Below are 917393 nucleotides of genomic sequence, written 5' to 3' on the forward strand. Positions count from 1 at the left end.
CGCCGCCTCACCCGGAGAGGACCCGCTCGACGACAACCGCGCTACAGAACGGTCTCCTCAAACGCGCGCTCAGCGAGGGTCTCCCCGCCGTCATCGAGGCCGGACGCCCCACCATCGGTCGTCGGCCCTGGCGAGCGGGACGCCTGCGGTAGCCTCAAGCCCTTTCCTTCCCTTCGCTGGGCGTGACCGGCCCTGTCCTCGGGTCTGAGGAACGGAAAGGGCGACGCGAGCACATGACGGCTGGCCGATGCACTCACAACCTCGAATTCAGCGACGACGTCGTGATCAAGCGCTACACATCATGGGGACGAGGAGAGCCCCACCGGGAGTGGGCAGCACTCACACTGCTCGCCGAACACGCGCCTGACCTCGCACCCATGCCTGTGGAAGCCGCTCTAGACGCTCACCCACCCATGATCGTGATGACCAGGCTCCCCGGCGGTGTCCTGCGCGGCGAGCATGCCACCGACGAGCAGGTCAGCACGCTGGCCACCGCTATGAACCGATTGCACCAGGCAATCCCCACTCGGGTGGTGGAAGGAGTCGCCCCCGCCCTCTGGAGACCCGCCGCGGCTCTGAACAAAACCCGCGTCTGGGCCGACAAGCGACCCGACCTCGGCGCGGACCCCCTTGTGCGGCACGCCCTCCAAGCGGGATCCGCCTGGCTGGCATCCAGCGACCCAGACCAGCTTGTGACGAACCCCCATCCGCCCGTCCTCGGGCTGGCGGATGGCAACCACGCGAACCTGCTGTGGGACGGACACGATCGACGCGTGCGGCTTATCGACTGGGAAGACTCCGGCCGCAGCGATCGCGCCTTCGAACTTGGCGAGGTAACCGAGCACATCTCCCGCATCGACGGCGCCCTGGACGCCGAGCAACTGCTGGCCCACATCGACCTGGCCCCGGGGGAAGCCGAGCGGGTGCGGGACTTTCGCCGCCTGATCGCGTTGGGCTGGTTTCTCCAGCTCGGCCCCGATGGGCCGGCGACACCTCATAACCCGATAGGCACCCTGGAGCGCCAGGCCGAGAGGGTTCTGCGACTTTTCCGCTAAGTCGCGTACGTCTCCACATTGATCGGGACTGCCCCGCCATGGTCCGCTCCAACCAGCCGACCGAGCGAAGCGTTCTTGGAAGGCTAGAGCGACATGGCCTCGACGGCGAGGCGGCGCATCGTCAGCGCCTTGATCCCCTCCGCATCCGCCAGGACGACCGCCGCCGCCAGCACGCGCTCGCGGCTGAGCGGCTCGCGGAATGCCTTCGCTGCCATCGGTCTTCCACCCCCTTGTCGGCGTCTTACATCGTAAGTTACCTTACGAGGTAAGGTACACAGTCGATCTCTCGCGGCCGCCGCGCCGGCACAGCCCTCAAGGAGAGCCACCATGCACGCGCTGATCCGCACCGCCCGCATGACCGGGCTGCTCTACCTCGGCCTCGCCGTCACCGGCGCACTGGGCTTCCTGCTCATCCGGCCGCGGCTCTTCGCGGCCGGCGACCCCGGTGCGACGCTCGCCCACCTGGTTGACCACGAATCGCTCGCCCGCGCCGGGGTCGCCTTAGAGCTGCTCATCGTCGTCACCAAAGCCCTCACAGTGGCGTGGTTCTACCGCCTGTTCCGCACCGCGCACCCGCTTGCGGCCAGCGGTATCGCCGCCTTCGGCCTCGTCAACGCGGTCGTGGTTCTCTCCAGCGCGGCGCTGCTCGCCACAGCGGTCCAGGTCGCGCTCGCCCCGATCGGCGACGCGGCGGCCGTCGTACAGGTCCTGTACCTGGTCAGCGGCAACCTGTGGGGCGTGGGAGCAGTGTTCTTCGGCCTGTGGCTCATCCCCATGGGCTTGTGTGTGCTCCGCTCGGGCTGGATGCCCCGCCCGCTCGGCTGGATTCTCATCGGCGGCGGCATCGGCTACCTGCTCAGCGCGTTCGTCGGATACCTCGTCCCCGACGCACAGGGCATCGTAGACGCTCTCACCGTCCCCGCGACCGTAGGGGAGTTCTGGATGATCGGCTACCTGCTGATCCGCGGCGTCCGCCGTCACGCACTCGACCAAGCCCCGTCAGGTGCGCCCACGGCGGCACCCGCAGCGAGGCGCCGATGATGACGACTGTTGGCCCGACCCAGCCACTGGGCCAGCTGGGCGTTGAAGTCGCACGGGCCGGTAAAGGCCCGGCCAGGCAGAAACGAGGTTTCCAGATAGCCGTTGGCCCGCTCGACCAGTCCCTTGGCCTCCGGATCGGCGGGCTTGAACTAGCGGATGCGCACCCCCAGTGTGCCGCGGAAGGCATGCGCCTCGGCCGTCAGCTACGGCCTGCCACCCCTCCACTGCCCGATCGCGCCCTCGTTGTCCCACACCAGTGTCTTGGGCACCGCCCCCAGAGCGCGGATCATGCCCCACATCCCGACGAACAGATCCCGGCGGATTCGAATGATCATCTCCACGGGGTCAGTTTCACCCGTCGTCGACAGCCGACCGGGCGGAGCGTTCTTGGAAGGCGGTCCGAGCGTAGCGAGGTCCTCCAGGGGGCGGGCGTCAGCCCGCCTGGGAGAACGTCCGGAGCGAAGCGGAGGCCCTTTGGGGGAGAGCACCGATCGGCGCCCACTCGGCAGCGCAGACCCCTAATATCACTTCTGTCCGCATAGACCCCGATAGCGGAGGAAGCAGTGGGCAGCCCCGGGACCGAGAACACGGCAGGACGTGCGCGAAGCGCGGCGGTCAGGTGACGCTGCTCGCGGGCCGCTACCGGCTGCTGTCGCAGCTCGGCCAGGGCGGCATGGGCACCGTCTGGCGGGCGATGGACGAACTGCTGCGGCAGGAAGTGGCCGTCAAGGAGGTCCGGCTGCCTCCGGACCTCGACGAGGCGGCACGTACTGAGCTGGCCGAACGCACGTTACGCGAGGCGCGGGCCGCGGCGCGGCTGCGCTCCCACCCGTCGATCGTCACCGTGCACGACGTCGTCCTCGACGGCGGCCGGCCGTGGATCGTCATGGAGCTGGTCCGCGGACGCTCCCTCGACCAGACCGTACGCACCAACGGCCCGCTGGCCCCGCGCCAGGTGGCCTGGATCGGCCTCCAGATGCTCGGCGCGCTCGGTGCCGCGCACGCGTCGGGCGTACTGCACCGGGACGTCAAACCCGCCAACGTCATGCTCACCGACGACGGGCGGGTGCTGCTGACCGACTTCGGGATCGCGACCGTCGCGGGGGACGCCGCGCTCACTCAGACCGGCCTGCTCACCGGCTCGCCCGGCTACATCGCCCCAGAGCGCCTGCGCGGCGAGACCGATGGCCCGCTCGCCGACCTGTGGTCGCTCGGTGCCACGCTGTTCACGGCGGTGGAGGGCGGGCCGCCGTTCGCCCGCGCCAACCAGGCCGCCGTGATGGCGGCCGTCCTGATGCAGGAGCCCGCCCCGGCCCGTCTGGCCGGCCCGCTCGGCCCCGTACTCGCGGCGATTCTGGAGAAGGATCCGGTACGGCGCTGCGCCCCCGGCCAGGCGGCCGACTGGCTGAACGCCATCGCCCAGGGCACCGTGCAGCCCCCGTCGGAGGTGGGCCCGGCGCCCGTTGGACCCGCGTTCAGGACAGGACCCGCGTTCAATACGGGACCCTCGTCCAGGACGGCCGGCACCGACCCGGCCCTGCACCGCGAGCGGACCCAGGCGGGCGCTGTGCCCAGGCGCAGCCGCCTGCCCCTCATCCTCCTGGGCGCCGGGCTGGCGGTCGTGCTGGCCCTGGCCGCAGGGGTGGTGGTCTTGGTGCGGGTCCTGCCGAACTTCACCGCCACCTTCAGCGAGACGATCGGCGACACCTCCACCCCGGCCCCGACGTCCCGCTCGACGGGGGCCGCCCAGGCGCTGTTCGGGCGCGACTTCGAGGCGTGCGGCCTGCTGACCAACGCCCAGGCGCGCTCGCTGCTCGGCGGCGCGGTGAAGCGCCAGTTCCAGACCGCCAGCGCCTGCATGTGGACCAGGCCCGACAACGGCGCGTTCGTGAGCGTCACGGCGAACCGCCTGCAGGACGCCTCGGTCGCGCGCCTGACCCAGAAGCAGGAGGTCAAGACCATGAAGGAGGAGCCGAAACGCTATCCGGGGACCAAGGTCCGCAAGGGCCCGGACGTGGGCGACGAGGCGTACAGCTTCACCAGGGGCGAATCCGTCGTGGGCACGATCTACCGGACCCAGATCTCCTTCCGCCTGTCGAACGCCTGGGTGATCATCTACCACACGGGTCGGCAGCCGGGCTTCACCACCGCCGACCGTACGGCCAAGCTGGTAGTCAAGGCCCTCGACCGGCATCGCTAGTCCCGAAGAGGACCCCGGCCACGACGGACCGTCATAGTCTCACCCCATGGCGATCAAGAACTCGCACTGCTCCTTCTGTGGCAAGGCGTTCGCACCCGACCAGACGTGGCCGCGGGCCTGCGCCGGCTGTGGCAACACCGTCTACCTCAACCCGCTGCCCGTCGCGGTGCTGTTGCTGCCGGTGGACGACGGTCTGCTGGTGGTCCGGCGTGGTATCGAGCCGCACCGGGGTGAGCTCGCTCTGCCCGGCGGCTTCATCGACGTGGGCGAGAGCTGGCAGCAGGCCGCCGCCAGGGAGCTGTACGAGGAGACGGCCGTCGTCGTCGACGCGGACCGCGTGCGGCTGTTCGACGCTCACAGCGCTCCTGACGGCACCCTGCTGGTGTTCGGCCTGGCGCCGCCGACCGTCTCGGCCGCCTTGCCGCCGATGGTGCCGACGGCCGAGACCATGGAGTGGTCGGTGATGGGCGAGCCGCGGGAGCTGGCCTTCCCGCTGCACACCCGGGTCGTCTCCGCGTACTGGGAACGCCGCTCAGCCCTTCACTGATCCGGCGAAGCTGAAGGAACCGGCCAGGTACTTGTTCACGGCGACGTAGAGGACCACGGCCGGGGTCGTGTAGATGATCGAGAACGCGGCCAGCTCACCATAGGCGACCTGGCCGTACTGGGAGAAGAAGGTGTAGATGGTCACCGCCGCCGGCTGCTTCTCCGGCGTGTCGAGGAGGACGAACGGGGCGAAGAAGTTCCCCCACTGGCCGACGAAGACGAAGATGGCCACGACGGCCACCCCGGGCGCCATCAGCGGCCCGACGATCCTGAGCAGCGACTGCACCCAGCCGGCCCCGTCGACCCAGGCCGACTCCTCCAGGCTCACCGGCACGCCGTCCATGAAATTCTTCATCATCCAGATGGAGAACGGCAGCGAGCTGGCGGCCAGGAACAGCACCATGGCCGGGATCGACCCGTACAGGTTGAACCGGAAGAACATCGAGTAGACCGGCACCATGATCGCCGTGACCGGCAGGCCGGTTGTGAAAAGCAGCGTCAGCATGAAATGCCGCTTGAAACGCAGGGTGTAACGCGACAGGGGGTAGGCGGCGAGCCCGGCGACGATCACGGTGAGGATCGCCGTGCTGCCGGAGATGAGGATCGAGTTGATGATCGGGTGGTAGATGGTCTCCCAGGTCAGCACCGCGCTGAAGTTCTTGAGCGAGAACTGGAAGGTCGGCTGCGCGGCGAGGTTGGCGTCGGGCTGCAGCGAGGCGAGGATCACCCACAGGAACGGCCCGAGGAAGGCCAGCGCGATCACCGCGAGCGAGATGAGTGCCGCGCCACGGGCGGCCAGGCGCGTCATCAGGTGTCCACCTTGATCAGTCGCAGGTACACGAGGGAGAACGCGGCGCCGATGACCAGCATCACCAGGGCCATCGCGCTGCCGTAGCCGATCTCGAAGTAGCGGAACGCCTGCTCGTACATGTAGAGCGGGGTGGTCTGGCTGTCCGTGCCAGGACCGCCGCCGGTGAGGGCGTAGATCAGGCCGAAGCTGGCCAGGGTCTGCAGCGTGATCAGCATGAGGTTCGACAGGATGGAGCGGCGGATCAGCGGCAGGGTGATGTGCACCAGGCGCCGCCAGGTGCTCGCCCCGTCCACCGCCGCCGCCTCCAGCAGTTCTCCCGGTACGTCCGACAGCGCGGCGGAGTAGACCAGCATGGAGAACGCGGTGCCGCGCCACACGTTGGCCAGGATGATCGCGATCATGGGCGCGCTGTAGAGCCAGTCCTGGGAGAAACCGAGGGCGGAGAGCGCTTCGTTGAGCGTGCCCTCCTCGGCCAGGAAGGAGTACCAGCACGCCGCCGCGACCACCTCGGGCACCACCCAGGCCGCGATGACGATGCCGTTGACCACGCTCCTGACCACTCGTCCCCGGCCCCGCTGGAGCAGCGCGATGATCAGGCCGAGGGTGTTCTGCCCGATGACGGCCGAGCCGATCACGAAGACGAAGGTCAACAGGAGGGAGTTGCGGAAGTCCTCGTCGCTGAACATCTTGACGAAGTTGTCCACGCCGACGAACTGCGAGTTCACCGACGCGGCGCCGGTCAGTGTCTCGTTGGTGAAGGCGATGTAGACGCTCCACAGGATGGGCCCGACCATGAAGATCACGAACATGATCAGGGCGGGCCCGAGCGGCAGCAGCCAGCGCAGGGTGCGCCGGGCCCGCCGGCGCGGCTCCCCCTTGTCAGGGGAGCCGGCCAGCCGTGGCGGCGTCACGGACGTGACGGTCATGAGCCGGGGATCACCTTGTCCGGGCCGCCGACGACGCCGGGCAGCGCGTCGGCGTACTCCTTGGCCGCCGCCTCCGGGGTCTTGGAGCCGGTCGTCATCGCCTCCATGACCTTCTGCACCTCGGCCGAGACCTTCGGATAGACCTCGTACGCCGGGCGATAGTGCGTGACCGACGCCAGATCGGACCAGAACTTCACGCTCGGGTTGTCAGCGCTGTACTTCGGGTCGGCGGCCACGTCCTTGCGCGGAGCGAGGTCACCCGTGCCGACGGAGTACACCAGCGTGTTCTCCTTGTTGGTCGCCGTGGCGATGAAGTCCCACGCGTCCTTCTTGTCCTTGGCGTAGGAGCTCATCGCCATGACCCAGCCGCCCGACATGCTGACGGCGCCGGGCGCCTGGCCGTTCTGGGTCGGCATGGCGGTCCAGCCCATCTTCTCGGCCCACTGCGGCCACGGTTTGGTGCTGGTGGGCCGCCAGCTGCCCGACATCCAGGCTCCGTCGAGGTCGATGCCGATCTTGCCGTTGGGGAACCAGTCGAGCCCGATCTTCTCCCCCAGCTTGGGGTTGAACGCGTCGGCCTTCTTCGGGCCGAGGTCCTCGCGGTAGATCGTGTTGATGAAGGCGAGCGAGTCGGTGAACGCCTTGCCGGAGGAGACCCACTTCTTCTGGGTGTCGTCGTAGAGCGTGCCGCCGGGGGTGCCGTAGAGCAGCATCTCGAAGCCCTGCATGGTGGCGGCCTCGCCGTGCGGCTTGGTGGAGTAGATGCTGAAGGGGACGACGCCGGGCACCTTCTGCTTGATCGCGCGGGCCGCGGTCAGCACGTCCGCCCAGGTCTTGGGCTGCCACGGCAGCTGGATGCCGGCCTTGGTCAGGATGTCCTTGTTGTACCAGAGCCCTCGGGTGTCGGTGCTGATCGGAACACCGTAGATCTTGTCGTCGGGGCCCTTGGCGGCCTGTTTGACCGAGTCGGGGTACTGGGTGGCCCAGTCGGGCCAGGTCTTCAGGTAGTCGTCGAGCGGGGCAAGCTTGCCGGCGGCGACGTCGGCGTTGACCTGGAAGGTGTCGTGGAGGTACACGTCCGGAGCCGACTCGGCCGAGCGGTTCAGCAGGGCAAGCTTGGTGTAGTAGACCTCGTTGCCGCCCTGGACCGCGGTCAGCTTGATCGTCACGCCCTTGTGCGCGGCTTCGTACTGCGTCTTGGCCTGTTTGAGCATTTTCTCCAGGTGCGGCCAGGAGGGTTCCACTTTGTAGAGGACCTCGATCTCCTTGGCCCCGTTGGCGCTCTTCTGCGGCGTGTCCGCACCACATGCGCCGGCCGTGGCGGCTAACGCGATTGTCAGGATCGAGGCCACCATCGCTCGTCTCATGGGACTCCTTCTCACCGGCCCACAGAACTGACTTGACGAGACGGTAAATCTTTTTGATTTATTAAGTCAACGATGGAAGCCCAAAAACACGGGGAGCAGTCGTACATGCAGAAAGGGACAAATCTCCCGAAAGTAGGCCATTTCAATCGGGCCGTGGTCCTGGAGGCGATCCAGGTCTCGGACGGCATCAGCCGCGTCCAGATCGCCGGGCGCGCCGGGCTCACCGCCCAGACCGTCTCCGTCATCGTGCGCAGACTCCTGGAGGAAGGGCTCGTCATCGAGGACGGCTCGCTCCCGTCCCGGGGCGGCAAACCGCGCACGATCCTGCGGGTGGACCCGACCGCCGGATACGCCGTCGGCATCCACTTCGACCCCGGCGAGATCTCGTACGTGCTGGCCGACCTGGCGGGGCAACCGGTCGCCAAGCTGCACACGGCCGTACGGCCCGGTCTCGCGCCCGACGCGGTCATCCGCCAGATGGCCCGCACCGCCCGCAGGGTGCTGCGGGAAGCGGGCGTACCCGACCGCAAGGTGCTGGGCATCGGCCTGGCCTGTCCCGGCCCGCTCGACGCCGAGGGCATCATGAACGTCCCGCCGCGCCTGACCGGATGGGACCACGTACCCATCAAACGCCTGCTGGAGCAGCACGCCGGTTTCCCGGTGACCTCGGACAACGACGCCACGGCAGCGGCGATCGGCGAGCGCTGGGCCGGGGTGGCACGGGCCGCGCCGAGCTTCGCCTACCTGTATCTGGGGACCGGCATCGGCGGCGGGCTGTTCCTCGACAACCAGATCTACCGCGGCCGTTCCCTCAACGCCGGGGAGTTCGGCCACATCACGGTGGCGCCGGACGGCCCCGACTGCTATTGCGGCAACCGCGGCTGCGTCGAGGCGGTCTGCTGCCCGAGCGCGATCGAGGCGACCGTACGGGCGCGGCTGGCCGAGGGCGCCGAGAGCACGCTGACCGCCGAAGGGCTCGACCACGCGGCGATCTGCGCGGCGGCCGCGGCCGGCGATCCCCTCGCCGGTACGGTCATCGGCCAGGTCGCGGCCCGGCTCGCGGACGCCGCCGTGAGCATCGTCAACATGCTCGACATCGACCTGCTGGTGCTGGGTGGCCCGGCGATGCACGAGGTCGCGGACGTCTACCGGCAGGTGGTCGCGGCGGCCGTGGCCACCCGGCCCCTGGCCCGCCGCCTCCACACGGTCCAGGTCGAGACCTCCCCCATCGCCGCCGACGCCGCCGCGATCGGCGCCGCGTCGCTGGTCTTCCACGCCACGTACGCCCCCCGGCTCAGTACGCTCCTGAACCGCTGACCTCCAGGCGTCCGTACGGTTGCGTACGGGCGCGAACCACGTGACCGGCGCGGATCTCCACGTCCAGCAGCGCCGCGTCGTCGTCGAGAGGGCAGCTCAGAGCGAAGGCCGTGTCGTCGAACCGGCCCGCCTGCCGCGCCCATTCGAGCCGGACGACCGCATCGGCGGCGAGCGCCGCGGATCGGGGTGGCGGCACGGACGGGCCGTCCAACGGCCGGCCCCACTGCGCGCTCACTCCCTCGACGCGCGCCAGATAGAGCCGTCGCAGCCACACCGGCGTCGCGAGTTCGGCCAGTACGGCGAGCGCCGCCGCCTCGTCCGGCACCAGCACGACGGCCGCCGCGTCCGGCAGCGCCGCGTCGACCGCTTGGTCAGGCACGACTACGTCGACCGCCGCAGCACCAAGGGCGGGGCTTGGCGGCGCGAGGGGGTCTACGCGCAGGACGATCCCCATACGGCCGTCCGCCGCCGGGACCGACAACCGCCCCGAGGCATGCGCCGGGTCGGGCCAGGTGATCGAGCCGAACGACGCGGAATTCATCGCACCGGCCATCTCGCCACCCGAGGGCTGGCCCAGGTCCGGCCCGGTGGCGGAGCCGGACGACGCGGAACCTGCCACACCGGCCAACTCGCCGCCCAGGAAGCGGCCCAAATCCGGCCCGGAGGCGGCGCCGGAGCCGGTGCCAGTGGCGGAGGACGACGACGCGGAGCGTACCGCCGCGACCAGTTCGCCGAGCGTGGCGCAGACCACGGCGCCACCGGTGGGACGGACGACGAGCCAGCCACCGCCGGAAGGCGAGACCCGCACCCCTGGCGACGGCCGTACCCTGGTCACCGCGCGAGCCACCGCCGCACGGGCGCCCGGCCCGGTGACCCAGGGCCGCGCCCAGTCCGCGTCCCCGCGTTCACCGCAAGCACCGCAAGCACCGCACATCAGCCATTCGCTCTTTCCAGAAGGCTTGCCACACGGATCACGGCATGACGTCGCCGGAGTTGGGGCCCAGGGTCTGGCCGACGTACAGGTTGCCGCCGGGGTCGCTGGCGAGCAGGACCGCCGTCGGCGCGATCTCCTCCGGGCGGCCGAACCGGCCCAGAGGCAGCTCCGCCCGCTTGGCGGCCTTCCATTCCTCGGTGATCCCGGCCACCATCGGAGTCTCGATGGGACCGGGTGCGATCGCGTTCACCAGCACATTGTGCTCGGCGACCTCGAGCGCGAGCGACTTGGTGAGCCCGATGACCCCGGCCTTGGCCGCCGCGTAGTGGCTGAGCGAGCGGCCGCCCTTGATGCCGAGCTGGGAGGCGATGTTGATCACCCGTCCCCAGCGCCGCTCGACCATCTGCGGCACGACGTACCGGCAGCACAGGAAGACCCCGGTGAGGTCGACCGCGATCGTCTCCGCCCACGTCTTCGGGTCCATCTCGACCAGCGGCGCCTCGGTGAGGATGCCGGCGGAGTTGACCAGGACGTCGATCGGGCCGAACCGGTCCAGGACGCTGGAGACGGCCCCGGCGACGGAGCCGGGATCGCTGACGTCGACAGCGACGTGCCCGGCCGCCCCGATGTCGGTGGCCGCGCGCTCGGCGTCCAGGTCCGCCAGGACGACCTGGACGCCCTCACGGAGGTACGCCTCGGCGATGGCGCGGCCGATGCCGCTCGCGCCACCGGTGATCAGCGCGGTCCGGTGTTCCAGAGCGGGCATGGGGTCCTCCTCAGGCGGGCATGCGGACCGTGAGCCCGCCGTCCACGACGATGTTCTGGCCGGTGATGTAGCCGGCGTCGGCCGAGGTGAGGAACCGGATGACGGAGGCGACCTCCGCCGGCCGGCCCACCCGGCCCCACGGGATGTCCTGTCCGGCTCGGGCCAGGCCGTCGGGGCCGAGTGAGTTCACCGGGTCGGACGACTGCGGGGTTTCGATGAGGCCGGGGATGACCGAGTTGACGCGGATCTGCCGGGGGGCGAGCTCCACCGCGAGGCTGCGGCACAGGCCGAGCACTCCGGCCTTCGCGGCGGCGTAGTGCGCGTGCTCGCCCCAGCCGTACACGCCGCCCGCGATCGAGGACACCGCGACCAGCGCGCCGGGACCGGAGATCCGGGCGGCCGCCGAGCGCAGGGTGCGCAGGACGCCGGTCAGGTCGACCTGCAGCATGTCGTCCCAGGCCGCGTCGGTGAGCTCCGCGAGCGGGGCCCGGCGCAGCACGCCGGCGTTGGCCACCGCGATGTCCAGGCGGCCCCACTGGTCGAGCGCGCGCTGGGCGAACGCCTCCACCTGCGCGGCATCCCGTACGTCGACCTCATGCACCACGCCGGCACCACCGGCCCGCTCCACCTGACGGAGGGTCTCGGCGGGGTCGTGCGGGTCGCCGGGGAAGGTGCCAATGACCGTACGGACGCCGTGGGCGGCGTACGAGACGGCCAGCGCGCGGCCGATCCCGCTGGCGGCGCCGGTGATGACGGCGACCTGCCCGTCCGTGTCAGAAAGGGTCACAGCGCGGGCACCTTCCGCGCGCCGAACATCACGAATCCCGACAGGAACGTGCCCAGCGCGCCGACCAGCAGCGCGCCCTGGTTCCAGTCCGAGCCCGCGACCAGCATCGCGGTGATGATCGCGCCGGCCGCGATGGCGCCCGGCTGGCTGATCGCGTTGATGAACGAGGTCCCCGTGGCGCGGCAGCGGGTGTCGTAGCACTCGCCCATGAAGAACAGCATCGCCGAGTACGGCCCCACCAGGAAGAACATGCCCAGCGAGTACAGCACGACCACGGCGAAGGTGCCGCTGGCGACCAGCAGCATGAGCGCGAAGATGACGCCGGAGGCCATCCAGCCGAACGCGATCACGTTGCGCCGCCCGAACCGGTCCCCGGCCCAGCCGTGGAAGACATACCCCACATAAGCGACCGCGTTGATCACGATGAACATCAGCAGGGAGTTGGTGAAGCTGACGTTCTTGCCCTGGGTGAGCACCGTCGTGCCGAGCACGCTGAACACCTGGATGCCGAACCAGTTGACGAACCAGGCGAACCCGAGGACCAGCGTGTTACGCAGCGCGGACCCGCGGAAGATCTCCAGGAACGGCGCCGACTTGGCCTCGGACACGCCGTACTCGCGGGCGAGGACGGCCGCCTCTTCCGTACGGCCCTCCTTGCGCATCCGGTCCATCTTCTGCTGCAGCTCGAACTGCGGCGTCTCACGCAGGCCGCGCCGCAGGAGCGCGATCACGATCGCCGGGAACGTCGCCAGCAGGAAGCAGCCCCGCCAGCCGACCAGCGGCAGGAACAGCGCGATGAAGGCCGCGGCCAGCAGCGTGCCGAGCGGCCAGCCGCCCTGGACCAGGCTGTAGATCAGGCCGCGGCGCTTCTTGATCTTCTCGTCCTCGGTGACGGCGTAGATCTCGTTGAGGTACGTCGCGTTGACCGACTGCTCGGCGAGCCCGAGCCCGCCGATGGAGCGCACGCCGACCAGGTAGGCGGCGTTCATCGTGGCGGCCGAGACCGCCGAGGCCAGCGCCGTGCCCGACACGGTGATGATCATGCCCTTACGGCGGCCCAGCCGGTCGACCAGCGGTCCCACTCCGAGGACCACGATCGCCGTCCCCACCGAGATCAGCGTGGAGATCAGTGACGCCTGCGCCGGGGACCACTGGAACTGGCCGGAGATCTCCGGCAGCAGCGTCCCGAACATGATGTAGTCGTAGACCGCGAAGATCCACGCGAACAGCGCGATCACTGTGGCCTTGCGCGTCTGCCGCACCCCGACTCGTGGGAAAGGCCGGGTGCCCGATTCCGGGATGCCCGATGAGGTGGTTGTCATGGAGATGCCCTTTCGGAGAAAGAGAGTGGGGGGTTTCGCGCATGCGTCATCACCGGACCGGCATGGACAGGCGCGCGGCCGCTACCGGGGTGAGCGGGCCTTGAAGTCGTCGGCGATCTCGTCGAAGGTCACCCAGCGCACGCCCTCGTGGCCGCTGATGTACTCGATGAGCCGCTCGTGCATGAGCAGGCTCTGCGGCCTGCCTGAGACGTCGGGGTGGATGGTCATGGTGAAGACCGCATAGTCCGATTCGCGATAGACCCAGTCGAACTGGTCTCGCCACATCTCTTCGAGGTGGCGCGGGCTGACGAAGCCGTGGCTGTTCGGGCTGGCCTTGACGAACATCATCGGCGGCAGGTCGTCGAGGTACCAGTTGGCCGGGATCTCCACCAGGTCGGTCTCCTGGCCGCGCTCCAGCGGCTTCATCCACTCGGCCGCCGGGCGCGAGTAGTCGATCTTCGTCCAGGAGTCGCCGACGCGGACGTAGTACGGCGTGAAGTCGTTGTGCATGAGCGAGTGGTCGTACTTGATGCCCCGCTCCAGCAGGAGCTCGTTGGTGACGGGCGAGAACTCCCACCACGGGGCGACATAGCCGGTCGGCCTGCTGCCGGAGTACTTCTCGACCAGGTCGATGCAGTGGTCGAGGATCGCGCTCTCCTGCTCCCTGCTCATCGCGATCGGGTTCTCGTGCGAGTAGCCGTGCACGCCGATCTCGTGACCGCCGGCCACGACCTGGCGGGTCTGGTCGGGGAAGGTCTCGATGGAGTGGCCGGGGATGAACCAGGTGGTCCGCAGGTCGTACTTCTCGAACAGGCGCAGCAGCCGCGGGACGCCGACCTCGCCGGCGAACAGGCCGCGCGAGATGTCGCACGGCGAGTCCTCCCCGCCGTACGAGCCCAGCCAGCCGGCGACGGCATCGACGTCCACGCCGTACGCGACGAGAATCTCCTTGGGCATGGTCACTTCGTCCTTTCGATCGGAGAGGTATTCCAGGTCCGCGCGCGCAGCTCCTCGCGTACCCGGGCCGGGTCGCGATGGCCGCCGAGCAGCGCGCTCAGCAGGACGCGCGCCTGCGGCGAGCGCAGGGTTCCAGTGGGGATGGCGCCGGCCTCGACGAGATCCGCGCCGCCGCCGTTGCCGTACAGGGCGGCGACGGGTCCGGCGTCGACCCGGGTGGACAGGGCGACGACGACGCCGGCCTCGGTGATCCGGGCCACCTCGTCCCTGATCCGGGGGTTGCCGTTGCCGGCGCCCAGCGCCTGGAGGACGACCCCGGTGGCGCCCGCGTCGACCACCGCGCGCAGCGCGGCGGTGTCGCAGCCCGGGTAGAGGGCCACGATGTCGGTACGGACTCCGTCGAGGTCGAACGTGTCGAGGTCGAGCGGCTTGGCCCGCGCGGGCGTCATCACGATGTTGACCTGGCCGTCGCGTACGCGCCCCAGCGGCCCGCTGTCCGGCGCGGAGAACGCCGACGAGGCGAGCGTGTGCGTCTTGCGGGTGCCGGAGGCGGCGAAGATCTGGCCGTCGAAGCCGATCAGCACCCCCAGCCCGCAGGCCCGGCCGCCCGCCGCCACCGCGATCGCGTCGGCGAGGTTGCGCGGGCCGTCGCCGTCCACCGCGTCGGCCGGCAGTTGCGCCCCCGTGAACACGACCGGGCGCGGGTCGTCATGGAACAGATCGACCAGGTAGGCCGTCTCCTCCATGCCGTCGGTCCCGTGGGTGACGACGACGCCGAGCACGTCGGGGTCGGTGAACGCCTCTCGGGTCCGCAGCGCGACCTCGCGCATGTCCGCGAGCGTGAACAGGTAGCTGCCCGCGCAGAGCACGTCCCGCCCGACGAGTTCCACCCCGGGGTCGGCCGGGAGCCGGCCGAGCAGCTCGCCCGCCCGATCCTGGGCGAGACCCACCCCCTGCCCGTCCCTGCGGGTCGCGATGGTCCCTCCTGTGGACAGGACGATGACCTTGGACACTCGACGGCCTCCTCAGTTACCCAAACGTTTGCGCCAAACGTTTGGTAGCATCTGACCTGCGCCTACGAGATGTCAAGAACTTCACGTTAAAATCAAGAAAACCCCAGCCGGAAGCCGAGGGACATTGGGTGCGAAGAGGGCGCGGCCGGTTACGCTGCAGATGATCGCCGACCAGCTCGGGCTGCACGTCTCCACGGTGTCGCGAGTGCTGCACGCCAAGCCCGGCGAAGGTCTGCGGGCGGCGTCGAGTCCTACCGTGGAACGCGTGCGCAAGCTCGCCGACGAGCTCGGCTACCAGCGCAATCCGCACGCGATGAGCCTGCGCACCCAGCGCAGCAACCTGATCGGCGTGCTGGTCCCCCGGCTGTCCGACGTGGTGCTCGCGACCATCTACGAGGGCATCGAGGAGGCCGCGGCCGAGTCGGGGCTGTCGACGTTCGTCACCAACACGCGCGACCTGTCCGACGTCCAGCGCGCCCGTACGGAGATGGTCCTCGGCCGCCGCGTCGACGGCATGATCTTCGGCGACGCGCACGCGGACACGGGCTTCCTCGACGAGGTCGCCGCCCGCGGCGTCCCGTTCACGCTGGTCAACCGGCGGGCCGGGCGGCACCCGGCGGTCGTCTGCGACGACCGGCTCGGCGGCCGGATGGCCGCGGAGCACCTTCTGGAGCTCGGGCACGAGAAGGTGGCGATCGTCGCCGGTGAGCCGTACGCGAGCACCGGCATCGACCGCACCAGCGGCTTCGTCGAGAGATTCCGCGAAGCCGGGCTCCCGATCCCCGAGCACCGGATCGTGCACTCGCGCTTCGACGCGCGCGGCGGCCACGAGGGGGCCGAACGCCTCCTCGCGACGGGCCCGCTCCCGTCAGCGATCTTCGTGGTCAACGACTTCGGCGCCATCGGCACGATCGGCGCGCTGCGCGACCACGGGCTGCGGGTCGGGGCGGACATCGCGGTCGTGGGCTTCAACGACACCCCGCTGGCCGCCGAGCTGCCGGTGCCGCTCACCTCGGTCCGCTCCCCCATGCACGAGATGGGCCGGCGCGGGCTGCGCCAGCTCGTCCGGGTCCTGGAGGGCGAGCAGGGGGAGACCGAGCTGCTCCGTCCGGAGCTCATCGTCCGGGCGTCGAGCGACCCGGAGCTCTACGCCGCCCTCACCCGGACGGCGGCCCGCGCCTGACCTCAGAGGACCTTGCTGAGGAAGGCGCGGGTGCGCGGGTTCTGCGGGTTGTCGAGCACCTCGGCGGGCGGCCCGGCCTCCACGATGACCCCGCCGTCCATGAACACCACCCGATCGGCCACCTCGCGGGCGAAGCCCACTTCGTGCGTGACGACGATCATGGTGAGGCCGTCGGTGGCCAGGCCCTTCATGGTGGCCAGCACCTCGCCCACCAGCTCGGGGTCCAGCGCGCTGGTCGGCTCGTCGAAGAGCATCAGCTTGGGCTGCATGGCCAGCGCGCGGGCGATGGCGACCCGCTGTTGCTGGCCGCCGGACAGCTGGCGGGGGTAGCTGTCCTTCTTGTCCGCCAGGCCGACCCGCTCCAGCAGGGCCAGCGCCCGCGTACGGGCCTTCGCGCGGGATTCGCCGCGCACCCCGACGGGCGCCTCCATGATGTTCTGCACCACGGTGAAGTGCGGAAACAGGTTGAACTGCTGGAAGACCATGCCGATCTCCCGGCGCTGGCGGGTGATGTCCCGGTCGCCCAGGTGGTGCACCCGCCCGCCGTTGGCGCGGAAGCCGATCAGCTCGCCGTCGACGTGGATGGCGCCGCCGTCGATGGTCTCCAGGTGGTTGACGCACCGCAGGAACGTCGACTTGCCCGACCCAGAAGGACCCAGGATGACGACGACCTCACCCCGCTCGACGGTCAGGTCGATGCCTTTGAGCACCTCCAGGTGGCCGAAGCTCTTGTGTACGGCCCGGGCGTGCACCATGGGCATGCTCATGATGGCGTCTCCTCGCGGGTCGGGGCCGGCGCCGACCGCCGGCGCCGGAACAACAGGAAGCTCCAGAAGCTCTGTGGAGCGTTCCGCGTGGCGCCGCGCGCGTAGTAGCGCTCGATGAAGGACTGGCCGACGTACAGGATCGACGTGATCACCAGATACCAGACGCAGGCCACGATGAGCAGCGGGATCGTCTGGAAGGTGCGGTTGTAGATCGCCTGCACGGTGTACAACAGGTCGGCGAGGGCGATGACGCTGACCAGCGAGGTGGCCTTCAGCATGCTGATGACCTGGCTGCCGGTCGGCGGCACGATGAACCGCATCGCCTGCGGCAGGACGATCCGGCGGAACGTCCGCCCCCGGCTCATGCCCAGCGCCGACGCGGCCTCGGTCTGGCCGGGGTCGACCGACATCAGGCCGCCTCGGATGATCTCCGCCATGTACGCCCCCTCGTTGAGCCCGAGCCCGAGGATGGCGGCCAGCAGCGGCGTGATCAGCTTGTTGGTGTCGGCCGTGAGGAACTCCGGGCCGAACGGGATGCCGAACGAGATCTGCGGCATCAGGGCGGACAGGTTGTACCAGAGCACGAGCTGCACCAGCACCGGCGTACCACGGAAGAACCAGACGTAGAGCCCGGAGACGATCCGCGCGATCGGGTTCTGGGAGAGCCGCCCCATCGCGACGATCACCCCCAGGATCACGCCGACGGCCATGGCGATCACCGTGAGGTAGAGCGTCGTGATGATGCCCGCCCCGATGACCTGCGCGTTGAAGTAGCGCGCGACCACGTCCCACTTGAAGTTGTGGTTGGTGATCAGCAGGTTCACCAGCTGGGCGGCGAGGACCAGCAGGATGATCGAGGCCACCCAGCGCAGCGGGTGCCGCGTCCGCGCCGCCCCCGCGACGTCCACTTCAGGGGGCGAGTGCCGCTCGGTGGCGGTCGTCACTGCTTCGCCGCCAGGTTCACGCCGGCCTGCTTGAGCATGTTTCCGCTGGTCCCCCACTTGGCCATGACCTTCTCGTACGTCCCGTCGTCGATCAGCTTCTGGATGCCGTCCTTGATCACATCCCGCAGCGGCGAGTCCTTGGCCACGACGGCGCCCTGGTAGAGGGTCTCGAACCCGTTGGGCTTGCCGGTGGCCGCCAGCTCAAGCTCTCCGCCCGACTGCTTTACGAAGTAAGTCAGCGGCGCCTGCGAGGAGAAGAAGGCGTCGGCCCGGTTGGAGCGGACCGCGAGGATCGAGGTGGGCTGGTCCTTGTAGGACTGGACCTCGACCTTCTTCTTGCCGTCCTTGACGCAGGTGTCGGACTGCGCCTTGATCACCTTCTCGGCCGACCCACCGGCCATCACGGAGATCCGCAGCCCGCAGGTGTCGGCGATCGACTGGATCTTGTGCGGGTTGCCCTTCGACACGGCGAAGACGACGAACTCCTGCACCCAGTCGACGAAGTCGTTGGAGACCTGGCGGTCGGGGAAGTCGCCCACCGGCCCGAGAGCCAGGTCGTAGCGGCCGGCCGCGATGCCGGTGAGCTGACTGGGCAGCCCGTCCACGGTCACGTGCTCGATCTTGACGCCGAGCAGGCCGCCCAGCTCTTCGGCCAGTTCGGCCGCGGCACCGGTCATTGTCTTGCCGTCGGTGCCGGCGATCTCGTACGGCGGGAACGAGCCGTTGTTCACCGAGACCAGCTTGCCCGCGCTCTTCACCTTGTCGGGCAGGCGGTCGAACAGGGCCTGGTCCTTGGCGTGGCTGGCGGCGGCCGGCGCTGAGGGGGTGTCCCCGACGGCGCCCTGGCTCTCGGTCGGGTTGGCGCCGCATCCGGCCAGCAGCAGGGCGCCGGCCATGACGGCACCGGCGGCTTGGGTCTTACGCATTACACTCCTTGGGCGTTCGAGGTCGAGGGACCGGTCGAGGGGGTGGTGGGGAGGGGATTGACGGTGAAGCGCCGGTTGGCGAGGACGGGCAGGCTCTCGCGGGCCCGGTCGAGCTCCTCGGCCGAGGCTTCGGACCAGAGCAGACCGGGCGTGTCGCCGTTGAGCTGGGCTCGGGTGATGCCGAGCGGGTCGACGAACATGCTGTTGCCGATGTTGCGCCGGCCGCACTCGCCGGACGCGGCCACGTAGTAGGTGTTCTCCAAGGCGCGGGCGGTGACCATGACCTCCCAGTGCCACTCCTTGGCGGGGCCGCGTACCCAGGCCGCGGGCAGCGCGACCACCTGCGCGCCCTGGTCGGCCAGGAGCCGGGCCAGCTCGGGGAACCGGACGTCGTAGCAGGTCATCAGCCCGACCTTCCAGCCCGCGCAGTCGAAGACGACGGGGCTGTCCGAGCTGGCCACCACGTTGTTCGACTCGCGCCGGCCGAAGGCGTCGTACAGGTGCAGCTTGCGGTAGATGGTGATGATCTCGCCGTCGCGGAGCGCGACCAGCGTGTTGATCACCCGGCCGTCCTCGGCGGGCTGGTGCATGCCGACGACCACCGTGGTGGACGTCCCGCGGGTGCGCTCGGCCAGCCCGGTGACGAACGGCCCGTCGAGCGGCTGGGCCGCCTCCCGGATCCGTACCGGATCGTCGATGAACATGGCCATCGCCCCTTCGGGGAGGACCAGCAGGTCCGCGTTCCCGGCGACGGCCTCGTCGAAGAGGTCGCCGCAGGTCTTGAGGTTGGCCGCCCAGTCCTCGGCGGTGGCGAACTGGCCGACCGCCACACGCAGGTTGTTCAGGTTGCTCATCGGGTGAAGACCTCCTGGGGGTCGATGGGGGCGGGGGCGATCCCCTGGGCGTGGAGTTCGGTGCAGAAGGCGGCGGTCATGGCGGCGTTGGCGTCGACGCCGTACGGCATCCAGTCCGCGCCGAAGACCTCCCGGGTCCGGCTCAGGTCGGCGAGCAGCCACGGCGTGGTGTCGGTCAGGAGCCGCCGCCGCGCCAGCCAGTGCCGCTTGGAGCGTTCGAAGAGCTCCTGTACGGCCTGCGGCAGGAAGGGGTGGCGCTCCACGACCTCGCGCTTGAGCGTCACCAGGTGGATGCCGGGGACGAAGCCGTTCTGGCGGTAGTAGTCGAGCTCGGCCGCCGGGTGGTCGGGCAGAAGGTGACGGAACCGGTTCTCCGGGGTGAAGAAGCCCTCGGGCATGAACGGGGTCATGATCGCGTCGAGCGTTCCGGCCTCGAGCTGCTCGGCGAGCGAACCGTCGGTCACGCTGACGTTGTCCGGCAGCTTCGCCGTGCCGACCCGGTCCTTGCCCGGCTCGGGCGCGTCCACGGCGCCGACCGTCCACTGGATCCCGGTCAGGTCCACCCCGGCCGCCCGCAGCAGCGCCCGCGTCCAGGTGTTGCCCGAGTCCGGCCAGCCGGTCAGGCCGATCCGGGCCCCCTTCAGCTCGGCGAACTCGCGCAGCTCACTGTCGCGCCGCACCAGCACGCACCGCTGCCGGAAGCCGCGCATCACGAAGACGGGCAGTCCCACCAGCCGGTCGTCACCTTTGCCCCGGCCGAGAACGTACCTGCTGAAGGAGGTCTCCCCGCCGTCCAGCTCGGGCTCGCTCAGCACGTCCGGCGTGATCGACCGGGAATCGAGATCCAGGTCGAACGCCTCGGACGTCAGAGTCCCGGTCGCCACGGGCACGAGGTGATCCCAGTCCCGGAGGCCGAGCCGAATGCGAGGTTTCGTCACAAAAACTCCCTTTAGCGATGTATTGGGCTGTACCTTATGTTCAGCGAAATCCGCTACACAAGCTGCTCTTTGTTCCTGAACAAAGCTTTGTCAGATGGGAGTTCTCGTGGAGGTCGATCCCGCCTGGCTGGGGCAGCAGGTTCGCGAACCGAGCGCGCGTGGCATCGCCACCTCTCTCATCGACCTGATCCGGCAGGGCGCGCTGCGGCCCGGCGCGCGGCTGCCGACCGTGCGGAGTCTGGCCCGCGCGCTGGGCGTCAGCCCGAGCACGATCGCCGAAGCCTGGGCCGAGCTGCGCAAACACCGGATGATCGGTACGGAGGGCCGCCGGGGAACCGTGGTGCTCGGACCCCCTGGCGTGCCGCACCCGGCGCGCTACGAGCGGATCGGCCACTTCGGCAGCCGGCTGGCGATCGACCTCGCCATCGCGGCGCCGGACCGGGCGCTGCTGCCGCCCCTCGACGCCGCGCTCGCCACGGCCACCTCCGCCGAAGGGTTCAACGGCTATGTTCGCGAGACGATCACCCCGCGCCTGCGGGCCGCGGTGGAGCCCACCTGGCCGTTCGCGGCGCAGAGCTGGCTGGCGCTCGGCGGCGGATACGAGGGGGTCCAGTTGCTCTGCCAGACGACCGCCCTGCCCGGCGACCGCATCGCCATAGAGGAGCCCACCGCGGCCAGGCTGCTCGACATCCTGGAGATGATCGGCGTCGAGGTGGTCCCCGTCGCCTGCGACGAGGACGGGCCCATCCCGGCCGCGCTCGCCGAAAGTCTGCGCTCCAGCCCGGTGGCGTTCGTCTACCAGCCGCGCGGTCACTCGCCGTGCGGTTATGCCGTGCCTGAGAGCCGCTCCGCCGAGCTGGCCCGGCTCCTCGCGCCCGCTAACACCCTCATCGTCGAGGACGACGGGATCGGCGACCTGTCCACCGTGCCGCTGAGCAGTATCGGCACGCAATTGCCCGACCGGACGGTGCTGGTGCGCTCGTACTCCAAGTCACACGGGCCCGACCTCCGGCTCGCGATCATCGGCGGGGCGGCGGAGGCCGTGGAGCGGGTGCGGGTGCTGCGCAGCTACGGAACCGGCTGGACCAGCAGGATCCTCCAGGACGCGCTGGCCCACCTGCTCACCGACCCGGGCACGCAGTCGATCGTGGAGCAGGCCCGGACCGCCTATGCCCGGCGGCGGGCGAGCCTGGCCACACTGCTGTCGGCTCGGGGCGTGCACACCGGCGGGCGGGACAGTCTCGTGTTGTGGGTGCCGGTCCACGACGAGTCGGAGGCTCTGGTCACGCTGGCCGCCCACGGCATCTCGGCGGCGCCGGGCAGCCGGTATCGGATCCGGCCTGGTCGGCCGCATCTGCGGCTGGCCATCGCGGCGCTCACTGAGGAGCCTGCTGAGCTGGGGGAACTCGCCGATGTGATCGCCCTGGCCGCCAAACGACCGGGGGCCGACCGTCACTGAGGCGGTGGAGGCTGTGACGGTCGGTTGTGGCTGAGGTCCCTTGGAGAGATACCCCCTTCGGGGGGAGCGGAAGAACCGGCCCGCCGTGGCTAGGGCCCTTCGGGGGTGGAAGGAGCGGGCCCGTTGTGGCTGGGGTCTCCAGGAGAGATACCCCCTCCGGGGGCGCGGAGGCAGTCGGTCCGTCGTGGCTGAGGAGCCTAGGGAGGGACCCCCTTCGGGGGCTCGGGGTGCTCGGGGGCGGGGAGGGGGTACGGACGAAGGCGCGGCCCGCCGGGGTCAGGTCGCGAAGCCGTCCAGGGCGGCCATGACCTGCTTGCGCATGGTGCCGCTGCCGGTGTGGCCTGAGTCGTCCACCACGACCAACCGGGCGTCGGGCCAGCGTTGGGCCAGGTCCCAGGCGGTCTCCAGGGGTGAGCCCAGGTCGAAGCGGCCATGAAGGAGGACGCCGGGGATGCCCGCCAGCTTGTCCGCCTCGCGCAGCAGGATGCCCTCCTCCAGCCAGGCGCCGTTGGAGAAGTAGTGGGCGCAGATCCGTACGAAGGCCAAAAGGGCCAGGGGCGGCCGGTCGCTGTAGGCGTTCGGTGAGCCGTTGACCTCCATGGAGATCACCGTGTCCTCCCAGGTCACCCAGTCGTGGGCCGCCTTGGCGCGGACGGCGGGGTCGGGGTCGGACATGAGCCGCGCGTAGGCGGCCAGCACATCGCCGTCGCGGTCGGACTCCGGGACGCCCTCGCGGAAGCGCTGCCGCTGCTCGGGGAAGTAGCGGCCGACGCCGTTGTAGAGCCAGTCGATCTCGGAGCGGCGGGTCATGGTGACGCCGCAGATCACCATCTCCGACACCCGTGCAGGGTGCGCCTCGGCATAGGCGAGCATGAGTGTGGACCCCCACGAGCCGCCGTACAGCAGCCAGCGGTCGACGCCGAGGTGCTCCCGCAGCCGTTCCATGTCGGCGATCAGGTGCGGGGTGGTGTTGGTGGACAGGTCGGTGGCCGGATCACTGGCGTGGGGCATGCTCCGGCCGCAGTTGCGCTGGTCGAACAGGATGATGCGGTAACGCTCGGGATCGAACCCGCGCCGCTGGTTCTCCGAGCAGCCCGAACCAGGGCCACCGTGGACGACGAGCGCGGGCTTGCCCGCCGGATTCCCGCAGACCTCCCAGTAGACGAGATGGCCGTCGCCGGTGTCGAGATGCCCATGGTCGTAGGGCTCGATCGGAGGATACATAGATCAACGGTACGGCCTGCGCCCGGTCGTGAGCGCAAGCCGTACCGTCTCCCCGGATCAGTGCGAGAACGCCTGGAATTCGGCGGCTCGGGCCTGGTCGCGCGTCGGGCTGGCCGTGGCGCAGTCCGTCGAGGAGTTGGGATCGTTGTCCTGCTCACCGGCGTAGAGCGGGTTGCCGGTGCACTGGGTGGTGAGCGTACGGAGCATCAGGTGGGTGGCGGTGGTGGCGGGGACGGTGAACGACTTGATGAGCAGGTTCGCGCCACGGGGACGGGGCAGCGTGGTCTTGAACGCGTCCGCCGGGCTGGTGTAGATCTTCCGGAAATTGGCCGGGTTCGCGCAGTCCTTGGCGCAGGCGAGCACCTCGAAGGAGCGCAGGGCGGTGAACCGGTTCTGCGCGCCGGGGTCGGCCGGGTCGTTGATGTTGGGTCTGAGCATCGCGCTGACCTGGACTCTGCGGATCTTGACCGGGCTGTCGCCCGCCAGGTCCACCGTGACCGACTTGCCGGCCGGCGCCCCGGTGAGTGAGGCCCAGTTCGTGGCCTCGGTCTCGTCGATCAGCTTGGCCTGGTTGACGCCGTCGCCCGAGGCCACCGCGCCGGCCGTGGCCGAGGCGAGGTTGCGCGACAGCGGCAGGGGAAGCGGCAGCTTCGCGCCTCCGACCACGGGGAACTTCAGCCGCGTGTGCCCGAACCCGTTGCCCGCCACCACGAAGTCGTACAGGCCGGGCGTCATCTCCACCGTGTCACCGAGCGGCGTCGCGGGGTCGGTGTCAGCGACCGGGACCACCCGTCCCTCGTAGTCGCCCACGTACAGGCGCAGCGCCGCGCCCTTCGCCTCGCCCAGCGGCTTGAGCTGCAGCGAGCCGTTCTTGCCGGCCGGGTTGACGAAGCTCGGCGTGGGGTCGGGGTCGTTCGGGCCGACGCTGGCCGCTGTCGCGCCCAGGCCGTGCTCGGCGAACGCGCGCCACATGATGTCCTGGTCGGCGCCGTCGAAGCGCATCGCGTCGGCCGCGAGCAGCGCGTCCCGGTGATCGACGTAGCTGACCGCGCCCGAGGCCATCAGCAGCAGGGCGTCGAGGGAGAGCTGCGCCCAGCGCCGGTTGCCCGGGCACTTGGCCAGCGGTGTCTTGCCGTCCGCGCAGGCCCGCTGCTGCTTGGCGCTGCCCTTGCCGTACCGCTTGACGAAGGCGTCGCGCACGTCGAACTGCGTGGCCGACCAGATCTCGCCGTCCGCGTGGACCTGCTGGCCGACGAGGTCGTAGGCGATGTCGCTGTAGTTGAGCGGCGACTTGGACATGTCGTAGTTCCGGATGCCCCGTTCGCGGTCGCCGGTGACGTAGCCGCCCGTGACGTACGGGGTCTGGCCGGAGGGGCGGAAGCCGTACTCGAACAGGTACTCCATCGCCATCAGGTCGGAGGTGCTCTCGTTCATCGCACCGGCCTGCGCGCCGCTCCAGCCGGCGTTCGGGCCGCCGATCATGCGGCCGGAGATGGCGTGGGTGTTCTCGTGGCCGATGACCGACATGTCGTAGTCGCCGTCCACGCACGGGGAGTAGAACGAGCCCGCGATCGGCTGCCACAGGTACATGTTCGTGATCGGCGCCACCCCGTCGGGCCCGGTGATCTGGTTGGCGTTGTCGCGGACGGTCAGGTCGCGGGCGCCCGCCTGGGCGTTGCCCTGCTCGGGGTCGTTGCCGAGCCCGCCACGGTCGCCGTTGTCCACCTGCATGTTCCACGCCGTCTCGGTGAAGCCGAGCCGGTATGACCAGTCGTGCATGCGGTTGTGCATGGCGTTCAGGTTGGCGATGGCGGCCTCGAGATCGTTCTCACCGCTCTGGTCGAAGACCGCCGGATTGCACTTCGCCTCGTGCCACTGGTTCCGCCACGGGTAGCGGTAGTTGCGGCTCGGCGTGAGCACGTTGCTGCGGGTGCCGACCGAGAACGGGTCGGGGTTCGCCCGGTTCTCGACGGTCTTCGCCGCGTTGCCGACGCTGGTGGTGGACGACGTGTTCGTGGCGTGGTCGACGTCCCACGCCTTGCCGGTCGGCGGGTCGCCGCCGGTCACGTAGTCGCAGCCGGGGGCCGCCGCGAAGCACCAGGTCTGGCGGGTGTCGGTGGAGGAGTAGTCGTCCGGCGGGTTCGACGGGAACGCCGACCAGGTCGGGTTGTCCGGGTCGAAGTGCTCGACCAGGTTCTCCCGGACGAGGATCGCGCCGGTGACCGCGTCCACGTGCGTGGTGTATCCGGCCGCCTCGCCCTGACCGCCGATCAGGACGACCTGGTACGCGCTGTGCACCCCGTCGGGCGCCGGTACGGCCACCGCGCTGACCTGCTTGGTGACGGCCGTGGCCAGGTCGATGCCGTCGTCCCTGGCCGCGATCTCCATGGCCCGCTGCGCGGTGATCGTGGCGGCCGGGGGCGCCGCCGTGTCGCGCGACAGCGAGGAGGTCACGTGCCTGATCTTGCCGCCGGCCACCCCGATCGCGACGAGGCCGTCCACGCCGGCCGGCAAGCCGCCGAAACGCTGGCGCAGCAGTACGGCGTGACCCGCGCCGATCGGGTTCACCGCGACCTTCTCCAGGGCGTCGACCGACGCGCCGGACAGGCCGAAGAGCCGCTCGTTGTTCTTGAGGTAGGCGCGCGCGGCCTGCTCCGGGTCGGCACCCAGCCCCTCGGCCAGCGGCTCGGCGCTGGTGATGGCGGCGGGGGTGCCCAGAGCGTTCCAGCGGATCTCGGCCGCCGGTCCCGCACTGCGGGCGTTGATCCCGACCGGCGGCGGGACTCTGCCTTGCCGGTTGTCCAGGTCGGGCTTGCCGGGCTCGCCCTCCTGAACGCCTTGGACTTGGGGAGCCGTCGCGCCCGGTTCACTCCGGGCGGCTCCGGTGAGGGGTAGAGAGGACGCCGTGATGGCGAGGACGACGACAGTGCTGCGTAACCAGGGTCTGCTCGACACCTTTTCCTCCTGCACGTCTTTCTCCTGGACGTCTTTCTCCTGAACGTCTTTCTCCTGAACGTCCAGAGGCGCGGGAGCTCGTGTCCCGCGCCTCCGCAAGAGTTAACACTGGTTTTATGCGCTGACAAGATCTTGTAAAGCCCGAAATATCGGCGTATGGGGGTCTGGGCGGGGGTCCGCGTCAGACGTCCCCGAGCCGATATGCCCGGCGGGCCGTACCGCCGAAGACGTCCGCGCGTTCCCCCGCCGACAGCCCCGCGCACAGCTCCTCGGCCGCCGACACGACCCGCTCGTAGTCGGCCGCGAGCAGGCAGACCGGCCAGTCCGACCCGAACATCACCCGCTCCGGCCCGAACGCCGCCAGCACGGTCTCGGCGTAGGGCCGCAGGTCCGCCACCCGCCAGGAGGTCCAGTCGGCCTCGGTGACCATCCCGGACAGCTTGCAGTACACGTTCGGGTGTGCGGCCAGCTCCCGGATCCGGCTCGCCCATGGTTCGAGCTGCCCCGAGGTGATGGGCGGCTTGGACAGGTGGTCGAGCACGAACGTCAGCTCGGGCAGCGCCGCCACCGTCTCGATGGCCGCGGGCAGCTGGTGCGGCAGCGTGAGCATGTCGTAGGCCAGGCCCGCCGATGCCACCGCGGCCAGCCCACGGCGGACGTCGGGGCGGGTGAGCCAGCCGGGGTCTGGCTCGGCCTGCACGCCGTGGCGGATCGCCACCAGCCCGCCGGACCGACCTGCGTGGCCCACCCTGCCTGGCTGACCGCCGGGCCGACCTGACTGGCCTGCCTGGCCTGCCTGGCCAGAGGACAGGCCGGCCAGCGTCTCGGCGACGGCGGGCGCGGTGAGATCGACCCAGCCCACGACCCCCGCCACCAGCTCGGACTCCGCGGCCAAAGCCAGGAACTCCACGGTCTCCGCCAGGTCGGGCAGCACCTGCACCAGCACGGTCCCGCCCACTCCCGCCGCAGTGGCGTGCTCGGCGAGCCGGTCGAGGGTGAACGTGCGGCGGATCGGCGCCAGTTTCTCGGCATCGAGCCAGCCATGGGCCCGGACCCCGAGATCCCAGACGTGGTGGTGCGCGTCTATCCGAGGCGCCTCCATGCCGGTCATCGCGGCTCGGCGGCGAGTACGAGGCGGAACCAGCTCTCGGTCGTGCTGACGTGCATCAGCGCCGCCGCCTGGGCCAGCGGGGCGTCCCGTGCGGCCAGAGCGTCGTAGATCGCCTGGTGCTCGGCCAGCGTACGGTCCGCGCTGCCCGCCACCACGCTCCCCCGCCACACGCGCATCCGGGTCGTCCGGCCCGAGATGCCGTCGAGCAGTGTGCACAACGTCTCGTTGCCGGTCGCGGCCACGACCGCGCGGTGGAAGGCGGCGTCGAAGTGGTTGAGCTTCTCCACGTCGCCACTGACCTCCCGCATGGCTGCCAGCTGCTCTTCGATGACCGCCAGCTGGGCGTCGGACACCCGGGTGGCGGCCAGCGCCGTGGCGACCGGCTCGAACAGCCGCCGGGTCTCGATGACCTCCATCAGCGTGTCGTCGCGCAGCAGCTCGATGGCGATCCCGAGCCCTTCGAGCAGGAGCGCCGGCTCCAGGCTGGTGACGTACGTGCCGTCGCCCCTGCGCACGTCGAGGACGCGCGCGACGACCAGCGCCTTGACGGCCTCGCGCAGCGGGTTGCGCGAGACGCCGAGCTGGGCGGCGAGCTGCGGTTCTGGCGGCAGCCGCGAGCCGGGCGGCAGGTCTCCGGACTGGATGAGCCGCCGGATCCGGGCGATGGCCTCGTCTGTCAGGGACATTTGATCCTTTCGTTCGCCAGCTGGAATCTAACAAACGTCCCATGTTCTGGCCAGCCCTATGCGCCGGACGTGGGGAACTAGACAGCGGACGATGATCGAGCGTACTAATACATCCCACGTCCGCCTTGGCCCATCCGCGTTGACCATCGCGCAACAACCTCCACCTCCGCGGACCACCCTCCGCGCAACAACCTCCACCTCCGCGAAGCAACCTCCGCGAAAACAAGAGGAGTATTGGTGACCCACGGCTACACACGCAGGGGCGTGCTCACGACCGGGCTGGGAGCCGCCGCCGGATCCCTGCTCACGAGCGGCATCGCCGCAGGACCCGCGCGGGCCGAGCCGTCCGCGCGGGACAACCCCCTCACTCTCTGGTACGGCAAGCCCGCCGCCGCCTGGCTGGAGGCGTTACCGGTCGGCTGCGGGCGGCTCGGCGCCATGGTCTTCGGCGGCGTGGCGACCGAACGCCTCCAGCTCAACGAGGACAGCATCTGGGCCGGTGGCCCGCACACCTACGACAGCCCCGAGGCGCTGGCCGCCCTCCCGCAGATCAGGCAGCTGGTCTGGGAGGACAAGTGGCAGGCGGCGCAGAATCTGGCCGACCAGAAGTTCCTCGGCCGGCCCAGCGAGCAGGCCCCGTACCAGGTGCTCGGCGACCTCACGCTGACGTTCCCGGGGTCGGCGGAATTCACCGAATACCGCCGTGAGCTCGACCTGACCCGCGCGGTCACCACGGTCACCTACGTCCGCGACGGCGTCCGCCACACGCGCGAGGTCTTCGCCAGCAACCCCGACCAGCTCATCGTCGTACGCCACACGGCCGACAAACCAGGCGCGGTGACGTTCCAGGCGGCCTTCTCCAGCGTGCAGAGCTCCACGACGGCCGCGGCCGGCCGGGCCACGATCGCGCTCGACGGGGTCAGCGGCGACACCCAGGGCATGAAGGGCGAGGTGCGCTTCCAGGCCCTGGCCAGGGCCGAGGCGAAGGGCGGCACGGTCCGCACCGACGGCGGCACGCTGGTGGTGGAGGGCGCCGACGAGGTCACGCTGCTGATCTCCATGGGTTCGAGCTACCGGAACTTCAAGGACGTCGGCGGCGACCCCGCCCAGGTGGCCGAGCGGCATCTGAAGCGGGCGAGCGGGCGACCGTACGAGGTGCTGGCGCACCGGCACGTACGGGACTATCAGCGGTTGTTCGGGCGGGTGGCGATCGACCTGGGCACCTCGGAGGCCGTCGCGCTGCCGACCGACGAGCGCATCGCCCGCAAGCAGCTCGACACCGACCCGCAGCTGGCGGCGCTGTACTTCCAGTACGGCCGCTACCTGCTGATCTCCAGCTCCCGCTCCCCCGGCTACGCGGCCAATCTGCAGGGCATCTGGAACGACTCGCTCGCCCCCGCGTGGGAGTCGAAGTACACCATCAACATCAACTGCGAGATGAACTACTGGCCTGCCGCACCGGCCAACCTCACCGAGTGCATGGAGCCGCTGTTCGACCTGATCAAGGACCTGGCCGAGTCGGGGGCCAAGACCGCCAGGACGCAGTACGGCGCGGGCGGCTGGGTGGCCCACCACAACACCGACGGCTGGCGCGGCACCGCGCCCGTGGACTTCGCCTTCTACGGCGTGTGGCCGAGCGGCGGCGCGTGGCTCTGCCTGACGATGTGGGAGCACTACCTGTACACGGGCGACGAGCGGCGGCTGCGCGAGCACTTCCCGCTGATCAAGGGCTCGGTCCAGTTCTTCCTGGACACGCTGCAGACCGACCCCAGAACCGGCTATCTGGTGACCAACCCCTCGCACTCCCCCGAGGTCGGCCACCACGAGGACGGCGGCGAGAACGTCAGCATCTGCGCCGGTCCGACCATGGACATGCAGATCCTGCGGGACCTGTTCGGCGCCTTCGAGGAGGCCTCGACGATCCTGCGGCTGGAGGAGGGGATGCGGGAGCGGGTGAAGCAGGCCCGCTCCCGGCTGGTGCCCACCCAGGTGGGTCATCTCGGCCAGATCCAGGAGTGGCAGGAGGACTACCGGGGCGACGCCGCGTTGTCGCGCAGCCGGCACATCTCCCACCTGTGGGGCCTGTTCCCGAGCCACCAGATCGACCCGCGCCTGTCGCCCGAGCTGGCCACGGCCGCCCGCCGGACGCTGGCGCTGCGCGGGGAGGCGGGGGCGGGCTGGTCGCTGGCCTGGAAGATCAACTTCTGGGCAAGGCTGCTGGACGCGCCCGAGGCGTACAAGCGGCTGAGCAACCTGCTGCTGCCCGCCAGGACCGCGCCCAACATGTTCGACCTGCATCCGCCGTTCCAGATCGACGGCAACTTCGGCGGGACCTCGGGGATCACCGAGATGCTGCTGCAGAGCCACGGCGACCAGGTGCACCTGCTGCCGGCGCTGCCCTCGGTCTGGCCGGCCGGGTCGTTCCGCGGGCTGCGGGCCAGAGGCGGGTTCGAGATCGACCTGGAGTGGGGCGGCGGAGCCGTACTGCGCGGGAAGATCTGCTCGGATCTGGGACGGAAGCTCACGCTGCGTACCGCGAAGGAGGTCACGGTGACCGAGCACGGCAGGCCGGTCAAGGCCGAACGGCCGGAGCCGGGAGTGATCGTCTTCGACACCCGGCGCGGCGGGGTCTACGAGGTGGTTACGTCCGCCTGACCAGGCCGGGTGCGGGGCGGGGTGCGGGACGCCTCGCCCCTGGCGTGGGCGGCGAACAGGCGGGCCGCCTCGTCCGGGTCGCCGGAGGCCAGCGCCGCCACCAGGTCGTCGTGGTGGCCCGCCATCGCGCCCCAGTCGCCACCGTAGAGCGGGTTGCCGACCACATGCAGGCTCCACAGGTTGGACTCGATGGTCCGCCACAGCCGCAGCAGGAAGGAGTTGCCGCAGGCGGCACAAACGCGCCGGTGGAAGGCCAGGTCGGCGTCCCGGAAGGCGCCGATGTCGCCGTCGCCCGCCGCCCGCCGCATCGCCTGCACGTCGGCGGTCAGCTGCCGCAGCGTCTCGGGCCGGACGCGGGTGGCGGCCTCGCGGGCGGCGTATTCCTCCAGCAGCACCCGGATGTCGCGGACCTCGCGGGCCTGCTCGTCGGAGATCTCCGCGACGTAGCTGCCCCGGTTGGGATAGGAGATGACCAGGCCCTCGTGCGCCAGCCGCTTGATCGCCTCCCTGGCCGGGGCCTGGCTGGTGCCGACCCGGCGGGCGATCTCCGACTCCACCAGCCGCTGCCCCGCCACCAGCTCACCGGCGACGATCCAGCCGCGCAGCAGCTCGTAGACCCGGTCCGACAGCAGCTCTCTGGGCACGAGCCGGGCCGCGGGCGGCGCGACCTGCTGCTCCTGCCAGATGCGGGCCACCGTGGACTGCGAGAGCCCGAGCTGCCTGGCCATCGTGCGCGTCGAAGGGACGGCCGGCCCGGTGGCCGCGGCGGCGATCACTCGTTCGGCCTCCCGCCGCTCCGCGGTGCGCGGGCGGCCGGGGCGCGGGGCGTCGGCCAGGCCGTCGAGGCCGCGTTCGACGAACCGGTCGCGCCACTTGGCCACGGTCGCGGGGCTCACCGCCAGCCGCGCCGCGATCTCGTTGCGGGGCAGGCCCTCGGCGCAGGCGAGCACGATGCGGCTGCGCAGGCTCAGACTTTCGCCGGCGCCCTCAGCCCACGCCCGCAGGGCGGCCAGCTCCTCCGCGCCCAGCACCAGCCGCTTGCCGTCCTCGCGTCCAGCCATCCGCCCATCCTAACGTATTTATGACTCAGGCAATCTGCTCGCAACCTATTTACGTGGCTCTTGACGAGCATATGTGACCTACGTATTAAATAATCGTTAATCGAGTGACGACCCATTAAAAGGCGTCTCCCCTGGAGGTGCGATGCGCTCCCCACGTCCAACCCACGCCCTGACCGCGCTCGGCGGCCTGCTCCTGCTCGCCGGCTGCGGCGGGGGCGGCTTCGCCGGCGGCTCGCAGGCGCAGCAGAGCGAGGGGGGCCAGGTCACCGTACGGATGCTGGTCAACATCACCCCGAACCTCACCCAGGCGTACTGGGACGGGCTGGTCAAGCCGTTCGAGCAGGCCAATCCCGGCATCGACGTCAAGGTCGAGGCGCCGACCGGCAAGGGCGTGGCCGACACGCTGCCCCAGCAGCTCGCCGCGGGCAACGCCCCCGACGTCGTCGAGACGCTGACGGCCGACGAGACACTCTCCAAGCAGATGCTCGACCTGACCGACCAGCCGTGGGCGAAGGACACGCCGCTGGTCAAGGAGGCGAGCCTGGGCGGCAAGATCTACACGGTCGGCGTCGGGGTGCAGGCGCAGTCGCTGGTCTTCTACAACAAATCCACCTTCGAGAAGGCCGGTATCGACAAGCCACCGACCACGCTCGACGAGCTCGACACGGTCATGGGCAAGCTCAAGGCGGCCGGGACGCTGCCGCTGCAGACCGGCGGCGAGTTCCTGACCGGGCTCCAGCTGCTGGAATTGTCCAGCCCCTCGCGCGCTCAGGCGCACCCCACCTGGCAGCAGGACATCAAGGCGGGCAAGCTCAAGGCGGGCGAGTCGCTGCTGCCGTTCCTGGAGCGCTACCGCACCTGGATCGACAAGGGCTACGTCGACAAGAACGCCCTGGGCATGAAGTACGCCGACGCCGAGACCGCCTTCCTGTCCGGCAAGTCGGCGATGTACGTCATGGGCAGCTGGTTCACCGCCGCCGAGGCCAAGTCCAAGAAGGACTTCGAAGTCGGCGTCTTCCCCGCCCCGGTCGACAAGGGCCTGAGCTACCCGGGCCCGCAGGGCGCCACGATGGCGGCCCCGTACATGATCCTCAAGTCCACCCCGCAGAAGGACGCGGCGCTCAAGCTGGTGAAGTGGCTCGTCACCGACCCGGCGGCGGTCAAGAGCCAGCTCAAGCAGGACGGCAACTTCCGCAACGGCGTGGAGCGCGAGTTCACCCCGTTGGAGAAGCAGGTGCAGCAGATCCTCGACGGCGCCCCGTCCGGGGTTCCGCAGGGTGAGGGCTACGGCGACGCGACCCTGCCCAAGGGCTTCAACGCCGCCTGGAACACCGAGGTCCAGGGCCTGTACGTGGGCAAGTCCCCCAAGGAAGTTGCCGAGGGCGTGGACCGCTGGCTGGCCGGCCGTTCATGACGCTCACCCAAGAAGCACCCGTCGTCACCACCACGGTCGTGCGGCGCAAGCCCGGGAGCCGCGACGGATGGGCCACCGCGATCATGGTCGCCCCCGCCACCGTCCTCTACACCGTGATGCTGATCATCCCGGTCGGCCTGGCCCTCTACCTGAGCCTGACCGACTGGGACGGCTTCAGCGCCAACCCCGCCTTCGTCGGCGCCGCCAACTACGTCAACCTCCTGGACGACCCCGAGCTGCGCCGCGCCGCCCTGGTCACCCTGCTGGTCGCGGCGGCGGGCACGGCCGGGCTCAACCTCCTGGGCCTCGGCTTCGCCCTCCTGGTGAACGGCGTCTCCAGGGCGAACACGTTCTTCCGGATCGTGCTGTTCTACCCGCACGTGCTCAGCGCCCTCGTGGTCGGCTTCCTCTGGTCGGCGATCCTCGGCACCTCCGGCGCGGTCAACAACCTGGTGACCACCTGGGGTGGCGAGGTGCTGCCGTTCCTGTCCGATCCGACGTGGGCCACGATCACCATGATCGCGGTGCTGGTGTGGGCGGGGTTCGGCGTCAACGTGGTGCTGTACCTGGCCGGGCTGCAGGCCGTACCGCACTCGCTGATCGAGGCGGCGCGCATCGACGGCGCGACCCGATGGCAGGTGTTCAGGAACGTGACGCTGCCCGCCCTGGGCCCGTCCGTGACGGTCAACATCGTGCTGTCGCTGGTGACGCTGCTCAAGACGTACGACCTGGTGGTGTCGCTGACGGCGGGCGGCCCGGCCGGTCAGACGCAGACCGTCGCCTACCTCATCCTGTGGAACTCCTTCCACGACGCCCGCCTCGGCTTCGGCTCGGCGCAGTCGGTGCTGCTGATGCTGGTGACGGCGGCGCTGGCGTTCGTGGTGACCCGGCTGCGCAGGCGCGGCGAGCTGGCGGTGCACCAGTGAGAAAGCCCTTCCTCTGGGCGACCGTCGCCTTCATGCTCATCCCCCTGTACGTGCTGACCGTCAACGCCTTCAAGGGCCAGCAGGACATCCTGGCCAACCCGTTCGGCCTGGGCGGCCTCACGCTGGAGCCCCTGGGCAGGGCGCTGACGAACCCGCAGTTCAACGTGGTCAAGGGCTACGCGGTCACGCTGCTGTTCGTGGTGGCGGTCAACCTGCTCTCGGTGGTGCTGGCCGCGCCCGCGGCCTACGTGATCGCGCGCAGCCCGAAGCGCCGCTTCCGGGTGCTGATGCTGTTCTTCCTGGCCGGGACGTTCATCCCGGGGCAGGTGCTGGTCATCCCGGTGGTCTACGTGCTCAAGACGCTCGGGCTGATGGGCACGATCCGCGGGTTCGTGCTGTTCGAGACCGTGCTGACCTTGCCGTTCTCGATCTTCCTGTACGCCGGTTACATCGCCACCGTCCCGGCCGTGCTCGACCAGGCGGCGGCGGTGGACGGGGCCGGGCGGCTGCGGACGTTCTGGCAGATCGTCTTCCCGCTGATGCGGCCCGCGGTCGCCACGATGGTCATCCTCAACACCTTCTCGGTGTGGAACGACTTCGTGAACCCGCAGATCATCCTGGGCCCCGGCAGCGGCCTGTACACGGTGACCACCGGCGTCTACGCGGCGGTCAGCCAGTACTCCACCGACTACACGGTGGTCTTCCCGACACTGCTGCTGGCCATCGCCCCGCTCCTGGTCTTCTTCGTCTTCATGCAACGGCACATCATCAGCGGCCTCACCGCCGGGGCCACGAAAGGTTGACATGCGGGAGATCACCGCGACTGTCCCTCTTGGCGCGCCGCCCGCCTGGGCGGTGCTCGAACGCCGGCTGTTCGACGCCCTCGACGAGGCGTGGCGGGCCTTCGCCGCCCGCTACTGCGGGCCCGACGGACGGCTCATCTACCACGGCGCCACCGAGGACCGGGACGGCGCCGACGACTTCTACGAGGCGTTCTTCAACTGGCCGGCGCTCTACCAGCTCGGCGGCGCCGACGACCTGCTCGACGCGGCCAAGCACCACTGGGAGGGCGTGACCGCGCAGCTCACCGAGCTCGGCTACCTGGTGGACGAGTTCGAGCGCGGTTACGACTGGTTCCACCAGGGCGAGTCGCTGCTGCTGTTCTACGGCATCTGCGCCGCCGACCCCCGGGACGAGCGCTACCGCGAGCGGGCCCGGCGGTTCGCCGAGCTCTACCTGCCCGGCTCGGCCAACTACGACGCCGATCTCGACCTCATCCGCGCCCCGCACAACGGCGCCGGCGGCCCTCGCTACGGCATGCAGCGGGAGTGGGCCTCCTATCACGCGGGCCTGACCAGCATGCGACCGTACGGCCTGCCGCTGCGCGACCTGCCGGGGATCACGACCTGGACGGACCTCGCCGACCCCGGCAACGCCGCCCGCATGGGCGCCGCGATGAGCGAGCGGATCGGCCGTGGCGACGTGGCGGTCAACCTGGCCGCGACCAGCCTGGCCGTCAACGCCTGGCTGTACGACGGCGACGACCGCTACCGCGACTGGGCGCTGCGCTACATCGGCGCCTGGCAGGAGCGGGCCGCCGCCAACGACGGCGTGCTCCCCGACAACGTCGGCCCGTCGGGCAAGGTCGGCGAGCTGCACGGCGGCCGGTGGTACGGCGGCAACTACGGCTGGCAGTGGCCGCACGGCCTCTACAGCGTCGGCGCTGCCGCGGCCGTCGCCGCGGTCAACGCCCACCTGCTGACCGGCGACGACGCCACGCTCGCCATCGGCCGCGACCCCCTGGAGAGCGTGTACGCCCACGCCAGGCAGGCGAGCGTGACCGGGACGGAGATGAGCACCAGCGACCGGTGGCTGGCCGAGCTGGGCGAGGAGGCCGGGCAGCCCACCATGCTGGTGCCCAACCGGCACGACGACGGCGGCTGGTTCGACTTCCAGCCGCCGCAGCTCGGCCTGCCCGTCTGGTTGTGGCAGGCGAGCCGGTCCGCCGCGGACGCCGACCGGCTGGACCGGCTGCGGGCGAGCTCGGGCTACGACTGGACCACGGTGCGCCCGTTCCGCAACAAGGAGGAGGCCGGGCACGAGGCGCCCTGGCTGGAATACCTGCGCGGCGCCAATCCCGGCTTCCCCGAGGCCATGCTGGCCACCGCGCTCGGCCAGGTGCAGCGGCGGATGACGCTCATCGACGCCGACCAGGCGGACCTGGCCACCGTCCACGTGCACCACTGGCAGCGGCTCAACCCGGTGCTCACCGAGGCGCTGCTGCAGCTGGTCACCGGCACGCCGCAGGTCCTCTACAACGGCGGGCTGCTGCCGACGCGGCTGGCCTACTTCGACGCCGACCGCCACCGCCCCGGCCTGCCCGCCGACGTGGCCGCGCTGGTCGACTCGGTACGGCCCGACGGCGTCCGCCTCGAGCTGCTGAACCTCGGGCTGAGCCGGACCCGCCGGGTCGTGGTGCAGGCGGGCGCGTTCGGCGAGCACGACATCGACCGGGCGCTGGTGACCGGGGCCGAGCCCGGTTATCCGGGCGATCCGCGCTCCTACACCGCTCCCGCGATCAGTGAGGCCGAGCGGGAGGTGGCGGTGGGCGGTCCGCGACTGCTGGTGGAGCTACCGCCCGGCCGCCGGATCCGGCTCGACCTGCACACGACGGCGCGCGTCCGTAACCCGTCGCACCAGCACTACTGAGCCCTTCCCCTGGCCCTGCCGAGTCACGGGCCCTACCCCGAGCCGCATCGAGCCCTTCTACCGAGTCCTATCGAGGAGTTTCATGGACGACCCCATCTGGGACCTTCCCGTTCGCGGGCCGCTGCCCGCCGAACCCGATCCCGCCCTCGTGGCCGGGCTGTCCCGGATCAGCTCGGCCACCGCCTGCGCGAAACTGCACGCCCAGGGCATCCGGCGGACGTTCGTCGAGGGACCGCTTCCGCTGTCGCGGGGGCAGAAGATCGCGGGGCGGGTCCGGACCCTGCAGTTCATGCCGCAGCGCGAGGACATCGCTTCGGGCCTCGGCCAGGAGTACGTCGAGCGGCACACCGCGCTGTGGGCGGTCCTGGAGGAGGTGCGGCCCGGCGACGTGCTCGTCGTCCAGGCGTACGGCAGCGCCTACACCGGCTGCTTCGGCGACATGCTGGTCCGCTACTTCAAGCGCAAGGGCGGCGCGGGCATCGTCGTGGACGGCCGCATCAGGGACCTGCCCCGGGTCGCCGAGCTGGACGTGCCGATCTGGTCCACGGGCGCGACCCCGCACTACGCCTCGCAGGCGGAGCTGTTCCCGTGGGCCTATGACGTGCCGGTCGCCGTCGGCGGGGCGCTCGCGCTCCCCGGTGACCTGCTCGTCGCCGACGACGACGGCGCCGTGGTGGTGCCGCTCCGATTGGCCGAGTCGGTGATCGACGCCGCCGCCGAACACGAGCAGTGGGAGCGCTACAGCCGCGCCCGCATCGAGGACGGCGGAGCCCTGTCGGACTACTACCCCCTAACCCCCCAAACCCGCGCCGAGTACGAGCAGTGGCGGGAAGCAAAGGAGAGCTAGTGATCTTCAGATCCTTGGGTGCGGTCGTCTTATTGCTGGGCAGCCTGACCGCTCCGACGACGGCGGCATCGGCGGAGAAGGCCACGTGCGACTACTACGTGTCCCCCACGGGCGGTGACCGGGCCGACGGCAGTGCCCAGCGTCCGTGGAAGTCCATCGAGCAGGCCCGTGACCAGCTGCGCGCCAAGAAGAAGCACCAGAAGTGCGACATCGTGGTCAACGTCAAGACCGGTGACTACGTCGTCGACAAGACGATCACCTTCACCGAGGCCGACTCCGGCGAGAACGGCCACAAGATCACCTACCGCAGCGCCGACGGCCCCGGCAAGGCCAGGCTGCTCGGCGCCAAGCCGCTGACCGGCTGGCAGAAGTACAACGACACCATCTACAAGACCAAGGTCGACCGCAACTTCTACACCCTCTTCGAGGACGGCAAGCGCGCCACCACCGCCCGCTACCCGAACAGGACCAGCGACGACCTGTGGTCGCCGTATCTGTTCTCGGTGACGCCCGAGGCGGAATACCAAGCCGTGCACAACTGGCTCTTCTTCGACGCCAAGGACATTCCGAAGGAGTGGGACGCCGACTTCGACAAGAACGCCCAGATGGTCGTCTGGTCCGGCGGTTCGTGGAGCTGGTTCTCCGACACCGTGCCGCTCGGCGGGGCCGACTTCCGCAAGAACTTCTTCACGCTCAACCACGACGCCCGCTTCACCCTCGTCAACAGCCGCAGCGGCTCGCGCTACTTCCTGCAGAACACCCTGCGCTTCCTGGACCAGCCGGGCGAGTATTACTTCGACTTCGCCAACAGCGAGGTCTACTACTGGCCGAAGGGCTCGATCGACAAGGTCATGGCCCCCACCGTCAAGACGATCATCTCGCTGGCCGGGTCCTCCCCCGACCGGCGCGTCCAGAACCTCGCCTTCGACGGGCTGCAGCTGCAGTACTCCGACTTCGTCGACTGGTATCGCTATGCCTGGAACGCCCCGGGCGACTCGGGCTACGAGCACAAGTACCCGATCTACGACCGGCAGATCGAGATGCCGCGCAACAGGTTCGGCATGATCACCGTGACGAACTCCCGCGACATCGACCTGACCAGGCTGCACCTGTCCGACAGCGGCTTCACAGGCGTCTTCCTGCTCTTCGCCAACGAACGGGTCAAGGTGTCGGACAGCCTGCTGGACAACCTCGGCGGCGACGGCATCAAGGTGGAGGGCGGCTACCCCGGCGAAGGTGATATCTCCGGGCATCACACGATCACGAATAACTACATCTACCACGTCGGCGAGCTGGTCCCCGGCGACGCGGCCGGCATCGAGCTGATGAGCACGGGCAACAACACCGTCAGCAACATCGTCGTCAAGCACAGCGCCCGCTACGGCATCAGCCTCGAGGTCCGCCCCGAGATCAAGAACGAGGACAACTACGCCCGCAACAACAAGTTCTCCTACATCCGCCTGGAGGAGACCGGCCTCGACAGCGGCGACATGGGCGCCTTCTACACCTACGGCGTGCACAACGTCGAACCCCACCCGATCGACAACTACGTCACGCAGATGGTGATCGGCGACGTCATCAACGACCCCGCCGGGCAGATGCCGGACTCCGGCACCCGCGGCGTGCACATGGACGCGGGAGGATGCGGCTTCGCCATCTCCAACGTCGAGGTGGGCAAGGTCAGCGACGACAAGTACCAGGCGTACAAGTGCAACGAGGTCACCAACGCCAACTGGGCGGACGGCTTCGACACCTCGAAGATGGAGTACGACAAGATCGGCGTGACGAGCGCGTTCCCGTACCCGATCCCCAGCTGAGCGCGTTCCCTCAAACCGATCGTGAACCGGACGACGATCGGTGGAGCCGGGCCTCGCGGCGATTGCCGCGGGGCCCGTTCCCATAGCACCGCGATATACGCGGATGGTATGCCCCTCGCTGATCGGCCCCGTCATACCGTGACGGCACCGTTCCTAGGGACTGACCAGGAAGCGGTCATGTACCAGCGGCTGCGGGCGGCGTCCAGGTGGATGCGGTAAGCGACGGCTCGGTTGGCTTCCACCCGGTCGGCCCACTCCTGCCCGCGGTGCGGAAAGCGCACCTTCCCGGCGAGCACGTACCGGCCGTGCTCGGCGTTGGCGTAGGCGGCGAGCGGGGCCGGAAGCTTGAGGGAAACCTCGCCGTTGGGGGTGATGCGGATCGTCTCGTTGCCGTACCGCTTGCCCGACTCGCCATCGGCCTGCCACCGATCGCGCCACTCGGCCTCGGTGAGCTGGGCGGCGGCAAGATGGTGCCGGTTGCGGGCGAGCCGCTTGCCGCCCCGCACCACCCGCACCCTCCCGGCCTCGTAGTCGGCCCGCTCCCGCTCCAGCCGGTGGGTCAGCATGTGCAGGCGGCGGGTTTTGGCATGCCACTCCCGCCTGCTGCGGTAGCCACCCGGCGCCTTCCTCGAACCCTTCGCGCCGATCGGTTGAGCCAGCCGGTGCGCGATCGTCCGGATGGCCGCCTCAAGCGAGCAGATGTGGGCCAGCCCGGAGCGGCGAGCCAGCGCCCACTGATCATGGGAGGCCTTCGTGATGCTGCCCGCCCACCGCGACGACGACAGCGGCGTCAGTTCCCGCTTGCGGGCCGCCCACGCCTGGGGGGAATGCTCCAGCCCAGCACGGCAACGCACTGCCAGATCCCGCGAAGCCAGCACGCCGAGATGCGCACCCACCAGCCGCAGCACCTGCTCATCCTGCGCCGTCAAGCCCTTGAGCCGGTCGCGGATCGCCACCCCGGACGGCCCCAGAGCGACGAACGGCGCAGCGATCGCCCGCAGCGAGTCAGCCATGCGTGCAGCCTCCAACGCCGGGCGGATAAGGTCACCAGCATTCGGGTTGTGCTAGCTAGAACGCATGAGCGGCACTTGGCCACCAGGCGCTTATGATCCATGCACCTACCACGGCTGATATCCGGGCCAACTATTGCTCGGCAGCCTCAACCGCGTATGAGGCCGGCGAACGAACACAACACCACAACCAGGGCATTCGGTACGCTTGCCCATGATGATCCCCTCGCGCTACAGCGTCCTGGTCATGAACGCGCTGTTCGGGTCGGGCTGGTAGTCCGCGAACGGCTCGCAGTAGGCGAACCCGAACTTCTCGTACAGCTTCCTCGCCGGCAGGAAGAACTCGTCGGAGCCGGTCTCAAGGCTGAGCCGGGTGAAGCCCATGCGCGTGGCCTCGGCGATGATGTGCCCCAGCAGCAGGGACGCCACCCCGCTGCGCTGGCGCACCGGCCGGGTGCGCATCGACTTCACCTCGGCGTGGTCCGCGTCCAGCCGCTTGATCGCGCCGCAGCCGACCAGAGCGTCTCCGTCGACGATCGTCCAGAACGTCACCTCGGGCGCGCGGAGCGCGTCGAGGTCGAGGGCGTGCTTGCTCTCCAGCGGCGTGATCGACCGCATCTGCTGGAGATGCTCGTCGAGGAACGCGGCGATCTCCGGACCGGAGAGGTCGTCTACGGTGATCTTCATGGACTCGGTCTCCTTCCCAGGCGAGCTTCGGGCTCGTCGAACAGGTTACCGGGAGGCTGGTCTGACCAGGCCGCAGTCATAGGACAGGACGATCGCCTGGGCGCGGCTGGTCAGACCCAGCTTGGCCATCAGGCGGTTGAGGTGGGTCTTGACGGTGCCCTCGCTCACCGACAGCCGCTCGGCGATCTCCTTGTTGGACAAGGCGTGCCCGACCAGGCCGAGCACCTCGGTCTCGCGGCTGGTCAGGCGATCGAGGGCCGGTGACGGGGTCTCGACGGACGGCGGCGGGTCGACGAACGCCTCGATCAGCCGCTTGGTGGCGACCGGGGCCAGCAGGATGTCACCGGAGACGACCGTGTGGATGGCGGCGATCAGGCGTTCGGGCGGCGTGTCCTTGAGCAGGAAGCCGCTGGCGCCCAGCCGCAGCGCGTTGAAGACGTACTCGTCCAGGTCGAATGTGGTGAGGATGAGCACCTTGGGCGGCGCCCCCTCGGCGGCGGCCAGGATCCGCTCGGTGGCCGTGATGCCGTTGATGCCCGGCATCCGGATGTCCATCAGGATCACCTCGGGCTTGACCGTGGCGGCCAGGCGCACCGCCTCCTCGCCGTCGGCGGCCTCGCCCACCACCTCCAGGCCCGCCGCGCGCAGCAGTGCGGCCAGACCGGCGCGGATGAGCACCTGATCGTCGACCACGAGCACTCTGATCATGAGCTCGCTTCTTGAGGCTGATCGTCGGGCGGGGACAGCGGGAAGATCGCCAGCACCTCGAATCCGCCCAGCGGCAGCGGCCCTGCGTTGATCGTTCCCTGGTAAAGCCTGACACGTTCGGTCATGCCGATCAATCCGTGGCCACGAGAACGGGAGCTCCCGGTGGCCGCGGCGCCGTCGTTGGTCACGCGAAGGGCCAGTGTGGCGGGGCCGTACGTCACCCGGATCTCCACCCGGGCGCGACCGGCGTGCTTCAGCACGTTGGTCAGGGACTCCTGGACGATGCGGTAGGCGCACATGTCCAGGCCGGGCGGCAGCGGCCTGACCTCACCCTCGACGATCACCGTGAGCGGCAGACCGGCCGCGCGGATCCGCTCCGCCAGGGGTTCGAGATTCCGCAGGCCGGGGGCTGTGGAGTAGAGCCCTTCGTCCTCGTCGTCGGCCTCGATCCGCAGGATCGACAGCAGCCGCCGCATCTCGGCCAGCGCCTCGTGGCTGGTGTCGGCGATGACCCCCAGCGTGGCGTGCGCGGTGGCCGGGTCGGACAGGGCGACGTAGCGGCCGAGCCCCGCCTGCACGGAGATCACCGACATGTGATGGGCGACGACATCGTGCAGCTCGCGGGCGATCCGTACCCGTTCGTGGGTGACGGCGCGGCGGGCGGCGGCGTCCTGCTCCCGGTGGAGCTGGTCGGCCAGCACGGCGAGCTGCCGGGTACGTTCGGCCAGCAAGCGCGTGCTCGTGCCCGCGCCCACGGTGTAGGCCGCCACCAGGAGCGACTGCCCTAACGCCGACCACAGCGCGACGCCGGGCTGGCGGACCGACGCCTGCGTCCACTCCGTCACGATCAGCGCCGCCCCGGCCAGGGTGAACGCCCAAGGCCGGTGGGCGGCGAGGGTGTAGAGCGTCACCAGCGGCCCCATGCTGTTGAGCCCGAGGTGGTAGCCCAGCATGTGGTAGACCAGCGCCGCCCCGGTGGAAACCACCAGGACGGCGACCGGCGCCCGCCTGCGCAGTGCCACCGGCGCGTTCACCAGCACGGTCAGGGACAGCGACAGCGGGTCCGGGGGCCGACCCTTGCCCGGGTCGTACATCTCCCACAGCCAGGTCCCGACGACCAGCGCCAGGGCCAGGGCGCCGTCGAGGAGCAGGGGGTTGACCGCGGACACTCGCCGGACGAGCGATGCGGCGCTGATGGGCATCCGCCACGCTAACTCCAGGACCGGCCGTTACGCATCTACCTGGGGTTTACCTCGGCTGCCGCGGAAGTTGCAGCCCAGCTCGCGACGGAAACCCCGGCGGGCACGCCCCGCACGTCGCGTACGCGAGAAGCCCGTCCAGCGGCCGGTGACCGCGGGCGCCATCCCGTAGCAGAATGTCATGGGGGGAAGTTTCCGCAGGTGAGAGCGAGTGAGGCGGCGTGCTGAACAACATTTGGCCCCGCTCATATGCCATGAACGGCTTGCGGATGCTTGGCGTCGCAGGCGCCTATTTCGCTGCTGCGAAGGTGGGGTTGGCGCAGGAGCTGGTCGGCGGGCAGGTCACGCCGCTCTGGCCGCCGACGGGCATCGCGCTGGCCTGTCTGCTTCTCATGGGCGTCCGGGTCTGGCCCGGGATCACTCTCGGTGCGTTCCTGGTCAACTTGACGCTCGGGCCGTCGTTGCCAGCGGTCGTGGCGATCTCCGTGGGCAACACCTTCGCTCCCGTGTGCGCTTACTTCCTGCTGGTCCGCGCGCGTTTCTGCATCGAGCTGGACCGGTTGCGGGACGCGCTGGCGCTGGTGTTCCTCGGCGCCTTGACCGCGATGCTGATCAGCTCGACAGTGGGCAGTGCCGTGCTCCTGCTCGCCGGCGCACTGCGAAGCGGTGACTTCTGGCCGACGTGGTCGGTGTGGTGGACGGGCGACGCGATGGGCGTGCTCGTGGTAACGCCCATTCTGCTCGTGCTGCGCACATCCCGGACTCCGTGGGACGCTCGTCTGTCCCGTTGGGGCGAGGCTGTGGCCTTGGCCGTGGGCACGCTCCTCGTCACGGTGCTGGCGACGGTGAGCACCATCAACCTGCTCTTCCTCGTCTTCCCGTTCCTGATCTGGGCCGCCCTGCGTTTCCAGCTGGCGGGCGCCGCCGCCTGCGCGCTGATCGTGTCGACGGTCGCGATCGTCGCGGCCGCGCAAGGTTCCGGCCCGTTCGCCGAGCACGAGCTCTTCACCAACATGGTCACTCTGCAAGCGTTCAACGGGGCCGCGTCGCTGACCGCCCTGTTGCTGGCGGCGATCATCGCGGAGCGAAATCAAGCCCATGAGCGGCTTGAGCACATTTGCGCACGCCTTACCGAGGTCGCGGACCGGGTCGACCGGCAGCGGACCGCGGCCCAACGGTTGCCGCCTGAACCCGAAGTACGCCACGAAAGCGGCTGATGTCATAACGATCTACCGCACGTAGACATTCGGCTGTGCCGGGGTGGACATGCCGTTGCCGATGAAGTAGCTCGGGTGCGGCGGCTGGTTGTAGGCGGTGTTCTGCCAGGCGATCGCCACCCGATACTGCGGGTCGTGCATGAGGGTCCACAGCCGCCGGGTCGTCACGGTGGGGGTGCTGTAGATCCGCAGCGCCGTCTCCGACGTCGTCGGCCAGACGACCTCCTCGCGCCAGTCGCCGAACAGGTCTGCGGACAGGGACGGGGTCGACTTGGTGCCGTTGTTGGCGTGCACGCCCGAACCGGTGAGCAGGCGGGCGTCGGCGCTGGTGCCGTACTTGTCGATGTGCGTGCCGTCGAGCAGCTCGCGGACCGGGTCGGCGTCCCACCAGATGAGGAAGTTGGTCGAGCCGGGCTTGCGGCCGATGTTCGCGCCGGAGGTGTTGAGCAGACCGGAGACGGCCGACGACCACGATTCGGCGCCCGCGCTGCCCGCGTACACGTCGTCGGACACGCCACGCCCGTTGTCGCACCCGCAGGAGGGGTTCGTCCAGATGACTGCGCCGGTCCGGGCGTCGACCATGGAGGTGGCCGGCTGGTTGGTGTTCTCGTGCGGCTTGAACACCTCCAGGCCGGAGCGGGCCGGGATCAGGTCGCCGACGTGCAGCGCGTCACCGTGGAACAGCCGGGTGTTCCACAGCGGGCTCCCGTTGTCGTCGATCGCCTCCGAGCCGTAGATGATCTCGTCCCTGCCGTCGGCGTCGGCGTCGGCGACCGACAGCTGGTGGTTGCCCTGGCCCTCGTACTGGGAGCCGGACACGTTGGAGTCGAACGTCCATCTCTGGGTCAAGGCTCCGTTACGGAAGTCCCACGCGGCGATCACCGTACGCGTGTAGTAACCCCGTGCCATGATCAGGCTGGGCCGCTGCCCGTCCAGGTAGGCCGTACCGGCCAGGAACCGGTCGACCCGGTTGCCGTAGGAGTCGCCCCAGCTGGACACGGTCCCGCGCGGCGGGTTGTAGTTGACGGTGGACATGGCCGCCCCGGTCTGACCGTTGAACATGGTCAGGAATTCCGGCCCGGACAGAACGTATCCGGATGAGTTCCGGTAGTCCGCGGACGCGGAGCCGATGACCCTGCCGGTGCCGTCCACACTCCCGTCGGCGGTCTTCATCGCGACCTCGGCCCTGCCGTCGCCGTCGTAGTCGTACACCTGGAACTGGGTGTAGTGCGCCCCCGCGCGAATGTTGCGGCCCAGGTCGATGCGCCACAGCCGGGTTCCGTTCAGCCGGTACGCGTCCACGTACACGTTGCCGGTGTAGCCGGACTGGGAGTTGTCCTTGGCGTTGGACGGATCCCACTTGAGCACGAACTCGTAGCGGCCGTCACCGTCCAGATCACCGACGCTCGCGTCGTTCGCGCTGTAGGTGTAGGCGACCCCGTCCGGCGTGGTGCCGCCGGCGGGCCGCTGGATCGGCACGTCCAGATACCCGTTGGCGAACTGCGTCGCCGCCGCGGAGGGCGCCTGCTCCACCCCGCCGACCACGGCGCGCACGGTGTAGGTGGAAGTCGCCGCGGCGCCGGAGTCCAGGTAGTTCGTCGAGCTCGTGATGGGCGACGAGGTCAGCAGGGTCGAGCCGCGGTAGACGTTGAATCCCGTGCTCATGCTCTCGCTGCCGAGCAGCCGCCAGGACACCAGGTTGCCGCTGCCGGAATGGACGCTGATCAGGCCGCGATCCAGGTTCTCCACCTGCCTGGCCGCGGCGGCTGAGGCGGTGCCGACGTTCATGGTCCCGATCAGGGCGAGGATCACGGCGGTCACGAGAGAGAGGGAGCGCCTTCGCGCGGGAAGCATGCCTGCTCCTTTCCGAACCTGATCAGTAGACGTAGGGCCAGCCCGCGCTGTCGTAGGCGATGAGGTTGATGCCCAGCAGCGAGGCGCCGTTGTCGGCGTAGTAGTGGTAGAAGAGGACGTCGGCGTCGCTGTCCGTGATCACCGCCTGATGCCCCGGCCCGTGGACGCTGCCGTGCCCGGCGAGGACCTGCGTGCCGCCGCCGGAGGTCATGGCGGTGCCGTTGCGGTCCACGTACGGGCCGGTGACGCTGGCCGACCGGCCGACCATGATCCGGTACGTGCTGGACGCGCCCCGGCAGCACAGGTCGAACGAGACCCACAGGTAGTAGTACGACCCGTGCCGGAAGATGAACGGCGCCTCCACGGCCGTGCTGGCGCCGGTGCGCTGGGCGATCGAGTAGAGCGCGGTCCCGCTGCGCAGCCCGGTCGAGGAGTTGAGCGGGATCAGCTTGATGCCGGTCCAGAACGAGCCGAAGGACAGCCACCAGTTGCCGGCGGCGTCCGTGACCAGGTTGGGGTCGATCGCGTTGTAGCTGCTGGAGGAGGTGGTGGAGATGACCAGGCCCTGGTTGGCCCACGTACCCGAGGCGCCGGTGGCACTGGTGGCCAGGAAGATCGCCGAGTTGCGGGACCCGAACGTGGAGGCGGCGTAGTACATGTAGTACTTGCCGTTGTGGCGGGAGATGTCCGGCGCCCACAGGCTGGCACTGCCTCCGGTGTACGGCAGCGTCCATGACGCGCCGCCGGGGAAGGCCACACCCGCGTCCCGCCAGGCCGTGCGGTCGGTCGAGGTCTTGAGGGCGATGTTGTCGCCGGTATTGGCCAGGAGGTAGCCGCTCGACGTCTTCACCACCGCCGGGTCGTGCACGCCGATGCTGCCGGTCACGTACCCGGGGTTGGGGTACGCCGCCGCACCGGCCGGGAGCGCGGCGATCACCGCCGTGACCAGCATGGTCACCAGAGAGACGAGAAATCGCGCCATGTGCCACCTCGCTGTTATCGCTAACACTTGAGGGGATCGCCGGTGAGTCTTCTCGGCCGTACGGGGAGCGTCAAGGCGCGGGCTCGGGGCCTTCGGGTCTTGCCGGGTCAGCTCGGGTGTGGCCGGTGAAACGTTCACCACGTGATCGCCGCGAAACGCGTAAAACGACCAGCGCTCCCCCGTACGCCACGGCGTACCAAGCGGGCGGCCACGCGCCTCCGGCAACGGCGGCGGCGAGGCTGAGCGCCGAGATCGCGGCGATCAGCAGGACGGCGGCGGCCCACTCCCGGGCCGCCAGCACCGCCAGGGCGGCCCCGCCCAGGACGCCCGAAGCGGCGAGGAGATCCAGCAGCAGCCACGCGTCCAGCAGGCCGGCCCGGGTCAGCAGGTGGAGCAGTGGGAGCGGCAGCGACGGTGTCCAGATCCAGGTGAGCCCGCAGGCCAGGTTGACGGCCGACGGGAGCACCAGCAGCGACGCCGCCGGCACCGCCCACCGGTGCGGGCGGGCCGTGCCACCGTTCAGGGCCGTACTCCGGGCTTGTCGGTGATTCCGATGGCGAGGCGGACCGAGAGAGACATGACCGTCCCCTTCTTGATCGTGTGAGAAGCGGTCTGCTGATTCCCCTCCGGGGAGGGGACTTGCGCGGCGGACGTGTGGTCGGCGACGGCGACGGCTCGCTCGCCCAGATAGGTGTAGGTGGTCCGGTCGAGCAGGATCTCGTGACCCACCCAGCCGTCTTCGACGCAGCCCACGGCCAGCGCCGGACGTCCTGCGACGTCCACCGCGTCCTCGTTCACCGTCACCCCGGGGATCTTGGCCATCGCCTGGTAGACAGCGGCCTCCTGAGCCGGCGGGACGAGGTTGTCGTTGAGCAGGGAGCCGAGCAGCCGGTAGGCGACGACATCCTCCTTTTGGCTGCCGCCCAGGTTTCTGTACAGCCAGGCCAGGAGCGCGTCCGGATCCGTCGGCAGCGCCGCCACCGTGGCGTAGTCGACAGGTGGCATGCCCCCTCCGGTGGACGAGCGGACCAGCTTTCCGTCTTCGAACATGGCCAGCACCTTGCCGTCGGCCCTTGTCCAGGCCCGATCCACCGTGGTCTTCATCGGCGTCTTCGGGGTCTGCACCTCACCGGGGGCGGCATTGCCTGGTCCCTGAATGCGCGTCTCGATGTAGACCCACTGGTTCGGGCGGGGCGCGGTGAAGGGCCGATCCCGGGCGACGGCGGCCGCCTTGTGGAGCAGTACCTGCGCGTTGGCGGCCGGCAGCGCCAGCCCGGGGACGATCGGGCGCGGTGTGTCTCCCCCGGGGATCCCGACGACGGACGCGACCGCCGTGATCACGACGGCCAGCGCTCCCGCCGCGAGGACGCGCCCGCCCGCGCGAGGCAGGCGGAAGCGGCGCGCACGCCGGGGAACCGCCGCGGTCGCCTCCTGGAGGAGCGCGGCCCTGGCGACGGAACAACTGTCATGGGAGGGCGGGGCGGGCTCCGGCCAGGCCCGGCGCAGCGCGTCCAGATCGGTGTCCGGGTGTTCGTTCATGATCAACTGCCCTTCCTGGTGAGTGCCGGGTCCAGCGCGGCGCGGATCTTCGTCCGGGCCCGGTGGAGCCGGGACCGGACCGTGCCCGCCCGAACGCCGAGCGCCTTGGCCGCCTCTTCGGAGGTCAGGTCGGCCCAGGCGACCAGCAGCAGCACGTCGCGTTCCGCTGCGGGCAGCTTGGCCAGCGCCACCGCCAGCCAGGGGCGGTCCGCCAGCTCACCGGCGATCCGGTCGGCGTGGTCCTCGCTGCTCTCCTCGACACCGGCCCTGGCCAGCGCGCGGTACTGCCGGAGCTCGGCCCGGTGGTGGCGGGAGATCAGGTTCGAGGCGATCCCGTACAACCAGGGCCGGGCGTCCGGCCGGGACAGGTCGTAGGTGTCGCGACGGCGGAACGCGATCAGGAACGTCTCGGCGGCGATGTCGTCGGCCAGGGGCCGGGTGAGCCGCCGCTCGGCATAACCGTGGATCGGCCCGTGATAGCGGTCGAACAGCTCGGCGAAGCACTCCGGCTCCCGTAAGGACCGCTCGATGATCGCGGCGTCCTCCGCCCGCTCCGTCATCGGGGCCATGTCGTAGCTCTTCGAGTCATCGCCTGTCTTCCGTCGCGGGGGGATCGGTCCTCCCTCCTTCACCGATCGCCCCAAAAGTGTTCGCTCCGCATAGCTTGGGGGCCATGAGACTTCTGTCGGTGAACGTCGGCCGCCCCATGCCCGTGGACTACACCGATGCCCCAGGCGGGATGACAGGCATCGACAAGCGCCCGGTGACGGGGCCGGTCCAGGTGTCACCCGTCGGCCCCAAGGGCACGGCGGGCGGCGGCGTGGCGGGGGACGCCGTCTGCGACCGCCGCTTCCACGGCGGCGGTGACAGGGCGGTGTACGCGTTCGCGCGCGAGGACCTGGACGCCTGGGAACAGGCCCTCGGCCGTACGCTCGCCAACGGCGCCTTCGGCGAGAACCTCACCACGTCCGGGCTGGACGTGACCGAGGCGCTGATCGGCGAACGCTGGCAGGTGGGCTCCGACCTGGTGGTCGAGGTGACCGCCGGCCGGATTCCCTGCCGCACCTTCGCGGGGTGGGTCGGAGAGCAGGGCTGGATGAAACGGTTCATCGAGGTCGGCCGCACCGGCGCGCTGCTACGGGTGATCGCGCCGGGAGAGATCCGCGCGGGCGATCCGATCACCGTCGTCCGCCGTCCCGACCACGACATCACCGCGGCCCTGCTGCTCCGCGCCGCCACCACGGAGCGCCACCTGCTCCCGCGCACACTGGCCGCCGCCGAGTGGATGGAGTCCGAACTGCTGCGCGTCGCCCGTACATATACGGAGAAGTACGGGCAACGCAGCTGAACCCCTAAACGGCAGTCAGTTCCTCCAGTTGGTCGGGAGTGGCGCCCAGGCGTTCGGCGGCGGGGAGCAGGGCGGCGATCTCGTCGGCGCGGCCCTCCTGGCGGAGCATGTCGGCGTAGGAGTACACCGAGCTCAGCCAGCCTGCCGCGATGCTCTCCTTGAAGTGCTCCTCCGCGGCTCGGACGGCTCCATTGCCCAGGTAGATGAAGGCGAGCCGTTGGTGGGCGGCGTCCGATCCGTCTTCCACGGCCTGGTCGTAATGCTCCACCGCCGGGCCCACACGATCATGCGCGGCGAGGAATTCCGCGTAATAGTAGTGGGCTCCCTCGTCGCCGGCCTCCACGGCGGCCAGGAAATCGGCCTCCGCCGCCTCCGGGTCGTCATGGTCGGCGAGGAAGTTCGCGCGGGCCACATGGGCGTCGGGCAGGCCCGCGTCGACCGCTCGATCATGCAGAGCGCGGGCCTCGTCGAGGTTGCCCAGCCGCGCTTCGGCGTCGGCGAGTTTCAGCAGGGCCGTGGAACCGGACTGGTCCTCCAGTTCCAGTCCGCGCCGCAGCCACTCGGCAGCGGCCTCAGGGGCGTCGCGGTCCAGCTCCATCTCACCCAGGTTGCTGAACGCCAGGGCGTCCCCCTGCTCGGCGGCCTGGCGGAGCACGTGTTCCGCCTCTTCTAGGCGGGAGTCGTCCTCGGCGAGGAAGGTGCCGTAGTCGTTCAGCGCGCCCCGGTCGCCGCGGTCGATCGCTTTCAGGTACCACTGCTCCGCCCGCTCGCGGTCGCCCACGGCGTCGGCCCAGATGGTCGCGGCCCGCAGCGCTGCCACGGGGTGGCCCTGACCGGCGGCCTGCTCCATGAGCATGGCCGCCTCGGCGGGGCGTTCGGCCGCGACCAGGGTGTCGGAGAGCCACCCGTAGGCGTCCGTCTGGCCCCCGGCCAGCGCCGCGCGGAGGACGCGCTCCGCCGCCGGGTAGTCGCCGAGGTGGAACAGCATCTCGCCCTGATATACCGCCGCTTCGGGCAGACCCCCCTGGGCTGCCTGGCCGTACAGGGCGGCCGCCTCCGCGTACTCCTCCGTCTCGGCCAGCTCGTCGGCACGGGTGATCAAGTCAGTGGCGTTCATCCGAACCTCCTCTCCGCGGTCCTGCCAAGGCTACTTCGGCTTCTTCGGCTTCTTGTTCGGGTTCTTCGGGATCTTCCGACGGCCGCCGTGGGCTGCGGCGTTCTCATGCTTGTTCCTCTTCGATTTCGAGGGTTTGCTCGTGTGCGGGTTCCTGTTCTCCTGGTTGAGCGGCGGCTTGTCCTCCTTGGGCTTCCTCCAGGCTCTCGCGATACCGGGGTTCTCGTCGAGACGGTCGCCCTTGAAGGCGGGCGAACGCGTCGGAACGTTCCGGCCGCCCGCGCCGGCCAGCCTCGGGCCGCCACCACCACCTCCGGGGCGGCGCAGGTTCTGGACAACGCGGCGGAACGTCTCGGTAGCCCTCCTGCTGAGGACCGGAGCCAGCCCTCTGCCGGTGCTTTCGCCACCCTCTCTGAGGATCTTCGCCATCGTCCGCCGGGCGAAGAACATCTCCGCCGAGGCGAGCGAGCCGCCAAAGGGACCGCCGGCCAGCAGGGCCCGCCCAACCTTCACGGCCGTGAAGGCGGCCTGCGTGCCCACGGCCACCTTCACGGCGGTCACCACCGCGGCGGTGCCGTCGAGGGCCACAGGGGCGACCTTCGCCGCGGACGTGACCTGCGCGAGGTGGCCGTCGCTGTTTCCGGCCGCGCTCCAGTGGGCGGCGAGCGCGGTCCCCGACTCGCCCCCGTACACCTGCTGCGTCCGCCGGACCTGCGCGTCAGCCGCGGCCCCCGCCGGGACGGTTCCGGCGAGCACGGTACGCCAGGCGCTCGCGTCTTTCCTGATCTCGTCCTCGTCGACGTTCGGCCACGGTACGCCGAGGATCGCCAGCATCCCGCTCGCCTCGGGAGGAAGCGTCACACTCATGTCGTGCCGTACATGCTGGCGGCGTCGGCCTCGCTCGCGTTCCTGGCCGCGGCACGCAGGCCGTCACCCGTTCCGCCGATCACCTCGGACAGGCCGCTCAGCGCCTCGACCCCGAGCCGGCTGCACTCGGCGTACGCGGAGGCGAACATGCCGATCAGGCCGACGTCGCCCCATGCGGAGGCGCCGTCGCCGCGTTCCTTGAGGCGCTGCACCGCGGCCTCATAGTCCTCACTGTGCCCCTGTAGCCGGGAAGCGTCCTGACCAACCGCTCCCCAAGCGATCTCTAGCCCTGTCATCCGAGCGACACTAGTGGTAAACGATCAGGAAATTTACCGATTTGCTGGCTTTCATTAGCATAGTCATCTACCCACGTCAAGATCTGTCTAGACTTGACGGCTTCATCAGCATCCTCGACCGCCGGAATCCGATATGCCGACGATGCCCGCGCGCGAAGACGCCCTCGAATGCGCTCTTCTCCAACCAGGAGGCAATGTGTACGGAGCACACATGGACCCGGGCTACATCCGGGACAAGGACCTCGACGAGGCCGCCGATCATGGCGAGAAACTACTGACGTGGATGGAGGAGTCCGAGGACGCGATCACCGAGATCGTCGGCCTCGGCGAAGGACTTTCGGGCCGTGTCAAGGCGAAGGTAGGTCCAGACGGCCGGGTCCTGGAAGTCACCTACGACCCCCGCGCCATGAAACAGGACAGCCAGAGCCTCGCCGACGAGACCCTCGTGGCCGTACGGGCGGCGCGACAGCACGCCGAACAGCAGACCAACGACCTCATGCGCGAGGCCCTGCCCGGCTTCGACCCCGAAGAGGCCCAGTCGCAGCTCGAGCAACTACTGAAGGGGCAGTGGCTGTGATCTCTCGCCGCTGAGGTGCGATTACGGGGCGCCGGGGAACGGCCTCCCCGTAACGCCATGGGGACCGTCAAGTCGACCCCATCGGAATCACCCCAGGACGCCCTCGCGGATGCGGGCCGCGTACCAGAGGGCGGAGTCCTTCGGAGTGCGCCGCTGGGTGTCGAAGTCCACGTGTACGAGGCCGAACCGCTGCCCGTACCCGTGGGCCCATTCGAAGTTGTCCAGCAGGGACCAGGCGAAGTAGCCCTTGAGCGGGACGCCGCCGTTCACCGCCTCGGCGCAGGCGTTGATGTGGCGTTCCAGGTAGTCGACGCGGTCCGGATCGTGCACCGCGCCGTCCTCGCTCACCTCGTCGGAGAAGGCCGCGCCGTTCTCGGTGATGTAGAGGTCGATGGCCGGGTAGTCCTTGTGCAGCCGCTGGAGGAGGCGCAGCAGGCCGTTCTCGTCGATCTCCCAGTTCATCGTGGTGTGCTTGCGGCCGCCGTCCACCCAGCGGACGTTCTCCGCGCCGATCCACGGCGTACTGCCGGGGGGTACGGGCTCGCCGGCCGCCACCAGGGCGGGCGAATAGTAGTTGACCCCGAGCATGTCGATCTTCCGGGAGATGAGCGCCAGGTCCCCGTCCAGGACGTGGGAGAAGTCGCTGTGGAGCGCCAGGTCGCGGACGACGTCCTCGGGGTAGGAGCCGCGCAGCACCGGGTCGATGAACAGCCGGTTCTGGATGCCGTCTATCCGGCGGGCGGCGTCCGTGTCCGCCGCCGACGCCGTGGCGGGCGTCACGTATGACATGTTCAACGTGATGCCGATATTTCCGGACAAGATGGGGACGGCTAGGCCGTGGCCCAGCAGCAGGTGGTGCACCGCCTTGACGGCCTCGGACGGCTCCTGACGCCCCGGCGCGTGCTCCCCGTTGGCGTATCCGAGCAGCCCGGAGCACCACGGCTCGTTCAACGTCGTCCAGTTCGCCACCCGATCACGCAACGCCGTATGCACAATGTCGGCATATTCCGCGAACCGATAGGCCGTGTCCCGGTTGGGCCACCCGCCCGCGTCCTCCAAGTACTGCGGCAGATCCCAGTGGTAGAGCGTCGGCCACGGGGTGATGCCGTGCTCCAGCAGCGTGTCCACCAGGCGGCGGTAGAAGTCGAGGCCCTTCTGGTTGACCACCCCGCGCTCCGGCACGATGCGCGGCCACGCGACGGAGAACCGGTACGCCCGCAACCCCAGCTCCGCCATCAGCCGCACGTCGTCGGCGTAACGGTGGTAGTGATCGCAGGCCACGTCACCGTTCTCGGCGCCCCGCACCTTGCCGGGGACGCGGCTGAAGGTGTCCCAGATGGACGTCCCCCGGCCGTCCTCCGCGAACGCGCCCTCGATCTGATAGCTGGACGTCGCCGCGCCCCAGAGAAAACTCATGCCTTGACGGCCCTCTCCATGATGCCGCCGAGGTGATCCGGCGGCGTAATCCGCTAAAGGTCGTGACCACCGGCTCGATCGTCCCGCCCGCAACAGCCGTCGAGCCGGCGATCTGTCGAGCCGTCACCGCCGCCGCAGGCGGCCTCGGCGTCCGGTGCGCGGTCGCGGCTCTCTTGGGAACACACCTGACCAGTGCCGATCGGCGCCTCAACCGCCTGGGAGCGCTCCCAGAAACGGTAGACCATCACCTGTCCCGGAGAGAAGAGGGCCCATGGGATGGATATTTACCACTACCTAATCCCTTGACCGTATCTAAGGTGGTCAGTAATGATCACGCCGACGCCGCGGTACCGCACCGAGAGAGGTCCGGCATGCCTGTTCGAGTGCGGCCGGCGTGTGCGCCGGCCGTGGTGACCCTCCCCCTCCAGCGCCTCCGTCGACAACGCTCTCCCTGGTGCGCCAAACCCCACCGAGCTCTTCGGCGCACCACACCCCACTGAAAGGTGATTTAGTGCGATTTATCGCAGCAAAAGCCGCCGCAGCGTTAACCGCGGTCGTGGCCGCTGTCCTGGCCGTACCACCGCCCGCCTCAGCCGCCGCCCAGCTGATCGGCAACGGCGCCTTCACCAGCTCGACGGCCCCTTGGCAGGCGATCGGCCAGACGACGGTCACGGCCGAGTCCGGCCGAATGCGGGTGAACGTGACGTCCGTCGTCGCCAACCCGTGGGACGCCATGGTTACCAGTCCGACCACGACCGCCCTGAACGCGGGCAAGAGCTACACGCTCTCGTTCGACGCGTACTCCACGACGGCCTTCAAGGCCACCACGACCGTGCAGTACGTGGCGACGCCCAGCTCCAACCAGTCGCTGGCCGCGCCCGTCCAGCTCACGACGGGCAGCAGGCGCTACAGCATCCCGTTCGTGGCCGCGTCCGCCACCAACACCGCCGCCGAGGTGACCTTCCAGCTCGGCGGGTCCGGCGGCACCCCGACGGTCCGCTTCGACAACGTCTCGCTGATGGAGACGCAGACGACCCGGCCGACGGCCCTGTACGTATGGGACCAGTCGCACCCCGCCCAGTACGCCACCGCCCACCAGAACACGAACGACGGGCAGGCCATCGGCTCGAACATCGGCAACAAGCCGATCTTCGAGTGGTTCGGCGGCTGGTTCACCGACCTCACGCTGGCCGTGGACACCTACGTCGGCGCCGCCCAGGCCGCGGACAAGCTGCCGATGCTGGTGGCGTACAACATTCCGTACCGCGACGCGTGCGCGACCCAGTCGAACGGCGGCGCGGCCGACGCGGCCGCGTATCACGCGTGGATCACCGAGTTCGCCAAGGCGATCGGCACCAGGCACGCGATCGTCGTACTGGAGCCCGACGCCGTCGCCGCCGCCAGTTGCGTGACCAAGGTCGGCGGGAATCCGGAAGACCAGTACGAGATGCTGCTGGACGCGACCCAGGTGCTGAGCGCCCAGGCGCCGAACGCCTGGGTGTACCTCGACGCGGGCAACGCCACCTGGATTAAGGCCGTCGATATGGCTCCGCTGCTGGTCAAGTCGGGCATCGCCAACACGCGCGGCTTCTCCGTGAACGTCTCCAACTACATCACCACCGCCAACTCCGAGAGCTATGCCGTCGCGGTCAACGGCTACCTGTCGGGGACCGTCGGCGCCAAGAAGTACGTGATCGACACCAGCCGCAACGGCAACGGCCCTTGGACCGGCCAGGACAACTGGTGCAACCCGCCCGGACGCAAGCTGGGCACCCCGCCCGCCAAGCAGACGAGCGGCGCCGAGTACGTCTTCTGGGTCAAGGTCCCCGGCGACTCAGACGGCAGCTGCAACCTGGGCGAGGGCATCCCGGCCGGCACCTTCAGCCCCGAGCTGGCCATGGCCCTGATCAACGGCACCTCCTAACCCCTCAGTATTTCTGGAGTAGCTCTGGAGGGTGACGTGCCCCGGCCGGCCACGGCGGGCCGGGGTTCACGTGGCGCCGCGTGTGTGGGCCAGATCCGCTTCCATACGTGCGGCGGCCTCGGTGAGCGGGGGCAGGACGTCGCGGATCAGCTCGGCGGGGGTGGCGCGGCTGGCGTGCGTGGCCACGTTGACGGCCGCGACGACCCTGCCGCTCCGGTCGCGAATCGGCACCGCGATGGACCGCACGCCTTCCTCGAGCTCCTGGTCGACGAGGGCGTACCCGTCCACGGCCGCCTGTCGTACGGCTGCCGCCAGGTCGGCGGGCGCGGTGAGCGTGTGGCGGGTCAGCGGGGGCGAGGGCATCCCGGCCAGCCGTTCCCCGGGCAGGTCGGCCAGGAGAACCCGGCCCATCGAGGTGGCGTACGCGGGGAAGCGGGTACCCACGGTGATGTCGACGCTCATGATGGCGACGGTCGGCACACGCGCCACGTAGACGACATCGTCCCCGGACAGCATCGCGACCGAGGCCGACTCGTGGACCCGCGCCACCAGGTCCGCCAGGTGCGGCTGGACGATCTCGCCGAAGGTCCGGCCCGACAGGTGGGCGTACCCCAACTCCAGCACTTTGGGCAGCAGGACGAAACGCGCGCCGTCGGTGGCGACGTACCCGAGGCGGTCGAGAGTCTGGACGGCCCTCCGTACGGTGGCCCGCGGCAGGCCGGTGGCTTTGGCCGCGGCGGCCAGGGTGAGCCCGCCGCGCGCCGAACCGAGCGACACCAGCACGGCCAGGCCCCGGGCCAGCGACTGAAGATACTCCGCGCCCAGCTCCTCCTTCCTGGCCCGCGACGTGTCCACACCCATAGCACTCGGCACGGGCGGAGCACCCGGCACGGGGGCAGCGCCCGGCACGGGAGCAGCGCCCGGCACGGGGGCAGCGCCCGGGACAGGCGCGGCGTGCGGGCCGGTCGGCGCATGGTGCGGGGCGGGCGCGACACTCGGGGCAGGGGCAGCCGGGATCGGCGCGGACTGCGGGCCGGTCGGCGCGTGATGCGGGGCGGGCGCGACACTCGGGGCAGAGGCAGTCGGAGTCGGCGCGGACTGCGGGCCCGTCGGCGCGTGATGCGAGGCGGGCGCGGCAGGCTGCGGAGCGTGGTGCGCCGCGGCCTGCGCGGTAGACGCGGCAGGCTGGAGGGGCGTGGCCGGTGGCGGGAGCGGCGGTTCGGTCAGGGCAGCGGCCATGTCCGCCGCCGTTTTCAGCAGGCTGGGCAGGGCGTGGTCGCGCAGGCCGGCGGCCGTGTGCCTGCTGGTGTGGCTGGCGACGGTCAGCGCGCAGACCGTCGTCCCGTCCGCGTCCCGTATCGGCACCGCGACCGCGACCAGGCCGGGCTCGGTGAGCTGGTCGTCCTCGGCCCACCGCGCGGCGGGGTCGAGCAGGATCAGACCGGCCGCGCAGCGGTCGGCGGGCAGCAGGTCGCCGACGCGGAAGGCCACCGACATAGTGCGCCGCCGGACGAAGCGCCCGACGAAGCGGACCCCGTCCCCGTCCCGTACGGCCAGCGACACCGACTCGTCCAGCTCGTCGGCGAGCCGTTCGGCATACGGATCGAGCGCCCCCAGACCGCCGCACGTCAGGTACGCCTCCCCCAACTCCATCAGGCGCGGCGCGAGCAGCACGTCGCGCTCTTCGGCCCGCGCGTAGCCGAGCCGGACGAGCGTGGCCACGATCCGGTCGACCGTCGACCTGGCCAGGCCCGTGGCCCGCACCAGGTCCGTCGCGCGCATCGGCCGCCTGGGACCGGCGGCCAGCGCGCGCAGCACGGCCAGCCCGCGTTCCAGAGTGCCCGCCGGTTCCATCCGCCCTCCTCCGACCTCAACCAACCTGTCTCCTCCAACCTCACCCCAACCCGCTCTCAAGCCGCCCCCACGACTTTGACAGGGAGCGATGCGGCTCCGCATACTCGACCAGGATAATGAACTGAAGTTCACCTAGCGAACACTACGAAACGGAGTGTCGTGCGGAGAGACAAAGTGGTGGCCACCGCCCATGAGGCGCTGGCCGATGTGCGGGACGGCGCGTCGTTCGCGGTCGGCGGCTTCGGTCTCTGCGGCATTCCGAACGTGCTGATCCAGGCGCTGTACGACTCCGGCGTACGCGGCATCAGCGTCGTGTCGAACAACTGCGGCGTGGACGGCGGCGGCCTGGGCACCCTGCTGGCCGATCGGCGGATCGCCCGCGTGACCGCCTCCTATATCGGCGACAACAAGGAGTTCGCCCGCCAATACCTGGGCGGCGAGCTGGAGGTGGAGCTGACCCCGCAGGGCAGCCTGGCCGAGCGGCTGCGCGCGGGCGGCAGCGGCATCCCCGCCTTCTACACCCCGGCCGGGGTCGGCACGCCGATCGCCGAGGGCGGCCTGCCGCTGCGCCACGCGCCCGACGGGTCGGTCGCGCTCGCCTCGCCTCCCAAGGAGGTCCGCGAGTTCGGGGGCCGGCAGTACGTTCTGGAGCACGCCATCACCACCGACTTCGCGCTGGTCCGGGCGGCGAAGGGCGACCGGCACGGCAACCTGGTCTTCAACAAGGCCGCCAGGAACTTCAACCCGCTGGCCGCGATGGCCGCGCGGATCGCGATCGCCGAGGTCGAGGAGCTGACCGAGCTCGATCCCGACGAGGTCCACCTGCCCGGCGTGTTCGTCGACCGCGTCGTGGCGCTCACCCCGGAACAGGCCGCCGCCAAGTCCGTCGAACGGCGTACCACCTCCACTCCCCCCGAACAGGCCATCACCAGGACCGTCCGCACCCCCTCCGAAGGGACCGCGTCATGAGCTGGACCCGCGACGAGATGGTCGCGCGCGCCGCCGCCGAGCTGCGCGACGGCGACTACGTCAACCTCGGCATCGGGCTGCCCACGCGCATCCCGTCCTTCCTTCCCCCTGACGTGGACGTGATCCTGCACTCCGAGAACGGCATTCTCGGCGTCGGCCCCTACCCGACGCCGGAGGAGATCGACCCGGACCTGATCAATGCGGGCAAGGAGACGGTGACCGTACGGCGGGGGGCGTCGTTCTTCGACTCGTCGTTGTCGTTCGGCATGATTCGCGGCGGCCACATCGACGTCGCGGTGCTGGGCGCCATGCAGGTCTCGGCTCGCGGCGATCTGGCCAACTGGATGGTTCCCGGGAAGCTGGTCAAAGGCATGGGCGGGGCCATGGATCTGGTCCACGGCGCCCGCAAGGTGCTCGTGATCATGGATCACACCGCCAAGGACGGATCCCCCAAGATCGTCCAGGAGTGCTCGCTGCCGCTCACCGGCAGGACGTGCGTGCACCGGATCATCACCGACCTCGGCGTCCTCGACGTCACCGGCAAGGGCCTCACGCTGGTCGAGACCGCGCCCGGCGTGAGCGCCGCGCACCTGCGTGAGCGTACGGATGCGGAGGTCCTCGCGTGAAGGCCGTTTACGTCCTCGACGCCGTACGCACTCCCTTCGGCCGCTACGGCGGGGCGCTGTCCGGCATCCGTCCCGACGACCTGGCCGCGCACGCCATCAAGGCGCTGGTGGAACGCAACGGCGAGACCGTCGCCGACGAGGTGATCCTCGGCAACGCCAACGGCGCCGGCGAGGAGAACCGCAACGTGGCCCGGATGGCCGCGCTGCTGGCCGGGCTGCCGGTGAGCACGCCGGGCGCGACCGTCAACCGGCTGTGCGGCTCCGGCATGGAGGCCGTCATCCAGGCGTACCGGGCGATCGCCCTCGGCGACGCGGCCACCGTGATCGCGGGCGGCGTGGAATCGATGACCCGCGCGCCGTGGGTGCTGCCCAAGCCGGACCGGGCCTTCCCCGCCAAGGGCCAGGAACTCGTCTCCACCACGCTCGGCTGGCGGCTGGTCAACCCCAAGATGCCCGCCGAGCACACGGTCGCCCTCGGTGAAGGCGCCGAGCTGATCGCCGACAAGCACGGCGTCACCCGGGCCGAGCAGGACGCGTTCGCGCTGGCCAGCCACCAGAAGGCGGCGAAGGCGGCCTTCGACCGCGAGATCGTCCCCGTCGGCGGCCTCACCCGCGACGAGGGCATCCGCGAGGACACCTCGTTGGCGGCGCTGGCCCGGCTGAAGCCCGCGTTCCGCGCCGACGGCACCGTCACCGCGGGCAACTCCTCCCCGCTCAACGACGGCGCGGCGGCGCTGCTGCTCACCGACGAAGCCGGGCTGCGTGGTCGCGAGCCGCTGGCCAGGATCACCGCGAGCGCCGTGAGCGCGCTCGAACCCCGCTACTTCGGCCTCGGCCCGGTCGAGGCCGTCAAGAAGGCCCTGGCCAAGGCGGGCAAGGGGTTCGGCGACCTGACGACCGTCGAGCTGAACGAGGCGTTCGCCGCGCAGGCGCTCGGCTGTTTGGCCGAGCTGCCCGAGCTCGACCCGGGGATCGTCAACCCCCGCGGCGGGGCGATCGCCCTGGGCCATCCCCTGGGCGCCTCCGGGGCCCGCATCACCGGGGCGGTCGCCCACCAGCTGGCCGTGGCCGGGTCCGGCACCGGTCTCGCCTCCCTTTGCATCGGGGTCGGCCAGGGGCTGGCCGTCGTCCTCGAAAGGTAGGCGGCTCAGCCGTCCACGCGGAGCACCCGGAGCTGCGCGGCCAGCAGCCGGTAGTAGCCGACCAGGGTGATCACCTCGTACAGGCGGGTCTGCCCGAGCGCGCCGATCGACGCGGCGAACCTGTCGTCGGTCAGATCCCCCGTACGCAGCAGTTCGCGGGCCGCCTCCAGGACCGCCCGTTCGGCCGGATCGTCGAACGGGCAGTCCCCGCCACCCCGCAGGCCGGCCAGTTGCGCCTCGGTCAGGCCCTCCAGCCGGGCCGCGTGGCTGTGCACCTTCCACTCGTAGTCCGAGCGCTCGTGCCCGGCGACCGCGAGGATCGCGATCTCCCGCTGCCGGGAAGTGAGCCCGGTCCGGTAGCGTACGGCGCCGCCCAGTTCCTGAAGGGCGTGCCCGAGGTCCGGGTTGAGCAGCATGGCGTTGAACGGCCCGCGCAGACGCCCTTCCTCGTCGGCCAGTGGAAAGGGCCGTGGGGCGCTCGCCCGCGGGCTGTCGAGCAGGCGATCGTAGAGTCGTCGCTGTTCGGCGGTCAGGTCGCCGGGGCGGAAGGCGGCGAGGCGGGCGGGTGGCGGAGAGCCTGGCAAGGTGTTCCCCCGAACGTGAGGTGGTGGGCGAAGAGGCGGCGTTCGCTCTTCGTGACCGAGGCCATCACCCTGGTCCGCCAGGGCGTGCCGGTGGCCGCGCGATAGGCGTCGGTGTCGAACGGCTCCGTTCCGCTGAGCTCGTGCAGGGCCAGGAAGCGTGGAGCGTTCCCGTCGCGCAGGACATAGCGCCGGGTACGCAGCCAGCCGGGGATCTCGTGCAGCGCGGGGGTGTGCTCCTCGGTGTACCAGGCGTGGAAGTCGGCCTCGGCCTCAGGGCTCACGGTCAGCGACCGGGCCAGCAGGATGGGGCCGCTACCACCGCCGTACTCGTCGAGCGGCTGGTAGACGCGCCGGTCAAGCGTGCGCAGGCGAGCGATGACAGCGCTCTCGCGCGGGCTGCGCTCCTCGCGCAGGCGGTGGTAGCGGTCGGTGTCGAGGACGTCGAGATCGAGGTCGTAGCAGGCGAGCCAGCCGGGCACGGCACCGTCGATCGCCCGGTAACGGTGGCCGCTGTGGACGCCCGGCAGGGCCAGGCGGGCCGGGCCGTGTTCGGTGTCGTACCAGTCGTGGAACTCCGTCTCGTCACCGTCGCGCGGCTGCGACAGGACGAAGAGCAGGCCGGCCAACCCTCACCTCCCGAGGACAATGGAAGCTGAACGCCCACCTTGTGCGACGGGCGAACATATGTGCGCCCGTAGTCTAGATCGCGAGGTTCAAGATATGTCAAGGCAGGATCCCGACGTCATCGACTCCGTCGAGAAGGCGTTCCTCGTCCTCCAGGCGTTCTCGGCCAGGAACCCCTCGCTCACGGTCAGCGAGGCGGCGGAGCTGACCGGGCTCTCCCGCGCCACCGCCCGCCGCATCCTGCTCACCTGCGTGAAGCTGGGTTTCGCCGAGAGCGTGGACCGCCGCTTCCGGCTCACCCCGCGCGTGCTCCGCCTCGGGTACGGCTACCTGTCGTCGTTGCCGATCTGGGAGCGGGCGCAGCCTCACATGCGCGCCCTGGCCGACGAGGTGCGCGAGTCGTGCTCCGCGGCGACCCTGGACGGCGACGAGATCGTGTACGTCGCCCGCGTGCCGGCCAACCGGAGCATGTCGATCGTGTTGAGCGTCGGATCCCGCCTGCCCGCCTACCCGACGTCCATGGGCCGCGTACTGCTCGCCGCCCTGCCGGAAGACGCCCTGCGCCGCTACCTGGACTCGGTGGAACTGACGGCGCTGACGTCGCACACGATCACCGACCCCGCCGAGCTGGAGAGAGAGCTCCACCGTGTCCGCGAGCAGGGGTACGCCCTGGTCGACGGCGAGCGCGAGGAGGGCGTCCGCTCGGCGGCCGCGCCGGTCCACGACGGCACGGGCGCGGTCATCGCCGCCATCAACGTGTCGGCCAACGCGGGCCGGGTCTCGGTCGCCGAACTGCGCGAGCAGTACGTCCCGCGAGTCATGGCCGCCGCACACGCCATTTCCGGAGATGTCGGCTTCGCCGGCCCCTGATGCCCGCGGCGCCTCTTGCCGCGCGAACTCTTGACCGCGATGAACACGTCATACACACTCGCTGTTTAACCGACGCACACTTGTGCGTCAGACGAACGAGGTGTGTGATGTTGAGAACCGCTTTCACCACCAAGCTCTACGTGACGGTGCTGGTGGCGCTGGTGCTCGGCGCCGCACTCGGCCTGGTGGCACCAGAGGCCGGCATCGCCATGCAGCCTCTCGGCGACGGGTTCATCGCGCTCATCCGGATGCTCGTCGCACCCGTGATCTTCTGTACCGTCGTCACCGGCATCGCCTCGGCCGGCGCGCTCACCAGCATGGGCCGCGTGGGCATCAAGGCGCTGGTCTACTTCGAGGTCATCACCACCATCGCCCTGATCATCGGCCTGGTGGTGATGAACGTCCTGCGGCCGGGCGACGGCGTGCACGCCGTGCCCGGCACCATCAAGATCACCGGGGTGGCCGGCCAGTACGTCACCCAGGGCGAGGAGCAGCACTGGTACGACTTCCTCGTCAACATCATCCCCAAGAGCCTGGTCGGGGCGTTCGTCGACGGCAACGTCCTGCAGGTGCTGCTCGTCTCGGTGCTGTTCGCCATTGCCGTCGTCATGCTGGGCACGCGCGGCACCGCGATCACCAAGGGCGTGGAGCGGATCGGCGAGGCCGTGTTCGGCATCGTGCGCCTGGTGATGTACCTGGCCCCGATCGGCGCGTTCGGCGCGATGGCGTACACCACGGGCAAGTTCGGGGCGAGCACCCTGTCCAGCCTCGGCGCCTTCGTCGGCCTGTTCTGGCTGACCGGCCTGTTCTTCTGCCTGGTCGTGCTGGGCGTGGTCGCCCGGCTCTGCGGAATCAACATCCTGCGCCTGTACCGCTACTTCAAGGACGAACTGCTCATCACTCTCGGCACCGCCAACTACGAGGCGGTGATGCCCCAGCTGATCGCCAAGCTGGAGCGGCTGGGCTGCCCCAAGCCCATCGTCGGCCTGGTCGTGCCCTCCGGCTACGCCTTCAACTCCGACGGTGTCTGCCTCTACATGGGCTTCGCCGGGCTGTACATCGCGCAGGCCTTCGACATCAACCTGTCGATCTGGCAGCAGCTCGGGCTGCTGGCGGTCTTCCTCATCACCTCCAAGGGCGGGGCGGGCATCGCCGGCGCCGGGTTCGTGCTGCTGGCGGCGACGCTGTCGACCACGGGGACCATCCCCGTCGCCGGCATCATGCTGATCTTCGGCGTGGACCGGTTCATGTCGATGGCCCGCGGACTGATCAGCCTGTGCGGGCAGATGCTGGCCAGCATCGTGGTCAGCATCTGGGAGCGCGCCTTCGACCGGGAACGCGCCCTGGCCGAGCTGTCCGGCCGACCGGCCACCGAGCCGGTGGCGCTGTGAGGGCCAACAGCGCAGCGGTGTGGACGGCGGACGTGGGCGGGCGGCTCGAAGGCAAGGTCGCGATCGTCACCGGCGCGGGCAGCGTCGGCCCCGGCTGGGGCAACGGGCGGGCCATCGCGGTGCTGTTCGCGCGGGCGGGCGCGGGGGTCCTGGCCGTCGACCGGGACTCGGGCCTCATGGCGGGGACCCTGGACCTGGTCGAGGAGGGTACGGCGGTGCCGTACGAGTGCGACGTCACCAGCGGCGCGTCCGTCCGCGCCATGACCGCCGCCTGCCTGGAGACGTTCGGGCGGATCGACATCCTGGTCAACAACGTCGGCGGGTCCCACCACGGCGGCCCCGTCGAGCTGGACGAGCAGACCTGGCACGCCCAGCTGGACACGAACCTCAAGAGCGCCTACCTGACCTGCAAGCAGGTGATCCCGATCATGCGCGAGCAGGGCGGCGGCGCGATCGTCAACATCGCCTCCACCTCGGGCCTGCGCTACACGGGCGCTCCCCAGGTGGCCTACGCCTCGGCGAAGGCGGGGCTGATCCAGCTCTCGCGCGTCACCGCCGTGCAGCACGCCCCTGACGGGATCCGGGTGAACACCGTCGTCCCCGGACAGTTGCACACGCCCATGGTGGAGGCCCGTCTGGCGGGCCAGCGGGCCGGCGGCGACGTGGCGGAACTGCTACGGCAGCGGCAGAGCCGCATTCCGCTGGGTTTCATGGGGGATGGGCGCGACACCGCTCACGCCGCGCTGTTCCTCGCCTCCGACGAGGCCAGATTCATCACCGGAACCGAACTCGTCGTCGACGGCGGCATGACCGCCCGCTGCGACTGAAGGGGCTCGACCATGGCCACGACCACCCCGCCGCCGCACCCCGACCCCAAACCGCCCGGCCTCAAGTTGCCCCCGGCGAGCTGCGACGCCCACTGCCACATCTTCGGCCCCGGCGCGCTCTTCCCGTACGCGGAGAACCGCACCTTCACCCCGCCGGACGTCTCCAAGGACGATCTGCGGCGGCGGCACGACTTCCTGGGGATCGAGCGGGCCGTCATCGTCCAGTCGTCGTGCCATGGCGGCGACCACGCCGCGTTGCTCGACGCGCTGGCGGACGGCGCCGGACGCTACCGGGGAGTGGCCCTGGTGACGGCCGGGACGCCGGAGGCCGAGATCGCCCGGCTCGACGCCGCGGGGGTGTGCGGCGCGCGCGTGCACTTCCTGCCCCACCTCGGTCCCAGTCCCTCCCCCGAAAGCGTCGACGCGGTGATCCGCCTGATCCGCCCGTACGGCTGGCACCTTGCCGTCCACGTGGCCGGCCGCGGCATCCTCGACCTGGCCGACCGCATCCGCTCCGCGGCGCTCCCCGTGATCATCGATCACATGGCCCGCGTGGACGTTCACGACGAGCGGGCGACGCGGACGCTGCTGCGGCTGCTCGACACCGGGCACGTCTGGGTGAAGCTCAGCGGCGCCGACCGGCTCTCCACGGCGGGGCCGCCGTACGAGGACGTGGCTCCGTTCGCCGGCCGGCTCGCCGCGCACGCTCCGGAACGGGTCCTGTGGGGGACCGACTTCCCGCACCCGAACATCTCCGGCGACATGCCGGACGACGGCCTGCTGGTCGACTTCCTCGGCCGGATAGCCCCTACCGAGGCCCTGCGCCGGCGCATCCTGGTCGACAACCCGGCGGCCGTCTTCGGTTTCTGATTCTTGGGTGGCTGATTCTGAGGTGGCTAGCCGCCGTTGACCGGCTTGCCCAGCGCGCTGCCGGCCAGCCAGTCGTCCCAGGACTTGGCCCACGGTGTCGGGCCGTTGCCGAACCGCAGCTTCCGCGACGTACCGCTGACCTGGATGATGTCACCCCGCTGAGTGAACTCGAAGAACCAGCGGGCATTGGCCGGACTGGCGTTGACGCAACCGTGGCTGACGTTGGAGTTGCCCTGCGCGCCGGTCGACCAGGGGGCGGCGTGGAAGAAGGTGCCGCTGTAGGTCATCCGGACGTTCCACTTGGTAGGGATGCGGTATTCGCCCGGGTGACCGGTGGTCGCGGAGTCCATGATGATGTCCGCGGCCTTCTCCTGGGCGATCATCGTGCCCGAGTAGCTGTCGTCGCCCGGTCTGCCCAGGCTGACCGGGATGGTCTTGACGACCTTGTCCCCGTCGCTCACCTCCGCCTCGTGGGTGCGGGCGTTCACCTTGGTGATGTGCTTGGCGCCGACGGTGAAACTCAGGCTGCGGTCCTTGGTGCCCCACACCCCCTCGCCCGCCTGTACGCCGGCCAGATGCGCGACGACCTTGACCTTCTCCCCGGTCGGCCAGTACTCACGCGGCCGGAACTGGACCTCCCGGTCGCTCACCCAGCTCCACGCGCCCTCGACCGGCTCGGACATCTCGACCACCAGGGCCCGCTCGATCGCGGCCCGTTCCTCCTTGCCGGTCACCGACCGCGACAGCAGGAGCTGGACGGGCATGCCGACGCCGACCTTCTCGCCGTCCAGCGGCGACATGCCGCTCTCCAGCGCGCGCTTCGGCTTCAACGTGGTGAACTTCGCCTGCGTCGTGACCTCCTTGCCGTCCGTGCCGGTCACCTGGGCGCTGACCGTGTACGCCGTCGAGGGGCGCAACGGCCACTTGGGATGCCAGGTCCCGTCGGTGCCCACGGCGCCGCTCACCTCACGGCCCTTGGAATCGGCGACGGCCAGCCGGGTGACCTTGCCGTCGGTGACCTTGACGCTGACCCCGGTGTCCGGCGCGACCTTCTTGGTCCCGTCCGCCGGGGTGATCGCCACCTTCGCCACCGGGCCTTGTGCCGTCTGGGGAGCGGCGCCAGGAGTACGCGCGCCGCCGCTGGAGGTGCATCCGGCTGCCAGGACCGCCGCCAGGGCGAGGGTGCTGGTCAATATCGTTGCGCCGGTCTGGCCGTTCCGCATCCTTGATGCCTCCCGTGCCTGACAAGTAGTCAAATTTCACTCTAATCGGCTTTACCAATGGACCGTAGGGCTTTTGCCCTTAGCAGGGGGGATCATGCACCTCCCCCAAGATCCGGCCGAGTCGCCCTGAAAGCGGGTGATCGCTACTCCCGTAGATCTGTTGACAGCGATTACCAACCAAGCGCATGCTTCATGCTGTGACGGGGGCCACACACCCCCCAGCTCTTCCGTAGCGTCGCACCGGCGCGAGGTGCCACCACGGTTGTTCCTCCGACCACCTGTGCTGCCCGCAGCGCACGCACGTTGAAGGGATCCGATCCACCATGGCCGATTCGACGCCCGCAACGCCCGCCATGCCCGCAGAAGGACCCAGCCGCCGCACCCTGCTGCGCGGCGCCGCCATCGCCGGCGGCGTCCTCATGACCGAAGCGGCTCTGGGCCGCGCACCCGCTTACGCCGCCGACATCGAGTACGACGTGGTGATCGTCGGAGCAGGCGCGGCCGGGATGACCGCCGCGCTCACCGCGGCCAAGCGCGGCCTGCAGTGCGTGGTGGTCGAGAAGGCGCCGACGTTCGGCGGGTCGGCGGCCCGGTCCGGCGCCGGGATCTGGATCCCGAACAACGAGGTGATCCTGGCCGCCGGAGTCCCGGACACCCCGGCCAAGGCCGCCCAGTATCTCTCCCGCGTCGTCGGCGACACCGTGCCCCAAGCCCGGCAGCAGGCCTTCCTGACGAACGGCCCGGCCATGATCTCGTTCGTGATGCGGAACAGCCCGCTGCGGTTCCGGTGGATGGAGGGATATTCCGACTACTATCCGGAGTACCCCGGCGGCATGCCGAACGGCCGCTCCATCGAGCCCGACCAGATCGACGGGCACATCCTCGGCGCCGAGCTCGCCCACCTGAACCCTCCTTACATCCCCACCCCGGCCGGCCTGGTCGTCTTCAGCGCCGACTACAAGTGGCTGAACCTCACCCTGGTCAACCCGAAGGGCCTCGAAGTGAGCGCCGCGTGCCTGGCCCGAGGCACGGCGGCCGCGCTACGCGGCGAGAAGCCGCTCACCATGGGCCAGTCCCTGGCGGCGAGCCTGCGCGCCGGACTGCTCGCGGCGAACGTACCGGTATGGCTGAACACCCCGCTGCTCGACCTGCGCGTCGAAGGCGGCCGCGTCACCGGCGTGGTCGTGACACGGAACGGCGTACAGACGCTGATCAAGGCCCGCCGCGGCGTCATCGTCGGTTCGGGCGGGTTCGAGCACAGCGCGGCGATGCGCGCGGAGTTCCAGCGGCAGCCCATCGGCACCGGCTGGACGGTCGGCGCCAAGGAGAACACCGGCGACGGCATCGAGGCGGGCGAACGCGCCGGGGCCGCGCTGGACCTGATGGACGACGCATGGTGGGGACCGGCGATCCCGCTGCCCGACGAGCCGTACTTCTGCCTGGCCGAACGCACGCTGCCCGGCTGCATCCTGGTCAACGGCAAGGGCGAGCGTTTCGTCAACGAGGCGGCGCCGTACAGCGACGTGGTGCACGTCATGTACGACCGCAACACGGCGGCGTCACCGCACATCCCCGCCTGGCTGATCGTCGACCAGAACTACCGCAACCGCTACCTGTTCAAGGACATCGCGCCGCTGCTGCCGTTCCCCCAGTCCTGGTACGACAGCGGCGCCGCCTTCCAGGCGTGGACCATAGAGCAACTGGCGCAGAAGATCGGCGTCCCGGCGGGGACGCTGCGCGCCACGGTCACCCGGTTCAACGGCTTCGCGGCGACCGGCAAGGACACCGACTTCCATCGTGGCGACAGCGTCTATGACCGCTACTACGCCGACCCCGTCGTCAAGCCCAACCCCTGCCTGGCGCCCCTGTGGCTGGCGCCCTTCTACGCGTTCAAGATCGTCCCAGGCGACCTGGGCACCAAGGGCGGGATGCGTACGGACGCGCGGGCGCGGGTGCTCCGGGCGGACGGCTCGGTCATTCCCGGGCTGTACGCGGCCGGCAACGCCAGCGGCGCCGTCATGGGACACAGCTACGCCGGCGCCGGCTCGACCATCGGACCGGCCATGACCTTCGGCTACGTGGCGGCGAACGACATCTGAGCCGTGGCAGCGACGCCCCAGTCACACGGGGATAGATTCTGATCACCTTCCGTAGATGTCCGGACGTGGCCGCCGTCGCCGGTGAACGATGGGCGGATGGTCGGCAAGCTCGTCAGGTGGCTCCTGGCGGCCATCGTTCCCCCGTCGGTGGCGGTGGCCGCGTGGGGACAGCAGATCTGGGACGACCCGGTGGTCACCGGCATCCTGCTCGCGCTCTACGAGGGCCTGCTCGCGCTCGCGCTCTTCGCCGGGCAGATCGCCGGGCAGGTCGTGGAGCGCTGGCGGCAGCGGATCGTCGACAGCCTCGACCGGGCCGTGGGGCGGCGCGTGTCCCGGTTCGACAAGCGCTACCGGGAGTCCCTGCTGGGCAGCCTCCGCTACATCGATCTCAAGGGCCTGCCGACCATCGGCTACTACACCCCCGAGCTGGACGAGGTCTTCGTCGACGTGAGCCTGGCCTATCGGGCGCCGCGTGACGTACGCCAGGACGTGCTCGCCCAGTTGCCCGCCGAGGTGACCGACCGCCATTCGATCGGCGACTTCCTCGACCGGCGGCGGCCCGTGGTGCTGGCGATCGTCGGCGTTCCGGGCAGCGGGAAGAGCACCCTGCTGCGCCATACCGCCCAGCAGATCTGCCGGGCCGGGCGGGGACGGCGACGTAGCGTGCCGATCCTGCTCTACCTGCGCGACCACGGCGCCGAGATCGTCGCGGCCCCGACGGTCACGCTGCCGCAGCTCGTACGGAACACGGTGGAGCCGGGCGTCAAGGAGCCGACCGGCTGGTTCGAGGAGAAGCTGCGTGACGGCGACTGCGTCGTCATGCTCGACGGCCTGGACGAGATCGCCGGCCAGGACGACCGCAGGAGCGTCGCCGACTGGGTGGAAACCCAGATCAGGCGCTACCCCAAGAACGACTACGCGATCACCTCACGGCCGCGGGGCTACCTGTCGGCCCGGGTCGACGGCGCGACGGTCCTCCAGGTGTGCGGTTTCACCGACGAGCAGGTCAACCGGTTCGTCCGGGGCTGGTACACCGCCGTCGAGAAGCACGGCGAGGCGGGCGAGGACGCGCGGCGGCTGGCCGAGGCCGCGGCCGACGACCTGCTCGACCGGCTCAACCACACCCCTGAGCTGTACGAGCTGACGATCAACCCGCTGCTGCTGACGATGATCGCCAACGTCCATCGTCACCCGGGCGCCCTGCCGGAGAGCCGCGAGCGTCTCTACAGCGAGATCTGCCAGGTGATGCTCTGGCGGCGGCAGAAGGCCAAGAAGCTCCCGCTCGAGCTGAGCGGCGACAAGAAGGAGGTGCTGCTGCGCCGGGTCGCGCACGCGATGATGCAACGCGGCGTCCGCGACCTGCCGAGCACCGCCGTACTCGCCGAGATCCGGCCGGCCCTGCGCCGCATGGCGACGCGACTCACCGCGGAGGAGCTCCTGTGCGACGTCCGCTCGAACGGCCTGCTCATCGAGCGCGAGAGCGACCTCTACTCCTTCGCCCACCACACCTTCCAGGAATATCTGGCCGCCGCGCACATCCGTGACAAGGGCCGGCCCGACGTGCTGGTCGCCGCCGTCGACGACGTGTGGTGGCGGGAGACGACCCTCCTGTACGCCGCCCGCTCCGACGCCGACCCGATCGTGGCGGCCTGCCTGTCCTCGGGCACCGTCACCGCGCTGTCCCTGGCCTTCGACTGCGCCGAGGAGGGCAGCGAACTCGACCCCGCCCTGCGTGGACGGCTCGACCGGCTCCTGGGCTCCGCCTTCGCCCCCGACGCCGATCCCGAGCGCCGCCGGCTCATGGCCGGCGTCCTGGTCGCCCGCCATCTGCGCCACCTGACCAGGACCGGCGCCGGCGGACGCGTCTGCGCCCGCCCGATCACCGCGGGCATCTACTGGCTGTACGTGCTGGACACACGGGCTCCGGAGCCGGACGGCCCGACCAGGGTCGAGCCCATCGCGTACGGGCCGTGCGGCGATCACCCGATCACGGGCGTACGCGCGGGTGACGCGGCGGCCTTCGTCGACTGGGTCAACGGAGTGACCGGCAACGAGCCCGTCTATCGGCTGCCGACCCATGACGAGATCGAGAATCCGGTGGTTCAGCGCTCGCTCAACCCCGGGGCGCCGGCGCTGAGCGTCTGGAGCGAACCCGGCGATCACCGCGCTCCCCGGCTGTGGACGCCTCCCGACGCCGGGCAGCCCTACGAGGTGGCCGCCGCGACGCTGATCCGGCACGTCAACGATGACGTCCGTCGCTCCATGCCCGCCTTCGTCCGCCTGCTCCTGCTGCGCGCCATCGTGGGAGTCCGCGTGCTGCGCCGCGGTCTCGACCTCGTTCCCGTCTTCGACCCGGCGCTCGACCACGTTCTCGACCACGCCTTCGACCTGAGCCGGACCATCAGTCACGTACGAGGGATCGGCGACGCGTTCGGCCTCGCCCACCCGGCCGGGCTCGACCAGATGGAGGCGGACGTTCACGCGCTCAGCCAATGCCTCGACCGCGAACGGGACCGCGCCCGCGCCCGCGTCATGGCCGACGCCCTGGCAGTGTCCTTCACCCGCGCCCGGACCGCGGACCCTGCCGACGGACGGACGTTGGGCCCCAGTAGCAGCCGGACCACGGACTCCAGTGGCGGCCGGACCACGGACCTCAGCGGCGGCGCTGGGATCACCGACCCCAGCGGCAGAGCGATGGCGGATTCCGGTGGTGGATCGACGAAGGACTCCTGCGGCGGGTGGACGGCGGCCGATGCCCTTGACGTCGTGCTCGACCCCGACCTCGTGCTCGATCACGCGCTCGACCTCGATCACGCCTTCGACCGGGCCCTCGACCGGGTCATGGGACGCGCGCTGTCGCACGCTCTGGCGCGGGTCCTGCGCTTGGACACGGCCCCCGCCGACTGGCCGGCCCAGTTCGCCCGGGCGTTCCTCAAACAGACCAGCCTCCCGGCCGGCCCGTACGTCGTGCCGCCGGACACGCTGATGAGCAGGTTGAACACGGCGGACGAGGCGCTCAGGAGCGTCCTCGGGCCGCTCGACGCGGGCACGCCGGCTCCGTGGGCGCACCGGATCGCGGACGGACTGCGCGCGGCGGCCGTGCCGCTGTTCACCCGCCGCGAGCGGCTCACCTCAGGCTCCGCGACGACACTGCGGCTGGCGACCCTGTGCCTGGCCGCCGAGGCCGACACCCGCGGCGCCAACGAACTCGCCGTCGCCTTCCGCGAGCTCGCGGCCGGGATCACCCTTCTCGAACGACGCTCCAGCGGAGAACTGCCACCCACAGAAACCATCATTCTCGCGACCGTGTGACAAATATGTGTCACACATAATAACCAATATTGTCATCATAAATCGCAGAATGTCGCTTTTTCCCAACCGCCCTATTACGCCGACGACCCCAGCACAGGTCGCGAATCCCGCCCAGAAAGACCACGTCGCGCGTGATACTGACACAATGCGCCATTCCCCCGTCACCGCCGGCCATTTTCGCCGGGTGTCGCGCCGCGGCCTCGTCGCGGCCACGATCGGCCACGCGCTGGAATGGTTCGACTGGAACGCGTACGCGATCTTCTCCGTATTCTTCGCCGGCCAGTTCTTCCCCGCGGACGACCCCGCGCTCGCCCAGGTCAAAACCATGATGATCTTCGCGATCGGCTTCCTCTTCCGGCCTCTCGGCGGCATCCTGCTCGGCAGCTACACCGACCGGTTCGGCCGACGCGGCGGCATGACGCTGGCCGTGCTCCTGGTGTCGGGCGGCAGCCTGATCCTGGCGGTGTGCCCCACCTACGCGGAGATCGGGCTGCTGGCACCGGCGTTGTTGCTGGTGGCGAGGATCGTGCAGGGGCTGTCCACGGGCGGGGAGATGGCCGCCGCCGCCACCTATCTCGCCGAGATCGCCCCACCCGACCGCCGGGGGTTCTACTCCAGCTTCGCGTACGTCACCGGCACGCTCGGCCCCCTGACCGCCACCTTGCTGGCGGAACTGCTCTTCACTGTCCTGGGCGAATCCGGCCTGGCCGAATGGGGGTGGCGCGTGCCGTTCGCGATCGGCGCCGTGTTCGGGGTCTACGGCCTCCAACTGCGGCGCACCTTGCACGAGACCAGCCCCTTCCTGGCCGGACGGGACCTCAGAGTGCGCCGTCCCACCTGGGAGGTGCTCCGCAGGCATCCGGTCAGTGGACTCCGCGTCGTCGGATTCACCGTCGGCGCGACGGTCGTCTACTACACCTTCCTCGTCTACCTGCCCAGTTACGTACAGGACAACTTCGGCATGCCGGCGGAGTCGGCGCTGTGGGCGTCGGTGATCGCGCAGTCCGTCATGATCATGGTCCTGCCCCTGTACGGCGCTCTGTCCGACCGGATCGGGCGCAAGCCGTTGCTGTGCGCCTTCGCCGGGGGCTATGTCGTGCTCATCGTGCCGCTGTTCACGCTGCTGAACTCGACGCCCGAGTCGCTGGTGATCGTGATGACCGTCGGGCTGCTGCTGTTCGGCTGCTACGCCTCCGTCGCGCCGACCGCCATGGCGGAGCTGTTCCCCACGCAGGTGCGCTCGGTCGGCCTGGGGATGCCCTATTCGCTGACCGTGGCGGTGTTCGGCGGCACGTCACCGCACCTCGTCGAGCGGCTGACGGACAGCGGCCACGCCAGTTGGTTCCCCTGGTATCTCGCGGGGCTGTGCCTGATCAGCCTAGTGGTCTTCCTGACCGCTCGCGAGACGAAGGGCATCAATCTCGACCAGTGCTGACCGAGGCCGGACAAGGATCGGCGCGACTCTCGGCCGCGTCTCAGCGCGGCCGAGAGCGCGGCAGCGTCGCCAGTGCCGCCGCGTACGCCAGGCCGTACCAGAGCGACGGACACCCTTCCGGCCCGGTCGGGACGGCGGCGAGGCTGACCGCCGCGACCAGGCCGAGCAGTGCGCCGGCGACCGCCGGGCGCCGGGCGGCCACCGCCATGATGGCGGCGCCACCCAGCACCCCCACGGCGGCGAGGAGGTCGAGCAGCAGCCAGGCGTCCAGCAGTCCGGCCCACGTGATCGCGTGGAGCAGGGGCCCCGGCAGGGATCGGGCCCAGATCCAGGTGAGCCCGTCGTCCGCCAGGTTGACGGCCGTGGGGAGCGCCACCAGCACGATCATCACCCAAAGGCGTCTGATCAACGGACCCGCGCCAGGCGGTAGGAGGTGCCGTCGTTCCACAGGAGCCAGTCGCCGGCCGCGTACGCCAGGCCCTTGAACGCGAACGACTGGCCGCTGCGCGGGTCATAGACCACGGACTGCCAGCCGGGCCCCTCATCAAGCTCGCCGAGCCCGGTGTACACGATGAGCCGATTGCCCGCGGTGAGCTGCGCGCCCAGGTGGGCGTACATGGCTTGAGAACGTCCGTTCTCCAAGGTCGCAGTCCCGCCCCAGTTGAACTCCACCGCCTGGCCGACACGCGGGCCCTCGGTGACCTGCCAGTCGGCGCGGTCCGCCGTCCTGAGCACGCCGTCGACGACCCAGGCGAACGTGTCACGGTTGGCCGCGGCCAGCCAGAGCTGCCACCGGTCCGCGCCGGTTCTCCGGACGTTGACCCCCTCGGGCAGCGGGCGCTGGGCGGCCACGTCCCCCGATTCGACGTTCACCTGGCGCAGGCCCTTGGCGTCGAAGGGGTCGGCCACGAACAGATCGGGATAGGAGAACGCGACCGCCTGGCCGACGGCGCCGGGCACTTCGGCCCCCTTGGTGCACCCCTTGGCCGCCCACGGCCGCAGCGAGGGGTCGCTGCCGACGATCGTCCCCCCGCTGACCCAGAACGGAGTGCCGACCAGGTTCACCGGCATGACCGGCGTGGTGCCGCTCTGGTCCTGGCAGTAGAGCGGGGCGACGATATTGGTCCCCGGCCATGCGCGGATACCCGATCCGGTAACCGGTGTCGCGCCCGCGTCCACGTTCAGCGGGCGCAGCGGACCACCTTCCGGCCCTGTCTCCCACAGCTTCTTCGCCTTCTCCGACCTGCCCAGCACGGACCCGTCCTCGCCCAGCGTCTCGGGAAAGAACTCACCGGCGTCCTTGGTCTCCTTCTGCAGAGCGACCGAACCAGGTATGTCGACCAGGTCTTCGAGCCCGTCGACGGAGGTGGCGACCGTCTGGTCCCCTCTCCCGGCCTGCCGCCACGCCACCGGTACGCCGACCACCAGCACGACCGCGCACACCGCCGCGGCGTACGCCAGGGCCCGGCGCCGCCGCCGCCTGACCGCGACGCCCCGGTGGACGCGGTCGGCGAGGTCCGCGGGCGGGACCGTCCGGCCGGGGTCGCCCAGCACGTCGCCGAGTCGCGACTCCACGTCATCCATGATCGACCTCCTGAGTATCGAGAGCGGTACGCAGCCTGGCCAGCGCCCGTGACGCCTGGCTCTTGACGGTGCCGGTGCTGCAGCCCAGCAGGCGGGCGATCTCCTTCTCGCTGCGCTCCTCGACGTAGCGCAGGACGAGGACCGCGCGCATGCGCGGGGGCAGCTCGGCGAGCCGCGCCCTGAGGCTCGCGTCGGCGAGCAGACCTTCCAGTCCGCTGTCCTCCATGGCGGGCTCGGGCGGCTCGGCCACGGCGACCTCCCGCCGGGGGCGCCGCCAGCGGTTGGTCATGATGCGCAGCATCGCCGTGCGGACGTAGCCCTCCGGGTCGTCCTTGCGGACGATCCTTCGCCAGTGCACCCCCGTCCTGGTCAGCGCCTCCTGCACCAGGTCCTCGGCGTCGTGCCGGTCGCGGGTCAGGACCATGGCGTAGCGGTACAGCGCCGCCAGCCGAGCGGCCACGAATGATTCGAACGACCTCTCGCCGTCCTGCGGATCCTCCACCCCTACAAGGACACACAAGGGCGGAGGAAGGTTGCGTCCGCCTCTATTTTTCTTTTTCCACCATAATTCGCGGGCCGCCCATTAAACGGAAAGTACGCGTACCCATGAGCTGCTAAATTCCATGCCATCGATCCCGACCAGAAAAGAGGAGAGAGCAATGAAGGCCATCCGCCGCACCATTACCGCCGCCCTTTCAGCGCTGACCGTGGCAGGCGGTCTGCTGGCCTTCGGGGCGCCCGCCGAGGCCGCGTCGCAGTGCACGTCGACGGGCGTGGGATATTTGTGTGTAAATATCGACCCGCGCGGATACGACGCCTCCTACCAGAAAGTCGGGGGAAACACGGCGCATGTGGACTTCAACCTCGTCTGCGCCAACGGGCGCTGGTTCGGCGACGAGGGCTCGTTCTACATCTCGGCCGGCGAGACCCGCACCTACACCTTCGCCGTGGGGTCGCAGGGCAGCTGCTTCCTGAAGCTGATCGACATGAACACCGGGGCGACCTGGCAGACGCCCAGCATCAGCCGGTGACCCGCCGGGCCGGTTGACGGCGCTCCCGATGGCGGCGCCCTCCGAGGCCGCCGCCATCGGGAGTGCCATGGCCCCGACGCTGGACGGATCGACCAGAACGCAAGCGGGCGGTTACTGAATGGAGGCGGCGAAAAGGCTCCTCTATGACAGATGTCTTGACGCTGGCGAGCAGGCCGACATAGCATCGCCCCGAAATCGCAAAGCGGGACATTAAACATCTTACGCAGCGAGGCCCACCGCATTATCGGAAATAACGGCAGTGGGCGTTACGCCGCGTAAGTAAGCTGGAGGAATACAACTTGTCCTGTTCGGGCGCCCTGACCTGGCTACTTCACGAGAAGCTGTTATGAACCGTCCCACCGTTGCAATTACCGGTGGTGCCGGTTTTCTCGGTTCGCATCTGTGCGAACGGTTCCTGGCCGATGGTTATCAGGTCGTCTGCGTGGACAACTTCCTCACCGGGTCGCCGGCCAACGTCGAGCACCTCATGGCCGAGGAGCGGTTCCGGCTGGTCCGGGCCGACGTGTCGCTGCACCTGGTCGTCCCCGGTGACCTGGACGCCGTCCTGCACTTCGCCTCCCCCGCCTCGCCGACGGACTACCTGCGACTGCCGATCGACACGCTGCGTGTCGGCTCCAACGGCACGTTCAACGCGCTCGAACTGGCCAGGGAGAAGGGCGCGCGGTTCGTGCTCGCCTCGACCTCGGAGACGTACGGCGACCCGCTGGTTCACCCGCAGCCGGAGAGCTACTGGGGCAACGTCAACCCCGTGGGCCCGCGCGGGGTCTACGACGAGGCCAAGCGGTTCGCCGAGGCGATGACCATGGCCTTCCGCCGGGCCCACGGCGTGAACACGGCGATCCTGCGGATCTTCAACACCTTCGGCCCCCGGATGCGGCCCTTCGACGGGCGGGCCATCCCCACCTTCGTCCGCCAGGCGCTGCTCGGCCAGCCGATCACGGTGACCGGCGACGGCACCCAGACCAGGTCCATCTGCTACGTGGACGACCTGATCGAGGGGATCGTCCGGCTGTGCAACTCGGACCTGGACGGCCCGGTCAACATCGGCAACCCGCACGAGCTGTCCGTGCTCGCGCTGGCCGAGTGGATCAGGCAGCTCACCGGCTCGGCATCGGGGATCGAGTTCACGCCACGGCCCCAGGACGACCCGACCGTGCGCCGCCCCGACATCACACTGGCCAGGACCCGGCTGGGCTGGGAGCCGCGGACGCCGATCGAGGAGGGGCTGCGGCACACCATCGCCTGGTTCCAGCGGCATCCGCAATTATGGCGGGCCACTGACACCAGCCCTGTCGACGACCATGCCGGCCTCACCGCCGCGGCGTCCTAGATGGAATTCTCACAAGCACTCGCCGCGCATTTGCGCGCGATAGAAACCCGTGACCTGGCCGGATTCATGGCCACCGTCCACCGGGACGCCACGGTGATTCTGCCCAACGGAAAGCTGCTCACCGGAAAGGACGCGATCGGCGAGTTCCATACCGCCTGGTTCGGCGATCCTGATTGGTCGCTCCAGCCGACGGTCATCCGGACGGAGACCTACGGCGAATCAGCATTGGCGGTGCTGTCCGTCGCTTATGCCGACCTGGATCCCGAAGGCCGGCCGTACGAGAAGTCGTACTTCCTCACGCTGTACTTCGCCGGAATCGACGGACAGTGGCTGCTCGTGCACGACCAGAACACCTTCAGTTGAGCGAGGTGGCCCCCTGAGCAGGCTTCGATCCACGATCAATCTCGCGCCGGTCGCCTATCATCTGGCCCGGATCCGGCGGCGGGAGCGCCTCGACCACGCCGCGCAGTCACACCTCCAGGCCATGCTGTTACGCACCCTGGTCCGCCACGCCTACGACAACGTCCCCCACTACCGGCGACTGCTCGACCCCGCGCTGGTCCGGCGATTACAGAGCGCCCGGGACCTGGCCGACTTCCCCGTGCTGGACCGTACGGACCTGCACGGCAAGGCCGGCGACGAGCTGCTCGCGACCGGCTTCACCCCGGACAACACCCGAGCGGCCACGACCAGCGGCTCCTCCGGCATCCCGATCACGATCCGCAACTCCGAGCGGGATCTGGGCTACCTGCGCGCGACCTACCTCCAGGACATGCTGTCCAACGGGCTGCGCCCCACCGACCGGATCGCCTACTTCCGGGTCAATCCGTTCCTGCGCCATCCTCTGGAGCGGTTCGGCGTCCTGCGTAACTTCCACATCCCGACCGGCCGCTCGCTGGACGAGCAGGTGGCGGCGTTCCTGGCGGCCAGGCCGACCTTCCTGATCGGGTTCCCCAACGTCATCCGCAGCGTCGTCGACGAGCTGCGGCGGCGCGGCGTCCGGCATCGGGGCGTACGGACCGTGCTGTTCGGCGGCGAACGGCTGTCGCCGACGGCGCGGGCGCAGATTCTCCACTATTTCGGCGCGGCCCACCGGGAGGTGTACGCCTCCGTCGAGGTCTTCACCATCGCCCGCACCTGCCCGCGAGGGGCGCTGCACCTGCGCTCGTCCGACCTGGTGGTGGAGGTGGAGCACGAGGACGGGACCGTCTCGGTGGAGGACGGCGAAGGTGACATCCTCATCACCCGCCTGCACAGCGAGGCGATGCCGTTGATCCGCTACCGGCTCGGCGACCGGGTCCGGATCGGCCCGAACGACTGCCCGTGCGGGGTGGCCACGACCCCGATCGTGCGGGAGGTGATCGGCCGCAGCCAGGACCGGATCGCCGGCGCCGACGGCAGGCGCTACTACGGCGACTTCATCACCTTCCCCGTGCAGAGCTTCCCCGAGGTGAGCCGGATGCAGCTGGTCCAGGACCGGCCGGGGTCCCTTGAGGTGCGGGTGGTGCTGGCCCATGACGCCCGCCCCGGCGTGACGGCCGACATCCGGAACGCGGTCCTGCGCGCGGTACCCGACCAGCAGGTCACCGTCCTGCCGGTCGAGGAGATCGCCCCGGAACCCAACGGCAAGATCAAGCTCGTCAAGGTGCTCGATCCCTCCGGGAATCCCGCGCCGCCAGAGAAAGGGGCCGCGGCGGATGTCTGATTCCACCCTGAGGGAGAAGCCACCGGTCACGAAAGCGGCGAACCGCCCCCGGCCCGCCATCACCGCCATGATCCCGTGTTACAACGAGATCGACTGCGTCGAGCGGGCGTACCGGGAGATCCGTTCCGAGCTGGCCGCCTACGACGACGTCGAGCTGCTCTTCGTCGACGACGGGAGCACGGACGGCACCCTTGAGGCGATCAAGGGCTTCGCCGCCGAGGACCCCCGGGTGAAGTACCTCTCCTTCGCCCGCAACTTCGGGCTGGAAGCGGCGTTCTCCGCCGGGTTCAAGTACGCCTCGAAGCCGTGGACCGTGCAGTTCGACGCCGACCTCCAGTCCCCTCCCCAGGAGATGCACCGCCTGGTGGACAAGGCACTCGAGGGCTACGACGTGGTGTTCGCGGTCCGCGAGAACCGGCAGGACGCCTGGTACCGGCGGCTCGGCACCAGCGGCCATCAGACGATCGCCCGCCGCTGGCTGGGCATCGAACTGCCGCCCGGCGCGTCGGTGTTCCGCATCGTCAAGACCAGCGTGGCGCGCAAGGTGGTGGACAGCCGGCTGTCCACGCCGTACTTCATCGCCACCGCGCCGCTGCTCGGCGCCCGCTACACCACGCTGCCCACCTCGCATCGCCCGCGTCTGGACGGCCAGGGCAAGTGGAACCTGCGCAAGCTGGCCGCCCACGCGATCGAGCTCTTCGTCGGATTCTCCTTCCGGCCGCTGGTCTGGCTGAGCGCGCTGGCCACCGTCGTGGTGGTGCTCGGAGCGGCGATCCTGGCGCTGGCGCTGGCGGGCCGGTTCGGCGCGACCGAGCTGGCGGAGGCCAGTCTGGTCACCGGCCTGGTCACGCTCGTCACGCTCGCCGTCGTGGCCCGCTATCTCGTACGGATGATGCGCGTCCAGGCGATCGGCGCGCCCCGCTACCAGATCAGGGAGGCCAACATCCCGATCCGCGCGGACGAGGCCCTGTACGGCTACGAGACCCCCTATGTCGCCACCGAGCTCTGGGAGAACGCCCCATGAGAAACCTCATCGTGCTCGGCGGTGGCGAGGATCAGCTCCCCGCCTACCGCGAGGGCCGCCGGCTCGGCTACCGGGTGATCGGCGTGGACCAGCGCCCGGACGCCCTGGGCGCGGCCGAGGCCGACCAGTTCCTCTGCATGACCAGCCGGGATCCGGAGGGTATCGCCCAGGCGCTGGGCCCGATCGACGTGGCGGCGGTCATCTCGCCGGCCAGCGACGCGGCCCAGGAGGCGGTCGCCGAGCTGAGCCGCCTCTACCGCACCGCCCACCAGCCCGCCCCCGACGCGCTGCGCTGCTCGGTGGACAAGGGGTTCTTCCGCGAGGTGGTCGGCCGTCTGGGCCTGCCGACCTACCGCCACGCCCAGCACGACAGCATCGACGAGCTCACCGAGGCGGCGGACCGCCTGGGCTATCCGCTGATCGTCAAGCCGGCCGACTCCTCGGGCAGCAAGGGCATCACCGTGCTCGACGGTCCCGCCGGGCTGGTGGGCGCCATCGAGCACGCCTGGAAGTACTCCTTCTCCCGGCAGGTGATCGTCGAGGAGCTGGTGGCCGGGCGGCACTGCGCCGTGGAGTCCTTCTTCGCCGACGGCGAGCTCGCCTTCATGGCGGTCACCGACCGCGTCATCACCGGGCCACCGGCGATGATCAGCCTGTCCCACGTCGTCCCCGCCGACCTGGACGACGACGTGCACGCGCGGCTGAGCGCGGCGGTCGCCGCGATCTGCGCGGCCGTCGGCCACCGGCACGGGCCGGTCAACTTCGACTTCGTCCTGACGCCCCGCGGCGACATCTGCTTCATCGAGATGGGCGCCAGGCTGGGTGGCAACGGTATGCCGCTGATGGTCCAGCACGCGTTCGGGCTGAACACCGTCGAGGCGGCCATCCGGCTGGCCCTGGGCGAGCCGCTGCGCATCAGCGTCTCGCGCCGCAGGACGGCCGTGCTGCGCATCCTGGCCGCCGACGTCGACGGGGTGCTCACCGCGATCGAGGGCCTGGACGCGCTCCGGCGGATGCCCGAGGTCGTCGACGTCCAGGTGTTCAAGACGGTGGGCGAGCACGTACGCGCCTACACGCAGGCCGGCCACAAGCTCGGCTACCTGGTCATGGTCGCCGACACGCGTGAGCAGCTGGAAACGGCTCAGGACGAAGCACTGCGCACCCTCCGGTTCGTGATCGAGCCTGATACGAGAGGTTCAGAATGATCCCCCGCAAGCATGTCGGCTTCCTGATCTTCGCGGCGCTGGCCGTCCTGGCGGCGGCGTTCGTCTGGTTCGGGCTGCCGCACGACCGCCAGGTGAAGTCGCTGTGGATCTTCCTGGTGAAGCTGCTGCCCTTCGTTTTCGCCACGGAGGCCATATCCCGGCTCGACGTGGAGTGGGCCAGGCGCCTCAAGCTGCACGTGCTGGTGATCCCGGCGGCGTTCCTGGTGTACTTCCTCTACTTCGTGCCCAAGATCTTCTTCTTCGGTTCCGAGGTGGCCGGCACCAGGGAGGCGTACTACGACCTCTACTACCACGTCCTCACCCTGACCCCGTTGATCATCGTCTCGCTCGCCATGGCGTTCCGGCTGGGCGGCGGCTCGGCGGGGACGGTGCGCAGGCTCGGCTACGGCATGCTGTTGCTGATGCTGTCCGGCCTGGAGGATCTGGCGTTCCTGACGGTCAACAACCACGTCGATCCCGCGTTCATCACCATCCCCGAGGTGTGGGACTGGGCCACGCACATGAGCGTGTTCATCGGCCACGCGCCGACCAAGTACGAGGCGTACGCCTTCATCGCCGTGCACGTGGTGCTGGCGCTGATCATCTTCCTCAGCCCGCAGCGCTGGTGGGAGTCGCTGGGCCGCAGGCTCACGCCGAAGGCGCTCCAGGCCCGCTCGGAGAGCGCGTAGCGATGATCATCCGCGAGGCGGGTTACGTCCCGCTCAGCATCGCGCGGCAGTACGGCGGCGCCGCGGGGCTGCGCCGTCACCAGCTTCGCGGGCTCAACCGGATACTGGAGCTGGCGCGTACCCGGGTGCCCTACTACCGCGACGACCCCCGCTACGCGCGCGGCGGCCCGCTCCGTGACCTGGCCGAGCTGGCCGAGCTGCCGGTGCTGGACAAGCGGGTGCTGCGCGAGCAGCCGCTGGAACGGCTGCTCGCCGACGGCGTCGACCAGGATCGGTGCCTGTCCTTCCAGACCAGCGGCAGCACCGGCCGCCGGGTCCGGATCCTGCACGACCGCGACAGCCACGACTACCACATGGCGGCCTGCGTACGGCGGTTCCTGGCGACGGGCCGCTACCTGCCGACCGACCGGCTCAGCCATATCCGGCCGTTCGCGCCGCCCGCCCGGATGTTCGAGCGGTTCGGGCTGTTCCGGCGGCACGTGATCCTTTCCCACCGGCCGATGCGCGAGATCAAGGCGGAGCTCCTGGCCAACCGGCCCAAGGTGCTGATCGGCTACCCCGTGCACCTGCGGGCCCTGCTGCGCGCGCTCACCCCGGAGGAGCTCGGGCGGCTGAAGCGGACCCTGCGCATCGTCCTGACCGAGTCGGAGCTGCTGCTTCCCGAGCACCGGGCGATGTTCGCCGAGCGGTTCGGCGCTCCCGTCTTCGACGAGTACTCCGCCTTCGAGGTGCTCAACGTCACCTACGACTGCCGGTACGGCCGCGCGCATCTGGGCGAGGACCGCGTCTACTGCGAGATCGTCGACGCGGCGGGCGATCCGGTCCCGGACGGCGAGGCCGGTCAGGTGGTCGTCACCGCCTTCATGGAGCGGGCGATGCCGCTGCTGCGCTACAGCCTGGGCGACATCGGCCTCATCGAGCCGGGCCGCTGCCGTTGCGGCCGCCGGTTCCGCACTCTGCGGCTCACCACGGGGCGCAGCAACGACTACGTCACGCTTCCGTCGGGCGAGCGGCTCTACCCCGACGCCTTTCTGCACCTGGCCGCCACCCATCCGGGCATCAGCGAGTGCTTCGTCCACCAGGACACGGCGGGCCTGGTGCGGGTGCACGTCGTGCCCAGCGCCGACCCGCCGGGCGAGGTGCTGGCGACCGTACGGGACAAGCTCTTCGGCCTGGCCGGTGGCGAGTTCCCGCTGGAGGTGGTGCCCGCCGAGACCGTCGAGATCACCGCCGGCGGCAAGGGCAGATTCGTCACCTCCGACTACGGCGCACCGCCCGCATGAGGCTCGCGGCACCCAGACAGCTGATGGTGCTGCTCGGCGGGCGGGCCGCCTTCCGGGGCACGCTCCTGCTGGCCAACGTCGTGCTGCTGGCGGTCTGGAGCTCAGGAGACTACGCCGGATATGCCCAGGCGATGGGCGGCGCGGCGTTCCTGACGCCGCTCGCGTCGATCGGCATCGAGAAGTGCGCGCTGAAGCTGATCCCGCGCGCGCGGCACACCGTCGGCCTGCTGGTCGGCGTCTTCGTGGCGCTGTCCGGGCTGCTGCTGGTGATCGCGATCGCGGTCCTGGCGGGCGTGCTGCTGTTCGGGCACAACGGGCCGTGGCTCCTGGCCGGGCTGGCCGGTCTGTACGCGATCGGCATCGGCGGCAACCAGGTGCTGGTCGGACTGAGCCGGGCCATCGGCCGGCCGGGCCGGGACGTGGCCAACCATCTCGTCCTGGCCACGGGACTGGCCTGCTGGACCGGGGCGGCGGCGACCGGGCACGCCTCGCCCACGGTGTTCCTGGCCCTGTGCCTGACGAACGTGTCCGTGCTCAACGTGGTGCTGCTGGCCGGGTTGCGGCCGAGCTTCGCCGGGCTGCGGCGCCGGGTCCTCGTACGCGTCGCGGTGGGGACGTCCCTGCTGATGGCGATCCCCGACGTGGTCGCGGGGGTGTCGATGAGCCTGCTGTTCGTGACCCTGTCGGTCAGCGGAGCGCAGGCGGAGAGCACCGGGCTCTACATGGCCTCCGTCGCCTCGGGGACGCTGCTCAACGCGTTCGCCTACCTGCTGCGCGTCCTGCAGCCCGGCGTCTCCCAAGCGCTGCACCAGCGGGACCTGAGCGCGGCCTACGACCGGCTGTCCCGCTGGCTGCGCCTGCTGCTGCTCGCCGGGATCCCCTACATCGCGGCCGTCTCCTGCGTGGCGCCGCTCCTGCTGCGCCCGCTCGGCGGACTGGGGGTCGTCGTCCTGTACGTGGCCTGTGTGCCGATCATCTTCGCCGTGGGCAGCGCCAGCTACCTGATGGAGAACGCCACTCCCCTGGCGCTGCGCGTCACCGCGGCCGGCGCGGTGGTGTCGCTGGCGGCGGTCGTGGTGCTGGCGGCCGTCGTCGTGCCCTGGGCCGGGGCGCTCGGCGCGGTGGGCGTGCTGGCCGCCGGCGCGCTCGTCCACGCCGCGGTCCTCCTGCGCTGGCTCCGGCCACGGCGCACGCTCTCCCCTCAACCTGTACCGAAGGAGTCCCTTACATGACGTATACCTCGCTGGTCACCGGCGGCGCGGGCTTCATCGGCTCGCACGTGGCGGCCGACCTGCTCCGGGCCGGCCATCGCGTGGTGGTGCTCGACGACCTCTCCGGCGGCGATCCGGCCAACGTCCCGGAGGGCGCCCACTTCCACCAGGGCAGCGTCTGCGACCCCGAGGTGGTGGACGCGCTGTTCGCGGAGTGGCGCTTCGACTACGTCTTCCACCTGGCCGCGTACGCCGCCGAGGGACTGAGTCACTTCATCAAGCGCTACAACTACACCAACAACGTGATCGGCAGCGTCAACCTCATCAACGCGGCCGTCAACGCCGGGACCGTCCGGTGCTTCGTCTTCACCTCCTCCATCGCCGTGTACGGCCACGCGGAGCCGCCGATGACCGAGGACCTGACCCCCGCGCCCGTGGACCCGTACGGCATCGCCAAATACGCCGTCGAGCAGGAGCTGAAGGTCACGCACGAGATGTTCGGCCTGCCGTACGTCATCTTCCGCCCGCACAACGTCTACGGCGAGCGGCAGAACATCGGCGACCGCTACCGCAACGTCATCGGCATCTTCATGAACCAGATCCTGCGCGGCGAGGAGTGCACCGTCTTCGGGGACGGCGAGCAGACCAGGGCCTTCAGCCACATCGACGACGTCGCGCTGCCGATCGCCCGGTCCATCGGCAACCCGCGGGCCTACGGGGAGACCTTCAACATCGGCGGCGACCGGCCGTACACGGTCAACGAACTGGCGGAGGCGGTGGCGGCGGCCATGGACGCGCCGCTCCGGGTCCGGCATCTGCCCGCGCGGCACGAGGTGGTGCACGCCTACTCCTCCCACGACAAGGCCCGCGACCTGCTCGGCGTCGGGACGGGGTCGGTGCCGCTGGCCGACGGGCTCGCGCAGATGGCCGCCTGGGCGAAGAAGCACGGTCCGCAGGAGCCGTCGGTGTTCTCGGGGATCGAGGTGGCCCGCAACATGCCGCCGTCGTGGCAGGCGCTCATCGTCCCGTGATGGCTCACTGACGGGACAGGGCCCGGGTGATGCCGGTGACGATGGTCGTGACCAGGATCCAGCCCGCCAGCACCAGACCGTAGGCGACCCACTGAGCGCCGCCGGCCGGCTGGAACGCCTTCTCCTGGCCGAAGTCGATCAACGGGAAAAGCAGGTCCAGGGCGTACACCACGGCGTTGAACACCGGCCCCTTACCCGCCTCGGCGGGCGGCGGGCGGTCGAGCGCGAACACCGTGGCCCCCACAACCAGCAGCGCGACGAACCAGGCGGCGGCGCGCAGCGGCCGGTAGCCGTAGCCGACCGTGACGTCCTGCAGCACGCCCCACGCGCGGGCGGGCCTGGCCAGCGTGGCGCGCCGCCGCCGCTGCTTGGCCAGCAGGACCGTGCGGGCCTCCTCGTCGTGTCCGAGCCGCCGGTACGTGCCGGCCAGTTGCTCGTACGGCTGCGGCACGTAGCCGTCCACGCCCTCCTCCAGCCAGGCCAGCCGCTGTGCGGCGGGCAGCGTGGGATCCAGTGCCTCGTACGTCAGGCCGTCCTGCCTGCGCGGCGACCAGGTGGCGGGGTCGTCCCGCAGGACTCCGATGCGGGCGTGCCGCAGGTCGACGGTGCCTTCGGGGGCCGCCTTCGGGCGTAGATACAGCTCACTGGCTTGCAGTTGCCAGGCCGCCAGCGCCCGGCCGCCGGGGTTGGCGAGGGTGGCGTCGTTGAGGTAGACATGCCGGCGGACCTGGGTGCCGATCAGCGTGAGCTCGCCGTCGGAGGTGAAGCCGCGCCCGCAGAACAGCCCGCCACCGATCGTCGCCGCGGCCGCGTCGAGCGTCTTGCCGCTGGGATTGCTCAGGCGGGCGCCGTTGAAGCTGGCGAACGTACCGATGGTCGCGTCGGCCAGCCGTACCGCGCCTTCGGACCGGAAGCCGTCGACGCAGGCCAGCGCGCCGCCGATGGAGATGCCGTCGGCGTCCAGCGCCACCTTGCCCGGGGCGGAGAGGTCGGCGCCGGCCAGGCGCAGGGATCCGGTGACGCGGGCCTGGGACAGGTCGACCCGGCCGCGTGCCGTCAGCCCGCGCGCCTCGATCGTGCCCTCGACCTGGATCTCCTCTGCCTGGAGCGCGTCGCCGCCGGGGTTGTCCAGGCGGGCGCCGGTCAGGTTGAGCTCGCGGTCGACGCGGGAGTCCGCCAGCCGTACCGTGCCGTTGGCGCAGAAGGTCCCGCCCAGGTACAGGCCCCCTTCGGCGGTGATCCGCGAGCCGCGTAAGGCCATCTCACCCGGGTGGTCGATGGTGGTGCCGGTCAGGGCGAAGGGCCCGGTCACGCGGGCGTTGCGCAGGCTGATCATCCCGGTGACCGTCAGGCACCTGCAGAACACGTTGCCGTCGGCGACAAGGCCGTCCAGCGTCAGGGCGTGCCGGTCGGTCGCGGTCAGCCGGGCGTCGTCCATGATCAACGTACCGCCGACCTTGACGTTGGACAGCCGCACGTGGCCCTCGGCCCGCAACTCGATGGCGGCGATCCCACGGTCGGCCTGGAGCCGGTCGCAGTCGATCGCGAGCCCCGGCGCCCGCACCCGGGCGTGGTCGAGTGTGAGGCTGCCAGCGATGTGGGCGCCGCGCAGCTCCACCCGCCCGGTGAACAGGCAGCTCTCCAGCCTCAGGTGACCGCCGATCTGGGCGTTCGACGCCGACAGGCCGGGCAGCCGGGACCTGGTGAAGCTCAGCTGCTGGCAGCGGGCCCAGTACAGGCGCGGCACCTGCTCGAAGTCGCAGGAGAGGAACCGCGCCGGGTGGCCGATGGTGGCGTGGGCCAGGTCCAGGAGTTCGGTGACGCGTGCGCCCTTGAGGCGCAGGGCCGGTAATCGCGCCGATTCCTCCCACTGAGCGGGGACTCGCGCTGGTTCCTCCTGCGGAGCGGGTGACCGCGCTGATTCCTCCCACCTGGCCAGTGACCGCGCTGATTCTTCCCGCAGGAGAAGCTCGGTGATCACTCCGGCGCGGACCGTACGCTCCGGGCCCCAGCTCGCGCCGGTCGCCGGGTCGTCCTCGTCCGGTTTCCCGGTGCGGAAGTCGACCAGCTCGCCCCGGGGGAACGCCTCCCACACCCGGCGCTCGGCCGCGGACAGCTCCTCGACGCGCATGGCTGAATTCTGCCGCAACGCCGGCCGCCACCGATCATTTGCCACCGACAAGGCGCCGTCCTTTGACGCCGGTCATTTGACGCCGATCGACATCTCCACCTCGGTGCCGGTGCACGCGGACGCTCCAGCGGGTGGGCTCAGGGCCGCCACCTTGCCGATCCAGTCGGGTCCCTTCCGGTAGCCGACCTTCACCGTGAAGCCGGCCTTCTCCACGGCCGCCTTTCCCGCGTCGAGCGGCCAGCCGCGCGCGTCGGGCACGCGGGCGCGGGCCGCGCTCATCACCAGGTCGACCGTGCTCGTGCCCGGTCGTAGGGCGGCGCGCAGGACCTTGCCGGGCGGGCCACCGGTGGAGCAGTCCGGGGTGAGCTTTCCGGGGGTCAGCCCGGCCTGCTGGAGTCTGGACGTCGCGTCCTTCTGCCGCAACCCGGCCACGACCGGCACCGTCGGACTGGGTGTCACGCTGGGGGCGGTTGGGCTGGTCCCGGTCAGGCCAGTCGTGGTCAGGTTGGTTGTGGTCTGGCTGGTCGCGCTCGGACCGGTCGTGGTGAGGCCGGTCGTGGCCGGGCCGGTCGCGGTCAGGCTTGGCGTTGGGGTTGCGCTGGCCGAGGAGTGGGTGGTGACGGCCGCGCCGGTCCGGGTGTCCGCGCTCACCGTCCGCGGGGCCCACGGCCGTACGGCTGCGGCGCCCGCACCGGCACCGACCAGCAGGGCGGCTGCCACAGTGAGCGCCACGCGACGCCGCGGCCGGGCACCACCAGGCGGCCCGGCGGGCGGCTCAGCAGACGGCCCGGCGGGCGGCCCGGCGGACAGGGCGGCGGGCGAGGCTGCGGGCGGGGTCGCGGACAGGGCGGCGGGCGGGGCCAGGTCGGCGGCGGCCTTGAGGTCGCCCGACCTGCCCCCGAGGAGCGTCAGCAGGAGCTCCTGCGCGGTGGGCCGCGTCGCCGGATCCTTGGCGAGGCATCGCTCCACCAGTTCGCGCAACGGCAGCTGGATCGACGACAGATCGGGCGTATCGTTCAGCACGCGGTTGATCACCGCGGGAATCGAGTCCTGCCCGAACGGCGCCTTCCCCATGGCCGCGAACGCGATCGTCACACCCCAGGCGAAAACGTCGGAGGGGGCGCCCGCGGGCAGGCCCGCGAGTTGCTCCGGCGAGATGTACGCGGGCGTGCCCATGATCTGACTGGTCGCCGTGGCCGTGGTGTCCGCCTCACGGGCGATGCCGAAATCGATGACGCGTGGACCGTCGGGACCGATCAGCACGTTTCCCGGCTTGAAGTCGCGGTGCACGATGCCGGCCTGGTGGATGGCGGTCAGGGCGGTGGCGGTCCCGATCGCGAGCCGCTCCAGCGCGCCCCCGATGACGGGCCCGTCCGTCGCCACCCGTTCGGCCAAGGAGGGCCCGTCGATGAACTCACTGATCAAGTACGGCTGACCGCCGAGCATTCCAGCGTCTACCACTTGGGCCGTACAGAATCGGGCCACCTGTTTGGCCAGGGCCACCTCGCGCATGAACATGCGCTGCGCCCGCTCGTCGTCCCACGACCCGGCGTTCAGCAGTTTCGCGGCGACACGCTGCCCGGTATGCCCGTCCGGCCCGTCCGCTTCCGCGAGGTACACCTCGCCCTGGCCGCCTCTGCCGATCCGGCCGATCACCCGATAGAGGCCCAGCCGGCGTGGGTCACCCGTACGCAGGGGTTCGATAGCGCGCATCGCTTCCTCCCGAGAGAAGTCACCCCTTATTCGCGTCAGCCCGACACGCGGATTGCGCGAAGTACTAAAACCCTTATTTCCTACCTGTTGTGTTGACTATAGAAGCGCTCCGATCTACGGTGAGAACCGTGACGCCCATGGTTCTCACCATCCGAGGTCACGTGGACTTCTGCCGCGTGGCCAGCGCACTCTGTCCGTCCTTCCCTTGATCGGCCACATCCCATCTCCTGGAAGGACCACATCCATGTCAAACCTGCACATCGACCCCGTAGCTGGCCGGATCGGCGCCCAGGTCGGCGGTGTACGGCTCGGCGGCGACCTGCCCGCCGACGTCGTCGCCGAGATCCGCCTCGCGCTGCTCGCCCACAAGGTGCTCTTCTTCCGCGGCCAGGACCACCTGGACGAGGAGCGTCAGGTCGCCTTCGCCCGGCTGCTCGGCGACCTGACCACCGCGCACCCCACCGTGCCCGCCCACGACGACAACGCGCACATCCTCGACCTCGACTATCGCAAGGGGCACAAGGTCGACCGCTGGCACACCGACGTCACGTTCGTCGACCGGCCGCCGCTCGCCTCGGTCCTGCGGGCCATCACCGTTCCCCCGGCGGGTGGCGACACGCTGTGGGCCAACACCGTTACCGCCTACGAGTACCTGCCCGCCGAGTTGCGCGACCTGCTCGACCGGCTGCGGGCCGTACACACCAACCAGTACGACTACGCGCGCATCGCGACGTCGGAGGACCCCGCGCGGGCCCGCGAGTACGCCGAGGTCTTCGCCGCCACCGTCTACGAGACCGAGCACCCGGTGGTGCGCGTCCACCCGGAGACGGGCGAGCGGGCCATCCTGCTGGGCGACTTCGCCAAGCGGCTGACCGGGCTGTCGGCGCAGACCTCCGCCTCGGTCATCAAGCTGATCCAGGAGCAGGTCACCCAGGTGGAGAACACCGTCCGCTGGCGATGGGCGCCCGGCGACGTGGCCATCTGGGACAACCGCGCCACCCAGCACCGCGTCGTGCACGACTTCGGCGACCAGCCGCGCCGCCTGCACCGGGTCACGATCGCGGGCGACGTCCCGGTGGACGTGGACGGACGGCCCAGCACGGTGCTGACGGGGGACGCGGCCGCGTACTCACCTGTCGCGGCCTGACCCCGCGAACGGCCCGTCGTCCAGGGAGACGACTACGCGACCTGGCCGAGCGAGACCGCCGATCGACCAATAGGAAACGCACGCCCGGCCAGGCCGAGCGTGCGTTTCCTATTGGTCGCGTACCGGGATCGGCTCAGCCAGCGCGGCCCGGCTGGGAGGCGCGGGAAAGGGGTCGGCGAAGTATTGGGTCTCGTGCGTAACGAGACCATCGGTGATCTCCATGACGCTGAGCGAGTGTGTGGGCACGCCGTCATAGGTGATCACGCACTCGCTCACCCAAACGTCGCCGCCGCCCAGGATCCGGCGGATGGTGAAGTGGCGTTCGGCCGGGTGCCCGCCGCGTTGTGCCTGGATCCTCGACCGGCCGCTGAAGCGCTCGCCCGACTGCGGGTAGTCCAGGATCGCGTCCGCCGCGTAGATCGAATGCTCGGCGTCGACATCGCCGCGTTCGGATGCCTCCCAATGCTCCTGAAGCCGAGCCCGGATCTCGGCCTCGGGATCCCTTGCGCTGTTCACCCGCCTGCACCCCTCATGACCAGTGGAAATGTCGCTCGGCCCGCACGACAGATGCTACTTGAGGGTTCTCCCGCGGCTCGGGACGGCTCAGGTCAGTTCGTCGGCGAGGGCCCGTTCGATGCGCTGCCAGGTCTCGGCGTGGTACGGCGAGTCCTCCTGTGCCAGGAAGGCGTGCGGGGCGCCGGTCAAGACGACCATCTCGTGCCTGATCCCGTCGGCCTGAAGGCGCTCGGCGGATGACGGCCGGATGCACGCCGTCCCCGGCGGGGCGTGCGAGGTATCCGCCCATGGGACCGTCGCTGGTCCGCACGATGATGTCCGTGTGGTTCGCGGGTGTCGCGCCGGAATCCGCCGCCCGGTCACTCACAATGTCCCCCCTGTACCGCTCCGGAATACGCCGTTACTCTCCGCGCCGGCGCCTGCGGGGACGTCGGCCAGTGCGGACAGGATGGCTTCGGCCACGCCTGAGGCGGAGGCGGGGTTCTGGCCGGTCACCAGGCGGCCGTCGCGGATCACCTGGGGCTGGAAGTCGGGGGCGGGCACGTGCTCGGCGCCCAGTTCGCGCAGGCGGGAGGCGAGCAGGAAGGGAACCACCGAGGTCAGCCCGACGGCCTCCTCCTCGGCATCGGTGAAGGCCGCCACCCGGCGCCCCGCCACCAGCGGCGTGCCGTCGGACAGCGTCACGCCGACCAGGGCGGCCGGGCCGTGGCACACGGCGGCGACGACGCCGCCGTTCTCCCAGATGGTACGGGTCAGAGCGGCCAAGGCAGGGTTGTCGGGGAAGTCCCACATCGTGCCGTGCCCACCGGCGAACAGGATCGCGGTGTACCCGGACGGATCAACATCCTCCGGCCGAGGTGTGTCGCCAAGTGATGGCAAGGCGAGGAAGCGCCGCTGGACGGGGTCGTCCAGGTCCACCCCGTCGCGCGGCGGCTCGCCACCGGCGACGCTCACGAGGTCGACCTCGAAGCCGGCCTTGGTGAAGACCTCCCACGGATGGGCCGCCTCCGGGACGTAGAAGCCCGTGTCCCTGCCGGTGTCACCCAGTGCGGCGTGGCTGGTCAGTGCGATCAGAATGCGTTGGGTCATGACCCCATGCTCATCCTCGGAGGCCATAGGCCGCCAATAGTCCTTTGGGGGTGCATCCATCAGCATTCTGATAGGCACGCCGCGTACCGTTCCCGGGCGGCGGAACGGCGTACGCGCACTACCCCAGGTGGACGACGGTGTCCGTAGCCCTGGCTCGTTCCGCCGCCCAGACGACGCGGTGGGTCGCGAGGCTCTCGGTGGCGTCGGAGTGGAGCAGCGCCGGGTCGCCCGTGGCGACCGCGGCGAGGAAGGCGTCCGTGAGCGCCTCGTCCCCGCCCCCGTGCCCGTCCCCCGCCGACGGACCGCCCTCGGCGTGGGGGTCGACGACCTCTTCCAGGCCGGTACGGAAGTCGGTCAGGCGCAGCGTACAGCCGTCGCCGTCGATGTAGCCGTGCGTGCCCAGGAGCCGGGTGCGCCGGTGCTCCATCGGAGTGAACGCGCTCATCGTGAACGAGCAGGTCGCCCCGTCGGGGAACTCCATGTTCACCACCTGGTGATCGACCACGTCGTTGTCGCAGGCGTACACGCAACGGCCGTAGGGCCCGGTGCGCAGCGCCTGGAGCACGCCCTCCTCGGTGCGCGCCTGCGTGACCGCCGACAGCGGCCAGAACTCGCTGTCCGGATCGCCGAGACAGTCGAGATACAGCCGCTTGGCCGAGTACGGGCAGCTCGGCTCCAGCGGGCACTCGACGCAGCGGTCGGCCGCGCCCTCCGGGCGTTCGGAGGCGCGGAAGTGGGTCAGGTTGCCGAACGAGCTGACCTTGGCCGGGATCCGGCCGAACAGGTGGATCAGCCAGTCGATGTCGTGGCACGACTTGGTCAGCAGCATCGGGGCCGAGGTGTCCTGGCGGCGCCAGTGACCGCGGACGAAGGAGTGGGCGTGGTGCCACCAGCCGACCGGTTCGAGATGCTGGACGCTGACGAGCCGCCCGATGCGGCCGCCGTCGAGCAGCCGCTTCAGTGTCCTGGTGTACGGGGTGTAGCGCAGGACGTGGCACACCGCCAGCATGATCTTGTTGCGTTCGGCCGCGTCGGCGATGGCGGTCGCCTCCTGCTCGCTGGGTGCCATCGGCTTCTCCAGGAGAATGTGATAGCCCAGGTCGGCCATGCGTACGGCCGGGTCCATGTGCAGCTGGTCCTGGGTGGCGATGATCGCCGCGTCGGCGACCCGGCCGGCCGCCGCGAGCTGCGTCCAGTCGGAGTAGACCCGGTCCGGGGAGATCCCGAACTCCGCCGCGGCCGTTTCGCGCCGGTACGCGTCCGGCTCGGCCACCGCGGTCACGCGCCCCAGGCCGGCCACCGTCGCGTGACGCGCGTACGACTGCCCGCGCAGCCCGGCGCCCACGAGGGCTAGAGTCACCCCAGACATGGGTTCCTTTCCCGAAATTAGCATGGAGTCCCTCATTATTAGCCGTGAGGGAGGAGACCTCAAGGGGGTGTGGTGACCGAAGATCTGGGCGGAGGGGATCTCTCCCGGCTCCGCCAGCTCAACGCGCTGGCCGTGATCCGGACGCTGCGCGGCGAGCCCGGGCTCACCGTGACCGAGATCTCCCGGCGCACGGGCCTGTCGCGCGCCTCCACCGAGGACGTGGTGCGCGAGCTGCTGGGGCGCGGCTGGGCGGTGGAGACCGAGCCGACCACCGGCACGGTCGGCCGCCCGGCCAGGCGTTATCGCTTCCGCGCGGACGCGGGCCACGTCCTCGGCGTGGACATCGGCGGCCACAAGATCCTGGCGATCGTGGCCGACCTGGACGGCGAGCCGCGGCACAGCCGCCGGGTCGCGGTCACCCCGGAGATGGGACGCAGGGAGCGGCTGGCCGCGGTGGACCGGACCGTCAAGGAGTGCCTGGCCGGGGCGGGACTGACGGCGTCCGACATGTGGGCGACCGGCGTGTCCACCACCGGGCTGGTCGACGGCACCGGGCGGGTCATGCTCTCGGACGCGCTGCCCGAGTGGACCGGCGTCGATCTGGCCGCCCACCTGGGGCGGATCGTGGCCGGGCCGATCATGGTCGAGAACGACTGCAAGCTGGCCGCGCTCGCGGAGTCCTGGCGGGGGGTGGCGCGTTATGCCAAGGACGTGGTGTTCCTGCTGGCCGGGCTCCGTACCGGCACCGGGCTGATCATCGACGGCAAGCTGCACCGGGGGTTCGCGAACGCCGCCGGCGAGATCGGCGCGCTGCCGGTCGCGGGCTGGATCCGCGCGCAGGAGCAGCTCAAGTCATGGCCGGGCGAGCCATCCGAAGCGGCCGGAGCCGCCGGAGAGTCCGGCGCTGCCGGAGCCGCCGGAGCGGCCGGTGATCCCGACTCGATGGCCGCCGAGCTGTTCGCCGCCGCCAGGAACGGCGACCGCCGAGCCGCCGCGGCCGTGCGCCGCTACGTCAAGGACCTGGCCGTCGGCGCCTCGGCCCTGGTGCTCACCCTCGACCCGGAGCTGGTCGTGGTCGGCGGCGGCTTCTCCCGCTCTGCCGACCTGATCGTGGAGCCGCTGCGCCGCGAGCTCGACCGCTGGTGCATCCGTACGCCCGAGGTCAGGGTGTCCGCCTTCGCCGACGAGGGGGTCGCGCTCGGCGCCGTCCGGCTGGCGCTCGACCACGTGGAGCAGGCGCTCAGGGGCGGCGGCCAGCTCGCCTCGCCGGACCGCTTCCCCCGGGCCTGAGTCGTCTCGTAATCGAATCGATGCTTGACTTAATTTCCATGGACTCCATGATTATCCCCAAGTTCGAGACCGTGGCGCCGGACGCGCCTCGCTCGTCAGGGAGGTCCAGGATGCGGAAGTCGGCGCGGCTCGGCGCGGCTGTGTTCGGGGTGGTGCTGGCCGTCTCCGCCTGCTCGGCGGGCGGTGACGAACCAGGCGCCGCGGGTGGCCAGGAGAAGGTCACGTTGTCGTACGCGATGTGGGACAACAACCAGAAACCGGTGATGGAGGAGCTGGCCAAGACGTTCACCGCGACCCACCCCAACATCACCGTGAACGTCCAGCTCACCCCGTGGGAGGGCTACTGGACCAAGCTCAAGGCGGCGGCCACGGGCGGCGCGGCGCCCGACGTCTTCTGGATGAACGGCCCGAACTTCCAGCTCTACGCCTCCAACGGCGTGCTCCGCCCGCTGGAGGAGGAGATCACGAAGGACAAGGTGGACCTGTCGGTCTATCCCAAGCCGCTGACCGACCTCTACACCTTCGACGGCAAGCACTACGGGCTGCCGAAGGACATGGACACGATCGGCGTCTGGTACAACAAGACGCTCTTCGACGCCAAGAAGGTGCCCTACCCGGCCGACGACTGGACGTGGGACGACTTCAAGTCGGCGGCGGCCAAGCTGAGCGACCCGGCCAAGGGCGTCTACGGCACCGCCGCCCAGCTGACGAGTTTCCAGGAATACCAGTACAACACCATCGACCAGGCCGGCGGATACGTGATCTCCCCGGACGGCAAGAAGTCCGGCTACGACAACCCGCAGACGATCGAGGGCCTGCGTTTCTGGACCGACCTGATCAAGAACAAGCAGTCCCCCGACCTGAAGACCATGACCGACACGTTCCCGCTGCAGCTGTTCGAGGCCGGGAAGATCGCCATGTACTGGGGCGGCTCGTGGAACGTCTCGGAGTTCGCCGCCAACGACTACACCAAGGACAAGGTGGACGTCGCGCCGCTGCCCAAGGGCCAGAAGCAGGCCACGATCATCCACGGGGTGGCCAACGTGGTGTCGGCCAAGACCGAGCACCCGGCGCAGGCTTGGGAGTTCGTCAAGTTCCTCGGCTCCAAGCAGGCCGCCGACATCCTCGGCAAGAAGGGGCCGATCCCGGCGTACAACGGCACCCAGAGCGCCTGGGTGGCCGCGCACCCCGAGTTCAAGCTGCAGACCTTCCTCGACGCGGTGGCCTACGCGGCGCCCTTCCCGGTCTCCAAGAACACCGCCGCCTGGAACGAGGCGGAGCTGACGTACCTCACCAAGGCCTGGACCGGCGAGCAGCCGGTCGAGAAGGCCGCCACCGAGTTGGCGGCGGCGATGAACGCCCTGCTCGCCAAGGAATGACATGACGCTCACCACCCGCCGCGGCGCCACGAAGCCGGCGCGGCGCAGGGACCGCGTGGTCGAGGCTCTGTGGGGGTACGCGTTCATCGCCCCGATCGGGCTGGGCCTGGCCGTCTTCTACCTCTGGCCGGTCCTGCAGACCGCCTACTTCTCCTTCACCAAATGGGGCGCCTTCGGCGGCCACACCTGGACAGGAGCGGAGAACTACCTGCGCCTGATCGCCGACCCTGAGATGGGCCGGGCGCTGGTCAACACGCTGACCTACACCGTGCTCGGGCTGCTCGCCATCCCGCTGGCCATCGTCTTCGCCGCGCTGCTCAACACCAAGGGGCTGCGCGGGGTGGGCGTCTACCGGACGATGTTCTTCCTGCCGGTCGTCACCATGCCGGTCGCCATCGCCATGGTGTGGCGATGGCTCTACAACGGCGAGTACGGCCTGGTCAACCTGGTGCTCTCACTGGTCGGCATCGACGGCCCCAACTGGATCGCCGACCCGGACACCGCGCTGTACGCCCTGGTCGTGGTCGGGGTCTGGAGCAGCGTCGGTTACAACCTGATCATCTTCCTGGCCGGGATGCAGGCGATCCCCAAGGAGTACTACGAGGCGGCCGCGATCGACGGCGCGGGCCCGGTCCGGCAGTTCTTCAAGGTCACGCTCCCGCTGCTGTCACCGACGGCGTTCTTCGTCTCGGTGATCTCGGTGATCGGCTCGCTGCAGCTGTTCGACCTGGTGTACGTGATCGGCGGCTCGGGCTCGTCGGCCCGGTCGAATCCGGCCTTCCCGCGTCTGGAGACGGTGGTCCAGCTCTTCTACGAGCGGGCCTTCGTCACCAACGACCGTGGCTACGCGGCGGCGATCGTGATGGCGCTGCTGGTGCTGATCATCGCGCTGACCGCGTTCCAGTTCCGGCTCCAGCGAAGGTGGGTGCACTATGCCTGACACGGGAGCGACTACCCGCCGTATCGGGCTGCACGTGGTGCTGGTCGCCGCGTCGCTGGTGATGGTGACGCCGTTCGTCTGGCAGATCATCACCTCGCTCAAGACGCTCAGCGACGCCACCAAGGTGCCGCCGTCGGTGCTGCCCGGCGGCCACTGGGAGAACTACGGCCAGGTGTTCGGGCTGCTGCCCTTCGGCCACCAGTTCCTCAACACGGTGCTGATGGCCGCCGGGCGGACCGTCGGCCAGGTGCTGCTGTGCTCCATGGCCGCCTACGCCTTCGCCCGGCTCCGCTTCCCCGGCAAGGGGCTGCTGTTCGGGGTCTTCCTGTCGGTGCTGATGGTGCCGCCGCAGCTGTTCATCATCCCGCAGTACCAGATCATGTCGTCGCTGGGCTGGCTCAACAGCCTGCAGGCGCTCATCGTGCCCGGCCTGTTCAGCGCGTTCGGGGTCTTCCTGCTGCGCCAGTTCTTCCTCGGCCTGCCCCGCGAGCTGGAGGAGGCGGCCCGGCTGGACGGCGCGGGACCGCTGCGGATCTACTGGTCGATCATGCTGCCGCTGGCCAGGCCGGGGCTGGTCGCCCTCGGCGTCCTGGTGCTGCTGTGGTCGTGGAACGACCTGTTCTGGCCGCTGGTGGTCAACACCGATCCGGAGCAGATGACGCTGTCGGCCGGGCTGGCCTCGCTTCAGGGGCAGTTCCAGACCAACTATCCGGTGCTGATGGCGGGCTCGCTGCTCGCCTCCCTGCCGGTCATCGCCGTCTTCGTCTTCCTGCAACGCCAGTTCATCCAGGGCATCGCCCACACCGGCATCAAGGGCTGAGCCCGCCGACCACCGTCCCCCCAAGGAGAGGTCCGCCCATGTCCCGCCTGTTAGCCGGCCTGGTGTTCCTGTGCGCGATTCTCGTCGCACCGCCCGCGTACGCCGCCATCACCAGCCCGTCGGCCACCAACGACGCCACCAACGTGACCTACCAGTTCGGCTACACCGGCACGCCCGCCTACCTCCGGACGTACATCGACACCGACCGCAACGCCGCGACCGGGTTCGCCCAGGGCGGCATCGGCGCCGACTACCTGCTGGAGAACGCCACCCTGTACCGCCACAACGGCGGCGGCTGGAGCTGGACGACCGTCAAGACGGTCACCTTCTCCAGCGCCTCGGGCACCGCCCGCTGGACGGTCGCCCGCGCGGACCTCGGCGAGAGCGCCACCCCCAACGACGCCGACCTGATCTTCCAGGCCGAGGCGCCCCTGGAGACCTCCGCCAAGCTCACCCACGTCTACACCGGGGGTGGCGGCGCCACGGTGACCTACACCCAGACGAACGCCGCCTTCCCCAACCCCGAGCGCGGCTTCTACCACCACAACGGCGACTGCGACAAGAACGACTTCTCCCTCGCCACCCTCCAGAGCTACCGCGCCTCGCAGAACATCTCCCTCGTGATGTGCGTGTTCTACCTGGCCGAGTTCAAGACCAGCGCGATCAGCCAGGCCGCGCTCACCCGCTTCCAGAACCAGCTGACCACCGTACGGGCCGCCGGGCTCAAGGCCATCGTCCGCTTCGCCTACACCGAGTCCACCACCGGCGACGACGCCGCCAAGGCCCGGGTCCTGGCCCACCTCGACCAGCTGGCCCCCTACCTGAGGGCCAACAGCGACGTGATCGAGGTCGTCCAGGCCGGGCTCATCGGCGCCTGGGGCGAGTGGTACTACACCCAGAACTTCGGCAACGAGGGCACCGTCACCGCCGCCGACTGGGCCAACCGCAAGGCCGTGACCGACAAGCTGCTCAGCGTCCTGCCGTCCTCGCGGATGATCCAGGTCCGCACACCCAAGATCAAGCGCACGATGTACGGCACCACCGCGCTGACACCCGCCCAGGCGTACAACGGCTCCGCCCAGGCCCGGGTCGGGCACCACAACGACTGCTTCCTGGCCAGCCCCGACGACTACGGCACCTACGAGAACACCGCCGTCGAATACCCCTACCTCCAGGCCGAGACCGCGTACCTGCCGATGGGCGGGGAGACCTGCGGCGCCAACCCGCCGCGTTCGAGCTGCCCCACCGCCATGAGCGAGATGTCGCTGTTCCACTGGTCGTACCTGAACACCGACTACCACCCCGACGTCATCAACGGCTGGAACACCGGCGGCTGCCTGCCCGAGATCACCCGCCGCCTCGGCTACCGCTTCGCCCTGCAGACCGGCACGTACCCGAGCACGGCGACGCGCGGCGGCGCGCTGCCGGTGCGCCTCACGATCAGGAACGACGGCTGGGCCGCGCCCTTCAACCCGCGCGACGTCGCGCTGGTCCTGCGCAACACCGCCACGTCGGCCGTGTACCGCTTCCCGCTCAACGCCAACCCCCGCCTCTGGCTCGCGGGCGCCACGGCGACCATCGACCAGAGCGTGACGCTGCCGGCCAGGATGCCGGCGGGCACGTACGCGCTGCTGCTCGACCTGCCCGACCCGCAGCTGTCGTCGCGTCCGGAGTACTCGATCCGGCTGGCGAACGACAACGTCTGGGAGGCTTCCACCGGGTACAACAGCCTGCTGCGGAGTGTGACCGTCAACTAGATGGCCCATCACGCGACCGTCTCGGAGTTTGTGACGGTCGCGTGGTGGCGGGGGTCCTTCTGGAGAGATACCTCCTCCGGAGGAGCAGGAAAAGAGGGTCCGTCGGGGCTGAGGTCCTTAGGCGGGACACCCCCTCCGGGGGAGCAGAAGAAGACGGTCCGCCGGGGCTGAGGTCTCTGGGATGGGACCTTGCGACTTTGGTCGGTGTCGGAGGCTGCCAAGGATCGATGTGCCGGGGAGCTCGGCGTCTCTAGCGTAAGGATCATGACTCTGACCGAGGCGCCGGGCTCGCGGCGCGTGCACGAGATCGACGCCGTCCGGGGGTTCGCACTGGCGGGCATCCTGGTGGCGAACATCGGGTTCTTCGCCGATCCCGGCTACTCCGTGGGGACGGGCACGATGCCCATCACCGAGGGGCCGGTCGCGTACCTCATCAGCACGCTGGTGCTGACGAAGTTCTACATCCTATTCTCCTTCCTGTTCGGCTACTCCTTCACGCTCCAGACGCGCGACGGGGTCGACGTCAAGGCCAGGATGCTGCGGCGCTGCCTCGGGCTCTTCTTGATCGGGGTGCTGCACGGGTTCCTGCTGTGGGTCGGCGACATCCTCACGCTGTACGCCACGCTCGGGGTGATCCTGCTGGCGATGCGCGGCATCTCGCCCAGAAAGGCCATCATCACCGGTTGCGCCATCATCGGCGTCATGTCGGTTATCTGGCTGCTGCTGGCCGGGCTGACCCTGCTCGACCCGGCGACGGGCGCGGCGACGGTGACCGACGCGGCGGCCGGGGCGCGGGCGGAGGCGCTGGTCACGGGCGGGCCGCTCAGCTTCCTGTCGTTCCAGGTGGAGACGTACCCGGCGCTGGCCGCGATGGTGTGGATCGGGCAGGGGCCGATGGCGATGGCGATGTTCCTGTTCGGGCTGGCGGCGGGCCGGTCGAGGCTGTTCGAGGAGAAGGAGCGCTGGGCCCATCTCGTGCCGCGTGTCCAGTGGGTGGGCTTCGGCGTCGGCCTGCCCGCCGCGGTCTTCTTCACCTGGGCGTCGTCCTCATCCGGGGACGGGCTGGACCTGGTCGCGCTGGCGGTGAACAACGTGGGTTCGGTGCTGCTGACCGCCGCCTACGTGGTCACCCTGCTCCAGGTCCTCAAGCGCTTTCCCGCCGTCATCGGCGTGCTGTCGCCGGCCGGACGGGTGGCGGCCTCCAACTACATCGGGCAGTCGCTGCTCTGCTGCCTGATCTTCACCGGCTACGGCCTGGCCTTGGCGGGCAGGCTGTCGCCGCTCGCCGTGATGGGCGTGGCCGCGGTGATCTACGCGCTCCTGCTCGGGCTGAGCTGGTGGTGGCTGCGAAGCCATCGTTACGGCCCGATCGAGTACGGCCTTCGCCGCCTCACCGCGGGTCGGGGTTGACGCGGATCAGGGCCTGGTCTTCTCTGCAAGGAAAAGGGCGGACCCGAGGGGGCACGGCATGGCCACGGTTCGACGATTCACACTCGCCCTCGTCGTATCCGCCGCGTTGGCCGGGCTGCCCGCCGCGCCCGCCATGGCCCGGGGTCCCGCTCCGGCCGGGCCGGGCGTGGCGTCCCACTTCGGGTCGGCGCGCAAGGACTGCGTCGGTACGGCCGCGGGCCGGGCCTCCAAGGTCTGGTACACGGTCGCGGGCGGCGTTCTGTCCGACGTCTACGAGCCGACCATCGACAACACCAACGTCGAGACGATGCAGTTCGCCGTCACCGACGGCACGACGTTCACCGAGTTGCAGTCCCGCGACACCACCTACAAGGTGAGCACCGACCGCTCCGGCATGACCTGCACGATCACCTCGTCCAGCAAGACCGGCCGCTACCGCCTGACCACCACCTATCTCACCGATCCGGACAGCGACGCCGTCGTGGTCAGGACCCGGCTCCAACCGGCCGGACTGCGCCTGTACGTACGGCTGGACGCGAGCGTCAACGGCAACGGAGGCGGCGGCACGCCGAACGGCGGGGCCGACAGCGGCGTGGTCGACGGCCCGACCGGCGCCCCGGTGATCTCCGACCCGAACACCGAGACCTCCGCGCCCGCCCGCGACTACGCCGTACCCACCCACCTGGCGCTGCGCGCCGAGCGGCGGCTGCCGCAGGCGGGCGTCGGCTACGCGGGCACCCCCAGCGACGGCGCCGCGCAACTGGACGCCGACCACGCGCTGACCCCCAACACCAGCGCCCCGGACGGCAACGTGGTCGCCACCGCCCGGCTGCCCCTGGACGGCTCGGGTGCGGTGACCTTCGCGCTCGGCTTCGGCCGTACGGCGACCGCCGCGTTGCGGACCGCGGGCGAGGCCGCCGCCCGGCCGTTCGAGACCACCCGAGCCCGGTACGAGGCGGGCTGGGCCACCTACGACGCCGGGCTGCGCAAGCCGCCCGCCTCGCTGGCCGACGCCTACCTCTTGTCCGCCAACGTGCTGAAGGCGAGCGAGGACAAGACCTTCCCCGGAGCCGTCGTCGCCTCGCTGGCCAGCCCATGGGGCCAGGCGGTCGGCGCGGGCGAGAAGGTGGGCGGCAAGGCGGTCTATTTCGGGTCGTACCGCGAGGTGTTCGCCCGTGACCTGTACGAGGCGTTCACCGGTTTCCTCACCGACGGCGACCTGGCCACCGCCCGCGCCACGGCACGCTTCCTGCTGGAACGCCAGCAACTGCCCGACGGCCGCCTGCCGCGCAACTCCCTGCTGAACGGCCGGCTCGCCCCCGACTCGGGCGGCGACCAGCTCGACGAGAGCGCGTACCCGATCCTGATGGCCCACCAGGCCGGGATCGGCCCGGAGCTGTGGGAACACGTCCGCCAGGCCGCGGACTTCCTGGTCGCGCACGGGCCCGCGTTCGGCGTCGAGCGGTGGGAGGAGCAGCAGGGCTACTCGCCGTCCACGATCGCGGCCGAGATCGCCGGTCTCGTCGCCGCCGGCGAGATCGCCGCCGGCCGCGACGACCAGGGCCGGGCCAGGCTCTACCGCGCCACCGCCGACCACTTCGCCCGCTCGGTCAAGGGCTGGACGGTCACCACGACCGGCCCGTACGCCCCCCGCTACTTCCTGCGCCTGTCACGCACCGGCGACCCGGACGCCGCCGCCCCGTACAACCTCGGCAACGGCGGCCCGACGGAGGACCAGCGCCGGGTGGTGGACGCGGGGTTCCTGGAGCTGACCCGGCTGGGCATCCTGCCTGCCACCGACCCCGATGTCCTGGCCAGCCTGCCGGTCTTGGACCGGGTGATCGGGCGTACGACGCCGAACGGCCGGGGCTGGTACCGCTACGGCTCCGACACCGCGGGCACCGAGGACGGCTACGGCGACTGCTATGAGCCCGACCCCACCTCCTGCGCCCCGTCCGGGCGCCCCTGGCCCACCGCGAACACCGGCTCGGGCCACCTGTGGCCGGTCCTGTCCGGCGAACGGGCCGAGCAGGCGTTGCAGACCGGCGACCCGCGTACGGCGGCGTCCCTCCTGGCGGCGATGCGGGCCATGTCCTCCGGCACCGGCCTGGTCCCGGAGCAGGCGTGGGAGAACCCGGACCTGGCCGCCGCGCCGTACGGCACCGACCCGGCCACCGCCTCGATCGGCTTCCGCGACGGCGAGCCCGCCGGTTCGGCCTCCCCGCTGACCTGGGCGCAGGCCCAGGAGGTGCGGCTGATCCTCTCGCTCGCGGCGGGCCGCCCAGCCGAGCAGCCCGAGGTCGTACGCCGCCGCTACGCCGCCCACGGCATGCCCGGGACGGCGCCGCTCACCGTCACCGCCCCGGCGGAAGGGAGCACGGCCACCGGCACGTCGGTCACGGTCGAAGGGACCACCGCGCCCGGCGCGCGCGTGGATGTCGCGGCCACGCCCATCGACATCGGCGCCGCCACCAAGGTCGTCTCGGTACGGGCCGGAGCCGACGGCCGCTTCACCGCCCAGGCGCCGGTCTCGTTCGGCGAGGTCGTGCTCACCGTGACCGCCACAACCCCCGACGGCCACACAGTGACCGCCACAAGCGCCGCCACCTCCGACGTCGACCGCACCGGGTACGCCCGGCGGTCGATCGTCGGCGACATCACCGGTGCCACCACCGTGCTCGACGTCACCGACCCCGACGGCGACGACGACGGGCCGGGGACCTACGCCTACCCGACGGCCGCCGACTTCCACGCGGGCGCCTTCGACCTGCGCAGGTTCCAGGTGATCACGGACGCGAGCACCGTCTACCTGCGCGCCGAGATCGCCGACCTCACTCCCACCTTCGGCAGCCAGATCGGCGCCCAGCTGCTCGACGTCTACGTCCAGGACCCGGCGGTGACCACGCGCTCAGCTGATCCGGCGTTCCCGCAGCGCAACTACCGCATCGCCGAGCAGGACGCCTGGTCACAGCGGGTCGAGGCGCAGGGCTTCGCCGCCCCGGTCTGGGTGACGGCCACCGGCGCCGCCCGGACCGGGGCCGCCGTCCGCGGCTCCGGCACCACCCGCACGATCACGATCGCCCTGCCCAAGGCGGACTTCGGCACGCCGGGGCCCGGCTGGCGGTTCGCGGTCGTGCTCGCCGGTCAGGACGGGTTCAGCGCCGACCAGGCCAGGGGTTTCACCGCCACTCCCCAGCCGTACCAGTTCGGCGTGTGCGCCCCCGGCGGGACCGCTCCCCTGTGCTCCGTCGACCCGGGCGGCGTGCCCAAGGCCGTGGACGTGCTCACCCCGGCCGGACAGTCGCAAGCCGACGAGCTGAACCCGCTCCTCGGCCCGGTCACTCTGCGGGCGGTTCCGGTCCCCTGAGGCTGAGGAGAGGCAGGTCGGGGAACAGGTGGCTGACCAGGAGTGTCGCCGTGCGCATCGCGGCGGTGACGATGTCGTCGTTCGTCGCCTCGGTGCCCTGGGCGGCCAGCACGGCGCTGTGCACGCTGAGCAGGGCCAGCCGGACGCTGAGCTGATCCTGCACTGAGGCTGCGGGCCCCAGGATGAGCCGGGTGGCCCGGTCGGTCCGTTCCAGCGGGCTGCTCTGGCCAGTCGGCATGGCCGTCTTCAGCGCGGTGTGGTTGGCGACGGCGAACCGCATGTTCCGCACCCCCTGCCGGCTGCTCATCGTGAGCCACCGGCTCAGGAGCTCGGCGGCCAGCTCCGGGGAGTGCGGCTGCCCGGCCGCCCAGTCGAGCAGCTCGTCCATCGCGCGCATGTGGTCGGTGAAGAGGCTGACGATGACGGCCTCTTTGCTGTCGAAGTGGTAGTAGAGCGCCGCCTTGGTGATGCCCAGTTGCTCGGCGATCTCGCGCATAGAGGTGGCGTCGTAGCCGTGCTCGGTGAACAGGGTCAGCGCGGCCTCCTGGATCTCGGCTCGCGTCTGGCTGCCCTTGCGCCGCGCACCCGGCGCCGACTCCGTCTTGGTCATGGCTCTTCCCTCTTGCTCCAAAACTGTTACACAGCCTATTTGCCTACCGGCCGGTTAGCAAGTACGCTTGCCGACCGACAGGTAAGTTCTATGGAACGACAGGAGTTCACGTAATGGCCAAGGACAGCGCGGACACCGCCTCGGGAGCGGAAGAGCAGGTCGGGTTAGGGTTCACCCACCGTCAGATCCTGGTGACCATGAGCGGTCTGGTCGTCGCCATGCTGCTGGCGATGCTGGACAACATGATCGTCGCCCCGGCGATTCCCACGATCGTGGGCGAGCTGGGCGGCCTCAAGCACCTGGCATGGGTGACCACCGGCTATGTCCTGGCCTCCACCGTGGCCACGCCGATCTGGGGCAAGCTCGGCGACCTTTACGGCCGCCGCGTGATCTTCACCACCGCGGTGGCGATCTTCCTGCTCGGCTCGGTGCTGTGCGGCGCGTCCCAGGATATGGCACAGCTGATCGCCTTCCGCGCCGTCCAAGGGCTGGGCGCGGGCGGGCTGATGGTCGGCGTGCTGTCGATCATCGGCGAGATGATCCCGCCGCGCGACCGCAGCAAGTACCAGGGCGTCATGATGGCCGTCATGCCGGTCGCGATGATCGGCGGCCCGCTCATCGGCGGTTTCATCACCGACAACCTGAGCTGGCGCTGGGCCTTCTACGTCAACCTGCCGCTCGGCCTGGTCACCCTGGTCCTGTGCTGGATCACCCTGGCCAAGCTGCCCAAGGGCACCGGCAAGGCCGTGATCGACTGGTGGGGCACCGGCCTGCTGACGATCTGGATCACCGCCCTGGTGCTCGTCACCAGCTGGGGCGGCACCCAGTACGAGTGGGGCTCGGGGCAGATCCTCGGGCTGATCGCCCTGGCCGTGGTCGCGTTCGTCGCCTTCATCTTCGTCGAGCGGCGCGTGGCCGAGCCGATCATGCCGCTGCGGGTCTTCAAGAGCCTCAACTTCTCGCTGTCCGGCGCGGTCGCCTTCATCTCGGGCTTCGCGATGTTCGGCGCGATGGGCTTCCTGCCGCAGTTCCAGCAGTTCGTCCAGGGCTCCTCGGCCACCAACAGCGGCCTGCTGCTGATGCCGATGATGATCGCCTCGATGGCCGTCAGCCTGGCCGCCGGCCAGCTGATCAGCAAGACCGGGCACTACAAGTCGCTGCCGATCGTCGGCTCCATCCTGGTCACCGCTGGTCTCGCGCTCTTCGCCACCATGGACACCGGCACCTCCACCACGGTGACCGCCCTCTACATGGTGGTGCTCGGCGCCGGCATGGGCGCGCTGATGCAGACCAGCACCCTGATCGCGCAGAACAGCCTCGCGCTGCGTGACATGGGCGCGGGCACCGGCGTGTCGACCTTCCTCCGCAACATGGGCAGCTCGCTCGGTGTCTCGCTGCTCGGCGCCGTCTACACCAGCCACCTGGCCGACACTCTCACCGGCACTCCCGCCGTAGCCGGCCAGGCCGCCTCGATGACCCCGCAGCTGCTGCGCGGCCTGCCCGAAGCGGTCCGGCACCTGTTCCAGCAGGCTGTCACCAACGGCATCACCGCGCTGTTCACCTGGGGCGCGGTCGTGGCCGCCATCGGCATCGTGGCCGCCCTGTTCATCCGCCAGGTCCCGCTGCGCGGGGCCGTCAAGCCGCAGGCGGCCAGCACCGAGGCCGAACCGGTCGCGGTAAGCAGCTGACCCGAAGGTGACCGCCCCCTGGGCGGTCACCTTCGACCGGCCGCCCAGGGGTGCGAGAAAGGCGAAGGCTGACCCGGAAATCTGAAGGATCGTGCCGGCGGCCCCAACGACTCGGACGCACCCGCCTGGCATCCCTTTGCTCCGGCATGCCCTCATTTCCAGTCCCTGGGCCCCCGGCGACGGCATTAAGCCCGCCAACTTCGCCCGCGACCACCGCTACGACTTCCCGCACGCCTTGTCGCTGGTCAGGTGCGTTCGATACGCGGGTGGTCGGTGTGGTCGTGGGTGGCGGCCCAGGAGGCGAGCAGGCGTAGTGCGTCTTCGGAGGGGGAGCCGGGTTCGGCGGCGTACAGCGTCATGGTGAGGTCGGGCTCGGCGCGCAGGTCCATGCTTTCGTAGGCGAGGGTGAGGTCGCCGACGACGTGATGGCGGACGTGCTTGACGCCGGTGCCGTGGATGAGGACGTTGTGGGCTCCCCACCGGCGGCGGAAGTCGTCACTGCGGGTGGACAGCTCCCCGACCAGATCGTGCAGGCCCTTGTCATGCGGGTCCTTGCCGGCTGAGGTACGCAGGTTCGCCACGCACATGTCGGCGGCCAGGTCCCAGTCGGGGTAGAAACAGCGGGCCGAGCTGTCGAGGAAGGTGAACCGGCCGAAATTCGGCGGTCTGGTGGGATCGGCATAGACATCGCAGTACATGGCCCGTCCCAGGTGGTTGGCGGCCAGCAGGTCCATCCGGTTGTTGCCGATGATCGCCGGGGCGGTGGTGATCGTGTCGAGCATCCATTGCAGGCTGGGCCGTGCCGTCGGCTGCTTGGGGCGGCGAGGACGCAGGATCGCGTTGCTGCCGTCGGCCTCGTGCGCGAGGCGGAGCAGATGGACGCGTTCGGCGTCATCCAGCTGCAGGGCGCGGGCGAGCGCGTCGAGGACGCCGGACGAGACTCCGGCCAGGGAGCCGCGTTCGAGCTTGGCGTAGTACTCCACGCTCATCCCGGCCAGGGCGGCGACCTCACTACGCCGTAGTCCGGGGACCCGGCGCCGGCCGGCGGCGGGCATGCCCGCCTGCGCGGGGGTGATCTTGGCGCGCCGCGAGGTGAGGAATTCGCGCACCTGGAGCCGGTTGTCCATGACCCGACGGTACGACAGCCGCCGACAAGTTGGGATGTACTGACAGTGCACCCATCAGGAGTGACTTCCTCACCCGGGTCGGCTCCGACTTTGCTGGCTGCCATGACCGATGCCGCTTGGGCCCGCTGCCTGGCCGTTGCCCTGCTGACCGCCTCGGTGGTCGGATGCTCTGTCCCGGCAGACCCGCCCATCACCGGATTCGGACCACCGTCGGGTTCCGCGTCGGGGATGCCGGTGGTCCTGCGGTTCGGTGACCATGCCGTCGCCGCGACATTGACCGACACGCCGCCGTCGCGGCAGTTCACCGCGATGCTGCCGATGACCGTACGGCTGACGGACGCGTGGGGGCAGGCGAAGGCGGGGCGACTGCCGCGGGCACTCACGGCCGAGGGCGGCACGCCGGTCCATGTTCCGGCCCCGGGCGGCATCTACTTCTGGCCACCGAGCGGGGTGATCGCCATCTACTACGACGACCTCGGCCAGGCGGTGCCCGACCCGGGCCTGATCCGCCTCGGCGCCGTCGAGGCCGGCCTGGACAGGCTCGCCGACGCGGGCGACCGGGTCACGGTCCGGATCGAGTCGGCCGCCACGACCGACTCCTGACCTGGTCGACGCATCCCGTACATGGAGGGAACCGGCGTGACCCCCACGCCCACGAACGTTGACCTGACGGCAACCCCGACCGGTCGCCAGTCGCCAGGAGCGCGCGAACAAACTGTCGGCCGCGCCCTCGCGGTCGTCCTGGGCCTGCTCACCATCTTCGGTCCGATCTCCATGGACCTCTACCTGCCCGTCCTGCCCGCGCTCACCGCCGAGCTCGAATCGGCCACCTCGACCGCGCAGCTGACCATCACCGCTTGTCTGCTCGGGCTGGCCCTCGGACAGCTCGTCGCCGGTCCCCTGTCCGACCGATACGGTTAGCGCCGCCCCCTGCTGGCCGGCGTCGCCGCGTACGTGCTCACCTCGGCGTTGTGCGCGATGAGTCCCACTCATCGCCACCCGGTTCGTCCAGGGCCTGGCCGGCGCCATCGGCATCGTGATCGTGACGTCGGGGTACGTGGCCGTCTCGCCGGACAGCCGAGGTGCCGGGAGCCGCCCTTTCCACTGCAGAGTGACCTTGGCGGCGCCTTCGCCCACCGTGATCAGGTCGGCATGACCCGACCCGCCGTCCGAAGTCAGGCTCGCACGGTCCGACCCGCCGTCCGGGGCCAGGCTCGCACGGTCCGGCCCGCCGTCCGCGGTCGGGGCGGGGCGGCCCGAGCCAGGCATGGGTGCTCCGGAAAGTGTGCGGGTAGCGTGGTTCACCGTCTGGATGAGCGTCATGCCCTCCACGCGGTACGAGGTCGGCACCGCGTTGCCGTTGGCGTCCTTGGCCCAGGGCAGGTCGATCTCGGCGAGGTAGATGTCGTTGTTGTAGATCAGGACGGTGCGGTCGTCCTCCTCGACCTCCAGCTCGCTGCCCTCGGGGGCGGAGATCGGGAATCGGTACTCGGTCGGCGCCGAGGCGTCCTTGATGATGGTCATCGCCCGGGCGATCTGGCCGGTGCGCTGGTGCGCGTAGGCGACGCTGGGCTGCTTGGCGGCGTAGGTGACCAGGCCGGGCAGCGGCTGGCTGCCGTCGCCGGCGGCCTCCGGCATGCCGATGCCGATGTCGGTCTCGCTGACGGTCGCGACCAGGGTGCGGTCGGGGTCCGTCGCGATGGCGAAGGGCCGCTGGACGTCGCCCTCGGGGATCTCGGTGGGCGGCGTGGTCCTGGCCTCCTCGACGATCTCGGGGACGACCTGGGTGAGCGCGGCGAGGGCGGGGTCGGTGTCCGCGAAGGCCGGGGTTCCGGCGGAGTTCACGGAGCTCAGGGCAAGAATCGCCGACATGACGGCGACGACGGCCCGGGTGGGGATGCGGACGAATGTCCTTCCACTATCGGTGGGGGCAACGCACAAACGCCGCAAACGTAAAGATCATTATTGGCCGGTTAGGTGATCTTGGATGGCCGGACGGTAAACGTTTGCTGTCGTCAGCTGTCCCGCCACGGAACGCGATGGAACGCCCTCCTTTTGGAGAACTCACAGGAAGGGACGTCTCAATGATCAGATCCAGCCGCCCGCGCGGCGTCGGCTTCGTCCTGGCATGGGTGCTGGCCGTCCTCGTGGCCGCCGCCGTCGCCGCCGCGCTCACGCTGCTACCGGCGAGCACCGCGTCGGCCTCGGCGCCCGTGCCCGAGCCGACGACCTTCATCTCGACTCCCCCGGGCGGAGGCGACGTCCTGCTCGTCATGGACTACTTCGACGGGAACGACAAGCTCGTCGGCCAATTCTGGCGAGGCTGCGGCCAGCCGTCCGGAGGCTGGGGCGTACGCCAGGGGATCCTGCGCATCTTCACTCCGCCCTGCGGACCATAATCACAACGACGACGGGCCGGGCACCGAAGACGGTGCCCGGCCCTGGTCATGCGTGCCCGTCTCAGCCCATGGCGGCCAGGCCGTGCACCACGGTGCTGGTCAGCGTGCCGATCTCGGCGATGCCGATGGTCACCGTGTCACCGTCGCGCAGGGTGAACGGCAGGTCGGGCACCAGGCTGGTGCCGGTGGAGAGCACCGCCCCGTCGGGGAAGACGTCGGCGCGGAACAGGTAGCCGGCCAGGTCGTCCAGGCGCCGGTGCAGCTCCGAGGTGGACGCCTTGCCGTCCCACACCGTCTCCCCCGCCCTGGCGATGGTCAGCGTGATGTCCAGCGCGTACGGGTCGGCCACCTCCCACACGGGCCGGATCGCCGGGCCGACCGCGCACGCGCCCAGGTAGATCTTGGCCTGCGGCAGGTACAGCGGGTTGACCCCCTCGATCGTGCGCGAGCTCACGTCGTCGACCACCGTGTAGCCCGCGATCTCGCCCGCGGAGTTCAGCACCAGGCCCAGCTCCGGCTCCGGCACGTCGATCTCCGAGTCGGCGCGCACGGCGATCCGGCCGCCGTCCCCCGACACCTTCCAGGCCACCGACTTGAAGAACAGCTCGGGCCGTTCGGCGTCGTAGACGAGCTCGTACACGTCGGCCGCCCGCTCGCTCTCGGTCACCCGCGCCTCGCGCGAGCGCCGGTAGGTGACGCCTGCGGCCCACACCTCCATCAGCCCGTCCACGGGCGCGAGCCTGCGCACGGACGCGGACGGGTGGCGCGGGCCGGCCGCGGCGGCGCACCGCTCGCGTAGCTCCGCGACGGGCAGGCGGAGCAGCTCTCCGACGGTGGTGACCCCGTCCAGCTGCGTCACCTGGTCGCCGTCGTCGACGCCGACCGCGTCCGTGCTGGTCAGCGGGCTGACAAACCGTACGATGTGCATGACACTCCCAGCTTCATCTGATGAAGTCCGAACTTCATCAGATGAAAGTCTATGAAAAAACCGACCGTCCCGATACTGTGCCAAACATCCGAATACGGAGGAAACCGTGGCAACTGATCCTTACCCGGACACGGCTCGGCACGCTCACGTCGTGCACGCCCTGGGTGCCCGGATCGTCGACGGTTCGCTGGTGCCCGGCACGCCCATCCCGATCGAGGAGCAACTGGTCAACGAGCTCGGCGTGGGCCGCTCGGCCGTACGGGAAGGCGTGAAGGTGCTGGCCGGCAAGGGCCTGCTGGAGACCAGGAGAAGCGCCGGGACCCGCGTCCGGCCGCGCGAGTCCTGGAGCCTGCTCGACGCCGACGTGCTGAGCTGGCGGTTCGGCGCCGACGCCCAGGCCGGGGACATCCGGGTGCTGGCCGACCTGCGCGTGGCGCTGGAGCCCGGCGCGGCCCGGGTGGCGGCCGAGCGGGCGGACGCGGCGGCCATCCAGCGCATCGACGAGGCCCTGGCCGCGCTGCACGCCACGGCCGACGACCCCGACCCCTTCATCGACGCCGACCTGGCCTTCCACCGGGCCGTGTTCGGCGCCGCCGACAACGACCTGCTGCTCTACATCTACGACATGATCAGCATCGCCCTGCGCTCGGTACGGCAGGTGCACACCCGATCGGTCGCGCACAACAAGGAAACGCTGCCCAACCACGAGCGCGTAGCCGTGGCGATCCGGCGCCGCCATCACCGCAAGGCCGAGGAGGCCATGCGCGAGGTGGTCGAGGTCGCCCGCGCCGACGCGCTCCACTGCTGAGGGAATCCATGGACGTCCTGCTCGACGTGGACGGCGCGGTGGCCGTCATCACCCTGAACAGACCCGCCAAACTCAACGCCATCACCCCTGAGATGGCCGGCACGCTGCGCGCCTGCCTCGACCGCGTGGACGCCGACCCCGCCATCCGGGTGGCCGTGCTCACCGGCGCCGGGGAGCGCTCCTTCTGTGTGGGCAGCGACATCCGCGAGCTCGACGCGTACGCCACTCCGTGGGAGTTCCGCAACCGCGGCGACTACGGCGACGCGGTCCGCGCCCTGCGCAAGCCCATCGTCGCCGCCGTCAACGGCTACGCGTACGGCGGCGGCCTGGAGCTGGCCATGGCCTGCGACATCCGGCTGGCGGCCACGACCGCCACGTTCGCCGCGCCCGAGATCAAGCTCGGCTGGATCGGCGGCAGCGGCCAGTCCGCCCTGCTCGCCCACTCCGTCGGCCCCGGCAACGCGGCCACCATGCTGCTCACCGGCGACCCGATCGACGCCGCGCGGGCCAAGGACTGGGGGCTGGTCACCGAGGTGCTGCCTCTTGACGAGCTGCTGCCGGCCGTACGAGAGCTGGCCGGGAAGATCGCCGCCCGGCCGCCGATCGCCGCCCAGACGGCAAAAGCCAACCTCAAGGCGGCGTACACCATGCCGCTCGACCAGGCCATCCAGTACGAGCGCGACCTGCAGACCGTCTGCATGGCCACCGCCGACGCGGCCGAGGGCCGGGCCGCGTTCGCCGCCCGCCGCGAGCCGGTCTTCGAGGGGCGCTGATGGGCGTTCTCGACGGTTACCGCGTGGTCGACCTGTCCATCGCCATGGCGGGCCCGCTGGCCGCCATGCGCCTGGGCGACCTGGGCGCGGACGTGATCAAGGTGGAGCCGGTGACCGGCGAGTGGCAGCGCCACGCCCCCGCGGGAGGCGCCACGGGCAACCGGGTCAACGCCTCGTTCCTGTCCCTCAACCGCAACAAGCGCAGCCTGGCGGTGAACCTCAAGTCGGACGAGGGCCGCGACATCGTCCACCGGCTCGCCGCGACGGCGGATGTGTTCCTGCAGAACTACCGGCCCGGCGTCGCCGAGCGCCTCGGCATGGACCACGACACCATCAGCGGGCTCAATCCGCGCGTCGTCTACGTCTCCATGTCCGGGTACGGCGAGAGCGGCCCGTACGTGACCCGGCCGGGCCAGGACCTGCTGCTACAGGCCATGAGCGGCGCCATGCTCAGCACCGGCCGCGACGGCGACCCCCCGGCGCCCGCCGGCACCTACGCGATCGACGCGATCACCGCCTACAGCGCCTTCGAGGGCGCCCTGGCCGCGCTGCTGCACCGCGAGCGCACCGGCGAGGGCCAGCGGGTGAGCGTCAACATGCTCGACGCGGCCATCGCCGTGCAGATGCAGGAGCTGTCGGTCTTCACCGTCGGCGGGGTCCCGCAGCGGCGCGGGCGCGAGCCGCACGGCCACACCTACATCCGCGCGCCGTACGGGGTGTTCGCCACCAAGGACGGCTACCTCGCACTCGGCATGCCCAGGCTCGACGGGCTGGCCGTCGCGCTCGACCTGCCTGAGCTGGCCGATATGGACGGCCACACGCAGCGTGACGAGATCACCTCGACCGTCGCGCGGCGGCTGCCCGAGCGCACGACCGCCGAGTGGCTGGACATCTGCGCCCGCCACGACCTGTGGGCGGGCCCGGTGTACGGCTACGCGGAGCTGGTGGCCGACCCGCAGGTCCGGCACAACGGCTCGTTCGTCACCTACGACCATCGCACCGAGGGCACGGTCACCACGCCCGGCTTCCCGTACGGCCTCAGCGCCGCCCCGCCCCAGGTACGCAGGGGCGCGCCGCTGGTGGGCGAGCACACCGCGGAGATACTCGGCGAGCTGGGCTACCCGGCGGAGCGCGCCGCCGAGCTGGTGGAGAAGGGCGTGCTGGCGTGCGCGGACTGACCTGGGACCACCCCCGCGGCCACGCCCCCCTCGACGAGCTCACCCGTCTCGACCTGGCCGGGCCGAACCCGTACAGGGATGTGCCCGAGCCGATCGAGTGGGACCGTCAGCCGCTCGAAGGCTTCGAGTCCGAGCCGATCGCCAAGCTCAGCGCGTCGTATGACGTGCTGGTGATCGACCACCCCGGACTGGGCGCGGCGCTGGACTCGCTGGTGCCGATGGACGAGCTGTTCGCGCCGCCCGAGCTGGCCGACTTCCGTGCCCGCGCCGTCGGCCGCTCCTATGAGAGCTACCACCTGGACGGGCGCCAGTGGGCGCTGCCGCTCGACGCGGCCGCCCAGGTGGCCGCCGCCTGGCCGGGCACGCACATCCCGGAGACCTGGCCCGAGACGGTGGAGTTCGCGCGGAAGGGCGGGCGGCTGGCACTGTGCCTGGGCGGGCCGCACGCCTTCCTCATGTTCTGCGCGCTGTGCTCGGGCGACTTCCTCGACCGTGAGGCGGGACTGCGGGCGCTGGAGCTCATGGCCGAGCTGCTCGCGCTGGCCGACCCCGAGGTCTCGTTGCGCAACCCGATCGGCGTCCTGGACGCCATGGCGGCGGGCGGGCCCGACCTCTGCCCGCTGGTGTACGGGTACGCCATCTACCCGCTGGCCTTCGCCGACGCCCCCGCCTGGCCCGGCCTGGCGCCGGGGAGCGTGCTCGGCGGCACCGGGCTGGCGGTCTCCAAGAGCCGGGTGCGCGACGCCGGCACCAGGGACGCCGTACGAGCCCACCTGCGCCGGTTGCTGTCGGAGCCGGTGCAGACCGGGCTGTTCCCCGCCACCGGCGGCCAGCCCGCCGCCCGCTCCGCCTGGGACGCCTCGGGCTTCTACCGCGACACCCGCGACACCGTGGAGGCGGCCTGGATCCGGCCGCGCTTCCCCGGCTACATCGGCAAGCAGGAGCGGACCTCCGCCTTGCTCCGCGACGGGCTGACCGCCCGCAGACCGGCCAGAGACCTGCTCGACGACCTGCACAGGGAGTGGACATGACCACGGCGCTGGTAACCGGCGCGGCCGGCGCGCTCGGCCAGGCGATCGTGCGCCGCCTGACGGCCGACGGCCACCAGGTGGCGGCGCTCGATCTCGACGCCGGCTCGCTCGGCGGCGCGCTCAACCTGACGGCCGACCTGCGCGACCCGGCCGCCGTCGAGGACGCCTTCACCCGTACGGCCGCCGCGCTCGGGCCGGTCGGCATCCTGGTCAACAACGCGGCGATCTATCCCAGCAGGCCCTTCCTGGAGGTGCCGCTGGCCGAGTACGACGACGTGCACGCGGTCAACCAGCGCGCCTACTGGCTGGCGGCCCAGCACGCGGCCAGGCAGATGACCTCGCTGGGCGCCGGCGCGATCATCAACATCGCGTCGATCACCATGCACGGCGGCTGGCCCGACCTGGCCGCCTACGTCGCCACCAAGGGCGCCGCCACCGCCCTGACCAGGGCTCTGGCCCGCGAGCTCGGGCCGCGCGAGATCCGCGTCAACTGCGTCTCGCCCGGCGCGTTCCCCACGGCCGCCGAGGAGATCCATCCGGATCCCGAGGCGTACAACCGGTTCGTCCTCGAACGGCAGGCGCTCCAGCGGCGCGGCCGCCCGGAGGAGCTGGCCGCCGTGGTGTCCTTCCTGGCCGGCCCCGACGCGTCCTTCGTCACCGGCCAGACCATCGAAGTCAACGGAGGGTGGGTGATGGCATGACGCCGACCCGCAGGCAACTGGCGGAGCTCACCGGCGACCCGGCCGCCATGGGCGGGGTGCGCCTGGTGACGCTCGGCGACGGCGCCGAACGCGGCATCCGGACGCTGGAGTTCCGCACCGGCTCGGGGCTGGCCTTCGAGGTGCTGGTCGACCGGTGCATGGACATCGGCGCGGCCGAGCACGCCGGGCGGTCCTTCGGCTGGCGCTCCCCCACCGGCTTCCGCCATCCGGGGCTGCACGAGAACAACGACGAGGACGGCCTGTCCTGGCTGCGCTCCTTCTCCGGGCTCATGGTCACCGGCGGCCTCGACCACACGCTGTTCGGCGGCGAGGTCCCCGCCGGCACCTACCGATATCCGCCCCGCCAGTCCGTACGGCACGGCCTGCACGGCCGCGCGGGCAACCTGCCCGCCCGGCTGACCGGCTACGGCGAGCGCTGGGACGGCGACCGCTGCGTCCTGTGGGCCGAGGGAGAGGTACGGCAGGCGGCGGTCTTCGGCGAGAACCTGACCCTGACCCGCCGCATCGAGGCCGACCTGGGCGGGGACGAGATCCGGCTGACCGACACCGTGACCAACGCCGGGTTCGAGCCGACGCCGCACATGTTCCTCTACCACATCAACCTCGGCTGGCCGCTGCTCGACGAGGGCGCCCGGTTCGAGGCGGACATCCGCGAGACCCTCTGGCGGAGCGACAGCGTCGCCGAGCAGGGGGCCGACCACCTGACGCTGCCGGGGCCGGTGCCGGGCTTCGTGGAGCAGGTGTACGAGCACGCGCTGAACCCCGGCGCCGAGGGTCTGCACCGGGTCGCGGTGGTCAACGACCGGCTGGGCATGGCGGTCAGCGTGGAGTTCCGGGCGGCGCAGTTCCCGTGCTTCTTCGAGTGGCTGAACCTGCGCTCCGGCAACTACGCGATCGGCCTGGAGCCGTCCACCCACCACGTGGGCGGCGACGCGGCGGCCCGGGAGGACGGCAGCATGATCTGGCTGGGGGCTCAGGAGTCGCGCACCTACCAGACCACATTCAGGGTCGAAACGGCCTGAGTTCATGAGGAGGACCCGGTCCGCACCTGACTTTCGGTGCGGACCGGGTCCTCTGCTTTTCCGCCGGTAATTCACGAATTATCGGTTAAATCAGACGTACTTGGATGGCCGAATAGCCAGAGCGAGCCATTGATTGGCCGTGGAACGGCCTTTAGCATCGAAGACGCCTCGACCGGACCACCAGCGTGAAGGCGACGAGAATTTCGATGACCGAGAATTCGATGACAGAGCCGCTCACATTCCGCGCCACCACGACCGAGGAATTACCCGCGTCGATCTGGTGCTCTCCGGAAGAGATTTCCCACCCGTGCTCTCAAAGCCGCCGAAATCGGCCCGCTGATCCGACGGGTTTCATTCCATTATTCAGAGAGTGTGAGGAAACATGCCCCCCGAGCAAGCGGAACACCGGCTGAGCCTGGACACCCGGGCCGCGCGCAACCTGGCCACCACGACCAAGACCCGTCCGCAGATGCAGGCCATCACCTCCCGCTGGCTGCTGCGCATGCTTCCGTGGGTGGACGTGGCCGGGGGCACCTATCGGGTCAACCGCCGGCTGACCCACGCGGTGGGACGTGGCCGGGTCAGCGTGGTGCAGAACGGCGCCGACGACGTGTGGATCATCTCGGAGACGCTCACGGAGCTGCCCGCCCTGCGCGGGTTCGGCGACCTCGACGTGCTGAGCGCGCTCGCCTCGACGTTCACGGCGCGGCAGTTCCAGGCCGGGGAGGTCATCGTCGAGGCCGGGACGCCGGTCACCGAGACCTTCGTCATCGCCCACGGCCGGCTCAACCGGCTGTCCACCGGCCAGTACGGCGGCACGGTGGTCCTCGGCGTCATCGCCGACGGTGACCAGTTCGGCGACGAGGTCTTCGCCCAGGACGATGCCCGGTGGCCGTGCTCGATCCAGGCCACCACCGCCGGGACGGTCATGGTGTCGCCGCGCCGGGAGTTCCGGCGGCTGCTCGACCAATCGCCCGCCTTGCGGGAGCACATCCAGCGTTACCTGGAGGGCACCCGCAGACCGGTCAACAAGCGCGGCGAGGCGGCGGTCCACGTGGCCGCCGGGCACGTCGGCGAGCCGGACATCGGCGGCACCTTCGTGGACTACGAGCTCCACCCTCGCGAATACCCCCTGAGCGTCTCGCAGACCGTCCTGCGGGTGCACACCCGCGTGGCCGACCTCTACAACGAGCCGATGAACCAGTTCGACGAGCAGCTCCGCCTGACGATCCACGAGATCCGCGAACGCCAGGAATGGGAGCTGCTCAACAACCGTGAGTTCGGGCTGCTGCACAACGCCGACTACAGCCAGCGGATCAACACCTGGTCCGGCCCCCCGACCCCGGACGACCTGGACGACCTGATCAGCATGCGCCGCAAGACCCGCCTGCTGCTCGCGCATCCCAAGGCGATCGCGGCCTTCTTCCGCGAATGCAACAAGCGCGGCCTGACCGTGGGCAGCGCCAACGTCAACGGCCACGAGATCCCGGCCTGGCGCGGAATCCCGATCTTCCCGTGCGGCAAGATCCCGATCACCGACGGGCACACCAGCTCGATCGTGGCCATGCGCACGGGCGAGGAGGACCAAGGGGTGGTCGGTCTGCACCAGGTCGGCCTCCCCGAGGAGTACGAGCCCGGCCTGAACGTCCGCTTCATGGGGATCAACAGTCAGGCGATCATGTCCTACCTGGTCAGCGCCTATTACTCGACGGCGATCCTGGTGCCCGACGCGATCGGAATCCTGGAGAACGCCAACATCGCCGCCCCCCGCTCCTGACGATCATAGGAAGAGCGCCCCATGCCCGCAGACGACACCGCGGAACCCCCGGCCGCCATCCCACTGCCGACCGGCCCGTCCATCCGCCGACCCGCCGAACCCCGGATCCACGCCATACCCGACAAGTCCACCGAACCGGACGCGCTGGCCCGGATGGTGTGGGGTCCCACCGGCCTGGGCACCTCGGCGCTCCGAGTCCGGTCCGCGGACCGGTGGCCCCCGCACACGTTCTGCGAGCACGACGGGCACGAACCCCCGCAGCCGCGGCTGACCCCGGCGAGCACCGCGCTCACGTGCGACCTCGATCCGCTCGCCTACCGGGAGCGGGAGTGGGGCGATGGGTCCTATCCTCCGCTGTACTGCCCCGAGACCGTACGCGTCGACGAGGACCTGGGCGAGGAGGTCAACCGGCGCCTGGTGGCGTGGGCGGAGCGGATCGGGCTCCACGAGGGCCGGATGAAGGAGTTCAGCGACACGGGCTACGGCCGGCTGGCCATGCTCACGCACCCCGACGCCGACGACCCCGACATGCTGCTGATCGCGGCGCAGACGAACGCCGCCTGGTGGGCGGCCGACGACTACTACGCCGACGAGACCGACCTGGGCGCGACGCCGACCGAGCTGCCACCGCGGCTGGCCCTGGTGACCTCCGCCATGGACCCGCCGCCGCCCGCGGGCGACTACACCCGCCAGCTCGAGGAGGCGATCCTGGCCGACCCTGTCCTGGTCTCGCTGAGGTCGAGCATCAGCCACATCTCCCGCCACGCCTCCTCGTCACAGATCGGGCGCGTCTGCAACATCACTTCCCAGATGTACGTGAGCTGGGCGGCCTACGCGGCTTGGCGCTACCTGGAGACGCCACCACCGGTCTGGCGCTACCTCGCGGCACGTCAGCACGACAGCTTCTACACCTCCATGACCCTGATCGACATCGTGGGTGGCTACAACCTGCCCGCCGACCTGTTCTTCATGCGGCGCTTCCACACCGCGCTCATGCAGGCGGGCACCGCCAGCGTCCTGGTCAACGACCTGTATTCCGTCGAGAGGGAGGCCGCGGACGAACTCCCCGACTCCAACGTGATCCTGCTCATCGCGGCCGAGGAGAAGTGTTCCATCCGCGAGGCGACCGAACGCGCGGTCGCCCTCCACAACGATCTCGTCAAGGGCTTCGAATCCAGCCATCGCGCGCTCCTTTCCCTCCGGTCTCCCGAGCTCCACCGGTTCCTGCGCGGCGCGCAGGCGTGGATGGCCGGATGCCTCGAATGGCACGGCTCCACCAGCCGCTATCAGTCTTGACCGCACCCCCGGCAGTTCATTGATGAAGGGAATCCCTCAGGTGACCGCAACGCAGGACTCCTCCGTTCTCAGCAGCCTCTACCAGCGATCCGTCGCCGACTACTGGAACACCGAGCAGAATCCCGTCAACCTCCGGCTGGGCGAAGTGGACGGCATCTACCACCATCACTACGGCATCGGCGAGGTCGACTGGACGGTCCTGGACGGCCCCGCGGAGACCCGGGACGAACGCGTGATCAAGGAGCTCCACCGGCTCGAATCCGCGCAGGCCGACTTCCTCATGAGCCGGCTCGGCCCGCTCGAACCCCACCACCGGGTCATGGACGCGGGCTCGGGCAGAGGCGGCTCCAGCATCGTCGCCAACCTGCGGTTCGGCTGCCAGGTGGACGGCGTCTCCATTTCCGAGTCGCAGGTCGCCTTCGCCAACGAGCAGGCCAGGAAGCGCGGCGTGGCCGACAAGGTGCGCTTCCACTTCCGCAACATGCTCGACACCGGCTTCGAGTCTGGAACGTTCCAGGCGATCTGGAACAACGAGAGCACCATGTACGTCGAACTCTCGCTGCTGTTCGCCGAACACGCCCGGTTGCTGAGCCGCGGCGGCCGATACGTGTGCATCACCGGCTGTTACAACGACGCCTACGGCCTGCCGTCCCGGGCCATCAGCCAGATCAACGCGCACTACATCTGCGACATCCATCCGCGCAGCACGTACTTCAAGGAAATGGCGGCCAACCGCCTCGTCCCCATCAGCGTCGTGGACCTCACGCCCGCGACGATCCCCTACTGGGAGCTCCGCGCCCAGACCGCCCTGGCCACCGGCATCGAACAACCCTTCCTCGACGCCTACAAGAACGGCAGCTTCCAGTACCTCCTCATCGCCGCCGATCGCGCCTGACAGACGCGCCGTCCCGGCCGCCGGCGACGCGAACGTCGCCGGCGGCACCCCTCTCTGTGGCGGCGCTCAGAGGCGTGTACCGCGCGGTAAAGTGGTGTGATCGTGGTAACCCGTAACGACGTGGCGCGCCTGGCCGGGACCTCGCCCGCCGTGGTCAGCTATGTGATGAACAACGGCCCCAAGCCGGTGTCCGCGGCGACCCGGAGCCGGGTGCTGGCGGCCGTCGAGGAGCTGGGCTACCGTCCCAACGCCGTGGCCAGGTCCCTGCGCGCGCGGCGGACCTGGACGATCGGCGTCATCGCCTCCGACAGCGCGGGCGGCAAGAGCCCGTTCTTCGGCGAGTTCACCAGATCGTGCGAGGACGTGGCCTGGGAGCGCGGCTACTCCGTCCTGCTCGGCAACTCGGCCGAGGACCCCGCACGCGCCGAGGGCTATGTGCGCTCGTTCCTGGAGCGGCAGGTCGACGGCCTGGTGCTGATGCGGGTGCGCCCGTCGCCGCAGCAGGTCAAGGAGATGGAGGGCGGCATCCCGGTCGTGACGATCGACCACGAGGCGCCCCCCTACTTCTCCAGGCTGGCCGTGGACGATGAGGAGGGCGGCCGGCTCGCGGCCGCGCACCTGGCGGGGCACGGCCACACCCGGCTCGCGTTCATCGGAGGGCCGCTGGACATCGCGGCCGTCGAGCTGCGGCTGGCGGGGTGGCGCGGCGGGCTGGCCGAGGCCGGGCTCGACAGCTCACTGGTCGCGCTGGGCCCGCTCAGCATGGAAGGTGGCTATTCGGCCGCCGTCGAGCTGCTGGCCGAGCGGCCGACGGCGGTGTTCGCCACCACTGACCATCAGGCGATCGGCGCCATGCGCGCCGCCGCCGACCTGGGCCTGCGGGTGCCCGGTGACCTGGCGATCATCGGATTCGACGGGGCGCGCGAGTCGGCGTTCACCGTGCCGGGCCTGACGACGATCAGGCAGCCGATCGACGAGATGGCCCGCTTCGCCACGGAGACGCTGATCGCCGGGGTCGAGCAGGGCACCCACCAGCCGGTGACGAAGATCTACCCCGCCGAGCTCGTGGTCCGCGGCTCGTGCGGCTGCCAGGAACGGCAGACGCCTTAGGTGGCGTGACCCGCCGGACCGGCTGGCACCGGCTCTCCTGGACGCCTTAGGTGGTGTGATCCGCCGCCACGGTCCTGGCGACGATCTGCGCGGCGATCTCGTCCGCGCGCGCCGCCACCGTGATCCTCGTACGGCCCGCGCCTTCCGTGAACACGCTCCCCCCATCGGGACCGATCGCCACGTGACCCTCCGGCGTGAAACCGAACAGATCGGGCGCCAGCATGGTCAGCACCGTGATCGGGTCGTGCGGGCTGTTCCACTCCTCGTTCCAGAACCGCCACCACTGCTCGATCTCCGCCTTCAGCGCCTGCCCGAACTCGCCCGCCTCGGCGATCCTGGCCACGTCGCCGGCGTCCAGCCGCACGGTCGTGGTGATCTCCAGCCCGGTCACGGTGATCGGGGCGCCGGAGTCGAACACGATCTTCGCCGCCTCGGGGTCGCACTTGAAGTTGTGCTCCGGCTTCGCGGAGTCGAAGCGCCCGCCCATGATCCACAGGTGCCCGACGTTCGCCGCGAACTCCGGGTCGGCCTGGATGGCGTTCGCGATGTTGGTCAGCGGGCCGATCGCGACGACGTCGATCTGGCCCGGTGCCTGGCGTACCAGCTCGGTGAGGTAGGCGGTGGCGTCCGGCCCGTGGGAGATCCGCTCGGTGTCGAGGTCGGGGAAGAGCTTGCCCTCGTGGCCCGCCCACCAGACCTCGCGGTCGGTGAGCGTCTTCTCCGCGCCGGGCACCACGGTGAGGGTACGGCCGGCCAGCCGTACCAGCCGCTGGGCCAGGCGCGCCCGCAGCGCCGTGTCACCGTAGACGGTGACGCAGCCGAGCAGGTCCACCTCCGGCGACCCGAGCAGGACGGCCAGCGCGAGCGCGTCGTCCACGTCGGAGCCGAGGTCGGTGTCGAGAACGATCTGACGGTCAGCCATGATGGCCTTTCTCTATTTGAGCCCGGTCGTCGCGATGGACTGGGTGAACTGGCGCTGGAAGCGCAGGATGATGACCAGCGGGATCACGGTCAGCACGACCGAGCCGGCGAACAGCTGCCCGTAGTCGATGGTGAACTGCCCGCGCATGTTGGCCAGCGCGATCGGCCCCAGCTGGTGCTCGGCGTCGGTGCCGATGAGCAGCGGCCAGACGTACGCCTGCCACTGGAAGATGAACAGCGTCAGACCCGCACTGACCAGGGCGGGACGCGACAACGGCAGATACAGCCGGGTGAACACCCCGAACCACCCCAGCCCGTCGATCCGCGCCGCCTCCACCAGCTCGGCCGGGATGGCCAGGAAGAACTGACGCAGCAGGAAGATCGCCAGGCCGTGACCGAGTCCGGGCAGGATGAGGCCCGCGTAGGTGTTCTGCAGGTTCCAGTCGCGAAACAGCGTGGCCAGCGGGATCGCGATCGCGTCGAACGGGATGAGGAAGCTCAGCACGACGAGGCCGAAGAGCACGCCCTGACCCCGGAACCTGATGGCCGACAGGCCGAACGCCGCCGCCGCGGAGATGGCCAAGCCGATCAGGACCGTGGCCAGCGCGACGAGCAGCGAGTTGGCGATGGCCCGGCCGAAGCCGCCCGTCAGCAGCGCCAGATAGTTGGCGAGCGTCGGGTCGGCGGGGATCAGCGAGTTGCCGAGGTTGCCCGTGCCGCGCAGCGAACTGCTGAGCGCCCACAGCAGGGGCAGCGCGAAAGCGAGGCCGACGACGCCGGCGAGTGTCTTTCTGAGCATGCTCAGTCCTTGGCGCGCAGCAGGCGGAACTGGACGATGACGACCGCGAGCACGACCAGCACCAGCAGCATGACCTCGGCCTGGGCCAGGTTGAGGTCGCCGACGCTGTAGGCGCGGGTGAAGATGTCGAACATGGTGACGTTCGTGGAGCCCTGCGGGCCGCCGTTGGTCAGCATCTGGACCGGGGCGAAGACCAGGAAGTTGGAGACCGTGTCGGCCACCAGGACGAACGCCAGCGGCCTGCGCAGCAGAGGCAGCGTCACGTGCCAGAACTTGGCCCAGGCGGAGGCGCCGTCGATGCCCGCCGCCTCATAGAGCTCCTGCGGGATGTCCTGCATGCCGGCGATGAGGAACATCATCCAGTAGCCGACCCCGATCCACGACAGCAGCACGATCAGGCACCACAGCGCCTGCTGCGGCGAGGTCAGGAACGGCTGCTGCGGGATGCCCAGCACGTGCAGCACGGCGTTGAGCATCCCGTCAGGCCGGTAGGCCACGCTCCAGATGGCCGCGGACACCGCGGGCGGCACCGCGATCGGCAGGATCACCAGGGAGCGCAGGAAGCGCGCCCCGGCGAACTTCCGCGTGTAGAGGACCGCCAGCGCGAGGGCGACCGCGATCTGCAGCGGGTTCACGATCAGGCTGAACACCAGCGTGACCTTGACGCTCTGCAGGAAAGTCGGGTCGTCGAACAGCGTCGCGTAGTTGCCGAGGCCGACGAACGACGTCTCGCCGGTGACCAGGCTGGTGTGCCGCAGGCTGCTGCCGACGGCGATGGCCGCGGGGATCAGCCGGAGCGCCAGCAGCGCCACCAGCGCGGGCGCCAGGAAGGCCAGCGCGACCTTCATCGAAGCTGCTTCCAGGCGGTGGTGATCTCCTGGGTCGCCTGGTCGAGCCGGGCCTTGGGGTCGGCGCCGTTACGGATGTCGGCGAACGCCTTGGTCATGATGTCCTCGAACTGGATGTAGCCGACCGACCGGGGCCGCGCCACCGCCGTGTTCTGGGCGTCGTACTTCATGATCTCGCCGACGCCCTTCGCCTTGGCGTCGAGCAGGGGTACGTACTTGTCGAACGCCGCCTTGTTGGACGGGATGATCGTGGTGTTCTGCGTGGTCTGGAGGTTGCCTTCGGGGTCGAGCGCGGCGTACTCGATGAACTTCTTGGCCGCCGCCTGCCTCTTGGAGGCCGGGTTGACGCCCCATGACCACGAGCCGGTCGGGGTCACCGGCTTGCCGCCCTGGAAGTAGGGGTACGGCGCCACGCCCCACTTCAGCCCCTTGGCCGCGGCGAAGTTGCCCACGTCCCACGGGCCGCCGGCGAAGAAGGGCACCTTGCCCTCGGTGAACAGCGGCGAGGTCTGGAAGGAGCCGACGCCGCGCGGGGCCAGCTTGTTCGCGAACAGGCCGTGGTACCAGGTCATCGCCTTGAGCCAGCCGTCGGTCGTGATGGCGGGCGTCAGCATCTCGGGGCCGGTGATCCCGGATCCGCCGCCGAGCGACTCGGCGAGGCTCTGCAACTGGTAGAACTGCTCGATCTGCTCAGGGATGACCGCCCACTGGGCGCCGGCCTTCTCCTGCGCCTTCTTGCCGGCCTCGACCGTCTGCTCCCACGTCCACCGCTTGGCCGGGTCGCTCGGCGGCGGCTGGACGCCCGCCTTCTCCAGCAACTCGGTGTTGTAGAAGAGGAACTGGTCGGAGGTCCAGATGGGCAGCGCCCACAGCTTGTCCCTGAAGACGTTGACCTCGTACTGCCCGGGGAGCGCGGCGCTCTTGACCTTGTCCGTCAGGTCGCTCAGGTCGGTGAGGAAGCCGCGGGTGGCGAGCGCGGCGACGCGCGGCTGGTCGACCGTGTAGACGTCGATCGAGTCGTCCTTGGCCGCAAGGCGCTGCTGGAGCACGCTGTTGAGCTGGTCGAAGGGGACCTGGGTGTAGTTGACCTTGGTCCCCGGGTTCTTGGCCTCGAACCCGGCGATGACTGGGGCGAAGGTCTTGGGGTCCTCGGGGCCGACGAACTGGATCGGGCCCGAGGCGTCGGCGGCCTGGCTCGCGCCGCCCGACCCGCCCGGCCCACCCGACCCACCTGAGCCGCAGGCGGCCAGGGCGCCGGCCAGGGCTGTCGTGGCGATAACCACCCTGAAGAACTTCATCCCCTAGCTCCTTCTGGACTGAGGTCTACACGTGTCACCTTCAGGCGGCCAGGATGCCACCAAGCGCGGAGAAGGACAAGGGCCAGGTCAGGCGGCTCGTACGCCGCCCGACTGGACATTTAGGACGCATCACCTAAAGACGTTGACATATCCGCAAACCGGGCCATAGATTTTTTGCGAAACGTTTTCACCGACTCGTCTCGGCCCACTGCTGCGCCGAGCCGCCCCAGGCCGGAGTGGAATGACTTCGTTAGGCTCGGGCCCGGCGCGACGGAGCAGGCATCTGACGGCCTCGCCGCGACTGGGCACGCACACCCTCACCGCCGGGCGCGGGCTGCTCTTCGGCGGCGACTACAACCCCGAGCAATGGCCCGAAGAGGTCTGGACCGAGGACGTCGAGCTGATGCGGGCGGCCGGGGTCAACCTGGTCACCGTCGGCGTGTTCAGCTGGGCGCGGATCGAGCCGCAGCCGGGCGCGCGCGACTTCGGCTGGCTGGACCGGGTGCTCGACCTGCTCGGCTCGGCCGGGATCGCGGTCGACCTGGCCACCCCGACCGCCTCGCCGCCACCATGGCTGGGCCACCGCTGGCCGCGCACCCTGCCCGTGGACGAGTCGGGACACCGGCTCTGGTACGGCTCGCGCAACCAGTTCTGCCCGTCGTCCCCGGTGTACCGGGAGAAGGCGCTGGCCATCGTCACCGACCTCGCCGACCGCTACGCCGGGCACCCGGCGCTGGCGCTGTGGCACGTGGGCAACGAGTACGGCCAGGTCTGCCACTGCGGTGACACGGCGGCGGCGTTCCGTACCTGGCTGCGGGAGCGCTACGGCGACCTGGACGCCCTGAACGAGGCGTGGGGCACCAGCTTCTGGAGCCAGCATTATGGCGAGTGGGCCGAGATCGTCACCCCGCGCCGCGCCCCGTACATGATCAACCCCACGCAGCAGCTGGACTTCTGGCGGTTCTGCTCGGACGCGCTGCTCGCGCACTACCGCGCCGAGCGCGACATCCTGCGCGAGCGCACCCCGGACGTGCCCATCACCACGAACTTCATGGGCCTGTTCAAGCCCGTCGACTACTGGGCGTGGGCGCCAGAAGAGGACATCGTCTCCAACGACTGGTACCCCGACCCCGCCGACCCGCTCTCCCCCGCCCGCTCGGCGCTCACCCACGACCTGACCCGCTCACTCGGCGGCGGGCGGCCGTGGCTGCTGATGGAGCAGGCCACGAACGGGGTGAACTGGCGCCCGCACAACCTCCCCAAACCGGCCGGACAGCTACGACTGGAGTCGTTGCAGGCGCTCGCCCGCGGCGCCGACGGGCTGTGCTACTTCCAGTGGCGGGCCTCCCGGTTCGGGGCCGAGCGCTTCCACGCCGCGATGGTGCCGCACGCGGGGCCGGAGACCCGGCTGCACGCCGAGGTCCGCGCCCACGGCAACGAGCTGCGCGGGCTGGCCTCGGTGGCGGGCACGCCGGTGCCCGCCAAGGTGGCGATGGTGCACGACTGGGCCAGCTGGTGGGCGCTGGAGGAGCGCGGCCGGCCCAGTGACCGGCTCACCCTGCCCGACCAGCTCCTGCGCTTCTACCGGCCGCTGTGGGAGCGCGGCGTGACCGTGGACCTGGTGCCGCCGTCCGCGGACCTCACCGGGTACGCGCTGGTCGTGGTGCCGAACCTCTACCTGATCAGCGATGGGGACGCCGCGGCCCTGACCGAGTACGTACACCGCGGCGGTGTGCTGCTGGTCGGCCCCTTCTCCGGGGTCGCGGATCCGCGGGCGCACGTCCGTACCGGCCGCTTCCCCGCGCCGCTGCGCGAGGTGCTGGGCGCGTCCGGCGAGGAGTGGCTGCCCGCGCCGGAGGACCGGCCGGTGCGCTGCCACTGGACGGACGGCACCGGCTTCACCGCGCGGATCTGGACCGAGCTGATGGCCGCCGAGGGCGCCGAGCCGGTGGCCACGTTCGCCGACGGCGACCTGGCCGGCCGCCCGGCGGTGCTGCGGCACGAGAGCGGCGCGGGCGTCGCCTGGTATGTGGCGACGGTGCCCGAGGCCGACGGGCTCTCCGAGCTGACCGCGCGGGTGCTGGCCGACGCGGACGTGACCGGGGCCCTGCCCGAGCTGCCGCCCGGCGTCGAGGCGGTACGCCGGGGGTCCGTGCTGTTCGTGCTCAACCACGGCGCCGAGACGCGGCGCGTGCCGATCCCCTATCCGGCCGAGGACCTGCTGACCGGGTCCACGGCCGACGGCATGGTGACTCTGACGCCGCGCGGGGTCGTCGCGCTGCGGCCTCTCGACTGATCCCGCCTGAGCTGATCCCGTCAGAGCTGATCCCGTCAGAGCGCCAGACGGGCCGGGAATCCGCCGGTCGCGATCGGACTCCAGCGGTCGATATGGAGGCGGATGAGGGACTTGCCCTGCCGCTCCATGGCGGCCCGATAGTCGTCCCAATCGGGGTGCTCGCCGGAGATGCACCTGTAGTAGTCCACCAGCGCGTCGAGCGCCTCGGGCATGTCCAGCACCTCGGCCCGCCCATCGACCTGGACGTACGGGCCGTCCCAGTCGTCGGACAGCACGCAGATCGACGCCCGCTCGTCACGGCGGGCGTTGCGCGTCTTGGCCCGATCGGGATAGGTGGACACCACGATCCGGCCGCCTTCGTCCACCCCACAGGACACGGGCGAGAGCTGAGGCCGCCCGTCGGCACGGGTGGTCGACAGCAGACCGTGATGCCTGGGACGGAGGAAATCGAGGAGTTCGGGCAGTTCGACACGGTTGGCGGTCGCGATCCTCGGAGCCATTTCTTCCCATACCTTTCCGCGCCCGGCCATCGGCGGCGGCCGGCGCCAAGACTCCGATCCTTTCACCTCCCCGGGTCAGGCGATGGTTCGCGTTCCGCTGTGGCGCTCGGACGGCTCAGATAGGTGCCTACCGCGACGCAGACCGCCGCAAGAGACAGGACCAGCAGTCGCACCGGATGGGTCGGAGCCGCCTCCAGGGTTTCCGGCCCCCACTGGGAGAGATTGGGGAAGGAGTTGTAGTAGTAGCCGACCCCGTACAGTAACCCGACGATCATCGAGAGCCGCGCGGCGGCCAGGATGTACGGTCGTGGCCGCGCCGACAACGCGGCGATCAGCAGCATCACGAGCAGAGCGGGCTGGTAGGCGGCGGCCAGCTGGTTCCTGCCGGTGGTCAGGTGATACACCTCGGCCAGGTCGTACGTCACGAGCAAGGTCGCGGCCAGCCCGAGCGCCATCGGGACCCACGGCAGGCCCTGGCGTACGTGACGGACGAGGTGGAGGACGGCCAGCACGACGAAGCCGCCGGCGAGGGCGACCGTGGCGATCCATGTCACGCTCTCCCCGGGACCACGCGTGATGCCTTCGGGGGCGGCGAGATGGGCGATGATCGCGCCCAGAGCCAGGACGGCCACGAGCCGGTCGAGGAATCTCCACCGGCCGGGGGCGGCGGATGTCGTCTCGAACAGCACGACCGCGAGCACCAGGACGCCTCCGGCCGCCGCCACCCATCCGGCTACGGGCTGCGGTCCCCGTGCCCAGGAGAGGACGGACAGCTCACCGAGGTAGACGGCGGCGAGCCCGAACGTGGCGCCGATGGCCACGTCGCGCTCGAGGCGGCCGGGCGGCAGCAGGCCGACCAGGACGGCGGCGGTCACCAGAAGCGCCAGCCAGATCGAGGCGATCGGTGTGGCGAGCGCGATCAACGGTGTACTGACCAGCAACAGGGCCGCCACCAGCACCGCGGCCCGCACGGGAACCGGCCACCGCGACGGCCCGGCCGCCGGTGAGGCGGGCACGGACGGGGAGACCGTGCTGGTCGCAGGCGTGAGTGTCGGAGGCGTCGGTTTGGGTGTCGGTGACGCGGGTGAAGGCGACGGCGACGCGGGTGTCGCGGGCGCGGGCGTTGGTGATGCGGGCGTGGGTGTCGGTGTCGCGGGCGTCGGTGTCGGCGACGGCGACGGCGACGGCGACGGCGACGCGGGTATCGCGGGCGCGGGCGGGGGTGTCGCGGGCTTCGGTGTCTTGGGTGCTGTCCCGACAGGCTCGGCGGGCCCACCGGCCCGTTTCGCGACCCGGGGAGCCGGAGCCTCCGGGCCCAGGGCCTTGGTGGCGGCCCCCGACACGAGCCGGCTGTCGTCGTCGGCCAGCGCCTCCAGGGCCAGCCGTGCCGCCAGGGCCAACCCTTCGTGCCTGCTGTGGCGCAGCCGTTCCAGCTCCCCGACCGCACCGGCCCTGATCTTGGCGATCGGGTGGTCGATCGCGTGCTGGAGTTCGTCCGGCAGCGACACCGGCCGGCTGACGGGCCGCGCTCTCCTGGCGATGTACATGTCGCCCTGCACGTCGAACGTCCACTTGCCCGGTGTCTGGCTGGGTGTGGTGCGCCGTACGGTGTCGTAGACGTGGTCGTACAGCTCGTCGATGGCGACATAGCCATCCGAGTCCCGGTCGGCCTCGCCGCTCTCCAGCCCTTCCACCAGGGCACTGGTGAAGACGGAGGGCGACAGCTCCTGGGTGTCCGCCAGTTCGGTGCCGTCGAAGGCGTACTCCATGGCGTTGGAGGCAGTGATCACCACGCGACCGCGCCCGCCGAACTGCTCCTCGACGTTGACGCCCAGTCCGGCGCGCGGCAGCGCCCCGCGCGCGAAGGCCCCCGCGTAGCAGCAGTCGAGCAGCAGGACGATGCGGCGCGACCGGCTGCGGCTCATCCGCCGGTTGACGAACTCGGCCGGCACCGCGGTCGCCGCGAGCCGGTTGAGCTTGGTGGTGGGCGTGGCGAAGTACAGTTCGCCGGATTCGTCCTTGACGCCGTGGCCCGAGAAGTGCAGCAGGAGCAGATCGTCGGGATCGCGGTCGGCGAAGAACTCCTCCACCGCCTCGTTGACGTCCTGAGTGGTCTCGTTGAGCATCGTACGGACGTCGAACGCGCCGATCCGGCGGTCTCCCAGCACGCGGGCCAATGCCTGGGCGTCCAGCGACGGGGCGCGCAGCCGTCGCAGCCCGGGATCGGCGTACTCGTCGCTCGCCACGATCAGCGCCATCCGCGTGCCGCTCAGCGGGCGCTCGCCGGCGCGGCCGGCGCGCCGGCGCAGCCACTCGTCGGTGAGCCGCCGCTGCTCGCGGGACGGTACTCCGGTCAGTTCGAGCAGATCGCCGTCGACGCCGAGCTTGACCGAGCGGTTCTGATCGCGCTGCAGCCAGGCGGTCACCGCGTTCACGACCGCCGCGAGCAGGTCCATGCCCGCCAGCGAGATGACCAGGCCGCCCACGGCGAATGACAGGATCGCCCTGGCGCCCGGCGGCGGCTCACCGGTCTCGGGCGCGACGTCCAGTATGTCGAGTTCGAGTAATTCGCCGCGTAACCCGGCCGTCAACCGCTCCAGCTCCTGCGTGTCCGCGCCGCCGTCGACCACGTGCACGGTCAGCCGTGTCACCTCGTCGGCCATCCACTACCCCCCGCCCCGGAGCGTGTCGAGCGCATCATAAGCCTGGGGATCGACCCTCGAACAGCCCGGATATCGTGAGCGTATGGACATGATCGAAGCCCCACGGCTGGTCCTGCTGCCCCTGCGGGTCGAGCACGCGGACGAGATGGCCGTCGTGCTCGCCGATCCCGCCCTGCACACCTTCATCGGCGGTACGCCCTCGACCGCGCAGGAGTTGCGCAGCCGCTACGAGCGGCTGGTCGCCGGGCCGGCCGGCTGGCGCAACTGGGTGATCCAGCTGCGCGAGGACGGCGGTCTGGTGGGCTACGTGCAGGCCACGATCGACCGCCGCACCGCCGAGCTCGCCTGGGTGGTCGGCACCCCCTGGCAGGGCCGCGGCCTGGCCGGGGAGGCCACCAAGGCGCTGGTCGGCTGGATCGCGGGCCAGGAGATCGACACGATCGTCGCGCACATCCACCCCGACCACGCCGCCTCGGCCGCCGTCGCCGCCTCCGTCGGGCTGCGCCCCACCGACCGGTGGCAGGACGGCGAGGTGCGGTGGGAGGCGCCGGTATGAGAGTGGCGGTCCTGTCCGACACCCATGCCCCCCGGCATTGGAAGTCGTGTCCGGACCGGGTGGCCGCGCGGTTGCGGGGGGCCGACGCCATCCTGCACGCGGGCGATGTCTGCACGGGTGCGGTGCTGGCCGAGCTGGCGGCGTACGCGCCGGTTCACGCGGTGAAGGGCAACAACGACGGACCCGACGTGGACGCGCCCGAGACGCTGGAGCTCGAGCTCGCCGGGCTCCGGGTGGCGATGATCCACGACAGCGGTACGGCCAAGGGGCGGTGGGAGCGCATGCGGCGGCGTTTCCCGAACGCCGAGCTGGTGGTGTTCGGGCACTCGCACATCCCGCTCGACCATCACGAGGACGGACTGCGGATCTTCAACCCGGGCTCTCCGACCGACCGCCGCCGCCAGCCGCACGGGACGATCGGGCTGCTCGTGATCGAGGAGGGGCGCCTGGTGTCGACGGAGATCGTGCCCGTCACCTGATGGCGCCGCGCCTCCCCGATCCCGGATCAGTCGCTCAGGGCCTTGTTGATCACTGCGGTGTAGGCGTAGAACGCCTTGGTGCGGTTCGCCGGATTCTCGATCGAGCTACGGGTGAGATCGCCATCGGCGAAGAACCGCTTCCGCTGGGCGCTGCTGATCTCCAGCTGAAGGCCCTTGCCACGGCGGTTCTTGTTGGCGATGTTGTCCGGGCTCGACCCGTCGAGACCGTCCGGGACCTCCCGCGCCACCGTGAACCCGGCGGCGCGCAGCCCGGCGGTGACCCGCTCGACCAGCGCCGTGTCCCGGCCGCCGACGTACGTGCTCGCCTCGGTGCTGTCGGAGTAGCCGTGCCAGGAGACGGTCCGGTCGACCTTGGCCAGCAGCGCGAGCGCCCGCGGCTCGTCGAACCGGCTGGCGGTGATGTGCAGGGTGCCGTTGCCCGTGGGCTTGATGCCCTCGAACGCGTAGAAGGCGGCCTGGCTCGCCTGGGCGCTGTAATCCGCGAGCTGGGACGTGCCGGCCTCGATGCTCCCCCCGTGGATGGCGATGTGCGCCACCGTCGCGCCCTGAGGGAAGCGCTTCACGCGCCGATAGTCGGTGCCCTCGGTCTCATGCGCGGCGAGCTCGGCGTAGTTCGGGTACGTGTCGGCTGCGCGATGCTGGGCGGAAGCAGAAGCAGAAGCAGGCGCCGGAGCAAGCGCAAGGCCGCCCGCGATGACGGCGACCCCGGCGCGCGTCAGAACCGACGGTAGTAAGACAGCCATGTTCATGCCCCCGGGCCTAGGAAACGCTTGACCCGTCCAACGATAGTCCGTCGGCGGGGACGGGCCTGTACGACCGCTTTCGGGCCGCCCAGGACTACGAGCGCACGTTCGCGAAGAACTCCCGGGCCGGCTTCGCCACACTGACATGATCTCCGTGACTTCCGGTAGGCGGAAGCCCGGAACGCCACACTCGTTCTACCGGACTCGTCCGGACAGCAGCTCTGTCCAGGTCACCCGGGCTTCAGCGATCGACCAGCGGGGAGTTTCGTGAATCCGGTGACCGGTTTCTCGCTGGACAGTCCGCCGGATGAACGCCTGTCCCCCGCCCTCACACAGCTCATACACAGTGGCCCGGCACCCGCAGGTCCACTCCCTCGACCGCACCCGCTCAAACGTCTGATGCGGCTTCCGCTAGTCCAGGCGCACATGATCGCGCTGTGCCATCGCCACGCGCGGACTCAAGCACTCGTCGAGTGAGAGCACGGTGTGTCCTCGGCGATCGGCTCAGACGACGGAGGCGTGTCGCGAAGGTCTCTGTACCGGAACGCGACCCGACTGGCGGCGCGGGCCGGATCCATCGCCGGATGCCAGGCATAGATAAAGCGCTTACGCCGATCGTCCCATCCGGTGCGCCACCAGAACCGGTCGCCGTCGCACCACACGACCAAGCCCACCCAGACCGACACCAGCGCCAGGCCGTAGCCATCGTGCACATCAGCGGAGATCTTCCAGCGATCGAGCTCGGATCACAAAGTCTCGGCCGTCTCCAACGGCGAGACGCCATCCGCGCCGAGGGCCGCATTCATGACGATCGTCCGTGGACCATAAGGCTTCGCTCCTTCGAATCCGCCGCTTCCCACGACTCCAAAGCAACAGCTCCAGACGTCTACTCGTCTATAGGAGTTTGCCTGCACTCCTTTATGGCTCCTCTAGAGGAGTTCGTCAAGCGTTATCGGGCGGGAAGTTCGTACGAGAGCAGGTAGGCATCGCTTGACATCACCGTGTCGCACACCTCCACGGCGCGACCATCGGTGGCATATGCCGTACGGACCAGGTGAAACACCGGAACACCCGGAGCCAGCCTGAGCGCCCGCGCCTCGTCGCGAAGCGGCATCCGAGAGCGGATCTCCTCCACGAAGTGATCCAGCTGGTAACCCAACTCCTCCAGCCGAGCATAGATCCCACCCGGCCCGCTGTCCGGCTGCGCGATCTGGGTGTCCCGAGCGATCTCCACAGGAATGTACGAGATGGCCGTCTCGACCGGCTGACCGTTGATCAAGTACCGGCGCGACCGGACAATGACTGGATCTTCCGAGGTGATCCCGAGCTGCTCAGCCACGTCGGCCGAAGGCCGCTCTTGGGTGATCTTGACGGAGTCGACGGTTGGGCTCCCACCTGCCGCCTCGGTCTCCGCGATGAATGCGGCCTTGCCCCGCTCGCGATGACGACGGGCGAACCGGTCAGAGGCCAACCGGCGGACCGGCGGGTGAGAGCGGACGAAGACGCCACGCCCATGTTCAGCGACCGTCAGGCCCTCGCCCTGGAGGACCTGGAGGGCATTGCGGATGGTCATCCGCGCGACATCGTAATGTTGCATGAGCCGAGCCTCCGAGGGCACCTTGTCACCTTCGGCGAGGACGCCCTGCTCGATCGCGTGCCTGATGTGATCGGCGATCTGCCGGAAGACGGCCCGGTCGCTGGTCGGGTCCAGATCCGGCAATGGCAGCTCGGCCACAACCACTCCTCAACTCGTACATACATGTACCGCCTGAGAATAGCGATCAGCGGCCCCGGAGGTAATCCGATGGATCACCACAGCACGCAGCACTCCGTCAGCGTGGCAGGCGTGATCATCGACGACCAAGGCCGCGCACTCCTCACCCAGCGCAGAGACAACGGCCGTTGGGAAGCACCCGGTGGAATCCTGGAGCGCGACGAGGACGTCACCAGCGGTCTGCTCCGGGAGGTCCACGAAGAGACCGGCCTGCAGGTCGAGCCCATCGCCCTGACCGGCGTCTACAAGAACATGACGCGCGGCATCATCGCTCTGGTCTTCCGTTGCAAGGTCATCGGCGGCCGGCTCACCGAGACCGACGAGACCCGCGCCTTCCGCTGGGTCACCGCGGACGGGGTCCAAGAACTCGCATCCGAGGCATTCGCCATCCGCGTCCTCGACGCCATGCACCACGACCAAGCGCCGGCTATTCGCAGTCACGACGGCGTCCGCCTGCTCAGGACGACACAGCCCCACGCGCATCCAACTCGCCGATCGGCTACAGGTACGTAAGGAGGCGGCGGCCCGATCGCGTGCGAGACTGCTGGCATGGCCCATTCGCATGACGCCCACGCGCATGACGCGGACGCGCTCTGTGACGTCGCCCATGGCGAGGCGGCGGCCGGTGCCGAAGGCCGCACCCTCGTCGCCGTGTTCGCCTCACCGGTCGCCGACTACCTGCTGCGTTACGGCGCCGACCTGGGATTCCGCGGGATCCTCTTCGAGCCCGACCCCGGCCGGGCCGCCGCGCCGGAGGGGTTCGAGGTCGTCACCACGCCCCCGGCGGACCTGGACGGCACCGCGGACATCGTGCTCACCGACCACCACCGTCCCGAACTCGCCGCTGTGCTGCACGAGCTGCTCGCGCACAAGTGCCGGTGGATAGGGGTTATGGGCAGCCCGCGCCATCCGGCGCCCTATCTCCAGGCGCTGGCCGAGCTGGGCGCGACGGAGGAGGACATCGCCCGGGTGCACCGGCCGATCGGGCTCAACATCGGCTCGCGCACGCCACCGGAGATCGCCGTCGCGACGCTGGCCGGGCTGCTCGCCGACCGCAACGGACGGCCGGGCGGCTTCGCCTTCTGAAACCACCCGGCCACGGTGCCTGGTTCAGCAGGGGGTCTCGACGAAGTCCTTGTAGATCGTGCGGGAGCCCCATCTGGACTCGGCGCCTTCACAGTCCTCGTACATGGCGCCCACCACCGTGGTCCAGCTGGAGTCCGAGTAGTACGTGGTGACGCAGTGGTAGCCGAGCGCGCAGACCCGGGCGTACGCGGGAGCGCTGGTGAAGGTCGTGAGGGTGGCGAGGGCGAGGAGTACGGCCAGCAGTACGCGGCGAATCATGAAGATCCTTCCCGATCGAGGAAGCGGCACTGCCGTCGATGATCGATCACCGGGGGCCCGAGCTCAAGACGCGTGAGGATCTTGACTTCTACTGTCCTGAGCTCGGGTGGCCGACGGTCATGAAAAAAGGCGGCAGCCTCAGCCGAGGGTGGCGCGCAGGGCGGGCTGGAGGCGGTCGGCGTGGGCCCGGACCATGTCGTCGCACAGCTCCCAGATCCGCTCCACGGGCAGGGCCGCGGCGGTCGCCGGGTCCGTCATGGCGGCGTGGCGGATGTGGCGTGGATCGTCCTCCAGCGCGGCCCGCACGACCAGGTCGTTCATGCTGAGGTAGGTGCGGTTGAGCGCGGCCAGCTGCGGGGGCAGCTCACCGACGCGGGTGGGCTGCACGCCCATCGCGTCGACCAGGCAGGGCACCTCCACGGTCCCCCGGGCGGGGAGGTTGCTGATCAGGCCGTGGTTGGGCACGTTCCCGTAGATGGTCCTGGGTGTGCCCGTGGTGATGCTGTGGATGATCTGCGGGGCGTACTCCATCGTCCCGTCGACCGGCAGCGGCTCTCCGGCGGCCAGGGCGTCGCGGGTCCGCTCGTAGATGGCCACGTTCTCGTCGACGATGTCCAGGTAGGCGCCGATGGGCAGGCGCAGCCGCTCGATCTCGCTGTCGTGACCGAGGTACCAGGGCACGTACTCGGAGGAGTGCTCGCTGGTCTCGGTCGGGTAGTAGCCCAGCCGCCGGTACATGTCGACGCGGACGCGGCGGCGCAGTTGCTCGTCCGCGGCGATCAGGGCGTCGAGCCGGGGGTACAGGTCAACGCCGTCGTGCTCGAACCGCAGCACCCACGCCTGGTGGTTGACGCCCGCGGCCCGGTAGGTCACCTCCTCGAACGGCACGCCCACCAGGTCGGACAGGTCGCGCATCGTCCAGTAGACCGAGTGGCACAGCCCCACCACGCGGGTGAGCCCGGTGGCCTCGGCCAGGTATTGGACGTTCATCGCCATCGGGTTGGTGTAGTTGAGCAGCCATGCCTCGGGGCAGACGGCGGCGATGTCCTCGCCCAGGGCCTTCAGCAGGGGGAACGTGCGCAGCGCGCGGAAGATGCCGCCGACGCCGAGGGTGTCGCCGATGGTCTGGCGCAGGCCGTACCGGGCGGGGATCTCGAAGTCGGTGCGGGTCGCCTCGCCCATGCCGACCTGGACGATGTTGATGACGAAGTCGGCGCCGGTGAGCGCTTCGCGCCGGTCGGCGTGCGCGGTGATCCGCGGGCTCGCGCCGCGCTCGGCGGCGATGTGCCGGGCGGCGGCGGTCGCGGTGCTCAGGCGCTCGGCGTCGATGTCGTGCAGGGCGATGCGGGCCTCCTTCAGCTCGGCGAACGCGAACAGGTCCGCCAGGAGGCCCTGGGTGAAGACGACGCTCCCGGCGCCGATGAATGCGATCTTCGGGGTGTTCATGTGGGCTGCTGTTCCTTGGTGGGGACGTGTGCGACGGCCTCATCCCAGGTGGGCTGGGCCGGGGTGCCGCCTTGGGCACGGGTGGACAGGGCGCCGCAGACGGCGGCGAGGTCCAGGGCGCGGGCGGGGGGCAGTCCGGCCAGGATCGCGGCGATGAAGCCGGCGTCGAAGCTGTCGCCCGCGCCGACCGCGTCCACGGGTGTGACGGTGATGCCGCGGGTGGTGACGAGCGTGTGCCCGTCGTGGCAGAGGGCGCCGTCCGCGCCGTTCTTGACCACGACCAGCGGCCCCCGCGCGGCGAGCGCGGCTGCTGCCCCCTCCAAAGCCCCCTCCAAAGAGTCGTCCTGGGAGCGCGCGAGGTGGCGGGCCTCGTGCGCGTTGGGGAGCAGGATGTCGGTCTCGGCGAGTACGGCGGCCAGCCCGGACGGATCCCACAGCCCGGAAGGGTCGTCGTTGGTGTCGAGCGAGGTCGTGGCGCCGTGGGCCCGCGCGGTGCGCAACAGGCCGGGCAGCGCCTTCGCCAGCCCCGGCATGAGGAAGTAGGAGGCGGCGTGCACATGCCGGGTGGCGGCCAGCAGCGACTCGGGCACGTCGTCGCCATCGGTGGCGGCCAGGGTGCCGGGTGCGGTCAGGATCGCGCGGTCGCCGCCGTCGCGGGTGAGCACGACGGTGACCGGGGTGGACAGCGCCGGATCCACGCGCAGCGCCTCGGTGTCGACCCCGCGGGCGTTCAGGACGTCGCGGACATAGCGGCCGGCGTCGTCGTCGCCGACGCGCCCGGCGAACGCGACGCGCAGGCCCAGGCGCGCGGCGCCGCAGGCCATGATCGCCGCGGAGCCGCCGAGGGTGAGCGCGCCGGCGCCGACCAGTTGCTCGCGCTGCTCGAAGGCGAGCGGGGCGTCCAGGGGGCCGAGGATGACGTCGGGGTTGGCGTCGCCGATGACAAGCAGGTCGAACATGGACTTCCTGTAGCTGGAGATGGGATTTCAGCCCTTGAGGCCGCTGGAGGTGATGGACCGGATGAAGGACTTCTGGGCGCCGACGAAGGCGAGCAGCACCGGCAGGACCGTGATGACGTTCCCGGCCATGACCGCCGCCCACTGCGTGTGGTGCTTGCCCTGGAAGGTGGCCAGGCCCAGTTGCAGGGTGTACTGGGTGTCGTGGTTGATGGCGATCAGCGGCCAGGTCAGATCGTTCCAGGTGGACAGGAACGTCAGGATCGCCACGGTGCTCAGCGCGGGCCGCGACAGCGGCAGCACGATGCGGAACAACACCCGCAGTCGCGAGCAGCCGTCCATCCAGGCGGCCTCCTCCAGCTCCCTGGGCAGCGAGAGGAAGAACTGCCGCAGCAGGAACACCGCGAACGGCGTGACCAGCGACGGCACGATCAGCGCGCCCAGCGTGTCGATGAGCCCGAAGCTCTTCATGACCAGGAACGTCGGGATCATCGTCAGCTGGAACGGGATGGCCATCGTGGCCAGCATCAGCACCAGCAGGACGCGGGAGCCGAAGAACCGCATGCGGGCGAAGGCGTAGCCGCCGAGCGCGCCGAACACCAGGTTGGAGGCGACCGCGACACCGGAGACGATCAGCGAGTTGAGGAACCAGCGCGGGAACAGCGCGTTGTTGAGCACGTACCGGTAACCGCCCAGGTTGATCCCTGACGGCCACAGCGCGGGCGGGAACCGGTTGATCTCCGCGTTGGTCATCACGGAGCTGATCAGCAGCCAGACCAGCGGGATCGCGAAGATCAGCGCGAGCGGCGCGAGCAGCAGGTGCCAGGGGCTGAAGGGCAGCCGCGCGCGGCCCGGGCGGCGCACGCCCGCGTGCGCGGCGCGGCGTTGGGTGGTGGCGGTCGCCGTCATCGGGTGGCTCCTTCGAGGCGCTGGCGCTCGCGGCCGCGGATCACGCGCAACCCGGCGGCGATCACGAACAGGGCCACGGCGAGGACGTATGCGGCGGCGGCTCCGTAACCGGCCGTGAAGTTCTTGAACGCCTGCTCCCAGATGAAGTAGACGATCACCGTGGTGGCGCCGAGCGGGCCGCCCTTGGTCGTCACGTACACCAGGTCGAAGACCTGCAGGGCGTTGATGGTCTGCCAGAGCACCAGGAACACGCTGACCGGCGTGAGCGTGGGCAGGGTGACGTGGCGCAGCAGGTGCCACCGCCCGGCTCCGTCCAGCCGCGCCGCCTCGATCAGCGACTGCGGTACGTCCTGGAGAGCCGCGAGGTAGACCACCACGCAGAACCCGAGGCCGCTCCACAAGCTGACGGCCACCAGGACGGGCAGCGCCTGAGCGGGGTCGGTGAAGAACCCCTGGGGAGAGATACCGAGCCAGTGCAGCACCGAGTTGGCCGCCCCGAACTGCGGGTCCAGGATGAACGAGAACAGCGTCCCCTGGGCCGTGGCCGAGATGACGAACGGCACGACGAACAGCGTGCGGTAGAGGCCGACGAACCTGATCCGCCGGTTCAGGGCGAGGGCGAGCGCCAGTCCCAGCACGATGCTGAGCGGTACGTACAGGGCCGTGTAGATCAGCGTGTTGCGTACGGCCTGGCCGAAGTGCGGGTCCTTGGTCAGCGCGTAGTAGTTGTCCAGCCCCACCCAGCGGCTGGGCGTGACCAGGTCGTCGGCCTGGAAGGACAGCAGGAACGACCAGACCGTGGGCACGATGCTGAGCCCGAGGATGATCAGGACGGCGGGGGTGATGAACGTCCAGGCGGTGGCCGACTCCTGGCGGCGGGCCTGGCGCCGGGCCCGTTGCCGCAGCTCGTGGCCGGAGATGGTGATGGGGGTGGGCAGAGACGACATGCGAGGCTCCTCAACGCGGGATGAGCAGGGCGGCGTTGGCCTCTTCGGCACAGGTGCGCAGCGCTTCGGCGGGGGTGCTCTTGCCGAGCAGCACGGCGACGACGGCCTGCCCGAGCGCCTGGGAGATCTGCGGGTAGGCGGGGTGCGTGGGGCGTACCCGGGCCGTCTCCAGCGTCTTGACGAACACCGGCAGACCCTCGGTCTCCGCCTCCGGCTTGCGCCAGGCGGGCAGTTGCTGGGTGGAGCGGCTCAGCGGCAGGCTGCCGGCCTCCACGTCCCAGCGCACGTCCTGCGCGGGTTGCATCAGCCAGGTCAGGAAGGTACGGCTGGCCTTCACGCGCGCCGCACCGTTGTCGAACATGGTCCAGGTGTCGGGGCCCGAGATCGTGATCGGCCGCCCGCTGAAGGTGGGCAGGGGCACCACCTGATAGTCGATCTTGGCGGTCTGGATGTCGGGCAGCTGCCACGGGCCGGTGATCGACATCCCCATCAGGCCGGACAGGAACACCTGGTACATCTGCTCGCTGCCGGGCTTGGGGTCGATGTAGACGCTCTTGTCCTTGGCGAGCGACTCCACCACCTGCAATGCCTGCACGCCCGCGTCGGCGAACCCGATGCCGCGCCCGTCCTTGCCGATCACGTCGCCGCCCAGGTCCCAGATCAGCGGCCACAGCCGCCAGACCGTGTCCTCGTCGGCCGCGCCCGGCCAGCCCGTGCCGAACCGGCCGCGGCCCGCGTCGGTCAGCCGTTTGGCCGTCTCGATGAACTCCGGCCATTTCCAGCCCGGCTGGGGCAGCGGCACCCCGGCGTCGCGGAACACCTTCTTGTTGCAGACGACGGCCAGCGAGTCGAGCAGTGCGGGAGCCGCGCGGACCTGGCCGTTGACCGTGACAGCGGCCCGCGCCGGCGCCCAGAAGTCCTTCCACGGCGTGGGACCGGACTCGACCATGCTGGTCAGATCCACCACCTGAGGGCTGCGCGCGACGTTGGCCAGGTCCGACCCGAAGATGTAGGCGATGTCAGGGTAGGAGCCGGACGCGAGAGCGGCGGTGATCTTCTGCAGCATCGCGTCGGCCAGCACTCCGCCGCCCATGTCCACCCGGATGTCGGGGTGGGCGCGCTCGAAGTCGGCCACCAGTCGGGCCATGGCCTCTTTGGCGGTGTCGGTCTGACCGTGCCAGAGCTCGATCGTGACCCGCCCGTCGGCGCCGACACCGTTGCCGGCGCCGCTCGCGCACCCGGCCAGCGCCGTTCCCGCCACCGCCGTGAGCGCCAGGGCATACCCGCCGCGCAACACGTCCCGGCGGGAGGGCGGTGGGGCAACGCGCTCCATCTCTACCTCCAAAAACCGTGGGTCAAAAGACCCAAACCGTGGGACCCGAAAACCGTGGGTCAGAAGACCGTTTCAGCAGGTCTTGCGGACGTATCCGCTGGAGCCCTTGGGCGAGACGTCGACGTCGCGCTGGACGATGCTCAGCTTGGTGCCCCAGCCCGAGCACGCCTTCTTCAGGCCCGAAGCGGTGTACTCGATCACGATCACGTTGTTGCCGAACGCCGCCGTGTAGTCCCCGCACTCGTCCCAGGTGCCGCACTCTTCGGCGACCGCGAAGTCGAGCCCGTTCGCGACGCGCGATCCGGCCAGTTCCGAGGTGTTCTTCTGGGCGATGGCCACGCCCTGGGCGTGGGCGTGGGTGCTGAGCAGCCGGATGTACGCCTGGGCGTTCGAGGCCGTCAGCAGCTTCTTCGAGCGGGTGTAGCTGTCGTAGTTGTCGGGCTCGATGGCCTGGTAGCCCTTGGCCTTGCAGCCGTCGATCCAGCCGTTCACCTTCGCGGCGACCCGCTTGCGCTTGGCGTCGGTCCGCAGGTCCAGCAGCGCCTCGCCCCAGTCCTCGTCGATGACCACCTTGCCGTTGGCGTCACGCAGCAGCAGGTCGGAGTCCCAGTCGTCCTCCTCGCCCGGCTGGACCTGGAAGGCGTTGACGTAGCAGATGTTGTACAGCCCCGCGGCGGGCGCGGCGCCCCGGTCTCTGCTGACCACGGCGACCCCGGTCGGCGGCGTGTACGCGCCGCCGATCTGGTAGTCGAACCCGGCATGTACGGGGGGCAGGGTGACCGCGGCCGCCGAGGCGGTCGAGGGGACGGCGACCAACGCGGCCGAAAGGGCCACGGCAGCGCCTAAGCATCTACGGGTGGGGCTCATCGTCGGCATCTCCAGACGATAGGGGGCACGTCCCCGCCTCGGACGCTGACAGCGATCCTGGCGACTTAGTCCGGGCTTGTGGCGGTGGCCACTTACCGGCTAGGCGTACCTCTGGGGCCGGTGCTCGATTCCGGCGTTCCTCGGAGTAAATCGAGCACCAACGCTCCTGTCAAGAGTCCGGAGCTGCTCACTTCTGGCACATTCAGCGCAGCATTGCACAGGGGATACGTCACCGCAGTGCGGAGCAGCCTATCGGTGCGCGGAAGCCGGGGCGGGGCGATCAGCCCGCCCGCACATGCCACTCACATGTCGTCAGATCCGCCCGTTGCGGAGCAGGATGCCGAGGGCGCCGACGGTCACGTGGCCGCGCCAGTCCAGGACGCCCGCCGGTGAGATCTGGGCGTAGTCGACGGTCCAGCCACCGTCGTCCTTCTGCGTCCTGGCCAGGCGGTCGAGGTCGGCCTCGATCGCCTCCGGGGTGAACAGGGCCCGCACCGGACGGTCCGGGAACGGCGCGAAGTCCAGCGGGCGCAGCCTCTCGTGCTCGGTGCCGCCTTCGACTGGCACCTGGCCGCCGGCCGGCAGGTAGGCGCCCAGCCGCTCGAGCAGCCCGGCGGCCTCCGGGTGGGTGTCGTGCACGGCGTCCAGGAAGCGCAGCGCGAAGGCGAGTATGTACGCGGGCGGCTGCCGGTCGAGGGCGGCGATCGTGTCCAGGCAGTAATGGGTGGCCCGCTCCAGCCACGGATGCGCGGCCACCTCGGGCAGATGCACGGCGACGCGGTGCGCGACGGCCGCGGTGACGGAGGTGATCTGCAGCGAGGACTCCTTACTGTCGGCACCCGCCCACCAGGGGGCGTTGCCGGCGTTCGAGGCGCAGGGCAGGGCGAACGGCAGCCCGCCGTCGGGCAGCGAGACCGACTCCAGCCAGTCGCACAGCTCGCTCGCCCGCGGGCAGGCGGCCGGTGCGACGTCCTCGAACACCTCGAAGGCGTGCGCCGCGGCCCCCGGCTGGCTCTCGGGCGCGCGCAGGTCGGGCTCCAGGCCCCAGCCATAGCCGCCGTCCGGATTGCGGTAGCCGTCGAGTGCGGCCAGCGCGGCGGCCGGATCGCGCTCGCCCGTCAGGAGCTGGAAGCGGCGGCGGTCCAGGACCCGTGCGTGGGTGGCCATGAAGTCGGCGGCCACGGAAAGATCGATGTTCATGCGTTCATCATGACCCGGTCACCGTGCCACGGTCTTGCAGGAAACGGCCATGCTCACGCCTGGTCTAGCATGGGACAAAAGGGGCTATAGGTGCCTCTGTGTCTGCATGAGGGTGACCGTTGGGCCAGGAGCTTCTCTTCGACCACGCAGCATTGAGCGGCGCCGGGCGGCACATGAAGGACTCCGCCGCCCTGTTCCGGCGCCATGCCGACAGCCTGCTCCTGTCCGTGGGCGGCAGCGGCGGATCGGCGTTCGGCGGCACCCTTCTGGGCACGGCCGTGGACCAGCTCAACGAGCTGCTCCACCAGGCGTGCGGGCAGACGCATCACAACCTGCACGCCACCGGCACGGGCATCGAGGTGATGGCCGACGACCTGCGCAAGGGCGTGGCCGCCGCGGAGGAGGCCGTCCGGGCGACGGGTTCGTGAGGCGGGCCTCATGCCGGTGACCCTCACGCCCGAGCTGGAGCCGGGGTTCCGGCTGCTCGGCGTGGAATGGCCGAAAGAGGATGAGGACGGCATCCGTACGTGCGCGACGGCGTACCGTACGTGCGCGATCTCCCTGCAGCGCGAGGTGAGCCCCGCGGCGCACGGGGCCGTCGCGCGCGCCGGCACGAACAACGCCGGCGACCACATCGACGCGGTCAACGCCTACTGGGCCGACTACAGCGAGCCCGGCTCCGGGCACCTGGACAGCCTCGCGGCCTCGCTGCACGCCATGGCGGACGCCCATGACCTGCTCGCCCGGCTCATCGAGATACTCAAGCTGCTGCTGAAGCTGCTGGCGATGTACGTGCTCATCGCCCTGACCTGGGCGCTGGCCTCGGCGGTGATCTCCGGCGGGCTCGCCGCGCTGCGGGCGCGGGCCACTGTCGGGATGCTGCGCACCTTCGCCCGGCAGGCCGTGGCCACCCTGCGCCGCAAGCTGGAGCGCTACTTCGGCCGGACGCTGATCCGGGCGCTGGAGACCCGCCTGCGCCGGCTGCTCGGCGCCAAGCCGCCCAAGTTCCCGGCCGTGGCCACGGCCTCGCGGCTCAAGAAGGCGCTGGGGCCCGCCGGAATGCTGGCGGCGTCCGGAGGCGCCCTGTTCCTGGACGAGGAACGGCCGGAGCGCCACCCGCACGACTCACCGATTCCCCCCAAGGGCGCCCCGTTCACCGGGAAATACCGCATCGGCCCGCCCCAGGACCCCGGCATCCACTTCGACGATCCCTGGCCGTACGACCCCGACGCCAAGCCCACGACCGAGGACTACGCGAACTGGTACAAGTGGCGGGGCCTCATGCATGGCGAGGAGGCGATGCCGGGCTGGGACGACGCCGCCGCCACGGTCAAGCACTATCTGGATGGTTCCGGCACCGACTTCGAGGTCGACTACCAGAAGGCGTACGACGAGGACAAGAGCGTCCGCCAGTCGGTCGACGGGGCGGTCCGCCAGGCCCAGGAGCAGGCCGAGCGGCTCTACCGGGAGAGCGGCAGGTCGGAGTTCCAGATGACCGGCCAGCCGCTCAAGGCCGAGACCGAGACGGACAACTGGAACGGCGCCCTGGGCAGCCACTCGATCTGGGGCAGCGGGAACGTCCGGATCGACGGGAACCAGGCGACGATGGAGATCACCGTCCACGCCCACGACCGGTACAACTTCAACAAGTACGACGACAACGGCGCCAAGACCGGGTGGATCAACCAGGAGAACGGCCGTTTCGAGGAGCTCGGCTGGGCCAGGTCGTACACCACGCGCGGGCAGCTGACCCGCACCGTGACGTGGACCATCCCACCCCGCTGACCGCTCACCGCGGTGACCTGGCGACCGCCAGACCGAGGTCGCTTGGATCTTTCCGCCCCATTGACGGACCTATTTATTCTTAGGAAACTTTCCTAAACGATTCTCGCCGAACCCAGGAGATTGGTATGAACGCGAGAAAATGGTCCGCCTCGGCGGCGACGCTCACCCTCACCATCGGGCTGGTGCTCGGCCTGGGACCCAGCGCCTTCGCCGCCCCCACCGGCTGCAGCTACCAGCTCAACACCGCGGAGCGGTGGGCCTCCAGCTACTGCACCTCGGGCACCGGTGAGCACCGGATCCACGTCCTGCAGCGGCACTTCCTGCCGGAGGTCGGGCTCATCCCCATCGAGGGCCCGTGGGCGCCCGCCGGAGCCACCTCCTACACCGGCATCAGCCCGCACACGACGATCAGCGTGTGGATCGACACCCAAGGCTGAGGCCGTGAAGGGGGCGTGCCCCGAAAGGCACGCCCCCGCCGGTCACGGTCCGTACGCCTTGACCTCCAGGAGGCCGACGGAGCTGGTGCCGTTGCCGGTCATCAGCACCCGCAGGCGGGTGGTGTTCGTCGCGGTGAAGTTGACGGTGTTGTACTGGTTCTTGGCCAGCCCGTACGCGCTCGCGCCGGGCACGTCGACGTAGGCGCTGCCGTTCCAGTACTGGAGCTTCCAGGACGCGGGCATGTCGATGCCCTCGTCATCGTCGAAGAAGTACACCTCCGCCTTGTTCAGGTTCTGGGCCGAGGACCAGGTCAGGTCCACCCACTGCTGCCCGGTCTCCGGCCAGCAGCCCCAGCGCGGGTTCACGGTGTCGTTGGAGGAGGGCGGGTCGATCCCGTCGTTGACGGCGGCGACGCTCTCCCAGGAGGAGGTGTTCGACGCCGACGGGGTCGCCGAGGCGGCCAGGTTGCCGCTCGGCGGCTGCTGGGTGCCGCCACGGTTGAACATCTTGATCTCGGTGAGCCCCGTCTTGGCTCCCGAGGCGTTGTTGGCCAGCACCCGTACCCGCTGGGCGCTGATCGCCGGGAACTGCACCACGTTGTAGTTCGCCCGTGGCGCCGACGGGCTCTTGGCCTGGCTGGGCACGCTGACCCAGGCGCTGCCGTTGTAGTACTGGATGTCGTACGAGGCGGGTGCCCGGTAGGTGGCGCTGGCCGGGCGGCTGTCCTTGAAGTAGAGCCGGACCTCGTTGAGCGTGCGGGCGGCTCCGAAGTTCACCTCGTACCAGTCCTGGCTGGCGCCCGTGCCGCCCCAGAACGGCTCGTTGATCGGGAAGCCGTCGACCGCGCCCGCGGCCGTGCTGCCCGACGCGGTGGAGGAGGTCGAGACGCTCGCCCCCTGGGCCAGGTTGGTCAGGTTGGCGGTCAGGTCGACCCCGGCCTTGGCCAGCAGGTCCACCATCCGGGCGCTGCTCTGCGTCACCTGCGCGGGCGCCTGCAGCCCAGGCGAGGACACGTGATAGGTGACCGTGCCGCTCGTGGTGACGTCACCGGTGGCCGGATCCCAGGTGAACGGCACCAGCGAGTTGACCGTGGCGACCCTGCTGCCGTTGATGAAGATCGAGTAGCCCTCGGGTACGCCCGGGTAACGGACCACGCCGTCCGCCGGGTCGTCCCAGACGATGGTCAGGTCGGCGTTGCGGTAGCGCAGGTTGTTGACGGTGAAGTTGGGCCAGCCGATGTTGATCGGCGAGAGCTCCACCTTCGCGTCGTTGCGCGGGCGCAGCCCGGCCACGTCCTCGATCACGGTCCAGTTGCTGCTGCCCAGGATGTTGTGGTGGATCCAGGAACGATAGGTGATCGAGGAGCCGTTCCAGTCGGCCCAGAACTCGTTGGCGTCGGGGTATTGGGTGTTGCCGTTGATGTACTGAGCCCAGGCGTTCCAGTACAGCAGCTTCTTGTACCAGGTCGCGTCGATCCACGAGTTGGAGTAGTTCCGCAGCACCGAGGAGAGCAGGCGGAACTGCACGGTGGAGTTGATCGTGGAGAAGTTGTTGCTGCCGGTGCCCGAGGCCGCCTTGTCGGCCTGGTTGGCGGTGTAGAAGGGGAAGATCGGATACTGCGCCGGATCGTCGAACAGACGCAGCGCCTGCTTGTACGTCGACGTGTTGGGGATGGCGCCGACGGCGAACGGGTAGTAGTTGTTGATCTCCTTCCACGGCACCCACTCGTTGGTGGACTTCAGCCGGTGCTCGAACAGCTGCCGGTTGGGGTTCCACAGCACGTTGACGATGGCGTTCTGGATCTGCGTGGCGAGCGTGCGCATCTCGGTGGCCTTGGCGGTGTTGCCGACCGCCTCGTACGCCTGCGCGGCGGCCAGCGCGCCGCTGTACTGGTAGGCCGACTCGGCGCGGTCCATGTTGCCGGGCTTCCAGTGGAAGGAGACGGCGTCGGCGTCGTTGCCGGTCAGGGCGCCCCAGTCGTACTCGATGAGCTTGTTGTTGTCGTGGTCGTAGTACGACAGCTGGCCCTTGACGTCCCCCTCGGCGTAGCGCGCCAGGTTGGCGGCGATCGCCGGCTGGCCGCCGTGGATCTGGTAGCTCTTCCACGCCGCCTCGGCGATGTACTGGGTGTAGCTGTTGGACCAGTTCTCGGGATCGCCTGGATTGTCGAGGAAGCGGCCGTTCTTGGAGATCTGCCCGACGCTCAGCCAGTCGCCGTAGGAGTAGATCGGGTTGCGTAGATACTTCAGGTCGTCGATGTGCATGGGCTGAGTGAGCGCGATGGCGTTGTTGTAGCCCAGCACGCCTTCGGTCGAGGTGGGGAACTGGAACGTCTGCCCGGGAATGTCGGCGTCGAGGTTGTTGAAGCGCATCAGCCACCAGCGGTAGTAGATGTTCTTCTTGATGGCCGGCTCGGGCACGTCGATGTAGGGCACGTTCTGCGCCCACCACAGGTTGTAGGCCCGTACGTGGGTGGCGAAGGCTGTGGCATTGGTGTAGCCCGCGTAGGCGTCATACTCGGTGCGCGACTCGGGGATCTCGTTGGTGACGAAGCCCATGACCACCTTGGCGGTCACGGTCCCTCCGGCCGGGATCGTCACGGACCTGTTCAGGCCGCCGCTGGAGACGGTGAAGCCGTCACCGGTCAGCCGGGGATAGATCGTGGTGAGGTTGTTGTAGGCGTTGACCTGCCCGGTCAGCTCGCTGCCGCTGCCCGAGGTGGCGTACGGGGAGGTCGCCCGCAGTTGCAGGGTGGTCGAGCTGGAGCCGCCGTTCGTGATCGACAGGTTCGTCACGGCGACGTTGTTGTTGGTGATGAACTTCGTCTGGTTCACCGTGATCGAGCCGCTGGTGTGCACGCTCTTCCAGTAGCTCGGCGCCTGCCAGCGGGAGTTGACCTGCTCGGTGAAGGTGCCCGGGGTGATGGCGACGGTGTAGGCGTTGTTGTTGCTGATGCTCTCCCAGTACGCCACCTGGCCGGCGAAGCCGAGCGTGCCCGGTGTGTGGGTCTTCATGAACAGGGCGCGTCCCCGGGACATGAGCCAGGTTCCGGCCGGGTCGTTGCCGGGGCGGGCCAGCAGCCGGTCCATCCAGAAGTCCGTGCCCGAGCTCTCCGCGTCGTAGATGGCCTGCATCATGTTGCCGGTCGTGTACGAACCGGGCGCGGCCGGGATCGACGGGCCGTTGAAGGTGGGGTATCCGATGGTCTGGGCAGCCTGCGCGGGAGCGCCTAAGACGAGTGATCCCGCGATGAGCAGGAGGGCCGTGATGATTCTTCTCATGCAGAGTGATCCGATCCGATCGAACGCTTGGGGGGAGTGATCGAACCTAGCGCTTGGTTGTGGTAGCGCTAACAATCCTTTCTGTCGAATCGGCGATATAAAAGGTTTTCGGCAACGTAAACCGATATAAGGGCCATGTCAATCGGCGCGACGGCCTGCCTTGGCGAACGTTGCGAAAAGGTTTTCGGCTGATTTCGGCTTTCGGCAGGTCGTCAGGCCAGGCGAGCCAGCTGCTCGGCCGTCACCCGGCCGCGCATCGGGCGTCCCCGCATGAAGTGTTCAAGGTCGGTGATCGCGTACGCGCCGAGCCGCCGCAACTCGCGTCCCTGCGCGCCCGCCACATGCGGGGTGACGAGCACGTTGGGCAGGCCGAAAAGGGGATGGCCCGGAGGCAGCGGCTCGGGTTCGGTCACGTCGAGCACGGCCGAGATACGGCCGGACCCGCACGCCCTGGTGAGCGCCTCGGTGTCGATCAGCGAGCCGCGGGCGGTATTGATCACGACGGCCTGATCCGGCAGGAGGCCGAGACGGCGCTCGTCCAGCAGGTGGCGGGTCTCGGCGAGGGCCGGGGCGTGCACGGTGACCAGGTCACCACGCCGGCACAGCTCGTCCACGTCCACCAGTTCGGCCCCCATTTCGGCCGCCTCCTCCGGCGAGACGTAGGGGTCGGACAGCAGGACGTCGACCTCGAAGTCACGCAGCCGCCGCAGCACGTGCCGGCCCACCCGGGAGGCCCCGATCACACCCACGGTGCAGTCGTACAGCCCGGTGCCCGCCCCCTGCTGCCAGGCCGACCGGTCGGCGCCGGCCGCGTAGTGACCGGCCCGCTCGAAGGCCCGTTTCGCGCCGAGCACCAGCATGGCGATGGTGTACTCGGCGACGGGCACGGCGTTCGCCGCCGCGGCGGACGACACGAGGATCCCCCGCTCGAACACGACAGGATCGACGATCGCCTTGACGGAGCCGGCCGCGTGGACGACGGCCCGCAGGCCAGGCGCCGCCTCCAGCACCTCGGCGTCGATCCGCGGGCAGCCCCACCCGGTCAGCAGGAACTCCGCGTCGGCCAGGGCCCGCGCCGCCGCCTCTCCCTCGAACGAGGTGAACGTCACCGTCGCGTCGACCTCCACCGACTCCCGCAACCGGTCGATGAGGTCGACGGGGAAGACGTCGTGGAAGGCCCAGGGCGCGATGGCGAAGACCGCGACGGGTGGCCGTGACATCAGGCAGGCTCCTCAGGTGGGTGAACGGTTACGCGGGGTGCCACTTCACGTGCGGTGTCGGTGAGGCGGACGCAGGTGGAGGTGGTCTCGGTGAGGCGGACCGTCGCCGTGTCGCCGCCCGGCAGACCGAGGGTGACCTGGTCGCCGTCGACCCGCACCTCCGGGGGCGGCGGCTCGGCCGTGCCGGTGAGCAGGACGAGGCTGACGTACACGGCGGTTCCGCCCGGGTGGGCGTCCGCGAGCACGTACGGGGTGGCCGAGTGCCGCCCGAAGGCGTTCGCGCCCGTCGCGGTCGCCACCCCGGCCGTCGTGTAGCCGTGCAGCCCGCGCACCACGCTGACCAGCCCGTCCGCCCGCCGAGCCGACGCCCAGAGCTCGCCGCCGCGCGCCGTGGGCGGCGCCTGCCCGGCGATGGCGTGGCCACCGTCCCTGACCTGGTGTCCGGCGGGCGCGGTGACCCGGTGGATCCGTACCTCGGCCGCCCCGTCCACCACCGAAGCCGTCACCACGTGGACCGGCCCGGCCGGGAGGTCGTCGCGGTAGGCGGAGGCGGCGAACCGGTCCCCCGCCGTGAGCGGCTCGATGCGGCGCCTACGGGAGACGGCCCCGTCCGGCGCGACGACGACCACCTCCCCGTCGACACCCACCACTGCCCTGTCGACACCCACCACTGCCCTGTCGAAACCGACCACTGCCCTCTCGAAACCGACCACTGCCCTGTCGAAATCGACCGCCTGCCCTTCGGCTCCGGCAACCTTCCCTTCGAGACCGGCTCCCGCCCCTTCGCCGCCGGTCACCTCTCCTTCTTTGCCGACCGCCTCGGCCAGGTTGGGGCCGGTGTGGCTGGTATAGGCGAGCTTGAGGTAGTGCGGATCCGGCACCCCTGACGGGTCCTGGATCCGGTCCCGGTCGCTGCCGTGGTTGACCAGCCGGACCACGCCGTCCTCTCGGGTGGCGTGCAGCAGCCACCCCGGCGGGCGCATCGTCACCGCCTGGTCCGCCAGGTCGATCGGCGCCGGGACCTCGGCGTCCGTCCATACCGGGTGTTCGGCGGGCAGCAGCAGACCGAGGAACGCCTTGCTGGCCCAGTAGGGCGAGCCCGGCCCCGAGTAGCTCTGCGTAACCGGCAGGAACGTGTCGTACCAACCGAGCGTCAGCAGCCCCCGCTCGTCTGGCACGCCCCGCTCGACGAAGTGGCGCAGCACCCCGGAGGCGATCCGCCGGGTCCGGCCGGGCGGGAGCGGCGAGGAGCCGGTCAGCGCGCCCAGCCAGAGCGGCGCGACCGTGGCGAACCGGTAGGTCAGCGACCGCCCTTGGTGCACGGGCCCGCCGTCGGCGGCGAACAGGTGCTGGTACTGGCCCAGGAAGGCCCGCAGCCGCTCGCCGTAACGCTCCAGGCGGGCCGTGTCCCCGGCCATCCTGGCCCACAGCAGCGGGTAGAGGTGCAGGGCCCAGCCCGCGTAGTAGTCGAAGTTCTTGCCCGCGCCGTCGGAGTACCAGCCGTCCCCGACGTACCAGTCCTCGATCCGCTCCAGGCCGCCGGTGATCTCATCGGCCTTGTACGGCCCGCCCACCTCGGCCAGGAACTGCTCGACGACCACCCGGAACAGCACCCAGTTGTTGTCCGGCGTCCGCCTGCCGACGAAACCCGCCAGCCAGGCCACCACCCGCTCCTGCTCGGCCGGGGACAGCCGGTCGTACAGCCAGGGCCGGGTCTCGTGCAGGGCCAGTGCGATCGAGGCCGCCTCGACCAGCGGCTGGGACATGTCGGTCAGCGGCGGCCAGGCATAAGGGTGCGCCGGGTCGGTCCCCGCCACCAGCCCCCGCGCGTACCGCTCAAGGAGAGCGGGCGGCACCGCGCCGCCCGCCCCGGCGATCCGGAAGGCGGCCAGCAGGAACGTGCGGGCGTACCCCTCCAGGCCGTCACTCACCGGCCCCGACCGGCTCTCCCTGCCCGGCATGCGGTACTGCGCGAAGTCGTCGGTGGCGTATGGCACCACGGATTCCAGCAGGTGATCCGCCACGGCCTCCCAGTGCGCCCGGGTCCAGCCGGTGTAGGCGGACAATGCGGTATCGGCAGGTGGGAGGCACAGCGATGACATAAGCGGATAATACGGCTCGCGATCAACGAGCCCGGGGAGGGGTACTGTCGCGAAGGATCACCCGCGTCTCGATCCGCACGGAACCTGAGCCCTCGGACCCCTCGAACTCTGCGCCCGCCCAGCACCACCCCGGCGTGGCGGAGGCCGCATCACGCCGGTCGCCATCACGTCGTTGACAGCGAAGACGACCTCGGTCCCTTCGAGCCCACGTCCGGCCAGCTCACGGGCCGCCTCGTAGCCGCCGACCCGAGTGAACTCCGTCTCCAGCAGGAACCGGCCGTCCAGGGCGATGCCCGACTCCAGCCGCCCTTCGGTGAAGCCGTCTGCCCGGGTGCAGGAGGCGCGGACTCGGGCGCGGGAGACGCGCACCCGGGCGGAGGCGTGGATGACCGCGAACCGCCGGTAACCCGCCCTGGCCGACGCGCGGGCGAAGCGGCGAGCTCGGCAGTGGTCGCGCCGGGCGGGGTCGGTGAGGAGCGGGGTCGGTGAGGAGCGGGGTCAGCTGGGGGCAGAGTGGACGTGCGGGTGGGCGACGTCGTGGGTGTGCAGGTGGCCGCACATGCCCCAACGGGCTTCGGGCGGGGATTCGAGCAGCGTGGCCTCGCCCAGGTGCGTCCCGTCGCCGCGTTCCAGCGCGTCGAGCACCTCGGCGGTGTGGCGGGTCTGCCGGGCGACGGTGTCCTCCCAGGTACGCCGCCAGCCCGCGACCCTGGGACGTACCAGCGCCACCGCGCTGTCATAGAACTCCCGCAACGGTCCCGGATCCCCGTCGGCCAGGCTCTCGGACAGCCGCAGGAACCCCGCCACCGCCAGATCACGGCGACGCCGCACGGCCTCCTCCGCTCCCGCGCCCGAAGGCAGCGTGGCCGCCTCCCGGTAGCGGGCCGCGTCCGCCACGATCTCCGGCGGGAACGTCATCACCGCGTCACCCGCCTCGGGCAGCCCGGCGTTCTGCATCACCACGACCACCTCCAGACCGCCCCGGTTGATCGCCCGGTGGATCGTGCCCGGCGTGAACCACACCGTCGAACCGCCGCTCAGCTCAGTCTCCCGGAAACCGCGCAGGTCGAGGGTCTGCAATGCGCCGCTGCCGCCGATGACGACGTACGCCTCGGTGGAGGCGGTGTGCATATGCGGCGTACCGCCCTCCAGGCCGTCAGAGCACGCGCCCGAGTAGACCGACAACCGGGTGACAGAAGTCCCGCCGGGGAACGTCATGCTCTCACCCCCAGCGCGGCACACCCCTGGTCGGCCAGGTGCCGGACGCCTTCCTCGACGTGGTCTCCGGCGGCCACCACGACCGCGTACCGGAAACTGACCGTCTCTCCGTCCGCGACCCGCACGGCGGTGGCGATCCCTCCGGTTCCGACGATGGCGGTCCGGTGGCTAGGTGGGGGCATGGGCGCCTGGCCTCCTGGGCGGTTCGACGTGGGTCCGCAGTTCGCATCGTGCAAGGTGACGGTGGGTCTGGCCGCATGGGGCATTCGATGTTCCTCTCGCGCCTGGCAACCTGCCGATCGACCCGACCATCGCGGTTCCTCTCGCGTCAGGCAACCGGCCGATCGGCCCGACCATACTGGATACGCTCACACCCGGCTGGTCGCCGTCCGGCCTGCCACGCGCTGTTGCCGCCCCACCGTAGATCCGGTCGCACCGCGCCTCAGGACCGGAGCCGCAGGATGGTCGGTGCCACGGGAGCGCTCGGCGCGCGCCCGGCTGCCGGGCGCCGTCGGCAGCAGCGGCTCGCCCGCCTTGACCGCCGCCCCGTCTGTGTGCGGACGCGGCGGTCCTCTCTCCACACTCTTCGCCGACAAAAGCGCGATTTCTACCTGCCAGCGGTCCAATTGCCCGTGCTATCTGTACACCAGCCGGGCCCTGTAGCCGCCGGGTGCGGCATCCACCACTGCAGTGATGATCGAGTATCCCGCCGCAGCGAGGAGTTGATATTGATGCGCCATGATCTGCAGAGCGATTATCTCTGACGGCGTTACGGCCGAAGTCCATGTGCAGGGGTCGCATTGCTGAGGCAGCGCCGCGACTGATTTCGTGGCTGCCTGAGCAACCACAGGTGCGTTTGTCGCGTTGGCGGCACTTGCCCCGGACAGGGTGGTCACTGCGACAGCGATCGCTATAGCGATGGCCGACTTCACGCTTCTCATGGATTAACCTTTCTCGTCTTGAGCTGAGGATTACTGGTAATGCACGCTTTCCTCGCAGGCCCGCTGCGTTTCGTTGCAGAATTTACTTGCGCGTCCTTGCGGATATCTGTCGCAAACCTGTCGTTGCTTCGGAGGCTTGAGCATTGCCAAGACTCGGATAGCAGCAATTGTGTTAGCGCAGGCCAGCAGGGTTCTTGCTCATTGGCCTCACAACCCTCGCCGCAAGAGTTCGACACGAAGGCCGCGTGGTGAGCCTCGGAAGCCGACAGGTCCGCCGCGCAGAGGGATGCATGGCGAGCCCCTCTTCATGCTCGGGGCAGCCGTGGATGTGCTCGGCGACCTTCGCCCGGAACGCCTCGTCGTGGCCGAGCGACCACGACTCCTCCAACACCGGGCAGCGGTAGTTGCTGGTCAGCGTCGTCGGCGTTGGGCGGCGCGGGGCACGGTGGAGCGCGAGCGGGCGGTTACGGGACCAAGTGGCCCTGACCGCGGTTCTGGAGCTGGACGCCAAGCCGCCCGGCTAGCTCGGCCGTTGCGCCAGGGTGCAGGACCAGCGGCCGTCGTGCCAGCCGCAGGTCTGCTCGTATCCGGAGCGGAACGACCCAAGCCAGGGGATGTCGTCCTCGTAGCGCGTGGGCGGCGGGGTCGGTGCGAAGTTCGCCGCGTCGTCGACGCTGCCGCTCCCGTCGTAGCGTGCGACGGTCGGATAGGGGTAGACCGGCCGGGTCCGTACGACGGTGTCGTCCTGGCGCTTCGTGGCGACGAGCTGGTCGGGTGCGACGCCGTTCTCGACCCAGGCGATGGTGGGGGTGAGCGCGTCGATCGCGTCCGGCCCCTGACCGTCACCGCAGTGGGCGACGCCCGGCAGCATGAACAGGCGGGCGAACCGCTGCGTGGCGTCCGTCCCGCCCATGCGCTCGGTGAGGGCGTGGTAGTAGGCGATCGTCCCGTAGGGCGAGATTGCCTGGTCTGCCCAGCCGTGCCAGAGGAGGAGCTTGCCGCCCGCGGCGCGGAAGGGCGTCAGGTCGGGGTCGCTCGCGTCGTAGATGCCGGCCTGCCGGGAGATTTCGCGGAACGTCGCCGAGTCGTAGCGCAGGTCGCGCAGTGTCGCCGACGGCCGGGCAGACGGGTAGGCGAGGTACTTCAGCGCGCTCGTCGCGTTGCCCTCGGCCACGGCCGGGGCGCCGGTGGCGGTCGGGGTGACCCAGCGGGCCCAGTTGGCTTCCGAGCCCACGGGCTCGCCCCCCGGGTACATCCGCCGGCCCCGCTCGTCGCGTGGCCCGTCGTACAGCTTGCGTACGGCATCGATCTGCGCGTCGGTGAGGCAGTCCGCGCTGTCGGTTCCTGTCGGGCAGCGCAGGCTGCGCGGATCGAACGCGCAGGCGCGCGGGTCGTCGATCTGGCCGTCGGCCAGGCCGTCCCGTGCGTCGCACTCGCGCATGACGGCTGTGTGCAGCGCGGGAAGCTTGGCGGCGGTCATGATGGGCCGGCCCTGCGCGTCGGTGTTGGCCGTGGCGTGCCAGCCCGCGGACCACACGATGAGCGAGGTGAGCAACGACGCCGGGGCGCCGGCGATGATGCCGTCGAAGTCACGCGGGTAGCGCTGCGCCTCGGTCATTCCCTCGTGGCCGCCCTGCGAGCAGCCGTCGAAGTAGGAGTAGCGCGGGCCTTGTCCGTAGTAGAGCGCGATGAGCCGCTTGGCGACGAGCGCGACGACGTGGTCGGACCGGTAGCCGAAGTCGACCCGGAGCTGCGGATCGGCACCGAACGTACCGTCGAAGCCGGAAACGCCGACGTGCCCCCCGTTGCCGGTGGCTATGACGAAGTCGCCGCGGGTCAGCGGCACGCACCCGTCCGTCGCGTCGGCGAAGAAGTCGACGCTCCCGCAGAACGCCCCGCACCCGGTCTGCAGATACCGCTGCCGCCACGTCTCGGTGGGGAGGAGCACGTCGAACTGGATCTGCGGCGCCGCGGTTCCCTTGACCTCGCAGACCGCCCAGCCGCCCGGCGAGGTCGTCGCGGTCGCGGACCCGATGACCGCCGGAGCGCCGGGCGTCCCAGACAGGTCCTGCCCGGCGAGGGCCGCGCAGTCGATCTTCGGCAGCACCACGGCAGGGCCGGAGGACGAACCGCGCGCCTCGGCGGGCACCCCGGCCACGGCCGTACGGGCCGCGGCCTGGCCACCGCCGGCCATCACGAGAACGGCGAGGACGGCGAGCACAACCGATAGCGCCCGGACTCCAGCGGTGCGGCCGACGCGGCTCAGCGTCCGGCCCCGTACACAAGCGAGCGGTTCTTGTGTCATCGCCATACTTGATCATGACTGAATGCGGGGATCGGCGGCAATGGCTTTGGGGGCCCACTCCAGGTCGAGGTCGGTCGACCCGCGTCATCCGCGCGCGGTTGATCATGCCAAAGAGATGACCAAGCCAGTCACAGCCATCGCGGATCAGCGGGTCGGCGTCAGGTCCCACAGGTGGACGGCGCTGTCCGACCTCGAAGTGACGGCGACCGGCGTGCCCGCGACCTCGGTGGCCGACTCGAGGAAGTGGCCGGTGAGCGGCTCGCCGATCTGCTCTCCGCGCGCCAGGTCCCACACGAGGATCGTGGTCCCGCGCCGATCGTTGAGATCGCGGTCACCCCCGGTCAGGGCGATTGCGCGGCCGCCCACGGTCGCGGTGACCACGCGCTCGATGTCGCCGGTGTGCCCGGTCAGCGGCGCCCCGATCGGCTCCTGGGTCGCGAGGTCCCAGGCGCGCAGCCGGGGGCCGTCGGCGGCCAGCACCACGGTGCGGCCCTCCACCTCGGTGATCGCGATGCCGCCGACGGGAGACTCCAGCCCCGGCAAGTCCGCGCCGAGCCGCTCGCCGCTCAGGACGTCCCAGGCCTGAAGGAACGGATCATCCCCGCCGGTCACAGCGACAGGGCGGCCGTCGACCACGGCGGCGGCCATCTCCCCGTTGTAGGCGCCCTGCCGCTTGATCACCTTCACACCGGTGGTCAGCTCCCAGGCCAGCAGCCGGCCCGTTTCGCAGGTGCTGATGGCGAGGAGACCGCGCTCGGACCGGACGGTCGTGAGCGAGCAGACCCCGAGCACGTGACCGATCATGACCGAGCCGATCCGCCGCCCGGTATGCAGGTCCCAGGCCCGCACGATCCCACCGCTGACGTCGTCGCCGTCCTCGTAGCGGAAGTCGAACCGGCCACCGCCGGTAACGACCACGGGCCGCCCGTCGACCTCCGCCACGGTCACGCGCCCGGCGATGAGGGAGGGCTCGGTGACGAGCCTTCTCCGCTCGTCCTCATCATCGTCGTCGTCCCAAAGCCCGTTCTCGATGTACCAGTTGTCATCGGGCCCGGCCGCGTCGAGGTCCAGCGGGCGGCTGACGCATCCGCCGCCTCGGAGATCACACGTCCACAGCACCCCCTCCTCATCGACGCTGACCGTGATGGGGGCGCCGTCCAGCTCGATCACCGGCGTACCGGAGTAGGTGGCACGGCCATGCGAATGGCCCGCATAACCACGCATCATGCGCTCATCGGACATACACCGAATTCTAATGATCTTCACCGACAAGAACCCAGATAACACTGGTTTCGTTCTTCGACACCTCGAGCCGGTTCGCTGGGCCCACGCCAAGATGCGGTGCGGCGTCCTGTTTCGTAAGCGAACACCGCTTCAGAACGGCTCTGGAAAACACGATCCCCGAACGCGACTACAGAGAGTGCTCAGGGCCGGGGGTCGGTGGTCATGACGGTGATGTGCCGGCGAGCGCAGATGATGAGGTGTCCGGCCGGGGTGAGGGCGAGGGCGGTGACGGGTTCGAGGGCCTTCGTGGCGGGGCCGATCTGCCGTAGGGCGGTCAGGTCCCACACGGCGACGGTGTCCTTGGCACCGGTGATGGCGACAGGGTGGCCGTCCACGACGGTGGCCGCCAGCGCCTGGACGCCATGGACGGGCAGTTCGCCGATGAGGTGGCCGGTGGTCACGTCCCACAGTTTGACCGCTTCATCGAGGTCGGCGCTGGTGGTCAGGGCCAAGGGGGTACCGTCGGCGCCGGTGGTGAGGGCGATTTCGCGGATGAGTTTGCCGTGGCGGCCGGTGGGGTGGGGGGCGATGTCGTGGCCCGTGTGCAGGTCGCGGACGCGCAGGCCGCCGTGGAGGGTGCCGCTGACCGCGATAGGCCGGCCGTCGGGGGTGGTGGTGGCGGCAAGGGCACGGACTCTGTGGCGGGCTGCGGGCGGCGAGCCGAGCCGGGTGCCGGTGGTCAGGTCCCAGCCGTGGATCGTCTTGCCGGTGCCGGCGGTGACCGCGATCGGCCGGCCGTCTACGACGACCGTGTCCAGCGCGCAGATCTCATCGGCCGGGTCACCGGCAGGGATGGTGCCGGTCTGCTGTCCGGTGGCCGGGTCCCAGCTTCGCAGGGCCCCGTCGGCTCCGGCGCTGAGCACGGCGAGCTGCTGGTCCACCATGGTGGCCGCGAGGTGATGGATGGGGCCGGCGTGCCCGATCAGCGGGCTGCCCACCGGGTCGCCAGAGTCCAGGTCCCACACCCGGATCGTGGCGTCGGCGCCGGCGGTGATCGCGACCTGTCGGCCGTGCAGCGTCCCGGTGGCCACCGACTCGATGACCCCCGCTCCGGCGACGTCGTCAACGGTGGTCAGGTCCCATACTCGTACGGTCCGGTCGTTGCCGGTGGTGACGGCGACGGGGCGGCCGTTCACCTCGGTTGTCGCCACCGCCCGCACCTTGTCGGTGTGGGCGGTCTGTATGACCCGGTCGAACGTCCGCCGGCCGTTGCCGCATCCCGTCCACCGCGTGCTCCAGCCGGCGGAGTCGACGAACGGGACCTTGATATCGGGTAAGGGCTGGATTGACATGACCCGGCAGTGTAGCCACCGGCACCGACACCACGATCACCTTCCTGGCGAGGCCGGCGGCGGTGTGCGCAGGCCGACCGTCGGCGAGATCACGAAAATCCTTGCCAGCTCGCTCGGGGAGCGGGCGACCAACGCTTGATCGTCCACGAGGACATCGCTGACCGGCGACGTCGCGCAGACACGGCGGTTACCCCGTTGTAACCCCCGGCGGGGCATCCTGAGGAAATCATGAGGGTGCTGATGGTCGAAGATCACGAGGAACTGGCCCAGACGGTGGCCGCGGGGCTCCGCCGCGAGGGCATGGCCGTTGACGTGGTGCTGGACGGCGACGACGCGCTCGAACGGACCTCGGCCAACCACTACGACGTGGTCATCCTCGACCGCGACCTGCCTGGTCTGCACGGCGACGACGTGTGCAGGTCGCTCGTGGGGGCGGGCTACCCGGCGCGGGTGCTGATGCTCACCGCCGCCGGGACGATCGATGACAAAGTGACCGGGCTGGGCGTCGGCGCCGACGACTACCTGCCCAAGCCGTTCGCCTTCGCCGAATTGGTCGCCCGAATCCGGGCGCTGGCCAGACGGTCGAGCCCGGCCCTGCCGCCGGTGCTCGTCCACGGCGACCTGCGGCTCGACCCGGCCACCCGGATCGCCACCCGCGACGGGCACCGGCTGCCGTTGAGTCCCAAGGAGTTCGCCGTACTGGAGCTGCTGCTGGCCGCCAGGGGTGCCGTGGTCTCCGCCGAGCAGCTCCTGGAGCAGGGCTGGGACGAGTTCGCCGACCCGTTCACGCAGACGGTGAAGGTGACGATCAGCCGGTTGCGCCGCAAGCTGGGCGATCCACCGCTGATCGAGACGGTCCCGCAGGCCGGGTACCGATTGTGAGGCGGGCGGTTGCGGGACGGGCGGTTGTGAGGCGGGCGGTTGTGAGGTGGCGTTTATGAGGCGGACGGCCCGGCTGCGTCTGACCCTCCTGTACAGCGGTCTGTTCCTGCTGACCGCGGTGGCGCTGGTCGCCCTCATCTACTTCCTGGTGGTGTACTCGCCCTTCCCGGGCCCGCCCACCGCTCCCACGGCGCCTGGCGGGATCGACCTGCCCGTACCGGAGCCCCAGGTGAAGGGGCAGCAGGCCGAGAGCCTGCGCCGGCTGCTGGTCAACTCACTGATCGCGCTGGCGGTGATGGCATTCGCGTCGGTGCTGCTGGGCCGGCTCACCGCCGATCGCGTACTGCGGCCGCTGCACGACATGACGGCCGCGGTCCGGCACATCACGGCCGAACAGCTCGACCGGCGGCTGGCGGCGTCCGGGCCGGACGACGAGCTCAAGGAGCTGGCCGACACCTTCGACGAGCTGCTGGATCGGCTGGAGGCCGCGTTCACGGCGCAGCGGCGGTTCGTGGCCAACGCCTCCCACGAGCTGCGTACCCCGCTGACGCTGCAGCAGGCCATGGTCGAGATCGCGCTCGCCGACCCGGCGGCCGACGTCGGTTCATTGCGGACCGTGCTGGAACGGCTGCTGGCCAACGGCAAGCACCAGGAACGACTCATCGAGGCCCTGCTCATCCTGGCCCGCAGCCAGCAAGGACTGCACCACCGGCAGCCCCTCGACCTGGCCGCGATCACCGGGCAGGCCCTCGACCAGCGCGGCGACCAGGGCGTCCGCGTCGAGTGCGCACTGCACCCGGCTCCCGCCTCCGGCGACCGCGCCCTGCTCGACCGCCTGGTCGCCAACCTCCTGGACAACGCCGCACGACACAACATCCCAAACGGCTCATCCCCGGACGGCCCGACTCCACGCGGCTGGATCAAGGTGGCGACCGCCATGGAGTCCGGTCGGCCCACCCTGAGGATCTCCAACAGCGGCCAGGTGATCCCGCCCGACCGGGTCCAGACGCTCCTGCGGCCCTTCCAGCGTCTGGAGACCGGCCGGAGAGCCACGGGCGACGGCCTCGGGCTGGGCCTGTCGATCGTCGCCGCCATCGTCGAAGCTCACCACGGCACGCTGGAAGTCCACGCCCTACCGGCCGGCGGGCTGGAGGTGACCGTCACCCTGGCGGGCTCGGTTTCCTAGGGACTCCTCAGCCGCAGGCCATTGTCCGCGAGGTTCCTCAGACCAAGGCATTGTTCCTAGCGGCCCAGGTCATGTCACCAGAGGTTCCTCAGCACCGGGTCACGCGGGGGCGGCCAGCCAGCGGCGTACGTCGGCCATGGCCGTACCGTCACTGTCGGCGTCGATGCCCGCCGCGAGGTCCGCGATCGTGATGCCCGCCAGCGCGCCGGACCAGGCCTCCTGTGCCGAGGCCATCGCGCGGGCGATCGCGCACGGCCGGTCACACCGTTCGGCCGGTACGGCCAGCGGCCCCTGCTGCCGGATCTCCGTGCATCGGTAGGCGGGCGAGTCGCCGTCGATGGCCTGGACCACCTCCAGCACGGTGATCGCCGCGGCCGGCCGGGTGAGGAGGTAGCCGCCGACCTGCCCGGCCGTAGACCGGACGATGCCCGCTCGGGAGAGCGCCTGGAGGTGCTTGGCCAGGTACGCCGGCGGGGTGCCGTGCAGTTCCGCGAGCCGCGCCGCCGGCACCGGATCCTGGCTCTGGCTGAGCGTGACGCAGCTGTGCAGCGCCCACTCCACCCCGTTGGACATCTTCATGCCAGGCAGCCTACCCATTCCGGACAACGAATGTCCGTGATACAACTCGGATGGAAAATGTCCGAGATCAACTTGGAGCCCCCATGACGCGTACCGCTCTAGGCGCGGCCGCCGTCGCGTTGTTCGTCGCCGCGGCGAACCTGCGACCGGCGATCGCCGCCGTGTCCCCTCTGGTGGACCGCATCCGAACCGACCTCGACCTGTCCGCCACGGGAGTGGCGCTGCTGACGACCATCCCGGCGCTGGCCATGGGGGTCTGCGCGCCCCTGGCCGCCGTGGTCGGCCGCAGATTCGGGCTGCGGCTCGGCGTGCTGCTCGGGCTGGCCGTCATCGCCGTGGCGACGGCGGCCCGCGTCTTCGGCGGCTCCGCCTGGCTGCAACTGACCTGCGCGGCGGCCGTCGGCGCCGGGATCGCGATCGCGCAGACGCTGCTGCCCGCCGTGGTCAAGACGCGCTTCGCCGACCGCGCGAGCCTGGTCACCGGCATCTACACCGCCGGCCTCGGTCTGGGCGGCGCGGTGGCGGCCGGGGTGACCGCGCCCCTCGCCGACGCCATCGGCTCCTGGCCGGGCGCGCTGGCCTCCTGGTCGGTGCTCGCGGTGGCGGGCATGGCGATCTGGTCGGCCTCCCGCACCTCCCTGGCCCTCGACAGCACCGACAGCACCCCAGCCTTCGCGGGTACGAACCGGGCCGGCACGGACCGGACAGCAACTCCGGCGGGGACAAACCAGACCAGGGCAGGCCAGTCCAGCCTGAGCCAGACCAGCACGACCCAGACCGGCGCGCGCCAGACGGCGGCTCCAGCGGGCCCTGTCACCAAAGGGCTGCCCTGGCGGAGCGGTTTGGCCTGGCGCATCACCGTGCTGTCCGCCGTCAACTCCGCCCTGTACTACTGCGAACTCGCCTGGGTCGTCCCCCTGCTCCACGAGGACGGGCACCGTGACGCCACCGGCGCGGGCGTGCTGCTGACCGCGATGATCTCCATCCAGGTCGTCGCCATGCTGGCCGTACCGGCGCTGCTGGGTGAAGGGCGGGACAGGCGCGCCGGATTGGTCCTGACGACGGCGTTGACAGCGATCGGGTTCGCGGGGCTGGCGGCGGCTCCGGCGACGGCCACCTGGGTGTGGATCGCCGCCCTGGGCGTGGGTCACGGCGGGCTGTTCACGCTCGTCCTGACGCTGCCCGTAGTGGTGAGCCGCGACGCCGCCGAGGCCGGGCGGATCAGCGCGATGGCGTTCTTCGTCGGGTACGCCTGCGCCGCGCTGGCGCCTGTGCTGGTGGGAGCGCTACGTGACGCCACAGGAGACTTCCACCTGGCGTTCGGCCTGCTCGGCGGGCTGACCGCCGCGATGCTGCTCCCCATCGCGCGGCTGCGTGAACGCGAGCGTACGGGAGCGACCAGCACACGCTGAGGGAACCGGAGAGAAGCGGAGAGAGGCGGCCCCACGGCGAGCCGCCCGCGAGCGGACGGCCCAACAGCGAGCGGCCGGGATTTGTGAGGCGTCACAGATTTGACAGCGCGGATTTACCGCCTGGTCCAATTCACAGAATGACCTTCGCGGCTCATCGTTTGTCTGCACCTCGAACTCCTCACCCCCCACTAACCCCTCGCCGAAGGAGTCTCCATGGTCCGACGGATGTTGACCGTGCTCGCAGCGGCCGCCCTGGTGTTAGGTCTCGCCCCCGCCGCCCAAGCCGCCCAGAGCGACGTGTACGTGGCCCTCGGCGACTCGGCCGCCTCGGGACCGCTCGTGCCCGACCAGGTCATCCCCGACCTCGGCTGCTGGCGCTCCGACCACAACTACGCCCACCTGACGGCGCAGGCCATCGGCGCCCGTACGTTCCGCGACGTCACGTGCTCCGGCGCCGACACCGGCGACATGTACGAGCGGCAGAGCACGGACCTCGGCTCGGTCGCGCCGCAGCTGGACGCGCTCAGCCAGGACACCACCCTCGTCACCGTGCAGATCGGGGCGAACGACGTCGGTCTGACGGGCTTCATCGAGGACTGCCTGAACCTGCTGCCGCCGCCCGTCGGAGACGCCTGCAACGACGACTACATCGTGGACGGCCAGGACAGCTGGCGGGTGAAGACGGACGCGCTGCGCTCGCGTCTGACCACCCTCATGGGCGACATCCGGGCCCGCGCCCCGCAGGCCCGGATCTTCATGGTCGGCTACGCCACCTACGCCCCGCCGAACGGCTGCTACCCGCGCGTCCCGATCATCAAGGCCGACGCCAACTACATCCGCGCCACCCTCCAGTACTTCAACCGGATGCTGGCCGAGCAGGCGTCCGCCGCCGGCGTCGGCTTCATCGACCTGCAGACCCCGAGTGTCGGCCACGACCCGTGCGCGTCGCCGGGTGTGCGGTGGATCGAGCCGTACGTACCGGCCGCGCCCGCCGCGCCCTTCCACCCGAACGCGCTCGGCATGAGCAACTTCGCCACCGTGGTCACGGCAGCTGTCTCAGGCGTCTAGCCAGTCCAACCCGAGCCTGCGTCGGGCGGCCAGCGCCGCACCGATCCGCTGGAGGTGCGCGGGGTCGACGGGGTCCAGCCCGGTCAGGCTGACTGCCCTGCGCAGGCGGTAGTCGACCGTGTTCGGGTGTACGTGCAGGAGTGAGGCCGACCGCCGCCGATCGAGCCCCGTGTCCAGGTACACCTTGAGCGTCCTGAGCAGGTCGGGATTGTCCAGCAGCGGATCGAGCAGCCCGGCCAGCGCCGCCGTCGCCTCGCTGGACCGGGTGAGCTGGTATTCGAGCAGCACGTCGGCCAGCCGGTACGCGCCGGGCGGCCGCTGGAAGAGCCGCACCACCTCCAGCACCTCTTCCGCGAGCTTGGCCGCGGCCGGCACTCCGGCGGGCGGCGCGAGCTCGGCGGCGACCCACACCGGCACCCCAGCGGCCTTGCTCATGTCGGCGCGAGTAGCGGCGGCCATCTCACCGACATGGGCAAGGCGCCCGTCAAGCGGACCGCAGGGCACCAGCACGAGCCCACCCGTGGTGTCGAGCACCGACAGCACCGGCTCCGCGGCGTGCCGGCGCAGCGCGGTGGTGATCCGGTGCAGCTTGCGGCGCCCGGCGATGGACCCGCCCGGTTCGTCGGAGTCCTCGTCGGCGTGCCGGCCCGCCGCGACGGCCAGCACGAGGTAGCGCCGCGCGAGCCGTACTCCCGCCAGAGCCGCGCTGTCGCCCGCGAGCAGCGCGGACACCGTGGCGTGCATGGTGTGCCGCTCGTGGCTGAGCATGCTCTCGCGCTCTTCCAGGTACGCCGTGCACACGGCGCCCGTCACCGCCTGCGTGTAGACGAGGATGAGCCGGTTGGCCGCCAGGACGTCCTCGAAGTCGGCCGGTGTCGCGGCGGCGAACAGGTGCTCCCACACCATCCGCGCCCCGCGGGCGTAGGCGTCGAGCAGGTCGTCCAGCGGCACACCCTCCCGGGCCCGGCGCGCGGACGAGGAGCGCAGCGGCGCCAGCTCCGCCCTGGTCGGCGGGCGGCCGTCGCGGAACATCCGGGAGATCAGCCGCAGGTTGTCCTCGGTGATCCGGGTGATGTCGCCGTCGAGCTCTTCCCTGGGCAGGCGCCGGTAGATCGGGATCTCCTCGGCGAAGCTCCGCACCAGTTGCCTGGCCAGTTTGGTGGTCTGGCGATCAAGCGTCTCATGTACGGGACGGCCGGCCAGGGTGAGGGGGCACGCCACCGTCAAACCATGCCAAAACGGACGCATTTCCGCAATGGACAGGGCTTCACGAGCTCTATTGCAAGCCCCTGACCTTGACTGACTTTGCACTGACGGCCATTAGTCACATACGTTTACAGACTCATGCAAGCGTAAGTAAAGGCGGTCACTCTATGAATTTCAGCGAGTACGTCGTCTCACGCTGGGACACCCTCTCGCTGGCCGCCGGGGAACACGCCCTCGTCGTCGGCGTCGCCATCGGCGTCTCCACGGCAGTCGGCGTCGGCATCGGGCTGCTCGCCCACGACCTTCCGAAAACCCGGGGATTCTCGCTGGCGATCTCCGCCGCGATCCTGACGGTCCCCTCCCTCGCCCTGCTCACCCTGCTCATCCCGATCACCGGACTCGGCTGGGGATCCACGCTGGTCGCGCTGACCGCGTACGCGTTCCTGCCGATCATCAGGAACACGGTGGCCGGACTGCGCGGCGTCGACGACGCCATGGTGGAGGCGGGACGCGGGATGGGCATGAGCCGGACCCGCGTCCTGCTGAAAGTGCGGCTGCCACTGGCCTGGCCGCTGATCCTCACCGGGGTGCGCGTGGCCACGCAGATGCTCATCGGCATCGCGGCCATCGCCGCCTACGTCGACGGCCCCGGCCTCGGCACGCAGATCTTCGAGGGCCTGTCCCGGCTGGGCTCGGTGAACGCGCTCAACGCGACGCTCGCCGGCACGCTCGGCATCGTGGTCATCGCAGTCCTGTTCGACCTGTTCTTTTTCGCCGTACGTCAACTGACGATTCCTAGGGGGCTTCGTGTTCGATCGTGACACCGGAGGCGCAAGCATCGAGCTGCGGGCATTGACCAAGCACTACCCGGGACAGCCCGCGCCGGCGGTGGACCACGTCGACCTCGACATCCCCGCCGGTGAGCTCGTGGTCTTCGTCGGCCCGTCAGGCTGCGGCAAGACGACCACGATGAAGATGATCAACCGCCTGGTCGAGCCCACGTCGGGCGAGATCCGCATCGGCGGTGACGACGTGCTGAGCCTGCAGCCCGACGAGCTCCGCAGGCACATCGGCTATGCCATCCAGCAGGTGGGACTGTTCCCGCATCTGACCATCGGCGAGAACATCGGCCTGGTGCCGAAGCTGCTCGGCTGGACCCCCGCCAAGACCGCCGACCGGGTGGAGGAACTGCTCTCCCTGGTCAACCTGGAGCCGTCGGCCTACCACGACCGCTACCCCCGCGAGCTGTCCGGCGGGCAGCAGCAGCGCGTGGGCGTCGCCAGGGCGCTGGCCGCCGATCCCCCCGTGATGCTGATGGACGAGCCCTTCGGCGCGACCGACCCCATCACCCGCGAGCACCTGCAGAACGAGTTCGTCAAGCTCCAGAAGCAGCTGCGTAAGACGATCATCTTCGTCACGCACGACTTCGAGGAGGCCATCAAGCTCGGCGACCGCATCGCCGTACTCAAGGAGCGATCGCACATCGCCCAGTACGACACCCCCGCGAACATCCTGGCCAACCCGGCGGACGACTACGTCGCCGGCTTCATCGGCCAGGACGCCACGCTCAAGCGCCTCGCGCTGCTGCGCGTGGCGGACGTGGAGTGCCGGCAGCAGCCGGGCAGCGCGGACCTCCCGCAGATCACCGCGGACGCCAGCCTGCGCGAGGCCCTGGACCTCATGCTCGCGCACGGCACCGACCGCTGCGGCTCGCCGTCCGGCATCCTCACCTACGGCGCGCTGTGCGAGGCCGTGGGAACCGAACCCGCCCCCGCCCCTCGGCTGACGTCGGTGGGATCCGGACCGAAGCCGGTGAGCGCCGCGCCCGTGCCGGACACCGCCCGAGAGGAGGCGGTCGGCAGGTGACCACCGCGACACTCGGCGCGGACCGGACCCGCCCACTCGGGCACGTGTCAGGTCTGCGGTATGTCATAACCCCTATCGCCCTCTGCGGCGTACTGATCGCCCTGTACGCCTGGCTCGGCGCGCAGAACCTGGACTCGATCGAGAGCCGCAGCCTCACCCGCGAGGTCCTCTTCGCCAAGGCCGTCGAGCACATCGAGATGACGCTCGTGGCGACCGCGCTCGTGGTGGTCATCGCGATTCCCCTGGGCATCGTCGCCTCGCGGGCCCGCAACCGGCTGATCACCCCCATCATCCTCACCCTTGCCAACCTGGGCCAGGCGATCCCGGCCATCGGGCTGCTCGTGCTGTGCACGTTCCTGCTGGGGGTCGGCTTCCAGACCGCCCTGGTCGGCCTGGTCGCCTACGCGGTGCTGCCCGTACTGCGCAACACGATGGTCGGCGTGCAGCAGGTCGACCCCGCGCTCATTGAGGCCGCGCGCGGCATGGGAATGACCAAGGGACAGGTGCTCCGCCGCGTGGAGCTCAAGCTGGCCGTGCCGGCCATCCTCGCCGGGCTGCGGACCGCGCTCGTGCTGACCGTCGGCGTCGCCACGCTCGGCGCGTTCGTCGCCGCGGGCGGCTTCGGCGAGCTGATCATCAACGGGCTCAAGCTGAACCGCATGCCCGTGACCATCGCGGGCGCCGTGCTGACGGCGAGCATCGCCTTCTTCATCGACTGGCTCGGCGGGCTCGCCGAGAACCTGCTCAAGCCGCGCGGCATCTGACTCCCCCTCTCAGACCGCAATCTCCGTAAGACCAGCTTCAAGAGGTGTTTTTCGTATGCGTGCCCCCAAGACGTTCACCCTGCTCACCGCCGCCGCCCTGACCCTGACCGCCACGAGCGCCTGTGGCTCGGGCGGGGAGGTCGAGGCCGCCAGCGCGGGCAATGAGCTGTCCGGCGCCAAGTTCGTCGTCGGGTCCAAGGACTTCACCGAGAACATCGTGCTCGGCCAGATCGCCGTACAGCTGCTCCAGGCGCACGGGGCCGAGGTCGTGGACAAGACCAACCTCGGCGGCACCGTGCCGAACCGGCAGGCGCTGACGTCCAAGGCGATCGACATGTACTGGGACTACTCGGGCACCGGCTGGATCGAGCACCTGAAGAACGCCACCCCCATCCCGGACTCGGCCAAGCAGTTCAAGGCCACCGCGGAGGAGGACCTGGCGAAGAACAAGATCCGCTGGATCGGGCCGACCCCGCTGAACAACACCTACGCCCTGGCGATCCGCTCCGAGAAGGCCCAGCAGCTGGGCGTCAAGACGGTCTCCGACGTGGCGAAACTCGCCAAGACCAACCCGAACGAGGCGTCGTTGTGCGTCGAGTCGGAGTTCTCGACCCGGGACGACGGGCTGCCGGGGCTGTCCAAGGCGTACGACCTGAACATCCCGAAGAACAAGATCAGCCAGCTGGACACCGGCGTCGTCTACACCGAGACCGACAAGGGCCAGACCTGCAACTTCGGCGAGGTGTACACCACCGACGGGCGCATCTCCGCGCTCGGCCTGACCGTGCTGCAGGACGACAAGCGCTTCTTCCCGATCTACAACGCCGCCGTCAACGTACGGGACGAGACCTACCAGAAGTACCCGGCGCTGGAGAAGGTGCTCAAGCCGGTGATCGCCAAGCTGGACGACACGACCATGCGCAAGCTCAACGCCCAGGTCGACGTCGACGGCGAGGAGCCGAAGAAGGTCTCGGCCGACTGGCTCAAGACCTCCGGCTTCCTCGGCAAGTCAGCCGCGTAGCGAGTCATCGCCACCGGCCGCGCAGCCAGCCGATCGTGGCCCGGCGTGAGCGCTCGCGCCGCTCCCTCAGGTGCGGGGCGTGCGCCGGGCCGGGCTGGGCCGAGGTACGGGTCCAGTAACCGGCGAACGCCACCAGCAGCGCGTCCACCCGCTCCGGCTCGGCCGCCCGGCCCAGCGGGTGCGATCTCCGGCCTACCCGATGGCCGCCCCGAGCACCCCTCAGCCCAGCAACTCCACCGTGCCCGCCTCACCGTCCACCCGGACGCGGTCGCCGTCGCGCAGCCGCATCGTCGCGTTCCCCGTGCCGACCACCGCCGGTATGCCCAGCTCGCGGGCCACGATCGAGGCGTGCGACAGCGGCGCCCCCATGTCCGTCACCACGGCGGCGGCGCGCGGGAACATCGGCGTCCAGCCGATGTTGGTCAGCGTCGTCACCAGGATCTCGCCGGGCTTGAGCCGGTCGCCGTCCTCGGGCGAGGAGATCACCCGGGCGACGCCCTCGACGATGCCAGGCGCGCCCGGGAAGCCGGTGACCGTGTCGCTGACGAGCGCGCTCCCGCCGCGCGCGTCGTAGATGTCGGCGCGCCGGTCGGGGTCGGCGGCCCAGCGCACCGGGTCGAAGTGCCCGACGATCAGCGCCGGGTACGGCGGCAGCGCCGCGTACATCTCGTAGGTCGCCCGCCGGGCCGGGACCCGCTCCAGCGCGGACCCGTCGCCGCGCAGGAGGCCGAGGATCTCCTCCAGGTAGAGGAAGAACAGGTCGTCGCCGTGCCCCGTGAGCTCCCCGGCCCGCAGCACGAAGGCGCGCAGCACCCAGAACGCCCGCATGTTCTCCGACCGGGCGGTCTCGCGGTCGCGGACGACCTTGTTCCACCGGGTGACCCGGTCGCGCATCTTGGCTTCCTGGCGGGGGTAACGCTGGGCGAACCGCGCCCACGCCTCCTCGCGCGCCTTCTTCTGGCGGGCGAGCAGGGCGTCCGTGTCGGCGCTCACGTCACGGAGCCCGGCCAGCTGCGCGTCGATCCACGCCGGATCTTCGCCGGGGCGCGGTATGGAGACCTCGAACTCGTGGGGACCCCGATGCCCGTACAGCCGGGCGAAGGTGTCCCGGTCGATCTCTCCCCTGGCCAGCCTGCCCAGCCCGATGACCGGGCCGAGGCTGGCCAGCTCGCCGTCGGTGTTGGCGCCGGTGAGCATGGCTTCGGCGTCGACGTCGCCCATCATCTTGCGGAGCTTGTCGCGGGTGTAGACGAGCGTGGCACCGCCCTGCCGGCCGGCCGCCTCCAGCGTGCGGCAGCAGGTGATGACGTACGGCTCGATCTCGCGCTCCCACAGGGCGGCCAGCTCGGGGCCGGTCTCCGTGGTGGCGACGCGGGCGCGCAACTCCTCCGCGCGCCGCTGCGCGGTGGCGAGGAAGGCGGACATGCCCTTGAGGTTCGTCCGGACGCGCCGCTGGATGTTGATGACCATCGGCACCATCTTCTTGACGACCTCCCAGCGGGAGACCTTCAGCAGCGGCACGTCGAGGCCGGGCGGCAGCTTGCCGAAGACCTGCTCGACGGCGCTCAGCCGCTTCTGCATGCCGACCGATCTGGCCAGCGAGTACAGGACGCTCAGGTTCATGTAGAAGCGGCCGCCGATGTTGCCGACCACGTCGAATCCGGGCAGCGCCGAGGCGGTCATCGCCTCATGGATGAACATCTCGACGAACGACCAGGTCACGGGCGTCATCACGTCGGGGATGGCCTCGCCGAGGTTGCCGCCGGTCCACAGGGAGTCGCTCTTGAGGCTGTCGTTCCACTCCTCGACCGGCTGCTTGAGGCCGGTGATCGGACGGGCCTGGACGATGAAGAACGAGCCGTCGCGCCTGGCCCATTCGACGTCCATCGGCGTGCCGTACAGCTCCTCGATGCGCGAGCCGATCCCGGCCAGCTCGGCGGCCTGCGCCGGGTTGAGGACGGCCCGGCGCCGCAGCTCCTCGGGCACGGGCTCCTCGTGCGTGCCGGACGGCGTGCGTACGGTCATGACGGTCTTGTCGCCGATCCGCGACTCGGTGACGGCGCCGTGGCGGACCACGACGGTGTCGGGGGTGACCTGGCCGCCGACGACCGCCTCGCCCAGGCCCCAGGAGGCGTTGATGACGATCTCGTCGCGGGCGCCGGTGACCGGGTGCGCGGTGAACATGACGCCTGCCGCGTCGGCGTCCACGAGCTCCTGCACGACGACGGCCAGCGCCACATCGTCGTGCGGCACGCCGTTCTGCTCGCGGTAGGCGATGGCGCGGGCGTTCCAGAGCGACGCCCAGCAGCGCTTGACGGCGTCGAGCAGCGCGTCGCCCCTGATGTTGAGGTAGGTGTCCTGCTGCCCGGCGAACGACATGCCGGGCAGGTCCTCGGCCGTGGCGGACGAGCGGACGGCCACCGGCACGTCGTCGCCCATCGCCTCGTATGCCGTGCGGATCTCCGCGGCGACGGCGGCGGGCAGGTCGTGCCCGGCGAACAGGGCGGCGATCCCGGCGGCGTCGCCGGCGGCGGCCGCGTCGAGAATCCGGTCGCGGAAGTCCGCGACGAAGGCCCGGTATGCCTCGGTGGTGATGTGGAAACCGCCGGGAACGGGCAGTCCTTCCCTGGTCAGCCTGGCCAGGGAAGCGCCCTTTCCGCCCGCTGTCGCGAGGTCCGCGGCGGCATCGTCAAGGGGGAGAAGAACCCTCACGTGACACCCTCCTTAGCGCCCAGGGAGAGCGCGAGCTTCCGCTCGGCGATCTCCTCCATGGTGTCGAGGTAGCCGAGAGTGGCCAGCCTGACGGCCCGCGCGTCGTCGTCGGACAGCGTGGCGCCGGTGCCCATCGCGCGGACGCCGGTGTCGGCGACCAGCTCGACGAGGCGGTCCTCGGGCGTCCGCATCTGCTCGGGCATCATCTTCTGGGTGAACAGGAACCCGTAGATGACCGAGGCGATGGTCGCGAGGTGCTCGGCGGGAGTCAGGTCCGAGCGGAGCACTCCCCGCCCGGCCAGCTCGTGAAGGTACGTCCCGAACGCGGCGCCCAGGTCGAGCGTGGTCTGGCTGTTCTTCTTCTGCCTGCTGAGCTTGCCGAACACCTCTGAGTCGTCCAGGATCAGCGCCCTCATCAGCGGCCGGCGCAAGAGCCCGCCGACCAGCTCCCGGAGCAGCTCGCGCAGGTCCGCGGGCGCGCGCTCGCGGACCTCGCGCATCAGGAGGACCCGCTCCCGGCGGATCAGCGCCGCGAAGAGCATCTCGCGGGTCTTCCAGTGCAGGTAGATCGTGCCCTTGGCGACCTCTGCCTGCCGGGCCACGTCGTCGATGGTCGTCTTGTCGTAGCCCCAGCGCAGGCACAGCTCGGCGGCGGCATCGAGGATCCGGTGCGCCCGCTCCAGCTGGCGCGCGGGGTCCTGCGGGGGCCGTCCCACCCTGGCCATCTCGTCTCACCTCAAATGTTTGACTAGATGAGACTATGCAGTCATTTAATTAACCGCAAGTTCACCCGAGCTTCGCCAGGAGCTGTTCGGCGTCGGCCGCGAAGGTCGAGTCGTCGGTGCCGGCGGCGAGCCGGAGCATCCGCCTGGCCACGGTGAGGTCGCCGTGGGCGTACCGGATCTCCCCCAGGCGGAAGGCGGCCTCGGCGACCAGCTCGGGCTGCTCGGTCAGCCCCAGGGTGAGCTCGTAGTAGCGCACGGCCCCGTCGCGGTCGTTCAGCCAGTAGCAGAGCTCTCCCAGGTGCGCGGCCGCCATGCCCGACTCGGTGTCTCCCGAGTCGATGACCCGCTGGTACCAGCCGAGCGCCTCAGGGAAGTCCCGCTCCCGCTTGGCCAGCGCCCCCAGGTACATCGCCCCGAGCGCGCTGACGTGCCCCGTGCCCGAGTTCACCGCCTGGATGTACCACTTGCGAGCCTCGTCCTCGTCCTCGTCGTGGTAGCTGTGGCCGAGCGCGACCATCGCCCTGGCCGCCAGCTCCTCGTCGCCCGCGCCCAGCACCCGCTCGTACACCCGCCTGCCCTCGGCCACCTCTCCGGTCCCGACCAGGGCCTGGGCCAGCACGCTCAGGGCGGTGGGCTCACCGCTGTCGGCCGCCTCCCGCAGCGTGCGCAGCGACGCCTCGGTGTCGCCCTGACGGCCCTGGAGCATGCCGAGCAGGCTGCCGAACACCGACCGCACCGGGCTGTCGGCGTCCCCCGCCTGCCGTTCGGCCAGGCTGTAGAAGGCGGCGGAGTCGTCCTCGGCGTCGAGGAGCGCCAGCAGCCTGCCGCCCGCGACGAACCGCACATCGGGGTCCTCGTGTTCGTTCAGCCGCTCGTAGACGGCCCGCGCCCGCTCCGTCTCACCGAGCTCGGCGAGCCGCTCGGCCACCCCCAGCTCGGTGAAGGCGTCGGAGCCGACCAGCTCGTAGTAGAGGTGGACGGCCTCGGGGTCGTCGCAGAGCTCCGCCAGCTCCCTGGCCTTGGCGCCGGCGTGCGGCCCCAGATGCGCCAGCACCTGTACGGCCAGCGCGTGCTCGCCCCGCTCGTACGCCTGGTAGGCCAGGGTGTTCAGGTTGTCCAGGGCGGTCTGGGCCAGCGCGGACCCGGTCCCCGCGGCGGCGCCGAACGCCTCGGCCGCCCCGAGCGCGTCACCGTCCTCGTGCAGCCAGCAGCCGAGCTGGATGCCGCCCCTGGCCGCGGCGTCGGCCTCACCCGACTCGACGGCCAGCCGCGCCTGCCCGACGGCCGCCGCCTTGTCACCCAGCGCGTGCAGGGCCTCCGCGAGATCGGCGCGCATGCCGGGGATCTGCTGACCGGTGTCGATCCCCTTGCGGTACATCTCGACCGCGCCCGCCAGGTCACCCGTCGCCTTGCGCGCGTCGCCCCACACCCAATAGCCCATGGCCACCGTCTCGGGATCGCCGGTGCCGACGGCCAGCTCGGCCTCGGCGGGGATGGCCGCGTACTCCTGCCGCTGGAGCAGGTTGACGAGCAGGTGGCACCGGCAGGCGAGATCGCCGGCCGCGGCGCCACGTTCGAGCACGTCACCGGCGCCCGTCAGGTCGCCGCGCTCCTCCAGCAGGGCAGCCAGTTCGACGGCGGTGGCCGGCAGCGCGGCCCGCAGCGCCTCGGCGGCTCCGTCCAGGTCGCCGCGCCGGCGCCGGACGACGGAGACGTTGCGCCACGCCATGAGGGCGATCTCGTCGTCGCCGCTCTCGGTCGCGGGCAGGAAACACAGCTCGGCCTGGCTGTGCTGACCGTCCCCGGCCAGCTCGGCGCCGAGCCCGAGACCGGCGCGCGCAGCCCACTGGGGCCCGCCCACCTCGATGACCAGCTGGTAGAGCGCCCTGGCGAAGTCCTCGTCGCGGCTCGCCCTGGCCATCTCCAGAATCTCGGCGAACGCGTCGTCGGTGGGGAACCCGCTCGCCTCCGTCAGCAGGCGGCGTACCTCGCCTATGTCGCCGCCGTCCAGCGCGAGCAGCAGTCCCGCCATCGGCGCCGACCCGGTCAGCTCGGTCAGCGCTGCCAGCGCGCCCTGCCGGTCGCCCTCGGCGGCCAGTACCCACGGCCGTTCCTGCGGCGACGCCGTACCGAGCCGGACCCGGGCCGTGGCCGCGACCCGCTGGTCGGTGTCCTGGGCCGCAGCGCGCTCGTAGACCGAGCGAGCGCCCTCCGGGTCACCCGCCTCCTCCAGGTGGCGCCCAGCCTCCAGCAGCGTGGCCCCCGCCGCCTCAGGATCGGCCACCACGGCCCGTTCGAACGCCGCCCGCGCCCCCTCGAGGTCGCCGGTCCGCGCGAGGAGCCCGCCCAGCAGGCACTCCGCCTCCGCCGCCGTCTCGTCCGGCGCGGTCCGCACCGCGGTGGCCGCCTCCACGAGCGCCCCGTCCAGGTCGCCGCCGTCACGCAGGAGCCGGGCCAGCCGCGGGGCCGCCGCCACCTCGCCGAACGCCTCCCGCAGCACCTCACGGGCCTGTCCGGGCAGGCCGGTCGCGACCAGGATCTCCCCCAGACGCAGCGCGGCCTCGGCCACATGCGCCTCGTCGGCCCAAGCCACCGTCTCGCCGCCTCCGGCCACGTACGCCTCGTCGGCCCAAGCCACCGTCTCGCCGTTCCCGGCCGCCATCCCTTGGTACGCCTCCGGCCGCCGCGCCTGCGCCGCGCCGTACCCGGCGATCACCTCTTGGTACGTCCGCGCCGCCGCGTCAAGGTCGCCGAGCGCGTGCCAGGCCCGGCCGAGGTCGCGCCGCGCGACGGCGGCGAGGCGCTCGTCAGGACCGGCCACCGCCTGCTGCCAGGCGGTGATCGCACCCTGCGTCTCACCGGCGTCGTGGCGCAGGGCGGCGAGGTAGCAGGCCGCCTCCTGCCGGAAGTCCGGGTGGCCGACGCCGACCAGCAGGGACAGCGACCCGTCGGCCGCGGCCGTCTCGCCCTGCCGCCGCCACGCGTGCGCGGCCTGCAGGGCGAGCATGGACGCCATCCACGACCTGCCGTCATCAGAGATCGCCTCGAACGCGGCGGCCGCCGCACGGAAGTCACGGTCGAGCAGGAACCGGGCGTAGCTCCCCGTCTCCCCCTCTTCCGGGTGCGCCTCCGGAACGCGGCCGAACGCGGCCCGCGCGCCGTCGAGGTCGTCGATCCGCACCCGAGTGAGCCCGAGCAGCCACGCGTGACGCGGCGCCTGGACCGGGTCGCCCTCGGCGACGAGCCGTTCGTGCAGGCGGCACGCGGCCAGCAGGTCACCCTGGCGCTCGAACAGCCCGAGCAGCGCGCCCACCGCCTCCAGACGGAGCCCCCGGTGGCCGGTCTCCATCGCGGCGGTCAGCGCGGCCCGCGCCTCCGCCAGATCACGCTCGCGCGTACTGGCGCCCTCGCCGAAGTCCTCGCGGCCGTCCAGACCGAAACCCTCAGCGGCGCCCTCGCCGGACTCGCTCACGTGGTCACCGAGCAGCTCACCCAGCCCGTACGCCACCCACGCGGCCAGCACCGGATGCCCGTCGGCCCGCGCCCGGCGCAGCAGCGCGACCGCCTCCTCGCTCTGGCCCTGGTTCACCAGGACGTCCTTGAAGATGGTGGCCGTATAGGAGAGCGCGAGCGGGTCACCCGAGTCGGCCGCCGCGTGGAACAGCCGGGCCGCGTCCGACAGGTCGTACCCGATGGAGGCCAGCACCTGCGCGAACACCGCGGTGCCGATGGCGGCCGTCGCGGGGTGTTCCATGGCCTCGCGGTAGCGGACCAGCCCCTCCTCCCTGCCCAGGCGCTGGTGGTCGATGACCGCCCGGAGTACCGGGTGCGGTTCGTCGCCCGATCCACGCAGCAGGTGCAGGAAGAATTCTGCGCTGAAGCCCTGCAGCAGGTCGTCGCCCTCGGCGACGTAGGACAGCAGCTCGTCGGCCTGCTCCCGATCACCTTCGCCCAGCTCCAGCTCGGCCAGCGTCATCATGGCCCGGACCGACTGCGTGGCCGCGCCGGAGTCTATGGCGCCGCGCAGCAGCCGCCGCGCCCCGGCCAGGTCGCCCGCCTGCAGGTGGCGCAGCGCCTCGTCGACGTCCAGGAGCGCCTGTTCCTCCACCGGGTCGGCGAGCGGCTGCTGCCGCGCCGCGTGGTCGAGCAGCAGCGCGGCCTTGAACGCCGCGTCGGGGTCGTCGTGCTCGGCCGCCTCGGCCACGAGCGTCATGACGCTCTCCCGCTCGTCCGGGTGCCGGTCGAGCAGCAGGCCGAGCAGCGTGATGGAGATCGACGACCAGTCCGAATCCCCCGCCTCCAGTACGGCGCGCAGCGCCGCGAGCGCCTCGGTCACCTCTCCGGCCTCGGTGTGCATCTGCGCCAGGCACGCCTGGGCCTCGACGGCGTACTCCCGCTGGCCGCTGGCGACCACCCGGTGGAAGATCGCCTTGGTCGCCGCCACGTCGCCGAGCTGAGCGGTCACCTTGGCCTGCTCGATGAGCGCGGGCAGCCGCTCCTCGGGCCTGGGGTCCTCGGCGGCCTCGGCGTAGGAGGCGGCCGCCTCGGCGTACTCGCCGAGATCGACAAGGACCGCGCCGAGCAGCCGGTGGGCGGTGGCCAGGTGGTCGGGGTGTCCCACGGCGATCGCGTGCTCGCACACCTCACGGGCGGCCGCGAGGTCCCCCTCGTCGGCGTGGATCCGGTAGAGCCGGAACGCCGACAGCGACACCACATCGGGATCGCCGCAGGTCAGCAGCTCACGGTAGTCATCCTCGCTGTCCGCCAGCTCGAACAGGTCACGCGCCGTACCCGGATCTTGGGGGGCGAAGTCGGGCAGCTCCAGCTGGGCGGCCATCGCGGCCACGGCGGGACTGTCGCACCGGCGTGCCCGCTCCAGCGCCTCCTTCGCGCCCTCGACATCGCCCAGCTCGGTCAGGACGAGCACCAGTGCCGTCTCGGCGAGCGCGGCCACCTCGAAGTCGGCGCCGTCGCAGGCGATCATCAGCACCCGGTGCGCGGCGGGCCACTCGCGGGCGGCGACCAGCATCATGCCCATGGCGATGGCGGAGCGCTGCCCGAAGACCGGGTCGCCGGAAAGGATCACCGACCGGTGCGCGGCCTCCGCGCCGTCGAGATCGCCCTGCTCCTCCAGCAGGCAGGCCAGCAGATGGGACGCCTCGGGATCGCCGGTGGCGGCGATCTCCCTGAACAGCACGGCCGCCGCGTCGGGATCCCCCGCTTCCCAGCACTTCATCGCCGCGGCCAGCTGCTCTGACTCCATAGTGCACTCCCCAGTCATTTAATACTGTGAAAAAGCTACACATGTGTCGCTCTGGTCACAGCACGTTCCCCGATCTCGGGACCTTCCGACCATCCCGGTTCGGCGCGCCGTAGCGTAGGGGCCATGGCTAAAGCGTTCTGGATCGACCAGGAGTTCGACAGGGATCGTGACGGGCGCTATGCCGTACACGTGCGCAAGAACCTCGAAGAGTTCGAGTGGGGCGACATCGCGCCGGTCAGGTTCGCCTGCGCGGCCTGGCGGCTGGCCACGCCGCCGTCGCTGAACCCCGGCTACGTGCGCTGGGACCGCCGCATCCTTGAGGCGACCTGCCACCGCAACACGTGGGACGGCACGCTCAACGCGCGGATCCGGCTGGTCTCACCGCTGCCCGAGGAGCTCACCCGCTCACGGGCCTGGTGGCGCGACCGCGGCTGGCTGGGCTGGCAGGAGACGTTCGGCCAGTACGTCGAGCCGACGCAGCAGGACCTGGCCAGGATCCCGTTCCTGCGGGCGACGCTGCTGGTCGAGGTGCCGGTGCCGCTCGACGACCTGCCGCCGGAGCCCGAGGGCCCGCATGACGAGGTCGAGCAGAGCGCGGCGCGGGCCCTGGCGGTGCTGGTACGCGAGCTGAACCAGCTCGTCACCCCCATCCTCGACCAGCTCGGCTGACAGCATGCCCGCCGCATAACTGGGTAGCGGGGGGCGCATGAGGATGGTGCGCGCCGTGCTGTCGATTTCGCCGCTGGCAGGCTGTGTCGTGCTGTCGATTTCGCTGCTCGCGGGCTGTGCCGTGGACGCGACCGCCCCGGCTCGCACGGCCGAGCGCTTCCACGCCGCCCTCGCCGCGCACCAGGAGGACGCCGCCTGCGCGCTGCTCTCCCAGCAGACCGCGAAGCGGCTGCCCGACCGCGGCCAGACGTGCGCCGACGCGTTGCGCGAGCTCAAGCTGGGCGCCGCCGGGCCGGTCACCTCGGCGCAGGTCTGGGGCGACGACGCCCAGGTACGGCTGGCGGGCGACACGCTCTTCCTCCACCGCTACCAGGACGGGTGGCGGGTCACGGCCGCGAGCTGCCGCCCGCAGGGAGACCGCCCCTATGACTGCGAGGTGGAGAGCTGATGCGGGTGATGTTCACGATCACGCTCATCGTCATCGCGACGGGGCTGATCTGGTTCTTCACGACGGGGCTGGCCCGCCTATGAGGCAGAAGATCAAGGAGAACGGGCTGTCGCTGGCGTTCCTGGTGATGTTCCTGCTGACGCTGGCCGGGCAGGCCATCGCGGGGACGGGCCAGTTCAACGACCAGCAGCTGGTCAACGGCGGGGAGCCGGTGTCGGTCTTCACGTACGTGACGTCCTCGGACTTCGCCGTGGACGTGGCCGAGAACTGGCAGTCCGAATACCTGCAGTTCTTCCTGTTCATCACGATGACGGTCTGGCTGGTGCAGAAGGGTTCGCCGGAGTCCAAGGAGCCCAAGGAGGCGGGTCTGGAGTCGGACGAGAAGCAGCTCGTCGGCCGCCACGCCCGGCCCGACTCCCCGGCCTGGGCGAGGGCCGCCGGGTTTCGGCTCCAGCTGTACAGCAACTCGCTCGGGCTGGTGATGGGGATCGTCTTCGTGCTGTCGTGGCTGGCGCAGTCGGTGGCCGGGGTGGCGGCGTACAACTCGCAGCGGCTGCTCGACCTGCGGGATCCGGTCTCGTGGGGCGCGTATTTCACCTCGCCGGAGTTCTGGAACCGGAGCCTGCAGAACTGGCAGTCGGAGCTGCTCGCCGTGCTGTCGATGGTGGCGCTGTCGATCTATTTGCGGCAGCGCGGGTCGCCGGAGTCCAAACCGGTGGGCGCGCCGCACTCCTGGACCGGCGTCGAGGGCTGATTGCTTACCTGGGTCGAGCTCTGATCGGCCGCCGGGCTCTGCGGCTGATCAGTCACCGCGCTCCCTAGCTGATCGGTCGCCGGGCTCCACGGCTCACCGGTGACGACCGCGACGATGCGGGTGCCTGGCGGGAAGGCGCCCTGCCGTACCAGGTCGAAGACGCCGTAGAGCATCTTCCCGACATACACGCCCTCGACCCGATATTTCGCGATGAAGTCGTCGAGAACCGGAGTCGAGCGGGCATAGCCCCCGAAGTGGTAGTCCAGATTGACCGACCAGTTCGGCCACACGCGCCCGTAAGCCTCACGCTGCAGACGCGCCACCTCATCGTCCAGGAACCCGGCCCCCTTGAGCACCGCGAACCCGATCGCCCGCCGGCCCTCCGGCAACCCGGCCGCGATCCCGGCCAGGGTGCCGCCGGTGCCGACCGCGCAGCAGATCACGTCGTAGTCGCCGCCGATCTCGCCGGGCAGCTCGGCGCACCCGCGTACGGCCGCCGCGTTGCTGCCTCCCTCCGGCAGGATCGCCACGTCACCCCACTGCTCGCGCAGCGCGGCCTGCACCTCGGGCGTGTGCTTGCGGCGGTATGTCCCCCGGTCGAGATAGGTGAGCCGCATGCCGCAGGACACCGCGTACGCCAGCGACGGGTTGAGCGGCAACGTCTCCTCACCGCGAATCACCCCGATCGTCGCGAACCCGTCACGACGCCCGGCCGCCGCCAGAGCCCTGATGTGACCGGAGTAGGCGCCGCCGAACGTGAGCACGCGGGGATGGCCCAGGTTGTACTTGAGTTTGCGTGCTTTGTTGTCGTCGCGGACCAGGAAGACCCGGACAGAGGCGAGCGCCGGATCCACCAACTCCTCCATGGCGCTAGTCTACGGTCGGACCAATGTTGAGGAGTGTTGGATTATGCGCGTTGTCGATGCTTTTCGGACCGCCTTCGGTGCCGACCCGCGGACGGTCTGGCACGCGCCCGGCCGCGTCAACCTGATCGGCGAGCACACCGACTACAACGACGGCTTCGTCCTGCCCTTCGCGGTGCCGTGGGGCGTCACGGCGGCCGTCAGCCCGCGCGAGGACGCCACGGTCCGGCTGCTGTCCCTGCAGTCGTCCGGCGACCCGCTGGTGATCTCCAGCCACGAGGAGTCGAAGGGCTGGAGCCGCTACGTGGTCGGCGTCCTGGCGATGCTGGGCGACCGGGTACGCGGCGCCGACATCGCCATCGACGGCGACGTGCCCCAGGGCGCCGGACTCAGTTCGAGCGCGGCGCTGGAGGTGGCCATCGCCTCGGCCCTCAACGACCTGTACGACCTGGGCATGACGCCCATGGAGCTCGCCCTGCTCAGCCAGCGGGCGGAGAACGACTTCGTCGGGATGCCGTGCGGCATCATGGACCAGGCGGCGTCCGCGCTGAGCGCCGAGGGCCACGCGCTGTTCCTCGACTGCCGCTCGCTCGGCTCCCGCAACATCCCGCTCGACCTGGCCGCGCACGGCCTGACCATCCTCATCATCGACACGCAGGTGCACCACGAGCACGCGGGCGGCGAGTACGCCAAGCGCCGCGCGGAGTGCGAGTCGGCGGCCCGCAAGCTGGGGGTCGCGGCGCTGCGCGACGTCACGGACCTGGCCGGGGCGCTCGATCGGCTGCAGGGCGCCGAGCGCAAGCGCACGATGCACATCGTCACGGAGAACCACCGCGTCGAGGCGCTCATCGGCCTGCTCAGAGCCGGGGCGATCACGGAGATCGGCGCACTGCTGAACGCCTCCCACCTGTCGCTGCGCGACCAGTACGAGGTGTCGTCGCCGGAGCTGGACCTGGCCGTGGAGGCGTCGCTGCGCGGCGGCGCCCGGGGCGCCCGCATGACGGGGGGCGGCTTCGGCGGCTCGGCGATCGCGCTCGTATCCGACGAGCGCCTGGAGGCCGTGAAGGAGTCGGTGAGCGCGGCATACGCCGAGCGCGGCTGGCAGCCGCCCCGCTTCCTGCCCGCAACCCCCTCCCCAGGTGCGCGGCGCATTTCCTGACCGGGTGGCTGTGGGCGCGTTTCTTTGTACAGGCCCGCACTTCTCTTAACGGCGACATTCTTTGTTACGGCAGGCCCGGTGGGCCCCACCCGCCAACCGGGGCCGGGGCCTGTCCAGGGGAACGCTCCTCCGGTGGAGACGGCTTGGCACCGTGACGTGCGTCTTCTTGGCCCCGGCCGTGGTCAGTCCCACCCACCGCACATAGCCGGGCCCGTCCAGGGGCACGCTCCCCCGGTTCACCGGCCCGCCGCCGCAACGTGCGCACGGACACCATCTGGGCGGCCGTCGGAAACCCGTCTGAACTTCCCGGCTGACTACAGAGGCGGGAAGTTCGGCGGGCGGCGTTCCAGGAAACTGGCGACGCCCTCGGCGAAGTCCGGGCGGTTGAAGGAGGCGAGCATCTCCTGGGTCGCCGTCTTGGCCGCTTCGTCCAGGGTGATGTTCCAGTCGTTCCAGACCTGACGCTTGATGACGGCCATGGAGGCCGGGGAGCTGTGGGTGGCGAGCTCCAGGGCGTACTCCTGGGCCGTGGCGAGCAGCGCGTCGCGTGGGACCGAGCGGTTGGCCAGGCCGAGCTCGTGGGCCTCCGCGCCGGTGAAGACCCGCCCCGACAGGAGGATGTCCATGGCCCTCTGCTGGCCCATGAGGCGGGGCAGGATCCACGACAAGCCGTATTCGGCGATCAGGCCGCGGCGCGGGAAGGCCGTGGTCCATTTGGCGTCCTCGGCCGTGAAGATCAGGTCGCAGGCCAGCGCGTGGACCACACCCAGACCCGCGCAGGCGCCGTTGACGGCGGCGATGATCGGCTTGGCGATGGTCGTGGGGAAGGTGTTGGGGCGCGGGTCCGGCGTCTCGTCGTAGTCTCCGGTCTGGATGGCGCTGAGCGTCTGGAAGTCGGCGCCCGAGCAGAATCCCTTGCCCGCGCCGGTCACCACGATGGCCCGCACGTTCGGGTCCTTCTCGGCCTCCTGGAGGAGGTCGAAGTAGCACCGGCCCATCGCGTCCGTCCAGGCGTTGAGCCGGTCGGGACGGTTGAAGGTCAGGGTGAGCACGCCTTGATCGGCCGAGGAGAGAACGAGTTCCGACATAGGGCAACAGAATCATATTCTAGTGATGGAAGGCAAGACAACCCTCCGACCAGCGGACGTAGTGAACGAAAGCAAAGGTCAGAGGGGGTTGCTGTACTTGGGGGGAGATGAAACACAAGACAACCCTCCGGCCAGCGAGCAGTGTCAGCCGGCGTGGCGGGCAAAGGCGAGGGTCAGGCGGTGTGGTGGACGAAAGCTGGGGTCAGCGTGGGGTTGTCGTAGTAGCGGTGGAAGACGCGCGTTGCGCCGCCGGAGATGGGCGGCACGATCCACGACCAGTCGGCCGGGCACACGCGCCCCGCCTTCTCCTCCCGTCCCAGGTGCGTCAGGAACCGGTTCGACTCCGTGTGGTGGTCGGTCATCGTCACCCCCGCCTGCTCGAACGAGTGCAACACGGCCACGTTCAGCTGGACCAGCGCGTGGTCCCGCCACAGTGACCGGTCGGAGGCGGTGTTCAGCCCGAGCCGCCCGGCGACCACGGGCAGCTGGTCGTAGCGGTCGGTGTCGGCGAGGTTGCGGGCGCCGATCTCCGCCCCCATGTACCAGCCGTTGAAGGGCGCGCACGGGTAGCAGAGCCCGCCGATCTCCAGGCACATGCCGGAAATGGCCGGCACGGCGTGCCAGCGCAGCCCCAGGTCGGCGAACCACGGATGGTCCGGATGCGTGAGGGGCACCTCCAGCACCGCGTCGCCCGGCAGATTGCACAGCAGCCTCTGCCCGCGCCCCGGCTGGATGACCAGGGGCAGCACATCGAACCTGCCGCCCTTCCCGCCCCGCCAGCCCAGCCGCCTGACCTTCTCGGTGAAGTCGACGTAGCGGGGATCCCCCACGATCGACCCGTCGCGCATGCGATACCCGGCGTACCGGATGAGCTGCTCGTTCAGCACCCGGGGTCCGCGCCGCTCGGGCGTGTCCGGCGGGAACACGGTGATCGTCGGCCGGATCCTGCCCTCGCCCGTCGCGTCGCGCAGATGAGCCACGCACTCGAGGGCCACGCCCTCGGCGCTGCTCACCTGCCTGCGGTCGCGCACCCGTAACGAGCGCCAGTAGAGCCGCCCGATGCAGCGGCTGCTGTTGCGCCAGGCCACCCTGGCGCCGAACTGCAGCTCTTCGAAGGTATGGGCATAAGTCCCATGACGGGCGATCTCCTTGGCGACCTCACGCAGACGCGCGTGCACGTCACCCGCGCCGGGATTCTCGGTGTGGAAGAGCCTGATGAAGCGCTCCGCCTCGCGGATGTCGATCGTTCGCTCGATGAGGGTCTGTACGGCGATGGCATCGAAGGGACGTAGGGACCTGATCCAGGTACGCACGCAGTAACCAGCACTTTTCCATCAACGGAGCGCCCCGCCGATTCCGGGTCGGCGGCACCTCCTGGCAGGCGGCGCCCTCTCCACACCGCCTTCACGACGTGCCCGCAGCTCCTGCCATCCTTCACCGTCCGCAGCCGTTTGTCCCGGCAAATCGAAAATCCCGTGACCTTACGACTACAAAGCGTGAAAGACGCTATCCGCCGGGCCGCCGCACCAGGTCGAGCCGCATCGCCACCACCACCGCCGAGGTCCGGTCGGAGACGCCCAGCTTGCCGTACGCCCGCAGCAGATGCGTCTTGACCGTGGCCTCCCCGATGAACAGCCGCCGCCCGATCTCGCCATTGGTCAGCCCCTCCGCGACCAGTTCCAGCACCTGCCGCTCCCGCGCCGACAGGCGCCACCCTTCGGGTCCGGCCTTGTGCCAGGTCGCCAGGCGGGCGGACACCGACGGCGACATGACGGTCTCACCGCCCGCCACCGCCCGTACGGCGGCCGCCAGGTCGGCTCGTGACACGTCCTTCAGCAGGTATCCGGCGGCGCCGGCCGACATGGCGCGCTCGATGTCGGCGTCGTTGTCGTACGTGGTCAGCACGATCACCCGATAGCCCGCGCCCAGCCGCCGGATCGCGGTCACGCCGTCGCAGCCCGGCATGCGCAGGTCCATGAGGATCACGTCGGGGCGCAGCCGTGGCGCGACCGCGAGAGCCTCCTCACCGGATCCGGCCTCGCCGACCACCTCGATGTCCGGTTCGGCGACGAGCATCCCGCGCAGGCCCTCGCGGACCATCGGGTGGTCGTCGACGATCAGCACGGCGAGCATGGCACCTCCACCGTGACCGTCGTGCCCATCCCAGGGGAGGCCGCCACGGTGACGGTCCCGCCGAGCCGTTCCACCCGGACCCGCATGGTCCGCAGGCCGTACCCGTCACGGGTGGCGGACGGCTCGAAGCCGCCACCGTCGTCGCTCACGGACAACCGCACCGTTCTATCCCCGTCGTCGCTCACGGACAGCCGCGCTGCCGCTACCCCGTCATCGCTCACCGACCACCGCTCTACCGCGCCCCCGGAGTCGCTCACCGGCTGTCGCACCGCCGCACCCCCGGAGTCGGCCACCGACGGCCGCACTGCCGTGTCCCCGTAGTCCAGCTCCAGCCGCGCGGACCGGGCGCGCGCGTGCTTGCGCACGTTGGCGAGCCCCTCCTGCGCGACCCGCACCAGCACCGCCTCGGCCGTGGCGGGCAGCGCGACGGGCTCGCCCCTGACGGTCACCTCCACCGGCACCTCGAACCCCTCCCCCAGCCGGCGCAGCGCCTGCCCCAGTGACGTGCCGTCGAGCGCGGGCGGGGCGAGCGCCGCGATGAGCGCCCTCGTCTCGGCCAGGTTCTCCTTCGCCGTCTGTACGGCCAGCGCCACGTGCCGCTCGGCCCCCCGACCGGCCTCAGCGGCCTGGAGGAGCATGATGATGCTGGTGAACCCCTGGGCCAGGGTGTCGTGGATGTCGCCCGCCAGCCGCTCGCGCTCCGCCAGGACCCCGGCCTCCCTGCTGACCTCCGCCAGCTCCTCCCGGGTGCGGTCGAGCTCGTCGATCAGCTCGGCGCGTTCGCGGTTCTGCTGGTACAGCCGGCTGATGAACGTGCCGAGCAGCGCGCTCGCCGACAGTCCGACGGCCAGGGCGAGGAGGATCAGCAGCGGGTCCGCCCCGGCCGTCGTCAGTCCGTTGATCATCGGCGCGGCGAAGAACGCCGCCGTCAGCACCACGGCGTGCGCCACCCGCAGCGACATGAACGCCATCGGCACCAGCGCGGACAGCGCTATCGCCGCCGCCGACTCCAACAGCCCGGCCCCGGTGACCAGGACGAGCATGCTCGCCGCGTACCACCAGCTCTCCCGCACGGGGATGGCGTCCGCGCGGACGGCCGTGCGGCCGAACAGAGCGTAGGAGAGAGCCAGGAGGAGCATCAGTCCGACGGCGATGGGCGGGCCGCCGTCCGCCACCATCGCGATGACGGTGGTGATGAGCACCACCGCGAAGTACGCGTCCCAGAACGGATAGGAACGCAGCCAGGCGTTCTCCGCCCGCGCCGCCACGGGACTCCCCATGATCTGCAGTTTTACCCTCTTATGGCTAGATGTCCACCGATCGGTGGATACCCCGGCGGCGCCGGATCCGTGATCGTCATGGTCATGAACAAGCACATCTACCGCACGGTCATGCTCGCCCTGTCGCTCGTCTTCGCCGCGCTGATCGCCATTCTGGCCCTCCTCGGCAGCGACGCCATCGGCCTGGTCGCGGGGGTCGGCGGCGTCCTCCTCGGCCTCGGCTGGTCACTCTCCGGTTTGCTGACCGGCAAGAAGAACTCCGCGGTCTAGCCGCAATGCGAAACCCCCTCCCCGGAGACCCGGGAAGGGGGTTCTGTGTTGCTCCCGCGATAGGACTCGAACCTATAACCTGCCGGTTAACAGCCGGCTGCTCTGCCGTTGAGCTACGCGGGATCGAACGTTCGCGCTGATCGGCGGGCCTTGCGGGCCGCTCCCCTGGGCGCAGGAATAGATTAGCGCACTCGAGGAGTGCGTGTCGCATCGTCATTCGGGTAGGCCCGGAGACAGCGGAGGTGCAATATGCGTTATCGGATGACATTCGCCATTGGTCTCGCCGTCGGCTATGTCCTGGGCAGCCGGGCCGGCCGCGAACGCTATGAGCAGATCAAACGGGCCGCCCAACGCGTTGCCGACAGCCCCAGGGTCCAGGAGACCGCGGGCGTGATGGGCGCCCAGCTGTCGAAGGCGGCCGGGGTGGCCAGGGCGAAGGTGGGGGACACGCTCCAGCATCGGATCCCGTTCCTCAACGGCCACGACCACCACGACACCGGCACTGGCTGGCCGGGCGAAGAGGTCGAGCAGGCCGGCCAGAAGAAGACCGACCAAACCGGCATTCCTCACTAACGCGGAACTTGACGCGGGCAACGCCGGCAACGCCGGGCCCCGGGCATGAGCGTAGGACGAACCACCGCCCATGCCCGGGGCCTCGCGTGCCACCCCACTCACAAGCCCGGGGTCTCGCCCCGCTCACAAGCCCGGCGCACACTCATGTCCGCGCGATCCGGCTCCTCAGACCCCCATGCTGCGCCGTACGCCCTCAAGGGCCTGTTCGGCCTGTGCGCGTACGCCCGGGTCGTTCGGATCGAGGCCGTCGTCGAAGACGAGGGTCCACCCCAGCACCTCACCGCCGGGCGGGCGCCTGGCCACCAGCCGCACGCCGCCACGGCCGGGCAGGTCCACGTGCTTGTTCACCACGATGGTGGCGTTTACTCGCTCCCGGACCGTCTCGGGCAGCAGCCGCGGCTCCGGCAGCTCCACGCGGTGCCGCTCGCCGGACATGGTGAGGATGTTCAGACCCTCCTCGTCCCAGGCGGCCCGGTCGATCGTCTCGTACGGCACGCGGATCCCGCCGGGCAGGTGCAGTGCCAGATTGGTGGCCACCACGTGCCCGTCGCCGGTGGCGGCGAAGGTCAGCACCCGCTCCCCCGGCTCGGTGACCAGGGCCTTGCGGACGTCGGCGGGCAGGCGGCGAAGGAAACTCATTCCTTCACGCTATCGGCGAGCAGGTCGAGGGTGAGCGCGGCACTCCAGGAGAAGTCCCGACAGCCCCGGCCGCTGCCGTCGAACGGATCGAAGCACTCGCGGAACCCCGCCTGCCTGACCAGACGGAGCGTGCCGTTGGCGAGCTGCTGGCCGAGCGAGCCGAGCGAGTGCGCTTCGGCCGCGCGGCGCAGCAGCCAGTTGGTGTTCACCCAGGACGGGCCGCGCCAGTAGCGGGTGCGGTCGAACTGGGCGGCGCGGATCTCGCAGCTGGGCACCGGATAGCCCGTGGCGCCCATGAACCTGGCCGATTCGAGCATCTCGACGGCCGCGTGGACGCGGTCGCTGGGCAGCTCGGGGTCGAGCAGCGGGCCGAAGCCGCCGACCGTGCAGACCCGGATCAACCGGTCGGCCCGTAGGTCGCGGGCGTAGAAGCAGCCGTCCCACAGGCGGTCGAGGAGCGCCTGCCTGATGCGCTGGGCCTGTTCGGCGTGGGGCACCGGGTCGGCGCGGGCCAGCGGCGCCAGCTCGGCCATGGCCTGGCAGGAGGCGAGCCAGATCCCGTTGAACATCGGGTCCTCGATGGCGAACGGGTGCTCGTCGCGCAGGTACTCGGCGCGGTAGCCGGCGTTGCGGTAGCGCAGCGCCAGCCAGACGTAGCGGTCGTGGTCGCTGTCGGGGTGGCGCTCGTCGAGTTCGACGGTGCGGTAGCCGTACCTGATCTCGGGCAGCGCGGCGAGCGGCTGGTCCCAGGCCGGGCTGTCGTCCATGCCCGACTCCCAGGGGTGCACGATCGCGGCGAGCCCCGAGCCGCCCAGGTCGCGCGCGGCGGCCAGGTAGGCGTGCTGGGCGGCCAGCGCCGGAAACGCCCGCCTGACGAAGTCGGCGTCGCCGGTGTGCCGGTAGAGCCACCACAGGGCCAGTGCGTGCAGCGGCGGCGAGGTGAGACCCGAGGTGAGCACGCGCGGCGCGGCTTCGTGGTCCTGCGAGCGCCAGACCGAAGGGCCCGGGAAGTACGCCTCGGGGGTGTGGAAGACGATGTGCGGCACCATGCCGGTCGCCCACTGCCCGGCCAGCAAGCTGAGCAGCTCGGCACGAGCCCGGTCAGGCCGGTGCCTGGCCAGGCCGATCACCACGAACGCCGAGTCCCAGCTCCACTGGTGCGGGTAGAGACCTGGGGCGGGAACGGTGGAGGTTCCCGTCCAGTTCGCCTCGAGCACGGACAGTGCCTCGCGCCCGAGCGCGGCGTCGTCAACCGCGGGCCGCGCCTCCATCAACCCACTATGCGCCGCTATGCCGTTGGAAAGCTACGTCCGGGCCCACTTGGAGACGAGCATGATGCCGAAGGCCACGGCTCCGATGATGAGTCCCCACTTGATCAGCGTGAAGACGAAGCCCACGAGGGGGCCGATGAGGATGAACACGGCGATGATCGCCAGGATTGCGAGAAGTATGCGTCCCATGCCTCCGACGTTACGAGATCGTTCAAGCGGATTGCAGGTGAGACAGGGTTGAATCAGGGACAAGTCAGGGTCTCCCCTAGCTCTCGGAACAACCGGCATACTCCCGGAACCAACCGGTCGGTTTTGCCGTTAAGCCGGTAGACAACGGGGCTCGGGGGCCCGTATCACGGGGAGCGTGATGAGTCTGGGACCACCCATGAGCAGGGAGGGCGCGGAGTACGCGCTACGCGCCCGAGCCGACGAGCGCGACCGCATCTCCGGCGACCTGCTCGATCTTGAAGCCCACACCACCTACCAGTTACTCAAGGGCGCCTCCTTGCGCGGCCCGACCCAGACCCGCTGGGCCGCCGCGCAGGGCGCCATCGCCGCGCTGTGGGCGCTTTACGACACCTATCGGGGGGTGTTACGCGCGGCCGAGCAGGTCAAGGGCGCCCGCGGCCGCCTCGGGGCGGAGCAGCTCGCCACCCTGACCGAGCTGCTGTCGGGCCGCTCGGTGGTGCTGAAGGCCGCCGCCAAGCCCGTCGAGGAACGCTCCCTCCTCCCCCAGGCGGACGAGCGGCTCACCCTGGACGAGACGGTCGCCCGGATGGACGCGGCCTTCCAGCAGGCCACGGACGTGCTGACGGAGATCGACACGGTCTGGTCCGCGGCGTTGCCCCGCCTCGACGCCGCCGACGCCGAGCTGCGCGCGGTCGGCGATCTACAGAGGCAGCTCGGCGAGACCCTTGACCTGACCCAGACGGAGACCGATCTGCGGCGGATGCGGACCGCCGTACTCGAAGATCCGCTCGGCTCGGCGCCGCCGGAGCACGAGCTGGAGCGCGTCACCCGCCTCCTGGCGAGCACCCGCGCGGACCTGGAACGCGCGCTGCGGGTCAGTCAGGAGTACGGCAGGCGGCGCGAGGAGCTGGTGGCCGCGCTGGACCGGGTACGCGCGGCCGAGAGCGAGGCCAGGGTGGCCCACGGCAGGGTCGTGGTGAAGATAGCCCTGCCGCCGCAGGCGCAGCCGCGGAGCAAGGTGGACGCGCTGGCCGGCGAGCTGGACGCGCTCGACGCCGCGCCCGGCAGCTGGCTCGACCGGGCCGCGCGGCTGACGGCCCTGGAGCAGGGCGCCCAGCAGGCCGCCCAGCAGGCGCAGGCCACGGCGACGGCGCTGATGGGGCTGCTGGGCAGGCGTGACGAGCTACGCGGGCGACTCGGCGCGTGCCAGGCGATGGCGGTGCGCAGGGGCCTGGCGGAGGACCCGGACGCGACTGAGCTGTACGAGCGGGCGCGGCTGCTGCTGTGGAGCGCTCCCTGCGATCTGACGAAGGCGGCACAAGCCGTCGACCTGTATCAGCGTGCGATCCACGGAGGTGGCCGATGACCCGATGCGCCCAGCCAGGCTGTACGGGCACGATCGAAGATGGCTACTGCGACCTGTGCGGCCACGCGGCGGCGTCCGCCGCGCCCGCCGCGGCCTCGACCCCGGCGACGGCGTCGAGCCCTTCGGACTCCCCTGACACCCGGCCGGTGAGCAGGCAGATGACCGGCCCGCTGAGCAGTGGCCGGTCACGGCCGGGCGTGCTGGGCGAGCTCGCCGACCTGCCGTCGGTGCCCTACCGGGACCCGGCCACCGCGATCATGGCCAATCCCATGGTGCCCGAGGAGAAGCGGTTCTGCGCCAACCCGGCGTGCGGCGAGCCGGTCGGCCGCTCCAGGCAGGGGCGCGCCGGGCTGCCCGACGGATTCTGCCCGCACTGCCGTACCTCGTTCTCCTTCACCCCCAAGCTGGCCAAGGACGACCTGGTGGCCATGCAGTACCGGGTGCTGGGCTGCCTGGCGCACGGCGGCCTCGGCTGGATCTACCTGGCCGCCGACGAGAACCTCGACGGCCGCTGGGTGGTGCTCAAGGGCCTGCTGAACACCGCCGACGCCGAGGCGCTGGCGGCGGCGGAGGCCGAGCGGAAGTTCCTCACCACGGTCGACCACCCGAACATCGTCAAGATCATCAACTTCCAGCGCTCCGGCGGCCTCGGCTACATCGTCATGGAGTACGTCGGCGGCCAGTCGCTGCACGAGCTGCGCCGCCAGGGACCGCTGCCGCTGCGCGAGACGCTCATGTACGGACGGGAGATCCTGCGCGCGTTCGGCTACTTGCACCAGCACGACCTGGTCTACTGCGACCTCAAGCCGGCCAACGTGATCAGGGTCGGCAATCGGCTCAAGCTCATCGACCTGGGCGCGGTCCAGCGCGTCGGCTCGCCGCCGGGCACCTCCTGGGCCACGGTCGGCTACCACGCGCCCGAGCTGGAGACCCGGCCCTCGTCCGTCGCCTCCGACCTCTACACGGTGGCCAGGACGCTGGCGGTGCTGACCATCCCGTCGTTCAGCCCGGCCAAGGGCGGCGTGGAGAACCCGCTGCCGGCGGACTGCGGCAACGAGTCGTTCGCGCGGTTGCTGCGCCGGGCGACCGCTCCCGATCCCGCCGCCAGGTTCCAGAGCGCCGAGGAGATGGAGGAACAGCTCGTCGGCGTGCTGCGCGAGATCAGCGCACTGGCGGAGGGGGTGCCGTACCCGGCGCAGTCCGCGCTGTTCGGGCCCGAGCGACTCGCGGCGGGGGCGGCGCTGGCCGCCGACCGCGGGCGGGTGTTCGCCGGGCTCGACCCGCTGGAGGCGGCGGCCGCGCTGCCGGTGCCGCTGGCCGACCCCGCCGACCCGGCGGCGGGCGCGCTGGCGGGCCTGGTCGGCCGCGACCCCGACGCGCTGGTCAGCCAGGTCGAGGGGATGGCTCGGACTCCCGAGACGCTGCTGACCAAGGCCCGGCTGCTCGCCGAGCAGGGCTCTGACCAGGCGCTCCCCGCCCTGGACGAGGCAGGGCGGACGCTGCCCGGCGACTGGCGGGTGACCTGGTACCGGGCGGTCCACCTGCTGGCCTCAGGGCAGGCCGACCGGGCGGCGCCGATCTTCGACGAGTGCTTCTCGCTGCTGCCCGGCGAGTGCGCGCCCAAGCTGGGGCTGGCGTTCGCGCTGGAGTGTATGAACGGCGACCCGGTTCGCTGGTACGAGAGCGTGTGGCGTACCGACCGCTCCTACGTGAGCGCCGCGTTCGGGCTGGCCAGGGCGGGCCGGATCGCGGTGCTCGACGAGGTGCCGACCACGTCGAGCCATCGCGTGGCCGCGCAGCTCGCGGTCGTGGCCGCGGTGGCCAGAGCGACGGGGGCGGCCGACCCGGGCAAGCCGAACGAGCTGTCGGCCGCGGCCGACCGCCTCGACGACCTCACCGACCTCGACCCGCGCCGCCGCGAACTGCTCACCGCCGAGCTCCTGGAGAGCGCGCTGACCTGGCTCGACGCCGGCAAACCGCCGGGCGGGCTGAAGCTGGCGGGCGCCGAGTTCACCGAACCCGGCCTGCGCAAGCGGCTGGAGGGCATCTTCCGCCGTCTGGCCGTGGCCGCGAGCTCCCGCCAGGAGCGCCAGGCCCTCGTCGACCAGGCCAACGCCGTCCGGCCCCGGACGTGGGTGTGATGGACGACACCGCCGCCCCGAAGGCGGGCGTCCGGTGCCCGGTCTGCGAGACCCCGGTGTTCGCCGGCGACTCCTTCTGCGAGGCATGCGGCCATCCGCTCGGAGCACCTGCCTGTACGTCCTGCGGCGCCCCCGCCGTGGACGCGGAGGGCTACTGCGAGCGGTGCGGCGTACGCCAGCCCACCAGCCGCGATCACTCGGAGCTCGAACTCGACGGCGGCACGGCGGGCGTGACCGACAAGGGCTTGCGCCGCAGCCGCAACGAGGACGCCATGGCGCTGCTGTCCACGGGCACGCGGACCGTGGTCGTCGTCTGCGACGGCGTGGGCAGCTCGCCGCGCGCGGACGAGGCGTCGGCGGCCGCGGTGGAGACGGCCTGCGCCGCCCTGGCCAGGGGTGTCTCCACCGAGGAGGCGTTCGGCCTGGCCGGGCGGGCCGTGGGCAAGCTGGCCACTTCGGTGGACGACGCCCCCGCCTGCACCTACGTCTCGGCGGTGGTCGAAGGCGGCCGGATCACGCTCGCGTGGGCGGGGGACTCCCGCGCGTACTGGCTGTCCACCGGCCCCCGGCCGGCCAGAACCAACCCGTCCGCCGACACCCAACCGGTCGAAACCGACCTTCCCAAGCCGGTCGAAACCGACCTTTCCGCAGACAGCCCGCCAGTCGAGGCGAGCGCCGACACCCGGCCGGTCGGGGTTCTTCCGGCGGCCGCCATCCGGTCCGCCGTGGCCGGTCAGATCGTCGGCACCCAGTTGACCGTGGACGACGCCGCGCCGACGGGTGAGATCACCGCCTGGCTCGGCGCCGACTACGGCGACGTGCGCCCGCACGTCCGCGTACTGGAACCGGAGACCCCGGGCCTGCTGCTCGTGTGCAGCGACGGCCTGTGGCGCTACCTCGACGGCTACACCTTCCCTTCCACCGGCAGCCCTCTGGACATGGCCCGCGCGATGCTGCGACACGCGCTCGACTCCGGCGGGCAAGACAACGTGACCATCGTCCTGATCCCTCTAGGAGACGCACATGGGTGACCAGCCCACTTTCACCCTGCACATCGACCAGAACAAGTACCTCCCGATCGACGGGCGCGAGGTGCACGCCATCCTCACGATCAACTCCACCGGCACCGTGACCACCGAGTCCGCCGTCCCGGCCGAGGCCGCGGAAGTGATCATCATCGACACGTCCGGGTCGATGAGCGGCGGCAAGATCAGGGAGGCCAGGCAGGCCGCCGCGACGGCCGTGCAGACCCTGCGCGACGGCGTGCACTTCGCGGTCATCGCCGGGACCGACCGGGCCCGCGTCGTCTACCCGCGCGGCACCCAGCTGGTCAGGGCCAGTGCGGCCACCCGGTCCGAGGCGCAGCGGGCCATCGGCCAGCTCTCCGCCGGCGGCGGCACCTCGATCGGCCAGTGGCTGCAGCTGGCGGCCCAGATGCTGTCGGCCCACCCGAACGCGATCAGGCACGCCATCCTGATGACCGACGGCCAGAACAACGAGCGCGCCGACGTGTTCGCCGGCGCGCTGGCCCGCTGCGAGGGCGCGTTCGTCTGCGACAGCCTCGGTGTCGGCGACGACTGGGTGCCCGCCGAGCTGCGCAAGGTCGCCGAGGCGCTGCTGGGTACGTTTGACTTCGTCCGGAACCAGGGTGACCTGGCCGACTTCTTCCGTAAACTCACCCAGACCTCGATGAGCAAGACCGTGGCCGAGCTGGTGATGCGGGTGTGGGTGCCGCAGACGGCGACGCTCAAGTTCGTCAAGCAGGTCTCCCCCACGCTGCTCGACCTGACCGGCAAGCGCACCGACGTGAACCCGCTGACCGGCGACTACCCGACCGGCTCGTGGGGCACCGAGGACCGCGAGTACCACCTGTGCGTCGAGGTGCCGCCCGGCCAGATCGGCAGCGAGATCCGCGCGGGCTGGGTGAAACTGCTCCGTCCCGACACCCAGGAGGTCTTCGCCAGCGGGAACGTGCTCGCCCAGTGGACCGACGACCTGGCCCAGTCCACCCGGATCAACGGCAAGGTCGCCCACTACACCGGCCAGGCCGAGCTGCACGAGCTGATCCAGGACGGGCTGAGCGCCCGCGCGGCCGGCGACGTCGACAGGGCGACGGCCCGCCTGGCCAAGGCCAAACAGCTCGCCGTCGACTCGGGACGCGAGGACACGGCCCGGCTGCTCGACAAGGTCGTCGAGGTGGATCCGGCCTCCGGCACCGCCCGGCTGCGCAAGAACGTCGACAAGGCCGACGCGATCGAGCTCGACACCGGCTCGGTGCGTACCAGCAAGCTGCGCAAGAACGGGGAGGGCAGCTGATGGCGACCTGCCCCCAGGGCCACACGTCGGGCGACGACGAATACTGCGACGTCTGCGGCCTCCAGCTGGCCGCCTCACCGCCACCGGTCACGTCGTCCGCCGCGCCGGCCGCGCCCGCCGGTGCCGACGCCGTGGTGGAGAGCTGTCCCGTCTGCCAGACGCCGCGTGCCGGGCAGTTCTGCGAGGTGTGCGGCCACGACTACTCCGGCACCGCGCCCACCATGGCGCCGCCGGTGTCCGGAGCGCGCTGGGAGGCGGTCACCGCCGCCGACCGCGCCTACTACGAGAAGGTGATCGCCGAGGGCGGCCCCGATGCCGACGCCGTCGCCTTCCCGCCGTACTGCCCCGAACGGTCCTTCGCCCTGTCGGGCGAGCAGGTGCGCATCGGCCGCCGCAGCCGGGGCCGCGACCTGCGGCCGGAGATCGACCTGACCGGGCCGCCCGAGGACCCCGGCGTGTCCCATCTGCACGCCGTACTGCTCGCCGGGCACGACGGCTCGTGGACTCTCGTCGACCCGGGCTCCTCCAACGGCACCCAGGTCAACGGCAGGCCGGTCACGGTCAACGTGCCGGTCCGGGTGGGCGCGGGCGACCGCATCCACGTCGGCGCCTGGACCGTCATCACGATCCGCGAAGGCACGCCATGACCGGCGAGGGGGCCGCCACGACTACCTTCACGACCTGCGAGGGGGCATTATGACCATCGTCCAGGCCAGGCCGCCAGGCCAGGTCGGGCTGGCACCGCCGGGGGCTCCGGCGCGCCGGAGTGTGCCAGGGAGGATCCGGGTCATCTCCGGCATCACCGTGGCCTCCCTGGCGCTGCTCTTCGCCGCGCTGGCGGCCGGGAGCGTGAGCGCGCGCGACGGGCTGACGGTGATCGGCCGCGACGCGGGCCCGCAGGTCGTCGCCACCGCCGGCCTGTATCTCGGGCTGAGCGACATGGACGCGCAGGTCGCCGACGCGCTGCTGATGGGCAAGGACTACGCCTCGCAGCGCCAGGCCGCCATCGCCCAGTACGAGCGGCGGCGCTCCGAGGCCAACCAGGCGCTGCTGAAGGCGTTCGAGCTGTCCGGCGACAACCCGGCCGAGCGGCAGACCGTCCAGTCCGTGCTCGACGGCCTCGGCCGCTACGAGCGGCTGGCCGGGCAGGCGCTGCTGCTCGACACCCAGTCCGGTCACTCGGCCGGGCCGCCGCCGCAGAAGGTGGTCGAGGTGTATCGGCAGGCCACCGACCTGATGCGGCTGGTCCTGCTCCCCCAGGCGTACAACCTGACGCTGGAGAGCGGCACGATCGTGCGGAGCACCTATGACGAGAAGAGCGTCATGGTGCCGATCGTACGGTTCGCGGTGATCGTGGCCGGGCTGCTGGCCCTGGCCTGCCTGATCTGGCTGCAGGTCTTCCTGGCGCGGCGCTTCCGCCGGGTGTTCGGGCCGGCGCTGCTGGCCGCGACCGTCGTGACCGTCGTCGCGCTGCTCGCCGGGGTGAACGTGCTCGGCCGGGACATGCAGGAGCTGCGCACCGCCAAGGCCTACGGCTTCGACTCGGTGCTCACGCTGGCCAGGGCCCGCGCGATCAGCAACAGCCTGCACGGCGACCAGAGCCGGTTCCTGCTCGACAAGGGCCGGGCCGACACCTACGAGCACACCTTCCTCGACAAGTCCCAGTCAGTGATCTACCTGGAGGCCGGGAACCTCGACACCTACCAGGCCAAGGTGGCGCAGGGCCCCAAGCAATTCCTCGGCCTGCTGGGCACCGAGCTCGGCGGGGACGACGGCGAGCGGGCGCTCCAGGCGTACACGCGCTTCCAGGACGCCGACGACAAGTTCCGCGCGCTGGCGGCCAGCGGTCAGGCGAGCCAGGCCGTGGCGGCCAGGCTGGGGACGGTGCGCGAGTCCTTCGACGCCTACGACCAGGCGCTGCTGAAGCTCGCCAAGGAGCATGAGGCGGTGTTCAAGCGGGCCACGGACGCCGGCGAGAGCGCGCTCGACAACCTGTGGCGGCTGCTCCCGTTCGCGATCGGCGGCCTCGGCCTGCTGGTCATCGCCGGGGTGTGGCCACGGCTCAAGGAGTACCGATGAAGCGGCTGCTACCGGCGGTGCTGGTCCTGACCGCGCTGCTGGCCGGGGCGTGCGGCATGGGCGGCCAGGAGTCGATCATGGACAAGGACGCGATCGTCATCGGGGTCCGTCCCGACCTGCCGTCGGTCGGCGTACGCAAGTCCGACGGCAGCTTCGAGGGCTTCGACGTTGACGTGGCGCGCTACATCGCCCAGAAGCTCGGCAAGGACTTCACCTTCATCCCGGTGCTGGCATCCGACCGGGAGAAGGTCCTGCTCAACGGCAAGGCCGACCTCGTGCTGGCGACGTACACGATCAGCCAGGACCGTAAGGCGAAGGTCCTGTTCGCCGGGCCGTACCACATCTCCTACCAGGACATCCTGGTACGCCCGGACGAGCCGTCGATCAAGAACGTCCGTGACCTCAAGGGCCGCAAGATCTGCCAGGTGAAGGGCTCGAACGCGACGCAGCGGGTCCTGGAGGAGCGCAAGGTGGCGGCGGAGGTGGTGCCGGTGGACGACTACGCGGCCTGCCTGGCGGCGCTCAAGGACCGCCGGTTGGACGCGATCACCACCAACGACGTCATTCTGGCCGGCCTGGCCGTCCAGGACGGCAGCGGGCTGCGCCTGGTCAACGCCCAGTTCAACGAGCAGCGGACCGGGGTCGGCATGCACAAGGGCGACGTCGCGGGGTGCGAGGCGGTCAACCGGGTGATCACCACCATGTACCAGGACGGGACGGCCTCGAAGCTGCTGCACAAGTGGTTCGGCAAGGCGGGTCTGAACCTGAGCACCATCGCGGTCCCGCAGTTCGAGGGCTGCTCCTGAAGGATGTGGAGAACGACGGCGGGCCCGGGGAGAACCCCGGGCCCGCCGTTCTTCGCCGCGAGTCAATCCAGATAGTCGCGCAGCATCTGCGCCCTGGTCGGGTGGCGGAGCTTGGCCAGCGTCTTCGACTCGATCTGCCGGATGCGCTCCCGGGTGACGCCGAATTCCCTGCCCACCTCCTCCAGCGTGCGCGGATGCCCGTCGGCCAGGCCGAAGCGGAGCTGGATGATGCGCTGCTCACGGTCCGACAGCGTCGCCAGGATGTCGTCGAGCTGGTCCTGCAGCATGATGAAGGCCGCCGCCTCCATGGGCACGACCGCGTCGGCGTCCTCGATGAAGTCACCGAGGTCGGAGTCTTCCTCACCGATCGGCGACTGCAGTGACACCGGCTCCTGGGCGATGCGCTGGATCTCCACCACGCGATCGACCGGGAGGTCCATCTCCTTGGCGATCTCCTCGGGCGCGGGCTCACGGCCGAGGTCCTGGTGGAGCTGCCGCTGCACTCTGACGAGCTTGTTGATCGTCTCCACCATGTGTACCGGAATGCGAATGGTGCGCGCCTGGTCGGCTATCGCACGGGTGATCGCCTGCCGGATCCACCAGGTGGCATAAGTGGAGAACTTGTATCCCTTGGTGTAGTCGAACTTCTCCACTGCGCGGATGAGCCCGAGGTTGCCTTCCTGGATGAGATCGAGGAAGAGCATTCCACGGCCCACATAACGTTTGGCGATCGAGACGACGAGCCTGAGATTCGCCTCGATGAGGCGCTGTTTCGCCCGAGTGCCCTGCCAGACGAGCTCCCTGAACTCGGGAAAGGCCAGACGCGAGACTCCGCTGGCCAGCTTGTCCTCGGCGAACAGACCGGCTTCGATCGATTTGGCGAGCTCCACCTCCTCTTCGGCTGTCAGCAGCGGCACCCGGCCGATCTCCCGCAGGTAGATACGGACAAGATCGCTGGTCGGCGCCCGCTTGCCTACGTCTTCCTCGTCGGCGCGGGTGGTCTCTTCCTCTCCCTGGGGTTCGAGAACCTCCACGCCGTTCTCCGCGAGCATCCGCACGACGCGTTCCAACGCGTCGGACGGCAACTCTGAGCGGTCAAGCGCGGCTGCGACGTCATCGACGGTTACGCTTCCGCGCTCCCTTCCCTTCGCGACGAGGTCCGCCACTTGATCTACGGATGGCGGTCCACTTGGCAGTACCGATGCACCCACGGGACACAGTCTGCAGTATTGGTTCCGTAAAATGGCAGACCCATTTTTGTAACCGAAGGTAAGGCCGTGGCCCTTACCAAATTGAGATCGCTTAAAGGTTTAGCGGCAGTTTGATCAGGAAAGTAAAGTCAATTACGCGGTCGAGTAAGGAGTGTCCGGGGCGGGGTTGTCGCCGGACACCACGCGTAGCCTGCCCGGATGCCTTGTGACACCGCTGTCCTACGCGGCCGGTGAAGGATTTCGCCACGGCCATCTGGATTCAACAAGTTCCCGACATCTTGTGCTCGGCAACTCTCGAACGAGCCGTTACAGGGGCCATTCGCGGCTCATCATCCGCCGGCGGGCGACGCCAAAGCGAGTGCGCACGGGCCCGCCGAAACCCTCAGCTGGTTACCGCGGCTGCCCGCGAGACGTCCTCAAACCCCTCAGCTGCCTGTGAGAGCGTCCCCAAACCCCTCAGCTGCCCGCGGCCCGGTCCCGGAGCACTCTGCGCTGCTGCTCAAGCGCCACCAGCTCGCCGAACAGCCGGTTGTAGTCCTGCTGCTCATCCACCGGGTTGAGCCGCTGGATGCGCGACTTGACCTGGGCGATCGCCCGGTCGACCGCGATGGCCTCGATCGCCGCCAGCATGGCCGCCCCGTAGCGCTCCTCGGTGTGGGAGTCGGCCTGGATCGCCTCGACCGCGAACCGGGTCACCAGCGCCCGCGTCACGTCGTCGTGGCACTGCTCCAGCAGCCGGTCGACCCACTCACGCCCGCCGTGGCCCGCCGACGCGGCGCCGCCCGCCGCGGTGATCACCTGGTGCACCAGCACGTGGTCGGGCGCGGTGAACGCCCGCGGGTCGAGCGCGTCGAAGCGGGGACCGAGCAGCGCGGGCCGCTGGATGGCCAGCTTGAGCAGCTCGCCCTCGACCCGCACGTTGGGATCGACGGGCGCGGCCTTCGGCGCCCGTCGCGGGCGCCCCTGCTGGGCGCCGCCGACCTCGGCGATGCGCTGCATGACGAACCGCTCGTCCATGAAGCCGAGCCACCGGTCGAGGTCGATCGCGTAGCGCTTGCGCAGGCCGACGTCCTTGATCCCGGCCACGATCGGCGCCGCCGCGTCGAGCGCGGCGATCTTGCCCTCGTTGCTGCGCAGGTCGTAGCGGGAGATCGTGCTGCGGATGGCGAACTGGAACAGCGGCTCGCGGCTGGCGATCAGGTCGCGCACGGCCGCGTCGCCCTGCTTGACGCGCAGGTCGCACGGGTCGAGCCCGTCGGGCTGCACGGCGACGTAGGTCTGGGTGACGAACTTCTGCTCGTCGGCGAACGCCCGGAGCGCCGCCTTCTGCCCGGCCGCGTCGCCGTCGAAGGTGAAGATCACCTCGCCGCGGAACTCCGCCTGGTCGAGCAGGAAGCGCCGCAGGATCTTGATGTGCTCCTCGCCGAACGACGTGCCGCAGGTGGCGACCGCCGTCGGCACCCCGGCCAGGTGGCAGGACATGACGTCGGTGTAGCCCTCGACGATGACCGCCTGGGACCGCTTGGAGATCTCCCGCTTGGCCAGGTCGATGCCGTAGAGCACCTGGCTCTTCTTGTAGAGCGGGGAGTCGGGGGTGTTGAGGTATTTCGGGCCGTCGTCGGAGTCGAGCAGCTTGCGGGCTCCGAACCCGATCACGTCGCCCGTCGCGTCGCGGATCGGCCAGATCAGCCGCCCGCGGAAGCGGTCCATCGGCCCGCGCCGCCCCTCCTTGGCCAGCCCGCCCTTGACGATCTCGTCGGCGGTGAACCCGCGCCCCAGGAGGTGCCGCGTCAGCCCCTCCCATTCGTTGGGCGCGTAGCCCACGCCGAACATCTCGGCGTCGGCCCGCTCGAACCCCCGCTCCGACAGGAACCGCCGGCCGGGCGCGGCCTCCGGGCCGAGCAGCTTGTCGGCGTAGAACTCGGCGGCGGCCTTGTGCGCCTCGATCAGCCGGGCCCGCTCGCCGTGGTCGCGCCGCGGCACGTAGCCGCCCTGGTCGTATTGGAGCTGGATCCCGGCACGCTGGGCCAGCCGCTCGACCGCCTCACCGAACGTCAGGTGCTCGATCTTCTCGACGAACGTGATGACGTCGCCGCCCTCGGTGCAGCCGAAGCAGAAATACATGCCGCGCTCGGGCGTGACGTTGAAGGACGGGCTCTTCTCATCATGGAACGGGCACAACCCCTTGAGGTTGCCGCCACCCGCGTTGCGCAACTGGATGTGTTCGCCGATCACATCGGCGATGGGTGATCGCTCACGAACGAGCGCGATATCGACGTCACGGATCCTGCCAGCCACGCCGGTGAGTCTATTCCTGAGCTACGACAACCGTCCCCACCCGGGCTCATGACTGCCCTCCGTGAGGTGACGGTGACCTGGCGGTAAGAGGATGTCACCGTCGCGTCGCGAAAGGCGGAAATCTGTCGGGAGCACTTCCCTGGTCGGCTACAAAGGTAAATGTTTGCGGTGGACACGTCGACACGGGTGGAGATCATGCGAGCGGGGCATCTCGGATGTTGGGCGGCTTTAGCGGGCGCCGCGCTGCTGGCGAGCGCCTGCTCGCCGCAAGCCACCGGAGTGGCGGGGGTCAGCGCACAGTCACCGGCCACGCCTCCGGCGAGCGCCAGCCCGTCCGTCACCGCCACCATCCCCTCACCAACACCGACCGCCGACCCCCAATCGGCCGAGACGCCGCCCAAGGGTGAGGACCCGGTCAAGATCCCGCCGCCGAAGCTGTCGAAGTACACCTACGCCTTCCCCGTCCAGGGCTGCCGGACGACCTACCAGCGCCAGCTGCTCGTGCTCCCGAAGACGGTGATCTGGGCGGGCAAGGGCTGCGCGTTCGTGGCGCCGGTGGACGGCGTGGTCGACGAGGTCAACACCCTGAACAAGTGGTCGCCCACCACCGACGTGGGCGCCTACCGCGAGGGCCGCTTCGTCACGATCATCGGTGACGACGGCGTCCGCTACCTCGGCGGGCATCTCGACGCCGTGGCCGACGGCCTCAAGCCGGGCGTACGGGTGAAGGTCGGACAGATGCTCGGCCGGGTCGGCAACTCGGGCAACGCCCTCAACACCGCCACCAACCTCTACTTCGCGATCTCCTGGAAGACCGGCCCCGCCTACTGGTGGGTGCGCCGGGGCATGGTGAAGCCCTGGGACTACCTCGACGCCTGGCAGTCCGGCAACAAGACGCTGTCGCCGAAGAAGGAGACGCTGAAGATGCGCGGCCGGCTGGGCGAGACGCCGCCGTGCGCCGTTCAGTGCGCGTCGAAGAAGGTCGTGGAGCCCAAGAAGAAGAAAAAGAAGACCCACCCCACGCCGACTCCTACTGTGATCATCGTCAACCCGACGTGAGCTCCTTCGGGTCTACGGTCACTCCGGAGCGGATGAGCTGCTTGATCTCGCTGGCGACGTCCCAGACGTTGACGTTCATGCCGGCGACGACCTTGCCCTCCCGCAGCCAGTAGGCGACGAACTCCAGGTCGGGGACCGAACCCCGGTAGACGACCTCGTCGTAGCCCTGGATGTCGCCGGAGAACTCCATGCCCAGGTCGTACTGGTCGGTATAGAAGTACGGCACGCGGTCATAGGAGACCTCCTGGCCCAGCATGGACCTGGCCGCGGCGGGGCCGCCGTTCAGCGCGTTGGCCCAGTGCTCGACCCGGATGCGCCGGCCGTACAGGGGATGGAACGCCTCGGCGACGTCGCCCGCGGCGAACACGTCGGGATGCGAGGTGCGCAGCGCGGCGTCCGTGAGGATGCCGCCCCCGACCTCCAGTCCGGCGTCCCGGGCCAGCCCGACCTCGGGCTCCGCGCCGATGCCGACGATGACGAGGTCGGCGGTCAGGCGCTCGCCGGAGCTGAGCCGTACGCCGGTCTCGGTGATCTCCGCGGCGCCGGTGCCGGTGCGCAGGTCGACGCCGTTGCGCCGGTGCAGCCCGGCGAAGACCTCGCCGAGTTCGGGCCCGAGCGGCCGATACAGCGGCGTGGGGTCGGGTTCGACGATCGTGACCTCGCACCCGGCCTTGCGGGCGGCCGCGGCGGTCTCCAGCCCGATCCAGCCCGCGCCGACCACGATCACCCGCTCGGCGTCGGCCAGGCGCGCCTTGAGCGCCTCGCTGTCCTCGACCGTGCGCAGATAGAGGGCGGGTCCGGGCAGACGCCGCGGCCTCGCCCCCGTCGCGATCAGCAGCTTGTGGTACGGCTGGCGCGAACCGTCGGAGAGCCGGACCGCGTGCTGGCCGAGCTCCAGGCGCGTGACCCGCAGGCCGGTCCTGAGGTCCACGCCGTTGTCGGCGTACCAACCGGCGCCATGGACGAAGATCTTCTCCCGCTCGCTCTTGCCCAGCAGGTATTCCTTCGACAAGGGCGGTCTCTCGTAGGGGCGTTCGGACTCCGCGCCGATCAGCACGATCTCGTCGTCGGAACCCTCTTCCCGCAGCGTCTGCGCCGCCTTGGCCCCCGCCAGTCCCGCGCCGACGATCACATATGTAGCCATGGCCGCAGTATCCGCCCGCCGGGGGTCATCGGGAAAGACGCTTGTGCCAGGCGATGGCGGACGTGTCGGTGAGAGAGGCGATCTGGTCGATGACCACCCGGACACGGGCGGCGTCACCGGGCGCGGCGAGGTAGGTGGGCCGGAAGGCGGGCTCCAGGGTGGCGGGCGCGCCGAGCGTGATCAGGGAGGCCAGCTCGGTGATGAGGTCGCGCTGCCTGGCCTGGTTGGCGTGGTGGTCGTCGGTGGTCATCACGTAGTGGGCGGTGATGCCCTTGAGGATCGCGCACTCCAGCCGCGTGGCCGGGGGGACGACGAGCTCCGCGCGGTGCCGCGAGGCGTACGCGTCCTTGGTGGCGGTCTGGGCGGAGCGGCAGAAGCGGCCGATGAGACCGCTCGTCAGCGCCTTGAGCCCGGCCAGGTCGGCGAAGGTGGCCTCGAAGCGGCGCGGCCAGAGCGGGGTGGCGATCAGTGCGGCGAAGACGGCTTCGAGCTCGGCGAGGTCGGCACTGGGCGCGTACCAGGTGCGGGCGGTCTCACAGACCGCGCGGCGCTCGGCGGCCGATAGGAGCGCCTCGGGTGTGACGTGGCCGGAGTGCAGCGCGTCCTCGAGGTCGTGGACGGAGTAGGCGACGTCGTCGGCCCAGTCCATTATCTGCGCCTCGAAGCTCACCTGGCCGTCGGGGGCGCCGTCCCTGATCCACTCGAAGACCGGCAGGTCGTCGTCGTAGACCCCGAACTTCGGCGATCTGTCGCAGGTCCACGGATATTTGATGGAGGCGTCGAGCGCGGCCCTGGTGAGGTTGAGCCCGGCGCTGCGGCCGTCCTCGGTGAGGACCTTGGCCTCCAGCCGGGTGAGCAGGCGCAGGCTCTGCGCGTTGCCCTCGAAGCCCCCGCACGAGGTGGACAGCTGGTTGAGCGCCACCTCGCCGTTGTGGCCGAACGGCGGATGGCCCAGATCGTGCGCCAGGCAGGCGGTCTCCACCAGGTCGGGGTCGACGCCGAGCGTCGCGCCCATCTCCCGGCCGACCTGGGCGCATTCGAGCGAGTGGGTGAGCCGGGTGCGCGGGATGTGCTGGCCGCCGCCAAGGGTCTCGCCGGGCCCCACGACCTGCGTCTTCGCGGCCAGTCTGCGCAGCGCGGAGCTGTGCAGAACCCTGGCGCGGTCGCGTTCGAACGCGCTGCGCTCCGGGTTGCCGGGAGGTTCCGGCACCCACCGCTCCTGGTCGTGCTCGTCGTAACGGGCCATAAGAGCTGTGATTTTATCCAGTTTCCGGTCTCCGCTAGTGTCGACCCTCGCGAGAACCCCATTCCCCGGGAGCCCCTCCTCCATGACCACAGCGTTCCGGGCCGTGCTGGCCTTCGCCCTGCTTGCCGGCTTCTACGTGCTGGTCGGCCTCGTGCTGGTCGCGGCTGTCTTCTTCGATGTGCTGCTGCTGGTCGACTACCACGTCAACGGCCTCAAGTACGCGGTCATCCTGACCCTGGCGGGGGCCGCGCTCGTGCGCGCCCTGATCATGGTCAGCCGCCGCGAGGACGGCGAGCAGCCGGGCGTGCTGGTCGCCCGCGAGCACGAACCCGCGCTCTGGCAGGTGGTCGACGACCTGTCCCAGCGCGTCCGTACGGCGCCGCCCGACGAGATCCGCCTGGTGCCCGAGGTCAACGCGGCCGTGGCGGAGGACACCCGCTTCCTCGGCATGAAGGCCACCAGACGGCGCATGTACATCGGGCTGCCGCTGCTGCAGACCCTCACGGTCGACGAGATGCGCGCGGTGCTCGGCCACGAGCTGGGCCACTACAGCGGCGCCCACACCCGCCTGGGCGCGCCGGTCTACCGGGGCCGTGAAGGGCTGATCGCGACCGTCGAGGGGCTCGCCGGCAACCCGTACGTCCAGCGGCTGTTCAAGTACTACGCCAAGCTCTACATGCTCGTCTCCCAGAGCGTGTCGCGCGGGCAGGAGCTGGAGGCCGACCGGTTCGCGGTGGCCATCGGCGGTCGCCAGGCGATGTCGGAGGCGCTGCGCAAGATCCACAGCACGGCGACCGCCTGGAAGATCTACGCCGAGGGCTACCTGTCGATGACCGGGGCGGGCGGCAACCGGCCCGCGGCGGTGTTCGGCGGGTTCCACGCGCTGATGAGCGACCCGGCCAGGCAGGCCGAGGTGGCCAAGCTCGGCGAGGAGCCGCGGGAGACCTCCCTCTACGACTCCCACCCGAGCCTGGCCGACCGGCTGGCCGCCATCGAGCTGCTTCCGGAGCCGGAGCACGTACCCGACCCGCGCTCGGCCCTCACGCTGCTGCGCGACGCGAACGTGGCGGTGCAGGCGGTCGAGCAGTCGATGTGGACGCCGGAGGCGCTCACGGGGCTGCGGGCGGTGTCGTGGGAGGAGCTGGTGTCCCAGGGCATGTACGCGGCCCGCAACGCCGAGGCCCTCAACGACCTGGCGCTGGCCGGGCAGCGGGTGCTGGGCGCCACCCGGCCCTACCTCGACGCGGCCTTCGAGGTGATCGCCAGGGGGCGGCGGCCGGAGCTGGAGGAGAAGCTGCGCGAGCTGGGCTGGAACCCGTCGGAGACGTTGCTGGCCGGGGTGCTCGGCCAGGCGCTGGAGGCGGTGCTGATCCAGCACGGCCAGGCCCGGTGGACGCTGTCGTGGGCGGGGCCGGCGCGGCTGCTGTTCGACGACGGCGAGGAGGTGGCGCTGTCGGAGTACGCGGCCCAGGTCGCGGCCAGCCCGTCCGCCGTTCCCGGGCTCCGGAAGTGGCTGGGCGACCTGGGCATGCGTCACGACTACGTGCCCGCCACGCTGGAGCAGGCGGAAGCGACCGTCTAGCCCGGCCGACCGCGACAGCCCCCGAGGCGCCCTCCACCAGGACGGACCGTCACCATCCCCTCCCCCGGAGGAGGTATCCCACCCAAGGGACCCCCACCACAACGGACCGTCACCATCCCTGAGGCCCCCCACAGGGACACCAGCCACAACGGACCGTCACCACCCTCTCCCCCCGGAGGGGGCATCCACCCCAAGGGACCCCCACCACAACCGACCGTCACCACCCCCTCCCCCGGAGGGGGCATCCACCCAAAGGACCCCCACCACAACCGACCGTCACCACCCCCTCCCCCGGAGGGGGCATCCACCCAAAGGACCCCCACCACAACCGACCGTCACAGGGATCGAGGCGGTCGTGTGACCTCCTTCGGGGGGAGGAAGATCTGACAGTCCGTCGTGGCTGGTGTCTGGGGTCAGCTGCCTACCGGGTGTCGGAGTCGCATTCGGCGAAGGCCGCGCGGCCGGCCTCCAGCCGGGCGACCGGGATCCGGAACGGCGAGCACGAGACGTAGTCGAGCCCGGCCTGGTGACAGAAGTGCACCGAGTCGGGATCGCCCCCATGTTCGCCGCAGATGCCGAGCTTGAGGTCAGGGCGGGCCGCCCGGCCCTCCTCGACGGCGATCGTGACCAGGCGCCCGACGCCGTCGCGGTCGAGGGTCTCGAACGGCGAGACCCCGAACATGCCGAGCTCCAGGTAGCGGGAGAAGAACGCGGCCTCCACGTCGTCCCGCGAGAAGCCCCAGGTCATCTGGGTCAGGTCGTTGGTGCCGAAGGAGAAGAACTGGGCCGCCTCGGCGACCTGGCCCGCGGTGAGCGCCGCCCTGGGCGTCTCGATCATGGTGCCGATCAGGGCCTCGACGCCGAGGTCCGCGAGGATCCCGGCGGCCTCCTCGCGGACGGCCTCCAGCTCCTGTACGGCGGCCACGAGCGGGATCATGATCTCCGGTTTGGCTCCCGGCACCTCCTTGGCCGCCTGGGCGATGGCGCGTACCTGCATGGCGAACAGACCGGGGATGACCAGGCCGAGCCGCACACCGCGCAGCCCGAGCATGGGGTTCTGCTCGTGCAGCCGCTTGACGGCGCCCAGCAGCTTGCGGTCCTTGTCCGTGGCGTCCCCCGTGGCCACCTTGACCGACAGGTCGGTGAGGTCCGGCAGGAACTCGTGCAACGGCGGGTCGATGAGCCGGACCGTGACCGGCTGACCCTCCATAGCCTGAAATATCCCGACGAAGTCGGCTTTCTGGAGGGGCTCCAGCGCGTCCAGCGCCGCCTGGCGCTCCTCGTCGCCCGAGGCCAGCACCAGGTCCTCGACGAGCTGCCTGCGCTCGCCCAGGAACATGTGCTCCGTACGGCACAGCCCGATCCCCTCACCGCCGAAGCGGCGTGCCCTGGCAGCGTCCTCCGGGGTGTCGGCGTTGGCCCGCACGCCCAGCCGGCGTACCTCGTCGGCCCGCCGCATGATCCGGTCCACGGCACGGACCAGGTCGTCGCCGGGCTCCCCGCCCTCGAAGTACTCGACCACGGCGGAGTCCACCACGGGCACCTCGCCCAGGAAGATCTCGCCGGTCGTGCCGTCGATGGAGATGAGGTCGCCCTCGTTCACCACGATGTCGCCCGGCGCGGTGAACCTGCGCTCGCCGATCGACACCTCCAGCTCCTCGGCGCCGCAGACGCAGGTCTTGCCCATGCCGCGGGCGACCACGGCGGCGTGTGAGGTCTTGCCGCCGCGGCTGGTCAGGATGCCGCGCGCGGCGATCATCCCGGACAGGTCGTCGGGGTTGGTCTCGCGGCGCACCAGGATGACGTCCTCGCCCTGGCCGGCCAGCTCGACGGCGCGCGCGGAGGAGAACACGGCCTTGCCGACGGCGGCGCCCGGCGAGGCGTTCATACCCTTGGCGATCTTCTTCTTCTCGGCGCCCGAGTCGAAGCGCGGGAACATCAGCTGGGCCAGCTGGTCACCCGTCACCCGCGTGACGGCCTCGTCGAGCGTGATGAGGCCCTGGTCGACGAGCTGGGTGGCGATGCAGAACGCGGCGGCCGCGGTGCGCTTGCCGACCCTGGTCTGCAGCATCCAGAGCTTGCCGCGCTCGATCGTGAACTCGATGTCGCACAGGTCGCGGTAGTGGTTCTCCAGCGTCTCCATGATCCGCAGGAGCTCGTCGTACGAGCTCTTGTCGAGGCGTTCCAGCTCCTGGAGCGGGATCGTGTTGCGGATGCCGGCGACGACGTCCTCGCCCTGGGCGTTCTGCAGGTAGTCGCCGTAGATGCCCTGCTGGCCGGAGCCGGGGTCGCGGGTGAAGGCGACGCCGGTGCCCGAGTCGTTGCCGACGTTGCCGAAGACCATGGCCACGATGTTGACCGCGGTGCCGAGGTCGGCGGGGATGCGTTCCTGGCGGCGGTAGAGGATGGCGCGCGGGGCGTTCCAGGAGTCGAAGACGGCCATGACGGCCAGGCGCATCTGCTCGCGCGGGTCGGCGGGGAAGTCCTTGCCCGTCTGGTCGCGCACGATGCCCTTGAACGTCTCGACCAGGCCCTGCAGCTCGGCGGCCCCGAGGTCGGTGTCCTGCCGGTGGCCCTTCAGCGATTCGAGCGCGTGCTCGAACAGCTCGCCGTCGATGCCGAGCACGGTCTTGCCGAACATCTGGATGAGCCTGCGGTAGGAGTCCCAGGCGAAGCGGTCGTTGCCGCCGGCCTGCTTGGCCAGGCCGTGCACGGACTCGTCGTTCAGCCCGATGTTGAGGACGGTCTCCATCATGCCGGGCATCGAGAACTTCGCGCCGGAGCGGACGCTGACGAGCAGCGGGTCGTCGGCCTGGCCGAGCGTCTTGCCCATCCGCTTCTCCATGGCGCCGAGGTGCTCGGCCACCTCCCGCTCCAGGCCGTCGGGGACCGCGCCCTCGGCCAGGTAGTGGCGGCATGCCTCGGAGGTGATCGTGAACCCGGGAGGAACGGGCAGTCCGAGATTGGTCATTTCGGCAAGGTTTGCTCCCTTGCCGCCGAGAAGATCCTTGAGATCCTTGTTGCCCTCGGTGAAGTCGTAAACGTACTTGGCCACCACAGCTCCAATCAACGCCTCTGGTTCGGACTCTACCGGCGATAATCATGATGAAACTGCACCCACCGGTTAAGTCAACGTTTCCGCTGGTGAAGGGCATATGACCGGTCTAATCCAATTTATATTCTGTTTGGGGAAAAATTGGTTTATACCAATTGGTATAAACCAATTTTAAAGATCCGGATGATACAATCGGATCACCGTCTAGCAGGAGGCGCCCGATGGCCACTCCTACCAAGCCACAGCGTCGCGCTCGCCTGGTCACCGGATCGGCCAAAGCCGCGCAGGGCTCCGCGAGTTTCCTGGACGAGCGCCTCGGCCTGGCCCGCTGGCTCCGCCCCAATCTCCGCAAGCTCTTCCCGAGCCACTGGTCGTTCCTGCTCGGCGAGTTCGCCCTGTACTCGTTCGTCCTGCTCGTCCTGACGGGCACGTTCCTGGTCTTCTTCTACAAGCCCAACCCCGACGTGGCCTTCACCTCGGTGCGCGAGATCAGCCTGGACATCAGGGGCGGCCTGCTGATGCGCCAGATGCACCATTGGGCGGCGACGATCTTTGTGCTGTCGATCGTGGCCCACCTGTTCCGCGTCTTCTTCACCGCCGCCTTCCGCAAGCCGCGCGAGCTGAGCTGGATGACCGGCGTGGTGCTGTTCGCGCTGGCGCTCTTCGAGTCGTTCCTGGGCGTCTCGCTGCCCGCCGACCAACTCGCGATGACCGGCCTCCGGGAGGCGCAGGGCCTGCTGCTGTCCATCCCGCTCGTCGGCAGCTACCTGTCGGCGTTCATCTTCAACGGCGACTTCCCCGGCCAGGTCATCCCGCGCATCTTCGTGACGCACGTGCTATTGGTGCCGGGCATCCTGCTGGCGCTCATACCGCTGCACGGGATCGTCCTGACCTGGCGGCAGAAGCACACCGAGCACCGCACCCCGACCTCGGACGAGACACGGGTCACGGGCGGCCCGTTCTTCCCGTACTTCGCCGTCAAGAACGGCGCCACCACGCTGTTCACGATGGCCGTCATCGCGCTGCTGGCCACTTTCGTCCGGGTCAACCCGGTGTGGGAGCACGGGGCGTACCGGCCCGGCGGCTGGCCACCATCGGCTCAGCCGTTCTGGTATTTCGGCGTCCTGGAAGGCGCGCTACGCCTGACGCCACCGTGGGAGATCACCGTCGGCGGCTTCGTCCTGCAGGTCGGCCTCTGGATCCCGATGCTGGCCCTGGCCGCCTTCTTCACGGTCCTGCTGTTCTATCCGTTCCTGGAGCGCCGCTTCACGGGGGACCGCCGCGTGCACAACCTGCTGGACCGCCCCTCGCACGCGCCCGTCCGCACGGCGCTCGGGGTGGCAGTGATCACGTTCTTCACGGTGCTGTGGGCCGGGACATGGGTCTCGGAGACCCCACCGGACCCGAAGGCGCCGCTGCCGCTGCTCACGGCGCCGCACGAGACCTACCTCTGGATCGTGTACGGGCTGCGCGTCGCGATCTTCGTCCTGCCCCCGATCGCGTACGCCATCACCCTGGCGGTGTGCCGAAGCCGCGCCCGCCGCTGAGCCTCTTGCCGGGAATTGACCTACTTGGCTGCTGTTGATTCTTTGCCACCTGCCCTGACGACGTTGACCCCGCCCACGGTCTAGGAAAGACCGCGAACGGGGTCAACAATGCGCACGTCACGGCGGCCAGCCCCGTAAACCGCAGGAGCGTGCCCCTGGACGGGGCCCAGCCACGTATGGCGGGTGGGGCTGGCCACTGCCGGCCGTAAAAGAAAACTAGTCGTTCAGGTGCTGGCGGAGGTAGGAGTCGACGGCGTCGAGCGAGATGCGCTGCTGAGCCATCGTGTCGCGCTCGCGGATCGTGACCGCCTGGTCCTCGAGCGTGTCGAAGTCGACCGTGATGCAGAACGGCGTGCCGATCTCGTCCTGGCGCCGGTAGCGGCGGCCGATCGCGCCCGCGTCGTCGAACTCGACGTTCCACCGCCGGCGCAGCTGCGCGGCCAGGTCGCGGGCCTTCGGCGACAGGTCGGCGTTGCGCGACAGCGGCAGCACCGCGGCCTTGACCGGGGCGAGCCGGTGGTCGAGCCGCATCACCGTGCGCTTCTCCATGACCCCCTTGGCGTTGGGCGCCTCGTCCTCGCTGTAAGCGTCCAGCAGGAACGTCAGCGTGGCCCGGTCGACACCCGCCGCCGGCTCGATGACGTAGGGCACGTAACGCTCGCCCGTGTCCTGCTCGAAGAAGCTCAGGTCGACGCCCGACGCCTTGGAGTGGGCGGTCAGGTCGAAGTCGGTGCGGTTGGCGATGCCCTCGAGCTCACCCCACTCGCCGCCCGCGAAGTTGAAGCGGTATTCGACGTCGACCGTGCGCTTGCTGTAGTGGGACAGCTTCTCCTTGGGGTGCTCGAAGAGCCGGAGGTTGTCCTTGTTGATGCCCAGATCGGAGTACCAGCGGAAGCGCTCGTCGATCCAGTATTGGTGCCACTCCTCGTCGCTGCCCGGCTTGACGAAGAACTCCATCTCCATCTGCTCGAACTCGCGGGTGCGGAAGATGAAGTTGCCCGGCGTGATCTCGTTGCGGAAGGACTTGCCGACCTGGCCGATGCCGAACGGGATCTTCTTACGCGCCGACTGCTGCACGTTGAGGTAGTTGATGAAGATGCCCTGCGCGGTCTCCGGGCGCAGATAGGCCAGACCCGACTCGTCCTCGATCGGGCCGAGGTAGGTCTTGAGCAGGCCGCTGAACTGCTTCGGGTCGGTGAAGGCGCCCTTGTTGCCGCAGTTGGGGCAGGTGATGTCGGCCAGGCCGTTTTCCGGCGCCTTGCCGTTCTTCTCCTCGTACGCCTCAAGGAGGTGATCGGCGCGGTAGCGCTTGTGGCACGACTGGCACTCGGTCAGCGGGTCGGTGAAGGTCTCCACGTGACCGCTGGCCTGCCAGACCTCGCGGGCCAGGATGACGCAGGAGTCGAGGCCCACCACGTCGTCGCGCGACTGGACCATCGACAGCCACCACTGCCGCTTGACGTTGTTCTTCAGCTCGACGCCCAGGGGACCGTAGTCCCACGACGCGCGCAGTCCGCCGTAGATCTCGCTCGACGGGTAAACGAGCCCGCGGCGTTTGGCGAGGCTGACGATCGTGTCCATGACGTCTGTGCGTCGTGCCATTTTGGTTGCGTCTCTTTCCGGCTGGAGGTCGGCGAAGGGAATGGGTGAGCTCCCAGCTTAGGGGACGCTCACGAGCCCTCGCGCGCGAGTATTTCTACTCGCCGTCTTGAAGATAGACGTCCTCGAACGCGCTTGGTTCATTGACCATGAGGATCATCAGGGGATACATCGCCATTCGCGCCGCGGACAGGGCCCGGCGGTAGAACCCGGCGCCCTCCCACTCACTGACCAGCGCCCACAGGTTGGGCTCATCGACCGAGCGGGCCAACCGGCCGCGCAGGAATCCGGGCTGGTCGGCCAACGTCTGAAGGATGACATGGGCTTGCTTGACGAAGTCTTGGGACTGGGACTCTGGGACGGTGTAACGGATGACGGCGAGCACGCACACCAGGATGTCAGACGATTACGTACCGCTGGGCGATTCCAGCCCCTGACCTGCCCGCACCCGGTGTCCGATTCGAGCACTCCGACCGCCCACCTGCTGTTCGATGGGGACAGGGCTAGGCTCGGGCCGTGGCCACCAATGACAACCGCCGCGGGAACGCCCGGCGGCCGCTTCCCGCCGGCGAGCAGTTCTTCACACCTGGCGCGACCGGCCTGCGCAAGGCGGTCGAGGAGCGCAGCGCGACCCCGATGACGTTCCTGTTCACGCAGGTGCCCAAGTGGGCGGCGCCGGCCGTGCTGGTGGTGCTGCTGCTGACCGGGTTCGCCGTGGACAGCTGGCTGGGCGGCGTGGCGGTGCTGCCGGTGCTGGGGTTCGTGGGCTGGCTGGCGTACCTGTCCTGGCCGTCGCTGGGGCTCGGCGGGCGGCTGCTGCGGGTCGTGATGCTGGCCTTCCTGCTGGTCCTCGCGGCCGACCGCTTCGGAGTGTTTTAGCCGGAGATTTTGACAATCATTTTCATTTTCCCCATAATCGAGGGCGTGATGTCCCGAACGCCCCTAATCGGTGCTGCCATCCTCGCGACCGCTCTGACGGCCACCGCGTGCTCCAACACCGGCGATGCGGAGACTACGGCGCTCGGCAAGCCCGCCGTGATCGCCGCCTTCTACCCGCTCCAGTGGCTCACCGAGCAGGTCGGCGGCCCCGACGTGAGCGTGTCGGTCCTGACCGCCCCCGGTGTCGAACCGCACGACCTGGAGCTGGGCGCGCACCAGGTGGCCCAGCTCCAGGACGCGACCCTGACCGTCTACATCAAGGGCGTCCAGCCCGCCGTGGACGACGCGGTCGACCAGGACAAGAGCTTCGACGCCGCGACCTCCGTCAAGACGCTGCCCGCCGGCGAGCACGCTGAGGGTCACGACATCGGCTACGACCCGCACCTCTGGCTGGACCCGTCCCGCCTGGCCACCGTCGCCGCCAAGCTCGGCGAGCGGCTGGCCGCCGCCGACCCCGCGCACGCCCAGGGCTACCGGGACCGCGCGGTCAAGACGGCGGGCGCCCTGGGGACCCTCGACCAGGAGTACGCCAAGGCCCTGACCACCTGCGGGACCAAGACGCTGGTCACCGCCCATGAGGCGTTCGGCTATCTGGCCGACCGCTATCACCTCAAGCAGGTCGGCATCACCCTGGACCCGGAGACCGAGCCCTCCCCCGCCCGCATCGCCGAGGTCGCCAAGCTGGCCAAGGACGAGAAGGTGACCACGATCTTCACCGAGGCCCTGGTCAGCCCCAAGGTCTCCGAGGTGCTGGCCAAGGAGGTCGGCGCGCGGACGGCGGTGCTCGACCCGCTGGAGAGCAAGCCGTCGGGCGACTACCTGTCGGGAATGCGCGACAACCTGAAGACCTTGCAGACCGCATTGGGGTGTACGGCATGACCGGCGGCATTGGGATGTACGAGATGAGCGGCACATTGGGGTGTGCGACATGAGCGAGACCGCCTTCGCCATGACCGGCGGCCGGGTGAGCCTGGACCGGCGCGACATCCTGCGCGGCATCGATCTCACGATCTGCCCCGGCGAGGTCGTGGCCCTCATGGGGGCCAACGGCTCGGGCAAGTCCACGCTGGTACGCGCCCTGCTGGGCCTCACTCCGCTCTCGGGCGGCCAGACCCTCCTGTACGGCTCACCGCCCGCGAAATTCCGCGACTGGTGGCGCATCGGCTACGTGCCGCAGCGCCTGGCCGTCGGCGGCGGGGTGCCCGCCACGGTCCGCGAGGTCGTGACCTCCGGCCGCGTGGCCAGGCAGAGCCGGCTGCGCCGTACCAGCGCCGCGGACAAGGCGGCGGCGGCGAGCGCCCTCGAGGCCGTCGGGCTGGCGGACCGGGCGGGCGACCCGGTGCAGTCGCTGTCCGGCGGCCAGCAGCAGCGGGTGCTCATCGCCCGCGCGCTGGCCGGCGAACCCGACACCTACGTCATGGACGAGCCCACCGCGGGTGTCGATGCCGACACTCAGCAGCTGCTCGCCGATACGCTGGCCACGCTGGTGCAGAACGGCAAGACCATCGTGCTCGTCGCCCACGAGCTCGGCCCGCTCGAGCCGCTCATCACCCGCGGCGTGGTGGTCCGTGAGGGCCGGATCGCGCACGACGGCAGACCACCACGGCCCGAGGGCGACTGCGCCCGTCCGGGACACGAACACGTGCACCCGCACGCCACCGAGGCGAGCGCGGGACCGCTTTCCGGATGGCGGGGAGAGCCATGATCGAGTTGTTGGGCACACAGTTCTTCCAGCTGGCGCTGATCGCGGCGCTGCTGGTGGGGCTCTGCGCGCCCGCCGTCGGCACGTTCATCGTCCAGCGCAGGCTCGCGCTGCTCGGTGACGGCATCGGGCACGTGGCACTGACCGGTGTCGCGCTGGGCTTCCTGACGGGCCAGGCGCCCGTGCTCACGGCCGTGGCCGTGGCCGTCATCGGCGCCGTGGCCATCGAACTGGTCAGGGCGCGCGGGCGCACCAGCGGCGACGTGGCGCTGGCGCTGCTGTTCTACGGCGGCATCGCGGGCGGCGTCATGCTCATGGGCATCGCGCCGGGTGGCAGCAACGCCAAGCTGAACTCCTACCTGTTCGGCGCCATCGCCAGCGTCACCACCGAGGACATCTGGGTCATCGGCGCGCTGGCCGTCGCGGTGATCGCGGTGGTCGTGATCTTCGGCAGGGAGCTGTTCGTGCTCTGCCAGGACGAGGAGATGGCCAGGGCCAGCGGCCTGCCGGTGCGCTTCCTCAGCCTGCTGATCGCCGTCACGGCCGCGCTGACCGTCGTCATCGCCATGCGCGTGGTCGGATTGCTGCTGGTCAGCGCGCTGATGGTGATCCCGGTGGCGACCGGTCAGCAGCTCACCAGGGGATTCCGCTCGACGATGACGCTGGCCATGCTGTTCGGTGTCGTCGCGGCGGTGGGCGGGCTGCTCGCCTCGACGCTGTCCGCCAGGGTGCCGCCGGGCGCCGCGATCGTGCTTCTCGCCCTCTGCGGCTTCGTCCTGGCCCTCGGTGTCGGTAAGTTCGTACGGCGAGGCAGACCCCAGGAGTCCACAGTGAGCGAGCGATCCAGCATGCGCGTCGAGGAGGTCGCACGATGATGTCCACGAGACGCGACGCCGTGCACGACACCCTCCGCCAGAGCAAGAGCTTCCGCAGCGCCCAGGACGTCTACGCCGAGATGCGCGCCCACGGCGCCAAGATCGGCCTGACCACGGTCTACCGGGCGTTGCAGGCGCTGGCCGACGGCGGTCAGGTCGACGTGCTGCGCACCGACGACGGCGAGTCCGTCTACCGCGCGTGCGCCAGCGGCGACCACCATCACCACCTGGTGTGCCGCCGCTGCGGCCGGACCGTCGAGGTGGCCGGTCCCGCCGTCGAACGCTGGGCGGAGACGGTCGGCTCCGAGCACGGCTTCACCGAGATCACTCACACGGTCGAGGTGTTCGGCACCTGCTCCGGCTGCTCGGCCTCGGTGCGGGCGGGCTGAGCGCGCCGCGAGCCGTACAGGACGCCCAAGACGATCACCCCGCACCCGGCGAGCTGGAGGGGCGACGGATGCTCGCCGAGCAGCATGGCCGACAGACCGACCGTCGTCATCGGCTGGATGAGCAGGAGCAGCGCGGTGAGCGCGGCGGGCTGCCTGGGCAGCGAGTACGAGATCAGCGTCCAGCCGATCACCTGCGGGCCGAGCGCGAGCACCAGCAGCCAGCCGTGCGCCGGCCAGCTGGGCGTGAAGTCGGCGCCCCCGAACAGCGGGCTCAGCGCGGCCATCGCGACCGTGGCCACGGCGGTGGCGTGCGTCAACGGCCCGAACGTACGCCCCGAACCGCCCTTCAACACCAGCAGGAACGCCGCGTACGAGATCGAGGTGGCCACACCCGTCACGACCCCGAGCACCGGGTTCGCCCCATAGGCGGCGCTGTCGAAGATCCCCGAGATCAGCACCACTCCGGCGAACACCACCGGAGTGGCCCGCATCAGCCGGTTCGACGGCCGCTCGCGAAAGAGCGCCCACGCCGCGAAGGCCACGATGAAGACCTGCAGGTTCCCCAGTACGGTGGCCAGGCCCGCGCCGACATACTTGATAGCTTGGTGCCAGAACAGCAGGTCGAACGCGAACAGCACGCCCGCCAGCCACGCCAGATTGCGGCTCCGGGCAGGCATGGGGCCCAGCCTCCGCCGTTCGAGCCAGGCCAGCACCAGCATCGGCGGCAACGCGTACGCGCATCTGAAGAAGGCCGAGGTCGCCGGTGAGACTCCCGACAACCGGACGAGCGGCCCGGAGGTGGAGATGATCAGCGCACCCGCGATCGCAATCAGCACGATACGACGATGTGCACCCACAGAAACCCCCGATGTCCTTGGAGCGAGATACGCTGCGACCACGCTAAAGCCGGTCGTCGACAGGAGTCAACATGCCGTTTGGCCATGACATGGTGCATTCGCTGGCCACGGTTGTAGAGCTGATCAACACGTCCCCGTCGACCGGCGGAGACGACGGTCTGGCCGAGCTGGCCGACCTGCACGCGTTCGTCGAGTCGCGGCAGGTCAGCGGCATCGGCGCGCTCACGGCCCGCGACCTGGGGCAGGTGCGGCTGGTGCGGGAGGCGTTCCACCGCGTCTTCACCGCCCCGGACCAGCCGACGGCCGTACGACTGCTCAACGCGCTCCTGTCGGGGACCCGCATCACGCCCCGGCTGACGGAGCACGACGGGCATCCGCTGCACATGCACTACTTCGCCCCGGACGCGACGCTGTCGGAGCACCTGGCGGCGGACTGCGGGGTGGCACTGGCGCACCTGGTGGTGGACGAGGAGTGGGAACGGCTGCGAACGTGTTCGGCACCTGACTGCGACCGGGTGTTCGTGGACGAGTCACGCAATCGGTCCCGTGTCTACTGCGACAGCCGTACGTGCGGAAACCGGATGCACGTGGCCGCCTACCGAGCCCGGCGGCGAGCCTGACAAGCTCGGTCATCGCCGCTTGGCGCGCTACGCGCGAGTGGCACTCAGCCGTGCTTCCCAGGGGGCTCCGCCCCCTTCGACCCCCAAAAAGCGCGGTCCTCGCTGACGCTCGGGCTGTGCTTATCGGGGCTCCGCCCCGAACCCCGGGCAGGGGCCTGCCGGCCCCCGCACCCCCGGCCCTGAGCCATTGTCATGGAGCTTGGCTCGCCCCCGAGGACATCCGGCTGAGGGCGATCGACGGTCAACGGCTTCGCTCCTCAGCCCTGACCCATCGCACTACTCGGACCTCTTACCAACCATGCGCAGGTCGGGCAAGCTCGCGCGCTGGTGTAGGCGAACGGAAGAGACAGGCCGATCAACGGCAAGGGATAGGCCGCATCGCCGCAGAGGCCGGTTTCCCCGCCGTCTCGCATTGCATGCTGTAGGGCCTCTCGTTCAAGGCCCGAGAGTCCCATCCAGTAGGCAGGCGGCGGTTCGGCACACCGCTCTGGGCGCGGAGTGAGATCATCCCAGTGCACCGACCAACGCCGCACCCCCTGCGGAAGACACCACTGCGGGCCATCGAGTTCGATCAAGGCGACCACATCAGGGCGGAAATGAGCGACCACCCGGCCCGTGGAACCGATGAGCCGCGACCCGAGCGCCCGTGTAGTCGTCGGGCTGTGCTCCATGCTCGTGATCTCGATTTGGCATCCCGGCTGCCGCCACGAGCCATCCGCCGTCACGCCATCCTCGGCCCAGAGGCGGCATCCGCCTCGTACATGAGAGTGCGCAGTTCGAGGGCGTCCCCGGCGTCCAGGACAAGGGGGCATGGGGACGGCCAGGCAGCGATCGCGTAAAAGCGACGACTGTATGGGCCATAGAACACGGCCCACCCGGGCGCGGAACGGTCCAACTCCCACGCGGCGCGCCTCTCGTCCGGATCCCAGTCCCGGCGTCTTGGGGGAGGCTGCTGATTGCTCCGACCGGCTTCGTCGGTCGGCCCACTCGATCTGGTTGACGCCCTACGTCGTCTCACCCGTCCTCCAAGGTCGCAGCCCTGCTGATCTTGTGTGCGAGGGCCGTGGGTCTCGCATCACAGCGACCGTAGAAACGGGGAAGGGGGCCAGTGTGCACAGCAAGTGCACACGAGCCCCCTTGACAGACTGTCGGCTAAATGCCCATGCGGCCCGCCAGCAAGCGCAACGACTCGGGAGGCTTTCGGTAACTGCGTTGGAGTTGGCGGACGGTCTCTCTGGCAGAGGGGTGGATCCGGGTCATCTGTGGCGCGACACGCTCCGCGTGAAGGACGCGCTTGAGCGACCTTTCGTGATCATTTCCGCACAGGTGGACACGAGACATGTCGAGTTCGTGATGAGCCCGCCGCTCACCACCAATGGAACGCTGTCCCAGATCGAGTTCGCGATCCAGCCTGATCGCCTCATCGGCGTCCCCCAGTTCGACGGCGACCGCGCAGCCATGAATGGCGGCGTTCTGGGGATTCATCTGGAGGCCGTAGGGATCGCGGCGGTCTCGCGGGCTGATCTGAGCCGCAGCGTCCGAAGCCGCGCCGTGATGCTCCCAGGCGTCCGGAGCCTTACCGGCCCTCGCGGCGGCGATGGCGGCGCTGAGGTGGAGGGAGCCGAAGACCTCCATTGAGACCGGGTTGTCCTGATCGATCTTACTCGCCGCATTCTTGATCATCTTGAGAGCCACGTCCCACGCTCCGAGCGTCATGAGCAGCCTCGCCCGACCGAGCGAGACCAGGCAGGGAAGGTGCTCGTCCTCAGCACGCTGCGCGGAGACAGAGGTCCGCTCGACGATGACCTGAGCCAGATCGTTGTAGCCCAGCCGGCGTGCCAGCGATCCGGCCAAGGCCTGGGCGCGGTTGAGCATGCGCCATGTCCGCGCGACATCCGTCTCCATGGCGTGGACGGTCAGCTCCTCCAGAACCGCGGGCAGGCGAGCGCCGAGACGGACATGCGATGCCGCTTTCTGAAGCTTTCGCAGCTCGGCTATCTCAGTGCGCAACTCGTCCAGGGTCCGAGGAGGCGCGTCGAGCTCGGGAGCAATATCCACATATGCCAAAGCCATCCGAATTGCCGGAATGGTCGCGTGTACGGCATCGCTGTTCTTGTCGTTACCTCGGTATGGCTGGCCGTTGATCTCCGCCGGGTCCACGGCGCACGCTCTCGCGACGGCCGCGACCAGGGATGGGCTGGCGGGTTTCGCTCCCGTCTCAACCTTGGCGAGCAGGCTGCGTGACACATTCGCTCGCATGGCCAGGCCCTCTTGGGTGAACCCTCGGAGGTTCCGCGCTTTCGCTATTCGGATGCCCGCATGCTCACTGCGAGGGGTGGTTACTGGTTCGGGATTCCAGTCAAATCCGGCCATATTTCTTCCCCCTTTTCCGGTTGCGCGACTTCTCCACCATAAACCGTTTACCCAGCTCAACAGAGGTGGTTCTTGGGACCATCACCATGGCGCCACTCAACGCCAGCCGCCTGGAGCCACATCGCGATCCATGTTCCAGGAGAGGGCGTGCTGTTCACCGGGGACACTGTGGCGCAGGTGGGCGGACAGGTCATGCCGGACAGACCGGGGGATTCTGCGAGACGGGTTCATCGAACGGTGCGCGACGTTGGTCACTATTCTCTGGCGCTGTGACCGATTCGACACCACCGCCATGGGTTGACGATCTCTTTCCGTTCCCCACTCCGCCCGCGCTCCGCACGCTGATCGACATCGCCTGGCAGAGCGCGTACGAGTTCTACCGGGAGAATGAAAGCTATGACTACACCGTGCTGATGTCCCACTACGACTTCATGTTCGACCTGGCCATGATTCCGCGCCCGCCCGATGGCTGTCACGCCTACCCGGAGTTCACCGAACAGGATCGGCAGCTGTCGCTCCCGCACTTCGCGACTCCGGAGTTCGTGCCCTTCGGCTCCCTCGGCGATGGTGGCGACGTCGGCTGGCTGGTACCCGCGCCGGAACTCGGGCGGCTGGATCATCCGGTCGTCCTGGCCAATGGTCATGACCATGGCGTGACCCTGATCGGCGCGGACACCCGTGCCGGTCTGGAGTTCATGCTGTCGTGGGCCCTACGACGGTGGCGTGAGGACCCGGTCCCGGAGCCCCCGGCGTGGCGCGACCCAGAAGTGTGGCTTGCCCAGAACCAGTGGCGCATCGACGCGCGCGCCAAGGACCGGAGACTTGTTGACCGGCTGGCCGCCGAACTCCGCGTACGCCCGGACCCGGACAGGACTTTTCCCGGTTCGCGGTGGAAAGGCACGACCGTCTGCGCGGACACCGAGTTCGAGATCGTGTTTGATGTACCGGACGGGTGGCGGCACGAGCCGGGCGCGGACGGCATCGGCGTGCTCGCCCCAGCTGACGCGTACGCCGATCGGAAGCCGGTGGTCGCGGACCGCCCATCGCTTGAAGCGGAGCTCATCGCTGCCGCATGCTGGCTCGATGCCGGATACCCAGCGACCGCGTTGCTCGCGCTCAAAGATACTTTCGTCAATGGACCGGGCTGCTACTTCGCTGATCTCAAACCGTTGTGGGCGCACGCCTACCGAGATCTCGGCCGACCCGAATACGCGGGCCGCCTCGAAGGGATGACACCCTGCTACCAGGATTCGTGCTACTGCCCTGTACCCCACTGAAACAGCAGGCGGCACGGATGGATGTGTGATCATGGTCGGCGGTTCAGGCCTTCGTCCCAGCGGTGAATGGCACATGCCCGCCGGATCAGACTTCCACTTCCTGACTCATAAGTATCCGCAAGGGCGCGAAGTGTGTAGTCCAGCCGGCGGCGGACACGGCCCACTTCGGTGAAGCCGCGAAGGAAGGTGTCGAGCAGCGGGTGGCGGTGGGACTCGCGCCAGGCCATCGACCACGCATACAGCGGGCTCGGCTTTCCTGCTCTTCACGCCGGTTGGAGGCGAGCTCGCCGCGCTTGCCGAACCGGATGTAGTAATTGACTCCGTTGTAGTTCTCCACCACGTCCGGCCGGGCTCGGTCTCCCGCCGCAGATCCCGATCCCGTAGCCAGCGTGCCAGGAAGATCGACGTGCCGATGAGGCCATTCAACAGCAGTGCGTTCGGCGAGCTGCAGTGATCAGCACGGTGCGCTTCCCGACTCGGTAGCTGCCGTCAGTGTCGATCTTGACTTGAACGAAATCCCGAGCGGCCGACCGCTGCGCTGGGGTGAGCGGCTCGCCGACCACGCTGTCCAGGTAAGCGAGCACTGGCTCAGCGCTGAGGATGTCAAGATCGCACGGATAGGGTTCGACCACGACATCGGAGAAGTAGCGGGCCACACGCGCGGGCCCGGTTTCCGCGGTGAAGTCGTTCTGACCAGCGACCAGCGCCAGGTCGGGGCGGCCGATCGCCGGCCCGATGGCGTCGAGCTCGGCGAGGTGGTCGATACCGTTGACGGCGATCGCCAGCCGCCCGCTGGGGCGCAGCACCCTGGCGAACTCGCGCAGCGCGGCGTCGGGGTCGTCCAGGTGGTAGAGCATGTGGTTGGCGATCACGGTGTCGAAGCCGGCGTCGCCGAATGGCAGGTCAGCAGCATCACACTGCTGGACAACAGCGCCGGGAATTGTGCGCAGTTGCTCGCACATCGCGGGCGAAAAATCAGTCAATGTCAGGGCGAGTCCCCGCGCGACGTGGTCGACGTGGTTCCACAGCTTGCCAGTGCCTGCGCCAACTTCCAGGACCTCACCAAAAAGCGGAAGTTGCTCGTCAAGCCAGGAGAACCACCCCTGTGGGTTCGTACCGTAGGCGTGCAGCGCGATACGCGCGGAGAGATTATCGGTCGTGGTCGCGTACTGGCTGATGGCATGGGCTGACGGTGTCAATGGCACCGTAAGATCGTAAGCATCGTTGACCCGCTGTGGAATAGATGGGCCCGGTGCTGGCCGGGGTTGCCGTGCTGCTCGGCGATGACGGGCGCTGCCATGCTGGTGGGCGAGGGGGCCCGTTGGGTCAGCGGCCAGCCCGGTTCATTTGCCAACGTCGACGGACAAGAACAGCTCCTAGGGAGAGAGCGACGCCCATACCGAATATGGTCAGTGCGCGGCCCGGGTTCGATCGCTCAACGGGACGAGGAACTGGACGCTTCGATGGAGAGCGCTGCGCTTTGAGCCACTCGTCGTCCACAATCTTCGTGAAGGCGTGATGGCGGCGGGCTTGGCTACCCCATACATATTCGTCTCGGTGTGCTCGCCAGTGCTCTCTGGCGATCTCTCCCTTGAAGGCGCTTCTAACGTTGAAGCGAAGCTCTTCTTCAGTGATCTGGCGCAGGTTGTAGAGGCTCCGCCACATGACCATCCACTGGTTGTAGTAGATGTACAGTCGCAGCTCGAAGTCGTCTTGCGGACCGCTCCATAGCTCCCCATCGGCTTGGAGCAGACTTGGATCATCCATGGCCCAGCGGATGAGTTCCATGTGCAGCATCCTGGTCGTCTGTTCGTTCGCGACGTGGGTGGTGCGAGCCTGCACGAACACAGAGAAGGCAAGGCCCGCTAGAGACAAACAGGTAAGAATGGTGGCTACAGGCCCGTATGCCTGCCCCACGTCGCTGAGCAGGCTCCACTGAGACACAGGGATGAGGCGCGCTAGGCCACCTAGCGCGACCGGCGATAGGACCAGCATCCCTGCGAGCGCGACGCTGAAGATCAGTGACTCTTTTTCATCCTCAGGCCGCCTGGGCGACGCGGTGGTTCTGAAGGACGGCGATGGCCTTGCAGAGGTGGCCGGCCTTGGACGGGCTACAGCGTAGCTTGCGGAGGATTTTCCAGCTCTTCAGCTGGGCATTTGCTCGTTCGCCGGGGCCGCGAAGGTGGGCGTGGGCGCGGTTGGCCTGCTTCTGGGAGGCGGGCTTGTTCTTGCCCTTGTATGGGGTGCGGACCGGGCCCTCTGCTCCTTGATACGCCTTGTCGGCCAGGGTGATGATCCCGGCCTGCTCCAGCGTCCGCAGGATGCCCCAGATCCGGGCGGCGCTCAGATCGTGAGCCTTGCCGGGCAGCGCGCCGGAGGTCCACAGGATGGTTCCGTCCGGTGAGGCGATGACCTGCACGTTCATGCCGTGCACGCGGTGCTTGCCGGAGAAGTAGGGCCGGTCGGCCTTGACCCGGTCGGTGTGGATCAGCGTGCCGTCCAGGACCAGGTAGTGCAGCCCGTCCTGCTTCGCCTTGCGCAACGCCCCCGTGAGCTTGGGCGAGCGGGCCGACAGCAGCGCGATCGTCTCCTCCACATACCGCCACGCGGTCGCCGTTGACACGCCGAACCCCGCTCCGAGCTCGGTGAACGTCTCGCTCTTACGCAGGTAGACCAGCACCAGCAGTGCCTGCTGACCGGGGTTGAGCCGGCGCCAGACCGACCTCATGGACTTACGGTGGCGCCGGATCACCCCGGCGACGTAGTTCAGGGTCTGATGCGACAAATCGACGGCGGCACGGTAGAACAGCACCTGAAGCTCCTGGTTGCGACGGTGTGGGTTGTGGTGATCAACCCGTCTACCAGGAGCTTCTTCATGTCACCGGCCGAACACCGGCATCGCGATCATGCTGTGACCAGGGCGCCCGCCAAGGAGCCTGAAAAAGGTTCAGTATCAAGGACGCCAACAAGGTTCGCTGTGCTAACCGGCTCATTCGATTTCCCCCAGACGCTGTAGCACCCAACACTCGAGCTCGCCCGAATGCTAAGTACCCCGCTCCGGCCGTGACCCGTGAATGGATTTGGAGTGAAGGGCTCCGCCGATTGCCGAAGCGCTGCGCGTCGGGAAGGCCCGCGCCGACGTTGTGCACACGGCGACCGCGTGCGGCGAGGACATGGTGATGGCCGTCCGCCGGGCGGCGGGGCGGCGGCGGGAGCTTCCGCCAGCGTCTGATCGCCTACTCCCTCAGTCGGGCTGATCTGCCCCGCATGGGCGGCACCCTCATGTGGTCCACCCCCAACGGCTCGATCCGCTGGCAGCTCCCCACCAAGAACACCGGGGTCGCCACCCACAAGGCGCTGCTCGACGCCATCAAGGACTACCGGGGCGAATGAGTCAGGCAGCGGCCTGGCGATGCGGGCCGACACGCTTCCTCGCCAGGCCACCACGCTCACCGGCGTGGATGCTGCCGGAATCTACGACGTACCACCTCCCACCTGAGATGGGAGAGGGCATGGCGAAGCGCCCGCGTCTTGGCGAAGAGGAAGTAGAAGACCCTGTCCTTCGCTCGGCTGCGCCAGACGGCGCCAGCGAGGAGCGCCCCACGAGGAGGAGGGCAGCGGGGAGACAGGTAGCTTTCCCGGGTACGAGCGTAGCGATGAGTGATCCATACCCGCCGGATCAGACTTCCATTTCCTGACTCATAAGTTTCGCAAGGGCGCGAAGTGTGTAGTCCAGCCAGCGGCGGGCGCGGCCCACTTCGGTGAAGCCGCGAAGGAAAGTGTCGAGCAGCGGGTGGCGGTGGGACTCGCGCCAGGCCAGCGACCACGCCTAGAGCGGGCTCGGCTCGACGAGCGGGATCGAGGGCAGACCCGCGTGGTCGGGGCAGCGGCGCGTCGGCGGGGATCAGCGTGAAGCGCGAAGTATCGGCGCGGACGTGCTGGACGAGATGATCCAGGCCCAGGTTGGGGCCATCCTGCCGCCGCGTGATCTGGAACCGATCTGGCGAAGCGACGTAGGAAGTCCAGGCGAGTCAGCTCGGCCGGGCACCACCGGGCGTGGTCGCGCAGATCGGCCGGGCGCAGTTCGTCGGCGCCGGCCAGAGCCACCCCGAACTGGTCGAACTCACCGTCGCGGCCTGAGGCGAGTTAACCAGCAGGGTCACTTCACAGACCAAACGAATTGTCACACCGGAGTTGAGGATCCGGCTGCCGGGGCGTTGGGCGGCTACGGCGATCAGATCTGGCCGAGGTCGATCTCCACCGAGAAGGGGGCCGCAACCTTGACCACACCGGTGAACAGGTCGCCCTCCCGGTAGGTCTTCGTCGCAGGATCGAGGACGTAGGTGTACACGAGGGGAACGCCCGTTACGGCCTGCTCGATCCGCCAGTAGAAGCCGATGCCGGCCTTGGCGTATTGGTCGACCTTGACGATCCGGTCGGTGGTCTCCGAACCGGGCGAGACCACCTCCGCGACCAGCAGTATGTGCTCGGGACGAGTGGGCGTGACATCGATCGTGTCCGCGCGATAAACGACGACATCGGGGCGCCGGTTCGTGAGCGGTACGTCCTGGAGACGGACATCGAAGTCCGTGTCGGCGTTCCAGTCGGGACCTGCGGCGCCATCCAGGGCATTCGCCAGAATCCGGGCCAGCCGATTGTGCCGTTTGGAGGCGCTCGGACTCACGACGACCATCCCGTCCACGATCTCGATCCCAGCACACTGCTCCTCGGACCAGGAGTCGTACTCCTCTGCTGTGATCTGCTCATGCATCCACGAAGGAGCCACCATCTTGGCAGTCATCGCGCACCTCCCGGATACTGTGCGACGGGGCCGCTCCCGCCGAAATCAGCCTACTATCTCCCACCGTTCCACGGCCGACTCACCATGGTCCTCGCTGTCGCTCGGGCTGTACTTATCGGGGCTCCGCCCCGAACCCCGGGCGGGGACCTGCCGGCCCCCGCTCCCCGACCCTGAGCCATTTGATAGACCTGCCCGGAATCGCAAGATCATCGGCGAACGTCTGGGGTGATTCCAAGACACTGGACAGCGCCTCGCCCTGTCCGGGTGCGCCACCGTGTCACTGCATCGGCTCGATTCCCGGCGCCAAATCGCCTTAACCGGCCGCAGCAAGGTCAACAATGCCCTTGAGCTGGGCTCTCACGTCGTTGACATGTGCGCGACGTGGCAGGTCGGCGCTCGCTCGTCGGACGGTGCCCGGTGTCCTGAAGAGCACGTGAGATCTCCGGAATCCTTCTGCACACGACGCCCTGGTGCAAGGTCCAGGCAGGAAATGCGAGGCCGAGGAACCAGCGGAACAGTCGTTATCTAAAGAGTGATCGGTTGCGTCCACGGGAGTGGTGTATGAGTTTGGCCTGGTGACAGGCGTGGCGTCGTGAAATGGAGACGGCCATCGCGTGATCCTTCGAGTGCGCAGTTCAAGATCGAAGGAGAACAAGGCGATGGCCGCAGACAACAGTGTGACGCCCGGTGAGTGGCTGGCGAGGCAGATCGAGACCGATGACCCGGACATGTTGCGATCCATGGTCAAGACCATGGCCGAAGCGTTGATGTCGGCCGAGGCCGACACCCTGTGCGGGGCCGGCTACGGGCAGCGCAGCAGCGAGCGGAGCAACTCGCGTAACGGTTACCGGGCGCGCGAGTGGGACACCCGCGCAGGCACCGTGGAGCTGGCGATTCCGAAGCTCAGGTCCGGCTCGTACTTCCCCGACTGGCTGCTGGAGCGCCGCCGCCGGGCCGAGCAGGCGCTCATCAGCGTGGTGGCGACCAGCTACCTGCTGGGGGTCTCGACCCGGCGCGTCGACAAGCTGGTCGAGCAGCTGGGCATCAAGAACATCTCCAAGAGCCAGGTCTCGCAGATGGCCAAGGTGCTGGATGAGCAGGTCGAGGCGTTCCGGACCCGGGCGCTGGACGCCGGCCCGTACACCTTCATCTGGCTGGACGCGTTGACGCAGAAGGTGCGTGAGGGCGGCCGCATCGTCAACGTGCACTGCTTGGTGGCCACCGGCGTGAACGCCGACGGCAGGCGCGAGGTCCTCGGCCTGGAGGTCACCAGCGCCGAGGACGGCGCGGGCTGGCTGGCGTTCCTGCGCAGCCTGGTCGCTCGTGGCCTGTCGGGGGTTCAGCTGGTCGTCTCCGACTGCCACCGCGGTCTCGTCGCCGCGATCGGTGCCACCTTGGCCGGCGCGTCCTGGCAGCGGTGTCGCACGCACTACCTGCGCAACTTGCTCACCGTTGTGGTCAAGTCCGCGCAGCCGTTCGTGGCCACGCTGGTGCGCACCATCTTCGACCAGCCCGACGCCGCCTTGGTGCGCAGCCAGCACGCCTGGGTGGTGCAGACCTTGGAGGCCAAGCATCCGGCCGCGGCCGAGCACCTGGACGCCGCCCGCGAGGACCTGATCGCCTTCGCCGCCTTCCCGCGCGAGATCTGGACGCAGATCTGGTCCAACAACCCGCTATCTGTTAACCGGCCTTCCAGCGGCCTGATCTGGGCTGTTACTGGAATTCGGCCCCGGCGATCTCGCTGGGGGTGGATCCTGCCGGGTGAGGACCGACAGATGGGGCCAGGTGATGACGGTTCATGCGCGACTACTCGACGGAGGGCACCGGCTGACCGGCGCTTGGGACGGTATCGAGGCAGCGAACGCCTTCTTGGCGCACCTGGCCGCGCGGGCGTTCAGTCCGGCCACGATCCGGGCCTATACCTACGACCTGGTGAACTTCGCCCGTTTCCTCATCGAGCAGACGCTTGCCGTTGACGCGGTGACCGCGACGGACGTCTTCGCCTGGGTGGATTGGCAGGGCGTCCGTCGTGACAGTGGCGGCAGGGTGGTGCGGTTGGCGCGACGCAGCGCGGCCCCGTCCACGATCAACCGTCGCGTCGCGGCGGTCCGGGCGTTCTTCGAGTATCAGGTCATGACCGGAGTCCGGGCAGGAAACCCGGTTCCCGCGCCCCGGCGGGGGCAGGGGCTGCGGCCGCAGGCCCGCGGGCTGCTGGGACATCTGGGGCCGGGGCGAGTTCGCGGGGGTGGCCGTCTGGTGCGGCAGCCCCGCCGCCTGCCGGAGTCGCTGCCGAGCGGCGACGTTGAGGCGTTCTTGTCGAGCTTGGGCACTCACCGCGATCGGGCGATGGCGTTGGCGATGCTGCTGGGCGGGCTGCGCTCGGCCGAGGTCCGCGGGCTGAGGCTGGCCGATGTCGACATGGGCGCACGGCGGCTGCGTGTGTTCGGGAAGGGGAACAAGGAACGCGTGGTCCCGGTCGACGCGGCGTTCTTCGCCGAACTGGCTGCCTATCTGCGCCTGGAACGCCCGCCGCGGTTGGGGACGGCCGAGTGTTTCGTGGTGCTGCGGGGCCCGACAGCGGGCGCACCGGTGAGTGAGGCCGGGCTGCGCAGCCTGTTTCGCCGTCATCGGCAACTCTCGGGCGCGCTGCGGGTGCGCCCGCATCGGCTGCGGCACACTTACGGCACCGAGTTGGCCGCGGCCGGCATCGACCTGCTGGCGTTGCGCGAGCTGATGGGCCACGCCAATCCGGAGACCACCGCCGTTTACGTCCACCTGTCGGTCGAGCAGTTGGCAGCCGAGTACGCCGCCGCCCGCTTCCGCCAGATCACAGGTGGTTCGCGATGACCGCCCTCGCTCGCCAAGCCTCAGCCGAGCACAGTCTGCTGAAGGACTACCTGGCCCACGTCGCCGTCCTCGGCCTGGGTCAACGGGCGGTGCGCGATCGCATCCGAATCGCCCGCGCGTTCCTGGCACGTCACCCTGATCTGGATATCTGGATGGCCGGTCCAGCCGCAGAGCGCCACCTCGAGCTCAAACGAACCGGTGCCTGGCCGCTGATCTGCTACGCGATCGGGACCGGCTGCCTGCGGCTGGACCTGGATCTGGCCGGGATCAAGCAAGTGACAGGGTTGGCCGATGCCATCCAGGCTCGCGATCCCGACGGGTTCGCCACAGTCAGGCAGGCCGGGCTGCGGCTCGGTTGGACGGCTGATTGGGTGGAGACGGTGCTCGGCGAGTGCCTGGCCGTGCTGCTGGCCTGGCACGGCGGGACGGTCGCCGACGTGACCAGCGAGTTGGTGGACGCCTTCGACGCCGCGATCGCCTCGGCCATGACCATCCCAGCAAGCTCACGCCGCGCTTACCGCAACCGGATCGCCGGCGTCCGCCAGATCTTGTTCGAGTCCCGCATGATCGACACACCGCCCCGACGACGGCCCTGGGCGCGCACCCTGGAGCAGCGTTTCGCCCAGGTGCCGATGGCCGACCAGGTCCGCCAGGTGCTGCTGCGCTATGTCGACACCCGCGCCGCGGTCCTGCGACCCCGATCGGTGGAGAGCCTGGTCAACGACCTGCTGCCGTTCGCCGAATACCTCACCGACCATCATCCCGACGTGACCTCGCTGCACCAGCTGGAGCGGCCCCACATCGAGGGCTACCTCATCTTCAACCGCACCCGGTCATGGCGCGGCCGGCGCGCCGCGGCCGGGGCAGGCCGAAGCATCTCGGCAGCAGTCGCTCAGGCAGCGGCACTCAGCCTGCGCAACATGCTCGACGACATCGCCGCCTGGGGCTGGGCCGAAGCACCCACGCGCCGCCTGGTCTTCGCCGCCGACATCCCCAAACTCGACCAGCCGCTGCCCCGGGCGCTGCTGCCCGACATCGATGCCGCCCTGATGAATGCCGTCGCCCGCCTGAGCGACGATTTCGCCCGCCTGACCCTGCCCGTCCTTCGCGGTGCTGGGCTGCGCGTCGGCGAGCTACTCGACCTGGAGATCGGCAGCATCATCGACTACGGCCCCACTGGAACGTGGCTGAAAGTCCCGCTCGGCAAACTCGCCACCGAACGCATGGTCCCCCTGGACGCCGACACCCTCGCCGCGCTGGATGAATGGGCCACGCTGCGCGGCGTTCACCGACCGCTGCCGCATCCACGCACCGGAACACCGACCGACTTCCTGTTCACCCAGCACGGCCGCAGGCTCGGCGCGACCCGGCTGCGCAATGGCCTGCTCGCCGCCGCCGAACTGGCCGGACTCCGCGCGCCCGACGGCGGAGTGCTCGTCGTCACCCCACATCAGCTCCGCCACACCTGGGCCACCGGCCTCGCCAACGCCGGGATGAGCCTGCAGGCACTGATGGCTCTGCTCGGGCATGTCACCCCGCAGATGACCATCCGCTACGTGACCTTGGCCTCCCCGACACTGCGCACCGCCTACGACGAGGCGATGGGCAAGATGCGCCGCCAGTTCACCCTGACCCCGGCCGGCAAGCCGATCGTTCCGGACAAGGTGACCTGGCTGAACAGCGAAATGCTCAAGACCCGCGTCGCTCACGGCTACTGCTCCCGACACGAAGCCGCAGGCGCCTGCCCCTACGCCAACATCTGCGAAACCTGCGACAACTTCGTGACCGGCCCCGAGTTCACTGACGCCCTGCGCAGCCAACTCACCGATGTTCAAACACTCCAGGCCGACGCCGACAATCGCGGTTGGGACAGCGAGACGGCCCGCCACGCCCGCGTCGCCGACGCACTCACCGACCACATTTCCCGCCTCGAGGGCTGAACTGCAACTTCCGCAACTGCCTTGCTCTGAGGGCCAGGGCCGGTTAAAAGAGCGACTGAACAAGGAGATCCGCCGCCGCACCGACGTGGTCGGCATCTTCCCCGACCGAGGAGCGATCATCCGCCTGATCGGCGCCGTGCTGGCCGAACAGACCGACGAATGGGTCGAAGCCCGCCGCTACATGGGCCTGGACGCCCTGGCCAAGGCCCGTCTGCGCGTGATCGCAGGCGACACACCAGCCCAGAACCCGCTGCCACAGGTACTTACCGCTTAATCTGCAGAAACAGGATCACGCGAAGATCCACTCATACACCACGTCCGTGGACGTGACCGAGTGATCTTGAGTTGCAGGTCCCGGAATCCGGACGGCCGTGCTCCCGCCCGCCTGGCCATGACCTCCAGCCCGGCCGGTGACGGCCCGGAGCATCATCTGTCAGATCTGCCCTTGGACCCGATTGGGCTCGGGTTAGCGTGACCCTCGTGAATACGATCGTGACGGGCACCTGCTCGCTGGTTCTGGCGTTGCTTGGATGGGGTGAAGTAGAGCACTGGCGTGCGTCCAAACGTCGTCTCGGTTCCGCCGTACCTAGGCATGGGACGAGCGAAGCTATTGTCGTGCTCGGATTCCGCAACCGAGGAAACCGGATCAACGCGGTGAACCGGTGGCGCGTTCGTGCCGGGTTGCGATCACTCGACAGGGCGGAGGGCCGTCTCGTCCTGAGTGGAGGCCCGGCGGGTGGCGGACGACCGGAAGCGGAACTGATGGCCGACTACGCACGCGGGGTATGTGGATACAGTGGCGAGCTGCTTGTCGAAACCGAGAGCCGCTCTACCTGGGAGAATGTCAGGAACGTCATACCGCTGATCGAAGACGCGGACCGCATCAAGCTTGTTTCCCATTCCCTGCACGCCGAGAAGGCGCGTGCATACCTCTGGCGACAGCGTCCCGATCTCGCGACCCGCCTGGTAAAAGCGCGAGATTACCGTTTCGGAGAGTGGCTCCTGATCAAGCCAGCCCTCGCGCTGCTCGGCCTGCGAAACTTGCGCCGGATCGCCAGGTCGTCGGTTGGATAGAGCCCGAACCGGTTGATGTACTCGGTGAAATAAGGCGACATCTGCGCCAGCAGCTCGGCGGTGACCTCCAAATCTTAGGCGATCAGCTCGCGGATCACCTCGGCCCTGGGTGCACCGCGCCGGTGCCGTGCGTGGACCAGTCGACCTTCCACATCAACGCGTGCCCGGTGGGTGTCTCGCCGTCGTACAAGGTGACATAGGGATCGGCTCCGGCGAGCAACGGGGCGCGGGTCACGTAGCCGGTGGCGGCCCGCGCAGCCGCGTCAGTGGTCACGACGGCGGCCGCAGCCTCGTCAGTGGTCACGACAGCGCCCGCGGCGGCCAGCCCTGCCAGGGCGCCTGCCCGCAACGCGCCTCTCCTGTTGGTCGCGGCACTGAGCATGAGGCGATCCTGGGCGTTCCAGCCCCAGGAGGAACAGGCGGTTGCGGGTTCCCGCAACAGGCTCGACCTCAGTTGATGTAGCGAAAGTCAGTGTGGGACTGGTGACATTTGCAGCTGTTGGCCGACGCGCCCTCCGGACATGATGGGTGTCCACAAGCTGATCTATGGAGGAAACGGAGTGCCTGACATGGCCAAGCTCGTTGTCTGCAACATCATGTCTCTTGACGGCTTCTACGCGGCGGCGGACGGCAACCCGCTCGTGCTGCCGATGGACGCCGCGTTCGACGCCTACAACCTGGAGCGGATCCAGGCCGCCGGCTCACTGCTGCTCGGCGCCGACTCGTACCGGATGTTCATGGGGTTCTGGCCCGCCCAAGCGGACAACCCAGAGGCGTCCACGGTGAACCAGCAGTTCGGCGCGATCTACGGGCGGATCGAGGTCAGTGTCGTCTCCGACTCGCTCATGGACGAGGACATCGCGCAGTGGGCGGACCGGACGACCGTGGTCAAGCGCGCCGACGCCGAGGGGTGGGTCAAGGAGCTCAAGCAGCGCACCAGCGGCGACATCGTCACCTTCGGCAGCCGGATCACCTGGAACGCCCTGCTCCGCGCCGGGCTCGTCGACGAGCTGCACCTGATCGTCGGGGCGAAGGCGCTCGGCGAAGGGACGCCGCTCTTCACTCAGCCGGTCGAGGGGCTCACCATCGCGGAGGTCCGCAGCCTCGACGGCTCCGACAACGTCCTGCTGCGCTACGCCGCGACCGGCTGACCGGCGAAGATGTAGGGTCGTCCGAGGGAGATCCTGCCGGGCGGCCGGGCTTCTGATCGTGTGGCCCACCCAACGTGGGCCGATCTACTGCGCGATGATCGCGCCCGCTATAGTTTGCCGATCGCGTCGGATGTCGAGGCCGTACTTGCAGGAGGTGTGCAGCAGATGCGCAGGACCGTTCAGCGGCAAGACCGCAGCTCTGCTATCCCCCACCTTCCTTCAAGCCGGAGACACCGTGTCGATTCGCATCACCCCTCTGATTGACCCCAAGCTCACCTCATCCAGCCGGCGCGTCGCCTGGCTGGCCACCCGATCCACCGGCGTTCCCGTCGGGTCGGCATTTCTTCGTCTGTTCACCGGGGCGGGCCAGGAGCATCTGGCCGCGCTCGATCTTCACGTCCACCCGGCCGAACAGCGCGTCGGCGTTGGTTCTCTCCTCCTGACGGCCGCGCTGGCCACGGCCCGCGACGAAGGCCGACGCTCCGTCATCGCGGAAGCAGAGCCCGGCTCGCCGGGAGAGGTCTTCCTGTCGGCACACGACTTCCGCAAAGTGCTGACCCTGACCTACACGCGACTGCCGCTCGCGCAGACCGACCTCCCCGGCCTTCGGGAGATCGTCAGCAGCCCGCACCTCGGGTATCGGCTGGTCGCGTGGGACGGGATGGTGCCCGACGAACTGGCCGAGACGTTCGCCGCGGCCCGCCGCGCCATGGACGACATGCCGATGGACGACACCGACTACGGCAGCGTGCATTGGGACGTCGACCGCGTACGGGAGGCGGTGCGGACGATCGAGAACCGAGGCGACCTGCTGCACACCGTGACCGCCGTCGCCGAGTCGGACGGCTCCATCGTCGGCTTCACCGAACTGGTCGTTCCGGGGGACGGCAAGGGCGATGCCCAGCACTACGGCACCGGCGTGCTGCCGGAACATCGCGGGCACGGCCTGGCCCGCTGGATGAAGGCCGAGTCCATCCGGCAGGCCCGCGAGCGCTACCCGTACCTCGATGGCCTGCTGACCGATACGGCCGACAGCAACCGCCCGATGCGCGCCATCAATGACGCGCTCGGCTACCTGCCGACCCATCAGAAGGTGACACTCCAGCTCGCCCTGTAGCGGCGGTTGAAGCGGCTGTTTGCCGCTGTTGTGCCGGGCGCGCCGGCTTGCGCCGTCTGATGACGTGAGCCGGCCGCGTCCTGAGTCGCACGCCAAAGGTGCCCGTCTTGCCGTTGTCGTCGACCAGCATCGACGTGAGGTGCACAGCCGCTGACAGCACCCCCGCGACCGTGACGGAACGGACGATCCAGCGAGCGGAAGCGAAGGAGAAGTTTTCCGGAAGCCTTGGCTGCGACGCTTTTCGGCGTACTCGAGGGAAGGCAAGTTTCTCCATGCGGAACAACCACATCCCGGGTTCGCCACGGCCGCGTGTCGGGTGGGATCGGGGCGCCCTGCCGTGATTAGTTCCGGTGGATTTCCCGGATCACCCGCCGCCCCCGACTCAGTACAGCTGCCTCCAGCTTCATCCCACCGCTGAGGCAGCGGGGAGACGGACGGTCTTTCACCTCTATTCGGCCAAACAGCGCCTCGTGGCGCACTGGCCAACGTGGCACCAGCCGCCAAACAGGATCTGACCTGGGGGATCGGCTTCCTGGGATCGGAGCCGACCGCGTCAGGGCGTGATTTGGCCGGTCGTTGAGTACGGCTTCGGGCTCCGCCGATTCTGGGGACAAGATTGAGAACGCGCATGCCCGGCTCTTCCAGGCTGGTCGTTGCCGGCCCGGCCGTGATCGCCATGGCCCTGGGACTGTGGCGGATCGACGGACCCTCCTACTGGGCCGACGAAGGGGTGTCGGTGGCGATCGCCAGCCGTTCGCTGGCCGACCTGCCCACCATCTTGGCCCACATGGACCTGGCGCACGGTCTCTACTACGTGCTGCTCCATTTCGTCGCCGCAGTGGCGGGCACGAGTGAGCTCGCGATGCGTCTTCCCTCGGCGCTCGCCACCGCCGCGGCGACGGCCGTCCTGGCCATGCTCGGCCGCCGCCTGCTCTCCCCGGAGGCCGGCCTGTTCGCCGGGCTGATCTACGCGCTGCTGCCCGTCGTCAGCCGGTACGCCCAGGAGGCCCGGCAGTACGCGCTGGTCACCGCACTGATGGTCGGTGCCACCTATCTCCTTGTGATGACGATCGACGCAGACCGGGATCGACGGTACCGGTGGCGGCCGTGGGCGGCCTACACGATCGTGCTGGCGGCCGCCGGGTGGCTGCACTTATACGCGCTGTTCATCCTGCCCGCCCACGCGGTCATCCTGCTGTGGAGGAGGCCGCGGGCTGCCGGGTGGCGGGACTGGATCGTCTCGGCTGGAGTCGCGGGCGTGCTGGTGGCGCCGCTGGCCTTGGCGGCCCGTACCCAGTTCGGGCTGGTGTCCTGGATTCCCCGGCCGGATCTCGGCACCGTCCGGCACCTGGGATGGCTCGTCTTCGGGGGAAATCCCGTAGCGATCGTCGCAGTCCTCGCGCTCGCCGTCGTGGGACTGTCCCGGCGTCGGCACCGCGACGGCCTGGCGACACAGTGGGCGATCCGCCGCGGCACGGCCGGTCCGCCGACGCTGGATATCGTGCCGGGTTCTCGCCTACCGAGGATGGCGACACTCGACGTCGCCACCCTCGAGGTCGCGCTGACGCCGCGTGAGTCGGCCCGGCTGACCGTCCGGACGGTGGCCCTGCCGTGGCTGCTGGTTCCCGGCGGCCTCATGGTCGCCATCTCCCTGATCGGTCCGCCCATCTTCTACCCGCGTTACGTGCTGCACAGTGTCGCGGCCCTGGCCCTGGCGGCCGGCGCCGGCATCGCGTACGTCGTCGCCTGGGCGGCTTCCCGAATGCCCCACGCCCGCCTGTTGATCCCCGCGGCGGCGCTGGCCGTGCTCATCGTGTTCACCGGACCGGCCCAGGTAGCCATCCGGCAGCCGTTCAGCAGGCCGGACAATCTCCGGGCCCTGGCCTACACACTGCGAGACAACGCCCGGCCCGGTGACGCCGTGCTCTACGTCCCTGCGGGGAACTGGATGTCCACGCTGCCCTACCCAGACTCCATCGCCCGGCTCGACACCCGGAGTCTGAACGCCGACGGATTCTTCGGCGAGTTGTCACCTGGACAACTGCACCGGGCCGCGGGGCGGCTGTCCCGCATCTGGGCGGTGGAGGGCGCGACAAGCTACGGCAATGGCGTACAGATGCGCGACGATCCCCGATTCCGGCGAATCGGCTACTGGTCGTTCCGCACCAGACAACTGTCCTTGTACGAACGCGTGCCGCGCTGAACGAGAACGGTCGACTGATGACATTCCCGCTGGTTTCCGCATAGCGGCGCAACGAGCCCGCGCCGCAGGGCGAGCGCTTCGTCATGGGCGCGATCGGCGCGCTGCAGCCTCGGCCGACGGCAACCGCCCGAATCGCCGCCCCGTGCTCAGCGGTGGTGCACCGATGCGACGGCGTACAGGTGCGGGTCGAATCCGTCTGCCAGCGCGGCGGCCTGGCGCATGTGCACCTGAGCGGCCGGGGTTTCGAGCATGGCCTGGAAGGCGTCCGCGGTCTCCCACTGGGCGTAGTTGACCACCCTGGTGCCGTCGTCGCTGGCGTGGATGTTGGCGGCGACGAATCCGGGCAGGTGCTGCATGACCTCCTCGGTGGCGGTGACCAGCAGGTCGACGAGCTCACGCTGACGGTCGGCCTGGACGGTGAAGACATTGATCAGGGTCGCCACCGGGGCGTCGACGGTGATGGTGGTGGTGGTGGTCGCGGGCATGACTACTCCTCATGTCAGGTTCCTTACAAGGAGGATTATGTGTAAGGTTCCTGTCATGAGTCAAATGGATGTCCGTCAGCACGTCGGCTATCTGGTCAAGCAAGTGAGCCAGGCCTTCCGCGCCGCGTGCGAGGAGCGTCTGCGCGAGTTGGGCGTGTCCATGTCCCAGTACGCGGTGCTGCGGGCACTGGCCGACGCGCCCGGCGCCCCGGCCGCCGAACTGGCCCGGCGCACCTTTGTCACTCGGCAGTCCCTGAGGGACGTGCTCGCCGGGCTCACCCGGGCCGAGCTGGTCTCCGTCGCCACGCAGCCGACCTCAGGTCGAGCCCTGCCGGTCACCCTCACCGATGCGGGTCGATCCCTCCTCGACCAGGCCCACAGCGTCGTGCTCGACGTGGAGGAACGCATGATCACCGACCTTCCGCCAGGCGAGGTGGAACAGCTGGCCTCCCTGCTCACCGCCTGCGCACGAAACCTGGCCTGACACCGACACCGGCACATCGGCCTGCCCGCAAAGTGAGCTGATCAAGCGCCCGATCGCCTGACGGTTGCCACAGCTGGCGTCGCTATTCCTGCCATGCTTTCGTCATGTTGGGGTGTGCTCGGCAGGGGATCATCGGCCCCTGTCGGCGCCACCCCCGCGAGGCGGGCCCGGTAGTTCGGGCAGGTCGTGATGTCCTCGTGTGAGCAGTTCATTCCGGCTTCGAGGAGATCTAGTGCTGAGCGCAGCGCCGCCATCCTGAGCTGCAGCGCGCGGTGGTTGCTGCGCAGCACGTCCTTACGGGCGGCCGGGTCGCCCGCGGCGAGAAACCTCCGGATGTCCGGCAGTGGCAGGCCGGCCTGCTTCGCGATCACGATCGACGCCACCCGGAACAGGTCGTCGCGGGTGTAGCGGCGGCGGTCGCCGGCGACGCGGGCGGGCGAGAGCAAGCCCACCGACTCCCAGTGCCGCAGTACGTGAGTCTGCAGGCCGAAATGGTCGGCCACCTGGCCGATTGTCATCGGATTTGACTTCATGTCGAAATTAAGTCGGACCATGGCAGGCATGTCCAATCTGCTTGCTGTTCTCGACGCCGTCGACGCGCAGCCCATGTCCATCGAGCTGCGCACACGTTCCTACGAGTTGCTCGGCGACCTCACCGGCCGAACCGTGGTCGACGTCGGCTGCGGCGGTGGCCGCGGGGTCGCCGAGCTGGCCGAGCGCGGGGCCCGCGCGGTCGGGGTCGACCTCGACCCCGAGATGATCGCCATGGCCCGGAAGCGCTGGCCGGCCGGCGAGTTCCACGTCGGCGATGCCTGCGAACTGCCGCTGGAGTCCGGGTCGGTTGCCGGCTACCGCGCGGACAAGGTGTTGCACACGCTCCATGACCCGGCGCGAGCCGTGGCCGAGGCCCGCCGGGTGCTCGCGCCGGGCGGCCGGGCCGTGCTGCTCGGTCAGGACTGGGACACCTTCGTCATCGACTCGGACCAGCCGGAGAGCACCCGCCGACTGGTCCAGGCGATGGCGGACTCGGTCCCGTCCCCGCGCGTCGCCCGCCGATATCGCAACCTGCTGCTCGATGCCGGGTTCACCGACCCGGTCGTCGAGGTGCGCACCAGCGTGTTCACCGACGGCACCGCGCTCGCCCTGCTGCACCGGATCACCGACGAGGAGAGCTGGCTTGCCGAGCAGGCCGAGCGCGCCCGCACGAACCGGATCTTCGTCGCGGTGCCGATGTTCCTCGTCGCCGCGCGGGGATGACCGACCGCTATGACAACGATCATGAACCGAGCGACGGAAGGAGCCCGGTGATGCACGGGTTACAAGATCCGACGCATGACACGGACAAGCCGCAGGAGCCCGCGGACCCCCGCCGTTGGAAGGCGCTCGCGGTGATATGCACGGCACAGCTCATGCTGATGCTGGACCTCACCGTGATCAACGTCGCCCTGCCCGACCTCGGCGCCGATCTGGGCCTGAGCCGTGGGGCCTTCACCTGGGTGGTCAGCGTCTACGTGCTGTTCCTCGGCGGGCTGGTGCTGCTCGGCGGCCGGCTCGCCGACGTCTTCGGCGCGCGTTCCATGATGCTGACCGGTCTGGTGGTCTTCATCCTCGCCTCGCTGGCCAGTGGTTTGGCGCAAGACGAGAATCTGCTGATCGGTGGCCGCCTCTGTCAGGGCATCGGGGCCGCGATGCTGTCCCCGGCCGCGCTGCGGGCCCTCACCGGGATCTTCCACGGCACCGAACGCAACAAGGCGCTGGGCGTGTGGTCCTCTCTCGGGGGCATCGGCTTCGCCGTCGGGGTGTTCGTCGGTGGACTCCTTACCAGCGGCCCTGGCTGGCGCTGGGTCTTTTTCATCAACATCCCGATCGGTGTCGTCGCTCTGGCCGCCATCCGGGCCCTGGTGCCGGCGGGCCGGACAGAGGGCGCCAACCGGCGCATCGACGTGCTGGGCGCGGTGACCGTCACCGCCGCCACCGGTTCGTTCATCTACGGCATGATCAACGCCGGTGACCACGGCTGGGCGGATCCTGGCACGCTGGTGCCCATCGCCGCCGCCGTCGTCTTGTACGTGGCGTTCACGGTCGTCGAACGCACAGTGCCGAGTCCCTTGATGCGCCCGGACATGCTGATACGTCGTCCGGTCGCGACCGGCGCTTTTCTCATGCTCATCGCGGCCGGCGTGACCGTCGCCGACCTGTTCATCACTTCGCAGTATCTGCAGCACCTTCGCGGCTACAGCGCGTTGGAGACCGGCCTGTTCTTCCTGCCCACAGCCCTGGCCACCGTGGTCGGTGCCATCGTGGGCGGCCGCCTGGTCGGCACCATCGGCACCCGCCTCGTGGCCGTCGCCGGCCTGGCCCTGGTCGCCATCGGGAACGGACTTCTCATCGGCCTGTCGGCGAACGGCAACGTCTACACCCAAGCCCTTCCCGGCGCCGTACTGTTCGCGCTGGGCGGCGCCCCGGTGTTCGTCGCCGCGACCACCGCCGCCCTCGGCCGAGTCACTCAGCACGAGGCCGGGTTGGTATCGGGCATGGTCTACACCTTCAATCCAACCGGTTCCGCCATCTTTGTCGCGGTGGGCTCCACCGTTGCCGCCCCGGGCCTGACCAGCACACCCTCGATCGAGGGGTTCACCAACGTCTTCACCATGTTCACTGTCGTCGCCGCCGTAGCGGCGGGGGTCTCGCTGGTCCTCGCACCGTCCGGAAAGCCACAGATGACCGGCGTCCCGGGCGTCCGCTGATTCGGCGGGGATCAGGACACGCCCGAGAGCGCCGGGTATCCTCCGACAACGAAGGAGCTCATGTGGCAGAGATGACCAGCACCGCCGTGGGACACATCCCCTTCCCCGCCGAGGTCCGCCTGTCCGGGCTCGGCATCACCCTGCGCGAGTGGCGCGACGGCGACATTCCCGCGATGGCGCACCTGTTCGATGATCCCCAGGTCGACCGATGGACACCGTTGCACTCACCCTTCGACGAGACAGCCGCCCGCGCCTACCTGGGCCAGGCACGTCAACGCCGCGCGGACGACCAGCGCATGCAACTGGCCATCACCACCGACGGCGCCGCTCCGCGAGGCGAGATCCTGTTGTTTCGCACCGGCAGCCCCGGCGAGGCGGAGCTGGCGTACGCGATCGGTGCCGACCACCGCCACCAGCGCCTGGCCTCGCGCGCGGTACGGCTGATGATCAGCTATGCCTATGACGTACTGGCGCTCACCCGGTTGCTGCTGCGCATCGCCGAAGACAACCTCGCCAGTGCCGCCGTGGCCGGCAGCTGCGGCTTCCAGCTCACCGACGCCGCACCCATTAGCCGTCAGGCCGCCCGGGACCCGCTCCTGACCTGGCGGCACGCTCCACCCATCACCCCATGACGCGGGTCGCGGTCGCCATCGTGACCGCGACGGCAACGCCCGCGCCTGCAAGAAGAAACCTCACACCCGCTGGTGGTCGCCTCCACGGCCTCGCCCGTCCTGGCCCGGCACACGCCGAGCGTCTGCGGGCCGGGTTTCCTCGGCCTGTCCCAAGGCTGCCCGACTCTCATCACGACCGCTCCTTCCTACCGGGAGGTGACGTACGCACTTCGAAGTGCGTACTTCCCGTTGGAGAGCTACCTGCCGATAGTGAAGCAGGTAAATCATCCAACACCCGCCATGGGGAGCGAAACCATGAGCATCTCTACTTTCCGTACGGCCGCCGTCCGCACCCCGGCCGGGCCCGACTCGATTGAGATCATCGACGTTCCCGTCGTCGAGCCTGGGCCCGGTGAGGTCCGGGTCATGGTCGCGGCCGCGTCGGTCAATCCCGTGGACCTCGCGGTCGCCCGTGGCCTCTTCCATTCCATGGGGCTGGTCAACCAGCCCGAGCGCACCGGCCTGGGCTGGGACTTCTCCGGGACTGTCGTCGCGACCGGCCCCGGCGTGAACCTGGAGGCCGGTACGCCGGTCGCCGGCCTGGTGGACGGCTTCGACCGCGATTTCGGCACCTACGCCGAACAGCTCGTCGTGCGGGCCTCCGACGTCGCCGTAGTTCCCGACGGGCTGGACTTGATCGCGGCCTCGACGGTACCGCTCAACGGGCTGGCGGCCGCCCAGATCGTCGATCTCCTTGGCGACGCACCCAGCGACGGCGACCAGTTGCTGGTGACCGGGGCGGCCGGCGCGGTCGGCGGGTACGTCGTCTCGCTCGCGCGGGACCGCGGCTGGCAGGTGACCGGTCTGGCCAGAGCCGAGGACGAGGAGTTCATCCGTGGCCTGGGTGCCGGGTTCACCACGCAGGCGGAGCCGGGCTGGGACGCGGTCGCCGACGGTGCGGCGCTGCAGGAGCGGGGCCTGGCCCTGGTCCGCGATGGCGGGATCTTCGTCGGCGTCCAGCCGAGCGCCAAGCCGGCCGCGGAGCGCGGGATCACCGTACGGGTCGTGGTCGCGCATCCCGACGGCGCTCGACTGGGCGACCTGCTCGCCCGCACCGCGTCCGGTGAACTGCCGGCCCGAGTGCACACGGTCATGCCGCTGGACCAGGTCGCCGAGGCCCACCGGGCCATGGCCAAGGGCGGAGTGCGCGGTCGCTACGTGCTCATACCCTGACCAGCTCACCCAGCCGCCGGGCTCCGGGTGCCCAGCAGGCTGGAAAGAGGCAATGCCGCGCGAACACGCCCGGTGTGAGGGCCGCGACGCGGATCTGTGTGAGAGCATGCCCGGCCAATGGGACAGAATCGGTGCCGTGCAGTTCGGGATCCTTGGGTCGCTTGAGGTGCGGACGGCCGCCGGTGAGGCGGTCGCCGTGGGTGGGCCGCGCCCTCGGGCGCTGCTCGCGTTGCTGCTGCTCGACGCCGGGCGGCTGGTCAGCGTGGAGCGGCTCATCGACGGTCAGTACGGCGACGACCCGCCCGCCGGGGCGGCCAACGCCATCCAGGCCCACGTCTCCCGGCTGCGCCGGAATCTGCCGGCCGGGCTGGTGGAGTTCCATGGTGCCGGTTATCGGCTGGCGGTGGAGCCGGAGGACATCGACGCGCATCGGTTCGAGCGGCTGGCCCGGGACGGGCGGGGGCTGCTGGCGGCGGGGCAGCATGAGCCGGCCGCGCGGGTGCTGAAGGAGGCGCTGGCCCTGTGGCGTGGGCCCGCGCTGGCCGATGTGGCCGACGCGCCGTTCGCCGCGCCGCAGGTGGCGCGGCTGGAGGAGGCGCGGCTCGCGGCCAGGGAGGATCTGGCGGAGGCCGAGCTGGCCCTGCCCGGAGGGACCTCGGTCGCCGAGTTGCGCGAGCTGGTGGCGGCCCATCCGCTGCGTGAGCGGCCGCGCGGGCAGCTCATGCGGGCGCTGCACGCCTCAGGGCAGCAGGCCGCCGCGCTGGCGGTCTACGACGAGGTACGGCGGCTGCTGGCCGACGAGTTGGGGGCCGATCCGGCTCCTGAGCTGGCGGCCCTGCACCTCGCGATCCTGCGTGGCGAGGAGCGGCGGGAGCAGGCTCCCCGGCGGCGGGTGCCCGTACCGCTCAACCGGCTCGTCGGCCGGGAGGAGGAGCTGGCCAGGATCGCCGCGCTCGGCGAGGCCCGGCTGATCACCATCGTCGGCCCCGGGGGCATGGGCAAGACGCGACTCGCCGTCGAGGCCGTCAACCAGGCGGGTCCGGGCCGGGAGGTCGGGTTCGTCGATCTGTCCTCGGTCGACGACGGGCTTCAGGTGGCCCCGGCCGTGCTGGGCGCGCTCGGGCTGCGCGAGGCCGGGTTGCAGGTGCCGGCGCTGGACCGTCCCGACCCGGTGGACCGGCTCGTCGCCGCCCTCGCCGACCAGCCGTCGCTGCTCGTGCTCGACAACTGCGAGCACGTGGTGGCCGCCGCCGCCGAGCTGGTCCGGCGGCTGCTGGACGCCTGCCCCGGTGTCGCGATCATGGCGACCAGCCGGGAGCCGCTCGGGCTCACCGGCGAGATGCTGGTCCCCCTCGCGCCGCTCGCCGTGCCGCCGCCGGGCACCGATCCCGCCGACGCCCTCTCCTACCCGGCCGTACGGCTGTTCACCGAGCGGGCCGCCGCCGTCCGGCCCGGGTTCACGGCCCGTCCGGAGGCCATGTCCGAGGTCATGGAGGTCTGCGCCGGGATCTGCGCCACGCTGGACGGCCTGCCGCTGGCCATCGAGCTGGCGGCGGCGCGGCTGCGTACGTTCACCCCGGCGGAGATCGCCGACCGCCTGAACGAGCACGGCCGCTTCAAGCTGCTCTCCCGCGGCGACCGTACGGCGGCGGCCAGGCACCGCACCCTCCACGCGGTGGTCGAGTGGAGCTGGAGCCTGCTCACCCCGGAGGAGCAGGAGGTGGCGAGGCGGTTCTCGGTGTTCGCGGGGGGAGCCTCGCTGGAGGCGGCCGAGTCCGTCTGCGGTGACGGCGACGTGCTGGCCGACCTGGTCGACAAGTCGCTCATCGAGGCCGACGGCGGGCGCTACAGGATGCTGGACACGATCCGCCTGTTCTGCGCCGAGCGGCTGGCCGAGGCGGGAGAGCAGCGGCGGGCCCGCGACGCGCACGCCGCCTGCTTCCTCGGCCTGGCCCGGCGGGCCGACCCGTGGCTGCGGCGGGCCGAACAGCTCGACTGGCTGGCCCGGCTCTCCGCCGAGTACGACAACCTGCGGGCCGCGCTCCGGCACACCGTCGAGGAGGATCCGGAGACGGCGGCGCGGCTGGTCGCGGCCCTGTCGGTGTACTCGTGGCTGAGCGGGCGGCGCGAGCAGATCGCCTCGTCCGCGCTACGGCTGCTCCATCTGATGGGTGGCGAGCCGGTCGCGGGGCTGGAAGAGGAGTACGTCATGTGCGTGCTGCAGGCCGTGCCGGAGGTGTCCCCCGAGCGGTGGGAGCGGGCCGCGGACATCATGACGACGCTGGACGGCGAGCTGCGCCACCCGTTCCTGGCCGTGCTGTGGGGCATGACGGCGGGCCCGGCCGACGCGGTGTCCACCCGGCACCGCGGGCGGCTGCTCGGCACCGACCCGTGGAGCCGGGCCGTGTCCATGCTGGGAGAGGGGCTGATCCACCTGCACGGCGGCCAGGTGGCCGAGGGTGAGCGGCGGCTGGAGGAGACGCTGACCCGCTTCCGCGCCCTCGGCGAGCGCTGGGGGATGGCGCAGAGCCACGAATGGCTGGCGATGATCGCGAGCCGGCGCGGCGACTGGGCGGCCGCCAGGCGGCTCTGGGGCCAGGCGGTGGACCTGAACGGGCAGCTCGGCGCGGCGGACGAACTGGTGGACCTGCTGTGCCGCCGGGCGGCGGGGCTGATGCGGGAAGGCGACCTGGACGGGGCCCGCGCCGATCTCGAACGCGCCGCCGAGCTGGCCCGCCGGACGGGCATGGCGCGCGGGCTGCCGTTGCTGAACATGGCGTGGGGCGACCTGGCGCGATTCTCGGGTCAGTACGACGAGGCGCGGGCCCGCTACACCGCCGTACTGGACGCCGCCGTTCCCGGTTCGTACGCGACGGAGGGCATGAGGCCATTCGCCTGTACCGCGCTCGGCCGGCTGGCCGCGACCGAGGGAGATCTCACCGAGGCCAGGCGCAGGCACGGGGAGGCGCTGGAGCTGGCGCGCACGGTGGTGCCGACGGACGCGGCCGAGATCGCCGAGGGCCAGGCGGGTCTGGCGCTGCTCGACGGAGCGGCCGAGCGGGCGGCGTACCTGCTGGGCGTGGGGGTGGCGCTGCGCGGTACGACCGTCGCGGGTGATCGGGACGGCGCCATGGTCGCCGCGGCGGCGACCGAGCGGCTGGGCGCGGACGGGTTCGCCGCCCACTTCGCCAAGGGCGCCGCGCTGAGCGGCGACGAGGCGCTGTCCGTCCTCGTCGGCGGTTGAGCGGCGACCAAGCGCTGTCAGTCCTCGGCGGTCGACAGGTCGCACTGTCAGCCGGTTGTCCTCAGGGTGTCAGCGCGCCCCGCGAGAGTCGTGGACATGCAGAACACCAACGTCCTCATCTCCGGTGCCAGCGTCGGCGGCCCCGCCCTCGGCTACTGGCTCGCCCGCTACGGTTTCCGCGTCACGATCGTCGAGAAGTCCCCCGGCCTCCGCCCCGGCGGTCAGGCCGTCGACTTCAAGGGCGACGTCCACATGACGGTCCTGCGCCGCATGGGCATCCTGGACGACGTACGCCGCCTGCAGACCGGCGGCACCGACCAGACCCTCGTCGACGCGCGCGGGCGGGCGCGCGCGGTGATACCGGGCGAGTTCACCGGCGGCGAGATGGAGATCCACCGCGGCGACCTGGCCCGTCTGGTCTACGAAAGGAGTGCCGAAGCCGGCTGCGAGTACGTCTTCGGCGACTCGATCACCTCCCTCACCGAGACCCCCGGCGGGGTGCACGCCACCTTCGAGCGCTCCGCGCCGCGCACGTTCGACCTGGTGATCGGGGCCGACGGCATCCACTCGAACGTCCGGCGCCTGGTCTTCGGCCCCGAGTCGGACTACGTCGAGTTCCTCGGCCACTACTACGCCCTGGCCGAGGTGCCCGAGCGGTTCGGCGCGAACGCGCAGATGTACAACGAGCCAGGCAGGATGGTCACCGCCGGCGGTCCCAAGGCGTCGGCCTTCTTCGTCTTCGCCTCCCCGCGCCTCGACTACGACCGCTACGACACCGAGGCGATGAAGCGGGTCGTCCTCGACGCCTACGCCGGGATGGGGTGGCGGACGCCCGAGATCTTGGACGCGGTGCGCCGCACCGGCGACTTCTACCTCGACTCGATCAGCCGGGTGAAGATCGATCGGTACTCCCAGGGGCGGGTGGCGCTGCTGGGCGACGCGGCCTACGCCAACACGCTGGGTGGGTTCGGGTCAGGGCTGGCGCTGGTGGGGGCGTACGTGCTGGCGGGTGAGCTGGCGGTGGCCAACGGCGACCATCGGGTGGCGTTCCGGCGGTATGAGGAGGGCTTCCGCGAGTACGCCAAGGTCTCGGAGAAGGGGAACGCCGGTCCGTGGCTGGCGCCTCCGTCGAAGGGGCGGATCAGGATGCGCAACTGGATGTTCAAGGTGGGCTTCCTGCTCAAGCTCATGATGAAGATGACGGACGACTTCGCCGAGAACATCACCCTGAAGGACTACCCGTCGCTGGTCCGCGACCTGGCCAGGTGAGCGGGCGCCGCGGTGAGAGCACGGCTGAGGGCCCCGTCGGGAGCCACTCAGCCGTGGCGTCCGGTCAGCAGCCGGACTGGTCCGTCGCCGTACCCTTCTCGCAGGCCGACTTCTGGGCCCGGCCGCGCAGCTGCGCCAGCGGGGAGTCCCCGGCGGACCTGAGCTGCGCCTGCCGGCCGTCGGTCCCCAGGAGCTGGGCGGCGCGGTCCTCGTCCGCGAGGGGGGCGACGAGCGCCGCCCCCGGCTTCTCCTCGACGAACACCCCCTGGCCGATCGGGAGCTGCACGGACGCCTGGTACGCCTGCGCCCGCGGCGACGCGGCCCGCCGCTTGACCCGGTCCAGGGCGCTGTCCACGTAGAACAGGCCGCGCCCCGCCGTGCCGATCGACTGGCGCAGGCCGTCGAGCGTCGTGCCGGTGGGCTGCTCGACCCGGAGCCGGATCTGTCCCCCGGTGTACCCGCGGCCGAGCTTGCCGGCGAGGACCTTGTCCACCTTGACCACGACGCTGGCCCAGCGGATCGCGGCCTCCTCGCTCTCGTAGGGCACGACCCGCGGCATCGGCGAGTCGTTGTCCGAGGCGTACGCGATGCCCGGCTCCACGCCGACGACCGTGCCCTCGACCAGCGCGGCGGCCGGGCGGAACGCGCCGGACGGCCGGGCGCCGGGGGTGATGTCGTCCAGGGAGTCGAAGAGGTACTGGCCCGTCGCACCCGCGTCCGTGTGGAGCTGGGACCAGAACGAGCGCTGCGGCTGCTGACCGGCCTGTGGGGCGGCCTGCTGCGCAGCTTCCGGTGCGCAGCCGGTGAGCACGGCGGTGGCGCAGGCGGCGACGGCCGTGACGAGTTTGAGGTTTCGCATCGCCGGTCTCCTAGTAGCGGCCGTTGATGTGGGCGACATCGTGCGCGCTGTATTTGATGATCTTGTGCGAGCCGGTCTTCAGGCACGACGTCGACTCGGTGGAGTGGTCGAGCCCGACCGTGTGCCCGACCTCGTGACACGCCAGGGCCTGCCGCTGGGTCGCGGTCATCCAGTCGATGTCGGCCAGATCGTAGCGGGCCTCGTACTGGTCGCAACGCCACGGCTGGCTGCTGTCGGCCGGGGCGATGGTCTTGACGCACTTCGAGTACGCGAACAGGTTGTAGCCCGTGCTGGAACCGTTCCAGTCAAGGTCCCAGTAGTCGACGTAGTACTGGTCGAACGACTCGACGTCGGTGCTCGGGTCCGGGGTGGTGTCGGCGGCCACGGTCATGTCGGTCTGGGAGTCCAGGTTGAGCAGGGCGGCCTTCACAGCGGTCCTGGTACGGGTCTCCAGGGACGCGTAGTTGTACCAGTGCTTGCCGTTGTCGGCGAAGGGGCAGCAGCCGTTGGCGTTGCCGAAGCCGTTGGCGCTGGCCGGAGGCGCGGCGGTGGTGGTGACCGCGACAGCGAGGATGATCGCTGGCAGGAGCTTTCGGTATGACATGTCATCCGTAAATTGAGGGTAAAGGGCGTCCGGATATCCTGCCGGGTGCCAAAGAAGGGATCAACTCGGGCCGCCGCACAGCATCGGCACTCAGCGGCCGAACTTCCAGCCCGGCGGGAAGATGAGCGCCCGCAGGCCGTGTCCCTCCACCTTGCTCGCCCACTCCTCCGGCGTCGCCATGATCTCGCCGTCGCCGTCCACGGCGCTCTTGACCGGCGTGTAACCGAACCCCGAGCCGAACAGCCGCGCCACCAGCTCGCCACCCCGCGTGGCGGGACCGGGCAGGCCCAGCTTGGCCACGTCGTAGCCGAGGATGTAGCCGGTGTTCCCGGCGACGATCCCGCCGAACTCCCTGGTGTTCTCGCCCGCCGACCTCGTCGGCCGGCCGTGGGCGGCGTCGCTCACCGCGTCCAGCGTGAGCGAGCCGGCGGCGTAGGCGGGGCCGTCGATGGCGGCGTAGTTGAGTGTGGTCAGCACGTACTTCGGCAGGCAGATCTGCAGGATCCGGCCGACGTTGACGCCGAAGACGGCCTTGACCGTCTGGGCCAGCTTCACCAGCCGCGCCATCTGGGCGGCGGCCATCGCCTGCGCCACGCCGTACAACATGGTCGTGAGCGGCTGGAAGCAGACCAGCCACAGGAGCTGCACGATCGCCTTGTCCAGCTCGGCGAGCTGCTTGCGCACCCCCTCCACCAGGTCGGCGTAGGCGTCGCAGCCGGCGGCGAGCACCCGGCAGTCCTTGGCGAACGCGGCGGGGAAGCCCATGATCCGCAGGATGTAGAGCTGGGCGAAGGCGTCCACCGCCTGACCGCCGTTGTTGTTCCACACCGAGGCGGCGGCGCTGTCGGCCATCCCGGCGACGCCGCCGGTGTGGCCGTGCGGAGGAGCCTGCTCCGGGCCGGTCAGGTCGTCGGCCAGCTCGCGGAAGGCGGCGGCGGCCTTGCGCAGCTCCGCCGGGTCGATCTCCGGCGCGGTGACCCCGGCGTAGACGCGCAGGGCGACCATCGTCCCGGCGGAGGCCAGCAGCAGGGTCGTCATCAGGGTGGCGGGTGACAGGACCCTGGCCCCGCTCAAGGCCGTCGGCGACAGCATCGGCCTGATGGGGATCACGGGGTGTCCTCCACCGGCCAGCTGTAGACCGGCACGTCCGCGATCTTGATGTCGTCGGCGATGCCCCAGTCGACGGTGGCCACGTTGCGGCGCATGGTCAGGATGCCGTCGGCGATGTCCCCGTACACGGCCGCGAAGTCCTCGATCATGCCGAGCATCTCGTCGCGCTTCGGCTTGTACCACTCGACGAACGCCTTGTCGGCCGGCTCGTTCACCGGCCAGCCGCCCAGCGCGCCCAGCGCGTCGGCGGCCTTCCTGACGGCCCGCCGCAGCGCCTCGGACGCGTCGTCGAAGGCGGGCGCCGCGTGCTTCCTGAGCTGATCGTGATCGATGTCGAGGGGCGGCCGTGACGGCCCGTCAGGAGAGGCTTCTGCCATCGGTCACCGTTGATCGCGAGGACGGGATCGTCATGCGATCACTTTCACGGTCTGATATGTCCGAAGTGTCTCTCTGTCGTTACGATCACATCTACGCATTTCCGACATCCGGCGTTCACCGGGTGTTCGCCCGGGAACGCCGTGTCAGAACTCGCATCAAGGGGTCTCAACGGCGGCGAACCGGGCCTCGACCCAGGCGAGGATGTCGGGCATGGCGCCGTCGTCGATGCCCATCGTGGTGCCGTACGTGTCGTGTTCGAGCCCGTCGTACACGCGGTAGGTGACGTGCGAGCCTGTGGCGCGGAGGCGGGCGGCGACCTTGGCGTTGACCGGCTCGGGGGTGACGGTGTCGGCACCGCCCTGCAGGAACAGCACCGGTCCGGCGACGCGCTTCCAGCCGAGGCTGTTGTCGCGCAGGTATTGGGTGAAGCGCGGGTCGCTGGAGTAACCAGGCTGGACCAGTGCCGGGCCGGTCAGATCCGCGTAGACCGCGGTGGCCACGCCCAGGCAACCGTTGCGGGCGGCGTCCAGGCGGGACAGGGCGGCGGGGGTCAGGAGACGTCCGATGTCGATCTTCGGATCGCTGTAGGCGGCGCCCTGCGCCAGCAGCGGGGCGAACCCGCCGTACGGGACGGTCGTGGCGACGTGGGCGGCCAGCGCGGGCAGGTCGGCGGCGGGCGAGGTGACGACCACGCCCCGGTAGCCCGGCTCGGGGCGCGTCACCTGGCGTTCGGCGAAGCCGAGTGCGGCGCCGCCGCCCTGAGAGTGGCCCCACAGCACCCAGTCGCCCGACAGGCCCGGAACCGCCTGGCGCGCGGACCGCACCGCCCCGGCGATGTCCTCCGCCTCGGCGGTCTTGTTCACCAGTTCCGGACGGCCGGTCGTACCCAGGCCCGCGTAGTCTGGGGCGACGACCGCGTACCCCTGCTCCAGGAAGCGGACCATCTGGTTGCCGTGGTACAGATCGCGCATCAGCGACGGCGCGCAGTCCGCGGCGATGCCGCTGGCGCCGTGCGCGTCCACGACCACCTTCCAGCCGCCCGCCGGGCGCGGGCGGTCCTGCGGCACCAGGACGACGCCGGAGACCGCCATGTCCCGGCCCCGGGAGGTACGGGAGTGATACAGCACGCGGACGGCCTTGACCGGCTTGTCCTCCACCACGTAGTCGGAGGTGGCCGCCGCGCGGATCAGGGTGCCGCTCGGCGCCCACGGCAGTGGGTCGGGGGCGTCGTAGAAGGAGGTGCGAGGCAGGGCGTTCTGCCGCTGGGCGGTCCAGGCCCAGTCGATCTGGCAGGCCTGGTCGCAGGTATCGGCGTTCGCTTGCGGGCCCGTGGCGGGCGCGGTGGCCAGGACGGCGCCGACCGCGATGACCGCCGAGAGCCGGCGGGCTCTCGCCAAGAAGGCATGACGAATAGACCTCATGGGAGGCTCCTGTTTCAAAAGGGGTGAGTCAGCCGCCCGGCTGACGCGAGGCCGGTGGGCCGATCCGGCCCGGCGTCGCGCTTATCCGACAGGGCGGCCGTCGACCAGCTTTCCGCTGGGTCCGTAGACGAAGTCGGTGGTGGTGTCCATGATGAACTCCATCGGGAAGCCCAGGTCGATCGAGGCGGCCTGCTCCAGCCGCCGCACCGCTTCTTCGGGCAGTTCCAGGTCGATGGCGGCGAGGTTGTCGGTCAGCTGGTCCAGGGTGCGGGCGCCGAGGATCGGGTGGATCCAGGGCCGGTGCGCCCGCGTCCAGGCGATGGCGACCTGCGAGGAGGAGACACCGAGCTCGTCGGCCACGGCGTCCACCGTACGCGCGACGCTCAGGTCACGTTCGGAGATGGTGGCGCGGTCGACCCGGGACGGACCGTCGGCACCGGACCGGGTGAACTTGCCGGACAGTACGCCGCCCGCCAAGGGCGACCACGCGGCCACCGACAGCTCCAGAGCGGCGGCCATGGGCAGCAACTCGCGCTCGATGTCGCGTTTGACCAGGCTGTAGGGCAGCTGGAGGCCGGCGAACGGCGTCCAGCCGCGGAACTCGGCGATGGTGTTCGCGCGGGAGATCAGCCAGGCGGGCGCGTCGGAGATCCCGACATACAGCACCTTCCCGGCCCGTACGAGATCGTCCAGCGCCCGCATGGTCTCCTCGATGGGCGTGCTGGGATCCCAGATGTGCACCCACAGCAGGTCGATGTAGTCAGTGTCCAGCCGGCGCAGGCTGGCCTCGACCGAACGGACCAGGTTCTTGCGGTGGTTGCCACCGGCGTTGGGGTCGGCGCCGTCCATGGTCAGGGTGTACTTCGTGGACAGCACGAAGCGGTCGCGGTCGGTGCCGAGCAGTTCGCCGACGATCTGCTCGCTGCTGCCCTCGGTGTAGCGGTTGGCGGTGTCGATCACGTTCCCGCCCGCTTCGGCATAGGCGGCGAACATCTTGCGGCACTCCTCGATGGAGGCGCCCCATCCCCAGTCCTGCCCGAAGGTCATCGTGCCCAGAAAAGCCTCAGACACCCTCAAACCGGTGTGACCAAGCAGTCGGTATCGCATAACAGAATCTCCTTCATATTCGCGCCGAGTCGGCGTCATGAAGGAACCTATCGACCGTGATCGGCATCCGTATTGCACGTTCTTGCCCCGTCCACTCGCCCTGCCCGGGGTCAGCGCGAGGTCCAGGTCGTACCTCGATAGGTCGACTGATATATGGCCGGGGTCATCCCATAGGCTCGGGCGAACACCCTGGTCAGATGGGGCTGGTCGTGGAACCCCGTCTCGTACGCGACCTCGGCGATCCCCGCGCCGTGCCGGAGCAGCTCCCTGGCGCGATCCAGCCGGAGACGCAGATGCAGCTTGTGCGGCGGCAGGCCGAACCGCGCCGTGCACGCGCGGACGAGCCGATACTTGCTGAGGTCCGCCATCGCGCTGAGCTCGTCCAGCGTCACGTTGCGGGAGAGGTTCGCCCGCAGATACTCACGTACGAGCTCGGGGGCCCGCTGCCTGATGTCCCTCCCGCCCTCGGCATCGTAGGCGTGCCGAGCCAGCGCGGCGACGAACTCCAGCACCCCCGTCTCCTGCCGCAGCGCCGAACCGGCTTGCCCCGGCGGCAGGTAGAGAGAGCTGTGCACGGACCGGAAGCGGTCGGCCAGCCCGCTGTCCCGGATCACCGGATCCCCGTAGCGCACGGCGTCAGGCGCGGCGACCTCGGCGATCAAGGACGGCGACACGCACATGATCTGCCAGTGCGCCGACCCGGGATCGTCCGGCTGCCCGGAATGGGCGTCGTCCGGATGGAGAGCGAGCAGTTGGCCGGGAGCGGCGTGGAATGTCGTGCCACGTCTGCGAACGGTGAAGCCGGAGTCGAGCACGAGAACCACTTTGAGCTCTTCATGGACGTTGCCGCTGTAGGACTGCGCCTGCCCGTCCACGACCACGACGTCCGGCACGTCCTCGGACACCCGTGGAGCTTCTAACTGAGCCACACCTGACACGGTCACAACCATAGCCAACGACGCTTTGCCGGGATTTCTGGATCTCATCGCATACTGGAAGAATCTCCATGACAGGCGACGGACCGGAGGACTGATGGCCGAACGACCCGGCGAGGCACGTGCGGAGGAGCCTGCGGTCAAGCGCAGGAGGCCCCGCGCGGGTAGCGGGGAATCGCTCGGCGACCAGGCTTACGAGCACATACGCGCCGCGATACTCCAGGGAAGATACCGGCCCAACCAGCGGCTTCCGGAAGACGAGGTGGCGGCGCGGCTCAACAGCAGCCGCACTCCCGTACGCGTCGCGCTGATGCGGCTGGTCGATCAGGGGCTGGTCGTCCGGGAGCGGCAGGGCTGGGTGGTGCGCGAGCACACGCCGGACGAGATCCGCGAGATCTACGAGGTGCGGTGCGCCCTGGAGTCGATGGCCACCGGGCTGGCCGCCGTGCGCGCGTCCGAGGAGCAGTTGGACACCATCGCCGCGTTCTACGACGGGCCGATGGCGGACTTCATCCAGCGCCCACGGGCCGAGCTGGGGCGGATGAACCGCGATTTCCACGAGGCCATCGTGCGGGCCTCGGGCAACGGCCGGCTGCTGGACGAATGGCTGCGCAACCGCGACTTCGGCATCACGTACAACATGGCCGTCCTCTTCACCCCGGACGAGGTGGTCACCTGCGTGGCGGGCCATCAGCGCATCGTCGAGGCGCTGACGAACCGCGACCGTGAGGGCGCGGAGCGGCAGGCGCGGATCCACGTCGAGGACGTCCAGGCCGCGGCCAGTCGCCGGCTCGACGCCCTGGGGATGTCCGCCGGGCTTTACCTGTCCTGAAGGCCCGGTCACGGCGAAGCGCGGAGATGGGTGCGCTCTCCGTCGTGCTCCAGGATGGTCAGGATCTCGGCCGGACCGTCGTGGGCGCCGAAGGCGTGAGGGATCATGGTCGAGAACTCCGCCGCCTGACCGGTCTCGACCACGATGGTCCGCTCCCCCAGCAGGAGCACGACGGCTCCCGACAGAACGGTGAACCAGTCCCTGCCGGGGTGGACCTTCAGCTCGGCGGGGTCTCGCGGGGGCGGCTTGGTGAGGCGCATCTTGGCCACGGTCATACCGTTCGGCCCCGGCTCCCGGCTCAACGTCCACATGGTCATCCCCCGCGCCTCGTTGCGCTGGGGCCTGATCACCACATCGTCGTCGGTGACCGACTCCACGAGGTGGTCGAGGGTGGTCTCCAGGGCGCGGGCGATCGCGGTCAGCTGGTCGAGGCTGATGCGCCGGTGGCCCGTCTCGATCCGGCTCAGGGTGGACGGGCTGAGGTAGCAGCGGGCCGCCAGATCGTCGAGCGACCAGCCGCGGGCCGTACGCAGTCCCCTGATCCGCTTGCGGACCAAGCCGTCGAGGTCTCCGTCTTGCTTCATACGCAAGACCTTATGCCAACAGGGCAAGGCGGACATAGTCTCCGAACATGGCAACCCACCACGACCACTCCACGGCCGGATCCGACGACGCCGTGATGACCGAACTCCTGGATCTCGACGCGGAGGTGCTGCACGCGTACCTGTCAGAGGTGACCGCCTGGGTCCACCGGCTCGCCGGCGACCCGGCCCCCAGCCACCTCCTCGACCTCGGCAGCGGGACCGGCACCGGCACGTTCGCCCTGCTGGAGCGCTTCGAGAAGGCCGACGTGACGGCGCTGGACATGTCCGCGCCCTATCTGCACCACCTCCGGAACAAGGCCGACGAACGGGGCGTGGCCCACCGTGTCCGCACCGTTCAGGCGGATCTGGACGCGACCTGGCCCGACCTCGACCCCGTCGACCTGGTGTGGGCGGCCTCGTCCTTGCACCACATGGCGGACCCCGTCCGCACGCTCACCGACGTCCGCACGACGCTCCGCCCCGGCGGGCTGCTGGTGGCGGTCGAATTGGAGTCCTTCCCGCACTTTCTGCCCGACGACCTCGGCATCGGCCGCCCCGGGCTCGAAGCGCGCTGCCACGCCGCGATGGCCGAGGAGCGCAACGCCCGGCTCCCGCACATGGGCGCCGACTGGGGCCCGCTCCTGACCCGGGCCGGGTTCACCGTCGAGACCGAACGGGTCTTCACCGTCGACCTGACGCCCCCTCTGCCCGCCGCCACCGGCCGCTACGCCCAGCTGTGCCTGCGACGCATGCGGACCGGCCTGGAAGGGCGGCTGAGCGCCGACGACCTGGCCGCACTCGACGCTCTTCTCGACGAGGAGGGGCCCGACGGCCTCCTGCGGCGGGGCGACCTCCACGTCCGCACCACGCGGACCGCCTGGGCGGCACGACGCCCCGACCGCCGATAGCCGACCGCGCCGTAGGCCAGTCGGCCCATCCCCCGCGACACGCTCCCGAACAGGCTGGGAGCGTGTCGCGGGGGAATCGGCAACAGATGTGAAACGGTGATGAAACACCCTCTTGAGCGATTGGATCCAAATTTGTACCCTACGTTGCATGCAATCTTCGAAGAGCTCCTCGTCGGTCGGCCCGCGGACTGAGGCGATCATCACGACGGAGCCCGGCGATGCCGCCCGTGGCGCGGTGCTCCTGCCGTCGCTGCCCGGCAAGCCCGAATTGACCCCCGAAACCGCCCAGGTGATCGAGGAGATACCGGGCTACCTGGGCGTACCGTTCGTCAGCCCGATCTTCCAGGCGCTCGCGAACTACCCCGACTACCTCGTCCCGGCCTGGAACCGGTTCAAGCCGGTCATCGGGTCACCCGAGTTCAAGCAGGCCGCGGCGGGGCTGAGCGTGCCGGCCCGGCTGCTGCCCGCGCCGGAGGAGTCGTCGGCGGCCGGTGGCATCCGCCGTTACACGATCACGTTCCACCGGCTGCTGCCCGAGATCCTCCTGCTGGCCTCGTGCTGGTACCGAGGGCTGACCGTGGGCGCCCCCGCGGCCCTCGCGCTCGACGGCACCACCCCCGATCCGGGCCCGCGTGGTATCGCCCCGGAAGCGGTCAACATCGTGCCGGACGGCACTCCGCCCGGCGAGGAACTGGCGCGGGTGTACGAGGAGATCCGCACCGTGCACGGTCATCCCCGGGTGCTGAGCTACTACCGCGCGATCGGCGGCTTCATGCCGCAGGTGTGGCGGCGGCTGGAGCCGATCGCCCGCAGCGCGGAGTACGCCGCGGCGCGCGAGCAGGTGCTGGCCGACGCCGCCGCCGCTGCCGCCCGCCTGCCCGTCCCGGTGATCGACACGGCTCACGCGGACGAGGTGGCGGCTATTCTCGCGGTGTTCCGGGTCCGGCTGATCCCCTCGCTGCTGCTCGACACGGCGGTCGTTCTCGCGCTTCTGGGGGAGAACGCGGCGATCGTCACCGCCTGACGCTCCGGCCGGCTTTCGCGGCATCGGGGGATCGCCGCTCCACACCCTCCATCCCCGGTGACCCCGTGTCAGGGGCCATCTCGATCCCGCTGAGGGGTTGTGTCCATGTACCAGCAGATCTTCGACCCTGTCCTCGGACAGCTCGGGCTGTCCGCCCTCGTCGCCGCGATCCCGTTGCTCATGTTCGTCCTACTCGGCGTCTTCCGGTGGAGGGCGCATTGGGCGGGTCTGGCGGCGCTGGTGGCGGCTGAGCTCGGCCGCGATCGAGTTCGACTGGCCCGAATTGTCCATTCCCGGCTCGACGGGCAAACCGGTCGCCACGCTCTTCTCGTTCAACTTCCTGCCGACCGCCGCACGCTCCTTTTCGTCTCCGGAGTGCTCACCACCCTGATGCTGAAGGTCTCGGCGGGCCGGGCGGCTCGCATCAACGCCGTCACGGTCAAGCAGCTGACCTGGACGATCGTGTGCGTGCTCTGCGTTCTCGCGCTCGCCTACGTGATGAACCTGTCGGGCCAGACCGGCTCACTGGGCCGCGGCCTGGCCGCCCTGGGCGCGGTGTTCGCCTTCTTCTCGCCGGTCATCGGCTGGATCGGCGTGGCGATCACCGAGCCGGACAACTCCTCGAACGCGCTGTTCGGAGCCGTACAGGTCACCGCGGCGCAGCAGACGGGGTTGTCTCCGCAGATGATCTCCCCGCAGAGCGTCTTGAATTCTCTGTAGTTCCCTGAAGGAATCAGGCAACCCGGACGGGCGTGGTCTGCTTTGGGCTGTCCCGGTGCTCGGTGAGTGTGAGTACGGGGGTGGCTTTGGCGTGGTGGAAGCCGGTCCGGTGGTGAGAGTTCCTGACATGCCCTGTCCGGTACGGCTGGTGCCGTCCCGGCTTGGGTGCATGGCCCGCCGGACGCTGTCCACCGCTGGCAGGCGGTGGGACGGGCACCGTGCGCCGGTCGGGCACACGGCTGGAGGTCATTGCTTGGTCGGCCGGGTTGTTGGCTGAGCGGCCGGCCGAGGTGTTGGTCAGGTTGTTGGGGGTGCGGGTGGGGCGTTTCGGGGTGGGCCGGTTCTTGGACCGGTCGCGCGCGGCTGGTCGGGGGTGCAGGTCGGTTCGGGTGCGGCGGGCGCGCCGGGCGGCGCGGGTGGGTTTGCGCGGTCGGCGGGCGCGGGCCACGTTGCCTTCCACGACGGTGACGATGGTGCGGGCGCCGGTGGAGCGGTGGGTGCGGGTGGCGTTTTGGCCGAGCAGGCCGCGCGAGACGATCCGCTCGGCGGCTGCCCGGTCCCGGTCACACGACAGGCCGCAGGCCGGGCAGTATGCCCAAGTCCAGCCCTTCTCGGTGAGCCGGTCGGGGGCCGGGCAGTGGGTGAGCACCGACGTACCCTGGCCGCAGCGGGGGCAGCAACGGGAGGTCCCGCGCGCCGGGACAGTGACCACCGCGACGGCGTGCTTGGCGGCCAGGTGCCGGATCGCTTCGACGATCTGCCCGCGTACCTGCCCCGACAGGCGCGCGTTCGCCCGTCCTCGGCGGCCGCGCGCTTCCAGGGTGGCCAGGTCTTCCAGATAGATGACCGTCGCCCCCGCAAACACCGCCTGGTCGACCGCCCAGCGTGACGCCGACCAGGCCAGCGCCTTGTTCAGGTGCCGGATGCGGGCGCACAGGCGTTCGTGTTCGACTCCGATGCGCTGACAAGCTGCGGCCAGCCGGGCGAAACGGGGGTCGGCGGGCGTGATCTGCGCCAGGAGCCGTTCCTGGTGGCGGTGCTTGGCGGTCAGGTGCTGCCGCTCAGCCCGCAACCGGTGCAGCTTGGCGCTGATGCCGCGCGCGTCGTAGGCTAGCGGGCGCCCGTCGCCGATCACCCTGCCGTCGGAGGTCTCCCGGCCCTCGGCCAACTCCCCTACCGTGCCGGTCAGCAGGGTGTTGAGGCCCCAGTCGAAGCCGCACCCGACCGTATGGCCGGTAGCGGGCGCGACAGTGATCGGGATCTGGAACGGCAGGTCGACGCGTACCCGGCCCTTGCTCACCCGCACAGTGGGGGCGCACAGCTTCGCTTCCGGCGCGACGGTCGGCGGCAACGCGAGCGGCAGCACATGCCACGCCCAGTCCCTGGCGGAGGCGGGAAACTCCACCAGCGGAAGCCGTACCCGCAACAGGGCGCCGCGCTCGCCTGTGCGCTCCAGGGTGAGCAGTTGCCGGTCGGCCGCCGCCAGCACCACCTGCGTCGCCACCTTCGGCGGGTCCTCCAACTCGGTCAGATCAGCCGGGAACACCTCATGCGCGTCGAGGTAGGCGCGGATCTGCCGGGTTCGGTTACGGATCTCCGCCGCGCTCACCCCGCCGGGCAGCACAGCGCGCAGTGCCGCCCATTCGGTGTCCGTCCGGGCACCCGGATCGCGCGGCCAACTCGCCACGATCGCCGACACCATAACGCGCCGGTGCAGTGCTAGTCGCAAGGCGCGGGCGGCCTGCTCCTGCGCACACCGCAGCACCCGATCGCACACATACACCCCCGGCCGCGGGCCCACACCCCAGCCCAGTCGACGGACAGCCATCCAGCCCTTCGACGGCAACACCCGCCCGTCCAACCCCCGCCCGGACACCAACGCATCCAAATCTGCCACACTCCACCGGGCAGCGACGATACGGGCGGTGATATCCCGGGCCAGGCCGGTCAGCCAGGCGACCCGCTGCGCCAGGAGCGGCTGAGCAACGACCTCACCGGTCTTCTCCACCGTGGCGGCATGCGCGGTGCAGGTCGCGGTCGCGGTTAGCGTACTCACGCGCCGCCCCCGCTGCCAGATGGCATCGACGCGAGACGGCATCGATGCGTGTCCCGCACAACCTGCATCCCCGCCACCCCCACCCGCACGATGCGTAACGGCAACACTACCAACAGTTCGCCGCGCGGGATAGAACATGTGAGCGATACCCAGCCGCCGGACACCGTCCACCCTCTCAACCCACCACGAGCCAACACCCCACCCGCGCTCAGACCGCACAGCGCAACGACCACTCGCCCGCCACGGCTGCGACCCTGCGTGCCACCTTCACGGGCACAGCGTGGACAACGAGATCGAGACCAGCCTGGGGACACCCCGCCGACCGCGCCGAAAACCGATCCACAGCGCCTCCGGCCAAGGACACGAACATGACCGCCACATGCTCATCCACACCAACCCAAGCCGGGTACACCTCCAGACGCCTGACCGCCATCAACCTCAACAAAACCACTACGAGGTCACAGCAGAACCTTAGGTTCCCTAGGGAGTGCGAAGGACCGTTCGCACCCTGGCCATCGCGGCCGCCGTGGTCGGCCTGCAGGGCAAGGAGGGGGACATCTTCCGCAAGGTCATCGGCTACAGCCTCGCCCTGCTGGCCCTGATCTCCCTGCTGGTCCTCCTCCAGTCCACTCCCGTACTGGGCTGGATGCTTCCATAGAACACTCTCACTGACACTGGAGACAGAAGATGACCAACCGGTACCGTGCCCTGTTCGATCTCACCGGCAAGCCGGCCCTCGTGATGGGGGCGGCGTCCGGCATCGGGCAGGCCACGGCCCAGATGCTCGCCGGTCTCGGAGCGCACGTCGTCTGCGCCGACCTCGACGGCGCGGGCGCCGCGGACACGGCCAAGACCATCGTCGCCGAGGGCGGCACCGCCCAGGGCCTCACCGCCGACCTGGGCAGTCATGAGCAGGTCGCGGAGGCCGTACGCACGACCGTGGACGCCTATGGCCGGCTGGACATCGCCGTGTCCACGCCCGGCATCAACATCCGCAAGCGGATGGCCGCCTACACCGAGGAGGAGTTCGACCGCATCGTCGGCCTCAACCTCAAGGGCACGTTCTTCTTCCTCCAGGAGGCCAGCGCGGTCATGGCGGAGCAGGGCGGAGGCAGCATCATCGCGTGCTCGTCCATGCGGGCGCTGATGGTCGAGCCCGGTCTCGGGGTGTACGCCTCCACGAAGGCGGCCATCCTGCAGATGGTGCGCGGCCTCGCCACCGAGGTCGGTCCCCGGGGAGTCCGGGTCAACACGATCGCCCCCGGAGTCATCGACACCCCGCTCACCCGGCCGCTGTGGGACGACGTCAAGGCCAGGGACGCCTACAGCGCGCACACCGTCTTCGGCAGGTGGGGCAGCGCCGACGAGGTCGCCTCCGCGGTGGCCTTCCTGGCCAGTGACGCGGCCTCGTACGTCACCGGGACCAACCTCGTCGTCGACGCGGGCTGGACCGTCATCGACGGCCGCTTCGACCCGGGCCGCTGACTTCAGGCCCGGCTGACCAGGCGCGGGACGCCGGCCGGGGCTCGGGATAATCGGTTGCCCCTGCCGGAACACCGTTGAAAGGATCCACGCCATGCCTGCCTTCTCCGCACCTGACGGAACCACCCTGGCCTACCAGGTGTCCGGAGCGGGCACCCCGCTGATCTGCCTGCCGGGCGGCCCGATGCAGGACGCCGACTACCTCGGCGAGCTCGGCGGCCTGTCGGCGCATCGACAGTTGATCATGGTGGACCCTCGGGGCACCGGCCGGTCCGCGACGCCGGAGGACGCCACCTCCTACCGCTGTGACCGGCTGGTCGACGACGTCGAGGCACTGCGCGGGCACCTCGGTCTTGACCGGATCGACCTGCTCGCGCACTGCGCCGGCGCGAACCTCGCGGCCCTGTACACGGCCCGGCATCCGCGACGCGTCGGCAAGCTCGCGCTGATCACGCCGAGCCCCTTCGCCGTCGGCCTCGCGGCCACCGGTGAGGACCGGCTGAAGATCGCGCGGCTGCGCGAGGACGAGCCCTGGTTCGCGGCCGCCTTCGCGGCCCTTGAGGCGATCATGGGCGGCAAGGCCACCGACGACAGCTGGACTGCCATCGACCCCTTCTTCTACGGCCGGTGGGACGCGGCCGCACAGGCCCACCACGCCGCTCAGGAAGGTCATCGAAACGATGAGGCCGCCGCCGCCTTCGGCGCCGAGGGCGTCTACGACCCGGCCGCCACCCGCGCGGCACTGGCCGCGTTCGACGCGCCGGTGCTGCTGCTGGCCGGCGAGGTCGACCTGAACACGCCCCCGAGCCTCGTGGCCGAGTACGCCGGGCTGTTCCCCAAGGCCGAGTTCGTCGTTCAACCGCGAGCGGGCCACTTCCCGTGGGTCGACGGCGCCGACCGGTTCGTGACGACGATCGCGAAGTTCCTGGGCTGACACCTGCGGCCTTGCTCGCCGCCCCTCTGACGATCGGTCAGTCGCCGACAGCCCCTGTCAGCGAAATGCAAGGCCCGTCGGCCACCCTCCTATGGAGCGCTCCAACGAGCGGCGCCGGACTTCGGGAGGTAGTGCCATGGGGGCGGACGCGACCATTCTGCGCGACCTCGTGACCGACGAGCTGGCCCGGTCCGGCGACGGCGACTGGGTGATCGAAGCGGCCGATTTCTGGTGCCGGGTCACTCCCGACGGCTACCCGATGCCCGATCAGGGATGGAAGCTGCACCTCTCCGCCACGATGCTGTCGGCCCCCTTCGTGCTGACCCAGGTCGCCCGGGTGCTCATCGAGGCGGGTTGTGCCTTCAAGTTCCCCGACCGGCTCGGCGACTACTGGGAGCTGCTCGCCCCGCACTGCGCGCGGGCGCAGGCGGGCAAGTTCGTCACCGCCTACCCGGCCGGCGACGCCGAATCCGTACGCCTGGCCGCCCTCCTCGACGAGGCCACCAGGGGGCTGCCAGGCCCGGCGATCCTCTCCGACCGGCCCTACCGCGCGGGCGGCCTCGTCCACTACCGCTATGGCGCCTTCTCCGGGCACCGGACACTGGGGAACGACGGGTTCTACGAGGTACGGCTGCGCGCTCCGGGAGGACAGCTGGTCCGCGACGAACGGGCGGCCTCCTTCACCCCGCCGAGCTTCGCGACCTGCCCCTTCCCCCAAGCAGCGAAAAGGACGGGCTCGGCCGCGGTCATGCTCAACGACCGGTTCGTGGTGCGGGAGGCGATCAGACACGCCAACAGGGGCGGCGTGTACATCGCCGAAGACACGAAGACCGGCCGCGAGGTCGTCATCAAGGAGGGTCGCCCGCATGCCTCCTCCGACCTCAGCGGCCGGGACGCCAAGGACCGGCTGGCTCTCGAACGTTCGGCTCTCGACGACCTCGCCACCACCGGCGGCGTACCGGCCGTCGTGGACTCCTTCGAACAGGGCGGCCACGCCTTCCTCGCCGAGGAGCTGGTGCCGGGCCACACCGCGCACCGATGGGCGGAGGCGCACGCGACGTCTCTCGGCCGGGACGGCTTCGGCTGCCCGGCCGAGCAGGTCGTACCGGTCGTCGCGCGCCTGGTCGACCTGCTGCGAAAGGTGCACGAGCAGGGCTACGTCTTCCGGGACCTCTCCCCCGGCAATGTCATGATCCTGCCCGACGGCCAGATCCGGCTCGTCGACCTGGAGTACGCGGCCAAGCGGGACAGCACCGTCATGATCGGCGGCACCCCCGGCTATCTCGCGCCGGAGCTGGCACCGTACTCCGGAGCCTTCCGGCAGGCGCCCACGGCGGCGGCGGACCTCTACAGCCTCGGCGCGCTGGTGTACTTCCTCGCGGTCGGCGCCGAGCTCGGCCTGGCGGAGGACGAGGAGACCGGCCCGGCTTGGGGCGCCCGCGTCGGCGATCACCTGGCCAGGGTCGCCGCGAGCAACCCCGCGCTGGCGCGGCTCCGGCCCATGGTGGCGGGCCTGCTGGCCGAGCCCGAGCACCGCTGGACGCTCGATGCCTGCGCGCGTTTCCTGGCCAAGCTCCAAGAGCCCCTCGCGCGACGTGTTCTCCCGCCTCGCGTGAGCGCGGACGACCTGGTCGCCGACGGGCTCGCCTGGCTGGCCGAGACCATGGACGACCGCCCCGACAGCCCGTCCCCCTGGCCCAACATCACCTACGGGCTCGAAGCCGACCCCTGCGCGGTGAGCGCCGGCGCGGCCGGCATCCTCCCGGTTCTCCCGCCCGAACAGGCCGGCACCGTCTCGCGCTGGCTCCGCCGCCGCCTCGCCGAGGAGGACGTCTGGCCGTCCGGCCTCTACGCCGGGCGATCCGGCGCCCTCTGGGCGTTGTACGAGGCGGCGCGGGACGCGGAGTCGAGGGACTTCGCGGTGCGGGCCGCGTACCGGCTGCCGACCGACCATCCCAGCCCGGACATGACCCACGGCCTGGCCGGGTGCGCCATGGCCACCCTGCGCCTGGCCATCCGCGCCGACGACGCCGCGCTGCGCGAGCGGGCCGCCCGGATGCTCCAGAACCTGCACGACGCGCGGTCCTCGCTGGACGGGCGCCCGCAATGGCTGACACCGGCCTCCCATGACTCCAGCCTCGCCGGCACCAACCACTTCGGCTTCGCCCATGGCCTGGCGGGAATCGGCACCGCCCTGCTCTACGGGGGCGTCGCCTTCGGCCAGGCGGAGTGGCTGGAGACCGTGCGCGAGGTGGCCCACACGTTCTACGCGTACGCCGATGTCGAACGGGGTGCGGCCTGGTGGCCGTACCGGCGTGACGAGCCCGGGTCCGTACGGCCGCGCCGCCCCCATTGGTGCAGCGGATCGTCGGGCGTCGGCTCGTTCCTCATCCGCTACTGGCACGCCACCGGCGACCCGATCGCGCTGGAACTCGCCGAACAGGCGGCGGTCGCCGTACACCGGACGAGGTGGCAGTCGGGCTCGGTCCTGTGCCACGGCCTGCCGGGCGAAGGCGACTTCCTGCTCGACATGGCCGAATTCACCGGAGACGCGCGGTACCACCGACGGGCGGAGGATCTGGCCACCTGCCTGACCACGCGAGCCGTCAGGCGCGCGGGGCGGCTGCACGTGCCCGACCGCCTGGGCCGGATCCTGCCGACCTACCTGGGCGGGACCTCGGGCGTCCTCGCCTTCCTGCTGCGCCTGCGACACGGACATCAGCGCCTGTGGATGCTCGACGACGTCATCGGGCGCCCAGCCCATGAGCTCACCGTGCTTCGAGCACGGTGATACCGAAGGAACGGAACCAGAGAGAGGGGGAGAACATGTCTTTCGACGTTCAGGACCTGCAGAACCTGCAGGAGCGTGAGCCGAGCACCTCGGAGTCGGCGCTGCTGAGCAACTGCATCAAGCACCCGGGTTGCACCGACACCAACTGATGAAGAGAGCGGCGTGCGGCCTGGCATCGGCCGCACGCCGTTTCCAGATCTCCGAGAGGGCAGGCGTCGTGACGATCCGCAGGATCATCCGGCTGTTCACGCCGTACCGTCGGGCCGTCCTGCTCGTCGTGCTGCTGGTCGCGATCTTCTCCGCGCTGAACGCGGCCGTGCCGCTGCTGACCCAGGTCGTCTTCGACCGCGCCCTGTTCGGGGCGGGCGGCCCGCGGCCGGGCCTGCTGGCCCTGATCGCCGCTCTGGCGGCGGTCGTCGCGGCCGGGGCGGCGGGTGTCGACCTGGCCCAGGCGTGGATCTCGGCCCGCATGGCCCAGCGGGTCATCCATTCCTTGCGTACGCGGCTGTTCGGCCACCTGCAGCGGATGCCGCTGGGCTTCTTCGCCGCCGCCCGGAGCGGCGAGATCCAGTCGAGGCTGGCCAACGACACCGACCAGATCGAGGACGCGATCAAGGACACGCTGCCCAGCCTGCTCGGCAGCCTGCTGGGGTTCCTGTTCGCGCTGGGGGCGATGTTCTCGCTGTCGTGGCGGCTCGCGGCGGTCACCCTCTGCCTGGCGCCGACCATCCTGTGGGTCACCGCGCGTTCGGGACGCGCGCTCAAGATCCTCTCCGCCGCCGGCCAGCGCGCCCGCGCGGAGATCGCCTCCATCGCCGCCGAACGCCTCTCCCTGGGCGGCATCACGCTCGCCAGGGTGCACGGGCGCGACGACCACGAGGCCGAGGTGTTCGCCGCGGAGAGCGAACGGCTGGCCGGGCTGGGCGTCCGCGCCAGCCTGGCCGCTCAGTCGGTGCTGAGCGCGGGGCACATCTTCTTCGTCCTGACTCCGTACATCGTGTTCGTCGCGGCCGGGCTCATGGACGGGATCACGCCCGGCACGCTCATGGCGTTCGTGGTCCTGCAGTCGAGGCTCTACCAGCCGCTCTGGCAGATCCTGCACATCTCGACGGAGTTCCGCACCGCCCAGGCGGCCTTCGAGCGGGTCTTCGAGTACCTGGACCTGCCCCCGGGATCGCCGCCGCCCGTGGGCGGAGCAGGAGCGGGTGAGGTGCGCGTCGCGGACGCCTCGTACGCCTACGCGGGGCCGGAGGGCGAGACCCGGTGGGCGCTGCGCGAGGTGACCCTCGACCTGCCCGCCGCCTCCGCCACCCTGATCGTCGGCCCGAACGGATCGGGCAAGACGACGCTCGGCCACCTGCTCGCCGGTCTGTACGAACCGGCGGAGGGCTCCGTACGGACCGGCGGACGCGTCTGCCTGGCCCCACAGGAGGCGCTGCTCTTCCAGGGCTCCATCGCCGACAACCTCCGCTACGCCGCCCCCGACGCCGGCCTGGACGACCTGGTCGCGGCCTGCGCGACCACCAGGATGCACGAGCGGATCATGGCCCTGCCAGACGGCTACGACTCCGTGGTCGGCGAGCGCGGGGCGCTGTTCTCCGGCGGTGAACGCCAGCGCCTCGCCCTGGCCCGCGCGCTCCTGAGCGACGCGCCCGTCCTGGTCCTGGATGAGGCGACGTCCGCGCTCGACCCGCTGACCGAACGCGAGGTCGTCAAAGCGGTTCTGGAACGCCGAAGGGGGCTGACCACGGTGATGATCACCCATCGGTTCGGGGGTCTGGACGCGTTCGACACGGTCGTCGTCCTGGACGGCGGACGCGTGGCCGAGTCGGGCACGCCCCCGGAACTGCTCGGCGACCGGCACGGCCTGTACGCGCGGATGGTCCGCGCCCAAGCCGTCCAGCGGCGCGCGGAGATCGCCGCTAACATGCGCTGATGCGGGTAAAGCTGCTGTCGTCCCTCAGACGGCTGGCCGCGATGAACCCTTTCATCGTCGACCTGGCTTTCGGCGCGGCGGTCGCCGCCATCACCTTGACGTTCATGTTCTCCGTTGGCGGGGCCGAGGCGGGCTACGCGGAGCGTCCCCTGGATGCCGTCGGTGTGGCGTTGACTCTGGTGGCCAACCTCGTACTGGCCTGGCGGCGGCGCGCGCCCATCACCGTGCTGGCGATCTCCTGCGCCGCGGCGCTCGTCTTCCACCTGGCCGGTTACGACTCCAGGTTCAACGAAGTGGCGCCGCTGCTGGCGCTGTACACCGTGGCCAGCCGGTGGCGTCCGGCCGTGTCGCTCCCCTGCGTGCTTCCCATGGCGGCCGGTTGGTGGCATGCCGCCTTCCTCGCCCCGCCCGACTTCGCCTGGCCGAACATCCTGCAGGTGAGCATCATGGTCGCCGTCGCCTGGACGTTCGGCAACAGCACCCGGATGCTGGTCGAGCGCAACAAGCAGCTGGCCCACCTCACCGGACGGCTGCGCCAGGAGCAGGAGGACAAGGCGCGGCGCGCCGTCACCGAGGAACGGGTGCGCATCGCCCGCGAGCTGCACGACGTGGTCGCCCACCACATGTCGGTCATCGTGCTCCAGGCGGGGCTCGCCCGGTACGTCTTCGGCACCGATCCCGCCACCGCGCGCGGCGCGCTCACCACCATCGCCGACACCGGCAGCGAGGCCATGGGCGAGATGAGACGGCTGCTGTCCGTCCTGCGCATAGAAGCGAACGACGACGCGGACGGTTATGACCCGGCACCTGGCCTGCAACGGCTCGAACAGCTGGTGGAACGGGTGAACTCGGCCGGCCTGCCGGTGAAGATGTCGATCACCGGCGCCGTACGCCCGTTACCTCCGGGAATCGACCTGTGCGCCTACCGGATCGTCCAGGAATCCCTCACCAACGTGCTGAAGCACGCGGGCCCGGCGACGGCGACGGTCTCGCTCCATTACGGCGCCGAGCTGGAGCTGCGCGTCACCGACGACGGCAGCGGCCCGGCCGTCACCCCGGAGGGGGATGGTCACGGCCTGATCGGCATGCGCGAACGCGTCAAGCTCTACGGGGGAACGGTCACGGCCGCCTCGAAGCCGTCAGGCGGATTCGAGGTCTCGGTCACCCTGCCCCTGGCCTCCCCGACTGTGGACGATCATCCTTCGGAATCCAGTTCACAATGACGGCGAACCTGCGATACTGCACTGAAAAGCCTCCCGGGCCCGCCTTAGAGGCGGGCCCGGGTCATTTCTGGCTATTTCACGAGACCTTGTCGGGCCGCTCCGAGACGCGGATGGCGTTGACGATCGTCATGCCCTGCCGCGTGGCGAAGCGGACGTTGAGCTGGCCGTCGGTGACCTTCACCGTGTACTGCCTGCTGACGGCCGTGTACGTGCCCGCCTCCAGCGCCAGGTCCAGCGCCGGGATCGCGAGCTGGCCCTCGACGAGCACGTCGAAGACCCGGCGACCGATCTGCGTCGACTTGACGTCGGCGAAGTCCAGCTCGACGGTGTACGTCCCGGCCGGCACGTTGTCGAAGCGGTATTCCAGCATCCCTTCGCGAGCCGTCTTGAACAGCGCCTGGTCGTCGGTGCCCTTGATGGCCTTGGACGAGGTGGTCGTACGGGTCGAGGTGGCGATATACCCGTAGCCGCCGGTGCTGTACTTCTTGTCGGCCGTCCACGCGTCACCGGCGGTGTCGGTCACGGCCTTGGTGCCGCCGGCCTCCACGGCCACCTGGAGCTTGGGCACCACGACCGTCACCGTGACCTCGATGATCGGCTGCCGCCCGCTGGCCGACTTCACGATCAGCTTGCCCGAGCGGTACGTGCCCGGCTGGACGCCGGTGCTGGACACGCTGACCTTCAGCGTGACCGCCTGCCCCTTGGCCAGATCGCCCGCCGTCGGTGTGACGCCGATCCAGGTCTGCGCCGGGTCGGTGGTGACGGTGTACGCCGTGGGCGAGCCGAGGTTGGTCAGCTCCATCGTGCGGGTCCTGGCGGCGTTGGTGGGCATCACCACGGTCAGCTCACTGACCGAGGCGCTGACCCGGCCGGTGACCAGCGCGGTGTCGATCCTGGTGACCGTCGTCGGCGCGATCGTCACGGTCTTGGTGAAGGTGCCGTAGTTCTCCTTCGACACCACCACTTCATAGTCGCCGGCCAGGACCTGCCCGTAGAAGGCGCCGTCCTCGCCGGTGGTGTAGGTGGCCACGTCGCCCACCTTCACCGTCGCGCCCGCCAGCGGCTTGCCGTCGTTGGCGTCGGTGACGGTGCCGGTCACCAGGCCGTGCCTGCTCGCGACGAACGTCACGCCCTGCCCGTTGGACAGCGCGGCCTCCTCGTTGGCGTACTGGAGCGCGTCGGTGCCCGTCGCGTTCTCGATGCCGATCGTGGCGCTGGTGCCCTTGTCGCGCTCGCTCTCGATGTCCTTGTAGCGGTAGCTCATCGTGCCGTCCTCGCCCAGCAGGGCCGCGAACGAGACACGCTGATCGGTGGCCGAGTAGAACTTCACGTTGCGCCACTCGACCACGAACTGGCGGTGCGGCGCCGTCCCCGTGACGCCGGTGTAGACGCCGCTGTCGGCGTCCACCACCAGGTCGTCCCAGTACGGGTAGACGGCGTTGTTGGGCGTACCGGCGCTGGGCAGCTTGCCGTTGCTGCCGGTGACGACCCTGTCGGTGGCGAAGGTGGCGAACCCGTTGGTGCTGATCCACGCCTTGCTCTGCCCCACCCCGTAGAACGGGACCGGGAACGGCAACGTCACCTGCTGCGCCTCGTCGTCGCCCGAGAGCGCGAGCTTGTCGGTGCCCGCGACGTACGGGGCGGCGGCGCTGCGGCAGGTGTAGCCGAAGTCGTCACCGCGCAACGGCAGCTCGACGTCCTTGGTCACGTCCCCGGCCACCGTGACGGACGCCGTGGCGCCGCTGGCACACCGGGAGGCCGGAGTGATCGTGAGGTCGTAGGTGCCGTTCGGCAGCGTCATCCGGTAACGGCCGGCGGCGTCGGTGACCGCGCTGACGGGCGTGCCGGCCGCCTCGACCTTGGCGCCCGGCTCCGGCGTGCCCGCCGTGGTGACCGTGCCGGTCACCACGCCCGTGGCCTTCTGCGTCATCGTCACGTCGGCGGTGGTGCTCTGGTCGGCCGCGATCGTCGCCGTCGCGCTGCCCTTGTCGTAGCCGAACTTCTCCGTGGCGATCTGGTAGTCGCCCGGCAGCAGGCGCGGGACGGCGTACGTCCCGTCCGTACCGGTGACCACCGTACGGCTCAGCGGCCCGGACAGGGTGACCGTGGCACCCGACACCGGGCTGCCCGCGGCGGTGACCGTACCCTTGAGGTCGCCGAGACCCCCGCGCGGCGCGGCCGACACCGCGGCGAAGGAGTCCAGGCGGCCCTCGCCCCAGACGTTGTTGTCGGCGGCGGTGCCGCCGCAACTGGTGTCGTTGACGTCGATCGCGGTGCTGTCGAGCAGCGGCCGGGTGGCGGCCACGTCACCCTGGAGCCCCGGTGAGGCCGACCAGATCAGCGCCACCGTCGCGGCCAGGTGCGGCGAGGCCATCGATGTGCCCGTGTAGCTGTCGTAGCCGTTGCCGGGCACCGACGAGCGGACGTCCACGGCGGGGGCGGCCAGGTTCGGCTTGATCTCGCCGTTCTCGCCCTCTCCCTTGCTGGAGCGGGCGTACAGGACGTTGTTGACGTCGAAGCCGCCCGCGCTGTAGCTGTTCACGTACTGGCCGGGCGAGCCGCTGGTCCGGCACGCGGGCCCCTCGTTGCCGTTGGCGAAGGCCGGGAAGATGCCGGCGGCGATCCACGCGTCGACGATCTCCTTGTACCAGGGATCGAAGCCCACGCCGCCCCAGGAGTTGTTGACGATGTCGGGGGCCAGGTCGGGGCGCGGGTTGGCGCCGTTCAGGTCGGTGGGGGCGAGCATCCACTGGCCGGCGGCGAGCAGCGAGGCGTCCGTGCAGGTGTTGACCTCACAGCCCTTGGCGGCGATCCACTTGGCGCCGGGCGCCACACCGATGCCGTTGACTCCGACCATGGTGCCCATGACGTGCGTGCCGTGCCCCAGGTTGTCGCAGGGCGCCGCGCTCGGGCAGATGTGCGCCGGGTCGAACCAGTTGTAGTTGTGGTCGACGGAGCCGTCAGGGCTCCTGCCGCGGTAGGCGGCGGCCAGCTCGGGGTGGTCGAACTGGGCGCCGGAGTCGATGGTGCCGACCACGATGCCCTCGCCGCGGTCGCCGAGCTCGTTCCAGACGCGCGGGGCGTTGACGCGGTCGATGTTCCACTCGACGGCGTTGACCTTCGCCTCGGCCTTGCCGGGCGCCGGCTTCGGCAGCGACACGGTCCGTACGGGGTCGATGCGGTCCACTTCCGGCAGGGTGGCGATCTCGGCCGCCAGCTTGGGGCCGGCGGTCACCCTGACGGCGTTGACGATCCAGTACGGGGTGTAGTCGGCCTCATGGGAGTCCAGCAGCTTGCGCAGGGCCGCCTGCGAGCTGCCCGCCTTGGCGGTCTTGGCCTCGAAGACCTGCTCGGCCTTGTCGTCCTTGGTCGTGGCCCGGCGGGCACCGCTGAGGTCGGCGGTGCCCTTCAGGCGTACCCAGAAGGTGGCCTTTCCGTCCGCTGCCAGGTCGGCCTGGACGGATTGATTGATCTTTCCCGGATCGGGCGCGGCTTGGGCCACGCCCTGGGGGAGGATGAGGGTGACAGCGGCGGCGACCGCGATCAAGATCGCACGCCAATGGGGGGTGGACGGCACACGCTCTCCTTCACGCCATGGAGTAGAGCTGATCTTTACGCCTATGGGGAGAAGAGTGAAGAGAACGTGTCAGCTTTGCAAGGGCCCGACCATAACAAGACATGACTTGTCATGAAATATCGTCTGATGGGGCATTTGGTGGGGCTAGACCTGGTTGGGGATCTGGTTGGGGATCGCCCCTCCGTAGCGCCTGTCGCGCTTGGCGAAGGTCTCGCACGCCTCCCAGAGATCGCGGCGGTCGAAGTCCGGCCAGAGCCGGTCGAGGAACACCATCTCGGCGTAGGCCGACTGCCACAGCAGGAAGTTGGAGAACCGCTGCTCCCCCGACGACCGTACGAACAGGTCGACCTCCGGGATCTCCGGCTCGTCCAGATAACGGGCGAACACCTTCTCGTTGACTTTCGACGGCTTGACCCGGCCCGCCGCGATGTCGTCGGCCAGCCGTAGCGCCGCCTCGACGATCTCCGCCTGGCCGCCGTAGTTGACGCAGAACTGCAACGTCAGCTTCCGGTTGTCCTTGGTCAGCTCCTCGGCGGTCTGCAGCTCGGAGATCACGCTCTTCCACAGGCGGCCCGGCTTGCCCGCCCAGCGCACCCGTACGCCCATCGCGTGCAACTCGTCACGGCGCCGCCGGATGACGTCGCGGTTGAAGCCCATGAGGAAGCGGACCTCGTCGGGCGAGCGCTTCCAGTTCTCCGTGGAGAACGCGTACGCGGACAGGTAGGGAATGCCCAGCTCCAGCGCGCCCTCGATGACGTCGAACAGCGACGCCTCGCCGGCCTTGTGCCCTTCGGTGCGCGGCAGCCCGCGGGCCTTGGCCCAGCGGCCGTTACCGTCCATGATGATGGCCACATGCTTGGGCACCAGGTCACGCGGGATCGGCGGCGCGACCGCGCCGGACGGATGCGGGGTCGGGGGTCGGACGTTCACACAGGCTCCCTTTCGACGTGTCGGAGAGAGCGTATTCCGTGTTCGAGGTGCCATTGGAGATATGCGGCGACGAGGCCGCTGCATTCGCCGCGATGCCGTGACTGCGAGGCGTCGGCCGTGGCCCAGTCGCCGCGCAGCAGCGCGGTCATGAGCCCGATCGTCTCCCCCGCGGGCACCACCGATCCGGACGGTTTGCACGCACCGCACACCACGCCACCGGCCACGATGGCGAACGCCCTGATCGCCGGGGCCTGACACCGGGCGCACGCGTCCAGCGCGGGGGCGTAGCCGGCGACCGCCAGGGAGCGCAGGAAGTAGGCGTCGAGCACCAGCCTGGCCTCGTGCTCGCCGTCGGCCAGTGTGCGCAGCCCGCCCACCAGCAGCAGGAACTGCCTTAGCGCCGGCTCTTTCTCGCCCTGCGTGAGCCGGTCGGCGGTCTCCAGCATCGCCGTGCCCGCGGTGTAGCGGGGATAGTCGATCGCCAGCGCCTCGCCGTAGGGCCTGATGGTCTCCGCCTGCGTGACGACGTCGAGGGTGCGGCCGGTGTGCAGCTGCAGGTCGACGTGGGTGAACGGCTCCAGCCTGGCCCCGAAGCGCGAGGTGGTGCGGCGCACGCCCTTGGCCACGGCGCGGACCTTGCCGGTGCGCTTGGCCAGGATGGTGACGATGCGGTCGGCCTCACCGAGCTTCTGCGTGCGCAGAACCACGCCTTCGTCACGATAGAGACTCACTCGCCCATCCTATGGCGCGCCAAGGTCATGCTCGGGTGGAGCGGCTCCGCAAAGGCCGGGTGGAACGGCTTCGCAGAGCGCGGATGGAGCGACTTTGCGCAACCCTCACTAGACTTTGACGTCCGTCCCCGCTCTACCCGTTGTTCAACCCCCCGCAACCGCCTCGAAAGGGAGTCATGACCCGCGTGGTCCTGCTGGGCTCTTCGCCCGGCCCCGACACCGCTCCGACCGGCCTGAGGCTGGCCGCGCTGCCTGGCAATCCCACCGTGGCCGAACGGCTGCGCAGCCAGATCCTCTCCCTGGATCCGCAGCCGGCCACGATCGAGCCCGGCGACGTGGCCTCCGCTCTGCGCGCGCTGGCCGACGTAGCCGAGTCCGCAACGGAGAACCTGTTCCTGATCCCGGACAACTCGATCGTCCACGACGAGCTGATCTACCAGATCACCAAGGCCAAGCGCGGCGCGCTGGCCCTCGTCGCCAAGGAGCCGCGCCCGGACGTGGTCGACCAGGCGCAAGAGGACATCGTCCCGATCGACGAGGCGGAGCCCGAGATCGGGCTCAACAAGCTCGAAGGGCTGCCCGTCCGCGCCCGCGCCGGCAAGTCCCGCATCATCTCCGTCGGCACCGCCAACCACGCCGTGACCAGGCCCAACACGGTGCTGCTCGGCCCCCTGCACGTGAGCGCGCGCAACGCTCCCACGCTGGCGGAGACCTGCCGCGAACTCGCCGACATGGCCGGCTCGTTCGGCGCCGACGACGACCTGGTCCAGCTGATCGTCTTCGGCCTGGTCCGCAAGGGCGTGTCCGTCGGCATCCGCGGCCGCCGCGACCTCTTCTACCGCCGGGTCATCACCCAGGAGGAGGTCAACGAGGCCGGCACCGAGATGTCCGGCATCGACGAGGACCGGGCCAGACTCAACAACGCGGTCAAGGGTGCGGATGGCTTCTTCACCACCTATTTCGTCTCCACCTACTCCCGCTTCATCGCCCGCTGGGCCGCCCGTCGCGGCCTGACGCCCAACCAGGTCACGCTCATCTCGATCACGCTCGGCGTGCTCGCCGCGGCCTGCTTCGCCACCGGCGCCCGGCCGTGGATGGTGGCGGGCGGCGTGCTGATCTACTTCGCCTTCGTCTTCGACTGCGTCGACGGCCAGGTCGCCCGCTACGCCCGTAAGTTCGGCGTGCTCGGCGCGTGGCTCGACGCCACCTTCGACCGCTTCAAGGAATACGTCGTCTTCGCCGGCCTGGCCATCGGCTGGGTCGTATCGGGCAACGGCGATGACATCTGGATTCTCGCGCTGGCGGCACTCGGCCTGCAGTCCACCCGCCACCTGCTCGACTTCTCCTTCGGTGTCTCCAACCGCCGCAAACCGCCCGCCCAGCTGCCCACGCTTCCCCTGGACGCCCCCGACGACCGCGCCCTGCGCAAGGCGCTGGAGCGTCGTAAGGTGGAGCGCAGTCAGGGCATCCGGGGCGTGCTCAAGATGTGGACCCGCGCCGGACGGTTCCGAGCGGTGCACTGGGCGCGTAAGATGATCGTCTTCCCCATCGGCGAGCGGTTCGCGGCCATCGCGATCACCGCCGCCCTCTTCGACGCCCGCATCACCTTCCTCACCCTGGTGATCTGGGGCTCCGTCGCCGCCGCCTACACCCTCACCGGACGCCTCATGAGGTCGCTCGCATGATCACCGCACCACTGGCCGCAGCAACTCCCACGCCGGATCCCGACGAGGAACGCCGCCGCATCCAGACCGCCCGCCTACTCGCCTACCGCGACGACGGCCCTCTCGTACACGCGCTGGCGGGCCGCATCGGCAAGGGCATCCCGCCGGTCCCGGCCACGCTCGTCGCCCTACTGGCGGTCGTGGCCGTGACGGTCACCGGCGTGCTGAAGCCCGGTCCCATCCTGCTCGTGCCCCCGCTGATCGTGCTCCTGCTGGTGCTGCCGACCGCGCCCCGCGACCACCTGGGCCGCCTCGACTGGCTCACCCCGCCGCTGCTGCGCGGCGCCGAGTTCTTCACGATCATCGCGGTGGGGCTGGCGGCCGACGTGCCGAAGTGGCTGCTGTTCGTGCTCGTGTACGTCGTGGGTTATCACACGTACGACACCGTCTACCGGACACGGCAGAGCATCTGGCCGCCCGCGTGGGTCTTCCACGCGGGGCTCGGCTGGGAGCTGCGCCTGCTGATCATCGGTGTCGGCGCGGCGCTGGGCGTACTGACGCCGGTGCTGGCGGTGCTGACGGCGTACCTGTTCGTGCTGTTCGCGGTGGAGAGCGTGACGAGCTGGGTCCGCCTGGACAAGGCGTCCGCCCAGGCAGGCGCCGACGCCGAACAGGACCTGGAGGCGTCTCCGGAGGACGCCATGGAACAGGCCACCGGCGAGGCCGAGAAGGGCTGACTCCCCTCCCTCCCCCCTGCACCACCCCTGCGTGTCATGCAGGGGTGGTGTTTTCTTCTGTGCGAGTCAGCAGACCCCGCTCGCCAAGGGGACCGTCGCGCCGCACCCCGGCGCTCGCACCCTGAACCGCCCCCGGCCGCCGTCGGCCACCAGGCGCTCGACGACGTCCAGCAACCGATCGAGATCACGAGGGCGGCAAAACCATTCACGATAACAGAGCAAGCGCTCCAGAATGGAGTATCTTGTGAATGTCGTCCTGACCGGAGCAAATACCGAAAGTAATGAGGCGATCTTGGTACGCGGGCGGAGCGGTCACGTGAGCATCCTCGCCGGCGGAGCTGAGGGCCCCCTGCGCTCGCAATGGAGCCGATCTCCGGACTCGTGCGGCATCCCACCCCTGTGACGACGTCAAGTCAGGAGTTTTCGATGTTTCGCAGATCTCTGTCGGTCGTTCTTGCGACGGCCTCCGTCATGACCCTGCAAGCACTCGCGTCAGCACCGGCGAACGCGGGCGCGTACGGCTGCACCGGATCGCTGGTGCGCAGCTGGCCCCTGCCGCTGAAAGACGCCATTACCCGAAAGACCTATTACCGGAGTGACGTCAAGCTCTACTACAACGCGAGAACCGGCTGGAACTGCGCCGTCCTCGCCAAGCGTCCCGGCAAAGCGCGGTACGGCGTGCGAACTCCGATGAATATATATATGGAAAACGACCTTATGGGCGATGACAACGTGAAGAACGTGAAGAACAAGAGAGACTACGATGGTGGGGATTTCAAATTCTACGCGGGTCCGGTGAAGGTCTACGGCAGGAACCTCTGCGTGACCATCAAGGCCGAACACGATGACGCCGAGGGCAACGGCAGCGAGCCCACCAAGTACCAAGGTCGTCTCTGGCTCCTCAGGGTGGGTTGCCGCTGATCCGCTCCTACCGCTGAACCACCGATCCGCCCCGCCGGTGACGTCGGCGTCGCGCAGGTTCTGCCTCAGGTGCTCGGGGTGCGCGGCCCCAGCAGGGCGGTGCTCGCCGGGGCCGGAGGATTTCTATGCTTGGGTCCGTGCACGATCACTCTGGCCATCAGCATCCTCTTGACCGATGGGGACGTGCGCTGCGCTACGTCGCGGCACTGGCGCCGATGCTCTTTTACGGCGCGCTCTGGGTCTGGCTCGTCCCGCAGGAGCCGGATCGGCTGCCACGCGCCCTGCTCGACGTGGGCCTGAGCGTGGTGGCGCTGGTCCTCATGAGGTGGCGGCACCGGTGGTCGTGGCAGATCGCCGCGGTGACCGCGCTGCTGACCGTCCTGTCCAGCATGGCGACCGGTCCCGCTTATGTGGCGTACGTGTCCCTGTGCGCACACCGCCGCTGGCGGCAGATCATCCCGATCGCGGCCCTGTTCTGGGCCTGCGCGGCGGGGTACGCGTTCGCGGGCGGCCCCACACAGCAGGCCATGATCAGCCTGGTCACCAGCACCGCGATCCTCGGCGGGCTGACCGTCTTCGGCATCTATCTCCGCTCCCTGCGCGACGCCGACCTGGCCGCCAAGCGGGCCGAGCTGCAGCACATCGAGCAGGCCAAGCTGGCCGAACGCGCGAACATCGCCCACGAGATGCACGACGCGCTGGCCCATCGCATGTCGCTGCTGGCGATGCTCGCCGGCGGGCTGGCCTACCGAACAGACCTCGGCCCGGAGGAGATGCGGCAGACCGCGCAGGCCGTCCAGGAGAGCGCCCACCAGTCACTCAACGAGCTTCGCACCGTGCTCGGCACCCTCCACTCCGAGGGCGATACCGCGGGCCCGCAGCCGACACTGGCCGACCTGCGAGAACTGTTCCATGAGGTACGGGCCGCCGGGCAGAAGGTCGACGTGGCCGACACCATCGAGCAGCGCGACCTGCTGCCCACACAGACCGGCCGCAACGCCTACCGGGTCGTTCAAGAGGCGCTCACCAACGCGCGCAAGCACGCGCCAGGCAGCAGCGTGACGGTCGAGCTGAACGGGCAGCCGGGCGACGCGCTGTGCATCCGCGTGACCAACCCGACGCCGCACGAGGCTTTCGCCGGTCCCGGTAGCAGGCTGGGCCTGGTCGGCCTGGGGGAACGGGTCCGTATGGCGGGCGGCACGATAGCGCACGCCAACCAGAACAGGCACTTCGTCCTCGATGTCCGGCTGCCGTGGAAAGCTTGACTCCTGAAAAGTTGCCGCTCAGGGCCTCTGCGTCCAATGGCGATCGAGTTCGCCATAACACGCGGCCGACGCGCGGTAGTGCGCAGCCCAGATCTGGGCCGCGGACCGCGGCGCGCCGGTCGCGTGCAACGGCGAGATCGATGTCTTCGATCCCGCGAGCCAGAGGGGCGCCGGTCGGCGTATCGGGCTGCCGGGTGTGCCGCCAGGCGGTGGGCCGCAGATGGCGGACCGCTACCAGCGGGGCCGGCGCCATCATGGCGCCAGCCCCTACCTGAGCCCCCTGATCACGCTAGGCCCGGACAGCGGCTCGGTGGTCGGCAGTGCTCAGGGGTAGACGTACGTGTGGACGCGGATGGCTCCTAAGAGGCAGGTGTTCTCGTAGTAGAAGCTGCCGGCGGGCTTGTACATCTCGCCGCTGTCGGCCCAAGGAGCGAGGTTGCACTCTGTGACGAGGCGTACATGGCCGGCGGCGCCGTTGCACCACATCTGTCCGCGACGGCCTCAGTCGGTACCTCCCCAGCAGTTGGGCAGGGCCGCGGCCGAGGAGGCGGAGACGGTGCTGGTCGCAGAGGTCGCGGAAGCCGGTGCGGCGACGAGCGTGAGGCTCGCGCCTGCCAGTGCCAGGGCCGCGATGAGCTTTTTCACGTGGGGATCCCTTTCGTTCGCGGAGAACTTGCGAGATCTTCTTAAGGGCGCGTTTGTCCAGGCCATAGCGTTTTGGACAATCTCTCGCGGTGCCGTTGTCCAAACATCTCGAAACGGATTTTGGACAGAAAGGAAGATGCGACGTGGGACGGCGGATGCGTGCATTGAATCCCACCGCGAACCCAGTTCAGCGGTTTGCCTGTGACCTGCGCGTTCTACGGGCCCTGGCCGGAGAGCCACCTTTCTGGAAGATGGCACGACGATGTGAGAGTGCGTTCCGCGAGTTGATGTCCCTTTCGCCGGTGCGGTTGGGATAGATCGGCCGGTTGAAGGGTCGTCGCTGGGGTTATGGGCGAGGCTGGGTGAACAATCCTGGCTCGGTCTCGACGAGTATGCCGCGGCTGGCCAGGCGTTTGAGCTTGGCGCGGACGTTCTGGATGTTGTTCTGGCTCAGGGGCAGGTCCATGGCCAGGGCCAGGTCGCGGGCGCGCAGGGAGCCGTCGGCCTCGTCGAAGGCGGCGAGAATCTGCTGGTAGGCGGGGTGATCGGGGACAGTCGGCGGCGGCGCGACCGGTTCGGCCGGGGCAGGATCTTCTTCGGCGAGGGAGAGGAGGGTCTTGCGGCTGATTCGCAGGTGTTCGACCTGCTCGCTGAGTTCGGCCAGATGCGCGGTGAGAGTGTCGATCTCCGCCTGGGTCTGCTCGATCTGGCAGGTCAGGGAGTGCTCGCGGGCGTCGATCCGGTCCAGGAGCCAGGTGCCGGGGTCGGACTGGCGCACGTCGGGCGGCTTGGGCGCCGTCATGTCCACCGCTCAGGCGGGGTTGTGCCACGGGTCAGGCGGCGGGACATCACGTCCGTCATCGCCCAATACACCCGGGATTCGGAACTGGCCGGCAGGTGTTCGAAGTCGCGGACCAGACGCCGGTGGAACATCAAGATGCCGTACGTTTGCTCGACGACCCATCTCTTGGGCTGGGGGACGAACCCTTGCCGGCGGGGTTACGTTCGACGATCTGCACGTCGATGCCCAGGCCGGCGCCATGCTCGACGACGGCGTTCTTGAACCCCTGGTCGGCCAGCGCCTTGGTCACGGTGCCCTCGGTGGTGGCGGCGACCCGGTCCAGCAGGGCGATCCCGGCGGTGTTCTCATGCGCCGAGGCGGCCAGCATGACCACGGCGATGACCAGGCCCAGCACGTCTACCGCCAGGCCCCGCTTCCTGCCCGGCACGCGCTTGGCGGCATCCTTGCCGGTGGTGGAGGCGGGGACCCCGGCTGCGACGTGGATGCTCTGGGTGTCCAGCACGACCAGGCTGGGGTCGGCTAATCGTTTCTTCTTCTCGCGCAGATGCCAGCGCAGCAGGTCGTGGATGGTCTTGTCGGTGCCGTCGTCGCGCCACTTGGCGAAGTAGTAGTACGTCGCGCTCTTGGGCGGCAGGTCGTGCGGCAGGTAGTCCCATTGGACGCCGGTCCGTCCCTGGTAGCGGATGGCGTTGACGATCTGGCGTAGCTCGTAGGTGCCCTCGTGGCCGCTGACGGACGGGTGCGCGGCCTTCCACGCGGTGAGTACCGGTTCGATCAATGCCCACTGCGCGTCGGTTAAGTCGCTGGGGTAGGGCTTGCGCTCAGTCACTCGACCATCACAGCACGACCGGACCCGCCAACCGGCGGTAACGCTACAAATCCATACGATCACGCTGGGACATCACGGGCACTCACTCGCGAACCGCACTCTCAGAGGCAGGGCCCGTCGGGAACGATGGCGACTCCGCCCTTCCATCTCAACGACGGCTACGGGGACAGGCTGATCCACGACGTCTACAACGTGGTGCCCGCCGACAACCTGCTAAGGAGCCCGTGGCGGGAAGTGTTCGTCGGTTATCAATCCCTGATCTGCAAGAATATGGCGGTCATCCAGTCCTACGGTTTCGGCTCGCCGAAGTCTCCCTGCGGCGCGGGCGATCGACCGCTGGACACCAGTCTGGCCCAGACTGCCGAGCAGAAATCCGCCGTTCAGACGCTGAAAACCGCCCAGGCGGCGAAAACAGCCGCCGCGAGCGGGTGGGTCTCCGCGAAGTTTCCGACGCGGCAGGTCGTCGTCACACACGGGCGATGCAAGTTCGTGGGCTACTGGTGGATGGGGAGTCTGGTCGTCCCGTCCGGCTATTGGCCGTCCGGCAGCACGATGGACGTCACCGGATATGTCGAGGGACCCAAATGCGCTGTCTCGATCAACCTTCAGGTGGTGCACTACCAGCAGCGAACTCTCACCACGTACACCATGGACCACTATCGCGACGACAGTAAGCCGAGCGGCAACGGGAACGGCGAACGCTGGATGAAATTGGGCTGGCTCCCGGGCGGCAGCTACTCGGGGAAAGTAGGCAACGTCATCCATCTGGTCAATTTTCAGGTGAACGACTTGACGATGGGGTCGTCCCTCGGCTCTGTCGGCCAGATCTGGGGGCCGCCAGCGAACTGGTGCGACAATTGGAAAAAGGGACTGCCTCCCGGTTGCACGGCATAGCGCTCACCTGGGAGTCAGCGCCGGAGGGCTCGGCGGGTACGACCAGTCAAGCGCAGGTTCAGGCCGTAGCCGCTGCGCGGCGGGCAGTCGCAGGGGCGTCATCTCAGCCTGATCAGTCTGGCGACCTTGAGCCCGAGGTGCAGGGCGAGGCGGTCGTCCCCGCTGGACAGGTCGACCGAGGCGATCTCCTCGATCCTGCGTAACCGGTAGTACAGGCTTGCGCGGTGGATGCACAGGCTCGCGGCGGTGCGCTTGACGTCGCCGGCGTTGCCCAGGAACGTCTCCAGCGTGGTGACCAGCGCGTCGTTGCCGCCGTCGTGGTCGAGCAGGCGGCGCAGCCCGGGATGGAGGCTGCGGCCGAGGAGGTCGGCGGGCAGTTCGGCCAGCAGCCCGTAGACGCCGAGGCCGGAGTGCCAGACGACGGGGCCGAGGCTCCGGATGGTTCCGGCGATGTCGGCGGCCCGTTTGGCCTCGGCGTAGGAGAGGTGGACGTCTGTCAGAGCAGGGCGGTGCTCGCCGACGCCGACCCAGCACTCCTGAAGTGTCCTGCCGCTCTCGGCGGTGATCTGCCGGTGGATCGCGGTGGCCAGGTCGTCGGTCTCTGCCCGGGAGGGGACGGGCTGGACGAGGATCAGGATGCCGTGGTCGGGGCGTTCCAGGTGGATGGCGCTGCGCGGGGGGAGGCGGCGGCGCGCGTGGTCGAGGCCGACCGTCAGGGCGAGCCTGCCCTGGTCGCCGAGCGGCCGGCCAGGTTCGTGCGCGACGATCGCCACCAGCGCGCGCACGGGACCGGCGGTGATGAGTTCTTCTTCGATCAGCCGCTGCGCCGCGTCGCCACGCAGCCGGAGGTCGGGCGAGATCAGGTCGCGTACCAGCTCACGCTCCCGTCCCCGGCTCAGCTCGCCGATCAGGAAGTCCCGGTGGAGCGTGTGCGCGGCGCTCTCGGCGGCCTGCCGTACCGCCGTCGCCTCCTGGTCGGTGACGAAGCCGTCCGACAGCAGCAGCCACACAAAGCCCAGCAGGGTCTGCTCGTGCCGGACCGGCATGCCTGCGCGGGCCACGTCGAGTCCGAGTTCGGGCCGGGCGGGCACGATGAACAGGCCGCGTGCCTCCAGCGCGCCGCTTGCGTGGATGTGGGCCACCAGCTCGGGGGAAACGCGCCTGCGCATGATCGACTCGACTCGGGCGGGGTCCACGTCGCCGGTGTGCGCGGTGTAGGCGAGCAGGCGGATGTTCTGGTCGTCGAGTGCCACCGACCTGCCCAGGCGCGCCCCAAGGCTGTCGACGAGTCTCTGGAGCTCCGATGCCATGGCGACCAGGCTATGCCGGGATCATGCTCAGCTCCCGCATGAGGAAGGCCAGCAGTTCGGCGGCGTGGTCGCTCACCTGCGCGCTGTCCAGGGCGGCGTGACCGGCGCCCTTCCAGACCCGCAGCAGGATGGGGTGGCCGGAGGTGCTCGCCGGCGCGAGCTTGGCGGTGAACAGCCGGCCGTGGAAGGGCTGGCAGCCGAGGTCATGCTCGCCGAACGCCTGCAGGATGGCCGGGTACGGGGTGCCGGGCGCGATGTTGTGATGGGGCGAATAGGCGCGGATGATGTCGGCGTCCCCAGGCTCGTCCGGATCTCCGTAGTCCTCCAGGAAGACCGAGCGCACCGCCTGCGGCGCCGGGTGGCCGGGGCCGAGCGGCTGGAGCATGTCGAACAGCGGCACCTCGGCCACCAGCGCCCGCCACAGGTCGGGACGCTGGACGAGGGCGACGCCGGCGAGCAGACCACCGTGGCTGGCTCCGTGGAAGCCCAGCCGCGCGGGCTCGGACAAGCCGGCCGCGATCAGGTCCTCGGCGATGGCGAACAGGTCGTCGAAGGTGTTCTGCTTGCGCGACAGCCGGCCGTCCTCGTACCAGGTCCGGCCGTACTCCGCGCCGCCCCGGAGGACGGCGTGCACGTAGATCCCGCCGGCACGCAGGAACGGCGCGTAGTTGCCGAGGAAGCGCGGCAGCCAGGCCACGTTGAAGCCGCCGTAGCCGTTCACCACCGCGGGGCGGGGCCGGTCGAGGTCCAGGTCCGCACGGTGCACGACGAAGTACGGCACGCGGGTCCCGTCCCGGCTGGTCGCGAACCGGCGCGCGACGGTCATCCCGCCCAGCCCCGGCTGGCGGGGGCCGGTCGGGACCGGCTCGCCGCGGTCGGCGTCGTAACGGTACGGCGTCAGCGGGTCGACGAACGTGTTGTACGAGAACGTCAGCACCTCCGAGCGCTCGAAGCGGCGGCTCACCATGGCCGTCGGCGAGCTACCGAGACCGGGCGTCGCGATGCGCTCGACGGGCTTGCCCTCTCCGGTGACCAGCCGGAAGCCGGCGACGGCGTCGGCCACCTCGCACAGCACGAGGCGGTCACCGATCTGGGTGACGCAGCGCAGCACCGCGTCGGACTCGGGTACGAGCTCGCGCCAGGTCCGTACGTCGGTGGAGGTGGCGACCGGGATCGCGACCAACCGCCCACGCGGCGCATCGCCGGTGACCACGGCGACGTAGGTGTCGTCGTCGTACCAGACACCGTGGCACTCGCCCTCATAGCCGTCGGGCATGAACCTGCGCCACGCGCCGGTGAGCCGGTCGCCGAGATGACCTGCCACCTGCTCGTGCTGCCCGGTGAGGGTGATGACCCAGCGGCCGTCCGGCGAGACCTGCGGAGTCAGCCCGGATGGAGAGGTGGCCAGCTCGTGGCGGCCGATCACGTTCACCGGCGCGCCTATCTCGCCCGCCGGCTGCACCGGCACGAACCAGACCCGATGGTCGCCGGTCTCCGAACGATCGCACACGTAGAACCCGCTGCCGTCCGGCAGCCAGCCCGGGACAGCGCCAGTGAGCAGGTGCCGGTGCGATGCGATCGGCAGATCGCGGCCGGTCACCGCATCGACCGCGCGGAGCTGGCCGATCATCTCGCCACCGTGGTAGACGCCGAACACGACGCGGGTGCCGTCCGGCGTGGGCTCGTACCAGACCAGCTGCGCCGGCTCACCTTCACGCAGGTACTCGCCCGCACGGGGATCGACGAGCAGCCTGCCGGGCTCGTCCGGAACATCCGACACCCACAGACCCAGCGCCGCCTGCCCCGGCGCCACCGGAGCCAGCCGGAACCATCGGCCGCCGAGGCGGCGAGGCGTGCTCGTCCCAAGGCTGTCGGAGGCGTTCTGCGCCGCGGGACCGGTTGCGAGTTGGTCGCGTACCCGGGCGAAGTGCTCCCAGTCGCGCACATACGAACGAGCAGCGGCGTCCTGCCGCTCCTGCCAGGCGAGCGACTCGCCGGTATCCGGCCGCAGCCACTCAAACGGATCGATGGTCATCAGCTCTCCATTCCGGTTGCTCCACCGGCCTGTCCCAGCACAGCACGGCGTACAGCTCGATCTGCAGTTTGTCGGCCTTTACTCGACGTGTCGGCTGGGCGTGACTACAGGCGCGCTCATCGAACTCCTTGCCTGGCGGGACCTCTGCACCGTACCGACGCGGTCACCCCTCTCGACATCGACAATCGTCAAACCAGGCGCACGCTTCCTCCGGCAAACGTCAGAGCTCAGGAGCCGATGCGGATTCGGATGGACTGACTCCCCTATCTGCAGCCTGGCCTGTGTGCTCCACGAATATCCGATGAGTGTGGCTCTATCTGGGGAAGTGGCTGGGCCGAGCGGTTACCATCTGGCTGCCTCGACGGGTGGTCGTCCACCGCGTGAGCAACTGCGGGAGACGGGTCTGCGCTTGGACTACCGCATCGACGTCAGCGTGCGCCAGGAGTAGGCGGTGGATCCGGCCAGAATAGTAATTCCGGACAGCACGCCGCTCACGACGGGCACCCACTTCAGGGCCGTGGCGATGGCCAGGGCAAAACCGGCGACGATGAGGAGCATGCCAGGGATCAGAAGGCCACGTTCTCGCCAGACCGGCACAAGCGCGATGAAGTGCACACCCGCCACGAACGTCAGCCACGCCATGTTGACACCCTGAGGCGCCCAGCAGATTCCGGACAGTCGGCTACATGAGGAGCCGCAGAAAAATTACTAGGCGCTTTGATCTGGTTCGGCTGTGGTTTGGGCGAGGGTTAAGAGATCCGCTAGCGAGACTGATCGGGTGTCGATGGATTTGATGCGCATGTGGTGCTGGCTCAGCAGGGGGCGGATCTCGTCGAGAGCGCGGTAAGGATCATGGTCCGCATCGCCGTCTCCGGTCATCGGGGTTTGCCGGAGGAGACTGCCGTACTGGTCGATCGGGCGATACGTGGGGCGCTCGCGGAGTACCTGCCCGACATCAGTGGGTTGTCCTGCTTGGCGGATGGAGCCGATCAGATTTTCGCTCTCGGGGTGCTCGACCTCGGTGGAGTACTGGAGGTCGTGGTTCCGGCCGAGGAGTACCGAGACGGGCTGCCGAGCGAGTGCCATGCGGCTTACGACGAGTTGCTGGGCCGGGCGGTCCGAGCCCACCGGCTGGACTTCAAGGAGTCGACCTCGGAGTCCCACATGACAGCCGGCGCACGCATGCTCGACAACGCCGATGTGTTGTTCGCCGTCTGGGATGGGCAGCCCGCCCGAGGCTATGGGGGAACCGCTGACGTGGTGGCTGAGGCCCGCCGGCGGGAGGTGTCCGTCCGGGTGATCTGGCCCGAAGGAGCCCGACGAGATTAGGAGCCTCTAGACATGAGATAGCACCAGGTCTTCGGCGTCGTGCCGGTCGCCGGTCTCCGAGAACACCGGCGGGCTGGAGGAGGGCTTCAGGGAGTCGCGACCTCCATGTCCCCGGAGTCGCTGGACAGCGCGATCGAACGCTGGGCCGAGGTGTCACTGGCGGTCCTGATGACCTTGTTCCCGGAGTCTGTTCTGGCGTCGATCCGGTACGGCCTCTGCGGCACGTGGATCACGGTCTTGCCCGAATCGGTGACGGTCGTGACCTTGTCAGGCGGCCCGGTGAAGGTCAGGGTCATGTCCCCCGAATCGGTCTTCGCGGCGACGTACTTGCCTGTCAGGCCGCTGGCCTCGATGGCCCCGGAGTCGCTCGTGGCCTCCAGCGTGCCCGACAGCCCCTTCAGTGTCAGGTCCCCCGAGTCGGAGCGGACCTTGACGCGCAGGCCCTTGGGCACCTCGACCTGGTAGCTGACGTCGCAGGTCACGCCCCAGGCGCCCAGCCCCCAACTGGTCGGGCAGTCGAAGGCCAACTCCAGCGTGTCACCCCGTACCTCGCGGCGGGTCGTCGGCTTGTTCTTGCGCCAGTTGAGGCGCTCGATCACATGAATGCCCTGCCGATCCGACTCGACCACGTCCACGGTGCCGGCGTCGGCTTCGATGTGCAGCGCTGCCACCTTGTCGGTGAGGTCGTACGACTTTGTGTCCGCCTCGGACGTAATACCGGCGCCGCATCCGGTCAACACCGCCGCGAGCCCGAGCAGGCCCGCGATCATCGCCGTTCTCTCGATCTTCATGGTGCTCAATTCTGCGCGATCCGCCCCGTACCCGGCCTCAAGGCGATCCCTGATTTCCCCCTGATGACATCACTGATTGAAACCGGCGATCACCAAGGCCAGCGCCTTGCGAACGGTCTGGTTGTGGTCCACGTCGCCCGCGTCCGTGAGGGTCTGCGTCGCGCCGCGGGAGCGCAGGTGGCTCTGGCAGTACAGGGCGTTGTCGTACGCGACGTCGGAGTCACCCTTGGCGTGGTGGAGGCGTACCGGGACGTCCGGCTTGCAGGCGCAGGTGGGAGTCGAGCGCGGTCATCAGCTGCTTGAGCTTGCCGGTCGGCTTGCCTCCTCCGCGATTGTCACCAGCGTCCAGTGCGCGCGTTCTGGCGCTTCCAGCGCGATGCGTTGGCTGGTCTTGTGTTGAGGAGAGGGCTGCTTTGGGTGGGGATTGAGCGATTAGGGTGGTGAGCCAGGGCACTCTAGCCGGGTAGCGGTTCTCTGCCGGGAGACGCGGATGGCGTTCTGGTCGCGGCTGTTCAAGTGGGGGGCGGGCGATCCGCTGGCCGAGCGGGAGGATGCGCGCCGGCAGGGGATGCGGGATGCCCGGCAGCATCCGCTTGGGGAATTCACCGATCCGGAGTTCCAGCCTTCGTACGTGACCGAGGTGCGTGCTCTTGCGCGGGAGCGGATCACCGAGGTTGATCGGCGGCTGGCGGCCACCAGGACGGCGCTGCTTGAGCGGGCTGTGGGGGCTCGGGAGACGATACTGCGCGAACTCGGGCGGTCCGATCTGCGGCCGGACGGCGGCTACGGTAACGGGTCCGCGCCAAGGTCGGGGTCGGCGTCGGCGTCGGGGGCCGCGTCGGGCCAAGGGTCGGGGTCGGGCTCCGGGTCCATTGCCAGGGCTGGGGCTGGCGTAGAGGGTGCTGGGGCGGCGGGTGATTCCGCTGCTGCTTCTGCCGATGTTTCGGCGCGGGCCTCGGCTGGTGCGGAGGATGCGTTCATTTCCATCGCGGAGGCCAGGCGGCGGCGGGGTGAGGCGCGACGCAGGGTGGTGTTACAGGAGGCCAGTGACACGGTGCATCGGGCCAGGGCGCAGATCGAGCGGCTCACGCAGGAGTGGGAGAGCGCACTGATCGAGCGCAACCACGCCGTGGAGACCGTACACGCCAGGGCCGAGCAGCTCATCGCCGCCTATCGGGGTGGGGTGATGCGGGCCCATCCGCGCAAAGAGGAGATTCCTTCGCTGTGGAAGGGCGAGGTCATCGCGATGGACTCCTCGGGGGGCAGCGCGGCGGCGGTCTCCGGGCGGGAGGAGATCGGGCGAATCATGGAGGAGGTCGAGGCGCGGATCGAGGTGTGGCACGCCGAGGTCGTACCGCGGACGCTGCCTGGCGAGGTGCGGCGTTCCCTGCCCAGAGAGGCAGCTCCCGATGCCGACCTGGATCCGGAGGATTCCGAAGGGGATGTCGGTTCGGACGCCATCTCCGATTCGGACGCCAGTCCCGGCACGAACGCCGACATGGGTTCCGACGCCAGCCCCGATGTAGGCCACCACCCCGCTTCCGACTCGGCCTCCATACTGGGCCGCGTTGAAGAAATGGCGCCTGATCGGAGCGTCAGGTCGGAGGGTGACGAGCCAGGGGCTGGAGGAAGGCGATGACGGGCGCAGGTGGAGGCGACGCCGGGGGGCGGGGGGAGCCCCTGACGCAGGCGGCCAGGCGGCGGGCAGGCGTTGGGGGGCGGTCAGCGGCTCGGGCGGGCACCATACTGCGGACGAGGGCTCCGGTGGCCTGGGCAGGCGTCGGACAGCGGGCTACGGCTTCGGCGGCCTGGGCGGACAATGGGCGGCGGGCTACGATTTCAGCGGCCTGGGCGGACGTCACGCGACGGGTAATGGCTTCGGTGTCCGTGGTGGTGCTGGTGGTGGGCGGGGTCGCGGGGTGTGGGACCGAGGCGAAGGCCGTGTGCGGGGTGGTCGTGGACTCCACGAGTTATGCCGATCCGGCGACCTCCCGCAGTGATGTCACCTCCAAGTTGCCCGCCTTCGCCCAGGGCTGTGACTGGATCGCGTACGCCGCCGTGACCGGGAGCTCCGAAAGCAGTACGTGCCGCCAGGACCCGGTGTCCATCGCCGCGACCAAGGCCGAGAACCCCAACGCGAACCCGGTCGTCGAGGACCGCATCCGGGCCCATCGGATCACCGAGGTGCTCCCCCGGGCGGTGAAACTGTTCGACTGCCCGACCGAAGGCGAGGGGTCGGACGTGCTGGGGGCGCTCCGGTACCTCGTCAAGCAGATGAGCGCCCAGCGGCAGCCGGACAAGGCGCATCAGATCATCGTCTTCAGCGACCTCATCAACAACCGGGGCGAGCTGAACATCAACAAGCTCGACCTGAGCGAGACCGCCAGAAAGCAGAAGGCCAAGCAGTTGCGGGAGTCGCAGTTGATGCCTGATCTGGCTGGTTACGGGGTGGTCGTGCATGGGTTTCTGCGGGAGAAGACGGCGAGCCCCGATCGCTTCCCGCTGCTGGAGGACTTCTGGAAGGAGACGTTCGAGGCGGCGGGAGCGAGCCCGGTCGACCTCCTGTAGCGGGGGGGGCGTTTGAGAGCGCTCTCCGTCTGCGAGGGGTGGTCTTTCTCGCCGCCGTCAAGGCTGTGAGTGCGGTTTGTTGACACGACGTTACGCCTGTGTTTACGTCTCGTTGAGAGAGCGCTCTCTAGCAACGATCTCTCCTCCAGCCTCCGCATCCCCCAGGAGCAAGGAATGGCAGCACAATCACCTGGCCGCAGGCGCTTGGCGGCGATGGCCGTGGCGCTGGCGGTGCTCTCCGCCCTCCTCGTGCATGTGGCCGTGAGCGCGTCCGCGGCCGTGCCCCCAACCCCTTCCGGCTGGTCACTCGTCTGGTCGGACGACTTCAACGGCAACGCGGGCGCGCCGCCCTCCTCGGCCAACTGGATCGTGGACACCGGGCACGCGTACCCCGGCGGACCGGGCAACTGGGGCACCGGCGAGATCCAGAACTACACCGGCTCCTCCTCGAACCTCGGCCTCGACGGCGCCGGGAATCTGCGCATAACGCCCCAGCGCAGTAGCTCCGGCGAATGGACGTCGGCGCGCATCGAGACGACGCGATCCGACTTCAAGCCGGCCGACGGGCGGGTGCTGCGCATCGAGGGCCGCATCCAGATGCCGAACGTGACCGGTCAGGCCGCCCTCGGCTACTGGCCGGCGTTCTGGGCGCTCGGCTCGCCGTACCGGGGCAACTACTGGAACTGGCCGGGCATCGGCGAGTTCGACATCATGGAGAACGTCAACGGCATCAACTCCGTCTGGGGCGTCCTGCACTGCGGCGTGAGCCCCGGCGGGCCGTGCAACGAGACCACCGGCCTGGGCGCCAACCGCGCCTGCCCCGGCTCGACGTGCCAGGAGGCCTTCCACACCTACCGCTTCGAGTGGGACCGCAGCGTCAGTCCCAACCAGTTGCGCTGGTACGTGGACGGCCAGCAGTTCCACAGCGTGAGCCAGTCGCAGATGGACGCCACGAGCTGGGCCAACATGACCGGGCACGCCGGCTACTTCCTGCTGCTCAATGTGGCCATGGGCGGCGCGTTCCCGAACGGGGTGGCCGGCAGCGGGACGCCGGTCGCGGCCACCGTGCCGGGGCGGCCGATGGTCGTCGACTACGTGGCGGTATGGCAGAGCGGCAGCTCCGGACCGACCAACCCGCCCGGCGGCGTGGACGCCCGCTCGACCATCCAGGCCGAGAGCTACCAGGCCCAGTCGGGCACCATCGTCGAGACCACCACGGACACCGGCGGCGGCCAGAACGTCGGCTCCATCGCCAACGGCGACTGGCTCCGCTTCGACGGGGTGAACTTCGGCTCCACGGCCGCCGGGCAGTTCAAGGCCAGGGTGGCGTCGGGGGCGGGGGCCGGTGTGAGCGGGCTCGTGCAGGTACGGCTCGACAGCCCCACTGCCGCGCCGATCGGCGACTTCGCGCTGGCCAACACGGGCGGCTGGCAGAGCTGGCGGACGGTACCGGCGAACATCTCTGGAGTGACCGGTACGCACACGGTCTACCTGACGTTCAGCAGCGGGCAGCCGGCCGACTTCGTCAACGTCAACTGGTTCACGTTCTCCACCACCTGACCGCGTCAGATGATCAGAGCGGTCCCGCCTCTCGGGGAGATGGCGGGACCGCTCTGATCACCTGGCTAGGGTTGGCGTCATGATTCTGCGCCATGTGACGATCGACTGTGCCGAACCGTACGAGCTGGGGACCTTCTGGAGCCAGGTGACCGGGTGGCCGGTGTCCGACGGGGACGAGCCGGGTGACCCCGAGGTGCTCGTCGTGGCGCCCTCGCCCGTGCCGGGCCTGCTGTTCATCCGGGTGCCGGAGGGCAAGACGGTGAAGAACCGGATCCACTTCGACTGGATACCGACCGGCCAACGAACCCGCGATGAGGAGGTGGAGCGCATCATCTCCCTTGGGGCGAAGTTGTACGAGGACCACCGGACCGCTGACGGGCGCGGCTGGGTGACGCTGCGCGATCCTGAGGGCAACGAGTTCTGTGTTGAGCGCAGCGAGGCCGAGCGCGCGAGCTGATCAGACGCTCAGCTTCCCTGGGCGCTGCGGCGTCTGACCACGATGCGTTCGGCCCAGCTCGCCGCCTCCGGGTCGTGCAGGCCCTCCACCACGCCGCCCAGGTACGCCGTGCCGAGGCTGTCGAAGCCGCTGTCGAGCTGCCTCATCCTGCTGGCCTGACGCCGTTCGACGGCCTGGAGATACTGGGCGACGCTCTCCGCGTACCCGGCGTCTCGCTGGTAGTCGGCCTGGGCGGCGGCGCAGGCCGACGCCTCGGCGTCGCGTTTGGCGCGCAGCTCGCGCAGGCGGCGGTCGTTGGGGTTGTGCATCCTGCGCCCGAGGTCCGCGGCGATCAACGCGGTGGCGACGAGCAGGGCGAGCAGCAGGATCATGGTGGGCAGGAGGCCGACGCCGGAGGAGGTGGGCCCGATCTCCTGTCCGTCCACGACCAGCGGCTTGACCAGGGCCTCGCGGCGGAGCACGGCCACGGCGACGATCAGGCCGAGCCAGACGAGCGCGACGCCGATCAGCAGCCAGCGCCCCTTGGCGGGGCTGCCGTTCTCCTGCCAGGCCCGGAACGACCTGCCGTACATGTGCGGTGCGACCAGCATGATCAACGCGGCGCCCGCCGCGAGCAGGGCGGTCATCGCCACGCTGTCGCCCCAGTTCAGGATGACCTGGTAGAGGATGGGCACCTCGACGATCAGCAGGAGCAGCAGGAGCAGCGCGGCGGGCAGCCAGCGGCGGACGACCGGCCAGCGGCTGCCGGACAGCGCGATGGAGCTGGGGCGGCCGTCACCGGGGCGCCTGCTCGGCTGCTCCAGCTCGCGCACCCGGCGCTGGGTGTCGTCGAGGGCCTGCCGGGCCTCCCCGAACGTGCGCTGCGACTCGGTCAGCTTGATCTTCTGCGCCTCGAACTCGGCGCGGGCCTGCTGGATCTCGCGCTCGGTGAGGTTCTCGATCTGGGCCAGTTCGGCCAGGCGCTCGTCCTCCAGCTCGTGGAAGCGCGGCACGCTGCCGGTTTCGAGGGTGAGCGTGTCGATCTGGCCGTCGGTGGCGTGGGCGCGGCCCAGCTCGCGTTCCTCGCGGCGGCGCCGCACCCAGTCGGGCAGGTGGTAGAGGTCTCCGTCGTACGCGACGGCGGGGGCGATACGGGCGACCTGGCGTGGCTCGTCGGATTCGTCCCCGTGCTCGTGCTCGTTCCGGCGAGTGAAGCGCATGCGGCCTCCAACGCGGTCCTGTCATTCGATGCTAATCGCCGGGAATGCGGAACAATGGCGTCGTGAGTGAATTGCCGGTGATCGATATCTCACCGCTCCTGCTCTCCAAGGACACGGGTGCTGTGGCGGAGCGGATCGGCGCAGCCTGCCGGGACAGCGGATTCTTCTACGTCTCCGGCCATGGGGTCTCCCCAGAGCTCGTCGCCCGCCTCGACGCGGCGGCCAGGAGGTTCTTCGAGCTGCCGGTCGAGGTGAAGAACGAGATCTCGATGGAGCGCGGCGGCCGGGCCTGGCGCGGATTCTTCCCGGTCGGCGACGAGCTGACGTCCGGGCGGCCGGATCAGAAGGAAGGCGTCTACTTCGGCGCCGAGGAGCCCTCGAGTGAGGTGCCGTTGCACGGCCCGAATCTGTTCCCGGGCCAGGTGCCGGAGCTGCGCGCGGCCGTACTCGACTACCTCGGCACGATGACCGGCGTCGCCCAGGCCGTGATGTCGGGGATCGCGCTCAGCCTGGAATTGCCCGAGGACTATTTCCGCACCGGCTACACGGCCGATCCGACCATCCTTTTCCGGATATTTCACTATCCGCCCGCGGTGCCGAACAAGGACGAGTGGGGCGTCGGCGAGCACACCGACTATGGGCTGCTCACTCTCCTGCTCCAGGACGGCAACGAGGGGCTCCAGGTCCACACCTCTGGCGGCTGGATCGACGCGCCACCGCTGCCGGGCACGTTCGTCTGCAACATCGGCGACATGCTGGACAAGCTGACCGGGGGCCTCTACCGGTCCACTCCGCACCGGGTGCGCAACCTGAGCGGCAACGAGCGCCTGAGTTATCCGTTCTTCTTCGATCCCGGGTGGGATTGTGAGGTGCCGCCGCTTCCGTACACACCGGGGGGCCGCGCGCGCTGGGACGGGCAGGATCTGCGGGCGTTCAACGGCACATACGGGGACTATCTCCTCGCGAAGGTGTCCAAGGTCTTCCCCCATCTCGCCGACGCGCTTTAGCCCTCGCACGCACGGCCCCCTCGGTGGAGCCGTCTAAGTGGATTCCCGCACCACGAGGCGGGTCGGGACGATGACCGACGTGGTGTGCCTGCCTTCCAGCCTCGACAACAGCAGCCTGGCCAGCGCCATGGCCTGCTCCGCGACCGGCGCCTGGACCGTGGTGAGGGACGGTGTGGTGCAGGCGGCCGCGTCTATGTCGTCGAAGCCCGCGATCGCCAGGTCCTCAGGCACCCGGCGGCCTGCTTCCCGGGCCGCGCGCAGCGCGCCGATCGCCAGGTGGTCGGAAGTGGCGAAGACGGCGTCCAGCCGGGGGTTGTCCGCGAGCAGGCGTCGCGCCGCCGCCGCGCCCGACTCCAGGGTGGGGTCGGCGGTGGCGATCAAGGGGTGCGCGCCCGCCCGTTCGAGCGCGTTCCGGTGGCCCGTCAGGCGGTCCTGGACGGTGACCAGGTCCAGGGGGCCGCAGATGATGCCGAGGTCGCGGCGGCCGGCGGCCAGGAGGTGGTTCGTCGCCGCCGCCGCGCCGCCGATGTTGTCCACGTCCACGTAAGGGACCAGGGAGGCGACCGGCGGCTTGCCGAGCAGGACCAGCGGCAGGCCCGTACGGGCCAGGCTCTCGGTCAGCGGGCCGGTCCGGTCCGGCATGGCGAGGATGACACCGTCCACCAGCCGGGCCTCGACGTGCTGGACGATGCGCCGGTGGCTCTCCGCCGTGTCGGCGAGCATGAGCGTGATCCGCTTGCCCGCCCCTTCCAGGACGCTTGTGACGTACTGGACGACGGCCGCGGTCAGCGCCTCGCCGCCGGGCCTGGGCGCGGACAGGACCAGCGCGATCGACTCCGTGCGGCGCGTGACCAGGCTGCGGGCCGCCGCGTTGGGGACGTAGCCCAGCTCCTGTACGGCGCGCAGCACGCTGGCGCGGGCCTCGGAGCTGACCGACGCCTCGCCGTTCATGACGCGGGACGCGGTGGCCCTGGAGACCGAGGCGCGGGCGGCGACGGTCTCCAGCGTGGGCCGTTTCGGGCGGCTCTCGCCCAGGCCGTTGCGCTTGATGACGTCGCGGTACCAGTGGGCGCTGTCCTTCGGCCGCCGCCGCTGGGTGGCGAAGTCGACGTGGTAGACGCCGAACTTGCGCTGGTAGCCGTCGGCCCATTCCAGGCAGTCGAGCAATGACCAGAGCAGATATCCGCCGACCCGCGCGCCCTCCTCGATCGACGCCCGGAGTGCCCGCAGGTGCTCCTCGATGAAATTGATCCTGTCGACGTCGTGAATGCCGTCGCCCGATATCACGTCGATGAAATCGGCGCCGTTCTCGGTGAGCATCAACTGGGTGTCGGGATATTCCCGGGAAAGGCGGCTGAGGAGCAGCGTGAGTGCGTCCGGGACAATGGGCCAGCCCATCGCGGTCACCGCCGTCGGCACGGTGCAGAAGAGAATTCCCGCGCTTCCCGGATAGGCCGGGTCGGCGGGCTGACTCGGCTGGGCCTGTACGACGGTCGGCGCGTAGTAATTGACGCCGAGCAGGTCGATCGGCTGGGAGATGACGGCCAGGTCGCCGTCCTGGACATGGTCGAGGCCCGCGGTCCGCTCGATGACCGGAAGCAGTTCGGCGGGATAGGCGCCGCGCAGCACGGGCTCCAGGAACTGCCGGTGCATCAGCGTGTCGATCCTGGCCACCGCGTCCGCGTCCTCCTCCGGCAGCTCCATCGACAGGTCGCCGACCTGGCCCGGCGTCATGACGGGGCCGAAGTTGAGCACCAGCCCCACCTTGGACGGGCGCAGCGCCTGGGTCGCGAGCCCGTGCGCCAGCAGCAGGTGGTGCGCGCTTCTGAAGGCGTCGGCCGCCGAGGTGCGGCCCGGCGCGTGAATGCCGGAGCCATAACCCAGAAAGGCCGCCACCCACGGCTCGTTGACCGTGAACCAGGTGTCGACGCGGTCGCCCAGCCGATCGTGCACGACGCGCGCGTAGTCGGCGAAATGCGCGGCCGTGTCGCGGACCGCCCAGCCGCCCTTGTCCTCCAACGCCTGCGGGAGATCCCAGTGGTAGAGCGTCGCGTACGGCTTTATGCCCGCGCCGAGTAATTCGTCGACCAGCTTCTCGTAGAAATCCAGCCCGGCGGCGTTGATCCGCCCCGAGCCGCCGGGGACCACCCGCGGCCAGCTCACCGAGAAACGGTAGGCGGTCACGCCCAGGTCTTTCAGCAGGCCGATGTCCTCGACATATCTGTGGTAATGGTCGCAGGCGGCCTGCGAATCGGAAAAGGTGTCCCATATGGACGGTCCCCGGCCGTCGGCCACATTGGCGCCCTCAATTTGATAGGCGGACGTCGAGACGCCCCAGACGAAATTATTGGGAAAGAAATTCGCGGGAAAGGCTGCGCTGCTCACTTGCCCAGTATCCTCCGGTGAAAGATCGAGCGCCCAGTCTCCCCCGGCGCGCTCGTCGCGCGCCAGCCGGGACAGGCTGTATACAGGGCGCGTGGAACTGGACCGGCTGGATCGTGACATCATCGCGGCGCTCGTCGACGACGCCCGCCAGACCTATGCGGAGATCGGGCAGCGGGTCGCCCTGAGCGCGTCGGCCGTGAAGCGCCGGGTCGACCGGCTGCGCGACGCCGGGGCGATCACCGGGTTCAGCGCCAGGGTGGCGCCGCAGGCGCTCGGCTGGACCACCGAGGCGTACGTCGAGCTGTTCTGCCAGGGCAAGACCAAGCCGTCCGACATCGCGCTGGCCGTGGCCAAGTGCCCGGAGGTCGTCGCGGCGGCCACGATCACCGGGGAGGCCGACGCGCTGGTGCACATCCGGGCCACGGACGTGCGGCACGTCGAGCGGGTGATCGAGCGGCTGGCCGCCGAGGCGTTCGTGGTGCGGACCAAGAGCTCGATCGTGCTGTCGCGGCTCGTCGACCTGCCGCCGGGAGCCATCCCCGAGGTGCCGCCCACCGGAGGTGCCCTGCCGGATTCGGACCCATTCGGGGGTGCCGCACCGGATGAGCGCAATAGAACGCAGGTCGGTGGTTGAGACGCGCAACAGACCCGCGCGTACACGCAATGTCAATCCCTTGGCCTGCGCAAACATAAATTTCTAGGCTGTCTTCGTCCCCTCCGGGGACATTTCCCGACGACCCCGACGGAGACCTGCATGCCCAAGCACTTCCTCATGTGCCGCCCGGAATACTTCACGGTCGAGTACGCGATCAACCCGTGGATGCATCCCGAGGCCGACACCGACCGCGATCTCGCGATCCGGCAGTGGGAGGGCCTCAAATCGGCTTACGAGAGCCTCGGGCACCAGGTCAGCCTCATCGATCCCGTCGAGGGGCTGCCCGACATGGTGTTCGCCGCGAACGGCGCCCTGGTCGTCGGCGGGCGCGTCTACGGCGCCAGGTTCGCCTTCCCGGAGCGGGCCGCCGAGGGTCCGGCCTACCTGCGCTGGTTCGCCGAGAACGGCTTCCCGGTCAAGGAGCCGGTGCACGTCAACGAGGGCGAGGGCGACTTCCTCACGCTCGACGACGTCATCCTGGCCGGCACCGGCTTCCGTACGAACCTGGCGGCGCACCAGGAGGCGCAGGAGTTCACCGGCCGGCCGGTGATCTCGCTGACGCTGGTGGACCCGCGTTTCTACCACCTCGACACGGCGCTGTTCCCGATCGACGGCCGCAACGTCGCCTACTACCCCGCCGCCTTCTCCGAGGGCAGCCGCGCGGTGCTGGCCCGGCTGTTCCCGGACGCGGTGCTCGCGACCGACACCGACGCCGAGGTCCTCGGGCTGAACGCGGTCAGCGACGGCACCCACGTGGTGATCAACGCCGAGGCGGGCGACCTCCAGTTGGAGCTCAAGCGGCGCGGCTACGAGCCGATCCCCGTCGACCTGTCAGAGCTGCGCAAGGCAGGCGGCGGCCCCAAGTGCTGCACGCTGGAGATCCGGGGGGAGAACTGAGATGAGCACCACCCAAGAGCTGATCGAGGTAAGCGAGCGCCGTAGCGCGCACAACTACCACCCGCTGCCCGTGGTCATCCACGAGGCACACGGCGCGTGGGTGACCGACGTCGAGGGCAAGCGCTACCTGGACTGCCTGTCCGGCTACTCCTCACTCAACTTCGGGCACGGCAACCCGAAGATCATCCAGGCGGCTCAGGAGCAGCTGAAGAACCTGACGCTGACCAGCCGAGCGTTCTATCACGACCAGTTCGCCACGTTCTGTGCCGGGCTCGGCGACCTCACCGGCAAGGACATGATCCTGCCGATGAACACCGGCGCCGAAGCCGTCGAGACCGCCGTCAAGGTCGCCCGCAAGTGGGGCTACGAGGTCAAGGGCGTCCGGCCGGAGCAGGCCAACATCATCGTGATGGAGGACAACTTCCACGGCCGCACGACCACGATCGTCAGCTTCTCCACCGACCCCGACGCCCGCGACAATTTCGGGCCCTACACCCCGGGATTCCGGATCGTGAAGTACGGCTCGGTCGAGGCGATCAGGGAGGCGATCGACACCGACACGGTGGCGGTGCTGCTGGAGCCCATCCAGGGCGAGGCCGGAGTGCTGGTGCCGCCGGACGGCTACCTCACGCAGGTGCGGGAGCTGTGCGCCGCCGAGGGGATCCTGATGATCGCCGACGAGATCCAGTCGGGTCTCGGCCGCACCGGCAAGACGTTCGCCTGTGACCACGAGGGCGTCGTGCCCGACATGTACGTCCTGGGCAAGGCCCTCGGCGGCGGCGTCGTACCGGTCTCGGCGATCGCCGCCAACGCGGACATCCTCGGCGTGATCAAGCCGGGCCAGCACGGCTCCACCTTCGGCGGCAACCCGCTGGCCTGCGCGGTCGGCAACGCGGTGATCGAGATCCTCAACACCGGCGAGTTCCAGGCCAGGGCGAGCGAGCTCGGCGAGGTGCTGCACGCGCGGCTGCGCGAGCTGATCGGCCACGGCGTGGTGACGGTACGCGGGCGCGGGCTGTGGGCGGGCGTCGACATCGACCCGTCGCTGGCCGGCGGGCGCGAGCTCTCCAAGGCGCTGATGGCGCGCGGAGTGCTGGCCAAGGACACGCACGGCTCCACGATCCGGCTGGCGCCGCCGATCGTGATCTCGGAGGAGGACCTGGTCTGGGCGGTCGACCAGCTCGCCGACGCCCTGGCCTCCTTCGGTCAGAGCTAGAGACCACATCTGGAAACAGGTACGGCCCGCGCATCTACTCCGGGGCGCGGGCCGTACTGGTTCAGCCGGTCTTCGTAGGGACAGGAGCCGTCGGCTCAACGGTGGCGGTCGGCTCAGCGTTGGCCGAGTCGGTCGGCTCAGCGGTGGGCGGGACGGTTGTCTCGGCAGGAGGCGCAAGGGTGACCGTGGCGGTCACCTCGACAGAGGGCGGGGCGGTCGGCTGTCCGGTGGAATCCGCCGTCGCGCCGGGTTGAGGCGTGCAGGAGGAGTCCTTCCGCGCCTTACCCGCTTGCTCCGGCAGCCGGTCCCCGACACTCACCTTCAGCTGGGCCGTCAGGGCGAGCACGCTGCCCACCGGCGCGCCGGCCGCCTTGGCGTCCACGACCGTGTGCCGTTCCCCCAGCAGCATGTGCGTGTCCCGATCGAAGATCAGCTGCTCCAGGATCCCCTGCGACTCCCTGCCCAGGGCCACCCCCTTGCGCCCGGCGGAGTCCTCGACCCCCTCGGCCACCTGCACCCCCGGGATCTCCTTGGCCGCCTCGAACAGCGCGTCACGCTGCGCTCTGGGCATGTACGTCTCCCTGACCAGGTCGCCCGCCACGACGAACGCCTCCCGGTCGGCTTCCCCCTTGCCGGCCTCCTTGCCGCCGGACTGCGCGGCCTGCCGCTTGTAGAGGAAGGCCCGCATCGCCGCCGGGTCGTTCGGCAGCGTGCTGAGGTAGGCGTAGTCGACCCGGAAGTTCGCGAGCCGGTCCGGGCAGGAGGCGAGTTGCATCCAACTCTCCCCCTTCCACTTCTGTGCCTCCTCGGGCAGCGGCTCGCCCGGCCACGGCTTGGGCGACAGTCCCGCGATGAGCAGCACGCCGTCCGCGCTGGCATCGGCCGACTGCCAGATCTCGCGGTGCGTCCGGTAGAGAAAGCGGGTCATCTTGCCGTTGGCCTGCGAGAACGAGCTGTACATCGTGTCGGACGCGACCACGATGAACTGCCCCGGCCTGGGCTGCAGCTCACCATCCGACACAGCCGCCGACTGGGTGGCGGCCGACGTGGCCACCCCCAGCTTCGGCTGCTGCGCCGACAGAGCCACGGCCACGCCCCCGACAAGAGCGACCGTCACCCCGAACGCGGCCGCGGCCTGCCAGCCCAGCTTCGGCAGACGAAACCCGCGCCCCTCGCGGGCCTCGCGCAGCAACCGTTCACGCGCCTTCGCGCGGGCCTCCTGCGGGTACGGCGAAGCGGCCGGCCTCCCGTCCGCGAACATCCGGATCTCGTCATCCATGCTGGGGCTCCTCTGCGAAGGGGTCGATTCCGCCGAGAGCTCTGCGTACCTTGACGCGGAGCCGGTGCAGCCTGGACCGGACCGTGCCCACCGGCACGCCGAGCGCGAGCGCCGCGTCCTCGTACGTCAGGTCCGCCCACGCCACCAGCAGCAACAGGTCGCGCTCGGCCGCGCTGAGCCTGGTCAGCGCCCGCGCCAGCCTGGGCTGGAGCTGCTCGGCGGTGACCCGGTCCGCGCTGCGGTCGTCGAACGAGCCCGGCCGATCCGCGCTCACCTTCGACATCGCGTGAATGCGCCGTCGCTCCGCCCTGCGATGCTGGGCGACGACCTTGGTGGCGATGCCGTACAGCCAGGGCCTGGCGTCCGGCCACGTACGGTCATAGCGCGCCCGGACCCGGAAGGCGACCAGGAACACCTCGCCCGTCACGTCCTCGGCCGCTTCGGGACCGAGGCGCCTGGCCGCGTACCGGTGGATCTCGTCGGCATGCCGGTCGAACAGCACCGCGAAACGTTCCGGATCAATCACCGACTGCGCGATCAGCGCCGAGTCGTCCAGCGTTTCAGGTTTCTCCTGAACACCCACCACGTGCCGGTCCTCTCTCATGCGGTCACCCTGTTGTTGACCGCACGCGGGACCTCGGTTCCACCTATTTCACGCTATTTCTTTCGCGCTATTTCGATCAGCCGCCGCTGAGCCGCCACGCCAGGAGGCCCTCCGAGGCCCGCTGGGCCGTGAAGCCGGCCGCGTCGAGCTCGGCGTCGAGCCGCTCCCTGCCGGGCCGATGGCTGACGCTCACCACCTCGTCCTCGCTGATCAGCACCCCACGCTGCCTGATCTGGTAGAGGAAGCGCCACCTGACGGTCTCGCCGGCCGCCTCCAGCACCTGTCCCCAGATCTCGTACGCGTGCCTGCCGACCTGGTACGACCCCATGCGCTCGAGCTCGCCCGGAACGGCGGGAGGCGGTTCGCGGTGGTTGAACACCAGCAGCCCACCGGGTTCGAGCTGCCTGGCCAGCACCTCCCAGAGCCGCTCCCGCTCGGCGGCGTCGAAGCCCTGCAGGACCGAGATCATCACGATGGCCTCGACCGGCTCGTCGACCTCCACGTCGAGCGCGCCGCACGGCAGGACGGTCACGCGGGACAGCAGGTCGGCGCGCTCGGCCAGGCGGGAGACCAGGACCGAGCGCATGCCCAGCGACGGTTCGACGGCGTAGATCTCCGCCGGCGTCTCCCACGCGATCAGCTCGGTGATCAGGCCGGTGCCGGCCCCGATCTCCATGATGCTCCGGCCGATGCCGCTGATCAGCGGCGGGAGGAGCCGGCGTATCTCCGGGACGTGTCCGTCCTCGTGCCACAGGTCGTAGAAGGGCACAGCGACGGAGTACTGGTCATGGTACACAAAAGCCAACGATAACCGTTTTCACGGAATCCGTACAGAATCGATGCGCTTGACCGAGTCACCGGATGATTCGTACCAGTCCAGCTCGCCAGGCAGCGTCAGCGTGGCCACGGCGTTCTGGAACCACGGCCCGGCGATGACCTCCCAGCGGAACGGCGGGCGCGGAATGCGGGCCAGCCGCGCCAGCAACCCGCCGACCAGCGTGGCCAGGCCGAACTGGCTGAACACGTTGGCCCAGCGCAGCAGCGGGCTGAGCGGGTTGCGGATCGGCGAGCAGACGACCTGGTAGATCGGCCGGCCGTTGACCTTGGCCAGGTAGGAGTAGTGCACGTCGCCGGACAGGAGCAGCACCGGCTTGCCGACCTCGACCAGCAGCCGGGCCAGGTCCTCGAACGAGCGGCGGAAGGCCGCCCAGTGCTCCAGGTCGATCGCCTGCCGGAACCGCTCCGAGAGTCGCGCGACTAACCGGCCCCACTTGCCGTCGCAGAGCGCCTCGTTCCAGTTCTGGACGAAGTGGACGCCCTCGGGCAGCAGGAACGGGATCGACGAGCCGATGACCAGCCGCTCGGCCGGCTTGGCGACCTCCTCCAGCAGCCAGGCCCACTCGACCGGGTCGAGCATCCGCCGGTCGCCCGGAGTCAGCTGCCTGGCGCACCGGGTGTCGACCATGATCAGGCGGGTGTCGCCGAGTTCGCGGGAGTAGCTCCACCGGTTGCTGCTCGGGTCGGCGTCGGCCCGCTCGGCGAAGGCGTCGAGCGCGTCGCCGCCCTCGCCCTTCAGCAGGCCGGCCAGCAGCGCGTCGTCCGCCCGTTCGGCCGGCGACAGGTTGCCGAGGTGCTGGTAGACCCAGTAGGCGCCGAGCCCGGCGATCACCCGGCGCTTCCACCAGGAGGTCGCGGCCATCTGCTCGCGCCACGTCTGGGAAGTGTTCCAGTCGTCGCGCAGGTCGTGGTCATCGAAGATCATCGCGGTGGGTACGGTGGACAGCGCCCACCGGATCTCCGGCTCGGTCCACGCCTGGCGGTAGAGCTCGGCGTACTCCTCGAAGTCGGCGATCTCCTTCTGCGGCTCGCTGTTCCTGCGCGCGGCGATGAACTCCAGCATCTCGGGCGACGGGTTGTCGGCGTAGACCTGGTCGCCGAGGAGCAGCAGCAGGTCCGGCCACTCTTCGGGGCCGGCGTCCTTCAGGTGCGAGCCGTAGGTGCGCAGCACGTCCTCGCCATGGGTCAGGACGTACGTGCCGTCGTGGGGCACGCTCGTCCGGCAGGAGCCGAACGCCAGCCGGCTCGGCCCCTCCGCCGGGAACAACCTGATCCGACTGGGTGGCCAGCCTTCCAGCGGCCAGACCCGCTCTTCCCCTATCTTGACCACGTACGAGTCGACGTCCTCGGTCAGGCCGAGCAGATCGACGATCGCGTAGTGGTGTCCGTGGACGGTGAACGTGGACGAGGTGAAGGCCCGGCCCGCGGCCTCCACGGTGACCACGCCGGGTTCGCCGACCTCCACCCAGATCGAGGCGCTGGCTGAATCGACGTAACGCAGCATGGGCCCGACGACCAGTGCGGGCATCAGTCCCCCAGATTCGACAGTTCGGCACACTTGCCGGGGCAAGCCTGCCAGAGTGGCGCGTTTGCAGCATCCCGCTCAGCGCATGTAATTGATGACAGCAGATCGCCTTAGATACGGCAATCCGAAAACCGTAGGCGGCGATAAACGCCGCGCTCTAGGATGATCGTGACACGAACGCCCAAACAAGGCAGGCAATGGCGCCTGCCTTACGTATGGGGCGTAGACAACAGGAGGACTCCCTTCCATGACCGTCATGGTGCCGTCAAGGACGCCGGCCCTGATCACACCTGGCCGCCAGGCCCTCGACTCGGCTCTCCACCAGCTGGACCAGGCCGCCGAACACCTCCGGCTCGACGCCGGGCTCCGTACGATGCTCGCCACACCACGCCGCTCGCTGACCGTCTCGGTCCCCGTGCGCCGCGAGGACGGGCACATGGACGTCGTCCAGGGCTTCCGGGTCCAGCACAACGTCTCACGCGGGCCCGCCAAGGGCGGCCTCCGCTTCCACCCGAGCACCGACATCCATGAGGTCACCGCCCTCGCGATGTGGATGACATGGAAGTGCGCGCTGGTCGGCATCCCGTACGGCGGCGCCAAGGGCGGCGTGGCCGTGGACCCGACCGAGCTCACCCAGCGCGAGCTGGAGCGCGTGACCCGCCGCTACGTCAACGAGATCCTGCCGATGATCGGCCCGGAGAAGGACATCCCGGCCCCTGACGTCGGCACCGACGAGCAGACCATGGCCTGGATCATGGACACCTACAGCGTCAACACCGGCTACTCGGTGCCCGGCGTGGTCACCGGCAAGCCGCTGACGCTGGGCGGCTCCCTCGGCCGGACCGGCTCGACCTCGCGCGGCGTCCAGATCGCCGCCATGTGCGCGCTCGGCCGCTCGCCCGAGGGCGTGACGGTGGCCGTACAGGGGTTCGGCAAGGTGGGCGCCCCGGCCGCGCAGTACCTCTCCGACGCCGGCTGCACGGTGGTCGCCGTGTCCGACGCGACGGGCGCGGTGTACGCCCCCGGCGGGCTCGACATCGCCGACCTGCGCGCCTGGGCCGCCGAGTCGGGCGGCGTGTCCGGCTACCGCCACGCGGACGCCCTGGACCACGCCGAGCTGTTCGAGCTGGACGTGGACGTGCTGGTGCCCGCGGCCCTGGAAGGGGCGATCACCGCCGAGAACGCGCCGCGGATCCGCGCCCGCCTGATTGTGGAGGGCGCCAACGGGCCCACGACGCCGGAGGCGGACGAGATCCTGGCCGCCAACGGCACGATCGTGGTGCCCGACATCCTGGCCAACGCGGGCGGGGTGATCGTGTCGTACCTGGAGTGGGTGCAGAACATGCAGGCCTACTCCTGGAGCGGCGGCGAGGTGGAGCTGAAGCTGCGCGAGCTGATGGAGGGCGCCTACGCCGAGGTGCGTTCGCTGGCCACCGCCCGCGACCTCACCCTGCGGCAGGCGGCGCACGTCATCGGCGTCGGCCGGGTGGCGGAGGCACACCAGATGCGCGGCCTCTACCCGTGAGACTTTAGTAGGCCCTGAGGTATCCCTAGGTTCGATGCCCGTGCCTCCACCTGCCCGCCATGGTGGAGGCATGAGGGGATTTCTGGGCGTGATCGCGGTCATTCAGGGGTTGGGCGGATTCGTGGCGCGAGTCTTCTTCGACACCGAATGGGGTCTGCTGCACAGGTTGTTCGACATCCCGACCCCCGCGTACCTCGCGGTCGCGGCAGCCGGGGTCGCCCTGCTCATCTGGAGCGACCAGGACCAAACCCCTCAGAGGGACACCAGCGACGACGGCCCTCCTCCCTCACCCCAGCTATAACGGACCGTTCTCTTTCTCACCCCCGCAGGGGGTATCCCCCATGGGGACACCAGCCACCACAGACCGTCACAGAGATCGAGACCATGGCGGTCACAGACCCTCATAGAGACGGTAGGTGGCCAAGATGTTCAGCCGGTGCAGGTCACGGCAGAGCTGAAGCATCCCGGCCTGGGCCATTTCCCGTGGCACCGCGTAGGCCGTGAGCGCCGCCGACAGCGCCGGGTCCAGCCGCTCCGCCCACGGGTTCGAGCAGGCGCCGAACGTCTCCTCCAGACTCCGCCCGGCCGTCACACTCGCGGCGACCTCGTCGTGGAGCACCTCCAGGTAGCCGACGAGCGCGTCGATGGCGGCGTGCCCGTCACCCATCGGCCCGTGACCCGGCACGATCGTGTCCAGCTCGGGCAGCGCCTCGCGCATCCGGCGCAGTGAGGCCAGGTAGGGCTCGGGTCCGCCCTGCAGCAGCATGTGCGCGGTGCCCGCGTGGCAGAGGAAGTTGCCGGTCCACGCGGTACGGGTGTCGGGGACGTACACGACCGTGTCGCCGGGGCCGTTGCCCGGACCGAAGTGGTGGAGCTGGACCAGCCGCCCGCCCAGGTCGATCTCGGCGTAGGAGTCGAACACCACGTCCGGGGTGCGCCACCGGCTCACCTCGTCGAGCAGCCCGCCGTCGCCGTACATGTTGGCGGACCTGATCTCCTTCTCGTACGCGAGGTCGGACATCTCGTTCTTGTTCCGCCGCGACGAGACGACGACCACCTCGGCCGGGAACGCGGCGTTCCCGAACGTGTGATCGCCGTGATACGTGGTGTTGACCAGGTAGCGCACGGGTTTGGCCGTCAGCTCGGTAGCGAGGTGCTGGATCTGGTGGGAGATCGCGGGCGTGATGCCCGCGTCGACCACCAGCGCGGCGTCGCGGCCGGCGATGAGGCCGTTGTTGTCCTTGGGCGGGATGCCCGCCATCAGCGCGTACGCACCGTCGGCGAAGGCGTGCGGAGCCAGCTCCAGGCCGACCGGTGACAGGTTGGGCCCGCCGTATCCCTCGGGCCGCTCGGCGATCTCGCGTGCCGGAATTCTGGACTTGGACATCTTCTGCTCCTCTCGGCTGCTGCTAAAATAATAGAACACTCGATTATTTTGCAAGTGATTGGATGGCCCTTGTGGAGACGACGACAGGCCGGCGCGGCCCGGGCCGCCCGCCCAAGGCCGAGGCGGGAGACACCAAGGCGGCCCTGCTCGACGCCGCGTTGCGGCTGTTCGCGCGGCACGGCTACGCGGGCACCTCGATCAGGGCGATCGCCCGCGAGGTGGGACTGAGCGAGAGCGTCCTGTACGCGCACTTCCCCGGCAAGCAGGCGATCTACGAGGCGGCGATGTCCCTGGCCGGGCCGCAGGTGGCACTGGTAGCCCTGGGCGGCGAGGGCTCTGTCGACGATCCGGCGGAGTTCGTCCGCGCGTTCGCCGACCGCGTGCTGGCCGCCTGGGACACGCCTCAGGCCAGGCAGAGCATCAGCCTGGTCTCCCGCGACGGGCTGATCCACGACGAGATGCTCGGCCTGGGCATCGAACGGGCGCTGGCGGGCTTGGCGGAGGTGTTCGCGCGCTGGCTGGCCGAGGGGCGGGTGCGCGACGATCTGGGGTCGCCGGACGATCTCGCGTACTCGCTGCTGGGCCCGATAGCGCACGCCCGCGTGCTGTGGCTGCACGACGGGGCCACGCCGGAGCAGCGCGAGCTGGCCCGGCGGCGGATGACGGCGCACGCCGCCCTGTTCGCCCGCGCGATCACGCCCTGATCGGCCCGCCCGCGGCGAAGCCTGTTCAGCCGGAGGTTTTGGATCTACCGTGCGAATTGCCCCCTGCATCAAGGAGCCGTCCATGAGCAGCGTCGAGCAGTTCGGCTACCGCCAGGAGCTTCAGCGTTCCCTGGGCTTCGCGGATCTGATGATCTACGGTTTGATCTTCATGGTGCCGATCGCGCCGTTCGGCATCTTCGGCAACGTCTTCGCCCTGTCCGGTGGGATGGTGGCGCTCGCCTACCTGATCGGGCTGGTCGCCATGGCGTTCAGCGGGCTGTCGTACGCGCAGATGGCCAGGGCCTTCCCGATGGCCGGCTCGGTCTATACCTACGCCGGCCGCGGCATCGCGCCGCCCGTCGGGTTCATGGCCGGGTGGGCGATCCTGCTCGACTACCTGCTGGTCCCGGCGCTGCTCTACCTGGTGGCGAGCACGGCCATGAACTCGTTCGTGCCGGCGGTGCCGGTGTGGCTGTGGCTCGTCGCCTTCGTGCTGCTCAACACCGTGGTGAACTATTTCGGCATCCAGATGACGGCGCGCATCACCCGGATCATGCTGGTGGCCGAGTTGCTCGTGCTGGCGATCTTCCTGGTCGTCGGCGGCGTCGCGCTGGCGCAGGGCAAGGCCACGACGGGCGCGCTGACCCCTCTCTACGACTCCTCGAGCTTCTCCTGGACGCTGGTGTTCGGGGCGGCCTCGGTGGCGGTGCTGTCGTTCCTCGGCTTCGACGGCATCTCGACGCTGGCCGAGGAGAACCGCGAGGACGCGCGGCGGCTGGGCCGGTCCATGGTGGCCGCGCTGGCGCTGGCCGCGGTGCTGTTCGTGGTGCAGACCTGGGTCGCGGCCCTGCTCGTGCCCGACCGGGCCGCCCTCCTGGCCCCGGGGGCCCAGCTGGGCAATGCCTTCTACGACCTGGCCTCGTATGCCGGTGGTGCCTGGCTGGGGGTGTTGTGCGCGGTCGCGACGGCCATCGCCTGGGGTTTCGCCAACTCGCTGGTCGCGCAGGCGGCCACCTCGCGGCTGCTGTTCGCGATGGCGCGGGACCGGCAGTTACCGTCGTTCCTGGCCCGTATCGACCCCAAGCACAAGGTGCCGGTGAACGCCACGTTCGCGGTCGCGGTCGTCTCGCTGCTGCTCGGTGTCGGCATGAGCCTTTACGACAAGGGCATCGACCTGCTCAGCACCATGGTCAACTTCGGCGCGATGACCGCGTTCCTGCTGCTGCACGTGGCCGTCGTGGTGCACTACGTGGTGCGGCGGCGCAGCCGCGACTGGCTGGCGCACCTCGTCGTGCCGGTGGTCGGCTTCGCCGTGCTGGTCCTCGTCGTCATCAACGCAAACGTCGCGGCCCAGCGGCTCGGCTTCATCTGGCTCGGCATCGGGCTGCTCGCCACGATCGCGCTCTATGTCCTGGGCCGCAAGCCCGTCCTGCCCTCGGAGGTCTCGTGAACGTCGTCTCCTATCGTCCCTCTTCGGAGGAGTTCGGTTACACCTTCGGCGGGCGCGCCCCGGTGGGCAAGGTGACGCCGGGCACGATCCTGGAGCTGTTCACCGAGGACTGCTTCGGCGGCCGGGTCCGCACGGTCGACGACCTGCCGTCGCGGGTGTGCGAGTTCCCCTACCTGAACCCCGTCACCGGCCCCTTCCACGTGACGGGCGCCGAGCCCGGCGACACGCTGGCGCTGCACTTCGTCTCGATCACCCCGGCCAGGGATTGGGCGGTCTCCACCACGTTCCCGCACTTCGGCGCGCTGACCGGCACGCACACCACCGCCATGCTGCAGCCGCCGCTGGAGGAGCGGGTCTGGCGCTACGACCTCGACACCGCCAAGGGCGTCGCCGTCTACCACGCCCGCAACAGCGACTACAGCGTGGAACTGCCGCTCGACCCGATGCACGGCACGGTCGGCGTCGCGCCCGCCGCGAACGAGTCGCGGATGACGATCACACCCGACGCGCACGGCGGCAACATGGACACCCCCGAGCTGCGCGCCGGCGTAACCGTCTACCTGGGCGTCAACGTGGCGGGCGGCCTGTTCTCCATCGGCGACGGCCACGGCCGGCAGGGCCACGGCGAGGTGTGCGGCACCGCGGTCGAGGCCGCCATGAACACGGTCGTGGCGGTCGAGCTGATCAAGGGAGTGACGACGCCCTGGCCGCGGCTGGAGGATGATCTGCATCTGATGTCCACCGGATCGGCCCGGCCGCTGGAGGACGCGTACCGCATCAGCCAGCACGACCTGGTCACCTGGACGTCGGCGCTGACCGGACTCGACACGCTCGACGCCTACCAGCTGGTCAGCCAGGGCGGGCAGGCACCGGTGGGAAATGTGTGCGACACCAACTACACGATGGTCGCCAAACTTCCCAAGTCCTACCTCGGCACCCCGGCCGCCTACGATTCGGCGCACTCGCGACTGCGCGCCCTTGGAGCTCAGTACAGGGTTAGGTAAACCTTCATGTCGCAGGTCAGAGCGCTGATGATCATCTGCCTAGAGTGTACGGGTGCTCAGGATGGTGCTCTCTCTGGCCCTGCTCGATCCGACCGGCCTCGCGGAGGTGCCCCAGCGATCGGTGCCTTCGCGCAGGGTGCTGACACCGGACGGCGACCGCCTGGGGTACGCACTGGTCCCCCGCCCCTACACCGGCGTCCAACGGCTCATCGGGGTGCTGCTCGGGCGTGATCCGGCGACCGGTACGAACGTGATGTGCGGGGGCACGGTGATCAGGTCGCGCAGCCGCAGCCTGGTGCTGACGGCCGCGCACTGCCTCTACCACGACGGCCGGCCGCTGCGGCAGGTCGCCTTCCTGCCGGGCTTCGACCGGGGGCATCCGCCGTTCGGCGTCTGGCCGGCCGTGCGGACCTGGGTGCCCGATCAGTGGCGGGGCCGGCCGTACTCCGCCGAGCTGCTGCCGTACGACGTCGGGCTGGTCGGGGTGATGCGGCGCGGCGGCACCCTGGAGGACGCGACCGGGCCCGGGCTGCGCACGCTGGCCACCCGCAGGGGTACATCGCTGCGCGGGCTCGACCTGCTCGGTTACCCGGCGGGACGGCGGTATCCCGGCACCCAGATGTACCACTGCGTGGGGGACGCCAAAGAGGCCACCGCCCAGGGGCCGGGTGTGCTGGTGACCCAGAACTGCCACGCCCCGTCGGGCGGCAGCGGCGGTCCGGCCGTGTACGGGGAGGAGGTGGCGGGTGTCGTGTCGTCCTCCAGCCCGATGAGTGACGCGGGCGGGTTCACCGTGCTGGCCCGGGTCGGCGGCCGGCCGTTCAGCCGCCTGCTGGCCGGCGCCGACACCTGGATGCGCCACAGGCAGAGCTCGTGACGGCGGGGACTGGCTATGAGGCGTTCGCGACGATGTTATGAGGCGTTCGCGACGATGTCCTCGCAGATGGCGTGGCTGATCAGCGCGTCGTCCGCGCTGATCGTGCGGCCGTCGCGGACCGCGGTGAGGAACTCCAGGCAGATGCGCTCGATGCCGCGCTGCCGGGCGACCGGCACCCAGTCGGGCCGCCTGGTGAGCGTCTCGCCGCCCGCGTAGTCGATCACATCACCCAGGTTGACCACCCGGCGCTTGACGCCGTCTCCCATGACCTCGCAGGTCTCCTCCGTGGCCCCGCTGACCCGGTTCATGAGGCCGATGGCGGTGAAGCCGTCGCCGGACAGCTCCAGCACGATGTGCTCGATCAGTCCGTCCTGGACGCGGGTCCTGATCCGGGTCCCGGTGACCTCGCCGGGCGCGAGGAAGCGGAGCGTGTCGACCACATGAATGAAGTCATCAAATATCGCCCGCCGGGGCACGTCGGGGTATGTTTCGCGGTTCTTCGCCAGGACAATGAGGTGCCGAGGGAGGGCGAGAAGCCCGGTGTAGCCGGGGGCGTACCGGCGGTTGAAGCCGACCATCAGCGAGCGCTTCTTCGCCTTCGCCAGCCGTACGAGAGCTTCGCAGTCGGCCAGGTTGTCGGCGATCGGCTTGTCCACGTAGACGTGCGCCCCGGCATCGAGCAGCGGCTCGACGATCTCGCGGTGGGCCCCGGTGGCGGCGTGCACGAACGCGACCTCGACCCCGCTCTTGATCACGTCGTCCACCGAGGTGGACCGGGCGGCGATCCGGTAGGTATCGCCGAGCCGGTCCAGGGTCTTGCTGTTGCGTGTGCAGAGGTGCAGGTCGAGGCCCGGCTGGGCGGCGAGCACGGGCAGGTACGCCTTCTCCGCGATGTCGCCCAGGCCGATCATGGCTGTTTTCACGCCTTGAGCGTAGCCGCGAGCGCCTCGTCGATCGGCGTGGGCGCGACATCGAACGTCCGCTGGAAGGCCGAGGAGTCGAGCACGTACGGCGCGGTGAACTGGTAGCGGACGTGCTTCAGCTCCCTGACCATCGGCGAGAACAGACCCATCGCCTGGACCAGCGGCCACGGCAGCGTGGCCAGCTTGGGCGCGGGCCGTCCCTCGATGGCCGCCATCCGCTCACCGATCTGGCGGAAGCTGAGCGGGTCGCTGGTGGGCACGTGCCACGGTCGTCCCCAGGCCCGCTCATCGGTGCCCGCGACGATCAGCGCGTCGGCGACGTCGGGCAGGTAGGTCCAGCTGTGCGGGATGTCGGCGGGGAACACCAGCTGGATGGTCTTGCCCGCCCTGAACGGCACCAGGAACCGCCCGCCCAGATGCGACTGGTCGGTGGCGCCGGGGCCGAAGTAGTCGGAGCCGCGTACCTCGGTCGCCCGGATCCGGCCCACCTTGTGCGCGGCCAGCGCGTCTTTCCAGATCTTCGCCCGCACCTGAGCCTTCGGGGTGGCCGAGGCGAGCGGCAGATCCTCGGTCATCGGGCCCTTGACCGGGCCGTAGGGATAGAGGTTGCCCAGGATGACCAGCACCGCGCCCGTGGCCTCCGCCGCGCCGAGAAACGACGCGGCCATCGGCGGCCAGTCGGTCAGCCAGCGGTGGTATTGCGGGTTGACGCAGTTGTAGAGGACGTCGGCGCCCTTGGCGACCTCCGTCAGCCGCGCCATGTCGGCGACGTCGGCCGCCACCTTGTGGACCCCGGCGGGGCCGCTGCCCGAGCGGGTCACCACGGTGACCTCGTGCCCCTGGGCCAGGAGCTTGGTGGCCAGATGCGTACCGACCTGGCCGGAACCCACGACGACGTGCTTACCCATGATCAGACCTGCTTCCAGACGATGCGGAGGACCGCGTTGAGGACGAAGACCGCTGCGAAGACGGCAGCCGGCGTGGCCAGGCTCGCGGCGTAGAGCGCCAGGGCGCCGCCACCGAACCAGAGGATCTCCAGGGCGGCCCTGGCCAGGCCGGTCAGCGGGAACGTGGCGTTGGCGCCGCCGCCCGCACCGAACAGGGCCCAGACGGCGATGAACAAGGCGGGCCCGCCGAGCCCGGCGAGCAGCTTGATCGCCCAGTTCGGGCTCACCGTGAAGCCCCAGTAGCCCACCGAGGCCAGGACGCCGAGCTCCAGGAAGAACATCAGAGCCGCGTTGGCCCCTTTGGCGATGGTCAGCATCTCGAACCTCCGCGTGACTGCCGTTCGCTTACGAGAGCAATGCTCTCTCATTGGAGCGACAGTCGTCAAGAGCAGTGCTCTCGTTTTTTCGCAGTGCTCTGATATGGTCGGGACATGACTGCGAGCCGTACCGCGAGAGAACGTGTCCGGGCCGAGCTGACCAAGGAGATCACCGACATCGCCCGCCGCCAGCTGGCCACCGAAGGCGCGGGTGGCCTCTCCCTGCGCGCGGTGGCCCGCGAGATGGGCATGGTCTCGTCGGCCATCTACCGCTATTTCCCCAGCCGCGATGACCTGCTGACCGCGCTGATCATCGACGGCTACAACGCGCTCGGCGCGGCGGTGGAGCGCGCCGACGCGGACAGCCCGCCCGGCGACTTCGCGGGGCGCTGGCTGGCCGTCTGCCATGCCGTACGCGACTGGGCGCTGGCCCATCCGCACGAGTACACGCTGCTGTACGGCTCCCCCGTGCCCGGCTACCAGGCGCCGGAGGAGACGATCGCGGCCAGGCTCCGCGATGTGGCGGTGTTCGGCCGGATCACCGCACAGGCGTACGACGCGGGCGCGCTGACCCCGCCCAGCCTCGCGCCGCCCGCCCCCGCCGCGCTGTCGGCGGACGCGGCGAACCTGCGCCAGATCATGCCCGGGGTCCCCGACGACCTGATCTTCCGTGGCCTCACCGCGTGGACCGGCCTGTACGGCTGGGTCAACTTCGAGGTGTTCGGCCAGTTCGAGAACACGATCGACGACAGGCGTGGGAGCTTCGAGCAGTCGGTGCGTACGTTGGGCGCGGTGCTGGGCCTCAAGCCCGCATGAACGCTCTGTTCGCCTGCCGGGCTCAGGACCGGGTGAAGAGCGGGACCATGACCTCGTCGGCGATCTGCACAAGAAGCTCGTCCGGGATGGGCAGGCCCTGGAAGAGGAAGTGCTGCCGGAGCAGCGCCTGACCGGCGTCGAGCCGGCGCGGGGTCACGTCCTCGGGGGCGACCTCGCCGCGCTCGACCGCCCGGCGGACGATCTCCCGCATCAGCCGTCTGCCGGTGCCCTGCGAGTTCTCCCGGAACGTGGCGGCCCGCGACTCGTCGCCCAGCGCCTCGCTGAGCAGCCCGCGCATCGCCTCACCCGCGGGACCGGCCAGCGCCTCGGCCGTCCGCCGCAACGCCGCCAGTATGTCGCCGCGCAGGCTGCCCGTGTCGGGGACGGACAGCGCGTCGGGCAGTACGTGATAGACGGCGTCCATGACCAGCTCGATGCGGGTGGGCCAGCGCCGGTAGAGCGAGGCCTTACTGGCCTTGGCTCTCTCGGCGACACGCTCCATGGTCAGCCGGGCGTAACCGACCTCGGCGAGTTCGGCGAGGGTCGCCTGATAGATGGCGACGTTGAGCGCCTCGCCGCGCCGTCGCGGCAGCTTGCGGTGGTCGGTGACCATGACAGGCATCCTATGAGGCCGCGGTGATCGCGCCCGTGCCCGCGCCCTCATCTGAGCCCGGGGCGACCGCATCCCCGCCAGAGAGCGCGGTGGCGGTGCCCGCGTGGCCGCCTGAGCCCGCGAGGTCCGCATCCCCGCTTGAGTGGGCGATGACGACGGTGCCCGCGTCCCCGTCGACGGTCACCACCTGTCCGTCGACCAGCGTGGACGTGCCTCCGGCCGTACCCATGACGGCCGGGATGCCGTACTCCCTGGCGACGATCGCGGCGTGCGAGGCGGCGCTCCCGGTGTCGACGACGACGGCCGCCGCACGCTGGAACAGCGGGGTCCACGACGGGTTGGTGTAGGGGCAGACGAGCACGTCCCCGCCCGTCAGGCTGCCGAACTCGGCCGGATCCCGGATGACCTTGACCGGCCCGGTGGCACTGCCGCCGCCCGCGGGCGTCCCGGTCACGATCGCGTCGCCCGCGTCGCGGACGGGGAAGATCGCCCTCGGGTCGATGAGCCGCACGCCCGAGAGCTCCTCCCGCTTGGCCGCCCGCTGCCGCACGGCCGCCCGCAGGCCGTCGAGGCATTCGTCGGAGCCGGCCAGGCCCTTGATCGACTCCAGCTCCTCCAACCGCAGGTGGAAGACGTCCTCGGGCCGCTGGAGCACGGCCGCGTCGCGCAGCCGCGCCCCGATCTCCAACAGCGACCGGCGCAGAATGGGCAGCGGCAGCGTGAAGTAGAAGTGGCTGTCCTCGCGGAACGCGTGACCCGCGCGAGCCGCCTCGACCCAGCGCACGACCCGGGCCCTCCGGCGCCCGGCCCGCAGCAGGGGGTGCCGGAGCAGCCGCTCGAACGCCCCGCCCGCTCCCGCCGCCGCCCTGTCCGTGGCCGCCCCGTCCGTGGTGGTCGTGGTGGTCGCGGCGGTCGCGGCAGTGGGTGGCTTGGCCGCGAGCACCCTGATCGTTCCGAGGACGATTTCCGGGGCCTCGCCCCAGGTCGGCGGGGTGACCAGAATCGGAGTCACAGTCTCCCGATGCCCGTATTCGGCGAGGAAGTCGCGCAGCTTCGCGGCGAAGCCGGCGGGCATCGGATCCGCGTCGAGCGCTCCGGTCGCCCGAGCCTCCTCGGCCAGCTCCTCCAGCGCCTGGTTGGCGTCGGAGGTACGAGTACGCGCGCCGGTCATCAGCTCGCCGAACAGCGCGCCACGCCGCAACAACTTGACCGCCACCAGCAGCCGCAACAGGGCGAGCCCCGTGCCAGGCAGGTAGTCGGTACGCAGGTCAGTCACCGGCCGGACCAGGTCCAGTGCCTGTCTGGGCACCCGAATCAGCTCCGGCCAGGACATCGAGGCCAGGTCACGGGCCGCCAGCTCGCGGTTCGCGGCAAGGAATGCCTGGAAGCGCGGATCCTCCGTCCACCGGGCGGGATCGTAGCGCCTGGCCCGCCGGACGAGCCGGAACGGGATGGTTAGCAGACCGGCTGTCACACGTGGAGAGCGTGGCACCAACCGGTAGACGACACCGTCCTCCTCCTGCAGAAAGTCCTCGAACACCCCCTTGATACCAAAGGCCGCCGCGACCTTGGCCATCATGCCCGCCGGACCGTACGGCAGCCAGGTCGTCATATCAATCGGATAGGGACGTACGGGCAGATACTCCAGCAGAACGCTGCCGACCTTGCGCTGGACCGGGTTGAGCGACCCCACCGGCGCCGGCGGGAGCGCGGTCATGGGACGGGCCTGGACCAGGTTCACCCGGCCGCCCGCGTACGCCCACTCGATGTCCTGCGGGCGGCCGAACCGAGCCGCGACCTCGCTCGCCAGCCGGGCCAGCTCAGCGAGCGCCGCGCGGGGCAGCGCCTCGCCGGTGGCGGGGTCTCCGGTCTCGTGTACGACGCCGCCGCCGGCCGTACCTCGGACGACCACCTCGCGACGGCCCGGCGTGAAGGAGGCGACCCGCCCCGAGGCGTCGAGCACGTAGTGGTCGGGCGTGACGAGTCCCGAGACGACGGCCTCGCCGAGCCCGCTGCTCGCGTCCACGACGGTCTGCGTACGGTCGCCGGTGACCGGGTTCGCGGTGAACAGCACGCCGGCCGCCTCCGACTGGACCATGCGCTGCACGACCACCGCGATGCGCACCTCGGCCGCGTCGACGCCCCGCTTCTCGCGGTAGGCGACGGCCCGCTCGGTCCAGAGCGAGCCCCAGCACCGGCGGACCGCGTCGACCACCGCCTCCGCGCCCACGATGTTGAGGTAGGTGTCCTGCTGCCCGGCGAACGCCGCCCCCGGCAGATCCTCCGCCGTGGCACTGGACCGAACCGCCACGGGCCCGCCGCCGAGCTCGGCATAGGCGCCGGTGATCGCCTCGCGCAGGTCCGGGGGGATATCCACGTTCTCGAAGTACGTACGGGTGTCGTGCCCGTCCGCGACCAGGTCGTAGGCGGCCGTGGTCACGACGAAACCGCCCGGGACGGGGAAGCCGTTCTTGACGAGCTCGCCCAGGTTGGCGCCCTTGCCTCCGGCCAGAGCCAGGTCGCCGCGGCCGAAGGCGTTCAGGGGTGCTACGAGTTTCACTGGCCCTCCTCGGCTTTCACTTGGTTCTCAACAGCTTTCACTTGGTTCTCCTTGGCGTAGGCGGTGGTGCGGAGCGGTCGCGCCGGCAACGCGAACGCCAGGACGAACGCCACGGCGAGCAGCGGCGCCATGGCCGCGAACACCGGCGGCACAGCCGTGGCGAAGGCGTCCCGCACGCTGCCGGGCAGGTCGGCCGTCTCCGTGGCGGTGATGCCGGACCTCCAGGTGATCAGCGCCCCCACCAGCGCGACCCCGGCCGAGGCGCCGATCTGCCGCGTGAACGTCACCGCCGAGGTCGCGGTGCCGAGGTCGGCGTAGTCGACGGCGTTCTGCGTGGCCAGCACCATGACCTGCATGACCAGCCCGACGCCGAGCCCCATCAGCAGCATCACGGCGGCGATCGCCACCGCTCCCCCGCGGTCGCCCACGATCCCGAGCAACGCCAGCCCGGCCGCCGTCATCGCCGTGCCCGCCACCGGGTACGGCTTGTAGCGCCCCGTCCTGGTGATGAGCCTGCCGGAGACGATGGTGGTGGTCAGCACGCCCCCCATGAGGGCGGTCACCAGCAGGCCCGCCTGGGTGGCGGTGGAGCGCAGGGCGATCTGCAGGTAGGCGGGCATGTACGCGATGGTCCCGAACAGGGTGAATCCGATGAGCAGGCTGATCGCCACGGGCACAGCGAAGGCGCGGTCGCGGAAGAGACGCAGCGGGAGGATCGGATCGGCGGCGTGCCGAGCGCTCACCAGCCACGCCGCCCCACCCGCGACGGCCAAGGCGAGGAAGGCCAGGTTCCTGGTCTGTCCCAGCATGACCACACCGACCACGGCGACCGCCAACGTGACCGCACCGGCGAAGTCGATCGGTGCGCGATTCTCGACCGTGAGCTCGGGTTTGGGGAGCCGCAAGGTCGCCGTCAGTACGACAAGGGCGAGCAGCCCGAGCGGCGGGTAGATCGTGAAGATCCACCGCCAGCTGAGCCGGTCGATGAAGAACCCGCCCAGCAGCGGTCCACCGACCGCGGCGACCACGTACGCGGCGCCGATCAGCCCCAGATAGCGGCCGCGCTCACGCGGGCTGACGACCTCTCCGATGATCGCCTGCGCCCCGATCATCAGCCCGCCGCCACCGATGCCCTGCACCGCACGGAACGCGATGAACTGCGGCATCGAGGCGGCCACCGAGCACAGCACGGCACCGGTGACGAAGATGACGATCGCCGCCTGCATCATCGGCTTACGCCCGTACCGGTCGCCGAGCTTGCCGTACAGGGGCATCACGACGGTCGCGGCGACCAGGTAAGCGCTGATCACCGCCGGCATCTGGTTCAGCCCGCCGAGACTCCCCGCCACGGCGGGCAGAGCGGGCGCCATGATCGTCTGATCGAGCGCGCCCAGCAGCATCGCCAGCAGCAGACCCGGCAGCACGAGGCCCATGACAAGCTCCTTAGAGAACAAAACGTTCTCTAAGGAGCATACGATTCACCCCATAGAAACGCAACGTTCACTAACAACCGCGAGCGCGCGCTGCGTTATCGCTTCGCCGTGGACCCTACGACGCTCTGATCCTCCTGCCCCGGCGGGAGGTCGTGAGCGGCGAGCACTTGGGCCGCATGGTGACGGTGGGCGGCGAACAGCTCCAATGCCGCGTCGGCGTCGCCGGCACGCAGAGCGTCCGCGAGCAGGCGGTGTTCGTCCGCGATGTGCTCAAGATAGCCGTCGGAGCTACGGCCGATCCGAGTCAGCAGGAACAGGTGGATCTGTGAGCGGATCGCCTGCCAGGCTTCACTCAGACGCCGGTGGTGGGCGGCGTCGTAGACGGCGTCGTGGAACGCGAGGTCGCAGCGGACCATCGTGTGCGCGTCCGCCGCGCGCCTCATGCCGTCGACCACCTTGTCGATCTTGACAAGGTCCTCCTCTGAAGCATGGCCGACCACCCGCTGCACGGCCAGGTGCTCAAGCGCGCCGCGCAGGCTGTCCAGTTCGGCGATGTCCTGCGGAGACAGGGTGATCACTGTGGCACCGCGATGCCACTGGCTGCGGACCAGACCCTCGCGCTCCAGCAGGAGCAGCGCCTCGCGTACTGGGCCACGGCTCACGTCCAGCGCCTGGGACAGCTCGACCTCGCGCAGCTGGGCCCCCGGGGCGTACACGCCGCCGAAGATGGCCTCCCGTACGCGATCGGCGACCTCGTCGGCCAGCCCTCGACGACGGGCGGGAGCCACTGCACCCCGTTCACCCATGACGTTTAACCTTCCGATGATTGTCTCAATGTTAACAACTTCCCCCATCATGTCGTAATGTCGACATTAGGACATTTCCTCCTTTAGTAGAGAGGCCCACCCGCCATGAGCGTGTTGAACTCCCCGATCCCGCGCTTCCACCTGGCCATGCCGGTCGACGACCTGACAGCCGCCCGCCGCTTCTACGGCGAGGTTCTCGGCCTGCTGCACGGCCGCAGCGCCGAAACCTGGATCGACTGGAACATGTACGGCCACCAATTCGTCACCCACCTGGCGCCGGCCCGGACCCAGCAGATCCACAACCCGGTCGACGGCCACGACGTCCCGGTGCCGCACTTCGGCCTGATCCTCACGATCGACGACTTCCACGCGCTGGCCGACCGGCTCCGTACGGCAGGCGTCCTGTTCGTGATCGAGCCCTATGTGCGCTTCGCCGGGCAGGCCGGCGAGCAGTGGACGATGTTTCTGCTCGACCCGGCCGGCAACGCCCTGGAGTTCAAGGCGTTCGCCGACGACGACCAGGTCTTCGCTACCTGACCGTACGTACTGCCCGCCTGCCTGCCACATCGCCCCCCGACGGGCGTTTCGCCGCTCACTCGGCCGGCAACCCCAGCATGGCCGCCATCGGCGAGCACGTCCTCGGCCAGGTGCTTCTCACCTAGAGGCAGGCGCGTTCGATGTCCTCGGGTCCAGATCGCGCAGCCCGGTGCGGTAGGAAGCCGATGGTCAGGTCCGCATGCGGCGCGGCGGCCAGCCGCCTCAGGGATGCCACGGTGATGTCGCCACCACCCGTCTCCAAACGGGACACCTGCGGCCGGGTGACCATCCCGGACCGCATTGTCGCCGCCGTACCACCAACCGGATGCTTTCGCTCGCGGCATGCGACCTCGTGCCGCACCTTGTCATAGCGGACGGCGTCACAGCGGACGGCGTCACAGCGGGCGGCGCAGCCCGTCCAGCACGAGGGTGATGACATCGTCGGCCTCGGCCCGCCACTCGGGGCGGTCATGGGCCGCGCCGATGCCGTGCAGCGCCATCATCACGGCACCGGCGTCCACGTCGTCGCGAACGGCGCCCTCCTGTACGGCGGCGGCCACCAGGTCGGTGACAGCCTGCTCAAGCGCCCGGCTGCCCTCGGCGAGGGCACCCGAACGATCGGCCATGAGCGTGGCCAGCGTCCGGGCGAGGCCCTGATGGGCGTCCATGTGGTCGACCATGCCGCATAGGAAGGTCGCCAACGCCTCCGCCGCGGGCAGTGTGGCCTGTAGCCGGCGGGCGCGGTCGCACAGCGTGGCGACTTCCCCGTGGTAGACCGCCTCGGCCAGTGCCTCCCGGGTGGGGAAGTGGCGGTACAGCGTGCCCGTGCCCACCCCGGCCAGGCGAGCGAAGTCATCGAAGCGCAGGTCGAAGAAGCCTCCGGCGTCGAAGACCTCCCGGGCCGTGGCGAGCAGGGCCTCGCGCTTGCGCCGGGCGTCGGCACGCAGCGGCTTGTCGGCGGTCATGCGCTGCCCCTTGTTGACAAATGGAGATTATCTCCATATTTTCGAAAGTGGAGATGACCTCCAAATCGATCGTACCCCACGAGGTGCAGCGTGAAGATCCTGATGTTCGGCCGAGGCGTGATCGCCACCGTCTACGGCTGGGTCCTGCAACAGGCGGGACATGACGTCGAGTTCTACGTCCGGCCGGGCCGCGCGGCGACGTACGGGGACGCAGTCGGCCTCGACCTGTTCGACATGCGGCGCCGGGTGTGGGGGCAGCGCGTCGTCGAGAAGTGGCCGGTGCGCTACCGCGAGGCGCTGGAGCCGGACCACGACTTCGACCTGATCGTGCTCAGCGTGCCGCACCACCGCCTCGCGGAGGCGACGGCCTTTCTGTCCCCGCGTGTCGGCGGGGCCACGGTGCTGATCTTCGGCAACCTCTGGACCGAGCCGCTCGCCGCGATCGGCGCACTCCCCCGCGACCAGATCGCCTGGGGCTTTCCCCAGGGCGGTGGCGGTTTCGGCGCGGACGGCGTGCTCCGTGGGGGGCTGCTGCCGTCGGTCATCTTCGGCACCCTCGGCCAGCCCCCGACCGACCGGGAGCGGGCCGTGCGCCAGGCGTTTCGCGAGGCCGGACTCCGGCTCAAGGAGCGGCCTGACTTCCGCGGCTGGCTGTGGGTCCATTTCGTGTCGGATGCCGGCCTGTTCTCGCAGGGCCTGCGACTGGGTTCCCTGTCCAAGCTGGCCGGGGCAACGGGCGACCTGCGCGAGGCACTGCTGACCGGCCGCGAGCTGCTGCCGCTCCTCAAGGCGCGCGGCATTGACCTGCGACGTCACCGGGTCGGTGTGCTGCCGTTCCGGGCGCCCACCTGGCTGATGGCCCCCGTGCTCGCCTGGCTGACTGCTCATGTCACGCCGCTGCGCGTGAATTTCGAGGCGCACTCCGATCCCGACGCCGAGGAGCCGCGTGAGGTCTGCCGGGACACCCTGGCCGAAGCACGACGGTTGGGCATCCCGGTACCGCGACTGGAAGCGGCGGAACCGGATTTCGCCCGTGTGGGGACAGATCGAGCCTGAATTCACCGATGTCGTCGGTCCCGGCCGTCGTGAGACGGTGCAGGTAGACGAACACCGAGTCATGATGCCGGTGGCCCAGCGGCAGTTGCAGCCGCGCAGTGGGTCCCCGATCAGCAGGCGCTTGACCCGCTGGCTCAGCGGAGTCTCGCCCGGCTCCATCCGCAACTGCCGGACCGTCTCCCGCAGCAACAGCCCGAGTATGTGCACCGCGAACGTATCGCGCAGGGTGTTGCGGGTGGACGTCGAAGTCCAGGCCGAACCGCGTGCACCGCTGGTTCGCGCGCCGGAACACCGCCTGCCAGGTGGCGCGGCTGAGCGGCATTCCATTCTCACCCAGCCACCACCACAACAGACCGCCCGGAGCGGCCTCGTCGCCGGCCCACCGCAACCCACGCCGCTGCGCGATGGTGAGCTGCGCGTACGGCCGCGACTGGCTGCCCGCCGCCAGCGTCAGCGAGGAGCGGCCAGCGGAGCGTACGTACACCCACTGCCCGCGGTCGACGGACGGACCCGCGGCGTGCTGGCGCGCGACCAGTTCGTCCCGCTCGATCTCCACGTACTGGTGCAGGGCACACAGCACGCGGCGCGACACGTACACCGTGCGGGCTCGCCGCCGCTTGGTGATCGTCGCCGGCAGACGCAGGTCGCCGGTCAACCCGCGCTGCGCCACCGGCGGCAGTTCGGTCACCAGGAGGCTGGACGCTTCCCGAAGCCGCATCCCCGTACAAACCAACAGATCAGCGAACACGGCGTTGCGCTCACCGTGTCGGCCGCGCCATGCCAGGTCCGGTGCGCCACTGGGCAACTGGCCACGCAGGCCGACGTCCCGCCACAGCAGATGGTCCTCGTAGGACAGGAACCGCACTTCGGTCGAGTCCTCGTCGATCTCGCGCTCGGCGTTGTACTGCACGGTGTCACTGACAACGCCCGAAGTCTTGTACATCAACAAGCCTTGACGTCCCTTCCAACTGCGGCAATCCGGAAGTTACGCCAAAATGGTTGAGTCATCCCCGCACGCTCAGCCAACTCCGCCTGCGACAGACCAAGAGCGACCCGCGGTCGTAGACAAGCCGGCCAAGTCGCTGCTCAGCTTCCGGCGAAGTGGCGATACCGGATCGTCTGCCACTTACTTTGCCCGCTCATTCTGTGGATGGCCCCCGATGAGGGCCGAAGCGGGTGCACTCATCGGGGGCCTGCCCGGCTTGGAGCCACGGGGGGAAGATCCCTGCCGGACGTTCTGCGGCGGCTCCCCCACTCCCCCTCCTCGAGAAGGCGGAGCCGCCTGACCTGGGCTGGCTCCGCGTTCAGCCAGGGCCACACCCGCCAACCGATCCGGAGACCGATTCGGGAGCGGACGGGTCAGGGGAAGATGGGACGGCCCGGATGGCGCACCAGACGGTACGGCCAAGCCCACGGCCGTGCTCTCGGGTTCCCCAGTCTTGGGAGATCTCACGGACGATCAACAACCCACGACCGTCCTCCGCCTCCGGCTCCTGCCGAATGTGCGGGCCGGAGAAGGCGGAACCGGGGTCACGCACCTCCACATAGACCATCTCGTCCGTCGCGGTGACGGTGAGGCCGATGAAGTCGTACGGTTTGGCGGCGGAATGCCGGAGCGCGTTCGTCACGAGCTCGGACGCCACCAACACGGCGTCGTCCACAGAAGGATGATCGTCTCCGAGCCATCTGCGTACTTCGGAGCGGGCGTGCGAGACGGACTCACGAATGCCCACGAGCTGGATCGAGCCGATGACCCTCGGCTCCGCACTCGCTGCTTTCATTGCTTCACCCACCCGAAGAAGTCGGCCTCGATCGGCCTTCCAACCATCCCAAGGCTCGGCTACATTGAGTAGTCGATTGACTTCGATAAGCCATCAACCGTTTCGCTGAAAGTCGTGTTGAAACGGTGGCCATCCCCCTGGAGGTCAGATGCCCAAGGAAAGCGAGCTATGCCCTACTGACTCACCGACCGCACTGTTCGGCTTCGAGCTGCGGCGACACCGCAAGGCCAGAGGCTGGTCCCAGATTCGTCTGTCGAAAGCGGTGTCCTACTCCGTCGGCACGATCAGCATGATCGAGACAGCCAGACGGTCACCCACGGAGGAGTTCGCCCGCCACTGCGACGAGGCACTGGAGGCGGAAGGGGCCCTGATGCGGCTTTGGCCGATGGTCAGTCATGCACAGGCTCCTTCTTGGTTTCGGCCCTGGCTCGAAGTGGAGGCCACGGCGGAGGCGATCCGGACCTGGGAACCGCTGGTCGTGCCCGGCCTGCTGCAGACCGAGGACTACGCCAGGGCCATCCTGAGCGGTGATGTCGGCGTGACGTCCGAACAGGTCGAGGAACATGTGATCGCTCGAATGGAACGCCAAAGCATCCTTAGGCGTCCCAAACCGCCATTGTTGTGGATCGTGATCGACGAGGCAGTTCTGCACCGCCCGATCGGCAGCCCTGCCGTGATGTCGGCGCAGCTCACTCGCCTTCTCGAAGATGGCGAAGCTCCCCGGATCACCATCCAGGTTCTTCCCCTCAAGGCCTACTCCACGACTGGTCTTGCCGGCGGGTTCGCCATCGCGCAGGCACATGGCGTCTTCGACACAGCGTATGTCGAATCCGCTGGCGTCATGAGTCGGGTAACCGAGCGACCAGAGGACGTCCGCGTCCTAACATATAGATATGAGGGGATTCGCTCAGAAGCGCTGCCCCAACGCGAATCCCTAGACCTGATCAAGGAGACGCTGCAGCGATGGACGAGCTGACCCGCGAACTCGACACAGCTACCTGGCGCAAGTCCACCCGATCGGGGCCCGACGGCGGCAATTGCGTTGAGGTTGCCGAACTGTCCGGAGGACGCCGAGGCCTCCGCGACAGCAAAAACCCCAGCGGTCCGGCCCTCATCTTCACCCCTGGCGAATGGAGCGCCTTCATCGGCGGCGTGAAGGACGGCGAGTTCGACTTGTAAATATGTTCGCAGAAAGGGAAGACTCTCCGCTCATGCGGGGAGACTTCCCTTGACCCCTAAGACGGGCAGGCTCCGCAGCGAGGATTTCGGCGCGTCCCATTGAACGCAGCGGTTAGCAGCGATGCTCGCAAGCATTCCACGATGATGAGCCACGCCCCGAACCCACTTTAACTGGTGGTAGCGCCTACAATTCGACTGACGAAGAGTGGTCGTCGACCTCCGTGCCAAGCCCCGCGTCGAGGCCGATCTCATGGACCTGGACCCGTTCGTCGCGTACGCGAAGGGCGCCTGGAGCTTCCCGGCGTATCGCTTGGCCTGCTCAATGCCCTCGTCGTCGTTGATGGGCGTCCGTCTTAACTCCACCACCGCGACAGGCGGGCCCGGCCGGGAGTTTGAGTGTGTAGTCGGCGCGTAGTTGCACTCCCCGCCCCGACCTGCCTCCGGCGGCCATGATCTTCCCGTCCGCGACGGTGCACTCGCCAACCATCCCGCTCTGGCCCCATCTCGGCCGCTTCAGCAAATCCTCAATGAGTTTCATTCTCGCTGGCGGAAAGACCCGCAGGTCACAGGCAGTTCTCACGCGACAAGATCGAGCCTGGCAAAGCATCTCATTGCATAACAAAATTCCGACGCTCCATACCTTTCACTGCGCTTAAACTTGTTTTGTTGATGCGATGTTGATTACCGTGTGACCACGTGAGGGACGCCGCCTCCTGATCTGTTCTGGTGCAGCGAGCCGTACAAGGGGATCATCTTGGCCAACCTCGACCGCGAGGCGATGCGGGCCGTGGCGGAACGGATCCAGCGACTCTCGGACGAGCACTGGTGGGCGCTCGATCCCTCCTGCCGCCTGATGGAGAACGACACGTGGGTGGGTCCCACGGGCGCCCGGTTCGACTCCCAGGTCCACGCCGACCGGCGGGAGTTGCAGGACATGCTCACGCAGGCCGTACACAGCGCAAACCAGAAGCTGGCCTCCCTTCAGGACAAGCCATGACGGAGTTCACCGGGGTGAAGCCGTCTGAATTCGACGCGATGGCGGGCAAGCACACCGAGGCCGCCAGGCGACTGGAGGAGCTGGCGCAGGCCCTGCACAGCGAGCTGCAGAGCGCCGGGCTCCACACTTCTCCGGCGGCCCGGCTGCGGCAGTTGGCCGGACGTGTGACCACGCAGGCCGAGGACCTGCGGCGGCGGCAGAAACTGGTTCACGAGCTGCAGCGGCAGAAGGTCACCTTCGGCATGAGCACGGCCGCCGGGAGCTTCCTCGAGATGCCTGACGGCCTGGAGGCCGCCAAGGGCCTGCTGGACGGAACCCTGGCCGGTCGCGCCGCGCTGAACGCTGCGGAGGGGGACGCCAAGGCGCTGGCCGAGCTGAAGAAATACGCGACGCGGACCGGGGACGCCGAGTTCGTCAAGGCGTTCCTGGGCACACTGGGCGCCCAGGGCGTGACACGGCTGCCTGGCTCGCTCGCCGCGCGACTGCGCGACGCCGGGACCCACGGGGACTCCGATCGCCTGGCCCAGCTCTCCGGCCAGGGCAAGGACGCCCTGCGCATGCTGAGCGCGGCTCTGGCCCGGGGGACAGATCCGAAGAATCCCGCGTACGTGGGCGCCGAATTCCTCAAGGACTTGGTGAGGGAAGGCCGAGCCCAGCAGAAGGCCGGCGACACGAAGTACACGGGCTACCAGGCTCAGGCGCTCATCTGGCGTGCCCACGACGGGAAGCCGCCTTACTCGAAGGAGTTCATGGAGGCCGTCGGGCGTGACGTGATCGTCTATGAGTACGAGCAGCGTAAGGACGAATGGGCAGCGAGTAAGGACCTGCTGGGCCGGATGTTCGCGGGAGCCCAGGTTCCCGTAGTCGACCTGGCGGGCGCGCTCGGCCTTGGCACCATGCTGAGACCGGGAACGCATGCGGGCAATCCAGGCGCGAGGGCCTCATCGTTGGTGGACGATCTTTTCCAAGCAGCGAAGTCCAGCCGGGAGGCGTCCCATGCTCTGCTGGACCAGACCCCGGCCGGGTGGAAGGAATCCGTGCTGCACTATCTGCTGACGACTCGGTGGGGCGCCTCTCGCTATCTGGGTGACTACGCGCCGTTCAATGACCTGCTGGTGACGGCGACGACCGGCCGGGATGAGACTTCCCAGAAGCTGGCTGCCGAGATGATGAAGACCGTCGCCGACGAGGTCCGCCCTGCCTTTGGCAAAGGGGAGAGCGGAAATCTGGAGATAAAGAACAGAGAGACGTTCGATCGTTTCGCTCCCCTGAGCTATCCTCTGGCCCGCGCGATCGCGGCCAACATCGACCAGGTCTCCAAGCTCCTCCTGAACCATGCGGTCTTCCACCAAGTCGCGGCCACGGACATGGCCTACGCGCTGGCGCTGGCCACTTCCCACGACGCCGGGTTTGAGGCGCTGGTTAGAGCACAGACTGAACACATGCGAGCGGCGCTGGACACCGTGCCTCCGGTCGGTCTCAACGCTTCCAACGCTGAGCGGTTCGGTTTCACCAAGGCCGACGTCAAGGCATTCGACTTCGATGGGGATGGGCGAGTCGACAAGGCTGACATCAAGCAGTTCCTGACAGACCGGACCGTGGATGAGGCGCGTTCCTTCTCCCACATCGTGGAGATCCGCCGTCAGGTACTGATCGCCCAGGGGTTGGACGACAAGAAGGCGGACGAGTCGCTGAAGACCATGGTGAGCAACGCGATTGGACTACTCCCCGTGCCGGGAGCCAAGCAGGTGGGCGAACTAGCCGCCGGAGCCTTCGGCAAGTTGATCACTACGGAATATGACAAGCTAACCGGTGCCGCTTATGACGAGATTGCCAAACAGGTCGCCCAGCAGATGTCTGAACATCGGCGGGGCTTGGATGAGACGTACCGGACATTGGCGGACAACCGACTGGCGGTCGAGAGGCTGGCAGAGCAGATGCTCGCCACAACCATGCTGAATAAGGGCCTGCTGGACGACACCAATATGAATGATCGGACATTCGCGACTGGAACCCCGCTGACGATCAAGCCCTTTGCCGAGATGAGTCCGCAGGAATACAGCGACTTCCTTGAATGGGTTCGGAAGAAAGGGGGAGGCAGCGATGTTTTCGATCGCTTCAGCGGTACCTTTCGCAGGACCAGCGAGGTGGACGATTATCTCGGTCTTGAGATCCGGTCCGGAGGCGGAAAATGAGGCATTACTGTCTGCCCGGCGCTCTGGCTGGCCTCGCGTTGCTCACCGTAGCCTGTACCCCGGAAAACAACATCGTCTCCACACCGGCCCCAGCCCCTCAGCCGGTCATGGATTCCGCACCATACGTCTGCAAGCTCATTCCTGAGCAGGCGTTTCGCTTGGTAAGCGGTGCGCCTGGCTCTCTCGTCGAGAAAACTAGTGGCGGCGAGAAGAGCGGTGAGTGCTGGACCCCTGATACAACCCCTCGCCATCTAGAGGTGGGCTGGCTCCAAGTGGGCGGCGGGACTAGCCCGGAGAGCTTGGACTTCGTCATGGACGACAGGCGCCAGGTCTACACGAGGTATGGCGGAGTCGCACTTCCTACCGACCTCGGCGACGGCCTGGCCGCATACCTGCCGAATACATCGTTTGCCGACCAACCGTACCGAGTGAGTGCCAAGTTCCGCTGCGGCGGCAAAGAACGAATGATTGACATCTACCTAGCCCAGGTCGCCAAGGGCAGGGACGCGATCAAGGACATGACCGAGCTCATGCGTATCGCCCAAAACCGCTACGGCCACCTGTACAACTGCACTCCCGGCGCCTAGCAAACCTAACCCTCCCGCTACCAAAACCTAGCCAGCCCGTAGCGTCCCAGAATGTCCCACTCAGGACACATTCACTTGAGCCCAAAATCGGACTCAGATGCATATCTGCCACACCGCGACGAATAAAACCACACCCGAATTCCGATGACCGTGCGTCATCGACAGCAACTTCTTGCGACGATGTACTCACACACAGTGATCTCGGCCGCCAAGGCCGAGATCCTTCCAGCTACCGAAAAGGTAGGGGTACATGAACGAAGAGGCGGAGACTCGCGACGCGAAACTTCGCGCGGCAGCCGTCGAAGCGACAGCGCGTTCCCGTAATGGGGCCTATCGCGGCCCTCGCGCGCGGCGTCAACATGCGAGCCTCCCGACAAACGGCTGCCCATGCCTGGAAGGCATACACGCCGCCATCGCCTCAACGGCGGTCGCCGTTGAGCGGATAAGAGTTGAAATCGCCAGCATCAAGGCGGAAACGTCCCAGGACTTCGCAGCTCTCGGAGACGAGATCGCCGGCCTTCGCCGGCACACCAAGGAGCAGCTCACATCCGCTCAGCGCCAGATGCTAGACAGACTCGACTGCCTGCAGCGCACAATGGCCGACGTGGAACGCACGCTCCATCGGCTGCTGGACAAGGACGGCGCCTAGCGACGAATAGGTCCTGAGTCGTTCGGGAAATGACACAGGGTGTTGAGGATTGATCTGTTGTCACAGACCGATCATCAACACCCTTATCACGGACCGTACGTGACGATCGATCGGGCGAGCGCTGAAACTGGCCGAGGCCCAGTTGCTGACCCTGGCAGTGACCCAGGACCCGCTCGGCCTGCACCCCGAGGCCCGCGCCCCCATTCCAAGGCCCGTCGACCGCACTTCCCGAACGAACGCCTGCACTTGGCCGGCCTGGCTACATCACGTACCTAAGGCTTACCGAAAACCGCTGCTCAAACGCGCGATCTGGGCTCTGGCCCGGCAATACCCACCTGGCAGCACAGGTCCGGCGTCAGCGCGAAGCGCGGAGATGATCCCCCTGGGCGAGGCCGTATTGGTGACGGCGTCCAGGCCGGCACCCCACAGCGCAAGCCGGCCCCCGTCACCCGGCCAAGGTCGCGTGACGGAGCGACTAGCTGGCGAAGCCCGTGATGAGCCCGATGGTCAGGGCGGTGCGTTCGGGGATGTATTCGACGATGGTGTGCTCCCCCCGAGAGTGGGATCCCGCTCCCACGGGACCGAGTCCGTCGAGGACGGGCCGGCCCAGGGCTGAGATGAAGTTGGCGTCGCTGGCCCCGCCCACACCCGCCTCGCGGAGGTCCCAGCCGTGCTCGATCGCCACCTTGTACGTCCTGGCGTAAAGGTCCTGGGAGGCGGGGTTGGGCGTCATGGGCGGCCGGTTCCATTCGCCGGAGAGCGCCACGGAGACCCGAGGGTCGGGGGCGCGCAGCGAGGTGAGTGCGGCGTCCACCCTGGCCATCTCGGCCGGGTCGGACACGCGTACGTCGATGCCGCAGGTTGCCTGGCCTGCGGTGACGTTGGTGCCGGTGCCGCCGCTGACCAGGCCGACGTTGACCGTCGTGCCGAGCGAGGGGGCGCCCAGGGCGGCGATCTGGGTGATCAGGTCGGCCATGGCGTGGATGGCGCTGGCACCGGCGGTGGGGTCGAGGCCGGCGTGGGCCTCGATCCCGGTGACGGACACCTGGAAGATGCCGACGCCCTTGCGGGAGGTTTTGACCGCGCCGTCTATGGCGCCTTCGAAGACCAGGCTGGCCAGCGCCCCGGCGCTGGCCGCCTCGATGCGGGCGCGGGAGGCCGGGCTGCCGATCTCCTCGTCGCCGTTGAACAGCAGGCGGACCGTGGGATGCGGCAGGCCCAGCTCGCGCAGCCCGCGTACGGCCCAGACCGCCTGGACGAGGCCCGTCTTCATGTCGAAGACGCCAGGTGCGCTGATGACGCCGTCGGTGATCTGCCATGGCCAGTCGGCGAGGGTGCCGACCGGCCAGACAGTGTCGTAGTGGCCGACCAGCAGGACGAAGCCGGGGGCGGTGCCCTGGTAGGTCAGTTCCAGCACGTCGCCGTACTGGCCGCCGTCGTGCCGGGTGAACTCGTCCGGCTCCCCGGCGCGGTCCACCGCCCAGCGGAAGATCGCGTCGAGTGCCCCGTCCAGGAGCTGTTTGTCGTTGCTCGGGCTTTCCAGCTCGACGAGCATACGCAGGTCGTCGAGCATGGAGGGGAGCGCCTGGCGGGTCCACGTGGGAGCCGGTGTCACTGAAGGATCCTTTCGCTAAGAGTGAGGAGAGTTAGGAGGGAACGCCGGGGCCCAGCGGGATGCCGAGTGCCCACCACGCCAGGAAGAACAGCGTCCAGACCACGAGCATGATCAGGCACAGCGGCATGGTGAGGGCGATCAGCGTGCCGATGCCGGCGGATTTGCGGTAGCGCTGGATGAAGCCGAGGACCAGCACGAAGTAGGGACTCATCGGGCTGAGGGCGTTGGTGCAGGAGTCGGCGATGCGGTAGACCGCCTGGGTGGCTTCCGGCGAGATCTTCAGCAGCATCAGCATCGGCACGAAGACCGGGCCGACCAACGCCCACTGGGCGGAGCCGCTGGTGATCAGCAGGTTGATGAAGGTGACGATGATCAGGATGCCGACAAAGATCATCGGGCCGTTGATCCCGGCCGACTTCAGCAGGTCGGCGCCGTTGATGGCGACGATGGTGCCGATGCCGGTCCACTTGAAGTAGGCCAGGAACTGGGAGATGGCGAAGAACAGCACGAGGACCGGGGCCATCTCGCGCATGCCGTGGGCCATGAACTCGGGCACGTCGCTGTTGCTCTTGATGGTGCCGACGACGCGGCCGTACACGATTCCGACGATGAAGAAGGCGATGCCGAGCATGATGGAGATCGCGTTCAGCAGCGGGCCGGTGACCAGGCTGCCGCCCTCGCCGCGTAGCGGGGAGTCGGCCGGGATGATGGACAGCGCGATCAGCCCGGCGATCACCAGCAGCGCGATGCCGGACCAGCGCAGCCCGCGCCGCTCCTGGGCGGACAGCTCCAGCGAGCCGAGGTCGCCCACCTCGGCGTCGTCGTCGATCGGCAGGCTCGCGGCCCGCTTGGTCAGGATCGTCTCCGTCACCACGGTGATGACGATGGACAGCACGACCGAGGAGCCGATGGAGAAGAAGTAGTTGGCGAGCGGGGTGACGGTGTAGCTCGGGTCGATGGTGTGCGCGGCGTCGGTGGTGATGCCACCCAAGATGACGTCGAGCGGGGTGACCACCGGGCTGGCGTCGAAGCCGGCCGCGACCGAGACGAACGCGACCACGACGCCGACGATCGGGCTGCGGCCGACCGCGTAGAAGGCCAGCCCGCCCAGCGGGATCAGCACGATGTACGCCGAGTCGGCGGCCACGTGGGAGACCATGCCGGTGAAGGCGAGCGCGAAGGTGACCCACCGGGCCGGCACGCGGGAGACGCCCCGGCGCAGGACGGCCGAGAGCAGGCCCGCCCTGTCGGCCACCGCGACGCCGAGCATGACCACCAGGACCGTGCCCAGCGGGGGGAAGGTGGTGAAGCTCTTGATGGCGTCGCCGAGCATCAGCGTGACGCCTTCGCTCGACAACAGGTTCTTCACCGCGACGGTCGTCTTGTCGGCGGGGTTGACCGCCGACACTCCGGCCGCGGACAGGATCCAGCTCAGCGCCATGAGCACGACGCTCAGGATGATGAAGAGCCAGAACGGATGAGGCAGCTTATTACCGGCGCGTTCGACGCTGTTCAACACGCGCATGGTCACGTTTAAGGCACGTGATTCTTTCTCAGCTGACACGGTCGTCATGGAGACCCGGTCATCCTTTCTTGGTCGTTTCGCCTGAGGCGCAGACCGAACGCGAAAGATGCCCCGTCTCTTTATTGCGAGTCCGCACCTGCGGGCCATACTTTAACGGCGGCAGGATCATCCCGCAATAGCTGATTGTCAAGGATGTCTCACCAGTTGAGAGCAGGCAAAAAAGGCATGCGAAATCGCCCGAACGATGTCGGGTGTCAAATGAATTTCGACAAACTTAAGACGCCTATAACATTCAGCCGACGAGCCAGCGAGTGAGATAGAAAGCGACAATTCCGACTGCTGTCACAAGCAGGAACCTTTTCGACACCAGACCCACGGCGAAGGTGACCGCGCCGCCTATCAGATAAGGGTTCGTCAGGGTCAGCTCGACGCCGTCCCCTGAAGGCACGAGAACGGCCGGGAACACCAGTGCGGCCAGCACGGCCGGCGGCGTGTACCTGAGCAGCGTCTCCGCCAGCGGCGGCATCTCCCTGTCGGCGAAGAGGGCCAACGGGAGGTAGCGCGGCAGGAAACTGCACAACCCCATGCCGAGGATCAGCAGCGCCATACTCATCGGGCGATCTCCTTCGTCCTCGACTTCGCCGCGTACTCGCACGCGGTCCCCACCACCGCTCCCACCACCGCGGCCAGCACGACGCCGAGGTTGTACGGCAGGCCCCGCGCCAGCATCACGGTCACCCCCGCGGCGCAGATGGCCGCGGTCACGCGCCAGTTCGCCAGCCCGATCGCGAGCATGGCGATGAACATGGCGGTGACCGGGAAGTCCAGTCCGAGCCCCCGCACGTCCGGGACGGCCGAGCCGAGGGACATGCCGATCGCCGTGCACAGCATCCAGGTGACGTACAGCAGTGAGGACGCGCCGAGGAAGAACATGTGCTTGTTGTGGGTGAGCTCGCCCTTCCTCAGCCGTTCGATCGCCACGAAGAAGACCTCGTCGATCAGCCCGAACCCGAGCAGCACCCGCCACCGCTGGGGCACTTCCTTGATGTACGGGATCAGGATGGTGGAGTAGAGGAGCATCCGGAGCCCCAGGATGAGCGTGGTGAGGATGATCGCGGCCCAGCCCGTGCCGTTGGCGATGAGGGCGAAGCCGACGAACTGGGCGGTGCCGGAGTTCACGGCCATCGCCAGGCCCAGGGTCGCCCAGCCGGAGAGCCCGCTCGACAGTCCGAGGACGCCTCCGGCGATGCCCATGGGAATGGCGGAGGCGAGGAACGGCACCATGCTCCTCGCTCCGGCGAGGTACTGCTGGCCGGGGGTCAGCGGGGTGACCGCCTGGGGGGTGTTCGTGGTGGTCATCTCAGTGCGTTTCGCTCCGTTGATCTTCCATAGGGGGTACCAGCCCGTGCAGCAGCGTGGCCACCGCGTCCGGGGCCGTCCGGCAGAAGTAGTGGCCGAAGGGCCCGAGCTCCGCGAGCCTCGGCCGATCGGCGAACAGCGACCAGTCCTCGTACCTCCGCCGGTGGTCAGGGGTCAGCGGATCGTCCGAGGCATGGACGACCGTGAGCGGCGCGCGCAGCCTGGCCACGGGCCCCCGCTCGGCCGCCGCCAGCAGATAGCCGTTGGCCGAGCCGGAGTCGTGCCGGAACGTCCTGGTGACGAAGGCCGCCTGCTCGGGTGAGAGCACGTCGAGCCCGGAGTACCCGGTCGCCTCGACGAGCCAGCGCACGATGTCCTCGTCCGTCATCGCGTCCACCTGCTCCATGGACTCGCGAGTGATCCGGGCGTCGTGCAGCAGTTTTCCGGCCACGAAGACGTGGAGCGGCGCGTTTCCGCCCGCCTCCATCAGGCGTGCGGTCTCGACGGCCAGAGCCGAGCCGACGCAGTGGCCCCAGAGCACCACGGGCCGGTCGGCGAGACCGCGGATCTCCTCCGCCACCCGCCGCGCCGCCTCCTCGATGGACAGGAAGGGCTCGTCCGGATGGCCGGGATCATGACCCGGCAGCTCCACGCCATAGACGGCCACGTCGGCGCCCGCCTTGTCGAGGGCGGTGGCCAGCGGCTCGAAGTTGACGGCGTTGCCGGCCGCGTAGGGAAAGCACACGAGGACGGACCGGGCTCGGCCGGGGTCGGACGAGAGCGAGCGAAGCAGACCGAGGTCGGAGTCGGCCGACGGCGAGCGCAGCAGACCGGCCCGCGGCGAGCCGGGTGCGTCCTCGTTCAGACGAGCCTCGGCCACCTCACACAGCGGTCCCAGAGTGGAGTTGCGCATCAGGTCGGTGAGCGACACGAGCCCCTCCAACTCCATGACCACCCGCATGGCCGACAGCGAGCTGCCGCCGAGCTCGAAGAAGTTGCCGTCGAGGGTGATCTGCTCCAGCGGCACGTCGAGCACCCTGGACCACGCCTCCGCGATGCGTTGTCCCACCGCTCCGGTGGGCCGACGGCCCGTCTCCCCCGCGGCACTCCGCTCTTCGGAACGGTGAAACGTCAGGCTTCGGGGTGCCTGGAACAGCTCAAGGCCGCCGGGCATGCGGCGTCCGTACACACCTGTGGTGGGGATCGTGGCCCCGTTGGCGAGCAGCACGATCCGCCCCGGCGTGGCGAAGGGCACCCGCAGGCCGTGTTCGTCGACGACCCGCGCCCGATAATGGTCTGCCAGCTTCGGCAGGACGCTCTCGCTCTGTTCCATCTCGATCAGCGCCGCGCTCTCCTCGCCGGGCAGCAGATCGGCGAGGTGATGGAGAGCGGCCGGATCGTCTGCCATCTGCTCGAACGCGGCGATGTAGTACGCCCCCATCCGCGCCACCTGCCAGGGCTCGAAGAGGTGGGCGTGGTAGTGCAGGCTGAGCCGTACCTCGTCGGTGATGAAGTGCCGGGAGAACTCGGCGCGCAGCACGAACTCCGTCTCCGAGTTGGCCCGCACGTCGAGCAGGGAGAAGCCGTCGAGCGCCTCCAGCTGCCGCAGCAGATAGAAGTGCGTGAAGTTGAAGGCCGTCTCGAACAGCGCCTGTTGTGTTCCCAGGTCGTGCTTCATCCGCGCCATCGGGTATCGCCGCGCGGGGAGCAGTTCGACCTCGGCCTGGTAGACGTCGCGCACGAGGCTCTCCCAGGAGCCCTCGCCCGTGCGCACCCGGAAGGGCACCGTGTTGAGGAACAGGCCGATCGAACGGGTGGCGCCCTCCGCCTCGGGCCGGCCGCTGTGCTCGTACCCGGTCATGACGTCGCGCTCGCCGGTGATCAGGGACAGGACCTTGACGTGCGCGGCCATCGCGACGTTCTTGACCGGCACGGACAGCGCCCCGGCCAGCGCCACGATCCGGTCGGACAGGCCGCGCGGGAACTCCACCTCGTGGAACACGACGGGGAAGACGTCCGGCGCTGCCGATTCCCTCGTGCGGGGCACCTCGGTGAAGGTGCCGCCTTCGAGCACGTCCGCCCAGTAGGAACGGTGGCCCTCGTCGGCGAGGGACCGGCGCTCCAGTGAGACGTAGTCGCGCGCGTACCCGTCCGGCTCCACCTCCGGCAGCGGCCGTCCGTCGAGCAGCCGGTAGTAGGTGTCGAACAGCGTGGTGTGCACCAGGGTGATGCTCCAGCCGTCCAGTGCGGAGTTGTGCTGGCTGAGCGTGTAGCGGAACAGGTCGTCGCCGAGCACGTGCACGTGCAACCGGACGAGGCCGGGCTCGGTCCAGGTGAAGCGATGAGCCTTCTCCCGCTCCGCCCATACGTGGTACCAGGCGTCCTGTTCGTCCTCGTTCATCCCGCGCAGGTCGGTGATGTACAGCGGTGACGGCGCGTCCTCGTGGACGAGTTGCAGGTACTCGCCGTAGCCGGTGAGGTGGTAGCTGGTACGGAAGATCGGGTTCGCGGCGACGACGTGCCGGACCGCCCGCTCGAAGCATCCGGCGTCGAACGGGCTCTGGATCGTGTAGCTGATGATGTCGTGATATTCGACTGTGTTGTGTGACAGTTCGCTCTGAAAGACCAGTCCCGCCTGGAGCTGCGTCATCGGGTAGGCGTCGGCCACCCCGGCCGGGATCTTCGCCCGGTCCTCAGGCGTCAGCAGCTCGAACGGCCGGAGCGGGCGCGTCGCCGGATCCGCGTCCCGCGCGAGAGCGACCAGACCCGCGATGGTCGGATTCTCGAAGAGCTGCTGGAAGGTGAAGTCGAGGCCGCACGCGCGTGCCCTGGCCAGCACGGTGACGAAGTGGATCGAGTTGCCGCCGAGCGCGAAGAAGTTGTCGTGCACACCGACCGATTCGACGCCGAGCACCTCGGCCCAGACGCGGGCCAGGTCCGCCTCCTGCGGCGTGCGCGGGGCGACATGGTCCACCGTGCGGTCCGGTTCGCCGGGGTCGGGCAGCGCGCGGCGGTCCAGCTTGCCACTCGGGCTGAGCGGGAACGCGGCGAGCGTGACGAGGCGGGCGGGGATCATGTACTCCGGTAGCGTGCGCCTCAAGTGCTCCTTTAGGTCATCCTCGGGCAAGGGCTCGGCCGCCACGACGTAACCGCACAGATGATCCTGTCCCCGGGGGATGACGACGGCGTCCCGCACGGCGGGGTGCTGCCGCAGCCGCTCCTCGATCTCACCCGGTTCGATGCGGTATCCCCGCAGCTTGACCTGGTGGTCGATGCGGCCCAGATACTCGATGCCGCCGTCGGCCAGCCTGCGGGCCAGGTCCCCCGTACGGTAGACGCGCTCCTCGCCCGCTTGGGGCGCGGCGACGAAGCGTTCGGCCGTCAGTTCGGGGAGACCCAGGTACCCTCGGGCCAGCTGGACCCCGGCGACGCACAGCTCCCCCGGGACGCCGACGGGCTGGGGTCGCAGGTCCGCGTCGAGCACGTGGACACGCGTGTTGTCGACCGGCCACCCGATCGGCACCATGTTCTCGCCGCCGTGGCAGGCGTAGTGGGTGACGTCGACGGCCGCCTCGGTGGGCCCGTACAGGTTGATCAGCCGGCAACCCGTGAGCATCTCGTGGAAGCGTCGCACGTGGTGCGCCGGCAGCGCCTCACCGCTGGCGAACACCTGCCGCAGGGTGCCCAGCCGCCACTGCTCGCCCGTTCCCGAGCCCGTTCCCGAGCCCGTTCCCGAGCCCGTTCCCGAGACGAAGGCGAGGAAGGCCCCGAGCATGGACGGCACGAAGTGCATCGTGGTGACGCCGTGCCGCTCGACCGCGGCGGTCAGCGCCTCCGGGTCCCGCTCCGCGCCGGGCTCGGGCAGGCACACCGACGCCCCCGCGAATGTCCACCAGAACAGCTCCCACACCGAGACGTCGAACGACGTGGGCGTCTTCTGCATGATGACGTCCGTAGAGCTGATCGGGTACGCCTTCTGCATCCAGCCGATGCGGTTGACGACCGACCGGTGCTCGATCCGCACGCCCTTGGGAGCGCCGGTCGAACCCGAGGTGTAGATGACATACGCGAGGTCGCGGGCGCCGCCCTCGACCGGCGGCGTGCTCACTTCCTGCGCGTAGGCCCCCTCGTCCATGAGGTCGAGGACGGCGACGCCGTCGCCGACCAGCTCCTGGTGGCGGGGCTGGGTGAGGACGAGGCGGGCGGCGCTGTCATGGAGGATGTACGCGATGCGGTCGCGCGGGTTGCCCGGGTCGATCGGCAGGTACGCGCCCCCCGCTTTCAGCACGGCGTAGACGGCGACGAGCATCTCCGGCGAGCGATCCGCCAGCACGGCCACGAGGTCGTCGCGGCCCACGCCGCGGGCGCGCAGCGTGTGCGCCAGGCGATTGGCACGCGCGTTCAGTTCGGCGTACGTGAGCAGGAAGCCGTCGCCCACCACGGCCACGGCGTCAGGCGTCGCGGTGACCTGGCGGCTGAACAGCTCGTCGAGCCGCACCGTGTCCTCGAAGGCGGCGTCCGTGTCGTTCGCCTTGTCGATCAGCGCCAGATCGTCGTCGGATCGCAGGTCGAAGGCGGCCATCGCCGTGTCGGGCGAGGCGGTGGCCTGGTCGAGCAGCATCACGCAGTGCGTGAGAAGCCGCCGGGCGGTGTCGGGGCCGTGCGTGCCGGTCCGGTGCCGCAGTTCCAGAGCCAGCCCGGCCGGCCCGCGTACGAAGGCGAAGGCGAGCGGGAAGCCGGGCCGCCCGGCGGGATCCGCCTCGTCGCGTACCGCGTCCACGAGCACGTCGGCGAACGGGTCGTCCCCCTCCCCCGCCGCGGTCCCGAACTCGTCGGCGAGCAGCTCGATCGGGTAGTCCTGGTGTTCGATCGCGGCCCGCAGCCGGTCCCCGACCTCGCCCAGCAGCCCGCGCAGCGTGGTGTCGCGGGTGACCGGCAGCCGCAGCACCAGTGAGGTGGCCAGCGGCGTGGGTCCGGCGGGCACGGGGGCGGGAGGCGTGGCCAGCACGGACTCCGCGCCGCCGCCGTAACGCTGGAGCAACGCGCCTGTCACGGCGATCAGCACGGAACGCAGAGCGATGTCCTGGCCTCGGGCCAGCTTGCCGAGTCTGGCGGTCAGCTCGGGGCCGAGGTCGAGCGCGGCGACCGCCGCCTCCCCTGGCGAACCACCGTGCGTGTCGGACGGGAGGCCGGACTGTCGGCCGGGCTGGACATCGGCCGGGAAGCCGGTGCGCTCGGGCAGCGCCGCGAGCTGGGCGCGCCAGAACACCCCCTCGCGGCGACGCTTCGCGGCCGCGACCTTGAGCCTGCCCAGGGTCTCGATGGACTGCATGGCCCCTCCAGTTCAGAAGTCGAAGTCGAACGCGAGCGCGGGCGGGCCGGGCCGGGCCGAAGGCGCCCGGCCGAGCTCGCCGAGCGGCGTGTCCGGCTCGGCGAGTGCCGCGTCGAGCAGGGACAGGAACTCGTCCCGGAACGTCTCCACGGTGGGGCGCAGGAAGAGGTTCGTGGCGTACGCCAGCCGGGCCTCGTACCCTTCGGGTGCGTCCTCGACCTGCAGGTCCAGGTCGAAGATCGTGCGCCGGGTGGCCTCCGGCCGCCACCGGGGCCGGCCGCCGAGGAAGTCCACCTGGTCCAGCCCCGTGTCCTGCATCGCGAAGAACGCGTCGAAGAGTGGGTGACGGCTGAAGTCATGCTCGCCCCGCATCGCCACCAGAGCGTCGAACGCGTGATCCTGGTGGTCGCCGGCGGCCACAGAGTGCCGGGCCACGGTTCGCAGATACGCGCGGAACAGCAGCTCAGGGGCCGGGTACGCGCGCAGGCACAGGGTGTTGACGAACATCCCCTGGACCCGGTCCACCCCCGGCAGGTGCCGTCCGGAAAAGGGCGTCCCGACCGTCACGTCGTCGGCCCCGCTCACCTGTCCGAGGAAGACGGTGTACACGGCCAGGATCACCTGGAAGGCCGTCACCCCCTCAGTGCGGGCCAGCTCCCTGACCGCCTGGCTGCGCTCCGCACCGAACGCGAACGACAGGTGGTCCCCCTCCGTCCGGCGGACCGCCGGACGGGGCAGGTCGACGGGCAGATCGAGAGGTTTGACCGGCCGCGCGAACGTCTCGGCCCAGAAGCCACGCTGGGTCTCGGACAGCGCGCCCCGCTCCGGCCCGTTCGCCCACTGCGCGAAGTCCCGGTAACGCAGCTCCACCTCGGGGAGCGGCTCGCCCCTGAGCAGCGCCGCCCACTCGGCCATCAGGAGGGCGAGCGAGCGGCCGTCGGTGAGGAGGTGGTGAATGTCCAGCACCAGCCGGGTCCCATGGTCGTGCCGCGCGAGGGCCGCCCGCCACAGGGGGGCCTGATGGACGTCGAAGGCGCGGATCCACCTCTCGGTCCAGCCGTCGAGATTCGCACCGCGAAACAGGCCGACCTCATCCAGCGTCGTACGAAGCACCTCGTGAACGCGCTGGTACGGCTGCCCGTCGTCGCCCACGGCCACGTCGGTGCGCAGGATCTCGTGCCGCTCGACGAGGGTCGCGAGAGCGGCGCGCACCCGGCCGGCGTCCATCCGGCCGGGGAGGTCGACGACGATCGGCAGGTTGTACTGGGTGCTGGACGGGTCCTTGACCTGCTCGACGTAGACGCCCTTCTGCTGGGGTGACAGCGGGGTCCGCTCGCCGGCCTGGCCCGGACGCGGCCCCACCACGTCGGCGCCGTCCGCGGCACGGACCAGGTCGGCCAGCGCTGACACCGTGCGGACCGCCAGCACGGCCGAGACCGGGCAGGCCACGCCGAACCTCTTCCGCACCCTGGCGGCCAGCCGGGTCGCGGTGAGCGAGCTGCCGCCCAGCCGGTCGAGCGGGTCGTCGACGCCGATCCCGCGCACGCCGAGGACGTCCTCCCACAGCTCGACGAGCTCTCGCTCGAGCTCGTCCCCAGTCCTCCCGCCGCCCGTGGGGATCGGCTCGGGCAGCGCGGCCCGGTCCACCTTCCCGTTGACGTTCAGCGGCAGCGCGGGCAGCACCACGATCTGGGCGGGCACCATGTGAGCGGGCAGCACGCGCTCGATCTCCGTCCGCAGCCGCTCCGGTTCCAGGGACCGCTCACCCGAGACGTACGCGCGCAGGTGGCCGTCGGACGAATCCGGAGCCCGTCGCTCCACCACCACCGCCTCGCGTACTCCGGGGCGGGCCAGTAACGCGGCCTCCACCTCGCCCGGCTCGACGCGCAGACCGCGCACCTTGACCTGGTGATCCGTCCTGCCGAGGAAGTCGATCGACCCGTCGGGCAGCCTGCGCGCCCGGTCGCCCGTCCGGTAGAGGACCTGTCCTGGCCGGAAAGGGTGGGGGACGAAGGCGACCGCGGTCAGGTCGGGGCGCCCGTGGTAGCCGAGCGCCAGCCCGTCGCCGCCGACGTACAGCTCGCCGGCGACGCCCGCTGGAAGCGGTTGCCGGTCCTGGTCGAGCACGTACGCGGTGGTGTTGGGCACCGGGCGGCCGATGGGCACGCGGTCGCCGATCGGCTCGCGGACCTCGTGGCAGGTGGAGATGACCGCGTTCTCGGTCGGCCCGTACGCGTTGACGAGCCGCAGGCCCGGATTGGCCCTCAGCACGGACCTGGCGTGCTTGGCCGAGAGCACGTCACCGCCGACCAGCAGGTCCCGCAGCGGCCCGAACACGGTCGGGTCCTCGCCCGCGAGCTGGCCGAACAGCGCGGAGGTGAAGAGCGCCGTGGTGATACCCCCGTCCGTCAGCGCCCGCCTCAGCTCCGCGCCGTCGAGGAACGTCTCCCGGTCGAGGATGTGCACGGTCCCACCGCAGAGCAGGGCGGCCCAGGTCTCCCAGACGGAAGCGTCGAAACCGGTCGCCCCGATCTGCGCCACCCTGGCCGTGGAGTCGAGCCGTACATAGCCGACGCCCCGCACCAGCCGGACGATTCCGCGATGCGGGACCAGGACACCCTTGGGCCGTCCGGTGGTCCCCGAGGTGTACATCAAGTACGCGACGTCCGACGCGCCGCCCGGCGCGGGGACGTCCGCCTCGGGTTCGGCCGACCAGTCCTGGGCGTCCACCGCGATGGCCTGACCGCGGGCCGGCTCTCGCGCGGAAAGCTCTCGCGTGGTCAGCAGGAGGCCGGCGCCGCTGTCCTCGATCAGCTGGGAGATCCGATCCGCCGGATGGGCGGGGTCCATCGGCACGTAGAACCCGCCGGCCTTCAGCACGGCGAGCGCCGCGACGATCAGGTCGGGGGTACGCGGCAGCAGCAGCGCCACGGGTTCGGTGGGACGCAGCCCATCGCGGCGTAACCTCTGGGCCAGCAGCGTGCTGCGGCGGTGCAGTTCGGCGTAGGTGAGCGTGGTGTTTCCGTGCACCACGGCCGGGTGGCCGGGCACCGCCTCGGCCTGCTCGGCGAAGAGCCGCTCGACACGGCTGTCTCGGGCATAGTCCGTGGCCGTGTCGTCGCGGCCGTCCAGCGGCCGATCACTCATGGGAGGTCACCCCCGCGAGGCCGTTCACCGTCGGGTGCAGGTACAGCTCGCGCATCGGAAAGGCGGGCAGACCGCGGTCACGCATGGCCGCCGCCACCCGCATGGCGTACAGGGAGTTGCCGCCGAGCTCGAAGAAGTTGTCGTCGGGACCGACAGGCACGCCGAGCACCGACTCCCACACCGCGGCGATCGCGCCGGCCAGCTCACCTGACGGAGCCCGGATCGGCGCGGCGGGCGCGACGACCGGCACGGGAAGCGCCCGGACGTCGAGCTTGCCGTTGGCGGTGAGTGGCAGCGTGTCGAGGGGCGTGATGGTGACGGGCAGCATGTGCTCCGGCAACACCTTGGCGGCCCGTTGCCGCATCGCCGCCGGATCGCCGCCGGCCGGCACCACGTACGCGTCGATGCGCGCTCCCGCGGCGTCCCGCTCGCCGTTCAGCACCACGGCGGCCGCCGTGACGGCGGGGTCGTCCAGCAGGACGTTGCGGATCTCGTCCAGCTCGACGCGGAATCCGCGCAGCTTGACCTGGGTATCGAGACGGCCGAGGTGCTCCAGCCGGCCGTCGGGCAGCAGCCTTCCCCGGTCGCCGCTGCGATAGACGCGGCCCATGGTGAAGGGGTCGGGCAGGAAGCGCCGCGCGGTCAGCTCGGGACGGTCCAGGTACTCCAGGGCGACCCCGTCTCCCCCGACGTGGATCTCGCCGGGGACACCGCACGGCACGGGACGGCCGCGCTCGTCGAGGACGTACAGGTGCCAGCCGGGCAGGGCGTGCCCCACGGACCGCGACCCGGTCATCGCCTCACGGCGGGTCACGTTCTGCGCCGTCACGTGCACTGTCGTCTCCGTGATGCCGTACATGTTGACCAGCCGGCACTGATCCTCCGGATACCGGTCGAACCAGGCCCGCAGCGGGCGAGCGTCCAGCGGCTCGCCGCCGAAGATCACCAGCCGGACCTTCAGCCGCTCGTCCCGCCGCCGGTCGGCCTCCATGAGCTGGGCGAACGCCGACGGCGTCTGGTTCAGCACGGTGACGCGCTCGCGCGCCAGCAGCTCGTGGAACTCCTCCGGCGAGCGAGAGACCCAGTACGGCACCACGACCAGCCGGGCACCGGTGAGCAGCGCTCCCCAGATCTCCCAGACGGAGAAGTCGAACGCGCTGGAGTGGAAGAGCGTCCAGGTGTCACCGGGACCGAGCCCGAAATCATCACGGGTGGCCGACAGCAGGGCGATGACGTTGCGATGCGGCACCACGACGCCTTTCGGGCGCCCGGTCGAGCCCGAGGTGTAGATGACGTAGGCGGCCTCACCCGGCCCCCGCCGCCCGGGACCGGCACCGCCTGCCTCGCGCCCGTGGGCCTCCAGCTCCTCGGGCCTGACCACGCTCGCCGGTCCGCCGCCCGGGAAGTCCCCGTCCGCGATGACGACGCGCAAGGCCGCGTCCTGAGCCGTGAACGCCAGCCGGTCGGCCGGGTAGGCCGGATCCATGGGCACGTACACCGCGTCCGCCTTGAGCACGGCCAGCATGGCGACCACGAGATCGGGCGTGCGTCCGAGGCAGACGCCGACGCGCTCCCCCGGACGCACGCCCCGGTCGAGGAGGGCGGCGGCGAAGCGGGCGGCGCGCGCGTCCAGTTCCGCGTAGGTCAGGGAGCGGCCCTCGCAGGTGAGCGCCACCGCGTCGGGACGCTCCGCCACGCGGGAGGCGAACACGTCGTCGATCCGCTCCGGCCGCCAGTCCAGCCGCCGTGCCGGACGGCCGAGGGCCACCACCTGCCGTGTCTCCGCCTCGTCCAGCAGCTCGACGTCGGCGGGGACCAGGTCGGCGGGCGCGTTGGCCAGCTGCTCGTAGGCGCGGGCGACATGGCGGGCGAAGCGCCTGGCCGAGTCGGCGTCCACGTCTTCCAGCCGGTGGTGCACCACCAGCTGAAGGCCGCCGTCCGGGGTGCGGCCGGGCACGATCGTGAGCGGGAACGGGGCCGTCTGGCAGGGAACGTGCGTACCGGACCCGCTCTCCTCCGGCCCGTCGGTGAGCAGACCGGCCACGACCCGGCCGCCGGTCTCGGCGAGGAGTTCGGTGTACTGCCGCCCGTCGCACCGCCCGTCGGCCGAGGCCAGGGCTTGGGCGGTCTCGGCGACCAGCTCCCCCGCGGTGCGCGCGCCCGAAAGGTCCAGCGCCAGCAGGAGCCCGGCGTCGAACGCGCCCAGCGCTCCTTCAGGCCGCTCTGGCACGGGGCCGAGCACGCCGACGACCGGATTCTCCTGGTTCTCGTACCGCCCGAGCACCAGCCCGACCGCCGCCGCCATCGTGGCCGGCACGTCCGCTCCGGCCTCGCTTATCGCCACGGTGACCAGGCCGGTACGGTCACCCGCCGTGTCGTCGCCGCTGGCCCACGCAATACGTCCGGAAAAATCCGCTTCACGCCATCTTTTGAGCGTTTCAGCGTCAGCGGCGGTGTGACCTGCCTGCTCGTACGTGGCCTCCTCATACCGAGCCCGCCCGGTGAGTACGTCGGCCACGGTGCGCAGTGACAGTGCGTCGAGATTGGCGCGATGGGCGACGAGCACGAGGTCGGCGGGCCCGTCCGCGTACCGCAGCAGCACCGCGCGCAGCAAGGCGCCCTCAGCGTCCAGAGGACGGTGCAGTTCGGCCTCGACGCGGCGGCCCGCCACCGCGGAGTCGCGGGCGGCCGGAACCCGCTCGTCCCAGAGCCGGGGCAGTCGGTCAGGCGAGTCCCCCCACCAGGTGCGGACCGCGCGTTCGAAGAGTCCCGCCAGCCAGGTGGCATCAGCGCCATCGGCCAGCCTGAGGCGCCGGGCATGGCAGTGTGCGGAGGGCGAGCGGTCTGGGGGGATGAGATCGGTTCGGGGCACGCGATGATCTCCAGAGCGTGGTCGTGGTGAAACGGGGGGTCAGCGTGCGGTGAAGCCGCCGTCGACGGTGAGTACGCTGCCGGTGACCTGCCGGGATTCGTCGGAGGCCAGCCATACGGCGGCCGAGGCGACGTCGTCCGGCTCGATGAGGGCGTTCATGGGCTGGGCCTGCACGAAGGCCTCCTCGTGCTCGTCCGCCGGCACGTCGAGCGAACGCGCGATCTCCGCCAGCATCCGGCCCTCGACCTGCGAGTCATCGCGGACGGAGCCAGGGCACAGGGCGTTGACCCGGACCTTGCGCGGGGCGTAGTCGAGCGCGACGGCCTTGGTCAAGCCGATGAGACCGTGCTTGGCGGCCACATATCCGGCGAAGTGCCGATATCCCACCAGCCCGGCGGTCGAGGCGATGTTGACGATGCTGCCGGAGCGCTGCTCGACCATCAGTTTGCCGACCGCACGGATGGCGCGCCACGCGCCGGAGAGGTCGACGTCGATCATCAACTGCCACTCGTGCTCGTCGATCTCGTGCGCCACCTTGCCGGAAGGGGCGGCGATGCCGGCGTTGTTGACGAGGACGTCGATGCGGCCGAAGCGCCCGACCGCCATGGACACCGCGGCCTCGACCTCGTGCGTCTCCCGCACGTCGGCTTGCCTGGTCACGACGGAGACGCCGGACTCCCGGCAGAGTTCGGCCGTGTATTCGAGCTGACTGGCCGAGCCGAGCGCGTACGGCACCCCTGGCAGGTCGCGCGCGACGTCGAGCAGCACCAGGTCGGCGCCCTCCCGCGCGAACATCCGGGCGCTGGCCCGGCCCAGCCCGCGGGCCGCGCCGGTGATGACGGCCGTCTTCCCGGACAGGCGCATCGTCACCGCTCTTCCGGCGTCGCAAGCTCGGCGCCGATGACGCGCAGCAGGGGAGCGGGATCATCGGCCAGGTACATGTGGCCCCCGTCGAGCTCGACGGTGTTGAACCCGGCGCTGGTGGCCCGCTCCCACTGGGCGATCATCGCCATGTCCACCAGCTCGTCGTCGAGGCCGTGTACGGCGGTGATCGGTGTGGAGAGCGGCTTGTCGGACTGGGGACGGTAGCTCTCGTGCAGTTCGACGTCGGCGCGCAGCATGGGCAACAGCAGCGCCCGCATCTCCGGGTCCTCCAGAGCCGGATGCGAGTACCCGGCGAAGGAACGGATCCGCGCCAGGAACGCCTCGTCATCCAGGCCGGTGGCGCGGCTCTCCCGCCCGCTCCACGGCCCGGGGGAACCGCTGACGTACAGGCGGGCGAGCCGCAATCCGGTCACGCCGCTGAGCCGGTGCGCCAGCTCGTACGCCAGCACCGCCCCGAGGCTGTGACCGAAGACGGCCACCCGCGAACCGGGGCCGATCCGCTGCAGCACCTGCGAGCACGCCTCGTCCGCGGCGCGGGCGGCATCGGTGTGGGGAGGCTCGACGAAGCGCTCCTCACGGCCGGGCAGTTGCACCGGCAGGATGCTCAGCCCGTCGGCCAGGTAGCGCTGCCATCCCTTGAAGAAGGAGGCGCCGGCCCCGGCGAAGGGCAGGCAGATGAGGTAGGTGGGTTCCATGATCCGTTCTCCCGTCTGTAGACGGTGTCTCGGCTGTGGGGGGGGCGCATCGACTGGCACAGCGTCGATGGTCACGGCGCTGCGAACAGTCGCGAAACGTCACCGAACGTATGCATCCTTGATCGACACCGTCAAGATCCACATCTCCGATCTAACAAACACTTAAGGTTCGGATGTGATGCGCGGGGCCATACTCGTCACCGGGCGACCTTGATCTTCGGATCTCTGGCCGAACATCCGTCCGCATGCCACAATGCGGGGCACCGCAGCGATCATGACCACATGACCCGATGCCGCCTGCCCAACCGGGAGCCGCATGGGAGGGGGACCTGGAGCGCTTCCCTGCGTCTGCGGATTGTGCACAGCGCGACGCATGAAGGGGAGTACATGGACCTAGCCGCTGAGGGCGACGCGCTGTCGCAGCTCATCACGACGATCATGAACGCCATGAGGGCCGCGGGCAACGACAACGACGAGCGTCAGCTGGCGCAGATGTCCGAGGCGTGCAAGGAGCTGGCCGCCAGCCTGGATACCGTCGGCGACAAGAACATCGACCCGGCCGTGCGGAAGGGCCGCAAGCAGTGGACCGGCGACGCGGCCACGCACTACCAGGAGATGGTCGACACCTACTTCGACCCGGCCGAACGGAAGGCGCTGGTCAAGAGCCTCGGCCACGTGTCGGAAGTGCTCCTCATGGCCAAGGAGGCGACCCACGAGACCAAACGGGCGTTCCGGGAGCTGCTGAAATCCATCCTCCAGGCGTTGGCGATCAGCGTGGCCCTGTCCATGTTCACGGGCGTGATGGGCAGGTACGCCGCCTGGGTCGCCAGAGCCAAGATCGCCGCCCAGGGCGCCGGCCTCGCGGCCACCATCCTGGCGCGGCTGATCTGGTTCCTCAAAAAGGTCGCCGTACCCCTGCGCAAGCTGGCCGAGCTGATGAAGCGGAGCAAGGCGCTCAGGAGGGGCCTGACGGTCTTCAAGTCGCAGAACTGGGTGCTGAACGGCACGCAGGGCATGAGTTTCGGCAAGACGGCCCTGACGTCCTTCAAGAGCTACGCCAAGATGTTCGGCCTCCAGTTGGGCGCCGGCCAGTTCATGTTCGTGGGCCTGGGCCGGGAGCTCAAGGGCCAGTCGTTCTTCGCGCCCTTCGGCCTCCAATACGCGCAGATGGTGAATTCCGCGGCGATATCGTCGGCCTTCCCCTGGGGCCGCGTCGGCTGGGACAAGGCGAAAAAGGCGTACGGCGCCAAGGCCCTCTTCGCGGCCGGAGCCATGACCGGAACAGGTTACACGATCATCAACGACCGGCTCGAAGGCAAGACGCTGGGGCAAATGGTCAAGGACATCGGGAAGGTGGCGGTGCTGAACGGCGGCTGGGGCGCCCTGAACGGTGCCGCCCTCAAAAAGATCGGCATCACCGGCGACTTCCAGGTCCAGCTCTTCAACTCCACCGGCGCGATCATTCCCGGCACCGCCCTGCGCAACCTACCCCCACCCATCGGCGTCCCCTTCAAACAGACGGAGCCGCCGGCACACATCGACCATAAGAAGTACCCGGAGCCTGATGCTCCCCCATTGATGGACTACCGGCCGCAGGACCCCGCCACGACCGCCCCCCAGGCATCGTCGCACCAGGTCAGAGGGGAAGACACGCTGGCAGACATCGCCAAGCGGGTCTACGGCAGCGAAAGATTCTGGCCCCAACTTTACGAGGCCAACCGCGACGTCATCGGCCCGGATCCCGGGGTCCTGAAACCGGGCACGCCGCTGAAACTCCCGAAACTGAAGTGACCGACTGGAGAGTGCGATGACCGGAAAAAGCCAGGAAGTCGGATATTCCGCGGACGACCTGAAGAAGGGCGGAAAGGCCACCGACGAATCGATGAGCCTGCTGTCCACTCCCCGAAACGCTTTCGCCGAGGCGGCCAGGCCGACGTCCACCTGCTTCGGTCTGCTCCCCGAGGGATCCAAGGAACTGACCGACGACTATCTGAAGTTCTACACCAACACCATCGACTGGATGGACTCCCTGATGTGGAACCTGAACAACGCGGGCCTGACTCTGAACCAGACCGGAAAGAACTACGACCGGACCAACCCGACCGGATAAGTCCCCAAAGGGAGAACATGAGTTCCGACGATCCCAAAAACATCTACCAGGACGAACTCCACCGAATCTCAGAACAAGCCGAACGGGCACACAGCCGCCTGAAGAAAGCCGGTGGCGGCTTCAACGACGTCTACGGCGTCGGCGAGAGCGCCGACGGCAAGATCAGGGCTCGCACCGACTCCGGCGGCCGCATCACCGAGGTGCGCCTCGACCCACGCGCCATGAGACTGAGCAGCCAGGACCTCGGCGAGGAGATCACCCTCGCGGTGCGGCGCGCACAGGACGACTGCGAGAGGAACCACGAGGAACTGCTGCGCGACGCCGTCGGCCGGACGCCACCGTCCCCTGACGCGGCCATGGAACAGTTCGAGGAGGTCATGCACTCCTTCAACCGCGCCATGAACAATCGAGAGAGCCGAATCGACCAGATCCTGCGGGAAATGGACCAGTAGGTCGACCGCGCCGCACCGTGCTCAGCGGGCGCGGCCGACCGAGAACGTCAGCGCGAGGCGCGGTTGACCGCCGAGATGATCGCCTTGAGCGAGGCCGTCGTGGTGTTGGCGTCGACCCCCACGCCCCACAGCACCCGGCCGTCGACGTCGCACTCCAGGTAGGAGGCGGCCTTCGCGTCGCTGCCCGCGCTCATCGCGTGCTCCACGTAGTCGAGCACCCGCACCCGGATGCCGACCTTGGCGATCGCGTCGATGAAGGCCGAGATCGGGCCGTTGCCGACGCCCTCGATCTCGCGGATCTCGCCGTCGAGCCGTACGTCGGCGCCGATGCGGTCCTTGTCGTCGCCCGCCGACTCGTGGCGGTGGGCCATCAGGCTGAGGCGGCCCCAGCGGTTGGCCGGGTTGGGCAGGTACTCGTCGCGGAAGATGGAGTACATCTCGGCCGAGCCGATCTCGCCGCCCTCGGCGTCGGTGCGCGCCTGGACGACCTTGGAGAACTCGATCTGCAGCCGTCGCGGCAGGTCCAGCTGGTGGTCGGCCTTCATGATGTAGGAGACGCCGCCCTTGCCCGACTGGCTGTTGACCCGGATGACCGCCTCATAGGTGCGGCCGATGTCCTTGGGGTCGATCGGCAGGTAGGGGACGGCCCAGGTGAACTGGTCGACCGGCACCCCGGCCGCGGCCGCGTCGGCCTCCAGGTGGTCGAAGCCCTTCTTGATGGCGTCCTGGTGGGAGCCGGAGAAGGCGGTGTAGACCAGCTCGCCGCCCCACGGGTGGCGCGGGTGCACGGGCAGCTGGTTGCAGTATTCGACGACGCGGCGGATCTCGTCGATGTCGCCGAAGTCGATCTGCGGGTCGATGCCCTGGGAGAACAGGTTCATGCCCAGGGTGACCAGGCAGACGTTGCCGGTGCGCTCGCCGTTGCCGAACAGGCAGCCCTCGATGCGGTCGGCCCCGGCCATGTAGCCCAGCTCGGCGGCGGCCACGGCGCTGCCGCGGTCGTTGTGCGGGTGCAGCGACAGGACGATCGAGTCGCGGTACTTCAGGTGGCGGTGCATCCACTCGATCTGGTCGGCGTAGATGTTGGGCGTGGCCATCTCGACCGTGGCCGGCAGGTTGACGATGACCTTGCGCTCGGGGGTCGGCTGCCACACGTCGTTGACCGCGTCGCAGACCTCGACGGCGTAGTCCAGCTCGGTGCCGGTGAAGGACTCGGGCGAGTATTGGAAACGTACGTCCACGTCGGTCGCGTCGGCGAGCTTCTTGACCAGCTTGGCGCCCTCGACGGCGATGGCGGTGATGCCGTCGCGGTCCTGCCCGAACACCACCCGGCGCTGCAGCGTGGAGGTGGAGTTGTAGAGGTGCACGATGGCCTGCTTGGCGCCCTCGATCGACTCGAAGGTGCGCTCGATCAGCTCGGGCCGGGCCTGGGTCAGCACCTGGATCACCACGTCGCCGGGGATCCGGTCCTCTTCGATGATCTGCCGGATGAAGTCGAAGTCGGTCTGGCTGGCCGCGGGGAAGCCGACCTCGATCTCCTTGTAGCCCATCTTCACCAGCAGCTCGAACATCTGCAGCTTGCGATGAGCGTCCATCGGGTCGATCAATGCCTGGTTGCCGTCACGCAGGTCCACCGCGCACCATCGCGGCGCTTCGGTGATGACCCGATCAGGCCAGGTGCGATCGGTCAGCCGGATCGGCTCGAACGGCTGATAACGCTGGAAAGGCATGGGGCTGGGCTGCTGAGCGGTCATGTCGGGAGCTCCTCGTCGGTCGAAAGAAAAGCGGCCGACGCGCATGGCTCGCTCCGCGGCGAGGGAGCCGGCCTCAGTGGCCCCCGCCGCGGCAGCTAAGAAGGAGGCCACGCAGCATGCCTTGCAGGCTACCAGACGTCTCGCGGCGAACCGTCCTTGATCTCAAATGATGAGATCTCACATGATGAGAACCGACAGGCAGGTGACGCAGCCTTCCAGCTTCTCGAACTCCGAGATGTCCACCAGCGTCACCTCCAGCCCGCGTTCCTGAAGCATCTCGCAGGTCCGCGGCGCGGAGGCGGCCATCAGCACCCGGTCGCCGCCCAGCGGCACCACGTGCGCCCCCGACTCCTCGGCGGGCACCAGCAGTCCCGGCAGGTCCGCGCGGTCGGGGTCGCCGATGAGCGTGCCGTCCGGCAGCGCCGTGACGGCCGACTTCAGGTGCAGGACGCCGGTCAGGTCCACGGGCACCACCTGCCGCTCCGGCAGCAACGCGGTGAGCTGGGTGATCCCCTCGTCGTTGGTCCTGCCCGACCTGCCGACGTACACGGTCCTGCCGACCTGAAGGACGTCGCCGCCGTCGAGCGTGCCGGGCCGCGCGATCCTGACGGACTTGACCCCGAGCTCCCGTACGAGGGCCGCCACGGTGTCCACCTCGGGCCGTCGCTCGATCGCTCCCGGTCTGGTCAGTACGGCCAGCCGGTCGCAGACGACGACCATGTCCTCGACGAAGGGCCCGTCGGGCAGGTCGTCGGCGGCCTCCACGTGACGGACCTGCCACCCGGCCCCCTCCAGCGCGGCGACGTAGCGTTCGTGCTGGTCAAGGGCCCGTCCGGCGTCGACCGGTTCGCGCTCCACATGCGTGACGATGCCCTCGGCGATCCGCGGGCCGGGCTTTCTTACCAGCGCAATACCAGGCATAGGCCGTGTTCTATCACGTAGTAACTACAGTCTTGGACATGCGTGACAACGAGATTCTCAGCAAGATCAGCGATCTGGTCACCGAAGAGCACGAGCTGCGCAGCAGGCTGTCGGCGGGCGAGGTCAGCTCGGACGAGGAGCACGCGCGGGTCAGGGAGCTGGAGACGGCCCTCGACCAGTGCTGGGACCTGCTCAGGCAGCGCAGGGCGAGGAGGGACGCGGGCGAGAACCCGGACGGCGCCAAGGCCCGGCCGGTCGGCGAGGTGGAGAACTACCGGCAATGACGGGAAAACGGGCCTGATCTCACCTCTCCGTTTCCTTGATGTTAAGCGGACGTTAGATCTAGCCCGTCTCCCCTTGTCGGAAGAACCTTCTGCGGAGAGGCTCTGGCCTGCACCTACTCCCCCCAGGCCCCGCACAGGAGGTAATCCAGTGAGCCAACCCCGCGTGCCGTGGAAAGCAGTTATCGGCGGTTCCGTCGGCAATCTGGTCGAGTGGTACGACTGGTTTGTCTACAGCAGTTTCGCCATCTATTTCGCCGCTTCCTTCTTCCCCGAGGGAAACAGCACCGCGCAGTTGCTCAACACCGCGGGCATCTTCGCCGTGGGCTTCTTCATGCGCCCGATCGGCGGCTGGCTGCTCGGCAAGTACGCCGACACGAAGGGCCGCAAGGCGGCGCTGACCATGACGGTCACGCTGATGTCGTTGAGCGCCTTGCTGATCGCCATCGCGCCGACGTACGGGGCTGTCGGCTACTTCGGCGCCGTGGTCCTGCTGATCGCCCGCCTCCTGCAGGGCATCTCCGTGGGCGGTGAGTACGCGGCCAGCGCCACGTACCTGACGGAGGCCACTCCGGCGGGCAAGCGCGGCTTCGCCTCCAGCTTCCAGTATGTGTCGATGACCGCCGGTCAGCTCGTCGGCCTGGGCCTGCAGATCATCCTGCAGAACACGATGACCAAGGAGGCGCTCAACTCCTACGGCTGGCGCATCCCGTTCGTCATCGGCGCGCTCGGCGCGGCGGTCGTGTTCTACCTGCGGCGCAACCTCCTGGAGACCGAGGCCTACGACGAGGAGGAGCAGGACAAGGACGGCGAGAAGAGCGAGCGCGGCACCATCAAGGCCCTGCTGGCCCACAAGAAGGAAGCGCTGCTCGTCATCGCCCTGACCATGGGCGGCACGGTCGCGTACTACACCTACACGACCTACCTCACCAAGTACCTGGTCAACACCGCGAACCTGCCGAAGGAGACCGCGTCGCTGGTCAGCTTCTCGGCGCTGTTCATCTTCATGTTGATCCAGCCGCTCGCCGGCGGGCTGTCCGACCGGATCGGGCGCCGGCCGCTGCTGATCACGTTCGGCATCGGGTCGATGCTCGGCACCGTACCGCTCATGACCGCGCTGTCCAGCGTCTCCGGCTTCGTCGGCGCGTTCATCCTGTCGCTCGTCGGCCTGATCATCATCACCGGCTACACCTCGATCAACGCGGTGGTCAAGGCGGAACTGTTCCCGACCCACATCCGGGCGCTCGGCGTGGCCCTGCCCTACGCCATCGCGAACGCCCTGTTCGGCGGCACCGCGGAGTACGTCGCGCTGTGGTTCAAGTCCTCGGGCATCGAGTCCGGCTTCTACTGGTACGTCTCGGGCTGCGCCGCAGTATCGCTGGTGGTCTACCTGACCATGCGCGAGACGCGCGACGTGGCGCTGTCCCGCTCGGAGCGAGAGGGAGCGGCGGAGTCGGTCTCCGTCCGGGCCTAATCTGGCCTGATGCGAGTTCTCCTGGTCGAAGACGACGATCGACTCGCCTCCGCGCTCACCACGGCCCTCGCGCGCCATGGCCACCAGGTCGCGCGCGCGGGGCTGGCAGTCGACGCCCTCCGCCTGGCGGGGGGCGTCGACTTCGTCCTGCTGGACCTGGGCCTGCCCGACATGGATGGCCTTGAGGTGTTACGCCGCCTGCGCCGGGTGTCGGCAGTGCCGGTCATCGTGGTGACCGCCCGCACGGAGGAGCGCGAGGTGCTCCGCGGCCTGCGGTCCGGGGCCGACGACTACCTGGTCAAGCCGTTCCGTACGGTCGAGTTGATGGCGCGCATGGAGGCCGTGATGCGCAGGGGCACCCGCCCGATGCCGACGCGCGACCACGTGGTGAGCGTCGGCGATGTGCGCATCGACCTGGAGGCCAGGCAGGTCACCGTGTCGGGTGAGCAGGTGACGCTGACCAGGCGCGAGTTCGACGTGCTGGCGCTGCTGGCCCGCGAGCCGGGCGTGGTGCGCAGCCGCGAGGAGATCCTGGACGAGGTCTGGGGCGATCCGCTGCTGTCCGCCTCCCGCTCGCTCGACGTGCACGTGGCCGGGCTGCGGTCCAAGACCGGCCGCCCACACCTGGTCGAGACGCTGCGCGGCACCGGCTACCGCCTGGGTTCCACGGCGTGAACTCCCGGCTGGTGGTCACGTTCACCACGCTGATCGTGTTCCTCATCGCGGCGCTGGCGGTGCCGCTCGGCCTCGCCTACGCCTCGCACCGTACGAACCGGCTGCTGCTCGACCGCCGCGCCGACGCCACCCGTTTCGCGGAACTGGCCGACCAGGCCGCGCGCGACGACGACCGTACGGCGTTGACGGCCGAGGTCGTCCGTTACGCCGACCTGTACGGCGCGGCCATCCGCGTCCGCGACAGGGACGGCATGATCGTGGTCACGGCCGGCCGCTTCGACGGCGACGACCAGGCGGAGACCCGGCTGGCCCTGAGCGGCCGCACGACCGAGGACCTGCCCACGATCAGCCCCTTCGGCCCCGCGAAGGTGCTGCTGGCCGAGCCGGCCGGCCGGGACGCGCAGCTGTCCGGCGTGGTGCTGCTCCAGGCCCGCACCGACCAGTCACGGCTGGACGTCTCGCTCGTCTGGGGCGCGCTGGCGCTGGGCGCGCTGATCGCGCTGGGCTACTCGGTGCTGGCGGCCAGGCAGCTGGCCCGCTGGATCCTGCGCCCGGTGACCGAGCTCGACCGCACCACCCGGGCCATCGCGGAAGGCCACCTCGACGCCCGGGCCAATCCCGGCGGCGGGCCCTCGGAGCTGCAGCGGCTGGAGGAGCGGTTCAACGCGATGGCCGACGCGGTGTCGGGGGCGATGGAGCGGCAGCGGGCGTTCGTGGCCGACGCCTCGCACGAGCTGCGCACCCCGCTGACCGTGCTCGGGCTGCGGCTGGAGAACCTGGAGCCGCACCTGCGCTCCGACGGCACCACCGAGTTCGAGGAGGCCATGGCCGAGCTCGACCGCCTGGCCCTGCTGGTGGAGGACCTGCTGGCGCTGGCCAGGGTGGAGGCGGGCGCGGGCACCGAGGCCAAGGAGATCGAGCTGCGGCCCCGGCTGGCGGTGTGGCGGGAGGTCTACCCCGCCAAGGACCTCACCCTGCGGGTGGACGTGCCGGAGATGTCGCTCGTGCCGGAGGCGGCGGCCAGGGTGGCGGACATCGCGCTCGACAACGCCCAGAAATTCGTGCCCGCGGGCGGCACGGTGACGGTCACCCTCTCCGACGGCGTCCTGCGGGTCGCCGACGACGGGCCGGGGCTGGCCGAGGAGGAGCGGGGTGACGCGCTGGGCCGGTTCTGGCGGTCGGGCGCGCACGCGAACGTGCCGGGCAGCGGGCTGGGACTGGCCATCGCCACCGAGCTGGCCAAGTCGTGCGGGGCGACGTTGAGCCTGCTGCCCGCCGTACCTCATGGGCTGGTCGTGGAGTTGCGGCTGGCCGCTGAGCTCTAACGCTCAGCCGTAGACGGACCTGTAGTAGCGGGCGGCGCCGGGGTGCAGGGGGACGATGCCGGTGCCGATGGCGTAGCGCTTGTCCAGGAGGCCGCCCGGCGCTGAGGGGGCCTGCAGGCGGTCGCGGGCGCTGAAGAGCGTCTCGGTGACGGTGTAGGCGACGTCGTCGGACAGGGCCTGGCGGCAGACCAGGTAGCTGGGCGTGCCGACGGTGGGGACCGGTTTCGCGGCTCCGTACGCGCCCGCGGGGACGGAGGCATGCTCATAGACCGGCCCGTAGATGCGGCGTAGCACCGGCACCAGCGGTTCGAGCGGGACCAGCTCGATGTCGTCGAGCGAGGAGAGCGCGGGGGTCGGCACGCCGCCCGACCAGAAGAACGCGTCGATCGCGCGGTCGTCGAGCGCCCTGATCGACATGTCCAGGCCCAGCCGGACGACGGCGTGATCGCGCACGCCCGCGGCGTCGAGCACCCGCTCGGCGGTCACGGCCGTGCCGGACCCCTCCGCGCCGATGGAGACCTTCCGGCCGGTCAGGTCCTTGGCCGCCGAGATGGCCGAACCCGCGCGCACTACCAGGTGGACGTAGTTCATGTACATCCTGGCCAGCGCGGCGACGGGCTGGTGGCGCACGCGTACGGCGTCGTCGGCGCTGTCCGCGAGCGAGAACCCGAGATCCGCCCGGCCGTCGGTGAGCATGGTGAGATTCTGGACGCTGGCCGCGGTCTCGATCACCTCGACGGTGAACCCGTCGTGCCGTAACTCGGCCGCGAACCGATCGCCGAGCGCCCCGTACGGCCCACCGGCCAACCCGGTCGCCAGCCGCAGCGAGCGTTGCTCCGAGGCGGTGACCGAGCAGCCCGCAGCGTTCAGCGCGGCGAGCGCGAGAAAGACACGGCGGGACATCGGCACAGGGTCACGTTATCGAATCAAGCAGAATGGACAATGTGACCGAACGGGACGCACACCTCCGAATCTCCGCCGACCTGATGATGTTCCTGCCCGCGAGCCGGCGCCGCGAGCGCCACCGGATCGCCATCGGCGGCAGCTCGACCCTGGGCCACCACGTGGAGTCGGCCGGCATCCCGCTGACGGAGGTCGGGCCGATGACCGTCGACGGCCGCGGCGTCGGCCCCTCCTACCAGCCCGCGGCCGGCGACCTCATCGAGGTACGCCCGGTGCCCAGACCTCAGCCCCTGCCCCGCGAGCCCCGCTTCCTGCTGGACGTGCACCTGGGCACGCTCGCGCGACGGCTGCGCCTGCTCGGCCTGGACACGGCCTACCACAACGACATGGACGACCCGGCGCTGGTCGTGCAGGCCAACGAGGAGCGCCGGGTGCTGCTCACCCAGGACCGCGGTCTGCTGCGCCGCCGCGCGCTGTGGCTCGGCGCGTACGTGCGCGGCTCCCGCCCCCACGACCAGCTGCGCGACCTGCTCGAACGCTTCACACCGCCGCTGCGCCCGTGGACGAGGTGCACGGCCTGCAACGGGGAGCTGGCGCCAGTGGAGAAGCGGGAGGTGCTGCCGGTTCTGGAGGCGGGCACCCGGCACGCCTTCGACGCGTACGGGCGGTGCCAGGAGTGCGGGCACGTGTACTGGCACGGCGCTCACAGCGACCACCTGGAGGAGATCGTGGCGACGGCACGGCAGTGGGCGGCTACGGGGTGATGCAGGGTCGATTGGGTCGCTCAGTCGGTGGCTTTGGGGTGTCCGGTGCCCGCGTAGGTGATCCAGGCGGTGGCGCGGCTCGGTCCCCGCGCTTGGGGCTCACTCGCTCACCTGGGGCATGGGGACGGGGCCGAGGGTCGCCTTCCGGTTCTCGGGTGAGGATGGCCAGCAGGGCAGGGTCCGCGTAGATCTCCGCGCTGTGCCGCCACTGGGCCAGTAGGAGCGCGATCGGGGCGAGGTTGTCCAGGGCCACCGCGCCGCGTGCCGTGTCCACCAGCTCGGTGAGGAACGTGTCCACGTCTTCGGCGGGCAGGAAGGTGCTCCACGGCAGAGCCTCGGGCAGGGCTTGGCGCAGGGCCTCGATGTTTTCGGTGCGGACCAGCCCGGCGAGCAGGCGTGAGGTGAAGTCCACAACTGTGGCGTCCCGCTCCATCTGGTCGACCCGCATCAGGGCGAGGTCCCCGGCGTCGCGCCGCCGCAGCCGCAGCGCCCGGACGGCGTCGAGCCTCCGCGTGGTCGCGGCCGGGTGGTGAAGCAGTTCGCTGAAGGGCACGTCCTCGTAGGCCTCGGCCATGACATCCACAGTAGCTCGGATGTTGGCTGGGCAATGGAGGAAACGCAAGGCACGCCCGCAGATTGGTCTGGTCCTCGACGGTGACGGCAATACCCCCGGGCCTCGGCGTACTCCCGCGGACCTCAACAGTGGGCTACCGGCTGACGCAGGGGGTCGAACGGCTCGATCTCGGGCAGATACCGCCGCCAGTCGGCCGCCCTCAGCGTGCCGCCCGCTCGGCGGCAGACCTCAGCCAGCGCCCGGTCACCGTCGAGCGCGAACCGCTTGACCGCCCCTTCCTGGGTGGCGGCGTAGAGCATCCGCCCGTCCCGGCTGAAGGCGATCGACGCGTCCGCCGAATCTCTCTGCCGGTCCAGCCCGTCGTACACAACTCCCAGGTACCCGCGACTGGCAGCGTCCCAGAGTCGGATCCGGTCGTCGGAGCCGTAGGTGGCGATCGTGCTCCCGTCAGGCGACCAGACGGGGTCGCGCCGCAGCGCAACCAGCGGGCTGTGATTAGACGGTGAAGCCAATGTCACAAGAGTCAGAGAAGGTCATGGACGGCCAGCTCCGGTGTAATTAGACGCGCACCATGGATCGGACAAAGAGTGTACGGCCACTTGAGTCCCAGTGTGGCCGGCATCGATTAATTTATTTCCTCCTATGTATATGCCGACGTAGGAGGCATCGGCAAAGAAAACAAGATCCCCTGGCTGCAAGTCGGATCGCGCGACTCTTTTAGTAGAATCATACTGAGCACCCTCCGTACGTGGCAGTGATACGCCGCCAGCAGCCCAGGCCTTAAGCGTCAAACCGGAATTATCGAAACACGAGGGCCCTGTTCCGGGATAGCAGTAGGGTTTGCCTAGCTGATTTGTAGCGTACTGCACGGCCGCGCTTGCGCTATAGGCCATCACCCCGCGAGCTTCAACCGGAGCGATGGAAGCAACTGCCGCCTGCGAAGGAACGGTCAGCGCTGCTAACAATGCACCAACAAAATAGGCGGAACGAACACCGTTGAATCGCATATACGCTCTCCTCTCCCGAAGTGAACAATAAAGCAGCTTTACCCCCACCACACGAAGGCGGCGATTGATGCACCGATTAATTCGGCGGCACCCGACCCCCGCTCCTCGCGATCAGTTTCGAGGGATCGAACGCTACTGTAATTAAAGAATCACACCAATGCGAGAGCGGTCAAGATGCCACTTGTGTGGCAATACCCTAACGGAGAGTGCATATTCACCTAGTGCGCAGGCCGTAGGGTTACGATCGCGATGTGACCGTCTGTTACTTTGACCAATCGGGTGGAAACTGATATGCCTTCAGTTATCCGGCTGGAGAAGATGTTCTCGCGAGGAGCTGATAGCGCGAGCTGCTCTGACTCAGTCCATCTCAAGCGGCCGTTCTTCCTGAATAACAAGGTAGACGAATGGTTCAAGTCCTCCCGGGACCGCCGCTGCTCCCGTGAACGAGGCGTATGGCTTGGAATGGCGAGCTGGTACTGGCACGGCGTGTACGGGCATCTGGAGGAGATTGTGGCGACGGCCCAGCAGCGGGCTACAGGTTGACGCAGGGGTCGAACCTGTCAGATTCCGGCAGGTAGCGCTGCCATTCCCGGTCGGTCAGCGACCGGCCGACGCGGCGGCAGACCTCGGCCGCCACCTTGCCGCCGTCGAGCGCGAACGTCCGTACAACGCCGTCGGGCATGGCACTGTAGAGCGTGCCGCCGTCGGCGCTGAAGGCCAACGACCCCCGGCCCAGCGGGGTCGTCTTCTGGCCGTCGAAAACCAGGCCCAAGGGCAGCCTGCTGGGCACGTCCCAGAGCCTGACCCGGTCGCCGACCTCGTACGTGGCGATGGTACGGCTGTCAGGCGACCAGGTGATCTCGTCGATCTCGCTGTCCGGCACGGCGGGGAACGCGGCGACGGGCGCCTTCAGGTTCGCGTCCCACAAGGTCATCCTGTCCGGCCCGGAGAAGGCGACGAACCTGCCGTCTGGGCTGAAGGCGTGGGTGCCGTCCAACCGGCCGAACCCCTCAGCGATGGGCAGCGGGGCAGCGGTGACGGGGTCTATGGGTGCCGAGCCGCCCAGGAGCAGCCTGCCGTCGGGACGGAAGGCGAGCGTGCGGAATGAGGGCACGGAGGCGCGGGTGACGGTCTCCTTCGCCAGGTCCCACAGCTCGATGGGCCCAGGGGTGCCGTCGGACTTGACGGGGGCGGCGGCCAGCGTGCGACCGTCGGGGCTGAAGGCCAACTCGTCCACGCCCGCGACCTTCAACGTGCCGAGCACGCGGCCCGAGCGCGGGTCGACGATCCGGGTACCGGTCTCGTCGCCGACGGCCAGCCGCCCGCCGTCCCGGCTGAAGGCCAGCGCGGGGTCACGGCCGATGACGCCTACGGCCGGCCCGAGCGGTCGCTTGGTCGCCACATCCCACAGTTGGGCCTCCCCGGGCTTCGTGACCGCAACCGTGCGCCCGCCCGGGCCGAGGAGCGCCTGCCCTTCCGGTGTCCCCTGGGTGATCGGGGCATCGAACAGCATGGACACGTCGAGTGTGTTGACCACTCCGCCGTCCGACAGATAGCGCAGGGCTCGGTCCGCTCCGTCGAAGTGGAGGTCAATGACGTCTGCGGGCAGACTCCGCTGCAGGACAGTGTCCCACCCGTGACGCCGCCAGACCCTGAGCGGCTGCATCCTGGTCCATGCCGCGACGTAGCGATCGCCGAATCCGATGGCGACGCTCGTACCCGCCGCCTCGCTGAAGTCTCCGCCGATCGTTGCTCCGCCTGGGATGGTCCACGCCCGCATGCGGGTCTTGCCCTGCTCGGGGAGGTTCTCGGTGACCGCGAGGGTGCGCCCGTCGTCGCTGAAACTCGCGTTCAGCGTGTACTCCTTGGCCGGGAGCCAAGGCATGGGCAGGCGCCGGCCAGTGCGCAGGTCCCAGAGTTCGGACTTGCCCCGCCCGCCGGTGGACACCAGGCCGTAGTGGCGCCCTGAGTCCACCGCGTCAAGGCTCGCCCCGGATCCGGTCGTAAGTCTCCTGCGCGTGGTCACGTCCCACCAGTGCTCGACAGCGGGGCCCTCGGACACCGACAGCAGACGACCGGTGCGGTCGAAGGCGACCGTGCCCGCGTCCCCTGCGGGCACCCCGAACGTGCCGCCGATCGCCGTGCTCGCATTGACGTCCCACAGCCGCACGCCCTTGTCGTCCTGCGTTGCGAGCATCCGCCCATCGGGGCTGAGCGCGGCCTTGCGCACGGTCGCCCCCACACCGGAGAACTCGCGGAGCAGCCTGTGCGTGCGCACGTCCCAGAGCCGTACCCTGCCCCCTTGGACCGCCGCCAGTGTGCGTCCGGTGTCGTCGAGGCCGTAAACACTGTCCAGGCCCGCGTACGGGTCGGTGAAGACACCGCTCACGGGCCTGGACAGCGACTCGTATAGCGCGCCGCGCGTCTCCGGCAGGCCGGGGCTCAGCCGCCAGCCCGCCACGGTCAGCAGCCGCGCCAGGGGCGGGTCGCTCTCCCGCAGGTCGGCGGCTTCCAACGCGAGCGACTTGGCCAGCGCGTCGTCACGCTGCCTGCCGGACTGCCTGCGCAGGTACTCGGCCGTCCCCAAGCCGCCCAGAGCCGCCACCAGCAGTACGGCCAGCGCCGCCGCGAGCAGCCCGCGCCTCCTTGACTGGCTCCTGGTCTGCTTGGCCGCCGCGTCGAGGAACTCGCGTTCCCTCCTGGCCAGTGTGAGGTCCTTGCGTTCGGCGGCGGCCCACTGGAGCGTCCGGTCGAGGCTGGAGCCGTGCAGCAGGTCGCCGGGTTTCCGGCCGTGACCGTCCCAGAGGCCGGCCGCCTCGACCAGGCGCCGGTGCACCGGCAGCCCCTCGCGGTTGTCGGCCACCCAGGTCCGCAGCCGGGGCCACGCCTGGATCAGGGCGGGCTTGGCCAGCTCGTACGTGGTGCCGGTGCTCGTTACCAGGCCCGCCGCCTCGAAGAAGGCGAGCAGGGCGGACACGGCCTCGGTCTCGGGCAGCTCCTCGCGGGTCACCGGCCTGAGCGAGCCGTCGCCGTCGAGCATGCGCAGCAGCACCTCGGGGACGGCCGCGCGCTCGGCCTCGGACAGCTCGTCGTACAGCTCCTCGGCGATCGCGCCCAGGTCGGGCTCGGCCGGACTCCTGAGCGGGCTGGCCAGCGCCCCGCCACGAGAAAGCGGATCGCCGTCGGCGCCGATCAGGTCCAGCAGGGCCGCGCGCGCCGAGGGCCGCGCGGCCGGGTCCTTCGTGAGCGCGCTCGCCACGAGCCGTCCGAGCGGGTCGGCCAGGTCGGCCGTGTCGGGCCGGAAGTCCATGACCTCGCCGATGACCGCGACCGGCTCGCGTACCTCGATCGCGTCCTCGCCCCGGGCGGCGAACAGCACCACCAGCCCCCACGCCCACAGGTCCGCCGCGGCCGTCGCGCCCCGCCCGGCCAGGACCTCCGGCGCCATGTAGTTGGGCGTGCCCATGACCGGGCCGGTGGTCGTCGGCCCGGCCTCGCGGGCCACGCCGAAGTCGATCACCCGGGGACCGTCGGGCCCGAGGATGATGTTGTCGGGCTTGAGGTCGCGGTGCACGACGCCGGCCTGGTGGATGGCCGTCAGCGCGGTGGCCACCCCGATCGCCAGGCGCCGCAGCGTGTCGCCCTCGTAGGGGCCGTGCTCGGCGATCACCTGCCGCAGGTTGGGGCCGGGCACGAACTCACTGACGATGTACGGCTCGGCCACCTCGATGATTCTGGCCGTGCAGAACGAGGCCACCCGCGCGGCCGCCGCCGCCTCCCTGGCCAGTCTGGCCCGCGACTCGGGATCATCGAACCTGGGCACCTTGACGGCGACGCGCTCCCCCTCCTCGCCGTACGCCTCATAGACGACGCCCTGGCCACCGGCGCCCAGCCGCCCGGCGAGCCAATAGCGGCCCAACCGGTGCGGGTCTGAGGGAGTCAAAGGGATCATCAAGTGTGTAATTGTGGTCGAGTTCGCTCTGCTGAGGAAGGCCGCGTGGAATTTCGCATCATGGGACCGCTGGAAGTGCTCGACGGCGACGACGACCGCACACCGAGCGCGCCCAAGCACCGCGACCTGCTGGCGATGTTCGTGCTCAACGCGCGCCGCCCGCTCACCGTGGGACGGCTGCGCACGCTGCTGTGGCCGCGCGAGGGCGGCGACCGGTCCGACTCCCTGGTCCGGGGCTATGTCGGGCAGCTGCGCCAGCTCATCGGCAAGGACGTGATCACCACGGTGTCCGGCACGTACACGCTGGCCATCGGTGCGGAACAGCTCGACGTCGACCGTTTCAGGTCGCTGGTGGAGCGGGGCTCGTACCAGGAGGCGCTGGCCCTGTGGCGCGGACCGGCGCTCGAGGACCTCGACCCCGACGGGGACCGCTGGGTGGAGACGCGGCGGCTGCGCGAGGAACTGGAGGAGCTGCGGCTGTTCGCCCTGGAACGCCGGGTGCAGCTCGACCTCGACGCCGGCCGCCACCGCGAGCTGCTGTCGGAGCTGCGGCGGCTGGCCGGGCAGCATCCGCTCTGGCAGCGCTTCCGCGGCCAGTACATGCTCGCGCTCTACCGGAGCGGGCGGCGGGCGGAGGCCCTCGACGCGTACGCGGCGTTACGTGAGGCGCTCGACGACGGCCACGCGATCGAGCCCGACTCCGACCTGCAGCTGCTCTATCACCGCATGCTGCACGACGACGTGTCACTGCACGTCTCGGCGGGGCCGCCGGTGCTGCTGCCGCACGACGTGACCGGGTTCACCGGCCGCGCCGACCTCCTCGATCTGGTGGTAGGCGGGCAGGTCGTCGTCCACGGGCAGGCGGGCGCGGGCAAGTCGGCGCTGGCCGTGCACGCCGCCTGGCGGGAACGCGAACGCTTCCCCGACGGGATCCTGTACGCCGACCTGCGCGAGACGACGGCGCCCGCGGCGGTGCTCGAGGACTTCCTGCGCTGGCTGGGCTGCCCGGCCCAGGCCGTCCCCGCCTCACTGGACGGACGAGAGCGACTTTTCCGTACGTACGCGGCCAACCGCCGGCTGCTGGTGCTGCTGGACAACGCGTCGGCCGAGAGCCAGGTGCGGCCGCTGCTGACGTCCTGCCCCACGGTCATCACCAGCCGATCCTCCCTCGGCGGCCTGTCCGGCGCGACCCGCGTGTCCGTGGGCGTGCTCGGCGAGGAGGACGCGCTCGACCTGCTCGTCCGCACCTCCGGCCGGGTGGCCGACGAGGCGCTGGGCAGGCTGGCCAGATTCTGCGGCGGGCTGCCGATCGCGCTGCGCATCGCCGGGTCCCGGCTGGCCGCCCGGCCGGGCTGGACCGTCGACTACCTGGTCGGCCTGCTGGAGGACGAGCACGAGCGGCTCGACGGGCTGCGCTCCGGCGACCAGGCCGTACGCAGCGTGCTCGCCATCGGCTACGACGGCCTGCCCGACCCCGCCAAGGCCACGCTGCGCGGGCTCGGCGCGCTGTCGGCGCCGGACTTCGCGGACTGGGTGGCGGAGCTGTTCGGCGGGCAGGCCGAGGCGCTGGTCGACGCCGGGCTGCTGGAGACGCACGTGGTCGACGTGGCCGGGCAGGTGCGCTACCGGCTGCACGACCTGACCCGCCTGTTCGCCCGCGAGCAGGAAAGTCAGGGCGCGCTCGTACGGCTGATGGACGTGGTCCTGGCCAGGGTACGGTCCTCGCGCTTCTCGCTGGTCTCCGGCGATCCGGGCACGCTCGTGGCGACCAGGGACATCAGGGAGTCGGTCGAGTGGCTCGCCGCCGAGCGGGCCTTCCTGGTCAGCCTGGTCTCCGACCTCCATCAGGCCGGCCTCGACGACGGCTGCCGGCGGCTCGCCCACCTGCTCGGGCCCTACCTCGAACGCCACCGTTTCCTCGACGACTGGCGCCACGTCACGGCGGCGGCGCTGGAGTCGGCGCGGCGCGCGGGCGACGCCATGGGCGAGGCGCTGATCCTGCGTGACCTGGGCGACCTGCACCTGGCCGAACGGGAGTGGGACCTGGCGCACGACCGGCTCAGGCTGGCGCTCGGCATGTTCCTGCGCGAGGGACGCACCCGCGACGTGAACCAGACCAGGCGGCGCCTCGGCCGCGTCCACCTCGAACGCGACCGGCTGCCCGAGGCCGAGCGCGCCCTGCTCGGCTGCCTGAAGGCGGCGGAGAACGATCGCGACGCCGCCGAAGCGCTACGCGTGCTGGGCGTGGTCCTGCACCGCGCGGGCCGCCTCGACGAGGCCGCGGACCGCCTCCGGTCCGCCGCCGCCCACCTCGACGCGCTCGGCGACCGCTACCGGCAGGCCGACACGCTCCTGGATCTTTCCTCGGTACGGCTGGCCCAGCACGCGGTCCCCGACGCCAGGACGGCCGCCGAGACGGCCAGAGGGATCGCCGTACGGCTCGGCGACCAGCTGCTCGACGCGTACGCCCTGCTGGCCCTGGCCCGGGTGAACCAGGCGGAGGGCGCGGCGGAGCGGGCCAGGGAGCTGGCGGGGTCGGCGCTGGCGGTCTTCGAGGCGCTGGAGGACGATCTGGGCCGCTCCCAAGCGCTGCCCATGGTGGGGTGAAACATGGCGGGCTGAGACGGGTGGGCCGACCGGAAACCGGCTCGACATCGCCTGGCAACATCGCGGAAACGGCCGGTTCCTAAGGTCCGGCCATGCGGCTTACCCCACACGAGCAGGAGCGCCTGCTCATCCACGTCGCCGCCGGAGTGGCGCGGCAGCGTCAGGCCAGAGGCCTGCGCCTCAACCACCCAGAGGCCACCGCGATCATCGCGTCGTTCCTGATGGAGGGGGCCAGGGACGGGCGGACCGTGGCCGATCTGATGGACGCCGGACGCTCGGTGCTCGGGCGGGACGACGTCATGGAGGGGGTGCCCGAGATGCTGGACTCTGTCCAGATCGAGGCGACCTTCCCCGACGGCACCAAGCTGGTCACCGTGCATCGGCCGATCCCATGACCACTGATGAAGCCGACCCCGTGGCCACTGACGAAGCCACTGACGCAGCCTCTGACGCGGCCGATCCCGTGACCGTTGACGCGGCCTTTGACGCGGCCGATCTCGTGACCACTGACGAGGCCGATCTCGTGACCGTTGAGGCGGCCTCTGACGCGGCCGGTCTCATGACCACTGACGAGACCGATCACCGCGCGGTCGCCCAGCGCCAGGACGAGCCGCTGATTCCGGGCGAATATCGGCACCCCGCCGACGACATCTCCCTCAATCCGGGACGGCCGAGGGTGACGGTCCGGGTCGTCAACACCGCCGACCGGCCGGTCCAGGTCGGCTCGCACTACCACTTCGCCGCCGCCAACCCCGGGCTGACCTTCGACCGCGCCGCCGCCTGGGGGATGCGGCTCGACGTGCCCGCGGGCACCGCGATCAGGTTCGAGCCGGGTGTCGAGCGCGACGTGACCCTGGTGCCGATCGCCGGGCGCCGCGTGGTGCCCGGCCTGCGACCGGAATGGGCGGGCCCCCTCGATGGCTGACATCTCCCGTGCTCGATACGCCGCCCTGTACGGCCCCACCAAGGGTGACCGCATCAGGCTGGCCGACACCGACCTGTTCGTGGAGGTCACCGAGGACCTGTCCGTGGGCCCGGCGGGGGCCGGGGACGAGGCGGTGTTCGGCGGCGGCAAGGTGATCCGCGAGTCGATGGGCCAGGCCAGGACGACCCGGGCCGAGGGCGCGCCCGACCTGGTCATCACCGGTGCGGTGATCCTCGACCACTGGGGCGTGGTCAAGGCCGACGTCGGCGTCACCGACGGCCGGATCTCCGCCATCGGCAAGGCCGGCAATCCGGACACCATGGACGGGGTCGACATCGTCATCGGCCCGTCCACGGAGATCCTCAGCGGCAACGGCAAGATCCTCACCGCGGGCGCCGTCGACTCCCACGTACACCTCATCTGCCCGCAGATCCTCGAGGAGGCGATCGGCGCGGGCGTCACCACGATCGTCGGCGGCGGCACCGGGCCGGTCGAGGGCACCAAGGCCACCACGGTCACCGGCACCTGGTACCTCTCCAGGATGCTGGAGTCGCTCGACTCCTACCCGCTCAACTTCGCGCTGCTCGGCAAGGGCAACACGGTCAGCGCCGAGGGCCTGGTCGAACAGCTCGAAGCGGGCGCCTCGGGGTTCAAGCTGCACGAGGACTGGGGCTCCACGCCGGCCGCGATCGACGCCTGCCTGACCGTGGCCGACGCGCACGGCGTACAGGTGACGATCCACACCGACACGCTCAACGAGGCCGGGTTCGTCGAATCGACGCTGGCCGCCATCGGCGACCGGATGATCCACGCCTACCACACGGAAGGGGCGGGGGGCGGGCACGCGCCCGACATCATCAGGATGGCGTCGTTCGCCAACGTCCTGCCCTCCTCCACGAACCCCACCAGGCCCCACACCATCAACACCCTCGACGAACACCTCGACATGCTGATGGTCTGCCACCACCTGAACCCGTCGATCCCCGAGGACCTGGCCTTCGCCGAGTCCCGCATCCGGCCCTCCACGATGGCCGCCGAGGACGTCCTGCACGACCTGGGGGCGATCTCGATGATCGGCTCCGACTCGCAGGCGATGGGCCGCGTCGGCGAGACGATCATCCGTACCTGGCAGACGGCGCACGTCATGAAGCGCCGCCGCGGCGCTCTGGGCGGCCCCGCGGACAACCTCCGCGCCCGCCGCTACATCGCGAAATATACGATCTGCCCGGCCATCGCCCACGGCCTCGACGCCGAACTCGGCTCCGTCGAACGCGGCAAGCTCGCCGACCTCGTCCTCTGGGACCCGGCGTTCTTCGGCGTCAAGCCCACGCTGGTGCTCAAGGGCGGCGTGGTGGCCTGGGCCCAGATGGGCGACGCGAACGCCTCCATCCCCACACCTCAGCCGGTGCTGCCCCGCCCGATGTTCGGCGCCGCCCCGGCCACGGCCGCCGCCACCTCATTGCACTTCGTCTCACCCCTCGCCCTCGACGCGGGCCTCGCCGACCGCCTCGCGGTGCGCCGCCGCCTGGTCCCCGTGGCGGACGTACGGGGGCGGGGCAAGGACGCCATGCCGCTCAACGACGCGCTGCCCCGGATCGACGTGGCCCCGGACACGTTCGAGGTACGCGTGGACGGCGACCTGATCGAACCCGCGCCCGCCGAGACACTCCCGATGACCCAGCGCTACTTCCTGTTCTGATGGCCATGAACCCCGCACTCCTGCTCCTCACGGACTCCCGCCTCCCGGCCGGGGGCCACGCCCACTCTGGCGGCACCGAACAGGCGATCGCCACGGGGGCGGTCCACGACCTGACCTCCCTGGCCGCCTTCCTGAGAGGCCGCCTGCACACCTCCGGGCACGTCGCCGCCGCCCTCGCCGCAGCGGCCTGCGCCTTGGGTGAGGAGATCTCGCGTACGGAGGGTTCCGCACGGACTCGGCCGGAGACACCGGGCGAGTCGCCGACCCAGTCAGAGGCGCTGGGCAGGTCGCGGGCCCAGCCGGAAGCGCTCAGCGCGTTGTGGATCCTCCTTGACGCGGAGGCCGACGCCCGAACCGCCTCCCCGGCCCAGCGGGCCGCCTCCAGGACCCAGGGCAGACTCCTCCTGCGGGTGGCCTGCCGCCTGTGGCCGTCGCCCACGCTCGACGACCTGACGGCCGGACCGAATCCTGGTCATTCCGTCGTGCTCGACGACCTGGCGCTGGCCGTACCGAATCCCCACCACCCCATCGCGCTCGGCGCGGCGGCGCACGCGGCGGGAGGGTCGCCCGAGGACGCCGCCCTGGCGGCGGCCTACCACGCGATCACCGGCCCGGCCACGGCGGCGGTCCGCCTGCTCGGCCTGGACCCGGTAGCGGTCCACGGCCTGCTCGCCGACCTGGCCCCGGACCTTGCCGCCACTGCCTCTGACACCACCCCGTCCGCCCTCACCGCCACCACTGCTTCTGACACCACCGCATCCGACCTCACCGCCGCCGCTTCTGATGCCACGCGGTACGGCCGGCTCTGGGCCGAGCTGCCCGCCCGGTCCGCCCCCGCGCTGGACCTGCTGGCCGAGCGGCACGCGGGGGCCAAGGTCAGACTGTTCGTCTCCTAGGAAGGACACGCCATGGGCGCCAATCACGACGACCATCACCACGCGCCCGCCCACCACGGCAGAGCGCTCCGCCTCGGAGTGGGCGGGCCGGTGGGCAGCGGCAAAACGGCCCTGGTCGCCGCCCTGTGCCGCGCGCTCGGCGGCTCCCTGCGGCTGGGTGTGGTGACCAACGACATCTACACGACCGAGGACGCCGACTTCCTGCGCCGGGCCGGGGTACTCGACCAGGAACGCATCCTCGCCGTCGAGACCGGCTGCTGCCCCCACACCGCCATCCGCGACGACATCGCCGCGAACCTCGACGCCGTGGAGACCCTGGAGGACCGGTTCGGCCCGCTGGACCTGGTGATCGTGGAGAGCGGCGGGGACAACCTGACGGCGACGTTCAGCCGTGGGCTGGCCGACCGGCAGATCTTCGTCCTGGACGTGTCGGGTGGCGACAAGGTCCCCCGCAAAGGCGGTCCGGGAGTGACCTCCGCCGACCTGCTGGTGATCAACAAAACGGACCTGGCACCGCTGGTGGACGCCGACCTGGACGTGATGGCCCACGACGCGGCGGCGGTACGCGGCGACAAACCCGTCCTGTTCACCTCGATCCGACGGGACCCCTCGGCGTCGTCCGTGGCGGCCTGGGTCTCCGAACAGGCCTTTTCCTGGCCCCACGAGCCCGTCTCAGCGGCATGAAGGCCGTCGCCCTGTGACTGGCACCGGCTTGCCAGAGACAGCGTCAGAGACCTCCTCAGACGCTCAGGAGAGCACGTCGGCGAACACCCTCGCGGCCGCCGGGCAGCAAGCGACGCAGGCTCCAGCCGACGTCAGGCAGCAGGCCCAGACGAACGTCAGGCGGGCGACGCAGGATCGGGCGGCCGTCGGGCGGCGGGCGATGCGGGCTCGGGCGGCCGTCGCGACCTCCCTGGCCGGTGGCCGGACGGTCATCAGCGGGCTGAGCTCGGCACCGCCCCTGACGTTGCGGCAGACGGGTCCACAGGCCGTGCACCTGGTCTCCACGGCGGCCGGTCCGCTCGGTGGCGACCGGCTCGAACTCGACCTCGACCTCGCACCCGGCACCAGCCTCGAGGTCGGCTCGGTGGCCGCCACGCTGGTGCTGCCCGGAGACGGCGAGTCCGTCATGGTGATCTCCGCGCACGTCGGGGCGGGCGCGACACTCCGCTTCGCGCCGCAGCCGACGGTGCTCGCCGCCGGATGCGCCCACCGCCTCGTGGTACGTCTGACGCTGGCGGCGGGCGCGCGGGTGTTCTGGCGCGAGGAGATCGTCTTCGGCCGGTACGGCGAGGCACCGGGCCGCTGCCACGCACGCTTCGACGCCACGTACGACGGCCGCCCCTTGCTCAGGCAGGAGTACACGGTCGGCGACCCGGCCATCGACGCCTCCCCCGCCGTCTACGGCGACGCCCGTTGTGTCGGCACCACCCTGATCACCCCGCCCCAGATCATCCCGCCCCTGACCGCCGCTCCATCCCTGTCCACCCCGTCCCTGACCACCGCCCCGTCAGAAGCCACCCCAGAGGCCGTGGTCGCGGAAGGGGTGGCTGTGTTGCCGCTGGCCGGACCAGGTGTGCTGGTGTCCGCCCTGGCCGCCGACGCCGTCGCGTTGCGCCGGCGTCTGGAGTGGGGCGAGAGTGTGGCCCTCGGTAACCTGGCCGGGGCAGCGCGCCCCACCTAAGGTGATCGGGTGGCCGACTCTCTCTCACCGAGCCCCGCGAAGCCCAAGGCACGGCGCGGCTACGCGTTCGTCATCGCGGTGGCGGGGGCGCTGCTGGTGTTCTGCGCGTTCCTGCCGTGGACGGGGATCGAGGCCAGGCTCGGTGCCATCGGCGGCGTGTCCAACGACATACGGGGCATCGACGACAGTCTCGGCGTGTACGCGCTCATCGCGGGGGTCGCCACGCTGGCGCTCGGGGTTGCGGGCGTGTTCGGGCGGCCCAGGGTTGCCGCGCTGGCCGTCATTCCGGGGGCGGTGGCGACGATCGTGCTGGTGATGTTCGTGGTCGATCCGCCCGGTGTGGGCAACGGGGTCTCCGTCGATCTCGGGTTCCTGTCGATCGAGCCGGGGATCCGTTACGGCTGGTTCGCCGCACTGGCCTGCGCCCTCACCGCGGTCGCCCTCGCCGTCCTGTCGCTAATCCGCGGCCGTCAGTCGTAAAAGGCCCGTGGGCCGCGAAAAGCTCGTGGATCGCGAAAGGGCCCGTGGCGTCCGTCGCGAAAGGGTCTGTCAGTCGTAGAAGCCCAGGCGGCGCAGCTGCTTGGGGTCGCGCTGCCAGTCCTTGGCCACGCTGATCCGCAGATCGAGATAGACCCGGGTGCCCAGCAGCCCCTCGATCTGGGCGCGTGCCCGCGTCCCGACGTCGCGCAGGCGTTCGCCCTTGTGGCCGATCACGATCGCCTTCTGCGACGGCCGTTCGACGAACATGTGCGCGTAGATGTCGAGCAGATCATCCCGCCCTTCGCGGGGCATCATCTCGTCGACCACCACGGCGATCGAGTGCGGCAGCTCGTCGCGGACCCCTTCCAGCGCCGCCTCCCTGATCAGCTCCCCCACCAGCACCTGCTCGGGCTCGTCGGTGAGCTGCCCGCCCGGGTAGAGCGGCGGCGACTCCGGCAGGTGCTCGATCAGCACCTCGGCCAGCACGTCGAGCTGGTCACCCGACTGCGCCGACACCGGGACGATCGCCGCGAACTCCGCCACCTGCGACAGCGCCAGAAGCTGCTGCGCGATCTGCTCCTTGGAGGCCAGGTCGCACTTGGTGACCACGGCGACGACCGGCGTCTTCTTCACGGCCGAGAGCTTGTCGGCGATGAAGCGGTCGCCCTTGCCGATGGGCTCGTTGGCGGGGACGCAGAAGCCGATCACGTCGACCTCGGTCAGCGTGGACAGCACGAGGCTGTCGAGCCGCTCGCCGAGCAGGGTGCGGGGGCGGTGCAGGCCGGGTGTGTCGACGATGACGATCTGGGCCTCGGGCCGGTGCACGATGCCCCTGATGACGCGCCGGGTCGTCTGCGGCTTGGACGAGGTGATCGCCACTTTCTGGCCGACCAGGGCGTTCATCAGCGTGGACTTGCCGACGTTCGGCCTCCCAACGAAGCAGGCGAATCCGGCGCGATGGCTGTCTGGCGAAGTCACATAGTGCATTGTGGCCTATCAAACGCCCTGTTGACGCCACCAGGCAAACGCCTCGGGCAGCACCAACGGCATCCAGGTGGTCGTGGTCAGGCCGGCGATCTCCGGCTCGGTCGCCCATCTGGCGTCGGTGATCTCCTCGCCGTCGGGGGTGGGCGTGCCCGACTCGATGACGCAGCCGTACACGGCGATGACGTACGCGCACTGGTGCCCGTTGGGGTAGACGGTGCGGAATTCGGGCCCGCCGTACACACCGATCAGGCCGCGCGGCGCGACGTCTATGCGGAGTTCTTCCTGGAGCTCTCTGACCAGGGCGTCCTCGGGGCGTTCGTCGGGGTCGACGCCGCCGCCGGGTGCGGCCCAGAGACCCACGTCGCCGTGACACGCCATGAGTGCCCTGCCCGCGGAGTCGAACACGAAGCCGCAGACCGACGGAAGCATCAGCAGATCGGAACCGACCTTGGCCCGCACCCCGGCCAAATGCGGTGAAATGGCCACGTCAGCCCCTCAGCGTGCCGTCGGGCCGGGCCACCAGCAGCGCCTTGACGCCCAGCTCGGCGGCCACCGCCTCGTCCTCGGCGCTCGGCCCGTCGCCCGCCGTGACCAGCGCCGCCGCCTCCAGCGTCTGCGCGCCGCTGGAGACGGCCGTGGCGACCGCCACCTGCACCGCGGAGAGCGTGAGGGAGGAGAGCGCGACGTTCGTGGCGGAGTAGGTGCGCCCGGTCTCATCGCGTACGGCGGCGCCTTCGGCCGAGCCGTTGCGCGCCCTGGCCGCCCGCGCGAGCGTAATGATCTTGCTGTCTTCTGGATCGAGAGTCACGAACTCTAGGTTAGGCGCTGACCATCCCCACAGGTTAAGCACTGACCATCCCCACGGCGGCGCTGAGCACCTGCCGGGTACGCTCCGGGTCCACCTTGGCGATACCCGTGTGCACGACGGACACCAGCGTGTCACCCGAGCGGGCGAGCATCACGTCCAGCGCGTACGGGTAGCCGTTCAGCCGTCCGCGCAGCTCCGCGCCCACCACCTCGTCGCCCACGTCCTCGACCGGCAGCATCGTCAGCCGCAACCGGGTGCCGCCGCCCGCCCGCACCGCCCGGCACGCCTCCAGCGCCTCGGTCAGCTCCTCGATGCGCCCTTCCGCCTCCGAGCCCGCGTAGCGCGCCAGGCCCACCCCGGCCACCTCGCCCAGCTCGTCCCCCTCGAAGCTGGCCGCCGCCTGCGCCGTCAGCGCCAGTGCGGGCGCCCGCCCCGCGGCCGGATCCAGCGCGGCCCGGCAGTTGTGGTCCGCCGCCGCGAACGGGACCCGCCACGGCTCCTCGGACCGGGCGGAGAAGCCGTCGGGCAGCTGCGGATCCTTGTTCAGCACCTCGCGCAGCCGGGCCATGGCCTGGACGTCGACGTAACTCTTGGCCGGCCCGCCGCCGCATCCGGCGAGCAGCCCACCCATGATGGCCAGGACGATGATCCCGCGTTCCATGATTCCCCCCGGTTCGCAACGTCCCCGGGCGACGAATACGGCAATCCACCAGAGTCACCAACAAAGCCCCAAACGCTCAGAGGCAGGCACGCTGCTATCAGATCTCTTCGAGGACGTGCACCTGGGGGAGATCGCGGTGGCGGTGGTGGGCTTGGGCGATCGCCGCGAGGTTGTCGCGTCCCAGGGCACGGTAGGCCATGGTGAGCAGTTCGTTCGCATGGCGTTCGAGCTCAGGGTCTCCCGCGCTGATCCAGTGCAGGTCACGGCCGAGGGTGAGAGCGTCAGCGGGGTGTCCGGCGGCGCAGCGACGCCGTGCCTCGGCGATGCGGGCTTCGCGGGCGACCAGATCATCGGTCAACTCCTTCTGCAGGGCTGTGCAGAAGTCGTAGTCGTCCCAAGGTCTCTGCCGGCCGCGCTCGATCAGGGTGTCACCGTCAACGAGCGCGCCGCCGCCGTCCAGGGTCTCGATCCGATCCGGGTCTCCGCGCTCGAGCAGTTCTGGGGAGTGTCTGTAGGCGTTGTGGTAGTCCTCGCCCTGCTCATCGCGGTCGCCGGTCTCGACGGTCATCAGGGCCTCGCGCAGCAGCCGTAGCCGATGCCGTCGTGCGACCACGTCAAGGTCCATGGGATCGGCCGGCTCATCATCCTGATCTCCGACGTGGCGCCATCCCCATTCGAGCGTGTCCCGGACGACCTCGAGGGGTGTACGCGACGGGAGGCCCACGCCGCCACCGTCGTTGTTGTAGTAGGAGGCGACGCCGGCGCAGGTGCGGCCGTCGTCGTACCAGAGCCCGAAATGCAGCCCGTCGCTGCCGCCGTGCATGAACGTGAGGAACTCGGGCGGGTCACGGTAGTAGCGGCCGTGTACGCGTACATCGATGCCGGCCCGGGCATTACGAGCGGGATCATCGAACAAGTCCATGATCCCGAAGGGGACCAGCTCCAGGTCCTCGAGGGCCTGCTTTTCGGCCGGGCCTAGGGACAGGAGGAAGCCCCGAAACCGGAAGATCGAGTCGGGCAGCCGGAATCCCCAGTCGCGGGCAAGGCGTTCCTCGATCGCGGCGCGCTCGCGCTCCACCTGGGCCACAGCGGCCGAATGGTCCTGTGGAGGGTTCGTCACCTTCCACACCGCGTAGTCCCGCAGCTCGGCGGCGGAACGCGCGGCGGCCCGCCGACGGTCGGCCCGCTCCCACAACGTCGGTGGCGGATCGGGCTGCCCGAATATCGTGGCCAGCAACCGTCCTTCGGCATCGGGGCGATCGATGGCCGGGTACCGCGACCGGCGCTCTTCGCGGGCGGCCGCAGCAGGCAGCCAGCGGCCGGAGTCGGCCGCCATCCGCCTTCCCGCCTCACTGATCGGCAGGGGAGCGATCTCCTGATCGAACGCGCGCAACGCCACTTCCTTACGCCGCCGCACATCGGCACACAACGCGGCGTAAGCGTCCCACTCCTGGGCCGGATCCTCCTCAGGACGATCGGCACGTTCGAGAAAGAACTCGAACTTCTCCCCATACCCGACGTCGTCGAACTGCGCCGCCACCCGCTCCCGCAACCCCGCGAGGACCTGCCCGTCATCCTCCGCCCCGCTGAACCACAGCTCGGGTATGTCCTCGGGATGCTCCAGTTGGTCCCGGTGGAGATCCACCGTTGTCTCCCGCCCGAAGATCGTCACACGCGCGGTCAACCTGACGCCGTGCACAGAGACGAGCTCCGCGTCGAAGTCGGCGAACGGGCCATCGACAATCCGCACAAACTTCCGCTCCACAATGATCCCCTGTCGCCACGGACGATCTCTGGGGCAGCATGGTAGAGATCACCACGGACATTCGGGGGCTTGCGCTCTCATCGCACCTGCTGAAGGGGAGCAAGCTAAAAGGGGGTTCTCGTCCGGCTTACCGGACGTGAACCCCCCTTACGCCGAGCAACGTCACGATCGGCTAGCAGACCGAGACGTTGTCGTCCCCCCAGGAGCATCCTCCCGCCGCGAACCCCACCCGGCGTTCGGATGCTTCCCCTGTGACACCCACCGCACTGGGGTGCCGGGATCAAGACTGTCGTACGCCGCTTGCAACAGACTTGTAGAACACTTGCCACATCCATCGCAAAGCGGTCAACGCGCTGTCAGTCGTGCTCGGCAGCTGCGGGCACGACATCACCCTCCTGCGGAGCCACCCTGCGCACGACCACGGTGCTGATCCGGTTACGGCGCCCAGCGAGGCTCTCGGCCGTCAACTGGAGCCCGGCCATCTCCGCCTGAGAGCCCGCGATCGGCACCCGGCCCAGCGCGTGGGCGAGCAGCCCGCCGACGGTCTCGACGTCGTCGACCTCGATCTCGGTGTGGAACAGCTCGGCGAGCTCGTCGACCGGCATCCGGGCCGTCACCCGGAGCCCGCCGTCGGGCATGGCCTCGACGCGGGGCGCCTCCCGGTCGTATTCGTCGGCGATCTCGCCCACGATCTCCTCGAGCACGTCCTCGATCGTGACCAGGCCGGCCGTCCCGCCGTATTCGTCGATGACGATGGCCAGGTGGATCTGCCTGGCCTGCATCTCGCGCAGGAGCTGGTCGATCGGCTTGCTCTCGGGGACGTAGGTGGCCGGGCGCATGATCGACTCGACCTTCTCCTCGCCGCCGTCCTCCCCCGAGTCCGACTCGTGCACCCTGCGGGTGACGTCCTTGAGGTAGGCGATGCCGATGACGTCGTCCTCGTTCTCGCCCACGACGGGGATGCGGGAGAAGCCGCTGCGCAGCGCCAGCGACAGCGCCTGGCTGAGCGTCTTGCCCCGCTCGATGAAGACCATGTCGGTGCGCGGCACCATGACCTCGCGCACGAGCGTGTCGCCCAGCTCGAAGACCGAGTGGATCATCTCCCGCTCGTCGGGCTCGATCATCCGTCGTTCCTCGGCCAGGTCGACCAGATCGCGCAGCTCCGCCTCGGAGGTGAACGGGCCGTCGCGGAACCCCTTGCCGGGGGTCAGCGCGTTGCCGAGCAGGATGAGCAGCTTGGGCAGCGGGCCGAAGATCCGGGTCAGGCCGTAGACGATGGGGGCGCTGGCCAGCGCGATCGGCTCGGCGTGCTGGCGGCCGAGAGTGCGGGGCGAGACGCCGACGATCACGTAGCTGACCACGATCATCACGGCGGCCGCGCACACATACGCCCAGCCCTGGTCGTGCATCAGGTCGATGAACAGCAGCGTCGCGATCACCGTGGCGATCAGCTCGCAGCTCAGCCGGAGCAGGAGCAGCAGGTTGAGATAGCGCGGCGGGTCGTTGACGATGGCCCGCAGCCGCTCGGCGCCACGCCGCCCCTCGCGCACGAACTCCTCCGCGCGCACCCTGGAGATGCGCGTCAGTGCCGTTTCCGCACTGGCGATCAGGCCACCGATCACCACGAGGGCGATGGCCAGAGGCAACCAGGCGTTCACCGCGGGCTGCGCACCTCCCGCCACGACTCGAGGAGCCGGGCCTGCAGGCCGAACATCTCCTTGTGCTCCTCAGGCTCGGCGTGGTCGTAGCCGAGCAGGTGGAGGATGCCGTGCGTGCACAGCAGCTCCAGCTCCTCCTGCGCGCTGTGACCGGCCTCCTCGGCCTGCCGGGCGGCCACCGGCGGGCAGAGCACCACGTCGCCGAGCAGCGCCGGGTCGGCGGCGGTGTCGGCGTCGCCGCGCGCCCCGCCTCCCGGTCGCAGCTCGTCCATGGGGAAGGCGAGCACGTCGGTCGGACCCGGCTCGCCCATCCACTTCTCGTGCAGCTCGGCCATCGTGCGCTCGTCGACCACCACGATCGACAGCTCGGCGAGCGGGTTGATGCCCATCTCACCCAGCACGTGCGTGGCCAGCTCGACGAGGCCCTGCTCGCCGACCTCGGCGCCCGACTCGTTGTTGATCTCGATACTCATCGTCTTTTACCCCGATGCTGGATCTGCTTCGGCTCCTGAAGCGCGTCGTAGCGGCCGTAGGCGTCGACGATCTCGCTCACCAGCTTGTGGCGGACCACGTCGGAGCTGGTCAGCCGGGAGAAGTGGATGTCGTTGATGCCGTCGAGGATCTCCTGGACCACCCGCAGGCCGCTGACCGTGCCCGAGGGCAGGTCGACCTGCGTGACGTCACCGGTCACCACGATCTTGGAATTGAAGCCGAGCCTGGTCAGGAACATCTTCATCTGCTCGGCCGAGGAGTTTTGCGCCTCGTCGAGGATGATGAAGGCGTCGTTGAGCGTGTTGTGCGTCAGCAGGAAGTCCTCGGTGACGTACAAGGAGTCTTCGGCTGCCACCTGGATGCACACACACTCCGCGCTCCCCGCAGGCTCGATCTTGTCGACGAAGCGCGCGGGCCGCCCGCCGCCCGCTGCCCGATACTTCTCTGCCTTCCGCTTGAGCCGGAACGGCTCGACCCCCTGAGGAAGCCGCAGGTCGAGGATGTACGAGTCATGACGGTGATGAACTTGCCGCCCTCCCGCGAACCCGGGCCCACGTCCCTCCGCCGGACGAGTGCGCCAGTAAGCCACTCCCCCCAGCGACCGCACAAGGAAGACCACATCGTCCCGCAATCGTGACGACGTTGTGCCGAACTGGATCCGGCAGGTTCGGCCGCGTTGGGTGACAGGACCGCCATCCGAGTCAAGCAGTCCCTGAAGGACTGCGGTCCTAATCTCCGGGGTGTTGCTGAGGTAGAGGTCCGGCACGAATTTCGTCTGTGATCTGCAACCGGCCAATCCCAGTTCACGCATCACAGCGGTGACCGGATTGGCGATCGTGACGACGTCTCCAGGCTGCCTCACCCGATTGAGAACATAGTCGGGCCCGCTCTTCCATCTCACTCGAACCTCAGGCAGGGCAGATGCGAGTGCCTCGGCGAGCTCTGGATCGTTCGTAGCGAAGCTCGGCGTCGTCGTACCAGTGACGCAGCCGTCGCCGAGAATCAGGCCCAGCGCATAAGGATCCATAGGAACCTCACGCGCCGGGAACTGGATCGGTGCGGTCAGCAGCGGCAGCTCGTACTTCCGGTAGTGGGCGCTCCGCAGATCACCGATCATCTCCTTGGTTTCCAGCACGCGGTAGGGCTTACCCCGCCTGGAGTCGTCGCGCGTGCGCACGGACCAGAGGTGGTCTTCGGAGGCGAGCACCGAGGCGCCATCCTGGCTGTGGACCCGGTAGATCCTCTTCTCTCCCTGAGGATAGACGCCAAGCACAGGAGTGGGCTCACCGTTCGACCCGACCACGAGATCGCCGACCTTGAGCTTCCCGATGGGGCGGAACCCATCCGGAGTCAGGACATTGGTGTCGACCGGCTGCGCGCGTCCGCGCATATATGCGAGCGGCGCCACCTCGATCGTGCCCGCCGCCATCAGCTTGGGGATCGACTCGGGGTCCAGCATGTCGTGCAGCGCGTCGTACAGGGGGCGCAGGTAGGGGTCGATCTTCTCGTAGAGCGTGCCCGGCAGGAAGCCGAGCCGCTCCCCCGCCTCGACGGCCGGCCGCGTCAGGATGATGCGGTTGACCCGCTTCTCCTGCAGCGCGCGTACGGCCTTGGCCATCGCGAGATAGGTCTTGCCGGTGCCCGCGGGACCGATGCCGAACACGACCGTGTACTGGTCGATGGCGTCGACGTAGCGCTTCTGGTTGACGGTCTTGGGCCGGATCGTCCGGCCGCGTGAGGACAGGATGTCGAGCGACAGCACCTCGGCCGGGCGGTCGGACGTCATGCGCAGCATGGCGATGCTCCGCTCGACCGCGTCGGCGGTCAGCTCGCCGCCATTGCGCAGCACCTCGACCAGCTCCTCGAACAGGCGCACGACGGCACCGCTCTCGTCGGGGCTGCCGGTGACGGTGATCTCGTTGCCACGCACGTGGATGTCGGCCCTGAACGCACCCTCGATGACGCGCAGCAGCTCGTCACGGGAGCCCAGGAGGCTGACCATTGGGTATTCGTCCGGTATCAGCACCTTGGCTTGAGTGCGCGAGGGAGGTGCCGTTCTTCGGGATTCATGTAGTTCGGACATGGGCAGGCCAGCGGCCTGATGCCTCCCGGTCTGTTCGGATGTACTTCTCCGCCCATCGTAGCCGGGACCAGGCTGATTGCTCGCGCCAATATCACCACGGCGGATCAGCCGGGCGGCCACCGCAGATCGCGCCCGCCGAGCACGTGGGCGTGCACGTGGAAGACCGTCTGCCCGGCGCCCGGCCCGGTGTTGAAGACCACCCGGTAGCCGCGCTCGGCCACGCCCTCCTGCTCGGCCACGGCGTGCGCGGTCTTGAGCACGTCGTCGGCCAGGCCGTCGTCGGCCTGGGCCAGGGCGGCCGCGTCGGCGTGGTGCTCCTTGGGGATGACCAGCACGTGCGTGGGCGCCTGCGGGTTGATGTCGCGGAAGGCCAGCGCCCGGTCGTTCTCGAGGACGATCTCGGCCGGGATCTCCTTGGCCACGATCTTGCAGAAGAGGCAGTCGGTCACAGGCAGCACCCTACCCACAGGGCTCGCCCTCCTCGGTCCTGCCCAGCTTGGCCGCCTCCAGTTCGCCGGCGATGATCCCGATGTCGTCAAGGGTCGGCTCCTCCGCGGCGAAGACGTACTTCGTCACGCAGGCCCTGAACACCTCGCTGAACCGGGTGTAGTGCTCCAGCTTGGGCCGCGTGGCCGTCGGCAGCGACTCCTTGATCGCGGAGGCCAGTCGCTGGAGGTCGTCGCGTGTCGGCGGGGTGCCCGTCTCGCGCGCGTCGGCCTCGGGGCAGACGGCCACGTCCTCGTAGGCGGCCTCGACGACCGGGGCGTAGCCGCCGCAGGCGAACAGCTGCCGCTGGTTGTCCGGCTGGAGGAGGTATTTCACGAACTTGAGGACGCTGTCGTACTTGGTGGATCTGGCGGTGATGGCGAGGTTCGAGCCGCCGAGCGTCGCCGGGCCGGGCAGCTTCGACAGCTTGACCGGCGTCCTGCCGTCGGTGATCAGCTGCAGATCCGCGTACGGCCAGTGCCGAAGGTATCCGGCACCGCCGTCGGCGAAGGCGGCCAGGCTCTCGGCCTCCTTGTCCTTCCAGGAGTCGCCCAGCGTCTGGTCGCTCTGCCACTGCCGCATCCATCGCAGCGCGTCGAGCGCCTTCTGACTGTTGGGCTTCTGGTCGAGCACGATCTCGCCGTCGTCGTCCACCACGGTGGCGCCATAGGCGCGGAGCAGTTCGAGCAACCCCACGGTCCGGCCCTCGAAGTCGCCGAGCTGCGCCAGGTAGCCGCCGCGGCGGTAGGTGGCCCCGGCCTGGCGGGCGGCGGGGAAGAGCTGGTCCCAGCTCGTCGGCTCCGGCAGGTCGGCCCTGCGGTACAGCAGCCCCACGTCCACCGCGAACGGCAGCGCGTACTGCTTGCCGTCCCACTGGCCGCTCTCGCGCGCCTGGCGTACCAGACCCGAGGGGATGTCCTCGGGCCGGATCTCGCTGAGCAGGCCGGCGGCGGCGAACTCTGCCGTCGAGGCCATGTCGATGATCAGCAGGTCGTACGCCTGGCACGGGTCGGCCTGGGCGGCGGCCAGCATCTCGTCGCGCTTGAGATCGGCCACCCTGGAGATCTCGATCATCTGGACGAGCGGGCCCTTCCAGCGGCGGATCAGCTCCCTGCGCGCGCCACCGACGCTCACGTCATCGCCGGTGGCGACCCTGATCACGTCGTCGTCCACGCACTGCTCCGCGGGCGCCGGCCGCCCCTTGACGCCGGCCACGCCGAGCGTGAGCAGCACTCCCGCCGCCGCGCCCACGGCCGCGGCCCGCCACCGCCGCGCCGTCACGGGCTCTCCCGCCACAACTCCGTCAGCTCCTTGTCGACCTCGTCGACCTGGTCCTGGTACGGCGTAACGGCTTCGGCCCGGCTGATGGGCGCGCACTTGACGACCTCACCGGCGGCCTTGACCAACCGCGCGATGTGGTCGGCGTCGCACCGCTGCTCCCCGGTGAGAAGCAGCCGTACCCTGAGCCCCTTCACCTTCCGCAGGGCGGCCACCGTACGGCCGAGGTCGCCCGCCTCGTGACCGCCGTCGGTCAGCATGACCACGACCGGGTTGGGGGTGTCCGCGAGCAGGGGCGCCGCCCGCGCCAGCACGTCCCCGAGCGGGGCGTCGCGCCCGTGTACGGCCAGCGCCCCCAGCCGTCCGGCCACCTGAGCCGAGCCCGTCACCAGGGTCTCGCCGATCCCGCCGGAGTCGGAGAAGGTGGCCAGCCGGACCGTGTCGCGGCCCTCGCGCAGCCGCCTGAGCAAGGTGCTGGCCCCTGAGCTGGCCCGCTGCAGCGCGGTGCCGCCGGTGATCGGATTGCCCATCGAGCCCGACGCGTCGACCAGCAGCAGGAACGACGTCTCCGGATGCGCCTTGCCGAGACGGTCGATCAGCCGGGCCGGTTCGACGGTGGCCGGTTCGGCGCTGTCGGCCTGCCCCGAGTCGAGCTCTTTGCCGAGCGGCATGGGTTCCTTGCGGTCGGACACGCCCGCCGAGTCGCGGTAGCCGTAGGGGGCGAGCTTGTCCTGGGCGAGCCAGTCGTGGAAGTCGATCGCCGCCCGCTCGCGCGCCTCGTTCCACTGGTCGGCCCACTTCAGCCGGACGTAGCGGTAGCTGAGGGTGGGCAGTCCGTCGAGCCGGTGCCAGGACAGGCCGGCCGTCTGCCGCCCCGGAGCGCAGGCGCCCAGGTCCTGGTGGTTGTTGACCGCGTAGACGAGGTGCTCAGGCACGATCATGGCCAGCGATTCCTTGACGGTGTCGAAGCGGTCGCGGGCGTAGCAGAGGAGACTGGCGGCGTCGGAGAGCGGGAGGTTCGGCGGGGTGTAGGCCATCTCGTCGGAGATGTCCTTGGAAGTGTCGGCGCCGTAGAGCCCTGCGCTGGCGATGAGCCCGATCTCCGACAGGTCGGCGCGCGGCCTGGCCAGGGGTGCCCCGACGGTCTCCAGCCAGGCCCGCATCCCGGGCAGGTCCGTTGGCGGGGTCTGCGTGCCCAGCCGTGCCTCCAGCGTGGGCGTGAACGCCACCAGCAGCGCGGAGGTGGCCACCGGGGTCATCCGGTCGAAGGTGACCTGGCCCAGGTTGGCGAACGCCTGGCGGAGATATTCCTCGGTGGCCGCGCTGGAGGGGATCCAGATGTCGGGATGGACCGCGATCAGCGCGCGGTAGGTGCTGCTGTTCCAGGAGGCGGGGTCGTTCCACTCCTTGTTGGCGGCCTGCGACATGGTGGCGAGCGGCGGCTGGGGGGTCACGGAGAACCGCACGCGCGGGCAGCCGCGCAGGTCGGCGCTCTCGTCGGCGTAACGGCGGCCGGCCGCCTGGAGGGCGGCCACGTTCTCGGCGGAGGTGAGCACCCGCAGCTCCAGCGGCTGGTCACAGGGGGTGGAGAGCGCCCAGCCCAGTCCGATCCGTACGAGCGGCCCGCCCTGCAGGACGAGCACCACCGCGAGCACCCCGGCGACGAACCCGAGCGCCCCGGCCGTCAGCGGCCCGGTGCGCCGGCTCACCCACTCGACGGTGGCCCTGACCAGCAGCGCGACGAACACGACCAGCCGCCACACCCCGCCGAAGAACGCCCGCAGCAGGGTGCCGAGCCACGCGACGGCCGTCCCGACGGGGCCGAGCCGGGCGCCGAGCAGGACCACCACCACGAGGACGGTCAGGACCAGGATCACCAGGGAGGCCACGACGAACACCACGCGCCCGGCCGCGCCGCCGCCCAGCAGTGGCGCCGCCACCGCCCCCAGGAAGGCCCACAGCGGCGTCACGATGGCAGCCACGTCCTTCAGCCGCTCGCTGCGAGCGGCCGGGGCGGCTCTGCGGGGTGTCTGGGGGCGCCGCATTCTCCCTCGATCCTAGATCGGCCGGAATCTGCTGTCTCCGTTGCGAATCGGTAATCCGCCGTGCCGTGCGTCCGAAGATCCTCGCGGTTAAGGTTAGTGAGCGAGACTGCCGAAAAATAAGACGATTCAGGGTCGGGCGAAGCCACCTGGCGAGGACACGACTGGCTAATGCCCTCTAAGGAACCGCAAGAGCGTAAACCCTCCGGGAAGGCCGCGCGTCCCAATGATGTGACCACCGAAACCCTCTTGGCCGACAGGTCGCTGGGGGCGGTGCCGGTCGGGTGGGACGCCGACATGGCCGTGACCGCGCTGTACAGTGCGCACTTTCGGTCATTAGTGCGTCTCGCTGTGTTGCTGGTGCGAGACATGGCAACCGCGGAAGAAGTCGTGCAGGACACGTTCGTCGCCATCCATGGCGCTTGGCGTAGACTGCGTGACCCCGACAAAGCACTTGCCTACCTGCGGCAATCCGTCGTCAACCGGTCCCGTTCCGTGCTGCGTCACCGCGCGGTCGTCGAGAAGTACGCGCCCAAGGGCCTGCCCGATGCTCCGAGCGCCGAGAACGGCGCGATCGGCGAGCTCGAACGCACCGCCGTCATCGAAGCGCTAAGGTCCCTGCCAACACGTCAGAGAGAGGCACTCGTCCTTCGCTACTACGGTGATCTGTCCGAGGCTGAGATCGCCCACGCCATGGGCATCAGCAAGGGTGCGGTCAAGAGCCACACAGCTCGTGGCATGGCCGCCTTGCGATCCGTCCTGGAGAAAATGTCATGACCCAGTCCCCCGACGAGTACGGCGACGTCCTGCGCCGTGTGCTCCGCGCGGAGGCGGACACGGTCGTGCCCTCGCCGGAAGGACTGGAGATCATCCGCGCCCGCATCGAGCGGCGCGGGGTGCGCAACCTGTTCTGGTGGCGAGCGGGCGCCGCCGCCGCCAGCGCGCTGCTGGTGGCAGGCACGATCGTGATGGTCGTCCCCGAGCTGCGCCACAAGGTCATGCAGCAGGACACCATCGAGCAGGTCAGGGACACCAGGTCCAAGCCGCCGGCCAACTCCTCGACCAGCCGGCCGGCCTCGCCCAAGCCGAGCCCACCGTCGGACGATCCGCCCGCCGTGGTGCCCGCCCCGATCACCTCCGCGCCGGTGCCCGCCTCGGAGACCGCCAAGTCCACCAGCAAGCCGACACCCAAGGCGACACCGACCCCCAAGTGCCCGACCCCCACGGCTCCTGCCGAGGAGCAGCCGCCGGAGGACTGCCCCACGGACGAGGCGACGCCCACACCGACGCCTACGCCGACCCCCACGCCGTCGGACACGAGCATGCCCGGCGGGCCCTGTCCGCTCGAGGAGTGCCCACCAACCGACATCGACGCGACGCCCGACACCTTCGCCAGCCCGCTCGGCGGCACCCCTCTCGCCACCACACCATGAGCGGCTGAGAGCTCACCAGCGTCCGGTTCGCGCCGGTCAAGCAGCCTCACTCACCAGCGTCCGGTTCTCGCCAGGAGTACGGCCGCCGCCGCCACCCCCGCCGTCGAGGTACGCAGCACCGTAGGGCCGAGCAGCACCGGCACCGCCTTCGCCGCCCTGAACCCGGCCAGCTCCGCGTCCGAGACGCCCCCCTCAGGTCCCACCACGACGACGATGTCGCCCCCGGCGGGCAGCGCCACGCCCGAGAGCGGCTCGGCGGCCTCCTCGTGCAGCACCAGACCGAGCGCCGCCCCGCCCAGCAGCGCCTCGACCCCGGCCGTGGACACCGGCGCGGCCACCTCCGGCAGGTGGAACCTGCGCGCCTGCTTGCCCGCCTCCCGGGCCGTCGAGCGCCATTTGGCCAGCGACTTGGCCGCCCTGTCGCCCTTCCACTGGGTGACGCTGCGAGCCGCCGCCCAGGGCACGATCACGTCGACGCCCGCCTCGGTCATCATCTCGACGGCCAGCTCGCCCCTGTCGCCCTTCGGCAGCCCCTGGACGACGATCAGCCTGGGCTCGGGCGGCGGCACCTCGTAGCGGCCCAGCACGTCGAGCCTGAGCGCGTCCTTCAGCGCCTCACGTACGACGCACTCGGCGACCGTACCGGCGCCGTCCGTCAGGTCGATCCGCTCTCCGGCGCGCAGGCGCCGGACCGAGGCCGCGTGGCGCCCTTCAGGACCGTCGAGGACCAGCTCCGGCCCGGTGCGGTCGGCGAGGCCGTCGGCCAGGAATACCGGCACGGTCACCGGCGATCACCCCAAAGATTTTCACGTTCAGTAGCCATAGGATCACGAAACGATTAAGGTTGGCCGAGATCGCACCTTCCTGAGATCACTCTACGAGGGGTCAAGAGCGGTCAACGACCCCCTCCTGAAGGAGAAGGCTTGAGGTGCCGCCAGGTGCTTTGAAGCCCCGCGTTGACCAGCCCTAGTCATCACCGTTGGAGGTGTGATCCAGATGGCTACCTTTCACACAGGACCGCAGACCCACCAGCGAATGCTTCCTCAGTTCGCTGCTCTGGAATCCGTGGGAGCAGACACGCCCGAGGGTGGGCACGAAACGGCTCACGGACGCGCGGCAGGCCGCGCACCCGGCGTGGAAGCTGGGCGAGGGGAGACCCGCCGCACCGCACCAAGCGGCGGGCGTCACCCCGACCCGGAACAATCCGGGAAGGGCGGAAGGGTCCTTACAGACCACCCACACATTTTCGTGACAGACGCACACGTTTTCGTGCTCGATCGCGACGGGAAACCGTTGCAGCCCTGCCGGCCCGGCCGCGCCCGGCAACTCCTCACAGCGGGCCGGGCGGTGGTGGTCCGGCACACCCCGTTCGCCATCCGCCTGACCGACCGTACGGCGGCCAACTCCACGGTCCACGGGGTTGAGGTCGGCCTCGACCCCGGCTCCCAGCACACCGGCATCGCCGTCTTCACCGAACGCGGCGGCAGCCGTACCGGGAAGTACAGCATCCAACTCGACCACCGGGGCACGGCGATCCGCGACACGCTCACCACCCGCTCGAACCACCGGCGCGGCAGAAGAACGCGCAAGCTGCGCTACCGCGCTCCTCGATACCTCAACCGCACCAAACCCAAGGGCTGGCTCGCGCCATCCCTACGGCACCGCGTGGACACCACCATGTCATGGGTGACCCGGCTGAGACGGTGGGCACCCGTACGCGCCATCCACATCGAGCGTGTCGCCTTCGACACGCACGCCATGTCGGCGGGCAAGTCGCTGGAAGGCGTCGAATACCAGCAGGGGACCCTGGCCGGATACGAAATCCGCCAATACCTGCTGGAGAAATGGGGCCGAACCTGCGCCTACTGCGGCAAGGCGGGTACACCGTTGCAGGTCGAGCACATCCACCCCAAGGCGCGCGGCGGCTCCGACCGGATCGCCAACCTGACGTTGGCGTGCCGGCCGTGCAACCAGGCCAAGAGCACCACGCCCGTCGAAGAGTTCCTGCGCAGCAAGCCGGCACTGCTGGCGCGCATCCTCCAGCAGGCCAAGGCCCCGCTCCGGGACGCCGCCGCGGTCAACGCCACCCGCTGGGCACTGTGGCGAGCACTCACCGCGACCACTCTGCCCGTGGCCACCGGATCGGGTGGACGTACCAAGTGGAACCGCTCCCGCACGAACGCGCCGAAGTCCCACACCCTGGACGCCCTGCACGTCGGCGAACTCGAGCAGGTGACCGGATGGCCAGGCCGCGTCCTGGTGGTCAAGGCCACCGGACGCGGCACCTACAGCCGAACCCGCACCGACCGGTACGGGTTCCCCCGCCTGCGACTTCCCCGCATCAAGCACGTCCACGGCTTCGCCACCGGCGACCTCGTACGCGCCACCCTCGCCACAGGCAAACACACCGGAGTCCACACCGGACGCGTCGCCGTCCGCACCACAGGCTCCTTCAACATCACCACCGCGAGCGCCACCCGCCAAGGCATCAACCACAAACACATCCGTCTACTCCAAAGGGCAGACGGCTATGGCTACACCACGAGCGAGGAGAGCACCATTGAACGGTGAACCTCAGGGCACACTCAGGCCCTCGAGAACCTTCACGCTCCTGATTCCTCCCCAGCGTGAACACCGGAATATCCACGGGAGGTTCTGATGACGTTCATGTCCAGGAACACCCGCCGCGCCCGGCGCTGGCCGTGCGCGCTGAAGACCCGGCTGACCGTCCTGCTCACCGTCCCTGCCACGATCGCCCGCGCGGCGCCGCGCCGGCTCGCCTGGAAAGCTCCGGCCACGACGGGGCCCGCCGCCGAGGAGCCCCACCGGCCCGCCACCGGCCACCCGCGGCGCCCGCCCGATCCCGTGGCCGTACGCGACGTGCTCCGCTCGGCCCTGAGCGCGGCCGGGTCGGGCCGCGCGGTGCTGGGCGAAGTGGACGACGCCCTGCTCAGGGGCACGGCCGTCGCCGAGATCGCGCACCTGGTGACCGAGCTGGTCGACAACGCGCTGACCTGCTCGGCGCCCGACACCGAGGTGGAGATCCGGGCCAGCACCCGCGAGGGCGAGTGCCACATCGCGATCGTCGACCAGGGCGTGGGGATGACCGAGGGAGAGCGCGCCGCCGCGAACGCCCGGCTCCGTGGCGAACGGCGCTTCTTCGCCGCCCCCACCCGCTACCTCGGCCACTACGTGGTGGGCAGGCTGGCCGAGCGGCTCGGTGTGCGCGTGTGGCTGGACGAGTCGCCGCCACACGGCATCACCGCCCGGGTGGCCCTCCCGGGCGAGCTCCTGGTGCCCTCACGGGTCAGCGGCCGTTGAAGGTGTCCCGTTCAGCGGCCGTTGAACACGTCCCGTTCAGCGGCCGTTGAACACGTCCCGTTCAGCGGCCGTTGAACACGTCCCGTTCAGCGGCCGTTGAACGCGTCCCGTTCAGCGGCCGTTGAACGCGTCCCGCAGCCGCGAGAAGAACCCCTGCTGCCCAGGGGCGAACTTCCCGGGCGGCCGCTCCTCGCCACGCAGCTTGGCCAGCTCGCGCAGCAGCCCCTCCTGCGTCTCGTCGAGCCGCAGCGGGGTCTCCACGTTGACGTGGATGAGCAGGTCGCCACGGCCCGTCTCGTTGAGCCGCTGCACGCCCCTGCCGTACATCGTGATGACCTGGCCCGACTGCGTGCCCGGCCGCACGTCGACCTCCTCGGAGCCGTCGAGCGTCTCCACGGCGAGGTTGGTGCCGAGCGCGGCGGCCGTCATCGGGATCTGGACCGTGCAGTGCAGGTCGTCGCCGCGCCGCTCGAAGATCTCGTGCGGGCGCTCGACGATCTCCAGGAAGAGGTCTCCGGGCGGGCCGCCGCCGGGGCCGACCTCGCCCTCGCCGGCGAGCTGGATGTGCGTGCCGTCCTCGACGCCCGCGGGGATGCGGACCTTGATCGTACGGCGGGTGCGCACGCGGCCGTCACCCGAGCACTCCTGGCACGGGTGGCGGATGATCGTCCCGAAGCCGCCGCACTGGGGGCACGGCCTGGAGGTCATGACCTGGCCCAGGAACGACCGGGTGACCTGGGAGATCTCGCCGCGCCCGTTGCACATGTCACAGGTGTCGGGGTGGGTGCCGGACGCGGCGCCCGCGCCCTGGCAGACCTCGCAGAGCACGGCCGTGTCGACGACCAGCTCGCGGGTGGTGCCGAAGGCGGTCTCGCGCAGGTCGAGCTCGACGCGGATGGTCGCGTTGCGCCCTCTCCTGGCCCGCGAACGGGGCCCGCGCGCGCCCCCGGCCGTGCCGAAGAAGGCGTCCATGATGTCGCTGAACGGGAAGCCCGCGCCGAAGCCGGCCGCTCCCTGACCCGCGCCGGCGCCGCCGAAGGGGTCGCCGCCCAGGTCGTACATCTGACGCTTGTTGGCGTCGGACAGCACCTCGTAGGCCTGCGTGATCTCCTTGAACCGCTCCTGGGTCGCGGGGTCCGGATTGACGTCGGGATGGAGTTCGCGGGCAAGCCTGCGGTAGGCCTTCTTGATCTCTTCCTGACTGGCGTCACGGCGCACCCCGAGGGTGGCGTAGTAGTCGCTGTTTGCCACTTATCGACCTCTTATGATGCAGCCAGGATTTGGCTGACGTAGCGTGCCACCGCGCGCACGGCGCCCATTGTCACGGGATAGTCCATCCTCGTGGGGCCTAGCACGCCTAGCCGAGCCAGTTCGTTGTCGCCAGAACCGTACCCGGTTGCGACGATCGACGTGCCACGGAGGAACGGGTTCTCCGAGCCGATGCGCACGGTGAGCGTGGACGGGGTGTCTGTGGAAGTCTCGCCGAGCAGCCGCATGAGCACGACCTGCTCTTCCAGTGCTTCGAGCACGTCGCGCAGCCCGGTCGAGAAGTCGGCCCCGGCGAGGTTGGCCGCACCGGCGAACACGATCTTCTCATCATGGCGCTCGACCAGCGTCTCGAGGAGCACCGACAGGATAGTGGCCACCACGGGACGGTCTTCGACCGGCAGCCGCTCCGGCAGGTCGGCGACCTGATCGGGGACGTTGACCAGGCCGCAGCCGTCGAGGGAGGCGTTGAGCACCGCGCGCAGGTGCGCGATGCGGGTGTCCTCCACCACTTCGGGCAGCTCGACCACCCGCTGCTCGACGCGGCCCGTGTTGGTGATCAGCACGAGCATGATCCGCCGGTCGTGCAGGGGCACGAGCTCGACGTGCCTGACCGTCGAGCGGGTCAGCGTCGGGTATTGCACGACCGCGACCTGCCGGGTGAGCTGCGCGAGCAGCCGCACCGTGCGGGTGACCACGTCGTCGAGGTCGACCGCGCCGGCGAGGAACGTCTCGATCGCCCGGCGCTCCGCCCCGGAGAGCGGCTTGACCTGCGAGAGCCGGTCGACGAACAGGCGATAGCCCTTGTCCGTCGGCACGCGGCCCGCGCTGGTGTGCGGCTGGGTGATGTAACCCTCCTCCTCCAGGGCGGCCATGTCGTTCCTGACCGTCGCTGGGGAGACCTTCAGGTTGTGGCGTTCGGCGAGCGCCCTGGAGCCCACCGGCTCATTGGTGGACACGTAGTCTTCGACAATGGCGCGGAGCACCGCCAGCTTCCGATCGTCGAGCACGCGCTCACCTCCTACCTCTGCCTTTCGGGAAACGACAGGTCTAGCACTCTGTGTTCCCGAGTGCCAAGTGTACGGCTCCCGCCCACAAGGTGCGATAACACCGGAGCTAGCGAGTGGCCGCCCATAGGGCGCACACTGGCCGATATGACCGATGACTCCCAGCCCCCCTCCTACGGTCCACCGCCGGGACAGGGTCCGTACCAGGGGCAACCTCCCCAGTACGGCCCGCCGCCGCCCCAATATGGTCCGCCGCAATACGGCCAGCAGCAGGGTCCGCCGCAATACGGCCAACAGCCGTACCAGACCGGCCCCTACGGGCAGCCGCAGCCGTACCAGCCCGGACCTTACGGCACGCCGCAGCGGTTCGGCCCGCAGGTTGACCCGAAGTTGATCAGACCGCGGTTGCGGTCGATCGCGGTCGCCTGGGGCCTGGCGCTGCTCGCCTGCCTGGCCGGGGTGGGATTGTTCGTGAGCGGCATCCTGAACACGGTGGGCGCGGTGGCCCCGTCCAAGACGTTCGCGGCGGGCCAGACCGTCACCGTGCCGCTGGACCCGGCGGACAAGCCGGTGGTCTATCTCGCCAGTGCGAGCCAGGTCCACTACATGTGCCGGATCGACGGCGGTCCCGGTCAGGCCAAGCTCGCCAAGACGTCGGGCATCGAGCGGGTCACCGTCAACGGCACCCAGTGGCAGCTCGTCCTCGTGGTCAACGCGCCGGTCAAGGGCGACTACCAGTTCACCTGCACGACCCAGGAGCAGGTGAACGCGCGCTTCGGCGTCGGCCGCGACTTCGCCGCCGCCGCGGGCGCCGCGGGCGGGCTGGTGGGCGGTGTGGTGGCGCTGCTGGTGATCCCGGGGCTGGGCGTGCTGGCCGCCGTCATCGTGACGATCATGGTGGTGACCCGGCGCAGCGCTCATCGCAAGCGCCTTGCGGCGGGCGGGTGATTTGCTACGGTCCCCGTGTGTACGAGGGCGATGTTCTAGCGGGAAATTGGCGGCGGCCGGGCAAGGGCAAGATCCCCCAGGTGCCCGCCGAACTCGATCTGGTCGTGGAGGACGCCGAGAGCGGCTTCTGCGGCGCCGTGGTGGCCTGCGACAAGGAGGCCGTCACGCTGGAGGACCGCTTCGGCAAGCGCCGCCTGTTCCCGTTCGCGCCCGCCGCGTTCCTGCTGGACGGCAAGGTCGTGACGCTCGTACGGCCGGCCGCCACGGCTCCCGTCGCGCCCAGGCGGAGCGCGTCCGGCTCGATAGCCGTCGAGGGCCTGCGGGCCCAGGTGGCCAAGGAGAGCCGCATCTACGTGGAAGGCGTCCACGACGCCGCCCTCGTGGAGAAGATCTGGGGCCACGACCTCCGGGTGGAGGGCGTCGTGGTCGAGTACCTGGAGGGCGTGGACGACCTGCCCGCGATCGTGGCCGAGTTCGGCCCGTCGCCGGAGCGTAGGCTGGGTGTGCTGGTCGACCATCTCGTACCGGGCTCCAAGGAGAGCCGGATCGCCGCTCAGGTGACCTCACCCCACGTGCTCGTCGTGGGCCATCCCTACGTGGACATCTGGCAGGCGGTCAAGCCCTCCGTGCTGCGGATCCCGGCCTGGCCCGACGTGCCGCGCGGGGTGCCGTGGAAGGAGGGCGTGATCGCCGCCCTCGGCTGGCGGATGGAGCCGGCCGACGCGTGGCGGCGCATCCTCGGCGCCGTCTCGGCATTCACGGACCTGGAGCCCGAGCTGCTCGGCCGGGTCGAGGAACTGATCGACTTCGTTACGGAGGCACCATGAGCCAGGATCCCCCGCAGCCGCCGCCGGACGATGATGCGACGCGGCGCATCTCACAGTCGGACATCAACCCCGAACCTCCTCGGCAACCGGAGTACGGCGCCCAGCCCGGCTCCGGTCCGACGCCCGGATACGGGGCTCAGCCTGGATCGGGTCCCGCGCCTGGTTACGGAGCTCAGCCAGAGTCCGGTCCCGCGCCCGAGTATGGCGGTCAGCCTGGGTATGGCGGTCAGCCCGGCTCGGGACCCGCGCCTGGGTATGGCGGCCAGCCCGCGTACGGTTCCGCCCCTCAGGGCGGTCCTGGGCCGGGGCCGCAGCCTGGTTACGGTTACGGACAGCCTGGTTCTGGCGGCTACGGACAGTCGCCCGGTTACGGTTACGGGCAGCCGCCCACGCCGCCGCCCGGCTACGAGCAGCCCGGCTACGGCTACGCGGCCCCGCAGCAGCGTCCGCCGCACGTCCCCGGCGTCTATGGTCCGCGGCCGGGCAGCGACGACACCACGATGGCCATGCTGGCCCATCTGCTCGGCCTGCTCGTCTCCTGGATCGGCCCACTGATCATCTACCTGATGAAGCGGGACGAGTCACCCTATGTCCGCGACCAGTCGGCCGAGGCGCTGAACTTCCAGATCACGATGTTCATCGGCTACGTCGTCGCGGGCCTGCTGACGGTCCTCATCATCGGGCTCTTCCTGTTCCCCATCATCTGGATCGTGTCGCTGATCTTCCACATCCAGGCCGCCGTCGCCGCCAACAAGGGCGAGAACTACCGCTACCCGATCGCCATCCGCATGGTCAGCTGAGCCCGTAACCAGGGCAACTGAGCAGATCGCGCACCAAGGCCATCTCCATCCGCATGGTCAGCCGAGCAGATCGCGTACCAGGGCGTCGGCCAGGAGCCGGCCGCGCAGGGTGAGCACCAGCCGCCCCGCCTTGAACGGCTCCGGCTCCAGCAGGCCGTCGCCCAGCGCCACCGCGACGGCCGTACGCGCGCCCGGAGCGACGTCGGCGAGCGGATAGCCGGAGGCCAGCCGGAGCTCCAGCATCAGGCGCTCGGCGTCGCGGTCGTCGTCGGCGAGCACTTCGCGCGCGTGCGCGGGCGAAGTGCCGGCGGCCAGGCGCTGGGCGTAGGCGGCCGGATGCTTGACGTTCCACCAGCGGGTGCCGCCCACGTGGCTGTGCGCGCCGGGGCCGGCGGCCCACCAGTCGCCGCCGGTCCAATAGAGCAAGTTGTGCCGGCACCGTGCATCGTCGTCGGTGGCCCAGTTGGACACCTCGTACCAGCGCAAGCCCGCCTCCGCCAGCAGCGCGTCGGCGATCTGGTAGCGGTCGGCGGCCACGTCATCGTCGGGCATCGGCAACTCGCCGCGCCTGATCCTGGCGGCCAGCCGGGTGCCCTCCTCCACGATCAGCGAGTAGGCGGAGACGTGGTCGGGCTCGGCGGCGATCGCCGCCTCCAGTGACGCCCGCCAGTCGTCGTCGGACTCGCCGGGCGTGCTGTAGATCAGGTCCAGGTTGACATGCTCGAAACCGGCCTTCTTGGCCTCGTGTACGGCCTGCGCCGCCCGGCCGGGCGTGTGCTGCCGGTCGAGCACCTTGAGCACGTGCTCTCTGGCGCTCTGCATGCCGAAGCTGACCCGGTTGAAGCCGCCGTCCAGCAGCCTGCCGAGGTAGGCCGGGTCGACCGACTCGGGATTGGCCTCCGTGGTCACCTCGGCGCCCGCCTTGAGCCCGAACTCCGCGTCGATCGCGGCGAGGATCCTGCCCAGGTCTTCGGCGGGCAGCAGGGTGGGCGTGCCGCCGCCGAAGAACACGGTCTCGACCGGGAGCTCCACGTCACCGAGGACACGTCGTGCCAGCCGTACCTCCTCGATGGCCGTGTCGGCGTAGTCGCGGTGCGAGGCACCGGGGCCCAGCTCGGCGGCGGTGTAGGTGTTGAAGTCGCAGTAGCCGCAGCGCGTCACGCAGAACGGGACGTGCACGTAGAAGCCGAACGGACGCTCGCCGAGGCCGCGCAGCGCGCTCTCAGGCAGGTCGCCGGACGGGGGCGCGGCGTCGCCGTCGGGCAGGGTGGATGGCACGCCTCCAGTCTGCCCGCTGCCATTGACTGCCTGATCCAGCGGCTCTACGATCCGTGAAACTTATAGGAAAGTTTCCTAATTGGGGATCGCCTGGTGAAGACGAAGATCCTGATCGCGCTCTCGCTCCTCCTCGGCCTCTCGGCGATCACGGTGCCCGCCGAGGCCCATACCGGCTTCAAACGCGTCGCCTACTTTATCCAGTGGGGCGTCTACGGCCGCAACTTCCATGTCAAGGACGTCGAGGCCAGCGGCGCCGCCGCCAAGCTGACCCACCTCAACTACGCCTTCGGCTTCGTCAACGCGGAAGGGACCTGCTACTCCGCCGATCCCTGGGCGGACTGGCAGCGCCCCGTACCCGCCGAGCAGAGCGTGGACGGCGTGGCCGACGCGCCCGGACAGGCCCTGAACGGCAACCTCAACCAGCTGCGCAAGCTCAAAACCAAGCACCCGGGGCTGAAGGTGCTGATCTCACTGGGCGGCTGGACCGGCTCCCGCTACTTCTCCGACGCCGTACTCACCCCCGAGTCCCGGGCGAAACTGGCACAGTCGTGCGTCGACCTGTGGCTGCGCGGCGACCTGCCGGGGGTGGCGGCGGGCGCGGGGGCCGGGGTGTTCGACGGCATCGACCTCGACTGGGAGTGGCCCGGTTCGTCCGGCGCCGACGGGAACGTCATCAGGCCCGAGGACAAGCGCAACTTCACCCTCTTCGCGGCGGAGCTGCGGTCGCGGCTGCGAGCCTTCTCCCCGTCGTCGCAGTTGACGGCCTTCCTGCCGGCCGCGACGGCCAAGATCGACGCCGGGTTCGAGGTGCGGCAGGTGTTCAGGCAGCTCGACTTCGCCACCGTCCAGGGGTACGACCTGCGGGGCAACTGGGAGCCCCAGACGGGCCACAACGGCAACCTGCTGACGGACCGCCACGACCCCAACCCGATCCGGTACAGCGTCGACCAGACCGTACGCGACTACCTGTCCCGCGGCGCGCCGGCGAACAAGATCGTGATCGGCGTCCCCGCGTACGGCCAGGGCTGGACCGGGGTGACGGCCGGCGGCGACGGCCTCTACAAGCCCGCCACCGGCCCGGCGCCCGGCAAGTGGGGGGCGGGGACGGAGGACTACAAGGACCTGGTGACCAAGCCCGGCAAACGGTATCGGGACCTGCGCACGGGGACGTTGTGGCTGTACGACGGGAACGAGTTCTGGTCGTACGACGATCCGAAGGTGATGCTGGAGAAGGCGGCCTACATCCGGCTCAAGGGGCTGGGCGGGTCGATGATGTGGTCGATCGACCAGGACGACTCCCGCGCCTCGCTGACGTCGGCGCTGTACTCAGTGCTGCGATGATCATGACGCTGTTCGTGAGGCGCGGACGATCGTGGTGTGCGGGCGTGCGTCCTGCCGCGCCCGCACACCGCCTTCACGTCTGACCCGCACACCGGTCCTCTGACCCCACCACACACCACCCACATCGGACCCGCAACTCCCGCACCTCACGTCCCCGCGCACTAGACCATCACCGCGCCCCGCCCCCCGCAGTCCGCGCGCCGCAGTCCGCTGGGTGCGGGAGTGCGGGAGTGCGGGAGTGCGGGAGTGCGGGAGTGCGGGAGTGCGGCTGCACCCTTGCATCGCGCCGCGAACGCCGTCCATGCTCGCTTCGCGCCCGGATGCCGCGAACGCCGTCCGTGCTCGCGTCGCGCCCGGATGCCGCGAGCCGGCAGACGGTAACCGAGCCCCCATGACCGATCCACTGCCCGCACTCTCCACCCCAGGGTGGAGATCCAGGACTCAACCCCCAGTCCGATCCGCCGCCACACCGCTCCTCCCTACCGTCAGACACATGGATCCCCTGCTGAGCGCGCTGCTCATCCCCGCCGTCGTCATCTTCGTCGTCTACCGGCAGATGATGACCCGCCCCACGGCCAGAAACGGCATTGTCTATGTCTCCGCCGCCCTGGTCGCGCTGGGCCTGCTCACCGGCGGCCTCATCGACGGCGCCCATCTGGCCCTCAGCCTGGCCTTGGCGGCTGTGGAGGCCATCGCCGCCGTGGTCTTCGGCGCCGTCCGCGCCGCGACCGTACGCGTCTGGATGGACAAGGCCGGGGTGACCTGGTCGAAAGCCACCCCCTTGACCCTTCTGGCTTGGCTGGCCTCGGTCGCGAGCCGCGTGGGCCTGTACTTCGCCGGCACCGCCCTCGGCCTGCACGTCTCGACGTCCGGCGTCCTGTTCTTCGTCGGCCTTACCATCGGTGCCCAGGCCCTGCTCGTCGCCCGTCGCGGCCGCGCCCTTTCCGGTACGACCGTGCGGGCGGATAGCTTCGTGGAGTGATGCCGGACCCGTCAAAGATCGCCCCCTTCGCCCTGCGACTGGGGGTGATCGTCGTGTTCGTATGGGCGCAGGTACGGTCCAAGCCGGCGCTCGGCTTGAGCGGCTCCGGCCTGACGATCACCGGATTGACCGCAGCCATAGTGATCCTGCTGGTCGTCGCCCAACTCCCCATCACCCGGAAAGCATCAGAGCTCCCACAACCCCGCAAAGCGCCCCAACTCCAACCAGACCAGCCACCGCCCCCGCCCCGGTTGGCCCGAGCGACATCCCCGACACCACCAAACCAAGCGCCCTCCCCACCGCCACTGGATCGAGCGTCTCCCCGACCCCCGCTAGATCAAGGGATGTCGCGTATGTCCGAACCCATCGATGTGGCACGCAAGGGGGCCACGTTCAGCGCACTGACCAGGGCTGTCATGTCCCGCATATCCCGCATGACGACCGTGTTCCGCCGGTTCGGCAGAGCGATCACCTCCCGAGCGCCTGACGCAGCGAGCCCATCCGAGCTGTCTGCCACAGCGACCACGTCCCAAATGCCTGCCACAGCGGCCACGTCCCGGCTGTCCGCACTGGCGGCCAGGTCCCGGGTGCCTCTCCTGGCGATCGCGCTCGGCGCATCGACCGCCTTCGCGATCGCTCTCGACTTGGTGGCCGACGGCGGGCCGGCGTTCGCCGTGCTGTTCTACAGCCTCGGCATGGCGGCGATCCGGCTGCCGTTGCGCCAGTCGGTGCCGATCGGGGTGCTGGCCATTTGCGCGCTGCTCGTGGAGGGGGCGATCGCCGGTCGGCTGAGTCGCGATCTGAGCCTCATCCTCAGCCTCTGCCTGGTGTTCCTGGTGGCCTACTCGGTCAAGGAACGCCGGGCGGCCAGAGCCGCCGAAGGCCGCGAGGCCGTACTCGCCGAGAGGGCACGGATCGCCAGAGAGATCCACGACATCCTCGCCCACTCGCTGTCGGCGCAGCTCGTACACCTGGAGGGCGCCAAGCTCCTGCTCCGCGCGGACAAGGCCGACGAAGCACTCGACCGCGTCGTCCGAGCGCGCGACCTGGCCAAATCCGGGCTCGAGGAAGCCCGGCGCGCGGTGTCGGCCTTGCGCGAAGACTCGCCCGCCCTTCCGCAGGCACTTCGGACGCTGGCGGAGGAGTTTCAAGCGACCACCGACCGGGCGTGCACGCTGCAGATCTCAGGCACAGAGCACCGCCTGCCTCCGGAGACGGAACTCGCCCTGCTGCGCACAACCCAAGAGGCGCTGACGAACGTACGGCGGCACGCTCCCGGTTCTCCGGCCACGATCAGACTGGTGTACGAGCCCGGCTCATGTGACCTCCGCATCACCAACCCCGCCGCAGCCGAGCGAGGCACACCTGGGGGAGGATATGGCCTCGTGGGCATGCGCGAACGAGCCGAACTTCTCGGCGGCACCCTGTCGGCGGGCGAGACGACCGACGGTTTCCGCGTCCATTTGTGGGTCCCAGCGTGAACCAGCGCACGGGTGAGACGAACGGCGGCTTCCGCCAACCCGCCAGTCTCCTGAGCTTCCGCGTCCACCTCGGGAGTCCCTGCGTGATCTCCCTCGCGTCTGGCAGCCCCGCCGGTCTCGCCCGGTGGGTCGCGGTGGCCGGATCATGAGCGTCACGGTCGTGGTCGTCGATGACCAGTCTGTCGTCCGCGAGGGGCTGGTCCTGCTGCTCGGGCTCCTGCCTGGGATCGAGGTGGTCGGTTCGGCAGGGGACGGCGAGGCTGCACTCCGCCTGGTCGCGGAGCGGCGGCCCGATGTGGCGCTGATGGACCTCCGGATGCCGCGCATGGACGGCGTCGAGGCCACCCGGCGCATCCGCGCCAAGCACCCGGACACGCAGGTCGTGGTGCTCACCACGTATTCGGACGACGAGTCGGTGTTCGCCGCGCTCAGGGCGGGGGCACGCGGCTTCCTCACCAAGAGCGCGGACTCGGACGAGATCGCCAAGGCCATCGCCGCCGTCGTCAGCGGTAACGCCCAGCTAGACCCCTCCGTCCAGCGCCGCCTCCTCGACACCATGACGGCATCCGACGCCGGCCGACCCCGGGGTGAGCAACCGGGGCGGCCCGATCCCGCGCCCCCTGGCGGCGGCCGGGCCTGGGATGAGCAGCCTGCCCCCGACCCGCGCAAACAGTCCAACCCCGACCCACGCGACCAGCCTGACCGCGATCCGCGCGAGCAAACTGACCGGGCCGGTCCGACGGCCCTCGGCGAGGGTGCCGCCTCCACCGGCCGGGGCGTGCTCGGCGACGATCTCTCTGTTGCCCAGACCGCTCCCCGGAAGCAGCAAGAGCCGCTCCTGGGCAGTCCGGATGCGACAACCGAACGGCGTACTCCCGGCAGCGGAGACGCCGCGACAAGCACTGGCGGCGAAGCACTCGCCGGCGCGCGTGACGGTCTGACGCCACGCGAGGTCGAAGTGCTGCGACTCATCGCCGACGGCCTGTCGAACACCGAGATCGCCACCCGGCTCTTCATCAGTGAGGCCACCGTCAAGACCCACATCAACAACCTCTTCGCCAAGGCCCGCCTGAGAGACCGCGCGCAGGCCGTCACATACGCCTACCGCCACGGTCTCGTCCGCCCGAACCCGTGACCTCCACATGGTTGAGCTGGGACTCTTCATCGAAGCCCGCCAGCTGTAAGACCGTCTCCAGGGCGGCCTGGCGGGTCTCCTCGACCGAATCGCCACGTTCGCCGAAACAGTCGGCGGCCACGTCCAGCACGGCCACCACCACGGCCGCGTCTGGGTAAGGCACGTCAACCAGGACAGTCCCGTCACCCGCCTCCTCGGCCGGAACCGCGTGGAGTCTCAGCAACCGCCGCATCTCTTCCGCCACGGCGACCCCCAGCACAGCAGCACGCTCGAATTGCTCAGCGGCAAGCATGTCACCCTCCTATCGCACAGGTGTTCGGACAAGAAGGTAGCGGGCGCCACCGACAGAAACCTCGGCGTGGACGGGGATCCAGGACTGCGCGTCCCGCGCGACCGAACCTTGAGTGTGGGCCATCGGAACGGGATGGACAGACGCCGGAGAGCACGGGTAACGGCCTCGGGCGAGGATCAGAGGAAGATCGTCGGCAGTCACTGGCGGTCGCGGCGGCCCCCCACCCCGTTACCGAACATGAACGCGAACCGACGGATAGCTTAAGGATCTTCGCCACCTGTTCCCCATATTGATCACGCCTCTTACGATCACGCCGCAACGATGATCAAACCTCTCCCCAGAGGCGCGCGAATCGGAGATCGAAGAGTGGCTTTAGACCGCACCCGCGTCCGTCGGACGACCCCGGCAGACCGGGCCATCGCGGCCGTGCTGTCCGTCGCACTGGCCGTAACCGTCGCGGACATCCCCACGGCGTACGCAGACACCCCCTCACCCCAACCCACACAGGCGGCCACCCCGCCCGACCCCTCCACCGCTCCGGCCGGGCCCAGCGCGCCCGACGAGAGCTCGGCCAAGCTCACCGCCCGCCTCACCGGCAGGCGGGTCGAGATCGAATCGGCACGTACCGAGGCCTCATCCACCTATGCCAACCCTGACGGCTCCCTCACCGAGGAGATGTTCGCCGGGCCGGTCAGGGTGCGCGACGGCGCCGGGTGGAAGCCCGTCGATCTCGGGCTCACGGCGGCCGCCGACGGCACGGTGACCCCCAAGTCGCACGGCAGGGCGCTGCGCATCGGCGGGCGCGCGAGCGGCGCCAAGCAGGCCGGGGCCGCCGGGACCGACCTGATCAGCGTGGCCGCCGGGGACTCCCGCGTGACCCTGCGCTGGCCGGGCGCGCTCCCGTCACCGCAGGTGTCGGGCCAGAGTGTCACCTACCCCGGCGTGCTGCCCGGCGCCGACCTGACCGTCACCGCGACCAGGACGGGCGCCGAGCAGTTCCTGCTGCTCAAGCAGCGACCTGCCGCCCCGCTGTCCTATCGGCTCAAGGTGGACGCCCCCGGGCTCACGGTCCGCCAGGCCAAGGACGGCGGCGCCGAACTGGTGGGCAAGGGCGGCAAGGTCGCCGCGACCGTGCCTGCGCCCGTGATGTGGGACGCGCGGGTGGACCGGTCCTCCGGCGAGCACACGCATCGCGCGCCGGTGAAGATGGCGGTGTCGGGCAAGGACCTCGTGTTCACGCCCGACCCCGCCTTCCTGAACGACCCCGCCACCGTCTACCCGGTCACCGTCGACCCGTCGGTCAACGTGGGCGAGGTGTTCGACACGTTCGTGCAGCAGGGCTACAACACCGACAATTCCGCCTCCACCGAACTCAAGCTCGGCAACAACGGCAGCGGGCAGATCGCCAAGTCGTTCATCACCTGGAACACCTCCGGCCTGGCCGGGCGGAAGATCCTTTCCGCCACGCTCAACCTGTGGGAATTCCACTCCTGGTCATGCACGGCCAAGAACTGGGAGGTGTGGAGCGCCGACCAGGCCTCCACCTCCAGCCGCTACCCGGGCCCCACCATGGCGGCCAAGTACGCCACCTCCAGCCAGACCAAGGGCTACGGCTCCGCCTGCGCCGCAGGCTGGGTCAACGCCAACGTCACGTCGCTGGCCCAGTACTGGGCGGACAAGGGCTGGGCCAAGTCCGGCATGGGGCTGCGCGCCTCGGACGAGTCCGACCCGTACGGATGGAAGCGGTTCAACTCCGGCAACGCGACCTCGCACACGCCGTACATCTCGGTGACCTACAACGGCAACCCGAGCACCCCGCTGTCCGTCTGGACCAGCCCGAACAGCGAGGTGAACAGCACCTTCTACACCAACTCGGTGACGCCGCGGCTGTTCGCCCACGTCGGCGACGCTGACGGCGGCAACGTGCGCGCCAAGTTCGAGGTGTACGACGGCAGCACGGCGGTCATCACCGGCCTGTACGGCGCCTACGTGGCCTCCGGCGGATTCTCGGATGCCGCGGTGCCGGCCGGCAAGCTGACCAACGGCCGCACCTACACGCTCAAGGGCTGGGGCAACGACGGCTCGCTGGACTCCCCGCAGCCCCAGTCCCGGCAGTTCACCGTCGACACCGTACGGCCGCCCACGCCCAAGCTGACCAGCGGCTCCCACCCGGACTCCGGATGGCACGGCGACGCCGGTGAGGCGGCCTCGTTCACCGCCACGCCGGCCGACTCCGACGTCGCCAAGATCGCCTACCGGCTCGACGACGGTGACACGGCCACGGCGGCCACGACCGGCGCGGCAGTCACGTTCACGGTGACCCCGCAGGTCGCGGGGCCGCACACGCTGACGACGTACGCGCTTGACCGGGCGGGCAACGCCTCGGAGGCGGTGACGTACCGCTTCAACGTCGGGGCGGGCGCGCTGACCGCACCGGCCGACGGCACGCGTACGGCCCGCCGCGCCGAACTGGCGGCGACCGGGCGCGGCGAGTACGACCGGGTGACCTTCCAGTGGCGGCGCGCGCAGACCGACGCCTGGGCGGACATCCCCGCCGCGCAGGTGCTCGGCGCCGACGGCAAGCCGCTGACGGGCTGGCCGGTCACGGCGAAGGTCGCCGACGGCACCGCGACGGTTTCGGGGCTGACCTGGAACCTGGTCGACCAGCTCGGCGGCGACGGCGCCGTCCAGGTCCGCGCCGTGTTCGCCAATGTCTCGGGCTCGGCGAGCACGCCGGCCGCCGACGTGGTCGCGGACCGGCAGGCATCGGGGGCCGACACGCAGAACGTGGGGCCGGGCAGCGTCAATCTGCTGACCGGCGACTTCCGGATGGAGGAGAGCGAGGCCGAGCTGTTCGGCCTGGCGCTGTCGAGGACGATCTCCTCGCGCGACCCCAAGGCCGGCGCCAAGATCGCCTCCCAAGCGTCTCCGTTCGGCCCCGAATGGTCGGCCGGCGGCGTCTCGGACGTCGCCGACTCCGAGTACGCGGCGCTGCGCGAGACCTCCGCCAGCTCCGTCGAGATCACGCTGGTGGACGGGACGCCCATCCAGTTCACCAAGACCGGCAGCGGCTGGAAGCCGGAGGAGGGCGCTGAGGACCTGGCGCTGACCGGCTCCTACACGCTCAAGGACGCCGACGGCGTGGTCACCACGTTCACCAAGCCCGCGGGCGCGACGTCGTACCTACCGGCCACGACGACCCCGCCCGGCGCGAACAACATCACCCGCTACGTCTACGAGGCCGCGAGCGGCGCCCAGCGGCTCAAGGCGGTCATCGCGCCCACCAGCGCGGTATCCGACCCGGGCGCGGACTGCGCGCTGCCCTCGCCCAAGTCCGGCTGCCGGGTGCTGGAGCTCGTCTACGCCACGCAGACCGGCGGCGGCGACTACGCGGGCCGAGTCAAGCAGGTGCTGTTCCACGACTCCGGCACTCCCGTAGCCGTCGCGCAGTACGCCTACGACAGCGCCGGCCGCCTGGCCCAGTCGTGGGACCCGCGCATCGCACCGGCGCTCAAGACGGCCTACGGCTACGACACCGGCGGCCACCTCACCTCGCTCACTCAGCCGGGACGGCTCCCGTGGACGTTCGTCTACGACGCCGACGGCAGGCTGACCAGCGCGGTCAGGCAGGCGCTCAAGCCGGGCACGGCCGACCAGGCGGAGGGAGAGAACCGCACCTCCATCGTCTACAACGTGCCGCTGGACAAGGCCGCCGGTGGACCGGCCGACCTGCGGCCGCAGCACACCGCGGCCTGGGGGCAGCACGACAACCCCACCGACGCCACCGCCGTCTTCCCCGGCGACCAGATCCCCGACGGCCGCTCCTGGACCAGGGCCACCGTCACCTACCTCGACGCCAACGGGCGGCAGGTCGACCAGCTCACGCCGGGCGGTCACCTGTCGGCCACCGAGCACGACAAGTTCGGCAACGAAGTGCGCGAGCTGTCAGAGGGCAACCGCGAGCTGGCGCTCGGCACCTCGCCGCGCCTGGCCGAGCTCGGCATCTCCGGGCTGCCCACGGCCGAACGGGCCGAGCTGCTGTCCAAGCGTTCGACGTACAACGACGACGGCACCCGTGAGCTGGAGACCCTCGGTCCGCTGCACGTCGTGTCGGTGGGCGGCGAGGACGCCGCGGCCAGGGAGCACACCGTCAGCACCTACGACCAGGGGCGTCCCGGCGACGCGCCCACCAAGGACCTGGTGACCAGGACCGAGGTGAGCGCACGCCTGCTCAGCGGCGAGGACCGGGACACGCGGGCGACCGCCACCGAGTACGACTGGGCGCTCGGCAAGCCGCTCAAGACCGTCAAGGACCCCGGCGGGCTGAACCTGGTGACCGCCACGTCGTACGACGACGAGGGCAACCCCGTCAAGAACGTGCTGCCCAAGGGCAACGACGCGGCCACCACGATCACCACGTACTACACCGCCTCCGGCAGCGCGCCGTGCGGCGGCAAGCCCACGTGGGCGGGACTGGTGTGCCGGACGGCGCCCGCCGGGAAGATCACCGGAGGCGGTGACAACCCCGACGAACTGCCCACCGCCATCACCACCTACGACCGCTACGGAAACCCGCTGACGGTCTCCGAGACCGCCAACGGCGTCACCCGCGTCACCAACACCGCCTACGACCAGGCAGGACGTCAGATCCGCCAGTGGATCACCGGCGGCGTGGGCGAGGCGCTGGGCGCCGTGGCCACGGTGTACGCGCCCGACTCCGGCGAGGTGGCCGAGCAGCAGCGTCTGGACGCCGCGGGCAATGTCACCGAGCGGATCGTCCTGGCCTACGACCGGCTCGGCCGGCGGATCTCCTACGCCGACGCCGACGCCGGGGTGACCAGGACCGAGTACGACCTGCTCGACCGGACCACCAAGGTGACCGACTCCGCTCCGTCCACCGTCACCTACGGCTACGACAACGCGACCGAGCCGCGTGGGCTGGCAGTGACATTGACGGACTCGGTGGCGGGCACGTTCACCGCCCGGTACGACGCCGACGGCGAGTTCGCCTCCGGCGACCTGCCCGGGGGTCTGCACGTGAGCGTGACCGACGACGAGACCGGCACCGATGTCTCGCGCGTCTACACCAAGGACGGGCTGGACCAGCCCGTGCTGAGCGAGCAGGTCACCGAGTCGGTGCACGGCCAGTGGGCCGCGGACGCGCGCGGCGACGCCGGGTACGAGCGGGCCTACGGCTACGACAAGGCCGGCCGCCTGACCTCGGCCATGGAGTCGGCGGGCGGCGTGTGCGCGCTGCGCCGCTACGCCTTCGACGACAACTCCAACCGGACCCGCCTGGCCACCCAGTCTCAGGCGGACACGTGCCCGGAGGCCGACGACGCCAAGGCGACGATCACCTCCTACGCCTACGACTCCGGCGACCGGCTGGTGGGTGACGGCTACCGCTACGACGCGCTCGGCCGTACGACCGCGCTGCCGGGCGGGACGACGTTCGACTACCACGTCAACGACCTGGCCCGCCGGCAGACCGCAGGCGGCCAGACGATGACCTGGGCGCTGGACCCGGCCGACCGGTTCAGGTCCACCGCCGGCGCGGCGGGCACCGTCGTGAACCACTACGGCTCCGACGGCGACTCGCCACGCTGGACCACCGAGTCCGGCGGCCAGGTGCTCAGGAACGTCTCCGGCTTCGACGGCGACCTGGCGGCCATCACCGGCGCGAACGGCGACATCCGCCTGCAGCTGACCACACTGCACGGCGACGTCGGCACCGAGTACACGCTCGGCACCGCGACCGCCACCGTCGTGGACGCCGACGAGTACGGGGTGGCGCGCGGCCCGGCCCGCAGGTATGGCTGGCTGGGCGGCAAGCAGCGCGCCGCCGACACCCTGGACGGCACCATGCTCATGGGCGTCCGGCTCTACAACCCGTCGCTGGGCCGGTTCCTGCAGCTCGACCCGGTGCCGGGCGGCAGCGCCAACGCTTACGAGTACTGCTCGGGCGACCCGGTCAACTGCACCGACCTGGACGGCAAGTGGGGCTGCGGCTGGTGCCGCAAGCTCCGCCGCAAGGCCAGGCACGTCTGGCGCCGGGCCAAGGTCCACTACCGGGCGTTCCGGTACGGCTGGAACACCCGCCGGGGCTTCGGCGGTTTCGTCCATCGGTGGGCGAGCAGCGGCCGGCGCTGGGTCAGCCGGGGGTCCTTCATCGTCGGGGTGGGCTTCGGCACCTATGGCTGTCTCCGCAAGCGCACCTTGAGGGGCTGCGCCAACGCGTACTGGCAGAACAGCGCGATCGGCGGCCTCTCCGGTGCGCTGTACGGCATCGGCCGAGGGAGCTGGCGGTGGCGCCACTGGTGGCGCCGCACACACCGGTGACACACATGAGTGAATGAGGCAAGGCCGCTGAAGATCTACGGAAGTGCCTTTCCAAGCCAGGAAAGGCACTTCCGTTACCGGTGTTCCCCCGGCGGATGGCGCCGGGCCCGGCCACGTTCGGCGGCCGCGACCCGCTCGCCGGTCTCACGCTCGAGGCGTTCGAGGTCGGAGCGGGGATCTTGCGCGTCGCTCGCGGGTCAGCCGTCGGTGACCCAGTCCATGTGTTCGATCCAATGGTCGAACAGCGCCCGATCGCCCTGCAGCTCCAGCGCAGAAGCCGCATTCGGCGAGCGACGCCTGCTGAGCACCAGCAGTAGTTCGGCGGCTGGGCCGCGTACCACGACGTCCGCCTCGGCGTGCGCGCGTTCCAGCACGATCATGTCCGCTTCCCGGCGTGCCACCCACTCCCCGGGTGCGTCGGTCGCGTGGAAATGCAGGGTCTGGCCGCTGCCGCGCATCGCGTCGGCGAAGCCCGGCTTGTTCTCCCAATAGCCGCGGGAGGTCATCGTGTCCAGCCAGTCCTCGGTGGCCGCGACGGCAAGCTCCGGCGCCAGCTCGTACCGCATGCCGAGCGCCGCGGCCGCGTCCGCGCGATGCACGCAAGCCTCGCCGAACAGCCGACGCGACCAGAACGGCACGCCGGCGGCGCCGCCGGACGGATCCCACACCGGCGTGTCATCGGCGACCGACGCGAACGCCCGCTTCGCCTCGGCCGCGCCGTCGCTCAGCCAGGCCCGCCACTGGCCCGGATCGGTCGGACCCGGAACGTAGCCGGCGAACGCCCTGCTCGGCTCGGTCATCCGCTCACCTACGAGCATTGCCACCATGCGCTGTGTCCCGCCGACATGGTTGACAAGATCGGCCAGCGTCCACTTCGGACATGTCGGCACCGAGGCCGCCGCATCCCTGCCGTCCACCCAATCGGCGAACATGCTCGTCTGTTCGACAACAGCCTTCAAATACGCGGACGTGTCCATCAGCACCTCCTGGACGCGGATCATGCGAACCGATTCTCACCTACGGACATGCGCGCGGCCAGGACACTGATCGGCCATCTTCCGGACATTGGCGGCAGTCAAGGCAGTGGCCGTGCGCGGTTCGCCGAAACAGTCGGCGGCCACATCGAGCACGGCCACCACCACGGCCGCATCGGGATACGGCAATCATGTCACCCTCCTGTCGCACAGGTGTTCGGACAAGAAGGTAGCGGGCGCCACCGACAGAATCCCCGGCGTACACGGGGATCCAGGGCTGCGGACCGGCCGGAGCGTGTTGGAAGGCAAGTGGCTACATTCGAACGGTGCCCGAATCGATGGTGATCGTCCGCGACCTCAGGGTTGAGCTCGGCGGCAACGAAGTCCTGAACGGAATGTCTCTGACGGTGGCCTCCGGCGAGATCGTGGCCATAGTGGGGCCGAACGGGGCGGGGAAGTCCACCCTGCTGCGCTGCCTGGCCGGGCTGCAGGCTGTCACCGGTGGTGAAGTGGAGGTGTTCGGGGCGCCGCCCGCCGACGACGCCGCGTTCTGGCGGCGAGTGGTGCTGATGGGTGACGAGCCCGCGTGGTACCCGGGGCTCACCGGGCGCGAGCACCTGGAGCTCGTACGGACTGTGCACGCCCGACCCCGCATGACCGTGGACACCGCGCTCGACCTGTTCGAACTGCGAGAACGCGCCGACGCCCCACCGCTGAACCTGTCCACGGGGCAGCGTCAACGGCTCTCCCTCGCCGCGTCGCTGCTCAGGCCGAGCCGCTTGCTGCTGCTCGACGAACCCGAGCGCGGGCTGGACGCGGGCTTTCGCGAGCGGCTGGCGGGGCTCCTGACCGAGTACGCGGCCGAGGGCGGGACCGTGGTCATGGCCACGCACGATCCTGGACTGGCGAAACGGGCGCGCCAGATCTCACCGACCGCCGCCGGGGTCACGGCATGAGCACTCTCACGGCTACCCGCAACAGGATGGTGCACCAGTGAGCCCGCGACTGAAGCGCGGTACAACGGCGACGCCCACCGCCACCCCTGCGACCGGCGGCCCCGGTGAACCGTCCGCCCGGTCCGTGCGCGCGTTCGTCAAATCCCGTACCCGGGGCCCGTCCACCCTTCTGGACCGCTATGTGGCCATGTTCGGGTTGGCCATAGTGGCCGCGGTCGTCGGAAAGCCCGTCTCCTCCGCCATCGCGGGCATGGCCGGGCAAGCAGAGGCCGCGCACGTAGGCGCCGGGATGGCGCTCATCGTGCTCGCCTTCGCGGGCGTGGTCGCCGCCGCCCGCGCCGGCGGTCCGATGCTGGTGTCCGCCGCCGACGCCGCGTGGCTGCTCCTGTCTCCGCTGGACCGGCGCGGCGTACTGGGCCGTACGGCACGCGTCCTACTGCTCGTCGCGATCGTGGCGGGCATGGCGCTCGGGTTGGGGTTGCTGGCCGTGCTAGGCGCCCCGGACCAGCTGATCTGGCGACTGGCCGGTGCGATGGTGCTGGGCGTGTCGGCGAGCGTGGGCGCGATGGCGATGGCAGTGCTCGCCCAGATGTCGCAGACATGGAACGCCTGGCTGAGCGCGGCACTGGTCGTACTTCTGGCGATGGCCGTCTTGGCGGCGAGCGGGACGGTGCGGAGCGTTCTCGTCGCCGTGGCCGGGGCACCGCTGAGCGCTGTGTCCTCCGTCGCCGTCGGCTCCGCGACGGCCGCCACCCTCCTCGTACGGCGGGCATGGACCACGCTCGACCGGATACCCTCCAGGACCATCCTCGCCACATCCACCCGGGCCGGACACGTGGCCACGGCGGCCGTGGCGGTGGATCCCGGCGCGCTGACCTGGATCGCCGAGGACAACCACTGGCGGGCCAGGAAGCTGCGCTCGAGGGCGTGGCCGTCCCTCCCGGCGCCGTTCGCGCTGGCCTGGCAGGACTGGCGTCGCGCCGGACGCCGCCCCGGACGGCTGGCCGTAGTGTTCGCCGCCACGGCGCTGCCGGCCGTACTCGCGCAGGCGGGAAACGCCGGGGCGGCGGAGGTGAGCGTACTGGCCGGAGCGCTCTGGGTGGCCGCGGCGAACACGTCCGGCACGCGCAGGGACGGCGACAACCCGAGCCTGATGAGGCTGATGGGCATCGGCCCGCGTGCGGCGATGGCCGCACGGGCGCTGCTCCCCGCTCTTCTGTGCGGCGCCTGGACGGCGGCGGCGCTGACGGGTCTGACCATGGTGGGCGGGCTGCCCGCTGGGGCGTGGTGGTGGCTGTTCGGGCCGCTGATCTCACCGGCCGTGGCGGCGGCGGGGCTGCGGATGGCTCGGCGGAGACCGGTCGACCATTCGATGCCGGTCATCGACACCCCCGGAGGTGCGATCCCGACGGGCCCGCTCATTTGGGCATTGACGGGCCCCGACCTTGCGTTGATCGGCTGCCTGCCCTTGATCGCGGCGCTGACGACCCGGCCCGCCGGCCTGGCGGAGTTCCTTGGGGCGCAGGCGGTACTGGGGGTGGTCGTGCTCGCGGGCTATCTGGCACGGGTGCGCCCAGATCAAGAGCTACGCGGAGGCGATCGTCAGCGATCCACAGTTCCGCGATGCCCGCGTTTCCTGGGTTTTCTGGGTCGTATCCACCGAGATGGCGGAGATCGTCAGACGTGATGCCGGCGCGCCGAACCGTCCACCTGGCGGCATCGCCGAGTGGGAGGGAGGGGTTCGTATCTGGGCCCGTACGTGGAGCGAAATCATCGATGATTGCGAGGGTCGGCTCCATTTCTACCGGGACCGGCTGAACCATGACCCGGCCACAGAACACGCCGTGGAATACCTTCGGCGAGTGCATGGGAAGGTCGCGCCCGAAGCGGTCGTGGTGGGCTGCGCCCGACGGGTGACGGCTGAATGTCGGTGAGGTCCGATATGAATCGGCCATGGGCACATGGGATGTGGGACCGTTCGACAACGACTCGGCTGCCGACTGGTGCGGTGATCTGCACGACGCAGCCCCGAAACGGCGTCCGGCTCTGATCCGCAAGGCGCTCAAAGGCGCTGCGGGTCGCGCGAAATATCTGGACAGCGATGAGGCAGTAGAGGCGATCGCGGCAGCGGCCATCGTCGCCTCTCAACGCGGCGGCGCGCCGATCACCTCGCCTTATGCGCCGGATTTCCTGCTGGAAGGCGGCAGGGTGGAGGTCGATGACGAACTCGTGGCGCTGGCCGTGCGGGCGCTGGACCGGGTGATGGGCGCAGACTCGGAGTGGCTGGAACTCTGGGAGGAGAGCGGCTCCGCTCCGGAGGCCGTGGCCGTCATTGAAGGCATTCGCGGTGCTCTGGGGAGCATGTGAGCGACCTCTGAATGCCTTCCGCATGTGACAGTCGCCTGCCGCTCTGCGATGTCGGCGGCATCTTACCTGTGGTCGCGGAGGAAGGCGGAGATGTCGGCTCGGGTCGGGTAGTTCCGCAGGGGCGACGGCTCGCCCTGGAGGAACGCGGTGATGACGGCGGCGGCTCGCTCGTTGTTGTCGTCGAGGCCGTTCCACATACGGTGTCCGACGCCGGGCATGTACTGGGTTCGCTCGATTGCGGGGTCGGCGGCGAGGATGGCGGTCTGCCATTGGCGTATCTGTGAGGAGCATTCGGCGATCATCAGCATCGCGGGGGTGCGGGAGCGTTTCAGCTCTGGGGCGATGGAGGGTGAGTCCCTGATCGTCTGCTGGATGCGGAGGCTCGCGGCGGCGTTGAAGGAGAAGTTCTCCGCGGTGTCCTCGGTAGGAATGCGGCCGGCGTCCCGCGCGCAGTAGGCGGAGGCGGTGTCGCTGCCGAGATCGGCGGCCTTGAAGGCATTGACGCCTTCGGCCTGCGTGATCAGGCCGGTGTCGGGCGGGAGGAGCCCGAGTTGGATGAGGCCGAGCGCGACGGCGTAGCGGGGGACGCCAGTTGCCCGCGCTCCGGTCGGGGCCGGCGCGAGGCCGCGCGCGGACGGTCGTCCCTGTTGCCCGCTGATCAGCGCGGTGGGACCGTCCATGGGGCCGGGCTCGGCGATGATCGCCCGGTGCACGCGGGCGGCGGTGGCCGGGGTGGCCAAGGCCCGGGTGAGCACGATCGCGCCTGCGGAGAATCCGAGGACGTCGACCGGACCCTTGTCCAGGCGATCGATGAAGGCGGCAAGGTCACGTTCGGACCTGGAGATCGTGTACTGATCCATGGACAGCAGGTCGCTCCGCCCGCCGCCGGGGTGCTCGTAGGCGTACACGTCGTAGCCCTGTCCGGCCAGGAGCCGCAGGAATCGGTGGTCGAGCACGGAGATGGAGCGGACGGGCCCGCCGTGGAGATACACGAGCGGTGTGGGGCGGCGAGAGGCGCCGGCGGCGGGGGGATAGTGGTAGACCGCGACCCGGCTTCCCGTGCTCAAGCTCCAGTGTCTCGTCGCGACGAATGGCAGGTCGGGCGGATACTGCCGGGTCGTGGGGACGGTGGGGACGCAGATTGACGCCGTGAGCGCCGCGGCGACGATCACCGGCGTGATAGGCCACAGCCGGCCCCGCCAAGGACGGCCGCGGCCTCGCCACAGGGCGGCGATGATTCCGCCGCCGAGGGCCGTCAGCCAGGCGGCGAGCCCGGAGCGCGCGCCGTCCGTCAGAACGATCAGGGCGAGGAACAGCCCGGCCAGCCCCACGACGGCGAGCAGGGCCAGAATCAGGCGACCGACGAGGCGGAGAGGAACGGGGAGAGCCATAGTTTTTCCAAACGCTGTTTCAGAACAATGTTTGGATACGCTATCAGCTCCGCTAGGCTGGTCGTCGTGGGAAGGCCGAGAACCAACGACGACACCGTGAAGGACCGCCTCATCGAGACGGCGACCGAGATGTTCGCAACCCGCCCAAAGGAGTCGATCACCATCCGCGCCCTGGCCGCCGCCGCCGGGACCGCGACCGCCGCGGTCTACTCGCTGTTCGACGGCAAGGACGGGCTGATCGCGGAAGTACGCGACAGGGCTGTCGCCGGGCTGTCCCAAGAACTGTCGGCGGTACCGGCCTCCGATGACCCCCTTGCCGACCTTCATGCGCTCGCGGTCGCGTACCGGCATTGGGGGCGTGAGCACCGCCACCTCTACACGGTGTTGTTCGGCGGCGTGCAGAGCTTCGACCCGTCCGGCGACGTGGGTGCCGCAGATCCCATCAAGCCACTCATCGAGGCGATAGACCGCGCTCGGTCGGCCTCCGTACTCTCTGGCGACGCGACCTCCATCGCGCTCTCACTCTGGGTGGCCCTGCATGGCCTGGTGACTCTCGAACTGGCCGGGGCCTTCGACACCGCCACGGCCGAGACCACGTTCCGCTCGACGATCCCCGCCGCGCTGCGTGGCTGGGCGGCTTGACTCCGCAGCGTCGGCCTACGCAGCGCTCTCGGCCTTCCCTCGCCTGACGGAGCTACGCGGCCGTGGCCCGGCGGGGACCGGCTCATGGCGCTCGGGCTGGGGTTGCCGGCCGTGGTCGGCGCCACGGATCAGCTGGTCTGGCGGCTGGCCGGCGCGATAGTGCTGGGCGTGTCGGCGAGCGTGAAGGCGCGTGGTTCCACGAACTGCCGACTACCGCTTGAGGGTGACAGCGGACGGGTGAACGTGCTGGTAGCGGCAACAAGCGTGACACCATGTGCGACGCTAAATGCATGCACCTTTCTGGCCGCGAGCGCGCCCCGCAGCACGGTCACGCGTTCGTGCGGCGGCTCTGGTGGTCTCGCCACCCAGGCACGCCCGCGGACCACGCGGACGTAGCCGAGCTGGATGAGGGGCGGCACGTGTGGCGGGTTGCGTGGTGGGGCGAGAGTTGGGGCGTATGGCCCGGCCGGAAGCCGGACGTCACAACAATGCCCGCCTACAGCACTGAGGACATCCCCCAGGCCAAACCTGAGGTTGCGGCCCATTGAGCGTTTGAGGTGGTGCCGCCGCTCGGCCGTACGGTGATCGAGTGCCCGCCGTGGGGAGTGGTGAGCGGCAGCCGGCCCGCCCTCAGGTGATCGGTTCGGGGTGGTCGCACTCGGAGGATCTCGCATCGGCGATCACGTCGCCGTCAGGGAGTACCCGGTTCGAGCAGTGCGGGGCCGCCCAGTCGGCATCACCCGGCGGCGCTCAGCCGCGCACCCATCGGATGGGCCACCACCGCCAGTCGGCATGTACGCCGAGCTGATGACCTACGTTTCGGACAACCCGTGCTCTTCTACACCTGAGCTGCTACAGCCCTTTCATGTCCTACGCCCCCAGGCCAGCTACCCCGAGCGCGTGCCCGACGGCCGCCTCGTTGAACGCCCGGATCGCCGTCGTCTCCGCCGACTTCACCCAAGCCAGGCCGAGGATCGAGGCAGGCAACCCCGTGACGGGGACGAAGCTGATGTCCGGGCGCCTGTGGTGCGCCGCCGTGGGGGTGCAGAACAGCATGCCGCCCCGGTTGAGTGCCACCTGGGTCAGGCCCTCCTGGCTGGTGGCCACCGTACCGGCCAGGGGAATGGGACGGCCGGAAGGGGTTGCGGACGGTGTGACGCGCTCGCGCCACGTGCGCGGAGCCGGGCCGTTCAGGCCGATCAGAGGCAGGTCGGCCAGTTCCTCCGCGCCGATGCTCGCACGGGCGGCCAACGGGTGGCGCGAGGAGACGCCGAGCTGGTACGAGACCCGGTTCAGCCCTTCACCCGTCGCCAGATCGGGCTCGTCCACCGGGAGCAGCGTGAACACGATGTCCACTTGCCCGGCCCGCAACTTGCCGAAGGGGTCGGAGAGCGGGATCTCCACCAGCTCCGCCTCGCACTCCGGGTAGCGGCGCTCGAAGGCGCGCACGCTGCCGGTGACGACGTCCGTGGGCGTGGCCAGGAAACCGACCCTGATCACGCCGGTCACCTCGCGGGCGGCCGCCTTGGCCCGGCTGACCGCGTTCGCCAGGCCGTCGTAGGAGGGGCGCAGGTCGGCCAGGAAACTCTCGCCCAGGGGCGTGAGGCGTACGCGCCTGCTGGTCCGGTGGAAGAGCCGGCCGCCGACCCTGGTCTCCAGCGAGCGCATGAGCTGACTCACCCGGCCAGGTGACAGGTAGAGGCGCTCGGCCGTACGCGCGAAGTGCAGCTCCTCACTGAGCACGACGAAGCATTCCAGCTCCCTGAACTCCATCCCCATCTCCATCTGATCGCTTAGCCCTCCTAAACCAAGCCTTCGACCTTCGCCATTGTTCCCGCTGGTGGCCGGCAGAAAGCTGGTTGGCATGACCATGACTGATGTTTCCGCCGCCACCCGGGCGCGCTGGCTCGCCGTGTTCTCGGTCGCGGTGGGCACCTTCACCATCGTGACCAGCGAGATGTTGCCCGTTGGCCTGCTGACCTCGATCGCCGCCACCCTCGGCGTCTCCGACGGGACGGCCGGGCTGATGATGTCGGCGCCCGGACTGGTCGCCGCCGTCTCCGCGCCCGTGCTGGCGATCACCACCCGACGGCTCGACCGGCGCGCCATGCTGCTGGGGCTGATGGCGCTGCTGGCGGTGGCCAACCTTGCGGGCGCGTTCGCGCCGAACTACCCCGTCATGTTGGCCGCCCGGGTGCTGACCGGGGTGAGCATCGGCGGGTTCTGGGCCTTCGCGGCCGGACTCGGCCCGCGACTGGTGCCCGAAGGGGCCGTCGGGCGGGCCACGTCGATCATCTTGGCCGGGGTGTCGGTGGCGTCGGTGGTGGGGGTGCCCGTGGCGACGTTCATCTCGTCGTTCGCGGGGTGGCGGGCCGCGTTCATCGCCATGGGGGTGCTGGCCCTGGCCCTCCTCATGCTGCTGGCCGCCTGCCTGCCGCCTCTACCCGGCGAACCCCGAGCCCGCGCGTCCGAGTCGTTGCCCCACGAAGCCCCGGCCCGCGCGTCCGAGTCGTTGCCTCACGAAGCCCCGGCCCGCGCGTCGGAGGGACGGCTCGCGTGGCTGTCCGGCCCGCTCAAGGTCGTCCTCGTCCTGACCGTCTTGATCGTGTCCGGCCACTTCGCGGCTTACACCTACGTCCGGCCGTTCCTCGAGCAGGTCTCGCACGCCGGTCCCGCCCTCGTCAGCACCGCCCTCCTCATGTACGGGGCCGCAGGCGTGGCCGGCAACTTCGCGGCAGGCGCATGGGCGGCCAGGAACCCCAAGCCGGTCCTGGTCACGCTGGCCGTGCTCATGGCACTCTCCACAGCGGCGCTGCCCCTGATCGGCCTGCCCCTGATCATGCTCGTGGTGTGGGGCCTGGGCTACGGCGGCGTGGGGGTAACCCTGCAGCTCTGGATCATGCGGTCGGGCGGCGGCGAAATGGGCACGGCGCTCTTCGTCGGCGCCTTCAACGTCTCCATCGCGCTCGGCTCGTTCGCCGGCGGCCAGGTCGTGGACAGCGTGTCGATCTCCGCCGTGATGTGGGTGGGAGCGGCGCTCGCCGTGGTCAGTGCGGCCACCGTCGGCATCTCGGGCATCTCGGGCATCTCGGGCAGGAGTAGGACGATCGCTTCATGAAAGGAGCACGCCTGATCGGGGTTCCGCAGCGGGAGTAGAGCAGTGGGCATCAGATGGCCAACCACCGAATCGGGTAAGGGGTGGGCTGAACAGGACGCCCGGAGCGGAGCGAAGGCTTTTTGCGGCAGAGTCCGACGGGGTAAGATCGGTTAGCAATTGGAATCAATTGGTAGGCGATGAGAGATGGACGTCGCACGTACGCAGGCCGCGCTCCGGCTGATCGCCCGTGGGTTCGAGGAGCTCGCCGCCGCCCTGGGCGAGGAGGAGGCCGGGGAGGACGAGCGGACCGCCCGAGTCATCGAGGAGTGGGGCCGGCGAGGGCTGACGCAGAAGGAGGCGTCGGTGCTGTTCCAGCGGCACGGGTTCGCCCCGCAGACGACCGGCGGGTGGGCCAGGGGCGACTGGATCGAGATCGGCGACGACGGCCTGCGCTATCTCACCGCCAAATCGCACACCTGGCTGGAGGAACGGGCATGACCTTTTCCGTGCGCATCGCCGTACGCGGCTATGAGCTCGACACGCAGGGCCACGTCAACAGCGCCGTCTACCACCAGTACGGCGACCACGCCCGCTGGGAGTGCCTGCGCGCGGCGGGCATCTCGGTCGACGACATGCTGAGCTCGGGCGTCGGCCCAGTGACGCTGGAGAACACCATCCGCTACCTCGGCGAGCTGCGCGGCGGTGACGAGGTGGAGGTGACGTGCGCGTTCGTGTGGGGCGAGGGGAAGACGTTCAGGATCGCGCAGGAGTTCAGGCATGCCGACGGGCGGGTGGCGGCCGAGATGACCAGCGTGGGCGGGCTGCTCGATCTGGAAGCCCGCCGCCTGCTGGACGACCCGGCGGCCCGCTGGCGTTCCCTGGCCGACGCACCGGACGTACTCGGCCTCTGAGACCACCGGCACACCCACCGGACATGCTCGGCCGCCAAGACCACTCATCTCGCGCGTCCCACAAGCAGAGCGCTCCACATGGCATTTGCCGCATGAAAGGACCAGCGATCACTCTCGTGGACGACGGTCTTCCCGGCCCGGAGAGCTGTGCAGCGGATGAACCGCAACCCACCGAGCGCGATCAGTTCGTAAAAGATCTCCGTGCAGTCGCAGGTCCACCGCAGGACCCGACCGGGCGGCTCGCCCTCGCGCGGGACGTGCCATGCCAACTCCTCGTAGTGCGGCTGCACAGCCAATACGTGTGGCGCCGAGCAGTGAGGGGGAAACCGCCAGTGGCCGAACACCCAGCTCACCTCTTCACCTCGGGCTCTCCGCGCGCGACCTCGGTCGTCACGCCTTCCCCGGCACAGGAAGGCACGGCCTGACCCGTGAACGTCTCCGCCCAGACCGCGCGCTGCCCCGCGCCCAACAGGCGCACGCCCCACTTGAGTGAGACCTGCTCGACCAGCCACAGACCCCGCCCGTGACAGTCGTCACCGTCGGACGCGCGTGCTCGTGGAATCGTGTCCGCCCCGTCATCGGTCACCTCAACGCGAACGATCTCGGCATCAACGGCGACGGCCTCCACCATCACCACCCCGCCATGCAGCCCCGAAGCGGTGTGGGTCAGGGCGTTGCCAACCAGCTCGCTCACGATCAACCGCACATCGTCCACGACCCGATACCCTGCGGCCGCCAGCATCGCCCCGACACAGTGACGAGCTACCGCCACCGACTGCGCCACCCCCGGCAACACGACTTCACCAAGAAATCGCTCGTTCACCGCGCCACCTCCCAGACCCGCGTAGCCGCATCCACCTCGTACGCACCCACCCAGCCACCGACCCCGACCATGACCCCACATGAAGATCCACTGCTCGCCCCCCAAAGCGACCCTCACGCCCAGAGGACCCCGCGCCATGCGTAAGGCGATGAACGACTCACCTTTCGGCGGCCACTGCACCGCCAGCGCCACTCCGAGCTGAGACAGATCCCACGCCGATCGCATTAAGTGAACGAACTGTTCCTCTTCGTGATCGAAGTACGGCATGACGAACCCCCTCTCCGTGCCGAACGACCGCAGATCCCACGCCAGCCGCACGTGTTGCACGTACAGCTGCTCCGAGCTGAGGGCGGATCCCGCATTGGTCGCGCCCGTTGAGAACTGGTCGCGCTCTCGGACTTGTGTCGCATTGAGTCCAACCCCCTCAGGGATTGGCGATCCTTGCAGGCTCCGCGCCGATACCATCGTGCCGTTGGCATGTTGGTTCTGGCAAGATGCCAATCGGAAAGATTCCGAGTTGCTTAGGTCCACCCAGTGCGGGAATCTCGACAGGTTCGAGGTGTGCACTCAGAGTGTCGAGGTGAGTACGGTATGACTACTGGGAGCAGCCCCACCGTGAGGCGCCGACGCCTTGCAAGCGAGCTTCGCCGACTTCGTAAAGAGTCCGGCATGACTGCCGATGCGGTCGCTGAGCGACTTGAATACGATCAGTCATGGGTAAGTCGCATCGAGTCGGGGCGACGGGGAATCCGCGTCAACGATCTCCGCGCGCTTCTTGACGTGTACGAGATTCACGGGTCCGCCCGCGAGGAACTCCTCTTGCTGGCACGGCAAGCCCGCCAGCGAGGCTGGTGGCACTCCTACGGCGACGTCATCCCAGAGTGGTTCCAAGTCTTCGTTGGCTTGGAGGCCGAGGCGTCAGAACTGCGGAGCTACGAGCCGGAGTTGGTACCCGGCTTGCTCCAAACCCCCAATTACTACCGCGCCTACCTCAGCATCGCTCCCATGTCGGAAAGCGCAGAGGAGATCGACCGCAAGATCGAGTTCCGTCAAGCCCGGCATGATCGGGTCACGGGAAATGATCCGTTGCGGCTGTGGGTGATCATGAACGAGGCTGTCATCCGTCGCCCGATCGGCAGCCGCGAAACCATGAAAGAGCAGCTTGGCCACTTGATCGAGATGTCGCACAAGGCCAATGTCACGCTCCAGGTCCTTCCCTTCTCCGCTGGACCACACCCCGCAATGGACGGCGGCTTCGTGGTCATAGGATTTCCGGAGGCACCAGATCCCGATGTGATCTACCTGGAGAGCCAGGTTGGCAGCCTTTATCTGGAAGAACCACCCGCCGTAGACCGGTATAACCTGGTCTTTAACCACCTGCGAGCCAAGGCGCTCGACCCAGATCAAACCCGCACCCTACTCGCATCGGTGTTGAAGGAAGTGTGATGATCACTAACCAGGATGGTGCAGAGATGGGGATGAAGGCTGAGCTTTCGCGCGCGTCATGGCGCAAGAGCAGCCACAGCAACAACGGCGGCAACTGCGTGGAAATAGCCATCGTCTCGTCGGATAAAGGGCCGAAGACGGGCAGTCGCTTGTTCGCGGTCCGAGACTCCAAGGACCCGAACGGTCCTGCGCTGATCTTCACCCCAAGCGAGTGGGACGCCTTCGTGTCGGGAGTCAAAGACGGCGAGTTCGACGAAACCGTCTAAAACTGGAAGCACCTCCCAGCAGAGCGCTCCTCACCGGGATACGTCGGCCCGCCGACGTGATGCTCGATCAAACCGCCGGCGGGGGGTTCCACTCTGGAATGATCTGGTCCGTGCCGAGATGAAGCGCCATAGGCGGCTGAGGCTAGCCTGATCGTCCCGCTTGGCTCACCCCGCACGAGGCAGGCGGAAGATCAGGCTAGGCAGCGCGCGATGAGCGCCGCAGGGTGCTGATCACCCTGACCCAACACCGTGCTTGCCGGCAAAGGATGCACCCCTTCCGAGGGGGCATATAACCCGGACAGGCGGCTGTATAGCCCTGATAGGACCAGTGCCGCCCCACCAAGTAAGAAGACCCTGACGTGACCAGCGAGCGCCACAAACCGAACGGACAACGTGCGTTCCTGCGTCGCCTTCTCAACGAGAGCGCGACCCGGCTCGGTGTAGCCCCAACTGGTGACGTGGTGTTCGGCTGGCGCGACCGCACTATCGGATCGGCCGCCACCTCCGGGGGTGGCCGGTTCTGGCTCCGCGCCACCGCTGAACACGAGGACTGGGCGCAGGGCGAACCGTGGACGGGCAACCGCGACGCGGCAGAGATTCGAGGCATACCGAAGCCGGATGTTGTCGCGCGTGTGGAGTGGGATGAACCGCCTGTCGGCATGTACGCCGAACTGATGACCTACGTTTCGGACAGCCCGTGCTCTCCTACACCTGAGCTGCTACAGCCCTTCGCCGCTGCTGATACCTGGTGGCTGGATCTCCGCGCGGCGCTCGACAAGCTTGCCACGCATAGCACCGACCGGGGGGAACACGATCCGGATGCCGTTGTGCGGGAGCTAGAGGACCTGTACGCGCGACGCTTGAACCTGCCAAGTCCTGCTTTGCGCACGGAGCACATGGACCTGCACTGGGCCAACCTGACCAGTCCACGCCTGTGGATCTTGGATTGGGAGTACTGGGGAACCGCTCCTGCCGGGTACGGCGCGGCCCTGCTCTACCATCACACCCTCCTCGCGCCCCAGACAGCTGAGAAGGTGCATGAAGTGTTCGCGGACCTGCTCGATACTCCCAGCGGCCACGTTGCCTTGCTCAGCGCCGCTGCTCACATTCTCGGACGTGCCCATCGCGTGGATGACTACGCTGAGCTGCAACATCCCGTCCGGGTGCACGCTCATCGGCTTCTCGATGAGGCGGAAACACTGTAGAGCTGCTATTGACCCGGTTTGGGGGCTGGGGTGTCGCGGGAGTATGTGAGGTCGGGGACGGCAGGACCAACGGAATGCCGTAGGCACCCTGGAGGGGCGACCGTGAGGGAGTTCGGCCAGCGCTGACATGGGCAAGACCCGATGTTGGCGTTGCGCATGCGGCAGGAGCACGGGCAGGTGTCGGCGAGCATGGTGGCCAGTTCCATGAAGCGCATCACCATGTGCGGCATCTGAAGGTCAAGGTGGACCTCCCTCACATCGTCGATCCGCGCTCGCGATCACGTCGAGGGTGAACTCGCCCACCAGGCGAGGCAGTCTGCGTGAATCGGTCGGGGACGCATCGACGCTGACCGGCGCCGGCAGTCCGAGACGACGTGCCAGCGCCAGACGGATCAACGGATGCCAGCGCGCCTCGAAGGTGTCCAGCGCGTACTGCGCCGCAGCCTCCTTCGAGATCACCTCGCCTGTCACGATCGTGTGGTGTAGCCGGGGAGGAGCCAGCACCCTGGATATCGCCACCCGATGAGCCGGCTGCAGCGGTTTGCGCGGGGGTTTCCCCGACAACGCTTTACCGGCCCACGTGGCAAAGTGGCCGTGCAACTGCTGCAGATTCCACTCGCGCAGCTTGCTCGGCTCCGGGTCGAGGCCCAGTTCGTTCGGAGCTGGCCCCCGCACCGTGACGCCTCTTTCCAGCAGCACCTTCCACACCACCGGATTCACCTCGAATCCTCGCCCCCGTTTGAAAGACGGCCCACTGTGGGACGCAATCGGACGGATTTGCGTGACCGGCTTACCCAGATCGCTCACCGCGACGAAGACGCCATTCACCGTGCCTGGGATGGACGGCCGAGCCCGAACCAGGGCCTGCCAGGCCGCTGGCACGTTGCCCACCTTGTGTAGGAGCGCAAGCCGACGCATATCCCGTTCGCCGAGGTCACCATCCACTGCGGCGACGAAATCGATATCGCTGCGTCCCACCCGCCAGGCGCCCAGTGCGATCGAGCCGACCACGTAGAAACCACAGATCCGCCCCGGCACCACCTGGTCGGCCACGGACAGATAACGGGAAACCGCACGCGCCACATCCCCTGGAAGCATGGGACAAAAGCTTCCACAACCGGCGCCACGCCGTGACCTGATCAACTCAAGCAGCGTCACCCCAGAACTGACTGTTGAATAACCATCGCGATGCCGGGCCTCGACGATGTTGCCGCCAAGGTCAGTCCACTCCAATCAGCCAACCCGGCGAAGCGTTCTTGGGAAGGCAGTCCTCGCGCAGCGAGGTCCCTCAGGGGGCGGGCGTCAGCCCGCCTGGGAGGACGTCCGGAGCGAAGCGAAGGGCCGTTGTGGGCGGGTGGGCAGCAGACGGCCAACCACCGAATCGGGTAAGGGGTGGGCTGAAAGGGACGTCCGGAACGAAGCGAAGGGCCTTTAGAAGCGGTAATGGAGGACCACGTTGCCCCAGCGGGAAACGGCCGCGCTTTGGGCGCCCAGGCGGGTCCACCAGCGAAGGACCGGCGGAAACAGCGCGACCTCGGGCTCCCGGGTGCACAGGATCTCTTTGACCAGCTTCAGCTTGGGGTGCCAGCGTTCGGCGTCGCGGGGGTCGTCGAGGCCGGAGAACTTGGTGATGTCCCTGACGGCTCGGGTGGCGCCCATGGGAACGTGCCGCTGCGCCCAGACGTGGAATCTGCTGTAGCCGTTGAAGGCGATCTCCCCGCTGGGGAAGTGGTCGATGATGCGGCCCACCAAGGAGATCATGTCTTCCATGGAGAGGAACGCGATCACCCCGTCGGCGACGATCACCGCGGGCCGGTCGGTGGGCAGGGTGTCCAGCCACGCGGGGTCGGTCAGGTCGGCGGCGATGCCATGAGGGGTGGCGCGGGCGGGCAGCAGTTGCCGCCTGGCGGCCATGACCTCGGGGAAGTCGATGTCGTGCCAGTCGGCCGTGGGCGGTGGGGAAATGCGCAGCACCCGGCTGTCCAGGCCGGCTCCGAGGTCGAGGCCGACCCCGTCGGGGTGGCGGGCGAAGAACCGTTCGGCCACCTCGTCCAGCTTCTTGGCCCGGTGCGCGATGTTCATCGCGGCGCTCGGGATGAGGCCGAACTTCTTGTAGTCGTAGCCGGCCTCGCGCACGATCTCGTCGGCCATCTCGTCGCCGAGGATGGGGCGGGGCAGGCGGTTGTCGAGGGCCCGGCCGCACAGCGTCAGCCACAGGGTCTCCTGAAGCGGCGTGAGAGCCGGAAGGGTATTTGGGGGCATGGGTCGTCAGTCCTCTTCCCATCGGGTATCGATCGGTGCGTCTTCTGATCGGCTGTCGGCCGGACCGTCTTCCAAGGTGTCCGCCGGACCGTCTTCCAGGGTGTCGGTCGGCGCGGCTGCCCAGCGGGGGTCGGTCAGTGCGTCACCGGTCGCCTTGAGCAGGGAGTCGTCGGCGTACAAGCCGTGCGTGTAGACCTCGAGCGTCGGCAGCGCGAGCCGCCGCAGGGCCTCGGGGCCGAACGTCTCGTAGCCGAGGGCGCGCGCCAGTGACGGCGCCATGGTGAGCGTGGCGAGGCTGGTCAGCACGCTGAGTACGGCCAGCGCCCGCACGTCGGACGACGGGCGCATGGAACCGTCGGCGATCCCCGCCCGCAGGGTCGCCTCCGTCTCCTCCACCATCGTGGTCACGAACGTGGCGCCGGCGGGCGAGTCGTCCTCGATGGCGCGGCCCATGTACCGCACATACAGGTGGTACTCCGCCGGGTCCGCCAGGTATTCGTGCGCCAGGTCGCGCAGGCCGGCTGGGTTGCTGGCGCGTCCCTTGCGGGCCAGCGTCCGCAGGACGTGCTCGTCGCAGACGGCGCGCAGTTTGTCCTTGCTGCCGAAGTGGTGGATGACCAGGCCGGCGCTGACCCCCGCCGTGGCGGCGACGGCCCGCAGGTTGGTCTTCTGGAAGCCGTCGTGGGCGAAGTGGGCGATGGCCGCGTTGCGGATCTTCGCTTGGGTGGTCAGATCAGACTGCGCTGAACACATGTTTAGTACTATAAACACGCGTTCAGTCCTGAGGCAAGCGGACATGAGAAAGCCCCGCACCCAACAAACGGGTGCGGGGCCTCCGAAGGGGCTACTTCTTGGCCTTGTCGGCGCTCGAGTCGGTCGACAGCGCCGCCACGAACGCCTCCTGCGGCACCTCGACCCGCCCGACCATCTTCATCCGCTTCTTGCCTTCCTTCTGCTTCTCCAGCAGCTTGCGCTTACGCGTGATGTCACCGCCGTAGCACTTGGCCAGGACGTCCTTGCGGATGGCGCGGATGTTCTCGCGGGCGATGACGCGGGCGCCGATGGCCGCCTGGATCGGCACCTCGAACTGCTGCCTGGGGATCAGCTCGCGCAGCTTCTTGGCCATGTCGACGCCATAGGCGTAGGCCTTGTCCTTGTGGACGATGGCGCTGAAGGCGTCGACGGCCTCGCCCTGGAGCAGGATGTCGACCTTGACCAGCTCCGACTCCTGCTCCCCGTCGGGCTCGTAGTCGAGCGAGGCGTAGCCCCGGGTGCGCGACTTGAGCTGGTCGAAGAAGTCGAAGATGATCTCGCCGAGCGGCAACGTGTAGCGGATCTCGACCCGGTCTTCCGACAGGTAGTCCATGCCGCGCAGCTGGCCGCGCCGCCCCTGGCAGATCTCCATGATCACGCCGATGAACTCGGCCGGGGCCAGGATGGTCGACTTGGTCACCGGCTCGAAGACCTGCGAGATCTTGCCGCCGGTGGGGAACTCCGAGGGGTTGGTGACGGTCAGCTCGGAGCCGTCCTCCATGACCACCCGGTAGACGACGTTGGGCGCGGTGGAGATCAGCGACAGGCCGAACTCGCGCTCCAGCCGTTCGCGGACGATCTCCATGTGGAGCAGGCCGAGGAAGCCGACGCGGAAGCCGAAGCCGAGCGCGGCCGAGGTCTCCGGCTCGTAGACCAGCGCGGCGTCGTTGAGCTGGAGCTTGTCGAGAGCCTCGCGCAGCTCGGGATATTGGTCGCCGTCGATGGGATAGAGGCCGGAGAACACCATCGGCTTGGGGTGCTCGTAGCCCGCCAGCATCTCGGTGGCGCCCTTGGCAGCCGAGGTGACGGTGTCACCGACGCGTGACTGGCGCACGTCCTTGACGCCGGTGATCAGGTAGCCCACCTCGCCTACGCCCAGGCCCAGGTCCGACACCTTGGGCTCGGGCGAGATGACGCCGATCTCCAGCGTCTCGTGGGTGGCTTGGGTCGACATCATCAGGATGCGCTCGCGCTTGCCCAGGTGGCCGTCGAAGACCCGGACATAGGTGACGACGCCCCGGTAGGTGTCGTAGACCGAGTCGAAGATCAGCGCGCGGGCCGCCTCGTCGGCCTCGCCCACTGGCGCGGGGATGGTCTGCACCACGTGGTCGAGCAGTTCGCGTACGCCCGCACCGGTCTTCCCCGAGACCCTGAGCACGTCGGACGGGTCGCAGCCGATCAGGCCCGCGAGCTCCTCGGCGAACTTCTCCGGCTGCGCGGCCGGCAGGTCGATCTTGTTGAGCACCGGGATGATGTGCAGGTCGGCGTTCATGGCCAGGTAGAGGTTGGCCAGCGTCTGCGCCTCGATGCCCTGGGCGGCGTCGACCAGCAGGACCGCACCCTCGCACGCCTGCAGCGACCGGGACACCTCATAGGTGAAGTCGACGTGGCCCGGCGTGTCGATCATGTTGAGGACGTGGCCGTCCCAGGGCAGCCGCACGGCCTGCGACTTGATCGTGATGCCGCGCTCCCGCTCGATGTCCATCCTGTCGAGGTATTGGGCGCGCATGGACCGGTCGTCGACCACGCCGGTGATCTGCAGCATCCGGTCGGCAAGGGTCGACTTGCCGTGGTCGATATGCGCGATGATGCAGAAGTTGCGGATCAACGCGGGGTCGGTCTGGCCAGGCTGAGTGCGCACCGAAGTCCGTTTCGACAGGGTTGAGGTCAAGCGTCTTTCATGGTGACATGCCCGGGTGATTGCCCGAACCGCCATTCGCCGTGGCCTGCGCCTTGTCGCGCTGGCCCTGGCCGTCGTCGTCGCGCTGCTCGGCCTCCTCGCCGGCGCGCTCCGCGTTCAGTTTACCGGTGACCCGGCGGCCTGGGCGAAGAGCACAGGTAACGACGCTCTCTGGCTCGGCCACGCCTGGGTCGACGGCCGCCGTACGGAGAAGGACGTGGAGCGGCTCGCGGTACGGCTACGAGCTACGGGCATCAAAGACCTGTACGTCCATTCGGGCCCGTTCGAGATGGATGGCCGTCTAGATCCCGCCAAATACCCCAGAGCCCGAAATTTCATCCAATGGGTGCGCCAATATCTGCCCGGCCTCCGCGTCTCCGCCTGGCTCGGCCAGAAGGTCGATGGCGGCCTCGACCTCGACAACGCCAAGTCCCGCGAGAACGTCCTGGCCGGAGTCGCCGCCATCATGAAGACCGGCTTCGACGGCATCCACTACAACTTCGAGCCGATCGGTGACGGCGACCGCGAGTTCCTCGACCTCCTCGGCAGAACCCGCCAGTACACCAAGCTGCTGTCGATCTCGACGCCCCAGATCGAGCCGTACCCCCTGATACGCCTGCCCGCCCGCGCGGTCATCGGCCACGACAAATACTGGTCGAGCGGCTACTTCAGGGAGGCCGCCGAGCGCGTCGACCAGGTGGCCATCATGACGTACGACTCCCTCACGCCCCTGCAGTCCCTCTACGGGGGCTATGTCGTGCGGCAGGCCACGCTCGCCCTCGACCTGGTCCCGGAGACGAAGCTGGTCCTCGTGGGCGCTCCCGCCTACCACGACCACGGCCTCGCCTGGAGCGACGCCGCCGAGAGCGTGGCCATGGCCGCCCAGGGCGCCAAGCTGGCCCTGACGGAGCATGGCAGGCGGGAGCGGTTCGGCCTGGCCCTGTACGTCGATTTCGCCGCAACGGAGGAGGATTGGCGCGAATACACCACCGAGTGGTTCTCCTGAGGCCGTACACTGGTCCGAGACTCCAATTCCCAGGGTGTTGATTTGAGCTGTCCTCTGGGTTATTGGTAACCTGTTCAACTGCGTGTGGCGCGCCCCTCTCACGAGCCCGCGCGCCCCATCCATCACTCAGACTTTACCGAGGCTTCTTCGTGGCGAACATCAAGTCCCAGATCAAGCGCAACAAGCAGAACGAGAAGGCTCGCCTGCGCAACAAGGCGGTCAAGTCGTCGCTGAAGACGGCCGTGCGCAAGTTCCGCGAGGCCGCCGAGCAGGGCGACGTCCAGCAGGCCGCCGAGCTGCAGCGGGCCGCCGCCCGCCAGCTCGACAAGGCCGTCAGCAAGGGCGTCATCCACAAGAACCAGGCTGCCAACCGCAAGTCGGCGATCGCCAAGCAGGTCGCCACCCTGGCAGCAGCCAAGTAAGACCCAGCCGAGCTCGACCGAAGAGCGAGGCGCCAGAGCGCCGCACCACCGTCAAGGGGTGCGGCGTTTTTTGTGTCACGATTTCGATATCACACCGCCGCATCAGGTCTGTCACCGTTGCGAAGATCACCTTGCCCTCCCCCAGCTGAATGCCCAAAGGTTCACTAAACGGGGCAAGGGGGGCACATGCGGGGGCCGTTGGTCGTCAAGCGGGCGTTCAGCGAGCCGTTGCTGTTGCTGGCCGCGTTCGGGTCGATCCTGCTGGCCACCACGACTCTGGTCGCGCTGACCATGTACGCCTCCACCATCGCCGAGGTGGGCGTGCGCCGCACGATGGAGACCGCGCCGCTGGGCCAGGTGGCCGCGACCATCGCCGCGCCCGTCACCGGCGAGACGTTCCCGGCACTCGACCGGGCGATCCGCGCCGAGCTCGCCAGGGCCTACGCGGGCGCGCCCGCCGCCATCACGACCGCCTTCCGGTCCGATTCCTACGTCCGGCCGGGCCAGGAGAGCCGCAAAACCCCCGAACTGCTCAGGTTCGGCAGCTATGACGGCCTCGACGCCCACGCCAAACTGGTCTCCGGCACCTGGCCGAACGCCACCGAACCCAAGACGGTCGAGGCCGCGATCTCCTTGTCGGCGGCCACGGCGATGGGCGTCAAGGCGGGTCAGGAGCTCACCACCGAAGGCCGCCTCGACCACAAGGCGGTCACTGTCCGCATCACCGGCGTCTTCCAGCTCAACGACCCGTTCGGCGACCGCTGGACCGGCGAGCAGCTGCTCACCAGGGGCGTCGAGACGGGCGAGTACACCACCTACGGCCCGCTGATGGTCTCCCGTGAGACGTTCCTGAGCCGCTTCGCCACGAACGTCAACGCCACCTGGACCGCCGTCCCCGACCTGCGCGCTCTGTCACCGGAGCAGCTGCGGCCGTTCGCCGCCCGGGTGACCGAGCTGCGCGACCGACTCCACGCGAACGGCTGCGCGAGCTGCACCGCCACCAGCCGCCTGCCGGAAATGCTCGCCCAGCTCGGCACCGCCGCCCTGGTCGCCCGCTCCACCATGCTGATCCCGGTCCTGCAGTTGCTGCTGCTGGCCGCGTACGCGCTCATGCTCACCGCCCGCCTGCTCGCCGACCACCGCCGCATGGAGGTGGCGCTGCTGCGCTCGCGCGGCGCGGGCACGCTGCGGCTGGCCGCGCTGGCGGGCGGCGAGGCGCTGCTCGTGGCCCTCCCGTGCGCGATCGTCGCGCCCTTCCTCGGCCCGCCGCTGCTGGCCCTGGTCAACGCGCTGCCCTGGATCAGGGCCTCCGGTGTACGGCTGACGCCCTCGCCCGATCTGGGCACGTTCGCGGTCTCGATCGGCGTGGCCCTGGCCTCGGCCGTACTCCTCATGCTCCCGGCTCTCGCCGGCGCCCGGCGTACCTACGTGGAGGAGCAGTCGGCGCGTGGCCGCGGCGGCGGGCGCGGGCTGATCGAGCGCGCGGGGGCGGACCTGGCGCTGCTGGTGGTCGCGGGGCTGGCCATCTGGCAGCTGCGGCGCTACGGCGCGCCCGTCACCGGGACCGCCGCCGGCGACCTCGGCATCGACCCGCTCATCGTCTCGGGACCGGCCCTGGCGCTGCTCACCGGCGGCATGCTGGGCCTGCGCCTGGTGCCCCGCGTCTCGAAGCTGGCCGAGCGGATCACCGCCAGGCGGCCCACGCTCGCCCCGGCGCTCGGCGTCTGGCAGGTCAGCCGGCGGCCGCTCAAGTACGCCGGGCCCGCGCTGCTGCTGACCATGGCCATCGCGATCGGCATCGTGTCCATGGCCACGGCCGCCACCTGGCGTGGTTCCCAGCAGGACCAGGCCCGCCATCAGGCCGGGGCCGACCTGCGGATCTCCGGGCCGCCGGACGGTCCCGAGCTGGGCACGTTCGGGCGCGGCACCGCGTTCGCCGCGCTGCCGGGCGTCACGGCGGTCTCGCCCGCCTTCCGCGGCCCGGTCCAGCTCAGCGGCGAGGGCGCGGTCCTGCTCGGCCTCGACGCCGGCAAGCTCGACCGGCTCTTCCAGTTGCGGCCCGACCTGTCGGCGCGATCGGTCGCGGAGATGGCGCGGGTGCTCGGCTCGGGCCGGCCGCGAGGTGCCCCGCTGGAGCTGCCGGGCCGGCCCACGACGCTCACGTTGCACGCCCGCGCCGACGCCGCGGTGACACTGCGGATCATGGTCTCGGACGCGCTCGGCGTATGGCGCGAGCTGCCCTTGGGCCTGCTCCGTCCGGGCGACAACCGGATCGACCTCGACCTTTCGGAGATCGCCGGGCGGACCGGGAAGATCGCCTACCCGCTGTCGGTCCACGGCCTGGTCGCCAATCCGCCCGAGAGCGGCAGCGCGCAGGTCACGGTGACCGGTCTGAGCGCGGATCGCCCGATCTCGCTCAAGGCGACCGGATCACAACCGGTCGCGGTCGCCTTCGGCGAGTTGTCCGGCCCGCTGCCCGTGGTGCTCACGACCGACCTGGCCGCCTCGCTCAAGCTCTCGGCGGGCCAGGTGGGCCGGGTCAACCTGGACCGGCGGATCGTCGAGGTCAAGGTCGCGGGCCTGGTCGACCGGATGCCGACGACCGCCGCCGACCAGCCCGCCGTACTGGCCGACTGGGCCACCCTGCAGGCGTACGGCCTGGCGGCGGGAGAGATCCCCAGACCGGCCACCGAATGGTGGCTCGCCGCCCACGACGGCGACACCGGGCCCGCGCTCGCGGCGCTGAAGAAGCGGCCGGAGTGGGACGTCACCGCGATCGACCAGCACGAGCTCACCGAGCGGCTGCGGGACGACCCGCTGGCCAGCGGGCTGCAGGGGGCGCTGATCCTGGGTTTCGCGGCGGCGCTGGCGTTCGCCGCGCTCGGCTTCGTGGTGAACGCCACCGTCGCGGCGCGGGAGCGGATGGCCGAGTTCACGATCCTGCGGGCGCTCGGGGTGAGCCACCGGCAGGTGTTCGGGCTGCTGGCGGTCGAGCAGGCGTTCGTCATCGGGTTGTCGCTGGTGGCGGGCACGGCGCTGGCGGTCGTCGTGGGCGTCCTGGTCGTGCCGCACATCGTGCTCACCGGGCAGGCCGCGGCCGTCACGCCGGACGTGCTGCTCGACATCCCGTGGGCGGCGACCGCGGCCATGCTGGCGCTGGTGGCCGCGGTGCTGCTCGGCATCGTCGCCGTACTGGCCCGCAATCTGCGTGGGCAGCGTCAGGAGGACCTGTGAAGATCCTGCGCCTGGCCCAGGCGTATCTGGGCGCGATGGCCATGCTGTCCCTGCTGACGTTGAGCGCCTGTCTGCTCCTGGCGGGGCTGCCGCGGGTGCTGCAGGGCTCGTACGACGAAGCGCTCCACCAGGCCCTCCAGGACGCGCCCGCGCAGCAGGCCGACCTGACCGTGCGGACCAGGTCACGCGGAGGGCCGGACGACCTGCGCGAGCCCGGCCAGTTCGCCTCCAGGGACGCCCGGCTCCGCTCGCTCGTACCGCCGCAGCTGCGGCCGCTCGTCTCGCCCACCGGCCAGATGAGCGCGAAGACGTACGACACGCCGGTCCATCTGTCGGGCGGGCAGACCTACATCAACCTCGGCTGGCTGTCGGACAGTGAGCGGCGGGTCGAGTGGGTCGACGGCCGGGCGCCGGGCAAGCCGACGACCATGCGCTGGAGCGGGACGGAGATCCCGCTGTTCGAGGTGGGCATCGTGGAGGAGGCCCGCACCACGATGCCGCTGAAGATCGGCGACGTGCGGATCCTCGGTGAGAGCGACTACGCCGCCGTCAAGATCGTGGGCGTGTTCAGGGCGAAGGACCCCGGCGCCCGCTACTGGAGCCACGACACCGACGTCCTGCACGTCACGCAGATCCAGCCGCCCGGCAAGCTGGAGCTGGAGCGGCGCACGACCGCGCTGATCTCGTCCGCCGGCCTGGCCGCCCTGAGCGGCGCCGACCGCAACCTGCTCTACAGCTGGATCCTGCCGGTCGATCCCACCGAGGCCGCCTCTCTCGACCTGCCCGAGCTGCGTGCCGCCATCGAGGACTACGGGCACGTGGTCACCCTGCAACCGGCGGGCGCCGACGGTGAGTATCGGCTGGAGACGGAGCTGCCGGGGTTGCTGGACAAGTTCGGGACCGCGCTCGGCACCGCGCAGACCGTGATGTTCCTGGTGCTCGGCGGCCTGCTGGTCGTGGCGCTGGGGGTGCTTGTACTGGCCGTACAACTGCTGGCCGAGCGGATCGATCACCCGCTCGCGCTGGCGCGGGCGCGCGGCGGGTCGCTGCGGCAGGTGGCGGGTGCCGGTACGGCGCTCGTGGTGATCGCGGTGGTGCCCGCGGCGCTGGCCGGGTGGGGGCTGGCCTTCCTGGTGCCGGGGCCGGTGCCGTGGCTCGCCCACGTGGGGCCCGCCCTCGTGCCCCTTACCGCCATCGGCTACGCGGCCGCGCGGCTGGCCGTGACGCACCGCACGCCCCTGCACGAGCGCCGCGACGACGTGGCCGCCGCCCGCCCGTCGGCCCGGCGGATCACCCTGGAGGTGCTGGTCGTCGGTCTGGCGCTGGCCGGGGCGTACCTGCTGCGCACCCGCGGCCTGACGACCGGCGTCCAGGACCCGTTCCTCATGCTCGTACCGGTCGCGCTGACGGTCGCCGCCGCGCTGATCACCATCCGCTGCTATCCCCTCCCCCTCAAGCTGCTCGTACGGCTGACCGCGCGCGGCCGCCTCGCCGTGCCCTTCCTGGGCCTGACCAGGGCGGCCCGGGCCAGATCAGCCAGCGTGCTGCCGGTGCTGATCCTGCTGCCCGCGCTGGCAGTGTCGGTGTTCGGGACGGTGATCTCCGGCGGGCTGTCCACCACGCAGCGCCTGGCGTCCTGGCAGAGCGTCGGCGCGCCGATCAAGCTGACCTCTCCTGTGGAGCTGCCTCCCGACGCCATCGAGCGGGTACGGAAGGTACCCGGCGTACGTCTGCTCGTGCCCGCGCAGACCGCCACCGCGCAGATCGGCTACGGCGGCGAGCGGGCCGAGGTCATCGCCGTCGACGTGGCCCAATGGCGGCGGCTGCTGGACGGCGCGCCGGTCAGCGTGCCCCTCACCGCCTCGGGAGCCTCAGGGATCCCGGTGCTGGTCTCCAGCGAGCTGCGCGGACGCGGCACGTTCGAGATCGCCTGGTATGAGCGGATGAAGGTCACCACGGCCGGCGAGATCGCCTCGCTGCCCGGCTTCTACCCGCGCGGCAAGTTCATCGTGCTGCCCTTCGCGACGAACAAGCGGCCCGGCGTCAACACCCTGCTGATCATGGGTGAGCCGGATCACGCGGCGCTGCTGGCGGCCACCGGACAGCCCAAGGCCGAGCTGATCTCGCAGGAACAGGCCCTCGCCGCGATCGAGGACGACCCGATGACCGGCACCGTCCAGAACATCCTGCTCATCACCACCATCGCGCTCGCGGTCTACGCGTTCATCGCCGTGCTGGTGACGCTGGTGATCGGCGCGGCCGACCGGGCCAGGGCACTGTCGTTCCTGCGCACGCTGGGGCTGTCGGACCGCCAGGCGCGGGGCCTGACCGTGCTGGAGATCCTCCCGCTGATCCTCATCACCTCGCTCGCCGGGCTCGCGCTCGGCCTCGGCCTGCCCGCGGCGCTCGGGCCCGGCATCGACCTGTCCGCCTACGCCGGTGACCTGGCCGTCGGCGACTACTCCGCCGACCCGGTCATGCCGGTCGTCCTGGCGGCCGGGCTGACCGCCGTCGCCGTGCTCGGCACCTACGCGCACACCGCCATCAGCCGCCGCCGCAGCCTCGGCGCCGTACTCCGAGTGGGTGACCTCATATGAGTCCAACGTTGTCCGAGCTGGAAGCCAAGGCCGCCGAGAAGAAGGTCGCGTTCGGCGGGGACGCGCACATCGTGTGCGACAACCTGGTGCGCATCTACAAGACCGAGGGCGTCGAGGTGGTCGCCCTGCAGGGCCTCGACCTGCTCATCCAGGAGGGCGAGCTGGTCGCCGTCGTCGGCGCCTCCGGGTCGGGCAAGTCGACGCTCCTGAACGTGCTGTCCGGCCTGGACGTGCCCACGGCGGGCGTGGCCCGGGTGGCGGGCACGGACCTGCTGTCGATGACCGCGAAGGACCGGCTGCGGTACCGGCGCGACATCGTCGGGTTCGTCTGGCAGCAGACCGCGCGCAACCTGCTCCCGTACCTGACCTCCCGGGAGAACGTCGAGCTGCCGATGAAACTGGCCGGTAAGGCACGGCGGGGACGCGCGGCCGAACTGCTGGACCTGATGGGCGTCGCCTCCTGCGCGGACCGCAAGGTGCCCGAGATGTCCGGCGGCGAGCAGCAGCGGGTCGCCATCGCCGTCGCCCTGGCCAACTCCCCGCAGCTCGTCCTGGCCGACGAGCCCACCGGTGAGCTGGACAGCGAGACCTCGGAGGAGGTGTTCGGGGCGCTGCGCAAGGCCAACGGCGAGCTGGGCGTGACCGTGGTCATCGTGACCCACGACCCGCTGGTGTCGGAGCGCGTCGATCGTACGATCGGCATCCGCGACGGGCGGACCAGCAGCGAGACGCTCCGCCGCGAGGGCGTCGCCGAGGAGTACGCCGTGCTCGACCGCGTGGGGCGGCTGCAACTGCCCCGCGACTTCATGAACGCCCTGGACATGGAACGCCGGGTGCGCCTCGAACTCGAATCCGACCACATCGGCGTGTGGCCGGCCCGGGAGGAGCCCTCCAATGAGCAGTGAGCCCCTGGTTGTCGTCGAGGGGGTGCGCAAGACTTATCGCACCGGGCCGAAGGAGGTCGTGGCGCTGCGGGAGGTCTCGTTCTCGGCCTACCCCGGCGAGCTGATCGCCATCCGCGGCCGGTCGGGGTCCGGCAAGACGACCCTGCTGAACCAGATCGGCGGGCTCGACCGGCCCGACGCCGGGCGCGTCGTCGTGGCGGGGGCCGAGGTGACCTCGATGTCCGAGGACGACCTGCTGGCGCTGCGCCGAGACGTGGTGGGGTTCGTCTTCCAGTCGTTCGGGCTGATCCCGGTGCTGTCGGCGGCCGAGAACGTCGGCGTACCGATGCGGCTGGCCCGCACCCCGGCCGCGGAGCGGGAGACGCGCGTGCGCGTGCTGCTCTCCCTCGTCGGGCTGGAACAGCACGTCAACCAGCGGCCGTACGAGCTGTCCGGCGGCCAGCGGCAGCGGGTGGCGATCGCCAGGTCGCTGGCCAACCGGCCCCGGCTGCTCGTCGCCGACGAGCCCACCGGACAACTCGATTCACAGACCGGGCGGCAGATCATGGAGCTGCTGCGCGCCCTGGTCCGCAGCGAGGGCGTCACCGCGCTCGTCGCCACCCACGATCCGAGCCTCATCACGCTGGCCGACCGGGTGCTGGAGATCAGCGACGGAGTCCTGCGGGAGGCCGCTCCTCTGGAGAGCCGGTCCTTGGAGGCTTGACGGACGTGATCGCGGCCAGGTTCGCCACGGCCACGGCGACCGCTCCCGCCAGCAGCAGCCCGGTCATGCCCACGAAGCCCGCGAGCGGCGCCGCCACGGCCAGCCCGAACGGCCGCGAGGCGAACGAGATGAGCTGATCGAAGGCCCGCACCCGCCCCAGCGCGCCTTCGGGGATCTCCTCGGCGACGACGGTCTCCCACAACGGGCTGAGCAGCCCGAGCCCGAACATCGCCACGAAGTACGCCGCCGCGATCAGCACCACGTTCGCCGTCAGCGCCAGCGCCACCAACGGCAGCAGGTACAGCGCGGCGGCCACCTGGACGACGACCAGCGGCCGGCGAACAGGCAGCCTCGGCACCAGGAACACCCCCGCGACCAGCCCGACCGTCCCGCACTGCACGATGAGCACCCAGCTGGCCTCGCCGCCGAGGTGCTTGACCGCGGTCAGCGGGCCGAGGGTGAGGAACAACCCGGCCATGAAGTGCCATACGCCATGGCCGAGCACCGACTTCAGGAACCACGGCCGTGTCCTGACCTCGCGCCACCCCTCGGCCAGGTCCTTGGCGAAGGTGTTCCGGGCTCTCTCGGATTGCTTGGCCGTACGGACTCCGCCAAGGGTGAGCGCCGAGCAGGCGAACAGCGCGGCGGTGAGCAACGCCGCCCACCCCGGGCCCGCCACCAGCACCACGCCGCCCGACAGGGCGGGCGCGAGCACGCTGGAGGTGCTGGTGGCCACGCCGATGCGGGCGTTCACCCGCAACCGGTCCGGGCCCGGCACCACGGCCGCGACCAGCCTCGGCACGGCCGGCATGCCGAACGCGATCGCCACCCCCGCCACCGCGGACAACACGGCCAGATCGAGCACGCGGCCGACGCCCATCAGCAGCTCGATCCCGATGGCGGCCTGGGAGAGGCCGCGGACCAGGTCGGCCACCAGCGCCACCCGCTCGGGCCGGAACCGGTCGGCCAGCACCCCGCCGACCGGGAGGAGCAGGAGGAGGGGGATCAATTCGCAGGCCAGGACGAGACCAAGGGCCTCGGCCGAGCCTGTGGTGCGGAGGACGGCCAGGGTGAGGGTGGTGGGGATCAAGGCGGTGGCCAAGGCGGAGATGGCTCGCCCGAGCAGAAGTCTCATGGGGTGCGACATTAATTCGCTGGCTAATGTTTCGTCAACTAAATACTTGCTGGCTTAAGATTGACGGGTGGACTCGATGAACGCGGGCTCCGGCTCTAGCTCCAGCTCCGACTCCAGTGACTCTGTCGATCGGCATCTGGCGCGGTGGCGGGGCAGGGCGCCGTACGACGAGCGGGTGGAGGCGGTCGTGACGCGGATGCAGTTCCTCGTCAAGCACCTGCATCAGACGAAGGAGGCGGCGCTGGCGGAGGTGGGGATGCAGGACTTCGAGTTCGAGACGCTGCATCGGCTGGTGGCCAGGGCGGGCTCCGCGACGCCTTCGGAGCTGGCCGCGGAGCTGATGCTGTCGCCGGCCGGGATGACCGGCCGCCTCGACACGCTGGAGAGGTCGGGCCTGGTACGCCGCCTGCGTAGCACGGACGACCGCCGCCGGGTCGACGTGGAGCTGACGGACAGAGGGCACGAGCTGTGGATGGAGGCCATGCGGATCCGGGGGGAGGTGGAGGCCGCGATGGTCTACGTGCTGGATCCGGCGGAGCAGGCGACCCTGGACGGCCTGCTCAAACGCCTCCTGGTGAACGTGGAATCCACCCGCTGACGCTGGTCAGGTGCGGCGGAGCTCGCGGAAGGCGCGGCCGGTCAGGAGCGGCGGAGCTCGCGGAAGAAGCTCGTCAGCTCCTCTTGGAGGAGGGCCGGTTCCTCCAGGGGCAGGAAGTGGCCGCCCCTGCCGGGCTCGCTCCACTGCCGGATGTCCGTGAGGGCCCGCTCGGCCATCGACCGCGGAAAGTCGGCCATCAACGGCTCGTGGCTCAGCGTGACCGCCGCCGGCACGGTGATGGGCGGCCGGGCGGTGTTGTGCTCGAAGTCGAAGTATTGCCTGAACGATGTGCCGATCGAGCCCGTGGCCCAGTAGAGGGTGAGGATCGTCAGCAGGGTGTCGCGGTCGAACCGGGTCTCCACCTCGCCGTGACAGTCGCTCCAGTCGCGGTATTTGTCCACGATCCACGCGGCCAGCCCGACCGGCGAGTCCAGCAGCGCGGCGGCGATGGTGTCGGGCCGTGTGCCCATGATGGAGCTGTAGCCGGCGTCACCCTCGTCATAGACGGCTTCCGCGTCGAGGAACGCCTGCTCCTCCGCCGACAGCGGCGGATCCTCCAGCGACGCCGGGAACGGCGGATGGATCAGGTGAATCCCGATCACCCGCTCCGGATAGAGCGCCCCCAGCCACCCGGTCGCCGCGCCGCCGATGTCACCGCCGAACGCGCCGTAACGCTCGTAGCCCAGCGTCTCGGTCATCAGCGCGTGCAGGATCCGCGCCATCGCCGCCCTGGTCAGCGGCTCAGCGGGCAGCTCCGAATAGAGGAAGCCGGGCATGGACGGGATCACCACGTCGAACGCGTCCGCCGGATCACCCCCGAACCGTCCTGGATCGGCCAGCCGGGCCGCCAGCGGCAGCATCTCCATGAAGCTGCTCGGCCACCCGTGGCTCAGCAGCAACGGCATGGGCGCGGGCCCGTTGCCGGGGATCTTCAGGAAGTGCGTGCGCGTGCCGTCGATGTGCGCGATGCCGTGCGGCAGAACGTTCAGCTCGGCCTCATGCGCCCGGAAGTCGAATCCGTCGGCCCAGTAGCCGACCAGGTCACGAAGATAGCCGGGGTCTGCGCCGCCCTGCCACGCCTGCTCCCCTGGCCGCGTGGGGTCGCCGAACCGCGTGTTACGCAGCCGACTCCGCAGATCGTCCAGCACGTCGTCCGGCACCTCGATACGAAACGGCGACCAGCTCACATACCCTCCAGCAACCGACAGGAGGCGCGCATCGCCCTCCGACGCTTCGCGACCTTACCGGGGCGCCGGCTATCGGACCATTGGTTATCGGAGCGGGTGGCACCCATCAGTCCGTACGGGCAGCTACCGGCCCGTGCGGTTGGCGACGATCACTTGCACCGTGTGTTCGAGCGCGTACGCCGGGTCGGCGCCGCCGCCCTTGACCTGCTCGTCGGCGTCGGCCACCGCCTGGATGGCGCGTGACAGGCCCTCCGGACCCCAGCCGTTCAGCTGCCGCTTGACGCGGTCGATCTTCCACGGCGGCATGCCCAGGTGGCTCGCCAACTGCCCGCCCCTGAGGTTGCGCGGCGCTCCGCCGACCTTGGCCAGGCCCCTCAGCCCGCCCGCCAGCGCGCTCACCAGCAGCACGGGGGCCACCCCGGTGCCGAGTGCCCAGCGGAGCTGCTCCAGCGCCTCGGCCAGCCGCCCCTCGAGCGCCGAGTCGGCCACGTTGAACCCGGTGACCTCCGCCCGCCCCTTGTGATAGCGGGCCACGGCCGCCGCGTTGATCGTCTTGTCTTCCGTGTCGAACACCAGCTGGTTGCAGGCGGCGGCCAGCTCCCGCAGATCGTTGCCCACCGCCTCGAGCAGCGCCTGCGCGGCATCGCCCGAAATGCCGCGCCCCGCCCGCTTGATCTCGCCCTTGACGAAGTCGAGCCGCTCCCCTGCCTTGGTGACCTTGTTGACGGTGACGACTCGCGCCCCCGCCTTCTTGACCCCGTCGACCAGCGCCTTGCCCTTCACCCCGCCCGGGTGGACCAGGATGAGCACGGTGTCGTCGGAGGGCTGCGCCACGTACTTCACGACCTCGGCGATGACGTCCTTGACGAGATCCTGCGCGGACCGGATCACCACCACGGAACGATCACCGAAGAGCGACGGCGAGGTCAGCTGGGTCAGCTCCCCCAGCGCCACCTTCCCGCCGATGAGATCGTGCACCTCCGCACCGCTCTCGGCCGCCCGCGCCGCCGCGACCACCTCGCTGACCGCGCGCTCGGCCAGCAGCTCCTCGTCGCCGACGACCAAGGTCACGAGTGCTGGATCTGTTGCCGCCATGTCGTGCAGCATGCCATGCGGCACCGACAAGCGGGTACTCGATCACGTCGTCCCCAGTCCTCGCAGGTACGCCGCCGCGCGGTGCATGCCGCCGTGTTCGGCCCAGCCGAGCGGGGTCGCGTCGTACTCCGTGTCCTTGATCGCCGGGTCGGCGCCGAGCTCGATCAGTGCCCTGGCCGTCTCGACGTCGTCGTTCCAGGCCGCGGCGTGCAGCGGGGTGGACTCACGCAGGTGGTTCACGCCGAAGCCGAGACCGGCCAGCAGCCGTACCGCCGCGGGTTTGCGCTGCTCGGCGGCCCTGATGATCAGCCCGGGGAATCGTTCGAGCGCCCGCGCCAGCGGTTCCGGGCCGAATCCGGCCACCGCGTCGGCGTCGGCGCGCATGCAGGCGGCGGTGAACGCCTCCATCTCGTCCAGTACCGCCGAGGCGCCTGCCGCGGCGAGCAGCTCGGCGATCTCGGTGTGCCCGTTCAGCAGGGCGAGCTCGTAGGGGGTGTGTCCGCCGTACGCCGGATGCCCGCCCAGGCCGTCCACCTCCGCGCCGTGGGCCAGGAGCAGCCGGGCTCGCCGCGGGCAGCCGCGCAGCGCGGCGGTGGCCAGTTCGTCGCGCAGCATCTGCTGCGGGGACTGCAGTGTGGGACCCATCCGGGCATGCCACGGGCCGCCCGCGCCCCGGCCCAGGCCGAACTCCAGCAGCAGCTGAAGGTGGGCGGTGTCGTCGGAGCGGGCGCCGCCGAGCCCGAGGTTGTAGAGCGTCTGACCGTCATTGGGGTCCGCTCCGGCCTCCAGCAGCAGCCTGGCCAGCGCCAGGCCCTGCGGATGCGGTGGCTGGTGGCCCTCTCCTCCGCCGAACGCGCCGGTGAGCACGGTGAACGGTGTGGGCAGTCCGTCCCACAGGAATCCGGCGTTCGGATCGGCGCCATGGTCGAGGAGAAGCCGGGCGGCGGCCACGTACCGGCCGGGAGCATCGAGCCGCGCGTAGGCCAGGTAGAGCAGCGGCTCCCACCCGAAGGGGCCGCCCTGCTCGCGCGCGAGCCCCGGATTTTCGGCCAGTACGCCGGCCAGCGCGTCGGCCGAGCCGGTGGCCGCCATCGTGAAGACGTTCGCGGTGGACAACCGCGGATGCCGGGCGAGCAGCAGGTCGGCGTCCGCGGTCCGGCCCGGGTAGTCCGTGCCATAGGTGAGGCAGGCGAGCCGCAGGAACTCCTCCGGCAACTCCTCGCTCGGCGCGACCCGGTGCGGCGAGCGGGAGTAGCGCTCGACGGTGCCGAGGTGTTCTTTGAGCCTGGGCCAGCTCGCGAAGCCGTACATCCGGGCGGTGACGAGTTGCGCGTCGGCCAGCTTGAGCGTCTCCGGCGGCCGGGGATGGAACTCGGCGACGAGCCCGAGCGCCTCGGGAACTCCCGCCTTCGCATACTGAAGCAGCGTCTTGGCCTGCTTGCGGAGACGTTCGAGGCTGGGGTTGTCGGGCAGGCGATGGATGGGCACGAGGGCCTCCTTTCCGTCTGGCCTGGCGTCCGCATGATCAGGCCGGGAAAAGAGGTCGGGCCGGGTCGTTCGATGAGCATCAGGTGGGCTTAGCCCTGTCCGCGGACCGGTGGCGCCCTGAGCGCGCACCACCCACCCTACGCCGTCGGTCGTCGGTCACGCCGTCTACCGGCGGCCACATCGCGTCTTTCCGACTCAGGTCAGCTCTAGGACGAGCCCGGCTACGACATTCGGCTGGGCCAGGAAAGGGTGGTGACCCGCGACCACCTCGACCACGCGCGTGGCCCGCTCGGCCTGGACACGCTGCGACGCCGGAGGAGTGCCGTTGTCCTGCGCGCACACGACGTAGGTGGACGGGATCTGTTTCCAGGCGGCGGCCTGGACCGGCGCGGTGATGACGGCGGCGCTCTGCCGTACCAAGCGCGCGTGCGCCCCCTCCACCGCCTCCTGATCGCAGTCTTGCAGGAAAGTCCGCGTGGCGAGCTCGGCACGCACGCCAAAGGTGCCGTCAGGGCCGAAGTCGAGGTACGGCGCGGGTTTCCCGTCGCCGAACGATGCCAGGCTCTCGCCCACCTCAGGGAGGAAACTTGCGATGTACACCAGATGCCGCACCTGGGGCAGCCCCATCGCCGCGGCGCCGGCCACAACACCGCCATAGCTGTGGCTGACCACGATCGTCGGCTCCTTGTCCGCCGCCAGCCATTCGCGCACGGCCGCCACGTCGTCCTCCAGCGTCGGCCCCTTTTCGCTGGGCGTGCGCCCCGTCTCCCCGCAACTCGGCAGCGGCGGAGCGGAACTCCGGACGCCGCGCGCCTCCAGCTCTCCAGCCGCCCGGTGCCACCACCATGCCCCGTCACGTACACACGCCCCGTGGACGAACACCACCCGCACCGTGACCTCCCGGATCTTCCCTCGTGGTTGGGCACGATAATATGCGTAACGCGCATTACGTCAAAGGAGGGTCATGGGACGCAAGCCACAGCCCGGCATCAGAAAGGCGCTCCTCGACGCCTGCACCGACCACGTGCTGGCCCGCGGCTTGCCTGCCAGCCTGACCCCGCTCGCCGAAGCCGCCGGCACCACGGCGCGCATGCTGATCTACCACTTCGGCACTCGCGAACGACTGCTCCGTGAAGTGCTCGACGAGGCCCGCCGACGACAGCTCGGCTTCTTCGGGAAAGCGCTCGCACCCAGGGACGAACCGTACGAGGAAACCCTCGCCCGAGCCTGGCGGGTGCTGACCGGCCCTGAGGGCGCGCCCTACCTGCGCCTGTTCGGCACCGTCCACAACACGCCCGACGGGCAGGCCCTTTGGCCCGACTTCCGCAGAGCTGCCACCACCGACTGGCTCACGGTCCTGGAGGAGGGGCTGCGCTCCCACCACGGCGCGGCGGCACCCGCACTGGCCACCGCCGTGCTCGCTGTTGTCCGCGGGCTCCTCCTGGACACCGACGCCACCGGCGACACCGCCCGCACCGATGCGGCCTTCACCGCCTTCCTCGGCCTGCTGCGCGCCAGGTGAGCCGTGGGGGTCCTTCCAAAGGACAGCGTCGAACTGGAGACGATCGACCGGCAGGCGGACCGCTGACCTGAGTGGCTTCTGTTCCGCCGGAAGCAACGGTCACATCCGGCCGAACCATAATCAATGGTTTCTCCATGATTTTCAAGAAACCCTACAGACGAGGGTCGAACCCGGGCGTAGCTTCAAAGCAAACTCCATCACCCGAGCTGAGGTGGCCCATGACAAGTCACAGCACAATCATGGAAGCGCGAATGTCGCTCGCTATCCGGCTCAAAGATTTACGCACCGCGCACACAGCAGACGGTCGGCGCATGACCGGCGAACGCCTGGCCGAGGCCATGGGGTGGCGCGGACGCAAATCCCGGATCTCCAAAATCGAGAACGGCCAGCAGGTCCCGAGCGACGACGACATTCGCGCCTGGGCCACTGCGTGCGGAGCCGAACACGAAATACCCGACCTGCTCGCCGCCGCCCGCCATATCGACACGCTCTACACCGAATGGCGGCGCCTGGAGCGGAATGGACTGGGCCAGGTCCAGGAAGCGTTCATCCCGCTGTACGAGCGCACGACCCGATTACGCGTGTGGCAGCACTCCACCGTGCCCGGCCTGCTGCAGACCGAGGCGTACGCCCGCGCCCATCTGTCCACGATCATCGCCTTCCGCGGCATAACCGATGACCTGGACCGAGCCGTGGCGGCGCGCATGGCGCAGCAGCAGTCGCTCGGGGGTGTACGGCGCTTCGTGTTCGTACTCGGCGAGCAGACGCTACGCACCCCCATGGTGAACCCCGCCGGGATGAACGCCCAACTCGACCGGCTGGCCACCTACACCCGGGACAATCCCTACGTCAGCCTCGGCATCCTGCCCTACAGCCGCAAACCGCCCGTCATGCCGCCGGAGAACTTCTGGCTGTACGACGCCACCGAGGTCCGGGTCGACGGGGTCGCCGCGCAGTTCCGGATCAAGAAACCGGACGACGTCGCCGTCTACGAAAAGGCGTTCACCGCACTGGCAGAAGTGGCCGTCTACGGGCCGCTCGCGCTGTCTTGTATCGACGCGGCTCGCCCAGATCTTTAAGAAACTTTTCGAAACTTACTTGAGCGGCCACAACGCTGATTCGTACCTTCAAGGCGGACCACTTCGCGGCGGTCGGAAGGCTCCCGTACTTCCAAACCCCGGCCGCCGCAAGCAAGCACCACCTCCGTGAGGAAGTCGCTGTGTCCCCCACCGCCTCACCTGCGGACACCTCCGCACGCCGGCCCGCATTACCTGTGAACATCTCCGCACGTCCGATCGCGGTACCCGCGGACGTCACCGCACACCCACCCGCGTTCCGCACGGACGCCTCCACACGTCCGATCGCACTACCCGTGAACGTCACCGCACACTCATCCGCGGTACCCGCGGGCACGACCACACACCCACCCGCGCTACCCGCGGACAATCTCCGCGCGTCCGCCCATAGCTGGAGCACGGCAATGATCCTCCTGCTGGACCCGCCGGCCCTGACCCACCCGTGCGACCTCATCAACCAGGGCCCGCTCGATCAGCCGGTCGAGCGAGTCGCACGCGACCACGGCACCGACGACCTGGCCGGGGAAGCGCTCCGCCCCGCGACCGAGCGAGCCGGCGCCACCGTACGAACCTTGCGCACCCCCGCTCCCCCGCTCGACGCCGAACCGCTGATCTCAGACGGCGGACGCGGCCAGTGGTACCCGGGCTGCGCCGACGTCTCCGGAAATGGAGGATTACGATGACCCGGCAGCAATGGGAAGACCTCCCGGCGAGCGTGCGCGAAACGGTAGAACTCGAATGCGGCGGCCCGGTCATCAAGGCGGAGCCCGCCGGCGAAAGCACCATGCCCGGCATCTCGGCCCGGTTACAGACCGAGAATCACAGCGTGTTCATCAAGGCCGTCGAGGCATCCGGGCCCGCTGCCAAGGCACACCGTACGGAGTCATGGACCGCGAACGTGCTGCCCGACGAGACTCCCGCACCGCACCTGCTGTGGCGAGGGCAGCAGGATGGGTGGCTGGTGGCCGTGTTCGAGTACATCAACGACAACAGCCGCCACGTCGACCTGACGCCCGGCTCCCCCGACCTGCCCGCCGTCCTGGACACGGTCTCCCTGCTCGGCGCCCTGCTCACACCCTGTCCCAGGGGAGCGGCGCCGGTCATCGACAACATCCTCCCGCTCCTTGCCAAGCACTCCCACCTGCGTGACAAGGGCGTCCCGGCGGACCGTGACCTGTACGACACCGCGATCGAACGCTTCGAACCGCGCGACCTCCGCGGCAACACGCTGCTCCACTACGACCTCGGCTCGAACAACATGCTCATCTCACAGGGCCGTGTGTACGCGATCGACTGGTCGTTCTCCGCACGGGGCGCGGCCTGGATCGACGCGGCCATGCTCGCCCCCCACCTCGTCGAAGCCGGCCACACCCCGGCAGAGGTGGACGAACTGCTGTCCCACATACCGTCGTGGTCGTCCGCGCCGCCGGACGCGGTGATCGGGCTGGCCGCACTGTGGACGCGATTCCGCACCTACAAGGCTCGGTACGGGCCGGAGGAGAGGCGCGAGTTCCGGGCCAGGACGGCGGGCGCGGGAAGGACGTGGCTCGCGTACCGGCAATCACTGTGACGTGCCGGCCCACTGACCAGCCGGGCCACCGACGTAGTGACCCACTGATGTAGTGATCCACTGAGGTGCTGAGCCGTTCACGTGCCAAGCCGCTGAGCTCGTGAGTCACTGACACGCCGAGCCATTCGCCTGCCGAGGCACTGACGTGCTGAGCCCTGTATGCGGTGAGCTGCTGATGCTCCGCGTACCTGCTAAGCCGTTTTACGTGCTGAGCCAATTTCCCGCCTGAGCCCGCGCCGGAGGCGCTCGCCCAGACAAGGGGCGCTCGCCGGGAGGGGGGCGAGCGCCCTTCGCCTGGACGGGCGCCTCTTCACGAGGCCGGGGGCGACGCCGTTCGCCTTGCCCTCGTCCAGGCCAGGTGACGCAGCACTGCGCCCCGTCCCGTCCCGGCGTCCGCAGAACGGCACACTGGAACGGACCGGTGCCGGCTACGGGCCGCGGGCGACCACCGCCAGTTGTCCGTCCTGGTCGATGACCGCCAGGTCGCCCGAGCGGTCGGTGCGGTAGACGCGGGCGCCGAGGCGGTGCAGGAGCGCGATCGTGGACGGAGCGGGATGGCCGTAGTCGTTGTCGGCTCCTACGCTGATCAGCGCCGCGCGAGCGCCTACGGACGCGAAGAAGGCCGGGTCCAGTCGCCGCGAGCCGTGGTGCGGGACCTTGAGTACGTCCGCTCGCGGGGCGAGGCGCCGCAGCAGCGCGTCTTGAGCCTCGGTTTCGATGTCGCCGCTCAGGAGGGCCGAGCCCGCTCGCCAGCGTACGCGCGCCACGACACTGGAGTTGTTGATCAAGCTGCCTTCCCCCTGCCCCTCGGCGTCACCCTGGGCCGGGTCGGGGGCGAGGATGGTCATCTCGGACGGGCCCAGTTGCCAGCGGCTGCCCGAGGGAGGTGTCCATTCGGGGATCCGGTGGCGGGCGAGGATGGTCGCGATGCGGTTGCTCTCCTGCGGGGCGACGCGTCGCGGGCTGACGATGACCGCGCCGACACGCCTGTTCCTGAGCACGCCGGGGAGGCCGTCCACGTGGTCGGCGTGCGGGTGGGTGAGGAGTAGCAGGGGTACGTCGCGTACGTCCAGCCTGCGCAGGCAGCGGTCCATGACGACGGGGTCCGGGCCGGTGTCGACGACGATGCCACGACCGGGACCGGCCGCCAGCACCATGCCGTCGCCCTGGCCGACGTCGCAGACGACCATGAGCCAGTTCGGGGGCGGCCAGGGCTTGGCCATGGGGCGAACCACGAGCGCGACCACGAGAGCCACGGCGGCCATCGTGAGGGCCGCTGTTCTCCAGGTACGGCGTCGGAGCACGGGGATCGTCACGGCCACGGCGACCATCAGAAGCCCGAGTCCCGGAAGACCGCCCGGCCATGGGAGCGTGGCGAGTGGCATGCTCACGGCCCACTGGGCGACCAGGATGATCCAGCCCACGGCGTACCCTGCCGGGATGACCAGCCACTGAGCTGCCTGCGGCCAGAGGGGAGCCACCAACGCGGCGACGAACCCGAGGATGGTCGCCGGAGCCACTGCCGGGCCCGCCAGGAGGTTGGCGGGTATGGCCACCAGGGTCAGCTGGCCGGACATCAGCACGAGAACCGGTGTCACAGCGACCTGCGCCGCCGCGGACACAGCCACCGCCTCCGCCGCCCACCGAGGCAGCCGCGGACGGCGCCGACCTCGTCCTGGCGATGAGCGAATCGGGCTAGAGGGCGGCTCCTGGGACTCGAGGACGACATCGGGTGTGTCGGCATCGGCGCTGTGGGGTGCCGAGTCGCTGAGACGGCTGGCATCGTCAGCCCAGGTGGGAGTGAGGTTCTTGGCAGCGAGGTCGTCGTGGGCGGGGGTTTCTTCCGGGTCGGGGCCTGTGAGGTGGGTTCGCCAGCGGGGAGCCAGGAGGAGGATTCCGGCGGTCGCGAAGACGGACAGGGCGAAGCCGTACGAACGAGCCAGTTCGGGGTCGAACAGGATGAGCAGCAGGATCGACGCGGACAGGGCCGCCACGCCGTCCTTGGTCCGGCCGGTGCCCAGGGCTACGGCGGCGCTCATACCCATGAGCAGGGCTCGCAGGACGCTGGGCGAGGGTCTGGCCACCACGGCGAAGGCGAGCATCGCGATGGCGGCGAGGACGGCTCTCAGGGCGAGCGGGAGGCCGGCCAGGCGGGAGAAGGCCAGGACGGCGCTGGCCACGATCGCGAGGTTCGCGCCGCTTACCGCGTTGAGGTGGCTCAGGCCTGCTTCGTTGAGGTCGGCGGTGAGTTGTGGGTCCATGCGGGAGACGTCGCCCACGACCAAGCCGGGGAGGAGGCCGCGCTGGTCTGCCGGGAGTATGTCTGCGGCCGTTCGTAGACCCGCTCTGAGGGTGCCTGCCGCGGCCTGGGTCCATGACGGGGAGGTGAGGACGCGTGGTGACCCCCGTACGAGGAGGACGGCGCCGATCAGGTCACCGGGGGTTGCCGGTGCCAGGCGAGCGGTTACTTCCAGGCTCTGGCTCGGGAGGAGGCTGCTCCACTCGGGGCCCTGGGCGAAGACGACGACAGGGGTGTTCACGATTGCTCTGCCGGCCGCACCTCGCCGAAGCGGTGGCCCAAGGCCGGCTGGAGTTTGGAGGACGGTCAGGGTGGCGGGGACGACGATGCGGTCCTGGGTGAAGCGTCCGCCTCGGTGGCGTCTGATCTTCGGATCGTCGGTGAGGGTGATCTGGGCGGTGACCTGTGCTCCGCGGGTTGCCAAATCAGCCACCGGGCCTGTGCTCACGGCGTGGACGCGCAGGGCCACTGAGGCTGAGGTCGCGGCGACGCAGGTGAGGGTCGCGATGGCCACGTTGCGCCAGAGCCGCCGGGCGGACCCCTGAACCACTCCCGAGAAAGCGCGAGCGAACACGATCCCAGTGAGCGAGCCCGTTTGGAGAACGCGAGAACGCCTGGGGAGGGTCACGAGCGCGGACACGGCGGCTACGGCGGAGACGATCAGGCTCGTGGTCGGCGAGAAGTTAAGGACGGTCACGAGCACGGCCACGATGGCGGCAGCGGAGACGATCAGGCTTGTGGTCGGCGAGAAGTTCAGGAGGGTGAGGGTGGCGGCCCAGGTGGCGAGGGCGGGCAAGGTCAGGGACCAGGAGTGAGGTGAGGTGCGGAGGCCGTGGGGCATGTCAGACGCGGACCTTTCCCTTGATCTCCTCGAATTTCTTCGCGCCGATGCCACTGACCTCGCGCAACTGGTCGACGCTGGTGAAGCCGCCGTGTGCGGTACGGAAATCGGCGATGCGCGCCGCCAGGACCTCGCCCACGCCGGGGAGTTGTTCGAGTTGGTCGGGGGTGGCCGAATTGAGGTCGAGGGTCGTGGTGGCGGGGTCGGCTGAGGCGAGGCCGGGTGCGAAGCCTGGTGGGGCGCCTACGACGATCTGTTCGCCGTCCACCAGGCGTCTGGCCAGGTTGACCGAGGACATGGCGGTGCTGCGGACAGGGCCTCCTGCGGCTGTCACCGCGTCGGCCACCCTGGCGCCCATGGCGAGGGTGTAGAGGCCCGGCTTGCGGACCTTGCCGGTGATGTGGACGGTCACCTTGGCCGTGGGAGATGGGGTGGCGAGTCCCGGCGGGCTGGGAGGTGGGGCGGGGAGGGGTTCTGGGGTGGGTTGGGAGCGCCACGCGATCACGCCCGCCACCACCGCGGTCAGGACGGCCAGGGCTATCAGGATGCGCAAGCCCGGCCTGCCGGGGTCGAGCGAGGCGGGCGGCTTGGCGGTGACAGCTTGGCGAAAGGCCTCGAACGAGGGCGGGATCGGGGCCGTCATTCGGCCCGGCCTCTGCGTCGGATCGTCAGGGACCGCTTCTCGGCCTGACCTCTGCGTCGGATCGTTAGGAACTGCCGCTCGGCCCGGCCTCTGCGTCGGCTCGTACGGGGTGGAAGCGCGGCCTGATCTCATGGGCGCCCCATGCGAGGCTCGGCCTGCCCTCACAGGTGCCTCGCGCAGGGCCGGGACCGACCCATGGGACAGGGTTGGGCCTGGTCTCTCGGCCCCCTGGCCCAGGGCTGGGACTGGCCGGACGGGCGCCTCGCGCAGGGCACGGTTCGGCCGCGGAGGCGGGTCGTGCGGGCGTTGGAGTGCGCCGCCGGGCAGGCTGGGGTTGGTGAGCGACCGTAGGCGGGACTCGGCGATGGTCCGCTCGGCTGTCGCATCGTGGTTGCGCACGCCGGCGAACGTACGAGACCGGCAGGGACCCGCAGGCGGGTGAACGAGGTTCTGGGGACAACCGAACCACGGTCAGCCGGCCCTGTGGACGAGACAGGGTTTGAGCTTGGCCGTTGTCCAAGGCGGAGACGGTGTCAGGCCCGATCCCGTCCGGCTTGCCATACCTGAAGCTGGTCTCGGCGAGCAGGTTGTCCGGGCAGCAGTGACGAGAGTGAGGCGTGGGTGTCGACACGGGTCCGCGTGCCCGACGCCTCTCACAGGCCGCATCTCCCGGCGGCGAGTGCCGTGATCGCGCACTCGGCCGCGTGCCGTGCCGCGAGCGCGGAAGGGAAGGGTCCGCGACCGTGGGAGGCGCGGCCGGCCGGTCTCCTCGTGATACGCCACTGCCAGGTGGTGTGTGCGGCAGGGGGCGAGGGGTGGTGCGAGACGGACTGCGCTGCAGGAGGCGCGTTCTCCGCTTTCTGGACCAGCACGTCGTGGGCCACTCCGCCGATCACGGTTGAGGCGCGCCTCCCATCGTGGTCGGTGGTCCAGTCCAGGGGTGTCGGGGTCGACTCCGACACCTCCAGGAGGGCGTCGGCGAGGTCGGCCAGCGTCCGATACAGCGTGGCGCGTACCGCGTCGGCGTGAGACCGTCCCCACTGGCATGGGGTCCGTTCGGCGATCTCGTCCACGAGGGTCCGCGCAGCGAGGTCGTCCAGGAGGTCTGACTGCTCCATACGCCCCTGTACCACGATTGCCGCGGCGCCCCACGCGAGGTCGTCGAGGGTCATGGCGGTGCCGCGGACCAGCGCCCACAGGTCGGCGGGCCCCAGGGCGTCGACCGTCTGCTGGATGCACAGGGCGGCCGCGTCTGACAGGGGTGGGACGTCAGCGTTCAAGAGGCCGACGCGCACCTCCGCGGCCGCGCTCACGTCGCCCGGCTGCAGCACGCCCAGCGGCAGCGACGCCACCGCGAGGAGCACCTGCCCGTAGACGCGACGTACCGGATGAGGCGCCGAGGGTGGCGATGGGCGCCCCGACAGTGCGCACATGGCGTCCAGCAGGTCCGTCGGCGACACCCTCAGGCTGGCGCACGCCCTCGAGACACGACCGTCCATCCCGCCCTCCTTCGCCTCTCAGGATTGTGCGGCCGGCTCAGACGACGGTCCGGCCTTGCTCTGTGCCGAGGTCAGTCGTCCAGCACTGCCAGTGCGTCGACCTCGACGAGCAGTCCCGGCGGCAGCCGCATGTAGACGGTGGTGCGGGCGGGGAACGGCTCCCCGACGGCAGCGGCGTACGCCTCGTTCATCTCGGACAGGTGGCCGGGATCGGTGAGGTAGACGCGGAGCATCACGACGTCCTCCAGTCCCGCGCCGCCTGCCTTGAGCACTGCGGTGACGTTGCGCAGGGCCTGTGTGGTCTGCTCCGCGACCGTGGTACCGACGACCTCGCCCGTGTTCGGGTCGAGCGGGAGCTGCCCGGAGACCTGCAGGACGAGGCCCTTGCGGATGCCCTGGGACAGCGGGGCGGGCAGAGCGGGTGCGTTCTCTGTGGTGATGACGGTTCTGGTCATGGTGTGCCTTTGAAGGAGGTGTGCGACGGGGTCAGGTCCAGTGAAGGAGGTGTGCGACGGGGTCAGGTCCAGTGAAGGAGGTGTGCGACGGGGTCAGGTCCAGGCCCGTCGTTCCTGCCCGCGGGGGTCGTCGACCTGGGTCCACTCGACGTCGATGCGCATCGTGGCCCGGCGGTCGGTGCCGTACGGGTCCCAGCCGGGGGCTCCGGTTGTGGCGAAGCGGACCCAGGTGCCGTGCATTCGGGAGGCGAGCTCCCCAGGGGGCTCGTCGGGGCCGAGCAGGGCGGCTGCACCCCGCAGCTGAGGGAGCCGCACGAGATCGAAGACGAACGGGAGCTCCACCGCGTGGGTGGCGCCGAGCTCTCCGTCCAGGGCCCGCGACCGCCAGGCGAACTCGTAAGCGTAGGTGGCGGACTCGGAGTGGGCGGCGTGTGCGCCGGCCAGAGCCCAGCTGCCCGCGCCGAACAGGGCGTCGCCCAAGACGGCGGATCGCAGCTCGCCGAAGGACGCCTCGGGGCGGGACTTCCGGTAGGTCTCGACGAGCCGCGCCGGATTCGGGTGTGAGCGCGCCGCCGTGTCGTCGACGTCGGCGGCGGTCGAGGTGGCGTACTTGTCCACGGGGACCAGATAGAGGTTCCCCTCCTCGGTGTTGGTCCCGATGAGCAGGTCGACGTCGGCGCCGAGTCCGGCGGCGACGGATTCGGCGGGCTGGGTGTCGAGGACCAGGCTGAAGGGGCTGAGGCCGACCAGCGGGTCGTGGTGCGTGTCGGTCCGCAGGTCGATGCCCGCGAGCCGGGAGGCGGCCTCGACCAGGCGCTCGTCAGAGATGTCCGCGAAGGCGTCGACGCGGGGCTCGATGCCGAGATACTCGGCGGCTGCGCTGGTGACGCGGGCGGCCTGTTCGGTCGTGAACGCCCCCAGGCCGCTGCCGCTTTGCACGATCGCGCGGCGAAAGAGGCCCTTGGCCTCGGGGGTGGCGAGGACTCCGCCGACGATGGTCGCCCCCGCAGACTGGCCGAAGAGGGTGACGTTGTGCGCGTCACCGCCGAAAGCGGCGATGTTCTCGCGGACCCAGCGCAGTGCGGCGACAACGTCGAGCAGGCCGCGGTTGGCGGGCGCCCCGGGGATGTCGAGGAAGCCGGCGATGCCGAGCCGGTAGTTGAGGGTGACGAGGACGACGCCGTCGCGGGCGAAGGCGGAGCCGTCGTACAGCGCGGAGCGTGTCGATCCGGCGACGAATCCGCCGCCGTGGACGAACACCATGACGGGCAGGTCGCCGTTCGCGGCTGCGGGTGTGAAGACGTTGACGGTGAGGTAGTCCTCCCCCCGGCTCCAACCGGCGCCGAAGTATGGGGACATGTCCACGCTGCCGAGTTTGCGCTCGGACTGGGGTGCGTTGGGTCCCGGCACGGTGGCGTCCCGTACGCCGTCCCACGGCTCGTGCGGCTGTGGCGGGGCGAATCGGCCGGCGCCGCGGGGAGGGGCGGCGTAGGGGATGTTCAAGAAGGACGCGGTGCCGTCGTCCTGGTGCAGACCGCGGACGGCCCCCTGCACGGTGGTCACGATGTGGTTCACAGTGATGCCTTTCCGAGGGCCTCAGCCCTGCTCGGTGTACGGGGCGAAGGGGGCCCATCCCTTGATGGCGAACTTGGTTCCCTCGCGCACGACTTCCGCGGCGCCGTGGCCACCCAGGTGCGCGGGGATCACCAGCGCGTTGTTGTCGGCCGCCCACCCCAGCACCTTTCGCCGGGTAGCGCGGGCGCCCGCGGGGTCCTCGCAGAAGCAGCTGTTGGTGTCCGGTTCGAGGATCTGCACCGGGTTGTGCAGTATGTCGCCGACGAACACCGCGCGGTCCGGCCCGGAGGCGAGGGTCAGCACGGAGGAGCCGGGAGTGTGGCCGGGAGCCGCGTCCAGGCGCAGGTCGGCGTCGATCTGGTGGCTGTTCTCCCACAGCTGTGTCTGGCCGGCCCGGTGCACCGGGGCCACGCTGTCCTCGAAGACGTTCTGGTTGCCGCGGCCGAGCATCGGCTTGTGGCCGTTCTCCGGGTTCCAGAAGTCGAAGTCGTCCTTCGGCATCAGGTAACGGGCGTTGGGGAAGGTGGGAACCCAGCGCTGACCGTCCAGGTAGGTATTCCAGCCGACGTGATCGATATGGAGATGCGTGTTGATCACGATGTCCACATCCTCGGGCTCGACGCCGGCGCGCGCGAGATTGGCCAGGAAGTCTGTTTCCAGGTGGCTCCAGACCGGCGCGTACGGGCGTTCCTTGTGATTGCCCACGCCGGTGTCGACGAGGATGGTCTTGCCCTCGCTGCGCAGCAGCCAGGTCTGGATCGCGGAATTCACGATATTGGTCGCTGAATCCAAAAAATGCGGGGCCAGCCACGGAGAACCGTCTTCCCAGACTTCCTTCGGACTTTCCGGGAAGAAGGTGTCGGGCGTCATTTCGACGGAACCGTAGTATTCCCAGACCCGGGTGATGGTCACATTGCCGAGCTTGATCTGTTCCATGGGTACTCCTGGAGAATTCGAAGCTTTCCTGGAACCGTACGAGCGCCCCTTGTGCCTGCGGTATCCGTCACGTGACTGCACCTCCGCACGCGGTCCGGCACCGGTCGAGACCGCTTGTAGCCTGGGTGCGACAAGGCACGACGGACCCGATCTAAAAGCCAGAATTCCTGGAGACGCCGTGGACGAGCACGCAGACGACCCCGGTGCGGTCGCGGGACCGGAGCCGGATGTGGAAAAGCCGATCGTCGGCCGGGAAACAGAACTGGCACGCCTCTTTCGTGCGGTGGACTCGGCGACCGCGGAACCGGCACTGGTGCTTCTCGGTGACGTGGGCATGGGAAAGAGCGCGCTGCTGGACCGCGCGGTGCGTCGGGCCGAAGCGAGCGGCTCGCGCGTCCTGCGCGCCGAGGGCAGCGAGTCGGAATCGAGCCTGGCGTTCTCCACCCTGCACCAGCTGCTGCGGCCGGTGTCGGCTGAGGTGGACCAGCTGCCGGAGAGGCAGCGCGCGGCGCTGCACGGCGCCTTCGGCGTGGGGCCGGCCACGGCGGAAGCCGACCTCATGCTGATCGGGGTTGCCGTCCTGGGCTTGCTCTCAACCCAGGCGGACCGAGGGCCTGTGCTCGTGGTCCTGGACGACGCGCAGTGGTTCGACCGTGCGTCCCTGGACGCCCTGTCCTTCGCGGCCCGACGGCTGGCAGGTGAACCGGTCACGATGCTGATCGCGGCCCGCCTCGGCGACCGCCTCCAGGGCTTCGACCGGCACGTGCCGACGCTCACCCTGGGACCGCTCGGCAACGCCGCGGCCGGTCGGTTGCTGGACCTTCAGCCACGGCGACCGACCGGCCGGATGAGGACGCGGATCCTCGAGCAGGCCGACGGCAACCCGCTGGCGCTGACCGAACTCGCGAGGGCGGCCACCACACACGAGGCGTCCGCCGGTCCGCTGCCCCTCACCGATCACCTGGAGCAGATCTTCGCGGCCCGCCTGAACGGACTCCCGGCCCCGACCACGCGGGCTCTGCTGCTCCTGGCCGCCGTGGACACCGTCGACTCCGCGATCGCCATCCCGGCCCTCCCGCCGAACGCCGAGGACGACGCCTGGATGCCCGCCGAACAGGCCGGGCTGATCAGGCGAACCGGCCGGGATCTCCGGTTCAGCCACCCCCTTGTCCGGTCCGCCGTGTATCACGCCGCGCCCGTCGACGTCCGGCGCGAGGCCCACCTCGCGCTCGCCGAGCTGCTGCGGGACGAGCCGGACCGGCGAGCCTGGCACCTCGCCGCCGCGGCCACACCCCCGGACGCGCCCGTATCGGCGGAGCTGGAGCAGACCGCCGACCGGGCCCGCCGCCGCGGCGGCCACGCGGCGGCGGCCAAGGCCCTGCAACGCGCCGCGGACCTCGCGCCGCGACGCGAGGACAGTGCCCGGCTACTGGTCGAAGCCGCCGGGCAGGCCGTGCTCACCGGTGACCTCGCCTGGGTCGAGGAACTGGCCACCGCCGTACGCGCGCGTACCAGCGACGCGTCGCTCCTGGCCAACGCCGCCGCACAGGTCGGACGGCTGGCGACGCTGACCGTGCGCCACACCGTGGTCTTCTCCCGGCTGACCGACGCCGCCGAGGAGCTGGCTCTCGCGCAGCCGGCCACCGCGCTGGACCTTCTGGCAGGCGCCGCCGTGGTCCGCTTCTACTGCGGAGAGGACGTGCAGCGGCAGCGCGTCCAGGCCGTCCTACGGCGCCTTCCCCAGGACTCGTCACAGGCATGGTTGCGCACCTGGGTGCGGGCCGTGTCCGACCCCTTCGGCGACAGAGCCGAACTGCTCTCCCTGCTCCCGCAGGTCGCCGCCGAAGCGCGACGCCGCCCCGACCGGCTCACGGCCTTCGCGATCATGGCCTGGCTGCTGGACGAGACCCCGCAGGCCGTCCGCGCCTTCGACGAGGCCTTCGACCGCTGGGGGTTCCGCGGACCGCTGCCGGACGGTCTGGGCGGCGCGGCCGCCTGGAGCTATGTGGAACAAGGAAGATGGGGGCGAGCCCAGGAAGCCTGCGCCCGCAGCAGTGCGCTCGGTTCGACGGTCGGGCTCGACCACGCGGTGGCATGCGCGGCCGCGGTGGAGGCCACTGTGCTCGCCTACCAGGGGGACGCGACCGCGGCCCGCGCCCGGGCCAAGGACGCGCTCGACCTGATCGACCCGCTGGAGAGCCGCTCGGTAGCCGTCTACGCCCGGCGTGCGCTCGGCGCCGCGGCCCTCGCGGAAGGCGCGCACGAGGCGGCGTACGACCACCTCCGCACGGTCTTCACGGCAGATGGCGCACCTGTGCACTACCACGCCTCCTACCCGGCCCTCGCGGATCTGGCCGCCGCGGCTGTGCGCGGCGGACGCCGCGACGAGGCCGCCACGATCGTCGAGCGTTCCGCACGCACCCTCGCCGGCAACGCCTCCCCCCGGCTGCGCGCGCTGATCAGCCGGGCCCGTGGACTGCTGGCCGACCCCGAGGACGCCGAACCGTACTTCCGGGCGGCCCTGGCCGGCCCGGCCCTTGAGCACTGGCCCTTCGAACACGCCCAGGCCCTGCTGGACCTCGCCGAATGGCTGCGGCGCCGTCGGCGCATCGCTGAGGCGCGAGCGCCGCTCACCGAGGCCCTGGAGACTTTCCGGCGTCTGGGCGCGCGCCCATGGATCGAACGCGCCCGGGCCGAAGGGCGCGCCGCCGGCCTCGACGTCACAGACTCCACCCCCGACGCGCTCGCCGAACTCTCCCCGCAACAGCAGCAGATCATCAGGCTCGCCGCCCGCGGACTGACCAACCGCGAGATCGGCGAGAAGCTTTTCCTCTCCCCGCGCACGGTCAGCTCGCACCTTTATCGCAGCTTCCCCAAGCTGGGCATCACCGCCCGCTCCCAGCTGCGCGACCTCATCGAGGGCACCCTCGCGACCGCCGACCACCAGGGCTGAGGCCACACCGCCTTAGTCGGCCGAGGTGACCGTCAGTCCCAGCATCCCTGGACCCACATGAACCCCGACAACCGCCCCCACCTCCACCACTCGCATCTCCACCACCCCAGGCAGCCGCTTGGCCAGCCGTTCGGCCAGCCCCTGCGCCCGTCCCAGCGCCTCCAGGTGCTGTACGGCGACCCGCACCTCCGCCTTGCCCGCCGCGGCCGCCACCGCCAGGTCCTCCAGCCGGGCGATGGCCCGGGTCGCGGTCCGTACCTTCTCCAGCAGCGAGACCCGCCCATCCACCAGGTGCAGCAACGGCTTGATCAGCAGCGCCGAGCCCACCAGCGAGGCCGCCGTCCCGACTCGGCCGCCTCGCCGCAGGTACTCCAGCGTGTCGGCGTAGAAGTACGTCCGGGTCCGTAAGGCGCACCGCCGGGCCGCCGCCGCCACGTCCGCCGGCGTTCCCCCGTCCGCGGCCGTACGGGCGGCGGCGAGGACGGGGTAGCCGAGGCCCATGGCGATCGAGCGGCTGTCGATGACCTCCACCGGCACCGGGGACTCCTTGGCGGCCAGCAGGGCCGCCGAGGCTGTGCCGGAAAAATCGCCGGAAAGGTGTATTGAGACCACGGCCGAAGCGCCGCCGGCCGCCAGCGATGAGTAGCACGCGGCGAAGCGCGCGGGTGCGGGTCTGGACGTGGTCGCCGACGACAGGTCACCGGTGAAGGAATCCTCGTCGTACGAAAGACCGCCGGAAGTCACCTGTACGGGTACGACGGCGATACCAGGCAACGGAGGCAGGTAAGCAGTTGAATCCGTGACCACGAACACCGATGGCGAGATCAACTACTGGACCGGAGTGCCACCCCGCCAGACCCGGCGCGGCTTGAGGCCGAAGGACCAGGCGAAGGCGCCCTCGTGGTCGGCGTCCCACTGGACGATGTCGGCGAGGCGACCGGGAGCCAGCACGCCGCGGTCGGGCGCGCCCAGCACGGTGGCGCCGCCGAGCGTGGCCGCCCGCAGCGCGTCGTTGACGCTCATCCCGAACGCCGACACCGCCATCGCGATGACCAGGGACATCGAGGTGATGCCGCAGTAGCCGGGGTTGTGGTCGCTGCCGAGCGCGATCTGCACACCGTGCTTGATCATCTGGCGGACCGGCGGCAGGTGGCCGCGCTGGAGCGCCGTCGCGGGGCAGACCACGGCGGGCACGCCGTAGCGGGACATGATCGCGATGTCCTCTTCGGACATGTGGTGCAGCCCGTCGGCGGAGGCGCAGCCGAGCTCGGCGGCCAGTTGGACGGCGCCGCGGCGGCTGTAGAGGCCGGCGTGGATGCGCGGCAGCAGGCCGACGTTGCGGCCCGAGGCGAGCACCCAGCGGGATTCCTCGGTGGTGAAGTGGCCCTCGTCGCAGTAGACGTCGACGCTGTCAGCGCCGGCGGCGGCCGCGTCGGCGCACCAGGCGCCCACGGCCTCGACGTATTCGCGCTGCCGGCCGAAGTATTCGGGCGGGACCACCTGTGCCGCGAGGAAGGTGACGTGCACCCGCGGCATCATCGGCTCCTTCTCCAGCTCGCGCAGGAGCCGCACGTCGGCGAGCTCTCCGTCGCGGGTGAGGTGGTAGCCGGTCTTGGCCTCGACGGTCGTGGTGCCGCTAAGCAGCCAGCCGCGCAGCCGCTCGCGGACGCCGTTGCACAGGGTCCACGGGTCGGTGCCGCGCGTCACGGTGACGGTCGAACCCACGCCGCCGCCCGCCGCGGTGATCGCCGAGGAGGTGGAGCCGCCGGTGCGGATCGCCAGCTCGGCGTAGCGGTTGCCCGCGTAGACGGGGTGGGTGTGCGCGTCGATGAGGCCGGGCGTGACGAGCGCGCCGCCCAGGTTTTCGACGTGGTCCACATCGACGATGTCGTCGACAACGCCGGGCACGCTCTGCGGCAGGTCGGGCGCTCGCCCGACCCACGCGATCCGGTCGTTGTGCACAAGGATGGCCGCGTTGCTGAGGACCTCGTTGCCGGTCCAGAGGCGGCCGATGTTGGTCAGGAGCCGAACGGTCACCGCATCACCGCCCCGCGGGATCCCCCAGCTGAGCACAGTGCACAGCAGCGCACGGCTGCCGCCGCGCCCACTGAGTCGGCTCCGGGTCCGGACGACATGGGGGGTCTCCTGATCTCATCCGCGTATGGCTGTGCGGTGACCGTATCGCCAGACTCATGATCCGGCGATTTCAGTTCAGTTACGTTATTTCACAGCTGGGCTTGCTGTACAGGGTTATTCGGAAAGAAGCCCACTCATCCCAACCGCCACTCAGCCCCATCGATCCCCTGTGGCCCCCGCACGCGACCTGACTCGCAGCAGCGATCATCTGAAACCCGTGCCATTAGTGTCGTAAGACTCGGCTTATCCTAGCAATCCCAGCGTTCAGGGACCACTGCCGCCGTTGGGCAGCTCCGCAGTGATTTCAGGGGTTCTGGCCCCATCCATGATCGCTAAGAGCTGCCCGATACGACCACTAAGAGACGCGTTCGACCGGCTTGCCGGCCCGCTCCAACTCCTGGAACAGGCTCGGGAGCACGCGCGCGTGCAGGACCGTGCCCTCCGCGACGTGGTCCACCGAGAGCACCTCGCCCTCCTTGTGGGCCCGCGAGATCAGGTCGCCCCTGTCGTACGGCACGAGCAGCACGACCTCGTGGTCGAGCCTGGGCAGCTCACGCTCAATGAGCGCCATCAGCTCGGCGATGCCGGCACCGGTGCGCGCCGAGACCACGATGCTGCGGCGCTCGCGCCTGGCGATGCGGTCCAGCACCTCCTGGTCGGCGGCGTCGGCCTTGTTGATCACCACGATCTCGGGAATGTCCAAGGCGCCCTCGATGTCCGCGAAGACCTCGCGTACGGCGGCGAGCTGGCCTTCGGGGTCGGGGTGGGCGCCGTCGACCACATGCAGGATCAGGTCGGCGTCGGCCACCTCCTCCAGCGTGGATCGAAAGGCCTCGACCAGCTGGTGCGGCAGGTGGCGCACGAAGCCGACCGTGTCGGCGATCGTGAACAGCCTGCCGTCGGGCGTGTGCGCCCGGCGTACGGTCGGATCCAGGGTGGCGAACAGGGCGTCCTCCACCAGCACACCGGCGCCGGTGACGCGGTTGAGCAGCGAGGACTTACCGGCGTTGGTGTAACCCGCGATCGCGACGGCCGGGACCTCACGGCGACTGCGCCGGTGGCGCATGGTGTCGCGCGAGGTGGACATGCCGCTGATCTGGCGACGCAGCTTGGCCATGCGCTCGCGGATGCGGCGCCGGTCGAGCTCGATCTTGGTCTCACCGGGGCCACGGCCGCCGATGCCGACGCCGCCCGCGGCGCGTCCGCCGACCTGCCGGGACAGGTTGCCACCCCAGCCACGCAGGCGGGGCAGCAGGTAGCTGAGCTGGGCGAGTTCGACCTGAGCCTTGCCCTCACGGCTCTTGGCGTGCTGCGCGAAGATGTCGAGGATCAGCGCGGTGCGGTCGATGACCTTCACCTTGACCGTCTCCTCCAGCTGGCGGAGCTGGCCAGGGGCCAGCTCGCCGTCGCAGATCACGGTGTCGGCGCCGGTCGACTCGACCACGTCGCGGAGCTCGAGCGCCTTGCCCGATCCGATGTACGTGGCGGGGTCGGGCTTCTGGCGGCGCTGGATGAGGCCCTCGAGGACCTCCGAACCGGCCGTTTCGGCCAGGAGCTTCAGCTCAAGAAGGGAGTTTTCAGCGTCCTCCGCCGTGCCTGAGGTCCAGACGCCGACCAGGACGACCCGCTCGAGCCGCAGCTGCCGGTATTCGACCTCGGAGACATCCTGGAGTTCGGTGGAGAGGCCCGCCACGCGGCGTAGTGCCTGGCGCTCCTCAAGGTCCATCTCGCCGGTCTCGAACTCGTCAAGCGCGGAGTATTCGTGCATTCGTGTCATCTCTAATAGGCAACGTCTGAACACCGGAGTGTCTTCCCCGATGGTGGCATGACATCCCTCATGCCATCACCTGGTTATCCCGGGCGACGTTATCCCGCCAACATGCTGATGTCTCCCGAGCCCGCGGTCAGCGACACCTTGTGCGGAGAAGCCGGGTCCTTGTCGACCGAGACCTGCACGTCGCCCGATCCGACCTGGGTCTTCACATCATAGGCACCGGCCGGAACCCGCAGGGTGGCGTCGCCGGAGCCGCACTCCAGCTCGACGCTGTCGGGCGCGACGGCGAACTTCAGGTCGATGCTGCCGGAGCCGGCCTCGGCGAAGATCTTCTTGGTCCCGAGACCGCTGGCGTCCAAGTCTCCCGAGCCGGCGCTCGCCTCGATCTGCCCGGTCAGCTGCCTCATGGTGATGTCGCCCGAACCCGTGTCGGCGTCGATCTGAAGGCCCTTGGGGACCTCGATCTTGTAGTCGACGCTGCAGCTGTCCCAGCCCTTGGGGCAGTTGTAGAACACGGAGAGCGTGTCGCCGTCGACCTTGTGCTCGGCCTTCGGCTTCTCGTTGCGCCACTGGAGGGTCTCGGTGACCCGGACGGCGGTGCCGTCGTACTCGGTGAGCACGGTGTCGCCGGAGCCGCTCTTGAGCTGCAGCTTGGCGACCTTGTCCGTGACCTGGTACGTGACGGTGTCCTGGTTGGTCGGGCCGGCCAGGTCCTTCAGCCCGCAGCCCGTCAGCAGTAATGCCGAGGCGAGGAGGCCACCCGCGATCACGATCGTCTTCATGAGACAGATCCTCGCGTGCACAGGGGATGCCGTACATCGGGGTTTCCCCCTGACCCTCCCCCAGGGGACCCCCACCTTGAACCGGGGACCAGCCATGAAGTAGCTTCACTTCCATAATCCAGAACCAATTTTCCACATCATGGAAGAAGGGGCATATGGAGATCACCGGCCCGATGCTCGACCGCTTCGACGAGGTCCTCACTCCGGAGGCGCTCGCCTTCGTGGAGAGCCTGCAGCGGGAGTTCGACGCGACCCGCCAGGAGCTGCTGGAAGCCCGGCGCGTACGGCAGGCGGAGCTGTCGGCGGGCGGCCGGCTCGACTTCCTGCCGGAGACCAAGGAGGTCAGGGAGAGCGACTGGAGCGTCGCGCCGCCGGCTCCGGGGCTGGAGGACCGCCGGGTCGAGATCACCGGCCCGGTCGACCGCAAGATGACGATCAACGCGCTCAACTCGGGGGCCAAGGTCTGGCTCGCCGACTTCGAGGACGCCAACTCCCCGCTCTGGGCCAACTGCGTCAGCGGCCACCTCAATCTGCGCGCCGCGCTCGACCGGACGATCGACTTCGAGACCGGCGGCAAGACGTACGCGCTCAAGCCCGACGCCGAGCTGGCCACCATCGTGGTCCGGCCGCGCGGCTGGCACCTGGACGAGAAGCACGCCCTGGTGGACGGGCGGCCGGTGTCGGCCTCGCTGTTCGACTTCGGGCTCTACTTCTTCCACTGCGCCCAGCGGCAGCTGGACAAGGGGCGCGGCCCGTACTTCTACCTGCCGAAGATGGAGTCGCACCTGGAGGCGCGGCTCTGGAACCAGGTGTTCGTCCGCGCCCAGGACCTGCTGGGCATCCCGCAGGGGACGATCAGGGCGACCGTGCTGATCGAGACGTACCCGGCGGCGTTCGAGATGGAGGAGATCCTCTACGAGCTGCGCGACCACTCGGCGGGGCTCAACGCGGGTCGCTGGGACTACCTGTTCAGCGTGATCAAGAAGTTCCGCACCCGGGGCCGGGAGTTCCTGCTGCCCGAGCGCAACGCGGTCACGATGACCGCGCCGTTCATGCGCGCGTACACCGAACTGCTCGTCCGGACCTGCCACAAGCGGGGCGCGCACGCGATCGGGGGGATGGCGGCGTTCATCCCTTCGCGGCGCGACGCCGAGGTCAACGCGACGGCGCTGGAGAAGGTGCGGGCCGACAAGACGCGCGAGTCGGGCGACGGCTTCGACGGCTCCTGGGTCGCGCACCCCGACCTGGTGCCGATCTGCCGCGAGGTGTTCGACGGCGTGCTGGGCTCGCGGCCCAACCAGCTCGACAGGACGCGCGAGGAGGTCTCGGTCTCGGCCGCCGACCTGCTGGCGGTCTCCGAGACGCCGGGTGACATCACCGAGGCCGGGCTGCGCGGCAATGTGGACGTGGCGCTGCGCTACCTGGCCGCCTGGATGGGCGGGCTCGGCGCGGTGGCGATCCACAACCTCATGGAGGACGCGGCCACGGCGGAGATCTCCCGCTCGCAGATCTGGCAGTGGATCCACAACGACATCACGCTCGCCGACACGGGCGTGACGGTGACGAAGGAGCTGGTCGAGCGGATCATCGCGGAGGAGCTGGCGAAGATCGCGGCCGAGCCGGGCTACGACGAGCTGCTGTACGCGCAGGCCACGGCGCTGTTCAAGGAGGTCGCGCTGGACGACGACTTCGCCGAGTTCCTGACGCTTCCCGCGTATGCCCGCATGCCGTAATCACGAAATTTCCGGATATATCCGGTGCGTCAGCGCCGGATATATCCGGAAAGCTAGGGCTATCAACCGGGTATGACCGAGGATGGCGGAGAGAAGGGGGGCGCCATGGTCGACAAGCCGCTCGACGAGCTGACGGCCGCGCTGCGCGCGCTGCTGCCCGCCGACTCGGTGATCACGGATCCGGTACGCCTGCGCACCTACGAGTGCGACGGCCTGACCTACCACCGGGCCACGCCGGGCGTCGTCGTACTGCCCGAGACGGCCGAGCAGATCGCCGCGGTGGTCCGCGCCTGCAACGACTTCGGGGTCCCGTTCGTGGCCCGCGGTTCCGGCACCGGTCTGTCCGGCGGGGCCCTCCCCCGCCAGGACGGGGTGCTGATCGTCACCTCCAAGATGCGCCGCGTCCTGGAGATCGACCTGCCCAACCGCCGGGCCGTCGTCGAACCGGGCGTCACGAACCTGGCGATCACCGAGGCGGTCCGCGACCAGGGCTACTACTACGCCCCCGACCCGTCCAGCCAGCAGGTCTGCTCGATCGGCGGCAACGTGGCGGAGAACTCCGGCGGCGCCCACTGCCTCAAATACGGCTTCACGGTCAACCACATCGAAGCCTGCGAGATCGTCACCCCCGACGGCGACCTGGTGACCCTGGACCGGATGGATCCCGGCTATGACCTGCTGGGCGCGTTCATCGGCTCGGAGGGCACGCTGGGCATCGCCACCAAGATCACGGTACGGCTGAGCCGCGCCCCGGAGGCCGTCACCACGGTGCTGGCCGCGTTCGAGAGCATCGAGCAGGGCGGGCAGGCGGTGTCGGCCATCGTCGGCGCCGGCATCGTGCCGGCGGCGATCGAGATGATGGACGCGCTGGCCATCGAGGCGGCCGAGGCGGCGGTGTCCTGCTCCTATCCCGAGGGCGCGGGCGCGGTGCTGATCGTGGAGCTCGACGGGCCGGAGCGGGAGGTCGTCCGGCAGTTCGCCCGGCTGCGGGAGATCTGCTCGGGGGCGTTCGAACTGCGCACGGCCGACGACCCGGCCGAGCGGGCGGCGATCTGGAAGGGGCGCAAGTCGGCGTTCGCGGCCGTCGGCCGCATCAGCCCCGCCTACATCGTGCAGGACGGCGTGGTGCCCCGCACCTCGCTGCCGGAGGTGCTGGCGGCCATCGACCGGCTGTCGGAGGAGTACGGGATCAGGGTGGCCAACGTCTTCCACGCGGGCGACGGCAACCTGCATCCGCTGGTGCTGTTCGACGACGCGGAGCCGGGGGCGGGCGAACGGGCCGAGACGGTCTCGGGCGCCATCCTCGACCTGTGCATCGAGCACGGTGGGTCGATCACCGGCGAGCACGGGGTGGGCGTGGACAAGGCGAAGTACATGCCGAGGATGTTCTCCGCGGACGATCTCGACACCATGCAGCTCGTCCGCTGCGCCTTCGACCCGAAGGGCCTGTCGAACCCGGGCAAGGTGTTCCCCACGCCGCGGCTGTGCGGGGAGGTGCCGGGGGTGCGCAAGGGCGTCCATCCGCTGGTCGCCTCGGGGCAGGCGGAGCAGTTCTGATGAAGATGGACGGGCTGGAGCGGACCGGCGTGACGGTCAGGGAGGCCGGGCCGGACGACGTCGTGGGTGGCGTGCGGCCGGGTGTGGTGGCGCTGCCCGAGTCGGTCGAGGAGATCTCGGCCGTGCTGCGCGCCTGCGCTGAGGGCGGCTTGACGGTCGTGCCCGTGGGTGGCGGCACCAAGCTGCACTGGGGCCACCCGCCTGAGCGGTGTGACGTCCTGCTCGACCTGTGCTGCCTGAACGAGGTGGTCGAGCACGCCGCGGGCGACCTCGTGGTCAAGACCCAGGCCGGGGTGACCATGGACGCGCTGGCCGACGCGCTCGCCGAGCAGGGGCAGGAGCTGGCGCTGGACGTGCCGTTCGCCGAGGGCGCCACGATCGGCGGCACGCTGGCCGCCGCGACGGCCGGGCCGCGCGCCTTCCGCTACGGTACGGCCCGCGACCTGCTCATCGGCATCACCGTCGTGCTGCCGGACGGGACCGTGGCCAAGTCGGGCGGCCGGGTGGTCAAGAACGTCGCGGGCTACGACCTCGGCAAGCTGTTCACCGGCTCGTACGGCACCCTGGGCGTCATCGCCGAGGCCACCTTCCGGCTGCACCCGCTGCCCGCCGACCACCGCTATGTCGTGACCGAGCTCGCCCAGCGGCACGTTCAGGAGGTGACCGCGATGCTGGCCGCCTCCCAGGCCGAGCCGAGCGCGGTCGAGCTCGACTGGCCCGGCGGGGACGCGCCGATCACGCTGGCCGTGCTGGTCGAGGGCTCGGCCGCCGGGCAACGGGCCGAGGCACTGTGCACGGCCATCGGCGCGGGCGCCGTCACGGACGAGGCACCCGCCTGGTGGGGGCTGATCACCGACGACGAGGTCCTGATCGAGCTGCGGTTCCCGCCCGCGCGGACGAGCGACGTCCTGGCGGAGGTACGCGACACCGGGCTCTCGCTCCGCGGCTCGCCCGTCGCGGGCCGGGTCTGGCTCCAGCCCACGGCCGAGCCGCCTGCGGACTTCGCGGGTGTCGTGTCCGGCCTGCGGGAGCGCTTGACGCCGGTGGGCGGCCGGGTGACCGTGCTGGCCGCGCCGCACGAGGGCGTGGACCGCTGGGGGCCGGTGAGCGCGCTGCCGCTGATGCGGCGGGTCAAGGAGCGGTTCGACCCGGAGCGCCGGATGTCTCCCGGCCGGTTCATCGGCGGCATCTGAGCAAGCGGCGACCAGGAGGCATTCTGAGTGAGCGGTAACCAGGAGGCATCTGGCATGACGTCCGGCGGCATCGACCCCAAGCTGATCAACGACTGCGTGCACTGCGGCTTCTGCCTGCCCACCTGCCCGACGTACACGCTGTGGGGCGAGGAGATGGACTCGCCGCGCGGCCGGATCCACCTGATGAAACAGCACGTCGAGGGCACCCCGGTGACGCCGGAGATGGCCGGGCACTTCGACGCCTGCCTCGGCTGCATGGCGTGCGTCACCGCCTGCCCGTCGGGCGTCCAGTACGACCGGCTGATCGAGCAGACGCGGGCCGAGGTCGAGCGGGTCCACGTGCGCGAACCGCGCGAGCGGGCGGTCAGGGAGATCGTGTTCAGCCTGTTCCCCTACCCGCGCCGGCTGCGGCTGCTGCGCCCCGGGATGGGGCTGGCCGAGCGGATGGCGCCGTTCCTGGGGCGCGTGCATCCCAGCCTCGGGGCGATGGCCGGGCTGGCACCCCGGGTGGAGCGCAGGCAGCGGATACCGCGGCTGGTCCGGGCCAGAGGGCCGCGCCGGGCCGTGGTCGGCATGCTGACCGGGTGCGTGCAGGGCGAGTTCTTCCCCCAGGTCAACGCGGCCACCGCGCGGGTGCTCGCGCTGGAGGGCTGCGACGTGGTCATCCCGCCCGGCCAAGGCTGCTGCGGGGCGCTCAGCGTGCACTCGGGGCGCGAGGAGCAGGCCAGGCGGCTCGCGCGGCGCACGATCAGGACCTTCGCCAAGGCGGGCGTGGACACGGTCGTGGTCAACGCGGCCGGGTGCGGGTCGTCGATGAAGGAGTACCGCCAGCTGCTGGGCGGTGAGCCGGGGTTCCGCGTGCTGGACCTGTCGGAATTCCTCGTCGAGCTGGGACCGGTGGCGGACCGGCATCCCCTGCCCGTCACGGTGGCCTATCACGACGCCTGCCACCTGGCCCACGCACAGGGGATCCGGGCCCAGCCGCGCGAGCTGCTGAAGGCGATCCCGGGGCTGGACCTGCGCGAGGTGCCGGAGTCGGCCATCTGCTGCGGCTCGGCGGGGACGTACAACATCTTCCAGCCCGAGGCCGCCCGCGACCTGGGCGATCGGAAGGCCAAGTCGGTGGCCTCGACGGGCGCGGAGCTGCTGGTGTCGGCGAATCCGGGCTGCACGATGCAGATCGCCGCCGCGATGCGGCGCGGTGGCGCGCGGATCAGGGTGGCGCACACGGCCGAGGTGCTGGACGCCTCGCTGCGCGGGGTTTCTCTTTGACCGGACGGGGGTTGGGCGGGTGAGCGTGCAGTCTGTCGAGCGGGCGCTCGACGTGCTGGAGGCGCTGGCCGAGCACGGTGGCGAGGCGGGGCTGTCGGAGATCGCGGCCAAGACCGGGCTGCCGTACGGGACGATCCACCGGCTGCTGCAGACACTTCTGGCTCGCGGCTACGTACGCCAGGAGTCGGACCGGCGCTACGCGCTGGGCGGCGGGCTGGTGCGGCTGGGCGGCATCGCCGAGAGCATGGTCGGGGTGTGGGCGCGGCCATATCTGTCGAAGCTGGTGTCGTTGTCGGGAGAGACGGCGAACCTGGCGGTGCTGGAGGGCGACTTCATCGTCTACGTGGCGCAGGTGCCGTCGCCGCGCAGGCTGCGCATGTTCGCCGAGGTCGGGCGGCGGGTGCTGCCGCACAGCACGGCCGTGGGCAAGGTGCTGCTGGCCGGGCGGCCGGCGGAGGAGGCGGTCGCGGTGTTCGTACGGACCGGCATGCCGCGCCGCACCCCCAACACGATCACCGACACCGACGGCATGCTCACCGAGCTCGGCCTGGTCAGGGACCGCGGTTACGCCATGGACCTGGGCGAGGAGGAGCTCGGCGTGCACTGCCTGGCCGTGCCCGTGCACGACGGGAACCGGGTGGTGGCCGCCATGTCGGTCTCGGGCCCGGCGGAGCGGATCGACGCCCTCGACCGGGAGGAGCTGGCCGGGGCCATGCGGAAGCTCGCGCTGGACTTCGGCGCCGAGCTCAGCCCCGTGGGCGGCGCAGGCTGAAGAAGCCGCCGCCGCCCGCGTGGTGGATGACCGCGATGCGCCCATAGGGCGAATCGAACGGCGGCACGGGCACCTCCCCGCCGAGCTCGGTGACCTTCGCGGTGGCCGCGTCGAGGTCGGCCACGTCGAAGTAGACCATCCAGTGCGGCGGCACGCCCGCCCAGTGCTCGTCCATCTGGAGCCGGCCGCAGACGGGCTCGCCGCCCGCCTTGTAGACGGTGTAGTCGAGGCCCCCTTCGACGCGCTGCAGGTCGTAGGGGAAGAGCGCGCCGTAGAACGCGTCGGCCGCCGCGCCGTCGGGGGCGTTGACCTCGGCCCAGCTCATCGCGCCCGGCTCGGCCAGCACGCCGGCGCCGATGAACGCGCCCGGCTGGTAGAGCGCGAACCTGGCGCCGGACGGGTCGGTGACCAGGGCGTAGCCCGCGACGGGGCCTTCGAGGATCTTGCCGCCCGCCGCCTCGGCCTTCGCCATCGAGGCGGCGAGGTCGGAGGTGGACAGGTAGACGGTCCAGGCCGCCGGGTCGGCCGCCTCAGGGTCGGGGGTGATCGCCGCCACGGGCTTGCCGTCGACGTGGCACATGCTCCAGCCACCCTGGTCGCGGCAGTCCCAGCCGAGGAGTTCGCCATAGAAGCGCTGGGCGGCGACGGCGTCGCGGGTGAGGAGCTGGGCCCAGCAGGGCGCGCCGTCGGGATAAGCGGTTCGGTCTGCCATGACGGCAGCGTGTCACAGGGCCCCGACAGATTAGTCGGTTGCGCTATGAGCAACACGTCCGGCGACCGCCGCGATCAGCGGGCACAACTGGGTGGGCCAGCGCATCGGCTATTACCGTTGACGGCATGTGTAGAAGCATCAAGACCCTGCGCCCGCCGTACACCGAGGACGTGACGGAAGACGACGTACGGGCGGCGGCGCTCCAGTACGTACGCAAGATCTCCGGCTTCCGCGCGCCGGCCGCGCACAACGCCGAGGCGTTCGACCGGGCGGTCGAGACGATCACGAAGGCGTCGGAGGAGTTGCTCGCGGCGCTGCAGGTGCGCGGAGGGCGTTGACACGATCCCCTGGTGAGAGAAGTCTCCCCTGTAACCGCATCCATCTCGCCAGGGGGCACCCCGTGATCAGTGGGCTGTATCAGGGTACGGACGGAGACTCGCGCCTCGAACTCCGGGTGGACGTGGACGGGGCGCGGCCCACGGGGCGGGTGAGCGGGGACCTGTTCACCACGGCCGGCGCGACCACGTCCTACGCCGGCTCGTTCGTGGTGAACACGGCGGCGGCGACGGCCGAGGGCGCGGGGACGAAGATCACCGGGCGCGGGGCGTTCTCGTTCGACACCCCGGCCAAGGACGTGACGGTCGCGATCAGCGGCACGGTGGGCAGCGCCCAGGTCGCCGGTCAGACCTATCAGCTGACGTTCTCCGGCCGCCACTTCCGGACCGTGCTCCTGGAACAGGACTCGGTGGCGGGCACCGAGCCGTTCGAGAAGTACGACACCGGCACCCTGCCCGGCCCGACCGGCTCGCCGGCGAGGGAGCTCAGCGTGGCGGCCGCCTACGACGAGGCGGGGATCCGCCTGACCGTCAATCCGCCCGGGGTGATCCCGGTCGACGGGTCGGGCGCGGACCTGGCGTGGGACGACGCCGAGCTGCATCACGCCATGACGCAGCAGTTCAGCGCGTTCGGGGACGTACCGGCCTGGCGGGTGTGGCTGCTGGTGGCCAGCAAGCACGTGGGCGGCTACCGGGGCATCATGTTCGACTACGACGACGCGCACCAGCGGCAGGGGTCCGCGGTCTTCTACGACGCGATCAAAGGCCGGACCCCGCAGGCGCAGCGCGCGCAGCTGCGCACGTACGTGCACGAGCTCGGTCACGCCTTCAACCTGCTGCACTCGTGGCAGAAGAACCTGGGCAACCCACCCCAGCCGCTCGGCCCGAACGGCGGCTTCGGCGACCTGTCCTGGATGAACTATGTCCAGAACTACCAGCCCGGCGGCGAGCCGGGTTACTGGGCCGCCTTCCCCTTCCAGTTCACCGACCCAGAGCTCGTCCACCTTCGCCATGGTTTCTACCGGGACGTGGCCATGGGCGCGAACGCCTTCGGCACGGGCGCCGCCGACATCGCGCCCTTCGAGCAGCCGGTCGTGGACCAGTCAGGGCTGCGGCTCGAACTGCGGGCCAAGGAGTCGTTCGGCTTCGGCGAGCCCGTCGTGGTGGAGCTGAAGCTGTCCACGGCCGGGGAGCCGCGCACCACGCACGGCCACCTCCACCCGGACACCGAGTTCACCCAGGTCACCATCACCCAGCCGACCGGCAGGACCGTGCTCTACCGGCCGATGATGCGGCACTGCGTCGACACCTCACCCGACATCCGGCTCGACTCGGGCAACCCGGCCATGTACCGGAGCGCCTACATCGGGCACGGCCGCGACGGGCACTACTTCCAGCAGCCCGGCGAGTACCAGGTGCGCGGCCAGTACATCGCCGCCGACGGATCCCGCATCGTCTCCCCCGCCTGCCTGGTCAAGGTGCGCTACCCGGTCGGCGCGGACGACCACCGGGTGGCCGAGCTGATGCTCGGCGACGAGCAGGGCAAGCTGTTCTCGCTGCTCGGCTCCGACTCACCAACACTGAGCTCGGGCAACCGGGCACTGGACGAGGTGATCGACAGGTACGGCGGCCACCCGCTGGCCGTCTACGCCCGGATGGTCAAGGGCCTCAACGCCGAGCGGGAGTTCAAGGCGATCACCGCCGCCAAGCACGTACGGGTCCGGCCGCCGGACCTCAAGCAGGGCATCGAGCAGCTCACCGCGGTGGCCCGTGACGCCAGCGTCGACAACATCACCCTGAACATGGTGCTGCGCCGCCTGGCCAGGGCCGAAGCCCGGCAGGGCGACCTCGATCGGGCGAACGCGGTGATGGACAAGATGGTCGCGCTGTTCCAGGCCAAGGGGGTCAACCCCATCGTCATGGGACAGATCAGGCGGCAGGCCGAGCTCACGAAGGCGGCCCTCAGCGCGGAAGCATGACCGGCTGGTCGCCCGAGCAGCCGATCCGCACTTCGACGTCGGTGCCTTCGTCCTCGTCGGCGTCGAACTCGACCTTGGCCTCCTGCCGGGGGCCCGGGTCGACATCGTCGACGGAGTAGCCCTGGGCGGGGCTCCACGAGCGCAGTGTCACCCGGCCGCCCGCGCAGGAGGCGATCACGGTGCCGCCGGCCGTACGGATGACCTTGTCGCCACGCGGGCCCGCGGACGCCTTCGGGACGGCGGTCCCGGGCGCCCGCGCAGTAGCGGTCGCGAGGGCGGCGCGGATCTCGCTCTGGCTCAGCACCCGCCCGGACGTGCCGGTGAACACTCCGCCGAGCAGCCCGAGCACCGCCACGGCCGCACCCGTCGCGGCGAGCGCGGTGGCGGCCCAGGCCAGTACGAGTCGCTTCACCACGCCAGCTTCCCCCCTCTCCGGATAAGGCCGGGTTAACGCCACGATAAGGCGACCCCGCGCATCTCCTGGCACCGTCTACCGTTGCCGTATATGGCTGACATCCTGCTCATCGAGGACGACGTGGCGATCCGCACGGCGCTGAGTCGCGGGCTGCGGGAGCTCGGTCACGCGGTCTCCTCCTCCCCCACGGCCCTGGACGGATTGCGGCTGGCCGTCGAGGACCGGCCCGACCTGATCGTGCTCGATCTGGGGCTGCCCGACCTCGACGGCGTGGACCTGCTGCGCATGCTGCGGGCGGTGAGCCGGGTGCCGGTGATCGTCGCCACCGCCCGTGACGGGGACGCCGAGATGGTGCCGGTGCTCGACGCGGGTGCCGACGACTACGTGGTCAAGCCATACAGCTCCGCGCAGCTCGACGCCCGGATCAGGGCCGTGCTGCGCCGCGCGGGCGACTCCGCGCCCGAGCCGCTGGAGGTCGGCGCGCTGCGCGTCGACCCGCGTGCGCGGGTCGCCACGATCGGCGGCGAGGAGCTGGACCTGACGCCGCGCGAGTTCGACGTGCTGCGCTACCTCGCCGCCCGGCCCGGCGAGGTGGTCACCAAGCGGGAACTGCTGACCGAGGTGTGGCAGCTCCCGTACGGCGGGGCGGACAAGACCGTCGACGTGCACCTGTCGTGGCTGCGCAGGAAGCTGGGCGAGACCGCCGCGGAACCGCGTTATCTGCACACGGTGCGAGGTGTCGGGGTCAAGCTGGTCGAACCGTCATGAGGCGCTGGCTGGCGCTACTGGTGGCCGCGACCACCTCGGTCGTGCTGATCGCGCTGCTGGTGCCGATGGCGCTGCTGATCCGCTCCGTGGCCCAGAACGGCGCCATGAACCGCGCCACCGTCGCCGCCGAGTCGGTCGCCGTAGCGGTCGGCACGCCCGACCTGGAGCTCGCGGTGGCGAAGGTCTCCTATCCCGTGACGGTGTTCATGCCCGACGGGCGGACGCTCGGCCGGGCCGCGCCCCGCTCCGACGCGGTACGGCTGGCCACGACCGGCCGCAGCGTCACCGCCGAGGCCCCGGGCGGCAGGGAGGTGCTCGTCGCGGTGCGTTCGCCGGAGGGAACGGTGGTGATCAGGGCGTTCGCGGACGAGGCGGAACTACTGCGCGGGGTTCGCGAGGCGTGGCTGGCGCTGCTGGTGCTCGGCCTGGCGCTGGCGGTACTGGGCATCGTCCTGGCCGACCGGCTGGCGCTCGCCGTGACCAGGCCGATCGACGGGCTGGCCAAGGTCTCGCACCGGCTGGCGGGCGGCGACCTGGCCGCGCGGGCGGAGCCGGGCGGCCCGCCGGAGGTGCGCTCGGTGGCGCTCGCGCTGAACCACCTGGCCGCGCGGATCGACGAGCTGCTGGCGGCCGAGCGGGAGTCGGTGGCAGACCTGTCACACCGGCTGCGCACCCCCCTGACCGGTCTCAGGCTGGACGTGGAATCGATGCGCGACCCTGAGGAGGCGGAACGCGTCGGGGCCCGCGTGGATGCCCTGGAGCGGGCCGTCAGCGCGGTCATCACCGACGCCCGCCGCCGCGCGGCCGACCGGGAGGGGTGCGACGCGGCGGCGGTGGTGCGGGAGCGGGTGCGGTTCTGGTCGGTGCTCGCGGAGGACCAGGGACGGGCCGTCGAGGTGGACCTGCCGCCCGGCCCGCTCCCCGTGGTGGTCCGCGCGGAGGAGCTCGCCGCCTGTGTGGACGCGCTGCTCGGCAATGTGTTCGCGCACACTCCCGAAGGAGCCGCCCTGTCCGTACGGCTGGCCGCCCGCCCTCCCGGAGCCGTGCTGACGGTCGCCGACGAGGGCCCCGGCTTCGACCAGGCGCTCCTCGAGCGGGGCAACAGCGCGGGCGGATCCACCGGGCTCGGCCTGGACATCGCCCGGCGCACGGCCGAGGACGCGGGCGGGCGGCTGTCGGTCTCGGCCCCGTCCGGGGGCGGGGCGGTGGTGGAGGTGACGTTAACCGGGGCTTAGCGCGGTCTTACCGGTGATCGCGATTGCGTAGGGGCATGAACACAATCACCAAGTTCGTCGCAGCAGGTGCCGGAGCCGTCGTCCTCGTCGCGGGTGGCGGCGCCGCCTACGCCGCCGCCACGACCACCGCCGCGGCTCCCAAGGTCACGGCCGAGCGGGCCATCGAGATCGCGCACCAACAGGTTCCCGGCGCGTGGGTCAAGGAGGTCTCCTACGACCGCCGCGGGAACCGGCCGGACGTGTGGGAGGTGGAGGTGGTCAAGGGCGGCGTGGACCACGAACTCGACGTCGACGCGGCCACGGGGAAGGTCCTGAGCCAGAACACCGACCGCATGGACGACGACGACTGACGCATCGGCCGGGCGCGCCACTTCTTCGAGGCGGCGCGCCCGGATCGTCAGCAGGAGTCCAGGATGCCGGTCATCGCGTCCTTCTCACCGGTGGTCAGCCACAGGTCGTACTTCGCCTTCACGTCGATCTGCTTGGCGATGTAGGTGCAGCGGTACGCCTTGCGCGGCGGCAGCCAGGTCGCGGCGTCGGAGTCGCTCTTCTGGCCGTTGAGCGGCCCGTCCACGGCCATCAGGTTCATCGGGTCGTTGGCGAACTCCTTGCGCTTGTCCGCCGTCCACTGCTGCGCGCCCTTCTGCCAGGCGTCCGACAGCGGGATCAGGTGGTCGATCTGCACGGCGGTGCTGGTGTCCTGGCCGCGCTTGAACGTGATGGTCTTGCCGCTGTAGGGGTCGTTCAGCACTCCGGTGAGGACGATGCAGTCGTGCGTGCCCGACTTGAACGTCTCGTCCTTCAGGTCGCGCTTCAGAATGTCGTTACGCGTGTCGCAGCCGTTGTGGTCGACGTCCGCCCAGGCCGGGCCGAACTTCTCCCGCTCGAAGCCGGTACGCGGCGCGCGGCCTTTGACGGCGAGCTTGGCCAGCTTCTTGCGGGCATCCCCGACGTCGGCCGACGAAGCCTTGCCCGTGTCGGCTTTGGGTGTCTGCGCATCCAGCTGCCCGCATCCCGCGAGCAATCCCACTGTGGCCAAACCGGCCAAACCCACCCGAAGCCGCACGCTCCACCCCCAGACTCAAGTTTTCGTAAAGTCTAGGTAGAGCAATTACCCCTAAGCGCCTATTTATCCCTCAAGTGCGTCAAGCAACCGTTCGGCGAGGTAAGCGGCGTAGGACGACCGCACGTAGATCCCCCGGACAAGGCCCTGGCAAGGACACATGTCGCCCGGGGAGGGGCATACCGAATCGCCACCAGCTCTCGGCCGGACCACGGACGGGGCCCAGAGCGCGCACGTCACGGCGCCCAGCGCGCTCCACCGGAGGAGCGTGTCCCTGGACAGGCCCCGGCCCCGTGCGGGGGGTGGGGCCCACCGTGCTCTGCCGTAAAAAAAGAGGATCCCGCCTTAAAGGCGGGACCCTCACGATGGGGAGAAATCCGCCTCGGAAGGCGGGACCCCTCACGATGGGAGAGCCGGGCGGCTACGAGCGCCCGTACGAGTCCTCAAGGCGCTCGATGTCGTCCTCGTCGAAGTGGCCGAAGGCGATCTCGAGGATCCGCGTCGCGGGCCCGGACGAGCTGAGCCGGTGCGTCTGCCCCTGCTGGATCAGCACCCGATCCCCCACAGCGGGCTCGATGCGCTTCCCGTCCACCTCGAACACGCACCCCGGGTCGAGCGCCACCCACAGCTCGGAGCGGTGCTCATGACGCTGCAGGCTCAGCCGCTGCCCCGGCGAGACCTCGATGATCTTCACGGTGGACACCTCGTTGAGGGTGAACCGCTCGAACCCACCCCACGGCCGCTCATCACGAATCACAGCCGCCAGCCTGTCGATGTCCTGCATCGCCCCTCCATGGAAAAGTCACGCCATAAACCCGCGCTCAAACTACCAGGCGTCCCCTGATCAGGCGGTAAGCGGTCCGGCGCCGCAGCCGGACGACGCACAGCCCAGAGACGAACGACCGACCTACTCCCAGGCCGGCGATACACGACCGGCCGACTCGCAGCCCGACGACGCACGGCCGGACGAGTTGGTCAGGTGATGAGGATGCCGCCGTCGACGGGCAGGACGACGCCCGTGATGTACGACGACGCGTCACTCGCCAGGAAGACCGCCGCGGCCACCAGCTCCGCCGCCTCCCCCACCCGGCCCATGACCACCCGCTGCGCGACCATTCGCTCCATGTAGTCGGCCTTGAACTGCACCGTCATCTCCGAGGCGAAGAACCCGGGCTCCAGGCAGTTGACCCGGATCCCCCGCCGCCCCGTCCACTGCTGCGCCAGGTCCCGGGTCAGCCCGATCACCGCCGCCTTCGACGCGCTGTAGGCGGCCTGCGGCAGCCCGGCCGTCGTCTCCGCCAGGATGCTGCCGATGTTGACGATCGACGAGCCGGGCCGCATCACCCGCGCGCACGCCTGCGCCATCCAGTAGGTGCCGTGCAGGTTGATGTCGACCACCTGCCGGAACTCCTCCGGCGTCTCCCGCAGCGCCGGCACGGCGGTGCCGACCCCGGCGTTGTTGATCAGCACGTCGACCGCGCCCATGGTCTCCACGGCCGCGTCGACCAGCGCCTGGCAGTCCTCGACCTTGGCCACGTCGGTCCGCACGGCCAGGCACCGGCGGCCGGTCTCCTCGACCAGCCGCCGTGTCTCGTCCAGCCGATCCTGTCGCCGGGCTCCGATCACGATGTCGGCCCCGGCCTCGGCCAGCCCGCGAGCGAAGGCCACGCCCAGCCCCGACGACGCGCCGGTGACGATGGCGACCTTCCCGTCGAGGCTGAAGCGTTGCAGCATCCTAGAGACCGTAATCCTTGTCGAGGCTCAAGCGTCGCAGAATCGTAGAGACCGTAATCCTTGTCGGGGCCGAAGCGTCCTAGAGACCGTATTCCTTGACGATCCGCTCGTGCCGCTCGACCTCCACGTCGACCTCCTTGGCCAGGTCGAGCCAGGCCAGCGGGTGCGACCAGCGCTCGGTGGCGTCGTCGAGCAGGGCGTCGACCTCGGTCGCCGACACGTCCGGCGGCACCGCGACCCAGCCGAACACGCCGGGCAGCGGCTCGCCGCCGGTCGGGTGGGTGACCATGTAGTTCTCGTCGCTGTAGACCCACATCGGCCAGCCGCGCTCGGCCATGACCTCGGTGAACTCCGCCCAGTCCTCCTCGCTCGGCGCGGCGCCGTCGAAGAAGTAGCTGGTGTAGCCGCCGGGGCGGAGGACGCGGACCGCGGCGAAGGGCGGCACGAAGTTCTGCTGCTCTTCGGGGTCGTCGGGGACCGGCTCCAGCAGCTGCGGGTCGAACACGACCAGGTCGCCGGCGTTGTAGTCCATGCCGCGCGGCTGCGGCAGGGCGAGCCGGGCGGTGGCCGGGCCGGTGCGGATGGACAGGATCTGCCGCTGGCCGCCGTCGGGCGCGGGGAGGATGACCCGGATCAGGCCCATCTCCTCCTCGATCGGCCCCTCGGTCGACTTGACCGGCATGCCGATCTTGGCCGTGCCCTTGCGGACGATGTCCCAGTCCTCGCTCGAGGTGGCCATGACGATCATGCGCCAGGTGTCCTCTTCGGTGATCTCGTCGATCACTTCGAGCAGCGCCTTGGCGCCCTTGGCGTTGTCGTCGAGCTGCTGGGCCGCGGTGGCGACCAGGCGGCGCGCCTCGACGCCGCCCCCGGCGGCCACGGCGTGCTCGGCCGCCTCCAGCGCCTCCGGCCAGCGCTCGCGGGCGCTGTGGAGACGGGCCATCGCGAGGTATTGGGTGTCGTGCGGCAGCAGCGCCGCCATCTGCTCCAGCCGCTCGTCCTGGCGGGCCTCGATGAGCAGCGTGGTCAGCGTGGAGACGTCGTCGGGGTCGGCGGTGGCGATGTCGCCGGAGTCGACCAGCAGCTTCCAGTAGATGTCGGCGCCCGTCGCCGGGTAGCCGAGGAAGCCGAGCGTGGTGGTGTGGCGACGAGTCGTCTCCAGGTCCTCGCCGGAGCGCGGGGCCAGCCAGCCGGTCCACCGCTCAGGGTCGGCGTTGTGGCCGTCGGCGGCGTCGAAGTAGGCGACCCGCTCCTCGACCGGGCAGGGCGCGGGCGGCTCGGTCGTCGCGTCGGCGGCGGCGCGCAGGGCGGCGATCCGCTCGGCCACGCCCGTGCTGTCGCGCAGCTCGGCGGCGGCCGACTGGGCGATGTCGGCCAGCAGCCTCGCCTGCCAGACGCCCTGCCTGCCGATGGCCAGCTCGCCGGCGACCAGCGAGAGCTCGAAGCGGGCGCGGTAGCCGCCCATCATGCCGTAGTAGTCGATCCACTGGCGCAGCACGCGGCCGAGCTGCCAGGTGTTGGTGATCTGCGAGGAGCCGGCCAGCTTGGCGACGGCGTGCGCCCACTCCACCCACGAGCGCGGGTGCTCGCCGACCACGTCGAGGTCGGGCAGCGCGTCGACGGCCTCGGCGATGCGGCCCAGCGTGGCCAGGATCAGCGCGCGGCGTACGCCGTCGTTGCGCTCCTTGGACACCGGGTCGTCGGCCTGGAAGTCGGCCGCGGCCTGAAGCGCGGCCAGCGCGTCCTCACCGCGCCCGGCGGCCAGCAGCGCGCGGGCGCTCTCGGCGCCGAGCTCCCAGCTGGCCTCGCGGTCGGCGGCGCGCAGCCGCTCGACGGCGGTCTCGGCGTAGGTGACGGCCTCGCCGGCCCGGCCCGCGTCGATGAGCGCGGCGACGTATTGCGTCACCAGCCCGGTGTAGGCGGGGTTGGCCGGCTCCAGGTCCTGGATGACCGCGTCGAGCGTCTCCAGGCGCTCGCTCGCGTAGCCCGGACCGTCGGCGTTGGCCCACGCCAGGGCGAGCGCCTCTACCGCGGCCGGGGTGGCCGGGCAGTCACGCACCTCTTCGCGCTGAGCGAACGACAGCAGGTGCTCGGCGTCACCGATCGCGACGGCACCCTGCGCACGGTCGCCCACGCGGCCGAGCAGGTGCCAGTAGCGGGCGTAGAACTCGAGCCACGGCAGCTCCAGGGCCTCCGCCTGCTGGGCGATGGCCGGAGCCATCACGTCTAGCTGGGGGTATCGCCCCTCGTAGGCCTGTGCGGGCAGGTCTCCCAGCGCCATGGCGAGCCCCACGTTGCCCGCCTCAGAAAGCTGCTGCTGGGTTTCACCGACCCAGGCCCAGATGTCCACGTCCATGAGCAGTCAGTCTGCCAGGTCAATCACCGTGCCCAAAACGCAGAAGCTCGATGAGCTCGTCCGATTCGTCATTGTTGAGTACCGAAAATACAGATGCCAGCAGATCATCGGTCGCCTCTTCGACCGCCACCCTTTTCGCGACGACAGCGGGGCTCGGCTTCTGGTACGGCTCCGGCCACGTGAAGAACTTCGCCATCACCTCACCCGTGGAGTGTCCGAAAGGCGTGCCGTCGTGGTCGGCCGCCAGCATCGCCTCCAGCGGGTCGAGGCCCGCCGCGATCACCGCGTTGGCGTGCAGCCCCCCTCGCAGCTCCCGTACGACGTGCATGAGCTGTGTGGCCCGCGCGGGCGCGTCGTCGGGCAGGGGTACGGCCCGCCACCCGGCGAACAGCGGCGCCCCGGCGGCCGGGGCCTGGGCGACGACCGGTTCGAGCAGCTCCGCGAGCCTGGCGCAGCCGTCGAAGCCGCCGAGCCGGCGCCGCCCCCACTCGTGGCAGATGTCGGCGTAGACCTCGACGGCCCGCTCGACGCTCAGCTTGCGCCCGCCGTACCAGCTCTCCTCGACGTGGGCGGCGGGGAAGAAGACCGCGACGGAGGTGACGACGTCGGCCGCGCACTCGCCGAGGACCCCGCAGCGCCCGCGGAAGTAGAACTCACGCGGGCCGAGGCCGTACTCCTCGCAGCGGGCCTTGGCCTCCCTGGAGACCATGAAGCCGCCGCCGTATTGGCCGATGGGGCCCTTGACGCGCGCCGCCGTGGTTCTGGGGTCTGCCATGTCCACCATCCCTCAGTTCGCCAAGTGGACTCAGCATCCCTCAGGAGAACATCATTCTGCAAGCATCAGGTTCCCGCCCGCGACGATCACGGCGGGGCCGGTCAGGTAGCTGGTCTCCTCGGTGAGCGTGACGACGACGGTGCCGCCGGGCACCTCGATCGTCCACTTGCCGGTGGTCTCCCCGCTCAGGCCCGCCGCCGCGACGGCGGTGGCGACCGTGCCGGTGCCGCAGGAGCGGGTCTCGCCCGAGCCGCGCTCGTAGACGCGCATGACCGCGCGGCTGGGGCCGACCGCGTTGAACAGCTCGATGTTGACGCCGCTGGGGAAGACCCCCGGGTCGAAGCCGGGCTGGTGGGTCAGGTCGAGCTGGACGACGGGGTCGCCGATGGGGCAGGCCAGGTGCGGGTTGCCGATGTCGACGTGGACGCCTTCGTACTCCTGACCGGCGACGGTGGTGACGCTGCGGCCGCGGACGACGGGCTTGCCCATGTCGACGGTGACGTCGCCGTTGTCCTCGATGCGGATCTTCCTGACGCCGCCCCTGGTCGCCACGCTGAACTCGCGCTCGCCGACCAGCCCCGTCTCGACGAGGTAGCGGGCGAAGACGCGCGCGCCGTTGCCGCACATCTCGGCCATGCTGCCGTCGGCGTTGCGGTAGTCCATGAACCACTCGGCCGTGGCGGCCTGGTCGGCCACCTCGGGGCTCAGCTTGGTGCGGACCACGCGCAGGACGCCATCGGCGCCGATCCCGGAGCGCCGTTCGCAGATCTTGGCGACCAGCACGGCGGACAAGTCGAGCTCGCCCTCGGGGTCAGGGAGGATGACGAAATCGTTCTCGGTGCCGTGACCCTTAAGGAAGCGCATTTGACCATTTTATGCGGAGCCTTGGCCGGCGATCCGCGCCAGGGACCGATCCAGCAGGTCAGGGGCGTCGTAGGGCAGCCAGTGGACCCGCGGATCGCGGCGGAACCACGACTCCTGGCGGCGGGCGAAGCGCCTGGTCGCCCGGACGGTCTCGGCGAACGCCTGCTCCTCGGTCCACTCGCCATCAAGGAAGCGCGCCACCTGGGCGTAGCCCAGCGCCCGGCTCGCCGTACGCCCCTCGGCCAGGCCCTGCCCGAGCAGCGCTCGCACCTCGTCGACCAAGCCCGCCGCCCACATGCGCCCGACCCGGACCTCGATCCGCTCGTCGAGCTCCGGCCTGGGCACCTCCAGCCCGATCTGCACGCTCGGGTAGAGCGCCTCGAACGACGGCATGGTGGCCGAGAAGGGGCGGCCCGAATGCTCGATCACCTCCAGCGCGCGCACGATGCGGCGGCCGTTGCTCGGCAGGATCGCCGACGCGGCGGCCGGATCGGCCTCCCGCAGCCGCTCGTACAGCGGGGCCGGGCCGCGTTCGGCCAGCTCGGCCTCCAGCCGGGCCCTGATCTCCGGGTCGGTGCCGGGGAAGTCCAAGTCGTCGATGGCCGCGCGCACGTAGAGCCCGCTGCCGCCGACCAGCACCGGTGCGGCGAGTGACTCGATGAGCGGCCTGGCCAGCTTCTGGTATTCGGCCACGCTGGCGGTCTCGGTGACGTCCCAGATGTCGAGCAGATGGTGCGGCACCCCCCGCCGCTCGGCCGGGGACAGCTTCGCCGTGCCTATGTCCATCCCTCGATAGAGCTGCATCGAGTCGGCGTTGATGCACTCGCCCCCGAGCCGGAGCGCGAGATCCACGGCGAGATCGGACTTTCCGGCGGCCGTGGGGCCCACGACGGCGATGACTGGTTGGTGACGCACACCGACAAGTGTGTCAACTGTCCGCGTATGGACAGACCGGCTAGAGATCGAGAAGCGTCGGCTGCAGGTATCCCTCGTGGGTCAGCAGCCAGCGCTTGGTCTCCACGCCCTCACCGCCGCTGAAGCCGCCCAGCCCGTTGCCCGCGACGACGCGGTGGCAGGGCACCACGATCGGGATCGGGTTCGAGCCCATGATCGAGCCGATGCCGCGGGCCGGCACCCGTGAACCGCTCCGCTCGGCCAGCTCGCCGTAGGTGACGGCGGTGCCGTACGGGATGCCGTGCAGGGTTTTGAGCACCTGCCGCCGCGATCCGGCGGTCAGGCGCCAGTCGATCGGGGTCTCGAACGTACGCAGGTCGCCGGCGAAGTAGGCGTTCAGCTCGGCGACGGCGAACGCCGTGCGCTCGGGGTCGTCCACCTCGGTCAGGTCCGCGAGCCGCTCCCCCGGATGCGTCCGGGAGCCCCATCCCGTGGCAGCCAGGCCGACCTCGGTCACCGCCAGCACGAACGGCCCCACAGGCGTCGGCACTTCGGCGAACGCGACCGTACCCATCATGTCCTCCCCCGGGGGAATTGCTCCCGGCATAAACACTAGGCGACTCCGGGATGGCCATGTGGCAAAGGCTCTTCAGGGCCGGGAATCCGTGTTGTTACCGTCCCACCATGTCAGCACCGAACGCCGCCGCACTTGACCGGATCCCCGGCTGGTTCTGGCCCGCCGACCAGCGCCTTTTCGGCTGGTTTCTGTCAGCCGACGCGCCGGGCGACCTCCTGGAACTCGGGACGTACCTCGGCAAGAGCGCGGTCCTGATCGGCGGCCACCTGCGTCCGGGCGAGACGTTCACGGTCTGCGACCTGTTCGAGTCGGAAGCTCCGGACGCCGCGAACGAGGCCGAGACCACCGGCTCCTACTCCACCCTCACCCGGCAACGCTTCGAGCAGAACTACCTGAGCGTCCACGACAGCCTGCCGCAGATCGTGCACGGGCCGACCTCGGTGATCCTGAACCACGTCAAGGCGGACTCCTGCCGGTTCGTCCACGTCGACGCCTCCCACCTCTACGCGCACGTCAAGGAGGACGTCCTGGCGGCGCGTACGGTGCTGCGGAGCGACGGGATCGTCGCCTTCGACGACTACCGCAGCGAGCACACACCGGGCGTCGCGCTGGCGGTCTGGGAGGCGGTCGCCGGGCTCGGACTGTCGCCGATCTGCGTCAGCTCGCAGAAGTTGTACGCCACATGGGGCGATCCCGCCCCCGTCCAGCGGCGCCTGCTCGCATGGCTGGCAGACACCCCCGAGCTCTGGCACACCACGGACATACTCGGCGAACGCGCACTCGTCCGGGTCAACCAGCGCAAGAAGCCCGCCGCACCGGCCGGTGAGCTGGGCGAGCTGGGCAGACTCAGCGCCGAGCTCCGGCGTACGGCGGCGGACCTGAAGAAGACCGCGGCCGAGTCCCGCACCACCGTCCAGGCGCTGAAGACGGCCACCAAGGAGATCAGCCTGGTCGGTCCCGTCGTCCACCGCGCGGTCCGCTGGACCCGCAGACGCCTCACCCGGCGCTGACGGTCTACCATCGCGCTCGTGTCATCCCGTGAACTCGTCATCCTGGGAACCTCCAGCGCGGTTCCCACGCGCCACCGCAACCACAACGGTTACCTACTGCGTTGGGACGGCCAGGGGTTCCTGTTCGACCCGGGTGAGGGCACGCAGCGGCAGATGGTGCACGCGGGCGTCAGCGCCAACGACGTCCACTGGCTGTGCCTGACCCACTTCCACGGCGATCACTGCCTGGGCGTGCCCGGTGTGGTGCAGCGCATCGCGCGTGACAAGGTCCGGCATCCCGTACGAGCGGTCTATCCCGCCTCCGGCGCCGGCTACTGGCAGCGGCTCCGGCACGCCGCCGTCTTCGCCGACACCACGGTCATCGAGGAGCAGCCGGTCAGCGGCGAGCAGGCCACGATCGGCCCGCTGACCGCCCGCCGCCTGTCCCACCCCGTCGAGTCCTACGGCTACCGCCTCCAGGAGGCGACCAGCCGCCGCATGCTGCCCGACAAGCTCGCGTCTTTCGGCATTCGCGGGCCGGAGATCAGCGAGCTCCAGCGCACCGGGTCCGTACGCGGCATCACGCTCGACCAGTGCAGCGTCCCCAAGCCGGGCCAGAGCGCCGCCTTCATCATGGACACCCGCCTGTGCGACGCCGTCTTCGAACTCGCCTCCCGCACCGACCTGCTGGTGATCGAGTCGACGTTCCTGTCCGCCGAGAGCGCCCTGGCCAAGGAGTATGGCCATCTCACCGCGTTCGAGGCCGGTCTCGTGGCCGCCGACGCCGGTGTGCGCCGCCTGGTGCTGACCCACTTCTCCGAACGTTACGGCTTCGCCGACGAGCCCGCCTTCCTCAGCGACGTACGGCGTAGCTACGACGGCGAGGTCATCCTGGCCCGTGACCTGATGAAGATCCCCGTGCCGCGACGACGGCACCCGTAGGTCACGGGACCAGCGGGCGCACCTCTTCGGCCACGAACCGGACGAACCCCTCGATGTCGGGCTCATCGGCCGTCGGCTGAAGCACCACGGTGTCGCCCCCGGCATCCGCCAGCCGTTGTACGGCCTCGGCCACCGTGCCCGCGTCCCCGGCGACTCCGAAGTCCGGTTTGCCGGCGTCGCCCCAGCGCTCGAGCTCGGCCTTGAGCCGTCCGGCTGCGTCCGGCCCGGTCGCCGTGTGCAGATGGACGATCACCTCATGGCGGTCGGTACGCCCGGCCGCCGCCCGCCCCTCGTCAATCAGCCCGCGGGCCCGCCGTACCTCGTCGGGCGGAGTCCCGGCGACGAGAATGGTCCCGTCGGCGGCCTCGCCGGACAGGCGCAGCGAGCGCGGCCCGATCGCCCCGGCGAGCACCGGGGCCGCCGTCTCCGGCGGCCAGTCGAGGCCGACGTCGTCGAGCCGCACGTAACGGCCCTCCACGGTGACCCGCTCACCGCGCAGCAGCGCCCGCAGGGCCGCGAGGTGCTCGCGCAGCAGGGTCACGGGCGAGTCCACCCGCGCGCCCGCCTGCGCCATCCACTCCTGTACACCGTGGCCGACGCCCAGCACGACCCGCCCCGGGAACAGCCGGTGGAGCGTGGCCACCTCCATGGCGGTCAGAGCGACGTTCCGCAGAGGCACCGGGAGCAGTCCGACACCGACACGCAGCCGCTCGGTCCAGGCCAGGGCCGCGGCCGCGCTGGCGATGCCGCTCTGGGAGAAGCAGTCCTCCCAGAGCCACAGCTCATCCAGTCCCGCCTCCTCCGCGGCGCGGGCCACGCCGCGCATCCGTTCGGGAGGTAGCTGAGGCCGGAACACGGCACCGAGAGCAGTCATGAGATCTTTCCTACCCGCCCGCCCCCGGTCCGGACAACAGCCGCTAGACCAGGATCCGGGTGAGCAGGGCGTGCAACTGGTCGCGCTCGGCGGCGTCGAGGGGGGCGAGGAGCTCGTCCTGGATGGCTCGCGCCTCCCGCGTCAGGCGGGTGAGCTCGCGCCGTCCCCCGGCGGTGATGGTAACGGTGGTTCTGCGGCGGTCGGCGGGGTCGCGAGCGCGGTCGACGAAGCCGGGCGCCGAGAGCTCGTCCAGGACCTTGACCACGTCGCTGGGGTCGATGCCGAGCCTGGCCGACAGGTCGCGCTGGGCGTGCGGCCCGAAATCCGCCAGCGCCGCCAGCACGGCCATGTGCCACATGCGCAGCCCATCCGCCGCCAGCCGCGCGGCCAGCCGGCCTCTGGCCGCCTTCCCGGTCTTCGACAGCAGGTACGTGGTGAGTCCGAGCAGGCTCGGCGGCAGCGCTTCCATCCTGAATATTGTAGGGTCAGCCCCAATAATAGGTCTCCACCCACTATTTCAGGAGATTTCCTGATGGACGTGCTACATCCTCGGCTGCTGGTCTCGGCGTTCGCGGAGTGCTTCGCCTTCTATGACGCGGTCCTGCCGGAGCTGCTCGGGGCGAGCCTGGTGAAGGGCGACCCTGACGGTCCCTACGCGCACTGGGATGTGGGCTCTGAGGGGGTGCTGTCGATGCTCGACCGCGACCTCATGCCCGAGGCCGCCGGCGCCCTGCCGGTGAACGCCGCCGCCCAGGATCGCGTCATGCTCGTCAGCCGGGTGGCCGACGTCGACCGGGCGTACGCCGTCTGCCTGGCCCACGGCGGCCGGTCCGTCACGGAGCCCGCGGACCGGCCCGGCTGGGGCGTGCGGGCCGCTCACATCCGTGACCCGGAAGGCAATCTGGTGGAGTTCCAGTCCTACTGAGCGGGTACGCGGTCACTCACTCGTACGGGCTGCGACCCTCGTCGATCGCCTGGATCAGCCCGCGGGCGTAGTCGTACGTCGCCCGGTGCAGACCACCCCCGTAGCTGACCCTGGCCACCCCCAGCTCGGCCAGCCCGGCCAGATCCGGGACGCCCGGCCGGAACAGCACGTTCACCGGGCCGCCGACCTCGTTCACCACGGCGCGGATCTCCTCCGCGTCGCCGAGGACGATCGGGTAGACGCAGTCGGCGCCAGCCTCCAGATAGCGCCGCGCCCGCGTCACCGCCGCCTCCCGAGACCCGTCGCCGTGCAGATAGGTGTCGACCCTGGCGTTGATCACCAGCGCCGGCCCGGCGGCGGCCCGCACACCGGCCAGGAACTCCGCCTGCGCCTCCACGTCGACGAGCACGTCGGTGCGGGGGTCGGAGTCCTCCAGGTTGCAGCCCACCGCACCGGCCGCGACCAGGCGTTCGACCAGCTCGGCCGGCTTCAGGCCGTAGCCGCGCTCGACGTCCGCCGTCACGGGCACGTCCACCACGCGCGTGATGCGGGCCACGGCGGCCATCATCTCGTCGACGGGGGTGCCCTCGCCGTCCTCGTAGCCCAGCGCCTGGGAGACGGCCGCGCTTCCCGTGGCGATCACCGGGAAGCCGGCCTCCTGTACGGCTCGCGCGGACGCCGCGTCCCAGACGTTGGGCAGCACCAGCGGGTTGCCGGGCACGTGGAGAGCGCGCAGCAGAGCCGCCTTGTCAGTGGTCATGCGGGCAGCTTAGGAAGGAAGTGGCTTCCGCCAAAGGGCCAATGACGCGGGGAACCGCCAAGCCACTTGACCCGGGAGCCGGGGACCGCCGAGCCGCTTGGCACGGTCAGCAGCCGCTCTTCGAGCACTGTCCGATGACCTGGCCCGCCGGGCCGTCCGCCGGGCTCTCACCCGCGGATTCCTGCGCCGGCTTGGTCGGCGCTGACGTGGGCTTCTTGCCGTTCTGGGTCGGAGGCGTGGTGCGCGAGTCGGTGCCCGCCGACCCCTTGTCGAGGCCCTTGTCCGCCTTACCCGTGTTGTCGGTGTTACCCGTGTCGGTGGCGCCCGTGTCGGTCAAGGGCTCGTCGGCCACGTCGGACGGGGTGCCGGCGTCGGGGGCGTCCGTCTTGGCGTCGCCCATGGACGCCTCTTCGTCCTGCTGCAGTTCGTCGGCGGTGGCGGCCTGGCTCGACTGGCCCGCCTGACCGGCCGGCGTCGTCGGCCGGTCGGGGCCACCCGCCAGAGCGAAGCCGATGCCGCCCGCCGCGAGCACGGCGACGAGGGCCGACGCGGCGATGACGACGGTCTTGTTGTTGGTGGACCTGGCTTTTCTGGCAGGTCTCGGCATATCGCCCGGCCCGGTGAGGATCTCCTGGCGATCCGGCTCCATCGGATCTTGCATGGTGGTGCGACTCCCTGCGGTCGTATCGGGAAAGCTCGCCGGCTTCCGCGGGTGATGGACCACACTAGCCGCAGGAGTGGAATGCTCGCGCACCAATCACAAAGGAATCACGACTTGTCACCACTTCATGCCATTCGGCCAGGTCGTCGTGACCGCCTGGCAGCCGCGGCAGGTGTGGCCGGGGTGATCGTCATCGCCGCGCTCGGTATTTTCCTGGCGTTCATGGGATCGCAAAGTCCCGAGCGGGAAAAGGCGCCGGAAAATGATCAGGAAAACGGGCTTTCCCATGGACCGAGCATTACGCCGGCGAGTCGTCCACCGCTCCCGACGTCGTGGCCGTCGAGCCCGGCCTCGGCCGACGGCCTGGCCGCTGACAGCGGCCCACCCCCGGAGAACGGCCCGACACCCGAGAACGGCCCGACACCAGAGGAGGGCCTGACGCCCGGCAAAGACCTCGCACCCGAAAAGGACCTCGCGCCCAAGGAGGACCTGGCGCCCAGGCAGATCGAGGCCCGCCCGCGGCCCGTGCCCTCACCGAGCCCGGGAGTGGGCGAAGCGCTCTCGCCGCCCACGCGGAGGGACAGCGCCACACCGAGCGGCCCGGCGGGGAGAACGCGGGCCCCCAGGTCCTTGCCGACCCCGCCGAAGAGCACAGACCCCGAGCCGGCCGCACCGGCGACCGTGACCACCGCACAGCCGACCCTGGCCACCGCGCAGGCCCCCCGCACAAGCTCGTCCACGCAGAGACCGGCGCCTTCCGTACCCCTGGGCGCCGACCCGTGCGCGACCTTCCTCGACTTCCGTCGCGACTACTGCAACCGACTCCTCAACCACCTCGGCCGATGACTCTCTCCCCCGAAGAGGGCATCCCTGGACAGGCACAACGGCCCAGCGTCGTCTGCTCCCCCGAAGGGGGATCCGCCCAAAAGGACCCCCGCCACGACGGACCGGCTTCATCTGCTGCCCCGAAAAGGGCATCCCTCCGCAGGGACCCCCGCCGCGACGGACCGCCCTCATCCGCACCGCCGAAGGCGGGCAACCCCCACAGAGACCCCGCCACAACGGGCCGGTCCGTTACACGACCGTCTCGATCCCTGTGGCGGTCCGTCGTGGCTGGGGTCCTTTTGTGGGATACCCCCTTCGGGGGGCGGTTGAAGGCGGGCCGTGGAGTCCCTGCGCGCGGATGCCGCCATCGGGGGCGCGGATGACGACGGTCCGCTGCAGTGGAAACCCTCCGAGCGGATACCCCCATCGGAGGCGCGAATGACAACGGTCCGTCGCAGCGGGAACCCTCCGAGCGGATGCCGGATCGAGGCGGACGTGTAGCGGACCGCCCGGGGATCCTTGTGGTCACCGCGCCAGAAAAGCTCTAGGAAGCCGAGCACGCCCCAGCCGCGGGCACGGCCGGTGGCCGGCCGATGGTGGGCATGCCGAGCGAGACCCCCTTGGCCGGAGCCGGGGCGCCCTGCCGCGCCTCCCAGGCGTCGCCCGCCCGGGTACGGCGGACGGAGACCGGCCCGTCGGCCACCAGGTGGTGCGGAGCCGCGTACGTGACCTCGACCGTGACCATGTCACCCGGCCGCGGCGTGTGGTCGCCGACCGCGAAGTGCACCAGGCGGTTGTCGGCGGCGCGGCCGGACAGCCGCCGCGTGGCGTCGTCCTTGCGGCCCTCGCCCTCGGCGACCAGGACCTCCAGCGTCCGTCCCACCTGCTTGCGGTTCTCCGCCCAGGAGATCTCCTCCTGCAGGGCGACCAGGCGCTCGTAACGCTCCTGGACGACCTCCTTGGGGATCTGGTCGTCCATGGTGGCCGCGGGCGTGCCGGGCCGGATGGAGTACTGGAAGGTGAAGGCGTTGGCGAAGCGGCTCTCGCGTACGACGTCGAGGGTGGCCTGGAAGTCCTCCTCCGTCTCGCCGGGGAAGCCGACGATGATGTCGGTGGAGATGGCAGCGTCGGGCATGGCCGCGCGGACCCGCTCGATGATGCCGAGGTAGCGCTCGGCCCGGTAGGAGCGGCGCATCGCCTTCAGCAGGCGCGAGGAGCCCGACTGCAGCGGCATGTGGAGCTGGTGCATGACGTTGGGCGTCTCGGCCATGGCGGCGATCACGTCGTCGGTGAAGGCGGCCGGGTGCGGCGAGGTGAAGCGGACCCGCTCCAGCCCGTCGATGCCGCCGCAGGCGCGCAGGAGTTTGCCGAACGCCAGCCGGTCGCCGAACTCGACGCCGTAGGTGTTGACGTTCTGGCCGAGCAGCGTGACCTCGAGAACGCCCTGATCCACCAATGTCTGGACTTCGGCGAGAACGTCGCCGGGACGCCGGTCCTTCTCCTTGCCCCGCAGCGACGGCACGATGCAGAACGTGCAGGTGTTGTTGCACCCGACCGAGATCGCGACCCAGGCGGCGTAGGCGGACTCCCGCTTGGTGGGCAGCGTCGAGGGGAAGACCTCGAGCGACTCCTTGAGCTCGACCTGCGCCTCACCCTGGATGCGGGCCCGCTCCAGCAGCACCGGCAGCGCCCCGATGTTGTGGGTGCCGAACACCACGTCGACCCATGGCGCCTTGCGGACGATCTCGCCCTGGTCCTTCTGGGCCAGGCAGCCGCCCACGGCGATCTGCATCCGGGGGTTGCTCACCTTGGCCGGTCGCAGGTGGCCGAGGTTGCCGTAAAGGCGGTTGTCGGCGTTCTCGCGTACGGCGCACGTGTTGAACACCACGACGTCGGCGGTATCGCCCTCGGCCGCGGCCACGTAGCCGGCGTCCTCCAGCAGGCCGGAAAGGCGTTCGGAGTCGTGCACGTTCATCTGGCACCCGTATGTGCGCACTTCATAGGTGCGGGGGCTCTCCTGGGTCACAGTCATCGCACGTCCAAGGGTAGTCCTTGTCCGGCTTGCGGCGGTCGTAGGATCTAAAACACCAGCTTGATGGCATGATGTGATCGGATCGGTACCGCTCAGTTAGTGACGAGCGTCCTAATGGCCCCTAGGTTTTGCACATGACGGAGAACGGGGACGTCACTCCACTTGTAAAGTTGGAGCACGTCAACAAGCACTTCGGGGCTCTGCACGTCCTGAAGGACATCAACCTGACCGTTTCCCGTGGCGAGGTCCTGGTCGTGATCGGCCCTTCGGGTGGCGGCAAGTCCACCCTGTGCCGGGCCGTCAACCGGCTGGAGACCATCGACGGCGGGCAGATCATCTTCGACGGTCAGCCGCTGCCGGAAGAGGGCAAGGCACTGGCCAAGCTCCGCTCCGAAGTGGGCATGGTCTTCCAGTCGTTCAACCTGTTCGCCCACAAGACGATTCGCGAGAACGTCACGCTGGGGCCGATCAAGGTGCGCAAGAAGGCCCGCGACGCCGCCGAGACGCGCGCCATGGAGCTGCTCGAACGGGTGGGCATCGCCGCGCAGGCGGACAAATACCCGGCGCAGCTCTCCGGCGGCCAGCAGCAGCGCGTCGCCATCGCCAGGGCGCTGGCCATGGACCCGAAGATGATCCTGTTCGACGAGCCTACGTCGGCGCTGGACCCGGAGATGGTCCAGGAGGTGCTCGACGTCATGATCGGGCTGGCTCGCGACGGGATGACGATGATGGTCGTCACGCATGAGATGGGGTTCGCGAGAAGAGCCGCGAACCGGGTGGTGTTCATGGCCGACGGGCAGATCGTCGAGGAGAACACCCCCGACGAGTTCTTCACCAACGCCCAGACAGACCGGGCCAAGGACTTCCTTTCGAAGATCCTCACGCATTGATGATCCCAGTCCGCAGCAGGAAGATTGAGGTAACCACTATGCAGATGCGTCGAACTGGGGCCGTGTTCGCCGTCACGGCCATGGCGGTCGGTCTTGCCGCGTGTGGCGGTGGCGGCAGCTACACCACCGTCGTGGACAAGCTCAAGGGAGCCAAAGAGATCACTATCGGCACCAAATGGGACCAGCCGAGCCTGGGCCTGAAAAAGGGTGGCGGTGACCCTGAGGGCTTCGACGTGGACGTCGCCAAGTACATCGTGAAGGAGCTGGCCGGCGGCCAGGATGTGAAGATCACGTGGAAGGAGTCGCCCTCGTCCAACCGCGAGGCGCTGCTCGCCAACGGCACCGTGGACATCATCTTCGCCACTTACTCCATCACCGACGCGCGCAAGCCGAAGGTCACCTTCGGCGGCCCGTACGTCGTCGTCCACCAGGACACCATGGTCCGTGCCGACGCCGCGGACATCACCAAGGCGACGGACCTCAAGGACAAGCGGATCTGCCAGGCGCAGGGCTCCAACTCCTACAAGCGGATCACCGACCCGCCGCCGGACGGCAAGCTCAACCTGCCCGCCAAGCTCGTCGGTGCCAGCAACTACTCCGAGTGCGTGCAGAAGCTCAGTGGTGGCAACCTGGACGCGGTCACCACCGACAACCTGATCCTGGCCGGCTTCTCCAGCCAGGACCCGGGCAAGTACAAACTGCTGAACGACCCGTTCACGGACGAGAAGTACGGCATCGGCCTGAAGAAGGGCGACAAGACGACCTGCGAGGCCGTCAACAAGGCCGTCGCCAAGATGTGGCAGGACGGCACGGCCACCCAGCTGCTCACGAAGTGGTTCGGCAAGACCGGCCTGGACCTGCCCAAGGAGGCCCCACCGGCCGAGGGTTGCGCCTGATCCTCAAGCCCGCGGCGGCCGGTGACCCGGCCGCCGCCGCCATTCTCTCTGGTGGAGCACGATGGACGAACTGATTCAGTATGCGCCCGACCTGGGCGAAGGATTCCTGAACAACATTAAGCTCTCGCTGATCATCGCGGTGTTCTCACTGATCGTCGGCACGATCCTGGCCGCCATGCGGGTCTCGCCGACCCCGGTCCTGCGGGCCGCGGGCACGGTGTACGTCAACGTGGTGCGCAACACCCCGCTGACGCTGGTGCTGGCCTTCTGCTACCTCGGGCTCAGCGACACCCTCGGGTTGATCTTCTCCACCGAGGTGCCGCTGACGAACTCGTTCTGGCTGGCTGTGCTGGGCATGTCGGCCTACACCGCGGCGTTCGTCTGCGAGGCCCTGCGATCCGGCATCAACACGGTGCCGATGGGACAGGCCGAGGCGGCCCGCGCGATCGGTCTCACCTTCAGCCAGTCGATCACGCTCGTCATCTTCCCGCAGGCCTTCCGGGCGGTCATCGCCCCGCTCGGCAGCGTCCTGATCGCCATGATCAAGAACACGACCGTGGTGGCGGCCGCGGGCTACACCGTGGACGTCGCCGCCAAGATGAGGGAGACGTTCGACACCACCGGCGTCTCGATCCCCATCTTCATCGGCATCGTGCTGTCGTTCCTGGTACTCATCCTGCCGATCGGCTGGTACACCGGCTGGCTGGCCAGGAGATTGGCGGTGGCCCGATGAGCACGTCCGTCCTGTTCGACGCCCCCGGCCCGCGCGGCCGGGTGCGCAACCATCTGATCACCGGGATCTCCGCGCTGGCCCTGCTGGCGATCCTCGGCTGGGTGGTGCTGAAGTTCAACGAGAAGGGCCAGTTCGACGGCAAGCTCTGGGAGCCGTTCACCACCGAGACCGTCTGGGTGGACTTCATCCTGCCCGGACTGGTGGGCACGCTCACGGCCGCCGTGCTGGGCGCGGTCTTCGCGCTGCTGTTCGGCGCGGTCTTCGGCATCGCCAGGCTCTCCGACCACCGGTGGATCAGACTCCCCGCCGCCTGGATCGTGGAGCTCTTCCGGGCGATCCCGCTGCTCCTGCTGATCTTCTTCATCTGGTTCCTGTCGCCCGACCTGTTCGGCGGCGGTGACTACGCGCTCTTCGCGATCGTGCTCGGGCTCACGCTCTACAACGGGTCGGTGCTGGCCGAGGTGGTCAGGGCGGGCATCAACTCGCTCCCGAAGGGCCAGTCCGAGGCGGCGTACGCGATCGGGCTGCGCAAGGGCGGTGTGATGCGGCTGGTCCTGCTGCCGCAGGGCCTCACGGTGATGATGCCGGCGGTGGTCAGCCAGCTCGTGGTCCTGCTCAAGGACACCGCACTGGGCTACTTCATCGTCTATGTCGACCTCCTGAACATGGGCTTCAAGACGCTGCCGTCGGTCTACCCCGGCACGAAGCTGGTGTCGGCGATCGTCATCGGCGTCATCTACATCGTCATGGCCATGGCGCTCAGCGCGTTCGCCACGTGGCTGGAGAAGCGCAGCCGCCGCAGCCGCAAGACCACGGCCGGGCCGCTGGAGCCGCCGGGCGCGATACCGCTACCCCCGGGGCAACCGGATATGGGCGGCGGCGTCCTGACGCAGTAGCCCACGTCATCAAGCAGGTCACCACGGTGAACGGGTGACCGGAGTGGGGTGGTCACCGGACTACGGTGATCGAAGCGGGGTGGTCACCGGAGTGAGGTGATCACCCCGCACTCTTGCCGATCTTCCGGCAGGATGCGTCTATGCCCTTCTGGCGCTCCCCCATCTCGACCACCGACGTCGCCCGGTCCGGCCGGCGGCTCGGCTGGCCGACCGCGCTCGACGGCCAGGTGTGGTGGACGGAGGACCGCCCCGACGAGGGCGGACGCACCACGATCATGCACCGTGCCGCCGATGGCGTCTGCCGCGAGCTGCTGCCCGAGCCGTGGAGCGCCCGCACCCGCGTGCACGAGTACGGCGGGCGGCCCTACGCGGTGACCCCCGAGGGCGACGTGATCTTCGCCTGCCTCGCCGACCAGCGCCTCTACCTGCTCACCAACCAGGCCGGCCGCACCGACCTCGCTGACGGTATCAACCGCACCGACGAGCCCGTCCCGCTCACCCCCGACGGCGACCGCTACGCCGACCTGCTGGTCCGTGACGACCAGATCTGGTGCGTACGCGAGCGGCATACCGACGACGGAAAGACGACCAGGGCCGTCGTCTCGGTCCCGGTCGGCGGCGGTGAGACGCGCGAATGGGCCACCGGCGGCGACTTCTACGCCTCCCCCTCGATCTCCCCCGATGGCCGGCATCTCGCCTACATCACCTGGAACCATCCGCGCATGCCCTGGACCGGCACCGAGCTCCGCGTCACCCGCCTGTCCGACGGCACATCGTGGACCGTGGCCGGCGGCCCGTCCGAGTCCGTGCTCGCGCCCAGCTGGAAGGACGGCGGCCACCTCTACCTGATCTCCGACCGCTCCGGCTGGTGGAACCTCTACCAGAGCGGCCTCCACGACCTCTCGCCTCAGCCGCTCCATCCCCTGGAGGAGGAGTTCGCCTGGCCGCCGTGGACGCTGGGCGGCCAGCCCTACGCCGTGCTCGGCGACGGACGGCTCGCGGTGCTGCACGGGCGCGGTGACCTGCGGCTCGGCATCCTCGACCCCGAGACGGGCCGGCTCGCCGACCTCGATCCGCCGGGCGACGGGTGGGATCCGGCACTGGCCGCCGACGGCACCTACGTGACCGGCATCGCGTACGGCGCCACGCTCCCGAAGTCGCTCATCCGCGTCGACACCGTCACCGGCCAGGCAGAGACCCTCAGGCGCGGCCTCGAGGAGCTGCCCGACCTCGCCTGCCTGCCCACGCCCCGGCCGGTGGAGATGGGGCACCGGGTGCACGGCTTCCTCTATCCGCCGTCCAACCCGGCCGCCGAGGACTCCGAGGACGCTCCCCCGTACGTGCTGTTCGTGCACGGCGGTCCGACGGCGCACGAGGGCACGGCGCTCGACCTGGAGAAGGCATACCTCACCTCACGCGGCATCGGCGTGCTCGACGTCAACTACGGCGGGTCCAGCGGCTATGGCCGGGCCTACCGCGATCGGCTGAAGGGGCAGTGGGGCGTCGTCGACGTCGAGGACACGATCGCGGCCGCCGAATGGCTGGTGGCCGAAGGGCTGGCCGATCCCGGGCGCATCGCGGTGCGCGGCGGCAGCGCGGGCGGCTGGACCGTGATGGCGGCCTGCTGCCGTTCGGAGGTGTTCGCGGGGGGCGTGTCCTACTACGGCGTCAGCGCGCTGGCCCCGCTCCATGCCCACACCCATGATTTCGAGTCGCGTTACGTGGAGTGGCTGGTCGGTCCGGAAGACCCGCGGCTCTACGCCGAGCGCGAGCCGCTGGCGCTGGTCGACGGCGTCTCCTGCCCGATGCTGCTGCTCCAGGGGCTCGACGATCCCGTGGTGCCGCCCGAGCAGTCGGCGGCCTTCGCCGACGCGCTGGCCGAGCGCGGCGTCCCGTGCACCTATCTGGCCTTCGAGGGCGAGTCGCACGGTTTCCGCCGCACCGAGACGCGGGCCACCGCCCTGGCCGCTGAGCTGGCGTTCTACCAGCAGATTTTCAGCTGATTCTCGCTTTCGTCGCCATCAATCACGGTTCTTAGACAGAACCGGTATCACTCGGCGGTCGCTACTCGCCAACGGTTGAATAACCGTCCTCGACACCGCCCTCCCCAAGTGGATTGCTCGAAGGAGCAGCACGTAGGGCGCGCCTCGCGGCCACGAAGCGCGCCCCACTGGCCAGCCACACATCCCCATCTCGGCACGAGGGAGGGCCAGATGGCCAGCTTGCGCCATCTCAGCATCGCCGTGGTGGCCGCGGCAAGTCTGCTCGCCGCCGCCTGCGCCACGGACACCGGTACGAACGGCTCGGCACCGCCGACAGCGGCCCAGGACACCGGCAAGCCCTTGTCAGGTGGCACGATCAGGCTGGTGGGCGGCGGCGACGTCGACCACCTCGATCCCACCAGCGCCTACTACACGGTCACCAACGGCATCATGCGCGGTTACGCGCGCCAGCTGTTCAACCTGAACGGCGTGGCCAAGGAGTCCGACACCACCAAGGGCTTCGCCGTCGTCCCCGACGTCGCCACCGAGCTGCCGACGACCGCCAACGGCGGCCTCAGCGCCGACGGCCTCACGTACACGATCAAGCTGCGGGACGGCGTCCAGTGGGACACCCAGCCGCCGCGGGCGGTGACCGCGGGCGACTTCGTCCGCGGCTTCAAGCGGCTCTGCAACCCGGTGGCCGGAGCGGGCGCGCCCGGCTACTACACCAGCACGATCAAGGGCATGGCCGCCTACTGCGCGGCCTACGGCAAGGCGTTCGAGAAGGCCAAGCCCACGGCGGCGGCGCTGGCCGCCTTCCAGAACTCGCACGACATCGCCGGAGTTCAGGCCAAGGATGACAAGACGATCGTGTTCACGCTGGTCCAGCCGGCGGGCGACTTCCTCAACATCCTGTCGCTGAACTTCTCCTCGGCCGCGCCCCGGGAGTACGACCAGTACGTGCCGGACGACGCCACCTTCCGCCAGCACGTGATCTCCGACGGCCCGTACAAGATCACCCAGTACGTGGCGACCAAGTCGATCAGGCTGGAGCGGAACCCCGCCTGGACGCAGGCGGCCGACCCGATCAGGCACCAGTACGTCAACGCCGTCGACGTCAAGATGGGCGTCACCGAGCCCGACGCGGTGCAGCAGCAGATCGAGGCGGGCAGCGCCGACCTGTCCTGGGACCTGCCGGTGCCGACCGCCCAGATCCCGCGGCTGAAGAGCGGCGACCCCGACTTCAAGATCTTCCCGGGCGCCGTGACGAACCCGTATCTCGTCTTCAACCAGCAGAGCAAGAACGAGAACGGCGCCATGGGCAAGGTCAAGGTCCGCCAGGCCATCGAGTACGCGATCAACAAGGTGGCCATCGCCAAGATCTACGGCGGTGCCGACGTGGCGACCCCCCTGCACACGGCCATCCCACCGGGCAACATCGGCTACCAGGAGTACAACCCGTACCCGACGCCCGGCGACCAGGGTGACCCGGCCAAGTGCAAGCAGCTGCTCTCCGAGGCTGGCTACCCGAACGGGATGACGCTCATCGGCGCGTTCCGCAACGCGGGCAACCACCCGGCCAACTTCCGATCCTACTCGGCCGACCTGCAGAAGTGCGGGATCACCGTCAAGGGCCTGCCTGTACGGCAGGGCGACTACTACGGCGCGTTCCTGCAGAACCCGACCATCGCCAAGGACAGCAAGTGGGACATCTCAGCCCCCGGCTGGGTGCCCGACTGGTACGGCAACAACGGCCGCGCCGTCTCCCAGCCGCTGTTCCAGACCAACTGCACCCCGGGCACGAGCAACTACGGCTGCTACAGCAACCCCAAGGTGGACGCCCTCATCAAGCAGGCACTGGCCGAGCCCGACGCGGCCAAGGCGGCCGGACTCTGGCACCAGGTCGACCAGACGGTGATGGCCGACGCGGTGATCGTGCCGTTCAACAACCAGAACACGCCGATCTACAAGAGCAAGCGGGTGCGCAACGCGCTGTACCTGCCCGCGTTCCAGCTCTACGACATCACCAACCTCTGGCTGGACCCCAACTCGCCATGACGGTGCGGCGCCCCGCGGGACTCCCGCGGGGCGCTGTGAGGGAGGAACATGAGCCTGCTAGAGGTGACGGACCTGAAGGTGACCTTCCCCACCTCCGACGGCCTGGTCCAGGCGGTGCGGGGACTGTCGTTCACCGTCGACCGCGGCCGGACGCTGGCGATCGTCGGCGAGTCCGGGAGCGGCAAGACCGTGAGCACCCAGGCCATCCTCGGCCTCTCCCCCGGGGCCGACATATCCGGCACCGCCCTGTTCGAAGGGGTGGACCTGCTCGAACTGGACCGCGAGCAGCTGCGCCGCATCCGCGGGGCGGAGATCAGCGTCGTCTTCCAGGACCCGCTGACCAGCCTGCACCCGCTCTACAAGGTCGGCCGGCAGATCGAGGAGCTCTTCCACGTCCACCGGCCCGGCACCAGCCGCGCCGAGGCCCGCAAGCGCGCGATCGAGCTGCTCGGCCTGGTCGGCATCCCCCGGCCGGACCGGCGGGTGGACGACTACCCGCACCAGTTCTCCGGCGGCATGCGGCAGCGGGCGATGATCGCCATGTCGCTGGCGCTGAACCCGAAGCTCATCGTCGCGGACGAGCCGACCACCGCGCTCGACGCGACCGTCCAGGCGCAGATCCTCGAGCTCATCGGCCGGGTCCAGGCCGAGTTCGACATCGCGCTCATCCTCATCACCCATGATCTTGGTGTCGTGGCGGGTATCGCCGACGAGGTGCTGGTCATGTACGCGGGCCTGGTGGCCGAGCGGGCCGACCGGCGTACCCTCTACTACCGCCCGCACCACCCCTACACCAAGGGTCTGCTGGAGTCGATCCCGAGCAGCACCGGGACCCGAGGCGACCGGCTGCGGCCCATCCCCGGCTCCCCGCCGTCACTGATCGACCTGCCCTCGGGCTGCGCCTTCCACCCGCGCTGCCCGTACGCCATGCCGGTCTGCGCGGCCGAGCGGCCGCCGCCGGCCAGGGTCACGGGCGGCGGCGGGCACGCCTCGGCCTGCTGGCTGCCCCACGAGGCGGTCGGGCTCGGCCCGGAGGCCGACGCGCTGCGACGGCACGCGAAGGAGGCCTGATGCTCCTCGAAGTCGAGAACGTCGTCAAGCACTTCCCCATCACCAGCGGCCTGCTGGTCAAGCACACGGTCGGGCAGGTGCGAGCGGTCGACGGAGTGAGCTTCGACCTGTCGCCGGGCGAGACGCTCGGGCTGGTCGGCGAGACCGGCTGCGGCAAGTCGACGCTCGCCCGCTGCGTCGCGGGCCTGCATCCGATCACCTCGGGCCGGGTCCGCTTCGACGGCGACGACATCACGAACCTGCCCAGGGCCAGGATGCGGGCCTACCGGCGCGACATCCAGGTCATCTTCCAGGACCCCTACGGCTCGCTGAACCCGCGCCGGCGCGTCGGCTCGATCATCGCCGACCCGCTCGTGGTCCACCGGGTGAGCCGCGGCGCCGAGCTGCGCCGTACCGTGCAGGAGCTGATGGAACGGGTGGGGCTCAACCCCGAGCACTACAACCGGTTCCCCGCGGAGTTCTCCGGCGGGCAGCGGCAGCGGATCGGGGTGGCCAGGGCGCTCGCGCTGCGGCCCCGGCTGATCATCTGCGACGAGCCGGTGTCGGCTCTGGACGTGTCCATCCAGGCGCAGATCCTCAACCTGCTGAAGGATCTGCAGGACGGCTTCGGGCTGACGTACCTGTTCATCGCGCACGACCTGTCGGTGGTGCGGCACATCAGCGACCGGATCGCGGTCATGTACCTGGGCAAGATCGTCGAACTCGCGGGGGCCGACGAACTGCACGAACATCCCCGGCATCCCTACACCAACGCCCTCCTTTCCGCCACGGCGGTGGCCGACCCGGACGAGGCCGAACGGCGGCGGCGCATCATCCTCACGGGCGACGTCCCCTCGCCGATCGACCCGCCGCCGGGCTGCCGCTTCCATCCCCGGTGCCCGAAGGCGCGGGACCGCTGCTCCGCGGAGGAACCGCCGCTGGCGCTCCGGGATCACCTGGTGGCCTGCCACTTCCCCGTCGAGACGGGCGAGGACCTGACCACTTCCGATTCCCGTTCTGGGGGGCGGCCCGCATGACGCTCACCGAGATCAGACCGGACGCGGTCAGCGACCGGACGATCGCCGGCCGCGGCCCGTGGCAGCTGGCCTGGGCCAGGATCAGGACCGACAAGGTCGCGCTGGTCTCCGGCCTGATCGTGGTCCTGCTCTGCCTGCTGGCGCTGGCGGCCCCGCTCATCGCCGCCTGGAACGGCCACGACCCGGACGAGCAGTTCCGCGACATCGGCATCACCGCGCAGGGGCTGCCGATCGCGCCGAACGGCACGTTCTGGTTCGGCACCGACCGGCTCGGCCGCGACCTGTTCATCAGGGTTCTGTACGGGGCGCGCGTCTCGCTGCTGGTCGGCGTGGTCGCCACCGGGCTGGCGGCGCTGGTGGGCGTCGTCGTCGGCCTGCTGGCCGGCTACTACGGCGGCGTCATCGACACCGTGCTGTCCCGGCTCATGGACGTGGTGCTGTCGTTCCCGTACCTGATCTTCGCCATCGCGGTCGTCTCGATCGCCGGGCCGTCGCTGACCGCGACGATCGGGGTGATCGCCTTCTACTCGTGGGCGGCCATCGCGCGGGTCGTACGCGGCCAGACGCTCTCGCTGAAAGAGCGCGAGTACGTCGAGGCCGCCCGGTCCATCGGCTGCGGCGATCTCCGGATCATGTTCGTCGACATCCTGCCGAACCTGCTCGCCCCGGTCATCGTCCTGACCACGCTGCTCGTGCCGGCGGCCATCGTCTTCGAGTCGACGCTGTCGTTCCTCGGACTCGGCATCGTGCCGCCCACCCCCTCCTGGGGCAACCTGCTCAGCGAGGCGCAGGGCTTCTACCGGGTCGCCTACTGGTACCTGGGCTTCCCCGCGGCCACCCTGCTGCTCACCACGCTCGCCTTCAACCTGGTCGGCGACGGCATCAGGGACGCCATCGACCCGCGCATGGAACGCCTGTTCAGCCGCCGTGGCCGTCGCTCTCGCCGTCGTCGTAGGGGGGCCTGATGCTCCGCAGATTCCTGATCCGGCGGGCGCTGCTCGGCGTGCTCGTCCTATGGCTCGTCACGCTGGGCACGTTCCTGCTGTTCTTCGTCGCCCCCAGCGACCCCGCCAGGACGCTGGCCGGCCGCCAGGCCACCCCCGAGCAGGTGGAGCTCATCCGCCACAACCTCGGCCTGGACCGCCCGATCCTCGTCCAGTACCTCGACTACCTGAACCGCCTCATCCACGGCGACCTCGGCCAGTCGTACTTCTCCGGCGAATCCATCGGCAAGCTCCTCTCCCAGGACTTCCCGCCCACGGCCTCGCTCGTGATCGGCGGCGCGATCCTCTGGGTCGTCATCGGCGTGGGCGCCGGAGTCATCAGTGCCACCCGGGCGCGCTCCCTGCTGGACCGGGTCGTGACGTTCCTGGCGCTGGCCGCCGTGTCCATGCCCACCTTCGTGGTCGGCCTGCTGCTGTTGTACTTCCTGTTCTTCCAGCTCTCCATGGCCGGGGCGCCGCTGCTGCCGCCGGACTCGTACGTGCCGCTCACCGACAGTCCCGGCGAATGGGCCCGCCACCTGATCCTGCCCTGGATCACGCTCGCCATGGTCCAGGCGGCCTCCTACGTACGGCTGACGCGTGGGTCGATGCTGGACATCCTCGGCGAGGACTACATCCGCACGGCCCGTGCCAAAGGCGTCCCCGAGGGCCAGGTCATCTACCGGCACGGCTTACGCGCCGCCCTGACGCCGGTGGTGACGCAACTCGGCGTCGACGTGGGCACGCTGATCGGCGGGGTGGTGGTGACGGAGTCGGTCTTCGGCCTCGGCGGCATCGGGCAGGCGGTGGTGCAGGCGTTCGTCAGCGGCGACCTCCCGGTCATCATGGGCGTCGTCGTCCTCGCCACCACGGCCGTCGTCGTGGCCAACCTCCTGGTGGACATCACCTACGGCCTCCTGGACCCCCGCATCCGCCTGGCCTGAATCCGACGCGTAACCGCGTCAGCTGCCGAATTCCTGGTCGACCTTTTGATCGATGGCCTCCAGCTTGGGGGTGTAGACCCGGTAGAACTCCTTGCCGCACTCCAGATCGTCGAGCGCGGCCTTGACCTCCTTGGCCAGGTACGGCTGGGCCTGGGCGGGCGTGAGCGTGGCTCCGAAGCTCCGCTTGACCTCGCCTTTCTTGGGAGGCGACGGCACGTCGGGAACGTCCTCGCGCTGCTTGCGGCCGAGCTCGTCCTCCTGATCGAGGAACGCGAGGCGGCCGCGCTGCGACAGTTGCGACGGCCTGGTGTCGGAGACCGTGTATCCCTTGCCCGTCAGGCACGTGGCCATGCTCGATGCCAGCTTGACCAGCTCGGCGTCGCCGTCGATCTCGCGCTCGACCGCCCTGGTCGAGATGGCGTCGGCCTGCTCCAACAGGTCAAGCCCGGAACTCACCTTCTTGCCGAGGACCTGCTTGGCCGCGACGACGTCGCAGGCGTCCACGGTCTTCCAGTAGCTCTTGTTCTGAGCCGGGGAGAGCTTCGTCCAGATTTCGCCGTTGGGGTCGGCCCCTGAGAGGTCGGGCATGCCGTCGGGCGCGTCTGGGCCCTTCGGGTGGACGTATAACGAGAAGACCCCGAAGCCGTACTTCGCCCGCTGGGCCCTCAACGCCGCATAGTCGCCGGCCTTGCGCTTGCGCTCCTCGTCGGTGTCGGGATCTTCCTGCGGCACGTAGGCGACGTACTTGAAGCCCTTCTGCTTCATGCAGTCCGCCTTGACGGATTCGAACTGGCGCCTCTTCTCCTGCGCCGTCGCGGCCGACTTCGCGGGAGGTGAGGCGCTCTTCCCAGCCGGCTCGGCGTTGCCCCCGCAGCCGCCGAGCACGGCCGTCACAGCCAGGACTAAGGCGGTCTTTCTGATGGTGTTCATGGTCGGTCTCCCCGTGTTCAACCTCACGCGCGCACGCGACAGCCGAGGCATCTGGACGGCTGGTGGTGGCGTCCGGCGCTCTCGTCGGCGCGCGTGATCTGCTTCTTCCGTGGCTCGCGTATGAGCCGCCTACCGTCCGATCTGGCAGGTCGTGCGGATCCGGCGCAGGCGACCCTTTGCGGCCAGCGCCGAGCGCTGCCGCAACAGTCACCCGCCTGGACGTGCTGCGGCCCGTCCCCTGTGCCCCGCGGTCGGAGGCCGTGGACGTGACTGTCACGATCAGCGCCAATGTGGATCTTTCTGGCGCCCGGCAACCATACTCTGTTTAATGAAGTATGGTCAATCGCGGCGGCTTCCACAGCCCCGCTCGCGTCGCCAGAACTCAGGTCCGCCCTCGATGAGGGCCGACAGCCTCAGAAACCCCGTGGACGTCCTCGACCACCGTGACGCGCATCGGCACCCACCGCTCGCCTTGGGGACGGCGAACGGGAAGGCGGGCCGCACAGCACCTACCAGCTACCCGCGCAAGATGATCATGGCCATCCCAGAATCTGAGCCCCGCCGGAGGCGGGGTCATATCTGTACTGGTCTGCATCGGTCTACGGCGAGCCCAGCGGGCCAACGGCACGCAGTGCGGCGATCAGCCCGAGGGGGTTCCCAAAAGAGCCTCTAAAACGCCAGGTCGGGCATACAGGTCGCCCCCACCCCACTCCGCACAGAGAACTGATCGTGACTTTCAGCACGGAAAGCACTGATCGCGCACCTCAGCGCGCGAACTCGGTCGCTCGCGACTCCCGGACGACGGTGATGCGGATCTGCCCCGGATAGGTCAGCTCCTCCTCGACCTGCTTGGCCACATCCCGCGCGATCACCTGCGCCTGGATGTCATCGATCGCGTCCGGCTTCACCATCACCCGGATCTCCCGGCCCGCCTGCATGGCGAACACCTTCTCCACCCCGTCGTACGACTGCGCGATCTCCTCCAGCCGCTCCAGCCGCTTGACGTACGCCTCCAGCGACTCCCGTCGCGCACCCGGACGGCTGCCGCTGATCGCGTCGGCCGCCTGCGTGAGCACGGCCTCGACCGTGCGGACCTCGACCTCGTTGTGGTGCGCCTCGATGGCGTGCACCACGTCCTCCTGCTCGCCGTATCGGCGGGCGATCTCCGCCCCGATCAGCGCGTGGCTGCCCTCGACCTCGTGCGTCAGCGCCTTGCCGATGTCGTGCAGGAGGGCGCAGCGCTTCATCAGCGACTGGTCCATCTTGAGCTCGGCGGCCATGATTCCGGCGATGTGCGCGGACTCGATGAGGTGTTTGAGGACGTTCTGTCCGTAGGAGGTGCGGTATCGGAGCTGGCCGAGGAGCAGCGTCAGCTCGGGGTGCATGTCCGTGATGCCCAGCTCGACCAGCGCGTCCTCACCCGCCCGTGCGCACAGGTCCTGCACCTCCGCACGACTGCGCTCGTGCGCCTCCTCGATGCGCTGGGGGTGAATGCGGCCGTCGAGTACCAGTTTCTCGAGCGTGAGCCGGGCCGTTTCCCGGCGTACCGGGTCAAAACACGACAGCAACACCGCTTCCGGTGTGTCGTCGATGATCAGGTTCACGCCGGTCGTCGACTCGAACGCCCGGATGTTACGCCCCTCACGGCCGATGATCCGGCCCTTCATCTCGTCGCCGGGCAGGTGCAGCACGCTCACCACGGACTCGGCCGTCTGCTCGGCCGCCATCCGCTGCACGGCCAGCGTCACGATCTTGGTAGCGCGCTTCTCGCCCTCCTTGCGCGCATCGCCTTCGATCTCCCTGACGATCAGCGCGGCCTCGCGCTTGGCCTGGTTCTCGATCTCGCGTACCAGCTCGTTCTTGGCCTGCTCCCCGGTGAGCCCGGCGACGCGCTCGAGGATCACCCGCCGCTCGTCCTCGACCTGCAGCAGCTCCGCGCGCCTGTCAGCCAGCTCGACCTCGGTCTCGCCCAGCTTGCGATCGCGTTCGGCCTGCCGCCTGGCCTCCTCGTCGAGCCGCTGCTCGCGCTCGGCCAGCCGCCCTTCCCTGCGTTCGAGGTCCGCCCGGAGCTCCTTGAGCTCGGCCTTGAGTATCCGCCCCTCCTCCTCGACCTCGCGCCGCAACTGCGCCGCGTTCTCGGCGGCGGCCGCCGACCTGCGCAGGATCTCCTCGGCATCGGACTCGGCCTTGCCCCGGATCGCCCCGGCCTCTTCACGAGCCAGCTCAAGCTCCTCGTGTACGGCCTGCAACTGCTCGGGGCTCGGCTTGAGCACCCGCGAACCGCTGCCCGATGTGCGGCGGACGACGATGAGCAACGCGGCGATCATCCCGAACGCCAGCAGGAGCACCGCCACCGACAGCACCACGACAAGCGGCCCCATGTACTCCCCGCCCTCCTCGCGTCGTCAAGACTCGTAACGCGCCCTCAAAACGGGAGGGGTCACATGCGCGGCGCTGATCGCCCAATCGGCATCTTCACCACGACCGATATCCAACCAAGACTGACCGGGCGTCGACTGGGGTAGCCGACACCTCGCCTGCCTCGATCCACCGAGCTCGTTCGTCCGTCAATCACCGGTATGGCAATCCGCACTGCGCGGAGTAACTCCTCGCTGCCGTCGAGGTTATGCGTCGAACAAGTCACGAGCAAGCAAACGAGTCATCAAGCGTGTCTTAAGGGCTTGCATCTCTTCATTGAGGCAGATTTCCCGCTTCTGCCCCGAAATGCCGCTCCACGCGCAACTACGCACGCCTTCCCACCGAGCCCCAGCCCCACCCGGAAACAGGACCACCGCTGGCCCAGGCTCGGCACTCCGTACCGGAAGAGACGCAGCAGCCCCCACCGGCACAGGCCAGGCACCTGTACCGAGACGCCCCAAGCACCCCTGCCCGACAGGACGGAACAACCTGGGGCGGGGTCTGAACGCCGAGCGGGTGGTGTGGGCCACTCGTCTACGGACTGCTCAGCCCTGGAACAGAACCACGCGCCCCTTACCGAAAGAACCGGCCGAGCCGAGCCGCCGAACCAGCCCAGGAGGCGCCCAGCGGAAAGGCCGGAGCGGGCGGAGCGGGCGGAGCGGAGCGGGCGGAGCGGAGCGGACACAGCAGACGGGGCGGCCTGGCAGCAGACGGAACTCGTGGGGGTGTGATCCGGTGCGGGCAGGGCCGCGTGGAGGTCAGGAGAAGTCGTCCTCGATCTCGACGCCCTCCGTCTCCAGTGCCTCGCGGATGACGCGAAAGGCCAGTCCCGGGGCGTACCCCTTTCTGGCCAGCATCCCGGCGAGGCGGCGAGTTCGGACCTGGGGGTCGAGACCACGGGTGGAGGACAGCTTCCGTTCGACGAGGCGGCGCGCCGTTTCGAGCTCCTGGTCGGGCTCAAGGCGGTCCACGGCCTCGTTGACGGTCTCGGAGTCGACGCCGCGGTGGCGAAGCTCCGCGGCCAGAGCGCGTTTGGCGAGCCCACGACCGTGGTGGCGGGAGTCGACCCAGGCTTCGGCGAATGCCTCGTCATTGATCAAGCCCAGCTCGGAGAAGCGATCGAGGACCGCCTCCGCGGCTTCATCCGGTACGTCACGCTTACGGAGCGCCTCGGCCAGTTGGGCTCGCGTCTTGGGAGCCATCGTGAGCAGACGGAGGCAGATGGCCCGAGCCACCGACTCAGGGTCGGCGTGGGGAGCAGCAGCGGCGGCCGACCCCTCATCGGGCCCGTCGGGAAGCCACCCACCACGCCCCCGAGAGCCCGCCGAACGTGCCCCCTTCCCACCCCGCCCACCTGATCGCCGTCCTCTACCGGAACGCCTCTCCCCACGTCGGCCACCCTGGTACGGATCATCTTGGTACGGATCATCCTCGGCCTGGCCACCGGTATAGGAACCGCCCTCGAACTGACCGCTGTCGGTGCCCGCACCGGACGACAGCCCGTCCTGGGAGAACGGCATGGCGCCTCGGGGAGAGGGGTTGTCCGCAGTGGACGATGAAGTGCCTTGGGCAGGCGGAGGCACGTCCTGGCCCCAGGGAGACGCCCTGCCTGCGCTGGGCGGTGAGTGATCCTGGGCAGGCGGCCAGACGGTTTCTTGGGGCGCGGTTGAGAGCCGCTCATCGTTCTGTCCGCCGCCCGACTCGCTGCCCGAATCACCGGACGACTCATCGGTCGACGCTGCGCCCAACTCGGAGTTCGGCTCAGTAGGTGCGTGAGCGGGCTGGGCCGAAGGTGGGTCGGTCGCGGGTGGGTCGGCCGGAGGGCGGGACCGTTGGCGCCATTCGCTGAGCGAGGGCCACCCTGCCGACGGCTCCCCGCCGGACGACTTTCCACTGGATAGTGCAGCGCCAGACATCTTCCCACCGGACAGTTCGCTACCGGTCAGCTTGCCACCTGACGGTTCGCCACCGGGTAGCCCACCTGATGGTTCACCCCCAGACAGCCTCCCACTGGACGACCTCCCACCGAACGACTTCCTACCGGACGGTTCGGTGCCGAGCAGTTCCCCGCCAGACAGCTCACCGCCAGGCAGCCTCCCACCAGACGAGTCGCCGCCGGGCACCCTCCCGTTGGACCGTTTCCTCCGGGATGGTTTCCGGCCTCGGGGTGAGTCGTCCGAGGAGGACCCGGAGGGCCAGGTGTCCTCCGGGGTTGATGACCGCGGAGAGAGGCTGGCGCTGGAGTTGCGGCGGCGGCCCGGAGGCGGGGTGGGGAGGTCTGGCCAGGCGCCCCAGTCATGGGGGTGGGGCGCCTGCGACGGGTCCGTGTCACTCATTCCGACGACCGATCAGAGTCACTCATGCGGCGACCGATCAGACGTCACCGGGCTTCGGCGTGGCGGCGGCCTTGGCGCCGCGGCCCGAGGGAGCGGCGGCTGGGGCGGCCGGGGCCGCGGGTGCCTCGGCGGGGGCGTCCAGGCGGGGGCCGACGCCGAGCTTGTCCTTGATCTTCTTCTCGATCTCGTTGGCCATGTCGGGGTGGTTCTTCAGGAAGTTGCGGGCATTCTCCTTGCCCTGGCCGAGCTGGTCGCCCTCGTAGGTGTACCAGGCGCCGGACTTGCGGACGAAGCCGTGCTCGACGCCCATGTCGATGAGGCCGCCCTCGCGGGAGACGCCCACGCCGTAGAGGATGTCGAAGTCGGCGACCCGGAAGGGCGGGGCCATCTTGTTCTTGACGACCTTGACCCGCGTGCGGTTGCCGACCGCCTCCGTGCCGTCCTTGAGCGTCTCGATGCGGCGGATGTCGAGACGGACCGAGGCGTAGAACTTGAGCGCCTTACCGCCGGTCGTGGTCTCGGGCGAGCCGAACATGACGCCGATCTTCTCGCGGAGCTGGTTGATGAAGATGGCGGTGGTGCCGGTGTTGCTGAGCGCGCCGGCGACCTTGCGCAGGGCCTGGGACATCAGGCGGGCCTGGAGGCCGACGTGGCTGTCGCCCATCTCGCCCTCGATCTCGGCCTTGGGGACCAGGGCGGCCACCGAGTCGATGACGATGATGTCGACGGCGCCCGACCTGATCAGCATGTCGGCGATCTCGAGCGCCTGCTCACCCGTGTCGGGCTGGGAGACGAGCAGGGCGTCGGTGTCGACGCCGAGCTTCTTGGCGTATTCGGGGTCGAGGGCGTGCTCGGCGTCGATGAACGCCGCGATGCCGCCCGCGCGCTGGGCGTTGGCCACCGCGTGCAGGGCGATCGTGGTCTTACCCGAGGACTCCGGGCCGTAGACCTCGACGATCCGGCCACGCGGCAACCCTCCGATGCCCAGCGCGACATCCAGGGAGATCGAACCCGTGGGGATCACCTCGATGGGGGCTCGGGCGTCGTCGCCGAGGCGCATGACGGAGCCCTTGCCGAACTGCCTCTCGATCTGAGCGAGGGCGGTCTCGAGGGCCTTCTCGCGGTCGTTGATAGCCATGGGAACTCCCCCTGGAGGGTTGTGGTCCGATCAGTCGAGTGAAAGCTACGGCCTGCCACCGACAGTTTTGCGGAGTCGTCGCTGGGAGGGCGCGTGGCCCGGCGGACTACATCCTAGCCGAACGGCTGTTCGATCACAGCAGGAACACGCGCTAATACCCCACGCAACGGCTCCTGCCCCCTGTCATCGAAGGCTGACCGTTGCTACTGGAAGTTGATGACCATAAGGTTCATGCGGCCATGGTTTGGCCGAGAGCCTCCAGTCGTCACGAGCGTAGGTGGAGAACTCCCTGACGATCAGACGAGAGGGGATGGCTCCTTGTGGGAGGGGTTCTGTGAGGCGCGTTCATGTGATCACCATTGTCGCGGGAACGATCGTCACTCTTGGGCTGGCAGCCGTCATCATCTTCACGACGGCCAGAGTGCTCACAACGATGACCGGAGCGCCCCGATCTGAGCCACACGCGACATCTTTTGCGCTGCTGCCCGTACTTGAGATGTCCTCCATTCCCTGCGCCGCGGGTACGGTGGGCGCTCTCGACGGCACCTCGTGTTACAAGCTCGGCCAGGGCATGACCGGCATCAGAGCAGAGAAGGCGACAGCCGGCTTGTCCGGGGGGACGACCTGGGTAGTCCAAGTCACGCTCAACAACTCCGACAGTGCCAAGTTCGCCGCGCTGACATCGGCCCTGTACCAGTTGCCCGCCCCACGGAACCAACTCGCCATCGTCATCGACGGCAAAGCGATCACCGCGCCGACCATCACACAGCCGATTTCTGGGCCCGAGCTGGAGATCAGTGGCGCCTTCACCCGGAAGGACGCCACCGACCTGGCAAGACGGCTGGCCGGCGGGCCTAACTGACCGACGCCTTCCGCCGACCTATGTGATCACGCGCTGTCAGCTTCTCGGCTGTAAGCGACCGAGCTTGCAGCTCCTCGCCGTCGATGGCTTCGACGGTCTGGTCCGCGTCAGGCAGCGTGACTCACTGCCCAGCCCGTAACGCCGCGTGTGGCGATGTTGCGGGCTGCGTTGACGTCGGCGTGCTCAGCGAAGCCGCACGACGTACAGCAGAAAGAGGCTTGATCGAGCCGGTTCTTGCGGTCCACATGCCCGCACGAGGAGCACCGCTGGGAGGTGAAAGCCGGGTCGACGTGGATGAGCGCGACCCCAGCTCGGGCCGCCTTGTAGCCGATGAACGCTCCCAGTTGGTGGAAGCTCCAGGAATGCAGCGTGACCCGCTGGGGCTTGCGAAGCCGTACCCGGTCCCGGATGCCCTGCAGGTCTTCCAGGGCGATCCCTTGGCTGGTGCGTTCTGTTGGCGTGGAAGGCGGCCAGAGCGGCGACGACGCGGTACATTCCGCGCGCTCGCATGTCGTCGGTGCCGAGCCACCTGGTGGCCGGGGAGCGCGGACCACGGCATTCAACAGGTCGGCGACCGGCCGGTGTGGGACGAGGTCGTCCAGGCGTACGCCCAGTGGGTCGCCTGGGGCGAGCCGAGCCAGCGGCGGTACGGCATCACCGTCACGCCGGAGGGCCAGCGGATCTGGCTGGACGATCCGGAGCGTGTACTGGGCAGCGCAGGCCCCTGAAGGCCCGCCCTTCCGAGGGCCTCTCTGCTCCGACACCCAGCGGACGATCACGCGGGTGTGGACGCTCTTGTGCGGATCCTCATAGACGCCGCCGCGTAACCTCCAGACCCCGTCAAGTGATGTTCACGCGGGTTGGCCTCCGCGTGTTGTCAGGCGCGGTGAGCTGGGGAGACTCATTGCAGGGGCGAGGGTTGGAGGCGGCTTGACGAGCGGCTACACCGGGGAACGGCGCACCCATCTGGAAGCACTCGCCGAGTTGTTGCCCGGTCACGGGCTGGCGAGTCGCATGATCGGCGGTGAGGAGCCGGTGCTGTGGGCGTGGCATCTCCGCACCGGCAGGCAGACGCTCGTTTTCGCCACCCCCGCCGGTCGTGGGTGGCAGTTCCTGTGGTCACCCGGGGGTCAGGGCACCGCCGACGACCTGCATCTGACGGCCCGCTCGCTGAAAGAGAGCATGGAGGATGACGAGCGGGGAGGCCGGCCGGGGCCGTGAGGTCAACGGAGCTTGGAGGAGACGTTCTCGACCTGGCAGACCGCGCGCCAGACGGTCTTGGCGCTCTCGCCGTCGGCCAGCGCCTGGTCGACCGTCCGCCCTTCGAGCGGGGCGAGCACGTAGTCGCGGGCCCACGAGTCGGCGTACGACTCCCCGAAGTGGGCGCGCATCCGTCTCCAGAACTCGGTCAGCCGCATCACACAAGTATGGAACCGCCGGAAGGGTGGGTAGGACACCCCCATGGCAAAGACCCCCAAGTCCTCCAAGTCCTCCCCGCCCAAGTCCGCCGAGTGCAAAGCCAACCGGAAGAAGCGCCGCCAGCTCCGGTTAACCCAGCGCATAGCCGTACAGCAGGAGAAATCGGAAAGAGCCGAAAGGCACGCTGGCATCAGGCAGGAACCTCGGGCGGGCACGCCGCGTACGCGTAGAGCGTCGCGACGGTAGATCACATCACGCGCGAGCCGTACATCTCACCCAGATGGTCGGCGAGCAGCTCCAGCCGGGCGCCGTCGGGGTCCTTGAAGTAGATGGAGGCGCCGCTCTCGATCTGGTGCGGCACGCCGGCCACCTCGAGCTTGCCGCGCAGCCGCTCCCAGGTGGCGGGGTCGACGGAGATCGCGATGTGGTGCAGCCCGCCGAGCACCTCCCGGTAGGGGCCGAGGTCGAGCCCCGGGAAGTCGAAGAAGGCGAGGAGGTTGCCGTTGCCGATGTCGAAGAAGAAGTGGTTGGAGCCCTTGAAGTCACGGTTTTCGAAAATCTCCGTCAAGGGGAACTCAAGAAGCTCCTGGTAGAACTTGACCGTCCGCTCCACGTCCGACGACAGCAGGGCGAAATGGTGCAGGCCGCGCGCGCTGCTGGATGGCCGGTGCGCTAAGAGGTAGCGCTCCCTGATGTCCTCGCGGCGGCTCTCAATGGCTGCGTAGTCGATGCCCACGCTCGCTCTATGTCCGCAGCACCCCCGCCTCAATCTCGCACCGCCGCCACAATGAGTTTTCTGTCGGTGCGGCGAGGCAGTATGTGCTGGTGAGCTCGCTAGAACATTTCTCCCACACCACCAGGCAGTGGTTCGCCGGAGCGTTCGAGGCGCCCACGAGTGCGCAGGAAGGCGCATGGGAGTCCATCGCGCGCGGCGACAACACCCTCGTGGTGGCGCCCACCGGGTCTGGCAAGACGCTGGCGGCCTTCCTTTGGTCCCTCGACCGCCTGGCCGCCGCCGACCGCTCCACCGCTCCGGCGGATCCGACGCAGGTCGAAGCGGGTCCGAAGCGAGGCGGCGCGGGTCCGAAGCCGGGGCCGAAGCAGGGTGACGCCAGTTCCAAGCAGGTCAAGAAACAGACCAAAGTCCTGTACGTGTCACCGCTCAAGGCGCTGGCCGTCGACGTGGAGCGCAACCTGCGTGCCCCGCTGGCCGGGCTCAAGCAGACCGCGCGCCGGCTCGGCCTGCCGGTGCCGGAGATCTCGGTGGCCATCCGCTCCGGCGACACCCCGGCCGAGGATCGCAGGCGGTTCGCCGCCCACCCGTCCGACATCCTCATCACCACGCCGGAGTCGCTGTTCCTGCTGCTCACCAGCCAGGCGCGCGAGGCGTTGCGGGGCGTCGAGACGGTGATCGTCGACGAGGTGCACGCGGTGGCCGCCACCAAGCGCGGTGCCCACCTGGCGCTCAGCCTCGAGCGGCTCGACGCCCTGCTCCAACGGCCCGCGCAGCGGATCGGGCTGTCAGCGACCGTACGCCCGGTGAGCGAGGTCGCGGCGTTCCTCGGCGGGTCACGTCCCGCGACGGTCGTGCAGCCGCCCTCCGACAAGGTCATCGAGGTCGAGGTGGTCGTCCCGGTCGAGGACATGACGGAGATGGAGGGCAGGCCGGGATCCGCGAACGGCGGGCCGGGGTTCGCCGACAGCGGGCCGGGGTTCGCCGACGGCGAGGAGCCCGAGCCGTCCAGCCGGTCGATCTGGCCGCATGTCGAAAACCACCTGTTCGAGCTGATCGAGGCGCATTCGTCGACGATCGTGTTCGCCAATTCCAGGCGGCTGGCCGAACGCCTCTGCACCAGGCTCAACGAGCTCGCCTACGAACGCGTGCAAGGGCCCGAGGCCGTCGATCTGTCGATCTGGGAGACGCCGTTGCCGGGAGATCCGCCCCGGCCGACGCCCTTGTCGGAAGATCCATCCCGGCCGGCACCGCTGCCAGGAGATCCGCCCAGGCCAACGCCGCTGCCGGGAGATTCGCCCAGGCGTACGCCGCCGCCTGAAGACCCACCTCGGCGGGCGCCCGCCGAGATGATGGCGCAGGCCGGGGCGAGCAAGGGCGTGGTCACCGAGATCGTCCGCGCGCACCACGGCTCCGTGTCGAAGGAGGAGCGGGCGCAGATCGAGGAGGCGCTCAAGTCCGGCCGGCTGCCCGCCGTCGTCGCGACGTCCAGCCTGGAGCTGGGCATCGACATGGGCGCCGTCGACCTGGTCGCGTGCGTGGAGGCGCCGCCGAGCGTGGCGAGCGGGCTCCAGCGCATCGGCCGGGCTGGTCACCAGGTGGGCGCGGTGTCCAAGGGAGTGATCTTCCCGAAATACCGTGGCGACCTGATTCAGACCGCCGTAGTGGCCGAACGCATGATGAGCGGCCAGATCGAGGAGCTGCGCTACCCGCGCAATCCGCTCGACGTGCTGGCCCAGCAGATCGTGGCGATGACCGCGCTGGAGGAGTGGACGGTCGACGAGTTGGAGGCCGTGGTCAAGCGGGCCGCTCCCTACGCGACGCTGCCGCGCACCGCGCTGGAGGCCACGCTCGACATGCTGGCCGGCCGCTATCCGAGCGAGGAGTTCGCCGAGCTGCGGCCGCGGGTCGTCTGGGACCGGGTGACGGGCACGTTGCAGGGCCGTCCGGGCGCGCAACGGCTGGCGGTGACCAACGGCGGCACGATCCCCGACCGCGGGTTGTTCGGCGTCTTCCTGGTGGGCGAGAAGGCCTCCCGGGTGGGGGAGCTCGACGAGGAGATGGTCTACGAGTCGCGGGTGGGCGACGTGTTCGTCCTGGGTGCGACCTCGTGGCGGATCGAGGACATCACGGCCGACCGGGTGCTCGTCTCCCCCGCGCCCGGCCAGCCGGGCAAGTTGCCGTTCTGGCACGGCGACGCGCCGGGAAGACCCGCCGAGCTGGGCAAGGCGATCGGCGAGTTCCTCCGCGAACACGCCGGAAACACCTCGACCGACCGCATGCGGGCGGCCGGGCTCGACGCGTACGCCGCCGGCAACCTACGCGCCTACCTCGACGAACAGCGTGAAGCCACCGGCTACGTCCCCGACGACCGCACCCTCCTGGTCGAACGCTTCCACGACGAGCTCGGCGACTGGCGCGTCGTCATCCACTCCCCCTACGGCGCGCGGATCCACGCTCCGTGGGCCCTGGCGATCAACCGGCGGCTGCGCGAGCGCTACGGCCTCGACGTACAGGCCGTGCACTCCGACGACGGCATTGTGCTGCGGATCCCCGACACGCTGGCCGAGCCGCCCACCGACGTGGCGGCGTTCGACGCCGAGGAGATCGAGCGGATCGTCACCGAGGAGCTGGGCGGCTCGGCGATGTTCGCCTCCCGGTTCAGGGAGTGCGCGGGCCGGGCCCTGTTGCTGCCGCGCCGCACGCCCGGCCGGCGCAGCCCGCTCTGGCAGCAGCGGCAGCGAGCCGCCCACCTGCTGGGGGTGGCCTCTCAATACGCGTCGTTCCCGATCGTGCTGGAGACGATGCGCGAGTGCCTCCAGGACGTGTTCGACGTGCCCGGGCTGGTGACACTGATGCGCGACATCGCCGCACGCCGGGTGCGGGTGGTGGAGGTGGAGACGTCGCAGGCGTCGCCGTTCGCCACGTCGCTGCTGTTCCACTACATAGGCGCGTTCATGTACGAGGGCGACGCGCCGCTGGCCGAGCGCCGGGCCCAGGCGCTGGCGCTGGACATGACCCTGCTGGCCGAGCTGCTCGGCGAGGCCGACCTGCGGGAGTTGCTCGACCCCGACGTCATCTCCGACACCGAACGCGAGCTGGCCAGACTCGACCGGCCGTTGCGCGACGCCGAGGACCTGGCCGACCTGCTGCGCTCACACGGGCCGCTGCTCGTGCCCGACGTGAGCCTGCGCGGCGGCGATCCGGCCTGGCTGACGGAGCTCGAACGAGCCCGCCGGGCGATCAAGGTGCGGATCGCGGGCGAGGAGCAGTGGGCGGCGATCGAGGACGCGGCCCGGCTGCGTGACGCGCTGGGCGCGCCCCTGCCGGTCGGGATCCCGCACGCGTTCCTGGAGCCGGTCGCCGACCCGCTGGCCGACCTCGTGGCCCGCCATGCCCGCACTCGCGGGCCCTTCCATGCCGGCACACCCGCCACCAGGTTCGGTCTCGGCGTGGCCGTGGTGACCGACGCCCTGCGCCGGCTGGCGGCGGCCGGGCGGGTGGTCAACGGCGAGTTCCGGCCGGGTGGCCGGGGCGAGGAGTGGTGCGACGCCGGTGTGCTGCGGATGCTGCGGCGCAGGTCCCTGGCGCGGCTGCGCAAAGAGGTCGAACCGGTCCCGCCCGAGACGCTCGCGCTGTTCATGCCCGCCTGGCACGGCATCACCGGCTCGACACCACGCGGCACCGACCGTAGCGGCGCGGCCGGCGCGGCGCGGGCGATGGACGCGCTGATCCACAGCGTCGAGCAGCTCCAGGGCGCCGCCGTACCCGCGTCGGCGCTGGAGACGCTGGTCCTGCCGTCGCGCGTGCCCGGCTACCACCCGGCACTGCTCGACGAGCTGACCTCGTCGGGCGAGGTGATGTGGGTGGGCCAGGGGTCGCTGCCCGGCGGCGACGGCTGGGTGTCGCTCTACTTCGCCGACACCGCTCCCCTGCTGCTGCCCGACCCCGGCCAGATCACCATGACCCCGGTGCACGAGCATGTGCTCGACGTGCTGGGCGGCGGCGGGGCGCTGTTCTTCCGGGGGATCTCCGACCAGCTCGGCTCGCTCGACGACGCGGCGCTGGTGTCGGCGCTGTGGGATCTGGTGTGGTCAGGGCGCGTGTCCGGCGACACGCTGGCGCCGTTGCGGGCCACGCTCGGGTCGGGCCGGCCCGCGCACCGGCCGGCCACCACTCGCCGGCGGCGGGCCGTGCTGCCGAGCAGGAGCGGGCCGCCCACGGTGGGCGGGCGCTGGTGGCTGCTTCCCTCGCCCGCCGAGGACACCACCCAGCGGGCGCAGGCTCAGGCCGAGGTGCTGCTCGAACGGCATGGGGTGGTGACGCGCGGGGCGGTGACATCGGAGCGGCTGCCGGGCGGGTTCACACCGGTTTACCAGGTGCTACGGGCCTACGAGGAGAGCGGGCGGTGCCGCCGGGGCTACTTCGTCGAGGGGCTCGGGGGCGCGCAGTTCGCGCTGCCGGGGGCGGTGGACCGGATGCGCGCCATGGCCCCGAGCGCCGCGCCGGCATCCGGCGACCACGATTTCGGGCGGGCCGCCGCCGGTGATCGGCGGGCGGTCGTCCTGGCCGCGGCTGATCCGGCCAACCCCTACGGGGCGGCGCTGTCGTGGCCGGCGCATCCCGGCGAGGTGGGGCACAAGCCCGGCAGGAAGGCGGGCGCGCTGGTGGTGCTGGTGGACGGGTTCCTCGTGCTGTACGTGGAGCGGGGCGGCAAGACGCTGCTGTCGTTCGCCGATGACGAGCGGCTGCGGCCGGCCGTGGACGCGCTGGCGCTGGCCGTACGGGATGGGGCGCTCGGGAAGCTGACCGTCGAGCGGGCCGACGGCGCCTCGATCGGCGAGTCACCACTGGCGGCGGCGCTGGAGGAGGCCGGGTTCCACCCGACACCGCGAGGTCTGCGCCTGCGCGCCTGACCAATCGCGAGACCCGCCCGGCCGGAAGGCCCGCACGCCCGACCGGCCGAGAGACCCGCCCGGCCGGAAGGCCCGCACGCCCGACCGGCCGAGAGACCCGCCCGACCGAGAGACCCGCACGCCTGACCAACCGGGAAGCCTGACCGACCGAGAGGGCTGCCCGGCCCGACGATGTGTACGGGTTCACCCTCCCGATTCCCCGACGACACCGGAAACGGCCGTAACTTTGTATACGATTCCCTCAAATGACTGAGCTGACACTGGGCGGCGCCCACCTCCCCCTTCGCGACCAAGTGACCGCGGAGATCCGCCGACTCATCATCTCCGGCGAGCTCCCCCAGGGTGAACGCCTGGTCGAGGACCGGCTGGCCGCAAGGCTGGGCGTGTCGCGCAACCCGGTGCGCGAGTCGATCCGGGTGCTCGCCGCCGAGGGTTTCGTGCAGGTCATCCCCAGGATCGGCGCTACCGTGGCCCGACTGTCGCCGGCTGAGGCCGAGGAGCTCTTCGACGTGCGGATGGCGATCGAGGGACTGGCGGCCCGGCTGGCGGCGCGCAAGCGGACCCCGGAGACGGCCGCGCGGTTGCGGCGGGTGCTCGACTCGGCCAAGGAGGCGGTCGAGGAGGGCCGGCTCGAACGGGTGGCCGACCTCAACACCGCCTTCCACCTGGCCGTGGGTGAGGTGGCGGGCAATTCGTACCTCAATCTGATGATGGCGCCGATGCTGCTGCGGGCTCAGTGGGTGTTCCGGCAGACCGCGGCCGCACGCGGACCGCACTCCTGGTCGGAGCACCTGAGCCTGTGCGAGGCCATCGCGGCGGGCGACGAGGACGAGGCCCAGGCCAGGGCGGTCGCGCACGTCGCCGCGGCCAGGCGGTCGTTCCTGGCCGCCGTACGCCCAACAAAGCCTCAGCACGACGAGAAAACGGTCGGATAACAACACGCGGTGACGAAACACCGTTGAAATCCAGGTTCTTGTATACAGTCTCCTAAAGCTCGTCCCCCCGGAGGCATCATGAGACCCAGGCTGGTCTTGACGCTCGCCGTACTCCCCATAGCCCTGACGGCTTGCGGTGGAGGCGGTTCGAGCGGCACCCCCGTCGCCCCGTCAGTGGCCGACGCCACGTCCGACAGCCGCGCCGTCAAGAGCGGCGGCACCCTGAACATCGCGCTCAACGCCGACCCCGACGCGCTCGACCCGAGCGTGTCCACCACGCTGGTGGGCCGCGAGGTGTTCGCGAGCATGTGCGAGAAGCTCTTCGACATCGACGCGAAGGCCACGCTGGTCCCGCAGCTCGCCACCGCCCTGCCCGAGGTCTCGGGCGACGGCAAGGAGGTGACGATCAAGCTGCGCGAGGGCGTGAAGTTCAACGACGGCACCGCCTTCGACGCGGAGGCGGTCAAGAAGTCGCTCGATCGCCACCGTACGTGGGAGAAGTCGGCCCGCCAGGCCGACCTGGCCGCCGTGTCGAAGGTGAGCGTGGTCGATCCGGCCACCGTCAAGCTCACGCTGGCGCGCGCGTTCACGCCGCTGACGGCGCAGCTCGCCGACCGCGCCGGGATGATCATGTCGCCCAAGGCGCTGGAGGCGGCGGGCGACAACTTCGGCGCGAGCCCGGTGTGCGTCGGGCCGTTCAAGTTCGCCGCCCGCACCTCCGGCAGCCAGATCGTGCTGGACAAGGCGCCCGACTACTATGACGCCGCCAAGGTGAAGCTCGACAAGCTCGTATACAAAATCATCGTCGACCCGAACGTCCGGGCCGCGAACCTGAAGTCCGGCGACGTCCAGGTGGCCGACCAGCTGGCCACGACCACGGTCAAGGGCGTGCAGGCCGACCCGAACCTCACCGTCGTGTCCGGCGGCGGGCTCGGCTATTACGGCCTGACGATCAACACCGGCAACGCCAACGGCTCCACCGAGAAGCCGGGCACGGTCAGCACCCCGCTGGCCAAGAGCCCGCAGCTGCGCGAGGCGTTCGAGCTGGCGCTGGACCGCGACCAGATCAACAAGACCGTCTACAACGGCCTGTACGAGGCCGACTGCTTCCCGCTGCCCGCCGACAGCCCCTACCGCTCGCCCTCGCTCCAGTGCGCCAAGCGCGACCTGGCCAAGGCCAAGCAGCTGGTGCAGGCGTCCGGCGTGCCGACGCCCATCCCGGTCACGCTGACCACGCCCAACGACGCCACCAACCAGCGTCTGGCCCAGGTCATCCAGCAGATGACCAAGGAGGCGGGCTTCAACGTCACGGTGCAGACGGCCGAGTTCGTCAGCACGCTGGAGCAGGGCAAGGCCGGCAAGTTCGACACCGTGCTCAACGGCTGGTCGGGCCGGGTGGACCCGGACGGCAACCTGTCGAACCTGATCACCAGCCGCGGCAGCAACAACTACAGCGGCATGTCCGATCCCGGCATCGACGACCCGATCAAGGAGGCCGCGGCGGCCACGGAGCCGGCCCAGCGCGCCGAGCTGTACGCCAAGGCGCTGCAGCGGGCGGCCGAGGTGCGCGGCGTCGTGTACCTGTATCACAACAAGTACTACCTGGGCATGAACAAGACCGTCGCCGGTGTCCAGTACTTCAAGGATGGCCTGCCCCGCTTCGTCACCGCTGGGTTCGCCGCCTGATGGTCTGGTTCATCCTCCGCAGAGCGGGCTCGGCGGTGATCGTGCTGTTCCTGGCCAGCGTCCTGATCTTCCTCGGGATCAGGGCGCTGCCCGGGGACCCGGCCGTGGTGATGGCCGGCGAGGAGGCCTCGCCGGCGATGGTCGAGGCGATCCGCCACGAGTTCGGCCTGGACAAGCCCCTGCCGGTCCAGTACCTCGACTACGTGGGCCAGACCCTGTCCGGCAACCTCGGCCGCTCCACCCAAGATCAGCTGCCGGTGGCCGACATCCTGGCCGAGCGGCTACCGGTGACGCTGGAGCTGTCGGCTCTGGCCCTGCTGGTGGCGATCGTCGTGGGCCTGGGCGCGGGCATCGTGGCCGCGATGAAGCGGGGCAGGCTGCCCGACTACGTGGCCACCGGCTTCGGCCTGGCGGGGCTGTCCGTGCCGCACTTCTGGCTGGGGCTGCTCGGCATCCTGCTGTTCGCGGTGACGCTGCGCTGGCTGCCCGCCTCCGGGTACGTCCCGTTCACCCAGGACCCCGGCCAGAACCTGCAGCGCATGATCCTGCCCGCCCTGGTGCTCGGCACCGGGTTCGCGGCGATCCTGATGCGGCAGACGCGCTCGGCCATGCTGGGCGCGCTGTCGGCCGACTATGTGCGGACCGCCCGGTCCAAGGGCCTGTCGGAGGCGAAGGTGGTGGGCGCGCACGCGCTGCGCAACAGCCTCACGACCGTGGTGACCGTCCTGGGCCTGCAGCTCGGCGCGCTGATCAGCGGCGCGGTGGTGACGGAGCAGATCTTCGTCATCCCCGGATTCGGCAAGCTGACCGTGGACGCCGTGCTCACCCGCAACTATCCGGTCATCCAGGCCGTGGTGCTGATCACGGTCATCGGGTACGTGCTGGTCAACCTCCTGGTGGACATCGCGTACGCCTTCCTCAACCCGCGCATCCGGCTGTCGGGAGGCGGGCATGGCTGAGGCACTGGCCGTACCGGTGACGACGGGCCGCGCCGATCGCCGCCGCAGGCTGTGGCGGCGCTTCAGGCGGCGCCCGATGCCGATGGCGGGCCTGGTGCTCGTCGCCGGGTTCTTGCTCCTGGCGCTGCTCGGACCCCTGCTCACCGGCGATCCGTCGGCGCAGGACTACACCGCCACGCTCGCGCCGCCGTCGGGTGCGCACCCGCTCGGCACCGACGATCTGGGCCGGGACGCCCTGGCCAGGATCGCGCACGGGGCGCAGGTCTCGCTGCAGGCCGGCGTGCTGTCCACACTGCTGGCCATGGTGGTCGGCATCCCGATCGGGCTGGTGGCCGGGTTCTACCGGCGCTGGCTGGACCCGGTCGTGATGCGGCTGGTCGACGTGACGCTGGCCTTCCCGTTCCTGGTGTTCGCGGTGGGACTGGCGGCGATCATCGGCCCCTCGCTGAAGGGCGTGGTGCTGGCGCTCGGCTTCTCCCAGCTGCCGGCGGTCATCCGGATCACCCGCGGCGAGGTGCTGTCGATCAGGGAGATGGACTATGTGGCCGCGGCCATCGCCGACGGCGCGACCGACCGCCACATCCTGCTCCGCTACGTGCTGCCGAACTGCTCCAGCCCGCTCATCGTGCAGGCCACGGTGGCGATCCCGGCGGCGATCATCGGTGAGTCGACCTTGTCGTTCCTGGGCCTGGGGGTCCAGCCGCCGACGCCGTCGTGGGGCGTGATGCTCACCACCGCCCAGCAGTACCTGGACGTGGCCCCATGGCTGGCGATCTGGCCGGGACTGATGATCGCGCTGGCCACGCTCGGCTTCAACCTGCTGGGCGACGGGCTGCGTGACGTTCTCGACCCGAGGAGCGGCCGATGAGCCTACTCGAGATCACCGACCTGACCGTCGACTTCGACACCGAGGACGGCCTGGTGCAGGCGGTCAGGGGCATCTCGCTCGAACTGGGCGAGGGCGAGATCCTGGCGCTCTGCGGCGAGTCGGGCTGCGGCAAGTCGGTCACCGCGATGTCCGTGCCGAGGCTGCTGCCGCCGGACACGACCAGGCTGTCGGGCTCGGTCAAGCTCGACGGCCGCGAGCTGACCACGCTGCCCGAGTCGCGGATGCGGCAGATCAGGGGCAAGGACGTGTCGGTCGTCTTCCAGGAGCCGATGACCTCGCTCAACCCGTCGTTCACGGTCGGCTACCAGATCACCGAGGTGCTGCGCCGGCACGAGGGGCTGTCCCGGAAGGCCGCGCGGGACCGCGCGGTGGAGCTGCTCGAACTGGTCGGCATCCCGCTGCCCGCCCGCCGGATCAAGGAGTACCCGCACCAGCTCTCTGGCGGCATGCGCCAGCGGGTGATGATCGCGATCGCGGTGGCCTGCTCACCGCGGGTGCTGATCGCCGACGAGCCCACGACCGCGCTGGACGTGACGATCCAGGCGGGCGTGCTCGACGTGTTCCGCGACCTGCGCGACCGGCTCGGCACCGCGGTCATCCTGATCACCCATGACCTGGGCGTGGTGGCCGACATCGCCGACCGGGCCGTGGTCATGTACGCGGGCCGGGCCGTCGAGCAGGCGCCCGTCACCGAGCTGTTCGCGCGACCGCGCCATCCGTACACGCTGGGCCTGATGAACGCGCTGCCGTCGGCCGCTGTGAACGGCCGGCTCGCCGAGATCCCCGGCATGGTGCCCTCGCCGCTGACGGACCCGGACGAGTGCGCCTTCCAGGCGCGCTGCACCCGCGCGCAGGACGACTGCCGAAGCAAAAGACCCCAGCTCGAGCCCCAACGGCCGGACGATCATCTGGCGGCCTGCTTCCACCCGGGAGGGCAGTCGTGATCCTGGAGATCGACAACCTGGTCAAGCACTACGGCCAGGTACGCGCCGTGGACGGCCTGTCGCTGAGCATCGGCCAGGGCGAGGTGCTCGGCCTCGTCGGCGAGTCGGGCAGCGGCAAGTCGACCGTCGGCAAGTGCGTACTGCGGCTGACCGAGCCCACCTCGGGCGGCATCCGGCTCGACGGCCGCGACATCACCCACCTGTCGCGCCGGGCCATGCGCCCGCTGCGCAGGGACGTCCACATGGTCTTCCAGGACCCCTACTCCTCGCTCAACCCGCGTTTCACGATCGAGCAGATCGTCGGCGAACCGCTGCTGCACCACGGGATCGCGAGCCGGCGCGAGGCCGGCGGGCGGGTCGCCGCCATGCTGGAGCAGGTCGGGCTGCGCCCGGAGATGAGGTCGCGCTTCCCGCACGAGCTGTCCGGCGGGCAGCGGCAGCGGGTGGGGCTGGCCCGCGCGCTGATCCTCGAGCCCAAACTGGTGGTGGCCGACGAGCCGGTGTCCGCGCTGGACGTGTCGGTGCAGGCGTCGGTGCTCAACCTGATCACCGACCTGCAGCGGGAGATGGGCTTCTCCTGCCTGTTCATCACCCATGACCTGTCGGTGGTGGAGTTCCTGGCCGACCGGATCGCGGTGATGTACCTGGGCAAGATCGTGGAGTCCGGGCCGACGGCGCAGATCTTCGCCGAACCCCGCCACCCCTACACGCAGGCGCTGCTGTCGGCGGCGCCGGTGGCCGATCCGGTCAGGCAGCGCGAGCGGCGCCGGATCGTGCTGGGCGGCGACGTGCCGAGCCCGGTCGATCCGCCCGCCGGCTGCCGCTTCCACACCCGGTGCCCGCTGGCGTACGACGCCTGCCGTACGAGCGAGCCGGCACTGACGGACCCCCGTACGAGCGGCCATCCGGTCGCCTGTCACCTGGTCACGGCGGACCACGTGCCCGACGCGGCCGCCACCCGATGAAGGGACGCACTTTGTTCACCACCAGGCCCGAGCTGACCGGAGACTTCGGCATGGTGGCCAGCACGCACTGGCTGGCCTCCGCTACCGGCATGAGCGTGCTCGAACGCGGCGGCAACGCCTTCGACGCGGCCGTCGCCGCCGGGTTCGTCCTTCAGGTGGCCGAGCCGCACCTGAACGGGCCCGCCGGCGAGGTGCCCATCCTGCTGTGGAGCCAGGATGAGGAGCGGGTGTCGGTCGTGTGCGGGCAGGGCGTCGCCCCCGCCGCCGCCACGATCGACCGGTTCACCGGCTTGGGGCTCGACGTGGTGCCCGGCACCGGGCTGCTGGCGGCCACCGTGCCCGGGGCGTTCGGCGGCTGGATGCTCATGCTGGAGCGCTGGGGCACCTGGACGCTGGCCGACGTGCTCGAACCCGCCATCCACTACGCCACCCACGGCGTCCCGGTGATCGACCGGATCGCCGCCACGGTCACATCGGTCGAGCGCCTCTTCCTCGAGGACTGGCCGACGTCGGCCGCGACCTGGCTGCCGCAGGGGAAGGTACCGGGAGCCAAGCTGACCAATCCCGTGCTCGCCGCCACCTACCGCAGGCTCGTCTCCGAGGCGCGGGCCGCGTCGAGCAGCCGCGAGGGGCAGATCGCGGCCGCCCGCGACGCCTGGTACCGGGGGTTCGTCGCCGAGGCCATCGCCCGGTTCAGCGCCGAGACCGCCTGGCGCGACAGCTCGGGCGAGGTCCACGGCGGCCTGCTCACCGGCGACGACCTGGCGAGCTGGTCGGCGTCGGTCGAGGAGCCGGTCACCTTCGACTACCACGGGCACACGGTCTGCAAGACGGGCCCGTGGGGGCAGGGGCCGGTCTTCCTGCAGCAGCTCGCCCTGCTGTCGGGGTTCGACCTGGACACGATGGGGCAGCTCAGCGCCGACTACGTGCACACGGTGATCGAGAGCGCCAAGCTCGCCTTCGCCGATCGCGAAGCCTGGTACGGCGACGCCGAGGTGCCGATGGCCGACCTGCTCGACGACGAGTACAGCGCGAAGCGGCGCGCGATCATCGGCGTCGAGGCCAGCATGGAGCTGCGGCCGGGCGCGCCCGGCGGGCGCCCGCCTCGGCTGCCCGTGTTCCCCGGTCCCGGCACGGTCAGCACGGCGCCGGGCATCTCGGGCGTACGGTCCGGTGTGGGCGAGCCCACGGTCGGCTCGGGCGGCTCGGTGGGCGAGCCCACGGTCGGCTCCGACGGCTCCACCCGTGGCGACACCTGTCACGTGGACGTCGTGGACCGGCACGGCAACATGGTCTCCGCCACGCCGAGCGGCGGCTGGCTGCAGAGCTCGCCCACCATCCCCGAGCTGGGCTTCTGCCTCGGCACCCGGGCGCAGATGTTCTGGCTGCAGGAGGGGCTGCCCGCCTCGCTGCGGCCGGGCACGCGCCCGCGCACCACGCTGTCGCCGTCGTTCGCGCTGCGCGAGGGCAAGCCGTGGCTGGCGTTCGGCACACCCGGCGGCGACCAGCAGGACCAGTGGAGCCTGAACTTCTTCCTCTCCCTCGTCCACGGCGGGCTCAACCTGCAGCAGGCCGTCGACGCCCCCATGTTCCACTCCGAGCACTTCCCCAGCTCGTTCTTCCCGCGCGGCTCCCGGCCGGGCGTCATGCACGTGGAGAACCGTCTGGACCCGGCGGTGGTCGCCGAGCTACGCAGGCGTGGCCACCAGGTGGAGGTGCAGGGGCCGTGGTCGCTCGGCCGGCTCAGCGCGGTCGCCCGTGACGGCGGCTTCCTGAAGGCCGCCGCCAACCCGCGCGGCGCCCAGGGCTACGCGGCCGGCCGATGATCGAGCTGTCCGAGCTGGCCTTCCTGGCCGGGGCGGGCCTGCTGGCCGGGGCGGTCAACGCCCTGGCCGGCGGGGGCACCCTGATCTCCTTCCCGGCGCTGCTGGCGCTCGGCTATCCGAGCATCACCGCCTCGGTGACCAACGCGGTGGCGCTCTGGCCCGGCTACCTGGGCGGCGTCCTGGGTTACCGGGCCGAGCTGAGCGGGCAGCGGCGCCGGGCCACGGTGCTCGCGGCCACCACCGTGCTCGGCGCCATCGCGGGCAGCTCGCTGCTGCTGCTCACGCCGGGGCGGCTGTTCGACTCGCTGGTGCCGTGGCTGGTGGCCTTCGCCAGTCTGGCGCTGCTCGCTCAGCCCTGGCTGCGCAGGCGCTTCGAGGGCGACGGGCGGCAGGGCACCAGCGGGCTGGTCCACATCGGGGTGTTCCTCGGCGGCTGCTACGGCGCCTACTTCAACGGCGGCATGGGGGTGCTGCTGCTGGCGGTGCTCGGGCTGTTCCTGCATGACGACCTGCATCGGGTCAACGCCGTGCGGGCGACCCTGTCACTGGTGATCAGCACGGTGTCGGTGGTGGCGTTCTCGCTGTTCGGGCCCGTGCGGTGGGAAGCGGTGGCGGTGGTCGCGCCGGCGAGCCTGGCGGGTGGCTTCCTCGGCACCCGTCTGGCCCGTCTCATGCCACCCGCCGTGTTGCGCGGCGTGGTGGTCGTCTTCGGACTCGGCGTAGCCACAGTTCTGGCCCTGCGCTGACCGGTCAGGCGACCGTGGCCTCGATCAGGTCGTCCACGACCGCCGCCAGGTGCCCGGTGCGGGCGTGCGCCCTGCGCTGCCGCTCCGCTCCGGAACCCCGGCCGAGCAGCCGGTCCAGCCCTTCTTCGACCAACGGCAGGTCACCGGCCTCGGCCGCGGCCTCCCGTACGTGCTCCAGAAGACGGCCCGCCATCACCCGCGCCGGCACCAGCACACCCTCACGCACGTCGAGACTGTCGCCGCCCAGGCCGTCACGGGCGGCACGCCAGTAGGCGGCCCGTATGACCTCCGACGGGATCGGCAGCCCGCGGTCACCGTGCGCCACGGCGGACAGCGCGGTCACGACCAGGCTGCGGATCAGCCCGATGATGGTGAGGCTGTCGCTGACGTCCAGCGGCACGTCGGCGACGCGCACCTCGATGGTCGGCAGCGAGGGTGACGGGCGCGCGTCCCAGTACACCGTCTTGGGGTCCATCAGCGCGCCCGACTGCGACAGCGCGCGCAGCGCCAGCTCGTAGTCGGCGTACGACGGGAAGTACGGCGGAGCACCCGAGACCGGCCAGCGGCCCCAGCTGATCACCCGCCAGGACGCGTAGCCGGTGTCGCGCCCCACGAAGAAGGGCGAGTTCGCGGCCAGCGCGATCAGCGTGGGCAGCCACGGGCGTAGGTGATTACCGACATAGACCGCCTGTTCCTCGTCGGGGACGTCCACGTGCACGTGCAGGGCGCAGATGCTGAGGTCGTCCTGCAGCGCGCGGTAGAGGATCCGGCCCTGCTCGTAACGGACGTCGTCGGTGAGCGGAATCGGCACGATGTCACCCAGTACGGGAATGCCGCTGGCGACCACGGCCAGCCCACACGAGCGGGCCGCCTCGGCCACCTCCTTGCGCGCGGCCCTCAGCCGCGTGTCTAACTCACCGAGGTCGGCCGAAGGGGCGGTACGTGCCTCGACCTGGAAACGGGTGATCTCGTGGACGACGTCTAGGACGTCCGTCGCGGCGGCCAACACATCTGCCGCCCGGGGAGCTACGTGGCGCGACCAGGGATCGACGATGAGGTACTCCTCCTCGATCCCGATAAGAGGAGTCACATCCCTTTTATGCCCCTTTTCCGCTAGGCAAAGCGGTGCGGGCCATAGAGTGCGTACGGCCTTCCCTCGGCGAGCGCCCAATACCGGTCGCCGAAGGACCAGTGCCACCACTCCGTCGGGTAGTTGACCAGGCCGACAGGCTCCAGGGCGTCAGCGAGGATCTTGCGATGGGCGCGGGCGTCGGCCGAGATGTTCGTGGCGTCCATGTAGCAGGCGCCGTCGCTCTCCTCCGGGTTGTCGTCGACCTGGGTGCCCATGTCGTACTCGGTGCCGTCGGGCGCGCACAGCGTCAGGTCGACGGCGGCACCGGCCGTGTGCGGGGCCACGTCGACCGGCGACACATACCGACTTGCCGCGATATGTGCCTCGTCAGGCGACATTTCGGGGAAAGCGGCGCACAGCCCGTCCCGGTACTCCTCGAAGATCCGGCGCTGCGTGTCGATCGGCCGGTAGCCCTCGACGACCAGCAGATGGAAGCCGTCGGGCAGCCGCCGCTCGGCCCGCTCCAGCCGCGCCAGCAGCCCGGACCGCAGGTGCGCGTAGGCACCCGCGCGGTCGGCCATCCGCTCGTCCATACGCAGGCGGCCGCGCACGTCCGCCAGTTCCTCGCCGTTCTCGCGCACCGGGATCGCGGCGACGCGGGGATCAGAGATCAGCACGATGTCGCTCGTGGGCTGCCACATAGGCAGAAATTCTCACACAGTGTCGGAGAAAACCTGATCTCGGGCCTGCGCCAAGGCCGCGACCAGGGCGCCGCGCAGCACCGGATTGCCCGCCACCCCCGTCGTGACGACCTTGGGCCGGGTCGGACAGAACCGGGCGACCGCCTCCTCGACCTTGGCGGCCAGGCGCTCGCCGCCCGCCCGGCCGACGTCGCCGCTGAGCACGATCAGCCCGGGGTCGAGGACGACCGTCACGGCCGCCGCCCCCACCGCCAGGCGCGCCGCCACCTCGTCCAGATACCCGTCGCAGCCGTTGCGCACCTGGTCGGGGACCGTGGTGCCGAGCACGCCGTGCGTGGTGGCCAGCCCGCTCAGCGCGTCGTGCCCGACCAGCCGCTGGAAGGAGCCCGAGGTCGGCTGCGTCACGTCGAGGGGCAGCGGCTCGCCCGGCACGGGCAGCCAGCCGATCTCGCCCGCCGTCCCGGTGATGCCCCGGTGCAGCCGCCCGCCGAGCATGACGCCCAGCCCTTGACCGACACCCGCCCAGATGACCACGAAGTCGTCGTGTCCTACGGCGGCGCCGTAGCGGTGCTCGGCCAGCGCGACCAGGTTCACGTCGTTCTCGATGATCACCGGGACGCCCAGCGTCTGGCGCAGGCTGGCCAGCACGCCGACGTGCCAGGCCGGCAGGTCGCAGGAGAAGCGCACGTCACCGCTGCCCGGATCGACCACGCCCCTGGTGCCGATCACGAAGGCACGCAGCTGTGACAGGCTGACCCGGGCCGAGGCGCAGGCCCGCTGGACAGCGGAGTGCACGGCCTTGACCGGATCCCCGTCCGCCGGGTTGACGGTGACCTCCACCACGATCTGTCCTGTGATGTCCGCCACACCAACGGTGAGGCTGTCGGGCAGTACTTCGAGCCCGGCGACGTACGCGCTGGACGGATTGACCGCGTACAGGGCCGCGTGCGGACCCCTGCCTCCGGCCCGCTCCCCCGCCACCCGGACGAGCCCCCGCTCCTCCAGCCGGGCGAGCAGCTGACCTGCGGTCACCTTGGACAAGCCGGTCCGCTCACCGAGCTCCGCACGGGTCAGCGGCCCGTCCTCCAGGAGGAGTTCGAGTGCCGTGCGGTCGTTCAACCGGCGGAGCAGCCGAGGGATCCCCGGGCTTCGGCTCATCGACGCGCTCCCTCTCGTCACGAATGGCTAACGGGCGTTTTTTTTAAGAAAGTTTCTTGTTAGTTTAGCAGCAGTCGTTCGGACATGCAGATCAGCCTGGTGCGGACCGCAAGCGAGCACCCGGGAAGGGAGAACCCTGTGAGGATCGCGCAGATCACCGCCACTACGGTCACCACGGCCGCTCTGGCCCTGGGCCTGGCCGCTTGTGGTTCCGGCGGGACGCCCGCGGCTTCGCCGAGCGCGGCGGCCTCCGCCCCCGCCGCGTCCGGCCCCAAGTACGCGGGCAAGGAGCTGACCTTCTGGCGCCTGGGCGACAGCAACCCCGCCGCGCAGAAGTACACCGACGAACTGGTCGCCGCCTTCGAGCAGCAGACCGGCGCGAAGGTGAAGGTCGAGTGGATTCCGTGGCCGCAGGTGAACGACAAGTTCACCGCCGCGGCGGCCGGTGGCACCGGTCCCGACGTCACCGAGATCGGCAACGACCAGGTGCCGCTGTGGCAGAGCCAGGAAGCCCTCGAGCCCGTCACCGACATCGTCGGCTCGGGCGACCAGGCGCAGATCCCGAAGAACCTGATGGGCCTGGAGACGATCGACGGCGAGACCTACGCCGTGCCGTGGGGCGGCGGCAGCCGGGCGGTCCTGTACCGGGCCGACTGGTTCAAGGAGCTCAAGATCGAGGTCCCGAAGACCTGGGACGACCTGGTCGCCGCGGCCAAGAAGATCCAGTCCAAGAAGGGCAAGGACGTCGACGGGTTCGCCTTCAACGGCGGCTCCGACGCCAACCACCTGCTGGGCGCCCTCGCCTGGACCGCCGGCGGCGACTACGCCGTCAAGGAGGGCGACAAGTGGGTCGGCAAGCTGACCGACCCCGCCTTCAAGTCCGGCTTCGCCCAGTACACCGGCCTGGTCACCGACGGCCTGTCGAGCAAGTCGCGCCTCACCCAGAACACCACGGACATCCGCACCCGCTTCGCCAACAACAAGGTGGGCATGTACCTCACCGCGTCGTGGGACCTGCCGGGCATCGACGAGGACAGCAAGGGCAAGCTCAAGGGTGACAAGCTGGCCTTCTTCCCGCTCCCGTCCAAGGACGGCGGCGAGGCGCAGTCCTTCCTGGGCGGCAACGACATCGCCGTGTGGGGCGGCGCCAAGGAGAAGGACGCGGCCAAGGAGTTCGTGAAGCTGGCCTCCGGCAAGGAGTGGGGCGTCAAGTACGCCAAGGACGGCGGCCTGCTCCCCGTCTACCCGGACGCCCTGGCCGCGCTGGCCAGCGACCCGGCCCAGGCGCCGTTCGCCGCCGCCTTCGCCAAGGCCAAGGCCTTCCCGGCCAGCCCGCACTGGACCGAGGCCAACGAGACCAAGGCGGTGCTGCAGAACGCGGCCCGCACGGTCATCGAGGGCAAGTCGTCGGCCGACGACGCGCTGGCCAAGGCCAACAAGGAACTCGAAGACATCCTCAACGCCGCCTCATAGCCTTATGACGAACACCTCGACGCTCGCCAGGGGTGGCGGCCAGTCCTCCACCCCGCGGCGGCCCAACTCCCACCGCCCGGCCCGGGCCAGCGGCCTGCCCACCTGGTCGGTGCCGTACGTGCTGCTGATCCCCGGCCTGCTGGTGATCGGGGCGCTGCTGCTCTACCCGCTGTTCCAGGTCGGGATCATCGCCTTCCAGAAGGTGGGCCTGGTCCAGATCAGCGGCAGGAAGCCCGCCACCTGGGTCGGCTGGGACAACTTCACCCGCATCTTCGACAACGAGATCTTCTGGTCCTCGCTGCGCAACACGCTCGTCTTCGCCGTCGTCGCGGTGTCACTGACGCTGATCGTCGGCACGGCGGTGGGCGTCCTGCTCAACAAGCTCGGCCGGAAGATGTCCACGTTCGTGGTGGTCGGCATCATGTTCGCGTGGGCCGTGCCGCCGGTGGCGCAGGGCATCATCTGGAAGTGGCTGTTCGACGCCGAGGCCGGCATCGCCAACTGGGCCCTGAACGCGCTGCCCGACTGGCTGTCGAACCTGCTCTTCGGCCGGGCCGACTGGACCGGCCAGCCGTGGCTGAACGACGCCTGGTCCATCTATATGGTGCTGATCATCTGCGTCGTCTGGGCGAGCTTCCCGTTCGTGGCCGTCTCGGTGCTGGCGGGGCTCAAGGGCATCCCGGCGGAACTGTACGAGGCTGCCCGGGTGGACGGGTCGCCGCCCTGGCGGACGTTCAGGAAGATCACGTTTCCGCTGCTCAAGCCGGTCTTCGCGGTCCTGACCGTACTGTCGATCATCTGGGACTTCAAGGTCTTCGCCCAGCTGTACGTACTCATGGGCTGGACCGCGAACCGTGAGGCGTTCAACCTGTCGATCTACTCCTACACCGAGGCGTTCCGCGCGCCGCCCAAGATGGGGTCAGGCGCGGCGATCGCCCTGGTGCTGACCCTGATCCTGCTGGTCATCACCGCGGTGTACGTGAGGCAGCTCGTCAAGCAGGAGGAGATGTGAGCCCGCTCGCGCGCAAACAACTCGGCAAGATCGCGCTGAACGCGGCTGGGCTGCTGGTCTTCCTGATCGCGATCTTCCCCGTGTACTGGATGGCCTCGACCGCGTTCAAGGCCAACGACCAGATCTTCACCACCGACTTCATCCCGTTCCCCACTCATTTCACCTTCGAGCACGTCGACCGGGTGCTGAGCGAGGGCGTGGCCGGGCACTCGATCTGGCTCTACATGCGCAACAGCGCCATCGTGGCGGGGGGCACCGTGCTCATCGGGGCGGTCTTCTCGCTGCTGGCGGCGACCGCGGTGGCCCGCTTCAGGTTCAAGGGGCGCAACACGTTCCTGATCCTGCTGCTCATCGTGCAGATGATCCCCTCCGAGGCGCTGCTCATCCCGCTGTTCCTGAGCGTCAAGCGGCTCGGCCTGTACGACCAGCTGGCCGGCCTGATCCTCGTCAACGTGGGGCTCACGCTGCCCTTCGGCATCTGGATGCTGCGTACGTTCGTCGCCGCCGTGCCCAAGTCGCTGGAGGAGGCGGCCTGGATCGACGGCGCGGGGCGGATGACCACCTTCTGGAAGGTGCTCTTCCCCCTGGTCGCGCCGGGTCTGGTGGCCACCAGCATCTTCTCGTTCATCACCGCGTGGAACGAGCTGATCTTCGCGCTGGTCCTGATGAGCGGCTCGGAGGGCTACACGATGCCGGTCGCCATGCAGTACTTCTTCGGGCAGAAGGGCACCGACTGGGGCGCCATCATGGCCAGCTCCACGATGATGACCATCCCGGTCGTCGTCTTCTTCCTGCTGGTTCAGCGCCGCATGGTCTCCGGTCTGGTGGCCGGGGCCGTCAAGGGCTGACCGATCCACAGGTCTTCGTGCGGCCTCGCCGTGCCCTGACCGTGCCTGAAACCCCATTGATTGAGGAGCTATGAGTCAGAGTGATCGGGGGCTGCGCCGCCTCGCGGCCGGCACGCTGCTCGTCGCCTTCCAGGGCACCACGGCGCCCGACTGGGTGCTGCGCGAGCTCGAGAACGGCCTGGGTGGTGTCACCCTCTTCGGCTTCAACGTCGCCGCCCCGGACCGGCTGCGGGCGCTGACCGCGTCCCTGCGCGCGGCCGGCGAACCCGTCATCTCCCTGGACGAGGAGGGCGGCGACGTCACCCGCCTGGCCTACCACGTCGGCAGCCCGTACCCGGGCAACGCGGCGCTGGGCGCGGTGGACGACGCCGAGCTCACCCACCGGGTCTACCGGGCCATCGGCGGGGAACTGGCCGCCTGCGGCATCAACCTGGACATGGCGCCCGACGCCGACGTCAACACCGAGGCCGACAACCCGGTGATCGGCACCAGGTCGTTCGGCGACGACCCCGAGCTGGTGGCCAGGCACACGGTGGCCGCCGTCCAGGGCCTGCAGTCGGTGAACGTGGCCGCCTGCGTCAAGCACTTCCCCGGCCACGGCGCCACCCGGGTCGACTCGCACGTCTCCGTGCCCGTCGTCGACGTCACCCTCGACGTGCTGCGCGAGCGCGAGCTGGTGCCGTTCCGGGCGGCGATCGGCGCGGGGACCAAGTCGATCATGACCGCGCACGTGGCGGTGCCCGCGCTGACCGGCTCGACCCCGGCCACGCTGTCGCCCGCCGCGCTGACCGAACTGCTCAGGGGCGAGCTCGGGTACGACGGCGCGGTCATCAGCGACGCGATGGACATGCACGCGATCACCAAGAGCGTCGGCCTGGCCGGTGGCGCCGTGCTGTCGCTGACCGCGGGCGCCGATCTGCTCTGCCTGGGCCCGCTGCCCTCCTACGACGACGTGCGGCACATCGTCGACGAGATCGTCACGGCCGTACGGGAGGGGCGACTGCCCGCGGCCCGGCTGGAGGAGGCCGCGGCCCGGCTGGCGGCGCTGCGCGAGTGGTTCGGCTCGCCCGCTTCGCCCTCGGTCGAGCAGAACGGGGTCGGCCTGCACGCCGCCAGACGCGCGGTGCGGCTCACGGGCGTGACGGAGCCGCTGGTCGAGCCGCTGGTGATCGAGGTGGACACGCCGCCGACGATCGCCGTCGGCGACGTGCCCTGGGGCGTGGGGCCATGGCTGCCCCAGGCCGAGATCATCCGGGTGAAGCCGGCCGACGCGGACGTGCCGGTGCTGCTGGCGAAGGCCACGCACCGGTCGCTGGTCCTGGTGGTCAAGGACGCGCACCGCAACGAGGCCAGCCGCGAGCTGGTCTCCGCCCTGGTGGCGGCCCGGCCCGACGCGACGGTGATCGAGATGGGGCTGCCGGTCTGGCGGCCGGACAGCGCGGCCTACATCGCGACGTACGGCGCGGCCCGCGCGAACGCCCAGGCGGCCGTGGAACTGCTCACCGTCTGAGCCGGGCTGATCGTCACCCTCGGACTGGCCATGGGCCGCGTCGGGCCGGTCGTGGCCCGCGTCGGGCCGGTCACGGCTTGAGGAGTGCCTCGCGGGCCTGGTCCAGGGCCGCGAGGACGGCGCCGCGCAGCACCGGGTTCTTGTCGGTGACCGTGGTGGTGACGACCTGGGGGCGTACGGGGCAGATGCGGGCCACGGCCTCCTCCACCCGGGCGGTGAGCGCGGTGCCACCGGCCTGGCCCACCTCGCCCGCCAGCACGACCAGCCCAGGGTCGAGGATCACGCAGACCGCGGCCACGCCGAGCGCGAGCCGGTGCGCGATCTCGTCGAGAAAGGGCTCGCCCTCGGCTCCGGCCGCCATGGCGACCTTCACGCACTCCCCGGCGCTCTCGGCCGTGAACCCGTAGCCCTCCGCGAGCTCGCCCACGGCCTCGGCGCTGACGAGCGACTGCAGGCCGCCCGCCAGCGAGGGCAGGCGGCCCGGCTCGTTGCGGATGTCCTCGGGCAGGGGTACGCCGGGCACCGGCAGGTAGCCGATCTCGCCCGCGCTGCCCGAACGGCCCCGGTGCAGCTTGCCGCCGAGCATCACCGCGAGACCGAGGCCACGGGCGGACCAGAGCAGCACGAAGTCGTCGAGCCCCTGGGCGGCGCCGTCGGCGCGCTCGGCGATCGCGGCCAGGTTGACGTCGTTCTCGATCGTCACCTCGCGCTTGAGGTCACCGGCGAGCGCCTCGTGGATTCCCTCGTGCCAGCCGGGCAGGTCGAAGGAGAAGCGCACGTCGCCGCTGCGCGGATCGACCACGCCGGGGGTGCCGATGACCACACCGCGCAGCCGGCCGATGCTGATCTTGGCGCTGCGGCAGGCCTTCATGATCGCGCCGTGCACGACCGAGACCGGATCGTCGAGGTCGGCGGGGTCGACGGTGACCTCGGCGATCGTCCGGCCGTGGATGTCGGCGACGGCCGCCGAGATCAGCTCGGGCCCCACCTCGAGCCCGGCAACGTAGGCGCTGGAGGGGATGACGGAGTAGAGCGCCGCGTTGGGGCCGCGCCCGCCGGCCTGCGTGCCGACGACCTCGACCAGCCCGCGCTCCTCCAGCCGGGACAGCGTCTGCGAGGCGGTGACCTTGGACAACCCCGTCCGATCGCCGATCTGCCCCCGCGTCATCGGGCCCGTGGCCAGCAACAACTCCAGTGCGGCCCGGTCGTTGATCTCCCTGAGCAGTCTGGGCACACCAGGGCGTCGCTCCACGCTGAATCCCACCGTCAAATCGAAAAGGTTGTTGGAAGTTTAGCGCCCTGGACCTTGCTTATCACCGCAGGTGAACACGAGGATGTCTCACGATCATCCCCTCTGTCCTGCGCCGCCTCGGCAGCCCACTGATCGCGTTGTCCGTGCAGGCACCGCGCCTGCCGCGTCCGGATCGACCGCCCATTCTGGCGACGTTGCGCATAACCAGTGTTGACCAGGAGGGATAATCGACAACATGCGCCTTTCCGCTCGTGTCGACTACGCCCTCCGTGCTGCCGCCGAACTCGCCGCGGCCGGCGCCGGGCCGACCACCGTGGGCGAGCTCGCCAAAGAGCAGGACATGCCCCCCAAATACCTGGAAAACATCCTGCTGCAGATGCGGCGTGCCGGACTGGTCCGTGGCCAGCGGGGTCCGGAAGGCGGCTACGTCCTGGCCCGGGCCGCCGCGGACATCTCTCTCGCCGACGTCATCAGAGCGGTGGACGGGCCACTGGCCAACGTACGTGGTGAGCGTCCCGAGCACGTGGGCTACCGGGGGCCGGCGGAGTCGCTGCAGCAGGTCTGGATCGCGCTGCGGGCGACCGAACGCGCCATCCTGGAGGAGGTCACATTGGACCAGGTGGCCAGCGGCGCCCTCCCCGACCGCGTCCGCCAACTCGCCGCCGACCCCGCCGCCTGGGACTGACCCCACCCACCGGACTCGCCCGGCACCCTGGGAGCACTCCCCAGAAGGCGAGCAACTCGCCTTCCTATATCGACCCCACCCGCCGGGCCGATTCGCCGCCCTGGGAGTCACTCCACACAACGCGGCCAGCTCGCCGCTCGGGGAGTTACCCCACCTGGCGGCTCAGCCGGGACGCCGCCTTCAGAAGGGGATGCCAGCCGATCCGGCCGGGTTTCTAGACTGGGAGCATGCCCGAAGGAGATGCCGTCTACCGTACGGCCGCGCGCCTGCGTGGCGCGCTCGACGGCCGGGTCCTGACCCGTTCGGACTTCCGCGTCCCCCGGCACGCCACGGCCGACCTCACCGGCCGGACGGTCCTGGAGAACCTCTCACGCGGCAAGCACCTGCTGACCCGCGTCGAGGGCGGCCTGACCGTGCATACGCACCTGCGCATGGACGGCAGCTGGCGAGTGCTGCCCGCGGGCCGTCGCACCGCCCCCGGCGACCAGGTCCGGCTGGTGCTGGCCAACGAGCAGTGGCAGGCCGTGGGCGTGCGGCTGGGGGTGGTGGACCTGCTGAAGACCGCCGACGAGCATCGCGTCGTCGGGCATCTGGGGCCCGATCTGCTCGGCGACGACTGGGATCCGGCAGAGGCCGTGCGCCGTCTGCGCCAGGCGCCGGAACGGACGATCGGGGAGGCGCTGCTCGATCAGCGCAATCTTTCGGGAATCGGCACCATCTATCGCGCCGAGACACTCTTCCTGCGCGGCATCTGGCCGTGGCGGAAGGTCGGCGACATCGAGGACCTGGACGCGCTCGTGACGCTCGCCCAGCGGCTTCTGGCGGCGAACAGGACACACGCCGCCACAGTGACCACGGGCGACCGCAGACCGGCCGGCCAGACGTGGGTTTACGGCAGGGCAGGCCGACCCTGCCGCCGATGCGGCGCGCGCATCAGTCGCGGCGAGATGGGCGCACAGCCACAGGAACGCCTGATCCTGTGGTGTGGTGACTGCCAACCGCGTTAGGCGGCCACCATGTCCTTGACTTCGGGAAACACGGAGTCGGCGATCGACCCGGGCACCGTCTCGGGAAGAGGGATGCGCTCGTGCTCCGGCGCGTCGGCGAGCACAGGGGTGGCCTGGAGCTCCGCCAGCGCGAACTGGTCGGACACCTCACGCAACACCTGCGACAGCGGCACCCCGAGGGCGCCACAGATCGACGCCAGCAGCTCCGATGACGCCTCCTTCTGACCGCGCTCAACCTCGGACAGGTAGCCAAGCGAGACACGCGCCAGCGTGGACACCTCACGAAGAGTGCGTCCCTGCCGCACCCTCAATCGCCTCAGCACGTCGCCGAGCAGCTGACGCAGCAGAATCATCTGTCGCTCCCTCCCCGGCGTGGATGGCTTCACCACCACGCCCCGCGCGGTCGGATCGTGCCGTCCATTCTTCTTCTTCGGCTCGTACATGCTCCTCGCCGTCATCATCGGACGTCTCCGTCCCTGCCCCGCCGCGCTTCCTTCATTGCGCAATGGCTCAGTGCGTGACAGCTCATTACGTGAAGGTTCGTTACGTGACTCGTTAGGCCCGCCTGCCGGGCGCTCGGTGCTTGCAGATGGCTCACGGACCTCACTCACAGCTCCACCGTACCCGTATCAACCGACACCGTGTGAGACCGTGCCTCGGATGTTCGCTGGGGACGTAACACGGTAATCACCCGGTATGTTCCCCATTGTTCCCCTTCAGCACACTTGCCAGTAGATCGATAGCCTCGTCCACCGTCTCTACCCTGATACGTTCGCGAGACCCCTCAAGTCTCAACTGTCTCCGCCAAATCTGATCACCGGGTCCGCTGACGGCCACGTGCACGGTGCCGACGGGCTTTCCGTCCTGTGGCTCCGGCCCCGCCACACCGGTCACCGCCAGGCCGTATGTCGCCTCGCACAGCCGGGCGACCCCCGTCGCCATCGCCGCTGCGACCTCCGGGTGCACGGCCCCTTCCCGGCGCAGCAGCTCGTCCGGCACCTCCAGCAGCCGGTGCTTCAGATCGGTGGCGTAGGAGATGACCCCGCCCCTGAACGACTTGGAGGACCCCGAGACCGAGGTGAACGCCGCCCCGATGAGCCCGCCGGTCAGCGATTCGGCCACGGCGAGCGTGGCGGCCCGGCGTACGAGCAGGGAGAGAACCTCCGCGGCACCAACCATGATCACTCCCCGCGGGCCCGTCTGGCCACCTGCCGTAGCTTGATCGCGCGCACCACGTAGTCGACCCCCGTGGCCACCGTGACGACCACGGCCGCGCCCATCACCACCCAGCGGACCGGGTCGAACTCGCCGGGCAGGATGTAGAGGACGATGGCCGTGATCTGCAGCACGGTCTTGACCTTGCCGCCGTAGCTGGCCGGGATGACCGCGTGCCTGAGCAACACGAACCGCAGGGCGGTGATGCCAAGCTCGCGGCCCAGGACGGTCACCGTCACCCACCACGGCAGCTCGCCGAGGATCGACAGGGACACCAGAGCCGCACCGGTCAGCGCCTTGTCGGCGATCGGGTCGGCGATCTTCCCGAAATCGGTGATCAGCCCGTAGCGCCTGGCCAGCTCGCCGTCCAGATGGTCGGTGAACGAGGCCACGCCGAACACCGCCAGCGCACCCAGGCGCCAGCCCATGCCCGGCAGGAAGAGACAGACGACGAAGAAGGGGACGAGCACCAACCGGAGGACCGTGAGGATGTTGGCGATGTTCCACGGGCTCACCACGCGGCGCTCGTCCTTGGTCATGGACTGGCCTTGATGCGCGCGATCAGGTCAACCCCCTCGGCGTCGACCACCACCGCGCGCACGATCTGACCGCGGACCAGGCCGATGCCCTGGACCGTGACGGACCCGTCGACCTCGGGACCTTGGTGGGCGGCCCGTCCCTCATAGCCACCGTCGCCCAGGTCGTCGTCGATGAGCACGTCGACCTCCGTGCCGATGCGCTCCTCCGCGCGCTGCGCGGTCAGCTCCTCGGCGAGCTCGGTCAGGACACGCACACGCTCGTCGATGACGTCCTGGTCGAGCTTGCCGGCGAAGCCGGCCGCCTCGGTGCCGTCCTCGTCGGAGTAGCCGAACACGCCGATCACGTCGAGCCTGGCCTGCTCCAGGAATCCGACCAGCTCGCCGAACTCCTCCTCGGTCTCACCGGGGAAGCCGACGATGAAGTTGGAGCGCACACCCGCCTCGGGCGCGCCCTCACGGATGGTGTCCAGCAGTCCCAGGAAGCGCTCAGGGTCGCCGAAACGGCGCATCCGGCGCAGGACGGTGCCACTGGCGTGCTGGAAGGACAGGTCGAAGTAGGGAGCGATGCCCTCGGTGCCGGCCAGCACGTCGATGAGCCCCGGCCGCAGCTCGGCCGGTTGCAGGTAGCTGGCCCGCACCCGCTGAATGCCCTCGACCGCCGCCAGCCGCGGCAGCAGCTTCTCCAGCGCCCTCAGGTCGCCCAGGTCCTTGCCGTAGGACGTCGAGTTCTCACTGACGAGGACGAGCTCACGGACGCCCCGGTGGCCCAGCCAGTCGGCCTCGGCCAGGAGCTCCTCGGGGTCGCGGGAGACGTAGGCGCCGCGGAAGGCCGGGATGGCGCAGAACGTGCAGCGCCGGTCGCAGCCGGAGGCCAGCTTGAGCGAGGCCACGGGGCTCTCGTCGAGCCGTTTGCGCAGCACGCGCGGCCCGCTGGCGGGCGCCAGCCCGTCGGGCAGGTCGCCGTGGCCGGGGATGGCGGTCTTGCCCGCGCTGGCACGGTCCACGGGCGAGATGGGTAGTAGGGTGCGGCGGTCTCTTGGCGTGTGCGGCTTGAGCGGCCGACCGGCGAGCACGTCGTCGAGTCGGCCGCCGATCTCGGTGTAGTCGTCGAAGGAGATGACCGCGCTGGCCTCGGGCAGAGCCTCGGCGAGCTCGTTGCCGTAGCGCTCGGCCATGCAGCCCGCGGCGACCACCTTGGCCCCGGAGTCGGCCGCGGCCAGCAGCGTGTCTATGGAGTCCTTCTTCGCCGAGTCGATGAAGCCACACGTGTTGACGACGACGACATCGGGGTCGTCGTCGCCCAGCTGCCAACCGGCAGCCTCAAGTCGCGCGGCCAGCTCCTCGGAGTCGACCTCGTTGCGCGCGCAGCCCAGAGTGATCAGCGATGCGGTTCGGCGGGATGACATGGTGAACACTACGGTATCGGCAGTTGGCCACCACCGGGCGCACGGGCTACCTAGGTTGTGCTTTGGAAGGCTTGAACGAGCGCGTCACCATCTCCCCGTCAGCCCCCGGATGACCTAGATCCTTGCCGTCGACCTGCAGCGACACGGCGCCCGCGTCACCGATCAGAAGACGGACCTCGATGTCGGACCGGTAGGTCTTGCTCTTGCCCGCCTGCAACGTGCCCGAGAACAGCTTGTGTCCCTTGACGTCGCTGACGTTCAGGTAGGACGGGCGCTTGGCCTTGACCTTGACGACGACGCCCTTGGCGGCCGCTTTGGACGCCTTCCCCTTGGCGTGCGACGCCTTGGGAGCGTGCTCGTTGATCGGGATGTTCGGCGGGACGAGGTGGGAGTCGGCGGTGCGCATCTCGTCCGTCGTGCCGCCGCCGAGCACTCTGACCGCCCCGAAGACCATGGTGATGGCCAGGGCCACGCCCAGCGCCATCGTCCAGTTGAGACCGCGGCGCTCGTTGATCCTGATCTTGCGTTCGGCCTGGAAGACGGCGGCGGCCCGGATGGGCGTGGCCGCCCCGCTGTGTTCTTCGTCATAGAGGTGGACGGTCGCCACGGGATCGAGCCCGACGGCCTTGGCTACGGCCCTGACGTGTCCTCTCGCATAGAAATCACCACCGCACTGCGAGAAGTCGTCGCGCTCGATCGCGTAGATGATCGCCTCACGAATGCGGGTGGTCTCGCTCAGTTGCGCGACGGTCAGCCCGGCTGACCGCCGGGCCGCCGCGAGCATGGCCCCTGTGCTCTGTTCCGGCATGGCTAGCGCCTTCCGTCCCACGACGTTCTGTAATGATTCACATTCAATCAGTAGTCGTCGGGCGAACGTGCATTGGGGTCATTCGCCACGCAAGTCAGCTAGCAAACCGGGCAGATCATCGGGCTTCACGATGACTTCGCGAGCCTTCGAACCCTCGCTGGGGCCGACCACGTTGCGGCTCTCCAGCAGGTCCATGAGCCGCCCCGCCTTGGCGAAGCCGACGCGGAGCTTGCGCTGCAGCATCGAGGTCGAGCCGAACTGCGTGGTCACGATCAGCTCGGCCGCCTGGACGAGCAGGTCGAGGTCGTCGCCGATGTCGCCGTCGATCTCCCGCTTGACCGGCGCCGCGGCGACGTCGTCGCGGTATTCGGCCTGCATCTGCGTCTTGCAGTGCGTGACGATCTCGGCGATCTCCTTCTCCGAGACGAACGCGTTCTGGATACGGATGGGCTTGCTGGCACCCATCGGCAGGAACAGCGCGTCACCCTGGCCGACCAGCTTGTCGGCGCCCGGCTGGTCGAGGATGACCCGCGAGTCGGTGAGGCTCGACACGGCGAAGGCCAGCCGCGAGGGCACGTTCGCCTTGATCAGGCCGGTGACCACGTCTACGGAGGGCCGCTGCGTGGCGATCACCAGGTGGATGCCGGCCGCGCGGGCGAGCTGCGTGATGCGCACGATGGAGTCCTCGACGTCACGCGGGGCGACCATCATCAGGTCGGCCAGCTCGTCGACGATCACCAGGAGGTACGGATAGGGCTGGTAGACCCGCTCACTGCCCGGCGGCGGCTGCAGCTTGCCGGCCCGCACGGCCTTGTTGAACTCGTCGACGTGCCGGAACCCGCTGGCGGCCAGGTCGTCGTAGCGACGGTCCATCTCCCCCACCACCCATTCGAGGGCCTCCGCGGCCTTCTTCGGGTTGGTGATGATGGGCGTGATCAGGTGAGGGATGCCCTCGTAGACCGACAGCTCCACTCGTTTGGGGTCGACCAGCACCATGCGTACCTCGTCGGGCGTGGCACGCATCAGGATGGAGGTGATCAGGCCGTTGACACAGACAGACTTACCGGCGCCGGTGGCGCCCGCGATGAGCAGGTGGGGCATCTTGGCGAGGTTCGCCACGATCGTGCGACCCTCGACGTCCTTGCCCAGTCCCACGATCATCGGGTGGTGGTCGCTCTGCGCCACCTGGGACTTCAGCACGTCGCCCAGGGAGACCAGGTCCTTGTCCGCGTTCGGGATCTCCACCCCGATCGCCGACTTCCCCGGAATCGGCGACAAGATCCGGACATCTGCCGATTTAACGGCGTACGCGATGTTCTTGGTGAGCGCCGTGACCTTCTCCACCTTGACCGCGGGGCCCAGCTCGATCTCGTAACGGGTCACGGTCGGGCCGCGGGTGAACCCGATCACCTGCGCGTCGATGACGAACTGCTCAAGAACGCTGGTCAGCGCGTTGACGACGACGGTGTTGGCCTTGGTCTGCGGCTTGGGCGCGCTGCCCGGCTTGAGGAACTGCAGATCAGGCAGACTGTACGGCCCGGCCTGGGGCGAGAGCACCAGCTGCTCGACCTTACGGGGCGCGGGAGTGGGCTCCGGCGGCTCGGTCTTCTTGACCGGCGTGGCGGGCGGCTCCTCCTCGTCCGTCAGCCCCGGCACGATCTCCGGCGAGTGCTCGGCGCGCTTCTCCTGCTCCGAGAGCACCGGCGTGTCGTACGGCTTGACCAGATCGACCTTCTCGCCCGTCTCGCCCTTCTTGGCCCTGGGCCGCTTCTTGACGGGCGCGGCCTGCTCGGCGAGCGCGTGCCGTTCGAACAGCAGGTGCGTGAGCTCGGCCAGCCGCTCCGGGACGCGGTGGACGGGAGTGGCCGTGATGACCAGCACGCCGAAGCCCGACAGGATCAGCAGCAGCGGGATCGTGATCCAGGCGGGCAGGATGCTCATCGGCGGCGCCGACACGATGAACCCGATGATGCCGCCCGCCTGCGACACCCGCTCCATGCCGTCGTTGGCGGTGCCGGCGGGGTAGGGCGTGTCGTTGGCGACGTGGATGACGCCGAGCACGCCGACCAGCAGCGCGCTCCACCCGATCACCATGCGGCCGGTGTCGGCGTTCTGGTCGGGGTGGCGCAGGTAGCGCCAGGCGAGCAGGCCGAGCAGCAGCGGCAGCGCCCACGCCAGCGACCCGAACACGCTGTGCACGGTGACGTTGACCACGCCGGAGACCGTGCTGTCGGCCTGGCGCCAGGTCATCGCGGCCAGCACGATGGCGCCGGCGAGCACGGACAGGCCCACCCCGTCGCGCCGGTGCGCCGGATCGAGGTCGCGCGCGTTCTTGCCGAGTGCCCGGGCGGTGCTGCCGATGCCGTTGGCGAGCAGCATCCAGAGCCCGACGATCAGCTTGCCGATCATCGTGAAGACCCACGTGATCGGGTCATGGTGGGTCATGCCCGGCTTGCGGGCCGACCCGGCCCCCTTCGCCCTCGGCCGCCCGGTCGAGCTGGATGCGCGCTTGGCGGGGGTCGAGCGGGCGGAGGTCGACCGCTTCGCCGGCCCCTTTGATGCGCTTTTCGGCGTACGGGTGGCCATGATGCCAAAGGTACGACGGAGACACCGCGGAACGCACACAGGCTCGCCGAACACACGTGAAGGCGGCGTGCGAAAGCTCTCTTACCCCGGAGCCGTCACATTCGAACCGTGTCGAAGGCGGCCTGCATGCCGGCGACCAGCTCGGCCATGTCCTTGATCGCTTCCCTCAAAGTCTCGTCGCCGGCGCAGGAGCCGGCCAGTTCGCCGAGCCGCGCCTCGATGGCGCCGAGCCGCTCGGACAATCCGCACAGCACCCGCGCGTTCCTCGACCGCGCCACGTCGTTCCGCACGAGGTCGCCCAGCAGGGCCGTCTGCTCGCGCAGCACCGCGTTCTTGCGGAACAACTCGGCGAAGACCGCGACCTTGGACCGCACCACCCACGGATCGAACGGCTTGGCGATGTAGTCGACCGCCCCCACGGCGTAACCCCGGAACGCGGCGCCGGATCCCGGCTCGGTGCCGGTCAAGAAGATGATGGGCACTTCACGCGCCTGGTCGAACCGCTTGATGTGCGTCGCCGTCTCGAAACCGTCCATGCCGTCCGTGCCGGGCATGAGCACGTCGAGCAGCACCACCGCGAAGTCGTGGCGGAGCATCAGCTTCATGGCCTCCTGCCCCGACCTGGCCTTGAACAGCTGCTGCTGAAGCGGGCGTAAGACCGCCTCAAGTGCGACCAGGCTCTCGTCGTTGTGGTCGACCAGCAAGATCTTCACCTGGCGATTCATCACAACCTTCCTTCTCCCCCGAGACCACCTGAGACCCGCCCATACCTCACCTCCAGGGGGTCCAAAAGCACGACCATGGAGGGCCTTCTTTGCAACTGGGGGGTATTGGAGCCGTCCAGTCTGCCACTCTGAGAGTGACCGAACTGCCACATCGAGTGATGTTCTAGGACGCATAGTGGACACGACCCGCGTGTCGAGCACGGCCTTCGACGGCACCCCGCAGGCCCCCGCGGCCGCGCGGCGCTTCGTACGTCAGGTGCTCGGCGAATGGCAACTGAGCCACCTGACCGAAGACGCCGTGCTGCTGACGAGCGAACTCGTCACCAACGCCGTGGTGCACGCGGGCACGGGGCTGGAGCTGACCTGCCGGCTCGACCCGAACGCCGTCCCGACCAGGCTGGAGATCGAGGTCGACGACCATCACCCGACCCTGATCGTGCCGGCCGCCGAGTCGCCGCCGCCCGATGGCATGGCCACGAGCGGGCGCGGTCTGGCGCTGGCGGGCATGCTCGCCGACGCCTGGGGCGTCACGTACACGGGCGCCGCCAAGCGCGTCTGGGTCCGCATGGAGCTCGACAAGGGGTGCGGCCACGAGAGCGCCTCCGGCATCCCCGCCACGAAGGCCGCCTCGATCGCGGCCTCCACGGAGACCCTGCACGTCGCCGTCATCGTGAGCGACCTCGACGGCCGGATCGTCACCTGGAACGCCGAGGCGGAGGCACTGCTCGGCTGGTCCGCCGCCCAGGTCGTCGGCGAGCCGCTGGCGGACCTGGTCGCCTGGCGCAGGCACGGCCCGTGCGCGCTGTCGCTGTCGGACACGCTCGGCCTGGGCCGCTGGCGCGGCGAGTCCAGGATGCGGCACCGCGACGGGGACCTGCTCCCGGTCTACATCTCCCACCTGCGCACCGACGGCCGCGCGCAGGATCGCCGGTCGATCTGGATTGTGGTGTCCAGCGACCACCGCTATGTCCTGGCCTCCCCGCCCGCCCCGCTCAAGCGGGAGCAGGGCGGCCGCATCAAGGACCTGCTCGACCACGACATGCCGCTGGACGAGTTGCTCGACACCGTCGCGCAGATCGTCCAGCTGTCCAGCGCGGCCGACGCCGCCTATGTGCTGGTACGAGCAGAGGGCGGCAACCGGTTCGGCGTCGCGGCGGGCACCGGGGCGACGGCGGGGCTGGTGGGGGTGGTGGCCGCGGGCGTGTTCGGCGTGGAGCGGCAGGCGCCGGTGATGTTCGACGACCTGCTGGCCACCGACGTCGAGCTGGCCCAGCGGCTCCAGGCCAGGTCGCTGGCGTGCGCGCCGCTCGTGGTGGCGGGCGAGGTGACCGGCTACCTCGTGGCGACCGCCGCCGAGCCCGGCCGGTTCGACCAGGCGCTCACCGCGAGCCTGCAGCACATCGCGGACCAGGTGGCGGTGACCGTGCAGCGCGAGCGGCTGGCCGAGCGGGACCGGGCGCACCGGGGCCGGCTGTCGTTCCTCGCGGAGGCCGGCGAGCTGCTGGCGGGCGTGCACGACGAGGAGCTGATCGCGGCTCTGACGGCCCAGCTGGTCGTACCCAAGATCGCCACCTGGGCGGCGGTCTACCTGACCGACCTGGCGGGCATGACCAGGCTCGCGCACGTGTGGCACAGCGAGGAACGCCACAACGCCGACCTGCGCCAGGCCCTGCCCGTCATCCCGCGCTCGGCGCTGGGCGAGGTGACCTGGCCGGTCGGGCCGGAGAGCGTGCTGTCGTTCCCGCTGCTCACCCAGGGCCGCTCGCACGGCGCGCTGGTGATCGGGCGCGTCGAGCCGACCCTTCCGCTGGAGCTGGCCGACCTGCTCGCCGACCTGTGCCGCCTGGTGGCGCTCAACCTGCACACGGCCATGCTCTACTCGCGGCAGGCGACCACGTCACGGGTGCTGCAGCGCAGCCTGCTGCCCATGCGGGTCGCGCCGATGCCGGGGCTGGAGTCGGCGGTCGTCTACGAGCCCGCCGAAGAGGGCGCGCACGTCGGCGGCGATTTCTACGACCTGTTCACCGTCGGCGACCACTGGTGCTTCGCCCTCGGCGACGTCTGCGGCAGCGGTCCGGAGGCCGCCGCGGTGACCGGGCTGGCCCGCCACGCCGTACGGCTGCTGGCCAAGGAGAACTACACCGTGTCCGACATCCTCGACCGGCTCAACCAGACGCTGCTCGACGAGGGCGAGGACGGCCGCTTCCTCAGCCTGCTCTGCGGCGAGCTGACGCCGCTGCCCCAGGGCGGCGCGCTGTGCACGCTCGCCTCGGCGGGCCATCCCCCGCCCCTGCTGCTGCGCGCCAACGGCGAGGTCCAGCCCGTCGCCACCTCGCAGCTGCTGCTGGGCATCGACGGCGACGCGCGGTTCTACACCGAGACGTTCGAGCTGCTGCCCGAGGAGCTGCTGCTGTGCGTCACCGACGGCGTCACCGAGCGGCGCGACGGCAACCGGCTGCTCGATGACGACGACGGGCTGACCGCGATCCTGTCGGGCTGCTCGGGGCTGAGCGCGCACGCCGTGGCCGAGCGGATCCGGCAGGCGGTCGAGTCGTTCGCCACCGAGCCGTCGAACGACGACGTGGCGCTCCTGGTGCTCCGCGCCACGACCGCGCTGCGGGCAGCAGGCGGTCAGGTGGTGAACCGGTAGGAGGTCGTGGAGGTGCGGGTCTCGCCCGGCCTGAGCACCGTCGAGGGGAACTGCGGCTGGTTGGGCGAGTCGGGGAAGTGTTGCGTCTCCAGGCACAGACCCGCGTGCGGTCCGTACGGCGTGGCGACGCCGTCCAGCATGCCGCCCGCGTAGAACTGGACCCCCGGCTCGGTGGTCGTGACCTCCATGGTCAGGCCACCGACCGGCTCGGTCACCCGGATGCCGCCGTCGAGCACGAAGCAGTGGTCGTAGCCGCCGTCGTAGCGCTCGCCCACCGCGTGCGGCGTGGTGAAGTCGAACTCCGTGCCCTTGACCGGCGCCGGCTCGCCCGTGGGGATCTTGTCCTCGTCGACGGGCAGGTAGTGCTCGGCGTCCATCTGGATCACGTGCCCGAGCACGTCACCACTGCCGGCCAGGTTGAAGTAGGAGTGGTTGGTGAGGTTGACGACGGTCGGCGCGTCGGTCTCGGCCGTGTAGTCCAGGCGCAGGGCGTCGTCCTCGAGCGTGTAGGTGACCGAGGCGGTCAGCGTGCCCGGATAGCCCTGGTCGCCGTCGGGGCTGGTCAGCGTGAGCGTCACGGAGGAGTCGGTGGCCTCGGAGACCGTCCACACCTTGCGGTCGAAGCCGCGGTTACCGCCGTGCAGGCTGTTGGGCCCGTTGTTGAGCGGCAGACGGTGTTCGACGTCGTCGAGGGTGAAGCGGCCGCCGGCTATGCGGTTGCCGTATCTGCCGACGACGGCGCCGAAGTAGCGGCTGCGGGTGAGATAGTCCTCCAGCGTGGGCAGTCCGAGCACCACGTTGACGCCGGACACCTCCAGCGACTGCAGAATGGCGCCGTACGTGAGCACGCTCGCGCGCAGCCGTCCCGAGGACAGCTCGACGCGCTCGACCTGTTCACCCGACGGCAGCGTTCCGAACATCATCTGTGTGCCTTTCCCGTGGACTCGCGGACGATCAGGGCCGTCTCCAGCATCGTGGCGGCGGCGGTGGCCGCCGAGTCGACCGACTGGAGCAGCAGGTCTACGGCGATGCGGCCGGCGGCGGCGGTGGGCATCGCGATCGTGGTCAGCTTCGGGCGGCTCAGCCGGCCCGGCACGATGTCGTCCACGCCGATCACGCTGACGTCGCCGGGGACGCTCTTGCCCCGCTCGGCGAGCCCCTCGATGAGGCCGATGGCGACCAGGTCGTTGTAGGCCAGCACGCCCGTCGCGCCCGAGGCGATGACGTCGGTGGCCGCCGCCAGGCCGCCCAGCTCCGTCGGCGGGTTGGGGCCGAGGAAGACGACGTCCACATCGTTCATCGCGGCGGCCGCCTCCTGCATCTCCTTGCTGGTCCACGACCCGCTGGGCCCGGTGACCAGCGCGATGCGCCGGTGCCCGAGCGCGGTGAGGTGCTCGACGGCCTGCCTGGCCCCGCGGCCCACGTCCATGAGCACGGTCGGCATGCCCTTGGCCCGGCGGTTGACCACGACGAACGGCACCTCCTCGCGCAGCCGCTCTATCGTCCGGTTCGTCAGGCGCGGGCTGCACAGCAGCACGCCGTCGACCTGCTTGGTGAGGGTCTGGATCAGATCCTCCTCCACCTGCGGGTCCTCGTCGGTGTCGGCCACGAACACGTGGTAGTCGCGGAGCCTGGCCTGCGCCTGGGCGGCCTTGATCAGCGGCGGGAAGAAGGGGTTGGCGATGTCGGCCACGATGAGGCCGATGTTGTGGGTGCGGCCCGTGGTCAGCGCCCGCGCGGCGCGATTGGGCCGGTAGCCGAGATCCTCGGCGATGGCGAGCACGCGGGTGCGCGTCTCGGGATTGACCAGGTGGGGCGCGGAGAACGCCCGGGACACCGTGGAAACATGCACGCCCGACGCCTCAGCCACGTCACGAATCGTCACCGCCACGCTTGGCCTCCTCCGACCGTACCTAGTACTTTAGTGCAATCGTTTGTATCACTGTCAATCAGCCATCCCCGCCGGATTTTTCACCTAAATCCCCACCATATCTCTTCATATGGCCAGACCGCCTGGGGAGAGAAGGCCATGCCGCTTGACGTTCTCCCGGCCCCGCCTCGATACTTTCTGCAACCGGTTGCCGTATCCCAAGCAGGAGTGGTGAACGACCGATGACACGAACACTGGTGACCGGCAGCGCCGGCCGGCTAGGGCGCAGCGTGGTCGCCTCATTGGCTCAGGCCGGTCATGAGGTGATCGGCATCGACGTCACACCGGGCACTCCCCCCGAGGCCGCGGTCACCCTGCCCGCCGACCTGACGAACCTGGGCGAGGCGTACGACGTCATGGCCCGCTTCCGGCCCGACGCCGTGATCCACCTGGCCGCCATCGCGACCCCGTTCAGCCGTACCGACGGGCTGACCTTCCGTACCAACACCCAGCTCGCCTTCAACGTGTGCGCGGCCGCGAGCAGCACCGGGGTCGGCAAGGTGGTCGTCGCCAGCAGCCCGACCGTCATCGGCTACGGCGCGCCCGGCGGCTGGACGCCCAGCTATCTGCCTATCGACGAGGAGCACCCCGTCGCGCCGTGGAACGCCTACAACCTGTCCAAGGTCGTGGCCGAGCAGACGATGGCGTCGTTCGCGCGCAGCTCGGAGACACGGTTCGCGGCGGTGCGGCCGTGCTTCGTGGTGGCTCCCGAGGAGTGGTCGGGCGCGCCCACCCAGTCGGGCCACACGATCGTCGAACGGCTGGACCGGCCGGACATCGCCGGGGCCTCGCTGTTCAACTACCTGGACGCCAGGGACGCCTCCGACCTGATCTCGGTGCTCCTCGAGCGCCTGCCCGACCTGCCCAACGGCGAGGTGTTCTTCGCGGGGGCGGCCGACGCGCTGGCCCGCGAGCCCCTGGCGGAGCTGCTCCCCGCCGTCATCCCCTCGACCGCCGCCGCGGCCGCGCACCTCACCGGGACCTCTCCCGCCTTCACCTCCGCCAAAGCCGGGCGGATGCTGGGCTGGACGCCCAAGCGCTCGTGGCACACCGAACTGGAGAACGGATGAACCTCAGCGGAGTCCTCTTCTTCCCCGTGACCCCCTTCGACCCCGACCACGGGCTGGCCGAGGAGGTGCTGGCCGAGCACATCAGGCGCGGGCTCCAACACCGCCCTGGCGCGGTGTTCGCGGCCTGCGGCACGGGTGAGTTCGCCGCGCTGTCGGAGGCGGAGCACGCCGTGGCCGTCCGGGTCGCCGTCGAGACCACGGCCGGCCGGGTGCCGGTGTTCGCGGGCGCCGGCGGCCCGCTCGGCGCGGCGCTCGGCCAGGCCCGCGCGGCCCGCGAGGCGGGCGCCGACGGCCTGCTGCTCATGCCCCCTTACCTGGCCAAGGGCCCCAGCGAGGGGTTCACCGCCTACGTACGCGCGGTCGCCGCGATCCTGCCGGTCATCATCTACCAGCGTGACGCGGTGGCGCCCACCCCCGAGCAGGTCGTGGCGCTGGCCAGGATCCCGGGCGTGATCGGACTCAAGGACGGCCTGGGCGACATCGACCTCATCCAGCGCACGGTCCTGGCGGTGCGCAGGGAGATCGGCGAGGAGTTCAGGTTCTTCAACGGGCTGCCGACGGCCGAGCTGACGATGGGCGCCTATCGGGGCATCGGCGTGGAGCTCTACTCCTCCGCCGTCTTCGCCTTCGCGCCGGAGATCGCCACCGCGTTCCTGAACGGCGCCGACCACCTGCTCACCGAGTTCTACGAGCCGCTCGTACGGCTGCGCTCCAAGGTCCCCGGCTACGCCGTCTCCCTGGTCAAGGCCGGCGTACGACTCGGCGGCCTGGACGCGGGCCCGGTGCGCCCGCCCCTGGTCGACGCCTCGCCCGAGCACGTGGCCGAGCTGAAGGCCCTGATCGAACACGGGCGGTCGCTGGCAGGCGTCTCATGATCCGTGACCTGAAAGTGAGCGCTCACACCGCCGAGTTGTCCAGGCCGTGGGGGCCGGACGTGCCCGTCAACCACGTCATGGTCGTGGAGCTCACGCTCGACGACGGCCGCACGGGCACCGGTTTCTCCTGGACGCCGCAGATCGGGGCGCGGGCCGTACAGGCGCTGCTGGAGAACGACATCCGCGAGGCCGTCATCGGCCTGGACCCGCACCCCGAGGTGGTGTGGGACCGGCTCTGGCGGCACCTGCGCGAGGCCGGGCCCGGCGGGATCACCACCGTCGCGCTGGCCGGGGTCGACCTGGCGCTGTGGGATCTGCGCTGCGGCGAGCGCGGCCTGGCCGACGTACTGGGGCGGCGCAGGGACACGGTGCCGGTCTACGGCAGCGGGGTGAACCTGCACTACTCGCTGGAGGAGCTGGTCGCCCAGGCCGAGCGGTGGAAGGCCGCGGGCTATCCCGGGATCAAGATGAAGGTGGGCCGGCCCGACCTCGCCGAGGACGTCGAGCGGGTGGCCGCGGTCCGCGAAGTCGTCGGCCCCGGCACACTGCTGATGATCGACGCCAACCAGCGCTGGGACCTGCACCGGGCCCGCCGCGCCGTCGAGGCGCTGGCCCCGTACGACCTGCACTGGCTGGAGGAGCCGCTGCCCGCCGACGACGTCGCCGCGCACGTGGAGCTGCGGCGGTCCGTGGACGTGCCCATCGCGGTCGGCGAGAACGTCTACACCGTCTACGGCTTCCGCGACCTGCTGACGGCGGGGGCCTGCGACATCGTGCAGCCCAATGTGGTCAGGGTGGGGGGAATCACCCCGTTCTTGCGCATCACGGAGCTGGCCCGGACGTTCGACGTACCGGTCTACCCGCACCTGCTGCCCGACCTGTCGGCCCAGCTCGCGCTGGCTCTGCCGCTGCCGTGCATGGCCGAGGAGGTCGAGGACGCCTCGTTCGCCGCACTGGGGCTGCTGGCCGAGCCGTATCCCGTCCAAGTGAGCGACGCGAAGGTGCGCGTCGGTGAGCACCGGGGGCTCGGCCTCCACTGGAGATGACCATGCGGGTCGTACTCGCCGGAGCACACGGGTTCGGCGCCCACTACCTCAACCGGCTGCGGAAGCTGGCCGGCCAGATCGAGCTGGCGGGCGTCTGCGACGTGCGGCCGGTCTCCCCCGAAGACCTCGACGGGCTCGGCACGCCGGAGTTCTCCACCGACCTGCCCGAGCTGATCAAGCGGACCGGCGCGAAGATCGCCATCCTGGCGACCCCGATCCCGACGCACGCGGACCTGACGCTGGCGGCTCTGGCGGCCGGCGCGCACGTGCTGGTGGAGAAGCCGACGGCGGCCACGCTCGCCGACTTCGAGCGCATGGAGCAGTCCGCCGCCGAGGCCGGTCTCGCCTGCCAGGTGGGCTTCCAGAGCCTCGCGTCCGCGGCCCTGCCGGAGGTGCGCCGGCTGATCGCCGAGGACACGATCGGCCGTGTGACCGGCATCGGGGTGGCGGGGGCGTGGCCGCGGCCCGCCTCCTACTTCACCCGCAGCTCCTGGTCGGGACGGCGCCGGCTCGACGGCGTGGACATCGTGGACGGCGCTCTGACCAACCCGTTCGCGCACGCCGTCGCCACCGCCCTGGCCGTGGCGGGCGCCGAGGAGCGCGGCGCGGTCACGTCGGTCGAGGCGGAGCTGTTCCACGCCAACGCCATCGAGTCGGACGACACCTCGGCCATCCGCGTCCACCTGGCGGACGGGCCGCCGATCGTGGCCGCCGTGACGCTCTGCGCCACCGGGCGGGACGAGCCGTACGTGGTCGTTCATGGTGAACGGGGCACGATCACGTTCACGTACACGGTGGACGAGGTCCGCGTCGGCGATGGCCCCGTACGCCGCTTCCCCCGGGCCGACCTGCTGGAGAACCTCGCCGAGCACGTACGCACCGGAGCCGGGCTGATCGTGCCGATCCACCGGACCGGGGCGTTCATGGAGGTCCTGGAGGCCATCAGGGTCGCGCCCGATCCGCTGCCGATCTCCCGGGACCACCAGGACCCGTCCGGTGATGGGCCGGTGCTGCCCGGCATCGCCCAGGTGGTCGAGTCCTGCGCGGAGCGGCTGGAGCTCTTCTCCGAACTGGGCGTGAGCTGGGCCGTGCCGCTGATGGTGGCCGACCAGGTGGTGGCCGAGTACGTCACGCGGCCCGACCTGCCGATCACCGCGGCCCCGCGGCCCTATCTCCACCCGGTCCGCACGCTGGGCGGCACGGTGGTCACCGAGTTGCAGCCCGCGGACCATCCGCACCACCTCGGCGCCGGCGTGGCCGTCACCGATGTCGGGGGGCGCAACTTCTGGGGCGGCCGGACGTTCGTCAGGGACCAGGGGCCTCAGTGGCTGGACGACCACGGGATCCAGCGGCATGTGTCGTTCACCGGGCGCGATTCCTCGGGTTTCGCCGAGACCCTGCTGTGGCAGCGGCCGGACGAAGAGCCGGTGGTGCGTGAGGAGCGGACCGTCCGGGCCGTCCCGCTGTCGCGGGGCTGGGCGCTGGACTTCGGCTTCACCCTGCGCAACCTCACGGGCGCGCCGCTGACCATCCAAAGCTCAGCCACCAAGGGCCGGGATGGGGCGGGCTATGGCGGCTTCTTCTGGCGGGCGCCGGCGGGGTCGCGGGGGTTGCGGGTGTTCACCACGTCCGAGGAGGGCGAGGAGCAGGTCCACGGCTCCCGGGCGCCCTGGCTGGCGCTGGCGGGCGAGGACTGGACGCTGGTGTTCGTCCGGGCGGGGGACGACCCGTGGTTCGTCAGGGTGGCGCAGTATCCCGGTGTGGGCACCGCGCTGGCCTGGGACACGCCGCTGGTCTTCGAGGACGAGCTGACCAGGGGCGTGTCCGTGGTCGTCGCCGACGGGCGCCTGTCCGCCGCCGAAGCGGCCGGGCTGGCCGCTGAGGTGCCTGTCTAGCCAGGTGAAGGCGGCCGGGCTAGCCGCCGAGGTGGCGCTCCAGCCAGGTGAAGGCGTGCTCCTGCATGGGGACGTCGAAGGCGTGCGGGGCGTCGAAGAAGACCCCCTCGTAACCGCCGTCCGGGTGGCGGCGCGCGATGGCCTCGTGCGCCGCGCACATCCCGGCCGGCGGGAACAGCTGGTCCCGCTCGCCGTACATGACCAGGAGCGGTTCGGGCGCGCGGGCGGCGACCAGCGCCGGCCAGTCGCAGACGCGTGACAGTCCGGGCGGGAAGAACATCCAGGTGTGCCCGGCGACGTAGCCGTCCAGGAGCTCGCGGTAGGTGGAGACCATCGCGGCGACGGCGACCGCGTCGATGCCGGGGTCGAACGCGCCGAGCAGCGCCGCGCGCAGGCCGCCCCCTGACAGTCCCACGCAGCCGATCCGCCCGACATCTGGGCGCGAGCGCAGGTAGGCCGCGGCGGCGAGATCCTCGCCCGCCACCACGCCGGCCAGCGAGGTGCCGAGCAGGGTGCAGTACTTCTCCAGCACATGCTCGTGGTGCCCGGCCGCGACGTCGTAGCGGTCCGCCTCGGACATATCGGGGTCGTTCGCCTGGGCGAGCACGCGCTCGGGCATGTCCGCCGGGTCGATCCGGCGGCTGCCCCAGCCGATCACGTCGGGGACGAGTACGGCGAAGCCCCGCCTGGCCAGCTCGCTCGCGTAGGCCCGGCCGCCGTAGATCTGCTCGCGCAGCCGCAGCACCTCGGGCGTGGCCGGCTCGGGGCCGTCCGCGATCTTCTCCTTGCCCGCCCACTTCATACCCGCGTGGCAGTGCAGCGCGAGTACGCCGGGCAGCGGTCCTTCCGCGTCGCGGGGCTTGAGCAGGTAGGCGTGGGTACGCGGGCCGAACCCCACCGACCAGGAGAGCTCCTCGCCGCTGAGGTCCGGCGTCGTCCAGGAGCGCTCGACCCGCACGTCCTGTACGGCGAGGTCGAGCGTCCCGATGGCCTCGCGGGCGGCCTTCCTGAGCGCGGGGCCCGGCGCGGCCTCGGGGAACAGGCCGTACCGGCGCTCCGCGAGCTCGGCCAGCCCGGAGAACGGTCCGAGGTGGCGAAGCTCACGCATCGATCACCCCAGAGAACGGCCCGAGACGGCGCAGCTCACGCATCGGTCAGGCGCCGACGAGGCGGGTGCCGTCGGCGGCCAGGCGGACGGGCGTACCGGTGCTGGCCGAGCGGGTGGCGGCCACGCCGACCAGCACGCTGCGGATGCCGTCGCGGTAACCCGCCGGGCGCCCGAGCGGGTCGTCGCCCGGGCCGCGAAAGACGTCGTCGAGCAGCAGCCGGTCGCCGCCGCCGTGACCGCCCTCCCCCTGCTCGATGGTGATCTCCTCCGGCTCCTGCCAGTGCCGGTGCAGGATGAGCTTCTCCCCGGCGCCGGCCATGTGCTCCTTGCCCGCGGCGCTCGGGTCGATCGCGGCGTGCTCCGGGGTCCAGGGCCGCTCGAGGACGTCCAGCTCGATCCGGCCCTCCGTGCCGTTGAAGACGACGCGGTAGCCCTCGTACGGGGCGTGCGCGGTGAGCGAGTACGTGAGCATGGCCCGGTTCGCGTAGCGGACCAGGACCGACATGTTGTCGTCGATCGTCACGCCCGGCCCGAAGACGTCCTGGTCGCGGATGTAGCCGTCCTCGTGCTCGGCGTCCAGGTAGAGCCGCTTGAGCCGCTCATCGGTGGAGATGTCCAGGATGAACGGATCGGTGCCGAGGCCGGGCGCGCCCTGGCCACGGGCGGGCCGCGGGCCCCGGGGCAGAGCCTGGCCATAGAAGCGCAGGTCGGTCTGGGCGAAGACGAGCTCAGGAGCCGCCGCCAGCCACCAGTTGACCAGGTCGAAATGGTGGGTGGACTTGTGCACCAGCAGGCTGCCCGAGTTGGCCTTGTCGCGGTGCCAGCGGCGGAAGTAGTCGGCGCCGTGGATGGTGTCCAGCGCCCAGTCGAAGTGGACCGAGGTGACCTGGCCGATCGCGCCTTCGCTGATCAGCTTCTTCACCGCCGAGTTGCGCGGGGAGTAGCGGTAGTTGAAGGTGACCACCAGTTTGCCCGGGTTACGCTCGGCGGCGGCGGCGATGGCCTCACAGCCTTCGGCGTCGATCGTGAGCGGCTTCTCCACGATGACGTCGAGACCCGCGTCGAGCGCGGCGACGACATAGCGGGCGTGGGTCACGTCCATCGTGGTGACCACGACGGCGTCGGCCAGCTCCAGCAGCTTGCCGAACTCGTCGGGGGCGAAGCACGGCACCTGCCGGCCGATGCGCTCGACGTAGTAGTTCATGCGCGTCTGGTTGGTGTCGCAGAGGCCGACGATCGTACCGGTGTCCCGCCAGTCACCCAGCAGGGCGTCGACGTACATCTGGGCGCGATGGCCGAGTCCGACGAAGGCGTACCTGGTGCTCAACTTCTCTCCCCGAGTCGTGGAGTGGAGGCTGGGGGCTGTCATGCCCCCAGCCTGGATCAGACCTCAGCCGGCGATGGCCGCGTTGGCCTCGGTCAGGAACTTCTGCGCGCCGGCGTCCGGTGTCGTCTTGCCGAAGAGGACCTCTTCGCTGTTGCGCTTGAGGATGTCCTCCATCTGCAGCGCGCCCTTCGGCGGGGCGACGATCGGGCTCAGCTCGCCCTTGACGGCGTCGATGAAGGTCAGCGTCTTCTGGTCGACGGCCGGCAGCTTGCCCTTGACGGCCGCGAGCACCTTGGCGTTGGTCGGCAGACCGCGGTCACTCAGCAGGATCGAGGCCGCGTCCGGGTCGTTGACCAGGAAGTCGATGAACTTGCCGGCTTCCGCGGGGTGGTCGGACTTGGCGGAGGCCGTGTAGAACATCGACGGCTGCAGGAACATGCCGCCGGTGGTCGCGCCCGCCGTCTTGGGCATCCGCATCAGGGTCAGTTCCTGGCCCGACGCCTTGGACAGGGCGTTGAGCTGATTGCTCCACCACATGCCCATCGCGCCCAGGTTGGTGGCCAGCAGCGACTGCTCGGGACCCACGGAGATCAGTTCGGCGCTCTTGGCGGCGTCGGCGGAGCCCTTGGTCTGGATGAGCTGCTGGTGGATGCCCCACCACGCCTTGAGCGTGTCGGCTGTCACCCCGATCTTGTTGCCGTCGTAGAACTTCTCGCCGCGCTGCGCCGCGAAGATCTGAAGCCAGGCGGGGTTGTAGTTGTACTCGGCTCCGTTGACCCCGTTGCCGGCCGCGCTGATCTGCTTGGCCAGGTTGATCCAGTCGTCCCAGGTCCAGGACTTGTCGTCGGGCAGCTTCTGCTTGGCCTTGTCCAGCGCCGACTTGTTGACGAGCATCGAGAAGGTGTTGACGCCGCTCGGGATGGCGTACTGCTTGCCGTCGACCTGGCCGCTGGTGAGCACCTGCTGGTCGAGGTCGGCGGTGTTGACCTTGCCCGCCAGGTCGGCCAGGGCGTTGCGGCCGGCGTACTCGCTCAGGCCGCGGATCTCGATGCTGATGACGTCGGGCGAGTCGTTGGCCGCCACCTTGGTGGCCAGCTTCTCGTAGTAGCTCTCCCAGTTGGAGAAGTCGCCTTCGACGTCGATGGTCGGGTTCTTCTCCTCGAACTTCTTGATGACCTGTTCGGTGAGCTTCTGCCGCGCGTCGCTGCCCCAGTAGGAGAAGCGGAGATGGACCTTGTCGCCGCTCGCCTTGTCGCCACTACCGCCGCCACAGCCGGCGGCGGCCGTCATGACGGCCGCCGACAGCAGGGCGACGGTCCACATCATCCTAGGCTTCACAGCTCTACCTCCTGGTGAAGAGTTGCGGGGGGTGTTACTTCAGTCCGGTGGTAGCTACACCACGAATCAGATATTTCTGACCGGCAAGGAAGAAGCCGAAGATCGGCCCCAATGACACGATCGACATCGCGAACATGGGGCCCCACGACGACTCGCCACTGGAGTCTAGGAAGGAGCGGAGCGCAACGGCCACTGTGAGATTGTCCGAGTTTGTCAGGTAAAGGTTCTGACTGAAGAAGTCATTCCATGTCCAGATAAAAGTGAAGATGCCGGTCGTCGCGAGCGCCGGGGTGCAGAGCGGGAGAATCACCTGGAGGAAGACCCTCCAGTAGCCCGCGCCGTCGATGGCCGCGGCCTCGTCCAGCTCCCTCGGCAGGGTCCGGATGAACTGGACCATCAGGAAGATGAAGAACGCGTCCGTGGCCAGGAACTTGGGCACGATCAGCGGCCAGATCGTGTTGATCCAGTCGAGCTTGGAGAACACGATGTACTGCGGCACGACCGTCACGTGGTACGGCAGCATGATCGAGCCGAGCATGACCGCGAACCAGAGCTTCTTCAGCGGGAAGTCCAGCCGGGCGAAGGCGTACGCGGCCAGCGAGCAGGCGACCAGATTCGCCACCACGGTCAAGCCCGTAAGGACGGCGGAGTTCCACAGGTAGTAGCCGAAGGAGTGCTTGAGCGAGGTCCAGCCGTCGCTGTAATTCTCCAGCGTGAAGGTGCTCGGCCACAGGCCGGGCTCGCGGAAGATGAGCTCCTCGGGCTTGAGTGAGCTGGACACCATCCAGAGCAGCGGATAGAGCATGACCAGGCCGAACCCGATCAGCAGGAGGTGCTTGAGCAGCCGACTGCCCCGCGGAAGCGGGCGGAACAGCAGCGGGACGGCCTTACTTGGTGTCGCCATAGAAGACCCAATACTTCGACGCGAGGAAGTTGACGCCGGTCAGTCCGGCGATGATGAGCAGCAGCACCCAGGCCATGGCTGCCGCGTAACCCATGTCGTAGCTCTTGAAGCCCTTCAGGTAGAGGTAGAGCGTGTAGAAGAGCGTGGAGTCGACCGGTCCGCCGGTGCCGCTGCTGACGATGAACGACTGGGTGAAGGACTGGAACGACTTGATCACTTCGAGTACGAGGTTGAAGAAGATAATCGGGGTGAGCAGGGGCAGCGTGATCGAGCGGAACTGCCGCAATTTGCTCGCCCCGTCGACAGCCGCCGCCTCGTAGTAGCTCTGCGGGATCTGCCGCAGTCCGGCCAGGAAGATCACCATGGGCGCGCCGAACGTCCAGACGTGCAGGAGGATCAGGGTCCCCAGCGCGGTGTCGGGGTCGGAGACCCAGCCGGCGCCCTGGATGCCGAAGACGTCCAGCACGGAGTTGACCAGACCGTCACTGCCGAAGAGCTTGCGCCAGAGGATGGCGATCGCCACGCTGCCACCGAGCAGGGACGGCAGGTAGTAGATCGAACGGTAGAACGACAGACCGCGCAGTCCCCGGTCGAGCGCCAGCGCCAGCGCGAGCGCGAAGGCCAGCTGTAGCGGCACCGACACGACCACGTAGATCGTGGTCACCTTCAGCGAGGTGAGGAACCGCGTGTCGACGGTGAAAAGCTTGCTGTAGTTGTCCCACCCGACCCACTTGGCCGCTTCGAGCAGGTTGTAGTCGGTGAACGACAGGTAGAGCGACGCCAGGATCGGGCCTATGGTGATGACGAACAGGCCGATGAACCATGGCGCGAGGAAGACGTAGGCCGTCCGGGCCTCACGCCGTTTGTGAGCGTTAACGGGTGAGATGCGGCGACGCCCACCGGGCGGTTGCGCGCGTGGTGGCACGGTCGCGACCGCGCTGTCCGGGGTTACAGACATTCATGCACCCCTCGTATCAGGGCTTGCCCGGCTCGGCGGGATGGGATAGCGCCTTCCTATAGGTGTGCCAAAAGTTTCGTCAACCCTTTGCAGGCGTTACATAGCTGTTATCGATATATCGTGATCTATGTTCTGCCAGTTCAGTGAATGGTCGAGAGCAAAGGGTCGGATGAATGTTTGGTGGCTGAATACAACCGGTTGCACAGCACTTTATGAGGGCGTCACGCTGGCGAAACGTCCTACCACTTGCCTCCGAGGTCCTTCAGCGTGAAGACGCCGCCCGCGCGGTCATGCAGCGGCTGGCTCAGATCGGGCTCGCCCTGCTCGGCGATCAGCGCGGCGGCCTGGCCCTCCGAATCGTCCTGCGAGACGTACCCGATCGACCGGGCCTCCTCCAGCGACCACCAGCGGCGCGCGTTGTCGGAGACGCCCCAGACGACGTGATAGCCGGGCGCGGTCAGCGCGGCCTCCACCAGGCGGGCGAGGTCGTCAGGGGAGATCCAGGTGGCCAGGCCGCGAGTGTCGCCCGAAGCCTCGTTGCAGGTGCCCAGCCGGATCACGGTCACGTTCATGCCGAACCTGTCGTGATAGAGGCTGCCGAGGGCCTCCATGACGACCTTGCTCACGCCGTAGAAGGTGTCGGGCCGGGGGAAGGCGTAGTCGGGCAACTTCGCGCCATCGGCCGGGCGGGTGTGGAAGCCGGCCGCGTGATGGCTGCCCATCAGCACGAGATGCTCGACGCCCTCCCGCCGCGCGGCCTCGAGCAGGACGTGCACGCCGTCCATGTTGGCCCGCACGATGTCGGCCCACGGATGCTCCCGGCTCTGGCCGCCCAGGTGGATCACCGCGTCGACGCCCTTCATCGCCTCCGCCATGGCCGCCTCGTCGGCGAGGTCGGCCGTCACCATCTCCTCGCCGGGCGCGGTCTCCAGCGGGTGGAGGTCGGATAGGCGCAGCGTACGCCCGTCACGGGCGAGGCGGGGGCGGAGCAGCGTGCCGACCTTGCCGGCGGCGCCGGTCATGAGAATGCGCATATGGCTCATTGTTGTACACAACTCTGGTCCAAATTCACATTCCTGAATATTGACCGTGACCTACGTCACTCGTTACGTTCACACGGACAGGCTCCACGTCTGCGACAGGTGTCCATATATGTGAACGGGAGGCGGTCTGATGTCACGCCAGCTGCTCGGGGCCGCGATTGCGACGGCCCTGGCCGTAACGCTGACAGGCTGCGGCTCCGGGGGATCAAGTTCGGACAACGCGTTGGAGATCTGGATCAGGCAGGCGCCCGATTCCGACTCCGCGAAAACGGCCGTGAAACTGGCCGAAGCGTTCACGAAGGCCAGCGGTATCAAAACGAAAGTCGTCGCGCTCTTCGACGACTTCGAGACGAAGCTTCAACAGCAGGCAGCTCAGAAGAAGCTACCCGACATCGTCATCAACGACACGGCCCAACTCGGCAACATGCACACGCAGGGCTGGCTGATGGAGGTCGACAAGGCCAAGCTGGCCGGCGGCGACAAGGTGTCGGAGCAGGCCTGGAAGGCCGCTCAGGGCTCCGACGGCAAGTACTACGGCACGCCGTTCTCCGCCCAGGCCTTCGCCCTGATCATCCGCAAGGACTGGCGGGAGAAGGTCGGCATGGAGCCGCCCAAGACCTGGGACGACCTGGCCAAGCTGGCCGCGGCCTTCACCGACAAGGACCCGGACGGCAACGGCCAGAAGGACACGGCCGGCTTCGTGATCCCCGCGGGCACCAAGCGCGGCTACGCCTCCTGGTACGCCTCCTCGCTGATCTACGCCAACGGCGGCGACTTCGTGAAGGCCAACGGCGGCGGCAAGTTCAGCCCTCTCGTGAACGACCCCAAGACCGTGGAGGCGGTCCAGTACCTGCAGGACCAGTTCTGCAAGGCCAAGACCGTCAATCCAGGCGCGGTCAGCAACGACACGACCGTCACCCACGAGGTGTTCGAGAAGGGGCAGGGCGGCATCTACCTGGTCGGCCCGTACGTGCTCGCCAGGTTCGTCAAGAGCATCGGGACCGACAAGATCGAGGTCGTACCGGTGCCCAAGGGCCCGTCGGGCGGCCCCGGCACCCTCGGTGAGGGCGAGAACGTCTACCAGATGGCCGGCTCCGACAACGTCGAGGGCCAGAAGAAGTTCGCCGAGTTCGCGGTCTCCCCCGACGGCCAGCGCATCGGCATGAACAAGGACGCCAACGGCGCCATCGTCCGCCTGCCGGTGAACTCCCAGGTCGACATGGCCGCCGAACGCCAGGATCCGCGCTGGAAGGTGTTCCAGGAGGCCTACGCCAACGCGGTCTACGCGCCGCCGGTGCCGAACTGGGCGCCGATCCGCCAGGACTCCGCCGACTCCATCAACACGGTGTGGGCCGACTGCTCAGCCAACGTCAAGACGGCGATGGACACCCTGAGCACCAAACTCACCCAGGAACTGCAGACCCAGAAAGCATCATGACTCCGACGCTCACCCAGGCGCGGAGCCGCACGGAGACCCCCCGCCGCCGTCCAAAGCGGATGCGGCGGCGGGGGACCCTCCTTGCGTGGGCGTTCCTGTCGCCGGCCTTGCTGCTGTTCCTGTTCTTCAAGTTCATCCCCATGTTCGAGGGCCTGCGGATGAGCTTCTTCGAGGTCCGCTACGTCGGTGATCGATGGGTGGGCCTCGACAACTACGCCACGATCATGACCGACGACGCCTTCGTCTCGGCCATCTGGCACAGCATCGTGCTGGCCCTGGGCACGACCGCGGGCTCGCTCCTCCTCGGCCTGATGTTCGCGCTGCTCATCGAGGGTCCGGCACGCTATCTGTGGTTCATCAGGACCGCGGCGTTCCTGCCGGTGGTGACCACGATGGCGGCCGTGGCCGAGGTCTGGCGGATCATGTACCACCCCGCCGACAGCGGCATGATCAACACCATTCTCGGCTGGATCAGCCTGGACCCACAGCCCTTCCTGGCCAGCGAGCACTCCTCGCTGCTGTCGATCATGGGCATGAGCATATGGCGCGGCACGCCGTACGACATGATGATCTTCCTGGCCGGGCTGGTCGGCGTGGACCGCACGCTGTACGAGGCCGCCGCCGTCGACGGCGCCACCACCTGGCACCGGCTGCGGCACATCACGCTGCCCGCGCTGCGCCCGGTGTTCTGGATCCTGTTCACCCTCGCCGCCATCCGCGGCATACGCGTCTTCGTCGAGGTGTACGTGCTGACGAACGGCGGGCCGAACGGATCGACCGAGGTGCTGATGACGTTGATCTACAAGCTCGGATTCCAGAAAGGTGAGCTGGGCATCGCGTCGGCCGGCGGGATCGTGCTGTTCGCGGTGACCCTGCTGCTCACGGTGCTGACCCAGATCATGCGCAGGAGGCAGAACGCATGATGAGATTCGACAGCGCACTCGGCCTGGAGTCCAGGCGGGGTCCCCTGGCCACTGTCGGCAAGATCCTGGTCTACACCTTCATGGTGGTCGTCTTCACCGGGCCGCTCGTCGGACTGCTGGTCAGCGCCTTCAGCAAGACGCTCGACCCGACCAGGTTCTCGCTCTGGCCCGACGACTTCACCCTGGAGAACTTCATCCAGGCCGGCAACAAGAACGTCTACCACTACCTGTTCAACTCGTTCGTGGTGGTCGGGTTCGGGCTGCTGCTCCAGATGCTCGTCAGCGTCTTCGCCGCCTACGCGCTCGCGCGCAAGAAGTTCAGGGGCATGGCGTTCGTGATGCTGATCATGCTGGCGACGATGATGCTGCCCGAGGAGATCATCGCGATCCCGCTCTCGCTGGTGCTCGCCGACATGCCCATCATCCACGCCGATCTCATCGGTACGTACGCGGGCATGATCCTTCCGGTGGGCGCCTGGGGCTTCTCCATCCTGGTCATGACCGAGTTCATGAAAGAAGTGCCGGTCGAACTGGAGGAGGCCGCGCGCATCGACGGCGCGGGCGAACTGCGCATCTTCTTCGGCATCATCCTGCCGCTGTGCCGGCCCGCGCTCGGCGTCATCGGCGTCTTCGGCTTCACCATGATCTGGGATCAGTATCTGCTCCCGCTGATCGTGGCGCCCGAGTCCAGCATGTGGACCCTGCCCATCGCGCTCCGCTCGCTGCGCTCCGACGAGGAGGTCGGCATCGGCGTACTGCTCGCGGCATCACTGCTCGCGCTGCTGCCGTCGATCATCGCGTTCCTGGCCTTCCAACGGCAGTTCATGCGCGGCCTGACCAGCGGCGCCATCAAGGGTTAGGCGTCCATGTATCTGTCCATGTATCTGGATGGAATCCCATATGCTGACACTCTGAAGCCTCTGTCAAGATGGGATGAGTATGGAGCCCCAGCTAGTCAAGTCCGCCGAGCGGACGGTCCGCATCCTCGAGACTCTGGCCGCCTCCCACGAGACCCTGACACTGTCGGAGCTCCAGCAGCACACGGGCTTTCCGCGCAGCTCCCTGCACGCCCTGATGCGCACCCTGGTCGAGCTGAACTGGGTCGAGACCGACTCCGCCAGATCGGCCTTCGGCATCGGGCCGCACGCCCTGCTGACCGGCACCGCGTACCTCGACAAGGACCCCGCCCTGCCCCTGGCCCAGGAGACGCTGGAGGACCTGCGCGCGGAGACCGGCCAGACCGCACATTTCGCCCGCCGCGACGAGGCACACGTCCTCTACCTGGCGACCAGGGAGTCGCGGGAGGCACACCACGTGATCCCGAGGGTGGGCCGGCGGCTCCCCGCCCACGTCACAGCGCTCGGCCAAGTGCTGCTCGCCCAGCTCACCGACGACGAGGTCGCGGCCCTGCTGCCGGACCCGCTGACACCGATCACCGAACACACCTTCACCGACCCGGCCAAGCTGATCGGGGAACTGGACCAGGTACGCACCCGGGGCTGGGCCTACGAACGCGAACAGGGCACACCGGGCGTGGCCTGCGTGGCGGTGGCGGTCGACTACCGGATCCCCGCCACGGACGCGATCAGCTGCTCGATGCCGGCGGGCCTGGCACCGGCCGAGATCGAGAAGGTCACGGACGCGGTGACCAGGCATACGCGGAAGCTGGCTGCCACGCTTCGCCGGGAGGGCATCCGCTGATCGGCTGCGGGTCATCCGCTTCCGCTGATCCGTATCCGGTCCCCCGCTCGTCCACTGCCGCTCCGAGCTCATCCGCTTCAGTTTCGGGCTCACCCGCATCCGCCGCTGAGCCGCAGCCATGCCACCGCTCGTCCGCTGCCACTTTGGGCTCATCCACTTCAGCTTCGCGCTGCCCCGCAGGCGCTGATCCGCATCCCCTTCCCCGCATGTCCGCTTCAGTTGCGGGTCCCCTCGGATCCACTGACCCACATGCACGCCCTCGCACATCCGCTTCCGCTTCCGCTTCCGCTTGGACCCCACCCGGATCCACCGATCCGCATCCCCTCCCCCACGCATCCGCTTCAGTTGCGGGCCCACCCGGATCCACCCACCCCATCCACGCCCCCGCACATCCACATCCGCCTCTGCTTGGACCCCACCCGGATTCACCGATCCGCATCCACCCACCCGCACATCTGCTCCCCCGCGCATCCGCTTCGGGCTCGCCCGCACATCCGCTTCGGGCCCGCACATCCGCTTCGGGCTCGCCCGCACATCCGCTTCGGGTTCCTCGGCTTCCGCTTATCCGCTCATCCGCTAGGAAGGATTGTTGATGCGGCTAGATGGTGTTCTCTTCTTTCCCGTGACCCCTTATGGCGCTGACGGCGACATAGCCGAGCAGACAATGGCCGAGCACGTCGCCAATGGGGTCGCCGCCGGAGCCGGAGGAGTGTTCACCGCGTGCGGCACAGGCGAGTTCAACGCACTCGACGTCGCCGACTACACCAAGGTCGTGGCCACGTCAGTGCAGGCCGTAGGCGGCCGGGTCCCGGTGTTCTCGGGCGCCGGCGGCCCACTGCCCACTGCCAAGGCGTTCGCCCGCGCGGCGGCGGACAACGGGGCCGACGGCCTGCTGCTGATGCCCCCCTACCTGGTAACCGCTCCCCCGGACGGCCTGGTCCGCTACGTGCGTGAAGTGGCTTCAGCCGGCGGGCTGCCCGTCATCATCTATCACCGCGCCACCGCCCGCTTCTCCCCCTCGGCGGTGGCCGAGCTGGCCCAACTGCCCGAAATCATCGGCTTCAAAGACGGACTCGGCGACTTCGACCTGCTCCAGCGCATCATCCTGACCGTACGGCGGTCTACGGACCGGGAGTTCACCTTCTTCAACGGCCTGCCCACCGCCGAACTGACCGTCCCCGCCTACCGAGGGCTGGGCGTGACGCTGTACTCCAGCGCCGTCTTCGCCTTCGCACCGGAGATCGCGCTGGCCTTCCACAAGGCGGTGACCGGGGACGACGAGGTGCTGGTGCAACGACTGCTCACCGACTTCTACCTGCCGCTGGTGGAGCTACGGGACCGGGTGCCAGGGTACGCGGTCTCGCTGGTCAAGGCGGGGGTGCGGTTGCGTGGGTTGGCGGTCGGTGGCGTACGGGCTCCGCTGGTCGACCCCTCTGCGGAGGACCTGCGGGAGCTGGAGCGCATCCTGGCCATCGGCTTGGAGATCGCCGGAGCCTGACCGGCCTTTGCAAGACGCGCCCTTCCACCCCAGGCCAGGGCCTGTCTCCGCTAAACCACCCAGACAGCAAGACGCGCTCACACCACAGCCCGCCCCCGCCGCACCACCAGACAGCAAGACGCGCCCCTCCACCCCCAGACCAGGACCCGCCCCCGCCACACCACCCACACAGCAAAACGCGCTCACACCACAGCCCGTCTGTGCCGCACCACCCAGACAGCAGGTCGCGCCCATACCAGGGCGCGTCCCTGCCACATCCCGTCCCTGACTAACGCCCCAGCACGCCGTCCACCCGTCGCGGGACACCCAGCGGGTTGTCGTCCCTGAGCTCCTCCGGAAGCAACTCACCCGGCCAGTCCTGGTACGCCGTCGGCACCAGCCACCGGTCGATGGCCGTCGCGCCGACCGACGTGTGCGCTGCCGACGTCGAAGCCGGCCAGGGACCGCCGTGATGCATCGCCCAGCACACCGCCACCCCGGTGGGCCACCCGTTCCAGATCAGCCGCCCGGCCTTACGCCCGAGCACCTCGGCGACCTCACCGGCCTCGCTGGGGTCGGTGGCGTGCACAGTGGCCGTCAGCGACCCTTCCAGCCGCTCCAGCACGGCCCGCAGGTCCGAAATTTCGCGATAAGTCACGACGATCGACGCCGGACCGAAGCACTCCTCGTTGATGCCCGGCAACTTCGCCGCGAACGAGTCGAGATCCGTGGTGAACACCGTGGGCGTGACGGCCAAGCTACCCTCTCCCGCCTTGCCCTCGGCCAGCACCGGCAGCTCGCCGAGTCGCCGCAGCCCGCCCAGGTAGCCATCCCTGATCCGCTCGCCCAGCATCGGCCCGCCGCTGGTCCCCTCTACGGCCGCGGTCAGCGCCTTGCGCAGCTCATCGTCTTCGGGCACGAACATCAGCCCGGGATTCGTACAGAACTGCCCGACCCCCATCGTCAACGACGTAGCGAACCCGGTGGCCACCTCCGCCATGGGCGCGGACGGCAGTACGACGACCGGGTTGACGCTGCCCAACTCCCCGAAGAACGGGATCGGCACCTCTCGCTGGTCGATCAGCCCCTGGATAGCCTTGCCGCCCGGGACCGACCCGGTGAACCCGGCCGCGACCACGCGCGGGTGCTGCACCAGGTCGGCGCCCGCCTGCATGCCCTGCACCAGCCCCAGCAGGTCGGGGTACGGCAGGGCCTTGCGGACGATGCGAGCGACCTGCTCAGAGGTGTTGGGGTGGCCCGGATGCGCCTTCACCACGACCGCGCAACCGGCGGCCAGCGCCGATGCGGTGTCGCCACCCGCTACGGAGAACGCGAACGGGAAGTTGCTCGCCGCGAACACCGCGACCACGCCGGCCAGCGGCTGCTTCATCCGGCGCACGTCGGGCCTGGGCGGGGTGGCCGAGGGGTCGGCGTGGTCGACGATGGCGTCGAGGTAGCCACCATCCCTGATCACCTGAGCGAAAAGCCGGAACTGGCCGGCCGTACGAGCAACCTCGCCGCGCAGCCGCACCTCTCCCAGCGCCGTCTCACTGTCGGCGGTCTGCCACAGCTCGTCCACCTTCGCGGTGAGAGCGTCAGCGACGGCCTCCAGCGCCTCGGCCCGCTCGGCGGCGGGAGTCGCCCGCCAGGCCGCACCTGCGGCGGCCGCGGCGGAAACAACCATGTCGACCCCGGCGCGGTCGGTTTCAGGCAGGGCGCTGCCCACGGTCTCGCCGGTCCTGGGGTTGTGTCCGTAGATCATCGAATGGCCCTTCGGAGTCTTGACACTTCTTCATATTGATTCTTACAGTTGCGACAACCTGTCCACAAACCTGGCACTTGTTCACATATATGGACGGCGGTCATATGATCATCAGGCAGATCCACGTCACCCCCGTAGCCTTCAAGGATCCGCCGCTGTTGAACGCCGCCGGCGTACACGAACCCTGGGCGCTGCGGACGATCGTCGAGGTGGTCACCGACGAGGGGCTGAGCGGCCTCGGCGAGACGTACGGTGACCTGGGGCACCTCACCAAGGTACGCGAATGCGCCGAGGCACTGGTCGGCGTGGATGTACATGCCACGAATGAGATGTATGTCAGGATCAGCGCGCTCGTCGGCGACGTAGTGACCGATATGCACGGCTTGACCGGGGCCGCGACCCAGGAGAAGAGCATCGATCGGGTGTTCGCGGCCTTCGAGGTGGCTTGTCTGGACATTCGAGGCAAGGCAGCTGGCGTGCCGGTCTTCGATCTGCTGGGCGGCCGGGTACGCGACGCCGTGCCCTACAGCGCCTATCTCTTCTACAAGTGGGCGGGACATCCGGGCGGCGAGCCCGACAGGTTCGGCGCGGCACTCGACCCGGCGGGGCTGGTCGAGCAGGCGTCGATGCTGATCAAGGAATACGGTTTCGCGTCGATCAAGCTCAAAGGCGGCGTGTTCGCACCTCAAGAAGAGGTCGAGGGGATCATAGCCCTGCGGGAGGCCTTCCCGGGCGTGCCCCTCCGCCTCGACCCGAACGCCGCTTGGACCGTCGAGACCTCGATCCAGGTAGGCCAGGCGCTCGAAGGCAGCCTGCAGTATCTGGAGGACCCCACGCCCGGAATCCCCGGAATGTCGAAGGTCGCCAGCGAAGTCCCGATGCCTCTGGCGACGAACATGTGCGTGGTGACGCCCGAGCACCTTCCGCCCGCCATCGCCACCCAGGCGATCGGAGTGCTGCTGCTCGACCACCATTACTGGGGCGGACTCGTACGTTCCTCGCATATCGCCGCACTGTGTGACACGTTCGGGCTCGAGCTGTCCATGCATTCCAACTCGCACCTTGGGATCAGCCTGGCCGCGATGACCCACCTGGCCGCCGCCACGCCGAACCTCACCCACGCCTGCGACACCCACACGCCATGGCAGAACGGGCAGGACGTAGTCGCGCCGGGCGCATTGCGGTTCGTGGACGGCGCCGTAACCGTGCCCGACGGGCCCGGTCTCGGCATCGAACTGGACCGGGACGCCCTGGCTGTGATGCATGAGCAGTATCTCGCGTGCGGAATCACCGAGCGCGACGACACCACCTATATGCAGCGCTTCGAGCCTGCTTTCTCTGCGAGGAGACCGCGCTGGTGAACGTGGCCTACGCCTACCCCTGGGACATCGTCGGCGACCCGTCGGCCCCTTCGCGCCTCGCGGAGCTGGGGGTCGAGGCCGTCGCGTTGGCGGCCAGCTATCACTCCACCCGCGCGGCAACGCCGTATCACCCCGCCCACCGAGTGCTGGATGTCCCACAATCGGCTTTCTACCTGCCGATTCGGCCCTCCTCCTGGGGGCGCCTGACACCGGCCTCCCCAACCTGGACACCCACGGACGCCTACCTGCAGGCCCGGGACGCCCTGAAGGCCGTCGGACTTCAGGTACACGCATGGACGGTGTTGACGCACAACTCCTTCCTGGGCGGTATGCACCCTGACCTGGTAGTACGTAACGCATTCGGGGACCCCTATCCATATGCGCTGTGTCCGGCTTTCGAGGACGTGATCGAGTACTGCGAGCGTCTGGTCAGCGAGATCCTGACGGTCGGCGAACCGGATGGCCTCATCCTCGAGGCGTGCGGCCCCATGGGCTTCGGGCACCAGAGCGTGCACGAGAAGACGGCCGGCGCCGACTGGACTTCCGTACACAGTGACCTGCTGACGCTCTGCTTCTGTACGGCCTGCGCTCCCCGTTACCCCGAGGGCACAAGGGAACGCGTACGCGCGGCCATCGACGGCCCTCCCGCTAGGGACGTAACCTCGCCCGCGTCGAGCAATAACGACCAGGCATCGCCGGCGCCGACCTCTTCCGCACCGTCTGCTTCCTCATCAGCACCCGCATCGCCGTCTGCCGCCGCGCAAGCAGCCGCGTCACGGACTTCTGGCTCATCAGCAGCCGCATCGCCAACTGCTGCCTCACCAGCGAACGCGTCGCCGGCTTCTGGCTCGCCATCATCTCCCGAGACCGTGGAAGCCGCCCTCGGTCCATTCGCCGACGATGTCCGAAACGTACGCGTAGAACTGTCGGCATCATTGCGCACCCGCCTCATCACCGTGGCCCACGAGACCGCGCCGAACGTACCGATCACCCTGCACGCCAACCCCGACCCTTGGGCTGCCAGCTCGTTCGCCGCCCTCCCCGCCGGCGAGCCCGGAGCGGAGGTGCTGGTGGGCAATTGCTGGGGCGACCCGGCCTCGGACGCCGCCCGCCTGGCCAGACTGGGCGAACTCTGCGGTCCCGGCCAGCGAGTGGGCGCATATGTCCTGGCTCTTCCTCCACGCCCCGCCGACGGCCAGGCACTCGCCGAGCAACTCAGAACGTACGCCAAGGCAGGCGCCACGGACTTCCACCTCTACCACGTCGGCCTCGCCTCCCCCCGCCGTCTGGCCGCCATAGCCGAAGCCCTACGCCTCATCCGCTGACCGCCCACCGCTCAGCTCGTCCTGCCACCACCCTCTTGATCAAGGGAGTGGCCGCCACCCCTGGTCAAGTCGTGTGCCTGCCACCCCCTTGATCAAGCCGAGTGGCCGCCACCCACTTGATCAAGCCACCTCGAATGCGCACCCCCGAACGGCCCTTGCCGTCCGCCCACTGCGCCCATCAACCACCTGGCCGTCTCCTCGGCCTGGTCGATCATCTGTTGCGGATATCCCAGCAGTACCTGGTGATCGGCGAACTCGTCCTCATCGTCCAGAATCAACCGCCCGTCACGCATCCTGATCACGTCGAGGTCGAGGTCGAGCATGGTCACCTCACCATCACGCCACTCGGGAACGGTAGTGACATCCACATACACCTCAGCCCGATGCGGCGGCGCGTTGAAAGACGCTGTCCACCACCCGTCCCGCGGGAACAACATGATGGCCGCGGTCTCCCACACAACCGGCGGCCCCTCCCCTTTACGAGCAACCGTCCCGCCCGGCACCGCGACCCACACTCCGTGCTCATCCTCGCCGAGCACCTTCGCGGAATGGTTCCAGTGCAACGCCCCGCCGTACTTCCGGAAGACAATCCTCACATCGGTCACTCCAGGGACGCTACCGGACCATCACTCAGATCCTGCGCTCCCCAAACCTCCGACCACATCCCCCGACGCATCACGTTCCCTCACTCACCGACCAACATCCCGCTCTTCCCTCGCACCCCGACTACAGCCCCCACCCACCTCACCCGCGTTCCCTAGCCCACCAACCAGCACCCCTCACCTCACTGACCCCACCGGCCACCAGAACCCCGACCGCTCCGCACTCACCGCTCCATCCCTTGGCAACGACGGCCGAATTCTTCATGCGTCGTCGACATCCCCGATCTCACCCGCGTGCTCTCCCACCCACCACCCCCCTGCCCCTCCTTACGGCTCCGACCACAGCCCACCAATTCACCCGCGCTCCCGAACCCGCCAACCAAAAGCCTTCACCGCACCCGCATCCAGCGCTCCATCCGCGGCCTCACCCGGACTCCCTAGCCCACCAACCAACAGCCTTCACCGCACCGCACCCAGCGCTCCATCCGCGACCTCACCCGGACTCCCTAGCCCACCGACCAATACTTCCGGGCCTTCCGCCCTCAGCTCACTCAGCAATAACCCCGCCCCACGCACTCCCTAGCCCACCGACAACATCCAGCGCCAGGCGACCCTTCCGCGCCACCCACTCATCGAGGCCCCCAATAGCCCGATGCCACCTGCACTCCCTAGCCCGTCAACCAACACCCCGGCTCCGTCCGCTCCTAACCCGCCGGCTGATGAACCAACCCTCTGATCAACGAACCGCAGAAACGAGCCCACTCTCGTACGCCACGATGACAAGCTGTGCCCGGTCCCGAGCATCGAGCTTGGCCAGGAGCCGCCCGATGTGGGTCTTGACCGTGGCGAGGCTGAGGTGAAGATGGGCGGCGATCTCGTTGTTGGAGAGACCCCGAGCGATCAGGATGAGAACCTCCCGCTCCCGCTCTGTAACGCCATGCAGCCCCTTGACCTGTAACGACGCAGGTGTGCGGGTGAACTCCTCGATCAGCCTGCGCGTCACCCTCGGAGCCAGCAACGCCTCACCAGCCGCAACAACCCGAATGGCGGCGACCAGATCGGCCGGCGGGGTGTCCTTGAGCAGGAAGCCGCTGGCTCCAGCACGGAGTGCGTCGTAAACGTAGGCGTCGAGGTCGAACATGGTCACGATCAAGACCCTCGCCACATCTCCGATCTGCCTAGTGGCCTCGATGCCATCCATTTCCGGCATGCGCACGTCCATGAGGACCACATCAGGCCGCTCCTCCAGGGCAACGGCCACCGCCTCGGCTCCCGTCGCGGCCTCACCCACAACGGTCAGATCGGGCTCCGAGTCGACCAATACCTTGAAGCTCCCCCTGAGCAGCGCCTGGTCATCGGCGACAAGAACACGGATCACGAAGTGCTCCCATAAGGCAACCGGGCCGACACCCGAAAGCCTCGCCCAGGTAGATGCCCGGCCTCGAACACTCCGTCGTACATCATGACCCGCTCCCGCATTCCGATCAGTCCGTGTCCCGTTCCCTCCACCGGCAGTGTGCGACGGCCAGGACCGTCGTCAATCACCTCGATCCGCACCTCCATCACGTCGGCTACCACCGATATCCGGCACCGGGCCGGTGCCGCATGCTTCACCACGTTGGTGAGCGCCTCCTGAACGATCCGATAGACCGACAACTCCACGCCCTCAGGCAGCCCTGCCCCGAGCCGCGAGCCATCTTCTCCCTCGCTTATGCCAAGGCCGCTCTCGCCTCCGTTCCGGGCCCTCCGGCTGGCTCTGTCCTGGCCCTGTTGGCCTGCTCTGTCCTGGGCCTGTTGGCCTGCCCCCTCTTGGGCCCGTTGAGTGGCCCCGTCCTGACTCCACTGGCCAGCCTCACCCAGGTCCCTCTGGCCGGTACCACCATGGGTCCACTGGCCGGTCCCACCAGGGGCCGTTTGACCAGTCCCAGCCTGGAAGCCCTGACCAGCCCCGCCCTGGAGCCTCGGGCCGATACCGTCCCGGGCCGTTTGACCAACCCCACCCCGGAAGCCCAGACCAGCCCCGCCCTGGAGCCTCGGGCCGATACCGTCCCGGGCCGTTTGACCAACCCCACCCCGGAAGCCCAGACCAGCCCCGCCCTGGAGCCTCGGGCCGATACCGTCCCGGGCCGTTTGACCAACCCCACCCCGGAAGCCCAGACCAGCCTCACCGTGGACCCGCTGGCCGGTGCCGTCCCGGGCATCTGTCCGGCCACCAACCCACTCCTGGTCTCCCCCACCGTCCCTGGTCGCAACGTCGGCACCCTCCATAGCGGCACTGTCCCGGTCTGCACGATCGGTACTAGACCCAGCCGCGCGATTGCCCTTGTCGTCCTTGTGATCAGTTCGCGAATGCGGTGCGACATCATCTCCGCTGTTCCGGCCTCCCCCGGTCGCCAACCGGAGGTCCAGCTCTACCTCCACGCCCGCCAATCTGGCCTGCTCGGCCAGCTGTGGGAGGCCGGTGAGGTCCGGTGCGGGGCCACGGTCGGGCGTCTCGTCTGAGCGGAGGACGCCGAGCAAGTGGCGCATCTCGACGAGCGCGCTCCGGCTGGCGGTCTCGATCACCCGCAACGCATCGTGTGCCTCTTCCGGTCTCGTGGCCATCACATGATTGGCCACGCCCGCCTTGACCGCGATCAATCCCACGCTGTGCGCGACGACATCGTGCAGCTCACGGGCGATGCGCAACCGCTCCTCCGCCACGGCCTGTCCAGCCAGGCGCTCGGCATCGCGCGCCGCATAGTGTCTTCGTTCTCGTACGGCTCGCCCAACCGTCCACGCGCCGCCCAGCGCGGCGATGCCGATGAGCGGCTGGTCGAGATTCGTCAGCCACGCGGGGCCCGCCGGCTGCGGCGCACCGCCGGCGACCACCATTCCGACCAGCGTGACCAGGGTGAGCACACCGATCGCCGAGGTCGGAACCCATGCCCCCCGGGCATCGGCCAGGGCGACGACATAGAGCGCGTAGGCAGGCGAGATATAAGCGGATGAGACCCCCAACACCGCGGCGACCACGATGGAGACTGTCAGCACGAAGCAGAAGACGGGCAATGGCCACACTCTGCGCATCGCCAGCGGCAAACCCAGCCCCAGGATAAGAGCCAGCCTCGCCCATGGCGGCAGCGCCCACCCACTCGTCGCCGCCGTGAGGAACATGAGACAGAAGCCCAACCCTGCCAGCAGGTCCAGCCCGATCAGCTGGCGACGGCTCAAGCGAGCGGTGAAGAGGGAGGGGGATTCGTTCACGCGTTGACCGTAGTGGTTGAGGGTGGGCCTGCACGTCAGACTGGGGTCTGACCTTGAGGTTCGGACCGTGGTCCGATGTGGCGAACGCCCGCCGTACCTCATTCTTTACCGCGTGATCGAACTCAACCGCCTGACCAAACGCTACGGCGACACGCTCGCCGTCGACAATCTGTCCTTCAAGATAGAGCCCGGCCACGTGACCGGTTTCCTGGGCCCAAACGGTGCCGGCAAATCCACCACGATGCGCCTGATCCTCGGCCTCGACTCCGCCACCTCGGGCCAGGCACTCGTCAACGGGCGACGATACACCTCGCTGAGCAGGCCCATGCGTGAGGTGGGCGCGCTGCTGGACGCGAGCGCCGTGCACGGCGGGCGCAGAGCCTACGACCATCTGTTGTGCCTGGCGCGCACCAATGACATCGGTCCGACGCGAGTCGCCGAGGTTCTCGAACAGGTGGGCCTGGCCGGGGTGGCGCGCAAGCGGGTGGGCGGCTTCTCACTCGGCATGAAACAGCGTCTCGGCATCGCGGCCGCCCTGCTCGGCGACCCGGGCACGCTGATGTTCGACGAACCGGTCAATGGACTCGATCCCGACGGGGTGCGCTGGATTCGCGACTTAATGCGCTCCTTTGCCAAGGAGGGCAGGACCATCCTGCTCTCGAGCCACCTGATGAGCGAGATGGCGCTGACGGCCGAGCGCATCATCATCCTCGGCCGAGGCAAGCTGATCATGGAAGCCACCGTGGCGGAGCTCACTGAGCGCTACCCGTCGCTCGAAGACGCCTACCTTGCCCTGACGGCGAGCAGCGTGGAATACGGAGCCGCACGATGAGGACGATCCTGTCTTCCGAATGGTTGAAGCTGCGCTCGGTCACCTCGACGTATCACGCACTCGGAGTCGCTGCGCTCACGGTGGTCCTCGGCATGATCTGGACTTTCTACGTCAGCGGCCTGGCGGATGAACGCGGATCACTGCGAGCGGCGGCCCCTGAACAGGGCTTCCTGCCACTGATCCAAATCAGCCTGGCCGTCCTCGGCGTGCTGGCCATCACTGCGGAGCAGGCCAGCGGCATGATCCGCACAAGCCTCACAGTCGTTCCCAAGAGAGGGACCTTACTGCTGGCCAAGGCCGGAGTGGTCGCCGCTGTCACCTTCGTCGCCGCCAACTCGATCATTATCCTCACGTACGTGACGAGTCGCCTCATAGCGGGCGAGCACCACTTGCAGTTCAACGAATCCTCTCTGGCCAACGACCTGCCAATGCTGCTCGCCTCCGGGCTGTCGGTAACTGTGCTCGCATTGGTGGGCCTCGGCTTGGGTGTAGCCACTCGGTCCACGGCAGCAGCGATCGTTTCGGTCGTGTCGCTACTGTTCGTCCTGCCCGGCATCGCCAATTACCTGCCAGCCCCGTGGAACACCCGCGTGGCCGCCCTCATGTTGCCCAACCTCGTGCCTCAGATCGCCGACCAGCGGCTTTCCAGGCGACTGGGCGAAGGTTTTCTACCTCCCTGGGCCGCGCTCGTGGTGCTCGCCACGTACGCGATCGTCGCACTCGCGGCGGGGTTCTACCTGTTCAGAAGGAGAGACGCGTGAGTGTCCTGGCATCGGAGTGGCTGAAGGTCCGCACCGTTCGCTCCAGCTATCTGATGCTGGGGCTGAGCTTGGGCGGCATTCTGCTGGGCGTAGCGGTCGCCTGGGCGGCGGTCGGGACGTACGACAACGCCACCCCGGCGCAGCAGGCTCATGCCGCCATCGCGGATCTGGAGGAAGTGGTGCTGATGGTGCCACAGCTCTGCATGGGCGTCCTCGGCGTCCTCACGATCACGTCCGAATACACAACAGGACTGATCAGAACGAGCCTCGCCATCGTGCCGAAACGCTGGCCGGTCCTGGCGGGAAAGTCCGTGATAGTCGGTCTGCTCGGTCTGGTCACCGGTCCAATGGTGGTGTTCGGGACATACGTCGCCGCCCGTTGGATGATTGGCGATCGCTTCGGCGGCTCCTACACGACTCCCTTCCTCGACAGACTGCCAACGCTTATTACGTCGAGCCTTACGGTGGCGGTATTCGCACTGCTCGGGCTGGGACTGGGCGCCACCTTACGCTCCACGGCGGGAGCGATCACGATCCTCGTGGGTCTCGTGTACGTGATCCCCATAATCGTGGGCAACCTGCCCGAGCCCTGGAGCGAACGCCTCGGCTCGGTGATGATCGGAGCGCTCCCGCGCGAGATTGCCGGCGACGACCTCACGCACTCGGTGTACGGCTCGCTGCTTTCTCCTGTCGCCGCAGCCATGGTGCTGATCGCCTATGCCGTGCTGCCGTTGCTCGTCGGCACATGGCTAATGCGCCGGAAAGATGCCTAGGCCGCCAACATACGCAGCGCGGATGACATCCCGCAGAGCGGCGTAGTTTCTCACCACTCAGCTCTGTTCGCCCACATAGGAAACGCACAACGAGATCGTTGATCCACCACTGGGCGGGACACCACTTCAGTGAGTGTGCATAGGGTGCGGAGCGTCGACGGGATGATCCGTCTTGATGACGCCGAGGAATGTCGGCAAAGAAACGGGTGTCGCCGGGAACGCCAACAGTCGGCGGAAGTCAGCTGGACCGCCGGGTATCCGGGGCACCGAGAACCGGCGGAAGTCCACGGGACCGCCAAGTGCCGGCGCAGCCGGGCATTCGGGGCACCGGATGCCAGCAGTGGCCGCAGAATCAGCGACAACGAGAGGCACCGATGCGACTCCCAACAGTCGGCGGAAGTCCGCAGGACGCCGAGTGTCCGAGGCACCGAGAACCGGCAGAGCCAGCCGAACCGCCGAGTGTCCGAGGCACCGAGAACCGGCGGAAGTCCACGGGACCGCCAAGTGCCGGCGCAGCCGGGCATTCGGGGCACCGGATGCCAGCAGTGGCCGCAGAATCAGCGACAACGAGAGGCACCGATGCGACTCCCAGAGGTACGGCAGGCGCGCATGCCTGCCGTACCCGTACGGAGGTCAGACCTCGAGGACCACGGGGATGATCATCGGACGGCGGCGGTAAGTGTCGCTCACCCAGCGCCCGACCGTGCGGCGGACCACCCGGCGGATCTCCTGCATGTCGACGACCCCGTCGGCGGCCTTCTCCTCGAGTGCCTTCTCGATCTGCGGAATGAACTCCTCGAACTGCGCCGGGTCGATGCCGGAGCCACGCGCGTGGATCTCCGGCCCACCGGTGAGCTTGCCAGTGCTGGAGTCGACCACGACGACGACGGAGATGAAGCCCTCGTCGCCGAGAATCCTGCGGTCCTTCAGGGAGGTGTCGGTGATCTCGCCGACGGATGAGCCATCGACGTAGACGTACCCGGCGTGGACCGCACCGACGATCTTGGCTCTGCCGTCGACCAGGTCGACCACGACGCCGTCCTCCGCGATCACGATGTGATCGTCGGGCACGCCGGTGAGCGCGGCGAGCTTGGCGTGCGCACGCAGGTGCCGCCATTCGCCGTGGACGGGCATGAAGTTCGACGGGCGGGTCAGGTTCAGTACGTAGAGCAGTTCGCCGGCGGCCGCATGCCCGGAGACGTGCACCTTGGCGTTGCCCTTGTGCACGACTCGGGCACCCCAGCGGGTGAGGCCGTTGATCACCTTGTTGACGGCGGTCTCGTTGCCCGGCACCAGCGAGGACGCCAGCAGAACGGTGTCACCCTCGGCGATGCGAATTGGGTGATCCCGGTTGGCCATCCTCGACAGTGCCGCCATGGGCTCGCCCTGCGAACCCGTGCAGACGAGCACCACGTCTTCCGGCGGCCACTCCTCGATGTCGCGCGAGTCGACGATCAGCCCCGGCGGCACCTTGAGATAACCGAGATCGCGGGCCACGCCCATGTTGCGCAGCATCGAGCGCCCGACCATGGCGACCTTGCGATTGTGCCTGGACGCCGCATCCATGACCTGCTGGATGCGATGCACGTGCGACGCGAAGCTGGCCACGATGACCCGCTGCTCCGAGGTACGGATCACCTCGTCGATGACCGGGCCGATCTCCCGTTCGCTGGTGACGAACCCGGGCACTTCAGCGTTGGTCGAGTCGGACATCAGCAGGTCGACGCCCTCGGTACCAAGACGGGCAAACCCACCGAGGTCGGTGAGGCGGCCGTCGCTCGGCAACTGGTCCATGCGGAAGTCGCCGGTATGCAGCACGATGCCGGCGGGTGTCCTGATGGCCACCGCCAGCGCGTCCGGGATCGAGTGGTTGACCGCCAGGAACTCGCAGTCGAACGGCCCGAACCTGTGCCGTTCGCCCTCGACCACTTCGATCTTGGTCGGCTGGATCCGATGCTCGGTGAGCTTGGCCTCGATGAAGGCCAGGGTCAGCTTGGATCCGATGAGCGGGATGTTGCGCCGCTCGCGAAGCAGATACGGCACGGCACCAATGTGGTCTTCGTGCGCGTGGGTCAGGACCACGGCCTCGACATCGTCGAGCCGGTCCCTGATGTATTCGAAGTCAGGCAGGATCAGGTCGATGCCCGGCTGGTCCGGCTCGGGGAAAAGCACCCCGCAGTCGACGATCAGCAATCGGCCGTCGTATTCGAAGACGGCCATGTTCCTGCCGATTTCACCCAGCCCGCCCAGCGCGACAATGCGCAGGCCGCCCTCCGGCAGCGCCGGCGGGGGGCCAAGCTCCGGATGTGGATGGCTCATAGCCGGCCCCCATGGTCAAATCGTGTTCTCAAAACTCCCGGTTCCTCCCCGTTCCTATGCGTCTGTCAACTTCACCCCGCCGGCTACCAGGCAAGCACGCAGCTCGGCGATCTGCTTCTCTGTCGCGGCCACCAACGGCAGCCGCACTGGCCCGACCGGCACTCCTACCATGCCCAGTGCCGCCTTGGCCATGATCGCGCCGCCGGCGCTCATCATGATCCCTTCGACCACGGGCGCCAGTTGGCGGTGCACCGCAAGTGCTTGAACGACGTCGCCGTTCCTGTACAAGTCGATCATGCGCGCCAGGTCGGCGCCGACCACATGGCCGACAACGCTGACGAACCCGGCCGCGCCAACCGAAAGCCAGGGCAGGTTGAGCAGATCATCGCCCGAATAGAAGGCGAGATCGGTCATCGCCATGATCTGGCTCCCGAGGAACAGATCGCCCTTGGCGTCCTTCACGGCCACGATGCGTTCGTGCTGGGCAAGCCGGATCAGGGTTTCGATCTTGATCGGCACGCCACTGCGCCCGGGGATGTCATAGAGCATCACCGGAAGGCTGGTTGCGTCGGCCACAGCGGCAAAGTGCTGATACAGGCCCTCTTGTGGGGGCTTGCTGTAGTACGGCGTCACGACGAGCAGCCCGTGAGCACCCGCGCGGGCCGCGGCCTTCGCGAGCGAGATGCTGTGGTGGGTGTCGTTGGTGCCCGCCCCGGCCACCACCGTTGCCCGATCACCCACCGTCTCGAGAACAGTGCGCAGAATGCGCTCCTTCTCCTCATCAGAGGTGGTGGGCGACTCGCCGGTCGTCCCGCTGACGATCAGGCCGTCGTTGCGCTGCTCGTCCACCAGATAGGTGGCCAGGCGCCGCACGGCGTCGTAATCGACCGCACCGTCAGGTGTGAACGGCGTGACCATGGCGGTCAACATACGGCCGAAGGGCGCGTCGGTGGTTCCAGTTGGCGAAGCCATAGTGCGAACGCTACCTGGATTCGCAAAAGCGGTGGACGCCGCCACCCCGCTTTGCCTGCCTGGGGCCGCGTATTGTCATGCCGTTTCCCGGCATCTCAGGGCATGTCCGGCCGCACTCGACACGTCCCTGGCGTGCCCTCCCGGCCACCGGACGGCCCTCTGAGCCGAGTCGCGAGTCCGGCACCGGATCACCGACTCGCCGCTCGCAGTGAACACTGGATTCCACACGGAGCCACGTGCCTGCCGTACGACCGCAGCTCGACATGCCGTGCACAGACGCCATGACCTCTGCCGACATGTCGTACATATCCGGCGAACCACCACCGTCGAGGAGCACCGTCGGCGCGAGCGACTTCGCGCCACGCATGGGAAGAGGCCGCCGATATGTGCTCGGGGGTACACACATCGACGACCTCTACCGAAGAATCGGTCGCTCTTACATCGGCGTTACAGGGTTTCTTTGATAATTTTCTGCCGCCGCAAAGTTGGGGCTCCAAGTGACCTCGATGACGGTCGGTTACCTGTCGAATACGGCAACATAGGGCAACGCCTCACACGAACCCCCAGGGATGGACTAGTGGCCACCTCAGATCCGGTCTACCTGCGTGTCGTCGAAGACATTCGGCGGCAGATCACCGACGGCACCCTTCCCCCCGGTGCACCCATTCCCTCACGGGCGCAACTGACCCGCAAGTACCAGGTCGGCGAGACCGCAGCCCGCCACGCCCTGCGCGTGCTGGCGAGCGAAGGACTCATCATCGGCCGCGTGGGATCGGGTCATTACGTCAGAGAACGCCCAGACCTTTCCCCATTGCACCGATGGCGCTTCCTCGATCATCCTGCGCCGTTCGCCGCCGACCTGCAGTCCCAGGGTCGGCGCGTGACCTGGGATTGGCACAGCGAACCCGCCGAAGCTGGACCCGACATCGCCAGACGGCTGCGGCTCGACGAATCGACCACCCTGACGAGGACGCACTACGTCTTCCGCGGCGATGGCCGGCCGCTCCAGCTCGCCACCTCGTACGAGCCTCTGGAGTTCGCCGCCCACACGGAGGAGGAACGGCGCAGCTTGGTCGCCAGGGTGTACGCGCACGGGATAAAGATCACGGAGGTAGTCGAAAGCGTACACACCCGCGTGCCCCGCCCCGCGGAGAGCGACGCCCTCGATCTGCCCGCGGGCATCCACGTCCTGCACGTGGAACGCACCCATTGGGCAGGCGACCGCCCGGTGGAGACCAGCGACATCATTATCCCGGGAGACCGCTTCCGGATCATGTACAGCATGCCTGTTTGACCGAATCTGAGAGCTCCGGGCCGATACCCGCCTCTTCGGCCTGGAGCTCAGCCGGATGACCACCGGGCTTACCTTTCGTGGCGGCACCGGCCGACCCGTCGGCACAGCGTCGACGGCTCACCACCGGAGCCCATGCTCCTGGCGCGCGGCGCGGCTGATCGCGCCCCCAAAGCGGTGGAATTCCGATGACCTTCGCGAGCGGCGAGGGCATCGAGCAGTGATCACCTGGTGCAGCTCGATGATCAGCTCCAGCATCGGCAACCCGATGGCGCCCCACCGGTCGTGCGCCTGTGAGATGTTGGCGATCCCCGGAGTAGGCGATGAACCCTATAAGGCGATCATCGAGATCAACGGAACGTGATCTGGACGACGCCATAGATCTTCCACCCAAGGACGCAATTCCATCACGCGCTGGAACGTCATCCCAGACGGCGTTCCCCCTCCCCCGCTCGGCCGCATACGGCCTGGTCAGCGCCGTTCCTCCTCCCCTGCCCGGCCCTAAACGGCCTGCTCGGCGGCGTTCCACAGAAAACCTGGTTCAGGGCTGGAAGGAGCCAGAACACGGGCCGCGATTTCTCACGAGCGGCCGCGGAACGCGTCGTCCTGGGCGCCCCATGTGTTGCCCCGTGGGCTATGCCACGGGGCCGAGATCTCCTTCGAGGACGGTCTGGATGATCTGGGGCCGGTCCCAGAGGGCCAGGATTTCGTTTGCGATGTCCACGATGGGCAGGGGGTCCTGGATGCCGTGCACCACGATGGCGGCGGCCGACAAGCTGCGTGGTACGGCTCCGGCGTCGAGCAGGACGCGCCACTCTTCCGGGCCGAGCTCCAGGAACTCCAGTCTGGTGAGCTTGGTGATCTCTAGGGGGTCGGCCAGCGTGCCGGGGTAGGCAGTAAGGGTGCGCAGGCGGGGCAGCCCGGTGACGGGGGCAAGGCTGAACGGTGCACCGTGCCACACCCCGATGGACAGGACTTCCAAGCCGGGGTGCGCGGCGGCCTGGATGCTCTCCAAGCTTGCGATGTTGACCCATGCCACGGCTGGTGGCTGCTGCTCGTGCGGACTGCCGGGCTCTACGCCGGGCTGGCCCAGCACCAGGTCGGTGAGGGAACCGGCAACGAGCGCGGCGCCGGCGTTCTCCTCGTGGGAGAGCATGATGACCTGTCCCATGTGTCCGCGGGGGCCGGGTGTCAGATCGACGGCCAGCCGGTCTCCGCCGCCATTGTCGCCGAAGGCGATCCAGCCGGGTGAGCCGACGAGGCCCTGCACCATGGCGTCCGGCGGGGTAACGACCGCCTCCATCGCCGCGAACTCCCAGCGGCAGTGGCGGGACGACGCATCGGCGATGTACAGGCCGTCGAGGTCGAAAAGCTCAAAGCCGACCGCTGCATATTCACGTTCCGCTGCCTCGTAGTCGTTGCCCAAGTCCTCCCACCGTGCCCGTGTCACCCGGTAGAGCACCTTGAGCTCATCGGGCAGCGTGACGCCGAGGCGCGCTTCAGCGTCGGCGATCTCCTCCTCCGTCGCGCCGATGGCGTGCGGCAACCGCTCGCGCAGCGTCCGCTCAAGCAACTCCAGGTCCGCTGAAGGGGCCGGAACTGCCCCGGGCACCGGATCAGGGAGACGGTGCCAGGGCTCGGGAAGGGAGCCGTCGACCAGGATGAGCGCCCCCGGGTGCGGGCTGCCGATGCCGGGTTCCACGGCCGGGCTGGGCCCGAGCAGGCGGAGCGTGGTCTTCCCGGTCGGTTGAATCTCCGCCGTGAACGAGATGTCGTCGACTCCGGCGTCCGCGAGCGCGCTCTGCACCCGCTCCACCGCGTCGAACTTCTCCTGCATGTCCTCCACCTGGGCGGCACGGCCCGGCGGCCGCATCCGTCGCTTCAGGGCCAGACTCGAGCTATGCCGGCCAATACGTCCCGTCACACGGACAGACCGGGCAGCATGCCTCTGCGGGTGGTCGGCCAGCAGGAGCCGCAGCACGGGCTCCCAGGTCACGAAGTCGAGTATGGATGCCACGGGGGGCCTCTGATCAACCATGCGCAGACCGTACGTGGAACCACTGACATCCGAAGTCACCGGGTCCCGCACTGTCAGGGGCCAACAACGCCACTCAGCGTGGCCAACCAAAACGCTCGCAGGCCAGCTGTAGAACGCTCAGTCACAAATCCCCAGACTGATCACGACTCGATACGCGCCCCGATCGAGGCTCCACCACTCACGGACCACCACCCGAACCGGCGAGCGCCTTTGTCCAGCGCCGCCACATGAGCTTCGGCTCGAAACAACATCAAGCTAAGGGGCCTCACCTGGAAGTCTCTCGGGGGTTGGCTTTCGGATGTGATGCACCAGCCCACTGAGGACGGCTTACTAGCATGAGTAGGCATGGAGCTTACGGAGCGATTCGAGTGGCATGGGAGGCAGATCGCCTGGGGACGCGCGGGTGCCGGTCCGGCCGTGGTGTTCTGTCATGGCACGCCGTTCTCGTCGGTGTTGTGGCAGCCGTTCGCGGAGGCCTTGAGCCGCGACTTCACCATCTACTTGTGGGACATGCCCGGATATGGCCAGTCCTCCAAGCACGCCGATCATCCCGTGGATTTCGGCGCGCAGGCCGATGCGTTCGCGGCGCTGCTCGCGCACTGGGGGCTGGACCGGCCACATGTGATCGCCCACGACTTCGGCGGCGCCGTATCTCTGCGCACGCACCTGATCCTGGGCGTCGATTACGCCTCCCTCATGCTCGTCGACGTCGTGGCCATCCCGCCCAGCGGCTCGCCTTTCTTCAAGTTCGTGCAAGATCATCCTGACGTACTGCCGCAGCTACCGGCCTACATCCATACCGCCATCGTCCGCGCCTACATTCAGGGCGCGAGCCACCGCGGCCTGCGCGACGACGACCTCGGCGCCCTGGTGCAACCGTGGACGGGAGAGGAAGGCCAGCCCGCCTTCTACCGGCAGATCGCCCACTATGACGAACGCTTCCTCGAAGAGAACGAGGAACAGTTGGGCCGCATCAGCATCCCCGTACGGATCCTGTGGGGCAACAGCGACGCGTGGATCCCCACCGATATCGCCCGACGACTGCACAGCCTGATCCCCACCGCCGACCTTTCGCTGATCGACGCCGCCGGCCATCTGGTCCACCATGACGCGCCCGTCCCACTCATGGACGAAATCCGCGCATGGCTCACCGTCCGCTGAGGCTCCGCACGCGGGCGCGATCTGGCTTGTGAAAGGGCCGGCGTACGAGGTCGCGATCACCCTTACGGACTGATCGCATCGCATCTGAGAGTCAACTCCGGGCGAGACCGCCAAGTCAGCCCGATTGGAGCTCAAAAGACGTTCCCCGCGACCTTCCAGGCGATCCCTCCTGGCCAGGCCAAGGTTGTCAGTGCTCGTTGATACAACCATTCTGGAGGTTGCGGATGCGAGTCAAAGACCTGCCCATGCGTGAGCGGCCACGCGAGCGGCTGATGGCAAGCGGGGCCACGGCGCTGGCCGACCGGGAGCTGCTGGCCGTGCTCCTCGGTTCCGGTTTTCGAGGGGCGAGCGCGATGGATCTGGCAGCCCAGGTGATCGCGCACTGCGGCGATCTTGACGGGCTGGCCCGATCCGAGCCGCACCGCCTGCTCGCCGTGCCTGGCGTCGGGCCCGCCAAGGCGGCGCGGGTGGCGGCGGCTTTCCATCTCGTACGGCGAGCGCAGACAGATCCTGAGCGAACCAAGATCAGCAGCACTTCCGACCTGGCGACGGTCGTCGCTCCGCTGCTCCGCGGCCACTCCCGGGAGCGGTTGGTCGTGCTGGCCTGCGACGTTCGGGGGGCCGTGCTGCGCCGAGTGGTGTTGACCGAGGGTGGCTCCGACCACACGACGGTGCCGATTCGGGACATCATCACTGCGGTGCTCACGGCTGGTGGGGCGGCATTCGGGATCGCGCACAACCATCCGAGCGGCTCTCTCGATCCGAGCGAAGCGGACCTGCTGGCCACGGCGCGTCTCGCCGAGGCTGCGAAGACGGTCGGGCTGCAATTCCTCGATCACTTGATCGTCACGGAAACGGCATGGCGTCGGGTGCCCTTCTGACCGTCACGGAGAGTGGTCCGGGACCAGGCCACTCTCCGTCCGCCCTGATGGGCACCGCCCCCGAGCCGACCACCAAACCCGTACCACCGGGACCTCAAGCCCGACCCGACCGCCGCCGAGGTGGTGTCCCACCCAGTGGTGGATCACGATCTCGTTGTACGTTTCCCCCATAGGCGAACAGGGCTGGGCGGGTGAAAACTTGCACCGCTCTGCGGGACATCGTCCGGACCCCCGCCGAACCCCAGGCGCGCCCCAGATGGCCGAATCCCAACCGCCCGGCCCTTCCCCCAAGCACCAGATCGTCGGGGCCAGCGCAAACCAGACCGCCGGATGCCGAGCCCGACGCGGGCCCGACATGGCTAAAGGCTTCACTGCCTCCCACTGCCATAAGGATCAGCCGGCCGCGGCTGGGTGGTGTCCCGCTGTGGTGGATCCACGATGTCTGGCCTCTACAAGGGACGAACTGAGCCGAGTGGCCGAGAAACTACACCACTCCTTGGGACGTCATTTCTGGCGGCCGCCCCGCCTGCGCATTCGCTCGACGCGCTCTCCTGCCTCGCCGAGCCTTTATGCGGCGTTCTGAGCACCCCTAAGGGTGCTGATCCACCGCAAGCCCAGCGAAAGGCATGTTTGCGTTGATAGCTCTGAAGGCAAGGCTTCCCTCAGCAGAGCGTGAGACGCTACCTCTGCGAGCAGGTCGACTTGACGTGAGTCGGCCAACCGCTCGCACCAGCGTGGTCCCGTGCCTCCCGGAGGGCATGGGACCACGTCTACCCGCTACTGGGTCCGTCCACAACGCGCGCCAGCGCAGTAACACCGTGGACGGTCGGACTCCCTGCGCGGTCTACCCAGTAGCGGGCGTGTGGGAAAGGCTCAGCATCCCCCGCGCGGGTTCTCGGAGCGTCGGCGAACTGCGATCACCGGCGATCAGGGAACCCGTAGTGCACGAAGACTCTCTGAAATCGCAGCCGCTCGACTGTAGAGGGCGGCTGCCTCGTCGCTGGCCCCGTATCAGACGCGGGATGCGGGGCCAGCGCGACCCAGTCGATGACGCCCCTCCAAGTGGCAGCAACGATCAGACACTGGGCTGCGCCATCGTGTGACGGCCAAAGGAAAATGCCGGAAGCCTTCCCAGAAGGACACGTTCATGATGGCTCTTCCCCAGTCGGACCTAACCGACCCGGGTCAACCCCCTCAGTGCGGACAGCGGGAGCTTCACATGCAAGGTCCCGTGGATACGCGTCGGCCCGGATAGCGAAACCGCGGCGTTCCGCGAGCGGCCGCTCGAACATGTCGCCTTCCGCAACTCCAGCGAAATGGCCCACCAGAAGGTCGTCGCAGGTCCCAGCCGCGGAAAGGGGACCTGCGCGAACGGGTGGGGCCCCGGCAGAACGCGGAGCTCTTGGGATGACGTCTGCCGGGAGAACGGACAGGCTGAGCGCGCCCGGTCACGGATGTCGCACAGCCGAGCGAGAAGACACCCGAGGATGCTCCGACGGCGTCTCGCGATCATCGAGCGTCTCCCCACAGCAACAGAGACCACAGGATGTCCGTTTGAGAGGCGTTCGTTCGGACGCTCTCCTCCACCACCACTCGCCCACCCTTTCTCGTCGTCCTGCGGATGTAACGCTGACCGCCTGCCTGACACAGCTCGTAGAACACCGGCTGGCAATCACAGGTGTGGCCCCGCACACGCATCCGCTCAGCACAGGGCCCCACTGGATCCCAGTCGATGCGTATGCAGTCGTCGTGAGCCGCCTCAACGTGACGCCCAATGCAGCCGCCGTACAACTTTCGCTCTGCGCGAGCCATGCCTGCATCTTATGTCTAGTTGTATCACTCTGACTAGTCAGAACGTTCGAGACCTCTATTTAGACCGATGGATATGGGATGGGTCGTACCTCTTCGCCTATCTTGCGTATGTGCTCGACTACGATGGAGACACCCATCCCTACCTTCAGATCGCCGAGATCCTCCGCCACAGACTCTCCGGTCTCGCCTCGGGGCAACCCATGCCGAGCGAGGCCGACATCCAGGCCGAGTTCGGAGTCGCCAGGACCACCGCCAGACGAGCGATTCATGTGCTCCGCGAAAAGGGCCTCATTTACACCGTCCAAGGCGAGGGAACCTTCGTCGGCGCCCCGAATGAGGCGCCGCGCCAGCAGCGCAAAGTCCCGCTTTATCAGCAGATAGCAACAGACGTAACGGAACAGATAAAGGCAGGCAAGTATCTGCCGCGACGTCCGATCCCTGGCGAAACAGCGCTCCTTCAGCAATACGACTGCGCCCGCGAGACCGTACGGCGGGCCATGGCGCTTCTTCGTGAGCGTGGCTGGATTTACACGGTTGCCCAGCGTGGCAGTTACGTGTCGCCCAAAGAGTCGTGGCCCGAGAACTGAAGTTGCTCGACCGCTGCATAGAGACATCTAGAATGTAGGCATGATCGATCGTGAAGGACCTACTCCGATCTATATGCAGGTCGCCGACATTCTCCACGATCGAATCCGCAAGGGCGAACTGCTGGCCGGACAGGCTCTGCCGAGCGAGGCTGCGATGGAGGCAGAGTTCTACATCGGCAGGACGACGGCACGTAGAGTCGCCCGAGAGTTGCGCCACCGTCAGGTGGCCCACACGGTGTCGGGCGAGGGCACATTCGTGGGCACGACTGGAGGTCTGCGGCAAAGACGAAAGACACCGGTTTTCGAAGATATCGCGGATGACATCGTCAAGCGAATCCGCAGCGGTGAGTTTCGACCCAACCGGGCGATATTCAGCGAAAAGACGTTGATGCGGCGCTACGGGGTCGCCAAGGTCACAGCCCGAAGCGCGGTCGAGTCCCTGCGGAAGCGAGGCTGGGTATTCACCGTTCCTTATCGAGGCACATATGTGGTCGCCCAGGAAGACTGGCCGGAATAGCCGAAAATTCCCAGGCGCCCCCTTCGCCCCGCAAGCACTTCCAAGCAGTTCAATGGTGCTGCTTCGCGGCAAGGGTGACCAGCCCACGAGTACGCGGCGAGGGTGACCGGCCTACGAGCACCCCGAAGAGCGCTCGCCTAGGGCGTAACGAGGCGGAAGGTCAGGCAGACAACCGTCGACGAGTCGGTCACCTCGCGCCCGAGACCGGCCCAGTACCGTGCATGAACCTCACGCCAGTGCTCGACAGAGCGGTACCCCTCCCCCTCCGCCTGCGCGAACTCAAAGCTCACCGCCCCGAACGGCACCTGCTCCACCCCCACCACCTCAAGCAGAGCCGCCCGTGAGCCCTCATCGTCCACGAGCACCAGGCGCTCGCCGACATGTTCCAGTGGCTCATCCTCGGCTTCGTAGTCGAGCTCCAGCAGACCCGCCGTGGCCGTCTTGGCGCCGGACAGGACCAGATCGGTCAGCCAGGTGCGTTGCTCGCCAGGCATACCGAGTTCGACCACGCGGAACCCATCGATGCGTCCCCACATGGCACGGATCGTACGTCTGAAACGGATGGACGTCGCTGCGCGCCACGACGGCGCGCTCGGCGCCGTGCTCAGAAGACCGGGATGCTCAGAAGACCGGGATGATCTCCTCGGGATCGATGAAGTCGACCTGTACGCCCTCCAGGTCGAGTTCGGGGATGGCGGGGAAGGCGATGCCCCAGCGTTCGACGATGGCGCGGATGCGGGCCATGGCGAGCCGCCAGTTCTCCGCCTGCTCCTCATACGACAGCACACCCAGCCCAGCCTCCCGAGCGTGGTCCATCAAGACACGGTGATTGGCCAGGAAGTACGGCGGCAGCTCCCAGAAGCCCTCCGGCGGCTCCCAGAGGATCATGGACAGGAAGACGAAGCCGGCTCGGAGTTGGCGGGTGATGAGGGCGCGGGTCTCGTCGGTCAGGCCGGGCCACTCGTTCTCCAGAATGACCATGCAAATCTGGAGATGTCGGGACTCGTCGCGGCCGATGCGCTGGAACATCTCGCCGAAGACGGGATGCTCGGTGCCCGAGGCCATGCCCCTGAACAGGGTAGAGGCGGCCATCTCGCCCATCATGAAGCTGGTGAAGAGCACGGGCAGCGTGTACTTGCCCACGGCCACGTTGTAGCCGGTCCAGTAGCGGCCGCCGTTGTGATAGAGCCAGCCGATGTTGTTGTGGGCGGCCTTCTCCAGGTCGTCGGACGGGGTCCAGTCGAGGGGGCCGCCGGGCCAGAGCTTGGCGATGGTCCGCTGGCAGCACTCCTCGTGGTTCATCTCGTCGCGGGTGATCGAGAAGAAGCACTTCCGGACCGGATCCTCCTCGTGCTTCTCGAACGCCTGGATGGTGGCGCGGGCGAACACCGCCGGCCCCGAGGCGTCGAAGTTGGCCAGCACGGCGAACCAGTACATGATCCCGAGACGCTGCTCACGGGTGAAGTCGTCCGGGTTCAGCCCGTCCCAGGGCAGGTCGGCCGGGTTCCAGATCGTCCGTTTGGATTTCTCGTAGATCGCCGCGAGCTTGGCCGTCTCGACCCGCCACTCCATCGGGTAGATGTTCGGCTGCGGGATCTCCGGAGCCGGCCAGAAGCCGCCTTCGGGAATGGTGAGGTCTGCCATGTGTGACACCTCCGCCTCCTATCCTGCGGGGCGGCGTCATGTCTTTCAAGTACGCCCTCCTGCCGTGCGGGGTTGTGCCATGGCGGGCAAACAAGCATGGCATTCACACAGGTACGGGCTCATCGGGCGACGGCCACACGAACGTCACCCGCCTTCGACTACGGGGCGAGTCGGGCGACGGCCCCCACACGCCACCGCCCTCAACCACGAGCGCATCCGGCGACAGCCCCCGCACATCACCGCCTTCAAGTGCGTGCGCGTTGAGTGACAGCCACACAGACGAGTACGGCCACCGCGGCCACCACAGTGGCCGGCCCGTACCTCTCCCCCAGCAGGAACCACGCCCAGGTGAGCGTCAACAGCGGCTGCGTGAGCTGCGTCTGCCCCGCCCTGGCGATGCCGCCCCTGGCCAGACCGGCGTACCAAGGGACGAACCCGAGGAACATCGAGATCACCCCCACGTACGCGAACCCGGCCAGAGCCTCGGGGGATGGGTGGACGGGGGTGGTGAGAAAAAGTACAGCCGTCACCGGGACCGTGAGCGGCAAAGAGAGGACGAGAGCGTAGGAGATGACCTGCCAGCCGGGAGTCTCGCGGGAGAGCCGGGCGCCTTCGGTGTAGCCGACGGCCGCCGAGACCAGGGCGCCGAGCAGGAGGACGTCGGGCCAGGCGGCCGTGCCCTGCCCACGGGTGAGGGTGAAGGCGGTGATGGCGATGGCGCCTGCCGCACAGGCCACCCAGAAGAGAGGGCGCGGCCGCTCGCCGGCGCGCACGACCGCGCAGACGGCCGTGGCGGCCGGGAGCAGGCCGATGACCACGGCGGAGTGGGCGGTGGTGGCGCCGAGGTCCAGCGCCAGGCCGCTGAAGACGGGGAACCCGAAGACCACGCCGAGCGAGATCGCCCCGTAGGAGCGCCACTGGTGGCGGGGCGGGAGCAGGGGAAGACGGGCGGCTTTGAGGCAGATGAGCGCTATGACGCCGGCGATCACGGCCCGGCCGATGGCGACCAGCCACGGGTCGAAGCCGCGCATCGCGTAGGCGGTGGCGGGAAAGGAGCCGGAAAAAGCGAGAACGCCGAGGAAGGCGAGGAGAGTACCCCGGCCTCGTGGAGACCCCGGGGAAGCGACCACCGCTACTCTGTCGCCAACGATAGCGCTATTCTTATCCGTCATGGAACAGGATAGCAGTATCGCCCAAATCACCGCGATCCTGCGCCAAGAGCTCAGCCGTCTGCGGCCGGGAGACCGTCTCCCCTCCTCCAGAGAGCTCATGCGCCGCCACAACGTCAGCCCGGTGACGGTCTCGCGGGCCATCGGGCAACTGGCGGCCGAGGGCCGGGTCGTCACCAAGCCGGGCATCGGGGCGTTCATCGCCCAACTGCCCGCAAAACCCAACGAGCCGCCGGACTTCTCCTGGCAGACCGTCGCCCTGGGCGATCGGGTGGTCGATGAAAGCCCGGTGACCGGGCTGCTGACTCCGCCGCCCGAGGGGGTCATCCCGCTCACCGGCGGCTACCTCAACCCCGGCCTCAGGCCCGACAAGCAGCTGGCCGCCGCGGCGGGGCGGGCGGTGCGCAGGCCGGGGGCGTGGGCGATGCCGCCACTGAGCGGGCTGGCGGAGCTGCGCAGGTGGTTCGCGACACAGGCCGGGGGCGACGTGACCGCGGCCGACGCGCTGATCGTCAGTGGCGGCCAGGCCGCGCTCACGCACGCCTTCAGGGCGCTGGCCGCCCCGGGCACGCCGGTCCTGGTCGAGACGCCGACCTATCCGGGCGCGCTGGCCGCGGCAAGGGCGGCGGGGCTGCGGGCGACGGCCGTGCCGATGGACCGGGACGGCGTACGGCCCGATCTGCTGGCCGAGGCGTTCGCTGTCACCGGCGCGCGGGTGTTCCTCTGCCAGCCCACCCTGCAGAACCCGACCGGCGCCACCCTCACCCACGAGCGCCGGGAACAGGTGCTCCAGGTGGCCAGGGCGGCGGGCGCGTTCGTGATCGAGGACGACTACGCGCGTTACCTCAGCGACCGGACGCCGCCGCCCATGGTGTCGATGGACGCGCACGGCACGGTCGTCTACATCTGCTCGCTCACCAAGATCCTGTCACCGAGCGCGCGGGTCGCGGCCGTCATCGCGCGCGGCCCGGCCTCCCACAGGCTGCGGGCCAGCCAGCTGGTGGAGTCGTTCTTCGTGGCGCGTCCGCTGCAGGAGACCGTGCTGGAGTTCGTCGAGTCGCCCGGTTGGCGCCGGCATCTGGCGAACGTACGGAGCGAGATCCTGGTCCGCCGCGACACGCTCGCCGCCGAGCTGGCCGCGCGGCTGCCCACCGCCGAGTTGCATCTGCTGCCGAAGGGCGGCATGCACCTGTGGGTACGGCTGCCACCGGAAACCGACGAGAACGCCCTGGTCGAAGCCGCGAAACGCAACGGCGTGCTGGTGAGCCCCGGCAGGATCCATTACCCGTCGGAGCCGCCGGGACCCCGCCTGCGCGTCACGCACATCGCGGCCGCCCATCTGGCGGAGCTCGCGGAGGGGGTGCGGCGGCTGGCGCAGGCGTTGGCGAACACCTCGTAGCGCTCCACTGGCGCAGGCGCTGGCGACACCTCGTAATGCTCCACTCGCTCAGGCGCTGGCGAACACCTCGTAGTGCTCCACGGTCCGCTCCCTGTCGACCAGGAACGCGTCATCCTCCGGATAGAAGACCGCCACGCCCGGATCGTCGCCGGCGAACGCCCTGATCGCCTCCCACGACTCCCACAGCGAGATCAGGAAGAACTCGGTCATGTCCCCGCTGGCGCGCCTGGTGAAGTAGGCGCCGCGGTTGCCCGGCGTCTCGGTGTAGCCGGGAAATCCGGTGCGCAGGAGGTAGTCCTCGTAGGCCGCGGCATCGGACTCCCGGGTCCAGCCCCGCCAGGTGCGAACGATCATGCGCCCCATGATGGCGCAACCTGCTATTGCCGTACAGTGGTGACATGCTGGCGCCCGCGGAGCTCGTGCGCGACTTCGTGAACACGTACGCTCTCGATTGCGATGCCGACGAGCTGGCCTCACCCGCCGAGCTGGCCATCTGGCTCCGGGAGCGGGGTCTGATCGGCCCGCGCGACCGCGCGACCGACGAGGACCTCGCCGCCGCGCTCACTCTGCGGGAAGTCCTGCGGATGGGGTTAAGACGCGAAACTCCGGAGATGCCCGGACTGCTGGCCTTTCCGCTGCTGGTACGCGTCGGCGCCACGCCGGATCTGATCCCCGTCGAGGACGGCGTCCGAGGCGGTCTGGCCAGGATCGCCGCCGCCGTGACGGATCAGTCGTGGCACCGGCTGAAGGTCTGCGCCGAGAGCATGTGCCAGTGGGCGTTCATCGACTCCTCGAAGAACCGATCACGCTCGTGGTGTTCCATGCGGGTATGCGGCAACCGCACCAAAACGCGCGCCTACCGGGCGAGGAAGCAGGGTTCGCGTCATCTCCAAGGCTCAAACACCGATACGGTGTAACTCGTGCCTTGTGGCATGGACGGCAGGCGAAGGAGCGGGCCGAGATGGCAGACGTAGGCGTCCGGGCGGCCCGGCGCGAGGATGTGCTCCAGGTTGCGAATACTCAGATCCGCGCCTGGCGCTACGGCTATCGGGAGTTCCTCCCCGAGGGGCCGCTCGAGCAGATGACGGGGGCCGCGGCGGAGAAGATGTGGCTGCGGCAGTGGGACGAGGCGATCGTCGCCCCGCCCACACCCATGCACCGGGTGCTGGTGGCGGTGGAGACCATCCTCGACACCGAGGGCTTCCCGGCTCTAGGCGTGGGCGGTAGCGCCGCCCTGGCCACGCCGCGCGGCGGTGAGCGGGTGGTCGGCCTGGCCTCACACGCCCCCGCCGAAGACCCCGACCTCGACCCGACCATCGTCGCCGAGATGCTGACCCTGCTGGTCGATCCCGACTTCGTCCGGCGCGGGCATGGCAGCCGGCTGCTCAACGCCACCGTCGATCACCTGCGGGAGGACGGTTTCCGGCAGATCGTCACCTGGGTGTTCGCCGACAACTACGCGGTGCTGGGCTTCCTGGAGTCGGCCGGCTGGGGCGAGGACATGGCCGAGCGCGTGCTCGACATGGGGCGTCCCATCCGCATGGTCAGGCTCACCACCGACATCAGCTAGAGGATTCGTCGATATGGCAACCCCCGGCCAGTGGATCGCCGGCGCACGTCCCCGCACCCTGCCCAACGCCATCGTGCCCGTCATGGTCGGCACCGGCGTGGCGATCGGCGAGGACGGCTTCGTCTGGTGGCGCGCGATCGTCGCGCTGCTCGTGGCGCTGTCGCTGCAGATCGGCGTCAACTACGCCAACGACTACAGCGACGGCATCCGCGGCACCGATGACCAGCGGGTCGGCCCGATGCGCCTGGTCGGCTCGCGGGTGGCCACGCCGCCGCAGGTGCTCGCGGCCGCGCTCGGCTGCTTCGGCGTCGCCGCGGTGCTCGGGCTGATCCTGGTCCTGGCCACTCGCGCGTGGTGGGTCCTGCTCGTGGGCGCCGCCGCGATCGCCGCCGCCTGGTTCTACACCGGCGGCAAGTCTCCGTACGGCTACCGCGCGCTCGGCGAGGTCGCGGTGTTCACCTTCTTCGGCATCGTGCCCGTGGTCGGCACCGCGTACGTGCAGGCCGAGCACCTGTCCTGGGCCGCTCTGGTGGCCTCGATCCCCGTCGGGCTCCTGTCGTGCTCCATGCTCGTCGTGAACAACCTGCGCGACGTGGCGACCGACGGCGAGTCCGGCAAGCGGACGCTGGCGGTCGTGCTGGGCGCGGCGCGCACTCGTACGCTGTACGCGACGTGCCTGATCGTGCCGTTCGTGATCGCCCTGGCCATGATCCTGGTCGCCCCGCTGGCCGCGGCGGCCGTGCTCGCCGCGCCGCTGGCCATCGCGCCGGTCAAGACGGTCCTGAACGGCGCCGTCGGCCCGGCGCTGATCGGCGTCCTGCAGCAGACCGGCAAGCTGCAGCTGGCGTACGGCCTGCTGCTCACCCTCGGCCTCGCGATCACCCTGTAGGCGGTTACGGCGACGTGCGAGGGCCGGTAAGAGCCCCCGCACGCGCCATCAGCCTCAGCTCGCGGTGAGTCTCAGCCGCCGGTTGTCATGGTCGACCTCGTCGATCCGTACCGAGACGCTCGACCCGACCTGTCGCTGATCCCGCTCGACGAGCAGCCCGTGGATGCCGTCGGCGACCTCTATGAAGGCGCCGAACGGAAAGACACTGACTACGCGCCCGTCGAGCACGTCACCGACGGCGTGCCGCGTGGTGAAGCCTTCCCAAGCACTGGACATGCGATCACCTCCTTCCTCTGCGATCTCCGCTTGGGGAACGCGAGAGGCGGCGGGCCACGGGCCCGCCCGGTGATCAAGGCGTGACCGGGCGCCCCGTCTCGTCATGGCACTTGGCCGACCCGGCAGTCACGGTCGCCACCCTACTCCGCTAGGGGACGGCCGTGAACAGCTCGTAACTGTGACCGTTGGGATCGCGCACGTAGACGCCACGTCCGCCGCCGAGGTGGTTGATCCTGCCGTCCCAGCCGTGGCCCGGGCCGGAGCCGTACGAGATCGACGGGGACTCCTGGAGGCGGCGCAGCACCGCGTCGAAGGTGTCGTCGTCGATCAGGAACGCGTAGTGGCCCGGCTGGACCTGGTGCCGGTCGTCGAAATCGAACGCCAGGTCGTCGTTGACCCTGACGGGCACGAACGGACCGGACGGCTCGGAGAGCGGCAGCCCGAGCAGGTCGGCGAGGAACGTGGCGGCGGCCGTCTTGTCGGCCGCCGGGACGATCAGGTGGTTCAGGACGATGGACATGTCGCTTCCCTCACGAGAGACAATATATGCGATTCGCACACACTATATGTGCATATCGCATCCATCCGGGGGTACAGTGTGGACATGAACGCGCACGGCGTTACCCCCGCTGACGGCGACGGCGGTCCCGCGCTCTTCCGGCTGGTGCGCTTCTGGTCGCGCCGGTGGATCAACAGCGCCTCGGAGGAGCAGACCGGGGAGACTCGCCACGTGCAGCACATCCTGGCCGTGGAGGCCGTCGACACCGGCAACGACGCCACCGAGGAGGCCACTGTCGGCACCGTGGCCCACCAGCTCGGCCTCGACCACTCCGGGGCCAGCCGCATCGTCAAGGACGCCACCAAGGCGGGCTACCTGACCCGTGCCTCCTCCGAATTTGACCGCCGGCGCGCGTCACTGCAGCTCACCGCGCATGGCGAGAATCTCCTGGCGGGCTCGCGCCAGTGGCAGCGCCGCGCCTTCGACGAGCTCACCGTGGGGTGGGACGACTACGACCGCCGCCAGTTCGCCTCGTACCTGAAGCGGCTGGCCGACGAGCTCGGCGTCTAACCTGCCACCATTTGGCCTACGACGGCACTTGTCACGGCTCCTGGCACGACTTAAGCCGCTACGGCTTAAGCTGCCACGACCGTCCGCATGACCACGCGCGGCGCCACCTCGATGCCCAGCTCGCGTTCGTGCTCGACCAGCGCCCGCAGCTCCGGCCCCCACTCCCCCTCGGGCAGCACGGAGAAGCCGTGCCGCGCGTACCAGGGCGCGTTCCACGGCACGTCCCGATAGGTCGTCAGCGTCACCGCGGGCGCGCCGCTCGCGGTCGCGTGGTCGCGCACCGCCGCGACCAGCCGCCCGCCGATCCCCTGCCGCATCCACGACGGGTGTACGGCCAGCTGGTCCAGGTGCAGGTTGCCGTCGACCCAACCGATCAGCGCGAACCCGGCAGGCGGCTCCCCTTCGACCAGCACTGCGGACGGATCCGTGACCTCTTCGATCATGGTCGTGCCCGGCGGGAAGACGATCCCCACCTGCTCGAACAGCCCGTCGGCCGCCAGCTCCACATCGACCAGTCCGGGCAGCTCCCCCGGCTCGACCCATCGCGCCATGCCGACACGGTCTCATGTTCGGCCTGCTCGCGCCCCTGGATATTAATGTGGTGGGCACAGGCTCGGCTGTGCGGTGCCGGGATCCCCTCCTCACGTCGTGCCCATGACCCGGGTCAGGTCGTGGGCATGACGTATGTTCAGAGGTCGAGCAACCGCTCCAGGCCAACGGTCAGGCCGGGCAGCTCGCGCACCCGGCGCACACCGAGCAGCACGCCCGGGGTGAACGACGAGCGGCTCATGGTGTCGTGCCTGATCGTGAGGATCTCCCCGTCGCCGCCCAGCAGCACCTCCTGGTGGGCGATCAGCCCGCTCAGGCGTACGGCGTGGACGTGGACCCCGCCGACGTCGGCGCCGCGCGCTCCGTCGAGCTCGGCGGAGGTGGCGTCGGGCATCGGGCCCATCCCGGCCTTGGCGCGCGCCTCCGCGACCAGCTCGGCCGTGCGGCGGGCGGTGCCGGACGGCGCGTCGGCCTTGTTGGGGTGGTGCAGCTCGACGATCTCGACGGAGTCGAAGTGCTTGGCCGCCATCTGGGCGAAGTGCATCATGAGCACGGCGGCGATGCCGAAGTTGGGGGCGATCAGGCAGTTGGTGCCGGGGAACTTGGCCAGCCACCCGCGCACGGTGTCGAGCCGCTCGGCGCCGAAGCCGGTGGTGCCGACCACCGGATGGATCCCGTGGGCAATCGCCCATTCGAGGTTGCCCATGACGACGTCGGGATGGGTGAAGTCGACGACCACCTCGGCGCCCTGGAGCCCTTCGATGGCGTCGTCCTTGTCGAGCGCCGCCACCAGCTCCAGATCGGGGGCCGCCTCTACCGCCTTGCACACCTCGACGCCCACGCGACCGCGCGCGCCCAGCACACCTACCTTAATCACAGGTCAACCCTATACCTGCCGAGGCGCGTGGGCCCTCCGGGAAGGGAGGCCCCACGCGCCTCAGCAAGGCAGCGGCCCCGCGAAACAGCGAGGCAGTGTCATCAGGCGATGGCGCTGGAGAAGTCCTTGTCGCCGTACGGACCGATCACGGCGAGCGTGAGCGGCCGGTTGAGGACGTCGGCCGCGACCTCGGCGATCTCGTCCGGAGTGACGGCCTCGATCCTGGCCAGCACCTCGTCCACGGACAGCAGCTCGTCGTAGACCAGCTCGTTCTTCCCGATCCGCGACATGCGTGAGCCGGTGTCCTCCAGGCCGAGCACCAGCCCGCCCCGCATCTGCCCCTTGCCGCGCATGATCTCGTCGGCGTCGAGGCCGTCGTCGACCACCCTGACGACCTCGTCACGGCAGATCTTGAGCACGTCGTCGATCTTCGACGGCAGGCAGCCCACGTAGATGCCGAACTGGCCGGTGTCGGCATAGGCCGAGGTGTAGCTGTAGGCGGAGTAGGCCAGCCCGCGCTTCTCCCTGATCTCCTGGAAGAGCCGGGACGACATGCCGCCGCCGAGCGCCGCGTTGAGCACGCCGAGGGCGAAGCGCCGGTCGTCCGTACGGGACATGCCGGTCGTACCGAGCACCAGGTTGGCCTGTTCGGTAGGACGGTCGAGCACCTTGACCCCCGACCGCGTCCGGGCGCCCGGCCCGCTCGTGCGGGGCGGCTCGGCCTCCAGCGGTCCGCCGAGCACGCCCGCCCGCTCGTAGGCGCGCACGACCAGCTCGACGACGTCCTCGTGCCGGATGTTGCCGGCGACGGAGACGACCGTGCGGCGCGGCTCGTAGTGGTGCTGGTAGTAGTCGGCGATCCGGTCGCGGGGGAGCTCGTTGATCGACTCGACCGTGCCGAGGATGGGCCGCCCGATCGGCGAGTCTCCGTAGAGCGCCGCCGCGAACTGCTCGTGCACGACATCGGACGGGTCGTCGTCGTGCATGGCGATCTCTTCGAGGATCACCCCGCGTTCGGACTCGACGTCGTCGGGGGTGATCAGCGAGCTGGTCACCACGTCGGCGAGCACGTCGACCGCGACCGGCAGGTCCTCGTCGAGCACCCGGGCGTAGTAGCAGGTGTATTCCTTGGCGGTGAAGGCGTTGATCTCCCCGCCGATGCCCTCGATGGACGCCGAGATCTCCATGGTGTCGCGCGTGGGCGTGCCCTTGAAGAGCAGGTGTTCGAGGAAGTGGGTGGCTCCCATGTGCCGGGAGTCCTCATCACGCGAGCCGATGCCGACCCACATGCCGACCGCGACACTACGCACGGTCGGCATGGTCTCGGTCACCACGCGCAGCCCACCGGGAAGGACGGTGCGCCTTACCACCCCGGCCCCGTCACGGCCGGGGTGCAGCGTGGTGGTTCTCACGAGTTGCGGTCGTCTCCATCGGCACCGTCGGCGCGGGGCGCCCGCACCCGGGTGCGGGTACGGCGGGGACGGTCGTCGCGCGGCTTGTCGTCCGAGGCGGCCGCGGCCGGAGCCTCGGCACCGGAGCCGTCGGCGGAGTCGCCCTCGGCCTTGGCGGCCTTCTCGGCGGCCTCCTTCTCGATCACCTCGACCGGCACCAGGGACAGCTTGCCCCGGCCGTCGATCTCGGCGATCTCGACCTGGACCTTCTCGCCGACGCTCATGACGTCTTCCACGTTCTCGATGCGCTTGCCGCCGTGCAGCTTGCGGATCTGGGAGACGTGGAGCAGGCCGTCCTTGCCGGGCATCAGCGAGACGAACGCGCCGAAGGCGGCGATCTTCACGACCGTGCCCAGGTAGCGCTCGCCGACCTCCGGCATGTGCGGGTTGGCGATGCCGTTGATCACCGTGCGGGCGGCCTCGGCCGACGGGCCGTCGGTGGCACCGATGTAGATGGTGCCGTCGTCCTCGATGGTGATCTCGGCGCCCGTGTCGTCCTGGATCTGGTTGATCATCTTGCCCTTCGGGCCGATGACTTCGCCGATCTTGTCCACGGGGACCTTGATGGTGATGATGCGCGGTGCGGTCGGGTTCATCTCCGCCGGAGAGTCGATCGCCTCCTGCATCACGTCGAGGATGGCCAGGCGGGCGCCCTTGGCCTGCTTCAGCGCGGCGGCCAGCACGGAGGCGGGGATGCCGTCGAGCTTGGTGTCGAGCTGGAGCGCGGTGATGACGTCCTTGGTGCCGGCGACCTTGAAGTCCATGTCGCCCATGGCGTCCTCGGCGCCGAGGATGTCGGTCAGCGTGACGTACTGGTCACCCTCGCCGATCAGGCCCATCGCGATGCCCGCGACCATCTCGCGCAGCGGCACACCGGCGTCGAGCAGCGCCATCGTGGAGGCGCAGACCGAGCCCATCGAGGTGGAGCCGTTGGAGCTCAGCGCCTCCGAGACCTGGCGGATGGCGTAAGGGAACTCCTCACGCGACGGCAGGACGGGGATCAGCGCCCGCTCGGCCAGCGCGCCGTGACCGATCTCCCGGCGCTTGGGCGAGCCCACGCGGCCGGTCTCACCGGTGGAGTAGGGCGGGAAGTTGTAGTTGTGCATGTAGCGCTTGGTCCGCTCGGGGTTGAGCGTGTCGATGACCTGCTCCATGCGCAGCATGTTGAGGGTCGTGATGCCCAGGATCTGGGTCTCACCACGCTCGAACAGCGCCGAGCCGTGCACCCGCGGCACCACGTGGACCTCGGCGGACAGCGCGCGGATGTCCTTGGTGCCGCGGCCGTCGATGCGCAGGCCCTCCTTGATGACCCGCTCGCGCATGAGCTTCTTCATCACCGAGCGGAAGGCGGCGGAGATCTCCTTCTCGCGGCCCTCGAACTCGGGGAGCAGCTTCTCGACGGCCAGCGCCTTGACCTTGTCGAGCTCGGTCTCGCGCTCCTTCTTGCCGGCGATGGTCAGCGCGGCGGCCAGCTCGGTCTTGACCGCGCTCTCCAGGGCGGCGTAGACGTCCTCCTGGTAGTCGAGGAAGACGGCGTACTCGGCGGTCTCCTTCGCCGCGACCTGCGCGACCCGCGACTGCGCCTCGCACAGCACCTTGATGAACGGCTTGGCGGCCTCAAGGCCCTGCGCGATCGTCTCCTCGTTGGGCGCGACGGCGCCCTCGGCGATCAGCTTCAGCGTGTCCTTGGTGGACTCGGCCTCGACCATCATGATCGCGACATCGCCGTCGGCGAGCACCCGCCCGGCCACGACCATGTCGAACGTGGCGCGCTCGAGCTCGTGGTGAGTCGGGAAGGCGACCCACTGGCCGTCGATCAGCGCGACGCGGACGCCGCCGATCGGGCCGGAGAAGGGCAGCCCGGCGAGCTGGGTGGACAGCGAGGCGGCGTTGATGGCGACCACGTCGTAGAGGTGGTCGGGGTTGAGGGACATGACCGTGGCGACGACCTGGACCTCGTTGCGCAGCCCCTTGACGAACGACGGGCGCAGCGGCCGGTCGATCAGGCGGCAGGTGAGGATGGCGTCCTCGGAGGGACGGCCCTCACGGCGGAAGAACGAGCCGGGGATGCGCCCCGCGGCGTACATGCGCTCCTCGACGTCCACTGTCAGCGGGAAGAAGTCGAGGTTTTCCTTGGGCGACTTCGAGGCGGTGGTCGCGGACAGGACCATCGTGTCGTTGTCGAGATAGGCGACGGCGGAACCCGCCGCCTGGCGCGCCAGACGACCGGTCTCGAACCGGATCGTGCGTGTGCCGAATGAGCCGTTGTCTATGACGGCTTCAGCGGTGTGGACACCCTCCACGGGGGACCTCCTTGGTCAGTCAGTCTCCCGCGCCCTCTTTCTCACCGGCACCCTCGTTAGGTGCAGCGCCGGTCTTCGATCGAAGCGCCCGGTCAGAACTGTCACTGTTACCGGAAGCCACTACCGAGGACCGGCCCGCATGCGTCGCGGGTCGCTTGGTGCTTGTGCGGACGCGGGGGCTCTTAAGTGTGTCTCGGATATTCAGTTGTACGGCGCTCGACGCGCCGGTGGTGCAATGAGAAGGGAGCGACGCGGACGCCGCTCCCTCTCACTCTATCGGCGCAGGCCGAGGCGCTCGATGAGCGCACGGTAACGCGCGATGTCGACCTTCTGCAGGTACTTCAGCAGGCGGCGCCGGCGCCCGACGAGCAGGAGCAGGCCACGACGGCTGTGGTGGTCGTGCTTGTGCGTCTTCAGGTGCTCGGTCAGCTCGCTGATGCGCTTGCTGAGCAGCGCGATCTGCACCTCGGGCGACCCGGTGTCGCCGTCAGCCGTCGCGTATTCAGCGATGATGGTCTTCTTGGCAGCGGTGTCGAGGGACACGGCTCTCCTTTGAGCTACAGGCACGCGCGAATAGATAAGTAATGCGAGCGACCGTGCGTGCCTACAGTCGCCGCGGCGAAGGCCGTCAGAGCAGCGCGCAGCGCCGCCGTCACTGGACCGACATGCAAGGTTACCATCGCGGTCAAGCGCCGCGTCATCAATCCTCAGCCCGAGGTCAGCCGCCGGGCCTGGTCGACGTCGGTGTGGATCTGGGCGATGAGCTCCTCGATCGAGTCGAACCGGGTGTTTCCCCGCAGTCTCGCCGCGAAGTCTACCGCCACGTGCACGCCGTACAGCTCCAGGTCGTCGCGGTCCAGCGCGTACGCCTCGACCGTGCGCGGGACCCCCTCGAAGGTGGGATTGGTGCCGACGGAGATCGCGGCGGGCCAGCGCTCACCCGCGTAGAGGGCGGGCAGGTTGGCGACGGGCACGCACTCCAGCCAGCCCGCGTAAACCCCGTCGGCGGGGATGGCCGTGTGGGGCGGCGTCTCGACGTTGGCGGTGGGGAAGCCGAGCTGGCGGCCGCGCTGGTAGCCGCGCACGACGACGCCCTCCACCCGGTGCGGGCGGCCCAGGCCCGCCGTGGCGCCCTCGACGTCACCGGCCGTCAGGCGGCCGCGGATCTCGGTTGAGGAGACCCCGTCGAGCAGCGGGACCACCTCGACGGCGAAGTCGTACTTCTCGCCGAGCGCGACCAGGGTCTCGGTGGTGCCGGCCGCGCGGTGGCCGAAGGTGAAGTTCGCCCCCACCACGACCACGGCGGCCCGTAGCCGGTCGGCGAGGATCGACTGGGCGAACTCGCCGGGGCTCATCCTGGACAGCTCCAGCGTGAACTCCTCGACGCACACCTCGCCCACGCCGAGCTCGGTCAGCAGCTCCGACCTGCGCCTCGGCGTGGTCAGGCGGGCCGGGTGGGACCCGGGCCGGACGACCTCGGCGGGATGCGGCTCGAAGACGACCGCGACGCCGCGCAGACCGCGCTCCCGGGCGGCGGCCACGGCCCGCTCGACCACCTGTTGGTGCCCGCGGTGGACGCCGTCGAACACGCCGATCGTGACGGCGGACCTTTCCGAACCCTGCACGCCCGGCCCCATTCGCTTGTCGCGGATCAATCCTCCACCAGCCTGCCATGCGCCGCCGCGTCGGCTCCAATCGAGGGGGTACGATCGGCCGCACCATGCCTCGATACGCACTTCTGATCCTGCCTGCCTTCAACCGTGTCTACGGTGAGAGCGCGGTCCGCCTGACCCTCGCCGAGCTGGCCTTCTTCGGCCGGCGGGCCCTGGAGACCGAGGTGTCCGACCTCGGGGAGAGCGTGATCGGCGGCCTGCCGTACGTGACCTTCGAGACGTCCGAGCCGCTCGGCGCCGGCGACGTCGCGCTGCTGTCCAACCTCTCCTCGGTCTACGCGCTCTACGGGATCGAGGGCGGGCTGCTGCGACCGCTCACCGTGTCGCCGCTCGACCGGCTCAGCAGCGATCTGATCACGATCCAGAAATACGCCGGCAAGACGAACGAGCACTTCACCAAGCTGCTGCTGAACGTCACGGTGCTGGCGAGCGACCGACGGCTGGACGAGCGGTTGTCGGTGTTCGACCCGCTGTGCGGGCGTGGCACCACGCTCAACCAGGCCCTCGTGTACGGATATGACGCCTATGGGGCTGATGTCGACAGCAAGGATTTCGAGGCGTACACCGGCTTCCTCAAGACCTGGCTGAAGAACAAGCGTTTCAAGCACACCGCCGAGATCGTGCCCGTACGCCGCGAGCGGGCGCTGGTCGGCCGCCGGCTGAACATCTCCTTCAGCCGGTCGAAGGAGGAGTTCAAGTCCGGCGACACGCAGCGTGTCTCCGTGGTCAACGCCGACACCCTGCGCAGCCGCGAGTTCTTCAAGCCGCGCTCCTTCGACGTCGTGGTGACCGACGCCCCCTATGGCGTGCAGCACGGCAGCAGGGGCGGCGGCGCTGGGCTGTCGCGCAGCCCCCTGGAGCTCATCAGGAAGGCCGCGCCTGTCTGGGCGGAGCTGCTGCGGCCCGGCGGCGCCCTCGGCATCTCGTGGAACACCTATGGCGGCACCCGCGACGACCTGGCCGAGATTCTCGCCAAGGCGGGGCTCGACGTGGTCGATCTGCCCGACTTCGAGCACTGGGTCGACCAGGCGATCGTCCGCGACATCTTGGTGGCCCGCAAGCCATAAGAGGTCGGACCTCTCCCCGCTTCCGACAGCTCACATCACATCCCTTGACGAGTGAGTGTGGTAAGTGCTCCCACGAATCCTGTTAGGAAAGTTTCCTAATCGGGAGGAACGATGCGATTAGTCACCACGGGCGCGCTAGCGATCGGATTACTCGTCCCAGCCCTGCCCGCCGCGGCCGACCCTGTCGAGTCGGGACCTTGGACCTCGTACGAACCGACCTTCACCGTCCAGGAGCGGGGCTGCGGTGACGTCAACGACCTGACCTTCAAGCTGAACTGCTCCACCGACAGCGGCGACCAGCGGGCCGAGCGGCGCTACGCCACCTACTCCAGTGGCACCCGCCAGTTCGAGGGCTACTTCAAGATCACCAGTCTGGAAGGCACCCGCATCAGCCTGAAGCAGACCTTCAAGACGACCGGCCCGTTCTTCATGCTCGCCGTCGAACGCGGCGGCCGGCTCTACTCCGTGCACGGCGGCGACACGATCGCCACCGGCGCCACCATCGGCACGACGGTCCGCGTCAACACCGTTCACGTGGTCGGCAGCACCCATCGGACCTACATCAACGGGTCGCTGAAGCACACCGTGTCGAGTGAGAGCGGCAGCTTCTACGACAAGTTCGGCGCCTACCGGACGGGCAGCGGCAAGGGTCCCGCCACGGTCGAGTGGAGCGGCATCCAGTTCTGGCGCAAGTAGGGACCATGAAAGCAGCGGCGATCGGAGCAGCGCCGATGAGAGCAGCTCTGGTGGCATTGCTCCTGCTGACGGCCGCCTGCTCGGCACCGCGTCAGACGCCGGTCCAGGCGCCGGTCCGTCTGACGGCCACCCTCGTGTCGCCGACCGACATCACGCTGCGCTGGGAGGGCCGCGAGCCGGGCGCCTCCGGGCACATCCTGGAGTTCGCCACCGAGCCACAGGGGCCGTACACGATCCTGGGGTTCCTGCCGCCGGAGCAGAGCACGTACACGCATCCCGATCTGATCCCGCGCACGCCGTTCTACTACCGGTTGCGGCCCTACTACGGCCAGGCCTCCGCGCCGGTGGACGTGGCGCTGGGCGGCGGCCCGTACTCCAAGCCGGAGCCCGGCTGGTCGGAGCCGCGGACGATCCCCGGCGGTCCGAAAGGGGCGCGGCCGGTCAGGAGCGAGGGGGCGGCGCCGTCGGATCTGCGGGCCATCGTGACGCAGGCCGACGGCGTGGCGTTCCGGTGGACCGACCGGACCTCCGACGAGGAGGGCTTCCTGCTGGAGGACCGCCCGTCGGGCCGGCCGGACTTCCGGGTCGTCGCCGCCCTCGATCCGGACGTCAACGCCTTCGGCCTGGTCACGCTGCCCGAGGAGAGCCGCGCGTCCTACCGGGTGCGCGCCTTCCGCTACGGGCAGCCGTCGAACGTCGCTCACCAGACGACTGGCGGTTCTTAGGAAATGACGTCTAGGAAATGACGTTTAGGAAATGAACACGGCCAGGGGCTTGGCGATGCGGCCCTGCTCCTCCACCAGTGCGAGCAGCTCGCCCTCCGGCCCGAACACGCCGATCGGGCCCTTGCCGTGCCCCGCGGCGGGCAACCGCCCGCCGTGGCTGACGACCCTGGCCTCCTCGGCGGTGAGGTCCCAGCGTGGGAACGCCGCCGACACCGCCTCCCCGATGGGCAGGACCACGCATTCCTCGGCCAGCCGGTCGATGGTCCTGGCCCGCGACAGGTCGTACGGGCCGACCCGGGTGCGGCGCAGCGCCGTCAGATGCCCGCCGACGCCGAGCCCGGCCCCCAGGTCACGGGCCAGGGCCCGGATGTAGGTGCCGCTGGAGCAGGTCACCACCGCGTCGATGTCCATCACGTCGTCGTGCGCCCTGATGTCCAGCACGGAGAACTCGCTCACGGTGACCGGCCGCGCGGCCAGCTCGACGTCCTCGCCCGCCCTGGCCAGCTTGTACGCCCGCTGCCCCCCGACCTTGATGGCGCTGACCTGCGGCGGGACCTGCATGATCTCGCCGGTGAGCGCGGCGATGCCCTTCTCCACCTCGGCGGGGCGCACCTCGGCCGCCGGGGCCGTCGAGGTGACCTCGCCCTCGGCGTCGTCGGTGTTGGTCGTCACACCAAGCCGGATCGTGGCCTCGTAGACCTTCTCCGTCAGCGCCAGGTGCCCGAGCAGCCGGGTCGCCTTCTCCACGCCGACCACGAGCACGCCCGTCGCCATGGGGTCGAGAGTGCCCGCGTGGCCCACCCGCCGGGTGCCGGCCAGCCGCCGCATCTTGGCCACCACGTCGTGGGACGTCCACTCGGCCGGCTTGTCCACGATGATCAAGCCACTTTCGGCCATCAAGCCTCTCCGTCTCGACTCGGCAGCAGCGCCCGGAACGCCGCGATGGTGTCCTCGACGCTGAGGTGCGAGGTGAATCCGGCCGCGTTGTGATGACCGCCGCCGCCCAGCACGGCGCAGATCGCGCCGACGTCGACCGCGCCCTTGGACCGGCTCGACGCCTGCCAGGCTCCCTGGTCGTCCTCCTTGAGCACCACCGCCACCTCGGCCTCGTCCGTGCGCCGCACGATGTCGATGAGGCCCTCCAGCTCGGTGTACGGCAGGCCGTAGGCGGCCCGGTCGACCCGGGGCACGTACGTCCAGACCAGGCCGTCCTCCAGCGACACCCGCTCAAGCGCGGCGGCGAGCACCTTGAGGTAGCCGAACGGAGACCGGTCCCACAGCTCGCGGGCGATCTCGTCGGTACGCAGCCCCGTGGCGACCAGCCGGGCGGCCATCTGGTGCACCTCCGGCGTGGTCGAGGCATGCCGGAACGAACCGGTGTCGGTCACCAGCCCGGCGTACAGGCAGGTGGCGATGTCACGGTCCAGGCTGCCGCCGAGACGGTAGATCAGCTGCTCGGCCAGCACGGCCGTCGCGGCCACGTGCGGGTCGATGAGGCTGAGCGTGCCGAACCCGGTGTTGGACAGGTGATGATCGACCACGATGACCTCATGGGCCTTGGCCGTGTTGGGGCCCAGCAGGCCCAGCCGGTCTGGCGTAGAGGAGTCGAAGGTGATCATCAGCTCCGGCTCCGCCGGGAAGTCCGCCGGCGGCACGAGCAGGTCCTGGCCGGGCAGGAAGCGCAGCAGGCGCGGCACGTCGAACTGCCGGTCACCGAAGGAGGCGACGACCCGCTTGCCCTGGGCCCGCAGGACGGAGCCGGTGGCCAGCATCGAGCCGAGCGCGTCGCCGTCGGGTGACACGTGGCAGGCCAGCGCGATCTCGTCGGCCTTGCCGATCAGGTCGAGCGCGCGCCGCCAGGCGGGCTCGGGGATCACCGAGCCGGACGGCGGCAGCGCGCCGTCCGCGCCGGTGAGCGGCAGAGCCTGAACACGGCCCTGCCCCGATGTGCCCTCAGCCGATGCGCCCGGACCCAGGTGGGGCGGGCGATCGGTTCTGTCGCGCACGTCGGGCGTCACGTCGCCGGCTGCCCGTCCTCGTCAGGCTTGCCGATGGGCTCCGGCTCCTCGTCCTCCTCCGGCTTACGGTAGGGGTCCGCGTCGCCGGCGTAAGCCGCGCCCTCGGCCTTGCGCGCCACCTCGGCGTCTCGCGCCCTGGCGGCGTTGATCAGGTCGTCCAGCTGCCGCGCGCTGTCGGGCAGCGGGTCGTGCTTGAACTCCAGCGTCGGAGTGAAGCGGACGCCCGTCTGACGGCCCACCTCGGAGCGGATGATGCCCCTGGCGCTCTCGAGCGCGGCCGCGCTGTCGGCCCGCTCGGCATCGGAGCCGAACACCGTGTAGAAGACCGTGGCCTCACGCAGGTCGGCGGTGATGCGCGTGTCGGTCACGGTGACGAAGCCCAGGCGCGGGTCCTTGATCCGGCGCTCCAGCATCTCGGCGACGATCTGCTGGATGCGGTCGGCGAGCTTGCGCGCTCGTGCTGCATCCACCATGTTCGCTCCCCCTCACGCACGGGCCCGGAGGCCGTGCAGTCGTTCAGTCTTCGTCGTTGTAGAGCCGATGTCTCGCCGACAGCAGCTCGATCTCAGGGCGGAAGGCCACCATGCGCTCGCAGGCGTTCAATATCTCTTGGCAGTTGCCCGCCGAGCCCGAGACTACGGCGATGCCGACCTCCGCCCGGCGGTGCAGGTCGAGGTGACCGGTCTCGGCCACCGCGACACCGGGAAAACGCCTGTGCAGCTCGGCGACCAGCGGTCGCACGACGGAACGCTTCTGCTTCAGCGAATGTACGTCGCCGAGCAGGATGTCCAGGGTCAGAGCACCCACATACATCGTTGGCAACCACCGCTTGTCCTGGTGTGTGAAGGCACCCCGGCCCCGCTGCGGTGGAAAGCGGGCCCGGGCGTGCGAGAGGCGCCCGGCGGATGGTCCGCCGGGCGCCCGGCCGCGTGTTATGCGCGCGGCTTCTCCCGCATCTCGAACGTCTCGATGACGTCATCGATCCGGATGTCGTTGTAGCCGACCCCGATACCGCACTCGAAGCCCTCGCGGACCTCGGTCGCGTCGTCCTTGAAGCGACGCAGCGACGAAACGGTCAGGTTGTCGGCGATGACGACGCCATCGCGGATGATCCGGGCCTTGCTGTTGCGCACGATCGTGCCGGAGCGGACCAGCGAACCGGCGACGTTGCCGATCCTCGGCACCTTGAAGACCTCGCGGACTTCGGCGGTGCCCATCTGGACCTCTTCGAACTCGGGCTTGAGCATGCCCTTGAGCGCCGCTTCGATCTCCTCGATCGCCTGGTAGATGACCGAGTAGTAGCGGATGTCGACGCCCTCGCGCTCGGCCAGGTCGCGCGCCCGGGGCTCAGGCCGGACGTTGAAGCCGATGATGACCGCGTTGTCGTCGGCGACGGCCAGGTTGACGTCGTACTCGGTGATCGCACCGACGGCGCGGTGCAGGACACGGAGCCTGACCTCGTCGCCGACATCGATCTTGAGCAGGGCGTCTTCCAGGGCCTCCACCGAACCGGACACGTCACCCTTGATGATGAGCTTGAGCTCGTCGACGCGACCCTTCTCGAGGTTGCTGAACAGCTCCTCAAGGGTCAGGCGGCGGCTCGACCTCGCCATGTCGGCGCTGCGCTTGCGCGCCGCGCGCTGCTGGGCGATCTGACGCGCCATCCGGTCGTCGGTGACGACGATGAAGTTGTCACCCGCGCCCGGCACCGCCGTCAGACCCATGACCAGGACCGGACGGGACGGCGTGGCCTCTTCGACCAGGTCGCCGTTGTCGTCGAGCATCGCCCGGACGCGGCCGTAGGCCTCGCCACAGACGATGGAGTCGCCGACGCGCAGCGTGCCGCGCTGGACCAGGACGGTCGCGGTCGGGCCACGGCCCTTGTCGAGGTGCGCCTCGATCGCGATGCCCTGAGCGTCCATCGCCGGGTTGGCGCGCAGGTCGAGCTCGGCGTCCGCGGTGAGCAGGATGGCCTCGAGCAGCTGCTCGATGCCGGTCCCGTTCTTGGCGGAGATGTCGACGAACAGCGTCGAGCCACCGAACTCCTCGGCCACCAGGCCGTACTCGGTGAGCTGGGCACGGACCTTGTTGGGGTCGGCGCCCTCCTTGTCGACCTTGTTGACCGCGACCACGATCGGCACGTCGGCCGCCTGGGCGTGGTTGAGCGCCTCGATCGTCTGCGGCTTCACACCGTCGTCGGCCGCGACCACCAGCACCGCGATGTCGGTCGCCTTGGCACCACGGGCACGCATGGCGGTGAACGCCTCGTGACCCGGGGTGTCGATGAAGGTGACCTTGCGCTCTTCGCCCTCGTGCTCGGTGGCGACCTGGTAAGCGCCGATGTGCTGGGTGATGCCACCCGCCTCGCGCGCCACCACGTTGGTCTTGCGGATGGCGTCGAGCAGCTTGGTCTTACCGTGGTCGACGTGACCCATGACGGTCACGACCGGCGGACGCGCGGCCAGGTCGGCCTCGTCGCCCTCGTCCTCGCCGAACTCGATGTCGAAGGCCTCGAGAAGCTCGCGGTCCTCCTCCTCCGGGCTGACGACCTGGATGTTGTAGTCGAGCTCGGAGCCGAGCAGCTGCAGCGTCTCCTCGTTGACCGACTGGGTGGCGGTCACCATCTCGCCGAGGTGCAGCATGATCTGCACCAGCGAGGCGGGATTGGCACCGATCCGGTCGGCGAAGTCGGACAGCGACGCACCGCGCGGAAGGCGGATCGTCGCGCCGTTGCCGCGAGCGACCTGCACGCCGCCGATCGCCGGGGCCGACATGTTGTCGAACTCCTGGCGCCTCTGGCGCTTGGACTTGCGGCCACGCGTGGGACGGCCACCGGGACGCCCGAACGCGCCCGCCGTGCCGCCACCGCGGCCACGGCCGCCGCCACCGGGACGACCGGCGAAACCGCCGCCGCCACCGGGACCACCGGTGCTCGTGCCCGGACGACCGGCGCCACCGCCGCCACCGGGGCGACCGGCGAAACCGCCGCCACCACCGGGACGACCGCCGCCGCCACCGCCGCCAGGACGGCCACCGCCGCCACCGCCGCCGGGACGACCGCCGCCACCACCGGGACGGCCACCGCCGCCGCCACCGCCGGGACCGGCGGGACGACCCTGAGGCATCATCATCGGGTTGGGACGCGGACCGCCGGGACGGGGACCGCCCGCACCGGGACCGGGACGCGGGCCGGCCGCACCGGGCGGACCAGGACGCGGACCGGCCGCACCGGGCCTGCCGTCGCCGCCACGACCCTGCGGGGGACGCGGGGCCGCGCCGTCGCGCGGCGGACCGTCACGACGCTCGCGCTGGCCGGGACCGGTGCCGCCACCGTCGCGGTTGGCACCGGGACGCGGCGGCCGGGACTGGCCCATGCCGCTGGCGTTGGACGAGAACGGGTTGTTGCCCGGACGCGGGCCGCGCGGACCCGGCTTGGGACCGGGACCCGGACGAGGACCGCCACCGGAGGGGGAACGGTCGGACGGGCCACGATCGGACGGACCGCGGTCGGGACGCGGAGCCGCCGGGCCGCCGCCACCGGAGGGCGCGCCGGGACGCGCCGCGGGGCCGGGCTTGGGACCCGGACGGGCGGCGGGACCGGGACGCGGACCCGGCGTGGGGGCGCCCGGAGCGGGCGCGGGACGGGTGCCGCTGTCGAAACGCGCCTGCGGAGCGCCGGAGGTGTCGGCACGCTCGGGCTCAGGCTGCGGCTGGTGCGGCATCGGCACCGGCGGGCGCGGCTGACCGCCGCCCGCGGGACCTGCCGGACCCGGACGCGGGCCAGGCCTGGGACCCGGACCCGGACCCGGACGCGGAGCTGATGTTGGGGTCGGCGCCTCCGCGGCGCCGTTACCGGCCAGGCTGTCCGCCGGCCGGGGAGCAGCCCTTGGCGGCTGCGGCTTGGACGACGAACCGCCGCCCCTCGAGGACCCACCCTTGGATGCGCCCAATGCTTCGGTGAGCCTGCGGACCACCGGCGCCTCGATGGTGGAGGACGCCGAACGGACGAACTCCCCCATCTCCTGGAGCTTGGCCATGACGACCTTGCTCTCTACGCCGAACTCCTTAGCGAGCTCGTATACCCGGACCTTCGCCACTGCACTCCCTTACTCGGCCCGGGAGGCTGGCTGTGCCGTCCGGACCGTCGCTACCTTGACATCTTCATCGCCGCGTGCTCATCAGGCGCTCATAGCAATCTGACTCCGCCCATCAACTCGGCGTCCTACATGACATTTCTTGGTTCCCCTTCTCCAGGTGCACCCGCACGCGCGAGACGTCAAGCGGCCCCGGCACGCGGAACGCGCGCGGAAACGCTCGGCGACGCTCGGCAAGCTCCAGACACTTCTCGGACGGATGCAGTGACGCACCTCGACCAGGAAGCCGTCCTCGCAGGTCAGGGATCACGTGATCCTCGACCCGCACCAAGCGGAGCAGGTCGGACTTAGCCGTACGGACCCTGCAGCCCACACAGGTGCGCTGTGGAGCCGCGTGGCCACCATATTCCAGCTTACCGTGTTGACGCATCTACGGAACCGGCAGCATCCTCGGCCTGGGTGTCAGGCCTGATGTCAATCCGCCATCCGGTGAGCCTCGCGGCAAGCCGGGCGTTCTGTCCCTCTTTGCCGATGGCCAGGGAGAGCTGGTAGTCGGGCACGGTCACCCGCGCGACCCGGCCTTCGAGATCGAGGACCTCAACGTGGGAAACGCGGGCCGGCGACAGGGCATTCCCTACGAACTCGCCGGGGTCCTCGGACCAGTCGATGATGTCGATCTTCTCGCCGTGCAGCTCGGTCATCACGTTGCGCACGCGCGAGCCCATCGGGCCGATGCACGCGCCCTTGGCGTTGACGCCCTGCCTGCGCGACCTGACCGCGATCTTGGTGCGGTGACCGGCCTCGCGGGCCACGGCGGCGATCTCCACCGTGCCGTCGGCGATCTCCGGCACCTCCAGCGCGAACAGCTTCTTGACCAGGCCGGGATGGGTACGCGACAGCGTGACCGAGGGGCCCTTGTGGCCCTTCTTCACCTGCACCACGTAGGCGCGGATGCGCTCGCCGTGCACGTAGTCCTCGCCGGGCACCTGCTCGTTGTGCGGCAGGACGGCCTCGATCTTGCCGAGGTCGACCAGCACCACGCGCGGGTCCTTGCCCTGCTGGATCACACCGGAGACCAGCTCGCCCTCACGGCTGGCGAACTCGCCGAAGTTGATCTCGTCCTCGGCGTCGCGCAGCTGCTGCAGGATGACCTGCTTGGCGGTGGTCGCCGCGATTCTGCTGAAGTTGCCCGGCGTATCGTCGAACTCCCTGACGATCTCGCCCTCGTCGTCGATCTCGGCGGCGAAGATGGTCACGTGCCCGCTCGTCCTGTCGAGCTCCGCGCGCGCCTTGGGCGCGGCACCCTCGGTGCGGAAGTAGGCGATCAGCAACGCGTCTTCGATCGCCTTGACGACCAGGTCGAAGGAGATGTCCTTCTCCCGCTCCAGGCTGCGCAGGACGCTCATGTCGATGTCCACGAGGCTTTCCCCTTAGCCTTCGTCGCCGTCGACGTCTTCGTCGTCGAACCGGCGGAACTCCACCTGCACCCGTCCGCGGGCCAGGTCCTGATAGTCGAATCGGCGCCCGGCGCCGTCGACGTCGAGCTCGACGCCGCTCTCGTCGGCGGAGCGCACGCGGCCCTCCACCACGGAACCATCTCTCATCTCGGCCTTCACCAGCCGCTTGGCCGCGCGCCGCCAGTGACGCGGCTCGGTCAGCGGGCGGTCGACGCCCGGCGAGGAGACCTCCAGCGTGTAGGCCGACTGGCCCATCGCGTCGGCGTCGTCGAGCGCCGCGGAGACGGCCTGGCTGACGTCGGCCACGTCGTCGAGGCTCACGCCGCCGTCGCGGTCGACGATCACACGCAGCAGCCGGCGCTTGCCGGCCTGGGTGACCGTGACGTCCTCCAGATCGAGGCCCTCCGCGCCGACGACGGGCTCAAGGAGCTTCATCAGGTGGTCGCGGGGTGATGCGCTGCCCATATCGACCTCCCTATTGTCATGTCTCAGCCGGGCGGACCTCGCCTCTGGCTCTCAAGTCGCCTGGCCGCTCAGCCAGCTACGACAGTTGACACCCTATCTGTACGAGGGCACGAAGAGAGCGCCACTCGGCACGTGCGAATGGCGAGCGTCGCCTGACACGGGGAGCGAGCGCAAGACCGTACGATGCTATCTGCGTTCCGTTTACAGGAGGTCCCTGCCCGTGCGCCCGCGTTCTCTGTCACGGCGAGCCGTGCTGGCGGGCGGAGCGGCCGCCGCGGCCCTGTCGGGATGCGACGCGTCCGACACCCCCCAGCCGTCGCCCACTCCGTCGGAAGATCCTGAGCGGGTGCTGCTGCGGCAGCTGATCGCCGACAAGGAACACACGATCGCCCTCTACTCCGCGCTGATCGCGGGCGGCGCGACCAAGCTGACCCCGTTCCGCGACCGTCACCAGGCTCACCTCGACGAGCTGCGCAAACGCTTGCCCAGCGGGTCCTCTTCCTCTCCCGCGCCTAAGACGCCCGCTCCCGCGCCCAAGACGTCGGTGTCGCGGCTGCGTGAGGCCGAGCGCCGGTCGGCGGCGTTGCGCGTCCGCCAGCTCGCCGGCGTCTCGCCGCAGCTGGCCCAGCTCATCGCCTCCATCGGCGCCTGCGAGGCCGCCCACGCCCTGGCCCTGCCGAGGTCGACGTGACACCGGCCGATGTGGAGAAGCTGCGCAAGGCGCTGTCGGCCGAGCACGCCGCCGTCTTCGCGTACGGGCTGATCGGCGCGCGCACCACGGGCTCGCTGCGGTCCCGGGTCACGACCGCCTTCGACGCCCATCGAGCCAGACGCGACCAGTTGCGCACCGCCATCACCACCCGGGGCGGCACGCCGACCGAGCCCGAGGGGGGTTACGCCCTGCCGATCGTGCCGTCCACGGCGGCGCAGGCGGTCCAGCTCGCGGTCCACGTGGAGAGTGGCGTCACGGCCGCCTACCTGGAGTTGGTGGCTTCGGACGACGCGTCGCTGCGCCGCTATGCCGCGCTGGCCATGCAGGAGTCGGTGGCGCGCTCCTACTCCTTCCGGCCTGCGATCACCACGGCCTTTCCCGGCATGTCGGGGCCCACCGGCTGAGAGGCGGCTCTCCCGGGTGGTCCGTCCACACGATCGTCTCAGTCCCTGTGACGGCCTGTTGTGGCTGGGGTCCTTGGTGAGAGATACCCCCTTCGGGGGAGCGGAAGAAATCCGTCCGTCGTGGCTGGGGGCCTTGGGAGGAGTACCCCCTCCGGGGCGAGGAAGAAGCCGGTCCATGGTGGCTGAGGTCCTTGGGCGGGGCTCCCCCTCCGAGGGCGAGGAAGAAGCCGGTCCGTCGTGGCAAAGGTCCTTGGGAGGGGGACCCCTCCGGGGAGCGGACCGCCCGTCGTGGCAGAGGTCCCCAAGAGAGGGCCACCCCCTGCGGGGGAGAAAGCGGACGCCCGTCGTGGCAGAGGTCCCCAAGGGTGGGGAACCCCCTCCGGGGAGCGGAGGGAGCCGGTCCGTCGTGGCTGAGGTCCTCAGAGAGGGCCTCCTCCGGGGGCGGAAGTAATCGGCCGCGAGCGGCTCAGCGGTAGAGCACCGTCAGTAGGTCGGTGCCCAGGCGTTCGATCGCCTCGGCGTCGAGTTGGTAGTAGACGACCGAGCCGCGACGGTGCACGTGCACCAGCGCCGCCTCCCTCAGGTGGCGTAGGTGTCTTGAGACCTGGGGGGCGGTCATGCCCAGTTGGTTGGCGAGCTCCGAGGTGGCCACCGGGTTGCGCAGGATGGCGTAGCAGAGCTTGAGGCGGGTCGGGTGCTGGAGGACGGCCAGCCGCTGCCGGGCGGTCTCCAGGGAGACCCCGGCGGAGGTGCCCACGCCGTACTGGATGACCACGGGGTAGCCCGGGTAGTGCTTGACCACGAAGTGCGGGCGGCCGTACAGGCTGGGGACGAGCAGGCAGGGCCGGCCGGCGCCGATGCGGGCGGTGGCGTTGTAGAGCTTGTCCAGGACGATTCGACGCCCGCCCTCGACGGCCGTGGCGGTGGGGAAGTCGGCCAGCGCCATGGGGCCGTGCACCGCGATCGCCCGCTCGCGCACCGCGGCCTCGGCGGCCAGCGCGGTCCGCAGGCCCGGCCAGTCCGCCTCGAAGGCCGCGGCGGCGAAGTCGGCCAGGAAGCCGGTCAGTTCGCGTCTGAAGCCCCAGGGGTCGTTCTGCACTCGGGTGCCCAGCTCCACCCTGCTGGAGGAGATCAGTCTGAGGCGCTGGAGCACGTCACCGCCGACGCCGGCGCTGTTCTTGCCGATGAGCGCCTGGAGGGTCATGGCGGTGAAGTCGCCGATGGGCAGCGCCTCGATCTCGGCCAGCTCGTCTTCGAGCGTCCTGGTCCGGCCGGCGGACAGCGGCAGCAGGTAGCGGGCCCGGAAGGCGCTCCACAGGGGCGCCCACGCCGTCGCCCTGGCCAGCAGGTCCTCGTCGGTCTCCGTGTGGACCCTGGCCACCCAGCGGGCCGCCGCGGGGTGGTGTCCGGGCTCGTCGAGCGCGTGCAGGCAGGCGCAGAGCTCGGCCAGCGGGGAGACGCCCATGGTGATCGAGGCCGGGCCGGAGGAAGACAGGAGGAGCGTGACGGGCACGTTGCACATTACCGCGTTGGCGGCAATCTCCTTGTCCGAAACTAGATATATGTCCAGGCTGTGGCGCCATGGCCAAGGCACCCCTACACGAAATCGGCGGCGGAGTTAAGCACCCTCGGGAGTTCTACTTCAGCGGGTCCACCACCATCTTCGCCTCCCGATACGACCAGCGCTTCTCCTACTGCCTCTACGTGCCGACGGCCCACTCCCCCGAGGGCCCGCCGATTCCGATCGCCGTCATGCAGCACGGGACGGGACGGCGCGGGCCGCAGTACCGCGACAACCTCGCCGAATGGGGTGAGCAGCAGGGCTGCCTGGTCCTGGCGCCGCTGTTCCCCGCGGGCATCGAGGACGCGGACGACCTGCACGGCTTCAAGTTCATCAACTACCGCGGCATCCGCTTCGACCACGTGCTGCTGGCGATGGTCGAGGAGGTCGGCGAGCGCTTCAACGTCGACACCGAGCGGTTCCTCCTGCACGGCTTCTCCGGCGGCGGCCAGTTCGCCCATCGGTTCGCCTACCTGCATCCGGACCGGCTGGCCGGAGTGTCAATTGGTGCACCAGGGCGGATATCGTACATCGACTGGGACAGCCCGTGGTGGATCGGGCTCAAGGGGTTCGAGGAGGAGTTCGGCCAGCCGCCCAGGATCGAGGAGCTCGGGGCGGTGCCGGTACAGATGGTCGTGGGTGCCGAGGACGTCGAGACCTGGGAGATCAACAACCAGGGCGACGCCAACTGGATGGACGGCGCCGACGCCTACGGAACCACCCGTGTCGAACGGCTGGCGGCGCTGCGTGACAACTTCGGCGCGCACGGCATCAACGTCAGGTTCGACGTCGTGCCAGGCGTGGCGCACCAGCCGATGAGCGTGCTGGAGCCGGTCAAGGACTTCTTCACCTCGATTCTCACCCCCCGGGAGACCTCATGAAGATCATTGTTGCCGCCGCCGCCCTGACGGTCCTGGCCACCGGTTGCGCGGTCGGCGAGAGCACCGAGGCGGGCGCCGAATACCCGAGCAAGCCTCTGACGATCATGGCGCCGGGCAGCCCCGGCGGCGGCTGGGACACCCGTGCCCGCGGCATCGCCGGTGCGCTCAGCCAGTGCAAGATCACTACCGCGAAGGCCACAGTCATCAACGTCCCCGGCGCGGGCGGCACGATCGGGCTGGCCCAGTTCGCCAAGAGCAAGGGCGACCCCTACCAGCTCATGGTCATGGACAGCGCGACCATGCTCGGTGGCATCGTCAACAACCACTCACCCGTCGACCTGACCACCCTCACCCCGATCGCCGGGCTGAGCAGGGGCCCGAGCGCGATCGTAGTGCCGAAGAACGCGCCGTACGCCGACCTGAAGTCGCTGCTGGCCGCGATGAAGAAGAACCCGCACGGCATCAAGTGGACCGGCGGCTCGCTCGGCGGCCCCGGGCAGATGACGGTCGCGGGGCTGGCCAAGGGCCAGGGCATCGACGCCAAGCAGGTCAACTACGTGCCCACGGCGGGCGGCGGCGAGTCGATGAACCTGCTGCTCAGCGGGGCCGCCACCGCGGGCATCGACACCGTCGCCGAGCTTCGCGCGCAGCTCCAGGCCGGAGAGCTCAAGGCCCTCGCGGTGGACGGCGACAAGCGGATCGAGGGCATCGACGCCCCGACGCTGAAGGAACTGGGGCTGTCGGACCAGGCCATCTCCACGATGGCCGGCGTGCTCGCCCCGGCGGGGCTGTCGGCCGAGCAGCAGCAGGACGTCGTCAAGATGATCGACAAGATGCGGCAGACGTCGTGCTGGCAGCAGGTCCTCAAGCAGAACAACTGGGTCGACGCCTGGACCCCGGGCGACTCGTTCAAGCAGGTGCTCACCGAGCAGCGCGGGCAGATCACCACAATCCTCGGCGAGTTGGGACTGGGCAAGTGAGCACCCGGCTCGTCTCGGCGGGGTTCCTGGCGGTCGCGCTGGTCGTCCTGGCGCAGGCGTTCATGATCCCTGACGGCGGCGGTTACCAGGCCGTCGGGCCACGGGCCTTCCCGCTCCTGGTCGGCATCGGCATGGCGGTGGTGGCCGTGATCGGGGTGGTGCAGGCGTTCCGCGCTCCGGTGACCCGCGAGGGCGGCGAGGACGAGGGCGTGCACTGGCGTCCCGTGCTGCTCCTCATCGGCGCGCTCGCTCTGTACGCGGTCCTGCTCGCGCCCGTGGGCTACTGGCAGTCGACCACGCTGTTCTTCGTCGCGGTGGCCCGCGTGCTCGGCAGCCGCAAGCTGGTGCGCGACCTGGTCGTGGGCCTGCTGCTGGCGCTGGCCACGTATCTGCTGTTCGACCGGGTGCTGGGCATCACGCTGCCTCCGGGCCTGATCAGATTGGCGATCTGAGATGAGCGTACTGGGCCACCTGCTCGACGGCTTCGCGCACGCGCTCACCCTGCAGAACCTGCTGCTCGGCCTGCTCGGCGTCACCGTCGGCACACTCGTCGGCGTGCTGCCGGGCCTCGGCCCGGCCACGACGATCGCGCTGCTGCTGCCCCTGACGATGGTGTTCGACCCGGTGGGCGCGTTCGTGATGTTCGCCGGGATCTACTACGGCGGCATGTACGGCGGCAGCACCACCGCGATCCTGCTCAACATCCCCGGTGAGACGGCGTCGATCCCCACCACGATCGAGGGCTACCCGATGGCGCGGAAGGGCCGGGCCGGGGCCGCGCTGGCCACGGCGGCCATCGGCTCGTTCGTGGCGGGCACGATCTCCACCGTCGTGATCACGTTCCTGGCGCCCGGGATGTCGGCCATCGCCAAGTCGATCCAGCCCGCCGAGTACTTCTCGATCATGGTGCTCGCCTTCGTCACCGTCACCTCGCTCATGGGCGACTCGATCGTGCGCGGCCTGTCCAGCCTCTTCCTCGGGCTGGCGATCGGCATGGTGGGCATCGACCAGATGACCGGCCAGCCGCGCCTGGCCTTCGGTGTGCCCGACCTGTATGAGGGGCTGCCGGTCGTGGCGCTGGCCGTCGGCCTGTTCGCCGTGGCCGAGGCGGTCGCCACCGCGGCCCAGCGGAACCGGCAGGAGCAGCCGCCGGTGAAGGTGACCGGGCGCATCGGCATGACCCGCGACGACTGGCGCAGGTCCTGGCGGCCTTGGCTGCGGGGCACCGCGTTCGGCCTGCCGATCGGCTCGCTGCCCGCGGGCGGCGCCGAGCTGCCCACCTTCCTCAGCTACAACGTCGAGAAGCGGCTGGCCAAGGACCCCGAGGAGTTCGGCAACGGCGCCATCGAGGGCGTGGCGGGGCCCGAGGCGGCCAACAACGCGGCCTTCTCCGGTGTGCTGGTGCCGCTGCTCACGCTCGGCATCCCCACCTCGGCCACGGCCAGCATGCTGCTGATCGCCTTCCAGATCTACAACGTGCAGCCGGGACCGCAACTCTTCGACCAGCAGCCGGTGCTCGTGTGGACGCTGATCGCCAGCCTCTACATCGGCAACGTGATGCTGCTGGTGCTGAATCTGCCGCTGATCCGGCTGTGGGTGAAGCTGCTGAGCGTGCCGGCGGCGCTGCTGACGGCGGCGATCCTGACGTTCGCGACGCTGGGTGTCTACGCCACCTCGCAGAGTGTGTTCGAGATCCTGGTGGCGTACGGGTTCGGGCTGGTGGGGTTCGTCCTGCGGCGGGCCGGTTATCCGGTGGCGCCGCTGATCCTCGGGGCGGTGCTCGGGCCGCTGATGGAGGTGCAGTTCAGGCGGGCCCTGGCCTTCAGCGAGGGGGATCCGGCGGTGTTCTTCACCCGGCCCGTGTCGCTGGCCATCCTGGTGATCGCCGCCGCCTGCCTGATCGGGCCCGTGGTGCTCCGCCGCCGCGGCAAGATCTCCATACCCGCGGCCATGGACTGACGGCCCCCTGGCAGAGCAGCACGGCTCCCCCCCCTGAACGAAGGGGGAGCCGTGCTTCGCGTTTACGAGCAGGCGGCCAGCACGCGGTCGGCGGCCGTGTCGAGCGGGATCTCCTCCTTGACGCCCGTGGCCCGGTCGCGGAGCTCGACCACACCCTGAGCCAGCCCGCGGCCCACGACCACGATCGTGGGCAGGCCGAGCAGCTCGGCGTCCTTGAACTTGACGCCGGGCGAGACCCCGGAACGGTCGTCGACGAGCACCCGCAGCCCGCGGGACTCCAGCTCGGCGGCCAACTGGAGGGCCACCTCGACCTGGTTGTCCTTGCCCGTGCCCACGATGTGCACGTCGGCGGGCGCGATCTCGCGCGGCCACACCAGCCCGAGCTCGTCGTGGGCCTGCTCGGCGATGACCGCCACAGCGCGCGAGACGCCGATGCCGTAGGAGCCCATCGTGATGCGGATCGGCTTGCCGTCGGGGCCGAGGGCGTCGAGCCCGGCCGCGTCGGCGTATTTGCGGCCGAGCTGGAAGATGTGCCCGATCTCGATGCCGCGGTCGATGGACAGCGGCGAGCCGCAGCGGGGGCACGGGTCTCCGGCGCGCACCTCGGCGGCCTCGATCGTGCCGTCGGGGACGAAGTCACGGCCCGCGACCACGTGGGCGGCGTGCTTGCCGCGCTCGTTGGCTCCGGTCACCCAGGAGGTGCCGGTGACCACGCGGGGGTCGACGAGGTAGCGGATGCCGAGGTCGCGCAGGACCTGCGGGCCGATGTAGCCGCGGATCAGGCCGGGGTGCTTGGCGAAATCCTCGGCCTCGAAGATGGCGGGCTCGCCGGGGGCCAGCGCGGCCTCCAGGCGCTTGAAGTCGACCTCGCGGTCGCCGGGCACGCCGACGATCAGCGTCTCGACCTTGTCGGAGCCGGGCGTGGTGACCTTGACGACGACGTTCTTCAGGGTCTCGGCGGCGGTGATCGACAGGCCGTGGTGCTCGTTGACGTAGGACACCAGCGACTCGATGGTCGGGGTGTCGGGGGTGTCGAGGACGCGCTGGGGCTCCAGCCCGTCGAGGGCGCGGGCCGGGGGCGCGGTCGTGGTGACGGCTTCGGCGTTGGCCGCGTAGCCGCAGGAGCGGCAGGCCACGAAGGTGTCCTCGCCGGTGGGCGTGGGCGCCAGGAACTCCTCCGAGGCCGAGCCGCCCATCGCGCCCGACGTGGCGAACACGATCTTGTAATCGATGCCGAGCCGGTCGAACGTCCGGATGTAGGTCTCGCGGTGCTGCTCGTAGGAGTGCTTGAGTCCTTCGTCGTCGAGGTCGAAGGAGTAGGCGTCCTTCATCAGGAACTCGCGCCCGCGCAGGATGCCCGCGCGGGGCCTGGCCTCATCGCGGTACTTCGTCTGGATCTGGTAGAGCGTGACCGGATAGTCCTTGTACGAGGAGTATTCACCCTTGACCATGTCGGCGAAGAGCTCCTCGTGCGTGGGACCGAGCAGGTAGTCGACGCCCTTGCGGTCCTTGAGCCGGAAGAGCGTGTCACCGTATTCGGTCCAGCGACCGGTGGCCTCGTAGTATTCGCGCGGCAGCAGGGCGGGGAAGAGCACCTCCTGGCCGCCCATCCGGTTCATCTCCTCGCGGACGATCTTGGCGACGTTTTCCAACACCATCTTGCCGAGGGGCAGCCACGAGTAGATGCCGGGCGCCACCCGCCGGACATAACCGGCGCGGACCAGGAGCTTGTGGCTCGGCACTTCCGCGTCTGCCGGGTCGTCCCGCAGGGTGCGAAGAAACAACGACGACATGCGCAGCGACACGGCTACTCCTTGTTCGGCCTGGATATGAGGATTACAGGCTATCGACTCGGAGCGACTCGCCGCGCGGCCTTATCCCGCGATGGGGACCCAACCGCCCAGCGAACCGGCCACCGCGACCGCGAACAGGCCGACCAGGACCGCCGCCAGCAGCAGCGCGCGCACCCGGCCCGCCATGCCGCGGCGTAGGGCCAGCACCAGCACGACGGCCAGGGCGCCGACCACGGGCGCGGGACCGGGCCAGAAGGCGGGGTCGCTGTGGATGAAGCCGGGCGTCGCGCGGTCGATCACGTCGGCGAGCAGCAGGGCGCCGATGAGGCCCGCGGCCAGGTCGCCCCAGACATCCGACCGCCTCGTCACGTAGGCGAGCAGCCCCAGCCCGACCAGCAGGCAGAGCGACCAGTTCAGCCCGGCCGCGGAGCCGCCGACGCCGACGCCGCCGATGTCGGGCGCGCCGCGCAGCATGCTGCCGCCCAGAGTCACGACGATCATGGACAGGGAGGCCAGGAACGTGGTGAGCAACGCCCACCCGAAGCCCGCCGCGCTCGCTCCGACGAGCAGGGCCAGACCCAGATACATGTAAGGGTCATAGACCTGGCCGAGCCATTGGGGACCGCGACCGTCGGCGAGTATGCCCACGAGCCCGACGACCAGCCCGCCGAGGAAGGCCCCCAGCACATGGCGTTCGATGCAGCGCTGTCCACGGTCGTAGGCGGCGAACTCCGCGTAGTCGATCGTGCTCTCTTTTACGTCCATTGCCTGGTCAACCCTCCCTTCGCAGCTTGTCGCAATACCACAACCAGATTATGTGGCCGTCCAGAAAAGGCAAATTTCGGCCAACCAAATGCAACGAAGCAATCGCTTGGTTAAACTGGCTCGGTGACCGTCACAGACGAGCTGCGCTCCGTCGTCCGCGCCTATCTCGCCGACCGCCCCGCCGCGCCCTGGGCGGCGTTCGCGCGCGAGCTGGGCACCGCAGGGCTCGCCGTCCCGGAGGAGTACGGCGGAGCGGGCTGCGGCCCGGCCGAGACCGCGGTCGTGGCGGGAGAGCTGGGCAGGACCCTGTCCCCCTACCCCTTCCTGCAGAGCGCCGTCCTGGCCGTCGAGGCGCTCAAGGCGGGCGGCGACGAGGCGGCGATGGGCCGGCTGCTGCCCGCGCTGGCCGACGGCTCGGCGACGGCGACCGTCGTCCTGCCGGGCGATGGCGACCTGACACTCCGGGACGGCCTGCTCACGGGCGTCGTCCCGTACGCGCTGGAGGGCGACGTGGTGCTCGTCTACGCCGACGGGCTCCTGGTCGAGGCGGTGCCGACGCGGCGCGTGGCGTACCCGACGATGGACGAGAGCCGGCCGCTGGCCGAGCTGTCCTTCGACCACTCCCCGGCGCGGCCGGCGGGCGACGGCGCCGCGTGGAGCCGGGTGCGCGACCTCGGCATCGCGGCGCTGGCGGCCGAGCAGGTGGGCGGGGCCGAGCGCTGCCTGGAGATGGCCACGGAGCACGCCAAGCTGCGCCACCAGTTCGGCAGGCCGATCGGCTCCTTCCAGGCGATCAAGCACAAGCTGGCCGACCTGCTGCTGCTCGTGGAGTCGGCCAGGTCGGCGGCGCTGGCGGCGGCCGGGTCGGAGTCCCTCGCGGCCATCGCCGGGTCCTACTGCACCGAGGCGTATCTCACGGCGGCGGGCGAGAACATCCAGGTCCACGGCGGGATCGGCGTGACCTGGGAGCATCCGGCTCACCGCTACCTCAAGCGGGCCACCTCCGACGCCCAGCTCTTCGGCCCGCCACAATCGCACCGCGAGCGGCTGAGCGCGCGGGTCTTCCAGGGCAAACTAGCCGCCCAGTAGCGTTTCCCAGGGGCGCGGGGCGTTCGTGGCGCGGGTGGTGTCGAGCGCCTCGGCCAGCCGCCAGAAGCCCGGCTTGTCGCGTACGCGCTCGCGGCCCAGCGGATCGATGGCCCGCAGCTCGAAGCGGACGCCCATCACGTCGAGCACCGCCGACCGGCTGTCGCCCGGACCGGCGGGCTCGCCGAGCTCGTCCTCGTACGCGGGAGCGCGCACCTGCTCGGCCAGCAGCGCCGCCACCTCGGAGGCGTACGGGCCGTCGCGCCACTCGATGTGCCAGCTGTGGTCGGCGCCCCGCCACCAGGTCAGATCCCGGCAGGACTCGATGAACTCGGCCTCGGTGGCGAGGGCGGCCATCACCCGGCCGAACGCCTCGTAATCGCGCCCGCTCGTGAGCGAGAAGTCATCGGCCCCCGTATCGGGGAGCGTGCCATCTTTCGGCCGCCTCAGCGCGTGCTTTCGCCTCACGTGCATCACTCTGATCGCGAACGCGCCCTTCCCGCAAGTCTTTGGTGCTGATAGTCTCTACCAAGCGAGCGCTTGGTTTACTACTTTTCGCCGGAGGCGCGATGACGTCCCTACGGATCAGCCTGGGCTACGAGCTGGAGGTGCGCGGGCGCTCCCGAGAGGTCGAGCAACAGGCGTTCCAGAACGTGATCGACCAGGTCGTGCTCGGTGATCGGCTCGGCTTCGACACCGCCTGGTTCGTCGAGCACCACTTCACGCGGGGGTTCTCCCACTCCTCCGCGCCCGATCTCGTGCTGGCCGCGATCTCCCAGCGGACCGAGCGGATCCATCTCGGGCTGGGCGTGGTGCTGCTGCCGTTCCAGTCGCCGATCCGCACCGCGGAACGCGTGGCCACCCTCGATGTGCTGAGCGGCGGCCGGGTGGAGTTCGGCACCGGGCGGGGGGCCTCGCCCCTGGAGTACCAGGCCTTCCAGCGGCCCTTCGAGAAGTCCCGGCAGATCTGGGAGGACTCGCTGGACGCGACGCTGGCCATCTGGCGGGCCGACGGGGAGCCGGTCAGCCGCTCGAACGAGTTCTTCGAGATCCCGGACGTGGCGGTCTACCCGCGTCCCGTGCAACAGCCGCATCCGCCGGTCTGGGTGGCCTCGACGTCGCTGGAGGGCTATCTGGCGGCGGCCGACCACGGCTACAACCTGCTCGGCATGACCATGGTCAAGGGCATCGACGACGTGGCGGACGACATCGCCCAATACCGTGAGCGCCTGGCCGCCGCCGGGTTCGACCCCGACTCCCGCCGGGTCGCGCTGATGATCCCCTGGTTCGTCGCGCCCACCCGCGACCAGGCCAACGAGACGGCCGCCGACGCCGTCCTCTGGTACATCCGCCGCCAGGTCAACCTCGTCACCCCGCCCGACTACTACGACGCCCGGCACGCCACCCACCGCGTCCTCGGCCAGCTCGCCGCCGGGATGCCGCCGGAGGAGGCGATGGCGACGCTGCGGGAGCACCTGATGGTCGTGGTGGACGACGTAGCGGGTTCGCGCAAGGCCCTGGCCAGGATCGCGGAGGCGGGGGCGACGGATCTGATCATCCAGGCGCAGGTGGGCGGGCTGGCGCACGAACGGGTCTGCGAGGCGATGAAGCTGTTCATGACCGAGGTGACCAAGTGACCACCCCGGACACCGGCCCCAGCTCCGGGTCCGTGAGCGGCCGGGACGCGTCGGCGGAGGCCGCCGGCGCCCGGTGGCTGACGCGGGACGATCTCCGTACGGGCGCGCGGTCCGCGACAGGGCTGCTGCAGGTCGCCCCCGACGCCTCCAGCGCCTTCCCGATGGCGCCCGGCGACCGCGCGGCGGCGCAGGAGCTGACCGGGGCGGCGCTGCGGGCGGCCGGAGTGGGCGACCGCGACCGTGTCGTGGTCGCGCTGGCCGAACCGGCGGGCGCGCTCTGGGCCGCCGCCGCGGCGGACGTGGCGTCGGCGGCCGCCTCGGTGGGCCCGCGAGGCCGCATGCGGTTGATCCACACGCTGTCCACCCTGGGAGCCACCACGCTGGTCGCCACCCCTACGGGCGCGATGGACCTGCTGGCCAGGCTGCACCTGGAGTTCCTGCTGGACCCCCTTGACCTGGGGCTGCGGCACATCGTCCTGACCGGGGAGATCGCCTCGAAGCGGACGCTCAGCCACCTGGCGGGCGAGTTCGACGCCCACGTGACCGAGGTGTACGCCGACCCGTTCGGCGGCGGTGCCCTGGCCTGGCGGGCGGCTGAGGGCGACCCGCTCACCCCGCTGACGGACGGCCTGCTGCACCTGGCCTCGCTGACCAAGGACGTGCTGCGGCCGTCGGAGCCGTCAGGGGTGGCCGAGCTGGTGATCACGCCCCACGGCCACTCGGCGCTCGGCGACGCCGTCCTGCGTACGGGCCAGGTGGTACGCACCGACTCGCCCGCGACCGACCCCGGACTGCCCGCTCCCGTCCACACGGTCGGCGAGCACGTGCTGGTGCGGGGCGTGTGGCTGTCGCTGCCGCGCGTCGAGAAGGCCCTGGCCAAGATCGACGGCGTGACCAGGTGGGAGCTGGTCGTCAGCAGGCAGGGCACGCTCGACGCGGCGGTGCTCACCGTCACGTTCGGGAGGGAGAGCCTCGTGCGCAACCCGATGTGGCGCAACCGGATCCAGCAGGCGATCCAGGGGCTCACCCCGATCTCGCTCGGCGTGGAGATCGCGCCGGAGATCGCCGAGACGCCGAGCCCCGGCGTGCTGACCGACCTGCGCGGCCACCACCTGGGCCGCGACCGGGCGCTCATCGTGTAGCCGCCCACCCGCCCGTCCAGGGTCCGTACGGGAGCCGAGGTCTGTACGACAGCCGGGCGCTCGGCCTGTGGAGCAGGAGGCGCGAACCGATGGGACCCATGCCGGACTGGGGAACGCTCCCCCGCATGCTCCGTGACCAGGCGGACCGCCATCCGGACACGGTGGTGATCGTCGACGGCGACACGCGCGTCACCATGGCGGAGCTCCGCGCCGGAGCCGCCCGCGTGGCGCACGAGCTGATCGAGCTCGGCGTCCGGCCGGGCGACCGGGTGGCCCTGTGGGGCGTGAACGACCCGTACTGGGTGAGGCACGCCTTCGGCGTCTGGGACGCCGGGGCGGTGATCGTGCCGCTCTCCTCGCGCGCCAAGGGCCTGGAGGCGGCGGCGATGATCGAGAAGACCGGCGCCGCGGTGCTGGTCACGGGCGAGGGCCCGCCCGGTGTGGTGCTCGCCGATCTCCTGCCGCCGGACGCCGCCCCGCGCCACGTCCTGAACCCCGGGCGAAGTCTCCACATGGAGCGGCCGGGCGTCGAGGAGCGGGCGCTGGCCGTACGGCCCGGCGATCTGTGCGAGATCATGTCCACCTCCGGCACCACCGGCACCCCCAAGGGCGTGATGCTGGACCACGCCCAGGTCCTGCGCGGCTACTGGGACTGGTCCGAGATCGTCACCCTGGACGAGCACGACCGCTACCCGGTGATCGCCCCGTTCAGTCACGGCTTCGGCCTCAACGCCGGGATGATCGCCTGCGTGCTCCGCCGGGCGACCATGATGCCGATCAGGGTCTTCACCCCCGACGCCCTGATGTCCCTGATCTCGGCCGGCCGGGTGAGCATCCTGGCGGGCCCGCCCACGCTGTTCCACCGGCTGCTGGACGAGCTGGACCGCGCCGACTGGGACGTCTCGTCGCTGCGCGTGGCCATCTGCGGGGCCGCCGCCGTGCCCGCCGCGCTGATCACCCGCCTGGTCGAACGGGTGGGGCTGGAGCGGATGATCAACGCGTACGGCCTGATGGAGGGCACGGTCGTCTCCATGACCAGGGCCGGCGACCCGATCGAGGTCATCGCCGCGACGACCGGCCGGGCGGTGCCGGGCATCGAGGTGCGGATCGTCGACGACGACGGCAAGGAGGTGGCAGCCGGGGAGCGCGGGGAGATCCTGCAGCGCGGGTATGGGGTCATGCGCGGCTACTGGGACGAGCCCGGCAAGACCGCCGAGGTGGTCGATCGGGACGGCTGGCTGCACACGGGCGACATCGGCGTCCTCGACCCGGCGGGCAACCTGGCCATCGTGGACCGCAAGAAGGAGCTCTACATCGTCAACGGCTTCAACGTCTCGCCCGCCGAGGTGGAGTCGCTGCTGTTACGTGAGGGCTCGCTGGCGCAGGCGGCCGTGATCGGCGTGCCCGATCCGGTCTCCGGCGAGGCCGGTTGGGCGTACGTGGTGCCCAGAGCGGGGATGACGGTCGATCCGGGCACGCTGCTCACCTGGGCGAAGGACAACATGTCCAACTACAAAGTGCCGAAGCGGGTCATCGTGGTCGAAGCTCTGCCGGCCAACGCCAACGGCAAGATCGACAAGAGGGCCCTCCGTGCCCGCGCGTCCGCCTCCTGACTGCCCCGTACTGACACCATTCGCGAAAGATGGGTTCATTCGTACCGGCGATCGGGGATACATCGATCACAGTGCCGGGTTGCACTGGTGGGACGCATGCCCCGTGTAACAGAATCGCCCACATAGAGGAGGCAGCGTGACGTTGCGCGTGGCGGTCATCGGGTCGGGCCCTGCCGGTATCTACACGGCCGAGGCCCTGGTCAAACAGGCGCAGGAGGACGTCCAGGTCGACGTCGTCGAGCGGTTGCCCACGCCTTATGGGCTCGTCCGATACGGCGTCGCGCCCGACCACACGTCGATCAAGTCGATCGCCAACTACCTGCGCCGGGTGCTCGAACTCCCCGAGGTCCGCTTCCTCGGCGGCGTCAGGCTCGGCGAGCACCTGTCGGTCGAGGACCTGCTGGGCAGCTATGACGCGGTCGTCTACGCCACGGGCGCGATGGTCGACAGGAAGCTCGGCATCCCGGGCGAGGACCTGCCGGGCAGCGTGGCCGCCACCGACTTCGTCAACTGGTACTGCGGCCACCCCGACGTCTCCGCCTCCATGTTCACCCTCGACAGCCCCGAGGTCGCGGTCATCGGCGTCGGGAACGTGGCCGTCGACGTGGTCCGCGTCCTGGCCAAGACCGCCGAGGAGCTCAGCTCCACGGACGTACCGCACGACGTGCTCGAACGGCTCGGGGAAAGCCAGGTCAAGGCGATCCACATGATCGGCCGCCGGGGTCCCGAGCACGCCAAGTTCACGCTGAAGGAGTTGCGGGAGCTCGGCGAGCTGGCGAACGCCGACGTCTGCGTACGCGAGGACGAGGCCGTGGTGCTGGGCGGCGACTTCCCCCGGCAGATCCGCGGCAACATCGACGTCCTGCAGTCGTGGGCGGGCCGCAACCCCGTCGGCCGCCCGCGCCGCCTCGATGTGCGCTTCTGGCTGCGCCCGGTGGAGATCCTCGGCACCGACCGGGTGGAGGGGCTCAAGCTCGAACGCACCCGGCTGTCCGAAGAGGGCCGGGTGGTCGGGACGGGCGAGTTCGAGATGATCCCGGTCGGTATGGTGCTGCGCTCGGTCGGATACCAGAGCGTCCCCCTTCCGGGGGTGCCGTTCGACGAGCGGTCGATGACCGTGCCCAACGAGGCCGGCCGGATCCGCGAGCGCGAGTACGTGGCGGGCTGGCTCAAGCGCGGCCCCACCGGCGTGATCGGCACCAACAAGTCGGACGCGGCGGAGACGGTCCGCACCCTGCTGTCCGACCTGGCCGGCCACGAGCGGCTGAAGTCCGCGCCCATCGACGCGGTGCTGCACGAAAGAGGCGTAAGGCCGGTGACGTACGACGAGTGGCTGGCCATCGAGGCGGCCGAAGGCGCCCTGGCCAAGTCGCTGGGCCGCGGCGAACGGGTCAAGCTCGCCGGCCTGGAGGCCATGCTGCGGGCCTGCCGGCCCTGACGGCATGCGTGTCATCGTGACGGACCAGTCCCTGCCAGGCTTCGCAGAGACCCACCGGATCCAGCGGGCCCGCTACCCGGCCGCCGAGCCCGGTTGGCAACCTGTGCACACCGTCTATGTCCCGGCCGACCGGGTGTCGCCGAGCACGGTCGCGGGGTGGGGCGCGCAGGCGCTCGACCTGGTCAAGGAGCATCTGAGCGGCCCAGCCGAACTGGCCCACGTGTTCGGGCTGCCTGACGCGCCGGCGCGGGACGTACACGAAAGGCTGCTGCGCAAGCTCGCCCGCGAGCCGGTCGAGGACCTGCGGATCGACTTCGAGGACGGCTACGGCGGGCGGCCCGGCGACGAGGACGGCCACGTCGAGCAGGCGGTCGTGGCCGTGGCCGTGATGCACGCGGCCGGAGCGCTGCCGCGCCGGTGGGGGCTGCGGGTCAAGTCGTTCGCCGACGGGGACCCTGGGCGGTCGGTGCGGACGCTCGACGGGTTCGTCACCGGGGTCGTCGAACGGGTGGGCGAGTTGCCGCCGGGGTTCGTGGTCACCTTCCCGAAAGTGCTGATGGAGTCGTATCTGGGCCAGTTCTGCGGCTTCCTGGAGCGGCTCGAACGGGAGCTGGACGTCCGGCTGCGGTTCGAGATCCAGGTCGAGGCGCCGCAGACCGTGCTGTTCCTGCGCGGTGAGCTGGCCGAGTCGTTCGGGGGGCGGCTGGCGGCCGCGCACTTCGGGGTGTTCGACTACACGGCCGCTCTCGGGCTGCCGCCGCACGAGCAGCGGCTCGACCATCCGGCCTGTGACCACGCCCGGCACGTGATGCAGACGGCGTTCGCCGGCACGGGGGTCGAGCTCTCCGACGGCTCGCTGGCCGCCTCTCCCGCCTCCAGGTCGGCTGCGGACGTGCACGCGCTGTGGCGGCGGCACGCCGAGCTCGTCCGGCACTCGCTGGGACACGGCTTCTACCAGGGCTGGGACATGCACCCCTCACACCTGGTGAGCCGGTTCGCCACGGTCTATGCCTTCCACCTGGCGCACTACGACTCCTACCGGGATCGGGTGCGGGCCTGGGAGGAGCGGCGCGCGGCCGGGGGCGGCGTCATGGACGAGCCCGCCACGATCAAGACCCTCGCCGCCGCGCTCCACCGCGCCGACGCGGCGCTCGCCCTCCCGGACTGAAGCCGCCCCAGGCCGAGGCCCCTCGGCGGCCTTGGGGGCGAATCACAGGCCGCTCGGCGGCCCTCGGGTCAGTCGCGGTCGACCAGGCTGCGCCACTGACGGACGCGCCGCTGGTCGACCTGCAGTGACCAGCTCTCCCGTACGGCCGAGCCCACGTGGAACGCCCGGATGCCGTAGTCCAGCAGCGACGGCACATAGGCCGGTTTGAGCCCGCCGCCCGCCAGGATGATCGAGCCGTCGCCCGCGTCGGCCCGGCTCTTGAGTATCGGCAGCCCGTAGCGCACGCCGGCGGGTGAGCCCGCCGTAAGCACCGTGGCCAGGTTGGGCAGCAGCCGCACCGCCCGCCACGACGCCTGTACGTCCGCCGCGTGGTCGACGGCACGGTGGAAGGTCCACGGCAGCGGCGACACGGCGTGGATCAGCGCCTCGGTGGCCGCCAGGTCCACCACGCCCGCCTCGTCGAGGAAGCCGAACACGAACCCCGCGGCGCCGGCCTGGGCCAGCGCCTTGACGTCGAGACGGAGCCGGTCGAGCACCTCGGCGTCGGCGGTGAAGTTCGCGGCGCGGCGCAGCATCACCATCTGGGGCAGCGGGCACTCCGCGGCGATCGCGGCGACCGTCTCCGGAGCGGGGGTGAGCCCGTCGGCGCCCATGTCGGCGACGACCTCCAGACGGTCGGCTCCGCCCTGCTCCGCGGCGACGGCGTCGCGCACGTTCAGCGCGATCACCTCAAGGAGGGATCCGGTCATGCTGGAGAGGTTATATGGTGCTGTGTCCCTTTGTGCCGGAAAGCACCAGGTCACCTGGCCGGGGAACGCGACCGCGGGCCGTGCCCCGCCGGGGAGCGGGGCACGGCCGTACCGGCCGGGGCCGGTCAGGGCGTCAGACGCCGATCAGCTCGGCGACTGTGAGGTCGCGGAAGGCCGTCGTGGCGGCCTCCTCCGCGGGCCGCTCGAAGAGGGCGCCCGAGGAGCGATGCGGCAGATCGACCGTCCGAACGTGCCGGAAGCCACGGCTCCGGTAGTACTCCTGCAGCCGCGGGTTGTTCTTGGCGCAGTCGAGCCGGAGCTTGCTCAGCCCGGAGGCGTGCGCCGCGGAGCCCGCCCAGTCCAGCAGGGCGTCTCCGAGGCCGAAGCCCGCCCAGGGCCGGGCGACGGCGAGCTTGTGCACGTACATGGCGGCGCCCGGGTCGTCGGACCGGCGCCAGAACTCCGGGTCGGCGTGATCGTCGAGAGCGATCGTGGCGACGGGCGGGGCCTCGTCATCCAGTTCGAGATACCGGAGCTCGTCGTCCACGAGGTAGAGCACCCGCTCGGCGATGAGAGGCTCGATCCGCTCGGGCCCGAAGCCGCCGCGCGGCCACTGCCGCACGCCCTGGGAGTACAGCCATTCGGCCGTGTCGGCGAGCAGGGTCAGGACGCCCGGCAGATCGGAGGCGTCGGCGCGGCGGAGAGCGAGCGGGTGGAGCAGGGTGTTGGAAAGCACGGTTCAGCCCTTCATTACATCGGGTGTCCATGCAGCCACAGAACGTAATGATTGGAGCGCGCGCTGGGTCGCATGGGGGGTTTGAGGCGACATCTATCGATAAATCGCGCATGGAGGGAGTGCGCAGGACTCCCTCTGCCCAGCGAGGCGGGAGGCTCGTCTTAGGCGGCCGGTGGGATCACCCCCAACCGAGCTCGCTCAGCGGCGATCGAGCTCGTATCTGATCAAGTGCTTGTCGGCGGGGAGCACCGACACGGCGACACGCACTGGCATGTCGCCGTTGTCGTAACCGACGCGGACGTAGACCACGACCGGTGTGCCGAGCTCCAACTGGAGACGCTCGACCTCTTCCTGGTTGGGCATCCGCGCCCAGATGTCATCCACCACCCGCACCTGCTCGTGACCGAGCTCTTCCAGGACCCGGTTCGCCCCCCGCGGAATGTCGCCCGGCCGGGCGATCTCCGTGTTGGCCACCAGGTCACGTGGATAGTAGGAATCGTTGGTGTTGTACGGCTGCCCGTCGACGAACCGCAGACGCCGTCGGACGACGGCCAGTTCGCCTTCGGCCAGCTCGAGTCGGCTGGCGATCTCCTCGACCGGTGAGACGGTCAAGACCTCTATGTACTGGCTGGGGGCACGACCTTCCTGCGTCACGGCGAAGGCGAACGCCTCTCGCAGCTCGCCGGATGGTTGTGGCTCCAGCTCTCGCTGCGGGTAGATCAGCAGCGGCCGGCGGTCCCGGACGACCGTGCCACGCCGTGGGGTTCGCGTGACCAACCCTTCGTTGACCAGCTCCCCTAGGGCGAGTCTGACGGTGTTGCGGCTCACCCCATGGTCTTCCATGAGCTGCGCCTCGGTCGGCAGCTGCGCCCCGGGGCCGAGTACACCGGAGTAGATGGCTCTCCTCAGCTCCGAGGCCACCAGCTGGTACAGGACCGACCTTGCCACTTTCACCCCTTTTGTTCCAACAATTTAGACGATCTGGTTCTAACAGGCCACAACCCCTTGACCGATGGCCATTGACAGCCGCATCATCCAATCGTTGGTACAAATCCATCGAAAGGCCGGTGAGGGGGTGAGGGCCCGGTGTTACCGGTCCACGCGGGTACGCCATACCTGCCCTGGCAAGACCCTTGTGAAGCAACACGTTTACTGCGTTACGCGTTGCCTCGCCAGGGACTCAGCAACACCTACCAGAGCAACGACAGTGGCATGTCCGTTTTATCCGTGTTGACCGAGGTAACTGTGTGGTGCAAAGACGGTTCCTTCATCTGGAATGAGGAGGATGCCACCGTCTCACATCCCATCGATGACCCCCTCGGTGCGGCCCAACGCATCGCAGACCACTACCGACATCCGGAGTCCTCGCAAGAGGGTCGCTCCCCCATGAACTCCGTGTGCGAACACTCGACCTAGGACTCCATCCCTCGCCGGAGTCCTGGCGTCGCCGCACACGGGGCAGGAAGCGCGTCCTGGCGGGTCCCCCACGCCCGCCAGGGCGCGCGTTCCTCCTTTTTCTCATGATTTACGGCGCTTCGCGCCTTTTCCCACCATTCTTTGCGCCAAGTCGTACCCGCGCCGTAGACCGTCCCCAGTCGAGCCTCGCCCAAGGGACCGGCGTCCGGCGGGCGTGGCCGGCCGCAGGGATGAAGCGGCCGGACCGGGATTGGCCTTCAGGCCCATTGGTACCTATCGTTCCCGACTTGGTGCCGCCGCGAAGGATTTCACGGGGATGCGTGCCACTCTGTCGGCCGCCAATTGATGAGCGTCAGCTCGTCGCCCATGTCCTCGTACACACCTTCGACCGCCTGACCGTACTCGGGCTCTCGATCGCCGTCCCACCCGCCGTGGATCAGGCAGCCGGGCACGGCGGCGAGCCGGACCAGCACCACGACGTACGGCTCGCTCGCTCCGGGCATGAACGGCCGGCGGTTGACGATCCAGCTCTCCACCGTGCCGGCCGGCTCGACGGCCTCCCAGCGCCAGTCCTCCGTACGACAGGCCGAGCAGAAGGCCCTGGGCGGGAAGCGGGCCGTGTGGCAGGTGTCGCAGCGCTGGACCGCGAACTCGTGGCCGGCCAGCCGGGCCCACCAGTCCCTGGAGTCGCGATCGGGCGTCGGCCGCACGCCTTGGGGCGGCCTGCCGTACCGGTCGGGCATGGATCAGCCCCTTCTGAGGTCGGGCATGGGTCAGCCTCTTCTGAGGTCGGGCATGGGTCAGCCTCTTGTGAGCAGGAGAGCCGAGGTGGCGGGGAGGATGTAGCCGGGCTGGGCGGTGGACAGGGCCACCTCGGCGCCCGCGACCTGCCGGTCACCCGCGTCCCCGCGTAGCTGGGAGACGGCCTCCGCTATGTGGTTGACGCCGTGGACGTAGCCCTCCGACAGGAAGCCGCCGTGCGTGTTGACCGGGAGGGCTCCGTCAAGGGCCGTGGCGCCCGAGGCGACGTACGGGCCGCCCTCGCCCTTGGCGCAAAAGCCGTAGTCCTCCAGCTGGACGATCACCGAGTAGGTGAAGCAGTCGTACAGCTGCGCCACGTCGATGTCGGCCGGGCCGAGTCCGGCCTGGGCGTACAGGCGCGGGGCCAGCGCGGCGGCGGCCGTGGTGGTGGGGTCGGCCCGGCCGCCGGACAGGTGCGAGTCGCCACCGCCCCAGGCCGCGCCGGAGATCAGCACCGGCGGGCGGCGCAGGGAGCGGGCGCGCTCGGCGGTCGTGATGACCAGGGCGCACGCGCCGTCGGTCTCCAGGCAGCAGTCGAGCAGGCGGAACGGCTCGGCGATCCACCTGCTGTCCAGGTAGTCGTCGAGGGTGATGGGCGTACGCATGAGGGCGCGGGGGTTCTTGACGGCGTTCGCCCGCTGGGTGACGGCCAGCTGCCCGAAATGCTCCGCCTTTGTGTCATATTTCTGCATGTGGGCGCGGGCGTACATCGCGTACTGCTGGGGCGGCGCGAAATAGCCGTAGGGCGCTTGGTACTGCACCTCGGGACTCACCGGAAGGCCACGGCCGGTGCCGCCCATGCGGAACTCCGACCGGGCGTTGATCGCCCGGTAGCACACGACGGTCTCCGCCACGCCGGCCGCCACGGCCAGCGCCGCCTGCGCCACGACCGCGTGCGAGACGCTGCCGCCGCCGAACTGGTCGAGGTACCAGGTCGGATCGGCCAGGCCGAGCGCGGGCCCCACCAGGGACGGGGCCGCCGAGTCGCCCACGCGATGGGTCGCTATGCCCTCGACGTCGCCGGGGCCGAGGCCGGCGTCGTCGAGGGCGGCCAGGATGGCGCGACAGGCCAAGGTGAGTGTGCTGACCCCCGAGTCCTTGGTGAAGGGCGTGTACCCGACGCCCACCACAGCCGTACGATCCCGGAACTCAAGCAAGCGCTTGGCCATCCTGAAACGCTAGATCGGACCGTCCACATATGTCAACCGGGGGGTATGCCCCGGCATTTCGCTTGACACCTTTTCCGTCGCACGCCTACCGTCCAAGCAAGCGCTTGGTAAGATACGATGCAGACGGCGAGGAGGAGGAGACCATGAGCACACACGCTGCCCGGCTGATCACGCCGGACGGCTGTGGCGGCCCCCCGGTGCCGTACCAGCGCAGGACTCTCAACGGAGCCTCGATGCCGAACGGCCAGTCCCACGCGAGCGGCAACGGCCAGCTCGACAGCCGGAGGTTCAGGTCGGTGCTGGGCAGGTTCGCCACCGGCGTGGTGGCGATCACCGCCCTCGACCCGGCCAGCAACGAGCCATGCGGCCTGGCGGCCAACTCCTTCACCTCGGTGTCGCTGGACCCGCCGCTGGTGGCGTTCTGCGTGGCGCACACGAGCACGAGCTGGCCCAAGGTGCGCGGCGCCAAGGTCATCACCGTGAACGTGCTCGCCGAGCACCAGCAGCACGTCTGCGCCCAGCTCGCGAGCCGGGGCGGCGACAAGTTCGCCGGGCTGCGGTGGACCGGCTCGCCCGGCGGCAACCCGGTGCTCGAAGGAACCCTGGCCTGGATCGACTGCGTGGTCGAGGCCGAGCACATGGCCGGCGACCACGTGATCGTGGTGGCCCGGGTGCTCCAGCTCGACACGCACGCGGACGGCGGCCCGCTGCTGTTCTTCCGCGGCGGTTACGGCGGCTTCGTTGAGCCCACGTGACGGTGAGCCCGAGTGGTGGCGTTTCCGTTGAGCCTGCGTGAGGAGGCGCGCGCCTGGCTGGCCGCGAACCTCACCGGAGACTTCGCGCATGCCCGCGGCCTGGGCGGCCCCGGGCGCGAACACGAAGGTCACGAGGTACGACTGGCCTGGGAGCGCCATCTCGGCAAGGCGGGCTGGACCTGCCTGGGCTGGCCCGTCGAGTACGGCGGACGCGACGCCTCCCTGGCCGACCAGGTCGCCTTCCACGAGGAGTACGCCCTGGCCGACGCCCCCGCCCGCGTGGGCCACATCGGCGAGGGACTCATCGGGCCGACGATCCTGGAGTTCGGCACCGAGGCGCAGAAGGCCCGTTTCCTGCCCCCGATCCAGCGGGGCGACGAGCTGTGGTGCCAGGGCTACTCCGAGCCGGAGGCGGGTTCCGATCTGGCCAACGTCCAGACGAAGGCGCACCTGGCGGGCGACGAATGGGTCATCACCGGGCAGAAGGTGTGGACTTCGCTGGCCCACGTGTCCGACTGGTGCTTCGTGCTCTGCCGTACGGAAGCGGGCTCCCAGCGCCACCGTGGGCTGTCGTACCTGCTCGTGCCCATGGACCAGCCCGGCGTCGAGGTACGGCCGATCGTGCAGATGACCGGGACGTCCGAGTTCAACGAGGTGTTCTTCGACGGGGCCAGGACCGCGGCCGAAAACGTGCTCGGCGCGCCCGGCGACGGGTGGCGCGTCGCGATGGCCACTCTCGGTTACGAGCGCGGAGTCTCCACGCTGGGTCAGCAGATCGGGTTCCGGCGGGAGCTGGCCCGGGTGATCGAGGTCGCCGAGCGAACGGGCGCGGCCGACGACCCGGTGCTGCGTGACCGGCTGGTGCGGTCGTGGCTGGAGCTGGAGATCATGCGGCTGAACGCGCTACGGGCCGATCCGGGGCCGGTGGCGTCGATCGCCAAACTGTACTGGTCGGAGTGGCATCGCCGGCTGGGCGAGCTGGCCCAGGCCGTACAACTCAAGTCCGGACTTGTCGCCCGCGCCGGCGAGCTCAACGACCTCCAGCGGCTGTATCTCTTCAGCCGGGCGGACACGATCTATGCCGGTTCCAGCGAAATCCAGCGGAACATCATCGCCGAGCGCACCCTGGGACTCCCCCGCTGACGGACCTCTCTGATCGGAGCACTATGGCACCGCCGTACCCCAGAGCGCACGGGCTGCTCGACGGCAAGGTCACGCTGGTCACGGCCGCGGCGGGGGCCGGGATCGGCTACGCGACGGCCAAGCGCTGCGCCGAGGAGGGGGCCACGATCGTCGTCTCCGACCGGCACGAGCGCCGCCTGTCCGCCGCCGCCGACTCGCTCACCGAGCTCACCGGTGTCAAACCGCTGGCGGTGCCGTGCGACGTGACGTCGGAGGCCCAGGTGCTGGCGCTGTTCGACGCGGTGGTGGAGGCGCACGGGCGGCTGGACGTGGTGGTCAACAACGCCGGGCTCGGTGGTACGGCGTCACTGGCCGAGATGACCGACGAGCAGTGGCACACCGTCATCGACGTCACCCTGAACGGCACCATGCGCTGCACCAGGGCCGCCCTGAAGCAGATGATCGCCCAGGGCTCCGGGGTGATCGTGAACAACGCCTCCGTGATCGGCTGGCGGGCCCAGCGAGGGCAGTCGCACTACGCGGCGGCCAAGGCCGGGGTGATGGCGCTGACCAGGTGCGTCGCCCTGGAGGCCGCCGAGCACGGCGTCCGGGTCAACGCGGTGGCGCCTTCACTGGCCGTCCACCCGTTCCTGGCGAAGGTGACCAGCGAGGAGCTGCTGGCGGAGCTGGCGGCCGCCGAGGCGTTCGGGCGTTCGGCGGAGCCGTGGGAGGTGGCGAACGTGATCGTCTTCCTGGCCAGCGACTACTCCTCGTACATGACGGGCGAGGTCGTCTCCGTCTCTTCTCAACATCCGTGACTATATCCTGAGAGACAGGATATGGTGGGCGGGTGAATATAACGGAGCCCATGTTCCTGGCGCTCACCGCGCTGGTGGACGAGCCGCGGCACGGCTACGGCATCGTCCAGGAGGTCGATCGGCTGTCCGGGGGGCGGGTGCAGCTCAAGATCGGCTCCCTCTACGGCGTGCTGGACCGGCTGGCCGGGGAGGGGCTGGTGGCGCTCGACCGGGAGGAAGTGGCCCAGGGGCGGCTACGCCGCTACTACCGGCTGACCGACTCGGGGGCGGGGGCCCTGGAGGAGGAGGCGGCCCGGCTGGCGGCCAACGCCCGCGCGGCGACCACCCGCCTCCGGGACCGGACCACCCGCCTGCTCCCTGGAACGGCCACCGCGCTCGCCGGAGGTGCCTGGTGAACGAATTGCTCGAACAGCGCTACCGCACCGTCCTGCGGCTGCTCCCCCGCTCGTACCGAGCCGAGCGGGAGGAGGAGATGGTGGCCGCGTTCATGGAGGTCTCCGGCGATGTGCCGGATGAGGAGAACCCTCGACCGCGCTGGGGCGAGATCGCCAGCGTGCTCGCCCTCTCGATGCGCGTACGGGTCGGCGGAGCGGGCGCGACGCCCCGGCTCGTCGCCTGGGGCGCGGCCGTCAGGCTGGTGGCGACACTGGGGCTCGCCTTCCACGCGGCGGCCGGCACTTTAACCCTCGTCTCCCTCGCCTTCATGGGGCCCGACTCGACGACGCGGCCACTCGATGTACTCGCGGCGGCTCTCTGGGTGACGGCGTTCGTCCTGCTGATGCGCGGTCATGTCCAGCTCGCCAAGCCGGTGGCGCTGGCGGCCGGCGCGGCGGCTCTGGTCGAGCTCGCCATCTGGGAGAACTTGGCCAGCCAGTTCGTTGCTCTGGACACGGTGCCACCGGCACTGAATGTCGTGGTACCGCTGGCGGCCCTGCTCGCCGGCTTCCACCACGACGTCCCGCCGGTGCGGCGAGCGTGGCAACTGACCGTCCTGCCGCTGGCCGTCGGGCTGCTGTTGAGAGCCGTCATCCTTGCCCTGTTGGCGTCCGGCTTGGGGGATGTGCCGCTGGTGTGGCCGTGGGTGGACCTCATGGGTCTGGCCACGGTGGTGCTCGTGGTGGCCGGGATCGTCTGCCTCAGGCGCGACCTGCCCGCGTACGTGCCGCTCGCGCTGGCGATCCTCGGGACGTTGATGCTGCCGTCGCGACTGGCGATGGCGGACAACAGCTACCTGAGCATGGGACTTGGAGAGCTGTGGGTGTCCAGCGTGGGCCAGTGCGTGGCGCTGGTCGTCATGGTGACGGTCCTCGCGGTCGCGGGCTTCCGCGGTCTTCCGTCCGTACGACAGGGGCGCGCTACGGCCTAGCGTCAGGTCTCCTCCCAGTGAGGGGTGTGCGATTCGATGTCCTCCGGCAGGCGGATGCGGCCGTTCAGCAGAATGAGCGGGGCGATCTGAACGCTGGTGCTGAAGCGGAGGTAGCCGACGAAGAACTCGATCCCGGCGACCTCCGCGTTGACCGAGCGCGGGCCGAGCCACTCCAGCAGTGCCCGGACCTGGTAGAACTCGTCGGGGTGGAGTTCTTGGCGTACCGTCAGCGCCCAGCCCTCCGCCTGCTTCCTCTCGACCAGCTCCGCGACGAGTGCCCCACCCACGCGCATGGCGGGGAAGCGCCGCGCGAACACGGGCTCCGGATCGCTGTCCTCCCACTCGCAGTCGGGGTCGTCGGGGTCACCGAGTGGATAGGTCTCCCGGTAGTCGCCGGTGCCGATCGGCAGCCGCTCAGGTCGCGGCCCTTGTCCCACATGCCACCGCAGCTCGGCGAGCTCGTCGTCGCCGAGTTCGGCGCGAAGGTCCATGGTCAGCACGAGTTCGTAGATGTCTCCCACGGGCGCACCCTACCGATCATCGGCCGGCCACCCTGACAGGGAAAGACCAGGGTAGGCGCGCGAGCTGGGACGACTTAAGGTCCGAGACATGGGCACACGCGCTTCCCACCTGCTAGATGTCCTCATGACGGAGTTCGGCGAGTCGATCAAGCGAGACCCCGCGGCATTCAGGCGGAAATTTCGGAAAATGGCGGCCTCCCCTTTTGCGTTCTACCGGGGCAGCGCCTGCCTGTTCTACGCGGACCTCACCGAAGGGTTCGCGGACTCCTCATACCTTGACGAAGCGACCAGCCGGGTGTGGATCCACGGCGACCTGCACGCCGAGAACTTCGGCACCTACATGAACGCCTCGGGCGTGCTGGTCTTCAACGTCAACGACTTCGACGAGGCGTACGTGGGACCGTACGTCTGGGACCTCAAGCGGTTCGCCGCCAGCGTGGCGCTGATCGGGTACGCCAAGGCCCTGTCGGACGAGGCGATCAGCGGGCTCGTGAGCGACTTCGCCGGCGCGTACCTGGCCGAGCTGGGCGGCATCGCGCGCGGCGGGGACGACGCGATCGGGTCGCTCACCCTCGACACCACCACCGGCGTGCTGCACCGGGTGCTCCAGACGGCCAGGCTGAGCACGCGCGTGGCGATGCTGGACGTCGAGACGCTGATCGACGACTACGACCGGCGGTTCGCCATCATGGACGGGCGCGAGCCCGTCGACGCGGCGACCCGCGACTCCGTGACGGCGGCGTTCGAGGACTACCTGACGACGCTGCCCACGCAGTCGAACCCCGTCGAGCACGTGATCAAGGATGTGGCGCTGCGCAAGGGCGTGGGGATCGGGTCGGCGGGGCTGCCGTCGTACAACCTGCTGCTGGAGGGGCGGTCACAGGCGCTGGAGAACGACGTCATCCTGTACATGAAGCAGGCGCAGGTGCCGGCGGTGGCCCGGCACGTCCCCGACGAGAAGGTCGCCCGTTACTTCCACCACCAGGGGCATCGGACCGCGGAGTCGCAGCGGGCGCTGCAGGCGTACGCCGATCCGTGGCTGGGCTACACGACGCTGAACGGCGTGGGGCAGTTGGTGGCGGAGGTCTCGCCCTACTCCGCCGACCTGGATTGGGACGACGTCAACGAGCCGGCGAAGCTGCGGTCGATCATGCGGGATCTGGGGCGGGCGGTGGCGCGCATGCACTCGGTGGCGGACGACGAGTCGAGCCACGACCTGGTGAACTTCTCGACGGAGGAGTCCATCATGGCCGTGGTCAACGGCGACAGGCCCGGATTTATCGGGATGTTGGTGGATTTTGCGCACCGTTATGGGGCACAGGCCCGGGAAGACCACCAACGGTTCGTCGACCTCTTCCGCAACGGCCGCCTTCCGGGGGTGTGACCGCCCCGGCCCGTGCGGGTGTGGCCGCCTCGCCGCGTTCAGGTGTGGGCGCCTCGCCCGTACGGGTGTAGCCACCCCGCCGCGTTCAGGTGTGGGCGCGCCTTGCCCGTGCGGGTGTGGCCACCCCGCCTCGCGGGTGTGGCCGCCGACTCTCCCGGCACGGTCCTGAGCGCGTGGCCCGGTCCTTCGGACGCGGTTCGAGCAGAGACGTGGGCTGAGACGTGGGCTGAGACGTGGGCTGAGACGTGGGCTGAGACACGCAGGGACTCAGGCAGGGACATGGAGGGAGCATCGTGAGGCGTCTGGTGGGGTTGCTGCTGGGGACAGAAGAGGACTGGCCGTCGGCGTTCGAGACGGTGCTGAGGCGGTTGGGGCCGGTCAAGGGGGTCGGCGAGTTCGACGTGGAGCGCATCACGATCGAGCCGTTCGACCTGCGCGACCGCCCCCGGCACGATCTGGTGATCGACCGGCTGGCGTACTGGTACTACCACCCGCGCGAGTGGCTCAAGAAGGTCGCCATGATGGACGACGTCTATCTGCTGAACAGCCCGTTCACCTTCCAGTCGATGGAGAAGCACGCCGCCTACTGCGCCATGATGCGCCTCGGGCTGAAGGTCCCGAAGACCGTGCTCGTGCCGTACAAGAACCCGCCCGACAACACCAAGTACGCCTACACGGCCTCCCGCTACAACCAGCCGTTCGATCTTGACGCGGTCGCGGAGGGGATCGGGTATCCGCTCTTCATGAAGCCGTACGACGGCGGCGCGTGGCGCGGGGTGTCGCTGGTACGGGACCCCGACGAGCTCCATCGGGCCTATGACCAGAGCGGCGAGATGCTCATGCATCTGCAGAAGGCGGTCGAGGGCTACGACGCGTTCGCCCGTTCGCTGTCGATCGGGGCGGAGACGATGGTGATGCGGTTCCGACCCGAGGAGCCGATGCACGCCCGGTACGTCGTGGACCACGAGTTCCTCGCCCCGACCGTGGGCGACGAGGTGGTCACGATCGGGCGGCTGGTGAACGCGTTTTTCCGGTGGGAGTTCAACTCCTGCGAAACCCTGGTCAAGGGTGCGGATGTGCACCCGATCGACTACGCCAACGCCTGCCCGGACGTGGCGCTGACGAGCCTGCACTACTACTTTCCCTGGGCGATCAAGGCGCTGGTCCGGTGGAGCGTGTTCTGCGTGGGCACCGGGCGGCGGCCGCGGCTCGATCTGGACACGCGGGAGTACTTCGCGGTCACCGGATCGTACGAGGAGCGGCTGGCGGCCTATCGGCAGCTGGCCGACACCTACTTCGAGACCGACCGTTACCAGGACTTCTGCGACAGTCGGCTGCGCCACCTCGACGAAATCGTCCTGGACTGGGTGGCCGGGCCGGACTTCGACCGGCTGCTGGTCGACACGGTGACGGCCACGTATCCCGCGCACGAGAAGGACCGCTTCGTGGAACACTTCCGCGGCCTGCTGGGGATGTGGGTGAAGGACTCCGGCTAAGCGCCGCACCTTCGGGGCGGGCTAGCAAGGCCAGCGGGCTGGCTACCGACCAGTCGGTATGGCATGCTTCCGGAACATGACTCTGTTCTCGGTGGAAGGCAAGACCGTCGTCGTCACCGGCGGCTCCCGTGGTATCGGACGCATGATCGCGACCGGGTTCGTCGAGGCCGGGGCGACTGTGTACATCTCCGCGCGCAAGGTCGCCGAGGTGGAGCAGACCGCCAAGGAGCTGGGCTGCGTGGCCGTACCGGCCGATCTGTCCACACCCGAGGGGGTGGGCGCGCTGGTGGAAGCGGTGGACGGGCCGCTGGACGTACTGGTGAACAACGCGGGCGCGGCGTGGGGCGCGCCGCTGGAGGACTATCCGGTGCACGCCTTCGACAAGCTCTGGAACATCAACGTCAAAGGGGTATTTTTCCTGACCCAGCGCTTCCTGCCACAGTTGCGGGCGGCGGCCAGCGCGGAGAATCCGGCGCGGGTGATCAACATCGGGTCCATCGACGGGATCCGGGTGCCGTCCGTGGAGAACTTCGCCTACTCCGCGTCGAAGTCCGGTGTGCACATGCTGACCCGGCACCTGGCCAGGCAGTTGGCGCCTGAGCACATCACCGTGAACGCCATCGCGCCGGGGCCTTTCGACTCGAAGATGATGGCGTTCGCCCTGGATGATCCGGCCATTCGGGAGAGCATCGCGGCGAGTGTGCCGATGGGCCGGATCGGCCACCCCGACGACATGGCCGGGGCGGCGATCTACCTGTCCTCACGTGCCGGGGCCTACCTCACGGGCACGGTCATTCCGGTCGACGGCGGCATCTCCTGCTGATCCCGACCCTGTCGGGCGTGGATCCAGTCGGGCGCGAACCCCATCGGACGCGGATCCAGTCGGGCGTGGATCCTGTCGGGCGTGGATCCTGTCGGACGCGAACCCCGTCGGACGCGGACCCCGTCGGACGTGGATCTCAGAGGAGCTCACGGGGCGCGGTGGCGAGATTCGCCGCCGCGCGGGGCTCGTGGCGCAGGAACAGGTACGGCTCAGTGAGCTCGACCTCGATCACCACCGGGATGCCGTCGGGGAGCCGGACCAGGTCGATCCTGGCGTACAGAAGGGCCTGGGGGATGGCGGCAAGCACCTTCTCAGCGAGTTCGACCTGGTCCGGGGCCGGTGTGCGCGGTTCGGCCCGAAACCTGGTCCGCGCCCGTCATTCCCGGAGACAGCATGGAGTTGCGCCGGACGGCTAGGATCCTTCGGCGCGACAGATCGGGCTTCTACCCCTCCCCGAAAAGGGTCCCTCCCACAGGGTCCTTCGGCGCAATGAACCGGGCTTCCACCCCTCCCAAGAAGGGTCCCTCCCACAGGGTCCTTCGGCGCAATGAACCGGGCTTCCACCCCTCCCAAGAAGGGTCCCTCCCACAGGGTCCTCCCCCGCACGGACTGGGCTTCTACCCCTTCCCGAGAGGAGACCTCCGCCGCGACGGACCGGGCTTCTTTTCCTCCCCCGAAGGGGTATCCCGCCAAAGGGACACCAGCCACGACAGACCGTGACAGGGATTGAGACGGTCGCGTGACGGACCGCCCGGGGAGCCATCGCGGTCATCGCATTAGTTGGAAGTGGTGCTCACACCCACGCCACTACGGTGCGTGGCCGTGGCGGCGTTGCCGTTGATGTTGTTGACGTTGGTGCTGGAACCGGCACCCCTGTTGCTGGCCTGAACGTTGCCGAAGGTGTTGCCCGACTGCGCGGACGCTGAGTTGGTGCTGGAGCTGCTGTTGCTGGTGTCGGTGTCGGCATGGGCCGGAGCGGCCAGCAGGGCCGTGCCGGCGGCGATGGCGACGATGGCCGTGATGCCAAGCTTCTTGATCATGTCGGTGTCCTTCCAGAGGGCTTCTCATGGACTTCGGGCTCCGCCGGACGGCGGCGACCGGGGCGCGAGGAAGGGGGGATCAAGGGGGGGATCAAGGGGGAGGATCAAGGGGCAGATCGGGGTCAGTAGAAGATGTAAGTCACCGTGGTGCTGCCGTTGGTGGCGGTGGCGGCTATGCCGTTGATGTTGTTGACGTTGGTCGACCGACCGGCACCCTCGTTGACCGCTGCGATGTCGGCGAGACTGTTTCCGGACTGCGACGAATAGGTGTTGCCGCTCCAGGCGTCGGTCCAGGTGTCAGCGTGAGCGGGTGTGGCCAGCAGGATGGCGCCGGCGGACGCTGCCACGACGGCACCGGTGACGCACAGCTTCTCGATCACTTCAGCTCCTTCGCCGGTGGGCGTCTCGCATGAGACAGCACCGGCCCAAGAGCACACCGCCATCCCCGTTGACCTTCTTTGACCTTTGAGGATCAAAGCCAAAGCGATCATATAACTAAGCGTAGTGTTCGTGTGACTCTTAGCAATCAGAACATTCTTCTGGACCGCATCGCTGACAGCCGGTGTCAGTGATCGGCTCGTAGCATCCGCGCATGATTTACGAGTTGCGAAACTACACTCTGCATCCCGGCCAGCGGGACACACTGATCGACTTGTTCGAGCGTGAGTTCATCGAAGGGCAGGAGGAGGCCGGGATCGGGGTGGTCGGCCACTTCCGGGACCTGGACGAGCCAAACATGTATCCGTGGATGCGGAAATTTCCGGACATGGAGGCTCGGCGGGCGGCCCTCACGGCCTTCTACGGCGGCCCGATCTGGAAGGCCAACCGGGACGCGGCCAACGCGACGATGATCGACTCCGACAACGTATTGCTGCTGCGCCCAGTGCCCGTGCCCTCTGCCGACGTGCCGCACGGGTCCTCTCCCCGCCACTCCGACCTCTCGCGCGGGACTACTACTTCCACTTCCGGTCTCCTGAGCGGGTCCACTCCCGACCTCCCGGCCGGGTCCACTCCCGACCTCCTGAGCGGATCCACTTCCGCCTTCTCCCCCGAGCCCACTCCCGACCTCCCGAGTGGATCCGCTCCCGTCCTCTCCCCCGAGTCCGGTCCTGGCCCCACTCTCCAGTCCTCTTCCGGCTCCTCTTTCGATCCCTTTTCCAGTACGGTCCGGCCGCCCGTCGGCGCCACCGTTCTGCCCGAGTCGCTGTACGTCGCGATGATCTACCACGTCGACGACGGGTTCGCCGAGTTCTTCGCTCAGGAGGCCGTACCCGTACTCAGAGAAGCCGGGGTGCCGCCGGTGGCGTGCTTCGAGACCGAGGCCGCCGAGAACACCTTTCCCGCCCTGCCCGTACGTACAGGGGAGCAGGTGTTCGTGTGGTTCGCCCGATTCGATCGGCCCTCGGACGAGCGTGAGGTGGCGTTGCCCGGACTGGAGTCCCGGTTGACCTCTCCCCCGCAGCGCCTCCGCCTGGCTCCCGCGGCTCGATCAGCGCTTCGCTGAGGCTCCGGGCCACACGGGTCGGTCCGGGCGTTGGGCCAAGGCGCGGACAATGGTGGGCATGGAGGTAGTGATCGTGTCCGGGCCGCCGGGGGCGGGGAAGTCGACCGTGGCCCGACTGCTGGCCGATGCCGTCACGCCTAGTGTGCATCTGCATACGGATGACTTCTGGGCGTTCATCCGGCGAGGGGCCATCGCGCCGTACCTGGCGGAGTCTCGCCATCAGAACGAGACCGTCATGAGCGTGCTGGCGGACGCGGCGTTCGGGTACGCCGACGGCGGCTATCACGTGGTGGTGGATGGCGTCGTCGGGCCGTGGTTCGTCGGCGCCTTCGCCAAAGTACGGCGCGCTCCGCTGCACTATGTGGTGCTCCGGCCCGATCGGGAGACGACCCTGGTCAGGGCGACGGGGCGAGGGCTTGACGCGCTCACGGATCCCGAGCCGGTGTTGCAGATGTACCAGCAGTTCGTCGACCTGGGTGAGCTGGAGCCGCATGCCTTCGACTCCAGCGGCCTGACCGCCGAGCAGACGGCCGCCGAGATCCGCACCCGGCTGTCCGAGGGCGCCTACCTGCTCAAAACGCCGTAGCCGATTCCAGAGCCCACCTCGGACCATGGACGGGCCTCACGACGGGGATGCCGCTCATGGCGGGCCACACGTCGGAGATGGGCGCGCCCCGTAGGCGGGCCACATGCACGACGAGACGGACCCGTGCCGGAGGCGGGCCTCACGACGGAGGGGGTCCTGCTCCGTAGACGGGCAGTGGGTCGGGGGCGTCTTTGAGGAGTTTCGCGACTGCGTCGCCCACCTCCCCCGGGGACCAGCGGGCGCCGCGGTCCGCGCGTGGACCGTGGGTCCAGCCCGTGGCCAGGGAGATCACTCCGCCCTCCACCTCGAACACCCGGCCCGTCACCGCCTCCGACGCCGCCGAGCCGAGCCAGACGACCAGCGGTGACACGTTCGCCGGGTGCATTGTGTCGAAGCCGGAATCGGGCGCGGCCATGGTCTCGGCGAAGACCTCCTCGGTCATGCGGGTGCGGGCGGCGGGGGCGATGGCGTTCACCGTCACGCCGTACCTGCCCAGTTCGGCGGCGGCCACCTGGGTCAGCGCGACGATCCCGGCCTTGGCGGCGGAGTAGTTGGACTGGCCGACGCTGCCGAGCAGGCCCGCGCCCGACGAGGTGTTGATCACGCGGGCGGCCGCGGGTGCGCCGGACTTGGCTCGTTCTCGCCAGTACGCGGCGGCGTGCCGCATCGTCAGGAAGTGGCCCTTGAGGTGGACTCGGATGACCTCGTCCCAGTCGTCTTCGCCCATGGAGACCAGCATGCGGTCGCGGACGAATCCGGCGTTGTTCACCAGCACGTCGAGCCCGTCGTACGCGGTGACGGCGGTCTTCACCAGCCGAGCCGCGCCGTTCCAGTCGGCCACGTCGTCGCTGCTGGCCACAGCCTGGCCGCCGAGCGCGCGGATCTCCTCGGCCACGGCCAGCGCGGGACCGCCGGAGCTGCCGTCGCCGCCGAGGCCGGTGCCCAGGTCGTTGACCACGACACGGGCGCCCTGCCTGGCGAACTCCAGCGCGTGCTCCCTCCCGATGCCCCGCCCGGCTCCGGTCACGATCACGACGCGGCCGTCACAGATTCCCACACGGACCTCCCAGGAAGATCAGGCAGAGATATCAGGAAATATCGCTTGAAGCCAGGTTTTGCCAGGCGGGAATCTCGCCGCCTCCGTGTACGTGTACCTGCGCACCTGTCACATAACCGGGCGCGGCCAGCCACAGGCAGACCGAGGCCACGTCGGCGGGCGTCGCCATCCGTCCGGCCGGGATGGTGGTCCCCACGTCCTTACCGCCGTAGTGGTCGGCGGAGTCCTCCGTGGCGGCCAGTCCGACGACGACCGTGTTGACGCGTACATCAGGAGCCCACTCGGCGGCCAGGCAGTTCGCCAGGTGATGCAGTCCCGCCTTGGCCGCGCCGTACGCCGAGGTGCCCGGCGAGGGCCGCACGCCGCTGGAGCTGCCGATCATCACGACGGAGCCGCCCGAGGCGGCGAGCAGCGGGTGGGCGCGCTGCGCGACGAGCATCGGGGCGATCAGATTGAGCTCGACGACACGTGTGTGCAGGCGTGGTGAGGTGCCCTCCAGCGGCGCGTACGGCGAGCCGCCCGCGTTGTTGACCACCACGTCCAGCCGGTCGAGTCCGGAGAACAGCCGCTCAAGGTCGTCGGCGTCCCGCACATCGGCCCGCACGAACCGCACCCCGCCGACCGGCGCCGGCGTGCCCACCGGCGCAGGTGGCGGGTCGTGGCGGGCGCAGACGATCACTTCGGCGCCGGCCGCGGCGAAGGCGGTGGCGATGCCCGCGCCGATCCCCCGCGTCCCACCGGTCACCAGGACGACCTTGCCCGTGTAGTCGTAAGTCACCGTCACGGGTGCTACCGTACCAAGCAAGCGTTAGGTGCAACCAGGGAGCGGGATGGGAATCACGCTGCGGGACGGCCCGATCGCCGAGGTCGTCGTCGACGTCCCACCGGTGAACGCGCTGCCGGCGCGAGCCTGGCACGAGCTGGCCGGCGCCGTTACGGCCGCCGGGCAGGACGAACAGACCAGGGTCGTCGTACTACGAGCCGAGGGCCGGGGCTTCAACGCCGGTGTGGACATCAAGGAGATGCAGGCCACCGAGGGCCACACCGCCCTGATAAACGCGAACAGGGGGTGCTTCGCGGCGTTCGCGGCCGTGTACGACTGCCCGGTGCCGGTGATCGTCGCCGTGCACGGCCACTGCGTCGGCGGCGGCGTGGGCCTGGTGGGCAACGCGGACATCGTGCTGGCCAGCGAGGACGCCTACTTCGGCCTGCCCGAGGTGGACAGGGGCGCACTCGGCGCCGCCACCCACCTGTCCCGGCTGGTGCCGCAGCACCTCATGCGCGCCATGGTCTACACGTGCCGGAACGTGACGGCGGCCGAGCTGCACGCGTTCGGCTCGGTGCTGGAGGTGGTGCCGCGTGACAAGCTTCGGGACGCGGCGCTGGAGGTGGCGGGCCAGATCGCGGACAAGGACCCGTACGTGATCCGCCGCGCCAAGGAGTCGCTCAACGGCATCGACCCAGTGGACGTGAAGCGCTCCTACCGCTTCGAGCAGGGCTTCACGTTCGAGCTGAACCTGATGGGCGCGGGCGACAGGCACCGGGACCGCTTCGTGGAGGGCTCGTGAGCAAGGTCATGTCCGTCGAGGAGGTCGCGGCCCAGGTCGAGAGCGGCATGACGGTCGGCATCGGCGGCTGGGGATCGCGCCGCAAGCCGATGGCGCTGGTCGCCGGCCTGCTGCGGTCGAACGTCCGGGATCTCACCCTCATCTCCTACGGCGGCCCGGACGTCGGCATGCTCTGCGCCGCCGGGAAGGTGCGCAGGGTGGTGGCCCCGTTCGTGACGCTGGACTCCATCCCGCTCGAACCGCACTTCAGGCGGGCCAGGCAGGGCGGCACGGTCGAGTTCGCCGAGTATGACGAGGGCATGTTCATGTTCGGGTTGCTGGCGGCGGCGCACCGGCTGCCGTTCCTGCCCACGCGGGCCGGTCTCGGCTCCGACGTCATGCGGGTCAACCCCGATCTGCGCACGGTCCGCTCGCCGTACGAGGACGGGGAGGAGCTGGTCGCGGTGCCCGCGCTGACCATGGACGTCGCGCTGGTGCACCTCAACCGGGCGGACCGGCGCGGCAACGCGCAATACCTGGGACCCGATCCGTACTTCGACGACCTCTACGCCAAGGCGGCGGGCCGGTGCTTCGTGTCGTGCGAGCGGCTCGTGGACACCGCCGACCTGCTGAAGGAGGGGCCGGTGCAGTCGCTGCTGATCAGCCGGTCGATGGTGAGCGGTGTGGTCGAGACACCGGGCGGCGCGGGGTTCACCGCGTGCGAGCCGGATTACGGCCGCGACGAGCAGGAGCAGCGGCGCTACGTGGACACGCCGTGGGAGGAGTTTCGTGAGCAGAGCTGACGTGTCCGTGGGAGGAGCTCCATGAGCAGGGCTGACGTGTGCGTGGTCGCCTGCGCGGAGGCGTTCAGGGGCGACGGGGAGATCCTCGCGGCCGGGATCGGCGGGGCGGTCACCGTGCTGGCGGCCCGGCTGGCCAGGCTGACGTTCGAGCCCGACCTGCTCACGCATGACGGCGTCTGCCTGCTGACGGGCGACGTGCCGGCGCTGGGTGAGCGGCCCGAGGTGGTGGAGGGCTGGCTGCCGTTCCGCGATCACCTGTGGCTGGTGCTGAACGGCCGGCGGCACGTGATGCTCGGCGCGAGCCAGATCGACCGCTTCGGCAACACGAACATCTCCTGCATCGGCGACTGGGCGCGGCCCAAGGCGCAGCTGCTCGGTGTACGCGGCGCGCCGGGCAACACGCGCTGCGGCCCGACGAGCTACTGGATCCCCCGGCACTCCCCCAAGGTGTTCGTGCCGCGCGTGGACGTGGTCAGCGGTCTCGGGACCGACAAGGGAGCCTTCGACCTACGGCGGGTGGTGACGAACCTGGCCGTGCTCGACTTCCGCACGCCGGACGGGTCGATGCGGCTGGCCTCGGTGCATCCGGGGGTGAGTGTCGCGGAGGTGGTCGCGGCGACGGGGTTCGAGTTGACGGTCCCTGAGGACGTACCCGAGACCCGGGAGCCGACCGCCGAGGAGAGCAGGCTGCTGAAGGAGGTGCTCGACCCGCGCGGGTCCCGTGAGCGCGAGGTGGCCGCATGAGGAGAGCGGGCAAAAGCCTGGCGGAAGCGGCGTGAAAACCGCGCTGACCGACCTCGTGGGGTGCCGGTATCCGATCGTGCAGACCGGGATGGGGTACGTCGCGGGCGCCCGGCTCGCCGCGGCCACCTCGGAGGCGGGCGGGCTCGGGATCATCGCGGCCGCCACGATGTCCGTCGGCGAGATGACCGAGGCGATCGGCAGGGTGCGGGAACGGACGGACGCCCCGTTCGGGGTGAACATCCGCTCCGACGCCGACGACGCGGCCGAGCGGGTGGAGGTGATGATCCGCGAGGGCGTGCGCGTGGCGTCGTTCGCGCTGGCGCCGCGGCGGGAGCTGATCGACCGGCTGAAAGGCGCGGGCGTGGTGACGATCCCGTCCGTGGGCGCGCGGCGGCACGCCGAGAAGGTGGCCGCCTGGGGCGTGGACGCGGTGATCGTGCAGGGCGGCGAGGGCGGCGGCCACACCGGGCCGGTCTCGACGACGCTGCTGCTCCCTCAGGTGGTGGACGCGGTGGACATCCCGGTGATCGCGGCGGGCGGCTTCTTCGACGGGCGCGGGCTGGTGGCGGCACTGGCGTACGGGGCGTGCGGCATCGCGATGGGCACCCGGTTCCTGCTGACGAGCGACTCGTCGGTGCCGGACGAGGTGAAGAAGGTCTACCTGGCGGCGGCCGACACGCTGGTCACCACCCGGGTCGACGGTGTGCCGCATCGGGTGCTCAGGACGCCGTTCGTGGAGTCGCTTGAGCGCTCCCGGTTGCTCAGGGCCGTGGTCAACGGCGCCAGGTTCAAGCGGCTGTCGGGGCTGACGTGGGCCCAGATGATCCGCGAGGGGCGCCGGATGCGGCACGGCCGCGAGCTGACCTGGGCGCAGGTGCTGCAGGCGGCCAACACGCCGGTGCTGCTACGGGCCGCGATGGTCGAGGGGCGGGCCGATCTGGGGGTGATGGCCTCCGGGCAGGTGGTCGGGGTGCTCGACGACCTGCCGTCCTGCCGGGAGCTGATCGAGCGGATCATGTCCGAGGCGGAGACCGTGATGGACCGGCTCAAAGCACGGTGATGGACCGGCTCAGAGCACCGTGATGGACCGGCTCAAAGCACCGTGATGCCGCGGGCGGCCAGGATGGCCGCCGCCTGGGCGGGGTTGATCGTCGCCCCCTGGAAGGCCCGCAGTTTGGTGTCGTCGGGCTCGCCCAGGTCGGCGCCACGCAGGTCGGCCTTGGCGAACACGGTCTTGAGCAGCTTGGTGCCGCGCAACCGGCAGTCGCTGAACGTCGCCTCGGTGAAGTCGCAGCCCGACAGGTCGGCGTCGTCGAAGCGGACGCCCTCGATGAGCTCCCCGCGCAGCGAGCAGCCGCCGAGGTTGGCCATGGTCAGGTTGGAGCGGGAGACCTTGAAACCGGTGCCCCGCGCCGCGGTGAGCGACGCGCCGATCATGCGGCATCCGGTGAAGGTCACGTCCGTCACCAGCGCCCCGCCGAACTGGGCGGAGGACAGGTCGACGTCGGTGAACATCACGTCGATGAGCTCGGCGTCGTTGAACCTGATCCGCATCCCGCCCCCGCCCATGAACACCGCACCGTCGAGGTCGGCCCGCCGGAAGTCGGTCTGTTCGAGCACGCACGACTCGAAGCGGGCGCCGGCCAGCGGGGCCCGGTGGAGGTCGGCCTCGGTCAGGTCGCAGTTACGGAAGACGTGGGTCTCGTCCGGCGCGAGCCGGTCGGTGAGCGTGGTCTGGGAGAGGTCCTCGCCGTCGAAGTTCACGGTGTCAAAGGGTACCGGTGATCAGCTCGGCGGCGGCCTGGCCGCAGACCCTGGCCGAGCCGTACGTGGCGATGTGCACGGCGCCCAGGTCGGACCGGGCGGGCAGGCCCATCTCGACCACCACGGCGTCGGGGCGGGCGCTGAGCAGGTGCCGCAGCGCCTCGCTCTGCCAGGGGTGGCGGTGCGCGTCGCGGACCACGACGACGAGGGGGTGCCCGGCCGCGGCGGCGATGAGCCGCTCCAGCACGGCCCCGGTCGCCTCGCCGGCCGCGAGCCGGGTCACGGCGGTGCCGGGCAGCAGCCTGCCCAGGGGCTCGCCGACGCCCCATGGCGTGTTCTTGTCGATGGCCAGGTTCATCTCGGGGGCCAGCTCCACCACGTGCGCCGCGGAGGTGAGCGGCAGGACGGGGTCGCTCGTGCGGCGGGTGATCCGGAGCGCGCGGCGGGCCGCGACCAGGCCGAGGTGGCCGTCCTCGGGGTTCGGGGTGCCCGAGGCGGCGGTCCAGGCGGCCAGCTCGCCGACCCGGCGCGCGGCGTCGGCCAGGCGCTCCTCCGGCAGCAGGCCGTCGCGCACGGCCTGAGCTATGGCGTCACGCACCTCGACGGCGGTCGCCTCGCCTGAGTGCTCGCCGCCGACGCAGATGGCGTCGGCCCCGGCGGCGATGGCGCGGGCGGCGGCGCCTCCGATCCCGTACGGCTCTGAGACGGCGGCCATCTCGATGCCGTCGGTGACGATGAGGCCGTCGAAGCCCAGCTCCTCGCGGAGCAGCCCGGTGAGCACCTTGGGGCTGAGCGTGGCGGGCAGGACGGCGTCGTACGCGGGCACCAGCAGGTGGCCGGTCATGACGGCCTTGACGCCTTCCTGGATCGCGGCGCGGAAGGGGCCAAGGGCGTACTCGATCTCGTCGGTGGCGATCACGGGCACGCCGTGGTGGGAGTCGATCGAGGTGTCACCGTGGCCGGGGAAGTGCTTGGCGCAGGCGGCGACCCCGGCGGCCTGCAGGCCCCGGACGAACGCCCTGGTGTGCCGGGAGACCAGCGCGGCGTCGGCCCCGAAGGAGCGCAGGCCGATGACCGGATTGTCGGGGTTGGAGTTGACGTCGGCCGAGGGGGCGAAGTCGATCGTGATGCCCGCGGCCGCCAGGTCCGCACCGAGGTTCCTGGCCACGGCCTCGGTCAGCGTCACGTCGTCCACGACGCCGAGCGCGTAGCCGCCGGGACGGCTGCTGCCGGTGGCCACCTCCAGCCGGGTCACTTCGCCCGACTCCTCGTCGATGCCGACCATGACGGCGGGGTTCTCCGCGCGCAGGGCGGCGGTCAGTTCGGCCACCTGGGCCGCTCCCGTGATGTTGCGGGTGAACAGCACCACCCCGGCCAGCCCCTCCCCCAGGCGGCGGCGGAGCCAGTCGGGCGGGGTCGTCCCCTCGAACCCGGGCAGGATTACGGCATCGGCAAGGCACAGCAGGTCACCGCTCTTGAGCATGACCCGCAATCTAATAGGAAAGTTTCCTATTTGCTAGTGGCATCGCCGGACGTCATAGGCGTTCGATGATGGTGACGTTCGCCTGGCCGCCTCCTTCGCACATCGTCTGCAGGCCGTACCGGCCGCCGGTCCGCTCCAGCTCGTGCAGCAGCTTCACGGCCAGGACCGCGCCGGTCGCGCCGAGCGGGTGGCCGAGCGCGATCGCGCCGCCGTTCGGGTTGACCCTGGCGGGGTCGGCGCCGCTCTCCTTCAGCCAGGCGAGCACGACCGAGGCGAACGCCTCGTTGATCTCCACGGCGTCGATGTCGCCGATCGTCATCCCGGCCTTCCGCAGCGCGTGCTCCGTGGCCTGGATCGGCGCCGCGAGCATCATGATGGGGTCGCCGCCGCGTACCGACAGGTGGTGCACGCGGGCGCGCGGGCGCAGCCCGTGCTCCTGTACGGCCCGTGGCGAGGCGATGAGCAGGGCGGCGGCGCCGTCGGAGATCTGCGAGGCCAGGGCGGCGGTGAGGCGTCCTCCCTCGACCAGGGACTGGAGCCCGGCCATCTTGGCCGGAGTGGTGTCGCGGCGCGGACCCTCGTCGGAGGCGACGCCCTCATACGGGGTGATCTCATCCGCGAAGCGGCCGGTGTCGATGGCGGTGATGGCCCGGCGGTGCGACTCGTAGGCGAACGCCTCCATGTCCTCTCGGGAGATGTCCCACTTGACGGCGATCTGTTCGGCTCCGGTGAACTGGGAGACCTCCTGCGTGCCGTACCGGGAGAGCCAGCCCTTGGAGCCGCTGAAGGGGGTGTCGTGCCCGAGAGGTCGGCCGGCGAGCATCGCCGAGGAGATGGGGATCATGCTCATGTTCTGCACGCCGCCGGCCACTACGAGGTCGCTGGTGCCCGAGAGCACGGCCTGGGCGGCGAAGTGCAGCGCCTGTTGCGAGGAGCCGCACTGGCGGTCGACCGTGACGCCGGGCACCTCCTCCGGCAGGCCCGCGGCCAGCCAGCAGGTGCGGGCGATGTCGCCGGCCTGCGGTCCGATGGTGTCCACGCAGCCGAACACCACGTCCTCCACGGCCGCCGGATCGGCGCCCGTGCGGGTCATCAGCTCTTGGAGTACGTGCGCGCCGAGGTCGGCGGGGTGGGCGCCGGCGAGGCCGCCGTTCCTGCGCCCGACCGGGGTCCTGACCGCGCCGACGATGTATGCCTCGTTCACTCTCGCATCGTAGCAAGCGCTTGGTCGCACGCGGAATGCCGGGTGAGCTGGGCGGGTTCGGTGAACAAGCGATTGTCTGAGGGCTCATAATGGGAGGCGTGACAACGCGAAAGAACTCCGGGCAGAGCGCGGCCGCCCCGGCGAAGCGCCAGCGCGCGACCTCGTCCGGGCCGGCATCGGAGCGCCGTGACCACCTCGTCAAGCTCGCCGCGGAGCTCTTCGCCCGCAAGGGCTTCCAGGCCACGACCGTACGCGAGATCGCCGACGAGGCGGGCATCCTCTCGGGAAGTCTCTATCACCATTTCGATTCCAAGGAGACCATCGTCGACGAGGTGCTCTCCACCTTCCTCGACGACCTGGTCGCCCGCTACCGTGCGGCGATCGCCTCGGGCTCCGACCCACGCACGACTCTGTCGGAGATGGTGCGCATCGGCTTCGGCACGCTGGAGCCGCACCGGGCCGCGATCACCGTGATGCAGAACGACTGGAACTATCTGCGGCAGTTCGAGCGGTTCAACTACCTGGTCAAGGCCGAGGACGAGGTCGAGCAGATCTGGGTCGCGCAGATCAAGGCGGGCCAGGCGGCCGGGCAGTTCCGCGCCGATGTGGACCCGAAGCTCACCTACCGGATGATCCGCGACACGATCTGGGTGGCGGTGCGCTGGTTCCGTCCTGGCGGGCGGCTCAACACGACGGGTCTGGCCGAGCACTACATCACCGTGCTCTTCGACGGCCTGGCCACGGGTGAGCGGACCAGCCAGCAGGCATGACGCTTGGTACGGCGGTGCGTCAGGCACTGCGGGAGGCGGCGGAGCCCGAGAAGGCCGCCACGATGCGCGCGTACATGAAGTCCGACATGCCCTTCCTCGGCGTCCAGGCGGTGCCGAGGCGGGCCGTGCTGCGGCGGGTCTTCTCGGCCCACCGCATCGGCACGGCGCCGGAGTGGCGCCGGGCGGTGCTCGGCCTGTGGCGCGAGGCCGAATACCGCGAGGAGCGCTATGCGGCGATCGATCTGACCGGCTATCACCATTACCGGGAGTTCCAGACTCTCTACACGGTGCCGATGTATGAGGAGATGATCGTCAGCGGGGCCTGGTGGGACCTGGTCGACGAGCTGGCCACGCACCGGATCGGCGGCCTGCTGACCGCCTTCCCCGACTCGATGCGCCCGCTCATGCTGGACTGGGCGCGCGACGGCGACCTGTGGAAGCGCCGCACCGCGATCCTGAGCCAGAACCGGTTCAAGGCCCGCACCGACACGGCCCTGCTCTACGCCTGCATCGAGCCGAGCCTGTCGGACAACGACTTCTTCGCCCGCAAGGCGATCGGCTGGGCGCTGCGTGAATACGCCAAGACCAACCCGGCCGAGGTCATCCGCTATGTACGCGCCAAGGGCATCTCGGGCCTGAGCCGCCGCGAGGCCCTGCGCAACTTACCGGCTACCTAGTCCACAAGGCATCCTGTACGGCCTGCACCAGGGCCATCAGCTCGGGCGTGACGCGCTCCCTCGCCCAGGCCAGCGCGTACGTGATGCGCAGGTCACCCACGTCGAGCGGGACGAACCTCAGGTCGTCGCGGCGGATCGTCCGGGCCAGCAGCTGCGGGATCGGCAGCACCCCGGCACCCGCCGCGACCAGGTCGAGCGCGGCGGCGAAGTCGTCGTCGGCCACCATGCGCGAGCGCCCCGGCAGCCCGGCCCACGCCCGGCTGCCGGGGGTCAACAGCACCTGCCCGGCCAGGTCACCGGCGACGACCTTGGCCCTCGGCTCCAGGGCGTGCCCCAGCGGCACCGCGAGCTGGTCCACCGAGACGTGGAACCTGGCGGCGGTGACGAACCGCGCGGGGGCGGGGGTGGACAGGATCGCCGCCGACACCTCGCCCCGCTCCAGCGCTTCGGCGGCAGCCCCGCGCCCGGCGACCGTGAGCTCCACACCGATGGCCGGGGTGCGGGCCGCCAACCGGCGGGCGACCCGGGCCGCCAGTGCGCCGACGAGTGGTGGATAAGCAAGGTGAATGGTAGGCCGGGCCAGCCGGGCGGCTTCGGCCGCGAACGCGGCGGCGGCGGCCAGTAGCTCGTCGGCGTGCGGAAGCAGCGCCCTGCCCTCGGCGGTCAGCCGCACCGCGCGGGCGGACCGGTCGAACAGCCTGGTCCCGGCCGCGCGCTCCAGCCTGGTGATGGCCTGGCTCATGGCGGGCTGGGACATCCCCAGGTCCGCGGCGGCGATCGAGAAGCTGAGCCGGGCCGCCACGCGGGCGAAACACTGGACCTCCTTGAGCATAAGCAGCACGAATACAGGATGCATCAGGTGGGACCGGTGTGGTGAATTCTCGGCGTTCGATCAAGTCAACGCAGGGAGCAGTCGATGTCGTCATTTCCCCGGTCCACCGTGCTCGGGTACCCGAGGATCGGCCCGCGAAGGGAGCTGAAGCGGGCCCTGGAGTCCTACTGGGACGGCCGATCGACCCGGGCGGAGCTGGAGGAGGTGGGCGCCGAGATCCGGGAGCGGACCTGGCGGCGGCTCGACGAGCTGGGCCTGGCCGGGCTGCCGTCCAACACCTTCTCCCTCTATGACCAGGTGCTCGACACGGCCGTGCTGCTCGGCGCGGTGCCCCGGCGCTACCTGGAAGCGGAGGACCCCTACTTCGCGATGGCCAGGGGCACCGCCGGGCTGGCGCCGCTGCGGATGACGAAGTGGTTCGACACGAACTACCACTACATCGTGCCGGAGATCGGCGCCGAGACCGTGTTCGAGCTCGACCCGGCCAAGCCGCTCGCCGAGCTGCGGCAGGCTCGGGAGCTGGGCTTCGAGACGCGGCCCGTGGTGGTGGGGCCGGTGACGTTCCTGCTGCTGGCCGGGGCGCTGGAGCGGCTGGATGAGGTGCTCGGCTGCTACGAGGAGCTGCTGGCGATCCTGGCGGCCGAGGGCGTGGAGTGGGTGCAGCTCGACGAGCCCGCGCTGGTGGCCGACCGGACGCCCGAGGAGCTGGCCGCCGTCACGGCCGCCTACGAGCGGCTGGGGGCCGTACCGTCGCGCCCCGGGCTGTTCGTCGCCTCCTACTTCGGCGATCTGGGCGAGGCGCTGCCTGTCCTGGCCGCGACGCCGGTGGAGGCGATCGGGGTGGACCTGGTGCGCGGCGGCCTGGACCGGCTGCCTGCGCTGGCGGGCAAGACCGTGGTGGCGGGCGTGGTGTCCGGGCGGGACGTGTGGCGTACCGCTCCCGGGCGGGCCCTGAGCCTGCTGCGGGCGGTGCGGGAGCACGCGTCGGACGTGGTGGTCAGCACCTCGTGCTCGCTCCTGCACGTGCCCTACGACGTGACAGGGGAGGAAGGGCTCGACCCGGCGCTGCGGGCGCGGCTGGCCTTCGCCGAGCAGAAGGTGGCGGAGGTGGTCGAGCTGGCGCGCACCGACTTCCGGGGCGCCGAGGCGCCGGCCGCGTCGGTGGCGCTGGCGGACCCGGTCGTGTTCGAGGGGCGCGGACCGTACGCGGAGCGCGCCGCGGCCCAGGCCGCGCACCTGCGGCTGCCGGTGCTGCCCAGCACCACGATCGGGTCGTTCCCGCAGACCGGCGAGCTGCGCGCGGCCCGCGCGGCCGTGGCGGCGGGCACGCTGGCCGAGGCCGACTACGAGCGGCGGGTCGAGGCGGAGATCGAGCGGGTCGTCCGGCTGCAGGAGCGACTCGGCCTCGACGTCCTCGTGCACGGCGAGCCGGAGCGCAACGACATGGTCCAGTACTTCGCCGAGCACCTGGACGGCTTCGCGGTGACCGGCAACGGCTGGGTCCAGTCCTACGGCTCCCGGTGCACCAGGCCGCCGATCCTGCACGGCGACGTCGGGCGGGCCGCGCCCATCACCGTACGGTGGGCACGCCACGCGCAGTCGCTGACGGACAAGCCGGTCAAGGGCATGCTCACCGGGCCCGTCACGATCGTCGCCTGGTCGTTCGTCCGCGACGACCTGCCGCTGCGCGACGTGGTGTTCCAGGTGGCCGACGCGGTCCGGGACGAGGTGCGCGACCTGGAGGCGGCGGGTGTGTCGATCATCCAGGTGGACGAGCCCGCGCTGCGCGAGCTGCTGCCCCTCAGGCGGGCCTCCCAGGCCGACTACCTGGAGTGGGCCGTGGCCGCGTACCGGCGGGCCACCTCGGGGGCCAGCGACCGCATCCAGATCCACACGCACCTGTGCTATTCGGACGCCGACCAGATCCTCGCGGCGATCGACGGCCTGGACGCCGACGTCACCACGATCGAGTCGGCCCGCTCCGGGGCCCGGATCCTGGGGGCCGTGGGCTCCTTCGGCCGAGGGCTCGGGCCGGGTGTCTACGACATCCACTCGCCGCGGGTGCCGAGCCAGGCCGAGGTTGAGGAGTTGTTGCGGGAGACGCTGAAGGTGCTGCCCGCCGAGCGGGTCTGGGTGAATCCGGACTGCGGGCTGAAGACGCGTACCTATGAGCAGGTGGAGGCGGCGCTGGCCAACGTCGTCGGCGCGACCAGGCGCCTGCGCGACGAGCTCAGCGGCACGTGATCAGCTGAAGGTCCATTCGAGGTGGGCCAGGGCGGCGTCGGCGTAATGGCGCGGGCCGGTGCTCAGGCCGTAGGCGAGGTCCTCGATGAGCGCGCACCTGGCGTAGAAGACGACTCTGGCCCGGTCGAGCTCGTCGAAGTCGCGGTCGTAGTGCGCCAGGGTCCGCTCGAAGACCTCGGGGCCCAGGTCGCGGTAGATGAGCGCGAAGTCGTGCGCCGGGTCGGTGAGGGCGGCGTCGGTCCAGTCGATGACGCCCGTCAGCGTGCTGGTCACGGCGTCGGCCAGGAGGTGCTCGCTGCCCAGGTCGTTGTGGCAGAAGCGCGGGTCACGCGGCTCGTCGGGCGGTGTGTCGCGTAAGAACCGCTCCACCAGCGGTCGCTGCTTCGCCGGCACGTGCCCCTCGACGTCGCGATAGTCGAGCCCGGCGTCCACCAGCAGGGTGGGCGCCGGGTAGAGGTCGGGCGGCGCCAGCGCGCGCAGGTCATCGACCGGGGCACTGTGCAGGGCGCTCAGCAGGCGGCCGAGCGGGGCGGCCAGCGCAACGGGGTCCGGCACCGGGTGCTGGTTGAGCGGCTCGCCCGGCAGCTTGCGGTAGGCGATCACGCCCTGCTCGTAGTCGGCGAAGACCACCTCGGGCACCGCCACGGTGGCCAGCTCGCGGACCGCGGCCAGCAGCTCGACCTCACGGCGGGTGGCCACCGGATCGGCCGCCTTACCGCCCCGGACGATCAACTCCCCGTTGACCTCGTAGACCTCGTGGTCCAGGCCCTGCCCGGACTCGGTAACAGAGCGCACCTCGACGTCGGGGAGGTGGCGGGCCAGCAACGCGCGGATGTCGCCGATCACACCAGCAGCCTAGGCCCGGCGGGTCGGGTGCGCGAGAGGGTAATTACTTGAGCGCCCCCGCGGTCAGTCCCGACTGGATCTGGCGCTGGAAGACCGTGTAGACGACCAGCATGGGCAGGATGGCCAGCGTCAGGGCGGCGAACAGGGCGGACCAGTCCTGGTCATAGCCCGCGGCCGTCGAGATGTCGGCGATGCCCTGCGTGAGCACCCACTTGTCGCGCTCCTGCAGCAGCACCAGCGGCAGCTGGTACTGGTTCCACTGGCCGAGGATGTTGAAGATCGTGATGCTGACCAGGCCCGGTCTGGCCATGGGCAGCATGATCTGGAAGAACACCCGGGTGTGCGAGGCGCCGTCGACCATGGCCGCCTCCGCCACCGCCGTGGGCAGCGTACGGAAGAAGGCCGACAGGAAGAACACGGTGAACGGCATCGAGTAGGCGATGTAGACCAGCACGAGGCCGGCGTGGGTGTTCAGGCCGATGAACGGGCCGATCAGCGGGACGTTGCCCATGTTCTGCACGACGAAGAACAGCGGCGACAGCGCCAGGTAGACCGGGAAGGCCAGGCCCGACACGAACAGCAGGTAGACGACCCGGTTGCCGCGGAAGGGGTAGCGCGACAGCACGTACGCGGCCATCGAGCCGAGCAACATGGTGCCGAACACGCTGAAGATGACCACGATGACGCTGTTGAGCATGTACTGGCCGATGTGCGCCTGATCCCAGGCCCTGGCGAAGTTGTCCCAGCGCAGGCTGGCCGGCAGGGACCAGGCGTCGCCGAAGATCTCGTCCTCGCTCTTGACCGAGGCCAGGAACGTCCACAGGATCGGCACCACCGTGAGCACGGTCCACAGCAGCAGCGCGACGTGCGACAGGATCGCCAGCGGCCCGAGCCGCCTGCGGCTCTCCTGACGGGCCAGCTGGCGCGAGGTCGCTATGGTCCAGGGCATCAGTACTCGATTCGTTCACGCCGCGTAAAACGCAGCGAAAGGATCGCGAACCCGACGGTGAAGAAGAACATCACGACGCCCAGGGCCGAGGCGTATCCGAAGCGGAAGTATTGGAAGGCATTGCGGTAGACCTCGGCCGCCATGACCGTGGTCGACCAGTCGGGCCCGCCGTGCTGGTCGGTCATCACCCACACGATCGCGAACACGTCGAGTGCCAGGATGCCGAGATAGACCCAGGCCACCTGGACGGTGTCCCAGAGCAGCGGCAGCGTGATGCGGAAGAACAGGCTCAGCCGCCCGGCGCCGTCGATCTGCGCCGCCTCGAACATGTCCTTCGGGATGGAAGCCAGGCCGGCGGAGAAGAGCACCACGTAGAACCCGACCGCCTGCCACACCATGACGCCGAGCACCGACCAGAAGGCGACGCCCGGGTCCGACAGGAAGCCGATCGGCTTGCCGCCCAGCGCCATCAGCGGCGCGTTCAGCATCCCGCTGCCGTCCGGCCGGAACACCTGCTGGAACAGCACCGCCACCACCGCGACGGCCAGCACCTGCGGGAAGAAGAACACCACGCGGTAGAACTTGGAGCCCCTGATACCGCCCACGGCCCGCCCGCCGCCGCCCACGTTGAGGAGGAAGGAGAAGAACAGGGCGATGATGATCGTGACCAGGGGCAGCAGGACGAGCAGCGCGGCGTTGTGCGTGACCGCTTTCCAGAACGTCCCGTCATCGAGGAGCCGGCGGAAGTTCTCCAGCCCGATGAAGGCCGGCGTGGCCGAGACGCCGCGCCAGTCCGTCATCGAGATGTAGAACGCCTGGAGGTACGGGGAGATCACATAGATCAGGTAAAGGGTCACCGGGGCTGCCAGGAACGCGGTGATGAACAGCCCTCGGCGATACCTGTTGAACAACATCAGCGCTTGTACTTCTTGATCGAGGAGTCCTTCTTGATCTCGTCGGCCTTCTTCTGGATGCGCTCCAGATACTTGTCCGGCGTGAGGCCGCCGGTCATCAGCTCACCGGTGGCGGCGACGGCCTCGTCCTTGAGCTGGAGATACCACGTCTGCCAGCGGTAGTAGACGATGTTCGCGCCGGCCTCGGTGTAGGCCTTGGTCGCGCTCGCGGCACCCGGGGACAGCTGGCGGCCCTCACCCGCGCCCTTGACCGTCGAGACGGTCTTGACCATCTCGCTGAACTCGCCGGCCGCCTTCTTCGACAGCATGGCCCGCAGGTACTCCATGCCGCCCTGCGGGTTGGCGCCCTTGGCGGGGACGATGAAGTTCTCGCTCGGCTGGCTGTGCAGCGTGCCGTAGGGCATCTTGTCGGAGCTGGTGAAGTCGGGGACGGGGAACATGCCGTACTCGAAGTCGGCCGGGGTGGTGGTCTTCTGCTCGTTCTCCAGCCATGAGCCGGAGGGCAGCATGGCCACCTTGTACTTGTTCTGGGCGGTCTGGGTCTGCACGTGGTCGAGGCCGGCGGTGCCCTCCAGGAGGTACTTGGCGCCGATCTCGGCCCAGGCCGTGGCGGAGGTCTTCATGGCCTCCGTGGTCCAGGCGCCGTCCTCGAGGTTGTCGATGTTGACGAGGACCTCGGGGCCGCCGATCTTCGCGGCCATGGTGAGCAGCACTTCGTACAGATATTGCGGGAATTTTCCGGCGTAGGTGAAGGGGGCCATCTTGCCGGACTTTTTGATCGTCTCGTTGAGCTTGAGGAACTCGTCCCACGTCTTGGGGGGCGCCCAGCCGTTGTCCTTGAACGCCTTCTGCGAATACCAGATGCCGAAGATGTAGTTGACGTAGCCGAGCACGCTGAACGTGCCGTCCATGGTGCCGATGTCGATGACGGCCGGGTCGATGGTGTCCCTGACCTTGGTGCCCGGGTCGTCCCAGCTCGGCGCGTCGAGCAGCGGTGTGAGGTCCTGGAGCTGGCCGTCCTGGGCGAGCGCGCCGAAGTCCATGGCGTTGGCGCCCGAGTTGTCGATCACGTCGGGCGGGTTGCCGCCGGCGAACCTCGGCTGGAGGACCTTGGTGATCTCCTTGGTGGCGTTGTGCTTGATCTCCACCTTCGGATACTTCGACTTGAACAGCGGCTGGTGGATGTTCTTGGCGTAGTCCTGGCCGAAACCGCCGTCGAAGATCCACACCTCGAGCGGCTTGCTGTCCGAGACCCCGAAGGGGTTGGCCGCGCTGGTCGCGACCGGGGCGGCCGACGACGAGGCTGACGGCTTCGCGGCCGGGGTCGCGCACGCGGCGAGCGCGCCCGCCACGGGGACCAGCGCGGCGCTCCGGAGAAGCTCGCGCCTGGTGAAACGGGGGGTGTTCGGCATATTTCTACTCCTGACTAGTCATGCTCCACGTCGGATCCGCCCTGCGTAGCGGCTCTCCAGGGCCTTGTTGTGCTCGTCGCCGCCGGCCACGTTGACCGACAGGTAGATGGGCGGCGTCTCGCCGAGCGCCACGAGCTCGGCCACCGCCTCGGTGACCACCATCTGCGCGAGCAACGCCGAGGTGACGGTCGAGATCGCGCCGTAACCGCCGCCGCCCGGCAGTTCGAGGATCGCGTCCCCGTACGGCGCGCCGTTGTCCAGCACGACGTCGGCCAGGTCGAGCAGCTTGCGGCCCGACGGGTGGCGCGAGGTCATCTGGCTGCTGTGCTGGACCGAGGTCAGCGCGATCAGGGGATGGCCGCGGTCCTTGACGATCGTGGCCAGCTCGACCACGGCTCCGTTGATGCCCGAGCTGGAGATCAGCACGAACACGTCCTGCGGCGCGACGGGCGCCAGTTCGTAGATCCGGTGGGCGATCTCCGGATCGCGTTCGAGCTCGGGGGTGAGGACACTCGGCGGCCGGCCGCCGTACAGGACGAGGTCGCGTGGGGTGAGCCGGTTGCTGGGGACCAGTCCCCCGGCCCGTCCGGCGATCTCCATCGCGATCGCCTCGGAATGCCCGGATCCGAACGCGTTGACCACGCCGCCCGCCCGCAGCGACGCGACGAGCAGCGCGGCGGCGCGGCGTACCGGCTCCGCCTGTGTCTCCACGACCTGGTGTGCCAGCTCCAGGGCCTTCGTTGCGAACGTCATTCAGCCTCTCTCCACCCGATGGCTCTCCACGGCGCTGATCGTGAGCCCGAACGCCTGGTTGGTGCGCTCGTAAGTGCGCTGGGCCACCGCCACGTAGACGGCGTCGAGCACGAACAGCTGCGAGTGGACGGCCGCCAGCCCGCCGAGCCGGAAGGTGGTCTCCCTGCTGGCGGTGGTGAGCACCAGGTCGGCCAGCTCGGCGAGCGGCGAGCGGGCGAACGAGGTGACCGCGACCGTGGTGGCCTCGTGACTGCCGGCCTCGGCCAGGGCCTCCATGACCTCGCGGGTCCGGCCCCGATGGCTGATGCCGATCGCGACGTCGCCCGGGCCGAGCAGCGCGGCGTCCGACAGCGCGACGTGCGCGTCGCCCGCGCTCCAGCCCGGAATGCCGATGCGGCGCAGCCGGCCCTCGAACATGGTGGCGACGTTCCCGCTGGTGGAGACGCCGACGAGCAGGACCCGCCGCGCGGCGACGATGGCGTCGGCCACCTGGGCGACGATCTCCGAGTCGAGCTGGGCGGCGGTGTCCTGGATGAGCCGGGCGTCGGCCGCGGCCATCACCTCGATCGCCGAGTCGAGCGGGTCGTCGGGCCCGATCTCGTGCCCCACGCCCGCGCCCCAGCCCGCCTGCGCGGCCCGGCCGGTCTCGGTGGCCAGTGCCACGCGCAGCTCGGCGTAACCGGAGAAGCCGAAGGCCCGGCAGAACCTGGTCACGGTCGCGGGCGAGCTGCCCGCGCGCTCGGCCAGCGCGATGATGGTCGACCGGGCCGCCTCGGCCGGATCGCCGAGGATCACCTCGCCGACTCTGCGCAACGCCTCCGGCAAACCGGGTAGTTCTGTTTCCACACGCCCGAGGGCCCCTGAAGTCACGAATATTCCTTCCGGATACCCGGTCTTCCGCCGAAAATTATTCTTGCTTCTCCGCGGAGTCAAGTCCCACAATCGGACCGTGACCATTTCGCTCTCCATTGGGGTCGACGCCGGGGCCACCTCCACCCGTGTCGCCGTGCACGCGCTCGACGGCACCCGCGTCGGGTACGCCAGGGCGGGCGCGGGCAATCCGAGCGCCCACGGCCTGGCGAACGCGGTGGCGGCGATCGAGACCGCGCTCGGCGGAGCCCTGGCCGGGCTGGACGCCTCGTCGGTCGTCACCTCCCTGGCCGGGATCTCGGGGTTCGTCGACGAGATGGAGCCGGCGCTGGCCAAGGTGTGGGCGGGGCACGGCATCGCCTCGGGGCCGCGGCTCATGGGCGACACGGTGATCGCGTACGTCGCGGGGTCGCCCGAACCGGACGGCTCGCTGCTGCTCTCGGGGACGGGAGCGGTGGCGGCCCGCATCACCGGCTACGAGCTCGACGTGATCGCCGACGGGCTGGGCTGGCTGCTGGGCGACGCGGGGTCGGGCTTCTGGATCGGGCGCGCGGGCGCCAAGGCCGTCATCGCCGAGCTGGATCGCGGCGCCTCGGAGGGTGTGCTGGTCGAGCTGGTCGTCGAGCACTTCCTCGGGGCCGAGCGCGGCCCCACGCCGCGCAAGGTGGCCGATCGGATCGTCCGGCTGGCGCAGGCCGACCACATGCGCCTGGCCGCCCTGTCGGCGCTGGTGACCCAAGCCGCCGAAGCGGGCGACCCGCTCGCGCTCGGCATCGCCCACCAGGCCGCCGAGCACCTGGCCGCCACGGTGCGGCGGGTGCACCGGTCGGGGCCGGTGGTGCTGGCCGGGAGCGTGCTGACGAGCGAGGGTCCGGTACGGCAGGCCGTACGCGAGCTGCTGGCCGGTGAGAGCGTGGCCACGGCGCGGGACGCGGCGGGGGCGGCGGCCTGGCTGGCGGCACGCGACCTGCTACCGGAGGCCGACCGGCGGGCGCTGCACGCGGCGTTCACCCTCAGCCCTTGACGGCCCCCGCTGTCATACCCGTGCCGACGCGGCGTTGCAGGAACAGGAACAGCAGCAGGGCGGGAAGCGCGAACAGGCTGGCCGCGGCCATCGTCGCGCCCCAGTCGGTGCCGAACACGTCGCGGAACGACGACAGCCACACCGGCAGCGTCCGCCGGTCCTGATCCTTGATGATCAGCACGTTGACGAACGCGAACTCGTTCCACGCCGTGATGAAGCCGAACAGCGAGGTCGCCATCAGCCCCGGCGCGAGCAGCGGGAACACCACCCGCCGGAATGCCATGAGCCGGCCGCACCCGTCGACCTGCGCCGCCTCCTCCAGCTCCAGCGGGATCGCCTGCAGGAACCCGCGCAACGTCACGATCGTGAACGGCAGCGTGATCATGAAATAGACGCCGGTCAGCATGGTCAGCGAGTCGAGCAGTTCGGTGTCCCTGGCGATGATGAACACCGGCACCAGCAGCGCCTCCCACGGCGCCATCTGGGCGGCGAAGACGGCGAGCACGAAGGCCCCCTTGCCCCGCCAGCGCATCCTGGTCACCGCGAACGCCGCCAGCAGCGCCACGACCAGCGCGAGCAGTACGGCCGCCACGGTCACGACCAGGCTGTTGCGCCAGTAGGTCCAGAAGTTAGGCGCCGAGATGGCCGTGGCGAAGTGTTCGAGTGTGGGGTGCGCCGGCCAGAAGGTGGGGGTGGCCGCCTGAATGTCGCTGGTCGGCTTGAACGCGGTGAGGAACATCCAGTACACCGGGAAGATCGTCATCGCGAGCACGGCCAGCGCCGCCGCGTTGAGCGCGAGCCGTTTCATGAGCGGACCATTCTGCGCAGGTTGCTGACCAGGGCGACGGCGAGGATGACGACGGTGAGCATGGCGACCGCGGAGCCCAGGTCGTACCTGTGCAGGACCCTGGCGATCTTGAACGCGTAGACGGGCAGGGTGGTGGTGGCGCCGTCGGGCCCGCCCTGGCTGAGGACCCAGATCTGCGGGAAGCACTTGGCCACCCAGATCACCTCCAGGGAGGTGACCAGCGCGAAGAGCTGCCGCAGGATGGGCACCGTGACCTTCCAGAAGACCTGCCGGCCGGTGCCGCCGTCGATCCTGGCGGATTCGTACAGCTCGGCCGGGATCGTGGTCAGCCCCGCGTAGAGGGTGAGCGCGGCGAACGGCACCGACTGCCAGACGACCAGGACGACGAGTACGGCGAACGTGGCGGTGCCGTCCGCGAACCAGGCGTAGCCGCGGAACGAGTCGAGACCCAGCGTGACCAGCAGCCAGTTGACCACGCCGAGCTCCGACTGGAAGAGCCACTGGAAGATCGTGGTGGCCGCGATGACCGGGGTGGCCCAGGCCAGGGCGAGCCCGCTCATCACGGCCAGGCGCAAACCGCGGCGCAGCCGGACCAGCATCAGGGCGACGCCGGTCGACAGGACCACGATGAGCACCACGTTGATCGCGGTCCACCCGAGGGTACGCAGCAGCACCTGCCAGAACTCCGCGCCCGTCAGGAGTTCCCGGTAGTTCTCCAGGCCGGCGAACGCGGCCCCGCCCCTGATGAGCTCGCCCATACGGAAGTGCTGGAACGAGATCAGGGCTGCCTTGAGCAGGGGATAGAGCAGGAGAAAGGCCCCACCGGCCACCGTGGGCGCGATGAGCAGGTAGGGCCAGAGCGAACGCGACCTCACTTGCTGTTCAGGGTCGTCGTGATGTTCTCGGAGACCTTCTTCGCCTCGGCCGCCGGGTCGGCACCGGTGAGTACGGCGGTCATGTACTGCTTGATGACCGAGGTGGCCTCGACGGCGGCCCAGTTGGGGGTGTTGGGGGTGGCCCGGCCGTTGGCGGCGGCGGTGGCCATGGCGGCGGTGCCCTCGTCGCCGGCCAGCACTCCGGCGAGCGAGGTGCGGTTGGGCACGAAGCTCATCGCCTTGGCCAGCTCCGTCTGGAACTGTTCGCCCGCCAGCGCCTTGACGACCTCGTACGCCTGGTCCTGGCGCTGCGAGGCGACCGGGATGATCAGGTCGGAGCCGCCGGTGAACACGGTGCCCGGCTTGTCGGCCGTCTTGCCGGGGATGGGGAAGAAGCCCATCTTGTCCTTCATCTTCGGCTCGACCTCAAGGACCCGCGAGGCGATGCCCGGGACGGCGATGATCTGGGCGACCTTGCCCTGGGCGAACACCTCGTGCTGCGGCGGGTTGGCCTCGTCGGCGTCCTTGGGGCCCTTGCCGAGGGCTTGGAGGCGTTTGTAGAAGTCCATGCCGGCCATGGCCTGCGAGCTGTCGAGGGCCCCCTTCCACTTGCCGCCCTCCTGGATCGCCAGGTCGCCGCCCTCGTCCCAGACGAACCCGGCCAGGGCGTACCAGGTTTGGCCGGTGAGGTAGATGCCCTGGTCCTGGCCTTTATTAAGCTTCGTCGTGATATCTAGCCATTCATCCCTGGTTTTTGGGGCTTTGATACCGGCTTTGGCGAATATGTCCTTGTTGTAGACGACGACGCGATTGGCTGCGTACCAGGGGATGCCGTACTGCTTGCCGTCGATGTTGCCCGGCTGGGCCAGGCCCGGCAGCCAGTCCGCACCCTTGAGGTCGGCCACCTTGCCGGTCAGATCCTGTACGCCGCCGCTGGCCGCGTACTGGGCGACCTGGGTGTTGCCGACCTCGATCACGTCGGGGGCGTCGGTGCTGGCCAGCGCGGCGGTCACGCGCTCACCGATGCCGTCCCATGCCTGGATCTGGATGTCGAGGTCAGTCCCTTGGTGCGCGGCCTCGTAGCCGGTCTCGAACTTCTTCAGCAGCTCCTTCGTGACGCTGCCGTCCATGATCCAGAGGGTCAGCTTGGCCGGGCCGTTCGCGGACGGTCCGGCGGTCGGCTCGGCGTCGGAGCCGCACGCGCCCAGCGCGAGAACGGCCGCCAGAGCAAGGATGCGGTACTTCATCGTCGTTCACCTTCTGGGGGGGTATGTGTCGGTACGGCCGACACCGGCCTTACCTCGTCGCGGGGGTGTCAGGAGCTGGGGACCGTGTCCTGGAAGGCGGTTCCGGCGGCGCGGAAGGTGCTGACCCGGCTGAGCACGTCAGCGGGCGAGACGACCTCGTTCTTGCTGTGGTAGACCCAGTCGACCTGCTGCCGGTAGCTCCGCGGGGTGGTGCCGCCCTGCAGATCGATGAACCACTGGTTGAACATGAGCCACATGGGCGTCTCGGGGTAGTAGATGTCGCCGTGGTCGGCGAACAGCCGCCCGTCGACGTAATACTTCATGCGCCCGCCACCGACCTGGATGACCAGGTCGTGCCAGCCGTTGAAGCTCGCCCGCTCCTCGGTGTGGGTGTTCACGGCCTGCCAAGGGTCGGCCTGGTAGGTCTCCCAGCTCGTGGTGTAGAGGATGTCGCCGGGCTCGCCCCAGCCGCCGTTGGGCAGGTACTCGAAGTCCAGCTCGCCGTAATCGGGGTCCATGTCGAACCTGAGCGGGGTGATCGTGAAGAACGTCTGCACCACGTGCTCGCCGTCCGGGCCGCTCGTCGGGGCGTCGCTGAAACGCACCCTGGCCGCGTACGTACCCTCGTGGAACTTGCGGGCGGCGGTGGACAGCTCCGTCTGGACGGTGCCCGAGGCGGTGCCGTTGGTCGAGGAGTCGAGCGTGAGCAGGCCGCCGGGGAACGTGATCGCCGACGGCGACCAGGTGGCACCGGGTACGCCGGGGCCGCCGGAGCTGGCGCGGACCGTCCAGCCACGCTGGGACAGGCGCGGGTCGGCCGAGTCGGTGTAGCTGAAGTCGTCGAACAGCACGCCCTTCGCACCGGGCGGGGGGACGGTCGGCGTCGGGGTGGGCGTCGGGTCGGCGCCTGTCGGCCGGCCCCAGGCGAGCTGGCCGTTGACGTAGACGGTCACCTTGTCCCAGTCGCCGTACGCGGTCTGGGAGCCGTAGGAGTAGTCGTCGCTCTGGGTGAAGTTCTGCCAGTCGGCGCGGTAGAAGCGGAGCTGCATGTCGCCGGTGTTCGCGCCGGCCGCGAGCGTGCCGGAGGTGAAGGCGACCTCCAGGTATTGGTCGGCACCCGACTGGCGGACGAACTGCCCTGTCACCGTCGAACAGCTCACCACTGCCCATGAGCAGGCGAAACGGTAGGTCTCCGCGCCGGTCAGGTAGTAGCGGATCTTGACCTGGTTGAGCGGGATCGACGTGGTGCCGTCGTTGTAGAGCTGGAGCCAGGGCTCGGCTTGGGCGGTGGTGGCGCCCGGAGAGCTGGTCTTGTACTGAAGGTGTACGGCCTGCTGGGCGTTGGCCGGGGCGGTCAGCTCCAGGGCCACCAGGATGAGGGGGAGGGTCAGGCTGAAGAGGATCCTCACGGCATTCCGCGTCATGGCGGGGTTCTCCTTGTTTCGACGGCCCCCGAATTTCTGCATGCCGAACAGTGCTGTCGTGCTCTGAGGTGTGGGTGCTCAGGCGCCTCGGCGGATGCGGCCCGCGTACAGCGCTTCGAGCTTGAGGTTGTGGACGTCCCCCTCGGGGACGTTGGCCGAGAGATAGACCGGTGGGACCTGGCCCGCGTCGAGCAGGTTGCCCACCGTCGCGGTCACGACGAGCTGGGCGAGCAGGGCCGAGGTGATGGTGGAGACGGCCCCGGTGGCGCCTCCGTCGGGCAGGGCGAGTACCGCGTCGCCGTACGGTGCCCGGTTGTCGAGAACCACGTCGGCGAGGTCGCTCAGCTTGCGGCCCGAGGGGTGGCGGGAGGTGGCCGCGCCGCTGTGGGCGCGCGAGGTGATCGCGACCAGGTCGTGACCGCGCTGCTTGACGAGGGTGGCGAGCTCGACGACCACGCCGTTCACGCCGGAGTTGGAGATGATCACGAACAGGTCGTCGTCGTGGACAGGGGCATGGTCGAGGATGGTGTGGGCGACGGCCGGGTCGCGTTCGAGGTCGTAGCGGTCAAGCTGGTCGCGCGGCGCTCCGCCGTACAGGACGATGTCCCTGAGCGCGAGCCGGTTCGTGGGCACCAGGCCGCCCGCCCGCCCGGCGATCTCCATCGCGACCGCCTCGGAGTGGCCCGAGCCGAACGCCTGGATGACGCCGCCCTTACTGATCGCCGCGGTGAACAATGTGGCGGCTCTGGCGATCTCCGGATCTTTCGGAATGTCCTGGACGAGCGTGGCGATGTGGGCGACGTAGTCCTCAGGATTTAACGCCATGTATCCCCTTCTTCTGGGAGTCGGTGTCCGGCCACCGCTCTGACCGTCACGTCGAAGGCTTCCTTGGTACGTTCGTAGGTCCTCTGCGCGACCGAGACGTACACCACGTCCAGCACGAGCAACTGCGAATGGATCGCCGCGAACCCGTCCGACCGGAACGTCGTCTCTCGGCTGGCCGTGGTCAGCACCAGCTCGGCCACCTCGGCGAGCGGTGACCTGGGATGCGAGGTCACGGCCACGGTGATCGCACCGTGGCTGCCCGCCTCGGCGAGCACCTCGATGACCTCGCGCGTCCGGCCGCTGTGGGAGATGCCGATGGCCACGTCGCCTTGCCCGAGCAGCGCCGCGTCGGTCAGCGCGCTGTGCGCGTCGGACCTGCTCCAGGTGGGTACGCGCATCCGCTGCAGCCGGTACTCCATCTCGCTGGCGACGGCCGCGCTGCTCGACACCCCGAACAGCAGCACCCTCCCGGCTCGCGCGACGGCCTGCGCGACCTTGCCCACCACGGCCAGGTCGAGCTGGTCCCCGGTCTCCTGGATCAGCCGGATGTCGTTGCCGGAGACGACACCCAGCACCCGTTCGAGGCTGTCGTCGGGCAGGATCTCCTGCCCGATGTCGGTCTGCCAGGTCTGCCGCGCCACCCGCCCGGTCTCGGTGGCGATGGCGATGGCGACCCGCAGCTCGGCGTATCCGGCGAATCCCAGCGCCCGGCAGAACCTCGTGATCGTGGCGGTGGAGGTGCCGCTCCGCTCGGCCAGATCGACGATCGTCAGCCGCGCGGCCTCGGCAGGGCTGTCGAGGATCGCGTCCGCCACTTTCCGTAGCGCCTCGGGCATGTCGTGCTGCTCGGTCCTGATCCGGGCTAGTAGGTCCACGCGGTGAAAATTATGCTCAGACTCTCCCCTCGTCAAGGAGTTTGGGCAATAATTTTTGACATGGAGCTGGTTCTGGGCATCGATGGGGGCGGCACCTCGACCCGCGCCGCACTCTTCACGCTGGCGGGCACGCGGGTCGGCTATGGGGTCGCGGGCGGTGCCAACGCGGTCGCACTCGGCTTCCCGACGGCTTGCGCCAACTTGGCGGCAGCGGTGCGGCGAGCGCTGGCGTCGGCGGACAGCGGGCCGGCGAGCGGTGGGGTGGCGTCTTCGGCAGGGGTGGCGTTTTCGGCGGGGGCGCCGATCCGGGCGGTGGTCGTCGGTCTGGCGGGTAACGCGTCGATGCGTCAGGCCGTGGTGGAGCGCGTTTTCGGCGTACCGGGGACGGCGATCCCCACGTGTGCGGACGTGATCCGCACGCTTGGAGACGTCGTCACGGCATTCGCCGCGGGTACGGCGTCGCCGTCGGGCACGGTGCTGATCTCCGGCACGGGGGCGATCGCGGCAAAAATTACCGACCACGCTCAGGTGGGCACAGCGGACGGCTACGGGTGGCAACTGGGCGACGAGGGTTCGGCCTTCTGGCTCGGCCGGGCCGCCGCCCGGGCCACCATCCGCGCCCTGAACGCCTCCGCCCGCGACTCACCCGTCACCACTCGCTTCCCGGTCCCGCCCATCCCCGACCCGGACGCGTCAAGTCCCCGAAGAAGGCGGCTGACGGAGCTCGTCGTCCGTCATCTGTTACCCGACGGGCCATTTGACGATCCGGTGGGCGAGCTGGCGGCCGTGGTGCAGGGGCAGTCGCCGCTCGCGCTGGCCGAGTTGGCGCCTCTCGTGAGCGAGACCGCGGCGGGCGGCGATCCGATGGCGCTGGAGATCGTGAACGAGGCCGCCGTCCGGCTGGTCAGGACGGTGATGGAGGTACATGTGACCGGTCTCCCCATCGTGCTCGCGGGTAGCGTCCTCACCGCGGAAGGTCCCGTACAGCAGGCCGTCCTGGCACTTCTTCGGGACGAAAGGGTGAGCATCGCCGGAGACGGTGCGGGAGCGGCGGCCTGGCTGGCCGCTCGCGTGTACCTCGGCCGGCGAGAGGCCGAGCAGCGCCATCCGCGCTTCGTGTCGCGGGACACTCCTTCGCCACGCCGGGACAGCGCTTCGTGACGCCGGGGCAGCGCTTCGTGACGCCGGGGCAGCGCTTCGGGCGATTCAGCCCACCAGTAGCGCCGCGCTTCCGTAGCTGCCGCCGAAGCCCGTCGCCAGCGCCACCTCACGGCCGCCGCGCACCTCCCGGACCGCCTGGGCCACGTTGTTCAGGCCGTGCACATAGCCCTCCGACAGCAGGCCGCCGTGCGGGTTGATCCAGGCGTGGCGGCGCTCCAGCAGGTACGGGCCCAGGTCCTCGGGACGGACCAGGCCGAAGTCCGCCAGTTGCCGTGGGACCAGCCAGGAGTAGGCGTCGTACGGCAGTGCCGCGTCCACGTCCGACGGCCGCATGCCCGATGCCTCCCACAGCATGGGGGCCACGTACTCGGAGAAGACGACGCTCACGTCCGGCGCGCGGTCCATCGCGGAGCAGCCGGGGCCGCCGCCGCGCACGACGGCCTGGACGCGCGGGCCGCCGAGCACGCCGCTCACCAGCAGCGCGCACGCGCCGTCGGTCTCCTGGCAGCAGTCGACGGTACGGAGTGGCGTGCAGACGTACGGCCTGGCCAGGTACTCCTCGTACGACAGCGGCTCCCGGCGCAGGGCGCGGGGGTTGGTCTTGGCGTTGTCCCTGGACTGGGCGACGACCGCGTGGAGGTGTTCGGGGCCGAGGCCGGTGTCGTGCAGGTAGCGGGTCGCGGCCAGGGCGAAGAGCGGGATCGGGCCGGCCATGCCGTAGGTGAACCGCTCCTGGGGACCGGTGGAGACGGTGTTCATGCGCTTGCCGGAGCGCCCGTTAAGCGCCCGATAGATCAGGATATTTCGCGCTAAACCGGCGTGTATGAGCATGGCCGCGTCGCCCAGGATCGAGGCGGCCTGAGTGCCGCCTCCGGCTATGTCGTTGTGCCAGCCCAGCCGGTCGATGCGCAGCGCGCGGGCGACCTGGGTGACCGGGGCCGAGTCGTTCATGTGGTAGCTCAGGACCGCGTCCACCTCCGTGGGCGCGATGCCCGCGTCGGCGCACGCCGTACGGCAGGCCTCGACCGCCAGGTCCAGCTCGGTGCGGCCGGACTCGCGCGTCAGCGCGGTCATGCCGACACCGGCCACGGCCGCCCGGCCGGCGAAGGGCTGCATGCCCACCTCCTGCCTCGCTGAAGGCTGCCCGGCTGACGGCTGCCCGGCTGACGGGCGTCGGGTCACTCGCCGGGGCGGGGCGCGATCCACCCCGGCGGGTGACGCATGTGGTGCTCGCCCGTCACGCTAACGCGGCGGCGCTGTCTGCACAAGCGCTTGCTCGGCATGTCTCCCTGGGCGACCGCGAGGCCCACTCACCGACCGACGGCGGAAACAGTCACCCCACGGCAACCTTCACAGCGGGTAGTCCGTTCTGTAATACGGAGGTGCGACGATAGCCCATCCCCATCACCCCGAGGTGAGCGATGGATCTACGCCACGTACGCCACGCGATCACCATCGCCCGTGCGGGCAGCCTGCGCCGTGCCTCCACCGTTCTCCACATCGCCCAGCCCACCCTTTCCGAGCAACTCAGGGCGCTGGAGAAGGAGGTCGGCGTCGAACTGTTCACCCGCTCGTCCAGCGGGGTGCGGCTCACCGAGGCGGGTGAGGTGTTCCTGGCCCAGGCCACGGTGGCGGTCGACGCCTTCGAACGGGCCGTGGCGGCCGCCCGGGGAAAGGGGCAGACGGTCCGCCTGGGGGTCGCCGACGGACTGGGGGACGTGGTGGCGCGGCTCCTGTCGCAGGTTCAGGAGTCGCGGCTGCGGGTGGCGCCCATGTGCACGGCCGAGCAGATCGTCTCCCTCATGGACGGAACCCTTCAGGCCGGGATCGGCTACGCCCCCGGCTCGCTGCCCCGAGGCGTGGCCCGGATGCTCGTCCAGCGGGCCCAGGTGCTCGCCCTGCTCCCCCGCGATCACCGGCTGGCCTCGGTCGAGCGGCTGCGGCTGGCCGATCTGGCGACGGAGCCGCTCGTCATGCCGGAGTCCGACGCGGTGGCGGGTGCGCGCCGGTTCCTCGAAGGATTCGTCCGGCTCGGCCTCCACCCACGGCTCGGCCCCGGGGCGCCCACCCATGACGCGGCCGTCGCCATGGTCGAGTCGGGCGCCGGCTACACGCTCTGCGTACGCGGCGGCCTGCCGGTGCCGGAACGCCTCACCTTCATCCCCGTCGCCGAGGAGATCCCGCCCCTTGAGGTGGTGTTCCTCTGGAACCGGCAGGCCGACGTGGATGATCTCGTGCACGCCGCCCGGCACCTCGCGCGCTCTGGATAGCGCTATTATCTAGCGATGCGCGTTTCGGAGCTGAGTGTCGAGTCCGGTGTGGCGATCGCGACGATCAAGTACTACCTCCGCGAGGGCCTGCTGCACCAGGGCCGGCAGCTCGCGGCCACCAGAGCCGACTATGACGACTCCCACCTGCGCAGACTCCGCCTGATCAGGGCGTTGCTCGAAGTGGGCCGGCTGCCCGTCGCGGCCATCAAACAGGTCATCGAGGCGGTGGACGACGAGTCGCTCTCGGTGCATCACATGCTCGGCACCGCCCAGTACGCCCTGGGCCCCACCATCGAGCCGGAGCCCGGCGAGGAATGGGACGCGGCGCGCGCCCAGGTCGACCTGCTCATCGGGGAGCTGGGCTGGGACGTCGCCCCCACCGCCCCGACGCGGGACGAGCTGACCCAGACCGTCGTCAGGCTGGGCCAGCTGGGCCTGTCGACCGACCTGACGGTCTATGCCCAGACGGCTCAGCGACTCGTGGCCGAGGTGGAGATGGACACGGTGCCGTTCGACGGGCCGCGCGAGGCCGCCGTCGAGGCGCTGGTGCTGGGCACGGTCCTGTACGGGAGGGCCTTCGACGCCCTGCGCCGCCTGGCCCACGAGTCGGAGTCGGCGCGCCGGGTCGGCGGCGTTCCGAAGAATGTGGATGGAAGTGGTCAGCCGGGGTAGGCGCGGGCGGATGTTCGACGACTTCGTGACCGACCGGATCGACGTGGGCCAGGCCGAGCTGTTCGTGCGCCACGGCGGCAACGGCCCACCCGTCCTGCTGCTGCACGGCCACCCGCGCACCCACGCCACCTGGCACCGGGTGGCCCCGCTGCTCGCCCCCGACCACACCGTGGTCTGTCCCGATCTCAGGGGGTACGGGCGCTCGTCCAAGCCGCCGACGACCACCGATCACGAGCCGTACTCCAAGCGCGCGATGGCCGGGGACATGGTCGCGCTGATGCGTGCGCTCGGCCACGAGCGGTTCGCCGTCGTCGGTCACGACCGCGGGGCGTATGTGGCCCAGCGGCTGGCGTTCGACCATGCCAACGTGGTCACGCGGCTCATCGTGCTCGACAGTGTGCCCATCGGTGCGGCCCTCGCCCGGTGCGACGCGGGCTTCGCCGCCAGGTGGTGGCACTGGTTCTTCCTCGGCCAGACCGCCAAACCGGCCGAACGCGTGATCAACGCCGACCCCGACGCCTGGTACCGCACGGGGCCCGAGCAGATGGGCGCGGAGGCGTACGAGGACTTCCGCCGGGCGATCCACGACCCCGAGACCGTACACGCGATGTGCGAGGACTACCGGGCGGGCCTGGGCGTCGACCGGGCGGCCGACGACGCGGACCGGGCCGCCGGGCGGCGCGTCGCCTGCCCGGTGCTCTTCCTCTGGGCGACAAGGGATGACATGGAGGATCTGTACGGCGACCCGCTGGCGGTCTGGCGCGAGTGGGCGTCCGACGTGCGCGGGCACGCCCTGGACAGCGGCCACCATCTGGCCGAGGACGTCCCGGACGAACTGGCCAAGGCCATCCGCTGCTTCGCGGCCGACGCGACCGACGTGTAAGAGCCTTGGCGTAAAAGCGCTCAGTCGGTCACGGCCACCGGGCGTTTCAGCAGCCACAGGGCGGCCCGTTGCAGCAGCGTGCGGTGGATCTCGTTCTCGTAGGACCTGACGTCGTGTCCCAGCGCGTCGTACACGACCCGCCCCCGCCGCACCGGCCGCGCCCACACCAGGGGCTGCCCACTGGCCGACGACGCGAGCGGCTCCACGTCCGGCAGCACGTCGAGGTCGCTGTAGACCTCGTCCACCAGGTCGAAGTCGCGCAGCCCGTCGACGATCTCGTGGCCGCCGTGCACGCGCACGCCGGTCCAGCCCAGCGGCGGGTGGTGGGACTTGGGCCAGGTCCAGCAGCCGCCCAGCACGCGCGGCCACCCCTGCCAGTCGTCGAAGCAGATGGACGCCGAGTGCATGCACAGCAGGCCGCCACCCCGGTCGAGGTGGTCGAGAAGCGTGGTGCGGGCCTCGGCGGGCAGTTCGAAGCGCCACTCGTCACGCAGGTCGGCGAAGCGGTCGAGGCCCATCTGCCAGCGCAGCGCGTTGACGGTGATGAGCTGGACCTCCGACGGCTCGCTCAGCGCGCCCGCGATGTCCTCGGTGATGTCGGATTCGATCCCCACCCCGGCGAGTACTTCGGCGAGCGCCGCCGACGTGGCCTCGAAGTCATGGAACAGGCCTCCCGAAAGAATCAGATTTCTCGCCACGTCCCAACCTCATCATGCTTGTCGCGGCATTTCTACCCGCGGACTGTCACATCGCCAGAGGCTGTCCCGTCCTGATGACGAGATACACCGATCTTTGGAGTGATCATGAGAGTTCTCGTCGCCGGGGCCACGGGCGTCATCGGCCGCCGCCTCGTCCCGCTGCTCGAAGCCGTGGGTCACGAGGTGATCGAGCTGTCCCGGTCGAAGAACGCCGACGCGCTCGACCGCGACGCGACCCGCCGGTTCGTCCGGCAGGCCGCCCCCGACGCGGTCGTGCACCTGCTGACCGCCATCCCCAGGACGATCGACCCGAGGCGCATCGGCAAGCAGTTCGAGCTGACGAACCGGCTGCGCGTCGAGGGCACCCGCAACCTCCTCGACGCGGCCCCGAACGCTAGGTTCATCGCCCAGGGCCTCGCCTACGCCTACGACCCGGCCCCGGGGCTGGCCGACGAGGACGCGCCGCTGTGGCGGGACCCGCCCAGGTCGTTCGCGCCCGTGGTCCAGGCGCTGCGTGAGCTGGAGCGGCAGACCGCCGACGCCGGTGGGCTGGTGCTCCGGTTCGGCCACCTCACCGGCCCCGGCTCGGCGTACGACGAGGACGGGTCCACCACCGAGGCGGTCAGGGCGGGCAGGATGCCGATCGTCGGCGACGGCGGATCGATGCTGTCGTTCACCAGCGCGCACGACGCGGCCACCGCGATCATCGCCGCGCTCGACCGGAACGTCACCGGCGCGCTCAACGTGGTGGACGACGAACCGGTCAGGATGGGCGACTGGCTGCCCGCCTACGCCGCCTCGCTGGGCGCTCCGGCCCCCAAGCGGGTGCCCGCGTTCCTGGCCCGGCTGGCCGTCGGCCCCTTCGGCGTCGCGTACATGACCAGGCTGCGCGGCGCCGACAACAGCCGCGCCCGGCTCGCGCTCGACTGGCGGCCCCGGCGGCCGTCCTTCTTCGACGTCCCGGCATGATGCCGTCGTGGATTTCGAGGAATACGACTTCGAGGAATACCGCCCGATGCTGCTCGGGCTGGCCTACCGCCTGCTCGGCAGCATGTGGGACGCCGAGGACGTGGTGCAGGAGGCGTGGCTGCGCTGGCAGGCCACGGATCACGCCGAGATCAGGGAGCCCCGCGCGTTCCTGGTGACCGTGGTGTCCAGGCTGGCGCTCGACCAGCTCCGCTCGGCCAGGGTCAGGCGCGAGAGCTATGTCGGCCCCTGGCTGCCCGAGCCGGTCGCGACGGCCGAGGCCGGGCCGCTCGACACGGCCGAGCTGCGCGACACCGTCTCCTACGCCACGCTGCACCTGATGGAGCGCCTGTCGCCGCCCGAGCGGGCCGTGTTCGTGCTGCGGGAGGCGTTCGAGCTGCCGTACGACCAGATCGCGGAGATCGTCGGCTGCTCGCTCTCCAACGCCCGCCAGCTGCACCACCGGGCCTCGGCGCGCCTGGCGCAGGGCCGTGACCGCTTCCAGCCGACCTCGGAGGAGCATGCCGAGCTGCTGCTGAAGTTCGTGTCGGCGGCGTCGGGCGGCGACCTGGGCGCGCTCACCGACCTGCTGCACGAGGACGTCGTGGCCTGGAACGACGGCGGCGGCAAGGTCCGCGCCGCGCTCCGCCCGATCCTGGGCCGCGAGAAGGTGGCGGCGTTCGTCGGCGGGCTGGTGTCGCGCTACGACTTCGGCCGCACCGAGCTGGTCGAGGTCAACGGCCACCCGGCCGTCTTGACCAGCGTCGCGGGCAACGAGCAGCTCGTCGCGATCGAGATCCGCGACGGGCGCATCCACAGCCTGTACGGTCTGCTCAACCCGGACAAGCTCTCACGGGTACGGACCGCCTGACGACCTATAGTCACCCTCATGGATCTGGGCATCAAGGGCAAGGTCGCGTTGGTCACCGGAGGCAGCGCGGGCATCGGTCTCGCCGCGGCCAAGAGCCTGGCGCGAGAGGGCTGTGCCGTCTGCGTCAGCGCGCGCAATCCGGAACGGCTGGCCGACGCGGTGGTCGAGCTGCAGGAGTTCGGCGGCGTGGTGCACGCCGTGCTCGCGGACGTGGAGGACCACGACGCCGCGGTGCGGGTGGTCGCCGAGACGCGTGACGTGCTCGGCCCCGTGGACATCCTGGTGGCCAACGCGGGCGGGCCGCCCCCGGGCCGGTTCGTCGACGCCGGCCTGGGCGACTGGGACGTCGCGGTGCAGCGCAACCTGCTCGGCACGGTACGCCTGATGTACGCCGTGCTGCCGGAGATGCGCGCCCGCGGCTGGGGCCGCATCGTCACGATCACCAGCGGGTCGGTGCGCCAGGCGATCGACGGCCTGGCCCTGTCGAACGCGACCCGCTCCGCCGTGGCCGGGATCGTGCGCACGCTGGCCCGCGAGGTCGGCGGCGACGGGGTCCTGGTCAACAACGTGCTGCCCGGCCCGATCGACACCGAGCGGTTGCGTGAGCTGGCGGGCGGCGACGAGGGCCTGGCCGCGCGGGGCGGCGGGGTGCCGGTGGGGCGCGTCGGGCGTCCCGAGGAGGTGGGGGACGTGGTGGCGTTCCTGGCCAGCGAGCGGACCTCGTTCGTGAACGGGATCTCGATGCTGGTCGACGGCGGGGAGAGCCGCGTCATCGCCTGACCGCGACGCTGGTCGACGGCCGGGGAGACGCGCGTCATCGCCGGATCAGGGTCGCGACGATCGCGGCGGCCCACGCGTCGGCCGGCTGCCGCGGGTCGGCGAAGAAGGCCAGGTGGGCGCGGTGGAAGCAGGCGCCCATCAGCAGCGAGGCGGCGGCCCCGGCGTCCATCGCACTGTCCAGCCTGCCGAGCTCCTGCTCGGCCCGCAGGATCTCGGCGAGCACCTCGATCGGCATGTGCGGGCCGCTGCCGGTCGTGGCGAGCATGCGCCTGAACCCATCCAGCAGCGACGGATCGGCCATCATCCCCGAGCCGATGGCGGCCGCCCGGCCGTAGAAGTCGAGGGCAGCCAGCGCGAACTCGGTGAGGTGGGCCGCCAGGTCGCCCTGCCCGACGCGCTCGCGCAGCGCGGCCAGCGCGGGGGCGAGCGCGGGCAGCCGTTCGAGCAGAACCGCCAGGATCAGCGCCTCCTTGCCCGGAAAGTGCTTGTAGAGCAGCGCCTCGGAGCAGCCCGCCTGCGACGCGATGCGTTTCGTGGTCGCCCCGGCCATGCCGAACTCGTGAATGGCCTGCTCAGCGGCATCGATGATGCGATCGCGGGTGTTCATGGGCGCATCTTAGTAGTGAGCGCTCACTGACTTGGCAGAACATGACATCCTTCCTTAAGGGACATACGTGGGGAAGGTAGGGCCATGGACAAGCCGGTCATCGTGACGGTGGACGACGACCCGGGCGTATCACGGGCGGTCGCGCGCGACCTGAGACGCCGCTACGGCCAGCAGTACAGAATCGTCCGGGCGGAGGCCGCCGACCAGGGCATGGAGGCGGTGAAGGAGATGCGGCTGCGCGGCGACGACGTGGCCGCGATCTTGGCGGACTACCGGATGCCGCAGATGAACGGGGTGCAGTTCCTTGAGGCGGCGATGGACATGTATCCCTATGCCCGCCGGGTGCTGCTGACCGCCTACGCGGACACCGACGCCGCGATCCAGGCGATCAACGTGGTCGACCTCGACCACTATCTGCTCAAGCCGTGGGATCCGCCGGAGGAGAAGTTCTACCCGGTGATCGACGGCCAGCTGGACGCCTGGCACCGTACCGAGCGCATCGAGGTGGCCGAGCTGCGCGTGGTGGGCGACCGGTGGTCGGCGCCGTCGTACAAGGTGCGGGAGTTCCTGGCCCGCAGCCACGTGCCGTACCAGTGGCTGCTGGCCGAGGACCCGGAGGGCGCGGAGCTCGTCGCGGCGGTCGGCGCGGACTGCCGGCTGCCGCTGGTGGTCACCGCCGACGGCGTGTCGATGCAGTCGCCCGACCAGGCGTCGCTCGCCTCGGCCGTGGGCCTGTCGACCACGCCGGCGACCGACTTCTACGACCTGATCGTGATCGGCGGCGGCCCGGCCGGACTGGGCGCGGCGGTCTACGGCGCCTCCGAGGGGCTCAACACCGTTCTCATCGAGGCGCACGCCTCCGGCGGGCAGGCGGGTCAGAGCTCCAGGATCGAGAACTACCTGGGCTTCCCCGACGGCGTCTCCGGCCAGCAGCTGACCGACCGGGCGCGCAGGCAGGCGCTGAAGTTCGGGGCCGAACTGCTGAGCGCGCAGAAGGTCAGCCATCTGGAGCCGCGCGGCCAGGCCAGGGTGGTCGGGTTCAAGGATGGCGGCGAGATCGCCGCGCACGCGGTGATCCTGGCGACCGGCGTCACCTATCGCCGTCTGGAGGCGCCCGGCCTGGACGACTTCGTCGGCCGGGGCGTCTTCTACGGCGCGGCGCTGACCGAGGCGCCCTCCTGCAAGGACAGCGAGGTCTACATCGTCGGCGCGGCCAACTCGGCCGGTCAGGCGGCGGTCTACCTGGCGGGATTTGCGAGCAAGGTTCATTTGTTGGTGAGAGGTGACGGTTTGGAGAAGTCCATGTCGCACTACCTCATCGAGCAGATCAACGCGCTGCCGAACATCGAGGTGCACTTCCAGACGCAGATCACCAGCGCCGCCGGTGACGGGCACCTGGAGCGCCTCACGCTCTCGACCAAGGGCGAGGAGTGGGTGGCCGAGACGCAGTGGCTGTTCGCGTTCATCGGCGCCGAGCCCTTCACCTCCTGGCTCGGCGACACGATCGAACGCGACGACAAGGGGTTCGTGCTGACCGGGCCGGACCTGGTGCAGGGCGGCAAGCGGCCACGCAACTGGACGCTCAGGCGCGAGCCGTACTTCCTGGAGACGAACGTGCCGGGAGTGCTCGCGGCGGGTGACGTGCGGGCCGAGTCGATCAAGCGGGTGGCCTCCGCCGTTGGTGAAGGCGCGATGGCAGTCGCGCTCGTGCATCGTTACCTGGAGAAGCAATGACGATCGACATCGACGAACTCCGCAAACTCTTCCTGTTCGAGCGCCTGACGGACCACCAGCTCACCAAGCTGGCTCTCAGCGGCCAGATGCGCAACTACGCCCAGGACGAGATCATCATCCAGCAGGGCGACCCGGCGGAGTGCTTCGCCGTGCTGGTCGAGGGCGAGATCCAGATGATCCAGGAGACGGTCACGGCCGGGACCGTCGCCATGCCGCGCAGCTCCCAGCCGGGCGTCTACGGCGGGGCCACCAGCGCCTATCTCGGCGCCCGGGCCCCGGAGCGCTATCAGCACAGCCTGCGAGCCACAGCGCCCTCCCGGATGTTCCTGCTGCCGGCCAGGAAGTTCGCGCACATCGTGGCCGAGTGGTTCCCGATGGCGATGCACCTGCTCGACGGCATGATGTCGGGCGGTCGCATGCAGCGGGAGGTCATCGACCGGCGCCAGCGACTGACCGCGCTCGGCACGATCACCGCCGGGCTCACCCACGAGCTGAACAACCCGGCGGCGGCGGCCGTACGGGCGGTCAGCGAGCTGCGCACGCTCATCAGGACCTCCCGTGTGCAGCTGGCCCAGCTCGCCGAGGACGGCATCCCGCCGGAGCGGCTGCGGGCCCTGATAGACATGCAGGAGCAGTGCACCGCCGCCGTCGGCAACCTGCCGCCGCGCTCGCCGATGGAGATCTCCGACGCGGAGGACGACCTGGGCGAGGCGCTGGAGGAGCTCGGCGTGGACGACGCATGGGAGCTGGCCCCGGCGCTGGTCAACGCCGGATTCAGCCGCGCGCACCTGGAGAAGGTGCACAAGAAGGTGGGCCAGGAGCACGCGGGCGCCGCGGTGCACTGGCTGGCCGAGGCGGTCGAGATCTCGCAGATGCTCGGTGAGGTGACCGAGGCGACCGAGCGGATCACCTCGCTGCTCGCCTCGGCCAAGCAGTACTCCCAGATGGACCGCGCGCCGTTCCAGGTCTGCGACGTGCACGACCTGCTCGACAGTACGATCGCCATCTTCCGCGGCAAGATCCCGCCCGGCATCACCGTGGTCACCGACTACGACCGGACGCTGCCCTCCATCCCCGCCTACGCCGGCGAGCTCAACCAGGTGTGGACGAACCTCATCCACAACGCGCTCGACGCGATGGATGGGGAGGGCACGCTGACCATCCGCACCGCGCACGACGAGGACGAGGCGATCATCGAGATCGGTGACACCGGCCCCGGCGTACCGGACGCGATCAAGGACCGGATCTTCGAGCCGTTCTTCACCACGAAGACCGTCGGCCAGGGCACCGGTCTCGGGCTCGACATCTCCTACCGGATCGTGGCCGGCCGGCACGGCGGCGAGCTCAAGGCGCGGTCGACGCCCGGCGACACGTGGTTCGAGGTACGGCTGCCGCTGCGCGAGACCTCTGCTGCGGCGTCTCCGGCCGCGTAAGGAAACCGCACAAGGTGCCACAGGCTTGGCACCAAAGGCGTGGGAACTGTCACATTCAAGTCTCGTGTCAGGGTCATGTCTCCTGGAAAAGGGATTCATGTGCCCATCACACGCTGGACCAGCCAAGTCCTGCCCGCGATGCTCGACGACCTCAGGACGGTCGTCGAGCTGGAGACCCACAGCTACGACAAGGCCATGCTCACCCGAGGGCTGAGCACCGTCCGCGCTCTGGTCGAGGAGCGGCTCGGCGTTCCGGACCGGGCGGTCGCGCACGACGGCGGCCAGTACGGCGACGTCCTGGAGCTGACCTATCGGGGCACCGCCCCCGGCACCGTGCTCATGCTCGCCCACTACGACACCGTCTGGCCGACGGGGACGCTCGCGGATTGGCCGTTCACCATGGCGGACGGAAGGATCACCGGACCGGGCGTGTTCGACATGAAGACCGGGCTCGTGCAGTCGGTCTGGGCGCTCAGGGGCCTGCGCGAGCTCGGTCTGCCGCACCCGAGCCTGACCTACCTGTTCAACGGCGACGAGGAGATCGGCAGCCCGTTCTCCCGGCGGCACATCGAGGCCGCCAGCGCGGACGCGCTGGCCAGCCTGGTCTTCGAGGCGTCGCTGGACGGCCTGCTCAAGACGGCCCGCAAGGGCGTCGGAAAGTTCGAGGTGGCGGTCAAGGGCGTCGAGGCGCACGCCGGGCTCGACCCCGACTCGGGCGCGAGCGCCATCCACGCGCTGGCCGAGCTCGTCACCCGCCTCGCCGGATCCGACGCGCGGGAGCTCGGAACCACCCTGAACGTCGGGCTGATCAGCGGCGGCACCGGGTGCAACGTCGCGGCGGGCCGCGCCACCTGCGGCATCGACGTCCGGGTCGCGCAGGCGCCGGAGGTGGAGCGCATGAACGAGGTGTTCGCCGGCCTGCGCGCCTCCGACCCGCGCGTGACGGTCACGGTCACCGGCGACTGGAACCGGCCGCCCATGACGCCCAACCCGCCGTCGCGCCGGCTGTTCAAGGAGGCGCGGGCGGTCGCGGCCGGGTTCGGCTGGGAGCTGGAGGAGGCGGCGGTCGGCGGGGCCAGCGACGGCAACTTCGTCTCCGCGCTGGGCCGCCCGGTGCTCGACGGCATGGGCGCCGTCGGCGCCGGCGCGCACGCGCGGCACGAGCACGTGCTGATCGAGCACATCCCCGAGCGAACCGCCCTGACGATGGGGCTGCTCACCGCCCTCGCCTAGGAAACGGGGCCCGTGGTACTCTCCCAAGCGAGCGCTTGGTTTACCACTGAGGGGCCGCCGCATGAAGTTCTCGACCTTCCACCTCTTCCACCGGTTCGACGGGCAGAGCTTCAAGGACGTCTACGACTACCACCTGGAGCTCATCGAGCTGGCCGAGGAACTGGGGTTCGACGGGATACGGCTGGCCGAGCATCACTTCCGCGACTACGGCGTCGCGCCGAACCTGTTCACCATGCTCGCCCACGCGGCCGCCCGCACCTCGCGCATCCGCCTGGGCACGGGCATCGTCGTGCTGCCCCTGCACAACCCGATCCACGTGGCCGAGGAGGCCGCGCTGGTGGACGTGCTGTCGGGCGGCCGGCTGGATCTCGGGATCGGGCGCGGCTACCAGAGCTTCGAGTTCGAGGGCTTCGGCATCGACCTGGCCGAGGCCCGTGACCGGTTCAACGAGGCGCTGGAGGTGATCCTGGGCCTGTGGACCCAGGAGACGTTCCAGCACGAGGGCAAGTTCTACAAGACCGGCGCCGAGGTGTCCCTGACGCCGCGCCCCCTCCAGGCGCCGCACCCGCCGATCCACGTGGCCGCCGTCTCCCCCGAGACCGTCACCATGTACGGCGAGCGCGGGCTGCCCATCCTGGCCGACCCGGCGGCGACGTTCCGCAAGGTCGTCAAGGCGGCCGAGACCTGGCAGGAGACGGCCGCCCAGGCGGGGCACGCGAACGGGAGCGAGCTGGTGGTGGCGCGCAGCGTCTACGTGGCACCGACCGTCGAACAGGCCCGCGAGGACCAGGCCAGGTTCGAGGCGTCGTTCGACCGGTCGCGGATCTTCAACGAGCGCAGCGCGCCGATCGACCCGAAGACCGGCAAGGCCGCGCAGGGCTTCGAGTACTACCAGGACCGCTACCTCAAGGGCGGCTCCGTGTCGGCCGACTTCCGCTGGGAGCAACTGGAGGTGATCGGCGATCCGGCGCGGGTCATCGACCAGATCTCGCTGCTGCGGGACGCCGGGTTCGCCAACCTCCTGTGCGACTTCGGCAGCACCCGGCCGATGCCGCTGGAGGAGATGAAGAAGGTCATGCGGTTCTTCGCCGCCGAGGTCATGCCCGCGTTCCACTGACGTTCCCAGGAGCTGCGATGATCCACAGCCTGTCGCTGTCCGACGTACTCGCCGAGCACGCGCGCAGCCGCCCCCAGGTGACGGCGGTGGTGGACGGGGAGGTGCGGCTCACCTACCCCGAGCTGGACGAGCGGGTCGGCCGCCTCGCGGACGCCCTCGCCGGCGCGGGTGTGACGGCCGGCGAACGCGTGCTCTGGCTCGGCCAGAACTCGCACGCGGTGCTGGAGCTGCTGCTGGCGTGCTCGCGGCTGGGGGCGATCTTCTGCCCGGCCAACTGGCGGCAGTCGGCGGACGAGCTGCGCTTCGTGGTCGAAGACCTGACGCCGCGGGTGGTCGTACGGGAGCCGTCCGAAGCCACCATGGCCCTGACCGAGGGCACCGCGGCCTGGGTGGAGGCCGGACCCGGTTACGAGCGGTTCGTCGAGAGCGGCACCGCCAGGGACTTCCCGCCCGTCGAGGACACCGAGCCGGTGCTGGCCCTCTATACCGCCGCCTTCGACGGCCGCCCCAACGCGGCGCTCCTCAGCAGCGCGGCCCTGCTGGCCCACAGCGCGTCCCTGCTCGTGGTGCGCCAGATGGAGCCCGGCTTCACCTTCCTCGACAACGGGCCGCTCTTCCACGTCGGCACGATGATGTTCTGCCTGGCCACCCTCCAGATCGGCGGCACGAACGTCTTCACCCCAGCCTTCGACGCCGAGGAGGTGTGCCGCCTGATCGACGCCGAGCGGGTCACGCAGGCGTTCCTGTTCGGCCCGATGATCGACGCCGTGACGAAGGCGAACACCGACGGCAAGTACGACCTGTCGTCCCTGAGGTTCGTCTCGCACTCCGCGGAGTGGGACGCGATGATCACCGTGGACGACTCCCCCTGGTGCCGGTCCAAGATGGGCGGATACGGGCAGACGGAGGTCGGCGGCATGCTCACCTTCCTGGGCCTGGCGCCGGGCGCCACCGGGTTCGCCGGCCGGCCGTCGCCACTGGTCCAGGTCCGTATCCTGGCCCCCGACGGGGCCGAGCTGCCGGCGGGCGAGGTGGGCGAGATCTGCGCCCGCGGCAAGACCCTCTTTTCCGGATATTTCGCCCGTCCCGACTTAAATGCAGCAAAGTCGGCGTACGGCTGGCACCACACCGGCGACCTCGGCCGTCGCGAGCCCGACGGCACGATCACCTTCATCGGCCCCCGGCTGCGCATGATCAAGTCCGGCGCCGAGAACGTCTATCCGGCCGAGGTCGAACGCGCGCTCAAAGCCCACCCGGCCGTCGCCGACGCCGCCGTGATCGGCGTGCCCGACGCCACCTGGCACCAGGCGGTCAAGGCGGTCGTGGCGCTCAAGGAGGGTGCGGCGGCCACGGCCGACGACCTCATCGAGCACGTCAAGGGCGCGCTCGCCTCCTACAAGAAGCCGCGCGAGGTGGCGTTCGTCGACGCGATCCCCAAGCGCGGCTTCACCCCGGACTACGACGCCCTGGACGCCGCTCACGGCGGCGGCAACTATCCGGGCTCCTGACGTTTCACATACGCAGGCCCTCTTCCAGATGGGCGAGGGCCTTGTCGATCTCGGCGGCCCCGTCCATCTCGGAGTCCTTCGTCCAGTCGAACCAGACCGCGAAAATCACGCCGGTGATCGCCCCCGTGATGTTGCGGATCTCCGGATCGGACAGGTCCCGCCCCGCCCGCCTGGCCAGGATCTCCTGCATGGACCTGAGCGCCCCGGAGACGTTCGCCAGACTCGCCGCCCACAGCTCGGGCACCGTGAACATGAGCTTCTCCCGCTCCACCGATTCCGCGAGCTCCTCGGCCGTCTGAGCCGCCGTCACCTCCCGCAGGGCGACGCGGACCGCCCGTATCGGGCTCAGATCGGCCGGAGCGGCGCTCAGGGCCTCGGCGAAGGGCGGGAGCTGGTCGCTGAACACCAGATCCTCTTTCGCGGCGAAATAGCGGAACACCGTGCTGGGCGCGACCTCCGCCGCCTCGGCGATCTGCTCGACCGTGGTCGCGGAGTAGCCCTGCTCGCGGAACAGCCGCAGCGCCTCCTTCTGGATCAGCGCCCGCGTCTTGGCCTTCTTCCGCTCGCGCAGCCCCTGGGCCGGTCGATCGCTCATGTCGTCAATTGTCGGGCTTGCCGCACGCAGCCGTCCACTCACAAGATCCCATATTCCGCTATACAACTCTCAAATAGGAGTCTACTCTCAAAATATGCGACTTCCTATGGAGAGAACTCCCGGCTGCCCCTTCGACCCACCTCCCGAGCTGGCGAAGCTGCCGCCGATGGCGCGTCTGGACTACCCGGACGGGCACGCGGGCTGGCTCGCGACGGGCTACGAGGCCGCGCGGGCCGTGCTGAGCGACCCCCGATTCAGCAACCGCCAGGAGCTCAAGCACAGTGCGGTACGCATGACCTCGCAGTTCGGCCAGAACCAGCCCGCTCCGCCCGGCATGTTCGTGACGACCGACCCGCCCGTGCACACCCGCTACCGCCGCCTGCTCACCGGCCAGTTCACGGTCCGCAGGATGCGGCTGCTCGAACCGCGGATCGAGCAGATCACCGCCGACCACCTCGACGCCATGGCCGCGGCGGGGCCGCCCGTGGACCTGGTGCGGGCGTACGCGCTGCCGATCCCGTCCCTGGTCATCTGCGAACTGCTCGGCGTGCCGTACGAGGACCACGACTTCTTCCAGGAGCAGACCGCGCGGCTGGTCGCGATCGACGAGGAGGGCGCACCGGAGCTGGCGGCGCTCGTCGGCTACTTGGGCGAGCTGGTACGACGCAAGCGAACCGAGCCGGGCGACGACCTGATCAGCGGCCTGATCGGCGACCTCGACGACGAGGAGCTGGCGAACCTCGCCCTCGTCCTGCTCGTCGCCGGCCACGAGACCACCGCGAACATGCTGGGCCTGGGCGTCTTCGCGCTACTGGAGCACCCGGAGCAGCGGGCCCTGTTCAGCGGCGAGAGCACGAGCGCGGTCGAGGGTGCGGTCGAGGAGCTGATGCGCTGGCTGTCGATCCTGCACGCGGGCGCGCCGAGCCGGGTCGCGCTGGAGGACGTGGAGGTGGCGGGCGAGCTGGTCAGGAAGGGCGAGACGGTCGCGCTGTCGCTGCCGGCGATCAACCGGGACCCGAGCCTGTTCACCGACCCGGACGAGCTGCGGCTCGACCGGGCCGAGGCGCGGCGGCACCTGGCCTTCGGGCACGGCGTGCACCAGTGCCTGGGGCAGCAGCTGGCCAGGATCGAGATGCGGATCGGCTACCGCAGGCTCTTCGAACGCTTCCCCGGCCTGCGGCTGGCCGTGCCCGCCTCCGATGTGCCGCTGAAGGAGCGCTCGGGGGTCTATGGCGTCGAGTCCCTGCCTGTCACATGGTGATGATCGGGCCCGGTGGATCGGGTTGACCGGGCTCAGAGGATCGCCAGCGGGTTGAGCGGGCTCCCGGTCCCGCCCTCGATCCTGAGCGGGGCCGCGACGAAGACGAACTCCGTACGACCGGCCGCGCTCAGCTCCTCCAGCCAGAGCAGCTCGATCAGGTGGATGCCGTGGCGGTGGAGCAGGATGAGGTGGAGATCGTCGTCGAGCGGCTCGTCGGCGAGCTGGTGGGCGTTCAGGCCGCCGATCGCGGCGTTGTCGGCGGCCACCACCGAGACGTCCCGCTCGGCCAGCCACCGCCCCGCCTCGGCCGACAACCCCGGCTGTCCCGACCAGTACTCCTCACGCGAGCGCTCCCACACGGCGGGCCAGCCGGTACGGATCACCGCGACATCACCCGCACGCGGCACGGCGATCTCCGCCAGCAGCTCCGCCGGGATACGGAAGTCGGCGGGCAGGTGGTCGAGCCCGAGGTGGCGGGGCACGTCGAACAGGACTCCCCGCGCGACGACCCCGCCCACCTGCTCGATGCCGCACCGGGTGGCGCCGTAGGAGCGCACCCGCGCGGCGGGGTGGCCGTTGTAGAGCTCCTCGCCCGTCCACATGTGGCAGAGCGCGTCCATGTGCGTGGTCGTGCCGTGGTGGGTGACGATCAGCGCGTCGTCGGCCATCCGCAGCCCCGCGCCCACCGGCCGGGCACCGGCCGCGTAGTCACCGCCGTCGACCGACATGAAGTGCTGCGGCAGCGGACGCCCCTTCAGATGGGGCACGGTGCCGGGCGCGGGCGAGGAGGTGGCGCCCCTGATCGGCATGGACAGGCTGAGAACTTGGCCGGTCCGCGCGGTGGCCAATCCGGCCAGTACCAAGTTGCCAGTGAGCAGATTGAGCGTGCCCCGTTGATCCTCTGGGCCGAAACGTCCCCAATTGTTAGGCTCGGCAGCCAAGTACGTGCTCCCTTCCTGTCGGAGGTCTTGATGCACTGCGATCCCCGGTTCTCCCGCGTGCGCGAGGTGTTCGAACGCCATTTCGCCGACGGCCTCGAACTGGGGGCCGCGTTCGCCGTCTACCTCGACGGCGAACTGGTCGTGGACCTGTGGGACGGCGTGGCCGACCGCCGCACGGAACGGCCGTGGGAGGCGGACACCCCCGTCTTCGCCTACTCGTGCACCAAGGCGATCGCCGCGACCGTGCTGCTCCAGCTGGCCGAGCGGGGGCTGGTGGACGTGAGCGCGCCGGTGGCGGAGGTCTGGCCGGAGTTCGGGGTGCGGGCCAAGCAGCGCGTCACCGTCGAGCACCTGCTCAGTCACCAGGCGGGGCTGCCCGCGCTGGACGAGCGGGTGCCGGTGGCGGAGTTCGAGGACCAGCCCGCCATCGCGGCGCGCCTGGCCGGGCAGCGGCCGATCTGGCGGCCCGGGTCGGCGCACGGGTATCACGCTCTGACGTACGGGTTCCTGGTGGGTGAGGTCGTACGCCGGGTGACGGGCAAGTCGGTGGGTGAGCTGGTGGCGGCGGAGATCGCCGGGCCGCTCGGCCTCGACCTGTGGGTCGGCGCGCCCGACGACGTGATCGCGAGGGCCGCCCGGCTGACGGCGGAGCCCTCGCCCGGCAGCGAGAGCGACCCGCGCCTGCCCGCGCCCGACACCGGGAGCGGCCAGGGCCGCCGCGCCCCCGGTGCCCTGCCTCGCACGCCCATCGGGCCGCCGAAGGATCCGATCGCCGCGATCGCCATGGCCGCCAAGGACCCGAACAGCCTGATGAACCGCACCATGGGCAACCCTCGCATCCAGGACCTTCAGGGCGGGGCCAACAACCCGGTGATGCTGCGTGCCGGGTGGCCCGCCGTGGGCCTCGTCACGACGGCCAGGTCCCTGGCGGCGTTCTACCGCTCGTTGCTCGGCGGCGACCTGCTGCGCCCGGAGACGCTGACGGACGCCATCCGCCCCCGGGCGTCGGGGCCCGACCAGGTCCTGCTGTTGGAGAGCGCGTTCGGGCTCGGCTTCATGCGGCCCGCCATGTCGTTCTTCGTGCCGTCGGTGACCGCGTTCGGGCACACCGGCGTGGGCGGGTCCGTCGGCCTCGGCGACCCCAAGTACGGCGTGGCCGCCGGATATGTCATGAACAAGATGGCCGATGTCTTCTCCGGCAACCAGCGGGCGATCCGCCTCATGGAGGCCGTCTACCGATCCCTGTGATCGCGTCGTCACTGCATCGTCACGCCGCCGCTGACCGACAGCGTCTGGCCGGTGATGTAGGCGGCGCGTTCCGTACACAGGTAGGCGACCAAACCCGCCACGTCGGCGGGCGTGCCGAGGCGGCGCAGCGGTACGGTCCTGACGATCTTGTCGACCAGTCCGGGCTCGGCCGCGGAGACGCGCCGGAGCATCGGGGTGTCGGTGGGTCCGGGGCAGACCACGTTGGCGGTGACGTGCGCTCTGGCCGTCTCTCGGGCGAGCGTCTTGGCCAGGCCGAACAGCCCGGCCTTGGTGGCCGCGTAGGCGCCCTCGCCGCCGGAGCCCGCCCTGGCGCCGTCCGACGAGATGAACACCAGCCGCCCCCACCCCCGCTCGATCATGCCCGGCAGCATCAGCTTGGTCAGCAGCATCGGACCGCGCAGGTTGACCTGCCACATGAGATCCCAGTTCGCCGGGTCGCCGGCGATGAACGGCTCGACGATCGACACCCCGGCGTTGTGCACGAGGATGTCGACCGGCCCGGCCGCGTCACAGAACCGCTCGATGGAGGGGGGCGAGGCGAGGTCGACGGCCATGGCAGTGGCCCCCGGCAGCCCAGCGGCCACTTTCTCGGCTCCCGGTAGGTCCACGTCCGCGACCACCACCCCGGCGCCCAGCGCGGCGAGATCCCCGGCGATCGCCGCGCCGATCGCGCCCGCTCCCCCGGTCACGACGGCCGCGCGCCCGTCGAGCCGCATCCCCTCCATCACGGTTCGCCGCCCGCCTTCCACTCTTCGACCAGCTCGGCCGCGGTGGTGCGGGCGGCCAGCAGGGGGATCGTGTGCTTCAGTACGGCCAGCGCGTACCCGTCCGGTACGCCCGCGACGGCGTCGGTCACCACCGTGACCCGGTAGCCGAGGTTCACCGCCTCCAGGGCCAGGCCTGGGATGCCCAGGTTGAGCGAGAGCCCGACGGCCACCACGTGCGTGACGTCCAGCGAGCGCAGCGTCATGTCGAGCGAGGTCCCGGTGAACGGGGAGAACCCGTGGTGGCGCCGGCTCTCCAGATCTGTGCCGGCCAGCAGCTCAGGCAGCACCTCCACGGCGGGCGTGCCCTCCAGCATGTGGCCGGGGTCCTTGAGCAGGGCGGTGATGAACGGGCTGTTGTGGGTGTGGGAGCCGGCCCGGTCGGCGCGGAATGCCGCGGTGCAGTGGATCACGGGGAGGCCGGCCGTCCTGGCCGCCTGGAGCACGGAGACGGTGTTGCGTACGACGCCACGCTGCTGGCACGCGACCACCAGGTCCGGAAATTTCGTTAGATCGCCGACGACGCCCCGCTGCATCTCCATGACCAGCACGGCCGTACGATCCATGCGAAGCCTCCACTTAGCCGAGCGCTTGCTTGGCTTCGAAGATATCACCCGGGCCTCCGGGCCATAATCCCCTGACATCTGGCGAAATATCTGGAGTCGTGACAACCGGAACCCCGGATGAGACCGTCGAACGAGAGACGGCTGCGCTATGGGGGTTCGCCTTGGTCCCTGGTTACCGAGAAGTACGCCAGCTCGGCGCGGGGCACACGGGCCGCGTGTTCCTCGCCACCTACCAGGCCACCGGAGCCTACGTCGCGATCAAATACCTGAACGCGACCCTGCGCCGGGACACCGAGTTCATGGACCGCTTCCGGGTGGACACCCCCTCACTCGTCGAGCTCGACGACCCGAACGTGGTCCAGCTCTATGAGTACGTGGAGACCCCGACCAGGGCCGCGGTCGTGATGGAGCTGGTCGACGGGGTGTCACTGCGGACGATCCTGGCCGAGCACGGCAGGTCCAGCCCGGAGGCGGCACTGGCGGTGCTGAAGAGCACGCTCCTGGCCCTGGCCGCCGCCCACGACAAGGGCGTGGCCCACCGGGACGTCAAACCGGAGAACGTGCTGGTCCAGGCCGACGGCACGAGCAAGCTGAGCGACTTCGGGGTGGTGGTGCACGCCGAGGAGCCGGGGGTGCCGGCGGGCAGCCCGCCGTACATGTCGCCCGAGCTGTGGACACAGGGGGACGCGGGGCCGTCCGCGGACCTCTACGCGGCGGCGTGCCTGCTGTTCGAGACCGTCAAGGGGCGCCCGCCGTACAAGGCTGAAGACGTCGCGTCGCTGCGGGACAAGCATCTGGTCGAGCCGGTGCCGCTGGAGGTCGCCCCCGACTCGCTGCGCGACCTGCTCCGGCGCGGGCTGGCCAAGGACCCGGCGGTCAGGTACGCCTCGGCCCGGCAGTTCGCGGCGGAGCTGGAGGAGGACGCGGTCGCCGGCTATGGCCCCGACTGGGAGAAACGCGGGCGCCGCCACCTCGGCGAGCTGGCCACGCTGCTCGCGCTCCGCTTCCCTCTGGCCAAGACCGACACGCCGACCACCACCCTGGAGGCGGTCCGCGGGCGGCGGATCACCGTGCCCAAGCTGCCGCCGCACCTGTGGATCGCGGGCGCGACGGCCGTCGCCGTGCTGATCGCGGTGGTGCTCTCGGACGGGCGGCTGGCGCCCGGCCCGGCGGGTACCGTGCTCATGCCGCAGCCGAAGACGTCCGAGCAATTGGATCCCACCCCGGTCGTCGACAAGACCCCGGTCCGCCGGACCTCGGCGACCAGCCGTCCCACGGCCAGGACGTCTACGGCCGTTCCCGTACCGTCGACCGCCGCCCCCACGCCGCCCCCTCCCACCGTGTCCCGCCAGCCCTCCCGGGCGCTGCCCAGTCCGGCCGTGCGGTCGGCGGACATCGTCCAGTGGACCGGCTCGGCGGGCGCGGTGCGCGTGGCGGCCGACGGGCGGGGGCCGGTGCGGCTGCACATCACGTACACGCGGCGCGACGGCGATGGCCAGGCCCGGACAGTCCACCAGGAGACCCGCACGCTAACCGGCAGGACCGCCTACACCGACCCCGTGGCCCGCGACCTGGGCGCCGTCGGGTGCGGCAAGCAGGCGCACTTCGGGCTCCTGTTATCGACCGAGCCGGCGGCGGCCAACGGTCCGCAGGTCAGTGAGGTGACCGTGGACGGGCCGCCCTGCCCGGCGCCCAGCCCCTCGCCTTCGACGTCGGCCACTCCCACCCAGGAGCACGCCACTCCGACGCCGTCTCAACCGCCCTTCGCGCTGCCCTCCGACCCGCCGCACACCTCCGACCCGCCACGCGCCTCTGATGTACCGGCCTTCGCCTCGCCGGACTCCTCCGACACGCCGCCCCTTTCCTCGTCTCGCTCCTCCGACGGACCGGCCTTCGCCGGGCCGAGCGCTGATTCGGTGGCCCCGACTCGGCTTCGCCGACCTCGGAGGAGCCCGTGGCCTCGCTCGCCGAGGAACCCGCCGACTAGGGTTGTCGAGCAACCAAGCGTGCGCTAGCTTGGCTAGCGATGACCTGTGACACCTCCGCCTACTGGGCCGCCTGCAGGCGCGGCGAGCTGGTCGTTCAGCGCTGTACGGCCTGCGATCGGCGGGTCCACCTCCCCGAGGCCGACTGTCCCGGGTGCGGTGGCGACCTCGTCTTCGAGCCGGTCTCCGGCGCGGGCGTGGTGCACACGTACACCGTGGTGCACCGCTCGTTCGCGCCCGGCTACCGGGGCCGCGAGCCGTACGTGCTGGCCTGGGTCGACCTGCCCGAAGGCGCGCGCGTGTTCGGTCAGGTCGTGGAGTGCGCACCGGAGGAGGTCCGCATCGGGATGCCGGTGCGGGTGACGTTCGTGGACGACCTACCGCATTGGAGGCCGGCGTGATCGTTGGCAACGTGCTCATACCCGTGGCCGACCTGGACGAGGCGATCGCCTTCTACGGGCTGCCGGTGAAGTTCCGTGACGGCGACAGGTTCGCCGCGCTGAACGGCGGTGGCGTCACCGTGGCGCTGGCCGGCCCCGCCGAGCATGTCACCGACTCGGCCGCGCCGTCGTTCAAGGTGGACAGCGTACGGCAGGCCGTACCCGATCTGGTGGCGCGCGGCGCCGAAGTGGTGCGCGAGCCCGAGGACGGGCCGCACGAGACGCGGGCCGTGCTGCGCGATCCCTCAGGAAACGTCTTCGTCCTCTACTCACCCCTCTGACGGCACCTACCGCTGATGACGGAGGCACCCCTGATGGCGCGATCACCGTACGGCAACTATGGCCACGCGATCCTGACCGCCGCGGCGATGAGCACCCCCGACCGGGTGGCGCTCACCTACTGCGGCGAGCGGAGCTTCACCTATGACGAGCTGAACAGGACCGTCAACCGGCGTGCGCACGCGCTGCTCGCGGCGGGCGTCACCCCGGGCCGGCGGGTGGCCGCGCTGCTGAACGAGACGCTGCACGTGGCGGAGGTCTACCTGGCGCAGGCCAAGATCGGCGCGGTGACGGCGGCGCTGAATCCGTACTGGCCGGTCGACACGCTGCGCGCGGTGGTGGAGCAGTCGGGGTGCACGGCGTTCGTGTACGACTCGACCGTGGAGGGGGTGGTCGCGGAGATCAGGCCGTCGCTGCCCGCCATCACCACCTGGATCAACGCGTCCGACCTCTCGGACGGTTCGGATGCTTCGGAGGAGGAACCGCCGCTCGGGGGCTTCCACGACGATCCGCTCGCGCTCTACTACACCTCGGGGACGACCGGGCTGCCCAAGCCCGTCGTCCACACGCACGCATCGTCGCTGGCGACCGCGCAGATCTGGCTCGACGTGCCGCGCGGGCCCGACGCGGTGTTCGGCACGGGCGCGATCATCTGGGGCATCGGCTTCCCGGCCATCGTCGGGCCCGCCCTGTACGCCGGGATGCGACTGGTGCTGGAGCAGGACTGGGGCCCGGCGAACTTCCTGCGCGTCGTGCCGCGCGAGCGGGTCACGCACGTGTCGCAGATCCCGTCGTTCTACGCGGCGCTGCTGGGCTCGTCGGAGCACGAGGCGGTGGACCTGTCGTCCATCCGGGTGATCATGCTGGGCGGCGAGCCGCTGACGGCCACCATGCTCGGCCGGATCAAGGACCGGCTGCCCGACGCGGGCGTCTACTCCTACTACGGCCAGACCGAGGCCCCCTACACCTGCATGGGCCGGGTGGACGACGGCTCCACACCGCTTGGCTCGTCCGGCCGGGCGCGCACCGGCAACGCCGTCCGGGTGACCGACCCGTCGGGCCGCCGCGTGGTGGACGAGGTCGGCGAGATCAACCTGTCCGGGCCGCACCGGATGTCCGGCTACGACGGCCTGCCGGACAAGACGGCGGAGGTGCTGCGCGGCGAGTGGTACGTCGGCGGCGACCTCGGCTCCGTCTCCCCCGACGGCGTGCTGCGCGTGCTCGGGCGGCGCGAGGACGCGATTCTCAAGGGCGGCGTCTGGACCCAGCCGGTCGCGGTCGAGGAGGCCGCCGCCGCGCTCGACGGCGTGGCGGAGGCCGGGGCGGTCGGGGTGCCCGCGCACGTCGACGGGCAGGACGCGGCCGAGCAGCGGATCCTGCTGGCCGTGGTGGCGCGTTCCGGGCACTCGCTCGACGCGGCCAAGCTCGCGCGGGCCCTGGACGACATCCTGGCGCCGCACCAGCGGCCGGACCACATCCTGGTGGCCGACGCGCTGCCGCACTTCGAGGACGCCTCCGGCGGGCCCGGCAAGCTCTTACGCAGAGAGATCAGAGAACGGCACGGCCACCTGCTGGAGACCTGAGCCGTGGTCGCCGAACACGAGGCCAAAGAACTGCTGCGCGAGGCCGGGGTACCGGTGCCGCGAGGCGTGGTGGTGCGCGACATGGACTTCGCCCCGGTCGCGGAGTTGCGCGAGCCGCTGGTGCTGAAGGCGTACGGGCCCGAGATCGTGCACAAGTCCGAGGCCGGGGCCGTGGTGCTCGGGCTGAGCCGGGCCGACGTCCCGATCAAGGCCACCAGGATGCTGGCCTCGGGCGTGGCGGCCGAGGGGTTCCTCGTCGAAGAGCAGGCCCCCGGCGGGGTGGAGCTGATCGTCGGGCTGGTCCACGATCCGGGCTTCGGGCCCGTGCTGCTCGCCGGGCTGGGCGGGGTGTGGACCGAGACGCTGCGGGACACGGCGCTGGGCCTCTGCCCGATCTCGGAGGGGGACGCGCGGCGGATGCTGGGCTCGCTGCGCGGGTCTCCGGTGCTGTACGGGCTGCGCGGGCGTCCAGGGGTGGACGTGGACGCGGTGGTGAAGCTGCTCATGACGGTCGGCGGGTCCGGCGGGTTGTGGGAGCGGCTGGAGCTGGGCGAGTTCGAGATCAATCCGGTGATCGCCACCGAGTCGGGCGTTGTGGCGGTGGACGCGCGGTATCTCCCGGCGGCCCACGCCTCGAACGGCGGTCAGGACGGCGCGCTCGGCGAGCCCGCCGACCTTGGGCCGCACTCCGAGCTCACGGATCTCGGCCCGCACTCCGAACCCACGGCCGGACCACGCTCCGAACCCACGGACGTCGGACCACGCTCCGAACCTGCGGACTTCGGGCCGCTCTTCGAGCCCAGGGCGGTGGCCGTGGTCGGGGCCTCCACCACGCGGCCGAACTTCGGGAACATGTTCCTCGAGTTCTACAAGGCCGCCGGCATCCCCCTGGTCGCCGTGCACCCCGAGGCGCCGGAGGTGGGCGGCGTGCCCGCCGTTCCGTCCCTGGCCGTGGCGGACGTCGACTACGCGCTGGTGGCGGTGCCCGCGGAGCGGTGTGCCCAGGTCGTACGCGAGGCGTCCGGCGTGCCGTACGTGCAGGTCATGAGCGGCGGCTTCGGCGAGGCGGGACGGCCGGAACTGGAGCGGGAGCTCGTCGCGGCGGCGCGGGCGGCGGGGACGCGGCTGCTCGGCCCCAACTGCATGGGCGTGTACTGCCCGCGCGGGCGGCAGACGTTCGTCGGCGGAGGGATCGGCCCGGCGGGGACGGTCGCGCTGATCTCGCAGAGCGGCGGGCTGGCCGGAGAGGTGATCAAGGTCGGCGAGCGTCGTGGGCTGGCCTTCAGCCGGGTGACCACCGTGGGGAACGCGGCCGACGTCACCCCGGCCGAACTGCTCCGCTGGCTGTCGGCCGACGCCGAGACGCGGGCCGTCGGGCTCTATCTGGAGGACCCGCGTGACGGGCGGGCGCTGTACGAGGCGCTGGCGGCCGCTCCGGTGCCCGTGGTGCTGCTGGTCGGCGGGCGCAGCGCGCAGGGGCAGCGGGCCGCGGCCTCGCACACCGGCGGGCTGGTGAGCGACGGGCGGATCTGGCAGGCGCTCGCCGACCAGACCGGGGCGACGCTGGTGGCCTCCCAGGACGACCTGATCGGCGTCCTCGCCTTCTTCCAGGCGCACGGCGCCCGGTTGGCTGGTCCGGACGGCGGGGCCGTGGTCTCGGGTGGCCAGACGGACTCCGGGGGCACGCAGGGGATTCCCCAAGGCGCGGCGGGCTACCGGAGCGAGGAGTCGCGTGGCGGGGCGCTGGTGATCGGGCCGAGTGGTGGGGCGAGTGTGCTGGCCGCCGACGCCTTCGACCGGGCCGGGGTGTCGCTCGGACCGCTGCCGGACTCGGTGCTCGGGGAGTTGCGCGGGCTCGGGCTGGGGACCGGCTCCTCGCTGGCCAACCCGCTGGAGGTGCCCGTCGGTCCCCGCGGCGCGCCGGACCTGGTCCGGCGGACCGTCGAGGTGATCGTGCGGCACCGGTCGTACCCGGATGTGGTGGCGCATGTGAACGTACAGAGCTTCTTCACCTATGGGACGCGGGCCGAGCCGCTGTTCGAGTACGCGCGGGCACTGGCGGCCGCACAGGACGCCCTCCCGGAGACCAGGGTCACCCTGGTCACCAGGAACGGCGAGTGCGCGCCTCCCGGTGTCGAGGACGAGGTCAGGGCGATCGTGGCGGCGGCCGGGATCCCCGTCTACCGAACTATGGAGGCGGCCGCGGTGGCCGTCGCGGCGGGAGGTCGCAATGGGACTGCTTGACGGCAAGGTGGCACTGATCACCGGCGGGGCGCGCGGCATGGGCGAGGCGCATGTGCGGCTGTTCCTGGCGGAGGGGGCGCGCGTGGTGTTCGGTGACGTACTGGATGAAGAGGGCAAGGCGCTGGCTGAGGAGACGGGCGCGACCTTCGTCCATCACGACGTCACCGCCCCGGAGGACTGGGACCGCGCGATCGCCACCGTGACCGACCTGCACGACAGGTTAGACATCCTGGTCAACAACGCTGGGATCCTGAAATTTCGGCGTATCAGCGATATGACGGTCGAGGAGTTCGACCGCGTGATCAACGTGAACCTCAGGGGCACCTGGCTCGGCGTCAAGTCCGCCATCGCGCCGATGCGGGCCGCCGGGCGCGGCTCGATCGTGAACATCTCCTCGATCGAGGGCTTCGTCGGCGCCGAGGGGCTGTCGGCGTACGCGGCCTCGAAGTTCGCTATCCGGGGCGTCACCAAATCGGCCGCCCGTGAGCTGGCCCGCTACAAGATCCGCGTCAACTCGGTACATCCCGGGGCGATCAACACCTCGATGGCCATGGACCCCGAGATCATGAGCGAGGTGGACGCGGACGCCTTCCTCCGCAGCATGGTCATCAAGCGCTTCGCCAAGCCGGTGGAGGTGTCGCACGTGGTGGCGTTCCTGGCCTCGGACCGGTCCAGCTACTGCACGGGCAGCGAGTTCACGGTGGACGGCGGCCTGCTGACCGGCGCCGGCTACTGATCTTCGGGGGCCGAAGGTATCGGGGGGCCACCGTTCAGCCAGGCGGTCGGGGTGATGAAGAGGCCTGTCGCCTCGGCCAGCAGCGTGCCGTCCGGCAGCGCCACGCGGGCGTCCGCCCACGCCTTGCGCCCCTCCGTACGCGTGTGCTCCGCCGTCACGACCACCGGTCGGTCGTACGGCACGGGCGCCCGGTAGCGGATGGTCAGCGTGCCCGTCATGCCCGCCAGCCCGGCGACGGCCACCGCCTGCCCCAGCAGATGGTCCAGGGCCATCGCGATGATCCCGCCGTGCACGTTGCCGGGCGGCCCCTCGTGCAGCGGCCGGAACGACACCTCTGCCCGCACTCCGCCACTCGCGACCCGCTCCACGACCAGCGGCACGGCGAACGGGTTCGCGGCGCCGATGGCGGCGTTGCCCAGGTGGCGTACGGTGCCGTCCGGCGCGATGTCGAAGGGCCGCGGTGACACGCGGACGGTCGCTTCGAGCCGTTCGGTCAGGGCGGTCAGCTCGGCGGCCACGGCCACCAGCTCGTCCTCCTCGACGCCAGTGGCCACCACCGCGTCCATCAGGTCTCTGGTCTGCTGCGCCAGGGCGCACAGGGCGGCGGTGCGGGACTCGCCGGCGGCGACGTCGATCGTCATGGCCGCATCTTAGAACAGGTTCTACCAAAGCACGTTGTAGACACCCAAAGGTAGATCTTTTACTATCAACCAGTCTTCTTTGGGACATTTCTGGCAAGCTTTTGACCTGCGGTTTAGGGTCGCATGACCTCTTGGAGCTCCGTTGACCCGTACCTGACCTGCCCTTTCGTCACGGTAGCCTCCTTCAGCACGGAAGACGACAGGCCACCGGTTTTGCCACATATGTCCCCTACCCAGGGCTGTGTGGGTAAACCCGGTCTTGCCCGGAAGGTTCCCTCGCACGTCAATGACGCCTGAGATGAAGAAGTACATCGACCTGCTCGAGAGCCAGCTCGGCTACTCCGAGAAGGCCGACGAGTACACCAAGTTCGGCCACTGGTACGGCAAGAACGTCGAGTTCGACGCCGACTACACCTCCGCCCCTTGGTGTGACATGTACCTGTCGTGGGCCGCTCACAAGCTCGGCTACCAGGACTGGATCGGCCAGTTCGCGTGGACCGTGCAGCACGCCGAGTGGTTCAAGGAGCAGGGCGCCTGGGGCCACAAGCCCAAGCCCGGCGCCTTGGTCTTCTACGACTGGAGCGGCTCGAACGACATCGACGCCATCGACCACGTCGGCGTGGTGACCAGGGTCGAGGGTGACAAGATCTTCACGATCGAGGGCAACATCGACGGCGGCGTCGCCAAGCGCAAGGAACGTGACACCAGCAAGGTCGTCGGCTACGGCTACCCGGAGAAGATCAAGACCCGCCTGGAGAACGAGGCCACCAAGAACCAGGTCGAGGGCGAGTGGGACGCGCAGCACCGGGCGACCGAGCAGACGTCCACCTCCGAGACCTCCACGACCGAGGTGGGCAAGCTCCAACTCCCCGACGGCACCCCGCTCGTCGACATGATCCCCCGCATCGGCCAGGGAGGGGCCCCGCTGGCCGCCCGCCCCAAGCAGGCCACTCCCCAGCAGTCTGCCGCCCCCGCCCCCACGGCCACCCGCAAGTCGTCGCCCGCGGCCACCACGAAGGCCGCCGAGCAGGCACCCAAGAAGGGCAAGCACGCCAAGCCGGCCACCGCCGACACCAACGCGGTCACGAACACCGCCCCCATACCCGTCATCGTCGACGCGTCGTCCAGCGCGCCGGTGCCCACTCTCTCGTCGCCCGCGCTGATCGGCTCCGCGCTGGTGGCCGCCCTCGCGGTCCTCGCCGTCGCCAAGACCCGGCAGTTGCGGGTACGCCCGGTCCGCGCGGCCGCTGTCGCCGCCCCGGCCGCACGCTCCACGGGCCCGGCCACCCGCCACCGCCACCGCCGCAAGGCCCGCACCGACACGGCCCCTGTGCTGGTAGGCGCCGGTACGTCCACCGACGTGCTGGTAGGCGCCAGCACATCCGTGGGCGTCACCACGCCGTCCACGGACGTCACCATCCCGGCGACGACCCACCTGGAACTGGTGGGGTCGACCGCCGTCCCGGCCGAACTGTCGGTGCTGGCAGCGGTCCGCCCGGAGCCGGTCGAGCCGATCGCCGCGTTGCTGTCCATCGCCTCGATCCCCATCCCAGAGGCGACGACGGCATTCGACGCCTTCTCCTCTACTCGGGAGACGACGACAGCGGCATTCGACACCGTCTCCGCTGTTCGGGCGACGACGGCGGCATTCGACGCCTTCGCCCCTGTTAGGGAGACGACGACACCGTTCGACGCTTTCACCCCTTCCGCCCGCCGCGCCGCCACCCCACACCACCTGGGGTCCCGCTCCGGGGCTCGTTCCAGTGCCACCGCACGACGTGTCAGCGCCGCGTCGCAGCACCCCGGCGGGCGGACGCCGTACACGAGGGCGACCGAGCCCTGGCCCGCGCCCGGCGAGACGCACAGCCCTCAGACCAGCGGCTACTACGGCCGGCGTCGCCGCAGCGGGCACCCGATCGAGGAACCGGCCCCCTTCACGTCCGAGGGCCCGCTGCGCGGCCGCCGCCACCGCTCCCCCGCCCCTCACCCCACGGAGGGGTTCACCCAGGACTCCGCGCCGCACGGCCGCCGCCACCGGTCTCCGCTGGCCGCCCCGTCCCATCTCGAGCTGTTCGGCACGGAGCCTTTCGACCCCACCCTCCACGGCCGCCGCCACCGAAGCCACGAGACCGTGGCGCCCACCTCCCTGGCTGTGGGAGGCGACGACGAGCGCGCGGCCAGGCGTACCGGCGACGACCGTCTACAGACGGCCGCACACACGCAAGGCAGCACCCTCGTCGAGGCACCGGCACCCCGCAAGCCGGGCTCCCGCAGGGGCCGCCACCGCGCCTGACGGCCTCCGGAAATGCCCGTCAGGTCCACACTTCCGGGGGATGGGCAGTGAGAAGCTGGGCGACGAACTCGCGTCGGCTACGGACACCCGCCTTGGTGAAGATCGATTTGAGATGGTCCTGCACGGTCAGGGCCGTGGTGCACAGGGCCTGCGCGATGTCCTCGGTAGCCCGGCCCTGGACGACGCGCACGGCGACCTCGCGCTCGCGGGGGGTGAGTCCGTACGAGGCGAACACCACCGGCATGATGTCGGCGGGCGAGGCCGGGGCGATCACCACCGCCGAGGCCCCATCCGCCTTGCCCCCCATGAGCGAGGCGTGCAGCACGAACCAGGTGCCGTCGCGGCCACGCACCCGAAGCGGAGGAGGAGTACGGCCGCCTGCCACCGCTCCCCTGGCCTGCTCGGCCACCATGACGAACGACGTCGGCACGGTGAAGATCGAGGCCGAGTCATCGGTGAACTCACCCAGCAGCCGCTCGGCCCGCTCGTCGGCGCTGACCAGGTGATTGTCCGGCCCGAGCAGCACCACTGCGGGCGGCATCGGCGCCGGCGGTGCGGGCGACCGTAAGAGCTGGCCGCGCTGCAGGGCGACACCCAGGTACCGGGCCGCGCGCTGGGCCAGCGCCAGCTCACCGGGCCGGTACGGACCCCGGTCAGGAGCGCGCATGAACGCCGCGCAGCCCCACATCCCGCCTCCGGCGTCGAACACGGCGCGGAGCTCGTCGCCGAAGCCCGCCGGCGCGATCTGCTCCCTGAAGCGCAGGCTGCGCCGCAGGACCCCGCCGGTGGCGCGGCTGAGGGTGTCGGCGCCACGGCCGCTGAGCCGGATCTCGGGGAACCGCGCGGTGTCGTCGCCCCAGATCTCCAGCTGCACCGCCTGGTGGAAATCGTCCAGCCTCAGGTCCTCGGTGAGCACCGAGTTGACCAGGCCCGTCGCCGGATCGGTCGTGTGCCAGCACACGGCGTCGAATCCGAGCGCGTCCCGCAGCACCGGATCGGCCTGCCGGAACACCTGCGCCGCGGTCAATTCCGCTCCGGCCAGGTCCCGTAGATCGGAGATCACCTGGCGCTCCACTGCCCTGCGCGAGATCACGGCGGCAGCCTAACCGGACGCCCGGAATATCCCAGATTTCTGGGATATTCACTGACTCCTCCGCGCTGTGATCATGAGCTGGTCACCCCCCGCCCGGACCAGGAGGTCTCATGACCCCTCGCAGAGTTCCGCGCCGACAACTCCTCGCGACCGTAGTCGCCACCACCTCCCTCCTCCTCTCCGCCCTCACCACGATCACGGTCGCCGCGACCCCCGCCTTCGCCGACGGCCCCTGCTCCACCAGCGCCGGTGGCGGCCCCGGCGGCAGCGGCCCCGGCGGCATCCCGGACGATCCCGACCAGGATCCGAGCCAGGAACCGCAGCTGACGCCCGAGCAGATGGAGGCGTACGTAGCGGAGAACGAGAGCCGAAACGGACTGTACGGAGACACGCACGTCTACATGGACAGTGCCGTCCCCCCGCACCCCACGGTGGGTGTGGGCTTCAACCTCGACCGCTCCGATGCGGAAGCCCTGCTGACGGCCGTCGGCGCCAACTACGCCGCGGTGCGCGCCGGAACCCAGGACCTGACCCCGCTGCAGATCATCACCCTGTTCAAGGGCGACTACCGGGCCGCCGTCGCGAACGTCGGCCGGGTGATCGACAACTTCAACACGCTGTCGTCGGCCAGGCAGGTCGTACTGATCGACATGATGTACAACCTCGGCCCCACACGCTTCGGGCAGTTCACGGGAGTGATCAATGCCGTGAAGTCCGGCAACTTCCTCGGTGCCTCGATACAGATGCAGAACTCGAAATGGGCGAAGCAGGTCGGCAACCGCGCCAAGAAGGGCATGAGGCTGATGTCTCAGGGCGCGGTGTGCGACCCAAGGGACATGCCACGTTATGTCCCCGTCTCCCCCGGAGGCGGCGGTGGCTGGACCCAATATCCGGGAGGCGTCGAAGCCATGCCGTGGAGCGGCGGGAACGGTGATTCCGATTTCTGGATGAAGCTCAAGAGCATCGCCAGCGAGGTTGTCTGCTACACCATGACCGTCACGGTGACCGGTCCAAACGGAACATATACCGCCTCGACGGTCCGCTGCGACTGACCTAGCGAGCGGCGGCGGACGGCACTCCTGCCGCCGCCGCTCCTCTCGGCTAGGACAGCAGATCGAGGAAGTGGGCGCGGAGTTCTTTCGGGCCCAGATCGGTCAGGGCGAGGACACCCGCGGCTCAGCCGACGGCAGCACCTGCGGCGTCTGGGGACAATGCGGTTAGCGGGTCAACATGCTCACGACGCGCCGCTTTCGGCGGTGTCCTCCATCAGCTCGCTGAGCAGCTCGTGCTGCCCGGACAGCTTCTCCGCCAGCAGCTCGCGGGCCGCGCGCAGCAGGCCGGCCACCCGGCCACCGGCCAGCGCGTAGACCACGGTGGTCCCCTCGCGCTGCGCGGTCACCACGCCTGAGCGTCGCAGGACCGCCAGATGCTGTGACAGCCCGGTCGGCTCCACCTCGATCTCGGCCAGCAGTTGGCGCACCGGCATCGGCCCGTTCTGCAGCAACTCCAGCACCCGGATCCGCACCGGATGGCCCAGCATCCGAAACAGCTCGGCCTTGGCCTCATACAGTGGTACCGACATCACACCCCCGCCTCACCCTGCGAGCCGGGCCCGCCCTACTCGATGGCGATCCCGCATGCCTGGGACAGCCGCCGAATATCCTCCCACTCAGCCTCGTCCACCAGCAACGGGTGCGCATCATCAGCGTCGTGGGCTGCCTCCAGCGCCTGCCAGGACAGGCCGACCCGTTCCCGCACCGCAGCGGCAAACACCGTGCCCACCGGCACCTCACATCCGCCGCGCGACCCGCCCGCGAACACCAGCTCCATGTAATTACGAATCTTCGCAATTACGCTAGTAGGAAAAGGTGGCCAGTTACCCGCATCGTGGGATCGGCACCGGGTGCTTACGCAGCGAGCCACCGTAGGGAGGAGGACCGTGGAGCCACGTTCAGGCAGACGCGCACTCAAGAAGGCGCCGCCGATAGCCGTGGGCGTCGTGCTCAGCGGGGCGCTGGTGTGGCAGGCGTCAAACTCGGCATCCTCACCGACCGGCATCGGGCGGGCCGGATCGGCTTCGATCAGCGATGAGGCGGCCGCGCGGGCGATGTCCCCAGGGAGCGGCACCGTTGCCAGAGCCACAGAGCCACGGTGCGTCCGGCCGCCCGTGACCGACCCGGCTTCCAACCGACCCGCGATCTTGGTCTCCTCCTGGGGATCGGCGGCCATCGACATCAGCCAGTACATCCTGCTGACGATCGAGACCGGCGTTCAAAGCGCGGCCGCCGCCGGCTGCGACGGGTTCGCCACCGACCGCGTCGCCTTTCAGGGAACCCTCGGCCAGCTGGTTTCCAGCTCCTCTTCTTGGGCCACGGGCGCGCATGGTGCACCGCTGGTTTCTCCTGATCTGACCAAATCTCTGCGCTATACCTGGACGACAAATCCGGCCATGCTGGGCAGCACTCAGGACGGCTCGATCATAGATGTGGCATTTGTCTATGCGGGGCAGAGCAGCTGAGACAGTGCCTGGGACGCCGCGCACGAAACGCTCGCCCATCGGCGTCGTGACGACATTGCCTGGCGTCAGTGGAGGCTCTTTTTGATGATCCGTGATCTGACGATGAGCCGCAGGATGTCGAGCTGGGCCATCGCGGCCACGACCGCGATCGTGATCACCCCTGGGGTGCGCCACCAGGGCCGGTAGTCAGTGAAGCCGGTCGTTTCGTCCATCATTGTTCCGACAGGTCGTACTGCCAGGCCAGCCAGAGGATCAGCCAGTAGAGCAACGTCAGTACGCCGGACGGGAAGACCAGTGCCTTGGCCCGGCTCCGCAGAAGCGAGAGGTCGATGGCGGCCAGGGCCGTGCCAAGGACGCCGAACACGAGCGCAATCCGCGAGGTCCATATCCACGCGGCCGCGATCGTCGAGTCGGTGCCATCACCTGGCCCTACTGACAGATCGGCCAGCCAGATGCCGGCGAAGTTGATCGCGGCATACGCTACCGCGCACGCGGGCCCGGTGAGCGCCAGGACCTTGCCACGCCACACGCCATCGTCCGCTGGATTCCGTCTCAGCGCCCTCGACCAGATCAGCAGCGCCAGGGAGCAGCGTGTCGCTGGTGAGGGGAAGGGCGGGGTCGAGCTCTTGGACCTTCCACAAGACGTCGTCGGCGACGGGGTTGCTCTTATGAACGTGCCACAACCAGAACACGTAGGTCAGGCTCAACGGCCCCACGAGCAGAGCAATCAGGTCAGATCGCTGCTGTCGCCGAATCAGCCAGGCGATGGCCCCGATGGCGAGCGCGGCCAGGACGAAGAAGACCGCGATCCCTTGCGTTCTGCCCCACGCGACGGCGTCGAAGTGGGCCATGCCGTAGTCGAGGTAGTCCCGGTTCTGGGACAGGGCCTTTCTGGCGACCGCTTCCACGCTGGCGCAGACGGCGATGTTCAGGGCCGTCACGATGGCTCCGAATGGGAGTATCGACCACATCAGCATCGTGGCCGCCCGCACCCTTCGGTTCATGGCGATCATGTTTGGTTAGACGCCACGCGACATGATCGGTTCCTTACGCCCTGAGACAAGCCCGGCTAACGCGACGTGACGCCATACTCGGCCGCAAACGTGGCCAGGCTGGATACGGCGTCGCGGCTGCGCTTCCACGGGCGGACGATCAACCGGTCCACACCCAGCTTCGCCCAGTCCGCCACCTCCTCCGGCGACCCCAGCGAGTACGCGTGCGCCGTCACCGAGCAACGCCGCTCCCCCCGCAGCGGCGCCAGCCGGGACAGCTGCGGCCTGATCGACTCCAGCGTGTGCGGCATGCTGATCCAGCCGTCACACAGCGTCGCCGCCCGGCGCAGGGCGGCCGGCGACTCACCGCCGCACAGGATCGGCAGCCGATGCTGTACGGGCTTGGGCTCGAACGCCACCTCGGGAAAGGAGTAGAACCGCCCCGAATGCGTGACCACCGGATCGCTCCACAGCCGCCTGGCCACCTCGATCGCCTCGTCCAGCCGGGCCCCGCGCGAGGCGAACGGAATCCCGGCCGCGTCCCACTCCCCCTGATACCAGCCCGCTCCCACCCCGCAGATCGCCCGCCCCGACGACACCACGTCGAGCGTGGCGAAGGCGCGGGCCGACACGAACGGGTGGCGCAGCGCGAAGAGGTGCACGGCCGTGCCGAGCCTGATCCGGGAGGTCAGCGCGGCGAGCCAGCACAGGTACGCCGGCGCGTCGAACAGCGGTGTGGACGGCTTGATGCCCGGCTCCGAGGTACCCGGGTAGAGGGCCAGTGACAGGTCGGTGCTGAAGACGAGGTGCTCGGGCAGCCACACGGACTCGAAGCCCAGCTCGTCGGCGGCCACCGCCACGTCCTTCCAGGCGGCCGGGTGGATGAGCCCGAGCGGGACGCCGTATCTCACGGGTACCGCCTCAGATCGCCGCCGATCACCGACTCTCGCACACGGGCCCGATGTACGGCGGAGCCACCGTACGCCGCTGACAGCGACCAGGCCCGCGCCAGCCAGAACCGCAGGTCCAGCTCCTCGGTGTAGCCGATCGCGCCGTGCACCTGCAGCGCCACCCGGGCCGCCAGCGCGGCCGCCTCACCCGCCGCGGCCTTGGCGGCACTGACATCCCGATCCACGCTCGGTACCACCGGCTCGTCCACTGACAGCGCCGCGCGGTGCACGAGTGGGGCGGCGAAGCCCAGTGCGATGGCCACGTCGGCCAGCTGGTGCTTGACCGCCTGGAACGACCCGATGGCCGCCCCGAACTGGGTCCTGACCTGGGCATGTGCCACCGCGGCCGCCAGCAGTTGCCTGCCCACCCCGATGAGCTGCGCCGCCGTCGCCACGGTGGCCCGCCGCAGGGCGGGGACGTACGAGCGGTCCAGCAGTACGGAGTCGTCGAAGGCAACGTCGAACAGCCTCCGGCACGGGTCGGCACCAGGCCGGGGCTCCAGCCGTACTGACTCCCTGGAGACCAGGTGCAGGCCGTCGGCGCGGGCGACCACGAGCAGGTCGGCCAGGTCGGCGTCGGGGGCGTATGTCTGGCCGGGCAGCAGCACGCTCACGCAGACCGACCCGGAGGCGAGCTTCGCAACGTCGTCCAGCAGGTACGGCGCCGCCACGGCGGTCTCCACGACCGGTCCCGGCAGGCAAGCCCGACCGGTCTCCTCCAGCGCTGGCAGCGCGTCCACCAGCCTGAGCCCGAGCCCGTCGGCGTCCGATGGCAGGAGCAGTCCGAAGAATCCGATTTCGGCCAGCTGCTCCCAGGCCGGGCGGCGTTCGGAGCGCAGCGCGGCGGGCGGGCAATGGGCGCGCAGGACATCCCGTACGGTCGCTCCCAGGGCCAGTTGCTCATCGGTGAAGGCGAAGTTCATGGAGCCGCCGTTCGTGGAACCAGAGTTCGTGGAGCGGAATTCGTGGCCACAGAGTGCGTCGAGCTGGAGTTCATCGAGGCAGCCCCAGGACTCGTTCGGCGATGATGTTGCGCTGGATCTCGTTCGTGCCCGCGTAGATGGGCCCCGCCAGCGCGAACAGGAACCCGTCGAGCCACGGCGTCTCCCCCGCCCGCTCGCCGAGCAGTTCCATGGCCAGGGTGTGCATCCGCAGGTCCAGCTCGGACCAGAAGACCTTGCCCATGCTGGAGGCGGACCCGATCTCGGCGCCCGACATGAGCCTGCGGGCGGTGGCGAAGGTGTGCAGGCGGTACGCCTCGGCATCGGTCCAGCAGCGGACCGCCCGGTCGACGAGCTCAGGTCCCGCGTCACAGGCCAGAAAATCGCGGTCCACGTCGTCACGGGACAGGTCGTCACGGGACGGGCGGTCGCGGGCGAGGTAGTCGCGGGCCAGTTGGACGAGCCGGTCGGCCGTGGCCAGGAAGCGGCCGGGGCTGCGCAGGGCCAGACCGCGTTCGGACGAGGTGGTGGCCATCGCGATCCGCCACCCCTCGCCAGGCGCGCCGAGCACCATCGAGTCAGGCACGAAGACCCCGTCGAAGAACAGCTCGGCGAACCCCGGCAGCCCGTCGAGCTGCGCGATCGGCCGAACCGTCACCTCGCCGAGGTCGAGGTCGAGCGGGAACATGAAGTACGTCAGCCCCCGATACCGACCCTCCTCCGAGGTACGAAAGAGGCCGAACCCATGCGAGGCGTAGGCGGCGCGGGAGCTCCACGTCTTCTGCCCGTACAGCCGCCAACCGCCCTCCACCCGAGTCGCCCGGGACTTCAGCGCGGCCAGGTCACTGCCCGCCTCCGGCTCGGACCACGCCTGTGCCCAGACCTCGTCGGCGCGGGCCATCCCGGGGAGCCAGCGCCGTCGCTGTTCCTCCGTGCCGTACGCCATCAGGGTCGGGGCCAGCAGGAAGATCCCGTTCTGGGTGACTCGGCCGGGGGCGCCCGCGGCCCAGTACTCCTCCTCGAAGATCAGCCACTCGATCAGTGAGGCGTTCCGCCCGCCGTACTCCTCCGGCCAGGAGACGGCGGACAGCCGGGCGGAGGCGAGCAGCGCCTCCCATGCGCGATGCGCCTCGAAACCCTCGGGAGTGTCCATCGACGGCAGCCCATGGGGGACGTGACGGGCCAGCCAGTCGCGAACCTCGGCACGGAAATCCTGTTCGGCCGCGGAGAAGTCGAGATCCACATAGACCAACCTAGCGCACGCTTGGTCGCGTCGCCAGATAGCGGTATTCGGACATACCCTGAAGCGGTGCAAGGACTGCTGCTCCGCCTGTCGACTCTGGACACCGACGCGGAGAGCGCCGTGCGCGTCATCGCCTATTTCGACTCGCTGGTACGCGACCACGTGAGCGTCCCGGTGCTGCTCTCGGCGACCGCCCATCTGACCCAGTGCCCAGTGGGCCTGCTCGACGCGGCCACCGGCAAAGCTACCCGCAGGCACCCCGGCGGTCAGGTCGACCACATCGACCCCGTCGGCCACCCGAGTGCGGTGCCCGACACGGTCCGGGAACCAACCACCGGTCTCGGCGCGGTCAGGGAACTGACTGCGGGGCTCGGCGCGGTCTGGATGGAGCGCGAGGGCACCCCGCACGGGCTGGACGAGATCGTCCTCGAACGGTTCGCCGCAGCGGCGGAGGTCACACTGGAGCGCGCCGTCGCGCTGACCCGGGAGGGCAAGGACCCGGCGCTGGTGGAGCTGGCGCTGTCTGCGGAGACCGGCGAGGCGGAGCGGGCTCGGGCGCTGCGGCTGCTGGGGTTCGATCCCGCGACGCCGCTGCAGGCGCTGGCCATCGCGGTCCCCGCGGACGAGGGGTTCGCCCTGGTGCCCGGCCTGCGAACGATGGGGCACCACGTACGCGCGGCCCGGATCGGCGACACGGAGGCGGTGCTGGTGGCCGCCGCGCTGCCACGCCTGCCCGACTCGGCTCGGGTCGGCATCGGTCCTGAGCTGCCCGGTTCGCGGGTGGCCGAGTCGTGGGCGGGCGCGCGTACCGCGCTGCGCTTCACCGGCCCGGAGGACCGCGTGGTGCGCTGGGCCGAGCTGGGCGCGCTGGCCCTCTACGCCGACGTGCCGGACGCGGCCATCGCCGAGCTGGCCGACGTGCGGTCGATGGAACGGCTCGGTGGCGAGGGCCGCACGGCCGTGCGGGCGCTCTGCGCCGAGGGCTCGGTCCGCCGGGCCGCCACTGTCCTGCACCTGCACCACAGCTCGATGGCCGTACGGATCGCACGGGCGGAGTCGGCCCTGGGCTTCTCCCTCGCCGACTCCGCCGGGCGGCTCCGCGCTCATCTGGCCCTGGCTCTTGTACGGCTGCGCGCCAATGGCGAGACAGGATGATCTTCAAAAGCGTGAACGGGTAACTCTCAGGAGCGGGAACGAGTGACCGAGAACCAGAACGGCCGGCCAGGACACTGGATCCCGCCCGGCAAGCCCACCGACATCCCGCCGGGCGTGCAACCGGAGTCCGAAGGCAAGCTCCTCTGCCTGGAATGCGGCTTGTGGTTCAGGCAGCTCGGCCAGCATGTCGTGGCGAAACACGACATGTCAGCCGATGACTACCGGCGCGACCATGAGCTGCCACGCGGCTTCGGCCTGCACTCCACCCCGGTCAAGGCGGTCCGCAGGCAGACGCAGCGCGCCAAGTGGGACACCGACCCGGAGTTCCGGGCCACGCTGCGCCCCAAACGTTCCCGGGAAGAGCTGGCCGAGCTGTCGAAGGTGGCCGGGCGGGACTCTCTGCGCCGCGCGGGCGTCCGGGCCGCGCGCCGCACCGGCGGAACCGTGGCCAAATACGGCCATCTGGGGACCGCGGCCCGCAAGGCCAAGCTCGCGGCCGAGATCGCCGAGCGGTGCCGGGCGGCGGGGTTCGCCGGCATCGAGGAGCTCTTCACCCGCCACCCGGAGCTGACCAACCAGGAGATCGCCTCGCTGCTCGGCATCACGAAGGGCCGGGTCGACAAGATGCGACGACGGCTGGGATTCGAGGCGCCCGGCCGCTGGGCCAAGGGCTATGTCGTGAAAAATCCGGCGCTGCTCCCGGCGATCCCGGCCGACGAGCTCGCGGCCGTGCCTCACGGCACGCAGCCCACCCGCAACGGTCACCTGCTGTGCCTGGAGTGCGGGCGCTGGTTCAAGACCCTGGTCCAGCACGTGTCGGTGATGCACGGCGTCAAGATGGCCGGCTACCTGGCCCGGCACGGCATCGATCCGCATGAGACACGGGCCCGTGAGCTCGGGTACGCCTCGCTGACCGACCTGCTCACCGCCACCGCCGACTGGAACGGCACCGACCTGGCCGAACTGCTGGGCGTCACGCAGCGCAAGACCCGTGAGCTGCGCCACCGGCACGGCTTCACCCCACCCAGGGGAGCGCGGCCGGTCGGCTTCGTGCCCCGGACGCCGCGCCCCCATCCACCGCTGTCGGCGGCCGAACTGGCGGCGGTGCCGTACGGCCGGCAACCCGAACGCGACGGCCAGCTCGTGTGCCTGGAGTGCGGTACGTGGACCCGCGGCCTGGCCGCACACGCCGTCGCCAAGCACCAGATCGGCGCGGAGGACTACCGCGCCCGCCACGGCCTGCCCTCCGACTTGAAACTCCACCGACGCCCGACCTCGACTCGGACTCCGTAGCCGCCCAGCGCTCAGCCGCGCCGCGAACCGCCCGACCGGAACGCCGCCCACCGATCAGCCATGCTGCGAGCCGCCCTGCCGGAACGCCACGTCTCGGTCAGCCGTCCTGCGAGCCGTCCAGCCGGAACGCCACGTCTCGGTCAGCCGTCCTGCCGGTACGCCCTCTGGAGCGCCGCCAGCCGAGCCGCCCGCGCCCGCCTGCTCAGCTCCGTGTCCGGAATCAGCCCGTCAGACCCGTGGAACGCCCCCGGGTAGAGATGGAATTCCGTCGACACCCCGGCCTGCACCAGCCGCTGCACATAGTCGATGCACTCGTCCCTGAACACCTCCAGCTCACCCACGTCCACGAACGTCGGCGGCAGCCCGGACAGGTCCGTGGCCCTGGCCGGAGCGGCATAGGGAGAGACATCCTCGGTCCCCGCCTTGTCACCGAGCAGGGCCTTCCACCCGAACAGGTTCGCGGCTCGGTTCCAGACCACCGCCTCGGCGAACTCGTGGCTGGACGGCGTGATGTTGCGGTCGTCGAGCATCGGGCAGACCAGCAGCTGAAACGAGATCTCGGGGCCGCCCCGGTCACGGGCCAGCAGCACGGTGGCCCCGGCGAGCCCGCCACCCGCGCTCGCCCCGCCCACGGCCAGCCGGGCCGGGTCGATGCCGAGGTCGCCGGTGTTCTTGGCGGTCCACACCAGTCCGGCGTAGCAGTCCTCGACCGGCGCCGGATGCGGGTGGTCGGGCGCGAGCCGGTAGTCCACGGAGACGATCACGGCGTCGAGCTGCTCGGCGAACCCGATCATCATGAGGTCGTCCATGTTCGGCGTGCCGACGATCATGCCGCCGCCGTGGATCCAGTACAGGCCGGGCCGGCCGGTGTCCGTCCCCGGCTTCCGGTAGATCCGCAGCCGTATGTCGGGCGCGCCTTCGGGCCCAGGCACGTACCGGTCCTCGATGACGACCTCGGTGTCCGGCCTGGGGGCGGCCGCGAGCATGGCGTTGATCTGCGCCCGGTGCCCGCTGAGATCGAGGGCCGGGTCGCTGAGATCCGTCGACGGCATGACCAACTGGTCGAGTGCCGCCCTCAGCTCCGGGTCGAGATTGGGATGAACCGCCATGTCGCTTCCCTCCACGAGAACTCACCGTACGTCTCGATGATGGAAGGGCGACGACAGGGGGACAACCGCCAAGCGGCGGCGTTTCCCCCTCCTCTGCCCGCCAACCGGCCAGCTTCGGCCTTGGCCATCCAGCGCAGAGCGGTGCTTACTCGACATTCCCGAATGACCGCTCCGCTCGGGCGTACAGCTCCAATGCGCTCATCAGGTCCGGCTTGCGGAAATCCGGCCACAGCACGTCGGTGAATACCAGCTCCGCGTACGCGGTCTGCCAGAGAAAGAAGTTGGACAGGCGGAAATGTCCGCCGGTCCTGATGAAGAGATCCACGTCGGGAGTATCCGGCCAGTAGAGGTGCCTGCGGAATGTCTCCTCGTCGAACTCTTCAGGACGTATCTCTCCGGCCATCGCGGCTCTCGCCAGGCCGACCGCGGCATCGACCAATTCCTTGCGGCCGCCATAATTGAGCCCGAACTGCAGCGTGACGTGGCCGTTGGCGGAGGTGGTCTTCTCGATCGCCTCCACCGTCCGGCGCAGGTCAGAGGGAACCTCCAGTCTGCTCCCGGTGAGCCGGAATCGCACACCGAGCTCGTTGAAGTCGTGCAGTGACAACTCAAGCACCCGGCTGAACAGTTCTATGAGCTTGCGGACCTCCGGCTCGGGCCGCCCCCAATTCTCGGACGAGAACACATGGATCGAAAGATAAGGTATGTTCAGCTCGACGCAGGCGGAAAGGACTGACGCGAAGGCTTCCCGGCTGGCATCGTGTCCCGCGGATCTGGGCAGTCCGCGACTCGTCGCCCATCTGCCGTTACCGTCGGCCGATATGGCGATGTGCCGGACGGGCCGAACTACGGGTTCCATCGCTGTACCTTTCTCATCGCTTTTGGGGCGCCGCGGTTTCCGAACGCGACGCTATCACGTGGAAATACTGGACCTCCCCCGCTTGGTACGCACCCAGCATGGCGGAATGAAAGTGCGCCGTTTCCCGCCGACGAATCTCGGTACGGTCGTTCTCGGCGAGGGCTGAATAGGCGAGGCTGAGCTGCCAGTAGGGGAGCTGACTCTCGGACGCGTCGACGACCAATCTGATCCGGTAGCCCGCCTGTTCGATCGCTGACAGACAGGTTCGCAGTTCCCCGATCGCGCTCACCCAGTAGGTGTTGTAATAGCGCGCGATCGAGCTACTACAACTGCTGACGAAGTGGTCCGCGATCGCGAGTACACCGCCGGCCGGTTGCATGGCCGCGAGCGAAGGGAAGAGGGTCGCCGGGTCCCCTATCTGACATACCGCGTCCAGCGCGATGACGAGGTCATACGCCGTGCCGTTCCACCAGGTGTCAGAGTGCGCGTCGCCGACCACAGGGACGACCTTGCCCTGCAGGGCCAGTTTCGCGGTCTGTGCCGCGATGAAGTCCACCTGCTCCGGCACTATGGTGAGCGACGTCACGTCGATTCCGTACTGATCAGCCAGGAGAAAAGACGTCCCGCCGAGCCCGGCTCCGCAGTCGAGCGCGCTGGATATGTTTCCATGCCATCGGCGAGCCCTTCTCAACAGCACGTGAACGTTACGCTCCTGCCCATCGTGCATCGTCGCCCGTAATCGGTCGGCACCTATTTCCGGGCGGATCCAACCCGGGGCGAAGAGGTTCTGCTCGGTTTCCGAGTCATGGCATCCGACATGCGCGTGGACCCGGCCGTTAACTCCGTACTTGCCGAGGTATTCTGCCTGTTTCCACCGATAGTACTCGATGATCTCCTCATGGCTCGGCAATGTTCTCTCCTTGGGTCAAGGATCTGCTCATCGACAGTGGCGCCTTCTTCGCGGCATCCGCCCACCTGCGGTCGAACCAATCGCGAACCAGCCCGACGAAAACCGCATCGGTGAATTTTATCGCGGTGTAGGTGGTGAGTGTGGGGAAAGCAATGACGACCTCTCTTCTCGACAACCCCTGCACGCGCAGGCGATTGTCGCGCAGGCCGGCCACGGAAGCAGACGCGATATTCTTGAACAAGGCGAGGAACTCGGGGACCGCCGGATGATCCAGCGTGACCAGATAGCGGAACGTCACGCCGCGGGACGCCGCCGTCATGATCCGATCGTGCACCTGGCCGGGAAAGTTCTGCAGGCCGACGGTCTGCGCCCATATATCATCGCCGTCGCCGGCGCGTTTGTACTGCTCGAGGAGCGAGTCGATCATGTCTTCCCGGCTCCAGAACACGACCACCGATCGATCGGAGTTCTTGGAGACGGACTTCCGTTCAAGATGGTAAGTCCTGCGCGCATAATGTATTGCGGCCATCGAGGTCAGGAAGCTTATAATACCGAAAATGACAGTCAGGATATTAGCGCCCGTGAAGAGGTCTCGCAAATGATGTCCCTCCTCCTAGGGAAGGATTGGGTTTGGGAGCCAGTATGTGGGCGCATGGCCCGGCGGGCAAGCGATCTACGGGCACAGAGTTGTTTGAGTGCCGGAAGTGAGCGTTGGGCCCTCGAAGAACGCCCGATGACGGCGCCTGGAATCCCATAAAGGCTGTTTTCCTCGTATGTACTAATCAGGGCTATTAAGGTTGGTCGGCCCCGTACGGGGTCACAGCTGCCTCGGGGCACCACCCGTATCCATCAGAATGCTGATATGTCCCTCTCGCTCGACCTGCTCAGGACCTTTCTCACGGTCCACAGGACCGGCTCCATCACGGCCGCCGCACAGACGCTCGGCCTGTCTCAGCCAGCGGTGACCGCGCAGGTCAAGGCGCTGGAGGAGGCGCTGGACCGGCCGCTGTTCGACCGGCTGCCGCGTGGCGTCGCGCCCACGGCCGCCGCCGACGAGCTGGCCCGCCGGGTAGCCGCCTCGCTGGACGCGCTGGACGCGGTCGTGGACAGCGAGCTGCCGTCCGGGGAGGCGGTCCATCTGGGAGGCCCTGCCGAGTTCCTCTCGGAGGTGGTGATCCCGTTGCTCGCGCCATTGGTGCGGGAGGGCCTGCGCCTGCGGACGACGTTCGGACTGTCTGACGGCCTGCTCGCCGATCTGGCGGCCGGACGGCTCGATCTGGTGGTGTCCACGATCCGCCCGCGCGTCCGGGGCGTTCAGGCGGAGCCCGCGTACGACGAGGAGTTCCTGCTGGTGGCCAGTCCAGAACTGGCCGCGGAGGCCGATTACGGGACCAGGCCGCTGATCGCCTACGCGGAGGACCTGCCCATCGTGCGCCGCTACTGGCGGACGGTCTTCGGCAAGCGGCCGTCGATGGCCGCGCAGGTGGTGATCCCCGACCTGCGGGGCGTGCTGAACGCGGTACGGGCCGGGATGGGCGTCTCCGTCCTGCCCGCGTACCTGTGCCGGGCCGACCTGGCGGCGGGCCGGCTGGTCACCCTCGCGGAGCCGGAGCTGGCGCCGATCAACACCGGCTACCTCGCGGTCCGCTCGGGCGGGCTGGCCAGGGCGGCCGTCGCCCGGGTGCACGCGCATCTGTTGGCGGCGCTCAAATCAGCCCCCGCTTACTAGCACAGGGCTTCATAGCCAGCGATAGTTGAAAGGCGTACGGTCAACGTATGGCTGAAAACCCCGAAACGGTGCACTGGCGGGGTGTGCACCACCTCGCCCTGGTCACTGCGGACATGGACGCCACTGTGCGCTTCTGGCACGGCGTGCTCGACGCCCGCCTCGTCACCACGCTGGCGATCCCCGCGTTCAAGCACTACTTCTTCGAGGTGGCGCCGGGTAACACCGTCGCCTTCTTCGAATACACCGGGCAGGAGCTCGACAGCTTCGCCAAGCCCGCCGGCGTCCCCTACGCCAAGGCCGCCCAGTTCGACCACCTGTCGCTGCACCTGCCCGACGAGGACGCCCTGGTCAGGCTGCGCGACCGGCTCAAGGCGCACGCCTGCGAGGTCACCGACGTGATCGACCACGGCTTCCTGCGGTCGATCTACTTCAGCGACCCCAACGGCATCGCGCTGGAAGCCTCCTGGTGGACGATCGACCCCACCGGCCGGCCGGTCGACTACGCGGACGAGCGCCTGTTCGCCGACCCCGACCCGGTGCCGGCCGTACGGGAGCTGCGCGAGAACGGGCGGCTGGACCACACGGTCAGCACCCGGCTGGTGGACGGGATCATCGAGGACCTCCGGCGTGAGGGGATCACCCTGGAGCCCTGACCTTGGCGGAGAGGCCCGGCCGACCGCGACGGCCTTGGGGCTCTCGCCCTGGGCGAGAAGCACGCTCGTGATCAGCGTCTGGTGGCCCGCCCCACACCCTGCTCAGCCAGTCCCAGCCGAGCAGGCCACACATGATGATCACGGCGCCGACGCCGACGGATAGACCGAAGGCGGACAGCATCTGCAGGTCCATTCGAAGCTCCTAAGAGGGGTTGTGAGAGGAGGTCTCCGCCACCGTCCCTCCAGATCCGGACGGAGACCCCGCGACCCCGGCGAGACCATCGCAGTGACGTACGGCGGGCTCGCAGGGGGCTTGAAGACCCGGCCCTTGCCGTCGAGGGGGCAGGGGGGCAAGGGCCGGGCTGTCTATGGGACCCGCTCGGGCAGCAGATTCGATACGTGCACGATCAGAGCCCTGGCAAGCGTGAATTCCAGCGTGTGGAGATCGGTCAGTGGGACGTCCTGGAGAGTCGGCCTGCCGGAGGCGGAGAAGACGATTCCCTTCACGCCCCACGGCTCATAGTCGGGCGAGGTATAAACGTGGGCTTCGCGCTGGAGATGCGGGCACGCGGCCCGCGCCTCCGGGATACACCGCAGGCACGTCGGCGGCTTGCTGAGCCGGCCGGACGCGGCGGGTAGCTCCTCGTGGAACACCCAGGACAGACGCCCGGTGCCGGGATCCATCGCAGAGCCCTCGCACACCTGGCAGAGCCGGTGCAGCATGCACTCCCGCTGCCGGAGCGTGTGCATCTCCTTGTAGTTGACCTTCCCGCGCCGATCGCACTTCTGCCGGGCCCACAGCACGCCCATCACCCAGTCGCTCGCCGCCGGGTCGGCGTATGACAGCCGACGCCCGTTCAGCGCCCAGACGTCGTGGATGACAGCAAGGTTGAGCGAGACGGTTTCGACTTCGTAGGCGACGACGTACGGCACCCGGATGGCGGTCGTGGTCATGCCGCATCGCCGCCGTCCACGTACGCCATGACCAGGTCGCACACGGCGTCGAGGTGCGTCACCAGGAAAGAGCCACGGTCCTGCCCGACAATGTCACAGTCCGGGACGTGCAGGGGGACAGCGCTGGAGGCCATGCCACGGAACGTTAAGGCGCGTTCACGTCCTAGTGTTTCCTCGCGGAAACCGACGTCAGATGAGGTTCATACGCCACGCCAGGCCGCGCAGATCACGCCCTCCATCCCGCTCCAGCAAGTCGAGAACAAGCTCTCTGACCAGCGGATGACTGTGAACCTGCGCCGGGGATAGCCGTTCCGCCTTCCGCAGCTCGCGCACGGCGTCAATGTTGCGGTCGAGCATGGCGTGCGCGCGAGCCTTCTCCATGAGCAGCGCGGCACGGCGGTTGTCGGATGCCAGGGCGCGCGGGTTGACGTTCCCCGCATGAGTCAGCGCCTCGCCGGGGCGACCGGCCTCGACCGCGAGCGTGGTCCGCCATACTCCGACATTGGCCACGCCAAACAGCTCGAACGCGTCAGACGCATCCCCGAGCGGTTCGGCGAGCCGCGCGGCCTCGGCCGCCTGATCGGCCGCGCCATCGTGGTCTCCCTGCACTACGCAGGCAAGGGCGGAGCTGAGCCGGAGCATGCCGTGTACCTGGTGCGCGAATGGGTCGTCGCCGATGTGCGCCTCTACGTCATCGGCGATGCGTGGCGCCATCATCAGCGGTTTGGGCTTGCTAGCCGAGCTGCGGGCGTGCGCCCGACCGTAGGCGGCGGCTCCCCGCCATACCGGATCGCCGAGCAGGTCGGCCGCCTGCTGGCCGCGCTCGCCGCTCAGATACGCCAGGTTCACCTCTCCCAAGTGCCGCAGCATGCACGACGCTTCAGACCCGCACGCGAGGATCAGCAGCTTTAGGGCCTCGCTTCTCGCTGGTTCGGAACCGGTCGCGACGTGAACGTACAGCTCCCCGATCAGGTCGGGCAGGAGCCTCGTCATCGTCGCGTACTCGGCCCGCCGGAAGGCGGCATCCACCTCCTCCAACATGGTGCGCAGGTCCTCGACCGGCCGCGCGGGTACGTCGGGTGGATCGTCTGGCGCCGAGTCCATGAGCAGGCGCTGCAATGGCATTAGGTTGTACCCACGCCGCTCGGGCCGGATTCCGGGCGCCGGGGCCCCCAACAGGTGATCCGCTGACACCTCCAGGGCTTCGGCGAGGGCGGCGATGTCGGAGCGCTTTTCGAGCCGGATCTTGCCGTTCTCGATCTTGCTCAGCCATCCCTTGGAGCGGCCGACGAGACCGGCGATTGCGTCTATCGATGAACCTCGGGCACGGCGGGCGGCACGCACGTTTGCGCCAATTCGCCGCGCTCCATCGTCACTGGAGCGAGACATGGCCTGGCCTCGGGAGAAGTTCCATCAGCACTACCCACCGTACGCTCTGCGTGCGCGCCCTGGGCAGGGAACGTACGTCTCCGGGGCCGGCGACAGTCCTGCATGGTTTAAATGTCAATATTCTCGATGGGGAATCCTTTCAGCCGAGGTAGGCGGCCCGCACCACGGGGTCGTCGCGGACCTGCGCCGGGGTTCCGGTGGCGATGACCCGGCCGAGGTCCAGGACGACGAGCCGGTCACAGGTGTCCATGACGAAGCCCATGTCGTGCTCGACCAGCAACACCGTGGTCTCCAGCGCGGCGACGACCGCGCGCAGCCGTACCGTCTGGTCCGCGTCCAGCCCCGAGGTGGGCTCGTCGAGCAGCAGCAGGCGCGGCCGGTCGGCGATAGCGCGGGCCAGCTCGACCAGCCTGCGCTGGCCGACGGGCAGCGCGGCGGCGTAGGCGTCGCGCAGCGCGGCCAGCCCGCACAGCTCCAGCACCTCGGCCACGCGCGCCCGCCGCTCGCGTTCGAGCCGCCGCCGCGCGGGCAGGCCGGTCAGGTCGGCCATCAGGCCGCCCCCGCCGCCGTGCCAGTCGAGCGCCGCCAGCACGTTGTCGGCCACGGTGAGCCGCCCGAAGACCTGGGTCCGCTGGAAGGTACGGCGAACGCCCGCGCGAGCCCGCCTGACCGGCGGCACCACGGTCATGTCCGCGCCCGCCACCCGAACCCGGCCGCCACTCGGCCGGCGCAGCCCCGACACCACGTCGAACAGCGTCGTCTTGCCCGCCCCGTTCGGCCCGATCACCCCGCAGACCTGCCCCTCGGGCACCTCGAACGACACCGCGTCCAGGGCCGTGACCCCGCCGAACGCGACCGACACGTCCCGCACGGCCAGCATCACATCACCGTCTTCCGCGACAACCGGCATCACGTCACCCCCAGGTACGCGGCGGTCAGGCGGTCGCCGTCCACCTCGGCGCGTGGCCCGGCCCACACGACGTGGCCGAGCCGCATGAAGGCGACCCGATCGGCGATCGCCAGCGCCTCGGTGGCCTTCTCCTCGACCAGCAGCAGCGCGACCCCGCGCTCACGCAGTTCGGCGAACACCTCGAACACCTGCCGTACGATCAGCGGCGCCAGGCCCAGCGACGGCTCGTCGGCGATCAGCACCCTGGGCGGCCGGGCCAGCGCGGGGGCGAGGGTGAGCAACTGCTGCTCGCCGCCGGACAGCGCGCCGGCGAGCACCGTACGACGGGCCGCGAGCTGGGGCATCCGCTCGTAGACGGCGTCGGGCTCGGCCAGCCAGGTACGCAGGTTCTCCTCCACGGTGAGACCGGGGAACACCCCCCGCCCCTCGGGAGCCAGCAGCACGCCCGCCCGGGCCCGGCGGTGGGCCGGCCAGGTGGTGACGTCGACGCCGTCGAGCAGCACCCGTCCGGCGGACACCGGCCGATCGCCGGCCGCGACGGCGCAGGTGGTCGACTTGCCCGCGCCGTTGGCGCCCAGCAGCGCCACCACCTCACCGGACCGCACGTCGAGATCCACACCCCGCAGGACCGTGCAGTCGGCGTACCCCGCCACCACCCCCTCGAGCCGGAACAGCGCCGCCGGGACGGGCGCGGCGGCGGTGGCCCGTCCCGGAGAGGCGGCCACAGGCTGTGCCGGAACAACGGACACGCTCGGGGTGACAGACGCGCTTGAGGTGGCGGCCACCGGTTGTGCCGGGGTGGCGACCGGAGCCCGCGCCTGACGCCGCCGGTGACGGGACTCGGCGAGCTGGGCCAGCACCCCGTCCGGATGCTTGGCCAGGATCATCCCCCCGGCCCCGAACAGAATGGCCCCTACCTGCGCCGACACCCCCCACGTGGCCAGCAGCTCGGGCACCGCCACGGCCACGAGCCCGCCCAGCACGGCCCCGCCGATCCGCCGTACCCCCTGCAGCACCACCACGGCCAGCCAGACGAACCCGGAGAAGGCCGGCAGGTCAGTGGCGGTGATGGACCCCTTGGACACGGCGAACAGCACCCCGCCCAGCCCCGCGATGGCCGAGGCCAGCGCGAAAAGCACGATCTTGGCTCGCGGTCCCGACAGCCCCGAGGTGGTCGCCGCGGCCGGAGCCGAGCGGACCGCCAGGATCGCCCGCCCGGACGCCGATCGTTCGAGGTTGCGCACCAGCAGCCCGACCAGCCCGATCAGCGCGAGCAGCAGCACCACCCGCACCCGTGGATCCGAGGTGTCGGCGAACCCGAAGCCGAGCGCCGGCAGCGCCCAGCCGATCGTCCCGTTGCTGAAGGCGTCCACCTGGAACAGCACCTGGTCGGCCAGCAGGGCCAGCGCCAGCGTGGCCAGCGTGAGGACCCGCCCGCCGAGCCGGAGCGCGGGCAGCGCCACCAGCATGCCCACCGCGCTCGCCGCCAGCACCCCGACCACGATCGCCGCGAACAGCGGCCACCCGGCCGAGAACGCCCACCCGCAGGTCAGCGCCGCCATCGAGGCGAAGGCGGCCTGGGCGAGGTTCACCATGCCGCCGATCCCGGTCACCACCACGAACGAGCAGAAGATCAGCGCCAGCACGAGGCCCTGGGCGGCCAGGCCCACGTAGTACTCGGAACCGGCGAAGGTGAAGCCGAGCAGCGCCACCAGCCCGGCCACCCACGGCAGCCGCCGTCGCCACAGCGGCACGCCCGCCAGGTGGTCGGGCGGCGGCGCGTCCTCGGCCGCGCTCCCGGCCACCCGTTCGCGCGACCGGTTCAGCAGCACCAGCCCGGCGAACAGCAGGATGACCGGCACCGCCGTCCGCAGCCCGGTGATCTCCTGGAGGAAGTCGGTGTATCCGGCGACCAGGTTCTGCACCACGCCGAGGGCCAGCCCGGCAGCGAACGTCCACGGGATGGACCGCAGCCGCCCGAACACCGCGGCCGTCGCCGAGGCGAACAGCAGCACGGTGTAGGCGGTGGCGTCCAGCCCGAGCACCGGCACGGCCAGCACCCCGGCGAGTCCCGCCAGCCCCGACCCGAGCATCCAGGCCAGGGCCGAGGTGGCGTCCACGTCGATGCCGCGCAGCGTGGCCAGTCGCCGCCGGTCGACGGAGGCCCGCATGCGCAGTCCGTACGGCGTGTGCCGCATGAACGCCCACAGCCCGAGCGCGGCCACCGCCGAGAAGCAGAACGTGATGAGCTGGTCACTGTCGAGCCGCGCGCCGAGCACCTCGAAGCCGAGCGCCGGATGCGGCCCGAGGCCGCGCGGCAGCGTCGTGCCGTCGACGCTCGGCAGCCCGAACAGGTCCACGACGAGCAGGCCGAGCGCGGGCAGCGCGATCGTCAGGCCGATCGTGCCGACGATCTGCGCGGTCTCCCCCGCCTGGGCGAGCCCTCTGAACATGGCCAGGTGCAGCAGGTAGCCCAGCGCGGGCGCGAACACCCCGGCGGCCAGCAGCCCGGCCGCCCAGGCGGGCAGCCCGGCGGCCAGGTTGAGCTGGTAGAACAGCAGGGCGGTCAGGAACCCGACGGCGCCGTGGGCGAAGTTGAACACCCCGGTCGCCGCGTACGACAGCGTCAGGCCGGATCCCATGACGGCGAAGATCGCCCCGGTGACCAGGCCGCTGAGCAGGTAGCCAAGGATCATTTGAGCGGCACGTTGTCGAAGCACTTCATGCTCTTGGCCACCTTGAAGGCGCCGCCCTCCAGCTTGACCAGGGCGCCACAGCCGTTCGGCTCGCTGTGGTCCTTGGGGTACCGGACCCGGCCGAAGCCGGCGTTCTCGTAGGTGTACGAGCCGTTCCCGACGGCCAAGAACTTCTCCCTGGTCAGGTCCTTGCCGGTCTTCTTCAGCATGTCGAGGAAGATGTCGGCCGCCCAGTAGCCGATGGCCATGTGCTGGGTTAGCGTGGCGCCGGGCGACACCTTCTCGACGTCGGCCTTGAACGCGGCGATCTCCGGCGCGGTCGACTCGAACGGCTCGAACATCGGCGCGGCCACCACGCCCTCCAGCGCCTGCGCGCTGGCCGGGTCCTTCAGGATGGCCGGGTCGTAGCTGGTGGCGTCGGTGAGCACGCCCTTGTAGCCGGCCCGTTTCAGCGCCGAGTAGAGGCCCACGTTGAACTTGGTGCCGGCGATGATCGACACCAGGACGTCGGGCGCCTTGCCGCCGTTGGACGTCATGATCTTGTTGACGTACGGCAGCCAGTCGGGCGGCGGCGCGGCGGCGGGCAGGCCGGAGTTGAGCCCGACCAGCTTGAACCCCGCCGCCTGGAAGGACTGCGAGATCGTGGTGCCGCCGTACTTGCTGCCGCTGGAGTCGGTGGTCTGCACGTACACGGTCTTGCCGCTCGCGCCGCCGAGCAGGTCGGCCATCTGGCTGCCCCACCAGGTCTGCGAGCCCGCGCCCTTCTTGGGCGCCAGGCAGCCGCTGTAGCCGAACCCGGTCTTCGTGCCGCACCACTGCGGCCCGGTCGCCCACCCGAACCACGGCACGCCCTGCTGCTCCAGGAAGGCGGCCCCGCCGAAGTTGGGCGCGTGCACCGGCACCAGCGCGAACACCTGGTCCTTCTGTACGAGCTTCTTGGCCGCGGCGTCGCCCTTGGCCGCGTCCTGCCCGTCGTCCTCCGCCCCGACGAACTCGATCTTCCGCCCGTTGACGCCGCCTTCGGCGTTGGCCCGCTCGAACCTGGCCTTGGCCCCGATCTCGGCGTCCTTGGTGGAGTAGCCGCTGGCGCTGGTCTTGGTGAGCACCCCGCCGACCTTCACGGTCGTGTCGGTGACGCCCGCCGTGCCACCGCCGGCGCTCTTCTGCTGGGCCGCGCACCCTGCCAGCAGTGCTGCCGCCAGCATCACCGCCGCGGCCCGCCGTTGATGTCGTCGCACCATCGTTCTCACCTTTGTACGGCAAGGCGCGCAGCCGCTTTGGCCTAGCGCTCGCTTGGTTTTTGGTCAGCGTAAATTTGCCCGCGAGGGGTGTCAACGGTGCCGAGCAATCGCTTGCTCACAATCGACCGCCCGGCTAGCGTGAGCTCCATGCTGATGCGCGCGGCCGTACTGACCGATTTCCACCAGCCCATGGAGATCCGCGAGGTGGAGATCGCCGACCCCGGCCCCGGAGAGGTACGCGTACAGATCAAGGCGTCCGGCGTCTGCGGCTCCGACCTCAAGGCCATCGACGGCAAGAGCCCGGTCGTCCACAAGCTCCCGTTCGTCCTCGGCCACGAGAGCGCCGGCGTCGTCGAGAGCGTCGGCACCGGCGTGACGGCCGTCAAGCCGGGCGACCACGTGATCATCTCCATGAGCGGGCCCTGCGGCAAGTGCCGCAACTGCGGCGCCGGCCGCTTCCCCCTGTGCTCCGGCCCGGCCAGGATGACCGCGATCATGGGTGGCGAGCCGCGGATCACCCTCGACGGCCAGGAGGCCCGGCGCTTCATCGGCATCGGCTCGTTCGCCGAGTACGCCGTGGTCCGCGAGGCCACCTGCGTGAAGATCCCCAGGGACGCGCCCTTCGACGCCATGTGCCTGCTGGCCTGCGGCGTCGTCACAGGCGTCGGCGCCGTCATGAACGTCGCCCAGGTCGCGCCCGGCTCCAGCGTCCTCGTGGTGGGCTGCGGCGGCGTCGGGCTCAACGTCATCCAGGGCGCGGTGCTGGCCGGCGCGACCACGATCGTCGCCGCCGACGTGGCCGACCAGAAGCTCAAGCTGGCCGAGCGGTTCGGCGCCACCCACACTCTGGTGCCCGAGGACCTCCCCGCCCAGGTCGGCGAGCTGGTCAGGGGCGGCGTCGACTACGCCTTCGACGTCACCGGCGTCCCCGGCGTGCTGGCGAGCGCGTTCGCGGCGACCGCGCCGGGCGGCACCACGGTCATGGTCGGCAGCCCGCCCGCCGGTCAGCCCGTCGAGATCGACCCGGCTCTGCTGTTCTCCTCGCGCCGCCTGATGGGCACCCAGGGCGGCGACGCCGCCCCGCACCGGGACCTGCCGATGCTGGCCGGTCAGTTCCTGCGCGGCCGGCTCGACCTCAACGGGCTGATCACCGAGCGGGTGGCGTTGGAGCAGATCAACGAGGCCGTCGAGCAGGTACGGCGGGGCGCGGTGGCCAGAACGGTGGTCGTCTTCTAACCTCGCATTCCATAAGGAACAGCGAGGAGTCACGACATGTCATACCCTGACGCGCGATACCTGGCCGACACCGGTGAGGCAAGCGGTGTCCTGCGCTCGGCCGACACGCCGCCGGACCTCCGCATGTACGCCCCCGGCGCCGACCCCCGGGGCACCGACGTCCACTACCTGGGCACCGGCGCGACGACCAACGGCGCCTTCGGCCTGTACCGCTGGGAGATGGGCCCGCGCCCTGGTGGCGCCAGCCCGCATTTCCACCGGACGATCACCGAGTCCTTCTACGTCCTGTCCGGCACCGTCAAGCTCTACAACGGCAAGGAGTGGGTGGAGGGCAACTCCGGGGACTTCCTGCACGTGCCGGAGGGCGGCGTACACGGGTTCCGCAACGAGTCCGGCGTGCCCGCCTCGATGCTGATCCTGTTCACGCCGGGGGCGCCGCGCGAGGCGTACTTCGAGGAACTGGCCGACATCGTCAGCACCGGCAGGCAGCTCACCGACGAGGAGTGGACGGACCTGTACCTGCGCCACGACCAGTACATGGTCCCGTGACTCCGCGTTTCACTCTCTCGGCCACGGTGCTGGAGTCCAGGGACGCCAAGGCCCTGGCGCTCTTCTACCAGCGACTCCTCGGCTGGCAGATCGGCGAGGACGAACCCGGCTGGGTGACCCTTCGCCCCCCGCACGGCGGCGGCGCCGGACTGGCGTTCAACACCGACGAGGCGCACGTGCCACCCGTCTGGCCGGCCGGCCCCGGCGACCAGCAGATGATGATGCACCTCGACATCGAGGTGGACGATCTGGACGAGGCCGGCGCCTACGCGGTGGCGGCCGGCGCGACATTGGCCGACTACCAGCCGCAGGAGGAAGTCCGCGTCTACCTCGACCCCGCCGGCCACCCCTTCTGCCTGTGGATCCGTTAACCAGCGGTGACGAGATCCTTGGCCGGCACCTCGGCGACAGCCTCCTCTTCATGCCCCTCGACCGACAGGTTCGGCAGCAGGCGGTCCAGCCAGCGGGGGCACCACCAGTTCAGGCGACCGAGCAGCACCATGGTGGCCGGGACGAGGAAGCCACGGATGATCGTGGCGTCCACCGCGACGGCCACGGCCAGCCCCACGCCGAACGTCTTGACCATCGGATCCGGATAGGCGATGAACGCGACGAACACCGCCACCATGATGAGCGCCGCCGACGTGATCACCCGTCCCGTCGCACCCAGCCCCTCGGCGACCGCGCGGCTGTTGTCACCATGCTTGAGGTACGCCTGCCGTACAGACGTCAGCAGAAAGACCTCATAGTCCATCGAGAGCCCGAACAGCACCGCGAACAGCATCAACGGCACATAGCTCTCGATCGGCACACTGAAGAAGATCGTCTGAAGGTACGAGGCGTTCGACGGCGCGTCCATGCCGACCAGCCCGCTCCCCAAGCCCAAGGAGAAGACCAGCGCCAGCGCGCCGAAGGCGGCTCCCAAGGAGACCAGGTTCATCAGCGCCGCCTTGATCGCGACCACCGGCGCGCGGAAGGCCAGCAGCAGCAACAGCGCGCTGAACAGCACGACCACCCCGATGACCAGCGGCGTCCGTTCGGCCATGAGGTCGCCCGCGTCCACCATGGCGGCCACCTTGCCGCCCACGTGCAGCCCGACGCCGGGCACGGAGATGGCCCGGACGTCCCGCACCACCTGGGCGGAGCGGGCGTCGCTCGGCGAGTAGTCGGGGATGGCCTGGATCATCACCGAGCGGCCGAAGGTGTTCACCTTGGCCGGGGCCACGTGCGCGATGCCGTCCACCGCGTCGATCTCCCGTGAGATCCGGTCCACGACGGGATCGGTGGCCTGGGCGACCTTGCCGGGCAGCGTGGCGATGACGATCAGCGGGCCGTTGCCGCCGGGGCCGAACCCGGTGGCCATGAGCTCGTACGCGCGCCGCGAGTCCGACCCCTGCGCGCCGTACCCCGCGTCGAGGGGTCCGAGCTTGAGCGCCAGGGCGGGCGCGGCGAGGGCGCCCAGCACGAGCACGCTCGACAGCAGCGCCCGCCACGGCCGTCGCGCCACCCACGAGCCCAGACCGGCCCACCCGGACCCCTCGGCCCGCTTCCTGCCGAGGAACGGGATCCGCAGCGAGTTGACGCGGTGCCCGAGCAGTCCCAGCAGGGCGGGCACCAGCGTGACGGAGGTGAGCACGGCGCTCACCACGGAGACACCGGTGATCCACCCGAGCGTGCTGAGCAGCGGGAAGCCGCCGAACATCAGCGCGCTCAGCGCGATGATCACCGTGCCGCCCGCGAACACGACCGCGCCGCCCGAGCTCGCCACGGTACGCCGGACCGACTCCGCCACGCCCACGCCGGACTCCAGCAGCCGGCGATGCCGCGACAGCAGGAACAGCGCGTAGTCGATGCCCACGCCCAGCCCGATCATCGTGGCCATGATGCCCGCCTGCTTCGGCACGTCCACGACGTACCCGAGCAGGCCGATCACGCCCAGCCCCGCCGTGACGCTGACCAGCGCGGTGAAGATCGGCACCAGCGCCGCCGTCAGCGTCCCGAACGCGAACACCAGCACCAGCAGCGCGCACACCACGCCGATGATCTCGCTGGGCCCGGTCTTGATCTCCTTGTCGGCCGGGGTCGAGGCGTCGGCGGGCACGACCTCCAGCCCGGCGGCCCGAGCCGGGTCCGCGGCCTTCGACAGCGCCTGCGTGGTCTCGGCGAGCTTGGTGTTGTCGTGCCCCTCCATGCGTACGGTGATGAGGCCGATGCGCAGGTTCGGGGCGAGGCCGCCGCGCGGGGACGGCGTGTCGACCTTCGCCACGTGCGGCACCGTGCGGATGCGGTCCGCGGCCTGCTCCATGGCCCGTTTCCTGGGCTGGTCGAGGAGCGTGCCCTTGTCCGCGTAGAGGACGAGCTGCACGGTGCCGCCCGGCGCGAAGCCGGGGCCGAAGCCCGTGAGCATCAGGTCGTGTGCCCGCTGCGCGTCGGTGCCGGGGATCGTCACATCGCTGCTCACCGGACGGCCGAGCGCCAGGCTGCCGCCCATCAGTCCGACCGCCGCGATCACCCATAACGCCAGCACGATCCGCCCGTGCCGCGCGCACCAGCCACCCAGTCGTCCAAGAAAGCGCGTCATCGCCAGATCCCCCAACTCGACGGCCGTCCTGTACGGTCGTACAGAGCCACGTTAAACACGAAATATCCGGAAAGCTGTAGATCACGGGGAAATGAGATGATGAACACACCCGACGACACGCGTTCCCGGATTCTGGCCGCCGCCAGGGAGCTGTTCGCGACCCATGGCTACGCGGCCACCTCGCTGGCCGACATCGCCGCCGCCGTGGGCCTGACCAAGACGGCCGTGGCCTACCACTTCCACCCCAAGGACCGGCTGGCCGCCGAGCTCACCGCGCCCGCCGGCGACGACGTCCTGGTCCTGCTGGACACCGACTTCGCGGGCGACAGGCAGGCGTTCGTCGAGGCGCTGGCGACCTTCGTGGTACGCCACCGCACGGTGATCCGCCTGCTGATGGAGGACATCGTCGGCGCCGACGACGCGCTGCCGGGCTCGCGGGGCGAGGCCATCAGGCCGTTCAGGGACGAGATCTTCGCCAGGCTCGCCGGTCCTGACCCCGACGCCGCTGCCAGGATCCGTGGCTGGGCCGTGATCGGCGCCCTGCAGTGGGGCGTCGTGCAGACGATGGACCTGCCCGAGGAGACGGTACGCGACCTGCTGGTCCGCACCGCCCTGGCCATCTAGCGGCCCGTCACTCGCTTTCTCCCGCGTCCTCGGCGGCCTGTGCCGCCCGCTCCCTGACGGCGATCGCTTCCTCCAGATATGTCGAGTCCGCGGTCAGGTCGTACCGCATCTCCAGCGCGAGACCGAGGTTGGACAGATACCTGACCCGATCAGGGTGATCGGCGGGGCAGATGTGAACGGCCTCCCGCCACAGAGCGATGGTCTTGTCCAGATCTTCAAGCGACTCGGTCCGGATGGCCCGCGTCAGCAACGCGTGCCCGAAGCCGGACAGCGATGCCGCTCGATGGGGAGACTCGGCGGGAAGAATCTGCGACACCTGCTCCCAGACGGCGATCGCCTCCTCCGCGTACGCGGGCTCCTCGGCCTCCCGGGACCACATCTGCAGCGTGTCACCGAGGTAGATCAGGTACGCGACCCGGTCGGGGTCGTCGGCGGGGGCGACCCGCACCGCCTGCCTTCCGGCGGCGACCGCCTCCTCCAGATCCGCCGGCTCTCCCGTGTTCCCGTACCGCATCAACAACGCGACCCTGAGGTTGTTCAGTGCCGAGGCCCGGATGAGGTTGTCGGCGGGCATGGCGGCCTCGATGCGTCGCCACGCGTCCACGGCCTGGTCGGCGAGGAGCGGGTCGTCGGAGGTCGCCATCCGCTGCAGGAGGTCGGTGGCCAGATCCATGGCCTCGTTGAGCACATGGGGAACGAGGTACTCCGGCAGGGGGTTGTCGGCATAGATCTGACAGCGGGCGAACGCCCTGACCGCCATTTCCATCTCGTCGGGACCCTTCCCGTCGAGCGCGAGAAAGCGGAACCAGTGGAAGACGCCCACAGTTGAGAGAACGTCGATGTCGGGCCGTCCGTCATCGTGGGCCGCGAACAGGCGGTGGGCGTGTTCGAGCAGCGCCGGATCAAGGGTGCGGGAGACGTCCTGATCGGCATAGACACGGTCCAGGCACTCGTTCAGCATGGCCAGCGATCCGTTTCCCAAGGGTTCTCTCCTTTGTCCCGTTATCCCGCTGTTTCATGATGCCTCGTTCGACGATCAGCGGCGGGTCACCGGCTAGAGGCCGAGCACCTCGCGTTCGACGTGATCGAGCGCCAGCCGTACCCCGCCCAGAGCGACGGACTCGTCGCCGAACGTCGAGGCGACCACCTCGGGCGCGCTCAGGCAGAGCGCGGCCAGGTGACGGCGGAGCGGCCCGAGCAGCACGTCGCCCGCCCGCGAGTAGCCGCCACCGATCACCAGCAGATCGGGGTCCACGGCGAGCACGAGCGCCGAGGCGCCGATCGCCAGTTTCTCGGCGTAGCGGTCCACCCGGCGCGCCGCGTGCGCGTCGCCCGCCTCCGCCGCCGCGAACACCTCCGCCGCGCCGCCCTCCTTGACCAGCTCGATCGCGGCGGTCGCCCAGCCGGCCTGGCGCAGCGTGCCGATCTCGCCCGCGGCTCCCGACCGGCCACGGTGCAGGCTCCCGCCGATGAGGATGGCCGCGCCCGGCCAGCGCCCGACCAGGATGTAGACGACGTCGGAGGCGTGCTGGGCGCTGCCCCGCCAGTGCTCGGCGAGCGCCGCCAGGTTCGCGTCATTGGCGGCCGGCGCCGGGCAGCCGAACCACCGCCCGGCCACCCCCGCCAGGTCCACGCCCGTCCACCCCGGCAGCGTGATCGACAGCGACACCCGCCCCGAGCGATCGACGACGCCCGGAGTCCCCACCGACACGGCCAGCACGCGCGTCCGTGAGACACCCGCGCCGTCGACGCAGGCCAGCGCGGCGCGACGAGCCGCCGCCAGCCGCTCGGGCGCGGCGGTCCGCTCGGAGACGGCGGCCCGCTCGCAGGCGACGACCTCGCCGTTGAGGTCGGCCACCGAGACCACGATCCGCTCGTGACCCACGTCGACGCCCACCACGTAGCCGGCGTCCGCCCGGAACGCGAACCGGCGGGCGGGCCGTCCCATGACCCCCTCGTCCGGCGGCACCTCCCTGACCCAGCCTCGGTCCTTAAGCTCGTCGAGCACCGTCTCGACGGTCTGCCTGGACAGCCCGGTGATCCGGCCGAGCCGGGTCAGCGTGGACACGCCCTCGCGCCGCAGGGCGCTGAGCGTCGCCTGGGTATTGACCTTGCGCAACAGCGAAGCGTCTCCCGGCCGGAGCTCGGTCAACTTTCGTGACCCTCTCTCATAACTTCCCACTTGACGACCAACTCTGCGGATCCTAGCATCGGCCGGCATACGATAACTAGTTACATAAGTGGAGGCGTAATGGTTACTCTCGCCATCGTCGGCGCGGGTTCTCGGGGCACCACCTACGCCGCTCATGCCGTCGAGTCCGGCGGGGCGCGGGTGGTCGCGGTGGCCGATCCGGTCGAGAGCCGCCGGGCCAGGCATCCCGGCGCGACGCCGTACGCGGACTGGCGCGAGCTGGCGGCGCTCCCCCGGCAGGCCGACGCCGTGATCATCGCGACGCAGGACGCCGATCATGTCGAGCCCGCGGTGCGGTTCGCCGAGCTGGGCTACGACATCCTGCTGGAGAAGCCGATGGCCGTCTCCGAGGAGGACTGCCGGGCGATCGTGGCCGCCGCCGAGCGTTCCGACGCGATCTTCGCGGTCTGCCACGTACTGCGCTACACGCCGTACACCCGCGCGCTGAAGGCGCTGCTCGACGCCGGCCGGATCGGTGAGATCGTCAGCATCCAGCACCTGGAGCCGGTCGGGTGGTGGCACCAGGCGCACTCGTACGTACGCGGCAACTGGCGCAGGTCCGACGAGTCGACGTTCATGCTGCTCGCCAAGTCCTGCCACGACCTCGACTGGCTCGTACACCTCACCGGCAGGCAGGTCACCAAGGTGTCGTCGTTCGGCGGCCTCAAGCACTTCCGGCCGGAGCACCGGCCCGAGGGCGCGGCCGACCGCTGCCTCGACTGCGCCGTCGAGGACACCTGCCCGTACTCCGCCAAGCGCATCTACCTTCCGCTGGCGGGCAAGGAGGCGTGGCCGCTGAACGTGGTCACCGACGACGTCTCCGAGCGCGGCGTCCTCGAAGCGCTCAGGACCGGCCCGTACGGCAGGTGCGTGTACGCCTGCGACAACGACGTGGTCGACCACCAGGTGGTGAACCTGGAGTTCGAGGGCGGCGTCACCGTCGCGTTCACCATGACCGCCTTCACCCCCGCCGCGCACCGCCAGACCCGGATCTTCGGCACCCGCGGCTCGATCGAGGGCGACGGCGACCGCCTGACCGTCACCGACTTCCTCACCGGCGGCACCGACACGGTCGACACCCGCCCCACGGGCGACGCCACCGCCGGCGGTGGGCACGGCGGCGGTGACGAGGCGCTGGTAGAGGCGTTCCTGACGGCGGTACGCACCCGCGACCGCGCCCAGATCCTCTCCTCGCCGAGCGAGAGCCTGCACAGCCATCTCATCGCCTGGGCGGCCGAGCGGTCCCGTCTTCGGGGCGAGATCGCGGAAGTCACACCCGGGGCCGTCAGTCCGGCGGAGGGGTCTCCACGGTGACCGTCGGCGTGGGCTCGGTCGGATCGGGACCGCCCCCGCCCTGGTCCACGACGCCGACGGTCACGACCACGGCGGCCCCCGCCTTGGCGCAGCTCCCGGCCGCGACGCTCTGCGAGAGTGCCACGTCGACTTGAGCGTCGTCCGTGACCACCTGCGTCTTGAAGCTCACGGCGAACCCGGCCCCCCGCAGCGCCGCCCGGGCCGCCGCCTTGGGCTGCCCGACGACGGACGGCACCGTGGCCCCGTTGCGGGCGACGACCAGCAGCACCTTCGTACCACCTGAAACCCGGCTCCCCGCCCCCGGCTCGCTGGACAGCACCTGCCCCTCCGGCCGATCGGAGCAGACGCTCTTCGCCGCGCCCACCACCAGCCCGGCGCTGACCAGCGCCGCCTCGGCCTGCTTGCGCTCCACCCCGGCGACCGCCGGCACCGCCAGCCCCGCCGACACCTGAAGCGAGACCGTACTCCCCCGCGCCACCGTGGCCCCACCGCTGGGACTGCTGCTCAGCACCTCGCCGATCTTCCGCCGCGAGTCGACCTGCGTGACCTCCCCCACCACGAACCCGGCCCGTTTGAGCGCCGCGACCGCCGCCGTCCGCCCCATCCCGGCCACCACCGGCACCCGCACTCCGGCGACGCCGACGGACGGTCCCTGGGTGGAGGGCACATGGCTCGCCCCTGCCTGCTCTCCCCGCTTGGTCGCCGCCCGGGTGGGCGGGGACGTGGTCGCGGGCGGCGCGGTCGTCACGACCGATGGCTGGACGGCCGCCGCCTGCGGACGGGCTTCCTTCTCGTCCCTGAACGTCGGCACCAGCACGCTGACCAGCACGGCGCCACTCACGAGGAGCGCGGCGGTGACCGCGAGCGCCGCCCGGCCCACCGCCTGACGGGTATCCTGCCGCCGCTCACCCGACAGACCTGTGGGACCACCACCGGAAGAGACGGCGCCGCTATCGGGAGAGAGGGCGCCGTCGTAGGGCGGACCGGCGTCCCCGGCATCATTCCGCCGGGTGTCCGGCTCACCAACGCCGTGCGGCCGGACGTCCGGTTCCCCAGCACCGTGCGGCCAGACGTCCGGTTCCCCGGCGCCGTTCAGCTGGGCGTCCGATTGCCCGGTGCCCTGCCGTGGGACCGTCGGCGACCGGGATGGGACGCCCTCCGACGCGACACCTTCCGCCGAGGCGCCCTGCCACCGGTAGCCACCGGCCGCCCCCGTCGCCTCCGGCTCGGCCATCGGGTAGGGCGGCGGCAGCCGGTCCGGCACCCCGCTCGCCACCGACGGGGCGGGCGTCACCCGCAGGATGTGCGACGGCGGCGAGCGCAGCACCTCCGGCGGCGCGGAGCCGGCGTCACCCAGCAGCGCCAGCAGCAACTCCCGGCTGGTCGGCCGGTTCCTGGCGTCCTTGTCCAGGCATGCCACCACCAGCTCCCGCAACGACCCGTCCAGCCGTCCGAGCTCCGGCGGCGCGGTCAGGATGCGGTGCAGCACCGGCGCCACCGAGTCCTGCCCGAACGGCGCCGACGCGTTGGCCGCGAAGCACATTGTGGCCGCCCACGAGAACACGTCCGCCGCTCCCGTGAGCGCCGACGCGGTGATCTGCTCCGGCGCCATGTACGCGGGCGTGCCCACTCCCCGCCCGCTCACCGTGGCCGCCGCGTCCAGCGCCCTGGCCAGCCCGAAGTCGATCACCCGTGGCCCGTCCGGACCGAGCAGCACGTTCTGGGGCTTGAAGTCTCGGTGCACGATGCCCGCCCGGTGGATCGCCGCCAGCGCGGTGACCGTGCCCACGGCGAGCCGTTCGAGCGCCGCGCCACGGCGCGGCCCGGTGAGCGCGACCTCACGCTGCAGCGACGGCCCGTCCACGTACTCGCTCACGATGTACGGCCGGCCGTCGTCGAACCCGGCGTCCATCACCTGGGCCGTGCAGAACCGCGCCACGTGCTTGGCCAGCTCCACCTCCCGCAGGAACGCCAGCTTCTCGTCCCCCACGGGCCCGTGCAGCAGCTTGACCGCGTAGACGTCCTCGGCCCTCGTCCCGAGGTACACCACGCCCTGGCCGCCCTCGCCCAGACGCCCGGACAGCTCGTAGGCGCCGAGCCGCCGCGGATCCCCCGTTCTGAGTGGCTGTGCCGTTGGCACGGGGCTGCCTCCCCTCGCCGCCACCCACCTTCTGCATCCAACTGAAGGCAACGGACGCCGGACAGTCAACGGTGATCGACGCAATGCCGCCTGACCGTGACACAGCCGGTCAAGAATGTCGTGAGAGCGTGCCTGAATAGGTAATGTCCGTGTCACCCTGACGTGTCATCTTGATGACCACCTGGTCGGGCTCCGGCGTCGGGAACACCCGCAGCGTCCCCGGAACACACCCCTCGCCCTTGACCCGGTCGAGCGTGAACACGAGCCGCCCCCTCGTCGGGCTGAGCCGCCCAGAACAACGCAACCCCGCGCCCCACCGCAGAGCCGAGCCGCCGTCCGCCAGCTCCATCGCCACCGGAAAGCCGGACCCCGTGTCCGTCGACCCTGTCCACTGTCCGGCCAGCCCGGGACTCTGCGCCCCCCGTAACCAGAGCACGAACCCGGCCACCCCCATGGCCAGCCCGACACCGGCCACGACCACCTGCCACGCCCGTGCCCGCCGCATCGCCTCGACCCCCTCCAGGAAGCCTCCGACAGTACGGCAGTCTCAGATCAACTGGGCGTACTGGTCGAGCAGCGGCAGGATCTCGTCGGCCGATCCGCTGGGCAGGTTGGCCACCGACTCCTCGATGCCCAGCTCGGCGTAGTAGTCGAGCTTCTCCCTGGTCGGCAACGTCCCGAAGGGGATGACCTTGGCCATCGGCCGGCCGGCCTTGTCGCAGGCTTCGCGCAGGGCGGGCAGTGCGGCCTTGATTCCCTTGCCGCCGATCGGGATCCAGCCGTCGGCCCACTCGGCGACGTGCGCGAACAGCTTCGGACCCGCCGCGCCGCCGATGTAGACGGGCGGGTCGGAGATCGGCTTGGGCCACGACCACGACGGCTCGAACCCGTCGAACTCGGCCACCTCGTCCCGCCACAGCTTCCGCATCGCCAGGACGTTGGCCCGCGCGACCTCGCGCCGCTGGTCGTACGGCACGCCGTGGTTCTCGATCTCCTCCACGTTCCAGCCGAAGCCGACGCCGACCGTCACGCGCCCGCCGGAGAGCTGGTCGAGGGTGGCGATCGCCTTGGCGGTCACGATGGGGTCGCGCTGGGCGGCGAGCAGGATGCCGGTGCCGACGACCAGCCGCTCGGTGACGGCGGCGGCGAACGACAGCGCGACGAGCGGGTCCAGCGTCCGCTTGTACTCGTCGGGCAGTTCGTCCAGCCCCATCGGGTGCGGTGTGCGCCGCGAGACCGGGATATGGGTGTGCTCCGGTACGTAGAGCGAGTGGAATCCGCGCTCCTCGGCAGCCTTGGCCAGATCCACGACCGGCATGCCCAGATCCGTGGTGAACATGGTGACACCAAGCCGCATGCGTCTCTCCTTGACGTCAACCAAGCGATTGCTCGGCTAAGATTTCTAGAGTAGCTTGCCGGTCAGAGAAGCGTCCCGCGGAAAGAGGTCTCCCGGTGAAGTTTTCCATCTTCCTGAATCCCCAGATTCCGGGCTCCGGATACGCGGCCGAGGAGAACGCCAAGGCCAAGCGGCCCATCGGACGTGACACGGAGTCGTACCAGAAGCTGCTGCACGAGGTACGGGAGATAGCCGTCCACGCCGACCAGATCGGCTTCGACGCGCTGATGATGACCGAGCACCACTTCCACTCGGAAGGCATGGAGTTCTCGGTCAACCCGCTGATGTTCCTCACCGACCTCGCGGCCAGGACCGAACGCATCCTGCTCGCCCCGCTCGGCATGGTGCTGCCGGCCTGGGACCCCATCCGGGCGGCGGAGGACGTGGCGCTGCTCGACCAGTTCTGCAAGGGACGGCTCCGGCTGGGCGTGGCCAGGGGCTACCAGAACCGGTGGATGAACGTACTGGGCCAGCGCTGGCACGCGGCGGCCGCCCGCTCCGACGGCTCGGCCTCCGACACGCGGAACTTCGACGTCTTCGGCGAGGTGCTGAAGATCATGAAGATGGCCTGGACCCAGGAGACAATCCGCTACAAGTCCGACGTACTTGACTACGAGGTGCCCTATCCGTTCGACGGCATCGAGGGCTGGCCCGCCTTGGAGTGGACCAAGACGTTCGGCGCGCCCGGTGAGATCTCGGACGACGACAAGGTGCAGGCCGTCTCGGTCTGCCCACGGCCGTACCAGAACCCGTACCCCGAGCTGTGGCAGCCGTTCACGATCTCCGACCGCTCGGTCATCAGGGCCGCGCAGGAGAACATCATGCCGTGGATGTTCACCCCGAACCCCGACGACCACGCCGCCAAGGCCAAGCTCTACCAGGAGGAGTCCGCCCGGCAGGGCCGCGACTACAAGCTGGGCGAGCACACCGGCATCCTCAAGATCGTCGGCATCGCGGACACGACCGAGGAGGCGATCAACACCTTCGGCCGGAGCATCCCCAAGGACTTCGCCGCCTTCTTCGGCCCCTTCGGCTACCTGGAGGTGCTGCGGAAGAAGGAGGACGAGAAACACAAGCCCATCTCCCCCGAGAAGGGCGACGCCAAGCGCATGAACGACGTCGAGATGGCGCTGTTCGGCACCCCCGACGACGTCAAGCGCGGCATCCAGCGGATGCTCGACCGGATGCCCGACCTGGAGTGGTTCGGCCTCTACATGCAGGGACAGCAGGGCGTGCTGCCGCTCGACACGGTCAAGCGGAACCTGGAGATGTTCGCCACCAAGGTCATTCCGGAGTTCCAGTGAGATTCTGGCTGGGAGCCTCGTTCGCGGACACCGACCAGTTCCTGGAGCTGGCCAGGACGGCCGAAAGGTGTGGGTTCGACACGCTCACCCTGTCGGACCACCTCTTCTACGCCGACTTCGCGACACCGTACCCCTATTCCAAGTCCGGCCGGCCGCGCTGGACCGCCGAGACGCACTGGCCGGACGTGTGGGTGACGATCGGCGCGATGTCCGCCGTGACCACCACGCTGCGCTTCGCCCCCAACGTCTACATCGCCCCGGCCCGCGACCTGTTCACCGTGGCCAAGCAGGTGTCCACGGCGGCGGTGCTGTCGCGGGACCGCGTCACGTTCGGGGTGGGCGTCGGGTGGTGCGCGGAGGAGTTCGCCGCCACCGGCCAGGATTTCCACACGCGTGGGCGGCGGCTCAACGAGATGATCCCGGCGCTCCGGGACCTCTGGACCGGCGATACCGTCACCATCGACGGCCTGCCCGAGCTGTCTATCTCACCCACCCCCGCCCAGCCGATCCCGGTCATGGTGGGCGGCGACAGCGAGGCGGCGCTGCGCCGGGCGGCGAAGCTGGGCGACGGCTGGATCGGCAACCGCATCTACACGGAGGAGCAGCTCGACACCGTGCTCGACTCCTTGCGACGGTTGCTGAACGAGAACGGCAGGACCGGGCCGTTCGAGATCATCGCCCCGTTGGCGGTGCTGCCGGACGCCGACACCTACCGGCACTTCGCCGCCAAGGGAGTCACCGGGACGATGGCCGCCCCGTGGTGGCTGGCCACCCCTGAGGAGAAGCAGCGGTACGGCGAGGGCACCCTGGAGCTCAAGATCGCCACCATGGAACGCTTCGCGGAGGAGGTCATCGCGAAGATGTGAAGGGCGTCGCCGGTGTGAGCCGCCTTCGTGAGAGGCGTCGCCTTTCTTGAAGGACGTCGCCTTTGCTGAAGGACGTCGTCGTCATGAGGGGGCGGCCGGGGGCAGGCCCAGCTCGGCCATGGCCAGATCGACCAGGGACCCCGGCACCTCGTCGACCGCCCCGACGCGCACGAGGGCGGCCAGCCCGAGGTAACCGCTGTAGGCCGCCAGCACCCGCCTGCGCGCCTCCTCCTCCGGCTGGCCGAGCTCCCGCAGTACGTCCTGCATGAATTCCAGGCGTCGTCGGCTCACCCGCCGCACCACCTCGCCGACCAGCGGATCGCCCACCTCGCTGATCAGCCGGAACGAGATCGCCGCGTTCTCCGCGTCACCGAAGGCCAGGTCCAGCAGGGTCCGCATGCGCGCCACGGGCTCGTCGAGCGACTCCAGCCGGGCGATGACCCGCTCGGTCCCGGCCTCCCAGTGCGCCAGCGCCGCCTCGACCAGTGCTCGGCGGTTGGCGAAGTGCCAGTAGAAGCTGCCCTTCGAGACGCCGAGCCGTACCGCGACGGGCTCCACCGCCACGGCGCCCAGGCCACCCTCCGCGAGCGCCGCCAGCGCGGCCCTCGCCCAGTCGTCGGGCCCCAACCGCTCGGCCGCCCCACGTTTCCCTCGCTCAGCCACCCCACGCCTCCCTCGCTCGACCGCACCCCGCTCCGACAGCGTGCCATACGGCGGCGTATAGTCTCCTCCATACGCAACCGTATGGAGGCCGTGAGCAGGCCCCGAGCGCGAGGAGCCCCCCATGCCGACCCTGGTAGACGACTTCATCCCCCGCCCGGACGCGGCGGAACGGCACTCGATCGTGATCAACGCCTCCCGTGCTGGCAGGCGATCACGCACCTGGACCCAAAGGACGTCCGCCTGGCCAAGCCGCTGTTCGCCCTCCGGCGGCTGATCGACCGCTCCCCCGGCGACCGACCGAAGCGGAACCTGCCCGATTTCACCCCGCTGGCCGAAGACCCGATGCGGGAGCTCGTCGTCGGGAAGGTCGGGCAGTGGTGGCGTCTGGGCCGTGCCGAGCACACCCCGGCGATCGACGACGTGGCCGCGTTCCGAGCCTTCGACCAGCCCGGATACGCGAAGGCGACGTTCAGCTTCCTGCTGGACGACGCGGGGCCGGGGCGCGTCCGCCTGGTCACCGAGACCAGGGTCCTGGCCACCAGCCCCGACGCCCGCCGCGCCTTCCGCCGCTACTGGATCGTCATCCGCCTCGGCAGCGGCCTGATCCGCCGCATCATGCTCTCCGCCATCCGAGCCCGCACCTGACCCACCACGTCAAGCTCCCCGCCATCCGAGCCCGCGACCGACCCTCACCACGCCGCGCTCCCCGCCAATCGGACCCGCGACCGACCCCACCACGTCATACCGTGCGCCACCCAAGCCTGCGCCTGACCGCCCACGCGAGGACACGCACGCGGCCATGGCCGTCGGCGCCGGTCGGTGAGGTAGCGGGGCGGAAGTGCTCACACAGGACGATAGCCTCGTGTCGTGCTGGAAAAGATCGCGGCGACCCGTTATGTGACGCCGTTGCGCGAGGGCGGATCTCTGCCGGGCGTGGTCGAGGCAGATGATCTCGGCACCTACGTGGTGAAGTTCCGGGGAGCCGGCCAGGGCCGTCGCGTGCTCGTGGCTGAGATCATCTCGGGCGAGCTGGCCAGGCGGCTCGGACTCCGCACGCCCGAGATCAAGCTGATCGACCTCGACCCGCAGATCGCCATCCGGGAGCCCGACGAGGAGGTGCAGGACCTGCTCAAGGCGAGCACCGGCCTCAACCTGGCGATCGACTTCCTGCCCGGCTCCCTCGGGTTCGAGCCGCTGACGTGGACGCCCGACCGGATGTTCGCCTCGCGGGTGGTCTGGTTCGACGGCCTGATCCACAACGTCGACCGCAGCTGGCGCAACCCCAACCTGCTCGTCTGGCACCGCGACATCTGGCTGATCGACCATGGCGCGGCGCTCTGGTTCCACCACAACTGGCGGACGGCCGACCCTCGACGGCCGTTCGATGTGGAAGACCATGTGCTGGCGCCGTTCGCCACTCACCTGGAGATCGCGGGGGCCGAGCTGTCCGCGAAGATCACTCCGGAGCTCCTGGAGACCGTCACCGCGCTGGTGCCCGACGAATGGCTCGACGACGAACCCGGCTTCGACTCGGCGCAGGCCGTCCGCGACGCCTATGTCGACCACCTGCTCCAGCGCGCGCGGGCACCGTACGAGTGGCTGAGACCGCCCCAGACCCCGGTCGGCGAACCCACGGGACCGGCCTCCGTCGGCGAGTTCTGGCGGGGAGGCGACCGATGAGCAGGGACGTCTACGAGTACGCGGTGATCCGCGTGATGCCGCGCGTCGAGCGCGGCGAGCTGATCAACGCGGGTGTGCTGCTCTACTGCCAGCCACGCGACTACCTCTGCGCGCGCGTCGCTCTCGACGCGACCCGGCTGCGCGCCCTGGACCCGGTGGTGGACATCGACGGTGTACGACAGGCGCTCAAAGCCTACGAGCTGGCCTGCGGCGAGGAGTCCGGACCGCTGGCCAAGGAGTCGCTCGGCGGCAGGTTCCGCTGGCTGACGGCACCGCGCAGCACGATCGTGCAGACCGGGCCCGTCCACGCCGGTCTCACCGCCGACCCGGACACCGAGCTGGCCAGACTCTTCGACAAACTGGTCCGGCTCTGACCCCTCCGTCACACGACCGTCCCCATCCGTGTGACGGTCCGTCGTGACTGGGGACTCCTTGGGAGATACCCCCTTCGGGGGAGCGGAGGAAGACCGTCCGCCGTGGCAGAGGCCCCAAGGAGGGACGCCCCCTCGCGAGGAGACGGTCCGTCACGGCAGATGCCCCCGTGGAAGGACACCCCTCCGAGCAGCGGAAGAACGCGTGCCCGGCGAACGCACAGCGACGCCGCGCTAGAACAGCACAGACATGAACGTGTCGACCTCGTGGAAGCCCACCTTCCGGTAGACCGCCCGCGCCGAGTGGTTGAAGTCGTTGACGTACAGCGAGACCACAGGGGCGAAGCAGTCCAGGGCGGCGTCCACGACCGCCGCCATCCCGGCCACCGCGTGCCCCTGGCCGCGCAGCGCGGGGTCGACCCACACCCCCTGGATCTGGCAGGCATGGGGAGTGACCGCGCCGACCTCGGCCTTGAACACCACGCGGCCGTCGTCGATGCGCGCGTAGGACCTGCCGATGCGGATCAGCTCGGCAACCCTGGTTCGGTAGAGGGCGCCGCCGTCGCCGAGGTTGGGTGAGACGCCCACTTCCTCGGTGAACATCGATACGCAGGCCGGCAGCAGGGTCTCGAACTGGTCCGGGCGGACCCGCCGGACCAGCGGGTCGGCGGGCACGGGCGACCTGCGCGAGGTGGCCATGACCGGCTGTGCCCAGCGAATCGTGCGGGCCCGGCCCCAGTACGGCTCCAGGCGTTCCCACAGCAGCGAGACCGCGTCGGCGGGACCCACGATGGACGAGCAGCGGCGGCCCTGCTTGCGGGCGCGGTCGGCGAAGGCGTGCACGGCTTCGGGACCGGCGTTGACCGGCACCATGTTTGCCCCCGCGTAACAGAGCGAGACGAGCCCGCCGCGCGGCCCGAACCCCCACATCTGCCCGCCCAGCCGCGCCGGATTGAGTCCGACGGTCCGCACCCGGGAGGAGACGAAGACGTTGGCGACCGGATCGAAGTCGAGCAAGGCAAGGGCTTCGTCCCGGTCGCTGTCATCGAGCACACGCGACGCCGATGTACGCAGCATCACATGGTCAGACTACGCGAACGACCACCGAATAGCTCATCTGGCGAGGAGCTCGGTGCGCCTTTCGTGACCTAGAGGCCTAAGGGCCGCCATATGGGCCGTTGGCTTGGGCGCCGGCAGTTTGTCGCAGTTGGCGGTGTGCCGCGGGACCGTGCCCTCGACCAGGTACGCGACCAGGTGCCGGTCCACGCACTGGTTCCCCGACAGCGAGGACCCGTGGTTGCCGCCCGCGTCGACGACCATGCGGGCGCTCGGGAACAGCTTGCGCATGTTCAGGGCGCCTTGGTACGGCGTCGCGGCGTCGTCCTTCGACTGGATCATCAGGATCGGGGGCAGCCGCTTGGACGCGTTGATCTTGACCGGAGTGCCGCCCGGCACGGACCAGAACGCGCACGGGGCGTTGTACCAGGCGTTGGACCAGGTGAGGAACGGTGCCTGCCGGTACACCCGGGTCATGTCCGTGCGCCACTTGTCCCAGGACGTGGGCCACTGGGCGTCGCGGCACTGCACGCTCAGGTAGATGGCGTAGCCGTTCTCCTCATCGGCGTCCGGCTTGCCGTACTTGTTGTAGACGTCGACCAGCGCCTTCCCGTCGCCCTGCCGCACGTACCTGGACCAGGCGGCGGCGAGGTCGGGCCAGATCCTGTCGCTGTAGCCGGCCACGGTGAACGTGTCGTCGAGCTCGCTCGGGCCGACCACCCCGGCGGCCGGGCGGTCGTGCAGCCTGGAGCGCATCGCGTACCAGGCGAAGGAGGTCTGGGTGAGCGAGCCGCCGAGCTTGTAGACGGCGTTGTTCTTGGCGGTCCAGGCCAGGAAGGCGCGGTGCCTGCGCTCGAAGGCGCGGTCCTGGGCCAGGTTTGCCTTGTACCAGACGCCGTCCGGGTCGACCGTGCTGTCCAGGACGAGGTGCTTGACCCGGTCGGGGAAGAGCGTGGCGTAGATGGCGCCGATATAGGTGCCGTAGGAGTAGCCGAGGAAGCTGATCTGCGACTCGCCGAGGGCCGCGCGGATGCTGTCCATGTCGCGGGCGGTGTTCTCGGTGGTCAGGTGGGGCAGCAGCCAGGCGTACAGGTCGCCGCAGCGGCTGGCGTATTCGCTGGCCCTGCCGAGTAGCACCTTCTCGTCTTCCTCATCGCGCGGCACCGCGTCGGGCCTGGGCGGGGCGTAGTAGACGGCGGGGTCGACGCAGTGCATGGCGGGCTCGCTGTTGCCCACGCCGCGCGGGTCGAAGCCGATGATGTCGTAACGGTCGGCGGCCTTCTGCGAGAGCGTCGCCGACACGTACTCGGCCAGCGACCGGCCCGAAGCGCCCGGCCCGCCGGGGTTGACCAGCAGCGGGCCCAGGTAGTCGCCGCCGTCACGCGGCACCTTGGCCTTGATCCGGTTGAGCGCCAGCGTGATCGACTGCCCCGCCGGCTCGTTGTAGTCGAGCGGCACCCGCACGGAGGCGCACTCGACACCGCTCACCCGGGGCGCGGACCGATTGACGACCGTCCCGGAATCGGCCGCGTCCGTCTCCGTCTTCGACGATGACGACGCCACCGGGCAGGCCCCCCAGTCCAGTCCCGAACTCACGACTCTCCCGGCGGCCACGGCGCTACTCGCTCCCCCGACCACCGGCACCAGCATCGCCATCCCGACGACCACTCTTACGACCCGCTTCACACGGCCTCCCATTCGATTGGCAGACCGATGGTCTCTGAGTAGCCGAGTCATGACGCTGGGTATGGAAGAACGCTTACCATTCTGTAATCGCCCAATTGCACGCCGTAACGTACTCGCAGACGGCCGGGGTGCCCGATTTGCCCCGCCACTGGCCAAGAGTGCGCACGTCACGGCGGCGCGCCACCTCCACCGGAGGAGCGTGCCCCTGGACAGAGCTCAGCCCGGTCGGCGTCTGGGGCCAACCGGGCTGAGCCGTAAAAAAATATGGGTCTAAATCAGCCGACGACAACCTCCGGCTCGCCGTCGAGCGCGATGCCCATCGAGTCGGCGATGCGCAGGGCCTCGTCGATCAGGGTCTCGACGATCTGCGACTCCGGCACCGTCTTCACGACCTCGCCCTTGACGAAGATCTGCCCCTTGCCGTTGCCCGAGGCCACCCCCAGGTCGGCCTCGCGGGCCTCCCCCGGCCCGTTGACGACGCAGCCCATCACGGCCACCCGCAGCGGCACCTTCAGCCCCTCAAGACCCGCCTGCACCTGCTCCGCCAGCGTGTAGACGTCGACCTGCGCCCGCCCGCACGACGGGCACGAGACGATCTCCAGCCCGCGCTCCCGCAGCCCGAGCGACTCCAGGATCTGCGTGCCGACCTTGACCTCCTCGACCGGCGGGGCCGACAGCGAGACGCGGATGGTGTCGCCGATGCCCTCCGCCAGCAGCGCGCCGAACGCGACCGCCGACTTGATCGTGCCCTGGAAGGCCGGACCGGCCTCGGTCACGCCCAGGTGCAGCGGGTAGTCGCACTGGGCGGCCAGCAGCCGGTACGCGTTGATCATGACGACGGGGTCGTTGTGCTTGACCGAGATCTTGATGTCGCGGAACCCGTGCTCCTCGAACAGCGAGCACTCCCACAGCGCCGACTCGGTCAGCGCCTCGGGGGTCGCCTTGCCGTACTTCTGCAGCAACCGGGGGTCGAGCGAGCCGGCGTTGACGCCGATGCGGATCGGCACGCCATGATCGGCCGCGGCCCGCGCGATCTCGCCCACCTTGTCATCGAATTTCTTGATGTTGCCGGGGTTGACGCGCACCGCCGCGCAGCCCGCCTCGATGGCCGCGAACACGTACTTCGGCTGGAAGTGAATGTCGGCGATGACCGGGATCTGCGACTTGCGGGCGATGACGGGCAGCGCGTCGGCGTCGTCCTGCGACGGCACGGCCACCCGCACGATCTGGCAGCCCGAAGCGGTCAGCTCGGCGATCTGCTGCAAGGTGGCGTTGATGTCGGCGGTCACCGTGGTGGTCATCGACTGCACGGAGACCGGCGCGTCGCCACCGACCGGGACACCGCCGACCATGATCTGGCGGGAGTGCCGGCGTTGGGCGAGCGGCTTGGGACGGACCGTGGGGATGCCGAGTGCTACAGAAGTCATTTCAACCCTTGAGTTTCGGTAACGGTATCCAGTGTAGGTAGCCCGTGGGACTGCCGGGCTGTGAGCTCCGTCCCAGGTCTCATCCGCCCGCCGCGACCCGTACGAGCTCGCTCGCGCGGGTGCGAGCCCAGGCGTCGGCGGCGAGCACCTCCTCGACCGAGTCCGCGGGGGTCACCCGGTGCTCTTCGACGACCTTGGCGACCGTGTCGACGATAGCCGGGAACCGCAGCCCGCCGCCGATGAACGCCTCCAGGCACGCCTCGTTGGCCGCGTTGTAGACGGCGGGCGCGGTGCCGCCCTCGGTGCCGACGTGCCTGGCCAGCGCGACGGCGGGGAAGGCATCGTCGTCGAGCGGCTCGAAGGTCCACTCCTGGGCCCGGGTCCAGTCGATGGGGGCCGCGGCGCCCGCGATCCGCTCGGGGTGGCCGAGCGCGAGCGCGATGGGCAGCCGCATGTCGGGCGGGCTGGCCTGGGCGATGGTGGAGCCGTCGATGTACTCGACCATGGAGTGGATGATCGACTGGGGGTGCACCACGACCTCGATCCGGTCGAAGCCGATGTCGAACAGCAGGTGCGCCTCGATGACCTCCAGCCCCTTGTTGACCAGGGTGGCCGAGTTGATGGTGATCATGGGACCCATGGACCAGGTGGGGTGCGCCAGGGCCATCTCGGGCGTGACGTCGAACAGGTCGGCGCGCTTGCGCCCCCTGAACGGCCCGCCGCTCGCGGTGATGACCAGCCGCTTGACCGCCTCGGGCCGATGACCGTCGGGACCACCGGCCCACAGGCACTGCTGCACGGCCGAGTGCTCGGAGTCGACGGGCAGGATCTGCCCCGGCTTGGCCAGCCGTTTGACCAGCGGCCCGCCGATGATCAGCGACTCCTTGTTGGCCAGGGCGAGTGTCCGGCCCGCCTTCAGCGCGACCAGCGTGGAGGTCAGGCCGAGCGCGCCGGTGATGCCGTTGAGCACCGTGTCGCACGGCCAGGCCGCCGCCTCCGCGACCCCTTCGGGGCCCGCGAGCACCGCCGGGCTCGCGCCGCGCGCCGCGAGCGCCTCCTTCAACGCCGGCACGGCCGCGGCGTCGGCCACGGCCACCACCTCGGCGCCGTGCTCGGCCGCCTGCTCGGCGAGCAGCTCGACCTTCCCGCCACCGGCCGCGAGCCCGGCGACCCTGAACCTGCCCGGATCGGTGCCGATGACATCTAGTGCCTGGGTGCCGACCGAGCCGGTGGAGCCGAGGACGATGACGGAGCGGAGGGTGTCTGCGTGCACCTGTCCATTGTCCCCGCTGCCGGAAGCGAGCAGGCACGCGCCTCTCCCGTCCGCCTCCTGCTCCGGCTCGGCCGTGACCAGCGCCAACAAGAGCGTGGTGCTCACCGCGGGCCACTGCGTCAAGATGGGCGGCGCTTTCCACACCAACTGGGTGTTCGTCCCCGGATACGACAACGGCAGCCGCCCGAACGGCACCTGGGCGGCCACCAAGCTGCTGACCACCCCGCAGTGGAACGCCGGCGAGGACATCGACTTCGACGTCGCCGCCGCTGTGGTGGCGCCGCTGCGGGGCAAAACGCTGACCGACGTCGTGGGCGGCCAGGACGTGGCGTTCAACCAGGCGCGGCGCCAGCAGATGTACGCCTTCGGCTACCCGGCGGCGGCCCCGTACGACGGCTCGAAGCTGACCTACTGCAGCGGCCGCGCGTTCGACGATTTCCTGATGTCCAAGGATCAGGGTCTGACCTGCGACATGACCAGTGGTTCGAGCGGCGGTCCATGGTTCCAGAATTTCAATGATGTTCGGCCCTTATTTCGGGTCAGAGGCCCAAGCCGTCTACCAAGCCGCCCAGAGCACCAACGCCCTCTGAAGCCATTCACCGAAAGTAGTCACAAGAACACATCTTGTGGTGCACACTCGGGGGTCATGAGCCTGAGCACCCCCTTGCTGACAGCCGTACCGCTCGTCACGGGGCTGATGGGCCCCGCACTCATCGGCGCCATGCCCGTCCAGCACCATGACCCCGCCCATCGCGTCGCCAAGCAGGTCGTGCACACGGCCAAGCGGACGGAGGTGGTCGAGCACGTCGCCGCCCGCAGCCCCGCCGAGCAGCGGCGCGTGCTCGACTACTGGACACCGGCCCGGATGGCCGACGCCCTGCCGATCGACATGCTCGGCATCGTGACCAAGCGTGACGGCCTGCTGGGCGGCCTCGCCAAGAAGACCGGGATCGCCGCGGCACCCGGCCTGACCGGTGAGAAGGCCACCAGCGAGAAAGCGACCGGCGAGAAGGTGCTCCGCGAAGGCGAGAAGGCCAAGATCCCCGTCCCCCGCTTCCAGTCGGCCCGACCCCTGACCACCACGTCCGGCTCCCGCTGGCTGACCGGCGGCGCGGTGACCCGCACCACCGGCCGCGTCTTCCTGACCGTCAGCGGCATCGATTTCGTGTGCTCCGCGAGCACGGTCAAGAGCGCGAGCAGGGACCTCGTGGTCACCGCCGGCCACTGCGTCAAGGACGGCACCGGCGAGTGGGCGGCCAACTGGCAGTTCGTGCCCGGCTACCGCGACGGCGGCGGCCACCCCTACGGCCAGTACGCCGCCCGCCGCATGTTCGTCACCGGCCCGTGGGCGCACTCCGCCGACGACAGCTACGACGTGGGCATGGTGGCCCTGACGACCGCCGAGAGCCAGCACGTCACGGACGTGGTCGGCGGCCAGCAGATCACCTTCAACGGCCCGCGCGGCGGCCAGACGTTCGGCTTCGGCTTCCCGGCCGACCCGCCCTACGACGGCGAGCACCTGGTCTACTGCGCGGGCCGCCTGCACGGCGACCCCTACAAGCAGACCCGCGACCAGGGCCTGGGCTGCGACATGACGGCGGGATCCAGCGGCGGCCCGTGGCTGTCCGGCTTCGACCCCGCCACGGGCACCGGCGAGATCACGTCGCTGAGCAGCTTCAAGTACAGCGACGACCAGCGCACCATGTACGGCCCCTACTTCGGCGACGCCGCCAAGGCCCTGTTCGACACGGCCCAGCGGGCATAGTCAGAGCGACAGCCCGGTCAGCACCATGACCTTCTCGTAGGTGTAGTCCGTCATCGCCGAGTGCAGGCCCTCGCGGCCGATGCCGGAGTCCTTCACGCCGCCGTACGGCATCTGGTCGGCCCGGTACGACGGCACGTCGCCGATGATCACACCGCCCACCTCCAGCTCCCGGTTGGCCCGGAAGGCCGCGTCCAGCGACCGCGTGAACACCCCGGCCTGGAGGCCGTACCTGGAGTCGTTGACCATCGCGTACGCCTCGTCGATGTTCGCGGCCGGCTGCAGGACCATGACCGGCCCGAAGACCTCCTCGCGCAGGACCTTGGCGTCGCCGGGCACGTCGGCCAGGACGGTGGGCGCGTACGTGGCGCCCTCGCGGGTGCCGCCCGCGAGCACGCGGGCGCCCCCGTCGACCGCCTCCTGGACCCACTGCTCGACGCGTTCGGCGGCGTGGATCGAGACCAGCGGTCCGACCTGCGTCTTCTCGTCGGCCGGATCACCGGTCACGAGCCCGCCGACGGCCGGGAGCAGGCGTTCGACGAAGGCGTCGTAGACGGGCCGCTCGACGATCACCCGCTGCACGGCGATGCAGCTCTGACCGGCCTGGTAGTTGGAGAACAGGGCGACGCGCTGGGCCGCCCAGTCGAGGTCGGCGTCGCTCAGCACGACGGCCGCGGCGTTGCCGCCGAGTTCGAGCGTCACGTGCTTGCGCGGGATCTGGTCGGCGATCGCGTAGCCGACCGGCGCGGAGCCGGTGAACGACACCACCGGCAGCCTGGGGTCTTCCACCAGGACGGAGGCGCGCTCGTTCTCGACCGGCAGCACGGAGAACATCCCGGCCGGCAGGTCGGTCTCGGCCAGGAGCTCGCCGAGCAGGAGCGAGGTGAGCGGCGTGGCGGGCGCCGGCTTGACGATGACGGGCGCGCCGACGGCGATGGCGGGCGCGACCTTGTGGGCGACCAGGTTCAGCGGGAAGTTGAACGGCGTGATCGCGAGCACCGGCCCGTACGGCAGTCGGGAGACGTACGCCAGGCGCCCGGCGGCGGCGGGTTCGGTGTCGAGCCGCTGCACACCGCCCGACCAGCGGCGGGTCTCCTCGGCGGCGAAGCGGAAGGTGGCGATCGCGCGGGTGACCTCGCCCCGGGCCCAGAAGATCGGCTTGCCGTTCTCGGCGGTGATCAGGTGAGCGATCTCGTCGGCCCGCTCCGCGATGCGGCGCGAGACGTGGGCCAGCGCTTCGGCGCGTACGTGCGCGGGGAGCGCGGCGGCCTGCCCGGCGACCGCGTGGGCGGCCGCGACGGCCTCCTCCACCTGGGCGTCTGTGGGCACAGAATAGCGGCCGACGTCGCGACCGTCGTGGGGATTGGTCACGGTGAGCTGGGAGTCGCCGGTGGCTGGCCGGCCCGCGAGCCAGAAGGTACGCACGTCCATGTTCTCGACGTTATGCCAAGGCGACGATCGGGGACGTACACCACCGTGCACAAGACCCCCACCAGACCTCACCGTTAAGTACAACCTCCCTTGCCTACCCAGGATGTAACAGAAGTAGACCTAATTCGGGATGTTTACCATGCAGGGCGGTTTGAACTTTCTCCCGGCTGGCTAAGTCATCGTGTGCGGGTCCTCAGCGCGGCGGGCCCCCGACGCAGAAAGGCGTGGCCCCATGACCTCCTCGGCGCCTCTCGGGCTCCAAGGCGCCTACTTGCTCGGTGAGCGGGCCACCCATGACGAACTGCGCTCCCGGCTTCTCGACGTCGCGGTCAACCTGCTGCTCAGCGACGGCCCCGAGAGCTTGACCATGCGCAGGATCGCCACGGAGGCCGGTTGCACGACGACGGTCATCTACACGATGTTCGGCAACAGGGAAGGGCTGGCGGAGGCCCTCTACCTGGAGGGATTCGAACGCTTCCGGCGCTTTCTGGACGCGGTCCCGCAGCGGCGGGACGCCCTCGAGAACCTCACCGCGCTCGGCCCCGCCTACCGTCAGGCGTGTCTGGCCGAGCCCGGCTACTACAGCTTGATGTTCGAGCGGGCGATCCCCGGTTTCGAACCCAGCGAGCGGGCCAGGACATTGGCCCGCGCGGCGCTCAACATCCTCGACCGGGTGATCGCCGACTGCATCTCCGCCGGGTACCTCGTCCCGACCCAGCCCCGCAAGATCGCCGACGCGCTGTGGGCCGCCGCCCAGGGCGCGATCAGCCTGGAGCGGGCCGGTCACCTGCGTGACGGCCGCACCTACGAGGCGGTCACGACGGCGACGATCTGCTGCTACCTGGTGGACAGGCAGAAGAAGTAGCCGCCAGCGCGATCCAGAGCTCGGCTCGCACTCCGGGATCGTCCAGGTCCCGGCCCAGCAGTTCGGTGACCCGCTTCATGCGGTAGCGGAGCGTGTGGCGGTGGATGCCGAGCCGCTGGGCCGCCGCGTCCCAGTGGCCGTTGCTGCCGATGTAGGCGCGCAGCGACTCGATCAGGTTGGCCCGCGAGCCGTACTTGGTGAGGGGCGCGAGCAGCGCCGCCGCGAACGCCTGGGCGGCGGCGGGGTCGAGCAGGGTCAGCAGCCCTTGGCCGGCGAGGTCGGCGAACCTGACGAGGCCGTCACGGCCGCTCTCGAACGCCCGCCTGGCCTGGTCGAGCGCGCCGGGCAGCTCACCGTACGCGCTGGGCGCGCTCATCCCGACGGTCCCCTCGGCGAGCGCGGCCACCTTCTCTGCCTCCGCCGCGGCCACGAGCACCACGACCGGCGACCCGAGCGAAGCGGCTTCAGGGACGCGGGCGGCATTGGAGAGGCGGGCAGCTTCACGGACGCGAGTGGCTTCAGGAAGGCGGGCGGCTTCGGCGAGGCGGGCGGTGAAGGCGTGCGGCTCCACCGCGTCGAGCGCGTCGCCCGCCACCGCCAGCACCACCACCGGTTCCTCCGGCAGCCGCCCACCGAGCGGCGCCAGCACCGCGCGCGCCCGCTCCACACCGGCCGGCCCCGCGCGCCCCTCCCCCTTACCTCCGTCCAGCAGGAGCCCCAGTACGGCCGAGCGCACCCGGCGCTCGGCCTCCCGCTGCGCGCCGCCCTGCTCGACGGCCAGCGTGAGCAGCGACCCGGCCGCGTTGATGACCGTCTGCGTGACGGGCGAGAACGCCCGGGACGCCCCGACCACGAAGAACCCGCGCGGCCTCGGCCCCCCGCCCAGCGGCTGCAGGACGACGTGCTCGTCCGGCCCGGACAGCGCCAGGCTCGCGGGCGGCCGCCCGTTGGCCGCGCCACCCCGCCACACACCGTGCTCACCGCGCAGCCGGGCCAGTTCGCGGGCCGCCGCCTCGGCCTTGGCGGCGCGGGTGGCGTGACGTACCTCGCCGTGCTCGTCCAGCAGCGCGGCCCAGCCGCCGACCTCCTTGGCCAGCCGGTCGATGACCGCGTACGGGCCCTCGCTCCGCAGGGCGGCCCGGGTGAGCCGGCCTTGGGCGGCGAAGGCGCGGGTGATCTCGTCGTACTGCTCGGCGGCGAGCAGGTCGCTGACCGCCTTGCCGACCTCGATGAACGGCGTCTCGCGCGGCACCTCCAGCAGAGGCAGTCCGGCCGCGGTGGCCGCCGTCAGCAGGGCGGGCGGCACCGCTTCGTGCGAGAGCCCGACGCCGAGGGCGAGCCCGGCCACGCCACGCGCCACCAGGCGGGCGACATATTGCGTAAAGTCGCCTTCCAGCCGCATGCCTGTGGTCAGGAGAAGCTCGTCGCCCTCCAGGTAGGGTGTCGGATCCTCCAGCTCGCTGACCGCCACCCAGCGCACGACCGAGTCCAAGGTGCCGACCAGCGGCCGCAGCCCGGTCCGTCGCACCACGGTCCGCAGCGAAGGCGCCATACGAGTTGTCCATTCCGGCAAAGACGGGCACTCCAGTGTGACATATCGACGCATCGGACCAGGTGAGCGCCCGGCGTAGCGTCGGGCCTATGAGCATTCCGCAGGAGCGTCGTCTCGTCACCGCGATCCCAGGCCCGAAATCGCAGGAGTTGCTGGCCCGCAAGCAGGCCGCCGTGCCCCCGGGCATCGGCACCGCGCTGCCGGTCTTCGTGACGCGCGCCGGCGGCGGCGTCGTCCAGGACGCCGACAGCAACTCGCTGATCGACTTCGGCTCCGGCATCGCCGTGACCAGCGTCGGCAACGCCGCGCCCAAGGTGGTCGAGCGGGTTCAGGAGCAGGTCTCCGACTTCACCCACACCTGTTTCATGGTCACCCCGTACGAGTCGTACGTGGAGGTCTGCGAGAAGCTCAACGAGCTGACCCCCGGTGACCACGAGAAGCGCACGGTCCTGCTGAACACCGGCGCCGAGGCCGTCGAGAACGCCGTCAAGATCGCCAGGCACGCCACGGGCCGCCCGGCGGTCGTCGTGTTCGACCACGGCTACCACGGCCGCACGTTGCTGACCATGACGCTGACGGCCAAGAACCTGCCTTACAAGCAGGGCTTCGGCCCGTTCGCGCCGGAGGTGTACCGGGTGCCGCTGGCCTACCCGTTCCGCTGGCCGACGGGCCCGGAGAACTGCGCGGAGGAGGCCGCCGCGCAGGCCATCGACATGATCGTCAAGCAGATCGGCGCCGAGAACGTCGCCGCCGTGGTGATCGAGCCGATCGCCGGCGAAGGCGGGTTCATCGAGCCGGCCAAGGGCTTCCTGCCGAGGATCGCCGAGTTCTGCCGGGACAACGGCATCGTGTTCGTCGCCGACGAGGTGCAGACCGGCTTCGCCCGTACCGGGCAGATGTTCGCCTGCGAGGACGAGGGCATCGTGCCCGACCTCATCACCACCGCCAAGGGCATCGCGGGCGGACTCCCGCTCGCCGCCGTCACCGGCCGCGCGGAGATCATGGACAAGGTGCACTCCGGCGGCCTGGGCGGCACGTACGGCGGCAACCCGGTCGCCTGTGCCGCCGCGCTGGGCGTGCTGGAGACCATCGCCGAGGAGGACCTGGTCGCCAAGGCCCGCCGCATCGGCGAGATCATGCTCCCCCGCCTCCACGCGCTGCGTGAGCGCTTCGACGTGATCGGCGACGTGCGCGGCCGTGGCGCGATGATCGCCGTCGAGCTGGTCCAGCCGGGCACGAAGGAGCCGAACCCGGCCGCGCTCGCCGAGGTCGTCCGGCGCTGCCACGCGGAGGGCCTGCTGGTGCTCACCGCGGGCACGTACGGCAACGTGCTGCGCTTCCTGCCGCCGCTGGTCATGCCCGAGCACCTGCTTGAGGAGGGTCTCGGCATCCTGGAGAAAGCTTTCGCTGAGCTGTAGGAAACGCGCGAAACGGGCATCCAGCTTGTGGCTGGATGCCCGTTTTTGTAGGTGTAAGGCGTGTGAGCCGGGTAGAGAATTCACCCGAGCTTGACGCTGCCCTAGACGATCAGGAGCGCGCCCGGGCTTATAACGGATCCGGTATACGAGTGGCCGACCGCTGCTGGGAGCATGATGAACTGGGGTCCGACAGGAACGGCACAGAGAATGTTGACGTTCGACCCTGATGGTTTGAGCCGGGCACAGCTCGAGGGCGAAGCCTGCGTGGTCTGCCACAAGAGATGGCCCAGGCCGCGCGTCCGCGTCGGGCGCTTCCCCGACGACTCTCCCGTGCTGGCCTGCGCCGACTGCGCCGAAGCGCTCATCCCGGCGCCGATGGCCACCGTAGTCGCTTTCCCCGCACGCTAGAGCCTTTCCGCGCGCCGGAGCCTTTCCCCCGCGCCAGAGACGGCGTCAGGCGGCCGCCTCGCGGATCCGCCAGGGCGAGCCGTACTCGGTCAGCAGATCGAGGAACGGCACCGCGTCGAACGCCTCCGGCCCCAGCACGCCCGCGCCCCTCCAGGCACCGCGAGCCAGCAGCTCCAGCGCGACCACGGGGTGGACGGCGGTCTGCCAGACGACGGCCTGCGAGCCGTACTCGCGCATCGACCAGGCGTTGTCGACCACGTGATAGAGGTACACCTCGCGGGGCCCGCCGTCCTTGCCGGTGCCCTTCACCCAGGTGCCCGCGCACGTCTTGCCGTGCATCCGGTCGCCGAGGGTCGCCGGGTCGGGCAGGCTCGCCGCCACCAGGTCACGCGGCGCCACGTCGGCACCGCCGACCCTGATCTTGTCGGCGCTGTCCAGCCCGAGCTTGCGCAGGGTCTTGAGCACGCCGATGAACTCCTCGCCGAGCCCGTACTTGAACGTCACCCGCTTGGCCGGGATCCAGCGGGGCACGAGCAGCACCTCCTCGTGCTCGACGTTCACGCACTCCACGGGACCGATGCCCTCGGGGAAGTCGAACACCTCGGGCTCACTGAACGGCTCGGTCGTGTGCCACCGCCCGTCCTCCCAGACGACGGGCGGGTTGAGACACTCCTCGATCGTCGTCCAGATGGAGAACGTCGGCGCGAAGTCGTAGCCGTCCACGACCAGGTTCGAGCCGTCCCTGACGCCGATCTCGTCGATGCCGTCGAACAGGTGGTCGGCGGCATAGCGGGCGAACACGTCGGCCAGCCCCGGCTCCACGCCCATCCCGACCAGCGCGAGCCGGTCCCGCGCCCGCCACTCCTCGTCGCGCGCGAACTGCTCGTCGCCCAGCTTCACCCCCGGCATCTCGTACGGCCGGCTGGAGTGCGGCCTGGACAGCGACATCGCCATGTCCAGGTAGTCCGCCCCGGCCGCCAGCGCCGCCTCGAACAGCGGCATCGTGAACCGCGGATCGACGGCGTTGAACAGCACGTCGCACCGGTGCTCCCGGAGCGCCGCCTCCACCGCCGCCTGATCGGCGGCGTCGAGGCTGATCGCGCTGAAGCGCGGATCGTCCACGCCGGCGACGGCTCGCGCCGCCCGGCTCTGTTGGGAGTCGGCGACCACGATGTGTTCGAAGAAATCTCGGCGCGCGGCGATGGGCACGACAGCGGAGCCGACGCCGCCGGCGCCGACCAGGAGGATTCTCATGAGCAGAACATACTCACTGACTGGTCATTCAGTCGAATTTTTGGCCAGTCCTCCGGAAAAGCGAGACGCCCCGGAGCGGGGGGGAGGCCCGGGGCGTCTCTGCAGGCACGGCCCAGCGGGGGGACGGGGCGAGCCTGCGGCAAAGGTCATGTGTGGGTAAAGCAGCCCCCGCTCAATTCACCAGTGTGCCCCACTGTTTGGTCCATGTGGCGTAATCAGTGCATTCCCCCTCAGATCCCCGGCAACCCCCTGGCGGCCGAGCGGCGAAGGCGACCCGGTCGAGCCACTTCGGCTTGTCGGCCCCGTACGCCTCGCACATCTGCTTGGCCCGCCCTTTGCACGCCTTGGGGTTGGCCGGCGCCAGACCGACCCAGGCGGCCGCGTCACGCTGGGCCGACGGCGCCGCCATCCAGCTCAGCCAGCGGTAGGCGCAGTCGGTGTTGGGGATGTTCGCGCCGAGCATCCAGGAGTCGAGCCAGCCGGTCATCTTGCGTGTGCCGACCGCCTTGATCGGCTTGCCGGCCTTCTGCAGGAGCAGGCGATAGTACGGCGTGGCCTGGGCGTAGTCGAGCGAGCCCGTGGCGAAGCCCTTGACCAGGTCGAGCGGGTTCTTCCAGTAGGTGCGGCCCTTGTGCTCGCCCAGCAGCGCCATCGCCCGGTCCAGCTGGCTCTTGGTCAGCTCGAAGGGGTCGTCCACGCTGCCGTCGGTGAGCGCCGCGTCGGCGATGGTCAGCGGGCCTTCCTTGAGCGAGACCCGGTCGGACTGGAAGACCTGCTTGAGGTCGGCGCCCTTGACCTTGGTCGAGTCGTAGAGGAACTCGTGGTACCCCCACAGGTAGGGCACACCGTAGACCTTGCCCGACACCTTGGTCATGTCGCGAAAGCGCTTGGTCAGGTCGTCGTAACCGGTGACCTTGGCCGGATCGATGGGCTGCGCCTGCTTGCGCTCGATCATCGAGGCGGCCAGCACCGGGCCCGCCGAGATCACGTCGTAGGCACGCTGGTCGACGTATTTCGCCATGTCGTCGGCGGTCTGCACGGTGTCGAGGCGGGCGATGCGGCAGCCGGTCGTCTTCTCGAAGTCGCCCACCCAGTTGACCCTGGGGCTGGTGCCGCCGTATTCGGCGTAGCCGCGGTAGGTGAGGATCTGCAGCGTGCCGTCGCCCTGCGTCGGAGTCGCCGACGGAGTGGGGGTCGGGGTCTTCTTCGGTGACGGGGCCGCCGCCCCCATGCTGGCGATCAGAGCCGTCATGGCCAGCGCCATGGCAGGTATGCGGCGATCCACGTTCCTCCCTCGTTCGTGTGCTGGAGTTTATCGGGCACACGACGGGGAGGGACGCGTGGCGCGTCCCTCCCCGGTGGAGATCGATCACCCGTTGGTGGGGAAGCCCAGGTTCACGCCGCCGTGCGACGGGTCGAGCCAGCGCGAGGTGACGACCTTGCCGCGGGTGTAGAAGTGGACGCCCTCGGTGCCGTGCACGTGCGTGTCGCCGAACAGCGACGCCTTCCAGCCGCCGAAGCTGTAGAACGCCATCGGCACCGGGATCGGCACGTTGATGCCGATCATGCCGACCTCGACCTCGTTCTGGAAGCGCCGGGCCGCGCCGCCGTCGTTGGTGAAGATCGCGGTGCCGTTGCCGTAGGCGCCGCCGTTGATGAGCTGCAGGCCCTCCTCGTACGAGTCGACGCGGACGATCGTCAGGACCGGGCCGAAGATCTCCTCGGTGTGCACCCGCGAACCGGCCGGCACGTGGTCGAGCACGGTCGGGCCGAGCCAGAAGCCGGGCGTCTCCGACGCCTTGCCGCCGCCTTCGACACGCGTGTCCCGGCCGTCCACGACCAGCTTGGCGCCCTCCTCGACACCCAGGTCGAGGTAGGAGGCGACCTTGTCGCGGTGCGCCTCGGTGACCAGCGGCCCCATCTCGGACCTGGGGTCGGAGCCGGGGCCGATCACCAGCTTGTCGACGCGCTCGACGATCTTCTGGACGAGCTCGTCGCCCACCGGGTCGACGGCCAGCACGACGGAGATCGCCATGCACCGCTCGCCGGCCGAGCCGAAGCCCGCCGACACGGCCGAGTCGGCGACCAGGTCGAGGTCGGCGTCGGGCAGCACGAGCATGTGGTTCTTGGCCCCGCCGAGCGCCTGCACCCGCTTGCCGTGGCTGGTGCCGGTCTCGTAGACGTACTTGGCGATGGGGGTCGAGCCGACGAAGGAGACACCGCGCACGTCGGGGTGCTCAAGCAACCGGTCGACGGCGACCTTGTCGCCCTGGACGACGTTGAAGACGCCGTCGGGCAGCCCGGCCTCCTGCCAGAGCCGCGCCATGAGCAGCGACGCGGAGGGGTCCTTCTCCGACGGCTTGAGCACGAACGCGTTGCCGCAGGCGATCGCGATCGGGTACATCCACATCGGCACCATGGCCGGGAAGTTGAACGGCGTGATGCCGGCCACCACCCCGAGCGGCTGGCGCAGCGAATAGGAGTCGACCCGCGTCGAGACGCCTTCGGAGAAGCCGCCCTTGAGCAGGTGCGGGATCCCGCAGGCGAACTCCACGACCTCCAGGCCGCGAGCGACCTCGCCGAGCGCGTCGGAGTGCACCTTGCCGTGCTCGGCCGAGATGAGCGCGGCCAGGTCGTCGCGGTGGGCGTACATCAGCTCGCGGAAGCGGAACAGCACCTGCGCCCGCTTGGTCAGCGAGGCGTCCCGCCAGGCGGGGAAGGCCGCCACGGCGGCGGCCACGGCCGCGTCGACGTCGGCGGCCGAGGCCAGCGCGACGTGCCCGCTGACCTCGCCGGTCGACGGGTCGAAGATCTCCTGGGTACGGCTGTCGCCGTCCGCCAGAGCTCCGTTGATCCAGTGCTTGACAAACTTCACTGCGTCGCTGCCTCTGCGTTGATGACTTCCAGTGCGTGAACGATGATGCTCAGGCCCTCGGCGGCCTCGTCGACCGTGAGGGTGAGCGGCGGGGCCATGCGGATGGCGGTGCCGTACAGGCCGCCCTTGCCCGCGAGCAGCCCCGACTTCTTGGTCTCCTCCATGAACCGCGCGGCCTGCGCGGGGCTCTCCAGCTCGACGGCGAACATCAGGCCCTTGCCGCGCACGGCCTTGATGATCGGCAGCCGCTCGGCCGCCGCGCGCAGGCCATCGGCGATGATCTTGCCGGTCCTGGCGGCGTTGGCCTGGAGATCGTGGTCGAGCACGTAGTCGAGCGTGGCGTTGGCGGCGGCCATGGAGATCGGGTTGCCGCCGAACGTGGCCAGGCCCACGGCGGGCAGGCTGTCCATCAGGTCGCCCCGGGCCACGACGCCGCCGACCGCGAACCCGTTGCCCAGGCCCTTGGCGAAGGTCATCATGTCGGGCGTCACGCCGTGGTTCTGGATGCCGAAGAACGCGCTGCCGGTGCGTCCCCAGCCCGTCTGCACCTCGTCGGAGATGAACAGGATGCCCTGCTCGTCCAGGACCTCCTTGTAGGCGGCGAACAGCCCGTCGGGGGCCATCGTGAACCCGCCCACACCCTGGATGGGCTCGGCGATCAGCGCGGCCACGTTGTTGGAGACGGCCGTGGCCAGCACGTGGCGCAGGTCGTCGACGCAGGCCGCGATGTAGTCGGCGTCCGACATCCCCTTGAACTGGGTCAGGTGCCGGTCGGCGCCGTGCAGGAAGTGCACGTTCAGCGGGGAGAGCGAGTTGTTCTTCCACGTCCGGTTGGAGGTGACGCTGATCGCGCCGAAGCTGCGGCCGTGGTAGCTCTGCCGCATGGCGAGCACCTGGTCGCTCTTGCGCGCGTAGGTGGCCAGCAGCAGCGCGGTCTCGTTCGCCTCGGTGCCGGAGTTGGTGAAGAAGACCTTGGCATCGGGGATGCCGGAGAGCCTGGCGATCTTCTCCGCCAGCTCGATCTGGCCGCGCAGCAGGTAGACCGTACTGGTGTGGACGACTCCCGTGGCGAGCTGACGCTCGACGGCCTCGCGCACCTCGGGCACGTCGTACCCGATCATGTTGGTGAGGATGCCGGCGAAGAAGTCGAGGTAGCTCTTGCCATCGGCGTCGACGACGCGATTGCCCTTGCCATTGACGATCTCGATCGGCTCGTTGTAGTTGAGTGCCACCCAGTTGGGGATCACTGCCCGGTGGCGGGCGAGAAGCTCCGACATGCTTCGAGTATCCCGGCTCGTCATCGCCACACCCACCTCCAACATGTCCACACGACACCAAATCCCCTTACATGATGTCATGCAAGCTCCGGCGCCAACTTCGACCATATGTCAGGACATAAGGACTTACAACTCCCGAGAACTCATATCCCGCTATCGGGTGAAAGGGGCTGACAGCATCGGCGACAGGAGTACCGGGTGGTTGTGGAAACAGAGTCGGCCGACGGCGGCGCGGCGTTGAGCGGCACAGAGTCGGCCGATGGCGCCGGCGCGGCGTTGACCGGCATGGACGACGCCGAGGTGATCCGGCGCTCCCACAGCGACCCGGGCGTGTTCGCCGCGCTGTTCGACCGGCACGCTCCCGCCTTACATCGCTACGTCACCCGCCGTCTGGGGGATTCGCTGGCCGACGACATCGTCGCGGAGACGTTCCTGGCCGCGTTCAGGCGGCGCGAACACTACGACCCCGGGCGCGCGGACGCCCGCCCCTGGCTGTACGGCATGGCCGCCAACCTCATCGGCCATCATCGCCGCCGGGAGGTCAGGTCCTACCTGGCGCTGGCCAGGACCGGGATCGACGAGGTCGCGGAGGGCTACACGGACCGGGTGGAGGCCCGCGTGTCGGCCTCGGCCGTGCACCGGGAGCTGGCCGAGGCGCTGGCCGCGCTCTCCGCCGACGACCGGGAGGTGCTCCTGCTGGTCGCCTGGGCGCAACTCAGCTACGAGGAGGTCGCCAGGGCGCTGGACATCCCCCTCGGAACCGTCCGCTCCCGGCTCCACCGGGCCAGGAAACGTACCCGCGCCGCGCTGGGCGGCGTCGACCCCACCGCGATCACCGACGAGGAGGCCGACCGTGGATGACCTGAACCTGCTCCAGGGGCTACGCGCGGACGCGCCGGAGCCCGACGCGGCCCGGCTCGCGGCCCTGCGCGACCGTCTCACCGCGGTCACGACCGCCACACTCACGACGGCCGCGACGTCCTCGACCAAGACGGGCACGACCGAGACGGCCACGACCCCCGAGCGGCGCCGGCTGTGGCGCCGGCTGTGGCGGCCTCTCGCCGCGCGCGTGCTGCTCGCCGGGACCCTGGCGGCCGGACTGGCGATCGCGCCGACGTTCATCAGGTCCGCGGACCAGAACCGTCCCGTGCCCCCGGCGCACAGCACGCGGCCGGGCAGCATCCAGCTCCTGGAGCAGGCGGCCCTGGTCGCCGAGCGGCGGCCCTTCCGGAAGCCGCGCCCCGACCAGTGGGTCTACACCAAGACCAAGGACGTCCAACCCGCCGACGGCCGCACCACGATCTACGAGCAATGGATGAGGTTCGACGGCAAGCAGGCCGCCTCGATCGGCGAGGACGGCGAGTTGCACGTCAGCGACCTCCCTCAGCTCGACCCGGGCGACGACGACCTGACGCCGCAGCAGTATTACGACAAGCTGGTGGCCCTGCCGATCGACCCCTACAAGCTGCTGGCCCACGTCGCGGGCGACAAGCACTGGCTCAAGCCGCTCATGGAAGACGGGGTGCCGGTACCACGCGGCACCCCCGTGCCCCGCGACGCTCAGGCATTCAGAGTGCTGACTCTCTATCTGGACCAAGGGGCCGTCATGCCGCCCAAGCTGGAGGCGACCATCTACCGGGCGCTGGCGAAGATCCCCGCCGTCAAGGTGGAGGTGGGGGTCCTCGACGCGGACGGCCGCCCCGGCATCGGCCTGTACTACGAGCCGAAAGGCCAGGAGATCACCACCCGCTACTTCGTGCTCGATTCCCAGACCTACCGCCTGCTCGGCGACCGGATGGTCTGGAACCGTGACCAGTATCTCGGCGACAACCCGGAGCCGGCCTTCCGCAAGGGGAGCGTCGGGCTGACAGCCACCCTGGCCGGCGGAGTCGTGGACCGGCCGGGCCAGATCCCCTAGGGGATCTCCCGTCCACCTGCGGGCGTACGACCGCCTTGATCACTACGCCCGCGGGGGCACCACGATTGCCCACCGGCGGTCGACGACCGGCCACCCCCCGCTCCCCCACCATCGAGTCATCACCACAGAAGACTCAGGGAGAGCGAACATGACCATCACCGTGGACCACCGGCCCGACGTGCACCCCGGCCCGCCGAAGCTCGACCGCGAGCAGTTGCTCCGCGCCGAGCGGGACACGCTCGACACCCCGCGCATGGAGTACAGCCTGCTGGCCAAGATGATGTTCAAGCCCGTCGACCTCATGTACGGCAAGCAGGGCTCGTTCACCAAGTTCGCCATGCTGGAGATCATCGCCCGCGTGCCGTACCAGGCGTGGGAGCGCATGGGCTACTGGGCCGTACACCGTCACGCGGGCCGTTCGGGCCTGGCCAGGCGGGTCTTCGAGCGCATCGTGGAGGCCCGCACCGATCAGGACAACGAGCAGTGGCACCTGCTGATCATGCAGGACCTCGTCCAGCGGCACGGTCTCAAGCAGAACTGGCTGCTGCACAAGGCGGCGCCGTGGCTGATCTCGTTCTTCTACTACCACGTGTCGTGGGTGCTGTTCCTGGTCCGGCCCGACTGGAGTTACCGGCTGAACGCGGAGTTCGAGGACCACGCGGAGCACGAGTACATGACGTTCGTGGCCGAGAACCCCGGCCTGGACTTCGTCCCCGACCCGGGCACCTACGCCGCCGAGTACGGCCGCTACCGCTCGGTGGCCGACCTGCTGCGGCAGGTCGGCCACGACGAGCGGACCCACAAACTGGACAGCCTGGAGGCCATGCGTGAGCCTCGCATCCGCTAGACCGGGGCGGACTCGGTGGTGTCGGCGGTGACGACGGGAGCGGCCGGCCGCAGCACCGCGAGGGCGAGCAGCGCGGCCGCCACGCAGAACCCGGCCCCGACCCAGGAGCCGAAGTGCATCGCGTCGGTGAAGGCGGCGCGGGCGGGCTCCACGATGCCCAGGTGGAAGGCGCCGCCGATCGACTCCCTGGCCGCCTCGGGCGCGTCGGCGGGCATCGCCGAGGTGAACACCCCGGCCAGCACGCTGCCCAGGATGGCGATGCTCATGGCCATGCCGACCTGCTGCACGGTGTCGTTCAGCGCGGAGCCGACACCCGCGTGCTCCATGGGGATGGCCCCCATCAGCGACGCGTAGGCCGCGGGCCCGGCGAGGCCGCCACCGACGCCCATGATCAGCAGCGCGGTGAGCACCGCGACGTAGCCGGTGGTCGTGGCCAGCACCACGAAACCGCCGCACATAACCACCAGTCCCGTGGAGATCAGCACCCGGTTGCTGGCCTTCTTGCCCAGTCCGGCGCCGACCACGTTGAAGACGGTCGCGGCGATGGCGTACGGCAGCAGCGCCAGACCGGCCTGCATGGGCCCATAACCGAGCACGAACTGCAGATACTGCGTGAGCATCAGCATCACGGCGCCGGCCCCGAACGACATCAGCAGGATCGAGAACGACGCCCCGCTGAAGTTGCGGTTCCTGAACAGTTCGAGCGGCAGCATCGGGTGGTCCGACCGCCGTTCCCAGATCACGAACGCGCCGAGCGCGACCACGGCGATGGCGATGCCGACCGGGTTCCACTCGCGCTCGATGATGACGTAGACGGCCGAGGTCAGGCCGATGATCGACAGCACCACGCCCACCGGGTCGATCTTCCGGCCCGCGCTGCGGGTCTCCGGCATCAGCGTCACGGCGGCGACGACCGCGACCAGCGCGATGGGGATGTTCAGCAGGAAGACCGAGCCCCACCAGTAGTGGTCGAGCAGGAAGCCGCCCAGCGTGGGGCCCGCGATCACCCCCACCATGGCGACGGCGCTCCACGCGGCCATGGCCTTGCGCCGCTCCTCCTCGTCGAAGACGGTCATCAGGATGGACAGCGTCGAGGGCATCAGCAGCGACCCGCCGATGCCCATGAGGGCCCGTGAACCGATCACCTGCCACGGCTCGGACGACAGCACCGCCAGCAGGGACGCGCCGCCGAAGAACAGCAGGCCGATGATCAGGAACCGCCGCCGCCCGAACCGGTCGGACAGACTGCCCGCGGTTAACAGCAGACCGGCGTAGGCCAGCACGTAGGCGTCAATGATCCATTGGATGTCGCCGGGGCTCGCGCCCAGATCCTTGATCAGTTTGGGGATGGCCAGGTTGAGGACGGTGTTGTCGACGACCAGGACCAGAAGTGACAGACAGAGGACGCCGAGGATCCACCAACGACGGGGATCTCGCACAGTGTTCGATTCCACTCGCACACCGTACGACAAAACTCGTACAGTGTGCGAGTGGAATTATCCTGGAGGCGTGACCAGCAAGCAGTACAACTCCGTGTGGTTCCGCGAGCAGCGCAAGCCGGCCAGCCCCGGCCGCAACCGCGCCGAAATCGTCGCGGCCGCCATACAGCTGCTCGACGACGAGGGCCTGGCCGGGCTGAGCATGCGCAAGCTCGGGGCGAAGCTCAGCGCGGGGGCGACCAGCCTCTACTGGTACGTGGCCAACAAGGACGAGCTGCTGGAGCTGGTCTATGACGAGATCTGGGGCGAGATGACGGCCCCCGACCCCGAGGAGGTGGGTTGGCGGGACGCCGCCTCGGTCATGGCTCACAGCATGCGCCAGGTGATCCTTCGGCATCGGTGGTCGGCCGACCTTCTCGGCCGCCTGCCGGCGTTGGGGCCCAACGCGCTCATGGTCGCCGACCAGACGCGCAAGACCTTCAAGCTGGCCGGGTTCACCGGGGCGGACATCGACTACGCCAACGCGGCGCTCACCGCCTTCGTGTTCGGCATGACGATCCCCGAGGTCGCCTGGGACACCGCGATGGCGGGCTACGACTACGACGGCGACGAGCTCCGCCAGACCGTCGCCAAGGCCGCGGCCGACTACCCCGACCTCTCGGAGGCGATCTACACCACCAACTACGAGGATCCGCGCGCGATGCGCGAGCTGTGCTTCGACTTCGGTCTCGTGTCGGTGCTCGACGGCCTTGAGAGGCGGCTGGCGACGTAGCAGGATCCCGAACATGAGCGATTTCCGTGCCGCACGTGACCTCCTCCTCGAAGCCGACTATCCGACGGCACGCCGCGAGTTCCGCTGGCCGGAGCTGACGGACTTCAACTGGGCGCTCGACTGGTTCGACGGCGTCCTGGCCGCCGAGACCCCCGACGCGGTCGCGCTGAAGATCGTCGGCAGGGTCACCTACACCTTCGCCGAGCTGTCCGCCCGCTCCAACCAGGTGGCCAACTGGCTGCGCGAGCAGGGCGTACGACGGGGCGACCGGATCCTGCTCATGCTGGGCAACCAGGCCGAGCTGTGGGAGTCGCTGCTGGCGGCCATGAAGCTGGGCGCGGTGATCATCCCGGCCACGACCCTGCTGACCGCCAAGGACATCGTCGAGCGCGTCGAACGCGGCGGCGTCTCGCACGTGATCGCGAACGCCTCCGACGCGGGCAAGTTCGGCGACGGCGGCTACACCAGGATCGCGGTCGGCGACGCCTACGGCTGGCTGCCCTACGCCGAGACCCGCGAGGCGGCCGCGGACTTCTCCCCCGACGGGCCGACCCGGGCCGGCGACACCCTGCTGCTCTACTTCACCTCGGGCACGACCTCACAGCCCAAGCTGGTCGAGCACACGCACGCCTCCTATCCGGCGGGCCACCTGTCGACCATGTTCTGGATCGGGCTCCAGCCCGGCGACGTGCATCTCAACGTGTCCTCGCCCGGCTGGGCCAAGCACGCGTGGAGCAACGTGTTCGCGCCGTGGAACGCGGGCGCCACCGTGCTGATCCACGACTACCAGCGCTTCTCCGCCGTCGCCCTGCTGGAGGTGCTGCGCGACGAGCGGGTCACCACGTTCTGCGCGCCGCCGACCGTGTGGCGGATGCTCATCCAGGAGGACCTGGCGGCGTGGCGGCTGCCACTGCGTACGGCCGTCGCGGCGGGCGAGCCGCTCAACCCGGAGATCATCGACCAGGTCGCCAAGGCGTGGGGGCTGACGATCAGGGACGGCTACGGCCAGACCGAGACCACCGCCCAGGTGGGCAACGTGCCCGGCGAACCGGTCAAGCCGGGGTCGATGGGCCGGCCGCTGCCCGGCTACGACGTCGTGCTGCTCGACCCGATCACCGGCGAGGTGGGGGACGACGGCGAGATCTGCCTGCCGCTGACCGACCGCCCCCTCGGCCTCATGTCCGGATATGTCGGTGGATCTAGTGAGGCGATGCGGGGCGGCTACTACCACACAGGCGACGTCGCGACCCGTGACGGCGACGGCTACATCACCTACGTCGGCAGGACCGACGACGTCTTCAAAGCCTCCGACTACCGCATCTCGCCCTTCGAGCTGGAGAGCGTCCTTCTGGAGCACGAGGCCGTCGCGGAGGCGGCCGTGGTGCCCGCGCCCGATCCGGTGCGGCTGGCCGTACCCAAGGCTTATGTGACTTTGGCGCCCGGATTCGAGGCGGACGAGGCGACGGCCCGCTCCATCTTCCAGCACTCGCGGCGCGAACTGGCGCCGTACAAGCGCGTGCGCAGGCTGGAGTTCGGTGAGCTGCCCAAGACCATCTCCGGCAAGATCCGGCGAGTGGAGTTGCGGGAGCGGGAGGCCGCCCAGGAGTTCAGAGAGGACGAACTGGGCTCGTGACCGGCATTCTGTAAATGGGTACCTATCCGATCTTACAGGCTGATCGGCTAGGCTCGGGCGCGTGCTGCCCACCATCGCCGACGTCCTCGCCCTGGACACCGTCCGCCGCGGTAGCCCGCGCGTGGTCGCGGGCGGCGACCGGCTGGACACCAAGGTGCGGTGGGTGCACGTCGGCGAGATCGCCGACATCGCCCACCTGCTCCGCGGCGGGGAGCTGGTGCTCACCACGGGAGTGGCGCTGCCCGAGGACCCGGAGAAGCTCGCCGACTACATCGGTGAGCTGTCCGCCGTCGGCGCCTCCGGGCTGATCGTCGAGCTGGGCCGCCGGTTCGTCCGCGAGCTGCCCCGCGCGGTGGTCAAGACGGCGGAGGAGCACGGGCTGCCGCTGATCGTGCTGACCCGCGAGACGCCGTTCGTGCAGATCACCGAGTCCGTGCACGAGCGGATCATCGACATCCAGCTGGAGGAGCTGCGCGCCTCCGAGCAACTGCACGAGGTCTTCACCGAACTGTCGGTGGAGGGCGCCTCGCCCGCCGAGGTGCTCGTCCAGGTGGCCCGGCTGTCCAGCCGCCCGGTCCTGCTGGAGAACCTCGCCCACCAGGTGCTGGCCTGCGAGTCCGCGGGCCGCGACGCCGGCGCGCTGCTGGCCGGCTGGGAGAGCAGGTCACGCGCGGTCGCACCGGCCGAGCGGACTGCCTACGACGCCGCCTCCGGCTGGCTGGTCACCACGGTCGGCGCGCGCGGGCAGGACTGGGGCCGGCTGATCCTGCTCTGCGAGAGCCCGCCGTCGCCCCGCGACCTGGTGCTCGCCGAGCGCGCCGCCACCACGCTCGCCCTGGGCCGCCTGCTCGAACGCCACCAGGAGTCCCTCGAACGCCAGGCGCACGGCACGATCATCACCGGCATCCTCACCCACGCCTACGCCGATCCGGACGAGGCCGCCGCCCGCGCCCGCGCCGTGGGCGTACCACTCACCGGGCGCAAACTGGTCAGCGTCGTCATCCGGCCGACCGAGCCCGTCGAGCAGGCGCTCGACGGGCAGGCGCAGCTCGGCGAGCTGGCCGAGGCCACCGCCGCCGCCTGCCGCGACGCCCGGCTGCCCGCCCTCGTGGGCGCGCTCGACCAGGACCGCGTCGGCGTCCTGCTCCCCCTGCCCCCGCGCTCGGGCGCCGAGCCCGCGCTGACGGCACTCGCCGATCGGCTGCGCGTGCTGTGGAAGCCCGGCGCCGCGTTCGTCCTGGCCTCGGGCTCGGTGGTGGAGTCGATCAGGGACGTACGCCGCAGCTTCCTCGAAGCCGAGCAGGTGGCCGACGTGGCCGTCCGGCAGCCCGACGGCCGGGCCTTCTACCGGCTGCCCGACCTGCGCCTGCGCGGACTGCTCCACCTGCTGCGCGACGACGCCAGGCTGCAGACGTTCGCCGAACGGGAGCTCGGACCGCTGCTGGCGCACGACGCGCAGCGGGGCGGAGACCTGGCCCGCATCCTGCGCATCTACCTGGACGCGGGGCGCAACAAGGCGGTGGCCGCCCAGAAGGCCCACCTGTCCAGGCCCGCCTTCTACGACCGGCTGCGCCGGCTCGAACGCATCCTCGACACCGACCTGGACGACGTCGAATCGTGCCTGTCCCTGCACGTGGCGCTGCTGGCGCTGGAGTCGTTCCGCCGGGACAGCAGATAACATTTCGGCTTACCGTCGCGATGTGCCTTTATTCGTAAACCCCCTGGAAGCCGCGGCGCACCGCCTGTCGATCCTGCCTCCCATGCTCGACTACTTCGGCGTCATGGGCCTGCACGCGCTGATCGCGGGGATGCGGCTCGGCCTCTTCGACGCCCTGCGCGGCGGCCCCGCGACTGCCGCCGACCTCGCGCGATCACTCGGCCTGGACCCGCACGCGACGGACGTGCTGCTGCGCGGGCTGACCGGGCTCGGCTACCTGCGCGCCAGACGCGGCCGCTACCGGCTGACCCGCACGGCGCGGGTCTGGCTCACCGCCGACTCCCCCGCCTGCCTGGCCGAGGGCCTGTACTTCTGGGAGCGCACCGCCTGCGTGATCTGGCCCCAGCTCGAACGGACTGTACGTGACGGATCGCCCATCACCTCGCTGTACGCGCTGACGGAGAGCGAGCCCGAACTGTCGCGCTCGTTCCAGGCGTGGACCGCCGCCGTGGCCGGCCGCCAGGCTCCCGCCATCGCGGCCGCCATCCCGGTCCCCGCGGGCGCCACGCGGATGCTGGACGTGGGCGGCGGCCATGCCCTTTACAGCGTAGAGCTGCTGCGACGGCACCCGGGACTGCGGGGCACCGTGATCGACCTGCCCGAGGCCCTCGCCTCGGCGGCGGCCCACCCCCGGCTGACGCTGCGGGCCGGCTCGTTCCTCGACGAGGACCTGGGCGGCGGGTACGACGTGATCCTGCTGTTCAACGTCATGCACAGTCTGGACGACCAGGAGGTGGGCACCCTGCTGGGGCGACTGGCCAAGGCGCTCAACCCCGGCGGCACGATCGCGATCGGCGACCAGTTCGGCGACAGCCTCATGCCGGGCCGGGCCAGCCGCACCCTGCTCCACCTGCTCCACCTCAACTACCTGGTGGCGGGCGGCGGCCGGATACGTGACTTCAAGGAAGTGGCCGGCCTGCTCAGGGAGGCCGGCTTCACCAGACCGCGGCACCGCCGCCCCCTGAGATCCCCGGCCACCGAACTGGCCATCGCCAAAGGCTCGCGCTTCGTACCTGCCCGCTAGAAGCCAGCCGCCCTTCCCCGTTAGAAGCCCATCGCCGCTCGTACCTCCCCGAGGGTGACGATCGCCCGCTCACGTGCGCGCCCGTTACCGTCCGTCAGCACCTGCCTGGCATCGGCCGCCGAGTACTCAAGGCGGCGCTTCCTCATCGGGCGCAGGAACTCGTTGACCGCCTCCGTGACCAGCCGTTTCAGCGCGGCGCCCCCGCCGTTCCCGATCTCCTCGGCGATGGACTCGGGCGAGCGGCCGAGGCAGAGGCCGGCCAGGGTGAGCAGGTTCGCCACCTCCGGCCGGTTCGCCTCGTCGAAGGTGATGAGCCGCTCGGAGTCGGTACGGGCCGCGCGGATCAGGGCCGCCGTCTCGTCCTCGGTGGCGGACAGGGCTATCGCGTTGCCCCGGCTCTTGCTCATCTTGCCGCCGTCGAGGCCCTTGAGCAGCGGCCGCGCACCCATCATCGCCTCCGGCACCGGGAAGACGGGCCCGTAGCGCTCGTTGAAGCGCCGCGCCACCAGCCGTGTCACCTCCACGTGGGGCAACTGGTCCTTGCCGACCGGCACCAGCGTGCCCTTGCAGAACAGGATGTCGGCCGCCTGATGCACCGGATAGGTGAACATCAGGCCGTTGACCGCCTGCTGCGTACTGTGCGCGATCTCGTCCTTGACGGTGGGATTGCGGCTCAGCTCGGCCACGGACACCAGGCTGAGGAAGGGCAGCAGCAGCTGGTTCAGCTCAGGGATCGCGCTGTGCTGGAAGATCGTCACCTTGGCGGGGTCGAGCCCGATGGCCAGGTAGTCGAGGACCAAGCTGGTGATGTTCTGCTGGATCGCGCCGGGAAGATCTCGATCGGTGATCACCTGATAGTCGGCGACCAGCACGTACATCGGGTGGACGTCCTGCAGGGCGACGCGGTTGGCCAGCGTGCCGAAGTAGTGGCCCAGGTGAAGCGGCCCTGTCGGGCGGTCTCCGGTGAGCACGACGTGGTCCATCGTGGGTTCCTTTCTTCAGGTCATGCCGCCCTGAAGAAGAACCCACGCACCGGGCCCGTCCTGAGGACGGCCCGAGCATGCGGAGATCAGCGGCCGTCTGTCGGCCGCCACCACATGCTGATGCGTGTCATGCGCTCCATTGTAGTTGCAGGGGTAGGCGCAAGCCGCACAGAACCCAGAAGCTGTGCGGCTTGCGCCGGCTCGTAGTCACTCGTGAGGATCGCGCGTCACGTCGGGACGGGTCCGGTCGTCGGGATACATCACCCATCCGCGCGGACGGGTGATGAACGCGCCCAGGATGAACCCCAGAACCACGCTCGCGATGATCACAAGGAGGATGCTCAGCCCCATCACGGCTGCCTCTCGGACTGGTACGCCGCTCGGTCGCGGCCTACCGCACGGTAACGCCGCGCCCACCGTGCGCGCAGGAAAATCCCCCGAGGGATGTCAATCTTGTAACCTCTCAGACCGTTTAGCGTGTTTCCCCGCCTCCGCCACCATGATCTCGCCAGGATGGGTCGGTTCCTTTGCCCGCCCTCTGGAGTTTTCATGTCTCGACGCACCCTCGCCGTCGGCTTCTCGCTAGCCACGGTCCTCACGGCGACGGCTGTCCCCAGCGCAGCCGCCGAGCAGGTTTCGGTCTCGTTCCCCTCGGCCAAGTTCCCGCTGGGCGTACCGGCCGTACCGGACAAGACGATGACCAGTGTGGCGCCGGGCATCGACCTTTGGAACGTGAAGGCGGGCAAGGCGACCGACGGCTTCACCGTCACGGTCCTGATGCCGAGCGGCCGCGACTACGGCATGCAGCAGACGGCCGAGGCCAAGGTCGCCGAGGTCGAGGCCACGGGCGAGACGGCCAGCCTGCAGAAGGTCGTCCGGCCGAAGGTCGCCGACGCCGACGCCCAGACCGTCTACATGGTGCGGGTCGGCCTCTGGAAGTTCGAGGAGAAGGACAAGGCCGCCGAGACGGCCAAGAAGCTCAAGGACGCCGGTCTGAAGGTCAGGGTCGACTACGTCGGCGACGACGGCATGAAGACCACCGGCCCCTGGGACGTCAAGGTGGTCATGATCGACGCCAGGAAGTTCCGCGGCTCGTACACCTCCACGCTCGGCACCAGCGTCGCCGCCCGCGAGACCGTCTCCTCGATGGCCAAGGCCGGCAAGGCGCTCGCGGCCGTGAACGGCGGCTTCTTCAACATCCACACCGCCAAGAACCTGCGCGGTGAGCCGGTCGGCATCTCGGTGGTCGGCGGCAGGCTCCTCAGCGAGGCCGTACCTGGCCGCTCGGCCGTCGTACTCAAGGGCCGTACGGCCCGCATCACCGAGCTCAAGTCGACCGTGACCGCGATCGCGCAGGACGGCCAGAAGCTGGTGGTCAACGGCGTCAACCGCGCCGCGGCGGCGGACGAGCTGATCCTCTACACCGCGGAGTACGGCGCCAAGACGCCTGCGGACAACGGCGCCGACGCCGTGCTCGACGCCAACGACAAGGTCGTGGCACTGCGCGCGCCGGGCGCCGAGGTGCCGGCCGGCTCCCGGGTCCTGCACGGCTCCGCCGGAATCGCCGCCGAATGGCTGAACGCGCACGCGGCGGAAGGCGGAACCGTCAAGATCGACACCAAGGTCGTGGACGTACGGGCGGGCAAGGCACTCAAGCTGACCCCCGACCTCAGCGTGATCGGCGGCAACGTCGGCCTGGTCAGGAACGGGCAGGTCAAGATCACTGCCAAGCGCGACGGCCACGACTCCGTGAACATGATCCTCCGCCGCCACCCTCGCACACTGCTTGGCACCACCCGCAACGGCAGCCTGATCCTGGCGACCATCGACGGCCGGCAGCCTGGCGTGTCGGTGGGGGCCAACTTCATCGAGGCGGCCCAGTTCATGCGCTGGCTGGGCGCCAAGCAGGCGGTCAACCTGGATGGTGGCGGCTCCACCGCGATGGTGGTGGGCGACAAGCTGGTCAACCGCCCGTCCGACGGGGTGGAGCGCGGCGTCGGCGACGCCCTACTGGTCCTGCCGAAGTAACCACCCACCCGCCCCCGGAAAGGGATATCCCGCCCAGGGACCCCAACCACCACGGACCGCCCCCTTCCGCTCCCCGGAAGGGGGAAACTCACCCAGGGACCCCAACCACAACGGACCGTCTCTTCCATTCCCCCGGAAGGGGGTACTCCTCCAAGCGACCCCAGCCACCACGAACGGCCACAGGGCTCCAGACGGTCGCGTGACGGACCACCCTAAAAACCAGTGGTCCGCACCAGCCAGGCAATCGCGCCCCGGCCAGGTGAGCGCAGGCTAACCCGCACCCACCCAGATCACCGGCAAAGCCAGGCACCAGCCCTTCAGCGTCCTGCGCCCCATCAACCCGCCGCGCGCTCCACCAGCGGCCGCCGACGCCGAGCGGGGTCCGACAGCGTCGGCGGGGTCCAGGCGCCGTCCGGGTGGTAGACGTTGGTCCCCGGCGGCACAATCTCGTCGATCCGGTCAAGAACCGCGTCGTCGAGCGTGAGCGAGGCCCCCTTCAGCAACGACTCCAACTGCTCCATGGTCCTCGGCCCAGTGATCACCGACGTGACCCCCGGATGCGCCGCACAGAAGGCCACGGCAAGCTCGGGCAGCGAGCACCCGAGGCCGTCCGCGACCTCGGTGAGCTTCTCCACCGCGTCGAACTTGGCCACGTTCCCAGGGATCGAGGGGTCGAACCGGGCCGGCGTGAGCGAGGCACGGCCGGTGGTGAGATCGACGTCCTGCCCCTTCCTGTACTTGCCGCTCAGGAAGCCGGCCGCGAGCGGGCTCCAGGTCAGCACACCCATCCCGAGGCGTTGGCAGACCGGCAGCACCGAGGCTTCGATCCCCCGGGCGAGCAGTGAATAGGGCGGCTGCTCGGTCCTGAACCTCTGGAGTCCCCGGCGCTCGGCGACGTGATACGCCTCGACGATCTCGTCGGCCGGAAAGGTCGAGCAGCCGAAGGCGCGGATCTTCCCCGCGCGCACCAGGTCGGTCAGCGCGGAGAGCGTCTCTTCGATGTCGGTCGTGTGGTCGGGTCGATGCACCTGGTAGAGGTCGATCCAGTCGGTCCGCAGGCGCCGCAGGCTCTCCTCGACCTCCTTGACGATCCAGCGCCGCGAATTGCCGCTCCGGTTGCGGCCCTCCCCCATGGGAAAGTGCACCTTGGTGGCGAGCACGACGTCGTCGCGGCGTCCCTCAAGCGCCTTGCCGACGATCTCCTCGGACTCACCCGCGGAGTACATGTCCGCGGTGTCGATGAAGTTGATCCCCCGATCGAGCGCGGCATGAATGATGCGGACACAGTCATCGTGGTCCTTGTTGCCGACAGCCCCGAACATCATCGCGCCGAGACAGTGGACGCTTACTTCTATGCCGGTGCCGCCGAGAGTGCGGTAACGCATGGTCATGCGCGGCATCCTAGGATCTGGAGTCGACTCTAGATCAAGCCCTAACCTGTACGACATGCCGGATATTTTGACCATTGGGCAGGTCGCGGAACGGACCGGGTTGAGCGTTCACACGCTGCGCTTCTACGAGCGCGAGGGCATCCTGCACAGTCCGGTGCGCCGCGGGGCCAGCGGGCACCGCGTCTACAGCGAGCAGGACATCGAGTGGCTGACCTTGTGCATGGTCCTGCGCGCCTCCGACATGCCGCTGGCGGCGATCCGCCACTACACCGAGCTCGTCAGAGAGGGTGCGGGGAACGAGGGGGAACGGCTCGCCCTGCTGAGACGGCACCGCGAGTATCTGATCACCCAGATGGCGAACCTCAGCGAGTGCATGGACCTGATCAACTACAAGGTCGGGGTGTACGAGGACCTCATCGACGAAGGCGCGCCCGACCACTCGTGCAACCCGGCACCTCTCCCTGCGGACGAAGAGCCAGGGTAGCGTGCGCTCCGGCGGCCCTCCCGGCGGACGAAGAGCCAGGCTAGGACACTATTGGGGAATCTCGGCGCCCGACGGCATGCCGTCCGCGACATAGGCGTCGTAGTGCTCACGCCACGACTCGGCGCTCCCGCTGTGCGGCCCGTCGGCCGGCTGCCCGGCCACGACCTTGTCCAGCTCGGCCAGGCAGACCGCCCATCCTGCCGCGTTGCGCGCCGCCGCGTCCCGCGACTGGATCACGTTGACCAGCGTGAACGTACACCCACCAGCTCCGTCGGGCGCCAACTCCAGCCGCAGCTCGTCACCACCCCAGGTGAAGGCGAAGCGCCGCGGCGGATCCCAGACCAGGATGGTGCCGGTGATGCTGTCCATATGCGGGTCGCCGGAGAACTCGATCTTCCCGCCTTCCCGCGCGTCCATCGTCACGTTCTGCGGGAACCAGTGAGTCAGCTCGCCCGGCTCGGTCACCGCCCGCCACACCCGCTCAATGGGGTGGGGGTACGTGCGCTGGAAGCGTACGGCCGGCCGGCCGTCGATCTCGACGTATGTTCCGCGGTCCATCATGACTCCTTGCCTATGTCTGCGTCTGTGCCCAGCTCATCGAGGTGGCGGCCGAGGGTGTCGAGCCGGTCGTTCCAGAGCCGCCTGTACGGGGCCAGCCACTGATCGAGCTCGGCGATCGGCTCCAGATCGATCGCGTAGATGCGACGCTGCGCGTCCTTGCGCACCCGGACCAGCCCCGCCGCCCGGAGTACCCGGAGATGCTTGGACGCCGTCGGCTGGGTGACACCGAGCTCGTCGACCAGCTCCGTGACCGACCGATCACGCTCACGCAGCAGATCGAGCACCGCTCGCCGATGGGGATCCACGAGAGCCGCCCAGATCACATCGCTCATACCAGCCAACATACCTCATGGCGTATGTACGCATCAAGGCATGTAGCACTAAGGCAGGCCGGGGAGGCTCTCCCTACCCACATCCAGAAACCGAGCAACCAGCGGATTCGCATCGTCCCGCCGCCAGCACATGGCCACCGTGGTGCGCGCGCCGTCCGGCTCGATCCGGCGATAGGCCACCCCCTTGAGCCTGATCCGCCGCACGCTCGCCGGGGCAAGGGACACCCCGAGCCCCGCCTCGACCAGCGCGGAGACCGTCGCCCACTCCACCGCGTACTGACCGATGCGCGGCTCGAACCCCACCGACCGGCACAGACCCACGATCCGATCGTGAACCGTCGGCCCCGCCTCCCGGTTCAGCAGCACGAACGGCTCCTCCGCCAGCGCCGCGACAGGAACCACCCGCCGATCGGCAAGAACATGACCAGTCGGCAGAACCACCACGAACTCCTCCGAGAGCACAACCTCGGCGGCCAGCCCCGGATCGTCAGGCGGCTCCCGCAGGAGCCCGACGTCGATCGAACGCTCAAGGAGCGCGGCCACCTGCGGCGCCGTCGTCATCTCCCTGATCTCCATCTCGACCCCGGGATAGCGATCCCGGTAGGCCCGCAGCATCCCCGGCAGGATCGTCAACGCCAGCGACGCCGCGAACCCGACCCGAATGCGCCCGGCCTCTCCCCCACCGACGCGCCGCGCCGCCTCCAGCCCGTCCGCGATCTCGCCGAGCGCACGCCGAGCCGCAGGCAGCAGTTCGTGCCCCGCCGGCGTCAGAACGACCCCACCGGCCCTTCGCTCGAACAGCGGATGCCCCACCCTCTCCTCCAGCCGCCTGATCTGCTGACTCAAGGGCGGCTGCGCGACACCCAGCCGTACGGCGGCCCGCCCGAAGTGCAGTTCCTCGGCCAGAACGGCGAACGCGTAGAGCTGATGCAGCGCGAGTTGAGGGCGTTCCATACGTGCAGAGATATCACATCATCCAGTGAAGCGTCTTAGACGTATCATGGCAGTTCGCCTACGGTACGGCGTATGACAGAAGCACGACGCGCGATCTTCAGCGGCTCCACCTTCGAGGAACAGATCGGATATGCCCGAGCCGTGGTGGACGGCGACTGGGTCCACGTCTCGGGAACCACCGGGTTCGACTACGCGACCATGACGATCTCCGACGACGTGGTCGAACAGGCCGAACAGTGCCTGCGCAACGTCGGGACCGCGTTGACGGAAGCAGGCTGTACGTTCGCCGACGTCGTCCGGGTCCGCTACCTGCTGCCCGACCGGGAAGACTTCGAGCCGTGCTGGCCGACCCTCCGCCGCTACTTCGGCGAGATCCGCCCGGCGGCGACGATGCTCGTGTGCGGCCTCTCCGACCCCCGCATGCGCTTCGAGATCGAGGTGTACGCACGACTCCGCGGAGCAGTTGCGGTATGAGCACACACGGCTCCGCGGAGCGGTTGCGGCGTGAGCGGGCACGACTCTGCGGCGCGGTACCAGTGCGGACCGCACGGTTCCGCCAGTCCGGTACCAGCGTGAGCGAACACATGGCTCCACCAGGTCGGTTTCAGCGTGAGCTGTGAGCGGTCATGTGGAAATCCTGGTAGACGGCGCATCATGCCTGGTAGACGGCCAGGTGCCTCCCGGCGGGCGGACATAGGAACTCCACGGAGACGGACAGCGATCGGGCACGATGGCCGCGAGTCGGACTGCGGCAAATTGCGTTGACAGCATGCAGTCAACCTCAGCAGTATCTCGACGAACAGTTGTGTGCGATCCACTCAGAAGGACAGGACAAATCATGCGCGGACTCGTGTGCCCAGAAGCCACCGCCGACCTGCACACGAGGAGCCATGAGCCGTTCGAATCCGCCGACGTCCGCAGGACCTGACGCCTTCCCCGAGCACCCGCACCTTGGACCCAGCGTCCTCGCCCGCCGCTTCCTGGTCTGGAACTTCCTGCGGGCAGTGCTACACCACGGCTGGTGGCTCGTCACCAGCCTCTATATGGCCGTCGATGCGGGCCTGTCCCCTGCGCAGCTGCTGCTCATCGCCGCCGCGCAGGGGGTGGCAAGCATCCTCTTCGAGGTCCCGGCCGGGGTTGTGGCCGACACCCTCGGCCGCAAGAAGGCGATCGTCGCGTCGCACGTCCTGATGGCCACCGCCATGGCGGTAACCGGCCTCTTCCCCAGCTTTGTCTCGCTGATGCTGGCCCAAATGCTGTGGGGCATCTCCTGGACCTTCACCAGCGGATCGGACGTTGCCTGGGCGACCGACGAGATTGACCAGCCCGACCGCATACACCTACTGATCGCCGCTCAGACCCGATGGCAGATGATCGGCGCAGGGGCCGGGATCGTCGGGTTCGGCGTCTTCGCGGCCATCGTGGACCGCCCGACAGCGATCGTCTGCGCGGGCGTCCTGATGCTCCTGCTGGGGACGTGGTTCACCGCGGCCTTTCCCGAGAAGAACTTCGTCCGAGTCCGCAAGAACCATCTCAAGGCCGCCCTCGGTATCGCCCGCCGAGGCGCACGCCTGGCGTTCACCGACCGCACCATCCTCATGCTGGTCGTAGTCACCGTCCTGGTGAACGGCGCGGCCGACACGTTCGGCCGGATCTACCCGGTACACCTCGCCGACCTCGGCCTCCCCCCGGGCACCTCCGGCATGGCCTGGTTCACCGCGATCAACCTGGCCGTCTACGCCACTGCGGCCCTCGCCCTCGCCGCCGTCCAGCGCCGACTCGACTCCGATGCCGACGCCCGCACCTCCCTGGCCCTTTCCTGTCTTACCGGGCTGGTCAGCCTCGTCCTCCTCGGCTTGGCGTCAAGCCTCCCCCTCGCGGTCGTCGCCGTGATAACCACGAACGGCATCGCCATGCCCCTAGCACGGACCGTCACCACCATCTGGGTCAACCGTCGCACCACCAGCGACATCCGGGCCACCACCCATTCCTTCCTGGCGCAGGCCGAGTACACCGGCGAGATCCTCTGCGCCGCCGCTCTCGCCGGCCTCGCTGGGACCTCCGGAACCGGCGGCACCATGCTCCTGGCCGCAGCACTCTTCGCGGCCGGCGCAGGGACCGTCGCCCTCAATTGGTCTCGAACGAAAGCCCGAGCGAGGGAGCGCCAACTTGAAGACTGATCTTGGTGGCTGGGTAGCGGAAATTGGCAACTGACGGACTGGGAAACGCCCGAAGTGCCGAAGTCAGCGATCGTGACGGCCTTTCCCGCCCCTGATCACCACGCAAAAGAGCCCCACACGCAAGACGTGAGACCCAGATAACGCGGAAGATGCGCCCCACGCACCAGGCGTGAGACCCCCACCACGCAGAAAAAGGCCCCACAAGGCTTAACGCGCAAGCCCCCTGAAACGCAGGAAGGGCCCACGCACAACGCGCAAGGCCCCACAAGCCACAACGCGCGAGGCCCCACCACCCGCAAACCCCTGAAACGCGAAAAAGGGCCCCACAAGCGTGGAGCCCTTTCCCGTAACCAAAGATTGTCCGGCGGTGACCTACTCTCCCACACCCTCCCGAGTGCAGTACCATCGGCGCTGGGAAGCTTAACTTCCGGGTTCGGAATGTAACCGGGTGTTTCCTTCCCGCCATAACCGCCGTAACCCTATGAAACTGTCAAACACACACGCGTTTGCTGTTTCAGAATCACATAGTGGACGCGAGCAAGATGCTTTGTGGTCAAGTCCTCGGCCTATTAGTACCGGTCAGCTCCACACGTTACCGTGCTTCCACCTCCGGCCTATCAACCCGGTCGTCTACCGGGAGCCTTACCCACTCTCATGGTGGGAGACCTCATCTCAAGGCGAGCTTCCCGCTTAGATGCTTTCAGCGGTTATCCCTTCCGAACGTAGCCAACCAGCCGTGCACCTGGCGGTACAACTGGCACACCAGAGGTTCGTCCGTCCCGGTCCTCTCGTACTAGGGACAGCCCCTTTCAAGTCTCCTGCGCGCGCAGCGGATAGGGACCGAACTGTCTCGCGACGTTCTAAACCCAGCTCGCGTACCGCTTTAATGGGCGAACAGCCCAACCCTTGGGACCTACTCCAGCCCCAGGATGCGACGAGCCGACATCGAGGTGCCAAACCATCCCGTCGATATGGACTCTTGGGGAAGATCAGCCTGTTATCCCCGGGGTACCTTTTAGCCGTTGAGCGACACCGCTTCCACACGCCGATGCCGGATCACTAGTCCCAGCTTTCGCTCCTGCTCGACCCGTCAGTCTCACAGTCAAGCTCCCTTGTGCACTTACACTCAACACCTGATTGCCAACCAGGCTGAGGGAACCTTTGGGCGCCTCCGTTACCCTTTAGGAGGCAACCGCCCCAGTTAAACTACCCACCAGACACTGTCCCCGATCCGGATCACGGACCAGAGTTAGACGTTCAAAACGACCAGAGTGGTATTTCACCAATGACTCCACCCGAACTAGCGTCCGAGCTTCCCAGTCTCCCACCTATCCTACACAAGACGCTCCAAACGCCAATGTCAAGCTGTAGTGAAGGTCCCGGGGTCTTTCCGTCCTGCTGCGCGTAACGAGCATCTTTACTCGTAGTGCAATTTCGCCGGGTCTGCGGTTGAGACAGCGGGGAAGTCGTTACGCCATTCGTGCAGGTCGGAACTTACCCGACAAGGAATTTCGCTACCTTAGGATGGTTATAGTTACCACCGCCGTTTACCGGCGCTTAAGTTCTCACCTTCGCCAACTTACGTCGGCTAAGCAGTCCCCTTAACGTTCCGGCACCGGGCAGGCGTCAGTCCGTATACATCGTCTTACGACTTCGCACGGACCTGTGTTTTTAGTAAACAGTCGCTTCCCCCTGGCCACTGCGACCCCCACCAGCTCACAGAGCTAGCCTGATCACCAGCAGAGGTCCCCCTTCTCCCGAAGTTACGGGGGCAATTTGCCGAGTTCCTTAACCGCAGTTCACCCGATCGCCTTAGTATTCTCTACCTGACCACCTGAGTCGGTTTAGGGTACGGGCCGCCACAACACTCACTAGAGGCTTTTCTCGGCAGCATAGGATCATCCACTTCACCACAATCGGCTCGGCATCACATCTCAGGATTCATGCGAGGCGGATTTGCCTACCTCACTCCCTACATGCTTACCCCAGGACAACCATCGCCTGGGCTGGACTACCTTCCTGCGTCACCCCATCGCTTACCTACTACCCGATCGGATCGAGCGTTCAGCCTCACCCCTAGTCCCGAAGGACATCAGAGGACTTAAGGACTCTTAGCATCACGAGGTTCGATATGGGCGCATTGAAGCGGGTACGGGAATATCAACCCGTTGTCCATCGACTACGCCTGTCGGCCTCGCCTTAGGTCCCGACTTACCCTGGGCGGATTAGCCTGCCCCAGGAACCCTTGGTCATCCGGCGCGAGGGTTTCTCACCCTCGATTCGCTACTCATGCCTGCATTCTCACTCGCACAGCCTCCACAACTGGATCACTCCGCTGCTTCACCGGCTGCACGACGCTCCCCTACCCATCAACACAGACGAATCTGCATCAATGCCACGACTTCGGCGGTGTACTTGAGCCCCGCTACATTGTCGGCGCGGAATCACTTGACCAGTGAGCTATTACGCACTCTTTCAAGGGTGGCTGCTTCTAAGCCAACCTCCTGGTTGTCTCTGCGACTCCACATCCTTTCCCACTTAGCACACGCTTAGGGGCCTTAGTCGGTGATCTGGGCTGTTTCCCTCTCGACTACGAACCTTATCGCCCGCAGTCTCACTGCCACGCTCTCACTTACCGGCATTCGGAGTTTGGCTGACGTCAGTAACCTTGTCGGGCCCATCAGCCATCCAGTGCTCTACCTCCGGCAAGAAACACGCGACGCTGCACCTAAATGCATTTCGGGGAGAACCAGCTATCACGGAGTTTGATTGGCCTTTCACCCCTACACACAGATCATCCCCCAGGTTTTCAACCCTGGTGGGTTCGGTCCTCCACCCAGTCTTACCTGAGCTTCAACCTGCCCATGCGTAGATCACTCCGCTTCGGGTCTACAGCATGCGACTCAAACGCCCTCTTCAGACTCGCTTTCGCTACGGCTCCCCCACACGGGTTAACCTCGCCACACACCATAACTCGCAGGCTCATTCTTCAAAAGGCACGCAGTCACATCACACACCAGCAAGCTGATGTAAGCTCCTACGGCTTGTAGGCACACGGTTTCAGGTACTATTTCACGACCCCTCACCGGGGCACTTTTCACCTTTCCCTCACGGTACTCGTGCACTATCGGTCACCAGGGAGTATTTAGGCTTACCAGGTGGTCCTGGCAGATTCACACAGGATTTCTCGGGCCCCGTGCTACTTGGGATCCCCTCAAACAGTCGACAGATTTTCGCCTACCCGGCTCTCACGGTCTACGGCGCCCCTTCCCAGAGGCTTCGACTAACCCATCGATTTATCACTGTCCAAGAAAGCGGCAGCTCCCTTAAGAGGGTCCCACGACCCCGGACATGCAACGCCTGCCGGCTATCACACACGCCCGGTTTAGCCTCATCCGCTTTCGCTCACCACTACTCACGGAATCACTCTTGTTTTCTCTTCCTACGGGTACTGAGATGTTTCACTTCCCCGCGTTACCACCAACCGCCCTATACATTCAGGCGGAGGCAACACCACATGACTGGTGCTAGGTTTCCCCATTCGGACATCCCCGGATCAACGTCTGGTTGGCGACTCCCCGAGGCTTAACGCAGCCTCCCACGTCCTTCATCGGCTCCTGATGCCAAGGCATCCACCGTGTGCCCTAAAAAACTTGGCCACAAAGATGCTCGCGTCCACTATGCAAATCTCAAACAACAAACAGCAACCAACCCCACCCGCCACCAGACCAACCACCCCGCTCCCCCTGGAGGGAGAAGGATCGATGCGATGTGACAGAAGGCGGCCCTGCATGAGGTATCCACAAACCACGGGACTGCCCACCGCTCAAGGGCGCCGACTTCCGCCGACGTCCCACCCCGCCGACCCGGCGCCAGGAGGTCAGGCCCTTGCGGGCAACCACTGGCGTGGGTGGTGGGATGCGGTCGCAGTCCCAGGTCCGTTTCCTCAGGACCCAACAGTGTGTCCAACCAGTTCAGATCGTCTCAGGACGCGTCTTCCCACTCCGCTGTCTCCAGCGGCGGTACCAACGGCCCGGAAGACCGGAACCGGTTGAGTAGCCAGTGCTCCACTAATGAGCTTGCCGTGTGCGAGACGTTCGCTCGCAGGCACAGCGTAGATCGATGACTTCCGTCATCCGATCGGTGCTCCTTAGAAAGGAGGTGATCCAGCCGCACCTTCCGGTACGGCTACCTTGTTACGACTTCGTCCCAATCGCCAGCCCCACCTTCGACCGCTCCCCCCAGCAAGCTGGTTGGGCCACGGGCTTCGGGTGTTGCCGACTTTCGTGACGTGACGGGCGGTGTGTACAAGGCCCGGGAACGTATTCACCGCAGCGTTGCTGATCTGCGATTACTAGCGACTCCGACTTCATGGGGTCGAGTTGCAGACCCCAATCCGAACTGAGACCGGCTTTTAGGGATTCGCTCCACCTCACGGTTTAGCAGCCCTCTGTACCGGCCATTGTAGCATGTTTGCAGCCCAAGACATAAGGGGCATGATGACTTGACGTCATCCCCACCTTCCTCCGAGTTGACCCCGGCAGTCTCCCATGAGTCCCCACCACCCCCGAAGGAGCGTGCTGGCAACATGGAACAAGGGTTGCGCTCGTTGCGGGACTTAACCCAACATCTCACGACACGAGCTGACGACAGCCATGCACCACCTGTCACCCAGTCCGAAGAGGCGCACATCTCTGCACGTTTCCGGGTGATGTCAAACCTTGGTAAGGTTCTTCGCGTTGCGTCGAATTAAGCAACATGCTCCGCCGCTTGTGCGGGCCCCCGTCAATTCCTTTGAGTTTTAGCCTTGCGGCCGTACTCCCCAGGCGGGGCGCTTAATGCGTTAGCTCCGGCACGGAGATCGTGGAAGATCCCCACACCTAGCGCCCAACGTTTACAGCGTGGACTACCAGGGTATCTAATCCTGTTCGCTCCCCACGCTTTCGCTCCTCAGCGTCAGGTAAGGCCCAGCAAGCCGCCTTCGCCACCGGTGTTCCTCCTGATATCTGCGCATTTCACCGCTACACCAGGAATTCCACTTGCCCCTACCTACCTCTAGCCGGCCCGTATCCACCGCAGACCCGCAGTTAAGCTGCGGGCTTTCACGGCAGACGCGACCAGCCACCTACGAGCTCTTTACGCCCAATAATTCCGGACAACGCTTGCGCCCTACGTATTACCGCGGCTGCTGGCACGTAGTTAGCCGGCGCTTCTTCTGCAGGTACACGTCAACTTCGTCCCTGCTGAAAGAGGTTTACAACCCGAAGGCCGTCATCCCCCACGCGGCGTCGCTGCGTCAGGCTTCCGCCCATTGCGCAATATTCCCCACTGCTGCCTCCCGTAGGAGTCTGGGCCGTGTCTCAGTCCCAGTGTGGCCGGTCGCCCTCTCAGGCCGGCTACCCGTCGTCGCCTTGGTAGGCCACTACCCCACCAACAAGCTGATAGGCCGCGAGCCCATCCCCAACCGAAAAAACTTTCCACCACCATCCGATGCCGGAGGCGGTCGTATCCGGTATTAGACCCAGTTTCCCGGGCTTATCCCAGAGTCAGGGGCAGGTTACTCACGTGTTACTCACCCGTTCGCCGCTCGAGTACCCCGAAGGGCCTTTCCGCTCGACTTGCATGTGTTAAGCACGCCGCCAGCGTTCGTCCTGAGCCAGGATCAAACTCTCCAAACAATGTCTGAAGGGAAAGAAATCCCAACCATATAAAAGGAATCCACCACATCCACACCATAAAGGCGCAGACATGACGGGGTTGTGCATCATGCACTGGCTTTTAACACACTGTTGAGTTCTCAAGAAACGGACGCGTACTCCCCAACCTGCGAGAGGCGCACATTTCGTTTTTCTGTTTTCGTTGTGTCTTTATCTTTTCAGTCGCCCGGCCCGGTGTCAAATTGACCCGACCCGCTCCGACCTGCTGGAATAAAGACCGCCCCGTTTCCGGGACAACCCCTCTAACTTACCAGACCATCCAGAGTGATGCGAACACCATCCGAAAGGATCTGTTTGGGGGTTGTCCCCGAGTGAGGCCGACGATCATCGCCGTCCTCGTGGGACTGGTGAACTCTATGTACGCCTCCCGGAACCGTCAAATCAACGGCCTGCCGGTGTCATCCCCTGCCCAAGGGTAGGAAGCCACTGTGCCCCGAGCCCTCACCATCCTGCTGGGTATCGCCTGCGCGGTGATCGTCCTGTTCGGCATGCGCGAGGTCGCGTCGATCCTGGGCCCGGTGGTGCTCGCCCTCGTGCTGGTCATCGCCGTCGCCCCGGTGCGCGGCCGGCTCGCCCGCGCGGGCGCTCCCGGCTGGGTGCAGGTCGCCGTGCCCTTCCTCATCGTGCTGTTCGTGCTGCTGGGCATGGTCGCGGTGCTGACCGTCTCCGTCACCCAGCTCGCCTCGTTGCTCCCCGCGTACGCCCCGCAGTTTCAGCAGTTGCTCACCGACGCCCAGAACTTCGCCACCACCCACGGCGTCAGCAACGCCCAACTCGACAAGGCGATCCAGGCCCTCGATCCCACCAAGGTGCTCGGGCTGGCGCAGAGCCTGTTGTCGAGTCTGCTGGGGATCCTCTCCAGCCTGTTTCTCATCGTGGTGCTGCTGCTCGCGATGTGCCTGGACACCCCGGCCATCGTCAAGATCATCGCGTCGGGCAAGGCTGCCAAGCCGCACCTGGTGGAGGCGTTCGGCACGTTCGCACACAAGACCAGGCGCTATCTCATCGTCTCCACGATCTTCGGTCTCATCTGCGCGGCGCTGGACGTCTTGGCCCTGTCCATCCTGGGTGTGCCGCTGCCCCTTCTCTGGGGTGTCCTGGCGCTGATCACCAACTACATCCCGAACATCGGCTTCGTCCTGGGACTGATCCCGCCCGCGATGCTGGCGCTCCTCGACGGCGGCATCAAGCAGATGCTCCTCGTCATCGCCGCCTATATCGCCATCAACGTGGTGATCCAATCGTTCATCCAGCCCAAGTTCCTGGGTGACGCGGTGGGGTTGTCGACCACGATGACGTTCCTGTCACTGATCGTCTGGGCGTTCGTCCTGGGGCCGCTGGGCGCGCTCCTGGCGATCCCCCTGAGCCTGCTCACGCGGGCGATCCTCGTCGACAGCGACCCCAGCGCGGGCTGGGCGGCCGCTCTCATCTCCGGAGCTCCGCCAGAGTCACGCCGCTCAGGCGCTTGACCTCGTTGGCCAGGTGCGCCTGATCCGCGTAGCCCGAGACCACCGCCACCTCCACCGGCGCCACCCCCGCACGCGCCAGTTTCAGCGCCCGCTGGAACCGGACGACCCGCTGCAGGACCTTCGGCCCGTATCCGAACGAGGCCAGACTGCGCCGCAGCAACTGCCGCTCGCTGAACCCCAGCGCCCAGGCCACCTCGCCCACGCTCCGCCCCGTCCGGAGCGCCTCGGCTATCGCGGGCGCCGCGGCGTCGGCGGGCGCGGTGGCCCGAAGCCGGGCCACGACCGCGGCCCGCATGCTCGCGAGCCGCCGCCCCCCGGACATCGCCACATCCCGCCCGACGGAGAACTCCTCATCGGAGACGGAGAATCCCAGGTCCGCCACCGGCACCCGCTGGTCGCGCAGGGCGTGCGCCGGAACGCCGAACACGTCCCCGACCCCGCCCGGCTTGAACCGGATCCCGGTGAAGGCGTCCCCCGCGCGCACCCGCACCGGCATCGGCCCGGTGTCCGGGCCAGCCACGAAGGCCCCCGAAGGCCCCCAGATGAGGTCAACGCACCCATCGGGCACCACAAGCCGCGTGCTGTCGGCGTCGCTCACCTGCCGCCACACGCAGGTGACCCGTCCGTCGAAGCCGTCCCCAGGAGGCCGCTCTTCGTACATGCCTCCAAGCTACGCACCCCCACCGACAAGAAGTCACACCCGCCCGTACGCCTGGAGCGTCCGCAGCCGGTGCACGGTGATGTAGCCGCCCCACTCGTGCTCCACCACGGGCGTCCAGATCAGCCAGTTCCCCTGCCATCCGCCCTCCTCCGACTGGGCGGCGGCGAGCACGTCGAGGTGCCGGTCCAGGACGTCCTGCGTGAACAGCGGCAGCCGCAGCGGCGACGGAGCGAAGTCGAGGGGGAAATGCGCGTGGCCGGACGCGTCGGGGTCGAAGGTGACCGTGGCCAGCAGGGCCTCACGCAGCCGGGCGAACTCCGCCTCGGCCCGTGCCCGGTCGGGGACGAGGTCCAGGAACTGGACGACGGCCCGCGCCTCGTACGGGGTCGTGTCCGAGATGCCGGCGATCGCCGACCAGCAGAAGTCGGTGGCGGGTTCGAGCCATGGGTGGGCGACGCCGTGCTTGTGCAGGAGCCCGGCGATCGACGCGGTGGGGACGAGGTTGCCCGGAGGCTCGTCGCCGGTCTCCCACCAGGGCGCCCGCGGCGTGTCGCGAACGCTCGGCAGCACGAACGGCACGCCGCCGTCCTTCGCCGTGATCCCCAAGAGGTAGTCGCAGGCGGCGGCCACCATCGGATCGTCGAAGGCGTCCAGCTCGTCGAGGATCCAGAACGCCACCTCCACCGGCTCCGGCTGGCTGCCCGCCCCGCGCAGGTCCGGTTCGAGCGCGTTGCCGAAGCCGCCGTCGTCGTTCCGGTAGCAGCGCAGCGCGTCTAGCACACGCGTACGGGAGGCACCCCTGAACAGGGCCTCGAACCTGAGCCTGTCGATCAGCCGCCCGTGCAGCAGCAGGTATCTCTCAGCGCGGGAGACCGCCCGCGAATTCAGCTCCATAGCGGTGCAAGCTATCCCGGCCTGGCCAGGTTCTTCTTGTAAGAAACGGACACGTGGAGCGTCCGAGTGATGCCCGCCGGCCTGCGCGCCGCACGGGCATCTCGTCCGCCCGATGGTCACGTCGTGGCCAGGGCCTCCGTGGGCGACATGCGGGCGGCTCGTACGGCCGGATAGAACCCGGCGATCCCGCCGATGACCAGGGTGGCGAGCACACCGCCGAGCATGGCCCAGACCGGCACGACCGCCGGCCAGCCCTGGAAGCTCGCGTACGCGGCGGTGACGCCGATGCCCAGCGCGACGCCGCCGACGCCACCGATGGCGGACAGGAGCAGCGATTCGGCCAGGAACTGCAGCCGGATCTGCCCGCGGGTGGCGCCCAGCGAGCGACGTAGCCCGATCTCGGCGCGCCGTTCGAGCACCGAGATCACCATCGTGTTGGCCACGCCTACCCCGCCGACCAGCAGGGCGACGCCGCCGAGGCCGAGCAGGAGGGCGTTCAGCGTGGCGTCGGTGGCCTGTTTGGCGGCCAGCGCGTCCGACGGTCTGGAGACCTCGACCTCGTTGGGCTTCTCCGGGTTGGTGGTGGGGCCCAGCACATCGCGTACGGCGACGACGGACGCCTCCTCGGCCCTGGCGTAGATCGTGGTCGGGTAGCCGTCGAAGTCCAGCCGTTCCTCGGCGACGGACCAGCCGATCAGCGCCGCGGTGTCGAGTTCGGGGGCGAGCGGCGCGGGACCGAGCACGCCGACGACGGTGAACCACTGTCCGCCCAGCCAGACCCGCTGGTCGGGGCCCGCCCGTACGACGCCGAGCCGGTCGGCCGCCTTGGCGCCGAGCACGGTGGCCGGGTACCGCTGGGTGGCCTGGTTCAGCCAGGTGCCGCTGACGATCTGGGCGCCCACGTCGTGCGGCAGGTCGAGGCGGGCGGCCGTGACCGAGATGCTGCCCGACTGGGCCGCCGGGATGTGGTCGTTGCGGTAGACCTTGGCGGCCGTGGTGCCCGTGGCGGTGACCGATGTGACGGGTGCGATCCGTTCGATCATGCCCTCCGCCTCGGCGGGCAGGTGGGAGCTCTCGCCGAAGAGCGTCTGGCCGGGTGAGACGGTGAGCAGGTTCGTGCCGAGTGCTTCGAGCTGGCGGTTCAGGTCCTCCTGGCTGGAGGCGGAGATGCCGACGACGCCGAGCATGGCCGCGATGCCGATGGCGATGCCGAGCGCCGACAGGAACACCCGCAGCGGTCTGGCGCGCAGGCCCGAGCCGCCGACCCTGACGACGTCGCGCGGCCGCATCCGGGCGGGGGTCAGGATGGTGGCGGTCATACCCCGGCTCCGTCCGTGATGTCCATGAGGTCCACCACGAGCCCGTCGAGCATCTCGACCTGCCTCGGGAGCGAGGCCGCGATGTCGCGGTCGTGGGTGATGACGACCACGGTGGTGCCGCCGGCGTTCAGCTCGCGCAGCAGGTCCATGACGCCCGCGCCGGAGCGCGAGTCCAGATTGCCCGTCGGCTCGTCGGCCAGCAGCAGCCGCGGCCCGCCGACCACGGCGCGGGCGATGGCCACCCGCTGCCGCTCGCCGCCGGACAGCTCGTGCGGGCGGTGGCCGAGCCGGTGCCCGAGCCCGACCCGCTCAAGTGCCTCGCAGGCGCGCAAGCGGCGTTCGCGCAGGGAGGGACCCGCGTACAGGAGGCCGTCTGCGACGTTGTCCAGCGCCGGGACGCCCGCGGCGAGGTGGAACTGCTGGAAGACGAAGCCGATGACGTTCGCCCGCAGCGCCGACAACTGCTTGTCGGTGAGGGTGAGCACGTCGTGCCCGGCGATGCGCACGGTGCCGCTCGACGGGCGGTCCAGGGTGCCGATCATGTTGAGCATGGTCGACTTGCCCGAACCCGACGGGCCGACGATGCCGACGAGTTCGCCGTACTCGATGCCCATGGAGACGCCGCGCAACGCGGCCACCTCCCCGTACGACTTGCTCACGTCAGCCAGCTGGACGATCACTTGGGCACCGCCACGGTCGCGCCCTCCTGGACGCCGCCGACCTCCACCTTGCCGTCGGCGAACATGCCGATGTCGACGGCCGCGTACTGGGTGGTGCCGCCCGACACGACCTGTACGCCGTAGCCGCCCTCCGCGAGGGCCAGCAGCGCCCCGACGGGTACGGCCAGCACGTCCTCGCGCCGGGCCGACACGATCGTGACGTCGACCGGGGCGGAGTCGAACGGCTTCTTCAGGCCCCTCACCGACACCTTGACCTCGATCGTGGTGGTGGCGTCGCCGCCCGTGCCCGTCTCGGTCGCGACCTTGCCCACGCTGGTGACCTTGCCCTTCACGGTGGAGCCGTCCGGCAGCTCGACCGTGGCGCCGAGGCCCTTCTTGACCAGGTGCGCGTCGGCCACGTCGAGGTTGACGAGCACCTGACGGGTGGTGCCCGTCGCGGTGAGCACAGGCCCCGTGCCGCCGGCGCCGAGCGTGGTCTTGAGGCCGGCGACGCGGAGGGGTCCGCGCTCCACGACCACGTCGGTGGGCTGGACCTCGCCGGTGACGTCCAGACCGAGGTCGTCCTGCCAGTCCTCGACGGCCTCGCGGGTGGCCCAGGTGAACTCCTCGTCGACGTCGAAGCCGGTGTAGCCGAGCTTGGCCAGGTTCCGCTCCAGCAACTCGACGTCCTTGCCCTCGACGCCGTCCTTGAGCACGCGATAGAGGGGCATGCCGCCGTAGAGCAGGGGGCGGCGGTCGGCGTCGACGCTGTAGACGGCCTTGCCCCGAGTGATGGTGGCGCCTTCCTCGGGCAGCCAGGTGATCGTGCCCGGCGACTTCGCGGTGACCGTGATGGTGTCGCCGTAGCCGAGCGTGCCGTCGACGGTCTTGGTCTCGGTGAGCGTCGTACGGGTCACCTTCGCGGTGGCCGGGGGCGTACGGTCGGCGACGGCCGTGCCCGAGCCGTTGCCGCCGAAGCCGATGGCGGCGGCCGCGACGGCGGCGGCGAGCAGGGCGGTGCCCCCGGCCCAGGCGGCCACGCGCAGCGGCCGGCCCCGGCGCGGCTGGATGGCCAGGACCTCGGGGGCGGCCTTCTCGGGCTTCTCCGTCGCTTGTGTCATCGCGCCGGGCCCATCTTCGGGAACTTGTCCCGGCATGCCTCATACGCCTTCTTGAACACCGGGTCGTCCGGCTTGAAGTTGCGCGCCATGCCCTTCCCCATGATCTTGCCGCTGGCATCGGGGTCAGGCATGTCGACGCCGTTCTCGCGCATGCACGCGGCGAACTGGCGCAATTGCTCCGTGTCTTCCGGCTTGAGCTCCGCGCGGTTCTTGATCGGAGAGAGGGACCGGCAGGCTTCCATGGCCTTCTGGATCTTGTCCTTGTCGCCCTTGATGGAGGTCATGGCGGCGAGGCCGCCACCGCCGTCGGGGTCGGGGTCGGGCATGTCGACGCCGTTCTCCCGCATGCACGCGGCGAACTTCCTGGCCTGCTCCTGCGGATCGGCACTGGCCGTGGGCGAGGCGGTGGCGGCGGTGGGCGCGGTGGACGAGGCGGCCTTGACGGAGGCGACTCCCGTCGAACTCGGTTCGGTGCCGCATGCGGTGACGCCCAGAGCCAGCATCGCCGTCGCGGTCGCGAGGAGGATTCTCTTCATGCTTCGAACGTGCCGAGCGCCGATCAAAGGAGCCTGGGAGCCGCCTAGGAGCCGGGTAGGAGCACGCGGAAGGTGGCGCCCCGGCCCGGCGCGGAGTCGAGTTCGATCGTGCCGCCGTGGGCGTGCACGATCGCGGCGGCGATGGCCAGGCCCAGCCCAGCGCCGCCGTCGATCCTGGATCTGCCCTGGCTGACGCGGTAGAGGCGGTCGAAGACGTGGGGGATGTGCTGCTCCGGAACGCCGGGCCCGGTGTCGGCCACCTCGAACACCGCCATGCCGCGTGCCGTGCCCACGCTCACCGTCACCGACGCGTCCTCCGGGGTGTGGGTGAGGGCGTTGCCGACGAGGTTGGCGGCGACCTGGCGCAGCCGGGCCTCGTCGCCCACCACCGAGACGGGGGCCAGTGTCCCGCCCAGGCCGCTCAGCCTGACCTGCCTGCCGGGCACCCGGACGCGGGCGTCCCGGATGGTGTCGGCCGCCACCTCCAGCAGATCGACGGGGTGGCGGTCGATGGGGCGTTCCTGGTCGAGCTGGGCCAGAGTAAGCAGGTCGTTGACGAGCATGCCCATCCTGGCGGCCTCCTCCTCGATCCTGCGCATCATCTCCTGATCGTCACCGCCGCCCCGGCGGTAGAGCTCGGCGAAGCCGCGGACCGAGGTGAGCGGGGTGCGCAGCTCGTGCGAGGCGTCGGCCAGGAAGCGGCGCATGCGGGACTCGGAGTCGGTCCTGGCGGCGATCTCGTTCTCGACGCGGTCGAGCATGACGTTCATGGCCGCGCCCAGGCGGCCCGCCTCGGTGTGCGGGTCGAGGGCGGGGACCCGGCTGGCGAAGTCGCCCATGGCGATCTGGCCGGCCGTACGCTCCATCCTGGTCAGCGGGCGCAGGCCGAGGCGTACGACGGCATCGGCGGCCAGGCCGAGCAGGAGCAGGATGAGCGCGCTGACGGCGAAGGCGATGGCGACGAGTGAGGCGCGGGTCGCCTCCAGTTCGCCGAGGGACTGCGCGACCACCGCGGTGCCGCCGTCGCGGGTCGTGCTCACCTTCAGCCGCCAGGACGGCCCCGTGGTGCCGCTCACCGTGTAGGGGTCACCCACGTGGACGTCGTCGAGCACCGGGCCTGAGTCCGAGTCGCCCGGCAGCCCGCTGACCAGCCTGCCGTCGGCGGAATAGAGGTAGATCCTGGCCACGGAGGCGACCCGTTTGGTCAGCACCTTCTCCCAGTCCATGGTCTGACCGCCGGAGATCAGGCCGGCCATCATCGGCAGCTTGCCGACCGCGCCGCCCATCGTGTTGAGCTGGGAGTCCACGCGGCGCAGCAGATTGTCGCCGAGCAGCGCGATGCCGACCACGTTGGCCAGCACGAGCGCGACCGTGGTGAGCCCGAGTATCGCCATGACGAGCCGGGCGCGCAGCGTCCACCTGCCCGGCCTCACCGCGGGGTCCTGAGCGTGTAGCCGACGCCGCGCACGGTGTGGATGAGCTGCGGCTCGAACTTGTCGATCTTCTTGCGCAGGTAGTAGACGTACGACTCGACGATGCTGGAGTCGCCGTCGAAGTCGTAGCGCCAGACGCTGTCGAGGATCTGCGCCTTGCTCACTACCCGGCCGGCGTTCGTCAGCAGGTATTCGAGCAGGTTGAACTCGGTGGGCGACAGATCGACGACCACGCCGCCGCGGCGCACCTCGTGCGCGGCCACGTCGAGCTCCAGGTCGGCGTAGCGCAGCACGTCCTCGCGCCCGGTCTCGGTACGGCTGCGCCGCAGGATGGCCCGGATGCGCAGCACCACCTCCTCCAGGCTGAACGGCTTGGCCACGTAGTCGTCGGCGCCCAGTGTGAGCCCCTTGACGCGGTCCTCGACCGTGTCACGCGCGGTCAGGAACAGCACCGGGACGCTCTCGCCGAGCCGCCTGGCCACCTCGAACCCGTCGATGTCCGCCATCATCACGTCGAGCACCACGATGTCGGGCTCGAACTCCCTGGCGGCCCGCACCGCCTCGGCGCCGGACTCGGCGGTCCTGACCTCGAACGAGACCAGGCGCAACGTCTGCGAGAGCAGGGCACGGATGTTCGGCTCGTCGTCCACGACGAGCACCCTGGCCGGTCGATCCATGGTCAAAGGTCTACCCAAGCCAGTTCAAAGCCAGCTCAAAGTCACTTCATGAAGAAAATCGGCCCGCGCGGCCGGAACGGCAGCGAAGCGCCCTGTGGCACGAGGAAGGCGTGGTCGCGGCGGATGCGAATCACGTCGCACTGACCGTCGGTGATGAGCAGGATCGGCCCGTCCGTCGGGAAGTCGTCGGCCCGTTCCAGCAGGCTGACTCCGGGCTGCAGGATCGTGCCGCCCCGGCCGCGTACCTTGACCCGGTTCGCGATGTCCTCGACCGGCAGGTAGCCGGCGTCGTACGCGATGGCGTCGCAGAACACCACGCGCGCCCGCGGCACGTCGCGGACCGAGGCGTAGGAGGCGATCGCGCCGAGCGCCTTGCCGAGCAGCTTGACGTCCATCGAGCCCGAGGTGTCCAGCACCACGCCGAACGTGGCCTTCCTGACCACCTCCTCCGGCCGCACCCGGCCGGGGCGCGGGATGTGCGGGGTGGCGGCCTGACGGCGGGAGGCGCGGGCGTAGGAGCGCCGGGTCTCCTCCGGCTGGAAGTGCTCGTCGAACCAGCGGGCCAGCTGCGCGTCCCACGGCAGCGGCGGCTGGTCGAGCGCCCGGATCTCCTGCTCCAGCCCGGCCGGTACGAAGCCGCGGCCGTTGCCCTGGTGGAAGGCCAGGCCCGTGCAGAGTGCGCTGCGGTAGTACTCGTCGAGGTCGACGCAGCCGCGGGCCGGGCGTGGTGGCCGGTCGAGGACGTCGCCGAGGCCGCGTCCGCGCAGCGTGGCGAGCTTCCGCATCCGCCGCAGGTCGGTGACGATCGTGTCGTAGACCGCCTCGGCCGACATGCCGGACAGTGTCTGGTCGAACAGCAGCCCTTCGGGCATCTCGCCGACGCCCATCTCGGTGAGCCAGCCGTTGATCACGTAGTCGCAGGCGACGTTCCAGATGTACGGCTCGCGTGGGCCGACCCGTTCGCCATGGCGGAGCGCGGCGTGCAGCATCTCGTGGGCCAGCACGAACCGCCACTCCTCCTCGGAGTGCCGGGCGAGCGGGTTGATGTAGATCTCGCCGGCTTCCGCGCTGACCGCGGCGATGGAGATCCCCCAGCTCCTGGCCAGCTCCACCTCGGCGACTATCTTCATGCCGGCGGCGAGCGCGCCCAGCAGCGGGTAGGAGGAGACGAACCAGCGCAGCGCCGCGTCCCACGGCCCCTCTACGTGCTTGTCGCTCGCGACGCGCGGGGTGCCCGCCTGGTCGAGCGCGGCGGTGGCCGCCTCGGCGACGCCCACCGCGAACATGGACGGGAAGTCGAAGTGCTTGGCCATCTCCGCCGAGCAGATGCGGAAGTCCTCCTCTCCGACCGGTTTGTACGCCTCGGGGATGCCGAGCCTGCGCCAGCGCTCCGACAGTGTGACCTCGTCCTGCTCGGGCAGTTCGGCGGGCAGCGGCGCGGGGCAGCGGCCGATCTTGAGTGTGCGCAGGAACCGGTCGACGGCCAGGCAGCACGCGGCCCGGTAGGCGGGCTCGGGACGGTCGCCTTCGACGTCCTTCGGCGCGCAGGTGCGCGGGTCGGCGTGCCCGAAGCCGAGATGGAGCAGCAGGTGGGCGAAGATCCACGCCCACTCGGCCGCCTCGGCGCGGCGGCGGGGGTGGTGGCGGATGTCCCCGTCCTCCGTCACCACCGCCCAGGTGTCGGCCGACAGCTCCCCCTCCTCCGCCGCGTAGAGCCAGCTGTGGTAGACGGAGAACAGCGGGTGCCGGTCGACGAGCTGCCAGCCCTTGCGCACCTCGGCGCGCCACGGGTCGGTCTTGGCCTTGTTGCGGGGGCTCATGACCGGGCCGCCATCAGCCTGGGCACGTCCCTGCCGACCTCGACGAGGAACCAGGTGGGCAGCGCGGGCGCGCCGTTGGCGTCGGAGGCGATGACGAGCTGGGCGCACTCCAGCGAGATCTCGGCCAGCTCGACCAGCAGCGTCTTGGCGCGGAAGCCCAGGTCACGCCCTCTGGAGGAGGCGCCGCGCTTGTCCACGGGCAGCTCCTTGACCAGCCGGGCCCGGAACGCCTCGGCCAGGAAGTAGAGCAGGTCGCGCTCCTCCGGCCGGCGCGGCCACGGTGCCTCGCCCTTGATCACCGCGTTGAGGTCGTACGCGTGCCGGACGGTCTTGACGTAGGCGCGGAAGGCGGAGGCGTGGTTGGCGGTGAGCGTGCCGAACGCGAGCATGGCGAGCGTCTCGTCGGCGACGTCGTCACCGTAGGAGGTCAGCACGTCGGAGAGCATGTGCCAGGCACGCGGCGAGGAGAACGGCTCCTCGGTCTTGGGCGGCGCGCTCCACAGGTGGTCGGGCCGCTGCCCCAGGTAGTCGACGATCCACGGGTGGATGCCGTTGGCGGCGGCCCACTTGAGCCAGTCGTCGGGCGCGGCCCGCAGGTGTACATGGACCAGCCGGTTGATCAGCGCGGAGGCCATCGGGCGGGCGAGCGCGTTGTCGGTGGCCCGGTTGCCCGCGCCGATCACGACGGACCCGGCGGGCAGCTCGTACGCGCCGATCCTGCGGTCAAGGATCAGCGAGTAGAACGCCTTCTGCACCTCAGGCGCCGAGGCGTTCAGCTCGTCGAGGAACAGGCAGTAGGGCTCGGCGCGGGCGATCGACTCGGGCGGCGCGAACCGGCTGCGGCCATTGATCAGCTCGGGCACCCCGATGAGGTCCTCGGGCGCGAGCTGGGTGCCGAGCAGGGTCACGCAGTCGAGGCCGAGGGAGTCGGCGAACTCGCGGACCAGCGAGCTCTTGCCGATGCCGGGCGCGCCCCACAGGAACACCGGCCGGACGACGGCGACGTGCAGCAGCAGCTCGGGGAGCTGCTGCGGAGTGACCGTCACCGTCGCCTGCACGTCTATCAGAGTGGCGAACGCCGGGTGGGGCGCGCATCCGGTTTTTTATTGAGTTGCCCCGTCAACGACGGCCTCCCTAGCATCGAGCGCATGTATTGCCTCTGCTTCATGCGTCTGCGCAGCGACCGGGCTCGGGCCCGCTAGCTGACGCGGTTACGACCTAGGCGTCCGCCGGCGCGCCCCGGGCCCTTCGAGAGACCCATACATCTCGAAGACCCGAGAGGGCGGCTGTGGCGCAGAACTTCGCGCACGGAAACTATTCACACACCCAGAAGAACGCCAGGAACAGCGGCGGTCGCACGCCCAGAGACCGGGCCAGGCGCGCCTTGTCGCAGAATTTCCTGGTCGACCGGCATGCCGTCGAGCTGGTGGTCAAGGCGGCCGCCCCCGACGGGCTGGTGCTCGAACCCGGCTCGGGCGAGGGCGTACTGACCTGGGCGCTGGCCGAGGCCGGCGCCCAGGTGATCGGCTACGAGATCGACCCGCGGCTGGCTGGCCGGCTCGCCGCGCGCACCCGCGACGATCCCCGGATCGACGTGCTCAGAGCCGACTTCACGACCGCGCGGGCGCCGCGTGAGCCGTTCGCGGTCGTCGGCAACATCCCCTACTCGGTCACCTCGCGGATCGTCGACTGGTGCCTGCGGGCGCCGGGGCTCACGTCGGCGACGCTGCTCACCCAGCGGGAGTACGCCCGCAAGCGCTCGGGCGACTACGGCCGCTGGAGCCTGGTGACGGTGGAGTCGTGGCCGTGGTTCCACTGGCGGCTGGGTGACCGGATCGGCAGGGAGAGCTTCCGGCCGGTCCCGTCGGTCGACTCGGCGATCCTGCGGATCGAGCGGCGGCCCACGCCGCTGGTCGAGGCGCGGCGCGGCTACCAGAAACTGGTGGAGGTGGGGTTCGGCGGGGTCGGCGGCTCGGTGCGCGCCTCGCTGAGACGCCATTACGACGGGGTGGAGGCAGCCCTCGCCGCGGCGGGCATCGCCCGCGACACGGTGGTGGGCCACGTCCACCCCGACCAGTGGATCACGTTGTGGGAGCGGCTATGCCGCTGACGTGACCGTCGCCTTCCCCGCCGGCTCGACGGGCGGGGCGAGCACCTGGGCCGCCGGGGACCGGCGGCCCCAGGGCATCGCCATGAGCAGGATCGGCAGCAGCACGATCGACGCTCTCGACCAGTCGCGGTGCAGCAGCCACCAGGCGTTGTCGCCGAACTGGGTCATGTACAGATAGCCGTACGCCGACCACAACGAGACCCCGATGATCGCCGGCCAGGCGAACTTGGTGGGCCTGGCGATCAGGAACGGCATGAACCACAGGAGGTATTGGGCGCCCAACCGCGGCGTGACGACCATGAAGATCAGCAGGATGGCTAGGGTCATGTCGATCGGGTCGGCCCGTCGCCAGAGCAGCACCGCGAGGACGACGCAGATGTAGATCAGGTAAGTGCCGATCTTGGCCAGGCCGGGGATGAGCGCCCAGTCGCCGCCGGTGAAGTGCGGTGTCCAGCCCCACTCTCCGATGATCGGCCGGATGTCCTGAATGGTCTCGATGACCGCGGGGATCTGCTTGAGCGACGTGCCCGCGAAGATCGGCAGTGTGACCAGGAAGAACACCGGCAGCGCGCCGGTCATGAACAGCGCGGCGATCCTGGCCCGCAGGTTGGGCAGGAGGAGCAGCATGCCGGGGATCAGCCAGATCGGCCAGCTCTTCGCGCACAGGGCCAGGCCCATCAGCAGACCGGCCAGCGCACCGCGCTTCAGATCGGCGCGGTCCATCGGGCCGGGCATGAGGGCGCGGTGGAGCATGCCGCCGCGGCCCACGATCCGGCGCAGCGACAGCCGCCAGCCGTAGGCCGAGACGCCCCGGCGTACCTTGGCGACCACCTGGGTCGTGATGCCGGCCCGCTCGGGCGAGCCGGGGCCGCGGGCCACCACGAAGGCGGCCACGCCGAAGGCCAGCGCCACCGGCTCGACCTGGCCATGGATGCAGGCGACGAGCAGGGCGAGCGGGTTGAGCGCGTACTGCAGGGCGCGCAGCGACGCCTTGGGACCGCCGGCCAGCTTGGCGACCAGCGGGATCAGCACGATGTCGGCGACCACGGTGACCAGGCGTCCGGCGTAGACCCACGGGATGCCCAGCCACAGCAGGATCCCGTAGACGTAGGGGATGGTTGGCAGGAAGTGCCAGCCGCCCTCGCTGGCCAGGACCGGGTCCTGGCCGTTCAGCACCGCCTGGCCCGCTGGCTGGAAGCTCTCCATGAAGTCGACGGGCTGCCAGGAGTCGTGGGCCGCGGTGAACATCAGCACCACGCGTACGGCCACGCCGACCAGCACGGAGACAAGGAGAGGGGGTCGCCAGTCACGCCATTGGGCGATGAGAGCGAACAAGACACCTGCGACGAGGATCGTCCCCGTGAGAACTGCGTAATCCATGGCGGCTTCTAGCCTGCCGTACTCCTCTGAGTACTTCCACCGAGGGTTCCGATTCTTAACTCTGACATGGCGGGTCGTAACGCGATAGAACATGACCCTCTGTGCTGAACTTTTCTCATGGGGGGATCGCAGGTCAACCAGGCTCTGGTGAGGCTGTACTTCGAGGTGAAAGACGGGCTGCGTGACCCGGTCGCGGCGTGGGCGAAACTCACAGGAAATTCGCAGGTCTACCAGCAGGCCAGGGGTGGAAGGCGGGTTCCGCTGGACGACGGGACGGCGGCCGAGCTGACCGCCGCGGCGATCGTGCACACGGCCACCGAGCACGGCGCGGACCGGGTGGCCGCGCTGTCCACCTCGCCGCTCGCCGGGCTGATCGGCGGCCTGGGCGGCGCGGTGCTGACCGAGCAGTCCAGCGTGCCGGATCAGCTGCTCGGCCGGGGGTTCCCCGGCACGTCGCCGGAGGACTGGCCGCGGGCGGCGTATGTGCTGCTGTGGGGCGAGAACAACAGGCTCGTCCGCACGCCCGACATGCCCCTGGTGATCGCCGGGCGCTACAAGGGTCAGAAGGTCGTGGCGATCGGGCCGCATCCGACGCGCCTGTCGGACGAGACCCTGGTCGTCCGGCCGGGCACCGACGGGGCGCTGGCCATGGCCATGGGGCATGTGCTGCTCAAGGAGTTCTTCCTGGAGCGGGCGGCGTTCGCCGGGCACGCGATGGAGCGTACGGACCTGCCGTTCCTGGTGCGGCTGCGCGAACACGGCGGTGCCTTCGTGGCCGGCGGGCTGACCGGGCGGCCCGCCGAAGGGCTGAGCGTGTACGGCGGCGACTCGGTGGAGGTGCTGCTGCCGCGCTTCGACGACGGGCCGGGGCTGCTGCGCCGCGGGGTGCCGGTGGTCAGGGACGGCGACGAGCCGGTGACGACGGTGTTCGACCTGCTGCTGGCGGTGTACGGGGTGGCCCGCGAGGGGTTGCCGGGTTGCTGGCCGGACGGCTATGGGGATCGCGGTGAGCCGTACACGCCCGCCTGGCAGGAGGCGTACACGGGGGTGGCCGCCGCGCGCACGCTGAAGATCGCGCGGGAGCTGGGGGCGACGGCGGAGCGGACCGGCGGGCGGTGCATGATCGTGCCTGGGCGGCTGGAGACGAACCACGCCGACACGGCCTACCGGGCGATGCTGGCGCTGCTCGTACTGACCGGTTGTGGCGGCGGCTGGGCGCAGGCCGGGGCGGGGTCGGCCGTTCCGCTCGTGCCGTATCTGTGCCTGCACGCGTGCGGCGAGGACGGCACGGACGTGGGCGCGCTGAGCTGGCCGCTGGCCGAGGGGCTGTTCGATCGGCGGTCGTCGCGGTCGATGCTGCTCGAAGCGGTGCGTGACGGGTTGCCGATGGCGCCGTCGCCGCGCGTGCTGGCGATCCCGCGTCCGATCTATCCGCTTCCGCCCGAGGTGGAGTTGCTCATCGGGCCCGATGACCGGTGCGACCTCGCGCCGCCCGACGCCTACCTGGTGGCGGACGCGGTGGCCAAGCTGACCGTCGACCACATGGAGCCCGCCGCGCCGGATCCGGCGGCGGTCGCCGCCGGAGGACGGATGCGGTTGCTGGTCGATCACGCGTGGATGCACGAGTACGGGGAGGCCCTGCCGACGTATCGTCCGCCGGGGCAGGGCCTGCCCGTGAAACCGACCCAGTTGGTGCGTTAGCCGGCTGGTGCGTTAGCCGACCTCATCCGGCTGTGAAGACGCTCAACCGGTGAAGCCCTTGAAGATGCCGGTGAACTCGTACGCCGACTGTGAGATCCCGCTGCACGTCGGCGAGACGCTGCCGTTGGGGCAGCCGCCGTTGTCGCGGCCCACCGACCAGAAGCCGACGAAGCCGATGTGGTTGGTGTTGGCCCAGTCGCGCAGCTTGCGGGCGTCGGCCTGAGTGGTGGTCTGGCCCGTGTCGTTCTTGCCGATCATCGGTGTGACGCCGAGCATCCGCTTGAGCTGGGCATCGGTCTTCGACGGCCACACGCCCTTCATCTGGCCGAGCGTCGCCTGGGCGGCCGAGACCATCGCGTCGCCCCAGTTGCCGGTGTAGCCGAAGTCCATGACCATCGGGTTGACGATCACGTTCAGGCCCTTGGCGGCGGCGTCCTGGAGGATCTGCACCGAGAACGGGTCGAGGCCGTAGTCCTGCGCCTGGACGCGCAGCGTGTACCTCACCACGGTGCCGCGTTCGGACTGCAACTGCTTCAGCGCGCTGTTGACCTTGTTCACATCGATCGACGCCTCGACGTCGACGTCCAGCTGGTTCGTGCCGACCGCGTCGAGCACCTTCTTGTAGGCGGCGAGCAGTGTGGCGGTGGTGCCGCAGTTGTGCTCCAGGTACGGGCCCTGGGCGCCGCCGCTGGCGACGACCACCTGGCCGCCCTGGGCCTGAAGCGCCTTGACGTCGTTGATGATCCTGGAATCGGTGAGCGGGATGACCCCGCCCCAGGCCGGGTTGCAGCCCGTGCTGTCGCCGAGCACGAAGGCCAGCGTGTAGTTCTTCACCCCGGTCGCGGCGGCGGCGCCGGCCAGAGACGGGGTGTTCATGGTGATGTCGATGTAGGGCGCGTAGCGGATGTCGCCGGTCGGCGGCGGCGTGGTGTCGTTGGTGGTCTTCCCGCTGACGGACGCCGTGTACGCCGAGCAGTTGCCGGCGGCGTCACACGCCCGGACGCGGAACCCGTAGGTCGTGGTGGCGCTGAGCCCGGTGGCCGTGTAGGAGGTGCCGGTCACCGCCGTGGGAGCCGCGTTGTCCCTGGACACCTCGTAGCGGGCGACGCTGCCGGAGTTGTCGGTGGAGGCGGACCACGTCACGGTCAGGCTGGAGTTGGTGGCGCCGCCGACCGCCGGGCTTCCCGGCACGGTCGGCGCCTGGGTGTCCGGGGCGCCACCCGGGCCGTCGAGCACGACGTCATCGGCGTAGTAGGCGCCCTGGCCGTACCATCCATTGACGTAGACGATCACGCTCGTCACACCCGCGCCGGTGGTGAACGACGTTTTCAGCTGCTGCCATTGACCGCCCGGGGCACCCCAGGTGCTGACGTCGATCCCGGTGCCCGTCGCCCCCAGGAAGATGTAGTTGCCCTGGACCCACGCCGACAGCTGGTAGGTCGTGTTGGGCTGGACCGTCACGGTCTGCTGGCATCGGGCGTAGTCATTGCCCGCCGGGGTGGCTTGTAAGGCCCTCGTACCGCCGTGAACGGGCTGTGACACTGCTTGGGCGGCGGCCGAGGCCTGGCAGGTCCAGCCGGTCAAGGCGGACTCGAAGCCGGGGTTCGTCAGGATGTTGGCGGCTGAGGCGGGTGTGGCTTGGAGGGCTATGAGGCCCAGGGCGATGGCGGCGGTCGCCGCGAGTCCTCGCAGGTTCATGGAGGTCCCCTATGTTCTCGGGTATTCACGTTCTCGTCTTCGTGAAGCTCGGCTCTTCGTGAGAGTGCCGCCGCGCCCTCGTGGGCCACCCGCCGCACCGGCGGCGGGACGCCGGTGCGACGGGTGCGGTGGGCCGGTCCCGGTTCAGGAGCCGGCAGTGGGTCGGTTTCGGTTCAGAAGCCGACGGTGGAGCCGTTCAGAAGCCGGCGGTGATCCTGGTGAAGTCCCAGTTCGACTGGGCGATCCCGCTGCAGTTGGACACGACCCCGCCGCCCGGGCACGGCCGGTCGCGGTTGACGGCCCAGTACGCGAGCCTGGTCAGGCCGTTGTTCCTGGCGTAGTCACGGATCTGCGTCCAGGTGGCCGTGGAGGTGAGCTCCTGCTGGTCCGACAGGCCGTTCATGCCCGAGATGCCCATGTGCGCGTACGCCTGAGCGTCCGACCAGCCGAAGGCCGTCTTGAGGGTGTTCTTCAGCCCTTCGGAGGCGTTGACCGTGCTTTGGTACATGTTCGAGCCGCCGCCGAAGTCGAACGGCATGATCGTGTAGTTGTCGATCGGGACCGCGAGCTCCTTCGACCGGTTGATCAGGCGGGTGCCCCAGTAGGTGGGGCCGGTGGTCGAGGTGCCGAAGGTGACGACGACCTTGACGTTGGGGTTGTTCTGCTTGACGATCTTGAGGCCGTTCAGGATGCGGTCCTGGACCGCCTCGCTCTCGAACTCGTCGGTGTTCTCGATGTCGAAGTCGACGGCCGCGGGACCGACGGCGTTGATGACCGTCTGCACCGCGCCGGCGAACGCCGAGGGCGAGGAGCAGTTCGGGCCGAGCTTGTTGCCCGACCAGCCGCCGAAGGAGACCTGTACGCTGCCGCCGGCCGACTTGATGGCCGAGATCGCCTGCGCGTCGGCGCCGCCGGTGAGCGGACGGCTGCCGTCCCAGGCCGCGTTGCAGCCGCCGCTGGACAGGATGAAGGCCATCGTGAACGACTTGACGCCGGTCGCGCTCATCACCGTGGCGGGCGCGGGCGGGTCGCCCCAGCCCATGTAGAGGTAGGGGGCGCCGGGCAGCTTGCTGCCGCCGCCGGTACAGCCGGTGGTCGTCCCGGTGACCGCGGCGCTGGAGGCCGACTCGCCTACCGAGTTGTACGCCCTGACGGTGAAGGTGTGCGAGGTGCAGGTGCCCAGGGAGCCGATGGTGGCCGAGGTACCGGTGACGGTGGCCTTGACCGTGCTGCCCTCGTACACGCGATAGCCCGTGACCGTGCCCGACGACGCGCCCCACGACAGGGAGAGCGAGCTGTTCGTGGACCCGCTGACGCTCGGCGAGCCCGGCTGGCCGGGGGCGCCGGTGCCGGCCGAGGTGGTGGCGGTGACGGAGTTACTGGCCGCGGAGAGGTTCCCGGCGGCGTCACGGGCGCGGACCGTGTAGGTGTAGCTGGTGGAGGCCGCGAGCCCGCCGTCGGTGTAGGTGGTGCCGGTGGCCGTCGTCACCAGCGTCGAGCCCCGGTAGACGTTGTAGCCGGTGACGCCGACGTTGTCGGTGGAGGCGTTCCAGGCCAGCGAGACGCTGCTGGAGGTCGTGCCGGTCGAGCGGAGGTTGCCCGGCACCGAGGGGGCGGTGGTGTCGCCGCCGCCGCCCGAGACGGTCTTCCACAGGGCGGGCACGGCGTCCGGCGTCCAGTCGGGCTGGGAGGTGTGGGCCTGGATGCACTCGTAGTCGACGCCGTTGTAGGTGACGCGGGTGCCCACGGAGTAGGCCGTCCACGCCGCCCACGCGGGGTAGGCGAAGGCCACGGCCCCGTAGGCGCTGGTCGAGACGGTGGTGAGCCCGGCCCCCATCATGGCCAGGGCGGCGAGTAAGGCGAGGAACATGCGGCGAAATCTCATGGCATTCCCTGGTGGTGCGGCTGTGACGGGTCAGGTCCTTGTGGCGTGCCGTACGGCTCGCGCCGGGGGGTGAGAGCGCGAGCCGTACGGCATGGGCCCGCGTGGTGGGGCGGGCCGCTGGGGGGGTGGCAGCAGGAGGGGTTCGCTTTGCTCGGCCGGTCAGAGTGGGAGGGGAGCCGCCCATGTCGGAGGGTCACTTCGACGGCCCGCGACACTCTGGGTCAGAGTGGAGAAGGGCGGCGGAGACCGGGACATGGCTTCCTGATTCATGATTTCTTTTAGGAAAGTTTCCTAAGAGTTGCCGCGATCGTAGCCTTGACACCCGGGTCTTACAAGACCCAAAGAAATGGTTACGGCGGAGCAGCCGGATTCGCTGCTCCGCCGTGGTGACCGGCCGAAGGACGATCAGTTCTGCTGGGTGATGCGGACGTCGTCGACGCCCGCCTCGACCAGGGACGCGCCCGAGGCGTCGGCGGCGTCGATGAGGATGCGGACCGTCTGGCCCGCGTACGCGTTCAGACCGGCCGTGGCCGTGGCCCAGGCCCCGTTGCGGTTGGCCGCCGCGCCGGCCTGCTGGAAGACGGTCGTCGTGGTGTTGCCGACCACCCTGACCCGGAAGTAGTCGGCGCTGGAGGCGTTCGAGCCGTGCGCCAGGTACCACGACAGCGAGAGGCTGAGCGTGCCGGTGGCGGGCAAGGTGATGGGCGGCGACTGGATCGAGGTGATGCCGCCGTCGACGTCGAAGTCACCCGCGGAGGTGCCCGCGAGGCGGCCCGTCACCAGGTCGTTGGTGCCGCTGACCGTGGTGGCGAGCTGCTTGGCGCCGGAGGAGGTGGTGGCCTCAGGGACGCCGCGCTCCCACGCGCCGAGGGTGGCCGTGTCCGTGGCGCTCGGGTTGACGGTCCAGCCGGTGCCCGTCTCGAAGGTGTCGGAGTAGACGGTCACGGGCGGGGTGCCGGTGCCGCAGTACTGGGACTCCTTGCCGATGATCCGGTAGACGCAGTCGGAGTACTCGAGGAAGCGGAGCACCGCCTCCCTGTTCCGGGTGGTCTGCGGGACGATCTGCTCGTCCGGCGGGTAGAAGCCCGGGCTGGAGCTGACGGGGTACATCTCGAAGGTGAAGCTGAAGATCTTGTACGCGCCCCACAGCCAGTCGTCGATCGTCCCGTCGGTGATGTAGAGGTCGCTGGCCTGCTCCGGGGTGTAGTTGTTGGTGGAGGCCATGTTCCGGCCGAGTGCCGCGAACGCGTCGTGGTCGTCCTGGGTCAGGCCCGGAGCCGTGTCGTTGAAGGTGAAGCCGTAGGGCCACAGGACGAGTTCGGCGTAGGTGTGAAAGTCGATGTTCGACTTGATCTGCTGGACGCCGCCGACGACCCGGCCGCGTACGAAGTTGGCCACGGCCTTCACCTCGGGCGCCGACTCGGCCGACGCGCCGCGGTAGGTCTCGCTGGAGGTGCTGCCGGAGGAGCCGCCGCAACAGCCGAAGTTGTAGGCCCAGTTGCGGTTCAGGTCGGTCCCGACGGCCGACGAGCCGCTGTTCGGCTGGCGGTTCTTGCGCCAGGAGCGGTAGGAGCCGCTGGCGATGTCGTACTCGCCGCCGTCCGGGTTCAGGTCCGGCATGATCCAGATCTCCCGGGAGTTCACCAGGTTCGTGATCCGGGTGTCGGTGCCGTAGTTGTCCACCAGCAGGTGCATCAGGTAGAGCGCCATCTCCACCGTGAGGTGCTCGCGGGCGTGCTGGTGCGCGGTGAAGAGCACCTCCGGCTCCGCCTCGTCGGTCGCGACGTTGTCGCTGATCTTGATGACGCGCAGGGCTCTGCCCTCGTACGACGTGCCGTACGTGGAGACCGTCGCGAGGTTGGGATGAGCGGCGACGAGCGCGTTGATGTCGGCGGTCGCCTCGGCGTAGTTGTGGTAGCCGGAGTCCGCCGGCGGGAAGTCAAAGGTCCCGACGCCGCCGGACGGCGATAACGGGCGCGGCATCTCCGAGACCCGGTAACCGAGGCGCCTGATCGCGTCCACCTCGGCCGTCGTGGCGGTGATCAGGACCGACCCCGTGGCCACCTCGTCGATCGCGGCACCGGTCGCGGCGACGGCGCTGCGTTGCTGGGCGTTCGCCGGCCCCTCCACGCGATACTGCCGGTTCGGCGGCGGCTCGGCGGCGGCCCCGGCTCCGGTCATGCCGGTCAGGCAGACCAGGCCGAGGACGGCGAGCAGGATGACAAAACGGCGTTTCACCTAGTCCTCCTCGGGCGCGTGGGATGTCGTTGACACGCGCCTGAACCGAGGGTGAGGACGTTGCGGTGGTTGGGAAAGGCCCAACTTTCCGGCCCGTCCGGTGGGCCCGTTTCCTGCCGGCTCCAGAGCCTGACAGCTGAGCGACAGGTTAATGCCAGCTCTCTACCAGGGCGTTTCGACACGCTGAACGACATGAGCATCAGTGCTGAGGGCCTGCGACAGGAAGATCCCATGATCAAGACCACGGAGACCATGACCACCCGCGACGGCGTCACCCTCGTCGCCACGCTCTGGCGCCCCGCGGGGCCCGGCCCCTTCCCGGTGCTGCTGGCCCGCACGCCGTACGGCAGGACGGATCCGGGGCCCGGAATGCACCTGGACGTGCCCCGGCTGGTGGCCGCCGGATACGCGGTCGTCGTCCAGGACGTACGCGGGACCGGCGACTCGGACGGCGAGGTCGCCTTCATCACCGGCGAGGCCGCCGACGGCTACGACGCGGTGCGGTGGGCGGCCACGCGGCCCTGGTCGGACGGGAACGTCGGCATGTTCGGCGACTCCTACCTGGGCATCACCCAGCTCATGGCCGCCCAGGAACGCCCGGCGGGCCTGCGGGCCATCGCGCCGCACGTGGCGCCCGCGTCACTGCACGAGGTGGTCTACCAATCAGGCGTGCCCAACCTCAACGTGGTCCTGACCGTCAGCGCGGCCGTTCTCGCGCTCGACGAGCTGGAGCGCCGCATCAGGCGGGGTACGGCGCTCGCCGCCGACAGGGACGCCTATCTGGCGGCGCTGGGCTTCCCCGACCGGTTCCCCGAGACCATGCTGCGGCTGGCCGAGCGCCTGCCGCTCAGCGACCAGCCGCTCCTGACCGACCTCGTGCCCTTCTACGCGGACTGGATGGATCATCCCGACCCGGCGGCGGAGACGTGGCGGAACGGCGCCGTCCGCCACGCCGAGATCGAGGTGCCAGCTCTGGTGGGCACCGGCTGGTACGACTACTTCCGCGACGCCTCCATCGGCCACTACCAGCACCTGCGCGGCGGATCCCGGCTCGTCGTGGGCCCGTGGGCGCACTTCACGCAGGACGGCGACGTCTGCGGGCGGGACTACGGGGCAGGGGCGAGCCAGGACGCGATCGACTGGACCGGCCTGCACCTGGACTGGTTCGGCCAGTGGCTGCGCGGGGAGTCGCCGGCCGACCGGGCCGCGGTGACGTACTTCCTGATGGGCGCCGACGAGTGGCGCACCGCGACCGACTGGCCGCCGCCCGCCGCCCGGCGCGTGGCGTACCACCTGGGCCCGGACGGCACGCTCGGCACCGTCCCGGCGGGCGGCGGGGGCGGCGAGTTCGTCAGCGACCCCGGCGATCCGGTCCCCACGGTGGGCGGGGCGGTGATGACGTTCGACGCCTTCGGGCCGCTCGACCAGCGTCCGCTCGACGACCGCGGCGACGTGCTGCGTCACCAGAGCGCACCACTCGACGCCGCGCTGGAGGTGACCGGGGACGTCGAGCTGATCGTGCTCGTGTCGTCCACCGCGACCAGCGCTGACGTCGCCGTCAAGCTGATCGACGTGCACCCCGGCGGCCGGGCCGAGCTGCTGACCGACGCCATCACGCGGGTGACGGACCTGACGCCCGGCGAGGTGCGCGAGGTCAGGGTCTCGCTGGGCGCGATCTCGAACCTCTTCCGGCCCGGACACCGGATCAGGATCGACGTGGCGGGATCGAACTTCCCCAGGTTCGCCAGGAACCCCCAGAAGGGCACGACCACGATCCACGACCCCTCCTACGTGATGCTGCCGATCATCTCGTAGACCTCCTGCCTGGTCATGGCGGCGCCCTTTTCGTACAGGTCGTCGTAGCGCGCGTCACCGAGCGCGGCCCTGGCCGACGCCGTCCCCGCGACGGTGTCGCCCGACGCGTCGGGCGGCTCGACGGCGGCCGACGCGCCGAACAGGACGGCCGCGCGTTCCGGGTCACCGCCCGACAGCTCGGCCAGCGCGCACCCGGCCAGCACGATCGACAGGTACGGCAGATCCGGCGTGGTCCCCAGCAGGCCGAGCGCCAGGCGGTGCTGTTCGAGCCCGGCCGCGGGGTCGCCACCGGCCGTCAGCGCCCTGCCGTAGCCGGCGTGCACCGCCACCGCGAGCTGCGGAATCGGCGGCGCCTCGGCCAGCAGCGGGAACAGGTCGCGGTAGGTGGCCAGACTCTGCTCGACATCGCCGAGCCGGTAGGCCAGCGCGGCCTCCCCCAAGCCGAGCTGGATGAGGGTGAACGCCGAGATCTCCGCATCCGCACCGGCCCGGTCGTCGGCCCGGTCAGCGGTTCCGCGTCGGGCCTTGGCCAGGTCGGCGGCGGCGCCGTCGAGGTCTCCGCTCTGCGCACGGAGCGTCGCCAGCCGGGTCAGCGTCGAGATCGTCTCCTCCGAGCTCACCCACTCGCTGGTGAGCGACTGGGTCTCGGCGATCAGATCTTCCGTGGGCTCCCCGCGCGCGGCGCGCAGCGCGGCCAGATTCAGCAGCGCCTCGCTCAGCCCCCACCGTTCGCCCAGCTTCCTGAACCCGGCCACCGCCTGCTCCAGCCGCTCTTCGGACGCGTGCGGCCCGGCGAGCATCCTGGCCGAGCTGGCCAGCCAGAGGTCGTCGCTCTCGGCGAGGTGATCGAGCAGCGCGGCGGCCCGCTCGTCCTGCCCGGCCGCGCTCGCCATGACGGCCCGGCTGATCAGCAGCAGCGGGTGGACGGGCCCTTCCCGCTCCGCCGCCGTGATCAGCTCGTTCATCCGCACGGACAGGACCCGCATGGCCGCCCGATCACTGACGATCGACGCGAACTTGCTCACCCCATCCGCGAACAGACAGGCCACGTACGCCCTCACCAGGCCCGGAGGCGGGGTGTCGCCCGCCAGGTCGAGCACCTGCCCCGCCCAGTTCGCGCTCTCGTGCCGGTAGCCGCACATCCACCAGTACCAGTTGAGTGCCGCGCAGAGCCGCAGCGCGATCTCCACGTCGCGCTCGTCGAGCGCCCAGCGCAGCGCCACCGAGCAGTCGTCCCGCTCGGCCGAGAGCCGCTCGATCCACTCGATCTGCGCGCCGGTCCGCAGCTGGGGAACCGCCCGTTCGGCGAGATCGAGCAGGTGCACGGCATGACGCCGCCGGTACGCCGCCATCTCCCCGGTCTCGGCCAGCCGGTCGGCGGCGTACGCGCGGATCGTCTCCAGCATCGAATAGCGGCCCTCCGGCGACACCTGGACCAGCGACTTGTCGGCCAGCGCGCCCAGCACGTGGGCGGTGCCGCCGCACACCGCCTCGACGGATTCGAGCGTGGCGCCGCCCGCGAAGACCGCGAACCCGCGGGCCAGCTCGCGTTCGGGCTCGTCGAGCAGGTCCCAGCTCCACTCCACCACCGCTCTGAGCGTCTGCTGGCGGGGCAGCGCCGTTCGGCTGCCGCCCGTCAGCAGCCGGAAGCGATCGTCGATGCGGTCGGCGAGCTGCCGCGGCGTCATCGTCCGCAGCCGGGCCGCGGCCAGCTCGATGGCCAGCGGCATGCCGTCCAGCCGGCGGCACAGGGCCACCACTGCCGCGACGTTCCCCTCGTCGAGGGCGAACGCGGGCCGGGCCGCGGTGGCGCGGTCGAGCAGCAGGCGTACCGACGGGTATTCGGCCGCTCGGGTCGCGTCCACGCCGGGCGGGGGCGGCTCCAGCGGCGGAATGGGAACCAGCCGCTCCCCCGGCACGCCGAGCGGCTCCCGGCTGGTGGCCAGCACGTGCAGGCCGGGGCAGCCGGCCAGCAGGTCATCGGCCAGGCGCGCGGCGGCGTCGACGAGGTGCTCGCAGTTGTCCAGCACGATCAGCACCCGGCGCTCGCCCAGGGCCTCGACCACCTGCTGGAGCGGCCCGTCCCCGCCAAGCCGCCCGGCCCCTCCCGGTTCCCTGTCCCCTCCCGGTCGCCCGTCCGCCCAGGCGCCCGGTGTGTCCTGCCTTTGGTGCGGATAGTCGGTCATATCCGGCCGGTGATGCGAGTAGCCCGGCCGGTCCTCGCGCAGGCCGAGGGCGTCGAGCACCGCGCCGGGCAGAGCCGTGGGGTCGGTGACAGAGGCCAGCTCGACCATCCACGCCCCGTCGAACCGCGTGCCCATGCGCAGGGCCGCCTCGGCGGCCAGCCTGGTCTTGCCCGCGCCGCCCGGTCCGACGATCGAGACCATCCGGGCGTGACCGAGGACGGTGGTCAGCAGGTCCAGCTCGTCCTCGCGGCCGATGAACGTGGTCAGGGGGACCCGGACGTTGCCCTTGGGCAGACCCTTGGGTGGGTCCTGCCGTACGGGAACCTCGCCCGACACGACCGCCAGGTGGGCGGCGCGCAGCTCGGGCCCCGGGTCGACGCCGAGCTCGTCGGCGAGCGTCCGGCGGGTGCGCTCGAACAGGGCCAGCGCGTCGGCCTGCCGCCCGGCGGCGGCCAGCCCCCGCATCTCCAGCGCGCACAGCCGCTCACGGAGGGGGTGCGCGGCGACCTCCGTGGCCAGATCGGCCACCAGCCCGGCCGCCAGCCGCGCCTCGGCGCGGGCCTCGATCGCGGCCAGCCGGTCCTCCTCCAGCCCGGCGGCCACGTTGGCCAGGTACGGCACGGCGCCGAGACCGGCGAGCGCGGGCCCACGCCAGAGCGCGAGCGCCTCATCGAGCTTCGCGAGCCTGGTCGGATCGAGCTTCGCCAGACTGGTCAGGCGGCGAAAGCGCAGCGCGTCGACCAGGTCGGCGTCGACGGCCAGCGCATAGCCACCCGTCCGGCTCTCCACGATCTCGTACGGCCTGAGCGCCACACGCAGCCGCCTGACCAGCGTCTGCAGCGCGTTGGCGGCGTTGCCCGGCGGCTCCTGCGGCCAGAGCATGTCGATCAGCCGCTCCGAGGTGACGGTCCGCCCGGCTTCGAGGGCGAGGATGGCCAGGAGCGCCCGTAACCGGAACCCACCGACCGCGATCGGCTCCGCGCCGGTCACTTCCAGTGTCCCCAGGATGGATATCCGCACGAAACCCATCCTGCCGCTTTCCCCCGGATGGGCGCTTCGCCGAGGCTCTCTTGGTCAATTTTCGAACACTATGCGTAGTCATTCGATAACGTTCCGCGCATGGTCACCGCCCAACACGAGGCGCTTCACCGGATCTTCCAGGAAGACCCCTCTCTGTTCGCCCGTACCTTCGAGCGCCTCCTCGACATCCCCCTCCCCGCCGACTGTTCGGTCTCCGTCATCGACACCGACCTCACCGAGCTCTCCCCGATCGAGCGCCGGGTCGACACGGTGCTTCAGCTGAAGACCGACCTCGGAGACCACTTGGTCATCATCGAGGCCCAGACCGGCGCCAAACCCAAGAAGTCCAGCAGCTGGGCTTATTACGTGAGCTACCTGCATGCCAAACACCGCTGCCCGGTCATCCTGGTGGTGGTGTGCCTGGACGGGATCACCGCCCGCTGGGCCCGGCGCCCGAAGACGATCGGCCTGCCTGACAGGCCGACCCTGACCCTCCAGCCGATCGTGCTGGGTCCCGACAACGTCCCGGCGATAACCGACGTGGCCGAGGCGTCGGCCGACGTGTGGCTCACCGTCTTTTCCGCACTCACGCACGGGCGTTCGCCAGAGGTCGCTGACATACTTGAAGTCCTGGCCACAGCCCTGGACACGATCGACCCCGGCACCGCCGGCTACTGCGCCGAACTCACCGAAGTGGGCCTCGGCGACACGGACGCCCGACAACTCTGGAGAACACTGATGTCGACCAAGACGTACCGCTACCAGTCCGAATTCGCCCAGCAGCTCCGCGCAGAAGGCCATGCAGAGGGCGAGGCCAAGATGCTGCTACTGATCCTCAACGACCGAGGCATCACCATCTCCGAGGAGGCTCGCGAGCGCATCCGCACCTGCACCGACGTAGCCGTCCTCGAATCATGGGCCCACCAGGCCCTGACCATTACCTCCGCCGACGAGCTCTTCACCTGACAGAACCTCAGACCCGAGGCCGTCGGGGCTGTCGGTTTACACCGGTCGGCTTTCGTGATGGATTCGGGCAATGACCGTACAAGGGACGTGCGACCCCAGGTTCTCCCAGGTCGCGGACGAGTTCGATCGCAACCTCGCACTTCGCGGCGAGGTCGGCGCGTCGGTGTGCGTGGTGCTCGACGGTGAGATGGTCGTCGATCTCTGGGGTGGCCAGGCCGCGCCCGGCGTCCCCTGGCTGCACGACACCATCGGCCATGTCTGGTCATGTACGAAGGGCGCCACGGCGCTCTGCGCGCACATGCTGGCCGCGCGCGGTGAGCTGGATCTCGACGCCCCCGTCGTCCGCTACTGGCCCGAGTACGGCGCCCATGGCAAGCAGGCGACGCTGGTCAGGCATCTGCTCTCGCACCAGGCGGGGGTTCCGGTGTTGCGCGAGCCGCTGGCGCCCGGCGCGTTCTACGACTGGAAGCTGATGGTCGATCGGCTGGCCGGCGAGCGGCCGTTCTGGGAGCCGGGCAGCAGGCACGGCTATCACGCGCTGACGTTCGGGTTCCTGGTCGGCGAGGTCGTCCGCAGGGTGAGCGGGCGCTCGCTCGGCACGTTCTTCCGCGAGGAGGTGGCCGAGCCGCTCGGCCTGGACTTCTGGCTGGGCCTGCCCGAGGAGCAGGAAGGCCGGGTGGCGCCCACGATCCCCGCCGACCCGCCGTCGGACCCGCCCATGTTCTACGTCCAGGCGTTCACCGATCCCGCCTCGATTCCGGGGCTGCTGCTGGCCAACGAGGGCGGCTACATGACGACCCCCGGCGAGTCGGACAGCCGCGAGGCGCACGCGGCCGAATACGGCGCCGTCGGCGCGGTGACGAATGCCAGGGGTCTGGCGGGCATGTACCGGCCGCTGTCCCTCGGGGGTGGCGAGCTCGTGACCGAGGAGCAGCTGGCCGTCATGGGGCTGACCGCCTCGGCCGGGACCGACGCGGTGCTGGCCGTGCCGACCCGGTTCTCGACCGGGTTCATGAAGGCGGTCGACAACAGGTACCTGCCGCCCGCCGACAGCGAGGGCGCGCTGCTGTCGGCGACCGCGTTCGGGCACGCGGGCATGGGCGGCTCGCTCGGCTTCTGCGACCCGGCGGCCCGGCTGGCCTTCGGCTACACGATGAACAAGCAGGGCATCGGACTCGGCGTCAACCCGCGCGGCCAGGCCCTGGCGGACGCCACTTATCGGGCGCTCGGCTACCAGCAAGCGTATGGAGGTATTTGGTACGCGCCGAGGGATTAATCGCGCGATACCCTGGCTTGTCATTACGCATTCCAGGAGCGAGCGGCATGTTCTTCGGTATCACGGATCTCTCGACCTACGTCCTCGGTGCCTTCCTCATCATCCTGCTGCCGGGCCCCAACTCCCTGTACGTCCTGAGCGCGGCCGCCCAGCATGGGGTGCGGCACGGCTACCGGGCCGCGGCGGGCGTCTTCGTCGGTGACACGGTGCTCATGGCCTTCACGGCCGCGGGCGCGGCGTCCCTGCTGCGCTCCAGCCCGGTGCTGTTCAGCATCGTCAAGTACGCGGGCGCCGGCTACCTGGCGTGGATCGGCTTCCAGATGCTGCGGAGTGCGTGGCGCGCCTGGCGCTCCCGGCCCGGCATCGCCGAGACCGCTGACACCGCCCCGGCCGAGACCGCTGACGCGGAAATCCCGGGCAACCGGCTCCGCCCGTTCCGCAAGGCGCTGACGATCAGCCTGCTCAACCCCAAGGCGATCCTCTTCTTTGTCTCCTTCTTCATCCAGTTCGTGGATCCGGGCTACACCGCGCCCGTGCTGTCGTTCCTCATCCTGGGCGCGATCATCCAGGTCTTCAGCCTGCTCTACCTCACCGCGCTCATCCTCGGGGGCACTTTCCTGGCCACCCAGTTCCGCGCCCGAAGAAAACTTAGCGCGGGCTTGACCTCGGGTGTCGGCGCCCTGTTCCTCGGTTTCGGGGCCAAGTTGGCGACCACTTCACTGAGCTGAAACCGCGCGTACGGCGGGGCTCAAGCGAACTTTGGTTGAGTGACGATCGGCGGCGGCGCGCCACCCGCGCCGCACCGAGTCGGACAGCCACAAACTCATGGAACGTGGCAAAAGAGGCAGTGGCATACCGATTCGTCGGGTACGGTAAGCCACCGGCAGACCCGGAGTAACCAATTCGTAATCTCCACCGGTCCGTCCGGGAAGCCTGGTCTCCCGAAGCTCGGGTAGTTCGCTGATCGTCGGCCAATTTGCGGAGCAGTCGTGAATCACCCTCCCGTAACCCTGCCGCGTCTGACCGCTCTTGCGCGACAGGCGGTGCCTCGGCTGCTCGAAGGCGTGGTCGCGCCGCTCGCCGTGTTCTACGCCGCCCTGGCCGTACTGGGGCTCAACGGGGCGCTGGCCGCGGCCGTCTCCTGGGTCTACCTCGGCGTCGCCTGGCGGCTGATCAGGGGCATCCGGGTGCCCGCCACGATGATCCTGGCCGCGATCGCGATCACCGCGCGCGCCGCCGTGGGCTTCTGGACCGGCAGCTGGGTGGTCTACTTCATCCAGCCGGAGCTGGGCACGCTCTGCATCAGCGTGGCCTTCCTGGCCTCGGTGCGGCTCAACCGGCCGCTCGTGCAGAAGCTGACGCTCGACTACATCCACCTGCCGTCGGCGGTGCTCAAGCATGAGCGGGTCCGCAGGTTCTTCGCCAGGATCACACTGCTGTGGGCGTTCGTGCTGATGGCCAACTCGACGGTGAGCATCTGGCTCGCGCTGCACGAGTCGCTCAGCACGTTCATGCTGCTGCGCACGTCAGCAGTGGCCGTGATCAGCGGTCTCGCGATCGCCTTCTCGATCTTCGCCTTCAAGCGCCTCCTGCGCCGGCTGCACGTGGCCCACGCCTGACCGTTCGGCCAGCAGGAACGCCCCGCACATCGCCATCACCAGCCCGGTCAGCGTGCCGAACAGCTCCACCAGGCCCTCCACGCCGGTCATCCTCGCACCGAGCGGCCCGGCGGTGACCGTGAGGATCATCGCGTAGAGCCCCCAGCCGAACATGACGCCCGTGCCGAGCCAGCCCACGACCAGCGGGGGCCAGAACGCCCTGGGGCCGCGGCCTCCGACAAGAAGCAGCAGCGCGATCCCCGCCCCGAGCGCGAGCAGGCCCTTGAAGCCGTCCTGCAGCGCCTGCTCCGGCGCTGGATAACCGGCGGCCCAGTACAGGCGGGTCGCGCCGAGTACGGCCGACACCGGTAGCGCCCCTCTGGCGACGACGGTCTGGAACGACCTGGTCGGGCTCGCGTAGCCGTACCCCAGAGCCGTGGAGAAGACGACGGGCCACCGATCCCTGGCGTACAGGACGAACGCCACCATCAACCCCACGCCCTGCCCGATGAACCCGCCGTAGACCATCATGTACACCCAGGGCGCGATGGGCCCGTCCGTCACGAAGATCGACGGGCCGGAGACCAGAACGCTGACCGGCACCGTGACGATCACCACCGACAGCAGGCCGGTGCCGACCCAGAGGGGTAGCAGCACCAGCCAGGCGGGCAGCCGCATGCCCCGCCGCGTGGTGAACGCCAGCGCCAGCAGCAGCGCGACCGCGTCCATGCCGAACGTCATGACGTTCAGCCCGACCATCGCCGGATCGTTCATGAACGCCGGGTCGGAGACGCCCACCGGATGGCCGGTCAGCCAGAAGATCTTCAGAGTCAGGTACGGGAGCATGGCGGCCATCGCCACGACCGCCGCCGTGATGCGGCCGATTCCGGCCTTCTGGGGAGTCATGTGCCAACAGTGCGCCTCCCCGCTCCGGTCATCCCTCCCACGGCGGAGGGATCCCTCTCACCCGTCAGGGGGAACCGGGGTAGGGGAACTACCCTGACGAAAGTCAGGGTGGTGCTGGATAAACCATCCCCGGTGGTGTTAACCCCACCCAAAAGCCGCCCATCCACACTCCTGTGCTGGTAGCGGCGACCCGCTTTGATCGAAGAGTGTCGCCCGGAGGTCGTATGACCGCCCCTGACGAAAGTCGGGGGTCAAGTGTGCCGATCGACTGATGTGCCGTGACCTGCGGAGTTTCTAGCTTCAAAAGGTGCGGGCCCTGACCCCTGTCGGGGTGGGGCACGCGTTCGACCGGGGTGATCCCCGATGTCCCACGGCACCTCATGCGGACACGCTGTGAGGGCGCCTCAACGATCGGAGTACACGCAATGTCGCACGCCATTCTGGAACTGGTCCAGCAGGTGATGTCGTCACCTTGGCTGTACGTGGCGCTGTTCGCGCTGGCGCTGCTCGACGGGTTCTTCCCGGTCGTGCCGGCGGAGACCGCGGTGATCACCGCGGCCGTCTTCGCCGCCTCGGGGCAGACGAACCTGGCGTTGGTGATCGTGGTGTCCGCGCTGGGCGCCTTCGCGGGCGACCACGTCTCCTACCTGATCGGCAAGAAGTCGGGCGGGCGGCTGCGGCACCGCAAGGCGTTCGTGTGGGCCGGGAACGCACTGGCCGAGCGCGGCGGGATGATCCTCGTGGCCGCTCGCTACATCCCCGGCGGGCGCACCGCGACGACGCTGACCATGGGCGCCGTACGCCATCCGCTGCGTTCCTTCACCTTCTTCGACGCGATCGCGGCCGCCTCGTGGGGCCTGTACTCCGGCCTGATCGGCTTCTTCGGCGGGATGGCCTTCGAGAACGACCCGATCAAGGGACTGCTGCTCGGCCTGGGCATCGCCCTGTCCGTCACCGGCATCGTCGAGGTCATCCGGTGGTCGCGGAAGCGACGCGCCACCCAGGCTTCCCCGGAGCGCCTTCCGGTGGACACGTCTGTTTGACCTCGCCCGGTAACCATCTGTTTGAGAGGAGTGGGCATGACTGTCCTGGCCGCCGTTATCGCCCTGGTCGGTTCCCTGTTCTTCGCGCTCGGCGCCGCGCTTCAGCAGTTCGAAGCGGCCGGTACGACCAAGCCCACCCTGCTCATGCTGTTGCGGAGGCCGCGCTGGCTGCTCGGCGGCCTGTCGATCCTGTCCGGCGGCGGCCTGCACATCGTCGCCCTCGGCCTGGGCCCGCTGACCGTCGTGCAGCCGATGGGGGTGGCGAGCCTGCTGTTCGCGCTGCCGATCGCCGCCGCGCTGCACGGCCGCCGGCCCTCCCGCAAGGAACTGACCGCCGCGGGTGTGGTGGCGGCCGGGCTGATCGGCCTGGTCCTGCTGGTGCCCGCGGCCGAAGGCCCGACGTACCTGAGCCCGAACGGCGTACTGACGTTGCTGGCGGTCGCCGGCATCGCGTCGGTGCTGCTCTGGGCGGGCTCGAAGATCGCCTCACCGGCGGGCCGGGCGGCGCTGCTGGCCACCAGTTCGGGCGTGCTGTACGGCGCCACGGCCACGCTCATGCGGGCGCTGGTCGACGGCTCCTGGAACTGGTGGTACCTGCTGGCGATGCCGGTGCCCGCGCTGCTGGCGCTGATGATGCTCCAGCGGGCCTACGCCGTCGGTCACTTCGGCGTCTCCTTCGCCTCGCTGCAGATCGCCGACCCGCTCACGGCGGTCGCCTTCGGCGCGCTGCTGCTGGGCGAGCCGCTGCCCTCCGGACTGGCCCCGATCGCGGCGGCGGCGCTGACCGCGGCGGGGACCTTCGCACTGGCTCGCACCACTCCGCTGGAGGCGCGCCACTGACCTTCCCACCGGCTCGCACCACCCCGTTGGCGGCGCGCCACCAACCTGCCCCCGAATCTCCTACCCCCCACCACCTACTCCCGCACCGGCCTTCCCCAGCCGGTCGGCGATCACCCTTTCGACTGGAGTCCCTTGTCATGGTCATGCCCCTGCGCACCAACACCGCCCAGCGCACAGAGCTCGCGCCCGCCCCCGCGCGCCCGCGGCGCATCCTGATCTCCACCGACACCTACCCGCCCGACGTCAACGGCACCGCCGTCTTCACCTACCGCCTGGCCAGCGGCCTGGCCGCGCGCGGCAACGAGGTGCACGTCGTCTGTCAGTCGGACCAGGGACCGGCCACGGCCGACGTGGTCGACGGCGTGGTGGTGCACCGGCTGCGCTCGGCGCCCCTCCTGGTCCACCCCACCATGCGGGTCACCGTCCCCACCCGGCTGGACTGGCTGATGAACGCCGTCCAGCCCGACGTCCTGCACTCCCAGGGCCACTTCGTCGTCGGCCGGGCCGCCATCGCCGCCGCCCGTCGCCGCCAGGTGCCCATTGTGGCCACCAACCACTTCATGCCGGACAACCTCTTCCAGTTCGGCCACATCCCCGACCGGCTCCGGCAGAAGGCCGGTCAACTGGCCTGGCGCGACTTCGCCCGGATCTTCGACCGCGCCGACCGCATCACCACGCCGACGCCGCTGGCCGCCAAGCTGCTGGCCGACCAGGGCTTCGCCCGCGAGGTGGAGCCGGTGTCCTGCGGCATCGACCTGGCCCGCTTCTACCCGCACGCCGAGCCCAAGGCGTGGGCCCGCAAGCTGTTCGACCTGCCCGACCGCCCCACCGCCCTGTTCGTCGGCCGTCTGGACGAGGAGAAGCGCCTCGACGAGCTCGTCCGCGCGCTGCCGTACGTGCTCAACGAGACCGACGCGCAGATCGCGCTCGTCGGGCAGGGCAACCAGCGGCCGGAGCTGGAGCGGCTGGCCGAGCGCATCGGGGTCCGCGAGCGGGTGTTCTTCCTCGGCTACGTGCCCGACGAGAACATGCCGCAGGCCTTCGCCGCGGCCGACCTGTTCGCCATGCCGAGCGTCGCCGAGCTGCAGAGCATCGCGACTCTGGAGGCCATGGCCAGCGGGCTCCCCGTGGTCGCGGCGAACGCCATGGCCCTGCCGCACCTGGTGGCGGACAACGGCTACCTGTTCGAGCCGCGGGACGTCATGTCGCTGGCCCGCCACATGACCACCATCCTCACCGACGAGGACCTGCGTGCCCGCCTCGGCAAGGCGAGCCGCGACCTGGCCCTCACGCACGACCACCAGAACTCCCTGGCCCGCTTCGAGAAGATCTATGACGAGGTGACCCGATGACCCAGACGGACCTCCCAGGTCGCGGCGTGGAGCCGGTTTCGGTGACCGTGCCGGTGGTGAGCGCCGTGACCGGCGCGCTGGCCGCCGTTGCCGCGCTCGGCTACGCGCAGTTCGCGCTGCCCGGCCAGCCGCTGCTGAGCGACTACGCGCTGGTCCCCGGCGGGATGGCGCCCGTGCTGATCGGCATGCTCGCGCTGGCCGGGTCCTGCCTGTCCCTCGCGTACGCGCTGGCGACCCGTGAGCCCGCCCGCAGCGCGGCCGCCAGGGTGCTGCTGCTGGCCGCCACGGCCGGGTTGATGCTGAGCGCGGTCTTCCCCACCGACCCCGGCGACGCGGCGATCGGCTCGCTGGCGGGTGAGATCCACCGCTGGTCCTCGGCCGTCATCTTCACCACCCTGCCCGTGGCCGGCTGGACCCTGGCCAGGGGCCGCGCGCCCCTGCCGAAGTGGAACCGGGTCAAGGCGCTCAGCGTGACCTCGGTGGTGGCGCTGGTCGCCTACCTGACCGCGCACCCGGCCGCGTTCACCTCGCCGCTGATCGGCGGCGGCTCCTACTACGGGCTGCTGGAGCGTGGTGTGGTGCTGGCCGACATCGCGCTGGTCGTGTGCATGGCCGTGACCGCCGTGGAACGGCGCTCCTCGGTCCGGCCGGCGGCCCGGCCCGCCCCGACCGAGAACCCCGAACGCCCCGAACGCCTGGCGGCCTGACGCGCCGACGCATCGCCTCGCCCGGCGACCCGCCAGACGACGCTTCCCAGCGGCCCGCCAGTCCGACGCTTCCCGGCGGTCTGACGCGCCGACACTTCGCCCGGCGTCGAAGGGATTCCGGCCTAGCGTGGTCCCATGCTCATCACCCGCCATGCCGAAGCCGTATCGGTGCTGGCCGACACCCGTTACGTACCGCCTCCGGTGCGCCAGGACGCCCCCTACGGGACGCTCGCCTGGCTCCGTTCCCAGGTGTCCCGGTTCAGCACCGGCGAGGTCCACGCCGAGCGACGCCGTCTGGTCACCGAACGACTCGCCACGCTCGACCCGGCCGTGCTGAGACAGGCCGCCACGGCGAAGACGCTGGAGCGGGGCGGCGACTGGCCGGGCGTCCCGACGGCGGTGCTCGGCGCCGCGCTCGGGATCACCGACGAGAAGCGGCTGACGGGAGCGGTGACGGCCGCCGCCACGGGCTACCTGTCGGGCGAGGCCGGGCCCGAGGCCGACGCCGCGGTGGCCGAGCTGGTCGAGCTCCTGTCCGGCGCGGGCGACCCGATCCCCGGGCTCACCATTCTCCTGCAGGCCCACGCCGCCACGACGGCCCTAATCACGAACGCGCTCACCCACGCCGAACCCGGCGACGACACCGACGGCCTGCTGCACGAGACACTCCGCCATGATCCGCCGCTCAAGGCCAGCCGCAGGCTCGACCGCCGGACGGGCGAGGAGGTCACGATCGACCTGGTGGCCGCCAACCGCGACCCGGCCGTCTTCCAGCAGCCCGAGCGGTTCGACGTCTCGCGCGGCGCGACGCCCCACCTGACGTTCGGCTCGGGCGTGCGCCCCTGCCCGGCCTCCGCCCACGCGCTCGCCCTGGCGGCCGGCGTGCTGGAGGCGATCCTGCGACCGAAGGACATCCGATGAGCACCGCCTTCCGCGACCTGCACCGGCCGGGCGACCCGCTGCTGCTGCCCAACGCCTGGGACTACGGGTCCGCCGCCATGCTGGCCGCGCAGGGCTTCCCGGCGATCGGCACCACCAGCCTCGGCGTGGCCGCCGTGCACGGCAAGCCGGACGCCGCGAGCGCCACCAAGGCGGAGACGATCGAACTGGCCGAGCTGCTCAGGGACCTCGGCGTCCTGGTCACCGTCGACATCGAAGGCGGCTTCAGCGACGATCCGGCACAGGTGTCCGACCTGGTCGCGGCGCTCGCGGCCCTGGGCGTCGCGGGCGTCAACCTGGAGGACGGCCGGCCCGACGGCACGCTGCGGCCGATCGGGCTGCACCAGCGGATCATCGAGGCGGCCAAGGGCCACGGCGTGTTCGTCAACGCCCGGACCGACACCCACTGGCTGAAGACGGGCGACACGCGGGAGCGGGTGAGCGCCTACAGGCACGCCGACGGCGTCTTCGTCCCCGGCCTGCGCGAGCTGGGGGAGATCGCCGAGGTGGTGGCGGGCACGCCGCTGCCGGTCAACGTGCTCTTCCTGCCCGACGGGCCCACGCTGGCCCAGCTCGCCTCGGTGGGCGTCGCCAGGGTGAGCACCGGGTCGCTGCTGTACCGGGCCTCGCTGCACGGGGCGTTGACTAGCCTGCTGGCCGTACAGGAGAAGACGGCACCACCGGCGCCGACGTACGCGGAGATCGTCGCGATGCTGCCGGAACCGCGATAGCGGGCGGGCGCGGAGACCGTCGCGATGCTGCCAGGATCGCGCTGGCGGACGGACACGGAGACCGTCGGACCGCGACAGCCGTCACACCCGGAGATCGCCGCGATCTTCGCGGGGCCGCGATAATCGAGGTATGCGCTTCGAAATCCTCGGCCCGGCGCGGGCGCTGGGTGAGGACGGCGAGCCGGTCGCGCTCGGCGGCCCCCGGGTGCGGGGGCTGCTCACGCTGCTGGCGCTCGACGCGGGCCGGGTCATCGGCGCCGAGCGGCTGGCCGCCGCCCTGTACGGCCCGCAGCCGCCCGAGGGCGTGGCCAACGCGCTGCAGGCGCAGGTGTCGAGGCTGCGCCGGGCGCTGGGCAAGGACCGGGTGGAGTTCCACCCGGCGGGCTACCGGCTGACGGCCGACCCGCAGGACGTCGACGCGCACCGGTTCGAGCGGCTGGCCGGCGACGGCAGGCTCGCCCTCGGCGCGGGCGACCCCCGCCGCGCGGCGTCACTGCTGCGCGAAGCCCTGGCGCTGTGGCGAGGTGCGCCGCTCTCCGACGCCCCGCACGCGGAGGCGGCCGCCGCCGGGCTGGAGGAGCTGCGCCTGGCCGCCGTCGAGGACCGCGTCCAGGCCGACCTGGAGCTGGGCGCCCACCGCGAGCTGGTCGCCGAGCTGCGGCGGCTCACGGCCGCCCACCCGCTGCGCGAGCGGATGCGGGCCCAGCTCATGCGCGCCCTGTACGGCAGCGGCAGGCAGGCCGAGGCGTTGACCGCCTACGCCGACGCCCGGCGGATCCTCGACGAGGAGCTGGGCGTCGAGCCGGGAGCGGAGCTGGCCGCGGCGCACTTAGCCGTACTCAGGGCCGACCCTTCGCTGGCGGCCACCGCGGCGGCCGTGAGCAGGCAGGGCCTGCGCGCCCAGCTCACCAGCTTCGTCGGCAGGGCCGAGGAGCTGCGCCAGGTGGGCGCCCAACTGGAGACGGCCAGGCTCGTCACGCTCATCGGATCCGGCGGGGCGGGCAAGACCCGGCTCGCGATGGAGGCCGCCGAGCGGGCCACCGGCGACGTCTGCGTCGTGCAGCTCGCGCCCGTCACCGACCCCGCCGACGTACCGAAGGCGGTGCTCGCGGCGCTCGACATCCGCGACACCCGGCTGTCCGGCCACGACCGGCCCGCCGTCGACCCCGTGGCCCGCCTGCTCGCCGCGCTCGCCGACCGCGCGCTGCTGCTGGTACTCGACAACTGCGAGCACCTCGTCGCGGCCGCGGCCGAGCTGACCGACCTGCTGCTGGCCTCCTGCCCCGCACTGCGGGTGCTGGCGACCAGCCGCGAGGCCCTGGGCATCACCGGCGAGTCCCTGCTGCCCGTGGCGCCCCTGCGGCTGCCGCCGCCCGACGCCGCGAACCCCCTCGACTACCCCGCCGTCCGGCTGTTCGCCGACCGGGCGGCCGCGGTCCGGCAGCCGGTCGATGAGACGAACCTGGCCCAGGTGTCCGGCATCTGCCGGGCGCTCGACGGGCTGCCGCTCGCGATCGAGCTGGCGGCCGCGCGGTTGCGCACGATGTCGGTCGGCGACGTGGCGGCGCGGCTCGACGACCGGTTCCGGTTGCTGGCCCGCGGCAGCCGTACGGCCCTGCCCAGGCACCAGACGCTCCGCGCGGTCGTGGCGTGGAGCTGGGACCTGCTCGACGAGCGGGAGCAGCGGATGGCCAGGCGGCTGACGGTGTTCGTGGGCGGCGCCACGCCCGGGTCCGCGGAGCGGGTGTGCGGGCTGCCGGAGGAGGTGCTGTTCTCGCTGGCGGAGAAGTCGCTGGTCGAGGCCGTGGACGGCCGCTACTGGATGATGGAGACGATCCGGGCCTTCTGCGCCGAGAAGCTCGCGGAGTCGGGCGAGACCGAGGTGGTGCGCGAGGCGCACGCCGACTGCTACCTGGCGCTGGCCGTCGAGGCCGACGGGCACATGCGCAAGGCCGAGCAGCTGGAGTGGCTGGCGCGCCTCGACGAGGAGAGCGACAACCTGGCCGCCGCCGTACGTTGGGCGGCCGAGACCGGCCGGGAGGCGCTGGGCATACGGATCCTCGCCTATTCCGCCTACTACTGGTGGATGCGCGGCCACCGGGGCACCAGTGCGAGCCTGGCCGACGGGCTGATCGCCGATATGGGCAGCACCCCGCCCGAGGGGCTCGAAGAGGAGTACGCCATGTGCGTCCTGGTCGCGGCCTGGGGCAGGCAGCCGGGTGACGAGCTACGTGCCCGGCTGGACAAGCTCCGCAGCCTGCTGCCGGTCGCCTACCTGCCGATGCGGCTGGAGTCCCTGACGATGATGCTGCCGATGTTCGCCGGCCCGCCCGACGACTACGAGGGCCTCCAGAAGCTGGTGGCCCAATACTCCGGCACCATGACACCCTGGTCGCGGGCTCTGACGTACTGCGGCTTCGCGTTCATGCTGCAGATCATCGGCCGTGGTGACGAGGCCAGGGCCGAGTTCGAGCGGGCGCTGACCGCGTTCCGGGCACTCGGCGAGCGCTGGGGCGCCACGCTGGCGCTCAGCGGGCTCAGCGAGCTGGCCTACGAGCAGGGTGACTACGCGGCCTCCCGCGACCTGGCCGACCAGGGCCTGCGGGCGTCCGGGGAGCTGGGCGCCAAGGTGGACATGGCCGAGTGCCTGTGCCTGCGCGGGGACTCCGTGGCCCGGCTGGGTGACCTCGACGGGGCGCGGGCCGACTATCTGCGGGCCGCCGAAATGGCCCGTCGGATCGGCTCCGGCGACACGATGGCCAGGGCGCACGTGGGGCTGGGCGAGCTGGCGATGCTCCGGGGCGACCGCGACGAGGCCCGCGCGCTCATGGAGCAGGCCCTGACCGAATGCCCTGGCGACTGGTACAGCGCGGGAGAGGTCCGCGCCCGCATCCAGGCCGGGCTGAGCGAGCTCGGGGAGATCGTCAGCGAGCGGTAGGCGATCGGTCAGCGCCTCCGATCATGGTGGTCCGCATGCGCACCATCAATGGCAAATGGTCCTGCCTGGCCGTCGCGTGCCTGGCCAGCCTCCTCCTCTCGCTCGACATGACGGTCCTGCACCTGGCCCTGCCCAGACTGGTCGGCGACCTCGGCGCGAACGCCACGCAGCTCCTGTGGATCGGCGACATATACGGCTTCGCGCTCGCGGGGCTGCTCGTCACGATGGGCAACCTCGGCGACCGCGTCGGCCGCAAGCGCCTGTTGCTCATCGGCGCCGCCGCGTTCGGGGCGGCCTCGGCGGTGACCGCCTACGCCCCCAATCCGGAGCTGCTCATCGCGGCCAGGGCGCTGCTTGGCGTGGCCGGAGCGACGATCATGCCGTCGACGCTGTCGATCATCCGCAACGTCTTCACCGATCCCGGGGAGCGGACCGCCGCCGTCGGCCTCTGGAGCGGGATGAGCGCCGCCGGATTCGCCGTGGGGCCGGTCATCGGCGGGCTGCTGCTCGACCACTTCTGGTGGGGCTCGGTCTTCCTGATCAATGTGCCGATCATGGCGCTGGTGCTGGTCGGCGGCGTTCTCGTACTGCCGGAGTCACGCAACCCCGACGCCGGCCGCATCGACCTGCCGAGCGTGGCACTCTCCTTCGTCGGCATCGTGGCGACCGTCTACGCGATCAAGGAGGCGGCTCACCAGGGGTTCGCGCACGCCAGTGTGCCGGTGGCGGCCGTGCTGGGCGTGGCGTGCCTGGGGCTGTTCGGGTGGCGGCAGACCAGGCTGGCGGAGCCGCTGATCGACGTGCGGCTGTTCAGGAACCGGGCCTTCAGCGCGTCGATCGGCACCAACCTGCTGGCGATCTTCACGATGACCGCCATGTCGCTGATGTCCGCCTGGTACTTCCAGCTCGTGCTCGGCTGGACGCCGCTTCAGGCCGGGCTGGCGAGCCTGCCGGGCGGGCTCTGCGGCGCGATCAGCGGCATGCTGGCGGGCCGGGTCATCGGACTCCTGGGCAGGAACGGCGTCGTGGCGCTCGGCCTGGCGCTGGCCGCGGGCGCGTTCCTCTGCTACAGCACGTTCGGGCTCGACACGAGCCTGCTCGTCATACTCGCTCCGCAGTTCCTCAGCGGGATCGGGATCGGGTTCGCCTTCACCGTCAACCACGACAACGTGCTGGCCACCGCGCCCAAGGAGCGGGCCGGGGCGGCGGCCGCGGTGTCGGAGACGGCGTTCGAGCTGGGCGGGGCGCTGGGCATCGCCATCCTGGGCACCCTGCTGAACAGCTCCTACAGCGCCGGCCTGCGCCTGCCCGCCGGAGTGCCGGACGAGGCCGCCAGGGAGTCGATCGCGGGCGCGCTGCACACGGCCCAGGCGCTGCCCGCGCCACAGGCCGGGCAGCTCATTGAGGCGGCCCGGGTCGCCTACGTCGAGGCCGTCCAGGTCACGGCGCTGGCCACCGCCGCGATGCTGGCCGTGGTGGCGGTGCTCGCGCTGGTGGGGCTGCGCGGCGTGCCCAAGGTCATTCCCGAGACGGTGTCCGAGACGGCCAGGGTCTGAATGACCGTCACAGGTGCTCGCTCAGGAAATCCGCTGTCGCGTCGACGGCCAGCGTGACGTACGGCTCCTGGTCGTAGAGGTCGATGTGCTGCTTGGCGTCGACCCAGACGAGCTTCTTGGGCTGGTCGAGCCGCCGGAACGCCTCCTCCGCGCCCTCCGGCGAGCAGAACCGGTCCACCACGCCGTGCACGATCAGCGCCGGTTTGGGCGACAGGAAGTCGGCGCCCATCACGTTGTCCATGGTGATCAGCTCGCGCACACTGGCCCGGGTGACCTCGTTCGCCCAGGTCGCCGACGCGGCACGCGCGCCGCCGTAGTAGGCGTACGGCTCGTCGCCGGGCATGGCCGCCTCGCCCTCCTGCGCCACGGCGGGCAGGTATTCGACCGGCCCACCGAGGTCCTGACGCTCCAGCGCCTCGGTGAAGGAGGCCAGGGCCGCCTGGTAGTCCATGCCCGAGCGCATCGCGTAGGGGTTGTTGTAGGCCCCGGCGATCCCGGCGAAGACCTTCACCCGGGGATCGAAGGCGGCGAACCGCAGCGCGTATCCCCCGCCCAGGCAGATGCCGATCGCGCCGATCCGCGCCGCGTCCACCTCGGGTCGAGACCGCAGGAGAGACACCGCGGCCCGCAGGTCGCCCAGCTTCCCCTGCGGGTCCTCGTGGCGGCGCGGTTCTCCGCCGGACTCGCCCCAGTTGCGGTGGTCGAAGGCCAGGGTCGCGTAGCCCCGCGCGGTCAGCCGCTCCGCGTAGAGCCCGGTGACCTGGTCACGCACTCCGGTGAACGGTCCGGTGAACACCAGACCCGGCCACGGGCCCGTTCCCTCGGGCACCCGCAGGTCCCCGGCCAGCACGATCCCGTCAGCGGTGAACTCAACCCTCATAGGTCTATGATCCCGCCTTCCACGGGTTACGGGCCTTTGGCGAGTTATGAGCCTTTGACCGGGCTACCGGTCTTTGGCGGGTTATGAGTCGAAGCCGAGGCCCATCCGGTCGAGCGCGCGCAACCAGAGGTTGCGCCTGCCCTCGTGCTGATCGGCCTGGGCGATCGACCAGCGGGTGAACTGGATCACCCCGGACCGCACCGGCTCCGGTGGGAACGGGATCGGCTTCTCGCGTACCATCCGCAGCTCTGTCCGCTCGGTGCGCTCGCCCGAGAGCAGGTCGAGCATCACGTTCGCGCCGAAGCGGGTGGCACCGACGCCCATGCCGGTGTAGCCGACGGCGTAGGCCAGCCGACCGGCGTGCGCCTGGCCGTAGAAGGCGCTGAACCGGCTGCAGGTGTCGATCACGCCGCCCCAGCGATGCGTGAAGCGCACGTCTTCGAGCTGCGGGAACGTAGTGGCGAAGTGCCCGGCGAGTTTGACGAACGTCTCGTCGCGCTGGTCGTACTCCGGCTTGACCAGGCCGCCGTTGTAGTAGACGGCGTCGTAGCCGCCCCACAGGACGCGGTTGTCGTCGGTCAGCCGGTAATAGTGGAACTGGTTGGCCCCGTCGCCGACGCCCTGCCGGTTGCGCCAGCCCACCTCGGCGAGCTGCGCCTCGGTCAGCGGCTCGGTCATGAGCGCGTAGTCGTACACCGGCACCACGAAGTGCTTGAGCCGCCGCAGCAGCGGCGGGAACACGCCGGTGCCGAGCGCGACGCGACGGCCGGTGGCGACGCCGTGCGGGGTGCGCACGCTGATCGTGACGCCGTCGTCGACCAGCGAGCGGACCGGGCTGCGCTCATAGACCCGGACGCCGAGCGACACGCAGGCCTCGCGCAGCCCCCAGGCCAGCCGGGCGGGGTCGAGCATGGCGCAGCCGCCGCGGTCCCAGAACCCACCCAGGTAGGTGGGCGAGTTCACCTCGGCCCGCACCTGCTCCTGGTCGAGCGGCACGTAGTCGAGGCCGAGCTCGGAGATGAGATCCTCGGAGAAGAGATCGAGGTGCTCGTTGAGCGCGTCGAGCTGCCATGGCTCGGTGGCGACGTTCAGCTCGCCGGTCCGCTCGAAGGAGCAGTCGATGCCGTAGCGCTCCAGCGTCCGCTCGATCTCGTCGAGGTTGGCCACGCCGAGGCGTTCGAGCCGGTCGATCTCGTCGGGCCAGCGTTCGAGGCCGTTGGGCAGGCCATGGGTGAGGGTCGCCATGCAGAAGCCGCCGTTGCGGCCGGAGGCCGCCCAGCCGATCCTGCGGCCTTCGAGCAGGACGACGTCCTGGTCAGGGTCGCGTTCCTTGGCCAGCAGGGCGGTCCACAGCCCGGTGAAGCCGCCGCCGACCACGACGAGGTCGGCGCCGGTGTCTCCGAGGAGCCGCGGTCGCGGCTCCGGTCTGGCCGGACTGTCCAGCCAGTACGGCTTGCGCTCCGCGTCAGCAAGCGCCTTCAGCGGATCCACACATTCCACTTCCCCACAGATCAGGTTCGAGGATTTTCAGGCACGACGGCGAGCCGAGACCGAGGTGGCGATGGCGATCAGTACCCCGACGCCGAAGATCAGCGTACCCATGACGTTGACCTGCGGCGGGATGCCGGTCTTGACGGACCCGACGATCCACAGCGGGAAGGTGACGGTGGAGCCGTTGACGAAGCTGGTCACCACGTAGTCGTCAATCGACAGCGCGAACGACAGCATCGCCCCCGCCAGCACGCCCGGCAGGATCGACGGCAGCGTCACCTGCCGGAAGGTCCCCCAGCTGGTCGCCCCGAGATCCTTGGCCGCCTCCTCCAGCGCCGGATCCAGCACGATCACCCTGGCCCGTACGGTGACGACGACGAACGACAGCGAGAACAGCACGTGCGAGACGATGATCGTGTTCGCGTCGCGCGGCACGTTGCCCGAGACGAACAGCGACAGCAGCGACGCCCCCATGACCAGCTCGGGCGTCGAGATCGCGGCGAACACCAGGAAGTTCGTCACCCCCTGGCCCCGGAAGCGGTAGCGGCCGATGGCCAGTCCCAGCATGGTGCCGATCACGACCGTGATAAGCGTGCTGACCAGGGCGATCACCAGCGAGTTCTGCAGTGCGACGGTCAGGTCGGAGATGTCGAAGAGCCGGTCGTACCACTTGAGGGTGAAGCCCTGCCAGGTGGTGTTCGACTTGCTCTTCTTGTCGTTGAACCCGAACAGGATCATCACGGCGATCGGCGACGACAGCCAGACGATGATCAGCCAGGTGTAGGCGTGCAGCAGCCGGTCCCCGAGCCCGCGGCCCCTCATCGAGCCGCCGCCTCGAGGACGTTCTCGGTGCCGAGCGCCTTGGCGTAGATGAAGATGCCGACGAGCAGCACGGCCATCAGCGTGAATGACAGTGCCGAGGCCGTCGGGTAGTCGAGGTTCGTCAGATACTGGGTCTGGATGATGTTGCCGATCATCGTGTTGGACGTGCCGCCGAGGATCTGCGCGTTGACCGGGTCCGCCGTGGCGGGCACGAACGTCATCAGCACCCCGGCGAACACCCCCGGCAGCGACAGCGGCAGCACCACCCTGCGGAAGGCCGCCGTGCGCGAGGCGTACAGGTCGTAAGCCGCCTCGATGACCCGCGGATCGACCCGCTCCAGCGCCACGTAGATCGGCAGGATCATGAACGGCAGGAAGTTGTAGGTCAGCCCGCCCACCACCGCGAACGTCGTGGCCAGCACGTGGAAGCCGGCGGGCAGCACGCCCCAGCTCTTCAGCGGGCCGAACAGGACGCCGTCGTCGGCCAGCAGGAAGCCCCACGAGATCGTCCGCAGCACGAACGACACGAAGAACGGCAGCAGCAGCAGGAACAGGTACATCGACTTGCGCGCGCCGCCCTTGAAGGCGATCCAGTACGCCACGGGGTAGCCGATGACCAGCATCGCCACCGTGGCCAGTCCGCCGTACAGGAGGGAGCGCAGGAGCTGCGGGCTGTAGCGGCTGAGCGCGTCGGTGTAGTTGGAGAAGCTGAACGTCATGGCGAAGCCGTCGATCGCGTTGCCCGTCTGCAAGGACACCGACGCCATGGCGGCCATCGGCACGACCAGGAAGATTCCCAGCCACATCCAGCTCGGCAGCGCCAGCAGGTAGGGGGTGAGCCGCCTCATCGGCTACGCCTGCGTGATCGACTGGAAGATCGGGTTGAACACCTGCTCCTGCTTGGTGGTCAACTTGGTGTAGGTGCGCAGCTTGGCGTAGTCGGCCTCCGACGGGAACATCAGCGGGCTGTCGACCATGTCCTCCAGCGACTTCTTCGCTTCGCCCGTCGCCTTCCCGGCCTTCTCCCGCAGCAGATCCTGTACGGCCGGCACCGGCGTGACGTACTGGATGAACTCATCCAGCTCGGCGGCGACGGCCGGCTGGTAGAGGTAGTCCATGAGGATGAGCGCGTCGAGCGGGTTGGCGGCGTTCTTGGGGATGAGCATGTTGTCGGTCCAGATCGTGCCGCCCTCCTCGGGCACGACGAACTTGACCGGCTCACCGGCCAGCTGCCGCTGGAAGACGTCGCCCGACCAGGCCATGCTGATCCAGACGTCGCCCTTGGACACGGCATCGATGTAGCTCTGGTCGTAATATTTCCGGACAATTCCGGCGTCGCGTTGGGCCTTGAGCTTCGCCCCGGCCTTCTGCCAGTCGGCCTCGGTCGACTTCTCCGGGTCCAGGCCCAGGGCGAACATGCCGAAGTTGGCGATCTCCTGCGCGTCGCTCATCATGCCGACCCGACCCTTGTACTTCGGATCGAAGAGCGCCTCGATGCTCTTGGGCTCGTCCTTGACGTACTTGGTGTTGTAGGCGATCCCCGTCACACCCGAGGTGTACGGCATCGTGTAGACGTTGCCGGGGTCGTAGGCGCGATCCTTGTACTTGTCACCGACGTTGGCCAGGAAGTTCGGCATCTGCGAGTGGTCGAGCGCCGTGACGTAGCCCAGGTCGATCATGTGCTGGAGCTGGACGCCGTTGGTCATCACGACGATGTCGAAGCCGAGCGACTGGCCCGCCCTGAGCACGGGGTCGGCCTTGCCGAAGAACTCGGCGTTCTCCTGGATGACCTCCTTGTACTCGTACGAGATGCCGGTGGCCTGCTGGAACTTCTTCAGCGGCGCCTGGTCCTCGGGCATGTACTCGGGCCAGTTGGCGAAGACCACGCGGCCGTGCTTGGTCTGCTTGGCCCAGAACTCCTTGACGGCGTCGGCCTTGGGTGGCGCCGCCTTCTTGCCCTGCACGCCGCAGGCGGCCAGGGCGAGCCCGGCGGCGGACAGACCGGCGATCCTGAAGGCGTCTCGACGGGTACGGGCTTGGGTCATGCCCCTCAGGAGGGCTGGGTTGAGCGAGGGGTCCATGAATCAACTTCCGATCGCATAAGAGTGCTGCGCCCTCCACGACAGCCAGACGGGATCGCCCCGCTCCGCGGTGGTCGTCGAGTCGAGCGCGTTCTGCTGGAACACCGTGATCTCGGCCCCGTCCGCGAGGCTCACGGCGTAACTGTTGTAGGTCCCCAGGTAGACCACCTCGGCCACGGTGCCGGGCACGGCGCTGACGTCGCCGTCGGGCTGCTCCGTCGAGATGGTGATCTTCTCCGGCCGGACGGTCACAGTGACCTGGCCGTTCTGCTCGGGCACCAGCACCCGGCCGCCGCCGACGGTCAGCACGCCGCCGGCCGCCGTGCCCGCCAGCAGGTTGGAGGTGCCGATGAACCCGGCCACGAACGCCGTCGCGGGCCGCTCGTAGATCTCGCGCGGCCCGGCCAGCTGCTCGACCAGGCCGTCGTTCATGACCGCGATCCGGTCGCTCATGGTGAGCGCCTCGCCCTGGTCGTGCGTCACGTACACGAACGTGATGCCGACCTCGCGCTGGATGCGCTTGAGCTCGATCTGCATGGCCTGGCGGAGCTTGAGGTCGAGCGCGCCGAGCGGCTCGTCGAGCAGGAGCGCCCGCGGCTTGTTGACCAGGGCGCGGGCCAGCGCCACCCGCTGCTGCTGGCCGCCGGACATCTCGCGCGGCCGGCGCTTCTCCCGGCCGGTGAGATCGACGATCTCCAGGATCTCGCCGACGCGCTGCCTGATCTCCTGCTGCGGCACCTTGCGCTGCTTGAGCCCGAACGCCACGTTGTCCCACACGCTCATGTGCGGGAACAGCGCGTAGGACTGGAAAACCATGTTCACGTCACGCTTGTTCGGCGGGACATCCGTCACGTCCTTGCCGTGCAGCCTGACCACGCCACGCGAGGGGTCCTCGAACCCCGCGACCATCCGCATCGTCGTGGTCTTGCCGCACCCGGACGGGCCGAGGAGCGAGAAGAACTCCCCCTCGGCGATGCCCAGCGTTATGCCTTTCACGGCCTGGACGACCTCGCCGTGCGAGAGGTACTCCTTGACGACGTCATCCAGCTCGATCGCGTTCAACTCGGCCATGTCCCGGCACAGTCCTCAGTCGCCGATGTAGTGCATGACGTGCTTGACCCGGGTGTAGTCATGCAGACCGAACACCGAGAGATCCTTGCCGTAGCCCGAGTGCTTGAAGCCGCCGTGCGGCATCTCCGACACGAACGGGATGTGGGTGTTCACCCAGACCACGCCGAAGTCGAGCCGGTTGGACATGCGCATGGCGCGGCCGTGGTCGGAGGTCCAGACGGAGCCGCTCAGGCCGTACCTGACGTCGTTGGCCTTGGCCAGCGCGTCGGCCTCGTCGGAGAAGGTCTGGACGGTGATGACCGGGCCGAACACCTCGTTCTGCACCATCTCGTCGTCCTGCTTGAGCCCGTCGACGATCGTGGGGGCGAAGAAGTAGCCCTTCTCGCCGACCCGGTGACCACCGGTGAGCACCTTGGCGTGCGCCGGGACGCGCTCGATGAAGCCCCGCACCCTGGCCAGCTGGTTCTCGTTGTTGAGGGGGCCGTACAGCGCCTCGTCGTTGGACAGATCACCGGTCACGGTGCCGGCGGCGGCCTCGGTGAGCGCGGCGACGAACTCGTCGTGCACGCTCTCGTGGACCAGCACGCGGCACGCGGCCGTACAGTCCTGGCCCGCGTTGTACAGGCCCGCGGTGGCGATGTCGCCGGCGGCCTTGCGCAGGTCCTTGACGTCCTCGAAGACCACGACGGGCGCCTTGCCGCCGAGCTCCAGGTGAACCCGCTTGAGGTCGTCGGCGGCGGTCTTGGCCACCGACATGCCGGCGCCGACGGAGCCGGTGATGGCGACCATGGCCGCGGTCGGATGGCCCACGACGAGCGCGCCGGTCTCCCGGTCACCCGTGACCACGTTGAAGACCCCTGCGGGCAGCACCTCGCCGAGGATCTCGGCCAGCTTGAGCGTGGAGGCCGGGGTGGTGTCGGACGGCTTGAGCACGATCGTGTTGCCGGCGGCCAGCGCCGGGGCGATCTTCCAGACCGCCATCATCATCGGGTAGTTCCACGGCGTGACCTGCCCGATCACACCGATCGGCTCGTGCCTGATCACGCTGGTGTGCTCGGCGAGGAACTCGCCCGACGTGGGGCCCTCAAGCGTACGGGCCGCGCCGGCGAAGAAGCGGAAGTGATCGGAGGCGACCGGGGTCTCGTCCTCGGCCATGCGGGCCCGCGGCTTGCCGGTGTTCAGGCACTCCGCCTCGTTGATCTCGTCGGCGCGGGCGTCGATGGCGTCGGCCACCTTGAGCAGCAGGTTGGCCCGCTCACCCGGGGTGGTCCGGCCCCATGACTCGAACGCGGCGGCCGCGGCGGCGTAGGCGGCGTCGACGTCCTCGCTGCCCGAGATCGGGGCCTGCAGGTAGGCCTCGCCCGTGCAGGGGTCGATGACATCGGAGAATCGGCCGCTCTTGGCGTCCACGAACGCACCGTTGATGAAGTTCTGCAGACGGGTGCTCATGCGCTCTCCTTCGGTCGCCTGACCAAGGTGCTGTATCTATTGATGACCTCGACAAGCTCGGTCATATGACCTCCTGGTGAGGTGGCTGAGATGCCGAGACTCTTACAGAGCACACGCCTCACGACAAGGGATTTCGTGGCGAATATACCAAATTGCTACGAATTCGCTTGACAGAGCCAACAGAACTGACACCATGTCGCACCAGGACGGCAACACCGCGGGAATGCGCCCGCAACGCCGGACCGCTAGGAGGATCCTCGCAATGTCCACGCCGCCCCGCGTACGACGCAACAGTGACGCGCCCTCTGGGCCGTTCGTGCTCGACGATCTCTCCAAGCAGATCATCGAACAGCTGCAGAGCGACGGGCGCATGCCGTACGCGGCGATCGGCAAGGCCGTGGGCCTGTCGGAGGCGGCGGTCCGGCAGCGGGTGCAACGCCTGCAGGAGGCCGGGGTGATGCAGATCGTCGCGGTGACGGACCCCCTGACGCTCGGCTTCCCGCGCCAGGCGATGATCGGGGTCAACTGCGAGGGCGACCTGGAGTCGGTCGCGGACGAACTGGCGGCCATCGACGAGATCGACTATGTCGTGCTGACGGCCGGGTCGTTCGACGTGATCGTCGAGGTGGTGTGCGAGGGTGACGGGCACCTGCTGGAGATCCTCAGCAAGATCCGGGCCATCCCGGCCGTGCGGGCCACCGAGTCGTTCGTGTATTTGAAGTTGCGTAAGCAGACTTATTCGTGGGGGACACGCTGAGCTGACTGGAGGCGGGTATGTACGCCCGCCTCAAGTCATCGTCGTTTACATGTGGGGCAGACGAAGAGCTCCTCCACCGTGGAGACCAGAGCTACCCGATCCAGCCACAGCTCAAGCCGCGCAACGTTACCGCAGGTCGCGATGCGCTCACGGTCACTAGCGGACAACGCAACCCCGCGGGCCTCGAGTACCCTGAGGATCACTTTGACCATGCCCTTGATATCGCTCACGGTGAACCGATAGGGATCGGTCTCAGGCAAAGATTTCCTCCACTGTGGAGGCCAGAATCGCCCGCTTCAGCCACAGCCGGAGGCGTGCGCTGTCACCACAGGTCGTGATGCGCTCACGGTCACCGTCGGACAGCGCCATCCCTCGAGTCTCGAGCACCACGAGCAGGCACTCGATATCCTCCTCGACGCGCCCCTTGGCCACGCCCTTGGCGAGCAGGCTCTGAGCGTATTCTCCCTGGTAGAGGTAGGTCTCTGTGGCCATGAGTCGCTCCATTTCCTTCTGTGCGTTGCCTGTCAGCGCCACGGTGACATATTCAGCGTAGCGTCGGGCCACGTCCGAATCGAGGCTGTCCAAAGCCTCCGTCAGGGCGGCGAGGATGTCCGCGATCAGCGGATGCTTGCTCTGCGTGATCGCGGAGATGGCCGCCAGGCCGATGTTGCCGACGGCTTCGGCCACATCGGTGATGACCGGAGTGTTGTCGGGCCCGATCACCAACGGGGTGAGGGTCAGGCCCGGATGGCCGGTTTCGATGGGAAGCGACGCCCACTCGGCGGTGCTTCGCTTGGGGCAGATGACGACCAGACAGACGGGACAGTTGTCGCGGGCGCGGAGGTTGGCGATGTAGGCGAGCCAGGACAAGCGCTTCGTCTTGTCCTGCTCCAGTTGCACCTCGGCGATGACGCCCAGCTTGGTCTTGGCGTCATCGCCGTACAGCAGTGCCGCGTCCGCCCGGTAGACGGCCGGCACGCATTCTGACAAGTCGCAGGACACCTGGGTGCCCTTGGACTCGTCGGGTATCGGGAGGGCGAACAGCTCGCGCAGCATCCGCGCCGTATGTTCGGGGTCGAGAGTGGTGATCCCGACCAGCCCCTCGTGCAATGGGGTGATCATGGCCGGGATATTACTCTACGTTGTCATGAAAATACTCTCAGTTTCCAAGCTGGATGGTGGCGATCTCCCAAGGGCGCAGTGCAAGGCGGACAGTTCCGGATGAGACAGGCAGCGGGTCGCCTGGGCGGCCGCGGAGGTCGGCGTGGCGAGCCTGGGTGAACGCGCCAGAGATGACCGCGTCCACGGAGCTTTCCGACACAGCCACGACGCGCAGCTCGTGCCAGCCGTCGCGGACCCTGAGCGAGGTCATGACCACGCCATCGCCCGTCACCGACAGGCCGGAAGCCGCCGGAGGCAGGTCGAGTGACGGGTCGCCGGTGCCGGGCACCACGAGGAGGTCGTGCCGGAAGGTCTCGGCCGCCGGTGGCACCGCCGCCCACGACCCGCCGTACGGCATGAGCGCGAGACTGACCGAGCGCAGGCCGCGCGACTGGGCGGCCGGGGTCGGCAGCTGGGGACCGGCGGGCTCGGGGCGCATGACGTGCAGGTTGCGTGAGAGGTAGCCGACCGAGCGCAGCAGGGTGAGGGCGAGCTCCGCGCCGTCGTCCACCAGTTCGTACTCGGTGACATGCTCCAGCAGCGCCGCGACACCACCGGCGGCCACCCACCCGGAGGCCGGGAACGTGGGCAGCGGCTCCTCGCCGCAGCCGCCCTCCGAGGACAGGCCGCGTGTCACGACCGCGAACTGGCCTTCCGCATGCGAGGCCGTCGCCCGCGTGGGCAGCGGTACGTGCAGGCGTACCCGGTGGTCGGAGCAGCGGTTGTCGAACGAGACGTGCAGTCTGACGTACGGCTCTCCGGCCCGCAGTTCGACCCGCGTGTCGACGACGATCTCCTCGGTCGCCTCGGTCCTGGCGGCGGCCGGGATCTCGGGAGTGCCCTCGATGCCCTGGCCGGCGGCGGGCCAGCGGTAGGTGCGGCGGACGTCGAAGGCGGCCACCAGCGGGCCCGAGCAGACGAGCGTCAGCTCGGCCGACACCGGGTCCGACACGATCCGGTCCTCGGCCGGGGGCGCGTAGTTGTAGGTGTCGCCCACGTCGCCGCCGTCGACGATGCGGCCGGCGCCCGTGAGGGTGATCCCGTCGGCGCCGGTCAGCGCCAGCGTCCCGTCTTCCGCCACCTCGACGCGCAGCAGCCCGTTGTCGAGCGCCCGCTCCTCGGCCCGAACCCCGGTGACCGGCGCGCCCATCGCGGCGGAGGCACCGGACGTCGAACCCTCACCACCGGACGCCAAACGCTCATCACCGGACTCCGCCGGAGAGCCGACCGTCGCTTCCTGAGAGCCGCCGGACGCCGCCATGGAGCCATCGAGCCCCGCCACGGAGCCGTCGGGTGCCGGGCCGGTGTCGCGCAGGGTGTCGGGAGACGCTGGTCGGATGCTGGTGTGTCCCAATGGTGGCGTCTCGACGAGTGCGGCGACAGTACGGCGAGCCTCGGCGACGATGCGTACCCGGGTCACCCCGTCGAGCGCCCCGCGCAGCTGCGCCACGTTGAAGGCCGTCGCCGACTCCCGAGCCACCGTGAACGTCAGCGTGCCGTCGTCCACCGACCAGCCGGTGATGTGCTGGCCGTACAGCTCCGTGCCGTGGATGAACGTCAGCGCCGTGGCCGGGTCCATCTCGGCGTCCAGCAGCAGCGTGGGCGCGTACTCCAGGGTCTGCGCGGGCACCCGCGCGCCGGTCGGGTCCACCAGGGGATCCAGGCCCGCCACGTCCACCAGGACGACGCCGCGCCGCGTGGCGGGCGTCGGGTTGACGACGAGCACCCCGTCCGACGGGACGGTGGCGGACAGCCGGGCGGTCACCATGTCGCGTACGGCCTGCCCGAGGTGCTCGGCCTCGGCGATGCGCGCGGCGACCTGCTGGGCCGTGTCGTCGACGCCGCAGCCGGTCACCGAGTCGTGCCCGCTGGCGTCGACCAGCCGCCACCACGCCATATCGAGGAAGCGGCCGGGCCAGTCGCCGCCCCAGAGGGTGGCCAGCGGCTCGGCGTAGCGTTCGACCATCCGCTCGGCCCGGCCCATGGCCTGCTTGACGTGGGCGCGTACGGAGATGACGCCGGGCAGGATGTTCGCGCGGGCGTGGGAGCGCAGCTCGCCGGATACCCGGGGCAGCCCGTCCACATCACCCGAATAAGCGCCGATATATCCGGACAAGGTGTCCATGCGGGCGCCGATGTCCGCCACCATGCCGGGCAACCCGCGCACCGGAGCCGAATGGTCGGTCCCGTACATCGCCAGCAAGGCCCCCTCGGGCCCGTGCCATTCCCGCATCCGCTCGGTGAACTCGGCGGCCCGCTCCGGCAGGCGCGCCGGATCCTCGAAGAGGTGCGCCCCGTTGCCGTAGCCGCCCGCCGGAAGGTACTGGGTCCGCAGCGCCGTGCCGTCGGGCGCGACCCAGGCGAAGGCGTCGGTCACCACGGACGACGGCACACCCCGGTAGACGCAGGCGTGCAGCAGCCCGGCCCGCCGCAGGATCTGCGGCATCTGTGCCGTGTGCCCGAACATGTCGGGCAGGTACCCAACCGCCATGGCCCCGCCGAGTTTGTCGGCCCGGTTCATGCCGAGTTCGAGGTTGCGCACGATGTTCTCGCCCGAGCACAGGAACTCGTCGAGCAGGATCTGCCACGGCCCGACCGCCAGCCGCCCGGACTCGACCAGCGCGGCGACGCGGTCGCGGTTCTCCGGCCGGACCTCCAGGTAGTCGTCCACGCAGGCCAGCTGCCCGTCGAGGGTGAAGTGGTAGTCGGGCTCGCGCTCCATCGTGTCGAGCACCTCGTCGAGCAGCGCCACCAGCCGCAGCCGGAAGCGCTGGAAGGGCTCATACCACTCCCTGTCCCAGTGCGTGTGCGGGACGACGACGATTTCGGCGCTCACGCGGCTTCCCCTCCGATGGGCAGGTCATGTTGTACGGCATAGCGCGCGGCGATGCTCTGGGCCGTGACGATGTCGGCCAGCCCTCCGGCCGCGGCGGTGAGCGGCGGTTCGTCCTCGGTGACGTAGGCGTGGAAGGCGGCCAGCTGCACCTCGAACGCCTCGGTCACGTCGCGCCACTCGGTCCGGCTCTCGCCGCCCGAGCCGTCACCCGAGACCACGGTCAGCGTGGTGGGCGCGTTCATCAGGTAGGGAGAAGGGAAGACCAGCTCCAGCGAGCCCTTGTCGTGGTGGATGACCACGGTCTCCCGGTAGGCCGGGTAGTCCTCCAGGTAGTGCCACCGGATCGAGAACCGCCCGCTGACGGGGAGCGTTCCGGAGATCTCGACGGACCCGGGCCCCGGCCCCCACGTCTCAACAGCCGAAATTTCGGCGGGCGACCCGCTAAATCGCCTCAGGAGCGACAAATCGTGGCAGATCGAGCCGAGTGCTACCCCGTAGAGGGCCCGGACCGAGTCGGGAGCCGACTCCCCCAGCGCCGAGGAGACCAGTGAGTGCTCCGCCGCGCGCAGCGAGGCCAGCAGCGCCGGGTCGACGTCGCGGGCCGGCGTCAGGCTCGCGAAGGCCAGCTGGGACTCGGCGCTCGGATGCAGCACGGTCACCTCGACCGACCGGATCGCGGCCGGGCCGCCCAGCTCGGCCAGCAGCGCCTCGGCCCGGCGTACGGCCGGGTCGTACTGCTTCATGTAGCCGACCATCAGCCGCCCCTCGGGCAGCGCCTCGACCTCGGCCCTGGTCAGCGCGAGCGGCTTCTCACAGAGCACGGCGTAGCCCGCGGCCAGCGCCCGGCGTACCGGCTCGCCGTGGGAGCCGGAGGCGAGGATGAGCACGGCGTCGAACCCGCCCTCATCCAGCATGCTCTCCACGGCCGTGAAGCGCCCGGGCGCCCCCAGCCGGTCGCCGACGACGTCGGCGAGGGTCCGCGACAGGTCACAGACGGCGGTCACCTCGAACAGGTCGCGGCGTCTCGACAGCAGCGGCACGTACACCGCCTGCGTGACGGCGCCGCACCCGACAAGCGCGATCTTCAAAACCCGATCCTCCAGCGTGGGGTCAGCCTGGGGGTCACAGTCCCAGTTCTCTCAGCTTCTCGCGGTTGGCGGCTTGATCGGCGATGTTCCGCTCAACCGATCGGCGGCCCGGCAGGGTGTCCTGCTCGATGATGATCCAGCCCTGATAGTCGATCTCGTCGAGCGCGCGGACGACGCCCGGCAGGTCCAGCTCGCCCTCGCCCAGCGGCGCGAAGCCGCCCCGGCCCATGAGCTCGCGCAGGTCCACGCCGTCGGCGAGGGCCTGGCCGAGTATCGCGGTGTCGCCATCCTTGACGTGCACGTGGCCGACCCGGTCCGACCAGTCGCGCAGGGCGGTCACCGGGTCGCCGCCGGCCAGCAGCAGGTGGCCGGTGTCCAGGCAGAGCTGTACGTCGGTCAGCTCCAGCAGCCGCTCGACGTCCTCGGGCGTCTCGACGTAGGTGCCGAGGTGGTGGTGGAAGGCGGGCTCGAAGCCGCGTTCGCGACAGCGGTCGGCCGCGATCTGGACGCGGGAGGCGTAGCCGGGCCAGTCGCCGGCGGCCAGCCCCGGAGCGTTCCCACCGGGCCTGGCGAACCTCGCCGGAGAGCCCGAGCAGCCGAGCGTGGGCCGGGGCGCCAGGTGTTCGGGGCCGGCCGGCGCGGCGGCGAACACGTCGAGCGTCGCGTCCAGCGCGGCCAGCCCCTTCTCGAACTCCACGGCGTCGCTGTAGCGCAGGTCGGCCCAGCCGCCGGCGAGCAGCAGCCCGTCGAGGCGCGCCACCAGGTCCTCCCCGGTGCCGAGATAGCCGATGGGCCCCAGGTCGATGCCCGCGTAACCGGCGTCAGCGAGCGCGCGGACCATCTGGTCGGCGCTCAGCGGCGGCGGCGCGTCGGCCAGCTCGAACACGCCGAAGCTCACGGGGGCGTTGGCGACTCGTGTCACGCGCATATGGCGATCACCTCGTTCTCGTACGTTTCCAGGCGGTGCCGTCCCGCTCCCGCGGGGACCAGTACCCGCTCACCGCGGATGACCTGGCGATCACCGCCGGGGCGCACCAGGACGAGGCCGTCGGCGTCGAGCGCGAGCAGTTCGTCGCCCAGCCTGAGCAGCAGCGGCTCGCCGGGGCCTGCGGAGATCGCGGTACGGCCGGCGGCGACGGCGTCGAAGATCGTGCTGGTGTCCTCGGCCAGGACCCAGGTGGTCGGCGCGCCCGGCAGGCCGTCGTCGCCGACGCGGTGGAAGTCGCTGGCGCCGATCGCGACCAGGTCGGAGTCCCAGGCATCGGCCCAGGCCAGCGGTGCGCCCCAGCGCCGGTCCCACCAGCCGGAGTGCCAGACCTCGGCGATCCGCACGCGCTCGGTGAGCGGCTGGAGCCAGGCGCAGTCGCCGCCGAGCGGGTGGTTGATCGACATCAGCCCGCCCTCGCGCGCGGCGTGCCGGACCCAGGAGTCGGCGGGCTGCCGGAAGTCCACCCAGCCCACGTCGCCGAACACGTTGGCGTGGCCCCGATCCGTGGTCACCTCCTGACCGGGCAGCAGGGCGATACCTCGATCGTCCCCCAGCCAGGGGTGGTGGCTGACGGTGTTGTGGTCGGTGACGACCAGGAAGTCGAGGCCGCGGCTCTTGGCCAGCTCGGCCAGTTCAGGGATGGTCAGCACGCCGTCGCTGTGGACGGTGTGGGAGTGGAAGTCGCCCGCGAACCAGCGCAGGCCGTCGACGCCGGGCAGGTCACGGCGCGGCGGCCGGTCCCCGTTCGGCGGCTCCTCCATCACCGGCCGTGAGGGCACGGCGGCCTCGGTGCGGATCTCCAGCGCGTAGTCGAGACCCTGCGGCGGCACCCGGTGCAGCCGCAGCCACACCTGCCACGTCCCCGGCTCCAGCGCGCCGGGCAGGTAGCCCGGGGTCGCCCAGTCGGCGGTGATCGTGTACTCGTCGCGCGCGCCGCCCGACCAGCCACGGAAACCCTCCGGCGAGCCGCATCCCAGGTCGAGCACGCCCTGTGACCGGTCGAAGCTCAGCCGTACGGTCAGCGCGGCGGTGCCGGCCGGCACCTCGAAGGGCACCTCGCGCAGGATCCGCTCCAGCCGGTCGTCCAGGCTCCAGTGGCCGCGGATCACGGTCATGCCGACACCAGCTCGCCGTCCCGGTAGACCAGGGCCCGGTCGCGGCGCGGCGTGGCGAAGCCGTCGGCGCCGATCGACGGCTCGCCGCCCTCGGGCACGACCGCCTGCACGAGCACGTCGCCGACCTCCAGCGTCACCAGGTGGGACGCCCCCAGGTTCTCCACGATGACCACCTTTCCACCCAGCGAGCCCTCGGCGGGCTCGGCCGAGTAGGTGTTGTACTCGGGCCGCACGCCGTACACGATCCGCTCGCCTTCGGTCAATAAGCCCGCGGCCGAGACAGGGACCGGCAGTTTGCACCCGGCCACTTCCAGCGTGTCACCGCGGACGCTCCCGTCGAGCAGGTTCATCGGCGTCGAGCCGATGAAGCCGGCCACGAAGGTGTTGGCGGGCCGCTGGAACACCTCGGACGGTGTGCCGATCTGACGGATGTGCCCGGCCTCCATGACGGCCATCCGGTCGGCCATGGCCAGGGCCTCGGCCTGGTCGTGGGTGACGAAGACGGTGGTGACGCCGAGCTCGCGCTGCAGTTTCTTCAGGAACGTACGGGCCTCCAGGCGGAGCCGGGCGTCGAGGTTCGACAGCGGCTCGTCGAACAGGAACGCCTGCGCCTGCGTCGCCATGACGCGGGCCAGCGCGACCCGCTGCTGCTGGCCGCCGGACAGCTGGCCGGGGCGCCGGTCCATGAGCTGCTCCAGGCCCAGCCTGGCGCCGACCTCCTCGGCCTTGCGCTGCCGGGCGGCCTTGCCGACCTTCTTGATGCGCAGCGGGTAGGCGATGTTGTCGGTGACGTCCATGTGCGGGAACAACGCGTAGTCCTGGAAGACCATCGCGATGTCCCGGCCGCCCGGCTGGACGCCGGTGACGTCGCGGTCGCCGATGACGACGGCGCCGCCCGTGGCGGTCTCCAGCCCGGCGATCGTGCGCAGCAGCGTGGTCTTGCCGCAGCCGGACGGGCCGAGCAGGGCGAAGAACTCGCCGTCGGGGATGGCCAGGTCGAGCGAGTCGAGCGCTTTGACTCCCCCGGGGTAGACCTTGGTCAGGGCTCGCAGTTCGATTGCGGCCATCAGCGCTTGATCCCTCCGTGGAAGCGGAAGCCATACTTCTTGCTGACGAACAGGTACATGAGCACCACGGGGACCGAATAGAGCAGGCCGAACGTGGACAGCAGGGTGAGGTTGGCCTGGCCACCCTCGGTGTAGAGCGTGTACATGATGACCGCCGCGGGCTGCTTCTCGACATCGCTGAGCAGCAGGTACGGCATCAGGAAGTTGCCCCACACGTTGGCCACGGCCCACACCGCGATCGTCGCCAGCCCCGGGCGTACCAGGGGGACGACCACGTGGCGGACGATCTGCAGCGGCGAGGCCCCGAAGACGCGCGCCGACTCCTCGTAGGACTTCGGCGTGGCGTCCATGAAATCCTTGAGCATGAAGATCGCCGCAGGCAACAGGCCGCCGGTCAGGATGAGGATCACCCCGAACCGCGAGTCGATCAGGTTCAGCTCGACGGCCAGCTGGAACAGCGGCACCATCGCGGCCGTGCCGGTGATGATCGAGGACAGCAGCAGCAGCGCGTAGAGCAGCGCGTCGCGGCCCGGCAGCCGCACCCGGCTCAGCGCGTACGCGGCCAGCGCCGCCAAGACCACCACGAGCAGGGCCGTGCCGACCGCCAGCACCAGCGAGTTCAGGAGCGACGGCAGCGCGTACGGATGCTCCAGGATCGCCGTGAAGTTGTCCAGCGTGAAGTCCGGCACCCGGACCTCGTAGGTGGGATCCGAGGTGAACGGCGCGGCGGCCAGCCACAGCAAGGGGATGGTGAAGAAGGCCAGCAGCACCGCGATCAGCGTGTAGAAGCCGATCCGGCCCAGCACGAACCGCGTCATTTCTTTCTCCTGAGCAGGCGCAGGTAGAACACCGCCACGACCAGGTTGATCAGCAGGATGACCGTGGAGACGGCCGCGCCGTAGCCCAGCTCGCTGCCCTGCAGCGCGACCTTGTAGACGTGGACCGCCAGCACCTCGGTCTGGCCGTCGGGCCCGCCCGCGGTGAGCATGAACGGCGTGAAGTCGTTGAACGTCCACAGGCTGATCAGCAGGAGGTTCGTCAGGATGTGTCCCCTGATGTGCGGGAACACCACGTCACGTAACTGCTGCCAGCCGGAGGCTCCGGCCAGGCGGGCGCTCTCCAGGTGCGAGGGCGGCACGTTCCCGAGCGCGGCGCCGTACAACATCATCGAGAAGGCGGCGCCGCGCCAGGTGTTGAAGATGACGATCGACAGCATCGGGTGGTCGAGCAGCGGCGCGAATCCCGGGACGTGCAGCAGCGCTTGGAGCGTGCCGCCGTCGCGGTCGAGCAGCGCCACCCACAGGAACGAGACCACCGCGCTGGGCAGGATCCAGGCCAGGATGACCAGGCCCTCGACGGTCCGTTTGAGCGGTCCGGTGCGATCGCGCATCAGCCAGGCGATCGTGAACCCGAGCACGACCTGGCCGATGACGGCCGAGCCGAGCACGAACTGGACGGTCAGCCAGGTCGAGTTCCAGAACGCGGGGTCGGAGACCGCTTTTACGAAGTTGTCCAGGCCGACGAACTGGGGCTCGGCGGCGGCGGTGCCCGTGAGGCGGTAGTTGGTGAGGCCGAGGTAGAGGACCCAGAGCGCGGGGAAGACCAGGAACACCGCGATCAGCGCCAGCGCGGGCGCCACGAACGCACCCGCTCTCAGCCTGCCCAGGCCCGCCGCGTCCGAGCTGTAGCGACGGGCCGGTGCGTCCTCGGGAGCTTCAGGAGGCGATATTGCCTGCGCCACCGACGATTCCTTCGAGTTTCTTCTGGTAGTCGGCGGCGGCCTGGTCGGGTGCGGTGCCCCCGACGACGGCGGCCGTGGCCTCCTGGAGTGCGGCCGACACCTGCGGATAGACGGCGACCGGCGGCCGGTAGGCCGTCAGCGGCAGCACCTTCTCCGAGATGAACGTCAGCAGCGGCTCCCCGGCGAGGATCTCCTTGTTGACGTCGGTGCGCGGGGTGATGCGCACGTTGCCGTTCTTGGTCTCCTCCTTCAGGGCATCCGGCGAGAGCGTGAAGGCCAGCAGGTCGAAGGCCTCCTTCGGATGCTTGCTGTTGGGGTTGACGGTCCTCAGCGCGCCGCCCGACATGCTGACGAAGTCCTGGCCGCGCAGGCCCTTGCCGGGCTCCATGGCGGGGATCAGGGCGTAACCGACGGTCTGGTCGCGGTCTGCCATCTTGGCCACGCCGGTCTGGGGGTTGACGACGCCGCGCCAGAAGTAGTCGCCCTCCATCAGGATGCCGATCTTGCCACCGGCGAACTGCTGGAAGGACTTGTCGCGGCCCTTGGCCTCCTGCTGGAGCTTGGGGTCGCCGAGGCCGCTGCCGCCGTAGATCTTCTGGTAGAGGCCGAGGGCGTCCTTGAGCGGCTGGGACGCGCCGGTCCACTTGCCGTCCTTCTGCACCTCGCCGCCCGCGCCCGCCAGCAGCGGGAGCACGCCCTGCATCGAGGTGGCCTCGCCCATCGCGGTGCCGGCGTTGATCTGGATCGGCACCGGTACGCCCGCCGTCTTCAGCTTGGCGCCCGCGTCGAGGATCTCCTGCCAGCTCTTCGGCTGCCAGTCGGCGGGCAGCCCGGCCTTCTGGAAGAGCGTCTTGTTGAAGTAGAGGACCCGGCCGTCCGTGCCGACGGGCAGGGCGTACTTCTTGCCATTGAAGGTGGCCAGTCCCTGGACCGACTCGGGGATCTGCTGCCAGCCGTCCCAGCTGTCGGCGCTCGCCCCCACCACGTCGGACAGCGGCTTGATGTAGCCCGCCTCGGCGAACTCACCGGCCCAGATGCCGTCGAGGTCGATCACGTCCGCGCCCTTGCCTGACTTCAGGTCGAGGGAGAGCTTGGTCTTGTACTGCTCGTCGTCGACACCGCTGGGGATGAACTTGACCTTGACGTCCTTCCCCTTCGCCTTCTCGGCCGCCTCGAACTTGGGGGCGACCCAGTTGGCGAGGAAGTCGGCCGCCGCCGCGTTCTTGCCGCCCGCGATGGCGTTCTGGGCGATCGTTAACTCGATCGTCCCGCCGCTGTCGCCGCCGGACGACTGGCCGCAGGCGGCGAGCCCCAGCGCGGACACGGCGAGGACCGCGACCGCGCCTACCGATCTTTTCCGCAATCCCATGCAAACCCTCCGACATGTCCTTAAAGCCGGGAACTCGGCCAATATGTCATGACATCCAGATGACGTAAAGGCCTGCCGATATTTCAGGAGTGTGTCCGCATGCTGCATCTTTGTCACGAGGAGGTTTCGGTGGCGGTCCGACCCTAGCCGATCCACTTACTGGGGTTTCGGTCGGGGAAGAACTACCGGCATAGCGGACATCCGAATGTCATGACAATATGCCATAGTAGGCACGAAGGCTCCGTCACTGGAGGTGCGTTGTACGACCTGATCACGATCGGCCGCTCCGGGGTCGACGTCTATCCGCTGCAGACCGGCGTGGGCCTGGCCCACGTCGACACCTTCGGTAAGTTCCTCGGCGGGAGCCCGACAAACGTCGCGGTCGCGGCCGCGCGCCATGGGCTGCGCGCCGCCGTGATCACCGCGGTCGGCGCCGACCCCTTCGGGGAGTACGTACGGCAGGCGATCCGCGGTTTCGGCGTGGACGACTCCTTCGTGGCCACCGTCGAAGGTCCCCCGACGCCCGTCACGTTCTGCGAGATCTTCCCGCCGGACGACTTCCCGCTCTACTTCTACCGGGGCGAGCATCCGCCCGACCTGCAACTGACCGCCGAGTCGCTGGACCTGACCGCGATCCGGGACACGAAGCTGTTCTGGTTCACCGGCACCGGCCTCAGCCAGGAGCCGAGCCGGGCCGCGCACGCCGCCGCCCTGGCCGCGCGCACGTCCGGCTGGACCGTCTTCGACCTGGACCACCGCCCCATGCTGTGGGAGTCGCCCGAGGCTTCCCAGGAGGCGGTGCGCCAGGCGCTTCCGCACGCCAACGTGGCCGTCGGCAACCTCGACGAGGTGGAGAACGCGGTGGGCACCCGCGACCCGGAGGCGGCCGCGCAGGCACTGCTCGACGCCGGGATGCGCGTCGCCATCGTCAAGATGGGCCCCAACGGGGTGCTGGCCCGCAGCAGGGACGAGTACGTGGTGGCGGAGCCGGTCAAGGTCGACGTGGTCAACGGCATCGGCGCGGGCGACGCGTTCGGCGGCGCCGTCTGCCTGGGGCTGCTGAGCGGCTGGCCGCTGGAGCGGACGATCCGCTTCGCCAACGCCGCCGGCGCCTACGTGGCCGCCCGCCTGGCCTGCGCCGACGCGATGCCCACGACTGACGAGGTGCAGGCACTCCTATGAGCGACACGACGCTGCCCCGAACCGCCCGCTACGACCACCTGACCCACATCCGGGCCACCAGGCCGGAGGAGATCGAACGCGCCGCCGCCCGGCGGCAGCGCCGGGGGCTGCCGGGTGAGGGCGAGCGCCTGCTGATCATCGCGGCCGACCATCCGGCGCGCGGGTCGCTCGGCGTCCGCGACCGGCCGCTGGCCATGGCCAGCCGCCCCGACCTGCTCGACCGGCTCCAGACGGCGCTGGCCAGGCCCGGCGTGGCCGGCATCCTGGCCTCCCCCGACGTGCTGGAGGACCTGCTGCTGCTCGGCGCCCTGGAGGAGAAGCTGGCCTTCGGCTCGATGAACCGGGGCGGCCTGCAGGGCTCGGTGTTCGAGCTGGACGACCGCTTCACCGGTTTCGACGCGGCCGCCATCGACGCGATGCGCCTCGACGGCGGCAAGATGCTCTGCCGCATCGACCCGGCCGACCACGCCACGGTCACCACGCTCGAATCATGCGCCCACGCGGTCACCGACCTGGCCCGCCGGCGACTGCTGGCGATGGTCGAGCCGTTCTGGGCGGCGCGTACGGAGGCGGGCGTCCTGCGCAACGACCTGTCGCCCGAGGCGGTCATCCGGTCGATCAGCGTCGCCCAGGCACTCGGCACGACCTCCGCCTACACCTGGCTGAAGATCCCCGCGGTCGCCGAGATGGAGCGCGTCATGGCCGCCACCACGCTGCCCGCGCTGCTGCTCGGCGGCGACCCGCCCGACATCGACGCCGCCTACGCCGACTGGGACCGCGCGCTGCGCCTGCCGGGGGTGCGCGGGCTCGTCATCGGCCGCGCGCTGCTCTACCCTCCGGACGACGACGTGGCCGCGGCGGTGGACGGCGCGGCGGCTCTGGTTCGAGAGGTGCGCTCATGACATACCTTCCGTACGGCAAGGCCGCCGGCGGGTCGTGGCCGGTGGAGATCACGCCTGCCTTGGCCGGTTGGACCTACTCGGGGCTACGCGTGGCCGACCTCGGCGCCACCTCAACCGGCGCCACCTCGACCGCCGTCACCTTCTCGACCGGTGAGGAGGAGATGCTGGTCCTGCCGTTGTCGGGCTCGTGCACGGTGACGTGCGATGGTGAGCGGTTCGAGCTGGCCGGCCGCGCGTCGGTCTTCACCGGCCCCTCCGACTTCGCCTATATCCCGATTTCTACTGATGTGACGGTGGAGGGGACGGGCCGCATCGCGTTCCCCTCCGCTCGGGCGACCCGGCGGCTGGCGCCACGGTACGTCCCGGCCTCGGAGGTGCCGGTCGAGATCCGGGGCGCGGGCCAGGCCAGCCGGCAGGTGAACAACTTCTGCGCCCCCGGCGTCTTCGAGTGCGACAAACTCGTGGCCGTGGAGGTCCTCACGCCGGGCGGCAACTGGTCGTCCTATCCCCCGCACAAGCACGACACCCCCAACGAGGGCGAAGCCGTGCTGGAGGAGATCTACTACTTCGAGGTGGCCGACGGCGGCCTGGGCTACCAGCGCGTCTACTCCTCCGAGCGGGGCCAGATCGACACGCTGGCCGAGGTCTCCTCAGGTGACGTGGTGCTGGTGCCCTATGGCTACCACGGCCCGTCGATGGCCGCGCCCGGCTACGACCTGTACTACCTGAACGTCCTGGCCGGTCCCGCCGAGGAGCGGTCGATGGCGTTCTGCGACGACCCCCGGCACGCCTGGATCCGTTCTTCCTGGGACGCCCAGGCCATCGATGCGAGACTGCCGTTCGGGAGGACTTCATGACCCGTTTGACCGTGGCGCAGGCTGTGGTGCGCTTCCTGGCCCGGCAGTGGAGCGAGCGCGACGGCGTCGAGCACCGGTTGTTCGGCGGCTGCTTCGGCATCTTCGGCCACGGCAACGTGGCCGGGCTCGGCCAGGCGCTGGCCACCTCGACCGAGGACCTGCCCTACCGCCTGAGCCGCAACGAACAGGCCATGGTGCACGCGGCCGCCGCCTACGCGCGGGCCGCCAACCGGCTGTCCACGCTGGCCTGCACCACCTCGATCGGCCCCGGCGCGACCAACATGATCACTGGCGCGGCGGGCGCGACGATCAACCGGCTGCCCGTGCTGCTGCTGCCCGGTGACGTGTTCTCCACCCGGGTCGCCAATCCGGTGCTCCAGGAGCTCGAAGACGCCCGCTCGTACGACATCTCGGTCAACGACTGCTTCAAGCCGGTCTCGCGCTTCTGGGACCGGATCAACCGGCCAGAACAGCTTCCCTCGGCGCTGCTGGCCGCCATGCGGGTGCTCACCGACCCGGCCGAGACGGGCGCGGTGACGCTGGCGCTGCCGCAGGACGTCCAGGCCGAGGCGTACGACTGGCCGGAGGAGCTGTTCGAGCGCCGCCTCTGGCACGTGCCGCGACCGTGCCCCGAGCGGGCGGCCCTGGCGCGGGCGGCCGAGCTGATCAAGTCGGCGAGCCGGCCGCTGATCATCGCCGGCGGCGGGGTGATCTACAGCGAGGCAACGGCCGAGCTGCGGTCCTTCGCCGAGGCGTACGGCATCCCGGTCGCCGAGACGCAGGCGGGCAAGGGCGCGCTGCCGTACGGGCACCCGCTCGCGATGGGCGCGGTCGGCGCGACCGGCACCACCGCGGCCAACGCGCTGGCCCGCGAGGCCGATCTGATCATCGGCGTCGGCACCCGCTACAGCGACTTCACCACGGCCTCCCGCACGCTCTTCTCGGCTGAGGCCCGGTTCGTCAACCTGAACATCACCGGCTTCGACGCGGCCAAGCTGTCGGGGCTCCAGCTCGTGGCCGACGCCCGCGAGGGCCTGACCGAGCTGACCGGGGCCTGCGCGGGCTGGAGCACCACGGAGTCCTACCGCTCGCGCGCCGCCGAGTTGTCGGCGGCCTGGGACGCGGTGGTGGACGAGGCGTACGCGCTGGACGGCCGGCCGATGCCGCAGTCGGCCGTGATCGGCGCGGTCAACGCCGCGGCCGGCGACGACGGCGTGGTGGTCTGCGCGGCCGGCTCCATGCCCGGCGACCTGCACAAACTGTGGCGGCCGAGCGGCCCTGGCAGCTATCACGTGGAGTACGGCTACTCCTGCATGGGCTACGAGATCGCCGGCGGGCTGGGCATCAAGATGGCCGTCCCCGACCGCGAGGTGTTCGTCATGGTGGGCGACGGGTCCTACCTGATGATGGCCCAGGAAATCGTCACGGCCGTCTCCGAGGGCATCAAGCTGATCGTGGTGCTGGTGGACAACTCCGGCTTCGCCTCGATCGGCCGCCTCTCGGAGAGCGTCGGCGCCCAGCGGCTCGGCACCTCCTACGCCTACCGGGGCACCGGCCGCTACGACGGCGACGGCCTGCCCGTGGACCTGGCCGCCAACGCCGCCAGCCTCGGCGCCACCGTGCTGCGGCCCGACACGCTGACCGACTTCCGCAAGGCTCTGGAGGCGGCCCGCGCCGCTGAGGAGACGACCGTGATCTATGTCCGCGCCGACCCCATGATCGACAGTCCGTCGTCGGAGGCGTGGTGGGACGTCCCGGTCGCCGAGCTCTCGACCGCGCCGGAAGGCCCTATGGTGCGCGCTTCGTACGAGTCCGAGAAGAGCGCCCAGAAGCCGCACATCACACCAACCTGACCGATCGGCGGCGCGCGCCGGGGTCTCCCCTGGCGCGCGGGCCGCTCAGAGCAGGAGTTCGAGCTCCAGCTCATGCTTGATCGGGATGCCGTCGGATTCCAGGGGAATGCCCGGTTTGAGGCGGCGTGCGGCGTCCACTCCGTGCCGGTGCAGGGCCACCAGGTCGAACCCGTACCTCTGGTAGAAGCGCAGCGCGTGGGTGTTGTCGTTCGTGGTGACCAGCCGGAGCCTGGCGACGCCGTCCTCGGCCGCCGCGGCGCGCACGGCGTCGAGCAGCGCCTTCCCGACGCCCCTTCCGGGGATGACGGCGTCGATCGTGATGATCTCCACCGTGTCGTCCTCCCTCGCGTACGTCACGACGCCCGCCAGTTCGCCGCCGTCGAAGGCGAGGTAGCCGGGCAGCCCAGCGGCGTCGATCAGCTCGCCGCGCCCGAGCGCGACCACCGTGGCACCGCCCCAGCTGGCGGTCAGGACCCGCGTGACCGCGGCGAGGTCTTCGGGCTCGATCGCTCGCACAGAGATCGCCATGCCCCATTATGTGGTCCTGGACGCGACCGGCCGCTGAGGTCGTGGCTCGCCGGGTCAGGCGCGCTGTTGCAGGCGCGCTGCTTCAAGCACGCTGCTTCAAGCACGCTGCTTCAGGACGTCGGCGATGCCCGCCAGGAACGAGTCGACGTCCGCGATCAGGTAGCCGGGCCGCAGCAGCACGGTCGAGAACTTCGCCTCGCGCACGTCCTTGGCCGTCACCGGGTAGTCGGTGGTACCGCGCAGCGTGGCCACGATCCGGTCCAGGAAGGCGTCGACCTCGTCCTCGTTGTAGCCCGTGCCCATCCGCCCGGGCCGGAAGGCCACCCGCTCCACCCGCGCCGCCTGCGTCTCGAACCACTCCTCGCGCAGCATCTCACCGGTCGGCTCGGTCATGGCCAGCCGTACGGGACTCTTGGCCCGCGTCTCCAGCGCCACCACGAACGCCTCCAGCGCGAAGTCCACCGCGGTCTCCTGGTAACCGCCGCGCCTGGCCCGGAACGTCGCCCTGCGTACGTCGTCGGCCGTGACCTGCTCGATGTCGCGCGGCCCCCTGCCCAGTGTCGCCTCGATGCGCCCGATCAGGGCGTCGACCTCGACCGGGTCATAGCCTGAACGCATACCCATGACGCGTGGAAAGCGGTTCAAGCTCACTCCTTCTGCGGTGTGCTGGGGGCCCGCTCATATTGTGGGGCTCTTTATCCTGACAATGCGAACTGAGATATACCGTTACTGCACCATGCGATTGACCAAGGTCTCTTTCCGTTATCGAAGACGTGATCCTTCTGTCATGAAGGACGTGGACGCGCACCTTGATCCCGGTGACGTGATCGAGGTCACCGGCGTCAACGGTGCGGGCAAGTCCACGCTGCTCCGCCTGCTGGCCGGGCTCACCAAGCCGTCGTCGGGCACCATCACCGACCGCCCTGCGGTGGTCGGCTTCGCCCCCGACCGCTTCCCGCTGGAGCAACCCTTCACGGTCTCCGGCTACCTGCGCCACATGTCCCGGATACGCGGCGGCGCCCGCTGGGAGCCCTGGGCGGAGCGCCTCGGCATGGCTCACCTGCTCGGCCTGCGGCTGGGCGAGTTATCGAAGGGCAGCGCCCACAAGGTCGGGCTGACCCAGGCCCTGATGTGCGGGCCCGGCCTGCTCATCCTGGACGAGCCGTTCGCGGGGCTCGACGCCGACACCCGCGAGGTGCTCCCGTCCATCGTCACGGAACTCTCCGAGGGCGGCGCCATCGTGGTCGCCAGCGACCACCAGGGCGGCCTGCGCCACCTTCCCTCCATCCGGCACTGGACGGTGGTTGACGGCCTGGTCAAGGAGGGTACGGCGGGGCAGCGGGCGACCGTGCGGGTGGATCTGCCGGTGGACGAGGTCCGGTCGTTCGTGGCCAGGATGCGTGACGAGGGCTACCGGGTCCAGGACGTGTCCGTCGCCAATGTTGCGGACGTCGCCGACGTCACCGAGGAGCAGCGATGATCGCCCTGACCGTCTTCCGGGTCGCGGCCTACATCCGGTCCCACCGGATTTTCCAGGCGCTCCTGCTCATGCTCGCGCTGGTCGCGATCCTCTACGGCAGCCGCGCGCCCAAGGGCGCCGAGACCGAGGTCCTCACGGACGCCGCTGTGCTGGTGATCCCGGTCCTGGCATGGGCCAGCAGGAGCCTGCTCGACACCGAGCCGGATCAGCAGCGCGCCATGTCGGCGATCAGCGTGGGGGGCCGGTTGCGCGAGCTGAGCGCGGGCCTGCTGGCGGCCTTCGCGACGTCCCTGGTGCTCATCGCGCTGGCCCTGGGCTGGGGTCTGGCGCTGGGCGTCAGCACGGTCCCGGCGCCTGAGGAGTTCGCCGCGGTCCTGACGTTGTACGGCCTCGCGACGCTCGCCGGGGTCACGCTCGGCGCGCTCACCAGCCGGGCGATCCTGCGCTCCCCCGCGATCTCCATCATGTCGCTGCTGCTGGGCTTCCTGGTCATGCTGATGCTCAGCGCCTCGCCTCTGTACTGGCTCACGGTCCCGGTCATCACCTGGATGAAGTCCGCGAACTCCGCCGAACTGACCGCCCGGCTGCCTGAGCTCGCGACCATCTCGCTGGCGTGGTGCCTGCTCGGCCTGGGTTGTTACGCCTGGCTGCGCCGTACCCGGCCCTGAAAGACGAGGGGAACGTCACGCGCGCCCTCTTTTGCCATTAGGTTAGTGAGTACTCACCCACCTATGAGGAGTCAGGCGTCATGAAGGTGATCTGTGTCGGCGACAGCATCACGCGTGGTCAGGTCAGCGCGAACTACGTGAAAATGCTGGAGTCCAGGCTGCCGGGCACCACTGTGATCAACGCGGGCGTCAACTACGACGTCTCCGCCCATGTGCTGGACCGGCTCTCCGAGGTCGTCGACCAGGATCCCGACGTGGTCACCGTGCTCATCGGCACCAACGACGCCACCGCCACGCTGGGCGAGACGACCGCCCGCAAGCTGCGCGACCGGTGGAAGCTGGCCGAGGACATCAGCGCCGACGGCTACGCGGCGAACCTCTCCGCCATCGCCACCCGGCTCAAGGACGAGACGCGGGCCCGCATCGCGCTGATCTCGCCGCCGGTGCTCGGCGAGGACCTCGACTCAACCGCGCTGCGACGGACGTCGGAGTTCGGGGAGATCGTCCGTAAGGTGGCGGCCGAGCAGTTCGTGCAGTATCTCCCGCTCAACGAGCAGATGGTGGCGCACCTGGAGAAGGCGGACCGCACGCCGCGCGTCCACTACCGGGCGGACAGCCTGCTGGCGCCCACCGCCGCGATGCAGCACTTCTTTCTCGGGCGCGGCTTCGACTCGATCGCCAAGAGCCGCGGCCTGCTGCTGACCACGGACACCGTCCATCTGAACAGCCGCGGCGCCGGGATGATCGCGGACCTGATCGAAGGCGTCGTGCGCTCTTCCTGAGCTTTCCGCCGGAGCCCTCCCAGAGCTCTTCCCTGGGCTTCCGAGCTCTTCCCAGGGGCTATTCGGCGGCGGCGAGCTGGCCGCAGGCGCCGTCGATCTCGCGGCCGCGGGTGTCGCGGACGGTCACCGGCACACCGTGGTATTCGAGCCGCCGCACGAACGCCCGCTCGTCCTCCGGCCGGGAGGCGGTCCACTTGGAGCCGGGCGTCGGGTTGAGCGGGATCAGGTTGACGTGCACCAGCTTGTTGCGCACCAGCTTGCCGAGCAGGTCGGCCCGCCACTCCTGGTCGTTGATGTCCTTGATCAGCGCGTACTCGATCGAGATCCGCCGCTTGGTCTTGGCCGCGTACGCCCAGGCGGCGTCGAGGACCTCCGACACCTTCCAGCGCGTGTTGATCGGCACCAGCGTGTCGCGCAGCTCGTCGTCGGGTGCGTGCAGGGACAGGGCGAGCGTGACCGGAAGGCCCTCGTCGGCGAGCTTGCCGATGGCGGGCACCAGGCCGACCGTGGAGACCGTGACGCCGCGCGCCGAGATGCCGAGGCCGTGCGGGGCGGGCTCCACCATCCGGCGTACGGCCCCGATGACCTGCTTGTAGTTGGCCAGCGGCTCGCCCATGCCCATGAAGACCACGTTGCTCACCCGCCCCGTGCCACCGGGCACCTCGCCCGCGGCCAGCGCGCGGGCGCCGGAGACCACCTGCTCGACGATCTCGGCGGTGGACATGTTGCGGGTCAGCCCGGCCTGGCCGGTGGCGCAGAACGGGCAGTTCATGCCGCAGCCGGCCTGTGACGACACGCACATCGTCACCCGGTCGGGATAGCGCATCAGCACCGACTCGACCAGCGCGCCGTCGAACAGCCGCCACAGCGTCTTGCGGGTGGTGCCGGCGTCGGTGGTCTGCTCCTTGACCGGGGTGAGCAGTGATGGCAGCAGCACCGACAGCTTGTCGCGGGCCGCCGCGGGAAGGTCGGTCATCGCGTGCACGTCGGCGTTCAGGCGCTCGAAGTAGTGCCGGGACAGCTGGTCGGCGCGGAACGCCTTCTCGCCGAGCTCGGCCACCGCGGCGCGGCGGTCGGGCATGGACAGGTCCGCCAGGTGCCGAGCCGGCTTGGCCCTGCGCGGCGCGACGAAGGTGAGCTGGCCTGGCTGCTGGGACACGTTTCTGCCTTTGCTTGGGTGGTTACCGACCAGGGTAGTGAACGCTCGGCTCCCAAGTGACATTCCATGAGGGAGCTCCCGGTGGCGGTAGCCCTCGCATGAGGGTGGGGGCCGATCTAGAGTGCATCTCGTATGGCGATTTTCCGGTCGGCTTCTGGCGAGGGGCAGACCGAGGTCGTCCTCACCGCCGGCAACCCGTACGGCAGCCGGACGCTCGTGGTCGAGCGGGACGAGGACGCCTCGGTAGCTTACCTGTGCTCGCCTGACGGCGCCGTGCACGGCGCCGTGTGGCTGGCCAACCACCGCCCCGCGCCCGAGGTGGTCGATCTGGCCAGGCTCAACTCCGGGTTGCCGCCGCTCATGCCCCGGCCCAACACCACGCACCCGGCCGGGCGCCGGCCGCTCGGGCAGTTGACGACGCTGTGGTTCGAGGAGGGCGACGGGGTCGCGGTCTATGAGGACGAGGACCTGCTGGCGGTCATCCCCGGGTGGGCCGACATGAGCAGGGGCATGCCCGGCTACGCCCGTGACGCCGTGGGTGAGACGCCGTTCGCCTGGGCGCTGTCCGAGGCGCTCGAAGGGCTGCGGCCGCGCATCTCCAACGCCAGGTCCTACTGGCGCTGGCGGCATGGGGAGGGGGCCTGGGCGTCGTTCCAGGAGTTCGTCATGGGGCATCTCGAACGGGGGCTCGGGCCGGCCGGGCGCTACTGGGACGTGAGCGGGGAGCGGCTGCCGGCTGTCGGCATCACCGAGCGGCCGCCGTACGGGCGGCGGGGGTTCACGGTGCTGTCGACGGTCGGTATGAGCTGCCAGCGGATGCCCACCGTCGAGCAGTGGATCGACCGGCCGGGCGCGTACGCCCGGATCGAGCTGGCCGTGGCCACCCGCGAGGATCCGCGCGAGGCGGCGCTGCTGCTCGTGTGGCTGTCGCAGTATCCGTGGCACTCGGTCACGTGGCTAGGGCATGGGCATACTGCCAAGTGGTATCACGAGCCGGCCACGTTCCCGCTGGGCCCGCAGTACGCGGGAGTCATGATGGTCGCCGACCCACCCGCCATGCCGGATTTATCAGGATTCGCCTTCGGTGGTGAGGCCGTCCGCTGGCTCTGGCTCCAGCCGATCACCATCGAGGCGATGGAAGAACACCGCCACTAGCGTCAGGAACCATTAGTGTCAGGAACCATTAGTGTCAGGGAACACGGAGACGCGTCAGAAGAACACCGTCATCAGCAGCCAGACCGGCACCAGCGTGGTCACCAGCGAGTCGAGCCGATCCATGAGACCGCCATGACCCGGCAGGAGCGTGCCCAGGTCCTTGATGCCGAGGTCCCGCTTGATGATCGACTCGATCAGGTCACCGACGGTCGCCAGCACCGCCACGAGCGCGCCGATCAGGGCGCCCTGCCAGAGCCGCCCGTCCATGAGCCAGCTCACCAGCCAGGCGCCCACCGCCACGCACGCGATGATGGACCCGGCCATGCCCTCCCAGGTCTTCTTCGGGCTGATGACGGTCATCTGGTGCTTGCCGAACAGCACGCCCGCGATGTAGCCGCCGATGTCACTGGCCACGGTCACCGCGATGAAGATGACCACCCGATCACGGCCGTCACCGGGCGCCAGCAGCAACGCCGCGAACCCGGCCAGCAGCGGCGGATAGACCAGGATGAACACCGAAGCGGTCGTGTCGCGTACGTAGCCGTCGGTGCCGTCGCTGAACATCCGCCAGATCAGCAGGACGAAGACGACCACCACGAACGCGCCGAGCAGCCAGACGGGCCCGCCCCAGTAGGCACCGGCGAACATCGCGACCATGCCACCGAGCAGGGGCACGGCCGGCACCTTGATGCCGCGGCTCCCGAACGCCTGGATCAGCTCCATGACCCCGACGCCCACGGCGCCCGCCAGCACCAGGAGAAAGAGTTCTTTGACGGTGTAGAGCGTGCCGATGACCAGCGCGCCCAACCCCAAGCCCACCGCTATGGCGGCAGGAAGGTTCCGTCCGGTACGGCTGCCGCCGCTCGGGCTGGTGCCAGCCGTACTTTCGTCCACAGATCTCTTCCCGGGTCTTCCATGAGCCACGGCCCCCGCCACCGGGGCGAGGGCCGTGCGGCGCGCCGCTCAGACCTCGAGCAGCTCGGTTTCCTTGTGCTTGAGCAGCTCGTCGATCTTGGCGACGTGCTTCTGGGTGATGTCGTCGAGCTCCTTCTCCGCGCGGCGGACCTCGTCCTCGCCCGCCTCTCCATCCTTGATCATCTTGTCGAGGATCTCTTTGGCGGAGCGGCGGATGTTGCGCACGGACACCTTGGCGTGCTCGCCCTTGTTCCTGGCGACCTTGATGTACTCCTTGCGCCGGTCCTCCGACAGCTCGGGGAACGACACGCGGATCACCGCCCCGTCATTGCCGGGGTTGACGCCAAGGTCGGAGTCACGGATCGCCTTCTCGATCGCGGCCATCGAACCCTTGTCGTAGGGCTGGATGATCACCATGCGGGCCTCGGGCACGTGGAACGAGGCCAGCTGCTGGATCGGGGTCGGCGTGCCGTAGTACTCGGCATTGATCTTGTTGAACATCGAAGGGGTTACCCGGCCCGTCCGGATGCCCGCGAAGTCCTCCTTCGCGACCGCAACGGCCTTGTCCATCTTGTCCTCGGCTTCGAGGAGGGTTTCGTCGATCACAGCGGCTCCCTGTCTACTAGCTGGCGATATCGGGCGCGCTCCCTCATTTACCTGCGGGACTCACCAGCGTGCCGATTTTCTCACCGCGGACCGCTCGCAGGATGTTGCCCTCGCCCATCAGGTCGAAGACGACGATCGGGAGGTCGTTGTCCTTGCACAGGCTGATCGCGGTGGCGTCCATGACCTGGAGGTCGCGGATCAGCACCTCGCCGTAGTCGAGGTGGTCGAACCTGACCGCGTCGGGATTCTTGCGTGGATCGGAGTCGTAGACCCCGTCCACCTGAGTGCCCTTGAGCAGCGCCTCGGCGCCGATCTCCAGGGCGCGCTGGGACGCCGCGGTGTCGGTGGAGAAGAACGGCGAGCCGAGCCCGGCGCCGAAGATGACCACGCGCCCCTTCTCCAGGTGCCTGATCGCGCGGCGCGGCAGGAACGGCTCGGCGACCTGCTGCATGGTGATGGCGGTCTGCACGCGGGTCTCGACGCCGCGCCGCTCCAGGAAGTCCTGCAGCGCGAGACAGTTGATGACGGTGCCCAGCATCCCCATGTAGTCGGCGCGGGCGCGGTCGATGCCCTGCTCGGACAGCGCCGCGCCGCGGAACATGTTGCCGCCGCCGACCACCACCGACACCTGCACACCCTCGCGTACGGCCTCGGCGATCGAGTCGGCCAGGTGATCGACCACCAGCGGGTCGATGCCCAGCGGGTCGCCACCGGCGAACGCCTCACCTGACAGCTTCAGCATGACCCGCTTCCACCGGAGCGGATTCTGATACGAAGAAGCCGCCGACGTAGCTGGCTCCTGGTTCTCCTGCACGGCGGCGGCCTCCCTCTTAGGCGGTTCGATGGGCTGGAATTTCGTTCAAGCCTAAGCCTGGCCGACCTTGAAGCGAACGAAGGCCAGCACCTCGGCACCGTTCTCCTCGGCGTACTTGCCGACGGTCTTCTTGTTGTCCTTGACGAACGCCTGCTGGAGCAGGGTGAAGTCCTTGTACCAGCCGTTGACGCGACCCTCGACGATCTTGCCGATGGCGGCCTCGGGCTTGCCCTCCTCGCGCGTCATCTCCTCGAAGAGCTTGCGCTCCTTCTCGACGACGTCGGCGGGCACGGCGGCGGCGTTGAGGTATTGAGGAGCCATCGCGGCGGCGTGCTGCGCGATGTCCTTGGCGACCTCGGAGTTCGGCTTGTCGAGCTGGACCAGCACGCCGACGGCCGGCGGCAGCGCCGGGTCGGTGCGGTGCATGTAGGCGCCGATGTAGCCGCCCTCCAGCACCGCGAAGCGGCGGATCTCGATCTTCTCGCCCAGCGCGGCGTTGGCCTCGTCGAGGTGCTCCTTGACGGTCTTGCCGTCAACCGAGGACTCGAGCAGCGTCGCCACATCGGCCGGCTTGGTGGCCAGGATGTGCTCGACGACCTGACCGGCCAGCTCCTGGAAGCGCTCGCCCTTGGCCACGAAGTCGGTCTCGCAGTTGAGCTCCAGCAGCGCGGCGGCGGAGTCGCCGTCCTGCTTGAGCGCGACCAGGCCGTTGGAGGCGGTGCGCGCCTCGCGCTTGCCCACGTCCTTGGCGCCCTTGAGGCGCAGCAGCTCGATGGCGCGGTCGATGTCGCCGTCAGCCTCTTCGAGCGCCTTCTTGCAAGACATCATTCCGGCCGCGGTGATCTCGCGAAGCCGCTTGACGTCGGCCATGTTCACGGAAGCCATTGCTTTTTTCCTTGTGGGATTTCGTCGTGGATCGGGTGGGCGCCGACCTTCCGGCACCCACCCTATGGTTCGAACGGCCGGCGGCTGCCGTACAGGAGCTCAGCGTCTTACCTGGTGAGCAGCCCTGCCTTCGCGGCTTTCCCGGCTCTTCCGGCCTTGCCCGGCGGCGGGGGTCTTGACCCCCGCCGCCGGACTCAGCGTCTGCGATTTCCGCTCGGCCTCGCGTGCGGGTCACTCCACGGAGCCGGGCTCGGTAGGCGACTGCTCGCCACCTCGGTGTTTACCCGAGGTGTGAGCGGTCAGGCCTGCTGCTCGGTCTCGCCCTCGGCGGCGGCCGGAGCGGCCTCAGCCGCGACCTCAGCCTCAGGGGCAGCGGCCTCAGCCTCAGGGGCAGCGGCCTCGGCCTCGGGAGCGGCGGCCTCGGCGGCCGGCTCAGGGGCGGCCTGCTCGGCGGCGCCCTGCTCGATGAGCTCGCGCTCCCACTCGGCCAGCGGCTCGGCGGCAGCGGGCTTCTCGTCACCGCGGGCGGCGCCCGAGCGAGCCATCAGACCGGCCGCGACACCGTCGGCGACGACCCTGGTCAGCAGGCCGACGGCGCGGATGGCGTCGTCGTTGCCGGGGATCGGGTAGTCGACCTCGTCGGGGTCGCAGTTGGTGTCGAGGATCGCGACGACAGGGATGCCAAGCTTCTTGGCCTCGCTGATCGCGATGTGCTCCTTCTTGGTGTCGACGATCCACACCGCGCTGGGCACGCGGCCCATGTCACGGATGCCGCCGAGCGTGCGCTCGAGCTTGTCCTTCTCACGCCGGCGCATGAGGAGCTCCTTCTTGGTGAGCCCCGAGGCGGCGACGTTGTCGAAGTCGAGCTCCTCGAGCTCCTTCAGACGCTGAAGCCTCTTGTGCACGGTGGAGAAGTTGGTGAGCATGCCACCCAGCCAGCGCTGGTTGACGTACGGCATGCCGACGCGAGCCGCCTGCTCGGAGATGGCTTCCTGCGCCTGCTTCTTGGTGCCGATGAACAGGATCGTGCCGCCGTGGGCGACCGTCTCCTTGACGAAGTCGTAGGCACGGTCGATGAACGACAGCGACTTCTGCAGGTCGATGATGTAGATGCCGTTGCGCTCGGTGAAGATGAAGCGCTTCATCTTCGGGTTCCAGCGGCGGGTCTGGTGCCCGAAGTGAACGCCGCTCTCGAGCAGCTGTCGCATGGTGACGACGGGGGCCATGTGATGGTCCTCCAGGTCTGGGCGCCCGTGCGGGCGGGCGCGGTTCTCGGTTGTGCCGCGGCAGCCCAGTGGCTGTCGCCCTGATGCCCCGAACCCGTTCCAGCCGAGCCGTGGCTCGGACCGATGGCGCGGTCCGCGATGGGGCATGCGAAGTCGGCCTGTGATGCCCAGGCCACCCAAAAGTCTACCTCCCACGCCGCCCCGGCCTGACCGTCTCGGGTCAGCCCGCGTCGTGGTCCTCCGTGGGCAGCCCAGGCGCCGCCCTCCGTACATGCGGGAAGAGATTGACCTGGGCCTCGGCGATCCTGGCACCAGGAGGCGCCGCCCGCTCATCGCGATGGCGTGCCAGGTACGGCTCGAACAGCTTCTCGACCTCGACGTTGAGCCGCGCCATCTCCTCGGCGTCGAGCCGCAGCATCAGGCGGCTGAAGCGGGTCGCCTCGCGCCACTCCTCGGGCTCCTGGTCGATGTTCTCCAGCGCCCGCCGGGCCTCCTCGTCCGCTTCCTTGCGAAACGCCTGGATCAGCAGGTGCTTGGCCTCACGCACCTCCGGCTGGTCGCCGGGCTGGACGCCGACCGACAGGGGCGTACTCGTCGGCTTCCAGACCCGCTCCCGCCCGTCGCCGCGCGGGGGCGCGTCCTCCACGAACCCGTACTTGGCCAGCATGCGCAGGTGGTAACTGGCGGCACTCGGAGTGATGCCGGCGACCTCGGCGACCTCGGTGGCGGTGGCGCTGCCGTCGACACCCAGCCGGTTCAGGATCGCCAGCCGGGCCGGGTGCGCCAGGGCCCGCATCGCCTTGGGGTCACTGAGGCTCTCCCGCGTCATGGCACCAAGGTACCCGGAAGTGATGTGAAGCATTGCCTTCATAACCATGAAGGGTTACTTTCATAGTTATGAAGCATTCCCTTCACAAACCGGCGCCGGACCTCACCCCGCTCCTCAAACAGCGGGACTATCGACTGCTCTGGACCGCTCGCACCATCTCCATAACCGGCTCCGAGGTGTCCAAGCTGGCCGTGCCGCTGACCGCGGTCACCCTGCTCGCCGCCTCCCCCATGGAAATGGGCCTGCTCACCGCCGCGGCCTCACTACCCGCCCTGCTCCTCGGCCTCCAGTCGGGCGCGATCGCCGACCGTCTCTCGCGCCACCGGCCCCTCATGATCGCCTGCGAACTCGTCTCCTGCGCCGCCGCGCTGACGGTCCCTGTGGCCTGGCTCCTGGGCGTGCTCAACGCGTTCTGGCTCATCGTCGTCGCCCTGGTCATCGGCTCAGCGGGCGTGCTCTTCAGGGCCGCGAACTTTCCGCACGTGGCCGCGATCGTCTCCCCCGAACAGCGGACAGAGGCCATGGCCGGCTTCCACGCCTCCTACTCAGTGGCTTCCGTCGGCGGCCCCGGCCTGGCCGGGCTCCTCGTACAGCTGCTGACGGCCCCGCTGGCGGTGTTCACGGAGGCGCTGTCGTTCCTGGCATCGGCAGTGCTGCTGCGCTCGATCCGTACCCCGGAGAAGAACGAGCCGGCCCCCTCCCGAGGCATGTGGCGAGACGTGACCGAAGGGCTCCGCGCCGGCATCACCCATCCCGTGCTCCGCGCCCTTCTCGGCGCGGGTATCACGATCAACTTCTTCGCCATGGCCTATACGGCCGTCTACATGCTGTACATGGTGAACACACTCGGCATCCCCAGGGGCCTCATCGGCGCCCTCATCGCCCTCGGCGGCGTCGGCGGGCTCATCGGCGCCTGGATCACCACCCGCGCCGCCAAACGCTACGGCGAGAACCGCGTGCTCCTCGTCTCCGTACTCTTCTTCCCGATCGAAATCCTGGCGGTGGGCCTGCTCAGCGGGCCTCTCTGGTGGAAGCTGGCTCTGCTCACGCTCACCGGCGTCGTCACGGGCGGCATCGTTGTCGCGTTCGCCACCTGCATGGGCGCGATCGTCCTGCGCGAAGCCGCCCCGGAACTCCGTGGCCGGGTCAATGCCACCATGACGTTCGCCGTACAGGGCGTCATGGCTCTGGGCGGCCTCGCGGGTGGCGCGCTGGCCGAATTCGCGGGCCTGCGTCCCGTCATTCTCGTCTCAGGGGTCGGCATCGCGCTCAGTACGATCTGGATCTGGACCTCTCCCTTGCGCTCTGGCCGCCGCCATCGCTTCGCGGACCCCACTGACCCGGCATCGACCCAGCCCTCGCCAGAGCCCTCGAAGCCTTGACCCTTCCAATGGAGCATCCAGCGTTGCCATTCGTGACATACGACGGCTCAGGCGGCCGCACCCCGGCCTCAGCCACCAACCCTTCGAGCACAACCCTTCACCTGGCCAGACACGGCCCCTCGTCTGGCTAGATCAACTCGTCCGCCAGTAGGTCCATGAGCAACCCGTCGTGAAACTCTCCACTCGCCGGATCCCGCTCATAGGCGCGCATAATCCCCACCCGTTTGAACCCCACCCGCTCGTAGGCATTGATGGCCACCGTGTTGTGCGCCGCGGGATCGATGGTCAGCCGGTGATGCCCCCGCTCCTCGATCAACCATCGCGCCAACGTACGAACGGCTTCCTGCCCGAACCCGCGTCCATGCCACCGTGGTCCGAGGAAGATGTCGATCCCCGAGCTGCGATACATCGGATCCTCGACTTCCTCGTACTGGATCGCCCCGATCACCTCGCCGCCGACCGTGATGGCCAGCATGTCGTCGAACTCATCGACCGGCCCCCACCACTTGGCCACCTCCGGCGTCCCCGCGATCTCCCGCAGCCTCGCCTCGTCATCCCGTACGACGTCCCGCAGGATCACCCGGGACCCACGCAGCTCAACCATGCCGCCTCCCCAACCCCGCCCGCGCCACGATGCCAGCGGATATCCACAGGCTTACCGACCCGCGCCCTCCTTTTCCACAGAATTACGTTCGCCCCTCCGACCGGCCCCACCTCTCCCGCAAACTCACCGCATGCCCATCCACCTCACCCCCTGCTGTCCGTCACCTCTCACCTACTCCAGTCCCACCCCTCCATCACCGCATCGCCACCATCCGCTTCGCTGCCACCCCGACACTCCCAACAGCCACTCCAGCCCCGAATCCCCGCGGTCCCTCGGCTCCAAATCCCCGCACTCCTGCAATAGCAGCAGGTCAACCCATCCCCCGCCAACAAAGCCTCTTCGGCGAGGAGCACCCGCATGCCCGGTGACGCTTCTGGCCGCCCTCCTCGCCCTCGCCATTCCCCCGATCCTCTTGGCACTCGCGAGCCCCGCCGCCGCCGACCGCCTCACCTGGCGATGGCCGCTGGACGGACACCCCAGAGTCCTCCGCCAGTTCGCACCCCCACCCGAGCCATGGCTCTCGGGCCACCGGGGCATCGATCTCGGCGCCCCACCCAGCACCCCTGTCGTAGCCGCAGGCCCAGGCATCGTCCGCTTCGCCGGCCCCCTCGCGGGCCGGGGTGTGGTCACCATCGAGCACATGGACGGCCTACGCACGACATACCTGCCGGTCAACGCATCAGTGCGCCGGCACCAGCGCGTCACGCCCGGCACTCGCCTCGGAGTCATCGAACGCCCAACAGGCCACTGCCGACAATCCTGTCTTCACTGGGGCCTCCTGCGCGGCTCCCGCTACCTTGACCCCTTGCTCCTCCTTGGCCGAGCCCACATCCGCCTGCTCCCTTATTGGGACCTGGACGCCCTGGACACCGCCGCCCTCTGGACGCAGCCACAATCCTCAAGCACCGAACGCCTCCACCCGGCACCCGCCGACATGGCTCCCTCCAAAGCGACAACGGCAACCACCCGACCGCTGACATCGCCACCTCAGCCAGGTCGCACCCCTGCACCCGGCCCCACCGTTTCGGGCGAACCCTCCTGGCCTCCCGCCGCCAACCCCGCCTTCCGCTTCGCGGCACGTTCCGCCTCGACACCCGCCATCTCGGTCATCAGCGTGGGCACGCTGTTCAGCGCATTGCTGCTGTTCACCCTGATCCGCCGCCATCGAAGTACGCGCACGAAGCGACCCCGCCCCTCGCAAGGTCAGCACCGCAAACAGCCCCCACGAAGGCGCGGGCGCAGAGCCACGACCACCAAGCCGTGACCTGGAGCGGGCGTCTGCCTGGGGCCTTGGACAGCGCCCCGCTGAGCGGTGGATCCACGATTTCGCTGTATCGGTTCGCCGAACAGCATCTGATACCGGATCACACCCGGGGCGAACGCCCCTCACCCCACAGCGCTGTGCGGCGGGCGCCGAAGGGGCCTCGCGCACCAGGCCCGAGACCCCTCCGCTTACGCGTTATCGCAGGTTGTAAGCGCGGATGACGGTGTAGTCCACGGTGCTGCCATCGGCCCGCTCCGCGTGCGCCCGGAAGGACACCGACCCCTTGGCCGGATGGTTCAGCGGCGCCAGCCACGTGTCCAGCCCGGTCGGCACCAGGTTCGCCTTCCGCCAGGTGGCTCCCTCATCGTAAGAGACCTCGACACCGACTCGCCGCAGCGGTGAGGCGGCCGAGCCGGGCTGCGCCTTCAGGCTCACGGGCACCATCGACGGCTTGCCGGCCGGCGCGCTGTTGACCAGGTCGACCTTGGGCGTGAAGGAGAACGACGCCAGCGGCAGGTAGGTCCACTTGTCATTGCTCACCTCGCTGGACTTGAACGTCCAGGCACCGCTGATCTTGGTGGAGGCGTTGAACCCGGTCGTGCGGTCCACGTCGTACTCCAGCCGGTAGGTGCTTTCGCCCGCCGGCACCGGTCCGCTCGCGTCGTAGAAGTACTTCGGAATCTCGACCAGCTGGACGCCGTCGCGGTAGAACCCGACCCGGCCCTTGTCGAGCAGCGAGTAACCGGTGTGCCCGGAGTCGTCGCCGAACGGCGGGACGTTCAGCACAATGGTGTTGCCGACCCGGGCGACGTACGTGCGCGCGTTGAGCTTCGGACCGGCCGGCCCGCGCTGCCAGTCGACCACGTAGCGCCTGCCCTGCTGCCAGGTGGTGTTGTCATACCAGAACTGCGTCTGGCTCGCGCCGCTCTGCTCCCATCGGTTGTCCCAGACGACATCCTTCGCGCTGTAGTAGATCGTCCGCGTGCTGGGCAGGTCGTACATGATCGGTCCGGACATCGCGGCCCCGCCCTCGGGCGGGAAACCGAAGTTGTGCATGTAGCCCGTCTGCTTGCCCGCGGTCACGCTGTGGTTGCGGTTGACCACGGTCGCCAGCTCGCCGGGCCGCACGGTGTGGCGATAGCCGGTGAGGAAGCGGCCGCGGGTGAACTGCACGAGGTCGTACTCGTACGGCGAGCCGTAGAACGTGCCGTCGGCCGCCGGCTCGGCCCAGAAGCTGCGCACCTCCGACACCAGCGTGCCCTCGTCGGCCTTCACCTCGCCGCCCAGGTCGGCGGTGTACAGCTTGCCGAAGTCGCCGGCGACGATCCGCGCCGCCAGGCCGTACCCGCGCGGCAGGCTTCGGTAGAAGCCGGCGGCGGCCATCCGGGTCCGCGCCGAGGACTTCGGTACGGTCACCGACACCGATGTGCCCTGGCGCGCGTCGAGCGTGACTACCCCGTCATCGGTGTGGCCGACAGCGAGGTTGGGCTGCACCAGCAACGTCGAGCTGCCATCAGGACTGATCACCGTGGCCTGGACGTGGTAACGGCCCGGCCGGAGCTTGGCGGTAACCGTTCCCGAGGCGTTGAAGGGAACCTGGTAGACGTCGAGATCGAGGCCGACCACCGCCAGGTCGTAGTCACTCGCGGGCGAGCCCGCGCGGTCGGTGAGCTTGAAGGTGACGGTGCGTGACTCGTGGCCCTTCGTGATCGCCAGCGGGATCCTCACGGACACGCCCTGCGCGTTCGAGGCGAGCAACGTCCCGGTGAAGGTCCCGGTCGCCGACGGCACCCGGGTGTCGGCGGTCAGCGTGACGTCCGCGGTCCCGCCCGCCGGCACGACCACCTGGCGGGGACTGACCGTGAAAAGCCCGTCCGGACCGGTTCCCGTGGTCGCGAGGTCGAGTGTGACAGGCTCGGCGCCGTCGTTGCGGTAGGTGACCGTCTTCGTCACAGGCACGTCATCCTCGGCCGGCCAGGGTTGCGACCCGAGCGCGAGGCTGGTGACGTTGGGCAGGATGGCCTGCTGGACCGCACGGCCGACATCGACCCGGCCCGCGCCTTGCTGGAAGGCGTTCAGGTCCGGATTCGGCTTGGCCGCCGCGACCAGCGCCGCCTTGAGGTCGGGGCCGGTCCACTTCGGATGCGACTGTGCCAGCAGCGCCGCGGCGGCCGCGACGTGCGGCGTGGCCATCGACGTCCCGTTGAGCTGGGTGTAGCCGGGAGAGTACGCCGGATAGTCCGACCCCTTTGCCAGCGCCGCGACGATGCCGACGCCTGGAGCGGTGATGTCCGGCTTGATCTCGCCGTCGAGGCGGGGGCCGCGGTTGGAGAAAGAGGCAAGATTGTCCTGCTTGTCGACCGCGCCGACCGCGAGCGCGGCGTCCGCGGTGGCCGGCGAGGACACCCCGCCGTCGCGGCCCTCGTTGCCCGCGGCCACGACGAAGAGCGTGCCGGTGCTCGCGGTCAGGCGGTTCACCGCCTCCTCAAGAGGGTCGACGCCCGGGAAGTCGGTTCCGCCCAGGCTCATGTTGACCACCTTCGCCCGCCCGGCGGCCCACTCCATCCCCGCCAGGATCGCCGACTCGGTGCAGGTACGAGTGCTGCACACCTTGCCGTTCAGCAGCTTCGCCCCCGGCGCCGCACCACGGTACTTCCCGTTCGACGCCGCACCGCTGCCGGCGATCGTGGATGCGACATGCGTGCCGTGCCCGACGTTGTCGGCGGTGTCGGCCGCGTCGGTGAAGTTCTTCTCCTCGATGACCTTCCCTGCCAGGTCAGGGTGAGTGCCGTCGATCCCGGTGTCCAGGACGGCGACGGTCACCCCGCTACCGTCGTACCCGGCCGCCCAGGCGATGGGCGCGCCGATCTGCGGCACGCTCTGGTCCAGCGAGACCTCCCGCTTGCCGTCGAGCCAGATCCGCCCGATGCCGGCCGCCGTGCTCCGCTGGGCTTTACCGCCGGTCGTCGTCACCTCGGCCCAGAACTCGCGTGCCTTGGCCTTGCCGACCTTCACCGCGGCCGCGCCGATGCTCGGCAGCGTGCGGGTGACCTTCCCGGCCGACTTGACCCGCGCCGCGGCCTCGGCCTCATACGACACGATGGTGGGCAGTTCGGCGGCGTGCGCGTCGTCGTACCCGGCCTGGGCGAGCCCGGTCACGTCGAAAAGCCGCCGGTCGAGCCGGGCGGTCGACACCAGATTCAGGGCGTCGTTCGGCACGACGAACTGGTGATTGTCGCGTTCGTACGTGTTGAAACCGACCCTCTCCCGGCCAAGGGCCGGAGTGATCGAGATCCGGTTCCCCTCGACATAGACCCGGTCGCCCGTCAGCAGGGTGATCCACGATCCCCGGGGCGCGGCGGACTGCGTGCCGGCGGTCCACCGCGCGGGTGCGGGGTCGGCGCTCGGAGTGGGCTCCGCGCTCGCGACGGAGACCAGGCTGCCGGTCAAGAGGGTGGTGGTGACTAAGAAGACGGGCAGGCGCCAGCGCCAGGACGTCCGAGACATCGAGTTCCTCCCTGATGGTTCAGGGAAGATTCTCAAATCCGGATATTGGAGGAAGGTACTCTCAGTTAGGCATAACATCACGTTATGCAGTTGGAGATCCGCCACCTGCGGGTGATCGCCGCGATCGCCGACACCGGCAGCATCACCCGGGCGTCGGCCGTGCTCGGCCAGACCCAGCCGGCCGTCACCGCGCAGCTGCAACGGATCGAACGCGCACTCGGCGGGACGCTCTTCGCCCGTGACGGCACCGGCGCCACGCCCACGGCCCTGGGCGCGATGGTCCTGTCCCACGCCCACGGCATCATCGCGCTGCACGACGATCTGGTGCGCGACGTCCGCCGCCACGACGTCAGCGCGGACCTGACGACGCTCAGACTCGGCGCCACCGCCGGGCCGATGGCCGCCGGCCTGATGACCGCCGTCCGCCGGCTCCTACCGGAGGCCGAGGTTTCCCTGCACGTGTGCGACTCGGACGAGGAACTGGTCGAGCTGCTGACCGAGTCCCGGCTGGAGATCGGGCTGAGCGTCGACTATCCGGGATACGAACTGCCGATGCCCGAGGAACTGGGCGAGGCGGTGCTGGGCGTCGAGCCCGTCTTCATCGTGCTGTCGAAGGACCACCCGCTGGCGGCCGAACCCGAAGTGCCGCTGGCCGCGCTGGCCGGCGAGCGCTGGCTACCGGGCGTCGGCAAGGACCTCCGGATGCGGGCGATGTTCCATGACGCCTGCCGCCGGGCGGGATTCGCGCCGCGGCGGATCCAGCGCACCAACGCCAGCGTGGTCTTCTCCCTGATCGGCCAGGGGCACGGCGTGTCCCTGTGCCGGGCGATCACGGCCGGGCGCGAGAACGTGGTGGTCAGGCCGCTGGCCGGCGACCCGATGTGGGTACGCGAGCGGCTTCTGTGGCCGTCGAACGGCCCGGTCGCCGAGCACGTGCCCCGCATCAGGGACGCGCTCGTCGTGGCGTACCGGGCGCAGGCGGAGGCGATGCCGGCCTACCGGGCGTGGCAGCGCATCCGCCGACGATCCTGGTCGGAGCGCGATGCGGAGCCCCTTGGCTGGTGAGGGACAAGGCGGTGCAATCACGCACCAAGGCCACTCGCTGGATCCCAGCTCCGGCCCCATCCCCATTAGGCCCGGAACCCAGCCCTCCGCATAGGCCCCCACATCGATGTCCGGTCACGCCCTGGGGTGTGCCTGGCGGTATGCCGTGCGGAGGCGCTCGATCGAGACGTGCGTGTAGATCTGGGTGGTGTGCAGCGACGCGTGTCCGAGAAGCTCCTGGACGCTGCGCAGGTCGGCGCCGCCTTCGAGCAGGTGCGTCGCCGCGGTGTGTCGCAGCCCGTGCGGGCCCATGTCCGGTGCTCCCTCGACCTCACGCAAGCGAGCGTGCACCACCCGTCGCACCGTACCCGCGTCGATCCGCCCGCCTCGTACCCCAAGAAACACCGCCGCCCCCGAGCCGGCGCGGATCCACCGGGGGCGTCCGTGGACGCACCACCTGTCCAGAGCACGGAGCGCGGGCAACCCGAACGGCACCGACCGTTCCTTACGGCCCTTGCCCAGCACCCTGATGACGTGCCGATCCCGATCGACATCGTCGACGTCCAGCGCGCACAGCTCACTCACCCGCACCCCAGTTGCATAAAGCAGCTCCAGGATGGCCTGATCCCGCAATTCCTTGGGCTCTCCGTCCGAGGGCACTGCAAGGGTGGCCTGGGCCTGCTCCAGATCGAGTACGGCAGGCAACGGGCGGGGAGCCTTGGCACTGCCCAACAGTAGGCCGGGGTCGTCCGGCAACCAGCCTCTGCGATGGCAGTAGGCCGTGAAGGTACGTACGCAGGCGGTCCTGCGCGCCAGCGTCGCCCTCGCCTTGCCGTTGGCGTGCTGCTCGGCCAGCCATTCGCGCAACGTACTGATATCGAGGCCGTGGAGCTGACCGTCCAGGTGCTCGAGCAGGGCCGTGACGTCAGAGAGATAGGCACGCACGGTATGCGGGGACAAGTCTCTTTCAAACCGCAGGTACCTGCCGAATTCGGCTGTCACCTCGTCCGCTCCCAGCCACCCGTCGGCCACAAGCACCTCCCCTCTCACAGACGCCGACCGCTGCCGGAGCCACGCGCACCAGGCGATCAACAGCCCACGGCCGGGCTTGTACCCGTATATCGGCCTACCGTCGCCTCGTTTCTTTCACCTTTGCACATTGGTCCACGACGCACATTGGTCCACGGCCGCCAGCCGACCGATGGGGCGGTGTCTGGTTGGTCGCGGATCGATGACGACCCGCGGAGTGGCGCGGTTTCTCGGTCGCTCGGACCGATCCTCCCTGGTAGAAGCCAAGCCATGCGGCGACCTCGTGCATCCACCACTCGGTGGGGCGCCACCGGCGGATCAGCGACCTAGCCAAGCTGAAAGCCGAGATCGCGCGCTCGCACCGATGCGCCCACGTCATCGGCCGTTTCCACCTCTGGCAGGACCTGTCCGCTGCGGTCGGTCGTCGAGGATGACATCCCGCAGAGCGGCGTGGCTTCTGCGTGCTCAGCCCTGTTCGCCCACGTAGGAACACACAACGAGATCGTTGATCCACCACTGGGTGGGACGCCACCCGCCGTCCGCCCTGGCCGGAAGCGGCCCAGATCACGATCACGCGCCTACGCCGGCTTGGCCCACCCTCGGTGATCCCTTGCTCGCGACAGCGCCTCCCCCATGGAGGGATGAGCAACCCATGCTCCGCCGGCGACTGTCAGTGCCATCTGCGCCGGCCGCCCGGCAGCCCCAGCCAGAGACCTTGGATGCGTTGGAGTTCGCCGTTCTTGAGGGAGGGCTGTTGGGGTGCTGCCCCTCGGAGAGGCCCGTTGAGGTACAGCCCCCCGGAGAGGCCCCTTGAGGTACAGTCCCCTCGATGGAGGAAGGCGAGCGCCCTCCCCGCGGTGCTCAGCCGTGGATCGCGGGGCGGGCGCTAATTCGGGGGCTGCGGGCGGGAGCGCGTCCGCCCGCGATGGTGGCAGGGTCAGGAGCTCGCGACGGTCGTAAGGCCGGCAGCCTTCGACGGTGGGAAGAGTCGGGAGCCCGTGACGATGGGGAGGAGCGGGGAGCCCGTGACCGTGCGAAGGAGCGCGAGTTCGGGACGGTGGAAGGGTCAGGAGCAGGTGGCGGTGGTGGGCTGGGCGGCCGGGCCGTTGGCGGTGAAGCCGATGGCAACCGACGCGCCGGGGGCGAGGTTCTTGGCGTAGTCGGGGCCCTTGGCGGTCCACGTGGTGCCCGACTGGGTCACGACCGCGTTCCAGCCGTTGACCAGCGTCACCCCCGACGGGAACGCCCAGGTGGCGGTCCAGTCGCTGATCGTGCCGGTGCCGGTGTTCTTCACCGTCAGCTCGCCCTGGAAGCCGCCCTGCCAGGAGTTCGTCTGCTTGTACGACACTGCGCACTGCCCGGGAGGGTTGGGGGTGGGCGTATCGGAGGGCTGCCCGGTACCACCGGTCGGCGGGATCAGGTACGGCTGGAGGATGGCCTGTTTGGCCTGGTTGACGGTGGTCCAGTCGTCGTTGAGGATGCCCCCGGTGTCACCGGAGTTCGGGTTCCACGACCAGTAGGTGAACGACATCCCGTTCACCCCGGTACCCGTGTACTTCAGGAGCTCCTGCAGCCAGATCTTGTCCACGTTCGCGGCCAGGGTGGTGCCGAACTCACCGATCATGATCGGCGCGATGTTCTGCTTGTACAGGTAGCCCCAGTACTTGTCCCAGATGCCCGGCAGGTTGGCGGGGTAGTCGGGGGCGTCGAACCAAGTCTGGTGGTAGACCGAGGTCGCATAGTCGTGGGGTGAGTAGACCAGGCGGTTGGCCACGTTGAGCCGTACCGGATACTGGCCCGCCTTCGACAGATTCCCGCCCCACCAGCCGCAGTCCTCGTCGTTGCTGGGATCGCCGTCCCACACGTTGGACAGGCCGCCGCTCGGGCAGCTCACGCCCTCCACGAAGATCAGCCAGTTGGGGTTGACCGACAGGACCGCGTTGCCGGCCCGCTCGGCGGCCAGCCGCCAGTCGCGGGCCTGGTCGCCGCAGCCCCAGCAGGAGCCGGTCGCGTTGGGGTTGGTGCCCTCCGCGTGCGGCTCGTTGTGCAGATCGGCGCCGATGACGGTGGGGTTGTTCGCGTAGTGCTGGGCCAGCGCCTTCCAGTCGTTCATCCAGGTGCTCTCCGGCGTGGCGGAGACGTACCAGAGCGCGGACTGGCCCGCCGCGGTCGGGCGGTGGCGGTCGAGGATGATCCGCATGCCCTTGCCGCCCGCGTACGCGATGATCTTGTCCAGGATCTGCAGCGGCGACAGGCCGATCAGGTCGGGGTTGACGTAGTCGTTGATGCCCGTGGCCGTGGCGCCGGACTTGAGCGCGTCGTTGGAGTACGGCACGCGGATCGTGTTGTAGCCCAGCGAGGCCATCTTGTCGATGTGACCCTTCCAGGGAGTGCTCGACCACAGGCCGTGGAAGGTCCGGTTGTCGGTCTCCATGCCGAACCAGTTGAGGCCGGTCAGGCGCACGGTCGCACCCGTGCTGTCAACGATCTTGTTGCCGCTGGTGTGCAGGTAGCCGGTGCCCGTGCCGCCGGCTGCGCCCGCCGGGGCGGCCGTGGCCACCGCGACAGCGACTGCCGCTCCGGCCACCAGCGTGGCCAGCGCGGCCATCAGCGCCTTGGACAAGTGCATGGGGGTGCCTTTCGGAGAGGGAGGACGCGGCGTCATGCTCGGCTGCCGTCTTCACGCTCGTCAACGCACTGTGGGTTCTATGGCTGTGACCAGGCAGAATGCTTGAAAGTTTCACTGGGCCGACCAGCGCTCGGGAGCGGGGGACAATCGGCGTAGGCCCGCGGCCACCCTCCGGCTGATCAGGCCGCCAGGAGCTTGACGATCGCGACGACGCCGATGCAGACGATCACGCCGCGCAGGATCGGCGCGGGCAGCCTGCGGCCCAGGCGGGCGCCGAAGAAGCCGCCGATCATCGAACCCAGCGCCACCAGCAGCACGGCCTGCCAGTCGACGTCCGCGACCAGGATGTACAGGGCGGCGGCGGTGAAGTTGACCAGCAGGGCGAGCACGTTCTTGGCCGCGTTGATGCGCTGCAGTTCCTCGTCCAGCATGATGCCCATCAGGCCGATGAGCAGGATGCCCTGGCCCGCGCCGAAATAGCCACCGTACGCGCCGGCGGCGAGCGTGCCCAGCCACAGCCACGGCCCGCCGTGCGCGCGCCCCGGCCGGGCGGACAGCAGGCGGCTCAGCCTGGGCTGGATGATGACCAGCGCGCAGGACAGCGCGATCAGCACGCTCACGATCACGTTGAAGCTGCCCTCGGGCAGGGTGAGCAGCAGCAGCCCGCCGGCCAGGGAGCCAATAACGGAGGCCGGGGCCAGCCTGAGCAGCCGCTCCCGCTGGCCCTTCAGTTCGGCCCGGTAGCCCATGACACCGGTGAGGCCGCCGGGGACCAGGCCGATGTTGTTGGAGACGTTCGCCGTGATCGGCGGCAGGCCGACGGCCAGCAGCGTGGGGAACGTGATCAGCGACCCTGAGCCGACGACGGTGTTGATCGCCCCGCCCGCGACTCCGGCCGCCAGCACCGCGACCATCTCCAGTGGTGTCATGCTCGGAACTCTAGAGCCTATCTCTCTTGTTAAGACAGATCATTCCGACATGTGGGACAGGAGGGAGATCACGACCTTGCCGGATGCGTGGCCCTCCTCCTGATAGCTGACGGCCGCCGGGATCTCCGCTAACGGATAGGTCCGGTCGATCACCGGATGGATCTCACCGCCTTCGATCAGCTCGGCCAGCGTCATGAGGTTCTGCTTGGTCTTCGTGCAGGGCACCACCTCTGTCACGACCACCCGCTGGGACACGAACAACCCCGCCGCGAGCGTGGCGAACACATGGCCCGCGGGCTGGAACCAGCGGCCGGCCGGGCCACCGATGAGAACGTGGGTCGCCTTGCGGGTCATCACCCGCCGGCAGGCGGAGCCGGATCGGCTGCCCGCGATGTCCAGCAGCAGGTCGTAGCGCCGCCCGCTCCGGGTGAAGTCCTCCTTGGTGTAGTCGACGACCTCGTCAGCGCCGAGCGACCTGACCAGGCCCACGTTCCTGGAGCCGCACACGCCGGTGACGTGCGCGCCGAACACCTTGGCGAGCTGGACGGCGAACGTGCCCACGCCGCCGGAAGCCCCGTTGACGAGGACGCGGTCCCCGGGCTGGACGCGGCCGTCGTCGCGCAGGGCCAGCAGGGCAGTGCCGGCCGCCATCGGCACCGCCGCCGCCTCCTCGAACGACACGTTCCTCGGCTTGAGCGCCAACTCGCTCTCCGGCACGCACACGTACTCGGCGAAACCGCCCTTCTTGGGCATCGCGTACACCTCGTCGCCGGGCCGGAACTCGCTCACGTCCTTGCCGACCGCCGCCACCTCCCCGGCCACGTCGGCGCCCAGGACGCTGAATCGCGGGGCGCGCAGCCCCGGGCCGCCCATCACGCGGGCGATGTACGGCTCGCCGCGGAGGAAGTGCCAGTCGTAGGGCTGGACGGAGGTGGCACGCACCCGGACCAGCACCTCGTCGTCGCCGGGCACGGGCTGGTCGATGTCGGTCAGGACGAGGGGTGAGCCGTACGCGGGAAGGACGAACGCTTTCATGGCTTTCTCCTTGTGGGGACTCGCGACCAGTGTCGCCAGACCCACCACGCGCGCTCTACGGCCGAAAGTACGACCCCTTCCCTGGCCGATCGGCCCGATCAGAGCCTGACGCGCTTGGCCTCGTACGCCCACATGGCGATCTCGACACGATTGCGGACGCCGAGCAGCTTGAGCATGAGGCGGCCGAGCAGTTGAGCATGAGGCGCGCGATGTGGCTCTTGACCGTGCTGAGCGAGATGTGCGGGGCGTCGGCGATCTCGCTGCTGGTCCGCCCGCGGGCCACGGTAGCCAGGATCTCCTTCTCCCTGCCGATCAGCGCCTCGCGGGGCTGCGCCGGTGGCATGGCGCGCCCGGAGTAGGCGAAAGTCTGCAGCAGTCGGGCCGTGATGATGAGGGCGATGAGCGCGTCGCCGTCGGCCGCGGCGCGGACGGCCTGGGCGAGCAGGTCCGGGGCGGCGTCCTTGAGCGGAAGGCCGCGGGCACCCGCCCCGAGGGCGGCGTGGACGTACTCGTCGAGGTCGAAATTGGTGATGAACAACGACGGCGAGCGGATCGGCGCCGCCCGGCCCGGCCAGGCGGCGAGTGGCCTCGATGCCATCGAGGCGGAGCATGCGACGGCTGACCTCGACGCCGTCAAAGCGGGGCATGCGGATGTCGAACAGGCTCACGTCGCGACGCGACTGAACGGCCTGCTCAAGGTGGTGCGTCACTAGGGACTCGAACGCCGGCCCCGCCGCTTTGGGGCCGGTCGCACGAACCGAGCGGAGGGCCGTACAGGCAGACGGCAAACGCCCGATCAGTTCGGACATTTACAGTTCGGATCCGAACAGTTAGAGTCCTTACCATGGACGCACCGAAGAGTACGCGTAGCCGCAGCTTCGAGCTGATGCGCTGGATCGTCTGGGCTCAGCGGAAGGCCGGCGAGGATTGGATCCGGGCCCGCGAGCTCAGCTTCGAGCAGGCTTTCGTACTCGGCTATCTGATCGAGAACCCCGGTGCGATCCAGCGCGACATCGCACAGATGACCCACACGACCGCGTCGAGCGTCTCGGGCCTGTTGCAGGGGCTTGAGCGCGGCGGCCTGGTCGAGCGCCGCACGGAGCGCGGCGACGAGCGCAGTAAACGTGTCTACGCGACGCCGGTCGGCATCGAGCTCATCGCCGGGCTCGACACCGCGATGGCCGCCGCCGATGAGACGATCCTCGCCCCGTTGGACCAGGACGAGCGGGACACCCTGCACGCCCTGCTCGCGAAGATCACCGCGCGACTGCCACAACCGACCCGGTCGTAACCGCTGATGCGCGGCCAGGCCGCGCATCAGCAACGCGCGTATCCACAACCCGCGCCGGCCTCCGCCGTCGCGCGCTCCAACCTGCCCAGAAGCTCGAACTTGCCCAAGAGCTCCAGCCTGCCCAGAAGCTCCAACCTGCACAGGAGCTGGACCTCCCCAGAAGCTCCAACCTGCCCAAGAACTCCAACCTGCACAAAAGCTGGACCTGCCCAGAAGCCCCAACCTGCACAAGAGCTGGACCTCCCCAAAGGAGCCACCATGCACTCTCCCGTCACGATCATCGGCGCCGGTCTCGGCGGCCTCACTCTGGCCCGTGTCCTGCACGTCCACGGCATGCCGGCCACGGTCTACGAGGCGGAGGCCTCACCGACGGCGCGCGCTCAAGGCGGGATGCTCGATATCCACGACTACAACGGGCAACTCGCCCTTGAGGCGGCCGGCCTCATGGACGAGTTCCGTGGCCTTGTCCTGGAGGGCCGCCAGGCGATGCGGGTCCTCGACCGGGACGGGACCGTCCTGTTCGACAAAACCGACGACGGCACGGGTGGACGCCCCGAGGTGCAGCGCGGCGACCTGCGGCAGATCCTGCTCGACTCGCTCCCCGCCGGTACCGTCCGGTGGGGTCACAAGGTCAGCGGTGCACGTGCTCTCGGCGAGGGCCGCCACGAGGTGACCTTCGCCGAAGGCACCATCGTCACGAACCTGCTGGTCGGTGCGGATGGCGCGTGGTCCCGGGTCCGGCCGCTGCTCTCGACCGCCACGCCCGCGTACACCGGCATGTCGTTCGTCGAGACCTACCTGTTCGACGCCGACACCCGGCACCCCGCCACCGCGAAAGCGGTCGGCGGCGGGTCGATGGGCGCACCCGCGCCGGGCAAGGCGATCCTGGCTCACCGCGAGAGAGGCGGCACCCTGCACGCCTACGTGGCGCTCACCGAACCGCAGGACTGGTTCGCCGCCATCGACTTCACCGATGCCGCAGCGGCCGGCGCGCGGATCGCGCGGGAGTTCGACGACTGGGCGCCGGAGCTCACCGCGCTGATCACCGACAGCGACACCGCGCCGGTCCTGCGCCCCTTCTACGCCCTGCCGATCGGGCACCGGTGGGATCGGCTGCCGGGAGTGACTCTGCTCGGCGACGCCGCGCACCTCTCGGCCCCAAACGGCGAAGGCGCCAACCTGGCCATGTACGACGGAGCCGAACTCGGCCAAGCCATCGCCGCGCACGCCGACGACATCGAGGCCGCCCTCACCGAGTACGAGCAGGCCATGTTCCTCCGCAGCGCCGAAGTCGCCGCCGAGGGGGCGGAGATCTACGAGATACTCGCCGGCGACAACACAGCCCACAGCCTGATCAACGTACTCGTCGAAGACGAGCAGACCCCCATGAATCGCTAGGTCATGTAGGCGGTGCAGCCCTGTCAGCGGAGCCCCTTGGCGGCCAGCAACCGCAACAGCTCCAGCAAGCGCGGCCAAACCAGCGCCGAGGACGCCGCTGGGCCACGCGGCCGCCGAGCGGCGGCGCGTGTCCGCTTCCGGTGAGCCGCCGTTGACGATCCCAGGCCGGACAGCGACTCCCCGTAGCAAGACCCGGCAACCCACACTCAACGCCGCGTCCACTTCCGGCGAACCACCGTCCACAATCCCAGGCCGGACAGCAACTCCCCCGTAGCAAGACCCGGTGACCCGCGCCCGACCCGATCCGCATCTGGCTCAGCAGACCCGCCCGCCACACCATGCCACGCCGCGCCTCGGGCTCACGGGCGAACCGCTTGGCCGACCAGACCTGGTCGTCCTCCCCGGTCACCAGCAGCACCGGCCCGTTGATCCGCTCCACCGGAATCGCCGCCGCCGCAACAGCATCGGATCGGAGGCTGCGTTCGTGGATCGGGCGAAGCGGCGCGAGCCATCGTGAGTGGCGTGGTCATCCGGGACATAAGACAACGGGTGGCCGCCCAGGGGCCAGGTCGGCAGGCGTTTCGCCCCTTCGCCCCTTCGCCCCTTCGCCCCTTCGCCCCTTCGCCCCTTCGCCCCTTCGCCCCTTCGCCGAGGAGTATCGCTTGCGGTCACAGGCGGCTCGTTGGCACATGTGTGTGGGCTGCCCGCGGGAAGTTCACGGATCGTCGGGTGAAGGTGGGAGATCGTCGTCATCGGTTAGGTCTGAGGGGTACTGCCTAGGAGGTGCTGTTTCGTCGGCTTTCACGTACGCCCTTGATGGCGTTTTGCGGGTGCGCCAGCCCTTGGCCACTCGTTCTATGTAGCCTGCGGCGGCCAGGCCTCCCAGTGCGCTCAGGGCCGTGTCCAGAGAGACTCCGGCCGCTACCGCGATGGAGGCGGGGCCTGCGGCGCCGCGTGTGGGGATGGCGTCGAGGACCCGGCTGGTTGTCTCGCTCAGCGTGTCTCGTGGGACGACCGGGCCGCGGGTTTGGGGGGCTAGGTCGTCGCCTATCGAACCGACCAGTTCGATCACTTCCTCTGGCGAAGTGACGCAGACGGCCTTGCGCTCGCGAAGGAGGCGGTGGCAGCCGGCCGACATGGTGGAGGTGATCGGGCCTGGCACGGCCGCCAAGTGGCGTTGCAGTGACAAAGCGTGACTGGCTGTGTTGAGTGCGCCGCTGCGGAGTGCCGCCTCCACTACGACGGTGCCTCGTGACAGGGCGGCGATCAAACGGTTTCTGATGAGGAAGCGCGCACGGGTGGGGTGTACGCCGGGAGGGCACTCGCTGACCACAACGCCCTGGTCGCGGACGGCGGCGAACAGCTCGTGATGTCCGGTCGGGTAGCTGACGTCGACGCCGCAGGCCAGGACGACGACCGTCGGGGAGTCGGCGGCCAGGCTGCCACGATGGGCCGCGCCGTCGATCCCGAACGCACCGCCCGAGACCACGGTCCAGCCGGAGTCACTGAATCCCACGGCGAACTGAGCCGCGACGTGCACACCGTACGCCGTGGCAGCCCGTGCGCCGACGACGGCGATCGATCGCAGACAGGAGAAGCGCAGGTCGGCCGAGCCATGGAGCCACAGGCCGAGAGGGCGGCGCGGTCCGAGTTGGTCCAGCTGAGTAGGCCATTCCGGACTGCCGGGGATGATGAATCTGGCGCCGCTTCGTTCGCCGTTGGCGAGGTCGGCCGCGGGGTCGGCGGACTCCAGGCGGGCGCGCCAGGCGCGAAGTCGCTGGGTGAGCTCTGTTATGCGACGCTCTGTGAAGGCCGTGCCGAGTTGCTGGGCGGGGCCTGTGATGTGCTGCTGAGTGGAGTTGGGGATCCGTTGCTGAGGGATGGTCGTCGTTCCGGATTGCCCCCCGGAGTCTGTGGTCTGCCTCTGGGTGGGATTGTCTCCATGTTGTCGGCTTGGGTCATTTAGCTGACGTTGGGTGAGGTCGGCTGCGACGTGCTGCCACATTGGGTCCGGTATGTGTGGCTGAGTCGGGTCCGGCATGTGCTGCCGGGTGAGATCCGCCAACTGGTGCTGGGGGGCGTCCGAGATGTGCTGCCCGTTGAGGTCCGCCAGTCGGCGTTGGCTGGGGTCCGGGATGTCGTGGCCTTGGGTTTCCTGGGTGATGAAATCGGGTGGGAGGGTCTCCGTGCGTACAGCGTCGATTGCTGCCTCGGCGCCGCAGCAGGCGACGAGGCGACCCATCGTCGGGTCTCCAGCGTCGGCTACGCGCATGAGGGCGGCCCTCGCCTCCACTTCTACTCTCGTCATCGACGCTCCTGAGGGGTGGGAATGCGGGCTTCGGGTGCGCCGGGCCTCGGTGGTGGCTGCGCGGCGGGTTGAGGGGTCACGTGTTCACTCCCAGCCACAAGGCGAGGGCTGTGGACGTTTCCGTGTCTTCGGGGCGGGGTTTGCCTGCCAGGTCCGTAAGGGTCCACGCGACTCGTAGGACGCGATCTAGGCCGCGCGCGCTGAGGGTGCCCGAGTCGAGGGCGGTCGTCATGCACTTCATGGCGGCATCTGAAGGGCGGTAGTCGGCGTGGAGAGCCGCGGACGGGATTTCGGCGTTCGTGCGCCAGGCGGTGCCGGCCAGGCGTTTGGCGGCTCGTTGGCGGGCTGCCAGCACACGCTCGGCCACAATCTTGCTCGATTCGACGAACTGGCGGTCGGCCATGAGCTCGCGTCTGGACGTACGGGCGACAGTGACCTTCATGTCTACGCGGTCGAGAAGCGGGCCGGACAGTCTGGCCAGGTAGCGGCGTCTCATCGTGGGTGAGCACTGGCAGCTTTCCCCCTGATCCTGGGGCTGGGCGCAAGGGCAGGGGTTGGCGGCGAGAACGAGCATGAAGCGGGCCGGGAAGGTGACGGAGCCCGCTGATCTGCACACCGTCACGCGACCGGCCTCCAGGGGCTGGCGGAGGGAGTCGAGGATATGGCGGGGGAATTCGGGGGCTTCATCCATGAACAAGACTCCCCGGTGGGCGAGGGAGACCGCGCCGGGGCGTATGACGGTGCTGCCGCCGCCGATGATGGCCGCCGCCGTGGCGGTGTGGTGAGGGCTGACGAACGGCGGTCTGCTCAGCATGGGACTGCTGGCCGGGAGTACGCCTGCCACCGAGTGGATGGCCGTCACCTCAAGGGCGTGGTCCAGCTCCAGGTCAGGAAGAAGTGTGGGCAGGCGTTCGGCGAGCAGGGTCTTGCCTGTGCCGGGCGGGCCGAGCATCCAGAGGTTGTGGCCTCCCGCCGCGCATATCTCAAGTGCTCGGCGCGCGACCGGCTGACCGGCCACGTCGGACAGGTCGACGGCGGGCTGGATGGTCGGCTGAGGCGGCTCTGAAACGTCTTGGATGTGCCACTCGGGCAGGTCGTCTCCCCGTCGTAGCCACTCCACCAGTTGGCGCAGGTCGGTGAACGGCGCCACCTTGACGTCGGGCACCAGCGCCGCTTCCGCCGAGTTGGCCGCGGGGACGACCACAGTGACGTCTCCGTGCTCGGCCGCGCCCAGCACCGACGGGAGAACGCCACGCACGGGTCTCAGTCGTCCGTCGAGGCCGAGTTCGCCGAGGAAGAACGGCTCCGCGACCCGGTCGGCGGGGACCACCCCGGCGGCGCCCAGTATGGCGACGGCTATGGCGAGATCGAACTGGCTGCCACGCTTGGGAAGGCTTGCCGGGAACAGGCTCACTGTGATGCGGGCGTCTGGCCAGGGGAAATGGCTGTTGACCATCGCCGATCTGACCCGTTCTCTGGCCTCGCTGAGTGCCATGTCCGGCAGGCCGATGAGGTGGATCCCCGCCAAGCCGTTGCCCACGTCGGCTTCCACTTCCACGCTGCGGCCTTTGACGCCGACCAGGGCCACGCTGCGGGTCCTCGCGACTGCCATCTCAGATCGCCCCCCGTACGTGCTGGAGGGAGTAGTCGCCGGCGAAGCGCTCCAGGGCGATCACGTCGATTCTGACCGTGTCGAAGGCGCGGGGCTGGGTCATGAGCCACTTGGCGGCGAGCATGCGGAGCTTGGCCAGTTTGGCCGGTCGTACTGACTCCAGGGCTGTGCCGTGTGATCGGCTGGATCTGGTCTTGACCTCTACCACGACCAGATTGGGGCCGTCCTCGGCGATGACGTCGATCTCGCCGTGGCGGCAACGCCAGTTGCGTTCGATGATGGTCATTCCCTCGGCTTCCAGGTAGTTGACGGCGAGCTGCTCGCCGTGTTTGCCGAGGTCGTTCCTCGCGGCCATGTTGCACCTCCGGGCCCTGACTTTCGCGGATCGGGGATGGGCGGTTGGGGCCGAGCGAGGTTCTGTGGACAGAGCGGGGTGTGGGTCGGGGGGTTGTGGATAAGTCGGGGACGGGGTTGGGCATCTGGCACCGCGCCAGGCGCCGGGTGAGGTGTGCTGCCGCTCCGGGTGGCCTCGCTGGGTGGCTGCTCCGGATGGCCTCGCCGGGTGATCCACCCGCCCTGAGTGAGCCGACCCAGGTGATCCATCCGCCCAGAGTGAATCAGTCCAGGTAGCTCACTGTCCTGAGTGGCCAGTGGCAGGTGCAGGTGACTGGCCTGTGTCGGTGCGGGTGACTCGCTGCGGCTGCGGATCGGCCGTGACGGGTGACTGCGGGGAGTGCAGGTGGCTTATGGCGGTGCCGGTGACCGGCCTGTGTCGGTGCGAGTGACTCGCTGCGGCTACGGATCGGCCGTGACGGGTGACTACGGGGAGTGCGGGTGGCTTATGGCGGTGCGGGTGGCAGCGCCAGCGCGGAGAACGCGGGCGGCTTGTGGGGGTGCTGGTGGGTCTCAGTGCGAGCTCGGATGACTGTGCGCGTGCGGGTAACTGCGGGGAGTGCGAGTGGTCTGTCGCGGAGCGGGTGACCTGTGGCGGTGCGGGTGGTGTGATGGGTGAGCTGCGCTAGTTAGCGTGGGAGGCCGCCGAAATGCGCGAGCAACCGTCCGGGTACGTGAATCGGGCGTTCGATTACGCTTGTCCGCCGTTCCAGTCCGGCGTTACCGTGCCGCAGTGGATCTCTTCTCACGCTCTTGGACGGCGTTGCGTACGGCGGTCGCCGACATCCCGGATGAGGACTTCGAGCGGCCGTCCGGTTGCGTCGGGTGGCTCGTTCGAGACCTGGTGTGCCACCTGGTCATCGACGCCCAAGACGTACTGATCACGCTGGTCACGCCCGTAGAAACCGAGGCGACCGTGGACGCGGTCACCTACTGGAACCTTGTCGAGCCCCCGACCGGCGAGGACCCGCTCGACGCGCTGATCCCCCGGCTGGCCGCCGCGTATGGCGAGCCGCGGTTGCTCAAGTTCCATCTCGACGACGTCGGTTCCGCCGCTGGTCGTGCTGCTGAACTCGCCGATCCCGCGGTGCGCGTCAGTACTCGCGACGAGGTGCTGACCGTCGGCGACTATCTGTCCGCGTACGTGCTCGAATGGACCTTGCACCACCTCGATCTGATCGCGCATCTGCCGTCGGCCGCCGAGCCGCCCACCGAGACCCTCGCAGCGGCACGCGCGTCGCTGGAGAAGATCGGCAAGGCCTCGTTTCCCGCCTCGCTCTCTGACAAGGACGCGCTGTTGATCGGCACCGGACGTCGTACGCCGACCGACGCGGAGAAGGCCGCGCTGGGTGATTTCGCCGCAAAGCTCCCGCTTATCCTCGGGTGAGCGGTTCACCGTGAGCTGCGGCCCGCAAGGCCTACAGCTTGTGGGTTCTACGGTCCGCAGGGGTTACGGTCCGCAGGGGCGCCACGGCCCGCAAGGGTCTACGGCCTGTGAGGTTCTACGGCCTGTGAGGTTCTACGGGCCCTAGAGAGGGCTATGGGGGTGGCCGGGTAGGCGGCTGTGCTCAAGCCCATGAAGGGCTGGCCCCGTAGCGGGTGGCCATATGGGGATCCCGCGAGTGCCTATGAGGACGGGACTCGGGCGGGTGGCCAAGTGGTCGCGGTGCCCAATGGTTGGCTGCGGGTAGGCCCGGCGCGGCTATGGATCGGCCCGGTCGATGAGCCACGACGGCCACCGGTTGGCCACGGGCGGACGTGCGAGGAACCGGGGTGACTGACCGACCCCCGGGGGAGTGAGTGGCTCCCAGTTGGGCGAGTGGCCGAGCAGGTGGGTGGTCATGCTGGCCCGTGGGCGGCCCTTCAGGGCCGAGCCGGACGGTGACCCTTCGAGACGGGCCTGGACAGTGACCCTTCAGGGCAGGCCTGGACGGGCCTCAAAGCTGGCAGGGCCCCGGCCACGGGGTCACGGCCACGGGCGTTCCAGCCACGGGCGTTCCGGCCCCGCAAGGCACTGTCCTCACGCCGGACAGCCGCCCACAGCAACCCGCTCCAACAAGCCGAGCCGCCCCGAACGAACACCCTCAAAAAGCGCCTACCCCGAGAACCCCTCCTTCGGCATCTCCAGGTCGGCCTTGGCCAGTTCTTCGACGTTGACGTCCTTGAACGTGACCACCCGTACATTCTTCACAAACCGCGCCGGCCGGTACATATCCCAAACCCAAGCATCCTGCATCTTCACATCGAAGAACACGTCCCCGTTCTCCGCGGTCCGGACGTCGAGGTCTACCGAGTTGGTCAGGTAGAAGCGCCGTTCCGTCTCCACGACATACGTAAACAGCCCGACGACATCGCGGTATTCGCGGTAAAGCTGCAGCTCCATCTCGGTTTCGTACTTTTCGAGATCCTCTGCGCTCATCGCGGTCCTCCTGTCGTACCGGTCTTCCGGTTCGCCTGGTCAGGCAACCCCGGCCCCCATTTCATTTTCCCCCATCTCCCTGGCCACCGTGACGAAGGAGTAACGGTGGTGGGAGCACGGCCCGTTCGTCTCCAGCGCCAGCCGATGTCCTGGAGTGACGTACCCCTTGTGCTCGGCGAAGCCGTAGCACGGGAACTCGGCGTCCAGTTCGATCATCATGCGGTCCCTGGTGACCTTGGCCACGATCGAGGCCGCCGCCACGCAGGCGGCCACCCGGTCCCCCTTCCACACCGCCAGCGAAGGCGCCGGCAGGCCCGGGACGGGGAAGCCGTCCGTCAGGATGTACCCCGGGTCACAGGTCAACCGCGCGACGGCCCGGCGCATTCCGGCCACGTTGCTCTTGTGCAGCCCCCGCGCGTCGACCTCCGCCGGGGGAATGACGACGATCCCGACGTGCGCCGAGTCCATGATCTGGTCATAGAGCCGTTCTCGTACGGCCGGCACCAGCAGTTTCGAGTCGTTGAGACCCTCGATCGGCCTGCGCAGGATGGTCGCGGCGACCACCAGCGGACCGGCGCAGGCCCCCCGGCCCGCTTCGTCGACCCCGGCGATCGGGGTCAAGCCACGGCGGGCCAATGCCCGCTCATAGGCATAGAGTCCGGAATCACGCCGGACAACGCTGGGCCGAGGGCGGAACGCAACTGTCATGACAAGAGGCAGCGTACGCCCCAATCGCCGCAAACCGCGACCGGGAGCCGCCGCTATTTGACCTTGGCGAAGGTGTCAGGGTGCATGAAGATGCTGCCTCGCGACAGCGGCCAGTAGCGCATGACGGCCTTGCCGATCACCGCGTCCTCCGAGATGAACCCGCCCCCGGGCTCCTTGACGTGGCTGCGCGAGTCGGCGGAGGCGCTGCGGTGGTCGCCCATCAGCCACAATTTGCCCGCCGGCACGGTGTACTTGAATGGTTCGCCCGGATCCGATGGGAAGTCGCCCGGATAGAGGTAGGACTCCTCGTCCAGCGGCGTGCCGTTGACCGTCACCCGCTTCTTGGCGTCGCAGCAGGCCACCTTGTCGCCGCCGATGCCGATGACCCGCTTGATGGTGTCCTCGCCGTTCCAGCCCTTGAACACGATGATGTCGCCGCGTTCGGGCTTGCCCGAGAGCTTGTTGACGAACACCCGATCGTTGATCAGCAGGGTGTTCTCCATCGACTCCGACGGGATGTAGAAGGATCCGACGACGTACGCCTGCAACAGCAGCGCGATGCCGACGCCGAGGGCCAGCAGCAGGATCGTCTCGCGGAAGCCGCCCTTTTTCTTCTTCTCCCCCGCCGCCGCCCTCTTGGTGAAGGACATCAGGGCCTCCTGCTTCGCCTGCGCCGACGGATCAGCACCAAGGGTAGTGCTCCCGCGAACCCGGCGACCAGCGGGACGGAGCCGCCCACGGAGTCGCCCAGCGCCTGCAACGCCGGCTGCGCGAACGTGTCGGGGATGGGCAGCGTGGTCGCCCTGTTGAACGGCCATACGATGACGAACGCCCGCCCGACCACCTGGCCCACGGGAATCGAGCCGCCGCCCGGGTCACCCTGGTGCGAGCGGGAGTCGAGCGACACCGAGCGGTGGTCGCCCATCACCCACAGCCGCCCCTGAGGCACATTGATGTCGAAGAACTTGTCGGAGGGCACATTGCCCGGATAGAGATAGCCACCCTCGTCGATCGCCACGCCGTTGACCGTGATGCGCCCCTTGGGGTCGCAGCACTTGACGTGGTCGCCGCCGACGCCGATGACCCGCTTGATGTAGTCCTTCTCGCCGGGCACCACGCCGAACGCGGTGCCGACCCAGCGGAAGAACGCCGCGACCGGGTTGGACGGCTCCTCCATCTCGAACTCACCGTCCCAGGAGTCGACGCCCGAGAACACCACCACGTCACCGCGCTCGATGTCACGCGTGTGGTAGACCATCTTGTTCACCAGGACCCGGTCGTTCTTCAGGAGAGTGTTCTCCATCGACTCCGACGGGATGTAGAAGGCCTGGATCACGAACGTCTTGATGATCAAAGCCAACACCAGCGCCACGACGACCAGGACGGGAAGTTCTTTCCAGAACGATCCCTTTTTGTCCTTCTTGCCGCCCTTTGCTGGCTTCTCTGTTTCTTCGGCGACCACGTCCACCTCGTCCTTGACAGGGCGGCGCGACGCGCCGTGCTCCTGGCTCTCGCTAGTCATCGCTGACGAGCCTAGATGATGCGTCGGCTCGACAAGTCTCGACCGACGTTACACCCGCGCCCGAGTCGCTCCACATAAAGGAAATGCCCCTGCAAAGCCGAATGGCCCGCGCAAGACGCGGGCCATTCGGAAAGGTCTGTGTCACTTGGCGGGCACGGCCTCGCGCTTCTCGCGGATCCGGGCGGCCTTGCCGCGCAGATCACGCATGTAGTAAAGCTTTGCGCGACGCACGTCACCGCGGGTCACGAGCACGATCTTCTCGATGATCGGGCTGTGCACGGGGAAGGTCCGCTCGACGCCGACGCTGTAGCTGACCTTGCGGACCGTGAAGGTCTCGCGGGCGCCGCTGCCCTGCCTGCGCAGCACGAAGCCCTTGAAGACCTGGACGCGGGAGCGGTTTCCTTCGACGACGCGGACGTGAACCTCGAGCGTGTCACCGGGGCGGAAATCCGGCACGTCTCCGCGCAGGGTCGCCTTCTCGAGCTCCTGGATCTTCGTGTGCATGAGAGCTGTCCTCAAGTCCTCGCGAGCACGCGGAGGTCCACCCGGCCTGAGCTCGCGGCGGACGCGCCTGCTGATTCGATGAACCCGGGACTGTCCCCCGGGCATGGCAGACCAACCACATGATGGTCGGTAGCGCTTCAGTTTGCCATATCTTCCGGCTGGAAGCGAAACGAGAGCTCCTCCAGCAGCCGCCGGTCGTGCTTGTCGAGCGTCTCGGGGTCGAGCGCCGCCGCCAGCTCGGGCCGGTTGGCGACGGTACGGCGCAGCGCCTCGTCACGCCGCCACCGCGCGACCTTGCCGTGATGCCCGGACAGGAGTACGGGCGGCACCTCGTGCCCCCGCCAGACCGGCGGCTTGGTGAAGACGGGGCCTTCGACGAGGTTGCGCATGGCCCCCGGCGCGAAGGAGTCGTCGACGGCCGAGTGGGCGTTGCCGAGCACGCCGGGCAGCAGCCTGCCGATGGCCTCCACCATCACCAGCGTCGCGACCTCGCCGCCGGCCAGCACGTAGTCGCCGATGCTGATCTCGTCGACGCGCAGGCGCGTGCCGTACTCGGCCATGACGCGCGAGTCGATGCCCTCGTAGCGCCCGCACGCGAACAGCAGCCAGGGCTCGTCCGCGAGCTCCTGGGCGAGCTCCTGGGTGAACGGCCGCCCGCTCGGTGTGGGCACGATCAGACGCGGCAAGCCGCCCCCAGCGACGCCACCCGGCGAACCGCCCCCAGCGCCAACGACAGACGGGCCGTCATCGGCGGTCACGGCCGATGAGCCACTCTCAGCGGCCGGCGAGCCGCCGGCGATCACCGCGTCGATGGCCTCGCCCCACACCTCGGGCTTCATGACCATGCCGGGTCCGCCGCCGTAGGGCGTGTCGTCCACGGTCTTGTGCACGTCGTGCGCCCAGTCGCGGAGCTGGTGCACCCGGACGTCGAGGGTGCCGCGCTCGCGGGCCTTGCCGATGAGGGAGACGTCGAGCGGCGCGAAGTATTCGGGGAAGATCGAGACGATGTCGAGCCGCATCACAGCAGCCCTTCGGGCGGGTCGACGACGAGCCGGCCGCCTTCGATATCGACCTCGGGCACCAGCGCCCTGACGAACGGGATGAGCGCGTCGTCCTGACCGCTCCGCCGTACGACCAGGAGGTCCTGACCGTGATGGAGCACGTCGGTGACCTCGCCGACGGCCTCCCCGGCGACGGTCACGACCGTGAGCCCGATGAGCTGGTGATCGTGGAACTCGTCGGGGTCGTCGGAGGGCAGCACCTCGTCGGAGTCGATGACCAGCATCGTGCCGCGTAGTTCTTCGGCGGTGTCGCGTTGGGTCACCCCGGCGAAAGTGATCAGCAGCGCGCCCTTGTGCCAGCGGCGGCTCTCGATGACCAGCGGCCCCCTGTCGGCGGGGTCGGTGGCGACGGCCGCGCCGACGGCGAAGCGGAGCTCGGGATCGTCGGTGCGTACCTCCACGGTCACGTCACCGCGTACTCCGTGCGGGCGGCCTATCCGGCCGACGACCAACTGCACCCTGAACCCACCTTTTCTAAAGCAAGCGCCCCCATCGGCAAGAAACCGATGAGGGCGCAGGAACCTGACGCTAACGGACGGCTTCGTCCAGGTCGAGCAGATCGACCCGGACGTACTTCCCGTCGGCCAGGGCATTCACGACAGTGCGCAGCGCCTTGGCGGTGCGCCCACCGCGACCGATGACCTTGCCCAGGTCCTCGGGGTGCACCCGGACCTCCAGGACGCGCCCGCTGCGAATGCGGCGTGCGCGGACCCGGACATCGTCGGGATGTTCGACGATGCCCTTAACGAGGTGCTCGAGAGCCTCCTCGAGCACGTCAGGCCTCGCCCTCGGTCTTGGTCTCGGCGGCAGCGGCCTCGACGGGGGCGGCCTCGGCCGTCTCGTCCTTCTTGCGGGCCTTCTTCGGCGTGGTGGCGGACGTGCCGGTGTCGCCACCGGACAGCGTCTCCTTGGCCGCGGCCTCGTAGAGGGCGTGACGGTCGGGCGCCGCCTCGGCGACCTTCATCGGCGCAGGGGCGGCCTCGCCCTTGAACTTCTGCCAGTCACCGGTCAGCTTGAGCAGCTTGAGCACCGGCTCGGTCGGCTGCGCGCCGACACCGAGCCAGTAGGCCGCGCGCTCGGCGTTGACCTCGATGCGCGAAGGGTCTTCCTTCGGGTGGTACAGGCCGATCTCTTCGATCGCCCGGCCGTCACGCTTGGTGCGGCTGTCGGCGACGACGATGCGGTACTGAGGGCTACGGATCATGCCGAGCCGCTTGAGCTTGATCTTGACTGCCACTGGTGTGGTCTCTCCTGCATTCGAGCGTGGGTGAGCGGCATCACATCGAGTGGGGCACGATGGGAGTCCGCTCCAGGGACAGGCATGACCGGCGGGAGATGAGAGGGCACCCACCTGGCCACGGTGTTCCAACATGTCATTGTGCCAGACGCACAGGACTGCGCACGACCCGCGGGCGCGGGTCGCCGCACTCTTAAACCCGGAATATCCAGAAAAGTTGCTACTTCTGGCCCGGGAGATTGAACTTGCTGGGGTCGAAGCCCGGCGGCAGCTCCATGCCCGGAGGCAGCTTCCCGCCCAGGTTGCCCAGCAGACCACCCTTGGCCGGCTGCTGCGGCTCGGCGGGAGCCGAGTCGCCCTTGCCCAGAGCGGCCTTGCGCGGGTCGCCGCTCACGCGCCGCCCCTTCTTGGCCTTCTTCTGAGCCTTGGCCGCCTTGCCCCGGCCACCCGGCATGCCGGGGATGCCCATGCCGCCCGCCATCTTCTTCATCATCTTCTGGGCGTCGAAGAACCGCGTCACCAGGTTGTTGACGGCACTCACCGTCACACCCGAACCGGCGGCGATGCGGGCGCGGCGGGAGCCGTTGATGATCTTCGGGTCCTGGCGCTCGCCCGGCGTCATCGAGCGGATGATGGCCGCGATGCGGTCGAGATCGCGGTCGTCGATGGAGTTGAGCTGGTCGCGCATCTGCCCCATGCCGGGCATCATGCCGAGCAGGTTCTTGATCGGGCCCATCTTCTGGACCATCATCATCTGCTCGAGGAAGTCTTCGAGCGTGAAGCTCTCGCCCGAGGTGAGCTTGCCCGCCATCTTGGCGGCCTGCTCCTCGTCGAAGGTCTTCTGGGCCTGCTCGATCAGGGTGAGGATGTCACCCATGTCGAGGATGCGGGAGGCCATCCGGTCGGGGTGGAAGGCGTCGAAGTCCTCGAGCTTCTCACCGGTCGACGCGAACATGATCGGCCGACCGGTGATGTGCCTGACCGACAGCGCGGCACCACCGCGGGCGTCGCCGTCGAGCTTGGTGAGCACCACCCCGTCGAAGCCGACGCCCTCCATGAACGCCTGGGCCGTGGTCACGGCGTCCTGGCCGATCATGGCGTCGACCACGAACAGGACCTCGTCGGGAGAGACCGCGTCGCGGATGTCGGCGGCCTGCCGCATCATCTCCTGGTCGATGCCCAGGCGGCCGGCGGTGTCGATGATGACGATGTCGTGCTGCGCGCGCTTGGCCTCGTCGATCGACGCGCGGGCGACCCGGATCGGGTCGCCGACGCCGCTGCCGGGCTCGGGCGCGTAGACGGCCACCTGCGCGCGCTCGCCCACGACCTGGAGCTGCTGCACGGCGTTGGGGCGCTGGAGGTCCGCGGCGACGAGCATGGGCGCGTGCCCCTGCTCGCGCAGCCACCTGGCGAGCTTGCCCGCCAGCGTGGTCTTACCGGCGCCCTGCAGGCCCGCGAGCATGATGACGGTCGGCGGGGTCTTGGCGTAGCGGAGCCGGCGCGTCTCGCCGCCGAGGATCTCGATCAGCTCGTCGTTGACGATCTTGACGACCTGCTGCGCCGGGTTGAGCGCCTGGGAGACCTCGATGCCGCGGGCGCGCTCCTTGACCTGGGCGACGAACGCCTTGACCACCGGCAGCGCGACATCGGCCTCGAGCAGCGCGATGCGGATCTCGCGGGTGGTGGCGTCGATGTCGGCCTCAGACAGCCGACCCTTGGAGCGGAGGGAGGAGAAGACCGATGTCAGCCGGTCGGAAAGCGTCTCGAACACGTGGTAGGCCAGTCCTCGAAGCGAATGTTGGTCTAATGGTTCAGCCTATCCGCTCCGGCAGCCCTTCCAGCCTGGCTCGGCCATCCGGTCTGTCAGCATGCCCCAGACGGCGACATCCCGGACGGCAACCTGCCAGGTAGCAGGCGAGGTCAGCTACCGCTCCAGCCCGGCACCGCCATCCGGACCGTCAGCGCGTGTTCGACCAGGTTGATGAGCGCGCTCTTGACCGAGTCCTTCGACCGGGCGTCCAGCCGCACCAACGGGATGTGCGGCGCCAGTGTGAGAGCGTCGCGCACCTCCGCGTCACTGTGCGGGTATGACCCATCCCACCCGTTCACGCCTACGACGAACGGCAGTTGCGCCTCTTCGAAGTAGTCGATCGCGGGGAAGCTGTCGGCCAGCCGCCGCGTGTCCACCAGCACCACCGCGCCGATCGCACCACGCACCAAGTCATCCCACATGAACCAGAACCGGTGCTGTCCGGGCGTACCGAACAGATAGAGGATCAGGTCACGGTCGAGCGAGACCCGGCCGAAGTCCATGGCCACGGTCGTGGTGGACTTCAGCGGCGTCATACCGAGGTCGTCGATGCCCGCCGAAGCGTCGGTCATGACGGCCTCGGTCGTCAGCGGCATGATCTCCGACACCGCGCCGACGAACGTCGTCTTGCCCACCCCGAACCCTCCGGCCACCACGATCTTCGTCGAGGTGAGGCCGGGGCTAGAGCCTGCGAAGTCCACTGAGCACCCTTTCGAGCAGGTTTACGTCTGGCCGTCCGGACTCCAGCGCTGGCTGGTGTACGCGTACCAGACCTTCGGCCGCCATGTCGGCGATCAGCACGCGCACCACGCCGAGCGGGATCCGCAACAGGGCCGATACCTCGGCCACCGACCGGACCTGCCGGCAGAGCTGGCTGATCGCCTGATACTCCGGCGTGATGTGGGAGAACTCCCGGTGCTCGGCCGTCGCGGACGAGACCAGGGCCTCCATCGCCAGCTTGACCCGCGGCGCGGTCCGTCCTCCCGTCACGGCGTAAGGACGGACCGGCGACGCGGGATCTGAGCTCAGCTGCGGCTGGGGTTGCGGATGGGGATCCCAGCCACCGCTGTTCCACCTTGGGTCCGTCACCTACATCACCTGGTCTGGCTGGCGCGCAGCTCGGCGCGCACCGCCGGAGTAAGTACCTGACCGGCACGATCGACCATAAGCGTCATTTGGTACGCGACCAGGCCCATGTCGCAGTCGGGCGCCGCCAGCACGGCCAGGCAGGAGCCGTCGCTGATCGACATGATCAGCATCAGCCCGCGTTGCATCTCGACGATGGTCTGGTTGACCGCGCCACCCTCGAAGACCCTGGCCGCTCCCTGCGTCAGGCTCACCAGGCCGGACGCGATCGCGGCCAGTTGATCAGCCCGGTCCACGGGGAAGCCCGACGATGCCGCCAGCGGCAGACCGTCAGACGAGACAACGACCGCGTGGGCGACACCTGGAACGGTACTGACGAAGTCGGTTATCAACCAGTCGACTCCGCGTGCCGCGTGGCTCAGGTCGTTCATACGCCCTCCTCCCTGCTATCAACGGGCCTCGAGCCGGCGGGGTACGCCCTGCCCTCGCTGATGTCGTCACGTGCCGCGCGGAAGCCCTGCTGGAAGCTGGACAGGCGACTGCGGACACGATCGGGCGAGACAGAGGGCATCGGGGCGACGCCCTTCGGCGCCGAGGCAGTGTCGGCGGAACCCGGTACGAGGTTGGCCTTGGGCACCCGTTTGGGCAGCCCGGCGGCCGTCGCGCCGTCACGTACCGGCTCGGCCGCGGCCGCCGCCGCGTTCCAACCGGCGTCCGCCTTGGAGGAACCCCAGTTCGCGCTGCTTTCACCACCGTGCTCGAACCAGGCCGACTCCACCGAGGCGAAGATCGGCAGGTACTCGTCACCCGACGAGGACGGGTTGACGACGGGGATGGGGCCGGTGGCCGCCGACTCCGTCTCCGGGAAGTCGTACCTCGGCCTCGGCGGCAGGCTCTGCTCCACCGGCCGGTTGCCGAAGCTCCAGTCCGCCGGCGGCTGGAACGGCGGCTGGTCGCTGGTGGGCCGCTTGGGCAGGCCGTTGTCGCCGCCCCAGTTGCCACCACCCTGGCCTCGCGACGGCACCCATACGTCGGCGGTGTCGTAACCGCCGCTGCTGGCGCGCGGGTCGGAGGGCCAGCCGTTGACGTCGGACGGCCACTGGGGCATGGACGGCCAGGCGCCCGCGCCCGCACCGGCGGGCTCCGGGTTGGACGGGTAGGACGGGTGTCCCGGGCCCATCTGGTAAGTGCCGCCCTGCCACTGCGGAGGCGCGGGGGGCGCGGCCGTGGGAGCGGGAGCCGCGTAGGTCTCCTCGCGCACGGGCATGCCGCCCTGCGTCCCGGCGTAGGCCGGGGACTGGCTGCCGAGCAGGCTCTCGGGCACCAGGACCATGGCGGTCAGACCGCCGGAGCCGTGCGGGCGCAGTTGCACGCGGATGCCGTGGCGGTGCGCCAGCCTGGCGACCACGAACAGGCCCATGCGGCGCGACACCGAGACGTCCACGATGGGCGCGTCGGTGAGGCGGTCGTTGGCCTGGGCGAGTTCGTCCTGGGTCATGCCGATACCGGAGTCGGTGATCGACAGCATCACGCCGCCGCCGTCGATCCGGCTGCCGGAGACCGTGACGCGGGTCTCGCGGGGCGAGAACGACAGCGCGTTCTCCACCAGCTCGGCGAGCAGGTGGATGACGTCGTTGACGGCCTGACCCGCGACGGAGACGCCGTCGGGCACCTGGAGGACGACCCGCTCGTAGTTCTCGACCTCCGACAGGGAGGCGCGGGCCACGTCGACCAGCTTGACCGGCTGGCTCCAGCGGCGCGGCGGGTCCTGGCCGGCGAGGACCAGCAGGTTCTCGCTGTTACGGCGCATACGGGTGGCCAGGTGGTCGAGCTTGAACAGGTTCGCCAACCGGCTCTCGTCCTGCTCGCCCTGCTCCAGCCCGTCGATGAGGGTGATCTGCCGCTCGACCAGCGTCTGGCTTCTGCGGGACAGGTTGACGAACATCGCGTTGACGTTGCTTCGGAGCCGGGACTCCTCACCGGCCAGCCGGACGGCTTCGCGGTGTACCTCGTCGAAGGCCCGCGCGACTTCACCGATCTCGTCCTGTGACATGACGCCGATCGGCTCGACCTCTACGGGGCCGCTCGCCTCGGACTCGCGCAGCTGCTGGACCGTCTCCGGCAGGCGGCGGCTGGCGATGAACAGCGCCTCCCTGCGCAGCCGGCGCAGCGGGCCGCTGAGCGAACGCGCCATGAACGAGGTGATCACCAGCACCAGGATCAACAGGATGGCGATCGCGATCGCGATGATCATCGCGCCCTGCTGCTCCTGACCCTGCAGGGTGCGGCTGCGCAGCAGGATCGAGTCGGAGACCTGCTGTTCGACCTTGCGCATGCCGTCGATGGTCTTGCCGATGGCCTTGAGCCATTCCTCGCCGTCGCGCGTGAGGCCGACCTCCGGGTCGACCAGCTGCGCCCCCGAGTCCTGCAGGAACAGGGCGCGGGCCTGGATCAGCTCGGCCTTGTCGACGGCCGAGCCACTGACGACGTCGTCGTACGCCTGGCGGATGTTCAGCGGCACCTGGGCCCTGAACGTCGCCAGCTCACTGTTGCGCTGGGCGCGCGCGGCGATGAAGGCGTCGAGCTCGTCCTTGCTGAATCGCCTGGCGGCCAGCGCGGACACCAGGAGCGCGCGCTGCCTGGAGACGAACTGCTTGGCCCTGGACAGAGCGGCGAAGCCGGAGACGCTGTCGGCGAGCTCCTTGTCAGCGGCACCCAGGTCGATGTTGTCGTTGAGCCCGATGAAGTCGGAGATGCTCCGGTCGTACAGCTCGATGACGGAGCCGACGTTCAGTTGCGAGTCCACCGCGGTCTTGCGTGACTGGTCGAGCTCGTCCAGACGGTTCTTGATACGAACGGCCTGCGCGCGCTGAGGGCTGTCGGAAGCCGCGAGCGCTTCGACCCCGCTGCGTACGGCGTCGCGAAGCTTGTTGACCGTGGTGTATTGGGCGTCGACATCCGCCTTGCCGCTGCTTCTGCGGCCGAGGGCGACAAAGCTGGCGGTGAGGTCGCGCTCGAGCTCGACCTCGTGAGCGAGCGCGGTCAGCTGGCTCGCCAGGACGGCGACCTCGTTGACCCTCTCGTACTCGGTGGCGCTGCTGATCGAGGTGGCTACGCGGAAGCCGCCGAGGACCAGGGCCGCCAAGGTGGGAATGACAACCAGGACGAGCAGCTTCGAGCGCACGCGCCAGTTGCGCAGCGCGAGGCCGCCCGTCTTCTTCGCACGCCCGGCCCGTGCTTTGGGCTTTGACTTGGCGTGAAGTGCCGCAGGAGCGGGCGCTTCAGCAGTTAAGCCGGGATCCCCACCTGCTGGGGGGAATGCGTTCCTCACTGGCCTCCGCAACCTCTCCTCTGATGGTCTGGTGCAAGAGGATCACGTCATGCATTGTGTTTGCCGTGTGACGCCGACGCACCCATGGGGCGAGAGCTTATTTGAGCACAACAACAGGAGATCGGCCAATACCGCAAAGGTCGCAGTCAACCCATCTCTTCGCAGAACATGCCAAACCCGGACATATGCCACATCCTCCTGGTGGATGCCGGGCTGCCACCTCCCTGATTCGGACAATCATCCCAAACGTACATTGTGATCATCATTTCCGTATATATATTGGTAATTTCCAGAATCGGGGGACCATGCGCAAGAGTTAGCTGCGCTAGGGTGCGACCGTCGTCGATCACCCCCCGTTCGAAGGAGACGCGACATGAGGTTCGGTGCACTAGGGCGCACCGCCCTGATTGGACTTGTGGCCACCCTTGTCATTACGGGGTGTTCCAGCTCAGATAGCAAGACCGGAGGCGCCTCGAATGCCAACGGTCTTGAGAAGGCAGACCTCCTGATCGGCGAGTACCCCGGGGCGGACGCCGCCCCGCTGTTCATCGCGATCGAGCGTGGCTTCTTCAAGGAGCAGGGCCTCAATGTCAAGACGGAGGCCATCCAGGCTCCGCAGGCCGTACTGCCCAAGCTCGCCAACGGCAGCATGGACGTGGTGCTGGGCAGCTACGCCACCATCCTGTCCATCCAGTCCCAGGGGCTGGAGAAGTTCAAGTACATCGCGGACTCCTACCAGGGCGCCGCAGGGGCCTTCGGCGTGATGGTGTCGAAGAACTCGCCCATCAAGAGCGTCGCTGACCTCAAGGGCAAGAAGATCGGCGTCAACGCGCTGGTCGGCCTGGGCGTTCTCACCATGAACCCCCACCTCAAGATCGCCGGACTCGACCCCGCCAAGGACGTCAAGTACGTCCAGATCCCGAGCACCGACTGGCTCAAGTCGCTGAAGACCGGCGCCGTGGACGCCGTCTGGATGACCGACCCGTACGTCAGCCAGGCCAAGAACCAAGACGGCGCCACGATGCTGCTCGACACGATGTCCGGCCCCACGGACAGCCTGCCGATCACGGGCTGGGCGGCCACGGAGAAGTGGATCGGCAAGAACCCCAAGACGATGGCCGCTTTCCAGCGGGCGATGGCGAAGGCGCAGAACGTCGCCGCCACCGACCGCAGCGCCGTCACGAAGATCCTGCCGACCTTCACCCAGATCCCGGCCGCGACCGCTGCCACGATCAACCTGGGCAACTACCCGACCTCACTGAACGCCCAGCGCATTCAGCGGGTGGCTGACCTGATGGCGGAGTACGGCTTCATCAAGAACAAGATCGACGTCACCTCGATGATCGTTACGTCGCAGGGATGACCGCTGCCACAACACTGACGCGAGGCGGGCGTTCCGCGCTCGCCCGCGCCAGGGTCGGAAAGCTCATCCGCCACGCCATCGGCGTGGCGGTTTTTCTGCTTGTCTGGGAGCTCGCCAGCAGGACAGGCCTGGTCGAATGGCTGCCCCCGGCCTCTACCTGCCTTGCCAGAGTGATCGGCCTGGCGTTCGATCCCGAGTATCTCGCCGATCTGAGCTCCACGATGCTCGCCGCCGTCATCGGCCTGCCGCTGGCCATCCTGCTGGCCGTCCCTGTCGGGCTGCTGCTTGGGACCGTTCCCATCGTGGAGGAGATGACCCGCGCGATCGTCGAGTTCCTGCGCCCGATCCCCTCGGTGGCGCTGATCCCGCTGGCGCTGTTCCTGTTCCAGCCCGACATCAACGCCAAGGTCGCGCTCATCGTCTACGCCGCGTCCTGGCCGATCCTGATCAACACGCTCTACGGCGTGCGTGACGTCGACCCGCTGGCCGCGGAGACGCTGCGCTCGTTCAGCTTCGGCTCCGCGGCCGTCGTCTGGCGGGTGTCGCTGCCGAGCGCCGCGCCGTTCATCTTCACCGGCATCCGGCTGGCCGCCTCGATCACGCTCATCCTGGCCATCAGCGTGGAGTACGTCGTCGGCGGCGCCGGCGGGATCGGCGCCTTCCTCATCCAGGCGAGCACCGCCCTGGACGATTCGGCGATGGTCGACGTGATCGCCGTGCTGGTGTGGTCGGGCGCCATCGGATTGATCGTCAACACCCTGCTGCTGCGTGCCGAGCGGCGGCTGTTCAAGTGGCGGAACGTATGATCAAAACCCTGGTCAAACGGCTCTGGCTGGTGCCGGTGGCCCTCGTCGCGTGGGAGCTGATCACCAGGGCGGTGGACAACCCCTTCATGCCCCGCCCCACGGTCATCGTGGCGCGCATGTACGAGATGTGGTTCTCCGGGCCCCTCCTCCTCACCGACGAGGCGGTGGACAACTTCGTCCCCAGCATCATCAGGCTGGTCGGCTCGTGGAGTGTGGCCGTGGCCCTCGGGATAGCACTGGGTGTCGCGATCGGCAGGACCGCCTGGCTGTCCGACTACATCGACCCGCTGGTGGAGTTCGCCCGGGCCGTGCCGCCACCTGTGATGTTCCCCGTGTTCCTGGTGCTCTTCACCATGGGCACACAGGTCCAGGTGGCGACGATCGTCTTCGGCATCATCTGGCCGATCCTGCTGAATTCAATCGATGGCGCGCGTAACGTGGATCGTCTCCAGATTGAGACCGCTACCGTCTTCGGCGTCCCGGCGAGCCTGCGCCTGGTCCGGATCATCCTGCCCGCCGCCTCACCGAAGATCTTCGCTGGTCTGCGGCTGAGCGTCTCGCTGGCGCTGATCCTCATGATCGTCTCCGAGCTCAAAGGCTCCACCGACGGCATCGGCTATCTGCTGGCCAGCGCGAGCGACCGCTCCGACATGCCGGCCCTCTGGGGAGGAGTGGTCGTGCTCGGAGTGCTCGGTTACGTACTCAACACCCTGTTCCTCATGGTCGAGCGCCGGATGCTCACGTGGCACCGTGGCGCTCGCCGTACCGCGTAGGAGGCGGATGTGACTGACCTGTTGCTGAAGAACGTGCGTATTGTTACGCACGACCGAGACGAACCGGTCGTCGCGGACATCGCCGTGACCGACGGGCGCATCGAGCAGGTGGCAGCCGGCCTGTCCGCCGAGGGCGTCGAGGAGGTGCTCGACGGCGACGGGAAGCTGGCCTTCCCGGGCGTCGTGGACGCCCACCAGCACTGGGGCATCTACAACCCGCTGCCCGAGGACACCGCCTCGGAGAGCATGGCCAGCGCCCAGGGCGGCGTCACCACGGCGCTCACCTACATGCGGACCGGCCAGTACTACCTCAACCGGGGCGGTTCCTACGCGGAGTTCTTCCCCGAGGTGCTCAGGCAGGCGGAGGGACAGGCGTACATCGACTACGGCTTCCACCTCGCGCCCATGTCCAGCACGCACATCGGCGAGCTGCCCGACCTGGTGGAGAAGTCCGGGGTCTCGTCGTTCAAGATCTTCATGTTCTACGGTGGGCACGGGCTGCACGGGCGCTCGGCCGACCAGAGCAAGTTCCTGATGCTGCCCGAGGGCGAGCGCTACGACTACGGGCACTTCGAGTTCGTCATGCGTGGCGTGCAGGAGGCCCGCGAACGCTTCCCGCACCTGGCCGACGAGATCTCGCTGTCACTACATTGTGAGACCGCCGAGATCATGACCGCCTACACCAAGCTGGTGGAGGAGGCCGGCGACCTCAGCGGGCTGGCCGCCTACAGCGCCTCCCGGCCGCCGCACTCCGAGGGGCTGGCGGTCTTCATCGCCTCCTACCTCGCCCACGAGACCGGCCTGGCCAACATCAACCTGCTCCACCTGTCCTCGCGCAAGGCGCTCGACGCGGCCGTGCGGATGGCCAAGACCTTCCCGCACATCGACTTCCGCCGTGAGGTCACGATCGGGCATCTTCTCGCCGACATCGAGACCGCCAACGGGATCGGCGCGAAGGTGAACCCGCCCATCAGGCCGCGCGAGGACGTCGAGGCGCTGTGGGAGTACGTGCTCGACGGCACCGTCGACTGGGTGGTCAGCGACCACGCCTGCTGCCGCGAGGAGCTCAAGTTCGGCGCTCCGGCCGACGACGTGTTCCTGGCCAAGGCCGGGTTCGGCGGCGCCGAATACCTGCTGCCCGGCCTGATCACCGAGGGCCGCCGCCGCGGCCTGTCCTACGGGCGCATCGCCGCCCTCACCTCCTGGAACCCCGCCCGCAGGTACGGCCTGCGGAGCAAGGGCACCATCGCGCCCGGCTTCGACGCCGACTTCTGCCTGGTCGACACCGGCAGCACGTGGACCGTCCGGGCCGCCGAGTCGGAGTCGACGCAGGAGTACACCCCCTTCGAGGGCTTCGAGCTGAGCGCGAAGGTCACCGACACGTTCGTCAGGGGCAACCACGTCCTCGACGCGGGCAAGATCGTGGGTCGTCCGGTGGGCCAGTACATCTCCCGGCCGCTGGGCTGAAAGGAAACCCCTTGCTTGAGATAGACAACCTCACGCATGTCTATGGCGACGGCCCGACGCGGCACCACGCCATCGACGGCCTGAACCTGAGCGTCGCCGAGGGCGAGCTGCTGTGCATCGTCGGGCCCTCCGGATGCGGCAAGTCGACGCTCCTGCGCTCCATCGCGGGCCTGATCAAGCCCACGGGCGGCGCCATCAAGGTCCAGGGCGAGCTGGTCCGACAGACGCCGGAGAACCTGGCCGTCGTCTTCCAGGACTACAGCCGGTCGCTGTTCCCATGGATGTCGGTGGCGGACAACGTCGCGCTGCCGCTGCGCCGCAAGGACATGACCAAGCAGCAGCGCCGCGAAGCGGCCCACGAGGCGCTGGAGTCGGTGGGGCTGGCGGAGGCCGGTCGCAAGTACCCGTTCCAGCTGTCGGGCGGCATGCAGCAGCGGGTGTCGATCGCCCGCGCGCTGGCCTACCGGCCGGCGCTGATGCTCATGGACGAGCCGTTCGGCTCGGTCGACGCGCAGACGCGTGAGGACCTCGAAGACCTCGTCCTGAAGGTACGCGGGCACCACCAGATGACGATCGTGCTCATCACGCACGACATCGACGAGAGCGTGTACGTGGGCGACCGGGTCGTCGTGCTGTCCAAGGCGCCCGCGCACGTCGTGGGCGACCTGAAGGTGGAGCTGCCCAGTCCCCGCGACCAGATCAGCTCTCGCGAGCACCCGGACTTCGTCCACCTGCGCGCCGAGGTGGGGCGTCTGGTGCGCGGCGTGGCCTCCGTCTGAGCGTGTCTCATACGCGTCCGCCTGAGCGCGTCTCCGTACGCGCTCAGTACGCCTCTGTCTAACCCGTCCCCATAACTGGAACACAGGCCGAACCACCAGTGCCGCCGGGCGTCCAGCCCGGCGGCACTGGTGCAGAGGAAGTCAGGCCGGAGTGTGGGAGTGGCGGGTCAGGGCGTGTTCGACCAGCGTGATCAGCGTGCCCTTCACCGAGTCCCTGACTCGGGCGTCCAGGCGGACGATCGGGATGTGCGGGTTGAGTGACAACGCCTCCCGGATCTCCTCCTGCTGGTGCTGGAAGTTGCCGTCCCAGCCGTTGATGCCGATGACGAAGGGGAGTTTGGCCTCTTCGAAGTAGTCGATGGCCGGGAAGCTGTCGGCCAGCCGCCGCGTGTCCACCAGCACCACCGCGCCGATCGCACCACGCACCAGGTCATCCCACATGAACCAGAACCGGTGCTGTCCGGGCGTACCGAACAGATAGAGGATCAGGTCACGGTCGAGCGAGACCCGGCCGAAGTCCATCGCCACGGTCGTGGTCGTCTTGTTGGGCGTGAGGGAGACGTCGTCGACATGCGCCGACGCGTCCGTCATCACCGCCTCCGTGGTGAGCGGCAGAATCTCCGAGACCGCACCCACGAACGTCGTCTTGCCCACGCCGAAGCCGCCGGCCACGACGATCTTCGTCGAGGTTAGGCCGGGGCTAGAGCCTGCGAAGTCCACTGAGCACCCTTTCGAGCAAGTTGAGGTCCGGCTTTCCCGCGTCCAGCGCAGGCTGGTGCACGCGGATCAGGCCCTCCGACGCCATGTCGGCGATCAGCACCCGGACCACCCCAAGAGGCTGCCGTAAAAGGGCGGAGATCTCGGCAACCGACCTGACGTTCCGGGTTAGCTGAATGATCGCCTGATACTCCGGACTTAATAGTGAAATGTCTTTATATTCCGAGGTCACGGAGGACACGAGGGCCTCCATGGCGAACTTCATCCGTGGGGCCGTGCGGCCCCCTGTCACGGCATATGGCCGGACAAGGGAGCTCGGCTTCTGCGGACGCGGAGCCGACGGATGCGGCGGAGTGCTATCACCAGCCCAACCCTGACCTGACATCATGTTCTTCTCCTGTCACCGTCCCACTAACGCGGGCGGGACGCCTGCAGCTCGGCGCGCACGGCCGGGGTGAGCACCTGGCCCGCCCGTTCCACGAGCAGCGTCATCTGGTACGCGACCAGGCCCATGTCACAATCGGGCGCGGCGAGCACAGCGAGGCAGGAGCCATCGCTGATGGACATGATCATCAGAAGTCCGCGCTGCATCTCGATGACGGTCTGGGTGACCATACCGCCCTCGAACACACGAGCCGCGCCCTGCGTCAGGCTGATCACACCCGAGGCGACCGCGGCCAGCTGGTCGGCCCGGTCCTTGGGAAAACCCTCGGAGAAAGCCAGCGGCAAGCCGTCGGACGACACCACCACGGTGTGCGCGACTCCAGGCACGTTGTTGACGAAATCGGTGATCAGCCAGCTGATGCCACGCGCTCCCTGGCTCAGTTCTCTCATTGCTCCTCCTCATTGTCTTCTCCGCGGGTGAACGCGCGGCCTTGCCGTACCCCCTGCTGGAAGCTGGACAGCCGGCTCCGCAATCGATCGGGAGAGATCTGTGGCGCCGGTGACGTCGCCTGCGGCTCGGCCAGGCTGGCCGTACCGGGGACCAGGTTGGCCTTCGGCACGCGCCGCGGCAGGCCAGAGGCCGTCGTGCCGCCCATGGCCGGCTCGGTGGCGGCCTGCGCGGCCTGCCAGCCGGTGTCGGCGGGCGAGGACCACGTCGAGCCCGCGCCGGACTGGCCCGGCACGCGTTGCGGCAGCGAGGGCTTGTCCGACGTCCCGGCGGAGGCGGCGGACGCGGCGACCGGCGGGGGCGGGGCGGGCGCGGCCGCGGGAGGCACGGGGAGCTGAGCGTAAGGCTGGGCGTAGGGCTGCCCGGCGGGCTGCTGCGGGAGCTGGCCGATCGGCGGGACGGCCGGTATGCCCCCGATCTGCGTCTCCTCCTGTGCGGAGATCTCGGAGTACGGCTCCGGCTCCGGCTTGATCGGCTCGGGCTCCTGCTCCGGCCTGCGGAACCAGTCGGAGCCGACCGAGGAGAAGATCGGCAGGAAGTCGTCGCTCTGCTCCAGCGGCGAGCTGTCGCGCACCGCCGGGAGTGGGCCGGTCAGGTCCTTGGAGGAGTACTCGCCGGGACCGAACGGGTTGAACGCGCCGCGGCCGTTGTGCGTGAACGGCTCGACGGGCGGGATGGGCGAGTCGGCGAACGACGGCCAGCGCTGCTCCTCGAACCCGTACGCCGGCCGCGGCTCGGCGTCGAAGGACGGCTTGGGCATCGCGACGAACGGTGACCTGGGCGGCAGCTCCTCGGCCGAGCCGAAGGACGGCCAGCGCGTCTCCTCCGAGGAGGAGGGCGGGGGCGGCTCCGTGGCGAAGGACGGCCAGCGCTGCTCGTCCTGCGCCGGAGGCGGCGGCTCGGTGGCGAAGGAGGGCCAGCGCTGCTCGTCCTGCCGCGGCACCTCCTCGGCGAAGGACGGCCAGCGCTGCTCGCCCGGGGCGGCGGCCGCGGGCGGCTCCTCGGCGAACGACGGCCAGCGCTGCTCGTCGGGCTGCTGCCTCGGCGGCTGCTCCTCGCCGAACGGCGGCCAGTTGCCGCCACCGCCCGGCACGGGCAGCGTGCCCGGCCACTGCGTGTCGACCGGCGCGTCGTCACGGATGTCGGGGGTGTCGATCGTGCCCTGCGGCGCGGCGTAGACGCCCGAGCCGTTCGTCGAGGACGGCTCCAGCTGGCTCGGGTCGAAGGTGGTGAAGGCTTCGTACTGGCCGCGCTGCTGGGGCACCCCGCCGACGGCGGCGCCACCGCCGAGGAGCATGTCGGGCAGCATGACGAGCGCGGCCAGGCCGCCCGCGTCCCGCATCCCGAGCTGGACCCTGATGCCGTGGCGCAGCGCCAGGCGGCCGACCACGAACAGGCCCATGCGGCGGGAGACGGCCACGTCCACGACCGGCGGGTTGGCCAGCCGCCAGTTGGCCTCGGCCAGCTCGTCGGCCGACATGCCGATGCCCAGATCGGTGATCGTCACCTGGACGCCACCCTCGATGGGCGAGCTGGTGACCTGGACCTTGCTCTCGCGCGGGGAGAAGGAGATGGCGTTCTCGATCAGCTCGGCGAGCAGGTGAACGGCGTCGGTGACGGCCGGGCCGGCGACCTCGATGCCGGACGGGATCTGGATCTGGACCCGTTCGTAGTTCTCGACCTCGGACAGCGAGGCGCGGGCGATGTCGACCAGCGGCACCGGCTCGCTCCACTTGCGGGCGGCCTCCTGGCCGGCGAGGACCAGGAGGTTCTCGCTGTTGCGGCGCATGCGGGTGGCGAGGTGGTCCAGCCGGAACAGGTTCGCCAGCCGGTTCTCGTCCTCTTCACCCTGCTCCAGGCCCTCGATGAGCTGCAGTTGCCGCTCGACGAGTGTCTGGCTGCGCCGGGAGAGGTTGACGAACATCGAGTTGACGTTGGCGCGCAGCTTGGCCTCGTCGCCGGCCAGCCTGATCGCCTCGCGGTGGACCTCGTCGAAGGCCCGGGCCACTTCCCCGATCTCGTCGCGGGTGTTGACGCCGACGGAGGGCACATCGGGCACCTCGGCGCTGTCCCCGGACTCGCGCAGCAGGCGGACGGTCTCGGGCAGCCGGGTGGTGGCCACCTGGAGCGCCTCGGCGCGCAGCCGGCGCAGCGGGCGGACCAGCGAACCGGCCACCCGGGTGGTGATCACCAGGACGAGCAGCAGCAGGACCAGGATGGTCGCGCCGGAGATGATGGCGTTGCGCTGCTCGGTGTCGCTCAGGTCCCGGGTGGTGGCCACGATCCTGGTGGTCAGGCCGTCCTCGACCTTGCGCATGGCGTTGGCGGACAGCGAGGTGCTCTCGTACCAGAGCTGGAGGTCACGGCGAGTCGTGATGTCCAGGTCCCTGATGGTCTTGAACTCGCGCAGCTGGGCCAGGGCCCGCTGGCGCATCGCGTCCGCGCGGTCGATCTGCGGGCCGCGCACGCCCTTCTTGTACGCCTGGAGGTCCGCAGGGGTGGCTTCCTGCTCGAAGGCGGTCAGCTGCAGCTGCTGACTGTTCCAGGAGCCGAGGAAGTCGGACAGGTCGTCATAGTCCAGCCGCCGCTCGATCAGCGCCACGACGAGGATGCCCTGCTGGCGCAGCACCTGTTCCCTGGTCTGGTCGAGGGCGGTCAGCGCGGCCACGTCGCCCTGGAGGGCGTCGTCGCTGATGCCGTCGCCCAGGTCGTTCTGGAGGCGCTCGAGGACCTCGATCAGGGAGGAATAGGTGCGGATGGCGGCTCGGGGCGGCACGCTCGCCTCACCCGCGATCGACCTGCGCAGGCCGTCGAGTCCGGTCAGCCACCGGCGGATCTCCACGACCTCCTGCTGGACGCGGGTGGTGTGGGTGGCGTCGATGGACGCGGTGGCGGCGAGCACGCGCTGCTTGGCCGCGTCGGACGCCTCGCGCTGGGTCTTGAGCTGGCTCAGGCGGATGGGACGCCGGCGGTCGGCCATGTACCACGCGGTGAGCGTGCGTTCCTTGGCGAGCTCGTGCGACAGCGCGGAGGCGCGCTGGACCAGCTCGGCGACCTGGGTCAGCCGGCGGTACTCGGCGCTGGTGCCGATGGCGTTCGCGAGCTGGACGCCGGCGAGAAGCACACCCACGACCGTGGGGATGAGGATCAGCGCCACCAGCCTGGAGCGCACGCGCCAGTTCGCCAGCCGGAACCGTCCGCCTGTGTACTCCCCCGACCTGGTGTGCCTGGGGTTATCCGTCCTCACTGACTCTCGCAACCTCTCGCCGTTACGTGCTCGAAAATCTGACACGCTTGGGGCGCATGGGATTTCTGCGGGCTGGGTAATTGGAACACAACCCGTACCAGACGGCCAACCGTACATATCCCATCAAATACGACCAAACGTGCCCACAAGGTCGCATTTCGCCGCGCGCGTTTTCAGGCGGGCCGAAAGGAGTCTCGCTCCACCGGCGCCGCGTGCTTGACCATCAGGTGACGGGTCACCGAATACTCCTGCACCGCCTCCTGGCTCATGTCCTTGCCGAAACCACTGCCCTTGACCCCGCCGTGCGGGGCCTCGCTGGCTATCGGCAGGTGGTCGTTGATCCAGGTCACACCCACATCGAGGCGGTGCGAGACCCGCATCGCCCTGGCAACGTCTCGTGACCACACGGACGAGGCCAGACCGTAACGCGTGTCGTTGGCCAGCGTGACCGCCTCGTCCTCGGTGTCGAACGGCAGGACCACGAGGACGGGACCGAATAGCTCTCCCTGGACGATATCGCTGTTCTGTGACACTTCGTTAACAAGTGTCGGAAGGTAGTAGAAGCCGGGTCCGTCTACCGGGACGCCACCATGCACGACGCGCCCGCCGGAGCCGGAGACGAAGCCGTGCACCCGGTCGCGGTGGGCCGCCGAGATCAGCGGGCCGACGTCGGTGGCGGGGTCCCACGGGTCGCCCACGGTGATGCCGGCGAGCGTCTGCCTGATGGCCTCCACCGCGTCGTCGTACACCGGCCGGGCCACGTACACGCGGGTGGCGGCGGTGCAGTCCTGGCCGGTGTTGTACGTGGCGCCCATGGCCACGCCGCGAGCCGTCTCCTCCAGGTCGGCGTCCTCGAAGACCAGCGCGGGCGCCTTGCCGCCGAGCTCCAGGTGCACCCGCTTGAGCGTCTTGGCGGCACCGCTCATGACAGCTCGGCCGGTCTCCGTCGAGCCGGTGACGCTGACCATGTCCACGCCCGGATCGGTGACCAGCGCCTCCCCGACCTCGGCGTCGCCGGTGACCACTCGCACCAGGCCGGCCGGCGCGCCCGCCTGGACGAACAGCTCGGCCAGGCGCAGCGTGGTGCGGGGCGTCTGCGGGGCGGGCTTGATGACCACCGCGTTGCCCGCGGCGACGGCCGGGCCGAGCTTCCACACGGCCATCACGAACGGGAAGTTCCACGGCGCGATCGAGCCCACCACGCCGACCGGGCGGCGCAGCATGACCGAGGTGTAGCCGCGGCTGAACACCCCGGCGCCCGACCCTTCGAGCGAGCGCGCGGCCCCGGCGAAGAAGCGCAGGTTGTCGGCCGCGAACGGCAGCTCGCCGTCCCTGAAGACGGCCGCGGGCTTGCCCGTCTCCTCGACTTCCAGCCGGGTCAGCTCCTCGGCGTCGGCCTCGACCAGGTCGGCCAGCCGCAGCAGCACCCGGGCCCGCTCGGCCGGGGTGGCCTGCGACCACTCCTCGAAGGCGGCGCGCGCCGTCCCCACGGCCCGCGTCACGTCCTCGACGGGGGTGTCGGGGATCTTGTCGAAGACGAGCCCCGTCGCGGGGTTGATCAGCTCACGCATCGGACGGCTGCCCCAGCTCCTCGATGAGGTCCGCGGCCTTGCGCAGCCCGTCGAGGCCGCGGATCCGCTCACCCTCGGCGGCCAGCCGGGCGCGCAGCTGCTCGTCGCCGAGCAGGCGGTCGAGTGCGCCCGTCAGCTCCTCGTCGGTGAAGGCGTAGGTCGACAGCCGCACGCCGTAGCCGAGCTCGTCCACGCGCTGGGCGTTGTCGTACTGGTCCCAGAACAGCGGCAGCAGGATCATCGGCTTGCCGAAGTGCAGCGCCTCGGTGGTGGTGTTGTTGCCGCCATGCGTGATGACCAGGTCGCAGAGCGGGATGATCTTCGTCTGCGGCAGGAACTCGGCGCCCCACATGTTGTCGGCCAGCTTGATCTCCTCGTGCAGCGGGCCCTTGGAGACGATGAACTGGTGCGGGGTGGTGGCCAGCACGTCGATCACCCGCTGCATCAGCTCCACGTCGGAGGAGCCGAGCGAGCCGAGCGAGAAGTAGACCAGCGCCCCGCCGGTGCGCTGGAAGGACAGCTGGAAGTCCTCATCGGTCTCGCGCACCGAGGAGTCGAGGCGGTGCCAGGTGGGGCCGAGCGGGCGGGCGTCGGTGTAGTCGAGGATCTCCGGGAACACGTAGAGGTTCAGGTCGCCCTCGTGGATGAAGTCGAGGTCGGGCAGCGGCTCGGTGCCCTGCTCGACGCACCACTCGTTGAAGGCGTTCCAGATCTCCCGGTGCGTACGGTCGTACTCGGCGCGGAAGGCGTCCCACTCCGCGCGGTGGTCGGCGGGCAGACCCGAGAACACCGGCGCGACGTCGTCGCCGCGCACCTCCAGCGGGTTGCAGGACACGATGCGGACGAACTTCTTGCCGGTGGTGAGCAGCGCGGGGAAGGTGATGACGTTGTCCTCGACGATGACGTCCGGCTGGACCCGCTCGATGATCGCCTTGAGCTGCGGCTCGCAGTACTTGGCGCCGTCGATGAGGGAGTCCCAGATGGGCTTGGTCACCGTTTCGAGCTGCTCCAGCGTGCTCTTGCGGTATTCAGGGGCGGTCTCGCGGATGAAGTCCTTCCAGAACTGCCCCGCGTCCTGCTCCTCGTCCCCCTCGGCCGGCGGCGCCAGGTCGACGAGATCCTCCTCGAAGCCGAGCGCTTCGAGCTTGCCCTTCCACGAGGCCTCGGCGGCGAAGACGACGCGGTGACCACGGCGACGGAGAATGTCGCCGATGCCGATGCTGTTGTTCGTGGGCCCGTAGGCGCTTTCCGGCATGAACAGGATGGTGAGGGACATCACGCGCTCCGAGGTGGGCTATCAATTTGAAGGGGAATTCAAATACTCATCTAGCGGGCCGGTCAACTTCAAGGCACTATGGTCACGGCTTCCTGAACGGCAGACGAACAAGGCGGTGAGTGTGACCCAGCGAAAGAGCCGCAGCGACCGGCGCATCGACCTGATCGAGGCGGCCCGGCGGGCCATCATCCGTCACGGCATCGACCGCGTACAGCTCTCGCACGTGGCCGAGGAGGCGGGGCTCACCTCGGGCGCCGTGCTGTATCACTATCCCGACCTCAGCGAGCTGCTGGTCGAGGCGCAGCACGCCGGGATGGAGCGATTCTACGAGCAGCGGATGAAGCAGCTCGCGGCGCTCACCGACCCGGCGGAGAAGCTGGTCATGACGATCAGGTCGGGGCTGCCGACCGGTCCGCTCGACCCCGACGTCCGGCTGCTCAACGAGCTGGGCGGGGCCGCGGGACGCAGCCGGGTCTACGGGGTGCTGCTCACGTCGCTCTATGACCGGCAGGTGTCGATGTACCAGTCGATCCTGGACACGGGGGCCGCGCTGGGCGTCTTCACGCTGAGCTCCGACTCGCTGACGATCTCGCGCAACCTGGTGGCCCTGGAGGACGCCTACGGCTACCGGATCACCGCCCGGCACCCGGTGATAGGCCCGCAGGAGGCGGCCGAGCTGATCCTGTCCTACGCGCGCACGGCGACGGGCCACGGCCTCGCGCACTGAGCGCCCCCCGCTCATGGAGCCGCTCCCCGGTCCGCCGGGATGATGACGGCGTCGTCGTGCCGCCAGTGCAGTTTGACCTTGGCGCCCTGCTCCACGGCGCTGACGCCCTGCACGGCCACGAGGACCGGCTTGACGCGGCCGGGCAGGTCGACCGAGACGTGGGAGACACCGCCGTAGAAGCTGACGTCGAGCACGGTCCCCTTGAGGCCGTGCGCGGCCGTCTCGTCGCGCAGCTCGATCTTCTCGGGGCGGACGCCCAGGAGCGCCTTGGTGCCCGTTTCCAGCTCCTCCAGCGGGGTGCCGGGCAGCAGGCCGAAGTCGTCGGTCCGCAGGGCCTCGGCGTCGCCGGCCGTACCCTCGAACAGGTTGTTGGCGCCGACGAAGTCGGCCACGAAGGGGGTGCGGGGCCGCTCGTAGAGCTCGACGGGCTGGTCCACCTGGCGCACGCCGCCGCGCTCGAAGACCGCGATGCGGTCGGCGAGCGACATGGCCTCCTCCTGGTCGTGGGTGACGACCACGAAGGTGATGCCGACCTCGTGCTGCAGCCGCTTGAGCTCCAGCTGCATGTCGGCGCGGACCTTCTTGTCCAGCGCGGACAGCGGCTCGTCGAGCAGGAGCAGGCGCGGGCGCTTGACGATGGAGCGGGCGAGCGCGACGCGCTGGCGCTGGCCACCCGACAGCTGGGCGGGCTTGCGGCCGCCGAGGTCCGACAGGCCGACGGTCTCCAGCACCTCGCCGACGCGCTGCTTGATCTCCTGGCGCGGCAGCTTCTCGCGCTCCAGGCCGTAGGCCACGTTCTTGGCCACGGTCATGTGCGGGAACAGCGCGTACGACTGGAACATCAGGCTGATCGGCCGCCGGTTCGGCTGCTTGCCGAGCAGGTCCTCCCCGTCCAGCGTCACCGTGCCGCTGTCGGGCGTCTCGAACCCGGCCAGGATGCGCAGCAGCGTGGTCTTGCCGCAGCCGGAGGGGCCCAGCAGCGCGAAGAACTCACCCTGGCGGATCTCCAGGGAGACCCCGTCGAGCGCGGTGACATCACCGAACCGTCGCGTGATCCCGTCAATCTTCAGCACGTGAAACTTCCCCGATCTTGGTCATCCTCTGGCCCACGATCACCGCCGTGAAGCTCACCAGGAGCAGGATGGCCGCCAGCGCGTTGATCTTCGGGGTGACCCCGAAACGGATCATCGAATAGATGACGATCGGCAGCGTCTGCTCGTTGTTGCCGATCGTGAAGAAGGCGATCACGAACTCGTCCAGCGACAGCGTGAAGGCCAGCAGCGCGCCCGCGATGATGCCGGGCGTGAGCTGCGGCAGCGTCACCTTCATGAACGTGACGACCGGCCCCGCCCCGAGGTCGCGCGAGGCCTCCTCCAGCGAGGTGTCGGCGTTCGACAGCCTGGTGCGCACCACCGCGGCGACGAACGCCATCGAGAAGACGCCGTGCGCGAGGATCACCGAGTAGAGCCCCAGCGTGAGCTGGATCATCCCGTAGAAGACCAGCAGCCCGATGGCCAGCACCAGGTCGGGCAGCACGGCGGGCATCAGGGCGAGCGCGTCGAGCGTCTTCGACCGGGTGTACCTGGCCAGGCCGACGGCCAGCAGCGTGCCGAGCACGGTCGCGACGACGGTCGAGCCCGCGGCCACGATGAGCGTGTTGACCACGCCGTCCCTGATGCGCTCGTCCTGGGCCAGCTCGCCGTACCACTTGAGGCTGAAGCCCTCGTAGGTGTAGGCCGACCTGCCGGAGTTGAACGACATCACGACGAGCACGATGATCGGCGCGTACAGGAAGACGTACGTCGCCCAGAACGGGACATGCAGCCACTTCGACCTACGCACGACGGGCCACCCATGACTGCGCGATCAGCAGCACCACCAGGACCGCCACGAGGGCCAGCGTCAGCGCGGAGCCGAAGGGCCAGTCGCGCGCCTGCAGGAACTCGGTGCGGATCAGGTTGCCCACCATGACCGACTTGCCCCCGCCGAGCATCTCGGGGATGACGAAGTTGCCGAAGCTGGGCACGAACACGAACAGGCACCCGGTCAGCACGCCCGGCACCGTCAGCGGCAGCGTCACCTTGCGGAAGGTGCTGAACGCCGACGCGCCCAGGTTCGCCGACGCCTCGCGCAACTGCGGGTCGAGCCGCTCGATCGCCGCGTAGAGCGGCAGCACCATCAACGGCAGGTAGGAGTAGAGCAGCCCGAGGACGATGGCGCCCTGGTTGTAGAGCAGCTCGTACGGCCCCAGGCCGAGCGCCTTCAACCCCGAGTTCAGCAGGCCGGGACCGTTGAGCAGGATGATCCAGGCGTAGACGCGGATGATGAAGTTCGTCCAGAACGGCAGCACGACGGCGACCAGCGCGACCGTCTTCCACTTGCGCGGCAGCTGCGCGATCAAGTACGCCGTGGGATAGCCGAGCAGCAGCGCGAGCAGCGTCGTGAGCCCCGCGATCTTCAGGGATGCGCCCACCACGCTGAGGTAGAGCGGGTCGATCAGGCGGGTGAAGTTCTCGCCGGTGACCTCGTAGACGACACCGCCGAACCGGCCGCGCTGGAAGAGCGTGTAGCTCAGCACCAGCACCAGCGGCACCAGCAGGAGCACCACCAGGTACGTCAGCCCGGGTGACAGGAAAACGAACGCGCCCAGCCGGCGTCCTCTGGAAGGGGACACCGGCCGGGATTCAGCTTCTGACTTCATCTTGGTGCTACGACTGCGCCTTGATCTCGGTCGCCAGGCGCGTGTACTTGACGCCCGCCTGGCCCAGGTCGATGAGCGACTCACCGTTGAGCAGCTCGGCCGGCTTGATGTCCAGCAGCGAGCCCTTGGCGATCTGCACCTTGTCCATGGCGGCCTTGTTGGGCACCTTGTAGTTGATGTTGACGGCGGCCCAGCTGTGGATCTCGGGGTCGAGGATGTAGTTGATCAGGGCGTGCGCCGCCTCCTTGTTCTTGGAGGACTTCATGATCACCATGGTGTCCACCCAGAGGTCGCTGCCCTCCTTCGGCACCACGAACTTGATGTTCTGCTTCTCGCTCGTGGTCGGGCACCAGCCGTCCCACGCCTCGACCATGACCGCCTCGCCGGAGGTGAGCTTGTCGCCGAAGGTCGTGTCGTCGTAGCCGAGCAGGTGCGGCTTGGCCGCGACGAGGAGCTCCTTGGCCTTGGCGATCTCGGCGTCCTTGTCGGTGTTGACCGAGTAGCCGAGCGCCTTGAGGGCGGGCAGGGCCAGCCAGCGCTCGGTGGTCATCATGGTGACCTTCTTCTCGGCCCAGGACGGGGGCTGAAGGATGTCCTTCCAGCTCGTCGGCGGCGTCTTCACCAGGTCGCTGCGGTAGCAGATGCCGGTCGTGCCCCAGGTGTAGGGCACCGAGTACTTGTTGCCCTTGTCGTAGGACAGCTGCGTCGCCTCGGGGTAGAGGTTCGACAGGTTCGGGATCAGCTCGGGGTGGATCGGCTCCAGCAGGCCCTGCTCGTTGAGCGCCTGGGCGTACTGGCCGGACACGAACGCCACGTCGATGCCGCTGTCGCCACCGGCGGTCAGCTTGGTCATGGCGGTCTCGTTGGTGTCGTGGATCGCGATCTTCAGCGGGAACTTGAGCTTGTCCTTGACCTTCTGCGGCAGCTCCTTGGGCGTGTATCCGTCCCACACGGTCACGTTGACCGACTGCTTCGACAGGTCGGCGTTCGGGTTGAGCTGGTCGGCGGTCGCCGCCGGCGCCGCGCCTGCGTTGGTCGACTCACCGCCGCACGCCGCGGCGGCGAGCGCGAGGCCGGCCACCGCTACGGCGGCCGGAAGACGACGGGTGAACCGGGTACGGAACACGGCCGCTTACTCCTTCAGGGTTCCGGTGGATGAGGGGTCGCGCGACCAACCGGGCACGGCAGACCAGACGAGGAGTGTTGCAGCAGAAATCAACATGAGCAAGACTTTTGCGGACACTGTTACCTGGATGTTTGGTATTCCTGTTGAACATGAATTCAATTTGGAGGCGGTTGCTCTCTCTCGGTGAGAAGCCCCTCACATCACGGGATCGCGGCGTCTCGGCCGCGCTCGTGACGGCGCTGAGGGGTGGGGGTGACGTGCCGCCGCCGTTCGCGGTCCGCCGCTTCTCCGCGCTGCCCAGCCTCTCGTACGAGGCTGGGGATCTCGACACTGGGGTGCCGGTCGAACGGGATTTCGGCGCACATGTCGACCAGACGAACTACTCCGTGATCGTGGCCGATCGGGTGGTCGTCAAGTGGCTGACGCCGTCGGCGGCGCTGCCGCATCCCGCTCCCGATCTGCTCGCCCACCTGGCCGGGTTCCGGGACACGGCTCCGCCGTACGCCGCCCTGACCCGGGTGGACGAGACGGGCGAGAGGCTGCTCGCGCTGGTCACGGGCTACCTGCCGGAGGCCAGGGACGGTTGGGAGTGGTGCGCTGACGAGGCCGCCGCCGGCCGCACCGCCTTCGCGGAAGCCCTCGGCCGCCTGGCCGCCGACCTCCACCTGGCGCTCTCCACTTTCCCACCCCCTTCCATCGTCGCCACTCCCCCAGCCGTTACACCCATTTCCGGTCTGGCGGAAAGGGCCGAGCAGGCGCTGGCCGAGGCTCTCGCCCTGACGGACGGCGAGGACGGCGCGTGGCTGGCCGGCCGGGCCGGTGCCCTCAGAGCCGAGCTGGCCCCGCTGACCAGGCCGATCAGCACGCCGCTGATCCGCATCCACGGCGATCTGCACGTCGGCCAGATCCTGCGGTGGCGCGACGGTTACGCCGTGATCGACTTCGATGGCAACCCCACCGTCATGGAGGCCGCGCCGTACCAGCCGGCGGCCAGGGACCTCGCCCAGCTCGCCACGAGTCTGGAGCACGTCGCCCAGGTGGCGATCAAGCGCCGCGGCACCCCGCCGCGTCAGGCGCTCGACTGGGCCGGCGAGGCCCGCGAGCTCCTGCTGACCGCCTACCGGAACCGCCTGGCCGAGTGCGGGCGGCCGGATCTCCTGGACGAGTCGCTGCTGCGCCCGTTCGAGATCGAGCAGGAGTGCCGGGAGCTGGTCTACGCCGCCCGCCACCTGCCCCGCTGGCGCTACGCCCCGATGGGCGTGCTGCGCGCCCGCTACCCCGAGGACACCCCGTGAACCCCAAGCTGTGCCAGGCGGATACCTCCGAGGAGACCCCCATGAACCCCAAGCCATGCCAGGCAGATACCTCCAAGGAGACCCCGTGAATTCCGAGCTCTACCTGGCCGACCTGGAGGCCAAGCCCGCGGCCCTGGCCACCCTCGCGGACACGCTGGCGGCGGGCGACCCGTTCGAGGGCCTGCCGGACGGTGTCCGGCGGGTGCTGTTCCTCGGCATGGGCAGCTCCCGCTACGCCGCCGGAGTGGCCGCGCTCCGCCTGCGCGCGGCGGGCATCGACGCCTACGCCGACTACGCCTCGGCCGCCGCGTCGTACCCGGCGGGACCGGAGACGCTCGTGGTGCCCATCTCGGCGACGGGCACCAGCCGCGAGACGCTCGACGCGGTTGCCCGCTACGCGGGCGGCCCGTCGTTCCTGGCGGCGCTCACCAACCATCCTGACTCGGCCCTCGCCGAGGCGGCCGACCTGGTCGTGCCCATGCACGCGGGCGAGGAGCGGGGTGGGGTGTCCTGCCGCACGTTCCAGCACACACTCGCCCTCCTGCTCGCGCTGGAGGCCCATCTCACGGGCGACGGGCGCGACCTGGCCGGCCTCGTACGACGCGGCGCGGAGGCGTCCGCCGACCTCCTCGACCGCAGGGAGGAGTGGCTGCCCCTGACGCTGGAGCTGCTGGACGGCCCGGACGGCGTCTACACCATCGCGCCCGTGGAGCGCCTGTCGTCGGCGGAGCAGTCGGCGCTGATGTTCCGCGAGGGTCCTCGCCGGCCGGCCGACGCCTGCGAGACGGGCGACTGGGCCCACGTGGACGTCTACCTCACCAAGACCCTCGACTACCGTGCCCTGCTCTTCCGCGGCTCCGGCTACGAGGACCAGGCCATGGACTGGGTGCGGCAGCGCGGCTCGACGGTCGTCACGGTGGGCGGGGACCTCATCGGCGGCGATCTGCTCGGTGGGGATCTCAAGGACGCCACGGCCGCCGTCCGCTACGCGCACGACGGCGACGCCGACGTGGCGCTGCTCACGGAGACGCTGGTGGCGGAGCTGGTGGCCGCCCACTGGTGGTCGGCCGTGTCCTGAGAGGCCCTGTCAGCGGGCGCCGGACGCGGCGCTGGCGTTCAGCGCGTGCTCGACCAGCGCGATGAGCGTGTTCTTGACCGGCTCGCGCGCCCGCGCGTCGGTGCGCACGATCGGGATGTGCGGGGAGAGCGTGAGCGCCTCCCGGACCTCGCTCTCCACGTGCGGGAACCGCCCGTCCCACCCGTTGAGCCCGACGATGAAGGGCAACCCGGCGTTCTCGAAGTAGTCGATCGCGGGGAAGCTGTCGGCCAGCCGCCGGGAGTCCACCAGGACCACGGCCCCGATCGCCCCCCGCACGAGGTCGTCCCACATGAACCAGAACCGGTGCTGTCCTGGCGTACCGAACAGATAGAGGATCAGGTCACGGTCGAGCGACACCCGCCCGAAGTCCATGGCCACCGTGGTGGTCGTCTTGCCCGGCGTGTGCGCGAGGTCGTCGATGCCCGCCGAGGCGTCCGTCATCACCGCCTCCGTCGTCAGCGGCATGATCTCCGACACCGCGCCGACGAAGGTGGTCTTGCCCACACCGAACCCACCCGCGACGACGATCTTCGTCGAGGTGAGCCCGCTAGAGCCTGCGAAGTCCACTTAGTACCCTTTCGAGCAGGCCCGTGTCAGGGATGCCCGCCTCGAGCTGCGGCTGGTAGACGCGTACCAGCCCTTCCGACTCCATGTCGGCGATCAGCACCCGCGCCACACCGAGCGGGATCCGCAGCATAGCCGACACCTCGGCCACCGAGCGGACCTGTCGGCACAGCTCGCTGATCGCCCGGTACTCCCGGGTGTAGGCCATACCGAGCCGCATCGAGGTCGACGAGGAGACCAGCGCCTCCATCGCCAGGCCACCGCGTGGGGCGGTCCGGCCGCCCGTGACGGCGTACATCCGGACCAACGAGCTGCGCTCGGGCTCCGGTCCGCGGTCGTCCCACGCTGCCAACAGTCCGCTCCTATCACCGAAGTTCCCATCACCAGGTTCGCGCGGCCGAGAGTTCCGCGCGGACGGCGGGCGTGAGCACTTGCCCCGCGCGCTCGACCAGGATCGTCATCTGGTAGGCCACCAGGCCCATGTCGCAGTCGGGTGCGGCCAGCACCGCCAGGGACGAACCGTCACTGATGGACATGGCCAGGAGCAGCCCGCGGTCCATCTCGATGAGGGTCTGGGTGACTCCGCCGCCTTCGAAGACGCGCGCGGCGCCCTGGGTGAGGCTGACCAGCCCCGCCGCGATGGCCGCGAGCTGGTCGGCGCGGTCCTGGGGGAATCCCCGGGAGATGGCCACGGGCAGCCCGTCGGCGGAGACCACCACGGTGTGGGCGACGCCGGGCACCTGCTCCACGAAGCCGCTGACCAGCCAGTTCAGGTCTCTGGCCGCCTGGCTCAGGTTCTTCATGACTCCTCCTCCAATTCTTCGCGGCCCTTGCGCACGCCCTGCTGGTAGCTGGCGAGCCTGCTGCGCAACCGGTCGGGCGAGACCGGCGGCGCCTGCGCGGGCGTCGGCGGGGGCGCGGCGGAGCCGGGCACGAGGTTGGCCTTCGGCGTCCGCTTGGGCAGTCCGGATGTGGTCGTCCCGCTCTGCGCGGGTTCGCCGATCGCTCCCGCCGCCTGCCATCCGGTGTCGGCCGGCGAGGTCCAGGCGGGGTCGCGTTGGTCCGGTGTCGGCGTCGGCTTGGTGAACCAGCTCGACTCGAAGGTGTCGTGGAACTGGTTGTCAGCCTGTGCCGGTGGGGAGGCCAGGTCGGGCATCGGCACCTCCACCGAATGCGTGTGCTGCGAGCTGAACCACGACGCCGAATCGACCGGCTGGTCGAACGCCGGGTCGTACGACGGGTGGCCGATGCCGGGCATCGCCGGTGTGGCCTGCACGGGGACGAACGGCGGCGGCTCCGGCGGCGCCACCGGCCCGGGGAGCGCGGTGAGCAGCATCTCGGGGATCAGCACCATGGCGGTCAGGCCGCCGGTGTCCTGGGGCCGCAACTGCACCCTGATGCTGTGCCGCAGCGCGAGCCGGCCGACCACGAACAGGCCCATTCGCCGGGAGACCGAGACGTCGACCACCGGCGGGTTGGCCAGCCGCCAGTTGGCCTGGGCCAGCTCCTCCGGCCCCATGCCGATGCCGTGGTCGGTGACCGAGACCATCAGCCCGCCGCCGTCGATGTGGCTGCTGGAGATGATGACCTTGGTGTCGCGCGGGGAGAACGAGACCGCGTTCTCGACCAGCTCGGCGAGCAGATGCACGACGTCGCTGACCGCCTGCCCGGCGATGGCGGCCGCCGACTGCACCTGGACGCTGACCCGGTCGTAGCTCTCGACCTCGCCGAGCGAGGCGCGTACGACGTCCATCAGCTCGACGGCCTCGCTCCACTTGCGCGCCGCCTCCTGGCCGGCCAGGACCAGCAGGTTCTCGCTGTTGCGGCGCATGCGGGTGGCCAGGTGGTCGAGCAGGAACAGGTCGCCGAGCCGGGTGTCGTCGCGCTCGCCGCGCTCCAGCCGCTCGATCAGCGTGAGCTGCCGTTCGACCAGGGTCTGGCTGCGCCGCGACAGGTTGACGAACATCGCGTTGACGTTCGAGCGCAGCCGCGCCTCGTCGCCGGCCAGCCGGACGGCCTCGCGGTGCACCTCGTCGAAGGCCCGCGCGACCTCGCCCACCTCGTCCTTGGAGAAGATGCCGATCGGCGGCACCTCGGCGTTGATCGCGCCGTCGCGCGACTCGCGCAGATGCTGGACGAACTCCGGCAGCCGCCGGCCGGCGATCTCCAGCGCCTCGCCGCGCAGCCTGCGCAGCGGGCGGACCAGCGATCTGGCAACTCCGGTGGTGATCAGCAGGACGGCGATCAGCAGCGCGAGCACGGCGCCCGCGATGACGAGGGCGCGCTGGCGCTCGTCCGCGCCCAGCGCCTCGCTGCGGGTCAGGATGCCGGCCGACTGGCGCTGCTCGACCTTGCGGAAGGAGTCGACGACGACGTTGCCCGCGTCGTACCACTCCTTGGCGTCGTCGCCGCGGCCGGCCTGGTCGAGTCCGCGCAGCGGCAGCCCGGCCGTGGCCCGGATCAGCACCAGCTCGCGCAGGAACAGCATCCGGTCGGCGGGCCTGCCGTTGACGGTCTCGTCGAAGAAGCGGCGCTCCTCGGCGGTGGCCTCGTCGCCGAAGCTCTTGCGCTCGTTGCGCTCGCGCGACAGCTCGCCGAGGAAGCGCTTGAGCTGTTCCTGGTCGAGACTCCCCTCGACCAGGCCGGTGGTGACCAGCGCCTGCTGGAGCGAGACGCTCTCCTTGGCCTGGGCCAGCGAGTCGAGCATGCGGGTCTGCCGGAACAGCTCGTCGTCCTGGCTGCCCTTGATCAGCTCGTTGTGCACCGACAGCAGCTCGTTGATCACCGTGGTGTAGAGCTCGACGCAGGCACCGGGCAGCAGCTCGGCTTCGAGCGCCTGCTCGCGCAGGCCGGCCAGGTCGTTCAGGCGGCTCAGCATGTTCTCGATCTGGTCGGCGGTACGGCCGGTGACGTCGCCCACCAACTGCTCGGCGCTGGCCCGTACCTCCTTGGTGGACTCGTCCACCTGGTCCATCTGGTTGCGCACGGCGGCCAGCCCCGTCACGGGCCGGCCCCTGGCGATGAACCACGAGGTCCTGGCGCGCTCGCCGGCGACCAGGTGGGTGAGCGCGCCGACCTGCTGGGACAGCTGCGCCAGCCGGTTGGTACGGGTGTAGTCACCGGCGGCGCCTATCGAGGCGAACACCTGGAAGCCGCCGAGCAGGACGGCGGCGGCGGTCGGGATGACGATGAGGGCGACCAGCCGCGCCCGGACACGCCAGTTGCGCAGACGCCAGTTCGCCTCGTCCGCCTGCCGTTCACCCAACTGAGTACTCACCGAACGCAAC

The 917393-nt window shown here is 69.7% G+C and carries 816 protein-coding genes, 1 tRNA gene, 3 rRNA genes and 11 pseudogenes (1 of these 831 running past the window's edge); 396 read left to right on the forward strand and 435 right to left on the reverse strand.

The window, feature by feature from the left end; translation table 11 throughout:
• Both ACQP2T_RS43790 and ACQP2T_RS43795 read left to right on the forward strand, forming a co-directional pair.
• A protein-coding gene (locus ACQP2T_RS43790) for a transposase (RefSeq protein ID WP_433510750.1) crosses the window boundary here: on the forward strand, positions 1–186 show its 3' portion. Its footprint begins 177 nt before the window's first position; only the last 186 of its 363 coding nucleotides appear in the window; its start codon lies off the left edge, out of view; it ends in the stop codon at positions 184–186.
• Between the two features lie 47 nt (positions 187–233).
• Positions 234–1055 (forward strand): aminoglycoside phosphotransferase family protein, encoded by an 822-nt coding sequence (locus ACQP2T_RS43795; protein ID WP_433519910.1) that lies wholly within the window; start codon positions 234–236, stop codon positions 1053–1055.
• An 83-nt stretch (positions 1056–1138) separates the two neighbouring features.
• Here ACQP2T_RS43795 and ACQP2T_RS43800 read toward each other — a convergent pair whose 3' ends face one another.
• Entirely contained in the window at positions 1139–1270 is a 132-nt protein-coding gene (locus ACQP2T_RS43800; RefSeq protein ID WP_433510751.1) for a hypothetical protein, read from the reverse strand.
• A gap of 112 nt (positions 1271–1382) precedes the next feature.
• On the opposite strand from ACQP2T_RS43800, the gene ACQP2T_RS43805 reads away from it, so the two are divergent.
• Positions 1383–2096 (forward strand): DUF4386 domain-containing protein, encoded by a 714-nt coding sequence (locus tag ACQP2T_RS43805; protein ID WP_433510752.1) that lies wholly within the window; start codon positions 1383–1385, stop codon positions 2094–2096.
• Between the two features lie 203 nt (positions 2097–2299).
• Here the strand turns inward: ACQP2T_RS43805 and ACQP2T_RS43810 are convergent, their stop codons facing one another.
• The gene (locus ACQP2T_RS43810) at positions 2300–2431 is read right to left on the reverse strand and encodes a hypothetical protein (RefSeq protein ID WP_433510753.1); all 132 of its coding nucleotides are present in this window, start codon (positions 2429–2431) and stop codon (positions 2300–2302) included.
• 284 nt (positions 2432–2715) lie between these two features.
• Here ACQP2T_RS43810 and ACQP2T_RS43815 point away from each other — a divergent pair, with 284 nt between their 5' ends.
• Together ACQP2T_RS43815 and ACQP2T_RS43820 are read left to right on the forward strand one after the other, a co-directional pair.
• The gene (locus ACQP2T_RS43815) at positions 2716–4296 is read left to right on the forward strand and encodes a serine/threonine-protein kinase (RefSeq protein WP_433510754.1); all 1581 of its coding nucleotides are present in this window, start codon (positions 2716–2718) and stop codon (positions 4294–4296) included.
• 46 nt (positions 4297–4342) lie between these two features.
• Positions 4343–4843: an NUDIX domain-containing protein gene (locus tag ACQP2T_RS43820; RefSeq protein WP_433510755.1), complete on the forward strand. Its 501-nt coding sequence runs from the start codon at positions 4343–4345 to the stop codon at positions 4841–4843.
• Here ACQP2T_RS43820 and ACQP2T_RS43825 read toward each other — a convergent pair.
• The 3 genes from ACQP2T_RS43825 to ACQP2T_RS43835 are packed head-to-tail and all read right to left on the reverse strand — an operon-like array spanning position 4829 to position 7946.
• Entirely contained in the window at positions 4829–5650 is an 822-nt protein-coding gene (locus ACQP2T_RS43825) for a carbohydrate ABC transporter permease (protein WP_363991203.1), read from the reverse strand. The two genes, ACQP2T_RS43820 and ACQP2T_RS43825, sit on opposite strands and share 15 nt — an antisense overlap.
• Positions 5650–6579, reverse strand: a complete 930-nt coding sequence (locus ACQP2T_RS43830; RefSeq protein ID WP_433510756.1) for a carbohydrate ABC transporter permease — start codon at positions 6577–6579, stop codon at positions 5650–5652. Before ACQP2T_RS43830 ends, ACQP2T_RS43825 begins: the two co-directional genes overlap by 1 nt.
• On the reverse strand, positions 6576–7946 hold the full coding sequence (locus tag ACQP2T_RS43835; protein ID WP_433510757.1) for an extracellular solute-binding protein: 1371 nt from the start codon (positions 7944–7946) through the stop codon (positions 6576–6578). The genes ACQP2T_RS43830 and ACQP2T_RS43835 overlap by 4 nt, the downstream gene beginning before the upstream one ends.
• A 153-nt stretch (positions 7947–8099) precedes the next feature.
• Here ACQP2T_RS43835 and ACQP2T_RS43840 point away from each other — a divergent pair, with 153 nt between their 5' ends.
• Positions 8100–9263, forward strand: a complete 1164-nt coding sequence (locus ACQP2T_RS43840) for an ROK family transcriptional regulator (RefSeq protein ID WP_433510758.1) — start codon at positions 8100–8102, stop codon at positions 9261–9263.
• Here the strand turns inward: ACQP2T_RS43840 and ACQP2T_RS43845 are convergent.
• The 6 genes from ACQP2T_RS43845 to ACQP2T_RS43870 form a co-directional block, all read right to left on the reverse strand.
• Positions 9241–10098 carry a hypothetical protein gene (locus ACQP2T_RS43845; protein WP_433510759.1) on the reverse strand — a complete coding sequence of 286 codons (858 nt, stop codon included), beginning with the start codon at positions 10096–10098 and terminating at the stop codon, positions 9241–9243. The genes ACQP2T_RS43840 and ACQP2T_RS43845 overlap by 23 nt on opposite strands.
• 136 nt (positions 10099–10234) lie before the next feature.
• Complete coding sequence (locus tag ACQP2T_RS43850) at positions 10235–10963, reverse strand: SDR family NAD(P)-dependent oxidoreductase (RefSeq protein WP_433510760.1); 729 nt, start codon at positions 10961–10963, stop codon at positions 10235–10237.
• Positions 10964–10973: 10 nt separating this feature from the next.
• Positions 10974–11750 carry an SDR family NAD(P)-dependent oxidoreductase gene (locus tag ACQP2T_RS43855; protein ID WP_433510761.1) on the reverse strand — a complete coding sequence of 259 codons (777 nt, stop codon included), beginning with the start codon at positions 11748–11750 and terminating at the stop codon, positions 10974–10976.
• Positions 11747–13072 (reverse strand): MFS transporter, encoded by a 1326-nt coding sequence (locus tag ACQP2T_RS43860; protein WP_433510762.1) that lies wholly within the window; start codon positions 13070–13072, stop codon positions 11747–11749. Before ACQP2T_RS43860 ends, ACQP2T_RS43855 begins: the two co-directional genes overlap by 4 nt.
• 81 nt (positions 13073–13153) lie before the next feature.
• Positions 13154–14029, reverse strand: coding sequence for a polysaccharide deacetylase family protein (locus tag ACQP2T_RS43865; protein WP_433510763.1), 876 nt, complete (start codon positions 14027–14029; stop codon positions 13154–13156).
• 2 nt (positions 14030–14031) lie between these two features.
• Positions 14032–15042: an asparaginase gene (locus tag ACQP2T_RS43870; protein ID WP_433510764.1), complete on the reverse strand. Its 1011-nt coding sequence runs from the start codon at positions 15040–15042 to the stop codon at positions 14032–14034.
• Between the two features lie 160 nt (positions 15043–15202).
• On the opposite strand from ACQP2T_RS43870, the gene ACQP2T_RS43875 reads away from it, so the two are divergent.
• A complete protein-coding gene (locus ACQP2T_RS43875; RefSeq protein ID WP_433510765.1) occupies positions 15203–16225 on the forward strand; it encodes a LacI family DNA-binding transcriptional regulator in 1023 nt (340 codons plus the stop codon).
• 2 nt (positions 16226–16227) lie between these two features.
• Here ACQP2T_RS43875 and ACQP2T_RS43880 read toward each other — a convergent pair whose 3' ends face one another.
• Genes ACQP2T_RS43880 through ACQP2T_RS43900 form a run of 5 tightly spaced genes read right to left on the reverse strand, consistent with a single transcriptional unit; the run spans position 16228 to position 20654 of the window.
• The gene (locus ACQP2T_RS43880) at positions 16228–16992 is read right to left on the reverse strand and encodes an amino acid ABC transporter ATP-binding protein (RefSeq protein WP_433510766.1); all 765 of its coding nucleotides are present in this window, start codon (positions 16990–16992) and stop codon (positions 16228–16230) included.
• Positions 16989–17936, reverse strand: a complete 948-nt coding sequence (locus tag ACQP2T_RS43885; RefSeq protein ID WP_433510767.1) for an amino acid ABC transporter permease — start codon at positions 17934–17936, stop codon at positions 16989–16991. Before ACQP2T_RS43885 ends, ACQP2T_RS43880 begins: the two co-directional genes overlap by 4 nt.
• Positions 17933–18862 carry an ABC transporter substrate-binding protein gene (locus tag ACQP2T_RS43890; protein WP_433510768.1) on the reverse strand — a complete coding sequence of 310 codons (930 nt, stop codon included), beginning with the start codon at positions 18860–18862 and terminating at the stop codon, positions 17933–17935. Before ACQP2T_RS43890 ends, ACQP2T_RS43885 begins: the two co-directional genes overlap by 4 nt.
• On the reverse strand, positions 18862–19716 hold the full coding sequence (locus tag ACQP2T_RS43895) for a nitrilase-related carbon-nitrogen hydrolase (protein ID WP_433510769.1): 855 nt from the start codon (positions 19714–19716) through the stop codon (positions 18862–18864). Before ACQP2T_RS43895 ends, ACQP2T_RS43890 begins: the two co-directional genes overlap by 1 nt.
• Complete coding sequence (locus ACQP2T_RS43900; RefSeq protein ID WP_433510770.1) at positions 19713–20654, reverse strand: hypothetical protein; 942 nt, start codon at positions 20652–20654, stop codon at positions 19713–19715. Before ACQP2T_RS43900 ends, ACQP2T_RS43895 begins: the two co-directional genes overlap by 4 nt.
• A 94-nt stretch (positions 20655–20748) precedes the next feature.
• Here ACQP2T_RS43900 and ACQP2T_RS43905 point away from each other — a divergent pair, with 94 nt between their 5' ends.
• Positions 20749–22113 (forward strand): PLP-dependent aminotransferase family protein, encoded by a 1365-nt coding sequence (locus tag ACQP2T_RS43905; protein ID WP_433510771.1) that lies wholly within the window; start codon positions 20749–20751, stop codon positions 22111–22113.
• Positions 22114–22389: 276 nt separating this feature from the next.
• Here ACQP2T_RS43905 and pip read toward each other — a convergent pair whose 3' ends face one another.
• The 4 genes from pip to ACQP2T_RS43925 all read right to left on the reverse strand — a co-directional run bounded on the left by pip (position 22390) and on the right by ACQP2T_RS43925 (position 28089).
• On the reverse strand, positions 22390–23337 hold the full coding sequence (pip, locus tag ACQP2T_RS43910; RefSeq protein ID WP_433510772.1) for a prolyl aminopeptidase: 948 nt from the start codon (positions 23335–23337) through the stop codon (positions 22390–22392).
• A gap of 57 nt (positions 23338–23394) precedes the next feature.
• On the reverse strand, positions 23395–26292 hold the full coding sequence (locus ACQP2T_RS43915) for a M36 family metallopeptidase (RefSeq protein WP_433510773.1): 2898 nt from the start codon (positions 26290–26292) through the stop codon (positions 23395–23397).
• Positions 26293–26473: 181 nt separating this feature from the next.
• On the reverse strand, positions 26474–27394 hold the full coding sequence (locus ACQP2T_RS43920) for an amidohydrolase family protein (RefSeq protein WP_433510774.1): 921 nt from the start codon (positions 27392–27394) through the stop codon (positions 26474–26476).
• Positions 27395–27399: 5 nt separating this feature from the next.
• Complete coding sequence (locus ACQP2T_RS43925) at positions 27400–28089, reverse strand: FadR/GntR family transcriptional regulator (RefSeq protein WP_433510775.1); 690 nt, start codon at positions 28087–28089, stop codon at positions 27400–27402.
• Between the two features lie 237 nt (positions 28090–28326).
• Here ACQP2T_RS43925 and ACQP2T_RS43930 point away from each other — a divergent pair, with 237 nt between their 5' ends.
• Positions 28327–30744, forward strand: a complete 2418-nt coding sequence (locus ACQP2T_RS43930) for a glycoside hydrolase family 95 protein (protein WP_433510776.1) — start codon at positions 28327–28329, stop codon at positions 30742–30744.
• On the opposite strand, the gene ACQP2T_RS43935 is transcribed toward ACQP2T_RS43930, so the two are convergent.
• Positions 30720–31805: an FCD domain-containing protein gene (locus tag ACQP2T_RS43935; protein WP_433510777.1), complete on the reverse strand. Its 1086-nt coding sequence runs from the start codon at positions 31803–31805 to the stop codon at positions 30720–30722. The two genes, ACQP2T_RS43930 and ACQP2T_RS43935, sit on opposite strands and share 25 nt — an antisense overlap.
• A gap of 142 nt (positions 31806–31947) precedes the next feature.
• Between ACQP2T_RS43935 and ACQP2T_RS43940 the strand changes: the two genes are divergently transcribed.
• From ACQP2T_RS43940 to ACQP2T_RS43965, 6 genes are all read left to right on the forward strand, one after another.
• On the forward strand, positions 31948–33219 hold the full coding sequence (locus ACQP2T_RS43940; RefSeq protein WP_433510778.1) for an ABC transporter substrate-binding protein: 1272 nt from the start codon (positions 31948–31950) through the stop codon (positions 33217–33219).
• On the forward strand, positions 33216–34145 hold the full coding sequence (locus ACQP2T_RS43945; protein ID WP_433510779.1) for a carbohydrate ABC transporter permease: 930 nt from the start codon (positions 33216–33218) through the stop codon (positions 34143–34145). The genes ACQP2T_RS43940 and ACQP2T_RS43945 overlap by 4 nt, the downstream gene beginning before the upstream one ends.
• Positions 34142–34948, forward strand: coding sequence for a carbohydrate ABC transporter permease (locus tag ACQP2T_RS43950; RefSeq protein ID WP_363991141.1), 807 nt, complete (start codon positions 34142–34144; stop codon positions 34946–34948). The genes ACQP2T_RS43945 and ACQP2T_RS43950 overlap by 4 nt, the downstream gene beginning before the upstream one ends.
• Before the next feature lies 1 nt (position 34949).
• Positions 34950–36854 (forward strand): hypothetical protein, encoded by a 1905-nt coding sequence (locus ACQP2T_RS43955; RefSeq protein WP_433510780.1) that lies wholly within the window; start codon positions 34950–34952, stop codon positions 36852–36854.
• Positions 36855–36936: 82 nt separating this feature from the next.
• Positions 36937–37701, forward strand: a complete 765-nt coding sequence (locus ACQP2T_RS43960; RefSeq protein ID WP_433510781.1) for a hypothetical protein — start codon at positions 36937–36939, stop codon at positions 37699–37701.
• A complete protein-coding gene (locus ACQP2T_RS43965; RefSeq protein WP_433510782.1) occupies positions 37701–39518 on the forward strand; it encodes a right-handed parallel beta-helix repeat-containing protein in 1818 nt (605 codons plus the stop codon). The genes ACQP2T_RS43960 and ACQP2T_RS43965 overlap by 1 nt, the downstream gene beginning before the upstream one ends.
• A gap of 131 nt (positions 39519–39649) precedes the next feature.
• Here the strand turns inward: ACQP2T_RS43965 and ACQP2T_RS43970 are convergent, their stop codons facing one another.
• The 4 genes from ACQP2T_RS43970 to ACQP2T_RS43985 form a co-directional block, all read right to left on the reverse strand.
• Complete coding sequence (locus tag ACQP2T_RS43970) at positions 39650–40531, reverse strand: hypothetical protein (RefSeq protein ID WP_433510783.1); 882 nt, start codon at positions 40529–40531, stop codon at positions 39650–39652.
• A gap of 228 nt (positions 40532–40759) precedes the next feature.
• A complete protein-coding gene (locus ACQP2T_RS43975; RefSeq protein ID WP_433510784.1) occupies positions 40760–41215 on the reverse strand; it encodes a GNAT family N-acetyltransferase in 456 nt (151 codons plus the stop codon).
• 45 nt (positions 41216–41260) lie between these two features.
• Complete coding sequence (locus ACQP2T_RS43980; protein WP_433510785.1) at positions 41261–41923, reverse strand: response regulator; 663 nt, start codon at positions 41921–41923, stop codon at positions 41261–41263.
• Positions 41920–43125 (reverse strand): sensor histidine kinase, encoded by a 1206-nt coding sequence (locus ACQP2T_RS43985; RefSeq protein ID WP_433510786.1) that lies wholly within the window; start codon positions 43123–43125, stop codon positions 41920–41922. The genes ACQP2T_RS43980 and ACQP2T_RS43985 overlap by 4 nt, the downstream gene beginning before the upstream one ends.
• 251 nt (positions 43126–43376) lie before the next feature.
• On the opposite strand from ACQP2T_RS43985, the gene ACQP2T_RS43990 reads away from it, so the two are divergent.
• On the forward strand, positions 43377–44339 hold the full coding sequence (locus tag ACQP2T_RS43990) for an MASE1 domain-containing protein (RefSeq protein WP_433510787.1): 963 nt from the start codon (positions 43377–43379) through the stop codon (positions 44337–44339).
• A gap of 12 nt (positions 44340–44351) precedes the next feature.
• Here ACQP2T_RS43990 and ACQP2T_RS43995 read toward each other — a convergent pair whose 3' ends face one another.
• From ACQP2T_RS43995 to ACQP2T_RS44015, 5 genes are all read right to left on the reverse strand, one after another.
• Complete coding sequence (locus tag ACQP2T_RS43995; protein WP_433510788.1) at positions 44352–46193, reverse strand: rhamnogalacturonan lyase; 1842 nt, start codon at positions 46191–46193, stop codon at positions 44352–44354.
• 22 nt (positions 46194–46215) lie between these two features.
• Positions 46216–47175, reverse strand: coding sequence for an arabinan endo-1,5-alpha-L-arabinosidase (locus tag ACQP2T_RS44000; RefSeq protein ID WP_433510789.1), 960 nt, complete (start codon positions 47173–47175; stop codon positions 46216–46218).
• Positions 47176–47245: 70 nt separating this feature from the next.
• Positions 47246–47662, reverse strand: coding sequence for a hypothetical protein (locus ACQP2T_RS44005; protein ID WP_433510790.1), 417 nt, complete (start codon positions 47660–47662; stop codon positions 47246–47248).
• Between the two features lie 32 nt (positions 47663–47694).
• Positions 47695–48714 (reverse strand): CU044_5270 family protein, encoded by a 1020-nt coding sequence (locus tag ACQP2T_RS44010; protein WP_433510791.1) that lies wholly within the window; start codon positions 48712–48714, stop codon positions 47695–47697.
• Between the two features lie 2 nt (positions 48715–48716).
• On the reverse strand, positions 48717–49283 hold the full coding sequence (locus ACQP2T_RS44015; RefSeq protein ID WP_433510792.1) for an RNA polymerase sigma factor: 567 nt from the start codon (positions 49281–49283) through the stop codon (positions 48717–48719).
• Positions 49284–49387: 104 nt separating this feature from the next.
• Between ACQP2T_RS44015 and ACQP2T_RS44020 the strand changes: the two genes are divergently transcribed.
• Positions 49388–50062 (forward strand): MOSC domain-containing protein, encoded by a 675-nt coding sequence (locus ACQP2T_RS44020; protein ID WP_433510793.1) that lies wholly within the window; start codon positions 49388–49390, stop codon positions 50060–50062.
• Positions 50063–50066: 4 nt separating this feature from the next.
• Here ACQP2T_RS44020 and ACQP2T_RS44025 read toward each other — a convergent pair whose 3' ends face one another.
• Genes ACQP2T_RS44025 through ACQP2T_RS44035 form a run of 3 tightly spaced genes read right to left on the reverse strand, consistent with a single transcriptional unit; the run spans position 50067 to position 52339 of the window.
• Positions 50067–51179 carry a tetratricopeptide repeat protein gene (locus ACQP2T_RS44025; protein WP_433510794.1) on the reverse strand — a complete coding sequence of 371 codons (1113 nt, stop codon included), beginning with the start codon at positions 51177–51179 and terminating at the stop codon, positions 50067–50069.
• 30 nt (positions 51180–51209) lie between these two features.
• Complete coding sequence (locus ACQP2T_RS44030) at positions 51210–52043, reverse strand: hypothetical protein (RefSeq protein WP_433510795.1); 834 nt, start codon at positions 52041–52043, stop codon at positions 51210–51212.
• Complete coding sequence (locus ACQP2T_RS44035; protein ID WP_433510796.1) at positions 52040–52339, reverse strand: hypothetical protein; 300 nt, start codon at positions 52337–52339, stop codon at positions 52040–52042. Before ACQP2T_RS44035 ends, ACQP2T_RS44030 begins: the two co-directional genes overlap by 4 nt.
• A 211-nt stretch (positions 52340–52550) precedes the next feature.
• Between ACQP2T_RS44035 and ACQP2T_RS44040 the strand changes: the two genes are divergently transcribed.
• Positions 52551–52916: a YbaB/EbfC family nucleoid-associated protein gene (locus ACQP2T_RS44040; RefSeq protein ID WP_433510797.1), complete on the forward strand. Its 366-nt coding sequence runs from the start codon at positions 52551–52553 to the stop codon at positions 52914–52916.
• Positions 52917–53003: 87 nt separating this feature from the next.
• Here the strand turns inward: ACQP2T_RS44040 and ACQP2T_RS44045 are convergent, their stop codons facing one another.
• Positions 53004–54332 (reverse strand): GH1 family beta-glucosidase, encoded by a 1329-nt coding sequence (locus tag ACQP2T_RS44045; RefSeq protein WP_433510798.1) that lies wholly within the window; start codon positions 54330–54332, stop codon positions 53004–53006.
• A 511-nt stretch (positions 54333–54843) separates the two neighbouring features.
• On the opposite strand from ACQP2T_RS44045, the gene ACQP2T_RS44050 reads away from it, so the two are divergent.
• Positions 54844–56256 (forward strand): glycoside hydrolase family 6 protein, encoded by a 1413-nt coding sequence (locus ACQP2T_RS44050; protein WP_433510799.1) that lies wholly within the window; start codon positions 54844–54846, stop codon positions 56254–56256.
• A gap of 66 nt (positions 56257–56322) precedes the next feature.
• Here ACQP2T_RS44050 and ACQP2T_RS44055 read toward each other — a convergent pair whose 3' ends face one another.
• Positions 56323–58110 carry an IclR family transcriptional regulator domain-containing protein gene (locus ACQP2T_RS44055; protein WP_433510800.1) on the reverse strand — a complete coding sequence of 596 codons (1788 nt, stop codon included), beginning with the start codon at positions 58108–58110 and terminating at the stop codon, positions 56323–56325.
• Positions 58111–58269: 159 nt separating this feature from the next.
• On the opposite strand from ACQP2T_RS44055, the gene ACQP2T_RS44060 reads away from it, so the two are divergent.
• From ACQP2T_RS44060 to ACQP2T_RS44070, 3 genes are read left to right on the forward strand one after another with little or no spacing between them, the layout of a single operon-like run.
• Positions 58270–59079, forward strand: a complete 810-nt coding sequence (locus ACQP2T_RS44060) for a CoA transferase subunit A (RefSeq protein WP_433510801.1) — start codon at positions 58270–58272, stop codon at positions 59077–59079.
• Entirely contained in the window at positions 59076–59705 is a 630-nt protein-coding gene (locus ACQP2T_RS44065) for a CoA transferase subunit B (RefSeq protein WP_433510802.1), read from the forward strand. The genes ACQP2T_RS44060 and ACQP2T_RS44065 overlap by 4 nt, the downstream gene beginning before the upstream one ends.
• The gene (locus tag ACQP2T_RS44070; RefSeq protein ID WP_433510803.1) at positions 59702–60847 is read left to right on the forward strand and encodes a thiolase family protein; all 1146 of its coding nucleotides are present in this window, start codon (positions 59702–59704) and stop codon (positions 60845–60847) included. The genes ACQP2T_RS44065 and ACQP2T_RS44070 overlap by 4 nt, the downstream gene beginning before the upstream one ends.
• A gap of 5 nt (positions 60848–60852) precedes the next feature.
• Here the strand turns inward: ACQP2T_RS44070 and ACQP2T_RS44075 are convergent, their stop codons facing one another.
• Together ACQP2T_RS44075 and ACQP2T_RS44080 are read right to left on the reverse strand one after the other, a co-directional pair.
• Positions 60853–61431 (reverse strand): carboxymuconolactone decarboxylase family protein, encoded by a 579-nt coding sequence (locus tag ACQP2T_RS44075; protein ID WP_433510804.1) that lies wholly within the window; start codon positions 61429–61431, stop codon positions 60853–60855.
• Entirely contained in the window at positions 61377–62057 is a 681-nt protein-coding gene (locus tag ACQP2T_RS44080) for a hypothetical protein (protein WP_433510805.1), read from the reverse strand. Before ACQP2T_RS44080 ends, ACQP2T_RS44075 begins: the two co-directional genes overlap by 55 nt.
• Positions 62058–62151: 94 nt before the next feature.
• On the opposite strand from ACQP2T_RS44080, the gene ACQP2T_RS44085 reads away from it, so the two are divergent.
• From ACQP2T_RS44085 to ACQP2T_RS44100, 4 genes are all read left to right on the forward strand, one after another.
• Complete coding sequence (locus ACQP2T_RS44085) at positions 62152–62925, forward strand: IclR family transcriptional regulator domain-containing protein (RefSeq protein WP_433510806.1); 774 nt, start codon at positions 62152–62154, stop codon at positions 62923–62925.
• A gap of 107 nt (positions 62926–63032) precedes the next feature.
• On the forward strand, positions 63033–64316 hold the full coding sequence (gene dctA / locus ACQP2T_RS44090; RefSeq protein WP_433510807.1) for a C4-dicarboxylate transporter DctA: 1284 nt from the start codon (positions 63033–63035) through the stop codon (positions 64314–64316).
• Positions 64313–65143, forward strand: a complete 831-nt coding sequence (locus tag ACQP2T_RS44095) for an SDR family NAD(P)-dependent oxidoreductase (protein ID WP_433510808.1) — start codon at positions 64313–64315, stop codon at positions 65141–65143. The genes dctA and ACQP2T_RS44095 overlap by 4 nt, the downstream gene beginning before the upstream one ends.
• 12 nt (positions 65144–65155) lie before the next feature.
• Positions 65156–66013 (forward strand): amidohydrolase family protein, encoded by an 858-nt coding sequence (locus ACQP2T_RS44100; RefSeq protein WP_433510809.1) that lies wholly within the window; start codon positions 65156–65158, stop codon positions 66011–66013.
• Positions 66014–66039: 26 nt separating this feature from the next.
• Here the strand turns inward: ACQP2T_RS44100 and ACQP2T_RS44105 are convergent, their stop codons facing one another.
• Positions 66040–67236: an Ig-like domain-containing protein gene (locus ACQP2T_RS44105; RefSeq protein WP_433510810.1), complete on the reverse strand. Its 1197-nt coding sequence runs from the start codon at positions 67234–67236 to the stop codon at positions 66040–66042.
• Between the two features lie 323 nt (positions 67237–67559).
• On the opposite strand from ACQP2T_RS44105, the gene kstD reads away from it, so the two are divergent.
• From kstD to ACQP2T_RS44120, 3 genes are all read left to right on the forward strand, one after another.
• Positions 67560–69335, forward strand: coding sequence for a 3-oxosteroid 1-dehydrogenase (gene kstD / locus ACQP2T_RS44110; RefSeq protein WP_433510811.1), 1776 nt, complete (start codon positions 67560–67562; stop codon positions 69333–69335).
• Positions 69336–69431: 96 nt separating this feature from the next.
• Positions 69432–72647: an NACHT domain-containing protein gene (locus tag ACQP2T_RS44115; RefSeq protein ID WP_433510812.1), complete on the forward strand. Its 3216-nt coding sequence runs from the start codon at positions 69432–69434 to the stop codon at positions 72645–72647.
• A 145-nt stretch (positions 72648–72792) separates the two neighbouring features.
• The gene (locus ACQP2T_RS44120) at positions 72793–74082 is read left to right on the forward strand and encodes an MFS transporter (protein WP_433510813.1); all 1290 of its coding nucleotides are present in this window, start codon (positions 72793–72795) and stop codon (positions 74080–74082) included.
• Positions 74083–74122: 40 nt separating this feature from the next.
• Here ACQP2T_RS44120 and ACQP2T_RS44125 read toward each other — a convergent pair whose 3' ends face one another.
• The 3 genes from ACQP2T_RS44125 to ACQP2T_RS44135 are packed head-to-tail and all read right to left on the reverse strand — an operon-like array spanning position 74123 to position 76168.
• The gene (locus ACQP2T_RS44125; protein ID WP_433510814.1) at positions 74123–74491 is read right to left on the reverse strand and encodes a hypothetical protein; all 369 of its coding nucleotides are present in this window, start codon (positions 74489–74491) and stop codon (positions 74123–74125) included.
• A complete protein-coding gene (locus tag ACQP2T_RS44130; RefSeq protein WP_433510815.1) occupies positions 74488–75666 on the reverse strand; it encodes a hypothetical protein in 1179 nt (392 codons plus the stop codon). Before ACQP2T_RS44130 ends, ACQP2T_RS44125 begins: the two co-directional genes overlap by 4 nt.
• On the reverse strand, positions 75659–76168 hold the full coding sequence (locus ACQP2T_RS44135; protein ID WP_357947930.1) for a SigE family RNA polymerase sigma factor: 510 nt from the start codon (positions 76166–76168) through the stop codon (positions 75659–75661). The genes ACQP2T_RS44130 and ACQP2T_RS44135 overlap by 8 nt, the downstream gene beginning before the upstream one ends.
• Positions 76169–76325: 157 nt before the next feature.
• On the opposite strand from ACQP2T_RS44135, the gene ACQP2T_RS44140 reads away from it, so the two are divergent.
• The 10 genes from ACQP2T_RS44140 to ACQP2T_RS44185 all read left to right on the forward strand — a co-directional run bounded on the left by ACQP2T_RS44140 (position 76326) and on the right by ACQP2T_RS44185 (position 86196).
• A complete protein-coding gene (locus tag ACQP2T_RS44140) occupies positions 76326–76697 on the forward strand; it encodes a hypothetical protein (RefSeq protein ID WP_433510816.1) in 372 nt (123 codons plus the stop codon).
• Between the two features lie 346 nt (positions 76698–77043).
• Positions 77044–78048, forward strand: coding sequence for a UDP-glucuronic acid decarboxylase family protein (locus ACQP2T_RS44145; RefSeq protein ID WP_433510817.1), 1005 nt, complete (start codon positions 77044–77046; stop codon positions 78046–78048).
• Positions 78049–78411, forward strand: coding sequence for a YybH family protein (locus tag ACQP2T_RS44150; RefSeq protein WP_433510818.1), 363 nt, complete (start codon positions 78049–78051; stop codon positions 78409–78411). It begins immediately after the preceding gene.
• 121 nt (positions 78412–78532) lie between these two features.
• Positions 78533–79753 (forward strand): phenylacetate--CoA ligase family protein, encoded by a 1221-nt coding sequence (locus tag ACQP2T_RS44155; RefSeq protein WP_433510819.1) that lies wholly within the window; start codon positions 78533–78535, stop codon positions 79751–79753.
• Positions 79746–80777, forward strand: coding sequence for a glycosyltransferase family 2 protein (locus ACQP2T_RS44160; protein ID WP_433510820.1), 1032 nt, complete (start codon positions 79746–79748; stop codon positions 80775–80777). The genes ACQP2T_RS44155 and ACQP2T_RS44160 overlap by 8 nt, the downstream gene beginning before the upstream one ends.
• Positions 80774–81982, forward strand: a complete 1209-nt coding sequence (locus ACQP2T_RS44165) for an ATP-grasp domain-containing protein (protein ID WP_433510821.1) — start codon at positions 80774–80776, stop codon at positions 81980–81982. The genes ACQP2T_RS44160 and ACQP2T_RS44165 overlap by 4 nt, the downstream gene beginning before the upstream one ends.
• Positions 81979–82671 (forward strand): hypothetical protein, encoded by a 693-nt coding sequence (locus tag ACQP2T_RS44170; protein ID WP_433510822.1) that lies wholly within the window; start codon positions 81979–81981, stop codon positions 82669–82671. The genes ACQP2T_RS44165 and ACQP2T_RS44170 overlap by 4 nt, the downstream gene beginning before the upstream one ends.
• Before the next feature lie 2 nt (positions 82672–82673).
• On the forward strand, positions 82674–83954 hold the full coding sequence (locus ACQP2T_RS44175) for a phenylacetate--CoA ligase family protein (RefSeq protein ID WP_433510823.1): 1281 nt from the start codon (positions 82674–82676) through the stop codon (positions 83952–83954).
• Complete coding sequence (locus ACQP2T_RS44180) at positions 83951–85186, forward strand: hypothetical protein (protein WP_433510824.1); 1236 nt, start codon at positions 83951–83953, stop codon at positions 85184–85186. Before ACQP2T_RS44175 ends, ACQP2T_RS44180 begins: the two co-directional genes overlap by 4 nt.
• Positions 85183–86196, forward strand: a complete 1014-nt coding sequence (locus tag ACQP2T_RS44185; protein WP_433510825.1) for an NAD-dependent epimerase/dehydratase family protein — start codon at positions 85183–85185, stop codon at positions 86194–86196. Before ACQP2T_RS44180 ends, ACQP2T_RS44185 begins: the two co-directional genes overlap by 4 nt.
• A gap of 4 nt (positions 86197–86200) precedes the next feature.
• Here the strand turns inward: ACQP2T_RS44185 and ACQP2T_RS44190 are convergent, their stop codons facing one another.
• Complete coding sequence (locus tag ACQP2T_RS44190) at positions 86201–88327, reverse strand: hypothetical protein (protein ID WP_433510826.1); 2127 nt, start codon at positions 88325–88327, stop codon at positions 86201–86203.
• 72 nt (positions 88328–88399) lie between these two features.
• Positions 88400–90040 (reverse strand): protein kinase domain-containing protein, encoded by a 1641-nt coding sequence (locus ACQP2T_RS44195; RefSeq protein WP_433510827.1) that lies wholly within the window; start codon positions 90038–90040, stop codon positions 88400–88402.
• 244 nt (positions 90041–90284) lie between these two features.
• On the opposite strand from ACQP2T_RS44195, the gene ACQP2T_RS44200 reads away from it, so the two are divergent.
• On the forward strand, positions 90285–91187 hold the full coding sequence (locus ACQP2T_RS44200) for a TauD/TfdA dioxygenase family protein (RefSeq protein WP_433510828.1): 903 nt from the start codon (positions 90285–90287) through the stop codon (positions 91185–91187).
• A gap of 108 nt (positions 91188–91295) precedes the next feature.
• Here the strand turns inward: ACQP2T_RS44200 and ACQP2T_RS44205 are convergent, their stop codons facing one another.
• The 3 genes from ACQP2T_RS44205 to ACQP2T_RS44215 all read right to left on the reverse strand — a co-directional run bounded on the left by ACQP2T_RS44205 (position 91296) and on the right by ACQP2T_RS44215 (position 94161).
• Positions 91296–91703 (reverse strand): nuclear transport factor 2 family protein, encoded by a 408-nt coding sequence (locus ACQP2T_RS44205; protein ID WP_433510829.1) that lies wholly within the window; start codon positions 91701–91703, stop codon positions 91296–91298.
• A 363-nt stretch (positions 91704–92066) separates the two neighbouring features.
• On the reverse strand, positions 92067–92792 hold the full coding sequence (locus ACQP2T_RS44210) for a type 1 glutamine amidotransferase domain-containing protein (protein ID WP_433510830.1): 726 nt from the start codon (positions 92790–92792) through the stop codon (positions 92067–92069).
• 118 nt (positions 92793–92910) lie between these two features.
• Positions 92911–94161 carry a Gfo/Idh/MocA family protein gene (locus tag ACQP2T_RS44215; protein ID WP_433510831.1) on the reverse strand — a complete coding sequence of 417 codons (1251 nt, stop codon included), beginning with the start codon at positions 94159–94161 and terminating at the stop codon, positions 92911–92913.
• A 72-nt stretch (positions 94162–94233) separates the two neighbouring features.
• Between ACQP2T_RS44215 and ACQP2T_RS44220 the strand changes: the two genes are divergently transcribed.
• The 7 genes from ACQP2T_RS44220 (at position 94234) to ACQP2T_RS44250 (ending at position 105124) form a co-directional block, all read left to right on the forward strand.
• Positions 94234–95451 carry an ROK family transcriptional regulator gene (locus ACQP2T_RS44220; protein ID WP_433510832.1) on the forward strand — a complete coding sequence of 406 codons (1218 nt, stop codon included), beginning with the start codon at positions 94234–94236 and terminating at the stop codon, positions 95449–95451.
• Positions 95452–95561: 110 nt separating this feature from the next.
• Complete coding sequence (locus ACQP2T_RS44225; protein ID WP_433510833.1) at positions 95562–96830, forward strand: ABC transporter substrate-binding protein; 1269 nt, start codon at positions 95562–95564, stop codon at positions 96828–96830.
• Between the two features lies 1 nt (position 96831).
• Positions 96832–97770: a carbohydrate ABC transporter permease gene (locus ACQP2T_RS44230; RefSeq protein WP_433510834.1), complete on the forward strand. Its 939-nt coding sequence runs from the start codon at positions 96832–96834 to the stop codon at positions 97768–97770.
• Positions 97763–98590 (forward strand): carbohydrate ABC transporter permease, encoded by an 828-nt coding sequence (locus ACQP2T_RS44235; protein ID WP_433510835.1) that lies wholly within the window; start codon positions 97763–97765, stop codon positions 98588–98590. Before ACQP2T_RS44230 ends, ACQP2T_RS44235 begins: the two co-directional genes overlap by 8 nt.
• Before the next feature lie 38 nt (positions 98591–98628).
• The gene (locus ACQP2T_RS44240; RefSeq protein WP_433510836.1) at positions 98629–100347 is read left to right on the forward strand and encodes a DUF4832 domain-containing protein; all 1719 of its coding nucleotides are present in this window, start codon (positions 98629–98631) and stop codon (positions 100345–100347) included.
• Between the two features lie 264 nt (positions 100348–100611).
• A complete protein-coding gene (locus ACQP2T_RS44245; protein ID WP_433510837.1) occupies positions 100612–101757 on the forward strand; it encodes a DUF418 domain-containing protein in 1146 nt (381 codons plus the stop codon).
• A gap of 58 nt (positions 101758–101815) precedes the next feature.
• Entirely contained in the window at positions 101816–105124 is a 3309-nt protein-coding gene (locus ACQP2T_RS44250; protein WP_433510838.1) for a glucodextranase DOMON-like domain-containing protein, read from the forward strand.
• Here ACQP2T_RS44250 and ACQP2T_RS44255 read toward each other — a convergent pair.
• Positions 105096–105734: a TetR/AcrR family transcriptional regulator gene (locus ACQP2T_RS44255; RefSeq protein WP_433510839.1), complete on the reverse strand. Its 639-nt coding sequence runs from the start codon at positions 105732–105734 to the stop codon at positions 105096–105098. The genes ACQP2T_RS44250 and ACQP2T_RS44255 overlap by 29 nt on opposite strands.
• A 113-nt stretch (positions 105735–105847) precedes the next feature.
• On the opposite strand from ACQP2T_RS44255, the gene ACQP2T_RS44260 reads away from it, so the two are divergent.
• On the forward strand, positions 105848–107422 hold the full coding sequence (locus ACQP2T_RS44260; protein WP_433510840.1) for an MDR family MFS transporter: 1575 nt from the start codon (positions 105848–105850) through the stop codon (positions 107420–107422).
• Between the two features lie 245 nt (positions 107423–107667).
• On the opposite strand, the gene ACQP2T_RS44265 is transcribed toward ACQP2T_RS44260, so the two are convergent.
• Positions 107668–108549: a helix-turn-helix transcriptional regulator gene (locus tag ACQP2T_RS44265; RefSeq protein ID WP_433510841.1), complete on the reverse strand. Its 882-nt coding sequence runs from the start codon at positions 108547–108549 to the stop codon at positions 107668–107670.
• Between the two features lie 228 nt (positions 108550–108777).
• On the opposite strand from ACQP2T_RS44265, the gene ACQP2T_RS44270 reads away from it, so the two are divergent.
• From ACQP2T_RS44270 to ACQP2T_RS44285, 4 genes are all read left to right on the forward strand, one after another.
• Complete coding sequence (locus ACQP2T_RS44270) at positions 108778–109152, forward strand: cyclophilin-like fold protein (RefSeq protein WP_433519911.1); 375 nt, start codon at positions 108778–108780, stop codon at positions 109150–109152.
• Between the two features lie 36 nt (positions 109153–109188).
• Positions 109189–109470, forward strand: coding sequence for a hypothetical protein (locus ACQP2T_RS44275; RefSeq protein WP_433510842.1), 282 nt, complete (start codon positions 109189–109191; stop codon positions 109468–109470).
• A gap of 667 nt (positions 109471–110137) precedes the next feature.
• The gene (locus ACQP2T_RS44280; protein WP_433510843.1) at positions 110138–110530 is read left to right on the forward strand and encodes a hypothetical protein; all 393 of its coding nucleotides are present in this window, start codon (positions 110138–110140) and stop codon (positions 110528–110530) included.
• Positions 110531–110633: 103 nt separating this feature from the next.
• Positions 110634–110948, forward strand: coding sequence for a DUF6289 family protein (locus ACQP2T_RS44285; protein ID WP_433510844.1), 315 nt, complete (start codon positions 110634–110636; stop codon positions 110946–110948).
• A gap of 61 nt (positions 110949–111009) precedes the next feature.
• Here the strand turns inward: ACQP2T_RS44285 and ACQP2T_RS44290 are convergent, their stop codons facing one another.
• Positions 111010–111876, reverse strand: a complete 867-nt coding sequence (locus ACQP2T_RS44290) for a fumarylacetoacetate hydrolase family protein (protein ID WP_433510845.1) — start codon at positions 111874–111876, stop codon at positions 111010–111012.
• 106 nt (positions 111877–111982) lie between these two features.
• Between ACQP2T_RS44290 and ACQP2T_RS44295 the strand changes: the two genes are divergently transcribed.
• From ACQP2T_RS44295 to ACQP2T_RS44340, 10 genes are all read left to right on the forward strand, one after another.
• Positions 111983–112684 (forward strand): FadR/GntR family transcriptional regulator, encoded by a 702-nt coding sequence (locus tag ACQP2T_RS44295; RefSeq protein ID WP_358173986.1) that lies wholly within the window; start codon positions 111983–111985, stop codon positions 112682–112684.
• A gap of 8 nt (positions 112685–112692) precedes the next feature.
• Positions 112693–113457, forward strand: coding sequence for an enoyl-CoA hydratase/isomerase family protein (locus ACQP2T_RS44300; RefSeq protein WP_433510846.1), 765 nt, complete (start codon positions 112693–112695; stop codon positions 113455–113457).
• On the forward strand, positions 113457–114635 hold the full coding sequence (locus ACQP2T_RS44305; RefSeq protein ID WP_433510847.1) for a CaiB/BaiF CoA transferase family protein: 1179 nt from the start codon (positions 113457–113459) through the stop codon (positions 114633–114635). The genes ACQP2T_RS44300 and ACQP2T_RS44305 overlap by 1 nt, the downstream gene beginning before the upstream one ends.
• The gene (locus ACQP2T_RS44310) at positions 114623–115666 is read left to right on the forward strand and encodes a hypothetical protein (protein WP_433510848.1); all 1044 of its coding nucleotides are present in this window, start codon (positions 114623–114625) and stop codon (positions 115664–115666) included. Before ACQP2T_RS44305 ends, ACQP2T_RS44310 begins: the two co-directional genes overlap by 13 nt.
• Positions 115663–116367, forward strand: coding sequence for an SDR family NAD(P)-dependent oxidoreductase (locus ACQP2T_RS44315; RefSeq protein ID WP_433510849.1), 705 nt, complete (start codon positions 115663–115665; stop codon positions 116365–116367). Before ACQP2T_RS44310 ends, ACQP2T_RS44315 begins: the two co-directional genes overlap by 4 nt.
• A complete protein-coding gene (locus tag ACQP2T_RS44320; RefSeq protein WP_433510850.1) occupies positions 116364–117410 on the forward strand; it encodes an aldose 1-epimerase family protein in 1047 nt (348 codons plus the stop codon). The genes ACQP2T_RS44315 and ACQP2T_RS44320 overlap by 4 nt, the downstream gene beginning before the upstream one ends.
• A 382-nt stretch (positions 117411–117792) precedes the next feature.
• Positions 117793–119187 carry a family 2B encapsulin nanocompartment shell protein gene (locus ACQP2T_RS44325; RefSeq protein ID WP_433510851.1) on the forward strand — a complete coding sequence of 465 codons (1395 nt, stop codon included), beginning with the start codon at positions 117793–117795 and terminating at the stop codon, positions 119185–119187.
• A gap of 21 nt (positions 119188–119208) precedes the next feature.
• Complete coding sequence (locus ACQP2T_RS44330) at positions 119209–120483, forward strand: family 2 encapsulin nanocompartment cargo protein terpene cyclase (RefSeq protein ID WP_433510852.1); 1275 nt, start codon at positions 119209–119211, stop codon at positions 120481–120483.
• A gap of 40 nt (positions 120484–120523) precedes the next feature.
• Positions 120524–121378 carry a geranyl diphosphate 2-C-methyltransferase gene (locus ACQP2T_RS44335; protein ID WP_433510853.1) on the forward strand — a complete coding sequence of 285 codons (855 nt, stop codon included), beginning with the start codon at positions 120524–120526 and terminating at the stop codon, positions 121376–121378.
• 102 nt (positions 121379–121480) lie between these two features.
• Positions 121481–122488, forward strand: a complete 1008-nt coding sequence (locus tag ACQP2T_RS44340) for a LacI family DNA-binding transcriptional regulator (protein WP_433510854.1) — start codon at positions 121481–121483, stop codon at positions 122486–122488.
• A gap of 46 nt (positions 122489–122534) precedes the next feature.
• Here ACQP2T_RS44340 and ACQP2T_RS44345 read toward each other — a convergent pair whose 3' ends face one another.
• From ACQP2T_RS44345 to ACQP2T_RS44360, 4 genes are read right to left on the reverse strand one after another with little or no spacing between them, the layout of a single operon-like run.
• Positions 122535–123410, reverse strand: coding sequence for a nucleoside hydrolase (locus ACQP2T_RS44345; RefSeq protein WP_433510855.1), 876 nt, complete (start codon positions 123408–123410; stop codon positions 122535–122537).
• 12 nt (positions 123411–123422) lie between these two features.
• Positions 123423–124208 carry a carbohydrate ABC transporter permease gene (locus ACQP2T_RS44350; RefSeq protein ID WP_433510856.1) on the reverse strand — a complete coding sequence of 262 codons (786 nt, stop codon included), beginning with the start codon at positions 124206–124208 and terminating at the stop codon, positions 123423–123425.
• A gap of 2 nt (positions 124209–124210) precedes the next feature.
• Positions 124211–125056 (reverse strand): carbohydrate ABC transporter permease, encoded by an 846-nt coding sequence (locus ACQP2T_RS44355; RefSeq protein WP_433510857.1) that lies wholly within the window; start codon positions 125054–125056, stop codon positions 124211–124213.
• The gene (locus ACQP2T_RS44360; RefSeq protein ID WP_433510858.1) at positions 125053–126354 is read right to left on the reverse strand and encodes a sugar ABC transporter substrate-binding protein; all 1302 of its coding nucleotides are present in this window, start codon (positions 126352–126354) and stop codon (positions 125053–125055) included. The genes ACQP2T_RS44355 and ACQP2T_RS44360 overlap by 4 nt, the downstream gene beginning before the upstream one ends.
• A 241-nt stretch (positions 126355–126595) precedes the next feature.
• On the opposite strand from ACQP2T_RS44360, the gene ACQP2T_RS44365 reads away from it, so the two are divergent.
• The gene (locus tag ACQP2T_RS44365) at positions 126596–128650 is read left to right on the forward strand and encodes a beta-galactosidase (RefSeq protein WP_433510859.1); all 2055 of its coding nucleotides are present in this window, start codon (positions 126596–126598) and stop codon (positions 128648–128650) included.
• Between the two features lie 35 nt (positions 128651–128685).
• Here ACQP2T_RS44365 and ACQP2T_RS44370 read toward each other — a convergent pair whose 3' ends face one another.
• Positions 128686–129150, reverse strand: coding sequence for a PPOX class F420-dependent oxidoreductase (locus ACQP2T_RS44370; protein ID WP_433510860.1), 465 nt, complete (start codon positions 129148–129150; stop codon positions 128686–128688).
• Positions 129151–129212: 62 nt separating this feature from the next.
• Positions 129213–131813, reverse strand: coding sequence for a caspase, EACC1-associated type (locus tag ACQP2T_RS44375; protein ID WP_433510861.1), 2601 nt, complete (start codon positions 131811–131813; stop codon positions 129213–129215).
• Between the two features lie 82 nt (positions 131814–131895).
• Between ACQP2T_RS44375 and ACQP2T_RS44380 the strand changes: the two genes are divergently transcribed.
• Together ACQP2T_RS44380 and ACQP2T_RS44385 are read left to right on the forward strand one after the other, a co-directional pair.
• Positions 131896–132369, forward strand: coding sequence for a GNAT family N-acetyltransferase (locus tag ACQP2T_RS44380; protein WP_433510862.1), 474 nt, complete (start codon positions 131896–131898; stop codon positions 132367–132369).
• Positions 132366–132848, forward strand: a complete 483-nt coding sequence (locus ACQP2T_RS44385; RefSeq protein WP_433510863.1) for a metallophosphoesterase family protein — start codon at positions 132366–132368, stop codon at positions 132846–132848. Before ACQP2T_RS44380 ends, ACQP2T_RS44385 begins: the two co-directional genes overlap by 4 nt.
• Before the next feature lie 26 nt (positions 132849–132874).
• Here the strand turns inward: ACQP2T_RS44385 and ACQP2T_RS44390 are convergent, their stop codons facing one another.
• The 3 genes and pseudogenes from ACQP2T_RS44390 to ACQP2T_RS44400 all read right to left on the reverse strand — a co-directional run.
• On the reverse strand, positions 132875–133612 hold the full coding sequence (locus tag ACQP2T_RS44390) for a poly-gamma-glutamate hydrolase family protein (RefSeq protein ID WP_433510864.1): 738 nt from the start codon (positions 133610–133612) through the stop codon (positions 132875–132877).
• A 949-nt stretch (positions 133613–134561) separates the two neighbouring features.
• The gene (locus ACQP2T_RS44395; RefSeq protein ID WP_433519912.1) at positions 134562–134951 is read right to left on the reverse strand and encodes a GntR family transcriptional regulator; all 390 of its coding nucleotides are present in this window, start codon (positions 134949–134951) and stop codon (positions 134562–134564) included.
• A gap of 207 nt (positions 134952–135158) precedes the next feature.
• A pseudogene (locus ACQP2T_RS44400) lies at positions 135159–135353 on the reverse strand (winged helix-turn-helix domain-containing protein); the annotation flags it as partial.
• A gap of 63 nt (positions 135354–135416) precedes the next feature.
• On the opposite strand from ACQP2T_RS44400, the gene ACQP2T_RS44405 reads away from it, so the two are divergent.
• Both ACQP2T_RS44405 and ACQP2T_RS44410 read left to right on the forward strand, forming a co-directional pair.
• A complete protein-coding gene (locus tag ACQP2T_RS44405; RefSeq protein WP_433510865.1) occupies positions 135417–135899 on the forward strand; it encodes an NUDIX hydrolase in 483 nt (160 codons plus the stop codon).
• A gap of 36 nt (positions 135900–135935) precedes the next feature.
• Positions 135936–136472: an XdhC family protein gene (locus tag ACQP2T_RS44410; protein WP_433510866.1), complete on the forward strand. Its 537-nt coding sequence runs from the start codon at positions 135936–135938 to the stop codon at positions 136470–136472.
• A gap of 24 nt (positions 136473–136496) precedes the next feature.
• On the opposite strand, the gene ACQP2T_RS44415 is transcribed toward ACQP2T_RS44410, so the two are convergent.
• From ACQP2T_RS44415 to ACQP2T_RS44450, 8 genes are all read right to left on the reverse strand, one after another.
• Complete coding sequence (locus ACQP2T_RS44415; RefSeq protein WP_433510867.1) at positions 136497–136730, reverse strand: DUF6289 family protein; 234 nt, start codon at positions 136728–136730, stop codon at positions 136497–136499.
• A 138-nt stretch (positions 136731–136868) separates the two neighbouring features.
• On the reverse strand, positions 136869–138176 hold the full coding sequence (locus ACQP2T_RS44420; protein WP_433510868.1) for an alpha-glucosidase/alpha-galactosidase: 1308 nt from the start codon (positions 138174–138176) through the stop codon (positions 136869–136871).
• Positions 138173–139135 carry a carbohydrate kinase family protein gene (locus ACQP2T_RS44425; RefSeq protein WP_433510869.1) on the reverse strand — a complete coding sequence of 321 codons (963 nt, stop codon included), beginning with the start codon at positions 139133–139135 and terminating at the stop codon, positions 138173–138175. The genes ACQP2T_RS44420 and ACQP2T_RS44425 overlap by 4 nt, the downstream gene beginning before the upstream one ends.
• Positions 139136–139162: 27 nt before the next feature.
• Entirely contained in the window at positions 139163–140041 is an 879-nt protein-coding gene (locus ACQP2T_RS44430) for a carbohydrate ABC transporter permease (RefSeq protein WP_433510870.1), read from the reverse strand.
• The gene (locus ACQP2T_RS44435; protein WP_433510871.1) at positions 140038–140988 is read right to left on the reverse strand and encodes a carbohydrate ABC transporter permease; all 951 of its coding nucleotides are present in this window, start codon (positions 140986–140988) and stop codon (positions 140038–140040) included. The genes ACQP2T_RS44430 and ACQP2T_RS44435 overlap by 4 nt, the downstream gene beginning before the upstream one ends.
• Before the next feature lie 10 nt (positions 140989–140998).
• Entirely contained in the window at positions 140999–142321 is a 1323-nt protein-coding gene (locus ACQP2T_RS44440; RefSeq protein WP_433510872.1) for an extracellular solute-binding protein, read from the reverse strand.
• 72 nt (positions 142322–142393) lie between these two features.
• Entirely contained in the window at positions 142394–143155 is a 762-nt protein-coding gene (locus ACQP2T_RS44445) for an endo alpha-1,4 polygalactosaminidase (protein WP_433510873.1), read from the reverse strand.
• 345 nt (positions 143156–143500) lie between these two features.
• Positions 143501–144388: a hypothetical protein gene (locus tag ACQP2T_RS44450; RefSeq protein WP_433510874.1), complete on the reverse strand. Its 888-nt coding sequence runs from the start codon at positions 144386–144388 to the stop codon at positions 143501–143503.
• Between the two features lie 119 nt (positions 144389–144507).
• Between ACQP2T_RS44450 and ACQP2T_RS44455 the strand changes: the two genes are divergently transcribed.
• From ACQP2T_RS44455 to ACQP2T_RS44465, 3 genes are all read left to right on the forward strand, one after another.
• The gene (locus ACQP2T_RS44455; RefSeq protein WP_433510875.1) at positions 144508–144816 is read left to right on the forward strand and encodes a hypothetical protein; all 309 of its coding nucleotides are present in this window, start codon (positions 144508–144510) and stop codon (positions 144814–144816) included.
• Between the two features lie 10 nt (positions 144817–144826).
• The gene (locus tag ACQP2T_RS44460) at positions 144827–146173 is read left to right on the forward strand and encodes a hypothetical protein (protein WP_433510876.1); all 1347 of its coding nucleotides are present in this window, start codon (positions 144827–144829) and stop codon (positions 146171–146173) included.
• 125 nt (positions 146174–146298) lie between these two features.
• The gene (locus tag ACQP2T_RS44465) at positions 146299–146610 is read left to right on the forward strand and encodes a hypothetical protein (protein WP_433510877.1); all 312 of its coding nucleotides are present in this window, start codon (positions 146299–146301) and stop codon (positions 146608–146610) included.
• Between the two features lie 42 nt (positions 146611–146652).
• Here ACQP2T_RS44465 and ACQP2T_RS44470 read toward each other — a convergent pair whose 3' ends face one another.
• From ACQP2T_RS44470 to ACQP2T_RS44510, 9 genes are all read right to left on the reverse strand, one after another.
• The gene (locus ACQP2T_RS44470; RefSeq protein ID WP_433510878.1) at positions 146653–149892 is read right to left on the reverse strand and encodes a galactose-binding domain-containing protein; all 3240 of its coding nucleotides are present in this window, start codon (positions 149890–149892) and stop codon (positions 146653–146655) included.
• 212 nt (positions 149893–150104) lie between these two features.
• Positions 150105–151112 carry a hydroxyacid dehydrogenase gene (locus tag ACQP2T_RS44475; RefSeq protein ID WP_433510879.1) on the reverse strand — a complete coding sequence of 336 codons (1008 nt, stop codon included), beginning with the start codon at positions 151110–151112 and terminating at the stop codon, positions 150105–150107.
• Complete coding sequence (locus ACQP2T_RS44480) at positions 151112–153214, reverse strand: DUF2264 domain-containing protein (RefSeq protein ID WP_433510880.1); 2103 nt, start codon at positions 153212–153214, stop codon at positions 151112–151114. Before ACQP2T_RS44480 ends, ACQP2T_RS44475 begins: the two co-directional genes overlap by 1 nt.
• Before the next feature lie 57 nt (positions 153215–153271).
• The gene (locus ACQP2T_RS44485; RefSeq protein ID WP_433510881.1) at positions 153272–153583 is read right to left on the reverse strand and encodes a hypothetical protein; all 312 of its coding nucleotides are present in this window, start codon (positions 153581–153583) and stop codon (positions 153272–153274) included.
• Between the two features lie 129 nt (positions 153584–153712).
• A complete protein-coding gene (locus ACQP2T_RS44490; RefSeq protein WP_433510882.1) occupies positions 153713–154432 on the reverse strand; it encodes a cupin domain-containing protein in 720 nt (239 codons plus the stop codon).
• A complete protein-coding gene (locus ACQP2T_RS44495; protein ID WP_433510883.1) occupies positions 154429–154614 on the reverse strand; it encodes a hypothetical protein in 186 nt (61 codons plus the stop codon). Before ACQP2T_RS44495 ends, ACQP2T_RS44490 begins: the two co-directional genes overlap by 4 nt.
• A 1279-nt stretch (positions 154615–155893) precedes the next feature.
• The gene (locus ACQP2T_RS44500) at positions 155894–157678 is read right to left on the reverse strand and encodes a tannase/feruloyl esterase family alpha/beta hydrolase (protein WP_433510884.1); all 1785 of its coding nucleotides are present in this window, start codon (positions 157676–157678) and stop codon (positions 155894–155896) included.
• Positions 157679–157822: 144 nt separating this feature from the next.
• On the reverse strand, positions 157823–158920 hold the full coding sequence (locus tag ACQP2T_RS44505) for a WD40 repeat domain-containing protein (protein ID WP_433510885.1): 1098 nt from the start codon (positions 158918–158920) through the stop codon (positions 157823–157825).
• A 182-nt stretch (positions 158921–159102) separates the two neighbouring features.
• Positions 159103–160254, reverse strand: coding sequence for a WD40 repeat domain-containing protein (locus ACQP2T_RS44510; RefSeq protein ID WP_433510886.1), 1152 nt, complete (start codon positions 160252–160254; stop codon positions 159103–159105).
• Between the two features lie 228 nt (positions 160255–160482).
• Between ACQP2T_RS44510 and ACQP2T_RS44515 the strand changes: the two genes are divergently transcribed.
• Together ACQP2T_RS44515 and ACQP2T_RS44520 are read left to right on the forward strand one after the other, a co-directional pair.
• A complete protein-coding gene (locus ACQP2T_RS44515) occupies positions 160483–161136 on the forward strand; it encodes a response regulator transcription factor (protein WP_433510887.1) in 654 nt (217 codons plus the stop codon).
• Positions 161137–161191: 55 nt separating this feature from the next.
• Entirely contained in the window at positions 161192–162322 is a 1131-nt protein-coding gene (locus tag ACQP2T_RS44520) for a sensor histidine kinase (RefSeq protein WP_433510888.1), read from the forward strand.
• A 99-nt stretch (positions 162323–162421) separates the two neighbouring features.
• On the opposite strand, the gene ACQP2T_RS44525 is transcribed toward ACQP2T_RS44520, so the two are convergent.
• Complete coding sequence (locus ACQP2T_RS44525; protein WP_433510889.1) at positions 162422–162901, reverse strand: RrF2 family transcriptional regulator; 480 nt, start codon at positions 162899–162901, stop codon at positions 162422–162424.
• An 83-nt stretch (positions 162902–162984) separates the two neighbouring features.
• Here ACQP2T_RS44525 and ACQP2T_RS44530 point away from each other — a divergent pair, with 83 nt between their 5' ends.
• Complete coding sequence (locus tag ACQP2T_RS44530) at positions 162985–164313, forward strand: MFS transporter (protein WP_433510890.1); 1329 nt, start codon at positions 162985–162987, stop codon at positions 164311–164313.
• 213 nt (positions 164314–164526) lie between these two features.
• Positions 164527–165381, forward strand: a complete 855-nt coding sequence (locus ACQP2T_RS44535) for an SGNH/GDSL hydrolase family protein (RefSeq protein ID WP_433510891.1) — start codon at positions 164527–164529, stop codon at positions 165379–165381.
• On the opposite strand, the gene ACQP2T_RS44540 is transcribed toward ACQP2T_RS44535, so the two are convergent.
• Complete coding sequence (locus tag ACQP2T_RS44540; protein WP_433510892.1) at positions 165370–166602, reverse strand: PucR family transcriptional regulator; 1233 nt, start codon at positions 166600–166602, stop codon at positions 165370–165372. The two genes, ACQP2T_RS44535 and ACQP2T_RS44540, sit on opposite strands and share 12 nt — an antisense overlap.
• Before the next feature lie 152 nt (positions 166603–166754).
• Here ACQP2T_RS44540 and ACQP2T_RS44545 point away from each other — a divergent pair, with 152 nt between their 5' ends.
• The 4 genes from ACQP2T_RS44545 to ACQP2T_RS44560 are packed head-to-tail and all read left to right on the forward strand — an operon-like array spanning position 166755 to position 170238.
• Positions 166755–167408: an ABC transporter permease gene (locus ACQP2T_RS44545; RefSeq protein WP_433510893.1), complete on the forward strand. Its 654-nt coding sequence runs from the start codon at positions 166755–166757 to the stop codon at positions 167406–167408.
• The gene (locus ACQP2T_RS44550) at positions 167395–168453 is read left to right on the forward strand and encodes an ABC transporter ATP-binding protein (protein ID WP_433510894.1); all 1059 of its coding nucleotides are present in this window, start codon (positions 167395–167397) and stop codon (positions 168451–168453) included. The genes ACQP2T_RS44545 and ACQP2T_RS44550 overlap by 14 nt, the downstream gene beginning before the upstream one ends.
• Entirely contained in the window at positions 168450–169217 is a 768-nt protein-coding gene (locus ACQP2T_RS44555) for an ABC transporter permease (protein WP_433510895.1), read from the forward strand. Before ACQP2T_RS44550 ends, ACQP2T_RS44555 begins: the two co-directional genes overlap by 4 nt.
• A gap of 55 nt (positions 169218–169272) precedes the next feature.
• Positions 169273–170238, forward strand: a complete 966-nt coding sequence (locus ACQP2T_RS44560) for a glycine betaine ABC transporter substrate-binding protein (protein WP_433510896.1) — start codon at positions 169273–169275, stop codon at positions 170236–170238.
• Positions 170239–170242: 4 nt separating this feature from the next.
• On the opposite strand, the gene ACQP2T_RS44565 is transcribed toward ACQP2T_RS44560, so the two are convergent.
• The 4 genes from ACQP2T_RS44565 to ACQP2T_RS44580 all read right to left on the reverse strand — a co-directional run bounded on the left by ACQP2T_RS44565 (position 170243) and on the right by ACQP2T_RS44580 (position 178938).
• Positions 170243–170386, reverse strand: a complete 144-nt coding sequence (locus ACQP2T_RS44565) for a hypothetical protein (protein ID WP_433510897.1) — start codon at positions 170384–170386, stop codon at positions 170243–170245.
• Positions 170387–170457: 71 nt separating this feature from the next.
• The gene (locus tag ACQP2T_RS44570) at positions 170458–172950 is read right to left on the reverse strand and encodes a PEP/pyruvate-binding domain-containing protein (protein ID WP_433510898.1); all 2493 of its coding nucleotides are present in this window, start codon (positions 172948–172950) and stop codon (positions 170458–170460) included.
• On the reverse strand, positions 172947–173675 hold the full coding sequence (locus tag ACQP2T_RS44575) for a TetR/AcrR family transcriptional regulator (RefSeq protein ID WP_433510899.1): 729 nt from the start codon (positions 173673–173675) through the stop codon (positions 172947–172949). Before ACQP2T_RS44575 ends, ACQP2T_RS44570 begins: the two co-directional genes overlap by 4 nt.
• Positions 173676–173736: 61 nt before the next feature.
• Positions 173737–178938, reverse strand: a complete 5202-nt coding sequence (locus ACQP2T_RS44580; RefSeq protein WP_433510900.1) for a tetratricopeptide repeat protein — start codon at positions 178936–178938, stop codon at positions 173737–173739.
• A gap of 123 nt (positions 178939–179061) precedes the next feature.
• Here ACQP2T_RS44580 and ACQP2T_RS44585 point away from each other — a divergent pair, with 123 nt between their 5' ends.
• The 3 genes from ACQP2T_RS44585 to ACQP2T_RS44595 all read left to right on the forward strand — a co-directional run bounded on the left by ACQP2T_RS44585 (position 179062) and on the right by ACQP2T_RS44595 (position 180809).
• The gene (locus ACQP2T_RS44585) at positions 179062–179607 is read left to right on the forward strand and encodes a hypothetical protein (protein WP_357947724.1); all 546 of its coding nucleotides are present in this window, start codon (positions 179062–179064) and stop codon (positions 179605–179607) included.
• 37 nt (positions 179608–179644) lie between these two features.
• The gene (locus tag ACQP2T_RS44590) at positions 179645–180055 is read left to right on the forward strand and encodes a hypothetical protein (protein WP_433510901.1); all 411 of its coding nucleotides are present in this window, start codon (positions 179645–179647) and stop codon (positions 180053–180055) included.
• A gap of 79 nt (positions 180056–180134) precedes the next feature.
• Positions 180135–180809: a DUF6766 family protein gene (locus ACQP2T_RS44595; protein ID WP_433510902.1), complete on the forward strand. Its 675-nt coding sequence runs from the start codon at positions 180135–180137 to the stop codon at positions 180807–180809.
• Here ACQP2T_RS44595 and ACQP2T_RS44600 read toward each other — a convergent pair.
• Positions 180734–181675 (reverse strand): 1-aminocyclopropane-1-carboxylate deaminase/D-cysteine desulfhydrase, encoded by a 942-nt coding sequence (locus ACQP2T_RS44600; protein WP_433510903.1) that lies wholly within the window; start codon positions 181673–181675, stop codon positions 180734–180736. The two genes, ACQP2T_RS44595 and ACQP2T_RS44600, sit on opposite strands and share 76 nt — an antisense overlap.
• Positions 181676–181718: 43 nt before the next feature.
• Between ACQP2T_RS44600 and galK the strand changes: the two genes are divergently transcribed.
• Entirely contained in the window at positions 181719–182831 is a 1113-nt protein-coding gene (gene galK, locus ACQP2T_RS44605) for a galactokinase (protein ID WP_433510904.1), read from the forward strand.
• A gap of 314 nt (positions 182832–183145) precedes the next feature.
• Here the strand turns inward: galK and ACQP2T_RS44610 are convergent, their stop codons facing one another.
• From ACQP2T_RS44610 to ACQP2T_RS44625, 4 genes are all read right to left on the reverse strand, one after another.
• On the reverse strand, positions 183146–183919 hold the full coding sequence (locus ACQP2T_RS44610; protein WP_433510905.1) for an enoyl-CoA hydratase-related protein: 774 nt from the start codon (positions 183917–183919) through the stop codon (positions 183146–183148).
• 173 nt (positions 183920–184092) lie between these two features.
• The gene (locus ACQP2T_RS44615; RefSeq protein ID WP_433510906.1) at positions 184093–185232 is read right to left on the reverse strand and encodes a nitric oxide synthase oxygenase; all 1140 of its coding nucleotides are present in this window, start codon (positions 185230–185232) and stop codon (positions 184093–184095) included.
• A 193-nt stretch (positions 185233–185425) separates the two neighbouring features.
• Entirely contained in the window at positions 185426–186052 is a 627-nt protein-coding gene (locus ACQP2T_RS44620) for a response regulator (RefSeq protein ID WP_433510907.1), read from the reverse strand.
• Positions 186037–187332, reverse strand: coding sequence for a sensor histidine kinase (locus ACQP2T_RS44625; protein WP_433510908.1), 1296 nt, complete (start codon positions 187330–187332; stop codon positions 186037–186039). Before ACQP2T_RS44625 ends, ACQP2T_RS44620 begins: the two co-directional genes overlap by 16 nt.
• Positions 187333–187416: 84 nt before the next feature.
• Between ACQP2T_RS44625 and ACQP2T_RS44630 the strand changes: the two genes are divergently transcribed.
• Entirely contained in the window at positions 187417–187602 is a 186-nt protein-coding gene (locus tag ACQP2T_RS44630) for a hypothetical protein (protein WP_433510909.1), read from the forward strand.
• Between the two features lie 51 nt (positions 187603–187653).
• Here ACQP2T_RS44630 and ACQP2T_RS44635 read toward each other — a convergent pair.
• Positions 187654–187725: transfer RNA gene (locus tag ACQP2T_RS44635), tRNA-Asn, on the reverse strand.
• 126 nt (positions 187726–187851) lie between these two features.
• On the opposite strand from ACQP2T_RS44635, the gene ACQP2T_RS44640 reads away from it, so the two are divergent.
• Entirely contained in the window at positions 187852–188175 is a 324-nt protein-coding gene (locus ACQP2T_RS44640) for a YtxH domain-containing protein (protein WP_433510910.1), read from the forward strand.
• A gap of 165 nt (positions 188176–188340) precedes the next feature.
• Here the strand turns inward: ACQP2T_RS44640 and ACQP2T_RS44645 are convergent, their stop codons facing one another.
• From ACQP2T_RS44645 to ACQP2T_RS44655, 3 genes are read right to left on the reverse strand one after another with little or no spacing between them, the layout of a single operon-like run.
• Complete coding sequence (locus ACQP2T_RS44645; protein ID WP_357947688.1) at positions 188341–188814, reverse strand: hypothetical protein; 474 nt, start codon at positions 188812–188814, stop codon at positions 188341–188343.
• Positions 188811–190085: an amylo-alpha-1,6-glucosidase gene (locus tag ACQP2T_RS44650; protein WP_433510911.1), complete on the reverse strand. Its 1275-nt coding sequence runs from the start codon at positions 190083–190085 to the stop codon at positions 188811–188813. Before ACQP2T_RS44650 ends, ACQP2T_RS44645 begins: the two co-directional genes overlap by 4 nt.
• Before the next feature lie 33 nt (positions 190086–190118).
• The gene (locus ACQP2T_RS44655) at positions 190119–190274 is read right to left on the reverse strand and encodes a hypothetical protein (RefSeq protein WP_357947682.1); all 156 of its coding nucleotides are present in this window, start codon (positions 190272–190274) and stop codon (positions 190119–190121) included.
• A 178-nt stretch (positions 190275–190452) separates the two neighbouring features.
• On the opposite strand from ACQP2T_RS44655, the gene ACQP2T_RS44660 reads away from it, so the two are divergent.
• Genes ACQP2T_RS44660 through ACQP2T_RS44690 form a run of 7 tightly spaced genes read left to right on the forward strand, consistent with a single transcriptional unit; the run spans position 190453 to position 198982 of the window.
• Positions 190453–191640: a hypothetical protein gene (locus ACQP2T_RS44660; RefSeq protein WP_433510912.1), complete on the forward strand. Its 1188-nt coding sequence runs from the start codon at positions 190453–190455 to the stop codon at positions 191638–191640.
• A complete protein-coding gene (locus ACQP2T_RS44665; protein ID WP_433510913.1) occupies positions 191637–193781 on the forward strand; it encodes a tetratricopeptide repeat protein in 2145 nt (714 codons plus the stop codon). The genes ACQP2T_RS44660 and ACQP2T_RS44665 overlap by 4 nt, the downstream gene beginning before the upstream one ends.
• A complete protein-coding gene (locus tag ACQP2T_RS44670; RefSeq protein ID WP_433510914.1) occupies positions 193781–194812 on the forward strand; it encodes a PP2C family serine/threonine-protein phosphatase in 1032 nt (343 codons plus the stop codon). The genes ACQP2T_RS44665 and ACQP2T_RS44670 overlap by 1 nt, the downstream gene beginning before the upstream one ends.
• A complete protein-coding gene (locus ACQP2T_RS44675) occupies positions 194805–196097 on the forward strand; it encodes a vWA domain-containing protein (RefSeq protein ID WP_433510915.1) in 1293 nt (430 codons plus the stop codon). Before ACQP2T_RS44670 ends, ACQP2T_RS44675 begins: the two co-directional genes overlap by 8 nt.
• The gene (locus ACQP2T_RS44680) at positions 196097–196744 is read left to right on the forward strand and encodes an FHA domain-containing protein (protein ID WP_433510916.1); all 648 of its coding nucleotides are present in this window, start codon (positions 196097–196099) and stop codon (positions 196742–196744) included. Before ACQP2T_RS44675 ends, ACQP2T_RS44680 begins: the two co-directional genes overlap by 1 nt.
• Before the next feature lie 49 nt (positions 196745–196793).
• Entirely contained in the window at positions 196794–198176 is a 1383-nt protein-coding gene (locus ACQP2T_RS44685; RefSeq protein ID WP_433510917.1) for a hypothetical protein, read from the forward strand.
• Entirely contained in the window at positions 198173–198982 is an 810-nt protein-coding gene (locus ACQP2T_RS44690) for a transporter substrate-binding domain-containing protein (RefSeq protein WP_433510918.1), read from the forward strand. The genes ACQP2T_RS44685 and ACQP2T_RS44690 overlap by 4 nt, the downstream gene beginning before the upstream one ends.
• Before the next feature lie 62 nt (positions 198983–199044).
• Here the strand turns inward: ACQP2T_RS44690 and rpoD are convergent, their stop codons facing one another.
• Together rpoD and dnaG are read right to left on the reverse strand one after the other, a co-directional pair.
• A complete protein-coding gene (gene rpoD, locus ACQP2T_RS44695; RefSeq protein ID WP_214638280.1) occupies positions 199045–200148 on the reverse strand; it encodes an RNA polymerase sigma factor RpoD in 1104 nt (367 codons plus the stop codon).
• Positions 200149–200649: 501 nt separating this feature from the next.
• The gene (gene dnaG / locus ACQP2T_RS44700) at positions 200650–202491 is read right to left on the reverse strand and encodes a DNA primase (protein WP_433510919.1); all 1842 of its coding nucleotides are present in this window, start codon (positions 202489–202491) and stop codon (positions 200650–200652) included.
• 168 nt (positions 202492–202659) lie between these two features.
• Here dnaG and ACQP2T_RS44705 point away from each other — a divergent pair, with 168 nt between their 5' ends.
• Positions 202660–203550 carry a M23 family metallopeptidase gene (locus ACQP2T_RS44705; protein WP_433510920.1) on the forward strand — a complete coding sequence of 297 codons (891 nt, stop codon included), beginning with the start codon at positions 202660–202662 and terminating at the stop codon, positions 203548–203550.
• Here ACQP2T_RS44705 and ACQP2T_RS44710 read toward each other — a convergent pair.
• Both ACQP2T_RS44710 and ACQP2T_RS44715 read right to left on the reverse strand, forming a co-directional pair.
• Complete coding sequence (locus tag ACQP2T_RS44710; protein WP_433510921.1) at positions 203537–204694, reverse strand: NAD(P)/FAD-dependent oxidoreductase; 1158 nt, start codon at positions 204692–204694, stop codon at positions 203537–203539. The genes ACQP2T_RS44705 and ACQP2T_RS44710 overlap by 14 nt on opposite strands.
• Before the next feature lie 25 nt (positions 204695–204719).
• On the reverse strand, positions 204720–205940 hold the full coding sequence (locus tag ACQP2T_RS44715; RefSeq protein ID WP_433510922.1) for a deoxyguanosinetriphosphate triphosphohydrolase: 1221 nt from the start codon (positions 205938–205940) through the stop codon (positions 204720–204722).
• Positions 205941–206022: 82 nt separating this feature from the next.
• On the opposite strand from ACQP2T_RS44715, the gene ACQP2T_RS44720 reads away from it, so the two are divergent.
• A complete protein-coding gene (locus tag ACQP2T_RS44720; protein ID WP_433510923.1) occupies positions 206023–207522 on the forward strand; it encodes a M48 family metallopeptidase in 1500 nt (499 codons plus the stop codon).
• A gap of 421 nt (positions 207523–207943) precedes the next feature.
• On the opposite strand, the gene ppdK is transcribed toward ACQP2T_RS44720, so the two are convergent.
• Positions 207944–210577, reverse strand: a complete 2634-nt coding sequence (gene ppdK / locus ACQP2T_RS44725; protein WP_433510924.1) for a pyruvate, phosphate dikinase — start codon at positions 210575–210577, stop codon at positions 207944–207946.
• A gap of 221 nt (positions 210578–210798) precedes the next feature.
• Here ppdK and ACQP2T_RS44730 point away from each other — a divergent pair, with 221 nt between their 5' ends.
• On the forward strand, positions 210799–212124 hold the full coding sequence (locus ACQP2T_RS44730; RefSeq protein WP_433510925.1) for a cytochrome b: 1326 nt from the start codon (positions 210799–210801) through the stop codon (positions 212122–212124).
• A 216-nt stretch (positions 212125–212340) separates the two neighbouring features.
• Here ACQP2T_RS44730 and ACQP2T_RS44735 read toward each other — a convergent pair whose 3' ends face one another.
• Together ACQP2T_RS44735 and ACQP2T_RS44740 are read right to left on the reverse strand one after the other, a co-directional pair.
• Positions 212341–213726 carry a glycine--tRNA ligase gene (locus ACQP2T_RS44735; protein WP_433510926.1) on the reverse strand — a complete coding sequence of 462 codons (1386 nt, stop codon included), beginning with the start codon at positions 213724–213726 and terminating at the stop codon, positions 212341–212343.
• Positions 213727–213820: 94 nt separating this feature from the next.
• Positions 213821–214108: an antibiotic biosynthesis monooxygenase family protein gene (locus ACQP2T_RS44740; protein ID WP_357947635.1), complete on the reverse strand. Its 288-nt coding sequence runs from the start codon at positions 214106–214108 to the stop codon at positions 213821–213823.
• A 131-nt stretch (positions 214109–214239) separates the two neighbouring features.
• On the opposite strand from ACQP2T_RS44740, the gene ACQP2T_RS44745 reads away from it, so the two are divergent.
• Genes ACQP2T_RS44745 through ACQP2T_RS44765 form a run of 5 tightly spaced genes read left to right on the forward strand, consistent with a single transcriptional unit; the run spans position 214240 to position 217628 of the window.
• The gene (locus ACQP2T_RS44745) at positions 214240–214602 is read left to right on the forward strand and encodes a DUF6703 family protein (RefSeq protein WP_357947632.1); all 363 of its coding nucleotides are present in this window, start codon (positions 214240–214242) and stop codon (positions 214600–214602) included.
• A gap of 48 nt (positions 214603–214650) precedes the next feature.
• Entirely contained in the window at positions 214651–215541 is an 891-nt protein-coding gene (locus ACQP2T_RS44750; protein ID WP_433519913.1) for a metal ABC transporter substrate-binding protein, read from the forward strand.
• Between the two features lie 49 nt (positions 215542–215590).
• Positions 215591–216367: a metal ABC transporter ATP-binding protein gene (locus ACQP2T_RS44755; protein WP_433510927.1), complete on the forward strand. Its 777-nt coding sequence runs from the start codon at positions 215591–215593 to the stop codon at positions 216365–216367.
• A complete protein-coding gene (locus ACQP2T_RS44760; RefSeq protein ID WP_433510928.1) occupies positions 216364–217239 on the forward strand; it encodes a metal ABC transporter permease in 876 nt (291 codons plus the stop codon). Before ACQP2T_RS44755 ends, ACQP2T_RS44760 begins: the two co-directional genes overlap by 4 nt.
• A complete protein-coding gene (locus ACQP2T_RS44765) occupies positions 217239–217628 on the forward strand; it encodes a Fur family transcriptional regulator (protein ID WP_433519914.1) in 390 nt (129 codons plus the stop codon). Before ACQP2T_RS44760 ends, ACQP2T_RS44765 begins: the two co-directional genes overlap by 1 nt.
• On the opposite strand, the gene ACQP2T_RS44770 is transcribed toward ACQP2T_RS44765, so the two are convergent.
• Positions 217568–218464, reverse strand: coding sequence for a DMT family transporter (locus ACQP2T_RS44770; protein ID WP_433510929.1), 897 nt, complete (start codon positions 218462–218464; stop codon positions 217568–217570). The genes ACQP2T_RS44765 and ACQP2T_RS44770 overlap by 61 nt on opposite strands.
• A 92-nt stretch (positions 218465–218556) precedes the next feature.
• Here ACQP2T_RS44770 and ACQP2T_RS44775 point away from each other — a divergent pair, with 92 nt between their 5' ends.
• Positions 218557–219105, forward strand: a complete 549-nt coding sequence (locus ACQP2T_RS44775; protein WP_433510930.1) for a CGNR zinc finger domain-containing protein — start codon at positions 218557–218559, stop codon at positions 219103–219105.
• Positions 219106–220257: 1152 nt separating this feature from the next.
• Here ACQP2T_RS44775 and ACQP2T_RS44780 read toward each other — a convergent pair.
• Positions 220258–221478, reverse strand: a complete 1221-nt coding sequence (locus ACQP2T_RS44780) for a helix-turn-helix domain-containing protein (RefSeq protein WP_433510931.1) — start codon at positions 221476–221478, stop codon at positions 220258–220260.
• Between the two features lie 269 nt (positions 221479–221747).
• Between ACQP2T_RS44780 and ACQP2T_RS44785 the strand changes: the two genes are divergently transcribed.
• Positions 221748–222755 carry a hypothetical protein gene (locus ACQP2T_RS44785; protein ID WP_433510932.1) on the forward strand — a complete coding sequence of 336 codons (1008 nt, stop codon included), beginning with the start codon at positions 221748–221750 and terminating at the stop codon, positions 222753–222755.
• A gap of 422 nt (positions 222756–223177) precedes the next feature.
• On the opposite strand, the gene ACQP2T_RS44790 is transcribed toward ACQP2T_RS44785, so the two are convergent.
• The 3 genes from ACQP2T_RS44790 to ACQP2T_RS44800 form a co-directional block, all read right to left on the reverse strand.
• The gene (locus ACQP2T_RS44790) at positions 223178–223960 is read right to left on the reverse strand and encodes a class I SAM-dependent methyltransferase (protein ID WP_433510933.1); all 783 of its coding nucleotides are present in this window, start codon (positions 223958–223960) and stop codon (positions 223178–223180) included.
• Positions 223961–224081: 121 nt separating this feature from the next.
• Positions 224082–224750 carry a DUF6082 family protein gene (locus ACQP2T_RS44795; protein ID WP_433510934.1) on the reverse strand — a complete coding sequence of 223 codons (669 nt, stop codon included), beginning with the start codon at positions 224748–224750 and terminating at the stop codon, positions 224082–224084.
• A gap of 43 nt (positions 224751–224793) precedes the next feature.
• Complete coding sequence (locus ACQP2T_RS44800) at positions 224794–225567, reverse strand: transposase family protein (RefSeq protein ID WP_433510935.1); 774 nt, start codon at positions 225565–225567, stop codon at positions 224794–224796.
• Between the two features lie 455 nt (positions 225568–226022).
• Between ACQP2T_RS44800 and ACQP2T_RS44805 the strand changes: the two genes are divergently transcribed.
• Positions 226023–226148: a hypothetical protein gene (locus ACQP2T_RS44805; protein ID WP_433510936.1), complete on the forward strand. Its 126-nt coding sequence runs from the start codon at positions 226023–226025 to the stop codon at positions 226146–226148.
• A gap of 841 nt (positions 226149–226989) precedes the next feature.
• Here the strand turns inward: ACQP2T_RS44805 and ACQP2T_RS44810 are convergent.
• Positions 226990–227556: a Uma2 family endonuclease gene (locus ACQP2T_RS44810; protein WP_433510937.1), complete on the reverse strand. Its 567-nt coding sequence runs from the start codon at positions 227554–227556 to the stop codon at positions 226990–226992.
• 659 nt (positions 227557–228215) lie between these two features.
• Here ACQP2T_RS44810 and ACQP2T_RS44815 point away from each other — a divergent pair.
• From ACQP2T_RS44815 to ACQP2T_RS44835, 5 genes and pseudogenes are all read left to right on the forward strand, one after another.
• Positions 228216–229229 (forward strand): annotated as a pseudogene (locus ACQP2T_RS44815) (IS256 family transposase); the annotation flags it as partial.
• Positions 229230–229344: 115 nt separating this feature from the next.
• Positions 229345–230403 (forward strand): tyrosine-type recombinase/integrase, encoded by a 1059-nt coding sequence (locus ACQP2T_RS44820; protein ID WP_433510938.1) that lies wholly within the window; start codon positions 229345–229347, stop codon positions 230401–230403.
• Entirely contained in the window at positions 230400–232343 is a 1944-nt protein-coding gene (locus tag ACQP2T_RS44825; RefSeq protein WP_433510939.1) for a tyrosine-type recombinase/integrase, read from the forward strand. Before ACQP2T_RS44820 ends, ACQP2T_RS44825 begins: the two co-directional genes overlap by 4 nt.
• Positions 232344–232392: 49 nt before the next feature.
• Positions 232393–232617, forward strand: a pseudogene (locus ACQP2T_RS44830) (transposase); the annotation flags it as partial.
• A gap of 206 nt (positions 232618–232823) precedes the next feature.
• A complete protein-coding gene (locus ACQP2T_RS44835) occupies positions 232824–233417 on the forward strand; it encodes a YdcF family protein (protein WP_433510940.1) in 594 nt (197 codons plus the stop codon).
• 94 nt (positions 233418–233511) lie between these two features.
• Here ACQP2T_RS44835 and ACQP2T_RS44840 read toward each other — a convergent pair whose 3' ends face one another.
• Entirely contained in the window at positions 233512–233799 is a 288-nt protein-coding gene (locus ACQP2T_RS44840; protein ID WP_433510941.1) for a hypothetical protein, read from the reverse strand.
• A gap of 187 nt (positions 233800–233986) precedes the next feature.
• Here ACQP2T_RS44840 and ACQP2T_RS44845 point away from each other — a divergent pair, with 187 nt between their 5' ends.
• The 3 genes from ACQP2T_RS44845 to ACQP2T_RS44855 all read left to right on the forward strand — a co-directional run bounded on the left by ACQP2T_RS44845 (position 233987) and on the right by ACQP2T_RS44855 (position 237888).
• A complete protein-coding gene (locus tag ACQP2T_RS44845) occupies positions 233987–234568 on the forward strand; it encodes a dihydrofolate reductase family protein (RefSeq protein WP_433510942.1) in 582 nt (193 codons plus the stop codon).
• A 235-nt stretch (positions 234569–234803) separates the two neighbouring features.
• Positions 234804–235685, forward strand: a complete 882-nt coding sequence (locus tag ACQP2T_RS44850; protein ID WP_433510943.1) for an N-acetyltransferase family protein — start codon at positions 234804–234806, stop codon at positions 235683–235685.
• Between the two features lie 628 nt (positions 235686–236313).
• The gene (locus tag ACQP2T_RS44855) at positions 236314–237888 is read left to right on the forward strand and encodes a glycosyltransferase family 39 protein (protein WP_433510944.1); all 1575 of its coding nucleotides are present in this window, start codon (positions 236314–236316) and stop codon (positions 237886–237888) included.
• A 146-nt stretch (positions 237889–238034) separates the two neighbouring features.
• On the opposite strand, the gene ACQP2T_RS44860 is transcribed toward ACQP2T_RS44855, so the two are convergent.
• Positions 238035–238373, reverse strand: coding sequence for a putative quinol monooxygenase (locus ACQP2T_RS44860; protein ID WP_433510945.1), 339 nt, complete (start codon positions 238371–238373; stop codon positions 238035–238037).
• 55 nt (positions 238374–238428) lie between these two features.
• Between ACQP2T_RS44860 and ACQP2T_RS44865 the strand changes: the two genes are divergently transcribed.
• The gene (locus tag ACQP2T_RS44865) at positions 238429–238857 is read left to right on the forward strand and encodes a MarR family winged helix-turn-helix transcriptional regulator (protein ID WP_433510946.1); all 429 of its coding nucleotides are present in this window, start codon (positions 238429–238431) and stop codon (positions 238855–238857) included.
• Positions 238858–238898: 41 nt separating this feature from the next.
• On the opposite strand, the gene ACQP2T_RS44870 is transcribed toward ACQP2T_RS44865, so the two are convergent.
• A complete protein-coding gene (locus ACQP2T_RS44870; RefSeq protein WP_433510947.1) occupies positions 238899–239420 on the reverse strand; it encodes a MerR family transcriptional regulator in 522 nt (173 codons plus the stop codon).
• On the opposite strand from ACQP2T_RS44870, the gene ACQP2T_RS44875 reads away from it, so the two are divergent.
• The 6 genes from ACQP2T_RS44875 to ACQP2T_RS44900 all read left to right on the forward strand — a co-directional run bounded on the left by ACQP2T_RS44875 (position 239419) and on the right by ACQP2T_RS44900 (position 247961).
• Positions 239419–240114 (forward strand): methyltransferase domain-containing protein, encoded by a 696-nt coding sequence (locus tag ACQP2T_RS44875; RefSeq protein ID WP_433510948.1) that lies wholly within the window; start codon positions 239419–239421, stop codon positions 240112–240114. The genes ACQP2T_RS44870 and ACQP2T_RS44875 overlap by 2 nt on opposite strands.
• Positions 240115–240164: 50 nt before the next feature.
• Positions 240165–241604: an MFS transporter gene (locus ACQP2T_RS44880; RefSeq protein ID WP_433510949.1), complete on the forward strand. Its 1440-nt coding sequence runs from the start codon at positions 240165–240167 to the stop codon at positions 241602–241604.
• A gap of 71 nt (positions 241605–241675) precedes the next feature.
• The gene (locus ACQP2T_RS44885; protein ID WP_433519915.1) at positions 241676–242236 is read left to right on the forward strand and encodes a GNAT family N-acetyltransferase; all 561 of its coding nucleotides are present in this window, start codon (positions 241676–241678) and stop codon (positions 242234–242236) included.
• Positions 242237–242530: 294 nt separating this feature from the next.
• Entirely contained in the window at positions 242531–243448 is a 918-nt protein-coding gene (locus ACQP2T_RS44890; protein WP_433510950.1) for an NADP-dependent oxidoreductase, read from the forward strand.
• A 136-nt stretch (positions 243449–243584) separates the two neighbouring features.
• Entirely contained in the window at positions 243585–246692 is a 3108-nt protein-coding gene (locus ACQP2T_RS44895) for a BTAD domain-containing putative transcriptional regulator (RefSeq protein ID WP_433510951.1), read from the forward strand.
• Positions 246693–246788: 96 nt separating this feature from the next.
• Complete coding sequence (locus ACQP2T_RS44900) at positions 246789–247961, forward strand: FAD-dependent monooxygenase (protein WP_433510952.1); 1173 nt, start codon at positions 246789–246791, stop codon at positions 247959–247961.
• A 64-nt stretch (positions 247962–248025) separates the two neighbouring features.
• On the opposite strand, the gene ACQP2T_RS44905 is transcribed toward ACQP2T_RS44900, so the two are convergent.
• The 7 genes from ACQP2T_RS44905 to ACQP2T_RS44935 all read right to left on the reverse strand — a co-directional run bounded on the left by ACQP2T_RS44905 (position 248026) and on the right by ACQP2T_RS44935 (position 254345).
• On the reverse strand, positions 248026–248820 hold the full coding sequence (locus ACQP2T_RS44905) for a hypothetical protein (RefSeq protein WP_433510953.1): 795 nt from the start codon (positions 248818–248820) through the stop codon (positions 248026–248028).
• 10 nt (positions 248821–248830) lie between these two features.
• The gene (locus tag ACQP2T_RS44910; protein ID WP_433510954.1) at positions 248831–249424 is read right to left on the reverse strand and encodes a matrixin family metalloprotease; all 594 of its coding nucleotides are present in this window, start codon (positions 249422–249424) and stop codon (positions 248831–248833) included.
• Between the two features lie 90 nt (positions 249425–249514).
• On the reverse strand, positions 249515–250534 hold the full coding sequence (locus tag ACQP2T_RS44915) for a hypothetical protein (protein WP_433510955.1): 1020 nt from the start codon (positions 250532–250534) through the stop codon (positions 249515–249517).
• Complete coding sequence (locus ACQP2T_RS44920; RefSeq protein ID WP_433510956.1) at positions 250531–250911, reverse strand: hypothetical protein; 381 nt, start codon at positions 250909–250911, stop codon at positions 250531–250533. Before ACQP2T_RS44920 ends, ACQP2T_RS44915 begins: the two co-directional genes overlap by 4 nt.
• Positions 250912–251067: 156 nt before the next feature.
• Positions 251068–252333 carry an alpha/beta fold hydrolase gene (locus ACQP2T_RS44925; RefSeq protein ID WP_433510957.1) on the reverse strand — a complete coding sequence of 422 codons (1266 nt, stop codon included), beginning with the start codon at positions 252331–252333 and terminating at the stop codon, positions 251068–251070.
• Between the two features lie 81 nt (positions 252334–252414).
• A complete protein-coding gene (locus tag ACQP2T_RS44930; RefSeq protein WP_433510958.1) occupies positions 252415–253380 on the reverse strand; it encodes an aldo/keto reductase in 966 nt (321 codons plus the stop codon).
• Between the two features lie 170 nt (positions 253381–253550).
• On the reverse strand, positions 253551–254345 hold the full coding sequence (locus tag ACQP2T_RS44935; protein ID WP_433510959.1) for a helix-turn-helix domain-containing protein: 795 nt from the start codon (positions 254343–254345) through the stop codon (positions 253551–253553).
• Positions 254346–254472: 127 nt separating this feature from the next.
• Here ACQP2T_RS44935 and ACQP2T_RS44940 point away from each other — a divergent pair, with 127 nt between their 5' ends.
• Complete coding sequence (locus ACQP2T_RS44940) at positions 254473–255207, forward strand: GntR family transcriptional regulator (protein WP_433510960.1); 735 nt, start codon at positions 254473–254475, stop codon at positions 255205–255207.
• 8 nt (positions 255208–255215) lie between these two features.
• Here the strand turns inward: ACQP2T_RS44940 and ACQP2T_RS44945 are convergent, their stop codons facing one another.
• The gene (locus ACQP2T_RS44945; protein WP_433510961.1) at positions 255216–255791 is read right to left on the reverse strand and encodes a helix-turn-helix domain-containing protein; all 576 of its coding nucleotides are present in this window, start codon (positions 255789–255791) and stop codon (positions 255216–255218) included.
• Between the two features lie 47 nt (positions 255792–255838).
• Here ACQP2T_RS44945 and ACQP2T_RS44950 point away from each other — a divergent pair, with 47 nt between their 5' ends.
• The 3 genes from ACQP2T_RS44950 to ACQP2T_RS44960 all read left to right on the forward strand — a co-directional run bounded on the left by ACQP2T_RS44950 (position 255839) and on the right by ACQP2T_RS44960 (position 258443).
• Positions 255839–256699, forward strand: coding sequence for a class I SAM-dependent methyltransferase (locus ACQP2T_RS44950; protein WP_433510962.1), 861 nt, complete (start codon positions 255839–255841; stop codon positions 256697–256699).
• A gap of 148 nt (positions 256700–256847) precedes the next feature.
• Positions 256848–257723, forward strand: coding sequence for a halocarboxylic acid dehydrogenase DehI family protein (locus tag ACQP2T_RS44955; RefSeq protein WP_433510963.1), 876 nt, complete (start codon positions 256848–256850; stop codon positions 257721–257723).
• Between the two features lie 105 nt (positions 257724–257828).
• A complete protein-coding gene (locus ACQP2T_RS44960) occupies positions 257829–258443 on the forward strand; it encodes an L-lactate permease (RefSeq protein ID WP_433510964.1) in 615 nt (204 codons plus the stop codon).
• Positions 258444–258456: 13 nt separating this feature from the next.
• Here the strand turns inward: ACQP2T_RS44960 and ACQP2T_RS44965 are convergent, their stop codons facing one another.
• A complete protein-coding gene (locus ACQP2T_RS44965) occupies positions 258457–260499 on the reverse strand; it encodes a zinc ribbon domain-containing protein (RefSeq protein WP_433510965.1) in 2043 nt (680 codons plus the stop codon).
• 487 nt (positions 260500–260986) lie between these two features.
• Between ACQP2T_RS44965 and ACQP2T_RS44970 the strand changes: the two genes are divergently transcribed.
• From ACQP2T_RS44970 to ACQP2T_RS44995, 6 genes are all read left to right on the forward strand, one after another.
• Complete coding sequence (locus tag ACQP2T_RS44970) at positions 260987–261157, forward strand: L-lactate permease (protein ID WP_433510966.1); 171 nt, start codon at positions 260987–260989, stop codon at positions 261155–261157.
• 29 nt (positions 261158–261186) lie between these two features.
• Positions 261187–261984: an SDR family NAD(P)-dependent oxidoreductase gene (locus ACQP2T_RS44975; RefSeq protein ID WP_433510967.1), complete on the forward strand. Its 798-nt coding sequence runs from the start codon at positions 261187–261189 to the stop codon at positions 261982–261984.
• Between the two features lie 91 nt (positions 261985–262075).
• Entirely contained in the window at positions 262076–262915 is an 840-nt protein-coding gene (locus tag ACQP2T_RS44980) for an alpha/beta fold hydrolase (protein WP_433510968.1), read from the forward strand.
• A 136-nt stretch (positions 262916–263051) separates the two neighbouring features.
• A complete protein-coding gene (gene lanL, locus ACQP2T_RS44985; protein ID WP_433510969.1) occupies positions 263052–265706 on the forward strand; it encodes a class IV lanthionine synthetase LanL in 2655 nt (884 codons plus the stop codon).
• 217 nt (positions 265707–265923) lie between these two features.
• On the forward strand, positions 265924–267642 hold the full coding sequence (locus ACQP2T_RS44990) for an ABC transporter ATP-binding protein (RefSeq protein ID WP_433510970.1): 1719 nt from the start codon (positions 265924–265926) through the stop codon (positions 267640–267642).
• Entirely contained in the window at positions 267642–268865 is a 1224-nt protein-coding gene (locus ACQP2T_RS44995) for a sensor histidine kinase (RefSeq protein ID WP_433510971.1), read from the forward strand. Before ACQP2T_RS44990 ends, ACQP2T_RS44995 begins: the two co-directional genes overlap by 1 nt.
• Before the next feature lie 76 nt (positions 268866–268941).
• Here ACQP2T_RS44995 and ACQP2T_RS45000 read toward each other — a convergent pair whose 3' ends face one another.
• The 3 genes from ACQP2T_RS45000 to recO all read right to left on the reverse strand — a co-directional run bounded on the left by ACQP2T_RS45000 (position 268942) and on the right by recO (position 274103).
• Positions 268942–272442 carry a S8 family serine peptidase gene (locus ACQP2T_RS45000; protein ID WP_433510972.1) on the reverse strand — a complete coding sequence of 1167 codons (3501 nt, stop codon included), beginning with the start codon at positions 272440–272442 and terminating at the stop codon, positions 268942–268944.
• 144 nt (positions 272443–272586) lie between these two features.
• Positions 272587–273372, reverse strand: coding sequence for an isoprenyl transferase (locus tag ACQP2T_RS45005; protein ID WP_358174189.1), 786 nt, complete (start codon positions 273370–273372; stop codon positions 272587–272589).
• On the reverse strand, positions 273369–274103 hold the full coding sequence (gene recO / locus ACQP2T_RS45010; RefSeq protein ID WP_433510973.1) for a DNA repair protein RecO: 735 nt from the start codon (positions 274101–274103) through the stop codon (positions 273369–273371). Before recO ends, ACQP2T_RS45005 begins: the two co-directional genes overlap by 4 nt.
• 176 nt (positions 274104–274279) lie before the next feature.
• Between recO and ACQP2T_RS45015 the strand changes: the two genes are divergently transcribed.
• The 4 genes from ACQP2T_RS45015 to ACQP2T_RS45030 all read left to right on the forward strand — a co-directional run bounded on the left by ACQP2T_RS45015 (position 274280) and on the right by ACQP2T_RS45030 (position 278690).
• Positions 274280–275788, forward strand: a complete 1509-nt coding sequence (locus ACQP2T_RS45015) for a CDP-alcohol phosphatidyltransferase family protein (RefSeq protein WP_433510974.1) — start codon at positions 274280–274282, stop codon at positions 275786–275788.
• On the forward strand, positions 275785–276504 hold the full coding sequence (locus tag ACQP2T_RS45020; protein ID WP_433510975.1) for a DUF5941 domain-containing protein: 720 nt from the start codon (positions 275785–275787) through the stop codon (positions 276502–276504). Before ACQP2T_RS45015 ends, ACQP2T_RS45020 begins: the two co-directional genes overlap by 4 nt.
• A 426-nt stretch (positions 276505–276930) precedes the next feature.
• Positions 276931–277425, forward strand: coding sequence for a hypothetical protein (locus tag ACQP2T_RS45025; protein WP_433510976.1), 495 nt, complete (start codon positions 276931–276933; stop codon positions 277423–277425).
• A 137-nt stretch (positions 277426–277562) separates the two neighbouring features.
• On the forward strand, positions 277563–278690 hold the full coding sequence (locus ACQP2T_RS45030) for a sensor histidine kinase (RefSeq protein ID WP_433510977.1): 1128 nt from the start codon (positions 277563–277565) through the stop codon (positions 278688–278690).
• A gap of 324 nt (positions 278691–279014) precedes the next feature.
• Here the strand turns inward: ACQP2T_RS45030 and ACQP2T_RS45035 are convergent, their stop codons facing one another.
• From ACQP2T_RS45035 to ACQP2T_RS45050, 4 genes are all read right to left on the reverse strand, one after another.
• On the reverse strand, positions 279015–279176 hold the full coding sequence (locus ACQP2T_RS45035; protein ID WP_433510978.1) for a hypothetical protein: 162 nt from the start codon (positions 279174–279176) through the stop codon (positions 279015–279017).
• Positions 279177–279191: 15 nt separating this feature from the next.
• The gene (locus tag ACQP2T_RS45040; protein ID WP_433510979.1) at positions 279192–279335 is read right to left on the reverse strand and encodes a hypothetical protein; all 144 of its coding nucleotides are present in this window, start codon (positions 279333–279335) and stop codon (positions 279192–279194) included.
• Between the two features lie 346 nt (positions 279336–279681).
• Complete coding sequence (locus ACQP2T_RS45045) at positions 279682–280137, reverse strand: hypothetical protein (protein ID WP_433510980.1); 456 nt, start codon at positions 280135–280137, stop codon at positions 279682–279684.
• 130 nt (positions 280138–280267) lie between these two features.
• Complete coding sequence (locus ACQP2T_RS45050) at positions 280268–280966, reverse strand: IS5 family transposase (protein WP_433510981.1); 699 nt, start codon at positions 280964–280966, stop codon at positions 280268–280270.
• A gap of 126 nt (positions 280967–281092) precedes the next feature.
• Here ACQP2T_RS45050 and ACQP2T_RS45055 point away from each other — a divergent pair, with 126 nt between their 5' ends.
• The gene (locus tag ACQP2T_RS45055) at positions 281093–281860 is read left to right on the forward strand and encodes a hypothetical protein (RefSeq protein WP_433510982.1); all 768 of its coding nucleotides are present in this window, start codon (positions 281093–281095) and stop codon (positions 281858–281860) included.
• Positions 281861–281958: 98 nt separating this feature from the next.
• On the opposite strand, the gene ACQP2T_RS45060 is transcribed toward ACQP2T_RS45055, so the two are convergent.
• The 3 genes from ACQP2T_RS45060 to ACQP2T_RS45070 form a co-directional block, all read right to left on the reverse strand.
• A complete protein-coding gene (locus ACQP2T_RS45060; RefSeq protein ID WP_433510983.1) occupies positions 281959–283170 on the reverse strand; it encodes a PucR family transcriptional regulator in 1212 nt (403 codons plus the stop codon).
• Between the two features lie 10 nt (positions 283171–283180).
• The gene (locus tag ACQP2T_RS45065) at positions 283181–285205 is read right to left on the reverse strand and encodes a prolyl oligopeptidase family serine peptidase (protein ID WP_433510984.1); all 2025 of its coding nucleotides are present in this window, start codon (positions 285203–285205) and stop codon (positions 283181–283183) included.
• Between the two features lie 414 nt (positions 285206–285619).
• Positions 285620–285847 carry a hypothetical protein gene (locus tag ACQP2T_RS45070; RefSeq protein ID WP_433510985.1) on the reverse strand — a complete coding sequence of 76 codons (228 nt, stop codon included), beginning with the start codon at positions 285845–285847 and terminating at the stop codon, positions 285620–285622.
• A 159-nt stretch (positions 285848–286006) separates the two neighbouring features.
• On the opposite strand from ACQP2T_RS45070, the gene ACQP2T_RS45075 reads away from it, so the two are divergent.
• The gene (locus ACQP2T_RS45075) at positions 286007–286534 is read left to right on the forward strand and encodes a hypothetical protein (RefSeq protein WP_433510986.1); all 528 of its coding nucleotides are present in this window, start codon (positions 286007–286009) and stop codon (positions 286532–286534) included.
• A gap of 86 nt (positions 286535–286620) precedes the next feature.
• Here the strand turns inward: ACQP2T_RS45075 and ACQP2T_RS45080 are convergent, their stop codons facing one another.
• The gene (locus ACQP2T_RS45080; protein WP_433510987.1) at positions 286621–287325 is read right to left on the reverse strand and encodes a DUF4097 family beta strand repeat-containing protein; all 705 of its coding nucleotides are present in this window, start codon (positions 287323–287325) and stop codon (positions 286621–286623) included.
• Positions 287326–287815: 490 nt separating this feature from the next.
• Between ACQP2T_RS45080 and ACQP2T_RS45085 the strand changes: the two genes are divergently transcribed.
• The 4 genes from ACQP2T_RS45085 (at position 287816) to ACQP2T_RS45100 (ending at position 291910) form a co-directional block, all read left to right on the forward strand.
• Positions 287816–288964 carry a hypothetical protein gene (locus ACQP2T_RS45085; RefSeq protein WP_433510988.1) on the forward strand — a complete coding sequence of 383 codons (1149 nt, stop codon included), beginning with the start codon at positions 287816–287818 and terminating at the stop codon, positions 288962–288964.
• A gap of 233 nt (positions 288965–289197) precedes the next feature.
• Positions 289198–289893 carry a hypothetical protein gene (locus ACQP2T_RS45090; RefSeq protein ID WP_433510989.1) on the forward strand — a complete coding sequence of 232 codons (696 nt, stop codon included), beginning with the start codon at positions 289198–289200 and terminating at the stop codon, positions 289891–289893.
• Between the two features lie 174 nt (positions 289894–290067).
• On the forward strand, positions 290068–291453 hold the full coding sequence (locus ACQP2T_RS45095) for a glycoside hydrolase family 16 protein (RefSeq protein WP_433510990.1): 1386 nt from the start codon (positions 290068–290070) through the stop codon (positions 291451–291453).
• Between the two features lie 79 nt (positions 291454–291532).
• Positions 291533–291910: a VOC family protein gene (locus ACQP2T_RS45100; protein WP_433510991.1), complete on the forward strand. Its 378-nt coding sequence runs from the start codon at positions 291533–291535 to the stop codon at positions 291908–291910.
• Between the two features lie 8 nt (positions 291911–291918).
• On the opposite strand, the gene ACQP2T_RS45105 is transcribed toward ACQP2T_RS45100, so the two are convergent.
• A complete protein-coding gene (locus ACQP2T_RS45105; protein ID WP_433510992.1) occupies positions 291919–293109 on the reverse strand; it encodes a hypothetical protein in 1191 nt (396 codons plus the stop codon).
• Between the two features lie 62 nt (positions 293110–293171).
• On the opposite strand from ACQP2T_RS45105, the gene ACQP2T_RS45110 reads away from it, so the two are divergent.
• Positions 293172–294116, forward strand: a complete 945-nt coding sequence (locus tag ACQP2T_RS45110; RefSeq protein WP_433510993.1) for an isopenicillin N synthase family dioxygenase — start codon at positions 293172–293174, stop codon at positions 294114–294116.
• Positions 294117–294149: 33 nt separating this feature from the next.
• Here the strand turns inward: ACQP2T_RS45110 and ACQP2T_RS45115 are convergent, their stop codons facing one another.
• Positions 294150–296501 (reverse strand): GH1 family beta-glucosidase, encoded by a 2352-nt coding sequence (locus tag ACQP2T_RS45115; RefSeq protein WP_433510994.1) that lies wholly within the window; start codon positions 296499–296501, stop codon positions 294150–294152.
• A 91-nt stretch (positions 296502–296592) separates the two neighbouring features.
• On the opposite strand from ACQP2T_RS45115, the pseudogene ACQP2T_RS45120 reads away from it, so the two are divergent.
• From ACQP2T_RS45120 to rocD, 3 genes and pseudogenes are all read left to right on the forward strand, one after another.
• Positions 296593–297027: pseudogene (locus tag ACQP2T_RS45120) on the forward strand (Lrp/AsnC family transcriptional regulator); the annotation flags it as partial.
• Between the two features lie 228 nt (positions 297028–297255).
• Positions 297256–298053, forward strand: coding sequence for a dimethylargininase (ddaH, locus tag ACQP2T_RS45125; RefSeq protein ID WP_225290805.1), 798 nt, complete (start codon positions 297256–297258; stop codon positions 298051–298053).
• A 1-nt stretch (position 298054) separates the two neighbouring features.
• Complete coding sequence (gene rocD, locus ACQP2T_RS45130; RefSeq protein WP_433510995.1) at positions 298055–299269, forward strand: ornithine--oxo-acid transaminase; 1215 nt, start codon at positions 298055–298057, stop codon at positions 299267–299269.
• A 61-nt stretch (positions 299270–299330) separates the two neighbouring features.
• Here rocD and ACQP2T_RS45135 read toward each other — a convergent pair whose 3' ends face one another.
• From ACQP2T_RS45135 to ACQP2T_RS45150, 4 genes are all read right to left on the reverse strand, one after another.
• Complete coding sequence (locus ACQP2T_RS45135; protein ID WP_433510996.1) at positions 299331–300548, reverse strand: CU044_5270 family protein; 1218 nt, start codon at positions 300546–300548, stop codon at positions 299331–299333.
• Entirely contained in the window at positions 300541–301152 is a 612-nt protein-coding gene (locus ACQP2T_RS45140) for an RNA polymerase sigma factor (RefSeq protein WP_433510997.1), read from the reverse strand. Before ACQP2T_RS45140 ends, ACQP2T_RS45135 begins: the two co-directional genes overlap by 8 nt.
• Positions 301153–301228: 76 nt before the next feature.
• Complete coding sequence (locus ACQP2T_RS45145; protein ID WP_433510998.1) at positions 301229–301948, reverse strand: class I SAM-dependent methyltransferase; 720 nt, start codon at positions 301946–301948, stop codon at positions 301229–301231.
• Between the two features lie 21 nt (positions 301949–301969).
• Positions 301970–303517: an alkaline phosphatase D family protein gene (locus ACQP2T_RS45150; protein WP_433510999.1), complete on the reverse strand. Its 1548-nt coding sequence runs from the start codon at positions 303515–303517 to the stop codon at positions 301970–301972.
• A 244-nt stretch (positions 303518–303761) separates the two neighbouring features.
• On the opposite strand from ACQP2T_RS45150, the gene ACQP2T_RS45155 reads away from it, so the two are divergent.
• Together ACQP2T_RS45155 and ACQP2T_RS45160 are read left to right on the forward strand one after the other, a co-directional pair.
• A complete protein-coding gene (locus ACQP2T_RS45155; RefSeq protein ID WP_433511000.1) occupies positions 303762–305039 on the forward strand; it encodes a Glu/Leu/Phe/Val family dehydrogenase in 1278 nt (425 codons plus the stop codon).
• Between the two features lie 70 nt (positions 305040–305109).
• Positions 305110–305340, forward strand: a complete 231-nt coding sequence (locus ACQP2T_RS45160; RefSeq protein WP_433511001.1) for a hypothetical protein — start codon at positions 305110–305112, stop codon at positions 305338–305340.
• 90 nt (positions 305341–305430) lie between these two features.
• On the opposite strand, the gene ACQP2T_RS45165 is transcribed toward ACQP2T_RS45160, so the two are convergent.
• Positions 305431–306426, reverse strand: coding sequence for an MBL fold metallo-hydrolase (locus ACQP2T_RS45165; protein WP_433511002.1), 996 nt, complete (start codon positions 306424–306426; stop codon positions 305431–305433).
• Positions 306427–306497: 71 nt separating this feature from the next.
• On the opposite strand from ACQP2T_RS45165, the gene ACQP2T_RS45170 reads away from it, so the two are divergent.
• The 4 genes from ACQP2T_RS45170 to ACQP2T_RS45185 all read left to right on the forward strand — a co-directional run bounded on the left by ACQP2T_RS45170 (position 306498) and on the right by ACQP2T_RS45185 (position 310461).
• Entirely contained in the window at positions 306498–307130 is a 633-nt protein-coding gene (locus tag ACQP2T_RS45170) for a TetR/AcrR family transcriptional regulator (protein ID WP_433511003.1), read from the forward strand.
• A gap of 82 nt (positions 307131–307212) precedes the next feature.
• A complete protein-coding gene (locus tag ACQP2T_RS45175; RefSeq protein WP_433511004.1) occupies positions 307213–308580 on the forward strand; it encodes an APC family permease in 1368 nt (455 codons plus the stop codon).
• Positions 308577–309584, forward strand: coding sequence for an acetamidase/formamidase family protein (locus ACQP2T_RS45180; protein WP_433511005.1), 1008 nt, complete (start codon positions 308577–308579; stop codon positions 309582–309584). Before ACQP2T_RS45175 ends, ACQP2T_RS45180 begins: the two co-directional genes overlap by 4 nt.
• 52 nt (positions 309585–309636) lie before the next feature.
• On the forward strand, positions 309637–310461 hold the full coding sequence (locus tag ACQP2T_RS45185; RefSeq protein WP_433511006.1) for a trypsin-like serine peptidase: 825 nt from the start codon (positions 309637–309639) through the stop codon (positions 310459–310461).
• A gap of 35 nt (positions 310462–310496) precedes the next feature.
• On the opposite strand, the gene ACQP2T_RS45190 is transcribed toward ACQP2T_RS45185, so the two are convergent.
• Genes ACQP2T_RS45190 through ACQP2T_RS45200 form a run of 3 tightly spaced genes read right to left on the reverse strand, consistent with a single transcriptional unit; the run spans position 310497 to position 312648 of the window.
• A complete protein-coding gene (locus tag ACQP2T_RS45190) occupies positions 310497–311384 on the reverse strand; it encodes a Gfo/Idh/MocA family protein (RefSeq protein WP_433511007.1) in 888 nt (295 codons plus the stop codon).
• Positions 311381–312292 (reverse strand): NAD-dependent epimerase/dehydratase family protein, encoded by a 912-nt coding sequence (locus tag ACQP2T_RS45195; protein ID WP_433511008.1) that lies wholly within the window; start codon positions 312290–312292, stop codon positions 311381–311383. The genes ACQP2T_RS45190 and ACQP2T_RS45195 overlap by 4 nt, the downstream gene beginning before the upstream one ends.
• 2 nt (positions 312293–312294) lie before the next feature.
• Entirely contained in the window at positions 312295–312648 is a 354-nt protein-coding gene (locus ACQP2T_RS45200; protein WP_433511009.1) for a YrdB family protein, read from the reverse strand.
• Positions 312649–312762: 114 nt separating this feature from the next.
• Here ACQP2T_RS45200 and ACQP2T_RS45205 point away from each other — a divergent pair, with 114 nt between their 5' ends.
• The gene (locus tag ACQP2T_RS45205; RefSeq protein WP_433511010.1) at positions 312763–313464 is read left to right on the forward strand and encodes a TetR/AcrR family transcriptional regulator; all 702 of its coding nucleotides are present in this window, start codon (positions 312763–312765) and stop codon (positions 313462–313464) included.
• Positions 313465–313486: 22 nt separating this feature from the next.
• On the opposite strand, the gene ACQP2T_RS45210 is transcribed toward ACQP2T_RS45205, so the two are convergent.
• From ACQP2T_RS45210 to ACQP2T_RS45225, 4 genes are all read right to left on the reverse strand, one after another.
• Positions 313487–314086 (reverse strand): TetR/AcrR family transcriptional regulator, encoded by a 600-nt coding sequence (locus tag ACQP2T_RS45210; protein WP_433511011.1) that lies wholly within the window; start codon positions 314084–314086, stop codon positions 313487–313489.
• Between the two features lies 1 nt (position 314087).
• Entirely contained in the window at positions 314088–316637 is a 2550-nt protein-coding gene (locus ACQP2T_RS45215; protein ID WP_433511012.1) for a PEP/pyruvate-binding domain-containing protein, read from the reverse strand.
• Complete coding sequence (locus tag ACQP2T_RS45220) at positions 316634–318070, reverse strand: MFS transporter (protein WP_433511013.1); 1437 nt, start codon at positions 318068–318070, stop codon at positions 316634–316636. Before ACQP2T_RS45220 ends, ACQP2T_RS45215 begins: the two co-directional genes overlap by 4 nt.
• Before the next feature lie 95 nt (positions 318071–318165).
• Positions 318166–318876, reverse strand: coding sequence for a GntR family transcriptional regulator (locus ACQP2T_RS45225; protein ID WP_433511014.1), 711 nt, complete (start codon positions 318874–318876; stop codon positions 318166–318168).
• Between the two features lie 105 nt (positions 318877–318981).
• On the opposite strand from ACQP2T_RS45225, the gene ACQP2T_RS45230 reads away from it, so the two are divergent.
• Positions 318982–319413, forward strand: a complete 432-nt coding sequence (locus ACQP2T_RS45230) for a VOC family protein (protein ID WP_433511015.1) — start codon at positions 318982–318984, stop codon at positions 319411–319413.
• Between the two features lie 395 nt (positions 319414–319808).
• On the opposite strand, the gene ACQP2T_RS45235 is transcribed toward ACQP2T_RS45230, so the two are convergent.
• Positions 319809–320378, reverse strand: coding sequence for a TetR/AcrR family transcriptional regulator (locus tag ACQP2T_RS45235; protein WP_433511016.1), 570 nt, complete (start codon positions 320376–320378; stop codon positions 319809–319811).
• 90 nt (positions 320379–320468) lie between these two features.
• Here ACQP2T_RS45235 and ACQP2T_RS45240 point away from each other — a divergent pair, with 90 nt between their 5' ends.
• Both ACQP2T_RS45240 and ACQP2T_RS45245 read left to right on the forward strand, forming a co-directional pair.
• Complete coding sequence (locus tag ACQP2T_RS45240; protein ID WP_433511017.1) at positions 320469–321434, forward strand: ketopantoate reductase family protein; 966 nt, start codon at positions 320469–320471, stop codon at positions 321432–321434.
• 235 nt (positions 321435–321669) lie between these two features.
• Positions 321670–322437: a hypothetical protein gene (locus ACQP2T_RS45245; protein ID WP_433511018.1), complete on the forward strand. Its 768-nt coding sequence runs from the start codon at positions 321670–321672 to the stop codon at positions 322435–322437.
• Between the two features lie 301 nt (positions 322438–322738).
• Here the strand turns inward: ACQP2T_RS45245 and ACQP2T_RS45250 are convergent, their stop codons facing one another.
• Positions 322739–323215: an ATP-binding protein gene (locus ACQP2T_RS45250; protein ID WP_433511019.1), complete on the reverse strand. Its 477-nt coding sequence runs from the start codon at positions 323213–323215 to the stop codon at positions 322739–322741.
• Between the two features lie 148 nt (positions 323216–323363).
• Here ACQP2T_RS45250 and ACQP2T_RS45255 point away from each other — a divergent pair, with 148 nt between their 5' ends.
• The 6 genes from ACQP2T_RS45255 to ACQP2T_RS45280 all read left to right on the forward strand — a co-directional run bounded on the left by ACQP2T_RS45255 (position 323364) and on the right by ACQP2T_RS45280 (position 328822).
• A complete protein-coding gene (locus ACQP2T_RS45255) occupies positions 323364–324191 on the forward strand; it encodes a helix-turn-helix domain-containing protein (protein WP_433511020.1) in 828 nt (275 codons plus the stop codon).
• A complete protein-coding gene (locus tag ACQP2T_RS45260) occupies positions 324179–324394 on the forward strand; it encodes a DUF397 domain-containing protein (RefSeq protein WP_433511021.1) in 216 nt (71 codons plus the stop codon). Before ACQP2T_RS45255 ends, ACQP2T_RS45260 begins: the two co-directional genes overlap by 13 nt.
• 754 nt (positions 324395–325148) lie before the next feature.
• Positions 325149–325391 carry a hypothetical protein gene (locus tag ACQP2T_RS45265; RefSeq protein WP_433511022.1) on the forward strand — a complete coding sequence of 81 codons (243 nt, stop codon included), beginning with the start codon at positions 325149–325151 and terminating at the stop codon, positions 325389–325391.
• Positions 325388–327586: a hypothetical protein gene (locus ACQP2T_RS45270; protein ID WP_433511023.1), complete on the forward strand. Its 2199-nt coding sequence runs from the start codon at positions 325388–325390 to the stop codon at positions 327584–327586. Before ACQP2T_RS45265 ends, ACQP2T_RS45270 begins: the two co-directional genes overlap by 4 nt.
• Before the next feature lie 464 nt (positions 327587–328050).
• The gene (locus ACQP2T_RS45275; RefSeq protein ID WP_433511024.1) at positions 328051–328173 is read left to right on the forward strand and encodes a hypothetical protein; all 123 of its coding nucleotides are present in this window, start codon (positions 328051–328053) and stop codon (positions 328171–328173) included.
• Positions 328174–328423: 250 nt separating this feature from the next.
• Complete coding sequence (locus ACQP2T_RS45280) at positions 328424–328822, forward strand: hypothetical protein (protein WP_433511025.1); 399 nt, start codon at positions 328424–328426, stop codon at positions 328820–328822.
• Between the two features lie 475 nt (positions 328823–329297).
• Here the strand turns inward: ACQP2T_RS45280 and ACQP2T_RS45285 are convergent, their stop codons facing one another.
• From ACQP2T_RS45285 to ACQP2T_RS45325, 9 genes are all read right to left on the reverse strand, one after another.
• Positions 329298–330437, reverse strand: coding sequence for a M20 family metallopeptidase (locus tag ACQP2T_RS45285; protein ID WP_433511026.1), 1140 nt, complete (start codon positions 330435–330437; stop codon positions 329298–329300).
• 31 nt (positions 330438–330468) lie between these two features.
• Positions 330469–332010 (reverse strand): AbgT family transporter, encoded by a 1542-nt coding sequence (locus tag ACQP2T_RS45290; protein WP_433511027.1) that lies wholly within the window; start codon positions 332008–332010, stop codon positions 330469–330471.
• A 244-nt stretch (positions 332011–332254) separates the two neighbouring features.
• Entirely contained in the window at positions 332255–332575 is a 321-nt protein-coding gene (locus tag ACQP2T_RS45295) for an AzlD domain-containing protein (RefSeq protein WP_433511028.1), read from the reverse strand.
• Positions 332572–333321, reverse strand: a complete 750-nt coding sequence (locus ACQP2T_RS45300; protein ID WP_433511029.1) for an AzlC family ABC transporter permease — start codon at positions 333319–333321, stop codon at positions 332572–332574. Before ACQP2T_RS45300 ends, ACQP2T_RS45295 begins: the two co-directional genes overlap by 4 nt.
• Position 333322: 1 nt before the next feature.
• Positions 333323–338653, reverse strand: a complete 5331-nt coding sequence (locus ACQP2T_RS45305) for an amino acid adenylation domain-containing protein (protein ID WP_433511030.1) — start codon at positions 338651–338653, stop codon at positions 333323–333325.
• A 12-nt stretch (positions 338654–338665) separates the two neighbouring features.
• Complete coding sequence (locus ACQP2T_RS45310) at positions 338666–341800, reverse strand: amino acid adenylation domain-containing protein (RefSeq protein ID WP_433511031.1); 3135 nt, start codon at positions 341798–341800, stop codon at positions 338666–338668.
• Positions 341793–344672, reverse strand: a complete 2880-nt coding sequence (locus ACQP2T_RS45315; protein WP_433511032.1) for an amino acid adenylation domain-containing protein — start codon at positions 344670–344672, stop codon at positions 341793–341795. The genes ACQP2T_RS45310 and ACQP2T_RS45315 overlap by 8 nt, the downstream gene beginning before the upstream one ends.
• A gap of 39 nt (positions 344673–344711) precedes the next feature.
• Positions 344712–345536: an SDR family oxidoreductase gene (locus tag ACQP2T_RS45320; protein WP_433519916.1), complete on the reverse strand. Its 825-nt coding sequence runs from the start codon at positions 345534–345536 to the stop codon at positions 344712–344714.
• Between the two features lie 2 nt (positions 345537–345538).
• Positions 345539–346252: a thioesterase II family protein gene (locus ACQP2T_RS45325; RefSeq protein WP_433511033.1), complete on the reverse strand. Its 714-nt coding sequence runs from the start codon at positions 346250–346252 to the stop codon at positions 345539–345541.
• 387 nt (positions 346253–346639) lie between these two features.
• On the opposite strand from ACQP2T_RS45325, the gene ACQP2T_RS45330 reads away from it, so the two are divergent.
• From ACQP2T_RS45330 to ACQP2T_RS45340, 3 genes are read left to right on the forward strand one after another with little or no spacing between them, the layout of a single operon-like run.
• Positions 346640–348043, forward strand: coding sequence for a LysM peptidoglycan-binding domain-containing protein (locus ACQP2T_RS45330; RefSeq protein ID WP_433511034.1), 1404 nt, complete (start codon positions 346640–346642; stop codon positions 348041–348043).
• Positions 348044–348059: 16 nt separating this feature from the next.
• On the forward strand, positions 348060–348362 hold the full coding sequence (locus ACQP2T_RS45335; protein ID WP_433511035.1) for a hypothetical protein: 303 nt from the start codon (positions 348060–348062) through the stop codon (positions 348360–348362).
• A 17-nt stretch (positions 348363–348379) separates the two neighbouring features.
• Entirely contained in the window at positions 348380–348814 is a 435-nt protein-coding gene (locus tag ACQP2T_RS45340) for a YbaB/EbfC family nucleoid-associated protein (RefSeq protein WP_433511036.1), read from the forward strand.
• A 47-nt stretch (positions 348815–348861) separates the two neighbouring features.
• Here the strand turns inward: ACQP2T_RS45340 and leuA are convergent, their stop codons facing one another.
• Together leuA and ddaH (ACQP2T_RS45350) are read right to left on the reverse strand one after the other, a co-directional pair.
• Positions 348862–350568, reverse strand: coding sequence for a 2-isopropylmalate synthase (gene leuA / locus ACQP2T_RS45345; protein ID WP_358535594.1), 1707 nt, complete (start codon positions 350566–350568; stop codon positions 348862–348864).
• A gap of 177 nt (positions 350569–350745) precedes the next feature.
• Positions 350746–351489 carry a dimethylargininase gene (ddaH, locus tag ACQP2T_RS45350; RefSeq protein ID WP_433511037.1) on the reverse strand — a complete coding sequence of 248 codons (744 nt, stop codon included), beginning with the start codon at positions 351487–351489 and terminating at the stop codon, positions 350746–350748.
• Positions 351490–351527: 38 nt separating this feature from the next.
• Here ddaH (ACQP2T_RS45350) and ACQP2T_RS45355 point away from each other — a divergent pair, with 38 nt between their 5' ends.
• From ACQP2T_RS45355 to ACQP2T_RS45370, 4 genes are all read left to right on the forward strand, one after another.
• Complete coding sequence (locus ACQP2T_RS45355) at positions 351528–351773, forward strand: DUF2630 family protein (RefSeq protein WP_433511038.1); 246 nt, start codon at positions 351528–351530, stop codon at positions 351771–351773.
• Between the two features lie 148 nt (positions 351774–351921).
• Entirely contained in the window at positions 351922–353244 is a 1323-nt protein-coding gene (locus tag ACQP2T_RS45360) for an MFS transporter (RefSeq protein ID WP_433511039.1), read from the forward strand.
• 9 nt (positions 353245–353253) lie between these two features.
• Positions 353254–353919 (forward strand): response regulator transcription factor, encoded by a 666-nt coding sequence (locus ACQP2T_RS45365; protein WP_357947318.1) that lies wholly within the window; start codon positions 353254–353256, stop codon positions 353917–353919.
• Complete coding sequence (locus ACQP2T_RS45370; protein WP_433511040.1) at positions 353916–355244, forward strand: ATP-binding protein; 1329 nt, start codon at positions 353916–353918, stop codon at positions 355242–355244. Before ACQP2T_RS45365 ends, ACQP2T_RS45370 begins: the two co-directional genes overlap by 4 nt.
• Before the next feature lie 3 nt (positions 355245–355247).
• Here ACQP2T_RS45370 and ACQP2T_RS45375 read toward each other — a convergent pair whose 3' ends face one another.
• Complete coding sequence (locus ACQP2T_RS45375; protein WP_433511041.1) at positions 355248–356147, reverse strand: TAXI family TRAP transporter solute-binding subunit; 900 nt, start codon at positions 356145–356147, stop codon at positions 355248–355250.
• 32 nt (positions 356148–356179) lie between these two features.
• Between ACQP2T_RS45375 and ACQP2T_RS45380 the strand changes: the two genes are divergently transcribed.
• Positions 356180–356911, forward strand: a complete 732-nt coding sequence (locus ACQP2T_RS45380) for a Mut7-C RNAse domain-containing protein (RefSeq protein WP_433511042.1) — start codon at positions 356180–356182, stop codon at positions 356909–356911.
• On the opposite strand, the gene ACQP2T_RS45385 is transcribed toward ACQP2T_RS45380, so the two are convergent.
• The 4 genes from ACQP2T_RS45385 to ACQP2T_RS45400 all read right to left on the reverse strand — a co-directional run bounded on the left by ACQP2T_RS45385 (position 356901) and on the right by ACQP2T_RS45400 (position 362444).
• The gene (locus tag ACQP2T_RS45385; protein WP_433511043.1) at positions 356901–357485 is read right to left on the reverse strand and encodes a hypothetical protein; all 585 of its coding nucleotides are present in this window, start codon (positions 357483–357485) and stop codon (positions 356901–356903) included. The genes ACQP2T_RS45380 and ACQP2T_RS45385 overlap by 11 nt on opposite strands.
• 122 nt (positions 357486–357607) lie before the next feature.
• Complete coding sequence (locus tag ACQP2T_RS45390; protein WP_433511044.1) at positions 357608–357997, reverse strand: WD40 repeat domain-containing protein; 390 nt, start codon at positions 357995–357997, stop codon at positions 357608–357610.
• Positions 357998–358018: 21 nt separating this feature from the next.
• Positions 358019–358492 (reverse strand): C40 family peptidase, encoded by a 474-nt coding sequence (locus tag ACQP2T_RS45395; protein ID WP_433511045.1) that lies wholly within the window; start codon positions 358490–358492, stop codon positions 358019–358021.
• A gap of 532 nt (positions 358493–359024) precedes the next feature.
• The gene (locus ACQP2T_RS45400) at positions 359025–362444 is read right to left on the reverse strand and encodes a protein kinase domain-containing protein (protein WP_433519917.1); all 3420 of its coding nucleotides are present in this window, start codon (positions 362442–362444) and stop codon (positions 359025–359027) included.
• Between the two features lie 45 nt (positions 362445–362489).
• On the opposite strand from ACQP2T_RS45400, the gene ACQP2T_RS45405 reads away from it, so the two are divergent.
• From ACQP2T_RS45405 to ACQP2T_RS45440, 8 genes are all read left to right on the forward strand, one after another.
• The gene (locus tag ACQP2T_RS45405; RefSeq protein WP_433511046.1) at positions 362490–365051 is read left to right on the forward strand and encodes a BTAD domain-containing putative transcriptional regulator; all 2562 of its coding nucleotides are present in this window, start codon (positions 362490–362492) and stop codon (positions 365049–365051) included.
• 92 nt (positions 365052–365143) lie between these two features.
• The gene (locus ACQP2T_RS45410; RefSeq protein WP_358535578.1) at positions 365144–365446 is read left to right on the forward strand and encodes an urease subunit gamma; all 303 of its coding nucleotides are present in this window, start codon (positions 365144–365146) and stop codon (positions 365444–365446) included.
• Entirely contained in the window at positions 365443–365976 is a 534-nt protein-coding gene (locus ACQP2T_RS45415; protein ID WP_433511047.1) for an urease subunit beta, read from the forward strand. Before ACQP2T_RS45410 ends, ACQP2T_RS45415 begins: the two co-directional genes overlap by 4 nt.
• Positions 365969–367675 carry an urease subunit alpha gene (locus ACQP2T_RS45420; protein WP_433511048.1) on the forward strand — a complete coding sequence of 569 codons (1707 nt, stop codon included), beginning with the start codon at positions 365969–365971 and terminating at the stop codon, positions 367673–367675. Before ACQP2T_RS45415 ends, ACQP2T_RS45420 begins: the two co-directional genes overlap by 8 nt.
• A gap of 5 nt (positions 367676–367680) precedes the next feature.
• On the forward strand, positions 367681–368571 hold the full coding sequence (locus ACQP2T_RS45425) for an urease accessory protein UreF (protein ID WP_433511049.1): 891 nt from the start codon (positions 367681–367683) through the stop codon (positions 368569–368571).
• 12 nt (positions 368572–368583) lie between these two features.
• The gene (gene ureG / locus ACQP2T_RS45430) at positions 368584–369255 is read left to right on the forward strand and encodes an urease accessory protein UreG (RefSeq protein ID WP_433511050.1); all 672 of its coding nucleotides are present in this window, start codon (positions 368584–368586) and stop codon (positions 369253–369255) included.
• 28 nt (positions 369256–369283) lie between these two features.
• The gene (locus tag ACQP2T_RS45435) at positions 369284–370255 is read left to right on the forward strand and encodes an urease accessory protein UreD (protein WP_433511051.1); all 972 of its coding nucleotides are present in this window, start codon (positions 369284–369286) and stop codon (positions 370253–370255) included.
• A 9-nt stretch (positions 370256–370264) separates the two neighbouring features.
• A complete protein-coding gene (locus tag ACQP2T_RS45440) occupies positions 370265–370735 on the forward strand; it encodes a hypothetical protein (protein ID WP_433511052.1) in 471 nt (156 codons plus the stop codon).
• 69 nt (positions 370736–370804) lie between these two features.
• On the opposite strand, the gene era is transcribed toward ACQP2T_RS45440, so the two are convergent.
• From era to ACQP2T_RS45505, 13 genes and pseudogenes are all read right to left on the reverse strand, one after another.
• Positions 370805–371713 (reverse strand): GTPase Era, encoded by a 909-nt coding sequence (gene era / locus ACQP2T_RS45445; protein ID WP_433511053.1) that lies wholly within the window; start codon positions 371711–371713, stop codon positions 370805–370807.
• Between the two features lie 18 nt (positions 371714–371731).
• A complete protein-coding gene (locus ACQP2T_RS45450) occupies positions 371732–372208 on the reverse strand; it encodes an NUDIX domain-containing protein (protein ID WP_433511054.1) in 477 nt (158 codons plus the stop codon).
• A gap of 1 nt (position 372209) precedes the next feature.
• Positions 372210–372530: a cytidine deaminase gene (locus ACQP2T_RS45455; protein WP_433511055.1), complete on the reverse strand. Its 321-nt coding sequence runs from the start codon at positions 372528–372530 to the stop codon at positions 372210–372212.
• Between the two features lie 34 nt (positions 372531–372564).
• Entirely contained in the window at positions 372565–373191 is a 627-nt protein-coding gene (locus ACQP2T_RS45460) for a hypothetical protein (protein WP_433511056.1), read from the reverse strand.
• A gap of 97 nt (positions 373192–373288) precedes the next feature.
• Complete coding sequence (locus ACQP2T_RS45465) at positions 373289–374941, reverse strand: hypothetical protein (RefSeq protein WP_433511057.1); 1653 nt, start codon at positions 374939–374941, stop codon at positions 373289–373291.
• A gap of 371 nt (positions 374942–375312) precedes the next feature.
• A complete protein-coding gene (locus tag ACQP2T_RS45470) occupies positions 375313–376614 on the reverse strand; it encodes a hemolysin family protein (RefSeq protein WP_433511058.1) in 1302 nt (433 codons plus the stop codon).
• The gene (gene ybeY / locus ACQP2T_RS45475; RefSeq protein WP_225290749.1) at positions 376611–377087 is read right to left on the reverse strand and encodes an rRNA maturation RNase YbeY; all 477 of its coding nucleotides are present in this window, start codon (positions 377085–377087) and stop codon (positions 376611–376613) included. Before ybeY ends, ACQP2T_RS45470 begins: the two co-directional genes overlap by 4 nt.
• Positions 377084–377407, reverse strand: a pseudogene (locus ACQP2T_RS45480) (PhoH family protein); the annotation flags it as partial. The gene ybeY and the pseudogene ACQP2T_RS45480, both read right to left, overlap by 4 nt.
• A 318-nt stretch (positions 377408–377725) precedes the next feature.
• Positions 377726–378496: pseudogene (locus ACQP2T_RS45485) on the reverse strand (PhoH family protein); the annotation flags it as partial.
• Positions 378485–379189 (reverse strand): annotated as a pseudogene (locus ACQP2T_RS45490) (PhoH family protein); the annotation flags it as partial. The pseudogenes ACQP2T_RS45485 and ACQP2T_RS45490, both read right to left, overlap by 12 nt.
• Positions 379190–379293: 104 nt before the next feature.
• Positions 379294–379644: a histidine triad nucleotide-binding protein gene (locus tag ACQP2T_RS45495; RefSeq protein WP_433519918.1), complete on the reverse strand. Its 351-nt coding sequence runs from the start codon at positions 379642–379644 to the stop codon at positions 379294–379296.
• A gap of 4 nt (positions 379645–379648) precedes the next feature.
• The gene (locus tag ACQP2T_RS45500; protein WP_433511059.1) at positions 379649–380971 is read right to left on the reverse strand and encodes an extracellular solute-binding protein; all 1323 of its coding nucleotides are present in this window, start codon (positions 380969–380971) and stop codon (positions 379649–379651) included.
• Positions 380953–382998 carry a vWA domain-containing protein gene (locus ACQP2T_RS45505; RefSeq protein ID WP_433511060.1) on the reverse strand — a complete coding sequence of 682 codons (2046 nt, stop codon included), beginning with the start codon at positions 382996–382998 and terminating at the stop codon, positions 380953–380955. The genes ACQP2T_RS45500 and ACQP2T_RS45505 overlap by 19 nt, the downstream gene beginning before the upstream one ends.
• A gap of 294 nt (positions 382999–383292) precedes the next feature.
• Between ACQP2T_RS45505 and ACQP2T_RS45510 the strand changes: the two genes are divergently transcribed.
• Together ACQP2T_RS45510 and ACQP2T_RS45515 are read left to right on the forward strand one after the other, a co-directional pair.
• Positions 383293–383772, forward strand: coding sequence for a SigE family RNA polymerase sigma factor (locus ACQP2T_RS45510; protein ID WP_214638568.1), 480 nt, complete (start codon positions 383293–383295; stop codon positions 383770–383772).
• Complete coding sequence (locus ACQP2T_RS45515; RefSeq protein WP_433511061.1) at positions 383769–384428, forward strand: hypothetical protein; 660 nt, start codon at positions 383769–383771, stop codon at positions 384426–384428. The genes ACQP2T_RS45510 and ACQP2T_RS45515 overlap by 4 nt, the downstream gene beginning before the upstream one ends.
• Positions 384429–384478: 50 nt before the next feature.
• Here ACQP2T_RS45515 and ACQP2T_RS45520 read toward each other — a convergent pair whose 3' ends face one another.
• Positions 384479–385213 carry a 16S rRNA (uracil(1498)-N(3))-methyltransferase gene (locus ACQP2T_RS45520; protein WP_433511062.1) on the reverse strand — a complete coding sequence of 245 codons (735 nt, stop codon included), beginning with the start codon at positions 385211–385213 and terminating at the stop codon, positions 384479–384481.
• Between the two features lie 463 nt (positions 385214–385676).
• On the opposite strand from ACQP2T_RS45520, the gene iscB reads away from it, so the two are divergent.
• Entirely contained in the window at positions 385677–386999 is a 1323-nt protein-coding gene (gene iscB, locus ACQP2T_RS45525; protein WP_433511063.1) for an RNA-guided endonuclease IscB, read from the forward strand.
• Between the two features lie 87 nt (positions 387000–387086).
• A complete protein-coding gene (locus tag ACQP2T_RS45530; RefSeq protein WP_433511064.1) occupies positions 387087–387749 on the forward strand; it encodes a sensor histidine kinase in 663 nt (220 codons plus the stop codon).
• Between the two features lie 111 nt (positions 387750–387860).
• On the opposite strand, the gene dnaJ is transcribed toward ACQP2T_RS45530, so the two are convergent.
• Positions 387861–389000, reverse strand: coding sequence for a molecular chaperone DnaJ (gene dnaJ, locus ACQP2T_RS45535; protein ID WP_433511065.1), 1140 nt, complete (start codon positions 388998–389000; stop codon positions 387861–387863).
• Between the two features lie 11 nt (positions 389001–389011).
• A complete protein-coding gene (gene hrcA / locus ACQP2T_RS45540; protein WP_433511066.1) occupies positions 389012–390025 on the reverse strand; it encodes a heat-inducible transcriptional repressor HrcA in 1014 nt (337 codons plus the stop codon).
• 144 nt (positions 390026–390169) lie between these two features.
• Between hrcA and ACQP2T_RS45545 the strand changes: the two genes are divergently transcribed.
• Genes ACQP2T_RS45545 through ACQP2T_RS45555 form a run of 3 tightly spaced genes read left to right on the forward strand, consistent with a single transcriptional unit; the run spans position 390170 to position 392597 of the window.
• Complete coding sequence (locus ACQP2T_RS45545) at positions 390170–390970, forward strand: hypothetical protein (RefSeq protein ID WP_433511067.1); 801 nt, start codon at positions 390170–390172, stop codon at positions 390968–390970.
• A 17-nt stretch (positions 390971–390987) separates the two neighbouring features.
• Positions 390988–391797, forward strand: a complete 810-nt coding sequence (locus ACQP2T_RS45550) for a DUF3097 domain-containing protein (protein ID WP_433511068.1) — start codon at positions 390988–390990, stop codon at positions 391795–391797.
• Complete coding sequence (locus ACQP2T_RS45555; protein ID WP_433511069.1) at positions 391794–392597, forward strand: DUF4870 domain-containing protein; 804 nt, start codon at positions 391794–391796, stop codon at positions 392595–392597. Before ACQP2T_RS45550 ends, ACQP2T_RS45555 begins: the two co-directional genes overlap by 4 nt.
• 57 nt (positions 392598–392654) lie before the next feature.
• On the opposite strand, the gene hemW is transcribed toward ACQP2T_RS45555, so the two are convergent.
• A complete protein-coding gene (gene hemW / locus ACQP2T_RS45560; protein ID WP_433511070.1) occupies positions 392655–393875 on the reverse strand; it encodes a radical SAM family heme chaperone HemW in 1221 nt (406 codons plus the stop codon).
• A gap of 93 nt (positions 393876–393968) precedes the next feature.
• Between hemW and ACQP2T_RS45565 the strand changes: the two genes are divergently transcribed.
• The 4 genes from ACQP2T_RS45565 to ACQP2T_RS45580 all read left to right on the forward strand — a co-directional run bounded on the left by ACQP2T_RS45565 (position 393969) and on the right by ACQP2T_RS45580 (position 398814).
• Positions 393969–395216 (forward strand): glycoside hydrolase family 18 protein, encoded by a 1248-nt coding sequence (locus tag ACQP2T_RS45565; RefSeq protein WP_433511071.1) that lies wholly within the window; start codon positions 393969–393971, stop codon positions 395214–395216.
• A 493-nt stretch (positions 395217–395709) separates the two neighbouring features.
• Positions 395710–396198, forward strand: a complete 489-nt coding sequence (locus tag ACQP2T_RS45570; protein ID WP_433511072.1) for a hypothetical protein — start codon at positions 395710–395712, stop codon at positions 396196–396198.
• Between the two features lie 533 nt (positions 396199–396731).
• On the forward strand, positions 396732–397679 hold the full coding sequence (locus ACQP2T_RS45575; RefSeq protein ID WP_433511073.1) for a sensor histidine kinase: 948 nt from the start codon (positions 396732–396734) through the stop codon (positions 397677–397679).
• Between the two features lie 145 nt (positions 397680–397824).
• Positions 397825–398814, forward strand: coding sequence for a response regulator (locus ACQP2T_RS45580; protein WP_433511074.1), 990 nt, complete (start codon positions 397825–397827; stop codon positions 398812–398814).
• Here ACQP2T_RS45580 and ACQP2T_RS45585 read toward each other — a convergent pair.
• Entirely contained in the window at positions 398771–399106 is a 336-nt protein-coding gene (locus tag ACQP2T_RS45585; protein ID WP_433511075.1) for a hypothetical protein, read from the reverse strand. The two genes, ACQP2T_RS45580 and ACQP2T_RS45585, sit on opposite strands and share 44 nt — an antisense overlap.
• Positions 399107–399472: 366 nt before the next feature.
• Between ACQP2T_RS45585 and ACQP2T_RS45590 the strand changes: the two genes are divergently transcribed.
• Complete coding sequence (locus ACQP2T_RS45590; protein WP_433511076.1) at positions 399473–405445, forward strand: DNRLRE domain-containing protein; 5973 nt, start codon at positions 399473–399475, stop codon at positions 405443–405445.
• A 197-nt stretch (positions 405446–405642) separates the two neighbouring features.
• On the opposite strand, the gene ACQP2T_RS45595 is transcribed toward ACQP2T_RS45590, so the two are convergent.
• On the reverse strand, positions 405643–406446 hold the full coding sequence (locus ACQP2T_RS45595) for a maleylpyruvate isomerase family mycothiol-dependent enzyme (protein ID WP_433511077.1): 804 nt from the start codon (positions 406444–406446) through the stop codon (positions 405643–405645).
• Positions 406447–406745: 299 nt separating this feature from the next.
• Here ACQP2T_RS45595 and ccmA point away from each other — a divergent pair, with 299 nt between their 5' ends.
• The 3 genes from ccmA to ACQP2T_RS45610 all read left to right on the forward strand — a co-directional run bounded on the left by ccmA (position 406746) and on the right by ACQP2T_RS45610 (position 409742).
• Complete coding sequence (gene ccmA / locus ACQP2T_RS45600) at positions 406746–407375, forward strand: heme ABC exporter ATP-binding protein CcmA (RefSeq protein ID WP_433511078.1); 630 nt, start codon at positions 406746–406748, stop codon at positions 407373–407375.
• Between the two features lie 37 nt (positions 407376–407412).
• On the forward strand, positions 407413–409062 hold the full coding sequence (locus tag ACQP2T_RS45605) for a DUF6297 family protein (RefSeq protein ID WP_433511079.1): 1650 nt from the start codon (positions 407413–407415) through the stop codon (positions 409060–409062).
• 266 nt (positions 409063–409328) lie between these two features.
• Positions 409329–409742, forward strand: a complete 414-nt coding sequence (locus ACQP2T_RS45610) for a DUF4259 domain-containing protein (RefSeq protein WP_433511080.1) — start codon at positions 409329–409331, stop codon at positions 409740–409742.
• A 62-nt stretch (positions 409743–409804) separates the two neighbouring features.
• On the opposite strand, the gene ACQP2T_RS45615 is transcribed toward ACQP2T_RS45610, so the two are convergent.
• Complete coding sequence (locus ACQP2T_RS45615) at positions 409805–411133, reverse strand: alpha/beta hydrolase (protein WP_433511081.1); 1329 nt, start codon at positions 411131–411133, stop codon at positions 409805–409807.
• Positions 411134–411199: 66 nt separating this feature from the next.
• Here ACQP2T_RS45615 and ACQP2T_RS45620 point away from each other — a divergent pair, with 66 nt between their 5' ends.
• Positions 411200–411775: a WHG domain-containing protein gene (locus ACQP2T_RS45620; protein ID WP_433511082.1), complete on the forward strand. Its 576-nt coding sequence runs from the start codon at positions 411200–411202 to the stop codon at positions 411773–411775.
• A gap of 870 nt (positions 411776–412645) precedes the next feature.
• On the opposite strand, the gene ACQP2T_RS45625 is transcribed toward ACQP2T_RS45620, so the two are convergent.
• Positions 412646–413548 (reverse strand): LysR family transcriptional regulator, encoded by a 903-nt coding sequence (locus ACQP2T_RS45625; protein ID WP_433511083.1) that lies wholly within the window; start codon positions 413546–413548, stop codon positions 412646–412648.
• A gap of 184 nt (positions 413549–413732) precedes the next feature.
• Between ACQP2T_RS45625 and ACQP2T_RS45630 the strand changes: the two are divergent.
• Positions 413733–414650 (forward strand): annotated as a pseudogene (locus ACQP2T_RS45630) (MFS transporter); the annotation flags it as partial.
• A 172-nt stretch (positions 414651–414822) separates the two neighbouring features.
• On the opposite strand, the pseudogene ACQP2T_RS45635 reads toward ACQP2T_RS45630, so the two are convergent.
• A pseudogene (locus tag ACQP2T_RS45635) lies at positions 414823–414927 on the reverse strand (bifunctional DNA-formamidopyrimidine glycosylase/DNA-(apurinic or apyrimidinic site) lyase); the annotation flags it as partial.
• 149 nt (positions 414928–415076) lie between these two features.
• Between ACQP2T_RS45635 and ACQP2T_RS45640 the strand changes: the two are divergent.
• Entirely contained in the window at positions 415077–415370 is a 294-nt protein-coding gene (locus ACQP2T_RS45640; RefSeq protein WP_219527580.1) for a hypothetical protein, read from the forward strand.
• A complete protein-coding gene (locus ACQP2T_RS45645) occupies positions 415367–415783 on the forward strand; it encodes an acyl-CoA thioesterase (protein ID WP_433511084.1) in 417 nt (138 codons plus the stop codon). Before ACQP2T_RS45640 ends, ACQP2T_RS45645 begins: the two co-directional genes overlap by 4 nt.
• Positions 415784–416132: 349 nt before the next feature.
• Here the strand turns inward: ACQP2T_RS45645 and ACQP2T_RS45650 are convergent, their stop codons facing one another.
• A complete protein-coding gene (locus tag ACQP2T_RS45650; RefSeq protein ID WP_433511085.1) occupies positions 416133–416606 on the reverse strand; it encodes an ATP-binding protein in 474 nt (157 codons plus the stop codon).
• A gap of 669 nt (positions 416607–417275) precedes the next feature.
• On the opposite strand from ACQP2T_RS45650, the gene ACQP2T_RS45655 reads away from it, so the two are divergent.
• From ACQP2T_RS45655 to ACQP2T_RS45665, 3 genes are all read left to right on the forward strand, one after another.
• Positions 417276–418052 (forward strand): helix-turn-helix domain-containing protein, encoded by a 777-nt coding sequence (locus tag ACQP2T_RS45655; RefSeq protein ID WP_433511086.1) that lies wholly within the window; start codon positions 417276–417278, stop codon positions 418050–418052.
• On the forward strand, positions 418052–418318 hold the full coding sequence (locus tag ACQP2T_RS45660) for a DUF397 domain-containing protein (RefSeq protein WP_433511087.1): 267 nt from the start codon (positions 418052–418054) through the stop codon (positions 418316–418318). The genes ACQP2T_RS45655 and ACQP2T_RS45660 overlap by 1 nt, the downstream gene beginning before the upstream one ends.
• Before the next feature lie 359 nt (positions 418319–418677).
• Complete coding sequence (locus tag ACQP2T_RS45665; protein ID WP_433511088.1) at positions 418678–419523, forward strand: aminoglycoside phosphotransferase; 846 nt, start codon at positions 418678–418680, stop codon at positions 419521–419523.
• A 237-nt stretch (positions 419524–419760) separates the two neighbouring features.
• Here ACQP2T_RS45665 and ACQP2T_RS45670 read toward each other — a convergent pair whose 3' ends face one another.
• The 4 genes from ACQP2T_RS45670 to lepA form a co-directional block, all read right to left on the reverse strand.
• A complete protein-coding gene (locus ACQP2T_RS45670) occupies positions 419761–420621 on the reverse strand; it encodes an aminoglycoside adenylyltransferase domain-containing protein (protein WP_433511089.1) in 861 nt (286 codons plus the stop codon).
• A 333-nt stretch (positions 420622–420954) separates the two neighbouring features.
• A complete protein-coding gene (locus ACQP2T_RS45675) occupies positions 420955–421785 on the reverse strand; it encodes a class I SAM-dependent methyltransferase (RefSeq protein ID WP_433511090.1) in 831 nt (276 codons plus the stop codon).
• Between the two features lie 6 nt (positions 421786–421791).
• The gene (locus tag ACQP2T_RS45680; RefSeq protein ID WP_433511091.1) at positions 421792–422538 is read right to left on the reverse strand and encodes a TetR family transcriptional regulator; all 747 of its coding nucleotides are present in this window, start codon (positions 422536–422538) and stop codon (positions 421792–421794) included.
• Between the two features lie 91 nt (positions 422539–422629).
• Positions 422630–424459 (reverse strand): translation elongation factor 4, encoded by a 1830-nt coding sequence (gene lepA / locus ACQP2T_RS45685; RefSeq protein ID WP_433511092.1) that lies wholly within the window; start codon positions 424457–424459, stop codon positions 422630–422632.
• 55 nt (positions 424460–424514) lie between these two features.
• Between lepA and ACQP2T_RS45690 the strand changes: the two genes are divergently transcribed.
• The 6 genes from ACQP2T_RS45690 to ACQP2T_RS45715 all read left to right on the forward strand — a co-directional run bounded on the left by ACQP2T_RS45690 (position 424515) and on the right by ACQP2T_RS45715 (position 433365).
• Positions 424515–425504: a hypothetical protein gene (locus tag ACQP2T_RS45690; protein WP_433511093.1), complete on the forward strand. Its 990-nt coding sequence runs from the start codon at positions 424515–424517 to the stop codon at positions 425502–425504.
• 149 nt (positions 425505–425653) lie between these two features.
• Complete coding sequence (rpsT, locus tag ACQP2T_RS45695) at positions 425654–425926, forward strand: 30S ribosomal protein S20 (RefSeq protein WP_433511094.1); 273 nt, start codon at positions 425654–425656, stop codon at positions 425924–425926.
• 186 nt (positions 425927–426112) lie between these two features.
• A complete protein-coding gene (locus tag ACQP2T_RS45700; RefSeq protein WP_433511095.1) occupies positions 426113–429160 on the forward strand; it encodes an FtsX-like permease family protein in 3048 nt (1015 codons plus the stop codon).
• Positions 429157–431757, forward strand: a complete 2601-nt coding sequence (locus tag ACQP2T_RS45705) for an FtsX-like permease family protein (RefSeq protein WP_433511096.1) — start codon at positions 429157–429159, stop codon at positions 431755–431757. Before ACQP2T_RS45700 ends, ACQP2T_RS45705 begins: the two co-directional genes overlap by 4 nt.
• Positions 431754–432662 carry an ABC transporter ATP-binding protein gene (locus ACQP2T_RS45710; RefSeq protein ID WP_433511097.1) on the forward strand — a complete coding sequence of 303 codons (909 nt, stop codon included), beginning with the start codon at positions 431754–431756 and terminating at the stop codon, positions 432660–432662. The genes ACQP2T_RS45705 and ACQP2T_RS45710 overlap by 4 nt, the downstream gene beginning before the upstream one ends.
• Positions 432652–433365: an ABC transporter ATP-binding protein gene (locus ACQP2T_RS45715; protein ID WP_433511098.1), complete on the forward strand. Its 714-nt coding sequence runs from the start codon at positions 432652–432654 to the stop codon at positions 433363–433365. Before ACQP2T_RS45710 ends, ACQP2T_RS45715 begins: the two co-directional genes overlap by 11 nt.
• Here the strand turns inward: ACQP2T_RS45715 and ACQP2T_RS45720 are convergent.
• Positions 433307–434500 carry an MFS transporter gene (locus ACQP2T_RS45720; protein ID WP_433511099.1) on the reverse strand — a complete coding sequence of 398 codons (1194 nt, stop codon included), beginning with the start codon at positions 434498–434500 and terminating at the stop codon, positions 433307–433309. The genes ACQP2T_RS45715 and ACQP2T_RS45720 overlap by 59 nt on opposite strands.
• Positions 434501–434576: 76 nt before the next feature.
• Here ACQP2T_RS45720 and ACQP2T_RS45725 point away from each other — a divergent pair, with 76 nt between their 5' ends.
• Complete coding sequence (locus tag ACQP2T_RS45725) at positions 434577–435098, forward strand: MarR family winged helix-turn-helix transcriptional regulator (protein ID WP_433519919.1); 522 nt, start codon at positions 434577–434579, stop codon at positions 435096–435098.
• A 41-nt stretch (positions 435099–435139) separates the two neighbouring features.
• On the opposite strand, the gene ACQP2T_RS45730 is transcribed toward ACQP2T_RS45725, so the two are convergent.
• The 4 genes from ACQP2T_RS45730 to ACQP2T_RS45745 form a co-directional block, all read right to left on the reverse strand.
• The gene (locus ACQP2T_RS45730; RefSeq protein ID WP_433511100.1) at positions 435140–436285 is read right to left on the reverse strand and encodes an epoxide hydrolase family protein; all 1146 of its coding nucleotides are present in this window, start codon (positions 436283–436285) and stop codon (positions 435140–435142) included.
• 123 nt (positions 436286–436408) lie between these two features.
• Positions 436409–437380: a DNA polymerase III subunit delta gene (holA, locus tag ACQP2T_RS45735; protein WP_433511101.1), complete on the reverse strand. Its 972-nt coding sequence runs from the start codon at positions 437378–437380 to the stop codon at positions 436409–436411.
• Between the two features lie 42 nt (positions 437381–437422).
• Positions 437423–438868 carry an ankyrin repeat domain-containing protein gene (locus tag ACQP2T_RS45740; protein WP_433511102.1) on the reverse strand — a complete coding sequence of 482 codons (1446 nt, stop codon included), beginning with the start codon at positions 438866–438868 and terminating at the stop codon, positions 437423–437425.
• Positions 438869–439063: 195 nt separating this feature from the next.
• Entirely contained in the window at positions 439064–439759 is a 696-nt protein-coding gene (locus ACQP2T_RS45745; RefSeq protein WP_433511103.1) for an alpha/beta fold hydrolase, read from the reverse strand.
• A 73-nt stretch (positions 439760–439832) separates the two neighbouring features.
• Between ACQP2T_RS45745 and ACQP2T_RS45750 the strand changes: the two genes are divergently transcribed.
• From ACQP2T_RS45750 to ACQP2T_RS45765, 4 genes are all read left to right on the forward strand, one after another.
• Positions 439833–440390 carry a TetR/AcrR family transcriptional regulator gene (locus ACQP2T_RS45750; RefSeq protein ID WP_433511104.1) on the forward strand — a complete coding sequence of 186 codons (558 nt, stop codon included), beginning with the start codon at positions 439833–439835 and terminating at the stop codon, positions 440388–440390.
• Between the two features lie 311 nt (positions 440391–440701).
• A complete protein-coding gene (locus tag ACQP2T_RS45755; protein WP_433511105.1) occupies positions 440702–441469 on the forward strand; it encodes a helix-turn-helix domain-containing protein in 768 nt (255 codons plus the stop codon).
• Between the two features lie 401 nt (positions 441470–441870).
• Positions 441871–442149, forward strand: a complete 279-nt coding sequence (locus tag ACQP2T_RS45760) for a hypothetical protein (RefSeq protein WP_433511106.1) — start codon at positions 441871–441873, stop codon at positions 442147–442149.
• Positions 442146–443036, forward strand: a complete 891-nt coding sequence (locus tag ACQP2T_RS45765) for a phosphotransferase family protein (RefSeq protein WP_433511107.1) — start codon at positions 442146–442148, stop codon at positions 443034–443036. The genes ACQP2T_RS45760 and ACQP2T_RS45765 overlap by 4 nt, the downstream gene beginning before the upstream one ends.
• A 428-nt stretch (positions 443037–443464) precedes the next feature.
• On the opposite strand, the gene ACQP2T_RS45770 is transcribed toward ACQP2T_RS45765, so the two are convergent.
• The 6 genes from ACQP2T_RS45770 to ACQP2T_RS45795 form a co-directional block, all read right to left on the reverse strand.
• On the reverse strand, positions 443465–446176 hold the full coding sequence (locus tag ACQP2T_RS45770) for a ComEC/Rec2 family competence protein (RefSeq protein ID WP_433511108.1): 2712 nt from the start codon (positions 446174–446176) through the stop codon (positions 443465–443467).
• Position 446177: 1 nt separating this feature from the next.
• Positions 446178–446819, reverse strand: a complete 642-nt coding sequence (locus ACQP2T_RS45775) for a helix-hairpin-helix domain-containing protein (protein ID WP_433511109.1) — start codon at positions 446817–446819, stop codon at positions 446178–446180.
• 653 nt (positions 446820–447472) lie between these two features.
• Positions 447473–448318, reverse strand: coding sequence for a hypothetical protein (locus tag ACQP2T_RS45780; RefSeq protein ID WP_433511110.1), 846 nt, complete (start codon positions 448316–448318; stop codon positions 447473–447475).
• 71 nt (positions 448319–448389) lie between these two features.
• Positions 448390–448773 carry a RidA family protein gene (locus ACQP2T_RS45785; RefSeq protein WP_433511111.1) on the reverse strand — a complete coding sequence of 128 codons (384 nt, stop codon included), beginning with the start codon at positions 448771–448773 and terminating at the stop codon, positions 448390–448392.
• Positions 448774–448866: 93 nt separating this feature from the next.
• The gene (locus tag ACQP2T_RS45790) at positions 448867–450348 is read right to left on the reverse strand and encodes a carboxylesterase/lipase family protein (protein ID WP_433511112.1); all 1482 of its coding nucleotides are present in this window, start codon (positions 450346–450348) and stop codon (positions 448867–448869) included.
• A 21-nt stretch (positions 450349–450369) separates the two neighbouring features.
• Positions 450370–451284, reverse strand: coding sequence for an MBL fold metallo-hydrolase (locus tag ACQP2T_RS45795; RefSeq protein ID WP_433511113.1), 915 nt, complete (start codon positions 451282–451284; stop codon positions 450370–450372).
• A gap of 178 nt (positions 451285–451462) precedes the next feature.
• On the opposite strand from ACQP2T_RS45795, the gene ACQP2T_RS45800 reads away from it, so the two are divergent.
• On the forward strand, positions 451463–454237 hold the full coding sequence (locus ACQP2T_RS45800) for a helix-turn-helix transcriptional regulator (RefSeq protein ID WP_433511114.1): 2775 nt from the start codon (positions 451463–451465) through the stop codon (positions 454235–454237).
• A gap of 12 nt (positions 454238–454249) precedes the next feature.
• Here ACQP2T_RS45800 and ACQP2T_RS45805 read toward each other — a convergent pair whose 3' ends face one another.
• The 4 genes from ACQP2T_RS45805 to ACQP2T_RS45820 all read right to left on the reverse strand — a co-directional run bounded on the left by ACQP2T_RS45805 (position 454250) and on the right by ACQP2T_RS45820 (position 458929).
• Positions 454250–455011, reverse strand: coding sequence for a DegV family protein (locus ACQP2T_RS45805; RefSeq protein ID WP_433511115.1), 762 nt, complete (start codon positions 455009–455011; stop codon positions 454250–454252).
• A gap of 54 nt (positions 455012–455065) precedes the next feature.
• Positions 455066–456274, reverse strand: a complete 1209-nt coding sequence (locus tag ACQP2T_RS45810) for an amidohydrolase family protein (protein ID WP_225290705.1) — start codon at positions 456272–456274, stop codon at positions 455066–455068.
• A gap of 454 nt (positions 456275–456728) precedes the next feature.
• Complete coding sequence (hflX, locus tag ACQP2T_RS45815; RefSeq protein ID WP_433519920.1) at positions 456729–458141, reverse strand: GTPase HflX; 1413 nt, start codon at positions 458139–458141, stop codon at positions 456729–456731.
• A gap of 98 nt (positions 458142–458239) precedes the next feature.
• Positions 458240–458929, reverse strand: coding sequence for a DUF4097 family beta strand repeat-containing protein (locus tag ACQP2T_RS45820; protein WP_433511116.1), 690 nt, complete (start codon positions 458927–458929; stop codon positions 458240–458242).
• Positions 458930–459084: 155 nt separating this feature from the next.
• On the opposite strand from ACQP2T_RS45820, the gene aceB reads away from it, so the two are divergent.
• From aceB to ACQP2T_RS45845, 5 genes are all read left to right on the forward strand, one after another.
• On the forward strand, positions 459085–460662 hold the full coding sequence (gene aceB, locus ACQP2T_RS45825) for a malate synthase A (RefSeq protein ID WP_433511117.1): 1578 nt from the start codon (positions 459085–459087) through the stop codon (positions 460660–460662).
• A gap of 105 nt (positions 460663–460767) precedes the next feature.
• Positions 460768–462219: an FAD-linked oxidase C-terminal domain-containing protein gene (locus ACQP2T_RS45830; RefSeq protein WP_433519921.1), complete on the forward strand. Its 1452-nt coding sequence runs from the start codon at positions 460768–460770 to the stop codon at positions 462217–462219.
• Positions 462219–463412, forward strand: a complete 1194-nt coding sequence (locus tag ACQP2T_RS45835) for an FAD-binding oxidoreductase (protein WP_433511118.1) — start codon at positions 462219–462221, stop codon at positions 463410–463412. The genes ACQP2T_RS45830 and ACQP2T_RS45835 overlap by 1 nt, the downstream gene beginning before the upstream one ends.
• Positions 463413–463466: 54 nt before the next feature.
• Positions 463467–464684: a (Fe-S)-binding protein gene (locus ACQP2T_RS45840; protein ID WP_433511119.1), complete on the forward strand. Its 1218-nt coding sequence runs from the start codon at positions 463467–463469 to the stop codon at positions 464682–464684.
• Between the two features lie 19 nt (positions 464685–464703).
• Entirely contained in the window at positions 464704–465456 is a 753-nt protein-coding gene (locus ACQP2T_RS45845; RefSeq protein ID WP_433511120.1) for an IclR family transcriptional regulator, read from the forward strand.
• On the opposite strand, the gene ACQP2T_RS45850 is transcribed toward ACQP2T_RS45845, so the two are convergent.
• Positions 465431–466168, reverse strand: a complete 738-nt coding sequence (locus tag ACQP2T_RS45850) for a VOC family protein (protein ID WP_433511121.1) — start codon at positions 466166–466168, stop codon at positions 465431–465433. The genes ACQP2T_RS45845 and ACQP2T_RS45850 overlap by 26 nt on opposite strands.
• Positions 466169–466293: 125 nt before the next feature.
• On the opposite strand from ACQP2T_RS45850, the gene ACQP2T_RS45855 reads away from it, so the two are divergent.
• Both ACQP2T_RS45855 and ACQP2T_RS45860 read left to right on the forward strand, forming a co-directional pair.
• Positions 466294–466506 carry a DUF2277 domain-containing protein gene (locus ACQP2T_RS45855; protein WP_225290696.1) on the forward strand — a complete coding sequence of 71 codons (213 nt, stop codon included), beginning with the start codon at positions 466294–466296 and terminating at the stop codon, positions 466504–466506.
• A 62-nt stretch (positions 466507–466568) separates the two neighbouring features.
• Positions 466569–468482: a hypothetical protein gene (locus ACQP2T_RS45860; RefSeq protein ID WP_433511122.1), complete on the forward strand. Its 1914-nt coding sequence runs from the start codon at positions 466569–466571 to the stop codon at positions 468480–468482.
• On the opposite strand, the gene ACQP2T_RS45865 is transcribed toward ACQP2T_RS45860, so the two are convergent.
• A complete protein-coding gene (locus ACQP2T_RS45865; protein ID WP_433511123.1) occupies positions 468466–468894 on the reverse strand; it encodes a hypothetical protein in 429 nt (142 codons plus the stop codon). The two genes, ACQP2T_RS45860 and ACQP2T_RS45865, sit on opposite strands and share 17 nt — an antisense overlap.
• A gap of 93 nt (positions 468895–468987) precedes the next feature.
• Here ACQP2T_RS45865 and ACQP2T_RS45870 point away from each other — a divergent pair, with 93 nt between their 5' ends.
• Genes ACQP2T_RS45870 through ACQP2T_RS45880 form a run of 3 tightly spaced genes read left to right on the forward strand, consistent with a single transcriptional unit; the run spans position 468988 to position 471250 of the window.
• Positions 468988–469665 (forward strand): response regulator transcription factor, encoded by a 678-nt coding sequence (locus ACQP2T_RS45870; RefSeq protein ID WP_358535460.1) that lies wholly within the window; start codon positions 468988–468990, stop codon positions 469663–469665.
• Positions 469662–470900, forward strand: a complete 1239-nt coding sequence (locus tag ACQP2T_RS45875; RefSeq protein ID WP_433511124.1) for an ATP-binding protein — start codon at positions 469662–469664, stop codon at positions 470898–470900. Before ACQP2T_RS45870 ends, ACQP2T_RS45875 begins: the two co-directional genes overlap by 4 nt.
• 35 nt (positions 470901–470935) lie before the next feature.
• The gene (locus ACQP2T_RS45880) at positions 470936–471250 is read left to right on the forward strand and encodes a PepSY domain-containing protein (RefSeq protein ID WP_433511125.1); all 315 of its coding nucleotides are present in this window, start codon (positions 470936–470938) and stop codon (positions 471248–471250) included.
• Positions 471251–471297: 47 nt separating this feature from the next.
• Here the strand turns inward: ACQP2T_RS45880 and ACQP2T_RS45885 are convergent, their stop codons facing one another.
• From ACQP2T_RS45885 to ACQP2T_RS45920, 8 genes are all read right to left on the reverse strand, one after another.
• Positions 471298–471966: an HNH endonuclease family protein gene (locus ACQP2T_RS45885; protein ID WP_358535453.1), complete on the reverse strand. Its 669-nt coding sequence runs from the start codon at positions 471964–471966 to the stop codon at positions 471298–471300.
• Positions 471967–472384: 418 nt separating this feature from the next.
• Entirely contained in the window at positions 472385–472747 is a 363-nt protein-coding gene (locus ACQP2T_RS45890) for a phosphomannose isomerase type II C-terminal cupin domain (RefSeq protein ID WP_214638474.1), read from the reverse strand.
• 191 nt (positions 472748–472938) lie between these two features.
• Positions 472939–473697, reverse strand: coding sequence for an SDR family NAD(P)-dependent oxidoreductase (locus ACQP2T_RS45895; RefSeq protein WP_433511126.1), 759 nt, complete (start codon positions 473695–473697; stop codon positions 472939–472941).
• A gap of 79 nt (positions 473698–473776) precedes the next feature.
• Positions 473777–476053, reverse strand: coding sequence for a tetratricopeptide repeat protein (locus ACQP2T_RS45900; RefSeq protein WP_433511127.1), 2277 nt, complete (start codon positions 476051–476053; stop codon positions 473777–473779).
• A gap of 19 nt (positions 476054–476072) precedes the next feature.
• Complete coding sequence (locus ACQP2T_RS45905; RefSeq protein WP_433511128.1) at positions 476073–476828, reverse strand: SCO6745 family protein; 756 nt, start codon at positions 476826–476828, stop codon at positions 476073–476075.
• 51 nt (positions 476829–476879) lie between these two features.
• Positions 476880–477692, reverse strand: coding sequence for a diaminopimelate epimerase (gene dapF, locus ACQP2T_RS45910; protein ID WP_433511129.1), 813 nt, complete (start codon positions 477690–477692; stop codon positions 476880–476882).
• A gap of 9 nt (positions 477693–477701) precedes the next feature.
• Positions 477702–478607 carry a tRNA (adenosine(37)-N6)-dimethylallyltransferase MiaA gene (gene miaA, locus ACQP2T_RS45915; RefSeq protein ID WP_433511130.1) on the reverse strand — a complete coding sequence of 302 codons (906 nt, stop codon included), beginning with the start codon at positions 478605–478607 and terminating at the stop codon, positions 477702–477704.
• Between the two features lie 40 nt (positions 478608–478647).
• Complete coding sequence (locus ACQP2T_RS45920; protein ID WP_357947070.1) at positions 478648–479163, reverse strand: methylated-DNA--[protein]-cysteine S-methyltransferase; 516 nt, start codon at positions 479161–479163, stop codon at positions 478648–478650.
• Between the two features lie 107 nt (positions 479164–479270).
• Here ACQP2T_RS45920 and ACQP2T_RS45925 point away from each other — a divergent pair, with 107 nt between their 5' ends.
• Together ACQP2T_RS45925 and ACQP2T_RS45930 are read left to right on the forward strand one after the other, a co-directional pair.
• Positions 479271–480173, forward strand: a complete 903-nt coding sequence (locus ACQP2T_RS45925) for a class I SAM-dependent methyltransferase (protein ID WP_433511131.1) — start codon at positions 479271–479273, stop codon at positions 480171–480173.
• Between the two features lie 18 nt (positions 480174–480191).
• A complete protein-coding gene (locus ACQP2T_RS45930) occupies positions 480192–481094 on the forward strand; it encodes a ribonuclease Z (RefSeq protein ID WP_433511132.1) in 903 nt (300 codons plus the stop codon).
• Position 481095: 1 nt separating this feature from the next.
• Here ACQP2T_RS45930 and ACQP2T_RS45935 read toward each other — a convergent pair whose 3' ends face one another.
• Entirely contained in the window at positions 481096–481968 is an 873-nt protein-coding gene (locus ACQP2T_RS45935) for an LLM class flavin-dependent oxidoreductase (RefSeq protein WP_433511133.1), read from the reverse strand.
• A gap of 43 nt (positions 481969–482011) precedes the next feature.
• On the reverse strand, positions 482012–482437 hold the full coding sequence (locus tag ACQP2T_RS45940) for a MarR family winged helix-turn-helix transcriptional regulator (protein WP_433511134.1): 426 nt from the start codon (positions 482435–482437) through the stop codon (positions 482012–482014).
• 63 nt (positions 482438–482500) lie between these two features.
• Here ACQP2T_RS45940 and ACQP2T_RS45945 point away from each other — a divergent pair, with 63 nt between their 5' ends.
• Complete coding sequence (locus ACQP2T_RS45945; protein ID WP_433511135.1) at positions 482501–482893, forward strand: VOC family protein; 393 nt, start codon at positions 482501–482503, stop codon at positions 482891–482893.
• 16 nt (positions 482894–482909) lie between these two features.
• On the opposite strand, the gene ACQP2T_RS45950 is transcribed toward ACQP2T_RS45945, so the two are convergent.
• The 5 genes from ACQP2T_RS45950 to miaB form a co-directional block, all read right to left on the reverse strand.
• Entirely contained in the window at positions 482910–483653 is a 744-nt protein-coding gene (locus ACQP2T_RS45950; RefSeq protein WP_433511136.1) for an isocitrate lyase/PEP mutase family protein, read from the reverse strand.
• Between the two features lie 106 nt (positions 483654–483759).
• On the reverse strand, positions 483760–484314 hold the full coding sequence (locus ACQP2T_RS45955; RefSeq protein WP_433511137.1) for a hypothetical protein: 555 nt from the start codon (positions 484312–484314) through the stop codon (positions 483760–483762).
• Between the two features lie 117 nt (positions 484315–484431).
• Positions 484432–484602 (reverse strand): hypothetical protein, encoded by a 171-nt coding sequence (locus tag ACQP2T_RS45960; protein ID WP_433511138.1) that lies wholly within the window; start codon positions 484600–484602, stop codon positions 484432–484434.
• Entirely contained in the window at positions 484581–485054 is a 474-nt protein-coding gene (locus tag ACQP2T_RS45965) for a hypothetical protein (protein WP_433511139.1), read from the reverse strand. Before ACQP2T_RS45965 ends, ACQP2T_RS45960 begins: the two co-directional genes overlap by 22 nt.
• Before the next feature lie 629 nt (positions 485055–485683).
• Positions 485684–487171, reverse strand: coding sequence for a tRNA (N6-isopentenyl adenosine(37)-C2)-methylthiotransferase MiaB (miaB, locus tag ACQP2T_RS45970; protein WP_433511140.1), 1488 nt, complete (start codon positions 487169–487171; stop codon positions 485684–485686).
• A gap of 134 nt (positions 487172–487305) precedes the next feature.
• On the opposite strand from miaB, the gene ACQP2T_RS45975 reads away from it, so the two are divergent.
• The 10 genes from ACQP2T_RS45975 (at position 487306) to ACQP2T_RS46020 (ending at position 498640) form a co-directional block, all read left to right on the forward strand.
• The gene (locus ACQP2T_RS45975; protein WP_225290675.1) at positions 487306–488061 is read left to right on the forward strand and encodes an amino acid ABC transporter ATP-binding protein; all 756 of its coding nucleotides are present in this window, start codon (positions 487306–487308) and stop codon (positions 488059–488061) included.
• 38 nt (positions 488062–488099) lie between these two features.
• The gene (locus ACQP2T_RS45980) at positions 488100–488957 is read left to right on the forward strand and encodes a glutamate ABC transporter substrate-binding protein (RefSeq protein WP_433511141.1); all 858 of its coding nucleotides are present in this window, start codon (positions 488100–488102) and stop codon (positions 488955–488957) included.
• 61 nt (positions 488958–489018) lie between these two features.
• A complete protein-coding gene (locus ACQP2T_RS45985) occupies positions 489019–489690 on the forward strand; it encodes an amino acid ABC transporter permease (protein ID WP_433511142.1) in 672 nt (223 codons plus the stop codon).
• The gene (locus ACQP2T_RS45990; RefSeq protein ID WP_433511143.1) at positions 489687–490586 is read left to right on the forward strand and encodes an amino acid ABC transporter permease; all 900 of its coding nucleotides are present in this window, start codon (positions 489687–489689) and stop codon (positions 490584–490586) included. The genes ACQP2T_RS45985 and ACQP2T_RS45990 overlap by 4 nt, the downstream gene beginning before the upstream one ends.
• Before the next feature lie 140 nt (positions 490587–490726).
• Positions 490727–492589: a prolyl oligopeptidase family serine peptidase gene (locus tag ACQP2T_RS45995; RefSeq protein ID WP_433511144.1), complete on the forward strand. Its 1863-nt coding sequence runs from the start codon at positions 490727–490729 to the stop codon at positions 492587–492589.
• Between the two features lie 210 nt (positions 492590–492799).
• Positions 492800–494626 carry an ABC transporter substrate-binding protein gene (locus ACQP2T_RS46000; protein WP_433511145.1) on the forward strand — a complete coding sequence of 609 codons (1827 nt, stop codon included), beginning with the start codon at positions 492800–492802 and terminating at the stop codon, positions 494624–494626.
• Between the two features lie 48 nt (positions 494627–494674).
• Positions 494675–495697, forward strand: coding sequence for an ABC transporter ATP-binding protein (locus tag ACQP2T_RS46005; RefSeq protein ID WP_433511146.1), 1023 nt, complete (start codon positions 494675–494677; stop codon positions 495695–495697).
• Positions 495697–496713, forward strand: coding sequence for an ABC transporter ATP-binding protein (locus ACQP2T_RS46010; protein ID WP_433511147.1), 1017 nt, complete (start codon positions 495697–495699; stop codon positions 496711–496713). The genes ACQP2T_RS46005 and ACQP2T_RS46010 overlap by 1 nt, the downstream gene beginning before the upstream one ends.
• Positions 496710–497678, forward strand: coding sequence for an ABC transporter permease (locus ACQP2T_RS46015; protein ID WP_433511148.1), 969 nt, complete (start codon positions 496710–496712; stop codon positions 497676–497678). Before ACQP2T_RS46010 ends, ACQP2T_RS46015 begins: the two co-directional genes overlap by 4 nt.
• Positions 497678–498640: an ABC transporter permease gene (locus ACQP2T_RS46020; RefSeq protein ID WP_364006254.1), complete on the forward strand. Its 963-nt coding sequence runs from the start codon at positions 497678–497680 to the stop codon at positions 498638–498640. The genes ACQP2T_RS46015 and ACQP2T_RS46020 overlap by 1 nt, the downstream gene beginning before the upstream one ends.
• An 18-nt stretch (positions 498641–498658) precedes the next feature.
• Here ACQP2T_RS46020 and ACQP2T_RS46025 read toward each other — a convergent pair whose 3' ends face one another.
• The 4 genes from ACQP2T_RS46025 to recA form a co-directional block, all read right to left on the reverse strand.
• Entirely contained in the window at positions 498659–499570 is a 912-nt protein-coding gene (locus ACQP2T_RS46025) for a hypothetical protein (RefSeq protein ID WP_433511149.1), read from the reverse strand.
• 764 nt (positions 499571–500334) lie between these two features.
• Positions 500335–501951, reverse strand: coding sequence for a ribonuclease Y (gene rny / locus ACQP2T_RS46030; RefSeq protein ID WP_433511150.1), 1617 nt, complete (start codon positions 501949–501951; stop codon positions 500335–500337).
• Between the two features lie 795 nt (positions 501952–502746).
• Positions 502747–504324 (reverse strand): recombination regulator RecX, encoded by a 1578-nt coding sequence (gene recX, locus ACQP2T_RS46035; protein WP_433511151.1) that lies wholly within the window; start codon positions 504322–504324, stop codon positions 502747–502749.
• Positions 504325–504361: 37 nt separating this feature from the next.
• Entirely contained in the window at positions 504362–505462 is a 1101-nt protein-coding gene (recA, locus tag ACQP2T_RS46040) for a recombinase RecA (protein ID WP_433511152.1), read from the reverse strand.
• A gap of 349 nt (positions 505463–505811) precedes the next feature.
• On the opposite strand from recA, the gene ACQP2T_RS46045 reads away from it, so the two are divergent.
• Complete coding sequence (locus ACQP2T_RS46045; RefSeq protein ID WP_433511153.1) at positions 505812–506324, forward strand: SecDF P1 head subdomain-containing protein; 513 nt, start codon at positions 505812–505814, stop codon at positions 506322–506324.
• Between the two features lie 107 nt (positions 506325–506431).
• Here ACQP2T_RS46045 and ACQP2T_RS46050 read toward each other — a convergent pair.
• Positions 506432–506776, reverse strand: a pseudogene (locus tag ACQP2T_RS46050) (RNA-guided endonuclease InsQ/TnpB family protein); the annotation flags it as partial.
• A 478-nt stretch (positions 506777–507254) separates the two neighbouring features.
• Between ACQP2T_RS46050 and ACQP2T_RS46055 the strand changes: the two are divergent.
• On the forward strand, positions 507255–507545 hold the full coding sequence (locus ACQP2T_RS46055; RefSeq protein WP_433511154.1) for a hypothetical protein: 291 nt from the start codon (positions 507255–507257) through the stop codon (positions 507543–507545).
• Between the two features lie 2 nt (positions 507546–507547).
• Here ACQP2T_RS46055 and ACQP2T_RS46060 read toward each other — a convergent pair whose 3' ends face one another.
• Positions 507548–507742 (reverse strand): DUF3046 domain-containing protein, encoded by a 195-nt coding sequence (locus tag ACQP2T_RS46060; protein WP_433511155.1) that lies wholly within the window; start codon positions 507740–507742, stop codon positions 507548–507550.
• A gap of 248 nt (positions 507743–507990) precedes the next feature.
• Complete coding sequence (locus tag ACQP2T_RS46065; RefSeq protein WP_433511156.1) at positions 507991–508479, reverse strand: VOC family protein; 489 nt, start codon at positions 508477–508479, stop codon at positions 507991–507993.
• An 83-nt stretch (positions 508480–508562) separates the two neighbouring features.
• Between ACQP2T_RS46065 and ACQP2T_RS46070 the strand changes: the two genes are divergently transcribed.
• The 9 genes from ACQP2T_RS46070 to ACQP2T_RS46110 all read left to right on the forward strand — a co-directional run bounded on the left by ACQP2T_RS46070 (position 508563) and on the right by ACQP2T_RS46110 (position 522342).
• The gene (locus ACQP2T_RS46070) at positions 508563–513392 is read left to right on the forward strand and encodes an Lhr family helicase (protein ID WP_433511157.1); all 4830 of its coding nucleotides are present in this window, start codon (positions 508563–508565) and stop codon (positions 513390–513392) included.
• Positions 513393–513637: 245 nt separating this feature from the next.
• Complete coding sequence (locus ACQP2T_RS46075) at positions 513638–514327, forward strand: GntR family transcriptional regulator (RefSeq protein WP_433511158.1); 690 nt, start codon at positions 513638–513640, stop codon at positions 514325–514327.
• 78 nt (positions 514328–514405) lie between these two features.
• Entirely contained in the window at positions 514406–516013 is a 1608-nt protein-coding gene (locus tag ACQP2T_RS46080; RefSeq protein ID WP_433511159.1) for an ABC transporter substrate-binding protein, read from the forward strand.
• On the forward strand, positions 516013–516972 hold the full coding sequence (locus tag ACQP2T_RS46085; protein WP_433511160.1) for an ABC transporter permease: 960 nt from the start codon (positions 516013–516015) through the stop codon (positions 516970–516972). The genes ACQP2T_RS46080 and ACQP2T_RS46085 overlap by 1 nt, the downstream gene beginning before the upstream one ends.
• Positions 516965–517840, forward strand: coding sequence for an ABC transporter permease (locus tag ACQP2T_RS46090; RefSeq protein ID WP_433511161.1), 876 nt, complete (start codon positions 516965–516967; stop codon positions 517838–517840). Before ACQP2T_RS46085 ends, ACQP2T_RS46090 begins: the two co-directional genes overlap by 8 nt.
• The gene (locus tag ACQP2T_RS46095) at positions 517837–518805 is read left to right on the forward strand and encodes an ABC transporter ATP-binding protein (protein WP_433511162.1); all 969 of its coding nucleotides are present in this window, start codon (positions 517837–517839) and stop codon (positions 518803–518805) included. Before ACQP2T_RS46090 ends, ACQP2T_RS46095 begins: the two co-directional genes overlap by 4 nt.
• Complete coding sequence (locus tag ACQP2T_RS46100) at positions 518802–519770, forward strand: ABC transporter ATP-binding protein (RefSeq protein ID WP_364006296.1); 969 nt, start codon at positions 518802–518804, stop codon at positions 519768–519770. Before ACQP2T_RS46095 ends, ACQP2T_RS46100 begins: the two co-directional genes overlap by 4 nt.
• Positions 519767–521596 (forward strand): gamma-glutamyltransferase family protein, encoded by a 1830-nt coding sequence (locus ACQP2T_RS46105; RefSeq protein ID WP_433511163.1) that lies wholly within the window; start codon positions 519767–519769, stop codon positions 521594–521596. The genes ACQP2T_RS46100 and ACQP2T_RS46105 overlap by 4 nt, the downstream gene beginning before the upstream one ends.
• Positions 521593–522342 carry a sulfite exporter TauE/SafE family protein gene (locus ACQP2T_RS46110; RefSeq protein WP_433511164.1) on the forward strand — a complete coding sequence of 250 codons (750 nt, stop codon included), beginning with the start codon at positions 521593–521595 and terminating at the stop codon, positions 522340–522342. Before ACQP2T_RS46105 ends, ACQP2T_RS46110 begins: the two co-directional genes overlap by 4 nt.
• 4 nt (positions 522343–522346) lie before the next feature.
• Here the strand turns inward: ACQP2T_RS46110 and ACQP2T_RS46115 are convergent, their stop codons facing one another.
• The 3 genes from ACQP2T_RS46115 to ACQP2T_RS46125 are packed head-to-tail and all read right to left on the reverse strand — an operon-like array spanning position 522347 to position 525273.
• Positions 522347–523432: a carboxylate-amine ligase gene (locus ACQP2T_RS46115; protein ID WP_433511165.1), complete on the reverse strand. Its 1086-nt coding sequence runs from the start codon at positions 523430–523432 to the stop codon at positions 522347–522349.
• Positions 523433–523455: 23 nt separating this feature from the next.
• Positions 523456–524115 carry a M15 family metallopeptidase gene (locus tag ACQP2T_RS46120; RefSeq protein WP_433511166.1) on the reverse strand — a complete coding sequence of 220 codons (660 nt, stop codon included), beginning with the start codon at positions 524113–524115 and terminating at the stop codon, positions 523456–523458.
• A gap of 12 nt (positions 524116–524127) precedes the next feature.
• Positions 524128–525273: an ROK family transcriptional regulator gene (locus ACQP2T_RS46125; RefSeq protein ID WP_433511167.1), complete on the reverse strand. Its 1146-nt coding sequence runs from the start codon at positions 525271–525273 to the stop codon at positions 524128–524130.
• A 138-nt stretch (positions 525274–525411) separates the two neighbouring features.
• On the opposite strand from ACQP2T_RS46125, the gene ACQP2T_RS46130 reads away from it, so the two are divergent.
• The 4 genes from ACQP2T_RS46130 to ACQP2T_RS46145 all read left to right on the forward strand — a co-directional run bounded on the left by ACQP2T_RS46130 (position 525412) and on the right by ACQP2T_RS46145 (position 530116).
• Positions 525412–526746, forward strand: coding sequence for an extracellular solute-binding protein (locus ACQP2T_RS46130; RefSeq protein WP_433511168.1), 1335 nt, complete (start codon positions 525412–525414; stop codon positions 526744–526746).
• A gap of 4 nt (positions 526747–526750) precedes the next feature.
• A complete protein-coding gene (locus ACQP2T_RS46135) occupies positions 526751–527758 on the forward strand; it encodes a carbohydrate ABC transporter permease (protein ID WP_433511169.1) in 1008 nt (335 codons plus the stop codon).
• Positions 527755–528606, forward strand: a complete 852-nt coding sequence (locus ACQP2T_RS46140; RefSeq protein ID WP_433511170.1) for a carbohydrate ABC transporter permease — start codon at positions 527755–527757, stop codon at positions 528604–528606. Before ACQP2T_RS46135 ends, ACQP2T_RS46140 begins: the two co-directional genes overlap by 4 nt.
• 70 nt (positions 528607–528676) lie before the next feature.
• The gene (locus ACQP2T_RS46145) at positions 528677–530116 is read left to right on the forward strand and encodes a glycoside hydrolase family 3 protein (RefSeq protein WP_433511171.1); all 1440 of its coding nucleotides are present in this window, start codon (positions 528677–528679) and stop codon (positions 530114–530116) included.
• A gap of 70 nt (positions 530117–530186) precedes the next feature.
• Here the strand turns inward: ACQP2T_RS46145 and ACQP2T_RS46150 are convergent, their stop codons facing one another.
• Positions 530187–531368: an ROK family transcriptional regulator gene (locus ACQP2T_RS46150; RefSeq protein WP_433511172.1), complete on the reverse strand. Its 1182-nt coding sequence runs from the start codon at positions 531366–531368 to the stop codon at positions 530187–530189.
• A gap of 235 nt (positions 531369–531603) precedes the next feature.
• Between ACQP2T_RS46150 and ACQP2T_RS46155 the strand changes: the two genes are divergently transcribed.
• Both ACQP2T_RS46155 and ACQP2T_RS46160 read left to right on the forward strand, forming a co-directional pair.
• Positions 531604–532053, forward strand: coding sequence for an RrF2 family transcriptional regulator (locus tag ACQP2T_RS46155; RefSeq protein WP_357946947.1), 450 nt, complete (start codon positions 531604–531606; stop codon positions 532051–532053).
• Between the two features lie 227 nt (positions 532054–532280).
• Positions 532281–533060 carry a DNA-formamidopyrimidine glycosylase family protein gene (locus ACQP2T_RS46160; RefSeq protein WP_433511173.1) on the forward strand — a complete coding sequence of 260 codons (780 nt, stop codon included), beginning with the start codon at positions 532281–532283 and terminating at the stop codon, positions 533058–533060.
• Here the strand turns inward: ACQP2T_RS46160 and ACQP2T_RS46165 are convergent.
• The 7 genes from ACQP2T_RS46165 to ACQP2T_RS46195 form a co-directional block, all read right to left on the reverse strand.
• Positions 533057–533413, reverse strand: coding sequence for a helix-turn-helix domain-containing protein (locus ACQP2T_RS46165; protein ID WP_433511174.1), 357 nt, complete (start codon positions 533411–533413; stop codon positions 533057–533059). The two genes, ACQP2T_RS46160 and ACQP2T_RS46165, sit on opposite strands and share 4 nt — an antisense overlap.
• Before the next feature lie 334 nt (positions 533414–533747).
• Entirely contained in the window at positions 533748–534239 is a 492-nt protein-coding gene (locus ACQP2T_RS46170; RefSeq protein ID WP_433511175.1) for a CinA family protein, read from the reverse strand.
• Between the two features lie 2 nt (positions 534240–534241).
• Positions 534242–534814, reverse strand: coding sequence for a CDP-diacylglycerol--glycerol-3-phosphate 3-phosphatidyltransferase (pgsA, locus tag ACQP2T_RS46175; protein WP_433511176.1), 573 nt, complete (start codon positions 534812–534814; stop codon positions 534242–534244).
• Complete coding sequence (rimO, locus tag ACQP2T_RS46180) at positions 534811–536220, reverse strand: 30S ribosomal protein S12 methylthiotransferase RimO (protein WP_433511177.1); 1410 nt, start codon at positions 536218–536220, stop codon at positions 534811–534813. Before rimO ends, pgsA begins: the two co-directional genes overlap by 4 nt.
• 46 nt (positions 536221–536266) lie before the next feature.
• On the reverse strand, positions 536267–537028 hold the full coding sequence (locus ACQP2T_RS46185) for a helix-turn-helix domain-containing protein (RefSeq protein WP_433511178.1): 762 nt from the start codon (positions 537026–537028) through the stop codon (positions 536267–536269).
• A gap of 78 nt (positions 537029–537106) precedes the next feature.
• A complete protein-coding gene (locus ACQP2T_RS46190; RefSeq protein ID WP_433511179.1) occupies positions 537107–539614 on the reverse strand; it encodes a DNA translocase FtsK in 2508 nt (835 codons plus the stop codon).
• Positions 539615–539709: 95 nt separating this feature from the next.
• Positions 539710–540339 carry a response regulator gene (locus tag ACQP2T_RS46195; RefSeq protein WP_433511180.1) on the reverse strand — a complete coding sequence of 210 codons (630 nt, stop codon included), beginning with the start codon at positions 540337–540339 and terminating at the stop codon, positions 539710–539712.
• A 175-nt stretch (positions 540340–540514) separates the two neighbouring features.
• Between ACQP2T_RS46195 and ACQP2T_RS46200 the strand changes: the two genes are divergently transcribed.
• Positions 540515–542989, forward strand: coding sequence for a SpoIIE family protein phosphatase (locus ACQP2T_RS46200; protein WP_433511181.1), 2475 nt, complete (start codon positions 540515–540517; stop codon positions 542987–542989).
• Here ACQP2T_RS46200 and ACQP2T_RS46205 read toward each other — a convergent pair.
• Together ACQP2T_RS46205 and ACQP2T_RS46210 are read right to left on the reverse strand one after the other, a co-directional pair.
• Complete coding sequence (locus tag ACQP2T_RS46205) at positions 542971–543912, reverse strand: aldose epimerase family protein (protein ID WP_433511182.1); 942 nt, start codon at positions 543910–543912, stop codon at positions 542971–542973. The genes ACQP2T_RS46200 and ACQP2T_RS46205 overlap by 19 nt on opposite strands.
• On the reverse strand, positions 543909–544880 hold the full coding sequence (locus ACQP2T_RS46210; RefSeq protein WP_357656179.1) for a LacI family DNA-binding transcriptional regulator: 972 nt from the start codon (positions 544878–544880) through the stop codon (positions 543909–543911). The genes ACQP2T_RS46205 and ACQP2T_RS46210 overlap by 4 nt, the downstream gene beginning before the upstream one ends.
• Positions 544881–545101: 221 nt before the next feature.
• Here ACQP2T_RS46210 and ACQP2T_RS46215 point away from each other — a divergent pair, with 221 nt between their 5' ends.
• From ACQP2T_RS46215 to ACQP2T_RS46230, 4 genes are read left to right on the forward strand one after another with little or no spacing between them, the layout of a single operon-like run.
• Positions 545102–545989 carry an NAD-dependent epimerase/dehydratase family protein gene (locus ACQP2T_RS46215; RefSeq protein WP_433511183.1) on the forward strand — a complete coding sequence of 296 codons (888 nt, stop codon included), beginning with the start codon at positions 545102–545104 and terminating at the stop codon, positions 545987–545989.
• The gene (locus ACQP2T_RS46220; protein ID WP_433511184.1) at positions 545986–546864 is read left to right on the forward strand and encodes a 5-dehydro-4-deoxyglucarate dehydratase; all 879 of its coding nucleotides are present in this window, start codon (positions 545986–545988) and stop codon (positions 546862–546864) included. The genes ACQP2T_RS46215 and ACQP2T_RS46220 overlap by 4 nt, the downstream gene beginning before the upstream one ends.
• Entirely contained in the window at positions 546861–547910 is a 1050-nt protein-coding gene (locus tag ACQP2T_RS46225; RefSeq protein WP_433511185.1) for a mandelate racemase/muconate lactonizing enzyme family protein, read from the forward strand. Before ACQP2T_RS46220 ends, ACQP2T_RS46225 begins: the two co-directional genes overlap by 4 nt.
• A 2-nt stretch (positions 547911–547912) precedes the next feature.
• Positions 547913–549805, forward strand: a complete 1893-nt coding sequence (locus ACQP2T_RS46230; RefSeq protein ID WP_433511186.1) for a DUF6807 family protein — start codon at positions 547913–547915, stop codon at positions 549803–549805.
• A 19-nt stretch (positions 549806–549824) separates the two neighbouring features.
• Here the strand turns inward: ACQP2T_RS46230 and ACQP2T_RS46235 are convergent, their stop codons facing one another.
• The 6 genes from ACQP2T_RS46235 to ACQP2T_RS46260 all read right to left on the reverse strand — a co-directional run bounded on the left by ACQP2T_RS46235 (position 549825) and on the right by ACQP2T_RS46260 (position 556474).
• Positions 549825–550913: a dienelactone hydrolase family protein gene (locus tag ACQP2T_RS46235; RefSeq protein ID WP_433511187.1), complete on the reverse strand. Its 1089-nt coding sequence runs from the start codon at positions 550911–550913 to the stop codon at positions 549825–549827.
• A 46-nt stretch (positions 550914–550959) separates the two neighbouring features.
• Positions 550960–552282: a Gfo/Idh/MocA family protein gene (locus ACQP2T_RS46240; protein WP_433511188.1), complete on the reverse strand. Its 1323-nt coding sequence runs from the start codon at positions 552280–552282 to the stop codon at positions 550960–550962.
• Between the two features lie 21 nt (positions 552283–552303).
• Positions 552304–553578 (reverse strand): ABC transporter substrate-binding protein, encoded by a 1275-nt coding sequence (locus ACQP2T_RS46245; protein ID WP_433511189.1) that lies wholly within the window; start codon positions 553576–553578, stop codon positions 552304–552306.
• A gap of 34 nt (positions 553579–553612) precedes the next feature.
• The gene (locus ACQP2T_RS46250; RefSeq protein WP_433511190.1) at positions 553613–554482 is read right to left on the reverse strand and encodes a carbohydrate ABC transporter permease; all 870 of its coding nucleotides are present in this window, start codon (positions 554480–554482) and stop codon (positions 553613–553615) included.
• The gene (locus ACQP2T_RS46255) at positions 554466–555440 is read right to left on the reverse strand and encodes a carbohydrate ABC transporter permease (protein WP_433511191.1); all 975 of its coding nucleotides are present in this window, start codon (positions 555438–555440) and stop codon (positions 554466–554468) included. Before ACQP2T_RS46255 ends, ACQP2T_RS46250 begins: the two co-directional genes overlap by 17 nt.
• Before the next feature lie 239 nt (positions 555441–555679).
• Positions 555680–556474 carry an NAD-dependent epimerase/dehydratase family protein gene (locus ACQP2T_RS46260; RefSeq protein ID WP_433511192.1) on the reverse strand — a complete coding sequence of 265 codons (795 nt, stop codon included), beginning with the start codon at positions 556472–556474 and terminating at the stop codon, positions 555680–555682.
• Positions 556475–556613: 139 nt separating this feature from the next.
• Here ACQP2T_RS46260 and ACQP2T_RS46265 point away from each other — a divergent pair, with 139 nt between their 5' ends.
• The 5 genes from ACQP2T_RS46265 to ACQP2T_RS46285 all read left to right on the forward strand — a co-directional run bounded on the left by ACQP2T_RS46265 (position 556614) and on the right by ACQP2T_RS46285 (position 562043).
• On the forward strand, positions 556614–557921 hold the full coding sequence (locus tag ACQP2T_RS46265; RefSeq protein ID WP_433511193.1) for a sugar ABC transporter substrate-binding protein: 1308 nt from the start codon (positions 556614–556616) through the stop codon (positions 557919–557921).
• Positions 557918–558844, forward strand: a complete 927-nt coding sequence (locus tag ACQP2T_RS46270) for a carbohydrate ABC transporter permease (RefSeq protein WP_433511194.1) — start codon at positions 557918–557920, stop codon at positions 558842–558844. Before ACQP2T_RS46265 ends, ACQP2T_RS46270 begins: the two co-directional genes overlap by 4 nt.
• Positions 558841–559704: a carbohydrate ABC transporter permease gene (locus tag ACQP2T_RS46275; protein WP_433511195.1), complete on the forward strand. Its 864-nt coding sequence runs from the start codon at positions 558841–558843 to the stop codon at positions 559702–559704. The genes ACQP2T_RS46270 and ACQP2T_RS46275 overlap by 4 nt, the downstream gene beginning before the upstream one ends.
• Before the next feature lie 79 nt (positions 559705–559783).
• Positions 559784–560545 (forward strand): IclR family transcriptional regulator, encoded by a 762-nt coding sequence (locus ACQP2T_RS46280; protein WP_364006382.1) that lies wholly within the window; start codon positions 559784–559786, stop codon positions 560543–560545.
• 592 nt (positions 560546–561137) lie between these two features.
• Positions 561138–562043 (forward strand): 5-dehydro-4-deoxyglucarate dehydratase, encoded by a 906-nt coding sequence (locus tag ACQP2T_RS46285; RefSeq protein ID WP_433511196.1) that lies wholly within the window; start codon positions 561138–561140, stop codon positions 562041–562043.
• 268 nt (positions 562044–562311) lie between these two features.
• Here ACQP2T_RS46285 and ACQP2T_RS46290 read toward each other — a convergent pair whose 3' ends face one another.
• Positions 562312–563784 (reverse strand): aldehyde dehydrogenase (NADP(+)), encoded by a 1473-nt coding sequence (locus ACQP2T_RS46290; RefSeq protein WP_433511197.1) that lies wholly within the window; start codon positions 563782–563784, stop codon positions 562312–562314.
• A gap of 158 nt (positions 563785–563942) precedes the next feature.
• Between ACQP2T_RS46290 and ACQP2T_RS46295 the strand changes: the two genes are divergently transcribed.
• Together ACQP2T_RS46295 and ACQP2T_RS46300 are read left to right on the forward strand one after the other, a co-directional pair.
• A complete protein-coding gene (locus tag ACQP2T_RS46295; protein ID WP_433511198.1) occupies positions 563943–565145 on the forward strand; it encodes an enolase C-terminal domain-like protein in 1203 nt (400 codons plus the stop codon).
• 935 nt (positions 565146–566080) lie between these two features.
• The gene (locus ACQP2T_RS46300; RefSeq protein ID WP_433511199.1) at positions 566081–566470 is read left to right on the forward strand and encodes a hypothetical protein; all 390 of its coding nucleotides are present in this window, start codon (positions 566081–566083) and stop codon (positions 566468–566470) included.
• Positions 566471–566562: 92 nt separating this feature from the next.
• On the opposite strand, the gene ACQP2T_RS46305 is transcribed toward ACQP2T_RS46300, so the two are convergent.
• The 3 genes from ACQP2T_RS46305 to ACQP2T_RS46315 form a co-directional block, all read right to left on the reverse strand.
• The gene (locus ACQP2T_RS46305) at positions 566563–567075 is read right to left on the reverse strand and encodes a DUF402 domain-containing protein (protein ID WP_433511200.1); all 513 of its coding nucleotides are present in this window, start codon (positions 567073–567075) and stop codon (positions 566563–566565) included.
• Between the two features lie 733 nt (positions 567076–567808).
• The gene (locus ACQP2T_RS46310) at positions 567809–568450 is read right to left on the reverse strand and encodes a response regulator (protein WP_433511201.1); all 642 of its coding nucleotides are present in this window, start codon (positions 568448–568450) and stop codon (positions 567809–567811) included.
• Entirely contained in the window at positions 568447–570318 is a 1872-nt protein-coding gene (locus tag ACQP2T_RS46315) for a sensor histidine kinase (RefSeq protein ID WP_433511202.1), read from the reverse strand. The genes ACQP2T_RS46310 and ACQP2T_RS46315 overlap by 4 nt, the downstream gene beginning before the upstream one ends.
• Before the next feature lie 112 nt (positions 570319–570430).
• On the opposite strand from ACQP2T_RS46315, the pseudogene ACQP2T_RS46320 reads away from it, so the two are divergent.
• From ACQP2T_RS46320 to ACQP2T_RS46330, 3 genes and pseudogenes are all read left to right on the forward strand, one after another.
• A pseudogene (locus tag ACQP2T_RS46320) lies at positions 570431–571084 on the forward strand (ABC transporter ATP-binding protein); the annotation flags it as partial.
• A gap of 62 nt (positions 571085–571146) precedes the next feature.
• Entirely contained in the window at positions 571147–571911 is a 765-nt protein-coding gene (locus ACQP2T_RS46325; protein ID WP_433511203.1) for an ABC transporter permease subunit, read from the forward strand.
• The gene (locus ACQP2T_RS46330; RefSeq protein WP_433511204.1) at positions 571908–572684 is read left to right on the forward strand and encodes an ABC transporter permease subunit; all 777 of its coding nucleotides are present in this window, start codon (positions 571908–571910) and stop codon (positions 572682–572684) included. The genes ACQP2T_RS46325 and ACQP2T_RS46330 overlap by 4 nt, the downstream gene beginning before the upstream one ends.
• Positions 572685–573317: 633 nt before the next feature.
• Here ACQP2T_RS46330 and ACQP2T_RS46335 read toward each other — a convergent pair.
• Both ACQP2T_RS46335 and dapA read right to left on the reverse strand, forming a co-directional pair.
• Positions 573318–575003 carry a ribonuclease J gene (locus tag ACQP2T_RS46335; protein WP_364006411.1) on the reverse strand — a complete coding sequence of 562 codons (1686 nt, stop codon included), beginning with the start codon at positions 575001–575003 and terminating at the stop codon, positions 573318–573320.
• A 54-nt stretch (positions 575004–575057) separates the two neighbouring features.
• Positions 575058–575975, reverse strand: coding sequence for a 4-hydroxy-tetrahydrodipicolinate synthase (dapA, locus tag ACQP2T_RS46340; RefSeq protein WP_364006414.1), 918 nt, complete (start codon positions 575973–575975; stop codon positions 575058–575060).
• Between the two features lie 577 nt (positions 575976–576552).
• Here dapA and ACQP2T_RS46345 point away from each other — a divergent pair.
• Positions 576553–577269 carry a GntR family transcriptional regulator gene (locus ACQP2T_RS46345; protein WP_433511205.1) on the forward strand — a complete coding sequence of 239 codons (717 nt, stop codon included), beginning with the start codon at positions 576553–576555 and terminating at the stop codon, positions 577267–577269.
• 631 nt (positions 577270–577900) lie between these two features.
• Here the strand turns inward: ACQP2T_RS46345 and ACQP2T_RS46350 are convergent.
• Positions 577901–579103, reverse strand: coding sequence for an SMI1/KNR4 family protein (locus ACQP2T_RS46350; RefSeq protein ID WP_433511206.1), 1203 nt, complete (start codon positions 579101–579103; stop codon positions 577901–577903).
• A 546-nt stretch (positions 579104–579649) separates the two neighbouring features.
• Here ACQP2T_RS46350 and ACQP2T_RS46355 point away from each other — a divergent pair.
• The 4 genes from ACQP2T_RS46355 (at position 579650) to ACQP2T_RS46370 (ending at position 584262) form a co-directional block, all read left to right on the forward strand.
• Entirely contained in the window at positions 579650–580465 is an 816-nt protein-coding gene (locus tag ACQP2T_RS46355) for an alpha/beta fold hydrolase (RefSeq protein WP_433511207.1), read from the forward strand.
• A gap of 224 nt (positions 580466–580689) precedes the next feature.
• Entirely contained in the window at positions 580690–581346 is a 657-nt protein-coding gene (locus ACQP2T_RS46360) for a JAB domain-containing protein (protein ID WP_433511208.1), read from the forward strand.
• A 1922-nt stretch (positions 581347–583268) separates the two neighbouring features.
• Positions 583269–583745: a GntR family transcriptional regulator gene (locus tag ACQP2T_RS46365; RefSeq protein ID WP_433511209.1), complete on the forward strand. Its 477-nt coding sequence runs from the start codon at positions 583269–583271 to the stop codon at positions 583743–583745.
• A 40-nt stretch (positions 583746–583785) separates the two neighbouring features.
• On the forward strand, positions 583786–584262 hold the full coding sequence (locus tag ACQP2T_RS46370; RefSeq protein WP_433511210.1) for a GntR family transcriptional regulator: 477 nt from the start codon (positions 583786–583788) through the stop codon (positions 584260–584262).
• 137 nt (positions 584263–584399) lie between these two features.
• Here ACQP2T_RS46370 and ACQP2T_RS46375 read toward each other — a convergent pair whose 3' ends face one another.
• The 3 genes from ACQP2T_RS46375 to ACQP2T_RS46385 all read right to left on the reverse strand — a co-directional run bounded on the left by ACQP2T_RS46375 (position 584400) and on the right by ACQP2T_RS46385 (position 587036).
• Complete coding sequence (locus ACQP2T_RS46375) at positions 584400–584798, reverse strand: ASCH domain-containing protein (RefSeq protein ID WP_433511211.1); 399 nt, start codon at positions 584796–584798, stop codon at positions 584400–584402.
• A gap of 85 nt (positions 584799–584883) precedes the next feature.
• Complete coding sequence (locus tag ACQP2T_RS46380; RefSeq protein ID WP_433511212.1) at positions 584884–585906, reverse strand: hypothetical protein; 1023 nt, start codon at positions 585904–585906, stop codon at positions 584884–584886.
• Between the two features lie 245 nt (positions 585907–586151).
• Positions 586152–587036 (reverse strand): DMT family transporter, encoded by an 885-nt coding sequence (locus tag ACQP2T_RS46385; protein WP_433511213.1) that lies wholly within the window; start codon positions 587034–587036, stop codon positions 586152–586154.
• A gap of 40 nt (positions 587037–587076) precedes the next feature.
• Between ACQP2T_RS46385 and ACQP2T_RS46390 the strand changes: the two genes are divergently transcribed.
• Positions 587077–588474 carry a PLP-dependent aminotransferase family protein gene (locus tag ACQP2T_RS46390; RefSeq protein ID WP_433511214.1) on the forward strand — a complete coding sequence of 466 codons (1398 nt, stop codon included), beginning with the start codon at positions 587077–587079 and terminating at the stop codon, positions 588472–588474.
• Positions 588475–588522: 48 nt separating this feature from the next.
• On the opposite strand, the gene ACQP2T_RS46395 is transcribed toward ACQP2T_RS46390, so the two are convergent.
• Positions 588523–588828 carry a hypothetical protein gene (locus ACQP2T_RS46395; RefSeq protein ID WP_433511215.1) on the reverse strand — a complete coding sequence of 102 codons (306 nt, stop codon included), beginning with the start codon at positions 588826–588828 and terminating at the stop codon, positions 588523–588525.
• A 44-nt stretch (positions 588829–588872) separates the two neighbouring features.
• On the opposite strand from ACQP2T_RS46395, the gene ACQP2T_RS46400 reads away from it, so the two are divergent.
• Genes ACQP2T_RS46400 through ACQP2T_RS46410 form a run of 3 tightly spaced genes read left to right on the forward strand, consistent with a single transcriptional unit; the run spans position 588873 to position 590933 of the window.
• Positions 588873–589391 carry a CGNR zinc finger domain-containing protein gene (locus tag ACQP2T_RS46400; RefSeq protein WP_433511216.1) on the forward strand — a complete coding sequence of 173 codons (519 nt, stop codon included), beginning with the start codon at positions 588873–588875 and terminating at the stop codon, positions 589389–589391.
• Positions 589392–589435: 44 nt separating this feature from the next.
• On the forward strand, positions 589436–590044 hold the full coding sequence (locus ACQP2T_RS46405; RefSeq protein WP_357946807.1) for a GNAT family N-acetyltransferase: 609 nt from the start codon (positions 589436–589438) through the stop codon (positions 590042–590044).
• 13 nt (positions 590045–590057) lie between these two features.
• Positions 590058–590933 (forward strand): 1,4-dihydroxy-2-naphthoate polyprenyltransferase, encoded by an 876-nt coding sequence (locus ACQP2T_RS46410; RefSeq protein WP_433511217.1) that lies wholly within the window; start codon positions 590058–590060, stop codon positions 590931–590933.
• 54 nt (positions 590934–590987) lie between these two features.
• Here ACQP2T_RS46410 and ACQP2T_RS46415 read toward each other — a convergent pair whose 3' ends face one another.
• Positions 590988–591209: a S1 RNA-binding domain-containing protein gene (locus tag ACQP2T_RS46415; protein ID WP_433511218.1), complete on the reverse strand. Its 222-nt coding sequence runs from the start codon at positions 591207–591209 to the stop codon at positions 590988–590990.
• A gap of 148 nt (positions 591210–591357) precedes the next feature.
• Positions 591358–591729: a VOC family protein gene (locus ACQP2T_RS46420; RefSeq protein WP_433511219.1), complete on the reverse strand. Its 372-nt coding sequence runs from the start codon at positions 591727–591729 to the stop codon at positions 591358–591360.
• Between the two features lie 84 nt (positions 591730–591813).
• Between ACQP2T_RS46420 and ACQP2T_RS46425 the strand changes: the two genes are divergently transcribed.
• Entirely contained in the window at positions 591814–592278 is a 465-nt protein-coding gene (locus ACQP2T_RS46425) for a MarR family winged helix-turn-helix transcriptional regulator (RefSeq protein ID WP_433511220.1), read from the forward strand.
• A 65-nt stretch (positions 592279–592343) separates the two neighbouring features.
• Here ACQP2T_RS46425 and ACQP2T_RS46430 read toward each other — a convergent pair whose 3' ends face one another.
• The 6 genes from ACQP2T_RS46430 to ACQP2T_RS46455 form a co-directional block, all read right to left on the reverse strand.
• Positions 592344–592829, reverse strand: coding sequence for a GNAT family N-acetyltransferase (locus ACQP2T_RS46430; protein ID WP_433511221.1), 486 nt, complete (start codon positions 592827–592829; stop codon positions 592344–592346).
• A 137-nt stretch (positions 592830–592966) separates the two neighbouring features.
• Entirely contained in the window at positions 592967–593704 is a 738-nt protein-coding gene (dapB, locus tag ACQP2T_RS46435) for a 4-hydroxy-tetrahydrodipicolinate reductase (protein WP_433511222.1), read from the reverse strand.
• Between the two features lie 101 nt (positions 593705–593805).
• Positions 593806–595116 carry a M16 family metallopeptidase gene (locus tag ACQP2T_RS46440; protein ID WP_433511223.1) on the reverse strand — a complete coding sequence of 437 codons (1311 nt, stop codon included), beginning with the start codon at positions 595114–595116 and terminating at the stop codon, positions 593806–593808.
• Positions 595113–597458, reverse strand: coding sequence for a polyribonucleotide nucleotidyltransferase (locus ACQP2T_RS46445; protein ID WP_433511224.1), 2346 nt, complete (start codon positions 597456–597458; stop codon positions 595113–595115). The genes ACQP2T_RS46440 and ACQP2T_RS46445 overlap by 4 nt, the downstream gene beginning before the upstream one ends.
• Before the next feature lie 273 nt (positions 597459–597731).
• A complete protein-coding gene (gene rpsO / locus ACQP2T_RS46450; RefSeq protein WP_214642971.1) occupies positions 597732–598001 on the reverse strand; it encodes a 30S ribosomal protein S15 in 270 nt (89 codons plus the stop codon).
• A 164-nt stretch (positions 598002–598165) separates the two neighbouring features.
• Positions 598166–599095, reverse strand: coding sequence for a bifunctional riboflavin kinase/FAD synthetase (locus ACQP2T_RS46455; protein WP_433519922.1), 930 nt, complete (start codon positions 599093–599095; stop codon positions 598166–598168).
• Positions 599096–599178: 83 nt separating this feature from the next.
• Here ACQP2T_RS46455 and ACQP2T_RS46460 point away from each other — a divergent pair, with 83 nt between their 5' ends.
• From ACQP2T_RS46460 to ACQP2T_RS46470, 3 genes are all read left to right on the forward strand, one after another.
• A complete protein-coding gene (locus ACQP2T_RS46460) occupies positions 599179–600198 on the forward strand; it encodes a TRM11 family SAM-dependent methyltransferase (RefSeq protein WP_433511225.1) in 1020 nt (339 codons plus the stop codon).
• Positions 600199–600309: 111 nt separating this feature from the next.
• Positions 600310–600894, forward strand: a complete 585-nt coding sequence (locus tag ACQP2T_RS46465) for a hypothetical protein (protein ID WP_433511226.1) — start codon at positions 600310–600312, stop codon at positions 600892–600894.
• A 35-nt stretch (positions 600895–600929) separates the two neighbouring features.
• Complete coding sequence (locus ACQP2T_RS46470; RefSeq protein ID WP_433511227.1) at positions 600930–601619, forward strand: hypothetical protein; 690 nt, start codon at positions 600930–600932, stop codon at positions 601617–601619.
• Positions 601620–601643: 24 nt separating this feature from the next.
• Here the strand turns inward: ACQP2T_RS46470 and truB are convergent, their stop codons facing one another.
• From truB to rimP, 8 genes are all read right to left on the reverse strand, one after another.
• Positions 601644–602516: a tRNA pseudouridine(55) synthase TruB gene (gene truB, locus ACQP2T_RS46475; protein ID WP_433511228.1), complete on the reverse strand. Its 873-nt coding sequence runs from the start codon at positions 602514–602516 to the stop codon at positions 601644–601646.
• A complete protein-coding gene (locus ACQP2T_RS46480) occupies positions 602516–603625 on the reverse strand; it encodes a DHH family phosphoesterase (protein ID WP_433511229.1) in 1110 nt (369 codons plus the stop codon). Before ACQP2T_RS46480 ends, truB begins: the two co-directional genes overlap by 1 nt.
• Before the next feature lie 8 nt (positions 603626–603633).
• Positions 603634–604110 (reverse strand): 30S ribosome-binding factor RbfA, encoded by a 477-nt coding sequence (gene rbfA / locus ACQP2T_RS46485; RefSeq protein WP_433511230.1) that lies wholly within the window; start codon positions 604108–604110, stop codon positions 603634–603636.
• A gap of 43 nt (positions 604111–604153) precedes the next feature.
• Entirely contained in the window at positions 604154–604450 is a 297-nt protein-coding gene (locus tag ACQP2T_RS46490) for a DUF503 domain-containing protein (protein ID WP_433511231.1), read from the reverse strand.
• Between the two features lie 119 nt (positions 604451–604569).
• The gene (infB, locus tag ACQP2T_RS46495) at positions 604570–607734 is read right to left on the reverse strand and encodes a translation initiation factor IF-2 (RefSeq protein WP_433511232.1); all 3165 of its coding nucleotides are present in this window, start codon (positions 607732–607734) and stop codon (positions 604570–604572) included.
• Positions 607735–607846: 112 nt separating this feature from the next.
• Entirely contained in the window at positions 607847–608161 is a 315-nt protein-coding gene (locus ACQP2T_RS46500) for a YlxR family protein (RefSeq protein ID WP_357946766.1), read from the reverse strand.
• Entirely contained in the window at positions 608145–609149 is a 1005-nt protein-coding gene (nusA, locus tag ACQP2T_RS46505; protein WP_357654416.1) for a transcription termination factor NusA, read from the reverse strand. Before nusA ends, ACQP2T_RS46500 begins: the two co-directional genes overlap by 17 nt.
• Before the next feature lie 12 nt (positions 609150–609161).
• Entirely contained in the window at positions 609162–609653 is a 492-nt protein-coding gene (rimP, locus tag ACQP2T_RS46510; RefSeq protein WP_225299403.1) for a ribosome maturation factor RimP, read from the reverse strand.
• Between the two features lie 220 nt (positions 609654–609873).
• Between rimP and ACQP2T_RS46515 the strand changes: the two genes are divergently transcribed.
• A complete protein-coding gene (locus tag ACQP2T_RS46515) occupies positions 609874–610344 on the forward strand; it encodes a hypothetical protein (RefSeq protein ID WP_433511233.1) in 471 nt (156 codons plus the stop codon).
• A complete protein-coding gene (locus tag ACQP2T_RS46520; RefSeq protein ID WP_433511234.1) occupies positions 610341–610769 on the forward strand; it encodes a ferritin-like domain-containing protein in 429 nt (142 codons plus the stop codon). Before ACQP2T_RS46515 ends, ACQP2T_RS46520 begins: the two co-directional genes overlap by 4 nt.
• Before the next feature lie 466 nt (positions 610770–611235).
• Here the strand turns inward: ACQP2T_RS46520 and ACQP2T_RS46525 are convergent, their stop codons facing one another.
• A complete protein-coding gene (locus ACQP2T_RS46525) occupies positions 611236–612282 on the reverse strand; it encodes a DUF5937 family protein (protein ID WP_433511235.1) in 1047 nt (348 codons plus the stop codon).
• 68 nt (positions 612283–612350) lie between these two features.
• Here ACQP2T_RS46525 and ACQP2T_RS46530 point away from each other — a divergent pair, with 68 nt between their 5' ends.
• From ACQP2T_RS46530 to ACQP2T_RS46545, 4 genes are read left to right on the forward strand one after another with little or no spacing between them, the layout of a single operon-like run.
• Entirely contained in the window at positions 612351–613211 is an 861-nt protein-coding gene (locus tag ACQP2T_RS46530) for a hypothetical protein (protein WP_433511236.1), read from the forward strand.
• The gene (locus tag ACQP2T_RS46535; RefSeq protein WP_433511237.1) at positions 613208–614191 is read left to right on the forward strand and encodes a Bug family tripartite tricarboxylate transporter substrate binding protein; all 984 of its coding nucleotides are present in this window, start codon (positions 613208–613210) and stop codon (positions 614189–614191) included. The genes ACQP2T_RS46530 and ACQP2T_RS46535 overlap by 4 nt, the downstream gene beginning before the upstream one ends.
• The gene (locus ACQP2T_RS46540) at positions 614188–614643 is read left to right on the forward strand and encodes a tripartite tricarboxylate transporter TctB family protein (RefSeq protein ID WP_433511238.1); all 456 of its coding nucleotides are present in this window, start codon (positions 614188–614190) and stop codon (positions 614641–614643) included. The genes ACQP2T_RS46535 and ACQP2T_RS46540 overlap by 4 nt, the downstream gene beginning before the upstream one ends.
• Position 614644: 1 nt before the next feature.
• On the forward strand, positions 614645–616150 hold the full coding sequence (locus ACQP2T_RS46545; protein ID WP_433511239.1) for a tripartite tricarboxylate transporter permease: 1506 nt from the start codon (positions 614645–614647) through the stop codon (positions 616148–616150).
• Positions 616151–616212: 62 nt separating this feature from the next.
• Here the strand turns inward: ACQP2T_RS46545 and ACQP2T_RS46550 are convergent, their stop codons facing one another.
• Together ACQP2T_RS46550 and ACQP2T_RS46555 are read right to left on the reverse strand one after the other, a co-directional pair.
• Positions 616213–617955: a proline--tRNA ligase gene (locus tag ACQP2T_RS46550; protein ID WP_433511240.1), complete on the reverse strand. Its 1743-nt coding sequence runs from the start codon at positions 617953–617955 to the stop codon at positions 616213–616215.
• 69 nt (positions 617956–618024) lie between these two features.
• Positions 618025–618708, reverse strand: a complete 684-nt coding sequence (locus ACQP2T_RS46555; protein WP_433511241.1) for a hypothetical protein — start codon at positions 618706–618708, stop codon at positions 618025–618027.
• 123 nt (positions 618709–618831) lie between these two features.
• Between ACQP2T_RS46555 and ACQP2T_RS46560 the strand changes: the two genes are divergently transcribed.
• Complete coding sequence (locus ACQP2T_RS46560; protein WP_433511242.1) at positions 618832–619797, forward strand: acyl-CoA dehydrogenase family protein; 966 nt, start codon at positions 618832–618834, stop codon at positions 619795–619797.
• Here ACQP2T_RS46560 and ACQP2T_RS46565 read toward each other — a convergent pair.
• A complete protein-coding gene (locus ACQP2T_RS46565) occupies positions 619783–620268 on the reverse strand; it encodes a hypothetical protein (protein ID WP_433511243.1) in 486 nt (161 codons plus the stop codon). The two genes, ACQP2T_RS46560 and ACQP2T_RS46565, sit on opposite strands and share 15 nt — an antisense overlap.
• A 95-nt stretch (positions 620269–620363) precedes the next feature.
• Between ACQP2T_RS46565 and ACQP2T_RS46570 the strand changes: the two genes are divergently transcribed.
• From ACQP2T_RS46570 to ACQP2T_RS46590, 5 genes are all read left to right on the forward strand, one after another.
• A complete protein-coding gene (locus tag ACQP2T_RS46570) occupies positions 620364–621431 on the forward strand; it encodes an LLM class flavin-dependent oxidoreductase (RefSeq protein WP_433511244.1) in 1068 nt (355 codons plus the stop codon).
• Entirely contained in the window at positions 621428–622573 is a 1146-nt protein-coding gene (locus ACQP2T_RS46575) for a hypothetical protein (protein ID WP_433511245.1), read from the forward strand. Before ACQP2T_RS46570 ends, ACQP2T_RS46575 begins: the two co-directional genes overlap by 4 nt.
• A gap of 125 nt (positions 622574–622698) precedes the next feature.
• Entirely contained in the window at positions 622699–624186 is a 1488-nt protein-coding gene (locus ACQP2T_RS46580) for an AMP-binding protein (protein ID WP_433511246.1), read from the forward strand.
• Between the two features lie 136 nt (positions 624187–624322).
• The gene (locus ACQP2T_RS46585) at positions 624323–625624 is read left to right on the forward strand and encodes an FAD-dependent oxidoreductase (protein WP_433511247.1); all 1302 of its coding nucleotides are present in this window, start codon (positions 624323–624325) and stop codon (positions 625622–625624) included.
• Between the two features lie 4 nt (positions 625625–625628).
• A complete protein-coding gene (locus ACQP2T_RS46590; protein ID WP_433511248.1) occupies positions 625629–626792 on the forward strand; it encodes a DUF6986 family protein in 1164 nt (387 codons plus the stop codon).
• Between the two features lie 68 nt (positions 626793–626860).
• On the opposite strand, the gene ACQP2T_RS46595 is transcribed toward ACQP2T_RS46590, so the two are convergent.
• The 5 genes from ACQP2T_RS46595 to ACQP2T_RS46615 form a co-directional block, all read right to left on the reverse strand.
• On the reverse strand, positions 626861–627541 hold the full coding sequence (locus ACQP2T_RS46595) for a copper homeostasis protein CutC (RefSeq protein WP_433511249.1): 681 nt from the start codon (positions 627539–627541) through the stop codon (positions 626861–626863).
• Between the two features lie 133 nt (positions 627542–627674).
• On the reverse strand, positions 627675–628277 hold the full coding sequence (locus ACQP2T_RS46600; RefSeq protein WP_433511250.1) for a GNAT family N-acetyltransferase: 603 nt from the start codon (positions 628275–628277) through the stop codon (positions 627675–627677).
• A 198-nt stretch (positions 628278–628475) separates the two neighbouring features.
• Positions 628476–629225, reverse strand: a complete 750-nt coding sequence (locus ACQP2T_RS46605) for a GntR family transcriptional regulator (RefSeq protein WP_433511251.1) — start codon at positions 629223–629225, stop codon at positions 628476–628478.
• A 776-nt stretch (positions 629226–630001) separates the two neighbouring features.
• On the reverse strand, positions 630002–630436 hold the full coding sequence (locus ACQP2T_RS46610; protein ID WP_433511252.1) for a Zn-ribbon domain-containing OB-fold protein: 435 nt from the start codon (positions 630434–630436) through the stop codon (positions 630002–630004).
• A gap of 57 nt (positions 630437–630493) precedes the next feature.
• Positions 630494–631663, reverse strand: a complete 1170-nt coding sequence (locus ACQP2T_RS46615) for a thiolase C-terminal domain-containing protein (protein WP_433511253.1) — start codon at positions 631661–631663, stop codon at positions 630494–630496.
• 143 nt (positions 631664–631806) lie between these two features.
• Here ACQP2T_RS46615 and ACQP2T_RS46620 point away from each other — a divergent pair, with 143 nt between their 5' ends.
• Genes ACQP2T_RS46620 through ACQP2T_RS46640 form a run of 5 tightly spaced genes read left to right on the forward strand, consistent with a single transcriptional unit; the run spans position 631807 to position 635724 of the window.
• On the forward strand, positions 631807–632418 hold the full coding sequence (locus ACQP2T_RS46620) for a flavin reductase family protein (RefSeq protein WP_433511254.1): 612 nt from the start codon (positions 631807–631809) through the stop codon (positions 632416–632418).
• 15 nt (positions 632419–632433) lie between these two features.
• The gene (locus ACQP2T_RS46625; RefSeq protein ID WP_433511255.1) at positions 632434–633561 is read left to right on the forward strand and encodes an acyl-CoA dehydrogenase family protein; all 1128 of its coding nucleotides are present in this window, start codon (positions 632434–632436) and stop codon (positions 633559–633561) included.
• 23 nt (positions 633562–633584) lie between these two features.
• A complete protein-coding gene (locus tag ACQP2T_RS46630) occupies positions 633585–634358 on the forward strand; it encodes an SDR family oxidoreductase (protein WP_225299357.1) in 774 nt (257 codons plus the stop codon).
• A 32-nt stretch (positions 634359–634390) separates the two neighbouring features.
• Positions 634391–634753: a PadR family transcriptional regulator gene (locus ACQP2T_RS46635; RefSeq protein WP_433511256.1), complete on the forward strand. Its 363-nt coding sequence runs from the start codon at positions 634391–634393 to the stop codon at positions 634751–634753.
• Positions 634750–635724, forward strand: coding sequence for a hypothetical protein (locus ACQP2T_RS46640; RefSeq protein WP_433511257.1), 975 nt, complete (start codon positions 634750–634752; stop codon positions 635722–635724). Before ACQP2T_RS46635 ends, ACQP2T_RS46640 begins: the two co-directional genes overlap by 4 nt.
• 2 nt (positions 635725–635726) lie before the next feature.
• On the opposite strand, the gene ACQP2T_RS46645 is transcribed toward ACQP2T_RS46640, so the two are convergent.
• On the reverse strand, positions 635727–636245 hold the full coding sequence (locus tag ACQP2T_RS46645) for a hypothetical protein (RefSeq protein ID WP_433511258.1): 519 nt from the start codon (positions 636243–636245) through the stop codon (positions 635727–635729).
• An 88-nt stretch (positions 636246–636333) separates the two neighbouring features.
• Here ACQP2T_RS46645 and ACQP2T_RS46650 point away from each other — a divergent pair, with 88 nt between their 5' ends.
• From ACQP2T_RS46650 to ACQP2T_RS46660, 3 genes are all read left to right on the forward strand, one after another.
• Positions 636334–637629: a DUF2252 domain-containing protein gene (locus ACQP2T_RS46650; protein ID WP_433511259.1), complete on the forward strand. Its 1296-nt coding sequence runs from the start codon at positions 636334–636336 to the stop codon at positions 637627–637629.
• A 293-nt stretch (positions 637630–637922) separates the two neighbouring features.
• Positions 637923–639125 carry a hypothetical protein gene (locus ACQP2T_RS46655; protein ID WP_433511260.1) on the forward strand — a complete coding sequence of 401 codons (1203 nt, stop codon included), beginning with the start codon at positions 637923–637925 and terminating at the stop codon, positions 639123–639125.
• A 76-nt stretch (positions 639126–639201) separates the two neighbouring features.
• Positions 639202–639948 (forward strand): SDR family oxidoreductase, encoded by a 747-nt coding sequence (locus ACQP2T_RS46660; RefSeq protein ID WP_433511261.1) that lies wholly within the window; start codon positions 639202–639204, stop codon positions 639946–639948.
• Positions 639949–640084: 136 nt separating this feature from the next.
• Here the strand turns inward: ACQP2T_RS46660 and ACQP2T_RS46665 are convergent, their stop codons facing one another.
• The 3 genes from ACQP2T_RS46665 to ACQP2T_RS46675 all read right to left on the reverse strand — a co-directional run bounded on the left by ACQP2T_RS46665 (position 640085) and on the right by ACQP2T_RS46675 (position 641368).
• Positions 640085–640255, reverse strand: a complete 171-nt coding sequence (locus ACQP2T_RS46665) for a hypothetical protein (protein WP_433511262.1) — start codon at positions 640253–640255, stop codon at positions 640085–640087.
• A 469-nt stretch (positions 640256–640724) separates the two neighbouring features.
• Positions 640725–640988, reverse strand: a complete 264-nt coding sequence (locus ACQP2T_RS46670; protein ID WP_358174558.1) for a hypothetical protein — start codon at positions 640986–640988, stop codon at positions 640725–640727.
• A 122-nt stretch (positions 640989–641110) separates the two neighbouring features.
• A complete protein-coding gene (locus tag ACQP2T_RS46675; protein WP_357946688.1) occupies positions 641111–641368 on the reverse strand; it encodes a hypothetical protein in 258 nt (85 codons plus the stop codon).
• Positions 641369–641580: 212 nt separating this feature from the next.
• Here ACQP2T_RS46675 and ACQP2T_RS46680 point away from each other — a divergent pair, with 212 nt between their 5' ends.
• Complete coding sequence (locus ACQP2T_RS46680; protein WP_433511263.1) at positions 641581–642492, forward strand: NIPSNAP family protein; 912 nt, start codon at positions 641581–641583, stop codon at positions 642490–642492.
• Positions 642493–642550: 58 nt separating this feature from the next.
• Entirely contained in the window at positions 642551–643078 is a 528-nt protein-coding gene (locus tag ACQP2T_RS46685; protein WP_433511264.1) for an AAA family ATPase, read from the forward strand.
• Between the two features lie 139 nt (positions 643079–643217).
• Here ACQP2T_RS46685 and ACQP2T_RS46690 read toward each other — a convergent pair whose 3' ends face one another.
• Positions 643218–644135 carry an SDR family oxidoreductase gene (locus ACQP2T_RS46690; RefSeq protein WP_433511265.1) on the reverse strand — a complete coding sequence of 306 codons (918 nt, stop codon included), beginning with the start codon at positions 644133–644135 and terminating at the stop codon, positions 643218–643220.
• Between the two features lie 31 nt (positions 644136–644166).
• On the reverse strand, positions 644167–644919 hold the full coding sequence (locus ACQP2T_RS46695) for an SDR family oxidoreductase (RefSeq protein ID WP_433511266.1): 753 nt from the start codon (positions 644917–644919) through the stop codon (positions 644167–644169).
• Between the two features lie 46 nt (positions 644920–644965).
• On the opposite strand from ACQP2T_RS46695, the gene ACQP2T_RS46700 reads away from it, so the two are divergent.
• Genes ACQP2T_RS46700 through ACQP2T_RS46715 form a run of 4 tightly spaced genes read left to right on the forward strand, consistent with a single transcriptional unit; the run spans position 644966 to position 648289 of the window.
• On the forward strand, positions 644966–645703 hold the full coding sequence (locus tag ACQP2T_RS46700) for an enoyl-CoA hydratase family protein (RefSeq protein ID WP_358535086.1): 738 nt from the start codon (positions 644966–644968) through the stop codon (positions 645701–645703).
• An 8-nt stretch (positions 645704–645711) separates the two neighbouring features.
• On the forward strand, positions 645712–646485 hold the full coding sequence (locus ACQP2T_RS46705; protein WP_433519923.1) for a CoA transferase subunit A: 774 nt from the start codon (positions 645712–645714) through the stop codon (positions 646483–646485).
• A 21-nt stretch (positions 646486–646506) separates the two neighbouring features.
• The gene (locus tag ACQP2T_RS46710) at positions 646507–647229 is read left to right on the forward strand and encodes a CoA-transferase subunit beta (RefSeq protein ID WP_433511267.1); all 723 of its coding nucleotides are present in this window, start codon (positions 646507–646509) and stop codon (positions 647227–647229) included.
• 31 nt (positions 647230–647260) lie between these two features.
• Positions 647261–648289: an NAD(P)H-dependent flavin oxidoreductase gene (locus ACQP2T_RS46715; protein ID WP_433511268.1), complete on the forward strand. Its 1029-nt coding sequence runs from the start codon at positions 647261–647263 to the stop codon at positions 648287–648289.
• Between the two features lie 32 nt (positions 648290–648321).
• Here ACQP2T_RS46715 and ACQP2T_RS46720 read toward each other — a convergent pair whose 3' ends face one another.
• From ACQP2T_RS46720 to ACQP2T_RS46730, 3 genes are read right to left on the reverse strand one after another with little or no spacing between them, the layout of a single operon-like run.
• Entirely contained in the window at positions 648322–648993 is a 672-nt protein-coding gene (locus tag ACQP2T_RS46720) for a pentapeptide repeat-containing protein (RefSeq protein ID WP_433511269.1), read from the reverse strand.
• 4 nt (positions 648994–648997) lie between these two features.
• Positions 648998–650476 carry a glycoside hydrolase family 3 protein gene (locus ACQP2T_RS46725; RefSeq protein WP_433511270.1) on the reverse strand — a complete coding sequence of 493 codons (1479 nt, stop codon included), beginning with the start codon at positions 650474–650476 and terminating at the stop codon, positions 648998–649000.
• A gap of 52 nt (positions 650477–650528) precedes the next feature.
• Positions 650529–651680, reverse strand: a complete 1152-nt coding sequence (locus ACQP2T_RS46730; protein WP_433511271.1) for an acetyl-CoA C-acetyltransferase — start codon at positions 651678–651680, stop codon at positions 650529–650531.
• An 89-nt stretch (positions 651681–651769) separates the two neighbouring features.
• Here ACQP2T_RS46730 and ACQP2T_RS46735 point away from each other — a divergent pair, with 89 nt between their 5' ends.
• On the forward strand, positions 651770–652450 hold the full coding sequence (locus ACQP2T_RS46735) for a TetR/AcrR family transcriptional regulator (RefSeq protein ID WP_433511272.1): 681 nt from the start codon (positions 651770–651772) through the stop codon (positions 652448–652450).
• On the forward strand, positions 652447–653127 hold the full coding sequence (locus ACQP2T_RS46740) for a DNA alkylation repair protein (protein WP_433511273.1): 681 nt from the start codon (positions 652447–652449) through the stop codon (positions 653125–653127). Before ACQP2T_RS46735 ends, ACQP2T_RS46740 begins: the two co-directional genes overlap by 4 nt.
• Here ACQP2T_RS46740 and ACQP2T_RS46745 read toward each other — a convergent pair.
• A complete protein-coding gene (locus ACQP2T_RS46745) occupies positions 653120–653959 on the reverse strand; it encodes a LysR family transcriptional regulator (RefSeq protein WP_433519924.1) in 840 nt (279 codons plus the stop codon). The two genes, ACQP2T_RS46740 and ACQP2T_RS46745, sit on opposite strands and share 8 nt — an antisense overlap.
• A gap of 84 nt (positions 653960–654043) precedes the next feature.
• Here ACQP2T_RS46745 and metE point away from each other — a divergent pair, with 84 nt between their 5' ends.
• Positions 654044–656203, forward strand: coding sequence for a 5-methyltetrahydropteroyltriglutamate--homocysteine S-methyltransferase (gene metE / locus ACQP2T_RS46750; RefSeq protein ID WP_433511274.1), 2160 nt, complete (start codon positions 654044–654046; stop codon positions 656201–656203).
• On the opposite strand, the gene ACQP2T_RS46755 is transcribed toward metE, so the two are convergent.
• The 6 genes from ACQP2T_RS46755 to ACQP2T_RS46780 are packed head-to-tail and all read right to left on the reverse strand — an operon-like array spanning position 656204 to position 661947.
• On the reverse strand, positions 656204–657049 hold the full coding sequence (locus tag ACQP2T_RS46755; protein WP_433511275.1) for a phosphotransferase family protein: 846 nt from the start codon (positions 657047–657049) through the stop codon (positions 656204–656206).
• Positions 657050–657092: 43 nt separating this feature from the next.
• Positions 657093–657998 carry a carbohydrate ABC transporter permease gene (locus tag ACQP2T_RS46760; protein WP_433511276.1) on the reverse strand — a complete coding sequence of 302 codons (906 nt, stop codon included), beginning with the start codon at positions 657996–657998 and terminating at the stop codon, positions 657093–657095.
• Positions 657998–658912, reverse strand: coding sequence for a carbohydrate ABC transporter permease (locus ACQP2T_RS46765; RefSeq protein ID WP_433511277.1), 915 nt, complete (start codon positions 658910–658912; stop codon positions 657998–658000). The genes ACQP2T_RS46760 and ACQP2T_RS46765 overlap by 1 nt, the downstream gene beginning before the upstream one ends.
• Positions 658912–660324 carry an N-acetylglucosamine/diacetylchitobiose ABC transporter substrate-binding protein gene (gene ngcE, locus ACQP2T_RS46770; RefSeq protein WP_433511278.1) on the reverse strand — a complete coding sequence of 471 codons (1413 nt, stop codon included), beginning with the start codon at positions 660322–660324 and terminating at the stop codon, positions 658912–658914. The genes ACQP2T_RS46765 and ngcE overlap by 1 nt, the downstream gene beginning before the upstream one ends.
• Positions 660325–660342: 18 nt before the next feature.
• A complete protein-coding gene (locus ACQP2T_RS46775) occupies positions 660343–661077 on the reverse strand; it encodes a sugar isomerase domain-containing protein (protein ID WP_433511279.1) in 735 nt (244 codons plus the stop codon).
• A complete protein-coding gene (locus ACQP2T_RS46780; protein ID WP_433511280.1) occupies positions 661078–661947 on the reverse strand; it encodes a MurR/RpiR family transcriptional regulator in 870 nt (289 codons plus the stop codon).
• A 79-nt stretch (positions 661948–662026) separates the two neighbouring features.
• On the opposite strand from ACQP2T_RS46780, the gene ACQP2T_RS46785 reads away from it, so the two are divergent.
• Positions 662027–662971, forward strand: a complete 945-nt coding sequence (locus tag ACQP2T_RS46785; protein WP_433511281.1) for an N-acetylglucosamine kinase — start codon at positions 662027–662029, stop codon at positions 662969–662971.
• On the opposite strand, the gene ACQP2T_RS46790 is transcribed toward ACQP2T_RS46785, so the two are convergent.
• From ACQP2T_RS46790 to ACQP2T_RS46815, 6 genes are all read right to left on the reverse strand, one after another.
• Entirely contained in the window at positions 662961–663779 is an 819-nt protein-coding gene (locus ACQP2T_RS46790) for a carbohydrate ABC transporter permease (protein ID WP_433511282.1), read from the reverse strand. The two genes, ACQP2T_RS46785 and ACQP2T_RS46790, sit on opposite strands and share 11 nt — an antisense overlap.
• Positions 663776–664654, reverse strand: a complete 879-nt coding sequence (locus ACQP2T_RS46795; protein WP_433511283.1) for a carbohydrate ABC transporter permease — start codon at positions 664652–664654, stop codon at positions 663776–663778. Before ACQP2T_RS46795 ends, ACQP2T_RS46790 begins: the two co-directional genes overlap by 4 nt.
• Positions 664651–665901, reverse strand: a complete 1251-nt coding sequence (locus ACQP2T_RS46800; RefSeq protein ID WP_433511284.1) for an extracellular solute-binding protein — start codon at positions 665899–665901, stop codon at positions 664651–664653. The genes ACQP2T_RS46795 and ACQP2T_RS46800 overlap by 4 nt, the downstream gene beginning before the upstream one ends.
• Before the next feature lie 68 nt (positions 665902–665969).
• On the reverse strand, positions 665970–667325 hold the full coding sequence (locus ACQP2T_RS46805) for a cellulose binding domain-containing protein (RefSeq protein WP_433511285.1): 1356 nt from the start codon (positions 667323–667325) through the stop codon (positions 665970–665972).
• A 78-nt stretch (positions 667326–667403) separates the two neighbouring features.
• The gene (locus ACQP2T_RS46810) at positions 667404–668150 is read right to left on the reverse strand and encodes a sugar isomerase domain-containing protein (RefSeq protein WP_433511286.1); all 747 of its coding nucleotides are present in this window, start codon (positions 668148–668150) and stop codon (positions 667404–667406) included.
• Complete coding sequence (locus ACQP2T_RS46815; RefSeq protein WP_433511287.1) at positions 668141–669025, reverse strand: MurR/RpiR family transcriptional regulator; 885 nt, start codon at positions 669023–669025, stop codon at positions 668141–668143. The genes ACQP2T_RS46810 and ACQP2T_RS46815 overlap by 10 nt, the downstream gene beginning before the upstream one ends.
• A gap of 60 nt (positions 669026–669085) precedes the next feature.
• On the opposite strand from ACQP2T_RS46815, the gene ACQP2T_RS46820 reads away from it, so the two are divergent.
• Entirely contained in the window at positions 669086–670186 is a 1101-nt protein-coding gene (locus tag ACQP2T_RS46820; RefSeq protein ID WP_433511288.1) for an N-acetylglucosamine kinase, read from the forward strand.
• Between the two features lie 45 nt (positions 670187–670231).
• Here ACQP2T_RS46820 and ACQP2T_RS46825 read toward each other — a convergent pair whose 3' ends face one another.
• On the reverse strand, positions 670232–671308 hold the full coding sequence (locus ACQP2T_RS46825; protein ID WP_433511289.1) for a thiolase C-terminal domain-containing protein: 1077 nt from the start codon (positions 671306–671308) through the stop codon (positions 670232–670234).
• Between the two features lie 299 nt (positions 671309–671607).
• Between ACQP2T_RS46825 and ACQP2T_RS46830 the strand changes: the two genes are divergently transcribed.
• From ACQP2T_RS46830 to ACQP2T_RS46840, 3 genes are read left to right on the forward strand one after another with little or no spacing between them, the layout of a single operon-like run.
• Entirely contained in the window at positions 671608–672456 is an 849-nt protein-coding gene (locus ACQP2T_RS46830) for a LysR family transcriptional regulator (RefSeq protein WP_433511290.1), read from the forward strand.
• A gap of 15 nt (positions 672457–672471) precedes the next feature.
• Entirely contained in the window at positions 672472–673128 is a 657-nt protein-coding gene (locus ACQP2T_RS46835) for a MerR family transcriptional regulator (RefSeq protein ID WP_433511291.1), read from the forward strand.
• Positions 673106–674011: an alpha/beta fold hydrolase gene (locus tag ACQP2T_RS46840; protein WP_433511292.1), complete on the forward strand. Its 906-nt coding sequence runs from the start codon at positions 673106–673108 to the stop codon at positions 674009–674011. The genes ACQP2T_RS46835 and ACQP2T_RS46840 overlap by 23 nt, the downstream gene beginning before the upstream one ends.
• A gap of 20 nt (positions 674012–674031) precedes the next feature.
• Here ACQP2T_RS46840 and ACQP2T_RS46845 read toward each other — a convergent pair whose 3' ends face one another.
• Positions 674032–674709, reverse strand: a complete 678-nt coding sequence (locus ACQP2T_RS46845) for a ThuA domain-containing protein (RefSeq protein ID WP_433511293.1) — start codon at positions 674707–674709, stop codon at positions 674032–674034.
• 105 nt (positions 674710–674814) lie between these two features.
• Here ACQP2T_RS46845 and ACQP2T_RS46850 point away from each other — a divergent pair, with 105 nt between their 5' ends.
• Genes ACQP2T_RS46850 through ACQP2T_RS46860 form a run of 3 tightly spaced genes read left to right on the forward strand, consistent with a single transcriptional unit; the run spans position 674815 to position 677326 of the window.
• Complete coding sequence (locus ACQP2T_RS46850; RefSeq protein WP_433511294.1) at positions 674815–675678, forward strand: NAD-dependent epimerase/dehydratase family protein; 864 nt, start codon at positions 674815–674817, stop codon at positions 675676–675678.
• Positions 675679–675685: 7 nt separating this feature from the next.
• Positions 675686–676546: an RNA polymerase sigma-70 factor gene (locus tag ACQP2T_RS46855; protein WP_433511295.1), complete on the forward strand. Its 861-nt coding sequence runs from the start codon at positions 675686–675688 to the stop codon at positions 676544–676546.
• Positions 676547–676564: 18 nt separating this feature from the next.
• Complete coding sequence (locus tag ACQP2T_RS46860) at positions 676565–677326, forward strand: SDR family oxidoreductase (RefSeq protein ID WP_433511296.1); 762 nt, start codon at positions 676565–676567, stop codon at positions 677324–677326.
• 34 nt (positions 677327–677360) lie between these two features.
• Here ACQP2T_RS46860 and ACQP2T_RS46865 read toward each other — a convergent pair whose 3' ends face one another.
• Complete coding sequence (locus ACQP2T_RS46865; protein WP_433511297.1) at positions 677361–677933, reverse strand: TetR/AcrR family transcriptional regulator; 573 nt, start codon at positions 677931–677933, stop codon at positions 677361–677363.
• A gap of 84 nt (positions 677934–678017) precedes the next feature.
• Here ACQP2T_RS46865 and ACQP2T_RS46870 point away from each other — a divergent pair, with 84 nt between their 5' ends.
• From ACQP2T_RS46870 to ACQP2T_RS46890, 5 genes are all read left to right on the forward strand, one after another.
• Complete coding sequence (locus ACQP2T_RS46870) at positions 678018–679667, forward strand: FAD-dependent oxidoreductase (protein ID WP_433511298.1); 1650 nt, start codon at positions 678018–678020, stop codon at positions 679665–679667.
• Positions 679664–681100 (forward strand): ATP-binding protein, encoded by a 1437-nt coding sequence (locus ACQP2T_RS46875; RefSeq protein ID WP_433511299.1) that lies wholly within the window; start codon positions 679664–679666, stop codon positions 681098–681100. The genes ACQP2T_RS46870 and ACQP2T_RS46875 overlap by 4 nt, the downstream gene beginning before the upstream one ends.
• Positions 681101–681199: 99 nt before the next feature.
• Positions 681200–682333, forward strand: coding sequence for a M20 family metallopeptidase (locus ACQP2T_RS46880; protein WP_433511300.1), 1134 nt, complete (start codon positions 681200–681202; stop codon positions 682331–682333).
• A 61-nt stretch (positions 682334–682394) separates the two neighbouring features.
• On the forward strand, positions 682395–683450 hold the full coding sequence (locus ACQP2T_RS46885) for an LLM class flavin-dependent oxidoreductase (protein ID WP_433511301.1): 1056 nt from the start codon (positions 682395–682397) through the stop codon (positions 683448–683450).
• A 17-nt stretch (positions 683451–683467) separates the two neighbouring features.
• The gene (locus tag ACQP2T_RS46890; RefSeq protein ID WP_433511302.1) at positions 683468–684958 is read left to right on the forward strand and encodes an AMP-binding protein; all 1491 of its coding nucleotides are present in this window, start codon (positions 683468–683470) and stop codon (positions 684956–684958) included.
• A 4-nt stretch (positions 684959–684962) separates the two neighbouring features.
• On the opposite strand, the gene ACQP2T_RS46895 is transcribed toward ACQP2T_RS46890, so the two are convergent.
• Positions 684963–685553 (reverse strand): TetR/AcrR family transcriptional regulator, encoded by a 591-nt coding sequence (locus ACQP2T_RS46895; RefSeq protein WP_433511303.1) that lies wholly within the window; start codon positions 685551–685553, stop codon positions 684963–684965.
• Positions 685554–685659: 106 nt separating this feature from the next.
• Here ACQP2T_RS46895 and ACQP2T_RS46900 point away from each other — a divergent pair, with 106 nt between their 5' ends.
• On the forward strand, positions 685660–686814 hold the full coding sequence (locus ACQP2T_RS46900; RefSeq protein ID WP_433511304.1) for a cytochrome P450: 1155 nt from the start codon (positions 685660–685662) through the stop codon (positions 686812–686814).
• 32 nt (positions 686815–686846) lie between these two features.
• Here ACQP2T_RS46900 and ACQP2T_RS46905 read toward each other — a convergent pair whose 3' ends face one another.
• Complete coding sequence (locus ACQP2T_RS46905) at positions 686847–687755, reverse strand: cyclase family protein (protein WP_433511305.1); 909 nt, start codon at positions 687753–687755, stop codon at positions 686847–686849.
• A 30-nt stretch (positions 687756–687785) separates the two neighbouring features.
• Between ACQP2T_RS46905 and ACQP2T_RS46910 the strand changes: the two genes are divergently transcribed.
• Positions 687786–689003, forward strand: coding sequence for a serine hydrolase domain-containing protein (locus ACQP2T_RS46910; RefSeq protein ID WP_433511306.1), 1218 nt, complete (start codon positions 687786–687788; stop codon positions 689001–689003).
• An 8-nt stretch (positions 689004–689011) separates the two neighbouring features.
• Here the strand turns inward: ACQP2T_RS46910 and ACQP2T_RS46915 are convergent, their stop codons facing one another.
• Together ACQP2T_RS46915 and ACQP2T_RS46920 are read right to left on the reverse strand one after the other, a co-directional pair.
• On the reverse strand, positions 689012–689749 hold the full coding sequence (locus tag ACQP2T_RS46915) for an SDR family NAD(P)-dependent oxidoreductase (RefSeq protein ID WP_433519925.1): 738 nt from the start codon (positions 689747–689749) through the stop codon (positions 689012–689014).
• On the reverse strand, positions 689749–690354 hold the full coding sequence (locus ACQP2T_RS46920) for an isochorismatase family cysteine hydrolase (RefSeq protein ID WP_433511307.1): 606 nt from the start codon (positions 690352–690354) through the stop codon (positions 689749–689751). Before ACQP2T_RS46920 ends, ACQP2T_RS46915 begins: the two co-directional genes overlap by 1 nt.
• Before the next feature lie 98 nt (positions 690355–690452).
• Between ACQP2T_RS46920 and ACQP2T_RS46925 the strand changes: the two genes are divergently transcribed.
• Genes ACQP2T_RS46925 through ACQP2T_RS46950 form a run of 6 tightly spaced genes read left to right on the forward strand, consistent with a single transcriptional unit; the run spans position 690453 to position 697621 of the window.
• The gene (locus ACQP2T_RS46925; RefSeq protein ID WP_433511308.1) at positions 690453–692369 is read left to right on the forward strand and encodes a protein kinase domain-containing protein; all 1917 of its coding nucleotides are present in this window, start codon (positions 690453–690455) and stop codon (positions 692367–692369) included.
• A gap of 11 nt (positions 692370–692380) precedes the next feature.
• Entirely contained in the window at positions 692381–692740 is a 360-nt protein-coding gene (locus ACQP2T_RS46930; RefSeq protein WP_433511309.1) for a Zn-ribbon domain-containing OB-fold protein, read from the forward strand.
• Positions 692737–693060 carry a VOC family protein gene (locus ACQP2T_RS46935; protein WP_433511310.1) on the forward strand — a complete coding sequence of 108 codons (324 nt, stop codon included), beginning with the start codon at positions 692737–692739 and terminating at the stop codon, positions 693058–693060. The genes ACQP2T_RS46930 and ACQP2T_RS46935 overlap by 4 nt, the downstream gene beginning before the upstream one ends.
• Before the next feature lie 33 nt (positions 693061–693093).
• Positions 693094–694641 carry a class I adenylate-forming enzyme family protein gene (locus tag ACQP2T_RS46940; RefSeq protein ID WP_433511311.1) on the forward strand — a complete coding sequence of 516 codons (1548 nt, stop codon included), beginning with the start codon at positions 693094–693096 and terminating at the stop codon, positions 694639–694641.
• A gap of 3 nt (positions 694642–694644) precedes the next feature.
• Positions 694645–696885, forward strand: coding sequence for an acetate--CoA ligase family protein (locus ACQP2T_RS46945; protein WP_433511312.1), 2241 nt, complete (start codon positions 694645–694647; stop codon positions 696883–696885).
• Positions 696872–697621, forward strand: a complete 750-nt coding sequence (locus ACQP2T_RS46950; protein ID WP_433511313.1) for a glucose 1-dehydrogenase — start codon at positions 696872–696874, stop codon at positions 697619–697621. Before ACQP2T_RS46945 ends, ACQP2T_RS46950 begins: the two co-directional genes overlap by 14 nt.
• Here ACQP2T_RS46950 and ACQP2T_RS46955 read toward each other — a convergent pair.
• Entirely contained in the window at positions 697615–698262 is a 648-nt protein-coding gene (locus ACQP2T_RS46955) for a PaaI family thioesterase (protein WP_433511314.1), read from the reverse strand. The two genes, ACQP2T_RS46950 and ACQP2T_RS46955, sit on opposite strands and share 7 nt — an antisense overlap.
• Before the next feature lie 286 nt (positions 698263–698548).
• Here ACQP2T_RS46955 and ACQP2T_RS46960 point away from each other — a divergent pair, with 286 nt between their 5' ends.
• Positions 698549–700555 (forward strand): CHAP domain-containing protein, encoded by a 2007-nt coding sequence (locus ACQP2T_RS46960; protein ID WP_433511315.1) that lies wholly within the window; start codon positions 698549–698551, stop codon positions 700553–700555.
• Between the two features lie 19 nt (positions 700556–700574).
• Here the strand turns inward: ACQP2T_RS46960 and ACQP2T_RS46965 are convergent, their stop codons facing one another.
• Positions 700575–701648 (reverse strand): helix-turn-helix transcriptional regulator, encoded by a 1074-nt coding sequence (locus ACQP2T_RS46965; protein ID WP_433511316.1) that lies wholly within the window; start codon positions 701646–701648, stop codon positions 700575–700577.
• 110 nt (positions 701649–701758) lie between these two features.
• Here ACQP2T_RS46965 and ACQP2T_RS46970 point away from each other — a divergent pair, with 110 nt between their 5' ends.
• Positions 701759–702700 carry a hypothetical protein gene (locus ACQP2T_RS46970; protein WP_433511317.1) on the forward strand — a complete coding sequence of 314 codons (942 nt, stop codon included), beginning with the start codon at positions 701759–701761 and terminating at the stop codon, positions 702698–702700.
• A 182-nt stretch (positions 702701–702882) separates the two neighbouring features.
• Here the strand turns inward: ACQP2T_RS46970 and ACQP2T_RS46975 are convergent, their stop codons facing one another.
• Together ACQP2T_RS46975 and ACQP2T_RS46980 are read right to left on the reverse strand one after the other, a co-directional pair.
• Complete coding sequence (locus ACQP2T_RS46975; protein WP_433511318.1) at positions 702883–703230, reverse strand: ArsR/SmtB family transcription factor; 348 nt, start codon at positions 703228–703230, stop codon at positions 702883–702885.
• Between the two features lie 35 nt (positions 703231–703265).
• A complete protein-coding gene (locus tag ACQP2T_RS46980; RefSeq protein ID WP_433511319.1) occupies positions 703266–703790 on the reverse strand; it encodes a hypothetical protein in 525 nt (174 codons plus the stop codon).
• A 25-nt stretch (positions 703791–703815) separates the two neighbouring features.
• Here ACQP2T_RS46980 and ACQP2T_RS46985 point away from each other — a divergent pair, with 25 nt between their 5' ends.
• The gene (locus ACQP2T_RS46985) at positions 703816–704166 is read left to right on the forward strand and encodes a hypothetical protein (protein WP_433511320.1); all 351 of its coding nucleotides are present in this window, start codon (positions 703816–703818) and stop codon (positions 704164–704166) included.
• Between the two features lie 65 nt (positions 704167–704231).
• On the opposite strand, the gene ACQP2T_RS46990 is transcribed toward ACQP2T_RS46985, so the two are convergent.
• From ACQP2T_RS46990 to ACQP2T_RS47015, 6 genes are all read right to left on the reverse strand, one after another.
• Positions 704232–704381: a hypothetical protein gene (locus ACQP2T_RS46990; RefSeq protein WP_433511321.1), complete on the reverse strand. Its 150-nt coding sequence runs from the start codon at positions 704379–704381 to the stop codon at positions 704232–704234.
• The gene (locus ACQP2T_RS46995) at positions 704378–704530 is read right to left on the reverse strand and encodes a hypothetical protein (RefSeq protein WP_433511322.1); all 153 of its coding nucleotides are present in this window, start codon (positions 704528–704530) and stop codon (positions 704378–704380) included. The genes ACQP2T_RS46990 and ACQP2T_RS46995 overlap by 4 nt, the downstream gene beginning before the upstream one ends.
• 55 nt (positions 704531–704585) lie before the next feature.
• A complete protein-coding gene (locus tag ACQP2T_RS47000) occupies positions 704586–705179 on the reverse strand; it encodes a hypothetical protein (RefSeq protein WP_433511323.1) in 594 nt (197 codons plus the stop codon).
• A gap of 56 nt (positions 705180–705235) precedes the next feature.
• The gene (locus tag ACQP2T_RS47005) at positions 705236–706069 is read right to left on the reverse strand and encodes a TIGR03619 family F420-dependent LLM class oxidoreductase (RefSeq protein ID WP_433511324.1); all 834 of its coding nucleotides are present in this window, start codon (positions 706067–706069) and stop codon (positions 705236–705238) included.
• Entirely contained in the window at positions 706066–707031 is a 966-nt protein-coding gene (locus ACQP2T_RS47010) for an acyl-CoA dehydrogenase family protein (protein WP_433511325.1), read from the reverse strand. Before ACQP2T_RS47010 ends, ACQP2T_RS47005 begins: the two co-directional genes overlap by 4 nt.
• Positions 707032–707101: 70 nt before the next feature.
• Entirely contained in the window at positions 707102–708292 is a 1191-nt protein-coding gene (locus ACQP2T_RS47015; protein ID WP_433511326.1) for an acyl-CoA dehydrogenase family protein, read from the reverse strand.
• Positions 708293–708358: 66 nt separating this feature from the next.
• Between ACQP2T_RS47015 and ACQP2T_RS47020 the strand changes: the two genes are divergently transcribed.
• Both ACQP2T_RS47020 and ACQP2T_RS47025 read left to right on the forward strand, forming a co-directional pair.
• The gene (locus ACQP2T_RS47020; RefSeq protein ID WP_433511327.1) at positions 708359–709447 is read left to right on the forward strand and encodes a helix-turn-helix domain-containing protein; all 1089 of its coding nucleotides are present in this window, start codon (positions 708359–708361) and stop codon (positions 709445–709447) included.
• 42 nt (positions 709448–709489) lie between these two features.
• On the forward strand, positions 709490–710740 hold the full coding sequence (locus ACQP2T_RS47025) for a MucR family transcriptional regulator (RefSeq protein ID WP_433511328.1): 1251 nt from the start codon (positions 709490–709492) through the stop codon (positions 710738–710740).
• 140 nt (positions 710741–710880) lie between these two features.
• Here ACQP2T_RS47025 and ACQP2T_RS47030 read toward each other — a convergent pair whose 3' ends face one another.
• From ACQP2T_RS47030 to ACQP2T_RS47045, 4 genes are all read right to left on the reverse strand, one after another.
• The gene (locus ACQP2T_RS47030) at positions 710881–711849 is read right to left on the reverse strand and encodes an alpha/beta hydrolase (RefSeq protein WP_433511329.1); all 969 of its coding nucleotides are present in this window, start codon (positions 711847–711849) and stop codon (positions 710881–710883) included.
• Positions 711850–711994: 145 nt separating this feature from the next.
• Entirely contained in the window at positions 711995–712708 is a 714-nt protein-coding gene (gene uppS / locus ACQP2T_RS47035) for a polyprenyl diphosphate synthase (RefSeq protein WP_433511330.1), read from the reverse strand.
• Positions 712709–712721: 13 nt separating this feature from the next.
• Positions 712722–713618, reverse strand: a complete 897-nt coding sequence (locus tag ACQP2T_RS47040; RefSeq protein WP_433511331.1) for an SAM-dependent methyltransferase — start codon at positions 713616–713618, stop codon at positions 712722–712724.
• Positions 713605–714216 carry a hypothetical protein gene (locus ACQP2T_RS47045; protein WP_433511332.1) on the reverse strand — a complete coding sequence of 204 codons (612 nt, stop codon included), beginning with the start codon at positions 714214–714216 and terminating at the stop codon, positions 713605–713607. Before ACQP2T_RS47045 ends, ACQP2T_RS47040 begins: the two co-directional genes overlap by 14 nt.
• Positions 714217–714480: 264 nt before the next feature.
• Here ACQP2T_RS47045 and ACQP2T_RS47050 point away from each other — a divergent pair, with 264 nt between their 5' ends.
• Positions 714481–715347: a LysR family transcriptional regulator gene (locus ACQP2T_RS47050; RefSeq protein WP_433511333.1), complete on the forward strand. Its 867-nt coding sequence runs from the start codon at positions 714481–714483 to the stop codon at positions 715345–715347.
• A 47-nt stretch (positions 715348–715394) separates the two neighbouring features.
• On the forward strand, positions 715395–716000 hold the full coding sequence (locus tag ACQP2T_RS47055; protein ID WP_357946531.1) for a VOC family protein: 606 nt from the start codon (positions 715395–715397) through the stop codon (positions 715998–716000).
• A gap of 366 nt (positions 716001–716366) precedes the next feature.
• Here ACQP2T_RS47055 and ACQP2T_RS47060 read toward each other — a convergent pair whose 3' ends face one another.
• The 6 genes from ACQP2T_RS47060 to ACQP2T_RS47085 all read right to left on the reverse strand — a co-directional run bounded on the left by ACQP2T_RS47060 (position 716367) and on the right by ACQP2T_RS47085 (position 723190).
• Positions 716367–716954, reverse strand: coding sequence for a hypothetical protein (locus ACQP2T_RS47060; RefSeq protein ID WP_433511334.1), 588 nt, complete (start codon positions 716952–716954; stop codon positions 716367–716369).
• On the reverse strand, positions 716951–717088 hold the full coding sequence (locus ACQP2T_RS47065) for a hypothetical protein (protein WP_433511335.1): 138 nt from the start codon (positions 717086–717088) through the stop codon (positions 716951–716953). The genes ACQP2T_RS47060 and ACQP2T_RS47065 overlap by 4 nt, the downstream gene beginning before the upstream one ends.
• Positions 717089–717143: 55 nt before the next feature.
• Entirely contained in the window at positions 717144–718298 is a 1155-nt protein-coding gene (locus ACQP2T_RS47070) for a helix-turn-helix domain-containing protein (protein WP_433511336.1), read from the reverse strand.
• A 184-nt stretch (positions 718299–718482) separates the two neighbouring features.
• Positions 718483–719253: an ABC transporter ATP-binding protein gene (locus ACQP2T_RS47075; protein ID WP_433511337.1), complete on the reverse strand. Its 771-nt coding sequence runs from the start codon at positions 719251–719253 to the stop codon at positions 718483–718485.
• The gene (locus tag ACQP2T_RS47080; protein WP_433511338.1) at positions 719253–721949 is read right to left on the reverse strand and encodes an ABC transporter permease subunit; all 2697 of its coding nucleotides are present in this window, start codon (positions 721947–721949) and stop codon (positions 719253–719255) included. Before ACQP2T_RS47080 ends, ACQP2T_RS47075 begins: the two co-directional genes overlap by 1 nt.
• Positions 721946–723190, reverse strand: coding sequence for an ABC transporter substrate-binding protein (locus tag ACQP2T_RS47085; protein ID WP_433511339.1), 1245 nt, complete (start codon positions 723188–723190; stop codon positions 721946–721948). The genes ACQP2T_RS47080 and ACQP2T_RS47085 overlap by 4 nt, the downstream gene beginning before the upstream one ends.
• 147 nt (positions 723191–723337) lie before the next feature.
• On the opposite strand from ACQP2T_RS47085, the gene ACQP2T_RS47090 reads away from it, so the two are divergent.
• From ACQP2T_RS47090 to ACQP2T_RS47100, 3 genes are read left to right on the forward strand one after another with little or no spacing between them, the layout of a single operon-like run.
• Positions 723338–724426 carry an alcohol dehydrogenase catalytic domain-containing protein gene (locus ACQP2T_RS47090; RefSeq protein ID WP_433511340.1) on the forward strand — a complete coding sequence of 363 codons (1089 nt, stop codon included), beginning with the start codon at positions 723338–723340 and terminating at the stop codon, positions 724424–724426.
• Between the two features lie 36 nt (positions 724427–724462).
• A complete protein-coding gene (locus tag ACQP2T_RS47095) occupies positions 724463–724975 on the forward strand; it encodes a cupin domain-containing protein (protein WP_433511341.1) in 513 nt (170 codons plus the stop codon).
• A complete protein-coding gene (locus ACQP2T_RS47100; protein WP_433511342.1) occupies positions 724972–725346 on the forward strand; it encodes a VOC family protein in 375 nt (124 codons plus the stop codon). Before ACQP2T_RS47095 ends, ACQP2T_RS47100 begins: the two co-directional genes overlap by 4 nt.
• On the opposite strand, the gene ACQP2T_RS47105 is transcribed toward ACQP2T_RS47100, so the two are convergent.
• Positions 725343–727556, reverse strand: coding sequence for an MMPL family transporter (locus tag ACQP2T_RS47105; RefSeq protein WP_433511343.1), 2214 nt, complete (start codon positions 727554–727556; stop codon positions 725343–725345). The two genes, ACQP2T_RS47100 and ACQP2T_RS47105, sit on opposite strands and share 4 nt — an antisense overlap.
• Before the next feature lie 96 nt (positions 727557–727652).
• Between ACQP2T_RS47105 and ACQP2T_RS47110 the strand changes: the two genes are divergently transcribed.
• Entirely contained in the window at positions 727653–728180 is a 528-nt protein-coding gene (locus ACQP2T_RS47110; RefSeq protein ID WP_357946503.1) for a TetR/AcrR family transcriptional regulator, read from the forward strand.
• A 7-nt stretch (positions 728181–728187) separates the two neighbouring features.
• On the opposite strand, the gene ACQP2T_RS47115 is transcribed toward ACQP2T_RS47110, so the two are convergent.
• Together ACQP2T_RS47115 and ACQP2T_RS47120 are read right to left on the reverse strand one after the other, a co-directional pair.
• On the reverse strand, positions 728188–729162 hold the full coding sequence (locus tag ACQP2T_RS47115) for a tetratricopeptide repeat protein (RefSeq protein ID WP_433511344.1): 975 nt from the start codon (positions 729160–729162) through the stop codon (positions 728188–728190).
• Positions 729163–729234: 72 nt separating this feature from the next.
• Positions 729235–730299: an ROK family transcriptional regulator gene (locus tag ACQP2T_RS47120; RefSeq protein WP_433511345.1), complete on the reverse strand. Its 1065-nt coding sequence runs from the start codon at positions 730297–730299 to the stop codon at positions 729235–729237.
• Between the two features lie 132 nt (positions 730300–730431).
• Between ACQP2T_RS47120 and ACQP2T_RS47125 the strand changes: the two genes are divergently transcribed.
• A complete protein-coding gene (locus ACQP2T_RS47125; protein WP_433511346.1) occupies positions 730432–731685 on the forward strand; it encodes a Gfo/Idh/MocA family protein in 1254 nt (417 codons plus the stop codon).
• On the opposite strand, the gene ACQP2T_RS47130 is transcribed toward ACQP2T_RS47125, so the two are convergent.
• The 3 genes from ACQP2T_RS47130 to ACQP2T_RS47140 form a co-directional block, all read right to left on the reverse strand.
• Entirely contained in the window at positions 731657–733825 is a 2169-nt protein-coding gene (locus ACQP2T_RS47130) for a protein kinase domain-containing protein (protein ID WP_433511347.1), read from the reverse strand. The genes ACQP2T_RS47125 and ACQP2T_RS47130 overlap by 29 nt on opposite strands.
• A 109-nt stretch (positions 733826–733934) precedes the next feature.
• A complete protein-coding gene (locus ACQP2T_RS47135) occupies positions 733935–734330 on the reverse strand; it encodes a hypothetical protein (protein ID WP_433511348.1) in 396 nt (131 codons plus the stop codon).
• Positions 734331–734372: 42 nt separating this feature from the next.
• The gene (locus ACQP2T_RS47140; protein WP_433511349.1) at positions 734373–735182 is read right to left on the reverse strand and encodes an LLM class F420-dependent oxidoreductase; all 810 of its coding nucleotides are present in this window, start codon (positions 735180–735182) and stop codon (positions 734373–734375) included.
• A gap of 95 nt (positions 735183–735277) precedes the next feature.
• Between ACQP2T_RS47140 and ACQP2T_RS47145 the strand changes: the two genes are divergently transcribed.
• Both ACQP2T_RS47145 and ACQP2T_RS47150 read left to right on the forward strand, forming a co-directional pair.
• Positions 735278–736525, forward strand: a complete 1248-nt coding sequence (locus tag ACQP2T_RS47145; protein ID WP_433511350.1) for an LLM class flavin-dependent oxidoreductase — start codon at positions 735278–735280, stop codon at positions 736523–736525.
• The gene (locus ACQP2T_RS47150; protein WP_433511351.1) at positions 736522–737391 is read left to right on the forward strand and encodes a TIGR03619 family F420-dependent LLM class oxidoreductase; all 870 of its coding nucleotides are present in this window, start codon (positions 736522–736524) and stop codon (positions 737389–737391) included. Before ACQP2T_RS47145 ends, ACQP2T_RS47150 begins: the two co-directional genes overlap by 4 nt.
• 81 nt (positions 737392–737472) lie before the next feature.
• On the opposite strand, the gene ACQP2T_RS47155 is transcribed toward ACQP2T_RS47150, so the two are convergent.
• Positions 737473–738054: a TetR/AcrR family transcriptional regulator gene (locus ACQP2T_RS47155; protein ID WP_433511352.1), complete on the reverse strand. Its 582-nt coding sequence runs from the start codon at positions 738052–738054 to the stop codon at positions 737473–737475.
• A gap of 90 nt (positions 738055–738144) precedes the next feature.
• Between ACQP2T_RS47155 and ACQP2T_RS47160 the strand changes: the two genes are divergently transcribed.
• The 3 genes from ACQP2T_RS47160 to ACQP2T_RS47170 all read left to right on the forward strand — a co-directional run bounded on the left by ACQP2T_RS47160 (position 738145) and on the right by ACQP2T_RS47170 (position 740108).
• Entirely contained in the window at positions 738145–738699 is a 555-nt protein-coding gene (locus ACQP2T_RS47160; protein WP_433511353.1) for a hypothetical protein, read from the forward strand.
• Between the two features lie 222 nt (positions 738700–738921).
• Positions 738922–739734, forward strand: a complete 813-nt coding sequence (locus ACQP2T_RS47165; RefSeq protein ID WP_433511354.1) for a HipA family kinase — start codon at positions 738922–738924, stop codon at positions 739732–739734.
• Positions 739731–740108: a DUF3037 domain-containing protein gene (locus tag ACQP2T_RS47170; RefSeq protein ID WP_433511355.1), complete on the forward strand. Its 378-nt coding sequence runs from the start codon at positions 739731–739733 to the stop codon at positions 740106–740108. The genes ACQP2T_RS47165 and ACQP2T_RS47170 overlap by 4 nt, the downstream gene beginning before the upstream one ends.
• 231 nt (positions 740109–740339) lie before the next feature.
• Here the strand turns inward: ACQP2T_RS47170 and ACQP2T_RS47175 are convergent, their stop codons facing one another.
• The 4 genes from ACQP2T_RS47175 to dxr all read right to left on the reverse strand — a co-directional run bounded on the left by ACQP2T_RS47175 (position 740340) and on the right by dxr (position 745547).
• The gene (locus ACQP2T_RS47175) at positions 740340–741182 is read right to left on the reverse strand and encodes a GNAT family N-acetyltransferase (RefSeq protein WP_357948106.1); all 843 of its coding nucleotides are present in this window, start codon (positions 741180–741182) and stop codon (positions 740340–740342) included.
• 36 nt (positions 741183–741218) lie between these two features.
• Positions 741219–742847 (reverse strand): alpha/beta hydrolase, encoded by a 1629-nt coding sequence (locus ACQP2T_RS47180; protein ID WP_433511356.1) that lies wholly within the window; start codon positions 742845–742847, stop codon positions 741219–741221.
• Positions 742848–743122: 275 nt separating this feature from the next.
• Positions 743123–744274, reverse strand: a complete 1152-nt coding sequence (gene ispG, locus ACQP2T_RS47185; RefSeq protein ID WP_433511357.1) for a flavodoxin-dependent (E)-4-hydroxy-3-methylbut-2-enyl-diphosphate synthase — start codon at positions 744272–744274, stop codon at positions 743123–743125.
• 79 nt (positions 744275–744353) lie between these two features.
• Positions 744354–745547, reverse strand: a complete 1194-nt coding sequence (gene dxr, locus ACQP2T_RS47190) for a 1-deoxy-D-xylulose-5-phosphate reductoisomerase (protein ID WP_433519926.1) — start codon at positions 745545–745547, stop codon at positions 744354–744356.
• Positions 745548–745620: 73 nt separating this feature from the next.
• Here dxr and ACQP2T_RS47195 point away from each other — a divergent pair, with 73 nt between their 5' ends.
• Positions 745621–747312, forward strand: coding sequence for a trypsin-like serine peptidase (locus tag ACQP2T_RS47195; protein ID WP_433511358.1), 1692 nt, complete (start codon positions 745621–745623; stop codon positions 747310–747312).
• Here the strand turns inward: ACQP2T_RS47195 and ACQP2T_RS47200 are convergent, their stop codons facing one another.
• Positions 747313–748740, reverse strand: a complete 1428-nt coding sequence (locus ACQP2T_RS47200; protein ID WP_433511359.1) for an aldehyde dehydrogenase family protein — start codon at positions 748738–748740, stop codon at positions 747313–747315.
• Positions 748741–748972: 232 nt separating this feature from the next.
• Between ACQP2T_RS47200 and ACQP2T_RS47205 the strand changes: the two genes are divergently transcribed.
• The gene (locus ACQP2T_RS47205; RefSeq protein ID WP_357946438.1) at positions 748973–749605 is read left to right on the forward strand and encodes a TetR/AcrR family transcriptional regulator; all 633 of its coding nucleotides are present in this window, start codon (positions 748973–748975) and stop codon (positions 749603–749605) included.
• Here ACQP2T_RS47205 and ACQP2T_RS47210 read toward each other — a convergent pair.
• Positions 749556–751157 (reverse strand): PucR family transcriptional regulator, encoded by a 1602-nt coding sequence (locus ACQP2T_RS47210; RefSeq protein WP_433511360.1) that lies wholly within the window; start codon positions 751155–751157, stop codon positions 749556–749558. The genes ACQP2T_RS47205 and ACQP2T_RS47210 overlap by 50 nt on opposite strands.
• 89 nt (positions 751158–751246) lie before the next feature.
• On the opposite strand from ACQP2T_RS47210, the gene gabT reads away from it, so the two are divergent.
• The gene (gene gabT / locus ACQP2T_RS47215) at positions 751247–752575 is read left to right on the forward strand and encodes a 4-aminobutyrate--2-oxoglutarate transaminase (protein WP_433511361.1); all 1329 of its coding nucleotides are present in this window, start codon (positions 751247–751249) and stop codon (positions 752573–752575) included.
• A 453-nt stretch (positions 752576–753028) separates the two neighbouring features.
• Here gabT and ACQP2T_RS47220 read toward each other — a convergent pair whose 3' ends face one another.
• The 4 genes from ACQP2T_RS47220 to ACQP2T_RS47235 form a co-directional block, all read right to left on the reverse strand.
• A complete protein-coding gene (locus tag ACQP2T_RS47220; RefSeq protein ID WP_433511362.1) occupies positions 753029–754237 on the reverse strand; it encodes a saccharopine dehydrogenase family protein in 1209 nt (402 codons plus the stop codon).
• Between the two features lie 172 nt (positions 754238–754409).
• On the reverse strand, positions 754410–755522 hold the full coding sequence (locus ACQP2T_RS47225) for an extracellular solute-binding protein (protein ID WP_433511363.1): 1113 nt from the start codon (positions 755520–755522) through the stop codon (positions 754410–754412).
• 84 nt (positions 755523–755606) lie between these two features.
• Complete coding sequence (locus ACQP2T_RS47230; RefSeq protein ID WP_433511364.1) at positions 755607–757112, reverse strand: CoA-acylating methylmalonate-semialdehyde dehydrogenase; 1506 nt, start codon at positions 757110–757112, stop codon at positions 755607–755609.
• Complete coding sequence (locus ACQP2T_RS47235; RefSeq protein WP_433511365.1) at positions 757109–758389, reverse strand: aspartate aminotransferase family protein; 1281 nt, start codon at positions 758387–758389, stop codon at positions 757109–757111. Before ACQP2T_RS47235 ends, ACQP2T_RS47230 begins: the two co-directional genes overlap by 4 nt.
• Positions 758390–758587: 198 nt before the next feature.
• On the opposite strand from ACQP2T_RS47235, the gene ACQP2T_RS47240 reads away from it, so the two are divergent.
• The 3 genes from ACQP2T_RS47240 to ACQP2T_RS47250 all read left to right on the forward strand — a co-directional run bounded on the left by ACQP2T_RS47240 (position 758588) and on the right by ACQP2T_RS47250 (position 761154).
• Positions 758588–759250, forward strand: coding sequence for an RNA polymerase sigma factor (locus ACQP2T_RS47240; RefSeq protein WP_433511366.1), 663 nt, complete (start codon positions 758588–758590; stop codon positions 759248–759250).
• Entirely contained in the window at positions 759243–760307 is a 1065-nt protein-coding gene (locus ACQP2T_RS47245; RefSeq protein ID WP_433511367.1) for a CU044_5270 family protein, read from the forward strand. The genes ACQP2T_RS47240 and ACQP2T_RS47245 overlap by 8 nt, the downstream gene beginning before the upstream one ends.
• A gap of 148 nt (positions 760308–760455) precedes the next feature.
• Positions 760456–761154 (forward strand): alternative oxidase, encoded by a 699-nt coding sequence (locus ACQP2T_RS47250; protein WP_433511368.1) that lies wholly within the window; start codon positions 760456–760458, stop codon positions 761152–761154.
• Here the strand turns inward: ACQP2T_RS47250 and ACQP2T_RS47255 are convergent.
• A complete protein-coding gene (locus tag ACQP2T_RS47255; RefSeq protein ID WP_433511369.1) occupies positions 761151–762608 on the reverse strand; it encodes an MFS transporter in 1458 nt (485 codons plus the stop codon). The two genes, ACQP2T_RS47250 and ACQP2T_RS47255, sit on opposite strands and share 4 nt — an antisense overlap.
• Before the next feature lie 55 nt (positions 762609–762663).
• Between ACQP2T_RS47255 and ACQP2T_RS47260 the strand changes: the two genes are divergently transcribed.
• The 4 genes from ACQP2T_RS47260 (at position 762664) to ACQP2T_RS47275 (ending at position 767739) form a co-directional block, all read left to right on the forward strand.
• Positions 762664–763365 (forward strand): TetR/AcrR family transcriptional regulator, encoded by a 702-nt coding sequence (locus ACQP2T_RS47260; protein ID WP_433511370.1) that lies wholly within the window; start codon positions 762664–762666, stop codon positions 763363–763365.
• Positions 763366–763378: 13 nt separating this feature from the next.
• Positions 763379–764998, forward strand: coding sequence for an AMP-binding protein (locus ACQP2T_RS47265; protein WP_433511371.1), 1620 nt, complete (start codon positions 763379–763381; stop codon positions 764996–764998).
• A gap of 61 nt (positions 764999–765059) precedes the next feature.
• Positions 765060–766676 (forward strand): PucR family transcriptional regulator, encoded by a 1617-nt coding sequence (locus ACQP2T_RS47270; RefSeq protein WP_433511372.1) that lies wholly within the window; start codon positions 765060–765062, stop codon positions 766674–766676.
• 22 nt (positions 766677–766698) lie between these two features.
• Complete coding sequence (locus ACQP2T_RS47275; protein ID WP_433511373.1) at positions 766699–767739, forward strand: methyltransferase; 1041 nt, start codon at positions 766699–766701, stop codon at positions 767737–767739.
• A 20-nt stretch (positions 767740–767759) separates the two neighbouring features.
• Here the strand turns inward: ACQP2T_RS47275 and trpS are convergent, their stop codons facing one another.
• Positions 767760–768722: a tryptophan--tRNA ligase gene (gene trpS, locus ACQP2T_RS47280; RefSeq protein WP_433511374.1), complete on the reverse strand. Its 963-nt coding sequence runs from the start codon at positions 768720–768722 to the stop codon at positions 767760–767762.
• A 207-nt stretch (positions 768723–768929) separates the two neighbouring features.
• Complete coding sequence (locus ACQP2T_RS47285) at positions 768930–769052, reverse strand: hypothetical protein (RefSeq protein ID WP_433511375.1); 123 nt, start codon at positions 769050–769052, stop codon at positions 768930–768932.
• 219 nt (positions 769053–769271) lie between these two features.
• Here ACQP2T_RS47285 and ACQP2T_RS47290 point away from each other — a divergent pair, with 219 nt between their 5' ends.
• A complete protein-coding gene (locus ACQP2T_RS47290) occupies positions 769272–770750 on the forward strand; it encodes a phosphodiester glycosidase family protein (protein ID WP_433511376.1) in 1479 nt (492 codons plus the stop codon).
• 335 nt (positions 770751–771085) lie between these two features.
• Here the strand turns inward: ACQP2T_RS47290 and ACQP2T_RS47295 are convergent, their stop codons facing one another.
• Positions 771086–772141: an aldo/keto reductase gene (locus ACQP2T_RS47295; protein WP_433511377.1), complete on the reverse strand. Its 1056-nt coding sequence runs from the start codon at positions 772139–772141 to the stop codon at positions 771086–771088.
• A gap of 55 nt (positions 772142–772196) precedes the next feature.
• On the opposite strand from ACQP2T_RS47295, the gene ACQP2T_RS47300 reads away from it, so the two are divergent.
• Complete coding sequence (locus ACQP2T_RS47300; RefSeq protein ID WP_433511378.1) at positions 772197–772625, forward strand: MerR family transcriptional regulator; 429 nt, start codon at positions 772197–772199, stop codon at positions 772623–772625.
• 48 nt (positions 772626–772673) lie between these two features.
• Here the strand turns inward: ACQP2T_RS47300 and ACQP2T_RS47305 are convergent, their stop codons facing one another.
• From ACQP2T_RS47305 to ACQP2T_RS47315, 3 genes are read right to left on the reverse strand one after another with little or no spacing between them, the layout of a single operon-like run.
• Positions 772674–773186 carry an SRPBCC family protein gene (locus ACQP2T_RS47305; protein WP_433511379.1) on the reverse strand — a complete coding sequence of 171 codons (513 nt, stop codon included), beginning with the start codon at positions 773184–773186 and terminating at the stop codon, positions 772674–772676.
• Entirely contained in the window at positions 773183–773518 is a 336-nt protein-coding gene (locus tag ACQP2T_RS47310; RefSeq protein ID WP_433511380.1) for an ArsR/SmtB family transcription factor, read from the reverse strand. The genes ACQP2T_RS47305 and ACQP2T_RS47310 overlap by 4 nt, the downstream gene beginning before the upstream one ends.
• A gap of 48 nt (positions 773519–773566) precedes the next feature.
• A complete protein-coding gene (locus tag ACQP2T_RS47315; RefSeq protein ID WP_433511381.1) occupies positions 773567–774472 on the reverse strand; it encodes a LysR family transcriptional regulator in 906 nt (301 codons plus the stop codon).
• Between the two features lie 72 nt (positions 774473–774544).
• Here ACQP2T_RS47315 and ACQP2T_RS47320 point away from each other — a divergent pair, with 72 nt between their 5' ends.
• Together ACQP2T_RS47320 and ACQP2T_RS47325 are read left to right on the forward strand one after the other, a co-directional pair.
• Positions 774545–774946, forward strand: coding sequence for a RidA family protein (locus ACQP2T_RS47320; protein WP_433511382.1), 402 nt, complete (start codon positions 774545–774547; stop codon positions 774944–774946).
• Positions 774947–775362: 416 nt separating this feature from the next.
• Complete coding sequence (locus ACQP2T_RS47325) at positions 775363–776652, forward strand: MFS transporter (protein ID WP_433511383.1); 1290 nt, start codon at positions 775363–775365, stop codon at positions 776650–776652.
• Between the two features lie 359 nt (positions 776653–777011).
• Here the strand turns inward: ACQP2T_RS47325 and rrf are convergent.
• The 3 genes from rrf to ACQP2T_RS47340 all read right to left on the reverse strand — a co-directional run bounded on the left by rrf (position 777012) and on the right by ACQP2T_RS47340 (position 782330).
• Positions 777012–777128 (reverse strand): 5S ribosomal RNA (rrf, locus tag ACQP2T_RS47330).
• Between the two features lie 73 nt (positions 777129–777201).
• Positions 777202–780311, reverse strand: a 23S ribosomal RNA gene (locus ACQP2T_RS47335).
• Between the two features lie 495 nt (positions 780312–780806).
• Positions 780807–782330 (reverse strand): 16S ribosomal RNA (locus ACQP2T_RS47340).
• The 16S, 23S and 5S rRNA genes sit together here, the layout of an rRNA operon.
• Positions 782331–782797: 467 nt before the next feature.
• Between ACQP2T_RS47340 and ACQP2T_RS47345 the strand changes: the two genes are divergently transcribed.
• On the forward strand, positions 782798–783838 hold the full coding sequence (locus ACQP2T_RS47345; protein ID WP_433511384.1) for an AI-2E family transporter: 1041 nt from the start codon (positions 782798–782800) through the stop codon (positions 783836–783838).
• Here ACQP2T_RS47345 and ACQP2T_RS47350 read toward each other — a convergent pair.
• The 10 genes from ACQP2T_RS47350 to ACQP2T_RS47395 all read right to left on the reverse strand — a co-directional run bounded on the left by ACQP2T_RS47350 (position 783795) and on the right by ACQP2T_RS47395 (position 794016).
• Positions 783795–784499, reverse strand: a complete 705-nt coding sequence (locus ACQP2T_RS47350) for a DUF6597 domain-containing transcriptional factor (RefSeq protein ID WP_433511385.1) — start codon at positions 784497–784499, stop codon at positions 783795–783797. The genes ACQP2T_RS47345 and ACQP2T_RS47350 overlap by 44 nt on opposite strands.
• Before the next feature lie 33 nt (positions 784500–784532).
• Positions 784533–785393, reverse strand: a complete 861-nt coding sequence (locus ACQP2T_RS47355) for a hypothetical protein (protein ID WP_433511386.1) — start codon at positions 785391–785393, stop codon at positions 784533–784535.
• Between the two features lie 116 nt (positions 785394–785509).
• Positions 785510–786712, reverse strand: coding sequence for an ABC transporter permease (locus tag ACQP2T_RS47360; RefSeq protein WP_433511387.1), 1203 nt, complete (start codon positions 786710–786712; stop codon positions 785510–785512).
• Positions 786709–787389, reverse strand: a complete 681-nt coding sequence (locus ACQP2T_RS47365) for an ABC transporter ATP-binding protein (RefSeq protein WP_433519927.1) — start codon at positions 787387–787389, stop codon at positions 786709–786711. Before ACQP2T_RS47365 ends, ACQP2T_RS47360 begins: the two co-directional genes overlap by 4 nt.
• A complete protein-coding gene (locus ACQP2T_RS47370; RefSeq protein WP_433511388.1) occupies positions 787389–788492 on the reverse strand; it encodes a peptidoglycan-binding protein in 1104 nt (367 codons plus the stop codon). Before ACQP2T_RS47370 ends, ACQP2T_RS47365 begins: the two co-directional genes overlap by 1 nt.
• Positions 788489–789028, reverse strand: a complete 540-nt coding sequence (locus ACQP2T_RS47375) for a hypothetical protein (RefSeq protein ID WP_433511389.1) — start codon at positions 789026–789028, stop codon at positions 788489–788491. Before ACQP2T_RS47375 ends, ACQP2T_RS47370 begins: the two co-directional genes overlap by 4 nt.
• Before the next feature lie 44 nt (positions 789029–789072).
• Positions 789073–790461: an ATP-binding protein gene (locus ACQP2T_RS47380; protein WP_433511390.1), complete on the reverse strand. Its 1389-nt coding sequence runs from the start codon at positions 790459–790461 to the stop codon at positions 789073–789075.
• The gene (locus tag ACQP2T_RS47385; RefSeq protein ID WP_433511391.1) at positions 790458–791138 is read right to left on the reverse strand and encodes a response regulator transcription factor; all 681 of its coding nucleotides are present in this window, start codon (positions 791136–791138) and stop codon (positions 790458–790460) included. Before ACQP2T_RS47385 ends, ACQP2T_RS47380 begins: the two co-directional genes overlap by 4 nt.
• 41 nt (positions 791139–791179) lie before the next feature.
• Positions 791180–792958 (reverse strand): vWA domain-containing protein, encoded by a 1779-nt coding sequence (locus ACQP2T_RS47390; RefSeq protein WP_433511392.1) that lies wholly within the window; start codon positions 792956–792958, stop codon positions 791180–791182.
• The gene (locus ACQP2T_RS47395; protein ID WP_433511393.1) at positions 792955–794016 is read right to left on the reverse strand and encodes an ATP-binding protein; all 1062 of its coding nucleotides are present in this window, start codon (positions 794014–794016) and stop codon (positions 792955–792957) included. The genes ACQP2T_RS47390 and ACQP2T_RS47395 overlap by 4 nt, the downstream gene beginning before the upstream one ends.
• A 326-nt stretch (positions 794017–794342) precedes the next feature.
• Between ACQP2T_RS47395 and erm the strand changes: the two genes are divergently transcribed.
• The gene (gene erm, locus ACQP2T_RS47400; protein WP_433519928.1) at positions 794343–795068 is read left to right on the forward strand and encodes an ErmE/ErmH/ErmO/ErmR family 23S rRNA (adenine(2058)-N(6))-methyltransferase; all 726 of its coding nucleotides are present in this window, start codon (positions 794343–794345) and stop codon (positions 795066–795068) included.
• Here the strand turns inward: erm and ACQP2T_RS47405 are convergent.
• On the reverse strand, positions 795057–796448 hold the full coding sequence (locus ACQP2T_RS47405) for a hypothetical protein (protein ID WP_433511394.1): 1392 nt from the start codon (positions 796446–796448) through the stop codon (positions 795057–795059). The two genes, erm and ACQP2T_RS47405, sit on opposite strands and share 12 nt — an antisense overlap.
• A 117-nt stretch (positions 796449–796565) precedes the next feature.
• Here ACQP2T_RS47405 and ACQP2T_RS47410 point away from each other — a divergent pair, with 117 nt between their 5' ends.
• Positions 796566–798149, forward strand: coding sequence for a molybdopterin-dependent oxidoreductase (locus tag ACQP2T_RS47410; RefSeq protein WP_433511395.1), 1584 nt, complete (start codon positions 796566–796568; stop codon positions 798147–798149).
• A gap of 42 nt (positions 798150–798191) precedes the next feature.
• Here ACQP2T_RS47410 and ACQP2T_RS47415 read toward each other — a convergent pair whose 3' ends face one another.
• The 3 genes from ACQP2T_RS47415 to ACQP2T_RS47425 form a co-directional block, all read right to left on the reverse strand.
• On the reverse strand, positions 798192–799847 hold the full coding sequence (locus tag ACQP2T_RS47415) for a carbohydrate binding domain-containing protein (protein ID WP_433511396.1): 1656 nt from the start codon (positions 799845–799847) through the stop codon (positions 798192–798194).
• Between the two features lie 196 nt (positions 799848–800043).
• A complete protein-coding gene (locus ACQP2T_RS47420; protein ID WP_433511397.1) occupies positions 800044–801732 on the reverse strand; it encodes a fibronectin type III domain-containing protein in 1689 nt (562 codons plus the stop codon).
• A gap of 405 nt (positions 801733–802137) precedes the next feature.
• Entirely contained in the window at positions 802138–803970 is a 1833-nt protein-coding gene (locus ACQP2T_RS47425) for a M14 family zinc carboxypeptidase (RefSeq protein WP_433511398.1), read from the reverse strand.
• 192 nt (positions 803971–804162) lie between these two features.
• Between ACQP2T_RS47425 and ACQP2T_RS47430 the strand changes: the two genes are divergently transcribed.
• On the forward strand, positions 804163–805785 hold the full coding sequence (locus ACQP2T_RS47430) for a CocE/NonD family hydrolase (RefSeq protein ID WP_433511399.1): 1623 nt from the start codon (positions 804163–804165) through the stop codon (positions 805783–805785).
• Here the strand turns inward: ACQP2T_RS47430 and ACQP2T_RS47435 are convergent.
• Positions 805758–808991, reverse strand: a complete 3234-nt coding sequence (locus ACQP2T_RS47435; RefSeq protein ID WP_433511400.1) for a BTAD domain-containing putative transcriptional regulator — start codon at positions 808989–808991, stop codon at positions 805758–805760. The two genes, ACQP2T_RS47430 and ACQP2T_RS47435, sit on opposite strands and share 28 nt — an antisense overlap.
• A 99-nt stretch (positions 808992–809090) precedes the next feature.
• On the opposite strand from ACQP2T_RS47435, the gene ACQP2T_RS47440 reads away from it, so the two are divergent.
• The 4 genes from ACQP2T_RS47440 to ACQP2T_RS47455 all read left to right on the forward strand — a co-directional run bounded on the left by ACQP2T_RS47440 (position 809091) and on the right by ACQP2T_RS47455 (position 812852).
• On the forward strand, positions 809091–809957 hold the full coding sequence (locus ACQP2T_RS47440) for a hypothetical protein (protein ID WP_433511401.1): 867 nt from the start codon (positions 809091–809093) through the stop codon (positions 809955–809957).
• Positions 809958–810027: 70 nt separating this feature from the next.
• Entirely contained in the window at positions 810028–811233 is a 1206-nt protein-coding gene (locus ACQP2T_RS47445; RefSeq protein WP_433511402.1) for a serine hydrolase domain-containing protein, read from the forward strand.
• A 47-nt stretch (positions 811234–811280) separates the two neighbouring features.
• A complete protein-coding gene (leuE, locus tag ACQP2T_RS47450) occupies positions 811281–811961 on the forward strand; it encodes a leucine efflux protein LeuE (protein ID WP_433511403.1) in 681 nt (226 codons plus the stop codon).
• Between the two features lie 261 nt (positions 811962–812222).
• A complete protein-coding gene (locus ACQP2T_RS47455; protein ID WP_433511404.1) occupies positions 812223–812852 on the forward strand; it encodes a VC0807 family protein in 630 nt (209 codons plus the stop codon).
• Here the strand turns inward: ACQP2T_RS47455 and ACQP2T_RS47460 are convergent.
• Positions 812760–813737 carry a hypothetical protein gene (locus ACQP2T_RS47460; RefSeq protein ID WP_433511405.1) on the reverse strand — a complete coding sequence of 326 codons (978 nt, stop codon included), beginning with the start codon at positions 813735–813737 and terminating at the stop codon, positions 812760–812762. The genes ACQP2T_RS47455 and ACQP2T_RS47460 overlap by 93 nt on opposite strands.
• A gap of 425 nt (positions 813738–814162) precedes the next feature.
• Between ACQP2T_RS47460 and ACQP2T_RS47465 the strand changes: the two genes are divergently transcribed.
• The 8 genes from ACQP2T_RS47465 (at position 814163) to ACQP2T_RS47500 (ending at position 823843) form a co-directional block, all read left to right on the forward strand.
• Positions 814163–814780, forward strand: a complete 618-nt coding sequence (locus ACQP2T_RS47465) for a DedA family protein (RefSeq protein WP_433511406.1) — start codon at positions 814163–814165, stop codon at positions 814778–814780.
• 36 nt (positions 814781–814816) lie between these two features.
• Entirely contained in the window at positions 814817–815620 is an 804-nt protein-coding gene (locus ACQP2T_RS47470) for a DMT family transporter (RefSeq protein WP_433511407.1), read from the forward strand.
• Between the two features lie 137 nt (positions 815621–815757).
• Complete coding sequence (locus ACQP2T_RS47475) at positions 815758–816972, forward strand: glycosyltransferase (protein ID WP_433511408.1); 1215 nt, start codon at positions 815758–815760, stop codon at positions 816970–816972.
• Complete coding sequence (locus ACQP2T_RS47480) at positions 816969–817679, forward strand: DUF998 domain-containing protein (protein ID WP_433511409.1); 711 nt, start codon at positions 816969–816971, stop codon at positions 817677–817679. Before ACQP2T_RS47475 ends, ACQP2T_RS47480 begins: the two co-directional genes overlap by 4 nt.
• Positions 817680–817814: 135 nt before the next feature.
• Entirely contained in the window at positions 817815–818600 is a 786-nt protein-coding gene (locus ACQP2T_RS47485; protein ID WP_433511410.1) for a cytochrome P450, read from the forward strand.
• A complete protein-coding gene (locus ACQP2T_RS47490) occupies positions 818597–819349 on the forward strand; it encodes an isocitrate lyase/PEP mutase family protein (RefSeq protein ID WP_433511411.1) in 753 nt (250 codons plus the stop codon). The genes ACQP2T_RS47485 and ACQP2T_RS47490 overlap by 4 nt, the downstream gene beginning before the upstream one ends.
• A 130-nt stretch (positions 819350–819479) precedes the next feature.
• Entirely contained in the window at positions 819480–822287 is a 2808-nt protein-coding gene (locus ACQP2T_RS47495; RefSeq protein ID WP_433511412.1) for a BTAD domain-containing putative transcriptional regulator, read from the forward strand.
• A gap of 35 nt (positions 822288–822322) precedes the next feature.
• Entirely contained in the window at positions 822323–823843 is a 1521-nt protein-coding gene (locus ACQP2T_RS47500) for an MFS transporter (RefSeq protein WP_433511413.1), read from the forward strand.
• 7 nt (positions 823844–823850) lie between these two features.
• Here the strand turns inward: ACQP2T_RS47500 and ACQP2T_RS47505 are convergent, their stop codons facing one another.
• The 7 genes from ACQP2T_RS47505 to ACQP2T_RS47535 all read right to left on the reverse strand — a co-directional run bounded on the left by ACQP2T_RS47505 (position 823851) and on the right by ACQP2T_RS47535 (position 831637).
• Positions 823851–824723: an alpha/beta hydrolase gene (locus tag ACQP2T_RS47505; protein ID WP_433511414.1), complete on the reverse strand. Its 873-nt coding sequence runs from the start codon at positions 824721–824723 to the stop codon at positions 823851–823853.
• Between the two features lie 81 nt (positions 824724–824804).
• Positions 824805–826214, reverse strand: coding sequence for an NAD(P)/FAD-dependent oxidoreductase (locus ACQP2T_RS47510; protein ID WP_433511415.1), 1410 nt, complete (start codon positions 826212–826214; stop codon positions 824805–824807).
• A gap of 36 nt (positions 826215–826250) precedes the next feature.
• Positions 826251–827036: an ABC transporter permease gene (locus tag ACQP2T_RS47515; RefSeq protein WP_433511416.1), complete on the reverse strand. Its 786-nt coding sequence runs from the start codon at positions 827034–827036 to the stop codon at positions 826251–826253.
• Positions 827033–827884 carry an ABC transporter permease gene (locus tag ACQP2T_RS47520; protein ID WP_364012956.1) on the reverse strand — a complete coding sequence of 284 codons (852 nt, stop codon included), beginning with the start codon at positions 827882–827884 and terminating at the stop codon, positions 827033–827035. The genes ACQP2T_RS47515 and ACQP2T_RS47520 overlap by 4 nt, the downstream gene beginning before the upstream one ends.
• Positions 827885–827887: 3 nt before the next feature.
• Positions 827888–829081 carry a polyamine ABC transporter substrate-binding protein gene (locus ACQP2T_RS47525; protein WP_433511417.1) on the reverse strand — a complete coding sequence of 398 codons (1194 nt, stop codon included), beginning with the start codon at positions 829079–829081 and terminating at the stop codon, positions 827888–827890.
• Positions 829082–829120: 39 nt separating this feature from the next.
• A complete protein-coding gene (locus ACQP2T_RS47530; RefSeq protein ID WP_433511418.1) occupies positions 829121–830188 on the reverse strand; it encodes an ABC transporter ATP-binding protein in 1068 nt (355 codons plus the stop codon).
• A 15-nt stretch (positions 830189–830203) separates the two neighbouring features.
• Positions 830204–831637: a gamma-aminobutyraldehyde dehydrogenase gene (locus ACQP2T_RS47535; RefSeq protein ID WP_433511419.1), complete on the reverse strand. Its 1434-nt coding sequence runs from the start codon at positions 831635–831637 to the stop codon at positions 830204–830206.
• Positions 831638–831899: 262 nt separating this feature from the next.
• Here ACQP2T_RS47535 and ACQP2T_RS47540 point away from each other — a divergent pair, with 262 nt between their 5' ends.
• Positions 831900–832394: an Lrp/AsnC family transcriptional regulator gene (locus ACQP2T_RS47540; RefSeq protein ID WP_225290547.1), complete on the forward strand. Its 495-nt coding sequence runs from the start codon at positions 831900–831902 to the stop codon at positions 832392–832394.
• A 252-nt stretch (positions 832395–832646) separates the two neighbouring features.
• Here ACQP2T_RS47540 and ACQP2T_RS47545 read toward each other — a convergent pair whose 3' ends face one another.
• The 9 genes from ACQP2T_RS47545 to ACQP2T_RS47585 are packed head-to-tail and all read right to left on the reverse strand — an operon-like array spanning position 832647 to position 843759.
• Positions 832647–833516 carry a hypothetical protein gene (locus ACQP2T_RS47545; RefSeq protein ID WP_433511420.1) on the reverse strand — a complete coding sequence of 290 codons (870 nt, stop codon included), beginning with the start codon at positions 833514–833516 and terminating at the stop codon, positions 832647–832649.
• Between the two features lie 37 nt (positions 833517–833553).
• Entirely contained in the window at positions 833554–836391 is a 2838-nt protein-coding gene (locus ACQP2T_RS47550; protein ID WP_433511421.1) for an alpha-mannosidase, read from the reverse strand.
• Positions 836388–837479, reverse strand: coding sequence for a Gfo/Idh/MocA family protein (locus tag ACQP2T_RS47555; RefSeq protein WP_433511422.1), 1092 nt, complete (start codon positions 837477–837479; stop codon positions 836388–836390). Before ACQP2T_RS47555 ends, ACQP2T_RS47550 begins: the two co-directional genes overlap by 4 nt.
• A 34-nt stretch (positions 837480–837513) precedes the next feature.
• Entirely contained in the window at positions 837514–838407 is an 894-nt protein-coding gene (locus tag ACQP2T_RS47560; protein WP_433511423.1) for a TIM barrel protein, read from the reverse strand.
• On the reverse strand, positions 838398–839582 hold the full coding sequence (locus ACQP2T_RS47565; RefSeq protein WP_433511424.1) for a CehA/McbA family metallohydrolase: 1185 nt from the start codon (positions 839580–839582) through the stop codon (positions 838398–838400). Before ACQP2T_RS47565 ends, ACQP2T_RS47560 begins: the two co-directional genes overlap by 10 nt.
• Complete coding sequence (locus ACQP2T_RS47570) at positions 839579–840649, reverse strand: ABC transporter ATP-binding protein (protein ID WP_433511425.1); 1071 nt, start codon at positions 840647–840649, stop codon at positions 839579–839581. The genes ACQP2T_RS47565 and ACQP2T_RS47570 overlap by 4 nt, the downstream gene beginning before the upstream one ends.
• The gene (locus tag ACQP2T_RS47575; RefSeq protein ID WP_433511426.1) at positions 840649–841467 is read right to left on the reverse strand and encodes a carbohydrate ABC transporter permease; all 819 of its coding nucleotides are present in this window, start codon (positions 841465–841467) and stop codon (positions 840649–840651) included. Before ACQP2T_RS47575 ends, ACQP2T_RS47570 begins: the two co-directional genes overlap by 1 nt.
• Positions 841464–842390: a carbohydrate ABC transporter permease gene (locus tag ACQP2T_RS47580; protein ID WP_433511427.1), complete on the reverse strand. Its 927-nt coding sequence runs from the start codon at positions 842388–842390 to the stop codon at positions 841464–841466. The genes ACQP2T_RS47575 and ACQP2T_RS47580 overlap by 4 nt, the downstream gene beginning before the upstream one ends.
• Positions 842365–843759 (reverse strand): extracellular solute-binding protein, encoded by a 1395-nt coding sequence (locus tag ACQP2T_RS47585; protein WP_433511428.1) that lies wholly within the window; start codon positions 843757–843759, stop codon positions 842365–842367. Before ACQP2T_RS47585 ends, ACQP2T_RS47580 begins: the two co-directional genes overlap by 26 nt.
• 258 nt (positions 843760–844017) lie before the next feature.
• On the opposite strand from ACQP2T_RS47585, the gene iolC reads away from it, so the two are divergent.
• Genes iolC through iolD form a run of 4 tightly spaced genes read left to right on the forward strand, consistent with a single transcriptional unit; the run spans position 844018 to position 848553 of the window.
• On the forward strand, positions 844018–844941 hold the full coding sequence (gene iolC, locus ACQP2T_RS47590) for a 5-dehydro-2-deoxygluconokinase (protein ID WP_433511429.1): 924 nt from the start codon (positions 844018–844020) through the stop codon (positions 844939–844941).
• Complete coding sequence (locus tag ACQP2T_RS47595; protein WP_433511430.1) at positions 844938–845843, forward strand: Cgl0159 family (beta/alpha)8-fold protein; 906 nt, start codon at positions 844938–844940, stop codon at positions 845841–845843. The genes iolC and ACQP2T_RS47595 overlap by 4 nt, the downstream gene beginning before the upstream one ends.
• The gene (gene iolB, locus ACQP2T_RS47600; protein ID WP_433511431.1) at positions 845840–846700 is read left to right on the forward strand and encodes a 5-deoxy-glucuronate isomerase; all 861 of its coding nucleotides are present in this window, start codon (positions 845840–845842) and stop codon (positions 846698–846700) included. Before ACQP2T_RS47595 ends, iolB begins: the two co-directional genes overlap by 4 nt.
• Positions 846697–848553, forward strand: a complete 1857-nt coding sequence (gene iolD / locus ACQP2T_RS47605; RefSeq protein ID WP_433511432.1) for a 3D-(3,5/4)-trihydroxycyclohexane-1,2-dione acylhydrolase (decyclizing) — start codon at positions 846697–846699, stop codon at positions 848551–848553. Before iolB ends, iolD begins: the two co-directional genes overlap by 4 nt.
• Before the next feature lie 45 nt (positions 848554–848598).
• Here iolD and ACQP2T_RS47610 read toward each other — a convergent pair whose 3' ends face one another.
• Complete coding sequence (locus ACQP2T_RS47610) at positions 848599–849081, reverse strand: N-acetyltransferase family protein (protein ID WP_433511433.1); 483 nt, start codon at positions 849079–849081, stop codon at positions 848599–848601.
• Positions 849082–849177: 96 nt separating this feature from the next.
• Positions 849178–849705 (reverse strand): DivIVA domain-containing protein, encoded by a 528-nt coding sequence (locus ACQP2T_RS47615; protein ID WP_225290531.1) that lies wholly within the window; start codon positions 849703–849705, stop codon positions 849178–849180.
• A gap of 163 nt (positions 849706–849868) precedes the next feature.
• Between ACQP2T_RS47615 and ACQP2T_RS47620 the strand changes: the two genes are divergently transcribed.
• The 3 genes from ACQP2T_RS47620 to ACQP2T_RS47630 all read left to right on the forward strand — a co-directional run bounded on the left by ACQP2T_RS47620 (position 849869) and on the right by ACQP2T_RS47630 (position 852011).
• Positions 849869–850561, forward strand: a complete 693-nt coding sequence (locus ACQP2T_RS47620; protein WP_433511434.1) for an ATP-binding cassette domain-containing protein — start codon at positions 849869–849871, stop codon at positions 850559–850561.
• Complete coding sequence (locus ACQP2T_RS47625; RefSeq protein WP_433511435.1) at positions 850558–851229, forward strand: hypothetical protein; 672 nt, start codon at positions 850558–850560, stop codon at positions 851227–851229. The genes ACQP2T_RS47620 and ACQP2T_RS47625 overlap by 4 nt, the downstream gene beginning before the upstream one ends.
• 80 nt (positions 851230–851309) lie before the next feature.
• The gene (locus tag ACQP2T_RS47630) at positions 851310–852011 is read left to right on the forward strand and encodes an SGNH/GDSL hydrolase family protein (RefSeq protein WP_433511436.1); all 702 of its coding nucleotides are present in this window, start codon (positions 851310–851312) and stop codon (positions 852009–852011) included.
• 58 nt (positions 852012–852069) lie between these two features.
• Here ACQP2T_RS47630 and rlmN read toward each other — a convergent pair whose 3' ends face one another.
• Positions 852070–853170 carry a 23S rRNA (adenine(2503)-C(2))-methyltransferase RlmN gene (gene rlmN / locus ACQP2T_RS47635; protein WP_433511437.1) on the reverse strand — a complete coding sequence of 367 codons (1101 nt, stop codon included), beginning with the start codon at positions 853168–853170 and terminating at the stop codon, positions 852070–852072.
• Positions 853171–853302: 132 nt separating this feature from the next.
• On the opposite strand from rlmN, the gene ACQP2T_RS47640 reads away from it, so the two are divergent.
• The gene (locus tag ACQP2T_RS47640; protein ID WP_433511438.1) at positions 853303–854325 is read left to right on the forward strand and encodes a suppressor of fused domain protein; all 1023 of its coding nucleotides are present in this window, start codon (positions 853303–853305) and stop codon (positions 854323–854325) included.
• A gap of 54 nt (positions 854326–854379) precedes the next feature.
• Here the strand turns inward: ACQP2T_RS47640 and ACQP2T_RS47645 are convergent, their stop codons facing one another.
• The 6 genes from ACQP2T_RS47645 to ACQP2T_RS47670 form a co-directional block, all read right to left on the reverse strand.
• On the reverse strand, positions 854380–855219 hold the full coding sequence (locus ACQP2T_RS47645) for a phosphatidate cytidylyltransferase (protein WP_433511439.1): 840 nt from the start codon (positions 855217–855219) through the stop codon (positions 854380–854382).
• 69 nt (positions 855220–855288) lie between these two features.
• Positions 855289–855846, reverse strand: a complete 558-nt coding sequence (gene frr / locus ACQP2T_RS47650) for a ribosome recycling factor (protein WP_433511440.1) — start codon at positions 855844–855846, stop codon at positions 855289–855291.
• 43 nt (positions 855847–855889) lie between these two features.
• Positions 855890–856588, reverse strand: a complete 699-nt coding sequence (gene pyrH / locus ACQP2T_RS47655) for a UMP kinase (RefSeq protein ID WP_225290523.1) — start codon at positions 856586–856588, stop codon at positions 855890–855892.
• A gap of 123 nt (positions 856589–856711) precedes the next feature.
• The gene (gene tsf, locus ACQP2T_RS47660; protein WP_433511441.1) at positions 856712–857545 is read right to left on the reverse strand and encodes a translation elongation factor Ts; all 834 of its coding nucleotides are present in this window, start codon (positions 857543–857545) and stop codon (positions 856712–856714) included.
• 299 nt (positions 857546–857844) lie between these two features.
• A complete protein-coding gene (gene rpsB, locus ACQP2T_RS47665) occupies positions 857845–858771 on the reverse strand; it encodes a 30S ribosomal protein S2 (RefSeq protein WP_433511442.1) in 927 nt (308 codons plus the stop codon).
• 220 nt (positions 858772–858991) lie between these two features.
• The gene (locus tag ACQP2T_RS47670) at positions 858992–859600 is read right to left on the reverse strand and encodes an ArsR/SmtB family transcription factor (RefSeq protein WP_357942971.1); all 609 of its coding nucleotides are present in this window, start codon (positions 859598–859600) and stop codon (positions 858992–858994) included.
• Positions 859601–859668: 68 nt separating this feature from the next.
• Here ACQP2T_RS47670 and ACQP2T_RS47675 point away from each other — a divergent pair, with 68 nt between their 5' ends.
• Complete coding sequence (locus ACQP2T_RS47675) at positions 859669–860982, forward strand: MFS transporter (RefSeq protein ID WP_433511443.1); 1314 nt, start codon at positions 859669–859671, stop codon at positions 860980–860982.
• Positions 860983–861109: 127 nt separating this feature from the next.
• Here ACQP2T_RS47675 and ACQP2T_RS47680 read toward each other — a convergent pair whose 3' ends face one another.
• The gene (locus ACQP2T_RS47680; protein ID WP_433511444.1) at positions 861110–861586 is read right to left on the reverse strand and encodes a GNAT family N-acetyltransferase; all 477 of its coding nucleotides are present in this window, start codon (positions 861584–861586) and stop codon (positions 861110–861112) included.
• Between the two features lie 130 nt (positions 861587–861716).
• Between ACQP2T_RS47680 and ACQP2T_RS47685 the strand changes: the two genes are divergently transcribed.
• Complete coding sequence (locus ACQP2T_RS47685) at positions 861717–862850, forward strand: peptidoglycan DD-metalloendopeptidase family protein (protein ID WP_433511445.1); 1134 nt, start codon at positions 861717–861719, stop codon at positions 862848–862850.
• Between the two features lie 195 nt (positions 862851–863045).
• Here ACQP2T_RS47685 and ACQP2T_RS47690 read toward each other — a convergent pair whose 3' ends face one another.
• Positions 863046–866357, reverse strand: a complete 3312-nt coding sequence (locus ACQP2T_RS47690) for a S8 family serine peptidase (protein ID WP_433511446.1) — start codon at positions 866355–866357, stop codon at positions 863046–863048.
• An 84-nt stretch (positions 866358–866441) separates the two neighbouring features.
• Between ACQP2T_RS47690 and ACQP2T_RS47695 the strand changes: the two genes are divergently transcribed.
• Positions 866442–867422, forward strand: coding sequence for a LysR family transcriptional regulator (locus ACQP2T_RS47695; RefSeq protein WP_433511447.1), 981 nt, complete (start codon positions 866442–866444; stop codon positions 867420–867422).
• Between the two features lie 114 nt (positions 867423–867536).
• On the opposite strand, the gene ACQP2T_RS47700 is transcribed toward ACQP2T_RS47695, so the two are convergent.
• The 5 genes from ACQP2T_RS47700 to ACQP2T_RS47720 form a co-directional block, all read right to left on the reverse strand.
• Entirely contained in the window at positions 867537–868403 is an 867-nt protein-coding gene (locus ACQP2T_RS47700) for a tyrosine recombinase XerC (RefSeq protein WP_433511448.1), read from the reverse strand.
• Between the two features lie 1093 nt (positions 868404–869496).
• Positions 869497–871059: a cellulase family glycosylhydrolase gene (locus tag ACQP2T_RS47705; protein WP_433511449.1), complete on the reverse strand. Its 1563-nt coding sequence runs from the start codon at positions 871057–871059 to the stop codon at positions 869497–869499.
• A gap of 179 nt (positions 871060–871238) precedes the next feature.
• Complete coding sequence (locus ACQP2T_RS47710) at positions 871239–871988, reverse strand: sulfite exporter TauE/SafE family protein (RefSeq protein ID WP_433511450.1); 750 nt, start codon at positions 871986–871988, stop codon at positions 871239–871241.
• Positions 871989–872027: 39 nt separating this feature from the next.
• Positions 872028–873023: an NAD(P)-dependent alcohol dehydrogenase gene (locus ACQP2T_RS47715; protein ID WP_433511451.1), complete on the reverse strand. Its 996-nt coding sequence runs from the start codon at positions 873021–873023 to the stop codon at positions 872028–872030.
• Between the two features lie 55 nt (positions 873024–873078).
• The gene (locus ACQP2T_RS47720; protein ID WP_433511452.1) at positions 873079–873561 is read right to left on the reverse strand and encodes a LuxR C-terminal-related transcriptional regulator; all 483 of its coding nucleotides are present in this window, start codon (positions 873559–873561) and stop codon (positions 873079–873081) included.
• Here ACQP2T_RS47720 and ACQP2T_RS47725 point away from each other — a divergent pair.
• From ACQP2T_RS47725 to ACQP2T_RS47735, 3 genes are all read left to right on the forward strand, one after another.
• Complete coding sequence (locus ACQP2T_RS47725; protein ID WP_433511453.1) at positions 873551–873736, forward strand: hypothetical protein; 186 nt, start codon at positions 873551–873553, stop codon at positions 873734–873736. The two genes, ACQP2T_RS47720 and ACQP2T_RS47725, sit on opposite strands and share 11 nt — an antisense overlap.
• Positions 873737–873867: 131 nt before the next feature.
• The gene (locus tag ACQP2T_RS47730; RefSeq protein WP_433511454.1) at positions 873868–874314 is read left to right on the forward strand and encodes a MarR family winged helix-turn-helix transcriptional regulator; all 447 of its coding nucleotides are present in this window, start codon (positions 873868–873870) and stop codon (positions 874312–874314) included.
• 258 nt (positions 874315–874572) lie between these two features.
• Positions 874573–875712 (forward strand): FAD-dependent oxidoreductase, encoded by a 1140-nt coding sequence (locus ACQP2T_RS47735; protein WP_433511455.1) that lies wholly within the window; start codon positions 874573–874575, stop codon positions 875710–875712.
• A 1-nt stretch (position 875713) separates the two neighbouring features.
• Here the strand turns inward: ACQP2T_RS47735 and ACQP2T_RS47740 are convergent, their stop codons facing one another.
• The 4 genes from ACQP2T_RS47740 to ACQP2T_RS47755 form a co-directional block, all read right to left on the reverse strand.
• Positions 875714–876151, reverse strand: coding sequence for a hypothetical protein (locus tag ACQP2T_RS47740; RefSeq protein ID WP_433511456.1), 438 nt, complete (start codon positions 876149–876151; stop codon positions 875714–875716).
• Between the two features lie 276 nt (positions 876152–876427).
• Positions 876428–877954: a DNA-processing protein DprA gene (gene dprA, locus ACQP2T_RS47745; RefSeq protein ID WP_433511457.1), complete on the reverse strand. Its 1527-nt coding sequence runs from the start codon at positions 877952–877954 to the stop codon at positions 876428–876430.
• Between the two features lie 142 nt (positions 877955–878096).
• Positions 878097–879632: a YifB family Mg chelatase-like AAA ATPase gene (locus ACQP2T_RS47750; RefSeq protein ID WP_433511458.1), complete on the reverse strand. Its 1536-nt coding sequence runs from the start codon at positions 879630–879632 to the stop codon at positions 878097–878099.
• Between the two features lies 1 nt (position 879633).
• Complete coding sequence (locus ACQP2T_RS47755) at positions 879634–879987, reverse strand: YraN family protein (RefSeq protein ID WP_357942951.1); 354 nt, start codon at positions 879985–879987, stop codon at positions 879634–879636.
• Between the two features lie 771 nt (positions 879988–880758).
• Between ACQP2T_RS47755 and ACQP2T_RS47760 the strand changes: the two genes are divergently transcribed.
• Positions 880759–881412: a maleylpyruvate isomerase N-terminal domain-containing protein gene (locus ACQP2T_RS47760; RefSeq protein ID WP_433511459.1), complete on the forward strand. Its 654-nt coding sequence runs from the start codon at positions 880759–880761 to the stop codon at positions 881410–881412.
• Positions 881413–882120: 708 nt separating this feature from the next.
• Here ACQP2T_RS47760 and ACQP2T_RS47765 read toward each other — a convergent pair.
• The 14 genes from ACQP2T_RS47765 to ACQP2T_RS47830 form a co-directional block, all read right to left on the reverse strand.
• Positions 882121–882444, reverse strand: coding sequence for a DUF2469 domain-containing protein (locus ACQP2T_RS47765; protein WP_026215037.1), 324 nt, complete (start codon positions 882442–882444; stop codon positions 882121–882123).
• A 39-nt stretch (positions 882445–882483) separates the two neighbouring features.
• A complete protein-coding gene (locus ACQP2T_RS47770) occupies positions 882484–883152 on the reverse strand; it encodes a ribonuclease HII (protein ID WP_433511460.1) in 669 nt (222 codons plus the stop codon).
• 53 nt (positions 883153–883205) lie between these two features.
• On the reverse strand, positions 883206–883802 hold the full coding sequence (gene lepB / locus ACQP2T_RS47775) for a signal peptidase I (RefSeq protein ID WP_433511461.1): 597 nt from the start codon (positions 883800–883802) through the stop codon (positions 883206–883208).
• Positions 883802–884674, reverse strand: a complete 873-nt coding sequence (gene lepB / locus ACQP2T_RS47780) for a signal peptidase I (RefSeq protein WP_433511462.1) — start codon at positions 884672–884674, stop codon at positions 883802–883804. The genes lepB (ACQP2T_RS47775) and lepB (ACQP2T_RS47780) overlap by 1 nt, the downstream gene beginning before the upstream one ends.
• 141 nt (positions 884675–884815) lie before the next feature.
• Entirely contained in the window at positions 884816–885178 is a 363-nt protein-coding gene (gene rplS / locus ACQP2T_RS47785; protein WP_214641562.1) for a 50S ribosomal protein L19, read from the reverse strand.
• Positions 885179–885315: 137 nt separating this feature from the next.
• Positions 885316–886197 (reverse strand): tRNA (guanosine(37)-N1)-methyltransferase TrmD, encoded by an 882-nt coding sequence (gene trmD / locus ACQP2T_RS47790; RefSeq protein WP_433511463.1) that lies wholly within the window; start codon positions 886195–886197, stop codon positions 885316–885318.
• Entirely contained in the window at positions 886197–886697 is a 501-nt protein-coding gene (gene rimM / locus ACQP2T_RS47795; protein ID WP_433511464.1) for a ribosome maturation factor RimM, read from the reverse strand. The genes trmD and rimM overlap by 1 nt, the downstream gene beginning before the upstream one ends.
• Positions 886698–886767: 70 nt before the next feature.
• Positions 886768–887013, reverse strand: coding sequence for an RNA-binding protein (locus tag ACQP2T_RS47800; RefSeq protein WP_020546537.1), 246 nt, complete (start codon positions 887011–887013; stop codon positions 886768–886770).
• Between the two features lies 1 nt (position 887014).
• Positions 887015–887476 carry a 30S ribosomal protein S16 gene (gene rpsP / locus ACQP2T_RS47805; protein WP_433511465.1) on the reverse strand — a complete coding sequence of 154 codons (462 nt, stop codon included), beginning with the start codon at positions 887474–887476 and terminating at the stop codon, positions 887015–887017.
• A gap of 220 nt (positions 887477–887696) precedes the next feature.
• Positions 887697–889247: a signal recognition particle protein gene (gene ffh, locus ACQP2T_RS47810; protein WP_433511466.1), complete on the reverse strand. Its 1551-nt coding sequence runs from the start codon at positions 889245–889247 to the stop codon at positions 887697–887699.
• 149 nt (positions 889248–889396) lie between these two features.
• Entirely contained in the window at positions 889397–889987 is a 591-nt protein-coding gene (locus ACQP2T_RS47815; RefSeq protein ID WP_214641567.1) for a GTP-binding protein, read from the reverse strand.
• Positions 889968–890315 (reverse strand): DUF742 domain-containing protein, encoded by a 348-nt coding sequence (locus tag ACQP2T_RS47820; protein ID WP_214641717.1) that lies wholly within the window; start codon positions 890313–890315, stop codon positions 889968–889970. The genes ACQP2T_RS47815 and ACQP2T_RS47820 overlap by 20 nt, the downstream gene beginning before the upstream one ends.
• 65 nt (positions 890316–890380) lie before the next feature.
• Positions 890381–890803: a roadblock/LC7 domain-containing protein gene (locus tag ACQP2T_RS47825; RefSeq protein ID WP_214641568.1), complete on the reverse strand. Its 423-nt coding sequence runs from the start codon at positions 890801–890803 to the stop codon at positions 890381–890383.
• Complete coding sequence (locus tag ACQP2T_RS47830; protein WP_433511467.1) at positions 890800–893556, reverse strand: nitrate- and nitrite sensing domain-containing protein; 2757 nt, start codon at positions 893554–893556, stop codon at positions 890800–890802. The genes ACQP2T_RS47825 and ACQP2T_RS47830 overlap by 4 nt, the downstream gene beginning before the upstream one ends.
• 520 nt (positions 893557–894076) lie before the next feature.
• On the opposite strand from ACQP2T_RS47830, the gene ACQP2T_RS47835 reads away from it, so the two are divergent.
• Genes ACQP2T_RS47835 through ACQP2T_RS47855 form a run of 5 tightly spaced genes read left to right on the forward strand, consistent with a single transcriptional unit; the run spans position 894077 to position 898891 of the window.
• Positions 894077–895066, forward strand: coding sequence for an ABC transporter substrate-binding protein (locus ACQP2T_RS47835; RefSeq protein ID WP_433511468.1), 990 nt, complete (start codon positions 894077–894079; stop codon positions 895064–895066).
• Entirely contained in the window at positions 895063–895872 is an 810-nt protein-coding gene (locus ACQP2T_RS47840) for an ABC transporter permease (RefSeq protein WP_433511469.1), read from the forward strand. Before ACQP2T_RS47835 ends, ACQP2T_RS47840 begins: the two co-directional genes overlap by 4 nt.
• Positions 895869–896645, forward strand: a complete 777-nt coding sequence (locus ACQP2T_RS47845) for an ABC transporter permease (RefSeq protein ID WP_433511470.1) — start codon at positions 895869–895871, stop codon at positions 896643–896645. The genes ACQP2T_RS47840 and ACQP2T_RS47845 overlap by 4 nt, the downstream gene beginning before the upstream one ends.
• A gap of 9 nt (positions 896646–896654) precedes the next feature.
• Entirely contained in the window at positions 896655–898112 is a 1458-nt protein-coding gene (locus tag ACQP2T_RS47850) for a dihydroorotase (protein WP_433511471.1), read from the forward strand.
• Positions 898113–898123: 11 nt separating this feature from the next.
• A complete protein-coding gene (locus tag ACQP2T_RS47855) occupies positions 898124–898891 on the forward strand; it encodes an ABC transporter ATP-binding protein (RefSeq protein ID WP_433511472.1) in 768 nt (255 codons plus the stop codon).
• Between the two features lie 141 nt (positions 898892–899032).
• Here ACQP2T_RS47855 and ACQP2T_RS47860 read toward each other — a convergent pair whose 3' ends face one another.
• The 6 genes from ACQP2T_RS47860 to ACQP2T_RS47885 form a co-directional block, all read right to left on the reverse strand.
• Positions 899033–899611 carry a GTP-binding protein gene (locus ACQP2T_RS47860; RefSeq protein WP_433511473.1) on the reverse strand — a complete coding sequence of 193 codons (579 nt, stop codon included), beginning with the start codon at positions 899609–899611 and terminating at the stop codon, positions 899033–899035.
• Positions 899592–899993, reverse strand: coding sequence for a DUF742 domain-containing protein (locus tag ACQP2T_RS47865; RefSeq protein ID WP_225290601.1), 402 nt, complete (start codon positions 899991–899993; stop codon positions 899592–899594). Before ACQP2T_RS47865 ends, ACQP2T_RS47860 begins: the two co-directional genes overlap by 20 nt.
• A 26-nt stretch (positions 899994–900019) precedes the next feature.
• Positions 900020–900442: a roadblock/LC7 domain-containing protein gene (locus tag ACQP2T_RS47870; protein ID WP_246650111.1), complete on the reverse strand. Its 423-nt coding sequence runs from the start codon at positions 900440–900442 to the stop codon at positions 900020–900022.
• A complete protein-coding gene (locus ACQP2T_RS47875) occupies positions 900439–903747 on the reverse strand; it encodes a sensor histidine kinase (protein WP_433511474.1) in 3309 nt (1102 codons plus the stop codon). Before ACQP2T_RS47875 ends, ACQP2T_RS47870 begins: the two co-directional genes overlap by 4 nt.
• Before the next feature lie 173 nt (positions 903748–903920).
• Positions 903921–905318, reverse strand: coding sequence for an aminobutyraldehyde dehydrogenase (locus ACQP2T_RS47880; RefSeq protein WP_433511475.1), 1398 nt, complete (start codon positions 905316–905318; stop codon positions 903921–903923).
• On the reverse strand, positions 905311–906594 hold the full coding sequence (locus tag ACQP2T_RS47885) for a glycosyltransferase (RefSeq protein ID WP_433511476.1): 1284 nt from the start codon (positions 906592–906594) through the stop codon (positions 905311–905313). The genes ACQP2T_RS47880 and ACQP2T_RS47885 overlap by 8 nt, the downstream gene beginning before the upstream one ends.
• Before the next feature lie 121 nt (positions 906595–906715).
• Between ACQP2T_RS47885 and ACQP2T_RS47890 the strand changes: the two genes are divergently transcribed.
• Positions 906716–907321 carry a TetR/AcrR family transcriptional regulator gene (locus ACQP2T_RS47890; RefSeq protein WP_433511477.1) on the forward strand — a complete coding sequence of 202 codons (606 nt, stop codon included), beginning with the start codon at positions 906716–906718 and terminating at the stop codon, positions 907319–907321.
• Between the two features lie 11 nt (positions 907322–907332).
• Here the strand turns inward: ACQP2T_RS47890 and ACQP2T_RS47895 are convergent, their stop codons facing one another.
• From ACQP2T_RS47895 to ACQP2T_RS47910, 4 genes are read right to left on the reverse strand one after another with little or no spacing between them, the layout of a single operon-like run.
• On the reverse strand, positions 907333–908394 hold the full coding sequence (locus ACQP2T_RS47895) for an ABC transporter ATP-binding protein (RefSeq protein WP_433511478.1): 1062 nt from the start codon (positions 908392–908394) through the stop codon (positions 907333–907335).
• Positions 908381–909163: an ABC transporter permease gene (locus ACQP2T_RS47900; protein ID WP_433511479.1), complete on the reverse strand. Its 783-nt coding sequence runs from the start codon at positions 909161–909163 to the stop codon at positions 908381–908383. The genes ACQP2T_RS47895 and ACQP2T_RS47900 overlap by 14 nt, the downstream gene beginning before the upstream one ends.
• Positions 909156–909995, reverse strand: coding sequence for an ABC transporter permease (locus tag ACQP2T_RS47905; RefSeq protein WP_433511480.1), 840 nt, complete (start codon positions 909993–909995; stop codon positions 909156–909158). The genes ACQP2T_RS47900 and ACQP2T_RS47905 overlap by 8 nt, the downstream gene beginning before the upstream one ends.
• Before the next feature lie 34 nt (positions 909996–910029).
• Entirely contained in the window at positions 910030–911148 is a 1119-nt protein-coding gene (locus ACQP2T_RS47910; protein WP_433511481.1) for a polyamine ABC transporter substrate-binding protein, read from the reverse strand.
• 170 nt (positions 911149–911318) lie between these two features.
• Between ACQP2T_RS47910 and ACQP2T_RS47915 the strand changes: the two genes are divergently transcribed.
• Together ACQP2T_RS47915 and ACQP2T_RS47920 are read left to right on the forward strand one after the other, a co-directional pair.
• Complete coding sequence (locus ACQP2T_RS47915) at positions 911319–912443, forward strand: hypothetical protein (RefSeq protein WP_433511482.1); 1125 nt, start codon at positions 911319–911321, stop codon at positions 912441–912443.
• A gap of 85 nt (positions 912444–912528) precedes the next feature.
• Positions 912529–913521, forward strand: a complete 993-nt coding sequence (locus ACQP2T_RS47920; protein WP_433511483.1) for an SIS domain-containing protein — start codon at positions 912529–912531, stop codon at positions 913519–913521.
• Between the two features lie 9 nt (positions 913522–913530).
• Here ACQP2T_RS47920 and ACQP2T_RS47925 read toward each other — a convergent pair whose 3' ends face one another.
• From ACQP2T_RS47925 to ACQP2T_RS47940, 4 genes are all read right to left on the reverse strand, one after another.
• A complete protein-coding gene (locus tag ACQP2T_RS47925; RefSeq protein WP_357942903.1) occupies positions 913531–914109 on the reverse strand; it encodes a GTP-binding protein in 579 nt (192 codons plus the stop codon).
• Positions 914090–914404, reverse strand: a complete 315-nt coding sequence (locus ACQP2T_RS47930; protein WP_358537562.1) for a DUF742 domain-containing protein — start codon at positions 914402–914404, stop codon at positions 914090–914092. Before ACQP2T_RS47930 ends, ACQP2T_RS47925 begins: the two co-directional genes overlap by 20 nt.
• Positions 914405–914486: 82 nt before the next feature.
• Positions 914487–914909 carry a roadblock/LC7 domain-containing protein gene (locus tag ACQP2T_RS47935; protein WP_433511484.1) on the reverse strand — a complete coding sequence of 141 codons (423 nt, stop codon included), beginning with the start codon at positions 914907–914909 and terminating at the stop codon, positions 914487–914489.
• On the reverse strand, positions 914906–917383 hold the full coding sequence (locus tag ACQP2T_RS47940) for a sensor histidine kinase (protein ID WP_433511485.1): 2478 nt from the start codon (positions 917381–917383) through the stop codon (positions 914906–914908). The genes ACQP2T_RS47935 and ACQP2T_RS47940 overlap by 4 nt, the downstream gene beginning before the upstream one ends.
• Positions 917384–917393: the final 10 nt, after the last annotated feature.

It is taken from the genome of Nonomuraea sp. CA-143628 (assembly GCF_050942315.1).
GTDB lineage: Bacteria > Actinomycetota > Actinomycetes > Streptosporangiales > Streptosporangiaceae > Nonomuraea.

What these genes read in the sequence shown, in the direction of transcription:
- ACQP2T_RS44230 (WP_433510834.1), top strand. Translation starts at nt 96,832, where the DNA reads ATGACGCTCACCACCCGCCGCGGCGCCACGAAGCCGGCGCGGCGCAGG.
- ACQP2T_RS46225 (WP_433511185.1), top strand. Translation starts at nt 546,861, where the DNA reads ATGATCCGTGACCTGAAAGTGAGCGCTCACACCGCCGAGTTGTCCAGG.
- ACQP2T_RS45985 (WP_433511142.1), top strand. Translation starts at nt 489,019, where the DNA reads ATGGACGAACTGATTCAGTATGCGCCCGACCTGGGCGAAGGATTCCTG.
- ACQP2T_RS45850 (WP_433511121.1), bottom strand. Translation starts at nt 466,168, where the DNA reads ATGGCAGACCGAACCGCTTATCCCGACGGCGCGCCCTGCTGGGCCCAG.
- ACQP2T_RS46915 (WP_433519925.1), bottom strand. Translation starts at nt 689,749, where the DNA reads ATGGAGGGGATGCGGCTCGACGGGCGCGCGGCCGTCGTGACCGGGGGA.
- ACQP2T_RS45310 (WP_433511031.1), bottom strand. Translation starts at nt 341,800, where the DNA reads ATGAGTGATCGGCCGCTGGACGGCCGCGACGACACGGCCACGGACTAT.
- ACQP2T_RS46185 (WP_433511178.1), bottom strand. Translation starts at nt 537,028, where the DNA reads ATGCCGGAACAGAGCACAGGGGCCATGCTCGCGGCGGCCCGGCGGTCA.
- ACQP2T_RS44765 (WP_433519914.1), top strand. Translation starts at nt 217,239, where the DNA reads ATGTCCACGAGACGCGACGCCGTGCACGACACCCTCCGCCAGAGCAAG.
- ACQP2T_RS44425 (WP_433510869.1), bottom strand. Translation starts at nt 139,135, where the DNA reads ATGTTCGACCTGCTTGTCATCGGCGACGCCAACCCCGACGTCATCCTC.
- ACQP2T_RS45780 (WP_433511110.1), bottom strand. Translation starts at nt 448,318, where the DNA reads ATGGACGGTCGTGTCTCGAGGGCGTGCGCCAGCCTGAGGGTGTCGCCG.
- ACQP2T_RS47680 (WP_433511444.1), bottom strand. Translation starts at nt 861,586, where the DNA reads ATGGTTGAGCTGCGTGGGTCCCGGGTGATCCTGCGGGACGTCGTACGG.
- ACQP2T_RS47530 (WP_433511418.1), bottom strand. Translation starts at nt 830,188, where the DNA reads ATGGCCGAGTTGAACGCGATCGAGCTGGATGACGTCGTCAAGGAGTAC.
- ACQP2T_RS47465 (WP_433511406.1), top strand. Translation starts at nt 814,163, where the DNA reads ATGTCGCACGCCATTCTGGAACTGGTCCAGCAGGTGATGTCGTCACCT.
- ACQP2T_RS44375 (WP_433510861.1), bottom strand. Translation starts at nt 131,813, where the DNA reads ATGGCCGACGAGGTGACACGGCTGACCGTGCACGTGGTCGACGGCGGC.
- ACQP2T_RS43925 (WP_433510775.1), bottom strand. Translation starts at nt 28,089, where the DNA reads ATGTCCCTGACAGACGAGGCCATCGCCCGGATCCGGCGGCTCATCCAG.
- ACQP2T_RS45280 (WP_433511025.1), top strand. Translation starts at nt 328,424, where the DNA reads ATGAACGAAGAGGCGGAGACTCGCGACGCGAAACTTCGCGCGGCAGCC.
- ACQP2T_RS46895 (WP_433511303.1), bottom strand. Translation starts at nt 685,553, where the DNA reads ATGAGCGATCGACCGGCCCAGGGGCTGCGCGAGCGGAAGAAGGCCAAG.
- ACQP2T_RS45230 (WP_433511015.1), top strand. Translation starts at nt 318,982, where the DNA reads ATGAGCGTGTTGAACTCCCCGATCCCGCGCTTCCACCTGGCCATGCCG.
- ACQP2T_RS45165 (WP_433511002.1), bottom strand. Translation starts at nt 306,426, where the DNA reads ATGTCCAAGTCCAGAATTCCGGCACGCGAGATCGCCGAGCGGCCCGAG.
- ACQP2T_RS45235 (WP_433511016.1), bottom strand. Translation starts at nt 320,378, where the DNA reads ATGACCGCCGACAAGCCGCTGCGTGCCGACGCCCGGCGCAAGCGCGAG.
- ACQP2T_RS47445 (WP_433511402.1), top strand. Translation starts at nt 810,028, where the DNA reads ATGACCGTACAAGGGACGTGCGACCCCAGGTTCTCCCAGGTCGCGGAC.
- ACQP2T_RS47170 (WP_433511355.1), top strand. Translation starts at nt 739,731, where the DNA reads ATGAGCAGGGACGTCTACGAGTACGCGGTGATCCGCGTGATGCCGCGC.
- ACQP2T_RS47630 (WP_433511436.1), top strand. Translation starts at nt 851,310, where the DNA reads ATGAAGGTGATCTGTGTCGGCGACAGCATCACGCGTGGTCAGGTCAGC.
- ACQP2T_RS46350 (WP_433511206.1), bottom strand. Translation starts at nt 579,103, where the DNA reads ATGCAGGAGAAGTTCGACGCGGTGGAGCGGGTGCAGAGCGCGCTCGCG.
- ACQP2T_RS44625 (WP_433510908.1), bottom strand. Translation starts at nt 187,332, where the DNA reads ATGGGGAGTCCCGTGGCGGCGCGGGCGGAGAACGCCTGGCTGCGTTCC.
- ACQP2T_RS47090 (WP_433511340.1), top strand. Translation starts at nt 723,338, where the DNA reads ATGCTGATGCGCGCGGCCGTACTGACCGATTTCCACCAGCCCATGGAG.
- ACQP2T_RS46025 (WP_433511149.1), bottom strand. Translation starts at nt 499,570, where the DNA reads ATGAACACCATCAGAAAGACCGCCTTAGTCCTGGCTGTGACGGCCGTG.
- ACQP2T_RS47310 (WP_433511380.1), bottom strand. Translation starts at nt 773,518, where the DNA reads ATGAGCGATGTGATCTGGGCGGCTCTCGTGGATCCCCATCGGCGAGCG.
- ACQP2T_RS45255 (WP_433511020.1), top strand. Translation starts at nt 323,364, where the DNA reads ATGCCCAAGGAAAGCGAGCTATGCCCTACTGACTCACCGACCGCACTG.
- ybeY (WP_225290749.1), bottom strand. Translation starts at nt 377,087, where the DNA reads ATGAGTATCGAGATCAACAACGAGTCGGGCGCCGAGGTCGGCGAGCAG.
- ACQP2T_RS47690 (WP_433511446.1), bottom strand. Translation starts at nt 866,357, where the DNA reads ATGTCTCGGACGTCCTGGCGCTGGCGCCTGCCCGTCTTCTTAGTCACC.
- truB (WP_433511228.1), bottom strand. Translation starts at nt 602,516, where the DNA reads ATGGCCGAAAGTGGCTTGATCATCGTGGACAAGCCGGCCGAGTGGACG.
- ACQP2T_RS47545 (WP_433511420.1), bottom strand. Translation starts at nt 833,516, where the DNA reads ATGATCACCCCATTGCACGAGGGGCTGGTCGGGATCACCACTCTCGAC.
- ACQP2T_RS44440 (WP_433510872.1), bottom strand. Translation starts at nt 142,321, where the DNA reads ATGGAGCGCGTTGCCCCACCGCCCTCCCGCCGGGACGTGTTGCGCGGC.
- ACQP2T_RS47375 (WP_433511389.1), bottom strand. Translation starts at nt 789,028, where the DNA reads ATGAAGAGAATCCTCCTCGCGACCGCGACGGCGATGCTGGCTCTGGGC.
- ACQP2T_RS44285 (WP_433510844.1), top strand. Translation starts at nt 110,634, where the DNA reads ATGATCAGATCCAGCCGCCCGCGCGGCGTCGGCTTCGTCCTGGCATGG.
- ACQP2T_RS47735 (WP_433511455.1), top strand. Translation starts at nt 874,573, where the DNA reads ATGCACTCTCCCGTCACGATCATCGGCGCCGGTCTCGGCGGCCTCACT.
- ACQP2T_RS45020 (WP_433510975.1), top strand. Translation starts at nt 275,785, where the DNA reads ATGATCACCGCACCACTGGCCGCAGCAACTCCCACGCCGGATCCCGAC.
- ACQP2T_RS44690 (WP_433510918.1), top strand. Translation starts at nt 198,173, where the DNA reads ATGAAGCGGCTGCTACCGGCGGTGCTGGTCCTGACCGCGCTGCTGGCC.
- ACQP2T_RS46380 (WP_433511212.1), bottom strand. Translation starts at nt 585,906, where the DNA reads ATGGCAGACCTCACCATTCCCGAAGGCGGCTTCTGGCCGGCTCCGGAG.
- ACQP2T_RS47695 (WP_433511447.1), top strand. Translation starts at nt 866,442, where the DNA reads ATGCAGTTGGAGATCCGCCACCTGCGGGTGATCGCCGCGATCGCCGAC.
- ACQP2T_RS47765 (WP_026215037.1), bottom strand. Translation starts at nt 882,444, where the DNA reads ATGAGCGCAGAGGATCTCGAAAAGTACGAAACCGAGATGGAGCTGCAG.
- ACQP2T_RS46890 (WP_433511302.1), top strand. Translation starts at nt 683,468, where the DNA reads ATGATCCACAGCCTGTCGCTGTCCGACGTACTCGCCGAGCACGCGCGC.
- ACQP2T_RS47315 (WP_433511381.1), bottom strand. Translation starts at nt 774,472, where the DNA reads ATGGAACGCCCTCAACTCGCGCTGCATCAGCTCTACGCGTTCGCCGTT.
- ACQP2T_RS46620 (WP_433511254.1), top strand. Translation starts at nt 631,807, where the DNA reads ATGAGCACACACGCTGCCCGGCTGATCACGCCGGACGGCTGTGGCGGC.
- ACQP2T_RS44250 (WP_433510838.1), top strand. Translation starts at nt 101,816, where the DNA reads ATGGCCACGGTTCGACGATTCACACTCGCCCTCGTCGTATCCGCCGCG.
- ACQP2T_RS46745 (WP_433519924.1), bottom strand. Translation starts at nt 653,959, where the DNA reads ATGCTCAAGGAGGTCCAGTGTTTCGCCCGCGTGGCGGCCCGGCTCAGC.
- ACQP2T_RS44925 (WP_433510957.1), bottom strand. Translation starts at nt 252,333, where the DNA reads ATGAGGTCTATTCGTCATGCCTTCTTGGCGAGAGCCCGCCGGCTCTCG.
- ACQP2T_RS46760 (WP_433511276.1), bottom strand. Translation starts at nt 657,998, where the DNA reads ATGCCCTGGACCATAGCGACCTCGCGCCAGCTGGCCCGTCAGGAGAGC.
- ACQP2T_RS43875 (WP_433510765.1), top strand. Translation starts at nt 15,203, where the DNA reads ATGATCGCCGACCAGCTCGGGCTGCACGTCTCCACGGTGTCGCGAGTG.
- ACQP2T_RS45295 (WP_433511028.1), bottom strand. Translation starts at nt 332,575, where the DNA reads ATGAGTATGGCGCTGCTGATCCTCGGCATGGGGTTGTGCAGTTTCCTG.
- ACQP2T_RS44300 (WP_433510846.1), top strand. Translation starts at nt 112,693, where the DNA reads ATGGACGTCCTGCTCGACGTGGACGGCGCGGTGGCCGTCATCACCCTG.
- ACQP2T_RS46950 (WP_433511313.1), top strand. Translation starts at nt 696,872, where the DNA reads ATGGGACTGCTTGACGGCAAGGTGGCACTGATCACCGGCGGGGCGCGC.
- lepB (WP_433511461.1), bottom strand. Translation starts at nt 883,802, where the DNA reads ATGTCCTTCACCAAGAGGGCGGCGGCGGGGGAGAAGAAGAAAAAGGGC.
- pyrH (WP_225290523.1), bottom strand. Translation starts at nt 856,588, where the DNA reads ATGCTGAAGCTGTCAGGTGAGGCGTTCGCCGGTGGCGACCCGCTGGGC.
- ACQP2T_RS44450 (WP_433510874.1), bottom strand. Translation starts at nt 144,388, where the DNA reads ATGAACATCGATCTTTCCGTGGCCGCCGACTTCATGGCCACCCACGCA.
- ACQP2T_RS46425 (WP_433511220.1), top strand. Translation starts at nt 591,814, where the DNA reads ATGAACGCGCACGGCGTTACCCCCGCTGACGGCGACGGCGGTCCCGCG.
- ACQP2T_RS44730 (WP_433510925.1), top strand. Translation starts at nt 210,799, where the DNA reads ATGGCCACTCCTACCAAGCCACAGCGTCGCGCTCGCCTGGTCACCGGA.
- ACQP2T_RS47410 (WP_433511395.1), top strand. Translation starts at nt 796,566, where the DNA reads ATGGGGGGATCGCAGGTCAACCAGGCTCTGGTGAGGCTGTACTTCGAG.
- ACQP2T_RS47505 (WP_433511414.1), bottom strand. Translation starts at nt 824,723, where the DNA reads ATGAGGGTTGAGTTCACCGCTGACGGGATCGTGCTGGCCGGGGACCTG.
- ACQP2T_RS44600 (WP_433510903.1), bottom strand. Translation starts at nt 181,675, where the DNA reads ATGGAGGAGTTGGTGGATCCGGCGCTCGCCTCTGTCCGGGTCTTCCTG.
- ACQP2T_RS45675 (WP_433511090.1), bottom strand. Translation starts at nt 421,785, where the DNA reads ATGCCCCCAAATACCCTTCCGGCTCTCACGCCGCTTCAGGAGACCCTG.
- ACQP2T_RS43795 (WP_433519910.1), top strand. Translation starts at nt 234, where the DNA reads ATGACGGCTGGCCGATGCACTCACAACCTCGAATTCAGCGACGACGTC.
- ACQP2T_RS44020 (WP_433510793.1), top strand. Translation starts at nt 49,388, where the DNA reads ATGAGACTTCTGTCGGTGAACGTCGGCCGCCCCATGCCCGTGGACTAC.
- ACQP2T_RS44710 (WP_433510921.1), bottom strand. Translation starts at nt 204,694, where the DNA reads ATGGCTACATATGTGATCGTCGGCGCGGGACTGGCGGGGGCCAAGGCG.
- ACQP2T_RS45995 (WP_433511144.1), top strand. Translation starts at nt 490,727, where the DNA reads ATGCCCTTCTGGCGCTCCCCCATCTCGACCACCGACGTCGCCCGGTCC.
- ACQP2T_RS44370 (WP_433510860.1), bottom strand. Translation starts at nt 129,150, where the DNA reads ATGGCTCCGAGGATCGCGACCGCCAACCGTGTCGAACTGCCCGAACTC.
- ispG (WP_433511357.1), bottom strand. Translation starts at nt 744,274, where the DNA reads ATGACTTCTGTAGCACTCGGCATCCCCACGGTCCGTCCCAAGCCGCTC.
- ACQP2T_RS44190 (WP_433510826.1), bottom strand. Translation starts at nt 88,327, where the DNA reads ATGCGCGTCGAGGAGCTGTCCGCGGCCGAGCGCCGGGTGTGGGAGGCG.
- ACQP2T_RS44195 (WP_433510827.1), bottom strand. Translation starts at nt 90,040, where the DNA reads ATGCGCGCTATCGAACCCCTGCGTACGGGTGACCCACGCCGGCTGGGC.
- holA (WP_433511101.1), bottom strand. Translation starts at nt 437,380, where the DNA reads ATGGCGGCAACAGATCCAGCACTCGTGACCTTGGTCGTCGGCGACGAG.
- ACQP2T_RS45090 (WP_433510989.1), top strand. Translation starts at nt 289,198, where the DNA reads ATGGCTTCGGTGTCCGTGGTGGTGCTGGTGGTGGGCGGGGTCGCGGGG.
- ACQP2T_RS46955 (WP_433511314.1), bottom strand. Translation starts at nt 698,262, where the DNA reads ATGACGATCGACGTCGCCGCCGGCGAGTCCCGCACCGCCGCCCTGTGC.
- ACQP2T_RS45320 (WP_433519916.1), bottom strand. Translation starts at nt 345,536, where the DNA reads ATGCGCCTGTCCGGGAAGACGGCCGTCATCACCGGCGCGGCCCGCGGG.
- ACQP2T_RS47640 (WP_433511438.1), top strand. Translation starts at nt 853,303, where the DNA reads ATGGCGATTTTCCGGTCGGCTTCTGGCGAGGGGCAGACCGAGGTCGTC.
- ACQP2T_RS46610 (WP_433511252.1), bottom strand. Translation starts at nt 630,436, where the DNA reads ATGCCCGACCGGTACGGCAGGCCGCCCCAAGGCGTGCGGCCGACGCCC.
- recA (WP_433511152.1), bottom strand. Translation starts at nt 505,462, where the DNA reads ATGGCTATCAACGACCGCGAGAAGGCCCTCGAGACCGCCCTCGCTCAG.
- ACQP2T_RS46725 (WP_433511270.1), bottom strand. Translation starts at nt 650,476, where the DNA reads ATGCTCAAGAGCGGTGACCTGCTGTGCCTTGCCGATGCCGTAATCCTG.
- ACQP2T_RS44630 (WP_433510909.1), top strand. Translation starts at nt 187,417, where the DNA reads ATGAACAAGCACATCTACCGCACGGTCATGCTCGCCCTGTCGCTCGTC.
- ACQP2T_RS46870 (WP_433511298.1), top strand. Translation starts at nt 678,018, where the DNA reads ATGGACAAGCCGGTCATCGTGACGGTGGACGACGACCCGGGCGTATCA.
- ACQP2T_RS46570 (WP_433511244.1), top strand. Translation starts at nt 620,364, where the DNA reads ATGACGTCCCTACGGATCAGCCTGGGCTACGAGCTGGAGGTGCGCGGG.
- ACQP2T_RS43880 (WP_433510766.1), bottom strand. Translation starts at nt 16,992, where the DNA reads ATGAGCATGCCCATGGTGCACGCCCGGGCCGTACACAAGAGCTTCGGC.
- ACQP2T_RS45510 (WP_214638568.1), top strand. Translation starts at nt 383,293, where the DNA reads ATGGCCGTGACCGCGCTGTACAGTGCGCACTTTCGGTCATTAGTGCGT.
- ACQP2T_RS47350 (WP_433511385.1), bottom strand. Translation starts at nt 784,499, where the DNA reads ATGTACGAAGAGCGGCCTCCTGGGGACGGCTTCGACGGACGGGTCACC.
- ACQP2T_RS46805 (WP_433511285.1), bottom strand. Translation starts at nt 667,325, where the DNA reads ATGACGCGGAATGCCGTGAGGATCCTCTTCAGCCTGACCCTCCCCCTC.
- ACQP2T_RS47420 (WP_433511397.1), bottom strand. Translation starts at nt 801,732, where the DNA reads ATGAGATTTCGCCGCATGTTCCTCGCCTTACTCGCCGCCCTGGCCATG.
- ACQP2T_RS47865 (WP_225290601.1), bottom strand. Translation starts at nt 899,993, where the DNA reads ATGTCAGGTCAGGGTTGGGCTGGTGATAGCACTCCGCCGCATCCGTCG.
- ACQP2T_RS46370 (WP_433511210.1), top strand. Translation starts at nt 583,786, where the DNA reads ATGATCGATCGTGAAGGACCTACTCCGATCTATATGCAGGTCGCCGAC.
- ACQP2T_RS44210 (WP_433510830.1), bottom strand. Translation starts at nt 92,792, where the DNA reads ATGACCCAACGCATTCTGATCGCACTGACCAGCCACGCCGCACTGGGT.
- ACQP2T_RS46660 (WP_433511261.1), top strand. Translation starts at nt 639,202, where the DNA reads ATGACTCTGTTCTCGGTGGAAGGCAAGACCGTCGTCGTCACCGGCGGC.
- ACQP2T_RS46360 (WP_433511208.1), top strand. Translation starts at nt 580,690, where the DNA reads ATGCGAGTCAAAGACCTGCCCATGCGTGAGCGGCCACGCGAGCGGCTG.
- ACQP2T_RS44890 (WP_433510950.1), top strand. Translation starts at nt 242,531, where the DNA reads ATGAGCATCTCTACTTTCCGTACGGCCGCCGTCCGCACCCCGGCCGGG.
- ACQP2T_RS47535 (WP_433511419.1), bottom strand. Translation starts at nt 831,637, where the DNA reads ATGAGCACCCGTCTGCAGAACTTCATCAACGGTGCGTTCGTGGACGCC.
- ACQP2T_RS47085 (WP_433511339.1), bottom strand. Translation starts at nt 723,190, where the DNA reads ATGGTGCGACGACATCAACGGCGGGCCGCGGCGGTGATGCTGGCGGCA.
- ACQP2T_RS45135 (WP_433510996.1), bottom strand. Translation starts at nt 300,548, where the DNA reads ATGGATGACGAGATCCGGATGTTCGCGGACGGGAGGCCGGCCGCTTCG.
- ACQP2T_RS45945 (WP_433511135.1), top strand. Translation starts at nt 482,501, where the DNA reads ATGGACGTGCTACATCCTCGGCTGCTGGTCTCGGCGTTCGCGGAGTGC.
- ACQP2T_RS44715 (WP_433510922.1), bottom strand. Translation starts at nt 205,940, where the DNA reads ATGGCCCGTTACGACGAGCACGACCAGGAGCGGTGGGTGCCGGAACCT.
- ACQP2T_RS45380 (WP_433511042.1), top strand. Translation starts at nt 356,180, where the DNA reads ATGGACAATGTGACCGAACGGGACGCACACCTCCGAATCTCCGCCGAC.
- ACQP2T_RS46685 (WP_433511264.1), top strand. Translation starts at nt 642,551, where the DNA reads ATGGAGGTAGTGATCGTGTCCGGGCCGCCGGGGGCGGGGAAGTCGACC.
- ACQP2T_RS44460 (WP_433510876.1), top strand. Translation starts at nt 144,827, where the DNA reads ATGCCGGTGACCCTCACGCCCGAGCTGGAGCCGGGGTTCCGGCTGCTC.
- ACQP2T_RS44180 (WP_433510824.1), top strand. Translation starts at nt 83,951, where the DNA reads ATGAGGCTCGCGGCACCCAGACAGCTGATGGTGCTGCTCGGCGGGCGG.
- ACQP2T_RS47290 (WP_433511376.1), top strand. Translation starts at nt 769,272, where the DNA reads ATGTCTCGACGCACCCTCGCCGTCGGCTTCTCGCTAGCCACGGTCCTC.
- ACQP2T_RS45515 (WP_433511061.1), top strand. Translation starts at nt 383,769, where the DNA reads ATGACCCAGTCCCCCGACGAGTACGGCGACGTCCTGCGCCGTGTGCTC.
- ACQP2T_RS44305 (WP_433510847.1), top strand. Translation starts at nt 113,457, where the DNA reads ATGGGCGTTCTCGACGGTTACCGCGTGGTCGACCTGTCCATCGCCATG.
- ACQP2T_RS47595 (WP_433511430.1), top strand. Translation starts at nt 844,938, where the DNA reads ATGAGCGACACGACGCTGCCCCGAACCGCCCGCTACGACCACCTGACC.
- ACQP2T_RS45755 (WP_433511105.1), top strand. Translation starts at nt 440,702, where the DNA reads ATGACCGGCGAACGCCTGGCCGAGGCCATGGGGTGGCGCGGACGCAAA.
- ACQP2T_RS43970 (WP_433510783.1), bottom strand. Translation starts at nt 40,531, where the DNA reads ATGGCTGACTCGCTGCGGGCGATCGCTGCGCCGTTCGTCGCTCTGGGG.
- ACQP2T_RS44390 (WP_433510864.1), bottom strand. Translation starts at nt 133,612, where the DNA reads ATGGCTGTCTTACTACCGTCGGTTCTGACGCGCGCCGGGGTCGCCGTC.
- ACQP2T_RS43800 (WP_433510751.1), bottom strand. Translation starts at nt 1,270, where the DNA reads ATGGCAGCGAAGGCATTCCGCGAGCCGCTCAGCCGCGAGCGCGTGCTG.
- ACQP2T_RS43990 (WP_433510787.1), top strand. Translation starts at nt 43,377, where the DNA reads ATGAACGGCTTGCGGATGCTTGGCGTCGCAGGCGCCTATTTCGCTGCT.
- ACQP2T_RS46160 (WP_433511173.1), top strand. Translation starts at nt 532,281, where the DNA reads ATGCCCGAAGGAGATGCCGTCTACCGTACGGCCGCGCGCCTGCGTGGC.
- ACQP2T_RS46430 (WP_433511221.1), bottom strand. Translation starts at nt 592,829, where the DNA reads ATGGCGCGATGGGTCGAGCCGGGGGAGCTGCCCGGACTGGTCGATGTG.
- ACQP2T_RS45325 (WP_433511033.1), bottom strand. Translation starts at nt 346,252, where the DNA reads ATGGAACCCACCTACCTCATCTGCCTGCCCTTCGCCGGGGCCGGCGCC.
- ACQP2T_RS45225 (WP_433511014.1), bottom strand. Translation starts at nt 318,876, where the DNA reads ATGGGTGAACGGGGTGCAGTGGCTCCCGCCCGTCGTCGAGGGCTGGCC.
- ACQP2T_RS46960 (WP_433511315.1), top strand. Translation starts at nt 698,549, where the DNA reads ATGACGCCTGAGATGAAGAAGTACATCGACCTGCTCGAGAGCCAGCTC.
- ACQP2T_RS44490 (WP_433510882.1), bottom strand. Translation starts at nt 154,432, where the DNA reads ATGACGTTCCCCGGCGGGACTTCTGTCACCCGGTTGTCGGTCTACTCG.
- ACQP2T_RS45290 (WP_433511027.1), bottom strand. Translation starts at nt 332,010, where the DNA reads ATGACGACCGTGTCAGCTGAGAAAGAATCACGTGCCTTAAACGTGACC.
- ACQP2T_RS44575 (WP_433510899.1), bottom strand. Translation starts at nt 173,675, where the DNA reads ATGGCCAGGGTGGGACGGCCCCCGCAGGACCCCGCGCGCCAGCTGGAG.
- ACQP2T_RS45375 (WP_433511041.1), bottom strand. Translation starts at nt 356,147, where the DNA reads ATGTCCCGCCGTGTCTTTCTCGCGCTCGCCGCGCTGAACGCTGCGGGC.
- dctA (WP_433510807.1), top strand. Translation starts at nt 63,033, where the DNA reads ATGTTGAGAACCGCTTTCACCACCAAGCTCTACGTGACGGTGCTGGTG.
- ACQP2T_RS45990 (WP_433511143.1), top strand. Translation starts at nt 489,687, where the DNA reads ATGAGCACGTCCGTCCTGTTCGACGCCCCCGGCCCGCGCGGCCGGGTG.
- ACQP2T_RS46090 (WP_433511161.1), top strand. Translation starts at nt 516,965, where the DNA reads ATGGCTGAGGCACTGGCCGTACCGGTGACGACGGGCCGCGCCGATCGC.
- ACQP2T_RS47175 (WP_357948106.1), bottom strand. Translation starts at nt 741,182, where the DNA reads ATGCTGCGTACATCGGCGTCGCGTGTGCTCGATGACAGCGACCGGGAC.
- ACQP2T_RS44165 (WP_433510821.1), top strand. Translation starts at nt 80,774, where the DNA reads ATGAGAAACCTCATCGTGCTCGGCGGTGGCGAGGATCAGCTCCCCGCC.
- ACQP2T_RS47675 (WP_433511443.1), top strand. Translation starts at nt 859,669, where the DNA reads ATGAAGCATTCCCTTCACAAACCGGCGCCGGACCTCACCCCGCTCCTC.
- ACQP2T_RS45585 (WP_433511075.1), bottom strand. Translation starts at nt 399,106, where the DNA reads ATGCTTGCCGCTGAGCAATTCGAGCGTGCTGCTGTGCTGGGGGTCGCC.
- ACQP2T_RS47220 (WP_433511362.1), bottom strand. Translation starts at nt 754,237, where the DNA reads ATGAGAATCCTCCTGGTCGGCGCCGGCGGCGTCGGCTCCGCTGTCGTG.
- galK (WP_433510904.1), top strand. Translation starts at nt 181,719, where the DNA reads ATGCGCGTTGTCGATGCTTTTCGGACCGCCTTCGGTGCCGACCCGCGG.
- ACQP2T_RS44330 (WP_433510852.1), top strand. Translation starts at nt 119,209, where the DNA reads ATGCCCGCAGACGACACCGCGGAACCCCCGGCCGCCATCCCACTGCCG.
- ACQP2T_RS46155 (WP_357946947.1), top strand. Translation starts at nt 531,604, where the DNA reads ATGCGCCTTTCCGCTCGTGTCGACTACGCCCTCCGTGCTGCCGCCGAA.
- ACQP2T_RS47325 (WP_433511383.1), top strand. Translation starts at nt 775,363, where the DNA reads ATGAGCCGTTCGAATCCGCCGACGTCCGCAGGACCTGACGCCTTCCCC.
- ACQP2T_RS45670 (WP_433511089.1), bottom strand. Translation starts at nt 420,621, where the DNA reads ATGCTTCCAGGGGATGTGGCGCGTGCGGTTTCCCGTTATCTGTCCGTG.
- ACQP2T_RS45025 (WP_433510976.1), top strand. Translation starts at nt 276,931, where the DNA reads ATGTTTCGCAGATCTCTGTCGGTCGTTCTTGCGACGGCCTCCGTCATG.
- ACQP2T_RS45260 (WP_433511021.1), top strand. Translation starts at nt 324,179, where the DNA reads ATGGACGAGCTGACCCGCGAACTCGACACAGCTACCTGGCGCAAGTCC.
- ACQP2T_RS44825 (WP_433510939.1), top strand. Translation starts at nt 230,400, where the DNA reads ATGACCGCCCTCGCTCGCCAAGCCTCAGCCGAGCACAGTCTGCTGAAG.
- ACQP2T_RS45625 (WP_433511083.1), bottom strand. Translation starts at nt 413,548, where the DNA reads ATGGAGTTCAGGGAGCTGGAATGCTTCGTCGTGCTCAGTGAGGAGCTG.
- ACQP2T_RS44480 (WP_433510880.1), bottom strand. Translation starts at nt 153,214, where the DNA reads ATGTCATCGCTGTGCCTCCCACCTGCCGATACCGCATTGTCCGCCTAC.
- ACQP2T_RS47300 (WP_433511378.1), top strand. Translation starts at nt 772,197, where the DNA reads ATGCCGGATATTTTGACCATTGGGCAGGTCGCGGAACGGACCGGGTTG.
- rplS (WP_214641562.1), bottom strand. Translation starts at nt 885,178, where the DNA reads ATGCACACGAAGATCCAGGAGCTCGAGAAGGCGACCCTGCGCGGAGAC.
- ACQP2T_RS47470 (WP_433511407.1), top strand. Translation starts at nt 814,817, where the DNA reads ATGACTGTCCTGGCCGCCGTTATCGCCCTGGTCGGTTCCCTGTTCTTC.
- metE (WP_433511274.1), top strand. Translation starts at nt 654,044, where the DNA reads ATGTCGTCATTTCCCCGGTCCACCGTGCTCGGGTACCCGAGGATCGGC.
- ACQP2T_RS44880 (WP_433510949.1), top strand. Translation starts at nt 240,165, where the DNA reads ATGCACGGGTTACAAGATCCGACGCATGACACGGACAAGCCGCAGGAG.
- ACQP2T_RS44150 (WP_433510818.1), top strand. Translation starts at nt 78,049, where the DNA reads ATGGAATTCTCACAAGCACTCGCCGCGCATTTGCGCGCGATAGAAACC.
- ACQP2T_RS46255 (WP_433511191.1), bottom strand. Translation starts at nt 555,440, where the DNA reads ATGTCTGTAACCCCGGACAGCGCGGTCGCGACCGTGCCACCACGCGCG.
- dapF (WP_433511129.1), bottom strand. Translation starts at nt 477,692, where the DNA reads ATGCGCTTCCTTAAGGGTCACGGCACCGAGAACGATTTCGTCATCCTC.
- ACQP2T_RS47585 (WP_433511428.1), bottom strand. Translation starts at nt 843,759, where the DNA reads ATGGGATTGCGGAAAAGATCGGTAGGCGCGGTCGCGGTCCTCGCCGTG.
- ACQP2T_RS46240 (WP_433511188.1), bottom strand. Translation starts at nt 552,282, where the DNA reads ATGACAGCCCCCAGCCTCCACTCCACGACTCGGGGAGAGAAGTTGAGC.
- ACQP2T_RS45140 (WP_433510997.1), bottom strand. Translation starts at nt 301,152, where the DNA reads ATGAGAGAGGACCGGCACGTGGTGGGTGTTCAGGAGAAACCTGAAACG.
- ACQP2T_RS46105 (WP_433511163.1), top strand. Translation starts at nt 519,767, where the DNA reads ATGAAGGGACGCACTTTGTTCACCACCAGGCCCGAGCTGACCGGAGAC.
- ACQP2T_RS44950 (WP_433510962.1), top strand. Translation starts at nt 255,839, where the DNA reads ATGGCAACCCACCACGACCACTCCACGGCCGGATCCGACGACGCCGTG.
- ACQP2T_RS46590 (WP_433511248.1), top strand. Translation starts at nt 625,629, where the DNA reads ATGCGTGTCATCGTGACGGACCAGTCCCTGCCAGGCTTCGCAGAGACC.
- ACQP2T_RS44560 (WP_433510896.1), top strand. Translation starts at nt 169,273, where the DNA reads ATGCGTGCCCCCAAGACGTTCACCCTGCTCACCGCCGCCGCCCTGACC.
- iolB (WP_433511431.1), top strand. Translation starts at nt 845,840, where the DNA reads ATGACATACCTTCCGTACGGCAAGGCCGCCGGCGGGTCGTGGCCGGTG.
- ACQP2T_RS46765 (WP_433511277.1), bottom strand. Translation starts at nt 658,912, where the DNA reads ATGTTGTTCAACAGGTATCGCCGAGGGCTGTTCATCACCGCGTTCCTG.
- ACQP2T_RS46735 (WP_433511272.1), top strand. Translation starts at nt 651,770, where the DNA reads ATGGGAGGCGTGACAACGCGAAAGAACTCCGGGCAGAGCGCGGCCGCC.
- ACQP2T_RS46260 (WP_433511192.1), bottom strand. Translation starts at nt 556,474, where the DNA reads ATGCGCATTCTCATGACCGGCGCCGCCGGCAAGGTCGGCACGCTGCTC.
- ACQP2T_RS44475 (WP_433510879.1), bottom strand. Translation starts at nt 151,112, where the DNA reads ATGTCACGGCCACCCGTCGCGGTCTTCGCCATCGCGCCCTGGGCCTTC.
- ACQP2T_RS44660 (WP_433510912.1), top strand. Translation starts at nt 190,453, where the DNA reads ATGAGTCTGGGACCACCCATGAGCAGGGAGGGCGCGGAGTACGCGCTA.
- ACQP2T_RS44385 (WP_433510863.1), top strand. Translation starts at nt 132,366, where the DNA reads ATGAGAGTGGCGGTCCTGTCCGACACCCATGCCCCCCGGCATTGGAAG.
- ACQP2T_RS46790 (WP_433511282.1), bottom strand. Translation starts at nt 663,779, where the DNA reads ATGAAACGGCTCGCGCTCAACGCGGCGGCGCTGGCCGTGCTCGCGATG.
- ACQP2T_RS45655 (WP_433511086.1), top strand. Translation starts at nt 417,276, where the DNA reads ATGACTGCCGATGCGGTCGCTGAGCGACTTGAATACGATCAGTCATGG.
- ACQP2T_RS46375 (WP_433511211.1), bottom strand. Translation starts at nt 584,798, where the DNA reads ATGTGGGGACGCATCGATGGGTTCCGCGTGGTCGAACTCGGTATGCCT.
- ACQP2T_RS44035 (WP_433510796.1), bottom strand. Translation starts at nt 52,339, where the DNA reads ATGACAGGGCTAGAGATCGCTTGGGGAGCGGTTGGTCAGGACGCTTCC.
- ACQP2T_RS46455 (WP_433519922.1), bottom strand. Translation starts at nt 599,095, where the DNA reads ATGGGGCCGGGCGTGCAGGGTTCGGAAAGGTCCGCCGTCACGATCGGC.
- ACQP2T_RS47475 (WP_433511408.1), top strand. Translation starts at nt 815,758, where the DNA reads ATGGTCATGCCCCTGCGCACCAACACCGCCCAGCGCACAGAGCTCGCG.
- ACQP2T_RS44760 (WP_433510928.1), top strand. Translation starts at nt 216,364, where the DNA reads ATGATCGAGTTGTTGGGCACACAGTTCTTCCAGCTGGCGCTGATCGCG.
- ACQP2T_RS44315 (WP_433510849.1), top strand. Translation starts at nt 115,663, where the DNA reads ATGACCACGGCGCTGGTAACCGGCGCGGCCGGCGCGCTCGGCCAGGCG.
- ACQP2T_RS46830 (WP_433511290.1), top strand. Translation starts at nt 671,608, where the DNA reads ATGGATCTACGCCACGTACGCCACGCGATCACCATCGCCCGTGCGGGC.
- ACQP2T_RS44995 (WP_433510971.1), top strand. Translation starts at nt 267,642, where the DNA reads ATGCGGGTAAAGCTGCTGTCGTCCCTCAGACGGCTGGCCGCGATGAAC.
- ACQP2T_RS45645 (WP_433511084.1), top strand. Translation starts at nt 415,367, where the DNA reads ATGACCTTTTCCGTGCGCATCGCCGTACGCGGCTATGAGCTCGACACG.
- ACQP2T_RS43985 (WP_433510786.1), bottom strand. Translation starts at nt 43,125, where the DNA reads ATGCCCATCAGCGCCGCATCGCTCGTCCGGCGAGTGTCCGCGGTCAAC.
- ACQP2T_RS44495 (WP_433510883.1), bottom strand. Translation starts at nt 154,614, where the DNA reads ATGCCCCCACCTAGCCACCGGACCGCCATCGTCGGAACCGGAGGGATC.
- ACQP2T_RS47360 (WP_433511387.1), bottom strand. Translation starts at nt 786,712, where the DNA reads ATGACCGCCACCATCCTGACCCCCGCCCGGATGCGGCCGCGCGACGTC.
- ACQP2T_RS47000 (WP_433511323.1), bottom strand. Translation starts at nt 705,179, where the DNA reads ATGATCGCCATGAACCGAAGGGTGCGGGCGGCCACGATGCTGATGTGG.
- ACQP2T_RS46630 (WP_225299357.1), top strand. Translation starts at nt 633,585, where the DNA reads ATGGCACCGCCGTACCCCAGAGCGCACGGGCTGCTCGACGGCAAGGTC.
- ACQP2T_RS44430 (WP_433510870.1), bottom strand. Translation starts at nt 140,041, where the DNA reads ATGACGGCGACCGCCACCACCCAACGCCGCGCCGCGCACGCGGGCGTG.
- ACQP2T_RS45925 (WP_433511131.1), top strand. Translation starts at nt 479,271, where the DNA reads ATGTCAGCACCGAACGCCGCCGCACTTGACCGGATCCCCGGCTGGTTC.
- ACQP2T_RS44290 (WP_433510845.1), bottom strand. Translation starts at nt 111,876, where the DNA reads ATGCACATCGTACGGTTTGTCAGCCCGCTGACCAGCACGGACGCGGTC.
- ACQP2T_RS47095 (WP_433511341.1), top strand. Translation starts at nt 724,463, where the DNA reads ATGTCATACCCTGACGCGCGATACCTGGCCGACACCGGTGAGGCAAGC.
- ACQP2T_RS45070 (WP_433510985.1), bottom strand. Translation starts at nt 285,847, where the DNA reads ATGGCGTGGCTGACGTTCGTGGCGGGTGTGCACTTCATCGCGCTTGTG.
- ACQP2T_RS46085 (WP_433511160.1), top strand. Translation starts at nt 516,013, where the DNA reads ATGGTCTGGTTCATCCTCCGCAGAGCGGGCTCGGCGGTGATCGTGCTG.
- ACQP2T_RS44545 (WP_433510893.1), top strand. Translation starts at nt 166,755, where the DNA reads ATGAATTTCAGCGAGTACGTCGTCTCACGCTGGGACACCCTCTCGCTG.
- ACQP2T_RS47415 (WP_433511396.1), bottom strand. Translation starts at nt 799,847, where the DNA reads ATGAACCTGCGAGGACTCGCGGCGACCGCCGCCATCGCCCTGGGCCTC.
- ACQP2T_RS47405 (WP_433511394.1), bottom strand. Translation starts at nt 796,448, where the DNA reads ATGGATTACGCAGTTCTCACGGGGACGATCCTCGTCGCAGGTGTCTTG.
- ACQP2T_RS44000 (WP_433510789.1), bottom strand. Translation starts at nt 47,175, where the DNA reads ATGGCGCGATTTCTCGTCTCTCTGGTGACCATGCTGGTCACGGCGGTG.
- rny (WP_433511150.1), bottom strand. Translation starts at nt 501,951, where the DNA reads ATGGGGCCGCTTGTCGTGGTGCTGTCGGTGGCGGTGCTCCTGCTGGCG.
- ACQP2T_RS47370 (WP_433511388.1), bottom strand. Translation starts at nt 788,492, where the DNA reads ATGACACAAGCGACGGAGAAGCCCGAGAAGGCCGCCCCCGAGGTCCTG.
- ACQP2T_RS44870 (WP_433510947.1), bottom strand. Translation starts at nt 239,420, where the DNA reads ATGCCTGCCATGGTCCGACTTAATTTCGACATGAAGTCAAATCCGATG.
- ACQP2T_RS44585 (WP_357947724.1), top strand. Translation starts at nt 179,062, where the DNA reads ATGGCTAAAGCGTTCTGGATCGACCAGGAGTTCGACAGGGATCGTGAC.
- ACQP2T_RS44030 (WP_433510795.1), bottom strand. Translation starts at nt 52,043, where the DNA reads ATGAGTGTGACGCTTCCTCCCGAGGCGAGCGGGATGCTGGCGATCCTC.
- ACQP2T_RS43940 (WP_433510778.1), top strand. Translation starts at nt 31,948, where the DNA reads ATGCGCTCCCCACGTCCAACCCACGCCCTGACCGCGCTCGGCGGCCTG.
- ACQP2T_RS44945 (WP_433510961.1), bottom strand. Translation starts at nt 255,791, where the DNA reads ATGAAGCAAGACGGAGACCTCGACGGCTTGGTCCGCAAGCGGATCAGG.
- ACQP2T_RS47625 (WP_433511435.1), top strand. Translation starts at nt 850,558, where the DNA reads ATGATCGCCCTGACCGTCTTCCGGGTCGCGGCCTACATCCGGTCCCAC.
- ACQP2T_RS45980 (WP_433511141.1), top strand. Translation starts at nt 488,100, where the DNA reads ATGCAGATGCGTCGAACTGGGGCCGTGTTCGCCGTCACGGCCATGGCG.
- ACQP2T_RS44435 (WP_433510871.1), bottom strand. Translation starts at nt 140,988, where the DNA reads ATGTCGTCTCTGCCCACCCCCATCACCATCTCCGGCCACGAGCTGCGG.
- ACQP2T_RS44980 (WP_433510968.1), top strand. Translation starts at nt 262,076, where the DNA reads ATGCCTGCCTTCTCCGCACCTGACGGAACCACCCTGGCCTACCAGGTG.
- ACQP2T_RS43810 (WP_433510753.1), bottom strand. Translation starts at nt 2,431, where the DNA reads ATGATCATTCGAATCCGCCGGGATCTGTTCGTCGGGATGTGGGGCATG.
- ACQP2T_RS44170 (WP_433510822.1), top strand. Translation starts at nt 81,979, where the DNA reads ATGATCCCCCGCAAGCATGTCGGCTTCCTGATCTTCGCGGCGCTGGCC.
- ACQP2T_RS47305 (WP_433511379.1), bottom strand. Translation starts at nt 773,186, where the DNA reads ATGATGGACCGCGGAACATACGTCGAGATCGACGGCCGGCCGGCCGTA.
- ACQP2T_RS43805 (WP_433510752.1), top strand. Translation starts at nt 1,383, where the DNA reads ATGCACGCGCTGATCCGCACCGCCCGCATGACCGGGCTGCTCTACCTC.
- ACQP2T_RS43860 (WP_433510762.1), bottom strand. Translation starts at nt 13,072, where the DNA reads ATGACAACCACCTCATCGGGCATCCCGGAATCGGGCACCCGGCCTTTC.
- ACQP2T_RS46990 (WP_433511321.1), bottom strand. Translation starts at nt 704,381, where the DNA reads ATGATGGACGAAACGACCGGCTTCACTGACTACCGGCCCTGGTGGCGC.
- ACQP2T_RS44215 (WP_433510831.1), bottom strand. Translation starts at nt 94,161, where the DNA reads ATGTCTGGGGTGACTCTAGCCCTCGTGGGCGCCGGGCTGCGCGGGCAG.
- ACQP2T_RS45875 (WP_433511124.1), top strand. Translation starts at nt 469,662, where the DNA reads ATGAGGCGCTGGCTGGCGCTACTGGTGGCCGCGACCACCTCGGTCGTG.
- ACQP2T_RS47670 (WP_357942971.1), bottom strand. Translation starts at nt 859,600, where the DNA reads ATGACGCGGGAGAGCCTCAGTGACCCCAAGGCGATGCGGGCCCTGGCG.
- ACQP2T_RS43995 (WP_433510788.1), bottom strand. Translation starts at nt 46,193, where the DNA reads ATGCTTCCCGCGCGAAGGCGCTCCCTCTCTCTCGTGACCGCCGTGATC.
- ACQP2T_RS45505 (WP_433511060.1), bottom strand. Translation starts at nt 382,998, where the DNA reads ATGCGGCGCCCCCAGACACCCCGCAGAGCCGCCCCGGCCGCTCGCAGC.
- ACQP2T_RS44500 (WP_433510884.1), bottom strand. Translation starts at nt 157,678, where the DNA reads ATGACACAAGAACCGCTCGCTTGTGTACGGGGCCGGACGCTGAGCCGC.
- ACQP2T_RS46835 (WP_433511291.1), top strand. Translation starts at nt 672,472, where the DNA reads ATGCGCGTTTCGGAGCTGAGTGTCGAGTCCGGTGTGGCGATCGCGACG.
- ACQP2T_RS44795 (WP_433510934.1), bottom strand. Translation starts at nt 224,750, where the DNA reads ATGCTGGTCCTATCGCCGGTCGCGCTAGGTGGCCTAGCGCGCCTCATC.
- ACQP2T_RS47840 (WP_433511469.1), top strand. Translation starts at nt 895,063, where the DNA reads ATGACCGCTGCCACAACACTGACGCGAGGCGGGCGTTCCGCGCTCGCC.
- ACQP2T_RS44345 (WP_433510855.1), bottom strand. Translation starts at nt 123,410, where the DNA reads ATGGCTGACCGTCAGATCGTTCTCGACACCGACCTCGGCTCCGACGTG.
- ACQP2T_RS46530 (WP_433511236.1), top strand. Translation starts at nt 612,351, where the DNA reads ATGGCCAAGGCACCCCTACACGAAATCGGCGGCGGAGTTAAGCACCCT.
- ACQP2T_RS46565 (WP_433511243.1), bottom strand. Translation starts at nt 620,268, where the DNA reads ATGCACGTGAGGCGAAAGCACGCGCTGAGGCGGCCGAAAGATGGCACG.
- ACQP2T_RS43825 (WP_363991203.1), bottom strand. Translation starts at nt 5,650, where the DNA reads ATGACGCGCCTGGCCGCCCGTGGCGCGGCACTCATCTCGCTCGCGGTG.
- ACQP2T_RS46270 (WP_433511194.1), top strand. Translation starts at nt 557,918, where the DNA reads ATGACTCCGACGCTCACCCAGGCGCGGAGCCGCACGGAGACCCCCCGC.
- ACQP2T_RS44255 (WP_433510839.1), bottom strand. Translation starts at nt 105,734, where the DNA reads ATGACCAAGACGGAGTCGGCGCCGGGTGCGCGGCGCAAGGGCAGCCAG.
- ACQP2T_RS45195 (WP_433511008.1), bottom strand. Translation starts at nt 312,292, where the DNA reads ATGGGTAAGCACGTCGTCGTGGGTTCCGGCCAGGTCGGTACGCATCTG.
- ACQP2T_RS44820 (WP_433510938.1), top strand. Translation starts at nt 229,345, where the DNA reads ATGACGGTTCATGCGCGACTACTCGACGGAGGGCACCGGCTGACCGGC.
- ACQP2T_RS45760 (WP_433511106.1), top strand. Translation starts at nt 441,871, where the DNA reads ATGATCCTCCTGCTGGACCCGCCGGCCCTGACCCACCCGTGCGACCTC.
- ACQP2T_RS44015 (WP_433510792.1), bottom strand. Translation starts at nt 49,283, where the DNA reads ATGGCCCCGATGACGGAGCGGGCGGAGGACGCCGCGATCATCGAGCGG.
- dapA (WP_364006414.1), bottom strand. Translation starts at nt 575,975, where the DNA reads ATGGCTTCGCCAACTGGAACCACCGACGCGCCCTTCGGCCGTATGTTG.
- ACQP2T_RS44045 (WP_433510798.1), bottom strand. Translation starts at nt 54,332, where the DNA reads ATGAGTTTTCTCTGGGGCGCGGCGACGTCCAGCTATCAGATCGAGGGC.
- ACQP2T_RS46740 (WP_433511273.1), top strand. Translation starts at nt 652,447, where the DNA reads ATGACGCTTGGTACGGCGGTGCGTCAGGCACTGCGGGAGGCGGCGGAG.
- ACQP2T_RS45900 (WP_433511127.1), bottom strand. Translation starts at nt 476,053, where the DNA reads ATGGACGTGGACATCTGGGCCTGGGTCGGTGAAACCCAGCAGCAGCTT.
- ACQP2T_RS45530 (WP_433511064.1), top strand. Translation starts at nt 387,087, where the DNA reads ATGACGTTCATGTCCAGGAACACCCGCCGCGCCCGGCGCTGGCCGTGC.
- ACQP2T_RS45750 (WP_433511104.1), top strand. Translation starts at nt 439,833, where the DNA reads ATGGGACGCAAGCCACAGCCCGGCATCAGAAAGGCGCTCCTCGACGCC.
- ACQP2T_RS46275 (WP_433511195.1), top strand. Translation starts at nt 558,841, where the DNA reads ATGATGAGATTCGACAGCGCACTCGGCCTGGAGTCCAGGCGGGGTCCC.
- ACQP2T_RS45820 (WP_433511116.1), bottom strand. Translation starts at nt 458,929, where the DNA reads ATGAAGACGATCGTGATCGCGGGTGGCCTCCTCGCCTCGGCATTACTG.
- ACQP2T_RS46670 (WP_358174558.1), bottom strand. Translation starts at nt 640,988, where the DNA reads ATGATCAAGAAGCTTGGCATCACGGCCATCGTCGCCATCGCCGCCGGC.
- kstD (WP_433510811.1), top strand. Translation starts at nt 67,560, where the DNA reads ATGGCCGATTCGACGCCCGCAACGCCCGCCATGCCCGCAGAAGGACCC.
- ACQP2T_RS44955 (WP_433510963.1), top strand. Translation starts at nt 256,848, where the DNA reads ATGCAATCTTCGAAGAGCTCCTCGTCGGTCGGCCCGCGGACTGAGGCG.
- ACQP2T_RS47065 (WP_433511335.1), bottom strand. Translation starts at nt 717,088, where the DNA reads ATGGCCTCCAGCGCTGTCCCCCTGCACGTCCCGGACTGTGACATTGTC.
- ACQP2T_RS45720 (WP_433511099.1), bottom strand. Translation starts at nt 434,500, where the DNA reads ATGAGACTTCTGCTCGGGCGAGCCATCTCCGCCTTGGCCACCGCCTTG.
- ACQP2T_RS47540 (WP_225290547.1), top strand. Translation starts at nt 831,900, where the DNA reads ATGTCCACGCCGCCCCGCGTACGACGCAACAGTGACGCGCCCTCTGGG.
- ACQP2T_RS46415 (WP_433511218.1), bottom strand. Translation starts at nt 591,209, where the DNA reads ATGTCCAGTGCTTGGGAAGGCTTCACCACGCGGCACGCCGTCGGTGAC.
- ACQP2T_RS44900 (WP_433510952.1), top strand. Translation starts at nt 246,789, where the DNA reads ATGCAGAACACCAACGTCCTCATCTCCGGTGCCAGCGTCGGCGGCCCC.
- ACQP2T_RS45700 (WP_433511095.1), top strand. Translation starts at nt 426,113, where the DNA reads ATGCGGGGGCCGTTGGTCGTCAAGCGGGCGTTCAGCGAGCCGTTGCTG.
- ACQP2T_RS44365 (WP_433510859.1), top strand. Translation starts at nt 126,596, where the DNA reads ATGACTTCGTTAGGCTCGGGCCCGGCGCGACGGAGCAGGCATCTGACG.
- ACQP2T_RS45975 (WP_225290675.1), top strand. Translation starts at nt 487,306, where the DNA reads ATGACGGAGAACGGGGACGTCACTCCACTTGTAAAGTTGGAGCACGTC.
- ACQP2T_RS45555 (WP_433511069.1), top strand. Translation starts at nt 391,794, where the DNA reads ATGAGCCAGGATCCCCCGCAGCCGCCGCCGGACGATGATGCGACGCGG.
- ACQP2T_RS45955 (WP_433511137.1), bottom strand. Translation starts at nt 484,314, where the DNA reads ATGCAAGATCCGATGGAGCCGGATCGCCAGGAGATCCTCACCGGGCCG.
- ACQP2T_RS44515 (WP_433510887.1), top strand. Translation starts at nt 160,483, where the DNA reads ATGAGGGTGCTGATGGTCGAAGATCACGAGGAACTGGCCCAGACGGTG.
- ACQP2T_RS45275 (WP_433511024.1), top strand. Translation starts at nt 328,051, where the DNA reads ATGATTGACATCTACCTAGCCCAGGTCGCCAAGGGCAGGGACGCGATC.
- ACQP2T_RS44405 (WP_433510865.1), top strand. Translation starts at nt 135,417, where the DNA reads ATGGATCACCACAGCACGCAGCACTCCGTCAGCGTGGCAGGCGTGATC.
- ACQP2T_RS46970 (WP_433511317.1), top strand. Translation starts at nt 701,759, where the DNA reads ATGACCCCTCGCAGAGTTCCGCGCCGACAACTCCTCGCGACCGTAGTC.
- ACQP2T_RS47210 (WP_433511360.1), bottom strand. Translation starts at nt 751,157, where the DNA reads ATGGCGCCTTCGCTGCGGACCGTGGTGCGACGGACCGGGCTGCGGCCG.
- ACQP2T_RS44105 (WP_433510810.1), bottom strand. Translation starts at nt 67,236, where the DNA reads ATGCGGAACGGCCAGACCGGCGCAACGATATTGACCAGCACCCTCGCC.
- ACQP2T_RS46580 (WP_433511246.1), top strand. Translation starts at nt 622,699, where the DNA reads ATGCTCCGTGACCAGGCGGACCGCCATCCGGACACGGTGGTGATCGTC.
- ACQP2T_RS47705 (WP_433511449.1), bottom strand. Translation starts at nt 871,059, where the DNA reads ATGCACTTGTCCAAGGCGCTGATGGCCGCGCTGGCCACGCTGGTGGCC.
- ACQP2T_RS44655 (WP_357947682.1), bottom strand. Translation starts at nt 190,274, where the DNA reads ATGGGACGCATACTTCTCGCAATCCTGGCGATCATCGCCGTGTTCATC.
- ACQP2T_RS45575 (WP_433511073.1), top strand. Translation starts at nt 396,732, where the DNA reads ATGCCTGCCACAGCGGCCACGTCCCGGCTGTCCGCACTGGCGGCCAGG.
- ACQP2T_RS47520 (WP_364012956.1), bottom strand. Translation starts at nt 827,884, where the DNA reads ATGAGGCGGCTCACCCCCTACCTGCTGGCGCTGCCGAGCTGGATGTGG.
- ACQP2T_RS47050 (WP_433511333.1), top strand. Translation starts at nt 714,481, where the DNA reads ATGTCCCTCTCGCTCGACCTGCTCAGGACCTTTCTCACGGTCCACAGG.
- ACQP2T_RS46335 (WP_364006411.1), bottom strand. Translation starts at nt 575,003, where the DNA reads ATGAGCCATCCACATCCGGAGCTTGGCCCCCCGCCGGCGCTGCCGGAG.
- ACQP2T_RS44240 (WP_433510836.1), top strand. Translation starts at nt 98,629, where the DNA reads ATGTCCCGCCTGTTAGCCGGCCTGGTGTTCCTGTGCGCGATTCTCGTC.
- ACQP2T_RS45870 (WP_358535460.1), top strand. Translation starts at nt 468,988, where the DNA reads ATGGCTGACATCCTGCTCATCGAGGACGACGTGGCGATCCGCACGGCG.
- ACQP2T_RS45085 (WP_433510988.1), top strand. Translation starts at nt 287,816, where the DNA reads ATGGCGTTCTGGTCGCGGCTGTTCAAGTGGGGGGCGGGCGATCCGCTG.
- ACQP2T_RS45960 (WP_433511138.1), bottom strand. Translation starts at nt 484,602, where the DNA reads ATGGGAAAGCCCGTTTTCCTGATCATTTTCCGGCGCCTTTTCCCGCTC.
- ACQP2T_RS44355 (WP_433510857.1), bottom strand. Translation starts at nt 125,056, where the DNA reads ATGAAGGTCGCGCTGGCCTTCCTGGCGCCCGCGCTGGTGGCGCTGCTG.
- ACQP2T_RS44755 (WP_433510927.1), top strand. Translation starts at nt 215,591, where the DNA reads ATGAGCGAGACCGCCTTCGCCATGACCGGCGGCCGGGTGAGCCTGGAC.
- ACQP2T_RS45595 (WP_433511077.1), bottom strand. Translation starts at nt 406,446, where the DNA reads ATGATCCGCGTCCAGGAGGTGCTGATGGACACGTCCGCGTATTTGAAG.
- ACQP2T_RS45715 (WP_433511098.1), top strand. Translation starts at nt 432,652, where the DNA reads ATGAGCAGTGAGCCCCTGGTTGTCGTCGAGGGGGTGCGCAAGACTTAT.
- ACQP2T_RS44510 (WP_433510886.1), bottom strand. Translation starts at nt 160,254, where the DNA reads ATGTCAATCCAGCCCTTACCCGATATCAAGGTCCCGTTCGTCGACTCC.
- ACQP2T_RS47075 (WP_433511337.1), bottom strand. Translation starts at nt 719,253, where the DNA reads ATGCCGGTTGTCGCGGAAGACGGTGATGTGATGCTGGCCGTGCGGGAC.
- ACQP2T_RS45155 (WP_433511000.1), top strand. Translation starts at nt 303,762, where the DNA reads ATGACCGTCATGGTGCCGTCAAGGACGCCGGCCCTGATCACACCTGGC.
- ACQP2T_RS43955 (WP_433510780.1), top strand. Translation starts at nt 34,950, where the DNA reads ATGCGGGAGATCACCGCGACTGTCCCTCTTGGCGCGCCGCCCGCCTGG.
- ACQP2T_RS43945 (WP_433510779.1), top strand. Translation starts at nt 33,216, where the DNA reads ATGACGCTCACCCAAGAAGCACCCGTCGTCACCACCACGGTCGTGCGG.
- ACQP2T_RS47135 (WP_433511348.1), bottom strand. Translation starts at nt 734,330, where the DNA reads ATGCGGCGGGCACGGGCGTGGCAGGTGGTCGTGGCCGGTGTCGGGCTG.
- ACQP2T_RS44065 (WP_433510802.1), top strand. Translation starts at nt 59,076, where the DNA reads ATGAGCTGGACCCGCGACGAGATGGTCGCGCGCGCCGCCGCCGAGCTG.
- ACQP2T_RS43960 (WP_433510781.1), top strand. Translation starts at nt 36,937, where the DNA reads ATGGACGACCCCATCTGGGACCTTCCCGTTCGCGGGCCGCTGCCCGCC.
- ACQP2T_RS46280 (WP_364006382.1), top strand. Translation starts at nt 559,784, where the DNA reads ATGGAGCCCCAGCTAGTCAAGTCCGCCGAGCGGACGGTCCGCATCCTC.
- ACQP2T_RS44670 (WP_433510914.1), top strand. Translation starts at nt 193,781, where the DNA reads ATGGACGACACCGCCGCCCCGAAGGCGGGCGTCCGGTGCCCGGTCTGC.
- ACQP2T_RS47570 (WP_433511425.1), bottom strand. Translation starts at nt 840,649, where the DNA reads ATGGCCGCAATCGAACTGCGAGCCCTGACCAAGGTCTACCCCGGGGGA.
- ACQP2T_RS46545 (WP_433511239.1), top strand. Translation starts at nt 614,645, where the DNA reads ATGAGCGTACTGGGCCACCTGCTCGACGGCTTCGCGCACGCGCTCACC.
- ACQP2T_RS44640 (WP_433510910.1), top strand. Translation starts at nt 187,852, where the DNA reads ATGCGTTATCGGATGACATTCGCCATTGGTCTCGCCGTCGGCTATGTC.
- ACQP2T_RS45220 (WP_433511013.1), bottom strand. Translation starts at nt 318,070, where the DNA reads ATGGGCCTCGTGCTGCCGGGTCTGCTGCTGGCGATGCTGCTGGGCGCG.
- ACQP2T_RS44610 (WP_433510905.1), bottom strand. Translation starts at nt 183,919, where the DNA reads ATGTCGGAACTCGTTCTCTCCTCGGCCGATCAAGGCGTGCTCACCCTG.
- ACQP2T_RS44140 (WP_433510816.1), top strand. Translation starts at nt 76,326, where the DNA reads ATGAAGGCCATCCGCCGCACCATTACCGCCGCCCTTTCAGCGCTGACC.
- ACQP2T_RS47825 (WP_214641568.1), bottom strand. Translation starts at nt 890,803, where the DNA reads ATGAACGACCTGAGCCACGCGGCACGCGGAGTCGACTGGTTGATAACC.
- ACQP2T_RS45765 (WP_433511107.1), top strand. Translation starts at nt 442,146, where the DNA reads ATGACCCGGCAGCAATGGGAAGACCTCCCGGCGAGCGTGCGCGAAACG.
- ACQP2T_RS45895 (WP_433511126.1), bottom strand. Translation starts at nt 473,697, where the DNA reads ATGCTGCAACGCTTCAGCCTCGACGGGAAGGTCGCCATCGTCACCGGC.
- ACQP2T_RS45395 (WP_433511045.1), bottom strand. Translation starts at nt 358,492, where the DNA reads ATGCGATTCAACGGTGTTCGTTCCGCCTATTTTGTTGGTGCATTGTTA.
- ACQP2T_RS46110 (WP_433511164.1), top strand. Translation starts at nt 521,593, where the DNA reads ATGATCGAGCTGTCCGAGCTGGCCTTCCTGGCCGGGGCGGGCCTGCTG.
- ACQP2T_RS44810 (WP_433510937.1), bottom strand. Translation starts at nt 227,556, where the DNA reads ATGACTGCCAAGATGGTGGCTCCTTCGTGGATGCATGAGCAGATCACA.
- ACQP2T_RS44735 (WP_433510926.1), bottom strand. Translation starts at nt 213,726, where the DNA reads ATGGCACGACGCACAGACGTCATGGACACGATCGTCAGCCTCGCCAAA.
- ACQP2T_RS45335 (WP_433511035.1), top strand. Translation starts at nt 348,060, where the DNA reads ATGACCGGAAAAAGCCAGGAAGTCGGATATTCCGCGGACGACCTGAAG.
- ACQP2T_RS46465 (WP_433511226.1), top strand. Translation starts at nt 600,310, where the DNA reads ATGCGATTAGTCACCACGGGCGCGCTAGCGATCGGATTACTCGTCCCA.
- ACQP2T_RS44720 (WP_433510923.1), top strand. Translation starts at nt 206,023, where the DNA reads ATGACCACAGCGTTCCGGGCCGTGCTGGCCTTCGCCCTGCTTGCCGGC.
- ACQP2T_RS45210 (WP_433511011.1), bottom strand. Translation starts at nt 314,086, where the DNA reads ATGCCTGTCATGGTCACCGACCACCGCAAGCTGCCGCGACGGCGCGGC.
- ACQP2T_RS46800 (WP_433511284.1), bottom strand. Translation starts at nt 665,901, where the DNA reads ATGAAGTACCGCATCCTTGCTCTGGCGGCCGTTCTCGCGCTGGGCGCG.
- ACQP2T_RS45615 (WP_433511081.1), bottom strand. Translation starts at nt 411,133, where the DNA reads ATGGCTCTCCCCGTTCCTCTCCGCCTCGTCGGTCGCCTGATTCTGGCC.
- ACQP2T_RS46410 (WP_433511217.1), top strand. Translation starts at nt 590,058, where the DNA reads ATGGCAACCCCCGGCCAGTGGATCGCCGGCGCACGTCCCCGCACCCTG.
- ACQP2T_RS46165 (WP_433511174.1), bottom strand. Translation starts at nt 533,413, where the DNA reads ATGATTCTGCTGCGTCAGCTGCTCGGCGACGTGCTGAGGCGATTGAGG.
- ACQP2T_RS47250 (WP_433511368.1), top strand. Translation starts at nt 760,456, where the DNA reads ATGACCATCACCGTGGACCACCGGCCCGACGTGCACCCCGGCCCGCCG.
- ACQP2T_RS45580 (WP_433511074.1), top strand. Translation starts at nt 397,825, where the DNA reads ATGAGCGTCACGGTCGTGGTCGTCGATGACCAGTCTGTCGTCCGCGAG.
- ACQP2T_RS46705 (WP_433519923.1), top strand. Translation starts at nt 645,712, where the DNA reads ATGTCCGTCGAGGAGGTCGCGGCCCAGGTCGAGAGCGGCATGACGGTC.
- ACQP2T_RS46220 (WP_433511184.1), top strand. Translation starts at nt 545,986, where the DNA reads ATGAACCTCAGCGGAGTCCTCTTCTTCCCCGTGACCCCCTTCGACCCC.
- ACQP2T_RS47080 (WP_433511338.1), bottom strand. Translation starts at nt 721,949, where the DNA reads ATGATCCTTGGCTACCTGCTCAGCGGCCTGGTCACCGGGGCGATCTTC.
- trpS (WP_433511374.1), bottom strand. Translation starts at nt 768,722, where the DNA reads ATGGACCACGTCGTGCTCACCGGAGACCGCCCGACAGGGCCGCTTCAC.
- ACQP2T_RS45610 (WP_433511080.1), top strand. Translation starts at nt 409,329, where the DNA reads ATGGGCACATGGGATGTGGGACCGTTCGACAACGACTCGGCTGCCGAC.
- ACQP2T_RS46820 (WP_433511288.1), top strand. Translation starts at nt 669,086, where the DNA reads ATGGAGCTGGTTCTGGGCATCGATGGGGGCGGCACCTCGACCCGCGCC.
- ACQP2T_RS45680 (WP_433511091.1), bottom strand. Translation starts at nt 422,538, where the DNA reads ATGTGTTCAGCGCAGTCTGATCTGACCACCCAAGCGAAGATCCGCAAC.
- ACQP2T_RS46595 (WP_433511249.1), bottom strand. Translation starts at nt 627,541, where the DNA reads ATGACCGGATCCCTCCTTGAGGTGATCGCGCTGAACGTGCGCGACGCC.
- ACQP2T_RS46975 (WP_433511318.1), bottom strand. Translation starts at nt 703,230, where the DNA reads ATGTCGGTACCACTGTATGAGGCCAAGGCCGAGCTGTTTCGGATGCTG.
- ACQP2T_RS46235 (WP_433511187.1), bottom strand. Translation starts at nt 550,913, where the DNA reads ATGCGTGAGCTTCGCCACCTCGGACCGTTCTCCGGGCTGGCCGAGCTC.
- ACQP2T_RS46005 (WP_433511146.1), top strand. Translation starts at nt 494,675, where the DNA reads ATGAGCCTGCTAGAGGTGACGGACCTGAAGGTGACCTTCCCCACCTCC.
- ACQP2T_RS43975 (WP_433510784.1), bottom strand. Translation starts at nt 41,215, where the DNA reads ATGAAGATCACCGTAGACGACCTCTCCGGTCCGGAGATCGCCGCGTTC.
- pip (WP_433510772.1), bottom strand. Translation starts at nt 23,337, where the DNA reads ATGTATCCTCCGATCGAGCCCTACGACCATGGGCATCTCGACACCGGC.
- ACQP2T_RS47265 (WP_433511371.1), top strand. Translation starts at nt 763,379, where the DNA reads ATGAGCGATTTCCGTGCCGCACGTGACCTCCTCCTCGAAGCCGACTAT.
- ACQP2T_RS44175 (WP_433510823.1), top strand. Translation starts at nt 82,674, where the DNA reads ATGATCATCCGCGAGGCGGGTTACGTCCCGCTCAGCATCGCGCGGCAG.
- ACQP2T_RS47060 (WP_433511334.1), bottom strand. Translation starts at nt 716,954, where the DNA reads ATGACCACGACCGCCATCCGGGTGCCGTACGTCGTCGCCTACGAAGTC.
- ACQP2T_RS45785 (WP_433511111.1), bottom strand. Translation starts at nt 448,773, where the DNA reads ATGACCAGAACCGTCATCACCACAGAGAACGCACCCGCTCTGCCCGCC.
- ACQP2T_RS46215 (WP_433511183.1), top strand. Translation starts at nt 545,102, where the DNA reads ATGACACGAACACTGGTGACCGGCAGCGCCGGCCGGCTAGGGCGCAGC.
- ACQP2T_RS44645 (WP_357947688.1), bottom strand. Translation starts at nt 188,814, where the DNA reads ATGAGTTTCCTTCGCCGCCTGCCCGCCGACGTCCGCAAGGCCCTGGTC.
- ACQP2T_RS45935 (WP_433511133.1), bottom strand. Translation starts at nt 481,968, where the DNA reads ATGACTGCTCTCGGTGCCGTGTTCCGGCCTCAGCTACCTCCCGAACGG.
- ACQP2T_RS46535 (WP_433511237.1), top strand. Translation starts at nt 613,208, where the DNA reads ATGAAGATCATTGTTGCCGCCGCCGCCCTGACGGTCCTGGCCACCGGT.
- ACQP2T_RS46075 (WP_433511158.1), top strand. Translation starts at nt 513,638, where the DNA reads ATGACTGAGCTGACACTGGGCGGCGCCCACCTCCCCCTTCGCGACCAA.
- ACQP2T_RS46900 (WP_433511304.1), top strand. Translation starts at nt 685,660, where the DNA reads ATGGAGAGAACTCCCGGCTGCCCCTTCGACCCACCTCCCGAGCTGGCG.
- ACQP2T_RS44930 (WP_433510958.1), bottom strand. Translation starts at nt 253,380, where the DNA reads ATGACCTTCGGGCAGGACTGGGGATGGGGCGCCTCCATCGAGGAGTGC.
- ACQP2T_RS47500 (WP_433511413.1), top strand. Translation starts at nt 822,323, where the DNA reads ATGCGCACCATCAATGGCAAATGGTCCTGCCTGGCCGTCGCGTGCCTG.
- ACQP2T_RS47355 (WP_433511386.1), bottom strand. Translation starts at nt 785,393, where the DNA reads ATGGAGCTGAATTCGCGGGCGGTCTCCCGCGCTGAGAGATACCTGCTG.
- miaB (WP_433511140.1), bottom strand. Translation starts at nt 487,171, where the DNA reads ATGACTGTGACCCAGGAGAGCCCCCGCACCTATGAAGTGCGCACATAC.
- ACQP2T_RS45250 (WP_433511019.1), bottom strand. Translation starts at nt 323,215, where the DNA reads ATGAAAGCAGCGAGTGCGGAGCCGAGGGTCATCGGCTCGATCCAGCTC.
- ACQP2T_RS45855 (WP_225290696.1), top strand. Translation starts at nt 466,294, where the DNA reads ATGTGTAGAAGCATCAAGACCCTGCGCCCGCCGTACACCGAGGACGTG.
- rimP (WP_225299403.1), bottom strand. Translation starts at nt 609,653, where the DNA reads ATGGGCAGCGCATCACCCCGCGACCACCTGATGAAGCTCCTTGAGCCC.
- iolD (WP_433511432.1), top strand. Translation starts at nt 846,697, where the DNA reads ATGACCCGTTTGACCGTGGCGCAGGCTGTGGTGCGCTTCCTGGCCCGG.
- ACQP2T_RS44860 (WP_433510945.1), bottom strand. Translation starts at nt 238,373, where the DNA reads ATGCCCGCGACCACCACCACCACCATCACCGTCGACGCCCCGGTGGCG.
- ACQP2T_RS45940 (WP_433511134.1), bottom strand. Translation starts at nt 482,437, where the DNA reads ATGGAAGCGCTGCCGCCGAGCCTGCTCGGACTCACCACGTACCTGCTG.
- ddaH (WP_433511037.1), bottom strand. Translation starts at nt 351,489, where the DNA reads ATGCCTGGTATTGCGCTGGTAAGAAAGCCCGGCCCGCGGATCGCCGAG.
- ACQP2T_RS46490 (WP_433511231.1), bottom strand. Translation starts at nt 604,450, where the DNA reads ATGTATGTGGGTGCTCTGACCCTGGACATCCTGCTCGGCGACGTACAT.
- ACQP2T_RS47110 (WP_357946503.1), top strand. Translation starts at nt 727,653, where the DNA reads ATGATGAACACACCCGACGACACGCGTTCCCGGATTCTGGCCGCCGCC.
- ACQP2T_RS44415 (WP_433510867.1), bottom strand. Translation starts at nt 136,730, where the DNA reads ATGATTCGCCGCGTACTGCTGGCCGTACTCCTCGCCCTCGCCACCCTC.
- ACQP2T_RS47885 (WP_433511476.1), bottom strand. Translation starts at nt 906,594, where the DNA reads ATGTCCCTCACCATCCTGTTCATGCCGGAAAGCGCCTACGGGCCCACG.
- ACQP2T_RS47715 (WP_433511451.1), bottom strand. Translation starts at nt 873,023, where the DNA reads ATGAAAGCGTTCGTCCTTCCCGCGTACGGCTCACCCCTCGTCCTGACC.
- ACQP2T_RS46205 (WP_433511182.1), bottom strand. Translation starts at nt 543,912, where the DNA reads ATGATGTTCGGAACGCTGCCGTCGGGTGAACAGGTCGAGCGCGTCGAG.
- ACQP2T_RS46010 (WP_433511147.1), top strand. Translation starts at nt 495,697, where the DNA reads ATGCTCCTCGAAGTCGAGAACGTCGTCAAGCACTTCCCCATCACCAGC.
- ACQP2T_RS47880 (WP_433511475.1), bottom strand. Translation starts at nt 905,318, where the DNA reads ATGCGTGAGCTGATCAACCCCGCGACGGGGCTCGTCTTCGACAAGATC.
- ACQP2T_RS44040 (WP_433510797.1), top strand. Translation starts at nt 52,551, where the DNA reads ATGGACCCGGGCTACATCCGGGACAAGGACCTCGACGAGGCCGCCGAT.
- ACQP2T_RS45725 (WP_433519919.1), top strand. Translation starts at nt 434,577, where the DNA reads ATGAACGCGGGCTCCGGCTCTAGCTCCAGCTCCGACTCCAGTGACTCT.
- ACQP2T_RS46060 (WP_433511155.1), bottom strand. Translation starts at nt 507,742, where the DNA reads ATGCGGCTGACCGAGTTCTGGAGACGGATGCGCGCCCACTTCGGGGAG.
- ACQP2T_RS45200 (WP_433511009.1), bottom strand. Translation starts at nt 312,648, where the DNA reads ATGCTGACCATCGCCAAAGGGGCCAACGCGGCTCTGATGTTCTTCCTG.
- ACQP2T_RS47750 (WP_433511458.1), bottom strand. Translation starts at nt 879,632, where the DNA reads ATGGCAGTCGCGAGGACCCGCAGCGTGGCCCTGGTCGGCGTCAAAGGC.
- ACQP2T_RS45300 (WP_433511029.1), bottom strand. Translation starts at nt 333,321, where the DNA reads ATGACCACCACGAACACCCCCCAGGCGGTCACCCCGCTGACCCCCGGC.
- ACQP2T_RS46850 (WP_433511294.1), top strand. Translation starts at nt 674,815, where the DNA reads ATGAGAGTTCTCGTCGCCGGGGCCACGGGCGTCATCGGCCGCCGCCTC.
- ACQP2T_RS44865 (WP_433510946.1), top strand. Translation starts at nt 238,429, where the DNA reads ATGAGTCAAATGGATGTCCGTCAGCACGTCGGCTATCTGGTCAAGCAA.
- ACQP2T_RS47010 (WP_433511325.1), bottom strand. Translation starts at nt 707,031, where the DNA reads ATGAACTTCGCCTTCACCGATGAGCAACTGGCCCTGGGAGCGACCGTA.
- ACQP2T_RS46405 (WP_357946807.1), top strand. Translation starts at nt 589,436, where the DNA reads ATGGCAGACGTAGGCGTCCGGGCGGCCCGGCGCGAGGATGTGCTCCAG.
- ACQP2T_RS46000 (WP_433511145.1), top strand. Translation starts at nt 492,800, where the DNA reads ATGGCCAGCTTGCGCCATCTCAGCATCGCCGTGGTGGCCGCGGCAAGT.
- ACQP2T_RS44235 (WP_433510835.1), top strand. Translation starts at nt 97,763, where the DNA reads ATGCCTGACACGGGAGCGACTACCCGCCGTATCGGGCTGCACGTGGTG.
- ureG (WP_433511050.1), top strand. Translation starts at nt 368,584, where the DNA reads ATGGGCGCCAATCACGACGACCATCACCACGCGCCCGCCCACCACGGC.
- ACQP2T_RS45835 (WP_433511118.1), top strand. Translation starts at nt 462,219, where the DNA reads ATGAAGATGGACGGGCTGGAGCGGACCGGCGTGACGGTCAGGGAGGCC.
- ACQP2T_RS44620 (WP_433510907.1), bottom strand. Translation starts at nt 186,052, where the DNA reads ATGCTCGCCGTGCTGATCGTCGACGACCACCCGATGGTCCGCGAGGGC.
- ACQP2T_RS46710 (WP_433511267.1), top strand. Translation starts at nt 646,507, where the DNA reads ATGAGCAGGGCTGACGTGTGCGTGGTCGCCTGCGCGGAGGCGTTCAGG.
- aceB (WP_433511117.1), top strand. Translation starts at nt 459,085, where the DNA reads ATGGAGATCACCGGCCCGATGCTCGACCGCTTCGACGAGGTCCTCACT.
- ACQP2T_RS44085 (WP_433510806.1), top strand. Translation starts at nt 62,152, where the DNA reads ATGTCAAGGCAGGATCCCGACGTCATCGACTCCGTCGAGAAGGCGTTC.
- ACQP2T_RS45340 (WP_433511036.1), top strand. Translation starts at nt 348,380, where the DNA reads ATGAGTTCCGACGATCCCAAAAACATCTACCAGGACGAACTCCACCGA.
- ACQP2T_RS45410 (WP_358535578.1), top strand. Translation starts at nt 365,144, where the DNA reads ATGCGGCTTACCCCACACGAGCAGGAGCGCCTGCTCATCCACGTCGCC.
- ACQP2T_RS47390 (WP_433511392.1), bottom strand. Translation starts at nt 792,958, where the DNA reads ATGAGCCCCCGCAACAAGGCCAAGACCGACCCGTGGCGCGCCGAGGTG.
- ACQP2T_RS47200 (WP_433511359.1), bottom strand. Translation starts at nt 748,740, where the DNA reads ATGGACGTGCGTACCTTCTGGCTCGCGGGCCGGCCAGCCACCGGCGAC.
- ACQP2T_RS46095 (WP_433511162.1), top strand. Translation starts at nt 517,837, where the DNA reads ATGAGCCTACTCGAGATCACCGACCTGACCGTCGACTTCGACACCGAG.
- leuA (WP_358535594.1), bottom strand. Translation starts at nt 350,568, where the DNA reads ATGACCGCTCAGCAGCCCAGCCCCATGCCTTTCCAGCGTTATCAGCCG.
- ACQP2T_RS46615 (WP_433511253.1), bottom strand. Translation starts at nt 631,663, where the DNA reads ATGGCCAAGCGCTTGCTTGAGTTCCGGGATCGTACGGCTGTGGTGGGC.
- ACQP2T_RS44685 (WP_433510917.1), top strand. Translation starts at nt 196,794, where the DNA reads ATGACCATCGTCCAGGCCAGGCCGCCAGGCCAGGTCGGGCTGGCACCG.
- ACQP2T_RS46135 (WP_433511169.1), top strand. Translation starts at nt 526,751, where the DNA reads ATGACGAACACCTCGACGCTCGCCAGGGGTGGCGGCCAGTCCTCCACC.
- ACQP2T_RS44505 (WP_433510885.1), bottom strand. Translation starts at nt 158,920, where the DNA reads ATGTCCGATGAGCGCATGATGCGTGGTTATGCGGGCCATTCGCATGGC.
- ACQP2T_RS45175 (WP_433511004.1), top strand. Translation starts at nt 307,213, where the DNA reads ATGAGCAGCGTCGAGCAGTTCGGCTACCGCCAGGAGCTTCAGCGTTCC.
- ACQP2T_RS44025 (WP_433510794.1), bottom strand. Translation starts at nt 51,179, where the DNA reads ATGAACGCCACTGACTTGATCACCCGTGCCGACGAGCTGGCCGAGACG.
- ACQP2T_RS47560 (WP_433511423.1), bottom strand. Translation starts at nt 838,407, where the DNA reads ATGCGCGTGACACGAGTCGCCAACGCCCCCGTGAGCTTCGGCGTGTTC.
- ACQP2T_RS44875 (WP_433510948.1), top strand. Translation starts at nt 239,419, where the DNA reads ATGTCCAATCTGCTTGCTGTTCTCGACGCCGTCGACGCGCAGCCCATG.
- ACQP2T_RS45710 (WP_433511097.1), top strand. Translation starts at nt 431,754, where the DNA reads ATGAGTCCAACGTTGTCCGAGCTGGAAGCCAAGGCCGCCGAGAAGAAG.
- ACQP2T_RS45065 (WP_433510984.1), bottom strand. Translation starts at nt 285,205, where the DNA reads ATGACCATCGATCCGTTTGAGTGGCTGCGGCCGGATACCGGCGAGTCG.
- trmD (WP_433511463.1), bottom strand. Translation starts at nt 886,197, where the DNA reads ATGCGGCTCGACATCGTCTCGATCTTCCCCGAATACTTCGCGCCGCTC.
- rpsB (WP_433511442.1), bottom strand. Translation starts at nt 858,771, where the DNA reads ATGGCCCCCGTCGTCACCATGCGACAGCTGCTCGAGAGCGGCGTTCAC.
- ACQP2T_RS47490 (WP_433511411.1), top strand. Translation starts at nt 818,597, where the DNA reads ATGAGCACCGCCTTCCGCGACCTGCACCGGCCGGGCGACCCGCTGCTG.
- ACQP2T_RS44975 (WP_433510967.1), top strand. Translation starts at nt 261,187, where the DNA reads ATGACCAACCGGTACCGTGCCCTGTTCGATCTCACCGGCAAGCCGGCC.
- ACQP2T_RS45425 (WP_433511049.1), top strand. Translation starts at nt 367,681, where the DNA reads ATGAACCCCGCACTCCTGCTCCTCACGGACTCCCGCCTCCCGGCCGGG.
- ACQP2T_RS47205 (WP_357946438.1), top strand. Translation starts at nt 748,973, where the DNA reads ATGACCTCCTCGGCGCCTCTCGGGCTCCAAGGCGCCTACTTGCTCGGT.
- ACQP2T_RS45330 (WP_433511034.1), top strand. Translation starts at nt 346,640, where the DNA reads ATGGACCTAGCCGCTGAGGGCGACGCGCTGTCGCAGCTCATCACGACG.
- ACQP2T_RS44805 (WP_433510936.1), top strand. Translation starts at nt 226,023, where the DNA reads ATGGGCGGCACCCTCATGTGGTCCACCCCCAACGGCTCGATCCGCTGG.
- ACQP2T_RS46145 (WP_433511171.1), top strand. Translation starts at nt 528,677, where the DNA reads ATGAGTCAGAGTGATCGGGGGCTGCGCCGCCTCGCGGCCGGCACGCTG.
- ACQP2T_RS45365 (WP_357947318.1), top strand. Translation starts at nt 353,254, where the DNA reads ATGCGAGTTCTCCTGGTCGAAGACGACGATCGACTCGCCTCCGCGCTC.
- ACQP2T_RS46860 (WP_433511296.1), top strand. Translation starts at nt 676,565, where the DNA reads ATGGATCTGGGCATCAAGGGCAAGGTCGCGTTGGTCACCGGAGGCAGC.
- ACQP2T_RS47485 (WP_433511410.1), top strand. Translation starts at nt 817,815, where the DNA reads ATGCTCATCACCCGCCATGCCGAAGCCGTATCGGTGCTGGCCGACACC.
- ACQP2T_RS45205 (WP_433511010.1), top strand. Translation starts at nt 312,763, where the DNA reads ATGACTGCGAGCCGTACCGCGAGAGAACGTGTCCGGGCCGAGCTGACC.
- ACQP2T_RS47575 (WP_433511426.1), bottom strand. Translation starts at nt 841,467, where the DNA reads ATGACGCGGTTCGTGCTGGGCCGGATCGGCTTCTACACGCTGATCGCG.
- ACQP2T_RS45150 (WP_433510999.1), bottom strand. Translation starts at nt 303,517, where the DNA reads ATGCCCGCACTGGTCGTCGGGCCCATGCTGCGTTACGTCGATTCAGCC.
- ACQP2T_RS44535 (WP_433510891.1), top strand. Translation starts at nt 164,527, where the DNA reads ATGGTCCGACGGATGTTGACCGTGCTCGCAGCGGCCGCCCTGGTGTTA.
- ACQP2T_RS45095 (WP_433510990.1), top strand. Translation starts at nt 290,068, where the DNA reads ATGGCAGCACAATCACCTGGCCGCAGGCGCTTGGCGGCGATGGCCGTG.
- ACQP2T_RS47935 (WP_433511484.1), bottom strand. Translation starts at nt 914,909, where the DNA reads ATGAAGAACCTGAGCCAGGCGGCCAGAGACCTGAACTGGCTGGTCAGC.
- ACQP2T_RS46650 (WP_433511259.1), top strand. Translation starts at nt 636,334, where the DNA reads ATGGGCACACGCGCTTCCCACCTGCTAGATGTCCTCATGACGGAGTTC.
- rocD (WP_433510995.1), top strand. Translation starts at nt 298,055, where the DNA reads ATGAGCACCACCCAAGAGCTGATCGAGGTAAGCGAGCGCCGTAGCGCG.
- ACQP2T_RS46265 (WP_433511193.1), top strand. Translation starts at nt 556,614, where the DNA reads ATGTCACGCCAGCTGCTCGGGGCCGCGATTGCGACGGCCCTGGCCGTA.
- ACQP2T_RS44225 (WP_433510833.1), top strand. Translation starts at nt 95,562, where the DNA reads ATGCGGAAGTCGGCGCGGCTCGGCGCGGCTGTGTTCGGGGTGGTGCTG.
- ACQP2T_RS45905 (WP_433511128.1), bottom strand. Translation starts at nt 476,828, where the DNA reads ATGGCAGACCCCAGAACCACGGCGGCGCGCGTCAAGGGCCCCATCGGC.
- ACQP2T_RS44905 (WP_433510953.1), bottom strand. Translation starts at nt 248,820, where the DNA reads ATGCGAAACCTCAAACTCGTCACGGCCGTCGCCGCCTGCGCCACCGCC.
- ACQP2T_RS46290 (WP_433511197.1), bottom strand. Translation starts at nt 563,784, where the DNA reads ATGATCTACGGACACAACCCCAGGACCGGCGAGACCGTGGGCAGCGCC.
- ACQP2T_RS46420 (WP_433511219.1), bottom strand. Translation starts at nt 591,729, where the DNA reads ATGTCCATCGTCCTGAACCACCTGATCGTCCCGGCGGCCGACAAGACG.
- ACQP2T_RS43865 (WP_433510763.1), bottom strand. Translation starts at nt 14,029, where the DNA reads ATGCCCAAGGAGATTCTCGTCGCGTACGGCGTGGACGTCGATGCCGTC.
- ACQP2T_RS45355 (WP_433511038.1), top strand. Translation starts at nt 351,528, where the DNA reads ATGCGTGACAACGAGATTCTCAGCAAGATCAGCGATCTGGTCACCGAA.
- ACQP2T_RS44590 (WP_433510901.1), top strand. Translation starts at nt 179,645, where the DNA reads ATGAGGATGGTGCGCGCCGTGCTGTCGATTTCGCCGCTGGCAGGCTGT.
- ACQP2T_RS43935 (WP_433510777.1), bottom strand. Translation starts at nt 31,805, where the DNA reads ATGGCTGGACGCGAGGACGGCAAGCGGCTGGTGCTGGGCGCGGAGGAG.
- ACQP2T_RS46395 (WP_433511215.1), bottom strand. Translation starts at nt 588,828, where the DNA reads ATGATCGTTCGCACCTGGCGGGGCTGGACCCGGGAGTCCGATGCCGCG.
- ACQP2T_RS44145 (WP_433510817.1), top strand. Translation starts at nt 77,044, where the DNA reads ATGAACCGTCCCACCGTTGCAATTACCGGTGGTGCCGGTTTTCTCGGT.
- ACQP2T_RS44525 (WP_433510889.1), bottom strand. Translation starts at nt 162,901, where the DNA reads ATGAAGATGTCCAACGGGGTGGAGTGGGCGCTGCACAGCTGCGTCACG.
- ACQP2T_RS43850 (WP_433510760.1), bottom strand. Translation starts at nt 10,963, where the DNA reads ATGCCCGCTCTGGAACACCGGACCGCGCTGATCACCGGTGGCGCGAGC.
- ACQP2T_RS45570 (WP_433511072.1), top strand. Translation starts at nt 395,710, where the DNA reads ATGGATCCCCTGCTGAGCGCGCTGCTCATCCCCGCCGTCGTCATCTTC.
- ACQP2T_RS45270 (WP_433511023.1), top strand. Translation starts at nt 325,388, where the DNA reads ATGACGGAGTTCACCGGGGTGAAGCCGTCTGAATTCGACGCGATGGCG.
- ACQP2T_RS45830 (WP_433519921.1), top strand. Translation starts at nt 460,768, where the DNA reads ATGGTCGACAAGCCGCTCGACGAGCTGACGGCCGCGCTGCGCGCGCTG.
- ACQP2T_RS46020 (WP_364006254.1), top strand. Translation starts at nt 497,678, where the DNA reads ATGCTCCGCAGATTCCTGATCCGGCGGGCGCTGCTCGGCGTGCTCGTC.
- ACQP2T_RS46390 (WP_433511214.1), top strand. Translation starts at nt 587,077, where the DNA reads ATGGAACAGGATAGCAGTATCGCCCAAATCACCGCGATCCTGCGCCAA.
- ACQP2T_RS47480 (WP_433511409.1), top strand. Translation starts at nt 816,969, where the DNA reads ATGACCCAGACGGACCTCCCAGGTCGCGGCGTGGAGCCGGTTTCGGTG.
- ACQP2T_RS46285 (WP_433511196.1), top strand. Translation starts at nt 561,138, where the DNA reads ATGCGGCTAGATGGTGTTCTCTTCTTTCCCGTGACCCCTTATGGCGCT.
- ACQP2T_RS45660 (WP_433511087.1), top strand. Translation starts at nt 418,052, where the DNA reads ATGATCACTAACCAGGATGGTGCAGAGATGGGGATGAAGGCTGAGCTT.
- ACQP2T_RS43905 (WP_433510771.1), top strand. Translation starts at nt 20,749, where the DNA reads ATGGGAGTTCTCGTGGAGGTCGATCCCGCCTGGCTGGGGCAGCAGGTT.
- ACQP2T_RS45160 (WP_433511001.1), top strand. Translation starts at nt 305,110, where the DNA reads ATGAGGGGATTTCTGGGCGTGATCGCGGTCATTCAGGGGTTGGGCGGA.
- ACQP2T_RS46325 (WP_433511203.1), top strand. Translation starts at nt 571,147, where the DNA reads ATGAGGACGATCCTGTCTTCCGAATGGTTGAAGCTGCGCTCGGTCACC.
- ACQP2T_RS45035 (WP_433510978.1), bottom strand. Translation starts at nt 279,176, where the DNA reads ATGTGGTGCAACGGCGCCGCCGGCCATGTACGCCTCGTCACAGAGTGC.
- ACQP2T_RS47125 (WP_433511346.1), top strand. Translation starts at nt 730,432, where the DNA reads ATGGTTACTCTCGCCATCGTCGGCGCGGGTTCTCGGGGCACCACCTAC.
- ACQP2T_RS45100 (WP_433510991.1), top strand. Translation starts at nt 291,533, where the DNA reads ATGATTCTGCGCCATGTGACGATCGACTGTGCCGAACCGTACGAGCTG.
- ACQP2T_RS44320 (WP_433510850.1), top strand. Translation starts at nt 116,364, where the DNA reads ATGACGCCGACCCGCAGGCAACTGGCGGAGCTCACCGGCGACCCGGCC.
- ACQP2T_RS44115 (WP_433510812.1), top strand. Translation starts at nt 69,432, where the DNA reads ATGGTCGGCAAGCTCGTCAGGTGGCTCCTGGCGGCCATCGTTCCCCCG.
- ACQP2T_RS44160 (WP_433510820.1), top strand. Translation starts at nt 79,746, where the DNA reads ATGTCTGATTCCACCCTGAGGGAGAAGCCACCGGTCACGAAAGCGGCG.
- ACQP2T_RS45770 (WP_433511108.1), bottom strand. Translation starts at nt 446,176, where the DNA reads ATGCCCCACGGCCTCCGCACCTCACCTCACTCCTGGTCCCTGACCTTG.
- ACQP2T_RS47930 (WP_358537562.1), bottom strand. Translation starts at nt 914,404, where the DNA reads ATGTACGCCGTCACGGGCGGCCGGACCGCCCCACGCGGTGGCCTGGCG.
- ACQP2T_RS44885 (WP_433519915.1), top strand. Translation starts at nt 241,676, where the DNA reads ATGACCAGCACCGCCGTGGGACACATCCCCTTCCCCGCCGAGGTCCGC.
- ACQP2T_RS44360 (WP_433510858.1), bottom strand. Translation starts at nt 126,354, where the DNA reads ATGAAGTTCTTCAGGGTGGTTATCGCCACGACAGCCCTGGCCGGCGCC.
- ACQP2T_RS44380 (WP_433510862.1), top strand. Translation starts at nt 131,896, where the DNA reads ATGGACATGATCGAAGCCCCACGGCTGGTCCTGCTGCCCCTGCGGGTC.
- ACQP2T_RS44130 (WP_433510815.1), bottom strand. Translation starts at nt 75,666, where the DNA reads ATGGATGACGTGGAGTCGCGACTCGGCGACGTGCTGGGCGACCCCGGC.
- ACQP2T_RS44845 (WP_433510942.1), top strand. Translation starts at nt 233,987, where the DNA reads ATGGCCAAGCTCGTTGTCTGCAACATCATGTCTCTTGACGGCTTCTAC.
- ngcE (WP_433511278.1), bottom strand. Translation starts at nt 660,324, where the DNA reads ATGCCGAACACCCCCCGTTTCACCAGGCGCGAGCTTCTCCGGAGCGCC.
- ACQP2T_RS44780 (WP_433510931.1), bottom strand. Translation starts at nt 221,478, where the DNA reads ATGGCCGGATTTGACTGGAATCCCGAACCAGTAACCACCCCTCGCAGT.
- ACQP2T_RS46120 (WP_433511166.1), bottom strand. Translation starts at nt 524,115, where the DNA reads ATGTGGCAGCCCACGAGCGACATCGTGCTGATCTCTGATCCCCGCGTC.
- ACQP2T_RS46930 (WP_433511309.1), top strand. Translation starts at nt 692,381, where the DNA reads ATGACCTGTGACACCTCCGCCTACTGGGCCGCCTGCAGGCGCGGCGAG.
- gabT (WP_433511361.1), top strand. Translation starts at nt 751,247, where the DNA reads ATGAGCATTCCGCAGGAGCGTCGTCTCGTCACCGCGATCCCAGGCCCG.
- ACQP2T_RS45385 (WP_433511043.1), bottom strand. Translation starts at nt 357,485, where the DNA reads ATGGCCGAGGCCTACGAGGACGTGCCCTTCAGCGAACTGCTTCACCAC.
- ACQP2T_RS45775 (WP_433511109.1), bottom strand. Translation starts at nt 446,819, where the DNA reads ATGACGGCCCCGATCCCGCCCTCGTTCGAGGCCTTTCGCCAAGCTGTC.
- ACQP2T_RS44530 (WP_433510890.1), top strand. Translation starts at nt 162,985, where the DNA reads ATGACGCGTACCGCTCTAGGCGCGGCCGCCGTCGCGTTGTTCGTCGCC.
- ACQP2T_RS47565 (WP_433511424.1), bottom strand. Translation starts at nt 839,582, where the DNA reads ATGACCGTGATCCGCGGCCACTGGAGCCTGGACGACCGGCTGGAGCGG.
- ACQP2T_RS46500 (WP_357946766.1), bottom strand. Translation starts at nt 608,161, where the DNA reads ATGCGTCAACACGGTAAGCTGGAATATGGTGGCCACGCGGCTCCACAG.
- ACQP2T_RS47440 (WP_433511401.1), top strand. Translation starts at nt 809,091, where the DNA reads ATGGTCACCGCCCAACACGAGGCGCTTCACCGGATCTTCCAGGAAGAC.
- uppS (WP_433511330.1), bottom strand. Translation starts at nt 712,708, where the DNA reads ATGGAACCCGTAGTTCGGCCCGTCCGGCACATCGCCATATCGGCCGAC.
- ACQP2T_RS45105 (WP_433510992.1), bottom strand. Translation starts at nt 293,109, where the DNA reads ATGCGCTTCACTCGCCGGAACGAGCACGAGCACGGGGACGAATCCGAC.
- rbfA (WP_433511230.1), bottom strand. Translation starts at nt 604,110, where the DNA reads ATGGTGGATGCAGCACGAGCGCGCAAGCTCGCCGACCGCATCCAGCAG.
- ACQP2T_RS45460 (WP_433511056.1), bottom strand. Translation starts at nt 373,191, where the DNA reads ATGGAACGCGGGATCATCGTCCTGGCCATCATGGGTGGGCTGCTCGCC.
- ACQP2T_RS43920 (WP_433510774.1), bottom strand. Translation starts at nt 27,394, where the DNA reads ATGGAGGCGCCTCGGATAGACGCGCACCACCACGTCTGGGATCTCGGG.
- ACQP2T_RS44100 (WP_433510809.1), top strand. Translation starts at nt 65,156, where the DNA reads ATGGCCACGACCACCCCGCCGCCGCACCCCGACCCCAAACCGCCCGGC.
- ACQP2T_RS44580 (WP_433510900.1), bottom strand. Translation starts at nt 178,938, where the DNA reads ATGGAGTCAGAGCAGCTGGCCGCGGCGATGAAGTGCTGGGAAGCGGGG.
- ACQP2T_RS45920 (WP_357947070.1), bottom strand. Translation starts at nt 479,163, where the DNA reads ATGATGGGTACGGTCGCGTTCGCCGAAGTGCCGACGCCTGTGGGGCCG.
- recX (WP_433511151.1), bottom strand. Translation starts at nt 504,324, where the DNA reads ATGAGTGACACGGACCCGTCGCAGGCGCCCCACCCCCATGACTGGGGC.
- hflX (WP_433519920.1), bottom strand. Translation starts at nt 458,141, where the DNA reads ATGCACGAATACTCCGCGCTTGACGAGTTCGAGACCGGCGAGATGGAC.
- ACQP2T_RS47055 (WP_357946531.1), top strand. Translation starts at nt 715,395, where the DNA reads ATGGCTGAAAACCCCGAAACGGTGCACTGGCGGGGTGTGCACCACCTC.
- ACQP2T_RS44055 (WP_433510800.1), bottom strand. Translation starts at nt 58,110, where the DNA reads ATGGAACCGGCGGGCACTCTGGAACGCGGGCTGGCCGTGCTGCGCGCG.
- ACQP2T_RS44465 (WP_433510877.1), top strand. Translation starts at nt 146,299, where the DNA reads ATGAACGCGAGAAAATGGTCCGCCTCGGCGGCGACGCTCACCCTCACC.
- ACQP2T_RS44960 (WP_433510964.1), top strand. Translation starts at nt 257,829, where the DNA reads ATGTACCAGCAGATCTTCGACCCTGTCCTCGGACAGCTCGGGCTGTCC.
- ACQP2T_RS44840 (WP_433510941.1), bottom strand. Translation starts at nt 233,799, where the DNA reads ATGCTCAGTGCCGCGACCAACAGGAGAGGCGCGTTGCGGGCAGGCGCC.
- ACQP2T_RS44350 (WP_433510856.1), bottom strand. Translation starts at nt 124,208, where the DNA reads ATGCTCAGAAAGACACTCGCCGGCGTCGTCGGCCTCGCTTTCGCGCTG.
- ACQP2T_RS46910 (WP_433511306.1), top strand. Translation starts at nt 687,786, where the DNA reads ATGCACTGCGATCCCCGGTTCTCCCGCGTGCGCGAGGTGTTCGAACGC.
- ACQP2T_RS46940 (WP_433511311.1), top strand. Translation starts at nt 693,094, where the DNA reads ATGGCGCGATCACCGTACGGCAACTATGGCCACGCGATCCTGACCGCC.
- ACQP2T_RS44200 (WP_433510828.1), top strand. Translation starts at nt 90,285, where the DNA reads ATGTCAAACCTGCACATCGACCCCGTAGCTGGCCGGATCGGCGCCCAG.
- pgsA (WP_433511176.1), bottom strand. Translation starts at nt 534,814, where the DNA reads ATGACCAAGGACGAGCGCCGCGTGGTGAGCCCGTGGAACATCGCCAAC.
- ACQP2T_RS45055 (WP_433510982.1), top strand. Translation starts at nt 281,093, where the DNA reads ATGGCGACTCCGCCCTTCCATCTCAACGACGGCTACGGGGACAGGCTG.
- ACQP2T_RS44120 (WP_433510813.1), top strand. Translation starts at nt 72,793, where the DNA reads ATGCGCCATTCCCCCGTCACCGCCGGCCATTTTCGCCGGGTGTCGCGC.
- ACQP2T_RS46125 (WP_433511167.1), bottom strand. Translation starts at nt 525,273, where the DNA reads ATGAGCCGAAGCCCGGGGATCCCTCGGCTGCTCCGCCGGTTGAACGAC.
- ACQP2T_RS47730 (WP_433511454.1), top strand. Translation starts at nt 873,868, where the DNA reads ATGGACGCACCGAAGAGTACGCGTAGCCGCAGCTTCGAGCTGATGCGC.
- ACQP2T_RS44665 (WP_433510913.1), top strand. Translation starts at nt 191,637, where the DNA reads ATGACCCGATGCGCCCAGCCAGGCTGTACGGGCACGATCGAAGATGGC.
- ACQP2T_RS46190 (WP_433511179.1), bottom strand. Translation starts at nt 539,614, where the DNA reads ATGGCCACCCGTACGCCGAAAAGCGCATCAAAGGGGCCGGCGAAGCGG.
- ACQP2T_RS46230 (WP_433511186.1), top strand. Translation starts at nt 547,913, where the DNA reads ATGCGGGTCGTACTCGCCGGAGCACACGGGTTCGGCGCCCACTACCTC.
- ACQP2T_RS46775 (WP_433511279.1), bottom strand. Translation starts at nt 661,077, where the DNA reads ATGACGTTCGCAACGAAGGCCCTGGAGCTGGCACACCAGGTCGTGGAG.
- ACQP2T_RS46170 (WP_433511175.1), bottom strand. Translation starts at nt 534,239, where the DNA reads ATGGTTGGTGCCGCGGAGGTTCTCTCCCTGCTCGTACGCCGGGCCGCC.
- ddaH (WP_225290805.1), top strand. Translation starts at nt 297,256, where the DNA reads ATGCCCAAGCACTTCCTCATGTGCCGCCCGGAATACTTCACGGTCGAG.
- ACQP2T_RS46250 (WP_433511190.1), bottom strand. Translation starts at nt 554,482, where the DNA reads ATGGCGACACCAAGTAAGGCCGTCCCGCTGCTGTTCCGCCCGCTTCCG.
- ACQP2T_RS47385 (WP_433511391.1), bottom strand. Translation starts at nt 791,138, where the DNA reads ATGGATCGACCGGCCAGGGTGCTCGTCGTGGACGACGAGCCGAACATC.
- ACQP2T_RS47460 (WP_433511405.1), bottom strand. Translation starts at nt 813,737, where the DNA reads ATGACTCCCCAGAAGGCCGGAATCGGCCGCATCACGGCGGCGGTCGTG.
- lanL (WP_433510969.1), top strand. Translation starts at nt 263,052, where the DNA reads ATGGGGGCGGACGCGACCATTCTGCGCGACCTCGTGACCGACGAGCTG.
- ACQP2T_RS46810 (WP_433511286.1), bottom strand. Translation starts at nt 668,150, where the DNA reads ATGGCGTTAAATCCTGAGGACTACGTCGCCCACATCGCCACGCTCGTC.
- ACQP2T_RS44680 (WP_433510916.1), top strand. Translation starts at nt 196,097, where the DNA reads ATGGCGACCTGCCCCCAGGGCCACACGTCGGGCGACGACGAATACTGC.
- ACQP2T_RS44410 (WP_433510866.1), top strand. Translation starts at nt 135,936, where the DNA reads ATGGCCCATTCGCATGACGCCCACGCGCATGACGCGGACGCGCTCTGT.
- ACQP2T_RS44910 (WP_433510954.1), bottom strand. Translation starts at nt 249,424, where the DNA reads ATGTCATACCGAAAGCTCCTGCCAGCGATCATCCTCGCTGTCGCGGTC.
- ACQP2T_RS45015 (WP_433510974.1), top strand. Translation starts at nt 274,280, where the DNA reads ATGACCCGCGTGGTCCTGCTGGGCTCTTCGCCCGGCCCCGACACCGCT.
- ACQP2T_RS47295 (WP_433511377.1), bottom strand. Translation starts at nt 772,141, where the DNA reads ATGACCATGCGTTACCGCACTCTCGGCGGCACCGGCATAGAAGTAAGC.
- ACQP2T_RS46400 (WP_433511216.1), top strand. Translation starts at nt 588,873, where the DNA reads ATGCTGGCGCCCGCGGAGCTCGTGCGCGACTTCGTGAACACGTACGCT.
- ACQP2T_RS46840 (WP_433511292.1), top strand. Translation starts at nt 673,106, where the DNA reads ATGGAAGTGGTCAGCCGGGGTAGGCGCGGGCGGATGTTCGACGACTTC.
- ACQP2T_RS44470 (WP_433510878.1), bottom strand. Translation starts at nt 149,892, where the DNA reads ATGAGAAGAATCATCACGGCCCTCCTGCTCATCGCGGGATCACTCGTC.
- ACQP2T_RS45795 (WP_433511113.1), bottom strand. Translation starts at nt 451,284, where the DNA reads ATGGAACAGATCAAGCTCGGCAATGTGACCATCACCCGGGTCTGGGAA.
- ACQP2T_RS45400 (WP_433519917.1), bottom strand. Translation starts at nt 362,444, where the DNA reads ATGATCCCTTTGACTCCCTCAGACCCGCACCGGTTGGGCCGCTATTGG.
- dprA (WP_433511457.1), bottom strand. Translation starts at nt 877,954, where the DNA reads ATGGGTCGCCTCGTCGCCTGCTGCGGCGCCGAGGCAGCAATCGACGCT.
- ACQP2T_RS44010 (WP_433510791.1), bottom strand. Translation starts at nt 48,714, where the DNA reads ATGAACGAACACCCGGACACCGATCTGGACGCGCTGCGCCGGGCCTGG.
- leuE (WP_433511403.1), top strand. Translation starts at nt 811,281, where the DNA reads ATGTTCTTCGGTATCACGGATCTCTCGACCTACGTCCTCGGTGCCTTC.
- ACQP2T_RS46700 (WP_358535086.1), top strand. Translation starts at nt 644,966, where the DNA reads ATGGGAATCACGCTGCGGGACGGCCCGATCGCCGAGGTCGTCGTCGAC.
- ACQP2T_RS44185 (WP_433510825.1), top strand. Translation starts at nt 85,183, where the DNA reads ATGACGTATACCTCGCTGGTCACCGGCGGCGCGGGCTTCATCGGCTCG.
- ACQP2T_RS46470 (WP_433511227.1), top strand. Translation starts at nt 600,930, where the DNA reads ATGAGAGCAGCTCTGGTGGCATTGCTCCTGCTGACGGCCGCCTGCTCG.
- ACQP2T_RS43890 (WP_433510768.1), bottom strand. Translation starts at nt 18,862, where the DNA reads ATGCGTAAGACCCAAGCCGCCGGTGCCGTCATGGCCGGCGCCCTGCTG.
- ACQP2T_RS46015 (WP_433511148.1), top strand. Translation starts at nt 496,710, where the DNA reads ATGACGCTCACCGAGATCAGACCGGACGCGGTCAGCGACCGGACGATC.
- ACQP2T_RS47685 (WP_433511445.1), top strand. Translation starts at nt 861,717, where the DNA reads ATGCCCATCCACCTCACCCCCTGCTGTCCGTCACCTCTCACCTACTCC.
- ACQP2T_RS45890 (WP_214638474.1), bottom strand. Translation starts at nt 472,747, where the DNA reads ATGCAGGACATCGACAGGCTGGCGGCTGTGATTCGTGATGAGCGGCCG.
- ACQP2T_RS45545 (WP_433511067.1), top strand. Translation starts at nt 390,170, where the DNA reads ATGACCGATGACTCCCAGCCCCCCTCCTACGGTCCACCGCCGGGACAG.
- ACQP2T_RS46555 (WP_433511241.1), bottom strand. Translation starts at nt 618,708, where the DNA reads ATGGACGTAAAAGAGAGCACGATCGACTACGCGGAGTTCGCCGCCTAC.
- ACQP2T_RS44325 (WP_433510851.1), top strand. Translation starts at nt 117,793, where the DNA reads ATGCCCCCCGAGCAAGCGGAACACCGGCTGAGCCTGGACACCCGGGCC.
- ACQP2T_RS44420 (WP_433510868.1), bottom strand. Translation starts at nt 138,176, where the DNA reads ATGAACACCCCGAAGATCGCATTCATCGGCGCCGGGAGCGTCGTCTTC.
- ACQP2T_RS44940 (WP_433510960.1), top strand. Translation starts at nt 254,473, where the DNA reads ATGGCCGAACGACCCGGCGAGGCACGTGCGGAGGAGCCTGCGGTCAAG.
- ACQP2T_RS44855 (WP_433510944.1), top strand. Translation starts at nt 236,314, where the DNA reads ATGCCCGGCTCTTCCAGGCTGGTCGTTGCCGGCCCGGCCGTGATCGCC.
- ACQP2T_RS45060 (WP_433510983.1), bottom strand. Translation starts at nt 283,170, where the DNA reads ATGGCATCGGAGCTCCAGAGACTCGTCGACAGCCTTGGGGCGCGCCTG.
- ACQP2T_RS47615 (WP_225290531.1), bottom strand. Translation starts at nt 849,705, where the DNA reads ATGGGTATGCGTTCAGGCTATGACCCGGTCGAGGTCGACGCCCTGATC.
- ACQP2T_RS47710 (WP_433511450.1), bottom strand. Translation starts at nt 871,988, where the DNA reads ATGACACCACTGGAGATGGTCGCGGTGCTGGCGGCCGGAGTCGCGGGC.
- ACQP2T_RS45420 (WP_433511048.1), top strand. Translation starts at nt 365,969, where the DNA reads ATGGCTGACATCTCCCGTGCTCGATACGCCGCCCTGTACGGCCCCACC.
- ACQP2T_RS44270 (WP_433519911.1), top strand. Translation starts at nt 108,778, where the DNA reads ATGCCGGTGGTCCTGCGGTTCGGTGACCATGCCGTCGCCGCGACATTG.
- ACQP2T_RS47755 (WP_357942951.1), bottom strand. Translation starts at nt 879,987, where the DNA reads ATGGCCGCGAGGAACGACCTCGGCAAACACGGCGAGCAGCTCGCCGTC.
- ACQP2T_RS46355 (WP_433511207.1), top strand. Translation starts at nt 579,650, where the DNA reads ATGGAGCTTACGGAGCGATTCGAGTGGCATGGGAGGCAGATCGCCTGG.
- ACQP2T_RS46875 (WP_433511299.1), top strand. Translation starts at nt 679,664, where the DNA reads ATGACGATCGACATCGACGAACTCCGCAAACTCTTCCTGTTCGAGCGC.
- ACQP2T_RS45640 (WP_219527580.1), top strand. Translation starts at nt 415,077, where the DNA reads ATGGACGTCGCACGTACGCAGGCCGCGCTCCGGCTGATCGCCCGTGGG.
- ACQP2T_RS47845 (WP_433511470.1), top strand. Translation starts at nt 895,869, where the DNA reads ATGATCAAAACCCTGGTCAAACGGCTCTGGCTGGTGCCGGTGGCCCTC.
- ACQP2T_RS44775 (WP_433510930.1), top strand. Translation starts at nt 218,557, where the DNA reads ATGCCGTTTGGCCATGACATGGTGCATTCGCTGGCCACGGTTGTAGAG.
- ACQP2T_RS47525 (WP_433511417.1), bottom strand. Translation starts at nt 829,081, where the DNA reads ATGACCCAAGCCCGTACCCGTCGAGACGCCTTCAGGATCGCCGGTCTG.
- ACQP2T_RS47235 (WP_433511365.1), bottom strand. Translation starts at nt 758,389, where the DNA reads ATGTCGGAGCTTCTCGCCCGCCACCGGGCAGTGATCCCCAACTGGGTG.
- ACQP2T_RS47030 (WP_433511329.1), bottom strand. Translation starts at nt 711,849, where the DNA reads ATGGCGGTTCATCCCAATCTCGACCCGGAGCTGAGGGCGGCACTCGAC.
- ACQP2T_RS45415 (WP_433511047.1), top strand. Translation starts at nt 365,443, where the DNA reads ATGACCACTGATGAAGCCGACCCCGTGGCCACTGACGAAGCCACTGAC.
- ACQP2T_RS45045 (WP_433510980.1), bottom strand. Translation starts at nt 280,137, where the DNA reads ATGACGGCGCCCAAGCCGCCCGACGTGCGCCAGTCCGACCCCGGCACC.
- ACQP2T_RS47610 (WP_433511433.1), bottom strand. Translation starts at nt 849,081, where the DNA reads ATGGCGATCTCTGTGCGAGCGATCGAGCCCGAAGACCTCGCCGCGGTC.
- ACQP2T_RS44750 (WP_433519913.1), top strand. Translation starts at nt 214,651, where the DNA reads ATGTCCCGAACGCCCCTAATCGGTGCTGCCATCCTCGCGACCGCTCTG.
- ACQP2T_RS47495 (WP_433511412.1), top strand. Translation starts at nt 819,480, where the DNA reads ATGCGCTTCGAAATCCTCGGCCCGGCGCGGGCGCTGGGTGAGGACGGC.
- ACQP2T_RS43980 (WP_433510785.1), bottom strand. Translation starts at nt 41,923, where the DNA reads ATGATCAGAGTGCTCGTGGTCGACGATCAGGTGCTCATCCGCGCCGGT.
- tsf (WP_433511441.1), bottom strand. Translation starts at nt 857,545, where the DNA reads ATGGCTTCCGTGAACATGGCCGACGTCAAGCGGCTTCGCGAGATCACC.
- ACQP2T_RS47140 (WP_433511349.1), bottom strand. Translation starts at nt 735,182, where the DNA reads ATGCGGCTTGGTGTCACCATGTTCACCACGGATCTGGGCATGCCGGTC.
- ACQP2T_RS43820 (WP_433510755.1), top strand. Translation starts at nt 4,343, where the DNA reads ATGGCGATCAAGAACTCGCACTGCTCCTTCTGTGGCAAGGCGTTCGCA.
- ACQP2T_RS47870 (WP_246650111.1), bottom strand. Translation starts at nt 900,442, where the DNA reads ATGAGAGAACTGAGCCAGGGAGCGCGTGGCATCAGCTGGCTGATCACC.
- ACQP2T_RS44260 (WP_433510840.1), top strand. Translation starts at nt 105,848, where the DNA reads ATGGCCAAGGACAGCGCGGACACCGCCTCGGGAGCGGAAGAGCAGGTC.
- lepB (WP_433511462.1), bottom strand. Translation starts at nt 884,674, where the DNA reads ATGACTAGCGAGAGCCAGGAGCACGGCGCGTCGCGCCGCCCTGTCAAG.
- ACQP2T_RS47770 (WP_433511460.1), bottom strand. Translation starts at nt 883,152, where the DNA reads ATGACAGTTGCGTTCCGCCCTCGGCCCAGCGTTGTCCGGCGTGATTCC.
- ACQP2T_RS44245 (WP_433510837.1), top strand. Translation starts at nt 100,612, where the DNA reads ATGACTCTGACCGAGGCGCCGGGCTCGCGGCGCGTGCACGAGATCGAC.
- ACQP2T_RS43830 (WP_433510756.1), bottom strand. Translation starts at nt 6,579, where the DNA reads ATGACCGTCACGTCCGTGACGCCGCCACGGCTGGCCGGCTCCCCTGAC.
- ACQP2T_RS45305 (WP_433511030.1), bottom strand. Translation starts at nt 338,653, where the DNA reads ATGCAGTCCATCGAGACCCTGGGCAGGCTCAAGGTCGCGGCCGCGAAG.
- ACQP2T_RS44595 (WP_433510902.1), top strand. Translation starts at nt 180,135, where the DNA reads ATGAGGCAGAAGATCAAGGAGAACGGGCTGTCGCTGGCGTTCCTGGTG.
- ACQP2T_RS44650 (WP_433510911.1), bottom strand. Translation starts at nt 190,085, where the DNA reads ATGGAGGCGCGGCCCGCGGTTGACGACGCCGCGCTCGGGCGCGAGGCA.
- ACQP2T_RS45080 (WP_433510987.1), bottom strand. Translation starts at nt 287,325, where the DNA reads ATGAAGATCGAGAGAACGGCGATGATCGCGGGCCTGCTCGGGCTCGCG.
- rimO (WP_433511177.1), bottom strand. Translation starts at nt 536,220, where the DNA reads ATGTCATCCCGCCGAACCGCATCGCTGATCACTCTGGGCTGCGCGCGC.
- ACQP2T_RS46460 (WP_433511225.1), top strand. Translation starts at nt 599,179, where the DNA reads ATGCCTCGATACGCACTTCTGATCCTGCCTGCCTTCAACCGTGTCTAC.
- ACQP2T_RS44675 (WP_433510915.1), top strand. Translation starts at nt 194,805, where the DNA reads ATGGGTGACCAGCCCACTTTCACCCTGCACATCGACCAGAACAAGTAC.
- ACQP2T_RS45840 (WP_433511119.1), top strand. Translation starts at nt 463,467, where the DNA reads ATGACGTCCGGCGGCATCGACCCCAAGCTGATCAACGACTGCGTGCAC.
- ACQP2T_RS46195 (WP_433511180.1), bottom strand. Translation starts at nt 540,339, where the DNA reads ATGAATCGCCAGGTGAAGATCTTGCTGGTCGACCACAACGACGAGAGC.
- ACQP2T_RS44265 (WP_433510841.1), bottom strand. Translation starts at nt 108,549, where the DNA reads ATGGACAACCGGCTCCAGGTGCGCGAATTCCTCACCTCGCGGCGCGCC.
- ACQP2T_RS43895 (WP_433510769.1), bottom strand. Translation starts at nt 19,716, where the DNA reads ATGAGCAACCTGAACAACCTGCGTGTGGCGGTCGGCCAGTTCGCCACC.
- ACQP2T_RS47835 (WP_433511468.1), top strand. Translation starts at nt 894,077, where the DNA reads ATGAGGTTCGGTGCACTAGGGCGCACCGCCCTGATTGGACTTGTGGCC.
- ACQP2T_RS45880 (WP_433511125.1), top strand. Translation starts at nt 470,936, where the DNA reads ATGAACACAATCACCAAGTTCGTCGCAGCAGGTGCCGGAGCCGTCGTC.
- ACQP2T_RS47105 (WP_433511343.1), bottom strand. Translation starts at nt 727,556, where the DNA reads ATGACGCGCTTTCTTGGACGACTGGGTGGCTGGTGCGCGCGGCACGGG.
- ACQP2T_RS44155 (WP_433510819.1), top strand. Translation starts at nt 78,533, where the DNA reads ATGCTGTTACGCACCCTGGTCCGCCACGCCTACGACAACGTCCCCCAC.
- ACQP2T_RS44920 (WP_433510956.1), bottom strand. Translation starts at nt 250,911, where the DNA reads ATGGCAGAAGCCTCTCCTGACGGGCCGTCACGGCCGCCCCTCGACATC.
- ACQP2T_RS47515 (WP_433511416.1), bottom strand. Translation starts at nt 827,036, where the DNA reads ATGAGGGGCCGCGGGCTCGGGGACCGGCTGCTGCACGCCTACACCTGG.
- ACQP2T_RS46885 (WP_433511301.1), top strand. Translation starts at nt 682,395, where the DNA reads ATGAAGTTCTCGACCTTCCACCTCTTCCACCGGTTCGACGGGCAGAGC.
- ACQP2T_RS47430 (WP_433511399.1), top strand. Translation starts at nt 804,163, where the DNA reads ATGAGCATCAGTGCTGAGGGCCTGCGACAGGAAGATCCCATGATCAAG.
- ACQP2T_RS47620 (WP_433511434.1), top strand. Translation starts at nt 849,869, where the DNA reads ATGAAGGACGTGGACGCGCACCTTGATCCCGGTGACGTGATCGAGGTC.
- ACQP2T_RS46680 (WP_433511263.1), top strand. Translation starts at nt 641,581, where the DNA reads ATGATTTACGAGTTGCGAAACTACACTCTGCATCCCGGCCAGCGGGAC.
- ACQP2T_RS43835 (WP_433510757.1), bottom strand. Translation starts at nt 7,946, where the DNA reads ATGAGACGAGCGATGGTGGCCTCGATCCTGACAATCGCGTTAGCCGCC.
- ACQP2T_RS44520 (WP_433510888.1), top strand. Translation starts at nt 161,192, where the DNA reads ATGAGGCGGACGGCCCGGCTGCGTCTGACCCTCCTGTACAGCGGTCTG.
- ACQP2T_RS46865 (WP_433511297.1), bottom strand. Translation starts at nt 677,933, where the DNA reads ATGAACACCCGCGATCGCATCATCGATGCCGCTGAGCAGGCCATTCAC.
- ACQP2T_RS45950 (WP_433511136.1), bottom strand. Translation starts at nt 483,653, where the DNA reads ATGACCACTGACAAGGCGGCTCTGCTGCGCGCTCTCCACGTGCCCGGC.
- ACQP2T_RS46080 (WP_433511159.1), top strand. Translation starts at nt 514,406, where the DNA reads ATGAGACCCAGGCTGGTCTTGACGCTCGCCGTACTCCCCATAGCCCTG.
- ACQP2T_RS47320 (WP_433511382.1), top strand. Translation starts at nt 774,545, where the DNA reads ATGACAGAAGCACGACGCGCGATCTTCAGCGGCTCCACCTTCGAGGAA.
- ACQP2T_RS46920 (WP_433511307.1), bottom strand. Translation starts at nt 690,354, where the DNA reads ATGGATCGTACGGCCGTGCTGGTCATGGAGATGCAGCGGGGCGTCGTC.